Origin of the sequence: Saccharothrix algeriensis, from assembly GCF_016907655.1 — a bacterium.
Lineage (GTDB): Bacteria > Actinomycetota > Actinomycetes > Mycobacteriales > Pseudonocardiaceae > Actinosynnema > Actinosynnema algeriense.
Map to the genome: position 1 here is coordinate 4717757 of NZ_JAFBCL010000001.1, position 918995 is coordinate 5636751.

The 918995-nt window shown below is 73.9% G+C and carries 826 protein-coding genes, 1 tRNA gene, 6 rRNA genes, 7 pseudogenes and 5 riboswitches (2 of these 845 running past the window's edge); of the genes and pseudogenes, 493 read left to right on the forward strand and 347 right to left on the reverse strand.

What is annotated here, in order from left to right; all coding sequences use genetic code 11:
* The 17 genes from infB to JOE68_RS21685 form a co-directional block, all read left to right on the forward strand.
* Positions 1 to 945 carry the 3' end of a translation initiation factor IF-2 gene (infB, locus tag JOE68_RS21605; protein WP_204844109.1) on the forward strand. Its footprint begins 2103 nt before the window's first position, so only the last 945 of its 3048 coding nucleotides appear in the window; the start codon falls outside the window, past its left edge; the stop codon is at positions 943 to 945.
* Between the two features lie 68 nt (positions 946 to 1013).
* Positions 1014 to 1310, forward strand: coding sequence for a DUF503 domain-containing protein (locus JOE68_RS21610; RefSeq protein WP_204844110.1), 297 nt, complete (start codon positions 1014 to 1016; stop codon positions 1308 to 1310).
* A gap of 40 nt (positions 1311 to 1350) precedes the next feature.
* A complete protein-coding gene (gene rbfA, locus JOE68_RS21615) occupies positions 1351 to 1800 on the forward strand; it encodes a 30S ribosome-binding factor RbfA (RefSeq protein WP_204844111.1) in 450 nt (149 codons plus the stop codon).
* A gap of 10 nt (positions 1801 to 1810) precedes the next feature.
* Positions 1811 to 2794 (forward strand): DHH family phosphoesterase, encoded by a 984-nt coding sequence (locus JOE68_RS21620; protein ID WP_204844112.1) that lies wholly within the window; start codon positions 1811 to 1813, stop codon positions 2792 to 2794.
* 900 nt (positions 2795 to 3694) lie between these two features.
* Positions 3695 to 4993 carry an MATE family efflux transporter gene (locus JOE68_RS21625; protein WP_307819797.1) on the forward strand — a complete coding sequence of 433 codons (1299 nt, stop codon included), beginning with the start codon at positions 3695 to 3697 and terminating at the stop codon, positions 4991 to 4993.
* Positions 4994 to 5079: 86 nt separating this feature from the next.
* Positions 5080 to 6399, forward strand: coding sequence for an MFS transporter (locus tag JOE68_RS21630; protein ID WP_204844114.1), 1320 nt, complete (start codon positions 5080 to 5082; stop codon positions 6397 to 6399).
* An 11-nt stretch (positions 6400 to 6410) separates the two neighbouring features.
* On the forward strand, positions 6411 to 7307 hold the full coding sequence (truB, locus tag JOE68_RS21635) for a tRNA pseudouridine(55) synthase TruB (RefSeq protein WP_204844115.1): 897 nt from the start codon (positions 6411 to 6413) through the stop codon (positions 7305 to 7307).
* A gap of 77 nt (positions 7308 to 7384) precedes the next feature.
* Positions 7385 to 7768, forward strand: coding sequence for a hypothetical protein (locus JOE68_RS21640; protein WP_204844116.1), 384 nt, complete (start codon positions 7385 to 7387; stop codon positions 7766 to 7768).
* Between the two features lie 52 nt (positions 7769 to 7820).
* Complete coding sequence (locus JOE68_RS21645; protein WP_204844117.1) at positions 7821 to 8759, forward strand: bifunctional riboflavin kinase/FAD synthetase; 939 nt, start codon at positions 7821 to 7823, stop codon at positions 8757 to 8759.
* Between the two features lie 93 nt (positions 8760 to 8852).
* The gene (locus tag JOE68_RS21650; protein WP_204846217.1) at positions 8853 to 9338 is read left to right on the forward strand and encodes a helix-turn-helix domain-containing protein; all 486 of its coding nucleotides are present in this window, start codon (positions 8853 to 8855) and stop codon (positions 9336 to 9338) included.
* A gap of 2 nt (positions 9339 to 9340) precedes the next feature.
* Positions 9341 to 9802 (forward strand): 2'-5' RNA ligase family protein, encoded by a 462-nt coding sequence (locus tag JOE68_RS21655; RefSeq protein WP_275584916.1) that lies wholly within the window; start codon positions 9341 to 9343, stop codon positions 9800 to 9802.
* 123 nt (positions 9803 to 9925) lie between these two features.
* A complete protein-coding gene (gene rpsO / locus JOE68_RS21660) occupies positions 9926 to 10195 on the forward strand; it encodes a 30S ribosomal protein S15 (protein WP_121008423.1) in 270 nt (89 codons plus the stop codon).
* A gap of 249 nt (positions 10196 to 10444) precedes the next feature.
* Complete coding sequence (locus tag JOE68_RS21665; RefSeq protein ID WP_204844118.1) at positions 10445 to 12685, forward strand: polyribonucleotide nucleotidyltransferase; 2241 nt, start codon at positions 10445 to 10447, stop codon at positions 12683 to 12685.
* A gap of 98 nt (positions 12686 to 12783) precedes the next feature.
* On the forward strand, positions 12784 to 14088 hold the full coding sequence (locus JOE68_RS21670; protein ID WP_204846219.1) for a M16 family metallopeptidase: 1305 nt from the start codon (positions 12784 to 12786) through the stop codon (positions 14086 to 14088).
* The gene (gene dapB, locus JOE68_RS21675) at positions 14085 to 14885 is read left to right on the forward strand and encodes a 4-hydroxy-tetrahydrodipicolinate reductase (RefSeq protein ID WP_204844119.1); all 801 of its coding nucleotides are present in this window, start codon (positions 14085 to 14087) and stop codon (positions 14883 to 14885) included. Before JOE68_RS21670 ends, dapB begins: the two co-directional genes overlap by 4 nt.
* Entirely contained in the window at positions 14882 to 15337 is a 456-nt protein-coding gene (locus JOE68_RS21680; RefSeq protein ID WP_204844120.1) for a hypothetical protein, read from the forward strand. The genes dapB and JOE68_RS21680 overlap by 4 nt, the downstream gene beginning before the upstream one ends.
* 239 nt (positions 15338 to 15576) lie before the next feature.
* Complete coding sequence (locus tag JOE68_RS21685) at positions 15577 to 15903, forward strand: PRC-barrel domain-containing protein (protein WP_204844121.1); 327 nt, start codon at positions 15577 to 15579, stop codon at positions 15901 to 15903.
* 84 nt (positions 15904 to 15987) lie between these two features.
* On the opposite strand, the gene JOE68_RS21690 is transcribed toward JOE68_RS21685, so the two are convergent.
* Positions 15988 to 16488 carry a YqaA family protein gene (locus JOE68_RS21690; protein ID WP_204846220.1) on the reverse strand — a complete coding sequence of 167 codons (501 nt, stop codon included), beginning with the start codon at positions 16486 to 16488 and terminating at the stop codon, positions 15988 to 15990.
* Between the two features lie 30 nt (positions 16489 to 16518).
* A complete protein-coding gene (locus JOE68_RS21695; protein ID WP_204844122.1) occupies positions 16519 to 17064 on the reverse strand; it encodes a GNAT family N-acetyltransferase in 546 nt (181 codons plus the stop codon).
* Between the two features lie 64 nt (positions 17065 to 17128).
* Here JOE68_RS21695 and JOE68_RS21700 point away from each other — a divergent pair, with 64 nt between their 5' ends.
* Together JOE68_RS21700 and JOE68_RS21705 are read left to right on the forward strand one after the other, a co-directional pair.
* Entirely contained in the window at positions 17129 to 17980 is an 852-nt protein-coding gene (locus JOE68_RS21700) for an EamA family transporter (RefSeq protein ID WP_204844123.1), read from the forward strand.
* 25 nt (positions 17981 to 18005) lie between these two features.
* Positions 18006 to 19211, forward strand: a complete 1206-nt coding sequence (locus JOE68_RS21705) for a winged helix-turn-helix domain-containing protein (RefSeq protein ID WP_204844124.1) — start codon at positions 18006 to 18008, stop codon at positions 19209 to 19211.
* A gap of 427 nt (positions 19212 to 19638) precedes the next feature.
* On the opposite strand, the gene JOE68_RS21710 is transcribed toward JOE68_RS21705, so the two are convergent.
* Genes JOE68_RS21710 through JOE68_RS21720 form a run of 3 tightly spaced genes read right to left on the reverse strand, consistent with a single transcriptional unit; the run spans position 19639 to position 21618 of the window.
* On the reverse strand, positions 19639 to 20526 hold the full coding sequence (locus JOE68_RS21710) for a DUF4097 family beta strand repeat-containing protein (RefSeq protein ID WP_204844125.1): 888 nt from the start codon (positions 20524 to 20526) through the stop codon (positions 19639 to 19641).
* 10 nt (positions 20527 to 20536) lie between these two features.
* Positions 20537 to 21049: a toxin-antitoxin system HicB family antitoxin gene (locus tag JOE68_RS21715; RefSeq protein WP_204844126.1), complete on the reverse strand. Its 513-nt coding sequence runs from the start codon at positions 21047 to 21049 to the stop codon at positions 20537 to 20539.
* A 59-nt stretch (positions 21050 to 21108) separates the two neighbouring features.
* Entirely contained in the window at positions 21109 to 21618 is a 510-nt protein-coding gene (locus JOE68_RS21720; protein ID WP_204844127.1) for an O-acetyl-ADP-ribose deacetylase, read from the reverse strand.
* Positions 21619 to 21713: 95 nt separating this feature from the next.
* Here JOE68_RS21720 and thyX point away from each other — a divergent pair, with 95 nt between their 5' ends.
* From thyX to JOE68_RS21750, 6 genes are all read left to right on the forward strand, one after another.
* Positions 21714 to 22466 carry an FAD-dependent thymidylate synthase gene (gene thyX, locus JOE68_RS21725; protein ID WP_204844128.1) on the forward strand — a complete coding sequence of 251 codons (753 nt, stop codon included), beginning with the start codon at positions 21714 to 21716 and terminating at the stop codon, positions 22464 to 22466.
* Positions 22467 to 22469: 3 nt separating this feature from the next.
* Positions 22470 to 22859, forward strand: coding sequence for an ACT domain-containing protein (locus tag JOE68_RS21730; RefSeq protein WP_204844129.1), 390 nt, complete (start codon positions 22470 to 22472; stop codon positions 22857 to 22859).
* A gap of 122 nt (positions 22860 to 22981) precedes the next feature.
* Positions 22982 to 24397: a serine/threonine-protein kinase gene (locus JOE68_RS21735; RefSeq protein WP_307819799.1), complete on the forward strand. Its 1416-nt coding sequence runs from the start codon at positions 22982 to 22984 to the stop codon at positions 24395 to 24397.
* Positions 24398 to 24433: 36 nt separating this feature from the next.
* Positions 24434 to 25054 (forward strand): TIGR03085 family metal-binding protein, encoded by a 621-nt coding sequence (locus JOE68_RS21740; RefSeq protein ID WP_204844131.1) that lies wholly within the window; start codon positions 24434 to 24436, stop codon positions 25052 to 25054.
* Between the two features lie 49 nt (positions 25055 to 25103).
* Positions 25104 to 26000, forward strand: a complete 897-nt coding sequence (gene dapA, locus JOE68_RS21745) for a 4-hydroxy-tetrahydrodipicolinate synthase (protein WP_204844132.1) — start codon at positions 25104 to 25106, stop codon at positions 25998 to 26000.
* Positions 25997 to 27676 (forward strand): ribonuclease J, encoded by a 1680-nt coding sequence (locus JOE68_RS21750; RefSeq protein WP_204844133.1) that lies wholly within the window; start codon positions 25997 to 25999, stop codon positions 27674 to 27676. The genes dapA and JOE68_RS21750 overlap by 4 nt, the downstream gene beginning before the upstream one ends.
* A 780-nt stretch (positions 27677 to 28456) precedes the next feature.
* Here the strand turns inward: JOE68_RS21750 and JOE68_RS32470 are convergent.
* Positions 28457 to 28786, reverse strand: a pseudogene (locus JOE68_RS32470) (transposase); the annotation flags it as partial.
* Positions 28787 to 28907: 121 nt separating this feature from the next.
* Between JOE68_RS32470 and JOE68_RS21760 the strand changes: the two are divergent.
* A complete protein-coding gene (locus JOE68_RS21760; RefSeq protein WP_204844134.1) occupies positions 28908 to 30035 on the forward strand; it encodes a DUF6183 family protein in 1128 nt (375 codons plus the stop codon).
* A 182-nt stretch (positions 30036 to 30217) separates the two neighbouring features.
* On the opposite strand, the gene JOE68_RS21765 is transcribed toward JOE68_RS21760, so the two are convergent.
* From JOE68_RS21765 to JOE68_RS21775, 3 genes are all read right to left on the reverse strand, one after another.
* Positions 30218 to 30499 carry a hypothetical protein gene (locus JOE68_RS21765; RefSeq protein ID WP_204844135.1) on the reverse strand — a complete coding sequence of 94 codons (282 nt, stop codon included), beginning with the start codon at positions 30497 to 30499 and terminating at the stop codon, positions 30218 to 30220.
* A 496-nt stretch (positions 30500 to 30995) separates the two neighbouring features.
* On the reverse strand, positions 30996 to 31925 hold the full coding sequence (locus JOE68_RS21770) for an EamA family transporter (RefSeq protein WP_307819800.1): 930 nt from the start codon (positions 31923 to 31925) through the stop codon (positions 30996 to 30998).
* Positions 31922 to 32701, reverse strand: a complete 780-nt coding sequence (locus JOE68_RS21775) for a lysophospholipid acyltransferase family protein (RefSeq protein WP_204844136.1) — start codon at positions 32699 to 32701, stop codon at positions 31922 to 31924. Before JOE68_RS21775 ends, JOE68_RS21770 begins: the two co-directional genes overlap by 4 nt.
* Before the next feature lie 130 nt (positions 32702 to 32831).
* Between JOE68_RS21775 and JOE68_RS21780 the strand changes: the two genes are divergently transcribed.
* Positions 32832 to 35291, forward strand: coding sequence for a DNA translocase FtsK (locus tag JOE68_RS21780; RefSeq protein WP_204844137.1), 2460 nt, complete (start codon positions 32832 to 32834; stop codon positions 35289 to 35291).
* Positions 35292 to 35312: 21 nt separating this feature from the next.
* On the opposite strand, the gene JOE68_RS21785 is transcribed toward JOE68_RS21780, so the two are convergent.
* The 3 genes from JOE68_RS21785 to JOE68_RS21795 form a co-directional block, all read right to left on the reverse strand.
* Complete coding sequence (locus JOE68_RS21785; RefSeq protein ID WP_307819801.1) at positions 35313 to 35738, reverse strand: phospholipase; 426 nt, start codon at positions 35736 to 35738, stop codon at positions 35313 to 35315.
* A gap of 260 nt (positions 35739 to 35998) precedes the next feature.
* Entirely contained in the window at positions 35999 to 36841 is an 843-nt protein-coding gene (locus JOE68_RS21790) for a MerR family transcriptional regulator (protein WP_204844139.1), read from the reverse strand.
* A gap of 54 nt (positions 36842 to 36895) precedes the next feature.
* Positions 36896 to 37396 (reverse strand): amino-acid N-acetyltransferase, encoded by a 501-nt coding sequence (locus tag JOE68_RS21795; RefSeq protein WP_204844140.1) that lies wholly within the window; start codon positions 37394 to 37396, stop codon positions 36896 to 36898.
* Between the two features lie 144 nt (positions 37397 to 37540).
* Here JOE68_RS21795 and rimO point away from each other — a divergent pair, with 144 nt between their 5' ends.
* The 7 genes from rimO (at position 37541) to JOE68_RS21830 (ending at position 44147) form a co-directional block, all read left to right on the forward strand.
* On the forward strand, positions 37541 to 38944 hold the full coding sequence (gene rimO, locus JOE68_RS21800) for a 30S ribosomal protein S12 methylthiotransferase RimO (RefSeq protein WP_372443328.1): 1404 nt from the start codon (positions 37541 to 37543) through the stop codon (positions 38942 to 38944).
* 47 nt (positions 38945 to 38991) lie between these two features.
* Positions 38992 to 39525, forward strand: coding sequence for a CDP-diacylglycerol--glycerol-3-phosphate 3-phosphatidyltransferase (gene pgsA, locus JOE68_RS21805; protein WP_239564552.1), 534 nt, complete (start codon positions 38992 to 38994; stop codon positions 39523 to 39525).
* Entirely contained in the window at positions 39522 to 40031 is a 510-nt protein-coding gene (locus JOE68_RS21810; RefSeq protein ID WP_204844142.1) for a CinA family protein, read from the forward strand. Before pgsA ends, JOE68_RS21810 begins: the two co-directional genes overlap by 4 nt.
* A gap of 156 nt (positions 40032 to 40187) precedes the next feature.
* Entirely contained in the window at positions 40188 to 40610 is a 423-nt protein-coding gene (locus tag JOE68_RS21815) for a helix-turn-helix domain-containing protein (RefSeq protein ID WP_204844143.1), read from the forward strand.
* A 315-nt stretch (positions 40611 to 40925) separates the two neighbouring features.
* Complete coding sequence (locus tag JOE68_RS21820; protein ID WP_204844144.1) at positions 40926 to 41777, forward strand: PspA/IM30 family protein; 852 nt, start codon at positions 40926 to 40928, stop codon at positions 41775 to 41777.
* Positions 41778 to 41806: 29 nt separating this feature from the next.
* Positions 41807 to 42592, forward strand: a complete 786-nt coding sequence (pspM, locus tag JOE68_RS21825) for a phage shock envelope stress response protein PspM (protein ID WP_239562314.1) — start codon at positions 41807 to 41809, stop codon at positions 42590 to 42592.
* Between the two features lie 313 nt (positions 42593 to 42905).
* On the forward strand, positions 42906 to 44147 hold the full coding sequence (locus JOE68_RS21830) for a uracil-xanthine permease family protein (protein ID WP_204844146.1): 1242 nt from the start codon (positions 42906 to 42908) through the stop codon (positions 44145 to 44147).
* Positions 44148 to 44169: 22 nt separating this feature from the next.
* Here JOE68_RS21830 and JOE68_RS21835 read toward each other — a convergent pair whose 3' ends face one another.
* Genes JOE68_RS21835 through JOE68_RS21850 form a run of 4 tightly spaced genes read right to left on the reverse strand, consistent with a single transcriptional unit; the run spans position 44170 to position 47491 of the window.
* Positions 44170 to 45192, reverse strand: a complete 1023-nt coding sequence (locus JOE68_RS21835; protein WP_204844147.1) for a quinone-dependent dihydroorotate dehydrogenase — start codon at positions 45190 to 45192, stop codon at positions 44170 to 44172.
* Positions 45193 to 45202: 10 nt separating this feature from the next.
* Complete coding sequence (locus JOE68_RS21840; RefSeq protein WP_204844148.1) at positions 45203 to 45997, reverse strand: DNA-formamidopyrimidine glycosylase family protein; 795 nt, start codon at positions 45995 to 45997, stop codon at positions 45203 to 45205.
* Positions 45984 to 46619, reverse strand: coding sequence for a LysE family translocator (locus tag JOE68_RS21845; protein WP_204844149.1), 636 nt, complete (start codon positions 46617 to 46619; stop codon positions 45984 to 45986). Before JOE68_RS21845 ends, JOE68_RS21840 begins: the two co-directional genes overlap by 14 nt.
* Positions 46616 to 47491, reverse strand: a complete 876-nt coding sequence (locus tag JOE68_RS21850) for an AAA family ATPase (RefSeq protein WP_204844150.1) — start codon at positions 47489 to 47491, stop codon at positions 46616 to 46618. Before JOE68_RS21850 ends, JOE68_RS21845 begins: the two co-directional genes overlap by 4 nt.
* On the opposite strand from JOE68_RS21850, the gene JOE68_RS21855 reads away from it, so the two are divergent.
* From JOE68_RS21855 to JOE68_RS21890, 8 genes are all read left to right on the forward strand, one after another.
* Entirely contained in the window at positions 47490 to 48212 is a 723-nt protein-coding gene (locus tag JOE68_RS21855) for a class I SAM-dependent methyltransferase (protein WP_204844151.1), read from the forward strand. The genes JOE68_RS21850 and JOE68_RS21855 overlap by 2 nt on opposite strands.
* An 85-nt stretch (positions 48213 to 48297) precedes the next feature.
* Positions 48298 to 48885, forward strand: coding sequence for a sigma-70 family RNA polymerase sigma factor (locus tag JOE68_RS21860; protein WP_204844152.1), 588 nt, complete (start codon positions 48298 to 48300; stop codon positions 48883 to 48885).
* 232 nt (positions 48886 to 49117) lie between these two features.
* Complete coding sequence (locus JOE68_RS21865) at positions 49118 to 50218, forward strand: amidohydrolase family protein (protein ID WP_204844153.1); 1101 nt, start codon at positions 49118 to 49120, stop codon at positions 50216 to 50218.
* A gap of 57 nt (positions 50219 to 50275) precedes the next feature.
* Positions 50276 to 51553 (forward strand): DNA polymerase IV, encoded by a 1278-nt coding sequence (locus tag JOE68_RS21870; protein ID WP_204844154.1) that lies wholly within the window; start codon positions 50276 to 50278, stop codon positions 51551 to 51553.
* A 79-nt stretch (positions 51554 to 51632) separates the two neighbouring features.
* On the forward strand, positions 51633 to 52274 hold the full coding sequence (locus JOE68_RS21875; RefSeq protein WP_204844155.1) for a Crp/Fnr family transcriptional regulator: 642 nt from the start codon (positions 51633 to 51635) through the stop codon (positions 52272 to 52274).
* Between the two features lie 117 nt (positions 52275 to 52391).
* Positions 52392 to 52661 carry a hypothetical protein gene (locus JOE68_RS21880; RefSeq protein WP_204844156.1) on the forward strand — a complete coding sequence of 90 codons (270 nt, stop codon included), beginning with the start codon at positions 52392 to 52394 and terminating at the stop codon, positions 52659 to 52661.
* Positions 52662 to 52879: 218 nt separating this feature from the next.
* Positions 52880 to 54346, forward strand: a complete 1467-nt coding sequence (locus JOE68_RS21885; RefSeq protein ID WP_204844157.1) for a hypothetical protein — start codon at positions 52880 to 52882, stop codon at positions 54344 to 54346.
* Between the two features lie 778 nt (positions 54347 to 55124).
* Positions 55125 to 55508: an SCO2097 family morphological protein gene (locus tag JOE68_RS21890; protein ID WP_204844158.1), complete on the forward strand. Its 384-nt coding sequence runs from the start codon at positions 55125 to 55127 to the stop codon at positions 55506 to 55508.
* 571 nt (positions 55509 to 56079) lie between these two features.
* On the opposite strand, the gene JOE68_RS21895 is transcribed toward JOE68_RS21890, so the two are convergent.
* From JOE68_RS21895 to JOE68_RS21905, 3 genes are read right to left on the reverse strand one after another with little or no spacing between them, the layout of a single operon-like run.
* Positions 56080 to 58512 carry a transglutaminase TgpA family protein gene (locus tag JOE68_RS21895; protein WP_204844159.1) on the reverse strand — a complete coding sequence of 811 codons (2433 nt, stop codon included), beginning with the start codon at positions 58510 to 58512 and terminating at the stop codon, positions 56080 to 56082.
* Between the two features lie 56 nt (positions 58513 to 58568).
* Positions 58569 to 59834: a DUF58 domain-containing protein gene (locus tag JOE68_RS21900; RefSeq protein ID WP_204844160.1), complete on the reverse strand. Its 1266-nt coding sequence runs from the start codon at positions 59832 to 59834 to the stop codon at positions 58569 to 58571.
* A 1-nt stretch (position 59835) separates the two neighbouring features.
* Complete coding sequence (locus JOE68_RS21905) at positions 59836 to 60930, reverse strand: AAA family ATPase (RefSeq protein ID WP_204844161.1); 1095 nt, start codon at positions 60928 to 60930, stop codon at positions 59836 to 59838.
* A 451-nt stretch (positions 60931 to 61381) separates the two neighbouring features.
* Between JOE68_RS21905 and mraZ the strand changes: the two genes are divergently transcribed.
* From mraZ to murD, 8 genes are all read left to right on the forward strand, one after another.
* Complete coding sequence (gene mraZ / locus JOE68_RS21910; RefSeq protein WP_204844162.1) at positions 61382 to 61813, forward strand: division/cell wall cluster transcriptional repressor MraZ; 432 nt, start codon at positions 61382 to 61384, stop codon at positions 61811 to 61813.
* Positions 61814 to 61964: 151 nt separating this feature from the next.
* Complete coding sequence (gene rsmH, locus JOE68_RS21915; protein ID WP_275584736.1) at positions 61965 to 62921, forward strand: 16S rRNA (cytosine(1402)-N(4))-methyltransferase RsmH; 957 nt, start codon at positions 61965 to 61967, stop codon at positions 62919 to 62921.
* The gene (ftsL, locus tag JOE68_RS21920; RefSeq protein ID WP_204844163.1) at positions 62918 to 63601 is read left to right on the forward strand and encodes a cell division protein FtsL; all 684 of its coding nucleotides are present in this window, start codon (positions 62918 to 62920) and stop codon (positions 63599 to 63601) included. The genes rsmH and ftsL overlap by 4 nt, the downstream gene beginning before the upstream one ends.
* Positions 63602 to 63650: 49 nt before the next feature.
* Positions 63651 to 65555 carry a peptidoglycan D,D-transpeptidase FtsI family protein gene (locus JOE68_RS21925; RefSeq protein WP_204844164.1) on the forward strand — a complete coding sequence of 635 codons (1905 nt, stop codon included), beginning with the start codon at positions 63651 to 63653 and terminating at the stop codon, positions 65553 to 65555.
* Positions 65556 to 65736: 181 nt separating this feature from the next.
* Positions 65737 to 67278 (forward strand): UDP-N-acetylmuramoyl-L-alanyl-D-glutamate--2,6-diaminopimelate ligase, encoded by a 1542-nt coding sequence (locus JOE68_RS21930; RefSeq protein ID WP_307819805.1) that lies wholly within the window; start codon positions 65737 to 65739, stop codon positions 67276 to 67278.
* Positions 67275 to 68735 (forward strand): UDP-N-acetylmuramoyl-tripeptide--D-alanyl-D-alanine ligase, encoded by a 1461-nt coding sequence (locus JOE68_RS21935; protein WP_204844166.1) that lies wholly within the window; start codon positions 67275 to 67277, stop codon positions 68733 to 68735. Before JOE68_RS21930 ends, JOE68_RS21935 begins: the two co-directional genes overlap by 4 nt.
* Positions 68732 to 69820 carry a phospho-N-acetylmuramoyl-pentapeptide-transferase gene (gene mraY / locus JOE68_RS21940; protein ID WP_204844167.1) on the forward strand — a complete coding sequence of 363 codons (1089 nt, stop codon included), beginning with the start codon at positions 68732 to 68734 and terminating at the stop codon, positions 69818 to 69820. The genes JOE68_RS21935 and mraY overlap by 4 nt, the downstream gene beginning before the upstream one ends.
* 3 nt (positions 69821 to 69823) lie before the next feature.
* Positions 69824 to 71194, forward strand: coding sequence for a UDP-N-acetylmuramoyl-L-alanine--D-glutamate ligase (gene murD, locus JOE68_RS21945; RefSeq protein WP_204844168.1), 1371 nt, complete (start codon positions 69824 to 69826; stop codon positions 71192 to 71194).
* On the opposite strand, the gene JOE68_RS21950 is transcribed toward murD, so the two are convergent.
* The gene (locus JOE68_RS21950) at positions 71179 to 71604 is read right to left on the reverse strand and encodes a hypothetical protein (RefSeq protein ID WP_204844169.1); all 426 of its coding nucleotides are present in this window, start codon (positions 71602 to 71604) and stop codon (positions 71179 to 71181) included. The two genes, murD and JOE68_RS21950, sit on opposite strands and share 16 nt — an antisense overlap.
* Before the next feature lie 22 nt (positions 71605 to 71626).
* On the opposite strand from JOE68_RS21950, the gene JOE68_RS21955 reads away from it, so the two are divergent.
* Together JOE68_RS21955 and JOE68_RS21960 are read left to right on the forward strand one after the other, a co-directional pair.
* Positions 71627 to 72469, forward strand: a complete 843-nt coding sequence (locus JOE68_RS21955) for a helix-turn-helix domain-containing protein (RefSeq protein WP_204844170.1) — start codon at positions 71627 to 71629, stop codon at positions 72467 to 72469.
* A 10-nt stretch (positions 72470 to 72479) separates the two neighbouring features.
* Positions 72480 to 72650: a DUF397 domain-containing protein gene (locus JOE68_RS21960; protein ID WP_204844171.1), complete on the forward strand. Its 171-nt coding sequence runs from the start codon at positions 72480 to 72482 to the stop codon at positions 72648 to 72650.
* Here JOE68_RS21960 and JOE68_RS21965 read toward each other — a convergent pair.
* Positions 72640 to 73500, reverse strand: coding sequence for an aminoglycoside phosphotransferase family protein (locus JOE68_RS21965; protein WP_204844172.1), 861 nt, complete (start codon positions 73498 to 73500; stop codon positions 72640 to 72642). The genes JOE68_RS21960 and JOE68_RS21965 overlap by 11 nt on opposite strands.
* A gap of 220 nt (positions 73501 to 73720) precedes the next feature.
* Here JOE68_RS21965 and ftsW point away from each other — a divergent pair, with 220 nt between their 5' ends.
* The 13 genes from ftsW to ileS all read left to right on the forward strand — a co-directional run bounded on the left by ftsW (position 73721) and on the right by ileS (position 88992).
* Complete coding sequence (gene ftsW, locus JOE68_RS21970; RefSeq protein ID WP_204844173.1) at positions 73721 to 75172, forward strand: putative lipid II flippase FtsW; 1452 nt, start codon at positions 73721 to 73723, stop codon at positions 75170 to 75172.
* 72 nt (positions 75173 to 75244) lie between these two features.
* A complete protein-coding gene (gene murG / locus JOE68_RS21975) occupies positions 75245 to 76348 on the forward strand; it encodes an undecaprenyldiphospho-muramoylpentapeptide beta-N-acetylglucosaminyltransferase (protein ID WP_307819806.1) in 1104 nt (367 codons plus the stop codon).
* A gap of 44 nt (positions 76349 to 76392) precedes the next feature.
* Complete coding sequence (gene murC / locus JOE68_RS21980) at positions 76393 to 77739, forward strand: UDP-N-acetylmuramate--L-alanine ligase (RefSeq protein WP_204846225.1); 1347 nt, start codon at positions 76393 to 76395, stop codon at positions 77737 to 77739.
* Positions 77736 to 78464, forward strand: a complete 729-nt coding sequence (locus JOE68_RS21985) for a cell division protein FtsQ/DivIB (RefSeq protein ID WP_204844174.1) — start codon at positions 77736 to 77738, stop codon at positions 78462 to 78464. Before murC ends, JOE68_RS21985 begins: the two co-directional genes overlap by 4 nt.
* A 393-nt stretch (positions 78465 to 78857) precedes the next feature.
* Positions 78858 to 79382, forward strand: a complete 525-nt coding sequence (locus tag JOE68_RS21990; RefSeq protein WP_204844175.1) for a DinB family protein — start codon at positions 78858 to 78860, stop codon at positions 79380 to 79382.
* A gap of 208 nt (positions 79383 to 79590) precedes the next feature.
* Positions 79591 to 80913 carry a cell division protein FtsZ gene (ftsZ, locus tag JOE68_RS21995; RefSeq protein WP_204846227.1) on the forward strand — a complete coding sequence of 441 codons (1323 nt, stop codon included), beginning with the start codon at positions 79591 to 79593 and terminating at the stop codon, positions 80911 to 80913.
* A 106-nt stretch (positions 80914 to 81019) separates the two neighbouring features.
* The gene (gene pgeF, locus JOE68_RS22000; RefSeq protein ID WP_204844176.1) at positions 81020 to 81724 is read left to right on the forward strand and encodes a peptidoglycan editing factor PgeF; all 705 of its coding nucleotides are present in this window, start codon (positions 81020 to 81022) and stop codon (positions 81722 to 81724) included.
* Positions 81721 to 82419, forward strand: a complete 699-nt coding sequence (locus tag JOE68_RS22005) for a YggS family pyridoxal phosphate-dependent enzyme (protein WP_204844177.1) — start codon at positions 81721 to 81723, stop codon at positions 82417 to 82419. The genes pgeF and JOE68_RS22005 overlap by 4 nt, the downstream gene beginning before the upstream one ends.
* 69 nt (positions 82420 to 82488) lie before the next feature.
* The gene (locus tag JOE68_RS22010; protein ID WP_204844178.1) at positions 82489 to 83109 is read left to right on the forward strand and encodes a cell division protein SepF; all 621 of its coding nucleotides are present in this window, start codon (positions 82489 to 82491) and stop codon (positions 83107 to 83109) included.
* Positions 83110 to 83129: 20 nt separating this feature from the next.
* Positions 83130 to 83414, forward strand: coding sequence for a YggT family protein (locus JOE68_RS22015; protein WP_184690542.1), 285 nt, complete (start codon positions 83130 to 83132; stop codon positions 83412 to 83414).
* 45 nt (positions 83415 to 83459) lie between these two features.
* On the forward strand, positions 83460 to 84272 hold the full coding sequence (wag31, locus tag JOE68_RS22020) for a DivIVA-like cell division protein Wag31 (RefSeq protein WP_204844179.1): 813 nt from the start codon (positions 83460 to 83462) through the stop codon (positions 84270 to 84272).
* Between the two features lie 30 nt (positions 84273 to 84302).
* Positions 84303 to 84878, forward strand: a complete 576-nt coding sequence (locus tag JOE68_RS22025) for a hypothetical protein (protein WP_204844180.1) — start codon at positions 84303 to 84305, stop codon at positions 84876 to 84878.
* Positions 84879 to 85881: 1003 nt separating this feature from the next.
* Positions 85882 to 88992 (forward strand): isoleucine--tRNA ligase, encoded by a 3111-nt coding sequence (gene ileS / locus JOE68_RS22030; RefSeq protein ID WP_204844181.1) that lies wholly within the window; start codon positions 85882 to 85884, stop codon positions 88990 to 88992.
* A gap of 166 nt (positions 88993 to 89158) precedes the next feature.
* On the opposite strand, the gene JOE68_RS31925 is transcribed toward ileS, so the two are convergent.
* From JOE68_RS31925 to JOE68_RS22040, 3 genes are read right to left on the reverse strand one after another with little or no spacing between them, the layout of a single operon-like run.
* A complete protein-coding gene (locus JOE68_RS31925; protein WP_275584737.1) occupies positions 89159 to 89281 on the reverse strand; it encodes a hypothetical protein in 123 nt (40 codons plus the stop codon).
* 1 nt (position 89282) lies between these two features.
* A complete protein-coding gene (locus JOE68_RS22035; protein ID WP_204844182.1) occupies positions 89283 to 90002 on the reverse strand; it encodes an RNA polymerase sigma factor in 720 nt (239 codons plus the stop codon).
* A complete protein-coding gene (locus JOE68_RS22040; protein ID WP_204844183.1) occupies positions 89999 to 90547 on the reverse strand; it encodes an RNA polymerase sigma factor in 549 nt (182 codons plus the stop codon). The genes JOE68_RS22035 and JOE68_RS22040 overlap by 4 nt, the downstream gene beginning before the upstream one ends.
* 114 nt (positions 90548 to 90661) lie before the next feature.
* Between JOE68_RS22040 and JOE68_RS22045 the strand changes: the two genes are divergently transcribed.
* From JOE68_RS22045 to JOE68_RS22080, 8 genes are all read left to right on the forward strand, one after another.
* Positions 90662 to 91213: a TetR/AcrR family transcriptional regulator gene (locus tag JOE68_RS22045; RefSeq protein WP_204844184.1), complete on the forward strand. Its 552-nt coding sequence runs from the start codon at positions 90662 to 90664 to the stop codon at positions 91211 to 91213.
* Positions 91206 to 91493 (forward strand): DUF167 domain-containing protein, encoded by a 288-nt coding sequence (locus tag JOE68_RS22050; protein WP_204844185.1) that lies wholly within the window; start codon positions 91206 to 91208, stop codon positions 91491 to 91493. The genes JOE68_RS22045 and JOE68_RS22050 overlap by 8 nt, the downstream gene beginning before the upstream one ends.
* A 170-nt stretch (positions 91494 to 91663) precedes the next feature.
* On the forward strand, positions 91664 to 93136 hold the full coding sequence (locus tag JOE68_RS22055; protein ID WP_346039039.1) for a potassium/proton antiporter: 1473 nt from the start codon (positions 91664 to 91666) through the stop codon (positions 93134 to 93136).
* Positions 93137 to 93303: 167 nt separating this feature from the next.
* Positions 93304 to 93418, forward strand: a riboswitch (SAM riboswitch).
* Between the two features lie 43 nt (positions 93419 to 93461).
* Complete coding sequence (locus JOE68_RS22060) at positions 93462 to 94778, forward strand: aminotransferase class V-fold PLP-dependent enzyme (protein ID WP_204844187.1); 1317 nt, start codon at positions 93462 to 93464, stop codon at positions 94776 to 94778.
* A 22-nt stretch (positions 94779 to 94800) separates the two neighbouring features.
* Positions 94801 to 95427, forward strand: a complete 627-nt coding sequence (lspA, locus tag JOE68_RS22065; protein WP_346039040.1) for a signal peptidase II — start codon at positions 94801 to 94803, stop codon at positions 95425 to 95427.
* A gap of 41 nt (positions 95428 to 95468) precedes the next feature.
* Positions 95469 to 96353 (forward strand): RluA family pseudouridine synthase, encoded by an 885-nt coding sequence (locus JOE68_RS22070; protein WP_204846228.1) that lies wholly within the window; start codon positions 95469 to 95471, stop codon positions 96351 to 96353.
* 87 nt (positions 96354 to 96440) lie between these two features.
* Positions 96441 to 97004 (forward strand): hypothetical protein, encoded by a 564-nt coding sequence (locus tag JOE68_RS22075; protein ID WP_204844189.1) that lies wholly within the window; start codon positions 96441 to 96443, stop codon positions 97002 to 97004.
* Between the two features lie 93 nt (positions 97005 to 97097).
* The gene (locus JOE68_RS22080; protein ID WP_307819808.1) at positions 97098 to 98288 is read left to right on the forward strand and encodes a multidrug effflux MFS transporter; all 1191 of its coding nucleotides are present in this window, start codon (positions 97098 to 97100) and stop codon (positions 98286 to 98288) included.
* A 59-nt stretch (positions 98289 to 98347) separates the two neighbouring features.
* On the opposite strand, the gene JOE68_RS22085 is transcribed toward JOE68_RS22080, so the two are convergent.
* Entirely contained in the window at positions 98348 to 99220 is an 873-nt protein-coding gene (locus tag JOE68_RS22085; protein WP_204844191.1) for an Lrp/AsnC family transcriptional regulator, read from the reverse strand.
* A gap of 162 nt (positions 99221 to 99382) precedes the next feature.
* Here JOE68_RS22085 and dnaE point away from each other — a divergent pair, with 162 nt between their 5' ends.
* Positions 99383 to 102919, forward strand: a complete 3537-nt coding sequence (gene dnaE / locus JOE68_RS22090; RefSeq protein ID WP_204844192.1) for a DNA polymerase III subunit alpha — start codon at positions 99383 to 99385, stop codon at positions 102917 to 102919.
* 56 nt (positions 102920 to 102975) lie between these two features.
* On the opposite strand, the gene JOE68_RS22095 is transcribed toward dnaE, so the two are convergent.
* The 3 genes from JOE68_RS22095 to JOE68_RS22105 are packed head-to-tail and all read right to left on the reverse strand — an operon-like array spanning position 102976 to position 106000.
* Positions 102976 to 103620, reverse strand: a complete 645-nt coding sequence (locus tag JOE68_RS22095) for a response regulator (RefSeq protein ID WP_204844193.1) — start codon at positions 103618 to 103620, stop codon at positions 102976 to 102978.
* Positions 103617 to 104720, reverse strand: a complete 1104-nt coding sequence (locus tag JOE68_RS22100) for a sensor histidine kinase (RefSeq protein ID WP_204844194.1) — start codon at positions 104718 to 104720, stop codon at positions 103617 to 103619. The genes JOE68_RS22095 and JOE68_RS22100 overlap by 4 nt, the downstream gene beginning before the upstream one ends.
* A gap of 20 nt (positions 104721 to 104740) precedes the next feature.
* Positions 104741 to 106000, reverse strand: a complete 1260-nt coding sequence (locus tag JOE68_RS22105; protein WP_204844195.1) for an alpha/beta fold hydrolase — start codon at positions 105998 to 106000, stop codon at positions 104741 to 104743.
* A gap of 418 nt (positions 106001 to 106418) precedes the next feature.
* Between JOE68_RS22105 and JOE68_RS22110 the strand changes: the two genes are divergently transcribed.
* Both JOE68_RS22110 and JOE68_RS22115 read left to right on the forward strand, forming a co-directional pair.
* The gene (locus tag JOE68_RS22110; protein ID WP_204844196.1) at positions 106419 to 107645 is read left to right on the forward strand and encodes a cytochrome P450 family protein; all 1227 of its coding nucleotides are present in this window, start codon (positions 106419 to 106421) and stop codon (positions 107643 to 107645) included.
* A complete protein-coding gene (locus JOE68_RS22115) occupies positions 107632 to 108894 on the forward strand; it encodes an adenosylmethionine--8-amino-7-oxononanoate transaminase (protein WP_204844197.1) in 1263 nt (420 codons plus the stop codon). The genes JOE68_RS22110 and JOE68_RS22115 overlap by 14 nt, the downstream gene beginning before the upstream one ends.
* Before the next feature lie 72 nt (positions 108895 to 108966).
* Here the strand turns inward: JOE68_RS22115 and JOE68_RS22120 are convergent, their stop codons facing one another.
* Complete coding sequence (locus JOE68_RS22120) at positions 108967 to 109206, reverse strand: glutaredoxin family protein (RefSeq protein ID WP_204844198.1); 240 nt, start codon at positions 109204 to 109206, stop codon at positions 108967 to 108969.
* Between the two features lie 60 nt (positions 109207 to 109266).
* Between JOE68_RS22120 and bioD the strand changes: the two genes are divergently transcribed.
* From bioD to JOE68_RS22140, 4 genes are all read left to right on the forward strand, one after another.
* The gene (gene bioD, locus JOE68_RS22125; protein ID WP_204844199.1) at positions 109267 to 109983 is read left to right on the forward strand and encodes a dethiobiotin synthase; all 717 of its coding nucleotides are present in this window, start codon (positions 109267 to 109269) and stop codon (positions 109981 to 109983) included.
* A gap of 143 nt (positions 109984 to 110126) precedes the next feature.
* Positions 110127 to 111143: a biotin synthase BioB gene (gene bioB / locus JOE68_RS22130; RefSeq protein ID WP_204844200.1), complete on the forward strand. Its 1017-nt coding sequence runs from the start codon at positions 110127 to 110129 to the stop codon at positions 111141 to 111143.
* Entirely contained in the window at positions 111140 to 111400 is a 261-nt protein-coding gene (gene bsaP, locus JOE68_RS22135) for a biotin synthase auxiliary protein BsaP (protein WP_204844201.1), read from the forward strand. The genes bioB and bsaP overlap by 4 nt, the downstream gene beginning before the upstream one ends.
* Positions 111401 to 111440: 40 nt before the next feature.
* Positions 111441 to 112031: a DUF2567 domain-containing protein gene (locus tag JOE68_RS22140; RefSeq protein WP_204844202.1), complete on the forward strand. Its 591-nt coding sequence runs from the start codon at positions 111441 to 111443 to the stop codon at positions 112029 to 112031.
* Between the two features lie 140 nt (positions 112032 to 112171).
* Here JOE68_RS22140 and JOE68_RS22145 read toward each other — a convergent pair whose 3' ends face one another.
* Both JOE68_RS22145 and JOE68_RS22150 read right to left on the reverse strand, forming a co-directional pair.
* Positions 112172 to 112837 (reverse strand): LON peptidase substrate-binding domain-containing protein, encoded by a 666-nt coding sequence (locus JOE68_RS22145; protein WP_204844203.1) that lies wholly within the window; start codon positions 112835 to 112837, stop codon positions 112172 to 112174.
* On the reverse strand, positions 112834 to 113523 hold the full coding sequence (locus JOE68_RS22150) for an NUDIX hydrolase (protein WP_307819809.1): 690 nt from the start codon (positions 113521 to 113523) through the stop codon (positions 112834 to 112836). The genes JOE68_RS22145 and JOE68_RS22150 overlap by 4 nt, the downstream gene beginning before the upstream one ends.
* A 63-nt stretch (positions 113524 to 113586) precedes the next feature.
* On the opposite strand from JOE68_RS22150, the gene nadA reads away from it, so the two are divergent.
* Genes nadA through nadC form a run of 3 tightly spaced genes read left to right on the forward strand, consistent with a single transcriptional unit; the run spans position 113587 to position 117082 of the window.
* Entirely contained in the window at positions 113587 to 114606 is a 1020-nt protein-coding gene (gene nadA, locus JOE68_RS22155) for a quinolinate synthase NadA (RefSeq protein WP_204844205.1), read from the forward strand.
* Positions 114603 to 116222, forward strand: coding sequence for an L-aspartate oxidase (locus JOE68_RS22160; RefSeq protein WP_204844206.1), 1620 nt, complete (start codon positions 114603 to 114605; stop codon positions 116220 to 116222). Before nadA ends, JOE68_RS22160 begins: the two co-directional genes overlap by 4 nt.
* Positions 116219 to 117082, forward strand: a complete 864-nt coding sequence (nadC, locus tag JOE68_RS22165; RefSeq protein WP_204844207.1) for a carboxylating nicotinate-nucleotide diphosphorylase — start codon at positions 116219 to 116221, stop codon at positions 117080 to 117082. The genes JOE68_RS22160 and nadC overlap by 4 nt, the downstream gene beginning before the upstream one ends.
* Positions 117083 to 117235: 153 nt before the next feature.
* Here nadC and JOE68_RS22170 read toward each other — a convergent pair whose 3' ends face one another.
* Both JOE68_RS22170 and JOE68_RS22175 read right to left on the reverse strand, forming a co-directional pair.
* Positions 117236 to 118111 (reverse strand): DUF2382 domain-containing protein, encoded by an 876-nt coding sequence (locus JOE68_RS22170; RefSeq protein WP_204844208.1) that lies wholly within the window; start codon positions 118109 to 118111, stop codon positions 117236 to 117238.
* 361 nt (positions 118112 to 118472) lie between these two features.
* Entirely contained in the window at positions 118473 to 119246 is a 774-nt protein-coding gene (locus JOE68_RS22175; protein WP_204844209.1) for a carbon-nitrogen hydrolase family protein, read from the reverse strand.
* 29 nt (positions 119247 to 119275) lie between these two features.
* On the opposite strand from JOE68_RS22175, the gene JOE68_RS22180 reads away from it, so the two are divergent.
* Both JOE68_RS22180 and JOE68_RS22185 read left to right on the forward strand, forming a co-directional pair.
* Entirely contained in the window at positions 119276 to 120823 is a 1548-nt protein-coding gene (locus JOE68_RS22180; protein ID WP_307819810.1) for an ABC transporter substrate-binding protein, read from the forward strand.
* A gap of 61 nt (positions 120824 to 120884) precedes the next feature.
* Positions 120885 to 122060, forward strand: a complete 1176-nt coding sequence (locus tag JOE68_RS22185) for an aminotransferase class V-fold PLP-dependent enzyme (RefSeq protein WP_307819811.1) — start codon at positions 120885 to 120887, stop codon at positions 122058 to 122060.
* Here the strand turns inward: JOE68_RS22185 and JOE68_RS22190 are convergent.
* Entirely contained in the window at positions 122041 to 123348 is a 1308-nt protein-coding gene (locus JOE68_RS22190; RefSeq protein WP_204844211.1) for a M14 family metallopeptidase, read from the reverse strand. The two genes, JOE68_RS22185 and JOE68_RS22190, sit on opposite strands and share 20 nt — an antisense overlap.
* A gap of 378 nt (positions 123349 to 123726) precedes the next feature.
* On the opposite strand from JOE68_RS22190, the gene hisD reads away from it, so the two are divergent.
* The 4 genes from hisD to JOE68_RS22210 are packed head-to-tail and all read left to right on the forward strand — an operon-like array spanning position 123727 to position 126897.
* Positions 123727 to 125043, forward strand: coding sequence for a histidinol dehydrogenase (hisD, locus tag JOE68_RS22195; protein WP_204844212.1), 1317 nt, complete (start codon positions 123727 to 123729; stop codon positions 125041 to 125043).
* Positions 125040 to 126146, forward strand: coding sequence for a histidinol-phosphate transaminase (locus tag JOE68_RS22200; RefSeq protein WP_204844213.1), 1107 nt, complete (start codon positions 125040 to 125042; stop codon positions 126144 to 126146). The genes hisD and JOE68_RS22200 overlap by 4 nt, the downstream gene beginning before the upstream one ends.
* The gene (gene hisB, locus JOE68_RS22205; protein ID WP_204844214.1) at positions 126143 to 126742 is read left to right on the forward strand and encodes an imidazoleglycerol-phosphate dehydratase HisB; all 600 of its coding nucleotides are present in this window, start codon (positions 126143 to 126145) and stop codon (positions 126740 to 126742) included. Before JOE68_RS22200 ends, hisB begins: the two co-directional genes overlap by 4 nt.
* Positions 126742 to 126897 carry a CG2302 family histidine operon protein gene (locus JOE68_RS22210; RefSeq protein WP_204844215.1) on the forward strand — a complete coding sequence of 52 codons (156 nt, stop codon included), beginning with the start codon at positions 126742 to 126744 and terminating at the stop codon, positions 126895 to 126897. The genes hisB and JOE68_RS22210 overlap by 1 nt, the downstream gene beginning before the upstream one ends.
* A 765-nt stretch (positions 126898 to 127662) precedes the next feature.
* Here JOE68_RS22210 and JOE68_RS22215 read toward each other — a convergent pair.
* The gene (locus tag JOE68_RS22215; RefSeq protein WP_239562316.1) at positions 127663 to 128190 is read right to left on the reverse strand and encodes an RNA 2'-phosphotransferase; all 528 of its coding nucleotides are present in this window, start codon (positions 128188 to 128190) and stop codon (positions 127663 to 127665) included.
* 112 nt (positions 128191 to 128302) lie between these two features.
* Positions 128303 to 128746 (reverse strand): redox-sensitive transcriptional activator SoxR, encoded by a 444-nt coding sequence (gene soxR / locus JOE68_RS22220; protein ID WP_239564584.1) that lies wholly within the window; start codon positions 128744 to 128746, stop codon positions 128303 to 128305.
* 71 nt (positions 128747 to 128817) lie between these two features.
* On the opposite strand from soxR, the gene JOE68_RS22225 reads away from it, so the two are divergent.
* The 7 genes from JOE68_RS22225 to priA all read left to right on the forward strand — a co-directional run bounded on the left by JOE68_RS22225 (position 128818) and on the right by priA (position 134259).
* Positions 128818 to 129507: a thiamine pyrophosphate-binding protein gene (locus tag JOE68_RS22225; RefSeq protein ID WP_204844218.1), complete on the forward strand. Its 690-nt coding sequence runs from the start codon at positions 128818 to 128820 to the stop codon at positions 129505 to 129507.
* 80 nt (positions 129508 to 129587) lie between these two features.
* On the forward strand, positions 129588 to 130457 hold the full coding sequence (locus JOE68_RS22230) for a transketolase family protein (protein WP_204846230.1): 870 nt from the start codon (positions 129588 to 129590) through the stop codon (positions 130455 to 130457).
* A 574-nt stretch (positions 130458 to 131031) separates the two neighbouring features.
* Positions 131032 to 131538, forward strand: a complete 507-nt coding sequence (locus tag JOE68_RS22235) for a helix-turn-helix domain-containing protein (RefSeq protein ID WP_239562317.1) — start codon at positions 131032 to 131034, stop codon at positions 131536 to 131538.
* Between the two features lie 61 nt (positions 131539 to 131599).
* Positions 131600 to 132157 carry a PIN domain-containing protein gene (locus JOE68_RS22240; protein WP_204844219.1) on the forward strand — a complete coding sequence of 186 codons (558 nt, stop codon included), beginning with the start codon at positions 131600 to 131602 and terminating at the stop codon, positions 132155 to 132157.
* A 165-nt stretch (positions 132158 to 132322) separates the two neighbouring features.
* Positions 132323 to 132799: a hypothetical protein gene (locus tag JOE68_RS22245; protein WP_204844220.1), complete on the forward strand. Its 477-nt coding sequence runs from the start codon at positions 132323 to 132325 to the stop codon at positions 132797 to 132799.
* Positions 132800 to 132808: 9 nt separating this feature from the next.
* A complete protein-coding gene (hisH, locus tag JOE68_RS22250) occupies positions 132809 to 133444 on the forward strand; it encodes an imidazole glycerol phosphate synthase subunit HisH (RefSeq protein WP_204844221.1) in 636 nt (211 codons plus the stop codon).
* Positions 133445 to 133527: 83 nt separating this feature from the next.
* On the forward strand, positions 133528 to 134259 hold the full coding sequence (priA, locus tag JOE68_RS22255; protein WP_204844222.1) for a bifunctional 1-(5-phosphoribosyl)-5-((5-phosphoribosylamino)methylideneamino)imidazole-4-carboxamide isomerase/phosphoribosylanthranilate isomerase PriA: 732 nt from the start codon (positions 133528 to 133530) through the stop codon (positions 134257 to 134259).
* 99 nt (positions 134260 to 134358) lie between these two features.
* On the opposite strand, the gene JOE68_RS22260 is transcribed toward priA, so the two are convergent.
* On the reverse strand, positions 134359 to 134742 hold the full coding sequence (locus tag JOE68_RS22260) for a PPOX class F420-dependent oxidoreductase (protein WP_204844223.1): 384 nt from the start codon (positions 134740 to 134742) through the stop codon (positions 134359 to 134361).
* A gap of 57 nt (positions 134743 to 134799) precedes the next feature.
* Here JOE68_RS22260 and JOE68_RS22265 point away from each other — a divergent pair, with 57 nt between their 5' ends.
* Positions 134800 to 134994 (forward strand): hypothetical protein, encoded by a 195-nt coding sequence (locus tag JOE68_RS22265; RefSeq protein ID WP_204844224.1) that lies wholly within the window; start codon positions 134800 to 134802, stop codon positions 134992 to 134994.
* A gap of 50 nt (positions 134995 to 135044) precedes the next feature.
* On the opposite strand, the gene JOE68_RS22270 is transcribed toward JOE68_RS22265, so the two are convergent.
* Entirely contained in the window at positions 135045 to 135248 is a 204-nt protein-coding gene (locus tag JOE68_RS22270; protein WP_204844225.1) for a cold-shock protein, read from the reverse strand.
* A gap of 272 nt (positions 135249 to 135520) precedes the next feature.
* On the opposite strand from JOE68_RS22270, the gene hisF reads away from it, so the two are divergent.
* Genes hisF through hisI form a run of 3 tightly spaced genes read left to right on the forward strand, consistent with a single transcriptional unit; the run spans position 135521 to position 137042 of the window.
* Complete coding sequence (hisF, locus tag JOE68_RS22275; protein ID WP_204844226.1) at positions 135521 to 136294, forward strand: imidazole glycerol phosphate synthase subunit HisF; 774 nt, start codon at positions 135521 to 135523, stop codon at positions 136292 to 136294.
* On the forward strand, positions 136294 to 136662 hold the full coding sequence (locus tag JOE68_RS22280; protein WP_204844227.1) for a hypothetical protein: 369 nt from the start codon (positions 136294 to 136296) through the stop codon (positions 136660 to 136662). The genes hisF and JOE68_RS22280 overlap by 1 nt, the downstream gene beginning before the upstream one ends.
* Positions 136659 to 137042 carry a phosphoribosyl-AMP cyclohydrolase gene (hisI, locus tag JOE68_RS22285; RefSeq protein WP_204844228.1) on the forward strand — a complete coding sequence of 128 codons (384 nt, stop codon included), beginning with the start codon at positions 136659 to 136661 and terminating at the stop codon, positions 137040 to 137042. Before JOE68_RS22280 ends, hisI begins: the two co-directional genes overlap by 4 nt.
* A gap of 23 nt (positions 137043 to 137065) precedes the next feature.
* On the opposite strand, the gene JOE68_RS22290 is transcribed toward hisI, so the two are convergent.
* Entirely contained in the window at positions 137066 to 137680 is a 615-nt protein-coding gene (locus tag JOE68_RS22290; protein WP_204844229.1) for a TetR/AcrR family transcriptional regulator, read from the reverse strand.
* A gap of 140 nt (positions 137681 to 137820) precedes the next feature.
* On the opposite strand from JOE68_RS22290, the gene JOE68_RS22295 reads away from it, so the two are divergent.
* From JOE68_RS22295 to JOE68_RS22330, 8 genes are all read left to right on the forward strand, one after another.
* Positions 137821 to 139374, forward strand: a complete 1554-nt coding sequence (locus JOE68_RS22295; protein ID WP_204844230.1) for an anthranilate synthase component I — start codon at positions 137821 to 137823, stop codon at positions 139372 to 139374.
* Between the two features lie 76 nt (positions 139375 to 139450).
* A complete protein-coding gene (locus tag JOE68_RS22300; RefSeq protein ID WP_204844231.1) occupies positions 139451 to 139888 on the forward strand; it encodes a Trp biosynthesis-associated membrane protein in 438 nt (145 codons plus the stop codon).
* 216 nt (positions 139889 to 140104) lie between these two features.
* Complete coding sequence (trpC, locus tag JOE68_RS22305; protein WP_204844232.1) at positions 140105 to 140914, forward strand: indole-3-glycerol phosphate synthase TrpC; 810 nt, start codon at positions 140105 to 140107, stop codon at positions 140912 to 140914.
* 12 nt (positions 140915 to 140926) lie between these two features.
* Positions 140927 to 142150, forward strand: a complete 1224-nt coding sequence (trpB, locus tag JOE68_RS22310; RefSeq protein WP_204844233.1) for a tryptophan synthase subunit beta — start codon at positions 140927 to 140929, stop codon at positions 142148 to 142150.
* Positions 142147 to 142929: a tryptophan synthase subunit alpha gene (gene trpA, locus JOE68_RS22315; RefSeq protein ID WP_204844234.1), complete on the forward strand. Its 783-nt coding sequence runs from the start codon at positions 142147 to 142149 to the stop codon at positions 142927 to 142929. The genes trpB and trpA overlap by 4 nt, the downstream gene beginning before the upstream one ends.
* A gap of 150 nt (positions 142930 to 143079) precedes the next feature.
* Positions 143080 to 143634: a Uma2 family endonuclease gene (locus JOE68_RS22320; RefSeq protein WP_239562318.1), complete on the forward strand. Its 555-nt coding sequence runs from the start codon at positions 143080 to 143082 to the stop codon at positions 143632 to 143634.
* A gap of 35 nt (positions 143635 to 143669) precedes the next feature.
* Entirely contained in the window at positions 143670 to 144899 is a 1230-nt protein-coding gene (gene lgt, locus JOE68_RS22325) for a prolipoprotein diacylglyceryl transferase (protein WP_204846232.1), read from the forward strand.
* Between the two features lie 5 nt (positions 144900 to 144904).
* On the forward strand, positions 144905 to 145573 hold the full coding sequence (locus JOE68_RS22330; RefSeq protein WP_204844235.1) for a response regulator transcription factor: 669 nt from the start codon (positions 144905 to 144907) through the stop codon (positions 145571 to 145573).
* Positions 145574 to 145580: 7 nt separating this feature from the next.
* Here the strand turns inward: JOE68_RS22330 and JOE68_RS22335 are convergent, their stop codons facing one another.
* Entirely contained in the window at positions 145581 to 146111 is a 531-nt protein-coding gene (locus JOE68_RS22335) for an AMIN-like domain-containing (lipo)protein (protein WP_204844236.1), read from the reverse strand.
* 149 nt (positions 146112 to 146260) lie between these two features.
* Here JOE68_RS22335 and JOE68_RS22340 point away from each other — a divergent pair, with 149 nt between their 5' ends.
* Positions 146261 to 147631: a sensor histidine kinase gene (locus JOE68_RS22340; protein WP_204844237.1), complete on the forward strand. Its 1371-nt coding sequence runs from the start codon at positions 146261 to 146263 to the stop codon at positions 147629 to 147631.
* Positions 147632 to 147643: 12 nt separating this feature from the next.
* Here JOE68_RS22340 and JOE68_RS22345 read toward each other — a convergent pair whose 3' ends face one another.
* Complete coding sequence (locus JOE68_RS22345) at positions 147644 to 148567, reverse strand: TAXI family TRAP transporter solute-binding subunit (RefSeq protein ID WP_307819814.1); 924 nt, start codon at positions 148565 to 148567, stop codon at positions 147644 to 147646.
* Positions 148568 to 148704: 137 nt separating this feature from the next.
* Here JOE68_RS22345 and dctA point away from each other — a divergent pair, with 137 nt between their 5' ends.
* From dctA to JOE68_RS22360, 3 genes are all read left to right on the forward strand, one after another.
* Positions 148705 to 150075 carry a C4-dicarboxylate transporter DctA gene (gene dctA, locus JOE68_RS22350; protein WP_204844238.1) on the forward strand — a complete coding sequence of 457 codons (1371 nt, stop codon included), beginning with the start codon at positions 148705 to 148707 and terminating at the stop codon, positions 150073 to 150075.
* A 641-nt stretch (positions 150076 to 150716) separates the two neighbouring features.
* Positions 150717 to 155255, forward strand: a complete 4539-nt coding sequence (gltB, locus tag JOE68_RS22355; protein ID WP_204844239.1) for a glutamate synthase large subunit — start codon at positions 150717 to 150719, stop codon at positions 155253 to 155255.
* Positions 155248 to 156753: a glutamate synthase subunit beta gene (locus tag JOE68_RS22360; RefSeq protein WP_204844240.1), complete on the forward strand. Its 1506-nt coding sequence runs from the start codon at positions 155248 to 155250 to the stop codon at positions 156751 to 156753. Before gltB (JOE68_RS22355) ends, JOE68_RS22360 begins: the two co-directional genes overlap by 8 nt.
* Before the next feature lie 50 nt (positions 156754 to 156803).
* On the opposite strand, the gene JOE68_RS22365 is transcribed toward JOE68_RS22360, so the two are convergent.
* Positions 156804 to 157004, reverse strand: a complete 201-nt coding sequence (locus JOE68_RS22365) for a hypothetical protein (RefSeq protein WP_204844241.1) — start codon at positions 157002 to 157004, stop codon at positions 156804 to 156806.
* Between the two features lie 107 nt (positions 157005 to 157111).
* Between JOE68_RS22365 and JOE68_RS22370 the strand changes: the two genes are divergently transcribed.
* Together JOE68_RS22370 and JOE68_RS22375 are read left to right on the forward strand one after the other, a co-directional pair.
* Complete coding sequence (locus tag JOE68_RS22370) at positions 157112 to 157972, forward strand: helix-turn-helix domain-containing protein (protein WP_204844242.1); 861 nt, start codon at positions 157112 to 157114, stop codon at positions 157970 to 157972.
* A 16-nt stretch (positions 157973 to 157988) separates the two neighbouring features.
* Positions 157989 to 158171 carry a DUF397 domain-containing protein gene (locus JOE68_RS22375; RefSeq protein WP_204844243.1) on the forward strand — a complete coding sequence of 61 codons (183 nt, stop codon included), beginning with the start codon at positions 157989 to 157991 and terminating at the stop codon, positions 158169 to 158171.
* Here JOE68_RS22375 and JOE68_RS22380 read toward each other — a convergent pair.
* The 3 genes from JOE68_RS22380 to JOE68_RS32275 all read right to left on the reverse strand — a co-directional run bounded on the left by JOE68_RS22380 (position 158158) and on the right by JOE68_RS32275 (position 161707).
* Entirely contained in the window at positions 158158 to 158322 is a 165-nt protein-coding gene (locus JOE68_RS22380) for a hypothetical protein (RefSeq protein WP_204844244.1), read from the reverse strand. The two genes, JOE68_RS22375 and JOE68_RS22380, sit on opposite strands and share 14 nt — an antisense overlap.
* Before the next feature lie 165 nt (positions 158323 to 158487).
* On the reverse strand, positions 158488 to 159219 hold the full coding sequence (locus tag JOE68_RS22385; RefSeq protein WP_204844245.1) for a hypothetical protein: 732 nt from the start codon (positions 159217 to 159219) through the stop codon (positions 158488 to 158490).
* Between the two features lie 199 nt (positions 159220 to 159418).
* Positions 159419 to 161707, reverse strand: coding sequence for a helicase-associated domain-containing protein (locus JOE68_RS32275; RefSeq protein WP_204844246.1), 2289 nt, complete (start codon positions 161705 to 161707; stop codon positions 159419 to 159421).
* Between the two features lie 92 nt (positions 161708 to 161799).
* Between JOE68_RS32275 and JOE68_RS22395 the strand changes: the two genes are divergently transcribed.
* Positions 161800 to 162456, forward strand: coding sequence for a DUF2461 domain-containing protein (locus tag JOE68_RS22395; RefSeq protein WP_204844247.1), 657 nt, complete (start codon positions 161800 to 161802; stop codon positions 162454 to 162456).
* On the opposite strand, the gene JOE68_RS22400 is transcribed toward JOE68_RS22395, so the two are convergent.
* Entirely contained in the window at positions 162431 to 162775 is a 345-nt protein-coding gene (locus JOE68_RS22400) for a VanZ family protein (protein WP_204844248.1), read from the reverse strand. The two genes, JOE68_RS22395 and JOE68_RS22400, sit on opposite strands and share 26 nt — an antisense overlap.
* A gap of 82 nt (positions 162776 to 162857) precedes the next feature.
* Here JOE68_RS22400 and pyk point away from each other — a divergent pair, with 82 nt between their 5' ends.
* The 3 genes from pyk to JOE68_RS22415 are packed head-to-tail and all read left to right on the forward strand — an operon-like array spanning position 162858 to position 165827.
* Positions 162858 to 164282 carry a pyruvate kinase gene (pyk, locus tag JOE68_RS22405; protein ID WP_204844249.1) on the forward strand — a complete coding sequence of 475 codons (1425 nt, stop codon included), beginning with the start codon at positions 162858 to 162860 and terminating at the stop codon, positions 164280 to 164282.
* A gap of 9 nt (positions 164283 to 164291) precedes the next feature.
* Positions 164292 to 165218 carry an acyl-CoA thioesterase II gene (tesB, locus tag JOE68_RS22410; protein ID WP_307819816.1) on the forward strand — a complete coding sequence of 309 codons (927 nt, stop codon included), beginning with the start codon at positions 164292 to 164294 and terminating at the stop codon, positions 165216 to 165218.
* Positions 165219 to 165266: 48 nt separating this feature from the next.
* Positions 165267 to 165827: a Uma2 family endonuclease gene (locus JOE68_RS22415; RefSeq protein ID WP_204844250.1), complete on the forward strand. Its 561-nt coding sequence runs from the start codon at positions 165267 to 165269 to the stop codon at positions 165825 to 165827.
* Positions 165828 to 165852: 25 nt separating this feature from the next.
* On the opposite strand, the gene JOE68_RS22420 is transcribed toward JOE68_RS22415, so the two are convergent.
* Both JOE68_RS22420 and JOE68_RS22425 read right to left on the reverse strand, forming a co-directional pair.
* Positions 165853 to 167238, reverse strand: coding sequence for a pyridoxal phosphate-dependent decarboxylase family protein (locus JOE68_RS22420; protein WP_204844251.1), 1386 nt, complete (start codon positions 167236 to 167238; stop codon positions 165853 to 165855).
* 169 nt (positions 167239 to 167407) lie between these two features.
* Entirely contained in the window at positions 167408 to 167917 is a 510-nt protein-coding gene (locus JOE68_RS22425; RefSeq protein WP_204844252.1) for an Lrp/AsnC family transcriptional regulator, read from the reverse strand.
* Between the two features lie 59 nt (positions 167918 to 167976).
* Here JOE68_RS22425 and JOE68_RS22430 point away from each other — a divergent pair, with 59 nt between their 5' ends.
* From JOE68_RS22430 to JOE68_RS22440, 3 genes are all read left to right on the forward strand, one after another.
* The gene (locus tag JOE68_RS22430; protein ID WP_204844253.1) at positions 167977 to 168570 is read left to right on the forward strand and encodes a LysE family translocator; all 594 of its coding nucleotides are present in this window, start codon (positions 167977 to 167979) and stop codon (positions 168568 to 168570) included.
* 72 nt (positions 168571 to 168642) lie between these two features.
* Positions 168643 to 170082, forward strand: coding sequence for an NADP-dependent phosphogluconate dehydrogenase (gnd, locus tag JOE68_RS22435; protein ID WP_204844254.1), 1440 nt, complete (start codon positions 168643 to 168645; stop codon positions 170080 to 170082).
* Between the two features lie 24 nt (positions 170083 to 170106).
* Complete coding sequence (locus tag JOE68_RS22440; protein ID WP_204844255.1) at positions 170107 to 170712, forward strand: rhomboid-like protein; 606 nt, start codon at positions 170107 to 170109, stop codon at positions 170710 to 170712.
* Positions 170713 to 171293: 581 nt separating this feature from the next.
* Here JOE68_RS22440 and JOE68_RS22445 read toward each other — a convergent pair.
* Entirely contained in the window at positions 171294 to 171611 is a 318-nt protein-coding gene (locus JOE68_RS22445) for a hypothetical protein (RefSeq protein ID WP_204844256.1), read from the reverse strand.
* Positions 171612 to 171782: 171 nt separating this feature from the next.
* Between JOE68_RS22445 and JOE68_RS22450 the strand changes: the two genes are divergently transcribed.
* The 9 genes from JOE68_RS22450 to JOE68_RS22490 all read left to right on the forward strand — a co-directional run bounded on the left by JOE68_RS22450 (position 171783) and on the right by JOE68_RS22490 (position 187223).
* Positions 171783 to 172643: a helix-turn-helix domain-containing protein gene (locus JOE68_RS22450; protein ID WP_204844257.1), complete on the forward strand. Its 861-nt coding sequence runs from the start codon at positions 171783 to 171785 to the stop codon at positions 172641 to 172643.
* A 7-nt stretch (positions 172644 to 172650) separates the two neighbouring features.
* Entirely contained in the window at positions 172651 to 172839 is a 189-nt protein-coding gene (locus tag JOE68_RS22455; protein WP_204844258.1) for a DUF397 domain-containing protein, read from the forward strand.
* Between the two features lie 524 nt (positions 172840 to 173363).
* The gene (locus JOE68_RS22460; protein WP_204844259.1) at positions 173364 to 174011 is read left to right on the forward strand and encodes a DedA family protein; all 648 of its coding nucleotides are present in this window, start codon (positions 173364 to 173366) and stop codon (positions 174009 to 174011) included.
* A gap of 402 nt (positions 174012 to 174413) precedes the next feature.
* The gene (locus JOE68_RS31930; protein WP_204844260.1) at positions 174414 to 177272 is read left to right on the forward strand and encodes an AfsR/SARP family transcriptional regulator; all 2859 of its coding nucleotides are present in this window, start codon (positions 174414 to 174416) and stop codon (positions 177270 to 177272) included.
* Between the two features lie 182 nt (positions 177273 to 177454).
* Entirely contained in the window at positions 177455 to 179779 is a 2325-nt protein-coding gene (locus JOE68_RS22470) for a chitinase C-terminal domain-containing protein (RefSeq protein ID WP_204844261.1), read from the forward strand.
* Between the two features lie 162 nt (positions 179780 to 179941).
* Positions 179942 to 180133 (forward strand): hypothetical protein, encoded by a 192-nt coding sequence (locus JOE68_RS22475; protein ID WP_204844262.1) that lies wholly within the window; start codon positions 179942 to 179944, stop codon positions 180131 to 180133.
* Between the two features lie 11 nt (positions 180134 to 180144).
* Positions 180145 to 183129, forward strand: coding sequence for a helix-turn-helix transcriptional regulator (locus tag JOE68_RS22480; RefSeq protein WP_204844263.1), 2985 nt, complete (start codon positions 180145 to 180147; stop codon positions 183127 to 183129).
* An 838-nt stretch (positions 183130 to 183967) separates the two neighbouring features.
* Positions 183968 to 184720 (forward strand): ABC transporter ATP-binding protein, encoded by a 753-nt coding sequence (locus JOE68_RS22485; RefSeq protein ID WP_204844264.1) that lies wholly within the window; start codon positions 183968 to 183970, stop codon positions 184718 to 184720.
* Positions 184713 to 187223 (forward strand): ABC transporter permease, encoded by a 2511-nt coding sequence (locus JOE68_RS22490; RefSeq protein WP_307819821.1) that lies wholly within the window; start codon positions 184713 to 184715, stop codon positions 187221 to 187223. Before JOE68_RS22485 ends, JOE68_RS22490 begins: the two co-directional genes overlap by 8 nt.
* A gap of 193 nt (positions 187224 to 187416) precedes the next feature.
* Here JOE68_RS22490 and JOE68_RS22495 read toward each other — a convergent pair whose 3' ends face one another.
* From JOE68_RS22495 to JOE68_RS22510, 4 genes are all read right to left on the reverse strand, one after another.
* Positions 187417 to 188448 carry a LacI family DNA-binding transcriptional regulator gene (locus JOE68_RS22495; RefSeq protein ID WP_204844265.1) on the reverse strand — a complete coding sequence of 344 codons (1032 nt, stop codon included), beginning with the start codon at positions 188446 to 188448 and terminating at the stop codon, positions 187417 to 187419.
* A 116-nt stretch (positions 188449 to 188564) separates the two neighbouring features.
* The gene (locus JOE68_RS22500; RefSeq protein ID WP_204844266.1) at positions 188565 to 188966 is read right to left on the reverse strand and encodes a hypothetical protein; all 402 of its coding nucleotides are present in this window, start codon (positions 188964 to 188966) and stop codon (positions 188565 to 188567) included.
* A gap of 70 nt (positions 188967 to 189036) precedes the next feature.
* The gene (locus JOE68_RS22505; RefSeq protein WP_204844267.1) at positions 189037 to 190134 is read right to left on the reverse strand and encodes a winged helix DNA-binding domain-containing protein; all 1098 of its coding nucleotides are present in this window, start codon (positions 190132 to 190134) and stop codon (positions 189037 to 189039) included.
* Positions 190131 to 190529, reverse strand: coding sequence for a hypothetical protein (locus JOE68_RS22510; RefSeq protein WP_204844268.1), 399 nt, complete (start codon positions 190527 to 190529; stop codon positions 190131 to 190133). Before JOE68_RS22510 ends, JOE68_RS22505 begins: the two co-directional genes overlap by 4 nt.
* Before the next feature lie 524 nt (positions 190530 to 191053).
* Between JOE68_RS22510 and JOE68_RS22515 the strand changes: the two genes are divergently transcribed.
* Positions 191054 to 192046, forward strand: a complete 993-nt coding sequence (locus tag JOE68_RS22515; protein ID WP_204844269.1) for an AraC family transcriptional regulator — start codon at positions 191054 to 191056, stop codon at positions 192044 to 192046.
* 99 nt (positions 192047 to 192145) lie between these two features.
* Positions 192146 to 195541 (forward strand): phosphodiester glycosidase family protein, encoded by a 3396-nt coding sequence (locus tag JOE68_RS22520; protein ID WP_307819822.1) that lies wholly within the window; start codon positions 192146 to 192148, stop codon positions 195539 to 195541.
* Positions 195542 to 196245: 704 nt separating this feature from the next.
* Here JOE68_RS22520 and JOE68_RS22525 read toward each other — a convergent pair.
* The 3 genes from JOE68_RS22525 to JOE68_RS22535 are packed head-to-tail and all read right to left on the reverse strand — an operon-like array spanning position 196246 to position 200010.
* Complete coding sequence (locus JOE68_RS22525) at positions 196246 to 198309, reverse strand: 3-hydroxyacyl-CoA dehydrogenase NAD-binding domain-containing protein (protein WP_204844270.1); 2064 nt, start codon at positions 198307 to 198309, stop codon at positions 196246 to 196248.
* Positions 198309 to 199511 (reverse strand): acetyl-CoA C-acetyltransferase, encoded by a 1203-nt coding sequence (locus JOE68_RS22530; RefSeq protein ID WP_204844271.1) that lies wholly within the window; start codon positions 199509 to 199511, stop codon positions 198309 to 198311. The genes JOE68_RS22525 and JOE68_RS22530 overlap by 1 nt, the downstream gene beginning before the upstream one ends.
* Before the next feature lie 55 nt (positions 199512 to 199566).
* A complete protein-coding gene (locus JOE68_RS22535) occupies positions 199567 to 200010 on the reverse strand; it encodes a GNAT family N-acetyltransferase (RefSeq protein WP_204844272.1) in 444 nt (147 codons plus the stop codon).
* Between the two features lie 132 nt (positions 200011 to 200142).
* Between JOE68_RS22535 and JOE68_RS22540 the strand changes: the two genes are divergently transcribed.
* The 9 genes from JOE68_RS22540 to JOE68_RS22580 all read left to right on the forward strand — a co-directional run bounded on the left by JOE68_RS22540 (position 200143) and on the right by JOE68_RS22580 (position 209423).
* Positions 200143 to 201267: an acyl-CoA dehydrogenase family protein gene (locus tag JOE68_RS22540; RefSeq protein WP_346039101.1), complete on the forward strand. Its 1125-nt coding sequence runs from the start codon at positions 200143 to 200145 to the stop codon at positions 201265 to 201267.
* Entirely contained in the window at positions 201267 to 202397 is a 1131-nt protein-coding gene (locus JOE68_RS22545; RefSeq protein ID WP_204844274.1) for a CaiB/BaiF CoA transferase family protein, read from the forward strand. Before JOE68_RS22540 ends, JOE68_RS22545 begins: the two co-directional genes overlap by 1 nt.
* A 411-nt stretch (positions 202398 to 202808) precedes the next feature.
* Positions 202809 to 202970, forward strand: a complete 162-nt coding sequence (locus JOE68_RS22550) for a hypothetical protein (protein WP_204844275.1) — start codon at positions 202809 to 202811, stop codon at positions 202968 to 202970.
* A 191-nt stretch (positions 202971 to 203161) separates the two neighbouring features.
* Positions 203162 to 203650 (forward strand): helix-turn-helix transcriptional regulator, encoded by a 489-nt coding sequence (locus tag JOE68_RS22555; RefSeq protein ID WP_204844276.1) that lies wholly within the window; start codon positions 203162 to 203164, stop codon positions 203648 to 203650.
* Between the two features lie 141 nt (positions 203651 to 203791).
* Complete coding sequence (locus tag JOE68_RS22560; RefSeq protein ID WP_204844277.1) at positions 203792 to 204160, forward strand: hypothetical protein; 369 nt, start codon at positions 203792 to 203794, stop codon at positions 204158 to 204160.
* Between the two features lie 21 nt (positions 204161 to 204181).
* Positions 204182 to 204484 (forward strand): DUF3817 domain-containing protein, encoded by a 303-nt coding sequence (locus tag JOE68_RS22565; protein WP_204844278.1) that lies wholly within the window; start codon positions 204182 to 204184, stop codon positions 204482 to 204484.
* Between the two features lie 83 nt (positions 204485 to 204567).
* A riboswitch (glycine riboswitch) is annotated at positions 204568 to 204655 on the forward strand.
* Position 204656: 1 nt separating this feature from the next.
* A riboswitch (glycine riboswitch) is annotated at positions 204657 to 204744 on the forward strand.
* Positions 204745 to 204851: 107 nt separating this feature from the next.
* Positions 204852 to 205952: a glycine cleavage system aminomethyltransferase GcvT gene (gene gcvT / locus JOE68_RS22570; protein WP_307820045.1), complete on the forward strand. Its 1101-nt coding sequence runs from the start codon at positions 204852 to 204854 to the stop codon at positions 205950 to 205952.
* A gap of 9 nt (positions 205953 to 205961) precedes the next feature.
* Positions 205962 to 207227 carry a serine hydroxymethyltransferase gene (gene glyA / locus JOE68_RS22575; protein WP_204844280.1) on the forward strand — a complete coding sequence of 422 codons (1266 nt, stop codon included), beginning with the start codon at positions 205962 to 205964 and terminating at the stop codon, positions 207225 to 207227.
* 138 nt (positions 207228 to 207365) lie between these two features.
* Positions 207366 to 209423 carry a S9 family peptidase gene (locus JOE68_RS22580; RefSeq protein WP_204844281.1) on the forward strand — a complete coding sequence of 686 codons (2058 nt, stop codon included), beginning with the start codon at positions 207366 to 207368 and terminating at the stop codon, positions 209421 to 209423.
* Between the two features lie 676 nt (positions 209424 to 210099).
* Here the strand turns inward: JOE68_RS22580 and JOE68_RS22585 are convergent.
* The 4 genes from JOE68_RS22585 to JOE68_RS22600 form a co-directional block, all read right to left on the reverse strand.
* Entirely contained in the window at positions 210100 to 210942 is an 843-nt protein-coding gene (locus JOE68_RS22585; protein WP_204844282.1) for a spermidine synthase, read from the reverse strand.
* Positions 210939 to 211349, reverse strand: coding sequence for an adenosylmethionine decarboxylase (speD, locus tag JOE68_RS22590; protein ID WP_204844283.1), 411 nt, complete (start codon positions 211347 to 211349; stop codon positions 210939 to 210941). The genes JOE68_RS22585 and speD overlap by 4 nt, the downstream gene beginning before the upstream one ends.
* A gap of 55 nt (positions 211350 to 211404) precedes the next feature.
* Positions 211405 to 212592, reverse strand: coding sequence for a type III PLP-dependent enzyme (locus JOE68_RS22595; RefSeq protein ID WP_204844284.1), 1188 nt, complete (start codon positions 212590 to 212592; stop codon positions 211405 to 211407).
* A 74-nt stretch (positions 212593 to 212666) separates the two neighbouring features.
* Positions 212667 to 213962, reverse strand: a complete 1296-nt coding sequence (locus JOE68_RS22600) for a metallophosphoesterase (protein WP_307820046.1) — start codon at positions 213960 to 213962, stop codon at positions 212667 to 212669.
* A 122-nt stretch (positions 213963 to 214084) separates the two neighbouring features.
* Here JOE68_RS22600 and JOE68_RS22605 point away from each other — a divergent pair, with 122 nt between their 5' ends.
* The 3 genes from JOE68_RS22605 (at position 214085) to pabB (ending at position 217647) form a co-directional block, all read left to right on the forward strand.
* Positions 214085 to 214591 (forward strand): SigE family RNA polymerase sigma factor, encoded by a 507-nt coding sequence (locus tag JOE68_RS22605; protein ID WP_204844286.1) that lies wholly within the window; start codon positions 214085 to 214087, stop codon positions 214589 to 214591.
* Positions 214588 to 215508 carry a hypothetical protein gene (locus tag JOE68_RS22610; protein ID WP_204844287.1) on the forward strand — a complete coding sequence of 307 codons (921 nt, stop codon included), beginning with the start codon at positions 214588 to 214590 and terminating at the stop codon, positions 215506 to 215508. The genes JOE68_RS22605 and JOE68_RS22610 overlap by 4 nt, the downstream gene beginning before the upstream one ends.
* Before the next feature lie 129 nt (positions 215509 to 215637).
* Positions 215638 to 217647, forward strand: a complete 2010-nt coding sequence (gene pabB / locus JOE68_RS22615; RefSeq protein WP_204844288.1) for an aminodeoxychorismate synthase component I — start codon at positions 215638 to 215640, stop codon at positions 217645 to 217647.
* An 84-nt stretch (positions 217648 to 217731) separates the two neighbouring features.
* Here pabB and JOE68_RS22620 read toward each other — a convergent pair whose 3' ends face one another.
* A complete protein-coding gene (locus JOE68_RS22620; protein ID WP_015104119.1) occupies positions 217732 to 218073 on the reverse strand; it encodes a histone-like nucleoid-structuring protein Lsr2 in 342 nt (113 codons plus the stop codon).
* Between the two features lie 275 nt (positions 218074 to 218348).
* Here JOE68_RS22620 and JOE68_RS22625 point away from each other — a divergent pair, with 275 nt between their 5' ends.
* On the forward strand, positions 218349 to 218630 hold the full coding sequence (locus tag JOE68_RS22625; protein ID WP_204844289.1) for a metal-sensitive transcriptional regulator: 282 nt from the start codon (positions 218349 to 218351) through the stop codon (positions 218628 to 218630).
* 114 nt (positions 218631 to 218744) lie between these two features.
* Positions 218745 to 218818, forward strand: a tRNA-Leu gene (locus tag JOE68_RS22630).
* Between the two features lie 128 nt (positions 218819 to 218946).
* Here JOE68_RS22630 and JOE68_RS22635 read toward each other — a convergent pair.
* The 16 genes from JOE68_RS22635 to JOE68_RS22710 form a co-directional block, all read right to left on the reverse strand.
* Positions 218947 to 220362, reverse strand: coding sequence for a tyrosine-type recombinase/integrase (locus JOE68_RS22635; RefSeq protein WP_204844290.1), 1416 nt, complete (start codon positions 220360 to 220362; stop codon positions 218947 to 218949).
* A complete protein-coding gene (locus JOE68_RS22640) occupies positions 220362 to 220550 on the reverse strand; it encodes a helix-turn-helix transcriptional regulator (protein WP_204844291.1) in 189 nt (62 codons plus the stop codon). The genes JOE68_RS22635 and JOE68_RS22640 overlap by 1 nt, the downstream gene beginning before the upstream one ends.
* A 5-nt stretch (positions 220551 to 220555) precedes the next feature.
* Positions 220556 to 222103, reverse strand: coding sequence for a YfjI family protein (locus tag JOE68_RS22645; protein ID WP_204844292.1), 1548 nt, complete (start codon positions 222101 to 222103; stop codon positions 220556 to 220558).
* A gap of 37 nt (positions 222104 to 222140) precedes the next feature.
* Positions 222141 to 223133 (reverse strand): bifunctional DNA primase/polymerase, encoded by a 993-nt coding sequence (locus tag JOE68_RS22650; RefSeq protein WP_239562319.1) that lies wholly within the window; start codon positions 223131 to 223133, stop codon positions 222141 to 222143.
* 364 nt (positions 223134 to 223497) lie between these two features.
* The gene (locus JOE68_RS22655) at positions 223498 to 225606 is read right to left on the reverse strand and encodes a hypothetical protein (RefSeq protein ID WP_204844293.1); all 2109 of its coding nucleotides are present in this window, start codon (positions 225604 to 225606) and stop codon (positions 223498 to 223500) included.
* 52 nt (positions 225607 to 225658) lie between these two features.
* Positions 225659 to 226435, reverse strand: coding sequence for a hypothetical protein (locus tag JOE68_RS22660; protein ID WP_204844294.1), 777 nt, complete (start codon positions 226433 to 226435; stop codon positions 225659 to 225661).
* 1086 nt (positions 226436 to 227521) lie between these two features.
* A complete protein-coding gene (locus tag JOE68_RS22665) occupies positions 227522 to 227674 on the reverse strand; it encodes a hypothetical protein (RefSeq protein WP_204844295.1) in 153 nt (50 codons plus the stop codon).
* Between the two features lie 15 nt (positions 227675 to 227689).
* Positions 227690 to 228562 (reverse strand): hypothetical protein, encoded by an 873-nt coding sequence (locus JOE68_RS22670; RefSeq protein ID WP_204844296.1) that lies wholly within the window; start codon positions 228560 to 228562, stop codon positions 227690 to 227692.
* Positions 228559 to 228894 (reverse strand): hypothetical protein, encoded by a 336-nt coding sequence (locus JOE68_RS22675; protein WP_204844297.1) that lies wholly within the window; start codon positions 228892 to 228894, stop codon positions 228559 to 228561. Before JOE68_RS22675 ends, JOE68_RS22670 begins: the two co-directional genes overlap by 4 nt.
* A complete protein-coding gene (locus JOE68_RS22680; RefSeq protein WP_204844298.1) occupies positions 228891 to 229172 on the reverse strand; it encodes a hypothetical protein in 282 nt (93 codons plus the stop codon). Before JOE68_RS22680 ends, JOE68_RS22675 begins: the two co-directional genes overlap by 4 nt.
* Positions 229173 to 229242: 70 nt before the next feature.
* Complete coding sequence (locus JOE68_RS22685; RefSeq protein WP_204844299.1) at positions 229243 to 229434, reverse strand: hypothetical protein; 192 nt, start codon at positions 229432 to 229434, stop codon at positions 229243 to 229245.
* A complete protein-coding gene (locus JOE68_RS22690) occupies positions 229431 to 229805 on the reverse strand; it encodes a hypothetical protein (protein ID WP_204844300.1) in 375 nt (124 codons plus the stop codon). Before JOE68_RS22690 ends, JOE68_RS22685 begins: the two co-directional genes overlap by 4 nt.
* Positions 229805 to 230245 (reverse strand): RRQRL motif-containing zinc-binding protein, encoded by a 441-nt coding sequence (locus JOE68_RS22695; protein ID WP_204844301.1) that lies wholly within the window; start codon positions 230243 to 230245, stop codon positions 229805 to 229807. The genes JOE68_RS22690 and JOE68_RS22695 overlap by 1 nt, the downstream gene beginning before the upstream one ends.
* A complete protein-coding gene (locus JOE68_RS22700; protein WP_204844302.1) occupies positions 230245 to 230820 on the reverse strand; it encodes a hypothetical protein in 576 nt (191 codons plus the stop codon). Before JOE68_RS22700 ends, JOE68_RS22695 begins: the two co-directional genes overlap by 1 nt.
* Positions 230820 to 231146 (reverse strand): WhiB family transcriptional regulator, encoded by a 327-nt coding sequence (locus JOE68_RS22705; RefSeq protein ID WP_204844303.1) that lies wholly within the window; start codon positions 231144 to 231146, stop codon positions 230820 to 230822. The genes JOE68_RS22700 and JOE68_RS22705 overlap by 1 nt, the downstream gene beginning before the upstream one ends.
* Positions 231146 to 231373, reverse strand: coding sequence for a helix-turn-helix domain-containing protein (locus JOE68_RS22710; RefSeq protein WP_239562320.1), 228 nt, complete (start codon positions 231371 to 231373; stop codon positions 231146 to 231148). Before JOE68_RS22710 ends, JOE68_RS22705 begins: the two co-directional genes overlap by 1 nt.
* A gap of 168 nt (positions 231374 to 231541) precedes the next feature.
* On the opposite strand from JOE68_RS22710, the gene JOE68_RS22715 reads away from it, so the two are divergent.
* From JOE68_RS22715 to JOE68_RS22745, 7 genes are all read left to right on the forward strand, one after another.
* A complete protein-coding gene (locus tag JOE68_RS22715; protein WP_204844304.1) occupies positions 231542 to 231898 on the forward strand; it encodes an XRE family transcriptional regulator in 357 nt (118 codons plus the stop codon).
* Between the two features lie 209 nt (positions 231899 to 232107).
* Entirely contained in the window at positions 232108 to 233313 is a 1206-nt protein-coding gene (locus JOE68_RS22720; protein WP_204844305.1) for a helix-turn-helix domain-containing protein, read from the forward strand.
* 34 nt (positions 233314 to 233347) lie between these two features.
* Positions 233348 to 233842: an NUDIX domain-containing protein gene (locus JOE68_RS22725; RefSeq protein ID WP_204844306.1), complete on the forward strand. Its 495-nt coding sequence runs from the start codon at positions 233348 to 233350 to the stop codon at positions 233840 to 233842.
* A 571-nt stretch (positions 233843 to 234413) separates the two neighbouring features.
* The gene (locus JOE68_RS22730) at positions 234414 to 235760 is read left to right on the forward strand and encodes an ApeA N-terminal domain 1-containing protein (RefSeq protein WP_204844307.1); all 1347 of its coding nucleotides are present in this window, start codon (positions 234414 to 234416) and stop codon (positions 235758 to 235760) included.
* A 2311-nt stretch (positions 235761 to 238071) separates the two neighbouring features.
* Complete coding sequence (locus JOE68_RS22735) at positions 238072 to 238959, forward strand: class I SAM-dependent methyltransferase (RefSeq protein WP_204844308.1); 888 nt, start codon at positions 238072 to 238074, stop codon at positions 238957 to 238959.
* A gap of 70 nt (positions 238960 to 239029) precedes the next feature.
* Positions 239030 to 239926, forward strand: a complete 897-nt coding sequence (locus JOE68_RS22740; RefSeq protein WP_204844309.1) for a helix-turn-helix domain-containing protein — start codon at positions 239030 to 239032, stop codon at positions 239924 to 239926.
* Positions 239927 to 240101: 175 nt separating this feature from the next.
* Positions 240102 to 241655, forward strand: coding sequence for a S8 family serine peptidase (locus JOE68_RS22745; protein WP_204844310.1), 1554 nt, complete (start codon positions 240102 to 240104; stop codon positions 241653 to 241655).
* Between the two features lie 63 nt (positions 241656 to 241718).
* On the opposite strand, the gene JOE68_RS22750 is transcribed toward JOE68_RS22745, so the two are convergent.
* Both JOE68_RS22750 and JOE68_RS22755 read right to left on the reverse strand, forming a co-directional pair.
* Positions 241719 to 244226, reverse strand: a complete 2508-nt coding sequence (locus tag JOE68_RS22750; RefSeq protein ID WP_204844311.1) for an ABC transporter permease — start codon at positions 244224 to 244226, stop codon at positions 241719 to 241721.
* The gene (locus JOE68_RS22755; protein WP_204846240.1) at positions 244226 to 244957 is read right to left on the reverse strand and encodes an ABC transporter ATP-binding protein; all 732 of its coding nucleotides are present in this window, start codon (positions 244955 to 244957) and stop codon (positions 244226 to 244228) included. The genes JOE68_RS22750 and JOE68_RS22755 overlap by 1 nt, the downstream gene beginning before the upstream one ends.
* A gap of 155 nt (positions 244958 to 245112) precedes the next feature.
* Here JOE68_RS22755 and JOE68_RS22760 point away from each other — a divergent pair, with 155 nt between their 5' ends.
* The 5 genes from JOE68_RS22760 (at position 245113) to JOE68_RS22780 (ending at position 251379) form a co-directional block, all read left to right on the forward strand.
* Positions 245113 to 245808 (forward strand): response regulator transcription factor, encoded by a 696-nt coding sequence (locus JOE68_RS22760; RefSeq protein WP_204844312.1) that lies wholly within the window; start codon positions 245113 to 245115, stop codon positions 245806 to 245808.
* Complete coding sequence (locus JOE68_RS22765; protein WP_204844313.1) at positions 245805 to 247307, forward strand: sensor histidine kinase; 1503 nt, start codon at positions 245805 to 245807, stop codon at positions 247305 to 247307. The genes JOE68_RS22760 and JOE68_RS22765 overlap by 4 nt, the downstream gene beginning before the upstream one ends.
* A gap of 97 nt (positions 247308 to 247404) precedes the next feature.
* Entirely contained in the window at positions 247405 to 247926 is a 522-nt protein-coding gene (locus tag JOE68_RS22770; RefSeq protein WP_204844314.1) for a hypothetical protein, read from the forward strand.
* 161 nt (positions 247927 to 248087) lie between these two features.
* On the forward strand, positions 248088 to 248843 hold the full coding sequence (locus JOE68_RS22775; RefSeq protein WP_204844315.1) for an ABC transporter ATP-binding protein: 756 nt from the start codon (positions 248088 to 248090) through the stop codon (positions 248841 to 248843).
* 4 nt (positions 248844 to 248847) lie between these two features.
* Positions 248848 to 251379, forward strand: a complete 2532-nt coding sequence (locus tag JOE68_RS22780; RefSeq protein ID WP_204844316.1) for an FtsX-like permease family protein — start codon at positions 248848 to 248850, stop codon at positions 251377 to 251379.
* A gap of 246 nt (positions 251380 to 251625) precedes the next feature.
* Here JOE68_RS22780 and JOE68_RS22785 read toward each other — a convergent pair whose 3' ends face one another.
* Positions 251626 to 252993: a serine hydrolase domain-containing protein gene (locus JOE68_RS22785; protein ID WP_204844317.1), complete on the reverse strand. Its 1368-nt coding sequence runs from the start codon at positions 252991 to 252993 to the stop codon at positions 251626 to 251628.
* A gap of 342 nt (positions 252994 to 253335) precedes the next feature.
* Here JOE68_RS22785 and JOE68_RS22790 point away from each other — a divergent pair, with 342 nt between their 5' ends.
* The 4 genes from JOE68_RS22790 to JOE68_RS22805 all read left to right on the forward strand — a co-directional run bounded on the left by JOE68_RS22790 (position 253336) and on the right by JOE68_RS22805 (position 258622).
* Complete coding sequence (locus tag JOE68_RS22790; protein ID WP_372443366.1) at positions 253336 to 254397, forward strand: M20/M25/M40 family metallo-hydrolase; 1062 nt, start codon at positions 253336 to 253338, stop codon at positions 254395 to 254397.
* A gap of 132 nt (positions 254398 to 254529) precedes the next feature.
* Positions 254530 to 255978, forward strand: a complete 1449-nt coding sequence (locus JOE68_RS22795; protein WP_204844319.1) for a phosphorothioated DNA-binding restriction endonuclease family protein — start codon at positions 254530 to 254532, stop codon at positions 255976 to 255978.
* A gap of 59 nt (positions 255979 to 256037) precedes the next feature.
* On the forward strand, positions 256038 to 257840 hold the full coding sequence (recQ, locus tag JOE68_RS22800) for a DNA helicase RecQ (RefSeq protein ID WP_204844320.1): 1803 nt from the start codon (positions 256038 to 256040) through the stop codon (positions 257838 to 257840).
* Positions 257837 to 258622, forward strand: coding sequence for a pentapeptide repeat-containing protein (locus tag JOE68_RS22805; RefSeq protein WP_204844321.1), 786 nt, complete (start codon positions 257837 to 257839; stop codon positions 258620 to 258622). The genes recQ and JOE68_RS22805 overlap by 4 nt, the downstream gene beginning before the upstream one ends.
* Before the next feature lie 49 nt (positions 258623 to 258671).
* Here the strand turns inward: JOE68_RS22805 and JOE68_RS22810 are convergent, their stop codons facing one another.
* Entirely contained in the window at positions 258672 to 259250 is a 579-nt protein-coding gene (locus JOE68_RS22810) for a TetR/AcrR family transcriptional regulator (protein WP_204844322.1), read from the reverse strand.
* An 86-nt stretch (positions 259251 to 259336) separates the two neighbouring features.
* Here JOE68_RS22810 and JOE68_RS22815 point away from each other — a divergent pair, with 86 nt between their 5' ends.
* Positions 259337 to 260638: an APC family permease gene (locus tag JOE68_RS22815; RefSeq protein WP_204844323.1), complete on the forward strand. Its 1302-nt coding sequence runs from the start codon at positions 259337 to 259339 to the stop codon at positions 260636 to 260638.
* A gap of 79 nt (positions 260639 to 260717) precedes the next feature.
* Here JOE68_RS22815 and JOE68_RS22820 read toward each other — a convergent pair whose 3' ends face one another.
* The gene (locus JOE68_RS22820; protein WP_204844324.1) at positions 260718 to 262664 is read right to left on the reverse strand and encodes an NACHT domain-containing protein; all 1947 of its coding nucleotides are present in this window, start codon (positions 262662 to 262664) and stop codon (positions 260718 to 260720) included.
* A gap of 834 nt (positions 262665 to 263498) precedes the next feature.
* Complete coding sequence (locus JOE68_RS22825) at positions 263499 to 264302, reverse strand: alpha/beta fold hydrolase (protein ID WP_204844325.1); 804 nt, start codon at positions 264300 to 264302, stop codon at positions 263499 to 263501.
* Positions 264303 to 264370: 68 nt separating this feature from the next.
* Between JOE68_RS22825 and JOE68_RS22830 the strand changes: the two genes are divergently transcribed.
* Entirely contained in the window at positions 264371 to 264754 is a 384-nt protein-coding gene (locus JOE68_RS22830; protein WP_204844326.1) for a RidA family protein, read from the forward strand.
* Here the strand turns inward: JOE68_RS22830 and JOE68_RS22835 are convergent.
* The 4 genes from JOE68_RS22835 to JOE68_RS22850 form a co-directional block, all read right to left on the reverse strand.
* Positions 264729 to 265157 carry a CoA-binding protein gene (locus JOE68_RS22835; protein WP_204844327.1) on the reverse strand — a complete coding sequence of 143 codons (429 nt, stop codon included), beginning with the start codon at positions 265155 to 265157 and terminating at the stop codon, positions 264729 to 264731. The genes JOE68_RS22830 and JOE68_RS22835 overlap by 26 nt on opposite strands.
* Positions 265158 to 265262: 105 nt before the next feature.
* A complete protein-coding gene (locus JOE68_RS22840) occupies positions 265263 to 266075 on the reverse strand; it encodes a S1 family peptidase (protein ID WP_204844328.1) in 813 nt (270 codons plus the stop codon).
* Positions 266076 to 266422: 347 nt separating this feature from the next.
* The gene (locus JOE68_RS22845) at positions 266423 to 267922 is read right to left on the reverse strand and encodes an aldehyde dehydrogenase family protein (protein ID WP_204844329.1); all 1500 of its coding nucleotides are present in this window, start codon (positions 267920 to 267922) and stop codon (positions 266423 to 266425) included.
* 154 nt (positions 267923 to 268076) lie between these two features.
* The gene (locus JOE68_RS22850) at positions 268077 to 268583 is read right to left on the reverse strand and encodes a mycothiol transferase (protein ID WP_204844330.1); all 507 of its coding nucleotides are present in this window, start codon (positions 268581 to 268583) and stop codon (positions 268077 to 268079) included.
* 559 nt (positions 268584 to 269142) lie between these two features.
* On the opposite strand from JOE68_RS22850, the gene JOE68_RS22855 reads away from it, so the two are divergent.
* The 7 genes from JOE68_RS22855 (at position 269143) to JOE68_RS22885 (ending at position 276092) form a co-directional block, all read left to right on the forward strand.
* Positions 269143 to 270108, forward strand: coding sequence for a hypothetical protein (locus JOE68_RS22855; RefSeq protein WP_204844331.1), 966 nt, complete (start codon positions 269143 to 269145; stop codon positions 270106 to 270108).
* Positions 270109 to 270344: 236 nt separating this feature from the next.
* Positions 270345 to 270956, forward strand: coding sequence for an ANTAR domain-containing response regulator (locus tag JOE68_RS22860; RefSeq protein ID WP_204844332.1), 612 nt, complete (start codon positions 270345 to 270347; stop codon positions 270954 to 270956).
* A 263-nt stretch (positions 270957 to 271219) separates the two neighbouring features.
* Entirely contained in the window at positions 271220 to 272392 is a 1173-nt protein-coding gene (locus JOE68_RS22865) for a branched-chain amino acid ABC transporter substrate-binding protein (protein WP_307819830.1), read from the forward strand.
* A gap of 131 nt (positions 272393 to 272523) precedes the next feature.
* Entirely contained in the window at positions 272524 to 273486 is a 963-nt protein-coding gene (locus tag JOE68_RS22870; protein ID WP_204844334.1) for a branched-chain amino acid ABC transporter permease, read from the forward strand.
* Positions 273483 to 274625, forward strand: coding sequence for a branched-chain amino acid ABC transporter permease (locus JOE68_RS22875; protein WP_204844335.1), 1143 nt, complete (start codon positions 273483 to 273485; stop codon positions 274623 to 274625). Before JOE68_RS22870 ends, JOE68_RS22875 begins: the two co-directional genes overlap by 4 nt.
* 32 nt (positions 274626 to 274657) lie before the next feature.
* On the forward strand, positions 274658 to 275398 hold the full coding sequence (locus tag JOE68_RS22880; RefSeq protein ID WP_204846241.1) for an ABC transporter ATP-binding protein: 741 nt from the start codon (positions 274658 to 274660) through the stop codon (positions 275396 to 275398).
* On the forward strand, positions 275388 to 276092 hold the full coding sequence (locus JOE68_RS22885; protein WP_204844336.1) for an ABC transporter ATP-binding protein: 705 nt from the start codon (positions 275388 to 275390) through the stop codon (positions 276090 to 276092). Before JOE68_RS22880 ends, JOE68_RS22885 begins: the two co-directional genes overlap by 11 nt.
* A 114-nt stretch (positions 276093 to 276206) precedes the next feature.
* On the opposite strand, the gene JOE68_RS22890 is transcribed toward JOE68_RS22885, so the two are convergent.
* Positions 276207 to 276761, reverse strand: coding sequence for a DUF4352 domain-containing protein (locus JOE68_RS22890; RefSeq protein ID WP_204844337.1), 555 nt, complete (start codon positions 276759 to 276761; stop codon positions 276207 to 276209).
* Positions 276758 to 277210, reverse strand: coding sequence for a hotdog fold thioesterase (locus JOE68_RS22895; protein ID WP_204844338.1), 453 nt, complete (start codon positions 277208 to 277210; stop codon positions 276758 to 276760). Before JOE68_RS22895 ends, JOE68_RS22890 begins: the two co-directional genes overlap by 4 nt.
* 31 nt (positions 277211 to 277241) lie before the next feature.
* Between JOE68_RS22895 and polA the strand changes: the two genes are divergently transcribed.
* From polA to JOE68_RS22915, 4 genes are all read left to right on the forward strand, one after another.
* Positions 277242 to 279911 (forward strand): DNA polymerase I, encoded by a 2670-nt coding sequence (gene polA / locus JOE68_RS22900; RefSeq protein WP_204844339.1) that lies wholly within the window; start codon positions 277242 to 277244, stop codon positions 279909 to 279911.
* 118 nt (positions 279912 to 280029) lie between these two features.
* Entirely contained in the window at positions 280030 to 281370 is a 1341-nt protein-coding gene (locus tag JOE68_RS22905) for an alpha/beta hydrolase family protein (protein ID WP_204844340.1), read from the forward strand.
* 118 nt (positions 281371 to 281488) lie between these two features.
* A complete protein-coding gene (locus JOE68_RS22910) occupies positions 281489 to 282085 on the forward strand; it encodes a P-loop NTPase family protein (RefSeq protein ID WP_204844341.1) in 597 nt (198 codons plus the stop codon).
* Complete coding sequence (locus JOE68_RS22915; RefSeq protein ID WP_204844342.1) at positions 282082 to 282750, forward strand: Rossmann-fold NAD(P)-binding domain-containing protein; 669 nt, start codon at positions 282082 to 282084, stop codon at positions 282748 to 282750. Before JOE68_RS22910 ends, JOE68_RS22915 begins: the two co-directional genes overlap by 4 nt.
* 174 nt (positions 282751 to 282924) lie before the next feature.
* On the opposite strand, the gene JOE68_RS22920 is transcribed toward JOE68_RS22915, so the two are convergent.
* The 5 genes from JOE68_RS22920 to JOE68_RS22940 form a co-directional block, all read right to left on the reverse strand.
* Positions 282925 to 283521, reverse strand: a complete 597-nt coding sequence (locus JOE68_RS22920; RefSeq protein ID WP_204844343.1) for a TetR/AcrR family transcriptional regulator — start codon at positions 283519 to 283521, stop codon at positions 282925 to 282927.
* Positions 283518 to 285413 (reverse strand): YhgE/Pip domain-containing protein, encoded by a 1896-nt coding sequence (locus JOE68_RS22925; RefSeq protein WP_204844344.1) that lies wholly within the window; start codon positions 285411 to 285413, stop codon positions 283518 to 283520. Before JOE68_RS22925 ends, JOE68_RS22920 begins: the two co-directional genes overlap by 4 nt.
* A complete protein-coding gene (locus JOE68_RS22930; RefSeq protein WP_204844345.1) occupies positions 285410 to 286297 on the reverse strand; it encodes an ATP-binding cassette domain-containing protein in 888 nt (295 codons plus the stop codon). Before JOE68_RS22930 ends, JOE68_RS22925 begins: the two co-directional genes overlap by 4 nt.
* A gap of 81 nt (positions 286298 to 286378) precedes the next feature.
* Complete coding sequence (locus JOE68_RS22935; protein WP_204844346.1) at positions 286379 to 287314, reverse strand: GNAT family N-acetyltransferase; 936 nt, start codon at positions 287312 to 287314, stop codon at positions 286379 to 286381.
* A 10-nt stretch (positions 287315 to 287324) separates the two neighbouring features.
* Positions 287325 to 288155 (reverse strand): class I SAM-dependent methyltransferase, encoded by an 831-nt coding sequence (locus JOE68_RS22940; protein WP_204844347.1) that lies wholly within the window; start codon positions 288153 to 288155, stop codon positions 287325 to 287327.
* Between the two features lie 203 nt (positions 288156 to 288358).
* Between JOE68_RS22940 and rpsA the strand changes: the two genes are divergently transcribed.
* From rpsA to coaE, 3 genes are all read left to right on the forward strand, one after another.
* On the forward strand, positions 288359 to 289852 hold the full coding sequence (rpsA, locus tag JOE68_RS22945; protein WP_204844348.1) for a 30S ribosomal protein S1: 1494 nt from the start codon (positions 288359 to 288361) through the stop codon (positions 289850 to 289852).
* Positions 289853 to 289955: 103 nt separating this feature from the next.
* The gene (locus JOE68_RS22950; RefSeq protein WP_204844349.1) at positions 289956 to 290582 is read left to right on the forward strand and encodes a hypothetical protein; all 627 of its coding nucleotides are present in this window, start codon (positions 289956 to 289958) and stop codon (positions 290580 to 290582) included.
* Positions 290583 to 290620: 38 nt separating this feature from the next.
* Complete coding sequence (gene coaE / locus JOE68_RS22955; protein WP_204844350.1) at positions 290621 to 291790, forward strand: dephospho-CoA kinase; 1170 nt, start codon at positions 290621 to 290623, stop codon at positions 291788 to 291790.
* Here coaE and JOE68_RS22960 read toward each other — a convergent pair.
* Both JOE68_RS22960 and JOE68_RS22965 read right to left on the reverse strand, forming a co-directional pair.
* Complete coding sequence (locus JOE68_RS22960) at positions 291766 to 292107, reverse strand: DUF402 domain-containing protein (protein ID WP_239562321.1); 342 nt, start codon at positions 292105 to 292107, stop codon at positions 291766 to 291768. The two genes, coaE and JOE68_RS22960, sit on opposite strands and share 25 nt — an antisense overlap.
* 313 nt (positions 292108 to 292420) lie before the next feature.
* On the reverse strand, positions 292421 to 292933 hold the full coding sequence (locus JOE68_RS22965) for a ribonuclease FAU-1 family protein (protein ID WP_204846242.1): 513 nt from the start codon (positions 292931 to 292933) through the stop codon (positions 292421 to 292423).
* A gap of 111 nt (positions 292934 to 293044) precedes the next feature.
* Here JOE68_RS22965 and JOE68_RS22970 point away from each other — a divergent pair, with 111 nt between their 5' ends.
* The 3 genes from JOE68_RS22970 to JOE68_RS22980 all read left to right on the forward strand — a co-directional run bounded on the left by JOE68_RS22970 (position 293045) and on the right by JOE68_RS22980 (position 297279).
* On the forward strand, positions 293045 to 294262 hold the full coding sequence (locus tag JOE68_RS22970; RefSeq protein WP_204844352.1) for a DUF5685 family protein: 1218 nt from the start codon (positions 293045 to 293047) through the stop codon (positions 294260 to 294262).
* A gap of 101 nt (positions 294263 to 294363) precedes the next feature.
* Entirely contained in the window at positions 294364 to 296520 is a 2157-nt protein-coding gene (uvrB, locus tag JOE68_RS22975; protein WP_307819831.1) for an excinuclease ABC subunit UvrB, read from the forward strand.
* A gap of 402 nt (positions 296521 to 296922) precedes the next feature.
* A complete protein-coding gene (locus JOE68_RS22980) occupies positions 296923 to 297279 on the forward strand; it encodes an MmcQ/YjbR family DNA-binding protein (RefSeq protein ID WP_204844353.1) in 357 nt (118 codons plus the stop codon).
* 244 nt (positions 297280 to 297523) lie between these two features.
* On the opposite strand, the gene JOE68_RS22985 is transcribed toward JOE68_RS22980, so the two are convergent.
* Together JOE68_RS22985 and JOE68_RS22990 are read right to left on the reverse strand one after the other, a co-directional pair.
* On the reverse strand, positions 297524 to 298453 hold the full coding sequence (locus JOE68_RS22985; protein ID WP_204844354.1) for a DUF2705 family protein: 930 nt from the start codon (positions 298451 to 298453) through the stop codon (positions 297524 to 297526).
* Entirely contained in the window at positions 298453 to 301320 is a 2868-nt protein-coding gene (locus tag JOE68_RS22990) for an alpha/beta fold hydrolase (protein WP_204844355.1), read from the reverse strand. The genes JOE68_RS22985 and JOE68_RS22990 overlap by 1 nt, the downstream gene beginning before the upstream one ends.
* Before the next feature lie 298 nt (positions 301321 to 301618).
* Between JOE68_RS22990 and JOE68_RS22995 the strand changes: the two genes are divergently transcribed.
* From JOE68_RS22995 to JOE68_RS23015, 5 genes are all read left to right on the forward strand, one after another.
* The gene (locus JOE68_RS22995) at positions 301619 to 302617 is read left to right on the forward strand and encodes a TerC family protein (protein WP_204844356.1); all 999 of its coding nucleotides are present in this window, start codon (positions 301619 to 301621) and stop codon (positions 302615 to 302617) included.
* A gap of 87 nt (positions 302618 to 302704) precedes the next feature.
* Positions 302705 to 304609, forward strand: a complete 1905-nt coding sequence (locus tag JOE68_RS23000) for a S9 family peptidase (RefSeq protein ID WP_204844357.1) — start codon at positions 302705 to 302707, stop codon at positions 304607 to 304609.
* 83 nt (positions 304610 to 304692) lie between these two features.
* Positions 304693 to 305406 (forward strand): Crp/Fnr family transcriptional regulator, encoded by a 714-nt coding sequence (locus tag JOE68_RS23005; protein ID WP_204844358.1) that lies wholly within the window; start codon positions 304693 to 304695, stop codon positions 305404 to 305406.
* A gap of 56 nt (positions 305407 to 305462) precedes the next feature.
* A complete protein-coding gene (locus JOE68_RS23010; RefSeq protein WP_307819833.1) occupies positions 305463 to 306053 on the forward strand; it encodes a hypothetical protein in 591 nt (196 codons plus the stop codon).
* Positions 306054 to 306086: 33 nt separating this feature from the next.
* Complete coding sequence (locus tag JOE68_RS23015) at positions 306087 to 306647, forward strand: GNAT family N-acetyltransferase (RefSeq protein WP_204844360.1); 561 nt, start codon at positions 306087 to 306089, stop codon at positions 306645 to 306647.
* Between the two features lie 21 nt (positions 306648 to 306668).
* Here the strand turns inward: JOE68_RS23015 and JOE68_RS23020 are convergent, their stop codons facing one another.
* From JOE68_RS23020 to JOE68_RS23035, 4 genes are all read right to left on the reverse strand, one after another.
* Positions 306669 to 307223: a DNA-binding protein gene (locus JOE68_RS23020; protein ID WP_204844361.1), complete on the reverse strand. Its 555-nt coding sequence runs from the start codon at positions 307221 to 307223 to the stop codon at positions 306669 to 306671.
* A gap of 109 nt (positions 307224 to 307332) precedes the next feature.
* Positions 307333 to 308166, reverse strand: a complete 834-nt coding sequence (locus tag JOE68_RS23025) for a hypothetical protein (RefSeq protein WP_204844362.1) — start codon at positions 308164 to 308166, stop codon at positions 307333 to 307335.
* 133 nt (positions 308167 to 308299) lie between these two features.
* Entirely contained in the window at positions 308300 to 308815 is a 516-nt protein-coding gene (locus JOE68_RS23030) for a YbaB/EbfC family nucleoid-associated protein (RefSeq protein ID WP_204844363.1), read from the reverse strand.
* Between the two features lie 99 nt (positions 308816 to 308914).
* Positions 308915 to 309283: an FKBP-type peptidyl-prolyl cis-trans isomerase gene (locus JOE68_RS23035; protein ID WP_204844364.1), complete on the reverse strand. Its 369-nt coding sequence runs from the start codon at positions 309281 to 309283 to the stop codon at positions 308915 to 308917.
* Positions 309284 to 309498: 215 nt separating this feature from the next.
* On the opposite strand from JOE68_RS23035, the gene JOE68_RS23040 reads away from it, so the two are divergent.
* Positions 309499 to 311415: a beta-propeller domain-containing protein gene (locus JOE68_RS23040; protein ID WP_204844365.1), complete on the forward strand. Its 1917-nt coding sequence runs from the start codon at positions 309499 to 309501 to the stop codon at positions 311413 to 311415.
* Here JOE68_RS23040 and JOE68_RS23045 read toward each other — a convergent pair.
* The 3 genes from JOE68_RS23045 to JOE68_RS23055 all read right to left on the reverse strand — a co-directional run bounded on the left by JOE68_RS23045 (position 311408) and on the right by JOE68_RS23055 (position 313149).
* Positions 311408 to 312160, reverse strand: coding sequence for an EI24 domain-containing protein (locus JOE68_RS23045; protein ID WP_204846244.1), 753 nt, complete (start codon positions 312158 to 312160; stop codon positions 311408 to 311410). The two genes, JOE68_RS23040 and JOE68_RS23045, sit on opposite strands and share 8 nt — an antisense overlap.
* Before the next feature lie 100 nt (positions 312161 to 312260).
* A complete protein-coding gene (locus JOE68_RS23050; RefSeq protein WP_204844366.1) occupies positions 312261 to 312443 on the reverse strand; it encodes a hypothetical protein in 183 nt (60 codons plus the stop codon).
* Between the two features lie 256 nt (positions 312444 to 312699).
* Positions 312700 to 313149, reverse strand: a complete 450-nt coding sequence (locus JOE68_RS23055; protein WP_204844367.1) for a DUF309 domain-containing protein — start codon at positions 313147 to 313149, stop codon at positions 312700 to 312702.
* Positions 313150 to 313376: 227 nt separating this feature from the next.
* Here JOE68_RS23055 and JOE68_RS23060 point away from each other — a divergent pair, with 227 nt between their 5' ends.
* Positions 313377 to 314780, forward strand: a complete 1404-nt coding sequence (locus tag JOE68_RS23060; protein WP_204844368.1) for a choice-of-anchor A family protein — start codon at positions 313377 to 313379, stop codon at positions 314778 to 314780.
* An 86-nt stretch (positions 314781 to 314866) separates the two neighbouring features.
* Here JOE68_RS23060 and JOE68_RS23065 read toward each other — a convergent pair whose 3' ends face one another.
* The 3 genes from JOE68_RS23065 to JOE68_RS23075 form a co-directional block, all read right to left on the reverse strand.
* Positions 314867 to 315577: a S1 family peptidase gene (locus tag JOE68_RS23065; protein WP_372443329.1), complete on the reverse strand. Its 711-nt coding sequence runs from the start codon at positions 315575 to 315577 to the stop codon at positions 314867 to 314869.
* Positions 315578 to 315947: 370 nt separating this feature from the next.
* Positions 315948 to 316811 carry an SRPBCC family protein gene (locus tag JOE68_RS23070; protein ID WP_204844369.1) on the reverse strand — a complete coding sequence of 288 codons (864 nt, stop codon included), beginning with the start codon at positions 316809 to 316811 and terminating at the stop codon, positions 315948 to 315950.
* The gene (locus tag JOE68_RS23075; protein WP_204844370.1) at positions 316808 to 317116 is read right to left on the reverse strand and encodes an ArsR/SmtB family transcription factor; all 309 of its coding nucleotides are present in this window, start codon (positions 317114 to 317116) and stop codon (positions 316808 to 316810) included. The genes JOE68_RS23070 and JOE68_RS23075 overlap by 4 nt, the downstream gene beginning before the upstream one ends.
* A 79-nt stretch (positions 317117 to 317195) precedes the next feature.
* On the opposite strand from JOE68_RS23075, the gene JOE68_RS23080 reads away from it, so the two are divergent.
* Both JOE68_RS23080 and JOE68_RS23085 read left to right on the forward strand, forming a co-directional pair.
* Positions 317196 to 318335: an aminotransferase-like domain-containing protein gene (locus JOE68_RS23080; protein ID WP_204844371.1), complete on the forward strand. Its 1140-nt coding sequence runs from the start codon at positions 317196 to 317198 to the stop codon at positions 318333 to 318335.
* Positions 318336 to 318472: 137 nt separating this feature from the next.
* On the forward strand, positions 318473 to 319078 hold the full coding sequence (locus tag JOE68_RS23085; protein ID WP_204844372.1) for a response regulator transcription factor: 606 nt from the start codon (positions 318473 to 318475) through the stop codon (positions 319076 to 319078).
* Positions 319079 to 319686: 608 nt separating this feature from the next.
* Here the strand turns inward: JOE68_RS23085 and rnhA are convergent.
* From rnhA to JOE68_RS23100, 3 genes are all read right to left on the reverse strand, one after another.
* Entirely contained in the window at positions 319687 to 320136 is a 450-nt protein-coding gene (gene rnhA / locus JOE68_RS23090; RefSeq protein WP_204844373.1) for a ribonuclease HI, read from the reverse strand.
* A 69-nt stretch (positions 320137 to 320205) separates the two neighbouring features.
* Positions 320206 to 320607: a DUF1801 domain-containing protein gene (locus JOE68_RS23095; RefSeq protein ID WP_204844374.1), complete on the reverse strand. Its 402-nt coding sequence runs from the start codon at positions 320605 to 320607 to the stop codon at positions 320206 to 320208.
* A 191-nt stretch (positions 320608 to 320798) separates the two neighbouring features.
* Positions 320799 to 321158 carry a hypothetical protein gene (locus JOE68_RS23100; RefSeq protein ID WP_204844375.1) on the reverse strand — a complete coding sequence of 120 codons (360 nt, stop codon included), beginning with the start codon at positions 321156 to 321158 and terminating at the stop codon, positions 320799 to 320801.
* A gap of 1063 nt (positions 321159 to 322221) precedes the next feature.
* Between JOE68_RS23100 and JOE68_RS23105 the strand changes: the two genes are divergently transcribed.
* Positions 322222 to 322500 carry a hypothetical protein gene (locus JOE68_RS23105; RefSeq protein ID WP_204844376.1) on the forward strand — a complete coding sequence of 93 codons (279 nt, stop codon included), beginning with the start codon at positions 322222 to 322224 and terminating at the stop codon, positions 322498 to 322500.
* On the forward strand, positions 322461 to 323279 hold the full coding sequence (locus tag JOE68_RS23110) for a hypothetical protein (RefSeq protein WP_204844377.1): 819 nt from the start codon (positions 322461 to 322463) through the stop codon (positions 323277 to 323279). The genes JOE68_RS23105 and JOE68_RS23110 overlap by 40 nt, the downstream gene beginning before the upstream one ends.
* Positions 323280 to 323487: 208 nt before the next feature.
* Here the strand turns inward: JOE68_RS23110 and fxlM are convergent, their stop codons facing one another.
* From fxlM to JOE68_RS23130, 4 genes are all read right to left on the reverse strand, one after another.
* Entirely contained in the window at positions 323488 to 324762 is a 1275-nt protein-coding gene (gene fxlM / locus JOE68_RS23115; protein ID WP_239562322.1) for a methyltransferase, FxLD system, read from the reverse strand.
* Positions 324763 to 324764: 2 nt separating this feature from the next.
* A complete protein-coding gene (locus tag JOE68_RS23120; protein WP_204844378.1) occupies positions 324765 to 325919 on the reverse strand; it encodes a lanthionine synthetase C family protein in 1155 nt (384 codons plus the stop codon).
* Entirely contained in the window at positions 325916 to 328909 is a 2994-nt protein-coding gene (locus JOE68_RS23125) for a lantibiotic dehydratase (RefSeq protein ID WP_204844379.1), read from the reverse strand. The genes JOE68_RS23120 and JOE68_RS23125 overlap by 4 nt, the downstream gene beginning before the upstream one ends.
* 68 nt (positions 328910 to 328977) lie before the next feature.
* A complete protein-coding gene (locus JOE68_RS23130; protein ID WP_201436646.1) occupies positions 328978 to 329130 on the reverse strand; it encodes an FxLD family lanthipeptide in 153 nt (50 codons plus the stop codon).
* Between the two features lie 116 nt (positions 329131 to 329246).
* On the opposite strand from JOE68_RS23130, the gene JOE68_RS23135 reads away from it, so the two are divergent.
* From JOE68_RS23135 to JOE68_RS23145, 3 genes are all read left to right on the forward strand, one after another.
* Complete coding sequence (locus JOE68_RS23135; RefSeq protein WP_201436645.1) at positions 329247 to 329474, forward strand: hypothetical protein; 228 nt, start codon at positions 329247 to 329249, stop codon at positions 329472 to 329474.
* A 557-nt stretch (positions 329475 to 330031) separates the two neighbouring features.
* Positions 330032 to 331273 carry a helix-turn-helix domain-containing protein gene (locus tag JOE68_RS23140; protein ID WP_204844380.1) on the forward strand — a complete coding sequence of 414 codons (1242 nt, stop codon included), beginning with the start codon at positions 330032 to 330034 and terminating at the stop codon, positions 331271 to 331273.
* Between the two features lie 63 nt (positions 331274 to 331336).
* The gene (locus JOE68_RS23145; RefSeq protein ID WP_204844381.1) at positions 331337 to 331717 is read left to right on the forward strand and encodes a hypothetical protein; all 381 of its coding nucleotides are present in this window, start codon (positions 331337 to 331339) and stop codon (positions 331715 to 331717) included.
* A 234-nt stretch (positions 331718 to 331951) separates the two neighbouring features.
* Here the strand turns inward: JOE68_RS23145 and JOE68_RS23150 are convergent, their stop codons facing one another.
* The 6 genes from JOE68_RS23150 to JOE68_RS23175 form a co-directional block, all read right to left on the reverse strand.
* Positions 331952 to 332377, reverse strand: coding sequence for a hypothetical protein (locus tag JOE68_RS23150; protein WP_204844382.1), 426 nt, complete (start codon positions 332375 to 332377; stop codon positions 331952 to 331954).
* Positions 332374 to 334854, reverse strand: coding sequence for an AAA family ATPase (locus tag JOE68_RS23155; RefSeq protein ID WP_204844383.1), 2481 nt, complete (start codon positions 334852 to 334854; stop codon positions 332374 to 332376). Before JOE68_RS23155 ends, JOE68_RS23150 begins: the two co-directional genes overlap by 4 nt.
* Positions 334855 to 335203: 349 nt before the next feature.
* The gene (locus JOE68_RS23160; RefSeq protein WP_239562323.1) at positions 335204 to 338464 is read right to left on the reverse strand and encodes a type I restriction endonuclease subunit R; all 3261 of its coding nucleotides are present in this window, start codon (positions 338462 to 338464) and stop codon (positions 335204 to 335206) included.
* A complete protein-coding gene (locus JOE68_RS23165) occupies positions 338461 to 339663 on the reverse strand; it encodes a restriction endonuclease subunit S (RefSeq protein WP_204844384.1) in 1203 nt (400 codons plus the stop codon). The genes JOE68_RS23160 and JOE68_RS23165 overlap by 4 nt, the downstream gene beginning before the upstream one ends.
* Complete coding sequence (locus JOE68_RS23170) at positions 339656 to 341296, reverse strand: class I SAM-dependent DNA methyltransferase (RefSeq protein WP_204844385.1); 1641 nt, start codon at positions 341294 to 341296, stop codon at positions 339656 to 339658. Before JOE68_RS23170 ends, JOE68_RS23165 begins: the two co-directional genes overlap by 8 nt.
* Before the next feature lie 50 nt (positions 341297 to 341346).
* Positions 341347 to 343512 carry a hypothetical protein gene (locus tag JOE68_RS23175; RefSeq protein ID WP_204844386.1) on the reverse strand — a complete coding sequence of 722 codons (2166 nt, stop codon included), beginning with the start codon at positions 343510 to 343512 and terminating at the stop codon, positions 341347 to 341349.
* Between the two features lie 314 nt (positions 343513 to 343826).
* On the opposite strand from JOE68_RS23175, the gene JOE68_RS23180 reads away from it, so the two are divergent.
* Positions 343827 to 344042 (forward strand): hypothetical protein, encoded by a 216-nt coding sequence (locus tag JOE68_RS23180; protein WP_204844387.1) that lies wholly within the window; start codon positions 343827 to 343829, stop codon positions 344040 to 344042.
* Positions 344043 to 344109: 67 nt separating this feature from the next.
* Here the strand turns inward: JOE68_RS23180 and JOE68_RS23185 are convergent, their stop codons facing one another.
* The 3 genes from JOE68_RS23185 to JOE68_RS23195 form a co-directional block, all read right to left on the reverse strand.
* On the reverse strand, positions 344110 to 344406 hold the full coding sequence (locus JOE68_RS23185; RefSeq protein ID WP_204844388.1) for a hypothetical protein: 297 nt from the start codon (positions 344404 to 344406) through the stop codon (positions 344110 to 344112).
* A 145-nt stretch (positions 344407 to 344551) separates the two neighbouring features.
* Positions 344552 to 345229, reverse strand: a complete 678-nt coding sequence (locus JOE68_RS23190; protein WP_204844389.1) for an MBL fold metallo-hydrolase — start codon at positions 345227 to 345229, stop codon at positions 344552 to 344554.
* Positions 345230 to 345259: 30 nt separating this feature from the next.
* Positions 345260 to 346042 (reverse strand): maleylpyruvate isomerase family mycothiol-dependent enzyme, encoded by a 783-nt coding sequence (locus tag JOE68_RS23195; protein WP_204844390.1) that lies wholly within the window; start codon positions 346040 to 346042, stop codon positions 345260 to 345262.
* Between the two features lie 227 nt (positions 346043 to 346269).
* On the opposite strand from JOE68_RS23195, the gene uvrA reads away from it, so the two are divergent.
* Positions 346270 to 349146 carry an excinuclease ABC subunit UvrA gene (gene uvrA, locus JOE68_RS23200; protein ID WP_204844391.1) on the forward strand — a complete coding sequence of 959 codons (2877 nt, stop codon included), beginning with the start codon at positions 346270 to 346272 and terminating at the stop codon, positions 349144 to 349146.
* A 177-nt stretch (positions 349147 to 349323) separates the two neighbouring features.
* The gene (locus tag JOE68_RS23205) at positions 349324 to 349821 is read left to right on the forward strand and encodes an SRPBCC family protein (RefSeq protein WP_239562324.1); all 498 of its coding nucleotides are present in this window, start codon (positions 349324 to 349326) and stop codon (positions 349819 to 349821) included.
* A 42-nt stretch (positions 349822 to 349863) separates the two neighbouring features.
* Here JOE68_RS23205 and JOE68_RS23210 read toward each other — a convergent pair whose 3' ends face one another.
* Genes JOE68_RS23210 through JOE68_RS23220 form a run of 3 tightly spaced genes read right to left on the reverse strand, consistent with a single transcriptional unit; the run spans position 349864 to position 354064 of the window.
* The gene (locus JOE68_RS23210) at positions 349864 to 351258 is read right to left on the reverse strand and encodes a GntP family permease (protein WP_204844393.1); all 1395 of its coding nucleotides are present in this window, start codon (positions 351256 to 351258) and stop codon (positions 349864 to 349866) included.
* Positions 351255 to 352856 (reverse strand): N-acyl-D-amino-acid deacylase family protein, encoded by a 1602-nt coding sequence (locus tag JOE68_RS23215; protein ID WP_204844394.1) that lies wholly within the window; start codon positions 352854 to 352856, stop codon positions 351255 to 351257. Before JOE68_RS23215 ends, JOE68_RS23210 begins: the two co-directional genes overlap by 4 nt.
* A gap of 14 nt (positions 352857 to 352870) precedes the next feature.
* Complete coding sequence (locus JOE68_RS23220; protein WP_204846248.1) at positions 352871 to 354064, reverse strand: amino acid deaminase; 1194 nt, start codon at positions 354062 to 354064, stop codon at positions 352871 to 352873.
* Between the two features lie 174 nt (positions 354065 to 354238).
* On the opposite strand from JOE68_RS23220, the gene JOE68_RS23225 reads away from it, so the two are divergent.
* The 3 genes from JOE68_RS23225 to JOE68_RS23235 all read left to right on the forward strand — a co-directional run bounded on the left by JOE68_RS23225 (position 354239) and on the right by JOE68_RS23235 (position 356544).
* On the forward strand, positions 354239 to 355207 hold the full coding sequence (locus JOE68_RS23225; RefSeq protein ID WP_204844395.1) for a sugar kinase: 969 nt from the start codon (positions 354239 to 354241) through the stop codon (positions 355205 to 355207).
* Positions 355204 to 355962, forward strand: coding sequence for an IclR family transcriptional regulator (locus JOE68_RS23230; RefSeq protein WP_204844396.1), 759 nt, complete (start codon positions 355204 to 355206; stop codon positions 355960 to 355962). Before JOE68_RS23225 ends, JOE68_RS23230 begins: the two co-directional genes overlap by 4 nt.
* Positions 355963 to 356160: 198 nt before the next feature.
* A complete protein-coding gene (locus tag JOE68_RS23235) occupies positions 356161 to 356544 on the forward strand; it encodes a RidA family protein (RefSeq protein WP_204844397.1) in 384 nt (127 codons plus the stop codon).
* A gap of 145 nt (positions 356545 to 356689) precedes the next feature.
* Here the strand turns inward: JOE68_RS23235 and JOE68_RS23240 are convergent, their stop codons facing one another.
* Positions 356690 to 358975 (reverse strand): ATP-binding protein, encoded by a 2286-nt coding sequence (locus tag JOE68_RS23240; protein WP_307819837.1) that lies wholly within the window; start codon positions 358973 to 358975, stop codon positions 356690 to 356692.
* A 67-nt stretch (positions 358976 to 359042) separates the two neighbouring features.
* On the opposite strand from JOE68_RS23240, the gene JOE68_RS23245 reads away from it, so the two are divergent.
* Positions 359043 to 359642 carry a hypothetical protein gene (locus JOE68_RS23245; RefSeq protein WP_204844399.1) on the forward strand — a complete coding sequence of 200 codons (600 nt, stop codon included), beginning with the start codon at positions 359043 to 359045 and terminating at the stop codon, positions 359640 to 359642.
* A 568-nt stretch (positions 359643 to 360210) separates the two neighbouring features.
* Here the strand turns inward: JOE68_RS23245 and JOE68_RS23250 are convergent.
* Positions 360211 to 360561, reverse strand: a complete 351-nt coding sequence (locus JOE68_RS23250) for a DUF1844 domain-containing protein (RefSeq protein ID WP_204844400.1) — start codon at positions 360559 to 360561, stop codon at positions 360211 to 360213.
* A 265-nt stretch (positions 360562 to 360826) separates the two neighbouring features.
* Here JOE68_RS23250 and infC point away from each other — a divergent pair, with 265 nt between their 5' ends.
* From infC to JOE68_RS23270, 4 genes are all read left to right on the forward strand, one after another.
* On the forward strand, positions 360827 to 361441 hold the full coding sequence (gene infC, locus JOE68_RS23255; RefSeq protein WP_204844401.1) for a translation initiation factor IF-3: 615 nt from the start codon (positions 360827 to 360829) through the stop codon (positions 361439 to 361441).
* A gap of 72 nt (positions 361442 to 361513) precedes the next feature.
* Entirely contained in the window at positions 361514 to 361708 is a 195-nt protein-coding gene (rpmI, locus tag JOE68_RS23260) for a 50S ribosomal protein L35 (RefSeq protein ID WP_015804175.1), read from the forward strand.
* 62 nt (positions 361709 to 361770) lie between these two features.
* A complete protein-coding gene (gene rplT / locus JOE68_RS23265) occupies positions 361771 to 362160 on the forward strand; it encodes a 50S ribosomal protein L20 (protein ID WP_204844402.1) in 390 nt (129 codons plus the stop codon).
* The gene (locus JOE68_RS23270) at positions 362157 to 362987 is read left to right on the forward strand and encodes a TrmH family RNA methyltransferase (protein WP_204846249.1); all 831 of its coding nucleotides are present in this window, start codon (positions 362157 to 362159) and stop codon (positions 362985 to 362987) included. The genes rplT and JOE68_RS23270 overlap by 4 nt, the downstream gene beginning before the upstream one ends.
* Before the next feature lie 220 nt (positions 362988 to 363207).
* Here JOE68_RS23270 and JOE68_RS23275 read toward each other — a convergent pair whose 3' ends face one another.
* Positions 363208 to 366006 (reverse strand): hypothetical protein, encoded by a 2799-nt coding sequence (locus JOE68_RS23275; RefSeq protein ID WP_204844403.1) that lies wholly within the window; start codon positions 366004 to 366006, stop codon positions 363208 to 363210.
* The gene (locus tag JOE68_RS23280; protein ID WP_204844404.1) at positions 366003 to 367760 is read right to left on the reverse strand and encodes an HSP90 family protein; all 1758 of its coding nucleotides are present in this window, start codon (positions 367758 to 367760) and stop codon (positions 366003 to 366005) included. Before JOE68_RS23280 ends, JOE68_RS23275 begins: the two co-directional genes overlap by 4 nt.
* Positions 367761 to 368090: 330 nt before the next feature.
* Here JOE68_RS23280 and pheS point away from each other — a divergent pair, with 330 nt between their 5' ends.
* The 3 genes from pheS (at position 368091) to JOE68_RS23295 (ending at position 372441) form a co-directional block, all read left to right on the forward strand.
* Positions 368091 to 369158: a phenylalanine--tRNA ligase subunit alpha gene (gene pheS / locus JOE68_RS23285; RefSeq protein ID WP_204844405.1), complete on the forward strand. Its 1068-nt coding sequence runs from the start codon at positions 368091 to 368093 to the stop codon at positions 369156 to 369158.
* A gap of 3 nt (positions 369159 to 369161) precedes the next feature.
* Entirely contained in the window at positions 369162 to 371639 is a 2478-nt protein-coding gene (gene pheT / locus JOE68_RS23290; RefSeq protein WP_204844406.1) for a phenylalanine--tRNA ligase subunit beta, read from the forward strand.
* 304 nt (positions 371640 to 371943) lie between these two features.
* Positions 371944 to 372441, forward strand: a complete 498-nt coding sequence (locus tag JOE68_RS23295; protein WP_204844407.1) for a hypothetical protein — start codon at positions 371944 to 371946, stop codon at positions 372439 to 372441.
* Here JOE68_RS23295 and JOE68_RS23300 read toward each other — a convergent pair.
* The 3 genes from JOE68_RS23300 to JOE68_RS23310 all read right to left on the reverse strand — a co-directional run bounded on the left by JOE68_RS23300 (position 372438) and on the right by JOE68_RS23310 (position 374661).
* Positions 372438 to 372992, reverse strand: coding sequence for a TetR/AcrR family transcriptional regulator (locus tag JOE68_RS23300; RefSeq protein ID WP_204844408.1), 555 nt, complete (start codon positions 372990 to 372992; stop codon positions 372438 to 372440). The genes JOE68_RS23295 and JOE68_RS23300 overlap by 4 nt on opposite strands.
* A 223-nt stretch (positions 372993 to 373215) precedes the next feature.
* Positions 373216 to 373887, reverse strand: coding sequence for a DNA alkylation repair protein (locus JOE68_RS23305; RefSeq protein WP_204844409.1), 672 nt, complete (start codon positions 373885 to 373887; stop codon positions 373216 to 373218).
* A 138-nt stretch (positions 373888 to 374025) separates the two neighbouring features.
* Entirely contained in the window at positions 374026 to 374661 is a 636-nt protein-coding gene (locus JOE68_RS23310) for an HAD family hydrolase (protein WP_204844410.1), read from the reverse strand.
* Between the two features lie 359 nt (positions 374662 to 375020).
* Between JOE68_RS23310 and JOE68_RS23315 the strand changes: the two genes are divergently transcribed.
* From JOE68_RS23315 to JOE68_RS23360, 10 genes and pseudogenes are all read left to right on the forward strand, one after another.
* Positions 375021 to 375794, forward strand: a complete 774-nt coding sequence (locus tag JOE68_RS23315) for a class I SAM-dependent methyltransferase (RefSeq protein ID WP_204844411.1) — start codon at positions 375021 to 375023, stop codon at positions 375792 to 375794.
* A gap of 28 nt (positions 375795 to 375822) precedes the next feature.
* Positions 375823 to 376836: an N-acetyl-gamma-glutamyl-phosphate reductase gene (gene argC, locus JOE68_RS23320; RefSeq protein ID WP_204844412.1), complete on the forward strand. Its 1014-nt coding sequence runs from the start codon at positions 375823 to 375825 to the stop codon at positions 376834 to 376836.
* A complete protein-coding gene (gene argJ, locus JOE68_RS23325; RefSeq protein ID WP_307819839.1) occupies positions 376833 to 378026 on the forward strand; it encodes a bifunctional glutamate N-acetyltransferase/amino-acid acetyltransferase ArgJ in 1194 nt (397 codons plus the stop codon). The genes argC and argJ overlap by 4 nt, the downstream gene beginning before the upstream one ends.
* Positions 378023 to 378910, forward strand: a pseudogene (argB, locus tag JOE68_RS23330) (acetylglutamate kinase); the annotation flags it as partial. The gene argJ and the pseudogene argB, both read left to right, overlap by 4 nt.
* Before the next feature lie 95 nt (positions 378911 to 379005).
* Positions 379006 to 380181, forward strand: coding sequence for an acetylornithine transaminase (locus JOE68_RS23335; RefSeq protein WP_204844413.1), 1176 nt, complete (start codon positions 379006 to 379008; stop codon positions 380179 to 380181).
* Positions 380181 to 381128, forward strand: a complete 948-nt coding sequence (argF, locus tag JOE68_RS23340; protein ID WP_204844414.1) for an ornithine carbamoyltransferase — start codon at positions 380181 to 380183, stop codon at positions 381126 to 381128. Before JOE68_RS23335 ends, argF begins: the two co-directional genes overlap by 1 nt.
* A complete protein-coding gene (locus tag JOE68_RS23345) occupies positions 381125 to 381631 on the forward strand; it encodes an arginine repressor (protein ID WP_204844415.1) in 507 nt (168 codons plus the stop codon). Before argF ends, JOE68_RS23345 begins: the two co-directional genes overlap by 4 nt.
* Positions 381624 to 382820: an argininosuccinate synthase gene (locus JOE68_RS23350; protein ID WP_204844416.1), complete on the forward strand. Its 1197-nt coding sequence runs from the start codon at positions 381624 to 381626 to the stop codon at positions 382818 to 382820. The genes JOE68_RS23345 and JOE68_RS23350 overlap by 8 nt, the downstream gene beginning before the upstream one ends.
* 44 nt (positions 382821 to 382864) lie before the next feature.
* Positions 382865 to 384208 (forward strand): argininosuccinate lyase, encoded by a 1344-nt coding sequence (gene argH, locus JOE68_RS23355; protein ID WP_239564638.1) that lies wholly within the window; start codon positions 382865 to 382867, stop codon positions 384206 to 384208.
* Positions 384201 to 384812, forward strand: a complete 612-nt coding sequence (locus JOE68_RS23360) for a DNA-3-methyladenine glycosylase (RefSeq protein ID WP_204844418.1) — start codon at positions 384201 to 384203, stop codon at positions 384810 to 384812. The genes argH and JOE68_RS23360 overlap by 8 nt, the downstream gene beginning before the upstream one ends.
* A gap of 279 nt (positions 384813 to 385091) precedes the next feature.
* Here JOE68_RS23360 and JOE68_RS23365 read toward each other — a convergent pair whose 3' ends face one another.
* Positions 385092 to 385613, reverse strand: a complete 522-nt coding sequence (locus JOE68_RS23365; protein ID WP_204844419.1) for an EF-hand domain-containing protein — start codon at positions 385611 to 385613, stop codon at positions 385092 to 385094.
* 94 nt (positions 385614 to 385707) lie between these two features.
* Positions 385708 to 386124, reverse strand: coding sequence for a hypothetical protein (locus JOE68_RS23370; RefSeq protein WP_204844420.1), 417 nt, complete (start codon positions 386122 to 386124; stop codon positions 385708 to 385710).
* 141 nt (positions 386125 to 386265) lie between these two features.
* Here JOE68_RS23370 and tyrS point away from each other — a divergent pair, with 141 nt between their 5' ends.
* The 4 genes from tyrS (at position 386266) to rrf (JOE68_RS23390) (ending at position 393242) form a co-directional block, all read left to right on the forward strand.
* Positions 386266 to 387540, forward strand: coding sequence for a tyrosine--tRNA ligase (gene tyrS, locus JOE68_RS23375; RefSeq protein ID WP_204844421.1), 1275 nt, complete (start codon positions 386266 to 386268; stop codon positions 387538 to 387540).
* Positions 387541 to 388054: 514 nt separating this feature from the next.
* Positions 388055 to 389570 (forward strand): 16S ribosomal RNA (locus JOE68_RS23380).
* 352 nt (positions 389571 to 389922) lie between these two features.
* Positions 389923 to 393003: ribosomal RNA gene (locus tag JOE68_RS23385) — 23S ribosomal RNA — on the forward strand.
* Between the two features lie 122 nt (positions 393004 to 393125).
* A 5S ribosomal RNA gene (gene rrf / locus JOE68_RS23390) occupies positions 393126 to 393242 on the forward strand.
* The 16S, 23S and 5S rRNA genes sit together here, the layout of an rRNA operon.
* Positions 393243 to 394145: 903 nt before the next feature.
* Here the strand turns inward: rrf (JOE68_RS23390) and JOE68_RS23395 are convergent.
* Complete coding sequence (locus JOE68_RS23395; protein WP_204844422.1) at positions 394146 to 394595, reverse strand: hypothetical protein; 450 nt, start codon at positions 394593 to 394595, stop codon at positions 394146 to 394148.
* Positions 394596 to 394703: 108 nt separating this feature from the next.
* On the opposite strand from JOE68_RS23395, the gene JOE68_RS31360 reads away from it, so the two are divergent.
* The 14 genes from JOE68_RS31360 (at position 394704) to JOE68_RS23465 (ending at position 408761) form a co-directional block, all read left to right on the forward strand.
* Positions 394704 to 395909 (forward strand): tetratricopeptide repeat protein, encoded by a 1206-nt coding sequence (locus tag JOE68_RS31360; RefSeq protein WP_307819841.1) that lies wholly within the window; start codon positions 394704 to 394706, stop codon positions 395907 to 395909.
* A 105-nt stretch (positions 395910 to 396014) separates the two neighbouring features.
* Positions 396015 to 396800 (forward strand): HAD-IIA family hydrolase, encoded by a 786-nt coding sequence (locus tag JOE68_RS23405; RefSeq protein WP_204844423.1) that lies wholly within the window; start codon positions 396015 to 396017, stop codon positions 396798 to 396800.
* A gap of 4 nt (positions 396801 to 396804) precedes the next feature.
* Entirely contained in the window at positions 396805 to 396978 is a 174-nt protein-coding gene (locus JOE68_RS23410; protein WP_204844424.1) for a hypothetical protein, read from the forward strand.
* A gap of 4 nt (positions 396979 to 396982) precedes the next feature.
* The gene (locus tag JOE68_RS23415) at positions 396983 to 397789 is read left to right on the forward strand and encodes a TlyA family RNA methyltransferase (protein WP_204844425.1); all 807 of its coding nucleotides are present in this window, start codon (positions 396983 to 396985) and stop codon (positions 397787 to 397789) included.
* 41 nt (positions 397790 to 397830) lie between these two features.
* Entirely contained in the window at positions 397831 to 398739 is a 909-nt protein-coding gene (locus JOE68_RS23420) for an NAD kinase (RefSeq protein WP_307819842.1), read from the forward strand.
* 69 nt (positions 398740 to 398808) lie between these two features.
* The gene (gene recN, locus JOE68_RS23425; protein ID WP_204844426.1) at positions 398809 to 400587 is read left to right on the forward strand and encodes a DNA repair protein RecN; all 1779 of its coding nucleotides are present in this window, start codon (positions 398809 to 398811) and stop codon (positions 400585 to 400587) included.
* Entirely contained in the window at positions 400584 to 401189 is a 606-nt protein-coding gene (locus JOE68_RS23430; RefSeq protein ID WP_204844427.1) for a hypothetical protein, read from the forward strand. Before recN ends, JOE68_RS23430 begins: the two co-directional genes overlap by 4 nt.
* Positions 401186 to 401788: a hypothetical protein gene (locus tag JOE68_RS23435; RefSeq protein ID WP_204844428.1), complete on the forward strand. Its 603-nt coding sequence runs from the start codon at positions 401186 to 401188 to the stop codon at positions 401786 to 401788. Before JOE68_RS23430 ends, JOE68_RS23435 begins: the two co-directional genes overlap by 4 nt.
* Positions 401785 to 402408 (forward strand): glycoside hydrolase family 17 protein, encoded by a 624-nt coding sequence (locus JOE68_RS23440; protein WP_204844429.1) that lies wholly within the window; start codon positions 401785 to 401787, stop codon positions 402406 to 402408. Before JOE68_RS23435 ends, JOE68_RS23440 begins: the two co-directional genes overlap by 4 nt.
* 75 nt (positions 402409 to 402483) lie before the next feature.
* A complete protein-coding gene (gene steA, locus JOE68_RS23445) occupies positions 402484 to 403668 on the forward strand; it encodes a putative cytokinetic ring protein SteA (protein WP_204844430.1) in 1185 nt (394 codons plus the stop codon).
* Positions 403665 to 404603, forward strand: coding sequence for a copper transporter (locus JOE68_RS23450; RefSeq protein ID WP_204844431.1), 939 nt, complete (start codon positions 403665 to 403667; stop codon positions 404601 to 404603). The genes steA and JOE68_RS23450 overlap by 4 nt, the downstream gene beginning before the upstream one ends.
* Before the next feature lie 1345 nt (positions 404604 to 405948).
* Positions 405949 to 407640 (forward strand): CTP synthase, encoded by a 1692-nt coding sequence (gene pyrG / locus JOE68_RS23455; protein ID WP_204844432.1) that lies wholly within the window; start codon positions 405949 to 405951, stop codon positions 407638 to 407640.
* A complete protein-coding gene (locus tag JOE68_RS23460; RefSeq protein WP_204844433.1) occupies positions 407637 to 408251 on the forward strand; it encodes an NUDIX domain-containing protein in 615 nt (204 codons plus the stop codon). The genes pyrG and JOE68_RS23460 overlap by 4 nt, the downstream gene beginning before the upstream one ends.
* Before the next feature lie 138 nt (positions 408252 to 408389).
* The gene (locus JOE68_RS23465) at positions 408390 to 408761 is read left to right on the forward strand and encodes a DUF2752 domain-containing protein (RefSeq protein ID WP_204844434.1); all 372 of its coding nucleotides are present in this window, start codon (positions 408390 to 408392) and stop codon (positions 408759 to 408761) included.
* Here the strand turns inward: JOE68_RS23465 and JOE68_RS23470 are convergent.
* A complete protein-coding gene (locus tag JOE68_RS23470; protein ID WP_204844435.1) occupies positions 408750 to 409397 on the reverse strand; it encodes a DUF1707 domain-containing protein in 648 nt (215 codons plus the stop codon). The two genes, JOE68_RS23465 and JOE68_RS23470, sit on opposite strands and share 12 nt — an antisense overlap.
* A gap of 68 nt (positions 409398 to 409465) precedes the next feature.
* Between JOE68_RS23470 and ald the strand changes: the two genes are divergently transcribed.
* The 11 genes from ald (at position 409466) to JOE68_RS23525 (ending at position 418760) form a co-directional block, all read left to right on the forward strand.
* A complete protein-coding gene (ald, locus tag JOE68_RS23475; RefSeq protein WP_204844436.1) occupies positions 409466 to 410575 on the forward strand; it encodes an alanine dehydrogenase in 1110 nt (369 codons plus the stop codon).
* Entirely contained in the window at positions 410572 to 411453 is an 882-nt protein-coding gene (xerD, locus tag JOE68_RS23480; protein WP_204844437.1) for a site-specific tyrosine recombinase XerD, read from the forward strand. The genes ald and xerD overlap by 4 nt, the downstream gene beginning before the upstream one ends.
* A 137-nt stretch (positions 411454 to 411590) precedes the next feature.
* Positions 411591 to 411911, forward strand: a complete 321-nt coding sequence (locus tag JOE68_RS23485) for an ArsR/SmtB family transcription factor (protein ID WP_204844438.1) — start codon at positions 411591 to 411593, stop codon at positions 411909 to 411911.
* Between the two features lie 94 nt (positions 411912 to 412005).
* Positions 412006 to 412980 carry a ParA family protein gene (locus JOE68_RS23490; protein ID WP_204844439.1) on the forward strand — a complete coding sequence of 325 codons (975 nt, stop codon included), beginning with the start codon at positions 412006 to 412008 and terminating at the stop codon, positions 412978 to 412980.
* Positions 412977 to 413468 carry a cobyrinic acid a,c-diamide synthase gene (locus JOE68_RS23495; protein WP_204844440.1) on the forward strand — a complete coding sequence of 164 codons (492 nt, stop codon included), beginning with the start codon at positions 412977 to 412979 and terminating at the stop codon, positions 413466 to 413468. Before JOE68_RS23490 ends, JOE68_RS23495 begins: the two co-directional genes overlap by 4 nt.
* On the forward strand, positions 413465 to 414304 hold the full coding sequence (locus tag JOE68_RS23500; RefSeq protein WP_204844441.1) for a segregation and condensation protein A: 840 nt from the start codon (positions 413465 to 413467) through the stop codon (positions 414302 to 414304). The genes JOE68_RS23495 and JOE68_RS23500 overlap by 4 nt, the downstream gene beginning before the upstream one ends.
* Complete coding sequence (gene scpB, locus JOE68_RS23505; RefSeq protein ID WP_307819843.1) at positions 414301 to 415089, forward strand: SMC-Scp complex subunit ScpB; 789 nt, start codon at positions 414301 to 414303, stop codon at positions 415087 to 415089. Before JOE68_RS23500 ends, scpB begins: the two co-directional genes overlap by 4 nt.
* On the forward strand, positions 415082 to 415822 hold the full coding sequence (locus JOE68_RS23510; RefSeq protein WP_204844442.1) for a pseudouridine synthase: 741 nt from the start codon (positions 415082 to 415084) through the stop codon (positions 415820 to 415822). Before scpB ends, JOE68_RS23510 begins: the two co-directional genes overlap by 8 nt.
* Before the next feature lie 490 nt (positions 415823 to 416312).
* Positions 416313 to 417080, forward strand: coding sequence for an ABC transporter permease (locus JOE68_RS23515; protein WP_204844443.1), 768 nt, complete (start codon positions 416313 to 416315; stop codon positions 417078 to 417080).
* The gene (locus JOE68_RS23520; protein WP_204844444.1) at positions 417077 to 417874 is read left to right on the forward strand and encodes an ABC transporter permease; all 798 of its coding nucleotides are present in this window, start codon (positions 417077 to 417079) and stop codon (positions 417872 to 417874) included. The genes JOE68_RS23515 and JOE68_RS23520 overlap by 4 nt, the downstream gene beginning before the upstream one ends.
* 1 nt (position 417875) lies before the next feature.
* Positions 417876 to 418760, forward strand: a complete 885-nt coding sequence (locus tag JOE68_RS23525; protein WP_204844445.1) for an ABC transporter ATP-binding protein — start codon at positions 417876 to 417878, stop codon at positions 418758 to 418760.
* Between the two features lie 84 nt (positions 418761 to 418844).
* Here the strand turns inward: JOE68_RS23525 and JOE68_RS23530 are convergent, their stop codons facing one another.
* Positions 418845 to 420089, reverse strand: a complete 1245-nt coding sequence (locus JOE68_RS23530) for a 4-hydroxybenzoate 3-monooxygenase (RefSeq protein WP_307819844.1) — start codon at positions 420087 to 420089, stop codon at positions 418845 to 418847.
* 145 nt (positions 420090 to 420234) lie between these two features.
* Between JOE68_RS23530 and JOE68_RS23535 the strand changes: the two genes are divergently transcribed.
* From JOE68_RS23535 to JOE68_RS23550, 4 genes are all read left to right on the forward strand, one after another.
* Complete coding sequence (locus JOE68_RS23535) at positions 420235 to 421257, forward strand: ABC transporter substrate-binding protein (protein ID WP_204844447.1); 1023 nt, start codon at positions 420235 to 420237, stop codon at positions 421255 to 421257.
* Between the two features lie 255 nt (positions 421258 to 421512).
* On the forward strand, positions 421513 to 424590 hold the full coding sequence (locus JOE68_RS23540; RefSeq protein WP_204844448.1) for a nitrate- and nitrite sensing domain-containing protein: 3078 nt from the start codon (positions 421513 to 421515) through the stop codon (positions 424588 to 424590).
* Complete coding sequence (locus JOE68_RS23545) at positions 424587 to 425009, forward strand: roadblock/LC7 domain-containing protein (protein ID WP_204844449.1); 423 nt, start codon at positions 424587 to 424589, stop codon at positions 425007 to 425009. Before JOE68_RS23540 ends, JOE68_RS23545 begins: the two co-directional genes overlap by 4 nt.
* 38 nt (positions 425010 to 425047) lie before the next feature.
* Positions 425048 to 425638 carry a GTP-binding protein gene (locus tag JOE68_RS23550; protein ID WP_204844450.1) on the forward strand — a complete coding sequence of 197 codons (591 nt, stop codon included), beginning with the start codon at positions 425048 to 425050 and terminating at the stop codon, positions 425636 to 425638.
* A 54-nt stretch (positions 425639 to 425692) separates the two neighbouring features.
* On the opposite strand, the gene JOE68_RS23555 is transcribed toward JOE68_RS23550, so the two are convergent.
* From JOE68_RS23555 to JOE68_RS23570, 4 genes are all read right to left on the reverse strand, one after another.
* A complete protein-coding gene (locus JOE68_RS23555; RefSeq protein ID WP_204844451.1) occupies positions 425693 to 427711 on the reverse strand; it encodes a GGDEF domain-containing protein in 2019 nt (672 codons plus the stop codon).
* 952 nt (positions 427712 to 428663) lie between these two features.
* On the reverse strand, positions 428664 to 429233 hold the full coding sequence (locus tag JOE68_RS23560) for a hypothetical protein (RefSeq protein ID WP_204844452.1): 570 nt from the start codon (positions 429231 to 429233) through the stop codon (positions 428664 to 428666).
* Positions 429205 to 429831, reverse strand: a complete 627-nt coding sequence (locus JOE68_RS23565) for an RNA polymerase sigma factor (RefSeq protein ID WP_204844453.1) — start codon at positions 429829 to 429831, stop codon at positions 429205 to 429207. Before JOE68_RS23565 ends, JOE68_RS23560 begins: the two co-directional genes overlap by 29 nt.
* A 72-nt stretch (positions 429832 to 429903) precedes the next feature.
* Entirely contained in the window at positions 429904 to 431106 is a 1203-nt protein-coding gene (locus JOE68_RS23570) for a S8 family peptidase (RefSeq protein WP_204844454.1), read from the reverse strand.
* Positions 431107 to 431181: 75 nt separating this feature from the next.
* Here JOE68_RS23570 and JOE68_RS23575 point away from each other — a divergent pair, with 75 nt between their 5' ends.
* Complete coding sequence (locus JOE68_RS23575) at positions 431182 to 433794, forward strand: CHAT domain-containing protein (RefSeq protein WP_204844455.1); 2613 nt, start codon at positions 431182 to 431184, stop codon at positions 433792 to 433794.
* Positions 433795 to 434016: 222 nt separating this feature from the next.
* On the opposite strand, the gene JOE68_RS23580 is transcribed toward JOE68_RS23575, so the two are convergent.
* Together JOE68_RS23580 and JOE68_RS23585 are read right to left on the reverse strand one after the other, a co-directional pair.
* Positions 434017 to 434376 carry an STAS domain-containing protein gene (locus JOE68_RS23580; RefSeq protein ID WP_204844456.1) on the reverse strand — a complete coding sequence of 120 codons (360 nt, stop codon included), beginning with the start codon at positions 434374 to 434376 and terminating at the stop codon, positions 434017 to 434019.
* A 14-nt stretch (positions 434377 to 434390) separates the two neighbouring features.
* Positions 434391 to 435500 (reverse strand): carboxylate-amine ligase, encoded by a 1110-nt coding sequence (locus JOE68_RS23585; protein ID WP_307819845.1) that lies wholly within the window; start codon positions 435498 to 435500, stop codon positions 434391 to 434393.
* Positions 435501 to 435600: 100 nt separating this feature from the next.
* Between JOE68_RS23585 and JOE68_RS23590 the strand changes: the two genes are divergently transcribed.
* The gene (locus JOE68_RS23590; protein WP_204844458.1) at positions 435601 to 436563 is read left to right on the forward strand and encodes a DNA topoisomerase IB; all 963 of its coding nucleotides are present in this window, start codon (positions 435601 to 435603) and stop codon (positions 436561 to 436563) included.
* Positions 436564 to 436647: 84 nt separating this feature from the next.
* Here JOE68_RS23590 and JOE68_RS23595 read toward each other — a convergent pair whose 3' ends face one another.
* From JOE68_RS23595 to JOE68_RS23615, 5 genes are all read right to left on the reverse strand, one after another.
* Entirely contained in the window at positions 436648 to 437580 is a 933-nt protein-coding gene (locus JOE68_RS23595) for a baeRF2 domain-containing protein (RefSeq protein WP_204844459.1), read from the reverse strand.
* Between the two features lie 46 nt (positions 437581 to 437626).
* Positions 437627 to 437998, reverse strand: coding sequence for a hypothetical protein (locus JOE68_RS23600; RefSeq protein ID WP_204844460.1), 372 nt, complete (start codon positions 437996 to 437998; stop codon positions 437627 to 437629).
* A gap of 21 nt (positions 437999 to 438019) precedes the next feature.
* A complete protein-coding gene (locus JOE68_RS23605) occupies positions 438020 to 438766 on the reverse strand; it encodes a SigB/SigF/SigG family RNA polymerase sigma factor (protein WP_204844461.1) in 747 nt (248 codons plus the stop codon).
* On the reverse strand, positions 438763 to 439122 hold the full coding sequence (locus JOE68_RS23610; protein WP_204844462.1) for an ATP-binding protein: 360 nt from the start codon (positions 439120 to 439122) through the stop codon (positions 438763 to 438765). The genes JOE68_RS23605 and JOE68_RS23610 overlap by 4 nt, the downstream gene beginning before the upstream one ends.
* Before the next feature lie 195 nt (positions 439123 to 439317).
* Positions 439318 to 440073: an NPCBM/NEW2 domain-containing protein gene (locus JOE68_RS23615; RefSeq protein WP_204844463.1), complete on the reverse strand. Its 756-nt coding sequence runs from the start codon at positions 440071 to 440073 to the stop codon at positions 439318 to 439320.
* 352 nt (positions 440074 to 440425) lie between these two features.
* Between JOE68_RS23615 and JOE68_RS23620 the strand changes: the two genes are divergently transcribed.
* Entirely contained in the window at positions 440426 to 441430 is a 1005-nt protein-coding gene (locus tag JOE68_RS23620) for a radical SAM protein (protein ID WP_204844464.1), read from the forward strand.
* 80 nt (positions 441431 to 441510) lie between these two features.
* Here JOE68_RS23620 and JOE68_RS23625 read toward each other — a convergent pair whose 3' ends face one another.
* Positions 441511 to 442479: a zinc-binding dehydrogenase gene (locus tag JOE68_RS23625; RefSeq protein WP_204844465.1), complete on the reverse strand. Its 969-nt coding sequence runs from the start codon at positions 442477 to 442479 to the stop codon at positions 441511 to 441513.
* A gap of 133 nt (positions 442480 to 442612) precedes the next feature.
* Between JOE68_RS23625 and JOE68_RS23630 the strand changes: the two genes are divergently transcribed.
* The 5 genes from JOE68_RS23630 (at position 442613) to JOE68_RS23650 (ending at position 446668) form a co-directional block, all read left to right on the forward strand.
* Positions 442613 to 443173, forward strand: a complete 561-nt coding sequence (locus JOE68_RS23630) for a class I SAM-dependent methyltransferase (protein WP_307819846.1) — start codon at positions 442613 to 442615, stop codon at positions 443171 to 443173.
* 475 nt (positions 443174 to 443648) lie between these two features.
* Positions 443649 to 444326, forward strand: coding sequence for a DUF4383 domain-containing protein (locus JOE68_RS23635; protein WP_204844467.1), 678 nt, complete (start codon positions 443649 to 443651; stop codon positions 444324 to 444326).
* 104 nt (positions 444327 to 444430) lie between these two features.
* A complete protein-coding gene (locus JOE68_RS23640) occupies positions 444431 to 445087 on the forward strand; it encodes a M50 family metallopeptidase (RefSeq protein ID WP_204844468.1) in 657 nt (218 codons plus the stop codon).
* Positions 445088 to 445239: 152 nt separating this feature from the next.
* On the forward strand, positions 445240 to 446205 hold the full coding sequence (locus JOE68_RS23645; protein ID WP_204844469.1) for a TIGR03557 family F420-dependent LLM class oxidoreductase: 966 nt from the start codon (positions 445240 to 445242) through the stop codon (positions 446203 to 446205).
* A gap of 169 nt (positions 446206 to 446374) precedes the next feature.
* Entirely contained in the window at positions 446375 to 446668 is a 294-nt protein-coding gene (locus JOE68_RS23650) for a WhiB family transcriptional regulator (protein WP_204844470.1), read from the forward strand.
* 367 nt (positions 446669 to 447035) lie between these two features.
* Here the strand turns inward: JOE68_RS23650 and JOE68_RS23655 are convergent, their stop codons facing one another.
* Both JOE68_RS23655 and JOE68_RS23660 read right to left on the reverse strand, forming a co-directional pair.
* The gene (locus tag JOE68_RS23655) at positions 447036 to 447824 is read right to left on the reverse strand and encodes a SigB/SigF/SigG family RNA polymerase sigma factor (protein ID WP_204844471.1); all 789 of its coding nucleotides are present in this window, start codon (positions 447822 to 447824) and stop codon (positions 447036 to 447038) included.
* On the reverse strand, positions 447821 to 448249 hold the full coding sequence (locus tag JOE68_RS23660; RefSeq protein ID WP_307819847.1) for an ATP-binding protein: 429 nt from the start codon (positions 448247 to 448249) through the stop codon (positions 447821 to 447823). The genes JOE68_RS23655 and JOE68_RS23660 overlap by 4 nt, the downstream gene beginning before the upstream one ends.
* Positions 448250 to 448375: 126 nt before the next feature.
* Here JOE68_RS23660 and JOE68_RS23665 point away from each other — a divergent pair, with 126 nt between their 5' ends.
* Positions 448376 to 449182, forward strand: coding sequence for an ATP-binding protein (locus JOE68_RS23665; protein ID WP_204844473.1), 807 nt, complete (start codon positions 448376 to 448378; stop codon positions 449180 to 449182).
* Here JOE68_RS23665 and JOE68_RS23670 read toward each other — a convergent pair.
* The gene (locus JOE68_RS23670) at positions 449130 to 449546 is read right to left on the reverse strand and encodes an STAS domain-containing protein (protein ID WP_204844474.1); all 417 of its coding nucleotides are present in this window, start codon (positions 449544 to 449546) and stop codon (positions 449130 to 449132) included. The genes JOE68_RS23665 and JOE68_RS23670 overlap by 53 nt on opposite strands.
* Positions 449547 to 449971: 425 nt before the next feature.
* Here JOE68_RS23670 and JOE68_RS23675 point away from each other — a divergent pair, with 425 nt between their 5' ends.
* The 9 genes from JOE68_RS23675 to JOE68_RS23715 all read left to right on the forward strand — a co-directional run bounded on the left by JOE68_RS23675 (position 449972) and on the right by JOE68_RS23715 (position 459250).
* The gene (locus tag JOE68_RS23675; protein WP_204844475.1) at positions 449972 to 450220 is read left to right on the forward strand and encodes a hypothetical protein; all 249 of its coding nucleotides are present in this window, start codon (positions 449972 to 449974) and stop codon (positions 450218 to 450220) included.
* A gap of 530 nt (positions 450221 to 450750) precedes the next feature.
* A complete protein-coding gene (clsA, locus tag JOE68_RS23680) occupies positions 450751 to 451338 on the forward strand; it encodes a cardiolipin synthase ClsA (RefSeq protein WP_307819848.1) in 588 nt (195 codons plus the stop codon).
* Between the two features lie 39 nt (positions 451339 to 451377).
* On the forward strand, positions 451378 to 451779 hold the full coding sequence (gcvH, locus tag JOE68_RS23685) for a glycine cleavage system protein GcvH (RefSeq protein ID WP_204844476.1): 402 nt from the start codon (positions 451378 to 451380) through the stop codon (positions 451777 to 451779).
* Positions 451780 to 451892: 113 nt separating this feature from the next.
* On the forward strand, positions 451893 to 452357 hold the full coding sequence (gene garA, locus JOE68_RS23690) for a glycogen accumulation regulator GarA (protein WP_015103832.1): 465 nt from the start codon (positions 451893 to 451895) through the stop codon (positions 452355 to 452357).
* A complete protein-coding gene (gene ftsR, locus JOE68_RS23695) occupies positions 452354 to 453082 on the forward strand; it encodes a transcriptional regulator FtsR (protein ID WP_204844477.1) in 729 nt (242 codons plus the stop codon). Before garA ends, ftsR begins: the two co-directional genes overlap by 4 nt.
* Positions 453083 to 453225: 143 nt before the next feature.
* Complete coding sequence (locus JOE68_RS23700) at positions 453226 to 453699, forward strand: bifunctional nuclease family protein (RefSeq protein ID WP_204844478.1); 474 nt, start codon at positions 453226 to 453228, stop codon at positions 453697 to 453699.
* An 821-nt stretch (positions 453700 to 454520) separates the two neighbouring features.
* Positions 454521 to 455087 carry a MerR family transcriptional regulator gene (locus tag JOE68_RS23705; RefSeq protein WP_204844479.1) on the forward strand — a complete coding sequence of 189 codons (567 nt, stop codon included), beginning with the start codon at positions 454521 to 454523 and terminating at the stop codon, positions 455085 to 455087.
* Positions 455088 to 455161: 74 nt separating this feature from the next.
* Positions 455162 to 455254, forward strand: a riboswitch (glycine riboswitch).
* A gap of 161 nt (positions 455255 to 455415) precedes the next feature.
* Positions 455416 to 458304: an aminomethyl-transferring glycine dehydrogenase gene (gene gcvP / locus JOE68_RS23710; RefSeq protein ID WP_204844480.1), complete on the forward strand. Its 2889-nt coding sequence runs from the start codon at positions 455416 to 455418 to the stop codon at positions 458302 to 458304.
* Positions 458305 to 458683: 379 nt separating this feature from the next.
* Entirely contained in the window at positions 458684 to 459250 is a 567-nt protein-coding gene (locus JOE68_RS23715; protein ID WP_204844481.1) for a hypothetical protein, read from the forward strand.
* Positions 459251 to 459615: 365 nt separating this feature from the next.
* Here JOE68_RS23715 and JOE68_RS23720 read toward each other — a convergent pair whose 3' ends face one another.
* Positions 459616 to 460020: a DUF3224 domain-containing protein gene (locus tag JOE68_RS23720; protein ID WP_204844482.1), complete on the reverse strand. Its 405-nt coding sequence runs from the start codon at positions 460018 to 460020 to the stop codon at positions 459616 to 459618.
* Positions 460021 to 460082: 62 nt separating this feature from the next.
* On the opposite strand from JOE68_RS23720, the gene JOE68_RS23725 reads away from it, so the two are divergent.
* Positions 460083 to 461057, forward strand: a complete 975-nt coding sequence (locus JOE68_RS23725) for a helix-turn-helix transcriptional regulator (RefSeq protein ID WP_204844483.1) — start codon at positions 460083 to 460085, stop codon at positions 461055 to 461057.
* A 9-nt stretch (positions 461058 to 461066) separates the two neighbouring features.
* Here the strand turns inward: JOE68_RS23725 and JOE68_RS23730 are convergent, their stop codons facing one another.
* Positions 461067 to 462044 (reverse strand): LysR family transcriptional regulator, encoded by a 978-nt coding sequence (locus JOE68_RS23730; RefSeq protein ID WP_204844484.1) that lies wholly within the window; start codon positions 462042 to 462044, stop codon positions 461067 to 461069.
* 126 nt (positions 462045 to 462170) lie between these two features.
* On the opposite strand from JOE68_RS23730, the gene JOE68_RS23735 reads away from it, so the two are divergent.
* Positions 462171 to 463592, forward strand: coding sequence for an MFS transporter (locus JOE68_RS23735; RefSeq protein ID WP_307819849.1), 1422 nt, complete (start codon positions 462171 to 462173; stop codon positions 463590 to 463592).
* Here the strand turns inward: JOE68_RS23735 and JOE68_RS23740 are convergent.
* From JOE68_RS23740 to JOE68_RS23750, 3 genes are all read right to left on the reverse strand, one after another.
* Positions 463589 to 465367: a VWA domain-containing protein gene (locus JOE68_RS23740; RefSeq protein WP_204844486.1), complete on the reverse strand. Its 1779-nt coding sequence runs from the start codon at positions 465365 to 465367 to the stop codon at positions 463589 to 463591. The two genes, JOE68_RS23735 and JOE68_RS23740, sit on opposite strands and share 4 nt — an antisense overlap.
* A 94-nt stretch (positions 465368 to 465461) precedes the next feature.
* Positions 465462 to 466337 carry a 3-methyladenine DNA glycosylase gene (locus JOE68_RS23745; RefSeq protein WP_204844487.1) on the reverse strand — a complete coding sequence of 292 codons (876 nt, stop codon included), beginning with the start codon at positions 466335 to 466337 and terminating at the stop codon, positions 465462 to 465464.
* 4 nt (positions 466338 to 466341) lie between these two features.
* Positions 466342 to 467256 (reverse strand): ArsR/SmtB family transcription factor, encoded by a 915-nt coding sequence (locus JOE68_RS23750; RefSeq protein ID WP_204844488.1) that lies wholly within the window; start codon positions 467254 to 467256, stop codon positions 466342 to 466344.
* 56 nt (positions 467257 to 467312) lie between these two features.
* Between JOE68_RS23750 and JOE68_RS23755 the strand changes: the two genes are divergently transcribed.
* Together JOE68_RS23755 and JOE68_RS23760 are read left to right on the forward strand one after the other, a co-directional pair.
* Positions 467313 to 468545, forward strand: coding sequence for an MFS transporter (locus tag JOE68_RS23755; RefSeq protein ID WP_204844489.1), 1233 nt, complete (start codon positions 467313 to 467315; stop codon positions 468543 to 468545).
* 70 nt (positions 468546 to 468615) lie between these two features.
* Positions 468616 to 469842 (forward strand): MFS transporter, encoded by a 1227-nt coding sequence (locus JOE68_RS23760; protein ID WP_204844490.1) that lies wholly within the window; start codon positions 468616 to 468618, stop codon positions 469840 to 469842.
* A 39-nt stretch (positions 469843 to 469881) separates the two neighbouring features.
* On the opposite strand, the gene JOE68_RS23765 is transcribed toward JOE68_RS23760, so the two are convergent.
* The 12 genes and pseudogenes from JOE68_RS23765 to JOE68_RS23815 form a co-directional block, all read right to left on the reverse strand.
* A complete protein-coding gene (locus JOE68_RS23765; RefSeq protein WP_204846400.1) occupies positions 469882 to 470148 on the reverse strand; it encodes a hypothetical protein in 267 nt (88 codons plus the stop codon).
* 38 nt (positions 470149 to 470186) lie between these two features.
* Positions 470187 to 470399, reverse strand: a complete 213-nt coding sequence (locus JOE68_RS23770; RefSeq protein ID WP_204844491.1) for a hypothetical protein — start codon at positions 470397 to 470399, stop codon at positions 470187 to 470189.
* 33 nt (positions 470400 to 470432) lie between these two features.
* The gene (locus tag JOE68_RS23775; protein WP_204844492.1) at positions 470433 to 471209 is read right to left on the reverse strand and encodes an ABC transporter permease; all 777 of its coding nucleotides are present in this window, start codon (positions 471207 to 471209) and stop codon (positions 470433 to 470435) included.
* On the reverse strand, positions 471206 to 472144 hold the full coding sequence (locus tag JOE68_RS23780) for an ATP-binding cassette domain-containing protein (RefSeq protein WP_204844493.1): 939 nt from the start codon (positions 472142 to 472144) through the stop codon (positions 471206 to 471208). Before JOE68_RS23780 ends, JOE68_RS23775 begins: the two co-directional genes overlap by 4 nt.
* Before the next feature lie 175 nt (positions 472145 to 472319).
* Positions 472320 to 472523, reverse strand: a pseudogene (locus tag JOE68_RS31365) (cytochrome P450); the annotation flags it as partial.
* Complete coding sequence (locus tag JOE68_RS23785) at positions 472460 to 472672, reverse strand: hypothetical protein (protein WP_204844494.1); 213 nt, start codon at positions 472670 to 472672, stop codon at positions 472460 to 472462. The gene JOE68_RS23785 and the pseudogene JOE68_RS31365, both read right to left, overlap by 64 nt.
* Positions 472669 to 473529 carry a DUF4097 family beta strand repeat-containing protein gene (locus tag JOE68_RS23790; protein WP_204844495.1) on the reverse strand — a complete coding sequence of 287 codons (861 nt, stop codon included), beginning with the start codon at positions 473527 to 473529 and terminating at the stop codon, positions 472669 to 472671. Before JOE68_RS23790 ends, JOE68_RS23785 begins: the two co-directional genes overlap by 4 nt.
* A 49-nt stretch (positions 473530 to 473578) precedes the next feature.
* On the reverse strand, positions 473579 to 474073 hold the full coding sequence (locus JOE68_RS23795; protein ID WP_204844496.1) for a hypothetical protein: 495 nt from the start codon (positions 474071 to 474073) through the stop codon (positions 473579 to 473581).
* 127 nt (positions 474074 to 474200) lie between these two features.
* Positions 474201 to 475235, reverse strand: coding sequence for a hemolysin family protein (locus JOE68_RS23800; RefSeq protein WP_204844497.1), 1035 nt, complete (start codon positions 475233 to 475235; stop codon positions 474201 to 474203).
* Positions 475232 to 476554 (reverse strand): hemolysin family protein, encoded by a 1323-nt coding sequence (locus tag JOE68_RS23805; RefSeq protein WP_204844498.1) that lies wholly within the window; start codon positions 476552 to 476554, stop codon positions 475232 to 475234. The genes JOE68_RS23800 and JOE68_RS23805 overlap by 4 nt, the downstream gene beginning before the upstream one ends.
* 718 nt (positions 476555 to 477272) lie before the next feature.
* Entirely contained in the window at positions 477273 to 478691 is a 1419-nt protein-coding gene (locus JOE68_RS23810) for a Dyp-type peroxidase (protein ID WP_204844499.1), read from the reverse strand.
* A gap of 163 nt (positions 478692 to 478854) precedes the next feature.
* Positions 478855 to 479841, reverse strand: coding sequence for a serine hydrolase (locus JOE68_RS23815; protein WP_239562331.1), 987 nt, complete (start codon positions 479839 to 479841; stop codon positions 478855 to 478857).
* A gap of 127 nt (positions 479842 to 479968) precedes the next feature.
* Here JOE68_RS23815 and JOE68_RS23820 point away from each other — a divergent pair, with 127 nt between their 5' ends.
* The gene (locus JOE68_RS23820; protein WP_204844501.1) at positions 479969 to 480676 is read left to right on the forward strand and encodes an SDR family oxidoreductase; all 708 of its coding nucleotides are present in this window, start codon (positions 479969 to 479971) and stop codon (positions 480674 to 480676) included.
* On the opposite strand, the gene JOE68_RS23825 is transcribed toward JOE68_RS23820, so the two are convergent.
* Complete coding sequence (locus JOE68_RS23825) at positions 480630 to 481589, reverse strand: helix-turn-helix transcriptional regulator (RefSeq protein ID WP_239562332.1); 960 nt, start codon at positions 481587 to 481589, stop codon at positions 480630 to 480632. The genes JOE68_RS23820 and JOE68_RS23825 overlap by 47 nt on opposite strands.
* A gap of 42 nt (positions 481590 to 481631) precedes the next feature.
* On the opposite strand from JOE68_RS23825, the gene JOE68_RS23830 reads away from it, so the two are divergent.
* The 7 genes from JOE68_RS23830 to JOE68_RS23860 all read left to right on the forward strand — a co-directional run bounded on the left by JOE68_RS23830 (position 481632) and on the right by JOE68_RS23860 (position 487607).
* Positions 481632 to 482270, forward strand: a complete 639-nt coding sequence (locus JOE68_RS23830; protein WP_204844502.1) for an alpha/beta fold hydrolase — start codon at positions 481632 to 481634, stop codon at positions 482268 to 482270.
* A 78-nt stretch (positions 482271 to 482348) separates the two neighbouring features.
* The gene (locus JOE68_RS23835) at positions 482349 to 483296 is read left to right on the forward strand and encodes a zinc-binding dehydrogenase (RefSeq protein WP_204844503.1); all 948 of its coding nucleotides are present in this window, start codon (positions 482349 to 482351) and stop codon (positions 483294 to 483296) included.
* Entirely contained in the window at positions 483293 to 483568 is a 276-nt protein-coding gene (locus tag JOE68_RS23840) for a hypothetical protein (RefSeq protein WP_204844504.1), read from the forward strand. Before JOE68_RS23835 ends, JOE68_RS23840 begins: the two co-directional genes overlap by 4 nt.
* Before the next feature lie 196 nt (positions 483569 to 483764).
* Entirely contained in the window at positions 483765 to 484859 is a 1095-nt protein-coding gene (locus JOE68_RS23845; protein ID WP_204844505.1) for a glycoside hydrolase family 19 protein, read from the forward strand.
* Between the two features lie 425 nt (positions 484860 to 485284).
* Entirely contained in the window at positions 485285 to 486037 is a 753-nt protein-coding gene (locus JOE68_RS23850) for a lytic polysaccharide monooxygenase (protein WP_204844506.1), read from the forward strand.
* A gap of 156 nt (positions 486038 to 486193) precedes the next feature.
* Complete coding sequence (locus JOE68_RS23855) at positions 486194 to 486949, forward strand: lytic polysaccharide monooxygenase (protein WP_204844507.1); 756 nt, start codon at positions 486194 to 486196, stop codon at positions 486947 to 486949.
* 79 nt (positions 486950 to 487028) lie between these two features.
* On the forward strand, positions 487029 to 487607 hold the full coding sequence (locus JOE68_RS23860; protein WP_204844508.1) for a DUF305 domain-containing protein: 579 nt from the start codon (positions 487029 to 487031) through the stop codon (positions 487605 to 487607).
* Here the strand turns inward: JOE68_RS23860 and JOE68_RS23865 are convergent.
* From JOE68_RS23865 to JOE68_RS23880, 4 genes are all read right to left on the reverse strand, one after another.
* Positions 487595 to 488500 (reverse strand): RluA family pseudouridine synthase, encoded by a 906-nt coding sequence (locus JOE68_RS23865; RefSeq protein ID WP_204844509.1) that lies wholly within the window; start codon positions 488498 to 488500, stop codon positions 487595 to 487597. The genes JOE68_RS23860 and JOE68_RS23865 overlap by 13 nt on opposite strands.
* Before the next feature lie 12 nt (positions 488501 to 488512).
* Positions 488513 to 489115 carry a DUF4230 domain-containing protein gene (locus tag JOE68_RS23870; RefSeq protein WP_204844510.1) on the reverse strand — a complete coding sequence of 201 codons (603 nt, stop codon included), beginning with the start codon at positions 489113 to 489115 and terminating at the stop codon, positions 488513 to 488515.
* A gap of 205 nt (positions 489116 to 489320) precedes the next feature.
* Positions 489321 to 489863, reverse strand: coding sequence for a hypothetical protein (locus JOE68_RS23875; RefSeq protein WP_204844511.1), 543 nt, complete (start codon positions 489861 to 489863; stop codon positions 489321 to 489323).
* Positions 489864 to 489945: 82 nt separating this feature from the next.
* Positions 489946 to 490626 (reverse strand): aspartate/glutamate racemase family protein, encoded by a 681-nt coding sequence (locus JOE68_RS23880; protein WP_204844512.1) that lies wholly within the window; start codon positions 490624 to 490626, stop codon positions 489946 to 489948.
* Between the two features lie 164 nt (positions 490627 to 490790).
* Here JOE68_RS23880 and JOE68_RS23885 point away from each other — a divergent pair, with 164 nt between their 5' ends.
* From JOE68_RS23885 to JOE68_RS23900, 4 genes are all read left to right on the forward strand, one after another.
* Positions 490791 to 492431: an AMP-binding protein gene (locus JOE68_RS23885; protein ID WP_204844513.1), complete on the forward strand. Its 1641-nt coding sequence runs from the start codon at positions 490791 to 490793 to the stop codon at positions 492429 to 492431.
* Positions 492432 to 493078: 647 nt separating this feature from the next.
* Positions 493079 to 494161, forward strand: coding sequence for a M20 family metallopeptidase (locus JOE68_RS23890; RefSeq protein WP_204844514.1), 1083 nt, complete (start codon positions 493079 to 493081; stop codon positions 494159 to 494161).
* 21 nt (positions 494162 to 494182) lie between these two features.
* On the forward strand, positions 494183 to 494593 hold the full coding sequence (locus JOE68_RS23895) for a metalloregulator ArsR/SmtB family transcription factor (RefSeq protein WP_307819851.1): 411 nt from the start codon (positions 494183 to 494185) through the stop codon (positions 494591 to 494593).
* Positions 494590 to 495081 carry an SRPBCC family protein gene (locus JOE68_RS23900; RefSeq protein ID WP_204844515.1) on the forward strand — a complete coding sequence of 164 codons (492 nt, stop codon included), beginning with the start codon at positions 494590 to 494592 and terminating at the stop codon, positions 495079 to 495081. The genes JOE68_RS23895 and JOE68_RS23900 overlap by 4 nt, the downstream gene beginning before the upstream one ends.
* 41 nt (positions 495082 to 495122) lie before the next feature.
* On the opposite strand, the gene JOE68_RS23905 is transcribed toward JOE68_RS23900, so the two are convergent.
* Positions 495123 to 496991 (reverse strand): ABC transporter ATP-binding protein, encoded by a 1869-nt coding sequence (locus JOE68_RS23905; RefSeq protein WP_372443368.1) that lies wholly within the window; start codon positions 496989 to 496991, stop codon positions 495123 to 495125.
* A gap of 373 nt (positions 496992 to 497364) precedes the next feature.
* Here JOE68_RS23905 and JOE68_RS23910 point away from each other — a divergent pair, with 373 nt between their 5' ends.
* Positions 497365 to 498264, forward strand: coding sequence for a proteasome assembly chaperone family protein (locus tag JOE68_RS23910; RefSeq protein WP_204846257.1), 900 nt, complete (start codon positions 497365 to 497367; stop codon positions 498262 to 498264).
* Between the two features lie 116 nt (positions 498265 to 498380).
* Here JOE68_RS23910 and JOE68_RS23915 read toward each other — a convergent pair whose 3' ends face one another.
* Positions 498381 to 499349, reverse strand: a complete 969-nt coding sequence (locus tag JOE68_RS23915) for an LLM class flavin-dependent oxidoreductase (protein WP_204844517.1) — start codon at positions 499347 to 499349, stop codon at positions 498381 to 498383.
* A 156-nt stretch (positions 499350 to 499505) separates the two neighbouring features.
* Here JOE68_RS23915 and paaZ point away from each other — a divergent pair, with 156 nt between their 5' ends.
* Positions 499506 to 501551 (forward strand): phenylacetic acid degradation bifunctional protein PaaZ, encoded by a 2046-nt coding sequence (paaZ, locus tag JOE68_RS23920; RefSeq protein WP_204844518.1) that lies wholly within the window; start codon positions 499506 to 499508, stop codon positions 501549 to 501551.
* Positions 501552 to 501558: 7 nt separating this feature from the next.
* On the opposite strand, the gene JOE68_RS23925 is transcribed toward paaZ, so the two are convergent.
* Positions 501559 to 502209: an MOSC domain-containing protein gene (locus JOE68_RS23925; protein WP_204844519.1), complete on the reverse strand. Its 651-nt coding sequence runs from the start codon at positions 502207 to 502209 to the stop codon at positions 501559 to 501561.
* A gap of 98 nt (positions 502210 to 502307) precedes the next feature.
* On the opposite strand from JOE68_RS23925, the gene JOE68_RS23930 reads away from it, so the two are divergent.
* Positions 502308 to 503030, forward strand: a complete 723-nt coding sequence (locus JOE68_RS23930) for a LolA-like protein (RefSeq protein ID WP_204844520.1) — start codon at positions 502308 to 502310, stop codon at positions 503028 to 503030.
* Between the two features lie 4 nt (positions 503031 to 503034).
* Here JOE68_RS23930 and JOE68_RS23935 read toward each other — a convergent pair whose 3' ends face one another.
* The 5 genes from JOE68_RS23935 to JOE68_RS23955 form a co-directional block, all read right to left on the reverse strand.
* Complete coding sequence (locus tag JOE68_RS23935; RefSeq protein WP_372443369.1) at positions 503035 to 503805, reverse strand: peptidylprolyl isomerase; 771 nt, start codon at positions 503803 to 503805, stop codon at positions 503035 to 503037.
* Between the two features lie 39 nt (positions 503806 to 503844).
* Positions 503845 to 506766, reverse strand: a complete 2922-nt coding sequence (locus tag JOE68_RS23940) for a helix-turn-helix transcriptional regulator (protein WP_204844521.1) — start codon at positions 506764 to 506766, stop codon at positions 503845 to 503847.
* Positions 506767 to 506849: 83 nt separating this feature from the next.
* Positions 506850 to 507059 (reverse strand): hypothetical protein, encoded by a 210-nt coding sequence (locus tag JOE68_RS23945; RefSeq protein WP_204844522.1) that lies wholly within the window; start codon positions 507057 to 507059, stop codon positions 506850 to 506852.
* Positions 507056 to 509944: a type 2 lanthipeptide synthetase LanM family protein gene (locus JOE68_RS23950; RefSeq protein WP_204844523.1), complete on the reverse strand. Its 2889-nt coding sequence runs from the start codon at positions 509942 to 509944 to the stop codon at positions 507056 to 507058. Before JOE68_RS23950 ends, JOE68_RS23945 begins: the two co-directional genes overlap by 4 nt.
* Positions 509945 to 510493: 549 nt before the next feature.
* The gene (locus tag JOE68_RS23955; RefSeq protein WP_204844524.1) at positions 510494 to 511039 is read right to left on the reverse strand and encodes a hypothetical protein; all 546 of its coding nucleotides are present in this window, start codon (positions 511037 to 511039) and stop codon (positions 510494 to 510496) included.
* A gap of 70 nt (positions 511040 to 511109) precedes the next feature.
* On the opposite strand from JOE68_RS23955, the gene JOE68_RS23960 reads away from it, so the two are divergent.
* Positions 511110 to 511793 (forward strand): enoyl-CoA hydratase/isomerase family protein, encoded by a 684-nt coding sequence (locus JOE68_RS23960; protein ID WP_204844525.1) that lies wholly within the window; start codon positions 511110 to 511112, stop codon positions 511791 to 511793.
* A gap of 468 nt (positions 511794 to 512261) precedes the next feature.
* On the opposite strand, the gene JOE68_RS23965 is transcribed toward JOE68_RS23960, so the two are convergent.
* The 4 genes from JOE68_RS23965 to JOE68_RS23980 all read right to left on the reverse strand — a co-directional run bounded on the left by JOE68_RS23965 (position 512262) and on the right by JOE68_RS23980 (position 518760).
* Positions 512262 to 512807, reverse strand: coding sequence for a snapalysin family zinc-dependent metalloprotease (locus JOE68_RS23965; protein ID WP_204844526.1), 546 nt, complete (start codon positions 512805 to 512807; stop codon positions 512262 to 512264).
* Positions 512808 to 512876: 69 nt separating this feature from the next.
* On the reverse strand, positions 512877 to 516323 hold the full coding sequence (locus JOE68_RS23970; RefSeq protein ID WP_204844527.1) for a TM0106 family RecB-like putative nuclease: 3447 nt from the start codon (positions 516321 to 516323) through the stop codon (positions 512877 to 512879).
* 173 nt (positions 516324 to 516496) lie between these two features.
* On the reverse strand, positions 516497 to 517642 hold the full coding sequence (locus tag JOE68_RS31935; RefSeq protein WP_204844528.1) for an aKG-HExxH-type peptide beta-hydroxylase: 1146 nt from the start codon (positions 517640 to 517642) through the stop codon (positions 516497 to 516499).
* Complete coding sequence (locus JOE68_RS23980; RefSeq protein ID WP_204844529.1) at positions 517639 to 518760, reverse strand: FxsB family cyclophane-forming radical SAM/SPASM peptide maturase; 1122 nt, start codon at positions 518758 to 518760, stop codon at positions 517639 to 517641. Before JOE68_RS23980 ends, JOE68_RS31935 begins: the two co-directional genes overlap by 4 nt.
* A gap of 164 nt (positions 518761 to 518924) precedes the next feature.
* Between JOE68_RS23980 and fxsA the strand changes: the two genes are divergently transcribed.
* Genes fxsA through JOE68_RS24000 form a run of 4 tightly spaced genes read left to right on the forward strand, consistent with a single transcriptional unit; the run spans position 518925 to position 525004 of the window.
* Positions 518925 to 519092 carry an FxSxx-COOH cyclophane-containing RiPP peptide gene (fxsA, locus tag JOE68_RS23985; RefSeq protein ID WP_204844530.1) on the forward strand — a complete coding sequence of 56 codons (168 nt, stop codon included), beginning with the start codon at positions 518925 to 518927 and terminating at the stop codon, positions 519090 to 519092.
* Between the two features lie 60 nt (positions 519093 to 519152).
* The gene (gene fxsT / locus JOE68_RS23990; protein ID WP_204844531.1) at positions 519153 to 522842 is read left to right on the forward strand and encodes an FxSxx-COOH system tetratricopeptide repeat protein; all 3690 of its coding nucleotides are present in this window, start codon (positions 519153 to 519155) and stop codon (positions 522840 to 522842) included.
* A 19-nt stretch (positions 522843 to 522861) separates the two neighbouring features.
* Complete coding sequence (locus tag JOE68_RS23995) at positions 522862 to 523824, forward strand: hypothetical protein (RefSeq protein WP_204844532.1); 963 nt, start codon at positions 522862 to 522864, stop codon at positions 523822 to 523824.
* A 31-nt stretch (positions 523825 to 523855) separates the two neighbouring features.
* Positions 523856 to 525004 carry a hypothetical protein gene (locus tag JOE68_RS24000; protein ID WP_204844533.1) on the forward strand — a complete coding sequence of 383 codons (1149 nt, stop codon included), beginning with the start codon at positions 523856 to 523858 and terminating at the stop codon, positions 525002 to 525004.
* Between the two features lie 348 nt (positions 525005 to 525352).
* Here JOE68_RS24000 and JOE68_RS24005 read toward each other — a convergent pair whose 3' ends face one another.
* The 4 genes from JOE68_RS24005 to JOE68_RS24020 form a co-directional block, all read right to left on the reverse strand.
* A complete protein-coding gene (locus JOE68_RS24005) occupies positions 525353 to 527620 on the reverse strand; it encodes a hypothetical protein (protein ID WP_204844534.1) in 2268 nt (755 codons plus the stop codon).
* Positions 527617 to 528555, reverse strand: coding sequence for an ATP-binding protein (locus tag JOE68_RS24010; RefSeq protein WP_204844535.1), 939 nt, complete (start codon positions 528553 to 528555; stop codon positions 527617 to 527619). Before JOE68_RS24010 ends, JOE68_RS24005 begins: the two co-directional genes overlap by 4 nt.
* A gap of 1013 nt (positions 528556 to 529568) precedes the next feature.
* Positions 529569 to 530933 carry an SDR family NAD(P)-dependent oxidoreductase gene (locus tag JOE68_RS24015; protein ID WP_204846259.1) on the reverse strand — a complete coding sequence of 455 codons (1365 nt, stop codon included), beginning with the start codon at positions 530931 to 530933 and terminating at the stop codon, positions 529569 to 529571.
* A 405-nt stretch (positions 530934 to 531338) separates the two neighbouring features.
* Complete coding sequence (locus JOE68_RS24020) at positions 531339 to 532277, reverse strand: LysR family transcriptional regulator (protein WP_239564678.1); 939 nt, start codon at positions 532275 to 532277, stop codon at positions 531339 to 531341.
* Positions 532278 to 532488: 211 nt separating this feature from the next.
* Between JOE68_RS24020 and JOE68_RS24025 the strand changes: the two genes are divergently transcribed.
* From JOE68_RS24025 to JOE68_RS24045, 5 genes are all read left to right on the forward strand, one after another.
* Positions 532489 to 533292, forward strand: a complete 804-nt coding sequence (locus JOE68_RS24025) for a 2-amino-3,7-dideoxy-D-threo-hept-6-ulosonate synthase (protein ID WP_204844537.1) — start codon at positions 532489 to 532491, stop codon at positions 533290 to 533292.
* 166 nt (positions 533293 to 533458) lie between these two features.
* Entirely contained in the window at positions 533459 to 534532 is a 1074-nt protein-coding gene (locus JOE68_RS24030; protein WP_204844538.1) for a 3-dehydroquinate synthase II family protein, read from the forward strand.
* A 59-nt stretch (positions 534533 to 534591) separates the two neighbouring features.
* Positions 534592 to 535167 (forward strand): isopentenyl-diphosphate Delta-isomerase, encoded by a 576-nt coding sequence (gene idi, locus JOE68_RS24035; RefSeq protein ID WP_204844539.1) that lies wholly within the window; start codon positions 534592 to 534594, stop codon positions 535165 to 535167.
* Positions 535168 to 535497: 330 nt separating this feature from the next.
* Positions 535498 to 536385: a PLL family lectin gene (locus JOE68_RS24040; RefSeq protein WP_307819854.1), complete on the forward strand. Its 888-nt coding sequence runs from the start codon at positions 535498 to 535500 to the stop codon at positions 536383 to 536385.
* 164 nt (positions 536386 to 536549) lie between these two features.
* Positions 536550 to 537245, forward strand: a complete 696-nt coding sequence (locus JOE68_RS24045) for a DUF998 domain-containing protein (protein WP_307819855.1) — start codon at positions 536550 to 536552, stop codon at positions 537243 to 537245.
* Here the strand turns inward: JOE68_RS24045 and JOE68_RS24050 are convergent.
* Positions 537209 to 538822 carry an AMP-dependent synthetase/ligase gene (locus JOE68_RS24050; protein ID WP_204844541.1) on the reverse strand — a complete coding sequence of 538 codons (1614 nt, stop codon included), beginning with the start codon at positions 538820 to 538822 and terminating at the stop codon, positions 537209 to 537211. The two genes, JOE68_RS24045 and JOE68_RS24050, sit on opposite strands and share 37 nt — an antisense overlap.
* 50 nt (positions 538823 to 538872) lie before the next feature.
* Here JOE68_RS24050 and JOE68_RS24055 point away from each other — a divergent pair, with 50 nt between their 5' ends.
* The 3 genes from JOE68_RS24055 (at position 538873) to JOE68_RS24065 (ending at position 541035) form a co-directional block, all read left to right on the forward strand.
* Positions 538873 to 539415: a TetR/AcrR family transcriptional regulator gene (locus JOE68_RS24055; protein ID WP_204844542.1), complete on the forward strand. Its 543-nt coding sequence runs from the start codon at positions 538873 to 538875 to the stop codon at positions 539413 to 539415.
* A gap of 4 nt (positions 539416 to 539419) precedes the next feature.
* A complete protein-coding gene (locus JOE68_RS24060; RefSeq protein WP_204844543.1) occupies positions 539420 to 539827 on the forward strand; it encodes a type III secretion system chaperone family protein in 408 nt (135 codons plus the stop codon).
* An 857-nt stretch (positions 539828 to 540684) separates the two neighbouring features.
* Positions 540685 to 541035 carry a hypothetical protein gene (locus JOE68_RS24065; protein ID WP_204844544.1) on the forward strand — a complete coding sequence of 117 codons (351 nt, stop codon included), beginning with the start codon at positions 540685 to 540687 and terminating at the stop codon, positions 541033 to 541035.
* Between the two features lie 94 nt (positions 541036 to 541129).
* On the opposite strand, the gene JOE68_RS24070 is transcribed toward JOE68_RS24065, so the two are convergent.
* Genes JOE68_RS24070 through JOE68_RS24080 form a run of 3 tightly spaced genes read right to left on the reverse strand, consistent with a single transcriptional unit; the run spans position 541130 to position 544116 of the window.
* The gene (locus JOE68_RS24070) at positions 541130 to 542608 is read right to left on the reverse strand and encodes a glutamate-cysteine ligase family protein (protein WP_204844545.1); all 1479 of its coding nucleotides are present in this window, start codon (positions 542606 to 542608) and stop codon (positions 541130 to 541132) included.
* A 9-nt stretch (positions 542609 to 542617) separates the two neighbouring features.
* On the reverse strand, positions 542618 to 543280 hold the full coding sequence (locus JOE68_RS24075; protein WP_204844546.1) for a 4'-phosphopantetheinyl transferase family protein: 663 nt from the start codon (positions 543278 to 543280) through the stop codon (positions 542618 to 542620).
* The gene (locus JOE68_RS24080; RefSeq protein WP_204844547.1) at positions 543277 to 544116 is read right to left on the reverse strand and encodes a metallophosphoesterase family protein; all 840 of its coding nucleotides are present in this window, start codon (positions 544114 to 544116) and stop codon (positions 543277 to 543279) included. The genes JOE68_RS24075 and JOE68_RS24080 overlap by 4 nt, the downstream gene beginning before the upstream one ends.
* Before the next feature lie 425 nt (positions 544117 to 544541).
* Between JOE68_RS24080 and JOE68_RS24085 the strand changes: the two are divergent.
* Positions 544542 to 544883, forward strand: a pseudogene (locus JOE68_RS24085) (transposase); the annotation flags it as partial.
* Positions 544884 to 545205: 322 nt separating this feature from the next.
* On the opposite strand, the gene JOE68_RS24090 reads toward JOE68_RS24085, so the two are convergent.
* The 6 genes from JOE68_RS24090 to JOE68_RS24115 all read right to left on the reverse strand — a co-directional run bounded on the left by JOE68_RS24090 (position 545206) and on the right by JOE68_RS24115 (position 555394).
* Entirely contained in the window at positions 545206 to 546378 is a 1173-nt protein-coding gene (locus JOE68_RS24090) for a histidine kinase (RefSeq protein WP_204844548.1), read from the reverse strand.
* Positions 546375 to 548084, reverse strand: coding sequence for a sodium/solute symporter (locus tag JOE68_RS24095; protein WP_204844549.1), 1710 nt, complete (start codon positions 548082 to 548084; stop codon positions 546375 to 546377). The genes JOE68_RS24090 and JOE68_RS24095 overlap by 4 nt, the downstream gene beginning before the upstream one ends.
* Entirely contained in the window at positions 548081 to 548467 is a 387-nt protein-coding gene (locus tag JOE68_RS24100) for a DUF485 domain-containing protein (protein ID WP_204844550.1), read from the reverse strand. The genes JOE68_RS24095 and JOE68_RS24100 overlap by 4 nt, the downstream gene beginning before the upstream one ends.
* Positions 548464 to 549303 carry a LytR/AlgR family response regulator transcription factor gene (locus JOE68_RS24105; RefSeq protein WP_204844551.1) on the reverse strand — a complete coding sequence of 280 codons (840 nt, stop codon included), beginning with the start codon at positions 549301 to 549303 and terminating at the stop codon, positions 548464 to 548466. The genes JOE68_RS24100 and JOE68_RS24105 overlap by 4 nt, the downstream gene beginning before the upstream one ends.
* A 568-nt stretch (positions 549304 to 549871) precedes the next feature.
* The gene (locus tag JOE68_RS24110) at positions 549872 to 552835 is read right to left on the reverse strand and encodes an AfsR/SARP family transcriptional regulator (RefSeq protein WP_204844552.1); all 2964 of its coding nucleotides are present in this window, start codon (positions 552833 to 552835) and stop codon (positions 549872 to 549874) included.
* Between the two features lie 75 nt (positions 552836 to 552910).
* Positions 552911 to 555394, reverse strand: coding sequence for a DEAD/DEAH box helicase (locus tag JOE68_RS24115; protein ID WP_204844553.1), 2484 nt, complete (start codon positions 555392 to 555394; stop codon positions 552911 to 552913).
* Positions 555395 to 555813: 419 nt separating this feature from the next.
* Between JOE68_RS24115 and JOE68_RS24120 the strand changes: the two genes are divergently transcribed.
* The 4 genes and pseudogenes from JOE68_RS24120 to JOE68_RS31385 all read left to right on the forward strand — a co-directional run bounded on the left by JOE68_RS24120 (position 555814) and on the right by JOE68_RS31385 (position 558358).
* A complete protein-coding gene (locus JOE68_RS24120; RefSeq protein WP_204844554.1) occupies positions 555814 to 556503 on the forward strand; it encodes an energy-coupling factor ABC transporter permease in 690 nt (229 codons plus the stop codon).
* Complete coding sequence (locus JOE68_RS24125) at positions 556500 to 556823, forward strand: PDGLE domain-containing protein (protein ID WP_204844555.1); 324 nt, start codon at positions 556500 to 556502, stop codon at positions 556821 to 556823. The genes JOE68_RS24120 and JOE68_RS24125 overlap by 4 nt, the downstream gene beginning before the upstream one ends.
* Positions 556820 to 557458 (forward strand): annotated as a pseudogene (gene cbiQ / locus JOE68_RS31380) (cobalt ECF transporter T component CbiQ); the annotation flags it as partial. The gene JOE68_RS24125 and the pseudogene cbiQ, both read left to right, overlap by 4 nt.
* Before the next feature lie 135 nt (positions 557459 to 557593).
* On the forward strand, positions 557594 to 558358 hold the full coding sequence (locus tag JOE68_RS31385) for an energy-coupling factor ABC transporter ATP-binding protein (RefSeq protein ID WP_307820047.1): 765 nt from the start codon (positions 557594 to 557596) through the stop codon (positions 558356 to 558358).
* 10 nt (positions 558359 to 558368) lie between these two features.
* Here the strand turns inward: JOE68_RS31385 and JOE68_RS24135 are convergent, their stop codons facing one another.
* A complete protein-coding gene (locus JOE68_RS24135; RefSeq protein ID WP_307819856.1) occupies positions 558369 to 558953 on the reverse strand; it encodes a uridine kinase family protein in 585 nt (194 codons plus the stop codon).
* A 155-nt stretch (positions 558954 to 559108) separates the two neighbouring features.
* Between JOE68_RS24135 and JOE68_RS24140 the strand changes: the two genes are divergently transcribed.
* The 5 genes from JOE68_RS24140 to JOE68_RS24160 are packed head-to-tail and all read left to right on the forward strand — an operon-like array spanning position 559109 to position 562133.
* Entirely contained in the window at positions 559109 to 559558 is a 450-nt protein-coding gene (locus tag JOE68_RS24140) for a hypothetical protein (protein WP_204844558.1), read from the forward strand.
* Positions 559555 to 560748 (forward strand): PPE domain-containing protein, encoded by a 1194-nt coding sequence (locus JOE68_RS31940; protein WP_204844559.1) that lies wholly within the window; start codon positions 559555 to 559557, stop codon positions 560746 to 560748. The genes JOE68_RS24140 and JOE68_RS31940 overlap by 4 nt, the downstream gene beginning before the upstream one ends.
* Positions 560745 to 561011, forward strand: a complete 267-nt coding sequence (locus JOE68_RS24150) for a hypothetical protein (RefSeq protein ID WP_204844560.1) — start codon at positions 560745 to 560747, stop codon at positions 561009 to 561011. The genes JOE68_RS31940 and JOE68_RS24150 overlap by 4 nt, the downstream gene beginning before the upstream one ends.
* Complete coding sequence (locus JOE68_RS24155; RefSeq protein ID WP_204844561.1) at positions 561004 to 561639, forward strand: hypothetical protein; 636 nt, start codon at positions 561004 to 561006, stop codon at positions 561637 to 561639. The genes JOE68_RS24150 and JOE68_RS24155 overlap by 8 nt, the downstream gene beginning before the upstream one ends.
* Before the next feature lie 29 nt (positions 561640 to 561668).
* Positions 561669 to 562133: a hypothetical protein gene (locus tag JOE68_RS24160; protein ID WP_307819858.1), complete on the forward strand. Its 465-nt coding sequence runs from the start codon at positions 561669 to 561671 to the stop codon at positions 562131 to 562133.
* 675 nt (positions 562134 to 562808) lie between these two features.
* Here the strand turns inward: JOE68_RS24160 and JOE68_RS24165 are convergent.
* Positions 562809 to 563561: a helix-turn-helix transcriptional regulator gene (locus JOE68_RS24165; protein ID WP_307819859.1), complete on the reverse strand. Its 753-nt coding sequence runs from the start codon at positions 563559 to 563561 to the stop codon at positions 562809 to 562811.
* 76 nt (positions 563562 to 563637) lie between these two features.
* Between JOE68_RS24165 and JOE68_RS24170 the strand changes: the two genes are divergently transcribed.
* Entirely contained in the window at positions 563638 to 564396 is a 759-nt protein-coding gene (locus JOE68_RS24170; protein WP_204844564.1) for an ESX secretion-associated protein EspG, read from the forward strand.
* Positions 564397 to 564450: 54 nt separating this feature from the next.
* Here the strand turns inward: JOE68_RS24170 and JOE68_RS24175 are convergent, their stop codons facing one another.
* The 4 genes from JOE68_RS24175 to JOE68_RS24190 are packed head-to-tail and all read right to left on the reverse strand — an operon-like array spanning position 564451 to position 566924.
* The gene (locus tag JOE68_RS24175) at positions 564451 to 564870 is read right to left on the reverse strand and encodes a YbaB/EbfC family nucleoid-associated protein (RefSeq protein ID WP_204844565.1); all 420 of its coding nucleotides are present in this window, start codon (positions 564868 to 564870) and stop codon (positions 564451 to 564453) included.
* Positions 564870 to 565136, reverse strand: coding sequence for a YbaB/EbfC family DNA-binding protein (locus JOE68_RS24180; protein ID WP_239562335.1), 267 nt, complete (start codon positions 565134 to 565136; stop codon positions 564870 to 564872). The genes JOE68_RS24175 and JOE68_RS24180 overlap by 1 nt, the downstream gene beginning before the upstream one ends.
* On the reverse strand, positions 565133 to 566161 hold the full coding sequence (locus JOE68_RS24185; RefSeq protein ID WP_307819860.1) for a CHAP domain-containing protein: 1029 nt from the start codon (positions 566159 to 566161) through the stop codon (positions 565133 to 565135). The genes JOE68_RS24180 and JOE68_RS24185 overlap by 4 nt, the downstream gene beginning before the upstream one ends.
* Position 566162: 1 nt before the next feature.
* A complete protein-coding gene (locus tag JOE68_RS24190; RefSeq protein ID WP_204844566.1) occupies positions 566163 to 566924 on the reverse strand; it encodes a type VII secretion target in 762 nt (253 codons plus the stop codon).
* 90 nt (positions 566925 to 567014) lie between these two features.
* On the opposite strand from JOE68_RS24190, the gene JOE68_RS24195 reads away from it, so the two are divergent.
* Together JOE68_RS24195 and JOE68_RS24200 are read left to right on the forward strand one after the other, a co-directional pair.
* The gene (locus JOE68_RS24195; RefSeq protein ID WP_204844567.1) at positions 567015 to 568385 is read left to right on the forward strand and encodes a replication-associated recombination protein A; all 1371 of its coding nucleotides are present in this window, start codon (positions 567015 to 567017) and stop codon (positions 568383 to 568385) included.
* Positions 568386 to 568453: 68 nt separating this feature from the next.
* On the forward strand, positions 568454 to 569182 hold the full coding sequence (locus JOE68_RS24200) for an SAM-dependent methyltransferase (protein WP_307819861.1): 729 nt from the start codon (positions 568454 to 568456) through the stop codon (positions 569180 to 569182).
* Between the two features lie 80 nt (positions 569183 to 569262).
* Here the strand turns inward: JOE68_RS24200 and JOE68_RS24205 are convergent, their stop codons facing one another.
* From JOE68_RS24205 to JOE68_RS31945, 3 genes are read right to left on the reverse strand one after another with little or no spacing between them, the layout of a single operon-like run.
* Positions 569263 to 570183, reverse strand: a complete 921-nt coding sequence (locus JOE68_RS24205) for a ferredoxin family protein (protein ID WP_204844569.1) — start codon at positions 570181 to 570183, stop codon at positions 569263 to 569265.
* A gap of 16 nt (positions 570184 to 570199) precedes the next feature.
* Positions 570200 to 571387, reverse strand: coding sequence for a cupin domain-containing protein (locus JOE68_RS24210; protein WP_204844570.1), 1188 nt, complete (start codon positions 571385 to 571387; stop codon positions 570200 to 570202).
* Positions 571388 to 571519 carry a hypothetical protein gene (locus tag JOE68_RS31945; RefSeq protein ID WP_275584740.1) on the reverse strand — a complete coding sequence of 44 codons (132 nt, stop codon included), beginning with the start codon at positions 571517 to 571519 and terminating at the stop codon, positions 571388 to 571390.
* A gap of 236 nt (positions 571520 to 571755) precedes the next feature.
* Between JOE68_RS31945 and JOE68_RS24215 the strand changes: the two genes are divergently transcribed.
* From JOE68_RS24215 to JOE68_RS24240, 6 genes are read left to right on the forward strand one after another with little or no spacing between them, the layout of a single operon-like run.
* Entirely contained in the window at positions 571756 to 572148 is a 393-nt protein-coding gene (locus tag JOE68_RS24215; protein ID WP_204844571.1) for a DUF948 domain-containing protein, read from the forward strand.
* Positions 572145 to 572411 (forward strand): hypothetical protein, encoded by a 267-nt coding sequence (locus JOE68_RS24220; protein WP_204844572.1) that lies wholly within the window; start codon positions 572145 to 572147, stop codon positions 572409 to 572411. Before JOE68_RS24215 ends, JOE68_RS24220 begins: the two co-directional genes overlap by 4 nt.
* A gap of 53 nt (positions 572412 to 572464) precedes the next feature.
* Positions 572465 to 575137 carry an alanine--tRNA ligase gene (gene alaS / locus JOE68_RS24225; protein WP_204844573.1) on the forward strand — a complete coding sequence of 891 codons (2673 nt, stop codon included), beginning with the start codon at positions 572465 to 572467 and terminating at the stop codon, positions 575135 to 575137.
* The gene (gene ruvX, locus JOE68_RS24230) at positions 575124 to 575639 is read left to right on the forward strand and encodes a Holliday junction resolvase RuvX (RefSeq protein ID WP_204844574.1); all 516 of its coding nucleotides are present in this window, start codon (positions 575124 to 575126) and stop codon (positions 575637 to 575639) included. Before alaS ends, ruvX begins: the two co-directional genes overlap by 14 nt.
* Positions 575636 to 576847 carry an endolytic transglycosylase MltG gene (gene mltG, locus JOE68_RS24235; protein ID WP_204844575.1) on the forward strand — a complete coding sequence of 404 codons (1212 nt, stop codon included), beginning with the start codon at positions 575636 to 575638 and terminating at the stop codon, positions 576845 to 576847. Before ruvX ends, mltG begins: the two co-directional genes overlap by 4 nt.
* A 2-nt stretch (positions 576848 to 576849) precedes the next feature.
* The gene (locus JOE68_RS24240; RefSeq protein WP_307819862.1) at positions 576850 to 577692 is read left to right on the forward strand and encodes a shikimate dehydrogenase; all 843 of its coding nucleotides are present in this window, start codon (positions 576850 to 576852) and stop codon (positions 577690 to 577692) included.
* Positions 577693 to 577963: 271 nt separating this feature from the next.
* Here JOE68_RS24240 and JOE68_RS24245 read toward each other — a convergent pair whose 3' ends face one another.
* Genes JOE68_RS24245 through JOE68_RS24255 form a run of 3 tightly spaced genes read right to left on the reverse strand, consistent with a single transcriptional unit; the run spans position 577964 to position 580358 of the window.
* Positions 577964 to 578233, reverse strand: coding sequence for an HPr family phosphocarrier protein (locus tag JOE68_RS24245; RefSeq protein ID WP_204844577.1), 270 nt, complete (start codon positions 578231 to 578233; stop codon positions 577964 to 577966).
* Positions 578234 to 578255: 22 nt separating this feature from the next.
* Complete coding sequence (locus JOE68_RS24250; RefSeq protein WP_239562336.1) at positions 578256 to 579593, reverse strand: PTS transporter subunit EIIC; 1338 nt, start codon at positions 579591 to 579593, stop codon at positions 578256 to 578258.
* 3 nt (positions 579594 to 579596) lie between these two features.
* Positions 579597 to 580358 carry a GntR family transcriptional regulator gene (locus tag JOE68_RS24255; protein WP_204844578.1) on the reverse strand — a complete coding sequence of 254 codons (762 nt, stop codon included), beginning with the start codon at positions 580356 to 580358 and terminating at the stop codon, positions 579597 to 579599.
* Between the two features lie 164 nt (positions 580359 to 580522).
* Here JOE68_RS24255 and JOE68_RS24260 point away from each other — a divergent pair, with 164 nt between their 5' ends.
* From JOE68_RS24260 to nusB, 11 genes are all read left to right on the forward strand, one after another.
* Positions 580523 to 580756 (forward strand): PTS sugar transporter subunit IIB, encoded by a 234-nt coding sequence (locus tag JOE68_RS24260; protein ID WP_204844579.1) that lies wholly within the window; start codon positions 580523 to 580525, stop codon positions 580754 to 580756.
* Positions 580753 to 581208 (forward strand): PTS sugar transporter subunit IIA, encoded by a 456-nt coding sequence (locus JOE68_RS24265; protein WP_204844580.1) that lies wholly within the window; start codon positions 580753 to 580755, stop codon positions 581206 to 581208. The genes JOE68_RS24260 and JOE68_RS24265 overlap by 4 nt, the downstream gene beginning before the upstream one ends.
* A 91-nt stretch (positions 581209 to 581299) precedes the next feature.
* Positions 581300 to 581866 (forward strand): prepilin peptidase, encoded by a 567-nt coding sequence (locus JOE68_RS24270; RefSeq protein WP_204844581.1) that lies wholly within the window; start codon positions 581300 to 581302, stop codon positions 581864 to 581866.
* A 21-nt stretch (positions 581867 to 581887) separates the two neighbouring features.
* The gene (gene aroC, locus JOE68_RS24275) at positions 581888 to 583087 is read left to right on the forward strand and encodes a chorismate synthase (protein WP_204844582.1); all 1200 of its coding nucleotides are present in this window, start codon (positions 581888 to 581890) and stop codon (positions 583085 to 583087) included.
* Positions 583084 to 583599, forward strand: a complete 516-nt coding sequence (locus tag JOE68_RS24280; RefSeq protein WP_204844583.1) for a shikimate kinase — start codon at positions 583084 to 583086, stop codon at positions 583597 to 583599. The genes aroC and JOE68_RS24280 overlap by 4 nt, the downstream gene beginning before the upstream one ends.
* Before the next feature lie 84 nt (positions 583600 to 583683).
* The gene (aroB, locus tag JOE68_RS24285) at positions 583684 to 584790 is read left to right on the forward strand and encodes a 3-dehydroquinate synthase (protein WP_204844584.1); all 1107 of its coding nucleotides are present in this window, start codon (positions 583684 to 583686) and stop codon (positions 584788 to 584790) included.
* Positions 584787 to 585215, forward strand: a complete 429-nt coding sequence (gene aroQ, locus JOE68_RS24290; RefSeq protein WP_204844585.1) for a type II 3-dehydroquinate dehydratase — start codon at positions 584787 to 584789, stop codon at positions 585213 to 585215. The genes aroB and aroQ overlap by 4 nt, the downstream gene beginning before the upstream one ends.
* A 245-nt stretch (positions 585216 to 585460) precedes the next feature.
* Complete coding sequence (locus JOE68_RS24295) at positions 585461 to 586972, forward strand: glycoside hydrolase family protein (RefSeq protein ID WP_204844586.1); 1512 nt, start codon at positions 585461 to 585463, stop codon at positions 586970 to 586972.
* Positions 586973 to 587162: 190 nt separating this feature from the next.
* On the forward strand, positions 587163 to 588248 hold the full coding sequence (locus JOE68_RS24300) for a M24 family metallopeptidase (protein ID WP_204844587.1): 1086 nt from the start codon (positions 587163 to 587165) through the stop codon (positions 588246 to 588248).
* Positions 588249 to 588300: 52 nt separating this feature from the next.
* Positions 588301 to 588864, forward strand: a complete 564-nt coding sequence (efp, locus tag JOE68_RS24305; RefSeq protein WP_204844588.1) for an elongation factor P — start codon at positions 588301 to 588303, stop codon at positions 588862 to 588864.
* A gap of 1 nt (position 588865) precedes the next feature.
* A complete protein-coding gene (nusB, locus tag JOE68_RS24310) occupies positions 588866 to 589285 on the forward strand; it encodes a transcription antitermination factor NusB (RefSeq protein ID WP_204844589.1) in 420 nt (139 codons plus the stop codon).
* A 352-nt stretch (positions 589286 to 589637) separates the two neighbouring features.
* Here the strand turns inward: nusB and bldD are convergent, their stop codons facing one another.
* Entirely contained in the window at positions 589638 to 590126 is a 489-nt protein-coding gene (gene bldD, locus JOE68_RS24315; protein WP_015103676.1) for a transcriptional regulator BldD, read from the reverse strand.
* 258 nt (positions 590127 to 590384) lie between these two features.
* Here bldD and pyrR point away from each other — a divergent pair, with 258 nt between their 5' ends.
* From pyrR to JOE68_RS24425, 22 genes are all read left to right on the forward strand, one after another.
* Positions 590385 to 590957 carry a bifunctional pyr operon transcriptional regulator/uracil phosphoribosyltransferase PyrR gene (gene pyrR / locus JOE68_RS24320; protein WP_204844590.1) on the forward strand — a complete coding sequence of 191 codons (573 nt, stop codon included), beginning with the start codon at positions 590385 to 590387 and terminating at the stop codon, positions 590955 to 590957.
* A complete protein-coding gene (locus JOE68_RS24325) occupies positions 590954 to 591886 on the forward strand; it encodes an aspartate carbamoyltransferase catalytic subunit (RefSeq protein ID WP_204844591.1) in 933 nt (310 codons plus the stop codon). The genes pyrR and JOE68_RS24325 overlap by 4 nt, the downstream gene beginning before the upstream one ends.
* A complete protein-coding gene (locus JOE68_RS24330; protein ID WP_204844592.1) occupies positions 591883 to 593175 on the forward strand; it encodes a dihydroorotase in 1293 nt (430 codons plus the stop codon). Before JOE68_RS24325 ends, JOE68_RS24330 begins: the two co-directional genes overlap by 4 nt.
* Positions 593172 to 593657 carry a PH-like domain-containing protein gene (locus JOE68_RS24335; protein WP_204844593.1) on the forward strand — a complete coding sequence of 162 codons (486 nt, stop codon included), beginning with the start codon at positions 593172 to 593174 and terminating at the stop codon, positions 593655 to 593657. The genes JOE68_RS24330 and JOE68_RS24335 overlap by 4 nt, the downstream gene beginning before the upstream one ends.
* Entirely contained in the window at positions 593654 to 594793 is a 1140-nt protein-coding gene (carA, locus tag JOE68_RS24340; RefSeq protein WP_204844594.1) for a glutamine-hydrolyzing carbamoyl-phosphate synthase small subunit, read from the forward strand. Before JOE68_RS24335 ends, carA begins: the two co-directional genes overlap by 4 nt.
* Positions 594793 to 598116: a carbamoyl-phosphate synthase large subunit gene (gene carB / locus JOE68_RS24345; RefSeq protein WP_204844595.1), complete on the forward strand. Its 3324-nt coding sequence runs from the start codon at positions 594793 to 594795 to the stop codon at positions 598114 to 598116. Before carA ends, carB begins: the two co-directional genes overlap by 1 nt.
* A complete protein-coding gene (pyrF, locus tag JOE68_RS24350) occupies positions 598113 to 598931 on the forward strand; it encodes an orotidine-5'-phosphate decarboxylase (protein ID WP_204844596.1) in 819 nt (272 codons plus the stop codon). Before carB ends, pyrF begins: the two co-directional genes overlap by 4 nt.
* A gap of 299 nt (positions 598932 to 599230) precedes the next feature.
* Positions 599231 to 599548: an integration host factor, actinobacterial type gene (gene mihF / locus JOE68_RS24355; protein ID WP_033427832.1), complete on the forward strand. Its 318-nt coding sequence runs from the start codon at positions 599231 to 599233 to the stop codon at positions 599546 to 599548.
* Complete coding sequence (gene gmk, locus JOE68_RS24360) at positions 599545 to 600147, forward strand: guanylate kinase (protein WP_204844597.1); 603 nt, start codon at positions 599545 to 599547, stop codon at positions 600145 to 600147. The genes mihF and gmk overlap by 4 nt, the downstream gene beginning before the upstream one ends.
* Before the next feature lie 91 nt (positions 600148 to 600238).
* Positions 600239 to 600517 (forward strand): DNA-directed RNA polymerase subunit omega, encoded by a 279-nt coding sequence (gene rpoZ / locus JOE68_RS24365; protein ID WP_015103666.1) that lies wholly within the window; start codon positions 600239 to 600241, stop codon positions 600515 to 600517.
* Entirely contained in the window at positions 600514 to 601779 is a 1266-nt protein-coding gene (gene coaBC, locus JOE68_RS24370; RefSeq protein WP_204844598.1) for a bifunctional phosphopantothenoylcysteine decarboxylase/phosphopantothenate--cysteine ligase CoaBC, read from the forward strand. Before rpoZ ends, coaBC begins: the two co-directional genes overlap by 4 nt.
* 71 nt (positions 601780 to 601850) lie before the next feature.
* Positions 601851 to 603053 (forward strand): methionine adenosyltransferase, encoded by a 1203-nt coding sequence (gene metK / locus JOE68_RS24375; protein WP_204844599.1) that lies wholly within the window; start codon positions 601851 to 601853, stop codon positions 603051 to 603053.
* Positions 603054 to 603473: 420 nt separating this feature from the next.
* Positions 603474 to 605468 carry a primosomal protein N' gene (locus JOE68_RS24380; protein ID WP_204844600.1) on the forward strand — a complete coding sequence of 665 codons (1995 nt, stop codon included), beginning with the start codon at positions 603474 to 603476 and terminating at the stop codon, positions 605466 to 605468.
* Positions 605469 to 606021: 553 nt separating this feature from the next.
* On the forward strand, positions 606022 to 606255 hold the full coding sequence (locus tag JOE68_RS24385) for a hypothetical protein (RefSeq protein ID WP_204844601.1): 234 nt from the start codon (positions 606022 to 606024) through the stop codon (positions 606253 to 606255).
* A gap of 11 nt (positions 606256 to 606266) precedes the next feature.
* Positions 606267 to 607361 (forward strand): helix-turn-helix transcriptional regulator, encoded by a 1095-nt coding sequence (locus JOE68_RS24390; protein WP_204844602.1) that lies wholly within the window; start codon positions 606267 to 606269, stop codon positions 607359 to 607361.
* 282 nt (positions 607362 to 607643) lie between these two features.
* Positions 607644 to 609413 (forward strand): gamma-glutamyltransferase, encoded by a 1770-nt coding sequence (gene ggt, locus JOE68_RS24395; protein WP_204844603.1) that lies wholly within the window; start codon positions 607644 to 607646, stop codon positions 609411 to 609413.
* A 339-nt stretch (positions 609414 to 609752) separates the two neighbouring features.
* Positions 609753 to 609899, forward strand: coding sequence for a hypothetical protein (locus JOE68_RS24400; protein ID WP_204844604.1), 147 nt, complete (start codon positions 609753 to 609755; stop codon positions 609897 to 609899).
* A 146-nt stretch (positions 609900 to 610045) separates the two neighbouring features.
* The gene (gene def, locus JOE68_RS24405; protein WP_204844605.1) at positions 610046 to 610591 is read left to right on the forward strand and encodes a peptide deformylase; all 546 of its coding nucleotides are present in this window, start codon (positions 610046 to 610048) and stop codon (positions 610589 to 610591) included.
* 2 nt (positions 610592 to 610593) lie between these two features.
* On the forward strand, positions 610594 to 611523 hold the full coding sequence (gene fmt, locus JOE68_RS24410; protein WP_204844606.1) for a methionyl-tRNA formyltransferase: 930 nt from the start codon (positions 610594 to 610596) through the stop codon (positions 611521 to 611523).
* Positions 611520 to 612947, forward strand: a complete 1428-nt coding sequence (locus JOE68_RS24415; protein WP_204844607.1) for an RsmB/NOP family class I SAM-dependent RNA methyltransferase — start codon at positions 611520 to 611522, stop codon at positions 612945 to 612947. The genes fmt and JOE68_RS24415 overlap by 4 nt, the downstream gene beginning before the upstream one ends.
* A gap of 441 nt (positions 612948 to 613388) precedes the next feature.
* Positions 613389 to 613904: a flavoprotein gene (locus JOE68_RS24420; protein WP_307819865.1), complete on the forward strand. Its 516-nt coding sequence runs from the start codon at positions 613389 to 613391 to the stop codon at positions 613902 to 613904.
* A gap of 11 nt (positions 613905 to 613915) precedes the next feature.
* Positions 613916 to 616336: a hypothetical protein gene (locus JOE68_RS24425; RefSeq protein WP_204844608.1), complete on the forward strand. Its 2421-nt coding sequence runs from the start codon at positions 613916 to 613918 to the stop codon at positions 616334 to 616336.
* A gap of 264 nt (positions 616337 to 616600) precedes the next feature.
* On the opposite strand, the gene JOE68_RS24430 is transcribed toward JOE68_RS24425, so the two are convergent.
* The gene (locus tag JOE68_RS24430) at positions 616601 to 617248 is read right to left on the reverse strand and encodes an SDR family NAD(P)-dependent oxidoreductase (protein ID WP_204844609.1); all 648 of its coding nucleotides are present in this window, start codon (positions 617246 to 617248) and stop codon (positions 616601 to 616603) included.
* A gap of 171 nt (positions 617249 to 617419) precedes the next feature.
* On the opposite strand from JOE68_RS24430, the gene rpe reads away from it, so the two are divergent.
* From rpe to JOE68_RS24460, 6 genes are read left to right on the forward strand one after another with little or no spacing between them, the layout of a single operon-like run.
* Positions 617420 to 618070 (forward strand): ribulose-phosphate 3-epimerase, encoded by a 651-nt coding sequence (gene rpe / locus JOE68_RS24435; protein ID WP_204846264.1) that lies wholly within the window; start codon positions 617420 to 617422, stop codon positions 618068 to 618070.
* Positions 618071 to 618114: 44 nt separating this feature from the next.
* Entirely contained in the window at positions 618115 to 619092 is a 978-nt protein-coding gene (gene ribD / locus JOE68_RS24440) for a bifunctional diaminohydroxyphosphoribosylaminopyrimidine deaminase/5-amino-6-(5-phosphoribosylamino)uracil reductase RibD (protein ID WP_204846265.1), read from the forward strand.
* A gap of 10 nt (positions 619093 to 619102) precedes the next feature.
* Positions 619103 to 619723 carry a riboflavin synthase gene (locus JOE68_RS24445; protein WP_204844610.1) on the forward strand — a complete coding sequence of 207 codons (621 nt, stop codon included), beginning with the start codon at positions 619103 to 619105 and terminating at the stop codon, positions 619721 to 619723.
* Complete coding sequence (locus JOE68_RS24450; protein ID WP_204844611.1) at positions 619720 to 620994, forward strand: bifunctional 3,4-dihydroxy-2-butanone-4-phosphate synthase/GTP cyclohydrolase II; 1275 nt, start codon at positions 619720 to 619722, stop codon at positions 620992 to 620994. Before JOE68_RS24445 ends, JOE68_RS24450 begins: the two co-directional genes overlap by 4 nt.
* Positions 620991 to 621470, forward strand: coding sequence for a 6,7-dimethyl-8-ribityllumazine synthase (ribH, locus tag JOE68_RS24455; RefSeq protein ID WP_204844612.1), 480 nt, complete (start codon positions 620991 to 620993; stop codon positions 621468 to 621470). Before JOE68_RS24450 ends, ribH begins: the two co-directional genes overlap by 4 nt.
* A gap of 5 nt (positions 621471 to 621475) precedes the next feature.
* Positions 621476 to 621904: a PH domain-containing protein gene (locus tag JOE68_RS24460; protein ID WP_204846266.1), complete on the forward strand. Its 429-nt coding sequence runs from the start codon at positions 621476 to 621478 to the stop codon at positions 621902 to 621904.
* A 140-nt stretch (positions 621905 to 622044) separates the two neighbouring features.
* On the opposite strand, the gene JOE68_RS24465 is transcribed toward JOE68_RS24460, so the two are convergent.
* A complete protein-coding gene (locus tag JOE68_RS24465) occupies positions 622045 to 623157 on the reverse strand; it encodes a serine hydrolase domain-containing protein (RefSeq protein ID WP_204844613.1) in 1113 nt (370 codons plus the stop codon).
* A gap of 281 nt (positions 623158 to 623438) precedes the next feature.
* Between JOE68_RS24465 and JOE68_RS24470 the strand changes: the two genes are divergently transcribed.
* Positions 623439 to 624773 (forward strand): M28 family peptidase, encoded by a 1335-nt coding sequence (locus JOE68_RS24470; protein ID WP_204844614.1) that lies wholly within the window; start codon positions 623439 to 623441, stop codon positions 624771 to 624773.
* On the opposite strand, the gene JOE68_RS24475 is transcribed toward JOE68_RS24470, so the two are convergent.
* The 3 genes from JOE68_RS24475 to JOE68_RS24485 are packed head-to-tail and all read right to left on the reverse strand — an operon-like array spanning position 624730 to position 627670.
* Entirely contained in the window at positions 624730 to 625716 is a 987-nt protein-coding gene (locus JOE68_RS24475; protein WP_204844615.1) for a helix-turn-helix transcriptional regulator, read from the reverse strand. The two genes, JOE68_RS24470 and JOE68_RS24475, sit on opposite strands and share 44 nt — an antisense overlap.
* Before the next feature lie 50 nt (positions 625717 to 625766).
* On the reverse strand, positions 625767 to 626252 hold the full coding sequence (locus JOE68_RS24480) for a hypothetical protein (RefSeq protein WP_204844616.1): 486 nt from the start codon (positions 626250 to 626252) through the stop codon (positions 625767 to 625769).
* Entirely contained in the window at positions 626252 to 627670 is a 1419-nt protein-coding gene (locus tag JOE68_RS24485; RefSeq protein ID WP_307819867.1) for a helix-turn-helix domain-containing protein, read from the reverse strand. Before JOE68_RS24485 ends, JOE68_RS24480 begins: the two co-directional genes overlap by 1 nt.
* A 415-nt stretch (positions 627671 to 628085) precedes the next feature.
* Here JOE68_RS24485 and JOE68_RS24490 point away from each other — a divergent pair, with 415 nt between their 5' ends.
* The 3 genes from JOE68_RS24490 to JOE68_RS24500 all read left to right on the forward strand — a co-directional run bounded on the left by JOE68_RS24490 (position 628086) and on the right by JOE68_RS24500 (position 629631).
* Positions 628086 to 628574: a hypothetical protein gene (locus JOE68_RS24490; RefSeq protein ID WP_204844618.1), complete on the forward strand. Its 489-nt coding sequence runs from the start codon at positions 628086 to 628088 to the stop codon at positions 628572 to 628574.
* A 14-nt stretch (positions 628575 to 628588) separates the two neighbouring features.
* Positions 628589 to 628981 (forward strand): Rieske (2Fe-2S) protein, encoded by a 393-nt coding sequence (locus JOE68_RS24495; protein ID WP_204844619.1) that lies wholly within the window; start codon positions 628589 to 628591, stop codon positions 628979 to 628981.
* A 161-nt stretch (positions 628982 to 629142) separates the two neighbouring features.
* Complete coding sequence (locus tag JOE68_RS24500; RefSeq protein WP_204844620.1) at positions 629143 to 629631, forward strand: Rieske (2Fe-2S) protein; 489 nt, start codon at positions 629143 to 629145, stop codon at positions 629629 to 629631.
* A 55-nt stretch (positions 629632 to 629686) separates the two neighbouring features.
* Here JOE68_RS24500 and JOE68_RS24505 read toward each other — a convergent pair whose 3' ends face one another.
* Entirely contained in the window at positions 629687 to 629896 is a 210-nt protein-coding gene (locus JOE68_RS24505) for a helix-hairpin-helix domain-containing protein (RefSeq protein ID WP_204844621.1), read from the reverse strand.
* Positions 629897 to 630037: 141 nt separating this feature from the next.
* Here JOE68_RS24505 and uvrC point away from each other — a divergent pair, with 141 nt between their 5' ends.
* From uvrC to JOE68_RS24550, 9 genes are all read left to right on the forward strand, one after another.
* A complete protein-coding gene (uvrC, locus tag JOE68_RS24510) occupies positions 630038 to 632008 on the forward strand; it encodes an excinuclease ABC subunit UvrC (RefSeq protein ID WP_204844622.1) in 1971 nt (656 codons plus the stop codon).
* Positions 632009 to 632034: 26 nt separating this feature from the next.
* Positions 632035 to 632892, forward strand: a complete 858-nt coding sequence (rapZ, locus tag JOE68_RS24515; protein WP_170212153.1) for an RNase adapter RapZ — start codon at positions 632035 to 632037, stop codon at positions 632890 to 632892.
* Between the two features lie 17 nt (positions 632893 to 632909).
* Positions 632910 to 633935, forward strand: a complete 1026-nt coding sequence (locus JOE68_RS24520) for a gluconeogenesis factor YvcK family protein (protein ID WP_204846267.1) — start codon at positions 632910 to 632912, stop codon at positions 633933 to 633935.
* On the forward strand, positions 633926 to 634912 hold the full coding sequence (gene whiA / locus JOE68_RS24525; RefSeq protein WP_204844623.1) for a DNA-binding protein WhiA: 987 nt from the start codon (positions 633926 to 633928) through the stop codon (positions 634910 to 634912). The genes JOE68_RS24520 and whiA overlap by 10 nt, the downstream gene beginning before the upstream one ends.
* Positions 634913 to 635345: 433 nt before the next feature.
* The gene (gene gap, locus JOE68_RS24530; RefSeq protein WP_204844624.1) at positions 635346 to 636350 is read left to right on the forward strand and encodes a type I glyceraldehyde-3-phosphate dehydrogenase; all 1005 of its coding nucleotides are present in this window, start codon (positions 635346 to 635348) and stop codon (positions 636348 to 636350) included.
* A 35-nt stretch (positions 636351 to 636385) separates the two neighbouring features.
* Complete coding sequence (locus JOE68_RS24535; RefSeq protein ID WP_204844625.1) at positions 636386 to 637549, forward strand: phosphoglycerate kinase; 1164 nt, start codon at positions 636386 to 636388, stop codon at positions 637547 to 637549.
* Positions 637549 to 638337: a triose-phosphate isomerase gene (gene tpiA, locus JOE68_RS24540; protein ID WP_204844626.1), complete on the forward strand. Its 789-nt coding sequence runs from the start codon at positions 637549 to 637551 to the stop codon at positions 638335 to 638337. The genes JOE68_RS24535 and tpiA overlap by 1 nt, the downstream gene beginning before the upstream one ends.
* 90 nt (positions 638338 to 638427) lie before the next feature.
* Complete coding sequence (gene secG, locus JOE68_RS24545) at positions 638428 to 638661, forward strand: preprotein translocase subunit SecG (RefSeq protein ID WP_184695615.1); 234 nt, start codon at positions 638428 to 638430, stop codon at positions 638659 to 638661.
* A 38-nt stretch (positions 638662 to 638699) separates the two neighbouring features.
* Entirely contained in the window at positions 638700 to 639044 is a 345-nt protein-coding gene (locus tag JOE68_RS24550; RefSeq protein ID WP_015103628.1) for an RNA polymerase-binding protein RbpA, read from the forward strand.
* A gap of 198 nt (positions 639045 to 639242) precedes the next feature.
* Here the strand turns inward: JOE68_RS24550 and JOE68_RS31395 are convergent, their stop codons facing one another.
* A complete protein-coding gene (locus JOE68_RS31395) occupies positions 639243 to 640154 on the reverse strand; it encodes a hypothetical protein (protein ID WP_239562340.1) in 912 nt (303 codons plus the stop codon).
* A 48-nt stretch (positions 640155 to 640202) separates the two neighbouring features.
* Between JOE68_RS31395 and JOE68_RS24560 the strand changes: the two genes are divergently transcribed.
* The gene (locus tag JOE68_RS24560) at positions 640203 to 641006 is read left to right on the forward strand and encodes a hypothetical protein (RefSeq protein ID WP_307819869.1); all 804 of its coding nucleotides are present in this window, start codon (positions 640203 to 640205) and stop codon (positions 641004 to 641006) included.
* A gap of 40 nt (positions 641007 to 641046) precedes the next feature.
* Here the strand turns inward: JOE68_RS24560 and JOE68_RS24565 are convergent, their stop codons facing one another.
* From JOE68_RS24565 to tkt, 7 genes and pseudogenes are all read right to left on the reverse strand, one after another.
* Positions 641047 to 642333, reverse strand: coding sequence for a sensor histidine kinase (locus tag JOE68_RS24565; protein ID WP_204844627.1), 1287 nt, complete (start codon positions 642331 to 642333; stop codon positions 641047 to 641049).
* Between the two features lie 194 nt (positions 642334 to 642527).
* Positions 642528 to 643307 (reverse strand): 6-phosphogluconolactonase, encoded by a 780-nt coding sequence (gene pgl, locus JOE68_RS24570; RefSeq protein WP_204844628.1) that lies wholly within the window; start codon positions 643305 to 643307, stop codon positions 642528 to 642530.
* 425 nt (positions 643308 to 643732) lie between these two features.
* Positions 643733 to 644710, reverse strand: a pseudogene (gene opcA, locus JOE68_RS24575) (glucose-6-phosphate dehydrogenase assembly protein OpcA); the annotation flags it as partial.
* Positions 644707 to 646248 carry a glucose-6-phosphate dehydrogenase gene (zwf, locus tag JOE68_RS24580; RefSeq protein ID WP_204844629.1) on the reverse strand — a complete coding sequence of 514 codons (1542 nt, stop codon included), beginning with the start codon at positions 646246 to 646248 and terminating at the stop codon, positions 644707 to 644709. The pseudogene opcA and the gene zwf, both read right to left, overlap by 4 nt.
* Before the next feature lie 76 nt (positions 646249 to 646324).
* Complete coding sequence (locus tag JOE68_RS24585) at positions 646325 to 647941, reverse strand: phosphoglucose isomerase-related protein (RefSeq protein ID WP_204844630.1); 1617 nt, start codon at positions 647939 to 647941, stop codon at positions 646325 to 646327.
* Positions 647942 to 647946: 5 nt separating this feature from the next.
* Positions 647947 to 649059: a transaldolase gene (tal, locus tag JOE68_RS24590; RefSeq protein ID WP_204844631.1), complete on the reverse strand. Its 1113-nt coding sequence runs from the start codon at positions 649057 to 649059 to the stop codon at positions 647947 to 647949.
* 15 nt (positions 649060 to 649074) lie between these two features.
* Positions 649075 to 651168 (reverse strand): transketolase, encoded by a 2094-nt coding sequence (gene tkt, locus JOE68_RS24595; protein ID WP_204844632.1) that lies wholly within the window; start codon positions 651166 to 651168, stop codon positions 649075 to 649077.
* Positions 651169 to 651429: 261 nt separating this feature from the next.
* On the opposite strand from tkt, the gene JOE68_RS24600 reads away from it, so the two are divergent.
* Positions 651430 to 652353, forward strand: coding sequence for a heme o synthase (locus tag JOE68_RS24600; RefSeq protein ID WP_204844633.1), 924 nt, complete (start codon positions 651430 to 651432; stop codon positions 652351 to 652353).
* A gap of 257 nt (positions 652354 to 652610) precedes the next feature.
* On the opposite strand, the gene JOE68_RS24605 is transcribed toward JOE68_RS24600, so the two are convergent.
* From JOE68_RS24605 to JOE68_RS24620, 4 genes are all read right to left on the reverse strand, one after another.
* Positions 652611 to 653177: a sigma-70 family RNA polymerase sigma factor gene (locus JOE68_RS24605; protein WP_204844634.1), complete on the reverse strand. Its 567-nt coding sequence runs from the start codon at positions 653175 to 653177 to the stop codon at positions 652611 to 652613.
* Between the two features lie 175 nt (positions 653178 to 653352).
* Positions 653353 to 654006 carry an HD domain-containing protein gene (locus tag JOE68_RS24610; protein WP_204844635.1) on the reverse strand — a complete coding sequence of 218 codons (654 nt, stop codon included), beginning with the start codon at positions 654004 to 654006 and terminating at the stop codon, positions 653353 to 653355.
* 52 nt (positions 654007 to 654058) lie between these two features.
* A complete protein-coding gene (locus JOE68_RS24615; RefSeq protein ID WP_204846270.1) occupies positions 654059 to 654658 on the reverse strand; it encodes a hypothetical protein in 600 nt (199 codons plus the stop codon).
* A 54-nt stretch (positions 654659 to 654712) separates the two neighbouring features.
* Positions 654713 to 655720, reverse strand: coding sequence for a hypothetical protein (locus JOE68_RS24620; protein ID WP_204844636.1), 1008 nt, complete (start codon positions 655718 to 655720; stop codon positions 654713 to 654715).
* Between the two features lie 223 nt (positions 655721 to 655943).
* Here JOE68_RS24620 and JOE68_RS24625 point away from each other — a divergent pair, with 223 nt between their 5' ends.
* Positions 655944 to 656537 (forward strand): FKBP-type peptidyl-prolyl cis-trans isomerase, encoded by a 594-nt coding sequence (locus JOE68_RS24625; RefSeq protein ID WP_204844637.1) that lies wholly within the window; start codon positions 655944 to 655946, stop codon positions 656535 to 656537.
* 121 nt (positions 656538 to 656658) lie between these two features.
* Here JOE68_RS24625 and JOE68_RS24630 read toward each other — a convergent pair whose 3' ends face one another.
* Positions 656659 to 657630, reverse strand: a complete 972-nt coding sequence (locus tag JOE68_RS24630; protein WP_204844638.1) for a quinone oxidoreductase family protein — start codon at positions 657628 to 657630, stop codon at positions 656659 to 656661.
* Between the two features lie 88 nt (positions 657631 to 657718).
* Positions 657719 to 659341: a DUF885 domain-containing protein gene (locus tag JOE68_RS24635; protein WP_307819870.1), complete on the reverse strand. Its 1623-nt coding sequence runs from the start codon at positions 659339 to 659341 to the stop codon at positions 657719 to 657721.
* Positions 659342 to 659378: 37 nt separating this feature from the next.
* Between JOE68_RS24635 and JOE68_RS24640 the strand changes: the two genes are divergently transcribed.
* Positions 659379 to 659666: a hypothetical protein gene (locus tag JOE68_RS24640; RefSeq protein ID WP_204844640.1), complete on the forward strand. Its 288-nt coding sequence runs from the start codon at positions 659379 to 659381 to the stop codon at positions 659664 to 659666.
* 195 nt (positions 659667 to 659861) lie between these two features.
* Here the strand turns inward: JOE68_RS24640 and JOE68_RS24645 are convergent, their stop codons facing one another.
* On the reverse strand, positions 659862 to 661439 hold the full coding sequence (locus JOE68_RS24645) for a monocarboxylic acid transporter (protein WP_204844641.1): 1578 nt from the start codon (positions 661437 to 661439) through the stop codon (positions 659862 to 659864).
* On the reverse strand, positions 661436 to 661843 hold the full coding sequence (locus tag JOE68_RS24650) for a DUF485 domain-containing protein (protein WP_204844642.1): 408 nt from the start codon (positions 661841 to 661843) through the stop codon (positions 661436 to 661438). The genes JOE68_RS24645 and JOE68_RS24650 overlap by 4 nt, the downstream gene beginning before the upstream one ends.
* Positions 661844 to 662239: 396 nt before the next feature.
* Here JOE68_RS24650 and JOE68_RS24655 point away from each other — a divergent pair, with 396 nt between their 5' ends.
* From JOE68_RS24655 to JOE68_RS24670, 4 genes are read left to right on the forward strand one after another with little or no spacing between them, the layout of a single operon-like run.
* A complete protein-coding gene (locus JOE68_RS24655) occupies positions 662240 to 665065 on the forward strand; it encodes a sensor histidine kinase (protein ID WP_307819871.1) in 2826 nt (941 codons plus the stop codon).
* Positions 665062 to 665505 (forward strand): roadblock/LC7 domain-containing protein, encoded by a 444-nt coding sequence (locus JOE68_RS24660; protein WP_204844644.1) that lies wholly within the window; start codon positions 665062 to 665064, stop codon positions 665503 to 665505. Before JOE68_RS24655 ends, JOE68_RS24660 begins: the two co-directional genes overlap by 4 nt.
* A gap of 7 nt (positions 665506 to 665512) precedes the next feature.
* Positions 665513 to 666028 (forward strand): DUF742 domain-containing protein, encoded by a 516-nt coding sequence (locus JOE68_RS24665; protein WP_204844645.1) that lies wholly within the window; start codon positions 665513 to 665515, stop codon positions 666026 to 666028.
* A gap of 44 nt (positions 666029 to 666072) precedes the next feature.
* Positions 666073 to 666537 (forward strand): GbsR/MarR family transcriptional regulator, encoded by a 465-nt coding sequence (locus JOE68_RS24670; protein ID WP_204844646.1) that lies wholly within the window; start codon positions 666073 to 666075, stop codon positions 666535 to 666537.
* Here the strand turns inward: JOE68_RS24670 and JOE68_RS24675 are convergent.
* From JOE68_RS24675 to JOE68_RS24685, 3 genes are all read right to left on the reverse strand, one after another.
* On the reverse strand, positions 666474 to 667421 hold the full coding sequence (locus JOE68_RS24675) for a COX15/CtaA family protein (protein ID WP_372443335.1): 948 nt from the start codon (positions 667419 to 667421) through the stop codon (positions 666474 to 666476). The genes JOE68_RS24670 and JOE68_RS24675 overlap by 64 nt on opposite strands.
* Positions 667422 to 667528: 107 nt before the next feature.
* The gene (locus tag JOE68_RS24680) at positions 667529 to 668248 is read right to left on the reverse strand and encodes an ABC transporter permease (RefSeq protein WP_204846271.1); all 720 of its coding nucleotides are present in this window, start codon (positions 668246 to 668248) and stop codon (positions 667529 to 667531) included.
* Positions 668249 to 668307: 59 nt separating this feature from the next.
* Complete coding sequence (locus JOE68_RS24685; RefSeq protein WP_204846272.1) at positions 668308 to 669213, reverse strand: ABC transporter ATP-binding protein; 906 nt, start codon at positions 669211 to 669213, stop codon at positions 668308 to 668310.
* 163 nt (positions 669214 to 669376) lie between these two features.
* Here JOE68_RS24685 and JOE68_RS24690 point away from each other — a divergent pair, with 163 nt between their 5' ends.
* Both JOE68_RS24690 and JOE68_RS24695 read left to right on the forward strand, forming a co-directional pair.
* A complete protein-coding gene (locus JOE68_RS24690; RefSeq protein ID WP_204844648.1) occupies positions 669377 to 669994 on the forward strand; it encodes a DUF998 domain-containing protein in 618 nt (205 codons plus the stop codon).
* Positions 669991 to 672012 (forward strand): glycosyltransferase, encoded by a 2022-nt coding sequence (locus tag JOE68_RS24695; protein WP_204844649.1) that lies wholly within the window; start codon positions 669991 to 669993, stop codon positions 672010 to 672012. The genes JOE68_RS24690 and JOE68_RS24695 overlap by 4 nt, the downstream gene beginning before the upstream one ends.
* A gap of 58 nt (positions 672013 to 672070) precedes the next feature.
* Here JOE68_RS24695 and JOE68_RS24700 read toward each other — a convergent pair whose 3' ends face one another.
* Together JOE68_RS24700 and mptB are read right to left on the reverse strand one after the other, a co-directional pair.
* Positions 672071 to 675733 carry a patatin-like protein gene (locus JOE68_RS24700; protein WP_204844650.1) on the reverse strand — a complete coding sequence of 1221 codons (3663 nt, stop codon included), beginning with the start codon at positions 675731 to 675733 and terminating at the stop codon, positions 672071 to 672073.
* A 731-nt stretch (positions 675734 to 676464) separates the two neighbouring features.
* Positions 676465 to 678027 carry a polyprenol phosphomannose-dependent alpha 1,6 mannosyltransferase MptB gene (gene mptB, locus JOE68_RS24705; RefSeq protein ID WP_204846273.1) on the reverse strand — a complete coding sequence of 521 codons (1563 nt, stop codon included), beginning with the start codon at positions 678025 to 678027 and terminating at the stop codon, positions 676465 to 676467.
* A gap of 116 nt (positions 678028 to 678143) precedes the next feature.
* Here mptB and JOE68_RS24710 point away from each other — a divergent pair, with 116 nt between their 5' ends.
* The 8 genes from JOE68_RS24710 (at position 678144) to JOE68_RS24745 (ending at position 684913) form a co-directional block, all read left to right on the forward strand.
* Positions 678144 to 678878: a helix-turn-helix transcriptional regulator gene (locus tag JOE68_RS24710; RefSeq protein ID WP_307819873.1), complete on the forward strand. Its 735-nt coding sequence runs from the start codon at positions 678144 to 678146 to the stop codon at positions 678876 to 678878.
* Entirely contained in the window at positions 678875 to 680320 is a 1446-nt protein-coding gene (sufB, locus tag JOE68_RS24715) for a Fe-S cluster assembly protein SufB (RefSeq protein ID WP_204844652.1), read from the forward strand. Before JOE68_RS24710 ends, sufB begins: the two co-directional genes overlap by 4 nt.
* Position 680321: 1 nt before the next feature.
* Positions 680322 to 681500: a Fe-S cluster assembly protein SufD gene (sufD, locus tag JOE68_RS24720; RefSeq protein ID WP_239562341.1), complete on the forward strand. Its 1179-nt coding sequence runs from the start codon at positions 680322 to 680324 to the stop codon at positions 681498 to 681500.
* A complete protein-coding gene (locus JOE68_RS24725) occupies positions 681497 to 681817 on the forward strand; it encodes a non-heme iron oxygenase ferredoxin subunit (RefSeq protein WP_204844653.1) in 321 nt (106 codons plus the stop codon). Before sufD ends, JOE68_RS24725 begins: the two co-directional genes overlap by 4 nt.
* 36 nt (positions 681818 to 681853) lie before the next feature.
* Positions 681854 to 682627, forward strand: coding sequence for a Fe-S cluster assembly ATPase SufC (gene sufC, locus JOE68_RS24730; RefSeq protein ID WP_204844654.1), 774 nt, complete (start codon positions 681854 to 681856; stop codon positions 682625 to 682627).
* A 55-nt stretch (positions 682628 to 682682) separates the two neighbouring features.
* Complete coding sequence (locus JOE68_RS24735; RefSeq protein ID WP_204844655.1) at positions 682683 to 683960, forward strand: cysteine desulfurase; 1278 nt, start codon at positions 682683 to 682685, stop codon at positions 683958 to 683960.
* Positions 683961 to 684404 (forward strand): Fe-S cluster assembly sulfur transfer protein SufU, encoded by a 444-nt coding sequence (gene sufU / locus JOE68_RS24740; RefSeq protein WP_204844656.1) that lies wholly within the window; start codon positions 683961 to 683963, stop codon positions 684402 to 684404.
* A gap of 155 nt (positions 684405 to 684559) precedes the next feature.
* A complete protein-coding gene (locus JOE68_RS24745) occupies positions 684560 to 684913 on the forward strand; it encodes a metal-sulfur cluster assembly factor (protein ID WP_204846275.1) in 354 nt (117 codons plus the stop codon).
* An 82-nt stretch (positions 684914 to 684995) separates the two neighbouring features.
* Here the strand turns inward: JOE68_RS24745 and JOE68_RS24750 are convergent, their stop codons facing one another.
* Positions 684996 to 685208: a hypothetical protein gene (locus JOE68_RS24750; protein WP_204844657.1), complete on the reverse strand. Its 213-nt coding sequence runs from the start codon at positions 685206 to 685208 to the stop codon at positions 684996 to 684998.
* Between the two features lie 123 nt (positions 685209 to 685331).
* Between JOE68_RS24750 and JOE68_RS24755 the strand changes: the two genes are divergently transcribed.
* The gene (locus JOE68_RS24755) at positions 685332 to 686183 is read left to right on the forward strand and encodes a DUF5753 domain-containing protein (protein ID WP_204844658.1); all 852 of its coding nucleotides are present in this window, start codon (positions 685332 to 685334) and stop codon (positions 686181 to 686183) included.
* A 12-nt stretch (positions 686184 to 686195) separates the two neighbouring features.
* Entirely contained in the window at positions 686196 to 686372 is a 177-nt protein-coding gene (locus tag JOE68_RS24760) for a DUF397 domain-containing protein (RefSeq protein WP_204844659.1), read from the forward strand.
* Between the two features lie 45 nt (positions 686373 to 686417).
* Here the strand turns inward: JOE68_RS24760 and JOE68_RS24765 are convergent, their stop codons facing one another.
* The 4 genes from JOE68_RS24765 to JOE68_RS24780 all read right to left on the reverse strand — a co-directional run bounded on the left by JOE68_RS24765 (position 686418) and on the right by JOE68_RS24780 (position 691387).
* On the reverse strand, positions 686418 to 687536 hold the full coding sequence (locus tag JOE68_RS24765) for a carboxylate-amine ligase (protein WP_204844660.1): 1119 nt from the start codon (positions 687534 to 687536) through the stop codon (positions 686418 to 686420).
* Positions 687537 to 687637: 101 nt separating this feature from the next.
* Positions 687638 to 689341: a GGDEF domain-containing protein gene (locus JOE68_RS24770; protein ID WP_204844661.1), complete on the reverse strand. Its 1704-nt coding sequence runs from the start codon at positions 689339 to 689341 to the stop codon at positions 687638 to 687640.
* 40 nt (positions 689342 to 689381) lie between these two features.
* A complete protein-coding gene (locus JOE68_RS24775; RefSeq protein ID WP_204844662.1) occupies positions 689382 to 690467 on the reverse strand; it encodes a lycopene cyclase family protein in 1086 nt (361 codons plus the stop codon).
* Positions 690467 to 691387, reverse strand: a complete 921-nt coding sequence (locus tag JOE68_RS24780) for an MASE1 domain-containing protein (RefSeq protein WP_307819875.1) — start codon at positions 691385 to 691387, stop codon at positions 690467 to 690469. The genes JOE68_RS24775 and JOE68_RS24780 overlap by 1 nt, the downstream gene beginning before the upstream one ends.
* A 413-nt stretch (positions 691388 to 691800) precedes the next feature.
* Here JOE68_RS24780 and JOE68_RS24785 point away from each other — a divergent pair.
* The 4 genes from JOE68_RS24785 (at position 691801) to JOE68_RS24800 (ending at position 698690) form a co-directional block, all read left to right on the forward strand.
* Positions 691801 to 693316, forward strand: a 16S ribosomal RNA gene (locus JOE68_RS24785).
* 349 nt (positions 693317 to 693665) lie between these two features.
* A 23S ribosomal RNA gene (locus tag JOE68_RS24790) occupies positions 693666 to 696747 on the forward strand.
* A 123-nt stretch (positions 696748 to 696870) separates the two neighbouring features.
* Positions 696871 to 696987, forward strand: a 5S ribosomal RNA gene (rrf, locus tag JOE68_RS24795).
* Positions 696988 to 697115: 128 nt separating this feature from the next.
* The gene (locus JOE68_RS24800; RefSeq protein WP_204844664.1) at positions 697116 to 698690 is read left to right on the forward strand and encodes a deoxyguanosinetriphosphate triphosphohydrolase family protein; all 1575 of its coding nucleotides are present in this window, start codon (positions 697116 to 697118) and stop codon (positions 698688 to 698690) included.
* Between the two features lie 114 nt (positions 698691 to 698804).
* Here the strand turns inward: JOE68_RS24800 and JOE68_RS24805 are convergent, their stop codons facing one another.
* Entirely contained in the window at positions 698805 to 699782 is a 978-nt protein-coding gene (locus tag JOE68_RS24805; protein WP_204844665.1) for a helix-turn-helix domain-containing protein, read from the reverse strand.
* 458 nt (positions 699783 to 700240) lie between these two features.
* Here JOE68_RS24805 and JOE68_RS24810 point away from each other — a divergent pair, with 458 nt between their 5' ends.
* From JOE68_RS24810 to JOE68_RS24835, 6 genes are all read left to right on the forward strand, one after another.
* Positions 700241 to 700816 (forward strand): hypothetical protein, encoded by a 576-nt coding sequence (locus tag JOE68_RS24810; RefSeq protein ID WP_307819877.1) that lies wholly within the window; start codon positions 700241 to 700243, stop codon positions 700814 to 700816.
* Between the two features lie 10 nt (positions 700817 to 700826).
* Positions 700827 to 701492: an acVLRF1 family peptidyl-tRNA hydrolase gene (locus tag JOE68_RS24815; protein WP_204844666.1), complete on the forward strand. Its 666-nt coding sequence runs from the start codon at positions 700827 to 700829 to the stop codon at positions 701490 to 701492.
* Positions 701493 to 701757: 265 nt separating this feature from the next.
* Positions 701758 to 703386 (forward strand): ABC-F family ATP-binding cassette domain-containing protein, encoded by a 1629-nt coding sequence (locus JOE68_RS24820; RefSeq protein ID WP_204844667.1) that lies wholly within the window; start codon positions 701758 to 701760, stop codon positions 703384 to 703386.
* Positions 703387 to 703550: 164 nt separating this feature from the next.
* A complete protein-coding gene (locus tag JOE68_RS24825; RefSeq protein ID WP_015103570.1) occupies positions 703551 to 703760 on the forward strand; it encodes a helix-turn-helix domain-containing protein in 210 nt (69 codons plus the stop codon).
* Positions 703761 to 703825: 65 nt separating this feature from the next.
* Positions 703826 to 704749, forward strand: coding sequence for an enoyl-CoA hydratase/isomerase family protein (locus JOE68_RS24830; RefSeq protein ID WP_204844668.1), 924 nt, complete (start codon positions 703826 to 703828; stop codon positions 704747 to 704749).
* Positions 704750 to 704957: 208 nt separating this feature from the next.
* Positions 704958 to 706802, forward strand: coding sequence for an ABC transporter transmembrane domain-containing protein (locus tag JOE68_RS24835; protein WP_239562342.1), 1845 nt, complete (start codon positions 704958 to 704960; stop codon positions 706800 to 706802).
* 56 nt (positions 706803 to 706858) lie between these two features.
* Here JOE68_RS24835 and JOE68_RS24840 read toward each other — a convergent pair whose 3' ends face one another.
* The 6 genes from JOE68_RS24840 to JOE68_RS24865 form a co-directional block, all read right to left on the reverse strand.
* On the reverse strand, positions 706859 to 708445 hold the full coding sequence (locus JOE68_RS24840) for a penicillin-binding transpeptidase domain-containing protein (RefSeq protein ID WP_204844670.1): 1587 nt from the start codon (positions 708443 to 708445) through the stop codon (positions 706859 to 706861).
* A gap of 56 nt (positions 708446 to 708501) precedes the next feature.
* Positions 708502 to 709239 (reverse strand): SIS domain-containing protein, encoded by a 738-nt coding sequence (locus JOE68_RS24845; RefSeq protein WP_204844671.1) that lies wholly within the window; start codon positions 709237 to 709239, stop codon positions 708502 to 708504.
* A gap of 193 nt (positions 709240 to 709432) precedes the next feature.
* Positions 709433 to 710119 carry a hypothetical protein gene (locus JOE68_RS24850; RefSeq protein WP_204844672.1) on the reverse strand — a complete coding sequence of 229 codons (687 nt, stop codon included), beginning with the start codon at positions 710117 to 710119 and terminating at the stop codon, positions 709433 to 709435.
* Between the two features lie 41 nt (positions 710120 to 710160).
* Positions 710161 to 710793 carry a nucleotidyltransferase family protein gene (locus JOE68_RS24855; protein ID WP_204844673.1) on the reverse strand — a complete coding sequence of 211 codons (633 nt, stop codon included), beginning with the start codon at positions 710791 to 710793 and terminating at the stop codon, positions 710161 to 710163.
* A 4-nt stretch (positions 710794 to 710797) separates the two neighbouring features.
* A complete protein-coding gene (locus JOE68_RS24860; RefSeq protein WP_204844674.1) occupies positions 710798 to 710983 on the reverse strand; it encodes a helix-turn-helix domain-containing protein in 186 nt (61 codons plus the stop codon).
* 51 nt (positions 710984 to 711034) lie between these two features.
* Positions 711035 to 711862 carry an alpha/beta fold hydrolase gene (locus tag JOE68_RS24865; protein WP_204844675.1) on the reverse strand — a complete coding sequence of 276 codons (828 nt, stop codon included), beginning with the start codon at positions 711860 to 711862 and terminating at the stop codon, positions 711035 to 711037.
* Between the two features lie 55 nt (positions 711863 to 711917).
* On the opposite strand from JOE68_RS24865, the gene JOE68_RS24870 reads away from it, so the two are divergent.
* The 4 genes from JOE68_RS24870 to JOE68_RS24885 all read left to right on the forward strand — a co-directional run bounded on the left by JOE68_RS24870 (position 711918) and on the right by JOE68_RS24885 (position 717020).
* Complete coding sequence (locus JOE68_RS24870; RefSeq protein ID WP_307819880.1) at positions 711918 to 712622, forward strand: alpha/beta hydrolase; 705 nt, start codon at positions 711918 to 711920, stop codon at positions 712620 to 712622.
* A 297-nt stretch (positions 712623 to 712919) separates the two neighbouring features.
* Entirely contained in the window at positions 712920 to 713630 is a 711-nt protein-coding gene (gene shbA / locus JOE68_RS24875) for an RNA polymerase sigma factor ShbA (protein ID WP_204844677.1), read from the forward strand.
* Positions 713631 to 713649: 19 nt separating this feature from the next.
* Positions 713650 to 714690: a PfkB family carbohydrate kinase gene (locus JOE68_RS24880; RefSeq protein WP_204844678.1), complete on the forward strand. Its 1041-nt coding sequence runs from the start codon at positions 713650 to 713652 to the stop codon at positions 714688 to 714690.
* A gap of 212 nt (positions 714691 to 714902) precedes the next feature.
* Positions 714903 to 717020, forward strand: coding sequence for a transglycosylase domain-containing protein (locus JOE68_RS24885; RefSeq protein WP_307819881.1), 2118 nt, complete (start codon positions 714903 to 714905; stop codon positions 717018 to 717020).
* Positions 717021 to 717105: 85 nt separating this feature from the next.
* Here JOE68_RS24885 and JOE68_RS24890 read toward each other — a convergent pair whose 3' ends face one another.
* Entirely contained in the window at positions 717106 to 717501 is a 396-nt protein-coding gene (locus tag JOE68_RS24890) for a RidA family protein (protein ID WP_204846278.1), read from the reverse strand.
* Positions 717502 to 717637: 136 nt separating this feature from the next.
* Between JOE68_RS24890 and JOE68_RS24895 the strand changes: the two genes are divergently transcribed.
* The 8 genes from JOE68_RS24895 (at position 717638) to treZ (ending at position 730649) form a co-directional block, all read left to right on the forward strand.
* A complete protein-coding gene (locus JOE68_RS24895) occupies positions 717638 to 718612 on the forward strand; it encodes a helix-turn-helix transcriptional regulator (RefSeq protein ID WP_204844679.1) in 975 nt (324 codons plus the stop codon).
* A gap of 1161 nt (positions 718613 to 719773) precedes the next feature.
* A complete protein-coding gene (locus JOE68_RS24900; protein WP_239562343.1) occupies positions 719774 to 720679 on the forward strand; it encodes a M23 family metallopeptidase in 906 nt (301 codons plus the stop codon).
* Positions 720680 to 721226: 547 nt separating this feature from the next.
* A complete protein-coding gene (locus JOE68_RS24905; protein WP_204844681.1) occupies positions 721227 to 722156 on the forward strand; it encodes a LacI family DNA-binding transcriptional regulator in 930 nt (309 codons plus the stop codon).
* A gap of 109 nt (positions 722157 to 722265) precedes the next feature.
* The gene (locus tag JOE68_RS24910; protein ID WP_204844682.1) at positions 722266 to 724131 is read left to right on the forward strand and encodes a 4-alpha-glucanotransferase; all 1866 of its coding nucleotides are present in this window, start codon (positions 722266 to 722268) and stop codon (positions 724129 to 724131) included.
* 87 nt (positions 724132 to 724218) lie between these two features.
* The gene (locus tag JOE68_RS24915) at positions 724219 to 724578 is read left to right on the forward strand and encodes a hypothetical protein (protein WP_204844683.1); all 360 of its coding nucleotides are present in this window, start codon (positions 724219 to 724221) and stop codon (positions 724576 to 724578) included.
* A 49-nt stretch (positions 724579 to 724627) separates the two neighbouring features.
* Entirely contained in the window at positions 724628 to 726751 is a 2124-nt protein-coding gene (gene glgX / locus JOE68_RS24920; RefSeq protein ID WP_204844684.1) for a glycogen debranching protein GlgX, read from the forward strand.
* Complete coding sequence (treY, locus tag JOE68_RS24925; RefSeq protein WP_204844685.1) at positions 726748 to 728904, forward strand: malto-oligosyltrehalose synthase; 2157 nt, start codon at positions 726748 to 726750, stop codon at positions 728902 to 728904. Before glgX ends, treY begins: the two co-directional genes overlap by 4 nt.
* Positions 728901 to 730649: a malto-oligosyltrehalose trehalohydrolase gene (treZ, locus tag JOE68_RS24930; RefSeq protein ID WP_204844686.1), complete on the forward strand. Its 1749-nt coding sequence runs from the start codon at positions 728901 to 728903 to the stop codon at positions 730647 to 730649. Before treY ends, treZ begins: the two co-directional genes overlap by 4 nt.
* On the opposite strand, the gene JOE68_RS24935 is transcribed toward treZ, so the two are convergent.
* Entirely contained in the window at positions 730598 to 731023 is a 426-nt protein-coding gene (locus JOE68_RS24935; RefSeq protein WP_239562344.1) for an ANTAR domain-containing protein, read from the reverse strand. The two genes, treZ and JOE68_RS24935, sit on opposite strands and share 52 nt — an antisense overlap.
* 262 nt (positions 731024 to 731285) lie before the next feature.
* Complete coding sequence (locus JOE68_RS24940; RefSeq protein ID WP_204844688.1) at positions 731286 to 731642, reverse strand: VOC family protein; 357 nt, start codon at positions 731640 to 731642, stop codon at positions 731286 to 731288.
* A 69-nt stretch (positions 731643 to 731711) separates the two neighbouring features.
* Between JOE68_RS24940 and JOE68_RS24945 the strand changes: the two genes are divergently transcribed.
* The 3 genes from JOE68_RS24945 (at position 731712) to JOE68_RS24955 (ending at position 733553) form a co-directional block, all read left to right on the forward strand.
* A complete protein-coding gene (locus tag JOE68_RS24945) occupies positions 731712 to 731891 on the forward strand; it encodes a CsbD family protein (protein WP_204844689.1) in 180 nt (59 codons plus the stop codon).
* The gene (locus JOE68_RS24950; protein WP_372443370.1) at positions 731888 to 732520 is read left to right on the forward strand and encodes a UdgX family uracil-DNA binding protein; all 633 of its coding nucleotides are present in this window, start codon (positions 731888 to 731890) and stop codon (positions 732518 to 732520) included. The genes JOE68_RS24945 and JOE68_RS24950 overlap by 4 nt, the downstream gene beginning before the upstream one ends.
* 304 nt (positions 732521 to 732824) lie before the next feature.
* Complete coding sequence (locus JOE68_RS24955) at positions 732825 to 733553, forward strand: SDR family NAD(P)-dependent oxidoreductase (RefSeq protein WP_204844691.1); 729 nt, start codon at positions 732825 to 732827, stop codon at positions 733551 to 733553.
* Positions 733554 to 733648: 95 nt separating this feature from the next.
* Here the strand turns inward: JOE68_RS24955 and JOE68_RS24960 are convergent, their stop codons facing one another.
* On the reverse strand, positions 733649 to 734167 hold the full coding sequence (locus JOE68_RS24960) for a lytic polysaccharide monooxygenase auxiliary activity family 9 protein (RefSeq protein WP_204844692.1): 519 nt from the start codon (positions 734165 to 734167) through the stop codon (positions 733649 to 733651).
* Positions 734168 to 734491: 324 nt separating this feature from the next.
* Here JOE68_RS24960 and JOE68_RS24965 point away from each other — a divergent pair, with 324 nt between their 5' ends.
* The 3 genes from JOE68_RS24965 (at position 734492) to JOE68_RS24975 (ending at position 736898) form a co-directional block, all read left to right on the forward strand.
* A complete protein-coding gene (locus JOE68_RS24965) occupies positions 734492 to 734959 on the forward strand; it encodes a hypothetical protein (protein ID WP_204844693.1) in 468 nt (155 codons plus the stop codon).
* 84 nt (positions 734960 to 735043) lie between these two features.
* Complete coding sequence (locus JOE68_RS24970; RefSeq protein ID WP_204844694.1) at positions 735044 to 735688, forward strand: DUF305 domain-containing protein; 645 nt, start codon at positions 735044 to 735046, stop codon at positions 735686 to 735688.
* Between the two features lie 127 nt (positions 735689 to 735815).
* Positions 735816 to 736898 carry an AI-2E family transporter gene (locus JOE68_RS24975; protein WP_204844695.1) on the forward strand — a complete coding sequence of 361 codons (1083 nt, stop codon included), beginning with the start codon at positions 735816 to 735818 and terminating at the stop codon, positions 736896 to 736898.
* 649 nt (positions 736899 to 737547) lie between these two features.
* On the opposite strand, the gene JOE68_RS24980 is transcribed toward JOE68_RS24975, so the two are convergent.
* On the reverse strand, positions 737548 to 738975 hold the full coding sequence (locus JOE68_RS24980; protein ID WP_204844696.1) for an aldehyde dehydrogenase family protein: 1428 nt from the start codon (positions 738973 to 738975) through the stop codon (positions 737548 to 737550).
* A 281-nt stretch (positions 738976 to 739256) separates the two neighbouring features.
* On the opposite strand from JOE68_RS24980, the gene JOE68_RS24985 reads away from it, so the two are divergent.
* From JOE68_RS24985 to JOE68_RS24995, 3 genes are all read left to right on the forward strand, one after another.
* Positions 739257 to 740534 carry a PucR family transcriptional regulator gene (locus JOE68_RS24985; protein WP_204844697.1) on the forward strand — a complete coding sequence of 426 codons (1278 nt, stop codon included), beginning with the start codon at positions 739257 to 739259 and terminating at the stop codon, positions 740532 to 740534.
* 91 nt (positions 740535 to 740625) lie between these two features.
* A complete protein-coding gene (locus JOE68_RS24990) occupies positions 740626 to 741048 on the forward strand; it encodes a hypothetical protein (protein WP_239562345.1) in 423 nt (140 codons plus the stop codon).
* A gap of 33 nt (positions 741049 to 741081) precedes the next feature.
* Positions 741082 to 741573, forward strand: a complete 492-nt coding sequence (locus tag JOE68_RS24995) for a hypothetical protein (RefSeq protein WP_204844699.1) — start codon at positions 741082 to 741084, stop codon at positions 741571 to 741573.
* Between the two features lie 101 nt (positions 741574 to 741674).
* Here the strand turns inward: JOE68_RS24995 and JOE68_RS25000 are convergent, their stop codons facing one another.
* Positions 741675 to 741842 carry a hypothetical protein gene (locus JOE68_RS25000; protein ID WP_204844700.1) on the reverse strand — a complete coding sequence of 56 codons (168 nt, stop codon included), beginning with the start codon at positions 741840 to 741842 and terminating at the stop codon, positions 741675 to 741677.
* A gap of 190 nt (positions 741843 to 742032) precedes the next feature.
* Here JOE68_RS25000 and JOE68_RS25005 point away from each other — a divergent pair, with 190 nt between their 5' ends.
* Positions 742033 to 743352 (forward strand): serine/threonine-protein kinase, encoded by a 1320-nt coding sequence (locus JOE68_RS25005; protein WP_204844701.1) that lies wholly within the window; start codon positions 742033 to 742035, stop codon positions 743350 to 743352.
* A gap of 23 nt (positions 743353 to 743375) precedes the next feature.
* Here the strand turns inward: JOE68_RS25005 and JOE68_RS25010 are convergent, their stop codons facing one another.
* The 7 genes from JOE68_RS25010 to JOE68_RS25040 form a co-directional block, all read right to left on the reverse strand.
* On the reverse strand, positions 743376 to 744335 hold the full coding sequence (locus JOE68_RS25010; protein ID WP_204844702.1) for a TIGR03557 family F420-dependent LLM class oxidoreductase: 960 nt from the start codon (positions 744333 to 744335) through the stop codon (positions 743376 to 743378).
* A 9-nt stretch (positions 744336 to 744344) separates the two neighbouring features.
* Complete coding sequence (locus JOE68_RS25015) at positions 744345 to 744992, reverse strand: HAD family hydrolase (RefSeq protein WP_204844703.1); 648 nt, start codon at positions 744990 to 744992, stop codon at positions 744345 to 744347.
* 308 nt (positions 744993 to 745300) lie between these two features.
* Positions 745301 to 746026, reverse strand: a complete 726-nt coding sequence (locus JOE68_RS25020; protein ID WP_307819883.1) for an alpha/beta fold hydrolase — start codon at positions 746024 to 746026, stop codon at positions 745301 to 745303.
* 104 nt (positions 746027 to 746130) lie between these two features.
* Positions 746131 to 746619 (reverse strand): GNAT family N-acetyltransferase, encoded by a 489-nt coding sequence (locus JOE68_RS25025; RefSeq protein WP_307819884.1) that lies wholly within the window; start codon positions 746617 to 746619, stop codon positions 746131 to 746133.
* A 10-nt stretch (positions 746620 to 746629) separates the two neighbouring features.
* Positions 746630 to 746986: a hypothetical protein gene (locus JOE68_RS25030; protein WP_204844704.1), complete on the reverse strand. Its 357-nt coding sequence runs from the start codon at positions 746984 to 746986 to the stop codon at positions 746630 to 746632.
* Between the two features lie 134 nt (positions 746987 to 747120).
* Entirely contained in the window at positions 747121 to 747498 is a 378-nt protein-coding gene (locus JOE68_RS25035) for an STAS domain-containing protein (protein ID WP_204844705.1), read from the reverse strand.
* 11 nt (positions 747499 to 747509) lie between these two features.
* A complete protein-coding gene (locus tag JOE68_RS25040; protein WP_204844706.1) occupies positions 747510 to 748415 on the reverse strand; it encodes a Ppx/GppA phosphatase family protein in 906 nt (301 codons plus the stop codon).
* 199 nt (positions 748416 to 748614) lie between these two features.
* Between JOE68_RS25040 and JOE68_RS25045 the strand changes: the two genes are divergently transcribed.
* The 6 genes from JOE68_RS25045 to JOE68_RS25070 all read left to right on the forward strand — a co-directional run bounded on the left by JOE68_RS25045 (position 748615) and on the right by JOE68_RS25070 (position 755134).
* Positions 748615 to 750186: a S8 family peptidase gene (locus tag JOE68_RS25045; RefSeq protein WP_204844707.1), complete on the forward strand. Its 1572-nt coding sequence runs from the start codon at positions 748615 to 748617 to the stop codon at positions 750184 to 750186.
* A 119-nt stretch (positions 750187 to 750305) separates the two neighbouring features.
* Positions 750306 to 751880, forward strand: coding sequence for a S8 family serine peptidase (locus tag JOE68_RS25050; RefSeq protein ID WP_204844708.1), 1575 nt, complete (start codon positions 750306 to 750308; stop codon positions 751878 to 751880).
* Between the two features lie 264 nt (positions 751881 to 752144).
* Positions 752145 to 752324, forward strand: coding sequence for a hypothetical protein (locus JOE68_RS25055; protein WP_204844709.1), 180 nt, complete (start codon positions 752145 to 752147; stop codon positions 752322 to 752324).
* Positions 752321 to 753088: a hypothetical protein gene (locus tag JOE68_RS25060; RefSeq protein ID WP_204844710.1), complete on the forward strand. Its 768-nt coding sequence runs from the start codon at positions 752321 to 752323 to the stop codon at positions 753086 to 753088. The genes JOE68_RS25055 and JOE68_RS25060 overlap by 4 nt, the downstream gene beginning before the upstream one ends.
* Positions 753089 to 753257: 169 nt before the next feature.
* A complete protein-coding gene (locus tag JOE68_RS25065) occupies positions 753258 to 754169 on the forward strand; it encodes a DUF6895 family protein (protein ID WP_204844711.1) in 912 nt (303 codons plus the stop codon).
* A complete protein-coding gene (locus JOE68_RS25070) occupies positions 754166 to 755134 on the forward strand; it encodes a serine hydrolase domain-containing protein (RefSeq protein ID WP_204844712.1) in 969 nt (322 codons plus the stop codon). Before JOE68_RS25065 ends, JOE68_RS25070 begins: the two co-directional genes overlap by 4 nt.
* 37 nt (positions 755135 to 755171) lie before the next feature.
* On the opposite strand, the gene JOE68_RS25075 is transcribed toward JOE68_RS25070, so the two are convergent.
* Positions 755172 to 755390, reverse strand: a complete 219-nt coding sequence (locus JOE68_RS25075; RefSeq protein WP_204844713.1) for a hypothetical protein — start codon at positions 755388 to 755390, stop codon at positions 755172 to 755174.
* Positions 755387 to 756100: an AfsR/SARP family transcriptional regulator gene (locus JOE68_RS25080; RefSeq protein WP_204844714.1), complete on the reverse strand. Its 714-nt coding sequence runs from the start codon at positions 756098 to 756100 to the stop codon at positions 755387 to 755389. The genes JOE68_RS25075 and JOE68_RS25080 overlap by 4 nt, the downstream gene beginning before the upstream one ends.
* A 192-nt stretch (positions 756101 to 756292) precedes the next feature.
* On the opposite strand from JOE68_RS25080, the gene JOE68_RS25085 reads away from it, so the two are divergent.
* Together JOE68_RS25085 and JOE68_RS25090 are read left to right on the forward strand one after the other, a co-directional pair.
* On the forward strand, positions 756293 to 757159 hold the full coding sequence (locus JOE68_RS25085; RefSeq protein ID WP_204844715.1) for a manganese catalase: 867 nt from the start codon (positions 756293 to 756295) through the stop codon (positions 757157 to 757159).
* Positions 757160 to 757225: 66 nt separating this feature from the next.
* Positions 757226 to 758446, forward strand: a complete 1221-nt coding sequence (locus JOE68_RS25090; RefSeq protein ID WP_204844716.1) for an Nramp family divalent metal transporter — start codon at positions 757226 to 757228, stop codon at positions 758444 to 758446.
* A 7-nt stretch (positions 758447 to 758453) separates the two neighbouring features.
* Here JOE68_RS25090 and JOE68_RS25095 read toward each other — a convergent pair whose 3' ends face one another.
* From JOE68_RS25095 to JOE68_RS25110, 4 genes are all read right to left on the reverse strand, one after another.
* A complete protein-coding gene (locus JOE68_RS25095) occupies positions 758454 to 759089 on the reverse strand; it encodes a response regulator (protein WP_204844717.1) in 636 nt (211 codons plus the stop codon).
* On the reverse strand, positions 759086 to 759994 hold the full coding sequence (locus JOE68_RS25100) for a sensor histidine kinase (protein WP_204844718.1): 909 nt from the start codon (positions 759992 to 759994) through the stop codon (positions 759086 to 759088). The genes JOE68_RS25095 and JOE68_RS25100 overlap by 4 nt, the downstream gene beginning before the upstream one ends.
* A gap of 4 nt (positions 759995 to 759998) precedes the next feature.
* On the reverse strand, positions 759999 to 761363 hold the full coding sequence (locus tag JOE68_RS25105) for an alpha/beta hydrolase (protein WP_204844719.1): 1365 nt from the start codon (positions 761361 to 761363) through the stop codon (positions 759999 to 760001).
* A 74-nt stretch (positions 761364 to 761437) separates the two neighbouring features.
* Complete coding sequence (locus tag JOE68_RS25110) at positions 761438 to 763123, reverse strand: DUF885 domain-containing protein (RefSeq protein ID WP_204844720.1); 1686 nt, start codon at positions 763121 to 763123, stop codon at positions 761438 to 761440.
* A 229-nt stretch (positions 763124 to 763352) separates the two neighbouring features.
* On the opposite strand from JOE68_RS25110, the gene JOE68_RS25115 reads away from it, so the two are divergent.
* Complete coding sequence (locus tag JOE68_RS25115; RefSeq protein ID WP_204844721.1) at positions 763353 to 763553, forward strand: antitoxin; 201 nt, start codon at positions 763353 to 763355, stop codon at positions 763551 to 763553.
* A 502-nt stretch (positions 763554 to 764055) separates the two neighbouring features.
* Here the strand turns inward: JOE68_RS25115 and JOE68_RS25120 are convergent.
* A complete protein-coding gene (locus tag JOE68_RS25120) occupies positions 764056 to 764283 on the reverse strand; it encodes a hypothetical protein (RefSeq protein WP_204844722.1) in 228 nt (75 codons plus the stop codon).
* Between the two features lie 164 nt (positions 764284 to 764447).
* Between JOE68_RS25120 and JOE68_RS25125 the strand changes: the two genes are divergently transcribed.
* The gene (locus JOE68_RS25125; RefSeq protein ID WP_204844723.1) at positions 764448 to 766265 is read left to right on the forward strand and encodes a trypsin-like serine protease; all 1818 of its coding nucleotides are present in this window, start codon (positions 764448 to 764450) and stop codon (positions 766263 to 766265) included.
* A gap of 145 nt (positions 766266 to 766410) precedes the next feature.
* Here the strand turns inward: JOE68_RS25125 and JOE68_RS25130 are convergent, their stop codons facing one another.
* Positions 766411 to 766794: an ATP-binding protein gene (locus JOE68_RS25130; protein WP_204844724.1), complete on the reverse strand. Its 384-nt coding sequence runs from the start codon at positions 766792 to 766794 to the stop codon at positions 766411 to 766413.
* Between the two features lie 138 nt (positions 766795 to 766932).
* Here JOE68_RS25130 and JOE68_RS25135 point away from each other — a divergent pair, with 138 nt between their 5' ends.
* Complete coding sequence (locus JOE68_RS25135; RefSeq protein ID WP_204844725.1) at positions 766933 to 767256, forward strand: STAS domain-containing protein; 324 nt, start codon at positions 766933 to 766935, stop codon at positions 767254 to 767256.
* Positions 767257 to 767260: 4 nt separating this feature from the next.
* Here JOE68_RS25135 and JOE68_RS25140 read toward each other — a convergent pair whose 3' ends face one another.
* Complete coding sequence (locus tag JOE68_RS25140; RefSeq protein WP_204844726.1) at positions 767261 to 768652, reverse strand: PP2C family protein-serine/threonine phosphatase; 1392 nt, start codon at positions 768650 to 768652, stop codon at positions 767261 to 767263.
* A gap of 95 nt (positions 768653 to 768747) precedes the next feature.
* Between JOE68_RS25140 and JOE68_RS25145 the strand changes: the two genes are divergently transcribed.
* Positions 768748 to 773184: a hybrid sensor histidine kinase/response regulator gene (locus tag JOE68_RS25145; RefSeq protein WP_372443337.1), complete on the forward strand. Its 4437-nt coding sequence runs from the start codon at positions 768748 to 768750 to the stop codon at positions 773182 to 773184.
* Between the two features lie 73 nt (positions 773185 to 773257).
* On the opposite strand, the gene JOE68_RS25150 is transcribed toward JOE68_RS25145, so the two are convergent.
* Complete coding sequence (locus JOE68_RS25150) at positions 773258 to 773467, reverse strand: hypothetical protein (RefSeq protein WP_204844727.1); 210 nt, start codon at positions 773465 to 773467, stop codon at positions 773258 to 773260.
* 122 nt (positions 773468 to 773589) lie between these two features.
* Between JOE68_RS25150 and JOE68_RS25155 the strand changes: the two genes are divergently transcribed.
* Both JOE68_RS25155 and JOE68_RS25160 read left to right on the forward strand, forming a co-directional pair.
* A complete protein-coding gene (locus JOE68_RS25155) occupies positions 773590 to 774432 on the forward strand; it encodes a helix-turn-helix domain-containing protein (protein ID WP_204844728.1) in 843 nt (280 codons plus the stop codon).
* Positions 774429 to 774608 carry a DUF397 domain-containing protein gene (locus JOE68_RS25160; RefSeq protein WP_204844729.1) on the forward strand — a complete coding sequence of 60 codons (180 nt, stop codon included), beginning with the start codon at positions 774429 to 774431 and terminating at the stop codon, positions 774606 to 774608. The genes JOE68_RS25155 and JOE68_RS25160 overlap by 4 nt, the downstream gene beginning before the upstream one ends.
* Positions 774609 to 774630: 22 nt before the next feature.
* On the opposite strand, the gene JOE68_RS25165 is transcribed toward JOE68_RS25160, so the two are convergent.
* The 5 genes from JOE68_RS25165 to JOE68_RS25185 all read right to left on the reverse strand — a co-directional run bounded on the left by JOE68_RS25165 (position 774631) and on the right by JOE68_RS25185 (position 777840).
* On the reverse strand, positions 774631 to 774981 hold the full coding sequence (locus tag JOE68_RS25165) for an STAS domain-containing protein (protein ID WP_204844730.1): 351 nt from the start codon (positions 774979 to 774981) through the stop codon (positions 774631 to 774633).
* 81 nt (positions 774982 to 775062) lie between these two features.
* Positions 775063 to 775422 carry a response regulator gene (locus JOE68_RS25170; protein ID WP_204844731.1) on the reverse strand — a complete coding sequence of 120 codons (360 nt, stop codon included), beginning with the start codon at positions 775420 to 775422 and terminating at the stop codon, positions 775063 to 775065.
* Positions 775419 to 776489, reverse strand: coding sequence for a PAS domain-containing sensor histidine kinase (locus JOE68_RS25175; protein WP_204844732.1), 1071 nt, complete (start codon positions 776487 to 776489; stop codon positions 775419 to 775421). Before JOE68_RS25175 ends, JOE68_RS25170 begins: the two co-directional genes overlap by 4 nt.
* A 182-nt stretch (positions 776490 to 776671) precedes the next feature.
* Positions 776672 to 777049: an ATP-binding protein gene (locus tag JOE68_RS25180; protein ID WP_204844733.1), complete on the reverse strand. Its 378-nt coding sequence runs from the start codon at positions 777047 to 777049 to the stop codon at positions 776672 to 776674.
* Positions 777050 to 777189: 140 nt separating this feature from the next.
* On the reverse strand, positions 777190 to 777840 hold the full coding sequence (locus JOE68_RS25185; RefSeq protein ID WP_204844734.1) for a response regulator transcription factor: 651 nt from the start codon (positions 777838 to 777840) through the stop codon (positions 777190 to 777192).
* Between the two features lie 313 nt (positions 777841 to 778153).
* On the opposite strand from JOE68_RS25185, the gene pcaH reads away from it, so the two are divergent.
* The 4 genes from pcaH to pcaC all read left to right on the forward strand — a co-directional run bounded on the left by pcaH (position 778154) and on the right by pcaC (position 780667).
* Positions 778154 to 778903, forward strand: coding sequence for a protocatechuate 3,4-dioxygenase subunit beta (pcaH, locus tag JOE68_RS25190; RefSeq protein ID WP_307819885.1), 750 nt, complete (start codon positions 778154 to 778156; stop codon positions 778901 to 778903).
* Entirely contained in the window at positions 778896 to 779459 is a 564-nt protein-coding gene (pcaG, locus tag JOE68_RS25195; protein ID WP_204844735.1) for a protocatechuate 3,4-dioxygenase subunit alpha, read from the forward strand. Before pcaH ends, pcaG begins: the two co-directional genes overlap by 8 nt.
* Positions 779460 to 779540: 81 nt before the next feature.
* A complete protein-coding gene (gene pcaD, locus JOE68_RS25200) occupies positions 779541 to 780296 on the forward strand; it encodes a 3-oxoadipate enol-lactonase (protein WP_204844736.1) in 756 nt (251 codons plus the stop codon).
* On the forward strand, positions 780293 to 780667 hold the full coding sequence (pcaC, locus tag JOE68_RS25205; RefSeq protein ID WP_204844737.1) for a 4-carboxymuconolactone decarboxylase: 375 nt from the start codon (positions 780293 to 780295) through the stop codon (positions 780665 to 780667). Before pcaD ends, pcaC begins: the two co-directional genes overlap by 4 nt.
* 37 nt (positions 780668 to 780704) lie before the next feature.
* On the opposite strand, the gene JOE68_RS25210 is transcribed toward pcaC, so the two are convergent.
* Positions 780705 to 781244: an MOSC domain-containing protein gene (locus JOE68_RS25210; protein ID WP_204844738.1), complete on the reverse strand. Its 540-nt coding sequence runs from the start codon at positions 781242 to 781244 to the stop codon at positions 780705 to 780707.
* A 116-nt stretch (positions 781245 to 781360) separates the two neighbouring features.
* On the opposite strand from JOE68_RS25210, the gene JOE68_RS25215 reads away from it, so the two are divergent.
* The 3 genes from JOE68_RS25215 (at position 781361) to JOE68_RS25225 (ending at position 785790) form a co-directional block, all read left to right on the forward strand.
* The gene (locus JOE68_RS25215) at positions 781361 to 781594 is read left to right on the forward strand and encodes a hypothetical protein (protein ID WP_204844739.1); all 234 of its coding nucleotides are present in this window, start codon (positions 781361 to 781363) and stop codon (positions 781592 to 781594) included.
* Positions 781595 to 782161: 567 nt separating this feature from the next.
* Positions 782162 to 783487, forward strand: coding sequence for a lysine N(6)-hydroxylase/L-ornithine N(5)-oxygenase family protein (locus JOE68_RS25220; protein ID WP_204844740.1), 1326 nt, complete (start codon positions 782162 to 782164; stop codon positions 783485 to 783487).
* 269 nt (positions 783488 to 783756) lie between these two features.
* A complete protein-coding gene (locus JOE68_RS25225; protein ID WP_204844741.1) occupies positions 783757 to 785790 on the forward strand; it encodes a HelD family protein in 2034 nt (677 codons plus the stop codon).
* Between the two features lie 222 nt (positions 785791 to 786012).
* On the opposite strand, the gene JOE68_RS25230 is transcribed toward JOE68_RS25225, so the two are convergent.
* Positions 786013 to 787020, reverse strand: a complete 1008-nt coding sequence (locus tag JOE68_RS25230) for an LLM class flavin-dependent oxidoreductase (protein WP_204844742.1) — start codon at positions 787018 to 787020, stop codon at positions 786013 to 786015.
* A gap of 161 nt (positions 787021 to 787181) precedes the next feature.
* On the opposite strand from JOE68_RS25230, the gene JOE68_RS31950 reads away from it, so the two are divergent.
* Positions 787182 to 787457 (forward strand): GNAT family N-acetyltransferase, encoded by a 276-nt coding sequence (locus JOE68_RS31950; protein WP_204844743.1) that lies wholly within the window; start codon positions 787182 to 787184, stop codon positions 787455 to 787457.
* A 121-nt stretch (positions 787458 to 787578) separates the two neighbouring features.
* Here JOE68_RS31950 and JOE68_RS25240 read toward each other — a convergent pair whose 3' ends face one another.
* Genes JOE68_RS25240 through JOE68_RS25250 form a run of 3 tightly spaced genes read right to left on the reverse strand, consistent with a single transcriptional unit; the run spans position 787579 to position 790698 of the window.
* On the reverse strand, positions 787579 to 788016 hold the full coding sequence (locus tag JOE68_RS25240; protein WP_204844744.1) for a response regulator: 438 nt from the start codon (positions 788014 to 788016) through the stop codon (positions 787579 to 787581).
* Entirely contained in the window at positions 788009 to 789508 is a 1500-nt protein-coding gene (locus tag JOE68_RS25245; protein WP_204844745.1) for a sensor histidine kinase, read from the reverse strand. The genes JOE68_RS25240 and JOE68_RS25245 overlap by 8 nt, the downstream gene beginning before the upstream one ends.
* Positions 789508 to 790698: a PP2C family protein-serine/threonine phosphatase gene (locus JOE68_RS25250; protein ID WP_204844747.1), complete on the reverse strand. Its 1191-nt coding sequence runs from the start codon at positions 790696 to 790698 to the stop codon at positions 789508 to 789510. The genes JOE68_RS25245 and JOE68_RS25250 overlap by 1 nt, the downstream gene beginning before the upstream one ends.
* A 112-nt stretch (positions 790699 to 790810) precedes the next feature.
* On the opposite strand from JOE68_RS25250, the gene JOE68_RS25255 reads away from it, so the two are divergent.
* Together JOE68_RS25255 and JOE68_RS25260 are read left to right on the forward strand one after the other, a co-directional pair.
* Entirely contained in the window at positions 790811 to 791512 is a 702-nt protein-coding gene (locus JOE68_RS25255) for a lysophospholipid acyltransferase family protein (RefSeq protein WP_204844749.1), read from the forward strand.
* Between the two features lie 183 nt (positions 791513 to 791695).
* Positions 791696 to 792769, forward strand: coding sequence for a YeiH family protein (locus JOE68_RS25260; RefSeq protein ID WP_204844751.1), 1074 nt, complete (start codon positions 791696 to 791698; stop codon positions 792767 to 792769).
* Here the strand turns inward: JOE68_RS25260 and JOE68_RS25265 are convergent.
* Complete coding sequence (locus tag JOE68_RS25265; RefSeq protein WP_204844753.1) at positions 792743 to 793195, reverse strand: YkvA family protein; 453 nt, start codon at positions 793193 to 793195, stop codon at positions 792743 to 792745. The two genes, JOE68_RS25260 and JOE68_RS25265, sit on opposite strands and share 27 nt — an antisense overlap.
* Before the next feature lie 107 nt (positions 793196 to 793302).
* Between JOE68_RS25265 and JOE68_RS25270 the strand changes: the two genes are divergently transcribed.
* Together JOE68_RS25270 and JOE68_RS25275 are read left to right on the forward strand one after the other, a co-directional pair.
* A complete protein-coding gene (locus JOE68_RS25270; protein WP_204844755.1) occupies positions 793303 to 793599 on the forward strand; it encodes an ArsR/SmtB family transcription factor in 297 nt (98 codons plus the stop codon).
* Positions 793596 to 793985: a VOC family protein gene (locus JOE68_RS25275; protein WP_307819886.1), complete on the forward strand. Its 390-nt coding sequence runs from the start codon at positions 793596 to 793598 to the stop codon at positions 793983 to 793985. The genes JOE68_RS25270 and JOE68_RS25275 overlap by 4 nt, the downstream gene beginning before the upstream one ends.
* A gap of 226 nt (positions 793986 to 794211) precedes the next feature.
* Here the strand turns inward: JOE68_RS25275 and JOE68_RS25280 are convergent, their stop codons facing one another.
* Positions 794212 to 795483, reverse strand: coding sequence for a glycosyltransferase family protein (locus tag JOE68_RS25280; RefSeq protein ID WP_204844757.1), 1272 nt, complete (start codon positions 795481 to 795483; stop codon positions 794212 to 794214).
* 183 nt (positions 795484 to 795666) lie between these two features.
* Here JOE68_RS25280 and JOE68_RS25285 point away from each other — a divergent pair, with 183 nt between their 5' ends.
* Positions 795667 to 796230 carry a sigma-70 family RNA polymerase sigma factor gene (locus JOE68_RS25285; protein WP_204844758.1) on the forward strand — a complete coding sequence of 188 codons (564 nt, stop codon included), beginning with the start codon at positions 795667 to 795669 and terminating at the stop codon, positions 796228 to 796230.
* Positions 796231 to 796378: 148 nt separating this feature from the next.
* Here JOE68_RS25285 and JOE68_RS25290 read toward each other — a convergent pair whose 3' ends face one another.
* The 4 genes from JOE68_RS25290 to JOE68_RS25305 form a co-directional block, all read right to left on the reverse strand.
* Positions 796379 to 796723, reverse strand: coding sequence for a DUF742 domain-containing protein (locus JOE68_RS25290; protein WP_204844760.1), 345 nt, complete (start codon positions 796721 to 796723; stop codon positions 796379 to 796381).
* Positions 796724 to 797293: 570 nt separating this feature from the next.
* Positions 797294 to 798334, reverse strand: a complete 1041-nt coding sequence (locus tag JOE68_RS25295; RefSeq protein ID WP_204844762.1) for a family 2 encapsulin nanocompartment cargo protein polyprenyl transferase — start codon at positions 798332 to 798334, stop codon at positions 797294 to 797296.
* Between the two features lie 102 nt (positions 798335 to 798436).
* A complete protein-coding gene (locus tag JOE68_RS25300; RefSeq protein WP_204844763.1) occupies positions 798437 to 799843 on the reverse strand; it encodes a family 2B encapsulin nanocompartment shell protein in 1407 nt (468 codons plus the stop codon).
* Positions 799844 to 799873: 30 nt separating this feature from the next.
* A complete protein-coding gene (locus tag JOE68_RS25305) occupies positions 799874 to 801280 on the reverse strand; it encodes a family 2B encapsulin nanocompartment shell protein (RefSeq protein WP_204844765.1) in 1407 nt (468 codons plus the stop codon).
* Between the two features lie 738 nt (positions 801281 to 802018).
* Here JOE68_RS25305 and JOE68_RS25310 point away from each other — a divergent pair.
* Complete coding sequence (locus JOE68_RS25310; protein WP_307819887.1) at positions 802019 to 802822, forward strand: cyclase family protein; 804 nt, start codon at positions 802019 to 802021, stop codon at positions 802820 to 802822.
* A 653-nt stretch (positions 802823 to 803475) separates the two neighbouring features.
* Here JOE68_RS25310 and JOE68_RS25315 read toward each other — a convergent pair.
* Complete coding sequence (locus tag JOE68_RS25315; RefSeq protein WP_204844767.1) at positions 803476 to 804981, reverse strand: GGDEF domain-containing protein; 1506 nt, start codon at positions 804979 to 804981, stop codon at positions 803476 to 803478.
* Positions 804982 to 805040: 59 nt separating this feature from the next.
* On the opposite strand from JOE68_RS25315, the gene JOE68_RS32280 reads away from it, so the two are divergent.
* The 4 genes from JOE68_RS32280 (at position 805041) to JOE68_RS25335 (ending at position 808469) form a co-directional block, all read left to right on the forward strand.
* Positions 805041 to 805559, forward strand: coding sequence for a MarR family winged helix-turn-helix transcriptional regulator (locus tag JOE68_RS32280; RefSeq protein WP_204844769.1), 519 nt, complete (start codon positions 805041 to 805043; stop codon positions 805557 to 805559).
* A 391-nt stretch (positions 805560 to 805950) separates the two neighbouring features.
* Positions 805951 to 806583: a DUF4360 domain-containing protein gene (locus JOE68_RS25325; protein WP_204844771.1), complete on the forward strand. Its 633-nt coding sequence runs from the start codon at positions 805951 to 805953 to the stop codon at positions 806581 to 806583.
* A 78-nt stretch (positions 806584 to 806661) separates the two neighbouring features.
* Positions 806662 to 807297, forward strand: a complete 636-nt coding sequence (locus JOE68_RS25330) for a DUF4360 domain-containing protein (protein ID WP_204844773.1) — start codon at positions 806662 to 806664, stop codon at positions 807295 to 807297.
* A gap of 356 nt (positions 807298 to 807653) precedes the next feature.
* Positions 807654 to 808469, forward strand: coding sequence for a hypothetical protein (locus JOE68_RS25335; RefSeq protein ID WP_204844775.1), 816 nt, complete (start codon positions 807654 to 807656; stop codon positions 808467 to 808469).
* A gap of 458 nt (positions 808470 to 808927) precedes the next feature.
* Here JOE68_RS25335 and JOE68_RS25340 read toward each other — a convergent pair whose 3' ends face one another.
* The 5 genes from JOE68_RS25340 to JOE68_RS25360 form a co-directional block, all read right to left on the reverse strand.
* Positions 808928 to 810379, reverse strand: coding sequence for a glutamate synthase subunit beta (locus JOE68_RS25340; RefSeq protein ID WP_204844777.1), 1452 nt, complete (start codon positions 810377 to 810379; stop codon positions 808928 to 808930).
* Entirely contained in the window at positions 810372 to 814859 is a 4488-nt protein-coding gene (gltB, locus tag JOE68_RS25345) for a glutamate synthase large subunit (protein ID WP_204844779.1), read from the reverse strand. The genes JOE68_RS25340 and gltB (JOE68_RS25345) overlap by 8 nt, the downstream gene beginning before the upstream one ends.
* Positions 814860 to 815532: 673 nt before the next feature.
* Positions 815533 to 815745, reverse strand: a complete 213-nt coding sequence (locus JOE68_RS25350) for a hypothetical protein (RefSeq protein ID WP_204844781.1) — start codon at positions 815743 to 815745, stop codon at positions 815533 to 815535.
* A 181-nt stretch (positions 815746 to 815926) separates the two neighbouring features.
* The gene (locus tag JOE68_RS25355; RefSeq protein ID WP_204844784.1) at positions 815927 to 816631 is read right to left on the reverse strand and encodes a VIT1/CCC1 transporter family protein; all 705 of its coding nucleotides are present in this window, start codon (positions 816629 to 816631) and stop codon (positions 815927 to 815929) included.
* An 82-nt stretch (positions 816632 to 816713) separates the two neighbouring features.
* The gene (locus JOE68_RS25360) at positions 816714 to 817274 is read right to left on the reverse strand and encodes a hypothetical protein (protein ID WP_204844786.1); all 561 of its coding nucleotides are present in this window, start codon (positions 817272 to 817274) and stop codon (positions 816714 to 816716) included.
* A gap of 732 nt (positions 817275 to 818006) precedes the next feature.
* Here JOE68_RS25360 and JOE68_RS25365 point away from each other — a divergent pair.
* The 3 genes from JOE68_RS25365 to JOE68_RS25375 all read left to right on the forward strand — a co-directional run bounded on the left by JOE68_RS25365 (position 818007) and on the right by JOE68_RS25375 (position 820945).
* A complete protein-coding gene (locus tag JOE68_RS25365) occupies positions 818007 to 818690 on the forward strand; it encodes a response regulator transcription factor (protein ID WP_204844788.1) in 684 nt (227 codons plus the stop codon).
* Positions 818687 to 819970 carry a HAMP domain-containing sensor histidine kinase gene (locus JOE68_RS25370; protein ID WP_204844790.1) on the forward strand — a complete coding sequence of 428 codons (1284 nt, stop codon included), beginning with the start codon at positions 818687 to 818689 and terminating at the stop codon, positions 819968 to 819970. Before JOE68_RS25365 ends, JOE68_RS25370 begins: the two co-directional genes overlap by 4 nt.
* Before the next feature lie 255 nt (positions 819971 to 820225).
* The gene (locus JOE68_RS25375) at positions 820226 to 820945 is read left to right on the forward strand and encodes a CAP domain-containing protein (RefSeq protein WP_239562349.1); all 720 of its coding nucleotides are present in this window, start codon (positions 820226 to 820228) and stop codon (positions 820943 to 820945) included.
* A gap of 21 nt (positions 820946 to 820966) precedes the next feature.
* On the opposite strand, the gene JOE68_RS25380 is transcribed toward JOE68_RS25375, so the two are convergent.
* The gene (locus JOE68_RS25380) at positions 820967 to 821443 is read right to left on the reverse strand and encodes an Lrp/AsnC family transcriptional regulator (protein ID WP_307819888.1); all 477 of its coding nucleotides are present in this window, start codon (positions 821441 to 821443) and stop codon (positions 820967 to 820969) included.
* A 118-nt stretch (positions 821444 to 821561) separates the two neighbouring features.
* On the opposite strand from JOE68_RS25380, the gene JOE68_RS25385 reads away from it, so the two are divergent.
* Genes JOE68_RS25385 through JOE68_RS25395 form a run of 3 tightly spaced genes read left to right on the forward strand, consistent with a single transcriptional unit; the run spans position 821562 to position 824996 of the window.
* Positions 821562 to 822629 carry a thiamine pyrophosphate-dependent dehydrogenase E1 component subunit alpha gene (locus tag JOE68_RS25385; RefSeq protein ID WP_204844795.1) on the forward strand — a complete coding sequence of 356 codons (1068 nt, stop codon included), beginning with the start codon at positions 821562 to 821564 and terminating at the stop codon, positions 822627 to 822629.
* Positions 822626 to 823618, forward strand: a complete 993-nt coding sequence (locus JOE68_RS25390; protein ID WP_204844797.1) for an alpha-ketoacid dehydrogenase subunit beta — start codon at positions 822626 to 822628, stop codon at positions 823616 to 823618. The genes JOE68_RS25385 and JOE68_RS25390 overlap by 4 nt, the downstream gene beginning before the upstream one ends.
* Positions 823611 to 824996 (forward strand): dihydrolipoamide acetyltransferase family protein, encoded by a 1386-nt coding sequence (locus tag JOE68_RS25395; RefSeq protein WP_204844799.1) that lies wholly within the window; start codon positions 823611 to 823613, stop codon positions 824994 to 824996. Before JOE68_RS25390 ends, JOE68_RS25395 begins: the two co-directional genes overlap by 8 nt.
* 16 nt (positions 824997 to 825012) lie before the next feature.
* Here the strand turns inward: JOE68_RS25395 and JOE68_RS25400 are convergent, their stop codons facing one another.
* The 9 genes from JOE68_RS25400 to JOE68_RS25440 form a co-directional block, all read right to left on the reverse strand.
* Positions 825013 to 825972, reverse strand: coding sequence for a DMT family transporter (locus JOE68_RS25400; RefSeq protein WP_204844801.1), 960 nt, complete (start codon positions 825970 to 825972; stop codon positions 825013 to 825015).
* Positions 825973 to 826005: 33 nt separating this feature from the next.
* Positions 826006 to 826905: a spermine/spermidine synthase domain-containing protein gene (locus tag JOE68_RS25405; protein WP_204844803.1), complete on the reverse strand. Its 900-nt coding sequence runs from the start codon at positions 826903 to 826905 to the stop codon at positions 826006 to 826008.
* Entirely contained in the window at positions 826902 to 827741 is an 840-nt protein-coding gene (locus JOE68_RS25410; protein WP_204844804.1) for an SAM-dependent methyltransferase, read from the reverse strand. Before JOE68_RS25410 ends, JOE68_RS25405 begins: the two co-directional genes overlap by 4 nt.
* Positions 827738 to 828676, reverse strand: coding sequence for a spermine/spermidine synthase domain-containing protein (locus JOE68_RS25415; RefSeq protein ID WP_204844806.1), 939 nt, complete (start codon positions 828674 to 828676; stop codon positions 827738 to 827740). Before JOE68_RS25415 ends, JOE68_RS25410 begins: the two co-directional genes overlap by 4 nt.
* Complete coding sequence (locus JOE68_RS25420) at positions 828673 to 829851, reverse strand: diaminopimelate decarboxylase family protein (protein WP_307819889.1); 1179 nt, start codon at positions 829849 to 829851, stop codon at positions 828673 to 828675. Before JOE68_RS25420 ends, JOE68_RS25415 begins: the two co-directional genes overlap by 4 nt.
* A 303-nt stretch (positions 829852 to 830154) precedes the next feature.
* Positions 830155 to 831198, reverse strand: a complete 1044-nt coding sequence (locus JOE68_RS25425) for a GDSL-type esterase/lipase family protein (RefSeq protein ID WP_204844809.1) — start codon at positions 831196 to 831198, stop codon at positions 830155 to 830157.
* Positions 831199 to 831204: 6 nt separating this feature from the next.
* Positions 831205 to 831846 (reverse strand): ABC transporter ATP-binding protein, encoded by a 642-nt coding sequence (locus JOE68_RS25430; RefSeq protein WP_204844810.1) that lies wholly within the window; start codon positions 831844 to 831846, stop codon positions 831205 to 831207.
* On the reverse strand, positions 831843 to 832493 hold the full coding sequence (locus JOE68_RS25435) for an ABC transporter ATP-binding protein (protein WP_204846285.1): 651 nt from the start codon (positions 832491 to 832493) through the stop codon (positions 831843 to 831845). Before JOE68_RS25435 ends, JOE68_RS25430 begins: the two co-directional genes overlap by 4 nt.
* Positions 832494 to 832599: 106 nt before the next feature.
* Positions 832600 to 835053 carry an ABC transporter permease gene (locus tag JOE68_RS25440; protein WP_204844811.1) on the reverse strand — a complete coding sequence of 818 codons (2454 nt, stop codon included), beginning with the start codon at positions 835051 to 835053 and terminating at the stop codon, positions 832600 to 832602.
* 206 nt (positions 835054 to 835259) lie between these two features.
* Here JOE68_RS25440 and JOE68_RS25445 point away from each other — a divergent pair, with 206 nt between their 5' ends.
* Both JOE68_RS25445 and JOE68_RS25450 read left to right on the forward strand, forming a co-directional pair.
* The gene (locus JOE68_RS25445) at positions 835260 to 836789 is read left to right on the forward strand and encodes a chitinase (protein ID WP_204844812.1); all 1530 of its coding nucleotides are present in this window, start codon (positions 835260 to 835262) and stop codon (positions 836787 to 836789) included.
* A gap of 572 nt (positions 836790 to 837361) precedes the next feature.
* On the forward strand, positions 837362 to 839140 hold the full coding sequence (locus tag JOE68_RS25450) for an FAD-dependent oxidoreductase (protein WP_204844813.1): 1779 nt from the start codon (positions 837362 to 837364) through the stop codon (positions 839138 to 839140).
* A 1063-nt stretch (positions 839141 to 840203) separates the two neighbouring features.
* Here the strand turns inward: JOE68_RS25450 and JOE68_RS25455 are convergent.
* Together JOE68_RS25455 and JOE68_RS25460 are read right to left on the reverse strand one after the other, a co-directional pair.
* Positions 840204 to 841079 carry an SIS domain-containing protein gene (locus JOE68_RS25455; protein WP_204844814.1) on the reverse strand — a complete coding sequence of 292 codons (876 nt, stop codon included), beginning with the start codon at positions 841077 to 841079 and terminating at the stop codon, positions 840204 to 840206.
* A 299-nt stretch (positions 841080 to 841378) separates the two neighbouring features.
* Positions 841379 to 841999, reverse strand: coding sequence for an L-threonylcarbamoyladenylate synthase (locus JOE68_RS25460; RefSeq protein ID WP_204844815.1), 621 nt, complete (start codon positions 841997 to 841999; stop codon positions 841379 to 841381).
* A gap of 254 nt (positions 842000 to 842253) precedes the next feature.
* Here JOE68_RS25460 and JOE68_RS25465 point away from each other — a divergent pair, with 254 nt between their 5' ends.
* Positions 842254 to 844860 carry an NACHT domain-containing protein gene (locus JOE68_RS25465; RefSeq protein WP_204844816.1) on the forward strand — a complete coding sequence of 869 codons (2607 nt, stop codon included), beginning with the start codon at positions 842254 to 842256 and terminating at the stop codon, positions 844858 to 844860.
* A 137-nt stretch (positions 844861 to 844997) separates the two neighbouring features.
* On the opposite strand, the gene JOE68_RS25470 is transcribed toward JOE68_RS25465, so the two are convergent.
* Complete coding sequence (locus tag JOE68_RS25470) at positions 844998 to 845984, reverse strand: helix-turn-helix transcriptional regulator (RefSeq protein WP_204844817.1); 987 nt, start codon at positions 845982 to 845984, stop codon at positions 844998 to 845000.
* 277 nt (positions 845985 to 846261) lie between these two features.
* On the opposite strand from JOE68_RS25470, the gene JOE68_RS25475 reads away from it, so the two are divergent.
* Positions 846262 to 848097 carry a S8 family peptidase gene (locus JOE68_RS25475; RefSeq protein WP_204844818.1) on the forward strand — a complete coding sequence of 612 codons (1836 nt, stop codon included), beginning with the start codon at positions 846262 to 846264 and terminating at the stop codon, positions 848095 to 848097.
* 246 nt (positions 848098 to 848343) lie between these two features.
* Here JOE68_RS25475 and JOE68_RS25480 read toward each other — a convergent pair whose 3' ends face one another.
* Together JOE68_RS25480 and JOE68_RS25485 are read right to left on the reverse strand one after the other, a co-directional pair.
* On the reverse strand, positions 848344 to 849492 hold the full coding sequence (locus tag JOE68_RS25480; protein ID WP_204844819.1) for a glycosyltransferase: 1149 nt from the start codon (positions 849490 to 849492) through the stop codon (positions 848344 to 848346).
* Between the two features lie 124 nt (positions 849493 to 849616).
* Positions 849617 to 850123 carry a MarR family winged helix-turn-helix transcriptional regulator gene (locus JOE68_RS25485; protein ID WP_204844820.1) on the reverse strand — a complete coding sequence of 169 codons (507 nt, stop codon included), beginning with the start codon at positions 850121 to 850123 and terminating at the stop codon, positions 849617 to 849619.
* 76 nt (positions 850124 to 850199) lie between these two features.
* Between JOE68_RS25485 and JOE68_RS25490 the strand changes: the two genes are divergently transcribed.
* Both JOE68_RS25490 and JOE68_RS31955 read left to right on the forward strand, forming a co-directional pair.
* Positions 850200 to 852200: an MMPL family transporter gene (locus JOE68_RS25490; protein ID WP_204844821.1), complete on the forward strand. Its 2001-nt coding sequence runs from the start codon at positions 850200 to 850202 to the stop codon at positions 852198 to 852200.
* Positions 852201 to 852481: 281 nt separating this feature from the next.
* Entirely contained in the window at positions 852482 to 853141 is a 660-nt protein-coding gene (locus JOE68_RS31955) for a LysM peptidoglycan-binding domain-containing protein (protein ID WP_204844822.1), read from the forward strand.
* Positions 853142 to 853927: 786 nt separating this feature from the next.
* On the opposite strand, the gene JOE68_RS25500 is transcribed toward JOE68_RS31955, so the two are convergent.
* From JOE68_RS25500 to JOE68_RS25530, 7 genes are all read right to left on the reverse strand, one after another.
* Positions 853928 to 854584 (reverse strand): maleylpyruvate isomerase N-terminal domain-containing protein, encoded by a 657-nt coding sequence (locus JOE68_RS25500; protein WP_204844823.1) that lies wholly within the window; start codon positions 854582 to 854584, stop codon positions 853928 to 853930.
* Positions 854585 to 854804: 220 nt separating this feature from the next.
* On the reverse strand, positions 854805 to 855557 hold the full coding sequence (locus tag JOE68_RS25505) for a GAF and ANTAR domain-containing protein (RefSeq protein WP_204844824.1): 753 nt from the start codon (positions 855555 to 855557) through the stop codon (positions 854805 to 854807).
* A gap of 168 nt (positions 855558 to 855725) precedes the next feature.
* Entirely contained in the window at positions 855726 to 855896 is a 171-nt protein-coding gene (locus JOE68_RS25510) for a hypothetical protein (RefSeq protein WP_204844825.1), read from the reverse strand.
* A 131-nt stretch (positions 855897 to 856027) separates the two neighbouring features.
* Positions 856028 to 856942: an NrfD/PsrC family molybdoenzyme membrane anchor subunit gene (nrfD, locus tag JOE68_RS25515; RefSeq protein ID WP_204844826.1), complete on the reverse strand. Its 915-nt coding sequence runs from the start codon at positions 856940 to 856942 to the stop codon at positions 856028 to 856030.
* Positions 856942 to 857808 carry a 4Fe-4S dicluster domain-containing protein gene (locus JOE68_RS25520; RefSeq protein WP_204846286.1) on the reverse strand — a complete coding sequence of 289 codons (867 nt, stop codon included), beginning with the start codon at positions 857806 to 857808 and terminating at the stop codon, positions 856942 to 856944. Before JOE68_RS25520 ends, nrfD begins: the two co-directional genes overlap by 1 nt.
* Before the next feature lie 35 nt (positions 857809 to 857843).
* On the reverse strand, positions 857844 to 861122 hold the full coding sequence (gene fdh, locus JOE68_RS25525) for a formate dehydrogenase (RefSeq protein WP_204844827.1): 3279 nt from the start codon (positions 861120 to 861122) through the stop codon (positions 857844 to 857846).
* A gap of 10 nt (positions 861123 to 861132) precedes the next feature.
* A complete protein-coding gene (locus tag JOE68_RS25530) occupies positions 861133 to 861435 on the reverse strand; it encodes a hypothetical protein (protein ID WP_204844828.1) in 303 nt (100 codons plus the stop codon).
* A gap of 273 nt (positions 861436 to 861708) precedes the next feature.
* Between JOE68_RS25530 and JOE68_RS25535 the strand changes: the two genes are divergently transcribed.
* The gene (locus tag JOE68_RS25535; RefSeq protein ID WP_204844829.1) at positions 861709 to 861909 is read left to right on the forward strand and encodes a DUF2795 domain-containing protein; all 201 of its coding nucleotides are present in this window, start codon (positions 861709 to 861711) and stop codon (positions 861907 to 861909) included.
* A gap of 140 nt (positions 861910 to 862049) precedes the next feature.
* Here the strand turns inward: JOE68_RS25535 and JOE68_RS25540 are convergent, their stop codons facing one another.
* Together JOE68_RS25540 and JOE68_RS25545 are read right to left on the reverse strand one after the other, a co-directional pair.
* Entirely contained in the window at positions 862050 to 863483 is a 1434-nt protein-coding gene (locus JOE68_RS25540; protein WP_204844830.1) for a VWA domain-containing protein, read from the reverse strand.
* Positions 863480 to 863920: a hypothetical protein gene (locus JOE68_RS25545; protein ID WP_204844831.1), complete on the reverse strand. Its 441-nt coding sequence runs from the start codon at positions 863918 to 863920 to the stop codon at positions 863480 to 863482. Before JOE68_RS25545 ends, JOE68_RS25540 begins: the two co-directional genes overlap by 4 nt.
* Positions 863921 to 864166: 246 nt before the next feature.
* A riboswitch (ZMP/ZTP riboswitch) is annotated at positions 864167 to 864253 on the forward strand.
* 16 nt (positions 864254 to 864269) lie between these two features.
* Here JOE68_RS25545 and glyA (JOE68_RS25550) point away from each other — a divergent pair.
* The 4 genes from glyA (JOE68_RS25550) to JOE68_RS25565 all read left to right on the forward strand — a co-directional run bounded on the left by glyA (JOE68_RS25550) (position 864270) and on the right by JOE68_RS25565 (position 868735).
* Entirely contained in the window at positions 864270 to 865526 is a 1257-nt protein-coding gene (gene glyA / locus JOE68_RS25550; RefSeq protein WP_204844832.1) for a serine hydroxymethyltransferase, read from the forward strand.
* A 377-nt stretch (positions 865527 to 865903) separates the two neighbouring features.
* Entirely contained in the window at positions 865904 to 866512 is a 609-nt protein-coding gene (locus JOE68_RS25555; RefSeq protein WP_204844833.1) for a TetR/AcrR family transcriptional regulator, read from the forward strand.
* Positions 866513 to 866541: 29 nt separating this feature from the next.
* Complete coding sequence (locus JOE68_RS25560) at positions 866542 to 868092, forward strand: MDR family MFS transporter (RefSeq protein ID WP_204844834.1); 1551 nt, start codon at positions 866542 to 866544, stop codon at positions 868090 to 868092.
* 52 nt (positions 868093 to 868144) lie between these two features.
* A complete protein-coding gene (locus JOE68_RS25565) occupies positions 868145 to 868735 on the forward strand; it encodes a TetR/AcrR family transcriptional regulator (RefSeq protein WP_204844835.1) in 591 nt (196 codons plus the stop codon).
* On the opposite strand, the gene JOE68_RS25570 is transcribed toward JOE68_RS25565, so the two are convergent.
* From JOE68_RS25570 to JOE68_RS25585, 4 genes are read right to left on the reverse strand one after another with little or no spacing between them, the layout of a single operon-like run.
* Positions 868732 to 869937, reverse strand: coding sequence for an ABC transporter permease (locus JOE68_RS25570; protein ID WP_204844836.1), 1206 nt, complete (start codon positions 869935 to 869937; stop codon positions 868732 to 868734). The two genes, JOE68_RS25565 and JOE68_RS25570, sit on opposite strands and share 4 nt — an antisense overlap.
* The gene (locus tag JOE68_RS25575) at positions 869934 to 870614 is read right to left on the reverse strand and encodes an ABC transporter ATP-binding protein (protein WP_204844837.1); all 681 of its coding nucleotides are present in this window, start codon (positions 870612 to 870614) and stop codon (positions 869934 to 869936) included. Before JOE68_RS25575 ends, JOE68_RS25570 begins: the two co-directional genes overlap by 4 nt.
* Positions 870611 to 871669 carry a peptidoglycan-binding protein gene (locus JOE68_RS25580; RefSeq protein ID WP_204844838.1) on the reverse strand — a complete coding sequence of 353 codons (1059 nt, stop codon included), beginning with the start codon at positions 871667 to 871669 and terminating at the stop codon, positions 870611 to 870613. Before JOE68_RS25580 ends, JOE68_RS25575 begins: the two co-directional genes overlap by 4 nt.
* A gap of 25 nt (positions 871670 to 871694) precedes the next feature.
* Positions 871695 to 872180, reverse strand: a complete 486-nt coding sequence (locus JOE68_RS25585) for a hypothetical protein (protein ID WP_204844839.1) — start codon at positions 872178 to 872180, stop codon at positions 871695 to 871697.
* A gap of 153 nt (positions 872181 to 872333) precedes the next feature.
* Between JOE68_RS25585 and JOE68_RS25590 the strand changes: the two genes are divergently transcribed.
* On the forward strand, positions 872334 to 873020 hold the full coding sequence (locus JOE68_RS25590) for a response regulator transcription factor (protein ID WP_204846287.1): 687 nt from the start codon (positions 872334 to 872336) through the stop codon (positions 873018 to 873020).
* Positions 873011 to 874150 carry an ATP-binding protein gene (locus JOE68_RS25595; RefSeq protein WP_204844840.1) on the forward strand — a complete coding sequence of 380 codons (1140 nt, stop codon included), beginning with the start codon at positions 873011 to 873013 and terminating at the stop codon, positions 874148 to 874150. The genes JOE68_RS25590 and JOE68_RS25595 overlap by 10 nt, the downstream gene beginning before the upstream one ends.
* 240 nt (positions 874151 to 874390) lie before the next feature.
* On the opposite strand, the gene JOE68_RS25600 is transcribed toward JOE68_RS25595, so the two are convergent.
* The 4 genes from JOE68_RS25600 to JOE68_RS25615 form a co-directional block, all read right to left on the reverse strand.
* Entirely contained in the window at positions 874391 to 875002 is a 612-nt protein-coding gene (locus JOE68_RS25600; RefSeq protein ID WP_307819415.1) for a transposase, read from the reverse strand.
* Positions 874981 to 875472 carry a winged helix-turn-helix domain-containing protein gene (locus tag JOE68_RS25605; RefSeq protein WP_204840485.1) on the reverse strand — a complete coding sequence of 164 codons (492 nt, stop codon included), beginning with the start codon at positions 875470 to 875472 and terminating at the stop codon, positions 874981 to 874983. The genes JOE68_RS25600 and JOE68_RS25605 overlap by 22 nt, the downstream gene beginning before the upstream one ends.
* A gap of 571 nt (positions 875473 to 876043) precedes the next feature.
* Positions 876044 to 877309 (reverse strand): cytochrome P450, encoded by a 1266-nt coding sequence (locus JOE68_RS25610; protein ID WP_204844841.1) that lies wholly within the window; start codon positions 877307 to 877309, stop codon positions 876044 to 876046.
* A gap of 92 nt (positions 877310 to 877401) precedes the next feature.
* Positions 877402 to 877953, reverse strand: a complete 552-nt coding sequence (locus JOE68_RS25615) for a TetR/AcrR family transcriptional regulator (protein ID WP_204844842.1) — start codon at positions 877951 to 877953, stop codon at positions 877402 to 877404.
* A 102-nt stretch (positions 877954 to 878055) separates the two neighbouring features.
* On the opposite strand from JOE68_RS25615, the gene JOE68_RS25620 reads away from it, so the two are divergent.
* The gene (locus tag JOE68_RS25620; RefSeq protein ID WP_204844843.1) at positions 878056 to 878517 is read left to right on the forward strand and encodes a MarR family winged helix-turn-helix transcriptional regulator; all 462 of its coding nucleotides are present in this window, start codon (positions 878056 to 878058) and stop codon (positions 878515 to 878517) included.
* Entirely contained in the window at positions 878514 to 880079 is a 1566-nt protein-coding gene (locus JOE68_RS25625) for an MDR family MFS transporter (protein WP_204844844.1), read from the forward strand. Before JOE68_RS25620 ends, JOE68_RS25625 begins: the two co-directional genes overlap by 4 nt.
* Before the next feature lie 54 nt (positions 880080 to 880133).
* Here the strand turns inward: JOE68_RS25625 and JOE68_RS25630 are convergent, their stop codons facing one another.
* Both JOE68_RS25630 and JOE68_RS25635 read right to left on the reverse strand, forming a co-directional pair.
* Entirely contained in the window at positions 880134 to 881102 is a 969-nt protein-coding gene (locus JOE68_RS25630; protein WP_204844845.1) for a beta-propeller fold lactonase family protein, read from the reverse strand.
* Positions 881103 to 881200: 98 nt separating this feature from the next.
* Positions 881201 to 882064 (reverse strand): hypothetical protein, encoded by an 864-nt coding sequence (locus JOE68_RS25635; protein WP_204844846.1) that lies wholly within the window; start codon positions 882062 to 882064, stop codon positions 881201 to 881203.
* 342 nt (positions 882065 to 882406) lie between these two features.
* Here JOE68_RS25635 and JOE68_RS25640 point away from each other — a divergent pair, with 342 nt between their 5' ends.
* The 3 genes from JOE68_RS25640 to JOE68_RS25650 all read left to right on the forward strand — a co-directional run bounded on the left by JOE68_RS25640 (position 882407) and on the right by JOE68_RS25650 (position 885906).
* Positions 882407 to 883078, forward strand: a complete 672-nt coding sequence (locus tag JOE68_RS25640) for an arsenate reductase/protein-tyrosine-phosphatase family protein (RefSeq protein WP_204844847.1) — start codon at positions 882407 to 882409, stop codon at positions 883076 to 883078.
* Complete coding sequence (gene chrA / locus JOE68_RS25645; protein ID WP_204844848.1) at positions 883075 to 884199, forward strand: chromate efflux transporter; 1125 nt, start codon at positions 883075 to 883077, stop codon at positions 884197 to 884199. Before JOE68_RS25640 ends, chrA begins: the two co-directional genes overlap by 4 nt.
* Positions 884200 to 884319: 120 nt before the next feature.
* Positions 884320 to 885906 carry a pentapeptide repeat-containing protein gene (locus JOE68_RS25650; protein ID WP_204844849.1) on the forward strand — a complete coding sequence of 529 codons (1587 nt, stop codon included), beginning with the start codon at positions 884320 to 884322 and terminating at the stop codon, positions 885904 to 885906.
* A gap of 336 nt (positions 885907 to 886242) precedes the next feature.
* Here JOE68_RS25650 and JOE68_RS25655 read toward each other — a convergent pair whose 3' ends face one another.
* The 3 genes from JOE68_RS25655 to JOE68_RS25665 all read right to left on the reverse strand — a co-directional run bounded on the left by JOE68_RS25655 (position 886243) and on the right by JOE68_RS25665 (position 888462).
* Complete coding sequence (locus tag JOE68_RS25655; RefSeq protein ID WP_204844850.1) at positions 886243 to 886935, reverse strand: PIG-L deacetylase family protein; 693 nt, start codon at positions 886933 to 886935, stop codon at positions 886243 to 886245.
* Between the two features lie 230 nt (positions 886936 to 887165).
* On the reverse strand, positions 887166 to 887312 hold the full coding sequence (locus JOE68_RS25660) for a DUF1059 domain-containing protein (protein WP_121007155.1): 147 nt from the start codon (positions 887310 to 887312) through the stop codon (positions 887166 to 887168).
* Positions 887313 to 887478: 166 nt separating this feature from the next.
* A complete protein-coding gene (locus JOE68_RS25665; RefSeq protein ID WP_204844851.1) occupies positions 887479 to 888462 on the reverse strand; it encodes a hypothetical protein in 984 nt (327 codons plus the stop codon).
* A 147-nt stretch (positions 888463 to 888609) separates the two neighbouring features.
* On the opposite strand from JOE68_RS25665, the gene JOE68_RS25670 reads away from it, so the two are divergent.
* The 3 genes from JOE68_RS25670 to JOE68_RS25680 all read left to right on the forward strand — a co-directional run bounded on the left by JOE68_RS25670 (position 888610) and on the right by JOE68_RS25680 (position 892795).
* Positions 888610 to 891171, forward strand: coding sequence for a DUF4118 domain-containing protein (locus JOE68_RS25670; RefSeq protein WP_307819891.1), 2562 nt, complete (start codon positions 888610 to 888612; stop codon positions 891169 to 891171).
* Positions 891168 to 891854: a response regulator gene (locus JOE68_RS25675; RefSeq protein WP_372443338.1), complete on the forward strand. Its 687-nt coding sequence runs from the start codon at positions 891168 to 891170 to the stop codon at positions 891852 to 891854. The genes JOE68_RS25670 and JOE68_RS25675 overlap by 4 nt, the downstream gene beginning before the upstream one ends.
* A gap of 263 nt (positions 891855 to 892117) precedes the next feature.
* Positions 892118 to 892795 (forward strand): DJ-1/PfpI family protein, encoded by a 678-nt coding sequence (locus tag JOE68_RS25680; RefSeq protein WP_204844852.1) that lies wholly within the window; start codon positions 892118 to 892120, stop codon positions 892793 to 892795.
* A gap of 580 nt (positions 892796 to 893375) precedes the next feature.
* Here the strand turns inward: JOE68_RS25680 and JOE68_RS25685 are convergent.
* On the reverse strand, positions 893376 to 894131 hold the full coding sequence (locus JOE68_RS25685) for a class I SAM-dependent methyltransferase (protein ID WP_204844853.1): 756 nt from the start codon (positions 894129 to 894131) through the stop codon (positions 893376 to 893378).
* A gap of 171 nt (positions 894132 to 894302) precedes the next feature.
* On the reverse strand, positions 894303 to 897062 hold the full coding sequence (locus JOE68_RS25690) for an AfsR/SARP family transcriptional regulator (protein ID WP_204844854.1): 2760 nt from the start codon (positions 897060 to 897062) through the stop codon (positions 894303 to 894305).
* Between the two features lie 212 nt (positions 897063 to 897274).
* Between JOE68_RS25690 and JOE68_RS25695 the strand changes: the two genes are divergently transcribed.
* Positions 897275 to 897496 carry a hypothetical protein gene (locus JOE68_RS25695; protein ID WP_204844855.1) on the forward strand — a complete coding sequence of 74 codons (222 nt, stop codon included), beginning with the start codon at positions 897275 to 897277 and terminating at the stop codon, positions 897494 to 897496.
* Between the two features lie 151 nt (positions 897497 to 897647).
* Here the strand turns inward: JOE68_RS25695 and JOE68_RS32475 are convergent.
* Positions 897648 to 897998: pseudogene (locus JOE68_RS32475) on the reverse strand (transglycosylase SLT domain-containing protein); the annotation flags it as partial.
* A gap of 905 nt (positions 897999 to 898903) precedes the next feature.
* Between JOE68_RS32475 and JOE68_RS25705 the strand changes: the two are divergent.
* Positions 898904 to 900496 carry a TlrC/CarA/OleB/SrmB family ABC-F type ribosomal protection protein gene (locus tag JOE68_RS25705; RefSeq protein WP_204844857.1) on the forward strand — a complete coding sequence of 531 codons (1593 nt, stop codon included), beginning with the start codon at positions 898904 to 898906 and terminating at the stop codon, positions 900494 to 900496.
* A gap of 458 nt (positions 900497 to 900954) precedes the next feature.
* Positions 900955 to 901215: a hypothetical protein gene (locus JOE68_RS25710; protein ID WP_204844858.1), complete on the forward strand. Its 261-nt coding sequence runs from the start codon at positions 900955 to 900957 to the stop codon at positions 901213 to 901215.
* 79 nt (positions 901216 to 901294) lie between these two features.
* Here the strand turns inward: JOE68_RS25710 and JOE68_RS25715 are convergent, their stop codons facing one another.
* The gene (locus JOE68_RS25715) at positions 901295 to 901855 is read right to left on the reverse strand and encodes a DUF4232 domain-containing protein (RefSeq protein WP_204844859.1); all 561 of its coding nucleotides are present in this window, start codon (positions 901853 to 901855) and stop codon (positions 901295 to 901297) included.
* A gap of 7 nt (positions 901856 to 901862) precedes the next feature.
* Positions 901863 to 903335, reverse strand: a complete 1473-nt coding sequence (locus tag JOE68_RS25720; protein WP_204844860.1) for a flavin-containing monooxygenase — start codon at positions 903333 to 903335, stop codon at positions 901863 to 901865.
* A gap of 185 nt (positions 903336 to 903520) precedes the next feature.
* Here JOE68_RS25720 and JOE68_RS25725 point away from each other — a divergent pair, with 185 nt between their 5' ends.
* On the forward strand, positions 903521 to 904711 hold the full coding sequence (locus JOE68_RS25725; RefSeq protein ID WP_204844861.1) for an NAD(P)/FAD-dependent oxidoreductase: 1191 nt from the start codon (positions 903521 to 903523) through the stop codon (positions 904709 to 904711).
* Between the two features lie 90 nt (positions 904712 to 904801).
* Here JOE68_RS25725 and JOE68_RS25730 read toward each other — a convergent pair whose 3' ends face one another.
* A complete protein-coding gene (locus tag JOE68_RS25730) occupies positions 904802 to 905770 on the reverse strand; it encodes a lysyl oxidase family protein (protein ID WP_204844862.1) in 969 nt (322 codons plus the stop codon).
* A gap of 131 nt (positions 905771 to 905901) precedes the next feature.
* On the opposite strand from JOE68_RS25730, the gene wecB reads away from it, so the two are divergent.
* Positions 905902 to 907014: a non-hydrolyzing UDP-N-acetylglucosamine 2-epimerase gene (gene wecB / locus JOE68_RS25735; RefSeq protein ID WP_204844863.1), complete on the forward strand. Its 1113-nt coding sequence runs from the start codon at positions 905902 to 905904 to the stop codon at positions 907012 to 907014.
* Here the strand turns inward: wecB and JOE68_RS25740 are convergent.
* Together JOE68_RS25740 and JOE68_RS25745 are read right to left on the reverse strand one after the other, a co-directional pair.
* Positions 906937 to 908451, reverse strand: a complete 1515-nt coding sequence (locus JOE68_RS25740) for an FAD-dependent oxidoreductase (RefSeq protein ID WP_346038771.1) — start codon at positions 908449 to 908451, stop codon at positions 906937 to 906939. The two genes, wecB and JOE68_RS25740, sit on opposite strands and share 78 nt — an antisense overlap.
* A gap of 9 nt (positions 908452 to 908460) precedes the next feature.
* Complete coding sequence (locus tag JOE68_RS25745) at positions 908461 to 909261, reverse strand: glycosyltransferase (RefSeq protein WP_204844864.1); 801 nt, start codon at positions 909259 to 909261, stop codon at positions 908461 to 908463.
* A 402-nt stretch (positions 909262 to 909663) separates the two neighbouring features.
* Here JOE68_RS25745 and JOE68_RS25750 point away from each other — a divergent pair, with 402 nt between their 5' ends.
* The 4 genes from JOE68_RS25750 (at position 909664) to rph (ending at position 916233) form a co-directional block, all read left to right on the forward strand.
* Positions 909664 to 911052, forward strand: coding sequence for a sugar transferase (locus JOE68_RS25750; RefSeq protein ID WP_307819892.1), 1389 nt, complete (start codon positions 909664 to 909666; stop codon positions 911050 to 911052).
* Positions 911034 to 912470 carry a putative glycoside hydrolase family 15 protein gene (locus JOE68_RS25755; protein WP_307819894.1) on the forward strand — a complete coding sequence of 479 codons (1437 nt, stop codon included), beginning with the start codon at positions 911034 to 911036 and terminating at the stop codon, positions 912468 to 912470. The genes JOE68_RS25750 and JOE68_RS25755 overlap by 19 nt, the downstream gene beginning before the upstream one ends.
* A gap of 90 nt (positions 912471 to 912560) precedes the next feature.
* Positions 912561 to 913466, forward strand: a complete 906-nt coding sequence (gene pip, locus JOE68_RS25760; RefSeq protein WP_239564804.1) for a prolyl aminopeptidase — start codon at positions 912561 to 912563, stop codon at positions 913464 to 913466.
* Positions 913467 to 913635: 169 nt separating this feature from the next.
* The gene (gene rph / locus JOE68_RS25765) at positions 913636 to 916233 is read left to right on the forward strand and encodes a rifamycin-inactivating phosphotransferase (RefSeq protein WP_204844867.1); all 2598 of its coding nucleotides are present in this window, start codon (positions 913636 to 913638) and stop codon (positions 916231 to 916233) included.
* A gap of 40 nt (positions 916234 to 916273) precedes the next feature.
* Here rph and JOE68_RS25770 read toward each other — a convergent pair whose 3' ends face one another.
* The 3 genes in view from JOE68_RS25770 to JOE68_RS25780 are tightly spaced (each overlapping or abutting the next) and all read right to left on the reverse strand, a layout consistent with a single transcriptional unit that may run on beyond the window.
* A complete protein-coding gene (locus JOE68_RS25770) occupies positions 916274 to 917428 on the reverse strand; it encodes a glycosyltransferase family 4 protein (RefSeq protein ID WP_204844868.1) in 1155 nt (384 codons plus the stop codon).
* Complete coding sequence (locus tag JOE68_RS25775) at positions 917425 to 918513, reverse strand: glycosyltransferase (RefSeq protein ID WP_204844869.1); 1089 nt, start codon at positions 918511 to 918513, stop codon at positions 917425 to 917427. The genes JOE68_RS25770 and JOE68_RS25775 overlap by 4 nt, the downstream gene beginning before the upstream one ends.
* Positions 918510 to 918995, reverse strand: the 3' end of a protein-coding gene (locus JOE68_RS25780; RefSeq protein ID WP_204844870.1) for an oligosaccharide flippase family protein. It continues 921 nt past the right edge of the window; the window shows 486 of its 1407 coding nt (coding positions 922-1407); its start codon lies beyond the right edge, outside the window — the gene reads right to left on this strand; it ends in the stop codon at positions 918510 to 918512. Before JOE68_RS25780 ends, JOE68_RS25775 begins: the two co-directional genes overlap by 4 nt.

Genomic DNA, 918995 nt, shown 5'->3' on the forward strand with positions numbered 1-918995 from the left:
CGCGGTCGCGGCCCGGTCGCCACGGTGCTGGTGCAGCGCGGCACGCTGCGGGTCGGCGACTCGATCGTCGCCGGCGACGCCTACGGCCGCGTCCGCCGCATGGTGGACGAGCACGGCGACGACGTCACCGAGGCGACGCCGTCCCGCCCGGTCCAGGTCATCGGTCTGACCTCGGTGCCCGGCGCCGGCGACTCGTTCCTCGTGGTCGAGGAGGACCGGGTGGCCCGGCAGATCGCCGAGCGCCGCCAGGCCCGCACCCGCAACGCGCTCAACGCGTCGCGGCGCAAGCGCGTGAGCCTGGAGGACCTGGACGCCGCGCTGAAGGAGACCAGCCAGCTCACCCTGATCATCAAGGGCGACAACTCCGGTACCGTCGAGGCACTGGAGGACGCGCTGATGAAGATCGAGGTCGGCGACGACGTCGAGCTGCGGGTCATCCACCGGGGTGTCGGTGGCATCACCGAGGGCGACATCAACCTCGCCGTCGCGGGTAGCGCCATCGTCCTGGGCTTCAACGTCCGGGCCGAGGGCAAGGCGACCGAGCTGGCCAACCGCGAGGGCGTGGACGTCCGCTACTACACGGTGATCTACCAGGCGATCGACGAGATCGAGCAGGCCCTCAAGGGCATGCTCAAGCCGGAGTACGAAGAGGTCCAGCTGGGCCGCGCGGAGATCCGCGAGGTCTTCAAGTCCTCCAAGGTCGGCACGATCGCGGGCTGCATGGTGCTCTCGGGCGAGATCCGCCGCAACGCGCGGGCCCGCCTGCTGCGCGACAACAACGTCGTGCAGGAGAACCTGCCGATCAGCTCGCTGCGCCGGTTCAAGGACGACGCGACCGAGGTCCGCGAGGGCTTCGAGTGCGGTCTGACGCTGGGCAACTACGCCGACCTGAAGGTCGGCGACGTCATCGAGACGTTCGAGATGCGCGAGAAGCCGCGCGCCTAGGAGTTCTCGGCAGATCCGGGGGCCGCCGCTCCGGCGGCGGCCCCCGCCTACCCCCGTGGTGATGACACTTGTACGTGGGTGCCCTTGAGCTGGACGTGCTGCTCGGCGACGTCCACTCGCTGAAGCAGAAGCGGTCCGCGGTGAAACCGGTCGTGGCGGAGCTGCGCCGGAAGTTCGAGGTGTCGGTGGCCGAGGCCGGCCACCTGGACCTGCACCGCCGGGCCCTGATCGGGGTGGCCGCGGTGGCCGCCGACGCCGAGCACGTCAGGGACGTCCTGGCCGCGTGCGAGCGGCTGGTGGCCGGACGGCCCGAACTGGAACTGCTCTCCGCCCGCCACAGGCTGGTCGGGCCGGAGGACGACTGAGCCGCGCGGCGGCTCGTGAAGAGGAACGGGAGGGAGCGCCGTGGCCGACCAGGCACGGGCGCGCAAGCTGGCCAAGCGGATCTCGCAGATTGTGGCCTCCGCGCTGGAGCACGAGGTGAAGGACCCGCGCCTGGCGCGCGTGACGATCACCGACACGCGGGTGACCGGCGACCTGCACGACGCGACGGTCTACTACACCGTGCTGGGCGAGAAGCTGGACGCCGAGCCGGACTTCGCGGGTGCGGCGGCGGCGCTGGAGAAGGCCAAGGGCGTGCTGCGCACGATGGTCGGCCAGCAGACCGGCGTGCGGTTCACCCCGACCCTGACGTTCGTGACCGACACCGTGCCCGACGAGGCCCGGCGGATGGACGAGCTGCTGGCCCGCGCCCGCGAGGCGGACGCGGAGGTCGCGCGGATCGCTTCGGGGGCCGAACCGGCGGGTGAGCCGGACCCGTACAAGCCACCGCGCGAGGACGACGACGCGGACTAGCGTTGGCGGTGTGCCGAACGACCTGAGCGCCGCCCTGGCGGCCGCCGCCGCGACCCTGTCCGCCGCCTCGGACGTCACCCTGCTGGCCCACGTGAACCCGGACGCGGACGCCCTGGGCAGCGCGCTGGCCCTGGGCCTGGTCCTGCACCGGCGCGGCAAGGCCGTGCGGGTGTCCTTCGGCGCGCCCGAGTCGGTGCCGGAGACGCTGCGGGGCCTGGACGTCGCCGGGCTGCTGGTGCCGGCGTCCGAGGTGCCCGCCGCGCCCGAGGTGCTGGTCGCCCTGGACGCCGGCTCGGTGGGCCGGCTCGGTCCGCTGGCGGACCGGGTGGGCGCGGCGGGGGCGGTGGTCGTCCTGGACCACCACGTGTCCAACCCCGGGTTCGGGACGGTCAACGTGGTGGACCCCGAGGCGGAGGCCACGGCGCTGGTCGTGCTGCGCCTGCTCGACGAGCTGGGCGCGGAGCTGGACGAACCGGTGGCCAGGTGCGTGTACGCGGGCCTGGTCACCGACACGCGCTCGTTCCGCCACGCGACGCCGTCGACCCACGAGGTGGCGGCGCGCCTGCTGGCGGCGGGCGTGGACGCGGAGGCCGTGGCCAGGCCGCTGATGGACTCCCACCCGTTCGGGTACCTGGGGATGCTGGCGAAGGTCCTGTCCCGGGCCGGCCTGGAGCGCGGGGCGGCGGGCGGGCTGGGCTTCGTGCACGCGGTCGTGACGCTGGAGGACGCGGCGGGCCTGCGGCCGGAGGAGGTCGAGAGCGTGGTCGACCTCGTGCGGACGACGGCGGAGGCCGAGGTGGCGGCGGTGCTCAAGGAGCTGCGGCCGTCGTGCTGGTCGGTGTCGCTGCGCGCGGTCAGCCGGGTGGACGTGCGGGAGGTCGCCCAGGTGCTGGGCGGCGGGGGGCACCGGTTGGCGGCGGGGTTCACGGCGGAGGGGTCGGCCGGGGACGTGCTGGCGCGGTTGCGGGCGGCGTTGGAGTCGGTCGCGGGGTGATCGGCGCGGCGGTCGGCCGGGTGGTCGGTGGCTGGTCGGCGGGCGGCGGTGGCTGGCCGGTCGGGTGGTTGGTAGGCGGGCGGTCCGCTGGGCGGTTGGTGGTTGGTCGGCAGGCGGTCGGCTGGGCGGTTGGTGGCTGGTCGGCAGGCGGCGGTGGCTGGTCGGCCGGGTGGTTGGTCGGCGGGCGGTCCGCAGGGCGGTTGGTGGTCGGCAGGCGGTCGGTAGCTGGTTGGCGGCCGGTCGGTGGCTGGGCGGTTGGTGGCTGGTTGGCAGGCGGTGGTGGCTGGTCGGTCGGGTGGCTGGGCGGCGGGCGTCGGGTCTCAGGATTGCGGCCGGGGATTGTCGGTGGGGTCTGGGATGATCGAACCGGGGGCCGGAGGCCACGGGCCGTTGCGTGGAGTGCCTGGTCAGGTGCGGTTTCGGAGCGGGGCTTCGGAGGGATCGGAGCGGCGCGGGGCTGAAGGGCGAAAAGCGTCCTCGCCGGACGGGCAGACCACCGAGGATGAGGGAAGGGCGTGGCGTCGTGCCATCCCCGTACGGCCTGTCGGAGACCACCACGCTTGTCCGGGGAGCGCAAGCGAAAAGCGTGCTTGCGCTCCCCGGACAAGCGTGGTCGCCCTGCGGGCAGGCCATACGGGGATGACACGACGCGGCGGCGGGTGTGCGCGTGGCGCGCTGCCCGGATAGCGGTGGCGCTGCCCGGATAGCGGTGGCGCGGTCCCGATAGCGCTGCCCGGGTCCCGTGTGAGGGAGCGGCCCGGGTGCGGGCGGGGTCGGTGTGGTGCGGTCGGGTGGTAGTGGTGCGGTGTGGCGCATCGCTCTGCGGGCGGTGGCCGGGATCGTCGGCGTCGCGTGGGAGGGTGGGTCGGGGGCTGCTCCGGACGACGGTGGGAGGCGGGCGTGGGGTCGCGGGTGCCTGCTCGGCGGGTGGTCGGGCTGGCGGTGCCGGCGCTGGGCGTGTTGGCCGCCGAGCCGTTGTACGTCCTGGTCGACACCGCCGTCGTAGGGCACCTGGGCGCGCTGCCGCTGGCCGGGCTCGCGCTGGGCGGGGTGCTGTTCACCCAGGTCGCCACGCAGCTGACCTTCCTCTCCTACGGCACCACGGCGCGTGCCGCGCGGTTGTTCGGCGCGGGGCGCCGGGGCGACGCCGTCCAGGAGGGCGTCCAGGCGACCTGGCTGGCCCTCGCCGTCGGGGTGCTGGTGATCGGCCTGGGGCAGTTGCTGGCCGCGCCCGCCGCCCGCGTCCTGGTCGGCGGGGAGGTGGCCGCCGAAGCCGTCTCCTGGTTGCGCATCGCGCTGTTCGGCGCCCCGTTCGTGCTGGTCACCATGGCGGGCAACGGCTGGATGCGCGGCGTGGAGGACACGGTCCGCCCGTTGCGCTACGTGTTGCTGGGCAACGGTTTGTCGGCGGTGCTGTGCCCGGTGCTGGTGCACGTCGCCGGGTGGGGGCTGGAGGGCAGCGCCGTCGCCAACGTGGTGGCGCAGGTGGTGTCGGCGGGCCTGTTCTTCCGGGCGCTGGCGGTCGAGGGGGTGCCGCTCAAGCCCCGGCCCGTGCTGATGCGGGCGCAGCTCGGGCTGGGCCGCGACCTGGTGCTGCGGAGCCTGGCGTTCCAGGCGTGCTTCATCTCCGCCGCCTCGGTGGCCGCCCGGACGTCGGTCGCGGCCGTGGGCGCGCACCAGGTCGTGCTGCAGCTGTGGACGTTCCTGGCGCTGGTGCTGGACTCGCTGGCCATCGCCGCGCAGGCCATCGTCGGGCAGGCGCTGGGCGCGCACCGGCAGGAGGAGGCCAAGCGGTTCGCCTGGCAGATCACCGGTTACGGGCTGGTGTTCGGCGTGGTGCTCGGGGTGCTGTTCGCGGCGCTGTCCGGGGTGATCCCGCCGCTGTTCACCGGTGACCCGCAGGTGCTGGGCGAGGTGCCGCACGCGTGGTGGTTCTTCGTGCTGCTGCAGCCGGTGGCCGGTGTGGTGTTCGCGCTGGACGGGGTGCTGCTCGGCGCGGGGGACGCGAGGTTCCTGCGCACCGCGACGCTCGCGGCGGCGGCCCTGGGGTTCCTGCCGCTGGTGTGGGCGTCGCTGTCGTTCGGGTGGGGGCTGGTCGGGATCTGGTCGGGGCTCTCGGCGTTCATGGTGCTGCGGCTGCTGACCCTGCTGGCGCGGACGCGTTCGGGCAGGTGGGCGCGGGTGGGCGCGGTGTGGTGAGGCGCACGTGGCGAAATTGTTATCACTAGGCAAGTGTTTTCGATGGAGGGGCAGAGCCGCCGTCCGGACACCGAGGGAGCCGTCACTTGCCGGTCGATCGCGCCACCAAGCGGGCGTGGCTGATCTGGTCCACCGCCGTCGCCGTCTACGTCGCCGCGCTGTTCCACCGCACGTCGCTCGGCGTCGCGGGGCTGGCGGCGGCCGACCGCTTCGCCGTGGGGCCCGCCGCGCTGGGCGCGTTCACCGTCCTCCAGATCGGCCTGTACGCGCTGATGCAGGTCCCGACCGGCCTGCTGGTCGACCGGTTCGGGCCGCGCCGGGTGCTCGTCACCGCCGCGCTGCTGATGGGCGCCGGCCAGGTGATGTTCGCGCTGGCCCCCTCGTACCCGCTGGGGCTGGCCGCGCGGGCGGTGCTCGGCGCGGGTGACGCCATGACGTGGGTGAGCGTGCTGCGGCTGGCCGCCGCGCACTTCCCGCCGCGCCGGTTCACCGTCGTGATGTCGCTGTCGGCCGCGCTGGGCGGCGCGGGCAACCTGGTGGCCACCCTGCCGCTGACGCTGCTGCTCCAGCACACCGGGTGGACCGCGACGTTCCTCGCCGCCGGCCTCGCCACGGCCCTGTACGCGGGGGTCGTCGCGTGGCGGGTGCGCGAGGCGCCCGAGGGCGTGCCACCGCCGCCGCCCGAGTCGGTGCCGCTGCGCGCGGTCGCGCGGCGGGTGGCGGAAGCCTGGCGCGAGCCCAGCACGCGGCTCGGCTTCTGGGTGCACTTCACGTCCATGTCGACGCCCGCGCTGCTCGGCCTGCTGTGGGGTTTCCCGTACCTGGTCGAGGCGCAGGGCCTGAGCCGGCCCGAGGCGTCGTCGGTGCTGAGCCTGCTGGTGGTCGTCGCGATCGTGGCCGGGCCGGTCATCGGCGCGGTGATGGCGCGCCGGCCGGAGTGGCGCATGCCGATCGTCGGCTGCTACCTCGCCGCCGCCCTGGTGTGCTGGGCGGTGCTGCTGGGGTGGCCGGGCGGTGTGCTGCCGCCGGCCGTCCTGTCCGCGGTGTTCGGGGTGCTCGCGGTGGGCGGCCCGGCGTCGGGCGTGGCGTTCGCGCTGGTGCGCGACTACAACCCGCTGCACCGGGTGAGCACGGCCACGGGGGTGGCGAACGTCGGCGGGTTCGCCGCGATCACGTTCTCGGCGTTCGCCGTGGGCGTGGTGCTGGACCTGGTGGCGGGCGCGCCGCCCGCGCAGGCTTATCGGATCGCCTTCCTGACCGTGGTCTCCGCGCTGGTGCTGGGCGTGTGGCGGACCGCCGTGTGGTGGCGGCGGGCCCGCGCCGCGGTGTTCGCCGCCCAGCGGCGCGGGGAGCGGGTCCCGGTGCAGTTGCGTCGCCGGCGCTGGGACGTCCTGGCCGAGGCTTAGGATGTCCGGTCGTGTCCGCATCATCTTCCGCTGTGCAGCCGGGTCTCGTCGTCGTCGACAAGCCGGACGGAATGACCTCACACGACGTGGTGGCGAAGGTCCGCCGCATCCTCGGCACCCGGAAGGTGGGGCACGCGGGCACGCTCGACCCGATGGCGACCGGCATCCTCGTGCTCGGCGTGGAGCGGGCGACGAAGCTGCTGGGCCACCTGGCGCTGGACAGCAAGGCGTACCTGTCCACCATCCACCTCGGCTCCGCCACCACCACCGACGACGCGGAGGGCGAGGTGCTGTCCACTTCGGACGCCTCGGCCGTGCCCGAGGAGGACATCCGGGCCGGCGTCGCGAAGCTCACCGGCCCGATCCAGCAGGTGCCCAGCGCGGTCAGCGCGGTGAAGGTCGACGGCAAGCGCGCCTACGCGCGGGTGCGCGCCGGCGAGGAGGTCGAGCTGCCCGCGCGCCCGGTGACCGTGCACCGGTTCGACGTCCTGGCGATCCGCCGCGAGGGCGCCGCGACCGAGCTGGACGTGATGGTGGAGTGCTCGTCGGGCACCTACGTGCGCGCGCTGGCCCGCGACCTGGGCGCGGACCTGGGCGTGGGCGGCCACCTGGCGGCCCTGCGCCGCACCCGCGTCGGCCCGTTCGACCTGCGGGTGGCGCGGACGCTGGCGCAGCTGGAGCAGTCGCCCGGCCTGTCGCTGGACCTGGACGAGGCGGTCGCCAAGGCTTTCCCGCGCCGCGAGATCGCGCCGCGCGAGGCCGTCGCGCTGTCCCACGGCCAGCGGCTCGCGGCGGGCGGCCTGGCCGGCACCTACGGCGTCTTCGGGCCGGACGGCCACGTGGTGGCGCTGGCCAGGGACGAGGGGCCGATCGCCAAGCCCGTGGTGGTCCTCACCCCGGCCGGGTGAGGCCCGCGGCGGGCGACCGGGCCCGGCCACGCCGGTGGCGGTTCTCACGCCGACCGCGGGGCCCTACCGTGGGCGCCATGGCGAGATGGGTGTGGCCGACCGCGGCCGGCGTTGTCACCTCGGCGACCGGGGTGGTGATCAACCTGGCCACCGACCACGCCGACAACCCCTGGACGTGGGGCGGCGTCGTGCTGCTCACCGCGGTGGGCGTGGTCGTCGGCCTCGCCGCGCAGCGCTCCGAGCGCCGCGGGCAGCCGCCCGCCCCGGCGCCGGGCGTCCACAACGTCGTGTCGGGGCACGTGGGCGGCGGCGTCGTGCAGGCCGGGACGCTGGGCTCGGTCACGTTCGACTCCGGCACGGCGGTCGACTCCAGCACGACGATCAACCAGAACGCCACCGCGCACGAGGGCGGAACGGTCCACCAGGCGGGCCGCGACATCCGCCACGACCGCGAGCGGTGAGGGTGCTCTCCCTGGCCTGACGCACCGCACCGGCCCCCGTAGGCTGCGCACCGTGCAACGGTGGCGTGGAGTGGAGCACCTGCCCGGCGGCTGGGGGCGGTGCGTCGTGACGATCGGGGTGTTCGACGGGGTGCACCGGGGGCACCAGGCGCTGATCGACCGGGCGGTGGCCTCGGCCGCGGAGAAGGGCGTCCCGTCCGTCCTGATGACCTTCGACCCGCACCCGTCCGAGGTCGTGCGGCCCGGCAGCCACCCCGCCCAGCTGACCAGCCTGCGGCAGCGCGCCGAGCTGGTCGAGCGGCTGGGGGTGGACGTGTTCTGCGTCCTGCCGTTCACCGTCGAGGTGTCGCGGATGCCCGCCGACGTGTTCGTGCACGAGGTGCTGGTCGACCGCCTGCACGCCGCCGCCGTCGTCGTGGGGCAGAACTTCACCTTCGGCAACCGGGCGGCGGGCAACGTCGACCTGCTGCGCACCCTGGGGCAGCGGTTCGGGTTCGGCACGGAGGGAGCGGATCTGGTGACCGACGACGGCGTGACCTACTCCTCGACCTACATCCGGGCGTGCATCGACGCCGGCGACGTGAAGGCCGCCGCGCACGCGCTGGGCCGCCCGCACCGGCTGGAGGGCATCGTGGTGCGCGGCGACGGCCGCGGCAAGGAGCTGGGCTTCCCCACGGCGAACCTGTCGACCGCGCGGTTCGCCGCGGTGCCCGCCGACGGCGTCTACGCCTGCTGGTTCGTCCACGGCAGCGGTCGCCGGCTGCGCGCGGCGGTGTCGGTGGGCACCAACCCGACCTTCTCCGGCCGGGAGCGCCGGGTCGAGGCGTTCGTGCTCGACGTCGACGAGGACTTCTACGGCCAGCGGGTCGCCCTGGACTTCGTGGCGCGGCTGCGGGACATGGAGCGGTTCGACACCGTCGAGGCGCTGCTGGAGCAGATGCACCGGGACGTCGCGGAAACGCGGGACGTCCTGCCGGAGGCCGGTGCGTGACGCGTTGAACCACCCGGGTGGAACACCTCTTGCGGGTGCCACTTACCTGGCAAGATGCCTGTCACGTCCAAGCCGGTCAGGGGAGAGGCGAAGGTGGAGGACCACAAGATCGTCCAGCGCAACCTCGCGCTGCAGCGCGAGTGGTACGGGGAGCCCTTGGGGGACCGGGTGCGCCGGTTGGTGGTCGCCTTCAACGTGTCGCAGGCGCAGCTCGCGGACGTGCTCGGGATCAGCGCCCCGATGCTCAGCCAGGTGATGAGCGGCCGGCGGGCCAAGATCGGCAACCCGTCGGTGCTCGCGCGGATGATCATGCTGGAGCGCAAGGTCCTCACCCCGGACGTGGCGACCGGCGCGCCGGAGGCGCTCCAGCGCGCGCTGGAGGAGGTGCGCGAGTCGAAGCCGACGGTCAGCCGCGACTCGCTGCCGGTCAACGGCGCGGACGACGAGGCCGCGGTGTTCCCGTTCCTGCGCCGCGTCGCCGACCGCCGGGAGCTGTCCCAGGCGGCGGACGTGCTGGGCGAGGACTTCCCGGCGCTGGCCGACCTGCTGCGCCGCGCCGGCGCGGTGCGCGAGCCCTGAGGCTGTTCACGGGCGTCTTCCCGCCCGAGCCGGTGGTGGCCGAGCTGGCCGAGGCGCTGCGCCCGCTGCGCGCGGCGCGCCCGGACCTGAAGTGGAGCGCGCCGCGGCGCTGGCACGTCACGCTCCGCTTCCACGGCGACCACGCGGAGCCGGCCGGGCTGCCGGCCGGCCTGCGGGGGCTGCCCGCCCCGGTGGTGCGGCTGGCGGGCTCCGGCGCGTTCCCCGGGGTGCTGTGGGTCGGCGTGGTCGGGCCGCTGCGCCCGCTGGCGGTGGCCGCCGGCGCGGGCGCGGACTGGCGCCCGCACCTGACGGTCGCCCGCTCGCGCCGCCGCGACGTCCGCTGGCCGCCCGTGGAGTTCACCGGTCGCGAGTGGACCGTCGACGAGGTGGTGCTGGTGAGCAGTGGTCCGACCACCGGGTACGAGGTGCTCGACCGGGTGCCCTTGACCACGCCGAACGGCTGAGCGCGCGGACTGCTGGTAACCTCGACAGTTGGGTCTGGCTGCGGTCCGTGGCGGCCACGACCGACTACCCCCGGCGACGGGGGCCGCACGGAACACCGATCAGGTAAGAGGAGTAGCGGGAACGTGGCACTGACCACCCAGGAGAAGAAGACCATCCTCGCCGAGTACGGCGTCCACGACACGGACACCGGCTCCGCCGAGGCCCAGGTCGCGCTGCTGAGCAAGCGCATCGCGGACCTGACCGAGCACCTCAAGCAGCACAAGCACGACCACCACTCGCGTCGTGGCCTGCTGCTGCTGGTCGGCCGTCGCCGCCGGCTGCTCAACTACCTCCAGAAGGTCGACATCCAGCGCTACCGGTCGCTCATCTCGCGACTGGGCCTGCGCAGGTGACAGCCGCCGAGGGGGAGCGGCCGACCGGTCGCTCCCCCTCGGCGCAGCACAGCACGACACGAAAACAGCGATGAAGACGAGGGACGCGCGCACGCGCGCGGCGCACCGGTGACGACAGCCCGCCGGTCCTCGGTAGTGGCCCCCTGGTCGGGACGAACCCCAGGGGACTTCGATCGAAGACCGGCCTCGTCCGTGCCGCGAACCGCGCTCGCACCGGCGCGTCCCGTGTGACGAGGAGTACTGGAACACATGACGGACATCGAGGTCCACGAGACTTCTGCCGTGATCGACAACGGCCGGTTCGGCACTCGCACGATCCGGTTCGAGACGGGCCGGCTGGCCCGTCAGGCGGCCGGTTCGGTCGTCGCCTACCTGGACGACGAGACGATGCTGCTGTCGGCGACGACGGCGTCCAAGCACCCGAAGGAGCACTTCGACTTCTTCCCCCTCACGGTGGACGTCGAGGAGCGCATGTACGCGGCGGGCCGGATCCCCGGCTCGTTCTTCCGCCGCGAGGGCCGCCCGTCGACCGACGCGATCCTGACCTGCCGCCTGATCGACCGCCCGCTGCGCCCGTCCTTCGTGGACGGCCTGCGCAACGAGATCCAGGTCGTCATCACGGTGATGAGCCTGAACCCGGCCGACCTGTACGACGTGGTGGCGATCAACGCCGCGTCCGCGTCCACGCAGCTGGCCGGCCTGCCGTTCTCCGGCCCCATCGGCGGCGTCCGGGTGGCGCTGGTCGAGGGCCAGTGGGTCGCCTTCCCGACCCACGAGCAGCTGGAGAAGGCCGTCTTCGACATGGTCGTCGCGGGCCGCGTGGTGGGCGACGACGTCGCCATCATGATGGTCGAGGCCGAGGCCACCGAGCGGGTCGTCGACCTGGTCGCCGAGGGCGCGCAGGCCCCGACCGAGGAGGTCGTGGCGGCCGGCCTGGAGGCCGCGAAGCCGTTCATCAAGGCGCTGTGCGACGCGCAGGCCGAGCTGGCCGCGCGCGCCGCCAAGGCGACCGGCGAGTTCCCGACCTACCCGGCCTACCAGGACGACGCGTTCGCGGCCGTCGAGGAGGCCGGCGCGACCGACCTGGCGCAGGCGCTGACCATCGCCGGCAAGCAGGAGCGCGAGGCCCGCATCGACGAGGTCAAGGCGTCGGTGCTGGACGGCCTGGCCGAGCGGTTCGAGGGCCGGGAGAAGGAGGTCGGCGCGGCGTTCCGCTCGCTGACCAAGAAGCTGGTGCGGCAGCGCATCCTGCGCGACAAGGTCCGCATCGACGGCCGCGGCCTGACCGAGATCCGGTCGCTGTCCGCCGAGGTCGAGCTGATCCCGCGGGCGCACGGCTCGGCGCTGTTCGAGCGCGGCGAGACCCAGATCCTGGGCGTCACCACGCTGAACATGCTGCGCATGGAGCAGCAGATCGACTCGCTGTCGCCGGAGACGCACAAGCGCTACCTGCACCACTACAACTTCCCGCCGTTCTCCACCGGCGAGACCGGCCGCGTGGGCTCGCCCAAGCGGCGCGAGATCGGCCACGGCGCGCTGGCCGAGCGGGCGCTGGTGCCCGTGCTGCCCAAGCGCGACGAGTTCCCCTACGCGATCCGCCAGGTCTCCGAGGCGCTGGGCTCCAACGGCTCCACCTCGATGGGCTCGGTCTGCGCGTCCACCATGTCGCTGCTCAACGCCGGCGTGCCGCTCAAGGCCCCGGTCTCGGGCATCGCGATGGGCCTGGTGTCCGACGAGGTCGACGGCAAGACCGAGTACGTCGCGCTGACCGACATCCTCGGCGCCGAGGACGCGTTCGGCGACATGGACTTCAAGGTCGCCGGCACCAAGGAGTTCGTGACGGCGCTCCAGCTGGACACGAAGCTCGACGGCATCCCGTCCGAGGTGCTGGGCGCGGCGCTGGGCCAGGCCCGCGACGCCCGCCTGACCATCCTGGAGGTGATGGCCGAGGCCATCGACCGCCCGGACGAGATGAGCCCGTTCGCGCCGCGCGTGACCTCGGTGAAGATCCCGACCGACAAGATCGGCGAGGTGATCGGGCCGAAGGGCAAGATGATCAACTCGATCACCGAGCAGACCGGCGCCGACATCTCCATCGAGGACGACGGCACGATCTACGTCGGCGCGGCGGACGGCCCGTCGGCCGAGGCGGCGATCGGCCTGATCAACGCCATCGCCAACCCGCAGCTGCCGAAGGTGGGCGAGCGGTTCCTGGGCACCGTGGTGAAGACCGCGGCGTTCGGCGCGTTCGTCTCGCTGCTGCCCGGCAAGGACGGCCTGATCCACATCTCCAAGCTGGGCAACGGCAAGCGCATCGCCAAGGTGGAGGACGTCGTCAAGGTCGGCGACAAGCTCCGCGTGGAGATCGCGGACATCGACCAGCGCGGCAAGATCAGCCTGGTCCTGGTGGACGAGGACGAGGCCGCCGCCCCGGCGCAGGACGCCGCTCCCGCGCAGGACACCGCCCCGGCCGAGTCCGCGGCGCAGTGACCACTGGCGTCAACGGGACGGCCGCGGGCGCTTCGGGCGCCCGCGGCCGTCCGCTCCGCCCCGGTCTCGGCCACCTCCAGCGGCCCGGCAGCACGCGGGTGCTGGAGCGCGGCGCGACCGGGGTGGACGTGCGCCGCAGCGTGCTGCCGTCGGGCCTGCGGGTCATCACCGAGCGGATCCCCGGCGTGCGGTCGGCCTCGGTCGGGCTGTGGGTCCAGGTCGGCTCGCGCGACGAGCGCGCCGACGTGGCCGGCGCGGCGCACTACCTGGAGCACCTGCTGTTCAAGGGCACCGCGACCCGGTCGGCGGCGGCGATCGCCGAGGAGATCGACGCGGTGGGCGGCGAGCTGAACGCGTTCACCGCCAAGGAGCACACCTGCTACTACGCGCACGTCCTGGACGAGGACCTGCCGCTGGCGCTGGACCTGGTGTGCGACGTGGTGTTCGAGGCGCTGTGCGAGCCGCGCGACTTCGAGACCGAGCGCGGCGTGGTGCTGGAAGAGATCGCCATGCGCGACGACGACCCGGAAGACCTGCTGCACGACGCCTTCCTGGACGCGCTGCTGGGCGACCACCCGCTGGGGCGCGCGGTGCTGGGCACCGAGCAGTCCATCCAGGACATGGACCGCACCGCGCTGTACGGGTTCTACAAGCGCCGCTACACGCCGCCCCGGATGGTGCTGGCGGTGGCGGGCAACGTCGAGCACGGCCACGTGATGCGGTTGGTGCGCAAGCAGGTCGGCGCCCGCCTGAGCCGCGCCGGCACGCCCGTCGCGCCGCGCGCGGGCCGCGCCCGCATCCCCGGCGCGCGCAAGCTGGTGCTGCACAGCGACGACACCGAGCAGGCGCACCTGATGCTGGGCGTGCGCGCGCTGGACCGGCACGACGAGCGCCGGTTCGCGCTCAACGTGCTCAACGCCGCGCTGGGCGGCGGCATGAGCTCCCGGCTGTTCCAGGAGGTCCGCGAGCGGCGGGGCCTGGCCTACCAGGTGTACTCGTCGGTGGGCCTGTACGCGGACGCCGGCACGTGGTCGGTCTACGCGGGCTGCCAGCCCGACCGCCTCGGCGACGTGGCGGGCGTGGTGCGCGAGGTGCTCTCGGTCGTGGCGGCGGGCGGTCTGGACGACGCCGAGGTGGCGCGCGGCAAGGGCCAGCTGCGCGGCGGGCTCGTGCTCGGGCTGGAGGACACCAGCTCGCGCATGTCGCGGATCGGCAAGGGCGAGCTGAACTACGGCGACTACCTGTCGGTGGAGCAGACCCTCGCGCGCATCGACGAGGTCACCGCGGAGGACGTCGCCGCGCTGGCCCGCGAGTTGCTGCGCCGCCCCGTCGCCGCCGCCGTGGTCGGCCCCTACGCTCACGCCGACGACTTGCCGTCCCAGGTGCACGAGGTGATCTCTTGACTCAGCGTTCTTCCGGCCCTTCCGCGCAGCGGTCCTCCGACCAGGGGAAGAACCCCGTCCGGGTGGGTGTGATCGGCGCGCGCGGGCGCATGGGCGCGGAGGTCGTCCGCGCCGTGGAGGCGGCCGACGACCTGGCGGTCGTGGCCGCGGTGGACGCGGGCGACCCGCTGTCCGCCCTGACCGACGCGGGCGCGCAGGTGGTGGTCGACTTCACCAACCCCGAGGTCGTGATGGACAACCTCCGGTTCTGCGTGGACAACGACCTGCACGCGGTGGTCGGCACCTCCGGGTTCGACGCGGAGCGGCTCTCCGCGGTCGAGGGGTGGCTGGCGGCCAAGCCCTCGCTGGGCGTGCTGGTGGCCCCGAACTTCGCGATCGGCGCGGTGCTGTCGATGCGGTTCGCGGAGCTGGCCGCCCGCTACTACGACTCGGCCGAGGTCGTCGAGCTGCACCACCCGCGCAAGCTGGACGCGCCGTCCGGCACGGCGGCGCACACGGCCCGGCTGATCTCGCGGGCGCGGGAGGCGGCCGGCCTGCCGGCGATGCCCGACGCGACCGCCCAGGAGGCGCCGGGGGCGCGCGGCGCGCTGGTGGGCGACGTCCGGGTGCACTCGCTGCGGATCGCGGGCCTCATCGCGCACCAGGAGGTGGTGTTCGGCACGGAGGGCGAGACGCTGACCCTGCGGCACGACTCCCTGGACCGCACGTCGTTCATGCCGGGCGTGCTGCTGGCCGTGCGGTCGGTGGCCGCGCACCCCGGCCTGTCGGTGGGGCTCGACGAGTACATGGACCTGTGAAGACCCGCACCACCGCGTTCCTGGTCACCGCGGCGCTCGCGGTGTACTTCGTGCTGCTCGGCGGGCGCGCGGTGGCGCTGCTCGGCACCGGTGACCCGGTGGGCGTGGGGCTGGGCGTCGGCGTGCTGGTGCTGCCGCTGATCGGGGCGTGGATCGCGTGGACGAACCTGCGGTTCGGGTTCGTCACCGAGGCGATGGCGCGGCGGCTGCACGACGAGGGGCGGCTGCTCGACACGTCCGGGCTGCCGCGCCGGCCGTCGGGGCGGGTGGACCGGGCGGCGGCGGACGCCTGGTTCGAGGAGCGCCGGGCCGAGGTGGAGGCCGAGCCGGAGGACTGGCGGCGCTGGTTCCTGCTGGCGCAGGCGTACGACCTGGCGGGCGACCGCGGCCGGGCCCGCGAGGTCATGCGCAGGGCGATCGACCTATTCCAAGTGCCGAAGAATCATTCGTGAGGCAACTGGGTGAGATGCAGTTCATCCGGTCTTAACGCCTTTTTGCCTTGGTTTGTTTGGTGGCACGTCGATACCGTGGAGCCGTGCGCACCAACTGCGAGAACCTGCGGCTCACCATCGCCTGTCTGGTCATCGTCACCGCGATCGGGGCAGCGCTCACCTTGACGTAGGGCACAACCGGTCACCCGACCAGGTGCATTCGGGTGCTGCCGCTGCGCCGTTCGGGTATCCGCCTGGGCATGGAGCGATCAGCGGTGGACCTCTTGTACGACTGCGACCTGCTCGACCGGTACGGCGAGCGCATCGGCCCGGTCGCGGAACTGTGGCTCGACAACGGCCGGCCGCTCTGGGCGGCCGTGCGCACCGACGACGCCACGACCCTCGTGCCCATCCGGGGCGCGCAGGTCCGCGAGCACCACCGGCTCGTCGTGCCGGTCGCCCGGCAGGAGATCGAGGGCGCTCCGCGGGTGAGCGCGGAACTGTCCGATGTGGAGCACGCGGAGCTGCACGACCACTACGGGCTCAGCGTCCCACCGCAGCGCCTCGTGCGGCACGAGCGGCGCTAGCGGCACTGCGGTCGATCGCACTGCGGTCGGCGGCACTGCGATCCGGGGAGGCACTGCGGCCGTCGGCACTGCGGTCGGTGGCGCTCAGTGCAGCAGCCAGCCCGCCACCAGGCCCGGCGACGCGGCGAGCACGCTGAAGCGGGCGAACCGCCCGACCACCCCGGTCGTGACGAACAACCACGACGACATGCCCGCGAGCCCGGCCAGCACCGTGGTGAACATGAACGGCGGCAGGCCCACCACGGAGCTGACCGCGTGCGTGCCGAACATCCAGTGCGGGTGCCGGTGGCAGCGCAGCCGCACCCGTTCCAGCCGCGCCTTCCACCGCGATCGCCGCGGTGTGAGCCGCTGCCCCGGCTTCTCCGCGCGGCGCAGGAAGGCGGGCAGCCGCCAGTCGCCGCGCGCGGCCAGGAAGTAGAACATCTTGCCCAGCACCTGGCCCACCGCGACGGCGAGGCCGATCCACCACCACGAGATGTGCGGTTGCTGCGTCACGAGGCCGATGACGAAGACCTCGATGCTGATCAAGGGGATGATCGCCGACCCGAACGCCACGCCGAACGTCAGGCCGAGCCACCCCAGCAGTGCCCACACCCGTCCGAGGCTAGCAACGGCTCAGGGCGTCAGCAGTAGGGACAACCCCCCGGAAACCCGGATCTCGCGCAGCGGTCGCCCCGCCGCGTCCAGGGTCCGGGCGGTGCCGTCGCCGGCCCAGCCGGCCTTGGCGTAGAAGCCGGCGGAAGCCTTGTCCGCCTCGGGGATCCACGCGATGCCGCGGGTGCTCCCGCGGTCGCGCAGCGCCTGCGCGGCGGTCGCGAGCAGCCGCCCGCCGTGGCCCCGCCGGCCCCACCGGGGCTCGACCAGGACGCTGAACAGCGCGGTGGTCGCGGCGTCGGCGGGCAGCGTGCCGTCGGCGCGGGCCACCTCGTCGCGCGGCGCCTCCCCGGCGACGCAGAACCCCACCGGGAACCGCCCTTCGGCGGCCACGAGCACCCGCCCGCCCGCCACGGCCTCGGCCCACGCCTGCGTGGTGTCGCCGAGGCCGGCGAGCACTTCCTCCGGCACCAGGTGCCGGTAGGCGGTGCGCCAGGTGTCCCGGTGGATGCGGGCGATCTCGGGCACGTCTTCCGGGAGCGCGGCGCGCACGGTGGCATCGGCCATGCGGGCACCCTAGTGGCCGAAACTCGCGTGATCGGGACGGGTGCCCCGTGAAAGCGTGCCGAACATGCGTTGGGCTGCGTTGGGTGTCGTGTACGTGGTGTGGGGTTCTACTTACGTAGCAATAAAATTCACCATCGAGACCATGCCGCCCCTGCTGTCGGCGGGTATGCGGTTCGTGACCGCGGGTCTGGTCCTGGCGCTGCTCCTGCGCGGTCGGGTGCGGTTGACGCGACCGCAGTTGCGCACCGCCGTCCTGCTCGGCTTGTTGCTGCCCGCGTGCGGCAACGGCCTGGTGGTGGTGGCCGAGCAGTCCGTGCCCTCGGCCCTGGCGGCGCTGCTGGTCGCTTCGGTGCCGCTGTACGTCGTGGTGTTCCGGCGCGTGGGTGGCGAACGGCCGTCTTACGTGACGTACGCGGGCGTCGTGCTCGGTCTCGCCGGGTTGGCCGTGCTGCTGCTGCACGACGTGGGCGGCTCGGCGTGGTGGGGGCCGTGGCTGGTGCTGCTGGCGGCGTTCGGGTGGTCGCTGGGGACGTACCTGAACGGCCGCCTGCCGTCCGGGGACGCGTTCGCGATGTCGGCGGTGGAGATGCTCGTCGGCGGGGTGGTGCTGACCGCGGGCGCGGTGGTCGCGGGGGAGCGGCCGGTGCTGTCGGAGGTGTCGGCGCAGTCGTGGTGGGCGTGGGGCTACCTGGTGGTGTTCGGGTCGTTGCTGGCGTTCAGCGCCTACGTGTACGTGCTGGACAAGCTGCCGGTGTCGACCGTGTCGACCTACGCGTACGTGAACCCGGTGATCGCCGTGCTGCTCGGGGTGTGGCTGGCCGGTGAGCGGTTCGGGCCGGTCCAGCTGGCCGGCGGCCTGCTGGTGGTGCTGGCCGTGCTGCTGGTGGTCCGGGCGGAGCGGAATTGTCGTACCTGAGTGGGAGCATCCGACCGTGCAGAAGATGAGCGCAGACGTCGCCCGCCGGATCGCGCTGGGGGCGCAGGGCTTCGCCGACCCGCGGCCGGCCGCCCCGCCCACCAGGCGGCACCTCGGCCGGGTGCTCTCGCGCGTCCGGCTGCTCCAGCTCGACTCGGTGAACGTCGCCGTCCGGGCGCACTACATGCCGGTCTTCAGCCGCCTCGGCGCGTACGCGCCCTCGCTGGTGGACGAGGCGGCCTGGTCGCACACCGCCCGCAGGCCCCGGCTGCTGGTCGAGTACTGGGCCCACGAGGCGAGCCTGGTGCCGGTGGAGGACTGGCCGCTGTTCCACTCCGGGGCGAAGAAGCCGGGCTGGTGGCGGAACTACACCTCGACCGCCGAGCGCGAGCCGCGGCTGGTGGCCGAGATCCTGGCGGTGGTCGCGGAGAAGGGGCCGATCGGCGCGGGGGCGATCGAGCGGGAGCTGGCGGGGGGCGGCCCGCGGTCGAAGGACCACTGGGGCTGGAACTGGTCGGAGGTCAAGAAGATCTGCGAGTACCTGTTCGGCGCGGGCGCGCTGACGACGGGCACGCGGCGGGGTTTCGAGCGCCTCTACGACCTCACCGAGCGGGTGCTGCCGCCGGAGGTGCTGGCGCGCCGGGTGCCCGCCGAGGAGGGCGCGCGCGAGCTGGTGTCCCGCGCCGCGGCGGCGCTGGGCGTGGCGACCGAACCGGACCTGCGCGACTACTACCGCCTGGCGCCGGCGCGCAGCAGGCAGGCGGTCCGCGAGCTGGTGGAGTCCGGTGTCCTGGAGCCGGTCGAGGTCGCCGGCTGGTCCGCGCCCGCGTACCGGCACGCGCAGGCCCGCGTGCCCAGGGCCGTCACCGGCCGGGCCCTGCTGTGCCCGTTCGACCCGCTGATCTGGGAGCGGGCCCGCACGGAGCGGATCTTCGGCTTCCACTACCGCATCGAGATCTACGTGCCGCAGGCCAAGCGGGTGCACGGCTACTACGTCTTCCCGTTCCTGCTCGACGGCCGACTGGTGGGCCGGGTGGACCTGAAGGCCGACCGCGCGGCGGGCGTGCTGCGCGTGCAGTCGGCGCACTCGGAGCCGGGCGCGGACCACGGGCGGGTGGCGGTCGAGCTGGCCGCCGAGCTGCGGCACATGGCGGACTGGCTGGAGCTGGCGGAGGTCCGGGTGGCGCCGCGCGGTGACCTCGCGCCGGCGTTGAAGGCGGTGGTGCGTTAGGCGGGCGGTGTTTTTAGCGGGCGGTGCTTCAGGCGGGTCGTGCTTCAGGCGGCGGTCTGCTTCAGGCGGGTCGTGCGTGAGGCGGGTGCGCGGGCCGGTGGGCGGGCTTCGTGCTCGTCGGCCGGTGGGCTTCGAGCCGGTCCTCGCGCCCGTGGCGGGCGCGGGCGGGGTGGGCGCGAACGCACCGGGGCAGCGTCGGTCGCCGGGCGGGTGCGGGCCTGCGGCGCGCGCGTCGGGGGCGCACGCGCCGCAGGGGTCTGCGTGTTCCGCGGGTGGCCGGTCGGCTCGTGGGGGTGGTTGTCGGGTCTGCGCGTTCCGCCGGTGGTCGGTCGGCTTGACGAGGCGGTTGTCGGGTCTGCCCGTTTCGCCAGTGGTCGGTCGGCTCGTGGGGGCGGTTGCCGGGTCTGCCCGTTCCGCCGGTGGTCGGTCAGCTCGTGGAGGCGGTCACCAGGGCGTGACCGGTGCCTGTGCGGCCGGTGACGAACAGGGCGGGCGCGTCCGGCGGCCGGGTGTCCGACACGGCCAGTTCGCTGCGGGCCGTGCCCGAGGTGGAGGCCAGGTCGACCTCGGCCGCCACGCCGGGCCGGATGCCCACGCGCACGTCGCCGGACCCGGTGCCCAGCTGGAGGCGGCCCGAGGCGGCGTCGGCGACCGTGACGTCGCCGCTGCCGGTGCGCACCTGGACGTCGTGCTGCACCGCGCCCAGCCACACGTCGCCCGTGCCGGTGAACACCACGGTGTTGCCGCCGACGGAGGACACCTCGATGTCACCGCTGCCGGTCTTCGCCCGCAGCCCGCCCAGCATCGGGCCCAGCCGGACCTTGCCCGAGCCGGAGTTCACCTGGGCCGGGTCGTCCGCGCGGTCCGCGGTGACGCCACCGGTGCCGGTCTGGATGTCCAGGCGCCCGGCGGCGCCGGTCACCGTCACGTCGGCCGCGCCGGCCTTCGCGATCACGTGCGACCCGTGCGGCGCGCGCACCGTCACCCCCAGCGGCACGGCCCGCAGCGGCAGCGACCTGGACGACTGGACCCGCAGCCGCTGCCCGCTCAGCTCGACCAGCGCGTCGCGCACCGCCTCGTCCGGCCCGACGGGCTGGCCGCGACCGGCCCCGAACTGGTCGTTCACCCAGCTCAGCAGGCCGTTGAGGCCCGCGGTCCAGGACTCGCCCGCGGCCTGCTCGTGCCTGATCTCCACGTGCACGCCGGGCTCGTCGACCAGGTGCACCCGCACCTGCCCGGCCAGCAGGGCGACGTCGACCTCGACCACGCCCTCCACCTCGAAGCTCTGCCGCCGCACGACGCCATCCGATTCCACGGTTCCCCCCTCAGCCCTGGACCCAGCCGCGCACGCGGGAGCCGGAGCCCTTGGGCGGCCGGTCCGCCGCGGGCTGCTGCCACGGTCCCTTGCGGTGCCCGCCCACCGCGCCCTGCACGGCCTGGGCGACGAACGTGTTCAGCGACAGGCCCTCGGCCGCCGCGGCCTGCTCGGCCTTGGACTTCAGCTCGTTGAGCAGGCGCAGCGTGATGCGCGTGGCGTCGCCCGCGGTCGGCCGGGGCACTTCCCGCGGCTCCGGTTCGCGGTCCTGGCCGGCGGCGGGCGAGCCGGTGACGACCACCCGGACGTCCCGGCCGTCGAGCCGGACGTCGACCACCGGGCCGTCGAGCGCCACGGTCACCTCCGCGGCCAGGTCGGACAGCGCGTTCATGAGCGCCAGCCGCGCGGCGGGCTCCAGCGCGGCGGACAGCACGGCGGCCGTGCGCCGGGTGCCGTCGTCCCCGGCGGCAGCGGCTGTCGCGAGGTCTTCGCGCAGTTGTGTGATGTACGGCGACAGGTCCATGACACCACCATGACGTCATACCTGACATCAGTCAAGCGAGACCTGACGCCGACATGGCGTCACGACGACAGCGCGGCCTCGAAGGCGTCGAAGGTGCGCTGGTCGAACAGCACGAACCGCACCAGGTCGACATCGCCGAACCCGGTGACGGCGGCCACCGCGATCGCCGCCGCCGAGTCGACCGGCCACCGGTAGACCCCGGTCGAGATCGCCGGGAACGCGACGCTGCGCGCGCCCAGCCCCGCCGCGACGAGCAGCGAGTTGCGGTGGCAGTCGGCCGGCAGCGCCGAGCGGTCCTCCTCGGCCGACCAGACCGGGCCCACGGTGTGCACGACCCACTTCGCGGGCAGCCGGCCGGCGGTCGTGGCCACCGCCCGGCCGACGCCCAGCCCCCGCCCGAGGTGGCCGGCCCGCAGCGCCCGGCACTCGGCGAGGATCTCCGGCCCGCCCTTGCGGTGGATCGCGCCGTCGACCCCGCCGCCGCCCAGGAGCGACGAGTTCGCGGCGTTCACCACGACGTCCACCCGCTGCTCGGTGATGTCGCCCAGGGCGAGTTCGATTCGCGTCATGCCGTGGATTGTGCGCTGCGGCGCGGTGCGGGCACGCTCCGCAGCGCCCGCCGTCGCACGGTGGGCCGTCCGGCGGATCGGTTAGTGTTCCGGCCATGGCAGAGACGGTGTCGCCGAAGGTGCAGTTGATCGCGAAGACGGAGTTCTTCCCCCCGGAGGATGTCCCGTGGTCCACCGACGCCGAGGGCGGCGAGGCGCTCGCCGAGTTCGCCGGCCGCGCCTGCTACCAGTCGTGGGCCAAGCCCAACCCGCGCACCGCGACCAACGAGGGCTACCTGCGCCACATCATCGAGGTCGGCCACCTGTCCGTCCTGGAGCACGGCTCGGTCAGCTTCTACCTGACCGGGATCTCGCGGTCGCTCACGCACGAGCTGATCCGCCACCGGCACTTCTCGTACTCGCAGCTGTCGCAGCGGTACGTGCCCGAGCGGGACGCCGCGGTGGTCGAGCCGGACGTCATCGCGAACGACCCCGAGCTGCACGAGAAGTTCCTCAAGGCCGCGCAGGCCGGCGTCGACGCCTACAACGAGCTGCTCGACGGGCTGGAGCGCAAGTTCTCCGACGTGCCGAGCGCCACGCTGCGCCGCAAGCAGGCCCGGCAGGCGGCCCGCTCGATCCTGCCCAACGCCACCGAGACCCGCATCGTGGTGACCGGCAACTACCGGGCGTGGCGGCACTTCATCGCCATGCGCGCCACCGAGCACGCCGACGTGGAGATCCGCGCCCTCGCCGTCGAGTGCCTGCGCCAGCTCCAGAAGGCGGCGGCCAACGCGTTCGCCGACTTCACCGTCTCCACGCTGCCCGACGGCACCGAGGTGGCGTCCAGCCCGCTGGTCACCGAGGGCTAGCGCGTGCGGAGGCTGATCGTCGACGTGCGGCCGGGGGAGTACACCGTCGCGCGGCTCCCCGCCGACGCGCCCGTCCCGGCCGGGCTGCTCGACCACGAGCTGGTGTCGGTGACCAGGACCCCGGACGAGCTGTCCGTGGTGTGCCCGAGCGAGCACGCGCCGGGGACCGGCGCCGCGCAGCCGGGCTGGCGGCTGCTGACCGTGCGCGGCCCGCTGGAGTTCACGCTCACCGGCATCATGGCGGCGCTGTCCGGTGAGCTGGCCGCGGCCGGGGTGAGCCTGTTCGCGCTGTCCACCTACGACACCGACCACCTCCTGGTGAAGTCCTCCGACCTGGGCCGGGCGGTGTCCGCGCTGCGCTCCTCCGGCCACGAGGTCCACCTGCCGGTGTGAAGCGGTCGGCCCGGGACGCCGCGGATCACAAATCCGTGAAACCGGGCGGTGTCCTCAGTGGTCTGAAGTAGCGTTCCGCCGTCCACGGGGCGAGGAGTACGACGGTGACAGGTCCAGGAGCTGTGAGCGCCCGGCCGCGGGTGATCGCGGGCAGGTACACCCTGCTCGGCGAACTCGGCCGGGGTGGCATGGGCGTGGTGTGGCGCGCGCAGGACGACGTGATCGGCCGCCAGGTCGCGATCAAGGAGCTGCACCTGCCCGACGGCATCGCGGTCGAGGAGCGCCGCGTGCTGGAGGAGCGGGTGCTGCGCGAGGCGCGCACCGCGGGCCGGCTCAACGACCCCGGCGTGGTCACCGTGTTCGACGTGGTCGCCGAGCACGGCCTGACCTACATCGTGATGGAGCTGGTGGAGGCCGCCACGCTGTCCACGATCGTGGCGCGGGGCGGCCCGCTGGCGCAGGACCGGGTGATCGCGATCGCGATCCAGGCGCTGTCCGCGCTGGACACCGCCCACCAGGCCGGCATCGTGCACCGGGACGTCAAGCCCGGCAACCTGATGGTGCAGCCCAACGGCCGGGTGAAGCTGACCGACTTCGGCATCGCCCAGGCGGTGGACGACCCGCGGCTGACCACCAGCGGCAGCCTGATCGGCTCGCCCGCGTACATGTCGCCGGAGCGCATCCACGGCCACGAGGCGTCGCCCGCCTCCGACCTGTGGGCCCTGGGCGCCACGCTCTGCTACGCGGTGGAGGGCGCCAACCCCTACGAGCGCCCGACCACCGCGTCCACCCTGCACGCGATCATGACCGAGATGCCCCGGCTGACCAGGGCGCACGGCGTGCTCGGCGCGGTGATCACCGGCCTGCTGATGCCCGACCCGAACGCCCGCCTCAGCGGCCCCCAGGCGCGCGCCATGCTGGAGCGGGCCGCCGCCCACCCCACGCCGCCGCAGGGCTTCGCCGGACCGCCGCCGACCGTGCAGTACACCCCGCCGCCCCAGCGCAGGCCGTGGGTGAAGAAGCTGGTCCTCGCCGCCGCGGCCCTGGGCGCCGTGCTGCTCTTCGCGGGCGGCGTGGCGGCCGGCCGGTGGCTGGCCTCCGTCGAGCCGCCGGCCGCGATGGAGCCGACGGTCACCTTCGGCGGCGGTGGGCGGCTGCCCGAGTTCAAGCTGGGCCAGAACCAGTGCGGGGACAACTTCCTGGCCGACTCGGTGCGGGTGGGCAGCACGGACTGCGACGACGAGCACAACATCGAGGTGTTCGCGCAGGGCGACGCCTTCGGGTCGCTGGCCACGGTCCCCTATCCGGGTGAAGAGTTCCTGCGCAACTTCGCCGAGGACTACTGCACGCTGGTGTTCTCGTCGTCGCGGGTGCCGATGGAGAACAAGACGACGGCGCTGCGCTACGCAGCGGTCGTGCCCACCAAGGCGGAGTGGAAAGAGGACTACTCGGCGTCCAAGGGCACGCGCGACGTCACCTGCGTGCTGTGGGACAAGGACCGGGCGCTGCTCTCGGAGCGGGTCTACGCCGAGAAGTGAACCGCGCGGGCCCGCGCCGGGAAGTAGCCTGGGCCCATGGGTGTCGCGCAGGACGAACGCAGGCTGCTGACCGGGCTGTTCGCCGAGGTGGGGCCGGACGCGCCCACGCTGTGCGACCCGTGGCGGACCAGGGACCTCGCCGCGCACCTCGTGCTGCGCGAGCGCCGGCCGGACGCGGCGGCGGGCATCCTGCTGCCGCCGCTGGCCGGCCACACGCGCGCGGTCCAGGACCGGTACGCCGCCCGGCCGTGGGGCGAGCTGGTCGCCCTGGTGCGCTCGGGGCCGCCCCGGTGGTCCCCCTACGCCCTGCTGGACGAGGCGGTCAACAGCGTCGAGTACTTCGTCCACCACGAGGACGTGCGGCGCGCCCGGGACGGCTGGGAGCCCCGCTCGCCCGACCCGAGGCGGGACGCGGTGCTGTGGCGGGGGCTGCGCGCCGCCGCCCGGCTCACCTACCGCCGCAGCCCGGTGGGCGTGGTGCTGCGCCGCCCCGACGGCGAGTCGATCACCGCGAAGGCCGGCGCGGACCCCGTGGTGCTGACCGGCCAGGTCTCGGAACTGCTGGTGCACGCCTTCGGCCGCGAGCGCGCCGAGGTGGAGTACGACGGGGGCCGGGACGCCGTCGCGGCCGTCAGAACGCTCGACCGGAGCCTGTGATCGCCGGCCCATCACGGCCCGCGCGCAGGTCAGGCGGTAGCGTTTGGCCATGACCGGATGCCCTACCGCCTCACCCGGCCGCCCTTTCGGCCGGGTGCTCGCCGCCATGGTGACCCCGTTCGACGCCTCCGGGGCGTTGGACCTGGACAAGGCGCAGCACCTCGCGAAGCACCTGGTCGAGCTCGGCAACGACGGTCTCGTGCTGAACGGAACCACCGGTGAGAGCCCGACCACCACCGATGCCGAGAAGGCGGACCTGATCCGCGCCGTCGTCGAGGCCGTCGGCGACCGCGCGACCGTGGTCGGCGGCGCCGGCACGTACGACACCGCCCACAGCGTGCACCTGGCGCGGCAGGCCGAGGCCGCCGGCGCGCACGGCCTGCTGGTGGTCACGCCGTACTACTCGCGTCCCAGCCAGGCGGGCGTCGAGGCGCACTTCCGCGCCGTCGCCGACGCCGTCGGGCTGCCCGTGATGCTCTACGACATCCCGCCCCGCTCGGTGGTCCCCATCCAGGTCGAGACGCTGCTGCGGCTGGCCGAGCACCCCCGGATCGCGGCGGTCAAGGACGCCAAGGGCGACCTGCTCGCGGGCAGCAAGGTGCTCGCGGCCACCGACCTGGCCTACTACTCCGGCGACGACCCGCTGAACCTGCCGTGGCTGTCGGTGGGCGCGGTCGGCTTCGTCAGCGTCATCGCGCACCTCGCGGCCGACCGGATGCGCGCCATGCTGGACGCGTTCGAGAGCGGCGACACCGCCCGCGCGACCGCCCTCCACCACGAGCTGCTGCCGCTGCTGCGGCCGTTCGACCGGATGCCCGGCGTCACCTACGCCAAGGCCGCGCTGCGCTTGACGGGCGTGGACGTGGGCGACCCGAGGCTTCCCCTGGTACCGGCAACAACCGACGAGATCGAGGCCGTGAAGGCCGAACTGGGAGTCAACGCGTGATCAACCCGAGCTCACCCCCGCCCGCACTGCCCGACGGAGGTCTGCGCGTCGTCGCACTGGGCGGCATCGGCGAGGTCGGCCGCAACATGACCGTGTTCGAACACGCCGGCCGGCTGCTGGTCGTGGACTGCGGCGTGCTGTTCCCCGAGGACGACCAGCCCGGCGTGGACCTGATCCTGCCGGACTTCCGCGCCATCGAGGAGCGCCTCGACGACATCGACGCCCTGGTCCTGACCCACGGGCACGAGGACCACATCGGAGCGGTGCCGTTCCTGCTCAAGCTGCGCCCCGACCTGCCCGTGGTGGGGTCGCGGTTCACGCTGGCGCTGCTCGCGGCCAAGTGCAGGGAGCACCGGCAGAACCCGGCGCTGGTCGAGATCTCCGACGGCGAGCGCCGCGCGTTCGGGCCGTACGAGCTGGAGTTCTTCGCGGTCAACCACTCGATCCCGGACGCGGTGGCGGTCGCCATCCGCACGTCGGCGGGCCTGGTGCTGCACACCGGCGACATCAAGCTGGACCAGTTGCCGCTGGACGGGCGGCTGACCGACCTGGCCGGGTTCTCCCGGCTGGGCGACGAGGGCGTGGACCTGTTCCTGGTCGACTCCACCAACGCCGAGGTGCCCGGTTTCGTGGCGCCCGAGCGGGAGATCGGCCCGGTGCTGGAGAACGTCATCCGCAAGGCCAACCAGCGGGTCATCGTGGCGTGCTTCGCCTCGCACGTGCACCGCGTGCAGCAGGTGCTGGACGTGGCCGTGCAGTACGGGCGGCGCGTGGCGCTGGTCGGGCGCTCGATGGTCCGCAACATGGGCATCGCGGCCGAGCTGGGCTTCCTGCACGTGCCCGACGGCCTGTTCGTGGACCTGAACGAGGCCATGGACCTGCCGGAGGACGAGGTCCTGTTCGTGTCGACGGGGTCGCAGGGCGAGCCGCTGTCGGCGCTGTCCCGCATGGCGCGCGGCGAGCACCGGCAGATCTCGATCAAGGCGGGCGACACCATCGTGCTGGCGTCGTCGCTGATCCCGGGCAACGAGAACGCGGTGTTCGGCGTGGTCAACGGCCTGGCGCGGCTCGGTGCGACGGTCGTCCACCAGGGCAACGCCAAGGTGCACGTGTCCGGCCACTCGCCGGCGGGCGAGCTGCTGTTCCTCTACAACGCGGTGCGGCCGTCGAACGTCATGCCGGTGCACGGCGAGTGGCGCCACCTGCGCGCCAACGCGGCGCTCGCGGTCGCCACGGGCGTGGCGGAGGAGCGGGTCGTGATCGCCGAGGACGGCGTCGTGGTGGACCTGGTCGACGGCAAGGCGGCGATCAGCGGCCGGGTCGAGGTGGGCCACGTGTACGTCGACGGGCTCTCGGTCGGCGACGTCGGCGAGTCGACCCTGTCCGACCGGCTGGTGCTGGGCGAGGGCGGCTTCATCGCGATCACGGTGGCCGTGGACTCCAACTCGGGCCGCGCGGTCGCCCCGCCGACCGTGTCCGGGCGCGGCTTCTCCGACGACCCGAAGGCGCTGGACCAGGCGGTGTCCCTGGTGGAGATGGAGCTGTCCCGCACCGAGGCCGAGGGCATCACCGACTCGCACCGCATCGCGCAGGCCGTGCGCCGCGTGGTGGGCCGCTGGGTCGCCGAGACCTACCGCCGCCGCCCCATGATCGTGCCCACCATCATCCCGGTGTGAACCGCACCTGAAACCCCGTCCGGGCTCGGCCGCTCCTTCGCCGGACCCGGGCGGGGTGGGGTTCGTGCGGTGGGGCTTTGCGGCGAAGCTCTTGTGGTGGGACTTCAGTGGCGGGCCCGTGCGGGTGGGGTCTGTGCGGTGAGTCTTTTGTGCTGGGGTTCGTGCGGCGGGCTTTTGTGGTAGTGCCTGCTCCGTGGGGCTTTTGCGGGGTGCGGGGCTGAGCGGTTCCCGGCTTGGCGGTACCGGATTCCCGTTGGCGGTCCCGGGTTCCCAGTGGTTCCGGGTCGCGTTTTCCGGCCCGGCAGTCCCGAATCCGACGGTCCCGAATCCGACGGTTTCCAGTTCGGCGGTCTCAGGTTCGGCGGTCGGAATTGTCGTACTCGCGTGCTTGAGTGTGTGTCGGGGGCGTTCGATCGCGGGGGACGCCTGCGGTCGCGTGCCCGGTGGTAGTTGGGCGCGTGCGGTCCGGCGGTCGGTGGGGGTCCGGGCGCGCGGGCTTGGAACACATGGCCTTGAAGCGCGTGGCCTTTAAGCGCATGGCTTTGAAGCGCGTGGGCTTGAAGCGCGTGGCTGAGTCGGTTCTCAGGCTTGGCGGCCGGAATTGTCGTACTCGCGTGGCAGAGTGAAAAACAGGGATCCCCTGGGAGGGGACGGCTGCGTTCGCCTGCCCGCTGCGGTTGCGTGTCCGGTGGTGGTTGGGCGCGTGCGGTTCGGCGGTCGGTGGGGTCCGGGCGCGCGTGCTTGGAGCGCGCGTGCTTGGAGCACGTGGCTGAGCGGTCCTCAGGCTTGGTTGTCGCTTCTCGTTGAACCTGGCGGGGCTGATGGGGGTTGACCTGCGGTCCGCCACTTGCGGCCTTTGCGCAGGCGGTTGGCCTGCCGGCCCCGGCGTTCCGGGATCGTGGCCGGGATGCCTCGTTCGCGCAGGTGGGCGCGGACGGCCCTGGTCGAGCAGTCCTTGTCCGCCGGAACGCGTGCGGGCCCGGTCACCGGGCGGCCCGGACCCGGCCGCCGGAACTCGACACCGGCCATGACTTGGACGAACCGTGTGCAGTCGTTGACGTTGCCGCCGGTCGGCACGACCGACAGGGGCCGGCCGTGGCCGTCGCAGGCGAGGTGGGTCCGCCGCGGGAGCGGCCGACGGCATGATCACCTGCTCGCTGTGGGTGGTTGTTCCGCCTGGGACCGTCCACAACCACTCACGACGACTTCGGCAGGTCCTAGGCTGCGTGCGGTGACCGATCAGATCCAGGGAATTGTGGCGAAGCTGCCGGACCTGGCGAACGTCACGGGTGTGTGGGCGGTGGCCGACGACCGTCTCGCGCAGGGCGACGCCGCCTTCGCCGCGGACCTCGGTATCGCCCTCGCCGAGGCGTACGGCGACAACGCCGGGCAGATGTGGCAGTACAGGAGTGTCTACAACCACCTGCTCCGGTTGCTGGCCACCACCGCCGGTCAGCAGAACATCACCCAGGCGCTGCGACTGGTTTCCTCCGTACGGGCCGACGGCAAGAAGCTGGACCGCTACACGGCCTCGTTGCTGGCCGCCAGCCACCCGGTGGACGATCTGGCTGTCGCATTCACCGGGGAGGCGGTAGAGGAATTGCGCGCCTGCCTGGTCCACGAGCTGGTGCTCAGGGGCATCGTCGTCACGGAAACGCCCGGGATCGCGGAGTGGGCGACGTCGCCACACTGGCGGTACCACCCGCTGGGCTGGTTGCCGCTGACACTGGCTGATGTAGAGGACAGCCCGGACATGCCGAGTTACAGCATTCACGGCGGCTCACACCCGCTGCCCCACGGCCCGGCCGGAAGCCGCGACACGACGATCGTGGCCGGGACCGGCGGGCCGCCGGCGCAGGAGACGACAACAGAGACCACAGCCACCGCCATGGCCCTGGCCGTGGCGAACTGGGCCGAAGAGTCGAACGGACGCATCGAAGCGCGCGTCTTCGACTTCGCCGAGCCCCTGGATGCCGGGTCCGTCCCGAACGCGCTGCTGACCTTGGGGCTGGAATGCCTGAACGGGGCGGGCGACAAGACCGCGCTCTCGGCGTCAGCCTGTGCGCCGACCCGGGTCTGGCAGCTGCTCTACGCCGCCGCGTCCACGGGAGGGGCCCACAACTCCGGCGTCCGGGGCGCCTACGGCCGCCTCGCGGCGTGGCAGTCCCTGGCTGGCCTCTCCTGCACTCCGCAAGGGGCCTCCTTCCGCGAGGTCGAAGCGCGCGTGGGGGAGTGCACCTGGCACGTCTTCGACGCCGACACGCAGTGGTTCCGCCGGGTGGCCTGGGACATCGGTGTGGCAGGCGTTGCTCCCGACCGGAGACGGCTGGCCGTGCTGGCCGCGACGGACACCGACTGAGCCCGTCATGGGCCGAATCCGCGAAGCAAGCCCGGACGACTTTGCCCCCGTGCGGGCGGCTGCCCTCGTCAGCGACATACCGCTCACGATCTGACCAGCGCGAACAGCCGCCCTACCCGCTACGACGCCGACGGTGACCCGCTCCAGCCCGAGTTCCGCGGCCAGGCGCAGGATTGCTTCGATCAGCAGGCCGCCGAGTCCACGCGGTCCTCCGGCACTGCACACAGGCACTGCACGTCACCGGATGTCCGTGAGAACGTCAGCGGCGTCGGCACACGCGCGGTGATCGCGACGAATCCCATCCCGATCACCTGGTCCTCGCGCGCCGGCACCAGGCACCTGTGCGTGGCCGCGTTCTCCCGCGCCCATGCGGCGAACCTACGTACGAACTCGCCGCGGTCGGCGCCGAAGTTCGAGCGGACAGCCGGCAGTCCCTCGGCCCGCCACTTCACCTGCGAACCCACCACGTGCACCGCCACTTCACGTGCGAAACCGCCAGTTCACCGGCGAATCGACATAGGCGGCCGGGATTGTCGTACTCGCGTGGCAGAGTGAAAAACAGGGATCCCCTGGGAGGGGACCGCTGCGTACGCCTGTCCGCGGGTGCGCAGGAGAGGCGGGCGCAGAAGAGGAGCGCTCGGGGCGGAAGGGCTGAAAGCGTCCTCGCCGAACCGGCGGGCACACAAGGGCGACGCAGAAGCCGAGAGCGGGGCGGCGTGCCATCCCGTACGGCTTGGCCGTGGACAACCGCCTGTGTCAAGGGAGATCGTCGCGGTGTCCTGCGTCCTGTGAACGCTCCGCAGGCTCCGTGTTCCCGGGACTCCGACGAGAATGCCGATCTCCCCTGGGCACAGGCGGTTCGCCGGCGCGCAGGCCGTACGGGGATGACACGACACCCAGGGGCGGGCGCGTGCGGCGACGAGGCCAGGGCTGGTTCGCCGCGCGGCGGGCGCGGGGGCGCTACTGGTGCGGGCGGGCCGGTTCGGTGGTGGGCAGGGGGTCCGCCACGGAGACGGGGCGGGCGCTGGCCGCCTGCACGACGGTGGCCCCGGCCAGCAGCACCGCCGCGCCGGCCACCTGCACGGCGTTGAGGGCCTCGCCGAGCAGCCACCACGCCAGCACGGTCGCCACGACGGGCTCCAGCAGGCCGATGACGCTCGCCGCCGACGACGGCAGGTGGCGCAGCGACAGGATGCCCGCCAGGTAGGGCACGGCCGTGGCCGCGACGGCCACCACCAGCACCAGGAGCCACGCCGGGCCGAGTTCGGTCCCCCGGCCCAGCGGGGCGTGCCACGGCGGGCTCAGCGCGGTCAGGACGGCCGCCCCCGCGAGCATCCCCACCGCCAGCACGCCGATCGGGTCGTGCCTGGCCGCCGCCCGCTCGCCCAGCAGGAAGTACGCCGCGGTGCACACCGCCGACCCCAGGCCGGCCAGCACGCCGAGCGCGTCGAGCTGCAGCGACCGCCACACCTCGCCGACGACCGCGAGCCCGAGCAGCGCCACCGCCATGCCCCACCAGACGGCGCCGGCCAGCCGCGTGCCGCGCACGAACCGCACCCACAGCGCCACCAGGACCGGCGCGGTGAACTCCAGCAGCATCGCGATGCCGACCGGGATGCGCGACGCGGACACGAGGAACAGCAGCGGCGCCCCGATCACGCCGAACAGGCCGTAGCCGACCAGCAGCGGCCAGTCGCCGCGGGTGAAGCGCAGCGCCCGCGGCCGGACCAGGGCGGCGAACGCCAGCAGCAGCACCGCCGAGACGCCGATGCGCGCGCTGGTGACCTGGAAGGGCGTCGCGCCCCCGGTCATCACCGGCTTGGCCAGCACGCCCGACATGCCGAACGCCAGCGACGACAGCACCGCCAGGAACAGCCCCCGAGCCTTCACGCGGCTTCCGGGCGCCACGGGCTGCTGCCGGTGGTGGGCCGCGTCGGGTCGTGGAACCTCGGTGCGTCCGGCTCGTCGGCGCGCAGCGGCACCAGGCCCGCGGTGATGGCCCGCATGATCCGCTCGTGCGCCCGCCGCGCGTCGCCGGCCCGCCCGTCGCGCAGGTCCGACAGGTCGACCGGCTCGCCGAAGTGGACCCGGAACGTCGGCCGCCGCCGCAGCCCGCGCAGGTACGAGGTCAGGTACGGCTTGAGGTCGTCCCACCCGGTGACCCGCGGGTTGCCCCAGCAGACGGCCTCGTGCGCGCCCCACTGGCTGACCGGGACCACCGGCACCCGGCCGCCGAGCGCCAGCCGGGCGGCGCCGGTCTTGCCGCGTTCCGGCCACAGCCCGGGGTCCTTGCTGATCCCGCCCTCCGGGTACACGGCGAGCGGGTCGCCGCTGTGCCGCAGCGCCTCCACCGCGCGGTGGTAAGCCTCGCCGACCGACGCCGACGCGCGGTCCACCCGCAGGTGGCCGCAGGCCCGCAGCACCGGGCCCATGACCGGCGCGTCGAGCAGCCCGCCCGCGAGCAGGAAGCGCGGCGCGACGCCGATCCGGTGGCAGGCCGCGATCAGGACGAACGGGTCGAGGTTGCCGATGTGGTTGGACGCGAGCAGCAGGGGACGGCCTTCGAGGTGCGCCGGGATGCCTCCGGTGACCCGGAGCCGTCCGCTGAGACCGACGAACCCTCGGTCGACGGTGGTCAGCACGCGCCACAGCAGTGGTGTGGACACAGCGGGGAAGGCTACGGCGTGTCGAGGTGTGGGCGCAGCCGGTTCCGGGCAACTATGGGCGGCAAGCGCCGCACGTCACGTCCCCTGTGACCGCTGTGGCTGGTGTGGATCAAGGGACTACCGTAGAAGCATGGCTGGCCGAACCGGTACCTCGCGCGGCAAGGGCACGACCCGGGGCTCCAAGGCCGGGTCGAAGCCGCGGGCCGCCGCGCCCAGAGCCAGGTCGCGGGCCACGCCGCGCAAGCCGCCGCCGCGCCGCCCCTCGGGCTCGGTCCGCCGGGTCTGGGGGCTGTTCGGCCGCGGTGTCGGCGGTGTCGTGCGCGCCGTCGGCCGGGGCAAGGAGTTGGACCCGGAGCACCGCCGGGACGGCCTGGGGCTGGTGCTGATCGCGCTCGCGGTGATCACCGCCGCGGGCGTGTGGTGGCAGGCGGGCGGCCCGGTGGGGCAGTGGGTCGACGTCGCGGTGCGCAGCTCGGTCGGCGCGCCCGCGATGATCGTGCCGCTGGTGCTGCTGGCCGTCGGCGTCACGCTGATGCGCACCGACCCCACGCCGGAGGCCCGCCCCCGCCTGGTGATCGGCGGTGCGCTGGTCGCGGTCGGCTTCCTGGGCATGTTCCACCTCGTCGGCGGGCTGCCCGCGGACCCGGTGGAGCGGCGCGGCGCGGGCGGCGCGCTCGGCTACCTGGCGGGCGGGTTCCTCGCGCAGGGCCTGACGCCGTGGGTCGCGGGCCCGCTGCTGGTGCTGGTCTTCGGCTACGGCCTGCTGGTGCTGGCGCACCTGCCGGTCCGCGAGCTGCCCGCCCGGCTGGCCGCGTTCGCGCACGGCCGCCGCACCGGTGACGAGCTGGCGGGCTTCGGCCCCGAGGAGGAGGTCTTCGCCGAGCAGGAGCCCGAGCCGGCCAAGCCGCGGCGGTCGCCCCGGCGCAAGCAGCCCGCCGCGCCGCCCGACGAGCAGCAGCCCGAGCTGCCGCTGGACGCCGAGGAGGAGCCGCCGCCCCCGCCCCCGCCGCCGGCGCGGCCGAGGGTCAAGCCGAAGGCCGCGGAGCCGGCCGAGGGCCCCCGGTCCGGCATGGTGGTGGTCCGCGCGGTGGAGGGCGACTACAAGCTGCCGCCGCCGACCGTCCTGAAGGACGGCGACGCCCCGAAGGCCCGCAGCAAGGCCAACGACCAGATGATCGAGGCCATCACCGGGGTGCTCGACCAGTTCTCGATCGACGCCCAGGTCACCGGGTTCACCCGCGGCCCGACGGTGACCCGGTACGAGGTGGAGCTGGGGCCGGGCGTGAAGGTCGAGAAGATCACCGCCCTGACCAAGAACATCGCCTACGCGGTGGCGACGGACAACGTGCGGCTGCTCGCGCCCATCCCCGGCAAGTCGGCGGTGGGCATCGAGGTGCCCAACAGCGACCGCGAGATGGTGCGGCTGGGCGACGTGCTGCGCGCGCCGTCCACGGTGCGGGACAACCACCCGATGGTTATCGGGCTGGGCAAGGACATCGAGGGCCACTTCGTCACCGCGAACCTGACCAAGATGCCGCACCTGCTGGTCGCGGGCTCCACCGGCTCGGGCAAGTCGAGCTTCGTCAACTCGATGCTGGTGTCCCTGCTGGCGCGGGCCACGCCGGACGAGGTCCGGATGATCCTGATCGACCCCAAGATGGTCGAGCTGACGCCGTACGAGGGCATCCCGCACCTGATCACGCCCATCATCACCCAGCCGAAGAAGGCCGCCGCCGCGCTGGCGTGGCTGGTGGAGGAGATGGAGCAGCGCTACCAGGACATGCAGGTCAACCGGGTGCGCCACATCGACGACTTCAACCGCAAGGTCCGCTCGGGCGAGATCGCCGCGCCGCCGGGCAGCGAGCGGGAGTACCGGCCCTACCCGTACATCATGGCGATCGTGGACGAGCTGGCCGACCTGATGATGACCGCGCCGCGCGACGTGGAGGACGCGATCGTGCGCATCACGCAGAAGGCGCGCGCGGCGGGCATCCACCTGGTGCTGGCCACGCAGCGGCCGTCGGTGGACGTGGTGACCGGCCTGATCAAGACGAACGTGCCGTCGCGGCTGGCGTTCGCCACGTCCTCGCTGACCGACTCGCGGGTCATCCTGGACCAGCCGGGCGCGGAGAAGCTGATCGGCATGGGCGACGGCCTGTACCTGCCGATGGGCGCGTCGAAGCCGGTGCGCATCCAGGGCGCGTTCGTCGGCGACGAGGAGATCGCCCAGATCGTCGAGTTCACCAAGGACCAGGCGCAGCCGGAGTACACCGACGGCGTCACGGCGGCGAAGGCGGGCGAGAAGAAGGAGGTCGACGCCGACATCGGCGACGACCTGGAGCTGCTGCTCCAGGCGGCGGAGCTGATCGTCACCTCGCAGTTCGGGTCGACGTCGATGCTCCAGCGCAAGCTGCGGGTCGGCTTCGCGAAGGCCGGGCGGCTGATGGACCTGCTGGAGACGCGCGGCGTGGTGGGCCCGTCGGAGGGCTCCAAGGCGCGCGAGGTGCTGATCAAGCCGGACGAGCTGGACTCGGTGGTGCACCTGATCCGGGGCGGCTCGGCCCCCGCGGAGCCGGTCGACGCCGACTGAGCGGCGGCCCTGGGCGCGCGGTCAGTTGGCCCCGAACTCGCGCACGGCCGCGTAGTACAGGTCGGCGGTGCGGTCGCACGCCCAGTTGCCGCCGCACTGGTGGTACAGGTCGGCCTTGAACAGGTCGTCGATGGCGAGCCGGGCGCCCTCGGTGAACCGGCTCTGCCGCTTGTAGTTGCGGTAGCCGAAGTCGTGGCGGTGGCAGGCGGGCCGGAACCGGAAGCCGAACGGGTTGTCCGGCGACCACGTGCAGCCGTCGGAGGACCAGTCGAGCTGGTCGGCGTGGGGCTGCCGGGCCCGGATCGCGCCGAAGTCGGCCAGGGGCGTGGCGAACAGGTACTCGTCGGTCACGGCCGGCGCGTCGACGGCGGCCTGCGCGGTGGTCGTGCCGGCGAGCAGGGCCAGCGAGGTCAGCAGGGCGGCGAGCGCGGTGCGCAGCGTGGTCACGGCGGAACCCCTCTGTGAAATGTCTGTGAAGAGGTTCATACCGGCTGGTCAGCGCGGTGCGACAGCCCCGATGGGCTCACGGCGGCGTAACACGGGGTGAACGTTCGACTACTCGGCGGGTGCGCGTGCCCGGCGGGCCGCGAACCCGCCGGGCACGGGCGTCCCGCCGCCGTCGCGGGCCGGGCGGGCGAGTCGAACCCCTCCGCACCGGCTCGGACCGCCCGGTCGCGGGCGGCGCCGGGCACAGCCGGCCAGGGCGCTCAGGAGTCGTCGCCCTGGTCGAGGAACCGCCGGATCGCGGGCTCGTCCGGGATCTCGGTCTCGTCGTCTATGAGACGTTCGGCGATCGGCAGGGGTTCCTCGGCCCACGCGGGGCGGAAGTCGCCGCCGGGCAGCAGGCCGTGCCGGCGGGCGAACTCCTCGGCGGCGTCGCGGATCGACTCGCGCAGCGTGCCCACGACGACGGTCTCGGCGGTGTAGGTCAGCTCGACCAGCAGCGCGCGGATCCGGTCGAGCTGGTCGTCCTGCTCGGACTCCTCGGCCAGCTGCGGCCACAGCCGGCGCTCGAAGACCTCGACGAAGTCGGCGGCGATGGCGTCGGTCGAGGTGCGCAGGTTCGCGAACTTGTCCAGCACGTCGTCGGCGGGCACGGACAGCAGCGCCAGCCGGTTGCCCGCCTCCAGCGCCCAGCGGCGGGTGTGCGGCCAGCCGCGCCGCCACCGCACCAGCCCGAGCTGGATGGCCCGGCGCAGCACCGCGGGGCGCACGTCACCGGTCGGCACCAGGCGGCTGATGTCGCGGACGCGCACCCGGACCCAGTCGTCGGGGCCCTCGGTGTCGCCGACGCCGAGCACGGCGGCGACGCTCGCGCCCTCCTCGCGGGCCTTCACCAGCTCCGCGATCGCCGGCAGCGAGAAGCCGCGGGCCTGCAGCCGCTGCACCAGCGTGAGCCGCTCGATGTGGGAGTCGTCGTAGAACGCCTGCCGGCCCTGCCGCTTGGGCGGGTGCAGCACGCCCTTGGTCTGGTACATGCGGATCGTGCTGCCGGGCAGCCCGACCCGGACCGCCAGCTCGTCGACCGTCAACTGCTCCACGCCGCCCATCCTCCCGGGGCGCGGCTAGTGGAGTCAACGTTGTGCGAGTCGTGGTTAGAAGAGTCAGAGGTGGAGCAGCATCCGGGAGTTGCCCAGGGTGTTCGGTTTCACGTAGGACAGGTCGAGGAACTCCGCCACGCCCTCGTCGGCCGACCGCATGATCTCCTCGTAGACCTCGGGCGAGACCGGTGTGCCGTCGATCTCCACGAACCCGTGGCGGCCGAAGAACTTCGTCTCGAAGGTCAGCACGAACACCCGCGACAGCTGCAGCTCCCGGGCGGTCTCCACCAGCCGCTGGACGAGCCGGTGCCCGATCCCGCGCCCCAGCGCGTGCGGCGCCACGGCGACGGTGCGGATCTCCGCCAGGTCCTCCCACAGGACGTGGAGGGCCCCGCACCCCAGCAGCGCGCCGCCCTCCTCGGCCACCCAGAACTCCTGGATGTCCTCGAACAGCGTGACCAGCGGCTTGGCCAGCAGCACCTGGCCCGCGTACTGGTCGATGAGGGCCTTCATGGCGCGCACGTCGCCGGCCCGGGCCCGCCGGACGTTGATCGGGTCGTTCACCGTGCCAACGTAACCCTCCGGAGCGGGCGGGGGGTCCTCGGCGCGGCGCTCGCCACCGGCCGAAGGCCCCTCCGGCCGGCGGCCGAAGCGGTCCCGACCCGCTGACGTCGGGTGGCGCCCCGTCCGCCGGTTACCCTGAGCCCCGTGTCTTCCCCCACCACGTCCAAGCGCGTCGCCATGCTGACCCTCGGGTGCGCCCGCAACGAAGTCGACTCCGAGGAGCTGGCCGGCCGGCTCACCGCGGGCGGCTGGGAGCTGGTGGACGACGAGGCCGACGTGATCGTGGTCAACACCTGCGGTTTCGTCGAGTCGGCCAAGAAGGACTCCGTCGACACCCTGCTCGCCGCCGCCGACAGCGGCGCGAAGGTCGTCGCCGTCGGGTGCATGGCCGAGCGGTACGGCGCGGAGCTGGCCGACAGCCTGCCCGAGGCGGACGCGGTGCTCGGGTTCGACCACTACGAGAACCTCGCCGACCGCCTGTCCGAGGTGGTCGCCGGCCGCAGCATCGAGTCGCACAAGCCGGTCGACCGCCGCACCCTGCTCCCGCTCACGCCCGTGCAGCGGCCCAAGGCCGCCGAAGAGGTCCAGGTGCCCGGCCACGGCTGGGGGCCGCGCGTGCTGCGCACCCGCCTGGCGGACGCGCCCGTCGCCCCCCTGAAGATCGCCTCCGGCTGCGACCGGCGGTGCTCGTTCTGCGCCATCCCGAGCTTCCGCGGCGCGTTCGTGTCCCGCCACCCGGACGAGGTGGTGGCCGAGGCGGTGTGGCTGGCCGAGCAGGGCGTCCGGGAGGTGTTCCTGGTCAGCGAGAACTCCACCTCCTACGCCAAGGACCTGCCGCGCGAGCTGGGCGGCCTGGAGAACCTGCTGGAGCGCCTGGCGCGGGTCGTCGACCGGGTCCGCGTCTCCTACCTCCAGCCCGCCGAGACCAAGCCCTCGCTGGTCCGGGCGATCGCGACCACGCCCAACGTCGCCCAGTACTTCGACATGTCCTTCCAGCACTCCAGCGAGCCCGTGCTGCGCCGGATGCGCCGGTTCGGGTCCACCGAGTCGTTCCTCGACCTGATCCGGCGGATCCGCGAGCTGGCGCCGCGGGCCGGCATCCGCAGCAACGTGATCGTCGGCTTCCCCGGCGAGACCGAGGAGGACGTGGCCGAGCTGGAGCGCTTCCTCACCGAGGCGCGCCTGGACGCGGTGGGCGTGTTCGGCTACTCCGACGAGGACGGCACCGAGGCCGAGGCGCTGTCGGGCAAGCTCGACGCCGACACCGTCGCCGAGCGCGTCGCGCGGATCTCGGGCCTGGTGGAGCAGCTGACCGCCCAGCGCGCCGAGGACCGCGTCGGCGAGGAGGTCGTCGTCCTGGTCGAGACCGAGGAGGACGACGAGAACGACTGCGTCGGCCGCGCCGCCCACCAGGCGCCCGAGGTCGACGGCGAGTGCGTGGTCGCCAACGCCGACGGCCTGCGCGCCGGCGACCTGGTGCGCTGCCGGGTCGACGCCGCGGAGGGCGTGGACCTGGTGGTCACCGCGATCGAGGTGCTCCCGAGGTGACCGAACCCGCGCGCGTGCCGGTGCTGAACATCGCCAACGTGCTGACGATGTCCCGGCTGGCGCTCGTGCCGGTGTTCCTCTACCTGCTGTTCGCCGAGGACGGTCGCGACCACCTGTGGCGGCTGGCGGCGTTCGCGGTGTTCGCCGTCGCGTCGGTGACCGACCACGTGGACGGCAACCTCGCCCGCAAGCTCGGCCTGATCACCGACTTCGGCAAGATCGCCGACCCGATCGCCGACAAGGCGCTCACCGGGGCGGCGCTGGTCGGGCTGAGCGCGCTGGGCGAGCTGCCGTGGTGGATCACCGTCGTCATCGCGGCGCGCGAGCTGGGCGTCACGCTGCTGCGGTTCTGGGTGATCCGGCACGGGGTGATCCCGGCCAGCCGGGGCGGCAAGGCGAAGACCCTCGTGCAGGTCCTGGCCATCGGGCTCTACCTGCTGCCGCTGCCGGCGGGCCTGGAGGTGGTGGCGGTGGTCTCGATGTACGCGGCGGTCGCGCTGACCGTCGTGACGGGCGTCGACTACGTGGTCCGCGCGCTGCGGCTGCGGGCGCGCGGCAGGCGGGCGGTGGCGGGGGCGTGAGCCGGTCGGAGCGGGCCGCCGACGCGGCGGACGAGCGGGCCGCCCGGGTCGTCGCCGCGCTGGCCGGGCGCGGGGAGACCGTCGCCGCGGCCGAGTCGCTGACCGCCGGCCTCGTCACCGCCGCGATCACGCGGATCGCCGGCTCCAGCGCCGTGCTGCGCGGCGGCCTCGTGGTCTACGCGACGGACCTGAAGGCGTCCCTCGCGGGCGTGGACGCCGCCCTGCTGGCCGAGCACGGCGCGGTGCACCCCGAGGTGGCCCGGCAGCTCGCCGAGGGCGCGCGGGCGCGCTGCGGGGCGACCTGGGGCCTGGGCCTGACCGGGGTGGCCGGGCCGGACCCGCAGGACGGCGCGGCGCCGGGCACCGTCCACCTCGGGTTGGCCGGTCCGACCGGCCCGGTGGTCCGGACGGTCACCCTCGGTGGTGGTCGTCACGAAGTCCGCGCGGGTTCCGTCGCCGCCGCCCTCGACCTGCTGCTGGAGCACCTCGGCGGGCGCGCCCCGTGAGCTGATCAGGGGTATTCCGGGCGACGCCGCCACGGAGCGCGGGAACTTACCGGCGAGTTCACTCGTTCGCCCTGGGCGGACGTGTCGGGAAGTCACTGCCCGTCGACGGGACGGGTCGGTAACGTGGTGGCACGGCCGGCCGGAAGGAGGCGCGCGATGACCGTGCTGCTACGCGAGGCGATCGGCGATCGGCTCCGCCATGCCCGCACCACCCAACGCCGCACGCTGCGCGAGGTCTCCAGGACCGCCCGCGTCAGCCTGGGGTACCTCTCCGAGGTGGAGCGTGGCCGCAAGGAGGCGTCCAGCGAGCTGCTGGCCGCAATCTGCGAGGCGTTGGACCTGCCCCTGTCGGAACTGCTCCACCTGGTCGCCTCCGACATCGGCGCCGTGACGCAGCCGGTGCCCAGCCCGGCCGAGCTGGCCGAGCGGGCGCAGCCCGCCGCGCCGAGCCTGGAAGGCGGCAGCCTGCTGCCCGCGGTGATCGGCAACGACCTGTCCGACCTGCGGCTCCAGCCGGTGCTGGCGCACCGGCTCACCTCGTCGATCGGCGAGCCGCGCGGCGCCGTGGTGGCGGCATAACCCCAGCAGTGCCACACCGAAGCCGAGCCGGGCCACCGGCTCGGCTTCGCTGGCGTGGGCGGGCGGGACGTGTCCGCCGGCACATCGCAACGAGTTGGCAACCGCCCGCGGGGTCGCCGCGTCCACCCCTGCGCGGAGCAGGCAGGATGAGCCGCGACACCGAAGTTTCAGGGGTGACTCAGGGTGAACCCCGATATCTCCCCAGGTCGGTGGAAGCAGCACCGGACAACTGACACGATGGAACCAACACCGGCACCGGGTCGTTGCCGATCACGAGCGCGAGCCAGGGAAGTGCGGAGAAGGCAGGCGTAGGAGATGGCCAACCCTTTCGTGAAGGCATGGAAGTACTTCATGGCGGCTTTTTCGTCCAAGATCGACGAGCACGCCGACCCGAAGGTGCAGATCCAGCAGGCCATCGAGGAGGCGCAGCGGCAGCACCAGGCGCTGTCGCAGCAGGCCGCCGCGGTGATCGGCAACCAGCGGCAGCTGGAGATGAAGCTCAACCGCCAGCTCGGTGAGGTCGAGAAGCTCCAGGCGTCCGCACGCCAGGCGCTCGTGCTCGCCGACGAGGCGCGGGCCAAGGGCGACGAGCAGCGCGCCGCCGAGTTCGAGAACGCCGCCACCTCGTTCGCGACCCAGCTGGTGACCGCCGAGCAGGGCATCGAGGACCTCAAGACCCTGCACGACCAGTCGCTGCAGGCGGCGTCGCAGGCCAAGCAGGCCGTCGAGCGCAACGCGATGGTGCTGCAGCAGAAGCTCGCCGAGCGGACCAAGCTGCTCAGCCAGCTGGAGCAGGCGAAGATGCAGGAGCAGGTCTCCGCCTCGCTGCGCCAGATGACCGAGCTGGCCGCGCCCAGCAACACGCCGTCGCTGGAGGAGGTCCGCGACAAGATCGAGAAGCGGTACACCACCGCCCTCGGGTCGGCGGAGCTGGCGCAGAACTCCGTGCAGGGCCGGATGCTGGAGGTCCAGCAGTCGACCACCCAGATGGCCGGCTCGTCGCGGCTGGAGCAGATCCGCGCGTCCATGCAGGGCGGCAAGGTCGCCGGCGAGGTGACCACCGGCAAGCCCGGCAGCGCGTCGGCGAGCATCCAGCAGGAGATCCAGCAGCGCGTGCAGCAGGCCCAGGGCACCCCCCAGCAGAACCCGCCCGCGAGCCAGGGCTGAGAGCGGTGTCCGCGATGGATCATCCGAGGATGGATCCCCGGCGGAAGGCGGCCGGCGAGATCGCGCAGTTCGTCGGCGGCCAGCTCCAAGGGCAACTCGCGGACCAGGTCAAGCGGCGGCTCGCCGCCTGGAACGACCCGCGCGCGAAACTCGACCGGCGCTACCGCCGGTCGAGCCGCGTGCTGACGTTCTGGCTGATCGTGCTGGCGATCCTGGCCGTGGTCGGTGCGCTGACCCTGGTCGGGGCGCTGCCGGTGGCGGCGGGCGTCGCGGCGGCGGCGGGTCTGGCCGGCACGGGCGTGCTGGCGGTGCGCACGAAGGGCCGGATGCGCGAGATCGACGCGGCCCGGCAGGGCCTCGCCCCGGCCCCCGTCCACGTCCCGCTCCCGCCGCGCGCCTCGGCGGCCCGGCAGCCGATGGAGCGCCTGGCGGACGCGGAGGACACCCTGCGCGAGCTGCTGCGCCAGCTCGACTCGGCGGCGCTGACGTCGGTGCCGGCGGAGTCGGTCGCGCAGGCGCGGGCCACCGGGGCGGAGGCGGTGTCAGCGATCCGCGCCGTGTCCCACCAGCTGCAGGCCGTGGAGCGCGCCCGCGACACCGCGCCGCCCCTGGACCGGGGCCCGCTGGTCGAGGGCGTCCGCCGGTTGCGGGTCCAGCTGGAGGAAGGCGTGGACGGCTACTGCGCCCTGGTCGCGGCGGCCGGGCGGGTGCTGGCCGAGAGCACGGCGTCCAACCCGCGCCAGGTGCTGGGCGAGGCGACGGACCACCTGGCCGGCCTGGCGTCGGCGCTGCGCGACCTGTCGCCGTGGACCTGACCGGCGCGGTCGGGTAGGCGAGCCCGCGCGCTCCCCTCCGCCCCCGCCCGGCGGGTGAGCGGGGCTTAGCCGCGCGGGCGCGTCGGGGTGGTCGTCGCGGTCCGCGGGCGGCGCCGGCCCCCAGGGCCATCCGCAGGAATACACAATGGATCACGTTGGGTAGCGGCGCTGCCCTGCAGTGCTCTCCGGTCTGGTAATTATTGCTGCGATCGTGTGATTATCAGACCGTTATCTGGCCTTGGCCACTACATGGCGTGGCAGGATCCCGTCGTCGGACAGGGGCGTTCGGCCAGGTCGCCGGGGAGGGCATTGAGTGGCGTTGTGGACCGTGCACGGCGATGGGCGCACCACCGACGGTGACGCCGTCAGTCCGCAGGAGCGGCTGAGCTGGCCGCTCACGGTCGGCTTCGGCGCCCAGCACCTGGTGGCCATGGTCGGCGCCACGATCCTCGTGCCCGCCACCACCGGCCTGCCGGTCGGCACCACGCTGCTGTTCTCCGGCGTCGGCACCCTGCTGTTCCTGGTCATCACCCGCAACCGCGTGCCCGGCTACCTGGGCGCGTCGTTCGCCTTCGTCGCCCCGCTCGAAGCCGCCCGCGGCGAGGGCGTCGCCGCCCAGCTCGGCGGCGTGGTGGCCGCCGGCCTGCTGGTGATCATCATCGGCGTCGCGGTGAAGGCCCTGGGCGTCCGGCTGCTGGAGGCCGTCATGCCACCGGTGGTCACCGGGGCGGTCGTGATCCTGATCGGGCTCAACCTGTCGCACCGGGCCGCCACGTCGTTCTCCGCGCAGCCGCTGCTCGCCGTCGTCACGATGGGGATCATCCTGCTGTGCGGCGTCCTGGGGCGCCGGCTGTTCTTCCGGCTCTCCGTGCTGCTCGGCGTCGTGGTGGGGTGGGCGCTGGGGTTCGCCCTCGGCGTCGTGGACACCGGGGCCGTCGCGGGCGCCGCCTGGCTCGGCCTGCCCGACTTCCACGCCCCCGAGCTGCGCCCCGCGGTCACGCTCCTGGTCCTGCCGGTCGTCATCGTGCTGGTCGCCGAGAACGTCGGCCACGTCAAGGCCGTCGCCGGCCTCACCGGGCGCAACCTCGACGGCAGCGTGGGCGACTCGATCATCGCCAACGGCCTGTCCACGGCCCTGGCCGGGTTCGGCGGCGGGTCGGGCACCTCCACCTACTCCGAGAACATCGGCGTGATGGGGGTGACCAGGGTGTACTCCACCGCCGCCTACGCGGTGACCGGCGCGCTGGCGGTGCTGCTGGCGTTCTCGCCGAAGGCCACGGCCGCGCTGGGCTCGGTCCCGCCCGGTGTGGTCGGCGGCGCGACGCTGGTCCTGCTGGGGCTGATCACCCTGGTCGGCGTGCGGATCTGGATGGACAACCGGGTCGACCTCGCCAACCCCGGCAACGCCCTGGTCGGCGGCGCGGCGCTGGTGGCGGGCGTCGGCGACCTGACGCTGCGGCTCGGCGAGCTGGAGCTGGGCGGCCTGGTCTGGGGCTCGCTGCTGGTCGTGATCCTGCACCCGGTGATGCGCTGGCTGCGCGCCGCGCGCCGGTGAGCGGCGCCGCGCGGGTCGGCGGCTAGCCCAAGGCGCGGGTGATCCGGCGCACCAGCCCCGGGCCCTCGTAGATGAACCCGGTGTAGAGCTGCAGCAGGCTCGCCCCGGCGTCCAGCATCCGCCGGGCGTCGTCCACGCCCGCGATACCCCCGACGCCGATGATCGGCAGCTTCCCGTCGGTCTCCCGGCTGACGAACCGCACCACCTCGAGGGCCCGCGCCGCCAGCGGCCGGCCGCTCAGCCCGCCCGCCTCGCCCGCCAGCGCCCGGTCGGCCGGGGCCAGCCCGTCGCGCGACAGCGTGGTGTTGGTCGCGATCAGGCCGGCGACCCCGTGCGCCGCGCAGACCTCCAGCAGCTCGCCGATCGCCTCGTCGGTCAGGTCGGGCGCGATCTTGACCAGCAGCGGCTTGCGCGCCCCGGTCCCGGCCAGCTCGCGCGCGGTCCCGTCCAGCGCCGACAGCAGCCCGGTCAGCGCGGCGCGGTCCTGGAGGCTGCGCAGGCCGGGCGTGTTGGGCGAGCTGATGTTGACCGCGAAGTAGTCGCCGTGCCGGTACAGGGCCCGCAGCGACGCCCGGTAGTCCTCCACGGCCTCGTCCACCGGCGTGACCTTGGACTTGCCCAGGCTGATCCCCAGCGGCACCGGCAGCGGCCCCAGCCGGTCCAGCCGGTTGGCCAGCGCGAGCGCGCCGTCGTTGTTGAAGCCCATCCGGTTGATGATCGCCTCGCTGTCCCGCAGCCGGAACAGGCGCGGTCGCGGGTTGCCCGGCTGGGCGTGCCGGGTGACCGTGCCGACCTCCACGAAGCCGAAGCCCAGCGCGCCCCACGCGGGCAGCGCCCGGCCGTTCTTGTCCAGCCCCGCCGCCAGGCCCACCGGGTTGGGGAAGCGGACGCCGAACACCGTGCGCGCGCCGACCGGCCCGCGCCGCACGAACCGCGCCAGCGGGCTCACCGCGGCCAGCGCGCCGAGGGTGGTCTCGTGGACCCGCTCAGCGTCCCCGCCGTGCATCCGGAACAACGCCTTGCGCACCACGCTCTTGTAGACCACGGCGGCCACCCTAAGCGATCGGTCCGGGCTGGCAGCGCGGGCACCAGTAGGACGTCCGCTCCTGCACGCCCGGCCCCTGCCCCGCGACGCGGACGCGCGTGCCGCACCGCCGGCAGGGCCGCCCGGCCCGCTCGTAGACCCACAGCTCCCGGCCGCGCCCCGAGTCCCCCGTGGTGGTGCGGTGGGGCCGGTGGGCATTGGCCAGCAGCAGCTTGCGGGACAGCCGCACGGCCGCCGCCGCGTCCACCCCGGCCACCGGCGCCCACGGCGAGACGCCCAGCAGGAAGCACACCTCGGACTTGTAGACGTTGCCCACGCCCGCCAGCACGCGCTGGTCGAGCAGCGCGAGGCCGATCTCGCGCTCCGGGTCGGCGGCCAGCCGCGCGATCGCCTCCGCCTCGTCCTCGGCGGTCCAGCCGCCCAGCAGGTCCGGTCCCAGGTGCCCGACCAGGCGGGGCTCCTCGGCGGTCGGCGCCAGCTCCAGGTCGTGCAGGGCGAAGCCCACGGCCAGCCGGTCGGGCACCTCCAGCACCGCCCGCACCTGGTGGCCGGGCCGCCGCCAGCGCTCGCCCGGCCGGTAGAGGTGCCAGGAGCCGTCCATCCGCAGGTGGCTGCGCAGGGTCAGGTCGCCGGAGAACCGGGTGAGGATGTGCTTGCCGACCGTCGCCACGCCGAGCACGTCGCGCCCGGCGAGGTCCGCCGTCGCCAGCCGGGGGTGCCGCAGGTCGGCGCGCACCAGCCGCCGGCCGGCCAGCGCCTCGTCCAGCCGCCGCCCGGTCAGGAAGACCGTGTCACCCTCGGGCACCGCTGTCGACCGCCATCCTCAGGCCGAAGCCCACCAGCACGGACGCGGTCAGCCGCTCGGTCCAGCGCCGCACGCGCGGCCTGGTCAGCACCACCGCCGCCCGGCCCGCCAGCCACACCACGGCGATCTGCCACACCTGCCCGAAGGCCACGTGGATGCCCACCAGCAGCGCCGCCCAGCCGGCCGAGCCGCCCGTCGTGGGCAGGAACTGCGGCAGCAGGCTCAGGTAGAACACACCGATCTTGGGGTTGAGCAGGTTCGTGGTGAACCCGACCCGCAGCGCCTGCGCGGGCGTGGTGCGGGGCGCCTCGGTGGGCTCGTCCACCCGCTCGCCGCGCCACGACCTCCACAGCGCCGACCCGCCCAGCCACAGCAGGTAGCAGGCTCCCGCGTACCGGACGACGTCGTAGGCCAGCTCGGAGGCCACCAGCAGGGCGGTCAGCCCGGCGATGCTCGCCGCACCCCACACCAGCAGCCCCAGCGTCGTGCCGAGGCCGCCGACCAGGCCGGCCTTGCGGCCACCGCCGAGCACCATGCGCAGCAGCATCATGGTGTCCAGGCCGGGCGTGATGGTCATCAGCAGCGCGGCCACCGTGAAGGCCAGGAGTGCGGTCGTGCTCACGCCTCCACCGCCTCCTGGATCTCCTCGTCGTCGAAGTCCGCGTGCACCGGGCGGCGGCGACTGCGGCTGATGCGCAGTATCCGGGCCAACAGCAGGTTGAACGCCAACGCGACCTCACGCGCGCCCGGGGTGCCCCACTCGTGGATCGGCATGCACGCGCCCTGCGCCTGTTGGACAGCCAACCGGTCCGGCAACGCCACGGGCATCACCAGGGGCCCGAAGATGTCCCGCAGCTCCTCGATGCGGAACTGGTGCTCGTGCGAGCGTGGCCGCACGCGGTTCACCACGACGCCCAGCGGTTGCAGGGTCGCGTTGTGCTCGCGTTCCGCCTGCACCGCCTCGAACGCGCGCTGCACGCCCGCCACCGCGAACATGGTGGGCTCGGTCACCAATAACGCGCGGTCCGCCGCCACCAGCGCCGACCGGGTCAGCTGGCCCAGTGACGGCGGGCAGTCCAGCAGGACCAGCTGGTAGGGCTCCTCGTCGGTCTCGGCCAGCACCCGCAGGGCCTCGCGCAGCCTGCCCAACCGCGACTCGCCCGGGTCCGGGTGGTTGAGCAGCTCGGCGTCCTCGGAACCCGCCAGGACGTCCACGCCCTCGCCCCACGTGCTGTGCGCGATCGCCGACCGCACCTTGTCCGCCGTCGGCTCCTGGAGCACGTCGTAGATGGTGGCGTCGGTCTCGTCGGGCTCCAGCGTGGAGGTGGCGTTGCACTGCGGATCCAGGTCGATGACGAGCGTCCGCACCCCGCGCCGCAGCGCGGCCGACGCGAGACCCAACGCGACCGTCGTCTTGCCCACGCCACCCTTAAGGCTGAGCACCGCCACCGTATGCACGAGGTGCAGCCTACGGTCTCTAGGCTCTAGTGCCATGCGACCGGACGCCGTACACAGGGTGCTCGACGCCGAGCTGGCCGCCGCGCGGGAGCGCCGGGACGGGGAACCGCCCAGGGTGCTGGACGTGGGCGGGGGCAGCGGCGTCTGGGCCGTGCCGCTGGCCGTGGCCGGGTGCGCGGTCACGGTCGTGGAGCCCAGCCCGAACGCCCTCGCGACGCTGCACCGCCGCGCCACCGAAGCCGGTGTTGTGGATCGCATCACGGCGGTCCAGGGCGACACGGACGCCCTGGGCGCCGACGCGTCCGCCGACCTGGTGCTCGGGCACGGCCTGCTGGAGGTCGTGGACGACGCGTCGGTCGCGCTGGCCGCCCTGGCGCACGCCGCCGCGCCCGGTGGCGCGGTGTCGGTGCTGGTGGCGAACCGGTACGCGGCCGTGCTGCACCGGGCGATCGCGGGCCGGCTGGTCGACGCGCGGCGGCTGCTGGACGACGACTCGGGGCAGCTCGACGGGACGCGGGAGCCGCTGCTGCGCCGGTTCGACGTGGCCGGCCTGGAAGCGCTCGTGCAGGACTCGGGCCTGAAGGTCGAGCTGCTGCAGGGCCACGGCGTGGTGTCCGACCTGGTGCCCGGGGCGGTGCTGGAGGGCAACCCGGGCGCGGCGGAGTCGCTGGCGGAGCTGGAGCTGGCCGCCGCCACCCGCTCCCCGCTGCGGGACGTGGCCGCGCGGCTGCACGTGCTGGCCCGTCGCCCGGCGTGAGTTTCCGGTAGAAACGGGAGCGGCAACCCGCTGCCGACCGCCAGGAGCCCCGCATGGGAGAGCCGCACTTACCCGAGGCACGTTGATGGCCGGGGACCCGCCACCGGAGCTGCTGGAGAGCGAGGTGCGCCGGGCCGTCGCGGGCGACCGGCTCGCCACGGCCTGGCTGCTGGCCTCGATCCGGCCGCTGGTCGTGCGCTACTGCCGGGCCAGGGTGGGCCGCCACGAGCGCTCGTTCGCCTCGGCGGACGACGTGGCGCAGGAGGTCTGCCTCGCCGTGCTGATGTCGTTGCCGACCTACCAGGACCACGGGCGGCCGTTCCTCGCGTTCGTCTACGGCATCGCGGCGCACAAGGTGGCCGACGCGCACCGCGCGGCGTTGCGCAACCGGGCCGAACCCGTGCCCGAAGTGCCCGACGCGCCCAGCGAGGAGGACGGGCCCGAGCAGAGCGCGCTGCGCGCCGAGCTGTCGCGCCACGTGGCGGCGCTGGTGGACGTCCTGCCCGACAAGCAGCGGGAGGTCCTGCTGCTGCGCGTGGTGGTGGGGATGACCGCCGAGCAGACCGCCGCCGTCGTCGGGTCCTCGCCGGGCGCGGTGCGGGTGGCCCAGCACCGGGCGCTGTCGCGGTTGCGCAAGGAGGTCGGCGCCGCCCGGTCCACCGCGAGGGCCTAGTGGCCGCGCCGAGTGCCGCCGGCAGGTCGCGGGCGACCTCGGGGGCGCCGGCGAACCCGCCGCGGCGCACGTCGACGGCGGTGGCGGCGAACCCCGCGGTCGGCGCCTCGTCGCCCGGTCGCCTTCCCCCCGGCGACGCGGGCCGCCCGCCAGGCGCGCAGGTGGTCCCGTTCGGCGGTGTGGGCGTGGTTCACGAGGTGCGCGGCCACACCAGGTCTCTACTCTGCGACAAGTGGACCCGCTGCTGCCTTACGTCGCCGAGCTGAACCTCGTCGACCACCACTGCCACGGGGTGTTGCGGGAGGACCCGGACCGGATCGGCTTCGAGGAGATGCTGACCGGGGCGGACGTCGTGAGCCCGTGGGGCACGTCGCTGTTCGACTCGGCGGTGGGGCTCGCGGTGCGGCGCTGGTGCGCGCCCCTGCTCGACCTCTCGCCGCACGCGCCCGCCGACGAGTACGTGGAGCGGCGGCGGTCCCTGGGCGCGGCCGAGGTCAACCGGGCGTTCCTGGTGGCGTCGGGCATCTCGACGTTCCTGGTGGACGGCGGGCTGTGGCCGGAGCGGCTCGTCGGACCGGCGGTCTTCACCGGTTCGCGTGAACTCGCGGTGCTCCGCTTGGAACGGCTCGCCGAAGAGGCGATCATCGAGGGCGCGGCGGGGTTCCCGGATCGGGTGCGGACTGCTCTGGAGACCACGCCGGCCGTGGCGGTGAAGTCGATCGCGGCGCACCGGGTGGGGCTGGCGCTGTCCGGTGAGCGCCCGTCCGACGCGGCCGTGGTGGCGGCGTGCGAGCGGTGGCTGGCGGGCGGCGGCGGTCGGTGCGCCGACGAGGTGCTGTCGCGGTTCCTGGTGTGGGAGGCGCTGGAGCGGGCGCTGCCGGTGCAGTTCCACGTCGGGTGCGGCGACCGGGACCTGGCGCCGCACCGGGCGGACCCGTCGCTGCTGGCGGACCTGCTGCGGGCGACCGAGCGGCTGGGCGTGCCGGTCCTGCTGCTGCACAACTACCCGTTCCACCGCACCGCGGGGCACCTGGCGCAGGTGTTCCCGCACGTGTTCGTGGACCTCGGGCCGGCCGCGCACGCCGTGGCGCACCAGGCGAGCCGGGTGCTGGCCGAGGCGCTGGAGGTCGTGCCCTACGGGAAGTTCCTGTTCTCGACCGACGCCCGCGGCCTGGCCGAGCTGTACCACCTGGGCGCGCTGTTCTTCCGGCGCGCGCTGTCGGACTTCCTGCTGGCCGGGTTGCGCCGGCACGCCTTCGCGGAGGCGGACGCGGTGCGCATCGCTCGCCTGATCGGGTCGGAGAACGCGCGCCGGGCCTACCGGTTGGACTAGACTCCTCGAACGCGCGTTCGACCCCGCTCGGTGTCGGGCGGGAGCCGAGGAGGGGTCATGGGCCGCAGCGCCAACCTGCCGCGCGGCCTGGTCGACCGCTTCCGCGCGCGAGGCGGCACGTGGCCGGACGACACCGGCTGCGCGGTGCTGCACGTCGACATGGACGCCTTCTACGCGTCCGTGGAGATCCGCGACGACCCGGCCCTGGCCGGCAAGCCGGTGGTCGTGGGCGGCACGGCGCACCGGGGCGTGGTCGCGTCGGCGAACTACCTGGCCCGCGAGTACGGCGTGCGCTCGGCCATGCCGACGTCGCACGCCCGCAGGCTGGCCCCGCACGCGGTGTTCGTCCCGCCGGACTTCACCAAGTACCGGGAGGTCTCGCGCGGGGTCATGGCGATCTTCCGCGACATCACGCCGCTGGTCGAGCCGCTGAGCCTGGACGAGGCGTTCCTGGACGTCGGCGGGGCGCTGCGGCGGCTGCGGTCGACCCCGGGAGCGGTGGCGCAGCTCGTCCGGAGCCAGGTCGAGCAGGCGCACGGCATCACCTGCTCGGTGGGCGTGGCGCCGACGAAGTTCCTGGCGAAGCTCGCGTCGGGCCTGTGCAAGCCGGACGGCATGATGGTGGTGCCGAAGTCCGCGGTGCTGGAGTTCCTGCACCCGCTGCCCGTCACGGCGCTGTGGGGCGTGGGCAAGCGCACCGCCGAGCAGCTCGACCGCATCGGCCTGGAGACGATCGCCGACGTGGCCGCCACCCCGCTGCCCCGGCTGCGGCGCGTGGTGGGCGCGGCGCTGGCGGAGCACCTGCACGCCCTGGCCCAGGGCCTGGACGACCGCCCGGTGGTGCCCGCGAGCAGGGAGAAGTCGATCGGGGCCGAGGAGACCTTCGAGGTCGACCACTTCGACCGCGAGCTGCTCAAGCGGGAGCTGCTGAGGCTGTCCGAGCGCTCCGCGGGCGCGCTGCGGGCGCGCGGCCTGCGCGGCCGGACGGTGTCGATCAAGGTGCGGTTCGCCGACTTCACGACGATCACCCGGTCGAAGACGCTGCGGGTGGCGACCGACGTGGCGCAGGAGGTCTACCGGACGGCGGCGGCGCTGCTGGCGGAGCAGGTGCCGCCGGGCGCGGTGCGGCTGATCGGCGTGCGGATCGAGCAGCTGGTCGAGGGCGGGGGCGGCGAGCAGCTGCTGCTCGACGCGCCCGAGCGCGGCCGGCGGGAGGCCGAGCAGGCCGCCGACCTGGCCCGGACGCGGTTCGGCGCGGCGGCGGTGAAGCCCGCCTCGCTGCTGTCCGCCGCCCCGGTCCAGCCCAACGAGCCGCAGCCCGGACCCGACCGCTGACCGGGGTCCGGGCGGGCCGTTCGGGTGGTCGGCGCGCGTGGACCGGCCGGCCGGGCCGATCACCGGGCACCCTGTGGGGGTGGACCGGTTCTGGGGCCTGCTCGGCCCGGCCGAGCAGGCCGTGCTCGGCGCGACGGGGACGGAGCGCGACTACGCCTCCGGCGCGGTGGTCTGCCACGAGGGCGAGGTCACCCGCCACGTCCTGGTGATCCGCCGGGGCCTGCTGCGCGTCACCGCCACGAAGGCGGGCGGGGGCGAGAAGGTGCTGGCGGTCCGGGGCGCCGGGGACATCGTCGGCGAGCGCTCGGCGATCGACGGGCTGCCCCGGTCGGCGACCGTGCGCGCCCTGGGCGCGGTGCGCGCGCTGATCATCTCGGCGGCCGGCTTCGCGTCGCTGTGCCGGGAGCACCCGCGCATCGCGTGGGCCGTGCTGACCGTCGTGGTGGCCCGCCAGCGCGACACCGACCGGCAGCGCGTGCAGATCAGCGGCACGGCGACCCAGCGGGTGGCGGCGGTGCTGATCGACGTGGCGCTGGAGCGCGGCATCGCCGACCAGGGCGCCGTGTCGCTCAGCCAGGAGGAGTTGGCGGGCATCGCCGGGACGTCCCGGGAATCGCTCGTGCGGGTGCTGCGGTCGCTGCGCGAGGAAGGCATCATCAGCACCGGCCGGCGCAAGGTCGAGATACTTCGGGTGGACCGCCTCTACGACCTCACCACGTGACGGGCGCGCGTCCCTGACCTGCGCGGGGAACAATTCCGCCCCAGTGCGTCACCTGACGCAGAACACCGGCGCGAACCCCTCTACAAATGAGCTACGCCCAGTCCAGAGGGGGAGCAGATGAAGCACCAGGAGCACTCCGCCAAGGCCCGTCGCCGGCTCACCGAGCGCCTCGCCTGCACGCTCGTCTTCACCGCCGTCCAGCTGTGGGCGGCTGCCGTGATCGTCACCCAGCTGAAGACCAGCGGCGTCGTCGCCCTGGCCGTGGCGCTGGTCGTGTCCGGTGGCCTGCTGGCCGTGCACGACGCCTGGCAGGAGGTGCGCTCCGAGCGGCGCGGGCCCGAGGCCGGGGCCGAGGCCGGGATCGGGGAGGACCTGGCCCGGCTCTGAAATGACCACGCGGTGGCCGACGAGGGGCGGTCGCCGTGTCCCTGAGACCTTCCGCGGGCGGTCGGGCCCGCGGAAGGTCTCTTCACGTGTGTCGCCCGGTGTGCTGCCTGGTGTGCTGTCCGGCGTGTCGCCCGGCGAGTTGTCCACAGGTCCCGGAGTTGTCCACAATCCGCGAATCCACCGTCGACCGGCCGCCGCGAACCGCCGATCGTGGACCCATGCACACCGCGAACCGAGCCACCATCAGCCTCGACGCCCTGGCCGCCCTGTTCCCGCACCGCGTCTGCACCGCCGCGGAGCTGCTGGGCCTGGGCCTGCCCGACGCCGCGCTGGCCGCCCGCTGCCGGCCCGGCGGCCCGTGGCAGCACGTCCTGCCCGGGGTCCTGCTGCTGAGCCGAAGACCACCGAGCCGCCCGCAGCTGGCGCAGGCGGCCCTCCGCCACGCCGGGCCGGGGGCCCAGCTGACGGGGCTGGACGCCCTGCACCTGCACGGGATGCGCGCGGTGCCCGCCGCGGGTCCGGTGCGGGTGCTGTCCGCCAGGCCGGCGGGCTCGACGGAGCGGGTCCGGGTGACGAGGGTCCGCGAGCTCCCGCCGCCGGTCCTGCGGAAGGGATTCCTGACCGCGCCGCTGCCGCGGGCCGCGGTCGACGCGGCCAAGACCCTCCTGCCGGACCGGGAGGCGGTGCGGGCGGTGCTGACGGAGGTCGTGCGGCGGGGCGGCGTGCGGGTGGCGGAGCTGGCCGCGGGCCTGTCGCGCGGGGCCGAGCCGATGAGGCAGGTCCTGCGCGACCTGTCCGACGGCATCCGGACGGTCCCGCAGGCGTGGGCGAGGCAGGTGCTGGCCGACCTGCCGCTGCCGCCGCCGAGGTGGAACGCGCAGGTGGCCACGCCGGAGGGCGTCCTGCTGGGGCGGGCGGACGTCTGGTGGGAGGGCCTCGGCCTGGCCTGGCAGCTGTCCCCGCACCCGGCCGACCTGCTCCGGGCGGTCGGCGTGGTCGTCCTGCGCACCACGCCGCAGGAGCTGCGCCAGGCGCCGAGCGCGGTGGCCCGCGCACTCGACCGGGCCGCCGCCCAGGCCCGCGCCCGCCCGTGCCCCCAGGCCGTGGCGATCACCCCCGCCCCGCATCCCGCCCCGCACCTCATGGCGGAACCCGTTCCGCACTCCGCCCGGCACCCCGCTCCGCACCCCGCCCGGCCCCTCACGGCGGAACCCGCTCCGCACTCCGTTCCGCATCCGGCACCCCACGCCGCTCGATATCCCGCCCGGCACCCCACAGGGGAGCCCGCCCCGCGCTCCGCTCTGCATCCCGCCCGGCGCCCCGGCCCGCACCTCACGGCGGAGCCGACCGCCGGTAGCGGTTCACGCTCGTGGAAGAGCGTTAGCGAGAGCGCGATCGCGAGTGCTGCCGGTGCGGGGGCCGGCCTGGGTGCGAGTGCGGGTGCGCAGTCCGTGGTGGAGGCGAACGCGGCTACCGGTTCGCGGTCCGTGGTGAGGGCGGGTACGGGTTCGCGGTCCGTGGCGGGGGCGGGTGCCGGTTCGCGGCTGGGTGCGGGTGTCGGCTCACCGTGTGCCGGGAAAGCGGCTCGCGGTACCGGCTCGCGGCCCTCGGCAGCACCGAGCGCCGCACCACCTCGCGAGGTGATCCCTCCACCCGATCTGCCGGCGCAGCTCGCGCCCTCGTGACGCCCCTTCCACATCCGGCAGGCCCTGCTCCGCGCCAAGCAGGTCCGCTCCCGCCCATCAAGCCCGACCCCACGCCCGAGAGCCCGCTCGACCCCCAGGAGGTCTATGCACTCATGAAGTCCGTCATCACGCTCCACGCAACCGGTTCATCGGCTTCGACACGGGCTGACACGGGCACCGACACGGGCTGACACGGGCACCGACACGAGGGCGACACCCGCTGCCGGTCTTCGGCGCACTGCCGGCGGCGGAACGGCCTGTGGGCGGTCTGCGGGGCGGCTGGTGGGCGGGGCAGCACACCGGGCGTTGCGGGGCGCGGCCGGGTGCCGTCATCGGATGCTGTCGTGAGGTGCTGTCGTGAGGTGCTGTCGTGAGGTGCTGTCGTCGGGTGCTGTCGACGCGGGGGGCGGAGGGGGGAGTGGGCTCCCGGAGGTGTTCCGGTGAGTGCTTCGTGATCGCCTTCGTGGTCCCGAACCACGGGGACGGGTGGCGGTGAAGGTCTCGTACGAGTGTCATTTTCCTCACACCGCTGCCTGTCGGCGGTGGGGTGGGGCTTGACGAATGGCCCGCAGGGTGGTTTTTCCGACCTCACGAAGGTCTGACCGTTGACCCGTGAGGATGATGGTGACCGAAGGAACCGCTCAGGGGCGAGGACTGGGTAGTCGCCGGGCCTCGCGAATCGTATCCTGGTTGTGACGCCCCCAAGTGGGGCGTCCGCCGGGACCGGCGGCAACCGTGAACACCCGGCGCCCGCGACCGCTGTGCCGGAGGAGGAGCCATGCCACTCTCCGAGCACGAGCAGCGACTGCTCGACCAGATCGAGCGCGCGCTCTACGCCGAGGACCCGAAGTTCGCATCCACCGTGCGCGGCGCCAAGCTGCGCAAGCCGTCCCGACGGCGTCGCATCCAGGGCATCGTGCTGTTCGCCGTTGGTGTGGCCCTGCTGGTGACGGGTGTGATGTTGCCGAAGCTCGCTGGTATCCCGGTGGTGAGCGTGGTCGGCTTCCTGGTGATGTTCTTCGGCGTGCTGCTCACCGTGACGACGTTGCGTCGTGGTGAGCAGGGTGCCGAGGAACCCGCCGAAGAGGGAAGTCGGCCGAGCCGCAGCTCGTTCTCCCAGAAGATGGAAGAACGTTTCCGTCGTCGCCTAGAGGACGAGTAGCCGAACCACCCGCGTCCACGGCCCGCCCCCCGTTCCGGGGGAGCGGGCCGCGCAGTATGCCCGGAACAGGCCACGCCCGCAGGTTGGCGTGGCTGCGGGCCTTCACGCCGGCCTGGCGTGCCTGCGGGCTTTCACACCGGTCGGGTGTGGCTGCCGGCTTCACGCCGGCCTGGCGTGGCTGCGAGCTTCCACACCGGCCTGGCGTGGCTGCGAGCTTCCACGCGGGTCGGGCGTGGTTGCGGGCACTCCACTGTGGGGCCTCGGCCCTGAGGACGGTCGCCGGCTCATCCGGCGACGGTCGCTTGTGGGTGGTCGGCCCTTGCGGCGGGTGGGCGATCGGTCCGATGACGGGTCGATCCTGGAGTGGCGGCCGAGCCGTGGGTGAGTGGCCGGTGCCCGCCGCGCTGCTGCCCGGGGTTGCCGCCCCCTGGGATTGCTGCCCTTGGGGTTGCCGCCCCAGGGGCACTGCTCCAGAGGTTGTTGTCCGGGCTTGCCGCCCCAGGGTTGCTGCTCTGGGGTCGTCCGGTACCGGGCCCGAGCACCGGTACCGGTACCGGTGCTCGGGCCCGGGTCAGTCGTCGGACTCCGGCGGGGTGTCCGGCTGGAGCACGGACCTCGGCAGGACCTTCGCCCGGAGCGCGAGGGGCGCGTTGCGGTGCAGGCTGCGGCGCACCTCCGCGAACGCTTGCGGCAGCGCCGGGTCGGTTTCGGTCCGGGTGCTGTACCAGGAGCGCTCCACCGCGCCCACCACGGCGCGCAGGCCGTCGCGGCCCTGGTCGTCCAGGTTGTGCTCCCGGACCAGGCGCCGCGCCGCCACCCGCACGGTCTCCGTGCGCGGCACGCGCGTGCCGCGGTCCAGGGACTCGGCGACCAGTTCCTCCCACGCCGCGCCCGCCGCGTCCGGGCCCAGCCCGGCCACCGCCCGCAGGCGCGCCCGCCGCCGCCCGGCGCGCAGCGCCGCCGGGATCGCCGCGACCAGCACCACCAGCAGCGGCACCGCCAGCCACCACGACAGCAGCGCCACGGCCAGCGTCGTCGCCACCAGCCACGCCACCACGGCCGCGCCCGCCAGCACCGGCAGCAGCCGGGGCGCCCGGGGTCGCCGGCCGCCGCCCCGCCCGCGCCGCAGCAGGAGCAGCAGCGCCGTCAGCAGCACGCCCAAGCCGGCCGAGGCGCCCAGCGCCACCAGGTGCCACGCCGGGGTCGGCTCGTCGACCTGGACCTGGCCGTCCTGGCCTGCGGCGTCCGGCGCGGCGGAGGTCGGGCCCGCGGTGGTCGTGGTCGTCGTCGTGGTGGTGGTCGTGGTCGTGCCGGTGCTGTCGGTCTCCTCGCCGTCCGGGTTCCGGCCCGCGATGTACGGCGGGACGACGCCGCGCCCGTCCGACAGCGGCGTCGGGTCGAAGACCATCCAGCCGTGGCCGGGGAAGAAGATCTCCACCCAGGCGTGCGCGTCCTGCGTCGTGATGGTCTGGTGGTCGCCGGTCGGGAAGCCCGCCGTGAAGCCCATCGCCACGCGGGACGGCAGGCCGACCGAGCGCGCCATGATGGCCATCGCCGACGCGTACTGCTCGCAGAAGCCCTTCTTGCCCGTGAACAGGAAGTCGCGCAGGGCGTCGCTGGTCTGCGGGCCGCTGGTCTCCGTCGTGTACTTGAAGCCCTGCGTGCCGTCGGTGAAGAACCGGTGCAGCGCGGAAGCCTTGTCGAACGCGTTGCCCTGACCGCTGGTGATCGACCGCGCCAGGTTCGTGACCTCGATGCCGACGCCGGGCGCCTCCAGGTACGCGCCCTCGACGTCCACCACGCCCGACGCCCGGCGCAGCGCGTCCGCCCCCGGCGTCTTGAGCACCGTCCGGAGCTTGTACGCGCCGGCCTGCCGGGCCCGGACGCTGTAGACCATGCCCCGCACCGGGTCGTAGCGCCAGTTCTCGTCGACGTCCTCGATCCGGCGCGGCCTGCCGTACACCGGCAGCCAGTTGTCCATCCAGCTCACCGGCTCGACGGTCACCTCGACGGCGTCGCCGTCGCCCGGGTCGCCGGGCTGCGCGGGCAGGTCGCCGTTCGCGCTCACGCCCGGCGGCAGGTCCTCGCCGATGCGCCACCCCTGGTCCGGCACGTACTCGCGCAGCGTCATCGCCCGCAGGTACGCCGACTCGGGCAGGCCGCGCACCCGGAACAGCTCGCGGGTCGAGCCCTGGTCGAGCATCCCGCGCAGCTCGGTCATCGGGTCCAGGCCCAGCCGGTCCGCGCCGCCGCCCACCGCGTCACCGGTGCCGGGCAGCCGCCCGACGGTGCCCACGAGGGTCAGGCTCGCGCCCGCGAGCAGCGCGACGACCACCGCCAGGCTCGCGACGGCCGTCGCCGCCGGGCCCGAGCCGCCGCCACCGCGGCGCGGCAGCCGGCCGCGCCAGGACTGCTGCCGGTGCTGCCCGTCGATCGCCAGCAGCAGCGCGAACGCGCCCGCGCCGAGCACGAACGTCCACAGCGGCAGCATCTCGTCGGCCAGCGACGCGGGCACCGCGAACACGCACAGCAGCACCAGCCCGGACGCGGCGGGCGCCGCCGCGCCGACCGCGAGCAGGTCGACCAGGACCGCGACCAGGCCGATCGCCAGCATCACCAGGCACCGCATGGCGTCGCTGTCCGCGACCGGCGGCACACCGACCTGGATCTCGGCGATCGCGTCGCCCAGGACCGCCAGCAGGTCGCCCAGCGACTCCGGGCCGGGCAGGACCAGCAGCACCCCGCTGCGGGTGAAGATCGTCACCAGCAGGCACAGCAGCGCGAACACCTGCACGAGCGCCACCAGCGGCGTGGGCAGCCGGGTCGCGCGCAGCAGCACGCCCGTGCCCGTCACCACGATGATCGCCACGGCCAGGTTCACCAGCCACGCCGCGCCGTCGATGACGCTGGACAGCGCCGTCGACGCGCACAGCGTCGCCAGGCCCGCCACGGCCGGCGTCGCGCCGACCACCCAGTTGCCGCCGCCGGCGGACCGGTCGCTCATGCCGCCACCTCCGCGCGGGGCGCGCGCCCGTCACCGGGAGCGGTCGTGCCGGTCACCTAGCCCACCTCCGTGCGCACCACGGGACCGCGGTTGCCCGCGCTGTGGCACAGCTCCTGCCAGACCTGGCCCATCGGGGTCGCCGGCCGGGCCACCACGGCGCCCCAGCCGGCCGCGTTGAGCAGGCGGCGCGCCTCCTCCGGGTCGGGGGCGGGGTCCTCGGTGGTCGCCGCCCACGCCCGCACGTCCACCACCACGGCCAGGCTGCGCATCCCGCGCGGTCGGTTGCGCACCAGCGCGTCGACCGCGGCGGGCGTGCAGGCGCCGAGGATCGCGATGACCTCCTGGCCCGCACCGGGGTCCAGGCCGACCGCCGGCTCGCGGCGGTGCGAGGGCTGCAGCGCCGCCAGCGCGTCGAGCACCACGCCGTCGCCGTGCCCGCCGTCGCCCGAACCGCCCGCCAGCACCCGGCCGTCGTCGCCGACCAGCCGCACCTGGTGCCCGAACCGGTGCAGGTGCAGGCACACCGACGCCGCCAGCGACACCGCCCACTCCAGCGACGAGCCGGGCCCGGCGCCGCGGTGCGCGGTCTGCCGGTGGTCCAGCAGCACGGTCGTGCCGCCGCGCCACGGGCGCTCCTCGACGCGCACCATCAGCTCGTCGCGCCGGGCCGTCGACCGCCAGTGCACCTTCCGCAGGTCGTCGCCGTGCCGGTACGGCCGCACCACGGCGTCGTCCTCGCCCTGCCCGGCCCGCAGCCGGATCGAGCCGTCGTCGCCCGCGCCCATGCCCGAGCCGCCGGGCAGGCCCACGAGGCCCACCACGCGCGGCACCACCACGAGCCGGGAGCGGCCCGCCAGCTCGCGGTCGAACTCGGCCAGCCCGAACGGGTCGGTGACCCGCGCCAGCAGCGGACCCACCTGCTGGACGCCGCGCATCACCGGCTTGAGCGGGTAGCGCAGGGCGGTGACCGCGTTGCGCGGCAGCCGCTCCACCACGAACCGGGGCCGCGAGCCGAGCGCGTAGGGCACGGCGTCCTCCAGCAGCAGGCCGCCGGTGGGCAGCCGGCCGGTGGACCGCAGCTCCACCCGCACTTCGGCCGCCGAGCCCACCTGGACGCGGCCGGGGAACAGGAACCGAGCCGCGTGCAGGCCCACCCGCGCCCGCTGCGCCAGCCAGGCCGCCAGCAGCGGCAGCGCCACCACGAACGCCGCCACGCGCAGCAGGTCGCGCTCGTTGAGCACGACCGCGCACAGCCCGGCGGCGAACCCCGCGGCGAGGAGGCATCGGCCCCGGGTGGTCAGCCCGGACAGCGCCGCCCGCACGTCAGCGGTGGGGGTTGGCGTTGTGCAGGAACTGGCCGGTCGGGTCGAGCGCGGCCTGCGGCACGGGCACCCGCTGGAGCAGGTTGCGCACCAGGTCCGCGGACGACCGGCGGGCGGCCTGCGCCTCGGCGGTCAGCACCAGCCGGTGCGCCAGCACGGGCACGGCCACCGCGTGGATGTCGTCGGGCACCACGAAGTCGCGCCCGGCCAGCGCCGCCTGCGCCCGCGCCGACCGCACCAGCTGCAGGGTCGACCGCGGCGACGCGCCCAGCCGCAGCTCCGGCAGCCGCCGCGTGGCGCCCACCAGCTCGACCGCGTACCGGCGGATCTCCGGCGACAGGTGCACCCGCCGCACCGCGTGCACCAGCTTGAGCACCTGGTCGGCGTCGGACACCGGGCGCAGCTGGGACAGCGGGTCGTTGCCCGCGTGCTCGTCCACCATGGCCAGCTCGGCCTGCGGGTCGGGGTAGCCGATGGAGACGCGCGCGGTGAACCGGTCCCGCTGCGCCTCGGGCAGGGCGTAGGTGCCCTCCATCTCGATCGGGTTCTGGGTGGCGATCACCATGAACGGCGCGGCCAGCGGGTAGGTGTTCCCGTCGACCGTGACCTGGTGCTCCTCCATGCACTCCAGCAGCGCCGACTGCGTCTTGGGCGACGCGCGGTTGATCTCGTCGCCCACCACGATGTTCGCGAACACCGGGCCGGGGCGGAACTCGAAGTCGTTGTCCTGCCGGTTGTAGATCGACACACCGGTGATGTCGCTGGGCAGCAGGTCGGGGGTGAACTGGATGCGGCTGACCGGGCAGTCGATGGACCGGGCCAGCGCCTTGGCCAGCGAGGTCTTGCCGACGCCCGGCACGTCCTCCACCAGCAGGTGCCCCTCGGCCAGCAGCGTCACCAGGGCGATGCGCACCACGTCGGGCTTGCCGACGATGACCTTCTCCACGTTGGCCGCGATGCGCCCCACGACGGCGTGCAGCTCGGCGAGCACCTCGTCGGTCCGGCCGTGCGCGTGGGCCGCGTTGGCGGCGTGGTTGAGCCCACCGCCCCCGTAGGCGTGCTCGGGCGGCGCGGCTGGCTGGGTACTCGGAGTCACTCGACCTCCTGAAGAGGGACCCACCCGCGACCGGTTCGCGGAGGCGGTGAGCGTTTCACGCAGTGTGTCAAACCACGGCTAAGCGCCCTACACCGATCGGGAGGTTTCCCGGTGGCGGAACTCCCGGGGCCCGTCCGCGGGGGCCGGTCCACCCGGCCCTGCCACGATCCCCCACCTGTGCCGCCGGTGGGCCGGTTTTGTCCGTTTTCGTTGGTCCGTTCGAGTGGCTTTCGGGCCCGGATCGCTCACCCGCGGAGGTGGAGCCGGCGCGCGTCCCCCACCTCCCCGTACCTCGACGATCTTCGCTCTACCTGGGCAAACGTCCGGCGGGGCAGGGCGCGAGCGCCGGTTTCCGCGTTGACTGTGGTGAAAAGTGGGGTACTGTGGCGGCCGGTGGGGCAGACGGGGGCCCCACTGCCGGTTCCGCTCCGGCGGCGGGAGGTGGGTTGCCGTGTTCCTGGGCACGCACCACCCGAAGCTGGACGACAAGGGCCGGCTGACGCTGCCTGCGAAGTTCCGGGACGCGCTAGCGGGGGGTCTCATGGTCACCAAGGGCCAGGACCACTGCCTCTACGTGTTCCCCCGGGGCGAGTTCGAGCAGATGGCGCGCAAGGTCGCGGAGGCGCCGTTCACCAACGAAGCGGTCCGCGCCTACCAGCGCTACCTGTTCGCGGGAACCGACGAGCAGCGGCCGGACGGCCAGGGCCGGGTGTCCATCGCACCGGAGCTGCGCCGGTACGCGGGGTTGACCAAGGAGTGCGTGGTCATCGGCGCGATCAACCGGTTGGAGATCTGGGACGCGCAGGCGTGGCAGCGCTACCTGGAAGAGCACGAGGACAGCTACGCCGAGGCTCGCGAGGAGGTGCTTCCGGGCGTCTTCTGACAGGGGGCTTCGCAGATCGTTCGAGGTTTCGGGTGCCGTGAGGCCTCGGTCCGCTCGGCTTTCGGCCCTGGCGCACCTTCCCCGGCGCCAGGTCCGACGGGCGGGCGGGGACCTGACGACACCCGAATCGCTGTTCCGGCCGGGGGGTTGCTTGGGAGGGGACGTCGTGGAGCAGGCGCGGCACGTGCCGGTGATGCTCGACCGCGTCCTCGAACTGCTCGCCCCCGCGCTGGCCGACCGGGACGCGGTGTTCGTGGACTGCACGCTGGGCCTGGGCGGTCACTCGGAGGCGGTGCTGCGGGCGTTCCCGCGGGTGCGGCTGATCGGGCTGGACCGCGACCCGCAGGCCATCGAGCTGTCCCGGCGGCGGCTCGCGCCGTTCGAGGGCCGCGTGCGGTTCGTGCAGACCACCTACGACCGGATCGCGGACGCGGTCGACGGCCCGGTGGACGGCGTCCTGATGGACCTGGGCGTCTCCTCGCTGCAGCTGGACGCCCGGGAGCGCGGCTTCGCCTACTCCCGCGACTCGCCGCTGGACATGCGGATGAGCGCGGGCGCGGGCAGCACGGCCGCGGACGTGCTCAACGGCTACCCGGTGGACGACCTGGCCCGCGTCCTGCGCGACTACGGCGAGGAGCGGTTCGCCCGCAAGATCGCCGCGGCGGTGGCGCGGGAGCGCGACCGCGAGCCGTTCACCACCAGCGGGCGGCTCGTGGAGCTGCTCTACGACGTGGTGCCCGCCGCGACCAGGCGGACCGGCGGCCACCCGGCGAAGCGGACGTTCCAGGCGCTGCGGATCGAGGTCAACGGCGAGCTGGAGTCGCTGCGGCTGGCGCTGCCCGCCGCGCTGTCCGCGCTGGCGGTCGGCGGCCGGATCGTCGTGGAGTCCTACCAGTCCCTGGAGGACCGGTTGGTCAAGCGGGCGCTGGCCGACGGCGCCGCCTCGCGCACGCCGCAGGACCTGCCGGTGGAGCTGCCCGGCCACGGCCCCGAGCTGCGGCTCGTGACGCGGGGCGCCGAGGTGGCCGACGAGCGCGAGGTCGAGGACAACCCCAGGGCCGCGTCGGTGCGGCTGCGGGCGGCGGAACGCATCCGGGAGGCCACGTGAGCGCACCGGCACGGGCGAACGGCGCGCCGTCGTCCGCGGCGAAGCCCCGCGAGCGAGCGTTGAAGTCGGTGCCGCCGCGGGCCCGTTCGGCGGCGGCGGACCGGGCCTACGCGCGCCGGGCGCAGCGCACCCGCGCGTCGCGCGGCCCGGCGGTGACCCGGCGGCAGGCGGTCGCGCCGCGCGCGCCGTTCGTGGTCATGGTGATGGTCGTGCTCGGCGTGGGCATCGCCGCGATCATGTGGCTGTCGACGCAGGCGACCGCCGACTCCTACCGGCTCAAGGACGCGCAGGCCGAGCAGACGCGGCTGGCGCGGCAGGTGGAGCAGCTGCACCAGGAGGTGGCGCTGGCCGAGTCGCCGCTGGAGCTCGCGGAGGCGGCGGCCAGGCTCGGCATGGTGCCGGCGGGCGACCCGGCGCGGCTGCGGCAGCTGCCCGACGGGTCGGTGGAGCTGCACGGCAAGCCCACCGAGGCCAAGGCGCCGGAACCGCCGCCGACGCCCCAGACCCAGACGCAGACCCAGACCCCGCCGCCCGACGCGAACGCGCAGCAGCAGGCCGGCCAGAGCGGTCAGCAGGCCGGTCAGGAGGGCCGGCCGGCCGGGCAGAGCGGTCAGCAGGCGGGTGGGCAGCAGGCCGGCGGCACGCCGCCCGCGCAGGGCGAGCAGCCGCCCGGGCCGTGACCGGGCGTCCGGTGGTGGATCGTGGCGAAGCGGTGACTGGAGGTTGGTGATGGCAGGGCCCAGTCGGGGCAGGCCCCCGCGGCGGCCGTTGTCGGTGCGCGGCGCGGCGCCGGCCAAGCGGCGGCGCGGCGGCAACAGCCGGGTCCGCCTCGCGGTCGGGCGGGTGCTGCTGGTCGGCGCGCTGGTGCTGGCCGGGGCGAAGCTGGTGCAGGTGCAGGGCTTCCAGGCGGAGGCGCTGTCCGAGCAGGCGGAGAAGCAGCGGGCCACGTTCATCGACATCCCGGCCGCCCGCGGCTCCATCACCGACCGCAACGGCAAGCAGCTCGCGTTCAGCGTCGAGGCGCGCGCCCTGTACGCCGTGCCGCAGATGAGCCGCGAGAAGTGGGACGAGGCGAAGACGACCAAGCCCGGGATGGGCAGCTACGAGGACTGGGCCCGGGAGGTCGCCCGGTTCATCCAGGACACCCTGGGTCCGGGCTTCGGCGGGCAGAAGACCGACGAGCGGACCCTGTACGAGCTGCTGACCAAGGACACCACCTACGTCGAGCTGGTCGACAACGTCGACCCGGGCAAGGCCGCGACGATCACCGACAAGTACTCCGACATCGGCTCGGAGTACCGCGCGGTGCGCGTCTACCCCAACGGCGACCTCGCGTCGAACATCGTCGGCGCGGCCAACTGGCGCAAGGACCAGGACCCGCCCGCCACGCACGGGCTGCTGGGCCTGGAGAACTCCCAGGACAACCTGCTCGCCGGCCGCAACGGCCGCCGCGTCGTGGACACCATGCAGGGCAGCAACGTGGCGATCCCCGGCCCCGACCGGTCGCGGGAGCTGGCCGCCGCGACACCCGGCCGCAGCCTGGAGCTGACGCTGGACGTGGACACCCAGTTCGCGGTGCAGCGGCTGGTCACCGAGTACACCGCCAAGTCGGGCGCGAAGAACGGCTCGGCGGTGGTGATGGACGTCCGCAACGGCGACGTGCTGGCCATGGCCAACGACAAGACCTTCGACCCGGCCGACTTCGGCCGGGCCACCGAGGAGCAGACCCGCAACACGGCGGTCACGGCGGTGTTCGAGCCCGGCTCGGTGAACAAGGTCGTCACCGCGGCCACCGCCCTGGAGGACGGGATCTACCAGCCCGACAGCGTGCTGACGGTGGACGACGAGATCAAGGTCGCCGACCGGGTCATCCGGGACGCCTCGCCGCACCCGGTGCAGGACATGAGCTTCGCCGGGGTGTTCGCGATGTCCTCCAACGTCGGCACGCTGATGACGGCGCAGAAGATCGGCGAGGACCGCTACGCGGAGATGCTGCGCAAGTTCGGGCTCGGCAAGCGCACCGGCTCGGGCCTGCCCGGCGAGGAGGCGGGCACGGTGCCGCCGCGCAACCAGTGGTCCGGCTCGACGTTCGGCAACCTGCCCATCGGCCAGGGCCTGAGCATGACCCTGCTGCAGATGACCGGGATGTACCAGGCGATCGCGAACGACGGCGTCCGCGTCCAGCCCCGCGTCATCCGGGCCGAGGTGGACCAGGACGGCGTCCGCGAGGAGGCCCCGCGCGGCGAGGAGAGCCGCGTGGTGAGCCCGCAGACCGCCAAGTCGGTCCGCGACATGTTCCGCGCGGTGGTGCAGAAGGCGCCCGGCCAGACCGGCACGGGCGCGTCCGCGGCGCTGCCGGGCTACCAGGTCTCCGGCAAGACCGGCACCGCGCAGCAGGTCGACCGCAGCTGCGGCTGCTACAGCGTCACCACGCACTGGATCACGTTCGCCGGCATCTTCCCGGCCGACAACCCCCGGTACGTGGTGGGGATCATGCTCGACGCGCCGACCGGCGGCGGCCGGTACAGCGAGTCCGCCGCGCCGCTGTTCCACGACATCGCCTCCTACCTGGCGCAGCGCTACCAGGTCCCCATGTCGGCCGAGCAGAGCCCGATCGTGCCGCTGATCCTCTGACCGCGGGGTCGGCGGACGCCACCGGCGGTGGGCGCGCGGAGCGCCCCCGCCGCCGCGGCGTGCGCCGATCCCCCGCGCCGCCGGGGGAATCGGGCGACCGGAGCAGGCTCCGCGGCGCGTTCGGGCGTCGCGAGTGGACGTGGTGGGTGGGCACTCTGCGTGCGCCGGTAGCCTTCCGCGCGTGCCTGCCAAGCTTGAGGGCAAGGTCGCGACCGCCCCGCCTCGCCCTTCCCGCGTCCAGCCCGTCGCCGTGTCCGAGCTCGCCTCCACCGTCGACGCGCACCTCACCGCGCCCGACCGCGCCCACGTGCTCGTCAGCGGGGTGACGCTGCGGGCCCAGCACGTCCGGTCCGGCGACCTGTTCGCCGCGCTGCCGGGCGCGCGGGCGCACGGCGCGGACTTCGCCGAGCAGGCCGTCGCGCAGGGCGCGGTGGCCGTGCTGACCGACGAGGCGGGCGCGGCCCGGGTCCGCGACGCCCGCCGGGACGTCCCGGTGCTCGTGCACCCCGAGCCCCGCGAGGTGCTGGGGGTGCTGGCCGCCCGCGTGTACGGCAACCCGTCGGCGCGGCTCGCGGTCTTCGGCATCACCGGGACCTCCGGCAAGACCACCACCAGCTACCTCGTCGAGGCCGTGCTCAAGGCCGCCGGCCGGGAGACCGGGCTGATCGGGACCGTCGAGACCCGCATCGCGGGCGAGCGGCTCGACAGCGCCCTCACCACGCCCGAGGCGCCCGACCTGCACGCCCTGCTGGCGGTGATGGAGGAGCGCGGCGTCACGGACGTGACCATGGAGGTCTCCAGCCACGCCCTGCGCCTGGGCCGGGTCGGCGGCGTCGGGTTCGCGGTGGGCGCGTTCACCAACCTCTCGCAGGACCACCTGGACTTCCACCCGGACATGGAGGACTACTTCCGGACCAAGGCGCTGCTGTTCGACGGGCGGGCCGCGACGGAGGTCGTCTGCGTGGACGGCGAGTGGGGCAGGCGGCTGGTCACGCCCGACACGATCACCGTGGCGACGGCGGCCGGCGACGCCACCTGGACCGCGACCGACGTGCGGGTCTCGACCACCGGCGAGCAGGCGTTCACCGCCCGCGGCCCCGGCCTGGAGATCCCGGTGGACCTGCGGCTGCCCGGCGCGTTCAACGTCGCCAACGCCCTGCTCGCCATCGCCTGCCTGCACGCGCGCGGCATCGGCGCCGACGCGATCCGGCGCGGCCTCGCGCAGGTGCGGGTGCCCGGCCGGATGCAGCGGGTCGACGAGGGCCAGGACTTCGCGGCCGTCGTGGACTACTCGCACAAGCCGCAGGCGGTCGCCCTGGCGCTGGACGCGGTCCGCGCCCGCTCCACCGGCCGCATCATCACCGTGCTGGGCTGCGGCGGCGACCGGGACACCGCCAAGCGCCCGCTCATGGGGCAGGAGGCGGCCCGGCGCAGCGACGTCCTCATCGTCACCGACGACAACCCGCGCACCGAGGACCCCGCCGCCATCCGCGCCGCGATGCTGGGCGGCGCCCTGGAGCTGCCGGAGGCCGAGCGGGGCGAGGTGCTGGAGATCGGCGACCGCGGCCGGGCGATCCGGCACGCGGTGTCGCTGGCCCGCGCCGGGGACGTGGTCGTGGTCGCGGGCAAGGGCCACGAGACCGGGCAGGAGGTGGCCGGGGTCGTGCACCCGTTCTCCGACGTGGAGACCCTGTCCGCGGCCATCGGGGAGGCGCGCCGGTGATCCCCCTCACGCTCGCCGAGATCGCCGAGGTCGTCGGCGGCACCCTGCACGGCACGGACGGCTCGCCGGTCGTCACCGGCTCCGTCGAGTTCGACACGCGCCGGCTCGGCGAGGGCGGCCTGTTCCTCGCGCTGCCCGGTGAGCGGGTCGACGGCCACGACTTCGCCGCCCGGGCGGTCGCGGCGGGCGCGGCCGGCGTCCTGGCCGGGCGCCCGGTGGACGCCCCGGCCGTGATCGCGCCGCCGGTCGACGCCGGGCCCGGCAGGGCCTACGTGCTCTCCGGCGACCGGGACGGCGCGGGCGCGGCGGTGCTCGCGGCGCTGGCCAAGCTCGCCCGGCACGTCGTCGACCGGCTCGCGGACCTGACCGTCGTCGGGGTCACCGGGTCCTCCGGCAAGACCTCCACCAAGGACCTGATCGCCGCGGTGCTCGCGCCGCTGGGCCCGACCATCGCGCCGCCCGGGTCGTTCAACAACGAGCTGGGCCACCCGTGGACGGTCCTGCGCGCCGACGCCGACACCCGGTTCCTGGTGCTGGAGCTGTCCGCCCGCGGGCCCGGCCACATCGCCGGGCTGTGCCGGGTCGCCCCGCCCCGGGTCGGCGCGGTGCTCAACGTCGGCAGCGCCCACCTGGGCGAGTTCGGCTCCCGCGAGGGCATCGCGCAGGCCAAGGGCGAGCTGGTGGAGGCCCTGCCGGCCGACGGCGTGGCGGTCCTCAACGCCGACGACCCGCTGGTGGCCGGCATGGCGCCGCGGACGCGGGCCGAGGTCGTGCTGGTCGGCGAGCACCCGGCCGCGCAGGTCCGGGCCGTCGACGTGGCGCTGGACGCGCAGGCCCGCGCCGGGTTCCGGCTGGTCGCGCCGCAGGGCGAGGCGGACGTGCGGCTGGCCGTGCACGGGTCGCACCAGGTCGGCAACGCCCTGACCGCCGCCGCGATCGCCCTGGCGCTGGGCGCCACGCCGCAGCAGGTGGCCGACGCGCTGGGCAGGTCCGAGCGGGTCTCGGCGCACCGCATGGCGGTCACCGAACGCCCCGACGGCGTGACCGTCGTCAACGACGCCTACAACGCGAACCCGGAGTCCGTGCGCGCCGCGCTCAAGTCGCTGGCCACGATCTCCCGCGCCACCACGCCCGCCCGGCGCAGCTGGGCCGTGCTGGGCCCGATGGCGGAGCTGGGCGCGGACCACGTCCGCGCGCACGACGAGATCGGCCGGCTCGCGGTCCGCCTGGACATCAACAAGCTGGTGGTGGTCGGTCCGGAAGCCCGCCCGATGCACCAGGGCGCGCACCTGGAAGGATCATGGGGCGAAGAAGCGGTACTGGTGCCCGATGCCGCGGCGGCCGTGGAGCTGCTGCGCGACCAGGTTCGGCCGGGTGACGTCGTGCTGGTGAAGGCATCCAACTCATACGGCCTGTGGCGGGTTGCCGAGGCTCTCCTGGAGGCGGTCAGCAAGTGAAGAGCATCCTCATCGCGGCGGCCATCGCGCTGATCGCGTCGATCATGCTGACGCCGTACCTGATCAAGATATTCTCGCGGCAGGGCTTCGGCCAGGAGATCCGCGAAGAGGGGCCGCAGAGCCACAAGACCAAGCGCGGCACGCCCACCATGGGCGGCGTCGCGATCCTGGTCGCGATGTGGGCGGGCTACCTCGGCGCGCACCTGGTGAACTCCATGTCGGCGTCCGCGGCGGACCAGACGCCCAGCGCGTCCGGCCTGCTGGTGCTGATGCTGACCACGTCGCTGGGCGTCGTCGGCTTCCTGGACGACTTCATCAAGATCCGCAAGCAGCGCAACCTGGGCCTGAACAAGACCGCGAAGCTGGTCGGCCAGTTCGTCGCCACGATCATCTTCGCCATCCTGGTGATGCAGTTCCCGAACCGGGACGGCCTGACGCCCGCGTCGGTCAACCTCTCGTTCGTCCGCGACATCGCCGTGGTGTCGTTCGGCGTGGTCGGGTTCGTGGTGTTCTGCTACGCGGCGATCAGCGCGTGGTCCAACGCGGTGAACCTCACCGACGGCGCGGACGGCCTGGCGGGCGGCACGTCGGCGATGGTGCTGGGCACCTACGTGGTGATCACCTTCTGGCAGTTCCGCTACAACTGCTCGAACCTGCTGGTGGCCGGCTGCTACGAGGTGCGCGACCCGCTGGACCTGGCGCTGGTGGCCGCCGCCGCGATGGCGGGCTGCATCGGCTTCCTGTGGTGGAACGCCGCGCCGGCCAAGATCTTCATGGGCGACACGGGCTCGCTGGCGCTGGGCGGCCTGGTGGCGGGCCTGTCGATCGCGACCCGCACCGAGCTGCTGATGGTCGTCATCGGCGGCCTGTTCGTGGTCGAGGCGCTGTCGGTGGTGCTGCAGGTGGCGGTGTTCCGCACATCCCGGCGAAGGCTGTTCCGGATGGCGCCGTTCCACCACCACTTCGAGCTGGCCGGCTGGGCGGAGACCACGGTCATCATCCGGTTCTGGCTGCTGGCGGGCATCTGCTGCATGTTGGGCCTGGGCCTGTTCTACAGCGAGTGGCTGACGGCGGCGGGGAGCTGACCCATGGGACTGCTGGCCGGTCGCAACGTCCTGGTCGCCGGAGCGGGGGTCACCGGCCGGTCCGCCGCCGAGGCGCTGCTCGCGGCGGGCGCGGCGGTGACCGTCACCGACGGCAGCGCCGACCGGCTGGCGGCCCTGGAGCCGCTGCTGCCCGGCGTCGCCCTGGTGCCGGGCCTGGCCGCGCCGCCGCCGGAGGTGGAGCTGGTGGTCACCAGCCCCGGCTGGCGGCCGGACAGCCCGCTGCTGAGCGCTGCCGCCGCCGCGGGCGTCGAGGTGGTCGGCGAGGTCGAGCTGGCCTGGCGGATGGGCCTGGAGCTGGCCGACCCGCCCGCGTGGCTGGCCGTGACCGGCACCAACGGCAAGACCACGACCGTCGGGATGCTGGAGTCGATCCTGCGGGCGGCCGGCATCGACGCGGTGGCGTGCGGGAACGTCGGCCTGCCGGTGGTGGACGCCCTGCTGGCCGGGCGCCGGGTGCTGGCGGTGGAGCTGTCGAGCTTCCAGCTGCACTGGTCGCCCTCGGTGCGGCCGGCGGCGGGGGTGCTGCTGAACCTGGCGGAGGACCACCTGGACTGGCACGGCTCGTTCGAGGGGTACGCCGCCGCGAAGGCCGGCGTGCTGACGGGCGAGGTGGCCGTCGCGGGGGTGGACGACCCGTACGTGGCGGACCTGCTGCACCGCTCGCCGGCCGCCGTGCACGTCGGGTTCACCGCGGGCGCCCCCGAGGAGGGGCAGCTGGGCGTGCTGGACGGCCACCTGGTGGACCGGGCGTTCGGCCCGGACACCGTGCTGGCCCCCGTGGCCGACGTGCGCCCCGGCGGGCCGCCCGGCATCGCCGACGCCCTGGCCGCCGCCGCCCTGGCCCGCGCGCACGGCGTGTCGGCGGAGGCGGTGCGCCGGGGCCTGCGCGACTTCCGCCCTGGGGCGCACCGGGCGGAGTTCGTCACCGAGTCCGGCGGCGTGTCCTACGTCGACGACTCGAAGGCGACCAACCCGCACGCGGCCGAGGCGTCGCTGCGGTCGCACGAGAGCGTGGTGTGGGTGGCCGGCGGGCTGCTGAAGGGCGCGTCGGTCGACGACCTGGTGCGGACCGAGGCCCACCGGCTGCGCGGCGCCGTGCTGATCGGCGCGGACCGCGGGGTGATCGCCGCGGCCCTGTCCCGCCACGCGCCGTCCGTGCCCGTGGCCGTGCTGGACGACGCGACCATGGAGGACGCGGTGCGCGCCGCCCGGTCCATGGCGCGGCCGGGGGACGCCGTGGTGCTCGCCCCGGCGGCGGCGTCGATGGACATGTTCAACGACTACGCGCACCGGGGGCGGGCCTTCGCCGACGCCGTGCTGGCCGTGGTGGGGACCGGTCACCGCCGTTCGTAGGGGACGGTGTCATAGATGCTGTCGGGATCGTTGAGGAATCCCTGCGCGCGGTCGACCACCGGGCACGGCCAGGTTTCGCGGCCGAGCCGCCCGTCGACCCAAGTGGGCGGACATCCGAGGCACAGGCCGTGGTGGTCGGCCCGGTGGTCGCAGACGGTCGCCCGGAGCGCTGCGATCAGGCGGGGGACCTCGGTGCGCGCGACGGTCAGGACCGTGTCGTCCTCGACCTCGTATTCGCTGGTCAATCGCTCGACGGCGTCGAGGTACCCGAGCATGTCCTGACGGAGCAGGTGGTGGGCGCGAGCCAGAGCGGCGGTGATGGCTGTCATGGCGTCAACATCCACCTGAGCGCCCTTTCCTGCAATGAGGCATTTGGCCGTGTTGCAGAACTTCACCCGTTCGGTGGTCACTTGTGCCGCTAATGTCGCAGTCATGCCACAGAGCCGAGGTCCGGGAGTCCGTCGGCGCGTCCTGGCCGGCGCGCTGGTCCGGCTGCGAGAGGAGGCGGGCCTGACGTTCGATGACGTGGTCCGCGAGCTGGGCTTCTCCAAGTCGAAGATCAGCCGCATCGAATCGGCGGTCACCGGGGTGTCCATCGCGGACACCAAAGCGCTGGCCGAGACCTATCGAGCCGGACCCGAGAAGGCGCAGTGGCTCCTGCGCCTGGCGAAGGTGGCCAAGAAGCGCGGCTGGTGGCACGTCTACGGCGACGTGGTGTTCGACTGGTTCTCGGAGTACGTGGCCCTGGAGTCGGAGGCGGTCGCGATCGACACCTTCGAGATCGACCTCGTCCCGGGCTTGTTCCAGACCCCCGAGTACGCCCGGTGGGTCATGCGGACACGGACGCCCGACGCGGCGGACGAGGTCATCCACAAGCGCGTCGAGCTGCGGCAGGCTCGGCAACAACGGGTCGAGGACGGATCGCTCTCGGTCTGGGCCATCCTCGACGAGGCCGCCCTGCGCCGGGCGGTCGGCGGCGGCAGCCACGCGGCCCAACTGCGTCACCTGCTGGAGATCGACACGCTGCCGAACGTGACCTTGCAGGTGCTGCCCTTCGGCAAGGGGGCGCACATGGCGATGGGCACCGCGTTCACGCTGCTGAAGTTCACCGACTTCCCGAGCGTCGTCTACATCGACAACCTGACCGGCGGGCTCTACTTGGACGACGACACCGAAACCGAGCGGTATAGCGTGGTGATGAATCACCTGCGCGCTGCGGCCTGGGACCCGGAGGAGTCCGCCGCGTTCATCGAGCGGGTGATCGCGGACCTCTGAGGAGCGCATCATGTGGTCGACGTGGCGCAAGAGCGGGCGCAGCAACGGCACGGGGAACTGCGTCGAGGTGGCGCGATCGGCCACCGCCGTCCGGGTGCGGGACAGCAAGAACTCCGGTGGGCCGGTGCTGGGGTTCTCCGATCGCGCCATGGCGGCGTTCCTGGCCCGGCTCAGGGGTTAGCCAGCACCTGCTCGATGACGTGGCGGGAGTTGGCGGCCAGGGCCGGGTTGGTGTCCCGGTAGTACGGCAGCTGGATCAGCGCGATGGACAGGGCCAGGCCCCGGCCGCGCCGCCAGGTCGCCTCGTCGTCGCCCAGCGCGGCGCGGAAGTCCGCGCGCTCGGGCGGCGTCAGCAGGTTCCACGCCACCGGCAGGTCCGCGGCCGGGTCACCGACGCCGGCGGTCGAGAAGTCGATGACGGCGCCGAGCTTCCCGTCGCGCAGCAGGACGTTCCCGGGGGACAGGTCGGCGTGGGTCCACACCGCCGCCCCGCGCCACCGCGGGGCGGACAGGGCCGCCTCCCAGGCGGCGGTCACCGCCGGCGCGTCGATCCGGTCGCCCAGCGCCCCGATCGCCTCGCGGGTCGCCTCGTCCCTGGCCGCCAGGGGCCGGCCGCGGCTCGCGGCCGGGGCGCCGGAGGGGTCGACGCGGCGCAGCGCGGCCACGAAACCCGCCAGGTCCCGGCCCAGGCCGGGCGGGGCGGTGGTCGGGTTCGCGCCGTCGAGCCAGCGGTGCACCGCCCACGGCCACGGGTAGCCGGCGGCGGGCCGGCCCAGGCCCAGGGGTTCGGGGACGGGGACGGGCAGGTGCGGCGCGAGGACGGGCAGCCAGGCGCGCTCGTGCTCGATGCCGGGGGCGGCCCACCCCACGCGCGGCAGCCGGACCACCCGGTCCTCGCCGAGGCGGAACAGGGCGTTGTCGGTGCCCGTGGAGGACACGCGGCGCAGCGGCAGGTCGGCCCAGGCCGGGAAGCACTCGCCCAGCAGGCGGCGGACCAGCGGCGCGTCGATGACGGGTTCTCCGGGGTGCATCCCACCGGAGCGCGTCCCACCGGGATGCGGTTGCTCGGGATGCGGTTGCTCGGGGTGCGGTTCTCGGGGGTGCACGGGGTGATCCGATCGTGCCCGGCGCGCAACCGCCAGCGGGTTTCGGGCGTCCACCGGTCGGGGCACAGAAGTGATCGGGGTCGCGTCTGGGCGACACGCGGCGGATTTTCGCCTTCCACCGCACGGAGCGGGAGACGATGAGCGCATGACAGCGGCGGACAGAGCGATCGCGGAACGGCCGCCCAAGGCCGCCCGCACCCGGCGCGGCGGCGGCCGGGCGGTCGTCGTCCGCAGCGCCCTCACCGCGTGGCTGGGCCGGCCACTGGCCGACTTCCACCTGCTGCTGGCGGTCTTCGGGATGCTGACCGCCATCGGCCTGATCATGGTGCTCTCGGCGTCCGCGCCCGGCGAGGTCGCCGTCGGCGCGTCGGCCTACAGCGTGTTCCAGAAGCAGTTGCTGTACGTGGGCGTGGGCGCGGTGCTGTTCCTGATCGTGCTGCGCATACCGCTGCGCGCGATCCGGCACGCCAGCACGATGGCGATGCTGGTGTGCGTCATCATGCTCGTGCTCGTCCTGACCCCGCTGGGGACGACGCACTACGGCGCGCAGTCCTGGTTCATGGTCGGCTCGGCGTCGTTCCAGCCGATCGAGGCGGCGAAGCTCGCGCTGGCCCTGTGGGGCGCGCACGTGCTGGTCACCAAGCGGGCGCTGCTCAACCAGTACCGGCACCTGCTGGTGCCGGTCGTGCCGGTGGCGCTCGTGGTGTTCGCGCTGGTCATGCTCCAGCCCGACCTGGGCGGCACGATCACGCTCGGCGTCGTGCTGATCAGCCTGCTGTGGTTCGTGGGCGCGCCGCTGCGGCTGTTCGGCGCGGTCGCGGTCGGGGCGGTGGCCGGCGCGGTCGTGCTGGCGATCGGCGCGCCGTACCGGCTGCTGCGGGTGGCGACCTTCCTGGACCCGGACAAGGACCCGCTGGGCGCGGGGCTGCAACCGCGGCAGGCGCTGCTCGCGCTGGCCGAGGGCGGGTTCTTCGGCAAGGGGCTCACCAACGGCAGCTCCAAGTGGCGCTACCTGCCCAACGTGCACAGCGACTTCATCTTCGCCGTCATCGGCGAGGAGCTGGGCTTCATCGGGTGCCTGCTGGTGCTCGGGCTGTTCGCGCTGCTGGCGGTGGTGGGGCTGCGGATCGCCGCGCGCAACACCGACCCGTGGATCCGGATGGTGGCCTCGACGCTGACCGTGTGGCTGGTCGCGCAGGCCGCCATCAACATCGGCTACGTCGTGACGCTGCTGCCGGTCACCGGCATCACGCTGCCGATGATCTCCTCCGGCGGCACGTCGATCGTCACCACGATGGTCGTCTTCGGCATCCTGGCCAACTGCGCCCGGCACGAGCCGGAGGCCGTCTCCGCGCTGCGCTCGCTCGGCCCCGGCCGGGTCGGAGGGGTGCTGCGGCTGCCGCCGCCCGAGGCGTACAAGCCGCCGCCCCGGCGCAAACCCGTGCGGCCCTCGACGCCGCCGCGCAGCCGCAAGGCCGCGCCGCCCCCCGTGGACGAGCGGAGGATGGCCGGCCGGCACGCTCCGCCGTCGGAGTACCGTCGGCGCGATTCCCGCAAGGCGACCCAGGACCGGTCCCGGCGTCGCGACGGGCGCTAGCCCCTGCCGGGACCGGCCGGCGGTCGACCGCCGTCGCAGTACCGAACGCAGTACCGAACAAGGAGGAAGTGCGTGACCGGGGTTCCCCAGCAGGCCGGACCGTGCGTGGTGGTCGCCGGAGGCGGCACCGCCGGGCACATCGAGCCCGCCCTGGCCCTGGCCGACGCCGTCATGCGGCTGCGGCCCGACGCGCGCGTGGTCGCGCTCGGCACCGAGCGCGGGCTGGAGGGCAAGCTCGTGCCCGCGCGCGGCTACCCGCTGGAACTCGTCCCGCCGGTGCCGATGCCCCGCAAGCCGTCGCCGGACCTGCTCAAGCTCCCGCTGCGGGTCCGCGAGGCGGTCCGGCGCACCCGCGAGGTGCTCGAACGGGTCCGCGCGGACGTGGTGGTCGGCTTCGGCGGCTACGTGGCGCTGCCCGCCTACCTGGCGGCGCGCGGCCGGCTGCCGATCGTCGTGCACGAGGCCAACGCCAAGGCCGGCCTGGCGAACAAGGTCGGCGCGAAGTTCGCCGAGCGGGTCGCCGCCGCCGTGCCCGACTCGGGCCTGGGCGACGCCGAGGTGATCGGCATCCCGCTGCGCCACTCGATCACGACCCTGGACCGCGCGGCGCTGCGCGCCCAGGCCCGCGCGTACTTCGGGCTGCACCCGGACGCGCCGACGCTGCTGGTGTTCGGCGGCTCGCAGGGCGCGCGGACGATCAACAACGCGGTGTCCGGCGCGGCGTCGGCGTTCGCGCGGGCGGGCGTCGGCGTGCTGCACGCGCACGGGCCCAAGCACACCGTCGCGGTGCAGGCGGTGCCGGGCGCGCCGGCCTACGTGCCGGTGCCCTACCTGGAGCGGATGGACCTGGCCTACGCGGCGGCCGACGCGGTGCTGTGCCGGTCCGGCGCGATGACCGTCGCCGAGGTGTCGGCGGTGGGCCTGCCGGCGGTGTTCGTGCCGCTGCCGCACGGCAACGGCGAGCAGGCGCTCAACGCGGGCCCGGTGGTCACCGCGGGCGGCGGCCTGCTGGTGCCCGACGAGCAGCTGACGCCGCAGTGGGTCGCGCAGAACGCGGTGCCGCTGGTCGCCGACCGGGCGCGGCTGGCCGCGATGACCGCCGCGACGCTGAGCACCGGTCACCGCGAGGCCGACGAGGTGCTGGCCCGCATCGTCCTGGAAGTGATCCGGAAGTGAACTTGCTCGATCGGGTGCACTTGGTCGGTATCGGCGGCGCGGGCATGAGCGGCATCGCCCGCATCCTGCTGGCGCGCGGCGCGCAGGTGTCCGGTTCGGACGCCAAGGACTCGCGCACCGTCCTGGCGCTGCGCGCGCAGGGCGCGGCGGTCGCGGTGGGCCACGACGGCGCGCACCTGGACCAGCTCGACGGCGGTCCGACGGCGGTCGTGGTGTCGACGGCGATCCGCGAGGACAACCCCGAGCTGGTCGCGGCGCGCGACCGGGGCGTCGTGGTGCTGCGGCGGGCCGAGGCGCTGGCCGCGCTGATGCTCGACCACCGCGTGGCCTGCGTGGCCGGCACGCACGGCAAGACGTCCACGACCTCCATGCTCACCGTGGCGCTGCAGCACTGCCGGATGGACCCGTCCTTCGCGATCGGCGGCGACCTCAACGAGTCCGGTGCGAACGCCCACCAGGGCACCGGCGGCGTGTTCGTGGCCGAGGCCGACGAGAGCGACGGGTCGTTCCTGTACTTCGCCCCGTCGGTGGCGGTGGTGACCAACGTCGAGGCCGACCACCTGGACCACCACGGCACGGTCGAGGCTTACACCGCGGTGTTCGACTCGTTCCTGGAGCGCATCGACCCCGACGGCGTGCTGGTGGTGTGCGCGGACGACCCGGGCGCGGCGGCGCTGGCGCGGCGGGCGGCGGCCCGCGGCCTGCGGGTGCGGCCCTACGGCCGCACGGCGAGCGGTCCGGGCGCGGCGCGGCTGGTCGACTACCGGCCCCACGAGGGCGGCGGGCTCGCGGTCGTGGAGGTCGACGGCGAGGCGGTGCCGGTGCGGGTCGCGGTGCCGGGCGAGCACATGGCGGCCAACGCGGTCGCGACCCTGGTCGCGGCGCTGGAGCTGGGCGCGCGGCGGGACTGCGTGCTGGAGGGCCTGGCCGCGTTCGGCGGGGTGCGCCGGCGGTTCGAGTTCAAGGGCCGCGCCGCGGGCGTGCGGGTCTACGACGACTACGCCCACCACCCGACGGAGGTCTCCGCCCAGCTCGCCGCCGCCCGGCCGGTCGCCGACGGCGGCAGGCTGGTCGTGGTGTTCCAGCCCCACCTGTACTCGCGCACCCGGCTGTTCGCCGACGAGTTCGGCGCGGCGCTCGGCCTGGCCGACGAGGTCGTGGTGCTCGACGTGTACGGCGCGCGGGAGGACCCGGAGCCCGGGGTGACCGGCGCGCTGGTGGCGGGCCGGGTGCCGCTGGAGGAGGGCCGGGTGCACTACGAGCCGTCGTTCGACCGGGTGCCCGCGCTGGTGGCGGGCCTGGTCGGCGACGGCGACGTGGTGGTGACCATGGGCGCGGGCGACGTGACCATGCTCGGCCCCGAGATCATCGGGGAGCTGGACCGGGGATGAGCACGCAGACGGCGCGCCACCGACCCGCCACCGCGCAGCGGCGGCGCCCGTCGGGGCGCGGCGGCCCGTCCCGGCGCACGGTGCTGCGCCGCCGGGCCGTCGCGGTCCTGGTCCTGGTGGCGGTGACCGCCGTCGTGGTGGCGGTCTGGTTCACGCCGCTGCTGGGCGTGCGGGAGGTCGAGGTGCTGGGCACCGCGGACCTGACCGCCGACCAGGTGCGCGCGGCGGCGGCGGTCGAGCCGGGCACGCCGCTGGTCCGGCTGGACGTCGAGCGGGTCGCGGAGCGGGTGCGCGCCCTGCCGCGGGTCGCGGCCGTGGCCGTGGAGCGGTCGCTGCCCGGCACCGTGCGGCTGACCGTGCAGGAGCGCAAGCCCGTCGCCGTGGTCGTGCGGGGCGACGGCGCGCACCTGGTGGACGCCACCGGCCTGGACTACGCGGTGGTGCCGCAGGCTCCGGGGAGCCTGCCGGAGCTCAAGGCCGAGCCCGCCGGGACGCCGGCCGCGGTCGCGGTGGTCACCGGGCTGCCCGAGGAGCTGCGGCGGGAGGTGCTGACCGTGTCGGCCACCACCGGCGCGGACGTGAAGCTGGCGCTGACCGGCGGTCGCGAGGTCCGCTGGGGCTCGGCGGCCGACACGCCCCGCAAGGCGGCGGTGGTGCAGGTGCTGATGACCCGCGAGGGAACGGTGTTCGACGTGTCGAGCCCGGAGCTGCCCGCGGTGTCCTGAGGCGGACCCGGTGCGCGGCGGGGGAGTCGGCGCCGGCGCGCCGCTCCTGACCGTGCCGCGCCGCGGCGTGCTCGGGCGGCGTGCTCGGGCGCCGGGCTCGGGCGCGCCGCTCCTGGCCGTGCCGCGCCGCGGCGCGGCACGGGCTTGCCGCTCCCGGGCTTGCCGCTTCCATTTGCGCCGCTTCCGTTTGCGTAGCTTTCGGTTGTGCCGCTTCCGGCCGGCACCGCTCCCGGGACCGGCGTCGCCCGACCCTCCCGTCCGGTGGCCGGGCGGCGGTGTCCGGGTGGGGCGTGATGCTCACCACGCCGCGCCGGCCCGGACGTCCCCGCGACCGGGCCGGGTCGCGGCGAAATCCGGTTCTGCGGCCCGCCGCCGGCGGCGATACTGCGCGCCATGACCGAGCCGAAGATCGTGACCAGGCCCGAGGACCGGGTGGACGTGCCCTGGACCGGCGACGAGCGCACCCTGCTGGGCGCGTTCCTGGACTACCTGCGGGGCACCGTCGAGCTGAAGCTCGCCGGGCTGTCCGAGGAGGACGGCCGGCGCGCGGTGCTCCCCTCGCCGCTCACCACGGCCGCCGGGGTGGTCAAGCACCTCCGCTGGGTGGAGCACTACTGGTTCCGGGTGGTGCTCGGCGGGCACCCCGACACCGCCCCGTACTCGGCGGAGGACCCCGACGCCGACTGGCGCGTCGAGCCGGGGGAGACGATCTCCGGATTGCTGGCCGACTACGCTGGGCAGTGCGCGGTGAGCCGGGAGGTCGTCGCGGGGCTCGACCTCGACCACGAGGTGGTGTTCCGCGGGGACAAGCGGCTTTCCGTGCGCTGGGTGCTGATCCACCTCGTCGAGGAGACGGGTCGGCACGCGGGGCACCTGGACGCGGTGCGCGAGCTGCTCGACGGCGCGACCGGCGAGTAGACCTGGCTCACCCGGTCGGGACAAGACACGGCGTGGCAACTGGACCGAGGCATTTTTCGTGCATAACGTCCTGAAGGACATACGGGGTTGACATAACCTTCAACCTCTGGTTGAGGGTTTCAATCCGGGTGGAGCTCCGTCCGGGTGGGACGCCGGTGGTCATCCACTCCAGCACATGAGCACGGACACGATCAGGAAGGCGGATCCGATGACGCCCCCGCACAACTACCTCGCGGTGATAAAGGTCGTCGGCATCGGCGGCGGCGGTGTCAACGCCGTGAACCGGATGATCGAGGTCGGGCTCAAGGGCGTCGAGTTCATCGCGGTGAACACCGACGCGCAGGCGCTGCTGATGTCCGACGCCGACGTCAAGCTCGACATCGGCCGGGAGCTGACCCGCGGGCTCGGCGCGGGCGCGAACCCCGAGGTGGGCCACAAGGCCGCCGAGGACCACCGCGAGGAGATCGAAGAGGTCCTCAAGGGCGCGGACATGGTCTTCGTGACCGCGGGCGAGGGCGGCGGCACGGGCACCGGCGGCGCGCCGGTCGTGGCGTCCATCGCCCGCAAGCTCGGCGCGCTCACCATCGGCGTCGTGACGCGGCCGTTCTCGTTCGAGGGCAAGCGCCGCGCCAAGCAGGCCGAGGAGGGCATCCAGGCCCTGCGCAACGAGTGCGACACGCTGATCGTGATCCCCAACGACCGGCTGCTCCAGCTCGGCGACATCGGCGTCAGCCTGATGGACGCCTTCCGCTCCGCGGACGAGGTGCTGCTCTCCGGTGTCCAGGGCATCACGGACCTGATCACCACCCCCGGCCTGATCAACCTGGACTTCGCCGACGTGAAGTCGGTCATGTCCGGGGCCGGGTCGGCGCTGATGGGCATCGGCTCGGCCCGCGGCGAGGGGCGCGCGGTGCAGGCCGCGCAGAAGGCCATCAACTCGCCGCTGCTGGAAGCGTCCATGGAGGGCGCCCACGGCGTGCTGCTGTCCATCGCGGGCGGTTCGGACCTCGGGCTGTTCGAGATCAACGAGTCGGCTTCGCTGGTGCAGGAGGCCGCCCACCCGGACGCCAACATCATCTTCGGCACGGTGATCGACGACTCGCTCGGCGACGAGGTCCGGGTCACGGTCATCGCCGCCGGGTTCGACAGCGGCGGCCCGACGCACAAGAAGCTCGAACCGCAGGCGCTGTCCGGCGCGACGCGCAACGGGGCGGGCGCGCCGGGGCAGCCCGGCGTGGTCAACGCGCCGCCGCCGGTGGTGGTGGAGCAGCAGCAGTCCCCGCCGGAGCAGTTGCCGAGCAGGCCCGCCGTGCCGCCGCAGCCGGTGCAGGGCGGCGCCCTGTCCCAGCCGGTCTACCAGGCGCCGCCGCCGGTCCAGCACACCGCGCCGCCCCCGCCGCCGGTCAGCCCGGTCCAGCCGCCGCCGACGATCTCCCGGCCGCTGTCGCAGGGTTCGCTGCCCGGCCGCGCGGTGCCGGTGACCGACGACCCGGACGACGAGGTCGACGTGCCGCCGTTCATGCGCCGCTAGCGGTTAGGCGCCGAGCGGTCCGGCGAGCGGGAGGGGGGATCGGCCGAGCGGGTTCGGCTGGTCTCCCCTCCGCCGTGCCGGCCCCCGTGCATGGCAGGCTGTGAGGGTGCGCATCCGTCGTGTCGTGACCACCCGCAGGGGCGGGGTCTCCCGGCCGCCCTACGAGTCGTTCAACCTCGGTGACCATGTCGGCGACGACCCCTCGGCGGTGGCGGCCAACCGCCGCAGGCTGGCCGAGGGCATCGGGCTGGGGCCCGATCGCCTGGTGTGGATGGAACAGGTCCACGGCCGCGCCGTCGGCGTGGTCGACGGCCCGCGGGACACCCCGCTGGAGGCCACCGACGCGGTCGTCACCAAGGTCCCCGGCCTCGCGCTGGCGGTGCTGACCGCCGACTGCGTGCCCGTGCTGCTCGGCGACCCGGAGGCGGGGGTGGTCGCCGCCGTCCACGCCGGGCGGGTCGGCGCCCGCGTCGGCGTCGTGCCGGCCGCCCTCGCGGCGATGCGGGAGCTGGGCGCCGAGCCGGGGCGGGTCGAGGCCCTGCTCGGGCCCGCCGTCTGCGGCCGGTGCTACGAGGTGCCCGAGCAGATGCGGGCCGACGTCGAGCGGCACCTGCCCGGCAGCGCCACCGAGACCCGGGCCGGCAAGCCGGCGCTGGACCTGCGCGCCGGGCTGTGGCAGCAGCTCGCGGACGCCGGGGTCGGCCGGATCGGCGTCGACCCCCGCTGCACGGTGGAGGAGCGCGACCTGTTCAGCCACCGCCGCGACCCCGGCACGGGGCGCATCGCCGGCGTGATCTGGGCCGAGTCGTGAACCGCCGCGACGAGCTGGCCGCGAACCTGGCCGAGGTCCGCGCGCGGGTCGACCGGGCGTGCGCCGCCGCCGGGCGGGACAGCGCCGAGGTGGCGCTGCTCGCGGTCACCAAGACGTTCCCGGCGCAGGACGTGGCGCTGCTGTCCGAGCTGGGGCTGACCGAGTTCGCCGAGAACCGGGACCAGGAGGCGGGGCCGAAGGTCGCGGAGTTCGCCGCGCTGCGGCCGGGCGCGCCGGCCCGCTGGCACATGGTCGGCGGCCTCCAGCGCAACAAGGCCAGGACCGTCGTGCGGTGGGCCGACCAGGTCGACTCGGTGGACTCCGAGCGGCTGGCGGACGCCCTGGCGAAGGCGGCGACCGCGCCGCTGGACGTCCTGGTGCAGGTCAGCATCGACGGCGACCCGAAGCGGGGCGGGCACCCGCTGCCGGACCTGCCCCGGCTGGCCGAGTACGTCACCCGGAAGGACGAACTTGTCCTGCGCGGTGTGATGACTGTCGCACCCCTCGGGATGTCTCCACGCCAGGCGTTTGACGCTCTTCACAGTGCGGTAACCCGCTTGCGCGCCGATCACCCCACTGCGACCGTGATCTCGGCGGGGATGTCCGGTGACCTGGAAGATGCGATTGCGTGCGGATCCACGTGCGTGCGTGTCGGAACAGCGTTGCTGGGCGGCCGGAGACTAGCCTCGCCGTAACTGTCGGGGAACCTCTGGGACGGCCGCGACGTCCTTGCGGGTAGGGATCGGCGGAGGAAGGGCTCGACCATGAGCGGGTTTCACAAGCTGAAGGCCTACTTCGGGATGGTTCCCGCCGAGTACGCCGACGACCCGGACTACGAGGCCGACCGAGCGGGGCGGTACGACTACCGCGCCGAGTACGCCGACCACGAGGACTACGAGCCCTACCCCGAGCAGCGCAACGGCCGCCGGCCGGCGACCCGCTACCGCGGCGAGCCGGAGGAGGCGGAGGACTTCGAGGCCGACCTGCGGGCCCGGGCGGCTCGGCGGTCCTGGACCGCCGAGCCGACGCACGGCGCGCTGGCCGTGGAGCCGCAGCGGGAGCCGGTCAGCCGGGCCCGCCCGGCGCCCGAGCCCGCCCGAAAGCCGCTGGGCCGCATCACCACGCTCAACCCGCGCAGCTACAGCGAGGCGCGGACCATCGGCGAGCACTACCGCGACGGCACCCCGGTGATCATCAACCTCACCGACATGAACGACGCGGACGCCAAGCGGCTGGTCGACTTCGCGGCGGGGCTGGCGTTCGCGCTGCGCGGCTCGATCGACAAGGTCACCAACAAGGTGTTCCTGCTCTCACCGCCCAACATCGACGTCACGGCGGAGGACCGCCGGCGGCTCGCCGAGGGCGGGTTCCTCAACCACGGGTGAGTGATGGCACAGTTGGTGGTGTGTTCGCACTCGCGCTCGTCGTCTACTACGTGCTGTTCGCGTTCTGGCTGCTCCTCACGGCCCGGGTCGTCGTGGAGCTGGTCAGGTCTTTTGCCAGGGAGTGGCGGCCCGCAGGCGGCGTCGCGGTGGCCCTGGAGACCGTCTACACCGTGACCGATCCCCCGGTCCGGCTGCTCCGTCGGCTCATCCCGACGGTGCGGATCGGGGGCATCGGTCTGGACTTGTCCATTATTGTGCTGTTGCTGGTCGTTATCATTCTGATGCGAGTAGCCGATCCCAGGTGAGGGGACCAGGGATGTCCACAGCCCAGGAGTGCGTGAGGTGATCTGATGCCGTTGACCCCCGCGGACGTGCACAACGTCGCGTTCAGCAAGCCGCCGATTGGCAAGCGGGGCTACAACGAGGACGAGGTGGACGCGTTCCTCGACCTGGTTGAGGGCGAGCTCGCCCGCCTGATCGAGGAGAACAACGACCTGCGCCAGCAGGTCGAGCAGCTCGACCAGCAGGTCGAGACCGCACGAGCCGACCTCGAGGACGCCCGCGCCAAGGTAGCCGCCGGCGTCGGTCCCGGCCGCGTCGTCGACGAGCCGCGCCGGCTCGCGCCGGTGCCGCCCCCCTCGGCCATGGAGCAGACCTCGCCCGGCGGTGGTGGCGACCACCACGTGCAGGCGGCCAAGGTGCTCGGCCTGGCCCAGGAGATGGCCGACCGGCTCACCGGCGAGGCCAAGGCCGAGGCCGACGGGATGCTGTCCGAGGCGCGGACCAAGTCCGAGCAGCTGCTCTCGGAGGCGCGCGCCAAGGCGGACACCATGGTGAACGAGGCGCGCACCCGCGCCGAGACCATGCTGAACGACGCGCGCACGCGCGCCGAGACGCTGGAGCGGCAGGCCCGCGAGAAGGCCAGCGCGCTCGACCGCGACGCGCAGCGCAAGCACGCCGAGGTGATGGGCAACATCACCCAGGAGAAGAACACGCTGGAGAAGCAGATCGACAAGCTCCAGACGTTCGAGCGCGAGTACCGGACCCGGCTCAAGACCATGCTGGAGTCCTCGCTGCGCGACCTGCAGGACCGCGGCCCCGCCGCGCCGTCCGACGGCCGCCAGCAGGGCTACTCGTTCGGGGCGCGCGCCGAGGCCGGCTGACCGATCGGTCGGTGATCCGGGTCCGCGCGCGTGCTGTACGTCGTCCTGCTGCTGGTGCTGGCGGCCCTCGGGCTGCTGGTCCCCGCGCTGACCACCTCCCAGTCCCACTGGGCGTGGTCCTCCGTGGGTGCGAGCGCGGCTGCCGCCCTGGTCCTGCTCTGGGACTGGTGGCGGCACCGCCGCCGCACAGGGCGAGCCCCGGCGGCTGCCGGCGCCGCGGCGGGACGGTCCGACCACGCGCTCGGTGACGGACCCGTTCCCGCTCCGGACGACGCGGCCGGCGCCGGGGCTGCCGGCGGAGCCGGCCGTCCTGCCGGTCGGGTCGGTTCGTCCGGCTCGCCCGCCCGGAACGAGGGCGCCGGGGCCGCCGAGCCGGCCGAGGAGGGCACGGACGCGGCGGACGCGCTCATCGTCGCGGACCTGCCCGATGAGGTCCGGGTGCTGGACGAGCGACCGCGCTACCACCTGGCGGCGTGCGAGTGGCTCGGCGGCCGGGCCTCGCTGGGCCTGCCGGTCTCCGAGGCGCGTCGGCTGGGCTTCACGCCGTGCGCGGTGTGCGGCCCCGACTCGGCGCTGGCCGCGAAGAAGCGCTCGTCGGGCCTCTGAGCACCTCTGCCGGCCCTCACTCGCAGTCGCTCCCCGCCGGCTGCACCCCTGTTCGCTTCACCCCCGTCTGCGAACCTTTTCCGCAATGCGCGGAGCAGTGCCGCACCTCGTGCGCACACCGGTGCCTTCGTGTTCTCCTCCCCGTACGGCCTGGGCGCAGCCCGATCGCATTTGTCGGGGGGTGTCAAGCACGCTCTTCGCTTGACACCCCCCGACAAATGCGATTGCCTTCGGCAGGCCGTGCGGGGAGGAGAACACGACCGCTCTTTCTTTTCCTCCTCCTTGGGGGCCTCTCGGCCGCTCTTCATACCTCTGACCTGCACTGATCCGGGTTGGAACAGGTGCGGTGCGGATCTGATCAGTGCTGTGCCGCCCGAGGCTGAAGGGATTAAAAGAGTCCTCGCCGGACAGGCAGGCCGCCAAGGAGGAGGAAGAGCGGTCGTGTTCTCCCCGCATGGCCTGTCAAAGACGACCATGCTTTCTTGGGGGGTGCAAGCGAAAAGCGTGCTTGCACCCCCCAAGAAAGCATGGTAGCCCTCCGGGCAGGCCATACGGGGAGAACACGAAGACACCGGTCTGCACGGGGCGTGCGGAGCCACGAGCGCAGGGGTGGCGGTTCAAGGGGGGTTCTGCTCCCGCGCGGTCTTGCCGTGGTCCTGAGTGCCGGCGGTCGGAGGTGCCGGGGTCGGGGCGGTCCGGTCAGGGGCGGTCCCGTCAGGAGCGGTCCGGCCCGGTCGTCGGCCTGGGGGTGGGGCCGACCGCGAAGGGATCGCGTTTGCGCGGGCGGTTACGCTTGACTTAGAACGGCGTTGATCCGGACATCACCGGGGAGTCTCCGGAAGAACGGGCGCGAGCCTCAGTAGAACCGGACGGGTTCGGCCCGTTACAGCCGGTAACGAGTGGCCGTCGTGCGCGTCGCGTCGGCAAGCGGGGTGGTACCGCGGTGCGCCTGAGCGCGTCGTCCCCGTGTTGCCGATGACTGGAGCACGCGAGGAGCTGCGCGATGGCCTACCCGAAGGCAGGCGAGGGTTCGGTGCCCTCCCAGCCGTCTTTTCCCGCACTGGAACAGGACGTCCTCGACTTCTGGAAGTCCGACCGGACGTTCCGGGCCTCGATCGACGCCCGGCCCGCGGGGGACCGGGGCGCCAACGAGTTCGTCTTCTACGACGGCCCCCCGTTCGCCAACGGCCTGCCGCACTACGGCCACCTGCTGACCGGCTACGTCAAGGACGTGGTCCCGCGCTACCGGACGATGCGCGGCCGGCACGTCGAGCGCCGGTTCGGCTGGGACACCCACGGGCTGCCCGCCGAGGTGGAGGCCGAGAAGCAGCTCGGGTTCTCGTCGAAGTCCGAGATCGAGGCGTTCGGCATCGAGAAGTTCAACGAGGTCTGCCGCACGTCGGTGCTCCGGTACACCGACCAGTGGCGCGACTACGTGACCCGGCAGGCGCGCTGGGTGGACTTCGACGACGACTACAAGACCCTCGACCTGGACTACATGGAAAGCGTCATGTGGGCCTTCAAGACCCTGTGGGACAAGGGCCTGGTCTACGAGGGCTTCCGGGTGCTCTGGTACTGCTGGCGCTGCGAGACGCCGCTGTCCAACACCGAGACCAAGATGGACGACACCTACCGGGACCGGCAGGACCCGGCGGTGACGGTCGGGCTGCGGTTGGAGACCGGTGAGCTGGCCCTGGTGTGGACGACCACGCCGTGGACGCTGCCGTCCAACCTCGCCGCCGCCGTGCACCCGGACGTGGACTACGTGACCGTCGAGGCGAACGGCGAGCGCTACCTGCTGGCCGAGGCCCGCGTGCCCGCCTACGCCCGCGAGCTGGGCGAGGAGCCGCCCGTGGTCGCGCGCTGCAAGGGCGCGGACCTGGTGGGCCGCCGCTACGCGCCGCCGTTCGGCTTCTTCGTCGGCCGGGAGAACGCCCACCAGGTGCTGGCCGCCGACTACGTCACCACCGAGGACGGCACGGGCATCGTGCACATCGCGCCCGCGTTCGGTGAGGAGGACAAGGTCGTCACGGACGCGGCGGGCATCGAGGTCGTCGTGCCCGTGGACGCGCACGGCCGGTTCACCGCCGAGGTGCCGCCGTACGAGGGCCAGCACGTCTTCGACGCGAACAAGGCGATCATCCGCGACCTCCGCGACGCGGGCCTGCTGCTGCGCCACGAGACCTACGACCACCCGTACCCGCACTGCTGGCGGTGCGACAACCCGCTGATCCAGCGCGCCGTGTCGTCGTGGTTCGTCGCGGTGAGCAGGTTCAAGGACCGGATGGTCGAGCTGAACCAGCAGATCAACTGGGTGCCCGAGCACATCCGGGACGGCCAGTTCGGCAAGTGGCTGGAGAACGCGCGGGACTGGAACATCTCCCGCAACCGGTTCTGGGGCTCGCCGATCCCGGTGTGGGTGTCCGACGACCCGGAGCACCCGCGGGTGGACGTCTACGGCTCGCTGGACGAGCTGGAGCGCGACTTCGGCGTGCGCCCGACCGACCTGCACCGGCCCGGCATCGACGAGCTGACCAGGCCGAACCCGGACGACCCGACCGGGCGGGCCACGATGCGCCGGGTGCCCGAGGTGCTGGACTGCTGGTTCGAGTCGGGCTCGATGTCCTTCGCCCAGGTGCACTACCCGTTCGAGAACGCCGAGTGGTTCGACGACCACTACCCCGGTGACTTCATCGTGGAGTACAACGGCCAGACGCGCGGCTGGTTCTACACGATGCACGTGCTGGCGACGGCCCTGTTCGACCGCCCGGCGTTCAGGAACTGCGTGGCGCACGGGATCGTGCTGGGCGACGACGGCCAGAAGATGTCCAAGTCGCGCAAGAACTACCCGGACGTGAACGAGGTCTTCGAGCGCGACGGCTCGGACGCCATGCGGTGGTTCCTCATGGCGTCGCCGATCCTGCGCGGCGGCGACCTGGTCGTCACCGAGCGCGGCATCCGGGACGCGGTGCGCCAGGCCGTGCTGCCGCTGTGGAACTCCTGGTACTTCCTCGCCCTGTACGCGAACGCGGAGGGCGTCGAGGGCCGGTGGCGGACGGACTCGCGGCACGTGCTCGACCGGTACGCGCTGGCGAAGACGCACGACCTGGTGGCCGACGTGACGGCCCGGATGGACGCCTACGACATCTCGGGCGCGTGCGCGTCGATCCGGGAGTTCCTGGAGGTGCTGACCAACTGGTACGTCCGCCGCTCCCGCACCCGGTTCTGGGCGGGCGACCAGGACGCGGTGGACACCCTGCACACCGTGCTGGAGGTGGTGAGCCGGGTGGCCGCGCCGCTGCTGCCGCTGACCGCCGAGGTCGTGTGGCGGGGCCTGACCGGTGGCCGCTCGGTGCACCTGGCGGACTACCCGTCGGCGGCCGACCTGCCCGCCGACGACGCGCTGGTGGTCGCGATGGACCAGGTGCGGCAGGTGGCGTCGACCGCGCTGTCGCTGCGCAAGGCCAACAAGCTGCGGGTGCGGCTGCCGCTGGCGAAGCTGGTCATCGCGGCGCGCGACGCGCGGCGGCTGGAGCCGTTCACCGAGATCGTGCGGGACGAGGTGAACGTCAAGGAGGTCGAGCTGACCACCGACGTGGACGCGCACGGGCACTTCCAGCTCGCGGTCAACGCGCGGGTGGCCGGCCCGCGGCTGGGGCCGGACGTGCAGAAGGTGATCAAGGCCGTGAAGTCCGGCGACTGGGCCGAGGTGGACGGGAAGGTGGTGGCCGCGGGCATCGAGCTGTTCCCGGAGGAGTACGACCAGCGGCTGGTCGCCACCGACCGCGGCGCGACGGCGGCCCTGCCGGACAGCGGCGGCCTGGTCGTGCTGGACACCGCGGTGACCGAGGAGCTGGCGGCCGAGGGCATCGCCCGCGACCTGGTGCGGGTGGTGCAGCAGGCGCGCAAGGACGCGGGCCTGGAGGTCTCCGACCGGATCTCGCTGACCCTGGAGCCGGCCGAGGGCGAGGTCGCCGAGGCGGTGCGCCGGTTCGAGCGGTTCGTGGCCGAGGAGACGCTGGCCGACGAGGTGGTCCACGGGCCGGTCGACGGTGGCGCGGAGGGCGTCGTCGGCGACGGGACCAAGGTGCGGGTCGCGGTCCGGCGGCTCTGACGGCCCACCGAGGGGGCGCCGGGTCCGGCGCCCCCTCGGTGGTCGGGCCAGGTCGGGCCAGGTCGGGCCAGGTCGGGCCAGGTCGGGCCGGGTCGGGTCGGGCCGGGTCGGGTCGGGCCGCGCCCGGCTCCGCGCCGGCCGCCGGCGGCGCCCCCGGATGGCCGGGTCAGGCCGCCGGGAACGCGCCGGCGAGCAGCAGGAGCACGTGGACCTGCTCCACCAGGCGCGGGGGCGGCGGGTCGAGGGTGTCGACCAGGTCGTCCAGCCACGCGGTGAGGTCTTCGGGCACGTCAGGCACCTCCCTCGCGCTCCAGGCGGGTGCGCAGCGCGGTCAGGCAGCGGCCCCGGGTGGGTCCGATGCTGCCGCGCGGCATGGACAGGGCCTCGGCGACGGCCCGGTACTCCGCCCGGCCGGCCAGGACGGTCAGCCGCAGCAGTTCCTGGCAGCGGCGGGGCAGGGCCGCGAACGCCCGCCACAGGCGGCGGTCGCGGTCGTCGCGGAGGGCTTCGGTCTCCGGCAGCCACCGGGTGTCCGGGACGTCGGCGGCCGAGTCGGTCGACAGCGCGGCCCGGCCGTTGGCCTCGCGCCAGGCCCGGTGCGCCTCGCGGCGCGTGGTGACGATGAGCCAGCCCGCCAGCGCCCGCGGCTCGGCGATCCGGTCCAGGTGGCGCAGCAGGCTCAGCCACACCGTCTGCACCACGTCCTCGGCCGTGCTCCGGTCCAGGCCGTTGCCCCGCGCCACGTGCCACACCAGCGGCGTCAGCTCGGCGACCAGCCGGTCCAGCGCGCCGCGGTCGCCCGTGCGCGCGGCGGTGAGCAGGGCGGCGTGGCGCTCCGGCCCGGAGGCGGCGGGCGCGCCCTGCGCGATGATCGCCGCCACGCCCAGGTCGTCGGAGCCGGGGTCGTCGGGGATGGCCTCGGTCAGCTCGGCGCGCAGGTGGTCCAGCCGGGGGTCCAGGTCCGCCGGCGGGCCCGCGACCGAGCGGCGGTCCAGGTGGTCGTCGGTCATCGTGTCCCCTTCCCGCGCCGCGAACCCCGCGCCCGCCGCTCGGGGTTGCCGACCTCCTCGGCGATCAGCGCCCGCGCCTCGGTCACGTACCGGCGCACGGTGTCGCGCCCGCATCCCAGCACGTCGGCGATCTCGTCGTCGGTGAAGTCCCAGAACCGCAGCACCAGCGCGGTGCGCAACCGGTCGGGCAGCCGGGCGATGGCGGCCAGCGTGCTGGTCAGCTCGTGCCACGCCTCGGCGTCGCGGTGCCGCTGCACGAGCAGCCGGGACCGCGCGATCACCTCGTCGGTCACCTCGCCGGGCCGCTCCCGCCGCCGGGCCTGGTCGACCAGCAGGTTGCGGGTGGCCTTGACCAGCCACGCCCGGCGCGCGGGCGGGCTGATCGAGGGCCAGTGGCGCCAGGCCCGCACGAACGCCTCCTGCACGGCGGACTCGTGGTCCAGGTGCGGGGACATCACGGCGGCGAACCGGAAGAGCCGGGTGCGCTCCCGGTGGTAGAAGTCGGCGAAGGTGGCCGCGTGGTCATCGGAGTCCTCCGGTGTCACGAACCCTCCCTCTGGTCAGCGCCCGGTAACCGGAAGACGGGCGCCCGCGGGAGTTGTGGACGCCGCGCGTTCGCGCCCGCCCCGGGACGAGGACCCTTCGGTAGCGTACGGAGCGTGAAGCGGCGCCGGACCAAGGACGACTGGACCGAGGTGGCCCTGCTGGCCCTGGCCGAGGGCGGCGTGGCGGCGGTGGCGGTGGAACCCCTGGCGGCCCGGCTCGGCGCCACCAAGGGCAGCGCGTACTGGCACTTCCCCAACCGCGAGGCGCTGCTCAAGGCCACCCTCGAGCGCTGGGAGCGCGAGCGCACCGAGGAGGTGATCGCGCGCGCCGAGGCCGGCGCCACCCCGCCGGCCCGGCTGCGGCTGCTGTACCGGGTGGTGCTGGAGGACGCGTGGGACAGCGCCGTGGAGCTGGCCCTGCTGGCGGCCAAGGACGACCCGGCGGTGGCGCCGGTGCTGCGCCGGGTCACCGACCGCCGCATCGCCTACCTGGAGGAGCTGTTCCGCGCCCTGGGGTTCCCCGCGGGGACGGCCCGGCGGCGCGCCGTCCTGGCGTACTCGGTCTACCTGGGCCAGGCCCAGCTCCTGACCGCCGCGCCGCACGTCCTCACCGGCTGGGCGGAGCTGCTGGAGGACACCCTGGCCGTGGTGACCGCCCGTGGCTGAGCCGTTCCGCCTGGCCGTCCGCGTCAAGCCGGGGGCGAAGCGGGACGCCGTGGGCGGCCGTTGGGGCGGCACGGCGCTGGTGGTGGCGGTGGCGGCCCCGGCCGTGGGTGGCAAGGCGAACGAGGCCGTGCGCAAGGCCCTGGCGAAGGCGTTCGGGGTGCGCGGGCGGGACGTGCTCATCACCAGCGGTGAGCGGGGCCGTGACAAGGTCGTGCGGCTCGACCCCGCCCCGGCCGACGCCGCCGAGCGCCTCGAAGCCCTCCTCGGCCCGGTCGGCTGAGCGGCCGGGGAGCGGCGGGGGAGCGGCCGGGGAGCCGCACCGCCGCGGGCCGCTTTCCGGTACGGGTGTCCGGTTGGTGACGCTGAGGTGATTGCCGGATTAGTCCAAATCGGCGTCACCGGGGAGAATGACTTCCACCGAGTGAACAACCAGGAGGTCGAGTGGGTGGCGTGACGGCCGTTCTCGGGATCGCCGCCGCGGTCCTGCTGCTCTCCGTCATCGCGGTGCGGGTGTCCATCAGGCTGGGCCTGCCCTCGCTCCTGCTGTACCTCGGCATCGGGGTGCTGCTGGGCGAAGCGGTGCTCGGGATCCAGTTCGAGGACGCCGACCTGACCCGCTCGCTGGGCACGGTGGCGCTGGTGCTGATCCTCACCGAGGGCGGGCTGACCACCCGCTGGGAGTCGGTGCGGCCGGCGCTGGGCCTGGGCATCGCGCTGTCCACGGTGTCCGTGGCGGTGAGCATCGGCCTCACCGGGCTGGCGCTGCACCACCTGCTGGGCCTGGACTGGCGCACGGCGCTGCTGTGGGGCGCGGTGCTGTCGTCCACGGACGCGGCGGCGGTGTTCAGCGTGCTGCGCGGGGTCGGGGTGGGCAAGCGGCTGATCGGGCCGCTGGAGCTGGAGTCCGGCATCAACGACGCCCCGGTCTACATCGCGGTCGTCCTGCTGGCCTCGCCCGACCCGGTGACCTGGACCGCCCCGCTGCTGATGCTCTACGAGCTGCTCGCGGGCGCGGCGATCGGCGTCGTGCTGGGCTGGCTGGGCGGGGTCGCGCTGCGGCGGGCGGCGCTGCCCGCGACCGGCCTGTACCCGCTGGCCACGGTCGCGGTGTGCCTGCTGGCCTACACGGCGGGCGACCTGGCGCACGCGTCCGGGTTCCTGGCCGTCTACGTCGCCGCGGTGGTCCTGGGCAACGCCCGGCTGCCGCACCGCTCCGACACGCTGTCGTTCGCCGAGGGGCTGGGGTGGCTCGCGCAGATCGGCCTGTTCGTGCTGCTGGGCCTGTACGCCTCGCCCGACCGGCTGTGGGAGGCGCTGGTGCCCGCGCTGGTGGCGGGCGCCGTGCTGGTGCTGCTGGCCCGGCCGGTGTCGGTCGCGCTCGCGGCGCTGCCGTTCCGGGTGCCCTGGCGCGAGCAGGTGTTCATCTCGTGGTCGGGGCTGCGCGGCGCGGTGCCGATCGTGTTCGCCCTGATCCCGCTCATCCAGCAGGTGCCGGGCGCGCAGCAGTTGGTGGACGCGGTGTTCGTGCTGGTCATCGTGCTCACGGTGGTGCAGGGCACCACGTTGCCGTGGCTCGCGCGGTGGCTGAAGCTGGTGCGGTCGGGCGAGGCGCTCCAGGTGCAGGTCGACTCGTCCGCGCTGGACGAGCTGGGCGCGGAGCTGCTCCAGGTCCGCATCCGGCGCGGTTCCCGGCTGCACGGCGTGTACCTGTCCGAGCTGCGGCTGCCGCCGGGCGCGACGGTGAGCCTGGTGGTGCGCGCCGACGCCGGGTTCACGCCGCAGCCCACCACCCGGCTGGAGGTCGAGGACCAGCTGCTGGTCGTCTGCACGGAGGCCGCCCGCACGGCGACCGAGCAGCGCATCCGGGCGCTGGACCGGGCCGGGCGGTTCGCGCGGTGGAAGGGCGACGTCGGGCTGCCCTGACGCGTGGGCTGCCCTGGCGCGTGGGCTGCCCTGATGCGCGGGTCGGGCGCGGGGCGGTCCCGCGCGGTGGGGCGGCTCCGCCCCGGTCGGGTGCCGTGATCAGCGGGCTCCCAGGATGTGAACGGTGCTCGACCCGGTGCTCCGGTGTCGGCTACCGTCGGCGACGAGGTCATGAGTGCCAGCGCGAAGCTCGGGCTAGCTGGCCGGCAACCCTCCTACCGCGGTGGGGTGCCCCCGATGAGGACCTGGCCTGGCGCGCAGGGCGTCGGGCAAGCGCGGGCCTTCCACGAGTCGCGGGAGTCCGCCGGACCCGTCGGAGGATGACGTGACCGTCGCAGTTCCCGGATCCATCGCCGCTCTGCCCCGCGTCGTGGGCGCCGCGCTGCGCGTCCCGCTGGTGACGGGCGGGCGCGTCGAGTACGCGAACCTCGACCACGCGGCCAGCGCGCCCTGCCTGGAGCAGGTGTGCGACGCCGTCGACGAGCTGCTGCCCTGGTACGCGAGCGTGCACCGGGGCGCGGGCTTCGCCTCCCGGGTGTCCACCCGCGTCTACGAGCAGGCCCGCGACTCGGTGCGCCGGTTCGTCGGCGCCCGCACCGGCGACACCGTCGTGTTCACCCGCAACACCACCGACTCGCTGAACCTGCTGGCCCGCAGCCTGCCCCGGCGCACCGCCGTGGTGCTGTTCGACACCGAGCACCACGCGGCGCTGCTGCCGTGGCGGGGGCCGAACGTGCGGCGGCTGCGCACGCCCGGCTCGCCGGCGGCGGCGGTGCTGGAGCTGGACCGCGCGCTGCGCGCCGCGCCCGAGGGGCCGCGCCTGGTCGTGGTGACCGGCGCGTCGAACGTGACCGGCGAGGTGTGGCCGGTGGCGGAGCTGGCGGCGGTGGCCCGCCGGCACGGCGCGCGGGTCGCGCTGGACGCGGCGCAGCTCGCGCCGCACCGCCCGGTGGACCTCGGGGCGCTGGACGTGGACTACGCCGTGCTGTCCGGGCACAAGGTCTACGCCCCGTTCGGCGCGGGCGTGCTGGTCGGGCGGGCGGACTGGCTCCAGGCCGCCGACCCGTACCTGGTCGGCGGCGGCGCGACGGCGCGGGTGACCGACCACGGCGACCGGCTGGGCGTGGCGTGGTCGGCGGTGCCCGAGCGGCACGAGGCCGGGTCGCCCAACGTGGTGGGCGTGCACGCGCTCGCCGTGGCCTGCGACGTGCTGGGGCGGCACTGGGAGCAGACCGTCGCCCACGAGCGCGTGCTGCTGGCCCGGCTGCGGGCCGGGCTCGCGACCGTCCCCGGCGCGCGGGAGCTGTCGCTGTTCGGCCCGGAGCACGACCGGGTAGGCGTGGTGAGCTTCGCGGTGGGCGGCCAGGACGCGGGCTTCCTCGCCGCCGCGCTGTCCGCCGAGCACGGCATCGGCGTGCGCGACGGGGCGTTCTGCGCGCACGTGGCCGTGCGCCGGCTGACGGGGGGCGACCGCGCGCTGCGGGCGTCGCTCGGGCTGGGCTCGACCGCCGAGCACGTGGACCGGTTCGTGGCCGCGCTGCGGTCCCTCGTGGTGGAGGGCGCCCGGTGGGACTACGAGGTCGTCGACGGCCGCTGGGCGCCGGTGGCCGACGACCGGGCGCTCCCGCCGTTCCTGCGCTGAGGCGATGCTGGACAATGGCCCCGTGAGCACTGAGTCCAACACCGGGCCGACCAGCGGGCCGAGCAGCGGGTCGGCCGCCGAACCGGACGACCGGGCGCCGCACCCGCCGAAGCGGCGGGTGGCGCTGCTGGCGGCGATCGCGCCCGTGGTGTTGGCGCTGGACGTCGTCACCAAGGTCCTCGCCGTCCGGTCGCTGGAGGGGCAGGAGCCCGTCGAGCTGTTCGGCGGCTTGGTCTACCTGTCCTTCCTGCGCAACTCCGGCGCGGCGTTCGGCCTGGCCGAGGGCTGGACGGTGATCCTCGCGCTGGTCGCGTTCGGCGTGGTGGGCTTCATCCTGTGGATCGCGCGCAAGCTGCGGTCGGTCGGCTGGGCCATCGGGCTCGGGCTGGTGCTGGGCGGCGCGCTGGGCAACCTGGTGGACCGCGTGTTCCGGGGCCCCGGCCCGCTGCGCGGCCACGTCGTGGACTTCATCTCGGTCATCGAGCCCTACGGCGCCTTCTTCCCGGTGTTCAACGTCGCCGACTCGGGCATCTGCGTCGGCGGCGCGGTGATCGTGCTCATGGCGGCCCTCCAGCGCGACTACGACGGCACGCGGCCGGCCCCGAAGCGGGAGCCGGGGACCGGGGAGTCCGCGGGGGCCGACGCGTGAGCGGCTACCGGACGCTGCCCGTGCCCGACGGCCTGGACGGGATGCGGGTCGACGCGGGCCTGGCGAAGCTGCTCGGGCTGTCGCGGACGGTGGTGGCGGCGCTCACCGAGTCCGGCGACGTGGTGCTCGACGGGCAGCCGGCGGGCAAGTCCGACCGGCTGGTCGCGGGCGCGTGGCTGGAGGTGACGCTGCCCGAGCCGGAGCGCCCGGTGCAGGTGCAGGCGGTCGCCGTGGAGGGCCTGGCGGTCCTGCACGAGGACGACGACGTGATCGTGGTGGACAAGCCGGTGGGCGTGGCGGCGCACCCCAGCCCCGGCTGGACGGGGCCGACGGTGGTCGGCGGGCTCGCGGCGGCCGGTGTGCGGATCGCCACGTCGGGCGCGGCCGAGCGGCAGGGCGTCGTGCACCGGCTCGACGTGGGCACCACCGGCGTGATGGTCGTGGCCAAGAGCGAGCACGCCTACTCGGTGCTCAAGCAGGCTTTCAAGGAGCGCACCGTCGAGAAGCTGTACCACGCGCTGGTGCAGGGCCACCCGGACCCGATCAAGGGCACCGTCGACGCGCCGATCGACCGGCACCCCAAGCACGACTACAAGTTCGCCGTGATGGCCAACGGCAAGCCGAGCATCACCCACTACGAGGTGGTGGAGGCGTTCCGGGCCGCGTCGCTGCTGGACGTGCACCTGGAGACCGGGCGCACGCACCAGATCCGCGTGCACTTCTCGGCGCTGCGGCACCCGTGCGTCGGCGACCTGACCTACGGCGCGGACCCGGTGCTGGCCAAGCGGCTGGGCGTGACGCGGCAGTGGCTGCACGCGCGGACCCTGGGCTTCCACCACCCGGCGGACGGCCGGTGGGTGGAGTTCACCAGCGAGTACCCCGACGACCTGGCGGCGGCGCTGGAACTGCTGCGCGCGGAGGGCTGACCCGGCGCACCGATCGACCCCCCACGAGCAGGTCGCGTTCGCGTAACGTTTGCGTCGACGGCCCGCTCGTATGGGGAGGTACGTGTGGTGTCAGCGCACTACGACGACCCTGATCGCACGCCACCGCGGGGCCTGCCGCGGATCGAGCCCACCGGGGAGCGCCGCCCGGCGCGGGGCCGGTCGAGCCCGGACGTGGTCGCCACCTGGGCCGCCGCCGAGGCCCGGCACCGCGCCGAGCGCGAGGCCGCGCGGAACCGACCCGGTCCCGACGGGCCCGCGGGGGAGCGCCCGGCCGGGCGGAGCCCCGACGAGCGTTCGCCCGGTCGCGGCGCCGCGGACCAGGTCGGGCGGAGCGCCCCGGAGCGCCTGGGCGGGCACATCGGCCCGCGGCGCGTCCCGGACGGCTGGGGCGTCGCCCCCGCCGTGATCGGCGGCGAACCGCCCGAGGCGCCACCGCCCCCGGCGCTGCCCGCCGCGGTCCCGGACGGGCAGGTCCCGGACGGGCAGGTCCCGGACGGGCGGGCTCCGGACGGGCGGGCTCCGGACGGGCGGGCTCCGGGCGGGCGGGTCCCGGACGAGCCGGCCCGGGGCGGTCCGGCCCCCGCCAAGCGCTCGTTCTTCGGGAAGCTGTTCAACCGGAAAGCGCGCTAGCGGGTGAGCCGGTGTCGCCGCCGTCCCGGTCGCCGGCCCGGCGCCGGGACGACGACGTCGGGCAGCGCCGGAGCGGAGGACCGGGCGCGGCTCGTGCTCCTGCTGGGCGCGCTGTGCTGCCTGGGCCCGCTCTCGATCGACGTGTACCTGCCCGCCTTCCCGGCCGTGGCGGCGGAGTTCGGGGCGAGCGAGTCGCAGGTCCAGCTGTCGCTGACGGCGTTCATCATCGGGCTGTCCGCGGGGCAGCTCGTGGTCGGGCCGCTGTCGGACGCGTGGGGCCGCCGCCGGCCGCTGCTGGTCGGCCTCGGCGGCTACCTGGTGGTGTCGCTGGTCTGCGCGCTGGCGCCGGGCGCGTACTGGCTGGCGGGGCTGCGGTTCCTGCAGGGCGTGGGCGTGGCGGCGGGCTTCGTGGTGACCCTGGCGATCGCGCGGGACCGCTTCGAGGGCTTGGCGATGGCCCGGTTCATGTCGCTGCTGATGCTGGTCAACGGCCTGGGGCCGGTCATCGCGCCGGTGCTGGGCGGCCAGCTGCTGCGGGTCACCACGTGGCGCGGCACGTTCGTCGTGCTGGCCGGTGTCGCGCTGGTGCTGCTGGTGGTGCTGGCCCTGCGGCTGCCGGAGACGCTGCCGCCGGACAAGCGGCGGCCGGCGGCCGTGGCGCCGACCCTGCGGGTGTTCCGGCTGCTGCTGGCCGACCGGGTGTTCCTGGGCTACGCGCTGGCGTCGGCGCTGTCGCTGGGCGCGCTGTTCGGGTACGTGGCCGGCGCGCCGTTCGTGCTGCAGGGGGTGTTCGGGCTCTCGCCGCAGGGGTTCAGCCTGGTGTTCGCGGCGAACTCGGTGTCGATCTTCGTCGCCGGCCTGCTGAACACCCTGCTCACCGGCCGGCTGCTGCCGAGGGTGCTGCTGCACGTCGGGTTGGGCGTGGGCGCGGCGGGCGGCGCCGGGCTGCTGGTCGCCGGCCTGGCGGGCGGGGGCCTCGTGGCGTTCCTGGCGCCGCTGTTCGCGGTGACGACCAGCGTGGGGCTGCTGACGCCGAACGCCGCGGCGCTGGCGATGTCCCGGCACCCGGAGGCGGCGGGCAGCGCGTCGGCGGTGCTCGGCGTGACGCGGTTCCTGGTCGCCGGGGCGATGGCGCCGCTGGTCGGCGCGGGCGGTTCGGCGAGCGTGGTGCCGATGGCGGCGGTGATGGCCGCCGCGACGCTGCTGGCGCTGGTGGCGGGGCTCGTCCTGGCGCGCGGCGACGCGGGGATCACCCGGCCGGACCCGGCCCCGGTGGCCGCCTGAAGCCCGGACCGGCGGGACCGGTCACCCGGGCGAGGCCGGGCGCGGTCACCCGGCCGGAGTCAGTCGTCGACGGTCCAGACGAGGGTGTTCAGGTCGGTCTCCGGGCGGGCGCTCCAGCGGACCGACGTCACCACCGTGGTCTCCGGCAGCACGTAGACGGTGTGCCCGCCGGCCGTCTCGCCGGGCTGGACGCCGATCTTGTGCGGCGGCCGGGACGACAGCGAGACGGGCGCCTTGCCGATCGTCTCGCCGGTGTTGGTCATCAGCACCAGGTACATGTCGGGCAGGGCGTTGAACGTCACCGTGCCGGTGTTGGCCAGCTCGGTGTGCACCACGACCGCCCGCTCGCCGTCGGCCAGCTTGTAGCCGGCCGCGGTGAACAGGAAGTCCGCCGGGTCGACCACCTCGACCAGCTGGATGGTGAACCGGGCGCCCTCCAGGCCCTCGGTCTCCAGCGTGCTGCCGATCCTGCCGGTGCGCGGCTTGGGCGCCGGCGCGTGGTCGCCGCGCGCCCACCCGGACGACTGCGGCGGGCCCCACGTGCTCATCGGCTCCGGCACGGGGGCGGCGTGCGGCTGCTGCGCCGGGAACGGACTGCTGGGCGGGCCCTGCCGGTACGCGCCCGACGGCGTGCCGCGGGCGGTGCCCGGGGCGGGCTGGTACGGGCCCGACGGCGTGCCGCGCGCCGCCTGCCCCTGCGGGCCGGCGTAGCTGCCCCAGGCCACGCTGTTGGCCAGCGCCTTGCGGATGCCGTTGGGGTCGCACTCCACGCCCACCAGCAGCGGCAGCCCGCTGCCGGACAGGGTGATCAGGCGGGTGGCGGCCTCGCGCGGGTCCATGCCCAGGCGGGCGGCGATCTCGTGCACGGCGGCGCGGCCCATCTCGGCGAGCATGGCCAGAAGACGGGCGTCGACGGGATCCGGCGCTACCACCCTTGGCACGCTACCCGCCCGGACCGATCTTCGCGGCATCGCCCCGCCGGGGCCCGCGGGAAACCCCCCGTGTCGCTGTGGGCGTCGCGGAGGGGAGGTTATAGGGTCGGGAGTCTCTTGCCCGTGCCTTCCCACCGGGCAGCCCACGATCTTCGAGGAGGCATGGTGGCGGACTCGTTTGTGCACCTCCACGTGCACACCGAGTACTCGATGCTCGACGGCGCGGCGAAGCTGAAGGACATGTTCGCCGAGTGCGAGCGCCTCGGCATGACCGCCGCCGCGATCACCGACCACGGCAACATGTACGGCGCCTACGACTTCTACCGGCAGGCGACGGCCGCGGGGATCAAGCCGGTGGTGGGCATCGAGGCGTACATGGCGCCCGACTCGCGGTTCAACAAGAAGCGCGTGCTGTGGGGCGACCCGGGCCAGAAGTCCGACGACGTCTCGGCCAGCGGCGCGTACACCCACCAGACGATCTGGGCCCGCACCGACGAGGGCCTGCACAACCTGATGAAGGTCGCGAGCCGCGCCTCCACCGAGGGCCAGCTCGGCAAGTGGGCCCGGATGGACGCCGAGCTGATCGCCGAGCACTCGGCGGGGCTGATGGCCACCACCGGCTGCCCGTCCGGCGAGGTGCAGACCCGGCTGCGGCTCGGGCACGAGAAGGAGGCGCTGGAGGCCGCCGCGAAGTGGCGGGACATCTACGGCGCCGACAACTTCTTCGTCGAGCTGATGGACCACGGCATCGAGATCGAGAGCCGGGTCCGCGGCGGGCTGCTGGACATCGCGCGGAAGCTGAGCATCCCGTTCGTCGTGACCAACGACTCGCACTACACCTACGCCGAGGACCGGGAGGCGCACGACGCGCTGCTGTGCGTGCAGACCGGCAAGACCCTCCAGGACCCCAGCCGGTTCAAGTTCGACGGCTCGGGCTACTACCTGAAGTCGCCGGAGGAGATGCGGGCGATCGACTCCTCCGACGCCTGGCAGGAGGGCTGCCGCAACACCCTGCTGGTGGCCGAGAAGGTCGACACCACCGGCATGTTCGCCTTCCGGAACCTGATGCCGCGCTACCCGGTGCCCGAGGGCACGACCGAGGCCGACTACTTCCGCGAGGAGGTGTGGGCGGGGATGCGCCGCCGCTTCCCGGGCGGCGTGGACGAGGTCCACCGCAAGCAGGTCGAGTTCGAGATCGACGTCATCCTGCAGATGGGCTTCCCGTCCTACTTCCTGGTGGTGGCCGACTTCATCAACTGGGCCAAGGCGAACGGCATCCGCGTCGGCCCCGGCCGCGGCTCGGCGGCGGGCGCGCTGATCGCCTACGCCATGGGCATCACCGACCTGGACCCGCTGGCGCACGGCCTGATCTTCGAGCGGTTCCTCAACCCGGACCGGGTCAGCCCGCCCGACATCGACATCGACTTCGACGAGCGCCGGCGCGGCGACGTGATCCGGTACGTGACGGAGAAGTGGGGCGCGGACAAGGTCGCCCAGGTGATCACCTTCGGCACCATCAAGGCGAAGGCGGCGATCAAGGACTCCGCCCGCGTGCTCTACGGCCAGCCCGGCTACGCGGTGGCCGACCGGATCTCCAAGGCCATGCCGCCCGCCGTGATGGGCAAGGACATCCCGCTGGCCGGCGTGTTCGACGCGTCGCACAAGCGGTACTCGGAGGCGGCCGAGGTCCGCGCGCTGTACGAGACCGACCCGCAGGTCAAGGAGATCATCGACACCGGGCGCGGCCTGGAGGGGCTGATCCGCAACGCCGGCGTGCACGCCTGCGCGGTGATCATGTCCGCCGAGCCGCTGACGGACCACATCCCGGTGTGGAAGCGGCCCCAGGACGGTTCGATCATCACGCAGTTCGACTACCCGACCTGCGAGACGCTCGGCCTGCTGAAGATGGACTTCCTGGGCCTGAGCAACCTGACCACGATCGACGACGCCCTGAAGAACATCGAGCTGAACGGCAAGGGCGCCATCGACATCTCCTCGGTCACCCTGGAGGACAGGAAGACCTACGAGCTGCTGGGCCGCGGTGACACGCTGGGCGTGTTCCAGCTCGACGGCGGCGCGCTGCGGGACCTGCTGCGGCTGATGCGGCCGGACAACTTCGAGGACGTCTCGGCCGTCATCGCCCTGTACCGGCCGGGCCCGATGGGCGCGAACTCGCACACGAACTACGCGCTGCGCAAGAACAAGCAGCAGGAGATCGTGCCGATCCACAAGGAGCTGGAAGAGCCCCTGGCGGAGATCCTGGACACGACCTACGGCCTGATCGTGTACCAGGAGCAGGTCATGGCGATCGCGCGGAAGGTGGCGGGCTACTCGCTGGCCCAGGCGGACCTGCTGCGCCGCGCGATGGGCAAGAAGAAGAAGGAGATCCTCGACAAGGAGTTCGAGGGCTTCGAGAAGGGGATGCTGGACAACGGCTACTCGCCGGAGGCCGTCAAGACGCTGTGGGACATCCTGGTCCCGTTCGCCGACTACGCGTTCAACAAGGCGCACTCCGCCGCCTACGGCCTGATTGCGTACTGGACCGCCTACCTCAAGGCCAACTACCCCGGCGAGTACATGGCCGCGCTGCTCACCACCAACTCCGACAACAAGGACAAGTCGGCCATCTACCTGGCCGAGTGCCGCCGGATGGGCATCACGGTGCTGCCGCCGGACGTCAACGAGTCCGAGCGCGAGTTCGTCGCGGTCGGCGACGACGTCCGGTTCGGCCTGGGCGCGATCCGCAACGTCGGCGCGAACGTGGTCGAGGCGATCATCAAGGCGCGCAAGGAGAAGGGGCGGTTCGCCGACTTCTCCGACTTCCTGCGCAAGGTCGACGCCACGGTGTGCAACAAGAAGGTCGTGGAATCGCTGATCAAGGCGGGCGCGTTCGACTCGCTCGGCCACCCCCGCAAGGGCCTGCACATGGTGCACGTCGAGGCGGTCGACGCGATCATGCTCACCAAGAAGGAGGAGGCGCGCGGCCAGTTCGACCTGTTCGGCGACGGCGGCGGCGACGACGGGGCGGGCAGCGTCTTCGACGTGAAGATCCCGGAGGAGTACTGGGAGCCCAAGCACCAGCTGACGCTGGAGCGGGAGATGCTGGGCCTGTACGTGTCCGGGCACCCGCTCAACGGCGTGGAGCAGGTGCTGGAGTCCTACTCGGACACCTCGATCGCCCGCATCCTGGAGGGTGACGTGGCGGACGGCACCCAGGTCACGCTGGGCGGCATCCTGGCGTCGGTGACGCGGCGGGTGAACAAGAACGGCGAGCCGTGGGCGTCGGCCCAGCTGGAGGACCTCGCCGGTGGCATCGAGGTGCTGTTCTTCCCCAAGAGCTACGTCGTCCACGGCATGTCGGTGGCCGAGGACGCGATCGTGCTGGTCAAGGCGCGGGTGGCCAAGCGGGAGGACCGCATCTCGCTGATCGCCAACGACCTCGTGGTGCCGGACCTGTCGGAGCTGGGCGCGCAGGCGCTGAAGCTGAAGGTCAACGCGTCGCGCTGCGACCCGAAGCTGGTCACCTCGCTGAAGGAGGTGCTGCGGGCGCACCCGGGCACCACCGAGGTGCACCTGAACCTGATCATCAACTCCAGCCGGAACACGCTGCTGAAGCTGGACGACGCGCTGCGGGTCAGCCCCACGCCGTCGCTGATGGGCGACCTGAAGGCGCTGCTGGGCCCCGGCTGCCTGGGCTGACCGCCCCGCGCGGGCCCGGTCCGGCGCCGCCGGGCCGGGCCCGCGGCCGGTGGCCGCTACCGGACGAGCCCGTGCTCGTGCGCGTAGATCGCGGCGTGCACGCGGGTGCGCAGGCCGAGCTTGGCCAGCACCCGCGCCACGTGCGTCTTGACCGTCCCCTCGCCGAGGGTGAGGGCGCGGGCGATCTCGGCGTTGCCCAGGCCCCGCGCCACCAGCAGCAGCACCTCGCGCTCGCGCGGGGTGAGGCGGTCCAGGTCCGCGGGCGCGGGGCGCGGGGCCAGGGCGGCGAACCGGCGGATCGCGCGCCGGGTGACCTGCGGGTCGATCAGGCCCTGCCCGCCGGCCGCCGCGCGGACGGCGTGGACCAGCAGCGCCGGGTCGCTGTCCTTGAGCACGAAGCCGACCGCGCCCGCCTCCAGCGCGCCGAACAGGTACTCGTCCAGGTCGAACGTGGTCAGGGCGATCACGGCGGGCGGCGGGTTGACCGAGTCGGCGAGGCGGCGGATCGCCGCCAGGCCGTCCAGCCGGGGCATCCGCAGGTCGAGCACGACGACGTCCACGCCCCGCCACCGGGCCTTGTCGACGGCTTCCGCGCCGTCGGCCGCCTCGTCCACCACCTCGATGTCCGGTTCGGCGTCCAGCACCAGCCGCAGCGCCCACCGCACCGCGGCCTGGTCGTCGGCGATCAGGGTGCGGATCACGGCCGGGAGCCCACCGGGAGGCGGGCCTCGACCAGCAGGCCGCGCGGCTCGCGGGCGGTGACCCGCAGGGTGCCGCCGAGCAGCCGGACCCGTTCCCGCATCCCGCGCAGCCCCGCGCCCTCGCCCGCTTCGGCCACCGGCGCGGCGGCGCCGTCGTCGGCCACCGTGATCGTCAGGCCGGAGCGGTCCCGGTGGACGTGCACGTCGATCCGGGACGCCCCGGAGTGCTTGAGCGCGTTGGTCAGCGCTTCCTGCACGACCCGGTAGCCGGCGTGGTCCACCAGCGGCGGCAGGGGACCGGTCAGGCCGTCCCGGGTGAACGTGACCGGCGTGGTGGCGCGGGCGGCCAGGTCGGCGACGTCGGCGAGCGAGGCGGTGCGGTCCTCCCGCAGCACGTCCAGGACGGCCCGGACCTCGCGCAGCGCCGCCGCGGACGAGTCGGCGATCGTGGCGAGCGCGTGGTCGGCGGCCGGCGGGAGGTCCGCGGCGACCCGGCGGACGGCGGTGGCCTGCAAGCGGATCGCGGTCAGGTGGTGGCCCACGGCGTCGTGCACCTCGCGGGCGACCCGGGCGTGCCGCTCGGCCACCGCCCGGCCGGTCTCCGCGCGGTAGCGGAATTCGGCGTGCTCGGCCCGCTCGCGGTGCAGCCGCAGCGCGCACCCGACCGCCACCGGGGCCGCGCCCAGCAGGAGCAGGTCGGTGAACGTCGCCGCGGCCACCGGTTTCGCGGTCAGCAGCTTGGCCGCGGCCTGCCAGCCGACGGACAGCGCGAGGACCGGCCAGGGCCGCGCGCGGCGGTGGGCGGCCGAGCAGAACGCGGCCACCGGGACGAGGCCGCCCGACCAGTGCAGCAGCGCGGCGGTCCCCGCGACCGCCACCGCCGCCGACGCGACGGCCGCCGTCAGCGGCAGCGCCCGGCGCAGCGCCAGCGGCGCCGCCACCGCCAGGGCCGCCGCGGCGTGGACCGCGGGCCGCGCCGGGTGGTCGAGCAGGCCCAGCGCCAGCACGACCGCGGCGGCGGCCAGGACCTCCGCGACCGGTCGGCAGCGGTGTCGCGCCGGGCGCTCGCGGTCGGGTGCCGCGAGCGCCCGGTCGTCCATGGCACCGTTGTACACGCCGCTCAACCCGTGGCGCTGCCGCAGCGCGCGCCCGGCTCGGGCAGCTCGCCGGTCCACAGGTAACGGTGCACGTGGTCGCGCACGCAGGTGTTCCCCCGCAAGTAGAGGCCGTGGTTGCCCTCCACCGGGAGGTACCGCGCGCCGGGCAGCCGCTCCGCGACGCGCCGGCCGTGCTCGGCGGGCGTCAGCGGGTCGTGCTCGCCGTTGGCGACCAGGACCGGCGGCACGCCGTGCGCGCGCAGCGGACCGGGCGGGTGGAGGCCGACGCGGGGCAGGCCCGAGCAGTGCCCGGACACGTTCCACGCCTGCACCGCCCAGCCGAGCCGGGGCGCGACCGCCCTCAACCCGGTCTCGACCCGCTTGAGCTCCTCGTAGCCGGCGGGGAAGGGGAAGTCCGAGCACAGCGCCGTCCGCGCCAGGGTCCGGTCGGGCGGCTCCGGCCGGCGGACGAGCGCCGACGCGTCGCCCCGGTCGGCCTGCGCGAGACCGGCCGCGAGGTCGGCCCACCCGCGGTCGTCGCCGATCCGCCTGCCGGCCCACGCCAGGATCGCGGTCGCGTCCACGCCGTCCGTGCCGGGCGCGGGGACCGGCGCGGCGGCCAGCACCCGGTCCCACACCGCCACCAGGTCGCGGCCGTGCAGGGCGCACGCCGGGTCCGCCGCGCACCACGCCGCCAGCCGGTGCAGGTTGCGCTCGGCGGTGACCGCGCCCGGGAGCGCCCACCCGGCGAGGTCCGGCTGCGTGTGGTCCAGCACGCTGTCCAGGTACATGCGGCCCACGTTGCGGCCGAACAGCTCGGCGTAGACCTGCCCGTACACGGTGCCGTAGGAGTTGCCGAAGTAGTTCAGCCTCCGCTCGCCCAGCGCGACGCGCACGGCCTCCATGTCGTGGGCGACCTGGCGGGCGTTCAGCCGGCCGCGCAGCGGCCCGGTGTCGCACGCGGCGTCGAACCGCGCGTTGGCCTCGGCGTAGGCGGCGAGCCCGGCCCCGGTCAGCGGTGGCGTCAGGGCGGCGGGGTTCGGCGCGGGGCACGTGACGCCGCTGCTCGCGCCGATGCCGCGCGGGTCGAACACCACCACGTCGAACCGCTGCGCCAACCCGGCGAACTGCTCCCGGTAGGCGGGCAGGGCGAAGTTCCGGATCGCCGCCCCGGGACCGCCGGGGTTGAGCAGCAGCGTGCCCAGGCGGTCGGCGCGCGCGGGGATCTTCAGCAGCCCCACCGGGATCCGGTCGCGCCCCGGCCGCGACCAGTCGGCGGGCACGAGGAGGTCGGCGCACCGGAGGTCGCCGTGGCAGGCCCGCCACGAGAGGCCGGCGCGGTCGGCCGGCGCGGCCCACCCGAGGTCGGCCCCGGGACTCGCGGCTGTACTCGTTGTGGGGTTCGCGGCTGTAGCTGTTGCGGGGCTCGCCGCTGTGCTTGTTGCGAGGCTCGCCGCTGTACCTGTTGCGGGGCTCGCCCCGGCAGCCGTTCCGGCCCCTGCCACGAGCAGCACCAGCACCGCGAGGAGGGCGGCCGGGCGTGTGATCACCATGGGCCGATCCGACCAGGCGCGGCCCTCCCGGTCGTCTGCCGCGCGACAGACCCGGCTGCGCCGATCGGGTGAGATCCGCGGGAGCGGGCACCGCTCGGATTCCTCAAGCGTTGAATGGAAAACCGATCCAGAGGGGGCTCACCACACCATGGCGGAGAACACCATCGCCCCGGAAGTGCTCGGCGACGAGTACCTCCAGGACCCGCACGCCGTCCACGCCGAGATGCGCGAGCAGTCCGCCGCCCGCCGGGTCGTCCTGCCGCGCGGCCTGAAGGTGTGGCTGGTCACCCGCTACGACGAGAGCCGGTCCGCCCTGGCCGACCCGCGGTTCGCCAAGGGCTTCGCCGGGCTCCAGCCGCTGTTCGACAAGCACTTCACCGGCCACGGCGAGCGGGCGCAGTTCGAGCTGTCGCTCGCCCAGCACATGCTCAACAGCGACCCGCCCCAGCACACCCGCCTGCGCAAGCTGGTCACCAAGGCTTTCACCGCCCGCCGGGTCGAGCAGCTGCGCCCGCGCATCCAGCAGATCACCGACGAGCTGCTCGACGCCGCCGCCGGGCAGGCCGAGGTCGACCTGATCGAAGCGCTCGCGTTCCCGCTGCCCATCCAGGTCATCTGCGAGATCCTCGACGTGCCGCTGGCCCACCGGGAGGACTTCCGGCGCTGGTCCGACGTCCTGGTCGGCGGCAACGAGCCGGCGCTGATCGAGGAGGCGGGCAGCGGGATGGCGGCGCTGCTGTCGCAGCTGGTCGAGGCCAAGCGCGCCAACCCCGGCGACGACTTCTTCTCCGCCCTGGTGCACGCCACCGAGGACGACGACCGGCTCAGCCACACCGAGCTGCTGTCCATGGCGTTCCTGCTGCTGATCGCGGGCCACGAGACGACCGTGAACCTGATCGCCAACGGCGTCCACCACCTGCTGCGCCACCCCGGGCAGCTGGCGGAGCTGCGCGCCGACCGGTCCCTGCTGCCCGGCGCGGTCGAGGAGTTCCTGCGCTACGAGAGCCCGGTCAACCAGGCGACCTTCCGGTACACCACCGAGGAGGTGGTGCTCGGCGACGTCACCATCCCCGAGGGGGAGATCGTCCTGGTGTCGCTGCTGTCGGCCAACCGCGACGAGGGCCGGTTCCCCGACGGGGAGTCGTTCGACATCACCCGGCCGCCCGGCGGGCACCTCGCGTTCGGGCACGGCATCCACTACTGCCTGGGCGCGCCGCTGGCCCGCGCCGAGGGCGAGATCGCCGTCGGCACGCTGCTCGACCGCTACGACATCAGCCCGGCCGCCGAGCCGGAGACGCTGCGGTGGCGCGCCAGCACGCTCATGCGCGGCCTCCACACCCTCCCGGTTAACCTCAAGCCCCGTGGACCGCGATGAGCTGCTGAGGCTGGACCGAGCGCACGTCTGGCACCCGTACGGCCCGATGCCGGGCACCCACCAGCCCCTCGTCGTCGCGGAGGCGGAGGGCGTCCGGCTCCGGCTGGACGACGGCCGCGAACTCGTCGACGGCATGTCGTCGTGGTGGGCCGCGATCCACGGCTACCGGCACCCGGTGCTCGACGCCGCCGCGCGCGCCCAGCTCGGGCGCATGAGCCACGTGATGTTCGGCGGCCTCACCCACGAGCCCGCCGTCGCGCTGGCGGCGAAGCTGGTCGACATCACCCCGGAACCGCTGCGCCACGTCTTCCTGTGCGACTCGGGCTCGGTGTCGATCGAGGTCGCGGTGAAGATGGCGCTGCAGTACTGGCGTTCCCGGGGGCGGCCGGAGAAGCGGCGGCTGCTCACCTGGCGCGGCGGGTACCACGGCGACACGTTCCAGCCGATGTCCGTGTGCGACCCGGAGGGGGGGATGCACGCGCTGTGGCGCGGCGTGCTGCCCGAGCAGGTGTTCGCCGGCCCGCCGCCGCGCGAGCTGGAGACCGACTACGTGGCCGAGCTGGCCCGGCTGGTCGAGGAGCACGCGGACGAGCTGGCGGCGGTCATCGTGGAGCCGGTCGTGCAGGGCGCGGGCGGCATGCGGTTCCACGACCCGCGGTACCTGCACGTGCTGCGGGAGCTGACGCTGACCCACGACGTGCTGCTGATCTTCGACGAGATCGCCACCGGGTTCGGGCGCACCGGCGAGCTGTTCGCCGCCGACCACGCGTCGGTCAGCCCGGACGTCATGTGCGTGGGCAAGGCGCTGACCGGCGGGTACCTGTCGCTGGCGGCCACGCTGTGCACGGGGCGCGTCGCCGAGGGCATCTCGCGCGGCGAGGTGCCCGTCCTGGCGCACGGCCCGACCTTCATGGGCAACCCGCTGGCGTCGGCGGTGGCGCTGGCGTCGGTCGACCTGCTGCTGTCGCAGGACTGGCGCGCGTCGGTGGCGCGCATCTCCGCCGGCCTGTCCGCCGGGCTGGCGGACGCGCCCGGCGACGTGCGGGTGCTCGGGGCGATCGGCGTGGTGCAGCTGGACCACGAGGTCGACGTGGCCGCGGCGACGGCGGCGGCCGTGGCGCACGGCGTGTGGCTGCGGCCGTTCCGCGACCTGATCTACACCATGCCGCCGTTCATCAGCACCGACGAGGACGTGGCGGCGATCACCTCGGCCGTGGTGGCGGCGGCCGAGGCCGCGCGCGGCGCCTGAGGCGGGCGGCCCCCTTCCGCGCCGTCCTCCTGCGGGCGGGCTGCTGCCCGGCGGTCCCGCGCCGGGCCGACGTCAGACCCGCACGGCTGCCGCGAGCTGCACGTCGGTGGGCTCGACGAGCACCGTGCCGTCGGCCAGGACGACCACCGGGATGTTCCTCCGCCCGCCCGCCAGCTCGACCGCGCGGTCGCGGGCCGCGTCGTCGTGCTCGACGTCGACGTCGGTGAAGGCCACTTCGTGCTCCCGCAGCCAAGCCTTGGCCCGTCGGCAGTCGCTGCACCAGTCCGCACCGTAGAGAACGATTTCACCCATATGCGTGATGCTAGAACGCGGCCGGCGGCAACGCTGCGTGTAGTCGTAGGGTGAGTGCCCGTGAGCGTCCTGGTGATCACCGGAACAGGGACCGAGGTCGGCAAGACGGTGGTCGTCGCCGCGCTGGCCGCCCTGGCCGCGGCCGACGGCCGGCGGGTGGCCGTGCTGAAGCCCGCCCAGACCGGCGTGGGGCCGGGCGAGCCGGGCGACCTGGCCGAGGTGACCCGCCTGGCCGGCCCCGTGACCACCCGCGAGCTGCGCCGCTACCCGGACCCGCTGGCCCCGGCCACCGCGGCCCGCCGCAGCGGGCTGCCCACCGTGCACCCCAGCGAGGTGGCCGCGACCGCCGCGGACCTGGACCGGACCCACGACCTGGTCCTGGTGGAGGGCGCGGGCGGCCTGCTGGTCCGCTTCGACGACGACGGCACGACCGTCGCCGACGCGGCGTGGGCCCTCAACGCCCCGGTGCTGGTCGTCGCCCACGCGGGCCTGGGCACCCTGAACACCACGGCCCTCACCGCCGAGGCCCTGCTGCGCCGCGGCCTGGAGTCGGTCGGCGTGGTGGTGGGCCGCTGGCCCGCCGAGCCGGACCTGGCGTGCCGCTGCAACCTGGCCGACCTCCCCGAGGCCGCGGGCGCCCCGCTGCTCGGCGTCGTGCCGGACGGCGCGGCGGCGCTGGGGCGGCCGGAGTTCCTGGACCTGGCGCGCACCGCGCTGTCGCCGTGGTTCGGCGGCACGTTCGACCCGGACAAGTTCGCCGCCCCGCACACCTGCTGACCCGCTCGCGGCCACGCCGGCACGGGGCCCGCCGCCCCGCCGGGGTGGACCGCTCCAGTGACGCACGTCGCTGGGGCGCCGGCGCGGCCGTGCGGCAGACTGGCCGCCGGATCACCGTCCGGACGAGCCCACTGGGAGAAGTCGTGACCACAGCCCCCGAACAGGTCGATGTCCTCGGCGTTGCCCGCGAGCAGGTGCTGGAGCGCGGCGTCGGCCTGTCCGAGGAGCAGGTGCTCCGGGTGCTCCGGCTGCCGGACGAGCGCGTCCCCGAGCTGCTGGAGCTGGCCCACCAGGTGCGGATGCGGTGGTGCGGGCCCGAGGTCGAGGTCGAGGGCATCGTGTCGCTCAAGACCGGCGGGTGCCCGGAGGACTGCCACTTCTGCTCCCAGTCCGGCCAGTTCCCCTCGCCGGTCCGCTCGGCCTGGCTGGACATCCCCGGCCTGGTGCGCGCCGCCCGGCAGACCGCCGAGACCGGCGCCACCGAGTTCTGCATCGTGGCCGCCGTCCGCGGCCCCGACCGGCGGCTGCTCTCGCAGGTCCGCGACGGCATCAAGGCCATCCGGGACGACGGCAACGACATCCAGATCGCCTGCTCGCTGGGGATGCTGACCCAGGAGCAGGTGGACGAGCTGGTCGCCATGGGCGTCCACCGCTACAACCACAACCTGGAGACCGCGCGGTCGCACTTCCCCGAGGTCGTCACCACCCACTCCTGGGAGGAGCGGTGGGAGACCCTGCGGATGGTGCGCGAGGCGGGCATGGAGGTGTGCTGCGGCGGGATCCTCGGCATGGGCGAGACGCTGGAGCAGCGCGCCGAGTTCGCCGCGCAGCTCGCCTCGCTCGAACCGGACGAGGTGCCGCTGAACTTCCTCATCCCCAACCCCGGCACGCCCTACGAGGACTACCCCGTCGTGGAGGGGCCCGACGCGCTGCGGGCCGTCGGCGCGTTCCGCCTGGCGCTGCCGCGCACCATCCTGCGGTTCGCGGGCGGCCGGGAGCTGACGCTCGGCGACCTGGGCGCCAAGCAGGGGATGCTGGGCGGGGTCAACGCGATCATCGTCGGCAACTACCTGACCAACCTGGGCCGGCCGGCGCAGCAGGACCTGGACATGCTCCAGGAGCTGTCGATGCCGATCAAGGAATTGAGCAGGACGCTGTGACCGGGCAGGGCGCCGCGACCGGGCAGGGCGCCGCGACCGGGCGGGGCGCCGGGCCGGCGGCGGGACCGGCGGCGTACTGCGGCTACTGCGGCAAGGACCTCGGCGGTGACGACCACGCGGCGTGCGCCCGGCGGCTGCGGGTGATCGACCCGCCGAGGTTCTGCTCGGCCTGCGCGCGCCGCATGGTGGTGCAGGTGACGCCGGCGGGCTGGACCGCCACGTGCAGCCGGCACGGCGAGACCACCTCCGCGCGGTAACCTGCCCTGCGTCGGTGGTCCGGGGCTGGGGAGGTCGTGCGTGGCGGAACAACCGGTGGACGAGCGGGCCGCCTCGGTCCGGGTGCCACCCGTCTTCGTCTACCGCTACGCCCCGCCGCGCCCGCGGGTGGTGGTGAAGCGGGACCTGCTGCCCGCGTTCGCCGTGCTGTCCACGATCTCGCTGTTCGGGCTGCCCGTGGGGTGGCTGTGGGCGCGGCTCGCGCCACCGCAGAACGCCGTGGTCGCCCAGGACGCCTCGCTGGTCCCGGTGACGGGGGAGAGCTACCACCGGCTCGACGCGCTGATGGTGTTCGTGCTGCTCGGCGCGGGGGCGGGGCTGATCACCGGGGTGGCGGTCTGGCTGCTGCGCGAGCGCCGCGGCCCGGTCGTGATGCTGGCGGCCACGGCCGGTGGCGGTGTGGCGGCGTACCTGGCGCAGCGGACCGGCCTCGGGTCGGCGGGCAGCCGGTACGCGCTGGGCGCCGCGCCCCGGGTGGGGGACGCGGTCGCGCTGGCGCCGGTGCTGGAGACGTGGTGGGGCCTGCTGGCCTGGCCCCTGGGCACGGCGCTGGCCTACGGCTGCCTGGCGGCGTGGAACGGGCTGGACGACCTGGGCCGCCGGCTCGGCTAGGTCCCGGCCGGGCCGGCGCCGGCCGGGGGCTGCCGGGTCGTGCGGCGCCCGGCGCCCCGGACAGCGCCCTGGGACTGCGCCTTCGGACGCCGCCACGGCCTCCCGCGAACGCTTCGGGGTGGCGAACGCCGGGCAGGCGGTCAGTTCCGGTGGGGGAGGTGGCCCAGCTCGGCGATCGGGGCCGGGACGGCGTGCAGGGCGGCGATGATGCCCGCCTCCCGGTGCATCATCCGGCGGACCAGGCGCAGCCGGCGGGCCTCCGAGCGCTCCTCCAGCAGCCGCTGCCGGTCCTCCAGCGTCAGCAGGCAGTCGTTGGCCAGCGCGTAGGCCAGCCCGTCCGTCTTCGCCACGGTCGGGTCGTCCTCGAACGCCGCCCGGCGGTACCGGCGGAACGCCGCCATCGCGCCGTCCGCCAGCAGCGGCAGGGCCTCGGCGATCTCCGCCGGCGCGGGCACGTCGTCCACCCACTCCACCTCGCCGAGCAGGTAGGGGGCGCTCTCGCCGTCGACGTCGAGCAGCCGGAACCGCCGGCCGCCGGTCGTGGACAGGTCGAAGCGGCCGTCGGGCAGCGGCTTGGCGTCGATCAGCAGCGCCTCGCAGCCGACCGCGTGCAGGGCCGTCGCGTTGCCCGGACCGACCTCCCAGCCCTGCCGGATCGCCACGACGCCGAAGCTGCGGCCGGGCAGCTCCCCGGTCACCAGGTCGACGGTCAGCTGCCGGTAGCGGGGTTCGAACACGTGCAGGGGCAGCGACGTTCCCGGGAGCAGCACGGTGCCCAGGGGGAACAGCGGGAGCGTCGTGGTCACGTGCCCAAGCTACGGCCGCTGGGTGGCCGCAGCACGGCGAACGGGTCGGTGACCCGCATCTGCCGGGACACGAAGCGGAACAGCGCCGCCGGCCGGCCGCCGGACGGGCCGACCGGCGCGACCGCGCCCGTGGGCTCCAGCAGGCCGCGCCGCGACAGCACGCGCTGGAGGTTGGTCGCCGACACCTCGTAGCCCAGCGCGGCGGAGTACACCGAGCGCAGCGCGGAGATGGTGAACTCCGGCGGCGCCAGCGCGAACCCCAGGTTGGTGTAGGACAGCTTGGACGCCAGCCGGTGCCGGGCGCGGCGGCAGATCGCCTCGTGGTCGAACGCGGTCGGGGGCAGCGCGTCCACCGGGTGCCACGCCGTGTCCGCCGGCACGACCGGGTCGGTGACCGAGGGGACCAGGCCGAGGAACGCCGTCGCCACCACCCGCGGGCCGGGCACGCGGCCGGGCGCGCTGAAGACGGCGAGCTGCTCGACGTGGGACAGCTGCCGCACGTCGACCTTCTCCGCGAGCTGGCGGCGGATGGAGGTCTCGACGTCCTCGTCGTCGCCGAGCCCGCCGCCCGGCAGCGACCAGCGGTGAGCGTGCGGCTCCCGAGCGCGTTCCCACAGCATGACCTGGAGTGATCCGGCTCTCACCTGGAGCACTGCGGCCAGTACCTCATGTCCGGCGAGTCCCACCGGCTGATACTATCGGCCATGTTTTCGACCGAAAGGCGAAAACCTGGCTGAAGGAGGAGAACCATGGTCGCTACCGCCTACGTGGAGCGAACCTCTGACGGTGCGTACGACGGCATCGCGCCGGACGCCGCATGGCGGGACGAGGTGCTGGAGCTGGCGCGCAGGCGGGACGCGGTGATCCTCGCGCACAACTACCAGCTGCCGGAGATCCAGGACATCGCGCACCACACCGGCGACTCGCTGGCGCTGAGCCGCATCGCCGCGGCGAGCGACGCGTCGACCATCGTGTTCTGCGGCGTGCACTTCATGGCCGAGACCGCGAAGATCCTGGCGCCCCACAAGACCGTGCTGATCCCGGACGAGCGCGCGGGCTGCTCGCTGGCCGACTCGATCACCGGTGACCAGCTGCGCGCGTGGAAGGCCGAGCACCCCGGCGCGGTCGTCGTGTCCTACGTCAACACCACCGCCGAGGTGAAGGCGGAGACCGACATCTGCTGCACCTCGTCGAACGCGGTGGACGTGGTGGCCTCCATCCCGGCCGACCGCGAGGTGCTGTTCCTGCCCGACCAGTTCCTCGGCGCGCACGTCAAGCGCGAGACCGGCCGGGAGAACCTGCACGTCTGGGCGGGCGAGTGCCACGTCCACGCCGGCATCAACGGCCCCGAGCTGGCCGAGCGCGCGGCGGCGAACCCGGACGCCGACCTGTTCATCCACCCCGAGTGCGGCTGCGCGACCTCCGCGCTCTACCTCGCGGGCGAGGGCACCGTGCCGGCCGAGAAGGTGCGCATCCTCTCGACCGGCGACATGATCACCGCCGCCCGCAGCACCAGCGCCCGGTCGGTCCTGGTGGCCACCGAGGTCGGGATGCTGCACCAGCTGCGCCGGGCCGCGCCGGAGATCGACTTCCGCGCCGTGAACGACCGGGCCTCCTGCCGGTACATGAAGATGATCACCCCGACCGCCCTGCTGCGCTGCCTGCGCGAGGGCAGGGACGAGGTGCACGTCGACCCGGACACCGCCCGGCGCGCGAAGGGCGCCGTGCAGCGCATGATCGAGATCGGTCAGCCCGGCGGCGGCGAGTGAGCACCCCGCTGTGGGAGGCCGGCGCCGACCTGGTGGTGGTCGGCACGGGCGTCGCGGGCCTGACCGCCGCGCTGCGCGCGCGTGAGCTGGGCCTGCGCGTCCTGGTCGTCACCAAGGCCGAGCAGCACGACGGCAACACCCGGTGGGCGCAGGGCGGTGTCGCGGTCGTGCTGCCCGGCGAGCACGACGAGGGCGACACCGTCGAGGCGCACGTCCGCGACACGCTGGTGGCGGGCGCGGGGCTGTGCGACGAGGGCGCCGTGCGGGAGATCATCGCGGGCGGCCCGGCGGCCGTGACCGGCCTGCGGGAGCGGGGCGCGGTGTTCGACGCCGCGGCGGGCGGCCGGCTGGCGCGCACCCGGGAGGGCGGGCACAGCGCGTTCCGGGTGGTGCACGCGGGCGGCGACGCGACCGGGGCCGAGGTGGAGCGGGCGCTGCTCGCCGCGGCGGCCGACGGCCGGGTCCCGGTGCTGGAGCGGCACGTCGCGGTGGACGCGGTGCGCACCCCGCTCGGCCAGGTGTGCGGGCTGCTGGTGCTCGACGACGGGGGCGTGCCGGGCGTGCTGAGCGCACCGGCCGTGCTGCTGGCCAGCGGCGGCCTCGGCCAGCTCTACCAGGCCACCTCCAACCCGGAGGTGGCGACCGGCGACGGGCTGGCGCTCGCGCTGCGGGCCGGCGCGGCGGCGGCGGACATGGAGTTCGTGCAGTTCCACCCGACGGTCCTGTACACCGGGCGGGGCGCGCGCGGCCGGTGCCCGCTGGTCACCGAGGCGGTGCGCGGCGAGGGGGCGGTGCTGGTCGACGCGACCGGCGCGCGGGTCATGCGCGGCGTGCACCCGCTGGAGGACCTGGCGCCGCGCGACGTCGTGGCGGCGGCCATCACCCGGCGCCTGGGCGACGCGCCGGGCGGCGTGGACGACCACGTGTTCCTCGACGCCACCGGCGTCTCCGACTTCGCGCGGCGGTTCCCGACCGTGCACGCGGCGTGCGTCGCGGCCGGCGTCGACCCGTCCGGGCAGCCGATCCCGGTTGCGCCCGCCGCGCACTTCGCGTGCGGCGGCGTGGTGTCCGACGGGTCCGGGCGGACCGGCGTGACCGGCCTGTACGCGGCGGGCGAGGTGGCCCGGACGGGGCTGCACGGCGCGAACCGGCTGGCCTCCAACAGCCTGCTGGAGGGGCTGGTGGTGGGCGCGCGGGCCGCCGAGGCGGTCGCGGCCGACCTCGCGCTGGGCGTGCTGGCCCGCTGCCCGGCCACGGCGGAGCTGCCGACGGCCCCGGTGGCGGACCGGGACTCGCTGCAGCGCGTCATGAGCCGGTACGCGGCGATCGGCCGGGACGCCGAGGGGCTGGCCGTGGTCGGCTCGGTGCTCGACCTGTCCACGGTGGAGCGGGAGCTGAACACCCGGGAGCTGGTGGAGGACGCGGCGCTGACCGCGGCGGCACGGGCGCTGATCGCGGCGGCGGCGCAGCGCACCGAGTCGCGCGGCTGCCACGTGCGCACCGACGCGCCCGCCCGCGACGACGCGCGCTGGGGCCGCAGCCAGGTGGTCCGGCTCAACCCGTCGGGCCAGCCCGTGCTGGCCGACCCGGCGGTGGCGACGAAGGGAGTGGCATGACCCCTGTGGATCCCGCGACCGCGCCGGGCGCCGGGCTCGACCCCGACGACCTGCGCCGCGTCATCACGACGGCGCTCGCCGAGGACCTGCGCCACGGCCCGGACGCGACGACGGAGGCGACGGTGCCCGCCGACGCGGTGGCCGTCGCCGAGCTGACGCCGCGCCGAGCCGGTGTGCTGGCGGGCGTCCCGGCCGCGCTGGCGGTGTTCGAGGAGGTGCTCGACGTCGAGGTGCTCGACCGCCGCGACGACGGCGACAAGGCCGTCCCCGGCGAGCCGGCGCTCGTGGTGCGCGGCCGGGTGCGCGGCCTGCTCACCGCCGAGCGCACCGCGTTGAACCTGCTGTGCCACCTGTCGGGCGTCGCCACGCTCACCGCGGCCTGGGTGGCGGAGGTCGCCGGCACCGGGGCGCGGGTGCGCGACTCCCGCAAGACGCTGCCCGGCCTGCGGCTGCTGGAGAAGTACGCGGTCCGCTGCGGCGGCGGCGTCAACCACCGGCTCGGCCTCGGCGACGCGGTGCTGATCAAGGACAACCACGTGCGCGCGGCCGGTTCGGTCGCCGCCGCGATGGCCGCCGTGCGCGCCCGCGCGCCGCACCTGCCGTGCGAGGTGGAGGTGGATTCCCTGGCGCAGCTGGACGAAGCCCTCGCCGAGGGCGCGGAGCTGGTGCTGCTGGACAACTTCACGGTCGAGGAGTGCGCGGAGGCCGTGCGGCGGGCCGGCGGCGTCGCGCTGGAGGCGTCCGGTGGGCTGACGCTGGACGTGGCCCGCGCGTACGCCGGGACGGGCGTGGACTACCTCGCGGTGGGCGGGTTGACGCACTCCGCGCCGGCGTTGGACCTGGGGATGGACCTGCGCTGACCGGGATCCGGTCGCCGCGCCGGCGGTGCGGTCCGCCCGGGAGCGCCCCGGGGTCGTGCCGACCGGTCCGACGCCGGCCCGGTCCCGTACCGAGCGCTTCACCGGGTCGGAGCGGCCCGCGCCCTCCCGCGAGGGCGCGGGCCGGTCGTCCGGTCAGCGCTCGTCGTCACGCTCGACCTCGACGCGCTCGCGGCGCACCTGGTCGCCGACCTGGCGCTGCTCGGTCACCGTCTCCTTGTCCAGCCGCACCCGCTCCACCGGCTCCGCCCGCTTCTCGACCACGGGCTCCTGCCGCCGCAGCGTCACCTCGGCCTCCTCCTCGGTGAAAGCCTCCCCGGTCGCGCCGTCGGCGGGCTCGCTCACCACGTGGACCTCTTCGTGCGAGACCGGCACCGTCATGTTCTGCTGCTCGGTGACGACGTGCTTGACCAGTCGCACCCGACCCGCCGCCACGTCGCGCGTGCCGACGTCGAGCTGCTCCTCGTAGCGGGTCACGGAGTCGCCCTCGGCCGCCTTGCCGCGGGGCTGCCGGGCCGGGGCGTCCTCGCGCATCCCCGGGAGCCGGGTGTGCTCGCTGTGGACGTGCCCGCCCTGCTCGGCCCGGCCGCGGGTCTGCTCGGCGCCGGTCTGCCCGCCGCGGGTCTGCTCGGCCTGACCGCGGGCCTGACCGCCCCGGCCACCGGGCATGCGGTCGTGCTCGCCGGTGTTCGCCGTCGGGATCATCCCGTAGTAGCGGTACAGCTCGTCCTGCTGGGCGTCGGACATGTGCTCGTCGGTGACGTCGATCCGGGGCGCGTCCTTGACCTGCTGCTTCTCCACCGGGACGGTGATGCTCCCCTTGTCGATCCGAGCGTCCTGGATCGGCACGAACGTCTCCTTGAGCCCGAACAGCCCGGTGTGCACCGAAGCCCACATCGGGCGCCCGTCGCGGTCGTCGAGCCACACCTGCTTGACCGACCCGATCCGCTCGCCGTGCGAGTCGACCACGTCGCAGTCGTACAACCGGTCCACTTCGGCCTGGTTGATCATGATTTCCCCTTCGGGTGGTATCACCTGCCCTGGCGGATTACCCGCGACCTGGAACGGGCGACCCGGCCGTCACCTGGTTGTGCGACTCGATATCCCTCGAAAGGAATTCGCGTGAGGGGGGCATGTGCGAGGAGCGCGTGTGTCGGGACGTGGTGGGTGCGCCGCGCTCGGTGGAAGAGCGAAAAGAGTCCTCGCCGGACGGGCAGGCCATACGGGGAGAACACGAGGGCACGGGGCTGTGCGAGCGTGCAACCGCCCCTGATCCGTGAGTGCCCCGGTTCCGCAGGCGGCCGGTCCTGTGGTGGCCGAGTGGCACGGAGGCCCTTGCGGGGGTCGGGGGTTGCGCGGTCGGGGGCGGTGGTCAGAGGCGGCGGTTGGCCAGGACGGGGAGCGACTGCCTGACCTGCTCGACCGTGGTGGGGTCGAGGTCGGCGACCAGGACGCCCGGCTCGGCGCCCAGGTGGTGCTCCACCACGCCGAGGGGGGAGGCGATCAGGCTGTGGCCGATGCCGGTGGGCGCGCCGCCGTGGTCCTCGCGTGGGTCGGCCTGGCCGCAGGCCAGGACCCACGAGGTGGAGTCCAGCGCCCGCGCCCGCACCAGCAGCTCCCACTGCTCCCGCTTGCCCGGGCCCGCGCCCCACGAGGCGCCCAGCAGCACGGCGGACGCGCCGCGGTCGGCCAAGGCCCGGAACAGCTCGGGGAACCGCACGTCGTAGCAGGTCGCGAGGCCGAGCGTGACGCCGTCCACGTCGATGGTCACCGGGTGGTCGCCGGGGGCCACGGTGCGCGACTCGGCGAAGCCGAACGCGTCGAACAGGTGGATCTTGTCGTACCCGACGTGCAGCCCGCCGCCGGTGGCCAGCAGGGTGTTCGCCACCCGCCCGTCCGCCGCCGGGGTGAACATGCCCGCGACCACCACGACGCCGTGCTCGTCGGCGATGTCCCGCACGGCCGACGCCCACGGCCCGTCCAGCGGCTCGGCGACCGGGCCCAGCGGCACGCCGAAGCGGCACATGGCCGCCTCCGGGAACACCACGACGCGGGCGCCCTCCGCGCGCCGGACGCCCTCCCGCAGCAGGTCGAGGTTGGCCGCGGGGTCGGTGGAGGACGTGATCTGGCAGAGCGCAACACGCATACCACCCACTCTAGGTAGTGTCAGGTCCCGTGCGCTCCCTGTTGCCCTCCTTGATCGTGCTGGCCCTGCTCGCCGTGGCGGGGTGCACGGGGACGACGACACCGAACGCGGAGGGCACGGCGGACGGCAGTTCGATCGTGCTGGCCGACAACGCCGAGCCGACCACCCTCAACCCGTTGCTGGGCTACGGGCGCGACGGCGTGTCCAAGGTCTACGACGGCCTGGTGGAGCACGGCGCGGACCGCTCGCTGCGGCCCCGGCTGGCCGCGGAGCTGCCCCGGCCGGCGGCCGACGGCCGGTCGTGGACGGTGCGGTTGCGCGAGGACGTGAAGTTCGCCGACGGCTCGTCGTTCGGGCCGGAGGACGTGGTCGCGACCTACCGGGCGCTGCTGGACCCGGCGTCGGGCTCCACCGAGCGCGCCCGGTTCGCCGGCCTGAGCGGGGTCGAGCAGCTGGACGTGCACACGGTGCGGTTCGCGCTGGGCGAGCCGTGGGCGGCGTTCCCGCACCTGCTGGTGCTGGGCGTGCTGCCGAGCGAGGCGTTCGGCGTGCCGCTCAAGGAGGTCAAGCCGGTCGGCACCGGCCCGTACCAGCTGGTCGAGTGGCGCAGGGGCGACCGGATGGTGCTGGAGGCCAACCCGACCCACTTCGCCGGTCAGCCCGCCGTGCGCAGGCTCACCGTGGTCTTCGTGCCCGACGACAACACGCGCGCGCAGCGGATGCAGCAGGGCGAGTTCGACGGGGCGGAGCTGCCGCCGCGCCTGGCGCAGCCCTTCGCCAACACCGGCGGGATGCGCGTGGTGACCCACCGCGCGGCGGACCTGCGGGCGGTGACGCTGCCCGCGGCGAACCCGGTGACCGGCGACCCGGCGGTGCGGATGGCGCTCAACCACGCGGTGAACCGCAAGGGCGTGGTGGAGAACCTGTTGGGCGGCAAGGGCTCCCCGGCGTCCACGCCGGTGCCCGACACGCTGCCGGAGTTCCACGACCCGGCGGCGGTGTTCGCCCACGACAAGGCGCAGGCCGAGCTGCTGCTCGACCAGGCGGGCTGGGCGCGCGGCGAGGACGGCGTGCGCGCCCGCAACGGCGTGCCGGCCCGGTTCACGCTCATGTACCCGATCGGCGACGTGGTGCGCACCGACCTGGCGACGGCGTTCGCGGCCGACGCCAAGGCGGTGGGCGTGGACGTCCAGCTCGCCGGCCTGGGCCCGGAGGCGATCGCGCCGCGCCTGGGGACCGACGCGCTGCTGCACGGCGGCGGCACCCCGTTCGACCCGGACCTGATGACCTACCAGCCGCTGCACACCGGCAACCCGTGGGGCTACACGAGCACCAGGGTGGACGCCGCCCTGGAGGCCGGCCGCACGCTGCTGGACCCGGCGCAGCGCGCGGCGGCCTACCGGCAGTTGCAGCACGCCTACCTGGCCGCGCCCGGCATGGTCGTCCTGGCGGCGGTCCAGCACACCTACGTGCTGCGCGACAACTGGACCGGCTACCAGGAGGTCGTCGACCCGTACGAGCACGGCGCGCTGTCCTGGGGCCCGTGGTGGAACCTGGAGCGCTGGGCGGCGCGGTAGCCCCGGCCGCGCGCGGCGTGGTAGACGAGGGCGAGCGGAATCCGAGACCCTGGGGGCCACCGTGATCGACCTTGCCGCCGTGCGCGCCGACACGCCTGGTGCGAGCCGGGGGGTCTTCCTCGACTCGGCGGGCTCCTCGCTGCCGCCGCGGCCGGTGCTCGACGAGGTGATCGGCCACCTGCGGCGGGAAGCCGAAGTCGGCGGGTACGTCGCCGCGCAGGAGCGCGCCGACGACCTGGAGGCCGGCTACCGGGTGTTCGCCGACCTGCTGGGTGCCGAGCCGGACGAGATCGCGTTCACCGACAGCGCCACCAGGTCCTACCTGCTGGCGCTGGACGCGGTGCCGCTCGGCGCGGGCGACCGGGTGCTGATCACCGAGGCCGAGTACGGCAGCAACGCGATCCAGCTGCTGCACCGCGCGCGGCGGGTGGGCGCGGAGGTGGTGGCGATCCCCTCGGACGCGTCCGGCCAGGTCGACGTGGCGGCGCTGGCCGGGCTGCTCGACGAGCGGGTCAAGCTGGTCTCGCTGGTGCACGTGCCCACCAACAGCGGCCTGGTCAACCCGGTGGCGGAGGTCGCCGCGGCGGCCCGCTCCGCCGGCGCGCTGGTGCTGCTGGACGCCTGCCAGTCGGTCGGCCAGCTGCCCGTGCGGGCCGACGAGCTGGGCGTGGACCTGCTGTCCACCACGGGCCGCAAGTGGCTGCGCGGACCGCGCGGCACGGGCGTGCTGGTGGTGCGCCGGGCGGCGCGGGACCGGCTGCGCCCGACGCTGGTCGACTCGCGCGGCGGCGAGTGGGTCGGCCCGCGGGAGGTCCGGCTGCGCTCGGACGCCCGCGTCTTCGAGCTGTGGGAGTCCGACACCGCCGCCCGGCTCGGGCTCGTCGCCGCCGCCCGCTACGCGCTGGACCTGGGGCTGGGGGCGATCGCCGAGGCGGTCCGGGACCGGGCGGGGCGGCTGCGGGCCGGGTTGGCGGAGCTGCCCGGCGTGCGGGTGCGCGACATCGGCGAGCAGCAGGCGGGCCTGGTGACGTTCACCGTCGAGGGCCGGTCCGCCGACGACGTGCGCGCGGCCCTGGCGGGCGAGGGCGTCACGGTGACCGCGAGCCGCCGGGGCTCGACGCTGCTGGACATGACCAGGCGCGGGCTCGACGAGGTCGTCAGGGCGTCGCCCCACTACTTCATCGAGCCCGCGCAGGTCGATCGGGCCGTGGCGGCCGTCAGCAGGTGCGGCCGATGATGCGCGGCGCGCAGTCCGAGTAGGTCAGGAACAGCTCCACGGCGCTGTCGTTGCGGGCGGTCTGCGGGGCGATCGCGGTGTCACGCGGGTAGAAACCGCTGGTGCCGCTCGCGGACCTGGGGTACATCTCGAAGGTGTAGCTCCAGATCTTGTGGGCGTTCCACATCCAGTCGTTGATGCCGCCGTCGGTGATGTAGAGGTCGCTCGACTGCTGCGGCGTGTAGTTGTTGAGCGCCGCCATCCGCCGGCCGAGCGTGGCGAACACGTTGGCCTCGGTGGCGTCCAGGCCGGGCGCGGTGTCGTTGTAGGTGTAGCCGTAGGGCCACAGGATCAGCTCGGAGTAGGTGTGCCAGTCGATGTGCGTCTTGATCTGCTGCACGCCGCCGACGGCCCGGCTGTTGACGAAGTCGCGGACGCGCTGGGTCTCCGGCGCGGAGAACGCCGACGGGCCGCGGTAGGTCTCGCTGGACGGGCTGCCGCTGGAGCCGCCGCAGCAGCCCCACTTGTAGCCCCAGTTGCGGTTGGGGTCGGTGCCCTGGCCCTGCCGGTTCTTGCGCCACGCGCGGAACTGGCCCGACGCGATGTCGTACTCGGCGCCGTCCGGGTTGACGCTGGGGATGACCCAGATCTCCCGGGAGTCGACCAGGTTCTTGATGGTCGGGTTGGTGGCGTAGCCGTCGGTGTACTGCTTGATGATGCGCAGGCACATCTCGACGGTCAGGTGCTCACGGGCGTGCTGGTTGCAGGTGAACAGCACCTCCGGCTCGTTCTCGTCGGTGGCGGCGTTGTCGCTGATCTTCAGCGCCCACAGGTCCCGGTTCTCGTAGGACTTGCCGATGCTGCTCAGCCGCACCAGGCCGCCGTGGTCGCTGACGGTCTGGTTCAGCTCGGCGACCATCTCCCGGAAGTTGTGGTACCCGGTGTAGCCGGACGGGAAGTCCTGGGCGCCCACGTCCCCGGTCCGGTCGGTGAAGTCGACCTTGCCGAGCGCCTTGAGCTCGGCATCGGCGTCGCCGAGGCTCTTGACGGGCAGGCCGGTGGCGCGCAGCGCTCCCAGCTGCCGCGCCTCGGCGATCACGGTGAGCGTCGCCCCGTTGAGGCCGAGCACGTCCACGCCCGTCCGGGCCACCTTGGTCCGGGCTTCGGGGGTGGCCGCGGTGACCTCGAACATGGTCCGCTCGGGTGTGCTGGTCGTGCTCGGCTGGGCCGCCACGGTGTTCAGGGGCAGCACCAGGGTCAGGCAGGCGCCGAGCGCGGCGGCCACGAGGCCGCGCCGCTTGGATGACATGGAGCCTCCATCATCAGCAGGGTTTGCGACGGAGTTCGCGTACGCAGCGTGGCCCGCACGTCACAGATCGGCATAGCCCCCGTTTGTCGGGTTCCCGGCCTCCGCGCACGGCTGACAGTTGACACAGCCGCGAGCGGCTGCGGACCTCCGCACGGGTTGCGCCCCCCGGCGGGACCGGGCCGGGGGCGTCCGGGGCAGCGGACGTCGCCGATCGGCCGCTGCCCCGGGAGCGGCGCGGCGCGGCGCGGCCCGGCGGCGGGGCGGTCCGCGGCGGGACGGGCCGCCCCGCGGGGCGCGGTCCGGCGATCGCGCCGGCGAGTCGCGGGCGTTCCGGGGCCGGCCTGCGTCCGCCTGGTCCGGACGGCTTACCCTGGGCACATGCTCAACCGCATCGACCTGCGCGGTCAGGTCCCGTCCCCGGCTGAACTGCGCGCCGCGCTGCCGCGCGCCGAAGTGGACGTCGACGCGGTGCTGCACCACGTGCGGCCGATGGTGGAAGCGGTGCGGGAACGCGGCGTGGCGGCCGTCCTGGAGTTCGGCGAGCGGTTCGACGGGGTGCGGCCGGCCACCGTCCGCGTCCCGGCGGCCGAACTGGACCGCGCGCTGGCCGAACTGGACCCGGCCGTGCGGGAGGCGCTGGAGGAGTCCATCACCCGTGCCCGCGCGGTGCACGCCGACCAGCGGCGCACCGACACCACGACCCAGGTCGTGCCCGGCGGGACGGTGACCGAGCGCTGGGTGCCGGTCGCGCGCGTGGGCCTCTACGCGCCCGGCGGCCTGGCCGTCTACCCGTCCAGCGTGGTCATGAACGTGGTGCCCGCGCAGACCGCCGGCGTGGCGTCGCTGGTGGTGTGCTCGCCGCCGCAGGCCGAGTTCGGCGGCCTGCCCCACCCGACCATCCTGGCCGCCGCCGCGCTGCTGGGCGTGGCGGAGGTGTGGGCGGTCGGCGGGGCGCAGGCGGTGGCGCTGCTCGCGTACGGCGGGGTGGACACCGACGGCGGCGACCTCGCCCCGGTCGACCTGGTCACCGGGCCGGGCAACATCTACCTGACCGCGGCCAAGCGCCTGCTGCGCGGCCTGGTCGGCATCGACTCCGAGGCGGGCCCGACCGAGATCGCCGTGCTGGCCGACGCGTCGGCCGACCCGGTGCACGTGGCGGCGGACCTGATCAGCCAGGCCGAGCACGACCCGCTGGCGGCGAGCGTCCTGGTGACGACCTCGCCCGAGCTGGCCGACGCGGTGGACGTCGAGCTGGAGCGGCAGGTCGCGGCGACCAAGCACGCCGGGCGCGTCCGCACCGCGCTGGGCGGCAGGCAGTCCGGCACCGTGCTGGTGTCCACCGTGGACGACGGCCTGACGGTGGTGGACGCCTACGCCGCCGAGCACCTGGAGGTCCAGACCGAGCGGGCGCGCGAGGTCGCCGCCCGGGTCCGCGCGGCCGGCGCGATCTTCGTCGGCCCGCACTCCCCGGTGTCGCTGGGTGACTACTGCGCGGGCTCCAACCACGTGCTGCCCACGGGCGGCTGCGCGCGGCACTCGTCGGGGCTGTCGGTGCAGACGTTCCTGCGCGGCATCCACGTCGTGGACTACAGCGAGGACGCGCTGCGCGAGGTCGCGCCGAAGGTGGTCGCGCTGGCCGACGCCGAGGACCTGCCCGCCCACGGCCAGGCCGTGACCGCGAGGCTGCGCGGATGAGCCCGGTGATCGGCGAGCGGGTGGAGCTGTCCGACCTCCCCCTGCGCGAGGACCTGCGGGGCCGCACGCCCTACGGCGCGCCCCAGCTGGACGTCCCGGTCCGGCTCAACACCAACGAGAACCCGTACCCGCCGACGCCCGAGCTGGTCGCCGACGTGGCGCGCGAGGTGGCCCTCGTCGCGGCCGAGCTGCACCGCTACCCCGACCGCGACGCGGTGGCGCTGCGCGCCGACCTCGCGGCGTACCTGTCGTCGGCGACCGGCGTGCCGCTGGCGGAGCGGAACCTGTGGGCCGCCAACGGGTCCAACGAGGTGCTCCAGCAGGTGCTCCAGGCGTTCGGCGGCCCGGGGCGCACGGCGCTGGGCTTCGAGCCGTCGTACTCGATGCACCCGATCATCGCCTCCGGCACGCGCACCGAGTGGGCGCCCGCGCCCCGGCGCGCGGACTTCTCGCTGGACACGGCGGAGGCGGCGCGGACCGTGGCCGCCCGCCGGCCCGACGTGGTCTTCGTGACCAGCCCCAACAACCCGACCGGCCAGAGCATCCCGACCGAGGAGCTGCGCGACGTCGTCGAGGCCGCGCCCGGGGTGGTCGTCGTGGACGAGGCGTACGCCGAGTTCTCCTCGCGGGGCAGCGCCGTGTCGCTGCTGGCGGACTACCCGGAGAAGCTGATCGTCAGCCGCACCATGAGCAAGGCGTTCGCGTTCGCCGGCGGCCGGCTGGGCTACCTGGCCGCCGCGCCGGCCGTGGTGGACGCGCTGCTGCTGGTGCGGCTGCCGTACCACCTGTCGGCGCTGACGCAGGCGGCGGCGCGGGCCGCGCTGCGGCACTCGGCGGAGACGCTCGGGTCGGTGGCGCGGCTGGCGGCCGAGCGCGACCGCGTCGTGGAGTCGTTGGCGGGCATGGGTTTCGCCGTCGTGCCCAGCGACGCGAACTTCGTGCTGTTCGGGTGGTTCGAGGACGCGCGCGCCACTTGGCGCTCCTACCTGGAGCGCGGCGTGCTCATCAGGGATGTCGGTATCGCGGGTCATCTGCGGGTGACGGTCGGGACTCCGGAGGAGAACGACGCGTTCCTCGCGGCGAGCAAGGAGGTCGGCCGGTGAGCCGGGTGGGCAAGGTGGAGCGGACCACCAAGGAGTCTTCGGTGCACGTCGAGGTGGACCTCGACGGGACCGGGCAGGTCGAGATCGCGACCGGGGTGCCGTTCTACGACCACATGTTGACGGCGCTGGGCGTGCACGGGTCGCTGGACCTGGTGGTGCGCGCCTCCGGCGACGTGGAGATCGACGCGCACCACACGGTGGAGGACGTCGCCATCGTGCTGGGGCAGGCGTTGCGGGAGGCGCTGGGGGACAAGGCCGGCATCCGCCGCTTCGGCGACGCGTGGATCCCGATGGACGAGACGCTGGCGCACGCGGCGGTGGACGTCTCGGGCCGGCCGTACTGCGTGCACGTGGGCGAGCCGCCGGAGTTCAACACCTTCACCATCGGCGGCAACTACCCGTTCGTGCTCAACCGGCACGTGTTCGACTCGCTGGCCTTCCACGCCGGCATCGCGCTGCACGTGCGGGTCGAGTACGGCCGCGACCCGCACCACATCACCGAGGCCCAGTTCAAGGCGATCGCGCGGGCGCTGCGCGCGGCGGTGGAGCCCGACCCGAGGGTCGGCGGTGTGCCGTCCACCAAGGGCGTCCTGTAATGCCCAAGGAGTACGTGGTCATCGGGTTGCTCGCGCTGGCGGGCTTCCTGATCGGCGGGGTCTACAGCACGTGGAAGACGGCACGCGGGCTCGCCGTCGTGCTCGTCGTGCTGACGCTGATCTCCATCGGCGGCGCGATCGCGTGGTTGCTGTAGGCACGCCGGACCAACCGTGAAGCCGGCGGCCCCCGCCGCCGGCCCACACCTCCACCACACCTCGCGCGCACCGACCGCCGCCCTCGCTTTTCGCTCTGGGGTTTTCGGCACGCCCCGTGCAGTCCGGTGCTCTCGTGTTCTCCCCGTATGGCCTGCCCGGAGGGCTACCATGCTTTCTTGGGGGGTGCAAGCACGCTTTTCGCTTGCACCCCCCAAGAAAGCATGGTCGTCTTTGACAGGTCATGCGGGGGGAACACGACCGCTGTTTCTTTTCATTCTCCTTGGCGGCCTGCCTGTCCGGCGAGGACTCTTTTGGGTTTTACCTGGATCCGTGCCGCACCAAATATTTCCTGGATCGGTGCGCGATCTTAGTAAGAAAAGCGGCCGAGAGGCCCCCAAGGAGAAGGGAAGTGCGTCGTGTTCTCCCCGTACGGCCTGCCGGAGGCAATCATGCCGAGCAGGGGGTGTCAAGCGGTGAAGCGTGCTTGACACCCCCTGCTCGGCATGATTGGGCTGCGCCCAGGCCGTACGGGGAGAACACGAGGCACGAGGCTGCGCTGAAGCGCCGCCGCGCGGGGCGCGGCCTGAGGCGAGAGTTGAAGCGCCGCTGCGCGGGGCGCGGCTTGAGGTGAGTGCTGAAGCGCCGCCGCGCGGGGCGCGGCGTGGGTCCGACGTCATGCCGGCGGTTCGGCTCGATTGGTCTGTTGGTCTGTTGGCCTGGTGGTGGCCTGTTGATTTAGTGCTTCGGGGTGATTTCCTGGGGTCTCAGGGGTGGTTCTGGTTGTCGGGTTCTCGCAAGTAGGCCGGTGGGACGGCGGGGGTGAGCCAGACGCCGTTCGCGCTGATGCGGAATTCGTGGCCGTCGGCGTGCATCCGGCCTGCTGCCACTTCGAGGACGACCGGCTTTCCCCGGCGCGAGCCGACGCGGATCGCGGTGTCCGTGGTCGCCGACAGGTGCACGTCGTGGCGGCGCATGGGGCGCAGGCCGTCCCGGCGGATGTCGGGCAGGGCCGCCGCGACCGTGCCGTGGTAGAGCACGGCCGGGGGTTCGGCGGTGGGGAGGTCGAGGTCGACCTGCACCGTGTGGCCCTGGCTGGCCCGGATGCGACCGCCTTCGACGGCGAAGCGCTGCTTGTCGTTGTGGGCCACCACTTCGCGGACGCGGTCGTGGGTCGTCCGCAGTGCGCGGACGAGGTCGTCCAGGTCGACCCAGCCGGCCGGGTCGAGGGTGAGTCCCACTTCCTGCGGCGCGTGGCGGAGGTGGCGGGACATCCGCTTCGACAAGCGGATCATTTCCTTCTCTTGCACGGCCCCAGTGCAGCACGCGGGGCGCGGCGTCGCCACCGCGTTTGCCGCGCCCCCCGCAGGCGGTTGCGGCACCGACGCCGCGGTGCGGGGCCTGTGGTCAGGTGCCGCCCTCGCAGGCGGGCTTGAGCTTGGGCGCGCCGGGGCCGTCGGCGGCCTGCTCGTCCTCGAAGTTGTGCAGGAAGCAGCTGCGCAGGGACAGGCAGCCGCAGCCGATGCACGACGTCAACCGGTCCCGCAGGCGGATCAGCGCGTCGATGCGCGCGTCCAGCTCGACCTGCCAGTTGGTGGACAGCCTGCTCCAGTCGGCCTTGGTGGGAGTCCGGTTGTCCGGGAGGGTGGCGAGCGCGTCGTGCACGTCCTCCAGGCTCAGGCCCACGCGCTGCGCGGTGCGGATGAACGCCAGCCTGCGCAGCACCGAGCGCGCGTACCGGCGCTGGTTGCCCGCGGTGCGCTCGGAGGAGATCAGCCCCCGCTCCTCGTAGAACCGCAGCGCAGTGTGCGGCACACCGCTGCGCTCGGCCACCTGTCCGATGGTCAGCATTTCGGGCAACTTGCTCACCTGCCCATACTATGCCTTGACCTCAACCTAAGTCGAGGTTGTTTGGTAGGGGCATGGCAGTTGCGAGCGGGCTGGGCTTCGCGGACATCCCCGCGCTGTTCCGGCGGATGACCGGGGACGAGAAGCACGAGTGGGCGGCGGCGTCCACGCTGGACGTGCTGTGGGTGCTCTACGACCGAGTGCTGGACGTGTCACCGGACCGGGTGGACGACCCGGACCGCGACCGGTTCCTGCTGTCGAAGGGGCACGGGCCGATGGCGTACTACGCCGTGCTGGCCGCCAAGGGTTTCATCGAGCCATCCACTTTGGACACCTGGACCGCGTGGGACTCGCCGCTGGGGCAGCACCCGGACCGCGTGCTGGTGCCCGGTGTGGAGATCAGCAGCGGTTCGTTGGGGCACGGCATGCCCATCGGGGTGGGCGTGGCCATCGGGTTGCGGTTGCAGGGGAGGTCCTCGCGGGTGGTGGTGCTGGTGGGGGACGCCGAGCTGGACGAGGGCAGCAACCACGAGGCGATCGCGCTGGCGGGCCGGATGGGGCTGGGGAACTTCACCGTCGTGGTGGTGGACAACGAGTCGGGCACGCACGGGTGGCCGGGAGGGATCGCGGCGCGGTTCGCCGTCGAGGGGTGGGCTGCGTCCACAGTGGACGGTCGTGATCAGGGTGCGCTGCACGCGGCGTTCACGGCGGAGCACCCGGGCCGGCCGCTGGTCGTGGTGGCGCGGATCGGTGAGGAGGGCTGATGTCATCGCAGGGGGAAGAGGTCGGGACGCCGTCGGTGGGGAGGGTGCTGCCGGTGCGGGGGGCGTCGGAGCCCTTGACCATGCGGCAGGTCTTCGTGGACACGGTGCAGGAGGTGATGGAGCACGACCCGAGGGTGGTGGTGGTGCTCGCGGAGATCTCCCGCGACGCCTTCCGGCCGTCGCCCAGGGTGGTCAACGTGGGCATCCGGGAGCAGGTCATGGTCGGGGTCGGCGGCGGGCTGGCGCTGAGCGGGCTGCGGCCGGTGGTGCACACGTACGCGCCGTTCCTGGTGGAGCGGCCGTTCGAGCAGGTCAAGCTGGACTTCGGGCACCAGGACGTGGGCGGGGTGCTGGTGAGCATCGGGGGGTCCTACGACGACCCGGTGTGGGGCCGGACCCACCAGGCGCCCGGTGACGTGGCGCTGTTCGACACGCTGCCGGGCTGGGCGGTCCGGGTGCCGGGCCACCCGCGCGAGGTCGAGCCGATCGTCCGGGAGGCGCTGGCGTCGGACGACCGCGTCTACATCCGGTTGTCGTTGCGGGAGAACGCTGTCGCCCGCCCGGTGGTCGAGGGGTTCACCGAGGTGCGGCGCGGGGCGAGGGGAGTGGTCGTCGCCGTGGGCCCGATGCTCGACCCGGTGCTGGCGGCCACCGAGGGGGTCGACGTGTCGGTCCTGTACGCGACCACCGTCCGGCCGTTCGACGCGCACGGCCTGCACGCCGCCGTGGCCGGTGGTCGGGCCGACGTGCTGCTGGTCGAGCCGTACCTGGCGGGGACGTCGGCGCACCTGGCCGCCGAGTCCCTGGCCGACGTCCCGCACCGGCTGCGGTCGCTGGGGGTGCGGCGGGAGACCGAGCTGCGCGCCTACGGCACGGCCGAGGACCACGACTCGGCCCACGACCTGGACGTGGTGGGCATCGCGGCCGAGGTCCGGCGGATGTTCGGGTGACCGCCGGGGACCTCTCTCAGGATTCGCAGCGGGAACCGTCGGTGGGGCGTGGGAGAATGGTGTCGGGGGCCAGGAGCCACGCCCGAGGCGGCTCATAGGTCCCCGACCAGGCATTCCGCGGCCGGGCGCACCGCTCCTGGGTGCCCGGCCGCGTCGCGGGGTGCCGGGGGCGGGCGCCCGGCCCTCAAGCGCCTACCCCGCGGCCGTCCGGCCCTCAAGCGCTCCCAGCCGGCCGCCCGGCGCTCAAGTGCGCGTTCCGTCGACTGCCCAGCGCTCAAGCACCCCCGCCGGCCGTCCGGCCCTCAAGCACCCCCGCCGGCCGTCCGGCCCTCAAGCGCCCCCCCGCCGGCCGCCCGGCCCCGACCCACCTCGAAGCGCCTCCGACCAGCGCTTCCCGCGCCGGCAGCAGCGGTGGGCGAGGTCACCGGGTTCTCGCACGCTAACTTTCGAATTTTGCGATACGGTGGTGGAGCGCGGCCCTGAGCAGGCGGGGCCGGCTGCCGACCGGCACCGCGGAACCCGACCTGCCACCGAAGGACCCGCCACGCGCGGGGACGACGAGACGAGGTCAACCATGGCCACCCCCGATGCGGCCACCAGCCACACCGTGCTGCCACCCACCGACCCCGGCGACCGGCTCGCCGTGGTCGCGCACGCCCTGGACGCCATGGGCAAGGGGCGGGCGGACGACGCCGGGCCGCCCCGCCCGGTCGCCGTCCTGGTCGGTCCGGACGGCGACCGCATCGAGCTGCCCGACGAGCTGTACGAGGTGCTGCGGCACGCGGCGCGCCAACTGCTGGGCGGGCGCGGCGTCACCATCTCCCCCCACGACCAGGTGCTCACCACCCAGGAAGCCGCGGACATGCTCGGCGTGTCCCGACCCACCCTGGTCAAGCTCCTGGAAGACGGCGAGATCCCCTACTCCCAGCCGGGCCGCCACCGCCGCGTCAAGCTCGCCGACCTGGCGGCCTACCAGGAGCGCGCCAAGGTCCGACGCCGTTCCCTGCTGCGCGAGATGACCCGGGACGCCGAAGCCGACGGCCTGTACGAGACGGGCGGGGGATTCGTCCCGACCCGGTGACGGTTGGGCCGGTCGGTCGGTCTTCGTGGACCCGGCCGGCGCAGCCTGCCAGGATTCCTCGGTGGTCTTCTCCGCCGTGCTCGACGCCGCCGTTCTCGTGCCGATCCACCTGACCGACCTCCTGCTGCGCCTGGGCGAAGACCGAGTGTTCCGGCCGCTGTGGTCGGAGGAGATCCTGGCGGAGGTCGAGCGCAACATCCCGAAGGCCGACCCCCGCGCCACACCGGAACGCGCCGCGCGCCGCGTCCGGCACATGCGCGCCGCGTTCCCCGAGGCGATGGTCACGGGCCACCGGCCGCTCATCGGGGGCATGACCAACCACCCCAAGGACCGGCACGTCCTGGCCGCCGCCGTCCGGGCCAAGGCGGGGGTCATCGTCACGGCCAACGTCGACGACTTCCCGGCCTCCGCCTGCGACCCGTTCGAGATCGACGTCCGGCACCCGGACGACTTCCTGCTCGACCGGCTCGACTCCTGCCGCGCCGGGACGCTGCGCTGCGTGGACGAGTTGATCACGGACCTCAGAAGACCGCCGCGGACCCGGGGTGAGTTCCTCGAGCAGTTCCGCAAGACCGTCCCGTGCTTCGTGGACGAAGTCCTCGCCCGGCCGTACGCGTAGCCGCCCGGGACGACCGCGCCGTCCGCCCCGCCGCGGCCCGGCCCGCGGGCGTTCGGACCCCGCCGACCCCCGGCGCGCGGCCCCCGGCGGGCCCGGTCGCCTTTTCGCCGGCGGCCCGTGCGTCGGGTGTTCGGGATCGGTTCGGCTCGGGCATGATCTCCGGTCGTGAGCGTGCCGAGAACCCTGATCTGGACACCCGCGCCTACCGCCGAGCTGCAGCTGGCGCTGCACCGCGCCGTGGCCGGGCCGGCCGCGCTGGTGCCGGTCGGGTCCGGGACCGTGGTGCTGCCCCGGCGCGAGATCGGGTTCCCGGCCGCCGTCCGGTTCGCCGCCAAGGTGCGCGAGGTCGGGGAGCGCGCGGACCTCGTCCGGTGGGACGCGCGGGGCGCCGTCTGGTCCGACGGGGTCGCCAGCGGGTACAGCGGGGCCGCCCGGCGGCTGGTCGGGCTGGTCGGCTGGTGGCGGCTCAAGGCGGTGGCCGGGGAGCTGGCGCTGCCCGCCGACGTCGCCGAGGTGCGGTCCCTGGTGGACGAGGGGCGGGCGGACACGTGGGTCACCGCGCTGCCCGACCGGGCCGGGCTGCCGATCAACACGGTGCTCCCGGTGGTGCCGGTGACGCAGGGCGGCGCGCCGTTGGCCTAGCCTGGAGGGGTGGCACGAGTCGTCGTACTGGACTACGGATCCGGCAACCTCCGCTCCGCCGAGCGCGCGCTCCAGCGCGTCGGCGCGACCGTCGAGGTGACGTCGGACCATCGGGCCGCGCTGGACGCGGACGGGCTGGTGGTGCCCGGCGTCGGCGCGTTCGCCGCCTGCATGGCCGGGTTGAACGAGGTCAAGGGCGGGCGGATCGTCGGCGAGCGGCTCGCCGGCGGGCGCCCGGTGCTCGGGATCTGCGTCGGGATGCAGATCCTGTTCGAGCGCGGCATCGAGCACGGCGTGCGCAGCGAGGGCTGCGGCGAGTGGCCCGGCACGGTGGAGCGGCTGGAGGCCCCGGTCGTGCCGCACATGGGCTGGAACACCGTCCGCGCCCCCGAGGGCACGAAGCTGTTCGCCGGGCTGGACGCCGACACGCGGTTCTACTTCGTTCACTCGTACGGGGTGCGCAGGTGGGAGCTGGAGGCGTCGGAGGTCATCCGGCCGCCGCTGGTCACCTGGGCGACGCACGGCGGGGACGACTTCGTCGCCGCCGTGGAGAACGGCCCGCTGTGGGCGACGCAGTTCCACCCCGAGAAGTCCGGCGACGCCGGGGCGCACCTGCTGGAGAACTGGCTGAAGAGCTTCCGCTGACGGCCGGTCCGGCGCCCGTCGGGCGGGCGGTCGGCCGGCAGGGGCCTTGTCGTGCCCGGACCAGCGGCAACTACGCTGTTCGCGTGACTTTCACGCTGCTTCCGGCCGTTGACGTGGCCAACGGCCAAGCCGTCCGACTCGTGCAGGGCGAGGCCGGCACCGAGACCTCCTACGGTTCACCGCTGGACGCCGCCCTCGCGTGGCAGCGCGACGGCGCCGAGTGGGTGCACCTGGTCGACCTGGACGCCGCGTTCGGCCGGGGCGGCAACCGCGAGCTGCTGGCCCGCGTCGTGGGCGAGTTGGACGTCCGGGTGGAGCTGTCCGGCGGCATCCGGGACGACGAGTCGCTGGCCGCCGCCCTCGGGACCGGGTGCGCGCGGGTGAACCTGGGCACCGCCGCGCTGGAGGACCCGGTGTGGTGCGCCAAGGTCGTCGCCGAGCACGGGGACCGGGTCGCGGTCGGGCTGGACGTCCGGATCACCGAGGAGGGCCACCGGCTGGCCGCGCGCGGCTGGACGAAGGACGGCGGGGACCTGTGGGAGGTGCTCGACCGGCTGGACCGCGACGGCTGCTCCCGCTACGTCGTCACCGACGTGAGCAAGGACGGCACGCTGCAGGGGCCGAACGTGGGGCTGCTGCGCGAGGTCTGCGCCCGCACCGACGCGCCGGTGATCGCCTCCGGCGGGGTGTCCAGCGTGGCCGACCTGGTGGCGCTGGCGGAGCTGGCGCGCGACGGCGTGGAGGGCGCGATCATCGGCAAGGCCCTGTACGCGGGCGCGTTCACGCTCCCCGAGGCGCTCGCCGCGGTGCGCTGACCGCTCCGCCGGACCCGCGGTCGGCCCCGCCCGGCAGGGCGCGCTCCCGGGCGGCGGTCGGACCGGCGACCCGGTCCGGGGTCGACGGGTGGGCCGCGGTCAGCGCGGGGCCGACGCGGGGTCGAGGGTGATCGCGATGCCGACGGTCCCCTCCCGGCCCCGGCGCAGCCTGCTGCCCAGCAGGGTCAGCCGGCCGAGGACGCCGTACTTGCCCGCGATCAGCCGGCGCGTCTCCTCGCTGCCCCGCTCGTCGAGCAGGCGCGCCCGGGCGGGCGAGCTGTCGCCGGTGGGGTTGCCGCGGAAGTCGCACGGACCGACCGTGACCTCGGGGTTGTTGCGGATCCGCTTGACCTTGCCGGCGTCCGCCGCGGACCAGACGTGGATCACCCCGTCGCGTCGCACCGCCCACACCGGGGTCGGCACCGGCGCGCCGGTGCGGCGGAACGTCGTCAGCAGCAGGTACTTCTCGTCGCCGAGTCCCATGGGTCCACGCTAGCCGGGGGCGTAGTGTCAGGCCCGGGGGCCGAGGCGAGGAGACCCATGTCCACTGAACGACGGATCGGCCCGGCGAGGGAGCGCGACCGGCTCGCGGACGCCCGCGAGGGGGAACGAGCGCTGGCCGCGGTCCGGGACGCCAGGGCGGCCCGCATGGTCGCGGGCCGCGCGGACAACGCGGAGGAGTGCTCGCTGCTGCTGGAGATGCTGGGCATCGAACCGGTGGCGCAACGCCGCTGAACAGCCCGAAGGCCCCGTTCCGACCGGAACGGGGCCTTCGGTGTTCGAACTCAGATCAGGTTGACGTTCGTGGCCTGGGGGCCCTTGGCGCCCTGGCCCACGTCGAAGCTCACGCGCTGGTTCTCCTCCAGGCTGCGGTAGCCGTTGCCCTGGATCTCCGAGTAGTGCACGAACACGTCCGCGCCACCGTTCTCGGGGGAGATGAAGCCGAAGCCCTTCTCCGAGTTGAACCACTTCACAGTGCCCTGGGCCATCTGTTGTCTTCTCTCATACGGGTGCCGGCGGGGCTGGTGCGCCACCGAGGCCGGTTCGTAGCGGGAGACTCTCCGGAAAACCCGTAAGATGTTCACACGCTCGAAACCGTTTCGCGAGCGTGGATGACACGGACACAAAACCTACGACCTCTTTCAGTCAACCACACTCCGGCCCGATGCGCACGCGCCTGCACCCCGGAAGAGAGTGGTATCACCCCCTCGGGGCCGGGTTGGCGGAGGTCGCCGCCCGCCGCCCCCGTAGGCTTCGCCCCATGTCAGTGGCGGTGCGCGTGATTCCCTGTCTGGACGTCGACCGGGGCAGGGTGGTGAAGGGCGTCAACTTCACCAACCTGGTCGACGCGGGCGACCCGGTCGAGCTGGCCCGCGCCTACGACGCCGAGGGCGCGGACGAGTTGACCTTCCTGGACGTGACGGCCTCCTCCTCCGACCGCGAGACGACGTTCGACGTGGTCCGCCGCACGGCCGAGCAGGTGTTCATCCCGCTCACCGTGGGCGGCGGCGTGCGCACCCCGGAGGACGTGGACCGGCTGCTGCGCGCCGGGGCGGACAAGGTCGGCGTGAACACCGCCGCGATCGCCCGGCCCGAGCTGCTGGGCGAGCTGTCCCGGCGGTTCGGCGCGCAGTGCATCGTGCTGTCGGTCGACGCCCGGCGCGTCCCGGGGGGCGAGCGGCCCACCCCGTCCGGGTTCGAGGTCACCACCCACGGCGGGCGCCGGGGCACCGGCCTCGACGCCGTCGAGTGGGCCGCGCGCGGCCAGGAGCTGGGCGTGGGCGAGATCCTGCTGAACTCGATGGACGCCGACGGCACCAAGGCCGGGTTCGACGTGGAGCTGATCGAGCTGGTCCGCAAGGTGGTGGACGTGCCGCTGATCGCCAGCGGCGGCGCCGGCGCGGTCGAGCACTTCCCGCCCGCCGTCGCCGCCGGGGCCGACGCCGTGCTGGCCGCCAGCGTGTTCCACTTCGGCGAGCTGCGCATCGGCGAGGTCAAGAAGGGCCTGCGCGACGCGGGCGCGGAGGTGCGCTGATGCTGCGCGACGCACCCACCGAGGTCCGCCTGGCGACGCTGGTCGGCGCCGCCGGCGGCCTGCTGTTCCTGCTGGAGGGCGCGCTCCGCTGGCAGGGCGACGGCGACGCCGCCTGGGTCCGGTTCCCGCTCGTCGTCCTGGTGCTGGAGCTGCTGGTGGTGGGCGGCCTGCTGGCCCGGCTGCGGCCCGCCCGGCTGACCGCCGCGGTGGTCTACGGGCTGGTCGGCCTGGTGCACCTGCTGGCCGTGCTGAACCAGGGGCCGGTGTGGGTGCGCGTGCTGTCCGGCGTGCTGTCCGCGGGCCACGTGTTCGGCCTGGTCCTGCTCAACACCCGGCCGGCCCGGCTGCACTTCGGGGCGCCGCGGTGACCGGCGCGCTCGACCCCGCGATCGCCGCCCGGCTCAAGCGCACGCCGGACGGCCTGGTGTGCGCCGTCGTGCAGCGCCGCGGGACGAACGAGGTCCTGATGGTCGCGTGGATGGACGACGAGGCCCTGCACCGCACCCTGACCACGCGCCGCGCGACGTACTTCTCGCGCAGCCGCCGGCAGCTGTGGGTCAAGGGCGAGACGTCCGGCCACACCCAGTACGTGCACGAGGTGCGGTTGGACTGCGACGGCGACGCGCTGCTGCTGCTCGTGGACCAGGTGGGCGGGGCCTGCCACACGGGCGACCGGACGTGCTTCGACGCGACCGTGCTGCTGGCCGAGCCGGAGCCGGGGCCGGGGTCGGAGCCTGGGCGCGGCTGACGCCCGGGTCGCCGGCGCCGGGGTCAGCCGATGTCGCCGGTCAGGTAGCGCTGGAGGTTCGGCGCGATGGCCTTGACCATGGTCTCCACGTCGGCGCTGGCCAGCGGCTCGAAGCGGACCACGTAGCGGACCATGCCCATGCCGAAGACCTGGGTGGCGGCGAGCGTCGCGCGCAGCTCCTGCCGGTCCGACCCGACGGCGGCGAGCACCCGCCGCAGCAGGGCCTGGACGAAGAACTCGCGCAGCGCCTCGCCGACCCGCTCGTGGGAGGTGACGCTGCGCATGAGGGCCGCGAACTGGCCGCCCCCGGTGGCGTCCCAGATGCCCAGGAAGTTGCGCACGATGCGCTCGCCGATCTCCTCGGGCGGGCCGTCGGTCAGCCGCTGGAGCAGCTCGTTCGGGTCCAGCGGCACCTGGAGGACGGCCTTGGCGAACAGCCCCTCCTTGCCGCCGAACCAGTGGTTGACCATGGCCGCGTCGACGCCGGCGCGGGCCGCGATGGAGCGCACCGTCGCGCCCTCGTAGCCGCGCTCGACGAACGTCTCGCGCGCGGCGGCCAGCAGCGCGGCCCTGGTGTCCTCCCCGCCCGCGCGGCGGCCCCGGCGCTTCGGCTCGGGCTGTTGCGCACCTCCGGTCACCCCGGCATCATGAGGCACCTCGGCGGCTTTTTCAACGTTTGATGAAAAAATTGTCACCGCCCGTGACCGGGCCCGCGCCGCCGACGTCCCACGGGTCGGTGGCCGGAGGCCGCCGGAGGGCGCACGGCAGAATGAGCCCCATGGTGAGCGTCATCGGTGCAGGCGCGGGTCTGGGCGAGGTCAGCCCGACGCGCGAGGAGTTCCGCGAACTCGCCGCGCAGCGGCGGGTCATCCCGGTGGTGCGCAGGCTGCTCGCGGACGCGGAGACCCCCGTGGGGCTCTACCGCAAGCTCGCGGCGGACCGCCCCGGCACGTTCCTGTTCGAGTCCGCCGAGAACGGCCGCTCGTGGTCGCGCTGGTCGTTCGTCGGCGCGCGCAGCGCGGGCGCCCTCACCGCGACCGGCGGCGAGGCGTACTGGACCGGCTCGCACCCCGTGGGCCTGCCCGAGGGCGGCGACCCGCTGCTCGCCCTGCGCGAGACGATCGAGGTGCTGCGCACCGACCCGCTGCCCGGCCTGCCCCCGCTGACCGGCGGCATGGTCGGCTACATCGGCTACGACGCCGTGCGCCGCCTGGAGAAGCTGCCCGACCTCGCCGAGGACGACCTGCGGGTCCCCGAGCTGGTGATGCTGCTGGCCACCGACCTCGCCGCGCTGGACCACCACGAGGGCACCGTCACGCTGATCGCCAACGCGATCAACTGGGACGACTCGGCGGAGCGCGTCGACGCCGCCTACGACGACGCCCTGGCCCGCCTGGACCGCATGACGCAGGACCTGCAGAGCCCCGCGCCGCCCACCGTCGCGGTGTTCTCCCGCCCGAAGCCGGAGTTCGTGCGCAGGCGGTCCCAGCAGGAGCACCACGCGGTCGTGGAGAAGGCCAAGGAGGCCATCCGGGCCGGCGAGGCGTTCCAGGTCGTGCTGTCCCAGCGCTTCGAGATGCGCACCGACGCCGACGCGCTGGACGTCTACCGCGTGCTGCGCACCTCCAACCCCAGCCCGTACATGTACCTGCTGAGGCTGGACGACTTCGACATCGTCGGGTGCAGCCCCGAGTCGCTGGTGACCGTGCGCGACGGCAAGGCCACCACGCACCCCATCGCGGGCACCCGCTGGCGGGGGGTGGACGAGGAGGAGGACGCGCTGCTGGAGAAGGACCTGCTGGCCGACCACAAGGAGCGCGCCGAGCACCTGATGCTGGTCGACCTGGGCCGCAACGACCTGGGCCGGGTGTGCAAGCCGGGCTCGGTGACGGTGGTCGACTTCTTCAAGGTCGAGCGCTACAGCCACGTCATGCACATCGTGTCCACGGTCAGCGGCGAGCTGGCCGAGGGCCGCACCGCGTTCGACGCCGTGGCCGCGTGCTTCCCGGCCGGGACGCTGTCCGGCGCGCCCAAGCCCCGCGCGATGGAGCTGATCGAGGAGCTGGAGCCGACCCGGCGCGGCCTCTACGGCGGCGTCGTGGGCTACCTGGACTTCGCGGGCGACGCGGACACCGCCATCGCCATCCGCACCGCGCTGGTCCGCGGCGGCGTCGCCTACGTGCAGGCGGGCGGCGGCATCGTGGCCGACTCCGACCCGGTCGCCGAGGACAACGAGTGCCTGAACAAGGCGGGCGCGGTCCTGTCGGCGATCGCGACGGCCGGGACCCTGTCGCAGAGCGTGCCCCCGGTGGTGGACCGGGCCCGTGTCTGAGCCGCACCCCGGGCCCGCCCGCCGGGCGGGCGGTCGTCGGGGTGGCCGCCGGGGCAGCCGTCCACTCTGGACGGTCGTGCTGTCGCTGCTGCTCGGCTCGGCCGCGCTGTGGGGCTCCTCGCGGCTGGTCTGGGACGCCGCGGCGGACCGGGTGGGCGACGAGGTGGCGCCGGCGCTGGTGCCGCTGGCGCTGCTGTGCCTCGCGGCGATCGCCGCCGTGGCCGCGCTGGGCGGCTGGGCGCGGCGCGCGCTGGGCGTCGTCGTGGCCGCGGCGGGCGGCGCGGCGCTGTTCCTCGGCGCGACGGGCCCCGGCGCCCTGCCCGGCCACGCCCTCGCCGCGGTCGGCGGGGTCCTCGTGCTCGGCGCGGGGCTGCTGCTGGTCGCGCGGGGCTCGTCGCTGCCCCGCCTGGGCGGCGGCTACCAGACGCCCGGCGCGGCCAGGCGCAGCGCCGATCCCGAGCGCGAGCTGTGGAACGCGCTGGAGCGCGGCGACGACCCCACCGAACGGGACTGAGCCGGCACCGGCCGCCCGGCGGCGCACGTTTGCGCACGTCGACTCGGAAGGACCCCGGTCATCTGCGCGAACGGGACTACCCGGTGGCCGGATGCGGTCCGTGTCGGGGTTAGCATCCTCGTGGCGGGAAGGGGAGCATGACGTGCGGGAGCTTGCGAGCGGACTGGGCGGACTGGACGGACCGGACGGGCTGGCGGACACGGGCGAGGTGCTCGGATGACCGTGCTGGAGTCGATCATCGAGGGGGTCCGCGAGGACCTCGCCGCGCGTGAGGCGGGACTGCCCTTCGAGGTGCTCAGGGAGCGGGCCGCGAAGGTGGCGCCGCCCCGGGACGTGATGTCGGTCCTGCGGTCGCCGGGCGTGGGCGTGATCGCCGAGGTCAAGCGGCGCAGCCCGTCCAAGGGCGCGCTGGCCGAGATCCCGGAGCCGGCGGAGCTGGCCGCGCAGTACGAGGCGGGCGGCGCGCGGGTGATCAGCGTGCTGACCGAGCAGCGCCGCTTCGGCGGCTCGCTGGCCGACTTCGACGCGGTCCGCGCCGCGGTCGACGTGCCGCTGCTGCGCAAGGACTTCATCGTCAGCCCGTACCAGGTGCACGAGGCGCGCCTGCACGGCGCCGACCTGGTCCTGCTGATCGTGGCGGCGCTGGAGCAGAACGCCCTGGTGTCGCTGTTGGACCGGGTGGAGTCGCTGGGCATGACGGCCCTGGTGGAGGTGCACACCGCCGAGGAGGCCGACCGCGCGCTGGAGGCGGGCGCGAGCGTCATCGGCGTGAACGCGCGCAACCTGCACACCCTGGAAGTGGACAAGGACGTGTTCGGCCGGATCGCGCCCGGCCTGCCCTTCGAGACCATCAAGATCGCCGAGTCCGGGGTGACCGGGCCGGGCGACCTGATGGCCTACGCGGGAGCGGGCGCGGACGCGGTCCTGGTCGGAGAATCACTCGTGACGAGCGGCGACCCCAAGGTCGCGGTGAACAAGCTGGTGACGGCGGGCTCGCACCCCGCCTGTCCCCGGCCGAGCCGGTAAGGGAGCAAGCGCATGTCGCCCGGCCAGTTGGCGCCGACACCCCACGACCCCGACGAGCGGGGCCACTTCGGGCCGTGGGGCGGCCGGTACATGCCGGAAGCGCTCATCGCCGCGGTGGACGAGCTGGCGGCGTTCTACGAGAAGGCCCGCATCGACCCCGAGTTCCTGGAGGAGTTCTTCCGCCTGCTGCGCGACTACGCCGGCCGGCCGTCGCTGCTCACCGAGGCGGCCAAGTTCGGGGCGCACGCCGGCGGGGCGCGGGTGTTCCTCAAGCGCGAGGACCTGAACCACACCGGCTCGCACAAGATCAACAACGTGCTGGGCCAGGCGCTGCTCACCAAGCGGATGGGCAAGAAGCGCGTCATCGCCGAGACCGGCGCGGGCCAGCACGGCGTCGCGACCGCCACGGCGTGCGCGCTGATGGGCCTGGACTGCGTCATCTACATGGGCGAGGTCGACACCCAGCGGCAGGCGCTCAACGTGGCCCGGATGCGGCTGCTGGGCGCCGAGGTCATCCCGGTGAAGACCGGCTCGCGCACGCTGAAGGACGCGATCAACGAGGCCCTGCGCGACTGGGTCGCCAACGTGGACGACACGCACTACCTGCTCGGCACGGCGGCGGGCCCGCACCCGTTCCCGGTGCTGGTCCGCGACTTCCACCGGGTGATCGGCGTCGAGGCCCGCGCGCAGGTCCTGGAGCAGGCCGGGCGGCTGCCGGACGTGGTCGCGGCGTGCGTGGGCGGCGGGTCGAACGCGATCGGCATCTTCCACGGCTTCATCGACGACCCGTCGGTGCGCCTGGTGGGCCTGGAGCCGGGCGGCGACGGCATCGACACCGACCGGCACGGCGCGACGCTGACCGTGGGCACGCCGGGGTCGCTGCACGGCGCGATGTCGTACGTGATGCAGGACGAGGACGGCCAGATCGCCGAGGCGCACTCCATCTCGGCCGGCCTGGACTACCCCGGCGTGGGCCCCGAGCACGCGCACCTGAAGGACATCGGCCGCGCCGAGTACCGGCCGGTGACCGACGCGGAGGCCATGGAGGCGTTCGCGCTGCTGTCCCGCACCGAGGGCATCATCCCGGCCATCGAGTCGGCGCACGCGCTGGCCGGCGCGCTGGTCCTGGGCCGTGAGCTGGGTCCGGAGGGGTTGATCGTGGTGAACCTGTCCGGCCGGGGCGACAAGGACATGGACACGGCGATCGAGTGGTTCGGACTGGGAGCGGGGTCATGAGCAGGCTCGCCGAGGTGTTCGACGGGTGCCGGTCGGAGTCGCGGGCGGCGCTGATCGGCTACCTGCCCGCCGGCTACCCGTCGGTGGAGGGTTCCAAGGACGTGCTGCGGACGATGGTGGCGTCCGGGTGCGACCTGGTCGAGGTGGGCCTGCCCTACTCCGACCCGGTGATGGACGGCCCGACCATCCAGGTGGCCGCGGAGGAGGCGCTGCGCGGCGGGTTCCGGGTGCGCGACCTGTTCGACGTGGTCGAGTCGGTGTCCGCGGCCGGCGGGCGCGCGGTGGTGATGACGTACTGGAACCCGGTGCTGAGGTACGGGGTGGACGCCTTCGCCCGCGACCTCGCGGCGGCGGGCGGGCTGGGCCTGATCACGCCCGACCTGGTGCCGGACGAGGCGCAGGAGTGGCTGGCCGCGTCGGAGGAGCACGACCTGGACCGGGTCTTCCTGGTGGCGCCGTCCTCGACCGAGGAGCGCATCGACCTGACGGCGCGGGCGTCGAGCGGGTTCCTGTACGCGACGTCGGTGATGGGCGTGACGGGGGCGCGCGACGCGGTGTCGTCGGCGGCCCCGGCGCTGGTCGCGCGGGTGCGCGAGCACACCGACCTGCCGGTGGCGGTCGGCCTGGGCGTCCGGTCGGGCGCGCAGGCGGCGCAGCTGGCGGGGTTCGCGGACGGCGTGATCGTGGGCTCGGCCTTCGTGACGGCCGTGCGCGACGACACCGTGTCGGCGCTGGCCGTCGAACTGGCGGCGGGCGTCCGCGCCACCACCCCGGTCTGACCTCGCACCATCGGGTGAACCGACGTCCGGGGCCCTGACCGGGCCCCGGAATTGTCGGTGTCCGTCGGCAGGGTGGGTCCATGACCAAGCCCACTCCCTGTCCGACGCACGACGCCGGGGTGTCCCGGTGCTCCCCGGAGGTGACGCGCCATGATGGTGCCGGCCGACTACCTGCTGCCGAAGCACACGGGCACTTGGACGTTGGAGGACGTCCTCGCGCTGCCCGAGGACGACTCGCAACGGGTGGAACTCGTGGACGGGTCGCTCATCGTGAGCCCGCTCGGCACGAGCCACCACCAGTCGCTGATCGGCGACGCCTACGCCGCACTGCGGTCAGCCTGCCCTCCCGAGTACCAGGCCACCGTCGAGCTGAACGTGGGACTGCCGGACGGCGGCCTGCTGATCTCCGACTTCACGGTGACGAAGCGGCCCGGGTTCAAGGGCCTGCTCTTCCCCGTCGGAGAGCTGGCCCTCGTCGGCGAGGTCGTGTCGCCGAGCACCAGGTTCAAGGATTACGGGGTCAAGCGCCAGCGGTACGCCGAGGCGGGGGTGCCGTTCTACCTGGTGGTCGACCCGAAGGACGTGGTGGTCGCGGCGACGTTGTTCGAGTTGGTGGCGGGGGAGTACGTCGAGGTGGCGCGCAGTGAGGCTGGTGTGCTCAAGCTGCTCCACCCCTACCCGGTAACAATCGAGCTGTCGCCGTAGGCCCGGTCGGCCCACCCACTACGGTGGTCGGCGTGGTGACGACTTTCCTCGCGACGATCCCCAGCCCCGACCGGGGTGTGTGGCAGCTGGGGCCGATCCCGATCCGCGCCTACGCGTTGTGCATCATCCTCGGCATCGTCGTCGCCATCTGGTGGGGCGAGCGGCGCTGGGTGGCGCGGGGCGGGGTGAAGGGCGAGGTCACCGACATCGCGGTGTTCGCCGTGCCGTTCGGGCTGATCGGTGGTCGGCTCTACCACGTCGCGACGGACTGGCACAAGTACTTCGGCGAGGGCAAGAACCCGTGGGAGGCCCTCGCCATCTGGAACGGCGGCCTGGGCATCTGGGGCGCCATCGCGCTCGGCGCCGTCGGCGCGTGGATCGCGTGCCGCCGCCGCGGCATCCCGCTGCCCGCCATGGCCGACGCCGTGGCGCCGGGCATCGTCGTGGCGCAGGCCGTCGGCCGGCTCGGCAACTACTTCAACCAGGAGCTCTACGGCGGGTCCACCACGGTGCCGTGGGGGCTGGAGATCTACGAGCGGGTCGACCCGCAGACGGGGCTGAAGGACGACCTGACCGGCGTGGCGCTGGACCACACGCCGATCGACGTCGTGCACCCGACGTTCCTGTACGAGCTGCTGTGGAACCTGGGCGTGGCGCTGCTGATCGTGTGGGCCGACCGGAAGTTCCGGCTCGGGCACGGGCGGGTGTTCGCGCTCTACGTCGCCGGCTACACGGCGGGCCGGTTCTGGATCGAGCTGATGCGGACCGACCCGGCGACGCAGGTGTTCGGGCAGCGCATCAACGTCCTCACGTCGGTGGTGGTATTCCTCGGCGCGCTGGTGTACTTCGTACTGGCCGCGAAGAGGGGCGGGCGCGAGGTGATCGTGCGCGGTGACACCCCGACGGAGGACGGCGACACCACGGGCGCCACCGGCACCGGGGCTGCTGCCACCGGAGCCACTGCCGCGGGGGCGACCGCTGTCGGAACCACCGCGACCGGAGCGACGACCACCGGAGCAACGGCCACCGGAGCGACCGCTGCCGGAGCAACGGCCGCCGGAGCGACCGCTGCCGGAGCAACGGCCGCCGGGGCGACCGCCGCCAGGAGCACCACCGCGACCGGGCCAGCGGCTGCCGACCCCGAGGACGACCCCGAGGACGAGGGCTCCGGGGCCGCCGCCGGCGAGGCGAGGGCCGGGGCCGACGCCAGGACCGACCCCACCGCGGCGCCCGAGCCCAGGTCGAGCGACAGCCGGGGCGAGTAGGGCCGATGCGCGTCCTCGTCGTCGAGGACGACGACCGGGTGGCGCGCGGCCTGCTGACCGCCCTCCGGCACGCCGGCTACGAGGTGCACCGGGTGGCGACGGCCGCCGACGCGGTGACCGCCCCGCCCGCCGACGTCGTGCTGCTGGACCTGGGCCTGCCCGACGGGGACGGCCTGGAGGTGCTGCGCGAGCTGCGCCGCCGGCCGGGCACGGCGGTCATCGCGGTGACCGCGCGCGGCGAGGAGCGGGAACGGGTGCTCGGGCTGCGCGCGGGCGCCGACGACTACGTGGTCAAGCCGTTCGGCACGGCCGAGCTGCTGGCGCGCGTGGAGGCGGTGCTGCGCCGGACCCGGGCCGCCCGCGCTGCCGGGCAGCACCCGCACCGGGTGGTGCTGGGGCCGCTCACCCTCGACCCGGCGACCCGCGAGGCCGCGGTCGGCGGCGAGCCGGTCGCGCTGACCCGCAAGGAGTTCGACCTGCTGGCCCTGCTCGTGGCCAGGGCGGGCACGGTGGTCAGCCGGGACCTGATCGTGGACCAGGTGTGGCAGGCGCACTGGGAGGCGCCCTCGCGCACGCTCGACACCCACATCGCCGCGCTGCGCGGCAAGCTGGGCGACGCCGTGCGGATCGAGACGGTCCGCGGGGTGGGCTACCGGGTGGCAGCCCACCCCTGACGCGGGTTCACCAGCTGTGGGCGACGTCCACCACGAGCCGACCGGGCAGCGTGAACACCCGGAACGGCAGGCGGGCCCGCACGCCGAGCCCGACCGAGGTCTGCCCCTCGAACGACCCGGCCCAGGCGACCTGGCGGAACGTGGCGTACCCCGTCACGTCGACCAGCTCGTCCCGGTTCGGGTACGTGTAGGTGGGGTTGCCGTTGTCGTCGTAGGCCGGCGACTCGGCGATGACCAGCAGCTTGGCCCCGCCGCGCAGCGGCACGGGCCGCCCGGTCGGGTCCTCGTGGACCTCGTCCACGTACCGGACGATGTACCCGTCGTTCTCACCGCGGAAGTCGAACACCAGCCGGTCGTAGCAGTCCTGCTGCCCGGACCTGATGTCGACCAGGTTGCCCCTGGTGGTCGGCGGGTTCCTCTTCTCCAGCGAGCCCCAGTCGACCGCGCAGGCGGCGGGCGCGGCCGAGGCCGCGGGCGCCACCACGACCACCAGGGCCGAGATCAGAGCGAAGACCGACACCGCGATTCGTCGGATCATTGTCACTTCCCCCTCACACTCGCACCGGGATGACCCGGTGACAGCCATCACACCACAGGCTTCACGCGCCCCGGGCCGCTTCCGCGCAGGAACCCGGGCGGTCGCGCCCGCCGGGCCGGCACGATGGCCCCGACCCCTGACGAGGTGTGATGCTGCGCCGACTGCTCGTGCTGATCGTGCCGCTGCTGGTGGCGCTGGTGGCCGCCCTGGGCGTGCCGCTCGCGTTCGCCGTGGTGCAGGGGGAGAGCCGGGAGACCTACCTCGACCGCCTGGGCGACGCCGGCCGCTTCGCGTCCCTGGCCGAGAACGCCCTCGCCTCCGGCCGCCGCACCGCCCTGCGCGACGAGCTGGTCCGCTACGACCGGCTCTACGGCATCGCCGCCGCCCTGGTCGGCACGGACCGCAGGGTCCTGGAGAGCTCGCGCCCGGACCTCCGCCTCACCGACCCGGGCGTCCGGGCGGGGCTCGACGCGGCGTTCAGCGGCTACCGGGGCGAGGCGGACCGGTCGGTCTGGCCGTGGGAGGAGGTGGACCTGGTGGTGGTCGAGCCGGTCGGGCGGGACAGCGAGGTGGTCGCCGCCGTGGTCACCGTCTCGCCGACCGGGGGCCTGCGCCGCGCGATCCTGCGCCAGTGGGGCCTGCTCGCGCTGATCGGGCTGGCGCCGGCGCTAGGCGTGGTGGCGGTGGCGTGGCCGATGTCGCGGTGGGTGCTGCGGCCGGTCCGGGTGCTGGACGAGGCGACCGCCGCCGTGGCCGGCGGCGAGCTGGACGTCCGCGCCGACGAGCTGGGCGGCCCGCCGGAGCTGCGCCGCCTCGCCGCCTCGTTCAACGCCATGGTCGACGTCGTGGGCCGCGCCCTGCGCCGCCAGCGCGCGTTCGTCTCCGACGCCTCCCACCAGCTGCGCAACCCGCTGGCCGGCCTGCGCCTGGCGGTGGACAACCTGGCGCCGCACGTCACCGGCGACGCGGGCCGGGAGGCGCAGCGCATCGCGGCCGACGAGGCCGAGGAGATGGGCCGGGTCCTGGACGCCCTGCTGGCCGCGACCCGCCTGGACAGCGCCTGCGCCGCCGAGCCGGTGGAGGTCGACCCGCTGCTGGCCGCCCACGTCCCCGGCTGGCGGGCGCTGGCCGGGGACGTCCGGTTCGACGTCGAGGTGCCCGGCGGCCTGCGGGTGCTGGAGCCGCCCGGCGGGCTGGGCAGCGTGCTGGACGAGCTGGTCGGCAACGCCGTCCGGCTGTCCGGCGCCACCCGGATCAGGGTGTGGGGCCGCCCGGCGGGCGACGTGGTCGAACTGCACGTCACCGACGACGGCGAGGGGCTGGGCGAGGCGGAGCGCGCGTCGGCGCCGCGGCGGTTCTGGCGCGCGCCGCGCCACCAGAACACCCCGGGGACGGGCCTGGGGCTGGCGATCTGCGCCGAGCTGATCGCGAGCGCGGGCGGCGAGCTGGCGCTCCGGCCGGTCGAACCGCACGGCCTGGACGCCGTGGTCACCCTCCGGGCCGGTGCCCTGGGCGCGTAGCGGGGCCGCCGGTCAGCGCTTCACCGAGCGGAACCAGCGCTCCGCGCCCCGGTGCAGCGGCACCTTGCCGGTGGCGATGCCGGTCCGCACGTTGATCCGCCCGGCCTCCGGGTGCCCGGCGGCGATGCGCGCGGACTCGGTGAACGCCGTCCGCGTCACCACCTCCACCACGGACGCGTCCAGGGCGCTGCGGGCCAGCAGCAGGTTCGGCACGGCGAACGTCCGGCACGGCCCCAGCGCCCCGTAGGTGGTCGCCGGGATCGTCGCCGGCGCGTACGGCCCGGGGTGGGCGTCGGCCAGCAGCTCGGCCTCCGCCGGCAGGTCCAGCAGCCGGACCGGGAAGGCGCCGAGCAGGCCGCTGATCGCGGGCGTCGGGATGCCGGTCAGCGCCACCAGCGCGTCGATCGACCCGGCCGCCAGCTGCCGCGCCGCCTCGGCGTGCGCCATCCGCCGCGCGTCCACCCGCACCCCCAGCAGGTCCAGCAGCCGGGTGGCGGTGAACTCGGTGCCGGACTCGGACGGGCCGAAGGACACCCGCCGCCCGGCGAGGTCGGCGAGCCGGTGCACCGGCGCGCCCGCCGGCACCGCGACCTGCAGGAAGCTGTCGTACAGCCGCCCGACGGCGCTGATCCCGCCCGGGTCGTCGGCGTCGAGCGGCGCCTCGAACAGCGGGTCCAGGGAGGACAGGCCCAGGTGGGCGGAGCCGTCGACGAGCAGCCGGACGTTCTCCACCGACGCCCCGGTCGGCCGCGCGACGACCCGCGTGCCCGGCAACCGGTCCGCCAGGGCCCGCGCCAGCGCGCCGCCGACCTCCCGGAACACCGCCCCGTCCGGGCCGGTCGCCAGCACCAGCTCGGCCGGCGGCCCGGGCCGCGAGGACGTGCACGCGCCCGTCGCCAGGGCGGCGAGCAGCAGCGAGCGTCGGGGCACCGGCACGCCGGCAGGGTAGCCCCGGCGGGCGGTTACGTCAGGGGGACCTGAAGTTTCCGCCGCCCGCCTTGTCGCGGCCGGCGGCCGTGCCCAGGATCGCTGTGCCCGGGATCACCGGCGAAGCCCCGGCCCTTGGAGGAGACGTGGTCACCGCGCCGACCCGTGAGCGCACACCGGTCTACCGGCGCCTGTACTTCTGGGTGCTGGTGTCGATCGTGCTGGGGGTGGTCGTCGGCTACGCGTTCCCCGCGCAGGCGTCGGGCCTGAAGTGGCTGGCGGACCTCTTCGTGGCGCTGGTCAAGGTCGTCATCGCGCCGACCATCTTCTGCACGGTCGTGGTCGGCATCGCGGGCCTGGGCAACCTCGCCCGGGCGGGCGGCCTGGCGCTGCGCACGATCCTGTACTTCACCGCGATGACGACCGTCGCGCTGGTGATCGGCCTGGTCGTGGTCAACGTCGTGCAGCCGGGCCACCACGGCCCGCCGATCCCGATCAACGACGAGGCGGCGGCCAAGACGCTGGCCGACGCCAGGACCGCCGAGACCGGCGTTACCGGGTTCGTCCTCGGCCTGGTGCCCAGGTCGTTCGTCGGCGCGTTCACCGACGGGCAGCTCATCCAGGTGCTGCTGGTGGCGATCCTGGTCGCCGTCGCGGTGGCCGGGATGGGCGAGCGGGGCCGGCGGGTGGTGTCCGCGCTCGACACCGTCGCCAAGGTCATGTTCGGCGTCATCAGGATCGTCATGTACGCCGCGCCGATCGGCGCGTTCGGCGGGATCGCCTACACCATCGGCAGGTTCGGCGGCACGATCCTGGGCAAGCTCGCCTGGCTGATGGGGTCGTTCTACGCGACGTGCCTGCTGTTCGTCCTGGTCGTGCTCGGCGCGGTCGCGCTGTCCGCCGGGTTCTCGATCTTCAAGTTCCTGCGCTACCTCAAGGACGAGCTGCTGATCGTGCTGGGCACCTCGTCCTCGGAGTCGGTGCTGCCCCGGATGCTGGTGAAGCTGGAGGCGGCCGGCGCGGACAAGTCGGTGGTGGGCCTGACGATCCCGACCGGCTACTCGTTCAACCTCGACGGCACGTGCATCTACCTCACCATGGGCGCGATCTTCATCGCCCAGGCGACCGGGCACGACGTCGGCCTCGGCACGCAGGTCGGGCTGCTGCTGTTCATGCTGCTGGCGTCCAAGGGCGCGGCGGGCGTGACGGGCGCGGGGCTGGTGACGCTGGCGGCGTCGCTGGCCGCCTTCGAGGCCGACAGCGCCATCCCGGCGGTGGGCATCGCGCTGATCGTCGGCATCGACCGGTTCATGTCCGAGGCGCGGGCCATCACCAACGTCATCGGCAACGGCGTCGGCACCCTCGTCGTCGCCCGCTGGCAGGGCCAACTGGACCGGGAGCGGCTGAGGGAGGTGCTCGACGACCCGACCCACGTGGACGTCGACGCGCTGATGGACCACCGGCACGGCGACGACTCGACCGAGGAGCAGGCGCCGGTCGGCGCGGGCTCCCGCTAGGACCGCCCCGAAGGCGCCCGCAGCTCCACTCCCGCGCCGGTGGAGCTGCGGGTTCGCCGCGCGGGGCGACGGCCGGCCGGCGCGGGGCGCTCGTCGGCGGCGCGGGGTAACGGTCGATAACCGGGGTGCGGGCGGTCGCGTCGGACGGCGCCCGGCAGTCCGCGGTGACGCTCGGTGACCCGAAGCGGCGTCCGGCGGCGCCCGGCGTCCGGTCGCCCGGGAGCTGCGGTCGCCCGATGCGGTCGAAGACCCCGCGTGACCCCGCGCGACCCGCGCGACCTCGCCGGACGGGCGGTCCCGACCCGGCCGCACGACTCCCACCTGCGCGTACCCGAAGCCGGACCGCGTGGCTGCGGTCACCCGTTCGTGGGGTTGTTCGCAAGCTCTCACCAGGGCGCACCGGGCCCGCCACTCGGTTATGCTGAACAACGCGTGACAAGGCCGGCGTCACTGTCGCCCAGCCCGCCTGAATCGTTACGCGTTCATGACCGGGATCACTCGCCGGATGGTGTGCCCCGGTTTCGCGGCTGTTAAAGTCGCGTCAACACGCGGGCCATCGTCGTCCCGTGCCCAGAAACCGGATTCCCAGTAACTGGACACGAGGACTCGTCTTTCACCGGACGACGAAGGAGGTCTGCGCAGTGATCTTCTCCGCCATCCCGGCCCCGCAGGGGCTGTACGACCCGGCCGCGGAGCGCGACGCCTGCGGTGTGGCGATGGTCGCCGACATCGCGGGGCGGCGCTCGCACGCCATCGTCGTCGACGCGCTGACGGCGCTCGCGAACCTGGAGCACCGCGGGGCCGCCGGCGCCGAGCCGACCAGCGGCGACGGCGCCGGCATCCTGGTGCAGCTGCCGGACGCGTTCCTGCGCTCGGTGGCGGGCTTCGAGCTGCCGCCCGAGGGCTCCTACGCGGCCGGCATCGCGTTCCTGCCCGCCGACGAGGCCGACCGCGGCAAGGCGCAAGCGCTTGCGGAGCGGATCGCCGAGGAGGAGGGCCTCCGCGTGCTGGGCTGGCGCGACGTGCCGGTGGACCCGGTGGCGGCCGACGTCGGCCCGACGGCGCGATCGGTCATGCCGCACTTCGCGATGCTGTTCGTCCGGGCCGACGGCGAGCCCCGGTCCGGTGTGGACCTCGACCGCCTCACCTTCGTCCTGCGCAAGCGGGTCGAGCGCGAGAGCGTCGCCGCCCAGGTCGGCGCCTACTTCCCGTCGCTGTCCGCCCGCACCCTGGTCTACAAGGGGATGCTGACCACCGGCCAGCTGCCGGTCTTCTTCCCCGACCTGCGCGACGAGCGGCTGGCCAGCGCCATCGCCCTGGTGCACTCGCGGTTCTCCACCAACACGTTCCCGTCCTGGCCGCTGGCGCACCCGTTCCGCTACGTCGCGCACAACGGCGAGATCAACACCGTGCGCGGCAACCGGAACCGGATGCGGGCGCGGGAGGCGCTGCTGGCCTCCGACCTCATCCCCGGTGACCTGTCCCGGCTGTTCCCGATCTGCGACCCGGAGGGCTCGGACTCGGCGTCGTTCGACGAGGTGCTGGAACTGCTGCACCTGGGCGGCCGGTCGCTGCCGCACGCCGTGCTGATGATGATCCCCGAGGCGTGGGAGAACCACGCCTCGATGGACCCGAAGCGGCGGGCGTTCTACGAGTTCCACGCGTCCCTGATGGAGCCGTGGGACGGGCCGGCCTGCGTCACGTTCACCGACGGCTCGCTGGTCGGCGCGGTGCTGGACCGCAACGGCCTGCGGCCCGCCCGGTGGTGGCAGACCGCCGACGGCCGGGTGGTGCTCGCGTCGGAGACCGGCGTGCTCGACGTCGCGCCCGACCGGGTGGTGGCCAAGGGCCGCCTCCAGCCCGGCCGGATGTTCCTGGTGGACACCGCGCAGGGCCGCCTGGTGGACGACGACGAGGTGAAGTCCCGCCTCGCCGACGACCTGCCCTACGACGAGTGGCTGCACGCGGGCCTGCTCGACCTCGCCGACCTCGCCGACCGCGAGCACGTGGTGCAGAGCCACGAGTCGGTGGTGCGCCGCCAGCTCACGTTCGGCTACACCGAGGAGGAGCTGCGCGTCCTGCTCGCCCCGATGGCGGTCGCCGGGGCCGAGCCGCTGGGCTCCATGGGCACCGACACGCCGGTCGCCGCGCTGTCCCAGCGCTCCCGCCTGCTCTACGACTACTTCGTGCAGAACTTCGCCCAGGTCACGAACCCGCCGCTGGACGCGATCCGCGAGGAGATCGTCACGTCGGTCTCCCGGGTGATGGGGCCGGAGCAGAACCTGCTGCGACCCGGACCGGTCAGCTGCCGGCACATCAAGCTGTCCTACCCGGTGATCGACAACGACGAGCTGGCCAAGCTCATCCACATCAACGACGACGGCGACCTCCCCGGCTTCGCCTGCACCGTCCTGAGTGGACTGTACGAGGTGGACGGCGGCGGCGCGGCGCTGGCCGCGGCCGTCGAGCGCGTCCGCCGCGAGGCGTCCGAGGCCATCGCGGCCGGCGCGCGCACCCTGGTGCTGTCCGACCGGGACTCCGACCACCGGCTGGCGCCGATCCCGTCGCTGCTGCTGGTCTCCGCCGTGCACCACCACCTGGTGCGCACCAAGGAGCGCCTCCGGGTCGCGCTGGTCGTGGAGAGCGGCGACGCCCGCGAGGTGCACCACATCGCCGCGCTGCTCGGCTACGGCGCGGCGGCGGTGAACCCCTACCTGGCGTTCGAGACGATCGAGGACCTGATCGCCCAGGGCGCGATCACCGGCATCGAGCCGCGCCGCGCCGTGCGCAACTACGTGACGGCCCTGGTCAAGGGCACCCTGAAGATCATGTCCAAGATGGGGATCTCCACCGTCGGCGCGTACACCGCGGCCCAGGTCTTCGAGGCCGTCGGCCTGTCGGGGGACCTGCTGGCCGAGTACTTCACCGGCACGGTGTCCAAGCTCGGCGGCGCGGGGCTCGACGTGCTGGCCGAGGAGGTCGCGCTGCGCCACCGCCGGGCGCACCCGGACAACCCCACCGACCGCGTGCACCGCAGGCTGGAGGTCGGCGGCGAGTACGCCTACCGCCGCGAGGGCGAGCTGCACCTGTTCACGCCCGAGACGGTGTTCCTGCTCCAGCACGCCACGAAGACCGGCCGCGAGGAGGTCTACCGCCGCTACACCGCGGAGGTGGAGCGCCTGGCGCGCCAGGGCGGCACGCTGCGCGGGCTGTTCGCGCTGAAGGCCGACCGCGAGCCGGTGCCCCTCGACGAGGTCGAGCCGGTGTCGTCGATCGTCAAGCGGTTCAACACCGGCGCCATGTCCTACGGCTCGATCTCCGCCGAGGCGCACGAGACCCTGGCCATCGCGATGAACCGGCTCGGCGGCCGGTCCAACAGCGGCGAGGGCGGCGAGGACCCCGAGCGCCTCCACGACCCCGAGCGCCGGTCCGCGGTCAAGCAGGTCGCGTCCGGCCGGTTCGGCGTGACCAGCGAGTACCTGGTCAACGCCAGCGACATCCAGATCAAGATGGCGCAGGGCGCGAAGCCCGGCGAGGGCGGCCAGCTGCCCGGCTACAAGGTCTACCCGTGGATCGCGCGGACCCGGCACTCCACGCCGGGCGTGGGCCTGATCTCCCCGCCGCCGCACCACGACATCTACTCCATCGAGGACCTGGCCCAGCTCATCCACGACCTGAAGAACGCCAACGAGCGGGCCCGCGTGCACGTCAAGCTGGTCAGCGAGGTCGGCGTCGGCACGGTCGCGGCGGGCGTGGCCAAGGCGCACGCGGACGTCGTGCTGGTCTCCGGCCACGACGGCGGCACCGGCGCGTCGCCGCTGAACTCCCTCAAGCACGCCGGGACGCCGTGGGAGGTCGGGCTCGCCGAGACCCAGCAGACGTTGCTGCTCAACGGTTTGCGCGACCGCATCACCGTCCAGGTGGACGGCGCGCTGCGCACCGGCCGCGACGTCGTGGTGGCGGCACTGCTGGGCGCGGAGGAGTTCGGCTTCGCCACCGCGCCGCTGATCGTCGCCGGCTGCGTGATGATGCGGGTGTGCCACCTGGACACCTGCCCGGTCGGCGTCGCCACCCAGAACCCCGAGCTGCGCGAGCGCTACACCGGGCAGGCCGACCACGTGGTGAACTTCTTCCGGTTCGTCGCGCAGGAGGTCCGGGAACACCTGGCGGCGCTGGGCTTCCGCACCGTCGACGAGGCCGTCGGCCACGCCGAGCTGCTGGAGACCGACCTGGCGGTGGAGCACTGGAAGGCCGCCGGCCTGGACCTCACGCCGGTCTTCGCGGTGCCGGAGACGCCCTACCGCACGGCGAAGCGGCGGGTCCGCGACCAGGACCACGGCCTGGCGCAGGCCCTGGACCGCACGCTGATCCAGCTCGCCGAGGCGGCGCTGGAGGACGCCCACCCGGTGCGGCTGGAACTGCCGCTGCGCAACGTGAACCGCACGGTCGGCACGCTGCTGGGCGCGGAGGTGACGCGGCGCTTCGGCGGCGACGGCCTGCCCGACGACACCATCCACGTGACGTTCACCGGGTCGGCCGGCCAGTCGCTGGGCGCGTTCGTCCCGCGCGGCGTCACGCTGGAGATGATCGGCGACGCCAACGACTACGTCGGCAAGGGCCTGTCCGGCGGGCGGATCGTCGTGCGCCCGCACCCGGACGCGCCGTTCGCCGCCGAGCAGCAGGTCATCGCGGGCAACGTCATCGGCTACGGCGCGACCGGCGGCGAGATCTTCCTGCGCGGGCGCGTCGGGGAGCGGTTCTGCGTGCGCAACTCCGGCGCGCTGGCGGTCGCCGAGGGCGTGGGCGACCACGCGTTCGAGTACATGACCGGCGGGCGCGCGGTGGTGCTCGGGCCGACCGGCCGCAACCTCGCGGCGGGCATGTCCGGCGGCATCGCCTACGTGCTCGACCTCGACCCCGCCTCGGTGAACCGGGCGATGGTCGAGCTGCAGCGGCCCGGCGCGGAAGACCTGCGCTGGCTGCGCGAGGTGGTGGAGCGCCACCACCGGCTCACCGGGTCGGCCGTGGCCGCGTCGCTGCTCGGCGACTGGCCCCGGCGGTCCGCGTCGTTCACCAAGGTCATGCCCGGCGACTACCAGCGCGTGCTCGAAGCGATGAGGCTCGCCCGCGCGGAGGGCCGGGACGTCGACCAGGCGATCATGGAGGCTTCCCGTGGCTGACCCGTACGGCTTCCTCAGGCACGACCGCGCCGACGCCGAGAAGCGCCCGGCCGCCGAGCGGCTCTCGGACTGGGGCGAGGTCTACCGCGACCTCGACCCGGAGACCCGCGACGCGCAGGTCAGGACCCAGGCGACGCGCTGCATGGACTGCGGCGTCCCGTTCTGCCACTCCGGTTCCGCGGGCTGCCCGCTGGGCAACCTGATCCCCGAGTGGAACGACCTGGTGCGCCGGGGCGACTGGGCGCTGGCCTCCGAGCGCCTGCACGCCACCAACAACTTCCCCGAGTTCACCGGCCGGCTGTGCCCCGCGCCGTGCGAGGCGGCGTGCGTGCTGTCGATCAGCCACGACGCGGGCGGCCCGGTGGCGATCAAGCGCGTGGAGCAGGCGATCGCGGACGTGTCCTGGGACCAGGGCCTGGTCCGGCCCACCCAGTCGCACGTGGCGTCGGGCAAGCGCGTGGCCGTGGTCGGGTCGGGCCCGGCGGGGCTGGCGGCGGCGCAGCAGCTGACCAGGGCCGGCCACGAGGTCACGGTCTACGAGCGCGACGACCGGCTCGGCGGCCTGCTGCGCTACGGCATCCCCGAGTTCAAGATGGAGAAGAAGGTCCTCGACCGGCGGCTGGCCCAGCTGCGCCGGGAGGGCACGAAGTTCGTCACCGGCTGCGAGGTCGGCGTCGACCTGGCGGTGGAGGAGCTGCGCGAGCGGTTCGACGCGGTGGTGCTGGCCGTGGGCGCCCTGCGCGGTCGCGACGACACCACGACGCCCGGCCGCGAGCTGGCGGGCATCCACCTGGCCATGGAGCACCTGGTGCCCGCCAACCGCGCCTGCGAGGGCGACGGCGCACCGGCGATCGACGCCGCCGGCAAGCACGTGGTGATCATCGGCGGCGGCGACACGGGCGCGGACTGCTACGGCACGGCCGCCCGGCAGGGCGCGGCGTCGGTGCTCCAGCTCGACCAGTACCCGCAGCCCCCGGCGCGGCGCGACGACGAGCGCTCGCCGTGGCCGGTGTGGCCGTGGGTCCTGCGCACCTACCCCGCGCACGAGGAGGCGGGGGAGCGGAGGTTCGCGGTCGCGGTGGAGTCGTTCGTCGGCGACGAGGACGGCCACGTGCGGCGGATCAGGCTGCGCAAGGTGCGGGTGGAGCGGGACGCGGCGGGGCGGCGGGTCGTCGTGCCGCTGTCGGAGGAGGTCGAGGAGCTGCCGGCGGACCTGGTCCTGCTGGCGATCGGCTTCGAGGGCGTCGAGCACATGCCGCTGCTGGGCGGGCTGGGCATCGACCTGACCGCGCGGGGGACCATCTCGTGCGGGTCGGACTGGCAGACGCAGGCGCCGGGCGTGTTCGTGTGCGGCGACGCGCACCGGGGCGCTTCGCTGGTCGTGTGGGCGATCGCGGAGGGCCGCTCGGTGGCCAACGCGGTCGACCGGTACCTGACCGGGTCGTCCGACCTGCCGTCCCCGGTGATCCCCAACCAGCTGCCGCTCGCGGTGGTCTGACCGCGCTGCCCGGGGACCGCCCGCCGATCGCGGGCGGTCCCCGCCGGTGGTCACACCGGTTCGCCGGGGCCCAGGGCTTCGGCGGCCTTGCTCGCGAGCTTCTTGAGCGCGCCTTCGGTGAGCGACAACGTCAACCCGGTGTCGCCGCCGCCGATGCGCAGGTGCGTGTAGCTGCTGTGCAGTTGCTCGATCCTGATGGTGCAGTCGTCCTCGACCTGGACGAACGAGTCGACCTCTACCCCTGTGCCCATGGCAACTCCTAGCTCGAAGGTGACATCACCGTATTCCAATAATTGGATCTGCAGTACTCGCCTGATCGAGTGATGTCCGTGCAGGTGGATGCGACTAGGGTTGGGTCATGGCGAAGGTCACCCCGACGACAAAGAAGCTGTTGCTAGGCAAGGAGATTGCCTATCTCAGGGGTCAGGCGGGCATGTCCCAGGCGCAGGCGGCGGCGTTGATCGAGCGGACTCAGACCAAGCTGACGGAGTTGGAGGCCGGGCAGTCGAGCATCACGCCGGGGGACCTGCTCCTCTTGCTCAAGGGCTTCGGGGTGACCGACCAGGCCCACATCGACACGTTGATGGAGTTGCGGAGAGGCAGCGGTCAGCGCGGCATGTGGACCGGTGTGCGCAGCATGTACGCCGAGCAGTTCCGGACGATGATCGACCTTGAGGAGCACTGCGACCTCATCCGCACGGTGGAGAGCGAGGTGCCGCCCGGCCTGTTGCAGTGCGAGCGCTTCATCCAGGCGCTCTACTCCCACGTCGATGACGACCGGGACTTGGACGCGAGGGTCAAGGCGAGGTTGGTGAGGCAGGACATCTTCTACAAGCCGGACCCGCCGCAGGTCGCCTTCGTGATCTCCGAATCGGCGCTCCGCAGGCAGTACGCCGCGCCCGAGGTGATGAGGGAGCAGATCAACTACATGATCAAGCTTTCCAAGCTGCCCAACATCAGGCTTCAGGTGCTGCCGTTCAAGACGCTGCTGCAAGCGACTTCCATCCGAGATGGATTCGTGTTGCTGCGCATTCCGTCACCAGGGGTCGCAGGGCCGTTGGAGTTCGCCTACACCGAGAACCAGGCGGAGGTCCGCTACATCGACGACAAGAAGGTCGTCGCCACGCTCGACGGACAGTGGGCACGGCTGACCGGTGCTTCTCTGGGATTCGAGGAGACGAGGCGTTTCATGCGTAAGGTTGCCTCTGAGTACAGCTAGTGCGCGGAGGCAACGGATGTTTCGCAAGTCGAGCTACAGCGGGGACAACGGCAACAACTGCGTCGAGGTGGGGCGCTTGGCGGCCGTCGTGGTCGTCCGGGACAGCAAGGCTCCGGGTGGTGGCCTGCTGCGCATGAGCCCGGTCGGGTTCGGTCGGTTCCTGACGGCCGCCAAGGGCGGGCGGTTCAGCCGAAGCTGACGCGGTCCAGCCAGAAGTCGAGCAGGTCGCGGTCGCCGTGGACGTCCAGCACGTCCGCGCCGCGGCGGCGGTACACGGTCAGCAGCAGGTCGGTCAGCGCGCCGCAGACCGCGACCGCCGTCGTGGTGCCGGTAGTCGCCCCAACGTCCACTCGGGACAACTCGGCACGCCCAGGGCGGGGTCTGCTCCATCGACGTGTCCTCTCAGCAACTCGGCTTGGGTGACGATCTCGGCTCGGTAGCGGTCGAAGTCCAGTGGCATGGGGGGCATCATGGCGCACGGGCACGACATCGCGGCCCGGTCGCGCGGGACGCGCTCACACCAGGTCGAAGGTCAGCTTCGTGGGCGTGCCGGGGGTCTGGTGGTAGTAGCCGGTCGCGGTGACGGTGACCTTCGGCTTGCCGGCGTCGGCGAACTTCACGATCTCCACGTCGCCGTCCGAGGCGGGGTAGCCGACCCAGCTCACGGTGCCCTTGGGCGTCGTGCCCGGCACCGCCGCACCGTGCGGCATCAGGGTCTTGACCAACAACTGGAGCAGGTGCAGCCGGTCGTTGCCCTCCTTGTCGCCGAGTTCCTGCCTGAGGAAGGCGAGGATCGCCTTCCAGGCCCAGTTCTCCAGTGCGATGGCCTCGCCCGAGTCGCGGATGCACCCGAGGCGGTCGCGCGTCGCGTCCGCCGTGCTGTCGGGCGCGAAGGAAACCAGCGTCGTGCCCGGGATGATGTGCCCGTACACGGTGGTGCTCATGTACCCGAAACCCTCGTGGGCCTGTTTCTTCGCCTCTTTCACGGTGGGCTCGTGCCAGGCTTTCCACGCTTCCTCGAACACCCAGTTCGCGCCTTCCACGAACTTGCCCGCGATCTCGGCCCTGATCTCGTCCCCGAGCACCTTCAGCCAGGCGCCCACCACGCCCGCGCCCGCCACGGCGGCCCCCGCCTGCGCGGCGGGCGCGGCGGCGGGGGCCGCGGCGCAGGACGTCAGCGGTGCGGCGGCACCTGCTGTCGCGAGCACCGCGGGCCCGGCGGCCAGCAACTGTCTGCGAGTGAACACGCGCATCACCTCGGTTCGGCCGGACCGGCGCCGTCGAACGGGAACGTACCCGGCTGGCCGCCGCCCCACATCACTCGTTTCGCAGCGCGGCCGGGCGAGCGCGATCCGTGATGAAAAGCGCTTCCCGGAGCCTATTTTTGCGGACCGGGACCACTTGCCGTGGACCGACCGGACCAATTGGACCGAATGGTGGAGCCGCCTAGCGGACCGGTCGCACCGAGCGGATGTGGCCCACCAGGAACTGGCGGGACTCGCCGTGCGGGCCGTTCGCGGTCAGGCTGCCCGACGCGTGGTCCACCGGGGTGATCACGTGGCGGATCGTCGTGCGCGGCCCCTTGGCCACGGCGATCTCCACCGCGCTCCGGGTGACCAGGGCGTCGGCCAGCAGCACCACTTCGGAGTCGCGCAGCACCAGCGACTGGTCGCGCAGCAGCCGCGCGGCGTCGAGCCGGCGGGACCGCGTGCGCGGCGGCACGGCCTCCGGCGCCGGCCGCTCGCGCTCCGCCAGCGCCGCGGCCAGCCCGGTCAGCTCCCGGTCGGTCAGCGGGGGTCGCCACGGCCGCCACGGCGGCGTGCGGGCCGGTTCGACGCGGCGGCGGGGCGCCCGCCGCACCACCGGGCTCCCGTCGGCCGCCGCGGCGCCGGGGGTGTAGCCGGCGGTCCGCAGGAGGGCCAGCGTCTCGTCGGCGGGGCGCTCCGACGCCAGCACGGTCGGGCCCAGCGGTCGCAGGCCCAGCGCGGTCAACGAGGGGTGCCGCGCGATCTCGGCCAGCAGCTGCGGGTCGTCGGCGCGCACGCAGCAGCCCACCGCCGTGACGCTGAGCCCGCCGTGCCGCCGCGCGACCTCGTGCACCAGGTGCTCCAGCGCCCGCGGCACGCCGTGCTCGGCTACCTCCGCCAGCCGCGCCAGCACCTCGCCCGGCGCGTGCCCGGCGTCCAGCGCCCGCCGCACGCTGCCACCGCTGAACCGCCACCCGCCCGCCACCCGGTCGGCGCTCAGGTCCAGCACCGCGCCCAGCTCCCGGCTCGGCAGCCCCGCCACCGCGGCGGTCAGGTCGGGGCGCAGGTCCACCGTCGACGCGGCGGGCGGCACGAACGCCACCGCACCCGCCGGAACGCCCATCACGGCGTCCATCGGCAAACCCACTGCCACACCATCCGGCAAGCCCGTCGCCGCATCCGCCGACAAGCCCGCCGACACGCCCACCGCCACACCACCCGGCAAGCCCGCCGACACGCCCACCGCCACACCACCCGGCAAGCCCGTCGACAGGCCCGCCGCCGCACCCATCGACAAGCCGGCCGGCAAGCCCGCCGCTGCGCTCACCGGCAAGCCCGCCGCACCCGCCGACGGGCCCACCGCCGCGCCACCCGGCAGGAGGGCCACCGCGTCCGCCCGGGCCCCCGCGCCCGGACCCGCCTCCGCGCCCGCACCGCACCGCGCCACCGCCGCGCCGCCCGGCACACCGGCCAGCACGGCGCGCCCCAACGAGGTCAACGCCCCCAACGCCACCAGCCCGACCGCCTCGGCCTCCGCCAGCGCCGCCTCCGCGTCGGCCGGCCCGTGCACGGCCGGGCACGACCACGCCAGGTCCGCCACCACCTCGTGCCGGTGCTCGAACGCCTCGCCCGCCCCCAGCTCCGCGTGCCGCCGCAGCACGCCCCGCCGGGTCGCGCCGCCGCGGTCGGCCGCCTGCCCGGTCAGGGCCGGCCGGGTCTTCGCGGGCGGCCACGCCATCAGCGGCCACGCGGTCGCCAGCTGCACCAGCCGATCCGCGGGCGCCGCGCCGAGCCAGCCGTCCGAGGCGGTGGTCGGCAGCACCCGCCGGTCGTCCACGGCGACCGCGAGCAGCCGCGCCCCCACCGCCAGCTCCAACCACAGCCGCACGTGCGCCTCGCCGGTGCGCAGCACCCCCGCGATCCGCCGCAGCTCCCGCACCCCGACGCCGTTGCGCGCGGCCACGACTTCGCTGTCGCAGAACCCGACCAGCCTGGTCACGCCGTCCACTGTGGACAGCGCCGGTCCGGCGGCGGCGCGGTCGGCGAACCCGTCGCCCCGCACGGCCCGGCGAGGCGCGCGCGGCGGGAGCGCGAGTCGTTCGGGCGGCTCGCCGTCCGGCGCGCGCAACCCGGCCGCCGCGCGCAGCCGCTCGCCCTCCGGCCACACCAGGGCGCGCGCCCGCAGCCGCGCCAGCGCCCGCTTCAGCTCGGCCCGCGCGGTCTTCCCGTTGCAGCGCAGGGCTTGCGCCACCGAGCCGGTGCTCGCGCCCGCGCCCAGCAGCAGCACCGCGCCCAGCACGTCCCGGCACGCGCGGTCCAGGCCGTCCACCGCCGCCCGCAGCGACGACGGCGTGCTCAGCGCGTCGGCCAGCGCGGGCAGGGAGCAGGGGTTGCCGACCGCCGCGTCCGCGCGCAGCGCGAGGACGTCCCGGAGGTCGGCGGCGTCCAGCCCCCGCAACCAGTCCACCAGTGCCGAGTCCCTGCCCACCCGGGTGATTATGCACAGCCCGTGACCAGACGGTCATTCCCCGCGATAAGGCGTCTGAATGGCCCCGGCCGCCCGTACGTAAGCTGTCCGCCGTGGACTTCACCGGCTTCGGCGAGCACGCCATCGACTTCTTCGACGGGTTGGAGGTCGACAACTCCAAGGCTTACTGGGAGGACAACAAGCACGTCTACCTGTCCGACGTCCGCGCGCCGATGGAGGCGCTGGTGGCCGCGCTGGAGCCGGAGTTCGGCAAGGCCAAGGTGTTCCGGCCGTACCGGGACGTCCGGTTCAGCAAGGACAAGACGCCCTACAAGGACTACTGCGGCGCGGTGGTGGAGCTGGGGCGCGGCGGCGGCGCGCACTACGTGGAGGTCGGCCCCGAGGGGCTGTTCGTGGCCGGCGGGTCGTTCGCGATGGCCACCGACCAGCTCGCCCGCTTCCGCGAGTCGGTCGCCGACGACGTGCGCGGGAAGGCCCTGGAGAAGGTGCTCGCGAAGCTCACCCGCGCCGGCTGGGAGATCCGCGGCGCCCGGCTCAAGCGCGCGCCGCGCGGGGTCGACCCGGCCCACCCGCGCATCGAGCTGCTCAAGCACAAGCGGCTGTACGTGGCGAAGGTCTGGCCGCCGGACGACGTGCTGCACGAGCCCGGGTGCCTCGACCGGGTGCTGCGGGGGTGGCGCGAGGTGAACCCGCTGGTCGACTGGTGCGCCGACCACATCGGCCTCACCGAGGTCGGCTTCCGCCGCTGAGCGCGCGCCGCCCCACCAGCCACCCCAGGGCGACGCCCAGCACGTCGACCAGGCCGTCCACCACGTCCCCGCCGCGCCCGAGGGGCACGATGAGCCACTGGAGCACCTCCGAGACCGCCGCGTAGCCCACCAGGCCCGCCAGCAGCGCCGCGCGGGGCAGCCGCGCGTAGAGGCCGGTCGCCGCCAGCAGCGCGAACAGCAGGACGTGCACCACCTTGTCGGTGCCGGGGGGCGAGTCCGGGACACCTGACTGCGGGGTGAACAGGATGATGACGCTGAGCAACCCGGCGGTCACGAATGGAAGGATTCTGCGGCTCACGAGGCGGATTCTGCCTGGTTCGAGGAGATTACCCGCCGGTACATCCTGATCGGTCCAGTGAAGGGGACTACGCTCTCCCACCGTGAGTCGACGCGCGAAGATCGTCTGTACGCTGGGTCCCGCCACCGCGACCGAGGAGAAGGTCAACGAACTGGTGGCGGCCGGCATGGACGTGGCCAGGATGAACTTCAGCCACGGCAGCCATGCCGACCACAAGCAGGTCTACAACCTCGTGCGCGCGGCCTCGGACCGCACCGGCCGCGCGGTGGGCGTGCTCGCCGACCTCCAGGGCCCCAAGATCCGGCTCGGCCGGTTCGCCCACGGCCCCGTCGAGTGGCGCACCGGTGACGTCGTCCGGGTGACCGTGGAGGACGTCGAGGGGACGCACGACCGGGTGTCCACCACCTACAAGGAGCTGGCCAAGGACGCCAAGGTCGGCGACCGGCTGCTGGTGGACGACGGCAAGGTCGGCCTGATCGTCACCGACGTCGAGGGCCCCGACGTGGTCTGCGAGGTCACCGAGGGCGGCCCGGTCAGCAACAACAAGGGCCTCTCGCTGCCCGGCATGGACGTGTCCGTGCCGGCGCTGTCGGAGAAGGACATCGAGGACCTGGAGTTCGCGCTGAACCTCGGCGTGGACTTCATCGCCCTGTCGTTCGTGCGCTCGCCCGCCGACATCGACCTGGTGCACCAGGTGATGGACCGCGTGGGCCACGGCCGCCGCCCGGTCGTCGCCAAGATCGAGAAGCCCGAGGCCGTCGACAACCTCGAGGCGATCGTGCTGGCGTTCGACGGCGTCATGGTCGCGCGCGGCGACCTGGGCGTGGAGCTGCCGCTGGAGCACGTGCCGCTGGTGCAGAAGCGCGCGATCCAGATCGCCCGCGAGAACGCCAAGCCGGTGATCGTGGCCACCCAGATGCTCGACTCGATGATCACCAACTCGCGCCCGACCCGCGCCGAGACCTCGGACGTGGCCAACGCCGTGCTCGACGGCGCGGACGCGCTGATGCTCTCCGGCGAGACGTCGGTCGGCCGGTACGCCATCGAGTCGGTCCGGACCATGGGCCGGATCATCGAGGCCGTGGAGACCGAGTCCACGCAGGTGCCGCCGCTGACGCACGTGCCGCGCACCAAGCGGGGCGTCATCTCCTACGCGGCGCGCGACATCGGTGAGCGGCTGAACGCGAAGGCCCTGGTGGCGTTCACCCAGTCGGGTGACACGGTGCGCCGGTTGGCCCGCCTGCACACGCACCTGCCGCTGCTGGCGTTCACGCCGGAGCAGAGCGTGCGCAGTCAGCTTGCTCTCACCTGGGGCACGGAGACGTTCCTGGTGCCTAAGGTGGACTCGACCGACGAGATGGTCCGCCAGGTCGACGCGTCGATGCTGCACATCGGCCGCTACCAGGCGGGCGACCTGGTCGTCGTCGTGGCGGGCTCCCCGCCCGGCACCATCGGCTCCACCAACCTCATCCGGGTGCACCGCCTCGGGGAGGACGACCACGCTTAGGGGTTGCACGTGACCGAGGCCGCCCGCGCCGCCGCCGCCGCCGGGTACGCGGACCTGCCGCTGGACACCGACGGGGTCCCGCACGGGCAGCCCGTGCTCGACCGCCTGGTCGCCCTGCTGGACCTGGAGCGCATCGAGGAGAACATCTTCCGCGGGGTGTCGCCCGCCGAGTCGCCCGTGCGGGTGTTCGGCGGGCAGGTCGCCGGGCAGGCCCTGGTGGCGGCCGGCCGGACGGTGCCGGCGGAGCGCCGCGTGCACTCGCTGCACTCGTACTTCATCCGTCCCGGTGACCCGACCGTCCCGATCGTGTACGAGGTCGACCGCATCCGGGACGGGCGCTCGTTCACGACCCGGCGGGTGGTGGCGGTGCAGCACGGGAAGGCGATCTTCACGCTGTCGGCGTCGTTCCAGCTCGACGAACCGGGCATGGACCACGCCGAGCCCATGCCGCCCGTGCCGGCCCCGGACTCGCTGCCGACCTACGCCGAGTCGGCCGCCGGGTACCTGGAGAAGGTCGGGATGGCCCGGCTGCCGCGCCCGATCGACATCCGGTACGTGACCGAGCCGCCGTGGCGCGCGCGCGAGGACGGGCCGGGCGAGGCGCGCAGCCAGGTGTGGATGCGGGCGGACGGCAAGCTGCCCGACGACGACATGCTGCACGTGTGCGTGCTGGCCTACGCGTCGGACATGACGCTGCTGGACTCGGTGCTGGTGCGCCACGGGGTGTACTGGGGCACGGACAAGGTCCTGGGCGCGAGCCTGGACCACGCGATGTGGTTCCACCGGCGCTTCCGCGCCGACGAGTGGTTCCTGTACGACTGCGAGTCGCCGTCGGCCTCGGGCGCGCGCGGCCTGGCGACGGGCCGCTTCTACGCGCAGGACGGCCGCCTGGTGGCCACGGTGGTGCAGGAGGGCCTGCTGCGGGTGGTGCCGTGAACCGGCTACACTGGGTAATCAACCGGGGGCAATGGGAGGCGGGTCGAGATGAGCGTCGTGCCGTGGCCTGACCACCTGCTCACGCTCGACGAGTGGGACGCGCTTCCGGACGACGAGTCGCACCACGTGGAGTTGGTCGAAGGAGTCCTGCTCGTGGCACCCAGGCCGGCGTCCAAGCACCAGATGGCGATCAAGCGGCTGGGTACGTGGTTCGACGACCAACTGCCCGAAAGCGTCGTCGCAGCGCCCGAGGTCGACGTACTGATCAACCCCGTGCACCCGGTCACCGTGCGTGCGCCGGATGTTGTCGTCGTCCCGACCGAACGGGCCATGGAGTTCCCGACGCGGTATGACGCCGACGACGTCCTGCTGGCCGTCGAGATCGTGTCGCCGGGTACGGGTCGGACCGACCGCGTCACCAAGCTGTTCGAGTACGCCGATGCGGGCATCCCCCACTACTGGCTCCTGGACCTGGACGACCCGATCTCGCTGACCGCCTTCACCCTGGTCGACGGGGACTACGAGCACGTCGCCGGGGGGACCGGGAAGGTCGAGCTGCCCAGCCCCTTCCCGGTCGCGTTCGACCTCCAGGCCCTGCTGACCCGCTAGGCCGGGTCCGCCGCGCCCGGCCTCGTCACACCGCGGCCCGCAGCGCCTCCCACATCGCGCGCACGTGGTGCTCGCGGGTCGCTTCCGCGCCGATGGCCACCCGGACCGCGAACCGCCCGTCGGCCACCGTGTGCGTCAGGAACGCGCCGCCCCTCGCGTTGACCGCCTCCATCGCCCGGCGGGTGGCCTCGTCGCCGTCCCGGTGGGCGAGGGTGACCAGGGACAGCGTCCGGGGCGCCACCAGTTCCCACCCGTCGTCCGCCGCCACCCACGACTCCAGCCGCCGCGCCAGCTCCACGTGCCCGCGCAGGTGCGCCCGGATGCCCTCCAACCCGTACCAGCGCAGCACCGACCACAGCTTCAGCGCCCGGAACCGGCGGCCCAGCGGGACCTGCCAGTCGCGGTAGTCCACGACCGCCCCGGACTCGGTCGCGCTGTTGCGCAGGTACTCCGGCAGGATCGTCAGCGCGTCGACCAGGACGTCCGGGTGCGCCGTCCAGAACAGGGACAGGTCGAACGCCGTCAGCATCCACTTGTGGGCGTTGGCGCAGAACGAATCCGCCAGCTCCAGCCCGTCGAACAGGTGCCGGTGCTCCGGGCACAGCGCGGCCGGCCCGGCCCACGCCGCGTCCACGTGCAGCCAGATCCCGTGGCGCGCGCAGACCTCCGCGATCTCGCGCACCGGGTCCACCGCCCCGGTGCCGGTCGTCCCCACGGTGGCGCACACCAGGACCGGCACGCGACCGCCGTCCACATCGGACTGGATGCTGCGGGCCAGGGCGGCCGGGTCCATCGCCAGGGTGCCGGGCGAGACGTCGATGGCGCGCACGGACTCCTCGCCCAGGCCCGCCATCCGCGCGGCCCGCTCGATCGACGAGTGGGTCTGCGACGACACGTAGACCGTCTCCGCACCGTCCACACCGGACGAACGCCACTTCGCGGACCGCCGGTGCAGCGCCGCCAGCACCGCCACGAGCGCCGCGCTGGACGCCGTGTCCTGGATGACCCCGCCACCGCGGAACGACTCGGGCAGCCCCATCGCCCCGACCAGCTCGTCCATCAGGTGCTGCTCGACCTCGGTGCACGCGGGCGAGGTCGACCACAGCATCCCCTGCACGCCGAGGCCGGACGACAGCAGGTCGCCCAGCACGGACGGCAGCGAGGCGTTGGCCGGGAAGTACGCGTAGAAGCCGGGGTGCTGCCAGTGCGTGGTGCCCGGCAGCACGACCCGGTCCAGGTCCTGGAGCAGGCCGTCGAAGCCCTCCCCGCGCTCGGGCAGCGGCGCCAGCCGCGACCGGACCCAGCCCGGCTCGACCGGGGAGCGCACCGGCAGGTCTTCGAGGCGTTCGCGGTAGTCGGCGATCCAGTCGACCACCTCGTGGCCGATCCGGCGGAACTCGTCAGGGCGCATGGGCGCACGGTAACCCGGACCGCCCGCCCCCGGCTCGGGCCACCCACCCGCCGGCCGGGCCGCCGACACCGGGCCGCTCGCCGGTCACCACCCGGCGCGGACCCGACCCGCCTGCCCGGCGACGAGGCCGGGTGCGCGGCGGACGCCGACGTGAAGGCGACCGGCGGGCTCAGGTCACGCGCCGGCGGCGGTGGGTGGGGCGCAGGTCGTTCGGCGGCGTGAGGGCGCGGGTCTCGACCCGTTCCAGGACCACCGAGCTGGTCAGGTTGCGCACCTCGGTGCGCGAGGCGATCTTGTCCACCAGGAACGCCTGCAGGTGCGTGCTGTCCGCCACGGCGATGTGCACCAGGAAGTCCGCCTGACCGCTGACGTGGAACAGCGACCGGGTCTCGGGCTGGGCCATGACGAACGCCCGGAACGCCGCCACCACCGGCCGGGTGTGCGGGCGGACGTTCACCGACACGACCGCCTCCAGCGGCAGCCCGGTCAGCCGCGGGTCGACCACGGCGTGGAAGCCCGTGATGACGCCGAGTTCGCGCAGCCTGCGCACCCGCTGCAGGCAGGTCGACGGCGCGAGGCCGACCAGTTCGGCCAGGGTCCGGTTCGGCAGCGTGGCGTCGTTCTGCAACTCTTCCAGGATCCGCCAGTCAACCGAATCCAGTTCGGCTACCTCGGTCACAACCGAACACTGTACTGAACAACTGGAGCACATCCGAACCGCGCCGCACCATTCCGCCCGTGCACATCGCGTGGACCTCCTTCCTGCTGGCGCTGGTCGTGATCACCGTCGTCCCCGGCCCCGACTTCGTGCTCGTGACCGGCAACGCCGTGCGCGGCCTCCGCCTGGGCGCGATGACCGCGCTGGGCGTCATGACCGGCCTGCTCGTGCACGCCGTCCTGGCCACCCTGGGGCTGTCCGCGCTGGTGGCCGCCGCGCCGGCGGCGCTGTGGGCGGTGAAGGCGATCGGTGCCGGCTACCTGCTGCACCTGGGCGTCGCGACCCTGCGGTCCCGGGGAGCCGTGCAGGCCGCGCCGCGCTCGGACAGGTCGGTCTTCCTGCGCGGCGTGCTCTGCGACCTGCTCAACCCCAAGGTCATGCTGACCTTCCTCAGCCTCATCCCGCAGGCGATGGACCCGACCGCGCCGCCGCTGCCGCAGGCGGCCCTGCTCTCGGCCGTGACCGTCGGCGTGTTCGCCGCGTTCTGGGCCTGCGTCGTCCCCGCCGCGGGCCGCCTGTCCCGGCTGCTCGACCGCCCGAAGGTGGGCCCGGTCTTCCAGCGGCTGTGCGGCACGGCCCTCATCGGCATGGCGGCGTCGGTGCTCGCCGCCTGACGGCCCGGGACCGCCCCGAACGAGGGGTGAGGACCACGTGCGCGCCCGCCGGCGGTTGGGCAGGCTGGGTCCATGACCACCTCCGAGGCGCCCGCGCGGATCGCCGTCACGGGGCTCGCCGTCATGGGCAGCAACCTGGCGCGCAACCTCGCCCGGCACGGCTTCCGCGTCGCCGTCCACAACCGCACCCCCGCCCGCACCCGGGCGCTGATCGCCGAGCACGGCCACGAGGGCGACTTCGTGCCCGCCGAGACGCTCGACGCCCTCGTCGCGAGCCTGGAGACCCCGCGCCGGATCATCGTCATGGTGAAGGCGGGCGCGCCCACCGACGCCGTCGTCGACGCCCTCGTGCCGCTGCTGGAACCCGGTGACACGGTGATCGACGGCGGCAACGCCCACTTCGCCGACACCCGCCGCCGGGAGGCCGCGCTGCGCGAGCGCGGGCTGCACTTCGTCGGCGCGGGCATCTCCGGCGGCGAGGAGGGCGCGCTCAACGGCCCGTCGATCATGCCCGGCGGCTCCGCCGAGTCCTACCGGCACCTCGGCCCCGTGCTGGAGGCCATCGCGGCGCAGGTGGACGGCGTCCCGTGCTGCGTGCACGTCGGCCCGGACGGCGCGGGGCACTTCGTCAAGATGGTGCACAACGGCATCGAGTACGCCGACATGCAGCTCATCGCCGAAGCCTACGACCTGCTGCGCCGCGTCGGCGGGCGGACGCCCGCGCAGGTCGCCGAGGTGTTCCGGGGCTGGAACTCCGGCGACCTGGAGTCCTACCTGGTGGAGATCACCGCCGAGGTGCTCGGCCACACCGACGCGGAGACCGGCGCGGCGCTGGTCGACGTGATCGCCGACGAGGCGGAGCAGAAGGGCACCGGCCGCTGGACGGTGCAGGAGGCGCTGGAGCTGGGCGTGCCGGTGACCGGCATCGCGGAGGCCGTGTTCGCCCGCTCGCTGTCCGGGCGGGTCGACCAGCGCCGGGCCGCGCGCGAGGCGTTCGGCCCGTCCGAGGTCGCCGCGCAGCCGGACGACGCGCTGGAGGAGGACGTGCGGCAGGCGCTGTACGCGTCGAAGGTCGTCGCCTACGCGCAGGGCTTCGACCAGATGCGCGCCGCGAGCGCCGAGTACGGCTGGGACCTCGACCTGGGCGCGATGGCGACCATCTGGCGCGGCGGCTGCATCATCCGGGCCCGGTTCCTCGACCGGATCCGCGAAGCCTACGACAAGCGGCCGGACCTGCCCTCGCTGCTGGTCGACGACTACTTCCGGGACGCCGTGACCGCCGCCGAGCGGGCTTGGCGCAGGGTCGTGGTCAAGGCCGTCACGGCGGGCGTGCCCGCGCCGGGCTTCGTGTCCGCCCTGGCCTACTACGACGGCCTGCGCTCGGAGCGGCTGCCCGCGTCGCTGGTGCAGGGGCTGCGCGACTTCTTCGGCGCGCACACCTACCGGCGCACCGATCGGGTGGGCTCGTTTCACACTCTCTGGTCAGGTGACCGTTCTCAGGTGGACGCCTGAGGGACCCCGCCGGACCATGGCCGGGTGCGCGATCGCTTCCGGCACAACCCCGTCACGGCGGGCTACCTGCTCGCCGTGGCGGCGCTCGCCCTGCTCATGCGGTTCGTCTTCGCCGACGGCATGTCGGCCCAGGTGCTGGACTCGCTGAGCGCCAACCGGGACAACCTGGCCGACCACCCGGTCAACGCCCTGCTGGGCAGCGCGTTCGTGCTGGACCCGGACGACGGCGTCGCGTTCACCGCCGCCGCGCTGCTCGCCGTGGCGCTGTGCCTGGGCGCGTTCGAGCGCGAGGTCGGCCCCTGGCGGGCGGTCGGGGTCGCCCTGGCCGGCCACACGGGGGCCACCCTGATCGCGACCCTGGTCGTCGCCCCGGGCGACCACCCGGGCAACGCGATCGACCTCGGCGTGAGCTACGTGGCGTTCACCGCCGCGGGCGCGGTCACCGCCCTGGCCCCCGCGGTGCTGCGCGGCCCGTGGCCGGCCCTGCTGGTCGCCTACCCCCTGCTGACCGCCGAGTGGTCCGGCCCCCTGCCGGCCCCCGAAGCCGTGGGCCACGTGGTCGCCACCCTGATCGGCACCGCCTGCGGGGCCTTCGCCCTGCACCGCGCCTACGCCGCAGTAGGCCGCTGACCCACCACACCCACCCGACCCCACCCCGAACACGCCCTGCCAGGGGTCGCAGCCACCCAAGCCACGACGCAAGGACCGCCCTCCACCCATCCCCCCGCCAAGGCCGGCCGCCAACGCACCCACCCCACCCGAAACCGACGCGGGGGTTCCTACGGGACTCGACCGGCAGAAGGGCGACCACGGACCCAGCGCACCCGACGCCCGCAGGTCTTGGACGAAGCCGGGAACAGCACGCAAGGCGACCACGTCATCGGTGACCCCAGTGCTGCCGGGGACGGCCGCCACGCGACACCCGGCAGCCAACCGTCCCCCGGGTCCGACAGAGCCGGGTTCCCGTGCTCCCGGGGCTCGGGGTTCGGGGCAGAAGCCCAGGGCAGAGGTCCGGGGCAGGGGCCCGAGACCCGTGGTGGAACCGACCCCGGTCGGGGGTGCGAGGCCGGTTCCACCACGGGAGCGGCCGGGCGACGCGTGGGGGCTCGTTCTTCGGGGAAGGCGCGTCGCCCGACGCGGGAGCGGGGAGTCCCCGCCCGTTCACGGCCCCCGGCGCCACCGGGGGCTCACACAGGAGTTCACGCAGGGGTTCACACCGCGCCCCGCACGTGCCTGCGCACCCCGGGCGACTCGGCGGCCACCGTCATCGCCAACTGCGCCCCCAGGTAGGCGCGGCAGGGAGCGGGCAGTCGGCGGCTGAAGCGCCGGGTGCGGCAGGTGGGGCAGCGGCCGTGCTCGTCGGGCGTGTGCTCGTCCAGCAGGGCCCGCAGCGCCGCCACCACGCGCGGCACCTCGGAGCGGGCCAGTTCGGCCGCTGTCGCGTCGTCACCGGTCGAGGCCAACCGCACCACCGCGTCCAAGTGCTCGTGCAGTGCTTTGTCGAGGTGGCCGAAGACCGTCCCGGACATCTTCAGCGCTCCTTCCCGGCCCTTCGGCGATCGCGTCCGACGCGCTGTGCCAGAGCAGCCTGCGACCGACAACCGGCCGATTGCAAGTTGCACTACACGAATGGATGACAGCTCTTTGCTTTGCCCGTTGACGCCAACAGACTCGCGGGGAAACCGCGAGGAGGTGGGCAAATGGCACGTGGCGGCAGCCCCACGCTGCGCAAGCGCCGGCTGGTGGGTGAACTGCGCCGGCTGCGCGAGGCGGCGGCGCTGACCATCGAGGAGGTCGGGGAGCGGCTGGAGTGCTCCGCCTCCAAGATCAGCCGCATCGAGACCGGCCGGGTCGGGGTCACGCCCCGCGACGTGCGGGACATGCTCGCCGCGTACGGCGCGGACCGGGCGACCCTCGACGAGTTGGTGCAGCTGGCCCGCGAGGCGCGGCGCAAAGCCTGGTGGGACGAGTTCGGCGACATCGCGCCCGGCCGGTACGTCGGGTTCGAGGCGGACGCCGAGTCCGCGCGCACCTACCAGGGCCTGATGGTCCCCGGCCTGCTCCAGACCGAGAGCTACACCAGGGCGCTGATCGCCGGCGTGCTCCCGGGCGCGCCGCCCGGCGAGGTCGAGCGGCGGGTGGCGCTGCGCAAGGCCCGGCAGGCGCTGCTGGTCGAGGAGGAGCCGCTGACCCTGCACGTGGTGATCGACGAGGCGGCGCTGCGCCGGCTGGTCGGCGGGCGCGAGGTGATGGCGGCCCAGTTGCGGCGACTGGTCGAAGTCGGCGAACTCGACAATGTCACCCTCCAGGTGATCCCGTTCGCGGCGGGCGGTCACGCTGCGCTGGACGGCCGGTTCGTCATCCTGTCCTTCCCGCAGGAATCGGATACCGACGTGGTATACATCGAAAGCGCGCGCGGTGACGTCTATTTGGAACAGCCCTCGGACGTCGCCTCCTATTCCGACATGTTCGCGCGACTTGCCGCGTCGTCCTTGGGCACCTCCGATTCAACGGCGTTGATCGGGCAGGTCCGCCGCGAACTCCTCGCCGACCGGGAGTGAATCGCCCATGCAGGAGTGGCGCAAGAGCAAGCGTTCGTCGGCCTCGGGCCCGGATTGCGTGGAGATCGCGCTGGCCGGGTCCGGCGCGGCCGTGCGGGACTCGAAGAACCGCGGCGGCGCCGCGCTGGGCTTCGGGGCCACGCCGTGGTCGCGCTTCGTCGGCTGGGCGAAGAGAGGGGCTTGCGACGAGCGCTGACCGCCGGCGGTCGGGGGCGGGTCCGGGAGGACCCGCCCCCGACTTCTGCCCGCCGGCGCCCGACCCCGACTTCCGGCCGTCCGGGCTACGACCGAGGTCTGACCGGGCACCAGACCCGGGGCCGATGCGGCAGTAACCCCCGGTCCGGTGAACTCTTCGCCGAAGGGGTGGTGTCGGTGATCCAGGATTCGCGTGCCGTCGAACGGCCCGCTGCCGAACGGCCCGCTGCCGAACGGCCCGCCGTCGAACGGCTCGGGGTTGAACGGCTCGGGACCGAACGGTTCGCGCTCGAACGTCCGCGCTCGAACGGCCCGCACCCGCGCGCCCGGCGCCGCCCGGCCCCGCGAGCGCACCGGCCCCGCGACCGCACCGCCACCCCGACCTGCGCGACGGGCGCGCCGGCCGTGGTGGCACGATCCCGCACGACCGCGGCGGCCCTCGGCCGGCTCGCCGCCGACCCGCACCACGGCGCTGCCGCCCCGCTCCGCGCGGCGAGGCCCTGATCGTTACCTGGGGGACAAGACATGGCTTTCCTGACCGACGCGCTGGAGGGGCTCGCCGGGTTGCCGCAGCCCGGCGTCCTGGCGGTGACCGGCGCGCTGACCCTGGCGGAGTGCACGCTCGGCGTGGGCTTCATCGCACCGGGCGAGAGCGCGCTGCTGCTGGCGGCCACGACGGTGACCAGCGTGCCGAGGTTCCTCGTCATGTGGCTGGTCGTGTCGGTGTGCGCGGTGGTGGGCGACAGCATCGGCTACTCCCTCGGCCGCCGCTACGGCGACCGCCTGCGGGACAGCAAGGTGGTGCGCAAGCTCGGCCAGGAGCACTGGGACAAGGCCGGCGCGCTGCTGCGCCGGCGCGGCGCGTGGGCGGTGTTCTTCGCCCGCTTCATGCCCGTGGTGCGCACCCTGGTGCCCGCGTCGGCCGGCGCGTCGAAGCTGGAGTACCGGCGGTTCCTGCCCGCGTCGATCGCCGGCGCGGTGTGCTGGTCGGCGCTGCACATCGGCATCGGCTCGGCGGCGGGGGCGTCGGCGAAGTACATCGAGTCCGCGTTCAACGGCGCGATGTGGGCCCTGATGGGCGTCGCGGTCGTGGTCGCCGCGGTCGTGTTCCTGCGCCGCCGCCGCAAGGCCGTCGCGCCGGTCCGGCAGCAGGAGCTGGAAGAGGTCCGCTGAGGGGGCTCGCGGGGCGGTCGCGACCCCGCGCACGGCGAAAGGGGCCGCGTCCGGGGGTTCGGGTCCCGGGCACGGCCCCTTCCACTGGGGGGAGGGCAGCGGGACGGCGCCATCCCCTACCGGATGGCGCCGCCCCATGGGAGTCATGGGGACGAGGGCGGGCCGGCGTTCCGCCGCCGCGGGCTGGATGCCCCTTGCACGCCGGCCCGCCCTCGTCGTTCACGGGGAGCAGCGGGTGTTCCGCTGTCCGGTCCAACCTCCCCCACCGGGGTTCGCCCTGTGTGGTTGGTCGGACACGCTTAGCGTAAGAATGCGGCTACAGCGCGACTGGAGCCGGACTGAAGTGATCTCCTAGGCTCGCGTGGTCGGGTAGCGGCAAGCCCTTCGGCGAAGGAACGGTCGGTGGAGTACGACGGCGGGGAGCCCTTGCGGTTCGAGGTGCTCGGCCTTCTCCGGGTGCGGCGCGGCGACCGGGAGGTCGACCTGGGCGCGGCCAAGCAGCGGGCCGTGCTCGCGGTGCTGCTGCTGGGCCGCAACACCCCGGTCAGCCGGGGCCACATCATCGACGCGGTGTGGGGCGACGCCGCGCCCAGCAGCGCCGTCAACCTCGTCCAGACCTACGTGGCGGGCCTGCGCCGGGCGCTGGAGCCCAGCCGCGCCCGCCGCGCCCCCGCCGAGCTGCTGACCTCCGTCGGCGACGGCTACCTGCTGCGGCTGGACCCGGCGGCGGTCGACCTGGACGCGTTCGAGCGCGGCGTGGTGACCGCCGGCCGGCTGCGGTCCGCGGGCGACCTGGAGGCCGCCGCCCACGTGCTCGACGAGGTGCTGGCGCTGTGGCGCGGCGAGGCGCTCGGCGGGGTCGCCGGGCTGTTCGCCGAGGTGGAGCGGGGCCGGCTGGCCGAGCGCCGGCTCGCGGCGCTGGAGGAGCGCGCGGAGCTGCTGCTGCTGACCGGGCGCGGTGCGGAGCTGGTGCAGGAGCTGGCCGCGCTGGTCGGCGAGCACCCGCTGCGGGAGCGCGGGCACGGGCTGCTGATGCGGGCGCTGTGCCAGGCGGGGCGGCAGGCCGAGGCGCTGGGCGCCTACCGCGAGGCCCGCGAGGTGCTGATCGAGGAGCTGGGGGTCGAGCCGGGCCCCGAGCTGCGCCGCCTCCAGCAGGCCGTGCTGGCGGGGGAGGACCCCGAGCCGGAGCGGCCCACCCGGCCGCTGACGATCCCCGCGCCCGCGGCCGAGCCCGCGCTGCCGACCACCCCCGCGCAGCTGCCGCGCGCGCCGGTCGCCCTGATCGGCCGGGAGGCCGCGGTGCGCCGCCTGGACGGCCTGCTGGCGGACTACCCGTCGGGCGGGCTGGTGCTGGTGGTCACCGGGCCCGCCGGCGTCGGCAAGACGGCGCTGGCGCTGCACTGGGCGCACCGGGTGCGCGAGGAGTTCCCGGACGGCCAGCTCTACGTCGACCTGCACGGCTACGACCCGAACCAGGAGCCGCTGGGCGCGGGCGAGGTGCTCAACCGGTTCCTGCGGACGCTGGGCGTGCCGTCGGGCGACATCCCGGTGACCGTGGAGGAGCGGTCGGCGCTGTTCCGGACGCTGGTCGCGGACCGGCGGATGGTCGTGATGCTGGACAACGCCCGCGGGTCGACCGAGCTGATGCCGCTGCTGCCCGGCTCGCCCTCCTGCGTGGTGGTGACCTCGCGGCGGCGGCTGGTCGGCCTGGTGGCGCACGCCGACGCGCGGCTGGTGGAGCTGGACATGCTCGACACCGACGCGGCGGTGCAGGTGCTGGGCCGGGTCGCCGGGCGCGACGCCACGGAGGTCGGGCCGCTGCGCCGGCTGGCGGTGCTGTGCGACGGGCTGCCGCTGGCGCTGCGGATCGCGGCGGCGCGGCTGGCGGTGTCGCCGTCGCTGCGGGTGGCCGAACTGGTCGCCGAGCTGGACGACGAGCACGGGCGGCTGGCCGCGCTGGGCCTGGAGGACGAGGACTCGACGGTCCGGGCGGCGCTGGACGCGTCCCGGCGGGCGCTCTCGCCGCTGCCCGCGCGGCTGCTGGCGCTGCTGGGCCTGCACCCCGGGCCGGACGTGACCGCCCACGTCGTCGCGGCGATGGCGTGCGTGCGGGTGTCGGAGGCGCAGCGGGCGCTGGACGCGCTGGCCGCCGCGAACCTGCTGTCGGTCAACGAACCCGGCCGCTACGGGGCGCACGACCTGGTGCGCGTCTACACCCGGACGCTGGCGGGCGAGCTGGCGCCGGCGCAGCGGCACGAGGCGACCAGCCGGATGCTGGACTTCTACCTGCACTGCGCGGACCTGGCCGACGGCCTGCTGCCGGTGGGCCGCGGCAGCGTGCGGGTCGCGCCCCGGCTGGTCCCGGCGGAGGTGCCCCGGCTGACCGGCGCGGGCGACGCGACCGCGTGGCTGGACGCCGAGCAGGGCAACCTGATCGCGGCGGCGGAGCTGGCGGGCGAGGGCGCGGACCGGGCGTGGCTGGTGCACGCCTGGCAGCTGCCCTACACGCTGTCGCGGTTCTTCTGGCTGCGCGCCGACCGGTCCACCTGGTTGCGCACCACGGAGGCGGCGATGCGGGCCGCCACCTCGCTGGGCGAGCCGGAGGCGCGGTTCGTCACGCTGTTCAACCTCGGCGTGGCGCTGCTGCAGTTCCACCGCTCCGACGAGGCGCTGGCGCGGTTGCGCGAGGCGCTGGAGGTCGCGCGGGCCGGCGGCGACGTCAACGCCCAGGCGCGGGCGCTGACGACGGTCGCGGACATGCTGCAGACCTCGGGCCGCCTGGAGGAGGCCGAGACCTGCTACCGGGAGGCGCTGGAGGTCAGCCGGGCCGCCGGGTCGCGGTGGGCGGAGGCGGCGGCGCACCACAACCTCGGCCCGCTGTACCTGGCGATGCGGCGCTACGAGGACGCCAAAGCCTGGCTGCGCGCGGCGGTGCGGATCTACCAGGAGGTCGGCGAGCAGTGCGGCGAGTCGACCTGCCACACCGACCTGGCCCTGGTGCTGCTGGAGTCCGGTGAGCTGACCGAGGCGGTGGTCTCGGCGCGGACCGCGCTGTCGGTGGCCTCGGCCGCGATGAGCCCCTACCACCAGGCGCTGGCGCACGACCGGCTGGCGACGGTGTTCGAGCGGCAGGGCCTGGCCGGGGCGCGGGCGCACTGGCAGCGGGCGCTGGCGCTCTACACCGAGCTGAACGCGCCGGAGGCCGACCTCGTGCGGGCCCGGTTGGCGCGGGTGCGATCGGCCTCCTCGCCGGTGGGCTGACCGGACGCGGACCCGCGCGGGCGCCGGGCGCGCGGGCGCGGCGACGGGTCCCGGGAGCGTTCCCCGCGCCGCCCTGATCGGTTGAGTGGTCTGGACCTATTGACAGAAAGGTCTGGACCTATTTACGTTTCGTTCGCTCCACTCTGCGACGAGGCCGCCGCCTGGTGCAGGAGGTACGGCTGGTGCCCAAGAGTTCAGTCAACAGAAGGCTGTTGCCCCTGGCGGCGTTGCTCGCCACGGTGGCCGGCCTCGTCATCGCGGTCGCGTCACCGCAAACGTCCAGCGCCGCGACGGGGGAGGAGTGCCGCCCCGACGGCCTCTACCAGACCCCCGGCGTCGCCGTCCCCTACTGCTCGGTCTACGACACCGACGGCCGGGAGTCCATGGGCGCCGACCACTCCCGCCGGGTGATCGGCTACTTCACCAGCTGGCGCACCGGGAAGAACGGCGCGCCCGCCTACCTGGCCTCCGACATCCCCTGGACCAAGGTCACGCACCTCAACTACGCCTTCGCGCACGTCGACGCGGGCAACAAGGTGTCGGTCGGGCCGGACGGCCCCGACAACGCCGCCACCGGCATGACCTGGCCGGGTGTCGAGCTCGACCCGACCCTGCCCTACAAGGGCCACTTCAACCTGCTCAACAAGTACAAGAAGCAGTACCCGAACGTGAAGACGCTCGTCTCCGTGGGCGGTTGGGCCGAGACCGGCGGCTTCCTCAACCCCGACGGCACGCGCAACGCGTCCGGCGGCTTCTACAAGATGGGCCAGTCGCAGGCCGCGATCGACACCTTCGCCGACTCCGCCGTGCAGTTCATCCGCACCTACGGGTTCAACGGCGTCGACATCGACTACGAGTACGCGACCTCCAACAAGTACGCCGGGAACCCGGACGACTACTGGATCTCCGACGCCAACCGCGGCACGCTGTGGGCCGGCTACGAGAAGATCATGAAGACGCTGCGCGAGAAGCTGGACCGCGCGTCGGCCGCCGACGGCAAGCACTACCTGCTGACCGCCGCCGTCCCGGCGTCGGGCTGGCTGCTGCGCGGCCAGGAGGCTTACCAGGTCACGAAGTACCTGGACTACCTCAACATCATGTCCTACGACCTGCACGGCGCGTGGAACCACTTCGTCGGCCCCAACGCCTCGCTGTACGACGACGGCAAGGACGGCGAGCTGGCGGCCGGCGGCGTCTACGGCGCCTACGACGGCATGGGCTACCTGAACACCGACTGGTCGTACCACTACTACCGGGGCGCGATGCAGGCCGGCCGCATCAACATCGGCGTGCCGTTCTACACGCGCGGCTGGCAGGGCGTCACCGGCGGCACCAACGGCCTGTGGGGCAAGGCCCCGCTGCCCGACCAGACGAAGTGCCCGGCCGGCACCGGCGGCACCGTCGGCTCGACCACGCCGTGCGGCAACGGCGCGATCGGCATCGACAACCTGTGGCACGACCTGGACAAGACCGGCGGGGAGACCCCGGCGGGCGCGAACCCGATGTGGCACGCCAAGAACCTCGAGAACGAGATCACGCCGGACTACCTGGAGAAGTACGGCCTGGACCCGAAGAACGACCCGACCGACCGGATCTCCGGCTCCTACACCCGCCACTACGACAGCACCCTGACCGCGCCGTGGCTGTGGAACGCCGACAAGAAGGTGTTCCTGTCCACTGAGGACGAGCAGTCCATCGCGGCCAAGGCGAAGTACGTGGCGGACAAGGGCCTCGGCGGCGTGATGATCTGGGAGCTGGCCGGCGACTACCGCTTCGACGAGACCAAGAAGCAGTACACCATCGGCGACACCCTGCTCACCAAGCTCAACGACGGGCTGCGCGGCGCGGCGCCCTACGGCAACCAGAAGGCGGCCGGGACGCCCCCGAAGGACGTGCTCGACGTCTCGGCGACGGTCTCCGGGTTCGCCCTGGGCGACAACAACTACCCGATCAACCCGAAGCTGAAGATCACCAACAACTCGAAGACCACCCTGCCGGGCGGCACGAAGATCGAGTTCGACTACGGCACCAGCGCGCCGGGCACCATGTCCGACCAGTCCGGGTTCGGGCTGCGGGTCACCTCCCGCGGCCACAGCGGCAGCAACGTCGGCGGCCTCAAGGGCGACTTCCAGCACGTCGAGCTGACCCTGCCGGCGTGGCAGTCGCTGGCGCCGGGCGCCTCGGTGGACGTGGCGCTGAGCTACCAGCTGCCGATCGCGTCGCCGTCGAACTTCAAGCTGACCTTCGGCGGCAAGTCCTACGCCATCGCCTCGGACTACCCGCGCGGCGGCAACACCGGCCCCGAACCGACCGACACGACGACCACGACGACCACGACGTCGGACTCGTCCTGCTCGCTCGCGCCCTGGGACAGCACGAAGGTCTACAACGGCGGCAACGAGGTCTCCCACAAGGGCCGCAAGTGGCAGGCCAAGTGGTGGACGCAGGGCCAGGAGCCGGGCACGACCGGCGAGTGGGGCGTGTGGAAGGACCTGGGGGCCTGCTGAGGCCCTGCTGAGGCATCCCTTACCCGCCGTCTGCCTCCCCTTACGGCGGCGGGTAAGGGGACCAGCACCCCGGAGCACGTGAACACCCGATGCCCGGGCACCCGCCTCAGGACGACTGTTCTCCTCGTCGGAACGAACGAGCGGACGAGGAGAGCAGTCGTCATGGAGTGGACGCCCGAAGCCCTGAAGGCGGAGATCGACTACCGGCAGGCGGCCCTGCGGGCCGACGCGGCGCAGGCCCGGGCCCACCGGCGGCAGCGGCCGGCGCCCAAGCGCGCGTGGTGGCGGAGGTTCGGCCACCGCGACGACCCGCAGGCGGCCGACCGGCGAAACGGCCACCGCGACGCCGCCTGAGGTGTGCGAACATGCCACCCGTGGCACGCCTCGGTTCCGGTATCCCGTTGGTGGCGCGCGGCCGGGAGATGTCCGGGCTGCGCGCCGCCCTCGACGAGGCGGCCCGCGGCCGGGCGGGCGCGGTGCTGCTCGCCGGCGACGCGGGCGTGGGCAAGACGCGGCTGGTGGACGAACTCGCCGCGAGCGCCCCGGACGCCCTGGTGCTGACCGGGCGCTGCCTGGACGTCGGCGAGACCGGCCTCCCCTACCTGCCCTTCACCGAGGTGCTGGGCCAGGTGCGGGAGGCCGGCCTGCTCGACGTCCGGGCCCGGCCCGCGCTGGGCCGCCTGCTGCCGGAGCTGGCGCTGCCCGAGTCCCAGGACGGCGGCGGGCTGTCCGGGCTGCCCTCGTACCTGGTGGGGCGGCGGCCCGAGCAGGACGTCGGCCAGCTGCAGCTGTTCGACGCGGTGCACGGGGTGCTCGGCGAGCTGGCCGCCGAGCGGCCCGTGCTGCTGGTCCTGGAGGACCTGCACTGGGCCGACGCCTCCACCCGCCACCTGCTGTCCTTCCTGTTCTCGCGGCTGCGCTCGCAGCGGCTGCTGGTGGTGGGCACCTACCGGTCCGACGACCTGCACCGCAGCCACCCGCTGCGCCCGCTGCTCAACGAGCTGGTGCGGCTGCCCGCCGTGCAGCGGCTGGACCTGGCGCCGCTGAGCGCCATCGACGCGCGGTCGTTCGTCGCGGCGCTGGCCGACGACCTGCCCGACGACGTGGTGCTGGAGGTCGCCGAGCGCTCGGAGGGCAACCCGTTCTTCGCCGAGGAGCTGATCGCCGTCGCGACGAGCGGCACCGGCATCCCGTGGACGCTCGCGGAGGTGCTGCTGGCGCGGATCGAGCGGCTCTCGCCCGCCGCGCAGCACGTCGTGCGGGTCGCCTCGGTGGGTGGCCGGTCGGTGCGGCACGACCTGCTGCGCGAGGTCGCAGGCGCCGACGACGTGGCGCTGGACGAGGCGCTGCGCGAAGCCGTGCAGCACCACGTGCTCCTGGTCGGCCGCAACGAGGTCTACACGTTCCGCCACGCGCTGCTGCGCGAGGCCGTCCACGGCGACCTGCTGCCCGGCGAGCGGGTGCGCCTGCACTCCGCCTACGCCGCGGCCTACGCCGCGCGGATCGCCGCGACGTCGGACCGCGGCGCGGCGGCGGCGCTGGCGCACCACTCGCTGGAGAGCCACGACCTGGCCCGCGCCCTGCGCGCCGGCGTGGACGCCGCGCAGGAGGCCCAGGCCGCCGGCGCGCCCGCCGAGGCGCTGCGGCACCTGGAGCAGGCGTTGCAGCTGTGGCAGGCGGTGCCGGCGGCGGACCGCCCGGCCGGGGTCACCGAGCTGGTGCTGCTGCGCCGCGCGTCGTGGGCGGCGGGCACGGCCGGCCAGCCCGAGCGCGCCATCGCGTTCGCGCGCAGCGGCACGCTGCTGGTCGACGGCGAGGACCCCGAGGAGGCCGCCGAGATGTGGCGGCGGTTCGCGCAGGCGCTGCAGGTGCTCGACGGCACCGAGGACGAGAGGCTCGCGGCCGTGCGGCAGGCGTGGCGCCTGGTGCGCGACCGCCCCGCCGGCGCGGCCCGCGCGTGGGTGCTGGCGGTGTGGGCGGCCTCCCTGCGCCAGGACCGCGAGTACGCCGAGGCCCGGGAGCGGGCGCAGGAGGCGGTGCGCGACGGGCGGGCCGTCGGCGCGAAGTCGGCGGTGGCCGACGCGCTCGCGACGCTGGGCCTGCTGGACGAGGCCGCCGCCGACGTCCCCTCCGCGCGGGCGCACCTGGCCGAGGCCGTGGCGTGCGCGATGGAGGCGCAGGCCGTCAGCACCGAGCTGCGCGCCCGCTACTTCCTCGGGCTGCACCACTACGACCTGGGCGAGCTGGCGGAGGCGGCCCGGGTGTTCGACGAGGGCGTGGAGCGGGCCGAGCAGACCGGGCTGTCCTGGAGCTCCTACGGCCTGGAGCTGCGCATCCTCCAGGTGCTGACCCGGTACTACCTCGGCGAGTGGGAGGGCGCGGCGGCGGCTGCGGAGTCCCCCGGCCCGCGCGTGTCCGGCACGGTGTCGGCGCGGCTGGCGGCGGCCGGCACGCACGTGGCGGTCAGCCGCGGCGAGTTCGACCAGGCGGAGCGGCTGATCGGGGAGCTGCGCGCGGAGTGGCACCGCGACCTCCAGATCGCGCTGATCACCGGCGGGACGGGCGCCGAGCTGGCGCTGTGGCGCGGGCAGCCGGAACTGGCCGTGGACCGGGTCGCGGACGCCGTCGAGTGGTCGCGCCGGGAAGGCGGCGCCTGGGCGCTGGCCGGGATCCGGCTGTCCGCGCTGGGCGTGGCGGGCTACGCGGAACTGGCCGCCCGCGCTCGCCGCCGGCGCGACGCCGAGGCCGAGCGGGCGGCCGTGGCGGCGGGCCGCGACCTGGCCCGGTACGCCCGGACCACCGCCGAGATGGGCGCGCCGCGCACCGGGTCGCTGGGACCCGAGGGGGTGGCGTGGCTGGCCCGGGTGGCGGCCGAGGAGAGCAGGCTGCACGGGCCCGGCGACGCCGAGCTGTGGCGGGCGGCGGCGGACGCGTTCGGGTTCGGCTCGGTGTTCGAGGAGGCGTGCTGCCGGTGGCGGCTGGCCGAAGCGCTCCTGGCCGCCGACCGGCGGGACGAGGCGGTGGTCGAGCTGAAAGCGGCCGACGAGGTGGCCGACCGGCTCGGCGCGGCCCCGCTGCGCGACGCGGTGCACCTGGTGGCGCGGCGGGCCAGGGTCGCCCTGCACGCCGAGGCGCGCTCCGCGGTCGACCCGTTCACACCCCGGGAGCGGTCGGTGCTCGGGCTGGTCGCGCTCGGGCGGACGAACCGGGAAGTGGGCGCGGAGCTGTACATCTCGGAGAAGACGGTCAGCGTGCACCTCACCCGGATCATGGCCAAGCTGGGCGCGAGCCGGCGGGCCGAGGCAGTGGCCATCGCCTACGACCGAGGATTGCTGGACCACTCGGGGTGACGCCCCCCCGCACAGCTTCTCCTCCACCCTGGCGCTTTTAGCTTTTGGCTTTTATCTTTTGGTTTCGGGTTTTCGGCACGCCCCGTGCAGACCGGTGGCCTCGTGTTCTCCCCGTATGGCCTGCCCGGAGGGCTACCATGCTTTCTTGGGGGGTGCAAGCACGCTTTTCGCTTGCACCCCCCAAGAAAGCATGGTCGTCTTTGACAGGTCATGCGGGGAGAACACGACCGCTCTTTCTTTTCATTCTCCTTGGCGGCCTGCCTGTCCGGCGAGGACTCTTTAAAGCTCTTCAACTCAGATCCGTACCGCGCCTAATATTTCCTGGATCGGTGCGCGATCTCAGTATGAAGAGCGGCCGAGAGGCCCCCAAGGAGGAGGGAAGTGCGTCGTGTTCTCCCCGTACGGCCTGCCGGAGGCAATCACGGTTGTCGAGGGGGGTCAAGCGAAGAGCGTGCTTGACCCCCCTCGACAACCGTGATCGGGCTGCGCCCAGGCCGTACGGGGAGAACACGAGGCACACGGCTGCGCTGAACAGCGCCGCCGCGCGAGGCGCGGCTTGCGGCGATAGCTGAAGCGCCGCCGCGCGGGGCGCGGCCTGTGGCGAGAGCTGAAGCGCCGCCGCGTGGAACGCGGCCGCGGTTCGGCGTGGGGCTGGCCTGGGCCGACTGGGCGTGCCGTGCTCAGGTCGACGTCGTCACCGGTCGGCGTGGCCCGACCAAGGGACTAGGGGGCGTCATACCGCAGGGGGATGGAGGGTTCCGTCGGCGAGGTGACGACCGTGTACGCGCGGTCGCCATAGCTTTCTCCCCGTCAGCTTGAGCAGAGGGAATGAGGGAGCATGTCCGCACTGGTGTCCGACGTCGGTACCCGTACCGCTGTAGCCGCCGCGAACCTGGTGAAGGTCTACGGCAAGGGCGACACCGCCGTCCGGGCGCTGGACGGCGTGAACGTCGCGTTCCAGGCCGGTCGGTTCACCGCCATCATGGGTCCCTCCGGGTCCGGCAAGTCGACGCTCATGCACTGCCTCGCGGGGCTGGACAACGTCGACGGCGGCTCGGTGACCATCGGTGGCACGGAGATCACGTCGTTGGGGGACAAGGAGCTCACCAAGCTGCGCCGCGACCGCATCGGGTTCGTCTTCCAGGCGTTCAACCTGCTGCCCACGCTCAGCGCGGAGGCCAACGTCCTGCTGGGCCTGGAACTGGCCGGCCGCAAGCCCGACCGGGAGTGGTTCGACACGATCGTCGACGTGCTGGGGCTGCGGGACCGGTTGAAGCACAAGCCGACCGAGCTGTCCGGCGGCCAGCAGCAGCGCGTGGCCTGCGCCCGCGCCCTGGTGTCGAAGCCGGACGTGGTGTTCGCCGACGAGCCGACCGGCAACCTGGACTCGCGGTCCGGCGCGGAGGTGCTGGACTTCCTGCGGATGTCGGTGCGCAAGCTCGGGCAGACCGTGATCATGGTGACGCACGACCCGGTGGCCGCCTCCTACGCCGACCGCGTGGTGCTGCTCGCCGACGGCCACCTGGCCGGCGAGATCGACAACCCGACCGCCGACTCGGTGCTGTCCGCCCTGAAGCACCTGGGTGCGTGAGGCGATGCTGCGCACGGTCATCGCGGGCCTGAGAGCCCGCACCGCCCGACTGGTGCTGTCCTCCGTCGCGATCGCGCTCGGCGTGGCGTTCGTGACCGGCACGCTGGTGCTGGGCGACGCCATGAACGACAGCATGAAGGACGAGTTCGCCAAGAGCAGCCGCGGCGTCGACGTCGCGGTCACCGTGTCCGGCGACGTCGAGGGGATCACGCCGGAGGCCCTGGAAGCGGTCCGGCGGGCGCCGGGCGTCGCGGGCGCCGACCCCCGCTCCTTCCAGCAGGTGCCGCTGCTGACCGACGGCGGCAAGGCCAAGCCCGCCTTCGCGTTCGCCATCGGGGAGACCGAGCGGTTGCGCGAGTACGACCTCGCCGACGGGCGCTTCCCCCGGGGCGCGGCCGAGATCGCGGTCGACACCCGCACCGCCGAGACCGCGAAGCTGAACGTCGGCAAGACCGTCACGCTGCTGGGCGAGGGCGACCGCAAGCACGAGTACACCCTCGTCGGCACCTACGAGCAGGGCGTGGGCGAGGTGTCGGTGTCGGGCTACGACCACGTCGTGCTGACGCCGGAGGCGCTCGCCGCGTTCGACCCGTCGCGGCTGCCGTACCAGGTGGTCGGCGTGGCGGCGGAGGGGTTCACCCAGCAGCAGGTCGCCGACAACGTGCGCAAGGCCCTGGGCGACACCGGGTACCGCGTGCAGACCGGCGAGGAGCTGACGGAGGAGGCCCTGCGGCAGATCAGCTCGCAGTCGGCCGAGTTCACGACGTTCCTGCTGGCGTTCGCGGTGATCGCGCTGGTGGTCGCGGCCATGGTCATCTACAACACGTTCACCATCCTGGTCGCCCAGCGGACCCGGGAGCTGGCGCTGATGCGGTGCGTCGGGGCGAGCCGCGAGCAGGTGTTCCGGGGCGTGCTGGCCGAGGCGTTCGCGATGGGCTTCGCGGCGTCGGTGATCGGCCTGCTCGGCGGCCTGGGCGTGTCCGCCCTGCTGCAGAAGCTGATCGGCGGCATCGGCGTCGGCGACGCCCCGCCGGTGCGGCTGCCGGTGACGGCCACGACGGTGCTCGCGGCGTTCGGCGTCGGTGTGGTGGTCACCGTGCTGGCGGCCGTGCTGCCCGCCCGCAAGGCCACCCGCGTGCCGCCGGTCGCGGCGCTGCGCAGCCAGCCGGACAGCAGCGAGGAGGTCTCGCGCACCGGTCGGCTGCGGCTCGTGCTCGCGGCGCTGCTCGGGCTCGGCGGCGTCGGGGTCGTCGCCCTGGGGATGCGGCTGTCCGGCGAGGAGCTGCCGGTGATGGTCAGCGGCGGCGGCACGATGCTGCTGCTGGCCACCGCGGTGGTGCTCGGGCCGCTGGTGGTGGGGCCGGTCAACCGCGTGCTCGGGGTCGTGCCCAGGGCGCTGTTCGGGGTGCCGGCGAAGCTGGCCTCGGCCAACGCGGGGCGCAACCCCAAGCGCACGGCCGCCACGACGGCGGCGCTGATGATCGGCGTGACCGTGGTCGCGATGGTGACGGTGGTCGCCAACAGCGCCAAGGAGACCGCGAACGCGCAGGTCGACGAGCGGCTGCCCGCCGACTACACGGTGACCTCCTCGGTCTACGGCCGCCCGCTGCCCGTCGAGCTGGCGACGCGGCTCGCCGGCGTGCCCGAGGTGGCCCAGGCGGCCCCGACGACGCAGCTGTCCGACGGCGCCGCCCTGTTCACCGGGATCTCCCGCGACGCGATCGGCGACCTGTTCCGCCCCAAGGTCCGGAGCGGTTCGCTGGACGACCTGCGGGAGGGCACGATCGCGCTGAACGCCCAGTACGCCGAGGCGAAGAACCTGACCGTCGGCTCCACGACGACCATCACCACCGACAGCGGCTCGGAGGCGCTGGAGGTCGTCGCCCTGATCACGGGCCAGCGCCTCGAAGACGGCGTGGTGACGCTGGAGACCTCCGCGCGCCTGGACCCGGACCACGGCGGCTACGACAGCATCATGATCAAGCTCCGGCCCGGCGCCGCCGACGGGCGCGCCGCGGTGGAGCGGGTCACCGACACCTCGCCGCTCGCGGTCATCGACTCGGCGGCGGAGACCAAGGCGCAGCTGAACGAGCAGCTCGACCAGGTGCTGGCGTTCGTGTGGGCGCTGATCGGCCTGGCGGTGGTGATCGCGCTGTTCGGCATCGCCAACACGCTGACGCTGTCGGTGCTGGAGCGGACGCGGGAGTCGGCGCTGCTGCGGGCGCTGGGGCTGACCAGGGGCCAGTTGCGGCTGATGCTGGTGGTCGAGTCGGTGCTGATGGCGGTCATGGGCGCGGCGATCGGGCTGGTGCTCGGCATCGGGTTCGGCTGGGTGCTCACCACGGCGATGTCGTCGGACTCCCTCGGGCTGGCGTTCGCCGTCCCGTTCGGGCAGATCGGCACGATGCTCGCGGCGGCGGTGGTGGCCGCCGTCCTCGCGGCCGCCCTGCCCGCGCGGCGGGCGGCCCGCACCTCGGTCGTGGCGGGGATGGCCGAGGCGTAGCAGGGGGGCGGGTGGCCCGTTCCGCGCTCGGGGGCGCGGGGCGGGCCACTCGTGTGCCCGGCCTCACAAGATTTTCTCCACGCGCGCGTCATATTTCGGCGCGCCGCCCCTCTAACCGGGTGCGGGGTGGCCCGGGCGAGGGCCGGGCCACCCCGGCCCGGACCGCCGCGCGCGGCGGTCCGGCCCCGGCGGCTCAGGCCGACTCCCGCCGCACCAGCACGGTCGGCAGCACCTCGCGGCGCGGCTTGAGCGCCTCGCCGCGCAGCAGCCGGTGCAGGTGCGTCACCATCTGCCGGACCTGGCCGTCGGTGTCCTGCCGCACGCTGGTCAGCGCGGGCGTGGTGTGCGGCGCGATCATCGGGTGGTCGTCGAAGCCCACCACGGCCACGTCCTCGGGGACGCGCCGGCCCGCCTCGCGCAGCGCGTCCAGCGCGCCGGCGGCCATCAGGTCGCTCGCCGCGAACACCGCGTCCAGGTCGGGCACCCGGGCCAGCAGCGCCGCCATCGCGCGCTTCCCGCCGTCGCGGGAGTACCCGCCGCCCTCGGTCAGCAGCTCCACGTCGGCGTCGGACGCGCCGGTCGCCGAGCGCCAGCCCGCCAGCCGGTCCACCGCCGAGTGCTCGTCCGGCGGCCCGGTCACCGACACGACCCGCCTGCGCCCCGACGACAGCAGGTGCTCGGTGGCCAGCACGCCGCCGCCCTCGTTGTCGTGGTCGACCAGGTGCAGCCCGCGCGGCGGGCCCCACGGCCGCCCGGCGCACACCACCGGCAGCGCCAGCCCGCGCACCACCGCCGGCAGCGGGTCACCCCGGTGCGGCGCGAACAGCAGCGCCCCGTCGACGTGCCCGCCCGCCAGGAACCGCTCCGCGCGCGCCAGGTCCTGCGGCGAGCGCACCAGCAGCAGCACCACCTGCGCGTCCACGTCGGCCAGCGACCGGGCCGCCGAGCGGATCAGCCACGCGAAGCGGGGGTCGTCGAAGGTCTTCGGCCCCGGCTCGGAGAACACCACCGCGACGGCGCCGGTCCGCCTGGTCGCCAGCGCCCGCGCGGCCCGGTTGGGCTGGTAGCCCAGCTCCGCCGCGGCGGCGGTCACGGCCTCGTGCGCCTCCGGGCTGACCCGCGGCGACGCGTTGAGCACGCGGGACGCCGTCGCCCGCGACACGCCGGCCTTGGCCGCGACGTCCTCCAGCGTGGGCCGGGCGCCGGGGTGCGGTCGGACGGGCACGGGCCCCCACCTCCCTCGCCACCGGGCCGGACCCGATCAGCTTAACCGGGACGAGCAGCCTGGAAGCGCTCCCACGACCGGGCGCCGCCGCCGTCGGGCGTGGGAGCCGCGCCCCTTCAGTCGTCGCAGTGCGGCGGCGGGAACGGGTTGAGCGGCCCGCACGGCCACTCCGCGTCCTTCGTCCTGGTGGTGGTGGGCGTCGTCGCCACCGGTGGCGGTGGCGGCGGGGGCTCCTCGGTCTGCGGCGGCGGCGCCTCGGCGCGCGTCGTGGTCGTGGTCGGCGGCGGCGTCCACGTCGTGGTGGCGGCCCGGGACGCCGAGACCGGGTCGGTGGTGGCCGAGCCGGTGGCCGAGGCGGTCGTGCTCGACGCGGTGGACGACCACGTGGTGATCCAGGTGGAGGCGGGCGGCTCGGCCTCCTTCCCGTCCTCGATGCCGTCGACGTAGACGCCGATCAGCACACCCGTCAGGGCCGACGCCGCCACGGCCAGGCCGCTCGCAGCCCACAGCACCCGCACGGCCGACCTCCGAATCCGCTTGTTGACGCAACCGTGGAGCGGCAGGACAGCACCCCCGGGCCGACGGGTCTCAGCCGACCCACGTCACCTCGACGGACTCGCCCAACCGGTCGGCCTCAGACAGCACCGCTCTCCGCTCCGCTGCGGACAACGAGCGGAAGGGCTCCACGGTCACGCCCACCCCGCGAGCCGTGCGCCGCTGCGACCAGACGCCCGTCATCAGGCCGTCGACCAGCAGCACGGGCGAGAGCCAGCCCTGCGGCCGGTAGACGCGGTCGGGCGCGCCGCCGTCGAGCAGGTGTTCGGCGTGCCTGGTCGCGGCCACCACGTACTGGTCGAACGCGGGCAGCAGCCGCACGACGCCCACCGGCTCGGCCTCGTGCAGCGCCGCCACCAGGTCGGCGCGGACCCAGTGCGGCACGCCCTCGACGTCGACCGGCACGACGCGGTCGCCCAGCGCCTTGACCACCCGCCCGCCCTCCGCCGGGCTCACGCCCCACCAGCGGGCGAACTCCTCGCGGGTGGCGGGGCCCTGCTGGGCGAAGAACCGCAGGGCGATGCGGGCCACCGCGTCGGCAGGCGGCTCGCCGACGTCGATCCAGGTGTCCGGCCGGGTGAACCGGACGAGTCGGCCCTCGCCGGGACCGAACACCAGCCTGCCCTGGAACGACGCGGGCTTGAGGCAGGCGCCCCAGCTCTCCCGCAGCTTCTCGCCGACGTGCGGCGACGTGCGGCGCGCCACCTCGTCGGCCAGCTCGGCGCGGGTCAGCACCCGGCCCTCCAGCGCCGCCGAGACGCCGTCGAGCAGCTCCTGAAGCTCCTCGGCGGTGATGCCGAAGCCCCGGTGCCAGATCGGCTTGGTGTAGTGCCGGTAGGTCGCGAAGCCCGCCTGCCACAGCGCGTACTCGCGGGCCGGCAGCAGGTGCAGCGTGCCGCGCATGGACCAGGTCTTGACCAGCGTCCGGTCCTCCCACAGCGCGTTCGCCACGAAGTCCGGCCCGAGGTCGTCGACGCGGGCGTGCAGCGTCGCCTCGGCCGAGGACATCAGCTGCGCGTGCAGGCCGCACAGCTCCGCGACCACGTCGAGGGCGTCCTCGGCGGGCCGCCGCGCGTCCAGGCTGTGCGCCCCGGTGCGCCACGCGGCGACCTGCCGCCAGGTCAGGCTCATGTCGCCCGGTCCTCCACCGCGCGCTCGATCGCGGCCAGCCGCCGCTCCAGGTCGACCGCGCCGAGCGCGCGGGCCAGCACCAGCGCCGCCCCGGCCAGGCCCGCGACCAGCACCGAACCGGTCATGTGCCACGTCGGCGCGTCCCCGGTGCAGGTGAAGACCTCGGTGAACCGCTCCGACGAGCACGTCGCGAACGGCACGGCCGCGAACCCGATGCCCGCCGCCGCGACCCCGCCCAGCACGGCCGAGCCGAAGGTCCGCATCAGCGGGAACGCGGCGTTGGCCGCGCCCGTGGCCGCGATCGCGAACAACAGCGGCACCGGGTGCGGGAACGGGCCGAAGGCCGCGCAACCCACCATCAGCGCGGCCACGACAGCGAGACCGGTCCGTTCCACGCGGCGACCCTAACCCGCCGCTCCAGCGAGGCGTCAGAACTTCGTCAGGCGTTTCGAGGACTCTCGTCCCGGGGGCCGGCGACGGCCGGGGGAGAGGGGGTGCGGCGCCCGGACGGGACGCGCGGGCCGGCGGCGGTGCGGTCCGCTCCGGTTTCACGAAGTCCGGTGCGGCCGGGGCCGGTCGCCGGCCGGCGCCGCGGCCGGTCGTGCCCGGTCGCCGCGCACACCCGGTGATCTGCGGCAAGGGGCCGTTCGCCGCGCCGCCCGCCCGGCCGCGACAGCTGTACCGGCCAGGACCGGATTGGTCTCGACCAGATAGGTCCTCTCGGGGCTATTGACGCATCTGGTCTAGACCACTTAAAGTGATAGGCGCCACATCGTCCCTCGTCGGTGGGCGGGCGGATGCCCCACCGACGAGGCGCCGGCTCACTGGGGTGGGCCACCGGGTGCGGCGGCGCGGCAACTCCTCTCCCCACGCCGCGTCGCCGCACCCGGCCGTCCCCGGTGCTGCCACACTGTGAGCGATGCTCACGAGGACCATCGCGATCCACTACGTCACCGCCGCCCTCCGGGGCGCGGTCCGGCACGGGCGCGACGCGGCCCCGCTGCTCGCCGCGGCCGGCATCCCCGAGGCGCTGCTCGCCGACGACCGCGCGCGGGTCACGCCCGCCCAGTACAGCAAGCTGGTCCAAGCGCTGTGGGAGGAGCTGGACGACGAGTTCATGGGCCTCGGGCCGCAGCGCAGCAAGCGCGGCACGTTCCCGATGATGTGCCTGCTCGCCGTGCACTGCGCCACGCTGGAGGACGCCCTGCGGCGCGGGCTGGCGTTCTACGCGCTGTTCGACGTGCGGCCCGCCATGGCGCTGGCCGAGCGGGACGGCGTCGCCCGGTTCACCCTGGCCGCCGAGGGCGTGGACGACCCGGACCGGTTCCTGGTCGAGTCGCTGCTCGTGCTGTGGCACCGGTTCTCGTCGTGGCTGATCGGCCGGCGCGTCCCGCTGCGCGCGGTGGACCTCGCGTACCCGGAGCCGCCGCACGCGGCCGAGTACCACCTGATCTTCGGCTGCCCGCTGCGGTTCGGCGCGCCGGGGACCGCGCTGGCGTTCGACACCCGGTTCCTGCGGATGCCGGTGGTGCAGGACGAGGCCGCGCTGCGCCGGTTCCTGCGCGACTCGCCCGCCGAGCTGCTGTCCCGGCGCGACCACGGCGCGGACGCGTCCGGCCAGGTGCGGCGGATGCTCGGCGGCGGGGTGGTGGGCCTGGAGAACGTCGCCGCGCGGCTCGGGGTGAGCGCGCCGACGCTGCGGCGCAGGCTGGCGGCGGAGGGGACGACGTTCCGCGAGGTGCGGGAGCAGTTGCTGCGCGACCAGGCGGTGGCGAGCCTCGTGCGGGGCGGCGAGTCGGTGGAGGAGCTGGCGCTGCGGCTGGGCTTCTCCGAGGCCAGCGCCTTCCACCGGGCCTTCAAGCGGTGGACGGGCAACAGCCCTGGCGCGTACCGGACGGGGGCGGCACCCTAGGGCGAGGGCGGTCCGACCGACGCGGCCGGGCGCGGACCACCCCCCGGCGCCGGCGGACCGGTGGCGGGAGACCAACTGCGACACCGCGCGGGAGCCCCTGTGCACAGACGTCCGCGGCCGCTCGCGGCGGCCCTGGTCCCGGTCCTGGTCCTCGCCCTGACCCCGCTCGTGGCCGCCGCCCGGTCTGCCCCGCCCGCCGCGGTGACCGGCCCGCCCCTCCCGACCGCCGCTCGCGCCGAGCCCGGCCGGACGGGCGTCCCGGACCTCCCCGACGCGGTCGCCACCAGGTCCGCCGTCGACCCGGCGCGGCGCGTCGAGACCGCCCGCACCACCCGCCCGGTCGCCCCCGGCGTGTCGCTGAGCTCCTTCGACTGGTACGAGCCCGGCGACGCGGGCGGCTGGGTGCGCGGCGACGCGCTGACCGTCGACCTCACCGCCGGCACGGAGGTCGGCTACCTGCACCCCGGCCGGGTGACCGCCGCCGAACCCCTCTCCGCGCAGGCCGCCCGCACCCGCGCGGTGGCCGCGGTCAACGGCGACTTCTTCGACATCGGCGCCTCCAACGCGCCCGAGGGCGTCGGCGTCCGGGACGGCCGGACCGTCAAGTCGCCCGCCGCCGGCCACCGGCGCGCGGTCGGCGTCGACGCCGCCGGCGTCGGCCGCGTGGTGGACGTGCTGTTCGGCGGCAGTCTGACCCGCTCCGACGGCTCCACGATCCCGTTGGCCCAGCTCAACAGCGCCACCCTCGGCGTGGGAGAAGTGGGCGCGTTCACCCCGCTGTGGGGTTCCCACAGCCGCGCGCGGGCGGTTCGCGGCGCGACGGGGGTGGTGGAGGTGCTAGTGCGCGGTGGCGTCGTGGTCGAGCAGCGCACGTCCGCGGGCGACGACCCGATCCCGGCCGACGGATACGCGCTGGTCGGCCGCGAAGCCGGCGCGGACCTGCTGGGCGCGCTCACCCCGGGGGAGCGGGTCACCCTCGACCACACCACCGGAACGAGTGACGGGAGCACGCTGAGGACGGCGATCGGCGGCGGCCAGGTGCTGATCCGGGACGGCGTGGTCGTCGCGCCCGACGACCCGCTGCACCCCCGCACCGCGGTCGGGTTCTCCGCCGACGGCAGGAAGATGTTCATGCTGACCGTGGACGGCCGCCAATCGCCGTTCCTGCTCGGCCTGACCCTGCGCGACGTCGCGTCCGTGCTCGCGGAGATGGGCGCGCACAACGCGTTGAACCTCGACGGCGGCGGCTCGTCCACCCTGCTCGCCCGGACACCGGGCGCCGACGCGGTGGTGCTGGAGAACGCGCCCTCGGACGGCGCGGAACGCCACGTGCCCAACGGCCTGGCGCTCTACGCGCCCGAGGGCAGCGGCGACCTCGTCGGGTTCTGGGCGCGCACCGCGATCGACCCGCGCCGCGCGCCCGGCGCGGACACCGTCGCCGGCGGCCACCCGGAGCGCGTGTTCCCCGGCCTCACCCGGCGGCTGCTCGCCGACGGCTACGACGAGACCTACGGCCCCGCCCGCGACCAGGCGCGCCACTGGCACTCGTCGCGCCCGGACGTCGGCCGGGTCGCCGACGGCGTGTTCCGCGCGGTCGGCCCGGGGACGGCGAAGGCCGTCGCCCGGCGCGGCGGCGTGGCCGGCGAGGTCGAGCTGACCGTGCTCGGCCCGCTCACCCGGCTGTCGGCCACGACCAACCGGCTCAGCCTGCCGGCGGTCGGCGGCGTCGGGGCGTTCGGCGTGGTGGGCCACGACCCCGAGGGCTTCACCGCGCCCGTCGAGCCCGCCGACATCACCCTGGACCACGACCGCGCCGTGGTCGACGTCGTGCCCGGCGACGACGGCGTGCTGCGCGTCAAGGCGCTCAAACCCGGCGCGACGACCGTGACCGCCCGCGTCGGCGGCCACACGACCACCGTCGCCGTGACCGTCGGGTCGCGGGAGCGGTTGGTCGCGGGCTTCGACGACGGCGCGTCCTGGACGTTCGGCTCCACCCGCGCGTCCGGCTCGGTCGCGCCGGTCGCCGAGGGCCGCACCGGGCCGGGCCTCAGGCTCTCCTACGACTTCAGCCGGTCCACCGGCACGCGCACGGCGTACGCGGCCCCGCCGGAGCCGATCGCGGTCGAGGGCCGGCCGCTCGCCCTCGGCGCCTGGGTCCACGGGCACGGCCGCGGCGAGTGGACGGCGTTCACGGTGACCGACAGCACGGGCCTGACCCGGTCCCTGTACGGCCCGCACGTCACGTGGACCGGCTGGCGCCGCTTGACGGTCCCCATACCCAGCGGCTTGGCGTTCCCGTTGCGGGTCGACCGGTTCTACGCGATCGAGACCAGGGCCGACCGCCAGTACACCGGGGAGGTGCTGGTGGACGACGTCGTGGCCGAGGTCCCGCCGGCCGCGGACCTGCCCGCGGCGTCGCCGGTGGCGGACCGGGTCGTCGTCCGGGACGGCACGGTCGGCGACCGGCGGTGGCGGTTCGCGGTGCTGTCCGACGCCCGGTTCACGGCCCGCGACCCGGACGGCGACCCGGTCCGCGCGGCGCGGCGGACCCTGCGCGAGATCAAGGCGCGGAGACCGGACTTCGTCGTCGTGAACGGCGACTTCGTGGCCGAGGCCGCACCCGCCGACCTGGCCCTGGCCCGCCGCGTCCTCACCGAGGAGCTGGGCGACTCGCTGCCGTGGTACTACGTGCCGGGCGACCGCGAGACCGCGGGCCCCGGCGCGATCGACGACTTCCGCCGCGAGTTCGGCCCGACCAACCACGTCTTCGACCACCGGGGAACGCGTTTCGTGCTGCTCGACTCGTCCGCCGGCACCCTGCGCGGCGGCGGCTTCGACCAGGTCGTGATGCTGCGCGACGCCTTGCGCGACCACGGCCCCGTGCACTCGGTGGCGGTGATCCACCACCACCCGCCACGCGACCCGGCGCCCACCGGGGAGAGCCGGCTGAACGACCGGCTGGAAGCCGACCTGGTCGAGGACTGGCTGGCCGACTTCCGCCGCTCCACCGGCAAGGGCGCGGTGTCCATCGGCGCGCACGCCGGCGTCTTCCACGCGTCACGGGTCGACGGCGTGCCCTACCTGGTCAACGGGAGCACGGGCGGAGCACCCGCCGAGGGCGGTTTCTCCGGCTGGACCCTGCTCGGCGTCGACCCGGCGCCGGAACGCGGCGAGGAGTGGGTAGCGGCGGAGATCCGCCCACACGTGGACACCCTGACCCTCACCGCCCCGGGCACCGTCCGCGTCGGCTCACCGGCCGTGGTCACGGCGAAGATCACCCAGGGCGCCCGCGAGGTCCCGGTGGAATACCCGATCAGCGCCGACTGGACCGCCTCACCCAACGTCCACATCGGACAGGAGCCGGACCTGCGCCCCTGGCACGCCGCGTGGCTGGACCCCACCACCGGCACCCTGACCGCACTGCACCCGGGCCGAACCACCCTGGCCATCACCGTCAACGGCATGACCCAACAGACAACCGTAACCACAACCTGACCCCCGGAACCGCCCCCGAACCACCTACCCCCTGAACCGCCCCCAAAGCGCTCTTGGTCGTTCGCGCGCCCGCACAGAAGCCTGCCTTCGTGTTCTCCCCGTATGGCCTGCCCGGAGGGCTACCATGCTTTTCCTGGGGGTGCAAGCACGCTTTTCGCTTGCACCCCCAGGAAAAGCATGGTCGTCTTTGACAGGCCATGCGGGGGGAACACGACCGCTGTTTCTTTTCATTCTCCTTGGCGGCCTGCCTGTCCGGCGAGGACTCTTTTCATCTTTTCAGCTTAGATCCGTACGGCCCCGAATCTCACCCGGATCGGTGCGGGATACAAGTAAGAAGAGCGGCCGAGAGGCCGCCAAGGATGACACAAAGACCAAGCTCAGGGCGTCGTGCCATCCCCGCATGGCCTGGTCAAAGACAACCACATGTGTCAAGGGGAGATCGAACCCGGGGTGGTTCCACCGGGTGCCTCGATCTCCCCTTGACACATGCGGTTCGCTGCGCGCAGGCCATACGGGGATGACACGCAGCCCACACCGGGGTGCGCGCTGCGCGTGGCTTCAAGCCGACATCGGGGCGGCGCGGCGCGGATCAAGCCGGTTTCGGGGCGGTTCGGGGTGGCTTCAAGCCGATTTCGGGGTGGAGCAGCCGGGGTTCCGGAGGAAAGGGGAGCCCACCGGTGGGCTCCCCTTTCCTCGCTCGTCCGTCAGAACTGCTCGCCCTTCGCAGCGCGCTCCCGCAGGGAAGCGGGCGGGCGGAAGCGTTCGCCGTAGGTGTCGGCCAGGTAGTCCGCCCGCTCCACGAAACCGGTCAGCCCGTAGGAGTTGATGAACTGCAAGGTACCGCCGCTCCACGGTGCGAACCCGAAGCCGAACACGCTGCCCACGTTCGCGTCGCCGACCGAGGTCAGCACGCCCTCGTCCAGGCACCGCACGGTCTCCAGCGACTGGACGAACAGCAGCCGGTCCTCGACGTCCCGCTCGGTCACGCCCGCGTCGTCGCGCGCGTACCGGGCCAGGCCCGGCCACAGGAACTTCCTGCCGCCCTCCGGGTACTCGTAGAACCCCGCGCCGCCGGACTTGCCGGTGCGGCCCAGGGCGACGAGCTCCTCCAGCACCGCGAACGCCGGGTGGTCGCCGAGCGCCCCGGCGGCCGTCGGGTCGTCGGCCAGGGCCTGCTCGCGGATCTTGAGCTGGAGGGTCAGGGTGACCTCGTCGGACACCGCGAGCGGGCCGACGGCCATGCCGGACCGCTTGGCCACGTTCTCGATCAGGGCCGGGTTGACGCCCTCGGCGACCATCGACGTCGCCTCGGTCACGTACGTGCCGAACGTCCGGGACGTGTAGAAGCCCCGGCTGTCGTTGACGACGATCGGCGTCTTGCCGATCTGGAGCACGTAGTCGAACGCCCGCGCCAGGGTCTCGTCGGACGTCCGCTCGCCGCGGATGATCTCCACCAGCCGCATCTTCGGCACGGGGGAGAAGAAGTGCAGGCCGATGAACCGCGTCGGGTCGCCCACCGCGGTCGCCAGGCCGGTGATGGGCAGCGTCGAGGTGTTGGACGCGATCACCGCGTCGGGCAGGGCGGCCGACTCCGCCGCCGGCAGCACCCGGTTCTTCAGCTCGCGGTTCTCGAACACCGCCTCGACGACCAGGTCGCAGCCGGCCAGGTCGGCGTCGGAGTCGGTCGGCGTGATGCCCGGGACCCCGTTGGCGCCCCGGGCCGCCGCCTCCGCGGTCACGTCCTTCAGCACGACCTCGATGCCGGCCCTGGCGCTGACCTCGGCGATGCCCGAGCCCATCATGCCCGCGCCCAGCACGCCGACCCTGGACACCTTGGTGGCGCCCACGCCGGGCGGGCGGGAGCGGCCCGCGGCGATCTCGTTGAGCTGGAACCAGAACGTCCCGATCATGTTCTTCGCCACCTGGCCGGTCACCAGCTCCACGAAGTACCGGCCCTCGACCTGCAGCGCGGTGTCGAAGTCCACCAGCGCGCCCTCCACGGCCGCCGCGAGGATCTTCTCCGGGGCCGGGTACGCGCCGCGGGTCTTCTTGCGCAGCACGGCGGGGGCGGCGGCGAGCAGGCCGTACGCGCTCGGGTCGCCGAACCTCAGGTCCGGCACGGTGTGCCCCGGCTGGTCCCACGGCTGCTGAGGCGCGGGGTTGGCCTTGATCCACGCGCGCGCCTGCGCGATCAGGTCCTCCCGCGAGGACGCCAGCGCGTGCACCAGCCCGGCCTGCAACGCGCGCGCCGGCCGCAGCTGCTTGCCCTCCATCAGCAGCGGCAGCGCCGGCTGCACGCCCAGCAGGCGCACCAGCCGCGTCACGCCGCCACCGCCGGGCAGCAGGCCGAGCGTCACCTCGGGCAGGCCCAGCCTGATCCGGTCGTCGTCGAGCACCACGCGGTGGTGGCAGGCCAGGGCGATCTCGAAGCCGCCGCCCAGCGCGGCGCCGGCGATCGCCGCCACCACCGGCCTGCCCAACCGCTCCAGCCGCCGCAGCTGGTCCTTGACCTCCTGCAGGAAGCCCAGCGCCTCGCCGGCGTCCTCCGGCGTGATCCGGACCAGCAGGTTCAGGTCGCCGCCCGCGAAGAACGCCTTCTTGGCCGAGGTCAGCACGACGCCGGCCACGTCGTCCCGCTCCGCCTCCAACCGGGCGACGGTCTCGCCCATCGCCCGGTGGTACTCGGCGTTCATCACGTTCGCCGAGCCCGACATGTCCATGGTGAGGGTGACGATCCCCTCGTCGTCCCGCTCGTAGTGGATGGCCATCAGACCCTCTCGATGATCGTCGCGATGCCCATGCCGCCGCCCACGCACAGCGTGGCCAGCCCGCGGCGCAGGTCCCGGCGCTCCAGCTCGTCCAGCAGCGTGCCGAGGATCATGCAGCCGGTCGCGCCCAGCGGGTGGCCCAGGGCGATCGCGCCGCCGTTGACGTTGACCTTCTCGTCGGGCAGGTCCAGCTCCCGCTGGAACTTCAGCACCACCGCCGAGAACGCCTCGTTGACCTCGAACAGGTCGATGTCCTCCACCGACAGCCGCGCCCGGTCCAGCGCCTTGCGCGCGGCCGGGGCCGGGCCGGTGAGCATGATCGTCGGCTCGGTGCCGACCACCGCGGTGGCGACGACGCGCGCGCGGGGCGTCAGGCCCAGCTCGCGGCCCGCGCGGTCGTTGCCGATCAGCACGGCCGCCGCGCCGTCCACGATCTGCGAGGAGTTGCCGGGGGTGTGCACGTGCCGGACGCGCTCCACCGCCGGGTACCGGTCGATCGCCACCGCGTCGAAGCCCAGGTCGCCGTGGAAGGCGAACGACGGCTTCAGCGCGGCCAGCCCCTCCAGCGTGGTCTCCGGGCGGATCGCCTCGTCGTGGTCGAGCAGCACGACGCCGTTGCGGTCCACCACCGGCACGAGCGAGCGCTCGAAGTGGCCCTTGTCGCGCGCCAGGGTCGCCCGCTGCTGCGACCTGACCGCGTACGCGTCCACGTCCTCGCGGCTGAAGCCCTCCAGCGTGGCGATCAGGTCCGCGCTCACGCCCTGCGGCACGAAGTTCGTGGCCAGGTTCGTCTCCGGGTCGGCCATCCACGCGCCGCCGTCGGAGCCCATCGGCACCCGCGACATGGACTCCACGCCGCCGGCGACGACCAGGTCCTCGAACCCGGACGCGACCTTGGCCGCCGCGAGGTTCACCGACTCCAGGCCGGACGCGCAGAAGCGGTTGAGCTGCACGCCCGCCGCCCGCAGGTCCCACCCGGCCGCCAGCACGGCGGTGCGGGCGATGTCCGCGCCCTGCTCGCCGACCGGCGTCACGACCCCGAGCACCACGTCGTCCACCGCCGAGGTGTCCAGGTCGGTGCGCCGCGCCAGCGCCGAGAGCACCCCGGAGGCCAGGGTGATCGGCTTGACGCCGTGCAGCGAACCGCGCTTACCCCGGCCGCGCGGCGTCCGCACCGCGTCGAAGATCAAGGCTTCGCTCATGCTGCCACGGTAGGCAGCCGCGGCCCCCAAGCCCATGACCGCGAGGACTGACTTATTAGCTCACCGCGAGGCGCATCACCTCACCCTCGCCCGTGAAGCCCAGCCGCTCGTAGAGCCGGCGGGCGGCCACGTTGCCCGGCAGCACCCGCAGCTGCACGTGCCGCCACCCGTGCTCCCGCGCCCAGGCCAGGACCTCCGCCGCCAGGGCCGCGCCGACACCCCGCCCGCGGAACAGCGGCGCGACCCACATGGAGTACAGGTACAGCCCGCCGACGTGGCCCTCCTGCGGCGTCGCGGCCACCATCCCGACCGGTTCGGGCGCCTCCGCCACCACCTTGACACCCCACCGCGGGTGCATCAGCCGCCGCCAGCGGGCCTCGTCGTAGCCCCGTTCGCGCAGCAGCGCGGAACCGGGTGCGCGCGGCTCGCCGGCCAGTGCGCCGAGCCTGATGTCACGCCAGGTCGCCCAGTCGCGGGGCGAGAGCCTCCGGAGGTTCATGCCCGCAGTGTCGCGCACCCGAAGGTGACCATCGCGCTCACGATTCGCGAACAGTTGTGGCTGCGGCGGTCATGGCGGCCGGCCCGCGCCGGTGGGACCGTCGAGGACATGCCGACTCGCCGTTCACCCTGGATGACCGAAGACCTGGACCAGCTGCGCGGGCTGGCCAGGACGTTCTTCGAGAAGGAATCGGTCCCGAACCACGAGCGCTGGGCCGCGCAGAAGCAGGTGGACCGGGAGTTCTGGACCAAGGCGGGCGAGGTCGGCCTGCTGTGCCTGTCCATCCCCGAGGAGTACGGCGGTGGCGGCGGCACGTTCGCGCACGAGGCCGTGCTGCTGGAGGAGCAGGCCCGCGTCGGGGACAGCGCGTGGGGCAACAGCGTGCACAGCGGGATCGTCGCCCACTACGTCCTGGCCTACGGCACCGAGGAGCAGAAGCACCGCTGGCTGCCGAGGCTGGCCTCCGGCGAGTACGTGGGCGCGATCGCCATGTCCGAGCCCGGCGGCGGCTCCGACCTGCAGAACATCAGGACGCGGGCGATCCGGGACGGCGACGACTACGTGCTCAACGGGTCCAAGACGTTCATCACCAACGGGGCGCAGGCCGACCTGGTCGTCGTGGCCGCCAAGACCGACCCCGCCCAGGGCGCGGCGGGCACCTCGCTGCTGGTGGTGGAGACCGCGGCCGCGCCCGGCTTCCGGCGCGGCCGGGTGCTGGACAAGATCGGCCTCAAGGGCCAGGACACCGCCGAGCTGTTCTTCGACGACGTGCGGGTGCCCGCCGGCAACCTGCTCGGCCCGGCGGAGGGCCAGGGGTTCGTCCAGCTCATGCAGCAGCTGCCGCAGGAGCGGCTGGTCATCGCCGTCGGGTCGGTCGCGAGCATCGAGGCGGCGGTGGACCTGACCGTGCGCTACGTCAAGGAGCGCACGGCGTTCGGCCGGGAGCTGATCAAGTTCCAGAACACGCGCTTCAAGCTCGCCGAGTGCGCCACCGAGGCCCGCGTCACCCGCGCGTTCGTGGACGAGTGCGTCCAGGCGCACCTCGCGGGCCGGCTCGACGTGCCCACCGCGGCGATGGCCAAGTGGTGGGCCACCGAGCGGCTGTGCGCGGTGGTGGACGAGTGCGTCCAGCTGTTCGGCGGCTACGGCTACATGACCGAGTACCCGATCGCGCGCGCGTGGGCGGACGCGCGCGTGCAGAAGATCTACGGCGGGACGAACGAGATCATGAAGGAAATCATCGCGAGGTCGCTGTAGTGGGCGGGCCGCTGGCGGGGCTGCGCGTGGTCGAGCTGGCGGGCCTCGCGCCCGCCCCGTTCGGCTGCATGGTGCTGGCCGACCTGGGCGCGGACGTGGTCCGCGTCGACCGGGTGGGCGGGTCCGCGGCGGTGCCCGGCGACGTGCTGGGCCGGGGCAGGCGCTCGATCGGGGTCGACCTGCGGCGGCCGGCGGGCGCGGAGCTGCTGCTGCGCCTGGTCGCGGGCGCGGACGTGCTGGTGGAGGGCTTCCGGCCGGGGGTGGCCGAGCGGCTGGGCGTCGGACCGGCGCAGTGCCTGGCCCGCAACCCGCGGCTGGTCTACGGCCGGGTGACCGGCTGGGGCCAGGACGGGCCGCTGGCCGACCGCGCCGGGCACGACATCAACTACATCGCGGTGGCGGGCGCGCTGGAGCCGATCGGCCGGGCGGGCGCGCCGCCGACCGTGCCGCTCAACGTCGTGGGCGACTTCGGCGGCGGCGGGCTGCTGCTCGCGACGGGCGTGCTGGCGGCCCTGCACGAGCGCGAGCGGTCCGGGCGGGGCCAGGTGGTGGACGCGGCCATGGTCGACGGCGCGGCGCTGCTGACGACGTTCCTGCACGGCATGAAGGCCGGCGGGGCGTGGCCGGGCGGGCGGGGCGCCAACCTGCTCGACGGCGGCGCCCCGTTCTACGACGTGTACCGGGCGGCGGACGGCCGGTACGTCAGCGTCGGCGCGCTGGAGGAGAAGTTCTACGCGGAGCTGCTGGGCGTGCTGGGGTTGGGCGACGCGGACGTGCCGGACCGGCGCGACCCGGCGCAGTGGCCCGCGCTGCGGCGGCGGATCGCCGACGCCGTGGCCACCCGGACGAGGGATGAGTGGGCGGCGCTGGCGGAGGGCACGGACGCGTGCCTGGCCCCCGTGCTGGCACCCGAGGAGGCCCCCGGTCACGCGCACAACGCGGCGCGCGGGACGTTCGCGCAGGTGGGGGGCTTGCCACAGCCCGCGCCCGCGCCGCGCTTCGACCGCACGCCGGCGGGGACACCCTCCGTGCCGCCCGCGGTCGGGCAGCACACGGACGAGGTATTGGCGGAACTGGGGCTGGCCCCGGCGGAGGTCGAGGGGCTGCGCCGGTCCGGCGTCGTCGGGTGACCGCGCGGGCGGACCGGAAAAAGGGCGCGAAGAATTGCCCGAGGGGGTGCGGGGAAATGGGGCGGCGGGCATCCGCTTCGTGACGCACGGTGCGTGGGTCAGTGCAAGCGGGTGAGTGGTGCGCTCTGCGGCGGAGGGCTGGTGGTGTCGCGGAACCTCGGTGCTCGTGCCAGGGGGGAGTGGGCGAGTGGCCCGTACCTTGGTCATCGGCCGGGGCGCGGAGACCCTTGATCGTCCGTTCAGGTGACTGCCTGCCGGGGGCAGGCGTCGCGGACCGCGTGGATCTGTACCCGGTAGTGGGCTGATCGCGCGTTGTCCGCTCGTCATCCGGGTGAATGAGGGAGCATGTCGGGTAACGCGGCGGGCACGACGCCCGCCGGCCGGGCACCAGCGAACGGACGGAGAGGCCACGTGAACGTCAAGAAGGTGGTGACGCTGGCGGTCGTCGCGCTGCTGCTGTTCCTCCTGATCACCCAGCCCGACCAGTCCGCGGAGGCGGTCCGGACGGCGGTCGGCTGGCTCCGCCAGGGCGCCGAGTCGATCATCACGTTCGTCCGGAGCCTGTTCGGCTAGTCCACCCCGCGTGGCCCGGGTGGTCTGGTCACCAAACGTGACGATCGGACGCTGGCGTTGGGCCGTATGGGTGGAAAGAAGGCTATAACACCGTGGTAACAGGGTTTTTGGCATACCTGGGTCTAGCGGACGCCCGTACCCGCTAATACGGTGCGCTGCATTGGCTGATCTTCGACCGACGAGGAGGCAGAATGGTCGAGGACTCCGGAGTCGACGAGCTGCTGCGGCAGTGGGCGGCTGAGCGCTCGGACGACGCCGAGCTGCAAGAGGTGAACCGGATCAAGGACGAGTGGCTGGCCGAGGCCCCGCCGTCCGCACCGGGGATCCCCGTGCAGCGGGCGAATGGCGGGCCGCGCGGACTGGTTCGGGTCGAGTCCGCGGACCCGGCGTACGTGGCGGCGATGCGGAAGCGGGCGCCCGAGGTGCCCGAGGTCCTGCTCGCCGCCGCCGCCAGCTACTGGCAGCTGGTGGGTGACCTGTCCGAGGCGGAGCGGTGGTGGGACGCGGGGATCAGCCCGCTGGACCAGCGCGCCCTCGACTACCGGGCGGCCGGGCTCACACCCGCCGACCTGGGACGTCGGCTCGGACCGATGACGGTGCTGCAGCACCTGCGTCGGGGTAGCGCGGCGGCCTGGTGCGTGGCCAGGCTGCAGCGGCAGCGCCGGGACGGCGTTGCGTGAGGTCCGCGACGTCGCGCCGGTGAGCGGCGCGACGCCGGGGTGAGGCCCGGCCGGACCAGGAGGGCGGGCTCCCGAACCCGGGAGCCCCTTCCGACGCCGACCGCCCGACACCGACCGCCGCCCACGCCGTAGTCTGGGCAGGTGCCCGGCGCCTCCCAGCTGTCCAGGAAGCTCGCCGTCGCGGCGGTCTGCGTCGCCGCGCTGGTCGTGTGCTGCGGGCTCGCCTACTGGCAGTGGGAGCGGTTCTCCACGGCCGGCGGCACGTTCCAGAACCTGGGCTACGTCTTCCAGTGGCCGCTGTTCGGCCTGTTCCCTGCGTTCATGGTCTGGCGGATGCGCAAGCTGGCCGCCCAGCGCGCCGCGGAGGGCACCCGGGAGCCGGTGGCCACCGCGCCGGAGCCGGTCGCTACCGTGGAACCCGTCAGGACACCCGCGCACGACGACGAGGACGACGAGCTGGCGGCCTACAACCGCTACCTCCGCGAACTCCACGCGCGGGACCAGCGGTGAGCGAAGGCGGTCGGTAGGGCGATGAGCGGTGCGTTGAGCCGGTTCCGGTTCATGGCTTACGTGGTCGGCGTCGGTCTGCTCGCGCTCGTCCTCGCGATGCTCCTGAAGTACCTCGGCGGCAACCCGGGGCCGATGGCCGTGGTCGGCCCGGTCCACGGCTTCCTCTACGCCGTCTACCTGGTCCTGACCGTCGACCTCGCGCTCAAGGCGCGCTGGTCGCTCAAGGGCACCGCGCTGGTGCTGCTGGCCGGGACCATCCCGTTCGTGTCCTTCTACGCGGAGCGCAAGGTGGTCGAGAGCGTCCGGGCGGAGCGCGCCCTGTGACCCCGGCCGTTTCGCCGCGCGTCCGGTTGACCGTGCCTACCAGGCACAACTAGCGTCTGGCGGTACCAACTGAACACGGCCGTCGATGTCGCGCGGGAGAGTCCCCACCAGGGGCGCCGAAGGAGCAACTCCTCCCCGGAATCTCTCAGGCACAGCTACCGCGCGACGAAGGCAACTCTGGAAAGCAGGCAGCCGCCTCGCCCACGGTGCAAGCCGCGCCCCGCGCGCGGTGAAGCTCTCAGGCCCATGACAGAGGGGGAGGCTCACGCTCGACGAGGAGTCTCCGATGGACCGTGTCACCCTTCGTAGCGGCAGCCCGACCGACCCGGTCGGTCCCGTTGCCGTGCCCGCCACCAGGGAGGACCCCGTGGAAACCCGCCGGACGCCGCTGCACGCCGAGCACGAGGCGCTGGGCGCCCAGTTCACCGACTTCGCGGGCTGGCGGATGCCGTTGCGCTACGACAGCGAGCTGGCCGAGCACCACGCGGTGCGCACCTCGGCGGGCCTGTTCGACCTGACCCACATGGGCGAGATCGTGCTGTCCGGCCCCGAGGCGGGCCGCGCGCTGGACCACGCCCTGGTCGGCGCGGCGTCGGCGATCGGGGAGGGCCGCGCCCGCTACACCATGATCTGCCAGGCCGACGGCGGCGTCATCGACGACCTGATCGTCTACCGGACCGGCGAGCAGGAGTACCTGGTCGTCGCGAACGCCTCCAACGCCGCCGCCGTCTTCGCCGCGCTGACCGAGCGCGCGGCGGGCTTCGACACCAAGGTGGAGGACCGCTCGGTCGACTACGCGCTGCTGGCCGTGCAGGGCCCGGCGTCGACCGCGATCCTCGCCGGGCTGACCGACACCGACCTGTCGGCCGTGAAGTACTACGCCTCCTACCCGACCGAGGTGGCGGGCCGCCCCGCCCTGCTCGCCCGCACCGGCTACACCGGCGAGGACGGCTTCGAGCTGTTCCTCCAGCCCTCCGACGCGCCGCACGTGTGGCAGGCGCTGCTGGCGGCCGGCGAGCCGCACGCGCTGCGGCCGGCGGGCCTCGGCTGCCGCGACACGCTGCGCCTGGAGGCCGGGATGCCGCTGTACGGCAACGAGCTGAGCGCCGAGCGCACCCCGTACCACGCCAACCTGGGCCGCGTCGTCAAGCTCGACAAGCCCGAGGACTTCGTCGGCCGCGAAGCGCTCGCCGAGGTGGCGGAGCGGGGCCCGGACGCGAAGCTGGTGGGCCTGAAGACGGCGTCCCGCCGCGCGCCCCGGCACGGCTACCCGGTGCTCGACGAGTCCGGCGCGGTCGTCGGCGAGGTCACCAGCGGCGCGCTCTCGCCCACGCTGGGCTACTCGGTGGCCATGGCGTACGTGACACCGGGCCACACCGGGCCCGGCACCCGACTGGCCGTCGACATCCGGGGCAAGCAGGAGCCCGTGGAGGTCGTCGCGCTGCCGTTCTACAAGCGAAACTCGTAGGGAGACCACATGTCCGAGCACTTCAACGACTCCCTCGCGGAGTTCGACCCGGAGGTCGCCGAGGCGGTCGCCGCCGAGTTGCGCCGGCAGCAGGGCACGCTGGAGATGATCGCCTCGGAGAACTTCACGCCGGTGTCGGTGCTGCAGGCGCAGGGTTCCGTGCTGACCAACAAGTACGCCGAGGGCTACCCCGGCCGGCGCTACTACGGCGGGTGCGAGCACGTCGACGTGATCGAGCGGTTGGCGATCTCCCGGGTGAAGGAGCTGTTCGGCGCGGGCTTCGCCAACGTGCAGCCGCACTCGGGCGCGCAGGCCAACGCCTCGGCCATGGCCGCCCTCATCCAGCCCGGCGACACCATCCTCGGGCTGAACCTGGCGCACGGCGGCCACCTGACGCACGGCATGAAGATCAACTTCTCCGGCCGGCTGTACAACGTGGTGCCCTACCACGTGTCCGACGCGGACGGCCTGGTGGACATGGCCGAGGTCGAGCGGCTGGCCGCCGAGCACCGGCCGAAGCTGATCGTCGCCGGCTGGTCGGCCTACCCCCGGCAGCTGGACTTCGCGCAGTTCCGCCGGGTCGCCGACGCGGTGGGCGCCTACCTGCTGGTGGACATGGCGCACTTCGCGGGCCTGGTCGCGGCCGGCCTGCACCCGAACCCGGTGCCGCACGCCCACGTCGTCACCACCACCACGCACAAGACGCTCGGCGGCCCGCGCGGCGGCGTGATCCTGACCAACGACGCCGACCTCGCCAAGAAGATCAACTCGGCGGTGTTCCCCGGCCAGCAGGGCGGCCCGCTGGAGCACGTGATCGCGGGCAAGGCGGTGGCGTTCAAGCACGCGGCGTCGCCCGAGTTCGCCGACCGCCAGCGCCGCACCCTGGAGGGCGCGCGCATCCTGGCCGAGCGGCTGTCCCAGCCCGACGTGGCGGCGGCCGGCGCGAAGGTGCTGACCGGCGGCACGGACGTGCACCTGGTGCTGGTCGACCTGGCGGCGTCCGAACTGGACGGCAAGCAGGCCGAGGACCGCCTGCACGAGGTGGGCATCACCGTCAACCGCAACGCGGTCCCCAACGACCCGCGCCCGCCGATGGTGACCTCCGGCCTGCGGATCGGCACGCCCGCGCTGGCCACCCGCGGCTTCGGCCCGGCGGACTTCGCGGAGGTCGCGGACATCATCGCGGCCACCCTCCAGGCCACGCCGGACCTCGCGGAGCTGCGCGCCCGGGTCGACGTCCTGGCGGCGAAGCACCCGCTGTACACCACCCTGTAAGGGTTCTCCGGCAGCCGCGGTCCCCGGTCCCCGTCAGGGGCCGGGGACCGCGGCCGTCCGGCGCCGCCCGGTCGGCCCGGGGCGCGCCGCGCCGGGTGTCCGCCGTGCCGCGGCCGGACGAGGCTTAGGGTGTGCTGCGTGGGCAACGACACCTCCTTCCCGCGCCAACAGGCGCGCACCCAGCGGTTCACCCTCGGGGCTCCGCGGACCTTCACCGTCGCACCCGACGGCGGCCACGTCTGCTTCCTGCGCACCGCCTCGGCCACCAGCCGGGCGAACGGGTTGTGGGTGTTCGACACCGCCACCCGCGCGGAGGAGCTGGTGGCGGACCCGGGCGCCCTGCTGACCGACCCGGAGGACCTGTCGCCGGAGGAGCGGGCGCGCCGCGAGCGCAGCCGGGAGCAGGCCGCGGGCATCGTCGGGTACGCCACGGACGCCGACGTGGCGCGGGCCGTGTTCGCCCTGTCCGGGCGGCTGTTCCTGGTCGAGCTCGCCACCGGCGCGGTGCGGGAGCTGCCCGCCGCCGGCAGCGCCGTCGACCCCCGGCTGGACCCGACCGGCCGCCGCGTCGGCTACGTCGCCGACGGCGCGCTGCACGTCGTGGACCTGGAGACCGGCCGGGACCGGGCGGTGGCCGAACCGGACGGCCCGGACGTCACGTGGGGCCTGGCCGAGTTCATCGCCGCCGAGGAGATGTCGCGGTTCCGGGGCTACTGGTTCTCCCCGGACGGCGAGCAGGTCCTCGCGGCGCGGGTGGACAACGGACCGGTGGCCCGCTGGCACATCGCCGACCCGGCCAACCCGGCGACCCCGGCCACCGAGATCGCCTACCCGGCGGCGGGCACCGACAACGCGGTGGTCGAGCTCGCCGTCATCGGGCTGGACGGCAGCCGCACGCCGGTCGAGTGGGACCGGGCGGCCTTCCCGTACCTGGCGTCGGCGCACTGGTCGGCGCACGGCCGCCCGCTGCTGCAGGTGCAGTCCCGCGACCAGCGCCGCGTCCAGGTCCTCGCCGTGGGGCCCGACGGCGTCGAGGTGGTGGCCGACGACACCGACCCGCGCTGGTTGGAGATCGTCCCCGGCGCGCCGAGGTGGGCGCCCGGCGGCGAGCTGGTGCGGGTCCTGCCGAGGGACGGCGCGAACCGGTTGGTCGTGGGCGAGGAGTCGTGGACGCCGGACGGCTTCCAGGTGCGGTCGGTGGTCGACGTCGCCGACGACGTGCTCGTCACCGCGTCCACCGACGACCCGACCCAGGTGCACGTCTACCGCGTCACGAAGGGCAGCGTCGAGCGTCTGTCCACAGAGGACGGCGTGCACGGCGTGGCGCGCGGCGGCGACGTGCTGGTGCTGTCGTCCAGCGGCCTGGGGCACTTCGGGGCGAAGGTCACCGTGTCGAGCGGAGGGGAGATCGGCTCGTTCGCCGAGACCCCGGTGCTCACCCCGAACGTCCGGCTGCTGACCGTCGGCGAGCGGGACCTCCGGGCGGCGCTGCTGCTGCCCACCGGCCACACCAGGGGCACCAAGCTGCCCGTGCTGCTCGACCCGTACGGCGGGCCGCACGCCCAGCGCGTCCTGTCCGCCCGCAACGCCTACCTGGCCTCGCAGTGGTTGGCGGACCAGGGGTTCGCCGTCCTCGTCGTGGACGGCCGCGGCACGCCCGGCCGCGGCCCCGAGTGGGAGCGGGCGATCGCGTTCGACTTCGCCGGCGCCACCCTGGAGGACCAGGTCGACGCGCTGCACGCCGTCGCCGCCCTGGAGGAAGACCTCGACCTCGGCCGCGTCGCCATCCGCGGCTGGTCCTACGGCGGCTACCTGTCCGCCCTGGCGGTGCTGCGCCGCCCGGACGTGTTCCACGCGGGCATCGCCGGCGCGCCGGTGACCGACTGGCGGCTCTACGACACCCACTACACCGAGCGCTACCTCGGCCACCCCGACGACGAGCCCGATGTGTACGACCGGAACTCGTTGATCGCCGACGCGCCGGAGCTGAAGCGCCCCTTGATGATCGTGCACGGCCTGGCCGACGACAACGTCGTGGCCGCGCACACCCTCCGGCTCTCCTCGGCCCTGCTGGCGGCGGGCCGCCCGCACACCGTGCTGCCGCTGTCCGGTGTCACGCACATGACGCCGCAGGAACAGGTCGCGGAGAACCTGTTGCTGCTCCAGGTCGACTTCCTGAAGCGCTCGCTGGGCTGAGGCACTCCGGCGGCCCGGGGCCGGTGGCGCAGCCACCACTCCGGGCCGCCGGTGCTCTTCACTCGTGGTTCCGCACGCCCCGTGCAGACCGGTGCCTTCGTGTTCTCCCCGTATGGCCTGCCCGGAGGGCTACCATGCTTTTCCTGGGGGTGCAAGCACGCTTTTCGCTTGCACCCCCAGGAAAAGCATGGTCGTCTTTGACAGGCCATGCGGGGAGAACACGACCGCTCTTGCTCTTCCTCCTCCTTGGCGGCCTGCCCGTCCGGCGAGGACTCTTTTAAGCTCTTCAGCCTCGGGCGGTACAGCACCGGATCTCACCTGGATCGGTGCAGGTCAGAGGTATGAAGAGCGGCCGGGAGGCCCCCAAGGAGGAGGGAAGTGCGTCGTGTTCTCCCCGTACGACCTGCCGGAGGCAATCACGTTTGATCAGGGGCGTCAAGCGAAGAGCGTGCTTGACACCCCTGATCAAACGTGATTGGGCTGCGCCCAGGTCGTACGGGGAGAACACGAGGCACACGGCTGCGCTGAACAGCGCCGCCGCGCGGAGCGCGGCCTGAGGCGAAAGCTGAAGCGCCGCCGCGCGGGGCGCGGCGAATGGGCAAAGCCGTGCCGGCGCGACCGAACCGAAAAGGCCGCTTCCGTTGCGCTGCAACGGAAGCGGCCTCTTCGGCGGGAGTTACGCCAGCGACTGGCGCACCTGGTAGGGCGGGATCGAGTTGCCCAGCAAGGCCAGGTCGTCGATCGTCTCCGGGCGGTACCCGCAGGAGGGCAGCCGCTCGGTCATCAGGGCGGTCGGGTCGGCGACCTCGTCGGCCCGACCGAACAGGTACGCCCACTCGTGCTCGTCCGAGCCGTAGTAGGCGACCGTGTCGAACACGTCGTTGAACCGCTGCCAGGAACGGATCAGCGTGCTGTTGCGCCACATGGTCTGGCACCCGGCCTGGGTCACCACCACGCCGCCCGGCGTCAGCAGGGCCTTGCACATGCGCAGGAACTCCTCGCCGTACAAGCGGTTGTGCTGCGCTTCCTCCTCGCGCTCGTCCGGCAGGTCCACCAGGACGATGTCGTACCGCTCGGAGGTGGTGCGGATGTGCTCCCAGCCGTCGGTGTAGCGCACGCGGACGGGGCCTTCGCCCTTCTCCGCCGCGGCCAGCTCCTCCGGCGTGTAGCCGTACGGGAGGTGTTCCGCGCACAGCTTCACGGCTTCTTCGTCGATGTCGATGTGGTCGACGGCGGTCGCGCCCGCCGCCACCGCCATCTGGCACACCACGCCCTCGCTCGACCCGATGACGAGCACGCGCTCGACGCGGTCGGCGAGCAGCAGCGCCGGGACCATCAGCGCCTCGTGGTAGGTCAGCTGGCTGAACTCGGTGCTCTGCCGGTCGTCGTCGCAGAACAGCGACAACCCCTGCGCGGTGCGGGCGATCACCAGGTGCTGGTACTTCGTCCGCGTGTCGACGACCACGTCCTCGACGTCCCAGAGCCTGGTCAGACCGGCCGCGAGCGGTTCGCGGATCACGCTTTCTCCTCACCGATGAGCGCGGGGACCCGGGTGCCCCGGCTGATCATGTCCGTCCGTGCGGACTCAGCTCCCAGCGCGTCGGCCAGCAACTGCACCGCGAGCGCGGGTTTGGCACGAGTGCCGCAGGTGAACACGTCCACGAACACCGCCCCGACCTCGGGGTAGGTGTGGATGGACGCGTGCGACTCCGACAGCAGGGCCAGCACGGTGACCCCCTGCGGCTCGAACTGCTTGGAGACCACCTCCAACACCGTGGCATCAGCCTGGGTGAGCGCTTCGCCGAGCGCGTGGCGCAGGAACTGCTCGTCGTCGAGCAGTTCGGGGCTCACGCCGTGCAGTTCGGCGAGCACGTGCTGTCCTGCGAACAAGCCAACCGGCTCGGGTTCGCACGGGAGTTCGGACATCAATCACTCCAAACATCTTCAGGAGGGGTCGTGCGTCTGACAGGCAGGGGCGCGCTCATCGCACGCAGTAGGTGGCCAACGGCTCGAAACCGTTGAAGGCCACGGAGGAATAGCTCGCGGTGTACGCGCCGGCGCACAGCAGGTCCACGTGGTCGCCCGCCCGCAGGTCCAGCGGCAGGTGGTAGCAGGTGTCCTGGTACAGCACGTCGTCCGCGTCGCACGTCGGACCGGCGATCACCACCGGGCCGGTCGGGCCGTCGTCCAGCGGGGCGCCGTCGCGGCTGGTGCGCAACGGGTACGCGATCGCCTCGCCCTCGGTCTCGGCGAGCCCGCCGTAGCGGCCGATGTCGAGGAACACCCAGCGGCGCTCGTCCGCGTAGGACTTCCTGGCCACCAGCACGACCTCCGAGCGCAGCACCCCGGACTCGGCGACGACCGCGCGCCCCGGCTCGACCATCACCCGCGGCCGGAAGTCCCCGAAGTGGCGGGAGACCGAGGCGGTGATGGCGGCGGCGTACTCGGCCAGCGGCGGCAGCGGGTCCAGGTAGCCCGCGGGCAGCCCGCCGCCGAGGTTCACGGTGGTCAGGTCCAGGCCCTCGGCGCGCAGCTTCAGGGTGATCGCGGCGGCGTCGGCGATCGCCGCGTCCCAGCCGTGGGGGTCCAGCTGCTGCGACCCGGCGTGGAAGGCCACGCCCAGCGGCGCCAGGCCGAGGTCGGCCGCGAGCCGCAGCAGGTCCGCCGCCATCTCCGGTGCGCAGCCGAACTTCTTGCCGAACGGGTAGGTGGAACCCTTGCTGTCGACCACGATCCGCAGCATCACCGCCGAGCCCGGCGCGTGCCGGGCGACCGTGCGCACGTCGTGCTCGCTGTCGGACACGAACAACCGCACTCCGCGCTCGTGCGCGTACGCGACGTCGCGGGCCTTCTTGATGGGGTTGCTGTAGGAGATCACCGCGGGAGCGGCGCCTCGGGCCAGGCACAGGTCGATCTCCTGCGGGCTGGCGACGTCGAAGCTCGCCCCCTCGGCGGCCAGCAGGCCGACCACCTCGGGCGTCGGGTTCGCCTTCACCGCGTAGAAGATCCCCGCGCCGGGGAGCGCGTCGCGGATCGCGGTGAACCGGTCGCGCACCGTGGGCAGGTCGATGACCAGGCAGGGCGTGCCGGGTTGCTCATGGTCCAGGAAACGACGAATACGAGCTGTTGCCTCGTGGTGGAGCCGTCGGCCGGCAAAGCTCGTCTTCATCTCGCTAGGGGTCCCCCTCCGCAACCGCGTGCTGGCACGGCGGTCCACTCTAGGCGGTCCCGGTGAAGAAAGCGCTATCGGACGGCAAAGTTGTGATGCAGCTCCACCACCGTGATGTCCGGCGGGGCGCCCACGCGGACCGGCGGCCCCCAGAACCCGGCGCCGTTGCTGGTGTAGACCTGCGTGCCGTCGACCTCGACCAGGCCGCTGCGGACCGGCTGCTGCAGGCCGATCGCGAGGTGGAAGGGGAACATCTGCCCGCCGTGGGTGTGGCCGGACAGCTGGAGGTCCACGCCGTGCGCGGCGGCCTCCCGGACCTGCACCGGCTGGTGCGCCAGCAGGACCACCGGGTCGCGCTCGTCCCGGCCGCCCAGCGCCTTGGCGAAGTCCGGGCCGTCGGCGAAGTTCGCGCCCGTGACGTCGTTCACCCCCGCGAGGTCGAACCCCGCGCCGGCCCGCTCGACCCGCAGCCGCTCGTTGCGCAGGGGGTGCACGCCGAGCCGGTCCAGCTCGGCCAGCCACGGCTCCACGCCCGAGTAGTACTCGTGGTTGCCGGTGACGAAGTACGCGCCGTGCGTGCTCACCAGGTCGCCCAGCGGGGCCGCCGCCTCGCCCAGCTCCTGCACCGTGCCGTCCACGAGGTCGCCGACGACGGCCACCAGGTCGACCTGCTGCTCGTTGATCATCCGCACGATCCGCTCGGTGTGCGAGCGGCCCAGCAGCGGACCCAGGTGGATGTCGCTCACGACCGCGATCCGGTAACCGGACAGCCGCGGGTCCAGCTTGCCCAGCACCACCGGCACCCGCTTCACGAGCGGGTCGCCCAGCGCCTGCGTCACGCCGTGCCCGACGACGCCCGCCGTGGCCGCCCCGCCGACCGCGGCCAGCGACCGCGCGATGAACAGGCGGCGCGAGGTGCCCGGGCCGGGCCGGGCCGCGTCGTCCGGTGCGGGGTCGGCTTGCGCCTGGCCGGGTTGCGCTTGGTCGGCCTGCGGTTGGTCGGCCTGTGCCTGGTCGGGTTGCGCTGGACCGGGTTGTGCTGGGCCGGGTTGCGCCGGGTCGGGTTGCGCGGCCCCCGGTGTCGCGGGGGAGGCCACCGGGGCGGGTCGGCGGGCGGTGCGGTTGAGCAGGAAGCGGGGGACCTCCAGCACGGCGAACACGACGGCCAGGTAGAAAGCGCACGCCAGCCACAGGTAACCGGGCCAGGCGAGGACGGGGGCGCTGACCACCAGACCGGCCACGAGGAGCGCGAAGAGCCCCACGACGGCCCACGTGCCCACGCGCCGCGCACGGCCGGGCGAAGTGGTGTCGCGGACGGCGCGCCGCCACACGTAGTAGTGCACCGCGCCCATCACGGCGGCGAACAGCACGACGAACAAGACCTGGCCTCCCGGGGTGTCGATGCCAAGTCTCCACGAAACACCGGCGACCGGTGCAACCCCGTGGGCGCCGGCGGGCGTGAGTAGCCCGTACCGCGGGATGGGGAGGACAGATGAGTGATCGGGACACCGCGTTCGCGGAGTACTTCGCGGCGCGGTCCGACGCCATGCGCGGCACGGCGTACCTGCTGTGCGGCGACTGGCACCGTGCCGAGGACCTGGTTCAGACCACGTTCACCAAGCTCTACCTGGCGTGGAAGCGGATCGACCGGCACGACGCACTCGACGCCTACACCCGGCAGACGCTGGTCCGGACCTTCGTGTCCGAGCTGCGCCGGGGCTGGTTCCGCAAGGAGCGCGTGAGCGCCGCGGCGCCGGAGGTGGCCGAGGCCGGCCCCGGCTCGGCGGAGGACCGGCTGGTGCTGCTCTCGGCGCTGGCCCGGGTCGCGCCGAGGCAGCGCGCGGTGCTGGTCCTGCGGTACTGGGAGGACCTGTCGATCGAGGAGACCGCCAAGGCGCTGAACTGTTCCGAGGGAACGGTCAAGAGCCAGGCCGCGCGGGGCCTGCGGACGCTGCGCGGCCTGATCGCGCCACAGCCCCAGGAGGAGAAGGTGCGATGAACGAGGACGAGCTGAAGGACGCCCTGCGCGGCGCGATGGTGGCGAGCAGCCCGCCGCCGTCGATGAGCCCCGTGGCCGCGGTGGCGGCGGGGCGGGCGGCCCGGCGCCGGCGCCAGGCGGCGGGGGGCGGCGCGGTGGCCGGTCTCGCCGTGGTGGCGATCGCGGTGGGGGCGGTGCTGGTGCCGCAGTTCACCGGCGACGGCGTGGTCGGGGCGGCCGGGCGGTCCTCGGCGGGGACCGCCTCGCCGTCGGCGACCGGCGACGCCACGCCCACGGTCACCACGACCGCGCCGTCGGTCACCGCGACCGCGCCGGCCGGCGGCAGCAAGACGCCGTGGCCGGACGGGCAGGCGGACCGGACGGCGACCTCCGGGCCGCGCGCCGACAAGTCCGCGCGGATGCTGGACGACCTGGGCGCGGCCCTCCCGACGGGCTACTCGGCGCCGGACAAGCGGACGGTCGACCAGTGGACCGCGCCGATGCGCCGCTCCCAGTCCCAGTTCACCGACTACTACGACGGCGACAAGCAGATCTGGGAGTACATGGCCACGACCCCGGTGGCGCGGCAGGGCTCCACGGGCGTGGGCAAGCTGTGGGTCCTGGTCACCACCAAGGGCAGCAGGTACGCGGCGGCGTCCTCGCCGTGCGACGTGGCCGGCCGGCTGTGGGTGATCAGCGGCCCGTGCGTGGTGCGGCAGTCCGGCGGGGCGCAGGTCGGCTTCGTCGCGGCTGGCCCCGAAGGCAACCAGCTCGACCTGGACGAGGTCGCCGTCCACCTGCACGCGGACGGCACGGCGGTGTTCGTCGGCCAGGCCGCCGAGTACGCCGGGTCGGGCCACCCGGCGCTGGGCGAGCTGCCGTTCACCTCGGAGCGGCTGATGGAGCTGGCGGCCGATCCGAAGTTCCACCTCGACTGAACCCCCCCGGGAGGGGCCGGGCCGCCCGGCCCCTCCCGCGCCCGCTCGCCGGTGTGTCCGGCCTCTCCGGGCCACCACCGTTCGAGGTACTCCGTCCGGGTGGCCCGACGGGTAACGTCCCGTGCTGCCATGCGGACCCTGCTCATCGACAACCACGACTCGTTCACGTTCAACCTGTTCCAGTACCTGGCGCAGGTCAACGGGCGGGAGCCGGTCGTCATCGCCAACGACGACCCCCGGTTCCGGATGTCGGACCTGCGGCGGTTCGACGGCGTGGTGGTCTCACCCGGGCCCGGCCGCCCGCACCGCCCCGCCGACCTCGGCCTCGCCCGCGCGGTGATCGACCACACCGACCTCCCGCTGCTCGGCGTGTGCCTCGGGCACCAGGGCCTCTGCCTCGCCCACGGCGCGACCGTGGGCCTCGTCACACCCCGGCACGGGGTGGTCGACCACGTCCGGCACACCGGCGCGGACCTGTTCGCCGGCCTGCCGTCGCCGCTGCCGGTGGTGCGCTACCACTCGCTGGCCGTCACGGACCTGCCCGCCGAGCTGGAGCCCCTGGCGTGGGCGTCGTCCGACGACGTGCTGATGGCCGTGCGGCACCGCTCGCGGCCCGCGTGGGGCGTGCAGTTCCACCCCGAGTCGATCTGCACGGCGTCCGGGCACGACCTGCTGGCGAACTTCCGCGACCTCGCGGGCGCTTCCGCCGGGGCCGCCGACCCGCTGCCGCCGGTCGCCGCGCCCGCCCCCGCACGTGCGGTGACCGTGCGCAGGGTGGACGTCCACCCATCGCCGGAACGGGTGTTCTCAGCCCTCTACGGGACCTCGAAGGACGCCTTCTGGCTCGACAGCAGCCTGGAGGGGGAGCGGGGGCGGTTCTCGGTCATGGGCGACGCCGGCGGGCCGCTCGCGCGGGTGGCGACCTACGACGTGTGGGCCGGTCGCGTCACGGTCGGCGACGAGGTCTTCGACGGGCCGTTCCTCGACTGGCTCGAAGCCGACCTCGCGGCGCACCGCGTGGCGCCGCCGGACGTGCCGTTCGAGTTCGCCCTCGGCTGGGTCGGGTACCTGGGGTACGAGCTGAAAGCCGAATTCGGGGGTGATGCCGCGCACCGTTCGGAGCAACCGGACGCGGCATTCGTGTTCGCCGATCGGGCGCTCGTCTTCGACCATCTGGAGCGGTGCGTCTACTTGTTGACGTTAACCGACTCGGACGGGTGGCTGGGGAGCACCGAAGTGTTCCTGGAAGGGTTCGGCGAGGGCGACCCGGTGACCGCGGCGGCGGCGGGCGGCGGCGCCGGCTGCGTCCGGCTGCGGCACGACCGGGCGCATTACCTCAAACTCGTGGACGCCTGCCAGGAGGCGATCACCGCGGGCGAGACCTACGAGGTGTGCCTGACCAACGCGGTGACCTGGCGGGGCGAGGTCGACCCGTGGGAGGCGTACCGGTTCCTGCGCGCGGAGAGCCCCGCGCCGTTCGGGGCGCTGCTGCGCTTCGGGGAGCTGTCGGTGCTCAGCACCTCGCCCGAGCGGTTCCTGCGGGTGGACCGGCGGGGTGTCGTGGAATCCGAACCCATCAAGGGCACCCGGCCGCGCGGGGCGACCCCCGAGGCCGACCGGGCTTTGCGCGCGGCCCTCGCGACCAGCCCGAAGGACCGCGCCGAGAACCTGATGATCGTGGACCTGGTGCGCAATGACCTGGGCCATTGCGCGGAGGTCGGCAGCGTCGAGGTGCCGAGGATGTTCGCGGTCGAGACCTACGCCACCGTGCACCAGCTCGTCAGCACCGTCCGGGCGCGACTGCGGGCGGGCGCTTCGGCGGTGGCGGCCGTGCGGTCGGCGTTCCCCGGTGGGTCGATGACCGGCGCGCCCAAGGTCCGGACAATGCGGATCATCGACGGTCTGGAGGCCGGGCCGCGTGGTGTCTACTCCGGGGCGCTGGGTTACTTCTCGCTGTCCGGAACGGCCGACTTCAGCATCGTCATCAGGACGCTGGTCGTGGACCGGGACAAGGTGAGTTTCGGCGTGGGGGGCGCCGTCATCGCCCTGTCCGACCCGGCCGAGGAATTCGAGGAGACGGCCGTCAAGGCCACCGCCCTGCTCGGCCTGCTGGGCGCCGGGTTTCCGGGCCGCCGCTGAACCAGGGCCCGTGCACCGGCCCTGACCTGCGACGGGACCGGGTCTCCCCCGCGGCCGGCCGCGGGGGAAACTCCGTGGTCAGGCTCAGGAGGCGTGCGCTTCCTGGAACTGCACGACCAGGCCCTGGGGAATGCGCCCCCGGTCCGAGATCTGGTGCCCCTGGGCCCGGGCCCAGTCCCGAATGGCCTGCGCCTGGGCCTTGTCACCAGCCTTTACCGTGCTCTTGCCGGTGCCCTTGCGCTGCTTGCGCCCACCGGCACGACGCGCCTTGGCGACGAAGTCGGCCAGGGACTCGCGGAGCTTGTCCGCATTGTCCTTGGAGAGGTCGATGGAGTACTCCACACCGTCCAGCGCGAAGGTCACGGTCTCGGCGGCTTCGCTGCCGTCGAGGTCGTCGATGAGTTGGACGACGGTCTGCTGTGCCACTGTTCCTCCGTGTGTGCTCGCATAGCGCGTGTTGCCGTCGGCTTGTATCTGCGCCACACGCTTCGGTCGACACCATAGTGCACGGAAGGAATATCGCCTAACCTTTCGCCGCGAAAATGTGACTGATGCCCCCGGACGGGTCATTTCGCAGGCTAAACCAGTGGACCCGAAATGTGAGGAGGGCCTTCCCGGCCACGCGTGGTGCCCGTCACACCCGGACGGGTGGCCTATCCTGGGTCACGGATACCCGCCCAGGGTAGGGAAGGCCAGGAGCGATGCACGGTTACACAGCGGACAAGGACGCTTACCTCAAGCGCCTGCGCCGCATCGAGGGACAGGTTCGCGGCCTGCAGCGCATGGTCGAGAACGACGACTACTGCATCGACGTGCTCACCCAGATAGCGGCGGCGACGAAGGCCCTCCAAGCGGTCTCGCTGGGCCTGTTGGACGAGCACCTGAAGCACTGCGTGGCCCAGGCCGTCGCCGAGGGTGGCGACGTGGCCGACGCGAAGATCGCGGAGGCGTCCGCGGCGATCGGCCGCCTGGTCCGCTCCTGAACCCCCGGCGCCGCCCCCCTGCGCGCCCGGCCGGGGCCGGAGCGGACCGGGCAGCCGCGGCCGAGGGGTACGCGGCAGCCCGGTCCCCTGATCCAGTAGAGTGCTGACCCACCGGCCCCCGTAGCCCAATCGGCAGAGGCAGCGGACTCAAAATCCGTCCAGTGTGCGTTCGAGTCGCACCGGGGGCACATCATCTGGACACACCGAACAGCCCCTGACCTGCGGTGACCCGGCCAGGGGCTGATCTTGTCGTGTCCGGTGGCGTCCGGCCGTCGACTGCTGTCCACGGCTGTCCGTGCCGAATGCGTGCCGAGGTTCAGTTCGCGGTGTCGTAGGCGTCGGTCAGGCGACGGCGTGCGGCGTCCTCCTGGCCGGACAGGCACTTGGCGTAGACCTTGAAGAGGACCTCCAACGAGTGGCCTGCCCACTCGGCCACCTGTTGCGGCGGGACGCCGGCGTTGAGCCACGTGCTGACCGCGGCGTGGCGCAGCTGGTAAGCGCGTCGCGCCAACGGTGACGCGTACTCCTCCTCGGTGAACACCGCCTCGCGGGCCTTCCGCCAGGCGCGGCTGTAGGTCGACTCGGCGAACAGCCCGTGGTCCCGGACGCCGCGGAACAGGTAGCCGTCAGCGTCGGCGCCGAACTGCCGCAGGTGGTCGCGCAGCAGCACCGCCAGCTGCGGAGGGCAGGGCACCGGCCGGGTCTCACCCCTCTCCCGGTGCTTGAGCTGGCGGCGGTCACGGCGCGTCCCGGTCTCGCTCCACGCGGCGCCGGTCTCCGGTGCCGATTCGGACAGCAGCAGTTCCCCGCCGTCGTCCACGCCTTCGGGGAGCACCCACTGGTGCGTGGTCTCGTCCCACGTGGCGTCCGGGAGCAGCACGTCCTGCTTGCGGAGGTTGACCGCTTCGCCGGGGCGTGCCGCCGAGTAGTACATCGTCGCGAAGTAGGCGACCAGCCGCTGCCCGCTCGGTCTCTGAGCGGCTACGGCCTCCAACAGCTTGCGGGCCTGCGCGGGGTTGACCACCGTCCGCTTGTCGATCGCCTTGGGTGGTTTCGGCACCTTCCACTTCAGGGCGGGTATGGGGTTCTTGTCGAGCAGCTCCAGCTCGACGGCGTACTCCACGGCGTTGTAGAGGACTGCTCGTTTTCGCCGGATCGTGGAAGGGGCGGCCCTGGTGCCGTCGAGCTTGTTCGCGAGTCGTCCCAGCACTGCTCGCATCAGCGCCGGCTCTTGGAGTGAAGAGGTGGGTTTCGTGTTGGCGGCCAACCACTTCAGCGCTGCCCGTACCTCTGTCGGTGCCGGACTGTCCCGGTGCTTCCGGTTGAACGCCCACCCGTTCAGCGCGCGTCGGATGACCTTGTCGTCGGGTTTGCCGCGCGTGGTGGAGAGCATGACCGTCGTGACGTTCGCGAGCATCTCGGCGATGCCCTTGCGCGAGTTGCCCGCCGACTCGTCCCACTTCATGTCGACGTAGGCGCAGGCGAACGCGTACCAGGTCATGCTGCTCCTGGCCCGCCGCATCGACACCGGCAGCCCGGTCCCGACGTCGAACGCTTCACCGCCCTTGGCCGCGACCACCAGCTTCGAGCGGAAGCTGTCGGCCAACGCGGAGGACTTGAACGGCTCCTTGAACCGCTGCCCTGCGACCGCCCACCGCACGGTGTACGTGGTGGTGGTTTTCCCTTGCCACACTTCGGTTTTCCAGATGCGGACGTCGAACGAGGCGGTCATCAGGCTGCTCCTTCCAGGGATTCCAACCACTTGTCGAGGGCTGCGCGGCTGACGCGGATCTCACCGTTGGGCAGCTTGCGGCAGCGGGGTGCCTTGCCCTTGGCCTTCCACTCGTAGAAGGTGCTGCGGGAAACCTTCAGCTCGGCGCACACTTCGGCGATCGTCAGTTGCTCGTGCGGCTTGCTCATCTCGTTCACCCCCTCCCCGGCGCGTGGAACTTCGGGTGGACGAGGAACGAGGCGGAGGGCGGCCGACCACGGCCGCGCCGCTCGGGTTCGGGCTCGCGGCGGATGTAGCCGTGTTGTTCGAGCAGGTTCAGCGGTTCGTCCAGCAGGGTCACGGTTTTGAACTGCGCGCGGGACACGCCCTTGGCCAGTTCATTGCGGCTGAACCGGGAGGGCTTCTTGCGCTCGATCCAGTCCAGGACGACGCGGGCCTTTTCGATCGACTCGTTCTCGCCGATGAGGTCGAACGCGGCCAGGGCGTGAGCGGCGAAGTAGCGGCCCAGCTTGACGGCTCGCCCCATGGTGTCGCCGGTGATGGAACGGCCCCACCCGGTCGTGGGGTCCTCGGCGAGGTGGAGCAGGCCGGCGAGCCGGATCGTGGCGCCCACGTACTTGCCGGCCCAGTCCCGGACGTGGCCGAACTCCGCGCCCATGCGCAGCTTGGGCTCCACCTCCCGCTCCAGGTCGAGCACCAGCTCGGCGGCGTCGGCGGTCAACGTGAGGACGGCCGGGTCGGTCCATTCGGCCAGCGCGCGCACCATCGAACGCAGGTTGTCGCCGTAGGACTCGACCACCTCGGGACTGACCTGGTCCGGTCCGATCTCCCGGTGGCCGACGAGATCGACCGGCAGCGAGAACAGGATGCGACCGAGCAGGCCGCGATCGCGGAACCCGGCGTTGTCCGCCAGGTCCCGGATCACCGACGGCTGCAACGCGAGCCCGAGCGTGAGCGCGGGTCGTTCGATGTGCTCGGGTTCGCGGCTTTTCCGGTCCACCCTCAGCAGGTCCCCGGCGTGGCCTTTCAGGAAGACCTCGAAGTTCGGCATCCCCGAGTAGCGGCCGGCGAGGGTGGCGAAGATGCCGCCTTCCGCCGACAGCACCGCCAGCCGTCCGCCTTGCTCGGCCATGAGCGAAGCCGCGGTTTCGCTGGTGATGTCGTCGGCGATCAGCCGGGGGAGCGTGGGCACGGTGATGGCTTCGGCGACCATGGCCGCGTTGGTGGCATTGGCGACCGCGTCGTCCTTGAACGCGGTGTCCGCCCGCACAGCCGCAGCCGCGGCCTTCTCCGCGCGAGCGTGGGCAATCTTGCGCTCCAATTCCGCCGTCGCGATGAGCGGAGCGGTCTGCTCCACCAACTCGCGTTCGACCTGCAGCAACGGCGCGGTCATCGCGGAGAACACCGGTGATTTGCGGGCGCCGGGTGGCAGCGCCACGACGACGTAGAGGTTCACCGGTTCCCGCCACAGCCCGCGCACCGCGACCTCGGCCCGGCCGCCGGCCGCCGTCGACAGGGCCGCCAACCCGATGCACCCGGCGAGATCGGCCGGCGTCTGGGTCTCGGTCGCGATCCCCGCCACCTGCTCGGCGAGCCACCCCGGCAGCAGGTCCACCGGGAACGCCGGCAACCCGCCACGGCCGCGTGAGGAGAGCGGCGCCGGTTCTTCCCAGCGCTCACCGCCGACCGGGCGCAGCCGGGGCGCGTGGCCGGTGAGGGGGACGGCTTCGGCGGAGGTCATGCAGCACCCCGCGTTCCGCCGGACGGCTTCGCGACGTTCACGCGGCACCCCGCTGCTTCGGCGCGGTGCGGGGCTTGGCGTGGCCGGCCTGGATGCCGCGGTCGATGACGCGGCGGACTTCGCGGTCGGTGCAGTCGCAGTCACCGCTGATCATGTGAGCCGCGGCGGCGTAGAGGGTGTCTTCGGCTCTAGACGAGGGGAGCAGGCCACCGGCGACGAGTTGGCCCAGGGCGACGGCGGCGGTGTAGAGCACGATGTTGTGGGAGGTAGGCGTGGCCCTGGCGACCCGGTCGGCTTCACCCTGGAGCGCTGCGGTGACGTAGGCGGGCAACCGGTCTGCGGCGATGTGAGCGGGCGCTGTGCCGGCCGTGGACGGGCGGACGGCGAGGCGCTGGACCAACCAGGTGGGCAGCTCGGCGATGGGCCTGTCTTCCAACACCCGGTAAGTGCCGTTCGGGGTGGTCGAGCCGGGAGCGACGGTGTAGCCGCCGACGGCGCGGGTGTCGATCTTCCAGCCGAGGGCGCGCCCGCGGTTGGCCTGGGTGTTGCCGAGCCGGACGCCGGCGGGCGCGCGGAAGTACAGGTGGAGCCCGCCCGACGGCGTGTCGACGGTGAGGGTGTCGAACGGGAAGGGCTGGCCGGCCTCCTCGCAGACCAGGAGGAACTCGTCCAGGCCGTCCCGGACCCCCTCTCGTCTAGAGCCGTCCTCCGGGTGGGCGCCGGAGGAGCCGGCCGTGTCCAGGTCGATCACCACCAGCCTGCTCGGCCCGGTGGCCACGCCGACGTTGCAGCCGCCGTAGCGCTCACTGCGCCAGTACCAGCGGACTTCGCGCGGGTCGTTGGAAGCGCGCTGCTCCCACGTCCGGTGGTTGGGGGAGCAGATGCCGGTCCGCGGGCAGTTGTCGAGGCTGTGGAACGCGGGCGGCTTCTTGGAGTGCGGGCGCAGGGGGAAGACGTGCCAGCCGCGCGCCACGGCGTCCAGGGCGACGGCGAGCATCGCGTCACGGTGGGCGGTGGACTGGCGAGTCATGGTGACCTCCGGTGATGGGTGTTCCGGGGCTGCGAGGTGTGGTCTGCACTCGCAGCCCCGGAACCGCTTGGTTACTTTGCGTAGTGACATGTGGGTGTGCGCAGTCCGGCCACGTGGTGATGGCCTGGTGGCGGTCGGGGCAGGGGTGTGCAGGTGTGCCGGTGGTTGGCCGTCATTCCCGCCGAGGGGGGACCGGGCTGATGGGAGGGGGTTCGGCTGCACACCTGCACGCCTGCACACCTGGGGTGTGTCCCACAGCATCAGTGCTGGTCAGTGGATGTGCGAAGAGGCTGTGCAGGCGGGTGTGCACGGGATGTGCAGGTGTGCCGGTCGGCACACCTCGTGCACACCCTCGGTGTGCCGGTCAGCCGGGAGTGGCGGGCGCCCACGCGGCGATGTCGGCTGGCACGGTGACTTCGCCGCTGCGGACACGTTCGGTGACGGTCTCGATGTCCGCGCGGGCGTAGCCGCGGTTGCGGTCGGAGCCGATATAGAAGGCGTTGGGCAGGGCTTGCACACCGATCTGCGGCAGCAACTTGCCCAAGGTGGTCGGAGTGGTGCCGATCTCGGCCGCGAGCGTGGCGGTGTGCAGGCGTTCCTGGCCGCTTCGCTGGAAGACCTCCAGCAGCCGCGCCAAGAGCGCCGGTGGTTCGATCGCGACGGCCGTGCCCACGCCGGGAACGTCGATCGGCGGCCACGTGGCCGGGTCGAGCGGGTTGAAGTCGGTCGCGGTGGCCCGGTCTGCGGTGTGGCCGGCGAACACTGCGGCCCCGGCCTCCAACGCCGCCAGGTCGAAGGGGCCGGCGGGCGGCAGCTCGTGGTCGGTGGTGTCGGTGGTCGAGGTGACCTCCTCTGCGGCGGTGCGGTCGGCGGTGGGCTGTTCGGCGATCAGGTGCGCGGCCCGGTCCCAGCGGGTGGCGTAGTCGTCGCCGGCAAGGCGGGTGCTGATGGGGTCCAGGGCGGGGCGTTGTCCGGCGACGGCGCGGGCGCCGGCGGCCAGGGCGGTGCCGACGAGCCGGTAGCCCTTGAAGCCCTTGGGCTGCCCGCTGGTGTCCTGCAGGTACAGGCCGCAGCCCTCGTAGGGCATGTCCTGGGGGTCGGCCTTGCAGTTCCAGCCGAACAGATAGTTCAGCTCCTCGGCGTCGGACACCCGCATGGAGATGCGGGCGCGGGCCTGCTTGCGCACGGCGGTGGACCCGATCACGTCCGTGGTTGCCGACAGGCCGCAGAACACCAGGTTGACCGCCATGGCACGGGCGATGCGCTGGATCTCCTCCAGGTCGTCGCGCAGCTTGGGGTACTTGGTGCCGTCGCCGGTGATCTCGGCGCACTCGTCCACCACGATGGTGATCTGCGGGATCTCGGGGGACACGGGCAGCTTGTCGGTGCCGTGCTGCTCGCACAGCTGCTGGTACTCGACCTTGCGGCCCTTGGCGATGCGCAGCGCGGCTTCGGTCATCTTCTTGGCTTCGCCGGCGGTAGAGGCCACCCAGTCCACGGCCGGGGCGGGCACCTGGCCGGTGGTGTCGGTCAGCCATGGCCGGATCCACGGCAGCGCCATGCCGCCACCGTTGAGGTCGATGTGCCACAGCAGGTTGTCCACGCACCGCACAAGCCCGGCGTTGAGCACCTGCAACTCGTTGGTCTTGCCGCCGCCCTTCTGGCCGGTGAGGATCACCGTGTCGCTGCGCAGCTCCAGCGCGGCGACCGAGGCGTCGCGGTGCTCGCCGATCGCGATGGGGTTGAGGATGCTCAGCGGGGACCAGTCCTCGGGGTAGGGGATCACCTCTTCCCACGCGTCGCGGGTGGCCACCCGCAGCAGGGCGGCGCGGCGGGACACGCCGGGCAGGGCTTCGACGGTGCAGCCGTTGGGGAGGTCCGCGTCGGCGGCCAGCTGCGCCTGGTGCCTGGCGAGGTCCTTCCACGAGTGCCCGCCCTGGGGCAGGTTCAGGTCGAGCGTGTAGCCGGTGCCCTGCTCCCACTTCTGCACGCCCATGACCTGCACGTCCTTGATGCCGCACACCCGCTGGATGCGGGCTTCCCACTCGCCGGCGGTGCGGGCGCGGTGACGGGCGAACCCCACCTCCTGCTTGACCTCCTCCCGCTTGACGGCCCCGGCGCGGACGAGCGAGGCGGTGACCCCGCCGGTGACCCCGAGGACGGCCAGCGACGAGATCGACACCGCCGACCAGGGCGAGGTCTCCAGCGCCCACACCATCCAGCCCCCACCGGCGACCCACCCGGCGGCGCGGGCCAGCACGCCGGGGCGGGTGGAGCCGCGACCGGCGGCGGCCACCGAGTGGGCGACCGCGCCGACCGCGGCGCCACCCAGCGCCCACGTCGGCGGCATCTCCAGCAGGGAACCGACCATGCTGGTGGCCAGGACTCCGCCGACGGTGTTGACCGTGCCGGTGAGGACGTTGTGCTTGCCCTTCCAGTCCAAACTGCCGCCCTGCGCGGTCTTGGCGTTCATGGTCGGTTCCCTTCCGGTTCTGCTTGTGCCGTAACGGTTCTGGCGGTCGGAACTAGCGGGAGACGTTCCACAGGTGCTCACCCGGGCGCGGGGCCTGGTGCCGGGACAGGTCGATGGAGTGCGCGCGGGAGAACAGGGCGGGCACCTCGTTCGCCGCTGCCGCCGCGGTGCCCAGCGCGCGGTAGACCTCGGCGAGCTTCTCCATCACCACCGGGTGCACCGGGTACTCGGCGCTGCCCTTCTTGACGAACGTGGACAGCGCCAGCGCCAGGTGCCCGATCGACTCGGGCCACTGCTGCAGGTCCCCGCCGAAGTAGGCCATCGACTCGGGCGCGTAGCGCGCCGCTCGGGCGGCCTGCTCGACGGCCAGATCGGAGATGTGGAAACGGGACACGGTGAGACCTCCGGTAGTGGTGAGGATGGAAGACCCCGGTGGGGTCGTGGCGCCGTCGACCGGGGCGGACACGGCGCCGGTGGTCGGCCGCCACCGGGGCGGCCGGACAACGGAGGGTCGAGGGGCGGGCACGGCGACCTCGACCGTCACCACCGTCGGGACGGTGGTGCGGATCCGGTCGGCCACGACGTAGCCGCGGTGCGCGGCGGCAGCACCCAGGGCAAGGCGCTGCTGGGTTTCCCAGTGCCGCGCCCACGCCGCGTAGCCGCCGGCGACGACCCAAGCGCCGGCTGCCCAACCACCTGCGTGAATCGCCCGAACCGGCGCGAACACCGGCCGTGGGGCAGTGGCCTTCGCCGCGTCGTAGACGATGCGGTAGGTGGCCGACCGCGCCGCCTTGGGCGTGGGCGCGTCGAAGACGGCCTGGCGCACCATCCGGTGACGGCTACGCGCCCATTCCGCCTCCCGGTACGCCCGGCGGGCGGTGTCCCGCAACTCCGCGTGCTGGTCGGCAGCGTCCCGGAACACCTGCCGGGCAGCCGACCAACCGCGCAAGGCGCTGCGCACGTGACGCCCCACCGACCGACGTCCGGCACCAGGAGAGCCGGTGCCGCTGCCGCGGTGCCGCGTACCGCCCGCATTGCCCCGGCTGGCGGAAGTTCCGCTGCCGACACCGCGACCCGCGCGGCGGCCACCGAACAAGCCACGTCCACCGAGCAGGCCGCGTCCGCCGGTGGCCCGACCGCTTGCGCCACGGCCACCCGCAGCGCGGCCACCCGCAGCGCGGCCGGTCGTGGGGCGACCTGCCGAGCCGCTGCCTGCCCGCCGCTTGGCCAGCAGCCGGGCCAGCGGGCCCTGCCGCTTCGAGACCGTGGTGCCGGTGCTGGGCCGTGCGCCGGGTGGCACCACCCGCGTAGCCGGCTGCGCGCCGCGACCGGCGCGTTGAGCGTGGGCAGCTGCCGCACGTCCTCCCGGCGGAGTCCGCTTCCCGGCGCGGCCCGCCGCACCGGCACCGCGACCGGCCGCGCGATCACGGCGGCCGGCCAGCACAGCGCGAGCCCTGCCCATCAACCCGGTTCCGCGAGCGGACGTGCGACCGCCGGCGCGAGCCGCGGCACGGCCGGCGGTACCAGCCACCCGGGACCGGGCGGATCGGCGGGAGCGTGCCCGCCGGACACCGGCCACGGCGGCAGTCGTCCCGGCGAGCGCGCCGGCGGCAAGCAGCCCCGGCACCCCACCGGCGTAGGCGGCGGTACTGCCCGCGATGGTCATCAGCTCCGCGGCCGTCACGGCCGTGGGAACCGCCGGCACCACCAACGGGGCGGGCCTGGGCGAGGTACCGCTCGTGGCGCGCGAGGTGGTCGGAGCGGCGCCGATCGGCTGCCCGCCGCCGGTACCGGGCTGCCCTTGGGGGACCGGTCGGGGGGCACCCTCGGTACCGGTACCCGACGGGCTGTCGCTCGGTACCGCGTCGCCGGTGTGGGGCTGGATGGTCCGCGTCATGCCGATCACCCCTTCCTGTCAGTCGTAGAACTCGTCCGAGTCGAACTCGTCGTCCTCGAACAGCTCGGGGTAGGCGGCGGCGTCGACCTCGCCGTGGCCCTCGCACTCGTCGCACGCGGTGCCGGCGAACCAGGGGTCGATGCCGTCTCCGTTGCAGCTGGGGCACTCCATGTCGTGCTCCTTCGCTCAGGCAGCGGGGTGGGAGAGCAGGTGGGCCAGCACGTCACGGCGCAGCGCCACGGCGCGGTTGCGGCCGATGCCCAAGTCCTGGATGTCGTTCACGCGGACGTGGCTGTCGTGCCGTTCGTGGTAGTCGCGAGCGGTGCGCACGGCGCGGTCCCACAGCTCCACGCCCCAGACTTCGCGCGGGTCCTGGTTCTGCTCCGAGTCGGTGCCCTCGGCGCTGCTGTGCTCGGCGGTACCGGTCGGCTCGTCCTGGGGGAGGTCGATCCCGTCCGGCGCGGGGTGCGCCTGGTCGTCATCCGAAGCCGCAGTACCGACAGCGAGAGCGGTCCGGTGTTCGGTACCGGACAGGCCGGTACCGAAGTCGACGGGTCCGTGAGCCCGCTCCGCCGAGTACTGCACCGGTGCCGGCTGCGACAGCGGGACCGGTGCCGGCACCGGCGCGGCGGAGGTGGCGTTCATCGCCAGCGACACCAGGTGGGACAGCAGGCCGGCCAGCAGTACCGGTCCGGCACCGACGGCGACCGCCGCGCCCAACGGCAGCGCGGGCACGGTGCCACCGTCGACCAGCAGCGGCTTGCCGTGCCCGTCCACGGCGATGCTGGTGACCGCGTGCCAGGTGTTCAGCCCCAGCTCCATGCCGCCGGCGAACAGCAACACCGCCCATGCCCACCGCCGCACGGGGCCGGTGCCGTCGATGACGTAGTGCAGGGCCAGCAGGGTGGACACCGCGAACACCAGCGCCAGCACCACACCGAACCCCACCCCGAGCATCGGGGCGACCGCGCGGACCTCGCCGTTGACGGTCAGCGCCAGCGCGCCGACCATCACGGCGAACAACGCGGCTTTGCGCCAGTCCCTGCGCTGCTCGCTCACGGCAGCATCCCGCCGGTGGTCGTGCCCGCCACGGTGACGCCGTCGAACTCGTCGTCCTCGCTGCGGGCCCGGCGAGCCTCACGAGCGGCGGCGCGCATCTCGGAGCGGGTCACCGCCCGGGTCGCGACCATGCGCACCACACCGCCGTGCGAAGCCCGAGCGGCCCACCGCACGCACGCCAGGTAGAACAGCGCCGCCAGCACCGTGACCACGGTCCAGCCGACCGGCGCCAGCCACCACACCACCGCCACCAGGACCACCGGGGCGAGGACCAGCTGCACAAGGCCCATCGCGATCCACAACGGCAGCGTCAACATCCGTCCCAACGTCATGACTGGTCTCCCTCGCCCAAGTCGTCCAGGTCGATGAACTGGTCCTCGAACTCCGCCGGCGGCTTGCGGTGCCGGACCGGCCGGTCCGGCTTGCTCCGCCGGGTGGCTTCCGCGCTCGTCGCCGGGGACGGGAGCGCCGCGGTGACGTAGACGCGGCCCAAGGTGGAGCTGCCGCGGTTCGGGTAGAACCGGCTGACCTCCTGCACCTCGAACACCTGCCGCAGGGCCTGGACAGCGGCCTCGGCCTCGGACGCGGTGGCTTCGACGCGGATCTTCACGCCCGGTCCTCCTTGCCCTCTTCACCGATGCCCTCGCAGCCCGGGCAGTGCTTGCGGGTCGCGGTGCTCATCAGCGGTCCACCCCGTCCACCGGCCGCAGGTCACGCCCGCCGGCGCGCAGGTGCTCCCAGGTGCGTCCCCGCTGGCTGGTGGGGGTGGAGCCGTCCGCCGTGCGCACCGGGTAGACCAAGCCGAACGGCACGGGCTGGTCGAATTCGTCGCCGCTGCGCACGTCGATCAGATCGCGCTGGTGGCTGCTCACGACGCCACCGCCCCGCTGACCGACGTGACGTCGGCCCGCACGCGGTACTGGTGGTGCTCGCACCGGTCGCACCAGGCGAACTGCCGCACGCACCGTCCGCAGTGGTCGACCGAGTGGCCGGAAAGACGCGGGTCGCACATGCAGCCCACCCAGCTGCCCAACTCGTGCCCGTCCCGGGCGCACACCATCGCACCGGCGCACAACCGGCACGTCAGCTTGCTCCCGGGCGTGACCTGCCACCCCATGCTCATCAGCCACGCCAGAGCGGCGGACTCGTCGGTGAACACCGGCACGGCGTCGGTCTCGTAGTCCTGGCCCTGCCCGCCGCAGAGGTCGCAGGCGACGAGAACCGCGGTCGTCGTGCTCAGCATCAGGCAGCCCTCCTTTCGTAGTCGTCGGTGGTGAAGCAGGCCGAGCACTGCTTGAGGGGCCCGCGCACGACGTGGTCCACGTAGCCGCGGTGGTCACGGCAGAAGCGGCGGGCCTGCATGGCCGCGTGGTGCGCGCGCCACATACCCGGCGTCATCGCCCGGAGCGGGACCGCAACCTCTTCACGCCACAGCTCGCACACCTCTTCGGTGCGCGCCGGAATGCGGTGACGGAACACCAGCAGCGCGTCCGGGTCCGTCGTACCGGGCCGCAAACCCTTGGCGCGCAACTGCTTGCGGGTGTAGAGCCCCACCGGAACCGCACCCGGGCGACCGCGCCACCCGAAGACCGGCAGCCCGTCCCGCTCACCCCGGCAGATCACGGCCACGCCGTTCCACGGCAGCACCACCGTGCGGAACTCGACCCGCGACCGGCGCCCCATCACGCCACCTGCGCCGAGTCGCCCAGCGCGTCCAGCACCGGCGCGAGGTGCTGGTTGAGCAGCGCGACGATCGTCTTGACGGCGTTCTTCGCCGTCGTCACGTCCGGCGCACCGGCGCGGTAACGAGGCGCGGGCAGCGACTCCACCGGCACGGGCACCCACAGCTGCACCATCGGCAGCGCGACCAGCCGGTCGTTGTCGAACGGCTCCGACCACCGGACCTCGCTGCCGAACAGCTCCCGCTCGCGCAGCCATCCGCGCCACCGACCGCACACCCGTTCCAGGTGGGTCGGCAGCCGCGAGGCCACCGTGACGGCGATGGCGAGCCGGCCTTCGTCGTCCCAGCGCTCCGTCACGTCGGTCACCCGCAGGTCGTGGCTGACGTAACCGGGCGACATCGTCGGCGGCAACGCCGTGTGCAAGGCGGCCACGGCGAACTCCGCGGGCAGGTCCTCCAGCCCGGTGAACCGGCTGGCAACCTGAACCAGGTACGCGCCGAACCGCGACTGGCCGTCGCTGGCCAACTCCCGGTCCCGCTTGTCGTCCACTCGGAAGATCCGCGCGTCGCAGCTCATCACGCCACCTCGCGAACGGGCAGTGGCGCGGCGGCCTGCCGGCGGCGCTCGCGGATCAGCGCCTGGCGCTGCTGGGCGGTCTTGCCGCCCCGCACACCGTGCTGCTCGTAGAGCGGCCGGACCAGCTCCGACTCCAGGCACTCGGCCTGGACCGGGCAGCCGGCGCAGACCGCCTGAGCCGCCCGCATCCTGAACGCGGCCTGGTCGCGGGTCTCCCGCAGGTTCGGGGACAGGTCGTTGGCCGGGCCGTACCACAGCTCCAGGTCCGTACCCAGGCATGGCCGGTCCGCCCAACCGCTCAACTTCCTGAGCGTGCTCTCGTTCATCACGCCACCACGGGCATCTGCGGAGCCGACGTCGAGGCGGCCTCCTGGCACGCCTGCACGTAGTCCGCGATCGCGTCCTCCGGGATGCGCAACGCGCCCTTCCCGGTGCCGACCTTCAACGCCCGCAGGGCGCCGGACTCGATCGCCCGGTAGATCGTCGCGACCGACACGTCGAGCATCTCGGCCACGGCCTTGACCCGGTGCATCCGTTTCACCTGGTGAGTCATCCACTGCTCCTAGCCAGAGAGGAGAGCCCTGAGAGACGGGCAACTAGTGCTAGTGCTGAAACTAGTACTAAAACTAGCAGTGTCAAGTGGTGTGAGGCCGTCCGAGCTGTGGGGGCCGCTAGCGGAGCGCTAGCGTTGGTACTGAAATCAGCAGCTCAGGGAGGCTCTGTGCCGAAGGACTGGGACGCGGTCTCGGCCGCCATCACCACTCGAATGGCCGAACTCGACATGAAGCAGACCGAGCTGAAAGAGCGCTCCGGGCTGGCCTTGCAGACGGTTCGCGAGATCCAGCTGAACCTCCAGCCCCGGGATCGCAACAAGCGCACCCTCGCGGCGCTGTCCGAGGCGCTCGGCTGGCCCAGCGACCACCTGTGGCTGGTGCTGGAGGGGAAGGACCCGGGCGACCCGGACGCCGGCGACCCCGTACTCACCGAGCTGGCCGTGCTGAAGGACGCACTCACGACGCTCACCGACCGTGTCGACGCGATCGAGCGGCAGCTAGCTGCCGACGACGGACGACCATGAGGCGGTCCAAGCGCTCGTTGAGCTGCGTTGCCAAGCTGCGGATGTCCGCGGCTACCGCCTTGACCTCGTCTGCCTGCGCCACCATCGACCCCCTGAGAACACCGCGATGACTGCGATGTCTGTAGCGTCGGGCGAAGTGGGCGACGGACCCCGGAAAAACCTTCCGGGGTGGGTCGGCGGTCTGCGGAGAGGCTGAGGCCATGCGCGGAATGACGAACTCACTGACCATCGGCGAGCGGGTCGGCTGGTACCGCCGGCGCAGGGGCGTGCCGCAGGAAGTGCTGGCCGGACGAGTCGGCCGCACCACCGACTGGCTGAGCAAGGTCGAGAACAACAGGATCGACCTCGACCGGCTGTCGGTGATCCGCAACCTCGCGGACGCCCTGGACGTGTCCGTCGGTGACCTGATCGGCGAACCGACGTTGCTCGACTGGAACTCGGAGAGCGGCACGAAGACCGTGCCGGCGCTGCGAGCGGCCCTGATGGACTACCGGCAGCTCACCCCGCTGTTGGCCGCGCCCAGCACCGACGCCGAACCGATCGACCTCGCCGAACTCCGGCGCGAGGTCGGTGTGGTCTTCGAGGCGTACCAGGAGTCCAAGTACGGATTCGTCGCCGGCCGCGCCCCGTTGCTGCTCGCCGATGCCGTCCAAGCCGTCCAGGCGCACGGGACCGAGGCGCAGGGCCTGCTGGCCCTCAGCTACCAGGCAGCCACGTCACTGCTGACCAAGCTCGGCGAGACCGACCTCGCGTGGATCGCGGCCGAGCGGGGGCTCACCGCTGCTCAGCAGACCGGGAACCCGGTCATCCTCGGCTCGCTGTTCCGCTCCGTCGTGCACGCCCTGCTCTCGACCGGCCGCTACGGGCCCGCCGCCCAGCTCACCGAGACGGCCGCCGGTGTTCTCCAGCCCGAGCTGCCGCACGCGGACAGCGCGATGCTGTCGATCTACGGCAGCCTCTTCCTCGCCGGCTCGATGGCAGCGGCGCGAACCGACGACCGCGGTCGCACCCAGGACTTCCTGCGCGAGGCTCAAGAAGCCGCCGACCGCTTGGGCGCCGATGCCAACCACGTGTGGACCGCGTTCGGCCCAACCAATGTCGAGATCCACCGGGTTGCCACCGCGATGGAACTTGGTGACGTCCAGGTCGCCGTTGACCTCGGGCCGTCCGTCGACACGTCGAACCTCCCTGTCGAGCGCCGGGTACGGCACTCTCTGGAGACGGCGCGCGCCCTGAGCGCGTGGAACCGGACAGATGAGGCGTTGGCAATCGTGCTGGACGCGGAAGAACTCGCTTCCGAACAGGTGCGCCACCACTACCTCAGCCGGCAGCTCGTGCTCACGTGGATGCGCCAGCAACGCGGCACGCCCAGCCACGCTCTCTCCGGCCTGGCTCAGCGCTTGCGGCTTGAGTAGCACGCGCGCCCGGCGACGCCCGTAGGCTCAGCGCATGGGTACGGACGCCGACCGCTTCGCAACGCCCCGGATGGCAGCCGGGGCGTTGTTCGTTGATGACCAGGACCGGGTCCTGCTCGTCCACAAGACCTACGGCAACGGCTGGGACATCCCTGGTGGTTACGTCGATGTGGGGGAGTCGCCGGCTGCGGCGTGCCGCCGGGAGCTGCGAGAGGAACTGGGGCTCGACCGAGAACCGCAGCGCCTGCTGGCCGTGGACTGGGCGCCGAACGAAGGCGAGGGCGACAAGGTCCTCTGGGTGTTCGACTGTGGGCTGCTCGGCGAGGACGAACACCGGATTAAGCTGGACGACTCAGAGCTGGACCGGTGGGAGTGGGTGCCAGTTACCGACCTCGGTGAATACCTGGTTCCGCGACTCGCCCGCCGACTCAACCAGTCCCATGCCGCTGCGAGCCGTGGCGACACGGCGTACTTGGAGCATGGCCACTTGCCGGGCGTCAGGGGTAGTGCCCCACTTTCTACCGATTGATCAAGCTGGCGCCGCCCAAGGCAGGCAGAGTGTCCAAAGTTCCTTTCCCTCTGCAAGGCGGCCCCCTCCGGGGGCCGCTGACCGTTGGTGCCTAACCGACGCTGAAGGACCGACACCCCTGTAAGTGCTGCACGCCCTAGCGGGCCAAGCGGCCTGCGGGCGTGCCACACGAGGAAGGGCGCCGATCCCGACGTCAGCGAGGAACGGCCAGCGACCCCCGAAGACGACCGCAAGAGCCCAAAAGAATCGTTCGCCGCGCGGCAGCCCAGCAGGATGACCGGGACGGCACCACCGGTTCGACTATCAGCGTGGGCCGGGTTTCGCGTCATTCGCCGACCTTCCCGAGGGCAACCACACGCGTCAAGGGGGGGCAGACCCAGCCTGGCAATCCAGTCTGCGGGAGGTGCTCCTTTGACACGTGTGGTTAGGACGAGCCAGGTCTGCGGGATGACGCGAAATCCCCTTGAGAAATCGTTTACCCCTAGGTAAGCTCAATCCACCCTAAAGAGTAAAGCGAGTCTTACTCATCTTGACGGATTGACTATATCCTGCTCTGTAGAAGGGGGATTTGATGGCTGGCATGGCTAAGTTTGAGAAGCTTTTCAGTGGAACAATGGGCCACTTCTGGGTTTTGGATGAAAACGCGGATCCCGTCCACGAGGACTCGATTAGCGGCTACGTTAAACTGGGAGATCGAGGCTACGTTGAAATTGACACGCTTGATGAAGATCCATTTGACGCTGATGTCGAAGGTAAACTTGAGCGCACTCGACCGCGTGCCATTTACGGGGTAACCGTCGATACTCCGGTGCTTCTTTTTCAAGTGGACGATGCGGGTGGGACGGAGGTGCTTGGTGGCGCGAAGGCTTCAGTACGTCGTTACCGCGCTTACAGTGCCGCCATATCGGCATTGGGACCGGATCTGAAATCTATTTCGGTTAAAGAAGTTGAGATCTTTTTCCCCGGCATTGAGCAGTGGGCTGGCGTTCAGGTATCCGAAGAGAATGCCGAATACTTTGATGACAGACGGCTTAAGGGGTTCACGCTAAAAGTTGAAAATGCGGCTGAAGAAGTTGTCGGTATATCCGATGGACGTGAAGTCGCGGTTTCTTCCCATTGGTCAATCGCCGGTCCTCGCTCCAGGCGGAGCATCTTTGCTCCGGTGTCCATCATTTGCCGCAGTGAGTCGCCTGTCGAGCTGTGGGACCTTCTCCAACCGATATTTCGAATCCAAGAGCTTATTAGTATTGCCTACGACGGTTTTGTTGTGGCTGAAGGCGGGGTCATTGATTTCGATATGGCGAGCAAGCCGCCTACCAGACCGCCTTTTTGGAACTATTTTTTGATGCACGTGCCAAATGGTGTTCGTGTACCAAAATCGCTAGGTGAAAAGCCGATGTTTTGGCTTGGAAGCCTAGGTGATGCGTCCATCCTTGCCCGGTGGATCGAACTCTGCGATAGTCACCCCCGGCTTGTAAAGCCGATTAGCAACTTCTACCGTCGAGGTGCGGCTACGCCTGAACTGCGCCTGATGGAAGCTGCCACGGCAATGGAGTATTGGTGTTCAGCGATCAAGAAGAAGCCCGGCTATGAATGGGCTAAAGCGAGTAAAGGTGAATATCCTGCTCTAGTAATAGCAAAGCATCTGGGCGAAGGCTTTTCAAGCTGGGTTGGAAACGCGGAAGCGTGGGCCGACCTGTTCTGGTCACGATACAATAAGTTGAAGCATGAACCATCATTTAAGGTAGATGAAGGGGAACTCTCGTTCCTGGCATCGATAGGCTTCCGACTTCTTGTGGCTGAGGTTCTGTCCGAGGTAGCGGGCGACGTTAAAGTCGGGGCCTTGTACTTGCGAAACTGGCGAATCGACAGCCTTGGCGGCATGGCAAAAAATATGTTTCCATCGAAGAGTATTTAATGTGTCGCTTCGAAACGGCATCGTACTGTGGGCGCTAGGTCGCAATCCTTCACTCGACGGTATCCGGCTATTCACTGCTCAGGCGTGACTACGTGAGAACATCGACGCCAAACTTTTGGCCACAAAACGACGGCAAACGACCGCTGCGGACGGTTGGCGATGCTGGATCAGTATAGGCGGTCAATCTAGGCAAGGAGCGGTATTCGGCGATCATGGCGAACGATGACAGGCATCTCGCTCTAATGCCGAGGTGCCAGGTGGTCCTGTAGGCCGCGGTGCCGCTGCTGTGGCCGTAGCCGCACGGCTCTCGTCATCGGGCTGGCCCTCTCCGGGAACCACGAAACCACGAAAATCTGTCCATTATGCTAGCGCGGCCCGCAGACGTCCGCAGGTCTGACCGCTGTGGTGATGCAGCTGCCCATGGGACGGGGCGCCGCCGCTGGTCAACCGCTCTGGATGGGGCCTGTTGCGGGAATTGCTGCCCCGTCATCAGTAGAGAGTGAGTCGGTCTCAGCAAGGTCGCTGCCGTCTGCTCCGTCATCGGCGTGGCGATGTGCAAAACCGGTATTTATGCAGGTAGGCGAGTTAAATGGAGTATCGTGGTTTTACGTGAGTGGATCTTGCTGGTAGCGGACAGAGCGGCAGTTGCCATGGGTGTGCCTGGTCGGCTCGCTCGGAGGCAGTCTCGCCCAGCTGTAGGTAACTTTCGTGGTTTTGTGGCGTGTCATGTAGGCGACTGTGACGAAGTTGGAGCCGGAAGGCTGTTGCCAGCGACCGTTACGAAACTGTGGTGAACCGAATTAAAACGGCCGTCGCATCGGGTAAAGTCCCAGCGTACGAAGTGTCTTCCCCGCACGCGCGGGGGTGGTCCGGCGGCGCGGCCGAGGTCGTGACCCGCACGGTGGTCTTCCCCGCACGCGCGGGGGTGGTCCCAGGCCGTAGCGGGCGCGCTCGCCGGCGCGGGCGTCTTCCCCGCACGCGCGGGGGTGGTCCAAGGCGCTGAGAGGGCCGGAGAGCCCCCGAAGCGTCTTCCCGCACGTGTGGGGGTGGTCCCTCCACTGCGGCCCGACCGCGCACCTCGTCGTCGTCTTCCCCGCACGCGCGGGGGTGGTCTCCAGATCGAGACTGCCGAGGACGTCTGGGCGGCGTCTTCCCGTACACGTGGGAGTTCTCCGTCCTTGTGGGGAGTACTCCTCGACTAAGGCCAAGTTCCCCCCCGCGGAACAGGATGATCCTGTGGGCCGCCGCCTAACTGTGCCGTGAGCTGTGTCCAAGTGGTCATCCGTGCCGAATGTGTGCCGAAATGATGGTGCTGGCACTGCTTCTTGAGGTATCAGCCCAGGTCAGTGGATGGTTGATCGACGGAAAGCAGACCGCTCAAAATCCGTCCAGTGTGCGTTCGAGTCGCACCGGGGGCACATCATCTGAGCGCACCGAACAGCCCCTGACCTGTGGTAACCCGGCCAGGGGCTGATCTTGTCGTGTCCGGTTGCCATCCGTCGTCCACGGCTGCCCACGCCGTTGGGTCTCGGTCGATGTGGAACAGGAAGCTGTCCGGGGCCGTGCCGGACTTCCGGATGTGGTCGCGTAGCGGCGGGTGGGGGACCGGTCGGGTCTTGGCCTTCCCCTCAGGGCTTGAGCTGTCGGCGGGCGCACCGGGTTCTCGTCCACTCTGGACGACGAGAGGTCCTGTCGCCGGGCCTCCTCGCCCTACGTCGCCGGAGGGGTGAGGATGTTCCGCGCCGGCTCGGCGGCAGCGGTACGAACCGGCGGGACCGATGAGTGTTGGACGCGGCGGAACTCGCTTCCGGGAAGGTCCGTCACTACCTCGACCGGCAACTCGTGCTCGCGTGGGTGTGGCGACAACACGGCACGCGCCCACTCGGTCCTGGTTCAGCGCTTACGGCATGAGCAGCAGGCGCATTCGGTGACGTCCGTGGGCTCGGCACCGGAACCCCGCACTCCGCTGATTGATCGGATCACCACTACCCCTCCCACACGCGTGGAAGTGGTCCTGTGTTGGGTTCGGCCAACGCCGGGGCATGGTGGCGACCGGTCATTTCGCCCTGCCAACCACCATGCGGCACCGCAGTCCCTCGCCGCCCCCGCTACGACCGCCTCCGCGCGATCGGGATCACCGCACCCGGCGCTTAAGCCCTAGGTCTCGCCTACCAATCGTCCGAAGTGGACACCGGAAGCACCGGCTGGAAGCACTGCCCACCCTCGACATCACCGCCACCGGCGCCCAGGCCGCGCACACCGAGCGATAAGTCGGTGGCCAGGAGTGAGGAGCGTCGTTAGCCTCGCGGTCGTGATCTACGAACATCCCTTGGCCTACCTGCTCGGCATCGAGGGCACCGCCTTGCTGCGCGCGTTCACCGGCGAGCACGACCGCGACTTCGTGGAGGCCCGGATCGCCGAGATCCGCAGGCTGCTCGACGACGAGTCGCTGGCGGGCGCGGGGGTGGACGTCGACCGCGTGAGCACGGTCGACGGGTACCGGGTGTGGGCGGGGACGTACGACCGGCCCGGCAACGCCGCGTTCGACATCGACGCGCCGCTGGTCGGCGGGATCGTCGGGGCGCTGCCGGTGGGCGTCGCGCTCGACGCCGCGTGCGGCACCGGTCGGTACGCGGAGTCCCTGGCCCGGCTGGGCCACCGGGTCGTCGGGGTGGACAGCTCGCCGGACATGCTCGACCGCGCGCGGGCGCGGGTGCCCGGGGGCGAGTTCCTGGTGGGCGACCTGAACCGGCTCCCGGTGGGCGACGGCCAAGTGGACCTGGTCGTCTGCGCCCTGGCGCTGACGCACGTCCGCGACCTGGGCCCGGTGGTGGCGGAGTTCGCCCGGGTGCTGCGGCCGGGCGGGCACCTGGTGATCTCCGACGTCCACCCCGAAGCGGTGGCGCGGGGGTCGGTGCCCCCACTGCGCGGGCCCGACGGGCGTCCCGGGCGCGTGGAGTCCTACCGCCACCTGGTCGGGGACTACCTGCGCGCCGCGCTGGCCGCGGGGCTGCAGCTGCGCGGGTGCCAGGAGCCCCGGCTGCCCGCGCGGGAGCGCCCGCCGGCGCCCGCCGGCGCGGTGGGGCCCTGGGAGCTGTGGCCGTGGTGCCTCGCCGACCTGGTGCCCGAGGCGGCGCGGGCCGCCAACGCCGACGTGCCAGCCATGGTCGTCTGGCACTTCCAGTCGCCCGCGACCTGACCCCCGGCCGGAGCGCGGATCCGCCGAGCGGCGCTGGAATCCGTGGGCCGGGCGGACTACTGTCCGGCAGGTGCCCGAGTCGGCCGGAGTCCGCCCGAGCCCGTTCGCCGAGGCGCTGCGCGGTGCGATCCGCCGGCGCGGCGCGACCCTGGAGCGCCTGGCCGACCACCTGCGGCGGGAGGGGACGCCGGTCAGCCCCGCCACGCTGAGCTACTGGCAGTCCGGCCGCAGCCGGCCCGAGCGGGCGCTGTCGCTGGCCGCCCTGCGCAACGTCGAGCGGTTCCTCGGGCTGCGCGGCGGGGAGCTGGCCGGGCTGCTCGACGCGCCCCGGCCGCGCGGCCGGCTGGCCCACCGGGCGCCCGAGCCCGCGCCGATGTCGGCGGTGTGGCCGGACGCCCGGTCGCGGCGCCGGGCGCTGGACGGGCTCAGCCCGCGCGACGAGGCCCGGCTGACGAGGCTGAGCATCGTGTCGCGGGTGGAGATCGGGCCGGACCGCACCGAGCTGCACCAGTGGAACCGCAACATCCTGCGGGCCGAGGAGGACGGCGTCACGAGCATGGTGCTGCTGTTCTGGTCGGACGACCACCAGCCGCCGCCGGTCCTCGTGCCGACCCGCAATTGCTCGGTCGCCGCGCTCAACCGGGACGAGGATTCCGGCCTGGCCGCTGCCGAACTGCATTTCCCCCGGCCGCTGGCCCGACACGAGACGATCATCGTGGAGTACGAGGTCGAACAGGTCGGCTGCGTTCCCGCGACCAATCACGAGCGGCGCGGGCGGTTGCCCACGCGGGAGCTGCTGATCGAGGTGCGGTTCGACCCGGACGCGGTGCCGGCGCGCTGCGAGCAGTTCTCCGAGATCGGCGGCAAGCGGCTGGTCCGGCCGCTGACCTGCGACGACTCCTACACCGTGCACGCGCTGGGGCTGGACCTGCAACCCGGCGTGTTCGGCGTTCGCTGGGAGTGGTGATTTCGACTGCCGGCCGGCAATCGTTTTAAGTATTAACAGAGAAAGGGCAGTCGACCCTTTTCAAACGCCCGGCCGGGTGGCATTATTCCGGCGCGCAGCAATCCTGCTGGAGGGGTCGGGCAAGCCGACCGTCCCGTCCATGCGCATCCCCTGCACAGTGAGGAATCCGGCTGGAATGAAGCACACCCTCTTGCGCGCCGCGGCGCTGGCGGCGACCGCGGTGGCCGTCACGGCGGTCGGCTCGGTCACGGCGGCGGTCCCGGCCTCCGCGGACCCGGTGATCCTGGGCGCGGACGCGCCCGGCGCGATCAAGGACCGCTACATCGTCAAGCTCAAGGACACCCGGACCGCCGCGACGGCGATGACCGGCAAGCACGGCGGCCGCGTCCGGCACAAGCTGGACATCATCAACGGCTACTCCGCCGAGATGACCGCGGCCCAGGCCAGGGCCGTCGCGGCCGACCCGGCCGTGGCCTCGGTCGAGCAGGCGCACCGGATGGTCGCCCTCGACACCCAGAACAACCCGCCGAACTGGGGCGACGACCGCGTCGACCAGCGCGACCTGCCGCTGAACCGCGCGTTCACCTACCCGGCCAACCCGGGCCAGGGCGCGCACGTCTACGTGCTCGACACCGGCATCAACGCCAACCACGTGGACTTCAGCGGCCGGATCTCCGGCGGCGCGGACTTCATCGACAACGACTACACCCCGCAGGACTGCCACGGCCACGGCACGCACGTGGCCGGCACGGCGGCGGGCACCACGTACGGCATCGCCAAGAAGGCCACGGTCCACGCCGTGCGCGTGCTGGACTGCCAGGGCTCCGGCGCCAACGACGACATCATCGCGGGCATCAACTGGGTCAGGAACAACGCCGTGAAGCCCGCGGTGGTCAACTACAGCATCGGCTGCCAGCAGCGCTGCTCCGACGCGTCGGTGGACAACGCGGTCCGCTCGCTGATCTCCAGCGGCGTCCAGTTCGTCCAGGCGGCGGGCAACTCGACCGACGACGCGTGCTACTACAGCCCGCAGTCCCTGCCCGAGGCGATCACCGTCGGCAACTCCAACCGCAACGACAGCCGGTCCTCGTCGAGCAACTACGGCTCGTGCCTGGACCTGTTCGCCCCGGGCGAGAGCATCGTGTCGGCGTCGCACTCCAGCAGCACCGGCTCGGCGACCATGACCGGGACGTCGATGGCCTCCCCGCACGTGGCGGGCGCCGCGGCGGTGTACCTGGCGAAGAACCCGTCGGCGAGCCCGGCCGCCGTGCGCGACGCGCTGGTCACCAACGCCACGCCGAACAAGCTCAGCGGCATCGGCAACTCGGCCAACCGCCTGCTCTACACCGGGTTCATGAACGGCGACGGTGGCGGTGGCACCCCCACCTGCGCCACGCTGACCAACGGCAACGACGTGGCGATCGCCGACAACAGCACGGTCCAGAGCACGATCACCAGCACGTGCACCGGGACCGCGTCGGCGACCAGCACCGTGGCGGTGGCGATCCAGCACACCTTCCGGGGTGACCTCGTCATCGACCTGGTCGCGCCGGACGGCAGCGCCTACCGGATCAAGAACAGCAACGCCAACGACAGCGCCGACAACGTGACCGGCACGGCGACGCTGAACCTGTCCTCGGAGTCGCGCTCGGGCACCTGGCGGCTGCGGGTGCAGGACGTGGCGGCCAACGACGTCGGTCGGATCGACAGCTGGTCGCTGACCCTCTGACCGCAGTGCCCCTGCCGCGAGCGGCCCCGGCTGGAGAAGCCGGGGCCGCTCGTGTCGGCGGGGTCAGCGCTCCGCCATCCCGGCGACCGGGGAGACCCGCGCCGCGCGGCGGGCCGCCGCCGCGGCGGCCAGTGGCGCGGCGAGGACCGCGGCGCCCAGCAGGGCCCCGAGCCGGTCCCACGGCAGCGCGAACAGCACCGGTTCGCCGGCGGACGACGCGACCCGGGCGACCAGCCACGCCGAGCCCGCGCCGAGCAGGAGGCCGCACGACGCGCCCAGCAGCGCGACGAACACCGACTCCGCCACGAGGGCGGCCCGCAACCCGCCCCTGGTCAACCCCAGCGCGCGCAGCAGCGCCGACTCGCGGGTGCGCTCCAGCGCCGACAGCGACAACGTGTTGGCGATGCCCGCGAACGCGATCAGCACGGCCATCGCGGCCAACGCCCACAACAGGTCCAGCGTGCCGCGCAGCGGCGCGGCGGCCTCCGCCCGGAGGTCGGCGACGCCGTGCAGGCGGGCCAGCGGCGCGCCGGCGAGCGCCCGCTCCAGCGCCGGCCGGACCTCCTCGGGGTCGGCGCCCTCGGCGAGCCGGACCAGGTGGCTGTCGTCGTGGCCGCGGTCGCCCTGGAGGGAGAGGGACGGCAGCTGCGCCAGGTCGACCAGCCCGAGGGCGAGGTCGGCGCCGGTGGCGTCGACGCTGTCGTAGACCGCCACGACCCGCAGCGGGACCGGGTTCGCGGCGGGCCCGGCCGGCACGGTGTCGCCGACCGCGAGCCCGGTCTCCTCGGCGAGCTGGCGGTGCACGGCCAGTTCGCCGGGGCCGAGCCGGTCGAGCCGGCCGGACAGCACGGCCGGCCGCAGCACGCTGCCCAGGGCGTCGCCGCGCACGGCGGCCAGCCCGTAGGCCCCGTGCGGTCCGAGGTCCGCCGGGAACGCGCGCCGGGGCACGACCACCGCGACACCGGGCACCGCGGCGAGGGCGTCGCCGAGCGCGTCGGGCAGCGGCCGGGTGGGGATCACCGAGGTCACCGCGAACTCGGCCACCACCTGCTGGTCGACGCCCCGGCCGCGGCCCGCCTCGACGCCCGCCGCCACCGAGGTCACCAGCGACACGACGGCGAACCCGATGGTCAGCGCGGCGGCGCCGGCGGCGGTGCGCCGGGGGTCGCGCGCGGCGTTGAGCGCGGCCAGCCGGGCGGGCGGGCCCAGCAGCGGGGAGCACAGCGCGCCCAGCGCCCGCACGGCCGGACCGGCGACCAGCGGTCCGGCGGCCACCGCGGCGCCGAGCAGCAGGAGCACGGCCACGACGGCGAGCGCCGCGCCGTCGCCCGGCTCCGCCCGCAGCGCGAGCACCGCCACGCCGACGGCGGCGACCGCCGCCGCGGACGCGACCACCGCGCGGGACCGGCCGGCGCGGGCCGACCCGCCCGCCGACGGCGCGCGCAGCGCCTCGACCGGCGCGACGCGGGTCGCCGCCCAGGCCGGGAGCACCGCCGCCAGCGCGGTCACCAGCACCCCGACCGCCGGCGCGACGACGACCGTCCGCGCGGTGAGGGGGAGGTGCACGGCCGCCTCGGGCCCGCCGGCGATCGCCTGCGCCGCGGCGGCCACGCCGATCCCGCCGGCCAGCCCGACCGCGGACGCGACCGCGCCCACCGCCGCGGCCTCGGCGAGCACCCCGGCGAACACCTGCCGCCGCCCGGCCCCGACGCAGCGCAGCAGCGCCAGCTCCCCGGCCCGCTGGGCGACCAGGATGGTGAAGGAGTTGGCGATCACCATCGCGGCCACGACCACCGCGAGCACCGCGAAGGCGGTGAAGAACCCGGTCAGGCCGGCCCCGTCCGCCGGGGTGCCCGCCACCAGGCGCGCGGTGGCCTGCTCCCCGGTCTCCACGGTGACGCCCCGGCCGCCCACCGCCCGGTCGAGGTCGGCGACCAGCCGCGCCCGCCCGACGCCGGGCTCGGCGCGCACCGCGATCGCGCCGTGGGGCGCCCGGGGCGACAGCAGCCGCACGGCCTCGGGCAGCAGCACCAGCCGGGCCGAGCCGATACCGGGGTCCTCGGGCCGGCTGAACGTGCCGACCAGCGTGAACGCCCGCTCGGCGCCGCCGTGGTCGAAGACGGTCACGGGCTGGCCCAGCGCGCGGCCGGCCGCCGCGCGCCGCTCCAGCGCGATCTCGCCGGCGTCACCGGGCACCCGGCCCGCCACCAGGTCGAAGGCCCGCAACCGCTCGTCGGCGGCCAGCGCCTCGGCCGCGGCGTCCACCACCCGGCCCGAGGTGTCCCGCAGGGGCGCGCCGACCGCGCCGCGACCCTCCGCCGCGGCGACGCCGGGCACCGCGCGGACCCGCGCCAGCAGCTCGTCGTCCAGCGCCGGCCCGCCGCGCGCCGAGGTGATCGACGCGTCCACGTTCCGGTACTGCACGGCGGCGGCCTCGCGCAGACCGGCGCCCACGGCGTCGGAGAGGACGAACGCCCCGGCGACGAACGCCACCCCGAGCGCGGTGGCGAACGCCGAGAGCAGCAGGCGCAGGGGCCGGGCCCGCAGCCCGGCGACGACGGTGCGCAGCATCAGGAGCCCAGCCCCGCGAGCGCCGCGAGCACGCTGTCGGCGGTGGGTCGCGCGAGGTGGGCGGCCACCCGGCCGTCGGCGAGCAGCACCCCCTGGTCGGCGTAGGACGCCGCGACGGGGTCGTGGGTCACCATCACCACCGTCTGCCCCAGGTCGCGCACCGACGTGCGCAGGAAGTCGAGCAGCTCGGCCCCGGAGCGCGAGTCGAGGCTGCCGGTGGGCTCGTCGGCGAACACGACGTCCGGCCGGCCCACCAGCGCGCGGGCGCACGCCACCCGCTGCCGCTGCCCGCCGGACAGCTCGGCCGGCCTGTGCCGCAGGCGCGGGCGCAGGCCCAGCGCGTCGACCACCTCGTCGAACCAGGCCCGGTCCGGGCGGCGGCCCGCCAGGCGCAGCCCGAGCAGGACGTTCTCCTCCGCCGAGATGGTCGGCAGCAGGGTGGACGACTGGAACACGAACCCGACGCGGTCGCGCCGCAGCCTGGTCAGCGCCGCGTCGGACAGGCCGGTGAGGTCGGTCCCCCCGAGCCGGACCCGCCCGGAGTCCACGGTGTCCAGCCCCGCCAGGCAGTGCACCAGCGTGGACTTGCCCGAGCCGGACGGGCCCATGACGGCGGTGAAGCGGCGGGCCGGGAAGCCGAGCGTCACCCGGTCCAGCGCGCGCACCGCGGTGTCCCCGCGGCCGTGGACCTTCACGACGTCCGTCGCGCCCACCGCGACGTCGCCGTCCATTGCGTTCCCGTGCATGTGCTCCCCTGAACCGGGTCTCGGAGGCGGCCACCGGGCGTGGCCACCGCGGCGAGCATGGCCGGCGCCGCCTGAGCGGTTCCTGAACCGACCTGAAGAACGCTTCAGGGACCCCGGCGCGGATCTGGGACGATCGGGGCATGCGGGTGCTCCTGGTGGAGGACGAGAAGCGGCTGGCCGAGACGCTCCAGTGGGGACTGGAGGCCGACGGCTACGCCGTGGACATCGCCCACGACGGCCTGGAAGGGCTCGAACTGGCGCAGCTGCACCCGTACCGGGTGATCGTGCTGGACATCATGCTGCCCGGGTTGAACGGCTACCGCGTCTGCGCGGCGCTGCGGGAGCGCGGCGTCGACACGCCGATCCTCATGCTCACCGCCAAGAACGGGGAGTACGACGAGGCCGAGGCGCTCGACACGGGCGCCGACGACTTCCTCGGCAAGCCCTTCTCCTACGTGGTGCTCACCGCGCGGCTGCGCGCCCTCGTGCGCCGCGGTTCGGCCCGTTCCCCCGCGGCGCTCTCGTTCGGCGACCTGGTGCTGGACCCGGCGAAGCGGACGTGCCGGCGCGCGGGGCGGGCGGTGGCGCTGACCACCAAGGAGTTCGCGGTGCTCGAATGCCTCCTGCGGCACGACGGGAGGGTGGTCGCGAAGCACGAGATCCTGGAGCAGGTGTGGGACCTGGCCTTCCGGGGCGACCCGAACATCGTGGAGGTCTACGTCAGCGCGTTGCGGCGCAAGCTGGACGCGCCGTTCGGCCGCCGCACCATCGCCACGGTGCGCGGGGCCGGCTACCGGCTGGTCGCGGACGCCGACACCGCCGGTGACGGCCGATGAGCCGGTGGTGGCCGGTGTCGGTGCGGCGCAGCACCGCGCTGTCGGCCGCGCTGCTCTGCGCGGTGGTGTTCGCCCTGGGGTGGCTGGGCACGCGCCAGTTCCTGGCCGCGCAGCTGACCGGCAACGCCGTGAACGCGACGCGCGCGGACCTGGACCGGATGGCCGACGCCTACCGCGTCGCGGCCTCGGGCGGGCGGAGCGCCCTGACGACGGCGATCGCGTCCGGCGACGCGCTGTTCGAGGTGGTCGCGGACTCCGGCCGGGTGGTGGTGAGCAGCGCCGACCTGCGCCGCTGGGACCCGGCGTGGGCGCCGCTGCCGCCGGCCCCCGCCGACGCGCCGGCGGACTGGACCACCACCACGAGCGCCACGCTGCGGCCCGGCGAGCACCCGCGGTGGCGCGAGTACCGCACCTACACCGTGCTGGGGCGCGTGGTCGACGCCGTGCCGGCCGAGCTGGTGGAGCCGCTGGGCCGGGAAGGATCCACATTGGACTCCGGTCTGAGCGGCGCGGGCGCGGGGGAGCGCCAACGCCTCACGCTGTACTTGTACGTGCTGCCCTGGAACACGCTGAACACCCTGCGCATGTTCGACGACACGCTGACGTTCTTCGTCCCGCTCGCGGTGCTGCTCGCGGCGTTGGCCGCGTGGTTCTCGGCCGGTCGCGCGCTGCGGCCGGTGGAGGCGATCCGCCGCGAGCTGGCCGAGGTCGGCGGGCACCGGCTCGACCGGCGCGTGCCGGTGCCCCCGTCCCGTGACGAGGTCGCGCGGCTGGCGCTGACCACGAACGAGACCCTCGACCGCCTGCAGCACGCGCACCGGCGGCAGGAGCGGTTCGTCGCCGACGCGAGCCACGAGCTGCGCAGCCCGCTCGCGAGCCTGCGGACCGGCCTGGAGGTCGCGCTCGCCCACCCGGGCCGGGCCGACTGGCCCGCCGTCGCCCACCGGTCGCTGCTGGACGTGCAACGCCTCCAGCGCATCACGGCGGACCTGCTGCAACTCGCCGTCGACCCGGCCGGGGCCGCCGCGCCGTCGGGTCTCGTGGACCTGGCGGACGTGGCGCGGGAGCAGGTCGCCGAACGCGCGGCGGCCCGCGGCGGCCCGACCATCCGGTCCGATGTGGACGGTCCGGCCGCGGTGGCGGGCGAGCCGGTGCAGCTGGAGCGGATGCTGCGCAACCTGCTGGACAACGCCGTGCGGCACGCGCGGTCCTCGGTCACCGTGCGCGTCGCCCGCTCGGCGGGCGAGGTCGTCCTCGAAGTGCTCGACGACGGCCCCGGCATCCCGGCCGCGGACCGCGAACGGGTCTTCGACCGCTTCGTCCGCCTGGACGACGCCCGCGCGCGCGACACCGGCGGCTCCGGCCTCGGGCTCACGCTCGCCCGCGACATCGCCGTCCGGCACGGCGGGTCGCTGCGCGTGGCGGACGGCGCGCAGGGGGCGCGGCTGGTCGCGCGGCTGCCCTCCGCCGACCCGCACGGCGGCGGAGACCCGATGTGACGGCTGCGGCCGAATGGTCGCGCACGGTTCATCCTCGTAACGCTGCGTGTAACGTGTGCATCCCTTTCCGAGTCGCCCCACAGGGAACGAGGTCCTCGTGCGCACCACCGCCGCCCTCCTGCTCGCCGTGTTATCCGTCGCCGGCTGCACCTCGGCCCCGGCCGGTGAGCCCACCGCGACCGACGTGCCCTCCTCGACGTCCAGCGCCGCCGTCAAGTCGTGGGAGCAGGAGGTCGTCCAGCACGACTTCGGCGCCACGGTGACGGTCGGGACGTCGACGGTGACGGTGGGCGCCCCGGAGGCGTTCACGCCGAGCACGGTGGCGAAGGGCGCGGAAGGCGGTGGCCGCGCCGGGCGCGTGAAGATCACCGTGGTGAACAACGGCACGAGCCCGGTGCCGGGCAACATGGTGCTGGCGCAGGCGGCGGCGGGCGACAAGGAGCTGCCGAGCGTCGTGGACACCGTGAACGGCACCGAGGTCCCGACGCAGGACATCCGGCCGGGCCAGACCGTGACGTGGCAGGCCGGGTTCATGGCGCCCGAGCAGCCGGGCGAGCTGACGGTGCGGGTGCTGCTCGGCCTGACCGGCGACAAGAACAACTGGCGCGGCCGGTTCTGAGCCGTTCCCCCGGGAGCAGCCGCCTCCCCGCGCACGTCAGCCCGGGTGAGCCCCCCGGCGGGTGGTAGCGCTGGCGCTACCCCCGGACACCCATCTCCGGGATCGAGGTCCCGACCCCACCACGCCTAACTTCGTGGAGGACGTCGAGAAGGGGATGTGTGATGAAGGCAGGGACGGGCACCTTGGGCACGGCACACGCGCTGCGCTTGGAGTCGGTGCGCAAGGTCTACGGCTCCGGCGCGAACGCGGTCACCGCGCTCGACGGTGTCACGGTCGGCCTGCGCCGGGGCGGGTTCACGGCGGTGATGGGCCCCTCCGGGTCGGGCAAGAGCACGTTCCTGCACTGCGCGGCGGGGCTGGACCGGCCGACGTCGGGCCGGGTGCTGCTGGGCGACACGGACCTGGCGGGCATGTCGGAGAACGAGCTGACCGGGCTGCGCCGGCAGCGGATCGGGTTCGTCTTCCAGGCGTACAACCTGATCCCGTCGCTGACCGTGGAGCAGAACATCACGCTGCCGCTGCGGTTCGCGGGCGTGCGCCCGGACGCCGGGTGGCTGCGCGAGATCGTCGAGCGGGTGGGCATCGCGAACCGGCTGGCCCACCGGCCCGCCGAGCTGTCCGGCGGGCAGCAGCAGCGGGTCGCGATCGCGCGCGCCCTGGTGACCCGCCCGGAGGTGCTGCTGGCCGACGAGCCGACCGGCGCGCTGGACACCCGGACCGGGCGGCAGGTGCTGGAGCTGCTGCGGGGCCTGGTGGACTCGGTCGGGCAGACGGTGCTGATGGTCACGCACGACCCGGTGGCGGCCTCCTACGCGCACAGCGTCCTGTTCCTGGCCGACGGCCGGTTCGCGGGCGAGCTGCACGACCCCACGGCGGACGCGGTCAGCCGCCGCCTGGCCGGCCTCGGGGAGTGGTGAGGTCGTGCTGTCCATCGCCTGGCAGTTGGTGAAGGCCCGCAAGGCGGGCTTCGTCGGCGCGTTCATCGCGGTCCTGTGCGGCACGGCCGTGGTCGCCGCGTGCGGGATCCTCATGGAGTCGGCGTTCCGGTCCGGCGTGCCGACCGAGCGCTACGCCGCCGCGGCCGCGGTCGTGGGCGGCAAGCAGGAGGTGCGGCCCGAGAGCGGCGGCGACGTCCTGTCCTTCCAGCAGGTCGGCACGCTGCCCGCGGTGCCGGCCGACCTGGTCGGCAAGGTCGCGGCCGTGCCCGGGGTCGCGAAGGCCGTGGGGGAGACGACGTTCCCGGCGCGGGTGGTGGCGGGCGGGGTGCTCGACGCGCTGGGCCACAACTGGGACGCCGCCGTGCTCACGCCGTTCGAGCTGCGCGAGGGCCGCGAACCGGCGCGGGACGACGAGGTGGTGCTCGACGCGCAGTTGGCGCGCCGCGCCGGTGTCGAGGTGGGCGGTCGGGTCGAGGTCATGACGACCTCCACGCCGGTGGCCTACCGGGTGGTCGGCGTCGCCGCGCCCGCCGGGGCCGACGGCCTGGCCAAGCAGTCCGGGCTGTACTTCACGGCGGCGCGGGCCGGTGAGCTGTCCGGGCAGCCCGGCCGGTTCCACGCCGTCGGCGTCTTCGCCGAGCCCGGCGCGAGCGGGCTGGCCGAGCGGCTGGAGCAGGCGCTGGCGGGCGAGGGCGTCACGGTGGCCGCGGGCGAGGACCGCGGCGTGGTGGAGTTCGCGGCGGTCGGCCAGTCCCGGGTCGTGCTGGCGGCGATCTCCGGCTCGTTCGGCGGGATCGCGCTGCTGGTCGCGGTGTTCGTGGTGGCGGGCGCGCTGGCGCTGTCCATCGAGCAGCGGCGGCGGGAGCTGGCGCTGCTGCGGGCGATCGCGGCCACGCCGAAGCAGGTCGGCAAGCTGATCGGCCTGGAGACCACGCTCGTGGCCGGCGTCGCGGCGGCCCTGGGCGCGGTGGGCGGCATCGCCGTCGGGCACGGGCTGCGCGACGCGTTCGCGGCCATCGGCGTGATCCCGGACGACTTCGCGCTCGCGGTCGGGCCGCTGCCGGTGCTGGTGGCGTTCCTGCTCGGGCTCGGCGTGGCCCGGCTGGCGGCCAAGGTCGCCGCGCGCCGGCCGGCGCGCATCCCGCCGACCGAGGCGCTGGGCGAGGCGGCGGTGGAGCGGCCCGACCCGGGCCGGTGGCGGCTCGTGGCCGGCCTGGTGCTCCTGGCCGGCGGCGCGGGCCTGGCGACCACGCCGCTGTACCTGTCCGGCCAGGTCGCCACCGCCATGTCGTCGATGTCGGTGCTGCTGGCGGTGATCGGGGTGGCCCTGCTGGGCCCGCGGGCGATCGCGCCGGTCGTGCGGCTGATCGCCGCCCCGCTGTCCCGGTTCGGCGTGACGGGGTTCCTGGCCGCCGCGAACAACCGGGCCAACCAGAAGCGCCTGGCCGCCGCGCTGACCCCGCTGATGCTGTCGATCAGCTTCGCGGTCGTGAACTTCTTCAGCCAGACCACCGCCGCGGACGCCACCGAGCGGGAGGCGAAGCTCGCCACGACGGCCGACTACGTCCTGTCCGCGCCCGGCGGCACCTCGCCGGAGGTCGCGCAGGCCGCCCGGCGGATCGACGGGGTGGCCGAGGCGTCCTCGATGGTGCGCACGCAGGTGTTCGTCACCGTCGACCGGGGCGAGAGCGTCGAGGTGCAGCGGCTGCCCGCGCTCGGCCTGGACAACGCCCGCGACACGCTCGACCTGCGCGTGCTGTCGGGGAGCCTGGACGACCTCCGGGGCGACGCGGTCGCGCTGAGCAAGGCGGAGGCCGACTGGCTCGACGCGGGCCTCGGCGACCGGGTGCGGCTGCACCTGGACGACGGCGCCAAGGCGGAGCTGCGGCTGGTCGCCACCTACGAGCGCGACCTCGCGTTCGGCGACCACGTGCTGCCCGCCGAACTGGTCCGCGCGCACTCCACCACCCGCCTGGACGACTCGGCCCTGATCCGGCTGGCGCCCGGCGCGGACCGGGTGGCGGTCACCGCGGAGCTGGCGGAGCTGGCGGCCCGCTACCCGGGCGTGTCGGTCACCGACCGGTCGGCCGTGCCGCCGGCCGAGCACGCCGACCGCGACCTCCAGTTCTGGGTGAACCTGGTGGCGATCGGGGTGATCCTCGGCTACATCGCGATCTCGGTGGCCAACACCCTGGTCCTGACCACGGCGCAGCGGCGGCGGGAGTTCGCCCTGCTGCGGCTGGTCGGCGGCACGCGCCGGCAGGTGCTGCGGATGATGCGGGCGGAGGCGCTCACCCTGCTGGGCATGGCCGTCGTGGTCGGCACGCTGATCCCGGCGGTGCCGCTGGTGCTGCTGGGCGCGGGCCTGACCGGCACGCCGGCGCCCTCCGGGCCGATCGGGGTGTACCTGGGGATCGTCGGGTTCGCGGCCCTGCTCGGCCTCGCGGCCCTGCTGCTGCCGGCCCGGCTGGCGCTGCGCACCAGGCCGATCGAGGCCATCGGCCTGCGCGAGTAGCGGTGTGGTGCGCGGCCCGGGGGACGGGCCGCGCACCACGTGCGCGGTGACCGGGCCGGCCCGGCCGCGCGGTCGGGCGAGTTAGTCCGGCCGCGCGGTCGCGGGAGCTAGTCCGGCCGCGCGGTCGCGGGAGCTAGTCCGGCCGCGCGGTCGAGGGGGTTGGTCCGGCCGCGGTCGGGGAGTGCCGCGTGGTCGTGCGAGGTCGGCCCGGCCGCGTGGTCGTGCGGGGCCGGCCCGGCCGGGTGGTCACGGCAGGTCGACCCGGCGGGCCGCGCGGCTGGTGAAGAGGTACTCGGCGCGGCCCTGCTCGTCGGCGCCGATCAGGGTGTACACCGGGTGGCGGCCGTGCCGGGGCTCCACCCCGATCAGCTGGTCCTCGCACAGCCGCACCACCTCGGTGCCGGTGTCGGAGGCCAGCATCCGCGCCGTCGCGGTGTGCGGGCGCTGCTCCACCCAGCCCCGCCCCCGGTCGTCCACGCTGACGGTGTAGCCGAACATCGGCGTCTCGTAGGCGCCGGTGATGCGGGCCGCGTCCAGCGGTTCCGGCTCGGCGGGCGGTCGCGGGGGAGCGGGCACCTCCGCACCGGCGTGCTCGCGCAGCACGGCGGCGACGATCCCCTCGTACAGCCCGACACCGGCCAGGCTGTTGGTGAGCAGCGCGACGGCCACGCCCGAGGCGCCGGAGACGCGCAGGAACGCCGCCTGCCCGATGGTGCCGCCGTCGTGGCCGAAGACCTCCGCGCCGAAGTCGAACAGCTCCCAGCCCAGGCCCCACTTCCCGGCCTGCCCGCCGGCGTAGGGCACGTCGACCTGCGGCTCCCGCATCGCGCGGGTGCCCGCGGCGCTGAGCAGCGGGCCGCCGCCGGCCAGGTGCGCCCCGACCCAGCCGAGCAGGTCGCGGGCGCGCATGGCCAGCATCGCGCCGGCGGGCGCGTTGGACGGCTCCAGCGACCAGACCGGCGCCGGCTCCGGACCGCCGGGGCGGGGCAGGTGGCCGACGGCGGCGCGGAACAGGACGGCCTCGTCGGCGTTGACGGCGACGTGCGCGAGGCCCAGCGGCTCGGCGATCCGCTCCCGCAGCACCGCGCCGAAGGGCTTGCCCCGCAGCACCTCCACCAACCGGCCCAGCACCACGTACCCGCTGTTGCAGTAGGAGAACATCTTGCCCGGCGGGTGGACCTGGGCGGCGTCGGCGATGGCGGGCAGGTACTTCTCCACGGCGTCGTCACCGCGCCCGGTGGGGTGGAACAGGTCGCCGTCGAAGCCCGCGGTGTGGCCGAGCAGGTGCCGCGGGGTGATCACCGACGTGGCGGCGGCGTCGGCGACCCGGAACCGCGGCAGGTACCGCACCACCGGCTCGTCGAGGTCCAGCAGCCCCTCGTCGACCAGCTGCATGACCAGGGTCGCCGTCCACACCTTGGTGATCGAGCCGACCTGGAACACCGAGTCGGTGGTCGCCGCCACCCCCGTGGCGAGGCTCAGCACGCCGGCGGCGGCGTCCACGACCTCGCCGTCGACCAGCACCGCCGCTTGAGCGCCCGGGACCCCGTGCTCCGCTATGAGTTCGGCCAACCGGCGGGGCAGCCAGGTCGCGATCTCCGCACTGCGTGACATGTCCTTCTCCTTCGGGAGTGGTAGTGGCGTGGTCGGCGGCGGCGCGACCGGTCGAGCGGCGCAGGGGTGGTCACAGGCCCGGTCTACCCGACTTCGCCGCGTTCCGTTGCCCTAACAGGAGTCGCTCGGCCATTCGTGCAGCGGCGCGGTGCGCGGGGGGCCACCATGGTGAGGTCGGCGGTGACGGGGAGGGCACGTGGACGAGGTGGTCGGCGGGATGGGAAAGCGGTGGGGGACAAGCGTTCGGCGGTCGGGCAGCGCCCGAACGGCGGTCGGCGCGATCGGCCGGGCGCGCGCGTGAGCGCCGGCCTGGTGCGGCGCTTCACCGAAGCGCTGCCGGCGATCCTCGCCGACGTGGAACTGCTGGTGCGGGCGGAGTCGCCGTCGTCCGATGTGGACGCGCTGGCGGCCAGCGCGGACCTGGTGACCCGGGTGGGCACGCGGCTGCTGGGCGTCGAGCCGGACCGGATCGGGCCGCACCTGCGGTGGCGGCTGGGCGACGGGCCGCCGCGGGTGCTCGTGCTCGGGCACCACGACACGGTGTGGCCGATCGGCTCGCTGGGCACCCACCCGTTCTCGGTGCGCGACGGCGTCCTGCGCGGTCCGGGCTGCTTCGACATGAAGACCGGTGTCGTGATGGCGCTGCACGCGATCGCGGCCCTGGACGACCCCGCCGGCGTGACCCTGCTGGTGACCGGCGACGAGGAGCTGGGCTCGCCGTCGTCGCGCGGCCTGGTCGAGTCGGAGGCGGCGGGCTGCGCGGCGGCGCTGGTGCTGGAGGCGGCAGCCGGCACGTCCCTCAAGACCGCCCGCAAGGGCGTGTCGCGGTACGAGGTGCGGGTGGTCGGGCGGGCCGCGCACGCCGGGCTGGAACCCGAGCTCGGCGTGAACGCGGCGGTCGAGGCAGCCCACCAGCTGCTGGCGGTGGCAGCGCTGTCGGAGCCGGCGCGGGGCACGACCGTGACGCCGACCCTGCTCGGCGCGGGCACCTCCGGCAACACCGTGGCGGCGCACGGCGCGTTCACCGTCGACGTGCGCGTGACCTCGGCGGCCGAGCAGGACCGCATCGACCGGCGGGTGCACGCCCTGAAACCGGTCCTGCCCGGCGCGCGCCTGGAGATCCTGGGCGGCCCCAACCGGCCGCCCCTGCCGGCCTCGGCGTCGGAGTCGCTGTTCGCCCTGGCGCGGCGGCTGGGTCGCGCCCTGGGCCTGGAACCGATCACCGGCGTGCCGGTGGGCGGCGCCTCGGACGGCAACTTCACCGCCGGCGTCGGCACGCCCACGCTCGACGGCCTGGGCGCGGCCGGCGGCGGCGCGCACGCGGACCACGAACACGTCCTGGTAGCCGAGATCCCCGGCCGCACCGCCCTGCTGACCGCCCTGCTGGCGGCCTGCCTGCACTGACCCCGCCCGCTGCCGCCGCGACACGCGGAGGAGTGATCTGGCACCGTGTCCGGCGTGAGAGTGGTGGATGACGCGGGTGTCGCGTTGGATGCGTCGGTCACGGTTTCCGCGGTCTCGCAGACACGGTTCGCTGTGGTCGCGGATGGCGCCGTCGCGTTGGTGCTGCGGCGGCTGGGTGGTCACGACGCCGTCCTCGTGCTGGCGGACAGGCGTGTCCGGTTGGGGGACCGCCCCGATTGCGCCGCCTTGGCGGACCGGCTCGGCGCGTTGCCGGTCCGGATGGCGGTCGAGGTGCCCGGCACCACCGCCGGCCAGTTGGAGCGCGACCTCGCGGGACCCGTCACGCAGGTCGACCGCCGGTTCGGGGCCGGGGACCTGATGGTCGTGCTGGAGGGGTTGAACCGCCATCAGCGCAACGGGTCGGACAACCTGGACAAGCCGCTGGCGTTGATGTGGGCCATCGGACAGGTCGCGGCCGGGCGGGATCGGCTGTTCCCCTGGCCGCTGTTGCGGGCCGAGGTGCGTTCACTGCTCGCGGACTTCGGGGGAACCGGGACGAGCCCCGTGCCGCAGGACCTGTACCGGAGTCTGACGGCGGACCCGGAGCTGTGGGAGACCGCCGACCCGGCCACCGGGTCCACGGCCGCCGACGACAGCGCGCGGATCGGCTTCACCGAGCAGTCCGCCGAGTTGCTGACCGATCCCGCGGTGCGCGCGCAGGCGGTCGACGTGCTGCGCGCCACCTACCTGGTCGAGGTCGACCAGCCCGAGCTGCTCCGGCGGGTCGGCCTGCCGGTGCCGGTGGCCCCGTCGGCGGTCGAGGTGCTGCAGGGGCTCGTCGGCCGGGAGATCAAGACCGTGACCGGGTACGCCAACCGGGTGCTGACGGTGGGCCCGGTGAATGCGATCGTGCGCACCGCCCGGTCGGCGGAGGGTCGACCGGTGCCGGTCGCCGAGGTGCAGGCGGGGCTCGACCGGCTGTTCGCGCGGGGGCGGGTGGCCGCCACCACGAGCGAACTCGGGTACCGCAGCGCGTTCGTCGCGGCAGTGCTCGGCACCCTGCCGCGCGCGGTGGTGTCGCGGAACCCGGCGGTGGTGTCGCTCGGGTACGCGCCGACCGGGGTGGATGAGCAGTTCGGCGAGATGGACCGGGTGGCGGTGGCCAAGTACCGCGTGGAACAGCAAGCGCTGCGGCACGTGCTGCTCGGCGACGAGCCGGAGGGGCGGTGCGCGCTGTGCGGGCGGGTGTTCCCGGTCGAGCTGCTGGTGGCCGCGCACGTCAAGCGGCGTTCGGAGTGCTCCGACGACGAGCGTCGGGACTTGCGCAACGTCGCGATGCCCGCTTGCTGGCTGGGCTGCGACCGGCTGTACGAGCTGGGCTACGTGACCGTCGGCGCCGACGGCAGGGTCCTGACCGCCACCGCCACCGGTGCGCTCGACGAGCAGTTGGCGAAGCTGGCCGGGGCGGTCTCACCCGCGCACCGCCCGGCATCCGCCGCGTACTTCGCCTGGCACCGGGAGAACGTGTTCAGGGACCGCTCGGTGGCAGGGCCGCAGGGGGATCCGGGGTCGGCCTGCTGACCGTGGCGCCCCGGGTAGGGGCGCGAAGGGCTGTCGGTGGGGGTCGTTAGGATCGCTGGGTGGGTTCGCACGAGGTTCTGCGGAGGGTCTTCGGGTACGACTCCTTCCGGGGCGAGCAGGAAGAGATCGTCGAGCACGTCATCGCCGGGGGTGACGCGCTCGTCCTCATGCCCACCGGCGGCGGGAAGTCGCTGTGCTACCAGATCCCCTCCCTCGTGCGGGACGGGGTCGGGGTGGTGGTCTCGCCGCTGATCGCGCTCATGCAGGACCAGGTGGACGCGCTGCGCGACCTCGGGGTGCGGGCCGGGTTCCTCAACTCCACCCAGTATCCCGACGAGCGGTCGCTGGTCGAGGCCGAGTTCCTCGCCGGCGAGCTGGACCTGCTCTACCTCGCCCCCGAGCGGCTGCGGGTGGAGCAGACCGCGCGGTTGCTCGAGCGCGGGAAGATCGCGTTGTTCGCCATCGACGAGGCGCACTGCGTGTCGCAGTGGGGCCACGACTTCCGGCCCGACTACCTCGCCCTGTCCCACCTGCACGAGCGCTGGCCGGAGGTGCCGCGGATCGCCCTCACCGCGACCGCCACCCAGGCCACCCACGGCGAGATCGCCGAGCGGCTGAAGCTGGGCGACGCCCGGCACTTCGTGGCCAGCTTCGACCGGCCCAACATCCAGTACCGGATCGTGCCCAAGAACGAGCCGAAGAAGCAGCTGCTGGAACTGCTGCGCAACGAGCACGTCGGCGACGCCGGGATCGTCTACTGCCTGTCCCGCAACTCCGTCGAGAAGACCGCCGAGTTCCTCAACCAGAACGGCGTCAAAGCGCTGCCCTACCACGCCGGCCTCGACTCGCGCACGCGGGCGGAGAACCAGGCCCGCTTCCTGCGCGAGGAGGGCCTGGTGATGGTGGCCACCATCGCGTTCGGCATGGGCATCGACAAGCCGGACGTGCGGTTCGTCGCGCACCTGGACCTGCCGAAGTCCGTCGAGGGCTACTACCAGGAGACCGGCCGCGCCGGGCGGGACGGGCTGCCCTCCACCGCGTGGCTCGCCTACGGCCTCCAGGACGTCGTCCAGCAGCGCAAGATGATCGAGGACTCGGAGGGCGACCAGCAGCACCGCCGCCGCCTGGTGGCCCACCTGGACGCGATGCTCGCGCTGTGCGAGACCGTCGAGTGCCGCCGCGTGCAGCTGCTGGACTACTTCGGCCAGAGCGGCGAGCCGTGCGGCAACTGCGACACCTGCCTGGCCCCGCCCGAGACGTGGGACGCCACGGTGCCCGCGCAGAAGGTGCTCTCGACCGTGTACCGCCTGCGCAACGAGCGGCGGCAGAAGTTCGGCGCCGGGCAGACCGTCGACATCCTGCTGGGGCGCAAGACGGCCAAGGTCATCCAGTTCGACCACGACACCCTGTCGGTGTTCGGCATCGGCACCGAGCTGAACGAGAGCGGCTGGCGCGGCGTGGTCCGCCAGCTGCTCGCGCAGGGGCTGCTGGCCGTCGAGGGCGAGTACTCCACCCTCGTCCTCACGCCGGCCGCCGAGGAGGTCCTCTACCAGGGCCGCAAGGTGCACATGCGGCGCGAGGCCGAGCGCGCGGCGAAGGTCCGCACGGCCAAGCCGAAGCGCGGCGAGCCGGTCGACCTGCCCGCCTCCGCCGCGCCGGTCTTCGAGCGGTTGCGGGCGTGGCGCGCCGCGACCGCCAAGGAGCAGGGCGTCCCGGCCTACGTGATCTTCCACGACGCGACGCTGCGCCAGATCGCCGCGACCACGCCGAGCACGCTGACCGAGCTGGGCACGGTCAACGGTGTGGGCGAGAACAAGCTCGCCAAGTACGGGCAGCAGATCCTGGACGCGCTCGCCCCATGACCGGGCTCCGCGCCGACTGCGAGCGCTGCTTCGGCCTGTGCTGCATCGTGCCCGCCTTCGGCCGGTCCGCCGACTTCGCGGTCGACAAGCCCGCCCGCACCCCGTGCCGCAACCTCGGCGACGACTTCCGCTGCGGCATCCACAGCCGGCTGCGCGAGCGGGGCTTCCGCGGCTGCACGGTCTACGACTGCTTCGGCGCGGGCCAGCAGGTGTCGCAGGTGACCTTCGGCGGGCGCGACTGGCGGTCGGCCCCGGAGACCGCGGAGCTGATGTTCGACGTCTTCCCCGTGGTGCGGGAGCTGCACGAGCTGCTCTGGCACCTCACCGAGGCGCTGGGCCTGGACACCCCGCACCGCGCCCGGCTGGAGCGGGCCAGGGCCGACGTCGAGCGGCTCGCCGCCGGGACGGCGCAGGAGCTGGCCCGGCTGGACGTCGGCCCGCACTGGCGCACCGCGGGCGACCTGCTGGCACAGGTCAGCGCGCACGTGCGGGGCGGCGGGCGGCGGTCCCGGCGGGGCGCGGACCTCATCGGCGGGAAGCTGGCCGGGGCCGACCTGCGCGCCGCGGACCTGCGGGGCGCCCTCCTCGTCGGCGCCGACCTCTCCCGGGCCGACCTGCGCGGGGCCGACCTCATCGGCGCGGACCTGCGGGGCGCGGACCTGAGCGGGGCCGACCTGACCGGCGCGCTGTTCCTCACCCAGGCGCAGGTGGACGCCGCGAAGGGCGACGCCGCGACGGCCCTGCCCCCGGCGCTGACCCGCCCCGGGCACTGGACGGCCTAGCCCGCGCCCCACCGGTGGCGGCCCCGCCCGAGCAGGACCACCCGCCGGGTCACAGCCGCGCCAAGGCCCCGTCCACCACGTCCTCCAACGCCCGCCGGTCGTCCACCACCTTCCCGAGCACCCGCAGCCCGTAGTGGACGCCGAGCAGGAACCGGGCGCTCACCAGCGGATCGACCCCGGCGCCCAGCTCACCCGAGCGCCGCCCCGACTCGATCAGCCGGCGCACCGCCTCCTCCAGCCGCCCGAACTGCTCACGCACCAGCGCCGCCACCCGCTCGTCGGCGCCGCCCGCGGCCACGGCGGCGTTGACGGCCAGGCAGCCGCGCCGCGCCGGGTCGCCCAGGTCGTCGTCCACCGCGGAGAGCATCAGCGCGCGCAGCCGCGCCTTCACCCCGCCGGGACCCTCCAGGATCGCGCGCTGCCGGCCGAACCCGACCTCGGCGTACCGGTCCAGCACCCGCTCGTAGAGCCCGTGCTTGCTGCCGTAGGCGTTGTACAGGCTGCCGCGCCCCAGACCCGTGCAAGCGCACAGGTCCTCCGTCGAAGTGGCCGCGTAGCCCTTCGACCAGAACACCTCCATCGCGGCGTCCACGACCGCCGCGTCGTCGAAACCCCGTGGTCTGCCCACGGTTTCGGAGCGTAGCCGGTCAGGCACGTAGCGGAAGGGAACCGGCCCTACCCCCGAACGGTCGGCTTTTGGGAAGCTCTTCGGTTGTGGGCGAGAAGATCACGGGCCTCACCGTCGCGCAGGGCGCCGCGATGTCGGTGGGCGCGGTGCTGGGCACCGGGGTCATCGCCGTGCCCGCGCTGGCCGCCGAGGTGGCCGGCCCGGCCTCGCTGCTCGCCTGGCTCTGCCTGGTGCTGGTCTCCGCGCCGCTGGCGGCCACGTTCGCCGCCCTGGGCGCGCGGCACCCGGACGCGGGCGGTGTGTCGACCTACGCGCGGCTGGCGTTCGGCGAGCGCGCGGCCACCGTGGTGGGCTGGTGCTTCTTCTTCGCCGTCCCGCCCGGCGCGACGGCGTCCGCGCTGTTCGCCGGCTCGTACGTGGCCGACGCGGTCGGCGGCGGGCGGGTGGCGCAGGTCGGCGCCGCGGTGGTGCTGCTGGCGCTGGTCGCGTCGACCAACCGGGCGGGGCTGCGCGCGTCGGGTCGGGTGCAGTGCCTGCTGGCCGGGACGCTCCTGCTGCTGGTGTTCGGCGCGGTCGCGGTCTCCGCGCCGATGGCCGACCCGGCGAACCTGGAACCGTTCGCGCCCAACGGGTGGACCGCCATCGGCCCCGCCGCGGCGCTGCTGGTGTGGAGCTTCGCCGGGTGGGAGGCGATCACGCACCTGGCGCAGGAGTTCGGCAAACCGCAGCGCGACCTGCCGCGCGCGGTCGGGTGCGCGGTGGTCGTCGTCGCGGTGCTGTACCTGTCGGTCGCGTTCGCCACGGTCGCCGTGCTCGGCCCGGACGCGGACCGGGAGGCGCCGCTGGGCGAGCTGCTGGCGCGGGCGCTGGGCGGCGACCTGAAGGTGTTCGCCGCGGTCGCGGCCGTGCTGCTGACCGCGGGCTCGATGAACGCCTACTTCGCGGGCGGCGCGAAGCTGGGCGCGGCCCTGAGCCGGGACGGCGCGTTCCCGCGCCGGCTGTCCGGCGGCAGCGTGGCGGGCGAGGTGCCCCGGCGGAGCCTGGCGCTGCTGGTGGGCCTGTCGTTCGCGGTCCTCGCGGTGGTCGTGGCGACCGGCGCGGGCATCGGGCCGCTGGCGCTGCTGACCACCGGGCAGTTCGTCGCGGTGTACGTGATCGGCGCGGCGGCGGCCGTGCGGCTGCTGCCCCGGCGCAGCAAGGCCCGCTACACGGCGGTGTTCGCGCTGGCCGGGGTGTTGCTGCTGCTGGTGGTGTCCGGCGTCTACATGCTGCAGCCCGCCCTGGTGGCCGTGCTGGCGCTGCTGTTCCTGCGCTGGAACCGGCGGCGGCGCGGCCTGCTCGACCAGGACGGCAACCTCTCGGCGGTGGAACTGCGCCGGGGGGAGTAGGCCCGCGGGCCGCCGCGACCGGCCGACCGGAGCCGTGCCGGGAGCCGGCGCCGCCCGGCGACCGCGTGCTGCGGACGGCTCAAGTCCCCGGGGCGGACCCGGTGGTGCCGAGGGCTTCCCGCCGGCGCTCCACGGCCGCGCCCAGCTCCACCGGGTCGCAGTCCGCGAGGTGGTCGCGCACCGCGGCGTGCGGGAAGCGGTGGTCGCCGACCAGCAGCACCCGGTCGCGGGCCGACTGGAGGACCGCCTTGCGCCGCAACGGGAACTCGTCCAGCGCCAGCGGTTTGGCCAGCACCTCGGCGACCGGCTCGAACGGCCGGGCCGCGACCGGGGCCACGGCGAGCCCGACCAGCAGGCCGGTCACCGGGCCGAGCACCTGCCACGGGACCGGCCACACCGGTTGCGCGCCGAGCACCACCGCGAGCCCGCCGCCCACCAGCCCGGCCACCGGCGACGACCGCAGGCCGCCGCCGGGCGGCGGCAGGTCGCGCAGGCTCCCCCACACCGCGGTGAGGCCGCCGGTGAACGCGCCGACCGCCGCGCCCGCGCACAGACCGGCCCCCAGCCCCGCCACCACACCACCCGACGGGCCGGTCCAGGCCGTCACGGCGGCGGGGACCAGCGCGGCCGCCACCGCCCAGTAGCGGTCCCGCGTCAACCCCAGCGCCACCAGGAACGCCACCGCCGGCACGAGCCCGAACCCGACCGGCGCCGGCCACCGCGCCACCCGCGCGCCCAACCAGGCCCCCGCCACCGCCAGCGCGCCCACGACCACCGCGCCCAGCGCGAAACCCGTTGCCGCCCAACGCCACCCACGAGCCCGGTCGTCCGCCTCGGCGGGGAACCGCCCGCGCCGCAACCCCGCCGCGGCCACCGCGACGACGACCGCCGCCGGCCAGCCGAACACCAGCCCCACCACCAGGCCCAGCGCCACCGCCGCACCCACCAGCGCACCCGGCCCCGCCCGGCGGAACAACCGCCAGACCGCGGGCGGCTCCACGAAGTCCAACCACACCTCCCGGCGCGGCAACCGGTGCCGCGCGACGAGGTCCGCGCGGCGGCGGGCGACCCGGGCCAGGAACCGCAGCGCCCGCAGCGCCCGCTCACCCCGCCCCGGCCCGCGCGCGGCCGACTCCACCAGGTAGGTGTCCAGCACACCGCGGTACTCCGCCCGACCCGCCCGGTAGGCCAGCGCCAGCAGCCCGAACGCGAGCGGCGTGCGCACCTCGTCCCACAGCTGCGGGTCCTCGGACAGCGCGTCGCGCAACCCGTCCAGCCGCGGCCCGCACGCGTCGACCAGCGCCAGCACGTCGGTGCGCCGCAGCGGTTCCACGCGCACCACGTCGTAGCGCGGCAGCCGCTCGTAGTCGTCGGTGGAGCAGCACAGCACGACCTGCGGCAGCTTCAGCGCCGTGATCCACGCCAGGCACTCGGCCCGGTCCGCCGCGGGCACGTCGTCCAGGTTGTCGAACAGCACCGCCAACCGCCGTTCCCGCAACCACAACCGCCCCGACCGCACCCCGATCCGGTACCGCTCGGCCAGCTCCTCCAGCAGCCACTCCCCGAAGTCCCGCGCCGGCCGCCACCCACCCAGGTCCACCAGCACCGGCACCGGCCGCCCGTCGTCGGCCCGAGCCCGGCCCGTCAACGCCTCGGCGAGTTCGAGCAGGAGCGACGTCTTGCCCGCCCCCGGCTCACCCGCCACCACCAGCGGCACCGAGGTGCGAGCCGGCAACCGCGGCCCGACCCGGGGCGCGACACCCAGCTTGAGCCGCACCTGCTCGGCCAGCGACCCCTCCACCCGGGCCCGCACGTACCGCTCCACGCGGTCCAGCGCGGCGGTCCGGTTGGCGGGGTGCGCGGGCCGCCGCCGCACCAGCAACGCGCCGAGCGGCTCCCACGCGGCGAGCGCGGCCGTCAGGGCCGACAACAGCACCAGCGACGGCCACAGCCACGTCGCGTACGGACCGAGCACGCGCGGGGCGGACCCACCGGTCGCAGCGTTGATGGCAACCGGCAACAACACCAGACACGTCACACCTCCCGCGCCGACCAGGGCGATCTGGCGAGAAGTGCGAGCGAGCCGTCGATGGTCCATGTGCCCCCCACGAGGTCGCAACGACGGTAACGGCGTTCGAGGCGTCGTGGTAGACGAGTTCTCGACGACGGAAGGACGACACCACCGACTACGCCGAACGGATGCCCACCTGCACACGCACACAGCACCCACCACGCCGTCTTTTCACACGGCCAATCCGCCCCATCGCGCTCGCAGGCTTTCCGCACGCCCCGTGCAGACCGGTGTCTTCGTGTTCTCCCCGTATGGCCTGCCCGGAGGGCTACCATGCTTTTCTGGGGGGTGCAAGCACGCTTTTCGCTTGCACCCCCCAGAAAAGCATGGTTGTCTTTAGGCAGGTCATGCGGGGGGAACACGACCGCTGTTTCTTTTCATTCTCCTTGGCGGCCTGCCTGTCCGGCGAGGACTCTTTTAAGCTCTTCAGCTTCGGGCGGTGCGGCACCAATTCTTACCTGGATCGGTGCGCGATCTTGGTATGAAGAGCGGCCGAGAGGCCCCCAAGGAGGAGGAAAAGAAAGAGCGGTCGTGTTCTCCTCCCCGCACGGCCTGCCGAAGGCAATCATGTTTGTCGGGGGGTGTCAAGCGAAGAGCGTGCTTGACACCCCCCGACAAACATGATCGGGCTGCGCCCAGGCCGTACGGGGAGGAGAACACGAAGGCACCGGTATGCGCACTGGGTGCGGCACTACCTCGTGCAAAAGCGCACTGGGTGCGGCGCTGCTACGTGCAAAGTGCACTGGGTGCGTCACCGCTGCGCGCAAAAGTGCGGGAGGTGTGCTGGCCTCACGTCGCCGTGAAGAATTCCACGAGCAGTCGGTTGACCTCGGCCGGTCGTTCGAGGAAGCCGTAGTGGCCCGCGTCGGCCACCTCCTCGTACCGCGCCCCGGGAATGGCCTCGGCGACCTCCCGCGCCAAGTACGGCGGCAGCACGCGGTCGTCGGTGAAGCCCACCACCAGGCACGGCACGGTGATGGCGCGGTAAGCGTCGAGCCGGCTGTCGTACTCGTCGAGCTCTAGCTGCGCCCGCACGCCCGCGCTCAGCGCCGAACCGGTGAACGCGAAGACGTCAAGCCAGTCGCGCGCGGTCACCGGGTCGCGCAAGGTCGCGGGGGAGAGGTTGAGGACCGCGTTGACCGCCGCGTGGTAGGGGCCCGGCAGGGTGATGCCGTTGTCGTGCAGCGCCCGCTCCCCCCGGGACAGGGACACCTGCACCGGGTCGGTGCGGCCGGCGGTGGCGAGCAGGGCGGCCCGCCGGACCAGGTCGGGCCGGGCCAGGGCGAGTTCCTGCGCCACCCGCGCGCCCAGGGACGTGCCGACGACGTGGGCCGGCCCGCCGAGGTGCTCGATCAGCGCGGCCGTGTCGCCGACCAGGTCCTCGACCTTCATCCCGGACGCGCACTCGTCGGTCGGCGGGACGCCCCTGTTGTCGAACGTCGCGACCCGGAAACCGGCCTCGCGCAGGGCGGGCGCCTGGTGCGAGTGCCACACCCGGCCGGGGCCGCCGGTGCCCATCACCAGCACGACCAGGTCGCCGTCGCCCTCGACGCGGTAGCTGAGGGTGATCCCGTTGAGCGCGGCTGTCGGCATGACCGGCAGGTTAGCGAATCGCGGCCCGGCGCGTCCGCCGCCGGCGCGCGGGGGCTAGGGTTCGGCCCATGCGCCGAGCGATCTTCTCCGGGTCCACGTTCGAGGAGCAGGTCGGTTACGCGCGGGCCGTGGTGGACGGTGACTGGGTGCACGTCTCGGGCACCACCGGGTTCGACTACTCGACCATGACGATCGCCGACGACGTGGTGGCGCAGGCCGAGCAGTGCCTGGCCAACATCGGCGCGGCGCTGGCCGAGGCCGGGTGCGGGTTCGCCGACGTGGTGCGGGTGCGGTACTTCCTGCCCGACGCGGCGGACTTCGAGCCGTGCTGGCCGGCGCTGCGCGCGGCCTTCGGCGAGGTGCGCCCGGCGGCGACGATGCTGGTGTGCGGCCTGGCCGACCCGCGGATGCGGATCGAGGTCGAGGTCACCGCGCGGCGCGGGGCCCGCTAGCCGGCCACTCGATCACCGGGCAGCGGTCCATCACCACGTCGAGCCCGGCCGCGGTGGCGCGCTCGTAGGCCGCTTCGTCGACCACGTCGAGCTGGAACCACACGGCCTTCGCGCCGATCGCCACCGCCTCGTCGGCGAACCGCCCGGCGGCCTCGGAGCGGCGGAAGACGTCCACGCAGTCCACCGGGAACGGGATGTCGGCCAGCGTCGGGTAGCCCTGCTCGCCGAGCACCGGCTCCGCGTCGGGGTGCACCGGGACGATCCGCTTGCCGCGCCGCTGGAGGAACCTCGCCACGCCGTGGGCCGCGCGGTGCGGGTGGTCGGCCAGGCCGACGACGGCCCACGTGTCGCAGCCGGCCAGGATGCGCCGGATCTTCCCGGGCTCGCCCCACGGTTCGGTCATGCCGACAGCCTAGGTCGGCGAACGGGGACGGCCGGTGTGCCGCCGCCCACCCCGGGCTCCGCGCGGCGGCCCGCCGGACCGCCGCGCGGAGCCGGCTCGCGGCGCTCAGGGGCGCGCCAGCCCGCAGCCCGGGGCGTGCAGGTCGATCCGGCCGCCGCCGGGCAGGCACGGCACGATCTGGTAGGTCTGCTGCGCGTAGCCGATGCCGGGCCGCACGGTGATCGTGCCGGTCGGGTCGACCTCGCACGGGTTGTTGGTCGTGCACCGGCCGCCGCTCTCGTTGCCGGTGTTGTTCACCCCGACCACCGCGCCGGAGGCCACGTCGACCACCGGCGAGCCGGACGTGCCGCCGATGATGTCGCACGACGCCGTGTACCGGATGGAGTCGTTCCACGTCCAGGCGCCCTCGCGCAGCTGGTGGACGAACCCGTCGGCCCGGCACGAGTAGATCTTCTGCCAGTACCCCGAGACCACGCGGATGTCGATGCCGGCGGTCGGGTGCTGCGGCGACAGCGTCAGCGCCCGCGTGCCCATGCCCTCGACCTGCTCGTACGTGGTGGTCAGCCGGTAGAGCGCGGCGTCGGTGCCGGTCATCGTCGCGTAGAGCAGGCGTTCGGCGCGCAACGTGCCCAGCGTCCCCTTGCCGCTGCGCTCCAGCAGCGTGAACGCCCGGTCGGCCGCCTGGTCGACGAGCACCTCGCGGTCGGCCATCAGCTTCACGCAGTGCCCGTTGGTGAGCACCAGCGCCCGGTCCGACGGCTGCGCGGTGGGCGTCCGGACCACCGAGCCCGAGCAGTTGTTCAACGCCACGATCCCGGTGAAGTCCACCGCGGTGGGCTCCGCGGCCCGCGCCGGGGCCACCAGGACGGTCAGGAAGAGCACGGTGGCGAGCACCGCGCCCGGCAAACGCTTGGCCATCAGTCGAATCCTCCTCGAGAGTCCGGGGCATCCAACCAGCAGCCTGTCACCGTGCGTGCACGACACGCTACGGCGGGGAGTCGGTATCACCGTTCTGCGGGACATCGCGCAGCGGACCCGGCGGCGTCCGGCAGTTCGCCGGCGTGGCGGGGCGGCCGGACCGGGTTCGCCACCGGGGTCGTCCCGCCGACCCGCGCGGTGGGATCGCAGCCGGGCCGCGCCCGGACCCGGTCACCGGGCGGCGGGCCGGTCCGGGGTGGACGGTGCGCGGCGAGTCGCGGTCCGCCCCGGACCGCCGCGCCGCGCCCGGCCGGGACCGGCGATCACCGCGCCCGTCCCGGCGCCGCTCACGCGTCCAGCCGGAAGTCCGGGTCGGCCGCGAGCCGCGGGGCGCCCGCCCGCGCGTCCCGCGCCGACCCCGAGTAGTCCCAGTCGACCGACTGCCAGCGGGTGAACTGGTCGAGCGCCCACGCGCCGGACTGGCGGGAACCGTTGCCGGACTTGCCGTTCCCGCCGAACGGCAGGTGCGCCTCCGCGCCGGGGGTCGAGCTGTTCACGCTCACCACCCCCGCGTCGACGCCCGTGCGGAACGCGAACACCTTGGCCGGGTCGGTGGTGTGGATGGCGCTGGAGAGCCCGTAGCCCGGCAGGTTCGCCAGCTCGACGGCCTCGTCCAGCGCCCGGTAGGTCGTCACGCCCACCAGCGGGCCGAACGTCTCGTGCCGGAACAGCTCGTCGTCGGGCCGCACGCCGTCGACGATCACCGGGTGGTAGAACAGCCCGCCGTCCGGGTCGCCGAGGAAACCCTTGCGGGGGTTGGTCTCGGTGATCCGGCCGACGCCGGTCGACCCGTGCGCGCGGTGGTGGTCGCGGATCCAGCCGAGGTACTTCTCGAAGTCCACCGCGAACCTGCCGTCCAGCACCGGCCCGTACAGCACGTCGCCGAACGGGTCACCCACGACGGCGTCCTCCGTCGCCGCCGCGAACCGGCGCAGGAACTCGTCGTGCACCGACTCGTGGACGATCACCGTGCCCAGCGACGTGCACCGCTGCCCGCCCGTGCCGAACCCGGAGGACAGCGCGCCCCGCACGGCCAGGTCCAGGTCCGCGTCCTCGGCGACCACCATCGGGTTCTTGCCGCCCAGCTCCAGGCACGGCGACTGGAGGTGCCGCCCGCACAGCTCGCCGATGAGCGCGCCCACCCCGGACGAGCCGGTGAAGCCGACCTTGTCCACCAGGCGCCGCTCCAGCGCCAGCTCCAGCCCGCGGTAGGTCTGCGACCCCTCGGCGTGCACCAGGTTCAGCACGCCCTCGGGCAGCCCGGCCGAGGCGAACAGGTCGTGCAGGGCCCGCGCGGAGGCGGCGGAGTACTCGGCGGGCTTCCACACCGCGGTGTTCCCGCACAGCAGCGCCGGCACGACGTGCCGGGACGGCCCGGCCACCGGGGAGCTGCCCGCCGTCACCACCGCCGCCACGCCCACCGGGTCGCGGAAGGTGAGCAGCTGCTTGCCCGGCACCTCCGAGGGCACCGTCCGCCCGTGCAGCCGGCGGCCCTCGCCGGCGAAGAACGCGCAGGTGTCGACGACCTCCCGCACCTCGTCGCGCGCCTCGGCCAGCGGCTTGCCGATCTCGCGGGTCACGGTCCGGGCCAGCGCCTCGGCGTTGGCCGCCACCAGCCGGCCGATGTCGGCCACCACCTGCCCGCGCACCGGCGCGGGCACCGCGGCCCACGCGGGCTGGGCCTGCTTGGCGCGCCGGGCGGCCTCGGCGAACTCCGGCGCGCCCGCCAGCTCGACGCGGGCCACGACGTCGTTGAGGTCGGCGGGGTTCGTGGACACGTAGGTCATGGCCCTCAGCGTGGTGCGCCCGGCGGGGGGTGCCAAGCGCCCGCCGGGTGAACCTCCGCGCCCGCGGTCGCCGGCGGACCCGGCGATCTCCCGGAGTGCGGAAAACCGTTGCGGCGACCCGGGTTCGCCGTGCGCGGACCCACCACCGCGCGGGCTACTCGCCCTTCGCGCCGTCGGCCAGCTCCCGCAGGAGGTCCAGGTGCCCGACGTGCCGCGCGGTCTCCTGGACGAGGTGGGCGAGCACCCAGCGCACGGTCCGCCCCCGGCCGTCGTGGTCGCCGCGCGTCCGGTCGCCGGCGGCCAGCCCGGCCAGCGCCTTCGCCGACAGCTCCCACTCGGCGCGGTACTCGGCGACCACCGACTCGACCGTGTCCTCGTCGTGCAGCTGCCAGGAGGCGTCCGCGTCCGCGCCCCACAGCGACGGCAGCTCGGCGCCGCCCGCCTCGATGGACAGCCACCACCGCTCGACCGCCGTCAGGTGTTTGAGCACGCCCAGCGCGCTCACCACCGGCGAGGTCGGGATCGGCGTCGCCGCGGCCCGCTCGCGGTCGAGCCCCTCGACCTTCGACACCGCCGTGATCCGGAGGAATCCCAGGAAGTCCGTCAGCAGCCGCAGCTCGTCCTCCGCCGCCGCGGCCGGCCACACCCTATTCGAACTCATGTTCGAACCCTACGGCATCGCCGGGGCGGGGCGTCGGGCGGGGCTCCGGCCGCGCGCCGCCGGCGCGTCGGGCGCCCCGCGCGGTGAACCCCCTGAGCGGCTTGGTGGATCCCGGCCCGAAACCGTCCACTTCGGACACTCGGTCGCCGCGGTCTCGCGCGGGGGCAGGGCCTTGGCTTACCGGGCGGGCCGCTCGGCTCGCCCTGGAGTGATCGCGCGCGGCACGACGTCCGCCGGGTGGTTGCGCACCGCCTCGACGTCGACGCCCGGCGGCGGGGGTCGGCCGTCCGAACGCGACCTCCGGCGCGTGCGGGGTCCGGTCGCCCTCGGCGGGCGCGGGCGCGGAAAACGCACGTGCGGTGGCGGGAGGGGCGCTGGTAGCGTGGAGCGCGGCGTGTGTGGGCAGACGTGAGGCTGGAGCCACTCCCCGGCAGACGGGTGGCGTGATCCGCCGCGGGGTGGGGGCACCCCTGACCACGAGGCAGTGCGACCGAACCACCGCATGACGCGTGTGCGCGTCCTTGTGCGCCGAGCCGGGCGGCGGGAGCGAGGACTTGCGATGTCACGTTCGTCGTTGACCGAACAGCTGGCCGACCTGCGCCGCGCCTACACCGGCGAGAACCTGAGCCAGGCCGTCCCGGCGGTCCGGGCCGTCCTGCACGACCTGCCCGCCGACCGGCGGGAACGGGTGGTGGACGCCCTGCGCGGCCGGGCCGACGCGCGCGGGCTGTTCCTGCCCGACGCGCCGACCGACGACCAGCGCGCGCTGGAGTGCGTGGTGCTGCAGACCGCGACCGACGCGTCGGCCCACCTCCAGCTGCGCCCGCCGGCGTCCATGCTGCGCCCGGCGCACGTGTTCCGCGCCGTGGAGCCCGCCGACCGGCCGCGTCTGCACCTCGCCGAGCACGCCCTCGGGCCGCTGCTGTACGAGCTGCTGCCGCGGCACGAGGACCGGTGGGTCGCCGGCGTCGCCGGGCTGCGGGTGCGGCGCCACCCCAGGTCGGTGGAGGTCCGGCTGCTCGACCTGGACGCGGGCGTCGTCCTGGCCGGCGTGGACGACCGGGCCTGGGCCGCGGGCATGACCTACGTCCGCACCCTGCTCAAGGGGCGGGACCTGCACGGGCCGTTCGCGGAGGGCCCGCTGAGCGACGCCGAGCGCGAGCACCTGGCGGAGTTCCCGCGGCCGACCGGGCTGGGCAGCGCGGTGCTGCGCCGCTACCACCTGTTCACCGCCGCGCCCTGGCTGCGGTCCCTGCCGCAGCTCGACCGGTGGTGGCTGGAGTGGCCGGAGAGCCTGGGCGTGGCGGCGGTCGCGGACCGGCTGCTGCACCCGGTGTTCGGCCTGCCCCGCGCCGTGGAGGCGCCCAGCCCGGCGGGCGGCCTCGGGCTCACCACCGGGTGGCACGACCTGTACCTGCGGGAGGTCGACCCGCCGGACCCGGCCAAGGAGGAGGCGCTCGGCGCGGTGGAGTGGCCCGAGGGCGTCACCGGCTGGTGGGAACCGCCGCAGGAGGCGGTCCGCTGAGGGGCTCCGCTGAGGGACTCCGCAGGGGGCTCCGCCGACGGGCGCGCGGGCGGTCCCGGCCGGGACCGCCCGCGCGCGCATTCGGCCGGTGCGCGGCACCCGTTCGACGGCGTTCACCCGGTGGTCGTGATCACGGGACCGAGGGTCGGTCGGGCGTCCGCCACGCAGGTAGACTGCCCTTTCGCCCGGTGCGGACGCGGCGGGCGCAGACCAGGACGACCACGAGGAGGACCCCGGTGACCCAGCAGGCTGCTGAGGCCCGGTCCGAGGACCGCAGCGCGCCGCGCCGCGTGCTCGTCGCCGAGGACGAGGCCCTCATCCGCCTGGACCTCGTCGAGATGCTCCGCGAGGAGGGCTACGAGGTCGCCGGGCAGGCCGCCGACGGCGACGAGGCGGTCGTGCTGGCCGAGCAGCTGCGGCCCGACCTGGTCATCATGGACGTCAAGATGCCCAAGGTGGACGGCATCGAGGCCGCCGGCGCGATCGCGGCCAAGCGCATCGCCCCGGTCGTCATCCTGACCGCGTTCAGCCAGCGCGAGCTGGTGGAGCGGGCCCGCGACGCGGGCGCGATGGCCTACCTGGTCAAGCCGTTCGCCAAGCGCGACCTGGTGCCCGCGATCGAGCTGGCGATGAGCCGCTTCGCCGAGCTGCAGGCGCTGGAGAACGAGGTCGCCGGGCTGACCGAGCGGCTGGAGACCCGCAAGGTCGTGGAGCGGGCGAAGGGCCTGCTGATGGCCAAGCAGGGCCTGTCGGAGCCGGAAGCCTTCCGCTGGGTGCAGCGCACCGCGATGGACCGCCGCACGACCATGAAGGCCGTCGCCGAAGCGGTCATCGAAAACTTCGGCTGAGATACCTGTTCGGTTATCGGACGCACTGTGCCGACCATTGTTGGTTACAGCGCGCATTGGGTGCGTGACCTGCGGCTATTTGAGCTGGATTTAAGACTGTTAACGTGTACGGATTTGCCCGTGACTACCGTCACGATGTGGACACAGAGCAGGAAGACCACCTGTTCACCGAACACAACTGAAGCTACGTTCCTGCCCTAACCCAAGCCCTCGTGCGAGGGCTCCGCCTACCGGCGGGCTGGTTGGTCATGGGAGGTATTCCGGTGTCAGGAGCACGACTCGGCCGAGTTCTGGGGCTGGCGGCGGCCACGTCGCTCGCGCTCGCGGCTTGCGCCGGCGGCGGTGGCGGCGGCAACGGCGGCGACGCCTCGTCGGTCAAGATCGGGTTCATGGGGGACCTCACCGGCGAGAACTCGGCCATCGTGATCCCGCCCTACAACGGCGCGAAGATGGCGATCGACGAGTACAACGCCAAGAACCCCAAGGTCAAGATCGAACTCATCAAGTACGACAGCCAGGGCAAGGCGGACCAGGCCACCTCGCTGCTCGCCCAGGCCGTCAACACCGACAAGATCGTCGCCCTCATCGGGCCGGCCTTCTCCGGTGAGTCCAAGGCGATCGGCGGCACGCTGGAGGAGAGCAAGATCCCCAGCATCTCGCCGTCCGCCACGAACTCCGGCCTGGCCGGCAACGGGTGGAAGTACTGGCACCGCGTCGTCGCCAACGACAACGACCAGGGCCCGCAGGTCGCGGACTTCCTGCTGACCGCGAAGAGCCCGAAGAAGGCTTTCGTCCTGTCCGACGACCAGGAGTACAGCGTCGGCCTCGCCGAGGCGGTCACCAAGACGTTCAAGGACAAGGGCGTCGAGGTCGAGACCGACAAGTTCGCCCAGGCCGCGTCGGACTACTCCTCCACGGTCACCAAGGTCAAGGCTTACAACCCGGACCTGATCTTCTTCGGCGGCTACTACGCGCAGGGCGGCCGACTGCTCAAGCAGCTCCGCGACAACAACGTGACCACGCTGTTCGCCTCCGGCGACGGCTCGCTGGACCAGCAGCTGGTCTCCGGCGCCGGTGAGCAGGCCGCCGAGGGCGCCGTCATCGCGTGCCCGTGCAACATCCCGTCGGCCGACGCCACCGGCACGGCCAAGGCGTTCTACGACAACTACAAGAAGACCGTCGGCTCGGACCCGGCCATCTACTCGACCGAGGGCTTCGACGCCGCGACCGCCTACATCAAGGCCGTCGAGGAGGGCAAGACGACCTCCGAGGACATCAACAACTTCCTGTCCTCGGTGAGCTTCGAGGGCGCCTCCAAGCCCATCAAGTTCAAGGCGAACGGTGAGCCGGAGAACAACTCCATCTTCGTGTACCAGGTGAAGGGCGGTGTCCTCAAGCTGCTCGGCAAGTCGTCCGAGGCCAAGCTCGGGGGCTGATCTCCGGGACGGTTTTCACCAGGTCAGGCAGTGCTGGGGAGCGGGCGTGCCGCCGAGGCGTCGGCGGCTCCCGCTCCCCACCCCTATGGCGAAGAAGTTCTCCCCCGCCCCGTCTCGTGAGGCAACCTGTCATGCTTGATGATTTCCTCAACCAGTTCCTACCCAGCACGGTGGGTGGACTGGTGATCGGCTCGATCTACGCGCTGATCGCCCTGGGCTACACGATGGTCTACGGCGTGCTGCGCCTGATCAACTTCGCGCACTCCGAGATCTTCATGATCGGCACGTTCGCGTCGCTGGTGACCCTGCTCGCGATCGCGCCGACGGCCCCGTTCACCGGGCTCGCCCTCGTCGGCGTCCTGCTGTTGCTGATACTGGTCTCCGCGGTCGCCTCCGGCGCGTCCGCGGTGCTGCTCGAAGCCGTGGCCTACCGGCCGCTGCGCAAGCGGGGCGCGACCCGCCTCGCCGCCCTGATCTCCGCGATCGGCGCGTCGCTGTTCCTGCAGGAGCTGTTCGGCCTGTTCGTGATCGAGTGGCTGATCGACAAGCCGGGCCGCAACCAGGCTTCGGCGCCCCGCATCGTGGCCCGCGACGTCCTGTTCAAGATCGGCAACGCCGAGGTCCGCCTCGACCACGTCATCGTCGTCGTCGCGGCGGTGATCGTGATGGTCGCGCTGGACCGGCTGGTGAACAAGACCCGGATCGGCCGCGGCATCCGCGCCACGGCCCAGGACCCCGAGGCCGCCGTCCTGATGGGCGTGAGCATCGACAACATCGTTCGGGTCACGTTCCTCCTCGGCGGCGCGATGGCCGGTGTGGCCGGCGCCCTCTACGTCATGGAGATCGAGAACACCAACTACATGATCGGCTTCGTCCTGGGCATCAAGGCGTTCACCGCGGCGGTGCTCGGCGGCATCGGCAACCTGCGCGGCGCCCTGATGGGCGGGATCGTGCTCGGCCTCGTCGAGAACTGGGGCGCCATCTTCCTCGGTTCCGAGTGGAAGGACGTCATCGCGTTCACCGTCCTGGTGGTCGTCCTGATGTTCCGCCCGACCGGCATCCTCGGCGAATCCCTTCAGAAGGCACGCGCATGAAAGGCGACGCAGTGACGAGGGAAGACAACCCCACCAAGCGCGGTCGCCTCGCCGGGATCGGGCACGGGATCGACCGCCTGCGGGAGTGGTGGGAGAACGCGAAGGTCTGGCAGCGCTACCTGGTCTACATCCTCCTGGTGGTCGGCGCGCTGATCCTGCCCTCGCCGGCCATCGGGTCGTTCATGTCGCCGGGCTCGGACTGGACGACCGTGCTGATCTACCCGATCGGCACCTACATCCTGCTGGCGGTCGGCCTGAACGTGGTCGTCGGCCAGGCGGGCCTGCTCGACCTCGGGTTCGTCGCGTTCTTCGCGATCGGCGGCTACTCGGTCGCCTACTACGGGGTCAACCACGGCTGGAACTACTGGGCGACGGTCGCCTTCGGGATCATCCTGGCGGCCGTGTCGGGCGTCATCCTCGGCGCGCCGACGCTGCGGCTGCGCGGTGACTACCTGGCGATCGTGACGCTGGGCTTCGGCGAGATCGTCCGCATCACCGCGAACAACACCGACGAGATCGGCGGCGCGCGCGGCATCGCGGGCATCCCGCACCCGCCGCCCATGTTCGGCACGAAGTTCGGCATCCTCGCCGCGCCGTACTACTACCTGATCGTCGCCGCCATCGTGCTGGTCATCATCTTCTCGGTGCGGTTGCAGAAGAGCCGGGTCGGCCGGGCCTGGGCGGCGATCCGGGAGGACGAGGACGCGGCCGAGCTGATGGGCGTGCCGACGTTCAAGTTCAAGCTCCTGGCGTTCGCCATCGGCGCCATGATCGGCGGCCTGGCGGGCGGCATCTACGCCGGCAAGGCCAACTTCATCGAGCCGAACACGTTCCCGTTCATCCTGTCCGCGACGATCCTCGCCGCGGTCGTGCTGGGCGGCTCGGGCAACCTGCCGGGCGTGATCGTGGGCGCGTTCCTCATCGGCTGGCTGCCCGAGCGGTTCCGGGACTTCTCGGAGGCCCGCATCCTGATCTTCGGCGGCGTGCTGGTGCTGATGATGGCGCTGCGGCCGGAGGGGCTGCTGCCCTCGCGCCGGCGCAAGGCGGAACTGCACGAGGGAACGGGCGGGATGGGCACCATGGGTGCCGAGGTCCCCGGGCCGGACACGGATGTCCCGACGACGGAGGCGGCCAAGTGAGCACCCCTGTCCTCCAGCTGGACGGCGTGACGATGCGCTTCGGCGGCGTCACGGCACTGCGCGAAGCGCGCATCAGCATCGCGGAAGGCGAGATCTTCGCCCTGATCGGCCCGAACGGCGCGGGCAAGACCACGGTCTTCAACGTGGTCACCGGCGTCTACCAGCCGACCGAGGGCCAGGTCCTGTTCCGGGGCAGCCGGATCGACGGCGCCAAGCGGTTCAAGATCACCAAGCAGGGGATCGCCCGCACGTTCCAGAACATCCGGCTGTTCCACAACATGTCGGCGCTGGAGAACGTGATGGTCGGCGCGGACGCGCACCACCGGACGGGCGCGGTCGCGGCCACGCTGAACCTGCCGTGGCACCGCAAGGAGGAGCGGCGCGGACGCGAGCTGGCGCGGGAGCTGCTCGACTTCGTGGGCATCTCCGGCCGCATGAGCGAGACGGCGAAGAACCTGCCGTACGGCGACCAGCGCCGGCTGGAGATCGCCCGCGCGCTGGCCACCGACCCGAAGCTGCTGCTGCTCGACGAGCCCGCGGCCGGCATGAACCCGGCGGAGAAGGAAGCGCTGCAGCAGCTCATCCGGAAGATCCGCGACGGCGGTCGGACCGTGCTGCTGATCGAGCACGACATGAGCCTGGTCATGGGCGTGAGCGACCGCGTCGCGGTGCTCGACTTCGGCCAGCTGATCGCAGAAGGGCTGCCGCAAGAGGTGCAGAACGACCCGAAGGTCATCGAGGCGTACCTGGGGGTGTCCGAAGATGCTTCTTGAGCTCCACGACATCCACGTCCACTACGGCAAGATCGCCGCGATCAAGGGCATCAGCCTGGAGGTCAACGAGGGCGAGATCGTCTCCCTGATCGGGGCGAACGGCGCCGGCAAGACGACGACCCTGAAGACGATCTCCGGCCTGCGCCCGCTCAGCAGCGGCAAGGTGATCTTCAACGGCGAGGACATCTCCAAGCTGGCCGGCCACAAGCGGGTGCAGCTGGGCATCGGCCAGTCACCGGAGGGCCGGGGCGTGTTCCCCGGCATGACGGTGCAGGAGAACCTGCTGATGGGCGCGTACACCCGCAAGGACGACCTGAGCGCCGACCTGGCCGAGGTCTACGAGCTGTTCCCGCGCCTGGCGGAGCGCAAGACCCAGTTCGGCGGCACCATGTCCGGCGGCGAGCAGCAGATGATCGCCATCGGCCGGGCGCTGATGACCAAGCCGAAGGTCCTCCTGCTGGACGAGCCGTCGATGGGCCTGGCCCCGATGCTCATCGCGCAGATCTTCGAGATCATCAAGGAGATCAACAAGCGCGGCACGACGGTCCTGCTGGTGGAGCAGAACGCCCAGCAGGCCCTCAAGCTCTCCGACCGCGCCTACGTCCTGGAGACCGGCCGGGTGGTCAAGTCCGCCCCCGGCCTGGACCTGCTGGACGACCCGCAGGTCCGAGCGGCCTACCTGGGCGGCCACTGACCGCCCGGCGCAGGACCACCGAGGCCCGTCGACCCCTGGGGTCGGCGGGCCTCGCCGCACCGGACCGCGCGGCGCCCGAGCCCGCGGCGGACGCGGGCGGACCGGCCCGCGGCCTCACTGGCTGAGCAGGATCTCCGTGCTCGACCGGTCCTGCAGGTCCGTCAGCGTCGGCCCGCCGAACACCCGCAGCGCGAGCGGCTTGGCGTCCTCGGGCAGGTCGTAGTAGACGTCGTACTCCAGCCGCACGTTCGCGCCCAGGTCCAGCACCTCGGGCTGCCGCTTGATCGTCATGGCCTGCGCGTCGACCGCGTGCTCGACCTTCTTGTCGTCCACCAGCACGTGCTTGCGGGCGTCGAACGAGACGCTGCTGCGCCCGTTGTTGACCACGCTCATCCGCACCCGGACGAACTGCCCCCTGGCCTCGAACTCGGCGTGGCTGCCCACCAGCGCGTCCATCCCGGTGGTCAGCCCGAGCAGGGTGAACGCCGTGTCGCCCTCGGAGGCGGTCGGCAGGTGCAGGATCCCCTCGTCCGGCCGGGCCGTCACGCTGGGCACGGGGTAGACCGCCGCCGCCGAGGTGGCCGGGGTCGAGGTCGCCGGCGTCCCGGCGCACCCCGCCACCGCGACCGCGACCGCCGCGACCGCCGCCGCCAGGGCCGCCGACCTCATGCCCGGCTCCCGGGTGTGGCCTCCCGCAGGAAGCACGTCAGCCGCGCCGTGCAGCTGCGCCGCCCCTGGTCGTCGCTGATCACGATCTCGTAGGTCGCCGTGGACCGACCCCGGTGGACGGGCGTGCACACCCCCGTCACGAGTCCCTCGGTCACGCCCCGGTGGTGCGTGCACGACAGCTCCAGCCCCACCGCGATCCGCTCCGGCGCGGCGTGCATGGCCGCGGCGATCGACCCCAGCGTCTCCGCCAGCACCGCGTTCGCGCCGCCGTGCAGCAACCCGTACGGCTGGCGGTTGCCCTTCACCGGCATGGTGCCGACGAGGTGGTCGGCATCCCATCGGGTGATTTCAATGCCCATCCTGGTGGTGAGCTGCTCGTGCTCGACGGCTCGGTCGGCGCCGGGGATGTCCTGCGGTGCTGCGCTCACGTGCTGCTCCACTCGGTGCATGACTGTCGGACCTTCACCCTAGACTCGCCCCGTGAGCACTTCAGAAGCCTCCCGCCTGCTGCTGGTCGACGGCCACTCGATGGCCTACCGGGCGTTCTTCGCGCTGCCCAAGGAGAACTTCCAGACCGGCACGGGCCAGACCACCAACGCGGTCTACGGCTTCACGTCGATGCTCATCAACCTGCTGCGCGACGAGCAGCCCACGCACGTGGCGGTGGCGTTCGACGTCTCGCGCAAGACCTTCCGCACCGACGCCTACGCGGAGTACAAGGCCGGCCGCAGCGCGACGCCGGACGAGTTCCGCGGGCAGGTCAGCCTCATCAAGGACGTGCTGGGCACGCTCAACATCCCCACCCTGGCGAAGGAGGACTACGAGGCCGACGACGTCATCGCGACGCTCACCACCCAGGCCACCGACCTCGGCTACGAGGTCCTCATCTGCACCGGCGACCGGGACGCCCTGCAGCTGGTCAACGACCGGGTGACGGTGCTCTACCCGGTCAAGGGCGTGTCCGAGATGGCCCGCTACACCCCCGAGCTGGTGCTGGAGAAGCAGGGCGTCGAACCCGCCCGGTACGCCGACTACGCGGCGGTGCGCGGCGACTCCTCCGACAACCTGCCCAACACCCCCGGCGTCGGCCCGAAGACGATCGTGAAGCTGCTCAACCGGTTCGGCTCGCTCGACGGCCTGATCGACCACGTCGACGAGGTGCCCGGCAGGGTCGGCGAGGCCCTGCGCGCCAACCTGCCCAACATCATGCTCAACCGGCAGCTCACCGAGCTGGTCCGGGACGTGGAGCTGCCGGTCGGCCCGGCGGAGCTGGCGACCCGGCCGTGGGACCGCGACGCGGTGCACCGCCTGTTCGACGAGCTGGAGTTCCGCGTCCTGCGCGACCGGCTGTTCGCGACGCTGTCCACCGCCGAGCCCGAGGCCGAGGAGGGCTTCGAGGTCACCGGCGGCGCCGTGGCCCCCGGCGAGCTGGCGGCCTGGCTCGACGCCCACGCCCGGTCCGGCCGCGTCGGCCTGGCGCCGCGCGTGGTCGGCGGCGACCTGGAGGGCATCGCCCTGGCCGGCGGCGAGGGCGGCTACGTCGAGGTCGCCACCCTCACCGAGGAGGACGAGAACGCGCTCGCCGCGTGGCTGGCCGACGAGGCGGTCCCCAAGGCCGGGCACGACCTCAAGCTCCCGCTGCGGGCGCTGCGCGCGCGCGGCTGGGAGCTGGCCGGCCTGACCAGCGACACCGCGCTCGCGGCCTACCTCGTCCGGCCCGGCCAGCGCAGCTTCGCGCTGGACGACCTCGCCCTGCGCTACCTCCAGCGGGAGCTGCGGGCCGAGGAGCCCGACGACGGCCAGCTGTCCCTGCTCGCCGACGAGGACGAGGAGCGGCAGAAGACCGCGCAGGCGGCGATCGTCCGCGCGTTCGCGGTGTCCGAGCTGGCCGACGCGCTGGACGCGCAGCTGGCCGAGACCGGCCAGGACACCCTGCTGGCGACCCTGGAGCTGCCGCTGATGGCCGTGCTGGACGAGGTCGAGGCGGTCGGCATCGCGATCGACTCCGAGCACCTCGCGGCGCTGGAGGCGCACTTCGCCGCGGGGGTCAAGCAGGCCGCGCAGGACGCGTACGCGGTGATCGGCAAGGAGATCAACCTCGGCTCGCCCAAGCAGCTGCAGGCGGTGCTGTTCGACGAGCTGAAGATGCCGAAGACGAAGAAGACCAAGACCGGCTACACCACCGACGCGGACGCCCTGCAGAACCTCTACGAGCAGACCGAGCACCCGTTCCTGCAGCACCTGCTGGCGCACCGGGACGTGACGCGGCTGAAGTCGACGGTGGACGGCCTGCTCAAGTCGGTGGCCGACGACGGCCGCATCCACACCACGTTCCACCAGACCATCGCGGCGACCGGGCGGCTGTCCTCGACCGACCCGAACCTGCAGAACATCCCGATCCGCACCGAGGAGGGCAGGCGCATCCGCCAGGCGTTCGTCGTCGGCCCCGGCTACGCGGAGCTGATGACGGCCGACTACAGCCAGATCGAGATGCGGATCATGGCGCACCTGTCGGAGGACGCGGGCCTGATCGAGGCGTTCCGGTCGGGGGAGGACCTGCACACGTTCGTCGCCTCGCGCGCGTTCTCGGTGCCCACCGCGGAGGTGACCGCCGAGCAGCGCCGCCGCGTCAAGGCGATGTCCTACGGGCTGGCGTACGGCCTGTCGGTCTACGGCCTGGCGCAGCAGCTGCGCATCTCGGCGGAGGAGGCGCGGGAGCAGATGGAGGCGTACTTCGCGCGGTTCGGCGGGGTGCGCGACTACCTGCACGCGATCGTGGAGGACGCCCGGGGCAAGGGCTACACCGAGACCATCCTCGGCCGCCGCCGCTACCTGCCCGACCTGAACAGCGACAACCGGCAGCGCCGGGAGATGGCCGAGCGGATGGCGCTCAACGCGCCGATCCAGGGCTCCGCGGCGGACATCATCAAGGTGGCGATGCTGGGCGTGTTCCGCGCGCTGCAGGAGTCCGGGCTGCGGTCGCGGATGCTGCTGCAGGTGCACGACGAACTGGTGCTGGAGATCGCCGAGGGCGAGCGCGAGGCGGTGGAGGCGCTCGTGCGGGAGCAGATGGGGCGGGCCTACGAGCTGTCGGTGCCGATGGAGGTCTCCGTCGGCGTCGGCCGGTCCTGGGACGACGCGGCGCACTGAGCGGTGGCCGGGCCGGGGGCGGGTGACCACCCCCGGCCCTTGAGGGGCGCGACCGCCCGTGCGGCCCGCGAGCCCGGCGGCGGCTTGCGCCGGTGCCGCCGATGACCACAATCGAGTGATGCGACGGGTACTGGGGTCGGTCTTCGCCCTGATCCTGCTGTTCGCCCTGCCGGTGGCCGCCGCGCCGGTCGCTCCGCCGGCCCCGCCGTCGGCGGCGGAGCCCGGCGGGACACCCCCGGACCGGCCGCTGCCCGGCTACGCGATCTCGAACCCGCCGCTCGCGCCGGCCCTCGTCGGCGGCGAGCCCAGCCGGGTGGAGCAGGGCGTGCACCGGCACGCCGCCTACACCGCGGAGGTCCCGCCCCGCTGGAACGGCCGGCTCGCGCTGTGGGCGCACGGCTACCGGGGCCCGTCCGCGACCCTGACCGTCGAGCCGCCGCCCCACGGCCTGCGGCAGCGGCTGCTGGACCAGGGCTTCGCGTGGGCGGCGTCGAGCTACTCCGCCAACGGCTACGACGTGAAGGCGGGCGTCGAGAGCACCCGCGACCTGGCCGGGCACTTCGCCGCGCTGGTGGGGCAGCCCCGCGACGTGTTCCTGGTCGGGGCCTCGATGGGCGGCCACGTGATCGCCCGCTCGCTGGAGCAGCACCCCGGCTCCTACCGGGGCGCGCTGGCGCTGTGCGGCGCGCTCGGCGACCACGAGCTGTTCGACTTCTTCCTCGACCACCAGCTCGTGGCGCAGGCCCTGGCCGGGGTCGACGCGTTCCCGCTGCCCGCCGACTACCTGTCGACCCGGGTGCCGCTGATCAAGGCCAACCTCGGGCTGGACGGCACGCCGAACGAACGCGGCCGGCAGTTCGCCCGGGTGGTGGTCGAGCGCAGCGGCGGCGAGCGGCCGGGCGCGCAGGCGGCCTTCGCGCACTGGCGGGACTTCCTGTTCGGCCTCCCCGCCGTGCGCACCGGCGACGACCTGGCCACCGACCCGCTCCGGATCGCGACCAACGCCTCCACCCGCTACGCGCCCACCACGCCGGTCGACCTGAACCGCGAGGTGGAGCGGGTGCCCCCGCAGGACCCGCGGGCCCGGCAGACCCCGGAGCTGACCGCCATCCCGCGCGTCGAGGGCCGCCCGAGCGCCCCGGTGCTGTCCCTGCACGGCCTGGGCGACCTGTTCGTGCCGTTCTCGATGGAGCAGCGCTACCAGCGGGAGGTGCGGGACAACGGCCGGTCCGACCTGCTGGCGCAGCGCGCGATCCGGACCGTCGAGCACTGCGAGTTCAGCCCGGCGGAGGTGGGCCGGGCCTGGGACGACCTGGTGGCCTGGGCCGACACCGGCCGGCGGCCGGCGGCGGACGTCGTGGACGACCCCGCCGCCGTGGCCGCCGCGGACTACGGGTGCCGGTTCAGCGACCCCGACGCCTACGGCACCGGCACCCGCGGGTCGTTCCCGCGCTGCTAGCGGTCGGGGCGCGGTCCACTGTGGAGGCCGCCGGGCGTTGCCCGTCGGGGTGCCGCCCGATCGGGTGCCGGGCGCGCTGCGCCGCCGGGGGCTTGCGGCGCGACGGTAGCCTTTCCCGGTGCCGCTGTTAGGAGCCGCCGACGAGTTGCCGCACCCACCGGCACGCGTGCTGGTCGCGGGCACCTCGGGCGCCGGGAAGTCGACGATGGCCAGGCGCGTCGCCGACGCCCTCGGCCTGTCCTACGTGGAGATGGACTCGCTGTTCCACGGTCCGCAGTGGACCCCGCGGCCGGAGTTCGAGGCCGACGTGCGCGAGCTGGTCGCGGGCGAGGAGTGGGCGACCGAGTGGCAGTACTCGGCGGCCCGCCCGCTGCTGCTGGCCCGGGCCGACACGCTGATCTGGCTGGACCACCCCCGGCGCACCGTGCTGCGCCGGGTGACCGTGCGCACGGTGCTGCGCCGGGTCCGCCGCCAGGTGCTGTGGAACGGCAACACCGAGCCGCCCCTGCGGACGGTGTTCACCGACCCGGAGCACCTGCTGCGCTGGGCGTGGCGGTCGCACGGCCGCAACCGCGAGCGCGTCGCGGCGCTGCCGGCCGGGCGGGACGGGGAGCGCCTGGCGGTGGTGCGGCTGCGCGGGCAGCGCGAAGTGGACCGATGGTGCGCCGGGCCCCTCCGGCGCGCGGCGGAGCGGGGAGAGGAGCCGGTGCGGTGAGCGGGCGGACGGCGCTGGTGCTCGGTGGCACCGGCATGTTGACGGGTTGCGCGGACGACCTGCTGGCCCGGGGCTGGCAGGTGGTGCTGCCCTCGCGGCGCCCGCCGCGGGCGGGCGCCGCGGCGCGGGCCGCCCTGGGCCGCCGCGGGCACGTGCCGCAGCCGGGCGCCGGGTCGGCCGACGGCCACCCGGCGGGGTCGCCGGGCGGGCGGCCCGACGCGCGCGGGGACGGGCGGCCGGGGGACGGGCGCCGGGGCGCCGCGACGTGGGTGCGGGCGGACTGGGCCCGCCCCGGCGAGCTGGCCGACCGGGTCCGCGGGGTGCTGCCCGCGCCCGCCGACCTGCTGGTGGCCTGGGTGCACACCAGCTACCGCGAACCGGTGCTGCGGGCCGTCGCGCCGCTGCTGGCGCCGACCGCGCCCGTGGTCGAGGTGCACGACAGCCGCGCCATCAGCTCCCGGCAGGGCGTGCCCGCGCCGATCCTGGCCGGCCACCCCACCCAGCAGGTGGTGCTGGGCTTCGTCCGGCACGGCGGCGGCACCCGCTGGCTCAGCCACGAGGAGATGTCCGCCGGCGTGCTGGCGGCGGTGCGCCGGGCCCTGGACGGCAAGCCCGCGGCGGTGCACCAGGTCGGCCAGGTCGACACCTGGGTCGCGCGCTCCTGACCCCGGCGCGGCCGGGACCGGGACCTCGCCGGGCCGGACCGCACGGTGCCGGACCGCACGGTGCCGGACCGCACGGTGCCGGACCGCACGGTGCCGGACCGCACGGTGCCGGACCGCGCGGGACCGGGCCGCACGGGACCCGACCTCACCGGGCCTGCCTCACCGGACCGGATCTCACCGGGCCGGCCGCAGCCCCCGCACCAGCAGCAGCACCGCTTCCCGCACCTCGGCCGGGGACCGGTCGGGCTGGAACACCTGCCAGTCCAGCGCGACCACCAGCAGGGTGCCGAACAGCGCCGCCGACGCCGTGCCGACCTGCACGCCGTCGGGCAGCCGGCCCTCGTCGGACAGCCGCTGCATCTGCCCGCGCACGATGGAGACGATGTCGTCGCGCAGCAGGCTCAGCGTCCCGTGCCACTGGCCCGGCGTCCGCCACAGCTCGCTGACCAGCAGCTGCCCGAACGCGGGGTACTCGGCGAAGAACCCCAGCACCCCGTCGACCAGCGACTCCAGCGCCCGCTCGGTCTCCGCCTCGCCCTCGGCGGCCCGCAGCCGCCCGGCCAGCAGCTCCACCCCGTGCCGCAGCAGGGCGTCCACCAGGGCGTCCTTGCTGGCGAAGTTGTAGTACACGGTGCCCTTGGCGACCCCGGCCTCGGCGGCGATCTCGTCGACCGTCACGCTCGCCGCGCCGCGTTCACCCACCAGCCGCAGCGCGGCGTCGAACAGCTTCTGCTTGGTGGCGGCGGTGCGGCCGGCGCGGTTGCCGGTCACAGCACCAGTTCGGGTTCGAGGCGAGACGGGGTCCACACCCGCTGCTTGTACGCGGCCAGCGTCGACAAGGCAAGGGACCCCACCAGGTAGGCCGCCAGGACCAGCACGTCCTTGCCGACGCCGCTGAGCTGCCCGCCGTACATCAGGTGCCGCAGCCCGTCGACTGCGTAGCCCATGGGCAGCCCGTAGTGCAGCGGGTACAGCGGCTCGGGGATGGTCTGCCACGGGAACGTCCCGCCCGCGCTGACCAGCTGGAGGATCAGCAGCACCAGGCCGACGAACTTCCCGACCGCGCCGAGCAGGGCGTTGAGCGCGTGCAGCAGCGCCACGAACGACGCGGAGGCCAGCAGCAGGAAGCCCAGGGTCCCCCACGGGTGCGTCGGCCGGATGTCGACCACCAGCGCCACCACCGCGAGCATGATCACCACCTGCGCCGCGCCCAGCAGCACGCCCGGCAGCCACCCGCCCAGCGCGACCCGCAGCGGGTTCTGCGAGGCCGCCAGGCCGCGCCGGGAGAACGGCTTGAGCAGCAGGAACAGCACGAACGCGCCGATCCAGGTGGCCAGGCCGAGGAAGAACGGGGCGAGCCCGGCCCCGTAGCTGCCCGCCGACGTCTGGCTGACGCCGCGGACGTTCACCGGGTCGCCGATGGTGTTGGCCGTCGACTCGCGGGTGGGGTCGTCCGGGTTCGGGATCTGCGCGACGCCCTCGTTGAGGCCGTCGCGCAGCTGGTTCGCGCCGGTCACGAGCTGCTGCTCGCCGTCGCGCAGCGCGATCGCGCCGTCGCGCAGCTGGGCGTTGCCGTCGGCGACCTGCTTCGCCCCGTCGGTGAGCTTGACGATCGCGTCGGTCAGCGCGGGCGTGGCCGCGGCCAGCTGCGCCGCTCCGCCGGCGACCTGCTGCGCGCCGTCGGCCAGGGTCCGCAGCTCGCCCGCGGCGCCCTGCACCCGGCCGTTGGCCTCGTCCAGCGGGGTGCGGGCGTCCTTGAGCGCCAGGACCACGTGCTGGACCTGCTCCTCGGTGAAGCCGGCGGCGCGCAGGCGGTTGGCGACGTCGCCGTTGAACTGGTCGAGCCGCCCGATGAGGGCCTGGGCCTTGGCCGCGTAGTTCTCGGCGGTCTGCGCGACGGTCTCGTTGCCGTCGGCGACCTGCTTCGCGCCGTCGGCCAGCTGCTGCGCCTGCACCGGCAGGTCCTTGGTCTTCCCGCGCAGCTCCAGCAGCCCGTCGGAGAGCTGCTTCGCGCCGTCGGCCAGCGGGCCCGCGCCGTCGACGAGCTTCTGGCTGCCGTCGAGGGCGCCCTGCTGGCCGGTGGCGAGCTTCGTCGCGCCGTCGGCGGCCTCGACGGTCTTCTGGCGGATCGTGGAGAACCCGAGCAGCAGCCGGTCGGCCGCCTCCGAGCCCACCTCCACCGACACCGACCGCCGCACCTCGGTGACCACCTGGTTGGCGATGGTGGAGCCGAGGTAGTTGTTCGCGTCGTTGGTGGTCAGCATGATCACGCCCTGCCGGGGCTGGAACTCGCCGGAGGACAGCAGGGCCTGGGAGAAGTCCTCGGGCAGGGTCAGCGCGAACGTGTAGGTCCCGTTGCGCACGCCCTCCTCGGCCTGCTCGGGGTCGACCCGCCGCCAGTCGAACCGGTGGCCGCTCACCAGCTCGTCGGCCACGTCCTGCCCGGCGTGCTTGACCGTGCCGTCGCTCGCGGTCGCGCCCTTGTCCGCCACGACCAGCGCGGCCGGCACCTGGTGCAGGTTCGCGTACGGGTCCTTGTTCGCGTACAGGTACAGCGCCGCGTACAGCAGCGGGACCAGGGCCAGCGCCACCACGGCGAGCTTGGGCAGCTTCCCGGCCGTGATGCGGCGCAGTTCGCTCAACGCCATCCGCAGGGCGGTCACGACGTCTCCTCGGGTTCTCGGGCGGCGGCCGGCAGCTCGACGGTGCGGTCGACAGGTCGGTCGGTGGCGCGCTCGGCGGTGCGGTCGGCGGCGTGCCCGGCGGTGCGGTCGGTGGCGCGGTCGGCGTGGCGCGGCGCGGCGGCGGCCGGCAGCTCGACGGGCAGCTCGACCGGGCGGTCGGCGCGGCGCGGCGCCGCGGTGGCCCCGGCGGGTCGCCCGGCGCCCGCGGCGGTCAGCCGGGCCGTGTCGAGCGGGCCGGTGGGCACGTCGACCGGGACGACGTTGTCCGCGCCCAGCCGCGCGGCCGGCACGTCCAGCACGGCGGCGGAGGTGGTGGTGCACAGCACCACCACCGACAGGTGCGGGGTGACGCGCCGGCGCGCGGCGGCCCACCAGCCCGCCGGGTCGCCGTGGTAGCGGTCGGGGGAGTCCAGGACCAGCACCCGCGCGCCCGGCCGCCCGGCGGCCAGCTCCAGCATCAGCGAGCACCGGGACTCGGCGGGCACCTGGTCGAACCGGGCGTCCGCGAACTCCTCCGCCCCGCGCTCGACCAGCCAGTCGGCCACGGCCTTGCGCCCGGCGCGCCGCCCGTTCATGGCCAGCTCCTCGCCGACCACCGCGGCCAGCGGCATCGAGCCCTCGGGCTCGTTGACCTCCGGCGAGTCCACCAGGACGACGTGCTTGCGCAGCTCGGCGGCGTTCGGCGTGACGGTCCCGGCGCCGGGGCGCAGCCGCCCGGACAGCAGCAGGGCGAAGGCGGTGTGCCCGGCGCCGGGCGGGCCCGCCACGAGCACGGCCTCGCCCGCCGGCACGCGCAGGCTGGTCGGCTTGAGCAGCGGGCCGTGCGGCCCGGTGGCGCCGACCCGCTGGGCGTGGATCTCCACGGCGGACCCCTTCTTTGAACTGACTGGTCAGTACAAATAGTGGCGCAGCCGGAGGGCGCTCGCAAGCGGAGCGGCTGTGACCTACCGCAAGGCCCCCGCCGGGCGGACCTCCCACGCGGTCCACAGTGGACGGTACCCCTGCCGCGGCCAGAACACCGAGGAGAGCGGGTTCGGCGGGTTGTAGTAGAGGTAGCTGCCGACCGCGCCCAGCCGGTGCAGCTCGCGGTGCGCGTGCGCCATCAGCTGCCGGCCCACACCGCCGCCGCGGGCCCCCGGCAGCACGGACACGCAGTTCACGTACCCCCACCGACCCGGCGGTAAGCGGGTCGCCGGCGCGTTCCCCGGTTCGGAGGTCACCAGGGCGCACTCGGCCAGCCCCACCGCGATCCCGTCCCGCTCGGCCAGCCACACCGGGCCGCCCGCCGCCAGCCGCTCGGCCAGCGCGCGGCGCTTGAGCCCGGCCGCCTCCGGGCGGTCGACCGTCGAGCCGACCAGCGCCGAGTAGCGCAGCTCGGCCAGCGCCAGGGTGAGCACCGCCTCCAGGTCGGCGGGCGTCGCCCGGCGCACGGCCACCGGCGACCGGGCGCCGGTCGGCCGCTCGGGCGGCGCGGCCCGGCGCACGGCGACCACCGACAGCGGCACCAGGCCGTGGTCGAGCAGGGCCCGCGCCGCCTCGGCGTCCCGGCTCGGCCAGGTCAGCACGCACGCCGAGTCCCGCTCGGCCGGGGCCACCCGGTCCATCCGCCGCCGCCACGCCCGCAGCAGCGCGTCCATGCCCACCCCGCCCGCGCCGCCCAGCAGCGGCGTCAGCTCCCACACCTCGGTCGCCGACCACAGGCGGGCCGCCGAGGACCGGTCGTGCACCTGCCGCTGGAGCACGCCCGCGACCCGCGTGCCGTCCGGCAGCGCCGCGGTGACGACGTCGCCCTCCGGCGGCGCGGCCACCGCGGGCAGCAGCGGGTCGAGCCCCGCGAAACGCGCGCTCTGCGCCTCCACCAGCCCCCGACTGACGGTCATGCCGGGCAGGTTACGGCTTGCGCGTCCGCATGATCGCGGTGCCGGGGAACAGCCGGCCGCGCAGCGGGCTCCACTGGCCCCACGTCCGGGTGTGCCCGGCGGGCCACTCCGGCTCGACCACGTCCAGCAGCTCCAGACCCGCGCCGACCAGCGCGCGGACGTAGTCGCCCAGGGTCCGGTGGTGCTCGACGTAGGTCGCCCGGCCCGCGTCGTCGACCTCGACGTAGGGCGTGCGGTCGAAGTAGGACTGCGTCGCGGTGAGGCCGCCCGGCCCCGGGTCGTCCGGGAATATCCACCGGATCGGGTGAGTCACGGAGAACACCCACGGCGCGCCCGGCCGCAGCACGCGGGCCACCTCGCGGAACACCTCGCCCACGTCGGCCACGAACGGCACCGCGCCGAACGCCGAGCACGCCGCGTCGAAGCTCGCGTCGGCGAACGGCAGCTGGTCCGCGCTGGCCTGCACCAGGGGCACGGCGACGCCGGTGCCCGCGTTGCCCGCCGCGGCGTGCCGCAGCATCCCGGCGGAGAGGTCGAGCGCGACCGGGCGCGCGCCGCGCGAGGCCAGCCAGCGGGAGCACGGCGCGGAGCCGCAGCCGACCTCCAGCACCCGCCGCCCGCGCACGTCGCCGAGGTAGCCCGCCTCCTCCTCGCGCACGCCCTCCGGGCACCACACGAAGTCCGCCGCGCCCAGGAACGCGCCGTGCTCGGCGTGGTAGTCGTCGGCGTCGGCGTCCCACCAGGCGCGGTTGGCGGCCCGCGACTCCGCCGCGTCGGCGTCCCGCTTGGCGATGCCCGTCGTGCCCAGCGCCAGTTCGGCGCTCGCGTGCTGGTCGGACACACTGCTCCTTCGGGGTCGCGGGCCCGGTCGCCGGTTTGCCCGCCGGTCGTCGAGGCGCGTACGATACCGCCCGCGTAGTGGGTTCGCGCTGCCCATGATCGGTATGCACGTCACGGGATCGGTCGTCGGGGGAAGCCTTGCCTCCCGCGCAGCGTTGCACCCAAGGCCAGACAACCCCAATCCGTACCGGAGCCACCCACCTAATGTCCACCGACACCACCACTGTCCCGGCTGCTACCGCGCCGAAGCAGATCGCTATCAACGATATCGGGACGGAGGAGGACTTCCTCGCCGCCATCGACAAGACCATCAAGTACTTCAACGATGGCGATATCGTCGAGGGCACCATCGTCAAGGTCGACCGGGACGAGGTCCTGCTCGACATCGGCTACAAGACCGAGGGCGTCATCCCCTCGCGCGAGTTGTCGATCAAGCACGACGTCGACCCCAACGAGGTTGTGAAGGTCGGTGACGAGGTCGAGGCCCTCGTCCTCCAGAAGGAGGACAAGGAAGGCCGGCTGATCCTCTCCAAGAAGCGCGCCCAGTACGAGCGCGCCTGGGGCACCATCGAGGCCCTCAAGGAGAAGGACGAGCCGGTCAAGGGCACGGTCATCGAGGTCGTCAAGGGTGGTCTCATCCTGGACATCGGCCTCCGCGGCTTCCTCCCCGCCTCGCTGGTCGAGATGCGCCGCGTGCGCGACCTGCAGCCCTACGTCGGCCGCGAGCTCGAGGCGAAGATCATCGAGCTGGACAAGAACCGCAACAACGTGGTCCTGTCCCGCCGCGCGTGGCTGGAGCAGACCCAGTCCGAGGTCCGCAGCGAGTTCCTCAACCAGCTGCAGAAGGGCCAGGTCCGCAAGGGCGTCGTGTCCTCCATCGTCAACTTCGGCGCCTTCGTGGACCTGGGTGGCGTGGACGGCCTGGTGCACGTCTCGGAGCTGTCCTGGAAGCACATCGACCACCCGTCCGAGGTTGTCGAGGTCGGCCAGGAGGTCACGGTCGAGGTCCTGGACGTCGACATGGAGCGCGAGCGCGTCTCGCTCTCGCTGAAGGCGACCCAGGAAGACCCGTGGCGCCAGTTCGCCCGCACCCACGCGATCGGCCAGATCGTGCCGGGCAAGGTCACCAAGCTCGTGCCGTTCGGCGCGTTCGTCCGGGTGGACGAGGGCATCGAGGGCCTGGTCCACATCTCCGAGCTGGCCGAGCGCCACGTGGAGATCCCGGAGCAGGTCGTCCAGGTCGGCGACGACGTGATGGTCAAGGTCATCGACATCGACCTGGACCGCCGCCGGATCTCGCTGTCGCTCAAGCAGGCCAACGAGGGCTTCACGGTCGACTCCGAGTTCGACCCGACCCAGTACGGCATGGCCGCCGAGTACGACGACCAGGGCAACTACATCTACCCCGAGGGCTTCGACCCGGAGACCCAGGAGTGGCAGGAGGGCTTCGACAAGCAGCGCGAGGAGTGGGAGCGGCAGTACGCCGAGGCCCACACGCGCTACGAGGCCCACATGAAGCAGGTCGCGAAGGCCGCGGCGGCCGAGGAAGAGGCGGCGGGGGAGACCAACTACTCCTCCGGCGGCGACGCCCCGGCGGCGGCGACCGGCGGCACCGGCGCCCCGGCCCAGGCCGGCGGCACCCTGGCCAGCGACGAGCAGCTGGCCGCGCTGCGCGAGAAGCTGTCGGGCGGCGCCTGAGAGCACCACGGGCCCGTCCCGGGTCCGCGTCCCACCGGAGGCCAGGGGCCCCGCACCGCTCGCGGTGCGGGGCCCCTGGTCCGCGCGTTACATTGGGTGTGCTATGGGCGCGCGATTCGGGCTCGGGACGACTGCGGCGGCCGCGGTGGCGGCCCTGGTGGCCTGTGCCGCCCAGGAGCCCGCGGCCCCGCCCGCCCCGCCGCCCCAGATCCCGACCATCGCCGCGCCCACCTCGGCGTCGCGGGCCGCGGTCATGACCGACCGCGAGCTGCCCGACGACTGCGAGCTGATCGTCCCGGTCGAGGTGGTGAACCAGCGGATCGGGCGGGAGATGGCGGGTGAGCTGAAGCAGATCACCGGCATCCCCGAGCCGTCGCTGGGGCGGACGGCGAAGGTCGACTGCTACTACGACGTCGGCGAGCACCAGGAGATCACCTCCGCGCCGCTGATCATCGGGCTGGCCACCTACGCCGACCCGCCCACCGCCACCGAGCGGGTCCGCGACAGCGTGCAGGCCGAGCGGGAGGCGGGCGGCGCGGTGACCGAGGTGGACGTCGGCCCGCAGAAGGGCTTCCTGATCAGCACCGGCGACCAGCGGCTGCTGGTGGGGTCGCTGGGCAAGACCACGTTCGTGACGCGGGCCAGGGCCGGGTTCGTGCCCGAGGAGCACGTGCGCCCGGTGCTCAGCGACCTGGCGGCCCGGTCGATGACCCCGACCGAGGGCATCTGACGCCACCCGCGCGGCCGGCTGCGGGCAGACTGTGGACCATGTTGCGCGTGGGCCTCTCGGGGGGCATCGGGTCGGGGAAGTCGACGGTCGCGGGCAGGCTCGCCGAGCACGGGGCGGTGGTGGTCGACGCCGACCGCCTGGCCCGCGAGGTGGTCGCACCCGGCACGCCGGGCCTCGCGGAGATCGCCGAGGCGTTCGGCGCGGGGGTCCTGGACCCCTCCGGCGCGCTGGACCGGGCCGCGCTCGCCGCGAAGGTGTTCAGCGACGACGGGGCCCGCGCCACCCTGAACGGCATCACGCACCCGAGGATCGCCGCCCGCACCGCCGAGCTGGTCGCCGCCGCGCCCGAGGACGCGGTCGTGGTGCACGACGTGCCCCTGCTGGTGGAGAACGGGCTGGCCCCGAACTACCACCTGGTCGTGATCGTGCACGCCGACCCGGAGCAGCGGGTCCGGCGGCTGGTCGCGCGGGGGCTGACCGAGCAGGACGCGCGCAGCCGGATGGCCAAGCAGGCCGACGACGCGGCGCGGCGGGCGGTGGCCGACGTCTGGCTGGACAACTCGGGCACGCCCGACCTGGTGTCGGCGCTGGTGGACGCGCTGTGGGCCGACCGGCTCGTCCCCTACGAGGCGAACGTGCGGCTCCGGCGCTACGCCGCCGGGCCGCCGGTGGTCGTGCCCCACGACCCGACGTGGCCGGAGCAGGCCGCCCGGGTCGGCCGCCGGATCGGGGTCGCGGCCGGTGGCCGCCGGGTGGAGCACATCGGGTCCACGTCGGTGCCCGGCCTGGCGGCGAAGGACGTGCTCGACCTCCAGCTGGGCGTGCGGTCGATGGCGGAGGCCGACGACCTCGCCGACGCGCTGGGCCGGGCGGGCTTCCCGGCGCTGGGCGCCGCCGGGGACACCCCGAAGCACGGCGACCCGGCGGAGTGGGAGAAGCGGCTGCACGCCGGGGCCGACCCGCAACGGCGGGTGAACCTGCACGTCCGCGTCGAGGGCGGGCCGGCGTGGGAGTGGTCGCTGCGGTTCCGGGACTGGCTGCGCGCCGACCCGGCGGCCCGGCGGGAGTACGAGGAGCTGAAGCTCGACCTGTCCCGGCGGCACGCGGGCGACGCCGACGGCTTCGCCTACGGCGAGGCCAAGGAGCCGTGGATGGCCGCCGCCGCGGCGCGCGTGGAAGCCTTCTACAGGGCCGGCCAGACGTCGTAGATGCCCCGGTGGGTCAGCCAGGAGCCGAGGTCGTGGCGGTGCAGGCTGACCTGCTCCAGCGTCCGGTGCACGGTGCTCAGGGCCTGGTCGGCGTCGTCGGGCCCCAGCACCCCGCCGGCCACTGCCGCCGCGAACTCCTCGGAGCGCACGATGCGGGCGGTGGTGCCGCCGGGTACCGCGAGGCCGAGCAGCAGGTCGGTGGTGCGCCACGAGCGCCCGTCCCGCTCCACCCGGACGGCGCTGAGCACGCTGGGCCCGCCGCGCGAGTGGCGCGAGCGCGGGCGGTGGTGGGTGAGCCGCAATCCCAGTTCCGGCATCAACCAGGTGATTTCGGAATCCGAGAACGGGTCTTCCGGGGTGGGGCATTCCAGCCGCAGTCCCCAGTGCTCGACGCGACAGGTGGTCAGGTGCCGGGAAGTGCCCGAGGAGTAGCTCCGAACTGCGCTGATGGTGTCGACCACGTCGACGAGCCGAGGTGTGATGACCGCTCCCACAACATCCGAGGGTAGCCCTGGGTAGGCACCTGGTAACACTGCGGGTCGATTTGTTACATCACGGTCTGTGCTGTAAGGGATCTCTTTCCGGTGACGAACAGCAGGGGTGGTTGACCGGAAAATCTCACCCTCTGTATTAACACCGCCGCCAGGTGGTCACGGTGCCCTGCGCCGCCAGCCAGCGCACCGCGTCGTGCCCGTGGGCCGCGATGCCGGCGACCGCGCGGTAGGTGGTCTCCAGCGCCCACTGGGCCCGGTGCGGCTGGACGAGGCCGCGGTCCAGGGCGGCCAGCAGTTCGTCGGTGTCCAGCACGGTGACGCTCCGGCCGGTGCGCACGAGCAGGTCCAGGTAGAGGTCGACGGTCTTCCACACCGAGCCGCCGGAGCTGATCTCCACGACGTCCACGTAGAAGTCGTAGTCGCGCTCGTGGCCGGGGTGCCAGGACTGGCGGGTGACGCGGAGGCCGTGCGCGGGCAGCAGCCACGACTCGAAGTGGCACAGCTCCGGGTGGCCGGGCACCGGGCGGGACATGTAGAGGCCGGCCCGGGTCAGCCGGTACTCCTCGACGCCGCGCAGGTGGCCCTTCGGGTCGGTGTTGCTCTTGGCGTCCAGGTCGAAGTACTCGACCTTCGGCGGGTGGATGTGCATGGGGGAGGTCCCTGCCGCGCTCGGCGTCACGCCCGGCACCATAGGCGCCGCTGCCCGCCGAACACCTGATTTTGTCACCCGAAAGTGTGAACGTCGCTTAGTCTGCGCACCATGTTCGGGATCATCCGCCCGTGCCGCAACCGCCTGGGCGCGGACCTGCGCGAGTCGTGGCTCGCGCACCTGTGCGGCCTGTGCCTGGCGCTGCGCGACGACCACGGCCACCTGGCGCGCGTGGTCACCAACTACGACGGCCTGGTCGTGTCGGCCCTCGTGGAGGCCCAGACGACCCGCTCGCGGCGCGTCGCCGGGCCGTGCGCGCTGCGCGGGATGCGGTCCGCCGACGTGGCGGTGGGCGCGGGCGCGCGGTTGGCGGCGGCGGTGTCGCTGGTGCTGGCGTCGGCGAAGGTCGGCGACCACGTGGCCGACCGGGACGGGGCGTTCCGCCGGGCGCCGGTGCGCGGGCTGGGCAGGCAGGTCGCGCGGCGGTGGGCCGCCCAGGCCGAGTCGACCGGCGCCGACCTGGGGTTCGACACCGGGGTGCTGGTGGCGGCGGTGCGGCGGCAGCCGGCGGTGGAGGCGGCGGCCGGGCGCGGCGGTTCGGTGCTGGCGGTGACCGAGCCGACCGAGACGGCCGCCGGCGAGGCCGTGGCGCAGACCGCGGTCCTGGCCGGGCGCCCGGCCAACGCCGTCGCGCTGCGCGAGGTCGGGCGGCTGTTCGGGCGCCTGGCGCACCTGATCGACGCCGTGGAGGACCTGGCCGGGGACCGCGCGTCGGGCTCGTGGAACCCGCTGGAGGCCACCGGCACGTCGCGCGCCGAAGCGCGGCGGCTGTGCGAGGACGCCGCCCTGGGCATCGAGCTGGCGCTCGAGGACGTGGAGTTCACCGACGGGCGGTTGGTGCACGCCCTGCTGGTGCACGAGGTGCGCGAGTCGATCAGGCGCGCCTTCGGCTCGCCCGGCGGACCCGAGGCCGCGCAGTGCCGCGCGCACGGCGTCGAGGGCGGTGCGCGGGGCTCCGCGCCCGCCGCGGGCGACCGCCCGCCACCGCGGCCGACCGCGGGCAACCGGAAGGGCGAGCAGCCCGGACCCGGTTCGGGCCTGTGGTCCTGGCCGGCCCTGGTCCACCCGCCCCGCTCGCGCGGGGTCCTGCTCGGCTGCCTGGCCGTGCTCTACCAGTGCGGGACCTGCCAGTACTGCTGCCGCGACCCGTTCCCCGGCCCGTGGAGCGGCAAGTGGCGCGACGGCTGCGACTGCGACTGCGGGTCGGGCGACTGCGGCTGCTCCGGGGGTCGCGGGGGCGGCTGCGACTGCTGCGGCTGCGACTGCTGAGGACCGGCCGGCGGGCGGACCGGGCGCGCCGTCAAGGGCTCGTGTCCGGTCTCACCCGCGGCGGCCGGAAATTGTCGTACCCGGGGCGTACCTTCGTGTGCGTGGCTTTCCCTACCGAGATCCCGGTCAAGGCGCACTCGGCGCACCGACCCGTCGGCGACATCCCCCGCACCGACGGGAAGTTCCGCGTGGTCAGCGACTACCAGCCGGCCGGCGACCAGCCCGCCGCGATCGCGGAGCTGGAGCGGCGCGTCCGGGCGGGCGAGAAGGACGTCGTGCTGCTCGGCGCGACCGGCACCGGCAAGTCCGCCACGACGGCGTGGCTGGTGGAGAAGCTGCAGCGCCCCACGCTGGTGATGGCGCCGAACAAGACGCTGGCCGCCCAGCTGGCCAACGAGCTGAAGGAGTTCTTCCCCGACAACGCGGTGGAGTACTTCGTCAGCTACTACGACTACTACCAGCCCGAGGCGTACATCCCGCAGACGGACACCTACATCGAGAAGGACTCCTCGATCAACGAGGACGTGGAGCGCCTGCGGCACTCGGCCACGATGAGCCTGCTGACCAGGCGGGACGTGATCGTGGTCGCCTCGGTGTCGTGCATCTACGGCCTCGGCACGCCCCAGTCGTACCTGGACCGCTCCATCCACCTGGAGGCCGGCGGCGAGGTCGACCGGGACCTGCTGCTGCGCGCCCTGGTGGACGTCCAGTACGCGCGCAACGACGTGGCGTTCAACCGGGGCACCTTCCGGGTCCGCGGCGACACGGTGGAGATCATCCCGGCGTACGAGGAGCTGGCGGTGCGCGTCGAGTTCTTCGGCGACGAGATCGACAAGCTCTACTACCTGCACCCGCTGACCGGCGACGTGGTCCGGGAGGTCGACGAGCTGCGCATCTTCCCGGCGACGCACTACGTGGCCGGGCCGGAGCGGATGGAGAAGGCCATCCACAACATCGAGGCGGAGCTGGCCGAGCAGCTGGGCCGGATGGAGCGGCAGGGCAAGCTGCTGGAGGCGCAGCGGCTGCGGATGCGCACCTCCTACGACATCGAGATGATGCGCCAGGTCGGCTTCTGCTCGGGCATCGAGAACTACTCGCGCCACATCGACGACCGGGCCGCGGGCACCGCGCCGGCGACGCTGATCGACTACTTCCCGGACGACTTCCTGCTGGTCATCGACGAGTCGCACGTGACGGTGCCGCAGATCGGCGGCATGTACGAGGGCGACGCCTCGCGCAAGCGCAACCTCGTCGAGCACGGCTTCCGGCTGCCCAGCGCGCTGGACAACCGTCCGCTGACCTGGGAGGAGTTCGCCGACCGCATCGGCCAGACGGTCTACCTGTCGGCGACGCCCGGCCCGTACGAGATGGGCCAGGCGGGCGGCGAGTTCGTGGAGCAGGTCATCCGCCCGACGGGCCTGGTCGACCCGGAGGTGGTCGTCAAGCCGACGGAGGGCCAGATCGACGACCTGGTCCACGAGATCCGGGTGCGGGCCGAGCGCGACGAGCGCGTCCTGGTCACCACGCTGACCAAGAAGATGGCCGAGGACCTCACCGACTACCTGCTGGAGCTGGGCATCCGGGTGCGCTACCTGCACTCCGAGGTCGACACGCTGCGCCGGGTCGAGCTGCTGCGCCAGCTCCGCCTGGGCGACTACGACGTGCTCATCGGCATCAACCTGCTGCGCGAGGGCCTGGACCTCCCGGAGGTCTCCCTGGTGTCGATCCTGGACGCCGACAAGGAGGGCTTCCTCCGGTCCGGCACGAGCCTCATCCAGACGATCGGCCGCGCGGCGCGCAACGTGTCGGGCCAGGTCCACATGTACGCGGACCGCGTCACCGACTCGATGCGGCACGCGATCGACGAGACCAACCGCCGGCGGGCCAAGCAGGTCGCGTACAACGAGGAGCGCGGCCTCGACCCGCAGCCGCTGCGCAAGAAGATCACCGACATCCTGGAGCAGGTCTACGCCGAGGCCGAGGACGCGATCGAGCCGGGCGGCTCGGGCCGCAACGCCTCGCGCGGCAAGAAGCCGACCGGCGAGCCGGGCGCGAGCGGGCGCAGCTCCGGCGTCCTGGCCGACCGCGACACCGCCGGCATGGCCCGGTCGGAGCTGGCGGACCTGGTGCAGCAGCTGACGGACCAGATGATGAACGCGGCGCGGGAGCTCCAGTTCGAGCTGGCCGCCCGCCTGCGCGACGAGATCCAGGACCTGAAGAAGGAGCTGCGCGGCATGGACGCCGCGGGGGTGAAGTAGGGGGCCGGCACGGGCTCCCGCCCGACCGCGCTCGACTTCGGCCGCGCTCGACTTCGGCCGCGCTCCAACCCCGGCTCCGGTCGGCGGCGGCTCGGCCGGTGCCGGGCCGCCCCGGCTGGAGCGTGCCTCGGCTGTGGGGGCCTTCATCCGGTGGGGGCCTTCGGCCGGTGGGTGTCTCGTCCTGCGTGCGCCCCGTTCGGTGGGCGCCTCGTCGGGTGGGCGTCTCGTCCGGTGGGCGTCTCGTCCGGTGGATGCCTCGGGTGGTGGGCGTCTCGTCCGGGTCGCGCCTCGACCGGAGCACGCCTCGATCGGAGCGCGCCCCGGCAGGTGGGGTCTCGTCCGGTGGGGCTCCCGCCCGGTGGGCGCCCGGTTTTGTCGGTGGGGCCGGCTAGCGTGGGCGCCATGACGCTCGACGAGGTGATCGCGCACTGCCTGGCCAAGCCCGGCGCCCGGGAGACCTACCCCTGGGGTGACGGGGAGCTGGTCTGCAAGGTCGGCGGCAAGGCTTTCGCGTTCATCGGGCTGGCGGCCGAGTTCGTGAGCGTGAAGTGCGGGGCGAGCGCCGACGAGGCCGCCGAGTGGCGGGAGCGCTTCCCCGAGGACATCACGGTCGGCGCCTACTTCGGCCGCTACGGCTGGAACCGGGTGCAGCTGGGCGGGGCCGTGCCGGAGGACGAGGTGCGCGAGCTGCTCGACCGGTCCTACGAGGCGGTGGTCGCCAAGCTGCCGAAGGCGAAGCGGCCCCCGGTGCCGGCCTGAGGCACGGGCTCGCGACTCCCGGCGCCGGTTCGCGGCGTGCGCCGGCGCGGCCCCCGACGCCGACTCGAACCGCAGGCTCGGCGATCCCCGAACGATTGTCCCTGACCGCGATTCCCGACCGCGATTCCCGACCGCGGCCCTTGTCCGTGATCCCGACTGCGGCCCTCGACTGCGGCCCTCGACTGCGGCCCCCAACGCCGGCCCGCCGAGCCGGCCCGGTCGCCGCGGCGACCGGGCCGACCGGTCAGCTCGTGATGTCCTTGCGGGCGAACTTGCGGGCGGCCAGGAGGGTGAAGAAGGCGCCGTAGGCCAGGGCCGAGAAGACGCCCTTCGCCATCTGGGACCAGTCGACGTCGGTCGACAGCAGGTCCGCCCAGGCCAGCGCGTAGTGCGTCGGCAGGTAGTCGCGCAGGTCCTCCAGCGCTGTGATCTGGTCCAGGATCTGCGACAGGATCGACGCCAGCACCGCTCCGCCGACCGCGCCCAGCGGCGCGTCGGTCGACACCGACAGGTACAGCGCCAGGCCCGCCACCCAGAACAGGTGGATCGAGATGTAGCAGACCGCCAGCGCCAGCGAGACCACGCCCGAGCCGAACGACGACGCCTCGCCGGTCGGGCTGACCGCCTCGCCCGCCCCGTACCAGCCGACGCCGACGGCCAGCGCCACGGCGGGCAGCAGGACGAGGGCCGCCAGCGCCAGCAGGCCGGACGCCAGCGCCTTCTTGCGCAGCAGCCGGTGCCGCGGCACGGGCGCCGCCAGCAGGTACTTCAGGCTCGACCACGACGCCTCGGACGCGATCGTGTCGCCGAAGAACAGCGCCACGATCATCGGCAGCAGGAAGCTGCTGCTCACGAACAGCGTCAGGATCACGAAGTTCACGCCGCTGGCCGTCGCCAGGTCCACGAACCCGCCCGACCGCCGGTTCGGCGACGCCTGGCCCAGCTCGAACGCCACCACCAGGATGAACGGCAGCAGCACCAGGAAGCCCAGCACCAGCTGGGTCCGCCGGCGGCGCAGCTGCCGCACCAGCTCCACCCGGATCGGCAGCGTCCGCCGCGCCCGGTAGCCGACCTTCGAGCCGTCCGGCGCCACCGCCGGGTGCTCGTGCTCGGCCGCGTCGGTCAGGTCGGTGATCGCCGACGGATCGGTGTGCACGCCCTGTTCGCCCGCCATCACTCGCCCACCAGTTCCAGGAACGCGTCCTCCAGCCGGCGGCGCGGACCGGCCTGGTCCACCGCCACCCCCGCCTTCACCAGCGCCTCCAGCGCCTCCGCGCGCGGCGTGCCGCCCAGGCCGACGTGCACCTGCTCGCCGTCCACCGCCACGCCCCGCACGCCGGCCAGGCCGCGCAGCACCTCGGCCGCCGCCTCGGGCCGGTCGACCCGGAAGCTGGCCTCGCCGCTGCCGGTCGCGATCTCCTCGACCGGGCCGGCCGCGACCAGGGTGCCCTTGTGCATCACCACGACGTGGCTGCACGTCTGCTCGACCTCGGCGAGCAGGTGCGAGGACACCACCACCGTCCGCCCGGCCGCCGCGTAGCGGCGCAGGACGTCGCGCATCTGGTGGATCTGGGGCGGGTCGAGCCCGTTGGTCGGCTCGTCGAGCACCAGCAGGTCCGGCAGGCCCAGCATCGCCTGCGCGATGGCCAGCCGCTGCCGCATCCCCTGGCTGTAGGTGCGGACGCGGCGGTGCACCGCGTCGCCCAGGCCCGCGATCTCCAGCGCCTCGTCGAAGTGCGCCTGCTCCTCGGGCCGGCCGGTCGCCGCCCAGTACAGCCGCAGGTTCGCCCGGCCGGACAGGTGCGGCAGGAAGCCCGAGCCCTCCACGAACGACCCGATCCGGGACAGCACGGGCGCGCCGGGGCTCACCCGGTGCCCGAACACCCTGATCTCGCCCTCCGACGGCGTGATCAGGCCCATCAGCATCCGCAGCGTCGTCGTCTTGCCCGCGCCGTTGGGCCCGAGCAGGCCGAGCACCTGGCCGTGCTCCACCCGGAACGACAGGTCCCGCACGGCCGTCAGGCCGCCCGGGTAGGACTTCGTCAGGCCGGAGATCACCAGCGGCACGCCGGTCAGCTCCGGGTCGACGTCGGCGGCCAGCCGCCGGCGGAACCACGCCACCACCGCCACGACCAGGCAGGCGATGATCACGATGCCGATGCCCCACAGCGCCCCGGTCGGCACGCCGCTGGTCGCGTTCGCGCCCGGCACCACCGGCACCGACAGGTCCGGCGACGCCAGCGAGATCCGGTACGCGGTGGGTTCGGTCGCGTTGGCGTAAGCCTGGTCGGTGGTCGACACCACCAGGTGCAGCCGGTGGTCGCTCTCCACCGGGCGCACCGCGCCGGGCAGCGTCACCGTCACCTCGACCGGCGCGCCGTCGGCGGGCAGGTCCCGGACGCGGATCGGGGCCACCGCCGAGCCGGGCAGCGTGCGCACGCCGTTGGAGTCCGCGTCGTACAGCTTGACGAACAGCACCGCGCCGTCGGCGGGCACCGGCTGGCCGGGCACCGCCGCCACCCGCAGCCGCACCGTCGACGCCCCGGTCAGCAGCACCTGCGAGGTGAACGGCTCGCTGGCGAACACCGCGGCCTGCCCCGGCAGGTCGACCGCCAGCCGCGCGGCGACCGAGCTGGAGCGCGACAGCGCCGAGCCGAGGCCGGGCAGGCTGCTCACCGCCGCCGGGTTGCCGCCCGCCGGGTTGACCACCGTCTGCTCGCGGCCGGCCAGCGGCACGGCCCGGCGCTCGACCGGCTCAGAGCCGGGCAGCCCCGGGTAGTGCGGCGCGACCACGGTGCGCAGGGAGGGCGAGCCGCTGCTGCGGAACGCGCCCACCACCGTGTACTCGAAGCTGACGCCCGGGTCGGCGCCCTTGCCGTCGAGGTGGAAGGCCAGCCAGTCGGCGATCCGCCCGCGCAGCTCGGGGCCGGGGGAGCCGCCGTCGTGGCCGCCCGCGTACCAGACGACCTTGACCTTCGCGCCGTTGGCGGCGATCTGGCGGGCGTTGGCGTCGGCCTGGTCGAGGCCGAACAGGGTGTCCTGCTCGCCCTGCACGATCAGGGTCGGCTGGGTGATCCGGTTGGTCACCTCGGCGGGCGACGCGCGGCGCAGCACCTCCAGCGTGCGCGCACTGGCCCGGCCGGTGGTCGCCACGTCGGTGTAGGCGGCGCACACGTCGGCCTGGAACCGGCCGCACGCGCCGTTGACGGGCCCGGTGGGGGGCGAGGCGCCCGGCGGCGGTGGCGCGGTGCTGGTCGGCGCGGTGCTCGTCGGCGCGGCGTCCGCCGGGCCGCCCTCGTCGTCCTGGCCGGGTTCCTGCGCCTCCTGGCCGGGGGTGGCCAGGTCGCCGCCGGACAGCCCGGCGGAGAAGAAGATGCCCGCCCACGACCGCTTGAACACGCCGTCCTGGCCGAACGCGCCGGGCGAGACCGAGGAGGCGTCCACGGCGTCGGCGCGCGCGGCGTTCGGCAGCAGCGCCTGGCCGAGGTCGTTGTAGGTGATCACCGGGGCGATCGTGTCGACCCGCCGGTCCACGCCCGCGAGCGAGAGCGCCAGCGCGCCGCCGTAGGAGCCGCCGGTCACGCCGACCCTCGGGTCGCCCGCCGCGTCGGTGCGCACCTCCTCGCGGGTGGCCAGCCAGTCCAGCAGCTTCTGCGCGTCGCGGACCTCGTGGTCCAGCGAGTTCAGCGCGATCTGGCCGGTGCTGCGGCCGAAGCCGCGCGCCGAGTAGGCGAGCACGACGAACCCGCGCTGCGCCAGCTCGGTCGCCTGCGCGGCCACGCCGTCCTTGCTGCCGCCGAAGCCGTGCGGCAGCAGCACCGCCGGAGCTGGGGTGCGCTCGGGCAGGTAGAGGGTGGTGTCGAGTTGGATCGCCCGGTCGCTGTCCGGGCTCTCCGGCACGTCGATCACCGCGTCGCGCGTGCTCACCGGGGGCGGGTCGTCGCCCTGCCGCGCCCAGACCACGACGGCGCCCACCAGGGCGACCAGCACGACCAGCGCGGGGAGCGACCACCTGCCGCGGAAGCGGGAGGAGTGGGCCACCTTGTTGACCTTAGGCGGAACGGGGCCGAATGGCCGCGTTTGCTGAGAACACGGTGTCACCGGGGTGGTCCTGCTCTCAGCTTGTGCGCACCCGGCCGGGTAAGACTGATCACCCCGGCTGGCGCGGAGCCGCAATGATGCGTGAGACTGTGCGCAGTGTGGAGGGGAGTACTCCCTGAGCGGCGGTGTCGTCAGCACGGAGCCCAGCGTGGGGGTCCCGGTACCGTCGGCCGACCAGCAGGTCGGTGGAGGAGACCTCCGGTCATTGGCGTGCGCGCGATGTACCGGAGGTGTCTTGATGGGTGTTCCCGCGTGGTTGTGGATCGCGACGATCGCAGGGCTGCTGGCGCTGCTCGCGATCGACCTGTTCATCGTCGACCGCAAACCGCACGAGGTCACCATCGGTGAGGCCGGCCGGTGGGTCACGTTCTACGTCGCGGTGGCCGTCGCGTTCGGGCTCGGCCTCTGGTACTTCTCCGGCGGCACGTACGCGGGCGAGTTCTTCGCCGGCTACATCACCGAGTACTCGCTCAGCGTCGACAACCTGTTCATCTTCCTGATCATCATGACCACCTTCAAGGTGCCGGCGATCCACCAGCACAAGGTGCTGCTGATCGGCATCGTGATGGCGCTGGTCATGCGCGGCGTCTTCATCGCCGTCGGCGCGGCGGTCATCGCGCAGTTCAGCTGGGTCTTCTACCTCTTCGGCGCGTTCCTGATCTACACCGGCTACAAGCTGGCGCGCACCGACCACGCCGAGGAGGAGGAAGAGGGGTTCAAGGAGAACGCGGCGCTGCGCTTCGTGCGCCGGATCTTCCCGGTGGCCGACAGCTACCACGGGTCGAAGTCGTTCATCCGGGTCAACGGCAAGCGGTTCGTCACCCCGATGTTCATCGTGATGGTCGCCATCGGCACGACCGACCTGCTGTTCGCGCTGGACTCCATCCCGGCGATCTTCGGCCTGACCAAGGAGCCGTTCCTGGTCTTCACCGCCAACGCGTTCGCCCTGATGGGCCTGCGGCAGCTGTACTTCCTGCTCGGCGGCCTGCTGAACAAGCTGGTGTACCTGTCGATCGGCCTGTCGGTGATCCTGGGCTTCATCGGCGTGAAGCTGATCCTGGAGGCGCTGCACCAGAACTCGCTGCCCTTCCTCAACGGCGGCGAGCCGCTGCCGGTGCCGGTGATCGGGATCGAGCTGTCGCTGTCGGTGATCGTGGGCGTGCTGGCCATCACCACGGTCGCGTCGCTGATCAAGGTCCGGCGCGACCCGGAGGCGGTCAAGACCCCCGTCAAGTGAGCGCGCCCGCCGGGCCGTCGGGCGGCGGCACTGTGAGCGTCAAAATCTCGTAAGCCTTGCTAACGAGTTTTGGGGTAGCGTGCTCGCGTGCGCCCCGATGACTTGCAGTCGCTGACCCTGCCCGGCTCCCTGTCGGTGCGGGGGGACCTCGTCCTGGTCAACACCGCCACGCCGGACGTCGCCGCGGACGCCTACCGGGGTGGGCTGCACGCCGTGTCCCTGGCGGGTGGCGCCCGGCGCTGGACCTGGGCGGAGCGCGATTCCGCGCCCCGGATCTCCCCGGACGGGCGGTGGGTCGCGTTCCTGCGCGCCGACGGACCGGGCGCCGCGCCGCAGCTGCACGTCATGCCGGCCACCGGCGGTGACGCGCGGCGCCTCACGGACCTGCGGCTGGGCGCGGGCGCGCCGGCGTGGTCGCCCGACTCGCGGCGCCTCGCCTTCACCGCCCGCGTGCCCGAGGCCGGTCGCTACGGCGCCACGCCGCCCGCGGGCGGCGACGCGCCGACGCCGGAGGCCGAGGCGCCCCGGCACATCCAGCGGCTGGACTACCGGCTCGACGACGTCGGCTTCACCGCCGACCGCCACCCCCGGCTGTTCACCGTCGACGTGCTCGCCGAGGCGCCCGCGCCGGTCGAGCTGACCGACGGCGCGTTCAAGGTGGGCGAGCCGGCGTGGACGGCCGACGGCTCCGCGCTGGTGTTCGTCGCCGACCGCGACCTGGGCGCGGTCGAGACGCTCTACGAGGACCTCTACACGGTGCCCGCCGACGGCGGCGAGCCCGAGCTGCTGGTGCAGTCGCCGGGTCAGGCCGGGTGCCCGGTGGCGCTGCCCGACGGCGGCGTCCTGTTCTACTCGACCGAGACCGACGGCGTGCACACCGTCGCGCGCAACACGAGCGTGTGGCGGTGCTCCGTCGGCGCGCTCACCCGCCTCACCGAGGAGGAGAGCGTCGACTGCGAGCGCGGTTCCGGGCCGCCGGTCGTGGTGGGCGACGGCGTGCTGGTGGCCGTGCGCAACCGCGGCGCGGTCGAGCTGCGCCGCGTGCCGCTCGACGGCGTCGAGCTGCCCCTGGCCGAGCTGGAGCTGCTGGCGGGCGCCGAGGCCGAGGTGAAGTCGTTCGCGGCCGACGGCGACGTGGTCGTGGCCGTCGTCTCGCGCCCGGACAGCCCGGGTGAGGTCGTGCGGGTCGGCGGGGACGTGCTGACGTCCTTCGGCGCCGGCGTGCCGCTGCGGCCGGCGGTCGAGCTGACCGGGTCGGCCTCGGACGGCTACCCGGTGCACGGCTGGCTGGTGCTGCCCGAGGGCGAGGGGCCGCACCCGGTGGTGCTGGCGGTGCACGGCGGGCCGTTCATGTACCACGGCTGGGGCTTCTTCGACGAGGCCCAGGTGTACGCGGGCGCGGGCTACGCCGTGGTGCTGCCCAACCCGCGCGGCTCGGCCGGGTACGGACAGGCGCACGGCCAGGCCCTGGTCGGCGCGTTCGGGACCGTGGACGTGGACGACGTGCTGTCGCTGCTGGACGTGGCGCTGGAGCGGCCGGACCTGGACGCCGACCGGGTCGGCGTGATGGGCGGGTCCTACGGCGGGTTCATGACCTCCTGGCTGGCGGCCCACCACGGCGAGCGGTTCCGGGCGGCGTGGAGCGAGCGCGCGGTCAACGCGTGGGACTCCTTCGCCGGGTCGTCGGACATCGGCTGGTTCTTCACCGACGCGTACTGCGGGCCCGGCTTGGAGGCGCAGCGGGCCATGTCCCCGCTGACCTACGCGGAGAAGGTGTCCATGCCGTTCATGGTCGTGCACTCCGAGCACGACTGGCGGTGCCCGCTGGAGCAGGCGCAGCGGATGTTCGTCGCGCTGCGGCGCAACGGGGTCGAGGCGGAGATGCTGCTGTTCCCCGGCGAGGGGCACGAGCTGACCCGGTCCGGCCGGCCGCGGCACCGCAAGCAGCGCTTCGACGCCGTGCTGGAGTGGTGGGGGCGGCACCTGTCGTGAGCCCCGGTGCGGTGGAATCGCGGCGCGGCAGCTGATCGCCGGCCCGGTTCGCGGGACACTGGTGCCCCGCGAGGAGGTCTGGCATGACCGCGATCCCACCACCCCGCGCCGGAACGTGGCCCGCCGGCACGTTCCTGGCGCTGCTCTCGCCCGCCAGCCAGGCCGCGCTGCTGGACCTCGGCGTGCCCAAGGCGCACCGGCGCGGCGACGTGGTGCTGCGCGAGGGCGAGCGCTCCGACCACGTGGTGCTGCTGGTGCGCGCGGTGGCGAAGGCGACCGTGGCGCTGGACAACGGCCGCGTCGCGCTGCTGAGCATCAAGGTCGGCGGCGACGTCGTGGGGGAGATGGCGGCGCTGAGCGGCGAGCCGCGCTCGGCGACCATCACGGTGTGCAGCGACGCCCACGTCCGGCTGATCTCCTCCGCGGTGTTCCAGGAGTACCTGGCCCGGCACTCCGACGCGGGCCCCGCCCTCACCCGGGTGATCATGCAGACGCTGCGGTGGGCGGACAAGCGCCGGGTCGACTTCAACGGCTACCCCGCGTCCGTGCGCCTGGCGCGGGTGCTCGACGAGCTGGCCGCCGGCTACGGCCGGGCGGTGCCGGGCGGCGTCACGCTGGACCTCGGCCTGACGCAGCGCGAACTCGGGGCGCTGGTCGGCGCGGAGGAGGACACCGCGCGCAAGGAGCTGCGGGCGCTGCGCGACCGCGGCGTCCTGCGGATGGGGTACCGGACGATCACGATCGTGGATCGCGAGGTGCTGGGCCGCATCGCGTACGACTGCACGGAAACCCGGTGATACCGCTACTTCGCCCGGCGCGCCGGGGCGATGCTGGTGCGGTGGAGCCGGATACCGTGACACCGCTCGACGGACTCGTCTACCGGCTGGTGGTCGCCGTCGACGTCGAGGGCTACAGCAAGCTGGACGCGCTGGACCAGTCGCTGGTGCAGACGAGGCTGGGCGAGGTGCTCGACACCGCCGCCCGCAACGCCGGCCTGGACCGGGGCCGGTGGTACCGCCAGGTGCGCGGGGACGGCGAGCTGGCCGTGCTGCCCGCCGACGTCGACGCGGCGTGGGTGATCGCGCACTTCACCGAGCAGCTGGACCGCGCGCTGCGGGAGCTGCGCGGCAGCGGCACCCCGCTGCGGGTGCGCCTGGCCATGCACTGCGGCGCCCTGACCGCGGGCCGGTTCGGGCTGGTCGGCCACGCGCCGATCGTGACCTGCCGGCTGCTGGACTCCCGGGCCGCGCGCAGGGCGCTGGCGGCCGGCGACGGCGACCTGGTCCTGGTGATCTCCGAGCGCCTGTTCGACGACGTGGTGCGCACCAGGTTCCACGAGCTGGACCCCTCCCGCTTCCGCGCCACCCGCTTCTCGGTCAAGGGGTCCGGCTACGCGGGCTACCTGTGCGCCGGCGCGCCCCGGTCCGAGTTGGTGGAAACCTAGCGGGTCGCGCGGCGGTTGGGGCACGCTCACCGGATGCAGTGGACGGTGCGGGCCGGGCGGCCCGACGACGCGCCCGAGTTGGCCAGGATCAACGTCGATGCCTGGCAGCACGCGTACCGGGGGATCGTCGACGACCCGGTGCTGGACCGGATGCTGCCGGAGAGCAGGCGGCCGGCGTGGGCGCGGGTGCTGGCGCTGCCCGACCCCAGCCGCGTGTTCGTGGCGGTGGACGGCGGCGGCGAGGTCGGCGCCTACTGCGCGGTCGACGCGGTGCGCGAGGCCGGTGACGCCCACCCCGACCTGAACACCGGCGAGCTGGTCGCGATCTACGCCGACCCCCGCCACCGCGGCACCGGTGCGGGGCACGCGGTGCACGAGGCCGGGGTGCGGCACCTCGTGGAGCAGGGGTTCCGGTACGCGGTGCTGTGGGTGTTCCAGGACAACACCAGCAGCCGCGACTTCTACGAATCGCACGGGTGGCGGCACGACGGCCTCGTGCACCGCTACGAGCTGGGCGGCCAGGAGCTGCCGGAGGTCCGCTACGGGCGCTTCCTGCCCGCGCCGCGCCGGCGCTTGGCCGCCGGCCGCGGCTGACCGCCCGGAGCCGGGCCGCCGTCAGGCGGGGACGCCCAGCCGGGCGACCAGGTCCGCCACCCGCCGCGGGTCGCCGCCCGCCAGCAGCCAGTCGCGCGGCGACCCGCACCCGCCCGCGACCGGCAGGTCCGCCCGCTCGGTGGTCATGAAAGCGGCCACCGCCAGCGCGGGCTGGTCGGCGGGCACGGCGGCCAGCACGGCCTCCAGGCCGGGCATCACGCCGGCGGCCGTGAACTGCCACGCGGGCAGCCGCCACGAGCCGCGGTCCTTCCAGCCGACCAGCCGGCCCACGCCGAGGCGGTGGCGGACGCGGCTGGTGTCGACGCCCAGCCGGCGGGCGGCCTCGGCGACGGTCACCGCCGAGTCGCGCAGCACGGCGTGGGCCACCGCGGTCCGGGCGCGGGGCAGGTCGTCGCCGGGCCGGCGCCGCTCGGGGTCCGCGGCGGCGCGGGCGTCGCGCCGGTCGGGGTGCGGCGGGGCGAGCCTCTTCGCGGCGTCGGCGACGAGGGCCAGGAACTCGTCGGGGGTGACCTGCAGACCTGCCTCGGCCAGCACCGCCTCCAGCGCGGGACACATGCGCGCAGGCTATCCCGGCGGTGCGCCGGCGCGCGGCCGGCTGACCCGGATGTCGCAGTCCCCGGCCACCGGCGCGCGACCGGTCGCGGCGGGCGGTCGCGTCGGGTGGTCAGTCCCCGGAGCCGGTGATCAGCGCGACGGCGCGGTCCTTGACGGCCTCGGTCACCTCGGCCACCCGGAAGTCGCGGTCCCGGATGTGCCGCACCAGGGCGGGTTCCGGCGGCAGGCCGTGCTTGCGCAGGTAGTGCGGCACCGCGCCGGCCCAGACCCACGTGCCGTCGGTGCGGAAGTTCAGCGGCACGTCCTGGTCGCCGGGCGCGAACTCGTCCGCGTCCAGGTCCCGCGCGGCCAGCACGACCGGCGCGGCCTCCAGGTAGGTCAGCAGCGCGTCCCGCAGCCGCGGCTCGACCGGCGGTCGGTTCACCACCGGCCGGCCCGCCTCGTCGCGCCCGTCGTAGACGTCGGCGGTGCGCAGCTCGCCCGGCGCCACCGCCTCGGCCCGCGGCGGCAGGCCCACCCGCTGCCGCAGCCAGTCCGGGATGCGGTCGTCGGCGCGGGGGAACGCGCGCAGCTCGTCCTGGAAGCCGATCACCGGCGGCGCGTTGCGCCAGCGCGGCTCCTCCTCGGCGTCGAAGTCGACGGCGAACCGGCTCGGCGCCTCGATCTCGTAGACCGCGCGCAGCCACGTGCCCCGGTCCGGGGTGTACATGCCCGCGCGGAGCCGGCCGAACAGCTGCACCACGTCCATCGGCGGGCGCACCGGCCGCCACTGCCCGTCCGGCCCCGCGAACGCCAGGTCCACCTCGATGTGCCGGCCCGCCGCCCGGTACTCGGCCCGGATCCGCTGCCAGCCCTGCGGGAGCGCGGGGAGCATGGCCCGCCCGATCCGCCGGACGAGCTGCTGCTGCTCCTGCTCGGACAGCGGTGTGGCTGGCTGGCTCATGCGCTCGAACACCCCTCGGCTCCCCCCGGAAACGGTGCGCCGATCTTAACGGCCGCACCGGTCGACCGTGGCCGGGTTGGCCGACCGCGCAGGTCAGCGGCCGTCCGCGGGGGCGAGCCGGGCACCGGGGCCGTCAGGTCAGGAACGACTCCCCGCCGAAGTCGTCATCGTCGTCCGGCCGGCGCGCGGGCGGGCGGTGCGCGGGCGGTGGTGGCGGCCGGTGGTCGTCCTCGATGCCGAAGCGGATCTCCCGGTTCACCGGCCGCGGGAAGTCCTCCTGCGGCGGTGGCGGGAAGTTCTTCCTCGCCTCGGCGAACAACGCGTTGGCCGTCTCGTCCCGGGTGCCGATGGTCTCGGCCATGGCCTGCTGGAGCAGTTCGGGGATGCGGGACTGCGCGCGCTGCAGCGTCCGCATCACCTCCGCCGACACCTCGGCCATCCGCTTGCCGCCGGCGGCCTCGGCGATCACCAGGTCCGTGAGGATGCCGTTCGAGCCGATGGTGAGCCGGACCAGGCCGTCCTTCGACGTCTCCGTGATGGACAGGTCCTGCACGTGCTCGGCCATCCGCTGGTAGCGGGCGGCCTTCTGCTCGATGTCCGTCTGCCACTGTTCGAGCATCCGCTCGGACGAGCCGATGTCCTCGGGCACGGCGGCTTCCCCCCTCGATCGCGCTGGTGGTGCTCCACTCCGGATGACGCGGCGGTGGCCGGCCCGGTTCCGGATCGCCGCCGGAACCGGGCGCGCGGGCTAGTTCACGCCCAGCAGGTCCACCACGAAGACCAGCGTCTCGCCGGGCTTGATCACGCCGCCCGCGCCGCGGTCGCCGTAGCCCAGGTGCGGCGGGATGACCAGCTTGCGCCGGCCGCCGACCTTCATGCCCTGCACGCCCCGGTCCCAGCCCGCGATGACGCGGCCGCCGCCCAGCAGGAAGGTGAACGCCTCGCCGCGGTCCCAGGAGGCGTCGAACTGCTCACCGGTGGAGTGGGCGACGCCGACGTAGTGCACGTGCACCAGCTGACCGGCCTGGGCCTCGGTGCCCTCGCCGACGGTGATGTCCTCGACCAGCAGGTCCGCGGGCGCCGGACCCTCGTGCGGCTCGACCACGGGCTTGGTCATGTTCGCTCCTGTGTTGGATTGCCGCGACTTCGTCGCGGCGGCTCGGCCGCCTGGTAGACGCGGCCTCGCGGGCGGGTAAGTCCGGGGGTGAGTCAACCACGTGCGGGGGGAAGGGGTGGAACGGGCCGTGGGTTCGGTGGGGTGGGGGTGGGATTCGGAGGGGCGGGATCGGGAGGGCGGGCAACGCGGTGGAGGGGTGGGTCCGTCCTGGGGGTATGACGCGATGGGCCTGGGGTAGGCGGGGGGCGCTGCTCGGTGGGGCCGCCCTGGTGGCGGTGGTGGGCGCGGCTTCCGCCGTGCACGGGGGTTCCGGCGCGCGGGTGGCGCCGCCGGGGCAGGACGTGCCGGTCGGGCTGGTCGCGTTCGACGGCTGCGAAGCGGCGCTCACCGGGATGCGCGCGGCGATGGCGCCGCACGTCGGCGCGCACGGGCTGGACGACGCGGGCTCCCGGCTGCTGGACAGCAGCGCCGGCGAGGTCAGGGCCGTGCCGCCGCTGGCCGCGGACCGGGCCGCGCCGGAGCACTCCCGGACCAACGCGCAGGAGGCAGGCGTCGACGAACCGGACCTGGTGAAGACCGACGGCCGGCGGGTCGTGTCGGTCGCCGACGGCAAGCTGCGCGTGGTGGACGTCGCGTCGCGCAGGCTCACCGGCACGCTGGACGTGCCCGCCGGATCGGCGTCCCACCTGCTGCTGCACGGCGACCGGGCGCTGGTCGTGGCCGGGTCGTACGCGGCGGCGCCCGGCGGGTTCGTGCCGGGGGGCTTCGCCCCCGAGCAGGACGTGACCCTGGTCCTGGTGGACCTGGCGGGCGAACCGGAGGTCGTCGGGTCGCTGGAGGTCGACGGCCGGTACGTCGACGCGCGGCAGGTCGGCGACGTGGTGCGCGTGGTCGTCCACTCGAGACCCCGGCTGCCCTGGGTCTACCCGCAGGACGGCGTGACCGAGGCGCAGTCCCTGGCCCGCAACCGCGAGATCGCCGCCACCGCGCCCATCGAGGCGTGGCTGCCGCGCTACGAGCTGACCGGGGCCGACGGCGCCCGCACCTCCGGCGCGCTGGTGGCGTGCGACCGGGTCAGCCACCCCGAGGAGCACTCGGCGACGTCCGTGCTGTCGGTGCTGACGTTCGACTTCCCCGGCGAGCTGGGCGCCGGCGACGCGGTGGCGATCGTCGCGGACGGCGACACCGTCTACGGCACCGGCGGCTCCCTCTACATCGCCGACGACCACCACCTGGTGCCCAACCCGCGCCGGCTGCCCGTGCCGCCGACCACCACGGCCATCCACCAGTTCGACATCTCCCGGCCCGGCCCGCCGGAGCACGTGGCCTCCGGCCGGGTGACGGGCACGCTGCTCAACCAGTACTCGCTGTCCGAGCACGAGGGGCGCCTGCGGGTGGCGACGACCGCGTTCGACGCGCCGGGCGTCCCCGAGCAGCCGCCCGCCTCGCAGAGCGCGGTGACGGTGCTCGTGCGGGAGGGCGCGCGGCTCGTGCAGGTCGGCCGGGTCGACGGGTTGGGCGTCGGCGAGCGCATCTACAGCGTGCGGTTCGTCGGGCCGGTCGGCTACGTGGTGACCTTCCGGCAGACCGACCCCCTCTACACCCTGGACCTGTCCGACCCGGCGCGACCGCGCCGGGTCGGTGAGCTGAAGATCACCGGGTACTCCGCCTACCTGCACCCGGCGGGCGACGGGAAGCTGATCGGCGTCGGCCAGGAGGCCACCGACCAGGGCCGCACGCAGGGCACCCAGGTGTCGCTGTTCGACGTGTCGGACGCCGCCGCGCCCACCCGGATCGCCGCCCACCACGTGCCCGGCGGGAGCTCGGAGGTCGAGTACGACCCGCACGCGTTCCTGCACTGGCCGGCCCGCGACCTGCTGGTGCTGCCGGTGACGACCCACCCGACGGCGCAGCGGCCCACCGCGCCGGCCGGCGGGGTGCTGGTGCTCCGCTTGCGGGACAACACCTTCACCGAGGTCGGGACGGTGCGGCACGAGGCCGCGCCGGCCCACGACCCCGGCGTGCGGCGGGCGCTGGTCGTCGGCGACGACCTGTGGACGGTGTCGGCGGCGGGCGCCCTGGTGTCCCGGGTCGACGGGTTGGCGCAGCGGGCTTGGGTGCCGTTCAGCTGAGCTCGTCGTGGAGCAGGCGGTGCGCCAGGACCGTGCCGCCCGCCATCGCCGCCGGGAACACCACCAGCGCGGCCAGCGGGATCAGGCACAGCAGGTAGGTGGGCACGGCGAACCCGAGCGTCACGGCGCGGCGCCGGCGCAGCACCCGGCGGCGGACGTCCAGCTTGAGCCCGCGCCGGGTGAACGGGATGCCGGTCAGCTCGATGCCGAGCAGGGTGGCGTTGACGCAGACCGCGACGACCGGCACGACGGTCTGCCCGACCACCGGGATGAACCCGGCCAGGAACAGCGGCACCGCGCACAGCACCGCCAGGCCCACCAGCAGGACCCCGTCGCGCAGGCCCACCCCGGCCGATCGCGCCCAGCTGGCCCGCTGCGCCTCCGGCACGCCGCCGAGGTGCTCGTCCTCGACGGTCTCGGCGATGTGCTCGTAGAACGGCCCGCCGATGACCAGCGTGATGGCGGAGAACAGCAGCAGCCCCACGGCCACGTACGCGCCGATGATCGAGACCCCGGCGGCGAACCGGGTCGCGGTGCGCAGGGTCTCGTCCCAGTCGTCGGCGAACGGCGTCGCCCAGGCGGCGATCTCGTCGATCCACGCGCCCAGCGCGACCAGGCTGCCGATCAGCAGCACGGTCGTGACGAGCGCCGGGACGGCGCCGATCAGCAGCAGCTTCGGCGACCGGAACACCAGCCCGAAACCCTTGGCCAACAACCCGACGCCGGTGGAGAAGTCGCGCAGCACCCTGATCACCGGCGGAGCATAACGGTCGACCGGTCACCGGGAGGGCGAACGGGACGAGACGGACGCCGCTCCCGGCGCTGCCGGGAGCGGCGCGGGCGCCTCAACGCCGGCGGCGGAACGAGAACGAACGCGCGCCGGCGCCCACACCCGCCAGGTGCAGCGCGACGCACAGCAGGCCCGCCACGAGCAGCGTGCCGCCGTCGACGGCGGAACCCAGTGACGCGTCGGCGAGGTCCAGCAGGAGGGCGAGCCCGAAGATGACCGCGGCGATGATCGCGAACACAGGAGCCTCCTAGGGAGTAGGTGCCCTGTCTCTACCCCGCGGTGACGGGCGCGAAGCAGGCATTCGGCCCAACTCGACCGCGGCCGCGCCGGGCCGGTGGCGCGGGCTTCGCGCCGGGCCGGTGGCCGCGCCGGGGTCGCGCCCGGCCGGTGGCCGCGCCGGGGTCGCGGTCGGTGGCGCCGGGGTCACGCCGGTCGCGCCCGTCCGGTCCGGCCGGCGCCCGTCGCGCCCGCTCGGTGGCGCCGGGGCGCGCCGATCACGGTTCGCCGGTCAGGCGGGGCGGCGCGGCGGTCACCGTCTCCGCCCACGCCACCAGCGCGGCCACGGCCACGCCGTGCGGCGGTGCGTCGCGGAAGGGCTCGATGTTGCGCGCGCCCCGGCCCAGCAGGGTGCGCGCGCCCTTGGCGTTGCCGCGTGCCAGGTGGGTCAGGCCGACCGCCAGCTGCGCCAGGCCGCGCCACAGCTCGCGCTCCGGTTCGGGCGCGGCCTTCCACGCGTCCTCCAGCACCTCGTGCGCGTGGAACGGCTTGCCGTCGTCGAGCAGCCGCTGGGCCTCGGCCAGCGACTCGGCCGGGGTGCGCGGCACGCCCTCGGGTTGGCGCTCGACGCCCGGCGCGCCGTAGGGCAGCGGTCGGCCCAGGCCGTCGCGCGGGCGGGCGTTGCGGGCTCGGCCGGTGTCGTCGCGGTCGCGGGGGCTGGCTGCCACGCCCCGATCGTGGCACGGGAGGCCGCCCCGGCGCACCCGTCGGGGCCTGACCTGCGCGAACCGGACGTCCCGCCGCGACGGCGCCGGGGCGGGCGCCGGGGACCGCGCGGGCGTCGTGGTGGCGCTGCGGCACCGCGTCACCCCGACGGGCGGTTCTGCCTACCCCTGCGGGTTGGCCGGCGGTGCTCCGGGTGCGGTCGCGGACCGACCCCCACAGCATCGAGCCCATGGCCCGCACCCACCTGCTCGGCGTCCTCGGCGCGGCGACCGCGGTCCTCGCGGTCGCGCTCCAGGGGATCGGCGTGGCCGACCCGCTGCCCGGCGGGCTCGGCCCGTGCCTCGGAGCGCAGTGCCCGAGCGAGTTCCCGCCGGTGAACAACGGCGCCTTCACCGGGCGCGACGACGCGGTCAACATCTTCGTCGGCGGTGACTTCCTGGTCCGCTACGCGGCGGTCGAGGCCGAGGGGCGGGTCGTCGTCGGCGGCGACTTCGACCAGGACAAGGCGGCCGGGGTGTCGGCGGTCTACAACATCGGCATCGTCGGCGTCGGCTCCCGCGTGCCGCCGCCCGAGGGGTCGGACTTCCTGGTCACCGGCGGCGGGGTGACCGTCGCCCGCAACCAGCGGCTGCTCGCCGAGGGCGGCGTGGTGCACCACGCCGGGCCGCTGACCGGCACGGTCGTCGGCACGGACAAGCCCGACCCGGCCGCGTTCGACCCGTACGCCGGGCTGTCCGCGCAGCTGACCGAGGCGAGCCGGTGCTATCGCGCCGCCGCGGTGACCGGCACGGCGGTCAACCAGGGCTCGCAGACGCTGTTCACGGGCGACGGCACGTCGGCGATCCAGGTGTTCACCGTGGACTTCGACCTCGCCGGGGCGAACGGCGCGCAGCAGGGGATCGTGTTCCAGGGCATCCCCGAGGGCGCGACGGTGCTGGTCAACCTGATCGGCGCGAACCGGCGGATCATCACCTACACCGGCGACCTGGCCGACGCCGAGCCGGTCAACAGGATGCGCGAGCGCCTGCTGTGGAACTTCCCGGACGCCACCGCCGTGACCCTGGGCGGCACGGCCCAGTTCCAGGGCAGCGTGCTGGTGGGCAACCCGGCGAGCATGACGACGGTGACCGCGCCGGGCACCGCCGGCCGGTTCTTCACGACCGGCTCCCTGACCCACGGCGGCCCGTCGAACAACGGCCAGGAGATGCACGCCTACCCGTTCAACGGGGACCTGCCCGGCTGCGGGACCACCCCGACGACGACCACGACGACCACGACCACGACTCAGCCGACGACCACCACGACCGCCCCGACGACCACCGCGCCGCCGACGACCGCGCCGACCACCACAGCGCCGACGACCACCGCGCCGACCACGACCGCGCCGACCACTCTGCCGACCCTGCCGACCCGCACGAGTTGGCCGACGCTGCCGCTCCCGACGGTGGGTCGCCCCAGTTCGCACGGCTTCCCGGTGCTGCCGAACCTCCCGACCAGGCACCACCCCGGCACCACCCGCGGCGACCTGGCGCTGACCGGCGCCGACATCGGCTGGGCCGTCCTGATCGGCGCGCTGCTGCTGACGGCGGGCGCGCTGGTGTTCACCCTGGTGAGCCGCCGGCGTCGCGGCTGATCGGTGGCCGGGAACGCGGAAAGGCCCGCCCGCGCGACCGGGATTCGCCGTCGAGGTCGCGCGGGCGGGCCGTCCGGGTGCGGGGATCAGACCCCGGCGACGGACTGGATCCAGGAGCGGTACCGGGTCACGTTGGTGTAAGCGGTGGTGGTCTGGCGGTCGCTGGTGGACGCGACGCCGATCTGGCGGCCACCCGACATCATCGGGCCGCCCGAGTCACCGCCGGCCGTGATGCCGTCGCCCCGACGGGCGCAGATCGCCGCGCCGCCGTAGGCGTCGGTGCAGCCGCCGGACACGGTCACGTTCGCGACCTTCAGGCGCTCGGACTGGCAGTTGATCTCCGAGCCGCACCGGGACGTGGCGCCCCAGCCGTAGACCTGGACGGTCGTGCCCGCACCCGGCGCGCTGGAGGCGAGCGGGGCGTAGGTCGCCGAGACCGATCGGTCGAGGCGGACCAGGGACAGGTCCGCGGAGTGGTTCACGGTCTGCACGCCGTTGGCCATGGTGCCGCCGGACGACTGGTTGAGGCTGCCGATCCGGAAGGACAGGCCGCCGCCGGTGACGCAGTGCCTGGCGGTCAGGATCCACGTGGGGGCGATGATGGTCGCCGAGCACGTCTGCCGGCCGTTGGAGAACAGCCGAGCCGCCCAGGGGGCGTTCGTCGCGTAGCTGCCGCCGATGATGTACGGCGTCACCTCGCCCTCCGCCTGGGCCGGGGCGGCCGACGCGGAGGGGACGACGGTGAGCAGGGAGAGCATCGCGGCTGCGATCGCAGGGATCAACCTGGTGATACGCAAGATTTCCTCGTTTCCGAAAGACACGCGATCACTCGCGCACAGGGTGTCTTTGGTCACGCAGAGTCGTACCACCCGAATAGGGGTAATCGGAACATACCGGCGGGGTTATAGCGCAGCGTTAGGTGACCGCCGGCCTTCGGTGATCATGGCACTACCTGCGGTAACAGGCAGTTCACCGAGATGTCACGTGTGAACGGCGGCATACGGTCCGGGTGAGCCGTTCGGAGCAGCGCCGCTCGGTCCCGACACCCGCGATCGTGCCGGGTGCGGTGATCCGGGGGCAATCGCCCGCGCGGGCGGTCGTGCCGTGGCAGTGCTGGTCGAACCCGCCGCCGGGCACTCCCGGCGACCGTCCCGCGCGGCCGGCCGCTCAGCTCCGGTAGTCGGCCTCCAGTTCGGCGACCCGGTCCGCCGGCCACGGGCAGCGGACCTCGCCGAACACCGCCGCGAAGAACAGCTCCAGGTGCACGTGCCAGGCGGCCAGGGCGGTGGGCGCGAACGCCGGGTCGGCCACCTCGTGCGTCAGCTCGACGGTGGTGCCGCGCTCGGGGTCGTGGTCGAACCGCCAGCGCACCGGCCCGGTCGGCGAGTCGAACGCCAGCAGCCGGGGCGGCTGGACCACCGCCACCGGGCCGGGCGGGACGTGCGGGTTCGACGCCCTGGCCGGCGGTTCCCCGGCGCCCTCCCCGGCGCCTTCGGTGAACAGCGCCCACACCTCGTCGAGCGGCCGCCACACCAGGTCCCGGACGAACCGCACCCGCCGGCCGTCGACGTGGCCGCGGTCGAGCCCGAACGCGCGGGTGTAGCGCTCGACCCGCTCCAGCCACCCGCCCGGCTGCCCGGTCGGCCGGTCGGCCAACCGCGCCTCCAGCGCCGCCAGGCAGGTGTCCCAGCCGGCCGCGGTGCGGGCCGCCGAGTGCTCGACGTCCACCGCGTGCGTGAACACCAGCAGGCAGCCGCCCTCGTGCGGCAGCAGCTCGAACCGCAGCACGTCGGTGCCCCAGCGGAACGCGAACACCCTGGGCGGGTCGGACTCCAGGACCTCGCCGGTGGAGGTGGAGCCCGGGAAGGCGAACGTCATCGCGCCGCCGTCGAACGTCACGGCGGCCGGGAACCAGTGGCGCAGTTCGGCGGGGTCGGTCACCGCGCGCCAGACCTTGTCGGGGGAGTGGCGCAGCAGCCGCTCGAAGCGCAGCACGGGACTGCCGCCGACCCGGCGGAGTTCGGCGCTCATCCGTCCATCCCGTCCAGGCGCCGTTCGAGGGCGTCGAGGCTGTCCTCCCACATCCGCCGGTAGGGCGCGAGCCAGGCGTCGACCTCGGCCAGCGGCGCGGGCCGCAGGCGGTACCAGCGCCGCTGCGCGTCGCGCCGCACCTCCACCAGCCCGGCTTCGCGCAGCACCTTGAGGTGCTTGGAGACCGTCGGCTGGGTGAGCGCCAGCCAGTCGACCAGGTCGTTGACCGGCCGCTCACCGGTGCGCAGCACGTCGAGGATCTCCCTCCGGTGCGGGTCGGCCAGCACCGCGAACGTCGATGTCATGCCAGCAATATAGCCCGATCGGCATATAGTGGTCACGCCCGGCGTTAAAGTGAAAACCTCTCAATGATCGAGGACGCCGATGACCCGAGTCGCCACCGTTGCCAGCTCCCCCGTGCGGGACCTGCTCGCGCTCACCGCGCGGCCCGAGGTCATCTCGTTCGCGGGCGGCCTGCCCGCGCCCGAGCTGTTCGACCTCGACGGCCTGCGCGCCGCGTTCGACCGGGCGCTGTCCCGGCGGTCCCTCCAGTACGCGCCCACCGAGGGCGACGCGGACCTGCGCGCCCACGTGGCGTCCCGGATGACCGCGCGCGGCCTGCCGACCGCCGCCGCCGACCTGCTGGTGACGACCGGCTCGCAGCAGGCGCTGACGCTGGTCGTCACGGCGCTGCTGGAGCCCGGTTCGGTGGTGGCGGTGGAGGAGCCGACCTACCTGGCCGCGCTGCAGGCGTTCCGGCTCGCGGGCGCGCGCGTCGTGCCGGTCGCGGGCGACGAGCACGGCGTCGACCCCGCCGCGCTGGCCGACGTGATCGACCGCGAGCGGCCCGAGCTGCTCTACCTCGTGCCGACGTTCGCCAACCCCACCGGGCGGACGCTGACCGCCGAGCGGCGGGCCGAGGTCGCCGCGCTCGCCGACCGCCACGACCTGTGGGTGGTGGAGGACGACCCGTACAGCGAGCTGCGCTACCGGGGCGCGGAGCTGCCCGCGCTGGCCGCGCTGAGCCCCAAGGTGCTGCACCTGGGCAGCTTCTCCAAGATCGGCGCGCCCGGCCTGCGGCTGGGCTGGCTGCGCGCGCCCGCCGAGCTGCTGCGCACGCTGGTGATCGTCAAGCAGGCGGCGGACCTGCACACGTCCACCGTCGACCAGGCGGCCGCGGCGGCCTACCTCGACGCGCACGACCTGGCCGAGCACGTCCGGTCGCTGCGCGGTGCCTACCGCGAACGCCGGGACGCCCTGGTGGCGGCCCTGCCGTCGACCGTTCCCGACGGCACCCGGTGGAGCGACCCGGACGGCGGCATGTTCGTGTGGCTGACGCTGCCCGACGGCGTCGACACCGCGCAGCTGCTGCCCGCGGCGCTCGCCCGGGACGTGGCGTTCGTGCCGGGGGCGCCGTTCTACGCCACGACCCCGGACCGGGCCACCATGCGGTTGTCGTTCACCACCAACACCGTCGCCGAGATCGCCGAGGGAATGCGGCGGCTGGGGGGCGTCCTGCGCTAGGCGCTGCTGCGTTCGCCTGCCGCGCTCCACCTGCCACACCTGCCGGCCGCCCTTGGGAAGTCCTGCATGGACGGTCATGCGTCAGCGGTGTCGTGGCGGGAGGTCGCGCCGCCGGCGTCCGCACGGGAGGGGGCCGCGTGATCCGGGTGCTGGTGGCCGACGGCGACGCCCTCGTGCGGCTGGCGCTGGCGTCGCTGCTGGCGCTCGAACTGGACGTCGAGGTCGTCGCCACGGCGGCCGACGGCGGGTCCACCGTGGCCGCCGCCCTCGCGTCCCGACCGGACGTGGCGGTCGTGGACCTGGCGATACCCGGCCTGGACGGCTTCGCGGTGACCGCCGAGCTGACGCGCGCGCTGCCGTCGTGCGCGGTCGTGCTGCTGACCGCCCGGGGCCGGGCGCCGCACCCGCACCGGGCACTGGCGACCGGCGTCAAGGGCCTGCTGCCCAAGAGCTCGCCGGCCCGGGCACTGGCCGACGTCATCCGCCGCGTGCACACGGGCGGCAGGTACGTGGAACCGGCGGTAGCGGCCAACGCCCTCCTGCCACCACCCTGCCCGCTCACACCTCAGGAGCTGGAAGTGCTCCGCCAGGCCGAGCACGACACACCGGTGGCGGAAATCGCCCGCCGAATGGGCCTCGCCCCCGGAACCGTGCGCAACTACCTGTCGGCCGCAGTGGGCAAACTCGGCGCAACAGACCGATCCGACGCCTTCACCACCGCCCACGACCACGGTTGGCTATAACCAGACCGCCCACCTTCATGGCCTTTGGCCCCACAGCACGCCCCGTGCAGACCGGTGGCCTCGTGTTCTCCCCGTATGGCCTGCCCGGAGGGCTACCATGCTTTTCTGGGGGGTGCAAGCACGCTTTCCGCTTGCACCCCCCAGAAAAGCATGGTCGTCTTTGACAGGTCATGCGGGGGAACACGACCGCTGTTTCTTTTCATTCTCCTTGGCGGCCTGCCTGTCCGGCGAGGACTCTTTAAAGCTTTTCAGCTTGGATCAGTACCGCACCGAATCTCACCCGGATCGGTGCGGGATCTCAGTATGAAGAGCGGCCGGGAGGCCCCCAAGGAGAAGGGAAGTGCGTCGTGTTCTCCCCGTACGGCCTGCCGGAGGCAATCATCTTTGTCGGGGGGTGTCAAGCGGTGAAGCGTGCTTGACACCCCCCGACAAAGATGATTGGGCTGCGCCCAGGCCGTACGGGGAGAACACGAGGCACACGGCTGCGCTGAAGCGCCGCCGCGCGGGGCGCGGCTTACGGCGGGAGTTGAAGCGCCGCCGCGCGGGGCGCGGCCTGGGGCAAGCCGTGCGGGGTGTGGCCTAGGCCGAGGTCCAATGGCCCCTGGGCCTTACCGTCCGGCTGCTTCGCGGACCCCGCGTACGGCCAGTTGATCGGCCCGCTCGTTGTCCACGTTCCCCGCGTGTCCCTTCACCCAGTGCCATTCGATCCGGTGAGCGGTGGTGGCTTCGTCCAGGCGTCGCCACAGGTCGGCGTTCTTCACCGGTTGCTTCGTGCTCGTCAGCCACCCGTTGGCCTTCCACTTGGCCAGCCACGACAGGATGCCGTTGCGCACGTAAGTGCTGTCGGTGTAGATCCGCACCACGGAGGGCCGGGTCAGGCTTTCCAGGGCGCGGATGGGGGCCATCAGCTCCATCCGGTTGTTGGTCGTCGGCCCCGCGTCGCCGCCGTACAGGTCCTTCTCGTGCTTGCCGTACCGCAGCACCGCTCCCCAGCCGCCCGGACCGGGGTTGCCGCTGCACGCCCCGTCCGTGTAGATCTCCACCACGTCTTCCGCCACGCGGAGAACCTACCCAGCCGCCCCGACGGGCCCGACGAGCACCGCGTCGGCCCCGGCCGGTGGCCGGGGTCAGGCAAGACCCTCCCGCTTGAGCCTGCGCCACCCGCCGGCCCGGTTGTTGGCGATGATCTGCCGGAACATCGCGACCAGCGCCGGCGCGTTGATCGCCTCGCCCCGCCGGAAGGCGACCGTCCGGGCGGTCTTGTTGGCGTGGCCGGCGGTGATGATGCCCTCCGGGTCGGGCACGATCGCGCCGTCGTAGAGGAACACGTTCACGTGGTCCTTCGCGGCCAGCAGCGCGCAGACGTTGCCCTGGAGCACGAAGTACGGCAGCTTCGTGCGCTTGATCGTCTCGACCACCTCGGGATCCGCCTCGTGCACCAGGTCGCGCACGCGCCGGCAGACCTCCTGCTGCCACTCGGGCAGCCCCGCGATGTAGTCGTCCACCCGCGGGTCGACCGCGTGTGCCATGACAAACCCCCAGCCTCCTGGACCTTCCACGGGTGACGTGGGAGCCACCGCGGTCCGGTCATGACAGGATGCCGGCGCGTCCGGCCGCAGCGCGGAATGCGTCGCGTGCCGCCCGACCGGAAAACGGTCGGACGGCACGCGACGGCAATCACCGGTGACCCGAACGCCCCAGGCGGCGGATCAGGACCGGTTTACTTGAACTGGGTCCGGAAGTTGGTGATGGTGCCGCCGCTGGGGAAGTCCACGCGGGACTGGCTGGGCGAGGTCACCCACGCGCCGTACTCGTCCACGCAGGTGGCGCGGCAGTACGAGACCACGATCCGGTACTGCAGGCTGGTGGAACAGATGTTGTAGGCGAAGGTCGTGTTGTTGGTGTGCAGGCTGCAGCTGTCGAGCAGCGCCTGCTGGTCGGCCTGCGTCGTCGCCGCCGCTGTCGTCGTCGTGCCGGTGACCACGGCCTCGGCCGCCGTCGTGGCGCTCGCCACCCCGGTCGTGCTCAGCGCCGCCGCCGCGACACCGGCCACCGCCAACATCCGCAAGAACTTGCGCACCGTTTCTCCTTAATGACCTGAAGGTCGGGGAATCCGGTTGACCTGTCCGTCGAACAGCGCGGGCCGACCGACCGGCCCGTCGGCGGGCCGGTCGGACAATGATGATCAAATCGCGCAGTGCAAAACCGGTGGAACGGCACCGGGCTGCTCGGACAATGCTCCGCCAGCCGGACAGGGCTGACTCAGGCCGAATAGGACGATCGGACCCCCCGATATTTCCCTGATCGCCACGAATGGCTTTCATCGCACAGTAGCGCGGGCTTCGGAGGGCTGTCAATCACTTTGGTTCGGACCATTGCGTGCTGCATTCGGCCTATTCGCCACGGCCAGGGGTCGGTACGCAGCGCACCTCCACCCACGTCCGTTTGCCGGTACCCGACCGGCCGTTCCCGTGGTCGGGCCACCGCGCAGCGGTCGGCCGACACGCGCCGGGCGGGGCCGTGTCGGGGGCTGGTCGAAGCCGACGAGCCCGCCCCGCCGCCCGGCGCACACCCAGCCGAGGCCGTGCTCGGCCTGTGAAAGTCATCAGCCAACGGAAGTTCCGCAGCAACTCCGCTGTGGTCATGGACGCGGTCGAGGCGGGGGAGCGGCGGAGGAACTGGTGGAGCGGCACCAGAGGCTCCCGCGGGTCGATCACGATCGCATGAGGCGTGAGGCCGACGACCTCTTCGGTGGCGAAGACCGGATCGGTGGGGACGACCTGTGGGAGCGGGGCGGTGGCTGAGCGGCGCAAGTCGGGCGTGTTGGACACCTGCGCCTACATCGACCTGGGTCTGCTCGATCCGGCGGTGCTGCCGGAGGTTCCCGAGTTGGCCGCGATGTCCCGGCAAGAGCAACGAGCACACCAACCCGCACCTGGTCGCGGCTTGGGATCCGGAGTGGCTGGAGGGCGGCGCGTTCGCCGAGCGCCACCGCGGCTGGCTGGCTGGTTCGCCTCACCCATGAGATCGACGCACCGATTACCGGGCACGAGGTGGACCTGGAGGGTGGGGATGTCTATCACGTGGTGTTGTCCATCTCCAGCCAGGACGGCCGGCTCGGTAATGCTCTTTAGCGAGAGCTGGTGGAGGAGGCCGTCGACCGGATGGGCTTTGGTCCGACCGACGACGGTCGGGCCGGGTGCCGGTGGGCCGTGGTGCACCACGGGCCGAGCAAGGAGGGCAACGACCACGTCTACGTCGCCATCAACCTGGTCCGCGGTGACGGCAGCGTCGCCAACACCTGCCGCGACTTGCCACGCTGGCGGCAGTGGTGCCTGGAAGTGGAGCAGCGCCTCGACCTGGTCTGGAGCGCGATCTCCAGGTGGCGGTGCAGCCACGCTGGGACTCGGACAGGCAACTGACCGGTTACCGCGTGGCGTTGCGCGCGGAGTGGGAGAAAGCATCTGCCGACGGCCGGATCTGGTTCAGCGGCAGCAGTCTCGCCCATGACCTGTCCGCTCCGAAGCTGACCGCCAAGTGGACCAGCACAGGACAACCAGCTCAAGAGCAGGCGGAAGTGCGCCGCGCTCCCGAGGAGTTGCTCACCAGAGCGACACAGGCCGTCGACAACGCCCGGCGCCACCTCACCGGCCGCGTCATCGCGGGCGATGTCTCCGACAGCAGCGGCGGTGACGACGTCGCCTACGCCACGGCGGACATGCTCATCGCGGTCGCCAGGGCACTCGGTGGCCCTGAACCGGGTGCCCTGGCCGAGGTGGTCGTCGTCTACGAGCGGGCCGCCACAGCACCGCGCAGGGGTCAGCCTGTCTGGCAGACCGAGGTCGCGGCAGCGCTACGCACCGCCGCACGCGACCTGTTCAAGGCGGGCATCTTCTCCAAACGCAACAGCACCGGCCTGCTCGCCGCGGCCCTCATCCTCGCGCTTACCGCACTGCTGGTCCAGATCGCCGCGTGGCGACAGCTGAGCCGCCAACAAGCACAAGCCAACGCCGCCACCCGCGCAGCGGCCAGGATGAACAACTACGGCGCCTACCTGGCCAAACGACACCCACCAACCGGCCGCCCGGAGCCGCTGTCATTTCAACCAGAGCCGGTGCACAAACCATCAGGACTACCTCGACCCTTGGCGCGGCGACTACAGCCCTCGCAACGAGACCCGACTATCAGGCGCACACGCTGAACCGCGCGGAGCACCGGACCAGAACCGGTGCTCCGCGCTGCCCAGTCCTGAACCTTTGTCGGACGTCGAGCGGGTCGGCACAGGAGTGTGGAGTCCTGTGCCGACCCAAACCGAGTCTGCGGTCGACGGACCAGCCTCAACGCGGGCCGTGCGGACCTGGCTGGGAGTGTGGACCTCACCCCTTAGTCCGCACAGCGTGGTCTTGAGGTCAGCCGGCCACGTCGTCGTAGGTAAGCAGGAACCTGCTGTGGGTCTTGTCGATGGCGGGGCCGGCCAGCTCGCTTTCGGGCGTGGCGGCGGGGTAGACGATCAGCGTGGGCTTGCATCGATCGCGCTCGGGCGTCCAGTCTCGGATCTCATCGCACAGGTGCTCGCTCAACTCGGCGGCGGCCGGGCCGTGGCCGATCGCGCCCAGCTCCCACCGCACCTCGTCACCATTGGTCTGGCGGCGCGACGTGAGGTAGGCCAGGGAGTCGCCGTCGACCAGCGCCGGGGATCGGAACGCCTGGATCGGGTCGCACACCTCGGGCGCGACGTCGGAGTGGGCGTCGATCCGGCATACGCGCTGGTCGGTGACAGTAAGGCGGAGCCAGATCCCGTCGTGCGACTCGTCGCCGGCGATGGTGACGCCTGACCAGGCGGTGGTGCGCGGCTGGTCGAGCACTCCGCGCAGTGCGTCCAGGTCGACGGGTTGGTCCCGGTCCCAGTGGAGCTTGACCGTCTCGTCGGCGGTGATCGGGCCGCTGAGTTCGCCCTCGTCGGCGTTGACCAGGTACACGAAGCCGCACAGGTAGATCGAGTCGGAGACCAGCCGACCGTCGGTATAGGTGAAGCCGACGCTGCGTGCCTGGCCGCGCCAACGCAGCGGCGCGACCAGCCGTGCGCCGGGGGCGAGCTGCTGCCACCAGGCGGCGGGGATGTCCCAGGGCGAGACGGTGGCGATGAGGCGGTCGTAAGGCGCGTGGTCGGCGTAGCCGAGCCCGCCATCACCGGTGATCGCGTGGACGTCGGCGTGACCTGCTGTGGTCAGGTTGCGTGAGGCTTGCGCGGTGACGTCCGGGTCGATGTCGATGGTGGTCACCAGGTCGGCGCGGCCGGTCAGCCGGGCGAGCAGGCTGGCGTTGTAGCCGGTTCCCGCGCCGATCTCCAGGACCCGGTTGCCCGGCTGAACGTCGAGCTGGTCGAGCATCATGGCGACCACGAACGGCGCCGAGGCGCACGACAGCGAGCGGCCGTCGTCGAAGCGGTGGGTGATCACCGCCTGCCACGGGTTGTAGGCGGACTTCAGGTCGGCCTCGGGCACGAACTCGTGGCGGGGCGTGTCCCGCAAGACCCTCTCCACCTCCTCGCGCTGGGCATACCCGGCCTTGCGGACTTTCTCGACCATCTCAGCGCGCAACGCCTCGGGCGAGGCGGCGGTATCGGCCGTCGGGTCGGTGGCGGTGTCGGAGTCCATCGGTTCCTTTCGTCGTTCAGCGGTCATGGTCAACCGTCCAGCAGCAGGCAGGCGTCCCATCGCGTGATGGGCGTCGTGTCGGTGGTCGCGGCACGCTGTGCCAGCCGGAGACCGGCTTCCCCGTTCAGCAGCCCGTGTGGAGGCGGCGGGTGGTGGAGCAGGTGCTCGGCCAGCCGCTCGGCGAGCCGGGGAACGTGGGCGCGCACCTGTTCATCGTGCTCTCCCACCCGCCAGGCAGTGTGCAGCACCCCGGCCCACCCATGGCACAGCGACACATCGCTGAGCTGGGCTAATTGGGCTTCGTCGGTCAGGCACCAGGCCAGTGCCCGCTGGGCGAAGCGCTGCCGGCGGATGTCGCCGAGGGCGAGTGCGGCCAGTTGTTGGGCGCGGACGATGCCGGGGGTGCCGTAACACCAGGACGGGCGATGCGGGCCAGCCGATCGGAGGGCGCCGGTGACGTGTTCGGTTCGCGTGATCGCTCCGGGCCACCACACTCGGTGCCCGCTCCCGCAACGCCACTGGTCCAGCCAGCGGCAGATGCGGTCCACCGCCTCGGCGTGACCGGGTACGACAACCCCGCGCCGCATCGCCAGCGCCAGGAGCGTCAACGGTCCGGCGATGCCGTGCGCGACGCCGAGGTTGCCGTGTCCGCCCGCCCAGTCGGGGCCGGGACCGGGACCGGTTGGCCCGCTGGTGGCCCACCAGCCCGGCAGGCCATCGAGGCGTGGTTCGGTCAGACGCACCAGGTAGACGAGCACGTCAGCCAACTGCGCTCCATGCCGCTCCGTGCTGCCGTGGCGACGCAGGAGGTACGCGCCGAGGCCGGTCAGCCCGGAGACGAGGTCGAACTCCCGCTTGGCGGGCAGTTCGCCGGAGTCGATCCGGCGATGAGCGGCGTCCAAGCGGGCGCGGATGACCGCCTCGACGTGCTCGTTCACTGCGGCCAGCGCACGGTGGTGGGTGGTTGCGGCGAGGGTGAACGCCACAGCCGGTGCGCCGTCGAACAGCGTGGCCTGGTGCGGGTGCGCCAGCACCGGTTCGGCGACCATCGCCGTCAGCCACTCCTCAGCGTCCTCGCCCAGCTCCAAGTGCAGCAGTGCCGTGCCCGCCGCACCGTCGGCCAGTGACTGCGCCCATCGGGCGTTCTTGACGTCGCGGACCTGTCCGCGTCCTTGGACTGTCATGCGATGTCCTGGGTAGTTCGCCAGACTGCGGCGGCTTGTCGTGCCAACCGCAAGCAGATCGCCTCGCGGTCACGGTTTACGCCCAGCGCGCGGTTGTGGTGCATGTGCAGCAGAGAGTGCAGCACCCGGTCAATGTCCACGCCGTCGGGCAGCGTCCGGCGATACCGCGCAAGCGCGTCGGCGCGCTGCCGGTGAACCTCGGCGACGGCGGACCATCCGGGAATGTCGGCCTGCCACCCATCGCGTACCAGCCGGGTGACCTCGGTGACCTCCGCGCGGTCGGGAACAGCCGGCGTGGCCTGGGTGCTCAGCCAGTCCGCAGCCACGGCACGGCTGCCGAGGAATGCGGCGGCCACGTCGAACATCGACAGCCCGGTGAGCACGGTCGGGGCGACGGTGTCGGCGGCCAAGTGGGTGAGCTGGGCGAGCACCAGGTGGGAGTCCGCGGTGAAGACTTCCTCGGCCTCGTTCATGGCGATGTAGCGGCCGACCTCGGGGAAGTAGGTGTCGAACGCCAACCGCCCGATCAGCCCTTCGGCGCGCAGCCGGTCAGCCCATGCGGTGACGGCGGCCAGCGCCTGGTCGGTATCGCCCGGCGTGTCGCGGTGCACGCGTACCCGCAGCCGCAGCTGATCGGGTTCCTCTCCTTCCCGGACCTGCGGGTAGCGGACGAACCAGCACGCGCGGTCGCCGAGCGCGGCCAGCAGCGCGGGCAACTCATGGACGAGCAGGTGGTTCATCCGGCCCGCGGAGAGGTAGAGCTTGGCGTACAGCCAAGAAGAGCTGGCCGAGCCGGGCAGGTGGCCGTGTTCGCGGGTCAGGATCGGTAGCACCTCGACGGCCGGAGCGGGCTCAGGCACCCGCACGGAGGTCAGCGGCAGCACCACGGTGTGCGGATGACCGGAAAGCCACCCGTCCGCGTCCGGGTCGGCTGCTTCCAGCAGCACGGCCTCGGAGTGCTTGCGCAGGTGTCGGTAGAGGATCGTTCGATGTGCGGACACGTCGAGGTCCAGCGGCAGCAACTGGTCGAAGTCGCGCAGCTCGACCCGTGCCGGGCAGCGCCACGTCGTCCGCCAGGAGTGCAAGGCTTGATCCCACTCAGCCGGATTCATCGGCAGATCGGCCTGCACAACCCGCCACCGGGCCGCCGACAGGATGGCCCGCCCGTAGCGCACTCGCGGCCGGAAGGGCAGCGCGTCGGCCGCGCCCCAGTCGAACCCGATCCAGCCAACGTCCAGTGCGCGGGTCAGCTCGCCGACCAGCCGTGCCATCGCCGGCTGCTGCTTGGATGTCAGGGCGTGCAGCACCTGCGGTTCGACGACGCGGCGACGAGGCAGGTCCACCAGGTGCAGGCGTCGGTGCGTTGCGGTGACCGCGAGATCGTCCACGCGGATCGCCCCATCAGGGACGTGCTCGCCGATCGACACGACGTCCGGCAGGTACGCGGGCACCCGGCACACGTTCTCCGCAGCCGGGTAGATCGGGGAGAACGACAGTTGCACCGGCGCCGCGCCGGCGGTCGTGGTCGGCAACGCGGCGAAGATCGCTGCCAGCCCGGCCTCCGGCACCAGGGTGGTGAACCGCGAGGTCAGAGTCCCGGCTGCCCGTCCAGGCGACACCGTCAGCGTGAACTTGCCACGATCCAGAGCGGCGGCATTGGCGGCGTGGATGCGCGCACCGAGGTCGACGTGCGGCGGAGGTGTCCCCCGCTCACCGCCGGCGGTAGCCAGCTTCTCCACCAGCGCTTCGTCCAGTTCGACCTCTCGCTGTCCGAGGGCAGTCGCCTTGGCGGCCAAAGCCAGCAGCAGCTCGTCACGTGCCGAGACCACGTGCCGGTGGGCAGGCCGCGGGCTGCCCGGATAGCCGCGGGGCAGGCCGATTCCGCCGTCTCGATCCAGGACCGTCCGCAGTGGTACGAGCGTGCCGGTGCCGTAGCGCTCGCAGAACGCGGCGAACCACTCTCGCCACTCGCGGCTGCCGGTGGTTTCACGGGTCAGCCGTGCCAGCACGCCGGCGGCGCGCTGCATCTCCCGGACCACCTGCTGCGGGAGCTGCACGTGAGCGTTGAGCCGGAGATCGACCGACAGCGGCACGCGCACCGAGTCCGCGACCTCCCGCATCCGCCGCGCCAGATCAACGCGGGCCTGCTCGCTGGGAGCGTGGTTGTGCTCGGTGATCGCGCGGTGAATCCGGTTCAGCTCCTCCGCAAAGGGGGCGATGGGCAACGAGTCCGCACCCGCGTCCCGCAGACGTTCCACCAGGAACGCCAGCGGGTCAGTGACCGTGCCCGTGGCGCGCAGCGAGGTCAACAGCAGACCGTTTCGCAGGAGGGACATCAGCATCGCCAAGGCGTCCCCGGCCTCCGGGAAGGCGTGGGCCAGCTTGTCCGAGAGGACACCGAAACCGATCGGCACGGCGGCCTCGTCCCGAACCATCGCCACCGCGGATGTCGCTCGGACGCTGACCTTGCGCGGGCCGGGCAGTTCCCACCGTCCGGCGCGCAGTTCCGCCGCGTCGTTGACGGTGACATCCAGCCGCGCCACCAGCTCAGCGCAGTCCTCCAGGCGTTGCACGACCCGGTGGAGCCAGCGCGTCTCCGCACGCACGACAGGGCGATGGCCTGTACCCCAGCGAGCGTCTGTCGAGGTGCCCACGGCGAGCGTGCTCACGCCGGCGAAGGTGCCGAACGGGGTCGGTCGGCCACGAGCGCGCAACACGTACCGGACGACGGACAGGGTCGCGCGTCGGACGTCCCGTGCTGACACCGCGTCGCCCGACAGGATTTTCTCCACGCGGGTGGCAAGGACGGGGCTGGCGTGCCGGATCGCCGGGGCGATTCCGGGAAGGGGCCAGGCTTCGACCAACCACGAACGACAGTCCTTCTCGTCGTCAGGATCCGGCCAACGGCGGATGTCGATGACTTCAGCCGTTGCCCGGAGCAACCCGGTCCCGTGGTGCTGGTAGTGGACGAAACCCTTGTCGGCGCACATGTCTGCGTCCTCCTCCCGGCATGGGGCCGGGCTTCGCACCCGGCCCCACGTCGCTCGTCGTCGTCAGATCACCGCTGCGAGTGGCAGGCGGAAAGCTCGCAGGTGTGCCCGCAGCCGTCGTCGGTCGCGCACGCCGCGTCTTCGACCCCCACCTGTTCGGTCTCGATCCGCACGTCCAAGTCGAAGGCGCCCACCGGGGCGTCCTGAAGAGCAGTGGTCACGTTGGTCTCCTTCGTTCGTTACACGCGCATCGCACGCGTGATCTTGCGGTTGGCAGCAGAGGCCATTCGAGAAGGCGGCACGGTGGTGCAGCAACCTGGTGGTGATCGGTGTCGCCATGAGCGATGTCGAGGTCTCGGGTAGATCAGCGCTCGCCGGCGGAAGGTGGAACGCGGGGGAGACGTCGGGTGTCGGCGTTGTGCAGGACATGACCGGCGATACGGACACGACCTTCGAACGGTGGCCCCACCGCTCGATGTCGGCCGCCTTGGACTTCGTCGTCGGTCCGGTCGCCGCGTGGAGATCGCTCGCGCTGATCACCTCCTTCTTCAGGCTGGCAGGGTGACGGCAGCGAGTCGTGGTCCTGCTTCCCAGGGCCGGTGCGGCAGCGCAGCTCCGCCACATGCGTTCGAATGTCCGCGGTGCGGCGACGGGCCAACCGCCGGTGGTTCCGCCAGGCACGCAACCCGTAGATCAAGCTGGCCCCGGCGGCCAGCGCTAACAGCGACAGGCCCAGCAACGTGAGCGCGGTGGCGACCCACGAGATGACGACCCACATGACGCCCTCGCAGTCGTGATCGGTGGGAGCCTGCCGTGCTGACCGGTGCCCGCACGGCCAGCACGGCAGACGTTCGAAGACGCGTCGGGCGTCCGGTTGCAGGAGGTATGTCCGACGACCTGGTCGTCGTGCGCCGGCACCAGCGGCAACCGTGCTGCTCGCTTCGCCCGGAGGCTCATGCGGGATGCTCCGTTCCACCTGGTCCGCTGGACGCCATGTCCGCTGGAGCCAGCTAACGACCGTTCAGGTCGAATCGGGAGCTTGTGTGCGCTGCGTGCGCACGGTGTGCCGATTCCGGGCAGCCTCTTGACCCGATTGGGTCTGGTGGAGTAGAGGCGGGACACGTGAGGATCACGGAGATGTCGGATCCATCCCCTGGGGACGTCCTGCGCGCCGAGCGCCAGAGGCGCCGCCTCACCTTGGCCCAAGCGGGCAAGCTGCTGGGCTACTCCGGCTCGGCGCTGTCCCGCATCGAACGCGGCCGGCCGGTGGACACCGACACGTTGCGGCGGCTGGCCGACCGCTACGGCATCCACCCGCAGCGACTGGGACTCGCTACCGTGGGGCCAGCAGACCCTCTGAATGGCGGTGATGACGTGCTGCGTCGAGAACTGCTGGCCGGGGTGCTCGGTGTCGCCGGGGCCGCGTTGCTCGGCCTGCCCGACGCCCACGCCCAGTCCACGACAACCGGACCCGTGACCGTCGACGAGCTGCGTCGCCTGGTTGACCGCGTTCAAGCCGACTACCTGGCCTGCCGGTACTCCCAGTTGGCCGCTGGCCTGCCGCAGGTAATCCGCCACGCGCAGGCCACACGCGCCGCCGTGGACGCCGAACAACGTGGCGAAGTGGACGCGCTGATGGCCACCGCCTACCGGCACGCCACCTGGCTGGCGCTGCGGCTGGGCGAGGACGGACTGGCCACCGGTCTGTCTCACCAGGCACTCTCGGCTGCCCGCGCGTCCGGGAACCTGCTGGTGGAGGCCGAAGCCGCTCAGATGGGTGCGGTCGTGCTGCGCCGGTTCGAGCAGCCTGACAAGGCCCAGCACCTGGTCGTGGACACCGCAGGCAAACTGCATTCCGATGCCGGCTTGGCCGGATCTGGGTACGGCGCGGCCTACGCGATGCTGCTGGAGACCGGCGCGTACACCGCCGCCATCGCCGGCCGCCGTGACATCGCCCTAGAGTTGCACGCCGAGGCGACCACCGCGGCCCGTACCACCCGGACGGCGTTGCCCACCGCACTCACCCCGTCGGCGGTGGACGCCCGCTACCTGGGGTTGTACGAAATCAGCGTGCACCGCAAGCTCGGCGACTACGGCACCGCCATCGAGGCGGCCCGCGCCATCCGGCCCAGCAGCATCACCGTCACCGAGCGGCTGGTGCGCTATTGGGAGGACGTCGCCCTGACCTTCGGCGCCTGGGGCAAGCGAGAACAGGCATTCCACGCGCTGCTCGCCGCCGAACGCGCCGCCCCGCAGGAAGTCAGGCTGCGCCCGTGGGCGCACCGCTTGACCCGGCAACTGCGCTCTTTCGGGCCGTCGCTGTCAGGCTTGCGCGAGTTCGCCGTCCGTGCTGGCGTCGCCTGATCACCAGCCTGACGCCACCGAACCGACCGTAATCGTCACCGCAAGGATCCAAGGAGAACGCGCGTGCCCGCGAGCAATACCGAAGGTGGGAGGATCTTCCGGGAGGCGTGGATCGCCGGGGTCCGCAAGCACTACCCGGGCGAGCCGAAACCCGGCTACGTCGCAGCCTGGGAGGACACCCCCGACTGGGAACGCGCCTCCGCCTCCGCGGTCTACTCACAGGTCCTTGCTTTCCTTGACATCACTGCTGGCAACGCCACCCGGCTGACCCGGACCCAAAAAGGCCAGTTCGTCGCCGCCTGCTGGACTGGGCAGATCCACCGGCACTTCTCCGATCCCAAACCCTCCTACGTTGCCGAGTGGAGCGATCTGCCAGTCTGGCAGCAGGAGACCGATGCGGACATCTTCGAACGCATCGAACAGGACAACGTCGCTGACGAATGAACTGTCGCCTCCCTGGAAACCGATCGAAGTGAGCGTCAGCGTGTACGTCCCGGTCCAATTCGGAATCTGCTGATCAGCTTCTCGCATTGCCCATGAAGCCGCTCCGGTGCGGGTCGACGTCAACCGCCCTTTTGGTCTCGTCCTACGTGCTTCTCCTCCTGGCAGCGACCCTTGTGCCGACTGGTATAGGGCCTTCCCGTTACCGAACCGGCTGATAGCACGGTCCACTCGTAGTCACCGGCCCATCAGTGCGATTAGCGCCGCGACTTCGCTCCGCCAGGAGCGAACCTGGTCCTCCGTGGGACCGATCTCGTACTGGTGGTAGTGGCAGCCGAGGCAAAGCTGGCTCCAAGTGGCCTTCGCCCGGCGCGCGGTCCCGGCTTCGACACAGCCGCGAAGCCAGAGAAGCGCGGCTCGCATGTTGCCCTCGCGAATCGCGCGGGGCGCGCGGTGCGCGGTGAGGCGGGCGGCGACCGCGCTCTCCAGCGCGACGCGGAGAGCGAAGGCCGCACCGCGGCACCGACTCGCCGTCGTAACCGTGAGCATGACGGACGGGGCGGACACGGTTGTTGCGGCCTCGGTACTGGGGAGACCACTCGAGGCGGTGGCGGCAAGGAGTTGGTCGGCGGTATCCAGCAACTCACGAATCGTTGGGTTCACTGGTCGGCCACCTCCAGCTTGCGCACGATCTGGGCGACGGCCTCGATGTCCCTCACGAACCGCAGGGGCTCCGGCATCGGCGTGCCAGTCGGGTGGGCGCCTTCCTGGCACTGCCGGATGAGGTCCACCGCTGCGGGACCGCAGCGTCTGCACAGCTCGCGGTAGACCTCGCTCGCCGTCCTCGAAGAGTCCCCGAAGAGTCCCAGGGCGGCGATGTCCGTCAGCTTGATGGCGGCCGTGACGGTCTTCTCCGCCTCGTGCTCGGTCAGTCCGGCACGGTGCAGCCGCAGCCAGGCGGCCTCCGAAAAGGCGCGTTCCAGCACAGTGCGGCAGAGACCAGGCAGCACGTGCGTCAGGGCCGCCGGCGGCAGATTTGGCGTACGGGCGAGGGCGTGTGCGTCGCTCAGCGCCTGGACGACCGGGTCGGTCACCCGGCGCACGGTCACCGTCGAGCGCGCCTGCCGCTCCACCTCCAGGACCGTCACCGGAAGTTCCTGGTTGGTGAAGGCCCGCTGGAGCCGCGTGTCGTGGGTGAAGACGACGACTTGGCGGGTCTCACCGAGGTGGTGCAGGACCTTCGCGAGGCCGTGGACCTTCGCGGGGTCCATGGACTGCACGGGGTCGTCGATCACGACGAACCCGAAGGGGCTGTCTGGTGCGGCGGCACGTGGCAGGAAGAGCGAGAGCGCGAGTGAGTGCAGCTCGCCCTGGCTCATGACGCCCAGCGCAGCGGCCTCCGTACCGTCCACGGACACGTCCATCACGAGCTTGCGCACGGCGGCCTTCTCGCTGCCGGTCAGGCGCATGGAACGCAGGTCGACGTTGCTCTGCTGACGCAGTTCCTCCCAGACCCGCTGCGAGTGGTCCTCGAAGGGCCGCAGCCGTTCCTCGCGCAGTTCGGCACACGCCTCCTTGAGCCACTTACGGGCCGCCCTGACCTGGCGCAGCCGGGGCTTGCCCGCGTACGCGGTCCGGGCCCGGCCGAGCCAAGCGGCGAGGCGGGTGATGCAGCGTCGCCAGCTTTCGTCGAGTTCCTCCAGTTCCTGGGCGGCCTCCTCGCGCAGTGCAGCGCAGGTGTCGGCGAGGACGAGCGCGGCGGTCTCGGCGTGGGCTGCGAGCCGCTCGGCATCGTCGATCTCCCGGCAGGCCGCCCACTCCTTCCACGGAACGACCAGCGGGGCGGGCAGCCAGGCGGGGACCAGCCTGACGAGGTATCGGACGGCTTCCATCGCCTCCCTCAGCTCGGTGCGGGCTTCCTGCGCGGCTGCCGCATCACACCGCAAGACCGCCACCTGCTCGGCGGCCCGCTCGGCCCATTCCTCGTCGAGCGGCCGGTCGGCCCCGCATACCGGGCAGATGTCCTCGTTCGCATGCCGGCGGCTGTGGTCCAAGGCCCTGGACAGCAGCTCGGCGCGCTGGTGGGCGTCCTCGGTGCCCGAGGCGCGCACGTCGTTTAGTACGGCGATGGCCTTACGCAGCCGGTCCACCGCCGTACCGACCGCGTCGAGGTCGGGACCGGACAGCTCGACAATCGCGCGCAGTTCCCGAAGGTGCTCGTCGTCCGCATCAGGCAGTCCGGTCACGAGGGCGTCCAGCACCCCGAAGTCGGGCGTCCCCGACGCGCTGACAGCCGCGAGCGCGCGTGCCGCCCTGGGATCGTCCAGCGCGGAGAGCGCCTCGACGAGGACGGGCAGCTCCACCTCGACCGCCTTCACCGCCGTGTTGAGCTCCTTCTCCGCGGCCTGGAGCCGCTCGTCTGCGGCCGTCAGCTCGCCGAGTCCGAGGATGGTGGCGATCGAGTCGTACAGCTCGCTGGGCCTGCCGCTGATGACCTTGTCGAGATCGTGGTACGACAGGAAGGGCCGGTAGTCGTGCAGCGCCCGCTCCCAGCCGGCCTCCTCGAAGGGCCGCCGCCCCTGCCCCGGTCGCTTGAACTCGACCTCGGGAGCCGTGACGTCGCCGCCCGACCAGGTGCACGTCAGAGTGGACGGCTTGGCGTCGCCCGCAGCAGAGAGGCGGACCTCGACCTTGGGCTCGCCCCCGTCGTGCAGGTTGCGCCAGTGCCGGCGCCACACCTCACCGCGCTGCTTGTCGAGGCGGGCGGTCCGGCCGGTGAACGCGGTCTCGACGCCCTCGGCGAAGCTGGACTTCCCCGAACCGTTGCGCCCCATCACGAGAGTGACACCGGGCTTCGCGGTCAGCGGCAGACGCGCCTTGCGGCCGATGCCGCGGAAGCCGGCGACGCTGATGGATTCGAGGAACACCCGCTGATCGGGGCGCGGGCCTGCCGACGCGCCCGCACCAGTTCCCGCCTCGCCCAGCGCCTCGCGGAGCATCGCCTTGACTCCCTCGGGGAGGGTGGACACTTCGAGGCGACCGGCCAGCTGGGAGAGCGTCGATGGGCTGCCGCTGTCGTGGTCCTGTCCGGTCTGCGCGGTGTGCTCCGGGCGCTTGTGGTGCTCAAGGTCTTCCGTCATGGCGCTCTCCGCCCTCTTGTGGTCCGTTCCGGTGGGGTCGGCCGGGCGGCCGCGGTAAGCGAGAGGGGGTGAGCCTCCGACGATTCGCGAGCCCGGTGCGACGGAACAGACGTTAGAGACGGCGGGTTGCCGTAATCCATTTATTCAGCGATAACCTGGGTTATCGCAATTCGAATGCTTTCGACGCGAGTTGACGCCGGAGGAGCGCTTCGCGCCCATACCAGTCTTGTCGACTGGATGACGAGTGCACCGATCACCATCGCCGGGCAGAACGTCACCGATACGACTGGATCGAGCACACCTGGCCGTGATGGGCGGGCGGCACTCGGCCCGCCCATCACGTTCCTGCCTACTTCGCGGCAGGCGCCCACAGGGCGGCCACGATCTCCATCTGCTTCAGGACGAGGTCGACCGCCTCGCGCTCCTCCTCCGGCGGGTAGTCGAACATCGCCAGCACGCGGCGGATGCGGGTGCGCAACTTGGCCCGGACGGGCTCGCGGGAGAGCCAGTCGACGGAGAGGTTCTTCCGGATGTCCTTGACCAGGGCTCGGGCGATCTCGGCGAGGGTGTCCTGGCCGCCCTCCACCAGCTCGGCCATGTTCTTCTGAGCGACCGCGTCGTAGAAGGCCAGCTCCGCGTGGCTGAGTGGCGGGTCGAACTGCTCACCACGGTGGGCCTCCGCCGACACCTCCCTGGCCAGGGAGGCGAGTTCGGCGATGACCTGGGCGCTGGTGAGCTGCTGGAGCATGTACCGCTTCATCAAGTCGTCGAGGCGCTTGGAGAAGCTTTCGTTGCGGACGACGTTGTGCTTGGTCACCTCGCGCATCTTCTGCTGGATCAGGCGGCGCAGCGCCTCGGCGACCAGGTGCGGGGTCTCGGAGTTCGCCAGCTTGCGCAGCTGCGCCTCGTTGATGCGGGTGATGTCCAGCCGGCCGATCCCGGCCTCCGCGTACAGGTCGGTGATCTCGTCGGCGTCGACGACCGAGGCCGCCAATGCCTGGAGGTAGCGCTGCACCTCGGCACTGAGCGGCTGCCCGCTCGCCTCGCGCTGCGCCGCGTCGAGCTTGATCATCCAGGCCCGGACCTCGCTGAAAAAGGCGATGTCGCGGCGCCAGTCGTCCATGTCCACGCAACGCTCGACGATCTCGCGGCTCATCGCGCAGAGGCGGTAGAAGCGGTCGAGCCGGGCAGCGCTGTCCTTGAAGCGGACGGAGAGCGGCTTGGCACCGGACTCGACCTGGTTACCAGGGTTTGTCGGATCACGCAGGAAGTCGGCGGTCAGGCGCAGTGCGCGTCTGCGGGAGTCGGGCCGGCCGGTGTCGGCCAGCCATTCTTTCCAGTGGCACCCGGCCAGCAGCCCCCTGATGGTCGACAGTTCGTTCTTGACCTCGGTGATGGCCCGCTCGATGTCCGCGCCGAGCGTCTGGTCCTTGCGGTCCTGGTCGGAGTACTCGCGCAGGGCTTTGTTGAGGTTGTCGGTGAGGGGCGCGTAGCCGACGAGGAGGCCGTCCTGCTTGCCCCGGAAGCGGCGGTTGACGCGGGCCAGGGCCTGCATCAGGTTGGCGCCCTGCATGGGGCGGTCCATGTACAGGGTGTGGATGGGCGGCGCGTCGTAACCGGTGAGCAGCATCGAGTGGACGATGAGCAGTTCCAGCTCGTCGTCCGGGTCCTTGGCGCGGGCCTGGACGACCTTCTGCTGGGACGGCCGCAAGGCGTGCTTGCGCAGGTGCTCTTCGTCAGAGGGGTCACTGTGGAAGACGATCTTCATGACGCCTTGGGAGGCTTCCGTGCCCACCCATTCCGGCCGCCGCTCGGCCAGCGCGTCGAAGAGCCGTACGCAGATGTCGCGGGTGGCGCAGACGACCATCGCCTTGCCGGGACTGCCGATGTCGGGCTTGACCAGTTCGCGGCGCAGCTCCCAGTGGGCGATCAAGTCGTCGGCGAGCTTCGCTATCCGGTCAGGGGCACCGTAGACGGTGTTCATCGTCGTGGCGTACTTGATGGCACGGCGGCGTTCGGCGTCGTCCATGCCCTCGGTGAGACTGTTGGCCTGCTCGTCGAGCGTGTTCGGGTCAACGCCCTTGGGCAGGTCGACCTGGATCACGCGCGGTTCGTGGAACACGCGGACCGTGGCCCCGTCGTCGACGGCGCGCTTCAGGTCGTAGATGTCGATGTAGTCGCCGAAGACGGCCCGGGTGTCGGCCTCGGCCTTGGAGATCGGCGTGCCGGTGAAGGCGAGCAGGGTGGCGTACGGAAGGGCGTCGCGCAGATGGCGGGCGTACCCGTCAAGGCTGTCGTAGTGCGAGCGGTGCGCCTCGTCGACGATCACCAGGATGTTCCGGCGCTCAGAGAGGAGCGGGTGGGACTTGCCGGCCTGCTTCTCCTCCTTGCTCAGGCCAAACTTCTGGAGGGTGGTGAAGATGATCCCCCCGACGGTGCGGCTCTTCAGCTCGGTGCGGAGCTCTTCCCGCGTGTTGACCTGGATGGGTTCCTGCCCGAGAAGGGTTTTGCTGTCCCGGAAGGTGTCGTAGAGCTGGTCGTCGAGGTCGTTGCGGTCGGTGATGACGACGATGGTGGGGTTGTTCAGCGCGGGGTGGCGGGAGACGAGCGCGGACGTCTCCACCATCTCCTCGGACTTACCCGCGCCCTGCGTGTGCCAGACGACGCCGGCCTGCCCGGTCGACCGGGACGCCTCGACGACCGCTTTCACCGCCTTGTTGACCGCGAAGTACTGGTGCGGCTTCGCGATGCGCTTGCCGGAGAGCGGCTCGCCGGGTTTGGGCGGCGGGAAGTTGACGAAGTTGCGGGTGAGGGAGAGAAATCGGTCCTGTGTGAACAAACCGTGCAGGGCCAGGTTCAGCGCGTCTACGCCGTCATAGCCAGGCTCGGTGGTGTCGACGCGCTCACCGTCGTGGTCGACGTTCCAGGGCGCGAAGTGCTCGTACGGTGTGAAAATCGTGCCGTACTTGGCGGTAATGCCGTCCGAGAGCAGGCAGAGCACGTTGTAGCGGAACGCGACCGGGAACTCCGAGACATAGGTCTGGAGTTGGGCGTGCGCGGACTTCAGGGTCGCGTTCTCGTCGGAGGCGCTCTTCAACTCGACAACGGCCAAGGGCAGGCCGTTGACGTAGAGGACGATGTCGAAGCGGCGGTGGCTACCATCAGTGTCCCGGACGATGACCTGGTTGACGGTGAGGTAGCTGTTCGCGTCGGGGTCCGTGAAGTCAACGAGGCGCACGGTCGGGGTCTGCTCGGCGCCGAACTCGTCGGTATAGGTCAGCCGGATGCCGTCGGTGAGGTACTCGTGCGCCTGCCGGTTCTCCGCGTACGCCTCGCGGGAGGCGGGGTCGGTGGCGATGCGGAGGGCTTCATGGACGGCGGTAGCGGTCAGCTCCGGGTTCAGCTTCTCGATGGCCGCTTGGAGTTCGTCGTGCAGGATGAGGTCGCTCCAGTCGCGGCGGTGGCCGGTGCCGGGGGCGAGGTCTTTGCCGGCTTTTACCTCCCATGCGAGCTGCCCCAGTTCGTCCAGGGCGAGGTGTTCCCACGTTGCCTCGGTCATCTTGGCGTCGAGGTGGGCGGGAAGCTGCTCGCTGCCGCTTCTGGCGGTCATAGGGCGTCCTCCACGATCTTCTCCGCGTCACAGACGCGAAGCTTGCCGGACATCAGCTGGGGGAGGAGGGTGTCGCGGAGTCGTGCAAGGGTACGAGATTCCACCACTCCCTGGTGCGCTCTAAGGCGCAGAATCATGGCCACTTTCTCGAAAGCCTCCCACTTTTCGTGCGGTGGAAGGGTAATTGGGGCTTCTTTGAACCGATTTGCGTGAACGGCAGGGTAGGCGCTTCCCTCGGCCACACTCTCTAGGTAGCCCTGAAAATCAGCGGTTCTCGTAGCTTCATAAAACAGTGCGGGACCTACGCTCCTTGGGCTCAGCACGGCAAGTCCAGACGAGAAGGTAAGTTCCGGGTCATCATCAAGAATCAATGCATGAGACCGGCGATTGGGTCGAACGGTTGACCAAATCGTGTCGCCCACAGAAGCCTTGCGTCGAGCTCTTCCGGGAGCATTGCTCCAACTGATGCGCTCAGGCCATTCATACGCCCCAACAGACACGCTGGAGATATCAACATAGCGGAGTGATCCCTCAGGCGCGGGTCCGACTGACCGCTCGTTAACAGCAGCAACGTCACCCAGGGGTACTTGCTTAGCGTGTTCATCGGACACTGCAAGCTTGTACATGGAAGAAACGAGAGAGTCCACCGTTGCGGCCGTGTGCTCGTTGACCGCGATCTTGTCGTCCAGTGCCCCAAGGATGTCCACGATGGCATGCTGTTGCCGGCGGTCCGGAACAGTGATGGACAACGAACGAATGTCCGACAGGTTCAAATAGTCAGCCATATCTGTTTGGCTCTTGCGCGAGCTGGCCTGACCCCAGAACTCCGAACTCTTGAACCAGTAGTGTAGATATTTGGATTCCAGCCGTGCCCCCTCAGTGACACGAAAAAAGCAGACCTGCGGACTGTAGACAAACTCAGGGGATCCGGTAGGAATAATCGTCACACGTCCGACAGTCCCCTTCGTTGTTAGTACAATATCCCCCCATCGAGATACTTTTGCTCCCATAGCGGCTCGGTAGGCGTCACTCACGTAATCCGCAAATTCGGGCCTGATGGCGCCATCATGCACCTCGGCAACACGCAGGATTGGGAGTCCTGGCTTACCAAGCTCGGATTTTTTAGTGCGGTAACCATCCCCGAAGGTCATGTCGCCCGCCTTCACCAAATCAGCGAAGGTGAGTTGCTGCTCAACCATCGATCCTCCCCAGCTGCTCGCGCACCACCGCGTCCAGCCGTGCTGACTCGTCCAGCTGCTCGAACAGCTCCTTCGTCAGCCGCGCGATCCGCTCTTCCACCGGCTCCGCGTCCGGGTCCTCCTCGGCCTGGGCCGCCCCCACGTACCGCCCTGGGGTCAGCACGTAGTCGTTCTTCTTGATCTCCTCGATCGTCGCGCTGTAGCAGTAGCCCGGCGCGTCCTCGTACGTGAGGCCCTTGTCCTTTGCCGACTTCGTGCCGCGCCACGCGTGGTACGTGTCGGAGATCTTCTCCAGGTCCTCGTCCGTGAGGATCCGCTCTGTGCGGTCGACCATCGTGCCCATCGAGCGGGCGTCGATGAACAGCACTCGGCTGCGCCGGTCCGCCAGGGCCTTCGCGCCCTGCGGCGACTTGTCCTTTGTCAGGAACCACAGGCACGCCGGGATGGCTGTCGTGCGGAACAGGTTGCCCGGCAGCGCGACCATGCAGGAGACCAAATCCGCCTCGACCATCGCCGCGCGGATCTCGCCCTCGCCCGACTGCTTGGACGACATCGAGCCGTTGGACAGGACCACGCCCGCGCTGCCCCGGTCGCCCAGCTTGGAGACGATGTGCTGGAGCCAGGCGTAGTTGGCGTTCGACTGGGGTGGTACCCCGTACTTCCAGCGCCGATCGTCCGTCTTCCTCGCCCAGTCGGACATGTTGAACGGCGGGTTGGCCATCACGAAGTCGGCCTTGAGGTCGGGGTGCTTGTCTTCGGCGAAGGTGTCCGCCCAGCGGTCGCCGATGCCCTTGGGGTCCATGCCGTGGATGGCGAGGTTCATCTTCGCCAGGCGCCAGGTGCGTTCGTTGGCCTCCTGACCGTAGATCGCGATGTCGTGGGTGTGGTCCTGGCCCTTCCACTTCTTCACGAACTTGCCGCTCTGGACGAACATGCCGCCCGAGCCGCACGCCGGGTCGTACACCCGCCCCTCGTACGGCTCCAGCACCTCCACGATCAGGCGGACCACGCTCGCCGGGGTGTAGAACTCGCCGGCCCGCTTGCCCTCGGCACGGGCGAACTTCTCCAGGAAGTACTCGTACGTCTCACCCAGCACGTCCTGCGCCGGGCGGTCGCCGTGGCCGGTGAAGCGGGCGTCGCTGATCAGGTCGACGAGTTCCTTCAGGCGCTTCTGGTCGACGTTGTCGCGGTTGAAGATCTTCGGAAGGACGCCGGTGAGGGCCTTGTTGGCCTTCATCACCTCGTCCATGGCCGTGTCGAGGAGCTTGCCGACGCCGCCCTCCGCGCTGGCCGCGTTCTCGGAGATGTAGTCCCAGCGGGCGGTCGGGGGCACCCAGAAGACGTTCTTCTCGGTGTACTCGTCCTTGTCCTCCAGGAAGGCCGCGCGGCGGTGCTCGGGGATCTGGGCCAGCTCGGGGTCGGCGGCCAGTTCCTCGCGGCGTTCGGCGAAGGCGTCGGAGACGTACTTCAGGAAGACCAGGCCGAGCACGAACTCCTTGTACTGGGCTGCGTCCATGGAGCCGCGGAGCTTGTCCGCAGCCTTCCACAGGATGTCCTGGATCTCCTTGGTGCTGGAGACGACGGGCAGTTCGCCCTGTCCGGCGGCTGCCGCGGCTCGCTTGCGGGGAGGCATCGTTCCTTACTTCCTGTTGGTGGGTTGATGGGGTCTGATCGGTGGATGGGCTACGTGCGGTTGACGGTGCGGGTGGGCGGATCGGCAAGGGTGAACGTGCCGTCCGCCAGCCCGACGATCGTCAGGCCGCAGGCCTCGGCGAGGGCGTCGATCTGGGCGCGCAGCAGGCGTTCCCGGCGTTCGGTCTCGGCCAGCAGGGCGTCGAAGCGCCGCACCTCGTCCGGGTCGAGGTCGGGGAGCTGGTAGTCCTCGATGCGGCGGGCGGGGCGCACCGCACCGGGGCTGCGGGCGGTGCTGGGGGCAGCATTCAGCAGGGCTGCCAGGACCCGCGGGGTCAACGGGCGGGCGACGTCGGGGTTCACGCGCAGGACGCGGGCCGGGAAGGCGACCACCGAGAAGCCGTCGTGATCGACGTACAGGCCGAGGCGGGGCGCGAGTGTGTAGGCGACGTCACCGGGCTCGGTGAGCGCCACCTGGCCGTACGCGCCGGCCAGGACCAGCCGGTCGATGCGGCGCGTGCCGACGGGCCGTGCGCCCGTGATCTCCTCGGGTCCCAGGACGGCGTGGTGGCCGTTCGACGTGAGGTGCCGGTCGTCAAAGCGGTGGCCCGGCAGCCGGGCCACCCTGCGTTCGGCGATCAACTTACCGAGGGTGGTGCGCCGGGGCAGGCGTCCCACGCGGCGCAGCACGCCTCCCCGATAGGGGCCGTGCTCGTCCTCATACGTGCGGGTATCGGCCGCCGCCCGTTCCAGGCGCGCCTCCGCCTCGGCGATCAGGGCCGGGCGCTCCGCGACCTTGTCGGACCAGATCACAGCGGCGGGCGGCGCGGGCGGGATCAGCGGGCCGCCGAAAGTTCGCTCCAGGACGGCGACGGGAACCGCGTGACCGTAGCGCGGGTCGTGGCCGTCGAGCTCCCGGAAACCTTCCGCCCGCCAGAGGAGGACGTCCTCGGCGAGCCGCACGCGCACCTCCGCCGTGAGCTGCTCGGCACTGATGTCGGCCAGTAAGACCTTGCCCTCCGCCTCGGGGACGGGATCGCGGGTGAGCGTCCACAGCGCGGGACGGTAACCAGGGCGGAAGGGCACGACGCCGCCGGGAAGCGCGATGACGGACTCGACGACGTTACCGCGCAGGAGAGCCGAGCGGAGCTGGGCCGCCTCGGTGTCCTTGAGCTCGTCCACGAGCGCGTCGGCCGGGCCCAGGACGAGGGCGGTGCGGCCGGGGCGAAGGAGGTCGGCGACGCGCTCGACCTCCGCCAGGGCGGCGAGCACGGAGCGCTCCTCGCCAGGGCGGTAGGGGAGCTGGGTGACGACGAGGTCCGGATCAGCGAGGCGCTCCTCCAGGTCAGGGCCGGTCTGGACGTCGAGGTCGAGTTCGCTGACACCGGCGAGGAGGAGGCGGCGGCGGGTGATGCGGGCCAGCCGCTCGTCGGGGTCGGCGGCCAGGACGGTGATGTGTTCGCGGTCCTCCGTGTCGTCGAGGAGCGAGGCGAGCAGGTCGCCGGCGCGGGCGTGCGGGTCGGCGAGGGTGAGGGACTCGCCGTGCTCCAGCCTGATGCGGAGGTCGGCGAGCTGGGTGAGCAGGCGGCGCAGCTCGGGGGCGACGGCGTCAGCGGCGAGGGAGTCCAGTCCGAGCCGGGAGCGGGCGGAGAGCAGCCACTCGTATGCGCCGTGCTCCTCGTAGGCGGCCTCGACCAGATCCTCGGTGAGGCGAGCGAGCGGGGCCGCGGTGGCGTCGAGGGAGCGCAGTTCCCGGAGGAGGAAATCGTCCTCGGCGTCGATCCGCTCGGCGCGGCGCAGGACGGCGGACCACAGCACCTCGTCCGCTTCGGCGCTGCTCGGGGGGCCGCCCGGGCCCTCGGTCAGCGGTCGGCTGTCAAGTCTGCGCAGACACAGAAGGCTTCCCAGTGTCTCGATCAGCTGCCACGGTGTGAACCGCTCCCGCAGCGCGACGATACCGAAGAGGGCCAGCTCGGAGCGGAGTTCCGCCGGGGTGGCGTTGCCCAGGCCCGAGGTGATCAGCCAATCGGCCACCTGGGCACCGTCGAACAGCGGCCTGCCCGAGCGCTCGGACACGGCGGCGGGGAAATCCGGGTAACGGCGGCGCCAGGTGGACACGACGGGACGCTTCACCTGGGCGAACGCGGCGATTTCCGACATCGACACCAGGATGGGGATCTGGATGCGTAGCGCCGTGTCCGGCGGACCGATGACCACGGTATGCCCCTCCCTCGTCCCTCTCACGTCGCATCAGCCGACCCGACCGCAGGTCGAGCTTCTGCCACAGGCAGCGGCTCCTCGCCCGACGCGGCAGAACGATACGACGATCGTGGCCCTCACGGTGAGATTTAGTTGATAACCCAGGTTATCAACATGAACTGCCCTCCTATCTATTGGTTCCTTGGCAATGGCTGCCGGCGTGATGCAGAGGTAGTCCGACCCCGTGGCCAGATGCCAGCGGACTGGACAGTCTTGCCATAGCTACGCCTCTGATGGGACGGGGCGACTGCCCAGGTGAGACAGGGGAACAGATGGGGGATCTGGCCAAAGCGGTGGCCCGACTTGAGGAAGAGGTCGAGGAGGGTCATGAGCTGCGGAAGATCGTGGAACATCTCGACATGGCGATAGCCGAGCGCCCGTTGCGTGCGCTCGGTGCGGGGCGGGTTCGTGGACGGTTGACGGATGTTTCGGGCGTCATGCTGACGCCCCGCCCGGTCGTGGTTGACGCCCCGTTGCGGATCTGTTGACGTCCCGTGCTGGTCAGCGGCGCGTCGTCCTAACGCCCCAGTGCCGAGCCGGTGGACATGCCCGCGATCAGGACCAGGTTGTGGACCTGGGACGGTGGTCGGCGCGCTCGATCCGGGCGTCGCGGTAGCAGGGGTTGCCCTTGGGATCAGGTCCAGCTCTTCCGGGGAGCGGTGCGCGCTGGACGGTGCGGCAGGACAGTCGGGTGTAGGTGGTCAGCCGTTCGGCCGGCGGGAACGCCTCGGTGCCGTCCGGGCCGGCGTGGTTGGCCCTGGCGATCAGAGTGATCGCCAGAGCGGAGGCGTCCTTGCGGCCGGTGAGGATGGGGGCGTGGTTGAGCGCCCAGTTGATCGCCTCGATGCTCACAGCAGCACCGCCAGCGGGCGGGAACTGCAGCACGATGTGCGTACGGTCGGACCTCCTGCGTCCGATCGAGGCGCCGTCGTGCTGCTGCGACACCGGACGGGGCCGCCTGTCGGATCAGGCGGCCCCGTCCGGGGTGTTTCTCAGATCACCAACCGCGTTCGCGCCACTCGGTGAGGTGGGGGCGCTGCTCGCCGAGGGTGGAGTCGTCGCCGTGGCCGGGGTAGAACCAAGTCTCGTCCGGCAGGATGCCGAACACGCGCGACTCCAGGTCGTTCATCAGGCTGGTGAAGTCCTCCGGGCTTGTTGTCCGTCCAGGACCGCCGGGGAACAGCGAGTCGCCCGTGAAAAGGTGCGCCCGCCCGCCCGGCTCGCGGTGGAGCAGGGCGATCGAGCCCGGGGTGTGGCCGCGCAGGTGGATCACCGCCAGGGGCACCCGGCCGACCACCACCGTGTCGCCGTGGTCGACCAGCTGGTCCGGCGGGATCGGCAGGACGTCCGCGTCCAGCGCGTGCGCCACCGTGTTCGAGCCGTTCGCCCCGGCCACCGCGCCGAGCGCGCCCCAGTGGTCCTGGTGGCGGTGGGTGGTGACGACGGTCTTCAGGCGTGGGCGTTCCCGGGAGTGGCCCACCAGGTCGGACAGGCGGGTCGGGTCGGCCGCCGCGTCGATCAGCAGCGCCTCGTTCGTCGCCCGGCACACCAGCAGGTACGCGTTGTTGTCCATCGGACCGACCGAGATCTTCGTGATCGTCAGGTCGTCCAGCGTGCGGCGGGCTGCCGGGCCGTTCGGCTCGACGTGGCCCGTGTAGTCCTCAAGTACGTCCACGACCGCCGACGGTAGTGCAACCGGCGCTCCTCAGAGCCACGCGGGCAGCGCCGGCGCCGGCCCGGTCAGCCCCGCGCCGCCCCCGCGCCCGGTCAGCCACGCCAGCACGGCCGCCGCCGGGCCCGCGACCACCACCGGGTCGCCGTCCGCCAGCCGCCAGCCGCGCCGCCTGCCGTCGGGCAGGGTCACGTCCAGCCGCACGGCCGGCACGTCGGCCCGGCCGGCGTAGCCGCGCGCCACCTCGTCCACGTACCGCTCCACCAGGTCCTCCGGCAGGTCCTCGAAACCCACGCCCGCGTCCAGGTCGACCAGGTGGACCCACACCTCGCGCAGCCGCAGCCACGGGATCCGGCGCGCCGGGAACGGCCCGGTGCGCGGGTGGGCCACCTCCGCGCCCCACGCCGCCGGCGGCAGGTCGCGCGCGGCCACCGCGAAGCGCTCGCAGGCCGCGTCCAGGTCGGCCCGCAGCAGCTGCGGCAGCCGGGCCGCGCCCTGGGCGATGTCGGCGTCCCGGTCGGCCGGGCTGGGGTACATCTGGTGCTCGACGCCGGTCTTCGCCCAGGTCAGCAGGTTGACCAGGGCGTCGGCGTTGCGCGCGAGGTGCGTCACGACGTGGGCCCGGCTCCAGCCGGGCAGCAGGCTCGGCCCGCGCAGCGCGGCCTGGTCCAGGCCCTCCACCACCTCGTACAGCACCTCGGTGGCCCGCCGCACCCGCGCGAGGCCGGCGGCGGCGTCCTGCGCCGCCGCCGACTCGCGCGGCGCGGGTACGCTCGTACCGGCGGACCGGACCTGGGCGGCATCAGCGAAGCTCATGGGCACCTCATCCCGACGTCTGGGCCGAATGGCCTATCGTCCCAGCGTAGGGGCGTCCGCTACCGACCGGTAGAGCCGATGGCGCACGATCGCGGCCCCACCCGCCGGTTTTTGTCGGTGCCCGCCCCTACCATGGTGCCGCCCTCCCCCGACAGGTCTGTCGTGGTGGTCGGAGTACGCTTTTCGAACGTCTGTTCGGGGATGGCCGAATACCGAAGGGAACCGTTGTGGCTGACCGCCTTGTCGTTCGCGGCGCGCGCGAGCACAACCTGCGGGGCGTGGACCTCGACCTGCCCAGGGACAGCCTCATCGTGTTCACGGGCCTGTCCGGCTCGGGCAAGTCCAGCCTCGCGTTCGACACGATCTTCGCCGAGGGCCAGCGGCGGTACGTCGAGTCGCTGTCCGCCTACGCCCGGCAGTTCCTCGGCCAGATGGACAAGCCGGACGTCGACTTCATCGAGGGCCTCTCGCCCGCGGTCTCCATCGACCAGAAGTCGACCAGCCGCAACCCGCGCTCGACGGTGGGCACCATCACCGAGGTCTACGACTACCTGCGGCTGCTCTACGCCCGCGCGGGCAAGGCGCACTGCCCGACCTGCGGCGAGGCCATCTCCAAGCAGACGCCGCAGCAGATCGTGGACCAGGTGCTGGCCATGGCGGCGGGCACCAAGTTCCAGGTGCTCGCGCCGGTCATCCGGGGGCGCAAGGGCGAGTACCTCGACCTGTTCTCCACGCTGCAGTCGCAGGGCTACTCGCGGGCGAAGGTCGACGGCGCGGTGTACGCGCTGGGCGAGGTGCCCAAGCTGAAGAAGCAGGAGAAGCACGACATCGCGGTGGTGATCGACCGGCTCAGCGTCAAGGCGAGCGCCAAGCAGCGGCTGACCGACTCGGTGGAGACGGCGCTGCGGCTGGCCGACGGCCTGGTCGAGCTGGAGTTCGTGGACCTGCCGGAGAACGACCCGGGCCGCGTGCGGGGCTTCTCGGAGAACCTGGCCTGCCCCAACGGCCACCCGCTGGCCATCGAGGACCTGGAGCCGCGGTCCTTCTCGTTCAACTCGCCCTACGGCGCGTGCCCGGCGTGCACCGGCATCGGCGTGCGCAAGGAGGTCGACCCGGAGCTGGTCGTGCCGGACGACGAGCTGTCGCTGGCCGACGGCGCCATCGCGCCCTGGGCGTCCGGGCAGACCTCCGAGTACTTCACCCGCCTGCTGGAGGCGCTGGGCCTGACCATCGGGTTCCGCATGGACACCCCGTGGCGGCAGCTGCCCGCGAAGGTGCAGAAGGCGGTCCTGCACGGCGTCCCCGAGCAGGTGAACGTCCGGTACAAGAACCGGTACGGCCGCGAGCGCTCGTACTACGCCAACTACGAGGGCGTCATCCCGTTCCTGGAGCGGCGGCAGGAGCAGACCGAGTCCGACTACATGCGGGAGAAGTACGAGGGCTACATGCGGGAGGTGCCGTGCCCGGTGTGCCAGGGCACGCGCCTCAAGCCCGAGATCCTGGCCGTCACGCTGCACCACGGGCGCAAGGGCGACAAGTCCATCGCCGAGGTGTGCGCCATGTCGGTGGCCGAGTGCTCGGAGTTCCTCGACGGCCTCGAACTGGCCAAGCGCGAGGCGATGATCGCGGGCGCGGTGCTCAAGGAGATCCAGGCCCGGCTGCACTTCCTGCTGGACGTGGGCCTGAACTACCTGTCGCTGGACCGGGCGTCGGGCACGCTGTCGGGCGGCGAGGCGCAGCGCATCCGGCTGGCCACCCAGATCGGCTCCGGCCTGGTCGGCGTGCTCTACGTGCTGGACGAGCCGTCCATCGGCCTGCACCAGCGCGACAACCACCGCCTGATCGAGACCCTGACCAGGCTGCGCGACCTGGGCAACACGCTGATCGTGGTCGAGCACGACGAGGACACCATCCGCACGTCGGACTGGGTGGTCGACATCGGGCCGGGCGCGGGCGAGCACGGCGGCTCGGTCGTCCACAGCGGCACCTACCGGGAGCTGCTGGCGAACGAGGGCTCGATCACCGGCGCGTACCTGGCGGGCCGCAAGCAGATCCCCATGCCGTCGGCGCGCCGCAAGGTCGACCGCAAGCGCCAGCTGACGGTGGTCGGCGCGCGCGAGCACAACCTGCGCGGCATCGACGTGTCGTTCCCGCTGGGCTGCCTGGTCTCGGTGACCGGCGTGTCCGGCTCGGGCAAGTCGACGCTGGTCAACGACATCCTGGCGACCGTGCTGGCGAACAAGCTCAACGGCGCGCGCCAGGTGCCCGGCCGGCACACCCGGATCAAGGGCCTGGAGCACGTCGACAAGCTGGTGCAGGTCGACCAGTCGCCGATCGGCCGCACGCCGCGCTCCAACCCGGCGACCTACACGGGCGTGTTCGACCACATCCGCAAGCTGTTCGCGGCGACGACCGAGGCGAAGGTGCGCGGCTACCAGCCGGGCCGGTTCTCGTTCAACGTCAAGGGCGGGCGCTGCGAGGCGTGCGCGGGCGACGGCACCATCAAGATCGAGATGAACTTCCTGCCGGACGTCTACGTCCCGTGCGAGGTGTGCAAGGGCGCCCGGTACAACCGCGAGACGCTCGAGGTGCACTACAAGGGCAAGACCATCTCCGAGGTGCTGGACATGCCGATCGAGGAGGCGGCGGCGTTCTTCGAGCCGATCAACGCGATCCACCGGCACCTGCGGACCCTGGTCGACGTGGGCCTGGGCTACGTGCGCCTGGGCCAGCCCGCGCCGACGCTGTCCGGCGGCGAGGCGCAGCGCGTGAAGCTGGCGTCGGAGCTGCAGAAGCGCTCGACCGGCAAGACGGTCTACATCCTGGACGAGCCGACCACGGGCCTGCACTTCGAGGACATCCGCAAGCTGCTGGGCGTGATCAACGGCCTGGTGGACAAGGGCAACACCGTGATCGTGATCGAGCACAACCTCGACGTGATCAAGACGTCGGACTGGCTGGTCGACATGGGTCCGGAGGGCGGTTCCGGCGGCGGCACGGTGGTGGCCGAGGGCACGCCCGAGGACATCGCGGACGTGGCGGGCAGCTACACCGGCCAGTTCCTGCGCGAGGTGCTGGGCACGGCCACCGCGGTGGCCGGCTGACCGGGGCCGCGGCCACGCGGCTCCCGGCGTGTTCCGGGGTGGCGTGTTCCGGGGTGGCGTGTTCCGGGGTGGCGTGCCCTTTGTCGTCGTGCCCCGGGGCGCCCTGGGGCGTCGGCGGCGGGGGTCGTCCGAGCGTCCCGCTGGTGCGCCGGTTCGCCCTGCGTGAGCATGGCGACCATGCCGCTGAACTCGTACCGCTTCCGCAGCGTCTGGCGGGTCGACCTGCCCCCGGTCGACGTGTTCGACGTGCTCGCCGACCTGGGCAGCTACCCGCACTGGTGGCCGGAGGTGCGCCAGGCCCGGCAGATCGCCGAGAACGCCGCGGAGCTGCGCTGCCGGTCCCTGCTGCCCTACGACCTGGTCTTCCAGACCTGGCACAACGCGAAGGAGCCCGCGTCGGGCCTGCTCAGAGCCGACCTGGTCGGTGACCTGGACGGCACGGCGAGCTGGCGCGTCCTGCCCGACGGGCCGGGCTCGCGGCTGGTCTACGACCAGGAGGTCACGGTCCGCAAGCCGCTCCTGCGCGGACTCGCGCTCGTCGGCCGCCCGTTCCTCAAGGCCAACCACGAGGTGATGATGCGCAACGGCCGGCGCGGCCTGCGCACCTACCTGGCGGGCTACCGGGCGGCGCGGCGCCTGGCGACCACGCCCCCCGGCGTCGCGGACCACCCCTAGGCGCCCCGGCGCCCGCCGGGTCCCCCACCCGGCGGGCGCCGGTCACACCACCAAGCTGAGCAGCGCCGCGACCGCGAAGCCCACCACGGACAGGATGGTCTCCAGCACCGTCCACGTCTGGAGCGTCTCCTTGACCGACAGGCCGAAGTACCGCGACACGATCCAGAACCCGCCGTCGTTGACGTGCGAGGCGATGACCGAGCCGGCCGCGATCGCCATGACCACCAGCGCCAGCTGCGGCTGCGAGTAGCCCAGCCCGCCGACCACGGGCGCGACGATGCCGGTCGTCGTCACGATCGCCACGGTCGCCGAGCCCTGCGCGATCCGCATCCCGCAGCTGATCACGTAGGACAGCGCGATGACCGGCAGCCCCACGTCGGACAGCTCGGTCGCGAGCACCGCGCCCACCCCGGTGGCCGACAGCACCGCGCCGAAGAACCCGCCCGCGCCGACGACGAGCAGGATCATCGCCACCGGCCGCAGCGAGGCCGCCGACAGCTCGCCGACCTGCGCGCGCGTCATCCCGCGCCGGTGGCCCAGCAGCCAGAACGCCAGCAGCACCGCGATGGTCAGCGCGACCGCCGGCGTGCCGAAGAAGGTGAACACGCCCAGCGCGGTGGAGCCCTTGGGCAGCAGGATGCTGCCGAACGTCCCCGACAGGATCAGCACCAGCGGCACGGCGATGATCCCGAGCACCAGCGACAGCGCCGGCTCGCCGCGGGAGTCGTCGGCGCGCAGCTTCTCGGCCGCGGCCAGCATCTCCTCCGGCACCGGCACGACGACCCGCTTGCCCACCCACGCCGAGAACAGCACGCCGCCGATGAACCACGCCGGGATCGCCACGGCCAGCGCCATGATGATGATCCAGCCCAGCGACACCCCCAGCAGCCCCGCGGCGGCCACCGGCCCGGGGTGGGGCGGCATGAACGCGTGCATCACCGACAGCCCGGCCAGCAGCGGCATGGCGTACAGCACGATCGACCGGCCGCTCTGCTTGGCGGCCACGTAGACCAGCGGCGCGAGCACGAAGATGCCGATGTCGAAGAACACCGGGACGCCGAAGATCAGCCCCGCCAGGCCCATCGCCAGCGGCGCGCGCTTCTCGCCGAAGGCCCGCAGCAGGGTCCGGGTCAGCACCTGCGCGCCGCCGGAGGCTTCCAGGATCGCGCCGAGCAGCGTGCCGAGGCCGATGATCACGGCCACGTGCCCGAGGATGCCGCCGAAGCCGTTCTCCAGCAGCGACCCGGAAGCCTTCTGGGCGGAGCCGACCAGCTTCTCCACCGGCAGCCCGGCGGCCAGCGCCACCAGCAGGCCGACCACCAGCAGGGCGATGAACGGCTCCACCCTGACCTTGATGATCAGCACCAGCAGCAGCGCGATGCTGAGCCCGGACAGCGTGAGCAGCCCACCGGTCGAGTGCTGCAGCCAGTCCATCACGCGCGGCTCCGGGTGTTGCGCAGGGAGTGGCCGGGCAGGGCGTCGGTGCGCCTGCCGCCGTCGATCACGGGGACGCCGTTGACGACCACGTGGGGGATGCCCGCGGCGGCCTGCCGGGGCTCGTCGAAGGTCGCGGTGTCGGCCACCGCGTCGGGGTCGAACAGCACCAGGTCGGCCGCGTAGCCCTCCTTCACCAGGCCGCGGTCGGCCAGCCGCAGGCGCTTGGCGGCGCGCCCGGTCAGGTGCTCGACGCACTCCTCCAGGCTGAGGACGCCCAGCTCGCGCACGTACCGCGCCAGGTAGCGGGGGAACGTGCCCCACGCGCGGGGGTGCGGCCGGTCGCCGACCAGCAGGCCGTCGCTGCCGCCGGTGTGCGCGGGGTGGCGCATGATCGCCCGCACGTTCTCCTCGTGGCCCACGTGCATCAGGCACGACGTGCCGAGCCGCTCGGAGACCAGCGTGTCGAAGTACAGCCGGGCGGGCGCGGTGCCGGCGGCGCGCGCCGAGGCGGCCACGCTGCGCCCGACGAGGTGCGCGTTCTCGGCCCGGCGCACGCCGTTGATCTCGATGGTGTCCCAGTCGACCGGCACGCCGTGGCAGCCGTCGGAGCCGGTCTCCTCGATCTCGGCGCGGATGCGCTCGCGGGTGTCCGCGTCGGACAGCCGCGCCAGCGTCGCGTCCGGGCCGCCCTCGCTGCTCCAGCTCGGCAGCAGGGCGGACAGGTAGGTCGCGCCCGGCAGGTACGGGTAGGTGTCCAGGGTGATGTCCGCGCCCGCCGCGATGGCGTTGTCCAGCAGCGCCAGCAGCTCGCCCGCGCGGCCCCGGTTCACCTCGAAGTTCATGGTGGCGTGCGCGAGGTGCAGGGGGCAGCCGGACTCCCGCGAGACGTCCACCATCTCGGCGTACGCCTCCAGCGCGCCCGCGCCGTAGCTGCGGTGGTGCGGGCTGTAGAACCCGCCCAGCTCGCCGACCACCCGGCACAGCGCGGTCAGCTCGGCCGCATCGGCGTACATGCCCGGCGTGTAGGTCAGGCCCGAGGACATCCCGACCGCGCCCTGCGCCAGCGACTCGGCCAGCACCGAGCGCATCCGGCCCAGCTCGGCCTCGGTCGCGGGCCGGTCCTCCCAGCCCACGCACAGCATCCGCAGGGTGCCCTGCGGCACCAGGTAGGCGGCGTTGACCGCGATGCCGCGGTCGAGCCGGTCCAGGTACTCGCCGACCGACCGCCAGTTCCAGTCGAACCCCGCCGGGTCGTCGTTCCACCCGGCGAGCTGGGAGCGCAGCGCGGCCAGCACGTCGTCGTCCACGGGCGCGTAGGACAGCCCGTCCTGGCCCAGGACCTCGGTCGTCACGCCCTGCGAGACCTTGGCCAGGTGGTCGGGCTCGGCCAGCACCTGCAGGTCGGAGTGGGAGTGCATGTCGATGAAGCCGGGCGCGAGCACCAGGCCGTCGGCGTCGACCACCCGCGCGCCGCCCGCGCCGCGGCGGCCCTCGCGGGCGATCTCGGCGATCCGGCCGTCCCGCACGCCCACGTCCGCCCGGTAGCCGGGCGAGCCCGTGCCGTCCACCACCCGCGCGCCCTTGAAGACGATGTCCACTCCGACGTCCCCTCTCAGAAGTACGTGCGCACCAGGTCGACGACGGTGGTGCCGTCGACCACCGGGAGCAGCTGCCACTTGTCGAACACCGTGCACGGGTGGGAGAGCCCGAAGCCCACCCAGTCGCCGACCTCGACCGCCGAGCCGGCGGGCAGCCGCAGGAAGGCGTGCTGGTCGTTGAGCGCGGTGACCGCGCCGTCGGCGGGCCGCTCCGCGCCGTCGCGCCCGCGCACGACCTGCGGCTCGGGCAGGCCCTCGTCGAACGACACGTCGCGCTTGCCCATCGTCAGCAGCGCCAGCTCGGGCTCGGGCCGGGAGACCACCTGCGCCCACGCCCGCAGCGCCGGCCGCAGCGGCTCGCCCGCGCCCCGCCCGAACGGCGAGATGCCCCGGTAGAAGCCGTCGTCGTGGGTGACGTACGCGCCGCTGCGCAGCACCGGCCGCACCGGGAACGGCCACGGCCCGGTCAGCGCCGCCGCCACCTGGTCGAAGTAGGCGCTGCCGCCGGCGGTGAGGATCGGCTCGTCGACCTCGAACAGCTCCCGGGCCGCGACGACGAACTCGCGGAAGTCGCCCAGGTAGCCGTCCACCTTGGCCAGCGACGGCGCGGAGGCGTCGTGCGCCAGCGCGCCCTCGTACCCGCTGACGCCGACCAGCCGCAGCGCGGGGCTGCGCACCGCGGCGCGGGCGACCTCCAGGGCCGTCCCCGCGTCGCGCGCGCCGGTGCGCCCGCCGGGCGCGCCCAGCTCCACCAGCACGTCCACCGGGCGGCGCGGCGAGCCGAGCGCCTCGGTCATCCGCTCCACCCCGGCCACGGAGTCCACCCAGCAGGTGAACTCGAACGACGGGTCGGCGGCCAGCTCCGCCGCCACCCACGCCAGCCCGGCCGGGTCGAGCAGCTGGTTGGACAGCAGCACGCGCCGCACCCCGAACGCCCGGTAGACGCGCAGCTGGCTGGTGTTGGCCGCGCTGAGGCCCCACGCGCCGTGGTCGAGCTGGCGGGCGAACAGCTGCGGGGCCATGGTCGTCTTGCCGTGCGGGGCCAGCAGCACCCCGTGCTCGGCGCACCACGTCGCCATGGTGGTCAGGTTGTGCTCCAGCGCGGCGGCGTCCAGCACGACCAGCGGACCGACGAAGCCGTCGGCGAACAGGTCCAGCCGGCGGTCGGCCACCTCCCCGATCGTCGCGCCGAACGCGCTCGCGGGCATTCCCTTGAACCGCCAGTCCAGGCGCTCGTGCCGGATCGCGGCCACGGCGTCGTGGTCGATGTCCACTGTCTCGCTCCTCACGTTGCGTATGTCGCAACGGCTATTGCGCGATGTGATGCTGATCTGTGTAACATTCGCCTGCCGCCTCGTCAATCAAGTGGCTCGGAGGAGCGGATGCGGTTCGACCTAACGGGCGGCGTGGTGTGCCTGGGCGAGACCATGGTGGTGCTGGTGCCCGCCGAACCCGGTCCGGTGCGCGCGGCGCGCACCTGGACGCGGGCCGTCGGCGGCGCGGAGTCCAACGTGGCCATCCACCTGGCGCGGCTGGGCCTGCGCAGCCGGTGGGTGGGCGCGGTGGGGGACGACGCGTTCGGCGGGGCCGTGCTCGACTTCGTGCGCGGCGCCGGCGTGGACGTGTCCGGGGTGCGGGTCGACCCGTCCCGGCCCACCGGTCTCTACGTGAAGGAAGCGGACGCGGCGGGCAGCCCCGTCCGGTACTACCGGCGCGGTTCGGCTGCCTCGGCCCTCGGGCCGGACGCGCTGGACCGGGTCGCGCTCGACGACGTCCGGCTGCTGCACGTCAGCGGCATCACCGCCGCCCTGTCCGACAGCTGCCTGGACCTGCTGCGCGAAGCCCTGTTCCGGCCGCGGCGCCACCTGGTGTCGTTCGACCTGAACTGGCGGCCCGCGCTGTGGCCGGGCCGCGACCCGTCGGTGCTGCTCGAACTCGCCGACGCGGCGGACGTCGTGCTGGCCGGCGCGGACGAGGCCGAGGCCGTGTGGGGCACGGGCGACCCGGCGAAGCTGCGCGCGCTGCTGCCCCGCCCGGCGAGCCTGGTGGTGAAGCAGGGGGAGCGGGGCGCGACCCTGGTGGAGGGCGACGAGTTCACCTACCAGCAGGCGCTCAGGGTCGACGTCGTGGAGCCGGTCGGGGCGGGCGACGGGTTCGCCGCCGGGTACCTCGCCGCGCACCTCGCGGGCCTGGCGCCGGCGCGCCGGCTGCGCGCCGGGCACCTCCAGGCCGCCGCGTCCCTGCTCACCAGCGAGGATGTGGGTGAGCCACTGCCGCCGGAGGTGACCGGTCCGCTGCTGGACGCCGATCCGCCGACGTGGGCCGCCGCGCACCTGAGGAGACTGGGATGAGTCAGAGCCTGGACCGGGCGTTGACCCTGATGGGGGAACTGGCGACGGGTGCCAAGACGCTGGACGAGCTGTCCGCCGTCATCGAGGTCCACAAGTCGACGACGCTGCGGCTGCTGCGCACGCTGGAGGCGCACCGGTTCGTGCGCCGCGACGGCGTGCACCACTACCGGCTGGGCGCCGCGCTGTTCGACCTGGCCAACCGGGCCCTGGAGGAGCGCGACGTGCGCCGCGCCGCCGAACCGGCCCTGCGCGACCTCAACGCGCGGCTCGGCTACACCGTCCACCTGGCGTCCTACGAGGGCGGCGAGGTCATCTACATCGACAAGTACGACAGCACCCACCCGATGCGGATGTACTCGCGCATCGGCCGCCGCGCGCCGCTGCACTGCACGGCCGTGGCCAAGGTGCTGCTGTCCGACCTGCCCGAGGAGCGCCGCCGGGAGGTGGCCGAGACCATCGACTACGTGCCGCTGACCGCGAACACCATCACCACGCCCGCCGCGTACCTGGCCGAGCTGGACCGCGTGCGGGAGCACGGCTTCGCCGTGGACAACGCCGAGCACGAGGACTTCATCCACTGCGTCGCGGCCCCGATCCGAGGGGCCCGCGGCGAGGTGCTGGCCGCGGTGTCCATGTCGGTGCCCAAGGTGATGCTCGACTTCGACGGCCTGATCGGCCACCTGCCCGACCTGCTGGCCACCGCCAGGGCGGCCTCCGTCGAATGCGGCTGGACCCCCACCCCCACCCCTTCTTGACCCTCCACCCCCCGGACCGGCTCCAGCCAGGTCCCCCCATTCCCGCGGCCTCTCATGCCCCGTGCGAGGCCGCGTCGGTAGGTCGCGCCCGATTTTCGGCGATCACGCTCTTCGATCGCCGAAAATCGGGCGTGAACTGCCGACTACAGGCGGCCGAGCCGCCGCCTGCGAAGCAGCGGCAATAGATACAGGAGCGACATGTCCAAGACCGAGATCCGTACCGCGAACGCGCCCAAGCCGGTGGCGTCGTTCTCCCAGGGCGTCCGCAAGGGCAACGTGCTGCAGGTCGCGGGCCAGGTGGCGTTCGACCCCGAGTCGGGGGCGATCGTCGGCAGCACCGTGGCCGAGCAGACCCGGCAGGCGCTGGCCAACGTCGCCGCCGTGCTGGAGGCGGGCGGCGCGTCGCTGGAGGACGTGCTGATGCTGCGCGTCTACCTCACCGACACCGCGCACTTCGGCGAGATGAACGAGGTCTACAACGAGATCGTGACGCAGCAGCCGTTCCCGGCCCGCACCACGGTGTACGTGGGCCTGCCGGAAGGTCTGCTGGTGGAGATCGACGCCCTCGCGGTCGTCGACTGACGGCGCCGTCCCGGGCCCGCGCGCGGTGACGCGGTGGACTTCTGCCGGTTGTTCTGCGTGGTGTCGCGGTGGCCGTGGGGGTTGACTCGGGTCAACCCCCACGAAGCGCGTCACGGAAGGACCCACGGCGATGGCCAGCAACGCGTCACCGATCGGCTGACCTCAGTTCGGCGGCTCGCGTGCGGCACCGATCTGCCGCGTCCGGGTCGCCGAGGCCGTCGTGCACGTCGGCCAGCACGTCGAGCACCGCGCCCAACCGGTGGTGGCGGTGCCCGGCGAGCACCTCGGCCGCTTCGACCAGCTCGGCGTGCGCCGCGACGAGGTCACCGAGCCGGCACAGCGCCAACCCGCGCAGGTGCCGGGCGTCGCAGGTGCTGCTGGGGGCGGTGGCGGCGACCGAGTGCCGAAGCGCCTCGGTCGCCGCCTCGAGCACCTCCGGCCACCGCTCGAGCCCCGCGAGGCTGTCGGCGGTGCGCACCAGCAGGCTCCCCAGCATCTCGTCGGTCATCTCCGGGGTCACGTCGAGCTTGCCGGAGCGGACGTCGTCCAGCAGCCGCCGGTGCACCTCCAGCGACTCCTCGTACCGGTGCAGCCGGTGCAGCACCACCCCGAGGCAGGACAGCGAGATCCGCTCGCCCAGCGCGTACCCGGCCCGGCGGAACAGCTCCCGCGCCCGGCCCGCGCTCCGCTCCGCCGCGGCCAGGTCGCCGAGCCGCACCTGGGAGACGGCGCGGTAGTGCACGGCCCAGGCTTGCTCCTTGACGTCGCCCGCCGCTACGGCCGCCCGCCACGCCTCCTCGTGCAGCGCGAGGGCCTCCTCGGGCCGGCCCAGCAGCACGCACCGCGTCCAGGTCAGGAAGTTCAGCTGCACGGCCTCGTCGCGCACGCTGCCCAGCGCCCGCGCCGCCGCCACCCCCGCCGTGAACACCTCGACCCAGGTGTCGCCGCGCCCCCGCTGGTCGGAGTACCAGTGCACGGCGGTGGCCAGGTCCAGCACCTCCCGGTGCATCCCGTGCCCGGCGGCCCAGCGCAGCGCGCCCAGCCAGTGCGACGCCTCGGCGGTCAGCCACGCGTCGGCGTCCCTGCGGTCGTCGAACAGCTCCGCGGGCGCGGTGCGGGCGTCCGGGCCGAAGAAGCCCGCCGCCGTGCCGGCCGTGCCCAGCAGCCAGGACGCGACGCGCCGGCGCGCCTCGTCGTGGTCGGGCTCCTCGTCGGCCAGCCGCTCCCCGGCGAACACCCGGATCAGGTCGTGGAACACGTACCGGCCGGGCGTCTCGGCGGTGTCGAGCAGGTTCACGTCCACCAGCTCCTCGAGCGTGTCCTCGGCGGTGAACCGGTCCACGTCCGCCGCGACCGCGGCCAGGTCCGGCGTGAACGACCCGCCGGGCGCCAGCGCCAGCCGCCGGAACAGCAGCGCGGCCTTGCCGCCGAGCTGCCGGTAGGACAGCTCGAACGCGGCCCGCACCTGGAGGTCGCCCGCGGTCAGCGCGGACAGCCGGTGCCGCTCGTCGGCCAGCTGCCCGGCCAGGTGCTCGACCGTCCACTTGGGACGACCGGCCAGCCGGTTGCCCGCGATCCGCAGCGCCAGCGGCAGGCGCCCGCACAGCTCGGCCACCCGCCGGGACGCGGCCGGCTCCGACGCCACCCGCGACCGCCCCGCGATGACGCCCAGCAGGTCCACCGACTCGGCCGGGCCGAGCACGTCGAGCCCCAGCCGCGCCACCGCCTCCAGGCCCGCCAGCACCTGGCGGGAGGTCACCAGCACCAGCGAGCCCCGGCCGGTGGCCAGCAGCGGGCGCACCTGCGCCTCGTCCGCGGCGTTGTCCAGCACCAGCAGCGTGCGGCGGTCGCGCAGCAGCTCCCGGTACAGGTCGGAGCGCTCCGCCTCGCTGCCCGGCGGGTCCTGCACGCCCAGCGCCAGCAGCACCCGGTGCACCACCTCGGCCGGGTGCACCGGCCGGGGGTCCATGCCGCGCAGGCTGAAGAAGAAGCACCCGTCGGCGAACCGCGGCCCGAGCCGGTAGCCGGCCCGCACCGCCAGGCTGGTCTTGCCCGCGCCCGGCGGGCCGTGCACGACGACCACCGACGTCCGCGCGGTGGTGTCGGACATCTCGGCCAGCGCCAGCAGCTCCCGGTCCCGGCCGGTGAGGTCCGCGACGTCGGGCGGCAGCGCGCAGGCCGCCACGGCGACCGGCTGCCGCCGCACCCGGCCCTCCTTCGCGGCGCCGACCAGGGCGCGCAGCTCGTCCGGGGACAGCGCGAGCACCGCGGCCAGCGCCTCCACCGTGCGCCGCTGCGGGCCCCTGGCCCGGCCGCGCTCCATGTCGCTGATCGCGCGGACGCTCACCCCGGAGCCGTCCGCCAGTTCCTCCTGGGTCAGCTGCGCGCGCCGCCGGTGCCCGCGCAGCAGCTCGCCGAACGTTCTCCCCACTGCTCCGACCCTACTGCCGGCGGTGTCCCGGGCGATCGCGCCGGTCCGGGCTGGTAATGCTTCGGGCATGAAGTGGTACGCGGACCGGCCGGAGCGGCTGGTGTGGCAGGTGGTCGCCGACGCGCTGGCGGTGGCGTGGGTGTGGTTCTGGGTGACGGCGGCGCTGGCGGCCCGGGACGTGGTGCTGGCGCTGCGCGCGCCGGGCGACGGGCTGACCAGGGCGGGCGGCGGCCTGCGGGACACCTTCGCCGACGCGGCGGCCAGGGCCCGCGAGGTGCCCCTGGTGGGCGGGAGGCTGGGCGAGGCGCTGGACCGCGGCCGGGACGCGGGCGGCACGCTGGTCGACGCCGGGAACACCCAGGTCGAGGCGGTGGAGACCGGCGCGCTGTGGCTGACGACCGCGCTGATCGCCGTGCCGGTGGCGTTCCTGCTGGTCACCTGGCTGCCGCTGCGGGTGCGCTACGCCGTGCGCGCCGGGGCGGCGCGGCGCCTGCGCGACACCGGCCGGCGCGACCTGCTGGCGCTGCAGGCGCTCAACCGGCTGCCGCTGCGGGAGCTGGCGCGCTTCGCCGGCGACCCGGCCGACGCGTGGCGACGCCGCGACGAGGAGGTCATCGGGCTGCTGGCGGCCCGGCAACTGGCGGTCGCCGGCCTCCGCGACCGATGACCGCCGCGCCCCGGGACAGCCGCACCACGACCCGACCGGCGTTGTCGTACCCCTGTGGTTGGCTATGTGCAAGGGGTGCTCCTCAGCGGGGTACCCCTTGGCCGTGTTCGGCGGTGGCCGCCCGGTGGCCGTGGTCATCCGGTGGCCGTGGCCGCTCGGCAAGCGTGGCCGCTCGGCAAGCGTGGCCGCTCGGCAAACGTGGCCGCCCGGCAAACGTGGTCATCCGGTGGCCGCTTGGCGACTGCTCGGCAACCCTTGGCCACTCTCGGCAGTTGCTCGGCGACCCGTGGCCGCTCGGCGGCTGTCCGGCGATGATGCCCGCCTGACGACCGCGGCTGCGGACCGACCTCTCCGGCACGAGCCCCGAGCGATTCAGCCGACCGAGTGGTTCCTCCGAGTGGTTCCTCCGCGGCGCACCGCACAGGCCCGACGAGCCGCGCCGAGCGGACCTGCCGAACCGCGCCGCCCCGGAGCCGCGGGGGAGCGGCGTCGGCGTTCGTCGCCGTGCCGGAGCAGCGGGCCGGAGCAGCGGGCGGGTGCGGCGATCGGGGGGTGGGGGAGCGGGCGGTCAGTAGACCGGACCGGTGAACTTCTCGCCGGGACCCTGGCCCGGCTCGTCGGGCACGGCCGACGCCTCGCGGAACGCCCGCTGCACCGACTGCAGGCCCTCGCGCAGCGGCCCGGCGTGCGGGCCCAGGTACTCGGCCGACGCGGTGACCAGGCCGGCCAGCGCCGTGATCAGGCGGCGGGCTTCGTCGAGGTCGCGGCGGGGGCTGGCGTCCGGGTCGTCGTCGGCCAGGCCGAGGCGCTCGGCGGCCGCCGAGAGCAGCATGATCGCCGCTTTGCTGATCACCTCGATGCTGGGGACGTCGGACAGCTCGCGGACGTTGTTCGGAGGCAGGTCGGTCACGGGGGCCATTCTCGCAACCTCCCCGGACGGGTCGCCGGTTCGGGGGTTGACAAGGCCGTCTGCTAGTATTCTCCGCGCGACCAGTCCCCACACGTGTGGGGACGGCAAGTGGAGCCCCCGCTCCCACCCGCGTCCCACCGCCCAGGTGGCCGGGTCCGGTCACCTCGACGGGTGGACTGCGCCCATCGTTGTGCGATCGGTCGGAAGCGGGCCTCACACCGGGCAGGTGTGGGGCCTCTTGTCTTTGGCGCACAACGAGTCACAAAGGACGTGAATGACAAGTCCCTCGAACCGAGGTGCCCCCGCCAGCACCGAGCCGCGCATCAACGACCGCATCCGCGTGCCCGAGGTTCGACTGGTCGGGCCGAACGGCGAGCAGGTCGGGATCGTTCGCATCGAGGACGCGCTCCGACTCGCCCAGGAAGCGGATCTCGACCTCGTCGAGGTCGCCGCGCAGGCACGGCCGCCGGTCTGCAAGCTCATGGACTACGGCAAGTTCAAGTACGAGAGCGCGCAGAAGGCCCGCGAGTCGCGTCGCAACCAGCAGCTGACGGTCATCAAGGAGCAGAAGCTCCGCCCGAAGATCGACCCGCACGACTACCAGACGAAGAAGGGCCACGTGGCCCGCTTCCTGTCGCACGGGAACAAGGTCAAGGTGACCATCATGTTCCGGGGCCGTGAGCAGTCCCGGCCGGAGCTGGGTTACCGGCTGTTGCAGAGGTTGGCGGAGGACGTCGCGGAGCTGGGCTTCGTCGAGTCGAACCCGAAGCAGGACGGCCGCAACATGATCATGGTGTTGGCGCCGCACAAGACCACGAAGACCCGCCCGGTGAAGCACGAGCAGGACTCTGCCGACGACACCGCGGAGCAGGGGTCTGTCGAGGAGTGACCTCCCGGCCCCCGAGCCGGGAGGCAAGCACGGCCGCCCCTCCGGCGGTGGCTGCACGAGACGAGGACGGAAATGCCCAAGAACAAGAGCCACAGCGGGACCTCCAAGCGCGTGAAGGTCACCGGCAGCGGCAAGCTCATGCGCGAGAAGGCCGGCAAGCGCCACCTGCTGGAGAAGAAGTCCAGCAAGCTCACCCGCCGTCTCTCCGGCGCCACCGAGGTCGCGAAGAACGACGTGCCGCGGCTGAAGAAGCTGCTCGGACTCTGAGCTTCCCACTCCCCATGAACACCGGGGCCTGACCCGCCCCACGAGATCGACAGGATGGACCCGTGGCACGCGTCAAAAGGGCCGTGAACGCCCAGAAGAAGCGCCGTACCACCCTTGAGCTCGCCAGCGGCTACCGCGGCCAGCGTTCGAGGCTGTACCGCAAGGCCAAGGAGCAGGTGCTCCACTCGCTGAACTACGCGTACCGCGACCGCCGCGCGCGCAAGGGCGACTTCCGGAAGCTGTGGATCCAGCGCATCAACGCCGGTGTCCGCGCCAACGGCATGACGTACAACCGCTTCATCCAGGGCCTGCGGCTGGCCGAGATCGACGTCGACCGCAAGATCCTGGCCGAGCTGGCCGTCAGCGACCCCGGCGCCTTCACCGCGCTGGTCGAGCTGGCGAAGGCCGCGCTGCCCGCCGACGTGAACGCGCCCGTCGAGGACAAAGCCTGAGCGTCGCGCCACGACCCGAGGATGCTCCGTTCACCGAGCGGACTCCTCGGGTCGTTGCTGCTCGGCGCCTGACCCGGCGCGCCGGCCGCGACCGGGCCGGGCGCTTCCTGGCCGAGGGCGCGCAGGCGGTGCGCGAGGCGCTGTCCTGGGCCGACACCGGGCGGGGGCGGGTGCACGAGCTGTTCGTCACGGCCGTCGCCGCCGAGCGCAACCCGGACCTGCTGCGGACCGCCGCCGACGCGGGCGTGCCGGTCAGCCGCGTGACCGACAAGGCCGCCGCCGCGCTGTCGGAGACGGTGACGCCCCAGGGCGTCGTGGCCGTCTGCGACCCGGTCGACGTGCCGCTGTCCCTGGCCGGCGCCCGGCTCGTGGCCGTGCTGCACGGGGTGTCCGACCCGGGCAACGCCGGCACCGTGGTGCGCGTCGCGGACGCCGCCGGGGCCGACGCGGTGGTCTTCGCGGGCGACACCGTCGACCCGCACAACGGCAAGTGCGTCCGGTCGTCCACCGGCAGCGTCTTCCACCTGCCGATCTCCCGCTCGCGCGCGGCCGACGAGGTCTTCGCGGCCTGCCGCGCGGCGGGCCTGCGCCTGGTGGCCGCCGACGGCTACGCCGAGGACGACCTGGTCACGGCCGACCTGCGCGGCGACCTGGCACGCCCCACCGCCTGGGTGTTCGGCAGCGAGGCCCACGGCCTGCCGGACGAGGTGGTGGCGGGCCTCGACACCGCCCTCAAGGTCCCGATCTACGGCGCAGCGGAGAGCCTCAACCTGGCCACCGCCGCCGCCGTCTGCCTCTACGCCTCCGCACGGGCGCACCGCGCCTGAACCCCTGGCGCCGTTGCGCGCCGAGCGGTGGCGGTGCGGACAGCGCCTGCCGTCCGAGGGACCCCCGAAGGGGCGGGCACGTGCCCGTCGCGGCCCGGCCGGCGTGGTAGTCCGCCCACCTCGCCCCGCGCGGGCGGACACGTGCCCGGACCCGCCGCGCGCCACCGCACCCGGACCCGGTCGGACCCGCCGTGCGCCGACCCCGCCGCTCGGCCTCCCCTCAGTCCTCCAACCGCGCGGTCAGCGCCCGCAGCACCGGGTCACCGGCCGCGGGCTTCCCCTGCGCCCGCAGCGCCTCCTCCAGCGTGTTCGCCGTGTCGCCGATGATCTGCGGCGGTGTGGTGCCGGTGACCATGCCGGCCACCCGCCGGGCCTCGGCCTCCGCGTTCACGGCGTCACCGGACGCCAGCAGGAACCGCGCGCCGCGCTGGGCCAGGAACGCCTGCCAGTCCGCGTCGCCCAACCGCGCCGCCAGCTCCTCGGCGACGCCGTTGTGCTCCACGGCCTGCGCGTGCTCGCCCCGCTGGAAGTGCTGGAACGCCCTGATCGCCGCCATCCGCGCCACGAGGTGCGTGCGGTGCTCCTCGTCCTCCACCGCGGGCAGCAGGGCTTCGGCCGACTCCAGGGCCGCCAGGCACGCGGCGTGCTCCTCCGGCGGCATCGCCGCCGCCGACTCGACCCACGAACCGGCCGCCTCGGGCTCGTCCGGCACCTCCTGCCACGCCCGCGCGGCCGAGGCGTAGGCGTCGGCGCTGCCCGCCGGCTCGTCCAGCCGCCGCAGCACGCCGCCCAGGACGTCCAGGACCAGCGCCCGCCGCCACGGCTCGTCCGCGGGCACCAGCGGCAGCGCGACCTCCAGGTGGCGGCGGGCCGACTCGTTCTCGTCCAGCCGCGAGCACGCCTGCGCCAGCCGGAAGAGCACCGGCACGACGATCTCGTGGGACACGTCGTGGCCCTCGATGGCGCGGACCGCCTCCTCCAGCGCCTCGGCGGCCTCCACCAGCCGGCCCGACTTGAGGTAGCCGCCGGCCAGGGCGTGGCACGCCTTGGCCACGTCCTCGGGCGCCTCGAACTCGTGCCCGGCGGAGACCGCGGCGCGCAGCTCCTCCAGGTGGTGCTCCTCGACGCGGAGCCGCTCGACCGACGCGACGCGCTGCCGGTGCGCCTCGGCGGTCCACGGGCCGCGCGGCGAGCTGAAGCGCGCGACGAACTCGGCGGCCGTCTCCACCGCCGCGGGCGAGCCCTGCGCGGTCTCGACCTTCACGAGCAGGCGCAGCGCGTCGAACCGCACCGACGGCGACGGCGAGGCCGCCAGCACCTCGGCGACCAGCTCGGACGCCTCGTCCAGCCGCCCGGTGGTGGCCAGGTGCTGGGCCAGGTCGCAGCGGGCACGCCCGACGAGCACCGGAGCCGCCCCCTCGGCCAGCGCCAGCGCCGAGCGCACCAGCTCGCCCTGCTCGTCGAACTCGCCCACGTCGGCCAGCAGGTCCGCCAGCAGCAGCCGGGTCAGCACCCTGGTGTACGGGGAGCCGGACCGGTCGGCCTCGGCGACGCAGTCGCGGGCCACCGCCGTCGCCGCGACCGGGCCCGCCTCCTCGGACCACATCACCGCGCCCCGGCAGCGGTACCGGTTGGCGAGGTCCTCCTCGCCCGCCGCGGCCAGCCGGACGACCGCGGCGTCCAGCTCGGCCAGCACCTCGGGCAGCGGCCGGGCCTGCCGCCCGACCAGGGCGCGCCGGGCCGCGACCACCGCCGCCAGGCCCTCGGGCAGCAGCGGGTCGAGGTCGGCGGGCAGCGAGCGCAGCAGCCGGATGCCGGTGACGAAGTCGCCCTCGTCGAACGCCGCGGCCATCTCCCGCGCCAGGTCGACCGGGTCGCCCACCGCCACCGGCTCCTCCGCCTGCCCGGGCGCCGGCGGGCCGGCGACGGGCACGGCCAGCGGCACGTGCGCGGTGTCCGGCAGGGCCAGCTTCGCCCTGATCCGGCCGCTGACCGCGGCGGTGCCGTTGCGCTGGTCGAAGCGGGCCGCGAGGTCCAGCGCCCGCGCTCGCAGCAGCTCCCGCAGCGCGGTGGTGGACAGCACCTCCACCCGCCCGTCGCGGGGCACGGCGAACTCGAGCTCCCGGTCCACCCGGCTCAGCAGCAGGGCACCGCCCGCCGCGAAGTGCATGGCCTGCGACGGCGAGGGGGAGTGGTGCACCCGGTGCAGCTGCCGCCGGAGCAGCTCCACGCCGCGCTGCACGTTCCCGGTCCGCGCGCAGAACACCAGGTGGTCGTCCAGGTAGCCGCCGTACCGGTCGTCGCGGACCAGCCGGTGCGCCACGGTGTGCGCCTGCCGCGCCCGGTCCAGGTCGCCCAGCTCCACGTACGCGGGCGCGAGCGCGGTCAGGATGCCCTGCGGCTGGGTGGCGCAGCCGGAGTCCGCGTCCAGCTGGTGCTCGGCGTGCGCGACGGCCTCGGCGTGGCGGCCCTGCCGGATCAGGTGCCCGGCCTGCTCCTCGACGACGCACGCCTCGCAGTCGCTCATCGGGCCCCGCTCGGCCGCCAGGTACCGCGCGAAGTGCTCGCGGTAGGTCTCCTCGTCGCCGACGTGCTCGGCGAGGTGGGCGCGCGCGCCGTGCACCGGCTGCAGGGAGAACCCGTGCTGCCGGTAGCGGGTCTCCAGCTGCCCCAGGACCGACTCGACCTGCGCCAGCGAGAAGCGCGGGTCGGCGATCAGGCCGCTGACGATCCACTTGTGCGCCCAGTCGTAGCTGTGCGACTCCCACTCGTCGAACGCCGTCGGGTCGCGCTTCTCCGCCGCGCCGCACCACGCGAACGGGGCGAGCATCAGGTCGTAGCGGCTCAGGTCGTAGGCGGACCGGAGCAGCGCGATGCGGCAGCTCACCCCGAGCGGCAGGTGGTCGGCCGCGTCGGCGGCCCGCGCGGCGCGCTCCAGCGCCTCGTGCCGCGCCATGCCCTCGGGCAGGTGGTACGCCTCGACGAACTGCTCCTCGGCGGCGCTCTTGTCCTCGTTCACGCGGTGCCCCCCACGGCGCGGTCCAGCAGTTCCAGGAACGAGCGGTTCAGCGCGGCGGTGTCCTTCGGCCGCATCGGCCGCCGCGCCTGCAGCAGGGCGTGCACGTAGAGCGACTCCACGGTCAGCTCCACCAGCGCCGGGTCGGTCAGCCCGGCCAGCCGCCGCACCAGCGGGTTGCGGCAGTTGAGCACCAGCCGCTGGGCGGCGTCGGACCCCGCCGACGCGAGGCTGCCCAGCAGCTCCGCCCACAGCGGGTCGGCCTGCTCGCCGACCTGCTCGGCGTCCCGCCGGCGCTCGCCCTCGGCGTCGGTCACCAGCAGGGCGGGCAGCGAGCCCGGGTCGAAGTCGCGCGGCACGGCCTCGCAGTCGTGCCGCGCCAGCACCTCCGCGGCCAGCGCCAGGCGGTCGCGCAGCGCCCGCTCCACCGCCGGCTCCGGCTCGCCCAGCGCCGCGAGCACCTCGGTGGGCGCGACCCGGCGCGCCGCCGCCGGGCCGTCCAGCGCGACCAGCCGCTCCATGATCTCCGCGTCGTAGGCGTAGCCCGCGTTCAGCAGGCCCATGCCCTGCGCGTGCGCGACCGGCGCGAGCTGGCGGAACTCGTCCACGTCGGACACGTACGCGACGGCGCCGTGCCGGCGCTTGAACTGGCGCAGCGACTGCCCGCCGTCGGTGGTCTCGAACGGCAGCCACCGCTCGACCAGCCGCAGCATCTCGTCGTCCACCCTGGCCAGCGACTTGATGCCGAGGTGGTGCGCGTCCAGCAGCGCCGCGGTGCGGTCCGGGTCGGTCGCGTCCAGCCGCACCAGCCAGTCGCGCACCTGCCTGCCCAGCTCCTCGCGCACCGCCAGCAGCGCCTCGTCCTGGTAGAGCGCCTCGCGGCTGGCCGTCGGCCGCAGCGCCGACGAGTCGACCACGCACCGGACGAAGTACGCCCACTCCGGCAGCAGCCCCTCGATCGCGTCGCCGACCAGCATCCGCTTGAGGTACACGCGGTGCGACTGGCGCGCGCCGGGGTGCACGCCGCGCGGCAGCACGTAGGCCACGCCGGTCAGCCCCACCGCCGGCACCTCGACCGGGATCGCGTCGAACGGCTGCACGCCCAGCACCCGGGCCCCGTAGCCCAGCGCGTCGCGCGCCCACGGCAGGGCGTCGCCGGTCACCACCTCGCCCGCGACCACCACGCGGACCGGCAGCAGCTCGCCGTACTCGACCACCAGCGCGCGCACCACGTCGCGCTCCAGCCAGTGCTCCGCGTCGCGCTCGGGCACCAGCTCGATGGTGGTGCCCACCTCGGCGCGCGCCGAGTCGTCGACCTCCACCTCGTAGTTGCCGGCGGCGTCGGCCGTCCACCGCACGGCCGGGCCGCCCTTCGCGGAGCGCGACACGAGCCGGATCCGCCCGGCGACCAGGAACGCCGACAGCAGGCCCACGCCGAACTGGCCCAGGAAGCCCTGGCGGGCGAAGCCCAGCTCGTCCCGCTTGGAGGTGCGGCCCAGCGTCGAGAGCAGGTCGTGCACCTCGCGCTCGGTCAGGCCGACGCCGGTGTCGGAAATGCGCAGGGTGCCGCCCGCGCCGGAGTCGATCGGCTCGATCACCACCTCGCCCGGCGCGTCCGGCTGGAGCGCGCGTCGGGCGGTGATCGCGTCCACCGCGTTCTGCAGCAGCTCGCGCGCGTACACGCGGGGACCGCTGTAGAGGTGGTGGCTGAGCAGGTCGATGATCCCGCGCAGGTCGACACCGAAGGTGTGTGCCATGGGGTGGGTCCACCTCGGGTCAGGTCACGTAGGACGGTCGATTCTAGGCTCGAGTCGAGGGCGGCGGACCCGGTTTTCGGCGGTTCGCCCGCCGGGCCGGCGGCTCGTGGGTGACACTGTGCCGGCCACCACCGACAATTCCGGGCCGTCCCCGGCGGCGGCCGGACCGCCCGTCGAGCCGGACCCGGCCGGGTGGGGGATCATCGGTGACGGCCCGTCACGGCCGCGGTGGACCCCCGCGCGGGTCGATCACCTAGGATCGACGCGCCGCTCCGCGTCCCTGACGGGCGGCATCCACACGCGGTACGCGACGGGAGCTGTCCACCAACCATGTCCGGAGCCAACGACCCGTACGACCCCAAGCAGGTCGCGGCGCTCTCCCCGGAGGCGCTCGAAACGGCGGTGGAGCAGGCGCGGGAGGCGTTCGCGAAGGCGTCCGACCTCGACGAGCTGGCCGCCGTGAAGCCGGGCCACCTCGGTGACCGCGCGCCGGTGCTGCTGGCCCGCCGCGAGATCGGCGCGCTGCCGCCGGCCGCGAAGGCCGAGGCGGGCAAGCGGGTGAACGAGGCGCAGAACGCGGTCAGGCTCGCCTTCGAGTCCCGCCGCACCGAGCTCCAGGCCGAGCGCGACGAGCGCGTGCTGCGCGAGGAGTCCGTCGACGTGACGCTGCCGTGGGACCGGGTCCCGCGCGGCGCGCGCCACCCCATCACCACGCTCGCCGAGCGCATCGGGGACGTGTTCGTGGCCATGGGCTACGAGGTGGCCGAAGGTCCCGAGCTGGAGACCGAGTGGTTCAACTTCGACGGGCTGAACTTCGGCAAGGACCACCCGGCGCGGACCATGCAGGACACGTTCCACGTGGCGCCGCAGGACTCCGGCCTGGTGCTGCGCACGCACACCAGCCCCGTGCAGGCGCGCGCGCTGCTGGAGCGCGACCTGCCCGTGTACGTGGTGTGCCCCGGCCGCACGTTCCGCACCGACGAGCTGGACGCCACCCACACCCCGGTGTTCCACCAGGTCGAGGGCCTGGCCGTGGACAAGGGGCTCACCATGGGCCACCTCAAGGGCACGCTCGACGCGTTCGCCCGCGCCATGTTCGGCGAGGACTCCCGGACCCGCCTGCGGCCCAGCTTCTTCCCGTTCACCGAGCCGTCCGCCGAGGTGGACGTGTGGTTCCCGGAGAAGAAGGGCGGCGCGGGCTGGGTCGAGTGGGGCGGCTGCGGCATGGTCAACCCCAACGTGCTGCGCAACTGCGGCGTCGACCCGGAGGTCTACTCCGGCTTCGCGTTCGGCATGGGGCTGGAGCGCACCCTGCAGTTCCGCAACGGACTGCCCGACATGCGCGACATGGTCGAAGGCGATGTCCGCTTCACCCAGCCATTCGGAACGGAGGCATGACCGGTGCGTATCCCGGTTACCTGGCTGGTCGAGCACCTGGAGTTCCCCGAGCTCCCGACTCCCGAGCAGCTGTCCGAGGCGTTCGTCCGGATCGGCCTGGAGGTGGAGGACGTCCACCGGCTCGGCTCCGTCACCGGGCCGCTGGTCGCGGGTCGCGTGATGGAGATCGAGGAGCTCACCGGGTTCAAGAAGCCCATCCGCCACTGCCGGGTCGAGGTCGGCCCCGACCAGGTCAACGGCATCGTCTGCGGCGCGACGAACTTCGTCGAGGGTGACACGGTCGTGGTGGCGCTGCCCGGTGCGGTGCTGCCCGGCGACTTCCGGATCGCCGAGCGCAAGACCTACGGCCGCCTGAGCCAGGGCATGATCTGCTCGGCCGGCGAGCTGGGCCTGGGCGAGGACCACGGGGGCATCCTGGTGCTGCCCAGCGGCACCGCGCAGCCCGGCGACGACGCGCTGGAGGTGCTCGGCCTGGACGACGCGGTCATCGAGGTCGCGCCCACCCCGGACCGCGGCTACGCGTTCTCCGTGCGCGGCCTGGCGCGGGAGATCGCGTGCGCGTTCGACGTGCCGTTCGGCGACCCCGGCCTGGCCGAGGTGCCGGAGGCCGAGGGCGAGGTGCTGCCCGTGCGCATCGAGGACGAGGGCGCCTGCTCGCGGTTCGCGGTGCGCCGGGTGACCGGGGTCGACCCGACCGCGCCGACGCCGTGGTGGATGCGCCGGCGGCTGATGCTCGCGGGCATCCGGTCCATCTCGCTGCCGGTCGACGTCACCAACTACGTGATGCTGGAGCTGGGCCAGCCGCTGCACGCGTTCGACGGCGCCGCCGTCCGCGGCGGCCTGGTGGTCCGGCGGGCCGCCGCGGGCGAGAAGCTGACCACGCTGGACGAGGCGGTGCGGGCGCTGGACCCGGACGACGTCGTGATCGCCGACGACAGCGGGGTGATCTCGCTGGCCGGCGTGATGGGCGGCGCGTCCACCGAGGTCGGCGACGCCAGCACGGACATCCTGCTGGAGGCCGCGAACTGGGACCCGAAGTCCGTCGCGCGCACGGTGCGGCGGCACAAGCTGCCGTCCGAGGCGGCCAAGCGGTTCGAGCGCACCGTCGACCCGGCGCTGGCCCCGGTGGCGCTGGAGCGCGCGGCGCGGCTGCTGCACCTGTTCGGCGAGGGCAGCATCCAGCCCGGTCGCACGGACGTGGGACGACCGGCGTCGCCCGCGCCGGTGACGATGCCGATCGACCTGCCCGACCGGGTGGCCGGCGTGCGGTACGCGCGGGGCGTGACGGCGCGGCGGCTCGGGCAGATCGGGTGCCTGGTCGAGGTCACCACGGGTGACGACGGCGCGACCATGGTCACGGCCGTGCCGCCGACGTGGCGCGCGGACCTCGTCCAGCCCGCCGACCTCGTGGAGGAGGTGCTGCGGCTGGAGGGCTACGACACGATCCCGTCCACGCTGCCGCCCGTCCCCGCCGGTCGCGGGCTCACCGAGCAGCAGCGGCGCCGGCGCACCGTGTCGCGCGCGCTGGCGGAGCACGGGCTCGTCGAGGTCAAGCCGTTCCCGTTCCTCTCGCCGGCGGTGTTCGACGCGCTCGGGCTGCCCGAGGGCGACGTGCGGCGCAGGACGGTCAGCGTGCTCAACCCGCTGGAGGCGGACAAGCACGCGCTGGCGACCACGCTGGTGCCGGGGCTGCTGGAGACGTTGCAGCGCAACCTGGCCCGCGGCGCGAAGGACGTGTCCCTCTACACGATGGGCCAGGTCACGCTGCCGCGCGCCGAGCAGGTGCCGGTGCCCGAGGTCGGCGTGGGCGCGCGGCCGTCCGACGAGCAGGTGGCCCTGCTCAAGGCCGCGCTGCCGCAGCAGCCCGTGCACGTGGCGGCCGTGCTGAGCGGCAACCGCGAGCAGGCCGGCTGGTGGGGCAAGGGCCGCCCGGCGGACTGGGCGGACGCGGTGCAGGCGGCGCGGCTGGTCGGCGCGGCGTACGGCGTCGAGCTGACCGCGGTGGCGTCGTCGCTCGCCCCGTGGCACCCGGGCCGGTGCGCCGAGCTGCGCGTCGGTGACTGGCCGGTGGGCCACGCGGGCGAGCTTCACCCGAAGGTCGTGGAGGCGCTGGGCCTGCCCAAGCGGACGGTGGCGTTCGAGCTCGACCTGGACGCCCTGCCGCTGGTGGACCACCGGCCCGCGCCGGAGGTGTCGGCGTACCCGCCGGTGCTGCTGGACGTGGCGGTGGTCGTCCCGGCGGAGGTCCCCGTCGAGCAGGTGGCGCGCGCGCTGCGGGCCGGTGGCGGCGACCTGCTGGAGGACCTGCGGCTGTTCGACGTCTACGCCGGTGACCAGGTGGGCGAGGGCAAGCGGTCGCTGGCGTACGCGCTGCGGTTCCGCGCGCTCGACCGGACGCTGACCGTCGAGGAGGCCACGGCGGCCCGCGACGCGGCGGTCGCGGAGGCCGCCGCGCGGTTCGGCGCGGCGCTGAGGAGCTGACGCACAGTCCCGGGTCCGCAGTGGTGCGGGCCCGGGATTGGCCCGGCTGGGTGAATCATTCGGCGGCCGGCCTGCGGGGAACACGCAGATCAGAGACGCAGCGTGACGTGTCAAGGGGTCTTTGGACCTGCTTTTCCGGGCCTGCTTGGTTCTTGCGCCGAGGTTGAACGTTCTCCAAGATTGGTTCGCGGCCCGCTGGGCCGAGGGGCGAAGCGATGAACCGCCGGGCGAGTCTGGTCGCCGGTCCGACGGGGAGCTAGCGGCGAACCCACCGCCTGATGCGCAGTCGTAGTGAGGTTGCCTCATGCGTAGCTTGGGACCGCGGATGGAAGTCGCCGTCGCCATGGCCATCCTGGGCGTCGGAGCCGCCGTGGTGGCCGCGATGCACCTGACCTGGCCCGAACCCGAGCTCCCCGCCATGGCCTATGCCGTGAGCAACGGCGAGGCCGGCGTCGCGGACCTGGAGCCGTTCGAGATCGACGACATCTCCGGCGGCCCGGTGGAGCTGACCCCCGGCAGCGAGGGCGCCCGCCTGGTCCGGCTGTCGAACCCGAACCCCGTCGACATCGTGGTGGTCACGCTCCAGGCGGTGCCCGGCCAGCCGCAGGACGCGGAGCGCAACCGGGTGCGGGACTGCCCGTCCGGCGTGCTGACCGTGGTGCCGATGGCCGAGCCGGTGACGATCCCGCCGGCCGGCTCGGTCGACGTGGAGATGGTCGTGCAGATCTCGTCGGACGTGCCGGACGCGTGCCAGGACTCGGTCTTCCCGCTGACCTACTCCGGCCGCGCCACCCGCGGCTAGGTGATCAGCTTCCGGACCGCGTCGGCGACGTAGGCGTAGCGCTGCTCGGCGTCGGGCAGCGCGCAGGGGAACTCGGGGTTGACCTCCGTCCAGGTGGCCGCGATGTGCTGCACCAGGCCCAGCAGCACGGCGGGCGGGAAGTGCGCGGGCAGCGCGCCCGCGGCCTGCGCCCGCGCGATCTGCGCGACGTTGCGCGAGGTCGCCTCCGCCCCGACCGGGTCGGCTCCCGGGCCGCCGGGCTCCAGCCGGTGCCAGACGGCCAGCCGCATGACCTCCGGGTGCACGTCGTACAGGCGGGCGAGACCGGCCGCGTAGCCGGGCAGGTCGTCGGTGGTGATCGGGGTGGCCTCGACGACCCGCCGCACGATCGACCCGTACACGGCGTCGAACAGCTGCGCCTTGCCGCCGAAGTAGTGGTAGATCTGCGCCTTGTTGGACTCCGCCTGGGCGGCGATCCGGTCGACCCGGGCCCCTGCGATGCCGTGTTCGGCGAACTCGGCGAGCGCTGCGTCGAGCAGCCGCTGCCGGGTCGCGTCCGCGTCCCTGACCATGCCGGGGAGCATACTTCCTAACCGGTTGGTTGACAAAGCCCTCCCTCGCCGGCAAGCTCTTAACCAACCAGTTGGAAAGGAAGGTCCCATGTCCCGTCAAGGTCAGCTCGTGCGGTGGAGGCCGGCCCCGTCGAGCCTGCTGTTCTCGTTCGCGCTCCGCTCCCGGAGGTCGCCCGTGCCGGGGTTCGTGCGGGCCTCGCGGCTCAGGGTCGGCCGGGTCGGGTCAGAGGTGCTTGAGCGCTTCGCGCCGGGAGAGGGCGGAGAGCTCCGGGTGGGAGTCGACGAACGCGCGCACCCACCCTGGGTCGACGCGGGAGTGCCGGCGCAGCGCCCACCCGATGCCCTTGCGGAGGAAGAAGTCGGGGTCGGCGGCGTTCGCCTCGATCGCGTCGCCGAGCAGGTCGAGGTCGGTCGCGGCCTTCGAGCCGAGCCGGCAGATCACCGACACCCGCCGCCGCCAGCGGTCCGGGTCGGTCGACCAGGCGCGGACCACCGGCGTGACCTCCTCCGGGTGGGCGCGCAGCAGGGGACCGACGCGGCGGGCCGCCGGCTCGTCCACGAAGTCCCACCAGGCGCCGGTGACGATCAGCTCGTCGTAGAGCGGCAGCAGGGTGGCGTCCTGCCACTCCGGGTAGCGGCCGGTCAGGTCCAGGGCGAGGTAGCGCTCCTCGCGGTACGTGGCGTCGCGCCACAGGGCCAGGACGGCCCGCACCCACTCGTCCCGGGAGGTGAGCGGGTGCCTGCTGAAGACTGAGCGCGCGAGTTCGGCGCGTTCGGGCTTGGCCACGCCGAGGAACGGCATCTCCGACTTCATGTACCGCTGCATCCCCGGCGCCTTGGCCGCGTCGGCCACCTCCGCCAGCCCCTGCCGAACCGCTGCGAGGAGTTCGTCCACGGAGACACCGTAGGCGGGCTCTTCCCGACCGGTCAGCGAGTCCGACCAAGACCTGGTGCGACTCCGGCCGGGTCGCCGCGCCGCGGGCGTCGGAGCCGGCGCACCGGGGGTGGAGACCCAGGGCACGGCCGACCGCGCCTAGCGGGCTCCGGCGGAACAGCCCATCAGATTCGTGACCAGGTGGAGGCGAGCCTCGCCGACGTGGGAGAGAGGGGGCACCAACAGCGTGGGCATGCCCACGCCCACCGCCGCGCCGTCGTGCGTGGCGCGGTCGCCGACCATCAGGGTGTCCTCGGGCGCCGTGCCGAGTTCGTCCAGTGCGATGCGGAAGATCCGCGGATCGGGTTTCACGACGCCGTGCTCGAAGGAGAGCACGAACGAGTCCACCGGCAGCCCGTCGAACACGGGGCGGACGTCGAAGTGGATGTCGCTGAGCACTCCGACGCGAAACCCGTTGGCCCGCAACGCGGACAGGGTCGCCGCCACGTCCACGGCGAACGGGTTGAACGTCGGGTCGGACTCCACTTCGTACAGCGCGTCGGCGAGGTCCGCGTCCAAGCCGGCGTCGGCGAACACCGCGTAGTAGGTCTCCCGGTGCAGCGCGGTGTCCGCGTCGACACCGGGCAGGTCCAAGCGGTTCACGTCGAGTGACGCGATCACGTCATCGGCCAGTGCCGTGTCGCGCTCCAACCGCCGTAACGCCTCGGTGACCCAGCCCCGGAACGTGGGCGTGAGCACCAGCGTGCCGCGCCAGTCGAAGATCACTGCCCTCATGGGGCCAAGCTAGCGCCACGCTCGGTCTCGAGGCGGCGGATCAGGGTTGCTGCGGCACCACGGCTGCGGGCTGGTGGTCGGTGGGGCAGTGGTTGACGTGCCGTGGTCGGCCGGCACTGGTCGGTGGTCGACAGGCAGGTGGTCGGTGGGTCGGTGGTTGACGTGCGGTGGTCGGCCGGCACTGGTCGGTGGTCGACAGGCAGGTGGTCGGTGGGTCGGTGGTTGACGTGCGGTGGTCGGCCGGGCGGTGGTCGGTGGGTCGGTGGGCGACGAGGCGCTCCGTCGGGTCTCGGTGGTTGCGAGTGTGGGCCACCGGTGCTCGCCGGCGGTGGGGCGGGTGGTTTGCCAGGCTCCGGGGTGTGGTCGACCACCTCTTCGCCGACGCCCGCCTGGCCGCTCTGTACGACGCCCTCAGCGCGGGCCGCGGCGACTTCGCGTTCTACCTGCCGCTGGTCATGTCCGCGGGGTCCGTCCTGGACGTCGGCTGCGGCACCGGCGAGTTGCTGCGCCTCGCCCGCGCCGCCGGTCACACCGGGCGGTTGTGCGGGCTCGACCCGGCCGACGGGATGCTGGCGCAGGCCCGCCGGAGGTCCGACGTCGAGTGGGTGCTCGGCGACCTCGGGAGCGCGCCCTGGCGCGGGGAGTTCGACCTGGTCGTCATGACCGGGCACGCGTTCCAGGTGTTCGTGACCGACGACGAGCTGCGCGGGGCGCTCCGCGCCGTCCGGCGGGCGCTCGCCGATGACGGGCGGTTCGCGTTCGAGACGCGCAACCCGGCCGTCCGGGCCTGGGAGCGCTGGACGCCGGACAACGCCACCGAGGTGGTCGCCACCGACGGCGCGCGTGTCCGGGTGGAGCACGAGGTGGTCGAGGTCGTCGGCGACCTCGTCCGGTTCACCCAGACCTACACCAGCCTCGATCGGGTGTGGTCCGAGGTGAGTTCGAGCACCCTGCGGTTCCTGGGCGCGACGCATCTGGCAGCGTTCCTGTCCGACGCCGGGCTGCGGGTCGTCGAGCAGTTCGGCGACTGGGGCGGCGGCCCGCCGACCCCCGGGAGCCCGGAGATCATCACCGTCGCGGCGCCGGACCGCCGCGGCGCCGGCGACACTCCGTCGAATAGTGGGTTTGAGTAAGTTTGCACATCAGTGCATACTTATCCGCATGACGGTGCGGATCGCGGTCGCGGGTGCCAGTGGCTATGCCGGGGGTGAGCTGCTGCGGCTCCTGCTCGGCCACCCGGACGTGGAGATCGGCGCGCTGACCGCGGGCGGCAACGCGGGGTCCCCGCTGCTGTCGCACCAGCCGCACCTGCTGCCGCTGGCCGACCGCACCCTCGCCGAGACCACGGCGGAGACCCTCGCCGGTCACGACGTCGTCTTCCTCGCGCTGCCGCACGGCCACTCCGCCGCGATCGCCGCCCAGCTCGGCGACGACACCCTGGTGATCGACTGCGGCGCGGATCACCGGCTCACCGACGCCCAAGCGTGGGAGCGCTGGTACGGCGGCGCGCACGCGGGCAGCTGGCCCTACGGCCTGCCCGAGCTGCCCGGTCAGCGCGACCTGCTCAGGTCCGCCCGGCGGATCGCCGTCCCCGGCTGCTACCCGACCGTCTCCTCCCTCGCGCTCGCGCCCGCCGCGGGCCTGGTCGAGCCGGAGGTCACGGTGGTCGCGGTGTCCGGCACCTCGGGCGCCGGCAGGTCGCTCAAGCCGAACCTGCTCGGCTCCGAGGTGATGGGCTCGCTGAGCGCGTACGGCGTCGGCGGCGCGCACCGGCACACGCCCGAGATCACCCAGAACCTGTCCGGGATCGCGGGCCGGCCGGTCAAGGTGTCGTTCACGCCGGTCCTCGCGCCGCTGCCGCGGGGCATCCTCGCCACCTGCTCGGCCACCCTCGCCACCGACGAGGACATCCGCGCGGTCTACGAGAAGGCGTACGCCGACGAGCCGTTCGTGCACCTGCTGCCGGAGGGCCACTGGCCGACCACGGGCGCGGTGCTGGGCTCGAACGCGGTGCAGCTCCAGGTCACCGTCGACCCCGACCTCGACCGGCTGGTGGTCGTCGCGGCGGTGGACAACCTGGCGAAGGGCACCGCGGGCGCCGCGGTGCAGTGCATGAACCTCGCGCTCGGCCTGCCGGAGACCACCGGCCTGTCCACCGTTGGAGTCGCCCCGTGACCACCCCTGGAACCGCACCGACCCGCGACCGCGGCGTGACCGGGCCGAAGGGCTTCCGCGCCGCGGGAGTCGCCGCCGGCATCAAGGAGTCCGGCGCGCTCGACCTGGCCCTGGTCGTCAACGACGGGCCGGGGCAGGCCGCCGCCGGCGTGTTCACCACCAACCAGGTGAAGGCCGCGCCCGTCCTGTGGTCGCAGCAGGTGCTCAAGGAGCGCCGGCTCAACGCCGTGGTGCTCAACTCGGGCGGCGCGAACGCCTGCACCGGCCCCGAGGGCTTCCAGGACACCCACGCCACCGCCGAGAAGGTCGCCGAGGTGCTCGGCGTCGGCGCGGTCGAGGTCGCGGTCTGCTCCACCGGCCTGATCGGCGAGCGCCTGCCGATGGACAACCTGAAGGCGGGCATCGACCTCGCGGCGAAGGAGCTCGGCGCCACCGACGAGGCCGGCCTCGCCGCCGCCACCGCCGTGATGACCACCGACACCCGGCCCAAGCAGTCGTGGGCCCGGCACCCCGACGGCTGGTCGGTCGGCGGGTTCGTCAAGGGCGCGGGGATGCTCGCCCCGAACATGGCCACCATGCTCAGCGTCATCACCACCGACGCGGTCGTCGACGGCGACGCGCTCGACGCGGCCCTGCGCGCCACCACCGCCAGGACCTACGACCGGCTGGACGTCGACGGCGGCACGTCCACCAACGACACCGTCCTGGTGCTGGCCTCCGGCGCGTCCGGTGTCGCGCCCGCCGCCGAGGACTTCGCGGCCGTCCTCACCGCCGTGGCCGCCGACCTGGTCAAGCAGCTGCAGGGCGACGCCGAGGGCGTGACCAAGGAGATCAGCATCACGGTCAACGGCGCGGTGTCCGAGGCGGAGGCGGTCGCCGTCGCGAGGACCGTCGCCGAGGACAACCTCGTCAAGACCGCGCTGTTCGGCTCGGACCCGAATTGGGGCCGCATCGCGATGGCCGTCGGCCGCTCGCCCGCCGCGGTGGACCAGCACCGGCTGGGCATCGCCGTCAACGGCGTCACGCTGTTCGCCGACGGCCACAAGGCCGCCGACCGCGCTGAGGCCGACCTGTCCGGGCGGGACATCTCCATCGTGATCGAGCTGAACCTGGGCGACGGCGCGGCGACCGTGCTCACGACGGACCTCTCGCACGGGTACGTCGAAGAGAACAGCGCCTACAGCTCATGAGCGACCGGACCGCACAGGCGAAGGCGGAGGTCCTGATCGAGGCGCTGCCCTGGCTGCAGCGCTTCCGGGGCGCGACCGTGGTCGTCAAGTACGGCGGCAACGCCATGGTGGACGACGGGCTCAAGCGGGCGTTCGCGCAGGACGTGGTGTTCCTCAAGCTCGCCGGCCTGCACCCGGTCGTGGTGCACGGCGGCGGGCCCCAGATCGCGGCGATGCTGAAGAAGCTCGGCATCGACAGCGAGTTCCGGGGCGGCTTGCGGGTCACCACGCCCGAGGCGATGGACGTGGTCCGCATGGTGCTGGTCGGCCAGGTGCAGCGGGAGCTGGTCGGCCTGATCAACGAGCACGGCCCGTACGCGGTCGGGCTGTCCGGTGAGGACGCGCACCTGCTGACCGCCGCGCGCCGACCGGCCGTGGTGGACGGCGAGCCGGTGGACATCGGCCTGGTGGGCGACATCGTGGACGTCAACCCGGACGCGGTGCTGGACATCGTGAAGGCGGGGCGCATCCCGGTGGTGTCCACGGTCGCGCCGGACGCGGACGGCGTGGTGCACAACGTCAACGCCGACACGGCCGCCGGTGCGGTGGCGGTGGCGCTCGGGGCCGAGAAGCTCGTCGTGCTGACCGACGTCGAGGGGCTGTACGCGGACTGGCCGGACAGGGGCTCGCTGCTGCACCGGGTGACCGCCGACCGGCTGGAGGAGTTGCTGCCGGGCCTGGACAGCGGGATGGTCCCGAAGATGGAGGCTTGCCTGCGGGCCGTGCGCGGCGGCGTGCCCGAGGCGCACGTCATCGACGGCAGGCTCGCGCACTCGGTGCTGTTGGAGGTGTTCACCTCGGAGGGCGTCGGGACGATGGTGACCGCTGGCGGAGCCGGTGATCGGGCAGCAGCCGGCGGAGCCGGTGATCGGGCAGCAGCCGGCGGAGCCGGCACGCAGGCAGCAGTCGACGCAATCGCTGATCAGACGGGGGAACGGGCATGAGCGACCAGCAGCGGTGGCAAGCCGCCATGATGAACAACTACGGCACGCCCGGCCTCTCCCTGGCCCGCGGCGAGGGCGCCTACGTCTGGGACACCGAGGGCAACCGCTACCTCGACCTGCTGACCGGCATCGCCGTCAACGCCCTGGGCCACGCCCACCCGGCGGTCATCGCCGCGGTCACCGAGCAGATCGGCCGGATCGCCCACACCTCCAACCTCTACATCAACGAGCCCGCGCTCAAGCTGGCCGAGCGCCTGCTGGACCTGGCCGGCGCGGACGGCGACGGCCGGGTGCTGCTGTGCAACTCCGGCGCGGAGGCCAACGAGGCCGCCTTCAAGCTCAGCCGCCGCACCGGCCGCACCAAGGTCGTCGCCGCCCAGGGCGGTTTCCACGGCCGCACCATGGGCGCGCTCGCGCTGACCGGCCAGCCCGCCAAGCGCGCCCCGTTCGAGCCGCTGGTGCCCGGCGTCGTGCACGTCCCGTTCGGCGACGTGGCCGCGCTGGAGGCCGCGATCGACGACGACACGGCGGCGTTCGTGGTGGAGCCGATCCAGGGCGAGCAGGGCGTCGTGGTGCCGCCGGAGGGCTACCTCCAGGCCGCCCGCGCGATCACCGCCGAGCACGGCGCGCTGCTGGTCCTCGACGAGGTGCAGACCGGGATCGGCCGCGTCGGCTCGTGGTTCGCCTTCCAGCGGTTCGGCGTGGTGCCCGACGTGATGACGCTGGCCAAGGGCCTGGGCGGCGGGCTGCCGCTGGGCGCGTGCATCGCGTTCGGCGCGGCCAAGGACCTGTTCGCGCCCGGCCACCACGGCACGACCTTCGGCGGCAACCCGGTGTGCTGCGCGGCGGCGCTGGCCGTGCTGGACACCATCGCCGCGGACGGCCTGCTGGACCACTCCGCCGCGGTGGGCAAGGAGATCGCGGCGGGGATCGAGGCGCTGGACCACCCGCTGGTCTCCGGGGTGCGGGGCGCCGGCCTGCTGCTCGGCATCACGCTGCGCGAGGCGGTCTCGGCGAAGGCCGCGGCGGCCGCGCAGCGGGCCGGCTACCTGATCAACCCCATCCAGCCGGACGTGCTGCGGATCGCGCCGCCGCTGGTGCTGGACGAGGCCGACGCCCACCGCCTGGTGGCCGACCTGCCGTCGTTCCTGACACCGGCCGAGGAGTCCTGATGGTGCGGCACTTCCTGCGCGACGACGACCTCAGCCCGGCCGAGCAGGGCGCCGTGCTCGACCTGGCCGACAGCTTCAAGGCCGACCGGCTGGGCGCGAAGCCGCTGGCCGGCCCCAGGTCGGTGGCGGTGATCTTCGAGAAGAACTCGACCCGCACCAGGCTGTCGTTCGAGGTCGGCATCGCCCAGCTGGGCGGCAACCCCGTGATCGTCGACGGCCGCTCCATGCAGCTGGGCCGCGAGGAGACCATCGAGGACACCTCCCGGATCCTGTCCGGCTACGTGGACGCGGTGGTGTGGCGGACGTTCGCGCAGAAGCGCATCGAGGCCATGGCGTCGGTGTCCCGCATCCCGGTGATCAACGCGCTGACCGACGAGTTCCACCCGTGCCAGGTGCTCGCCGACCTGCAGACCATCCGCCGCGCGCACGGCAGGCTCGCCGGGCTGACCATCACCTACCTGGGCGACGGCGCGAACAACATGTCCAACTCGATCCTGCTCGGCGGCACGACCGCGGGCATGCACGTGCGGATCGCCGCGCCCGAGCACTTCCTGCCCGCGCAGTGGGTGCTGGACGACGCCCGCAAGCGCGCCCAGGAGACCGGCGCGTCCGTGACGGTCGTGACCGACCCGCGCGAGGCCGTCGACGGGGCGGACGTGCTGGTCACCGACACGTGGACGTCCATGGGCCAGGAGAACGACGGCCGCGACCGCGTCGGCCCGTTCCGGCCCTACCAGGTCAACGCCGAGCTGGTCGCCGCCACCGGCGTGCGCACCACCGTGCTGCACTGCCTGCCCGCCCACCGCGGCTGGGAGATCACCGACGAGGTCCTGGACGGGCCGGACAGCGCCGTGTGGGACGAGGCGGAGAACCGCCTGCACGCGCAGAAGGCGCTGCTGGTGTGGCTGCTGGAGAACTCCGGCGCCGGGCGCGGGGCGGCGCCGTGACCCGCACCGCGCGGCAGGCCCGCATCGTCGAGCTGGTCAGCCGGCGCGCCATCCGCAGCCAGTCGGAGCTGGCCAAGACGCTGGCCATGGAGGGCATCGAGGTCACCCAGGCGACGCTGTCGCGCGACCTGGACGAGCTGGGCGCGGTCAAGCTGCGCGGGGCCGACGGCGGCGCGCCGGTCTACGTGATCCCCGAGGACGGCAGCCCGGTGCGCGGCGTGCAGGGCGGCACGTCCCGCCTCGGGCGCGTGCTGGCCGAACTGCTGGTCTCGGTCGACTCGTCGGGCAACCTGGCGGTCCTGCGCACCCCGCCCGGCGCGGCCCAGTTCCTGGCCAGCGCCCTGGACCGGGCCGCGCTCAACGACATCGTCGGCACCATCGCCGGCGACGACACCATCCTCGCCGTGGCGAGGGAACCGCTCACCGGAGCGGATCTGGCGGAGCGCGTCAGCGCGCTCGCCGCAGGTCAGGAACAAGCACAGCAAGGAGAGAACCATGAGTGAGCGGGTCGTTCTCGCGTACTCCGGTGGGTTGGACACGTCGGTCGCCATCGGCTGGATCGCCGAGGAGACCGGCGCCGAGGTCGTGGCCGTCGCCGTCGACCTGGGCCAGGGCGGTGAGGACCTGGACACCATCCGCAAGCGGGCCCTGGACTGCGGCGCCGTCGAGGCCGTCGTCGCCGACGCGCGCGACGAGTTCGCCGAGCAGTACTGCCTGCCGGCGCTCCAGGCCAACGCCCTCTACATGGACCGCTACCCGCTGGTGTCGGCGCTGTCCCGGCCGGTGATCGTCAAGCACCTGGCCGAGGCCGCCAAGTACCACGGCGCGACCACCGTCGCCCACGGCTGCACCGGCAAGGGCAACGACCAGGTCCGGTTCGAGGTCGGCATCGGCGCCCTCGCGCCCGACCTCAAGGTCATCGCGCCGGTCCGCGACTACGCGTGGACCCGCGAGAAGGCCATCGCCTGGGCCGACGACCGGCACCTGCCGATCGACGTGACCAAGAAGTCGCCGTACTCGGTGGACCAGAACGTGTGGGGCCGCGCGGTGGAGACCGGGTTCCTGGAGGACATCTGGAACGCGCCCATCGAGGACGTCTACTCCTACACGCAGAACCCGGCCGAGCCGCGGGACGCCGACGAGCTGGTCATCACCTTCGACAAGGGCGTGCCGGTGGCCATCGACGGCGAGACCGTCACCGTGCTGCAGGCGATCCAGGAGCTCAACCGCCGGGCGGGCGCGCAGGGCGTCGGCCGGCTGGACATGGTCGAGGACCGGCTCGTGGGCATCAAGTCCCGCGAGGTCTACGAGGCGCCGGGCGCCATCGCGCTGATCACCGCGCACCAGGAGCTGGAGAACGTCACGCTGGAGCGCGACCTCGCCCGGTTCAAGCGGCAGGTCGAGCAGCGCTGGGGCGAGCTGGTGTACGACGGCCTGTGGTTCTCGCCGCTCAAGTACGCCCTGGACAGCTTCATCGAGAACACCCAGCAGCACGTGACCGGCGAGGTCCGGCTCGTCCTGCACGGCGGCCGCGCGGTGGTCACCGGCCGGCGCAGCGAGGAGTCGCTCTACGACTTCAACCTCGCCACCTACGACGAGGGCGACACCTTCGACCAGTCCCTGGCCAAGGGCTTCGTGCAGCTGTGGGGCCTGCCGAGCAAGATCGCCGCGAAGCGGGACCTGGGCAGGTGAGTTCCCTGTGGGGCGGGCGGTTCGCCAGCGGGCCCGCGGACGCGATGGCGCTGCTGTCGGCGTCCACGCACTTCGACTGGCGACTCGCCCCCTATGACATCAGGGGTTCGCGCGCGCACGCCCGCGTGCTGCACCGCGCGGACCTGCTGAGCCCCGACGAGCTGGACCGGATGCTCGCGGCGCTGGACGCCCTGGAGGCCGACGTGGCCTCCGGGGCGTTCACCCCCACCCTCGCCGACGAGGACGTCCACACCGCGCTGGAGCGCGGCCTGATCGAGCGCGCCGGACCCGAGCTGGGCGGCAAGCTGCGCGCCGGCCGGTCCCGCAACGACCAGGTCGCCACCCTGTTCCGCATGTGGCTGCGCGACGCGGCCCACCGGGTCTCCGAGGGCGTCCTCGACGTCGTGGACGCCCTCGCGGACCAGGCCGAGGCGCACCCCACCGCGGTCATGCCGGGCCGCACGCACCTGCAGTCCGCGCAGCCGGTGCTGCTCGCCCACCACCTCCTGGCGCACGGCCAGGCGCTGCTGCGCGACGTCGACCGCCTGCGCGACTGGGACGGGCGGGCCGCCGTCTCCCCGTACGGGTCGGGCGCGCTGGCCGGCTCGTCGCTCGGGCTCGACCCGGCGGCGGTGGCCGAGGAGCTGGGGTTCGACGCGCCGGTGGAGAACTCCATCGACGGCACGGCCTCGCGGGACTTCGCGGCGGAGATGGCGTTCGTGCTGGCCATGATCGGCGTCGACCTGTCCCGGATCGCCGAGGAGGTGATCATCTGGACCACGGCCGAGTTCCGCTTCGCCGTGCTGGACGACGCCTGGGCCACCGGCAGCTCGATCATGCCGCAGAAGAAGAACCCGGACGTCGCCGAGCTGACCCGCGGCAAGTCCGGCCGGCTGATCGGCAACCTCACCGGCCTGCTGGCGACGCTCAAGGCGCAGCCCCTGGCCTACAACCGGGACCTCCAGGAGGACAAGGAGCCGCTGTTCGACTCCGTCGAGCAGCTGGAGCTGCTGCTGCCCGCCCTGGCCGGGATGATCGCGACCACGCGCTTCGACACCGCGCGCATGGCCGAGGTCGCGCCGGCCGGGTTCACCCTGGCCACCGACATCGCCGAGTGGCTGGTGCGGCAGGGCGTGCCGTTCCGCGTCGCGCACGAGGCGGCGGGGGAGTGCGTGCGGGTGGCCGAGGCGCGCGGCGTCGGGCTGGCCGAGCTGACCGACGCCGAGTTCGCGGAGGTCTCGGCGCACCTCACCCCCGAGGTGCGTAGCGTGTTGACCGTGGAAGGTTCGATCGCGTCCCGCGACGCGCACGGCGGCACCGCGCCCGACCGGGTGGCCGAGCAGCTCGAGCGCCTGCGCGACAAGACCCGCCTGGCCCGCCGTGCGTAGGCAGCTCACCGAGCAGGAGCTGGCGGTCGACCCGGTGGACGCCGCGCGGCTCCTGCTCGGCTCGGTCGTCGAGAGCACCACCCCCGAGGGCGTGGTCGGCGTGCGCATCGTGGAGGTGGAGGCGTACCGGGGCGGCGACGACCCGGCGTCCCACTGCTACCGGGGCCGCACGCCGCGCAACGATGTCATGTTCGGCCCCGCGGGCCGGCTCTACGTCTACTTCGTCTACGGGATGCACTTCTGCGCCAACGTGGTCTCCCTGACCGACGGCGTGCCCGGCGCGGTGCTGCTGCGCGCCGGCGAGGTCGTCAGCGGCGAGGAGCTGGCCCGGGTGCGCCGGCCGTCGGCCCGCAGCCGCGCCGAGCTGGCCAAGGGGCCCGCCCGGCTGACCGGCGTGCTCGGCCTGGACCGGACGCACAACGGCACCGACCTCACCGCCCCGGACGCCTCGGTGCGCCTGCTGGCGGGCGACCCGGTGACCGACATCCGCACCGGTCCGCGCGTGGGCGTGGCGGTGGCGGTGGACGTGCCGTGGCGCTTCTGGATCGACTCGCCGGCCGTCAGCACCTACCGGCGCGGCACGCGGCGCACCCGCGCGAGCTGACCCGACCGGTGCGTGCGCGGCCCGCGCACGCACCGGTCGGAACCGTTGAAGCCGTCGCGCGAGCGGCCGCAGAGGGCGGTGAGCCCTGGCGGAGCTGCCTGACCCCGGAGGAGGCCCGCCTGGCGGCCACGGCCCCACCCCCGCGCGGCACCTGGGGCAGCGCGAGGCCGTCGACGCCGCGCTGTGGCGCCGCACGGACCACCTGCGGCCCGCCGCCGAGGGCGCGATCGGGCGGGGGTCGGGGTCGCGCCGACGACCCCCGCCCGGGACGCGGCTCCGCTAGACCTCGCCGAACACGTACGTGCCCGGCGCGTCCTCGTCGTCCCCGGCCCAGAACTCCACCCAGTGCCGGGCGAACTCGCCCTTGGAGATGTGCCCGTCCCCGTTGAGGTCCAGGTGGGCGAAGGCCCCGTCGGTCGCGGTCTCCCGGCCGGTCCACGCGCGGATCATCCGGCCGTACTCCTCGGCGGAGATCTCCCCGTCGCCGTCCTCGTCCACCGCCTCGAACATGGACTCCGCGGTCGCCACCACCAGGTCCAGCATGGTGCCGAGGTTGTCCAGCACGGACAGCAGCTCGTCGAGCGCGACCCGCTCGTCCCGGTCGTGGTCCGACGCCGCGAGCAGCGTCTCCCACCAGCCCATCATCAGCTCGCGCAGCCGCGCCTCACCGCCGTCGCCGCGGATCGCCGCCCACCGCTCGGTGAGCGCCTCGAAGTCCGACCGCTCCAGGTACCCGTCGTCGTTGGCGTCCATCGCTTGGAAGACGATGGCGCCCTTCCGCTTCTGCAAGTCGCTGGCCACCAGGCAAACCTGGCTGTTACCGGGCCGCACGACAATTGGCCACCGGGGCGATTTTTCCTCACCCGAGTGAATCTGGCGGTGACGGTGAGTAGCGCTAGCGCACACTCCTGCGGTACCAGAGGCGCCGTTCGCCCGCCGGCAGCGCCACCCGCGTGATGACGTTGGTCAGCACCGCGCCCAGGACCAGCCACAGCACCGCGGCCAACCCGTCGTTGAGCAGCGTCCGCAACCCGACGTGCTCCGGCGTGAACAGGTCGCGCAGGCCCAGCGACACCCCGGCCGACCACGACTCGACCAGCTGCGCGAACCCGTTGGCCGGGTTGGCGCCCGCGATCACCAGGAAGATGTGCACCGCCAGCACGATGGCGAACAGCCAGCACACCAGGTCGATCACCGCGCACACCACCCGGACCGCGCGCACCCGGCCGTCGCCGCGCTCGACGACCTCCTCGCTCACCCTGGCGGGAGCCGGCTCGGTCGCCGGGCGTAACACCTCCGTGGGGCGGTCCACGGGACGTCGATCTCGATCGGGGTAGGTCATCGGCCGAGTCCTCTCAGCTAGGCAGCCCCCCGTGACCGGAACTCGCCCCGGGCTACCCGTCGGCGGCACCCGTCCAAACCGCTTTGACCAGGTAGGGGAGAATGGCCGGTCGTGAGTGAGCACATCCTCGACGAGCTGTCCTGGCGCGGCCTGATCGCGCAGTCCACCGACCTCGACGCCCTGCGGAAGGATCTCGACGCGGGACCGCTCACCCTCTACGCCGGGTTCGACCCGACCGCGCCCAGCCTGCACGCCGGCAACCTCGTGCCGCTGCTCATGCTGCGCCGCTTCCAGCGCGCCGGCCACCGGCCGATCGTCCTGGCGGGCGGGGCCACCGGCATGATCGGCGACCCCAGGGACAGCGCGGAGCGCTCGTTGAACGCGCTGGACACCGTCGCCGAGTGGGCCGGCCGCATCCGCGGCCAGCTGGAGCGCTTCGTGGAGTTCGACGACGGTCCCACCGGCGCCGTCGTGGTCAACAACCTGGACTGGACGGGCGGCGTGTCCGTGCTGGAGTTCCTCCGGGACGTCGGCAAGCACTTCTCCGTGAACGTGATGCTCGCGCGCGAGACCGTGAAGCGGCGCCTCGAGGGCGACGGCATGTCCTACACCGAGTTCAGCTACCTCCTGCTCCAGTCGCACGACTACCTCCGCCTCAGCCGCGAGTACGGCACGCGGCTCCAGGTGGGCGGCTCCGACCAGTGGGGCAACATCATCGGCGGCGTGGACCTGGTGCGGAAGGTCGACGGCAAGGCCGTGCACGCCCTGACCGCGCCGCTGGTCACCGACGCCGAGGGCCGGAAGTTCGGCAAGTCCACCGGCGGCGGCAACGTGTGGCTCGACCCGGCGATGACCTCGCCGTACGCCTGGTACCAGTACTTCGTGAACGTGGGCGACGCCGACGTGCTGCGGTACCTGCGGCTGTTCACGTTCCTGTCGCGGGAGGAGATCGCGGAGCTGGAGCGGCAGACCGCCGAGGCGCCGCACCTGCGCGCCGCGCAGAAGAAGCTGGCCGAGGAGTTCACCGACCTGGTGCACGGCGAGCGCGAGACCCGGCAGGTGATCGCCGCCAGCCAGGCGCTGTTCGGCCGGGGCGAGCTGCGCGAGCTGGACCTGTCGACGCTGGAGGCCGCGATGGCCGAGGCGCCGACCGGCGAGGTGCGGCTCGCGGACGCGCCGACGATCGTCGACCTGCTGGTCGGCTCCGGCCTGGCGGACAGCAAGGGCGCGGCGCGGCGCACCGTGAAGGAGGGGGGCGCCTACGTGAACAACGCGAAGGTGACCGACGAGGAGTGGGTGCCCGCCAAGGAGGACCTGCTGCACGGGGCGTGGCTGGTGGTGCGCCGGGGCAAGCGCAACACGGCCGGCGTGCGGGTCCTGCTGTGATCGCGGTCACACTGTTGCGGGCAGACCGGGTCGGATAGCGTGGTGGCGAGTGCTGCACGGGCTGCTGACCTGCGGTTTCAGTCCGTGCGGCCATGCCGCGCCCCCGATTTGACCTCCGCTTCGGGTGCGTGTAACTTTCTCCCTGTCAGCGCGGAACGGGCCGGGAAGACCGGAACGGAGTGCGGCGGGTCACGAACCAAGCTCCCACCGAGTGTGGTAGAGTGGGTGACCGAGAAACGGGAAGACCCAGTCGAGGCTGTTCAGCAGCCGTTCCGACCAGGGCGTCTAGTTTCACCACAAAGCTTACTGAATGCACAAGCCTCGGATCGAGCCGCGTGAGCGGTGAGTGACGATGAGCGCGTGTTCCTTGAGAACTCAACAGCGTGCCGAATAGCCAGTAAATTGTATGAACCTCGTCAAGAGGTTTTCCTTTGAGATTGACTGGACAGCTGGCGATGTCACGGACCATATTCCGGTTCGTGTGTCAGTGTTGTTCGAGCGATCAACTCATTCCTTATTGGAGAGTTTGATCCTGGCTCAGGACGAACGCTGGCGGCGTGCTTAACACATGCAAGTCGAGCGGTAAGGCCCTTCGGGGTACACGAGCGGCGAACGGGTGAGTAACACGTGGGTAACCTGCCCTGTACTCCGGGATAAGCCTGGGAAACTAGGTCTAATACCGGATACGACCCTCCATCGCATGGTGGGGGGTGGAAAGTTCCGGCGGTACGGGATGGACCCGCGGCCTATCAGCTTGTTGGTGGGGTGATGGCCTACCAAGGCGACGACGGGTAGCCGGCCTGAGAGGGTGACCGGCCACACTGGGACTGAGACACGGCCCAGACTCCTACGGGAGGCAGCAGTGGGGAATATTGCACAATGGGCGAAAGCCTGATGCAGCGACGCCGCGTGAGGGATGACGGCCTTCGGGTTGTAAACCTCTTTCAGCAGGGACGAAGCGTGAGTGACGGTACCTGCAGAAGAAGCACCGGCTAACTACGTGCCAGCAGCCGCGGTAATACGTAGGGTGCGAGCGTTGTCCGGAATTATTGGGCGTAAAGAGCTCGTAGGCGGTTTGTTGCGTCGGCCGTGAAAACTTCACGCTTAACGTGGAGCCTGCGGTCGATACGGGCAGACTTGAGTTCGGCAGGGGAGACTGGAATTCCTGGTGTAGCGGTGAAATGCGCAGATATCAGGAGGAACACCGGTGGCGAAGGCGGGTCTCTGGGCCGATACTGACGCTGAGGAGCGAAAGCGTGGGGAGCGAACAGGATTAGATACCCTGGTAGTCCACGCCGTAAACGGTGGGTGCTAGGTGTGGGGGGCTTCCACGTCCTCCGTGCCGCAGCTAACGCATTAAGCACCCCGCCTGGGGAGTACGGCCGCAAGGCTAAAACTCAAAGGAATTGACGGGGGCCCGCACAAGCGGCGGAGCATGTGGATTAATTCGATGCAACGCGAAGAACCTTACCTGGGCTTGACATGCACCGGAAACCCACAGAGATGTGGGCCTCTTCGGACTGGTGTACAGGTGGTGCATGGCTGTCGTCAGCTCGTGTCGTGAGATGTTGGGTTAAGTCCCGCAACGAGCGCAACCCTCGTTCCATGTTGCCAGCAAGTAAAGTTGGGGACTCATGGGAGACTGCCGGGGTCAACTCGGAGGAAGGTGGGGATGACGTCAAGTCATCATGCCCCTTATGTCCAGGGCTTCACACATGCTACAATGGCCGGTACAGAGGGCTGCTAAGCCGTGAGGTGGAGCGAATCCCACAAAGCCGGTCTCAGTTCGGATCGGGGTCTGCAACTCGACCCCGTGAAGTCGGAGTCGCTAGTAATCGCAGATCAGCAACGCTGCGGTGAATACGTTCCCGGGCCTTGTACACACCGCCCGTCACGTCACGAAAGTCGGTAACACCCGAAGCCCGTGGCCCAACCTGCAAGGGGGGGAGCGGTCGAAGGTGGGACTGGCGATTGGGACGAAGTCGTAACAAGGTAGCCGTACCGGAAGGTGCGGCTGGATCACCTCCTTTCTAAGGAGCACCTCTCACTGGATTCCTCTTCGGGGGAGCTGGTGGAGACCACGCCGGCGGCGAGTGATCGTCGGGTGGGGCTCGATGATGTGGATGCTGGCTAATGCGCGAGTCCCGGTTGTTTGGAGAGTTAGTACTGCTGCGTGCAGCGTGGAAGGGTCTTCAAGGGGTCGGGGTGAGTGTTCGGTACGCTGTTGGGTCCTGAGGGAACACGTGGGTGTTTCTCTCGGTGTGAGGCGATACAGGCTTCCTCGGTCTTCGAACCGCTGGTCATGGACTGGTAGGCGTTGGCGGTGGTGGGGGAGTGTCTGGTTGTTCTTTGAGAACTGCACAGTGGATGCGAGCATCTTTGTGGCAAGTTATTAAGGGCATACGGTGGATGCCTTGGCACCAGGAGCCGATGAAGGACGTAGGAGACTGCGATAAGCCTTGGGGAGTTGTCAACCGAGCTGAGATCCAAGGATTTCCGAATGGGGAAACCCGGCCCCAGTCATGTGGGGTCACCCACGCCTGAACACATAGGGTGTGTGGAGGGAACGCGGGGAAGTGAAACATCTCAGTACCCGCAGGAAGAGAAAACAACCGTGATTCCGTGAGTAGTGGCGAGCGAAAGCGGAAGAGGCTAAACCGTATTCGTGTGATACCCGGCAGGGGTTGCGTGTGCGGGGTCGTGGGACCTACTGGTCGGTTCTGCCGGACCGACAGAGAGTCATAAAGAGATGTGGTTAGCGGAACGTGTCTGGAAAGCGCGGCCGTAGAGGGTGAGAGTCCCGTACGTGAAAACCTGTCTCCTCTCAGTGGTGTTCCCAAGTAGCAGCGAGCTCGTGGAATTTGCTGTGAATCTGGCGGGACCACCCGCTAAGCCTGAATACTCCCTGGTGACCGATAGCGGACTAGTACCGTGAGGGAAAGGTGAAAAGTACCCCGGGAGGGGAGTGAAATAGTACCTGAAACCGTGTGCCTACAATCCGTCGGAGCCTTTCGGGGTGACGGCGTGCCTTTTGAAGAATGAGCCTGCGAGTTAGTGCTGCGTGGCGAGGTTAACCCGTGTGGGGTAGCCGTAGCGAAAGCGAGTCCGAATAGGGCGTCAGAGTCGCGTGGTCTAGACCCGAAGCGGGGTGATCTAGCCATGGCCAGGGTGAAGCGTGGGTAAGACTGCGTGGAGGCCCGAACCCACCAGGGTTGAAAACCTGGGGGATGAGCTGTGGTTAGGGGTGAAAGGCCAATCAAACTCCGTGATAGCTGGTTCTCCCCGAAATGCATTTAGGTGCAGCGTCGTGTGTTTCGTGCCGGAGGTAGAGCACTGGATGGTCTAGGGGGCCCACAAGCTTACCGAAATCAACCAAACTCCGAATGCCGGTACGTGAGAGCGCGGCAGTGAGACTGCGGGGGATAAGCTTCGTAGTCGAGAGGGAAACAGCCCAGAACGCCGGCTAAGGCCCCTAAGTGTGTGCTAAGTGGGAAAGGATGTGGGGTCGCCCAGACAACCAGGAGGTTGGCTTAGAAGCAGCCACCCTTTAAAGAGTGCGTAATAGCTCACTGGTCAAGTGGTCCTGCGCCGACAATGTAGCGGGGCTTAAGCACACCGCCGAAGCCGTGTCATTCAGCAGTGATGTTGGATGGGTAGGGGAGCGTCGTTCAGCCGTGGAAGCGCCGGAGTGATCCAGGTGTGGAGGCTGGACGAGTGAGAATGCAGGCATGAGTAGCGAAAGCAGAGTGGGAAACTCTGCCGCCGGATGACCAAGGGTTCCTGGGCCAGGCTAATCCGCCCAGGGTAAGTCGGGACCTAAGGCGAGGCCGACAGGCGTAGTCGATGGACAACGGGTTGATATTCCCGTACCCGTGTGAACGCGCCCATGGCGAACCTTGTGATACTAACCGCCCGAAGCCCGCTCCGAGTCTTCGGACGAGGAGTGGTTGTGGAGCGCGGGACCTGAACTTGTAGTAGTCAAGCGATGGGGTGACGCAGGAGGGTAGCTCCGCCAGTGAGTGGTAGTACTGGTGTAAGCGTGTAGGCCGCAGCATAGGCAAATCCGTGCTGCATGCAGGCTGAGACGTGATGCATAGCCGATTGAGGCGAAGTAGGGTGATCCCATGCTGTCGAGAAAAGCCTCTAGTGAGTGTTCATGCGGCCCGTACCCCAAACCGACACAGGTGGTCAGGTAGAGAATACCGAGGCGATCGGGCGAACTGTGGTTAAGGAACTCGGCAAAATGCCCCCGTAACTTCGGGAGAAGGGGGGCCGAGGGATTTGAAGCCCCTTGCGGGCTAGGATTTTTCGGCCGCAGAGACCAGCGAGAAGCGACTGTTTACTAAAAACACAGGTCCGTGCGAAGTCGCAAGACGATGTATACGGACTGACGCCTGCCCGGTGCTGGAACGTTAAGGGGACCGGTTAGCTCTTCGGGGCGAAGCTGAGAACTTAAGCGCCAGTAAACGGCGGTGGTAACTATAACCATCCTAAGGTAGCGAAATTCCTTGTCGGGTAAGTTCCGACCTGCACGAATGGCGTAACGACTTCTCGACTGTCTCAACCACAGGCCCGGCGAAATTGCATTACGAGTAAAGATGCTCGTTACGCGCGGCAGGACGGAAAGACCCCGGGACCTTTACTATAGCTTGGTATTGGTGTTCGGTTCGGCTTGTGTAGGATAGGTGGGAGACTGTGAAGCGGCCACGCCAGTGGTTGTGGAGTCGTCGTTGAAATACCACTCTGGTCGTACTGGATGTCTAACCTCGGTCCGTGATCCGGATCAGGGACAGTGCCTGGTGGGTAGTTTAACTGGGGCGGTTGCCTCCCAAAGGGTAACGGAGGCGCTCAAAGGTTCCCTCAGCCTGGTTGGCAATCAGGTGTCGAGTGCAAGTGCACAAGGGGGCTTGACTGTGAGACCGACGGGTCGAGCAGGGACGAAAGTCGGAACTAGTGATCCGGCCATGGCTTGTGGAAGCGTGGTCGCTCAACGGATAAAAGGTACCCCGGGGATAACAGGCTGATCTTGCCCAAGAGTCCATATCGACGGCATGGTTTGGCACCTCGATGTCGGCTCGTCGCATCCTGGGGCTGGAGTAGGTCCCAAGGGTTGGGCTGTTCGCCCATTAAAGCGGTACGCGAGCTGGGTTTAGAACGTCGTGAGACAGTTCGGTCCCTATCCGCCGCGCGCGTAGGATACTTGCGGAAGGCTGTCCCTAGTACGAGAGGACCGGGACGGACGGACCTCTGGTGTGCCAGTTGTCCTGCCAAGGGCATTGCTGGTTGGCTACGTTCGGAAGGGATAACCGCTGAAAGCATCTAAGCGGGAAGCTCGTTCCTAGATGAGGTATCCCACCCTTTGTGGGGTAAGGCCCCCAAGAGACTATTGGGTTGATAGGCCGGAGATGGAAGGTCGGTAACGGCTGGAGTTGACCGGTACTAATAGGCCGAGGACTTGCTACGAAGACGCTACGCATCCACTGTGCGGTTCTGAAAGAACCACCGGGCCCACCCCGGGCGACCCCCTGACACGGTTGGTGTCGGGTGTGGGTTGTGGGGTGGCTGTGGTGGTAATTTCATAGTGTTTCGGTGGTCATGGCGGAGGGGGAACACCCGGTCCCATTCCGAACCCGGTAGTTAAGCCTTCCAGCGCCGATGGTACTGCACTCGTGAGGGTGTGGGAGAGTAGGACGCCGCCGAACATTCCTTCCCTGAAAGGGCTTGTGATGGGGGCACATCGAGATGTGCTCAACTCACAAGCCCTTTCGGCGTGTCCACAGTAGGAGGAGTTCCAGGTGTCGAGGTTCGGAGACCGGCCGGGCGACCGTCAGCGTGGCCAGGGAGACCGACCGCGCCGATCCGACGGTGGTCGCGCCGATGCAGGCCGCAAGCAGGGTGGCGCGGGACGGGACGACCGCGGGGGTTATCCCCGGCGTGACGACCGACCCGGCCAGGACCGGAGCCGTGACGACCGCGGCGGCTACCGCAGGGACGACAACCGCTCGGACCGCCCCCGCTACGACAAGCCGCGCGATGACCGCGGCGGCTACCAGCGCCGTGACGATCGGTCGAGCTTCAGCCGTGACGACCGCGGCGCCGGCTCCCGCGGCGGCGCCGGTGCACGCAGTGGTGAGCGCCGGGAATTCCGCCCCCGCGATGACCGGGGCGGTTACCAGCCCCGCGATTCACGTGGTGGCGACCGGCGCGAGTTCCGTCCGCGTGACGACCGCGGTGGTGAGCGCCGTGAGTTCAAGCCGCGTGATGACCGCGGTGGCTACAAGCCCCGTGACGATCGTGACCGTGGCGGCTACAAGCCCCGCGATGACCGGAGCGGTTACCAGTCCCGTGACGACCGGGGCGGCTACAAGTCCCGTGACGATCGCGGTGGCGAGCGCCGGGAATTCCGCCCGCGTGACGACCGCGGTGGTGAGCGCCGCGACTTCAAGCCCCGTGACGACCGCGGCGGCTACCAGCAGCGTGACGACCGTGGCGGTGACCGGCGCGACTTCAAGTCTCGCGACGACCGTGGCGGTTACAAGCCTCGTGACGATCGTGGTGGTGACCGGCGCGAGTTCCGCCCGCGTGACGACCGTGGTGGTTACCAGTCACGCGATGGCCGCAGTGGTGAGCGCCGTGAGTTCAAGCCGCGCGACGACCGCGGTGGCTACAAGCCGCGCGACGACCGTGGCGGCTACAAGCCCCGCGATGACCGGGGCGGTTACCAGTCCCGTGACGACCGCGGCGGTTACAAGCCTCGTGATGACCGGGGTAGTGACCGGCGCGAGTTCAAGCCTCGTGACGACCGTGGCGGCGAGCGTCGTGAATTCCGCCCGCGTGATGACCGCGGCGGGGAGCGTCGCGACTTCAAGCCCCGCGACGACCGCGGCGGCTACCAGGGGCGGACGGGTGAGCGGCGGGAGTTCCGTCCGCGTGACGACCGGGGTGGGGAACGTCGGGAGTTCCGCTCGCGGGACGACCGGGGCGGCTACCAGGGGCGCGACTCGCGCGGTGGTGAGCGTCGCGACTTCCGCTCCCGTGACGATCGCGGTGGTCACCAGTCGCGCGGCGGTGACCGGCGGGACGACCGCGGGCAGGAGGGCCGTGGTGGTGCGCGGCGGGACGAGCGCAGCCGTGACCGGGCCGCTCGGTTCCAGGACCGGGCCGTGCGCGGTGACGCCGCCCACGGCGACCAGGTGTCGATCGACGGGGTCGTGGAGGAGACGGTCGACTCGACCGGCACCGTGCCGGCGGTCTCCCAGGCTGTCGGCTCGGCCGCCGTGGACGCCGAGCTGGACCGCGCCGACACCGCAGCGGTGACCGCCGGCGACGCGCCGGCCGGTGAGTCCGACCAGGCCGACCGCGATGCGACGCCTGCTGCCGAGGGCTCGCAGGAGCCTGCTGCCGAAGGCGTCGAGGGTTCCGAGGACACGGCTGCCGGCAACGGCGCTCCCGCGGTCGACGGCCCCGAGGACCGCATCGAAGAAGACCGCACCGGGGAAGCCCGCGCTGAAGAAACCCGCGCTGAAGAAGCCGGCTCCGGGGAAGACCGTGCCGAGGACAACGACGCCGAGGACAACGGCGCTCGGACCGGTGGCGCGCAGGCGGCCGGGGAGGTCGCTCCGGCCGGTCGCGAGGACGGGGACGGCGGCCCGCAGCGGGACGACCGGCGTGAGGAGGGTGGCGAGTTCACCCGGTCCCGCGCGCCGGAGCTGCCCGAGGACGCGGACATCGCCATCCTCGACCCCGAGGTGAAGCAGGAGCTGCGCGGGCTGCCCAAGGGCCTGGCCGAGATCGTGGGCCGGCACCTGGCGGCGGCCGGCATCCTGATCGACAGCGAGCCCGAGCTCGCCCTGGAGCACGCCCGCTACGCCCGCGGCAAGGCCGCTCGCGTCGGTGTGGTGCGCGAGGCCGCCGGGCTGGCCGCCTACCACGCCGGCGAGTGGGGCGAGGCCCTGTCGGAGCTGCGCGCGGCCCGCCGGATGACGCACGGCGCCGGGCACGTCGCGGTCATGGCGGACTGCGAACGCGCGCTGGGTCGCCCGGAGCGGGCCATCGAGCTGGCCCGGGAGGCCCAGGGCGCCCAGCTGTCGCCCGAGGAGGCGGTCGAGCTGCGGATCGTCGCGGCCGGCGCGCGGCGGGACATGGGGCAGCTGGACGCGGCGGTCGTCGCGCTGCAGGGCGCGGACCTGGACGCCAAGCGACGCGACCCGTGGAGCGCCCGGCTGTTCTACGCCTACGCCGACAACCTCGCCGCCGCCGGGCGCACCGAGGAGGCCGTGCAGTGGTTCCTCAACGCCGCCCAGGCCGATGACGACAACGAGACCGACGCCGCCGAGCGGGCCTTCGACCTGAGCCCGCAGGAGGGCTGACCGCCCGGCCGCGCGCCCCCGGACCGGACACCCGGGGCGCGCGGCCGGGCGGACCCGTCACCGGAGCACCGAGCACCGGAACACCGAGCACCGAAACGAGGGGCTGTGCTGCTGGACCGCTACGACGCGCTGCTGCTGGACCTCGACGGCACGGTGTACCGGGGGCGGGAGGCCGTGCCCGGCGCGGTCGAGGCGGTCGCCTCCGCCCGCGGGCGCGGCCTGGGCGTCCGGTTCGTCACGAACAACGCCTCGCGCTCCCCGCAGGACGTCGCCGACCACCTCACCGAGCTGGGTTTCCGCGCCGCGCTGGACGAGGTGAGCACGAGCGCCCAGGCCGCCGCGGCGATGCTGCCCGACCTCGTGCCGCCCGGGGCGCGGGTGCTCGTGCTGGGCGCGCCGGCGCTGGTCGAGGAGGTCCGGCGGCGCGGGTTCACACCCACGGCCGAGGCCGGGGGCGCCGAGGTCGTCGTGCAGGGCCTGTCGCAGGACCTCGGCTGGCGGGAGCTGGCCGAGGCCGCGCTCGCGATCCGGGCGGGCGCGCGGTGGGTGGCGTGCAACGTCGACGCGACCCTGCCCACCGAACGCGGTCTGCTGCCCGGCAACGGGTCGCTGGTCGCGGCGCTGCGGACGGCCACCGGGGCGGAGCCGCTGGTGGCGGGCAAACCCGCCGCGCCGCTGCTGGAGCAGGCCGCGAGGTCGGTCGGCGCGCGCCGACCGCTGGTCGTCGGCGACCGGCTGGACACCGACGTCCTGGGCGCGGTGAACGCGGGCATGGACTCGCTGCTCGTCCTCACCGGGGTGTCCACCGAGGCCGAGGTCGAGGGGCTCGCGGCGCGGCTGCGGCCCACCTACGTCGCGGCGGACCTGTCCGTGCTCGATCGGCTACCGTGAAACCGTGAGCTTCGAGGTTCCCCTCCCCGGCCCGCCGCGTGACCCGGTGGCCGGGATCGACGACGCGCTCGCCCGGCTCGACGGGCTGGAGCAGCTCGACGTCGCCGAGCACGTGGCCAGGTTCGACGACGCGCACACGGCGTTGACCGCCGCGCTGTCGAGCATCGACAGGGTCTGACGCGGTGCCACGCAGGGCTCGGCTGGACGCCGAACTGGTCCGCCGCGGTCTGGCCCGGTCGCGGGAGCACGCGGGCCGGCTCGTCGCCGAGGGCCGGGTGACGGTCCGCGGCACGGTCGCGACGAAGCCGGCCACCGCCGTCGAGCTGGACACCGCGCTGGTGGTGCGCGACACCGACGACCCGAACTGGGCCTCGCGCGGCGCGCACAAGCTGGTCGGCGCGCTGGAGCGGTTCCCCGAGGTGCGGGTCGAGGGCAGGCGCTGCCTGGACGCGGGCGCGTCCACCGGCGGGTTCACCGACGTGCTGCTGCGCGGCGGCGCTCGCGAGGTGGTGGCGGCCGACGTCGGGCGGGGCCTGCTGGACTGGCGGCTGCGCACCGACGACCGGGTGGTCGTGAAGGACAGGACCAACGTGCGGTCGCTGGCGCCCGAGGACATCGGCGGCCCGGTCGACCTGGTGGTGGCGGACCTGTCGTTCATCTCGTTGCGGCTGGTGCTCCCGGCGCTCGTCGCCTGCCTGGGCGAGGGGGGCGACCTGCTGCCCATGGTGAAGCCCCAGTTCGAGGTGGGCCGGGAGCGCCTGGGCTCGGGCGGCGTGGTCCGCGACCCCGGTCTGCGCGCCGAAGCCGTGCTGGAGGTGGTGTCCGCCGCGGCCGGCATCGGCCTGCGGCTGCACGGCGTCACCGCGAGCCCGCTGCCCGGCCCGTCGGGCAACGTCGAGTTCTTCGCCTGGCTGCGCCGCGGCGAGCCGCTGGACGAGGGGGCCGCCGCCGCGCTCGTGCGGACGGCCGTCGCGGAAGGCCCCCGGTGAACGGCGCCCCGTCGGGTGACGCCCCGTCGGGTGGCACCGCCGTGGGCGGTGACCCGGCCGGGCGGGAGATCCTGCTGGTCGTGCACACCGGGCGGCGCAGCAACGTGGCGGTCGCGCAGGGGGTGGCGCAGCGCTTCGCCGCGGCCGGCGTGCGGCTGCGGGTGCTCAAGGACGAGGCGCCCGACCTGGACCCGTCCTGCTACGCGCAGGTCGTGGCGGCCGACGACAACGCCGCCGAGGGCACCGAGCTGGTGTTCGTGCTCGGCGGCGACGGCACGCTGCTGCGCGCGGCCGAGCTGGCCCGCGCGGCGGGCGTCCCGGTGCTGGGGGTGAACCTCGGGCGGGTCGGGTTCCTGGCCGAGGCCGACTCCGACGCGCTGCTGGAGGCCATCAACCGGGTGATCGACCGCGGGTACGAGGTCGAGGAGCGGATGACGGTCGACATCACGGCGTCGGTCGACGGCCGGGTGCTGGCGAGCACCTGGGCGCTCAACGAGGCCAGCGTCGAGAAGAGCCTGCGCGAGCGCATCCTGGACGTCGTGGTGGAGGTCGACGGCCGGCCGGTGTCGGCGTTCGGCTGCGACGGCGTGCTGGTGGCGACCCCGACCGGGTCGACGGCGTACGCGTTCTCCGCCGGCGGGCCGGTGGTGTGGCCGGACGTGCAGGCGCTGCTGGTGGTGCCGTCGAACGCGCACGCGCTGTTCGCCCGCCCGCTGGTGGTGTCGCCGGCGTCGGTGGTGGCGCTGGAGGTCGACGCGGCCGGGCACCCGGCGGTGCTGAGCGCGGACGGCAGGCGCACGGTGGAGCTGCCGCCGGGCGCGCGGGTCGAGGTGGTGGGCGGTTCGACGCCGCTGCGGCTGGTGCGGTTGCGGGAGGGCCCGTTCACCGACCGGCTGGTGGAGAAGTTCTCGCTGCCCGTCCAGGGGTGGCGCGGCCCGTCGGCCGGTTAGAACACGTGTTCGCCCGACACCCGCACCCGAGGGCACCCGGTGCCGCCGCCGCCAAGTAGTGTGCGCGCTGTGCTGGCCGAGATGCGCATCCAGGGCCTCGGTGTGATCGACGAGGCCACCCTTGAACTCGCCGAGGGCTTCACCGTCGTGACGGGGGAGACCGGCGCCGGCAAGACGATGGTCGTCACGGGACTCCACCTGCTCGGCGGCGGCCGGGCCGAGGCGTCCCGCGTGCGCAACGGCGCGGACAAGGCCGTGGTCGAGGGCCGGTTCCAGGCGCCCGCGGGCAGCCCGGCCGCCAAGGTCGCCGAGGAGGTCGGCGGCGAGCCGGACGAGGACGGCAGCGTCATCGCGATCCGCACCGTCGGCGCCGACGGCCGCTCCCGCGCCCACCTGGGCGGGCGGTCCGTGCCGGTGGGGGTGCTGTCGGAGCTGGCCGAGCAGCTGCTGGCGGTGCACGGGCAGAACGACCAGCTGCGGCTGCTGCGGCCCGCCGAGCAGCGCGCGGTGCTGGACCGGTTCGCGGGCGACGACGTGGGCGCCCCGCTGCGCCGGTACCAGGAGGTGCGGGCGGAGTGGCTGCGGGTCGCGGCCGAGCTGACCGAGCGCACCGAGCGGGCCCGGGAGCTGGCGCGCGAGGCCGAGCTGCTGCGGCACGGGCTGGCCGAGATCAACGCCGTCGAGCCGAAGTCCGGCGAGGACGTCGAGCTGGTCGACGAGGCTCGCCGGCTGGCGGACGCCGACCAGCTGCGCGAGGCGGCCTCCGGCGCCCAGTACGCGGTGGCCGGCTCGCCCGACGGCGACCCGGACAGCCCCGGCGCGCTCGGCCTGATCGGCGAGGCGCGGCGGCGGCTGGGCTCCTCGGAGGACCCGAAGCTGCGCGAGCTGGAACCCCGGCTGGTGGAGGCGGAGACGCTGCTGGCCGACGTGGGCGCGGAGATCGCGTCCTACCTGGAGCACCTGGACGCCGACCCGGCGCGGCTGGAGCGGGTGCTCGCCCGCCAGGCCGAGCTGAAGGCGCTGACCCGCAAGTACGCGGCCGATGTGGACGGCGTGATCGCGTGGGCGGCCGACGCGGCGGCCCGGCTGTCCGGGCTGGACACCTCCGACGAGGCGCTGGCCGCGCTGGCCGCTCGCCGCGACGAGCTGGCCGGGCAGCTGGCCGGGTACGCCGCGCAGGTCACCGCCGAGCGCGTCGCCGCGGCCGAGGAGCTGGGCAGGGCGGTGTCGGAGGAGCTGACGGGCCTGGCGATGCCGCACGCCACCGTGGAGGTCGCCGTCCGGCCGCGGGCCGCCGAGGCGGCCGATCCGCAGGCGCTGCAGGTCGGCGGGCGGCTGCTGCACGCGGGCGCGTCCGGCGTGGACGACGTGGAGCTGCGGCTGGTCGCGCACCCCGGCGCGCCCGCGCTGCCCGTGCACAAGGGCGCGTCCGGCGGTGAGCTGTCGCGCGTGATGCTGGCGCTGGAAGTCGTGCTGTCGCACTCGGACCCGGTGCCGACGCTGGTGTTCGACGAGGTGGACGCCGGCGTGGGTGGGCGCGCCGCGGTGGAGGTCGGCCGGCGGCTGGCCCGGCTCGCGCGCAGCCACCAGGTCATCGTGGTGACCCACCTGCCGCAGGTCGCCGCGTTCGCCGACCGGCACCTGGTGGTGGACAAGACCGCCGACGGGGTGCTGACCCGCAGCGGCGTGCGGGTGCTGGACGACGCGCAGCGCGTGGTGGAGCTCGCGCGGATGCTGGCGGGCATGGACTCCACCGACACCGGGCGCGCGCACGCCGAGGAGCTGCTGGCGGCGGCCAAGGCGGACAAGGCCGGCGCTCCGGTGGTGCGGCGGAAGAAGAAGCGGTGAGCGGGCGGGCGGTCGGCGTGCTGCTGGTCGTGGCCGCCTCGGTCACGGCGGTCGTCGCGACGTTCCAGCCGCTGAGCTGGGTCGGCACCCGGCTGGGCGCTCACCCGGTGGGCTTCACCACGACGGCCTGGGACACGGTCAGCGATCCCCCGGACCTGGCCGCTCGCATCGAGACCGCGCAGCTGGGCGTGCCGATCGTGATAGCGGCCGTGCTGCTGGCGATCGCGGCGGCGTTGGTGTTCCTGCCCGCGCACCAGCGACGGGTCGGCCGGTACCTGGCGGTGGCCGCGTCCGGCCTGCTCGGCGGGGCGGTGTGGGCGACGTCCGCGGTGGTCCGGGCGTCGCTGGCGGAGGACGAGCGGACGCGCGGGACGATCGAGTACGAGTCCGGTCCGGGGCTGTGGCTGCTGCTGGCGGCGGTCGCGGTCGCCGCGGTGGGCACGGTGTTGCTGCACTCCGACCCGGTCCCCGCGCCGGTGGGGGTGGTCGTGCACCGGCTCGACCCCGAGCCGGACGACGACGCGGACACGCCGCCGTTCGGCATCCCGGTCGCCGTGCTGCCCGAGGAGCGGCCCGTGCCGCCCGAGGGGGAGGCGCGGTGACCCGGCGCGTCGCCGGGGTCGTCGCCCTGCTGGTGGCGGCGCCGACGGTGGTGGTGGCGACGTTCCTGCCGCTGTACGCGCAGCAGTGGCTGTCCTCCGCGGACGACCGCATGACCGTCTGGCAGACGGCGTGGAAGGTGGACAGCGACCGGGACGAGGTGGTGTTCACCCACGAGGAGCTGTTCGGGGTGCCGTTGGTCGCGGCGGCGGCGTTGCTGGTGCTGGGCGCGGCGCGGGTCGGGGCGATGTGGGGCCGGCTGGTGGCGTTCGGCGGCGCGGCGCTGCTGCTGGGCAGCGCGTGGACCGTCGCGCACCTCGCCGTCGCGGCTTACCTGCGGGGGCAGTCCGGTGAGGGCCTGACCGTCACCACGACCTTCGGGCCGGCGCTGCCGCTGCTCGGGCTGGCGTGCGCGGCGGCCCTGGGGGGCGCGCTGGCGGTGCAGGAGTGGCCGCGGCGCGCGCCCGCGCCGGCGGGGCCGGTCGTGTACCGGGTGGACGGGGACGACGACACCGACACGCCGCCGCTCGGCCTTCCGCTGGGGCCGGCCGCGGAGGGCCCGGGTCCTCCCGGGTCGCCCGGCGCCCGGGGCGACGCGTGAGCCGTCGGGTGCTCGGGGCGGTGCTGCTGGGCGCGGGCGGGGTGCTGGCGCTCGTCGGGACGCTGCTGGACCTGTACCGGCTCGAAGGGCCCGCCGGCGCGCCCCCCGGCACGAGCTTCACGTTGACCGCGTGGCGGATCGCCTTCGAGGCCGGCGCGGGCGGCGGTCCCGTGCCGCGGACGCCGCAGTGGGGGTACGCGCTGGTGCCGGCCGGTGGGCTGGCCGTCCTCGGCGCGGTGCTGCAGTTCCGGTCGCCGGTGCTCGCGGCGGTGGGGCGGTTCGCGGCGGTGGCGGGTTTCGGCGCGCTGGCGGCCACGACGTGGTCGGTCCACACGACGGTGACGACGCTGTTCGGCGGCGCCTTCCCGCCCGCCGGCTACGCCGACCGCCTGGGGCCCGGCCTGTGGGCGTTCGCCGCCGCGTGCCCCGTGCTGCTGGCCGGCGCGCTGCTGGTGCAGGAGTGGCCGCGGCGCGTGCCCGTGCCGGCCGGCGCGGCGGTCCACCGGGTCGACGGGGACGACGACACGCCGCCGTTCGGCATCCCGGTCCCGACCGACCTGCCTTCCCGTCCGGGTGAAGGACGTCCCCCGTCCGAGGGTAATCCGTCCACTGTGGAATGACGCCGGGGCTGACCTGGCCGGACCTCTCGGCGTGTTAGCCCGGAACCGGCGGCGCGGTGGGCCACCATCGGTGGCATGAAGTTCTCCGGGTTGCTCAGCCGCGCGAACCACGAACTGCCGGGCGTCACCGGCATCGCGCGGGTCGACCGCCGCACGGGTGACCTGCTGCGGCGGCTCAGCCCCGGCGACATCGCCGTCCTGGACCACCTCGACATCGACCGCCGCACCGCCGAGGCGCTGCTCGCCGCCGGGGTCGTGGGCGTGGTCAACGCGTCGCCGTCCATCTCCGGCCGGTACCCCAACCTCGGGCCCGAGCTGCTGGTCGAGGCCGGTGTCCCGCTGATCGACGGGGTCGGCACCGGTGTCCTGCGCGCCCTGAAGGACGGCGTGAAGCTGCGGCTGCACGACGGCGCGGTGCACGTCGGCGACCGCGAGGTGGCGCGGGGCGTCGAGCAGAGCGCCGAGTCCGTCGCCGACGCGATGATCGAGGCCAAGGCCGGCATGTCGGCGCAGCTGGAGGCGTTCTCCGCCAACACCATCGAGTTCCTGCGCCGCGAGCGCGCGCTGATCCTCGACGGCGTGGGCGTGCCCGAGGTGTACGTGCCCATCCGCGACCGGCAGGTGCTCGTCGTCGCGGGCGGCCCCCGGCACGCCGAGGAGCTGCGCGGGCTGCGCAAGTACATCCGCGAGCACCGGCCGGTGCTGGTGGGCGTCGACGCGGGCGCGGACACCCTGCACGACGCCGGGTACACACCGGACGTCATCGTCGGCGACCCGGACGGCATAGGCACGCGCACGCTCAAGGCGGCCGCGGAGGTCGTGGTGCCCGCGCACACCGACGGCCACGCGCCCGGCCTGGAGCGCATCCAGGACCTGGGCATCGGCGCGGTGACGTTCCCGGCGTCGGGCAACGCCGAGGACCTGGCGCTGCTGCTGGCCGAGGCGCACGGCGCGTCGCTGATCGTGACCGTGGGCCTGCGGGCCGGGCTGCGCGAGTTCCTCGACCGGGGCCACTCGGGCTCCAACCCGTCGACCTTCCTGACCCGGCTCCGGCTCGGCGGCAAGCTCGTCGACGGCGAGGCGGTCGCCACCCTGCACCGCGGCCGGGTGTCGCTCGGGGCGATCTGCCTGCTGGTCGGCGCGGCCGTGGCGGCGATGGTGGCGGCGCTGGCGGTGTCCGGGGTGGGGCAGGTGCACGTCGACGCGGCGGTGGACGGGGTGCGGTCCGCCGTCGACTGGCTCAAGGGGTTCTTCTCGTGATCACGATGCGCTACCACCTCATCTCCATCACCGCGGTGTTCCTGGCGCTGGCCGTCGGGGTGGTGCTGGGGTCGACCGCGATCAGCAGCCGGTTGCTGTCCGGGGTGACCGACGACAACTCGCAGCTGGGCAGGCAGGTCGCCGAGCTGCAGGCCGAGCAGAACGGGCTGACCGCGAGGCTGGCCGAGAGCGATCGCTTCGCGAGCTCCATCGGGCCGCTGGCGGTGCGCGGGGCGCTGGCGGAGCGGACGGTGGTCGTGGTGACGACCGCGGACGCGAAGCCGAACGACCGGGACGCCCTGGTCGAGCTGCTGCGCGGCGCCGGCGCGACGGTGACCGGTGAGCTGCAGCTGACCGACTCCTTCACCGATCCGCGCAAGGCGGACCAGCTGCGCGACCTGGTGGCCCGCCTGCAGCCGGCGGGGACCAGGCTGCCGACCGGGGCGGACCCGGGCACGCGCGCCGGTGGTCTGCTGGGGGCGTTGCTGCTGCTGGGCGAGGAGGACAACCGGGAACAGGCGACACCGGACGAGATGGCGGCGGCGATGAGCGGCCTGGCGACGGCCGGGTTCGCCAAGCCGGGGGAGGGGTTGCGGCCGGCGCAGCTGGCGGTCGTGCTGACCGGTGGGGCGGTGGACGGCGACTCGGCGAGCGACCGGGCGGCGCTGGTGGCGCGCTTCGCGACGCAACTGGACCGGTCGGGGGCGGGTGCGGTGCTGGCCGGGAGCGAGGGGTCGGCGAACGGGACGGGGGCGGTCGGCGTGGTGCGGGCGGACACGGCGGCTGCTTCGGTGTTGTCGACGGTGGACAACGCGGGGATGGCGACGGGGCGGGTGGTGGTCGTGCTGGCGCTGCGCGAGCAGGCGGAGGGGCGGGCGGGGCGGTACGGGGTGGCGGGCAACGCGGAGTCGGTGGCGCCGGGCATCGTCGGGTGAGGTCTTGTGGTTGGGGGGCGGGTCGTGTGGTCGGGGTTTGGGGTGGGGCGTGTCGGGGCCGGAGTGGGGTGGGAGCTTGGCGGGCGGTATCGGGTTCGGTGTTTTCGACGCCGAATCCGGTGCCGGGTTCCGCGTCGAATCAGAATGCGAAACCCAATTCGGTGACGTTTGAACCCGTGGTCGAACAACCATCGGAGAAGTGAACGCGAGCTGCCACTTTTCGAACCTCCCGTTCGTTGCCGTAAATAAACGGATCCGGCCCACGGCACCCCACGTCCCGCCCGCCCCGCCTCCGACCCTGAGGCCCGAGCGAGCCCGAGGCGACCAGGGTGACGAGGCGAGCGGTCGCCGGGCGAGCCGGCGGCGTCCGGGGGTGGGAGCCGGGGACGGGAGCTGAAGGTCGGGAGCTGAAGGTCGGGAGCCGAGGACCTGAAGACCGAGAACCAGAGCCGAGGCGCAGGGGTCAGGACCGGGGACGGAGCCTGATCCAGGACGAGCGGGGTCCAGGGCGAGTGGGGTCCAAGGCGAGTGGGACTCGGCGCCGGCGATCGGGGCAAGGGGGCAAGACCTGGGATCGGGACCTGGGATTGGGGCGAAGGATCAGGACTTAGGCATGAGGACCGGAATCAAGGACCGGGACCACGGCCGGGATTGAGGGCCGGAGTCGGGGGCCGGAGTCGGGGGCCGGAGTCGGGGGTCGGAGTCGGGGTCGGGGATCGGGGTTGGGAATCGGGCCGGATGCCGGCGCCGACCACTTAACGGAACCGGGTCGAGGAGTGGGAGGCGAGAGCTTCCCGCGTCGGGGAGTGTCCCGCGTTGAGTGGGCTGCGTTCATCGGGGTGGGCCGTCCTGCGTTGGGACGGCGTGTCGGGTCGGGTCGGGCCGTGTCGGGTCGGGTCGGTGTGTCGGGGTGTGCCGCCTGATCGCGTGCCGGGTCAGCGTGTCGGGAGCGGCTGAGCCGGAGACGGCGGGAGTGGGCGGGCTCAAGGTCGGTGGGTGGCGCTGGTTCCTGTTGTGGCGCAGGGGTGGTTCGTCGGGGGCGGCGGGGGCCGTGGTGGTGGGGGTGGGTCGTGGGTGGAGGCCGGCGGGTGGGGCCGGGGGTGGGACTGCGGATGGGACCGCGGATGGGGTGGCTGGTGGGGTGGGTGGTTGACCGGTGGAGGTACCGGTGGAGGTGGGGTGGTGGCCTGCTGGTGGGCCCGTGGTGGTGGGGTTGGTGGAGCTAGGCCATCTGAGTGATGCGGTACCGGACCACCAGCGCGCTCGGTGACTGGTGGCGTGTTAGCGTTAGGGCCCGTGGACAGGGCCGGTTGCCCTGCGGAACTTCAGACCACGGGGAGCCTCCTTGGTGCTTCAGGCACGTACGACCAAGCACGTTTTCGTCACCGGGGGCGTGGCCTCCTCCCTGGGCAAGGGACTCACCGCCTCCAGCCTCGGTCAGCTGCTGACCGCCCGTGGTCTGCGGGTGACCATGCAGAAGCTCGACCCGTACCTCAACGTCGACCCGGGGACGATGAACCCGTTCCAGCACGGCGAGGTGTTCGTCACCGACGACGGCGCGGAGACCGACCTCGACATCGGCCACTACGAGCGCTTCCTCGCCCGCGACCTGTCCGGGGACGCCAACGTCACCACCGGCCAGGTGTACTCCGAGGTCATCGCCAAGGAGCGGCGCGGCGAGTACCTCGGCGACACCGTCCAGGTCATCCCGCACATCACCGACGAGATCAAGCGCCGCATCCGGGCGATGGCCGAGCCCGGCCCCGACGGCGCGGTGCCGGACGTCGTGATCACCGAGGTCGGCGGCACGGTGGGCGACATCGAGTCGCTGCCGTTCCTCGAAGCCTGCCGGCAGGTCCGCCACGACGTCGGGCGGGACAACGTGTTCTTCCTGCACGTGTCGCTCGTGCCCTACCTCGCGCCGTCCGGTGAGCTGAAGACCAAGCCGACGCAGCACTCCGTCGCCGCCCTGCGCAACATCGGCATCCAGCCCGACGCCATCGTGTGCCGGGCCGACCGGGAGATCCCGGACTCGTTGAAGCGCAAGATCGGCCTGATGTGCGACGTCGACACCGACGCCGTCGTGGCCGCCGTCGACTCGCCCTCGATCTACGACATCCCCAAGGTGCTGCACGGCGAGGGCCTCGACGCGTACGTGGTGCGCCGGCTCGACCTGCCGTTCCGCGACGTCGACTGGACCGTGTGGGGCGACCTGCTCGACCGCGTGCACAACCCGACCGAGAGGGTGCGCGTCGGGCTGGTCGGCAAGTACGTCGACCTGCCCGACGCCTACCTGTCGGTCACCGAGGCGCTGCGGGCCGGCGGGTTCGCCCACCGCGCCAAGGTCGAGGTCGTGTGGGTGCCCTCCGACGAGTGCCAGACCCCCGGTGGCGCCGCGCACGCGCTGGCCGGGCTGGACGCGGTGCTCATCCCGGGCGGGTTCGGGGTGCGGGGGATCGAGGGCAAGATCGGGGCCATCACCTTCGCCCGGACGCGGGGCATCCCGCTGCTGGGGCTGTGCCTGGGCCTGCAGTGCCTGGTGATCGAGGCCGCGCGCAACCTCGCCGGGATCGCCGACGCCAACTCCTCGGAGTTCGAGGAGACCGGGGCGCCGGTGATCAGCACCATGGCCGACCAGGAGGACGTGGTGTCCGGCCGGCGCGACATGGGCGGCACCATGCGGCTGGGCGCGTACCCCGCGAAGCTCGTGCCCGGTTCGCAGGTCGCCGCCGCCTACGGCGCGACCGAGGTCTCCGAGCGGCACCGGCACCGGTACGAGGTGAACAACTCCTACCGCGACGAGCTGGGCAAGGCCGGCCTGGTGTTCTCCGGGACGTCGCCGGACGGGCGGCTGGTGGAGTTCGTCGAGCTGCCCGCCGAGGTGCACCCGTTCTTCGTCGCCACGCAGGCGCACCCGGAGCTCAAGAGCCGCCCGACGAAGCCGCACCCGCTGTTCGCGGCGTTCGTCAAGGCCGCGCTGGACTACCGGCTCGCCGACCGGCTGCCGCTGCCCGAGACCGCCGGAGCCGCCAAGTGAGGCACGAGTTCGAGACCGTCTCCTCGCGGGACGTGCACGTGGGCCGGGTCGTGGCGCTGCGGGTGGACGAGGTCGCCATGCCCGGTGGCGGGACGGCGCGGCGCGAGGTCGTCGAGCACCTGGGCGCGGTGGCCGTGGCGGCGGTGGACCCGCAGGGCCGGGTGACCCTCATCCACCAGTACCGGCACCCGCTGGGCAAGCGGATCTGGGAGCTGCCGGCGGGGCTGCTGGACTCGGCCTCGGAGCAGCCGCTGGAGGCGGCCCGGCGCGAGCTGGTGGAGGAGGTCGGGCTGGCGGCGCGGGAGTGGTCGACGCTGGTCGACGTGGCCGCCTCGCCCGGTTTCACCGACGAGGTGGTCCGCGTGTTCCTCGCCCGCGACCTGTCGGAGGTCGAGCGGCAGCAGATGGGCGACGAGGAGGCCGACCTGGAGGCGCGCCGGTTCCCGCTGGACGAGGCGGTGGCCATGGCGCTGGCCGGGGAGATCGTGAACGGCGCGGCGGTGGCCGGGCTGCTCGCGGCCCAGGCGGTGCTCGCCGGGCGGGCTCAAGCGCGGCCCGCCGACGCGCCGTTCGCGGACCGGCCGACCCGGTTCGCGGCGCGCGGCGACTGAGGTCCCGGGGTTCGCGCGGGAGGGCCGGGTCGGGCCCGGTCCTCCCCGTCACCGGCCCTGCCGGTCCCTCGAACGCGTGAACACCGGGCTGCCGAGGCCGTGCCCGGGACCGCCGCCGCCCCGGGCACAATGGCGGGCATGAGCGTGCTCAAGCCGGTCGCCGTCGCGGTCGGGGCGGTGGTGGCGTCGGCCGGGTTGCTGGTGTTCGACCCGAACGGGCCGGGGTCGCTGTGGCCGCCGTGCCCGCTGTTCGTGCTGACCGGCATCCAGTGCCCGGCCTGCGGGTCCACCCGGATGGTGCACGCGCTGCTGCACGGCGACGTCGCCGCCGCGTTCCACTTCAACGCCGTCATGCTGGTCTTCGGGCTGCCGATGCTGGCGTGGCTGTGGCTGCGGTGGTTCCGGGCCGCGCGGCGCGGCGAGCGGACCGCGCCGCTGACCGCGCGGGTCGGCCGGCCGGTGGCGGTGCTCGCCGTCGTCTGGGCGGTGGTCCGCAACCTAGTCGCGTAGCCGGCGGCCCTGGCTGTCGGTGCCGCCGTTGACCAGCAGGACGATGCCGTCGACCAGCGACCAGATGCCGCAGCCGCCGCAGGTCAGCAGCTGGGCGATGCCGATGGCCGTGTCGCCGATGTAGAACCGGCCGATGCCGAACGGCAGCACCAGCTGCAGGACGCCGGCCGCGACGCGGGACTTGTCCGACAGCGGCCGGCCGGTCAGCGGGTCCACGCCGAAGGGCGCGTTCGGGTCGAAGCCCGGCGGCGGGTACCCGCCGGGGCCGGGTGGCGGGTACCCGCCGTAGCCGGGCGGGGGCGTGTAGCCCGGCGGCGGGGCGGTGTGGCCCGGCGGCGGGGCGTAGCCCGGCGGCGGCGTGTAGCCCGGTGGGGTGGTGTAGCCCGGCGGCGGGGTCGCGTGGTCGGTGGGCGGCACGTAGTGCGTCCGCGGCGGCGACGTGAACTGCGGGTGAGGCTGCGGCAGGTCCTGGAACAGGGCCGACAGCTCCCCGGCGGTCTGGGCCGCCGTCGCGTAGCCGACCCGCTGCTCGTACTCCCCGATCTCCAGTCGACCCGCCGCGAAGTGGTCGTTGAGCGCGCTGATCGCCTCTTCGCGCTGCTGGTTGCCGATGCGCACCTGGTGGGGTTCCGACACGACCTGAACGCTAACAGCACGCGAGGTCCCGTCCGGCCGGAACGCGCCGGCCGACCTACGCTGACCTGGTGCTGGTCGGGATTCCACGTGAGGTGAAGAACCAGGAGCACCGGGTGGCGATCACGCCCGCCGGTGTGGTCGAGCTGGTGCGCCGCGGGCACGAGGTGCTGGTCGAGGCCGGTGCGGGGGAGGGCAGCGCGATCCCGGACGTCGAGTTCCTGGCCGCGGGCGCCCGGACCGCGCCGACCGCGGACGACGTCTGGGGCGCGGCCGAGCTGGTGCTGAAGGTGAAGGAGCCGGTCGCCGAGGAGTACCACCGGATGCGGCCCGGCCAGGTCCTGTTCGCCTACCTGCACCTGGCCGCGGACGCCGCGTGCACGCGCGCGGTGGTGGCCGCCGGGATCGACGCCATCGCCTACGAGACGGTGCGGTCGGCGGACGGCTCGCTGCCGCTGCTCGCCCCGATGAGCGAGGTGGCCGGGCGGATGGCGACCCAGGTGGGCGCGCACTGCCTGGAGCGCAACCAGGGCGGGCGCGGGGTGCTGCTGGGCGGTGTGCCGGGCGTGCCGGCGGGCAAGGTCGTGGTGCTCGGCGCGGGCGTGGCGGGCGGGAACGCCGCCGCGGTCGCCGTCGGGTTCGGGGCGGAGGTCGTGGTGCTGGACACCGACGTCGACCGGCTGCGGCGGCTCGACCACGCCTACCGGGGCCGGCTCGGGACCGTCACGAGCAACGCCTACGAGGTGGAGAAGGCTTGCCGGTGGGCGGACCTGGTGATCGGCGCGGTGCTGGTGCCCGGCGCGAAGGCCCCGACGCTGGTGAGCAACCACCTGGTGTCGACCATGCGGTCGGGTTCGGTGCTGGTCGACGTCGCGATCGACCAGGGCGGCTGCTTCGCCGACTCGCGGCCCACCACGCACGACGACCCGACGTTCCGGGTGCACGACTCGGTGTTCTACTGCGTGGCGAACATGCCCGGCGCGGTGCCGCACACCTCGACGTGGGCGCTGGCGAACGTCACACTGCCCTACGTGGTCGCGCTGGCGGACAAGGGGTTCCGGCGGGCGGTGAGCGAGGACCCGGCGCTGGCCGGGGGCGTGACCGCGGTGCGCGGCACGATCGTCCAGCCCGAGGTGGCCAAGGCGCACGGGCTGCCCCACGCACCCCTGGCGCAGCTGTGAGGGACGTCGTGAAGGCTTTCCTGGACCACCTGGCCGTGGAGCGCGGCACCGCGCGCAACACCCTGGAGTCCTACGCCCGCGACCTGCGCCGCTACACCGAGCACCTGGCCGCGCGGGGGATCACCGCGCCGGCGCAGGTCACCGAGGCGGTGGTCGGCGACTTCCTGGCGGGCCTGCGCGAGGCGGGCCTGGCCGAGTCCTCCGCCGCCCGCGCCCTGGTCGCCGTGCGCGGCCTGCACCGGTTCGCCCACCTCGAAGGGCTCGCCGCGCACGACCCGGCGCGGGAGGTGCGCCCGCCGACCCCGCCGCGCCGGCTGCCCAAGGCCCTGCCGGTGGACGACGTGCTGCGGCTGCTCGACGTGCCCGCGAGCCCGCGCGACCGGGCGCTGCTGGAGCTGCTGTACTCCAGCGGCGCGCGGATCTCCGAGGTCGTGGGCCTGGACGTGGACGACGTGGACACCACCGAGCGGACCGTGCTGCTCGACGGCAAGGGCGGCCGGCAGCGGCTGGTGCCGGTGGGCCGCCCGGCGCTGGCCGCGCTGGAGGGCTACCTGGTGCGCGCCCGGCCCGCCCTGGTCAAGCGGGGGACGCCGGCGCTGTTCCTCAACGCCCGCGGCGGCCGGCTGTCGCGCCAGTCGGCGTGGCAGGTGCTCAAGACCGCCGCGGAGCGCGCGGGCATCGCCGCGCAGGTGTCCCCGCACACGCTGCGGCACTCGTTCGCCACGCACCTGTTGGAGGGCGGCGCGGACGTGCGGGTGGTGCAGGAGCTGCTCGGCCACGCCTCGGTGACCACCACCCAGGTCTACACGCTGGTGACGGTCAACACCCTGCGCGAGGTGTACGCGACGGCCCACCCCCGCGCGACCGGTGGAACATGAGCGCTCCACGGGTACTGTGAGCCAACTCGATCGGGTGCCAGCCTTTCGGGTGACACCCCACAGAAGTGATGACCTGCGTGCCGACGACAGGAAGAAAGCCCCCCGCCCGGACGCGACGAGCTGGAGGAGCCGTGCCGGTGTCCAACATCGACGAGCCGGAAGCCGCCGACATCGAACTCGGCGCGGTGCTGCACGCGCTGAGCGATCCCACCAGGCTGGCCGTCGTCCTCCAGATCGAGGCCGACGGGGAGCGCTGCTGCGGTTCCCTCGCCGTGGGCGTCGCCAAGTCGACGCTGTCGCAGCACCTGCGCGTGCTGCGGGAGGCGGGGATCACCCGCACCAGGGCGTGCGGCAACCAGCGGTGGGTCTCGCTGCGCCGCGAGGACCTGGACGCGCTGTTCCCGGGCCTGCTCGACGTGGTGCTCAAGGCCGCCGACCGGACCGCCGCGGTGCGGTGAGAACCGCTCGCGCCGGCTGCGGCGGGGCACGTTGCCGGTGTGCCCCGCTGTGCCTAGGCTGCGCCCAGGCAGAGGACTAGGAATCGGGAAGGCGATGTCGACACCGGAACACGCGGAACGGCCGTGGCTCCGCCCACCGCCGCCCGCGCAGGCGTCCGGTGTGCCGCGGGCCTCGGTCGAGCTGAGCCTCGCACCGCACGCCGCGCCGGCCGACGAGGACGCCTCCGAGCAGGTCGCCGGCGACATCGGGCCCACCGGGCGGCCCCTGCGCCACGTGCCCGACCCGCCGCTGGTGGCCCACCACGGCCCGGCCCGCATCCTGGCGATCTGCAACCAGAAGGGCGGCGTGGGCAAGACCACGTCCACGATCAACCTGGGCGCGGCGCTGACCGAGTACGGGCGCCGCGTGCTGCTGGTGGACTTCGACCCGCAGGGGGCGCTGTCGGTCGGCCTCGGCGTGCACCCGCACCAGCTCGACCAGACGATCTACAACGTCATCATGGAGCGCGACGTCACCGTCCGCGACGTGATCATGCGTACGCCGGTGGCCGGCATGGACCTGCTGCCCAGCAACATCGACCTGTCGGCGGCGGAGATCCAGCTGGTGTCCGAGGTGGGCCGCGAGCACACCCTCGTGCGCACCCTGCGCCCGGTGATCGAGCACTACGACTACGTGCTGGTCGACTGCCAGCCCTCGCTCGGCCTGCTCACGGTCAACGCGCTCGCCGCGGCCGACGGGGTCCTCATCCCGCTGGAGTGCGAGTTCTTCAGCCTGCGCGGGGTTGCGCTGCTGATAGACACCATCGAGAAGGTCAGGGAGCGGTTGAACCCGAAGCTGGAGATCACCGGGATACTCGCCACCATGTACGACCCGCGCACGCTGCACTCCCGCGAGGTCATGGCGCGGGTCGTGGAGGCGTTCGGCGACGTCGTGTTCGACACGGTGATCAACCGCACGGTCCGGTTCCCGGAGACGACCGTCGCGGGCGAGCCGATCACCCGGTGGGCGCCCCGCTCGGCGGGCGCGAAGGCTTACCGCGCGCTGGCGCGCGAGGTGATCGCCCGGTGACCCGACGCCCATCGCTGCCGGGCGCGTCCGAGCTGTTCCGCCTGACCGGTCCCGCGGTCCTCGACGCCGCCGGGCCCGCGCCGCGGCCCGAGCGGCCCGCGGCGGGGCAGGCCGAGCCGGACGACGCCGCCGGTCGGGAGGCCGCCGCCCGGGAGGCCGCCGGTCGGGAAGCGGCCGGTCGGGAAGCGGCCGGCCGGGAAGCTGCCGGACAGGGCGCGCCGGGTCGGGCCGCGGCCGCGCGGCCGGCCGGCGAGGCGCACGGCCCGCGCCGGGGCACCGGCCGCCAGAAGCACTCCACCAAGATCACCGTGTACGTGTCCGACGAGGAGCTGCTCGCCCTGGAGCACGCCCGGCTGGAGCTGCGCGGCGAGCACGGCCTCGCGGTGGACCGCGGCCGGGTGGTGCGCGAGGCGATCGCGATAGTGCTGGACGACCTGGAGGAGCACGGCGGGGACTCCCCGCTCGTGCGCAGGTTGCGCGAGCGGTGAGCGGTGCCGCCCCCGCCGACGAGGTGCCCGCCGCAGAGGCGCCCGACGGCCGCTTCAAGGTCAAGCTGACCAACTTCGAGGGCCCCTTCGACCTGCTGCTCCAGTTGATCTCGCAGCACACCCTCGACGTGACCGAGGTGGCGCTGCACCAGGTCACCGACGACTTCATCGCGCACACCCGCGCGCTGGGCGACGGCTGGGACCTGGACGAGACCACCGAGTTCCTGGTCATCGCGGCGACCCTGCTCGACCTCAAGGCGGCCCGGCTGCTGCCCCAGGGCGACGTGGAGGACGAGGACGACCTGGCGCTGCTGGAGGCGCGCGACCTGCTGTTCGCGCGGCTGCTGCAGTACCGGGCGTACAAGCAGGTCGCGGCGCTGTTCGGCGAGCTGGAGCAGGGCGCGCACCGCCGCTACCCCCGCTCGGTGGCGCTGGAGGCGCGCTACGAGGGCCTGCTGCCCGAGGTGATGCTCGGCGTGGACGCCCGGCGCTTCGCCGACGTCGCCGCCGCGGTGTTCCGGCCCAGGCCGCCCCGGACGGTGTCCACCGAGCACGTCCACCAGCACCGGGTCTCGGTCCGCGAGCACGCCGGGCTGCTGCGGGAGCTGCTGGCGCGGCGGGGGACCACGACGTTCGCCGAGGTCGTCGCCGACTGCACCGGGACGATGGAGGTCGTCGCCCGGTTCCTGGCGCTGCTGGAGCTGTACCGGGAGCAGGTGCTGGCGTTCGAGCAGCCCGACCCGCTGGGCGAGCTGCGCATCACGTGGGTCGGCGGCCCGGTCGAGGAGGCCGGGGACCGCGACGAGGACCGCGACGAGGACGAGGAGTACGGGTGAGCGAGCCGGAGACCACCGCCGAACCGCAGTCCGGGCTGTTCCCCGCCCCCGACGCCGGACCCGCGGCCGACCCCGCGGCCGGCGACGCGCCCGGGCCGGGCACCGCGCCCGGCCCGGCGACGGCGAGCGGTCCGGGCCCCCGAGGCGGCGCGGGGGCGCGCAACGGCGCCAAGGCCCGGCGCGGCGCGAAGGCCCGGGGCGCCGGCGACCCCGAGGACGCCGAGGACGCCGGGCTGCCCGACCTCACCGACGACCGCGAGTTCGAGGGCGCGCTGGAGTCCGTCCTGCTCGTCGTGGACAGCCCGATCGACGAGAAGCAGCTCGCCGGCGTGCTGGAGCAGCCGGTGAGGCGCGTCACCCGGGCCCTGCGCGCGCTGGCCGCCCGCTACACCGAGAGCGGCAGCGGCGTCGACCTGCGTAGAATCGGGGACGGCTGGCGGTTCTACACGCGGGACCGCTTCGCGCCATTCGTGGAGAAGCTGCTGCTGGACGGGCAGCGGGCCAAGCTCACCAGGGCGGCCCTGGAGACCCTCGCCGTCATCGCCTACCGGCAGCCCGTCACACGGGCCCGGGTCGCGGCGGTGCGCGGGGTGAACGTCGACGGGGTGATCCGCACGCTGGTCGCGCGCGGGCTCATCGCCGAGGCGGGCGCGGACCCCGACACGGGTGGCATCCTCTACCGCACGACCGAACTGTTCCTGGAGCGGTTGGGGCTGTCGTCGCTGGACGACCTGCCGCCGATCGCCCCCCTCCTGCCCGAAGTGGATGCGATCGACGATGTCTGACCAGGGACCCGAAGGGATTCGGCTCCAGAAGGTGCTCGCCAAGGCGGGCATCGCCTCACGACGCGTGGCCGAGGAGCTGATCGAGCTCGGCCGCGTCCAGGTGGACGGCGAGGTCGTGCGCGAGCAGGGCCGCCGGATCGACCCCGAGACGGCCGTCGTGCACGTGGACGGCGTGCGGGTGGTGCTCAAGGACGACGTGATCACCCTCGTGCTGAACAAGCCGCGCGGCGTGCTGTCCACGATGCACGACGAGACGCACCGCCCGTGCGTCGGCGACTACCTGGTCAACCGCAAGGAGCGCCTGTTCCACGTCGGCCGGCTGGACGCCGACACCGAGGGCCTGCTGCTGCTGACCAACGACGGCGACCTCGCGCACCGGCTGATGCACCCGTCCTACGCGGTGCCCAAGACCTACCTGGCCGAGGTGCCGGGCCCGGTGGCCAAGGACGTCGGCAAGCGGCTGCGCGCCGGCATCGAGCTGGAGGACGGCCCGGTCCGGGTCGACTCGTTCAAGCTGGTGTCCTCCGCGCCCGGCCGGGCGCTGGTGGAGGTCGTGATCCACGAGGGCCGCAAGCACATCGTGCGCCGGCTGCTGGACGCGGTCGGGCACCCGGTGCAGAGCCTGGTGCGCACCGCGGTCGGCGAGGTCCGGCTCGGCAACCAGCGCCCCGGTTCGATGCGGGTGCTCAACCGCCAGGAGGTCGGCTCCCTGTACAAGGCGGTCGGCCTGTAGCGGCGCGGCCGGGGCGCCCGCTCCGGGCGCCCCGCACGGCGCCACCCGTTCTCCCGGACCCGCTCCCCGACGCGACCCCGGCCGTTCTCCGACGCGGCCCGGCCGTTCTCCCGGTTCCGCCTCCCCACGTGGCCCCGGCCGTTCTCCCGGATCCGCCCCCCGACGCGGCCCGGGCCGCTCTCCCGGATCCGCCTTCCGACGCGGCGCCACCCGCTCTTCCGGACCCGCCTCCCGTCGCGACCCCGGCCGCTCCCCGGTCCTGCTCCCTGGACCGGGGACCGGCATCCGCCGACTGGCGCGCGACCCCTGCTCCACCGCCGGTCGCAGCCGCCCGCGCCCGGCTCCCGCCGCCCGGCCCGGCCCGCGCGCCGCCCCTACCGGTGAAGATTCGTGACAGTGATTTCTCGTGTACGCATTGTCGCGACGGGGGATGACTCTCTAGATTGAGCCGGGTTGGCTGGGGTTGATCAACTGGAAGTAGGCGTTGCGCGTGCGTGCGCTCACCCGGGGGCTGCTCGGTGTGACCGGGTTCCTCGTCGTCTGGGAGCTGTTCGGCCGTTCCGGGCTGGTCCCGCCGGCGTACCTGCCACCACCGACCGTGGTGGGGGTCGAGTTGTTCGGGCTGCTGGGTGACGAGGCGTTCCTGCGCGACGTCGTCGCCACCGTGCTGGCGCTGCTGGTCGCGGTAGGACTGTCCACCGGCATCGCCGTCCCCTTGGGACTGGTGCTGGGCAGCGTCCCGGCCGTGCGGCACGCCACCCGCGCGGTCGTGGAGTTCCTGCGGCCGATCCCGTCGGTGGCGCTGATCCCGCTGGCGATCCTGCTGCTCGGGGTCGGCCCGGAGATGAAGATCTCGCTGGCCGTGTACGCGGCGGTGTGGCCGATCCTGTTCAACACCATCTACGCGCTCGACGAGCTGGACCCCCTGCTCGTCGAGACGGCCCGCGCGTTCGGCACCGGCCGGGTGCGCGTGCTGTTCTCCGTGGCGCTGCCCAGCGCCCTGCCGTTCGTCCTCACCGGCATCCGGCTGGCCGCCACGACCTGCCTGGTCGTGCTGGTCAGCGTGGAGCTGCTCGCGGGCGGGTCCGGCGGGCTCGGGCAGTTCATCATGGAGGCGCGCAGCGGCGCCGGGCGCATGGACCTGGTCCTCGCCGGGACCGTGGTCGCGGGCGTCATCGGGTTCGCGGTCAACGAGGGCCTGGAACGCGCGCAACGCCGCTGGGTCGCGTGGAGCTCGGTCACCGGGGGGCGGTCGTGACGAGGTTCCTCCAGCGCTGGGCGGTGTTCGCGGGCCTCGTCGTGGTCTGGGAGCTGGCCACCCGGTTCGCCGACGACTCGTTCTTCCCGCGCCCCACGGTGATCGCCGAGGCGGCGTGGGCGCTGTGGCTGTCGGGTCCGGCCGACCGGCTGTTCCTGACCGACGCGGTGTTCGAGCACGTGCTGCCGAGCATCGGCAGGCTGCTCGCCGGGTGGGGCATCGCCGCCCTGGTCGGCGTCTCGCTCGGCGTGGCGCTGGGCCGTTCCGCGACGGCCCTGGAGTTCGCCGGGCCCCTGCTGACGTTCCTGCGCTCCATCCCGCCGCCGGCGCTGGTGCCGGTGTTCCTGCTGGTGTTCAGCATCGGCACGCAGATGCAGCTGGCCACGATCGTGTTCGGCGTGCTGTGGCCGATCCTGCTCAACAGCGTCGACGGCGCGCGCAGCGTCGACGCGACGAAGTACGAGACCTCGGCGGTGTTCCGCATCCCCAAGGCGCAGTGGGTCCTCGGTGTCGTCCTGCCGGCCGCGGCACCGAAGATCTTCGCCGGGCTCCGGGTCAGCTTGTCGCTGTCGCTGGTGCTCATGGTCGTCTCCGAACTGGTCGGCACCGACAACGGGATCGGGTCGCAACTCCTCGTCGCCCAGCGGGAGTTCGACTTCCCCGACATGTGGGCCGGGATCGTCCTCCTGGGAGTCCTCGGCTACGCCCTCAACACCGTGCTCCTCGCGTTCGAGCGCCGGGCCCTCGCCTGGCAGCCCAAGCGGGAGCGCACCCCCGCGACGGTGGAGGATTGACATGACCGCGATGCTCTCCGTGGCCGACCTCGGCCACACCTACCAGGCGAAGGACGGCGAGCACACCGCCATCTCCGACCTGTCGTTCACCGTCGGCGCAGGCGAGCTGGTCTGCGTCGTCGGGCCGTCGGGCTGCGGCAAGTCGACGCTGCTGCGCACCATCTCCGGCCTGATCCGCCCCACCAAGGGCGCGGTCTCCTTGCGCGGCAACGCCGTTCGCGGTGTCCCCGAGGACCTGGCCGTGGTGTTCCAGGACTACAGCCGCTCGCTGTTCCCGTGGCTGTCGGTGCAGAAGAACGTGGAGTTCCCGCTGCGCCGCTCGATGGGGCGCGCCGCGCGCCGCGCCCGCGCCGCGGAGGCCCTGGAGTGGGTGGGGCTGTCCGGCGCCGCCCGCAAGTACCCGTGGCAGCTCTCCGGCGGGATGCAGCAGCGCGTGGCGATCGCGCGGGCGCTGGCCTACCGGCCCGCCCTGCTGCTGATGGACGAGCCGTTCGCGTCGGTGGACGCGCAGACCCGGTTCGAGCTGGAGGACCTGCTGCTGAAGGTGAAGCGGGAGCACGACACCACGGTCCTGGTGGTCACCCACGACATCGACGAGAGCGTGTACCTGGGCGACCGGATCCTGGTGCTGTCCGGGTCCCCCGCGTCGGTCGTGGCCGACCTGCCGGTCGACCTGCCCGCGCAGCGCGACCAGATCACCACGCGCGAGTCGGACGCCTTCGTGGCGCTGCGCGGGGAGGTGGCGCGGCTGCTGAACGTCGGGAAGGCCGCCGAGCGCGCGCGGGCGCGCCGCAAGGTGGCCGACCACTCCGCCGCGAAGTGGGCGGAGGCGGAGCGCGCCGAGGTTTCCCGCGTCGAGGCGCAGGACCGGGCGGCCACTTCCTGACCGCACCGCGGAATGCGCGCGGGCGGGTGATTCCCGACCGGCCGGGCCGGGCGCCCGGCGGGTCGGAAACCACTCGCCCGCCTTTCAGGGACCCACGTAGTTCTGGGCGAAATACCCCGCGGACGAGCGGGACGCGATCAGGTGCTCCAGCCGCGCCTGCCCCAAACGGCTCAGGAACGGCTCCGGCGAGCGGTGGATCATGAACACCATCCACTGCGAGAACTCCTGCGCACGCCACACCCGCCGCAGGCACACGTCCGAATAGGACCGCAGGCCGCTGTCGTCGCCGGAGCGGTGGTGGGCGGTGAGGGCGGCGGCCAGGACTTCCGCGTCGTGCAGCGCGAGGTTCATGCCTTTCGCGCCCACCGGGGTGATGATGTGCGCGGCGTCGCCGAGCAGGTAGAGGCGGCCGTGGTTCATCGGTTCCACGACGTGGCTGCGCATGTCCAGGATGCGCTTCTCGACGATGCGGCCCTCGGTCAGGGACCAGTCGGAGTCGCGCAGCGCCAACCGCTTGCGCAGTTCGGCCCAGACCCGCTCGTCCGGCCAGGCGTCCACCGACTCGCCCACCGGCACCTGGAGGTAGTAGCGCGAGACCGTCGGGCTGCGGAGCATGTGCCCGGCGAAGCCGTCCGGGTGCAGCGCGTAGATCACCTTGTGCGTCGACGGCGGCGCCTCGGCCAGGATCGACAGCCACTCGATGCCGTGCTGGTGCGAGAACTCCTGGACCGCGCCGGCCGGGATGCTGCGCCGCGTCACGCCGTGGAAGCCGTCCGCGCCGGCGATGAACGAGCACTCCAGCCGCTGCGCCCGGCCGTCGGCGGAGGTCCAGGTCAGGCTCGGGCAGGGGGTGTCGACGCCGTGCACCGCGACGTCGGTGACGCCGAACCGGATGTCGCCGCCCGCGGCGGTGTAGGCGCCGACGAGGTCCTTCACGACCTCCTGCTGCGGGTAGACGTAGTGGGTCTGCCCGTCGTAGAGCGACGAGTAGTCGACCTCGTGCGCCCGCCCGTCGACCCGGAACTCGCAGGCGCCGTGGCGATCGGCCTCCCGGAGCAACCGGTCGGCCAACCCGTGCCGCGCCAGCATCTGCACGGCGCGGTGCTCGATGACGCCCGCGCGCGGGCGGTTCTCGATGTGCTCACGGGTGCCGCGTTCCAGCACCACACAAGGGATTCCGGCTTGCCCGAGCAGGTTTCCCAGCGTCAGCCCGGCCGGTCCCGCGCCGACGATCCCCACCGGCCGGCCGTTGCTCTGTCCGGCCCATTCCCCAACACGATCGCTCACCGAGTACCCCAACCTCTGGACAGCCTGTGCAAAGATGCTCACCGAAGGTAGTGGATCAGCCTTCGAGAGTCGGTCGACCGGGCTCTTGCCGAACCACCCGGGTCACTTTGAGTGGTTCCGCAGCGGCTCCGCGTCGCCCGTGCATCCTGCCCCCGCAATGTCGCCACTCCAACAGGAGATGCCCCCCATGACTCGTAGAGTCGGCCTCTCGGCAAGAAAGATCGTCGGCGGACTGTCCGCGCTCGCGATGCTCGCCGTGGTCTCCGGCTGTGGACTGCTCGGCGGTTCCGAGGAGCCGGCCGGCTCCGCCGCCGCGCCCGGCGCGGTCGAGAAGCCCAAGATCAAGCTCGGCCTCCTCCCGATCCTCGACGTCGCGTCGGTGCACGTCGCGATCGAGAAGGGCTACTTCAAGGAGGAGGGCCTGGAGGTCGAGCCGGTCTCGATCCAGGGTGGCGCCGCGGCCATCCCGGGCCTGATCAACGGCGAGATCGACATCACCTTCGGCAACTGGGTCTCGTTCTTCGCCGCGCAGGCCAAGGACGCCGCCAAGGGCGTCGACGGCCTGAAGCTGATCAACGACGGCTACCAGGCCAAGCCCGAGATGTTCCTGATCCTCACCGCGCCCGGTTCGCCGATCAAGTCGCCCAAGGACCTGGCCGGCAAGACGATCGCGATCAACACCTTCAAGAACATCGCCGAGCTGACCGCGAAGGCCACCCTGGAGGCGAACGACGTCGACCCGAAGTCGGTGACGTTCAAGGAGTTCCCGTTCCCGGACATGGAAGCCGCCATCCAGAACGGGACCGTCGACGCCGCGTTCATGGTGGAGCCGTTCATCAGCAAGGCGCAGCGCTCGATGGGCGCGGTCACGGTGCTCGACGCCGCCTCCGGCCCGACCGACGGCATCCCGGTCGCCGGTTACGGCACGACCGGGAAGTTCGCCAACGCCAACCCGAACACGGTCGCCGCCTTCCAGCGGGCGATGGCCAAGGGCCAGCGCGACGCCGCCGACCGCCCCACGGTCGAGCCGCTGCTGGTGGAGTACGCCAAGGTGGACCGGGAAACCGCGAGCCTGGTCCACTTCGGAGAGTTCCCCACCACCCTGGACGCCACCCGGCTGCAGCGGGTCGCGACCCTGATGAAGACCTACGGCCTGCTGGAGAACGACTTCGACGTCAAGCCGATGCTGTTCACCCCGGCCGGCAGCTGACCGGACCGGGTCGGGGGAGCCGCGCCGGGCTCCCCCGACCCCCGGACCGGGCCGATCGCGTGAAAATAGCGTGAACTCGCGCGTTAGCGATCGTTTAGCCCAGGTGGACCGATCGTGCGGCAGAATGGTTGATTTGCAAAATACCGCCTTCCTGGTCCGAACGGCGGTATGAAGACCGGGGTTTTTCCACCAAGATCCACCCGGTTTGTAGGGATGTGTCTTCAACTGGCTGGGGGGCTGGGGAGTGTGCTGACGGTGCGCGGTCACGACGACCACGCCTCCGGTGATGAACCGGAGCGGACTGAACCCGACGAGGTCGCGGAGGCCGCTCCGCCCGACCCGGGGCCGAGCACGGGCACCGCCGCGCCCGACGAGGGCGGCATCTCCCGGTGGCGCCTGCGCAACTGGCGGCTGCGCAGCAAGCTCGCCGTGGTGCTCCTGGTGCCGGCGCTGAGCACGCTGACCCTCGCCGGCCTGCGCCTGGACACCCAGCTCGACGACGTCGAGCTGTTCGGCAAGGTCCAGCGCGAACTGGAGCTGTCCGCGCAGGCCGCCGCGGTCGCCGACGCGCTGCAGCGGGAACGCGACGCCGCCGTGCTGTTCGTCGCCGGCGGTCGGGCCGACAACAGCGCCGAGCTGGTCGGGCGCTCGGCGAAGGTCGACCAGGAGGTCGGCAAGTACCGCGAGGTGGCCGACGCCGCCGCGGGCGTGGATGACAGCGTGCGCGACGCTTTCCAGAAGTCGTTGCAGTCGCTGGACGGCTTACCCTCGCTGCGCAACACCACGCTGACCACGAAGTACCCCGACATCTCGGTGTCCAGTGCGTACACCCAGGTCCTCAGCGCGCTGTCGCAGGTGCACCGCACCACGACGAGCAGCCTGAGCAACGAGACCGTCACCCCGCTCACCGGAGCCAACCTCGCGCTCTACAGCGCGAAGGAGCAGCTGTTCCGGCAGAACGCGATCCTGCTGTCCACCGCCAAGCGCGGCGAGTTCGCGCCGGGCCAGGTCAACGCCCTGCGCGCCGCCCAGTCCCGGTTGGAAGCGGCGCTGACCGACTTCGCCGCCACCGCCGGCCAGGAGAACCGCCAGCGGTACTCCGACGTGGTCTCCGGCGCCGCGGTGGACGCCCGCAGCCGGCTGGTGCAGCTCGCCCTGGTGCAGCAGGAGGAATCCGGCCAGGTGTCCATCTCCGACGCCGAGGTGCTGCGCGTCGGCGAGGAGACCGCCGGCCTCATCCGCACCGTCGCGCTGGACATCGAGGGCCAGGCCGACCGCGCCGCGGTGGACCTCACCGACGCCGCCAGCGCCTCCGCGTGGCGCGACGCGGCCCTGGTCGCCGTCGCGCTGCTGATCGCCTTCGCCCTGATGGCGTTCGTGGCGCGGTCGATGCTCACGCCGCTGCGCGTGCTGCGCCGCTCCGCGATGGACGTGGCCCGCAACCACCTGCCGGACGCCATCAAGCGCATCCGCACCCACCGCGACCCCGCCCGCGCCGCGGAGGAGTCGCTGGTGCCGGTGCCGATCCACACCACCGAGGAGGTCGGCCAGGTCGCGCGGGCGTTCGACGCCGTGCAGCGCGAGGCCGTCCGCCTGGCCGTCGAGCAGGTGGCGCTGCGCGCCAACGTCAACGACATGTTCATCAACCTCTCGCGCCGCTCGCAGGCCCTGGTCGAGCGGCAGATCACCGTCATCGACCGGCTGGAGCAGGACGAGCAGGACCCCGACCAGCTGGCCAGCCTGTTCGAGCTGGACCACCTGGCCACCCAGATGCGCCGCAACAGCGAGAACCTGCTGGTGCTCTCCGGCACGACGGTCAACCGCCGGGTCACCCGGCCGGTGCCGATCTCGGAGGTGCTCGGCGCGGCGGTGTCCGAGGTGGAGAAGTACGCGCGCGTGCAGGTGGCGCCCGCACCGGAGCTGAAGGTGCAGGGCCGCGTGGTCAACGACCTCGCCCACCTCATCGCCGAGCTGCTGGACAACGCGACCGCGTTCTCCAAGCCCACCACCAAGGTCACGGTGCGCGCCATAGAGACCCGGCGCGGCGAGGTGTCCATCCGCATCCACGACCGCGGTGTCGGCATGCAGGAGCAGGACGTCGTCGAGGCCAACGCCAAGCTCGCCGACCCGCCCGAGGTCGACGTCTCGGTGGCCCGCGAGATGGGCCTGTACGTGGTCGGCCAGCTGGCCAAGCGGCACGAGATCCGGGTGACGCTGACCAACAACGACGACATCGAGGGCGGTGTGACCGCGCAGGTCGTGCTGCCGGTCTCGCTGCTGCACCGCGGCCCCGAGCCGCTGCCCACCCGGCCCGCGACGCCGCCGCAGGCGGACGCGCCGGTGCTGGTGGACAGCGGCGTCGGGGTGCTCGCCGGCGTGCCGAAATGGACGCCGGACCAGCTGCCCGCGTCGTTCGGCCGCCCGGACCCGGCGCCGGCCGAGCCCACGTCGTTCCCGCACGCCCTGCCCGCGCAGGCCGAGGAGGGCGCCGACTACTTCGCCGTCGAGCAGACCTCCGCGGCGGACCTGTTCACCGCCACGGTGGAGGAGACCGTGCCGCCCGTCGAGGGCGCGATCGACTACTCCTACCCGGGCGCGGCCAGGCCGGCGCCCGCCCCGGTGGCGGAGGAGGACGACGCGTCCACCCAGCGGCTGCCGATCTACGAGGACGTGCTGTCGCGCTGGTTCCAGGGCGGCGAGGGAGCGGAGGCGGCGGTGCACGGACCACCCGGCGACGCGCCGTCCGGGACCGCCTCGGAGCGGACCGTGTACGCCGACCGCGCCGAGCTGGTCGGCACGGCCGGCGCGTCCGAGCAGACCGCCTACGCCGACCGCGCGGACCTGCTGGATGACGCCGACCAGCCGGCGGAGCGGGTGGAGCGGGTCGCGCCGGAGCCGACGGCCGCCGGGCTGCCCAAGCGGGCGCCCGCGCCGTCCCCGGTGCCCGCCAACCCGCCCGGCTGGGGGCCGGCCGACGGCGGCTGGGCCGCCGCCGGCAACGTGCTCAAGTCCGATGTGGACGACACGACGACCGCGGGCCTGCCCAAGCGGACCCCCAAGGCGCGCCTGATGCCCGGCTCGCTCGGCGGCCCGGCGCCCCGCGCCGCCGCACCGGCCGACCAGACCGCCGACGGCGCCTCGGCGACCTCCGCCGGCGTCGCCACCGCCGCGCCGCCGCGCCGCTCCGCCGACCGCCTGCGGCAGCGGTTCGCGACCTACCAGCGCGGCGTCCAACTGGGTCGTGAATCCGCCGATGACGACGGGATGCCCTGGGAGGGCCTGTCGTTCGGCGACTCGGACAACCCCGGCAACCAGACCAAGGAGCAGAAGTGACCCCCGCAGCCGAAGAACTCGACAACTTCAGTTGGCTGGTCGACGACTTCGTGAGCCGGGTCGCGGGCGTGGCGCACGCGATCGTGGTGTCCGCGGACGGCTTGTTGCTCGCCTCCTCGGAACGCCTGCCGCTCGACCGCGCGGAGCAGCTCGCGGCGGTGGCCTCCGGGCTGGTGAGCCTGAACCTCGGCGCGGCGCGCTGCTTCGAGGCGGGCGACGTGAAGCAGACGGTGGTGGAGATGGAGCGGGGCTACCTGTTCCTGATGTCCATCAGCGACGGCTCGTGCCTGGCCGTGCTGGCCGCGCCGAACTGCGACATCGGCCTCATCGGCTACGCCATGACCCGGCTGGTGGAGCGGGTGGGCGTGCAGCTCACCCCGGAGATCCGCTCGCAGCTGCACGTCGCGATGCGCGGTTGAGTCGCTTGCGGGGCACTTCTAGGGAAAGCGGAAGCAACATGAGCGGTGGTGCTCCCGGGCGGCCGGGCACGCCGAGCCTGTCGGTGACCTCGACCAAGATCGTGGTGGCCGGCGGGTTCGGCGTCGGCAAGACCACGTTCGTCGGCTCGGTGTCGGAGATCGTGCCGCTGACCACCGAGGCGGTGATGACCGAGGCCAGCGTCGGCGTGGACGACCTGTCCAGCACGCCGAACAAGATGACCACCACGGTGGCCATGGACTTCGGCCGGGTCTCGCTGGACAGCGACCTCATCCTGTACCTGTTCGGCACGCCCGGCCAGCACCGCTTCTGGTTCATGTGGGACGACCTGGTGCGCGGCGCGATCGGCGCGGTGGTCCTGGTGGACACCCGGCGGCTGTCCGACGCGTTCGCCTCCATCGACTTCTTCGAGGACCGCGAACTGCCTTACGTGGTCGGGGTGAACTGCTTCGACGGCCTGCTGCACCACCGCATCGAGGACATCCGGGAAGCGCTGACCATCGACGAGGCGGTGCCGATCGTGCCGTGCGACGCGCGCAACCGGCAGTCGACCAAGCAGACGCTGATCACGTTGGTGCAGCACGCGATGCGGCTGCCGACGTTCGCCTGAGGACCGGCGTCCCGGCGGGCCGCGCGCCGCGGTCCCGCCGGGACGACCGGGCCGTCACCACCGCACGGCCAGGTCCGCTCCCGGCGCCGCGCCGACCACCAGGACGCCGGCCGCCCGCAGCAGCGGGGCCACCAGCGCCAGCGCCTCCCGGGCCAGCGGCTCCTCCGGCGGCACGTCCGACTCGACGCCGTGCAGCCCGTGCCGCTGCACCAGCGACAGCTCCGGCAGGGCGCAGGTGAAGCCGTGCAGCAGCCGCCGCACACCCATGTCCGCCAACGTGGTCAGGTTGTCCTCCACCACGTCCAGCCCGTCCGGCAGGCTGCCCGCCGCCAGGCTCAGCCACAGCGCCGAGGGCGCCAGCCCGGAGGCCCGCAGCGCTTCGGCGACCACCGCCGCCAGGTCCGGGTCGCGCGACTGGTCGACCGACAGCCGCACCAGCACCGGCAGCCGCTCCAGCGCCGCGAACGAGCACGCCTCGTCCAGCAGCCAGTGGCCCAACTGCCCGCTCAGCCCCAGCACGTCGGCGAACGCGAGGCAGTCCTCGTGGCCGACGACGCCGAACTCCGCCTCGTCCCACCGCAACCGGGCCGCCACCGCCGCCCGCTCGCCGGCCGCCGGCCCGCCGACGCGCTCCACCGGCCGGTAGTCGATGGCGATCTCGCCGTTCTCCAGCGCGCCGGGCATCGTGGCCATCAGCGACAGCCTCGTGCGGTCGCGGGCGTCCTGGCCCGCGTCGTAGATCCCCCACTGGCCCTTGCCGCCGCTCTCCGCCCGCCGCAGCGTGCTGTGCGCCTGGCGCAGCAGCGACATCGCGTCCGCGCCCTTGGCCGACGTGCGCACGAAACCCATGCCCGCCGACACCCCGACGCCGTGGCCCGCCAGGTAGACCGGTTCGGACAGCTCCGCGTCGATCGCCTCGGCCAGCGCGGAGATGCTCGGCGTGCCGGGGGAGTCCTCGATCAGCACCACGAACTCGTCGCCGCCGATGCGGGCGACCGTCGCGTCCTCGCCCTCCACCACGGCGGTCAACCGCTGCGCCACGACCCGGAGCAGTTCGTCCCCCGCCTCGTACCCGAGGCCGTCGTTGACGATCGCCACGCTGTCCACGTCCAGGTAGCACAACGTGACCGAGCCCGGCCGGTTGAGCGCGCGCTCCAGCCGCGGCAGGAAGCTCTGCCGGTTGGGCAGCCCGGTCAGCACGTCGTGCAGCGCCTGGTGCCTCAGGTAGTCGCGCAGCACCCGCTGCTCGGTCACGTCCTCGACCACCGCCACCCGCGACCGCGGCTCACCGCTGCTGTCGCGCACCAGGGTCAGCGTCACGTTCGTCCACAGCGGATCGCCCTGCGGACCGGCGAAGCAGTGCTCGAACCGCGTGCTGTCACCGGGCATCGCCGTCCACGCGGCCCGTAACGCGGCCAGGTCGGCGGGCTCGAACAGCTCCTCCGGGGCCAGGCCGGGGTTCTCCGCGGCCTCCTCGCCGCGCCCGAGCATCCGCACCAGCGCGGAATTCGCCTCGACCACCGCGACCGCCGGGTCGAAGATCGCGACACCCAGGGCCGACGAGGAGAACAACCGGCGGAACCGCGCCTGGCTGTCGTTCAGCTCCCGGCGCGTCCCGTCCAGCTCCTCGCGCACCGCTTCGAGCTCGTCGCGGACGTCCTCCAGCCCTCCCCGGACCTCCTCCTGCTCCGCCACGAGCCTGCGCTCCACGGCCTCCGCGAAGCCCTCGGCGACCGCGCCCAGCACCGCCGCCACCCGCTCGGCCGGCAGGCCGGCCAGCGCCGTCCCCAGCACCTCCACGGCACGCCCCAGGACCGCCGACCCGGTGAACCCCGCGGACACCAGCCACCGCCCCACCTCCGCCGCGTCCCGCACCGCGTCCTGCGGCGGCGTGGCCGGGTCGGTCAGGAGGCACAGGTGGTGGGCCAGCCGCGCGCGGACCGCGGAGCCGTCCACCGGCGCGCGCGAGCCGGCGAGCAGCTCGCCGGCCCAGCGCTCGGCGACCTCCGCACGCGCGACATCCGCCGCGGAAGCGTCTCCCGAAGCTCGCTCTGCTGGTGCCGAATCGGTCATCGAGGAAAGGGGGCGCATATGATCGGGTCCGCAAATCTTGCGGACCCGACCCACCCCGCGTCAAGGTTTTCTGCCGATTGCCGCGCACGAGTTGGCGCGCCCCTCGGGCGACGACCCCGCGGACGGGCGCGGAGCGGCCGAAGTCGAGCACTCGACACATCTCTCGCGCCCACACCACCACTTCGGCTCCACGAAGCCCCCGACGCCCCCGGCACTCCCGCGAAGACTCACCGACACCACCCGAGCACCGCCCCCAGGTCGCTTGTGGCTCTCGGCACGCCCCGTGCAGCCCGGTGCCTTCGTGTTCTCCCCGTATGGCCTGCCCGGAGGGCTACCATGCTTTCTCGGGGAGGGCAAGCACGCTTTTCGCTTGCCCTCCCCGAGAAAGCATGGTTGTCTTTGACAGGCCATACGGGGAGAACACGACCGCTGTTTCTTTTCCTTCTCCTTGGCGGCCTGCCTGTCCGGCGAGGACTCTTTTAAGCTCTTCAGCTTAGATCCGTACCGCACCAATTCTTACCCAGATCGGTGCGCGACCCAAGTATGAAGAGCGGCCGAGAGGCCCCCAAGGAGGAGGAAAAGCAAGAGCGGTCGTGTTCTCCTCCCCGCACGGCCTGCCGAAGGCAATCAGATTTGTCGAGGGCTGTCAAGCGAAGAGCGTGCTTGACAGCCCTCGACAAATCTGATTGGGCTGCGCCCAGGCCGTACGGGGAGGAGAACACGAAGGCACCGGTATGCGCACTGGGTGCGGCACTCCTGTGTGGAAATCGCAGAGGTGCGCTGGTGGTGTGTGGAAAGCAGCGGGGGTGTGCCTCTGTGTCGGCCCGGGGGAATGTGGCCCGGGGGAATGTGTAGAGCGTGAAAGTGCAAAGCCGGTGGAAGGAGCCGTCCGGCTGCCGAGCCCCGACCGGCTCGGCAAGCCGTCAGCCCCCTGGGCACGGACCCGCTGCCACTAGACGCAGATCCACTCGGTCACCATCGTCGTCCCGTCGGCCTCGATGCGGAACCGCACGGGACCGGGCGGGGGCGGGCCGAGCAGGAAGCAGCCCAGCTCGTCCAGCTCCGCCTCCTCCACCGGTCCGCCCGCCGTGAACAGCGCGACCCGGCCCTGCCGCGCGGGCAGGACCTGGCCGGCCACGCCGGCTTCGGTGACCTCGACCTGCACCGAGATCCTCTCGGCGTTCCCCTCGGCGTTCCCCTCGGCAGACCTTTCGGAGAACCCTCCAGGGGCTCCTTCCACGGCCTTGTCCGGGGCGCCTCGTGCGCCTCCCTCGAAGGAGCCCCCGGCGTCGAACACCAGCTGCCGCGCGGTCAACGCCGCGCGGGCCCGGTTCGCCAGTTCGGGGTCCATGGTCGAGTCGTAGCTCGTCAGCAGCACCACCAGCTCGGCGTCGACGGTGCGCCACGCGAACGCCGCGCGGCCCGCCTCGACGAACTCCTCCGGCACGGTGCGCGCCTCGGCCAGTGCCTCGGCCAGCTCGCGCAGCAGCACCTCATCGCTTCCCCACTCGGGATCGTTCACCGACCACACCCCCTCCACCGACCGACCGCGGGTCCAGGACCCCCGACACCGCGGGCGTCCTGCGCAACTTCTCCAAGCACCGGATGCGGGTCGGCCCGATGCTGCCGACCGGCATCGCCAGCTCCTCGCCGACCGCCGCGTAGCTGGGCGGCGGGTCGGCCATCAGCTTGGCCAGCAGCGCCCGGCACTGCTCGGACAGCATCCGGAACCCGTCGCGCAGCGCCTGCCGCCGCTGCGCCGACTCCATCTCCTCCGCCAGGTCCGCCACCGCGTCGACCGGGCTGGCCGGCTCGTCGTCGGACAGCGGGTCGTACGGCCGCGTGCGCTGCTGCGCCCGCAGCATCCGCAGGCACTCGTTGCGGGCGGTCGTGGCGATCCATCCGGGCAGCGCTTCGGGTTCGCGCAGCCGGCCGATCTGCTCGACCAGGCGCAGCCACACCGTCTGGTTGACGTCGGCGGCGTCCGCCGGGCGCAGCCGGTGCCGGTGGACCACGGAGAGCACCAGCGGCGTGTAGCGGTCGACGATCTCGTTCCAGGCCCGCTGGTCGCCCTGCGCCGCCGCGCCCACCAGCGCGGCGATGGGGGGTGCAGGGGTCACGGCCTCTCCCGGGCTCGGGTCTCCTCGTCACTTCCACGTGCTGCGGAGGACGGACGTCGTCACCGAATACGTCTAGTCCACCAGGATCCCGTATCCCGGGAAGAACGGCGTCCCGGCGAGCAGCAGGTCCCGGGCGGCGAACGCGGACAGGCCGTGCGTCGTCATGGTCTCCGCGATCCGGCCGGACACGTGCGGCGCGGCGAACGACGTGCCCAGCCAGTACGCCCAGCGGTCGTAGGCGTCGACCACCGGGTCGCCCGGCAGGGCCCACCGGCCCCGCAGGTAGGTGCTGGTGCGGTTGCCCACCGCGCACGCGTCCACCCAGTGCCCGGAGTTCGAGTAGCACGCCGGCGCCCGGCTGCCGTCCCGCTCCTGGGCGACCGCGGCGACGGCGACCACGCGCGGCAGCGCGGCGGGCCAGCTCGGGCGGTGGGTGCCCTGGTTGCCCGCCGACGCGACCACCACGGCCGTCTCGGCCAGCCGGTGCACCGCCCGGCGGACCGGCTCGGGGGCCACGTCGTCCTGGGTGAAGCAGCCCAGCGAGAGGTTGACCACCTGCACCCGCTCGTCGAACGACGACAGCGCCCGGACCAGGTCCTCCTCGGTGCCCAGCCCGGACGGGTCCAGCGCCTTCTCCGGGTCGAGCCGGGCGCCCGGCGCGGCCTGCCGGACCACGCCCGCGACGAACGTGCCGTGCCCGCCCTGCAACGCGAACACGTCGTCGTGCGCGTAGGCGGCGTCGACCTCCTCGGACCGGGCCAGGAACGCGCCGCCGAGCCACTGCGGGTGGTCGGTCGCGGCGGTCCGCGAGATGCCGGTGTCCACGACGCCGACGACCACGCCCTTGCCCCGGGCCTCGGAGCCCGGCGCCGGGTCCGGCAGCGGCGCGGCGACGTGCGGCGGCTGCCCCGGGTGGCCGTGCATGTTGCCGCCGTGGCCGACCACCGCGTGGTGCGGCTGGACGAACGGCACCCGTTCGCCCGGCCACTGCCGGGGGTCGCGCAGCAGGCGGACGATGGCCGGCACGTCGTCGGGGTTGCGGGGCAGGACCAGCCGCGCCACGCCCCCGAAGTCCCGGCCGCGCTCGTTGGCGATGCCGCTGTGCGCCAGCTTCCGCGCCACCCGCTCGACGTCCTCGGGGATCGTCAGCAGCTCCCGCGCGACGAAGAGGAACTCCCGGCCGCGCTCGGGGTGCAGCCGGAGGTCCTTGTGCTCCCGGATCGACTGCTCGAACGCTCTCCGGTACAGCTCTGGGCGGTTCGACGATCCGGACACCACGGCCTCACCACGACGTCGAGGGTGCGAAGCTTGATCAAGCTACCACAGCGTTCCCGGTAATATGGTGTGTCCGTGGCCGGGGTTTCCGCCGCCGCTGCACTGGAAGCCCGGCAACGGGACCCGCACGCGGCACTGGTGATGGGCCGTTCGGCGCTGCGGGCCGCGCGGGCGGCCGGTGACGCCCCGGAGGCGTCGGTCGCCGAGCGCGCGATCGGGCTGTCGCTGCGGGAGCTGCACGACTTCGACGGCGCGCTGCGCCACCTGCGCCGCGCGGTGCGGATCGCCGAGCGGGCCGGTTCGGGCCGGCTCGCGGCGCTGGCCCGGGTGAGCCTCGCGTTCGTGCTGTCCAACACCGGGCGGCACGCGCAGGCGCTGCGCGCGATCAACGCGGCGCTGCCGGCGCTGCGCGGCGTGGACGCCGACTACGCGCGGATGCAGCGCGGCCTGGTGCTGCACTACCTGTGCCGCTACGACGAGGCGCGGCGGGAGTACAACTGGGCGATCGAGGCCGCCCGCCGCGACGGCGACAGGTTGGGCGAGGCCCGCGCCCGCAACAACCGCGGCCTGCTCAGCGCCTACACCGGTGGCCTGCGCGCGGCCGACGAGGACTTCGACCGGGCCGCCGCGCTGTACCGGGAGCTGGACCAGGAGCTGGCCGTCGCGGACGTGCGGTGGAACGCGGGCATCTCGGCGTCGCGCGCCGGCGACGTGCCGCGCGCGCTGACCATGTTCGCCGAGGCCGAGCGCGAGTACCGGCGGCTGGAGGTGCCGCGGCCGGCGCTGCTGATCAACCGGCTGGAGCTGCTGGTGTCCGTGCCGCTGCTGGAGGAGGCGCGCGCGGCGGCCGACCGGGCGCTGGCGGAACTGGGCAAGAGCCTGGTCCTGGCGCGGTCGGAGGCGTTGTTCTACCGCGCCCGCATCGCCCTCGCGGAGGGCGACCTGGAGCTGGCCGTGCGCACGGCAGTGTTGGCGCGCAAGGGTTTTCGCCGCGAGAAGCGCGAGGTGTGGGAGGTCGGCGCGCGGCACCTGGAGCTGCGCGCGGCCTACCTCGGCGGCGACCGGTCGCGGTCGCTGTGCGCGGCGATGGCGCGGGTGGCCTCGCGGTTGGCCGAGCTGGGGTCGCGGATGGCGGCGCTGGAGGCGCGGGTGGACGCCGCGCTGATCGCCCGCGAGCTGGGCGACCGGCGGCGCGCGCTGGCCGAGCTGGCGGCGGCCGGCGCGGCGCGGCGGCGCGGCCCGGCGGCGCACCGCGTGCAGGGCTGGTACGCCGAGGCGCTGCGGCGCGACCTGGAAGGCAACCCGCGGGGCGCGCAGAGCGCGCTGCGGCGCGGGCTGGCGCTGCTGGACGAGTACCGGGTGTCGCTGGGCGCGGCGGAGCTGCGGGCGCTGAGCGGGGCGCAGGGCGAGGCGCTGGCGCTGGAGGGCCTGCGGTCGGCCGTCGCGAGCGGGCACGCGGGCCGGGTGCTGGGCTGGGTGGAGAGCTGGCGGGCCGGCGCGCTGCGGATGCGGCCCGCGCGCCCGCCGGAGGACTCGGGCCTGGCCGACGCGCTGGCCGAGCTGCGGGCGGTGACCGCGGACCTCGACTCGGCCCTGCTGGCGGGCGGGCCGACGGCGGCGCTGCGCCAGCGGCAGCTGCGCGGCGAGCAGCGGGTGCGCGAGCTGGCCAGGCGGACCAGCGGCGGGGGAGCGGTCGACCGGGTGCCCGCGGTGCGCGACCTGGCGTGGGCGCTGGCGGACGCGGCGCTGGTGGAGTACCTGGACTTCGAGGGCGCGCTGCTGGCCGTGGTGGTGGCGGGCGGGCGCGCCTCGCTGCACCGGCTGGGCCCGGTGGCGGGCGCGGTGCGGGAGATCCGCCTGCTGCGCTTCGCCCTGCACCGCCTGGTGACGCTGCCCGCGCACGTGGCGAAGGCGGCCGTGCGGGCGGGCGCGGAGCACGCGGCGGCCCTGCTGGACCGCCGGCTGCTGGCCCCGCTGCGCCGCCGGCTCGACGGCCGCCCGCTGGTGCTCGCCCCGACCGGCGCGCTGGGCGGCCTGCCGTGGTCGGCGCTGCCGGGCTGCCGCTGCCGCCCGGTGACGGTCGTGCCGTCGGCGACGGTGTGGCTGCGCGCGTTCTCCTCGTCCCCGGTGCCGCACGACCGCGCCGTGCTGGCCGCCGGGCCGCGGCTGCCCGCCGCGCCCACCGAGATCACCGCCATCGCGCCGCTCGCCGGCGCCGCCTCGGTGCTGGTGGGCGCCGCGGCGACGGTGGACGCGGTGGCGTCGGCGATGGACGGCGCGCCGCTGGCCCACGTGGCGGCGCACGGCTCGTTCCGGGCGGACAACCCGCTGTTCTCGGCCCTGGAGCTGGCCGACGGGCCGCTGACGGTCTACGACCTGGAGCGCCTGCGCAGGCCGCCCGCGCGGGTCGTGCTGTCGGCGTGCGACTCGGGGCGGTCGGCGGTGCGGCCGGGCGACGAGCTGATGGGCTTCACGGCGGCGCTGCTGGGCCTGGGCACGCGGACGCTGGTCGCGCCCGTGGTGCCCGTGCCGGCGGACGTGACCACACCGCTGATGGTCGACCTGCACCGGCGGCTGGGCCGCGGCGAGCCGCCCGCCGAGGCGTTGGCCGCCGCGCGGGAGGCGCACGTGGACGGTGGGGACGCGGCGTTCGCCGCCAGCGTCGGGTTCCTGTGCTTCGGGGCTTGAGGCCCGCCGCGGGAGCCGGGGGGATCCCGCCGGCCGGTGCGCACACCGCGGTCGCGGGTCGTGCTGCCGGGCGACCGGGCGGATGCCGAGCCGACGACCGGGTTCACCGCGGCCCGGCCCGCGGGCCGGTGACGTCGGCCGGGGCTGACGGGCCGGCACGCGGAGGGGCGCACTGCCCCCGGGGGGCGGTGCGCTGCGCCTGCCGCGTGGCCGGCCGAACCGCTACACCTTCGTCAGGGCCTCGTCCACGGACTCGACGATGGTGAACACCGTCGCGAGGCCGGTCGCCTGGATCGGGCGCAGGACCGCCCGCCCGGCCGCGACCAGCAGCAGCGGGACACCCAGCTCGTCCGCCCGCTTGCTGCCGGTGACCAGGGCCTCCAGGCCCGCCGAACCGAGGAACCGGACCTGGAGCAGGTCGACCACCACGGCCCGCACACCCTCCGCGAGGGTGCTCTTCAGCGGTTTGGCCAGCTCGTCCGCACTGCTCGTGTCCAGTTCGCCCGACACGTGCAGCACCACCACACCGTCCGCGGGCTGGTCGACCCGGACGGACGCGAGCGTTGCCGCGGGTTCTGGCACGCCGGTCTCCTCTCTCATCGCGCACCGCCCGTGCGGTGCGAGGTCCACGGTAGTCCGGGGTGGCCTTCGGCGGTGGTCGCGGCCAGCACCCGGTCGACCAGTTCCCGCGGGTCGCCCGAGTCGCCCAGCGCCCGCCGCTGCCGCGCCGCGCCGGTCCCGTGGGCGCGCAGCCACTCCAGGTGCTCCTCCACGGTCGCCAGCGCCCCGGCGTCGCGCAGCGCGTCCGCGCACCGGGCCACCAGCTCGGCGGCCACCTCCCGCGCGGGCGCCAGCCGCCCGGAGCGCGGGTCGACCGCCAGGCCGTCCAGCCCGTCCCGCGCGGCGCGCCAGTAGGCGGCGCGCAGCAGCACGTCGTCCACCCGCTCGGGCTCTTCGGCCGAGGTGGCCGCGGTGCGGGCGAAGGCCCTGACCAGCTCGGCGATGACCACGGCCTCGTGCGCGGTCTGCGGGGTGTCGGCGACCCGGACCTCGACGGTCGGCACGTGCGAGGAGGGCCGCGCGTCCCAGTAGACCATCTTGGCGTCGAGCACGACCTCGGTCTGCACCAGCGTGCCCACCAGGCGGTCGTACTGCTCGGCGGACCCCAGGTGCGGCGGAGGCCCGCCGACCGGCCAGCGCGACCAGACGATCGAGCGCCAGCTCGCGTACCCGGTGTCCTCGCCGTCCTCGATCGGCGAGTTCGCGCTCAGCGCGAGCAGCGTCGGCAGCCACGGCCGCAGCGCGGTGGAGATCCGGACGGCCGTGTCCCGGTCGGGCACGCCGACGTGGACGTGCATCCCGCACACGCCCTGCCCGCCGAGCATCTTGCGGTGGGTGAACTCCATCAGCCGGTAGCGGCGCTCGTCGGTCAGCGGCGACGGCCCGGCGTCGCCCAGCGGCGGGACGCCCGCCGCGAGCAGCCGGCAGCCCGCCTCCTGCGCGGCCTTGGCCAGGTGGGTGCGGCCGAGGAGGACCTGCTCGGCCAGCTCGGCGGAGGTCCGGCAGACCGGCGTGGCGAACTCGATCTGGAACGGCGTCAGCTCGCGCTGCACGTCGAACTCGGCGCCGGAGTGCCGCGCGACCTGCTCGGCCTCGGGCACCGGGCGGCGCGTCTCCGGGTCGACCAGGAAGAACTCCTGTTCCACGCCGACTGTCCACGGCTGTGTCATGGGCGTCCCATACCCGGATCGGGCGGGTTTCAACCCAGGAAGTTTCGGCCCGTGCCCACGCGGGCACCACGCGGGGGTGAGACTGCGGCGCAGCGACCCGAGCGGCCCCGGCTGGCGGCGTCGCCGCCGCGGGCGGGGCTTCAGCTACACCGACGCCGACGGCGCCGTGCCCGACGCCGAGGAGTTGGCGCGGATCAAGTCACTGGTCATCCCGCCCGCGTGGCGGGACGTGTGGGTGTGCCCGCACGCGAACGGCCACCTGCAGGCGGTGGGCACCGACTCGGCCGGCCGCCGCCAGTACCTCTACCACGACCGCTGGCGGCAGGAGCGCGACGAGGAGAAGCACGACCGGGTGCTCGGCCTGGCGCCGGCGCTGCCCGGGTTCCGGGCGGAGGTCGCGCGGGCGCTGCGCGGGCGCGGGCGCGGGCACGACCGGGTGGTGGCGGTGGCGCTGGCCATGCTGGACCGGGGCGTGTTCCGGGTCGGCGGGGAGTCCTACGCGGAGGACAACGGCACGCACGGCGTCGCGACCCTGCTGTGCTCGCACGTCTCCGTGCGCGGGTCGACGGTGCACTTCTGCTACCCGGCCAAGGGCGGCATCCAGTTCACCACCAGCGTGTCCGACGCCGATCTCGCGCGTGCGGTGAAGTCGTTGCTGCGCAACCGCTCCGATGAGGACCGGCTGCTGGTGGACGACTCCAGCCGGGGCGTGACCGCGGAGGACGTCAACGAGCGCTTCAAGCAGCTCGTCGGCGAGGAGCACTCGGTGAAGGACCTGCGGACCTGGCACGCGACCGTGCTGGCCGCCGTGGCGTTCGCCGAGAGCGACCGGCCGGCGTCCAAGCGCGGGCGCAAGGGCGTGGAGGCGGCGGTGATGCGCGAGGTGTCGGAGAACCTGGGCAACACGCCAGCCGTCGCGCGCAAGTCCTATGTGGACCCTCGGGTCGTGGCCCTGTACAACAAGGGCAAGGTCCTGTCCGACACCAAGGGCGATCGGCAGACCGTCGAGAAAGCGGTGGTGGAACTGCTGGGCGGCTGAAGACCCCGTCCGTCCACTGTGGACCAACCAGTAATCTGTGCGTCCGTCCACTGCGCACAGACTAGGGTTCCGCGCCGGTCGGCCTCACGCGGCGAGCAGGGCTCCGACGTCCTCGCGCAGCTGCACCGCACCGCCGACGAGGGCGATGTCCGCCCCGCACGCCGCGGCCAGCAGCGGCAGCACCTCGTCGGCCCGGCCGCCGTCGACCGACCGCGCGCCCACCAGGGCGTCGGTCAGCAGCAGCGTCTCGACCGCCTCGTTCGCCAGGGCCTCCCGCACCGCCGCCAGGCCGTGCACCGCGCGGCCGGTCAGCCCCGCCGACTCGTCCCGGAACCGCTGCGCCACCGCCCGCCGCCGGTCCTGGTTGGCCCGGCCCGCCAGGTGCAGCACCGCGCGGTCCGGCGAGCCCTCCACCTCCACGACGAGGTGGTGGTAGCGGTCGGGCAGCGCCACCCGCAGCGAGCGGCGCGTCGGCAGCGGCCCCGCGAGCACCAGCAGCGGCGCGGACAGGCGGTCCACCAGGGTGGTGGCCTCCTGCGCCACGTCGGCCAGCTCGGCGGCGCCCCACGGCCGGCCAGGCCGGCGCGCGCCCACCGAGGCGACGGCCACCGGCCGGCCGCTCGGGTCGACGCCGCGCAGCTCCGCGCCGTGCTCGTCCACCTGCACGACCACGTGCGGCAGCAGGGGCTCGGACAGGTCCACCAGCGGCAGCAGGTAGGGCAGCGGGCCGAAGCGGGCGGTGTACCCGGGCGGCGGCACGGGCAGGTAGCGGTCGACCAGCACCCGGTCACCGGCCGCGACGAGGCCGCGCCCGGCGCGGGGCGACCGGCCGGGCGCGGGGAGGGTGGCGCGGACCGCCGACTCGACCACCGCCAGCAGCGCCGGGTCGGCGCCCGCCCCGTCGAGCTGGTCGCGGACCGCTCGCCAGCGCAGGTCCAGGTGATCGCTCACGTCGAGGTAGACCGACACGAACGGCCCATCGACCCCCACGACCTCGTGCCAGCCAGTGGTGTGCATCCCGCTCCTCCCGTCGCCCTCACCGACGGATGTACCCGGTGGCGCACTAGGGCAACCGTCGCGCGCGCCGCCGGTGGGAAGCCCTCGCGCGCTGCTCGCACCACACGCAGCTCAACGCGATCGCCACGGACGTGAAGCCGATCAGCAGGTGCACCCCGTTGCCGAGCGCGCCCGCGTCCAGCGGACCGCCCGGGTCACCCCCCGCGTACGCGAACACCACGAGGAACACCACGCCCAGCAGCGTGCCGACGAAGCGGGCCGTCCGCACCCGGGACACGGCGGCCAGCACCGCCAGACCGGTGATCGAGTGCAGCAGCGCCAACGGCTCGCGGTCGGCGGCCACGTCGGCCAGCGACCACAGCAGCAGCAGCGCGCCGAGCGCCAACGTCGTGCGCTGGGGCCAGGAAAGGTTCGTCATGGCCGACTCTCCTCAAGGTCGTCACCCGTCGTCGAGCAGGCTCCGCAGCCGGGCCAGCGAACGGCTCAGCAGCCGCGACACGTGCATCTGGGACACGCCCACCGAGTCGGCGATCTGGCTCTGGGTCATGTTGCGGAAGAACCGCAGGACGACGATCCGCCGCTCGCGCCGGGGCAGCCCGCGCAGCATCGGGTCCAGCGCGTGCTGCAGCTCGACCACCTCCAGCGCCGGGTCGTCGCACACCAGCTCGTCGGTGCTGTCCAGCTCGCCGCCGACGACCAGCTCGTCCAGCGACAGCAGGTGGTGCGCGGAGGTGGCGTGCAGCCCCTCGTAGACCTCGTCCAGCCCGATGCCCAGGTGCCGGGCCACCTCGCTGGGCTTGGGCGAGCGGCCGGTGCGGCGGGCCAGCTCCACCCGCGCCGAGTCGATGGCGACGCACAGCTCCTTGAGCCGCCGGGGGACCCGCACCGCCCAGCCCTGGTCCCGCAGGTAGCGGCGGACCTCGCCGGTGATGGTGGGCACCGCGAACGCCAGGAAGTCGATGCCGCGCGCCGCGTCGAACCGGTCGACGGCGTGGATCAGGCCCAGCGCCGCCACCTGCCGCAGGTCCTCCGCGCTCTCGCCGCGCTCGGCGAACCGGTCGGCGATGTGCCTGGCCAGCGGCAGGTGCTCGGTCACCAGGTGGTCGCGCAGCTGCGCGTACCGGGAGCCGTCGCGCTGGGTCGCCGCCAGTTCCACGAACAGCGGTTGGTAGTCGACGGCGTTCATGCCCGGCACCTCAGCTCGACGTGCAGCAGGCCGTCCCCGTCCACCCAGGTGGCCACGGTGTCGGTCACCGAGCGGACGACCCGCCAGTACAACGAGCGGTGGTCGGGGACGGTCACGGCCGCGGACGGCACCTGTGCGCGAAACCGAACCGAGTCGCCGTCCAGCACGAACCGGCAGGCCAGCTCGGCGTGCCGGCGGGCCCTGGTGATCAGCGCCGTGCACGCCTCGTCCACCGCGATGACCAGGTCGACGGCGAGTTCGGGGGTGGACCGGGCGAGTGCGCCCGCGACGGCGCGGACCGTGGACAGGTGCGCGGGCCGGGCCTCCAGCCTGAGTTCCACCTCCGTGCTGTCCATGGCAAGCGCATACCCGAGCGGGGGGTCGGCTACACCCGGTCCACACTGGACGGACGGTCGGAATCGTGAAAGCGCGACCCCGGTCGGCCACCGGCGGGTGACCGCCGGTGGTCACCGGTCACGGAACCGGCGCCACGCCGGTCGCCGCCCGGTTCGCGTGTGGACCCTCCCGCCGGGGCGCGCCCCGGCGGCCGGTCACCCCGCCCGGGTCAGCAACGGGTCGGCGAACACCCCGACGCGTTCCGGGCCGGGGCACGTGCTGGTGTCGCCGGCGGGCGGCTGCACGCCGATCACGAGCCGGGTGACGCCGGCGACCGGCACGTCCACCGGCTGCGGCGCCCTGCCCACCTCCGGCAGGTCGACGGCCCGGTGGCCGTCGGTCAGCACGTAGAAGCGCAGCGGCCTGGTCTCGGCGGACCGGTCGGAGATCCCGGTCAGCGCCGAGAACCGGGCGTACTCCCCGTCGAGGGCGAATTCGAGCCGGGTGGTCCCGCACCACGCGCCGGTGGCGGCCAGCGCGCGTCCGCGCGGAACGCCCGCCAGGTGCTCCTCGCCGCTCGTCCACAGGTTCCCGTCCGGGTCGTCCCGCACCGGTCGCAGGTCCGTCAGCGCGACGGTGCCCGGGGGCTGCGCCGTGCGCGCGCCGCCGAGCGGGTCCGTCCCGGTCGCGGTGGTGCTCGCCGGGGGCGGCGGCGCGGCGTCGGCGGGCTCGCGCGCGCCCCGGCCGCCGAGCGCCACGACCAGCGCCAGCGCCAGCGCCGACGCCACGGCCGGCCAGGCCGCGGACCCGCCCGGCGACCGCCCGCGGGCGGTCGCGAGGACGGCCGCGCCGATCGCCAGGCAGGCCACCGCGCCGGCGGCGCCGAGCAGGGCCGTGGGCAGGGTCAGGGCGGCGAGGAGGGCGGCGGAAAGGCTCGTCGCGACACCGGCCCAGTGGAGCAGGAAAACCATTCTTCCCGGACTTCTGCCGCTGGCGTCGGAATTCGGTCGTGAAGGCCGACCATTCATTGACCGCGAATCCTTCCGGCTCGGTTGGCGCCGCACCGTAGCACCGTTGCGGCAGCGGTCGGCCCGCACAAATCGGTTCGACCGGAAATCGGTGCCACGCCCGCCGGCGTGGAATATTTCCGGTGTTGCCGCCATTGTGGGAGCGTGTTCCGCGAACCGGTCGGGCGCCGTGCGCGGACCTGGCCGGGGCACCGCGCCGGGTGCGCGGCCGGCCGGCGGCGGACCGCGGCGCGCCGACGTATCACCGGGCCGCTCGCGCCCTCCATACCGGTATCGGGCTCGCGGGAGGGTGGAGATGGTGCGCACGGACGGGGGAGCGGTGCTGCAGGTCCACCCGACGAGGCTGTGCAACCTCAGGTGCCTGCACTGCTACTCCAGCTCGGGACCCGACGTCGCGGAGTCGGTGCCGGTCGGGGTGCTGTCCCGGGTGGTCGCCGACGCCGCCGCGCTCGGCTACGACGTGCTCGACGTCTCCGGCGGCGAGCCGTTCCTCTACCCGGAACTGCCCGCGCTGCTGAGGGCCGCGCGGGCGGCCGGGATGCGGACGACCGTCACCACCAACGCCGTGGCGCTGACCCAGCGCCGCATCGGCCTGGTGCGCGGCCTGGTCGACCTGGCGGCGGTGTCGCTGGACGGCGACGAGGGCGCCCACGACCGCATCCGCGACCGGCCGGGGTGCTTCGGCAAGGCGCTGGCCGGCATCCGGCGGCTGACCGAGGCGGGCATCCCGGTCGGCGTGACCACCACCCTGACCCAGGGCAACGCGACCCGGCTCGGCGACGTGGCGGTGGCGGCGGCCCGGTCCGGCGCGCTGCTGCTGCGGGTGCGCCCGCTGGAGCCGGAGGGCGCGGCGAACCGGCTGATGGCGGGGGAGCGGCCGGACGCCGTCGAGCTGGCGTACGCGGCCGTCGAGCTGGGGCGGGTCGCCGAGGAGCACGGCCTGGCGGTGCGGCTGGACGCCGTGCCGCGCACCGCGCTGGTCCGCGCGCCGGCGGCGTTCATGGCCGCCCCGGTGCCCGCGGGCCGGCCGCTGGGCGGCTGGTTGACCCCGCTGGTGGTCGAGGCGAACGGCGCGGCCGTGCCGGTCTCCTACGGCTTCGACCGCCGCTACGGGCTCGGCAACGTCCACGACCGGCCGTTGCGCGAGCTGGCCCGGGACTGGGACGCGGGGCCGTTCCAGGAGCTGTGCCGCACCACCTGGCGGCGGCTCGTGGACAACCGCACCGGTCCGCTGATCCCGTGGCACGGCCACCTGGTGCGCGCGTCGCGGACCGCCCGCACCGCCACCGCGGACCGCTGAGGCCGCCCGCCGCGGCGCCCGCCCGCCGGGCCGCCGCGGGCGGTGCGCCCCCCTCGCGGCGCACCGCCCGCTCCCGCCGGTCAGGGCTTGAGCACGACCTTGCCGGTGGTCGCGCGGTTCTCCAGCGCGGTGTGCGCCTCGGCGGCGTCGACCAGGGGGAACACCGTGGTCACCGGCGTGAGCCGACCGGTCGAGAGCGCCAGCAGCGCCTCCTCCTCCAACTCGCGCAGGCTCATCGTCCTGAGCATCCGGGGCCCCAGCGCCACCGACGCGGTCAGCCCCCGCGCGTACAGGTCGGCGGTCCCGATCCGGGTCGGCTCGCCCGACGACCAGCCGAACAGCACGATCCGCCCGCCGACCCCCAGCAGCTCCAGGGCCTGCCGACCCCGCGCGCCGCCCACGCCGTCGAGCACGGCGGTCACCTCGCCGACCGCGGCCCGCACCTCGTCCGCCCAGCCGTCGTCGGTGTAGTCCACGACGAGGTCCGCGCCGAGGCCGCGCACCAGGTCCACCTTCGCCGTGCTCGCCGCGCCGACCACCCGCGCGCCGACGGCCTTGGCCCCCTGCACGAACAGCGCGCCCAGCCCGCCCGCCGCGGCCGGCACGAGCACCACGTCGTCCGCGGTCGGCGCGGCGACGCGCAGCACGCCGATCGCCGTGCGCCCGGTGCCGACCATGGCGACCGCCGCGTCGTCGGAGACGTGGTCGGGCAGCTCGTGCAACGAGGCGGCGTCCGCGACGGCCAGCTCGGCGTACCCGCCGTGCGCGGCCCCCAGGTGCGCGACGACCCGCTTGCCCGCCCACCGCCCGTCGACGCCGTCGCCGAGCCCGACGACCACCCCGGCCACCTCCCGGCCGGGCGTCATGGGCAGCTCCGGCAGCCTGAACGGCCCGCCGTCCTCGCCCCGGCGCAGCGACGTGTCGAGCAGGTGCACCCCGGCGGCCCGCACCTCGACCGCCACCTGGCCGCCCGCCGGCCGGGGGTCCGGCACCTCCTCCCAGCGCAGCACCCCGGCCGGTCCGAACTCGTGTTGACGGATGGCCCGCATCCCGTTTCCCCCTCGGATCGTGGTGGTCGCGAACCTAGGACCTCGACCTTGCTGGAGGTCAAGCGCCGCCGGCGCGGCCACCGCCCGCCGGGGCGCGGCCAACCCCGGACCGGTCCTACGCGTCCTCCCCGGCGTGAAGCACTTCGACCACAACGCGCACTACCACCCGCTGTTGCTGGACCAGGTGCCGCCGGGAGCGCGGACGGCCCTGGACGTCGGGTGCGGCAACGGGGAGTTCGCGCGCAAGCTGGCCGCGCGCGGGCTGGCCGTCACGGCCGTGGACCGGGCCGTCGAGGTCTCCGCGCCGGGCGTGGACTTCCGGCGGGCCGACGTCCTGGTCGACGACCTGGGCGGGCCGTACGACTTCGTGTCGTGCATCGCCGCGCTGCACCACATGCCCTTCACCACCGCCGTCGGGCGGCTCCGGGACCTGGTCGCGCCGGGCGGGGTGCTGGCCGTGCTGGGGCTGGCCAAGGAGAAGACCCCGTGGGACTGGGTGGTCAGCGCCGCCTCGCTGCCGCCGAACCTCGTCATGCGGCTGGTGCGCGACGACCCGGTGGACAGCGCCCCGGTCCGGGACTGGTCGATGTCGGTCGACGAGGTCAAGGCCGGCGCCGAGCGGCTGATCCCCGGCGCGCGGGTCCGCCGCCACCTGTACTGGCGCTACTCGCTGGTGTGGTCCGCGCCGGCGTGACCACCCGCTCCCCGGCGGGATTAATGCTTTGACGGCAACCCGTTGCGCGCGCAATAGTGCTTTTCGACGACGGCGAAGGAGGCGCGACGTGAAAGCCGACGGGTTCGCGTGGTCCGGTGTGGCGGAACGGGCCCTCCGCTAGTCGTCGCCGCCGGCGCGGGCCCGCGCGGGGAGTTCTCCGCGGGCCGGCCGGAAAGCGCGAGGCGATTCCCGCGATCGTTCTCACGGCCCTCCGCGGAACGCGTCGCCGCATTCCGTCGTGAAGCTGCGCGCGCGACACCGCGCGCCGTGACGCCCCGACCTTCATGGGGTGGGTCGGGACGGTGCCCCGGCACGGCGGGGCAGTGGCTCCTGTCGACCGGGACGCGGGTCCGTGCACCCGCTCCCACCCGAGTTTGCCCTCTGTGACGGTCGGGTAGCCGAGGGGCGTCCGGAGCCCGGTCGGCGGGCTCCCCGGTCCTCGTGGGAGGGCGTGATGACCCACTCGACCACCGGTCGTGTCAAGGTCGCGGGACTCCAGCCCGCCCAAGTGCTGGCAGGTCTGCTCGGCCTGGCGTTCCTCGTCGCCGGCGTCGCCGGCTTCGTGCGCACCGGCTTCGGAGACTTCGCGGGCGAGCACCACGCGCTGCTGCTGGGCTTCGCGGTCAACCCGCTGCACAACGTGATCCACCTGGCGTTCGGCGTGCTGGGCCTGCTGATGGCCACCGGCTCGGGGCTGGCCCGGCTCTACGGCTGGATCGTCTTCCTGGCCTACGGCGCCGTGCTGGTGTGGGGCCTGATGCTGGCCGGCGTGGTGTCGAGCAACCCGGTGTCGGGCCTGGGCAACCCGCTGGCGCTCAACACCAACGACAACTGGCTGCACCTGGGCCTGGCGGCGGTCGGCCTGCTGATCGCCGTGCTGCCCGCGCGGCGCAAGGTCGTCGTGCCGGAGCAGGAGGTCGAGCCGGTCGCCGAACCGGTCCGCGACGACGGCGTCCGCGACCACGGGATGCCGGTCCAGCGCGACCGGGAGGACCTGAACGGGCGGCACGAGCGCGAGCCGGACGTCCGCGACCGGCGCGTCGAGTCGGCCGAACCGACGATCACCACCCGCCCGGTCCAGCCGATCGACCCCGCGGTCGCCGAGCAGCACAAGGCGCGGCACTACCGCTGACCGCGCGGCGCCACCGACCGGCCACCGTCCACATCGGACGGTGGCCGGTCCGCGCTCCGCCGGTCGGAGCGCGTCGCGGGCCGGGCCTGGCATGCTGGACGGCGATGTCGACACTCGCGCAGTGGGCCCCCGCCGTGCTCGCCCTGGTCGTGGTGGCCGGTCCCGGGACCTGGCGGCTGAGCCGCAACACCATCACCATCGCGCACGAGGGCGGGCACGCCCTCGTGGCGCTGCTCACCGGGCGCCGGCTGGAGGGCGTCAAGCTGAACCCGGACACCTCCGGCGTGACGGTGTCGCGCGGCCGGCCGACCGGTCCCGCCGTGGTGCTGATGTACCTCGCGGGGTACGTGGCGCCGTCGCTGCTGGGGCTGGGCGCGGCGGCGCTGGTCGCCGCCGACCGGGTCCGCCCGCTGCTGTGGGCCACCGCGGTGCTGCTGGCCGGGATGCTGCTGATGATCCGCAACCTGTTCGGCGTGCTGTCGGTGGTGCTGACCGGCGCGGTGGTGCTCGCCGTGTCCTGGTACGCCACGGCCGAGTGGCAGGCGGCGTTCGCGCTGTTCGTGGCGTGGTTCCTGCTGCTGGGCGGGGTGCGGCCGGTGGGGGAGCTGCAGCGCCGCCGGCTGCGCGGGCGCGCGCCGAACTCCGACGCCGACCAGCTGGCCCGCATCACCCGCGTGCCGGGCCTGCTGTGGGTGCTGCTGTTCGCCGCGGTCACCATCGGGGCGCTGCTGCTGGGCGGGCGGATGCTGCTGCCGCTGTGACGGCCCCGGGCCGGGCGGCCGTCGCCGCGTCGTCCGATGAGGTGAAGCCGGCGGCCGGGGCCGTGCGCGGGCGCGACCCGGACGCGGGGGACCCGGCCGCCGGGTGCGGACCGAGCGTGGTTCGGGCGTCGCCGCGCGGGTAACCCCCGCCCATGGTCAGCATCGGTTACTTCCTCTCCAGCGAGGAGTACGGGCCGCGCGAGCTGGTCCGGCAGGCCCGCCTGGCGCAGGACGCCGGGTTCGAGCGGTTGTGGATCTCCGACCACTACCACCCGTGGAACGACGAGCAGGGGCAGAGCCCGTTCGTCTGGTCGGTCATCGGCGCGCTGTCCGAGGTGACGACCCTGCCGATCACCACCGCGGTCACCTGCCCCACGGTGCGCCTGCACCCGGCCGTCGTCGCGCAGGCCGCCGCCACCGCCGCCGTGCAGTGCGAGGGCGGGTTCGTGCTCGGCGTCGGCTCCGGCGAAGCGCTCAACGAGCACATCTTCGGCGACCCGTGGCCCTCCGCGCCGCGCCGGCTGTCGATGCTGGAGGAAGCGGTCGAGGTGATCCGCAAGCTGCACACCGGCGAGGTGGTCGAGCACCGCGGCGAGCACTACACCGTGGAGAACGCCCGCGTCTACACCCTGCCCGAGCAGCCGGTGCCGATCTACGTGTCCGCGTTCGGCCCCAAGGCCGCGACGCTGGCCGGGCGCATCGGCGACGGCCTGTGCAGCACGATCCCCGACGCGTCGCTGGTCCGGAAGTTCCACGAGACCGGCGGCCACGGCAAGCCCGCGCAGGCCGGGTTCAAGGTCTGCCACGCGCCGACGGTCGAGCAGGCCGTCCGCACGGCCCACCGCGTCTGGCCCAACGACCAGCTGCCCGGCGAGCTGTCCCAGGTGCTGCCCACGCCGCGCCACTTCGAGCAGGCCGCGACGCTGGTGACGGAGGACATGGTGGCGCAGGCGCTGCCCGTCGGCCCTGACCCGGAGCCTTACGCGCGGGCCGTCCAGGAGTACGCCGACGCCGGCTACGACGAGGTGTACGTGCAGCAGATCGGGTCCGGGCACGAGGAGTTCTTCGAGTTCTGGGCGCGAGAGGTGGCCCCGCAGGTCCGCGGAGGCGGGCGGTGACCCCCGCCGGGGGCGCCGCCGACCCCGGCCGGCGACCACCGGGCGGGCCGGCGGGACGACCGGAGTGCGAGCCGTAACCCGATAGGGGTCCGAAACGTTTGTGCTCCCCACCCGCCGGGGTACGCCGTGATCAGCACCTGAAACGACTCCAACAGGGGGTATTCCCGAGATGACCAGCACCGCGCGCCTGCCCAAGCCCGTCACCGACGTGTGGGACTGGCAGAAGGACGGCCTGTGCCGCGGCCGGGACAGCGCCGTCTTCTTCCACCCCGACAACGAGCGCGGCTCCGCCCGCGCGGCACGGGAGGAGCGGGCCAAGCAGCTGTGCGGTCAGTGCCCCGTCCTCCTCCAGTGCCGGCAGCACGCCCTCGCCGTCCAGGAGCCCTACGGCGTCTGGGGCGGCATGGGCGAGGACGAACGCCGCCGCATCATCGCCGCCGCCCGCCGCCGCGTGGCCGCCTGATCCGTGGCGGCGACCACGGCACGGCCACCGACCCACCCCCTGCGGCAGGTCCGGACAGCGAGTTCCTCGCCACTCCGGACCTGCCGTTCACGGAGCGCGTGCCCCGCCCCGGGGCACGCACGACCCGGTCGCACCACGCGCCCGCGGCACCACGCCGTCGCGGCGTGGCGGGCCGGGGAGCGGCACCCCGGGCAGCGGACCGCGCGCGAGCCCGGAGGCGTCGCGCGCGGTGTGGCAGCCGGGTGCGCGGGCACGGCCCGGACCGGCGCCGCTCCCGGCGGCACCGCCCGCGGCGCTGCCGCCCAGACCGGTCCAGCCCGGACCGATCCCGCTCGGACCGATCCTGCTCGGACCGATCCCGCCCGGACTACTCGGTGAGCCCGTCGCGGAGCTGGCGCAGCGTCTTGGCCAGCAACCGCGACACGTGCATCTGCGAGATGCCGACCTTCTGCGCGATCTGCGTCTGCGTCATGTTGCCGAAGAACCGCATGACCACGATCTTCCGCTCCCGCTCGGGGAGCTTCTCCAGCAGCGGGTGCAACGCCTCCCGCTGCTCGATCGCCTCCAGCTCCGGGTCCTCCTCGCCGAGCGTGCTGCCCAGCGAGATGGAGCTGTCGTCGGCCACCAGCAGGTCGTCCAGCGACGCGCTGTGGTAGGCGTTGCCGGCCGCCAGGCCCTCGTGGACCTCCTCGCGGCTCAGGCCCAGGTGCTCGGCCAGCTCGGACGGGGTGGGCGCGCGCCCCAGCTGCTGGGACAGTCGCGCCGAACCCGCGTTGATCGCCAGGTGCAGCTCCTTGAGCCGCCGGGGCATCCGCACCGACCAGCTGGAGTCGCGGAAGTACTTCCGCACCTCGCCCATGATCGTCGGCACGGCGAAGGACAGGAAGTCGCTGCCCCGCTCCGGGTCGAACCGGTCCACCGCGTTGATCAACCCGACCGTGGCCACCTGCACCAGGTCGTCGTAGGGCTCGCCGCGGTGGCCGAACCGCCGGGCGATGTGCCTGGCCACCGGCAGGTGCTCGGTCACCAGCTCGTCGCGCAGCCGCTCCCGCGCGGGATCGCCCTGGGGCGTCGCGGCCAGCCGGACGAACAGCGGCGCCAGGTGGTCGTAGTCCCCCTGCGAACGCGTCGTGCCCCCGTTGTCGGATGCCGTCACGCCGTCCCCTGTGACGACCGCTTCACGAGGTCGATGTGCACCTCGTACGCGTCGGACCGGGGCGCCACCCACGTGGTCACCGAGTCCACCAGGGCGCTGAGCACCCGCCAGCCGAAGCTGTCCCGGTCCGGCGGCGCCGACCGCTTCGAGCCCACCGCCGTGAACACCTGCACCGAACCGCTCACCACGAGGAACCGCGCGCTGAGCACGGCGCTCGGCGCGGCCAGCGAGATGAGCGTCGAGCAAGCCTCGTCCACCGCCAGCTTCAGGTCCTCGATCGCGTCCAGGTCGAAGTCCTGGCGCATGGCGATGTCGGCCGCCACCGCCCGGACGATCGACAGCTGGGTCGGATCGGCGGCCATCCGCAGCTCCACCCCGGCCAAGGGGTCATCCGAATCGCCGCTCAGCGGCTCCGTGTGCGACACGCTCACCTCATCGTCCGTTTCTGTCTCGCCGGTGCTGAAGCTATCGGTACCCGAACTGATCGAACCTCACACGTGTAAGCGCCGCCCGTCCAGGGAAGACTGGTTGTTGCGCCATGGGGAGGCCCTTTGACCGATCGACTCGCGGACTACCACTGGCGGGCGGAGTTCCCGGCCGAGGCCGGTCGGCTCGCGGTGGTCCGTGCACGACTCGACAGGTGGCTGAGCGCCTCGGGACTGTCCGAGGACGACCGGTACGACCTGGTCATCGCGGTGAACGAAGCCGTGAGCAACGCCGTGGAGCACGCCTACCCGGACGGGGAGCCGGGTGTGGTGCGCGTCGAGGCCGAAGCGCGGCCCGACGGCTCCATCCGCGTCGTGGTGGCCGACGACGGCCGCTGGCGGGTCCCGCCCGTCGAGCTGTCCGACCGCGGGCGCGGCCTGCTGCTGATGCGGGAGAACGTGGACGAGGTGCAGGTCGAGCGGGCCGCCGACGGCACCCGCGTGACCCTCGTCCTCGGCGCCCGGCACACCACCCGGGGCACCTACCGCGACCCGTCGTTCGACCAGGTCCTGGTGTCGGTGCGGCGGGGCTGGGTGGAGGTCGTGGTGGTCGGCGACGTGCCGGCCCGCGCCGGGCCCGCCGTGCGGCGGCGCATCCTCACCGCGGCCCGGGGCGGCTCGGTGCCGATCGTGGTCGACCTGCGCCGCCTCGGCGCCCGCAACGACGGGCTGGTGCGCAGCCTGCACGCGATCGCCGAGGCCGCCGCGGCGGCGGGCAACCGGGTGGTGGTGCGCGCGCCGGCCGACGGCGCGGCCCACGCCGCGCTCGTGGCGGCCGGCGTGGACCAGGTCGTCGACCTGGTCGCGCACGCCAGCCCGCCTACGCTGCGCCGTCCGCCGCCAGTGCCTCCGCCACCGAGCCGTACACGCTGAACACCTCGCCGAGGCCGGTCGCGACCAGCGGCCGGGTGACCGCCCGCGCGACGGCGACCACGCGGAACGCCGTGCCCCGGCGCTTCGCGTGCTGGGCCGCCTCGACCAGCACCGCGAGACCCGCCGAACCCAGGAAGCTCACGCCCGACAGGTCCAGCACGAGGGTGTCGCCGTCGTCGAGCCTGCCCAGGACGTCCGCCCGCAGCTCGGGCGCGGTGAGCATGTCGATCTCACCGCCGGCGGCGACGACCACCACGCCGTCGGCCGGGCGGTCCACCGAGCGCACGACCTGCCCGGTCCGCGCGCTCTCCGCGGCGGACCCGGCTCCGCTCGTCGCCAGGACGTTCGGATCCTGAACCGTCACGTGGGTCTCCTTCTTCGCCTGTCTTGCGCTAGGGGAGGGAAGCCCAGGCGTGCGGACGCGCCGAGCACGTGAATGCAGCGTGGCGGCACCGTGGCCCGTGAGCCGGAGCTTCCCCGGCGCGGCTGTTGGCTCAACCGCTGCGCCACCCACCGTACGGAGCCCGGCAGGGCCCCACAAGCGGTCGGATGGCGTCTTGATCAGTTCCAGTGTAGTCGGGTGAGCGCCGTGCGGCCGATGACGGGCGGTGAGCGGTTTGCGGCGGGCGCCGCCGGTTACACCTCAGGGGAAGGAACATGCGCGCTCGGCGATGGATCCGCCCGATAAACGCCGTCGGCGGGTGGCGGAGACCACAGTTCGCGCAGAATCCTTGTGTCGGGGATAACGCCGTGACCGTCGCGAGCGACACCCCGGGTGGAGGGATCGAGATGAGCACCAGAACGGAAACCGAGTCCGAGCCCGCGAAGCGCCGGGCGGCGCGCCCCGCCCCCGTCGGCGCGGGTCCGCTGCCCACCGCACCGTGCAGCGTGGTCTGGAGCAAGGGCCACGCCTACGTGCTCGAAGGTTTCCGCGCCCGCTGGGTCGGGGTGGACGACCGCGGTCGCCCGCAGGCACTCAGCGGTGAGCAGTTGCAGCGGAGGGGTTGGAGCCGCACCAGGGTTCACCAGGGCGGCTGACCCGGCCCTCGGCGCCCGTCCCCGGCGCCCCGCCCGGTCAGCGGCGGGATCGGCGGAGACGGGACCGGTGGAGTCGGACGCCGGACTCCCCGCGCCCCCGCGGCGTCGGGTTCCCCCGAGTCCGGGTCCGCCGACGGCGTCCCACCCCGGCGCCCGCCCGGGTCTCCGCCCCGGTCGCCGGTTCCGGGCTCTCCGCCCCGGTTCCCACGCCGAGCCCCGGCTCGGGGTTCCCGCGCACGGTTCCCCGCCGGGTTCCCGCGCCCGGTTCTTGCGCCCGGTTCTTGCGCCCGGTTCCTGCGCCGGGTCCTCGCTCCGGGTTCCTGCGCCGCGTCCGACGCGGTTTCCTGCGTCACGTTCGACGCGGGTTCTCCCTCGGGTCCAACGCAGGGGCCCACGCCGGGTCCCACGCGACTCCCACGCCGGGACCCACACGCCGGGACCCACACGCCGGGACCCACACGCCGGGACCCACACGCCGGGACCCACTCTGGGGCAGCCCGCCGCACCCGGCTCCAATACAGTTCCCGGTTGTGCCGCACGATCCAGCCGACCGGCTGCTGACCATCCCCAACGCGCTCAGCGTGCTGCGCCTGCTCGGCGTGCCGCTGTTCCTCTACCTGCTGCTCGTCCCGCAGGCCGACGGGTGGGCGCTCGTGGTGCTGGTCGCGGCCGGGCTCTCCGACTGGCTCGACGGCAAGGTGGCGCGCTGGCTGAACCAGATGAGCCGGCTCGGCGCGCTGCTCGACCCGGCGGCCGACCGGCTCTACATCTTCGCCACGCTCGTGGCGTTCGTGGCGCGCGACATCGTCCCGCTGTGGGTGGCGGCGGTGCTGGTGGGCCGCGAGGTCGTGGTCGGCGCCTGCCTGCCGGTGCTGCGGGCCCGCGGCTACGGCCCGTTCGAGGTCAGCTACCTGGGCAAGGGCGCGACGTTCAACCTGCTGTACGCGTTCCCCATGCTGCTGCTCGCGCAGGGCACGTCCACCGCCGCGCAGGTCGCGCGGCCGATCGCCTACGCGTTCATGGTGTGGGGCGGCGCGCTGTACCTGTGGTCCGGGGCGCTGTACGTCTACCAGTTCTTCCTGGCGCTGCGCAGACCGCCGGGGGTCGCACCCGCCTGAACCGGTCGTGGGAAGATCCGGCAGCGAAGATCCACCGTCATGAAGGAGCACACCGCGGTGATTCCCGAGGAGCTCAAGTACACCGAGGAACATGAGTGGGTGCTGCGCACAGGTGAGGACACCGTGCGCGTCGGCATCACCGACTACGCCCAGGAGCAGCTCGGCGACGTCGTGTTCGTGCAGCTCCCCGAGCTGGGCGAGCAGGTGGGCGCGGGCCAGACGCTCGGTGAGGTGGAGTCCACCAAGAGCGTGTCGGACATCTACGCCCCCCTCGCGGGCGAGGTGGTGGCCCGCAACGACTCCCTCGACCAGCAGCCCGACCTGGTCAACACCGACCCGTACGGTGAGGGGTGGATGGTGGAGCTGCGGTTGGACGACCCCACCGCGGTCGACGACCTGCTCGACGCCGCCGCGTACCAGGAGCTGGCGGCTGCCGAGTGACGTCGATCTTCCGGCGGCTCTTCGGTCGGTGGGGGAGCCGCTCCTCAGACCAGGGTTCGGGCACGATAGGTTCTAGCGGTCTCGACGCTTCCAGCAGCAGGAGGAGAGCTCAGGTGAGCACGAACGACGGGCCAGGCGTTCCGCCCGAGCAGTCCCCGGAGCGGACCTCCGTTTTCCGGGCCGACTTCCTCGCCGAAGTAGAGGGCGCCGAAGCGCCCGCCCAGGAGCCGGCCGTCGCCGGCGTCGACGCGCTGCCCGCCGGGTCCGCCCTGCTCGTGGTCAAGCGCGGTCCGAACGCGGGATCGAGGTTCCTGCTGGACCGGGACACCACCAGCGCGGGTCGGCACCCCGACAGCGACATCTTCCTCGACGACGTGACGGTCTCCCGCCGGCACGCCGAGTTCCGCCGCGAGGGCGGCGAGTTCGTGGTCATCGACGTGGGCAGCCTCAACGGCACCTACGTCAACCGCGAGCCCGTCGACCAGGCGGTCCTCGCCAACGGCGACGAGGTGCAGATCGGCAAGTTCCGCCTCGTGTTCCTGACCGGTCCGGGCGCCGGGGGTCAGGGGGCGCAGTGACGGCGGCCGGGCGGCCACAGCGCGGGGGGTTGAGCATCGGCGCGGTGCTCGCGCAGCTGAGAGCGGAATTCCCCGACGTCACGATCTCCAAGATCCGCTTCCTGGAGTCGGAAGGTCTGGTCCGCCCGGCGCGCACCGCCTCGGGGTACCGCCAGTTCACCGCGGCCGACGTCGAGCGGCTGCGGTACGTGCTGGCGGCCCAGCGCGACCGCTACCTGCCGTTGAAGGTGATCAAGGAGCAGCTGGACGCCGCGGACGCCGGCGGCGGCGCGCCCCGCGCGCTGCGCGCGGTCGACGGCGCGGCGCCGGCCGACCAGCCCGCGGGGCAGCTCGGCGGGTCGCCCGGCGGCCGGGTGAGCCGCGAGGAGCTGCTGGCCCGCTCGGGCCTGGACCCCACCGCGCTGGCCGAGCTGGAGCAGCACGGGCTGATCCGGCCCGGCGCCTACGACCAGGACGCGGTCCGGATCGCGGCGACCGCGCGCGCCCTGGCCGACCACGGCCTCGAACCCCGCCACCTGCGCGCGTTCCGCTCGGCGGCCGACCGCGAGGTGGGCCTGGTGGAGCAGGCCGTGCTGCACCGGCAGCGGGAGGGCCGGGCGCGCGGCGCGGCCGGGAAGGCCGACGAGGCGGTGCGCGAGCTCGCCGCGCTGTCCGTAACGCTGCACACACTCCTGGTGAAGGTGGGCTTGCGCGACATCGCAGGTAGCCGCATTTCCCCCTGGTGAACCCGTGTCCGCATTGTGATCCGGTGGTACCCGGTGGTTGCGCACAGAGCCCGCTTGGCGGGTAGCGTCGAAAGAGTAGGTGGGGGATCCTCGTTGCTAGCGGGGACGCCAGAATTTCAGCGCGCTGAGGGAGGCGAGACCCGATGAGCGAGATGCGCGTCGTGGGCGTGCGGGTGGAACTGCCCGCCAACCAGCCGATCCTGCTGCTGCGCGAGACCGACGGTGAGCGCTACCTGCCCATCTGGATCGGGTCGGTCGAGGCGACCGCGATCGCCCTGGAGCAACAGGGCGTCCGACCCGCCCGGCCGCTGACCCACGACCTGCTCAAGGACGTGATCGGGGCGCTGGGGCGGCAGCTCGAACAGGTGCGGATCACCGACCTCCAGGAGGGCACGTACTTCGCCGAGCTGGTGTTCGACGGCGACGTGCGGGTCTCCGCCCGGCCCAGCGACTCGGTGGCGCTCGCCCTGCGGATCGGGGTGCCGATCCACGCGGAGGAGTCCGTGCTCGCCGAGGCGGGCCTGATCATCCCGGACGAGCAGGAGGACGAGGTGGAGAAGTTCCGCGAGTTCCTCGACTCCGTCTCGCCGGAGGACTTCCGGGGCGCGGACACGTAGCCCCCGGTCCGCCGCCTGCCGGGCGGCGGTCGCGCGGCCGGGTCGGACCCGGCCCTCCGCCGGAGCGGACCGCTCGGCGCGGGCGCCGGCGATCGCGCGGGGCGTTCCGCCCTGGCACGGCCTCGCCGGTGAGCGCGTGGGTGTTCAGCCCTGAGACGGCCCTGCCGACGAGCACGTGGGGCGTTTTGTCCCCTGACACGGCCTCGCCGGTGAGCGCGTGGCGTGTTCAGCCCTGACAGGGCCTCGCCGCACGCCCGCAGGATTTCGGGGGAGTGCTCGCGCGCGAGCGGGGGGCGACCCTGTGCGGGACTTGGCGCGAGGAAGAGCCGCGCGAGAAAGGGCCGGTACGTGCTCGGAGAACGCGCGCGTCGTGCGTGGGCGCGGGCCGCGCGGTTGGGCTGAGCGGGTGGTCCCGGGGCGCGAAGGGACGCGAGGTCGGCCCTGAGTGGGTGGTTTTCCCTCGCGGGAGCGGGGGACCACGAGGGACCGGCGTCCGGCCGCGAGTCGGAGCGGCCCCCCGTGGTGTGTGCGGTGCGTGTGGATCAGCTCCGCGTGCCACCCCCCTGGTGTCACACTTCCGGATTACACAACGTCAGAGTTGATCGGCTAAACGATCACTAAACGTCACCCGAATGGCTTACAACGGGCGGCTGTCTCAACCTCAAGTTGAGGTTGAGACACGACACGCTCAGCGCGTCGCGTTGACCTGCTCCCTAGCCGGTCTTACCGTCGGACTCAGGTGAATTGCCACGGTGTGATTCGGCACCTTGGCGGCTTCACGTTGGTCGCCGGCTGCGCAGCCGGACCGAGGGGAGGCAGGCGTGGTCGAGGAAGCGCTCATCCGGGCCGGAACCGGCGAACAGGGCGAGCTGTTCCCGGACTCCTCGCTGCCGGACGAACTCGTCGGCTACCGCGGGCCCGCCGCCTGCCAGATCGCCGGCATCACCTACCGCCAGCTCGACTACTGGGCCCGCACCGGGCTGGTCAACCCGACCATAAGGAGTGCCCACGGGTCCGGCAGCCAGCGGCTGTACTCGTTCAAGGACATCCTGGTCCTCAAGGTCGTCAAGCGGCTGCTCGACACCGGTGTGTCGCTGCAGAACATCCGGGTCGCGGTGGACCACCTGCGCCGGCGCGGCGTGCAGGACCTGGCCCGGATCACGCTGTTCAGCGACGGCACAACGGTCTACGAGTGCACCTCGCCGGAGGAGGTCGTCGACCTGCTCCAAGGCGGCCAGGGCGTGTTCGGCATCGCGGTCAGCGGCGCCATGCGGGAGATCAGCGGCACCATCCACGAGTTCCCCGCCGAGCGGGCCGACGGGCAGGCGGTCGAGCAGGCCCCCGACGACGAGCTGTCCAAGCGGCGGCGCACCAGGGCGACCGGCTGATCCGACCGCTGAGATCCCCGTCGCGCGGGTGAATCGCCCGGTCGGCGGCCGGGTACCATTCGCGGGTAGTCGCTTTATCCCGTGCGGGAGAGTCCGAGACCTGCTCTCGGCGCCGAAGGAGCAAATCCTCCCCGGAACCTCTCAGGCGCAAGGACCGCGCGGGTGAGACGCCTCTGGAAAGCGGGTCGGGCAGCCGGCCCCGCCGACGGTGCAAGCCCGCGCGCGGGTGAAGCTCTCAGGCGCCCGGTCCGGGCGGAAGACAGAGGGGGAGGGCAACGGCAGACGTGTTTCCCCACCAGGGAAACGGCCCGGCCCCGGAGGCGCATCTATGTCGCAGGACCGCATCCCCCTCGCTGCTCTCGAGCACGGCACGCCCTTCGCCGACCGGCACGTCGGCCCGCGGCCGGCCGAGCTGGCGCGCATCCTCGACGTCATCGGCGTCGGCTCGCTGGAGGAGCTGGCGCAGCGCGCCGTGCCCGGGTCGATCCGGGAGCGGGACCTGGAGCTGGCCCTGCCGGCGCCGGCCACCGAGACCGAGGCGCTGGCCGAGCTGCGCGCGCTGGCCGCCCGCAACCGCCCGCTCAAGCAGATGATCGGCCTGGGCTACTACGGCACCACCACGCCGCCGGTGATCCGCCGCAACGTGCTGGAGAGCCCCGCCTGGTACACGGCGTACACGCCCTACCAGCCGGAGATCTCGCAGGGGCGGCTGGAGGCGCTGCTGAACTTCCAGACCATGGTGGCCGACCTGACCGGCCTGGACCTGGCCAACGCGTCGATGCTGGACGAGTCGACCGCCGCCGCCGAGGCCATGACGCTGCTGCGCCGGGCCGGCCGCAGCAAGTCCAACCGGTTCGTGGTGGACGCCGACGCGCTGCCGCAGACGCTGGCCGTGATCGAGACGCGGGCCGAGCCGCTGGGCATCGAGGTCGTCGTCGCCGACCTGTCGCAGGGCCTGGAGGGGCTGGGCCTGGGCGGCGACTTCTACGGCGTGCTGCTGTCCTACCCCGGCGCGTCCGGCGTGGTGCGCGACCAGCGGGCCCTGATCGAGGAGGTGCACGCGGCCGGCGCGCAGGCCGTCGTGGTGGCCGACCTGCTGGCGCTGACGCTGCTGCGCCCGCCGGGCGAGATCGGTGCGGACGTCGTCGTGGGCACCACCCAGCGGTTCGGCGTGCCGATGGGCTTCGGCGGCCCGCACGCCGGGTACATGGCGGTCCGGCAGGGGCTGGAGCGGCAGATGCCGGGGCGGCTGGTCGGGGTGTCGGTCGACGCCGACGGCGCGCCCGCCTACCGGCTGGCCCTCCAGACGCGCGAGCAGCACATCCGCCGGGAGAAGGCCACCAGCAACATCTGCACCGCGCAGGTGCTGCTCGCGGTGATGGCGTCGATGTACGCGGTGTACCACGGCCCGGAGGGCCTGCGGGCGATCGCGACCCGCGCCCACCGGATGGCCACGGTGCTGGCCGCCGGGCTGTGCGAGGGCGGCGTCGAGGTCGTGCACGGCGAGTTCTTCGACACCGTGCGCGCGCGGGTCGAGGGGCGCGCCGCGGAGGTCGTCGCCATGGCCCGCGACCTGGGCGTGAACCTGTGGCGGGTGGACGACGACGTGGTCGCCATCGCCTGCGACGAGACCACGACCCGGGCCGACCTGGTGACGGTGTGGGAGGCGTTCGGCGTCACCGTGGCCGACGTGGACGGCCTGGACGCTGACACCGCCGACGGCATCCCCGCCGAGCTGCGCCGCACCAGCGACTACCTGACCCACCCGGTGTTCCACGCCCACCGGTCGGAGACGGCGCTGCTGCGCTACCTGCGGCAGCTGTCGGACAAGGACGTCGCGCTGGACCGCAGCATGATCCCGCTCGGCTCGTGCACCATGAAGCTCAACGCCACGGCCGAGATGGAGCCGGTCACCTGGCCCGAGTTCGCCGAGCTGCACCCGTTCGCGCCCGCCGCGGACGCCGCCGGCCTGCTGTCCCTGGTCGGCGACCTGGAGCAGTGGCTGGCCGAGATCACCGGGTACGACGCGGTGTCGCTGCAGCCCAACGCGGGCAGCCAGGGCGAGTTCGCGGGCCTGCTGGCGATCCGCGCCTACCACCGCTCGCAGGGCGCGGCGCACCGCGACGTGTGCCTGATCCCGTCGTCCGCGCACGGCACCAACGCCGCGTCCGCCGTCATGGCCGGGATGCGGGTGGCGGTCGTGAAGTGCGACCACCGCGGCAACATCGACGTGGACCACCTCAAGCACCTGATCCACGACCACTACGACGACCTCGCCGCCATCATGCTCACCTACCCGTCGACGCACGGCGTGTACGAGGACACGGTGCGCGACGTGTGCGCCATGGTGCACGACGCGGGCGGCCAGGTGTACGTCGACGGCGCGAACCTCAACGCCCTGATCGGGCTGTCCCGGTTCGGCAAGTTCGGCTCCGACGTGTCCCACCTGAACCTGCACAAGACGTTCTGCATCCCGCACGGCGGCGGCGGCCCCGGCGTCGGCCCGATCGGCGTCCGCTCCCACCTCGCGCCGTTCCTGCCCAACCACCCGCTCCAGCCCGCCGCCGGCCCGTCGACCGGGGTCGGCCCGATCAGCGCCGCGCCGTGGGGCTCGGCGTCGATCCTGCCGATCTCGTGGGCGTACGTGCGGATGATGGGCGGCGACGGCCTGCGCCGGGCCACCCTGACCGCGGTCGCGGCGGCGAACTACGTGGCGCGGCGGCTGGACGAGCACTACCCCGTGCTCTACACCGGCGAGAGCGGCTTCGTCGCCCACGAGTGCATCATCGACCTGCGGGCCATCACCAAGGCGACCGGTGTGACCGTGGACGACGTGGCCAAGCGGCTGGCCGACTACGGCCTGCACGCGCCCACCATGTCGTTCCCGGTGGCGGGCACGCTCATGGTGGAGCCGACGGAGAGCGAGGACCTGGCCGAGATCGACCGGTTCATCGACGCGATGATCGCCATCAGGGGCGAGATCGACCGCGTCGGCTCCGGCGAGTGGCCGGCCGACGACAACCCGCTGCGCAACGCCCCGCACACGGCCGCCTCGGTCACCGGCGACTGGGACCACCCGTACAGCCGCGAGGTGGCGGTCTTCCCGGCCGGGACGTCCGCCCAGAAGCTCTGGCCCCCGGTCCGGCGCATCGACGGCGCGAAGGGCGACCGCAACCTGGTCTGCTCCTGCCCCCCTCTTTCCGCTTACGACGCCTGACCCACCGCTTGCCGCGCCGGTGACCGACCGGTGACCGGCGCGGCAAGCACCAGCACCACCCGCCCCCCGACACGGCCCTGTTGCGCTTGCAGGCATTCGGCACGCCCCGTGCAGACCGGTGTCTTCGTGTTCTCCCCGTATGGCCTGCCCGGAGGGCTACCATGCTTTCTTGGGGGGTGCAAGCACGCTTTTCGCTTGCACCCCCCAAGAAAGCATGGTCGTCTTTGACAGGCCATGCGGGGAGAACACGACCGCTGTTTCTTTTCCTTCTCCTTGGCGGCCTGCCTGTCCGGCGAGGACTCTTTTGGAGTACTTCTCACCTGGCGTGATCCAGTGCCGTGATGGATCATTCGGCGTTGCGGTAGGCGCCGGACGGGTCGTGATCCTGCGGTTCACCACCCCGGCGCCGGTGTCGGATCGGGCGGTGTCCACCGCGACCGCCTACGCGCTGACCAGCGGCTGCGCCTGGCGGGACCTGCCGTCTTCCAGCACGACTACAGGCCGTGGAGTTGATATGTCCGGATGGACTCCGGTGGTGTATCGCGGGGACGGGGCATGGATCGGGGTCATGTCCGGAGGGCGGATCGGCGTAGGGGTGGAACCGGAAGGTCGGGCTACCCTTGTGGGTTCCGGGTTCGTTCCCATGTGGCCCTTCATGGAGGGAAAGCTCTCTGCTTGTCTCGACGCGTTTTCTCGCGTGTGGGAATCCTTCGACGGATGTGATGTGTCGACTCCCGAGGAGTTGATCGAGTCGACCGTCGCGTCGGCATGGGCCTCGGGTCGCTCTTATTGGATGGAACTGGCTGTTCCCTGGGTGATCGAGATGGCGCAGGCGCGGGAGGGCGGATTCGATCGAAAGCTCGTCCACGAGCTTCTTGACGGGATGGCGGAGTCGAAGACCTTGGCTCCGGATTTGCGCGCTCGAGTTCGGCGAGTCAGGGCTTAGCCCGATGTCGCAGGCTTGGGCTGTGTTCGCGACTCGGGGGCGTCTCTGTTCGGCGATCGAATGTGGCTCTGGTCGGCGGGAAGCTTTGCCTTTCAGCTCCGGGCTCTACCGCGCCTGATCTCACCTGGGTCGGTGCGCGATCTTGGTATGAAGAGCGGCCGAGAGGCCCCCAAGGAGGAGGAAAAGAAAGGGCGGTCGTGTTCTCCTCCCCGCACGGCCTGCCGGAGGCAATCATGGTTGTCGGGGGGTGTCAAGCGAAGAGCGTGCTTGACACCCCCCGACAACCATGATTGGGCTGCGCCCAGGCCGTACGGGGAGGAGAACACGAAGGCACCGGTGTGCGCACCAGGTGCGGCGCTCGGCGGTCAGGGCAGCTCGAACACAGCCGAGTACCGACCGGTCTCACCCGGAGGCCACTCGATCGTGCCGTTCCCGGTCAGGCCGGTCAGGTCGGCCGTGGCCGAGACGACGGTGAAAGCGCTGCGCGCCATCCCGTCCCCGAACCCGCCGACGTGTTCCAGCACGAACGTCCCGGCCCGGCCGGAAAGAACGCCGGTCACGACCTCGTACCCGGTGAAGCGGCACGAGGCGTCGTCGGCGTACGACATCACGAACCGCATCTCACCGGAGCCCTCCAGCGCACCCCGGTACGCGCAAGCCATGCCGCCCGCGGTCTGCTTCGGTCCGGTGACCTCGTCGTACCTCCTGCCGTCCCACGTGTGCTCGTCCCAGCTCTTCATCTCGGCCGTGCCGGTCGCTCGGTTCTCCATGGCGCGGGATCCTGCACGCGGTACCTGACAACTCGTGTCAGGTACCGGAGGAGACTGGGGACATGCGCGCCGGCCGCCTGCTCTCGCTCCTCCTGCTGCTGCAGTCCCGCGGCCGGCTGACCGCCCACGAGCTGGCCCGCGAGCTGGAGGTGTCCGTCCGCACGATCTACCGGGACGTGGAGGCGCTGGGCGCGGCCGGCGTGCCGGTCTACGCGGACCGGGGCCCGGCGGGCGGCTACCGGCTGCTGGACGGCTACCGCACGCGGCTGACCGGGCTGACCGGGCCGGAGGCGGACTCGCTGCTGTTCGCGGGGATGCCGGGGCCGGCGGCCGACCTCGGGCTGGGCGCGGTGGTGGCCGCCGCGCAGCTCAAGCTGCTGGCCGCGTTGCCGCCCGAGCTGCGCTCCCGCGCCGGGCGCATCCGCGAGCGGTTCCACCTGGACACCTCCGGCTGGTTCCGGCAGCCCGAGGAGATGCCGTTCCTGTCCACCGTCGCGGACGCCGTGTGGGAGCAGCGCCGGCTGCGCGTCCGGTACCGGCGGTGGGGCAGCCGGGGCGGCGAGGTGGAGCGGGTGCTCGGGCCGGTCGGGCTCGTGCTCAAGGCCGGCCTCTGGTACCTGGTGGCCGAGGCGGACGGCGAGCCGCGCACCTACCGCGTGTCGCGCGTGCTGGAGGCGCACCGGACCGACGAGCCGTTCGAGCGGCCGGCCGGGTTCGACCTCGCCGCCTTCTGGGCGGACTGGTCGGCGCGGTTCGAGGAGCGCATGTACCCCATGGCGGTGACCGTGCGGCTGAGCCCCGCAGGGCTGGAGCGCGCGCGGGCGCTGCTCGGGCAGGTCGCGTCGCGGGCCTTGGCGGAGGTCGAGCCGGAGGAGGGCTGGACCACCGCCCGCGTGCCCGTCGAATCGCTGGAGCACGCCCTGGGCGACCTCCTGCGCCTGGGTCCCGGCGTGGAGGTCGTCGAGCCCGTCGAGCTGCGGGACCGGATCAGGGCGGCGCTGCGGGAGATGGCCGCCGTGTACGCCGACCGCCCCTGAGGCCCGCGCTCAGCCCGGCCCGTCGCCCCCACCCGCCGAGGTCCCGTCCGCCGGGGTCCCGTCCGCCGGGGTCCCGTCCGCCGGGGTCCCGCCCGCCGGGGCCCCGCACACCGCGACCACGCGGTCGCGCAGCCACCGGTGGGCCGGGTCCGCGTCGTGCCGGGCGTGCCATAGCAGCGACACCACCACCTCCGGCGCGGGGAAGGGCAGCTCGAAGGAGCGCATCCCCCGCCGCAGGGTCGCGGTGTGCCGCTCGGGGACCGTGGCGACCAGGTCCGACGCGTTCGCCAGCGCCAGCGCGGCGCCGAAGCCGTCGACCACCGCCACGACCCGCCGCCGGTGGCCGGTCGGGTCGAGCGCCGCGTCCACCAGCCCCTCGGTCGCACCGCGACGCGAGACGTGCACGTGCCGCGCGGCGGCGTACCGGGCCGCCGTCACGGTCCCGGAGGCCAGCGGGTGCTCCTCGCGCACCACCCCGACGAACCGGTCGGTGAACAGGGGCCTGCTCAGCACGTCGGGGGCCGGGGGCCGCCCGATCACGCCCGTCTCCAGGTCGACGGCGCCCGCCCGCAGGGCCCCGGCCCCCTCCCCGGTCTTCCGGAGGAACCGCAGGCGCACGCCGGGCGCCTCCGCGCCGATCCCGGCCACCAGCTCGGGCCCGAACCGCTCCACGAACCCGTCACCGCCGCGCAGCGCGAAGGTCCTCTCCACCGTCGCCAGGTCGAGCCGCGGCGCCGGCCGCAGCACCTCCTCGGCCTCCTGGACCAGGCCGCGCACGCGGTCGCGCAGCTCCACGGCGCGGGGCGTCGGCACCAGGCCCCGGCCGGCCCGCACCAGCAGCGGGTCGCCCGTGGCCCGCCGCAACCGCGCCAGCGCGCGGCTCATCGCGGACGGGCTGAGCGCGAGCCGTTCGCCGGCGCGCGTCACGCTGCCCTCCTGGAGCAGGACGTCCAGGGTGACCAGCAGGTTCAGATCGGGTCGGGCCATGCCCGCAGCGTGCCCGACATGGCGTCTGGTGCACAGCTCGGTTGCCATCTGTGCGTCTTCCGCCAGGTCAGGGCGCTACTTACGGTCGTCGTGACGACCCCGCCGACTCCAGGGAGCAACCACCCCGTGCGACCCGCAGAACCCGACCAGGCCCCGCCCGCCCCGCGTCGGGCGCTCACCGCGCTGTCGTTGTCGGTGCTCCTGCCGGCGATGAGCGTCAGCATCGCCAACATCGGCCTGCCCACCGTGGCCGTGGCCTTCGACGCCGCGTTCAACGAGGTGCAGTGGGTGGTGATCGCCTACCTCCTGGCCACCACGACGCTGGTGGTGGGGGTCGGCCGGCTCGGCGACCTCCTGGGCCGGCGACGGCTCCTGGTGGGCGGCATCGCCGTGTTCACCCTCGCGACGCTGCTGTGCGGGCTCGCCCCGGACCTCCCCCTGCTGATCGCCGCCCGAGCGCTCCAGGGCGTCGGCGCGGCGTGCATGGCGGCGCTGGCCATGGCCCTCGTCGGCGACGTGGCGCCCGGCGACCGCACCGGCGGCGCCATGGGGCTGCTCGGGACCGCGTCGGCGGTCGGCACGGCGCTGGGCCCGTCCCTGGGCGGGGCGCTGGTCGAGGTCCTCGGCTGGCGCGCGACCTTCTTCGCCTGCGTGCCGCCGGCCCTGGCCGCGCTCGTGCTCGCGGTCCGGGCGCTGCCCGCCGCCCGGCCGGCCGCTCCCCCCTCCGGCCGCCGGTTCGACACCACCGGCATGGTGCTGCTGGCGGCCACCCTGGGCGCCGGCACGCTGGCCGTGACGGTCGAGGGCGCCCCGTCCGGGCCGCTCACCGCCGGCCTGCTCGGCGCGGCGGCGGTGGGCCTCGCGCTGTTCGCCGCCGCCGAGCGCCGGGCGCCGTCCCCGCTGGTCGCCCCGCGGCTGCCGGGCGACCCGGTCCTGGCCGCCGGCCTGGTCACCAGCGCCCTGGTGTCGACCGTCGTGATGACCGCGCTCGTCGTCGGGCCGTTCCACCTGACCCGGGCGCTCGGCCTGGACCCGGCCCTGGTCGGGCTGGCGGTGTCGGCGGGCCCGGTGGTGTCGGCCCTGGTCGGCGTCCCGGCGGGCCGCGCCGTCGACCGCTTCGGGTCCGGGACCGCGGTGGTCGTCGGGCTGGGCGCGGTCCTCGCGGCGGCCGGGGCGCTCGCGGTGGCGCCCGCGGCGGCCGGCGTCGTCGGCTACGTCCTGCCCCTGACCGTCCTCACGGCCGGGTACGCCCTGTTCCAGGCGGCCAACAACACCGCGGTCGTGAAGGGCGCGCCCCCGGCGGAGCGCGGCGTGGTGTCGGGGCTGCTCAACCTGGCCCGTAACCTGGGCCTCACGGCCGGCGCGTCGGTCATGGGCGCGGTCTTCGCCTCCGCGGCGGGCGGCGTCACCACCGCCACCCCGGCGGAGGTCGCCCGCGGCACCCGCTGGACCTTCGCGGTGGCGGCGCTGCTGGTGGCCGTCGGTCTGGGCGTGGCGCCGGCGCTGCGGCTGCGCGCCCGCCGCGCCGTCCGCGCCGCCCGCGCCTAGGAGGACAGGAGTTGGGCCAGCGCCGCGTCGACCCCGCGCCCGTCGTCCACCACCGACAGCGTTCCGCCGGTCGACCGGGCCAGCTCGCCCAGCGGCTGCCGCTCCGGGTCCGGGCCGATGGCCAGCACGCTGATCGGGATGTCCTTGCCGTCCTGCCGCAGCTCGGCCAGCCGGGTCTTCAGCTCCGCGAACGTCAGCCCGCCGTCGTTGGCCCCGTCGGTCAGCACGATGATCCGGTTGCGCTTGCCCGGCTGGTGCTCCTCCAGGGTCTTGGCGTACAGCGCCACCAGGCTGGTGTAGAGCTGGGTCGCGCTCTGCGGGCGCAGGGTCGCCACGCCGTCGAGCAGCCGCTGCTTCTGCCCGGCGACCGGCGCGGTGGGCACCACCTGCCGGTAGGGCTTCTCGCCGTCCAGGCCGCGGGAGAACTCCCACAGGCCCAGCGAACCCGACACCGAGCGGTGGACCTGCCCGGCCAGCGCCTCCTTCACCCACGCCATCCGGGACTTGCCGTCGCCGCCGGGCTCCTCCATCGACTTGGACGAGTCCACCAGCACGGTGACCACCTGGCCGTCGCCGGCGGTCGCCCACGCGGCCGAGATCTGCTGGGCGGTGGTGGCGTCGGCGGGCACCAGCTTGTCGGTCATGGTCGCCCAGCGGATGCCCGGCGACGGCTTGGGCCGCTCGGTGGTGGCGTCGACCCGCAGGCCCGCGCCCGCCAGCAACCGCTGCTGGTCGTCCTCCAGCAGGAACTCCCGGAACTCCTGGGACGCCCGCACCTGCGCCTCGCCCACCCAGTCGCCGGCCAGCGGCACGAACGGGAAGTCCGCCACCGGCGACGGACCGCCCGCCGCCACGCCGTACAGCGGGCGCAGCGGCGGCGCGCCGCTGTCCTTGCCGGTGTTGTGCCGGTACAGGTCGACCTCGAACACCGGGACGGCGCTGAAGCCCGCGCCGTTCACCGCGGGCTCGTCCGCCAGCAGCGACAGCGCGCCCCACGTGGTGCTGGGCGCCTGCTCGGGCCTGGCGGCGGTGAGGCGGGCCAGGGTGGCCTTGACCGGTTCCAGCGCCAGCATCCCGGTGGTCACCGGGCCCTTGCCGTCGGGGCCGGCGCCGGCCAGGGCGGACTGGACGGCCATCGCCGTCGCCGCGTTCGTCGCCGGGTCGGGCATGGCGACCTTGAAGTCGCCCCACTCGGGCTTGCCGAACCGCTGCCAGCCGCCCGCCGCCGACGTGACCTCGGGCAGGTCGGTCCACCGGAACCCCGAGCCGGCCTGCAGCGCCTGCGCGCCCTCCTGCGGCAGCGCCAGCAGCACCGGGCTGGCCGCGATCGACACCGGCTGCGCGCCCAGCAGCGCGCGGTTCTGCGCGGTCAGCCGGTTGGCCCACAGCATCGAGTCGGTGACCCACGCGTGCGGGCTCTCGCCCAGCCGGTCCCGGTCCCAGCCCTGCGTCAGGCCCTGGAGCACCACCTCGGAGTCGATGGACTGCACCTCGACCCGGATGCAGTGGTCGTACACGACCGGCCGCTGCCTGCTCCACGCCTCGGCGACCCCGCGCACGGCCTCGGCGACGCTGGGCGTCGCGGCGACCCGCAGCAGGGCTTCGCCCGAACGGCAGTCACCCGCCTGGGCGGCGGCGCGTCGCTCCACGACGCCGCTGACCCACGTCCACCCGAGGTACCCGAGGACCAGGAGGGCGACCACACCGACGATCGCGACGGGCCACTTGGCGATTCCGCGCCGCACCTTCGTCCGCAGCGCGCGGTGTCGAGACATCGTCTTCCCTCTCAGCGTCCGACTACGGCTGGCGAATCCCGACCGTCGTCACGCTAACAGGTCATGTCTGCGTTACAGGTGAAGTCACGTTGCGTCAGCCGGAAGTCACGGATTGCGGGAGAAAAGTCCGCGTGAGGTGGATCAGCGCATTCCGCAGCGGGGCCGCCTCGGCCGCGAAAGCGCTCTGCTGCCGGACGTACTCGGCGCGCCCTTCCGGCGTCTCCACCGGCACCGGTGCGTATCCGAGCGCTCGCAGGTCGTAAGGGCTGGCGCGCATGTCGAGTTCGCGAACCCGCAGCGCGAGTTCGAAGCAGTCGGCCAGCAACTCCGACGGGGTCGCGGGATCGAGTTTGTAGCACCATTTGAAAAGGTCCATCGACACGTGCAGGCAGCCCGGCTGCTCCATCCGGACCTGCGTCTCGCGCGCCGGGCGCAGCGCGTTGAGCGGGCGCGCCTCGGGCGTGAAGAACCGGTAGGCGTCGAAGTGGCTGCACTGGACCTTGCTCGCGTCCACCACCGCGTCGGTGCCCGCGCCGCCCAGCCGCAGCGGCCAAGCCTCGTGCCGCACCCGCTGCGACCGGTACACCATCGCCCACTCGTGCAAGCCGAAGCAGCCCAGGCGCGGCGCGCGGGAGGCGGTGGCGGTGAGCAGGTCGTGGACGAACGCGACCGTGGACGCCCGCTCGCGCGCGAACGCCGCCACGTCCAGCGCCACACCGCCGTCGACCTGCCGGTACGCGGGCCGGCCCAGGTACTCCCGCGCCGCGTCGCCCGCGAGCACGACACCGGGTCCGGGGTGCCAGCGCTCCATCCGGGACGGCCGGTGCGAGTAGTAGGAGAACAGGAAGTCCAGCACCGGGTGCTTCTCGCCGCGCGCCTTGCGCTCGTGGTGCGGGACCGTCCAGGCGCGGACGCGGTCGCGGTGCGCGTCCCGGCGCGCGGTCCACTCCGCTTCAGGCAGGACACGCACCCCCTTACGGTACTTCCCCCCGGACGAGGGCCAGCCCGAGGCCGGTGCGCAGCGACACGACCTCGCGCCCCTCGCGCCTGCTGACCGCCAGGCCCGCGGCCCGCAGCACGCCCAGGTGCTGGGAGACCGCGCCGACCGTGACGCCCAGGCGGCCGGCCAGCTCGGTGACGGTGCTGGGGCGCTCCAGCTCGTGCAGCAGGCGGGCGCGGGTGGGGCCGAGCAGCCGGGCCAGGGCGTCGGAGGTGGGCGCGTCCGCCCGCTCCCACAGCGAGCCGAAGCCGTGCGCGGGGTAGCACAGCGCCAGCCGCACGGGGCTCTCCCGCAGGTAGACGTCCGGCCAGGTGAACGCCGACGGCACCAGCACCAGGTCCCGCGCGCCGATGGCGACCCGCCGGCCGCGCACGCGGATGGCCGGGGCGTCGTAGCCGACGTCCTGGTGCAGCTCGGCGAGCACCGTCGGGCCGCCCGCCTCGACCATGCGCCGCCCCCGGCGCTCCACGTCGCCCTGGAGGACGCCCTCGAGCCGGGACCAGACCGGGGCGATGATCGCCCCGTGCACCGCGCCGAGTCGCTCGGCGATGGTGGTCAGGGTGGCCAGGGGGTCGTCCAGCAGCGACCGGAACCGGGGTTCGGCGGGCAGGGCGGCGGCCACCCGGTGCGGCTCGGCGACCCGCGGCAGCCACCGCAGCTCGTCGGCGATGCCGATGGACCGGATGCCCGGCGTCGGGATCAGGAACTCCGGGATCACCGGCCGGGTCACCAGGGTGGTCAGCAGCGTCGGGTCGTCGCCGAGGGCGGCGAGCCGGGGCTCGGCCCAGGTGGTCCAGCGCTGGTGGACGGCGTAGTAGCCGGGCGCGGCCAGCACCCGCAGCGCGGCGACGGTCTCCCACAGCGGCGAGACGGCGAAGCGAAGGGCCACGCTTTATCTGACACTAAAACGTTCGCGTCCGCCAACGCCATTGGCAGGGTGATCGCATGTCCAGGGGGTGGGTGCGGCTGCAGGCCGCCGCGGTCTCGGGTTCGACCGCAGAAGGCGTGATGTTGACGGTCCTGCCGTGGGCGGCGTTGTCGCTGACCGACGACCCGACGCGGATAGCCCTGGTCAACGTCGTGGGGCAGGCGCCGTGGCTGTTGTTCTCGCTGTTCGCGGGTGTGCTGATCGACCGGGTGAAGCGGACGACCGTGCTGGGCGTGGCCTACGGGGTGCAGGCGTGCGCGGCGCTGGCGTTGGGCGTGGCGGCGGTGACGGGTGCGCTGAGCCTGCCGTTGTTGCTGGTGGTGGCGTTCGTCGTGACCTCGGCACAGGTGCTGGGGGACGGCGCGTCCGGGGCGCTGGTGCCCGACGTGGTGGAGCCCGACCGGTTCGCCGCCGCGAACACGCGGCTGATGCTCATCGACCGGGGCGTGGTGCAGTTCGTCGTGCCGCCCGCGGCCGGGTACCTGCTCGTGCTGGGCTTCGGCGTGCCGCCCTGGGTGGCGCTGGTGGCCGCGCTGGTCGCGTTCCTGGTGAGCCGGGGCATCCCGTCGCGGGCGGTGACGCCGTCGGCGAAGCACCCGCTGCGCGACATCGCCGAGGGGCTGAGGTTCCTGGTGGGCACCAGGCTGCTGCTGTCGATCACGGTCGCGGTGGCGCTGGGGTCGTTCGCGGCCAGCGCGCAGATGGCGATGTTCGCGCTGTACGTCGACCGGGTGCTGCACCTGGGGACCGTCGGCTACGGCGTGATCCTCACCTGCATGTCCGTCGGCTGGGTGGCGTCGTCGTTCGTGGTGGACCGGGTCGTGCGCAAGCTGGGCTACGCGTGGTCGATGCGGCTGGCCCAGGTGGGCATGGTGGTCGCGCACGTGCTCATCGCCGTGCTCCCGCCCTGGGCGGCGGGGATCGCGGTGGTGGTGCTCCTGGAGTCCGGGATCGTGATGCTGTGGAACGTGTGCTCGCAGTCCAGCCGGCAGCGCTTCACCCCGACCGGGCTGCTCGGGCGGGTGCTGACCAGCCACCGGGCGCTGGCCTGGGGTCTGACGCCGCTCGGGGCGCTGGCCGGGGGCCTGGTGGTGGACGGGTTCGGGCCGCGCGCCGTGTACGGGATGGGGGCGGTGATCCAGCTCGGTGCGCTGGCCGTGGCCTGGTACGGGTTGTCGCCCAAGGCGTTCGCGGAAGCCGAGGCGGCGGCGTCGGCGGCGGCGTCCGAACGGGCCGCCGCCGGGCGGTGAGCGCTTGACCGCTGCCGATACCCGAGTAGTCGTGGAACCCGGCACTGCGGGTTCGAGGGGGGCTCAGGGGATGACCGGAGGGTGGGCGCGGCTGCAAGCCGTCGCTGTGTCGGGTTCGGTGGCCAAGGGGTTGCTGCTGGCGGTCCTGCCGCTGGTGGCGGTGTCGATCACGACCGACCCGCGGCAGGTGTCGCTGGTCAACGTCGTGGGGCAGGCGCCGTGGCTGCTGTTCTCGCTGTTCGCGGGTGTGCTGATCGACCGGGTGAAGCGGACGACCGTGCTCGGTGCGGCTTATGCGGTGCAGGCGTGCGCCGCGCTGGTGTTGGGCGTGGCGACGGCGGCGGGTGCGCTGAGCCTGCCGTTGCTGCTGGTGGTGGCGTTCGTCGTGACCTCGGCGCAGGTGCTGGGGGACGGGGCGACCGGGGCGCTGGTGCCCGAGGTGGTGGAGCCCGACCGGTTCGCCGCGGTCAACACGCGGCTGATGCTCATCGAACGCGGTGTCGTGCAGTTCGTGGTGCCGCCGGTGACGGGGCTGCTGGTGGGCCTCGGCTTCGGCGCTCCGCCGGTGCTCGCGCTGGTGGCGGCGGTCGTGGCGTGGGCGGTGAGCCGGGGCGTCCCGTCACGGGCCGTGATGCGGTCGGTCGAGCACCCGCTGCGCGACCTCGCCGAGGGGCTGAGGTTCCTGGTGGGCACCAGGCTGCTGCTGTCGATGTCGGTGACGGCGGCGTTGGGGGCGTTCGCGGTCAGCGCCGGGGTCGCGACGTTCGTGCTCTACGCGTTCCAGGTGCTGCACCTGGGGCCGTTCGGCTACGGCGTGATGCTCACCGTCATGGCGGCGGGCTGGGTGGTGTCGTCGTTCTTCGTGCACCGGGTCGTGGACCGGCTGGGCTACGCGTGGTCGATGCGGCTGTCGCAGATCGGACTGGTGGCCTGCTTCGCGCTCGTCGCGTTCCTGCCGCCGTGGCCGCTCGCGATCGGCTTCGTCCTGTTCGCGATGTCGACGACCGTGATGGTGTGGAACGTGTGCTCGCAGTCCAGCCGGCAGCGCTTCACCCCGACCGCTCTGCTGGGGCGGGTGCTGACCGGCCACCGGGCGCTGGCGTGGGGCCTGAACCCGCTGGGGGCGCTGGTGGGCGGCCTCGTGGCGGCCGGGGCCGGGTTGCGCGCGGTGTGGGTGGTGGGCGCGGCGGTCCAGGCGGGGGCGCTGGCCGTGGCCTGGTGGGGGCTGTCGCCCGGGGCGTTCGCGGTCGCCGAACGGGCGCTGGACGACGACCCGGCCCCGCACGGCGCGGGGTAGGGGCGGGGAACCCCGCCGCGCGACCGGCCGCCCGAGGGGTCAGAGCGGCGGGATCAGGCCGGGGAACTTGCGGGCGCCCTGGCAGTGCGGGCACTCCCGCCCGTTGTCCACGGTGCGGGGCACGCCCCCGATGACCGCGGACGTCGGGTGCGCCACGAAGCCCGCACCACCGCACAGCTGGCAGATCGTGCGCGGTTCCGAGGTGACGCCGAACAGGTCGTCCTCGTCCTCTTCGTCGTCTTCCTCGTCCTCGAAGTCGTCGTCTTCGGGCTCGAAGTCGTCGTCCTCGTCTTCGCTCGGGTCCACGGGGGACACCGTAGTCCGGCGTCCCCCGTGCCGGCCGGTCAGGGGTGCCGGCCCACCTCGTCCACAATGGACTGCCGGGGCGCGGTGCGGACGCCCGTGCCGAGCAGCTCGTAGGCCCGCGGGTCGGACACCAGGACCGACGGCCGGAGGAGCCGCCCGGGATCCGGGTCGGGCCACGCGATGCCGGTGCCCAGGCCGGTGCTGCCCCTGGCGCCCTGCACCACGGACAGCTCCGGCAGCTGCACCACCACCCCGCTGCGGGGTCCGGCCCGACCGCTCCGCGGTCAGCGCGCAGGGTCCCGGTTGTACAGCTTGCGCGACCACGAGTAGCCGAGCAGCGTCGCGAGCAGGCACCACCCGACGGCCGACCACGCGCTGTCGCCGATGGGCGTGCCGGTGAGCACACCGCGCAGCGTGTCGATGACCGGCGTGAACGGCTGGTGCTCGGCGAACCACGCCAGCCCCGGCGCCATCGAGTCGGTGGGGATGAACGCGCTGCTGATGAACGGCAGGAACTGCAGCGGCAGCGCGAACCCGTTCGCGCCCTCCGGCTTCTTCGCCGCCAGGCCGCCCGCGACGGCGAGCCAGGTCAGCGCCAGGGTCAGCATCAGCAGCACCGCGCCGGCCAGCAGCCAGCCCCCGAGGGACGCCTCCGGGCGGAAGCCGATCAGCAGCGCCACCCCGACGACCAGCGCGAGGCTGACCACCGTGCGGATCACGCTGCCCAGGACCTGCCCGGTCAGCACCGACACGCGGGCGATGGCCATGGTGCGGAACCGGGCGATGATGCCCTCGGTCATGTCGACGTTGACGTTCACCGCCGTGCCGGCGCCGGCCGCGCCGACGCCCATGACGAGGATGCCGGGCACCAGGTAGTCGATGTACGAGCCGCCGTCGACGGTGTCGACGATCGCGCTGCCGAACACGTAGACGAACAGCAGCATCATGAACACCGGCATCACCAGGCCGCTGAGGGCCATCACCGGGTAGCGCCGGAGGTGCCGGAAGTCCCGGCGCAGCATCGTCATCGAGTCGGACAGGGTGTGGGCCGCGGTGCTCATCGCGCTGCCTCCTCCAGGGTCGGCCGCTCGGTCAGGGCGAAGAAGACGTCGTCCAGGTCGGGGGTGTGCACGGTCAGGCCGGCGGGTTCGACGGCGGCCCGGTCCAGGTCGTCGAGCAGCGCGCGCAGCGACCGCACGCCGCCGTCGCCGGGCACCTGCAGCGTCAGCGCGTCGTCGTCGCGGTGCGTCGCCCGCAGCGCGCGGGCCGCCGCGTCCAGCGCCCGCGCGTCGTGGAACCGCAGGCTCACGTGCCCGCCCGGCACCAGGCGCTTCAGCTCGGCGGCGGTGCCCTGCGCGACCAGCTTCCCCCCGTCGAGCACCGCGATCCGGTCGGCGAGCTGGTCGGCCTCCTCGAGGTACTGGGTGGTGAGCAGGATCGTCACGCCCTCGTCGGCCACCAGTCCCCGGATGATCTGCCACAGCCCGTGCCGGCTGCGCGGGTCGAGCCCGGTGGTCGGCTCGTCGAGGAAGATCACCCGCGGCCCGCCGACCAGCGTCATCGCCAGGTCCAGCCGCCGCCGCATCCCGCCCGAGTAGGTGGCCGCGGGCCTGCCGGCGGCCTCCGCCAGGTCGAACCGCTCCAGCAGGTCGGCGGTCAGCCGCCTGCCCTCCCGGCGGGGGAGGTGGCGCAGGTCGGCCATCAGCCGGAGGTTCTCCGCCCCGGTCAGCAGGCCGTCCACGGCGGAGAACTGGCCGGTCACGCCGATCACCGAGCGCACCCCGTCCGGGTCGGTGCGCAGGTCGTGCCCCGCGACGCGCACCTCGCCCGCGTCCGCGGTGATCAGGGTGGACAGGATCCGCACGGCGGTGGTCTTGCCCGCCCCGTTCGGGCCGAGCAGCGAGAACACCGCGCCCTCGGCGACTTCCAGGTCGATGCCGTCCAGCACGACGTGGTCGCCGAATTTCTTGCGCAGCCCGTGGGCCGAAATGGTCATGGGTCCCCCTCGGAGGAAATGGGAATGCCTGGTGCGCCGGTGGTGGGCCGGCGGAGGAAATCGCGGGAGGGCTCGTGGAAAAGCGCGCGGAAAAGCGCGTGGAAGAGCCCGGGAGGAAGTGCGGGAAGGAGTGCGGATCAGCGGGGCCGGCCGGGTGGGGAGGCAGCCCGGGAGGTCAGGCGGTGCGCACCGGCAGCGCGCGCACGCCGGTCATCATCGGCGACGGCATGAACGCCGGCGGGACGTCGGGGTCCACGCGGAGGCGCGGGAACCGGTCGAGCAGGATGTCGAGCGCGATCCGGCCTTCGAGCCTGGTCAGCGGCGCGCCGACGCAGAAGTGGATGCCCCGGCCGAAGGCGAGGTGCGGGTTCGGGTCGCGAAGTCCGCCTCCACCTTCGCCCCCTCGTGGCCGTAGACGTTCCAGACGGCGGTCTCCTCGTCGAACGCGACCGCTCCTGAGGGGCGCTCGCCGCGCAGCCAGGTGTGCTCGGGGTGGATGCCCCACCGCTCGGCCGACGTGGTCTTCACAGGTCCTCCTCCATCGGGGTGGCCCGGCGGATGACGATGTCGCCGAAGCCGGTGCGCGCGCGGATCTCGACGGTGTCCGCGGCGGTCTCGGGGCCGGGGGCGGCCTGGAGGGTGTTGTGCACGGCGCCGACCACGGACCGGACGTCCAGCCAGGCGGCGGTGCCGGCGCGGATGCCGACCTCCAGGCGGCCGACGGCGGTCTCCAGCACGGTGGCGCCGCGCACGACCTCGTCCACCCGCACGTTGCCGTTGGCGGTCGTGGCGGTGACGTCGGTGTGCGCCAGGCCGACGGAGATGTCGCCGTTGGCGGCCTGCGCCCGCAGGACGCCGGTGACCTCGCCGACCCGGATGGCGCCGTTGGAGTTGCGGAGCACGGCGGCGCCGTCGACGTGCTCGACGTGCAGCTCGCCGGACCCGGTGACCACGTCGGCGGGCCCCTCGCCGCGGGCCAGGTCGATGTTGCCCACGGCGGTGCGCAGGGTGGCCGGGCCGGTGCGGTCGAGCCGGAGGTCGCCGGTGGCGCTCTTGAACCGGAACTCGCCGAACCGGCCCCGGCCGACCACGCCGCCCAGCGCGGACTCGCCGCGCACGCTCGACCCGGTGGGCAGGCCGATGGTGACGTCGACCGAGCCGCCCCGGCTGAAGACGCCGCGCTGCTTGGGCGTCCTGATCCGCAGGCGGCCGTCCTCGTACTCGACACGGGTCTGGTCGGCGGCCTTGACGTCGCCGTCGCGGAACGGGTCGCTGGGGCGGACCTCGACCGAGGTGTCGGCGCGGTCGCTCGCGGTGATCCGGGTCTCGCCGACCGAGAGGTCCAGGGTGACCTCGATCGGCGCGGGCGTGGCGAAAATGGGCATGGCTGTCCCCTCGGAAGTGGGTCGTTCGGCGTTCGTGCTGGTGGGCGGGCTACCGGACCCAGCCGGTGTAGCGCTGGCCGATGTGGTGGGAGGGCTGGCGCACGCCCTGGTCCAGGGCCGCCGACGCGGCCCGGACGAGCCACGCGTTGACCGAGGTGCCCGCCCGGCCGGCGGCTTCCTCGACCCGCTGCTTGAGGTGCTCGGGGAGGCGGAGGTTGACGCGCGTCATGGCGCTGTCGTCGTCGGCCGCGGGCGGTGGCGGGAGCGGCGCGTCGGGGGCGCCCGGCGCGGGCGGCTCGGCGGGCGGGGCGGTCACCACGAACTCCGGGTCGCGCCCGCGCAGGCGCACGTCGACCGAGCCGGGGGCCAGGTCGCGGGTGATCTCGGCCGCCGCCGCCGACAGGGCTTCCAGCAGCGTCAGCCGGGCGGCGGACTCGACCTGGGTGGTCAGGCGCTCGGCCAGCGCGCGGGCGTCCTCGCCGACGGCCTCGGCGGCCGTCGCCAGTTCGCGGCGCAGGTTGTCGACGTAGGGCGTGAGATCCATGGCACCACTATGGCACTACCGTGGTGCCATGGCAAGCCGTAATTGGTGCCAAGTGGTGCCACTCTGGCTCAGGGTGGCGTTTAGGCAGTTCAGGGGCCTGGGAATGGAGGTTCTTGCGCCGGTCGGCTCACAGCTCCCGACGCACGTGGGTGCCATCGCGCACCGTGCCGACGTACTCCTCGACCAGGTCCTCCAGCGCCACGACGCCGACGACCGCGCCGCTCGCCGACACCGCCCGCGCCAGGTGGCTCTGCGCCCGCCGCAGCGCCGTGAGCGCCTCGTCCAGCCGCGCGCCCACCGGCACCTCCGGCAGGCCCCGGACCCGGTGGCCCGGCACCTGCGCGGACGGGTCGGCGTCGGCCAGGTCCAGCACGTCCTTCACGTGCAGGTACCCCACCAGCCGGCCGTCCTCGGCGACCGGGAACCGGGAGAAGCCGGTGGCCGACACCGACCGCTCCACCTCGTCCATGGTGGGCCGCGCCGACAGGCACGTGACCCGCTCCAGCGGCACCAGCACGTCGGCCACGGTCCGCTCCGTGGACGACAGGGTCTGCGCCAGCCTGCGGTGCTCGGAGTCCTCCAGCAGGCCCTCCTCCCGGGACTGCCCGATCAGCAGGGCCAGCTCGTCGCGCGTGTACGCCGACTCCAGCTCCTCCTTCGGCGTCACGCCCACCAGCCGCAGCACCGCCGTCGCGACCACGGTGAACCCGCGCAGCAGCGGCGCGACCAGGCGGCAGAACCAGTAGTGCACCGGCACCAGCCACAGCGCGGTGCGCTCCGGCCCGGCGATGGCCAGGTTCTTCGGCACCATCTCGCCCAGCACGGTGTGCAGCGCCACCACGACGACCAGCGCCAGCGCGAACGCCACCCCGTGCCGCACCGCCTCCGGCAGCCCCAGCGCCCCGAACGGCGCCTCCAGCACCTCCGCCACGGCCGGTTCGCCCAGCGCGCCCAGCCCCAGCGAGCACAGCGTGATGCCCAGCTGCGCGCCCGCGATCAGCAGCGGCAGCTCGCGGCCCGCGCGGATGACCACCCGGGCCCGCGAGCTGCCCCGGTCGGCCAGCGCCTCCAGGCGGTCGCGGCGGGCGGTGATGATCGCGAACTCCGCGCCGACGAAGAACGCGTTGCCCGCCAGCAGCAGGAAGATGACCAGGACGCTCACCGCGCCACCTCCGACGGCGACTCGACCCGCAGCTCGGCCACCCGGTGCCGGTCCATCTGCACCACGGTCACCCGCCAGCCGTCGACCCGGATCTCGTCGCCCACGTCCGGGATGCGGCCCAGCCGGGCCAGCACCAGGCCGGCCAGCGTCTCGTAGTCGCCCGGCGGCATCCGGAAGCCGGTCGCCTCGAACACCTCGTCGTCGCGCAGCAGGCCGGACAGCAGCCAGCGGTCCCGGCCCAGCGACCGGACCGGCGCGCGCTCCCGCCGGTCGTGCTCGTCGCGCACGTCGCCGACGATCTCCTCGACCAGGTCCTCCAGCGTGACCAGCCCGGCCGTGCCGCCGTACTCGTCCACCACCAGCGCGCTCTGCAGGCCCGAGGCGCGCAGCCGGTCCAGCAGGGCGTCGCCGGGCAGCGTCTCCGGCACCGTCTGCACCGGCCTGGTCAGCGCGGACACCGGCGTCGTCGCCCGCTGCGCCCGCGGCACGTTGAACGCCTGCTTCACGTGCACGATGCCGCGCACCTCGTCCAGGTCGCCGTGGTGGACCGGGAAGCGGGAGAAGCCGGTCTCGCGCGCCCTGGCCAGCAGGTCCAGCACGGTCGCGTCGGCGCGCAGCGACTCCACCCGCACGCGCGGCGTCATCAGCTCGTCGGCCGTGCGGTCGCCGAACCGCAGCGAGCGGTCCAGCAGGGTGGCGGTGCCCGGGTCGATGGTGCCGTGCTCGGCGCTGGAGCGGATCAGCGCGCCCAGCTCCTGCGGCGAGCGGGCGGAGGCCAGCTCCTCGGCCGGCTCCACGCCCAGCGCGCGCACCAGCCGGTTCGCCGCGCCGTTGAGGCCGGTGATCAGCCAGCGGAACACGGCGGAGAACCCGGCCTGCACGCCCGCGACCGCCCGCGCGGTCTCCAGCGGCCGGGCGATGGCCAGGTTCTTCGGCACCAGCTCGCCGAACACCATGGACAGCGCGGTGGCCAGGGCCAGCGCGACGACCAGCGAGATCGGCCCGGCCACCGCCCCCGGCACGCCCAGGCCGCCCAGCGCCGGGGAGACCAGGTGCGCGATGGCGGGCTCGGCGATGTAGCCGGTGATCAGCGTGGTGAAGGTGATCGCCAACTGCGAGCCGGAGAGCTGGAACGACAGCGCCCGGTGCGCCCGGTCCACCGTGCGCGCCTTCGCGTCGCCGACGGCGGCGAGGTGCGACTCGACGGTGCTGCGCTCCAGCGCGGTGAGCGAGAACTCGGCGGCGACCGCGATGAACGTGCCGATGGTCAGTGCCACGACGGCGACCAGCCCCAGCACGCCGAGCAGGACTTCGGTCACCGGTCACCCCTGGTGGGGTCCGGGCTGTCGGGTGAGCCGGGTGTCGGACCCGGCTCGGTACTGTGACCAGGCGATTGCGCGTCGCGCACGGAAGGGATCACTCCTCCACGGAGGTGGTCGGACTGCGCGTCCAGTTTAGAGAGTCGACGCCCGCGTGCGCAGTGCGGTTCCTGCCGGTGGGGACGCGGTTCACCCGCAGTGCGGATCGCGGGCCGGAGGTGATCACCCGGGGTGCGGTCGCGGGCGATGAAGGGTGTTCACCGATGGGGTGGTTCGGCCGGACGGGCGGGTCCGGTCGGCACCGGTCGAGACGGGCGGGCGGCGGCGCGGGCTCGGTGGCCGCGGGCCGTCCGCCCGCGCGGCGCGCGCGGCCCGGGGGAGTGGGGCGGCCGTGCTGAGCAGCCCCCGATTTCCATTCTGCCGGGTGGCACCGACGATCCGGCGGCGTCGACCTGAAGGGGAGCTGAGATCCAGGGGCAGCTGAGACCTGGAGGGAGCTGAGACCTAGGGAGTTGAGACCCAAGGGGAGTTGAGACCCAAGGGGAGTTGAGGCCCAGGGGGAGTTGAGGCCCAGAGGGAGCTGAGACCGGGAGAGCCGGGCGGGGAGCGCCGGGACCGAACGCCGCTACCCGGGAAGCCGGGGTCGGGGGCGGGTTCCGGGGTGGGGCGCGTGGTGGCCGGTCGTGGACGGCGGCCACGACCGGCCACCCGCGCGCCCCTAGCGGGGCAGCTCCCGGCCTGCCGCCAGCAGCCGCAGCGCGCTGATCGACGGGACGAGGGCGTACAGCGCGCCCGTCGTGCGGACGAACTTCGGGAACGACAGCGTCGCCGCGCCGCCCGGCGTCTCCACCCGGGCCTCGCCCTCGCCGCCGATCACCGGGTCGGTGCCGGTGGGCGCGCCGTCCTCGCCGCCGGCGAAGTCCGGGTTGCCCGCCCAGACCCGCTGCTGGAACTCGAACTGCTCGCGGATCGACGTGCAGTGCGCCACGAACAGCAGGCCGCGCTCGGCGTGCGGCTGCTCGTCGTAGGGCGGGCCGAACGGGATGCCGCGGCGCAGGATGCGCCGCTGGCGGGGGTTGCGGTAGGTGAACGACCTGGGGTTGGTCTTGCGGATGTGCGCCGCGCACGGCGTGGTGGCGCCGCGCGGGTCGTCGGCGTAGTCGAAGTCGTTGTGGTCCGGACCCAGCCCCGGCGCGTCCCCGGCGGGCGGGGACAGCGGGCGGCCGTCGCGGTGCCGGCCGATCAGCAGCGCGCCCACCCGGTCCGGCGTCGTCCCCAGCGCCCGCGCGTGCTCCTCGACCGCGCGCCGCCAGCCCCGGACGTCCTGCGTCAGCCGCCGCACGACCTGGATCGACCCGTTGCGCAGCCACCGGGCGGTCCGGGCGCTCTCGTCACCGCGCTCGGTGGGGTGGCCGAAGACGAACTCGCCGGGGTTGACCAGCAACGCGCCCGCGTGGCCGCGCCGGTGCCCCGGCCGGTGCGGGTCCTCCTCGTGGAAGTCCCGCACGCCCGGCTGCGAGATGCCGTCCTTGAACCCGAAGTGCTCCCGGCCCCGCCGCCCGCCCGGCAGCGTCCCGGCGTTCTCCTGGTGGACCTTCGCCACGCCCAGCAGGTCGTCCAGCAGGTCGAGCAGGGTGTCGACGGCCGCCAGCCGCTCCGGGGTGTCCGACGCCACCGTGACCACGGCGTGGACGCCCTGCTCGGCCCGCCCGAACCGCCACTCCTCCGGGTCGTCCCCGGTCAGGCCCGCGCGCGCCTCCGCGCCCTCGACCAGCGCCGGGTCGCGCAGCCGCAGGTCCTGCTCGACGGCCTCGGGGTTGACCGCGAGCCTGGTCAGGCCCGCCGGCGTCAGCGACAGGTTCACCCAGGTGGCCTCGTGCCGCGGGTCGGCCCCGAGCAGCGAGCGGCCCAGCGAGAACGCCTCGTTGAAGTCCTCGACGTCCGCGGTGACCGAGACGTGCCCGAGCATCGCGGCGAGCCACGTCCGGCCGAGCTTCGCGTCGGTGAACCGGACGAACCGGAACTGCTGGTGGTCCTTGTTGAACGCGGCCAGCACGTTGCCCTGGACCTCGCGCGACCCCCGCAGCGGCGGCCGGACGTGGCGCCGCTCGGCGCGCCGGTGCAGCTGCTCGGTCATGCCGGGACTCCCTCCCCGAGTGCCACCCGTGAAGAAGACCACCGGGGACCCGGTCAGATACACGCCCCGCGTGGTCCGTTCGGGGGGTGTCGCCCGGCTCCGCGAGCGGTCCCGCCCGGCGGGCGCGCCCGCGAGCCGCCCGCCCGGCGAACGGGGGCGCCCGTCAGCCGCCGTTCGGCGGCGGGCACGGCCGGGCGGGGGGCGTGGTGACGCGCAGCACCGAGTCGTACAGCGCCCGGCCCAGCGCCGCGCGGGCCCGCAGGGCCGGGTGGGTGGCGCCGTGGTCGTCGGCGTCGGCGGCCCGGTCGCCGCGGAACCGCCCGGACGCGAACAGCGCGTAGGTGATCACCGGGCGGCCGGACGGGTCGAACACGAGGCCGGCCTCGTTGCGGCTGTCGGCGAACCAGCCGGCCTTCGTGGCCACGTTCAGCCGCTCCGCCGACGACAGGGCGAGCCGGATGCCGTCGGTGAACGACGCGGGCGACCGCAGCGCACCCAGCAGGTGCGCGGTCGACGCCGCCGACAGCAGCTCGCCGCGCACCAACCCCTGGAGCAGCGCGTGGGTCTCGCGCGGCGTGGTGGTGCCCAGGAAGAACCGGTTCGGGTCGGCCACCGGGACGACCTGCGTGTGTGCGAAGCCCTTGCCGCGCAGGATCCCGTTCAGCTCCGGCGCCGGGCACAGCAGGCCGCACAGCCGCACCGCCGTGTCGTCCGACACGGTCAGCAGCGCCGCCAGCACGTGCCCGACGGTGACCGAGCTGGGGTACGCCCCGTCCAGCCCGAAGATCCCGCCGGCGCCCGGGACGACGATCCCCCGCGTCACGTCCACCCGCTGGTCCAGCGCGACCAGCCCGCGGTCGACCTTGTCCAGCACGGCCACCGCCACCGCGACCTTGTTCACGCTGCACGCCTCGACCACGCGGTCCGCCGCGTCCTCCACGGCCGGCGCCACCACCCCGTCGGGGTCCGCCACGCCGATGCAGGACGACCACGTGCCACCGGCCGACCACGTCTCCAGCCGGTACTTCCGCGCGATCCTGCGCCGCGCCTGCTCAGTGGCGGTCGGGGTCCGCGCCGCCCGCTCCGCGTCGGGCACCTGCGCCCGGACCGGGCTCATCGCGCCCGGCACGCCCCTGCGGTCGATGCCCATCGTCCCCCCTGTCGTCGCGGTCGCCGCCCGCCGGCGGCGTTCACGGTCGGGACGCCACCGGGGACCGATCCGCTGCCTCCGACGGTCCAGCGTGTTGCGCTGAACCCACCAGCAGTAGCCTGCCGGCATGGGTGAAGCGGTATTCCTCATCACCGGGGCTTCCCGCGGGATCGGGCTGGCCACCGCGCGGCTCGCGGCCGAGGCCGGGTACCGGCTGGTGCTGGCCGCCCGGGACGTCGACCGGCTGACCGGGCACGTCGCCGCGCTGGGCGGCCCGGACCGCGTGCGGGTGGCCTCCTGCGACGTGCGCGCCTGGGAGCAGCTCGCCGCGCTGGTCGGCCGGGTCGAGGAGGAGTGGGGCCGGCTGGACGTGGTGTTCGCCAACGCGGGCGCGAGCGTCGTCACCTCGTTCACCTCCTCGCGGGGCGCGCCGCCGGCGCAGTGGGGCGACATGGTGCTGACCAACGTGTGCGGGCCGGCGTTCACGGCGCGGGCCGCGCTGCCCGCGCTGATCCGCTCCGGCGGCCACCTGGTGCTGACCGGGTCCGCGGCGGGGCGCGGCGTGCGGCCGGGCAACCTCTACGCGGCCACCAAGTGGGCGGTGACCGGGCTGGCGCAGGCGATCCGCGCCGAGTGCGTCGGCACCGGCGTGCGGGTGACGCTGGTCCAGCCCGGCCTGACCGACACCGAGGGCATCCCGGCGTCGCGGGCGGCCGACCCAAAGCTCGCGCCCGCCGACGTGGCGCGGGCCGTGCTGTACGCGGTGTCGCAGCCGGCGACCGTGGACGTCAACGAGATCCTGGTGCGCCCGGTGGGCCAGGACGCCTACCGGTGAGCCGCTCGGCGACGGCGGCCAGCGCCGCCCGCACCTCGGCGGGGGCGTCCAGCTCGTAGTCGGCGGCCACCAGCACCAGGTCCGCGGCGAGGGGCTCGACGGTGTTCGCGCGCAGGTGGACCCGGCAGGTGCGCGCGGTCACCGGCTCGACCTTGCCCGGCAGGGCCACCACCAGCCGGGCCCGCACGACCTCGGCGGGCGCGTGGACCAGCGCCGTGGCGGTGTACCGGTACGGCGCGGTGGCCAGGGCGCGCGCCACGAACGCGGCGGGCTCCTCCGGCGGCTCCCGCACCGGGAACCGGTGCCCGGTGGGCGTCGGCGTGCCGACGCGGTCGACGCGGAAGGTCCGCCAGTCCCGCCGGGACGGGTCGTAGGCCAGCAGGTACCACTGGCGCAGCGCGGTCACCAGCTTGACCGGCTCGACCTTCCGCTCCACGCCGCGGTGGGTGAACCGCACCGCCTCGCGGTCCCGGCACGCCGCCGCCAGCACTCCCAGCGCCGCCGGGTCGGACACCGGCCCGCCGCCCACGGGGATCCGGGCGATGGCCGACGCCACCGCCCGGACCCGCCGGCGCAACCGGTCCGGCAGCACCTGCTCCAGCTTCGCCAGGGCCCGGACCGCGCTCTCCTCGACGCCCCCGACGCCCGCCGCCGTGCGCAGCCCCACCGCGACGGCCACCGCCTCGTCGTCGTCCAGCAGCAGCGGCGGCAGGTCGCGCCCGGACGCCAGCCGGTAGCCGCCGGCCGTCCCGGTGGTGCCCTCGACGGGGTAACCCAGCTCCCGCAACCGCTCGACGTCGCGCCGCACCGTCCGGTCGGTCACGCCGAGCCGCCGCGCCAGTTCGGCGCCGGTCCACTCGCGGCGCCCCTGCAGCAGCGACAGGAGGCGCAGCATCCGCGCGGGCATGTTCATCACGGACACCCTATGTCCTAAAGGGCGGTTAGCGTCGGCCGCATGACGACCTACGTGCTGATCCCCGGCGCCTGCCACGGCGGCTGGTACTACGACCCGATCACCGCCGCCCTGCGCGAACTCGGCCACGAGGTGCACGCGCCGACCCTGAGCCCGCACGGGAACCTGGAGGAGCACGCCGAGGAGGTGCTGGCGCTCCTGGCGGACCTGGACGACGTGGTGCTGGCCGGCCACAGCTACGGCGGCATGGTGGTCACCACCGTCGCGGACCGCGTGCCGCGGAAGGTCAAGGGCCTGGTGTACGCGGACGCGATGGTGCCCGCCGACGGCCAGTCCGTGTGGGACCTGGCGCACGGCCCGTGGCGCGAGTGGTACGTCGACGGGGCGTCCGCCGACGGCCGCTCGGTGCGCCCGCTGCCGTTCTTCGACCCCCGCGCGTTCGCGCACCCGATGGCGTCGCTGCTGCAGCGCGCCCGCCTGACCGGCGCCGTCGACGGGATCGCCAACCGCTGGTACCTGTTCGCGAAGGGCACCGAGGACAGCCCGTTCACGCAGTTCCGCGACGCCTTCCGGGACGACCCGGCGTGGCGGGTGCTCGAACTGGACACCCCGCACAACGTCCTGGCGGGCGGGCAGGAGCAGGTGCTGGCGGCGTTGACGGCGGCGGGCGCGGCCGGGTGATCGGGAGCACACCGGGTTGACCTCGACCGAACCCGAGGTACGAGGGTGGGCCGCAGGAGCGGAGCACGGGGGGACGCGATGCGCGCGGTGTGGTTGACGGGGTTCGGCGGCCCGGAGGTGCTCGTCGAGGGGGAGGCCCCGGACCCGGAGCCCGGTCCGGGTCAGGCGCTGGTGGAGGTCGCCTACGCCAACACCACGTTCGTCGAGGCGCAGTACCGCCGCAGCGGGCGGGGGCCGTTCGCCCTGCGGCCGCCCGACATCCCCGGCAACGGCGTGGGCGGCGTGGTGACCCGCGTCGGCCCCGGCGCGGACCCGGACCTGGTCGGGCGGCGGGTCGTCGCCCCGACCGGCGGCCGGGGCGGCTACGCGGAACGCGCGGCGGTCGACGCGGCGGGCGCGGTCGTCGTGCCGGACGGCGTGCCGCTGGACGCGGCGGTCGCGCTGCTGGCCGACGGCCGCACGGCGCTGCTCAACCTCCGCGCCGTCGGCGCGGTGGCCGGGCAGCGGGTGCTGGTGCTCGCGGCGGCGGGCGGCGTCGGCACGCTGCAGGTGCAGCTGGCGGTGGCCGGGGGCGCGGTCGTCGTCGGCGCGGCGGGCGGTCCCGCGAAGGGCGAGGTCGTGCACGGCCTGGGCGCGGACGAGGTGGTCGACTACCGGTCCGCCGGCTGGGCGTCCCGGGTCGCCCCGGTGGACGTGGTGCTCGACGGTGTCGGCGGCGACCTCGCCCGCACCGCGTTCGACCTGATCGCGCCGGGCGGGCGGATGCTCAGCTACGGGCTGGCGGCGGGCGAGTGGGCCGACGTCGACCCGGCGCGCGCCGCCGAGCGCGGTGTGACCCTGGTGGCGGGCACGCGGCCGACGCCGGGGGAGCTGCGCGACCTGGTCGCCACCGCGCTGCGGCTGGCCGCCGAGGGAGCGCTGCGGCCGGTCGTCGGGCAGCGGTTCCCGCTCGCGCGGGCGGCCGACGCCCACGCCGCCGTCGAATCCCGCGCCACGGTCGGCAAGACCCTGCTGGAGGTGCGGTGACGGTCGTCGGCATCGCGGTGCTCGGCCACGGCGGGGCCGTCGTCGCCCACGCGCGGCACGCCGAGGGCCTGGGCCTGGAGTCGCTGCGGCACGGCGACCACCTGATCCCGGTGAACCCCCACCCGGGCAGCACACCGGCGCCGGCCACGGCCGCCGCCAGGACCTGGATCAAGCTCGGGTTCGACCCGGGCCGGGTGGCCACGCCGACGCTGCCGTCCGTCTCGCCGGACGTGAATCCGATCGGCGTATTCGGCTGGCCGCTGTTCGGATGAGCCAAGCGATTCGCTGATCACCTCCGGTGGGCGGCGATCGGGCGGGGTCGCGTCCCTCCTCTGTGGACCGTTCGAGCGGTTCGGGCCGGTGGTCGGGTGTGCCGGCCGGGTCACCGCACCCTTGACTGGTGTAGACCAATCATGTTGAGTGGCCCCCGTCACGTCCGAGGGCGCTCGAACGGCAGAAAGAGGACACGTGTCGAGAATCCGCGTTGTGGCGGCCATCGCCACCATCGTGGTCGGGGCGGCACTGACCGTCACGGTGGCCACGACCACGGCGAGTGCCGCCGCCTGTGCGACCGCCTGGAGCGCGTCGGCCACCTACACCGGTGGCGCGACGGCTTCGCACAACGGTCGGAACTGGTCGGCCAAGTGGTGGACCCAGAACGAGACGCCGGGTTCGGCCGCGGTCTGGGCCGACCAGGGCGTCTGCGGCGGCGGCAGCACGACCCCGCCGCCCACGTCCTGCACCTTCCCCGCCTGGGTGCAGGGGCAGTTCTACACCGCGGGCAGCATCGTCCGGTACACCGACGGCAAGAACTACATCGCCGAGCACGACAACCCGGGCTACGACCCGGTCGTCTCGACCTGGTACTGGAAGCCCTACACCGGGTGCGGTGTCACGACCCCGCCGCCCACGACCACGACGACGAGCAACCCGCCCAACCCGGGCCGGTTCGTGGTCACCGAGGCGCAGTTCAACCAGATGTTCCCCAGCCGCAACCCCTTCTACACCTACAGCGGCCTGACCGCCGCGCTCAGCGCGTACCCCGGCTTCGCGAACACCGGCAGCGACACCGTCAAGAAGCAGGAAGCGGCGGCGTTCCTGGCCAACGTCAACCACGAGACCGGCGGCCTGGTGCACATCGTGGAGCAGAACCAGGCCAACTACCCGCACTACTGCGACACGAGCAAGCCCTACGGCTGCCCGGCGGGCCAGGCGGCCTACTACGGCCGCGGGCCGATCCAGCTCAGCTGGAACTTCAACTACAAGGCCGCCGGTGACGCGCTGGGCCTGCCGCTGCTGACCAACCCGTCGCTGGTGCAGACCGACGCGTCGGTGGCCTGGCGGACCGGCCTGTGGTACTGGAACACGCAGAACGGCCCCGGCACCATGACCCCGCACAACGCGATGGTCAACGGCCACGGGTTCGGCCAGACGATCCGCAGCATCAACGGGTCGCTGGAGTGCGACGGCCGCAACCCGGCGCAGGTGCAGAGCCGCGTCAACGCCTACCAGAAGTTCGTGGGCATCCTGGGCGTCCCGGCGGGCAACAACCTGAGCTGCTGAGGACCGCCACCCCGGAAGGGCCCGCCGAACGGCGGGCCCTTTTCCGTCCCCGCTGCCGTTGTTCGGAGCAGTCGCCGTGCGTGGAGAAGAAGTACTGCTATTGCGCCGTTCAGCGGTACGGGCTTGCGCTGGAGGATTTATCTTTGCCTCCGGCGTCCGCCGCGGGTCCACCCGGATCGCTTGCCCCGCAAGGCGGGTGACGTGCGGCGTCCCGTGCCGGCGGGCGCTGCCGGGTGGTCCGGGACCGCTGGGCTGAGTGGTCCATGTTCTTGACCCGGTTGATGTTCACGTTTATGGTCTAGACCACATTGTCGAGTGGGCCGGCCCTCCTGCGGTCCGTCCCGCCCGGCCCCATCCGGCCGCCACGGATTTTTTTCGACCCTGCATCGGGGACCTCCCGGGGTTCCCTCCGAAGGAGCTGGACAATGAGCTTCAAACGCAAGCTCGCGGCGGTGCTCGCGGGCGCGGGCATCGCCCCGTTCATCGTCGTGGTCTCGGCGGGATCGGCGAGCGCGCACGGCTACATCTCCTCGCCGCCGAGCCGCCAGGCGATGTGCGCCGCCGGCCGCGTCTCCAACTGCGGTCCCGTCGTCTACGAGCCGCAGAGCGTGGAGGGCCCGAAGGGCCAGCAGAACTGCCACGCCGGTGACAGCCGCTGGTCGCCGCTGAGCGACGACAGCAAGGCGTGGCCCGCCACCTCGGTCGGCGGCACCGTCGCGTTCGACTGGACCATCACCGCCCGCCACGCGACCACCACGTGGCAGTACTTCGTCGGTGGCAGCAAGATCGCCGAGGTCAACGACAACGGCCGCCAGCCCGGCTCGCGGGTCACGCACAACGTGAACCTGGGTGGCCGCACCGGTCGCGTGAAGGTGCTGGCCGTGTGGAACATCGCGGACACCCCGATGGCGTTCTACTCGTGCGTCGACCTCCAGGTCGGCCCCGGCGGTGGCCCCGGCCCCACGACGACCACCACCACGACGACGACGACCACCACGAAGCCGCCGACGACGACCACCACCACTCCGCCGGTCGGGGGAACCTGGGCGGCCGGCGTCTCGTACTCGACGGGCGCGCAGGTCACCTACGGCGGTGCGACCTACCGCTGCCTGCAGGGCCACACCTCGCTCGCCGGCTGGGAGCCGCCGAACACCGCCTCCCTCTGGCAGCGCCTCTGAGGGCTCGCACGGGCAACCCTCTGCTGGTATGGTCTAGACCACATTACCGGTCGTGCCGGCCCTCCTGCGGGTCGGCACGACCGGTGTGATCCGGCCGCCGCGGATGTGGACCCTGCCCGGGAGACCTCCTCCGGTCTCCTTGCGAAGGAGCTGGACATGAGCCTGAAACGCAAGCTCGCGGCGGTGCTCGCCGGCGTGGGCGTTGCCCCTCTCATCGTCGTGGCGTCAGCGGGATCGGCGAGCGCGCACGGCTACGTCTCCTCACCGCCCAGCCGGCAGGCGATGTGCGCCTCGGGCCGGGTCTCCGGTTGCGGCGACATCATCTACGAACCGCAGAGCGTGGAGGGCCCGAAGGGCCAGCAGAACTGCCACGCCGGCGACAGCCGGTGGGCCCCGCTCAGCAACGACAGCAAGGCGTGGCCCGCCACCTCGGTGGGCGACACCGTGCCGTTCAACTGGCGGATCACCGTCCGCCACGCCACCAGCACGTGGCAGTACTTCGTCGGCGGCAGCAAGATCGCGGAGTTCAACGACCGCGGGCGCCTGCCGGGCTCGTCCGTCCAGCACAGCGTGAGCCTGGGCGGCCGGACCGGTCGGGTGAAGGTGCTGGCCGTGTGGAACATCGCGGACACCGGGATGGCCTTCTACGCGTGCGTCGACCTCCAGGTCGGCTCCGGCGGCCCCGGCCCGACGACCACCACCGAGCCGACCACCACCACCGCGCCGACGACGACCACGACGACGCCGACGACCTCCACTCCGCCCCCGGGCGGCGCGTGGGCGCCGGGCGTGTCGTACCCGGCCGGCACGCAGGTGACCTACAGCGGCGCGTCCTACCGCTGCCTGCAGGCCCACACCTCGCTGACCGGCTGGGAACCGCCCAACACCGCTTCCCTGTGGCAGCGGCTGTAACGGCCTGAAGAGAGCCCGTCCGCGCTGCCCTGTCACTGCGCGGGCGGGCCTTCCCTGTTCTCCTGAGGAGGGGACGACCATGCGACGCTTCGCGGCCGTGCTCGTCGGTCTGCTGGTGCTCTCCGGCTGCGGCCTGGGCAGCGCGGGCGAGGTTCCCGCGCCCGCCGGGCCGGTGTCGACCGTCGAGGAGACCAACGAGTTCAACCCGGTCGACGTGATGTTCCTCCAGATGTCCGTGCCGCACCACCGAACGGGCCTGGAGCTGGCGAAACTGGCCAAGGACCGGCCCGTGCGGGTGGCGGTGAAGGACCTGGCCGCCGCCATCGAGGTCACCCAGCTGTCCGAAGTGGACTCGATGCTCAAGTGGCTGCACGACTGGAACCAGCCCGAGTCGGCCGGTGACAACCCGCAGCTGCACGCGGGCCACGGTGGCGACCACTCCACCAGCCCCGAGTCCATCGCGGAGGTGGCGGCGGCCCCGTCCGGCGAGTTCGAGAAGGCGTACCTGAACCTGCTCATCGCCCACCAGCACAACGCGGTGGAGATGGCGAAGATGGAGCGCGAGGGCGGCATCAACCCGCAGGCGAAGGCGCTGGCGGAGCGGATCTTCCAGTCCCGCACCGGGCAGATCTCGCAGATGCTCGGCTACCTGGAGTGAAGCCGCAGCCGACTGGTGAACCGGTGCTCGACACCGGTCACCGGGTCGGTGAACGCGAGGACCTTCGCCAGCAGCTGCAGCGGGTCGGTGAAGTCGTCCAGCGGCTTCTCCCGCAGCACCGGGTAGAAGTCGTCGTGGCGGATCGGCACGCCCAGCGCGGCCATGTGCAGCCGCAGCTGGTGCGTGCGACCCGTCGTGGGCGTGAGCCGGTAGCGGCCCCAGCCGTCGCGGTGCTCCACCAGCTCGACCAGCGTCTCGGCGTTGGGCGGGCCGTCGACCTCCTGCGCGGTGATGACGCCCTTGACCTTCACGATCCGGCTGCGCACCGTGCGGGGCAGCTCCAGCGCCGGGTCGTGGGGCGCGATCGCCTCGTACTCCTTGTGCACCGCGCGGTCCCGGAACATCGTCTGGTACCGGCCGCGCAGCCGCGGGTCGACCACGAACATCACCAGCCCCGCGGTGACCCGGTCCAGGCGGTGCGCGGGGGACAGGTCCGGCAGCCCCAGCTCCCGGCGCAGCCGGACCAGGGCGGTCTGCACGACGTGCCGCCCGCGCGGGATCGTGGCGAGGAAGTGCGGCTTGTCCACGACCAGGATGGCGTCGTCGCGGTGGACGACGCCGATCCCGAACGGGACGGGCACCTCCTCGGGCAGGTCCCGGTGGAACCACACCGACGTGCCCGGCGCGAACGGGGCGTCCGGCGCGACCGGGCCGGCCAGGTCGTGGATCCGGCCCTCGGCCAGCAGCTCGTCGACCCGCTCCGGAGCGACCCGGGGCAGCCGCTCCACCAGGTGGTCGCGCAGGGTGGCCCACGGCCCCTCGTCGGGCAGCCGCAGGCGGGCGGGGTCGAGGCCGTGGCGCTGGGGCAGCGGCGGCCGGGGCTTGCGTCTCATCGGGCGGGCAGCTTAGTCCTCACCGGTGAAGCGCACCCGGTAGCCCAGCCCGCCGAGCATCCCGGTGAGCATCTTGCGGGTGCTCTCGGCGGCCCGCTCCACCAGCCCGGAGTCCCGCGCCGCGTCGGCGATCTTCTGCTCGGCCGCGACGTAGAACGGCTGCTGGTCCTGGGTCTCCACCAGGGAGGCGAGCCGGTCGACTAGGCCGCGCTCCTGCGCGAAGACGTAGCTCCGCTCCTGGTGCAGGTTCGGCTTGTCCAGCACCGGCTTCGGCAGGTCCACCTCGACCGACTCGCCGTCCGGCGAGACCTCCAGCGCGCCGTCGGCGAGCTGCCCGAACTCGACGTAGGCGTTGACCGAGCCGGCGGCGACGAACAGCGTCCGCTGCCCGGCCAGGGCGGCGGGCACGTACCGGACGTCGTGCTCGATGTCCAGCACCACCTGGTACTCCCCGGCGGCGGCGTGGAACTGGCTCAGGTCGCGCAGCGACTGCAGGACCGCGGGTTGGCTGCGGTCGACGGTGTCCGTGCCGAACCTCGGCGCGACCACGAACGCCCCGACCAGCGCGAGCACAGCGAGCACCACCACCACCGGCACCACGACGCGCGACTTCATGCCGTCGGGGGTACCCGCTCCGGCCGCCGGGGAACCGGGCTCCGCGCGGACGGCCACGACCGAGCCTCCGCGTGGCGACCGCCCCCGCGTGGCGACCGTGCCCGCACGGCGACCGTGTCCGCGTGGCGACCGCCTCCGCGTGGCGACCGCCGCCGGGCCGGGCGCTCGGGGCGCCGGCGAACCCCCGGGCGCCCGGCCCGGCGGCTCAGTCCTCCTCCTTCTCCTCGCCCCGCTTGCGCAGGAACGAGAAGCCGGGGATGCCCACGATCGCCTGCCGCACGTCGTTGGTGACCTCCAGCAGCTGGTGGATGTCCGGCCCGACGCGGTCCAGGGTGGTCAGGATCGGCAGGACGTCCTCCAGCAGGTGCCGGGTCAGCACCGGCAGCTGGTCCACGAGCTGGACCGCCGCGTCCACCTCGTGCGGGGACAGCTCGTCCACGAACCGCTGCGCCAGCGGGTGCGCGCGCCGGGCCAGCGGCGCGTAGTCGTCCACCAGCTCGCGCGACGTGCGGGCGGTCCGCCCGGCCTCGGCGGTGATCGCCTCGGCGGCGGCGGTCACCGCCGTCGCCCGCGCGACCAGGGCCTCGGTCTCGTCCAGCACGCGCCCGGTGCGGGTGACCAGGTCGTCGGCGCGGCGCACCACCCGCTCGGTGGCCGCCAGCAGGTCGAGCACCCGCCCCGGTGCGGACACGGCCGTGTCGACGGTCCGGCGGGCCAGGTCGAAGAACGCGCGTGGCGTGAGGTCCATGCCCCCACTCTGCCGCACGGGCTGCCGCCGAGCCGCGCAAGCGGCCCGGCGGCCGGCTCCGCCGCAGGGCCCGCGGACGGCCTCAACCGAGGGCGAGGTCGACGGCGGCCTCCACGTGGCTGCGCGTGGAGTCGACCAGCGGCGCCGCGCAGTCGGACTGGTCCACCAGCAGCGTGATCTCGGTGCACCCCAGGACGACCGCTTCCGCGCCGCGCTCCACCAGCCGCGCCATCACGTCCCGGTACGCGGCGCGGGACGCGGGCTCGACGCGGTTGCGCGTCAGCTCCCGGTAGATCACGTCGTGCACGAGGGTGCGGTCCGGCTCGTCCGGAACCAGCACCTCGATGCCGTGCGCGGCCATCCGCTCCCGGTAGAACTCCTGCTCCATGGTGAACCGCGTGCCCAGCAGCCCGACGCGGCGGACGTCCAGCCGGCGCGCGGTGGCGTCCACGATGTGCAGGAACGGCACGTCGACCGCGCCCGCCACGGCAGCGGCCACCTTGTGCATCGTGTTCGTGCACAGCAGCACCAGTTCCGCGCCCGCGCCCTCCAGCCTCCGCGCCGCGTCGGCGAGCAGCTCGCCGGCCCGCTCCCACTGCCCGGTCCGCTGCAACCGCTCGACCTCCGCGAAGTCCACGGTCAGCAGCAGGCTCGGAGCGCAGTGGTGGCCGCCGAGGCGGCGCCGCACCTCCTCGTTGAGCAGCCGGTAGTACTCGGCCGACGACTCCCAGCTCATCCCGCCGATCAACCCGATGGTGCGCACGCCGCCACTGTGACCGGTCCACGGTGGACGGTCAACCGCATTCCCCCTCCGCCGCCCGGGTCGGCCGAACCCGGCGCGCCGCGACCGCCGGGCGCCCGGAACCGGGCCCGGATTCCCTCCGCCAGGGGCGGTCCCGGGCCCCCGACCTGCGGTACGTTGCCTCGATGGGTCAGTTGAGCTACTCGTCGGGCACGTCGGACGTGCCGCTGCTGGGCGACACCGTCCCGGCGAACCTCGACCGCGCGGTGGCCGCGCACGGTGACCGCGAGGCGCTGGTCGAGTGCGCCACCGGCCGGCGGTGGACCTACCGCGAGCTGGCCGCCGAGGTGGACTCGGTCGCGGCCGGGCTCCGGGCGTCCGGCGTCCGGGTCGGCGACCGGGTGGGCATCTGGGCGCCGAACCGCGCCGAGTGGTTCGTCGTGCAGTACGCGACGGCGCGCATCGGCGCGATCCTTGTCAACATCAACCCCGCCTACCGGGTGCACGAGCTGGAGTACGTGCTCAACCAGTCCGGGGTGCGCACGCTGATCGCCGCGTCGTCGTTCAGGACCTCCGACTACGCCGCGATGATCGCCGAGGTGCGGCCCCGCTGCGCGGCCCTGCGCCAGGTCGTCCTGCTGGACACTCCACAGTGGACCGAACTGCACTCCGACGACCTGCCGCCGTGGCCGGAGCTGTCCGCCGACGACCCGATCAACATCCAGTACACGTCGGGCACCACCGGGTTCCCCAAGGGCGCGACCCTGTCGCACCACAACATCCTGAACAACGGGTTCTTCGTCGGCGAGCTGTGCGGGTACACCAGCGAGGACCGGATCTGCGTCCCGGTGCCCTTCTACCACTGCTTCGGGATGGTGATGGGGAACCTGGCCGCCACCTCGCACGGCGCCTGCGTGGTGATCCCCGCTCCCGCGTTCGACCCGGTCGCGACCCTGGAGGCCGTGGCGCGCGAGCGCTGCACCTCGCTCTACGGCGTGCCGACGATGTTCATCGCCGAACTCGCCGACCCCGGGTTCGCCTCCTACGACCTGTCCTCGCTGCGCACCGGCATCATGGCGGGCTCGCCGTGCCCGGTGGAGGTCATGAAGCAGGTGGTCGAGCGGATGGGGATGCGGGAGGTCTCCATCTGCTACGGCATGACGGAAACCTCACCGGTGTCCACGCAGACCCGGCGCGACGACTCGCTGGACCGCCGGGTGTCCACCGTCGGGCGCGTCGGGCCGCACCTGGAGGTCAAGGTGGTGGACCCGGAGAACGGCCGCACCGTGCCGCGCGGCACGCCGGGGGAGCTGTGCACGCGCGGCTACTCGGTGATGCTGGGCTACTGGGAGCAGCCGGACCGGACGGCCGAGGTGGTCGACGCGGCGCGCTGGATGCACACCGGCGACCTCGCCGTGATGGACGACGACGGCTACGTCATGATCACCGGCCGGATCAAGGACATGGTGATCCGAGGCGGCGAGAACCTGTACCCGCGCGAGATCGAGGAATTCCTCTACACGCACCCGGACGTCCTGGACGCCCAGGTGGTCGGCGTGCCGGACGCGAAGTACGGCGAGGAGTTGATGGCCTGGGTGCGGATGCGCCCGGGAGCCGCGCCGCTCACCGCCGACTCGTTGCGGGAGTACTGCACGGGCAAGCTGGCCCACCACAAGATCCCCCGCTACGTGCACGTGGTCGAGGAGTTCCCGATGACCGTCACCGGGAAGGTCCGCAAGGTGGAGATGCGCCGCCAGGCCGCGACGATCCTGGGCCTCGACGACCAGGGCACACCCCCAACGCCCGACACCGCCCCCAAAACCTGACCCACACCCACGGCTCGCAACTTTTGCTTGCAGGTCTCGGCACGCCCCGTGCAGCCCGGTGCTCTCGTGTTCTCCCCGTATGGCCTGCCCGGAGGGCTACCATGCTTTTCTGGGGGGTGCAAGCACGCTTTTCGCTTGCACCCCCCGGAAAAGCATGGTCGTCTTTGACAGGTCATGCGGGGGGAACACGACCGCTCTTGCTCTTCCTCCTCCTTGGCGGCCTGCCCGTCCGGCGAGGACTCTTTAAAGCTCTTCAGCTTCAAGCGCTACCGCACTGATTAGACCCGTACCGCACCAGTTCTTACCTAGATCGGTGCGCGACACAAGTATGAAGAGCGGCCGAGAGGCCCCCAAGGAGGAGGAAAAGAAAGGGCGGTCGTGTTCTCCTCCCCGCACGGCCTGCCGAAGGCAATCGCATTTGTCGGGGGGTGTCAAGCGAAGAGCGTGCTTGACACCCCCCGACAAATGCGATCGGGCTGCGCCCAGGCCGTACGGGGAGGAGAACACGAGGCGACCGGTGTGGCACTGGGTGCGCCGCCGCTTGCGAGAAGTGCATTGGGGCGGCATCCCTGTGTGAAGAGCGGTGGGGTGTGCTGCCCCTGTGCGGAAGCGTGTGAGGTGGGAGGTCTCTGCGGCACCATGGTCCTGTGGAGGACTTCCTGGCACTGGCGGACGAGTTGCTGCGCATCCCGTCGACCGCTGATCGGCCCGGTGAGTTGGCGCGGGCGCTGGACTTCGTGTTGGGCGTGGTGGGGCCGGGCTTCACCGTGGAGCGGTTCGAGTCCGGGGGCAAGCCGAGCGCGCTGGTGTACCGGGGTGCGGAGCGGGTGCCGTTCCGGGTGATCTTCAACGCGCACCTGGACGTCGTGCCGGCGTCGCCGGAGCAGTTCGTGCCGCGGAGGGAGGGCTCCCGGCTGTACGCGCGCGGTGCGCAGGACATGAAGCTGTCGGCGCTGGTGCTGGCCTCGGTGTTCCGGGACGTGGTCACGCCGTTCCCCGTGGCGCTGCAACTGGTCACCGACGAGGAGGTCGGCGGGCGGGACGGGACGCGGCACCAGTTGGAGCAGGGGGTGACCGGGCGGTTCGCCGTGATCGGGGAGCACAGCGCCCTTCGGCTGGTCACCGAGTCGAAGGGGATGGTGGCCGCGCGGGTCGGCGCTGTCGGTCGTGCGGCCCACGGGGCCTACCCGTGGCTGGGGGACAACGCCCTGGTCAAGCTGCTGCGCGGGGTCGACGCGTTGTTGGCGGCGTACCCGGCGGCGTCGTCGGAGGTGTGGCGGACCACGGTCAACCTCGCGCGGGTCGAGACGTCGAACGCCGCGTTGAACCAGGTGCCGGCCGACGCCTCGGCGTGGGTGGACATCCGGTACCCGGCGGAGGACGGCGACTTCGCGGGCCGGGACGCGGCCGAGGTCGCCGCCCACCTGTCCGCCCTGTGCTCGCTGCCGGTCGAGGTGCGCCACGTCGAGCCGCCGCACCGGGCCGCGCCGGACGGCGCGGACGTGCGCGCGTTGCGGGCGGCGGCCCGCGCGCAGGGGTTCTCCGGCGACCTGCTGCGCAAGCACGGGGCGGCCGACTCGCGGTTCTTCCACCAGCGCGGGGTGGACGCGGTGATCTTCGGCATCGGCGGCGACGGGCAGCACGGGCCGGACGAGCACGCTGACCTGGGCACCGTGGAGCCGTACCGGCGCGCGCTGACGGCCTACCTGCGGTCGTTGCCAGAAGCGTAACTGATCGGTTACGCTTTCGCGGTGGACGAGGTGGCCGCCGCGATCGCGGACCCCGTGCGGCGGAGGATCCTGGAGCTGCTGCGCGACTCCCGGCTGCCCGCGGGGGAGATCGCCGCCCGGTTCGACATCAGCAGGCCCGCCGTGAGCCGGCACCTGCGGGTGCTGCGGGAGAGCGGCCTCGTGCGCGACGAACTCGTCGGCAGGCAGCGGTTCTACGCGCTCGACCCGGCGCCGCTGGACGGGCTCGCGTCCTGGCTGGCGCGGCTGACCCGGCCCGCCGACCTGACGCCCGCCGACCGGTCGCCTGCGGACCGGTCGCCCGCGGGCTGGACGCCCGCGGACTGGGCGCACCGCCTCGACGCGCTGGAAACCGAGGTACACCGGACGCGCCGCGACCGCCGCGCGGACCGGCGAGAGGAGGACACCGCATGACCCGACCCCCGACCGGCCGGCTGTTCGCCGCCGGCTCCGGTCACGACCTCGTGCTGACCCGCACGTTCCGCGCGCACGCGGAGGACGTCTGGGCCAGCCTCACCGAACCCGAGCGCACCGCCCGCTGGTTCGGGCCCTGGGAGGGCGACGCCGCGCCCGGCCGGACCGTCAAGGTCCAGATGGCCTACGAGGAGCAGCAGCCGTGGATGCAGGCGCGCATCGAGGCGTGCGAGCCGCCGATGCGGCTGGCCGTGTCGACCGTCGACGACCACGGCACGTGGCGCCTGGAGCTGCTGCTGTCCGAAGTGGACGGTGTCACCGAGCTGAAGCTCGTGCACCACTTGGACTCCGCCGCCGGGGTGGGTGAGATCGGACCGGGTTGGGAGTACTACCTGGACATGCTCGTCGCGTCCCGGGAGGGCTCGCCCCTGCCGGACTTCGACTCCTACTACCCGTCGATGAAGGCCCACTTCGACGGGCTGGTCTGACGCCGCCGCGGCGGCCGGGCCGACCGCCGCGGTCACCGCCGTCAGGCCACCGGCTCCTCCTCGGCGAACTGCGTCCGGTACAGCTCCTCGTACCGGCCGCCGGCGGCGAGCAGGTCGTCGTGCGTGCCGCGCTCCACGACCCGGCCGTCCTCCACGACCAGGATCAGGTCGGCCGCCCGGACGGTGGACAGCCGGTGGGCGATCACCACGGCCGTGCGGCCGTCCAGCGCCTCGCCCAGCGCCGCCTGGACGGCCGCCTCGGACGTGGAGTCCAGGTGCGCCGTGGCCTCGTCCAGGATCACCACCCTGGGCCTGGCCAGCAGCAGGCGGGCGATGGTGAGGCGCTGGCGCTCGCCGCCGGACAGCCGGTAGCCGCGCTCGCCGACCACGGTGTCCAGGCCGTCGGGCAGCGACCGGACCAGGTCGTCGAGCCGGGCGCGGCGCAGGACGTCCCACAGCTCGTCCTCGCCCGCGCCCGGCCGCGCGAACAGCAGGTTGGCCCGGATCGAGTCGTGGAACAGGTGGCCGTCCTGGGTGACCATGCCGAGGGTCTCGCGGATCGCCTGCGCGGACAGCTCCCGGACGTCCACACCGGACAGCCGCACGGAGCCGCTGTCGACGTCGTAGAGGCGGGGCAGCAGCGAGGCGATCGTGGACTTGCCCGCGCCCGACGACCCGACCAGCGCGACGACCTGGCCCGGCTCGGCGCGGAACGACACGTCGTGCAGGACCTCCACCCCGCCGCGGCTGTCCAGCACGGCGACCTCCTCCAGCGACGCCAGGGAGACCTTGTCGGCGGCCGGGTAGGCGAAGCGGACCCGGTCGAACTCCACCGACACCGGACCGCCCGGGACGGTGGTGGCGCCGGGCTTCTCGGTGATCAGCGGTTCGAGGTCGAGCACCTCGAACACCCGCTCGAAGCTGACCAGCGCGCTCATCACCTCGACCCGCGCGCCGGCCAGCGCCGTGAGCGGGGCGTAGAGCCGGGTGAGCAGCAGGGCCAGCGCGACCACCGAGCCCGCGTCGAGCTGCCCGCGCAGCGCGTAGAACCCGCCCAGCCCGTACACCAGCGCCAGCGCGAGCGCGGACACCAGCGTCAGCGCGGTGAGGAACACCGTCTGCACCATCGCCGAGCGCACCCCGATGTCGCGGACCCGGCGGGCGCGCAGCGCGAACTCCGCCGACTCGTGCGCCGGGCGCCCGAACAGCTTGACCAGCGTGGCGCCGGGCGCGGAGAACCGCTCGGTCATCTGCGTGCTCATCGTGGCGTTGTGGTTGGCCGCCTCCCGCTCCAACCGCGCCAGCCGCGAGCCCATGCGGCGGGCCGGCAGGACGAACACCGGCAGCAGCACCAGGGCCAGCAGCGTGATCTGCCACGACAGCCCGATCATCACCACCAGCGTGAGGACCAGCGTCACGACGTTGCCGGCGACGCTGGACAGCGTGTCGCTGAACGCGCGCTGCGCGCCGATCACGTCGTTGTTGAGCCGGCTGACCAGCGCCCCGGTGCGGGTCCGGGTGAAGAACGCGACCGGCATCCGCTGCACGTGGTCGAACACGGTGGTGCGCAGGTCGAGGATGAGGTCCTCCCCGAGGCTCGCGGACAGCCACCGCCCCACCAGCCCCAGCGCCGCTTCGAGCACGGCGATGCCCGCGATCAGCCCCGCCAGCCCCAGCACGACGCCGAGCGCGGCGCCGTTGACGACGGCGTCGACGACGCGCCCCGCGAGGACCGGGGTCGCCACCGCGAGGACGGCCACCGCGACGCTGATGCCCAGGTACTGCACCAGCTTCCGCTTGCGCGGCCGGGCGAACGCCCAGATGCGCCGCAACGTCGCCTTGGAGAAGGGGCGCTTGTCGTCGTGCGCGTTGGTCACGTGGTACAGCGACATCCACGCGGTGACTTCCATGTCCATGACCGGAAACGTAGGACCTCGATCCTGCTGGAGGTCAAGCGCTTCGTCCGATCCGAACACCCCCGCGCCGGGCGCTCGTCACGGTGCGCGGACCCGGTGGTCGGTCAGCGCCGCCGTTCGCGCACCCCCGGTGCCGGGCAGAGGCCGGCCGCGCGGCCGGTGGCGGTGTGCACGAGGGTCCGCCCGCTGCCCACCGGCACGGCGTCCGGGGCGGTTGCCCGCCCCCGGCCGGGCGGCCGCGCCGAGCCGGGGGCGGACCCCGGGCCGTCGGTCGAGCCCGGACCCGCGCGGGCGCCGGGCGGCGCCGGGAATGGATCAGCGCCCGATCGGCGTTGAACGGGTGGAGGACTACCTGAGGAGGCACGAGGTGGCGCAGGACCCGGAGGAGCTGTTCGAGGTCGACTCCGACGTCCCGGACCTGACCGGAGCGGTGCTCCTGCACCACTTCGACGGCTTCATGGACGCCGGCGCGGCGGGTTCCGCGCTGGTCGACCACCTGCTCGCGGTGCACGAGCACCGGGTGGTGGCCCGGTTCGACGTGGACGACCTGATCGACTACCGCGCCCGGCGGCCCGCCATGACCTACGCCACCGATCGGTGGGAGGACTACGCCGCCCCCGAGCTGGTGGTGCGGCTGCTGCACGACTCGGCCGGCGCGCCGTTCCTGCTGCTGACCGGCCCCGAGCCGGACCGCCGCTGGGAGGCGGTGGTGGCGGCCGTGCGCTCGCTGGTCGACCGCTGGGGCGTGCGGCTGGCGGTGAGCTTCCACGGCATCCCGATGGGCGTGCCGCACACCCGGAAGCTGTCGGTGATCTCGCACGCCACGCGGCCGGACCTGGTCACCGGGTCGTCGCCGTTCAACCGGGTGCAGGTGCCGGGCAACCTGTCGGCGCTGCTGGAGCTGCGGCTGGGCCAGTCGGGCCACGACGCGATGGGCTTCGCCGCCTACGTGCCGCACTACCTGGCGCAGGGCACGTACCCGGCGGCGGCCGTGGGCCTGCTGGAGTCGCTGACCGGGGCGACCGGGCTGGTGGTGCCCTCCGCCGCCCTGCAGGAGGCCGCGCGCCGCACCGACGCCGAGATCGCCCGCCAGGTGGCGGAGTCCGAGGAGGTGGCGCAGGTCGTGCAGGCGCTGGAGCGGCAGTACGACGCGTTCTCCGAGGCTTCGGAGAACCTGCTGGTCGGCGAGGACGAGTCGCTGCCCAGCGCGGACGAGCTGGGCGCGGAGTTCGAGCGCTTCCTCGCCGAGCGCCAGGGCGACCGCTGACCGGACGCGGGAGGGCCGGCTCGCGCGGCGCGTGAGCCGGCCCTCCCGCGTCCGGGCCGCGGTCGGCCGTGCCGGTCGTCGGTCGGCGGTGCCGGGTCGGCGGTGCCGGTCGGCGGTCAGCCGCACAGGTCGGCCAGGCGCCGGTAGGACGCCAGCAGGTCCGCGCGGTCGTAGGTGCTGGTGGTCACCAGCACCTCGTCGGCCCCGGTCCGCCGCACCAGCCCGCCCAGCGCCTCGGCCACCTCCGGGGGCGTGCCGAACACCTGGCCCCGCAACGACTCCTCGAAGTACCCGCGCTCCCGGGGCGTCATCGCCAGGGCGAGGACCTCCTCCGGCGGTCGCAGCGGCGGGAACTCGCCGCGCGTGCGGGAGTGCGCCATGGACCACGCCTCGGGCGCCAGCAGCCGCCGGGCGTCCTCGGTCGTGTCGGCCACCGCGACGGCCGTCGACACCACGATGTAGGGCTCGTCGGCCCACGCGGAGGGCCGGAACCGCTCTCGGTACCCGTCGACGGCCCGCGCCAGCGCCTCCTCGCCCCGGACCGCCGCGATGACCAGCGGCAGCCCGTGCGCCGCCGCGACCTGCGCCCCCGCGCCCGTGGCCAGCACGAACGCCGGCACCCGCAGCCCGCGCGCCGGGTAGCCGGACACGGCGGCGTCGCCGGTGAAGTAGGACAGCAGCTCGGCCAGCCGCGCGCCGAACTCGTCCGCGTCCCGCCGGTCGCGCCCCAGCGCCCGGCGCACCGGCCCGGTGAAGCCGACCGAGCGCCCCAGCCCCATGTCGACCCGGCCGGGGAACAGCGACTCCAGCACTCCGAACTGCTCGGCCACGACCAGCGGCTGGTGGTTGGGCAGCATCACCCCGCCCGTGCCGACCCGGATGCGCGACGTGGCCGCGGCGACCGCCGCCGCCAGCACCGTGGGGGCGGACCCGGCCACGCCGGGCACGCCGTGGTGCTCCGACACCCAGAACCGGTGGTAGCCCGCCGCCTCCACCTGCCGGGCGAACTCCACCGTGTCCCGCAGGGCTTCGGCGTGCGAACCACCCGAGCGCGTGCGCGACCGGTCCAGGACGGAGAGCCTCACACCGCGCACAACACCACCCGGGGCACCGGGATTCCGCCCTCACCCCCGACCGGGGTCACACCCGGTCCGGTGGTCGGGTTACCGGACGGTCCGGGGCGCTCTACTGTCGGGTGGGCCGGGACACCCACCGGCACGCGACAAGGAGGTCGACACCCGATGGCCATGCTGCGCAGCTACGTGTCCGGTCGCTGGCACACCTCGTCCGCCGAGGGCGCGCCGCTGCACGACGCGGTGACCGGTGAGGAGATCGCCCGCATCTCGTCGGCGGGCGTCGACATGGCCGCGGCGCTGGACCACGGCCGCCGGGTCGGCGGGCCGGCGTTGCGGGAGCTGACCTTCCACCAGCGGGCGGCGCTGCTCAAGGCGCTGGCGTCCCACCTGCGCGAGCACCGCGACGAGCTGTACGCGCTGTCGGCGCGGTCCGGGGCGACCAGGACCGACGCGCTGGTCGACGTGGACGGCGGGATCGGCGTGCTGTTCGGGTACGCGAGCAAGGCCAAGCGCGAGCTGCCCAACGACACCGTCTACGTCGACGGCGCGGTCGAGCGGCTGAGCCGGGGCGGCACGTTCGTCGGGCAGCACATCGGCACCCCCCTGCGCGGCGTGGCGGTGCAGATCAACGCCTTCAACTTCCCCGTGTGGGGACCGCTGGAGAAGTTCGCGCCCGCGTTCATCGCCGGCGTGCCGTCGCTGGTCAAGCCCGCCTCCCAGACCGCCTACCTGACCGAGAAGCTGGTCGAGCTGGCGCTGGCCTCGGGCCTGCTGCCCGAGGGCGCGCTGCAGCTGGTCTCGGGCGGCGCCGGCGACCTGCTCGACCACCTCACCCCGCAGGACCTCGTCGGGTTCACCGGGTCGGCGGCCACGGCCCGGCTGCTGCGGACGCACCCGGCCGTCGTGCGGTCCTCGGTGCGGTTCAACGCCGAGGCCGACTCGCTGAACTGCTCGGTCCTGGGCCCCGACGCGGTGGCGGGCACCCCCGAGTTCGACCTGTTCGTCAAGCAGCTGGTCGGCGAGATGACCGCCAAGGCCGGCCAGAAGTGCACGGCCATCCGGCGCGCGCTGGTGCCCGCCCCGCTGCTGGACGCCGTCGCCGAGGCCGCCCGCGAGCGGCTGGCGAAGGTCGTCGTCGGCAACCCGGCCAACGAGTCGGTGCGGATGGGCGCGCTGGCCGGGCTGGAGCAGCGCGAGGAGGTCCGGCGCTCGCTGAAGGCGCTGCTGGCGGTCGGCGACCCGGTCTACGGCTCGCCGGACTCGGTCGAGGTGGTGGACGCGGACGCCGAGCGCGGCGCGTTCCTGTCGCCGGTGCTGCTCAAGGCCGACCCCGACCGGCCGCAGCCGCACGAGGTGGAGGCGTTCGGCCCGGTGTCCACCCTGCTGCCCTACGACGGGGCGGCGCACGCGGTGGAGCTGGCGGCGCGCGGCGCGGGCAGCCTGGTCGGCTCGGTGGTCAGCCACGACGCCGACTTCGTGCGCGAGGTGGTGCTCGGCGTGGCGCCCTGGCACGGGCGGCTGCTGGTGCTCGACCGGGACGACGCCGGGGAGTCCACCGGGCACGGCTCGCCGCTGCCCGCGCTGGTGCACGGCGGCCCGGGGCGGGCCGGCGGCGGGGAGGAGCTGGGCGGCATCCGCGGCGTGCTGCACCACCTCCAGCGCACCGCCGTGCAGGGCAGCCCCCGGGTGCTCGGCGCGGTCACCGGGCGGTGGGTGGCGGGCGGCGACCGCACCGAGTCCGACGTGCACCCGTTCCGCAAGTCGCTGGCCGAGCTGCGGGTCGGGGACGCGGTGGTGGCCGGCCCGCGCCGCGTGACGCTGGAGGACGTCGAGCACTTCGCCGACTTCACCGGCGACACCTTCTACGCCCACACCGACGAGGAGGCGGCGGCGGCGAACCCGTTCTTCGGCGGGCGGGTCGCGCACGGCTACCTCGTGGTGTCGTTCGCGGCCGGGCTGTTCGTCTCGCCCGAGCCGGGGCCGGTGCTGGCGAACTACGGCCTGGAGAACCTGCGGTTCCTGACGCCGACCTTCCCGGGCGACGAGCTGACGGTCACGCTGACCGCCAAGCAGATCACGCCGCGGGAGGACCAGGACTACGGCGAGGTGCGCTGGGACGCCGACGTGGTCAACCAGAAGGGCGAGTCGGTGGCCCGGTACGACGTGCTCACGCTGGTGGCCAAGACGCGGCCCGCCGGGACGCGGTCCTAGGGGCGCCTCAGGCCGGGTCGGGCGCCGTGCGGCGGTCGACCTGGCGGCGCAGGACGTCGGTCAGGTGCGGCCCCGCCTCGGCCAGGCGGGGCAGCAGCTCCGGCTCCGTCATCAGGGCCCGGAACGCCAGCCGGACCGTCACGCCGTGGTCGGGGCGCTCCACCAGCTCGGCCGGGTCGCCGGCGGCGACGGCGCCCGCCTCCACGACGCGGAAGTAGGCGCCGCAGGCGCCCTCGCGGGTGAAGGTCCTGATCCAGCCCGGCTCGGCCATGACGGCGGCGAACGTGCGGCACGGGATGCGCGGGTTGGTCACCTGGATCACCGCGGTGCCCATGCGCCACTTCTCGCCCAGCACGGCGTCGGTCAGGTCCACCCCGACCGTCGTGAGGTTCTCGCCGAACAGGCCCGCCGGGATCTCCCGGCCCAGCCGCGCCGCCCAGCCGTCCAGGTCCTCCCGCGCGTAGGCGTAGACGGCCTGGTCGCTCCCGCCGTGGACGCGGGTGTCGGAGATGTGGTCGCCGGCCAGGCCGCTGCCCGCGGTCACCGGAGCGATCTCGACGGGCCCGGCCACGGGGCGCTTGATCCCGCCGGTGTGGCCCAGGACCGACTGGTCGATGGCGGTGCGGCTGCCGAGGTTCACCGAGAGCACGTGGGGCATGGGCCGAACGGTAGCCGAGGTAGTGTGCCGATTCCCGTCCCGCACCCCGCGCCGGTGCGCCAGGATGGGCGTCGATCACCGCTTCCGGGGGGAAAGTCATGCGCAGGTCCGTGGTCCCGTTGCTGCTGTGCGCCGGAGTGCTGGCGGGGTGCGCGGAGCGGACACCGGTGCCCGAGGCGACGCTGGAGCCGGTGGCCCGGGACGCGCGGACGCTGGTCGCCGCGCTGGTGGCGCGGTCGGCCGAGCAGCACTCGGTGCGGTTCGACGCCGAGACCACCCTGTCCGGCCGGCGGGTCCGCGTCGGCGGCGACCTGCTGCGGACCCGCGGCGGCCGGCTGGTGGCCCTGCGGGAGGACTCGGTGGACGTGGTGGTGCTGCCCGACGCGGGCTTCGCCCGCACCGGCGGCGGCTCCTGGACGCGGCTGGACCGCGCCGACCCCGCCCCGGTGAAGTCCGGCGTCCCGGTCGAGGGCCTGCCCGACGAGGTCGACCCCCGGTCGGTGGTGGACCCGCTGCGCGGCTCGCTGATCGTGGAGACCGGCGACGAGTCGCTGGACGGCGTGCCGACCCGCCGGTACACGATGCTGGTGGACCTGCGGCACCAGGCCGAGCGGACCACCGACATCGCGCACCGGGGCCGGCTGCTGGCCGCCTACGAGTCCGGGTTCACCGGCACCGCCGTGGTGTGGGTGGGGCCGGGCAACCTGCCGGTCCGGGTGGAGCAGACGCTGAAGACGTTGGAGGAGAACGTCTTCCAGCGCACCGTGCACCGGTTCGCGGACTGGAACGCGGACATCCGGATCGCCGCGCCCCTGCCCTAGCGGGTCAGCGGCCCCGCTTGGCGCGGCTGATGTCCACCGGCTCGGCGGGCCGGCCGTCCACCGGCGCCGGGTCGTCCGGGGTGGGCGCGATGCCGGTGGCCGCGATGGCGTCCAGGGTCTTCAGGCCCGCCGGCCGGATGCTGCCGAACACGGTGTAGTCGGGGCGCAGGACGGAGTCCGAGGTGACCAGGAAGAACTGGCTGCCGTTGGTGTCGGGGCCGGCGTTGGCCATCGCCAGGGTGCCGCGCGGGTAGATCCGCCGCGTGCCGGTGGGGTCGTTGGGCGCGGGCGCGAGGTCGGTGGGCAGCTCGTCCTTGAACCGGTAGCCCGGCCCGCGCTCGCCGGTGCCCGTCGGGTCGCCGCACTGGAGCACCTTGAGCGTGGGGTAGGCGGTGAGGCGGTGGCAGGTGGTGTCGTCGTAGAACCGCTTCGCCACCAGGTGCAGGAAGCTCTGGACGGTGCAGGGCGCCTTCGCCCGGTCCAGCACCAGCGGGATCGGCCCCCGGTCGGTCTTGAGCAGGACCTCGACCCGGCCCCTGGCCGGGGTGCGCCGCGGGTCCGGCGGCAGCTTCACCGGCCGGGCCGCGGGGTCGTCGGGGGTCTTGGTGTAGGCGCACGGGCCCCTGGTGACGTCCCCGCCGCCGGCGGCGGTCGGGCCGCCCGCTCCGGGCCCGTCCGGGCCGCGCGTCACGTCCGGGTCGTGCGCCGCCGCGTCACCCGACGCCTGTGCGACGCCGCCGCCCATCACCAGGGCCAGCACCACTGCCAGGAGGATTCTCACGCCCACAGTCCTAGCGAACGGCCGCTGCCGCTGCTAGGGCCGGTCGGCGGGTCCGAGGTCGGCGGCCAGCGTGCTGAGCGACTCGCGGTCCGGCTGCGCGGTCTTGGTGATCAGGCTGGCCACGTGCTTCTCCACCGTGCGCGGCGAGATGTGCAGCCGGGTCGCGATCGCCTTGTTGCCCAGGCGGCCCGCCAGCAGCCGGAACACCTCGAACTCCCGCACGGTCACGCCCAGCGCCCGCAGCTCGCGCGGCACCTGTTCCGAGCCGGTCCGCCGCTGCGGCACCGACGCGCCCAGCTGCCGGAGCAGGCCGCGGCACGCGCTGGCCACCGCCGTCCCGCCGCTCTGGTGGAAGTGCTCCTCGGCCGCGCGCAGCCAGCCCACCGGCTCGCCCCAGCCGTCGGCCACCGCCGCGCCGGCCACCAGGCGCAGCCCGAGGTGGCGGGCCAGCGGGTAGATCGCGGCGGCCTCGCGGGCGGAGCGCACCGCCGCCGCGGCCTGCTCCTCCCGGCCCTCGCGCCCCAGCAGGACCGCCAGCGCGAACTGGCCGAACACCCGGTTCCAGCGCATCCCGGCGGCGGCCGAGCGCGTGATGTCGTCGTACGCCGCGCGGTCCAGCTCGCCCGACAGCGCGCCCAGCAGCAGCCGCAGGCCGTGGGTGCCCGACAGGTGGAACGTGGTCGGCGTCTCGGCCTCGTAGGCGCGGGCGCGGGCCAGGTCCTGCGCCGCCAGGTCGCGGTCCTCCTCCAGCAGGGCGCAGAACGCGCGCGCCAGGCCGAAGCACAGCGGGCGCTCCTGCGAGCCGATCCCGCCCAGCGCGTGGAACTCCGCCACGGCGCTGTCCACTTCGGACCGCCGGCCCTGGTGCCCGGCGGCGGTCGCCTGCGCCATCAGGACGTACAGCGTCATGGACTTGAGCTGCAGCCGCCGGGTGCCCTCGCCGCAGCGGGCCAGCTTCTCCTCCGCCACGGCGTACTGGCCGCGCAGCACGGCGTCCAGGCCCAGGATCGCGTCCACGTTGTAGGCCACGGTGATCGCGCCGACCCGCAGCGCCTCCTCGCGCGCCGCCACCAGCTCCGCCGCCGAGCCGTCGGCCAGCCAGTCGACACCGGCCTGGCGGACGACGGCGTGGGTGCGCTGGATCGGCAGCCCGTGCTCCTCGGCCAGCTGCCGCGCCCTGGTGAAGTGCTCGCCGGCCTCGGCCAGGTCGCGGTCGCGGGCCAGGATGCCCAGCAGCTGCCACGCCTCGCAGCCGACCTCGGGCAGCTCCGCCCGGCGGGCGGCCTCGGCGGCGCGCCGGGCCAGCACCTCGGCGGAGGCGATGCGGTCGGGGCGCTCGGCGTTGAGGGTCAGGAAGGCGGCCACCGAGTCCACGCGGGCGGCGTGCGCGTCGTCGGCGTCCGGCCCCAGCAGGGCGCGCGCGGCGGCCACCTGCGCCATGCCGTCCGCGCACCGGCCGGCCAGCCAGGCGACCCGGGCCAGGCCGGTGTGCAGCTCGGCCCGGCGCACCCGGTCCAGGCCCGCCGCGCTCAGCTCGGCCACCGCGTCGACCAGGGCGAAGGCCCGCTCGAACTGGCCGGCCTCGCCCAGGGCGGGCAGCAGCGAGCCCAGCACGTCGGCCCGGACGCCCACGTCCACCCCGCTGGCGAGCAGCCGGTGGGCGTGGTCGAGCAGCCGCACGGCCGACCCGGCGGCGCCGTCGGCCAGGGCGCGCCTGCCCGCCTCGGCGAGCAGGGCGCCCGCCTCGGCGGTCTGGCCCGCGTCCAGCCGCAGCGACGCCACCAGCGGGCACCACTCGCCCGGCAGGTCGGGGTGCAGCGCGGTGACGGCGTCGGCGGTGCGCCGCGACACCTCCGCCCGGTGCGTCGGGGTCAGCTGCGCGAGCAGCGCCTCGGCGGTCAGCGGGTGGCGGAACGCGTACCAGTCCGGCGCCGGCTCGTCCGGGGTCACCAGCTGGGCGGCCACGCCGGCGTGCAGGTGCGACAGCAGGGCCCGGTCGTCCGTGCCGGTCACCGCGCGCAGCACCGACAGCGGGAACCGGTGGCCCAGGACGGCGGCGACGGAGAGCAGCTCGCGGCCCTGCGGCCCCAGCCGGTCGGTGCGGTGGGCGATGGAGCGCACCAGCGCCGTCGGCACGGTGATGCGCAGCTCGCCCAGCGCCTGCCAGCCGTCCGGGCCGCGCACCAGCAGGCCGCCGCCCACCAGGCCGTGCAGCATCTCCTCGACCACGAACGGGTTGCCCGCGCTGTCGGCCCACAGGCGCTGCGCCACCGCGTCGGGCACCTCGGCGGGCTCGACCTCCAGGCAGGAGGCGACCATCCGGCGCACCTCGCGCTCGTCCAGCCGGCGCAGCTCCAGCAGCGCGCCCGCGTCCCGCTGCGCGGCCAGGCGGATGACCTCCAGGGCCGGGCCGGGGTCGGCGCGGGTGGTGACCAGCAGCACCGCCGGGACCTGGTCCAGGTTGTCCACCAGGTAGTCGATGACCGCCAGCGTCTCGGCGTCCGAGTCGTGCAGGTCCTCCAGCACCAGCAGGCACGGCCTGGTCCGGCCGATCACGGCCAGCAGCCGCAGCACCGCCTCCGCCAGCACGACGACCGAGTGGCCGCCGCCGGGGTCGCCGCCCCACTCGGGCACCAGGCGGCCCAGCACCGGCTGGTAGGGCCCCAGCTCCCGCGGGTCCGGCCCGTCGCCGCCGCGCAGCAGCGACATCAGCGCCTCGGCCAGCGGCCGGAACGGCACCATCGGGCCGATCGTGGAGCCGCGCCCGCGCAGCACCCGCATCCCCCGGTCGAAGGCCGCGCCCGCGGCGGCCCTGGCCAGGCGGGTCTTGCCGATGCCCGGCTCGCCGACCAGGAAGACGGCACGCCCGTGCCGGGCGGCGGCGTCGGCCAGGGCCTGGTCCAACACCCGGAGTTCGGCGTCGCGGCCGACCACGACCGGCGCGCGGGTCTGCATGGGTGCCGACCTTAGTCAAGCGCACGCCGGACTGCCCGCACCCCCAGTCGGGCGGGCAGTCCGGTCGGTGGCGCCGCCGGGCGTCAGCTCAGCACGGGCGCGCTCACCGAGGTGCTGTCGGCCAGGCCCGCGGCGACCACCGCGTACGCGCCGACGGCGAGGGTCAGGCCGGCCAGCGCGCGGGCCCGCGCGCCGGTCCGGGTCTTGCGGGTCAGCGCCATCTCCCCGGCGGGGTGGTCGCCGTCCTGGTCGTCGTCCCAGGTGGCGACCTCGTCGCGGTTGGCGTTGCTCATCGGGTTCTCTCCTCGCGAGGGTTGGGGTGGGCAGGGGTTTCCAGCAGGAGCACGGACGGCGTCCGCTCGGGGAACCCGAGGCGGAGCAGCCCGTACCCGATCCCCGACAGGCCGGTGAGCAGGCCCGCCGACGGCACGCCGCCGGGTGTCCCGCAGCGCGGCCCGTACTGGTCCAGCGCGCCGAGCACGAGCCCGGCGCGCCGGGACAGCATGGCAGCCGCCAGGTCGTGCCCGCGTTCGGCGAGCACCGCCAGCGACTCCAGGACGCCCAACTCGCCGTGGCACAGGCTCAGGTCGCGCAGCGGCTCGTGCACCGCCAGGGCGTTGAGGCACCGGTCGAGGTGCAGGGTGTGGGTGTCGACCGGCTGGTCGGGGTGGGCCGCGTGCGCCAGCACCGCGCCGGACAGGCCCGAGCACCAGCTGTGGTCGGCCTCGCCCACGTCCAGCAGCCGCTGCCGCAGCGCGTGGTCGGCGCGCAGGTGGGCGCGCCCCGCCACGCCGCAGCGGTTGTCCCGCGCGGTCCGCGCGTAGCGCAGCATGGCCCAGCCGACGCCCGCCCGGCCGCGCGCGAAGCCGTCGCCGCCGGGGTTGGCGGCCAGCAGCCGCTCGGCGTGGCGGCGGGCCAGCCGCGCGGCCGAGGGAAGCCCGCTGATCGCGTGCACGGCCAGCATCGCGGCCAGGCCGCCCGCCCGGCCCTCCACGACGTTCGCCGGGTCCTCGCCGACCGCCTCGACCGCCGTCGCGACGTCGACGGCCTCGGCGAGCCAGCCCGCGACCTCGGCGTCGTCGAGCAGGTCCGCCAGGCGCGCCAGCGCGTAGCAGATGCCGCCCAGCCCGTGGAACGCGCCGCTGCCGACGGCGACCGCCAGCTCGGTGTCGGCGGCGAAGGACCGCAGCAGCCCCGGCACCGGGGCCAGCGCGGCGCGGGCGAGCCCGGTGTAGCGGTCGGCCCCGGTCAGCGCGCCCAGCTGGGCCAGGAACAGCGCCACCCCGGTGTAGCCGTTGGACAGGCCCGCGCCCATCGCGGCCACCGCCCAGTGCCGGTCGTCCACCAGCTCCAGGCCCACCCAGTTGACCCGGCGGCCGTCGGCGGTGGCCCGCGCCAGCACCTCGTCGGCGATGCCGCACGCCGCGACCAGCAGCCGCTGCGGGTCCGGCACGCCCGCCTCCAGCGGGTCCGGCACGCCCGCGCCGGTGCGGTGCTCCACCGGCCGCGGCCGGCTCGCCAGCGCGGCGCTGATCAGCCACTGCTGGTCGTGCCGGTCCACCTCGTCCAGCGCGGCGATCTTGGCGGCCACCGCCTGCAGCCCGGACTCCGGCAGCAGGTCGACCAGCCGCTCGCCGCCCGCCGACCACACGTCCCGGCTGCCCGGCCGCGTGGTGAACAGCGGCACGTCGCCCGACCACAGGTCGGTCAGCTCGTGCGGCACCAGCGCCCGCAGCACGTCCTCGGCGCCGGACTCGTCCCACAGCAGGTCCAGCGCCAGGTCGCGGTCCGGGGCGCCGCGCAGCGCGTCCGGGTGGGTCGACTCGTCCAGCAGCGTCGCGTAGAGCTGGGTCGCGCGCGGCACGAACCGCACCGGCAGGTCGGCGAACGCCCGCAGCAGGCCGTCCTCGCCCAGCAGCTCCGCCCGGTGGTCGTAGAGCGCGTCGTAGCCGGTGCGGAACCCGGCCAGCAGCGCGCCCTGGTAGTCGGCGGGCTCGGCCTCCGCGCCGAGCACCGTCGGCCGGTTCAGCGCCGGCGGCAGCGGCGCCGGCCTGCGCACCAGCCGCATCCGGTCGGTGCCGGGGTGCAGCCACGCGACGCCGTCGGCCGGGAACGGCTCGCCGTGGTCGCCGCCCACGCCGCCGACGTCCAGCGCGCCGTGCTCGCCCAGCAGCACGCGCGGCAGCACCGCCGTGCGGTGCACCGAGCGCGCCAGCGCCTTCACCGCCGGGTCGGCCGGGATGCCGACGGTGGGGTGGAACAGCGTCTCGACGTCCACCAGCACCGGCTGGTCGCCGCACGCGATCAGGTTCTCGTAGTGCATGTCGGTGCCGTCCACCGCGTACAGCAGGGCGATCAGCGCGCCCAGCCGGTGGTAGAAGCGGCCGACGGCGGCGACGTCCGGGCACGGGGCGTGCTCGACGAACTCCAGCCAGCCGTGGGTGGGGCGCGCCAGCGTCCGCGGCACCCGCAGGCCCAGCCCGGTGTGCCCGTCGAACCACGCCAGCAGCCCGCCGAACGCGTCGTGCAGCGCGACCGGGCGCGGCTTGTAGACCACCTTCCGGCCGTCCCGGAAGCGCAGCACGGCCACCGAGCGGCCGTGCTGGTGGGCGTCGCCCTTGCCGGTCTCCACGGCCACCACCGGGCCGGGGTCGCGGCCGTCGAGCAGGGTCCGCACGATCGCCGCGCGGTCGCGGGCGAGCCGGTCCAGCAGCTCCCGGTGCGCCTGCACGGCGTGCAGGCAGGCTTGGCCGAGCAGCCGGGCGAGCACCGGGTACTTCGCGAACAGCTCCGCGAGGTCCAGGTGCGCCACGAAGTGGGCGAACCGCTCCTGCGGCGTGTCGCCGCGCAGCCGGCGCCCGAGGCGCTGGAGGTTCAGCTCCAGCACCAGGGTGCGCGCGGCGACGCGGGCCAGCCGGTGCCCGAGGCGGCGGGCGAAGTCGTCGTCCAGCCGCGGGTCGAGGGCCCGCGCGGCGCGCACCAGGGGGCGCAGCGCGAACGCGAAGGCGTCGTCCCAGTCACCGCCGGGGAAACTGGCGTGGGCCGCGGTCGCGGTGGCGCGTTCCACGAACGCGGCCCACGCCGGCCGCCCCTGCGGGGCGACCGGTCGGGAGGTGCTCCCGCGCACGCCGCTGTGCCACCAGGTCGCGGGGAGCCGGTCGACGGCGGACGGGATCACGCTGGACAACGTGTCACGTGACGGGTCCTCGCACATGGGGGGTGCGCCCCCAGATTTGCCGGGAAGCCGCGCGGATGCGGAAACCGCAGGTGGCGCGGGGCACGCCGGTCCCTCGCGCGGGTGCTGCCCGGGGCGTCCGGCGCCCCCGTTCCCGCCGCTGCGCGCGGGGCCGCGGGTGCGGGGTCCGGCGGGTGGGGGCTTCGGTCGCCGGGGTGCGCGGGCCGGTCTCGCCGAGGTGCGCGGCGTGCGGCAGCCGGCGGTCGCGGGCCGGCGTCGCCGAGGTGCGCGGCAGCCGGTGGTCGCGGACCGCGGCGTGCGGCAGCCGGCGGTCGCGGGCCGGCGTCGCCGAGGTGCGCGGCAGCCGGTGGTCGCGGACCGCGGCGTGCGGCAGCCGGCGGTCGCGGGCCGGCGTCGCCGAGGTGCGCGGCAGCCGGTGGTCGCGGACCGCGGCGTGCGGCAGCCGGCGTGCGCGGTGCGCGGTCGTCGGTGCGCGGTCCGCTACCGCCGCCGGGTGCGGGGGGCCGGCGGGCGCGGGTCCCGGTCGCGCCCCTACTTCCGGCAGTTCTCCGCCTGGGTGGCGGCTTCTTTGAACTCGTCGGGCAGCGTGACGACGGACATCTTCTCGACGGCCTCGTTCATCACCGAGACGGCCTCGGTCATGTTCTGCATGACCGACGAGAACACGTCGGTGGTCATCTCGGTCGCGCCGTCCACCGTCGACTTGGCCAGGACGAACTTGTCCCGCGCCTTGGACAGCGGCTCGACGACCACCTCGACGGCGGCGTCGGCGGCCGTCACCGGGGCGGGGGTCAGCTCTTCGAGATCGTGCACGGCGACGTTCAGGACGTCCACCACGCGCCCGAGGGCGTCGCTGATGGCCTTCTTGGCGGCGGCCGGGTCGGCGGGCGGCTGGTCGACCTGCACGCCGCCGGAGGCGATCATGTAGTTCGCGATCCCGCAGAAGTTGTTCATCCACCGCACGACCTCGCCGGACGCGGCCTTGGTCGTGATCGGCGCCGCCACCGGCCTGCCCTCGACCGGCGCCGCGCACGCGGCGGTCACCAGCAGCAGGGCGAGCGCCGCTATCCGTTTCACCGGCATGTTGTACCCCATGTTCACCCGATAGTGGTCAAGAGCATGACAACCGGGCGAAAAGTCGGCCACGATGGGCTACCTGATGCCGGTCACAGTAGAGGTCTCCCGTGGCGTCGCGGTCATCCGGGTGCACCAGCCCGTGGACACGTGGCCGGCCCGCCTGCGCGCCGTGCTGCCCGTGCTGCCCGAGGTCGACGCCCTGGTCCTGCACGGCTGCGAGTCCGCGCTGTCGGTGGACGTGAAGGGTGTGGTCCGCGCCGCGCCGGCCGAGCGGCGGGCGCACCTGAGGGAGCTGCGCGCCCTGCGGGACGAGCTGGCGGCCCTCCCGGTCCCGGTGGTGGTCGCCCTCGGCGCGAGCGCCTTCGGCGACGTGGCGGAGCTGGCGATGGCGTGCGACCACCGGGTGCTGGCCGAGGGCGCGGAGCTGGTCAGCGTGACCGGGAGCCCGGTCCTGGTGTGCCGCCGCGTCACCGCCGCCGAGGCGCTGCGCACCGGGCTGGTCGACCAGGTCGTGGCGCCCGGCGCGGTGCTGTCGGCGGCGGTGGAGCTGGCGAACCGGTGCACGGCCGCGGAGCCCGAGCGGGCGCGGCGCGGCGCGCGGGAGCCCGCGACCGCGGGTGCGACCGCGGTCCTGGGGGTCCGCGCGACCGGCGGCGGGACCGCGGTGGTGGGCGCCCGGGCGGCGGCGGAGCGGGGGAGCGCCGGGCCCGCAAGCCCCGGCGACGGGGGACCGGACCGGCTCCGGCGAACCTGAGCACCCCTCGGGCGGCACAGGTGGCGACCTCCGGCAGGACCGGGGGCATCGGCTTTTCCCCCGGCGGCGGCGACCGCCAGGGCGGGACCTCGGCCACCACGCGGGAGGGCGGCGGCCCGGTGGGACCTGCGGCGCGGGCCGCCGACCACCTCATCGCCTCCGGGGAGCACGCCGAGGCGCCGGACCGCCGGGGCCTCGGGGCCACCGCGGTCGCCGAGCCCGAGGTCGACCCGCCCGACCTGCCCGGGACCCGGCCGCCGCCCGCGCCCTCCCGGCCACCGCGATCGCGGGGAGCGCACGCGCGGGCACGCGGACCGGCCGGGGCAGGTGGGCCTCACCTGCCCCGGCCGGTCCGCGATCCGACCGCTCCGCCGGCGGCCCGGCCGCCGAGCTGCAACCGCCGGCGGTGGAGCGGTCCGGCCGGGCGCGGTGGCGGGGAGTGCGACCCGCCACCGCGCCGCGGCGCTCCTAGCCCCTCGCGTAGACGCCGGGGGTGCCGGCGGCGGGCGCGTAGCGCCCCGCGAAGAGCTGGTTCACCCGGTTCGCCTCCTGGGCGTTGGGGTACACGTTGCGGCAGGACGTGCCCGCGCTGCCGCCCGACATCAGGTACGAGCAGATGCCGTTGTAGGTGTCGGGCAACCCCAGTCCGTGCCCGATCTCGTGCGCCACGATCCGCAGCGCGTAGTTGCCCGCCGCGACGTCGCGGTTGTCGATGTAGATCGTGGCGCACCCGAGCCCGCAGGGATAGGCCCGGGAACCGCCACCGTTGGTCGCGGCGATCCGGATGGTGGCGCTGCCGCCGCGGACGAGCCGCAGGTTGGGCACCCTGGAGTTCCAGATCTGCGCGGCCTGGTCGGCTTCCGCCGAGTAGCCGGAGGCGCTGTAGTAGACGGTCCTGGCCAGTGCCGACGGCGCGGCGGGCGCCGCCGTTGCCGCACTGGTCAGGCTGGTGCCCACGAGGGCGAGGGTGGTGAACAGCGCCCCGAGGGCGAGGCGCAGGAACTTGCCGGTCACACGATCTCCTTCGGTGCAGGGGGAAGGTTCTCGCGTTCGTTGACATTAAGAGCAGATGACCGGACGGGGTCATAGCTTCTGGGCATAGATGCCGTCGATGGGCCACGGCCGGGCGTCGGCGAGCAGGCCGATCATCCCGGACACCAGCCGCAGCTGGTCCACCCCGCGGATGTCGGCCTCGACCAGCCGGGGCGAGCAGACCACCACCGCGACGCCCTGCGCCCGCGACAGCGCGACGTTGAGCCGGTTGCGGGACAGCAGGAAGTCCAGCCCGCGCGGCAGGTCGACGGCCGCCGAGGAGGTCATGGTGGTGACGACCACCGGCGCCTCCTGCCCCTGGAACCGGTCCACCGTGCCCACCCGGACGTGCTCGTACCCGGCGGCCTCCAGCTCCCGGCGCACCAGCCGCACCTGCATGTTGTACGGCGCGACCACCAGCACGTCCGAGTCGTCCAACGGCCGCGCGCCCGGCCCGTCCGTCCACACGCGACCCATCAGCGACCGCACGACGTCCACCACCGCGGCGGCCTCCTCCGCCGAGCTGGTGGTGTTGTGCCGGTGCTCCACCCGGTGGACGTACACCCCCGACGCCAGCCCGGAGACGCCGCGCGCGGCCGTGCTCGGGTGGGCGCGCAGCAGCCCGGCGTAGGACAGCCGCGACACCGGCTCGCACACGTCGGGGTGCATCCGCCGCGTCTGGTCCAGGAAGTACCCCAGCTCCGCCGGGATCACGTCCGCGTCGCCGATCAGGTGCCCCAGCGCCGACGCGTCCGCGCCCGCCGGGTGCGTGCCCTGCACCACCTGCGGCAGCTGCTGGGGATCGCCCAGCAGCACCAGGTTGCGCGCGCAGGTGGCCACCGCCAGCGCGTCGGCCAGCGCGAACTGCCCGGCCTCGTCCACGATCAGCACGTCGAACGGCCGCTCCCGCAGGGCGGTGTTGGCGAACGTCCACGCCGTCCCGCCGACCAGGTGGCCGGCGCCCTGGTCGGTGCGCCAGCGGACCAGGGCGGAGTTGTCCTTCGGCTGCTCCCACGGGCAGCCCTCGACCGCGGCGCCCTTGGGCCGCTTGGCGGTCGGGATCGGCACGCCCAGCTCGCGCCCGGCGGCCCGCGCCGCGGTCAGCACGTTCTCCACGGCCTTGTGGCTGTTCGACGTCACCCCGACGCTGCGCCCGCCGCGCACCAGGTGCGCGATCAGCCGCCCCGCGAGGTAGGTCTTGCCCGCGCCCGGCGGCCCCTGCACGGCCAGCGCCGAGCCGTCCAGCGCGTCCACCGCCGCGATCACGTCGGCGATGACGTCGCCGGTGCGCGGCAGGGGGCCCCGCGTGCGCGGCGTGCGCCGCACCAGGTCCACGCCGGGGTGCGGCGGCAGCTCCGGCAGGCCGTCGGCCACCGCCCGCGCCAGCTCGTGCACCGCCTCGTCCTTGGGCGAGGGCCGCACCGGGCTGCCCGGCAGCACCGCCACCGGCCGGTCCCCGTCGACCTCGTCCGGCGCCGCGCTCTCCAGCAGCGCGATCTCCTCGGCCGACTCCGCCAGCACCACCGCGTCCCGCGTCCGGTTCGGCGCGCCGGGGTAGAGCAGCCGCACCTGGTCGCCGGTCGCGAACGGGTGCGGCCGGTCCGGGTCGCACCGCACGACCACCTCGCGCTTGGCCTTGCGCACCCGGCCGGAGGGCATCACCCAGTCCTGGGCGCCCACCGACACCGGCACCGCGCAGGCGCCGTCGGACTCCAGCTCCGACAGCGGCGCGGACACCTGCCGGAAGAAGTCCCACCAGGCCGGGTTGGTCTCCCGGCGGTGGTAGCCGACGGCCGCCGCCAGCAGCGCGCGGGCCCGCTCGTCGGCGGTGGCGTCCGCCGGGTTGTCCGGTAGCCCGGCCAGCAGCGGGTCCACCACGGCGGCGATCCGCTCGGCGCGCTCGGCCCGCCGCTGCGCCGCGATCCCGTCCTCGACCTCGGCGGAGAACGACTGCTCGGGCACGTGCGGCTCGATGCCCGCCTCCGCCCGCACCTCCAGCAGGAACCGGTGCAGCCGGCGCGTCGAGACGCAGTCGTAGGCGTTGTAGTCGGCGATCCCGGCGAGCACCTCCTCGGCGCGCGCCGCGTCGTCGGCCGCGGTCAGCACCAGGTACTCCTCGTAAGCCTCGATGCTGGACACCGCGTCGGTCACCTCGCCGCCGCGCGCCGAGGGCATGTACAGCGGCTCCAGGTACTTGATCGAGTACGACCGCTGCGAGACGCGCAACGCCTTGCGCACCACCGCGTACAGGTCGACCAGCGCCCCGGACCGCAGCAGGTGGTCGACGGCCTCCTCGCGGGTGCCGTGCAGGGCGGCGAGCCGCTTGAGCGCGTTGACCTCGTAGGGCGCGTAGTGGTAGACGTGCGCCCCCGGGTGCTCCGCCAGCCGGGCCGTCGCGAAGTCCACGAACCGCTCGAACGCGGCCTTCTCCTGCGGCCGGGTGTGCGCCCAGAACGGCGTGAACTCCTCCTCGGGCGTCACCGCGCCGAACAGGTACTCCAAGCCCTCGCCGCCCAGCGCGTACGGGTCGCCCTCCATGTCGAAGAACAGGTCGCCGGGGCTGGGCGCGGGCAGCTCCGCCAGCGCCTGCGGCTCGACCACCTCGTAGGCGACCTTGCCGACCGGGTCGTCGGCCGTCCGCGAGTCGTCCTGGATGACCTGCAGCGCCGCCTGCGACCGCAGCCCGGCGAACGTGGCGGCGGACATCGTCGGCGGCCGGTCCAGCCGGGTGGCGGCGGCCAGGGCGTCGATGGTGCCCAGCCCGGCGGCCACCAGCTTGCGCCGCTGGTCGGCCCGGATGCCCGCCACCAGCGACAGGTCGCGGTCGCGCTCCCGGCCGCTCGCGCAGTGCCGGGCGAACCGGCAGGTGGCGCAGGCGGGCCGCTCGTCGTCCCACAGCCGGTCCGGCAGGGTCGGCGGGAGGGCGGCCCGGTCCCGCAGCCGCTGCCGCAGGCTGCGCACCAGCGGCAGGAAGTCGGCCACCCGGAACGACCGGGTGCCGCCGTCGCCGAGCAGCAGGTGCATCCCCGGCCCGGCCGCGTCGCCCAGCGCGTCCGCGTAGGCCGTCAGCTGCACCACGGCCGCCGGCGTCGCGTGCCGGGCGAGCTTCGCGTCGTGCGGCTCGTAGCCCGAGTCGGTGCGCACCAGGAAGTCCGCCCGCCCGTGGAACCCGTCGGCGTAGAACACGCCCTGGTAGACCACCGGGACGCCGGCGTCGAGGGCCCGCCGGGTCGCCGCCGCGGCCTCGGTCAGCGCCTCGTGCGTCGGCGGCGGCTGCGGGATCTCCACCACCTCGCCGCGTTCCCGGAACCGCGCCAGCACGGCCTGCTCGTGCGCGATGCCGTGGCGGGCCGCCAGGACGTCGCGGGCCGGCTCCGGCAGCGGCGCGCCCGGCACGCCGAGGGCCGCGGCCGTGATCAGCCGGCTGCGGTGCTCGCACTCCAGCAGGTCCACCAGATCCACCGGGGAGTGCGCCACCCGGCCGTCGGCGTTGAGCATGGCGGGCAGTATCGCGGGCCGACCGGCCGGGCCGGTGGATCACGCCCGGCGAGTCGCGGCGGTGTCGGGAGCGACACCCGGGCCCCGCGCTGGCCCCGCCGCTCGCGGGGCCGCCGGCGGGCGGCGTGGACCGGGGTGGGTCAGGGGCCGGGGTGGGTCGGGGGTTGGGGTGGTCAGCCGGTGTTGGCCACGCGCGTGGCCCAGCGGTCCCGGTGGGCCGCGGCCTCGGCCACGGCGTGCGCCAGGGCCGTGGGGTGCACCGGCTCGGCGCACCACCGCCGCAGCACCTCCGCCATGCCGCGCACGAACGCCTGCCCGGTCGCGGTCAGCTTGCCGCTGTTCAGCAGGGTTTCCGCGGTGAACAGGGCGGCCGAGCGCCAGCGCGCGAACTCGGTCTGCGCGCGCAGGCCCGGCCGGGCCCGCCAGAACGCCGCCACCCCCAGGTGGGCGTAGGTGCCGTGCAGCAGCCCGACCAGCGGCCTGGGGTCCTCCCGCCACGGCGCGTAGAAGATCTCCCGCCGGTCGGGCGCCAGCAGCGGGAACAGGTCCATCAGCGCCACCAGCTTGGTGTGCTGGGCCTCGTGCGCCAGGGTCACCGCGAGCGTCTCCGCGTCGGGGGTGGGCGACAGGAACACGCAGCCGAACGCGTCGGCCACCGTCGCGCTGCTCGTCCCCGCCGGCGGGGACGGCATCGGCGTCAGCACGGTGACCAGCTCGGTGAACTCCGCGGCCATCGCCGGGTGGTCGCCCGCCAGGACGGCCCACGCGTCGGCCAGCGCCGCGCGCCACCACGCCGGGTCGAAGTCGGCGTCGATCGCGAGCCCCGCCGGCGCGCCGCCGCCCGCCCACGCGTCCAGCTGCACCGCGTGCGAGCCGAGCGCCGCCTCCGGCAGCGGCTCGTGGGCGAGCGTGCCCGGGTCGCGGACCAGGCCCAGCGAGGGCAGCCAGAACGGCGGCGCCACCGGCAGGTCCACCCGGACCGGGACACCGGCCCGCACCGCCGCGGCCGCCGCGGCGAACGCCAGGTCGCCGGGCCGCGCCGGCTCACCGCGGCGCAGCGCCAGCGCCGTGCGGGTCGCCCAGGCGCCCACCGACGGGTGCTCCAGCACCCGCGCCACGGCCTGCGGCGCCGCCCGGTCGGCGTCGACCAGCAGGCGGTAGGCGGGGCGCGCCTCGGGCGCGGCGGCGATCGCCCGGACCAGCAGCGCCGTCCGGCTGCGCCGCGCCAGCCGCAGCGCGCGGGCGGCGCGGGCGCCGCCCCCGCCCCGAGCCAGCGCGGTGAAGTCCTCGGCGGACAACCGCCACGGCCGCGGCGTCACGCCGGGGCCGCCAGGTCCGCCGCCACCCGGTCGCGGACGTGGGTGATCAGGCGGTACAGGTCCGGGCAGTAGACCGACGGGTGGTCGAACCCGTCGCCGGCGAACCGGTGCGCCCGCAGGCCGCCGCCGCACGCCGACACCACCGGGCAGGCCCGGCAGGCCGCCGACAGCCCGGCCAGCCCGGACCGCCCGGCCAGGACCTCGGGCAGCTCCAGCGCCCGGTCGAAGTCGTCGCGGGCGACGTGCAGCCCGGTCGCCGCCGCGGCGGGGGAGGAGGAGGCCAGGATGTCGGAGGCGGAGATCGCGCCGTCGGTCTCCACCACCACCTGCGCGGTCGGGGTCAACCCCACGCCCTCCACCCGCGACTGCCCGCCCAGCACCAGGTTCAGCAACTCCTCGAACAACCGCACCCGCGTTCCCGGGGCCGGGTACCAGTGGTTGAACAGGTCCGTCAGCCATTCCGCGTAAGGGGTGTCCGGCGAACCGGTGACGCGCGCCGGCGGCGGCGCCGACCAGTTCCCGTGCGGCAGCAGGAAATCGACCGCCGGCGGGGCGAATTCGAGCAGCGCGCGGTAAGTGCGCGTCGGGTCGGACCGCACGTCCACGACGCAGAGCAGGCCGCTGTACACCGCGCGGAACTCGTCGGCCAGCAACCGCAGCGCCGACCGCACCGACGCCCAGCTGCCCGTTCCGTCGGGCCGCACGCGGTGCCGGTCGTGCGCCTCCGGGTCGCCGTCGAGGCTGACCCCGACCCGCACGTCCAGCGCCGCGAACAGCTCCAGGAACGCGCGGTCGAGCAGGGTTCCGTTGGTCTGCACGGAGAAGCGGACCCGCGCGGGCACCGCGGACCGGAAGCGGCGCACCAGCGATTCCAGCGCGGACCGCCCGGCCAGCAGCGGTTCACCGCCGTGCAGCACGACTTCCACCTCGGCCAGGCCGTGCGCGCGCACGTGCCGCGCCACCCGGTCGGCGGTGCGGGCGACCACGTCCGGCGACATCGCGCGCGGTCGCGAGCGCCAGCCCTGGTCGGCCAGTTCGTAGACGTAGCAGTAGTCGCAGGCGAGGTTGCACCGGCTGTGCACCTTCACCACGAACTGGCGGAACGGACGCGCTGCCATCCACCCCCCGATCCATCGGCCCCCGAACAAACCAAACACATCGGGCCGGCCGCTACTTCCGCCAATCGGAGGATTCCCGTCATTCCCCGTTGTGGCGCACTACGATGGGGTCGAGCGCACTGCGGACAAAACCGCAGCTTTGCGGTGTGAGGGGGTAGCGCGAGATGGCTGACGAACCCGTTCTGGAGTCCGAGCTCCTCGACGTCACGGGGATCGACCTGGCCGCGCTGGCCGAACTGCCCGACACCGCGCTGCGCGCCGCCCTGCACCGGATCCTCGCCGAGAACGCCGAGCTGCCCAACCGGTTCGCCGCGTTCGAGAGTTCCCTGTAAGCCGCCGCTCCGGTGCGAAAGGCCGGATCCCCCTCCCGCACCGCCGATCTGGAGCAGTCGATGAGCAGCACCGCAGGGCACGGCCACACCGGTGTGACGGCTTTCCTGTCCGCCACCGGCGGCACCGGGCGCACCAGCGCGGTGGCGAACCTGGCGTGGGTGCTGGCCGGCGCCGGGCAGCGGGTGCTGGTGGTGGACTGGGGTTCGGAGGTGCCGCGCGTGCGCGAGTACCTGGAGCCGTTCCTGGTGTCCCGCCAGGCGTTGCCCGACGCGCTGGGCCGCGCGCTGCTCGCCGCCTACCTCGCCGAGCCGTTCCGCGACGAGGGGCCGCCGCCGGTGGTGGAGCGCTTCGCGCTGCCCGTGCCGGGTTCGGCGGGCCGCATCGACGTGGTGGTCCCGATGTCGGCCGACACCGCGGGCCGGCCGCGGCACGGCGACGCGGGCGCGGTCGCCGAACTGCGCGCCCGGTTGGCGGAATCGGAGTACGACCAGGTGCTCATCGACGCGCCGACCGGGGTGGCCGAGGGGTCGCTGGCGCTGGTCGCGACGCTGTGCGAGCTGGCCGTGGTGTGCTTCCGACCGCGCCCCAGGGCCATCGCGGACGCCGCCGACCTGGCCGCGCGGGTGCGCAAGCGCGCGCCGATCCGCATCGACGTGGTGCCGGTGGCGACGCTGTTCGACGACGCCGAGCAGACTCGCGCCCAGCGCATCCGCTCGCAGATCCACGCCGCGTTCGCCGAACTGCTGGCGGGGCAGGCCAAGCGCGTCCCCGACGGCGGCGCGGTCGAGATCCCGTACCGCCCGCTGGACGCGTTCGACCCGCTGCTCGCGATCCTCGCGGAGGAGGAGGGCGGCGGCCTGGAGGCGCAGTACGGCAGGCTGGCGGCGGCGGTCAGCGGCGGCGCGGTCGCGGTGTGCCCGCCCGTCCCGCCGGTGCTGCGCGCCCGCTACCGCCGCGTGTTCGGCCTGGAGGCCGGCTCCGAGGCCGACCGCGTGGCGGTGGTCCACGCCCCGCGCGACCGCGCCTGGGCCGACTGGGTGCGCGGCCAGCTGGAGCGCGCGGGCGCGCAGGTCGTGCCGCTGCGCGACGTGGCGCGCGGCGGGCCCGCGGCCGGCGTGGTGGTGCTGGTCTCGCCGCACCTGGGGCCGGTCGAGGTGCCGGCCGGCGTCGCGGTGCTGCGGCTGCTGCTGACCGGGGACGGCGACCCGGACGGCCTGTCGGTGCACGAGCACCTGCCGGAGGCGCTCAGCGCCCGGCTGCTCGGCCACTTCGGCCTGATCGACCGGCCCGGCACCGCGCACGACGCGCCGATGCGGCTGCCCGGCACGGACCCGGAGGTGTTCCGGCTGCCGCCGCGCCACCGCGCGTTCGTCGGCCGGGACGAGGACATCGAGGCGCTGCGCGACGAGTTCGCCGACGCGGGCGACGAGCGGGCCGTGGTGACGCTCAACGGCGAACCGGGCGTGGGCAAGAGCGAACTGGCGCTGGAGTACGCCTACCGGTTCTCCGCCGACTACGACGCCGTGTGGTGGCTCTCCGCGCAGGACCGGCAGTCCGTGCAGGTCGGGCTGGCCGAGCTGGCGGCGCGGCTGCGGCTGCCCGGCTCCACCGACTACGGGTCGCTGTCGGTGCTGGACCGGCTGGCCACCGACCCCGCCTACGCCCGCTTCCTGCTGGTCTACGACAACGCCGACGACCTGGACTCCATCGCCGACCTGCTGCCGCCCGGCTCCACCGGGCACGTGCTGATCACGTCGAGCGCCGCCGCCGCGCCGGCGGTCGAGCTGGCGCCGATGGGCGCGGCGGACAGCGTCGCCCTGCTGCTGGACCGGGTGCGCGGGCTGGAGCCGGCCGACGCCCGGCGGGTCGCGGCCGAGGTGGGGCGCCTGCCGCTCGCGCTGGACCTGGCCGCGTCGTGGCTGGCCGAGGCCGTGCGGGCCGAGCGCGGCGCGGGCTCGTCGGACGCGGACTCCGCCGCGTGGGCGGTGCGCACGTTCTTCGACCGGCTCGAGCGGTCCGGAGTGGACGGTGCCGCGCGCGTGGTCGACGTGGTGGTGGGATCGCTGCGCGAGCAGCCGATCGGCCGGGTCGCGGTGCTGCTCGCGCAGCTGTGCTCGTTCCTGTCGGCGCAGGGCGTCGCGCTGGGCCTGGTGCGCTCGCCCGCGTTCCTGGGCCGGCTGGTCGCCGCGGGCGGCCCGGACGCCGCGCCGCTGGAGCTGGACGCGGGCGAGGTCGACCGGGTGCTGTGGGCGGGCGCGCGGCACGGGCTGTTCCGCGTCGACTGGGGCGACCAGTTCTCGCTGCGGCTGCACCGGGTCGTGCAGCGGGCGCTGCGCGACGGGATGCCGCCGTCGGAGCGCGCGCGGCGGCGCGCGGACGTGCTGGCCGCGCTCGCCGCCTACGCCCCGACCGAGGTGGAGGACAAGTCGCCGACGCGGCGCACCCGGTTCCAGGAGCTGCAGCAGCACGTGTTCCCGTCCGGCGCGGTGCGCAGCGCCGACCCGGCGGTGCGCCGCTGGCTGGTCAACCAGGTGCGGTTCCTGTTCACCGACGGCGGCGCGGGGGTGCGGCGGGCCGCGCTGGAGCCGGGCCGCGAGCTGCTGGACTCGTGGACCGACCGGTTCGGCGCGGCCGACCCGCTGCGCAACCGGCTCGCCGCCCAGCTCGCCAACGTGCACCGGGTGCTCGGCGAACCGGCCGAGGCGCTGCGGCTGGACGACCTGGCGCTGGCCCAGCAGCGCCGCGCCCTGGACCTGACCCACCCGCAGCCGCTGATCACCGCGCGCGGCCGGGGCGGCGACCTGCGCGGCCTCGGCCTGTTCACCGAGGCGCTGGTGGAGGACCAGGCCACCTGGGAGGGCCTGCGGTCGGTGCTCGGCGAGGACCACCCCGACACCCGGCGCGCGGCCAACAACCTGGCGTCGTCGACGTTCCTGTCCGGCGACGCGGCCGGCGCGCTGGGGCTGGAGGAGGACAACTTCCGGCGGCGCAGGCGGCTGTTCGGCGAGCGCGACGAGTTCACCTGGGTCACCCTCGCCCAGATCGGGCTCTACCAGCGGGAGCTGGGCCGCTACCCGGAGGCGCTGGAGTCGCTGCTCACCGCCTCGCAGAAGCTCCAGAGCCTGCGCCCGGAGCTGAACCAGACGCAGGTCGGCGTGCACTGGAACTACGCCATCGCGCTGCGGCTGGCCGGGCGCACCAGGGCGGCCAAGGAGCGCACCGGCAAGGCGCTGCGCGACTACCGCGAGCTGATCGGGCCCGACCACCCGTACACCCTGGGCTGCGCGCTGAGCTTCGCCGCCGACCACCGGCGGGTGGGCGGCGACCCGGAGCTGGCCGTGGAGCTGGCCCGGACCGCGCTGACCGGGTTCGAGCGGCTGGCCGGCATCCGGGCGGACCACCCGTTCACCGCGCTGTGCCGGCTGGGCCTGGGCCTGGCGCTGCGCGCGGCGGGGGACCGCGCCGGCGCGGTGGAGGAGGTCTCGGCCGCCGCCCGGGCCCTGCGGTCCCGGCTGGGTGACACGCACCCGTGGACCCTGGCCGCCGCGGTGGACGAGGCGCGGGTCCGCGCGGCGGCGGGCGAGGTGGACCAGGCCGCCGTGCTGATCGCCGAGGCGCACGCGGACTGCGTCGAGTTCCTCGGGCCCGACCACCCGCACACCGCCGTGGCGGCGCACGACCTGCGGGTCGCCGCCCGCCCCGGCGACGACGACTGGCAGGAGTGCGATGTCGACGTCCCGCACACCTGAGCGCGCAGGAGGGAGCAGCGTGGAGCTGTACGAGGAGGAGGCCGAGCACCCCGGCCCCGAGTTCGACACCACCCGGCACGCCTGCCGCGCGGCGGTCGTCAAGAGCCCCGCGCTGCACTACCTCGCGCACTACAGCAACGGGGTGTTCGACTTCGGCGTCGACGTGCTGGGCGACCCGCCGCCACCGCCGGGGGCGCTGCCCGGCGGCACCCGGCGCGAGGAGCTCAAGCGGCTGGGCCGGCACCTGACGTTCCAGGCGACCGCCCTGGACCGGGCGCTGCACGAGGCGCGCACCGGCCGGCTCATCCGGACCGTGCTGCACACCGGGGAGGGCGCGCTGTTCTGCGACTCCGTGGTGCCCACCGAGCACGTCGTCGGCCTGGTGCTCGACCACGCGGGCACGGGGCCGCTGGCCGGGCACCCGGCGGTCGACGAGGCGGACCGGGCGGTCGCGGAGCTGGCGACCGCGCTGCGGGCCGAGCTGAGCCTCGGCTCGCTCAACCCCGGCGGGTGGGAGACGTTCGGCGCGCCGCGCCCGCTGCCCGGCGCGGCCGGGGCGCGACCGCACGTGGCGGTCCGGGGCGAGGCGCTGGCGCAGTGCCTGGCGGCGGTGGCGCCGAGCGACCTGCACCTGGTGGCGCACGTGGCGGGCGACGAGGTGCGCACCATGGTCGACCACCTGGACCACCCGGCGCTGGGGCCGTTCTTCAAGCAGGTCGCCGCGCCCGCCCGGCGGCGGTTCTACCTCGGGTTCGCGCGCGAGCTGGGCGCGCTGGCCACCCGGCTCAACCGGGCGGTGCGGCCGGTGGTCGGCGGGCTGCTGGCGCGGCTGGTGCTCGACGTCGAGATGGGCGCGCTCTACTACTACCGGCTCGGCCCGCGGGAGTACGTCGCGGGCGTGACGATCGACCAGGCGCGGGTCGGCGAGGCGGACGTCCGGATGTCCGCCCTGGCCGCTCGGCTCACTCCATCCGGGCCTTGAATCGAACCGAATCGTTATCTACCGTGAAATGGTGACGCCCGCTGTCCGATCGGTCGCGCTGTTAGCCGCCCTCGGCGTGGGGTGGGTCGTGGCGTGGCAGTGGGAACTGCGCGCGGTCGACGAATCCTCGGCTTACGGTTTCTTCATCACCGCGCTGCTCGGCTTCGGTTTGTATGCCAGCACCAGTGGTATCGAGATCGCGGAATTCCGCCGGGAATTGCGGACCGTGGTCGTCGCGGTCACGCTCGGTGTGCTCGCCAAGGTGGCGCTGATCTTCGGCGTGGTGTACCTGGTGCACCGCGAGCCCTGGCACCTGGTCCTGGCGGTGGCGGTCGCGCAGATCGACCCGCTGTCGGTGGCGGCGGTGCGCGCCAAGTCCCGGATGTCGGCCTCGGCCAAGGCGCTGCTGTCGGCGTGGGCCTCGTTCGACGACCCGATCACCGTGCTGCTGACGGTCTACCTCACGTCGTTCGCGCTGGCCGGTGGCGCGGTGGGCGGCTTCGGCGCCTTCACCGCCAACTTCGCGCTCAACCTCGCGCTGGCCGGTGGCGCGTACCTGCTGTGGCGGCTGGCGCGGGGGCGCGGCCGGCCGGGTGAGCGCGGCCGGGCGGCGCGCTGGGCCGTGCGGGTGAGCCTGGCGCTGGTCGTGCTCGCCGTCGGGTTCGTCGCCGTGCACTTCTCGCTGCTGCTGGCGCTGGCCCTGATCGGGCTGTTCTTCCGGCCGGACCTCGGGCGGCTGGTCGACGGGCTGGCCGAGGTCGGCATGTTCGCCGCGACGGTGGCGGTCGGCCTGGTGCTGGCGGCCGAGTTCTCGTGGGCGCTGGCCGGGGTGGGCGCGGTCCTGGGCGCGGCGGCGTTCGGGTCGCAGGCGGTCGTGGCGTGGGCGCTGACGCTGCCCCGCCGGTGGCGCGGCGACCGGGTCCGGCTGTGCCTGGGCCAGCAGAACGGGCTGACCGCGATCATCCTGGCGCTGCTGCTGGAGCCGCGGTTCCCCGGCTCCATCGCGGTGGTCGCGCCGGCGGTCGTGGTGGTGAACCTGCTCAACGCCCTGGCCAACGGCGCCTACGACCGGCTCGCGCCGCCCGCGCGGGAGACCGGCGGGCCGCGCGTCCTGCACCGGCCGGACCTGTCGGTCCCGGTGGCGCCGGCCGCGTTCACGCGGGTGCGGCAGGCCCGGTAGCCCCCGCGGGGCGGCTGCCCGGCCCCGCGCCGGCGACCAGGCAGGCGACCACCCCGGAACCACGGGCCGGGCACCGCGAACAGGCGCGCGGCCCGGAAGTCGGCCGCGAGGAACACCAGCAGGGAGAACAGCGCCACCACGGCCACCGGGACCACCACGCCGCCGGAGCCGAACCCGGGCCCGGCCCGGCCCGGCCCGACGCCCGCGGTGTCGACCAGCACGTCGACGGGCAGCAGGGGCACCACGGCCCGATGGCTGGAGCTTGCGCGTTCCTCCGTCGCGCAGTGGGGCGCCCGCCGGCCCGGGGCGCCTGTGGTCCACATCGGACGGACGGGGGCCCGCTGCCCGTCAGGCGGTGTCCGAGGCCCGCAGCACCGCCCGCCGGACGCGCGGGCTGAAGTTGCGCAACGCCTCGTACACCCGGTTGCGCCGCGCCACCTGGCTCACGTCGGCCACGACGCCGCCCGCCCGCGCGTTCCACGGCGGCAGCTTGAACAGCGGTTCGAGGTCGAACAGCGGCAGGAACTCCACGATGTCGTCGTAGACCCCGCACAGCCGCTCCAGCCGCTCCTCCGCCTCCGGCGAGGAGTCCCGCGCGCGGTACCACTCGGCGACCGCGCCCCGGAACGCCAGCACGGCCTTCTGGGTCAGCACGGCCTTCGCCGCGGCCTCGGTGAACTCGGGCGTGCGCAGCCTGCGGTGCACCGAATCCTGCGTGGCCGGCGGCGCGAGGTCGAACGCCTCGTCGAGCATCAGGTCCACCTGGACCAGGTTCTCCAGCGCGTCCACGGCGTCCCGGAACAGCCGCTCCACCTCGCCGGGCAGCCGGTGGTCCGCCGCCGCGCGCGCCGGCGCCGAGCCGACCAGCAGCGCCAGCTGCTTGCCGATCGCCCCGAACTGGCGGTCCGAGGAGGTGCGCACCCCGTCCACGTGCTCGGTCAGCTGCTCGATGAACCCGTAGATGCTCGACTGCTGGCGCGCCAGCTGGTCCATCCGGCGCCCCAGCGACGACACCGGGTCCTGCTCCGGGCCCTGGGCCGCCGTGCCCAGCAGGGCCTTGAAGTCGTCGGCGAACGTGCGCTCCGAGTACACCAGCGGCTCGCGGCCGAGCGGCCCGCGCAGCTGGATCGCCACGCCGTCGGTCAGCACCCCGTTGACCAGCAGGACGATCCCGCCGTCGGGCTCGGCCTCGCGGACCGCCGACACCCGCCGCAGCACGGCCGTCACGTCGGCGTTGTCCAGCAGCGACCCGGTCAGCAGCACGGCGCACCCGCCGGAGCGGTCCGGGAAGGTCACCCAGTAGTCGGCCAGCGACTCCTCGCCGGGGCCGAGCAGGTGGTTGTGCCAGTACTCCCAGCCGTTGGCGTCCAGCAGCCGCCGCACCACGCCGTCGAGGTCGTCCGCGCTCAGCGACCCGAACAGGTCGCGGGCCGCCTGGCGCACCATCTCGTCGGTCGCGGTCAGGCCCTCGTCGCCGCTCGCCCGCACCGCGTCGTCCACCAGCCGGAACACCCGGTGGCACAGCCGGACCACGTTGCGGGTGTTGCCGCCCGCCACGTCCCGCAGGTACCGCACGGTCTCCGGGGTGAACGGCGCGAGCGAGGGCCAGCCGGTCAGCGACCCCTGCGCCCGCGTGATGAACTCGCGCACCTGGGCCTGGCTCAGCCCGGTCATGGTCACGGTGTACGGGATGCGCTGCCGCACCGCCGGCGGCAGCACCGCCCTGAACTCCGGCAGCCCGCACAGCACCAGGCACGCGCCGGCCCTGGCGAACACCTGGAGCAGCGTCTGGAACGCCGCCATGGTCCGCGCCTGCGGCCGGCTGTCGGCGGAGAAGATCTTGTCCAGCTCGTCCACGGCGAGCACGAACCGGCGCTGCCGGCCGCCGAACAGCAGGGCGAACACGCCCATCGCCTCCAGCGCCGCGACCTCCGTGTCGATCGGCGTGGTGATGCCGCGCTCCACCAGCACCTGGTCGGGCGCGCCGCCGAGCAGCCACGACCACACCGAGTGCTCGAAACCGGGCCGCAGCAGCAACGTCAGCGCGGTGCCGAAGTCCTCGTTGTCGGTGACCTGGCGCAGGGTGCCCTGGACCTTGCGCAGCAGCGCGCTCTCCATGAGCCCCAGCCGCTCCACGACCTCCTGCGGCTCCAGCTGCCTGCTGCCCAGCCACTCCAGCGTGTCCGCGGTCAGGCCGGTGCTCTGCAGCGAGTCGGCGACGATGTCGGCGTAGTAGTCGCTGACCTGCGCGCGCACCCCCTCGCGCCCGAGCCGGGTCATGAACCGCCGGTACAGCTCGACGAAGCTCTCCGCCGTCGCCTCCAGGTACAGGGCGCGCGACGGGTCGTCGAGCACCCGCCGGGCGTGGCGCACCAGCCGGACCGCCAGGTGCGTCTTGCCCGTGCCGTAGTCGCCGAGCACCGCCAGCACCGTCCCGGCGCCGGGCGGGCCCTCCAGGTAGGCGTCCAGGTGGGCGACGGCCTGCCGGGAGGCGTCGGTGGCGATGGTGACGTCCGCCGCGTCGAAGTCGTCCTGGAAGTCCTCGATGATCAGGGCGACCGCCATCGGCGAGAAGGGGTTCTTCCGCGGGGGCGGGAGTTCGTCGCTGCCGCTCATGGGTGCATCCCCAGTCCGTTCAGGTACGCCCGGATGTCGTCCACGGTCACCAGGTCGGCTTCGGTGTAGCGTAAGCCGGCTTCGAGCTTCCGCTCGTACGTGCCGTGCAGTATTCGCTGGAGCATGGCGACCGATTGGCAGATTCTGTCCAGCAATTCGACCGCCTCATCACTCAGTTGTGGATAAATTCCCACTGCGGTGTGACGCAGGAGCCGGTCGGCGGCGAAGCGCTCCGGATCCCCGTCGGTCAGCTTCCCGACCAGGAGGGTGATCGGGGGGACCCACGCCTCCAGCCGCCGGACGAGTTCGGCGATGTCGTCGGCGCGGAAGAACGCCGACTCGGCGAAGAACAGCACGCGCGGGCTGCTGAGCTGGCGCGCGTACCGGATCACCTCGTCGAGCAGCTCGTTCGGCGACGGCAGCAGCACCAGCAGCACCACCTCGTCGGCCAGCGCCCGGCCGAGCCGGGGGAAGACGCGCTGCGGGTTGTCGCGGTCGCCGCGCAGCTGGTCCACGGCGGCCGGGCGCAGCGCGCCGGCGTCGACCAGCCGGTCGAACAGCTGGTCGCACACGTGCGCGGCGCGCTCCCCGATGGACAGCTCCTCGTCCTCGGGCAGGCACCCGGTCAGGTCGACCACGACGCCGCGCAGGCCGCGGTTGCGCAGCTCCAGCACCGTCCAGTCCGCGCACCGGTTCACCAGCGCGGTCTTGCCGCAGCCGGAGTCGCCGGTGACCAGCACCAGCCGGCCGTCCTCCAGCACGCCGCCGAGGTCGCCGACCTCCTGCTGGAACTCCTGGAACGCGCTCTCCGCGCCGTCGACGGCGACGTAGTAGTCGCGGTGGGCCTTGCGCTCCCACGGCCGCAGCGGGCGCATCGGCGTCCGCTCCCAGCCGGGCAGCGGGAACGGGTTGATCGGGCGGCGCGGCGGGATCACGACGCCTTCAGCCCGGTCCGCCGGTGGTGGGGGCGCTCCGCCGGCTGCTGCGCGGCGCGGCGGCACGGGTGGCCCGGTGCTCCTGATGCGCGCAGCGCTCTTGGTGCTTCCGGCGCTCCTGATGCTTGAGGTGCTTTTGGTGCTTTCGGTGCTTTTGGTGCAACCGGTGCGGCCGGCGCGGTCGGTCGGCGGTGCGGTCGGCCCGGCGCGGCCGGCGGCGGGTCGTCGGGTGCCGCGTCGTGGGAGTCGATCACCGTTGTGCGCGGGGAGTCACCACCGCGACGGCTTCGTGTCACCCGTTCGCGCCACGCGGTGCCGGCGGGCAAGTGCTTCGGGGCCGGCGCCGCGGCGCGCGAGCGCGGCGAACCGGTGACCGCGTTCGGTGGCAGGTCCCGTGCCGCCCGGAGCCGCGCCGGGCGCGCGCGGGCGTCGTCGGCGGGCCGGCGGTGGCCCGGGGGCGGTGGTTCGGCCGCAACGGCCGGTTCCAGGGCCTTTCGCGGGGGCCGCCACGGCCGCGACGGCGCGCCGGCGGGGCGGGGGAGGGGCCGCGTCCCCCGGTGGGCGGGCGTCCGAACGGGGCGGGCGCGCGCCGGACGGGCTAACGCGGTCACGCACAGCAGGATGGCGGCGCGACCCGCCCGCCCGCGAACCATGCCCACCCCCACGCCCGGCGATTGCCCAAGCCTACCGACGGAGAGTCGCACACGGAGCCGAATTCGTTAACCGCCTTACCCGGATGGCCTACCGCGGTTGCTCCTTTCCACAGTGGACGGAATCACGCCCGGATCACACCCGGGTCACACCGCCGGCCACATCACCCGACTGCGCCACCGGACCGCGGCGGGCGCCGCCCCGGAAGGGCACTGCCGTCGATCCCGCCGCCCGCGGGCCACCGCGCCGCGGGATCGTCGCTCCGCGGATCGCCGGGGCGCGGGATCGCCGGGTCGCCCGGGCGCGGACGGGAGGCCCGGCGGACGGGAGGCCCGGCGGACGGGAGGCCCGGGGGAGCGGGGTCACCAGGGCGCGGGCGCGTAGTCCTTCAGGAAGCAGCCGAACAGGTCCTCGCCGAGTTCACCGCGCACGATCGGGTCGTACACCCGCGCAGCGCCGTCGACCAGGTCCAACGGCGCGTGGAAGCCCTCGGCGGCCAGCCGCAGCTTGGTGGGGTGCGGGCGCTCGTCGGTGATCCAGCCGGTGTCGACGGCGGTCATCAGGATGCCGTCGGTGAGCATCTCCTCGGCGCTGGTGCGGGTCAGCATGTTCAGCGCGGCCTTGGCCATGTTGGTGTGGGGGTGGCCGGGCCCCTTGTACGCGCGGCTGAACTGGCCCTCCATCGCCGACACGTTCACCACGTACTTGCGCCGCGCGGGCGCGGCGGCCATCGCCGGGCGCAGCCGGGAGACGAGGATGAACGGCGCGGTGCTGTTGCACAGCTGCACTTCCAGCAGCTCCACCGGGTCGACCTCGTCCACCCGCTGCACCCAGCTGTTGACGGCGTGCTCGTCGGGCACCAGGCCGCCCGCGTCGATCCCCTTCGACCCGGCGGTGAGCGCCAGCGCGGTCACCTCGGGCATGGCGTCGGTGAGCCCGCCGGTCAGCGCGGCCGGGTGCGCGGCCACGGTGTGCCCGAAGGTGACCAGCTCGGGCAGCGGGCCGGCCGGCAGCGGCGCGGACTCGGCGGCGACCAGGGGCGCGTAGGCGTGCGGGGACCGGCGCACGGTCTGCGCGGCGTTGTTGATCAGGATGTCCAGCGGGCCCGCGGCGGCCACCGAGTCCGCGAGCTGCACGACCTGGCTCGGGTCGCGCAGGTCGATGCCGACCACGCGCAGCCGGTGCAGCCAGTCGGCGCTGTCGGGCATCGACGCGAACCGGCGCACCGCGTCGCGGGGGAACCGGGTGGTGATGGTGGTGTGCGCGCCGTCGCGCAGCAGCCGCAGCGCGATGTACATGCCGATCTTCGCCCGGCCGCCGGTGAGCAGCGCGCGCCGGCCGGTCAGGTCGGTCCGCGCGTCCCGCTTGGCCCGGTTCAGCGCCGCGCACGGCGGGCACAGCTGGTGGTAGAACGCGTCCACCTCGGTGTAGCGGCGCTTGCAGGTGTAGCAGGACCGCGCGCGCCGCAGCGTGCCCGCGACGGCGCCCGGCTCGGGCTCCCGGAGCAGCACGCCCCTGGTCTCGTCGTCGATGCGGGACGGCGAGCCGGTCGCGGTCGACTCGGTCACCGCGCGGTCGGCCAGCGTGACGGCCTCCCGGCGGGCGGCCTTGCGGCGCTTGCGCACGCTCTTGTAGATGCTCGACGTGGCCCGGCGGATGGCCACCACGTCGGGGTGCTCGGTGGGGAGGTCCTCCACCCGGGCGAGCACCCGCAGGGCGATCTCCATCTCGGCAGGGTCGATTTGCACGGTGAAAATCCTACCTGGGTGAAAAATGACCTTCGGACGGGTGAGATCCGCGTGAGGCGGGCCGGGTCCCGCAGGTCCGAAGCAGGTCCGCGGGCCTGTGAGCCGCCCCACTCCGCCACCGGCCTCCGGGGACGAGGACGGGCCGGCCGACGGGTTCGCGGGCGGTCCGCCGTCCCGGCCCGAGCGGGGGCACCGGGCGGGGCGCGGTCGGCCCCGTCGGAGCGGAGCGGGAGCGGCCGGTCGCGTCGGAGCGGGGTCGGGCCGCTGCCCGGTGGCGCGGCGCCGGGCCGCGGTGGTCACCGGCGCCGCGGTCGGGCCGTCGCGGTGCGCGCCGGGCCGGGGGGGCGCGCGAGGTGTCCTCTGTGGACGGACGGTCGCCGGCGGTCAGCTCGCCGCCGCGGCCAGCCCCGCGGCGGGCTTGCGCTTCCACACCCGTTCCCGGTAGGCCCTCAGCAGGGCCGCGTGGATGTCCTCCGCGTACTCCGCGACGGCGCGGTCCCGTTGCCACACCAGGGACACGCGGCGGCGGACCGGGCTGCCGACGACCGGTTTCAGCACCACGCCGGGCATGTCCTGACCCGTGGGGAAGAAGCAGGCCACGGTGTGCCCGGAGCGCACCAGCTCCGCCGCCGCGGCCGGGTCGACGCCGAAGTGCGCGCAGCGCGGCGTGAAACCGGCGGCCTCGCAGGCGAGGTGCAGGGTGAGCCGGCCGCCGCCGTAGTGCTCCTCCGGCACCGCCCAGTCCTCGTCGGCCAGTTCGGACAGCCGGATCTCGCTGCGCGCGGACAGCCGGTGCCCCGCCGCCACGCCCACGAGCATGGGCTCGGTGACCAGCGAGCGGCAGTCCACCTCTGCGGGGATCCGCAGCGGGGTGCGGGGGAACTCCACCACCAGCGCCACGTCGAGCTTCCCGGAGCGCACCAGTTCCAGCACCGCGTCGCAGCTGCGCTCGACGTGCGTGGTCTGCGGCTGGTTCGGCAGCAGGTCGCGCACCACGCCGACCAGCAGCGGCGTCGGCGAGCCCGCGACGCCGCCCAGCCGCAGGCCCGCGCCGCCGCTCCCGGCGGCGATCTTCTGCGCCGTCGCCATCAGGTCGTCGAACCGCTCCACGAGGTCGCGGGAGCGCAGCACGACGTGGCGGCCCAGCTCGGTCAGCTCCACCCCGTCGGTGCGCCGCAGGAACAGCGGACCGCCGAAGCCGCGCTCGATGCGGCGCAGCTGCGCGGTCAGCCCGGCCTGCGCGACCTTCAGCGAGGAAGCGGCCCGGCTGATGCTGCCCGCTCCCGCGACGGTCAGCACAACGTGGAGATGTCTCAGCTCCATGTGCACCGCCGCAGCCTAGGGCAACACCGGACGCCGCAGACACCCGTGCGCGACTGCGGGACCAGGCGCACCTGCGGGAATGTCGCACCCGACTGCTCCAACAGGTGCATAACTGGGGAGTTATCGCCGGTTGTCACCTCCCCTGGGGGGCGGGACTGTCCCAGTCTGCTCCATGGCTGCCGCCACCGAGGTCCCGGGAGGTGTGAGCGACATGAGGAAAGCGTTGCGGCTGCGGCGCCTCTCCCGCCCGCGCGACGACAGGTACCTCTTCGTCCCGCTGGACCACAGCGTCTCGGACGGCCCGGTGGTCCCGCGCGACCGGTGGCCCGACCTGATCCGGTCCGTGGTCGTCGGGGGCGCCGACGCCATCATCGTCCACAAAGGACGGGTCCGCACGATCGACCCGCACCTGCTCGCCGGCTGCGCGCTCGTCGTCCACCTGAGCGCGGGCACCGCGCACGCGGCCGACGCCAACGCCAAGGTGCTCGTCGGCGAGGTGGAGGAGGCGCTGCGGCTGGGCGCGGACGCGGTCAGCGTGCACGTCAACGTCGGCTCCGACACCGAGGCGCGCCAGCTCGCCGACCTCGGCGTGGTCGCGGGCGCGTGCGACGCGTGGAACGTGCCGCTGGTCGCCATGGTCTACCCGCGCGGACCGCGCGTCGCGGACCCGCACGACCCGGCGCTGCTCTCCCACGTCGTCAACATCGCCGTGGACTTGGGCGCGGACATCGTCAAGACCAACCTGGCGCTGCCCGCGGAGCGGATGGCGGAGGTCGTCGCGAGCTGCCCCATCCCGGTGCTGGTCGCGGGCGGGCCCGCCGACGGCGGCTGCGTCGTCGACCGCGCCCGCGCCTCGATGGCGGCGGGGTGCGCGGGCCTGGCCGTCGGCCGCCGCGTGTTCACCGCGCCCTCGCCGGTGGCGCTGGTGGCCGAGCTGGCGGCGGTCGTCCACGTCGACCGCCACCCGGACCCGCACCCCGACCTGGTGCACGCCGTGGCGACCGCGGCGCCGTGATCCCGCCCACCGCCCCGGGACCGCCCCGCGCCGTGACCCCGCCCGCCGCCGTGACCCGCGCTGTGACCCCGCCCGGCGCCCCGACCCCGCCTCGCGCCGAGAGCCCGCCCGCCGGCGTGACCCCGCCCGGTGCCCCGACCCCGCCCGCCAACCATTGGAGCCCGGCGTGAAGTTCGCCTGGATCGACCTCCGAACCGTCCCCGAGGCGCACCGCGAGCCCGTGGTCGACGCCGCCGTGCACGCCCGCCTGGCCGGGGTCGTGTCCGACGACGCGGCCCTGCTGGACCGGCTGCCGCCGACGGTCACCCGCGTGCTGGTCGCCGACCGGCCCGTGGAGAGCCCGCACCTGGTCGTCGCCGCCGTGGACGACCAGGACCAGCTGGACCGCCTGGCCGCGACCGCCGCGTTCGTCCGGGTACACGACGACCGCACGCTGCGGCTCGCGTGCGCGGCGGCGGTCCGGTTGGAGCACACCGTCGTCGCCTTCGCCGACCCGACGAAGATCCCGCTGGAGATCGTCATCGCCGCCGCCGACGGCGCGCCGGGCCGGCTGGTCACGGTCGTCGCCGACCTGGAGGAGGCGGCCGTCGTGCTCGACGTGCTGGAGCACGGCTCGGACGGCGTGCTCCTCGCGCCCCGCGACGCGGCCGACGTGTTCGCCCTGGCCCGGCTGCTGGAGGCCGCGACGCCGCCGCTGGAGCTGACCACGCTCACCGTCGAGGGCATCGCGCGCAACGGCCTCGGCGACCGGGTGTGCGTGGACACCTGCTCGCACTTCCGGGAGGACGAGGGCATCCTCGTCGGGTCGTTCTCGTCGGGGTTCGTCCTGTGCTGCAGCGAGACCCACCCGCTGCCCTACATGCCCACCCGGCCCTTCCGGGTCAACGCGGGCGCGCTGCACTCCTACGTGCTCGGCCCGGACAACCGGACCAACTACCTGTCCGAGCTGCGCTCCGGCAGCACCGTGCTGGCGGTGGACTCCGAGGGCCGCACCCGCCGGGTCACCGTGGGCCGGGCGAAGCTGGAGTCGCGCCCGATCCTCACCGTCACCGCCCGCTCGCCGGAGGGCGTCGAGGTCAGCCTCACCGTGCAGGACGACTGGCACGTGCGCGTCCTCGGACCCGGCGGCAAGGTCCGCAACGTCACCGAGCTGCGCCGCGGCGACGAGCTGCTGGGCTACCTGGCGACCGAGCAGCGCCACGTGGGCATCCCCATCGGGGAGTTCTGCAAGGAGACCTGACCGCAGGGCCCCTCGCGCCGCCGCGCGGCGGGCGCGGGCGGTGTGGCAGGGTGGCCGGTGTGGAACAAGTCGTGTTGCTGGACGAGTCGGGGACCGGGATCGGCGTGGCCGACAAGGCGCACGTGCACCACTCGGACACCCCGCTGCACCTGGCGTTCTCCAGCTACCTGTTCTCGCCGGCCGGCCGGCTGCTGCTGACCAGGCGGGCGCTGCACAAGAAGACCTGGCCGGGCGTCTGGACCAACACCTGCTGCGGCCACCCCGAGCCGGGCGAGGACGCGGCCTCGGCGGTGGCCCGCCGGCTGTCCGACGAGCTGGGCGTGACCGGCGTCCGGCTGGACCTGGTCCTGCCCGCGTTCCGCTACCGGGCGGTCATGGACAACGGCGTCGTGGAGAACGAGATGTGCCCGGTGTTCCGGGGCCTGCTCGACCACGACCCGACCCCGAACCCGGACGAGGTCGACGACTTCGAGTGGGTCGAGTGGGCGGACTTCGTGCCGGCGGTCCTGTCCGGGGTCCGGCCCATCTCCCCGTGGTGCAAGCTGCAGGTGGAGGAACTGGCCGCCCTGGACCCGGACCCGTGGGCCTGGCCGACCGCCCCGGCCGCCGCCCTCCCGCCGGCCGCGAGGCCCTGACACCCGCCCTTCCCGCGCCCCGGCCGCCCGCCGTGACGGGCGGCCGGGGCGCGCCGCCTTCCCCTGCGCGCGGGAGCCGGGTGGGGTAGAAAGGACCCGGGGGTTGGTCCGCTCGCTGGACGGCGCGTCCGCCGGACGGCCCATCGGCTGGGCCCGCACCGGACCCAGCGTGAGCGCTCGGGCGCGCCGGCGCAATTTGTGCGGAGAGCGGTTGCCGATTCGGAGCACACAACTGTCCACCATTCGATGAAGTGTGTTCGTGTTACGTTCGCCATTGTTCTGCTGAACACCGTGCGAACGGAGGCAATTGTGCGTTCATATTTCGCTAGAGTGCTGGTCGTCACGGCGCTGGTGTTGTTTTCCGGGGGCGCCGTGACCACTGCCGCCACGGCCGAGGAGCCGACGGACCGGCGGTGGTCGAATTGGGCCGACCTGGGTGGCGTGGTCACCGCCGGCCCGGCGGTGTCCTCCTGGTCGGAGAACAGGCTGGACGTCTTCGCCCGCGGCACCGATTCCGCCGTGTGGCACAAGTGGTGGAACGGCAGTTCGTGGTCGGGTTGGGAAAGCCTCGGCGGGGTCATCATCGACAACCCGGCCGCCGTGTCGTGGGGGCCGAACCGCATCGACCTGTTCGGGCGCGGCGCCGACAACCACCTGTGGCACAAGTGGTGGAACGGCAGTTCGTGGTCGGGCTGGGAGGACCTCGGCGGTGTGATCACCGCGGGCCCGGCGGTCGCCTCCTGGTCGGGCAACCGGTTGGACGTCTTCGTCCGGGGCGCCGACTCGGCGGTGTGGCACAAGTGGTGGAACGGCAGTTCGTGGTCGGGTTGGGAGAGCCTCGGCGGGGTCATCATCGACAACCCGGCCGCCGTGTCGTGGGGGCCCAACCGCATCGACGTGTTCGTCGAGGGCACCGACAACCACCTGCACCACAAGTGGTGGAACGGCAGCTCGTGGTCCGGTTGGGAGGACCTCGGCGGTGTGATCACGGCGGGCCCGTCGGTGTCCTCCTGGGCGGCCAACCGGCTGGACGTCTTCGCCAAGGGCACCGACAACCAGTTGTGGCACAAGTGGTGGAACGGCAGCTCCTGGTCCGGCTGGGAGAACCTGGGCGGTGTGTTCCTGCACAACCCGGCCGCCGTGTCGTGGGGCCCGAACCGCATCGACGTGTTCGTCGAGGGCACCGACAACCACGTCTACCACAAGGCTTGGTACTGATCCCCGCGGGCTGATCCGCCCGGAGCGGGATCAGCGATTTCCGTGACCGGTCCCTGTTTCCCCGCCCACGCGGGGGAACAGGGCGCCCCCGCACGCCGCGGCGCGGATCCTGTCGGTTGCCTGAACGGCGGAACACCGGTCGGCCGCTGTCCGTTTCGACCGTTGTGCTGACCGATGGACCCACCCCCACCCGTTCCCCGGCCCGCTTCGTCGCGCTCGGCGGGGCCGCCGCCGTCGTGCTGACCGTCGTCATGGTGGGCTCGCTCGACGCGCACCGGCTCGCCACCACCGCGGTCGGGTTGCGGCGCACCATCTCCGAGTACGCGCTCGGGCCGCAGCGCTGGGTGTTCGACACGGCGGTCGGGCTGCTGGCGGCCGGGTCGCTGGCGATCCTCGCCGTGCTGGTGCGCGGGGGCATCACCCGGTGGGGCTCGCCCGGATCGCTGGCGTTCGCGGCGTGGTCGGCCGGGCTGGCGCTGGTGGTGGTGTTCCCCAAGCACGACTGGTCGGTCGGCCCCAGCCTGAGCGGAGACATCCACCGCGTGGGCAGCCTGGTGGCGTTCCTCAGCCTGCCGGTCGCGGCCGTGCTGCTCGCGCGGCCCTGGCTGCGGGACCCGGTGTGGGGCGGGCACGCGCGGTGGACGCTGCGGCTCGGGGTGCTCTCCGCGCTGAGCTTCACCCCGATCCTGTACGCGGTGCTGGTGAACGTGGTGGTCGGCACCTCCTGGTGGCGCGTGCTGCCGCTGGGCTATGTCGAACGGCTGCTGGTGCTGGTGGAGGTGGTCGCGGTGCTGGTGGTCGCCTGGTGGGCGATCGCGGCGGCTCAGCCCGCGTACAGGCCGTCCAGCACGTCCCGGTAGCGGGTCTCGATCTCGCGGCGGCGCATCTTCATGCTCGCGGTGAGGGTGCCGTCCTCGACGCTGAAGTCCTTGTCCAGCACCGCGAACTTCTTGATCGTCTCGTGCCGGGCGAGGTGGGCGTTGGCCGCGTCGACCGCGTGGCGCACCTCCGCGTCGGCGTCGAGGCCCTCCGGGGCGGTGTCCGGGTCCAGGGTCACCAGCGCGACGCAGTAGTTGCGCTGGTCGCCGTGCACCAGCACGTGCCCGATGTAGGGGCTGGCGGCCTTGAGCTTGCTCTCCACCGCCTGCGGCGCGACGTACTTGCCCGCGGAGGTCTTGATCAGCTCCTTCTTGCGGTCGGTGATGCGCAGCCGGCCCGCCGCGTCCACCTCGCCGATGTCCCCGGTGCGCAGCCAGCCGTCGACCAGCGTCGCCGCCGTCTCCTCGGGCAGGTTGTGGTAGCCGCGCATGATCCCCCGGCCGCCGAGGAGCACCTCGCCGTCGTCGGCGATGCGGACCCGGGTGCCGGGCAGCGCCGTGCCGACCGTGCCGAACTCCTGCTCGCCGAGCCGGTTGAGGAACGACGCGGCGGAGGACTCGGTCAGGCCGTAGCCCTCCAGGACCGGGATGCCCGCGTTGTCGAAGAACCGCCCCACCTCCGGCGACAGCGGCGCGGAGCCGGACACGAAGCACCGGATCCGACCGCCGACGCGGGCCCGCAGCTTGGCGAACACCAGCCGGTCGGCGATCCGGTGGCGCAGGCCCCGGCCGGGCCGCTCGGCGACCTCCAGCGCCCAGGTGAACAGCTTCTCCCGCACCCCGCCCTCGGCGCGCACCGCGGCGACCACGCGGCTGTGGATCTTCTCGAACACCCGCGGCGCGCCCGCGACGATCGTGGGGCGCAGCTCGCGGAGGTTGTCCGCGATCCGCTCCGCCGCGCCGTCCACCGCCGTGACCGGGCCGATCGCGATCATGGCCACTTCGAGCATCTTGCCGAACGCGTGCGACATCGGCAGCCACAGGAAGTGCAGGTCGTCCTCGACCAGCACGCCCAGCCCCGACACGGCTTCGGCGGTGTAGAGCCAGTTGTCGTGGGTCAGCTCCACGCCCTTGGGCACGCCGGTGGTGCCGGAGGTGTAGATCAGCGTGGCGAGCTGCTCGGGGGTGATGTCGTCCACCATGGCGTCGTAGTCGCCCACGTCCGAGGTCGGCAGGTCGTCCGTGGTCACCACGAGGGCGTCGCCCGCCTTGTCCACCAGGTCCGGGTCGGCGACCACGAGGAAGCTGCCCGAGTCGCGGATGATGTGCGCGGCCTCGTCGCGCGAGCTGCTGGGGTAGATGGTCGTCGTCACGCCACCCGCCGCGAGCACCGCCAGGTCCGCGAGGATCCACTCGACCCCGGTCCGCGCCATGATCGCGACCCGCGCGCCCTCCTTGACCCCCAGCTGCCGGAAGCCCAGCGCGTGCCGGCGCACGGCCGCGTCGACCTCCGCCCAGGTCGACGAGACCCACCGGTCGCCGACCCGGTGGCGCAACGCTTCCCGGTCCGGGGTGGCGCGCACGCGTTCGCGCAGCAGATCGGGGATGGAACGGGCCACGGCGACCTCCCGGACGGTGGAGCGGTGCTCTAGAGCGCTACTCTATCGACGTGAGGTCGGATCGTCAGCAGGCCGTGCTCGACGCGGCCCTGGCGTTGGTGGAAGCGGGGCAACCGGTCACCATCGGCGCCCTGACCGCGCGGTCCGGCGTGTCCAACGGCAGCATCTACCACCACTTCGGCAGCCGGGCGGGCGTGTTCGAGGTGCTCTACGACGACAGCTTCGCGCTCTGCGTGGCCGCGATGACGCCCGCTCTCGCGGCGGGGGGCGCGGAGGAGGTCGTGCGCGGACTGGCCGTGCGCTACCTGGACTGGGTGGCCGCCAACCCCGCTCGGGCGCGCTTCCTCTACACCGCACCGCTGACCGTCGACCCGGCCGTGAAGGCCGCCGCCTTCGCGCCGGTCGCGCAGTGGTTCGCCGAGCAGGCCGAGCGGGGCAGGGTGCGCGGGATCCCCTCGTGGGCCCTGGACCCCGTCGTCATGGGCCCCGCGCACGAGTGCGCGCGCCGCTTCCTGCTCGGCCTCGTGGACCTGGCCGAGGCGCGGGAGTTGGTGGCGGATGCGGTGTGGGGCGCCGTCGCGCCTCTAGGGTGAGCGCATGGCTTCTTGGGGAGACCTCTCGGCGTACGTCCGGGACACCTACGACGTGATCTCCGAGCAGGGCGACGAGATCCGCATCCTGTTCAGCTTCGAGCAGTTCGACGAGGACGACGAGCGCACCCAGGTGATCATCCTGGTCCGCGAGGTCCTGGACCGGCTGCACGAGTGGGTGCAGATCGCGTCCCCGATCGGCCTGGCGGCCGACATCGACCTGCGCGCGCTGCTGGAGGAAGTCGGCAACTCCACCATCGCCTGCGGCGCGGCCATCATGGGCGACCACGTCGTCCTGCGCCACTCCCTCCCGTTGGTGGACCTGGACATCCACGAGTTCACCGACCCGTTGGCCCTGCTGGCCGGCACCGCGGACCAGCTGGAGGAGCAGTTCTTCGGCGGGGACAACTACTAGGACGCGCACCCCCTCCACCGACCCGCACACCGACCACTACCGGCAGCCCGCAGCTCTCGGCTCGGCACGCCCCGTGCAGTCCGGTGCCTTCGTGTTCTCCCCGTATGGCCTGCCCGGAGGGCTACCATGCTTTTCCTGGGGGTGCAAGCACGCTTTTCGCTTGCACCCCCAGGAAAAGCATGGTCGTCTTTGACAGGTCATGCGGGGAGAACACGACCGCTGTTTCTTTTCATTCTCCTTGGCGGCCTGCCTGTCCGGCGAGGACTCTTTTAATCTTTTCAGCCTCGGGCGGTACAGCACCGAATCTCACCCGGATCCGTGCGCGACACGAGTATGAAGAGCGGCCGAGAGGCCCCCAAGGAGGAGGAAAAGAAAGGGCGGTCGTGTTCTCCTCCCCGTACGGCCTGCCGGAGGCAATCATGCCGAGCAGGGGGTGTCAAGCGGTGAAGCGTGCTTGACACCCCCTGCTCGGCATGATTGGGCTGCGCCCAGGCCGTACGGGGAGGAGAACACGAAGACACCGGTATGTGCACGAGGTGCACTGCCGCTGTGTGCAAAGCGCAAGAGGTGCACTGCTGCTGTGTGCAGCGTGCAGGGGTGCGCTGGTAGCGCTGTGCTCGGCCTCGGCCTCGGCCTCGGCCTGGGTTCGGGTTCGGGTTCGGTGGTGGGGGAGTACGGGGCTGCCGGCGTGGGAACCCCTCGGCGGGCAGGCGGGTGGGTGTCGGCGGCGTCGAGGTGGTCCGGACGAGGAGGGCGTGGTCGTGGCCGGTGTCGCCACCCGGTGCCGGCCCCAACCCATTCGGAAGGTGAATCGCGTGCCCAGAGCGCCCCGTCGCACTACGCCTACCCTGTCCGCTGTGTACGAGTCGATGACGGTTCAGGTCCGAGCGGGCTTGGGGGAGTGGCGGCTGGTGGAGGCCGTCCAGGAGCTGTCCGACCGGCACGGGGTGCTGCGCGACGCGGTCGCCGACGTCCGCCGCGTGGCCAAGCCCGACCTGCCCCGCGCGAGCGCCGAGGTGATCGCCGCCGCGCCCCGCCGCGCCGCCGCCTTCCAGGCCGTCTGGCTGGACGCCGAGGACGAGGGGCGGCTGGTCCTGCTGGCCCGTGACGAGGTGCTGGCCGAACTGCCGTGGCACGTCCTGCTGCCCGAACTCGTCGCCGCCTGGAAGGCGCACGCCCCTGTCCGGATCCCGGTCCAGACCCGCTGACCCGACCGCCCGACCGGGCCGGGGACCGCAACCGGGCCGGGGACCAGGCCGAGGGCCGCAATCGCGACCGGGGCCGGGCCGGAGCCGCGACCGCTCAGCCCACCGGCCAGGTGTGCACGGGTTCGTTGCTGTGCATGAGGTCCCGGTAGGTCCGCAGCATCCGGCGCAACGCCTCGGGCCGGTCCAGCGACGAGTGGTCGTAGTGGCGGTGGAAGGTGCGGGCCTGCCACGTCGCCCCGTTCACCCCGGACAGGCACCGCTGCTCGACCACGCCGAGCAGCCGGTCCCGCTCCTCCGCCGCCACGCCGAGCTTCACCAGCCCCTCGTGCGCCAGCGGGAGCAGGCGGCGCAGGACCAGTTCCGCCGCCGGCACCGTGCCCAGCCCCGGCCAGTACACCTGCGCGTCGATGCCGTGCCGCGCGCCGGCGGTGAAGTTGTCCTCGGCCGCGCTGAACGACATCTGCGACCACAGCGGGCGCTCCTCCTCGGCCAGCATCCGCACCAGCCCGTAGTAGAAGGCCCCGTTGGCCAGCGTGTCCACGACCGTCGGCCCGGCCGGCAGGACGCGGTTCTCCACCCTCAGGTGCGGCCGGTCCCGCACCACGTCGTACACCGGCCGGTTCCACCGGTAGATGGTGCCGTTGTGCAGGCGCAGCTCCGCCAGCGACGGCGTGTCGCCGCGCTCGAGCACCCGCTCCGGGTCCTCCTCGTCGCAGATGGGCAGCAGCGCCGGGAAGTACCGGACGTTCTCCTCGAACAGGTCGAAGATCGACGTGATCCACCGCTCGCCGAACCACACCCGCGGCCGGACGCCCTGCTCCTTCAGCTCGTCGCTGCGGGTGTCGGTCGCCTGCTGGAACAGCGCGATCCGCGTCTCCCGCCACAGCTCCTTGCCCAGCAGGAACGGCGAGTTCGCCCCCACCGCCACCTGCACGCCCGCGATCGCCTGCGCCGCGTTCCAGTAGCCCGCGAACGAGTCGGGCGACACCTGGAGGTGGAACTGCGCAGAGGTGCACGCCGCCTCGGGCACGATCGAGTCGGCCGTCATCCGGAGCTTCTCCACCCCGCCGATGGCGATCTGCAGGTCCTCACCGCGCGCGGCGAGCACCTGCTCGTTGAGCAGCGCGTAGCGCGGGTTGCCCGACAGCGCGTCCGGCGCCATGTGCCTGGCCTGCAGCGTCGGCAGGATGCCGACCATCACCATGTGCGAGCCGACCTCGCGCGCCTTGCGGTCGGCCTCGTTGAGCGACTCCCGCACCACCGACTCGAACCCGCCGATCCCGCCCGAGTCCAGCGGCCGGGGCGCGACGTTGATCTCCAGGTTCCACTGGCCCAGCTCGGTGACGAAGTCGGGGTCGGCGATCGCCTCCAGCGCCTCCGCGTTGCGCATGGCCGGGTCGCCCGCGTCGTCCACGAGGTTCATCTCGATCTCCAGCCCGGTCATGGGCCGCTCGAACTCGAACCGGGACTCCCGCAGCATCCGGGCGAACACGTCCAGGCAGCTGCGCACCTTCGTGCGGTACCGCGTGCGGTCGTCGCGGGTGAACTCGTGCCTTGCCACCTCGTCGCCCATGATCGCCTCCTAGGTCGTCAAGGCAGGTACCGCGATCGCGGTCACCACAAACCCCTCCCGGACCAGCCAGCGACCGGTGAAGCCCGTCAGCGGCGCGCCGTCCACGACCGGCGGCTCGACCAGGATGCGCGCGCTGAAGGTGCCGTCGTCGGGGTTGATGGTCAGCTCGGCCTCCTCGAAGCCCAGCCACAGCCGCGTCAGCGGGAACCACGCCTTGTAGACCGTCTCCTTCGCGCTGAACAGCAACCGGTCCCACGCGACCTTGTTCCCCGCCGCGCCCAGCCGCGAAACCATCGCCAGCTCCGGCGGCAGCGCGATCGCGCCCAGCACGCCCGGCGGCGTCGGCTCGTTGGGCTCGGCGTCGATGCCGATCGTCCGGATCTCGCTGGTCAGGCCCACCGCCGCCGCCCGGTAGCCCGCGCAGTGGGTGATGCTGCCCACCACGCCCTCCGGCCAGACGGGCGCGCGGCGCTCGCCCGGCAGCAGCGGCGCCGGCGCGACGCCCAGCCGGCCCAGCGCCGTGCGCGCGCAGTGGCGGCCGGTGGTGAACTCCCGGCGGCGCTTGTCCACGGCGTTCGCGACGAGCCGCTCCTCCTCGGGGAACAGCTCCACCTCGTGGTCGGTGAACGTGTCCTCGGCCGCGACCGCCGGGGGCAGGATGTCGGTGATCACCGGGCGTCGTCCTCCCGCAGCACGTCCAGCAGCGGCGCGCGCGTCCAGCCGCGGGGCTGCCACTCGCGCGGGTAGCCCAGCGACACCTCGTCGAACCGCACGCCGTCCTTGCGGATCGTGCGGGGGATGTGCAGGTGGCCGTACACCGCGACCGCCGCCCGGTAGCGCAGGTGCCAGTCGGCGGTGCGCTCGGTGCCGCACCACAGCGCGAACTCCGGGTACCGCAGCACGTGCGTGGGCTCGCGCACCAGCGGCCAGTGGTTGACCAGCACCGTGCGCAGCCCGGGGTCGACCGCGTCCAGCCGGCGCTCGGACTCCTCGACGCGGACCGCGCACCACGCCTCGCGGCTGGGGTACGGGTCGTGGTGCAGGAAGTACTCGTCGGTGCACACGATCCCGGCCTCCTGCGCCACGGCCAGCGCGGAGGTCTTGTCGGTCGTCCCGGCGGGCCGGAACGTGTAGTCGTAGAGGGTGAACAGCGGCGCCACCGCCACCGGGCCGCCCGCGCCCTCGAACACCGCGAACTCGTCCTCCGGGGTGAGCACGCCGATGGCGCGGCACAGCTCCACCAGCTGCTTGTAGCGCACCTCGCCGCGCGACTGCACCGGGTCGTCCTTCACCGTCCACAGCTCGTGGTTGCCCGGCGACCACACCACCCGGCGGAAGCGCTTGCGCAGGGTCGTCAGCGCCCACTCGACGTCGGCGAACTTCTCGGCCACGTCACCGGCCACGATCAGCCAGTCGTCGGGTGAGTGCGGCTCGATGGCCGAGACGAAGTCGCGGTTCTGCCGGTAGGTCACGTGCAGGTCGCTGGTGGCGAGCAGGCGCGGTGTCACGGGTCGAGGGTATCCGGCTCCGCGGGCCGCCAGAGGCCCTTCCCGAACCGACCGCTCGCCCGTTCGTCGCGCGTGGGGAGCCGTTGAGCGGCATGCTGGGGTCCGTGTGACGCTGACTAACCCCGCTCGGCCGGTACGTGCTTACCCGTGAGCGGCCGGCTTCCTAGCGTGATGGGCATCACGGCAGTCCTGTGGCGGAGGACCTGATGACCGACTACGCACGACCCGCGCAGCCGTTCGGCCGCACGGTGGGCGCCGAGATCGCCCGGCAGGCCCAGCAGCACGCCCACCCGGCCGTCGCGCCCCGGCGCGACGACGCGGCGCTGGCGACCCTGCTGCGCGCCCGCCAGCGCGGCGACGCCCAGCGCCAGGAGCCGTGGGTGCGCCGCGCGCCGGCCGTGCCGCCGAAGCCGCCGCACGCCGACGTGATCGAGCAGCTGGCCGCCCGCCTGGTGCCGCCGTCGCTGTGGGCGATGGTCGAGCCGCTGATCCCGCCGGCGAAGGTCCGCCGGCAGGGCGGCGGGCGCGGGCGGGTGTCCGACCGCGCCGTCTTCACGGCCATCGTGTTCGTCCTGACCAGCGGCTGCGCCTGGCGGCACCTGCCGGCGACGTTCGGCGTGACCGTGCCCACCGTGCACCGCCGGTTCCAGGAGTGGACCGAGACGGGGCTGTGGCTGCGCCTGCGCCGGGTGGCGCTGGAGACCTCGTCGGCGGACGCGGAGTGGCTGCGCCTGGTGCTGGAGGCGGCCGAGCGGCGCGGCAACCGGGCGGCCGGCTGACCCTGGTGGGGGCGGTCGAGCCGGCGGCGCCGCACGGTCTCCGCCGATTCACCCGTCGGTGCAGCTGAATCCCTCGTCCGGGGAGGCGGTGGGATGCGCTAATGAGCTGGTCGTCCCCTCACCGCCGGAGGCGCCAGTGCCCGTGACACCGACGATCCCCGACACCCCGCGCCCGCCGCCCGGAGGCCGGCCGGGCCGCGGCACGGAGTGGTTCTGACCGCTCGCGCACCCCGGGTCGGCGCCCGCCGGGTCGCGCGCGCCGCCCGGCGGGGCTTCGGGTTCGCGCACCGCCGGCGGCCCCGGGCCGCCGCTACGCGTGCACCCCCGCCTGGTACTTCGGCACGCGCACGCTGACCTTCGTGCCCAGCCCCCGCTCGGTCTCCACGACCAGGCCGTAGTCGTCGCCGTAGCAGCGCCGCAGGCGCTCGTCGATGTTGCCCAGCCCGATCCCGGCGGTTTCCCCGACCTGGCCGGCCAGGGTGCGGCGCAGCGCCTCGGGGTCCATGCCGATCCCGTCGTCCTCGACGGTGATGTGCGCCTCCTCGCCCGCGTCCGCGGCCAGGATCGAGATGTGGCCCGGCCCGACCTTGCCCTCCATGCCGTGCCGCACGGCGTTCTCCACCAGCGGTTGCAGGCACAGGAACGGCACGGTCACCGGCAGCACCTCGGGCGCGATCTGGAGCGTCACCTTCAGCCGCTCGCCGAACCGCGCCCGCTCCAGCGCCAGGTACTGGTCGATCGACCGCAGCTCCTCGGCCAGCGTCGTGAAGTCGCCCGCCCGCCGGAACGAGTAGCGGGTGAAGTCGGCGAAGTCCAGCAGCAGCGTCCGCGCCCGCTCGGGGTTGGTCCGCACGTAGGAGGCGATGGCCGACAGCGAGTTGTAGATGAAGTGCGGCGAGATCTGCGCCCGCAGCGCCCGCACCTCGGCCTCCACCAGCCGCGTGCGCGAGCGGTCCAGCTCGGCCAGTTCGAGCTGGCCCGACGCCCACCGCGCGACCTCGTTGGTGGCCCGTACCAGCCCGGCCGAGGGCTCCCGGCTGTACGCGGCGAGCACGCCGACCACCCGCCCCTCCACGGCCAGCGGCGCGAGGACCGCGGTGTGCACCGGGCAGTCCGGCTCGTCGCAAGAGATGTCGAACGCCCGCGTGCGGCCCGTGCCGAACACGTCGCGGGCCAGGCGCATCGCGTCGGCGGCGTGGTGCTCGCCGACGCCCTCCCACGCCACGACCTCGCTCTCGTCGGTCAGCGCCAGCGCGGGCGTGCCCAGCAGCGTCCGCAGGTGCCTGGCCGACTTCCGGGCCGCCTCCGGCGCCAGCCCGGCGCGCAGCGGCGGCGCGGCCGACCACGCGGTGTGCAGCGTCTCGAACGTGATCCGCTGCTCCTGGGTCAGGAAGTCGTCGCGGGCGCGGGAGGTCCGCCACAGCGTGATCACCACCGCCAGGCCCGCCAGCAGGATCGCGCCCGCCGTCCACACCCCGGTCACAGCCGGTCCTGGCTGCGCAGACCCAGGTTCTCCGGCGCGTGCAGCCGCACCATGACGTGGTTCACCCCCGGTGGCACCCTGCGCGGTGTCAGCAGCGACACCGCGTACATCACGACGAACCCCAGCGGCACCGTCCACGCCGCCGGCCGCGCCAGGAACACGTTCCCGCCGCCCGCGCCGATCGTGACCAGCCCCGCCACCAGCGCCGGCACGCCACCGGCCAGCATCCCCGCCACCGCGCCGGCGGTCGTGACCCGCGTGCTCCAGATGCCCAGCACCAGCAGCGGGCACAGCGAGGACGCGGCCACGGCGAACGCCAGCCCCACCATGTCGGCGACCGGCGCCTTGCCCACCAGCCAGGTCATCCCCAGCGGCACCACCACGGCCAGCACGGTGGCCACCCGGAACCCCCGGACCCCGCGCAACCGCAGCACGTCCCGGCTCAGCACCCCGGCCAGCGACACCATCAGGCCGGACGACGTGGACAGGAACGCCGCGAACGCGCCGCCCGCCACCAGGGCGCCGAGCAGCTGCCCGCCCAGCCCCTCCACCACCCGGCCGGGCAGCACCAGCACCACCGCGTCGGTGTCCCCGGTCATCAGCAGCTCGGGCGTGTAGAGCCGGCCCAGGGCGCCGTAGATGGGCGGCATCAGGTAGAAGACCCCCAGCAGCCCCAGCACGATCAGCGTCGTGCGCCGCGCCGCGCGCCCGTTCGGGTTGGTGTAGAAGCGGACGATGACGTGCGGCAGCCCCATGGTGCCCAGGAACGTCGCGATGATCAGCGAGTACACCGCGTACAGCGGGAAGCTCTCGCCGCCGCGCAGCGGCAGCGCCCAGGTCTCGTTGGTGTTCTGGGGGATCGACGACACCCTCGGCACCGCCGCGCCCGCCGGGAACACCAGCCGGGAACCGGCGGCCACGGTGTGGTCGCCGACCGGCAGCTCGGTCGGCCCGTCGACCCGCCGCCCGTCCACCACCCCGGTCCCCGTGAACACCACCGGCCGGTCCACCTGGACGGAGGTGTCGCCGTCGAAGCCGACCGCCGTCTCCGCGCGGAACACCGGCAGCTCCGGCCCGGACAGGTCGCGCGCGCCCTGCGCCTGCCACGCCACCACCAGGAACACCACGGGCACGGTGATCGCGGTGAGCTTGAGCCAGTACTGGAACGCCTGGACGAACGTGATGCTGCGCATCCCGCCGGAGGCGACGTTCGCCGTCACGACCACCGCCACGACCACCGCGCCGACCCAGTCGGGCGCGCCGGTCACGGTGTGCAGCGTCAGCCCGGCGCCCTGCAGCTGCGGCAGCAGGTACAGCCACCCGATGCCCAGCGCGAACACGCTGGCCACCGCGCGCACCACCGGGGAGCGGAACCGCGCCTCCGCGAAGTCCGGCAGCGTGTACGCGCCGCTGCGCCGCAGCGGGGCCGCCACCAGCGCCAGCAGCACGAGGTAGCCCGCCGTGTACCCGACCGGGAACCACAGCATGTCCGGCCCGTGCGCGAAGATCAGCCCGGCGATGCCGACGAACGAGGCCGCCGACAGGTACTCCCCGCCGATGGCGGAGGCGTTCCACCACGGCGACACCGTCCGCGACGCGACGTAGAAGTCCGACGTCGTCCGCGAGATGCGCAGCCCGTACGCGCCCACCAGCATCGTGCCGAGCGCGACCGCCACGACCGCGATGACGCCGTAGGTGCTGCTCACGAGCGCTCCACCAGCTCGGCGAACTCCCGCTCGCCGCGCTCGGCCTGCCGCACGTAGCACCAGCCCGCCAGCACGAACAGCGGGAACACCAGCCCGCCCAGCAGCAGCCACGGCAGCGGCAGCCCGAACAGCCGCTGCGCCGCCACCGACGGGGCCAGCGCGAACACCAGCGGCAGCGCGGCGACGCTGCCGCACACCACCGCGCACAGCAGCAGCCCGAGCCGCCGCTGCGCGCGGATCAGCGACCGCATGTAGACCGCGCCCAGCTCGCTCTGCTCGTCGATCTCCCGGGACGCGGGGTAGGGCCGCGGCACGCGCGGCGCGCGGGTCCGCGGGCTGGTCACCACCACCCGCTGCCGGGCGGGCGGGCGCTCCGGGTTCACGGCGACTGCCGGTTGCGCCGCACCAGGAGCTGCCGCAGGTGCCGGGCGTGCCGCCGGCTGACCGGCAGCACCGCGCCGCCGATGTTGACGCTCAGGTGCCCGTCCTCCAGCCGCAGCTCGTCGATGTGCCCGAGGGACACCAGGTGGCTGCGGTGGATGCGCACGAACCCGGCCGACCGCCACCGCTCTTCCAGCCCGTTCAGCGCGGCCCGCACCAGCCCGCTGCCGGTGGCGGTGTGCAGCCGCGCGTAGTCGCCGTGCGCCTCGACGTACCGGATGTCCGCCAGCCGGATGAACCGGGTGATCCCGCCCAGCTCCACCGGGATCACCTCGTCGCCGACGTCGGGCGCCTTCTCCGCCGGCGCGGCGGGCGCGGGCTCCGCCGGCTTCGAGTCCAGCACCTCGTGCACGATCCGGTGCACCGACTCGGCCAGCCGCTCCGGGCGCACCGGCTTGAGCAGGTAGTCCAGCGCCTTGAGCTCGAACGCCTCGACCGCGGGCTCCTGGTGCGCCGTGACGAACACGATCGGCGGCGGCTGCGCGAACCGGGACAGCACCCGCGCCAGGTCGAGCCCGTCCAGGCCGGGCATCCGGATGTCGAGGAAGACCGCGTCGACCGCCTGCCCGGCGTCCATGGCCCGGTGCAGCGTCCGCAGCGCCTTGGTCGCGTCGGTCACCCCTTCGACGTGCGCCACCCGCGGATCGGACCTCAGCAGGTAGGCGAGGTCGTCCAGGGCGGGGGCCTCGTCGTCCACCGCGAGCACCCGGAGCCTGCGCTCCAGTGCCCCGCGGCGTTCCGGCCCCTCGCAGATCGGGCAGGGCAGTCCTGACGTCATGCCGGTTCCAATGCGGGTCGACGGCGGCGGTGAGACCACTGAACGGCCATCCTCGCCGTTGTCGCAGCGGAGGGCAATGACGGATCGGCGCCCGCGGACCCCGTCCGCCGGGCGGGGCCGGGGACCGCTCGCGGCCCGCCGGCAACGCCTGCCGACAACGCCCGCCGCGCGGCCGGAAAGCCCCCCGGTCGACCGCGGGACCGCGGAAGTCCTGTCGTGCGAACGGTGATGCCCCGCAAGACGGCCGCTCACCGGGAACGCCCGGCGCCGCCGACAAGTACAATCACCTGCCGGACAAGGGCGATCGCCCGTCGGGCGGGCACAGCGTCGCGGCCGGAGTCGTGGCGCCACCGGCCGAAGTCTCGCTGCCACCGCGTCGAACCGCGCGACGGACCGACCACAGTGCACAGCCGTCGGTCGGACCGCGCAGCCGCGGACCGCGTAGCTGCGGACCGCGCAGCCGCGGACCGCAAGCGCGGACCGCAAGCGCCGATCGCGGGTCGGCCGCCCGATCGCGGGACCGGAGCGCCCACCGGGGCAGGGGCGCCCGACCGCGGCCCGGGAGCGCTCAGCCCGCACCCAGTTCGGCCGCCAGCTCCGCCGCGATCCGCGCGCACGCCTGGAACCCGCTGCGCCGCGCCAGGTCGAGCCCGGCCCGCGCGTGCCGGGCGGCCTCCGCGCGCCGCCCGTCCAGCGCCAGCGCCCGCACCAGCTCGACGTGCGACCGGGCCACCCCGTACCGGTAGCCGCACGAGGTCGCCAGCTCCAGCCCGCGCACGTGCGCCGCCACCGCGCGCCCCGGCTTGCCCAGGTGCCGCAGCACCACCCCCAGCGCGAGGTGCACCTCGGCCTCGATCCGCGGGCTGCCGCCCAGCTCCTGGACCAGCGCCAGCGACCGCTGGGCGGTCCGCAGCGCCTCCGCGTGCTCGCCGCCCGCGCACAGCGCGGCGGCCAGGTGCGCCATGCCCTCGGCCCGCGAGTGCCGCGAACCGCTCCGGTACCAGTCGGCCAGCGCCTGCCGCAGCAGCGCCACCGCCTCCGGGTACTCGCCCCGCGCGCTGTGGCACCGGGCCAGCAGGGAAGCGCACGCCGCCTCCAGGTTCACCCCCTCGGACGCCCGCGCCAGCGCCAGCCCCTCGGTCAACCGCTCGCGCGCCGCCCCGAACTCGCCGCGCACCAGGTGCAGCGCGCCCCACCCGCCCAGCGCCGCCACCCGGATGTGCGGGTTGCCCGGCTCCTGCTCGCCCAGCGCGGTCAACCGCGTGAACGCCGCGGTGGCCGCCGGGAAGTCGGCCAGGTCCAGGCCGATCACGCCGTCGAGCGCGGCGTGCAGCCACCGCGCCGGCCCCGTCGGGGCGGCCTCCCGCAGGTGCGCCCGCGCCGTCCGCAGGTTCCCGAGGTTGCGGTGCTCGGCGGCCAGGCACACCAGCATCGCCACCTCGGCGTCCCGGTCGCCCGCCGCGCGCGCCGCGCGCAGCGCGGACCCGATCGCCCGCACGAACTCCACGTGGTGGCCGTGCGAGCCGAAGTAGCCGCTCACCGCGTCGACCAGCCGCCAGGACAGCTCCGGCGACCCGGCCGACGCGCAGTGCTCCGTCGCCGCCAGCACGCTGGCCCGCTCCGCGGTCAGCCAGGCCCGCGCCGCGTCCGCCGACATGGTCGGCGGCGACGCCACCGGGCGCAGCTCCGGGTACAGCACGTCGCCGACCCGGACCGCCGTGCGCAGGTACCAGCCGAACAGCCGCTCGCGGGCCGCCGCCACGTCCTCGCCGGCCTCCCGGGCCCGGTCCACGGCGTAGTCGTGCAGCAGGTCGTGCAGCGCGAACCGGTCCGGACCCACCCGCTGCACCAGGTGCGCCGAGGCCAGCTCCTCCAGCAGCCGCCGGGCCTGCTCCTCGGGCGCGCCCAGCAGCGCCGCCGCGCCGAACGCGCTGAAGTCCGGCCCCGGCAGCAGCCCGGCCAGCCGGAACAGCCGCGCCGCGGCCCCGCCCAGCGCCGCGTAGGACAGGTCGAACGCCCGCCGCACGGCCGCCGTGTCGTCGTTGTCGACCGCCAGCGCGGTCAGCCGGTCCCCGGCGCTGAGCTCCGCCACGTAGGACTCGATGTCGGCGTGCGGCAGCCCGACCAGGTTGCCCAGCGCGATCCGCAGCGCCAGCGGCAGGTACCCGCACAGCCGGGCCAGCTCGGCGATCGCGTCGAACTGCGCCGTGGCCGCCTCCGGGCCCAGCGAGCGGGCGAGCAGCTTCCACGCCTCGTCGCTGCGCAGCACGTCCAGCCGGACCGGCGTGGCCCGCAGCGCGCCGCGCAGGTCGTTGCGGCTGGTGATGACGACCGAGCAGCCGGGCTCGCCGGGCAGCAGCGGCAGCACCTGCTCCACCGACGCGGCGTTGTCCAGCGTGATCAGCACCCGCCGCCCGCGCAGCCGCGCCCGGTAGCCGCGCACGAGGTCCTCCTCGTCCACCGGGATCCGGTCGGCCCGCACGCCCATCGCCCGCAGGAACCGGGCCAGCACCGCCGCGGTGGGCAGCGGCGGCGAGGTGGAGTGCCCGCGCAGGTTCGCGTACAGCTGCCCGTCCGGGTAGCGGTCGCGCACCGCGTGCCCCACCGTCGTGGCGAACGCCGTCTTGCCCACCCCCGGCGGCCCGCACACCACCACGGTCTCACCCGCCCGGGTCAGCAGCCCGGTCACCCGCGCCAGCTCCGCCGAGCGCCCCACGAAGTTGCCCACCGGCGCGGGCAGCTGGGACACCGGGGCCCACGCGTTCGCGGCCGGCTGGTGCAGCGCCGGGTCGCCGGTCAGGATCGCGCGGTGCACCGAGCGCAGCCCGTCGCTCGGGTCCACGCCCAGCTCGCGCGCCAGCGCCGTGCTGGCCTGCCGGTAGGCGTCCAGCGCGTCGGCCTGCCGGTCCGCCCGGTACAGCGCGACCATCAGCTGCGACCAGAACCGCTCCCGCAGCGGGTGCTGGGCGGTCAGCCGGCGCAGGTCCGCGATCACCTCGTCGCAGCGGCCCAGCCGCAGCTTGACGTCCACCAGCTCGGAGGTGACCCGCAGCCGCTGCTCGGCCAGGGCGGTCGCCTCGGTCTCGTGCAGCGACTCCGACGGCACGTCCGCCAGCGCCGTGCCGCGCCAGTGGGCCAGCGCCCGTTCGTACACCGCGCCCGCCCCGGCGAAGTCCTCCGCCGCCGCGAGCGCCGCGCCCCGCTCGGCCAGGTCGGTGAACCGGTGCAGGTCCAGCGCGTCGCGCGGCAGGTCGATCCGGTAGCCGGTGGGCGTGGTGCGGATCAGCTGCGGCTCGCCGAGGGCCCGGCGCAGCCGCATCACGTAGACCGGGATCGTCTGCGCGGCCCGGTCCGGCGGCGCCTCGCCCCACACCCGGCGGATCAGGTCGGCGGCGGGCACCGAGCGGTCGGCGCCCAGCAGCAGCGTCGCCAGGACGATCCGGTGCTTCGCGGCGGTGATCGGGACGATCCGACCGCCGCGGCGGACCAGGAGCGGTCCGAGCACGCCGAACTCGTCGTGCGACAGGGTCAATCGCCTCCGCTCCCTCCCGACCTGACATGCTGGTACCCCGGCTCGCGGGTGAGTACCACCGGATGGACCGAAGCGCTAGAGCGGACCGACTTCGGTGATCCGCACGGCCGCCGTGCCGCGCTCGTCGGACTCGGCGAGGTCGACCTCGGCGGTGAACCCCCAGTCGTGGTCGCCCGCGGGGTCGTCGAAGACCTGGCGGACCACCCAGCGGCCGGGCTCCTCGGTGATCACCAGCAGCGCCGGGCCGCGCGCGTCCGGGCCGGTGCCCAGCTCGCCGTGCTCCTCGAAGTACGGCTCCAGCGCGTCCTGCCAGTCCTGCGCGGTCCAGCCCGCGTCGCCGTCGAGCTGCCCGAGCTCGTGGTAGTTCCGGCGCGCGGCCAGCTCGACCCGGCGGAACAGCGCGTTGCGCACCAGCACCCGGAACGCGCGGGGGTTGCGGGTGACCGCCGGCGGGGCGTCGTCCAGCGCGGCCGGCGCGTCCTCGGCGCCGGGGTTGCGCAGCTTCTCCCACTCGTCGAGCAGGCTGGAGTCGACCTGGCGCACCATCTCGCCCAGCCACTCCACCAGGTCGTTGAGCTCCTCGGTCTTCGCGTCCCCGGGCACGGTCTGCCGCAGCGCCTTGTAGGCGTCGGCGAGGTAGCGCAGCACCAGGCCCTCCGAGCGGGCCAGCTGGTAGTGGGACACGTACTCGGCGAACGTCATCGCCCGCTCGTACATGTCGCGCACCACCGACTTCGGCGACAGGTGGTGGTCGGCGACCCACGGGTGCCCGCGCCGGTAGGTGGTGAACGCGGCCTCCAGCAGCTCGGCCAGCGGCCTGGGGTGCGTGACCTCCTCCAGCAGCTCCATGCGCTGGTCGTACTCGATGCCCTCGGCCTTCATCGCGCCGATCGCCTCGCCGCGCGCCTTGTGCTCCTGCGCGGACAGCACCTGGCGCGGGTCGTCCAGGGTGGACTCCACGATGGACAGCACGTCCAGCGCGTAACCCGGCGACTCCCGGTCCAGCAGGTCGAAGGCGGCCAGCGCGAACGGCGACAGCGGCTGGTTGAGCGCGAAGTTGACCTGCAGGTCCACGGTGAGCCGCACGTGCGGGCCGTCCCGCTCGACCACGCCGGCCGCCAGCAGCGCCCGGTACATCGAGATGGCGCGCAGGACGTGCCGGCGCTGCGCGGGCCGGTCCTCGTGGTTGTCCTCCAGCAGGTGCCGCATGGCGGCGAAGGTGTCGCCGGGGCGGCCGATCACGTTGAGCAGCATGGCGTGGCTGACCGCGAAGCTGGACGTGAGCGGTTCCGGCTCGGCGTTCTTGAGCCGCTCGAAGGTCTGGTCGCTCCACGAGACGAAGCCCTCGGGCGCCTTCTTGCGCACGACCTTGCGCCGCTTCTTCGGGTCGTCGCCGGCCTTGGCGAGCGCCTTCTCGTTCTCCACCACGTGGTCGGGCGCCTGCACCACGACCGTGCCCATCGTGTCGTAGCCGGCGCGCCCGGCGCGGCCCGCGATCTGGTGGAACTCGCGGGCCTTGAGGTGGCGGGTGCGCGTGCCGTCGTACTTGGACAGCGCGGTGAACACCACCGTGCGGATGGGGACGTTGATGCCGACGCCGAGGGTGTCCGTGCCGCAGATGACCTTCAGCAGCCCGGCCTGCGCGAGCTGCTCGACCAGCCGGCGGTACTTGGGCAGCATCCCCGCGTGGTGCACGCCGATCCCGTGGCGCACCAGGCGGGACAGGGTCTTGCCGAACCCGGAGGTGAACCGGAACCGGCCGATCGTGGCGGCGATGGCGTCCTTCTCGGCGCGGGTGGCGACGTTGACACTCATCAGCGACTGGGCGCGTTCGAGGGCGGAGGCTTGGGTGAAGTGCACGACGTAGATCGGCGCTTCGCTGCCGTGCAGCAGCTCCTCGATCGTCTCGTGCAGCGGGGTGGTGACGTACTGGAAGTTCAGCGGCACCGGGCGCTCGGCGGAGCGCACCGTGGTCGTCGCGCGGCCGGTGCGGCGGGTGAGGTCCTTCTCGAAGAAGGTGACGTCGCCGAGGGTGGCCGACATCAGCAGGAACTGCGCCTGCGGCAGCTCGACGATCGGCACCTGCCACGCCCAGCCGCGGTCGGGCTCGGAGTAGAAGTGGAACTCGTCCATCACGACCTGGCCGACGTCGGCGCCCGCGCCGTCGCGCAGGGCGATGTTGGCCAGGATCTCGGCCGTGCAGCAGATGATCGGCGCCGACTCGTTGACGCTGGCGTCGCCGGTCATCATGCCGACGTTCTCCGCGCCGAAGGTCTCGATCAGGGCGAAGAACTTCTCCGACACCAGGGCCTTGATCGGCGCGGTGTAGTAGGTCCGCTTGCCCTCGGCGAGGGCGGCGAAGTGCGCGCCGAGCGCGACCAGGCTCTTGCCCGAGCCGGTGGGGGTGCTGAGGATGACGTTCGAGCCGGAGACGATCTCGATCAGCGCCTCCTGCTGCGCGGGGTACAGCTCCAACCCCCGGTCGTGCGCCCACTCGGCGAAGGTTTCGTAGAGGAGGTCGGGGTCGGGGGTGGGCGGCAGCAGGTCGGTGAGAGTCATCGCAGGCAGATCATAGGGGGTGGGGGCGGGCGGCAGGGGGTGGGCGCGGAGGGGCGGCCCGCGCGCCCGGTGGCCGGCGGGCCGGCCCGACCCCGGTTCCGCCCGGTTCCGTCCTGGTTCCGCCGCGGTCCTCGTCCCGGTTCCTGCCCCGGTTCCGCCTCGCGCCCGATCCCGGTTCCGCCTCGCGCCCACTCCGGTCCCGGCCCCGGTTCCCGCCGCGGCCCGCTTCGGTTCCGCCCTCAGCCCCCCGCCGGTCGCGCTCCGGACCCGTCCCGGGCGCCGTCCGGATTCCCCTCCCCGGTGTCCGCGGATTCCCGCGCGATGGATTCCCGCGCGATCGGGTGGTGCACGGCCGGTGACCTGGATCGTTGTTGCACCGTGCTGGCCACAGCCGGGGAGTGGCAATTACCGTGGCGGCCGTGTCCGAACCGGTTGCAATGCACATGAGCGACGGCCTGCTGAACGCGCCGACCTCGCTGCTGTTCGTGGCCGTGGCCGTGATCGGGGTGGGGATCGCGCTGGTCAAGGCCCGCGGCGACCTCGACGACCGCACCGCGCCGATGGCGGGCCTGGTGGCGGCGTTCGTGTTCGCCACCCAGATGCTGAACTTCCCGGTCCTGCCCGGTGTCAGCGGGCACCTGCTGGGCGGCGCGCTCGCGGCGATCCTGGTCGGGCCGTGGGTCGGCGCGCTGTGCGTGACGATCGTGCTGGTGGTGCAGTCGCTGTTCTTCGCCGACGGCGGGGTGACGGCGCTGGGCGCGAACGTCACCAACATGGCGCTGATCGGCACCGCCGTCGGCTACCTGACCGCGGTGGCGCTGCGGTCGCTCGCCCGGCGCGGCAAGGGCGGCCTGGCGGCGGTCGCGTTCGTGTCCGCGCTGGTCAACACGGTGCTGGCGTCGTTCGGCTTCGTCCTGGAGTACGCGATCGGCGGTGCGGGCGGCGTGGGGTTCGGCACGGTCGCGGCAGCCGTCCTCGGCGTCCACGTGCTGATCGGCGTCGGCGAGGGCCTGATCACCGCGGTCACGGTGACGGCCGTGGCCGCCGCCCGGCCCGACCTCGTGTACCTGCTGCGCGGCGTGCCGCGGGAGTTGGAGCTGAAGTCGTGAAGCGCTTCTTCCTGGGGTTCGCGGTGGTCAGCCTGGTGCTCGCGGGCGTGTTCTCCTACTTCGCCGACTCCGACCCCGACGGCCTCGACCACGTCACCGAGGAGCACGGCATCGCCGAGCACGCCCGGGACCACCCGCTGGCGGGCGGGCCGCTGGCGGACTACGCGGTGGGCGGGGACGACCGGCTGACCGGGCTCGCCGGCGTGGTCGGCGTGGTGGTGACGCTGCTGGTCGCGGGCGGGCTGTTCTGGTTGCTGCGCAAGCGCTCCGGCTCGGGCTCGGCCTCCGGCCCCGGTCCGGCCCCCCGCTCCGGGGCGTGAGCGCCGGGCACGGGGTCCTGCACCGGCCGGGCGACTCGCCGGTCCACCGGCTGCCGCCGCAGGTGAAGGTCGTCGCCGCGGTGGTGGCCGTGCTGGGCGTGGTGGCGACGCCGCGCGAGGCGTTCTGGGCGTTCGGCCTCCACCTGCTCGCCCTCGTGGCCGTCTGGTCCGTCGCGCGCGTGCCGCCCGGCTGGTTCGCCCGCCGGGCGCTGATCGAGCTGCCGTTCGTGGTGCTGGCGCTGCTGCTGCCGTTCACCGGGTCGGGCGAGCGGGTCGAGGTGCTGGGCGTGCCGCTGTCGGTGGAGGGCGCGCTGGCCGGGTGGAACGTCCTGGCCAAGGGCACGCTCGGCGTCCTGGTCTCGCTGACCCTCGTCGCCACCACCGCGCCGCAGGAGCTGCTGCTGGGCCTGCAGCGGTTGCGGATGCCGTCGGTCATGGTCACCATCGCCACGCTGATGCTCCGCTACGCCGACGTGGTCGTGGCCGAGGCGAAGCGGATGCGGGTGGCGCGCATCTCGCGCGGTGACGACCCCCGGTTCCTGTGGCAGCTCGGGGCGACCGCGCGGGGTGTCGGCAGTCTGTTCATCCGCTCCTACGAGCGCGGCGAGCGCGTGCACCTGGCCATGGTGTCGCGCGGGTGGACGGGGCGGATGCCCGACGACCGGGGCGGGGCGCGCGCGGGTGCGCCCGGTGGTGAGGAGCGGGCCGGTGGTGGCGGGTTGCGCGTAGGGGCGTCCGGTGGCGGTGAGGCGCGGGGATCGCGGGCGGAGGTGCCCGGGGGCCGGGGCGGGCGGGCGTCCGGGGCCGCGCCGGCGCTGCTGGTGGAGCGGCTGGCGTTCGCCTACCCGGACGGGCGCCAGGCGCTGTTCGGGGTGGACCTGCGGGTCGAGCCGGGGGAGCGGGTCGCGCTGCTCGGGCCCAACGGCGCGGGCAAGACGACGCTCGTGCTGCACCTCAACGGCGTGCTCGGCGGCGGCAGCGGTCGCGTCGAGGTGGCCGGGCTGCCGGTGGTGAAGGAGAACCTGCGGGAGATCCGGCGCCGGGTCGGCGTGGTCTTCCAGGACCCCGACGACCAGCTGTTCCTGCCGACCGCCCGGCAGGACGTGGCGTTCGGGCCGGCGAACTTCGGGCTGCGCGGCGGCGAGCTGGACGCGCGGGTGGCGCAGGCGCTGGCGGCGGTGGGCATGGCCGAGGTCGCCGACCGCTCGCCGCTGCACCTGTCGGGCGGCCAGCGGCGGCGGGTGGCGCTGGCGACGGTGCTGGCCTGCGACCCGGAGGTGCTCGTGCTGGACGAGCCGTCGGCCAACCTGGAGCCGGTGGCCCGGCGGGAGCTGGCCGAGGTGCTGCTCGGCCTGGACCGGACGATGCTGATGGTCACCCACGACCTGCCTTACGCGCTGCAGCTGTGCCCGCGCAGCGTGCTGATCGACGGCGGGGTGGTGGTGGCCGACGGGCCGACGCGCGACCTGCTGTCCGACGCCGACCTGCTCGCCCGGCACCGGCTGGAGCTGCCCTTCGGGTTCCGCCTGGACTGACCGGCGTGCTTCAGGGGGCGGCGAGGCTGGGCGCCGGGGCGGTGGCGGCCAGTTCGGAGCGGGCCCCGTGCGGGCTGAGGCGGCGCATCCCCGCCGCGGCGCAGCGGCGCACCACTGCGGGGTGCTCGCGCAGCAGGCGCAGGCCCCGGCGGAGCAGGAGCGGGACGGGCTTGCGGGCCTCGGCCACGTCCCGGGCGAAGCGGCGGGCGAACGTGGTGACCGCGCCGGGGGCCAGCACGACCGCGTCGCGCAGCGCGCCCGCCTCGCGGCAGCCCGCCACCAGGCGGTCCGCGAACAGCCCCTCGGCGATGAACGGGCCGGGGGCCTCCACGACGCGGCGGCCGACCCGGCGGTCCTCGCCGAGCGCGTAGACCGGGGCCTCCACGCGGCCGGTGGTGGCCAGTTCGACCACCGCGCGCAGCGCGTCGTCGGTGTTCCACGAGGCTTCCGCGTCCCAGTCGGGGCGGCCCGCTTCGTCGCGCGGCAGCAGCGGGTCGTCGCCCTCGCGGTAGAAGTCGTCCAGCCGGAGCACCGGCCACCCCAGGTGGGCGGCGAGGGTCGACTTGCCGGAGCCGGACGGACCGGCGAGCAACACGGCACGTGCGTGAACGGCGGGTGACGGCACGGGGGACGATTGTCGCACGTCCGGTGCACCGGGGGGAACCGGCGCTTGTCCGACCGTGCACCGCCGGTGCTCCCGTTGTGCACCCGCTCTGGTCGCCGCCGCCCGCGCCCGTCACGATGTGCGTCATGCAGAGGGTGCGCGGCGTAGAGGACGCCAGGCGGTTGCGCGACGAGCTGGACGAGGACCGGCCGCGACGGCAGGCGCCGCCGCCGGTGGGCGCGCCCACCGGCGCGGGCGCGACGCCGATCGCGCCGCAGGACGGCGAGCACATCGCGCTGGACTTCCGCGAGCTGAACCAGGCCATGAGCGACCTGGACGAGCTGCACGCCGCCCTGTACGACGACCTGACCCGGGCCGACGAGCTGGCCGGGCCGTTCGGCGACGGCAAGGGCCCGGTGGCCCTGCACATGCGGCGGGCGTTCGGGCTGCGGGGCGGCGACCTCGACGGCGGCGTGCAGAGCGCGCTGCGGTCCTACCTGCGGGAGCTGGAGGTGCTGCGCGAGGCGCTGCGCCAGGTCGGCGCCACCCACCAGGCCGAGGACGAGGCGGCTGCCGAGCGGATGAGGCGGCTGTGACCGGGCGCAGGCACCGGCTGCACTCCGAGGAGCACCCGCCGACGGCCCGGCGGCGGCGGGCGGCGCGGCGCGTCGCGAACCGCCGCAAGGCCAACCGGAGGCTGGAGAACTTCGGCCGCATCAACTGGGACCTCTACGAGCACCGCGCCCTGTGGGACATGGTGCACTCCGCCGACGTCGGCCGGATGGGGCAGCGCACCCACGACTGGCAGGTCCTCGCGCGCGAGGTGGACGAAGCCACCCGGCGCGTGCACGGCCTGGTGGACCGGCTGGTCGACTCGTGGCGCGGCCCCTCGTCGGTGGCCGCCGCCGCGTCGGTGACCCGGCTGACGCAGTGGGCCGCCGACGCCTCGGAGCGGGCCTACCGGGTCGGGTCGGGGCTGGATGCCTACACGTCGGCCGTGCAGGAGGCGGCGCGGCGGATGCCCGAGCCGGTGCACCCCACCGCCGAGAAGTGGTTCCGCGACGGGTACGACGTGACGACCCTGGACGGACCGCAGGGCGCGTACATGCTGGACCAGCTGCTGGACGAGCACATGCCGTCCAAGCAGGAGCAGCGGCGGGCCAAGGCCGAGGCCGTGCGGGTGATGCGGGAGTACGAGGACGCGAGCCGGTCCGTGCACGACGGGCTGCCGACGTTCGACACCGCGCCCGGCGGGACCGACATCCGGCCCGACCACCGGCCCGAGCGCGTCGGACCCGACGACCGCGCCCCGCAGCCGCCCCGCGAGCCGGAGCCGCCGCGCCGCCCGCCCCACGAGCGGCTGCCCGGCCCGGTGCCGACGCCCGAACCGGCGCCCGAGCCCGCGCCGGGCGGGCGGCCCGGCGACACGACGACCCTGGCCGGCGCGGGCGGGCCGACCGGGTTCGGCATCCCCGGCCTGCCCGGCGGCACGGCCGTGCCCGGCGGGTACGCGGCCGGTCCGAACGGCGGGCTCGGCGCGCCCGGCGGGTTCGGCCCGATCGGGTCCGGCGGCTCGTCGGGCGTGATCGGCGCGGTGCCCGGCGGCGCGGCGGCCCGCGGCGGCGTCGTCCCGGTCGGCGCGGGCGGTCCGCAGGGCTTCGGCATGTTCCCGCCGACCGCGCAGCCCGGCCGCGAGGAGGACGTCGAGCACCGCAACCGCTACGACAACGGGCTGGACCTGCTCGACGACCTGCCGCCCGCGTTCCCGCCGGTGCTGGGCGAATGAGCGGCGGCTACCGCGTCGACCCGGACGAGCTGACCCGGTTCGCCGACCGGCTCGCCGACACCGGCGACGAGCTGCGCGCGGTGGCGTCCGCGCTGGCCGAGCCGGTCGGCGACCTCGGCCCGCAGGGCGTCCCCGAGGCGGTGTCCGCGCTGCTGGCGCAGTGGGCGGACGCCGTGCGGGGCTGGGACCTGCCGGCCGCGGCGGACGCCGTGCGCGCGGCGGCCGGGACCTACCGCCGGGCCGACGAGCTGCCCGGTGGCTGACTACCGGGGCCTGGGCTTCGACCCCGCGCCGGGCAGCGCGGCGGCCGTCGCGGCGGTCAGCGCCCGGTGCTCGCCCGACGTGGCGCTGCCCGGCGTCCCGGAGGGCTGGACCGGGGCGGCGGCCGACGGGCTGACCGCGCGGCTGGCGGCGGTGGCGGCGGAGCTGGCGGCGGTGCGGGAGGCGATGCGGGCGGCGGCCGAGGTGCTCGACGGCTGGGCGACCACCCTGCTGGGCAACCAGCGGCGGGCCGAGGAGCTGGACCGGCGGGCCGTGCGGCTGCGCCGGGAGCTGGCCGAGGCCGCCGACGAGGTGGACCACTCGGGCGCGCTGGCCCGGTTCACCCCGGCCCACGGCGAGGCGCACGCCGCCGCCGTCGCCCGGCACGACGAGCTGGCGCGGCGGCTGGAGGAGGTGCTGGCGGAGGCCAGGCTGCTCGAACGCGACCACCACGCCGAGGCCGGGCGGGTCGCCGGGCGGCTGCGCTCGGAGGAGCCGCCCACCGCGCTGCCCGAGGCGCTGGCCGGGTTCTCGGCGCTCACCGCCGAACTCGCGTCGGTGCTGCTCGGGGTGCCCGGACCGGTCGCCGCGCGCGGCGGCGCGGCGGCGTTCGCGGCGGGCCTCGGGTGAGACTCGCTCCCGTGCCGGGGGTGACCCCGGTGCCACTCGGCACACCGGAACGCACCGCGGCGGACCTGCTGGCGGTGCTGCGCCGCGTCAAGGGCACCCGCGACCCCGGGCTGGAGGTGTCGGCGACCCAGGCGGCGGAACTGGCCCACCGGCACGGCTGCGGCCTGCTGGCGGTCGTCGAGCACCCGACCTCCGACCCGGCCCTGCTGATGGCCGTCGTGGTGCCCGTGGACCGGCCGGTCGACCCCGACCTCGGCGTCCAGCTGGACGGGCCTGCCATCCGCGACGTGACGAAGGGGACGACCTCCACCGGCTACCCGGCGGTCATCGCCGAACGCATCCCCGTGACCGGCTCCGGCGCCCAGCTCCAGGTCGTGGTGACCGACCCGGCACACCCGCGCGTCGCGGTCTTCACCCTGCACTCACCCACCGGCCGAGGCTGGCTCGACGTGGCCGCCCTGGCCGGCCGATTCGTCTCCGGGATGGAGTTCTGACCAATTCCCCCCCACCTTCCCCTCCGCCCCAACTCCTACTCTCGCGCACAGCCCCCCTTTTTGCTTTCAGGCTTTAGGCCGCACGCCCCGTGCAGACCGGTCGCCTCGTGTTCTCCCCGTATGGCCTGCCCGGAGGGCTACCATGCTTTTCCTGGGGGTGCAAGCACGCTTTTCGCTTGCACCCCCAGGAAAAGCATGGTCGTCTTTGACAGGTCATGCGGGGAGAACACGACCGCTCTTTCTTTTCATTCTCCTTGGCGGCCTGCCTGTCCGGCGAGGACTCTTTAAAGCTTTTCAGCTTAGATCGGTACAGCCCCAAATCTCACCCGGATCGGTGCGCGATCTTGGTATGAAGAGCGGCCGAGAGGCCCCCAAGGAGAAGGGAAGTGCGTCGTGTTCTCCCCGTACGGCCTGCCGGAGGCAATCATGTTTTCCGGGGGGCGTCAAGCGAAGAGCGTGCTTGACGCCCCCCGGAAAACATGATTGGGCTGCGCCCAGGCCGTACGGGGAGAACACGAGGCACGAGGCTGCGCTGAACAGCGCCGCCGCGCGGGGCGCGGCCTGCGACGAGAGCGAAGCGCCGCCGCGCGGGGCGCGGCTTGCGGCGAGAGTTGAAGCGTCGCTTGCCCCGGTCCGCCGGAGCAGTGCGAACCGTTACGAGCGAAAAAGGGGTGGCTATCGGCCCCGGAACTCGCTCGGCGTTCGTCCGACCACCTGCCGGAACGTGCGCGAGAAGTGCGCGGCGCTGACGAAACCGCAATCGCGGGCGATTTCGCCGATGCCGCGGCCGGCCTTGGCCGGGTCGGACAGCAGGGCCTTGGCGCGGTCGACGCGCAGTCCTCTGATCCGCTCGGAAACGCCGTGGCCGTCGTCGAACAGCTGGTAGAGGCGGCGGCGGGAGATGTGCAGGGCCTTGGCGACCGCGTCCGCGCCCAGCTCCGGGTCCGCCAGGTGGTCGCGCATGTAGTCCAGCGCCTCCCGGCGCCTCGCGGCGAGCGCGTCCACCCGGTCCAGCTCGGCCCGCAAGGCGCTGCGCAGCACCAGCTCGGCCAGCCCCAGCAGGTGGTGCGACAGGCCGCGCGGGTCCAGCACGTGCGCGGCGGCCAGGACGTGCGCGATGGCCCCGGAGAACACCGACCGCAACGCCGCGTCGACCGGCACCGGTTGGAACATCAGGGGTTTCAGCTCGGTGAAACCGATGGTCAGCTTGGTCTCGGCCACCGTCAGCAGCACCGCGCCGGCCGGCACGACGTGCAGGGAGCAGTCGGGGAACCGCAGGTCCGCGCCGCCGTTCGCGAGCCCCCTCGGCACCGTGCAGCCCATCAGGAGCTGGATGTGCTCGGGCGTCCCGGACGCGCCGCTGAGCGCCGCCCTGGCGGCTGCCGCGCCCGAAGCGCGCACGGTGAGCAGCCCGCTCCCGACGTCCACGGCCGACAGCGTAGAGCCCGCGCGGTTCGCCGGGGTCCCGCGCACCGCGGTTCCCGGCCCGCTATCTTCGGCCGCCATGGCACGCCGTTCAGCGACCGCGGTCGTCCTGACGCACCTGGAGTTCGACCTGCTGTGGGAGGACCTGGGCGAGGGCGACCCGCCCTACCCGCTGGAGGTCGCCTCCCACGGCGAGACCCTGGCCGACCGCGACGACCTGGGTGTCGACGTGTTCCACTCGCTGGCGGCCGCGGGCCTGACCGACGACGGCGAGGTCGCGCCCGAGCTGGAGGACCTGTTCGGCTACCTCACCACCGGCACGCTGTCCGTGGACGCGCTGGTCTTCCGCCCGCGCCCGTGGCGGGTGCTGGCGGCCATGCGGGGCGGGCGCGGCGTGCTGGCCGTGCTCGACGACAGCGAGGTGGCGCTGGAGCCGATCGGGGACGCGGTGGCCGCCCTGGCGAAGGTCGTCGGCGACGCCCCGCCGGGGCCGGGCGAGCCGCTGCGGCTGCCGCGGGCGGTGTTCTCGGCCGCGGTGGGGGCCTACGCGCGCGGCGGCTACCCGGCGCTGGAGCGCGCCCTGGCCGACGGCGGCGTCACCGGTCGGGCGACCAGGGCCGTCACCACGCTGGTCGAGTCCGGTCGGAGCGCGGCGGGCCAGCTCGCGTGCTCCGGGCCCGGCGGGCGGTCCCCGGTGCTGAGCTGGACCGACACCACGGCCGGCCGGTACGCGATGGCGGTGGGGCAGGTGGGCGGGGAGCAGTGGGTCGAGCTGTCCCCGGCGGACGGCGCGTGGCTCACCCGCCGGCTGGCCGACCTGCTGGACGGCGTGCGGTAGCGCGCCTCCTCCACCCGGCCGGACGACCGCGGCTGCCGCGGGCGACCCCGGCGCCTACCAGGCCCAGGGACCCGCCGCGCCCGGTCGCTCCACCGCGGCCGGCCGCTCGACCGCGTCCAATCGCTCCACCGCGCCCAGCCGCCCCGCGAGGCCCGACCGTCCTGTGAGGGCCGAGCGCTCCGCAGGGTCCGACTGCCCCGTGGGATCCGGCTGCCCCGCGGGGTCCAGCCAGTCGACCGGCACGACCTCGGACAGCACGGCCGTGGCCCGGGACAGCGCGTCGGCCGCCGCACGGGCCACCAGCCGCCGCACGGCGTGCGCGAGCGCCTCGGGCCGCAGGGCGAGCGCCTCCCGGCTGAAGGCCAGGTCCACCGGCTTGCCGTGCAGGTCGACGGTCACCGACACCCCGTCGCCGGACGCCTCCGCCCGGATCGCGTCGAGCCGTTCGCCGAGACCGGGCCCGCGCGCGTCCATCAGACCCTCCACGTGGTCGGGGTGGTGTCCTCCGCGGACTCCTCCTGCCCGGCGCCCACCGCCAACCCCAGGGCCGACAGGTCGCCCAGCGCGTGGCCGGCCCGCGCGTCGGCCCGCGCGGTGGCGGCGTCGACCAGGGCCAGGATGGTCCGGGCCAGGTCCGGTCCCGGTGCGCGGCCGTCCAGGGTCAGGTCGAGCAGCGCGCCGCCCGGCCCCACCTCCACCGCGACGCCCCGGTCCGGGTCGTGGGCACGTGCGCTGATCACGGGTGCACCCCTCCGTAGAACTTGCCGGAGCCGAGGCTGTGGGTGTTGCGCCGGACGCCGTCGCCGGAGTTGCCCTCGATCAGGGTGACGGTGTCGCCGGAGACCTTCTCCACGATGCCGATGTGCGTGCTGGTCGACGGGCTCTGCGGCCCGGTGCCGAACAGCAGCACGTCGCCGGGCCGCACGGCGCTCAGCGCCGTGTACGCCTTGCCGTTGCGCTGCCCCCAGCGGAACACGTCGCCGGTGAACGGCAGCAGCGGGATGTCCACGCCCGCTTTGCGCCACATGGCCGTCGCGAACGACGAGCACCACGGCGCGGTCGGGCCGTAGGGGTTGCGGTTGCTGCCCGGCGGGTCCTCGCGGACGCCGAGCTGTCCCCGGGCGGCCGACACGACCGTCCGGACCCGGCCGCGGGCCCGCGCCTCGGCCGGCCGGGTCCGGCCGCGGGTGCGCTCGGCCCGCGCGTCGGCCACGCCGTCGTGCTCGACCTCGCGCTCCAGCGCGCGCAGCCGGCGGGCCGCGTCCTCCAGCTCGCCGCGCGCCCGCCGGACGGCCGCGGCGGTCTCCTCCGCGTAGCCCGGTTCCAGGTCGGCCGCCGCCGCGACGGCGCGCAGCAGCGCCGCCCGCGTGCCGACCGCCACCCCGGCGTCGAGCAGGCGGGTGGCCCGGTCCAGGTACTCGTCCACTGCCCGCCGCGCCCTGGCGTGCCCGGTGGCCAGGGCGCCACTCACGCCGGCGACGATCACCTCCGCGTCGCGCGCGGCGTCGGAGGTGACCCGGAGCTGCCGGTCCAGCCGGGCCGAGCGCTTCTCGAAGCCCCGGGAGTTCGCGCCCTCCCAGTGCTCCAGCACGGTCCTGGCCGCCCTGCGGTGGTCGTCGTGCCGGTCGGCGAGGCCGGCCGCGGTCCGGTTCAGCGCGTGCTGCACCTCGATCGCGTCCTCCGCCTTGCCCGCCAGGCTGTTGCGGTGCCCGATCATGCTCTCCGCGAAGTGCCGGGCCATCGCTCGTGAGTCCACTGTGGACACCTCAGCTCCTCAGCGAGCGGGCGACGTCATCGTCCTGATCCTGGTACGACCGGGCGGCGCGGGAGGCCGACGACGCCAGCGCGTCGGTGTTGCGCGCGACCGCCTTGACCTGCTTGCGCAGCGCCGCGCCGAACCCGTCCAGGGCCTCGGTGAACCCGGACTGCCTGCCGATGCGGCCGAAGCTGTCCTCGGTGACCCCGCGGACCTCGCGGACGTGCCCGCGCCCCAGCGCGGTGAGGTCGTCGGCGGTGTTCCGCGTGCGCCGCGCGTAGTCGCGCAGCACCCCGAGGTCGACGGAGAACCCGCCGGAACCGCCGGAACCGCCGCGCCGGCCCGCTCCACCGCGCCCGCCGGGCCCGTCCGCGCCGCTGTCACCCCCTCCGGAACCGTTGCGGCCCAACGCCTTCACCCCGCGTCGCGCCTCGTCCAGGTGCTTGCGGTACGCGCCGCTGGTGTAGGTCGACCAGGGCGTCCAGGACCGGCCGTCGCCGGAGATCCGGCGGGCCGCCGCGGCGTTCACCGCCGGGTCGAACAGCTCGCGGTCGGAGCCCAGCCCCAGTTCGCGCCGCCGCGCCGGCCCCAGCGACCCGAGCATGTTGATCTGCCACAGCCCGTAGGAGTCGTCCGGCGGGGTGGGGTTGTGGGCGCGCGGGTCGCCGCCGGACTCCGCCAGCGCGACCGCCACCGCGATCGCGAGGTCCTCGCCGCGGAACCCCGCGTCGTGCGCGTGCCGGGCGATCCGCTCCGGGCTCAGCCTGCTCATGCCGCCACCCTGGCGGGCCCGCCGCCGGCGGCGGAACCGCCGCTGCACGCTCGGACAGCGGGACTGCACGGGGGAGCTACAGTCGAACACGTGGACGAAGGGCTGTTCGACGAGGGCTTGTTCGGCGTGGAGCCGGAGGAGCGCCGGCGGCGCATCGCCGCCAACGCGCCGCTGGCGGTGCGGATGCGCCCGCGCGCGCTGGACGAGGTCGTCGGCCAGGACCACCTGCTCGGCCCCGGCGCGCCGCTGCGCCGGCTGGTGGAGGGCTCCTCGCCCGCGTCCGTGCTGCTCTACGGCCCGCCCGGCACCGGCAAGACCACCCTGGCCACGCTCGTGTCGCAGGCCACCGGGCGCAGGTTCGCCGCGCTGTCCGCGCTCTCCGCGGGGGTGAAGGAGGTCCGCGCGGTCATCGACGAGGCGCGCCGCCGCCTGGTGCGCTCCGGCGAGTCGACCGTGCTGTTCATCGACGAGGTGCACCGGTTCTCCAAGACCCAGCAGGACGCCCTGCTCGGCGCGGTGGAGGACCGGATCGTGCTGCTGGTCGCGGCGACCACGGAGAACCCGTTCTTCTCGGTGGTCTCCCCGCTGCTGTCCCGGTCGCTGGTGCTGCAGCTGCGCCCGCTGGGCGACGACGACGTGCGCGCCCTGGTCCGCCGCGCGGTCGCGGACGAGCGGGGCCTGAACGGCGCCGTCACCGTCGAGCCGGCCGCCGAGGACCACCTCGTGCGGCTGGCCGGCGGCGACGCGCGGCGGGCGCTGACGGCGCTGGAGGCCGCCGCCGACGCGGTGCCGGGGCCCGGCGCGCCGGGCGCGGGGGTGCTGGACCTGGCGACGCTGGAGGCCACCGTCGACCGGGCGGCCGTCCGCTACGACCGGCAGGGCGACCAGCACTACGACGTGACCAGCGCGTTCATCAAGTCCATCCGCGGTTCCGACGTGGACGCCGCGCTGCACTACCTGGCCCGGATGATCGAGGCGGGGGAGGACCCGAGGTTCATCGCGCGGCGGCTGGTGATCCACGCCAGCGAGGACGTGGGCATGGCCGACCCGACCGCGCTCCAGACCGCCGTGGCCGCCGCGCAGGCCGTGCAGCTGATCGGGCTGCCCGAGTGCGCGCTGAACCTGGCCCACGCGACGGTCCACCTGGCCACCGCGCCCAAGTCGAACGCGGTGACCGTCGCGATCGGCGCGGCCCTGTCGGACGTGCGCAAGGGCGCGATCGGCGCGGTGCCCCCGCACCTGCGCGACGGCCACTACGCGGGCGCGGCGGAGCTGGGCAGCGCGCGGGGCTACCGCTACCCGCACGACGTGCCCGAGGGCGTGCTGGCCCAGCAGTACGCGCCGGACGACCTGGTGGGCCGCGACTACTACGAGCCGACCGGTCGGGGCGCCGAGCGCTACATCGCGGAGCGGCTGCCGAAGCTGCGCCGCGCGGTGCGCGGCCAGGAGCGGCGCGAGTAGGCGCGGTGGGCCGGGGCCGGCGGGAAAATCCGGTGCCGATCGGGGCCGCGTCTGCGACGGTGTGCGCCGTGACCGACGTTCCGGCCAATGGCCATGCCCTGCTCGACTTCAACTCGCCGTTGTCGGACGCGAAGGCGTACGACCTGATCGACACCCTCGCACCGCTGCGCGACGCGGCCGTCGTCGACTACGGCTGCGGCTGGGCCGAGCTGCTGCTGCGGGCGGTGGAGCACGAACCGGGCGCGACCGGCCTGGGCGTCGACTCGGACGACCTCGCCATCGCCCGGGGCAGGGCGAACGCCGGGGCCCGGGGCCTGGGCGACCGGGTCCGGCTGGAACTGGCGGACGTGACGACCTACCGGGCCCCGGCGGCGGACGTGGCGATCTCGATCGGCTCCTCGCACGCCTGGGGCGGCACGCGGCAGACCCTGGAGGCGATGCGCGCCCGGCTCGCGCCCGGCGGTCGGCTGCTGCTCGGCGACGGGTTCTGGGAGAGCGCGCCGAACGCCCGCGCGCTGGAGGTCTTCGGCGAGGAGGGCCTCGGGTCGCTCGACGAGCTGGTGGACCTGGCGATGGCCTGCGGCTACCGGCTGCTCAACCTGGCCACGGCCACGCGGGACGAGTGGGACTCCTTCGAGTCCCGCTGGTGCGCCGTCCGGGAGCGCTGGCTGCTGGAGAACCCGGACCACCCGGAGGCGGCCGGGGTGCGGGCGATCGTGGACGAGCACCGCGACGGGTGGCTGAAGGGCTACCGGGGCAGCCTGGGCTTCGCCTACCTCACCCTGGCCCGCCGGTAGGGACCCGCCGTCCCGCCCGGCCGGGGATACCGGGCGGGACGGCTCCCGCCCGGCGGCGGACCACCGGGCCACCCGGCGGGTCAACGCCGCACGAGGGCCGTGATGCTGCGCGTCGTGTACGCGGGCGGCGTGATCACGCCCGAGCAGCGGCTGGTGCCCGACGGCCCGGCCGAGTTGCGGTGCACGGTCACCTCGTACCGGTGGTCCGCGCACCGGACCGTCACCACCCGCACCCCGTCGTCCGCCTGCCCGACCGGCCGCTCGTCGACCGCCAGCGCGGCGTCCAGCCCGCGCAGCCCGAGGTGCTTGCGCAGCGCGATCTCGGCGTACTGCGCCCACGGGCTCGACGCGGACGTCCGGCCCCGCAGCTGCTCGGGCTGCACCTGCCCGGCCAGCGCGGCCTTCGCCACCAGCGCCGCCTCGCCCGGGTCGAGCTGCCCGTGCAGGAACCCGTCCGGCACGACCAGCAGGTTGCCCGCCCACCGGTCGCCGCCGACGTGGCTGACCTCCCACGCCCGACCGGGGTGGTTCTGGCCCAGCACGCCCGCCAGCGGGCGGCCCAGGACCGCGCAGCACATGTCCTTCGTGCCGTGCGTGCACACCAGGAACAGCGGCCCGTCGACGGGCTCGCCGTGCCCCGGCACACCCGCCGCCAGCGCGTCCAGGTCCAGCGCGGCCAGGTCGGCGAAGTCCAGCCGCTCCAGCCACCGGTTGCCGGGCACGCCGCTGCCGACGAACACCGCGCGCGGCCCGGCGCCGTCCCGCAGGTGCCGGCCGGGGCGGCGGATGAGCAGCGGTCGCAGGCCCGCGGCCCGCGGCCCGTCCAGCCGCCCCGGCGGGAACACCGGGGCCAGGGTCTGCTCCAACGCGTCGGCGGGCCACGGGCCGGGCTGCTCGACGAGCAGCCACGACGACATGCGTGCCGCGGTGCCGGCCGGGTTGCTGCCCAGTTGGCGCGTGAGGATCGCGCACCCCGGCAGCCCCGAACTTGCGTTAGGCATACCTAAGCTTATCGGATCACCGGGGGGCGAGCAGGCCCTGTGTGACCAGTTCCGCGAGCAGGGCTCGCACCGTCACCCGGTCCACCTCGGGCGCACCCGCCTCCACCAGGGCCTTCACCGGGCGCCACGCGCTGCCCACGAGCAGCTCCAGCACCGGCGCCGCCGCCGCCGCGAACACCAGCCGCCTGCCCGCCGCGGCCAGCGACACAGTCTCCGGGCCGGCGGTGAGCACTGCGCGCGGTGTGAGCAGCCGCACCTCGGCCTCGTCGTCGGGCGGCAGCAGGTCCGGCGTCGCCGTCCAGGGCAGGCCCGTGTGCTGGATCGCCGGCGCCTGCGCGTCCCGGTCGGCCAGGAAGCGCCCGACCACGTCGTCGCCCATCAGCGCGACCACCCGCTCACGCAGCGCCTCGGCGCGCGACCGCTGCTGCTCCGCGGGGGCGAACCAGGGCAGGTCGGTGCGGAACGCCTCGTCCGCCCGCACCCGGTCGGCCAGCCACGCGACCAGGTCCGCGCCGGTGGCCGGGCTGAACCCGATGGTCAGGTGCAGCGATTCCGCGCCGAGCGCCGAGACGTCGTGCCAGTGCCCGCGCGGCACGTAGAGCACGTCGCCGTCCTCCAGCACGAAGTCGTCCAGCGGCTCGCCCTCGGGCCGCCGCGGCAGCTCCACGTCGCGCCGCAGCGGGGCCGGCCGGGTCGGGCCGTGCACCCGCCACCGCTTGCGGCCCGAGACCTGGACGATGAGCGCGTCGTGGTCGTCCCAGTGCACGTCGAAGCCGTGCGTGACGCCCCACCCCGCGTACAGGTTGACCTGCACCCGCTCCCGCAGGTCGTGCTCCAGCGCCACGGCCAGCTCGCCCACCGGCCCGAACAGCTCGTGCACCGAGTCCAGCACCAGCGTGGCCCCGCCGCGGAGCTGCTCCGCGAACGCGGCGGGCAGCAGGCGCGGCACCGGGCCCGTGCGCCGGGTCTCCACCACTTCGGAGTAGGTGTGCGCGGGGACGAGCTCGCCGTCCCGGGCCAGCCGCAACCGGGGGTGGTCCAACCTGTGCTCGCGCAGCACCCGGTCGACCTCCGACCACGGGGCCAGGTCGGCGAACCGCCCCGCCCGGCCGGGGAACCGCCGGTGGGTCCGGCCCTGCACCGCGGCGTGGAACTGGCTGACCCCGATCGGTGCCACGAGGTCAGCCAGGGTCCAGGCGGTCACTCAGTCGTTGCCGTCGGTGTCGTCGACCGCCCCGTTGACCTTGTTGCGGTCGACGGCGGCGCCCAGCGCCTCGGAGCTGAGCAGCAGACCGCCGGCCGGGGCCTCCTGCGCGGGCTGGATCTCGTGGGCCATGCCGTGTCCTCTCGCCGGGGCCCGCTCCGCTCGGGAGTCGGGCCGCACTGCCGGTGCGAAACAGCGAAGATCACGCTAATGCACCGCAACGCCCCAGGTCATCGGTCATCCGAGTACTTCTCACAAGTGGCCCGGACCCGTTCGGCGGACACAACCGTGATCCACCGCAGGTCATCCGGCCGACACGCGGTAACCTGGGGCGCCCAACGCCCAGCAAGCTTTTTTCGGGAGGACCCGTGTCGCCAGGGCAGATCGCCGCGCTGGTCGCCGCCGGCGCGTTCGTGCTGCTGGTGATCCTGCTGGCCATCCCGCTGGTCAAGCTGGGGCGCACGCTGGACGAGGCCACCATCGCCATCCGCAAGGCCCACCAGAACAGCGACCCGCTCTTCACCGGCGCGAACACGACCATCACGCACGTGAACGCCCAGCTGGAGCGGGTGGACGGCATCACCGCCAACGCGCGCGCGGTCACCGGCAACGTCTCCGCGCTGACCTCGCTGTTCACCGCCACCCTCGGCGGCCCGCTGGTGAAGGCCGCCGCGCTGTCCTACGGCGTCAGCAAGGCCATCCGGGCGCGGCGCTCCGCGGCCCAGGCCACCACCAAGCACTCCCGGCGAGGTCGGCGATGAGGCGGCTGTTCTGGTTCGGCCTGGGCATCGCCGCCGGCGTGTTCGCCACCCGCAAGGCGGGCCAGGCGGCGCACGCCGCCACCCCGGCCGGCATCGGCGCGAACGTGGGCGAGGGCCTGCGGGAGCTGGCCGGCGCGATCGGGTCGTTCGGCGCGGAGGTGCGCGCGGGCATGTCCGAGCGCGAGCAGGAGCTGCACGACACCGTGGAGCGGCAGACGGGGCACGCGCCGGGTCGGCGAGCGCGCAGGGCGGGCGACCGCTAGGGGTCGCCCGCCTCACCGCGCCCCGGACACCCACCACAGCCAAGGACTCACCCGTGCAGACCCACGAGATCATCAAGCGCTTCCGCGAGCACTTCGAGCGGGCCGGCCACACCTACGTGCCCAGCGCCTCGCTCATCCTGGACGACCCGAACCTGCTGTTCGTCAACGCCGGCATGGTGCCGTTCAAGCCGTACTTCCTCGGCGAGGCCCCGCCGCCGTTCCAGCGCGCCACCAGCATCCAGAAGTGCGTGCGCACCCCGGACATCGACGAGGTCGGCAAGACCACCCGCCACAACACGTTCTTCCAGATGGCGGGCAACTTCTCGTTCGGCGACTACTTCAAGGAAGAGGCCATCCGGCTGGCCTGGGAGCTGATCACCAAGTCCCAGGACGACGGCGGCTACGGCTTCGACCCCGAGCGCATCTGGGTCACCGTCTACCTGGACGACGACGAGGCCATCGAGCTGTGGAAGAAGGTCGCCGGCCTGCCCGAGGAGCGCATCCAGCGCCGCGACGGCAAGGACAACTACTGGGACATGGGCGTGCCCGGTCCCGGCGGCCCGTGCTCGGAGATCTACTACGACCGCGGCCCCGCCTACGGGCGCGAGGGCGGCCCGGTCGTGGACGAGGACCGGTACCTGGAGATCTGGAACCTGGTCTTCATGCAGGACGTGCGCGGCGAGCAGAGCCCCAAGCTGGGCCACCCGCCGGTCGGCTCGCTGCCGAAGAAGAACATCGACACCGGCATGGGCGTGGAGCGGGTCGCCTTCCTGCTCCAGGGCGTCGACAACGTCTACGAGACCGACCTCGTGCTGCCGGTGATCCGGGAGGCCGAGCGGCTGTCCGGCCGCAAGTACGGCGACGACCCGGTCGACGACGTGCGGTTCCGCGTCATCGCCGACCACGCCCGCTCCGGCGTGCTGATCGTCGGCGACGGCGTCACGCCCGGCAACGAGGCCCGCGGCTACGTGCTGCGCCGCCTGCTGCGCCGCATCGTCCGCTCGGCCCGCCTGCTGGGCGTGACCCAGCCGGTGCTGGTGCGGTTCGCCGAGCTGGTCCGCGACGCCATGGGCCCGACCTACCCCGAGCTGGTCAGCGGGTTCCCCCGGATCGCCCAGGTGCTCCAGGCCGAGGAGGACACCTTCCTGCGCACCCTGGAGTCCGGGTCGCGGATCTTCGAGGGCGCCGCCGCCGAGGTCAAGGCCGACGGCCGGGCCACGCTGCCCGGCGACAAGGCGTTCCAGCTGCACGACACCTACGGCTTCCCCATCGACCTCACCCTGGAGATGGCCGCGGAGGCGGGCCTGACCGTGGACGAGGAGGGGTTCCGCAAGCTGATGGCCGAGCAGCGCGCCCGCGCCAAGGCCGACGCCGCCGGCAAGAAGACCGGCCACGGCGACCAGACCGTCTACCGGGAGCTGCTCGACCTGGGCGCGACCGAGTTCACCGGCTACCGGGAGCTGGCCTCCGAGGCCACCCTGCGCGGCATCGTCAGCGGCGGCCGGCGGGTCCGCTCGGCCCGCGAGGGCGAGATCGTCGAGGTCGTGCTCGACCGCACCCCGCTCTACGCCGAGTCCGGCGGCCAGGAGAGCGACGCGGGCACGATCGTGTCCGGCGGCGCCGAGCTGGAGGTCGTGGACGTCCAGAAGGTCGCCCGCAAGCTGTGGGTGCACCAGGTGCGGGTGCTCTCCGGCGAGATCGCCGAGGGCGAGCGCGTGGAGGCCCGGGTGGACCCGGAGTGGCGCGTCGGCGCCCGCCAGGGCCACTCCGGCACGCACGTCGTGCACGCCGCCCTGCGCCAGGTGCTCGGCCCGTCCGCGCTGCAGAGCGGCTCCTACAACAAGCCCGGCTACCTGCGGCTGGACTTCGCCTGGACCGGCGGCCTGTCCGACGAGGCGCGCAGCGAGATCGAGGAGGTCGCCAACCTCGCGGTCCGGCGCGACCTGCCGGTGCAGGTCGTCTACACCGACATGGGCGGCGCCCAGGAGATGGGCGCGATCGCCCTGTTCGGCGAGACCTACGACGAGACCGTGCGCGTGGTCGAGATCGGCGGGCCGTGGTCGCGCGAGCTGTGCGGTGGCACGCACGTCGAGCACTCCTCGCAGATCGGCCCGATCACGGTCATCGGCGAGTCGTCGGTCGGCTCGGGCGTGCGCCGGCTGGAGGCTTACGTCGGCATCGAGGCGTTCCAGTACCTGGCCCGCGAGCGGGCCCTGGTGCAGAACGTGGCCGGCCTGCTCAAGGTGCCCGACGCCGAGGTCCCGGCCCGGGTCGAGGCCCTGGTCGAGCGGCTGCGCGCGGCGGAGAAGGAGCTGGAGCGGGTGCGCGCCGCCCAGCTGCTGTCCGAGGCCGGGTCGCTGGCCGAGCAGGCGCTGGACGTGCGCGGCGTCGCCGTGGTGGCGCTCGCCCTGCCCGGGGGCGTGCCCGCGGGCGACGTGCGGACGCTGGCCGGCGAGGTGCGCAACCGGCTCGGCGACCGGCCCGGCGTGGTCGGCCTGTTCGCCCCGGACGGCGACAAGGTGAGCTTCGTGGTCGCCACCACGGCCGCCGCCCGCTCGCTGGGGCTCGCCGCCGGCAAGCTGGTGCCCGCGTTCGCCCCCGCCGTCGGCGGCCGGGGCGGCGGCAAGCCGGACCTGGCCCAGGGCGGCGGCACCGACGCGGCCGGGGTGCCCGAAGCCTTGGCCGCCCTGCGCGCCGAGGTGGACCGCGCCGTTGAGCAGCGCTGACCGGCCCGGCGTCGACGACCCCGGCCTCGGTCGGAGGCTGGGCGTCGACGTCGGGTCGGTGCGGGTGGGCGTCGCCCTGAGCGACCCGAGCGCCTTCCTGGCGACCCCGCTGGTTACCCTGGCCCGTGACGGGAAGACCGGTCGGGACCTCGCGGACCTGGCCGGGCTCGTCACCGAGCACGACGTGGTCGAGGTCGTGGTCGGACTGCCCCGCACGCTCGCCGGCCGGCACGGGCCGGCGGCGGAGTCGGCGGCGGCGTACGCTGCGGCGCTGGCCGAGCGCGTCGCCCCGGTGCCGGTGCGGCTGCACGACGAGCGGCTGACCACGGTCACGGCCGATCGGGTGCTGGCCGAGCGCGGGGTGCGAGGCAAGAGGCGACGTGCCGTCGTGGACCAGGCTGCCGCGGTCGAGATCTTGCAGTCCTGGCTGGACGGGCGGTCGCGAAACGCGGCCCGCCCCGCCGACGAGGGGCGGGCCCCCGGAGCGAAGGACCGCACGTGAGCGACGACCTCGGGTTGTTCGGCGAATCGGACGTGCGCCAGGACGAGCGGCCGCGCGGCGCCAAGGCGGCGCGGCCCACCGGGCGCACGCGCAAGCGGGCGGTGCTGTGGACCGTCTTCGCGCTGATCCTGGCCGTCGGCGGGGTCGGCGCCTACTACGGGTACCGGACGCTGAGCGGCATCGGCTCGTACGAGGACTACCCCGGCACGGGCGAGGCCGACGTCGTGGTCGAGGTCAAGGACGGCGACCCGGTCACGGCCATCGCCTCCGCGCTGGAGGAGAAGGACGTGGTGGCCAGCGCGCGGGCGTTCACCGAGGCGGGCAAGGGCGACTCGCGGGTCACCGCCATCCAGCCGGGCTTCTACCAGATGAAGACCAGGATGTCCGGGCAGGCGGCGGTCGAGCGGATGACCGCGCCGGGCACGAAGTTCGTGCCGCTGGAGGTCCGGGGCGGCAACGTCCTGCACGACATCACCGGCGTGGACGGCAAGGTCGTCAAGGGCATCCTGTCGATGCTGTCCGAGGCTTCGTGCGCGGAGCTGGACGGCGTGAAGAAGTGCGTCAGCCCCCAGGAGCTGCGCGACGCGGCGGAGAACGCCGACGCGGCGGCCCTGGGCATCCCGGAGTGGGCGCTGGGCGACTTCGCCCGCTCGCCGCGCGAGCACCGCCTCGAGGGGCTCATCGTGCCGGGCCTGTACCACCCGAAGCCGGGCGCGACGGCGACCGAGCTGCTCAAGGGCGTCATCGAGACGTCGACCACCCGGTTGCAGGGCTACGGCATCCCGGGGAGCACCGCGGCCACCGGCTTCCGGCCCTACGAGGTGCTGGGCATCGCGTCGCTGGTGGAGAAGGAGGGCCTGCGGAAGGACTTCGGCCGGATCTCCCAGGTCATCTACAAGCGGCTGTCGATCAACCAGAAGCTGGAGTTCGACTCGACGGTCAACTACAAGCTCGACCGCCCGATCGTCACGACCAGCGACGAGGACCGCAACCGCTCCGGGCCGTACAACACCTACCAGGTGCTGGGCCTGCCGCCGACCCCGATCGGCTCGCCCAGCCGCGAGGCGATCGCGGCGGCGATCAACCCCGAGCCCGGTGAGTTCCTGTTCTTCGTCAAGTGCCAGAAGGACGGCACGACGTGCTTCTCCGACTCGCTGGACGAGCACGAGCGCCTGGCGGCCAAGGCCCGCGAGGAAGGGGTCTTCTGACGGTGGTGCGCCAGGCCGCGGTCATCGGCTCGCCGGTGGCCCACTCGTTGTCCCCGGTGCTGCACAACGCCGCGTTCGAGGCCCTGGGCCTGCCGTGGACCTACACGCGGGTCGAGTGCGACGCCGCCGGCGTCGAGCCCCTGGTGCGGGGGCTGGACCCGTCGTGGGCGGGCCTGTCGGTGACGATGCCGGGCAAGCGCGCGGCCCTGGCGGTCGCCTCGTCGGTGACGCCCCGCGCGACGCTGGTCGGCGCGGCGAACACCCTCGTGCCGGCGCCCGGCGGCTGGCGCGCGGACTGCACGGACGTGGACGGCGTGGTGGGCGCGCTGCGGGCGGCCGGCGGGTTCGCCGGCGGGTCGCGCGCCGTGCTGCTGGGCGCGGGCGGCACCGCCACCGCGGCCCTGGTGGGCCTGGCCTCGCTCGGGGTGCGGTCGTTCTCGCTGGTGGTCCGCTCGGCGGCGCGGGCGGCCGAGGCGCTGGCGTGCGCCGAGCGCGTGGGCGTGCCGCTGGACCTGGTCGAGTGGGCCGGGGCGGACTTCGCCGACCTGGCCGCCTCCTCGGACGTGCTGGTGAGCACCGTGCCGCCGGCCGCCACCGAGCCGATCGCCGACGCGCTGGCCGAGGCTCCGTGCGTGCTCGACGTCGTCTACCACCCGTGGCCGACGCCGCTGGCCCGCGCGCTGGCCCGGCGCGGGCGGTCGTCGGCGACGGGCCTGGACATGCTGCTGCACCAGGCGTTCGGCCAGTGCGAGCAGTTCACCGGCCGGCCCGCGCCCCGGGCGGCGATGCGCGCCGCCCTGCGCGCCGCGACCGGCGACATCCTGCCGCTGCCCCTGGATCGGTGAGCCGACCCCTCCGGTGACCGGGCCGCCCGCGCCGACCGCGTGCGGTCCGGGGCCGTGCGGTCTGCTGTTGTGCGGTCAGGGCTCCTGCCGTCCGCGGTCGTGCCGTCCGCGGTCGTGCCGCCCGGAGTCGTGCCGTCCGGGGTCGTGCCGTCCGGGGTCGTGCCGTCCGCGGTCGTGCCGTTCGGCTGCCGCCGCCCGACCGCCGCGCGGACGGCCGGAGCCCTGCTCGCGCGAGGGTGCGAGCAGGGCTCCGGCCGGCTTCGGCGTGGGATCAGCCCTCGTCCAGGTCGGACGCGATGAGTTCCGCGATGGCCTCCAGCGCGGAGTCCGCGCCTTCGCCGTCGGCGGCGAGCACGACCTCGTCGCCGTGCATCGCGCCCAGCGTCATCAGACCCAGCACGCTGGCCGCCTCGACCGGCTGGCCGTCGTCCTTGCGGATGGTGACCTTCACCGGCTGGCCGGCTGCCGCCTTGGCCAGCAGCGCGGCAGGGCGGGCGTGCAGCCCCACCTTGCTCGCCACGGTGACCCGTCGCTCAGGCATGGTGCGTCCTCTCGTGTCGTTCTCAGGCGTTGTCCGCGCGCGGGGTGCGCTTGCGCCGGGCCCCGCCCTCCCCGGCGTCGGTGTCCGCGGCGCGGGCCTCGGCCGCGCCCGCCTCGACCGAGCTGGGGTCGGCCTCCGGGTCCTCGTTGTCGTCGCGGCCGGGGGTCTTCAGGTTCCACTTGGTGATCACGAAGCGGAACAGGAAGTAGTAGATCACCGCGTAGACGAGGCCGACGATGATCAGCAGCCACGGCTTGGTCGCGATGCCCCAGTTGAGGATCATGTCGATCGCGCCCGCGGAGAAGAAGAACCCGTCGTTGGCGCCCAGCGCGTTGGTGATGGCCAGCGACGTGCCGGTCAGCACCGCGTGGATCAGGTACAGCGGCCACGCCACGAACATGAACGCGAACTCCAGCGGCTCGGTGACGCCGGTGATGAACGCGGTCAGGGCGGCCGAGCCCATGATGCCGCCGATGATCTTCTTCTGCGCCGGCCGCGCCGTGTGCACGATCGCCAGGGCGGCGGCGGGCAGCGCGAACATCATGATCGGGAAGAAGCCGGTCTGGAAGGTGCCCGCGGTCGGGTCGTGCGCCAGGAAGCGCGGGATGTCGCCGTGGACGACCTTGCCGGTGGCGTCGGTGTACTCGCCGAACTGGAACCACACCACGTTGTTGATGATGTGGTGCAGGCCCAGCGGGATCAGCAGGCGGTTGACGACGCCGAAGATGCCCGCGCCGATGATGGTGCTGCCGGTGACGGCCTCGCCGAGACTGCGGATGCCCGCGTTGAACACGGGGTAGATCAGGCCGAGCAGGACCGCGACCACGACCATCACGGCGGCGACCAGGATCGGCACGAACCGGCGACCGCCGAAGAACGCCAGGTACGGCGGGAGCTTGATCCGGTGGTACTTCTGCCAGAGCACGGCGGTGATCAGACCGACCACGATGCCGCCGAGCACCCGGTAGTCGATCAGCACCGGCTTGGCGCCGACCTCCGTCGGCTGGTCGAGCACGAACGGCGACATGGCGGCGAAGACGCCCTGCATCACCACGTGGCCGACCACGGCGGCCAGGGCCGTCGAACCGTCGCCCCGGCGGGCGAACCCGATCGCGATGCCCACCGCGAACAGCAGCGGCAGCGCGCCGAGGATCGAGTCACCGGCGTTGCCGATGACGGCCGCGACCTTGTCCCACCCCAAGCCGTCCTTGCCGAGCAGATCGGGCTGGCCGAGCCGGGCCAGGAGACCGGCCACGGGCAGCGCGGCGATCGGCAGCATGAGGCTGCGACCGAACCGCTGCAACGTGGCAAGGCCCTTGATGTCACGACCGCCGACGGCCTGTGGGGCGCTGGCGCTCATGGGTTACCTCCCTTTGGCGGAGAACGGGCCGGATTCCGGGTCGGTCCGGTCCAATTGCATGGTCACCTGGTAGAGATCGCCCCGGTACCAGGACGTCATGTCCTCGACGGGCTGCCCAGCGGAGCTGGTCACCCGCCGGAACACGAGCAGCGGGCTGCCGGTTCTGACTCCCAGCAGCTTCGCGTTCTCCGGGTCGGCTCCCTCGGCCCAGACGGTCTGCTTGGCGTGGTCCAACTGCACCCCGTAGGTGTCGGCGAGCAGCGTGTACAGCGATCCGGTCAGGTCGTGCCGGTGCAGGCCGGGCACGATCCGGGGGTGGTACCAGCCGCGTTCGACGGCCAGCGGTACCCCGTCCGCCCTGCGCAGGCGGACGAGGCGACAAGCGGTTTCGTGCGGCGCCAGGCCGAGCGCGGTCGCCGCCGCGGGTGGCGGCGCCTCGTCGGCGCACCGGTGGACCTCGGTGGCGGGCGTGAGCCCGCGCCGGCGCATGTCGTCGGTGAAGGACTCCAGGTACAGCTGGACGTCCATCCGGCGACGGGCGGTGAAGGTGCCCCGTCCCTTGGCCCTGGTCAGCAAGCCCTCGCTGACCAGCTGCCCGACCGCGGCCCGGACGGTGATCCGGGACACCCGGTACTGCCGGGCCAGGTCGCGCTCGGACGGGATCGGCGAGCCGGGGGGCAGCTCCTGCTCGGCCATGCGCCGCAGGATGTCCCTGAGCTGGGCGTGCTTGGGCTTGGGCCCGTCGACGATCTCGTTGCGGTTCATGACACCTCCCCGTGCTCGCGCGGTCATGACCGGATTGGTACTTTCCGGTCTAGACCAGTTGGTGCGGGGAGGATGCTCCGCGTGCCAACCGGGTGTCAACCGCCGTTACGGGACCGTGGCCGAGCGGTGGCACCCTCAGTGCAGGTGTCGAGAGAGGACTCGTAGTGGCGGACAAGGCGGAGCAGATCCTCGCCGGGCTCGGCGGGGCGGACAACATCGTGGAGATCGAGCCCTGCATCACGCGCCTGCGCTGTGAGCTGGAGGACGGCGGCCTGGTGGACGAGAAGGCGCTCAAGGCGGCCGGCGCCCACGGCGTGATGCGGTCGGGCAACGTCGTGCAGGTCGTCGTCGGCCCCGAGGCCGACACCATCGCGAGCGACATCGAGGACCTGCTGTGACGTTGCGGGTGACCAGTCCGGTGGCCGGGCGCGTGGTGCCGCTCACCGACGTGCCGGACCCGGTGTTCGCCCAGGCGATGGTGGGCCCCGGCGTCGCCGTGGAGCCCGACCGGGTGGCCGGCGAGGCGGTGGCGCCGGTGGACGGCACGGTCGTGACGCTGCACCCGCACGCGTTCGTCGTGGCCACCGCCGACGGCGCCGCGGTCCTGGTGCACCTGGGCATCGACACCGTGCGGCGCAGGGGCGAGGGCTTCACCCTGCACGTGGTCAAGGGTGAGCAGGTGCGCGCGGGGCAGCCGGTCGTGACGTGGGACCCGGCCGAGGTCGAGGCGGCCGGGTTCGCCCCGATCTGCCCGGTCGTCGCGCTCGACGCCACCGCCGACGCCCTGGTCGACCAGGCCCCCGGCGGCCCGGTGGCCGCCGGGGACGCCCTGTTCTCCTGGCAGCGCTGACGGCTCGTCCCCGGGGGCGGGTCCGGCCGGGTGGACCACCCGGCCGGACCCGCCCCTGTCGTCGGGGCGGGCGGTCCGCCACCGTGGACCCGTGCTCGTCGCGCTGTCCGGCCTGGGCGCCGGGGTCCTCGGTTCGCGGTTGCTGCGCGCCCTGCCCCGCGGCGCGGACGTGCGGTGGCCGTGGTGCGCCGCGCCCACGGCCGCGCTGTGGTCCGCCGCGGCCCTGGTCAGCCCGCCGCGCTGGCTGCCGGTGCCGCTCCTGCTGGCGTGGCTGGGCGTGCTGCTCGCCGCTGCGGACCTCCGATGCGGGCGGCTGCCCGACGCGCTGACGCTGCCCGCCTACCCGGCGGTGGCGGTCGCGCTGTGGTCCGCCGGGGCCGACCCGGGGCGGGCGCTCGGCGGGTGCCTGGTCTTCCTGGCGGCGCACCTGGCCGTGCGCCGGCTGCGCCGCTCGGCCCTGGGCGGCGGCGACGTGAAGCTGTCCGGGGCGCTGGGCGCGGTCCTGGGAGCGGTGTCGTGGCAGGCGTTGCCGGTGGCCGCGGCGGTGGCGAGCGCGATCACGCTGGTCGTGGCGGTGCGGTGGCCGGCGGACGGGCTGCCGCACGGGCCGGGCCTGGTCGGTGCGACCTGGCTGACATCGGTGTGGGGGCCGTGGTGAGGCTGTGGAAGGATTCGGCGCGTGCTGCGCTGGATCACCGCTGGGGAGTCCCACGGACCGGCCCTGGTCGCCGTGCTGGAAGGCATGGTAGCCGGGGTGGAGGTCACCACTGCCGACCTGACCGTCCACTTGGAACGCCGACGGCTCGGGTTCGGGCGCAGCCCCCGCATGGGGTTCGAGGCCGACGAGGTCGAGATCCTCGGTGGCGTGCGCCACGGCCTGACCCAGGGCGGCCCGATCGCCGTGCGGATCGGCAACACCGAGTGGCCCAAGTGGGAGAAGGTGATGTCCGCCGACCCCGTCGACCCGGCCGAGCTCAAGCCCACCGGCCGCAACGAGGCGCTGACCAGGCCCCGGCCCGGCCACGCCGACCTGCCCGGGATGCAGAAGTTCGGGTTCGACGAGGCGCGGCCGGTGCTGGAGCGGGCCAGCGCGCGGGAGACCGCCGCCCGCACCGCGCTGGGCACGGTGGCCCGGCAGTTCCTCAAGCAGGTCTTCGACGCCGACGTGGTCAGCCACGTGGTGTCCATCGGCCGGGCGCGGACGCCGGACGACGCGGCGACGCCCGGTCCCGGCGACCTGGCGGCGGTGGACGCGAGCCCGGTGCGGGCGTTCGACCCGCGCGGCACCGAGGCGATGGTCGCCGAGGTGGAGGCGGTCAAGGAGGCCGGCGACACGGTCGGCGGCGTGATCGAGGTCATCGCCTACGGCCTGCCGCCCGGCCTCGGGTCGCACGTGCACTGGGACCGGCGGCTGGACGCGCGGCTCGCGGGCGCGCTGATGGGCGTGCAGGCGATGAAGGGCGTGGAGGTCGGCGACGGCTTCACCACCGCCGAGCGGTGGGGCAGCCAGGCGCACGACGAGATCGACCGCGGCCCCGGGCCGAAGGGCGTGACGCGCCGCTCCAACCGGGCCGGCGGCCTGGAGGGCGGCATCACCAACGGCGAGCCGCTGCGGGTGCGGGTCGCGATGAAGCCCATCTCGACCGTCCCGCGCGCACTGTCCACCGTGGACGTCCGGACCGGTGAGCCGGCCGTGGCGATCCACCAGAGGTCGGACGTCTGCGCCGTGCCGCGGGCGGGCGTGGTGCTGGAGTCGGTGGTGGCGCTGGTGCTCGCGGAGGCGGCGCTGGAGAAGTTCGGCGGCGACTCGATCACCGAGACCAAGCGCAACGTGGCGTCGTACCTGGCGGCGCTGGAAGCCCGCTGGGAGGGGCGGTGAGCCCGAGGCTGGTCGTCCTCGGCCCGCCCGGAGCGGGCAAGACGACGGTCGGGCAGCTGCTCGCCGAGCGCCTGGGGGTGTCCTTCCGGGACACCGACGAGGACGTGGTGACCGCGACGGGCCGGGCCATCTCGGACATCTTCACCACCGACGGCGAGCCGGCGTTCCGGGCGCTGGAGGAGGACGCGGTGGCCGCGGGCCTGGCCGAGCACGACGGCGTGCTGGCGCTGGGCGGCGGCGCGGTGCTGTCCGCCGCGACGCGCGAGCGCCTGGCCGGGCACGCCGTGGTGTTCCTCAACGTCGGCACGGCCGAGGGCGTGCGGCGCACCGGCCTGTCCACCGCGCGGCCCCTGCTGGCCGGGGTGAACCCGCGCTCGACGTTCAAGGCGCTGCTCGACGCCCGCCTGCCGCTGTACCGGGAGGTCGCGACCGTCGAGGTGGTCACCGACGACCTGGAGCCCGAGCAGGTGGTCGACGCCGTGCTCGCCCGCTGGCGGCCCTCGGCGGGGTGAGCGCCGCCGCCCGTCGGCGGGGCGTGCGCGCGCCCGGGGCGGCCGTGGTCGAATGAGGTCGGTGACCGACGGAGGGGAGTGGTGATGGGCGAGCCGGTGCGGATCCGCGTGGCCGCGGAACGACCGTACGACGTGGTGGTGGGCCGCGGCCTGCTGGGCGACCTGGTCGAGGCCCTGCGGGGCACGGACAAGGCGGCGATCGTCCACACGCCCACGCTCGCCGAGACCGCCGAGGCGGTCCGCGAGGAGCTGGCGGCGGCCGGTGTCGACGCGCACCGCGTCGAGGTGCCCGACGCCGAGGACGGCAAGGACCTGCGGGTCGCCGGGTACTGCTGGACCGTGTTCGGGCAGATCGGGCTGGGCCGCCGGGACGTCGTGGTCGGCCTCGGCGGGGGAGCGGTGACCGACCTGGCCGGGTTCGTCGCGTCCACCTGGATGCGCGGCGTGCGCCTGGTGCACGTGCCGACCACGCTGCTGGGCATGGTGGACGCGGCGATCGGCGGCAAGACCGGCATCAACACCGACGCGGGCAAGAACCTGGTCGGCACCTTCTACGAGCCCGACGCCGTGCTGGTCGACCTGGCCACCCTGGAGACCCTGCCGCGCAACGAGCTGGTCGCGGGCATGGCGGAGGTCGTCAAGGGCGGCTTCATCGCCGACCCGGTGATCCTGGACCTGATCGAGGACGACCCGGAGCGCGCCCTGGACCCGACCGGCGACGTGCTGGAGGAGCTGGTCCGGCGCAAGATCCGGGTCAAGGCGGACGTGGTGTCCGCCGACCTGCGCGAGTCCGACCTGCGCGAGGTCCTCAACTACGGCCACACCCTCGGCCACGCCATCGAGCGCCGCGAGCGCTACCGCTGGCGGCACGGCGCGGCGGTCAGCGTCGGCCTGGTGTTCGCCGCCGAGCTGGCCCGCCTGGCCGGCCGGCTGGACGACGAGACCGCCGACCGGCACCGCCGCGTGCTCACCGCGCTGGGCCTGCCCACCCGCTACGACCCGGACGCGCTGCCCCAGCTGCTGGAGGGGATGCGGTCGGACAAGAAGAACCGCTCCGGCGTGCTGCGCTTCGTGGTGCTCGACGGGCCGGCCAAGCCCGGTCGCCTGGAGGGCCCGGACCCGTCGCTCATCGCCGCCGCGTACTCCGCGGTGGCCGCGGACGCGACGTCCGGCGGGAGCGTGCTGCTGTGAGGGTGCTCGTCCTCAACGGCCCGAACCTCGGCCGGCTCGGCACCCGCGAACCGGACGTCTACGGCCGCACCACCTACGCCGACCTGGTCGCCCTGTGCGAGGCGACCGGCCGCGAGCTGGGCGCGGAGGTGGAGGTCCGGCAGACCGACTCCGAGGGCGAGATGCTCGGGTGGCTGCACCGGGCGGCCGACGACGGGATCCCGGTCGTGCTCAACGCCGGCGCGTGGACGCACAGCTCGATCGCCGTGCGCGACGCGTGCGCCCAGCTCACCGCGCCCCTGGTGGAGGTGCACATCTCCAACGTGCACAAGCGGGAGCCGTTCCGCCACCACAGCTACCTGTCCGACGTGGCGGCGGGCGTGATCGTGGGCCTCGGCGTCCAGGGCTACGCCCTCGCGATCCGCTGGCTGACCACCGGGGGATGACGCACGGCCCCCTGCACCACGTGGAGCTGTGGGTGTCCGACCCGGCCTGCGCGGAGCACGGCCGGGTGGGCTACTTCACCGCACCGTGTGCCTGACGAACACCGACCGTCTCCAAGCCAGGCGGACAACCCCCGAGAAGAGGATTTCCGTCCCTCACCCGTCCGAGTGAGCCGCTCTCTACACTGGACCGGAACCGGCCGTGGCCTCGCGCCCCCGGTGTCGACCGCCGTTCGGAAGTGGAGACCATGGCCGGCCCGACGAGGCTCCTCGGATCCGCCCTCGCCTTAGCCGTGCTGGCGGCGTGCGCGCCCGGCATCGCCGAACCGGTGCCCGCGCCCGGCACCTCGACCGCGCCGTCCGCGACCGCGCCCGCACCCGCCGCCGCGAGCCGCAGGCCACCGCCGCCGGTCGCCACCGACCGGGCCCGGCGCAGCCCCGGTGTCGTCGCCGCCGGCCCGCAGGCCCCGTACAACTACGGCCCGGCGGTGCTGGCCGAGGGCGGCCGGCTGCGCATGTGGTGGTGCAGCCAGCTCGGTTCCGCCGACCCGCCCGGCGACGACCTGCTCCACGCCGAGAGCGCCGGCACCGCCGGCCCGTTCACCGCGCCCGACGGCAGCTCCGGGCAGCCCGTGCTGTCCGGCAGCGCGACCGGCTTCGACGGGATGCACGTCTGCGACCCGTCGGTGCTCAAGGTCGGCGGCAGGTACTACCTGTACTACACCGGCGCGGCGGGCGACCACGCGCACGGCAACGCGATCGGCGTCGCGAGCAGCCCGGACGGCGTCCGCTGGACCCGCGAGGCGGGCGGGCGGCCGATCGTCAGCCCCTCCTACGACACCACCCGCGACAACACCTATGGCGCGGGCCAGCCGTCGGTGCTCTTCGTCGACGGCTGGTTCTACCTGATGTTCACCGACACCACCGGCCGGGCCGCCGGCTGGAACGGCGCGGGCCAGTTCGTGCTGCGCGCCAAGGACCCGACGTTCCTCAACCACGTGGAAGCCCTGGGCGAGCGGGGGTTCGAGCCGGTCGCCGACACGCGCCGGCCCCGCACCCGCTCGGTGGTCGACGCGTTCAGCGCCGACTGGATGTACGTGGCCGCGCTGAGGGCCTTCGCCATCGCCCATGAGACCGAGCAGGGCACCACGGTGACCTTCTGGGACCACGACTTCACCGCCAACCCGATCCCGGCGGTGACCATCCCCGGCCCCTGGCGCGAGGGGCCCGGCCTGGTCCGCACCCCGGAGGGCCACGCGCCGATCTCCCCCGAGGACCCGTGCGGGCGCGTCCCGCTGGACGTCGTGCGCGCCACCGTCGACGGGGCCGCCGCGGCGCCCACCGACCTGTCCCACTTCGGCCTGGACCTGGTGAACGCGCCCGGCTGCGGGTCCGGGCAGGCCGCCCGCGTGCTCGACGGCTTCGCCGTGCCGTCCCCGGAGAACACCGTCGACCTGGTCGTGGGCGGCGAGGTCGTCCGGGTCGAGCGCCGCTCGGTGGCCGACCGCCTGGCCACCCGGGTCCTGGACCACCGCCCGCCCGCCGTGGACGCGCTGCCGCCGGCCGCCCGGCTCCCGGCCGGCGCGCAGGCCGTCCGCGCCCCGGACGGCAGGCTGGGCCTGGTGCTGGACGGCCGGCTGTGGCCGGTGGGCGACCGGGAGGCGGCTCAGGAGGTGGTGACGCTGAACTCCTCGCCGGTCGTCCCGGTCTCCCAGCAGACCTGGGACGGCTACGAGCAGGGTGGCGACCTGCGCCGCTGAGCGGCCACCCCGCCCGCGCGGGCCCCGCCCGCTCGGGGCGGGGCAGCGCGCCGGGGTCGTGCGCGCTCGCCGCCCCGGCCCCGACCGGGGCCCCGGCGTGCGGCGGCCCCGGCCGGGGCCGCCGGCCGCGCACGTGGCCCGCCTCGAACGCCCGCTGTGCCCCTTCCTACCGGCCTTTAGGCTGCGGGCTATGCCGTACGCACCTCGCCGCGCCGCACTGCGCGCCACGCTCCGGGACCGGGAGCTGGACGCGCTGCTGGTGACCGACCTGCTCAACGTCCGCTACCTCACCGGGTTCACCGGGTCCAACGCCGCGCTGCTGGTCTCCGCCGAGTCCGACGAGGCCACCGCCTTCTGCACCGACGGCCGCTACCTGACCCAGGCCGCGCACCAGGTGCCGGACCTGGAGCGGGTCGTCGACCGGCCCTGCGACGTGGCGCTGGCGCGGCGGGCGGCCGGGGCGGGGCTGGGGCGGGTCGGGTACGAGAGCCACCACGTCACCGTGGAGGGCCTCGACACCCTCGCCGAGGCCGCCGAGCGGGTCGAGCTGGCCCGCGCGCCCGGGTTGGTCGAGCAGCTGCGGCTGGTCAAGGACGAGGCCGAGGTCGAGGCGCTGCGCATGGCGTGCGCGGCGGCGGACCGGGCGCTGGCGGGCCTGGTCGAGCACGGCGGCCTGCGCCCCGGCCGGACGGAGCGGGAGATCGCGCGCGAGCTGGAGGGCCGGATGCTCGACCACGGCGCGGCGGGGCCCGGCTTCGACAGCATCGTCGCGACCGGCGCCAACTCGGCCGTCCCGCACCACCGGCCGACCGACGCCGTGGTGCGCGCCGGCGACTTCGTCAAGCTCGACTTCGGCGCGCTGGTCGACGGCTACCACTCCGACATGACCCGCACGCTGGTCGTCGGCCCGCCCGCCGACTGGCAGCGGGAGCTGTACGAGCTGGTCGCGGCGGCGCAGGCGGCCGGGCGCGCGGCGCTGGCGCCCGGCGCGGAGGTGGCCGCCGTGGACGCGGCGGCCCGGGACGTGATCGAGGGCGCGGGCTTCGGCGAGCACTTCGTGCACGGCCTCGGGCACGGCGTCGGCCTCCAGATCCACGAGGCTCCGGCGCTGTCCAAGGCGGGTGCCGGTACACTTCTGCCCGGTATGGCGGTCACGGTCGAGCCCGGGGTGTACCTCGCCGGGAGGGGCGGTGTCCGCATCGAGGACACCCTGGTGGTGCGCGACGGCGCCCCGGAGCTCCTCACCCTGACCACGAAAGAGCTAGTGGTCGTCTGACGCCCGAACACCCGGCGGACGCCCGCGCACACGTAACAGGAGAGCCCACCCCGTGGCCACCACCAACGACCTGAAGAACGGCCTGGTGCTGAACCTCGACGGCCAGCTGTGGACCGTCACCGCGTTCCAGCACGTCAAGCCGGGCAAGGGCGGCGCCTTCGTGCGCACCACGCTGAAGCACGTCCTGTCCGGCAAGGTCGTGGACAAGACCTTCAACGCGGGCACCAAGGTCGAGACGGCCACCGTGGACAAGCGGGGCATGACCTACCTGTACCGGGACGGCTCGGACTTCGTCTTCATGGACGGCGACACCTACGACCAGATCGGCATCCCGGCCGAGACGGTCGGCGACGCGGCGAACTACATGCTGGAGAACCAGGAGGCGATCGTCGCCGTCCACGAGGGCGTCGCGCTCTACGTGGAGCTGCCGACCAGCGTCGAGCTGGTCATCCAGCACACCGACCCGGGCCTGCAGGGCGACCGCAGCACCGGCGGCACCAAGCCCGCGACGCTGGAGACCGGCGCCGAGATCCAGGTGCCGCTGTTCGTGACGACCGGCGAGAAGATCAAGGTCGACACCCGCGACGGCCGGTACCTCGGCCGGGTCAACGGCTGACGTGGGAGCGCGCAGCAAGGCCCGGAAACGGGCGGTGGACGTCCTCTACGAGGCCGACCTGCGGGGCGTCGACGCGGTGACCCTGCTCGCCGAGCGGGTGGGCTCGCCGGACGTCCCGCCGATCAACGACTACACGGTCGCCCTGGTGGAGGGCGTCACCGCGCACCGCCCGCGGATCGACGACCTGATCTCGGAGCACGCCGAGGGCTGGACGCTCCAGCGGATGCCGGGCGTGGACCGGGCGGTGCTGCGCGTGGGCCTCTACGAGCTGCTGTGGGCCGCCGACGTGCCCGACGCGGTCGCCATCGACGAGGCCGTGGAGCTGGCGAAGCAGCTGTCCACGGACGACTCGCCGCGGTTCGTCAACGGCGTGCTGGGCCGCATCGCCGTCATCGCCGACCAGTTGCGGGCCGTCCTGTAGCCGGTCGGCCGGGCAGGCTCGGACGACCGGCGACCGGCGACCGGCGACCGGCGACCGGCGTGTTCGGACGACCGCAGCCCGGCGTGCCCGGACGAGCAGCGCCCGGCGGCTCCGGGCGTCGTCGCGCGTGCCCGGGGCGGTCGGGCGCCGTCGACCGGCGCTGCCCGGTCGGGCAGCGCCGAGCGTGGCGCCCAGCACCCGACGACCGGCGTGCCCGGGTGCGCGCCGAAGAGCGCGCGCGGCACCCGCCCGGCTCGCCGGGCGGCCGGCGGCCCGACCGGGCGCGCGGCCGTCGCACGACCCGGACCCGACCGGTGGGCCGCTCCTCGCGCGAGGAGCGGCCCACCGCGTCTCAGTCCTCCTTGGCCGGACGGGCCTCGGGGGGCAGCACACCCCAGTCGATGAGCTGCTCGGTCAGCTCGCCCGGCGTCATGTCGTAGATGATCGCGAGCGAGCGCAGGTCCTCGGTGCGGATCGAGAGGACCTTGCCGTTGTAGTCGCCGCGCTGGCTCTGGATGGTGGCCGCGTAGCGCGCGAGCGGCCCCACCTTCTCGGCGGGCAGCTGCTGGAGCCGCTCCAGGTTGATCACGATCTTCGTGGCCGGCTCGGCGCCGGAGGGCACGCGGCCCTCGGGCAGCAGTTCCGCGACCGGCACGCCGTAGAAGTCGGCCAGCTCGGCGAGCTTCTGCACGGTCACGGCGCGGTCGCCGCGCTCGTACGAGCCGACGACCACGGCCTTCCAGCGACCGCCGGACTTCTGCTCGACGCCGTGCAAGGACAGGCCCTGCTGCTGGCGGATCGCGCGGAGCTTGGCCCCCAGCGCCTTGGCGTAGTCGCCCATGTGGCGGTTCTCCGTTCATTCGCCCCGTCAGCCGGTAGGGGACTGGCGCGGGGAGGCTTAGATCAATACGCAGAGTAATGATTGCTCTCCGTGGTCACCAGGTCAAGCTGATCTCGCCGGCCCAGGTGGGCGAGACCACGTGGACCACCCGGAAGATTGACCGGGAAAGCCTGATACCGTGCTGGTCAGCCCGGTCGCAGCCGGGCGTCCGACGTCCTTTAAGGACCCGTCCAGCGAGGCGGGGAAGGAGGTCCAACCGTGGCGCCACGTCAACGTGGCGCGACGGACCCGGCCGGGGAGCGCGAGCTCCTCTCGGCCGGCGACGTCGCGCGCACCGTCGCCCGAATGGCCCATCAGATCATCGAGAAGACCGCTCTCGATGCACCCAGCGCACCCGAAGTAGTCCTGATGGGGATTCCGACCCGGGGCGCGCCGCTCGCTCGGCGACTGGCCGCGAGGATCCACGAGTTCAGCGGTGTGGCGGTACCCGCGGGCACCCTGGACGTGACGCTGTACCGGGACGACCTGCGCCGCGGCCCCACCCGGCCGCTGGAGGCCACCGAGCTGCCCGACGGCGGGATCGACGACCGCCTGGTGGTGCTGGTGGACGACGTCCTGTTCTCCGGCCGCACGATCCGCGCCGCCCTGGACGCCCTGCGCGACCACGGCCGCCCGCGCGCCGTGCAGCTCGCGGTGCTGGTCGACCGGGGCCACCGCGAGCTGCCGATCCGCGCCGACTACGTGGGCAAGAACGTCCCCACCGCCCGGTCCGAGGAGGTCCACGTGCTGCTGGCGGAGTTCGACCAGCGCGACGGGGTGGTGCTGCGGTGAAGCACCTGCTGACGACCGAGGGCATCGACCCGGCCGCGGCCACCGCCGTCCTGGACACGGCGGCGAGCCTCAAGCAGTCCCTGGAGGGCCGCGAGGTGCGCAAGCTGCCCACCCTGCGCGGCCGGACCGTGGTCACGGTGTTCTACGAGAACTCCACCCGGACCCGGGTGAGCTTCGAGATCGCCGGCAAGTGGATGAGCGCGGACGTGGTGAACGTCTCGTCCGCCGGCTCCAGCGTCGGCAAGGGCGAGTCGCTGCGCGACACCGCGCTGACCCTGGCCGCCGCCGGCGCGGACTGCGTCGTCGTCCGGCACCCGGCCTCCGGCGCGGCGCACCGGCTGGCGGGCTGGCTGGCCGGCACCGGCACGTCGGTCGTCAACGCCGGCGACGGGACGCACGAGCACCCCACGCAGGCCCTGCTGGACGCGGCCACGCTGCGGGAGCGCCTCGGCGACCTGCGGGACCGCCGCATCGCGATCGTCGGCGACGTCCTGCACAGCCGGGTGGCCCGCTCCAACGTCCACCTGCTCACCGCGCTCGGCGCGGACGTGACGTTGGTCGCACCGCCCACCCTGCTGCCCGCGGGCGTGGCGAACTGGCCGGTCACCGTCTCGCACGAGCTGGACGCCGAGCTGCCCGGCCTGGACGCCGTGATGGTGCTGCGAGTGCAGGCGGAGCGGATGCACGGGGCCTTCTTCCCCTCCGCCCGCGAGTACTCGATCGCCTACGGGCTCGGCGAGAACCGCCTGCGGCTGCTGCCCGAGCACGCCGTCGTGCTGCACCCCGGCCCGATGCTGCGCGGCATGGAGATCGCGTCGTCGGTCGCCGACTCGCCCCGCGCCGCCATCACCGACCAGGTGCGCAACGGCGTCCACGTGCGCATGGCCGTCCTCTACCACCTGCTTGCCCACGAGGAGGAAACCGCGTGAACCCCTTGGTCCTCAAGGGCGTGCGACCGTACGGCGAGGGCGACCCGACCGACGTGCTGGTCCGCGACGGCGTGATCGCCGCCATCGGGGCCACCGCCGCCGACGGCGCGGCCGGCGCCGAGACCGTCGAGGGCGGCGGCGCGGTCCTCCTGCCCGGCTTCGTCGACCTGCACACCCACCTGCGCGAACCCGGTCGCGAGGACACCGAGACCATCGCCACCGGCTCCGCCGCCGCCGCGCTGGGCGGCTACACGGCGGTCTTCGCCATGGCCAACACCGACCCGGTCGCCGACAACGCCGTGGTCGTCGAGCACGTGGCCCGCCGCGGCCGGGAGGTCGGCCTGGTCGACGTCCACCCGGTCGGCGCGGTGACCGTCGGCCTGGCGGGCGAGCGGCTGGCCGAGCTGGGCGCCATGGCCAGGGCCGGCGTCCGGGTCTTCTCCGACGACGGCCACTGCGTGCACGACCCGCTGCTCATGCGCCGCGCCCTGGAGTACTCCAAGGCGCTGGACGCGGTCGTCGCGCAGCACGCCGAGGAGCCCCGCCTCACCGCCGGCGCGCAGGCGCACGAGGGCGAGCACGCGGCCCGCCTGGGCCTGCAGGGCTGGCCCGCCGCCGCCGAGGAGGCGATCGTGGCCCGCGACTGCCTGCTGGCCGCCCAGGTGGGCGCCCGGCTGCACGTCTGCCACGTCTCCACCGCCGGCGCCGCCGACGTGCTGGCCTGGGCGAAGGCGCGCGGCACGCAGGTCTCCGCCGAGGTCACGCCGCACCACCTGCTGCTGACCGACGACCGCCTGGCGACCTACGACCCGGTCAACAAGGTCAACCCGCCGCTGCGCACCGCCCGCGACGTCGAGCGGCTGCGACAGGCCCTCGCGGACGGCGTCATCGACTGCGTGGCCACCGACCACGCGCCGCACGCCGTGCAGGACAAGGACTGCGAGTGGTCCGCCGCGCGGCCCGGGATGCTGGGCCTGCAGACCGCGCTGCCGGTCGTCGTCGAGACCATGGTCCGGACGGGCCTGCTCGACTGGCGCGGGGTGGCGCGGGTGCTCAGCGAGCGCCCCGCCGCGATCGCCGGGCTGCCCGACCAGGGCCGGCCCGTCGAGGTCGGCGAGCCCGCCAACCTGGTCCTGGTGGACCCGGGCGCCCGGTGGGTCGTGCGCGGCGCGGAGCTGGCCAGCATCGCGGCGAACACGCCGTTCGAGGGCATGGAGCTGACCGGCCGCGTCGTCGCCACGGTGCTGCGCGGGCGCGTGACCGCGGCCGGCGGGAGGATCGCCGCATGACCCGCGTGCTGCTGTCGGTCCTGGTGCTGGCCGTGTTCGCGCTGTGCGTGTACGGCATGTGGCGGGGGTGGCGCGGTCGCGCCCGCCGCCAGGCCGGGAGCCTGCCCGCCTTCCCGCGGCCACCGGCCGAGCCGGGCGCGGCGAAGCTGGAGGCGACCGGCGTCTACGTGGGCACGACGATCGGCGACGACTGGCAGGACCGGGTCGCCGTCGGCGACATCGGCCACCGCGCCGAGGCCGTGCTGAGGCTGACCGACCGCGGCGTCCTGGTGGAGCGCACCGGGGCGACCGCGCTGTGGATACCGCTGGAGGACGTGGTGGACGCCCGCACCGCGCGCGGCCTGGCGGGCAAGGTGATGACCGCGGACGGCCTGCTGGTGCTGCGCTGGCGGCTGGCCGGGCAGACCTTCGACACCGGGTTCCGCGGCGACGACAAGGACGTGTACGAGCAGTGGGTGCGAGCGCTGGGAGGCGACCGATGACGAACGCGGCTCTGGTCCTGGAGGACGGCCGGGTCTTCCGCGGCGAGGCATACGGCGCGCTCGGCGCGAGCCTGGGCGAGGTCGTCTTCTCGACCGGCATGACCGGCTACCAGGAGACCCTGACCGACCCCTCCTACCACCGGCAGATCGTGGTGCAGACCGCGCCGCAGATCGGCAACACCGGCTGGAACGACGAGGACGACGAGTCCTCCCGCATCTGGGTCGCCGGCTACGTGGTGCGCGACCCGGCGCGGACGCCGTCCAACTGGCGCTCCGCCCGCGGCCTGGACGAGGAGCTGGAGCGCCAGGGCGTCGTCGGCATCGCGGGCGTCGACACCCGGATGCTGACCCGCCACCTGCGCGAGCGGGGCGCGATGCGCGCGGGCGTGTTCTCCGGCGACGAGCTGGGCGACACCGGGGAGATGCTGGAGCGGGTGCGCAGCGCCCCCGGCATGGCGGGCGCGGACCTGGCGGGCGACGTCACCACGGCCGAGCGCTACGTCGTCGACGCCGTCGGCGAGCGCCGGTTCCGCGTGGCCGCGCTGGACCTGGGCATCAAGACCAACACGCCGCGCATGATGGCCGCGCGCGGCATCGAGGTGCACGTCCTGCCGGTGACCTCCTCGCTGGCCGAGGTCGAGGCGCTGACCCCGGACGGGGTGTTCCTGTCCAACGGGCCGGGCGACCCGGCCACCCAGGCGCACGCGGTCGAGCTGACCCGCGGCGTGCTCGACCGGCGGATCCCGCTGTTCGGCATCTGCTTCGGCAACCAGATCCTGGGCCGCGCGCTGGGCCGCGAGACCTACAAGATGCGCTACGGCCACCGGGGCATCAACATCCCGGTCATCGACGTGGCGACCGGCAAGGTGGCCATCACCTCGCAGAACCACGGCTTCGCCCTGGCGGGCGAGCCGGGCGAGGAGTTCGGCTCCGACTTCGGCCGGGTCCAGCTGAGCCACTACTGCCCGAACGACGGCACCGTGGAGGGCGTGCGCGCCTTGGACGTGCCGGCGTTCAGCGTCCAGTACCACCCGGAGGCGGCGGCCGGCCCGCACGACGCCGCACCGCTGTTCGACGAGTTCTGCAACCTGATGTCCGGCTCCGCCGGCGGACCGACGATGGGCGGGGAGCGCTGATGCCGAAGAGGACCGATCTCAAGCACGTGCTGGTCATCGGCTCCGGCCCGATCGTCATCGGTCAGGCTTGCGAGTTCGACTACTCCGGCACCCAGGCGTGCCGGGTGCTGCGCGAGGAGGGCCTGCGGGTCAGCCTCGTCAACTCCAACCCGGCCACGATCATGACCGACCCGGAGTTCGCCGACGCCACCTACGTCGAGCCGATCACCCCGGAGTTCGTGGAGAAGGTGATCGCCGCCGAGCGGCCCGACGCGATCCTCGCGACCCTGGGCGGCCAGACGGCGCTGAACACCGCGATCGCGCTGCACGAGCGCGGCGTGCTGGAGAAGTACGACGTCGAGCTGATCGGCGCGGACGTCGACGCCATCCAGCGCGGCGAGGACCGGCAGATCTTCAAGGACCTGGTGCGCGGCCTCGGCGCGGAGGTGCCGCGCAGCGCGGTGTGCCGGACCATGGACGAGGTCCGCGCCACCGTCGCCGAGCTGGGCCTGCCGGTGGTGATCCGGCCGTCGTTCACCATGGGCGGCCTGGGCTCGGGCATGGCGCACACCGCCGACGAGCTGGAGCGGCTGGCCGCCAGCGGCCTCGCGGAGTCCCCGGTCACCGAGGTGCTGATCGAGGAGAGCGTGCTCGGCTGGAAGGAGTACGAGCTGGAGCTGATGCGCGACCGCAACGACAACGTCGTGGTCGTGTGCTCCATCGAGAACATCGACCCGATGGGCGTGCACACCGGCGACTCGGTGACCGTCGCGCCCGCGATGACCCTGACCGACCGCGAGTACCAGCACATGCGCGACGTGGGCATCGCGGTCATCCGCGAGGTCGGCGTCGACACCGGCGGCTGCAACATCCAGTTCGCGATCAACCCGGGCACCGGGCGCATGGTCGTCATCGAGATGAACCCGCGCGTGTCGCGCTCCTCGGCGCTGGCGTCCAAGGCGACCGGCTTCCCGATCGCCAAGATCGCCGCGAAGCTGGCCATCGGCTACACGCTGGACGAGATCCGCAACGACATCACCGGCGAGACCCCGGCGAGCTTCGAGCCGACGCTGGACTACGTCGTGGTCAAGGTGCCGCGGTTCGCGTTCGAGAAGTTCCCCGGCGCCGACCGGACGCTGACCACGACGATGAAGTCCGTCGGCGAGGCCATGTCCATCGGCCGCAGCTTCATCGAGGCGCTGGGCAAGGCGCTGCGCTCGATGGAGACCAAGGCCGCCGGGTTCTGGACCACGCCGGACCCCGACGAGTCGCTGGACGAGGTGCTGGCGGCGCTGCGCACGGGCCACGACGGGCGGCTCTACGCGGTGGACCGGGCGCTGCGGCTGGGCGCGACCGTCGAGCAGGTGCACGAGGCGTCGGGCATCGACCCGTGGTTCGTCGAGCAGCTGGCCTGGCTGGTCGACCTGCGCGCGGAGATCGAGCGGGCGCCGGTGCTCGACGCGCGGCTGCTGCGCAAGGCCAAGCGCGCCGGGCTCTCCGACCGCCAGGTCGCCGGGCTGCGGGGCGAGCTGGCGGGCGAGGACGGCGTGCGGGCGCTGCGGCACCGCCTGGGCGTGCGGCCGGTCTACAAGACCGTCGACACCTGCGCGGCCGAGTTCGCCGCCCGGACGCCCTACCACTACTCGGCCTACGAGCTGGACCCGGACGCCGAGACCGAGGTGACCGAGCAGCGCGACCGGCCCAAGGTGCTGATCCTGGGCTCGGGGCCGAACCGGATCGGGCAGGGCATCGAGTTCGACTACTCGTGCGTGCACGCCGCCATGGCGCTGCGGGCCGCCGGGTACGAGACGGTGATGGTCAACTGCAACCCGGAGACGGTGTCGACCGACTACGACACCTCCGACCGCCTGTACTTCGAGCCGCTGACGTTCGAGGACGTGCTGGAGGTGTTCCACTCCGAGCAGCGCTCGGGCACCGTCGCGGGCGTGATCGTGCAGCTGGGCGGGCAGACCCCGCTGGGCCTGGCGCAGCGGCTGGCGGACGCGGGCGTGCCGGTCGTGGGCACCCCGCCGCACGCCATCCACCTCGCCGAGGACCGCGGCGCGTTCGGCCGGGTGCTGACCGAGGCGGGCCTGCCCGCGCCCAAGTACGGCACGGCGACGTCGTTCGAGCAGGCCAAGGCCATCGCCGACGAGATCGGCTACCCGGTGCTGGTGCGGCCCTCCTACGTGCTGGGCGGGCGCGGCATGGAGATCGTCTACGACGAGGAGTCGCTGCGCGGCTACATCCAGCGCGCCACCGAGGTCAGCCCGGAGCACCCGGTGCTGGTCGACCGGTTCCTCGACGACGCCATCGAGATCGACGTCGACGCGCTGTTCGACGGCGAGGAGGTGTTCATCGGCGGTGTGATGGAGCACATCGAGGAGGCCGGCGTGCACTCCGGCGACTCGGCGTGCGCGCTGCCCCCCATCACGCTGGGCGAGACCGACGTCGACAACGTGCGCCGGTCCACGCTGGCCATCGCGCGCGGCATCGGCGTCCGCGGCCTGCTCAACGTCCAGTACGCGCTCAAGGACGACGTGCTGTACGTGCTGGAGGCCAACCCGCGCGCGTCGCGGACCGTGCCGTTCGTGTCCAAGGCGACGGCCGTGCCGCTGGCCAAGGCCGCCGCGCGGATCATGCTCGGCGCGAGCGTCGCGCAGCTGCGCGCCGAGCGGATGCTGCCCGCGTCCGGCGACGGCGCGAAGCTGCCGCCGCACGCCCCGGTCGCGGTCAAGGAGGCCGTGCTGCCCTTCCACCGGTTCCGCACGCCGGAGGGCAAGGGCGTGGACTCGCTGCTCGGGCCGGAGATGAAGTCCACCGGCGAGGTGATGGGCATCGACGTGTCCTTCGGCACGGCCTTCGCCAAGTCCCAGACCGCGTCCTACGGCTCGCTGCCCACCTCGGGCCGGGTGTTCGTGTCGGTCGCCAACCGGGACAAGCGGGCCATGATCTTCCCGGTCAAGCGGCTCGCCGACCTGGGCTTCGAGGTGCTCGCGACGGCGGGCACGGCCGAGGTGCTGCGCCGCAACGGCATCCCGTGCACGGTGGTGCGCAAGCACTCCGAGGGCGAGCGCAACGTGGTGGACGCCATCCTCGACGGCGGCGTCGACATGATCATCAACACGCCGTACGGCAACAACGGCCCGCGCGTGGACGGCTACGAGATCCGCACGGCGGCGGTGGCCAGGGACATCCCGTGCGTCACGACGATCCAGGGCGCGGCGGCGGCCGTGCACGGCATCGAGGCGGTCATCCGGGGCGACATCGGCGTGCGGCCCCTGCAGGCCCTCCAGGCGGCCCTGCGCGCCGGGGAGCCGCCCGCCGGGGGGAGCGACGCGTGAGGTTCGGACAACGGCTGGCGGCGGCCGTCGCCGAGCACGGCCCGCTGTGCGTGGGCATCGACCCCCACCCGGCGCTGCTGGACGCCTGGGGGCTGCCCCGGGACGTCTCCGGGCTGGAGCGGTTCGCCCTGACCTGCGTGGAGGCGTTCGGCGGCCACGTGGCCGCGGTGAAGCCCCAGGCGGCGTTCTTCGAGGCGCACGGGTCGAGGGGCGTGGCCGTCCTGGAGCGCGTCGTCGCCGACCTGCGGGGCAGCGGCACGCTGGTCCTGGTGGACGCCAAGCGCGGCGACATCGGCTCCACCATGGCCGCCTACGCGGCGGCGTACCTCACCGAGGGCTCGCCGCTCGCCGGCGACGCCGTCACGCTCTCGCCGTACCTCGGTTTCGGGTCGCTCGACCCGGCGCTGGAAGCGGCGCGCGCGAGCGGGCGCGGCGTATTCGTGTTGGCGTTGACTTCAAATCCCGAGGGGTCCTCGGTGCAGCGCGCGGTCGGTTCCGACGGCCGTTCCGTGGCCCAGTCGATCATCGACGAGGCGGCCCGCCGCAACGCCGGCGCGGACCCCCTCGGCGATGTCGGCCTGGTCGTCGGGGCGACCGTCGGCGACCTCGGCGTCGACCTGTCCCACCTGCGCGGACCCGTCCTGGCCCCCGGTTTCGGGGCCCAGGGCGCGACCGCGGCGGACCTGCGCGCGGTGTTCGGCCGGGAGCTGCCCGGGGTGCTGCCGACCAGCTCGCGGGACGTGCTGCGGCACGGTCCCGGTTCCGCGGCCCTGCGGTCCGCCGCGGCCTCCGCCCGGGACTCGCTGGCCCTGTGACCACGATCAAATCGCGACACGCTTTGGCTGGTCCGCTCACCTGCGCAAACGCCGCCTGGTACGGTCCTGGCACCGACGGGATCATCCCCCATCGAGCGCATACCACACAGGACGTGCGCAACGCGTCACCGGTGGCGGTGATGGGCCTGTCGGGGGGTGTTGGTACTACTACCACCCGCCGCAACCGCTTGGCGCAGAAAGACTCACCTGACTGGGACCCACGTTGTACCCAGGCAATTGCGCTCGGTACGGTCGCGGCACCGATCCAGAATTGAAATTCCCACACCACGGAGGAAATCGTGGCCCTTCCCCAGCTTACCGAGGAGCAGCGGGCCGCAGCGCTGGAGAAGGCTGCTGCCGCTCGTCGCGCTCGGGCTGAGCTCAAGGAGCGCCTCAAGCGTGGCGGCACGACCCTGACGGACGTGCTCAAGGCCGCCGAGAGCGACGAGGTCCTTGGCAAGATGAAGGTGTCCGCGCTGCTCGAAGCCCTTCCGGGCGTCGGCAAGGTCCGCGCGCAGCAGATCATGGAGCGGCTGGAAATCGCTCCGAGCCGTCGGCTGCGCGGCCTGGGTGAGCGGCAGCGCAAGGCGCTGCTCACCGAGTTCAGCGGCGAGTGAGTGATGGCACCGGGGCGGGGTCGGGCGCACGCGCCCGGCCCCGCCTCACCGTCCTGTCCGGGCCCTCCGGCGTCGGCAAGTCCAGCGTGCTGGCCGAGCTGCGCCGCCTCGGGCCCGACGTGCACTTCAGCGTCTCGGTGACCACCCGGGCGCCGAGGCCGGGCGAGGTCGACGGCGTGCACTACCACTTCGTGGGCCTCGACGAGTTCCGCGCGATGGTCGCCGCCGGCGAGCTGCTCGAGCACGCCGAGTTCGCGGGCAACTGCTACGGCACGCCCCGCGGCCCGGTGGAGCGGGCGCTGGCCGCCGGCCGGCCGTCGCTGCTGGAGATCGAGCTGCAGGGCGCGCGCCAGGTGCGCGCGGCGATGCCGGAGGCGCGGCTGGTGATGCTCGCGCCGCCGTCGTGGGAGGACCTGGTGCGCCGGCTGACCGGCCGCGGCACCGAGGACCCCGCCGTGGTGGCCCGCCGGCTCGCGATCGCCCGCGAGGAGCTCGCGGCCGAGCCCGAGTTCGACGACGTCGTGGTGAACGCCGACGTGCGGTCGGCCGCCGCCCGCTTGCTAGACTTGGTGGTCGGCCCGGCGCCCGATGCGCGATGACGGACGCCGGTCGCGCGCCGCACGCGCGCAGGCGTCCGCTCGCAGGCGCGGGACGACTCTGGCAGACACACAACCGCAGGAGCGTTGACGAGTGACCACGCACACCGAGCTGGGCCCGCTGTCGGGTTCCCCGGAGGGCATCACCAACCCGCCGATCGACGACCTGCTGGAGCAGGTCAGCTCGAAGTACGCGCTGGTGATCTACGCGGCCAAGCGGGCGCGGCAGATCAACGACTACTACGCCCAGCTGGGCGAGGGCCTGCTGGAGTACGTCGGCCCGCTGGTCGAGCCCGGCCCGCGCGAGAAGCCGCTGTCGATCGCGCTGCGGGAGATCCACGCGGGTCTCCTGGAGCACACCGAGGGCGAGTGACCGGCTCGGCCGAGGCCCCCTCCCGTCCCCGGGTCGTCCTGGGCGTGGGCGGGGGCATCGCCGCCTACAAGGCGTGCGAGGTGCTGCGCCGGCTCACCGAGTCCGGCCACGGGGTGCGGGTGGTCCCGACCGCGGGCGCGCTGCGCTTCGTCGGGGCGGCGACCTTCGAGGCGCTGTCCGGCCGGCCGGTGCACGCCGAGGTGTTCTCCGACGTGCCGTCCGTGCAGCACGTGAAGCTGGGGCAGGACGCCGACCTGGTCGTCGTCGCGCCCGCCACGGCGAACCTGCTGGCCAAGGCCGCCCACGGGCTGGCCGACGACCTGCTCACCAACACCCTGCTGACCGCGCGCTGCCCGGTCCTGCTGGTGCCGGCGATGCACACCGAGATGTGGGAGCACCCGGCGACGCGGGCCAACGTGGCGCTGCTGCGCTCGCGGGGCGTCGTCGTGGCCGAGCCCGCCAGCGGCCGGCTGACCGGCAAGGACACCGGCAAGGGCCGGCTGCCCGACCCCGCCGAGATCGTGGAGCTGGCCCGGCTGCTGCTGCACCGCCGCGACGCGCTGCCGCGCGACATGGAGGGCCTGCGCGTCGCGATCTCCGCGGGCGGCACCCGCGAGCCGCTGGACCCGGTGCGCTTCCTGGGCAACCGCTCGTCCGGCCGCCAGGGCTACGCGCTGGCCAGGGTCGCCGCGCAGCGCGGCGCGCGGGTCGCGCTGGTCGCCGCGCACACCGCCGACCTGGCGCCGCCCGCCGGCGTCGAGGTCGAGCGGGTCGGCACGGCCGCGCAGCTGCGGGAGGCGATGCACCGGGCGGCCGAGGGCGCGGACGTCGTCGTGATGGCCGCGGCGGTCGCGGACTTCCGCCCGGTCGACCGGGCCGAGCACAAGATCAAGAAGACCGACCGCGACCCGGAGCCGGTGGCGCTGACCCGCAACCCGGACGTCCTGGCCGAGCTGGTCGGCGCCCGGCGGCCCGGGCAGGTCGTCGTCGGGTTCGCCGCGGAGACCGGGGACGCCGCCGCGGGCGTGCTGGAGCACGGGCGCGCGAAGCTGCGCCGCAAGGGCTGCGACTGGCTCGTGGTCAACGCCGTCGGCGACGGCAGGGCGTTCGAGGTGGAGGACAACGGCGGCTGGCTGCTGTCCGCCGAAGGGGTGGAGACCCCGCTGCCGCACGGCTCCAAGGCGAGCCTCGCGTCCGCAGTGTGGGACGCGATCATGTCCGGGTGCGAGGTTTCTGGCCCCCGGGGGCGTCGCCCTCAGTAAGCTTGGCCCGATCCGCGCAAGGACATCAGGTCGGGACCCGATCTCGCATGGACACCAGGTAGAGGAGTGCCGTGAGCCAGCACAGCAGCAGGCTGTTCACCAGTGAGTCGGTGACGGAGGGGCACCCGGACAAGATCTGCGACGCGATCAGCGACGCGATCCTGGACGCGTTGCTGGCGAAGGACCCCCGCTCGCGGGTGGCGGTGGAGACGTTGATCACCACCGGTCAGGTGCACGTGGCGGGCGAGGTCACCACGGAGACCTACGCGGACATCCCGTCCATCGTCCGGGAGAAGATCCTCGACATCGGCTACGACTCCTCGGCCAAGGGCTTCGACGGCCGCTCGTGCGGCGTGAACGTGGCCATCGGCTCGCAGTCGCCGGACATCGCGCAGGGCGTGGACACCGCCTACGAGCGGCGGGTCGGCGGCGCGGACGACGAGATCGACAAGCAGGGCGCGGGCGACCAGGGCCTGATGTTCGGCTACGCGTGCACCGACACCCCCGAGCTGATGCCGCTGCCGATCGCGCTGGCGCACCGGCTGTCCCGCCGGTTGACCGCCGTGCGCAAGGACGGCACCGTGCCCTACCTGCGCCCGGACGGCAAGACGCAGGTCACCATCGAGTACGCGGGCGACCAGCCGGTCCGGCTGGACACGGTCGTGGTCTCGACCCAGCACGCGGACGGCATCGACCTGGAGAAGCTGCTCGGCGTCGACGTGCGCGAGCACGTGGTCGCGCCGGAGATCGCCGACCTGGGCCTGGAGACCGGGGACGTGCGGCTGCTGGTCAACCCGACCGGCCGGTTCGTCATCGGCGGCCCGATGGGCGACGCGGGCCTGACCGGCCGCAAGATCATCGTGGACACCTACGGCGGCATGGCGCGGCACGGTGGCGGCGCGTTCTCCGGCAAGGACCCGTCGAAGGTGGACCGCTCCGCCGCGTACGCGATGCGCTGGGTGGCCAAGAACGCCGTGGCGGCGGGCCTGGCGGCGCGCATCGAGGTGCAGGTCGCCTACGCGATCGGCAAGGCCGCGCCGGTGGGCCTGTTCGTGGAGACCTTCGGCACCGAGACGGTGGACCCGGCCAAGATCCAGCAGGCCATCACCGAGGTCTTCGACCTGCGCCCGGCCGCGATCATCCGCGACCTGGACCTGCTGCGGCCCATCTACGCGCCGACCGCCGCCTACGGGCACTTCGGCCGCACCGACGTCGACCTGCCCTGGGAGAGCACCGACCGCGCGGACGCGCTGCGCGCGGCGGCCGGCGCCTGAGCGACGGGCTCCCGGTGAGCCGGGGGACCCGGTAGGGGCCGGCTTCCCGCGCCGCCGACCCGGGAGCCCCGGTCGAGGACGTCCTCGACCGGGGCTCCCGGATCGGCGGCGCGCGTGCGTGGTGGGGCCGTCGGCGCCGCCCGGCCTGCCGCGCCGGGGCGGACGTGCTCCTGCCGCCGGAGCGGTGCGCGGTCGCTGTCCGTTCGGCCCCTGCCGGCTCTGGTGGCGCCGGACGCGGCTGTCGGGGTCGGCGGGATCGCGGAGCGGGGCAGGGCCGTCGTCAGGTCGGCGACCGGTCCGCGTCACCCGGTGGTGATCTTGCTTATCTCGAACGCCTGTTCGACAATGGGGCCATGCGACCACGCGGCCGGCCCCACCGCTCCGACGGGGCCCGCAAGGCCCTCTGGTAGACCTCAGCGCATGGCGAGCAAGGCGAGCACCAGGCGCGGTGAGCGCGTGCCCGCGTCCGCGCTGCCCGTCGCCCGGATCTGCGTCGACGTGCCGCTGCCGCACCTGGACAAGCCGTTCGACTACCTGGTCGCCACCGAGCAGGACGCGGACGCGGTGCCCGGCTGCCGGGTCCGGGTGCGGTTCGCGGGTCAGCTGGTGGACGGGTTCCTGCTGGAGCGGGCCGAGGAGTCCGACTACGACCGCAAGAAGCTCAGCTTCCTGGACCGGGTGATCTCGCCCGAGCCGGTGCTCTCGCCCGAGGTGGCGGAGCTGGCGCGGGCGGTGGCCGACCGGTACGCCGGTTCGCTGACCGACATCCTGCGCCTGGCGATCCCGCCCCGGCACGCGCGGGTCGAGGCCAAGCCGGCCCGGGAGCCCGCGCCCGCCCCGGCCGCGCCCCCGGCGCAGGGCTGGTCGCGCTACCCGTACGGGCCGAACCTGCTCGACGCGCTGCGGGCCGGCCGCCCGGCGCGGGCGGTGTGGCAGGCGCTGCCGGCGGAGGACTGGCCCGCCCGGCTGGCGGAGGCCGCCGTGTCGGTGGTCAGCGCGGGCCGGGGCGCGCTGGTCGTCGTGCCGGACCACCGCGACCTGGCGCGGCTGCACGAGGCGTGCGCGGCGCTGGCCGGCCCGGACGCGGTGGTGGCGCTGTCGTCCGACCTGGGGCCGTCCGCGCGCTACCAGCGGTGGCTGGCGGTGCGCCGGGGCGCGGTGCGGCTGGTGCTGGGCACCCGCGGCGCGGCGCTGGCCCCGGTGCGCGACCTGGGCCTGGTCGTGGTGTGGGACGACGGCGACGACCTGCACGTCGAGCCGCGGATGCCCTACCCGAACGTGCGGGACGTGCTGGTGCAGCGCGCCCACCTGACCGGGGCGTCCCTGCTGGTGGGCGGCTTCGCCCGCACGGCCGAGGCGCAGCTGCTGGTGGACAGCGGCTGGGCGCACGAGGTGGTCGCGCCCCGGGACGTGCTGCGCGCGGTCGCGCCGCGGGTGGCGGCGGTCGGCGACCACGCGTGGCAGGAGGTGAAGGACCCGGCGGCGCGGTCGGCGCGGCTGCCGTCGATCGCGTTCGACGCGGCGCGGGCGGCGTTCGCCGAGGACGCCCCGGTGCTGATCCAGGTGCCCAGGCGGGGTTACGTGCCGTCGCTGGCGTGCGGCGCGTGCCGGGCGCCGGCGCGCTGCCGGCGCTGCGCGGGTCCGCTGGCGCTGCCCGGCGGCGCCGAGGACGGCGTGCCGAAGCCGGCGTACTGCCGGTGGTGCGGCGCGACGGAGGCGGCGTTCCGCTGCCCGGCCTGCGGTTCGCGGCGGCTGCGCGGCCAGGTGATCGGGGCGCGCCGCACGGCCGAGGAGCTGGGCCGGGCGTTCAGCGGCGTCCCGGTGCGGACCTCGGGGGCGGACGAGGTGCTGTCCGCGGTGCCGGGCGGCTCGTCCCTGGTGGTCGCGACGCCGGGCGCGGAGCCCACCGCCGAGGGCGGCTACGGGGCGGTGCTGCTGCTCGACGGCTGGGCGCTGCTGGGCCGGGCGGACCTGCGGGCGGCGGAGGAGGCGCTGCGGCGCTGGATGACCGCCGCCGCCCTGACCCGCCCGGCGGGCCGGGTGGTGGTGGTCGCCGACTCCGCGCTGGCCCCGGTGCAGGCCCTGGTGCGCTGGGACCCGGTGTGGCACGCGAGGCAGGAGCTGGCGGCCAGGGCGGAGCTGGGCTTCCCGCCGGCCGTGCGCATGGCGACCCTGGACGGCACGCCGGACGCGCTGGCCTCCGCCCTGGGCGACCTGGTGCTGCCCCCGACCGGCGAGATCCTGGGCCCCGTGCCGCTGTCCGAGGACGGGCAGCAGGAGCGCGCGCTGGTCCGCGTGGCCCGGACCGAGGGCAGGGCCCTCTCCGAAGTCCTCACCGCGCTGCAGAAGACCCGCAGCGCCCGCAAGGACCCGGACCTGGTCCGGGTGAAGCTCGACCCGCTGGAAGTCCTCTGAAGGGGCCGCTCGGCGGGCGCGCCCTCACGACCGGGCGGCCGGCTCCCCGCAGGCACGGGGAGCCCGGCCGGTCCCGAGCTGCCCGGACGTTGGACGGTGGCTCGGGGGACTCGTGGCCGCGTGGCTGCCATCATGGATCGCGGCGCACGGGTGTACGGGGAGCAGGTTGCCTGTCCGGATCGCGTCATCACCATAACGTCGGACGCGTCCGGACGGTCACAGCTTCGCAAACTCGCCGGTCAACGGCGATTTCGCCGTGCCATCACGTCAAGTGAACCCTAAGCCCGGTTACCAGGGACGGGTTTGGTAACCGCTTCGCGGCGTCCAGCACCGCACTCCGAAAAAGAACTAAACGGACAAAAGCGGTAAAAGGGACAATTTTTGGTACCAGCCACCGCTTCCGCACCGGGTCGGGGCCTCGCTACAACTGAGCCGAGCGGTCGTCCCGGCCGGCTCCGGCGGCAGGCACCGCCGGAGCGGGAGGGGCCGGTCAACCGCGGCCCGGACGTCGCATCCGCCGTGCGCGGATCCTCGGATTGGACGGTGACCAGCCATGCGCAAGACCCTGATCCCACGACGCGGACCCGGCGCCGCGCGCCGTCGTCCCGACGAGCACGCGGTCGTCCGCATCGGCGCCTTCGCGGTCGTGGCGGTGGTGCTGCTGGCGATGCTCCTGCTCGGGGTGGACCTCGCCACCGCGTCGGTGGCCCTCGTGGTGATCGGGGGTGCGGCCGGCCGGCTGGTGCCCCTGGTCGACTCCCGCCGCTCGACCTCCGGTCGCCGCTAGGCGGCGGCCCCGTGTCGGACGCGGACCGCCCGACCGCCGGGACGGACGCGGTGCCCGCGCTCGCGAACGAGCTGCGGGCACTGCGCCGCCGGGCCGGTCTGACCCAGCGGGACATCGCCGGGAGGGTCAACTACAGCCACGTGACCGTGGTGAAGGCCGAGGCCGGCCGACGCCCGCCGACGTGGGAGGTCGTCGAGGCCATCGTCAGGACCTGCTCGCCGGGATCACCCGACCTCGCGACGTGGAAGGAGATGTGGCGCGCCGCGCGCGGCTCGGCGGGGCGGTCGGCCACCCCGGGTGGGAGCGGGCCGGGTGGGAGCGGGCCGGGTGGGAGCGGGCCGGGTGGGAGCGGGCCGGGTGGGAGCGGGCTGGGTGGGAGCGCCACGGAGTACGTCGCCGCCCCGCCGGTGGCCGCTCCGCCCGCGCACCGACCCGACCCGGCCGCCATCAGGACCCTGGGCGGGTACGTGGCGGCCCTGGCCTCGCTGCGGACGGGGTCCTACCGGGACGTCACCGCCCGCGCCCGGTCCGTCTTCGCCACGACGGAGGAGCCCACCCCCTCCGTCGCGCGCTCCACCGTCGCCGACCTGTTCAAGCCCGACCGGGTGTGGCTGGACTGGGACGTCGTCCACGCCTACCTGGTCGGCTGCGGGGTGCACCGGTCCCACCTGGAGCACTGGCGCCGCCTGCTGGGCGAGGTGCAGGGGTGGCACCGCGTCGCCAGGCCGCGGCGCGAGGTCTCCAGCGCGCCGCCCCCCGCCGTGGACCTGGCCGGTGTCGGCTCGCCCGGGGCGTTCGTCGAGGCGCTCAGGGAGCTGACCCGCCGGACCGGGATGAGCATGGCGGACGTGATCGACCGGGCCAGGTGGCACCCCGGCGCGCACATCTACGCGCGGTCGGCGATGGCCGCCCGGTTCACCGTCGGCGTCAGCCGGGGGGTGCTGCCCGAGCGGACGCTGGTCAAGGCGTACCTGCGGGGCTGCTACTGCCCGAGCCTGCGCCACCGCGCCTGGTGCGTGCCCGACTGCAGCGCGGACGAGATCGCGCCCTGGCTGCGGCTGTACGACGGTATGCGCACCTCGCCGGGGCGCCCCGGCGCCCGCTGAGCCCGACGCGGTGGTCGCCGACGGGGGACACCGCGCCGGGCTGCGTTGACGGCGTGGTGGCGCGTCGGTCGGGTGGCGCGCCGGTCGGGTGTTGCGCCGGTCGGGTGTTGCGCCGGTCGGGTGTTGCGCCGGTCGGGTGGTCGGGTGGCGCGCCGGTTGGATGGTGGTGGTCGGTTGGTCGGTTGGTCGGGTGGCGCGGTGGGCGCGGTGGACCGGGTTGTCCGCGGCGGGGTTCGGCGCGGCGGGGTACTCCCGGCGCGCCGCCCGGAGTACAAGGGAGTGATGCCCAGGTCGTCGGTCGTCAGCGCCCTCGCCGCCCTCTTCCTCGTCGCCCCCCTCGCCCCCGCCCTCGCCCAGCCCGCCGCACCACCGCGCGCGCCCGAAGCGGTCGGCTTCGGCGGCGCGGTGGCGAGCGTCGACCCGGACGCCTCGCGCATCGGCGTGGACGTCCTGCGCCGCGGCGGGAACGCCGTCGACGCGGCGGTCGCCGTCGCCGCCGCGCTCGGGGTCACCGACCCGTTCTCGGCCGGTGTCGGCGGCGGCGGGTTCCTCGTCCGCTACGACGCCCGCACCGGCCGCGTCTCCACCCTGGACGGCCGGGAGACCGCTCCCGCCGCCGCGGACGAGGGGCTCTTCGTCGAGGACGGCGCGGCGATCCCGTTCGCCGAGGCGGTGACCAGCGGCCTGTCGGTCGGGGTGCCCGGCGCCCCGCTCACCTGGCAGCGGGCGCTCGACCTGTGGGGCACGCACTCGCTGGACCGGGCGCTGCGGCCGGCCGAGGAGCTGGCCCGGCGCGGGTTCACCGTCGACGCCGAGTTCCACCGGCAGGTCGTCGACAACGCCGACCGGTTCGCCGACCTCACCTCCACCGCGGCCCTCTTCCTGCCGGCGCCGGCGGTGGGCAGCACGTTCCGCAACCCCGACCTCGCCGACACCTACCGGGAGCTGCGCGAGCACGGCGCGTCCGCGCTCCACCGGGGCGCCATCGGGCGCGACGTCGTCCGGGCCGTCACCGAGCCGCCGGTCGACCCCGCCGCGACCCGCACCGTCCGGCCGGGCCGGCTGAGCGCGGCCGACCTGCGCGACTACCGCGTCCCCGAGCGCGAGCCGACCCGCACCCGCTACCGCGGCCTGGACGTGTTCGGCGCCGCTCCGCCGTCCGCGGGCGGCACGACGGTCGGCGAGGCCCTCAACGTCCTGGAGACCACGCGGCTGTCCGCCGAGACCCCCGTCCAGTACCTGCACCGGTACCTGGAGGCGAGCCGCCTGGCCTTCGCCGACCGCGACCGCTGGGTGGGCGACCCCGGCTTCGCCGACGTGCCGACCCGGGCGCTGCTGTCGCAGGAGTTCGCCGACAGCCGCGCCTGCCTGATCTCGCCCACCGCCGCCCTGACCAGCCCCGTCGCGCCGGGCGACCCGCGCGACCCGCGGCCGTGCGCCACCGCGGGCGCGGGCGCCGCCACCCCGCACGAGGGCACCGACACCACGCACCTCACCGTCGCCGACAAGTGGGGCGACGTCGTCTCCTACACCCTCAGCATCGAGCAGGAGGGCGGCAGCGGCATCGTCGTGCCCGGCCGCGGGTTCCTGCTCAACAACGAGCTGACCGACTTCTCCTTCACCCCGGTCGCGCCCGGCGTCCCCGACCCGAACCTGCCGGGCCCCGGCAAGCGCCCGCGCTCCTCCATGGCCCCGACGATCGTGCTGCACCACGGGGAGTTCGTGCTCGCCCTCGGCTCGCCCGGCGGCTCGACCATCATCACGACCGTCCTCCAGGTGCTCACCCGGCGCCTGGACCGGGGCCAGGGCCTGCTCGACGCGATCGCCGCGCCCCGCGCGTCCCAGCGCAACACGGCCACCACCCGGGCCGAGGAGGCGTTCCTCGCCACCGGGGAGGCACGGGCCCTGCACGCCCTGGGGCACCGCTTCACCGCGACCGGGGAGATCGGCGCCGTGACAGCGGTCGAACGCCTGCCCGACGGCCGCTGGCGCGCCGCCGCCGAACCCGTCCGGCGCGGCGGGGGAGCGGCCCGGGTCGTGCACCCCCGCTGAACCGGCTCGACGCGCCCGCGGGCTGCGCCGGGGCCCGCCGGCGGCCGGGTCCGGCCGCACGCTCGCAGGCGGCGCCAGGGCTACACGGGACCCGCCGGCGGCTGGGTCCGGCCGCGCGTCCGCGGGCGGCGCCGGGGCTCGCCGGCGGCTGGGTCCGGCCACGCGCCCGCGCGCTACGCGGGTCGTCCACGTCTGCGCCACGGGTGCTCCCCGCGGCGCAGGCGGGGTCATCCCGGGGGAGTACGGGCGCTCGCCACCCCGGGCGGACGCGCGCGCACGCCCCGGTGGGCGATCGTGGTCCCACCAGGGGCGGACGGACTCGAAACAGGGAGTGACGACATGACCACCATCACGATGAGCGGCCCGGCCACCGCCACGAGGACCCCGGCGGTCGTCACCGGCACGGCGACGGCCGCGAGGTTCGTCGGCCACTTCCTCGCCGCGCTGGTCGGCGTTGCCCTCCTCGGCCGCCACGTCGACCACTGAGCCGCGCCGCGGACCACCGGGCCGCGGCGCGACCGGCCCCGCCGCCCACCGGGTCGGGGCCGCGCGGGTGGTGATCGGGCACTGAGCGCCGCCGCGCCCGGTCCGCTCTCCTAGACTGGCCGTCTGCCCCCGTTCGAGGAGAGTGCGTGACCGTCCAACCCATCCGGCTGTTCGGCGACCCGGTGCTGCGGACCCGCGCCGCCGAGGTCACCGACTTCGACGCGGAACTGCGCAAGCTGGTCAAGGACCTGTGGGACACCATGAGCGACGCCGGCGGCGCGGGGCTGGCCGCGCCCCAGCTCGGGGTCGGCCTGCGGGTGTTCACCTACCACTGCGACGGCTTCGCGGGCCACCTGGTCAACCCCGAGTTCGAGGTCGTCGGCGACGAGTTCCAGGACGGCCCCGAGGGCTGCCTGTCCATCCCCGGCCTGTCGTGGGACTGCCGGCGGCACCGCGACGTCGTCGCGCGCGGCTGGAACATGCACGGCGAGCCCGTCGAGGTGGAGGGCACGGACCTGCTGGCCCGCTGCATCCAGCACGAGACCGACCACCTGGACGGCGTGCTGTTCCTCGACCGGCTCGACGAGCGGACCCGCAAGGAGGCGATGCGGGAGATCCGGCGGCAGTCCTGGTTCGACGGCTCGGCGCCCACGCTCAAGCAGTCGCCGCACCCGCTGTTCGGGGGTGCGTGACCGTGCGCCTGGTCTTCGCGGGCACGCCCGAGGTGGCGCTGCCCTCCCTGCGGCTCCTGCTGGACTCGCCCCGGCACGAGGTGGCCGCCGTCGTCACCCGCCCGGACGCCCCGGCCGGCCGCGGTCGCCGGGTCGAGCGGTCGCCGGTGGCGGCCCTGGCCGACGAGCGCGGCATCGAGGTGCTGGCGCCGGCCAAGGCGGGCGACCCCGACTTCCTGGCCCGGCTGCGGGCGATCGGGCCCGACCTGTGCCCGGTGGTCGCCTACGGCGCGCTGCTGCCCGAGTCGGCGCTGGCCATCCCGCGCCACGGCTGGGTGAACCTGCACTTCTCGGTGCTGCCCGCCTGGCGGGGCGCGGCCCCGGTGCAGGCGGCCGTGCGGCACGGTGACGACATCACCGGCGCGACCACGTTCCGGATCGTGAAGGCGCTCGACGCCGGCCCGGTGTTCGGCGTGGTCACCGAGCGGGTGCGCGAGCGGGACACGTCCGGTGAGCTGCTGGGCCGGCTCGCCGAGTCCGGTGCGAAGCTGCTGCTGTCCACCGTCGACGGCATCGAGGACGGCACGCTGCGCCCGGTGGAGCAGTCGGAGGAGAACGTCAGCTACGCGCCCAAAGTCACCGTGGACGACGCCCGGCTGGACTTCGCCGGCACGCCGGCGGCGGCGCTGGACCGCGTCTCGCGGGCGGTGACGCCGGACCCGGGCGCGTGGGCGGAGTTCCGCGGCGAACGGCTCAAGCTGGGCCCGGTCGCCCCGGTGGAGGCCGACGGCCTCGCGCCCGGCGAGCTGCGGGTCGAGCGCAGGCGCGTGCTGGTCGGCACGGCCACCACGCCGGTGGCGCTCAGCGACGTGCAGGCGCAGGGCAAGAAGCGGATGGCGGCGACCGACTGGGCGCGCGGCGTCCGGATCGAGGCGGGGGAACGGCTCTCATGACCCAGCGATCCTCCCGACCGTCCCGGCCCCGCGGCCCCCACCCGCCGCGCCGGCGCACCGGCCCGGCCCGGCCCCCGGTGGAGGACCCGGCGCGGCTGGCCGCGCTGGACGCGCTGCGCGCGGTGCGCCAGCGCGACGCCTATGCCAACCTGGTGCTGCCCGGCCTGCTGCGGGAGCGCCGGATCACCGGCCGCGACGCCGCGCTGGCCACCGAGCTGACCTACGGCACGTCCCGCGCGCAGGGTCTGCTCGACGCGATCCTGGCCGCCTGCTCGGACCGGCCGCTGTCCGAGGTGGACGGCTCGGTGCTGGACGCGCTGCGGCTGGGCGCCTACCAGCTGCTGCGCACGCGCATCCCGTCGCACGCGGCGGTGGCCTCCACGGTCGACCTGGTCCGCGCGGAGCTGGGGTCGGGCGCGGCCGGGTTCGCCAACGCGGTGCTGCGCCGCGTGACCGCGCAGGACGAGGCCGGCTGGGTCGACGAGGTGGCGCCGGACGAGGAGGCCGACCCGATCGGCTACCTCGCCATGGCGCACGCCCACCCCCGGTGGGTCGCGCAGGCGTTCGCGGAGGCGCTGGGCAGCCGCGGCGAGCCGCTGCGGGAGGCGCTGGCGGCCGACGACGCGCGGCCGGCCGTGCACCTGGCGGCGCGGCCGGGCGAGTGCAGCGCCGACGAGCTGGCCGCCATGACCGGCGGCGACGTCGCGCCGTACTCGCCGTACGGGGTGCGCCTGGAGGCGGGCGCGGGCGACCCGGGCGACCTCGACCCGGTGCGCGAGAAGCTGGCGGTGGTGCAGGACGAGGGCAGCCAGCTGTGCGCGCTGGCGCTGACCCGCGTGCCGCTGGCGGGCGCCGACGAGCGGTGGCTCGACCTGTGCGCCGGTCCGGGCGGCAAGGCGGTGATGCTGGGCGCGCTGGCCTCGCTGTCGGGCGCGGGCCTGGACGCGGTGGAGAAGGCGCCGCACCGCGCGGAGCTGGTCCGCAAGGCGGTGGTCGACCTGCCGGTGACCGTGCACGTGGCGGACGGGCGCGACGCGGGCCTGCCGTCGGGCGGGTTCGACCGCGTGCTGGTGGACGCGCCGTGCACGGGGCTGGGCGCGCTGCGCCGGCGGCCGGAGGCGCGGTGGCGGCGCAAGCCGTCGGACGTGGCCCCGCTCGCCCGGCTGCAGCGCGAGCTGCTGACCTCGGCGCTGGACCTGGTCCGGCCCGGCGGGGTGGTGGCGTACGTGGTGTGCTCACCGCACCTGTCGGAGACCGTCGGCGTGGTCGCGGACGTGGCGCGGCGGACCGGGGCGGAGCGCCTGGACGCGCGGGCGTTCTTCCCCGACGTGCCCGCTCTGGGCGACGGGCCGCACGTCCAGCTGTGGCCGCACCTGCACGGCACGGACGCGATGTTCTGCGCCCTGCTGCGCCGCCCGGCCTGACCCGGGTCGGGCGGGCCGCCGGGCCGGCGGTGGTCGGCGAGCCGGTGGTGGCCGCCGGCCGGCGGTGGTTCGCGGGCCGGGTGGGGCTGCCGGGATCGGCGGTGCCCGCCCGGCGGGTCCGTGCGGGCGGGCCCGCGTCCGCCGGGATCGGCCGCGGCTGCCGGGTCGGTGGTGGTTCTGCCGGATCGGCCAGTGGTGGTTCTGCCGGCCGGGTGGGGCTGCCGGGTCGGTGGGGCTGTCGGGTCGGCTGTGGCTGCCGGGCCGGTGGTGGCCATCGGGTCGGTCGGTGGTCAGCTCGGCCGGTGACGGTCGGGTCGGCCGGTGGCGGCCGGTGATGGTCGGGTCGGCCGGTGGCGGCCGGCGGTGGCGGCCGGTGCGCGGGCCGGTGGTGGGACGACGGCGAGGGGCGGGCGGCGGTGGGTGGAGCGGGTGGGTGGTCCGGTGCTCGGGTTGGTGGCGTCGGCCGCCGGCGGGGTGGAGCGGTGGTTCCGGACCGGGCTGGCGGAGCCGCTGGCCCGGCGGGGGTGGCGGCTGGCCGTCACGCTGACCCCGACCGCCGCGCGGTGGCTGGAGCCGGAGCTGCCCGGCCTGGCGGGGTTGACCGACCTGCCGGTCCGCTGGACCTCGCGGCTGCCGTCGGAACCGAAACCGCACCCGGTGCCCGACGCGTTCGCGTTCGCGCCCGCCACGCTCAACTCCCTCGCGAAGCTCGCCGTGGGCATCGGCGACAACCAGGCGCTGACCGTGCTGTCCGAGGCGCTCGGGCGGCGCGCGCCGCTGGTGGTGCTCGCCCAGGTCGGCCCCGACCAGGCCCGCCACCCCGCCTACCGCGGCCACCTGGCGGTGCTGCGCGAGGCCGGGGCGCAGGTGGTGACCGGGGGCCCGGAGGAGGTGCTGGGTGCACTCGCCGTGTTCGAGGCGCGACGGTCCGAATTGACAGCCAAGCGAGACGCGTAGCAGGCTTGCCCGTGTCGAAATCGTACGGCCGGGATCGTGAGCGGGCTTCGGTTCTCCGCTTCCTGTCCGCGCCGGGTGGTCTGCTGGCCATCGACGGTCCGCCGTGCTCCGGGAAGACGCTCCTGCTGGGCGAGGCGGTCGACGCGGCCCGCGACCGGGGCTACGCGGTCGCCCTCGTGCCGGGTTCGCGGGTGGCCGGCTCGGCCGCCGTCGCCGAGGTCCTGGGCGCGCCGGCGGGCGCCCGCCCGCTGCTGGCCGTCGACCGCGCGCACGAGGACCCGGCCGCCCTGCTCGCCCTGCTGCCGCTGCTGCGCGCGCGCCGCGTCACCACGCTCGTCGCGCTGGGCGGCACGCGCGCCGACACCGGGGTCCGGCGCGCCCTGGGCCCCCACGACGAGGTCGTCGACCTCTGGCCGCTGGACGAGGGCGCGGTGCGGCGGATGCTCGACGACCTGCTGGGCGTGCCGCCGGCCGCGGACCTGGACGCGCTGGCCGCGTCCGCCGCCGGCCACCCCGGGCTGGTCGCCGCGCTGGTGGCCGGCCTGCGCGAGGAGGGCCGGCTCGACCTGCGCGACGGCACGGCCCGCGTGCGCGGCGCCCGGCTGCCCCGCCGGGTGCGCGACCACGTGCGCGGGCAGGCGGGCCCGCTGTCCGCCGAGGCCACCCGCGTGCTGCGGGTGGCGGCGGTGATCGGCGAGTCGGCCCCGCTGCCGGAGGTCGCCGCGGCGCTGGGCGACACGCCCGCCGCGCTGCGGCCCGCCGTGGCCGAGCTGGCCGCGTCCGGCCTGGTGGCGTGCGCGGGCGAGCGGCTGGCGTTCGGCTCGGAGCTGGTGCGGCGGGCGGTGGTCGAGTCGGTCCCGCGGTTCGCGTCGCGCGCGCTGCGCGACGACGTGGCGGTGCTGCGCGCGGAGGGGCCGCCGGGGCAGGACCGGGGCGCGGAGGCCGTGCGCGCGGTGCGGGCGCTGGCGGCGGCCGGGCGGCTCCGCTCCGCCGTCGCGCTGGCCCGCGCCGGCCTGGACCGCGGGCTGCCCGCCGGGCACGCCGCCGAGCTGCGCCTCGCGCTGACCGGGGTGCTGCTCGCGGTCGGCCGGCCCGCCGAGGCCGTGGCCGAGGCGCAGCAGACCACGTTCGCGCCGGACGTGCCGCGACCGCTGCGCCACCTGGCCGCCGCCGGGCGCCTGCTGGCGCTGCACCGCTCGACCGGCGACCGGGTGGGCGCGCACGCGATGTCCGTGCTCACCGCGCGCGACCGGGCGGCCAGCGACGCGGACGTGGTGATGGCGGCGGCCGTGCGCTCGTGCCTGGAGTGGTCGGCGGGCCGGCTCGCCGAGGCCCTGTACTGGGGCCGCGAGTCGACCCGCTGGGAGCTGGACCGGCCGACCGCGTGGTGGCAGTCGCACGCCGCGGTGGCGTTCGCGCTGAAGCTGTCCGCGCTGGGCGAGTTCGACCGGGCCGGGCGGCTGGTGAGCGGCGACGGGCCGGAGGCCGACGCGGCGCTGCCGGCGGGCGCGCCGGCAGCGCGGGCGATCGCCCGCGCCCGCGTGCTGGCGCAGGCGGGCGACCTGGTGCGGGCCCACGCCGCCGCGGCCGCCGGCCTGGGCCTGGCGCGCGACCGCGGCCTGCGCGTGCTCGTGCCGCCGGCGTCGACGGTGCTGGCGGTGGTGGCGCTGCTGCGGGGCGACGTGCGCGGGGCGGCCCGGCACGTGCGGTGCTGCGGCGACGGCGACCCGGTGGCCGACCTCGGGCAGCGGGACTGGGTGGAGCTGCTGCTGGCCCACGCCCAGGACGGCCCCGCGCGGGCGTCGGACCTGGCCCGCGAACGCCTGGCGGACCCGGCGCGCGCCCGCCGCGTGCTGGTCGGGGAGCCGGGCGCGGCGCCGTGGCTGGTGCGCCTGGCGCTGGCCGAGGGCGACGGCCCGCTGGCGCGGGCGGCGGCCGGCGCGGCGCGGGCCCTGGCGGAGGGCAACCCCGGCTACGCGGCGGTGTCGGCGGCGGCGAGCCACGCCCGCGCGCTGGTGGAGCGGGACGCGGGGGCGCTGCTGGCGGTCACCGGGCAGCACCGGCACCCGTGGGCGCGGGCGGGCGCGCACGAGGACTTGGCGCTGCTGCTGGCCGAGGAGGGCCGGGCGGAGGACGCCGACGCGCACCTCGCGCGGGCGCTGCTGATCTTCGAGCGGATGGGCGCGGACGGCGAGGCGGCCCGCCTGCGCGCCCGGACCCCTCCCACCGGTCCCGCGCAGGACACCCCCGCCCATGACGGGGCCGCCGCGCCCGACGCCGCACCGGCCGGCGCCACCGCGCACGACGGCACCCCGCACGACGGCACTGGGCACGGCGGCACCCCGCACGACGTCGCCCCGGCCGGCGCCATCCCGATCGGCAGGGACGAGCCGCCCCTCCCCACGCCGGAACGCGACACCGCGCGGACCTGAGGCGCCGCGCGGACCTGCCCCGGCCGCCGCCCGCGCCGAAGCACACCCGACCGCCCGCGCGCGCACCGCCCCGCCACCGGCCCCGAGCCACCCCGCCGTGAACCACCGGTCACGAGCCGATCGGCCGCGAGCCGTCCTGCCACGAGCCGTCCTGCCGCGAACCGATCGGCCGCGAACCGATCGGCCACGAGCTACCGCCACGAGCCGCCCTGCCATGAGCCGCCCTGCCGCGAACCGACCGGCCGCGAACCGCCCCGCCGCGGGTCAGGCCGACCGCGGCCGGGGCACCGCCGGCCCCGCGAACGCGTCGGCGAGCAGGAAGCGCACCTCGTCCACCACCCGGTCCGCGTCGTCGGACGTGACCACCGCGCAGTGCACCCCCCGCGACGCCACCTCCAGGGCCAGGCACTCGGTGTAGGCGACGGCGGCGGCGCGGGAGGCCGCGTGCGCGACCACGTTCGACCGGGGCACGGCGGCGGTGGGCGGTGCGACCGTCACGATCGTCCCGCGCTCCCGCACCACCATCCGCGCGGCCACCGCCCGCGAGACGTGGAAGACGCCGTCCGCGTTCACCGCGAAGCTGTGCGCCCAGTCCTCGTCGGTCAGCGACAGCGGCGGGCCGGGCCGCAGCTCGCCCGCCGTCGCCACCAGCGCGTCCACCGGCCCGAACTCGCGCTCCACCTGGTCGACCAGCGCGTCCACGGCGGCGCTGGAGGTCACGTCGACCTGCCTGCCCGCGATCCGCAGCCCCTCGCCCTGCCACCGCTCGACCAGCGCGGCCAGCCGCGCCCCGTCGCCGTCCACGACCGCGACCAGCGGGCCCTGCCGCGCGAGCCACCCCACCACCGCGCGGCCCAGCGGCGTGCAGGCCCCGGTGACCAGCGCGATACCGCGCCCTGAACAGACGTTCATCCCCAGCGCTCCCCAGTTCTGCCCGTGACGAACTGCAGACGAACGTAATCGCCGGGAGGCCCGTTGGGGAACCGCTCGCGGGGCAGCCGGGCGCAACGGCGGTCGTACGGCTCCCCGGTGGGTCGGACGAACGGCGGAACCCTAGACTCAACGGCCGTGGTCCACCAGCCGATGATCGCCCCGAGCATCCTGTCCGCCGACTTCGCCCGCCTCGCCGAGGAGGCCGCCGCCGTGCCCGGCGCGGACTGGCTGCACGTGGACGTCATGGACGCGCACTTCGTGCCCAACCTGACCATCGGCCTGCCGGTGGTGAAGTCGCTGCTCCGGGCCACCGACACCCCGCTGGACTGCCACCTGATGATCGAGGACCCGGACCGCTGGGCCGTCGGCTACGCGGAGGCCGGCGCGCACAACGTGACGGTGCACGTCGAGGCCGCCGCCGATCCCGTCCGGATCGCCAAGGACCTGCGCGCGGCGGGCGCGAGGGCCGGGCTGTCGCTCAAGCCGGGCACGCCCATCGAGCCCCACGTCGACGTGCTCAAGCACTACGACACGCTGCTGGTGATGTCGGTCGAGCCGGGCTTCGGCGGGCAGGAGTTCATGGCCGACGTATTGGACAAGGTCCGCACGGCCCGCCGCCTGGTCGACACCGGGCACCTGACGCTGCTGGTGGAGATCGACGGCGGCATCAACGCCGACACCGTCGAGCAGGCCGCCGAGGCCGGGGTGGACTGCTTCGTCGCCGGGTCCGCGATCTACGCCGCCGACGACCCGGCCCGAGCCCTGGAGAACCTGCGCGCGCAGGCGTCCCGCGCGCGGTGAACGCCGCAGGCAGGGCGCCGGACGGGTCCGCCGTCGCCGAGGCGATGGCCCTGGCCGTCCGGGCCGGCGCGGGCGTCCACGGCACGACCAGCCCCAACCCGCCCGTGGGCGCCGTGGTCCTGTCCGCGGCCGGCGAGGTGGTCGGCGTGGGCGCGACCCGGCCGCCGGGCCAGGCGCACGCCGAGGTCGTGGCGCTGGCCGAGGCGGGCCCGCGGGCCCGCGGCGGCACCGCCGTGGTCACCCTGGAGCCCTGCGCCCACCACGGCCGCACCCCGCCGTGCGCCCTGGCCCTGGTCGAGGCCGGAATCGCCCGCGTCGTCTACGCCCACGCCGACCCGAACCCGGAGGCCGCCGGGGGAGCCGGGGCGCTGCGCGCCGCCGGGGTCCGCGTCGAGCACCTGCCCACGCACGTCGAGCCGCTGCGGGCCTGGCTGCACCGCGCCCGCACCGGCCGCCCGCACGTCACGTGGAAGTACGCCGCGTCCCTGGACGGCCGCACCGCCGCGCAGGACGGCACCAGCCGGTGGATCAGCTCCGCGGAGGCCCGCGCCGAGGTCCACGCGCTGCGCACCACCGCGGACGCGATCGTGGTCGGCACCGGCACCGTGCGCGCGGACGACCCCCGGCTGACCGCGCGGGGAACAGGCGTGACCCGCCAGCCGTTGCGAGTGGTCGTGGGCACCGGTGAGCTGCCGCCGCACGCGCGCGTCCTGGACGACGAGGCGGAGACGCTGCACGTCCGCACGCACGACCCCGACGTGGTGCTGGCCGAGCTGGCCCGGCGCGGTGTGGTCGACGTGCTGCTGGAGGGCGGGCCTACGCTGGCGGGTGCGTTCGCGCGGGCGGGCCGGGTCGACCGGGTGCTCGCCTACGTGGCGCCGAAGCTGCTGGGCGGCGGACCGCCGGTCCTGCGCGACGCGGGGGTGTCGACCATCACCGGGGCAGTGGGGTTGGTCGTGGAGCAGGTCAGTATGTGCGGACCGGACGTGCGGATCTCCGCGGTGCCGGCGTCGGCGCGTTAGAGGAGGAACGGTGTTCACCGGGATCGTCGAGGAGTTGGGTGAGGTCGTCGCGACGACCGACCTGCCGGACGCGGCGCGCGTCACAATCGCGGGACGGCTGGTGACCAGCGACGCCGGGCACGGCGATTCCATCGCGGTGAACGGCGTCTGCCTCACCGTCGTGGACGTCGCCGACGGGGCGTTCACCGCCGACGTCATGCGCGAGACGCTGGTGCGCAGCAGCCTGGCCAAGGTCGCGCCGGGCGACAAGGTCAACCTGGAGCGCGCCGCCGCCGTGGGGCAGCGGCTGGGCGGCCACATCGTGCAGGGCCACGTGGACGGGACGGGCGCGGTGCTGGCCCGCGAGAAGGCCGAGCACTGGGAGGTCGTCCACATCGGACTGCCGCCGGGCCTGAGCCGGTACGTGGTGGAGAAGGGCTCGATCACCGTGGACGGCGTGTCGCTGACCGTCGTGGCGGTGACCGAGGACCGGTTCAGCGTCAGCCTCATCCCCACGACCCTGGAGCTGACCACGCTCGGCCGGCGCGGCCCCGGCGACCTGGTCAACCTGGAGGTCGACGTGCTCGCGAAGTACGTCGAGCGGCTCGCGCTGCCGCACCTGCGCGCCGCGGGCGCGGAGGGATCGCTGTGAAGGACTTCGCCGACATCGAGCGGGCGATCGCCGACGTCGCCGCCGGCCGCCCGGTGGTCGTGGTGGACGACGAGGACCGGGAGAACGAGGGCGACCTCATCTTCGCCGCCGAGAAGGCCACGCCGGAGCTGCTGGCGTTCATGGTGCGCTACACCTCGGGCTACGTGTGCGTGGCGCTGACCGAGGCCGACTGCGCCCGGCTCGACCTGCCGCCGATGTACCACACCAACCAGGACCAGCGCGGCACCGCGTACACGGTGACCGTGGACGCGCGCGAGGGCGTGACGACCGGCATCTCGGCCGCCGACCGCGCGCGCACCATGCGGCTGCTGGCCGACCCGTCGTCGGACGCGAAGGACTTCACCCGCCCCGGCCACGTGGTGCCGCTGCGCGCGCGCGACGGCGGGGTGCTGCGCCGGCCCGGGCACACCGAGGCCGCGGTCGACCTGTCGCGGCTGGCGGGCCTCGCCCCGGCCGGCGTCCTGTGCGAGATCGTGTCGCAGAAGGACGAGGGCGACATGGCGCGGCGCGACGAGCTGGAGGTGTTCGCCGCCGACCACGACCTCGCGCTGATCACCATCGCCGACCTGATCGCCTACCGGCGGCGGGTGGAGACGCAGGTCGTGCGGGTCGCCGAGGCGCGCATCCCGACCGCGCACGGCACGTTCACCGCGGTCGGCTACGACTCGAAGCTCGACGGCGTCGAGCACGTGGCGCTCGTGTGCGGCGAGATCGGCGACGGCGAGGACGTGCTGGTCCGCGTGCACTCGGAGTGCCTGACCGGCGACGTGTTCGGCTCGCTGCGCTGCGACTGCGGGCCGCAGCTGGACGCCGCCCTGGAGGCGGTCGCGGCGCAGGGGCGCGGCGTCGTGCTCTACATGCGCGGGCACGAGGGGCGCGGCATCGGGCTGATGCACAAGCTGCAGGCGTACCAGTTGCAGGACCACGGCGCGGACACCGTGGACGCGAACCTGGCGCTGGGCGTGCCGGCGGACGCCCGCGACTACGGCACGGGCGCGCAGATCCTGGGCGAGCTGGGCATCAGGTCCATGCGGCTGCTCACCAACAACCCGGCCAAGCGGGTCGGCCTGGAGGGCTACGGGCTGACCGTCCTGGACCGCGTGCCGCTGCCCGTCTCGCCGAACCCGGAGAACCTGCGCTACCTGCGCACGAAGCGGGACCGGATGGGGCACGAGCTGCACCAGCTGGAGCAGTACGAGGCGCTGGGCCAGGGCGGCGCGGTCGTCAGCACGACGGAGGGCGTGGAATGAGCGGCGAAGGCCGACCGGGGTCGGCGGTACCGGACGCGGCGGGCGTGCGCCTGGCCGTGGTGGCGACCCGGTGGCACGAGAGGATCACCTCCCGGCTGGTGGAGCGGGCGCTGGAGGCCGCGGCGCGGGCCGGCGCCGGGTCGCCGACGGTGGCGCGGGTCGCCGGCGCGATCGAGCTGCCGGTCGTGGCGCAGGAGCTGGCGCGCACGCACGACGCCGTCGTGGCGCTGGGCGTGGTCGTCCGGGGCGGGACGCCGCACTTCGAGTACGTGTGCGACGCGGTGACGGCGGGCCTGACGCGCGTCGCGCTGGACAGCGCCACCCCGGTCGGCAACGGCGTGCTGACCTGCGACACCGAGGAGCAGGCGCTGGCCCGCGCCGGGTTCGAGGACTCGGTGGAGGACAAGGGCTTCGAGGCCGTGGTGGCGGCGCTGGACACCGCGCTGGTGCTGCGGTCCCTGCGAGCGGCGTCGTGATCGCGGTGGCCGTCGAGTTCCGCCCCCGCCGCATCCGCGCCGTCGCGGTCGTCTGCGCGGTGTTCCTCGTCGTGGTGTTCGCCGTGGTCGGGTGGCTGCTGGGCGACACGCCGACCGGTGTGATCTTCCGGACCTCCGACCAGGTGGCGATGGTCCTGCTGGGCGTGCTGCTGGCGGCCGGCGTGCTGCTGCTGGCCCGGCCGCGGGTGCGGGCCGACGAGCGGGGCGTCGAGGTGCGCAACGTCGTCACCGCGCGCCGCTTCGAGTGGGACGAGGTGCTGGCGGTGTCGTTCCCGGACGGCGCCTCGTGGGCGCGCCTGGAGCTGCCGGAGGACGAGTACGTGTCGATCATGGCCGTGCAGGCGGTGGACCGCGACCACGCGGTCGCGGCCGTGCGGGCGCTGCGCGAGCTGCACCGGGCCGCCACGCGCTGACCGGGTGGTCCGGCCCCCGCCTCCGCGTGGGTCGGGCACACCTCGGCCCCGGGAGCGCGCCGACGCGCGCCCGGCGTTGACCGGGCGGTTCGCGGTGGCCGCGCGCGTCGGCCCGTCCCGCGGTCAGTCCCGTCCCGCGGTCAGCCGAGCGCCGCGTACAGGGCCCGGACGACCGGTTCGACGCGCGCGTCCAGCCCCGGCGGACCGGGCACCAGCTCGGTCGTGGTGTAGGCGAAGGTCAGCCGGCGGCCCGGGTCGGCGAACGCGGTGGTGCCGCCCGCCCCGCCGTGCCCGAACGTGGGCGCGCCGGCCGGCGTCCCGTCGCGGCGGGGCAGCACGAAGCCGCGCCCGAACCGCTGCTCGACCGGCATCGCCGGGGTGGACAGCACCTGGTCGGGCCCCGAGGTCTCCGGGCGCAGGACGTCCGCGAGCGTGTCCGGGGTGAACTCGTCGAGCAGCCAGGAGTACAGCCGGGACAGGCCGCGGGCGTTGGACACCCCGCCGGAGGCCCCGATCTCCGCGGCCCGGAAGCGGCGGTCCTCGGCGGCGGCGGCCGTGTCGCCCGGCAGCGCGCCGTTGAGGGTGAACGCCGGCATCAGGTGGGGGCTGATGAACTGCGACAGGTCGACGTCGCCCAGGGCGTCCGGCGCGGGCTGGTGGGACACGACGCGGGCGAGCCGGTGCTCCTCGGCCTCGGGCAGGCCGATCCAGAAGTCGGCGCCCGCCGGCCCGGCGACCTCCTCGGCGAAGAACCGCCCCAGGCCGCGCCCGTCCACCCGGCGCACCAGCTCGCCGACCAGCCAGCCGAAGGACTGGGCGTGGTAGCCGTAGGCCGAGCCGGGCTCCCACGCCGGCGCGGCGGCGGCCAGCGCCTCGGTCACGGCGCCCCAGTCCAGCACGTCCTCGAAGGTCAGCCCCGGCTCGGGGGCCAGCACGCCCGAGCGGTGCGACAGCAGCCAGCGGACCAGGGTCGAGCCCTTGCCGCGGCGGGCGTACCCGGGCCAGTAGCGGGTGACCGGCGCGTCCAGGTCGAGCAGGCCGCGCTGGACCAGCAGGTTGGCGCAGGCCGCCGTGGCGCCCTTGGTCGCCGAGAACACGACCTGGACCTCCTCGCCGGACCGGCCGCGCCACAGGTCGATCACGGGCTCCCCGCCCACGTGGGCGCAGCACTGCGCCGGGTCCCCCCCGGCCAGGAACACCTCCGCCACCTGCTCGAAGCCGGGCGCGACGGTTCCCTCGACGGTCAGCGGCATCGGACACCTCCGATCGGGGCGGCGCGGGCACGCGTGCCGCAAAGGGTTCGAGTATCCCGATCGGCGCGATTCCATAGCAGATGTCCACCGATCGTGGTCGGCGACGCGCCGTGCGCGGATCGGTGATCGCGCCTTGCGCGGACCGGTGATCGGGCCGTGCGGCGCGGCGTCGCCCGCCGGTGGTGCGGTCGGCCGACCGGTGTCCGCCATCGGCACCCTTCCGGCGGACCGCCGGCCTGCCTAGGTTCAAGTGGTCGGCGTGGACTTCCCCGGGGGTGCGCATGCGGAGACGGTCGGTTCTGACGGGTGCGGTCGCGGCGGCGGGCGCGGTGACCCTGGGGCTCAACCCCGCGGCGCGGGCGCAGCGGCCCGGCGCGTCCCGGGCGCCCGAGCTGCTGCTCGGCGACTTCCCGGTGGTGGGCCGCGTGCGGGCGCGGCGGGCGATGGAGCACCTGCGGGTGCTCAGCGACCGCATCGGCCAGCGGATCGGCGGCACCGAGTCCGAGCACCGGGCCCGCGACCACCTCGCGGGCGTGCTGCGGGACCTGCGCTACCGGGTCCGGCTCCAGCCCTTCGCCGTGCCGGACAAGTACCTGTCGGCGCTGGCGCTGCCGGACGGGACGACCTGGCACGCGGGCGCGTCCCGGTTCGGCGCGCTCGGCGCCGCGGCCACCGGCCCGCTCCTGGACGCCGACACCGGCGCGGCGCTGCCCGCCGACGTCACCGGCAGGGTCGTGCTGCTGGTGAACGTCCCCACCGGCTCCACCGCCGTGCACGACGCGGTGGCCAGGGGCGCCGCCGCGGTCCTGATCGGCCGCGTCAACGCGCCGCTGGCGGGCAAGACCAGCGCGTTCTCCCCGACCCTCGCCTCGGCCGTGGGCGTCCCCGTGCTCGGCCTCGCCCAGTTCCACGTCGAGCGGCTGCGCGCCGCCCCGCCCGCGTCGCTGACCGTGTCCACCACCCACCACGCGTCGCTGACCTCGTACAACGTCATCGCCGAGCGGCCGGCGACGTTCGGCGGGCAGGGCGTGGTCATGGTGACCGCCCACTACGACAGCGTGCCCGGCTCACCCGGCGCGAACGACGACGGCAGCGGCACCGCGCTGGTGCTCGAACTGGCCCGCGTGCTGCGCCACCTGCCCACCCACCGGGCGCTGCGGTTCGCCCTGTGGGGCTCGGAGGAGCAGGGCCTGCTCGGCTCCCGCCACTACGTCGGCGGGCTCGCCGACGCGGAGGCGGCGCGGATCGCGGGCGTGTTCCAGAACGACATGGTCGCCACCAGCCACGGCCCGGCCAGCGCCTACTGGCTGCTCTCGGTCGACGGCGGCGACAACGCCACCACGCGCGAGGTCGCCGCGGCCGCCGCGCGGCTGGGCTACGACCCGCGCGTGCACGGCCCGGTGGCGCGGGGCAGCAGCGACCACGTGCCGTTCCACGAGCGCCGGATCGCCGCCGCCAACTTCAGCTGGCGCGGCGAGGGCGGTCCGCACCAGCTGGAACCGCTCTACCACACGCCCGAGGACACCATCGCGGGCAACGTCAGCGCCGAGCGGCTCCAGGTGTCGCTGGAGCTCATCGGGGCGGCGGCGTACCGGTTGGCCTGCTCGCGGGCCTAGCGGCGGCGAGGAACCGCTCGCCGAGCACCCGCAGGTGCTCGGCGAGCTCCGGTGGCCGCCGCACGTGGAAGTCGAGGCCGATGAGCCCGATCCACAGCCCCAGCTCCTCCAGCGACGGCGACCCGACCGTCAGCAGGGTGGTGCGGTCGTCGATGCGCTCCAGGTGCACCGACGTCCGGGAGGTGCGGGGCAGGACCTCCTCCAGCGGCGCGTGCACGACCAGCTCCGCCTGGTGGGTGTAGGGGGCGACGGACAGCTGCCGCGACACGTAGGACGCCAGGTCGTCCGCCGGCGGCTCGCGCGGCGGGAAGCGGGCGCCCGGCGAGGGCTCCTCCGGTATCCGGTCCACCCGGAACGTGCGCCAGTCGCCCTTGTCGACGTCCCACGCCACCAGGTACCAGCGCCGCCCGGTGTGGGCCAGCCCCAGCGGCTCGACGTGCCGCCTGGTCTCGCCCTCCCGCCCGGCGTACCGGAACCGCAGCCGCTGCCGGTCCCGGCACGCGCCGGCGATCGCGGTCAGCGTCGCGGGGTCCACGGTCGCGACCGCCGGCGTGAGCGCGACGGTGTGCTCCTGCAGGGCGTTGACCCGCCGCCGCAGCCGGGACGGCAGCACCTGCTCCAGCTTCGCGAGCGCCCGCACCGAGGTCTCCTCGATGCCGGCGACGGTGCCGTTGGCGGCCGTCCGCAACCCGACCGCCACGGCCACCGCCTCGTCGTCGTCGAGCAGCAGCGGCGGCAGCTCCGCGCCCGCGCCCAGCCGGTAGCCGCCGGCGACGCCGGGCGCGGCGTTCACCGGGTAGCCCAGGCTGCGCAGCTTGTCGACGTCCCGGCGCACGGTCCGCACGTCCACCTCCAGCCGCGCGGCCAGGTCCCGCCCGGTCCAGTCGCGGCGGACCTGGAGCAGGGACAGCAGCTTGAGCAGGCGGGCCGACGTCTCCAGCACGCCGGCCAGTCTGCCGGCCGTCGCGGACAGCCACCGCCCTCGATCGCCCGTCAGGACTTGCGCCTCGCCTCCTCCGGCCACACGACCACCACCGGCACGCCGGACGCGCGCGCCGTCTCCACGACGTCGGCGGTGCCGCCGCGCCCGTCCGGCGGGTTGCCGTCCCAGACCGCGATCAGCAGCTCCACCGACGCGAGCATCCGCTCGTTGGCCATCACGTACGCCTGCCTGCCGGACACCTCGTTCGGCAGCGCGCTGACCACGTGCGCCGCCGCCAGCAGCTCGTCGTACTCGGCCCGCCGCTCGGGCTTGAGCCGGTCCCGGTAGTCCGCGGCGGGCAGCACGGCCTCGACGCGCCCGCCCAGCTCCAGCACCGCCCGCGCGAACAGCTGGTCCGCGCCCGGCGCCAGGCAGGTCACCCCGACCAGGGGTGACCTGCCCGCCACCTCGGCCTCCAACGCGGTCCGGACCGCGGTCCGGACCGCGTCGGCGCAGTCGGGCACCAGGTTGCTGTGCCCGGTTATCCCCACGCGCATCAGGCCGTCCGCACGCCGCGGATCGCCTCGCGGGTGTCGCGCACCACCGGCAGGTCGCGGTGGCGCTCGGCCTCCTTCGCGAAGTCCTGCAGCTTGCGCACCACCCGCCCGGAGGCCAGCCCCGCCGCCGTGGGCAGGACCTCGTGGATCAGGCCGCAGGCTTCCTCCGGCTCGCCCGCGACCATCCGCGTGCGCGCCAGCCCGATCATGTCGAACGTCCGGTTGCGCACCCTGGACCGGTCCCGCAGGTCCAGGGCCCGCCGGATGTGCTGCTCGGCCTGCGGCGCCTGCCTCGGGTCGTGCCCGGCCAGGTCCCGCATCCGGGCGCCGATGACGCCCTCCAGCTCCGCTTCGTCGAAGCTGCGCAGCCACCACGGCTCCGCACCCTCCCGGCGCTGCGCGAAGCTGTCCTGCGCCTGCCCCACCGCGCGGTGGAACTCGCGCACCCGGCCCATCTGCGCGTACGCCCACGCCTCCCGCGTGCGCAGCAGCGCCTCTAAGGTCGGCGTGGCGTTGCGCCTGGTCCCGTACTGGCCCAGCTGCACCAGTTCGAGGCCGTCCTCGGGGCGCCCGAGGTCGAACATCTGCCGTGCCATGGCCGCCAGGCACAGCGCGGCGAACGGGTCGTTGCGACCCGCCTTCGCCATGCGGATGCCGAGCACGTAGTACCGCTGGGCCGCGTCGTGCATCCCCGCGTCCCACGACATGCTCGCCGCCACCTTGGACAGCTCCGCGCCGATGAAGAAGGCCCGCTCCGTGGTCGGGCTCGCGGGCGCGCGCGACAGCCGCTCGGCCAGTTCCTCCAACTGCCCGAGCACCGCCTTGCGCGCCAGCCCGTACCCGCCTCGTCCGCCCCACCCGCGCAGCCCGTCGGCGACGTGCTGCAACGCCGCCAGCTCCTCCTCGCCGATCGCCGCGCTGGACGACCACCTGGACAGGGGCTGGAGGGGGTGCAGCCACCGCTGCAGGGGTTCGACCAGGGCAGGGCCCATAGCCACCGCGGCTGCTCCGGTGAGCGCCGCTCGTCTGCTGATCGCCAAGTCGCTCCTCGCCGTCTCCTCGACCGATCTTGCGATGCTCGACGCGTCCCACGCCGCGGCGAGCACATCGGGCGGGGCGCCCCGGTCGGGGCGGCCCGCCTGGCTTGGGATTGCGACTCGGTCGAACCACAGCCGGTCGCCGGGCACGCCGAGCACCCGCGCGAAGTGGCGCAGGCGGTCGATCCGGTCGATCGGGTTCTCGCCGGTCTCGTACCGCGACAGCTGTGCCTGGCTGATCCCCAGCCAGGACGCCATGCGGTCCTGGGTGACCCGGCTGACGTGCCGGGGGTGGCGGCGGTAGGCGGCGAGGACCGCTCCCATGTCGCGGTCGGCGAAGGCGGCGAGCATCACCTCGTGGTCCCAGAAGTCGGCTGGCACCTCGGGTGGGCCGTAGATGTCGGTACGCGCGTTGCGCCGGCACCGGTGGCAGAGCCGGTCGGTGTTGTCGGCGGCGAGGACCGCTCCGCACGACGGGCAAGCACGCCTGGTACTGGATGCTCTTCGAGCTTTCGGTTCCATCGGCTCGCTCCCGTCACTGAGCGTGCCCGGAAGTGTATCGAGATGTGAGGGCGAGTCCATTCACCCGCTGCATAAGACGGGGTCGGGCGTCGTGTCGGGCGCTGGTGGCGTCGGGTGGCGGGTCCACTTGATGCGCCCGGTGCATGGCCGCCACCCGCGGCGGGTGTGGTGGGCGGGACCGGTTCAGCCCACCCTGCCGTGTGTGCCCGAGCCGGGACGACCCCCGAGCCGGAGCACCCGCCCGCTCCACCCGACCGGGGAGGGACCTCCGCTGATGAGCACCACCGCCACCACCGCACAGACCAGCCCGCGCAACGGGCACCGCGACCGCGCGCACCAGCAGGCGCTCGGCGAGGCGATCGCGGGTTACCGGCTGCTGGGCTGGAAGGTGTCCGTCACCGAGCAGGGCGTCTTCCTGCCGCTGGGCCCGGCGACCACCGCGCTGGCGATGCCGGCGCGGATCGGCTCGCGCGTGCTGGCCGACCTCAAGGCCAGGATGCTGGCCGGGCCGGTCACCGTCATCCCGGGGCCCCGGGAGCACTGGATCTTCCTCGCCGAACTCGTCGCCCTGCTGCCCACGCACCTCAAGGCGCCGCCCGAGGTCCAGTTCGTCCGCTCGCCGCAGCGGATCGCGCTGCCGCCCACCATGACCCGCTACGGCTCGCTGCGCTGGGCGCACCCGCCGTCGCACTCGCGGCACTGGTTCCCGCCGTTCACGGCCGTGCTGGCGCTGGCCCGGACGGCGGCGGCGCAGGACCGGTAGGCGAGGATGGGCGGGTGGAACGACGGACGCTGCTGCTGTGCGGACTGCTCGCCCTGACCGGGTGCGGCTCGGCCGCGCCCACCCGCCGGCCCGGTGTGGGTTCCGCCCGGGCGGGGGACCGGATCGCCGGGCTCGCCGACGTCCCGACCGGCTCCGGCGCGCTGGTCGACCTGCCCGGCGACGGGCAGCTGCTGCTGGTGCGCTCCGCGGACGGCGTCCGCGCGTTCAACCCGGCGTGCCCGCACCAGGGGACCGTGGTCGACCCGCCGGCGGCCGGTGTGATCACCTGCCCGACGCACCGCAGCGCGTTCGACCCGCAGACGGGGGCCGTGCTGTCCGGGCCGTCGCCGAAGGGCCTGGCGGAGGTGCCGGTGCGGGTCTCCGGCGAGGACGTCCTGCTGGCCTGAGCCGCGCGGGGGCCGCCGGGCCCGCCGGTGCCTGGCTGTGCTTGTCGATGCCTGTCGATGTCGACAGCAACGGGCGGTCGGGGTGTCGAACCGCCGCGCGCGTGGTGTCGTAGTCGCCAGTGCGACGGCAGCGACCACCCACCACACCGCGGAGGACCGGTTTGAGCACCACCGAGGACCCAGTCGAGAACCGAGCCGAGCGCCCGGGACCGTCCCGCCGCTCGGTGCTGTGCGGGGTGCTCGTCGCCCTGGCCGTGCCCGGCGGCCTGGCCGCGTGCGGCACGAGCGGCCCGCCCGCCGGCACCACCGGCGGCGGGACCCCGACGGGCGGCTCGTCCCCGGCGACGGGCGGCGCGCCCGCCGGGGGCGTCGTGGCGCTGTCCGAGGTGCCCGACGGCGGCGGCGTCGTCGTGGAGGCCGGCGGCAGGCAGCTCGTGGTCACCCGGACGGGCGAAGTCGTGAAGGCTTTCGACGCGGCCTGCCCGCACGCCGGGACGCCGGTCGCCGCGCCGGCTGACGGCACGATCACCTGCCCCAACCACGGCAGCCGGTTCAGCGCGGCGGACGGCTCGCTGATGAAGGGCCCCGCGACCAGGGGGCTCACGGAGGTGCCCGTCGAGGTGCGCGGCGACCAGGTCGTCCTGGCCTGAGCCCGGTCCCGGTCCGGGCCGGTCCCGACCGGCCCGGACCGGCGGCCGGCCCCGCTCACGCGCCGAAGGCCAGGCCCCTCGCCGCCAGCTCCTCGCCCAGGATCCGGACCGCCTTGGGCCCGACCCCGTGCAGGGCGAGCAGCTCCGCCGCCGACACCCCGGTCAGCTGCTCGTAGCGGGTGTACCCGTTGAGCTCCAGCACCCGCCGGGCGGTCCGCCCGATCCCCACCGGGTACTCCGTGTCCACGGCGTCCTGCGGCGCCATCTGCCCCTCCGGCGGTTCCGACGACAAGGATCACCGCGAGCCTAGGCGCACCGGCGCGGGACGGGGCGGACCGGTCGCGCGCGCCCCCGGCACGGGTCGGCCGCCCGAGGGATTGTCGGTGGCCGCACGTAGTCTTGTCGGGTGGCCGACCCGTCGACCTATCGCCCCGCGACAGGCACCATCCCCGACGCCCCCGGTGTGTACAAGTTCCGGGACGCGGGCGGTCGCGTCGTCTACGTCGGGAAGGCCAAGAGCCTGCGGCAGCGGCTGAACTCCTACTTCGCCGACGTCGCCGGGCTGCACCCGCGCACCCGCCAGATGGTGACCACCGCCGCCGGCGTGGAGTGGACCGTCGTCGGCACCGAGGTCGAGGCCCTCCAGCTGGAGTACAACTGGATCAAGGAGTTCGACCCCCGGTTCAACGTCCGCTACCGCGACGACAAGACCTACCCCGTGCTCGCGGTCACGCTCGGCGAGGAGTTCCCCCGCCTGCACGTCTACCGGGGCCCGCGCCGCAAGGGCGTGCGCTACTTCGGCCCCTACGCGCACGCGTGGGCCATCCGCGAGACGCTGGACCTGCTGCTGCGCGTCTTCCCGGCCCGCACCTGCTCGTCGGGCGTGTTCAAGCGGCACAACCAGATCGGCCGTCCCTGCCTGCTCGGCTACATCGACAAGTGCTCCGCGCCGTGCGTGGGCCGGGTCACCCCCCAGGAGCACCGGGACGTCGTGCTGGACTTCTGCGACTTCCTGGCGGGCCGGACCGACGCCATGGTGCGCCGGCTGGAGCGGGAGATGACCGCCGCCGCCGAGGCGCTGGAGTTCGAGCGGGCCGCCCGCCTGCGCGACGACCAGGCGGCGCTCAAGCGCGCCCTGGAGAAGCAGGCCGTGGTGCTCGGCGACGGCACCGACGCCGACGTGGTCGCCTTCGCCCAGGACGACCTGGAGGTCTCGGTCCAGGTCTTCCACGTGCGCGGCGGCCGGGTGCGCGGCCAGCGCGGCTGGGTGGTCGACAAGGTGGGGGAGACCGGCGTCGCCGCGCTGGTCGACCAGTTCGTCACCCAGTTCTACGGCGAGCAGGCGGAGTCGGCGCAGGCCGGCGGGGTGGAGGCCGCGCCGGTGCCGCGCGAGGTGCTGGTGCCCGAGCTGCCCGACGACGCGGCGGCCGTGGAGCGCTGGCTGGGCGACCTGCGGGGCGGCCGGGTCGTGCTGCGGGTGCCCCGGCGCGGTGACAAGCGGGCGCTGATGGAGACCGTCGAGCGCAACGCCAAGGAGGCGTTCCAGCAGCACAAGCTGCGCCGCGCGGGCGACCTGACGGCCCGGTCGGCGGCGCTGCAGGAGCTGCAGGAGGCCCTGGGGCTCGACACCGCGCCGCTGCGCATCGAGTGCACCGACATCAGCCACGTGCAGGGGACGGACGTGGTGGCCTCGCTGGTGGTGTTCGAGGACGGGCTGGCGCGCAAGTCGGAGTACCGGCGCTTCGCCGTCCGCGAGGGGGCGCAGCAGGGCGACGTGGGCTCGATCGCCGAGGTGGTGCGCCGGCGGTTCCAGGCCCACCTGCGCGACAACGCCGCGCGCGAGGAGGGCCCGCTGCCGGGCATCGACCCGGAGACCGGCCGGCCGCGGCGCTTCGCCTACGCGCCCAACCTGCTGGTGGTCGACGGCGGCGCGGCGCAGGCGCAGGCGGCCTCGGACGTGCTGGCCGAGCTGGGCATCACCGACGTGGCGGTGATCGGCCTGGCCAAGCGGCTGGAGGAGGTGTGGGTGCCCGGCGAGCCCGACCCGGTGATCCTGCCCCGCACCAGCGAAGCCCTCTACCTGCTGCAGCGGGTGCGCGACGAGGCGCACCGGTTCGCGATCGCCTACCACCGGCAGAAGCGGTCCAAGCGGATGACGACCTCGGCCCTGGACGACGTGCCGGGCCTCGGGCAGACCCGCAAGGCCGCGCTGCTCAAGCACTTCGGCTCGCTGAAGAGGTTGCGCGAGGCGAGCATCGAGGAGATCAGCGGTGTGCCCGGGGTGGGCAGGCGCACCGCCGAGGCCGTGCGCGCGACGTTGGGCGCGGCCGGGACCGGAGGAGTCGGCGCGGCCGACGACCAGAGGGAGCACACGTGAGCGCACAGGCCGGCGAGAAGTCCGGCATCGAGGTCGCGGTGGTGACGGGCCTGTCGGGAGCGGGCCGCAGCACCGCCGCGAAGTGCCTGGAGGACCTGGGCTGGTTCGTGGTGGACAACCTGCCCCCCGAGCTGATCGCGACGATGGTGGAGCTGGGCGCGCAGGCGCGGGGCGCCATCACCAGGGTCGCGGTCGTGATGGACGTGCGCAGCCGCGCGTTCACCGAGGACCTGGCGGCGGTGATCAAGGACCTCGACGCCCGCGGCTACAAGCCGAAGGTGCTGTTCCTGGAGGCCACCGACGACGTGCTGATCCGGCGGTTCGAGTCGGTCCGGCGCGGCCACCCGCTGCAGGCCGACGGCCGGCTGGCCGACGGCATCGAGGCCGAGCGGATCCTGCTCACGCCGCTGCGCGAGGAGGCCGACCTGGTGCTGGACACCTCCGCGCTGTCGGTGCACCAGCTGCGGGCCAAGATCGAGGACACCTTCGGCACCGAGTCGGCGACCCGCACCCGCGTGACGGTGCTGTCCTTCGGCTACAAGTACGGCCTGCCGATGGACTCCGACCTGGTCATGGACGTGCGGTTCCTGCCCAACCCGTTCTGGATCCCCGAGCTGCGCGAGCAGACCGGGCTGGACGGCGACGTGCGCAACTACGTGCTCACCCAGGAGGGCGCGGAGGAGTTCCTCGACCGCTACCACGAGCTGCTGCGGCTGATCGGCGCCGGCTACCGGCGCGAGGGCAAGCGGTACCTGACGCTGGCCGTGGGCTGCACCGGCGGCAAGCACCGCAGCGTGGCCATCTCCGAGGAGCTGGCCGCGCGGCTGGCCGCCGAGGACGGCATGGCCGTGAAGGTCGTCCACCGGGACCTGGGACGCGAGTGAGCCGCAGGACGGTCGGCCTGCGGGCCGTGGCACTGGGCGGTGGGCGCGGTCTGCACGTGACGCTCACCGCCCTCCGGCAGGTGACCGAGGACGTGACGGCGGTGGTGACCGTCGCCGACGACGGCGGCTCGTCCGGGCGGCTGCGCCGCGAGCTGGGCCTGCTGCCGCCCGGCGACCTGCGCAAGGCGATGGTCGCCCTGGCCGACCGCGGCGGCAGCGGCGCGCTGTGGGCGGAGCTGTTCCAGCACCGGTTCGGCGGCACGGGCGCGCTGGCCGGCCACGCCGTGGGCAACCTCGTGCTGGCGGGCCTGCTGGAGCAGCTGGGCGACCCGGTCGCGGTGCTGGAGGAGTCCTGCCGCCTGCTCGGCGTGCGCGGCCGGGTGCTGCCGATGTGCACCGAGCCGCTGGAGATCGAGGCGGACGTCACCGGCCTGGACGAGGACGCGGACGTGGTGCGCCGCATCCGGGGCCAGGTCGCGGTCGCCACCACGCCCGGCCGGGTGCAGCGCATCCGCCTGCACGGCCCGGGCGGCCCGGGGCAGCCGCCCCGGGGCTGCGCGCAGGCGGTGGAGGCGGTGCTCGGCGCGGACGTGGTGCTGCTCGGGCCGGGGTCGTGGTTCACCAGCGTCCTGCCGCACCTGCTGGTGCCGGAGCTGAACGAGGCGCTGACCCGGACGCGGGCCCGCAAGGTCGTGGTGCTCAACCTCGTCCCCCAACCGGGGGAAACCGCCGGCTTCTCGCCGGAGCTGCACCTCGACGTGTTGTGCGAGCACGCGCCCACGTTGCGGGTGGACGCCGTCATCGCCGACGCCGGCGCGGTGCCCGTCCCGGACCGCCTGCGGCGCGCCGCCGCAGCTCTCGGGGCCGCGGCGCACCTGTCGCCGATCGCGCTGCCGGGCTCGCCCGACCGCCACGACCCGGTCGCCCTGGCGGCGAGCATCGGCCGGGCCTTGGACGGCCTGCCTGCGGGGGCCGGTGCGCCGTCGAGTACAACCCTGCGAGAACAACGCGAGACCCGGGGAGGCGATGAGCCGTGGCGATGACGTCTGCGGTCAAGGACGAGCTGAGCAGGCTGGCCGTCTCCAAGACCTGCTGCCGGCGCGCGGAGGTCGCGTCCCTGCTGCGCTTCGCCGGCGGCCTGCACATCGTGGGCGGCCGGGTGGTGGTGGAGGCGGAGCTGGACCTGGGCTCCACGGCGCGGCGGCTGCGCCGCGAGGTCCACGAGCTGTACGGGCACCAGTCCGACGTCTTCACCATCACCTCCAGCGGCCTGCGCAAGGGCACGCGCTTCGTCGTGCGGGTGGTCAAGGACGGCGAGGGGCTGGCCCGGCAGACCGGCCTGCTGGACCCGCGCGGGCGCCCGGTGCGCGGCCTGCCCGCGCCGGTGGTCTCCGGCGGGGTGTGCGACGCGGAGGCGGCGTGGCGGGGCGCGTTCCTGGCGCACGGCTCGCTGACCGAGCCGGGCCGCTCGTCGTCCATGGAGGTCACCTGCCCCGGCCCGGAGGCGGCGCTGGCCCTGGTCGGCGCGGCGCGGCGGATGGGGATCGGCTCGAAGTCCCGCGAGGTGCGCGGCGCGGAGCGCGTGGTGATCCGCGACGGCGACGCGATCGGCGCGATGCTGACCCGCCTGGGCGCGCACGACAGCGTGCTGGCCTGGGAGGAGCGCCGGATGCGCCGCGAGGTGCGCGCGACGGCGAACCGCCTGGCCAACTTCGACGACGCGAACCTGCGCCGCTCGGCCCGCGCGGCGGTCGCGGCGGCGGCCAGGGTGCAGCGCGCGCTGGAGATCCTCGGCCCGGAGGCCCCCGACCACCTGGCGGCGGCGGGCGCGCTGCGCCTGGCGCACCGGCAGGCGTCGCTGGAGGAGCTGGGCCAGCTGTCCGAGCCGCAGATGACCAAGGACGCGGTGGCCGGGCGGATCCGGCGGCTGCTGGCGATGGCGGACAAGCGCGCCAAGGAGCTGGGGATGCCCGACACGGAGTCGGCCGTCACCGCGGACATGCTGGAGGCGGAGGTCTGACCCCGCCCGCGGCGCCTCCCCGCGGCGGCGGGAAGCCGAACGCCCGGCGCGCCGGCCGCGGTCGCCGCCGGGGGCGGGCCGACCGGCGCCCGGGTCCCCGGCCGCCGGTGCGCCGCCCGCCGGCGCGCGGGCGGCAGGCCGTCCCGGCGACCAGCGCCGTCCCGGCGACCACCGCCGGTCGGTCGAGGTGACGCTGCGCCGCCGTCCGGGTACGGTCGTCCTGCCGACGGCCGAGCCCGGGGCGGGTTCCCGCGTGACCGCCCGTGGTGGTTACTGAACGGTAGAGCTGGATTTTCTTGCTCGATAAAGAGATCCTGGTGATCCACGTGACCAGGGGCGCAGCGCGGAGGCTAGGCTGGTTCGCGGCTGGAAGTGACAGTCAATCCGCACGCCCACTGGCGCAATCGCCAGTCGAGTATCGAGGAGACTCACCGTGACGGTTCGCGTAGGTGTCAACGGTTTCGGCCGGATCGGTCGCAACTTCTGGCGCGCCGTTCAGGCCGGCGGGCACGACATCGAGATCGTCGCCTTCAACGACCTCGGTGACGTCAAGACGATGGCCCACCTGCTCAAGTACGACAGCGTCCTCGGCCGCCTCCCGAACGACGTGAGGGTCAACGACGAGGGCATCGAGGTCGACGGCAAGACCATCAAGGCGCTGGCCGAGCGCGACCCGGGCAAGCTGCCCTGGAAGGACCTCGGCGTGGACGTCGTGGTCGAGTCGACCGGCTTCTTCACCGACGCCGCCGCCGCGCGCAAGCACGTCGACGAGGGCGGCGCCAAGAAGGTCATCATCTCCGCCCCGGCCAAGGGCGAGGACCTGACCGTGGTGCTGGGCGCCAACCACGAGCAGTACGACGGCTCGCAGACCGTGATCTCCAACGCCTCGTGCACCACCAACTGCCTGGCCCCGCTGGCCAAGGTGCTGCACGACGAGTTCACGGTCGAGCGCGGCCTGATGACCACGATCCACGCCTACACCCAGGACCAGAACCTCCAGGACGCGCCGCACAAGGACCTGCGCCGCGCCCGCGCCGCCGCGCTGAACATCGTGCCCACCAGCACCGGCGCGGCCAAGGCGATCGGCCTGGTGCTGCCGGAGCTCAAGGGCAAGCTCGACGGCTACGCCCTGCGCGTGCCGGTGCCGACCGGCTCGGCCACCGACCTGACCGTGACCGTCGGCCGCGAGACCACCGTGGACGAGGTCAACGCCGCCTACAAGGCCGCCGCCGAGGGCGCGCTCAAGGGCTACCTCCGCTACAACGAGGACCCGATCGTGTCCACCGACATCGTCACCGACCCGGCGTCGTGCATCTACGACGCCCCGCTGACCAAGGTCATCGGCAACCAGATCAAGGTCGTGGGCTGGTACGACAACGAGTGGGGCTACTCCAACCGCCTCGCCGACCTGGTCACCCTGGTCGCGAGCAAGCTCTGACCCGCTCGTCGGCCACCCGATCGGAAAGACCGGTTGTGAAGACTCTCAGCGACCTGATCGCCGAGGGCGTCTCGGGTCGGCGCGTGCTCGTGCGCGCCGACCTGAACGTGCCCCTGGACGGCGACAAGATCACCGACGACGGCCGCGTCCGCGCGTCGGTGCCGACCCTGAAAGCGCTGGCCGACGCGGGCGCCCGCGTCCTCGTGGCCGCGCACCTGGGCCGCCCCGAGGGCGCGCCCGACCCGGCGCTCTCCCTGGCCCCGGTCGCCGCGCGGCTCGGCGAGCTGCTCGGCGCCGAGGTCCGCCTCGGCGCGGAGACCGCCGGCGACGGCACCGTGGTGCTGCTGGAGAACATCCGCTTCGACCCGCGCGAGACCAGCAAGGACGACGCCGAGCGCGCCGCCCTGGCCGGCGAGCTGGCCGCGAAGGCGGACGCGTTCGTCTCCGACGGCTTCGGCGTCGTGCACCGCAAGCAGGCGTCGGTCTACGACGTGGCGCGCGAGCTCCCGGCCTACGCGGGCGAGCTGGTGCTGGCCGAGGTCGAGGTGCTCCGCAAGCTCACCGACGACCTCCGGCGTCCGTACGCGGTGGTGCTGGGCGGCGCGAAGGTGTCCGACAAGCTCGGCGTCATCGCCAACCTGCTCACCAAGGTCGACCGGCTGCTCGTCGGCGGCGGCATGGCCTACACCTTCCTCAAGGCCCAGGGCCACGAGGTGGGCCGGTCGCTGCTGCAGGAGGACCAGCTGGAGACCGTGGCGGGGTTCCTGGAGGACGCCGAGGCGCGCGGCGTGGAGATCGTGCTGCCGGTCGACGTGCTGGCCGCCACCGACTTCGCCGCCGACGCCGACCACGACGTGGTCCCGGCCGACGCGATCCCGGCCGACCGCCAGGGCCTCGACATCGGCCCGGCCTCGCGCGAGCTGTTCGCCGCGAAGCTGGCCGACGCGCGGACGGTCTTCTGGAACGGCCCGATGGGCGTGTTCGAGTTCGAGGCGTTCGCCGGCGGCACCCGCGCGGTGGCCGAGGCGCTGGTGCGCAGCGACGCGTTCACGGTCGTCGGCGGCGGCGACTCGGCGGCGGCGGTGCGCGCCCTGGGCCTGCCCGAGGACGGCTTCTCGCACATCTCCACCGGCGGTGGGGCTTCCCTGGAGTTCCTGGAGGGCAAGGAACTCCCCGGCGTCTCCGTCCTGGAGGACTGATGGCAACGCGCCAGCCGCTCATCGCGGGCAACTGGAAGATGAACCTCAACCACCTGGAGGCCATCGCCCTGGTGCAGAAGATCGCCTTCTCGCTGCCCGAGAAGTACTTCGCCAAGGTCGAGGTCGCCGTGCTGCCGCCGTTCGTCGACATCCGGTCGATCCAGACCCTGGTCGACGGCGACAAGCTGCTGCTCAAGTACGGGGCGCAGGACCTGTCCGCGCACGACTCGGGCGCGTACACCGGCGAGGTGTCCGGCCCGATGCTGGCCAAGCTCGGCTGCTCCTACGTCACCGTGGGCCACTCCGAGCGGCGCGAGTACCACCACGAGGACGACGCGCTGGTCAACAAGAAGGTCAGGGCCGCGCTCAAGCACGGCGTCACGCCGATCTTCTGCCTCGGCGAGCAGGTGGCCGTGCGGGAGTCGGGCGGCCACGTCGCGCACTGCACCGACCAGCTGGTGGCCGGCCTGCGGGGCGTCACCGCCGAGCAGGCGAAGGGCGTCGTCGTCGCCTACGAGCCGGTGTGGGCGATCGGCACCGGCAAGGTGGCCTCCGCGGCCGACGCGCAGGAGGTCTGCGCGGCGGTGCGGGCCAAGCTCGCCGAGCTGTACGACGAGGACGTGGCATCGGCCGTTCGGGTGCTTTACGGCGGGTCGGTCAAGTCGGGCAACATCGCCGAGCTGGTCGCGCAGAAGGACGTCGACGGCGCCCTCGTGGGTGGTGCGAGCCTGGACGCGGACGAGTTCAGCAAGCTCTGCGCCCTCGCGGCCGGCGGGCCTCTACCCTGATGCCTTGAACACCCCCCACCACGGAGGTGGTCCACGGTCGGCAGTCGACCGGGTACTCTGTGGCGTCACCTGCCTGACAGCGAGGAAGAAATGATCCTGTTCCTGCAGATCCTGTTGATCGTCTCCAGCGTCCTGCTGATCCTGCTGGTGCTGCTGCACCGGGGCCGTGGTGGTGGTCTGTCCTCGTTGTTCGGCGGCGGGATGCAGTCGAGCCTGTCCGGGTCGAGCGTGGTGGAGAAGAACCTGGACCGCCTGACGCTGTTCGTCGGGGCGATCTGGGTCATCGCCATCGTCGGCATCGGGCTGCTGCTCAAGGTCAACTGACGACAGAGGGAATCCACGTGGTGGGGGTGTGAGGGTCGATGGCTGGAGGTAACGCGATTCGCGGTACCCGCGTCGGCGCAGGCCCGATGGGCGAGTCGGAGCGCGGCGAGTCCGCGCCCCGGCGCCGGGTGTCGTACTGGTGCGCCAACGCGCACGAGTCGCGCCCGTCGTTCGCGGTCGAAGCGGAAATCCCGGAGAACTGGGACTGCCCCCGGTGCGGTCTGCCGGCGGGCCGGGACGAGCAGGCGCCCCCTGCTCCTCCGCGCAACGAGCCGTACAAGACGCACTTGGCGTACGTGAAGGAGCGGCGCTCCGACGCGGACGGGGAGGCGATCCTCGAAGAGGCGCTGACCAAGCTGCGCAAGCAGCGCGAAGAGCCCTAGCTGCGACGCAGCGGACCGGCCCCCGCGGCACCTGCCGCGGGGGCCGTTCGCGCTCTCGGGGGCTTCGCCGCGGGGCGGAGCCCGGCAGGTGGGCGCGCGCCGCGGGCAGGGCGGCGTGGTGCTCGCGGAGGCCGGCCCGGCGCTGCGGCGGCCCGCCGGGGCGGTCCGGTCGGGCCGCCGCGGGCGGGCCGGGCGGTGTCAGGCCGTGCGGCGCAGCGAGGCGAGCTGCCGGCGCAGCAGCACCGCCCCGAGCAGCAGGAACAGCGCCAGCACCACCGGTGTCGAGGCGGCCCCGTCGGTCGAGCTGGTCAGGGCCACCTCGACGGTGCCCACCAGGATCACGCCGCAGTCGGCCCGGACCACGTGCCGGCCGGGCTCGATGGTCGCGAACTCGACCCCGGTGCGGAACGTCCCCGACCCGTCGGCGCGGGCCCGCCCGACGTCCTCGCCCAGCGAGCTGAGCCGCACCTCCGACCCCGGCAGGCACCCCGTGCCGGTGGCCGTCAGCGGGTCGCCCGGCTGGACGTGGTCCTTGTCCAGCACCAGCGCGCCGTCCCCGCCCTCGAACGCGGTCGTGGTGGTCGGCGCGGGACCGCCGGACGAGCTGCCGGTCGTGCTCGTCGTCGTGGTGGTCGTGGTCGTGGTGGTCGACCGGGTGGTGGTCGCCGCCGGCGCGGTGGTGGTGGTGACCGGCGGGGGAGCGTCGGCGGTCGTGGTGACCGGCGGGCCGGTGGTCGTGGTGGCGCCCGGCGGCGCGGTCACGGTGAACGTCGCGTGCGCGACGCTGCCCCGGCACACCGTGCGCAGGGCGACGGTGTGCGGACCGGCCGCCGCGCCGGCCGGCACGGTGGCGCGGACCGACCCGCGGCGGCCCGGCCAGGGGGTGGCCAGCACGGTGCCCGCGTCGTCCCACAGCAGCTGCATCCGTCGGTAGCAGTCCCGGTCCCAGGTGAACCCGGCCCAGTCGACGGTGAACGCGGACCCCGCGCCGCCCGCGGCGGGGGTGATCGTGATGGCGGGCGCCTGCCGCGCCGCCGCGGCGGCGGGGAGCGGGTGGGTGGCACCGCCCGCGACGACGACGAGTAGAGCTAGTGTTCCTGCCGATCGCATCCCGAACTCCCGGACTCGTCGCGTCCCCGAAATCCCCGAGGTGCCCCTGTGAGACGCATTATGGGTGGGCTCGGTTCGCTCCTCCTCGCCGGTGCCCTCACCGCGGCGACCGCCCTGTCCGCCGGCGCCTCCGGCGGCGCGGTGACGCTCAGCGCCACGGTGGACGGCGCCCCGGTCGGCTCCGGGGACCTGGTGCTCGACCCGTCCCGGTCGGCGCGGATCTCGGTGACCGTCCACAACGGGACCGACGCCGTCCGGCACGTCAAGACCGTCCGCCTGGCCGGCGCGGCGCTGGGGCTGACGCTGTTCTCCTACGACACGACGGTCCCCTTCGACGTCCCGGGCGGGCAGAGCGTCACCCGGTCGTTCGCGCTGGACCTCGGGCACCTCGGCGCGCGGGCGACCGGCCTGCTGCCCACCGAGGTCGCGGTGCTCGACGTCGACCGCGAGGTCGTCGCGGCGGTGGGCGCGACGGGCGACGTGCGCGGCTCGCTGTGGTCGGTGCACGGGGTGTTCGGCATCGCCGCGCTCGGGCTGACCGCGCTGGCCTGGGCCGGCGCGCTGCGGGCGCTGGCCCGCCGCCGGCTGCCCGCGAGCCGGTGGCGGCGCGGCGCGCACTTCCTGCCGGCCGGCGCGGGCACCGGCCTGGTCGCGGTGGTCTCGCTGTCCGTGCTGCGCGTGGCGGCGCCCGCGCCGGCCGTCGGGCTCCCGCTCGTCCTGGGCGCGGCGGCGGCCGGGTTCGCCCTGGGCTGCCTGACGCCCCACCCGGCGCCCGAGCCGGAGCCGGGTCCGCCGGTCGACCCGGAGGCCACCGTGCGCATCGCCCGCCCGGCGCCGGGCGGCGCGGCGTGACGCCCGGCGCCGGCCCCGGCCGCCCGGAGCGCCGCGGCGGTCAGGCGCCGTCGCCGGAGCGGTCGAGGGTGCGGGCCAGCGGGAAGGTGACGGCGACGCGGAACCCGCCCTCGGCGGACGGGCCGGCCTCGAACGTGCCGTTCAGCAGCGCCGCCCGCTCCCGCAGGCCCACCAGCCCGTGGCCGCCGCTGGGCAGGCTGGGGCACTCGCGCGGGTCGACCGGCGCGTCGTTGCGGATCTCCACGCGCAGCTCGGCCGCGTCGGCGTGGACGCGCACGGCGGTGGGCGCGCAGCCGGCGTGCTTGCGCACGTTGGTCAGCGCCTCCTGGACCGTGCGGTAGACCGCGCCGGAGATCGGGGCGGGCAGGTCGTGCACCGGGCCCTGCACGGACAGCGAAGCCGGGATGCCCGCGCCCGCCACCAGCTGGGGCAGCTCCTCCACGCGCGGCTGCGGCGAGTCGTCGCCGCCGGTCGTCCGCAGCACGCTGACCAGCTGGCGCAGCTCGTCCAGGGTGCGGGTGCTCAGCGAGCGGATGGTGCCCGCGACCCGCTGGGCGTCCGGGTCGGCGACGCCCACCCGCAGCGCGCCCGCCTGCATCGCGATCAGGCTCACCTGGTGCGACACCACGTCGTGCATCTCGCGGGCGAGCCGGGCGCGCTCGTCGGCGCGGACGGCGTGGGCGTGCAGCAGGCGCTCCCGCTCGCGGCTGGCGGCGAGCTCGGCGATGCGGGCGGACAGCTCCTCGCGCGCGTGGGCCAGCAGGCCGATCGCGATCGGCATCCCCGCCACGATGCAGCCGTAGATGGCGTCGTGGACGTGGGTGGTCCAGGACAGCTCGAAGAAGTCCTGCGGCGGCCACAGGAAGAACCGGCTCAGCCACACCAGCCCGGCGGCGATGCAGGTCTGCGTCGCCAGCAGCTTCTGCCTGGCCAGCGTGCCCAGGGCGATCATCGCGGCCAGCTGCGCCATGCCCGCCAGGAACCCCGGCACGGTCAGCAGCACCACCAGGAACGGCCACCGCCGGCGGAGCACCAGGGCGGCCACCGCGATGATCGACAGCACGTAGTTGTAGGACTCGGCGTCGGGGGCGAACCAGAACCAGACGTCGAACGCGGCCACCGCCACCGCGCCCACGTCGAGGAAGAGCTGCCGGCGCCTCGCCAACCGCGCCCGCAGGCCGCGGGCAGCGCGGTGCGCCCGCTCGGTGGGGACGCCGTTGACCCCGCCGCTCGGCGGCCGTTCGACAGCGTTGCCGGCCAGGACTCGCCCTCCCGTGTCAGCCACCCGCTGGTCGTCACCGTACTGCGCCGTCACCGCGCTTGGCATGACCCGCTCCTCCGCCCCCGAAGTGCCCGCCCGCTCCGCATCACCCAACGAGACGCTCCGGTTACCCGGTTGGGACGCGTGAGGACCACAAAATTGCGAGCGCGAACGTCGGTTCACGGTGAAGGGAGCGCAAAGAGCCGCCGAAAGGTGACAGGTATCACGTGCGGCGCCGGCTCCGGCCGGCGCCGCACGGGTCACGCGAGCGGGGGAGTGAACAGCTCCGGCACCTTCGCCGCGGCCGTCGAGTCGAGCAGCCACAGCGTCCGGCGGCGGCCCGTCGCGCCGGCCGCGGGCAGCTGGACCTCGCCCGCGCCGGTCAGCGCCATGGACACGGCCGCGGCCTTGGCCGCGCCCGTGGTCATCAGCCACACCTCGCGGGCCTGGCGGAGGGCGGGCAGCGTGAGGCTCACCCGCGTGGGCGGCGGCTTGGGGCAGTTGCGCACCGCCACCACGGCCCGGTCCCGCTCGTAGGCGGCGGGCGAGCCGGGGAAGATCGACGCGGTGTGCCCCTCCTCGCCCACGCCCAGCAGCAGCACGTCGAACGACGGCACCGGGCCGTGGTCCTCCGGCCGGGCCGCCGCGGCCAGGACGTCGGCGTAGGCGTCGGCCGCCGCGTCCGGGTCGTCGCCGAAGCGGCCGTCGGAGGGCTCCACGGCGTGCACCCGGGCCGGGTCCACCGGCACGTGGTCCAGCAGCGCGGCCCTGGCCTGGGTCTCGTTGCGCTCCGGGTGGCCGGCGGGCAGGAAGCGCTCGTCGCCCCAGTACAGGTCCACCCGCGACCAGTCCACGGCGTCGCGGGCCGGTGTGGCGCGCAGCTGCTCCAGCACCGCGGTGCCGGTCCGGCCGCCGGTCAGGACCAGCGACGCCCAGCCGCGCGCGGCCTGGGCGTCCACCAGCCTGGTGACCAGGCGGGCGGCGGTGGCGGCGGCCAGCAGGTCGCCGTCGCGGTGCACCACGACCTCGGGGCGGCTCATGCCTTCGCCCTCGACCTGCTCTTCGGCGCCTCGCCGGCGGCCGACTTGCCCGCCGGCGGCTTGGCCGACGCCGCCTTGCCCGCCGAGGTCCTGGCGGCGGCCGACGTGGACCTGCCGGCCGTCGACCTGGCGGCCGGGGCCACCTTCGCCGGGGCCGCCTCGTCCCGAGTCGCCTCGTCCCGGGCAGCCCTGTCCTGGGACTCCTCGCCCCGGGCGCCCTTGGCCTGGGTCCTGCCCCGCGCGGCCCTGCTCTGCGTCGCCCTGCTCTGCGTCGCCCTGCTCTGCGTCGCCCTGTTCTGCGCCGCCTTGTTCCGGACGGCCTCGGCGGGAGCCGCCCCGGCCTCGGCCTCGGCCGCCTCGGCGGGAGCCGCCCCGGCCTTCGGGTCGGGGGCCTTCGCCGCGCCCCTGGCCGCCGTGGTCCGGGTCGCCGCGCCCCTGGCCGGCGTCGTGGGCTTGCGCGCCGCCGCGGCCTTCACCGGGCCGCGCCCGCGCACGATCCTGCCCAGCGCGCCCAGCGCCACCTCGTACACCTCGTCGGGGTCGAGCCGGCGCAGCTCCTCGGCCAGGCAGTCGCGGATCTCGCGGCGCTGCAGCGCCACCCGCCGGTCGGGCTGGCCGGGCTGGGACAGCGTCCCCACGCGGCCGTCCGGGCGCACCAGCTCCACCACGCCGGACCGGCGCACCAGCCGCACGTCCACGATGCCCTCGCCGCGCGCCGCCTTGGACCGCTTCACCGGCACCCGCAGCGCACCCGCCAGCCACGCGGCCAGCAGGTCGGTGGACGGCGAGTCGGCCTCGCCGCCGACCTCCGCCTCGGTGACCTTCTCGTGCGGGGGCAGGTCGAGCGCCGAGGCGAGCATGGCCCGCCACAGCGTCAGCCGCGTCCACGCCAGGTCCGTGTCGCCCGGCGTGTAGCCGGCCCGGCGCTGGTCCAGCGCCCTGATCGGGTTCTTCTCGGCCGCCGCGTCGGTGATCCGCCGCTGCGCGAGCTGCCCGATCGGGTCGTTCGCGGGCGCCGCGGGCGCCTCGTGCGGCCACCACGCGACCACCGGGGTGTCCGGCAGCAGCAGCGGCACGACGCACGACGCGCCCTCGTTGGCCAGCTCCCCGTACAGCCGCAGCACGATCACCTCGGACGCGCCCGCGTCGCCGCCGACCCGGATCTGCGCGTCCAGCCGGGGCGCGGCCTTGCGCGCGCCCCGGGCCACCACGATCACCCGGCAGGGGTGCTCGCGGCTGGCGTCGTTGGCCGCGTCGACGGCGTCCTCGGTCTTCGCGCCGTCGTCGGTGACGATGACCAGGGTCAGCACCCGGCCGAGGGTGACCGCGCCGCCCTCCTCGCGCAGCTGCACGAGCTTGCTGTTGACCTGCGACGTGGTGGTCGAGGGCAGGTCGATGATCACGGACGCCTCCAGTGCCTACCGGTGCGGGCCAGCATCTCGTCCGCCGACGCCGGGCCCCAGGTCCCCGCCTTGTACTTCTCCGGCGCGCCGTTCGCGGCCCAGTGCGCGAGCACGGGGTCGAGGATCTCCCAGGACAGCTCGACCTCGTCGTTCTTGGGGAACAGCGACGGCTCGCCGAGCAGCACGTCCAGCAGCAGCCGCTCGTAAGCCTCGGGGGAGGACTCGGTGAACGCGTGGCCGTAGCCGAAGTCCATCGTGACGTCCCGGACCTCCATGGTGTTGCCGGGCACCTTGGAGCCGAACCGCATGGTCACGCCCTCGTCCGGCTGCACCCGCACCACCAGGGCGTTCTGCCCCAGCTCCTCGGTGGCGGTGTCGTCGAAGGGCAGGTGCGGCGCGCGCTTGAACACCACGGCCACCTCGGTGACCCGCCGGCCCAGCCGCTTGCCGGTGCGCAGGTAGAACGGCACGCCCGCCCACCGCCGCGTGTTGATCTCGCAGGTGATCGCCGCGTAGGTCTCGGTGGTGGAGTCCTTGGCGAAGCCGCCCTCCTCCAGCAGGCCGGGCACCTTCTGCCCGCCCTGCCACCCGCCGGTGTACTGGCCGCGCGCGGTGGTGGCGTCGAACGGGCCCACCGGCCGGGTCGCGGACAGCACCTTGACCTTCTCCGCCCGCAGGTCCGACGGCCGGAACGAGACCGGCTCCTCCATCGCCGTGAGGGCCAGCAGCTGCAGCAGGTGGTTCTGGATCACGTCGCGGGCCGCGCCGATGCCGTCGTAGTAGCCCGCGCGCCCGCCCAGGCCGATGTCCTCGGCCATGGTGATCTGCACGTGGTCGACGTAGTTGGCGTTCCAGATGGGCTCGTAGAGCTGGTTGGCGAAGCGCAGCGCCAGGATGTTCTGCACCGTCTCCTTGCCGAGGTAGTGGTCGATGCGGAACACCGACTCCTCGGGGAAGACCTCGTTGACGATCCTGTTCAGCTGCCGCGCGCTGCCCAGGTCGTGCCCGAACGGCTTCTCGATGACCACCCGCCGCCACTGGCCGGGGCTCTCGGTCGGCGGCGTGGCCAGGCCCGCGCGCTTGAGCTGGTTGACCACCGTGGTGAACGCGCTGGGCGGCACCGACAGGTAGAACGCGTGGTTGCCGCCCGTGCCGCGCTCGCGGTCCAGGTCGGTGATCGTCGTGGCGAGCGTGTCGAACGCGGTGTCGTCGTCGAACGTGCCCTGGACGAACCGGATGCCCTCGGCGAGCTGGTCCCAGACCTCCGGCCGGAACGGCGTGCGCGCGTGCTGCTTGACCGCCTCGTGCACGACCTGCATGAAGTCCTGGTCGGCCCAGTCGCGCCGGGCGAAGCCGACGAGCGCGAAGCCCGGCGGCAGCAGGCCCCGGTTGGCCAGGTCGTAGATCGCGGGCATCAGCTTCTTGCGCGACAGGTCGCCGGTCACGCCGAAGATCACCAGGCCGCACGGCCCGGCGATGCGGGGCAGCCGCTTGTCGCGGGGGTCGCGCAGCGGGTTGCGCTTGGTCGGCGCCGTCAACGCCCCTCCTCGGTGTGCCGGCGGCGGCGCCGTGCCGCCGTGAGCGGTGCGGTGCGCGGTGGACGAGGCGACCCGGTCACGAACCGTCCTCCTGGATCGCCTCGACCAGCTGCGCCAGCCCGGCGACGCGGTCGGTCAGGTGCAGCCGCAGCACCGGCCGGCCGCGGTCGGCCAGCACCTGGCCGTCGCCCAGCGCCTGCGCCAGCTGCAGCGCGCCCAGGTCGTAGGGCCTGCCCGGCACGTCCAGCGACGTCTCCGACGCGCCGGTGAGCTGGAGGTACACGCCGTTCTGGTGGCCGCCCTTGTGGTACTGGCCGGTCGAGTGCAGGAACCGGGGACCCCAGCCGAAGGTGGTCTGCAGGTGGGTCCGCTGCGCCAGCTCGGGCCGGACCAGCGCGAACGACGCGTCGTCCAGCCGGTCGAGGTAAGCCTGCACGGACAGGTAGCCGTGGTCGGGCGCGGCGGCGACGAGCGCCTTGAGCGCCTCGGCGACGGTCTTCACGTCGGCGGGCAGCCAGCCCTCGCTGGGGTGGGCCTCGATCGGGCCGTCCACGAAGGCGGGCACGGCGGGCGCGGCGGCGGGCGCGTCCAGCAGGGACCGGGCCGCCTTCTTGGCCGCCTCCACGTCGGGCTGGTCGAACGGGTTGATGTCCAGCACCCGCCCGACGAGCGCCGTCGCGTACTCCCACACCAGGAACTGCGCGCCCAGCGGGCCCTCCACCGCGACCGACGACGAGCCGGTGGCCGGCCCGATCGCGACGGTGGTGGCGTCGGAGCGGGCGTCGACGAACCCCGGCGCGCCCGGCCCCTCGACCACGACCGGCAGCAGGCCGGTGCCGTCCTTGCCGGTGGACTCGGCGATCAGCTGCTCGGCCCAGTCGCCCAGGCCCGCGATGCCCGAGCCGGTGTCGGCCAGCACGACCTTCTCCGCGCCGTGCGCGTGCGCCACGGCGAACGTCGCCGCCAGCACCACCGCCGGGTTGTCCGGCGAGTCGGCCGCCACCGCGGGCGCGACCGCCGCCGCCTCGTCGAGCAGCCGGCCGATGTCCGCGCCCGCCAGCCCCGAGGGCACCAGGCCGAACGCGGTCAGCGCCGAGTACCGGCCGCCCACGTTCGGGTCGGCCAGGAACACCTTGCGGTAGCCCGCCTCCCGCGCCGCGGCCTCCAGCGGCGAGCCGGGGTCGGTCACCACGACGATCCGCGAGGCCGCGTCGACGCCCTCGGCGGCGAACGCGGCCTCGAAGATCCGCCGGTGGCTGTCGGTCTCCACGGTGCCGCCGGACTTGGACGACACCACCAGCACCGTGCGGCGCAGGTCGCCCGCCAGCGCGTCGGCGACCTGGCCGGGGTCGGTGGTGTCGAGCACCACCAGCGGCACGCCCGCCGTGCCGGTGATGACCTCGGGGGCGAGCGACGAGCCGCCCATGCCGGCGAGCACCACGCGGTCGACGCCCTCGGCGAGCAGTTCCGCCCGCAGCGCCTCGACCTCGCCCACCAGCGGGCGCGACGTCTCGTGCAGCCCGGTCCAGGCGAGCCGGACGGACGCCTCCGGCTCCGCCGCCGGGCCCCACAGCGCGGCGTCGCCTGCGGTGAGCTTGCTCGCCACCCGGTCGCGGACCAGGTCGCCCACCACGATGGCGACCTGGTCCTCGTTCGGCGAGCGGACGATCTCCACGGAGACCACCTCGGTCATGTGCTTCAGTCCTTAGCCTGGTTCAGTTGCCCGGTCACCGTCTCCAGCAGCTCCGCCCAGGACTTCTCGAACTTGTCGACGCCCTCGGCCTCCAGCGCGATGAACACGTCGTCGAGGTCGATGCCGACCTCCACCAGCGCGTCGAAGACCTCCTGGGCCTGAGCGGCCCGGCCGGTCACGGTGTCACCGGTGATCCTGCCGTGGTCGGCGACGGCCCGCAGCGTCTTCTCGGGCATCGTGTTGACCACGTCGGCGACGACCAGCTCGTCCACGTAGCGGGTGTCCGGGTAGGCCGGGTCCTTCACGCCGGTCGACGCCCACAGCGGGCGCTGCGCCCGCGCGCCGGCGGCGGCCAGCGCCTCCCAGCGCTCGCCCCGGAAGGTCTCCTGGAACGCCGCGTGGGCCAGGCGCGCGTTGGCGATCGCCGCCCGGCCGCGCAGGTCCTTGGCCCGCGGGTCGTCCAGCGCGTCCAGCCGCTTGTCGATCTCGGTGTCCACCCGGGACACGAAGAACGACGCGACCGAGTGGATGCCGCGCAGGTCGTGGCCGTTCGCCCGAGCCTGCTCCAGGCCGGCGACGAACGCCTCCATCACGTGCCGGTAGCGCTCGATGGAGAAGATCAGCGTCACGTTCACGCTGACGCCCTCGGCGAGCACCTTGGTGATCGCGGGCAGGCCCGCGGTCGTGGCCGGGATCTTCACCAGCAGGTTCGGCCGGTCCACGGCCTTGGCCAGGTCCAGCGCCTCGGCGATGGTGGCCTCGGTGTCGCCGGCCAGCCGCGGGTCGACCTCCAGCGAGACGCGCCCGTCCACGCCGTCGGTGCGGTCGTGGACCTCGCGGAACAGGTCGCAGGCGGCGCGCACGTCCGAGGTGGTGATCTCGCGGACGGCGGCGTCGGTGCCCGCGCCGCGCGCGGCGAGCTGCCGCACCTGCTCGTCGTAGGCCGAGCCCTGGGCCAGGGCGGCGGCGAAGATGGTCGGGTTGGTGGTCACGCCGACCACGTGGTGGTCGGCGATCAGGCCGGCGAGGTTGCCGGTGTTCAGCCGATCGCGGGACAGGTCGTCCAGCCAGATCGACACACCGGCGTCGCTCAGCGCGGCCAGCGGGGTGGAAGTCATCTGCGTCATCTCCTTCTAGCGGACCTTGGCCAGCGACCGGCGCGCCGCCGCGACGACGTCCTCGGTGGTGAAGCCGAACTCCCGGAACAGCGTCTGGTAGTCGGCCGACGCGCCGAAGTGCTCGATGGACACGACCTCGCCCGCGTCGCCGACGAAGCGGTGCCACGGCTGGGCGATGCCCGCCTCCACCACGACCCGCGCCCGCACCGACGAGGGCAGCACCGACTCGCGGTAGTCCTCGTCCTGCGCGTCGAACCACTCGACGCTGGGCAGCGACACCACGCGGGTGGCGACGCCCTCGGCCTCGAGCACCTTCCGCGCCTCCACGGCGACCTGCAGCTCCGAGCCGGTCGCGATGAGGACCAGCTCCGGCTCGCCCTCGCCGGCCAGCACGTAGCCGCCGCGCTTGACGCCCTCGCGGGCCTTCTCCCGGGTGCCCTCCAGCACGGGCAGGTTCTGACGGCTCAGCGCCAGCCCGACCGGGCCCTCCAGCTGCTCCAGCCGGGCCGCCCAGGCGGCGGCGGTCTCGTTCGCGTCGCCGGGGCGGACCACGGTCAGGCCCGGGATCGCGCGCAGCGCGGCTAGGTGCTCGATCGGCTGGTGGGTCGGGCCGTCCTCGCCCAGGCCGATGGAGTCGTGCGTCCACACGTAGGTGACCGGCGACTTCATCAGCGCGGCCAGCCGCACGGCCGGGCGCATGTAGTCGGAGAACACCAGGAACGTGCCGCCGTACGGGCGGGTCGGGCCGTGCAGCGCGATGCCGTTGAGGATCGCGCCCATCGCGTGCTCGCGGACGCCGAAGTGCAGCGTGCGGCCGTACGGGTTCGCCTGCCACATCTTGGTGGAGATCGCCCGCGGGCCGAACGAGTCGGAGCCCTTGATCGTGGTCAGGTTGCTCTCGGCGAGGTCGGCCGAGCCGCCCCACAGCTCCGGCAGCAGCGGGCCCAGCGCCTTGAGCACCTCGCCGGAGGCTTTCCGGGTGGCGACGCCCTTCGGGTCCGGGTCCCACGACGGCAGCGCGTCGACCCAGCCGTCGGGCAGCACCCGGTTGTTCACGCGCTCGAACAGCGCCTTGCGCTCCGGGTTCGCCGCCGCCCAGGCGTCGTACGACTCCTGCCACTCGGCCTTGGCGGCCTCGCCGCGCTTGACGACCTCGCGGGCGTGCGCCAGGACGTCGTCGGCCACCTCGAAGGTCTTCTCCGGGTCGAAGCCCAGCGCCCGCTTGACCGCCGCGACCTCGTCGTCGCCCAGCGCCGCGCCGTGCGCCGCGCCGGTGTTCTGCTTGGTGGGCGCGGGGTAGCCGATGATCGTGCGCAGCAGGATGAACGAGGGGCGCTCGGTCTCGGCCTTGGCCGCGGCCAGCGCGTCGAGGATGCCCGCGACGTTCTCGCCGCCCTCCACGACCTGCACGTGCCAGCCGTACGCCTCGTAGCGCTTCGCGGTGTCCTCCGACAGCGCGATCGTCGTGTCGTCCTCGATGGAGATCTTGTTGTCGTCGTAGATCACCGTGAGGTTGCCCAGCTGCTGGGTGCCGGCCAGCGAGGACGCCTCGGACGTCACGCCCTCCTCGATGTCGCCGTCGGAGGCGATCACGAAGACGTGGTGGTCGAACGGGCTCTCGCCGGGCGGGGTGTCCGGGTCGAACAGGCCGCGCTCGCGGCGCGCGCCCATCGCCATGCCCACGGCCGAGGCCAGGCCCTGGCCCAGCGGCCCGGTGGTGATCTCCACGCCGGGGGTGTGCCGGTGCTCGGGGTGGCCGGGGGTCTTGGAGCCCCACGTGCGCAGCGCCTTGAGGTCGTCCAGCTCCAGGCCGTAGCCGGACAGGAAGAGCTGGATGTAGAGGGTGAGGCTGGAGTGGCCGGCGCTGAGCACGAACCGGTCGCGGCCGATCCAGTCGGCGTCCGCCGGGTCGTGCCGCATGACGCGCTGGAACAGCGCGTAGGCGAGCGGGGCCAGGCTCATGGCGGTGCCGGGGTGGCCGTTGCCGACCTTCTGCACCGCGTCGGCGGCCAGGACGCGGGCTGTGTCGACGGCGCGCCGGTCGGACTCCGTCCAGTCGTCGGGCAGATGGGCCTCGGTCAGCCGGGTGATGTCATCGGTGACGGACACGGACTTCCAGCTCCAGTCTCACGTAGGCGGCGGTTCGGACGGGGCGTTCTGATTCGATCCCGTCAGGCCCGATCCGCGGTTTTCCCTCGTCCGCCGGCCAGCCTAGTCGGCGGGTCCGACCCTCGTGCTCCGAACGCTCTGTGGGTGAACGCACAAGGGGGGCGAGCGCGTTCTCGGTACCGTTCAGGCGTACCCGGACGGGCTGTGTTTTCAACGCGCGGTTACGATCTGCGCATCCCCCCGACCACAGCGAGGAGTGCGATGAGTGCCGTCACGGAGCTTCCGGCGCGGTCACCGCGACAGGTCGTCGGGGCGTACGTCGCGCTGACCAAGCCGCGCGTCATCGAGCTGCTGCTGATCACCACGATCCCGGCGATGCTGCTGGCCGAGCGCGGCCTGCCGCCGCTGTGGCTGATCGCCTGCACCCTGGCGGGCGGCACCCTGGCCGCGGGCTCGGCGAACGCGCTGAACTGCTACGTCGACGCGGACATCGACTCGGTGATGAAGCGCACCGTCGCCCGCCCGCTGGCCCGCAACACCATCCCGCCGCGCAACGCGCTGGTCTTCGGCGTCGTGCTGGGCGTGGTGTCGTTCCTGTTCCTGTGGGCGACGACGAACCTGATCTCGGCGGTGTTCGCCGTCGCGACGATCCTGTTCTACATCTTCGTCTACACGCTGGTGCTCAAGCGGCGGACGTCGCAGAACATCATCTGGGGCGGCATGGCCGGCTGCATGCCGGTGGTCATCGGCTGGTCGGCGGTGACCGGGACGGTCGCCTGGCCGGCCCTGGTGATGTTCGGCGTGATCTTCTTCTGGACGCCGCCGCACACGTGGGCGCTGGCGATGAAGTTCAAGGAGGACTACGCGCGGGCGGGCGTGCCGATGCTGCCGGTGGTGGCGACGGCGCAGCAGGTGACGCGGCAGATCGTCATCTACTCGTGGGTCACCGTGGTGTGCACCCTGCTGCTGGCCCCGGTCACGTCGTGGATCTACGTGGTCGTGGCGGCCGTGTCGGGCGTGTGGTTCGCCGTGTTCGCGCACCGGCTGCACGGCGTGGTGCGCCGCGGCGGGTCGACCAACACGATGAAGTTCTTCCACCTGTCCAACCTGTACCTGATGCTGGTGTTCTGCGGGCTGGCGGTCGACGCGGTCGTCGGCCTGCCGGTCCTGGGTTGGCCCTTCTGATCCGACCACCCTCGGACGGGTGATTTCGCCGGGGGTGGCGCCGCCGTGCCGGCAGGCCGGTTCCACTGGCCTGATCGGGTGACGTCAGGCTTGTCCGGTCGAGTGGCGCCCGCTCGCGGGCGAGCGGCCACCGGCGAGCACCGGACCCGGGCCGACCGCTGAGCCCGACCGCAGAACCCGACCACTGAGCCGACTGAACCCGACCGCTGGGCCGACCGCCGCGCACCGGGCTCGGCGGTGAGCCCGGTGCGCGGCGGTCAGCTCCGCACCAGCTGCTCGGCCAGCACCTTCCGCAGGCGGGTCAGCGCGCGGTGCTGGGCGACCCGCACCGCGCCGGGCGTGGACGCGACGGCCTCGGCGGTCTCCTCCGCCGACAGCCCCACCACCACGCGCAGCAGCAGGATCTCCCGCTGCTTGGGCGGCAGCACGCCCAGCAGCCGCGCCATCTCCTCCGACAGCTCCCCGCGCAGCGCGAGCAGCTCCGGACCGGCCTCGGCGCCGGGGCCGTCGGGCACCTCCGCCATGGGCTCGGTCCGGTTGCGCGCGCCGTAGCGGTGGGCGTCCGCGACCTTGTGCGCCGTGATCCCGTACACGAACGCCAGGAACGGCCGCCCCTCGTCCCGGTAGCGCGGCAGCGCCTTGAGCACGGCGAGGCAAGCCTCCTGCGCCACGTCGTCCGCCGGTGTCGCCGACCCGCCGAGCCTCGCCCGGCAGTACCGCAGCACCGCCGGCCGCACGGCGCGCAGCAGCAGGTCCACCGCGCCCCGCTCGCCCGCCACGGCCGCGGTCACGACCTCCGGAGCGACCGTATCCCTTAAAGGCACCGTCCTGTCGTCCGCGAACACCACGCACCTCCGCCCCAGCCGCGGCGCCCCACCGCGACATCAACACTGGGGACGCGCACGCAGCGTGAGTCTTACGCGGGCGTTCGGAGTAATTTCGGGTTTCTTTCGGACCAACTTGGCCTGAAACAGGTTTGCATCCGTAGTCGGGCCGTTCTCAGGGCACCTCGGCGAGCAGTCGTCCCACGGTCGGGTCATCCAACGACTCGACGATGCACTGCCACAGCTCCAGGTTCGCCGTCGCCCAGCGCGAGTAGGTCGCCGCCGCCTCCGGGTCGTAGAAGTAGTAGCCGTCGTCCTGCTTGGCCTGCTGCTCGCCGACGATCTTGTGCGCCAGCTCCCGCAGCGTGATGCCGTTCTCCTCCAGGTACCTCGGCGCGAGCACGACCGGCGTCACCGGCAGCGCCTTGAACAGGGTGTCCGCGTCCGACAGCGCCTGCGCCTCCAGCGAGATGTGCCGGTGCCGGGTGCGCATCTCGGCCTCCTCGACCACCGCGTCGACCCGCGCGGCCACGTCGTCGGGCACGCCCGCGCCGGCCAGGACGGACAGCCGCAGCCGCCGCCCGTCGACCGGCAGCGAGTTCTTGCGGACCATGTAGTTCACGTCGTGGACCAGGGCGGCGACCTCGACCAGCGCCACGTCGGCGCCGTTGCGCCGGGCGAAGCCGACCGCCTTGTCCCGCACGAAGCTGACGTGGTGCCAGCCGTGGAACGGCAGTTTCGCGGCGAGGGCGCGGCACAGCCGCCACACCTCGCCCTCCACCTCGGAGATCGCGCGCGCGGTGACCGTCGGTGCCGAGACCGTGCTCATGGGACCCCTCCCGTGCCGGGTGGGGCCGATGGTAAGTCGAACGGGTGATCCTTTAGAGGCTGTTCGCCAGTTCCTCCAACCTGGACTCGACCGGGACGTGCCGGTGGCTGGTCCGCGTGTCCGGGTCGTAGGACAGGCTCCACGGGTTCACCGCGCGGCTTTTCACCAGGAAGGTCAGGGTGTCGTCCGCCGCTTTCGGGATCCGGTGGAATTCGTGCGCCAGCATCGTCCCGGAATCGCCCTGCTGGGCCTGCGTGCTGCGCAGCAGCGTCGTGTCCCGGATCGACCGGCCGTCCTCGGCCAGTCGCGCGCTGAAGCGTTCGTGCAGGTAGGAGCCGGTGAGCAGGATCGTGCAGAAGTGGTAGCGGTGGTTGTGGATGGAATCGGCGTAACCCCGCCGCCAATCCCGCTGCGGTTTGTACTCGTGCAGCCAGAACGTGAACGGCTCGGCCGGCTCGTCCCGCAGGCACCACGCGAAGTGCGTGGTCGTCTCCCGCGACCGGGCGGCCACCCGCATCTCCTCCTGCGGGCTCAGGGCGCGCAGGTGCGCGCGCAACCGCTCTTTGAGTCCGGGTCGCCCGGACCATTCCCGGAATCGCCCGGCGACGTGCCGCCACTGGTCCGCGGCGGGCGTGTCGGTCAGGGCGATCATGGTGGCGAGTTCGGTGACGGCGGAGGCCCCGGAGGGCTCGGTCAACACGGCTTATCAGCTCCCCAACTGAGCGGAGGCGGAGAATTCCCGGCGGAACCGGTGGAACTTTTCCTCGAGCGCTCGGAAACCTTCTTCGGACAACGCCGTCCCGGTGATGCGCTCGAACCCGGCGAGGAACTCGGCGCGCGTGGTGCGCGGCGTGACGACGACGTGCAGGCCGGCCTTGGAGTTGCTGATCCGCAGGAACTCGGCGCGCTCCATCCCGTGCAGGAAGGAGCCCTCGGCGAACCGGAGGGTGCGCGGGTAGAGCCGGACCGCGCCCGCTCCGGCGTTGCTGTACAGGGTGATCCACGCGCTGTCGTCGAACAGCTCCAGCCGGTCCAGCGGCGGGTCGGGCACGATCGTCAGGTCGATCCGCGAGCACCGGCCGCGGGCCAGGAACAGGCCGACGAGGCCGACCGAGATCTGGTCGCGCAGCCGCGCCGCGATGGCGTCGTAGTCGCTCTCGGCGCCCTCGTGCCGCAGCAGGTAGCGGGCCCGGCCGCTGATCGCGTCGTCGTCCCGCGGGTCGGCGAGCACGGCCCTGAGCTCGCACTCCCCGTGCGAGAGCAGCAGCCGGCACGCCGCGTACCGGCCGGCGAAGCCGCGGAACCCGTACAGCCGGGTGCGCTCCAGGTCCTGCATCATCAGCTGGTTGAACGCCGGGTCCGGCCGGGCGGTGGGCTCGAACACGTCGCTGGGGAAGAACTCGCGGTCCAGCGCCCGGTACTCGGCGGTGAGGTCGCGCAGCGCCTTGCGGCTCTCCTCCACCACCGGGGCGAGCAGCGCCCGCTGCGCCGCGGAACTGGTGATCAGGGTCTGCCCGAACCCGACCACGGCGGAGATCATGGTGCCGGTGCCCACCGACCCGATGAAGTTCCGCAGCGCGCCCGGCTCCATTCCACTGGAAATGGCCAGGCTCGCGGCCGAGGTCACCACGAGGACCAGCAGGAGCAACCCGGTCCTGGTCCAGAACAATTCGCGCAACAGGGTGCCGCGTGCGCCCCCGGGCTCCGCGGACACAGGGGTCACCTCCTTGGCGGACACCCGGAAGGCCGAATGCCGCAGGTTTCCGATCAACTGCGCGGAGTTACTGTACGCTCGGGTGCCGAACTGCGGAAGCGGTAATTAGTGGCACATTTGCGGATGAATTCCGAGGGGCGCCGCAGCGGACCGTGACCGGCGTTGGGCCTGCCGGTGGGCCTGGCCGTACGGCGTCCGGGAGCGCCCCATAAGCTCGACAACCATGCGTACTGTCGGCCGTACGGCCCTGGCCCTCGTGTCCCTGTTGTCCGCCGGACTGGCGCTGACCGCGTGCACCGCGAGCGACCGGCCGTCCACCCTGACCAACACCCCGACGGCGACCGCGACGGCGCCCGCGGCGAGCGACGAACCGGCCGCCGAGGTGTCCGAGCCCAGCGGCCCGCCCTGCGAGGAGTCGCAGTACCAGGTCACCGGGGAAGCGGGCGCGAAGCCCACCATCACCGTGCCCACCGGCTGCAAGCCGCAGGACGGCCTGCTGGCCAAGGACCTCGTCCCCGGCACCGGCCCGGAGATCAAGGCCGGCTCCACCGCCGAGCTGCACTACGTGCTGGCGACCTTCAGCGACGGCAGGACCCGCGAGGCGTCCTGGGACGGCGACAAGCCGCTGCAGCTGCAGAACATCGGCCAGGCCCAGGTCATCCAGGGCTGGAACGAGGGCCTCATCGGGCTGAAGGAGGGCGGGCGCCGGCTGCTCGTCGTCCCCGCGGAGAAGGGCTACGGCGACCGGGGCAAGGACGACATCGCGCCCGGCGAGACGCTGGTCTTCGTGGTCGACGCGGTGAAGGTGCAGAGCTGATCGCGCCCGCCCGCGGGGTCCGCCCGCGCCGCTGACACCGGCGGCCCGCGGCGGACCGGGGGCGGCCGACCGACGACAGGGGCCCCGGCGCCGGCCGGGGCCCCTGCCGCTCGTCGGGGCGTCACGGGATCAGCAGCAGCTTCCCCGTGGTGCGGCGGCCCTCCAGGTCCTCGTGCGCCCGGCGCGCGTCGGCCAGCGGGTAGCGCCCGCCGATCCGCACGTCCAGCGACCCGTCCGCGACCGCGCCGAACAGCTCGCCGGCGCGCCACTCCAACTCCTCGCGGGTCGCCGTGTACGCGCCCAGCGACGGCCGCGTCAGGTACACCGAGCCCGCCTGGTTGAGCCGCTGCGGGTCCACCGGCGGCACCGGGCCGCTCGCCGCGCCGAACAGCACCAGGTGGCCGCGCGGGCGCAGGGCCGCCAGGCTGCCGTCGAACGTGGCCGCGCCGACCCCGTCGTACACGACCGCGACGCCCTCGCCGCCGGTCCACTCGCGCACCTCCGGCGCGAAGTCGGCCTGGTCGTAGCGGATCACCTCGTCCGCACCGGCCTCCCGCGCCAGCGCCTCCTTGGCCTGCGTGGACACGGTGCCGACGACCCGCGCGCCGCGCGCCTTGGCCAGCTGCACCAGCAGCAGCCCGACCCCGCCCGCCGCGGCGTGCACCAGCACCCGGTCGCCCTCCCGCACCGGGTAGGTGGACGCCACCAGGTAGTGCGCGGTCAGGCCCTGCAACAGCAGCGCGCCCGCCGTGTCGTCGGCCACGCCGTCGGGCACGGGCACCGCGTCCGAAGCCCTCACCAGGGCCTGCTCGGCGTAGCTGCCCGGCGCCGCCGCCCACGCGACCCGGTCGCCGACCGCGAACCCCGACACGTCCGCGCCCAGCGCGGCCACCCGCCCGGCCCCCTCCAGCCCGATGCCGAACGGCAGCGGCAGCGGGTAGCGGCCCTCGCGGTGGTAGGTGTCGATGTAGTTCACGCCCGCCGCGGCCACGTCGACCAGCAGCTCGCCCGGACCGGGGGACTTCGGCTCGACGTCGCCGAACTCCAGCGCCTCCGGCCCACCGGTCGCGCGCACCACCACTGCCTTGGGCATGTCCACGTCCTCCGCACTCGTCCGCCTGTGTCCCCCGGTCAACTCCCGCGCGCCGCCGCCTGTTCCGCGTCCCACGGGTCGGGAGCCCTCAGCGGCCCAGGGCGACCCGGCGGGCCAGCCCCAGCGGCAGCGCGCCCGACCCGGCCAGCCTGTCGTGGAACTCGCGCGGCGTGCCGGTGAACTCGTCCCGGATGCGCTCGATCTCCAGCGCCCCGGTCAGGTACGAGGGCGCCTGCGTCGGCCACGCGCAGTACCGGGTGACCTCGCCCTGCGCCGTGCCCGGCGTCAGCGAGGTCTTGGTGGTCATGAACCGCTCGGCCTCCTCGGTGCTCATGTCGCCGCAGTGCAGGGCGGTGTCCACCACCATCCGGGCGGCGCGGAACAGGCGGGCCTCGACGTGCGCCAGCTCCTGCGCGCGGGCCCGCTCCGCGTCGCCGACCTCCTCCGCGCTGAAGAAGCCGTTCTCCCGCAACAGCTTCTCCGCGTACAGGGCCCAGCCCTCGGAGAAGTACGGCGTGCGCAGCACCTTGCGCACCGGCCGGTCCTGCGCGGCCAGCCACGACAGGTGCCAGTGGTGGCCGGGGTAAGCCTCGTGCACGGCGATCGTGGCCAGCTGCGCGCGGGAGTTCGTGCGCAGCCGCTGCGCCACCTGGTCCGGCGTGAAGTCCTCCGGCGGGTGCGGCACGAAGAAGTGCCCGACCCGGGCGGCGGTGAGCGGCGGCGGGGACATGTAGGAGGCGACGCTCAGGATCGGCCGCTGGAACGCCGGCGACGGCACCACCCGGCACTCCTCGCCGTCGGCCAGCGTCACCAGGCCGTGCTCCACCAGGAACGCGCGGGCCCGCCGCGTCTCGGCCTCGTACTCGGCGCGCATCGCCTCGGGCGTCGGCGGGTGGTCGTCCTGCAGGCCCAGCATCACGGCGTGCCAGTCGTCCGCCCCGGCCAGCGCGCGCATCTCCGCCTCCAGCTCGGCGTAGGCGGCCCTGCCCCGCTCGTGCAGCTCGGCGGCCCCGTAGCCGAGCACCTCCTGCTCCCGCAGCAGGGTGGAGTAGAGGCCCTCGCCCATCCGCCAGTCGCCGGTGGCCGCGGCGGCGAGCCGGTCGAGGAACGCGGCGAAACGGTCGAACGCGGCGGCGGCGGGCTCGGCGGCGTCGGCGAGCTTGGCCCGCAGGTCCGGGTCGGACACCTCGGCGGGCAGCGTGCCGGTGAGGAACGCCCGCCCGGTCCTGGCCTGGGCGGCGGCGCGCTCGACGATCTTGGGGGAGGCGAGCGCGGGGTCGAGGTTGGCCTCGCCGGCGGCGAGCAGCGAGGGGACCTCGGCGAGCCGGGAGACGACGCTGCCGACGAGTTCGGGCTCCGGGCGCAGGCGGTGCAGGAAGGCGGTGAACAGCGGGTAGAACACGGCCGAGGTGTAGGTCGCCGGGTCGCGCCGCCAGGCGGGCCAGTCGGCCCTGGCCAGGTGGCCGCGCAGCACGGAGATGACGAGGTCCCGGTCGACCGACTCCTCCAGGTCGTCGGTCCGGGACCGGGTGAACCGCTCCAGCCAGCCGGCGGCCTCGCGGTCGTGGTCGGCGAACGCCTGGGCGCTGAAGTCGCCGAGGGTGTGGTCGTGGTCGAGCGAGCCGAGCATCGCGGCGTTGCCGGGCGCGCGGTCGAACTGCCAGGTGAGGAAGTCGTCGACCAGTCTGGTCGGTGTCGTGGTTTCGGTCACGTGCACGGAAGTTACCCGCAGGTTCTAGGCTGGCGGGGTGGCTGAGGACAAGAAGATCGGCGCGGCCGTCAAAACGGCCCGGGCGTTCGTGGCGGCCCACGGCAAGCCCGCGCGGGCGGTGGTGGAGAACGTGGGCCGGGCGGGCGCGCGCCTGGTGCTGGTGGGCGAGGACGGCGCGATGGGCGACGTGTTCCTGCCCGACGTGGCGTCGGCCGAGGCCACCATCGCGGCGGTGCCGGACCTGGAGCGGCACGAGTGGGACCGGGAGACCGTGGCGAGCACCAGGATCGGCGCCAAGCACCGCCGGCGGATGGCCGGCCTCTGACCGGCGGTTCCGGCCGGGTCCCGATCGCTCGCCCGAGGGGATCGGCGGGCTGCCGGGGCCGGTGGAGCCCGGGTCCGGGCGGGCCGGCGCCTGCGCGCCGCCGCGGTCGGCCCCGGCTGCGCCGAGCGCCGCGCCGGGCATCGCGACGAGCGCCGCGCCGCGAGCCCGGGGAGGGCCCGCCGGCGGGCGCCGCCGCTACCGCAGCCCCGACCCGATCCCGGTCAGCGAGCGGACCTCCATCTCGGCCTGCTTCGCCGGGTCCGCCGCCTCCCGGCTCAGCAGCGTCCCCAGCCACCCGCACAGGAACGAGAACGGGATCGACACCAGGCCCGGGTTGCCCAGCGGGAACCAGGCGAAGTCCACGTCCGGCAGGACCGAGGTCTTCGTCCCGGACACGGCCGGGGAGAAGGCGATCAGCAGGACGCACGACCCGAGCCCGCCGTAGATCGCCCACAGCGTCCCGTTGGTGTTGAACCGCTTCCAGAACATCGAGTAGATGATGGTCGACAGGTTCGCCGACGCCGCCAGCGCGAACGCCAGCGCCACCAGGAACGCCACGTTCTGCCCGTTCGCCGCGATGCCGCCCGCGATGGCCAGCAGCCCCACCGCCACGGCGGTCAGCCGGGCCACCCGCACCTCCGACCGCGGCTCGGCGGCCCCCCGCTTGATCACGTTGGCGTACACGTCGTGCGCGAACGAGGCCGACGCGGTCAGCGTCAGGCCGGCCACCACCGCCAGGATCGTCGCGAACGCCACCGCGCACACGATCCCCAGCAGCACCGCGCCGCCGATCTCGAACGCCAGCAGCGGCGCGGCCGAGTTCTCGCCGCCCGGCGCGCTCCTGATCGCGTCCGACCCGACCAGCGCCAGCGAGCCGAAGCCGATCACCAGCGTGCACAGGTAGAACACGGCCATCATCCACGTCGCCCACACCACCGACCGCCGCGCCTCGCGCGCGTTGGGCACCGTGTAGAAGCGCATCAGCACGTGCGGCAGCGACGCCGTGCCCAGCACCAGGGCCAGCGCCAGCGAGACGAAGTCCAGGCGCGCCAACGGGGAACCGCCGTAGCGCACGCCGGGCTCCAGCAGCTCCGGCCCCAGCGGGGTGTTGCGGGTCGCCGACTCCAGGATCGACGACAGGCTGAAGCCGAACTTCCCCAGCAGGAACACGGTCATCAGCGTCACGCACAGGATCAGCAGCACGGCCTTGATGATCTGCACCCACGTGGTGCCCTTCATGCCGCCGACGAGCACGTACAGCACCATGACGACGCCGACGACCGCGATCACGACCGCCTGCCCGCCCTTGGTGTGCACGTCCAGCAGCAGCGCCATCAGCGCGCCCGCGCCCGCCATCTGCGCGATCATGTAGAACAGCGAGATCACCAGCGTCACGTTGGCCGTCGCCGCCCGCACCGGCCGCTGCCGCATCCGGAATGCCAGCACGTCGCCCAGCGTGAACCGGCCGGTGTTCCGCAGCCGCTCCGCTATGATCATCAGGCCCATCAGCCAGGACACGACCCAGCCGATGGAGTACAGGAAGCCGTCGTAGCCGTTGACCGCGATGCTGCCCGAGATGCCCAGGAACGACGCCGCCGACAGGAAGTCGCCCGACAGCGCGATCCCGTTCTGCGCCCCGGTGAAGCTGCTGCCGGCCGCGTAGTAGTCCGACGCCGAGGCGTTGCGCGACCCCACCCGGTAGACGACGTAGAGCGTGATCAGCACGAAGACGGCGAACACGCCCAGGTTGATCGCGGTGTTCCCGCCGGTCAAGGTCGTTCCTCCGCGGTCAGCGCGCGCACGGCCGCCACCTGCGGGTCGATCCGCCGGCGGGCGTAGCGGGCGTAGAGCATCGTCAGGGCGATCGTGGTGGCGAACTGGAGCAGCCCGAACACCATGCCGACGTTGATCACGCCGACCAGCTCCGCGCCCATGAACCCCGGCGCGTACGCCGACAGCGCCACGTACCCGAGGTACCAGGCCAGGAAGCCGAGGATCGCGGGCGCCACGAACACCGCGGTGCGGCGGCGCAGCTCGCGGAACTCGTCGCTGTCCCGGATCGCGGCGTAGTCCGGCCGGCCCGCCTCGTCCACCAGCAGGGGCGGCGGCGGCTCCTCGAACGTCGCGAAACCGCGGGCGCGCCGGGCGTCCGCCGGCGGCGGGATCGCCTTCGTCATCGGTCCTCCACGGGGCTGCTCGTTCTCCACCGCAGGGGGCAGCGCGGCTCGGTGAGCGATCAGCCTAACCGCGCGCGGCCCCCAGTCAACGCCGGAGATCCGGCTGGTGGGGCCGCTGCCGGGAGCCGTCGGGGCGGCCGGTGTCCCGACGACCGGCGGGTTGCGCGCGACCCGCGGTGGGCCGTTGACCGTGAGTGACTGATCTGAACGGATGAGCACATGCGCCGAGATCGTTGTCGTGGCCCGGAACACGACCTACTATCGCGCAACAGCATCCGCCGCCGGCCGGGTAACTCGCGCAGGTGTCGTTTTGCGTAGCGGAACAACTCCTCCGACACCCCCGGGACTTGTCTGGTGACTGGCGACAACAGCGCACGCTGGCCGTGGTGGGGCGCTGTGGCGGACTGGCGCAACTGGCGCCTGCCGGTCAAGCTCGCCGCCGTCCTGGCGGTGCCGGTGCTCGTCGCGGTCGGCGCCGGCGTGGTGCAGATCCGGGGCTACGTCAAGGCTTCCGAGGGTTACTCGGCCATGCAGCGGATGGTCACCCTGCGTGCCGGGCTGGACCCGCTGATCACCGCCGTGCAGGCCGAGCGCGCGTTCGCCGCGCGGCGCGGGGAGAACGCCGGCGTGGACGCCCGGCGGTTCAAGGAGCTGACGCGCGCCACCGACACGGCCGCGGCCGGCGTGCACAACCTGATCGAGCGCACCACCTCCCTGGGCGAGGTGACCAACGCCCGCTTCCGGGACGTCACCGTGCAGCTCGACGGCCTGCCGCAGCTGCGCGAGCGGCTGGCGGCGGGCAGCGTCGACCTCGCGAGCGCCATCGGCGCCTACAGCGTCGTGCTGCGCGCCCTGCTGGACTTCGACCAGGCCATGGTCGGCGACTTCGGCGACCCGGCGCTGTCCGGCACCGCCACCGCCCTGCACAACCTCGCCATGGCCGGCGAGCAGATGTCCTGGCAGCACGCCACCGTGCTGGCCGGGATCAGCCGGGGCGCGCTGCTGGACGACGAGAGGACCATGCTGGAGCAGTCCTGGACGCGCCAGCAGGACAAGCTCGCCGACTTCTCCGCCGTCGCCACGCCGCAGCAGCAGGCCGAGTACCGCGCGACCGTCGCGGGTGGCGACGTGGACGGCCGCAACGGCCTGCTGCAACTGGTCCGCGACGACCCGGAGGTGGTGCGCGGCGGCATCGACCTCGACGTCTGGCACGACGGCTCGGTGGGCACCTCGCGGCAGCTGGGCATCGCGCTGCGGAGCCTGGAGGACCAGCTCACCCGGGCCGCCACGCGGTTGCAGGACGAGACCAGCGACCGGGCGGGCGCGGCGTCGGTGATCCTGCTCGCGTCGCTGTTCGCGGCCGGCGCGGTGGGCTTCGTCGTCGGCCGCAACCTGCTGCGGTCGCTGCGCGCCCTGCGGGGCGCCGCGCTGGACGTGGCCCGCCACCGGCTGCCCACGCTGGTCGCGCAGCTGCGCGAGAACGCCGCGCCGGACGTCACCGTCGACCCGGTGCCCGTGCACACCACCGACGAGCTGGGCCAGCTGGCCCGCGCGTTCGACGCGGTGCACCGGCAGGCGGTCAGCTCCGCCGCCGAGCAGGCCGAGCTGCGCACCGCCATGCGCAACGCGTTCATCAACCTGTCGCGCCGCAGCCAGGGCCTGGTGGAGCGGCAGCTGCGGCTGATGGAGGAGCTGGAGCGGCAGGAGGAGGACCCCGAGCAGCTCGCCGGCCTGTTCAAGCTGGACAACCTGGCCACCCGGATGCGGCGCAACAACGAGAACCTGATGGTGCTCTCCGGTAGCGACGTGGCCCGCCGCTTCACCCGCCCGGTGGCGCTGGCCGACGTGCTGCGCGCCGCCGCGTCGGAGATCGAGCAGTACCAGCGGGTCGTCGTGCAGGCCACGCCGTCGGTGGAGGTGGTCGGCTACGCGGCGGGCGACCTGGTCCGGCTGGTCGCCGAGCTGCTGGACAACGCCACCACCTTCTCCCCGCCGAGCACGCAGGTCGTGGTCGGCGGGCGCGCCCGGCCCGGCGGCGGTGTGCTGGTGGACGTGCTCGACGCCGGTGTCGGCATGTCCGAGGAGGACCTCGCGGTGGCCAACCGCAAGATCGCGCTGGCCACCGCCGACGACTCCGCCGAGCTGCCGGTGTCCCGCCAGCTCGGCCTGTACGTGGTGGGCAGGCTCGCCGGGCGGCACGGGATCCAGGTGGCGCTGCGCGAGCAGGGCGAGGGGGTGCGCGCGGTCGTGGCGCTGCCCGCCGAACTGGTCCGCGCGGTGACCTCGCCGGCCGCCCGCCCGGCTGCCGCGCCGCCGATCGCCCTGGCGGCGTTCGGCGCGCCTGCCTCGGCCGGGTCGCCCTCCTCCGCGCCGGTCCCGGCCGACCGGATCGCCGGACCGCCCGCCGCCACGCGCACCGCCGACCGGACCCCCGCCGCCCCGGCGTTCGGCGCCCCGACCGCGGCCGGATCACCCGAGATCGGACCGACCGCGGCCGGGACGTCCGCCGCAGGGACGTCTGTCGCAGGGACGTCTGTCGCAGGGACGTCCACCGCGGGGTCGCCCGCCGCCACACCGGCTCACGCCGAGTCGCGCCCGACCGGACCGTCCCCCGCCGACCGGACCTCCGCCCGGCCGGCGACCACCGGGGCTCCCACCACCGCCACTCCCACCACCGGGACGCCCGCCACCCCGCCCCGCGGGGACGGCTGGGCGTCCTTCCGCGGGCGCGCGGTCACCGCCGCGCCCGCGGCGTCCGGCGGGTCCGCGCCGCCGGCCGCGCCCGAAGCACCACCCCGCGGCGCGCCGGGCTCCGCACCCGGCGCGCCCGCTGCGCACCCGGCCGCGCCGACCTCCGCACCAGGCGCGACCGGCCCCGCACCGGGACCACCGCCGGCCCGACCGGGCTCGACGTGGTTCACGGGACCGCAGGTCCCGACCCGGTCCGGGGAACCCGCACGCCACCGGGCCGTTGAACAGTCCGGGACCGCCGAGGTCCCCGGGCAGGGGGAGGCTCCGGTGCAGCAGGGCGACGCGGCGCTGCCCAAGCGCAGGCCGCGGTCGAACCTGGTCGCCGAACGGCCGGGCGCACCCGATGCGGTGGCACCCGTCCGGAGGGATCCGAACGCGACACGCGGGTTCCTGGCCAGCTACCAGACGGGGGTCCGGCAAGGTGTGCGGGACTCCGGTGAGAACCGAACGGGGCGGGAGAGCACAACATGAGCGGGCAGAGGTCACGCCAGGTCGACCAGTTCGGCTGGCTGGTGAGCAATTTCGCCGAACGCGTGCCGGGCGTCGCCCACGCCGTGGTGATCTCGGTGGACGGCCTGCTGCTCACGGCGTCCAACGGGCTGCCGGACGACCGGGCCGAGCAGCTGTCGGCGATCGCGGCGGGCGTCGCGAGCCTCACCGAGTCGGCGTCGCGCTGCTTCGACGGCGGCGGGGTGCTGCGCTCGGTGATCGAGATGCAGTACGGCATCATGCTGCTGATGTCGATCCGGGACGGCTCGTGCCTCGCGGTGCTGGCCGCGCCGGACGCCGACGTCGGCCAGGTCGCCTACGAGATGACCGTGGTGGTGGACCAGGTCGGCCAGCTCCTCACCCCGGAGCTGCGCGCCGAGCTGCAGGGCGCGAAGCGGATGATGGCCCGCCCGTCGGCGTGAGGTGGTCATGAGCCAGGACGACGAGTCCGCGCCCGAGCAGTCGTTCGCCGACCTGCTCAACGGGTTCAGCCTCGGCTCCGACCGGCGGCGCAGGTCGGAGCGGGCGGCGGAGCCGGACCCGGCCGACCGCCCGACCCGCCCGCACCCGGTGTTCCAGGACGACCTGGACTTCGAGTACCCGCGCGAGGAGTCGGCGTCGATCGTGCGCCCCTACTCGTGGACGGGCGGGCGGACCACGTCGGCGCGCCAGCTGGAGGTCGAGACGCTGGTCTCGGCGGTGGACCCGGAGCCGCCGGGCGCGCTGAAGGCCGAGCACCACGAGGTGATCGGCCTGGTGGCCGCCCCGCGGTCGGTGGCGGAGGTGGCGGCGCTGCTGCGCCTGCCGCTGGGCGTGGCGAAGGTGCTGCTCGGCGACATGGCCGAGCGGGGCCTGATCGACGTGCACGACACGGCGTCCGCCGACGGCGAACAACCGGATCTGGGCCTGATGGAGCGCGTGTTGGCGGGACTGCGCCGCCTCTGACTGCCTACTATGGCTTCAGTGTCAACCGAAGCAGGGGGTAGTCGGTGGGTGTCGGACGTGAGACTCGGCTGTCGGCGTGGATCGAGCGGTTCGCCGCGCACTTCGCCGAGGAGGGGATCCCGCTGATCGGCGGGCGCATCCTCGGGTACCTGCTGGTGTGCCTGCCGTCGGAGCGGACGGCGGCGGAGCTGTCGCAGGAGCTGGAGGCGTCCAGCGGTTCCATCTCCACGAACCTGAAGTTCCTGGTCAACGCCGGCCTGGTGACCAAGCGGACGCGGCGGGGCCGGGAGGCGGCGCAGTACCGGATCAACGAGAAGAAGTGGGCCGACCTGGTGCAGCGCAAGCTGGACGCGCTGGTCAGCGTCCGCGAGCTGACCGAGGCCGGGATGCGGCTGATGAGCGGCGACCCGGAGCGGGCGATGCGGCTGCGCGCCGTGGACGACCTCTACACGTGGCTGGCGACGGAGCTGCCGGCCGTCTGGGAGCGCAGGCCCGGCTCGTCGAGGTGAGGCCGCACGCGGGTCGCGGTCCACAGGTTCGCGGTGGCGATGACGACGGCGCCGGCGCCGAGCACGTGGACCGAGACCAGCACCTCGGGCACCCCGGTCCAGTACTGCACCATGCCCACCGCGCCCTGCGCGACCACCACGGCGACCAGGGTCGCGTAGGCGCGCCGGGCGTGGTGGCCGAGCATGAAGCCCAGCGCGACCAGCATCCCGAGGAACAGGAACAGCAGGTCGGCGTGGATCTGCGCCAGCGTGGGCACCGGCAGGTCGAGCCGGGGCGTGGCGGCGTCGCCCGCGTGCGGCCCGGCGGCGGTGACGAACGTGCCGGCCAGCATGAGCAGCCCCAGCACGACGGCCTGCACGACCTGGAGCCGCACGACGTTGCGCGACACCAGCGGCACGGCGGGCCCGTCGCCCTCGCGCAGCGCGGCGACCAGCAGCACCGCGGCCCAGACCAGCACCATCGACACCAGCATGTGGATGCTGACCGCCCACCACAGCAGGTCGATCAGCACGAGGATCCCGCCGATCACGGCCTGGAGCACCACGCCGCCGAGCTGGACGAGCGCGAGCTTGAGCACCCGCGGCCGGCGCGGCCGGTTGAACCAGGCGGACAGCACGCACAGCGCGGCGATGATGCCGACCACGCCGGTGAGGGTGCGGTTGCCGAACTCGACCCACTGGTTGAGCGGGGCGACCTCGGGGTGCTCGACCGGCACGAGGCTGCCGGCGACGCACTGCGGCCAGGTGGGGCACCCCAGCCCGGACCCGGTGACGCGCACGACCGACCCGGTGACCGCGATGCCGGCCTCGGCGATCACCACGGCGATGGCGAAGGCGCGCTGGAACTTGACGATCGGGGCGGTGAACCAGGGGGGCACGGTCACCGATGGTAGGTACTGCGAGCTGAGAGGGCGCGCGCGGGTCCGGGTGATCGGGCGGCCCGGGGTCGCCGCGCCGGGCCGCGCGCGGTCCGCGTGGTCCGGCGCGGGGCCTAGCTCAGGCGCGTGGTGCGGGTGGCCAGGGCGGCGGCCCCCGCGCCCCACCCGAGCAGCACCAGCACCGGTCGCAGGCCGGGGGCGCGGCCGTCGACCACGGCGGTGTGCAAGCCTTCGGCCAGGGCCGCCGACGGCAGCAGCTCGACCACCGCGGACAGCGCCGGCGGCAGGTCGGCCACGCCCAGGGCGACGCCGCCGACCAGCAGCAGCACGAACCAGACGATGTTGGCCAGCGCGAGCACGATCTCCGCGCGCAGCGCCCCGCCGAGCAGCACGCCCAGCGCGCCGAAGGCCAGGGTCCCCAGCGCCAGCAGCGCGGCGGCCCACAGCAGCCCGCCCGCGGCCGGCGGTCGCCAGCCCAGCGGCAGCGCCACGGCCACCAGGATCAGCACCTGCACCGCGACCACGGCGAACCCGGCGGTGATCCGCCCGGCCACCAGCAGCCAGCGGGGCAGGGCGGTGGCGGCCAGCCGCTTGAGCACCCCGTAGCGGCGGTCGAAGCCGAGGGCGATGGCCTGCCCGGTGAACGCCGAGGAGATCACCGCCAGCGCCAGCACGCGCGCCACCGCCGAGCCGGCCCGGGGTTCGGGCACCGGGATGACGGGCAGGAGCGCCAGCGCGACCAGCAGCGCGACCGGGATCAGCACGGTGAGCAGGACCTGCTCGCCGTTGCGCAGGGTCAGCACGGCTTCGGTGCGGGCCTGCGACCACAGCATCCGCGGGAGGCTGCCGCGGCCGGGCGCGGGGGTGAAGGTGCCGGGGGCGAAGGGTCCGGTCACGAGCGCAGCTCCCGTCCGGTCAGGTCCAGGAAGACGTCTTCCAGGCTCCGCTTGGCCACCGTCAGCTCCTCGGCCAGCACGCCCTGCTGCGCGCACCACGACGTCACGGTCGACACCACCTGCGGGTCGATGCGGCCCTGCACCAGGTACGCGCCGCGGGTCGCCTCGCGCACCCGCAACCCCTCGGGCAGCGCGTCGGTCAGCAGCGCGAGGTCCAGGCCGGGGCGCGCGCGGAAGCGCAGCTGCTGGTCGTCGCCGCGGTGGGCGGTCAGCTCGGCGGGGGTGCCGGCGGCGACGACGCGGCCCGCGTCCACGATCACCACCCGGTCGGCCAGCGCTTCGGCCTCGTCCATCAGGTGCGTGGTCAGCAGCACGCCGACGCCGTCCGAGCGCAGCGCGCCGACCAGGTCCCACACCAGGCGGCGGGCCTGGGGGTCCATGCCGGCGGTCGGCTCGTCCAGGAACACCAGCTCGGGGCGACCCACCAGCGCGCAGGCCAGCGACAGCCGCTGCTGCTGCCCGCCGGACAGCCGCTTGTAGGGGGTGCGCCCGACCCCGGACAGGCCCAGGACGTCGAGCAGCCACGCCGGGTCCAGCGGGTCGGCGGCGCAGGTCGCGACCAGCCGCAGCATCTCGTCCGCGCGCACGCCCGGGTAGCCGCCGCCGCCCTGCGGCATGACGCCGACGCGGGGGCGCAGCTGCGGTGAGCGCGGGTCCATGCCCAGCACGCGCACCTGCCCGCCGTCGGCGCGCCGGAAGCCCTCGCACACCTCGACGGTGGTGGTCTTGCCGGCGCCGTTGGGGCCGAGCAGGGCGAGCACCGTGCCGTGGTCGAGGGTGAGGTCGAGTCCGTTCACCGCGACGACCGAGCCGTATCGCTTGACCAGCCCCGACACTTCCACGGCAGGGTGCTGGGGGTGCGGGCTCACGACGGCAGAGCCTAGGGCGTGGCGCGGGGGAGCGCGGGGGTGGGGTCAGCCCCACCGGGGTGGTCGGGGTTCCCTCAGGGTTTCCTCGGGGGCAATCCGGATAGTTCCGGGCCGGTGGCGCGGACAGGATTCCGGTGTGGCGCAGATCCGGGGGAAAAGACGTGCGGCGGTGTTGCCGCTGGCCGTCGCGGGCCTTGTCCTGTCGTTGCTCCCGATCGGTTACCTGCACGTGGTGGCGGTCGGCGAGTTGAGCCCGATCAGCCACACGATCAGCGATTACATCTTCGTCGCCAACGGCTCGGGGTTGCTGGCGGTGACGGCGCTGTCGCTGGCGGCGGCGTCCGTGGCGCTGCTGGTGGTGCTGGTCCGGCGGGGTTTGCCCAGGCGGGGGCCGGTGGCGGTGCTGATGGGGCTGTGGGCGGCGGGGTTGGCGGTGGCCGCGGTGTTCCCGACCGACCCGACCGGGGCGCCCACGTCGTTCTCCGGCGCGGTGCACCGGTACGCGGGCGCGGTGATGTTCGCGAGCCTGCCGCTGGCCGGTTACCTGATTTCCCGCCGGTTCATTTCCTGTACCGCCGTGCGTCGTTTTTCCGTCGCGGCCGGGATCACCTCGTTGGCATTCATGGCCAGCCACGTGACGCTGTCCTACGAAGGGGCCGTGCTGCTCGGCCTTTTCGAGCGCGTGCTGTTCGCCCTGCTGTACGGCCTGCTGTTCGCGCTGGCCGCCGCCGTCGGGCGGGAGGTGCGGTCGTGACCTGGCTCGCCGTGGTCCTGGCGGTGGTCGGCGCGGCGTTCTTCGCCTTCGCCGCCCGGTTGCAGCACGACGCCGTGCACGCCGCCGGGGGCGCCCTGCGCGTGCCGGCCCTGCTGCGCCGGCCGCGCTGGCTGGCGGGCCTGGCGCTGCTGGTCGCGGGCTCCGCGGTGCACGCGGTGGCGCTGGGCATGGCGCCGCTGAGCGTCGTGCAGCCCGTCGGCGTGCTCGCCATCGGCATCACCGCGGTGCTCGACGGCCGCCGCCGCGAACTGCCGGCCGTGGCGCTGACCACGGCCGGGGTCGGGGCGTTCGTGCTCCTCGCGGCGGGCAGCGCCACGGCCACCCCGGTCGCGCCGGAGGCCGAGCTGACCGCCGGGCTGCTGGCGCTGGGCCTGGTGTCCGCGCCCGGCCTGCTCGGCGTGCTGGCGACCCGGCCGGCCGTGCGCGCGCTGGGCTTCGGCGCGGCGGGCGGCGTCGCCTACGGCTACGTCTCGGTGCTCATGCGCTCGGTGTCCCAGGACGTCCAGCAGGGCGCGGTGGCGTGGTCGACCGGTCTCTCGGCGGCGGGCATCGCCGCCGCCCTGCTCGTCGGCGGCTGGTTCACCCAGCACGCCTACGCCAGTGGGCCGCCGCACCTGGCGGTGGCCTGCCTCACCGTGGTGGACCCGCTCGTCGCCGTCGGCATCGGCGCGGGGCTGCTGGGGGAGGCGACCCGGACCAGCGGGCCGGTCGCCCTGGCCGAACTCGCCTGCGCCGCCGCCGCCGTCGGCGGGGTCGCGCTGCTGGCCCGCAAGCAGGACCTTCCCGCACCTACCAGATCGGAGAGCACAGTGAACGACGGTCGCGCCATGCGGATCGTGATCGCCGCGGAGACGTTCCCCCCGGACGTCAACGGCGCCGCCCGGTTCGCCCACCGCCTCGCCACCGGCCTCGCCGGCCGCGGCCACGACGTGCACGTGATCGCCGTCGACCCGGTCGGCGCGGCCCGCACCGAGCACGTCGACGGCATCACCGTCCACCGGCTCAGGTCGCACCGCACGCCGTTCCACCGCACGTTCCGCATCGGCCTGCCGTGGCAGGTGGACAAGGACGTGCGGGCGCTGCTCGCGCGGCTGCGGCCGGACCTGGTGCACGTCCAGGCGCACTTCGTGGTGGGCCGGTACGTGCTGCGGCACGCGGCGGAGATGGGCGTGCCGACGGTGGCCACCAACCACTTCATGCCGGAGAACCTGTTCGGCCACGCGCGCGTCCCGGCGTGGCTGCGGGGCGTCGCCGCGCGCTGGGCCTACCGCGACCTGGCCCGGGTGTTCGGCCGGGCCGACGTGGTCACCGCGCCGACGCCGCGCGCCGTGCAGCTGCTGCACGACAACGGTTTCCCGGCCCGCGCGGTCCCGGTCTCGTGCGGCATCGACATCGACCGCTACCGCCTGCGCCCGGCCGTGCGGACCAACGAGGGGCCGACGGTGCTGTTCGTGGGCCGCCTGGACGAGGAGAAGCGGGTCGACGAGCTGCTGCGCGCGGTGGCGCTGGTGCCCAGCCTGCACGCCGACGTCGTGGGCGACGGCTCGTGCCGGGCGCGGTGGGAGCAGCTGGCCGCGCAGCTGGGCATCGCCGACCGCGTGCGCTTCCGCGGCTTCGTGGGGGAGGAGGAGCTGCTGGACGCCTACAAGGGCGCGGACGTGTTCTGCATGCCGGGCATCGCGGAGCTGCAGAGCCTGGCGACCATGGAGGCGATGGCCGCGGGCAAGCCGGTGGTGGTGGCCGACGCGATGGCCCTGCCGCACCTGTGCCGGCCGGGGCGCAACGGCTGGCTGTTCACGCCCGGCGACGTCGCGGGGCTGGCCGACCGCCTCCACTCGGTGACCGCCGACCCGGCGGTGACGGCGCGGATGGGCGCGGCCAGCAGCGAGCTGATCGCGTCGCACGCGATCGGGTCGACGCTGGCGGCGTTCGAGTCGCTGTACGCGCGGGCGATCGGCCTGCCCGCGGTGGTGCGGCCGGCGGCGGTGGCGGCCTGACGGCGCGCCCCGCGCGGGGGCGCCCGGCGCGCCGGGTCGCGGGCCCGGCGCCCGCGGGTCAGTCGTCGTCCACCCCGGTGGCCTGCAGCCGCGCGATCCGCTGCGCGACCCGGAGGCCGCCGGGGCCCAGCACGGGCCGGCCGGAGGGGTCCAGGGTGGTCAGGAAGCGGAACAGCATCGCGTGGCCCTCCAGCCGCTTGAGCAGCCCGCCCGGCACGTCGCCCGCGAAGTCCACGAAGGACGACTGCTCCACCAGGTTGCGCGCGATGCGCCGCCGCGCCTTCAGCGGCACCCACCACGTCGTCACCAGCAGCAGCACCAGGCCGAACGACAGCGCCGTGGCCAGCACCGCCTCCCAGCCGACGAACCGCAGCGTGAGCACCTGCACCGCCGCCGCGCCCACCAGCAGGACCGACCCGTACACGGCGGCCCACCCGGCGGTCGCGGCGGCGGGCGGCTCGGCGTGCTCGGTCTCCCACCGGCCGCCGACCCTGCGCCACCGCTGGAGCGAGCGCCCCAGCCGCAGCGAGGCCACCACGCCGAACAGGATCGCCACCGCCGTGCCGACCACCACCAGCGACGCGTCCACGTCGTAGAGCCGGTACCGGACCACGGCCCAGATCCCGGCCACGATCAGCGCGACCACCAGCACCCGCAGCAGCAGCCGGGGCCGCACGCGGATGCCCTTGAGCACCGCCAGCGGCGTCCCGACCGGCGCGGGCAGGCTGCCGATCACCAGCAGCCCCACCACCACGAGCGCCACCCCGCCGACGGCCACCATGCCGGTGACCGCCCGCTCGCCGGTGTCGCCCGCGGTCAGCGCGGTCCGCGTGCGGTCGACGGCCACGGCCATCAGCGGTATCACCGGCGAGAGCAGCACCAGCCCGTGCAGCAGCGTCCCGGAGCGCAGCGCGGCGTAGCCGAAGGCGGCCAGCAGGGTGCCGCTGCCGAACGCCGCCGCCGGCCCCACCGCCCACGGCGGCAGCAGGTCGAACAGCGCCAGCACCAGCAGCGCGCCGCCCAGCGCGAACCCCAGCAGCCCCAGGAACTGCGCGAGCTGCCCGCCCCTGGTCAGCCCGGTGATCGTCCAGTACGGCAGCAGCGCCGCCCCGCGCAGCGCGCGGGTCAGCGGCTTCGCCGGGCCGAGCCCGGACTGCTCGCTGTCGGCCACGGTGATCGCCACCGCGGCGGCCGTCGCCGCCGTCCGGATCACCTGGTCGCTGGAGGCTTCCTGGGACAGCGGCTCGCGCCCGATCCCGGCGCGGTCGAACGCGCTCAGCGCCTCCATGCCGATCTCGACCCGCTCGGCGTCGGTGCGCGCCGGCAGCTTCGCCAGCAGCGCCGCCTGCTCCTCCAGGAACAGCTCCCCGCGCGAGCGCCGGTCCGCGCCCTCGTTGCGGTCGGCCAGGATCGCCGCGCGCAGGGCGGGCAGCTCCTCGCAGATGATCCGCACGTGCAGGCCCCACGCGGCCAGCTCCGCCAGCGCCCGGCAGGTCGGCGGGTGGTCGCCCTCGGGGTCGGCGTAGACCGCGGCCAGCTCCTCGGTCGCCGCCTCCACGGCGGGCCGCAGCCGGTCGGGCACGCCGTCGCCGAACAGCCCGCGCACCAGGCCGCCGACCAGCTCCTCGGCCCGCTGCCGGGGCGGGGCCCCGCCGCCGGCGAGCCGGTCGATGCGCAGCAGGCGGCCGGGGTCGAACACGACCTTGCACAGCATGGTCGCGCCGTCCATCCGGCCCCAGATCCAGTCGTTGACCCGCCAGGACCGCTTGAGGAACCCGGAGAACCGGCTCAGCGACGCGCCGCCCGCCTTGTCGTCGGGGGTCACGCTGTGGTCGGCGAACGCGTTGCGCGTCTGGAGGCTGATCTGCACCAGGTCCACGGCCTGGTCCGGGCCGGGGCGCGCCTCGTCGGCCAGGCAGGTCGCCGCGACCTCCAGCGCCAGCACCCGTGACAGCCACAGGTCGCCGCCCACCAGCCCGGCCGCGGCCTCGTCGGCGGTGCGCGCCTCGGTCAGCAGCGCGCGCCAGGACTTCAGCCCCGCCATGGCCACCCGGTCGTCGTCGAGCCGGTCGAGCACGTCGCGCGCGTCGCCGAGGATGCCGCCGATGCGCTCCACCTGGGTCCGCACCCGCTGCCCGGCGCCGTCGGCGGAGAGCATCCCGGCGGCGAACGCCTCCACCCGGCCCTCCCAGTAGGCTTGGTTCAGCGGCTGCTGCTCACCGGTCGTCCACTGGGCGTCCAGCTCGGCGCGGGCCGACCGCAGCCGCGCGCGCACCTGGAACAGGTTGGTTCGGGCGTGCGCCAGCCGGCCCTCCTCGTCCAGGCTGTCGGGCACCACCCAGACCATGCGCTTGAGCAGGTCCATCGCGGCCGAGGCGAGCCGGTCGGCCATCCCGACGCCCCACGGCCAGCCGGCCGCGGGCAGCGCGGCGGGCTGCGGCCTGGTCGGCACGTAGGGCAGGGCGCCCCACTTGGCCAGGTGCGACCGCTGCGCCGCCTCGGCCGCCGCCCGCACCCGCTCGAAGGTCCACCCGGCCGCGTTCGCGCCCGGCACCTCGAACTGCCGGGCGGTGATGTCCCGCGCCGCGTGGCGGATCCGCACGTCCTCGTAGTGGTCGTGCAGGGTCGACGCCAGCGCGTAGAGCTTGCCGGTGACCGAGCCGCCCGCCGCGAGCCGGTCCAGCAGCGCGCTGCGCCCGCCCCGCCGGGACGCGGCCAGGCGGTTGTGCTCCTCGATCCGCTCCACGTAGGTGCGGCTGCTCTGGCTGGTCAGCGCGGCGAGCAGCTTCGCGCCGGTGCCGATGGTGCTGGGCAGCGCGCCGTCCACCGGGGCGGTGACCTCGTCGGCGGACTCGCGCGCGTGCGGGAAGACCAGCAGCATCACCCGCCGCACCGGGCCCTCGGCGGGCATCCGGTCGATGGCGTCGAGGGCCTCCCGGGTCGGGGTGTTGACCAGCACGCCGCCGTCGACCGCGTACCGGGACCGGTTGTCCGAGCCGTTCGCCCACGACGCGACCTCGGCCATGTTCGGGCGGTCGCCGCCGGCGGCCTCCGGCGTGACCGGCACGTAGGAGGGCTCGAAGGCGAACGGGAACGACGCCGACGAGCGCGCGGCCAGCGCCATCCGGTCCACCAGGGTCGGCAGCCCGTCGGCGGCGAAGTCGTCCCGCTCGCCGGCCGGGTCCCGGCGGAACCAGAAGCTGCCCTGGTGGGAGGACTGGACGAGGGTCTGGCCCAGGTCGTCGTGGCTGACGGTCGGCACGCCCGCCAGCAGGGTCGTCGTGATGCGCAGGTCCACCGGCCGCTCGTCGACCGGGGTCGGCGCGAAGTCCGTGGTCAGCCGGTCGAGCGCTTCACGCAGGCGGGGCAGGAAGAACTCGTCGCCCTTGAGCAGCGAGACGGGGGAGCCGCGGAACGGGGTGCGCAGCAGCTGCTCCATCCGCCCCTGCTCGGCCCACAGGTCGCGCAGGCGCTCCAGCTTGGCGTTCGCGTTGACCTGCGACAGCGCCAGCGCCGCGCCGTTGATGCCGCCGGCGGAGGTGCCGGTGATGACATCGGCCCGCGCCGTGCTGCCCACCGCGGCCAGCAGGTCGGCGTACGCGCCGTCCCCCCTCGTCAACCGGTCGAGTTCGAGCACCACCCCGCCCATCCACACGGCCAGGCTGACCCCGCCGTTGAGGACGACGGCGAACCGGATCTGCTCCTGCGGCACGTCGGCCACCACGCGCTCCCTCCCCGGATGCGGACGGGCGGATCCTCCCAGGTACCGGTAGGTCGCCCGCCGGAAGCAACGGGTTACACCCCGAACGGGTTACGCCGACCGACTCCAACTCCGAACGGCAACCAGACGCCTTCCCGACGCCACCCGCGCCCCTCCACCGCTCTTCACGCAGGAATGCCGCACCCAGTGCACACACCGGTCGCTTCGTGTTCTCCTCCCCGTACAGCCTGGGCGCAGCCCAATCAGATTTGTCCGGGGGTGTCAAGCACGCTTTACCGCTTGACACCCCCGGACAAATCTGATTGCCTTCGGCAGGCCGTACGGGGAGGAGAACACGACCGCCCTTTCTTTTCCTCCTCCTTGGGGGTCTCTCGGCCGCTCTTCATACTGAGATCGCGCACCGATCCGGGTGAGATTCGGGGCTGTACCGCCCGAGGCTGAAGGGATTAAAAGAGTCCTCGCCGGACAGGCAGGCCGCCAAGGAGAAGGAAAAGAAACAGCGGTCGTGTTCTCCCCGCATGGCCTGTCAAAGACAACCATGCTTTCTTGGGGGGTGCAAGCGAAAAGCGTGCTTGCACCCCCCAAGAAAGCATGGTAGCCCTCCGGGCAGGCCATACGGGGAGAACACGAAGACATCGGTCTGCACGGGGCGTGCGAAGGCCGAAAGCCAAAGCCGCAAACGTCGGGGTGTGCGCCTGGGGGTGGGGCGTCCTTCGGTCGGGCGTGTTCGGTCAGGCGTGTTCGGGCAGCGGGTCGCGGCGGATCAAAGGGAGCACCTGCTTGCGCGCCACGAACAGGCAGACGCCGAACGCGATCAGGGCGCCCAGCACGGCCTGCGGGACGATGTAGGCGCGGCCGTCGAAGGCCGAGCCGGTGGGCGGGAGGATGACCGCGATGAACGCGCTCGTCCCCGTCGCGAAGAGCCGGAACCGCTTCGCCAGGACGGCCGTCGCGAGCGGCAGGGCGGCCCACAGCACGTACCAGGGCTGGAGCACCGGCCCGAGCACCAGCACCGCGCCCAGGCCCGCGCCCAGGCCGTTGACCGCCTTGATGCGCCCCTTGAAAGCCTTCCACAGCAGCGTGCCCGCGATGACGACCGACACCGCCTGCGTGACCAGGCGCATCAGGGCGATCATCGCGTCGGTGTGGTTGCCCAGCCCCAGGAGCAGCCCGAGCCCGCCGCCCATGAACCCCATCGCGGTCGGGGGGGACATCCACGACTTCACCGTCCCGGCGACGTTGAGCGTCTCGACCCACCCGAAGCCCAGGCCGGTGCCCAGGCAGGTGGCCACCATCACCACCCCCGACACCACCGTCAGCAGCACCGCCGCCTTGAGCAGGTCCAGGAACGACCCGCCCATCCGCCGGGCGATCATCACGCCCAGGAAGCCCAGCGCGAGCGCGGCCGGGATCTTCACCGCCGCGCCGAACGTGATCATCGTCGCGCCCAGCGAGATCCACAGCAGCTCCTCGCGGGTCAGCGGCGTCCCGGGCGCGGTGGGCAGCCGGCGCAGCGCCAGCTCCAGGCCGACCAGCATCAGGCCGATGGCCAGGCCCTCGTTGTGCACGCCGACGACCAGGTGGAACAGCACCAGCGGGTTGGCCGCGCCCAGCCACAGCGCGCTCACCGGGGGCACGCCGAACCGCCGCGCCAGCCGGGGCAGCGCCCACACGATCATCGCCAGGCCCACCAGCACCAGCAGCCGGTGCAGGAACACGCCGGGCAGGACGCTGTCACCGGTCACCATCGAGATGACCCGGCCCAGGGCCAGGAACAGCGGCCCGTAGGGGGCGGGCGTCTCGCGCCAGATGTTGGGCACGTTCGCGGTCAGCGGGTGGTCCACGCCCAGCGCGGTCTGCGGCCCCTGCTGGTAGGGGTCCTGGCCGTTGGCGGCGATCTGCGACTGCGCGAGGTAGCTGTAGACGTCGCGGCTGAACATGGGCAGCACGAACACCAGCGGCGTGATCCACATCAGCAGCGTGCGGTCCAGCTGGCTGCGCGAGACCAGCCTGGAGCGGCCCGGCCGGGCGAAGCGGCCCAGCCACAGCCAGGCCGACACCACCAGGAACACGCCGGTCCACACCACGGCCATCGCCGCGCTGGGCATCCGGGCGAACAGGCCGAGCACGGGCGTGCCGGGCAGCGGGCTGAACACCGGCGCCGCGCCGGCCCCGAGGGAGCCGACGAACATCAGCAGCGCGCCCACGGTGCCCCAGCGGCGGATGATGTCGAGCTGCCGGCGCTCCGGGGCGTCGAGGGGGCCCGCTTCGCCGATGCTGCTCCGGTCCACCATCACCAATCCGCCCGCCGTCACGCCCGAAGGGTAGCGACCGGCCCTCCCGCGTGACTCGGGTCACCCGGGCGGTGGCCGTCTTTGCGGGCGCCGGCGAAATAGGCAACACTGGTGTTGTGAAAAACGCCGGAGCCGACCACGCCGCCGTGCCCGCCGGGCACGACGGCCGGACGCGGCACGGCGTGGCGCGCCTGCTGCTGGAGCAGGGCCCGATCACCGCCGCCGCGGTCGCGCAGCGGCTCGGGCTCAGCCCCACGGCGGTGCGCCGGCACATCGACGCGCTGGTCGCCGACGGCGAGGCGGTCAGCCGGGAGGCCCCGAGCCGGGGCCGCCGCGGCCGGGGTCGCCCGGCCAAGCTGTTCCTGCTGACCGAGCAGGGCCGCGCCCGCTTCGGGCACGCCTACGACGACCTCGCCGTGGCCGCGCTGCGCTTCCTCGCCGAGCAGGGCGGGGAGCAGGCGGTGCGGGCCTTCGCCGAGCGCCGCGTGTCGGCCTTCGTCGAGCAGCACCGCGCGGCGGTCACGGCGCAGGCCGGCCCCGCCGAGCGGGCCGAGGCCCTGGCGGCCGCGCTGACCAGGGAGGGCTACGCTGCTTCGGCGCGGCACGTGGGGGCAGGCGAGCAGCTGTGCCAGCACCTGTGCCCCGTCGCGCACGTCGCCGCCGAGTTCCCGCAGCTGTGCGAGACCGAGACGGCGGCGTTCGCCGACCTGCTCGGCACCCACGTGCAGCGCCTGGCCACCATCGCCCGCGGCGACGCCGTGTGCACGACGCACATCCCGAACACACCACCCCGGATCACGGTCGGCGACCAGGCCGACGATCGGACTTCAGATGGAGGGGAGCCCGCATGACTGCCGCTGCCGAGCAGCGCACCACCACAGCCCCGCTCACCCAGGAGGAGACCCTGGCGAGCATCGGCAACTACGAGTTCGGCTGGGCCGACTCGGACGTGGCAGGCGCGAGCGCTCGCCGGGGCCTGGACGAGGACGTCGTCCGGGACATCTCGGCCAAGAAGGGCGAACCCGAGTGGATGCTCGAGTTCCGGTTGAAGGCGCTGCGCCTGTTCGACCGCAAGCCCATGCCGACGTGGGGCTCGGACCTGTCCGGGATCGACTTCGACAACATCAAGTACTTCGTCCGGTCGACCGAGAAGCAGGCGGCGACCTGGGACGACCTGCCCGACGACATCAAGAACACCTACGACAAGCTGGGCATCCCGGAGGCGGAGAAGCAGCGCCTGGTCTCCGGTGTCGCCGCCCAGTACGAGTCCGAGGTCGTCTACCACAAGATCCGCGAGGACCTGGAGGAGCAGGGCGTCGTCTTCCTGGACACCGACACGGCGCTGCGCGAGCACCCCGAGCTGTTCAAGGAGTACTTCGGCTCGGTCATCCCCTCGGGTGACAACAAGTTCTCCGCGCTGAACTCCGCGGTGTGGTCCGGCGGCTCGTTCATCTACGTGCCCAAGGGCGTCCACGTGGACATCCCGCTGCAAGCCTACTTCCGGATCAACACCGAGAACATGGGGCAGTTCGAGCGCACGCTGATCATCGTCGACGAGGGCGCCTACGTGCACTACGTCGAGGGCTGCACCGCGCCGATCTACTCCTCGGACTCGCTGCACTCGGCGGTCGTGGAGATCATCGTCAAGAAGGGTGGTCGCTGCCGCTACACGACCATCCAGAACTGGTCGAACAACGTCTACAACCTGGTCACCAAGCGCGCCAAGGCCGAAGAGGGCGCGACGATGGAGTGGGTCGACGGCAACATCGGCTCCAAGGTGACCATGAAGTACCCGGCCGTGTTCCTGATGGGCGAGCACGCCAAGGGCGAGGTCCTCTCCATCGCGTTCGCGGGCGAGGGCCAGCACCAGGACGCCGGCGCGAAGATGGTCCACATGGCCCCGCACACCTCGTCCACCATCGTGTCCAAGTCGGTGGCGCGCGGCGGCGGTCGCACCTCCTACCGCGGCCTGGTCCAGGTCAACAAGCGGGCGCACCACTCGAAGTCCACGGTGAAGTGCGACGCGCTGCTGGTGGACAACATCAGCCGCTCCGACACCTACCCGTACGTCGACGTCCGCGAGGACGACGTGTCCATGGGCCACGAGGCGACCGTCTCGAAGGTCTCCGAGGACCAGCTGTTCTACCTGATGTCGCGCGGCCTGAACGAGGACGAGGCCATGGCGATGATCGTGCGCGGGTTCGTGGAGCCCATCGCGCGCGAGCTGCCCATGGAGTACGCCCTGGAACTGAACCGCCTGATCGAACTGCAGATGGAAGGGGCCGTCGGCTGACATGGCCGTCACCACCGAAGACCAGCAACACGGCCTGACGGCCCACTCGCACGGCGCGGCCCCGGCCCCCGTCTCCTCGCGCGCGGACCACTTCACGTCCTTCGACGTGGCCGCGTTCGAGGTGCCGGGCGGTCGCGAGGAGATCTGGCGCTTCACGCCCATGAAGCGCCTGGCGAACCTGCACAACGGCGCGGAGGCCACCGCCTCGGCCACCGTCGAGGTCTCCGCGCCCGAGGGCGTCCGCGTCGAGACCGCCGCGCGCGGCGACGAGCGGCTGGGCGTCGCGGGCACCCCGGGCGACCGGATCGCGGCGCAGGCGTGGGCCTCGTTCACCGAGGCGACCGTCGTGACGCTGCCCAAGGACACCAAGGTCGAGCCGACCACCATCACCGTGACCGGCGCGGGCGTCGGCGAGGTCGCCTACGGCCACCTGCAGGTGCGCGCCGAGCAGTTCGCCGAGGCCGTCGTCGTCCTGGACCACCGCGGCTCGGGCGCCTACGCCGACAACGTCGAGTTCGTCGTCGCCGACGGCGCGCACCTGACGGTCGTGGCGATCCAGGACTGGGCCGACGACGCGGTGCACGTCTCGTCGCACCACGCCAGGCTGGGCCGCGACGCGACGTTCAAGCACACCGTCATCACCCTGGGCGGCGACCTGGTCCGGCTCACCCCGGTGGTCACCTACACCGGGCGCGGCGGCGACGCGGAGCTGCTGGGCCTGTACTTCGCCGACGCGGGCCAGCACCTGGAGCACCGCACGTTCGTGGACCACGCGGAGTCCAACTGCCGCAGCAACGTCGTCTACAAGGGCGCGCTGCAGGGCGAGGACGCCCACACCGTGTGGATCGGCGACGTGCTGATCCGCGCGGCGGCCGAGGGCACCGAGACGTTCGAGCTGAACCGCAACCTGGTGCTCACCGACGGCGCGCGCGCCGACTCGGTGCCCAACCTGGAGATCGAGACCGGCGAGATCGAGGGCGCGGGCCACGCCAGCGCCACCGGCCGGTTCGACGACGAGCAGCTGTTCTACCTGCAGGCGCGGGGCATCCCGGAGCAGCAGGCGCGCCGGCTGGTCGTGCGCGGCTTCTTCCACGAGATCCTGCTCAAGATCGCCATCCCCGAGCTGCGCGAGCGGCTCGAAGCCGCGATCGAGGCGGAACTCGCGGCGGTGGGCGCGTGATCAGGGTGTGCTCGCTGTCCGACCTCGACGACCGCAAGCCGGTCGCCTTCGAGGTCGGCGACGAGTACACCCCGGTCGTCCTCGTGCGCGACGGCGACGCCGTGCACGCGCTGCGCGACCTGTGCACGCACGCCGAGGTCTCGCTCTCGGAGGGCGACGTGACCCGCAAGGGCATCGAGTGCTGGCTGCACGGGTCGTGCTTCGACCTGCGCACCGGCGCCCCGTCGTCCCCGCCCGCCACCGAACCGGTCGACGTCTTCGCCGTCGAGATCCGCGGCGGTGACGTCCACGTCGACGTCACCGCCACCACGAACTGACCCACCGCCCGCCACACCAGGAGAACTGAAGCACCAATGGCCACTCTGGAGATCAAGGACCTGCACGTCTCGGTCACCACCGACGAGACGTCCAAGGAGATCCTCAAGGGCGTCGACCTGACCATCAACGCCGGCGAGACGCACGCCATCATGGGGCCGAACGGCTCGGGCAAGTCCACCCTGTCCTACGCCGTCGCCGGCCACCCCAAGTACCAGGTCACCTCGGGCACCGTGCTGCTCGACGGCGAGGACGTCCTGGAGATGAGCGTGGACGAGCGCGCCCGCGCCGGCCTGTTCCTCGCCATGCAGTACCCCGTCGAGGTGCCCGGCGTCTCGATGTCGAACTTCCTGCGCACCGCCGCCACCGCCGTGCGCGGCCAGGCCCCGAACCTGCGGCACTGGGTGAAGGAGGTCAAGGGCGCGATGGCCGACCTGGACATCGACCCGGCCTTCGCCGAGCGCTCGGTCAACGAGGGCTTCTCCGGCGGCGAGAAGAAGCGCCACGAGATCCTCCAGCTGGGCCTGCTCCAGCCGAAGATCGCGATCCTGGACGAGACCGACTCCGGCCTGGACGTCGACGCGCTGCGCGTGGTCTCCGAGGGCGTGAACAAGTACAAGGCTTCCGGCGAGGTGGGCGTCATGCTCATCACCCACTACACCCGGATCCTCAAGTACATCCAGCCCGACTTCGTGCACGTGTTCGCCAACGGCCGCATCGTCGAGTCCGGTGGCCGCGAGCTGGCCGACCAGCTCGAGGAGCACGGTTACGTGAAGTACACCGGCAGCCAGGAAGCCGCGAAGGTCGGCTGACGTTCCACTGCACGTGGACTTCGTTTCGAGATTACGAGAGGGGGCGTCGCAGGCTGTGACCACCACCGCAGCTCCGCTGGACGTCGCTGCCGTGCGGGCGGACTTCCCGATCCTGGGCCGCACCGTGCGGGAGGGCAAGCCGCTGGTCTACCTGGATTCCGGCGCCACCTCGCAACGGCCGGCGCCGGTCCTCGACGCCGAACGCGCGTTCCTGGAGGCCGCCAACGCGCCCGTGCACCGCGGCGCGTACCAGCTCGCCGAGGAGTCGACCGACGCGTACGAGGGCGCGCGCGCCCGGATCGCGTCGTTCGTCGGCGTCGACTTCGGCGAGATCGTGTTCACCAAGAACGCGACCGAGGGCATCAACCTCGTCGCGTACGCGATGGGCAACGCCGCGGTCGCCGGGCCGGAGGCCGAGCGGTTCCGCCTCGGCCCCGGCGACGAGGTCGTCGTGACCGAGATGGAGCACCACGCCAACCTGGTGCCGTGGCAGCAGCTGGCCGCCCGCACCGGCGCGACCCTGCGCTGGTTCGGCGTCACCGACGAGGGCCGGCTCGACCTGTCCGAGCTGGACTCGCTGGTCAACGACCGCACCAAGGTCGTCGCCTTCACCCACCAGTCCAACGTCCTGGGCACCGTGAACCCGGTCCGGACCCTGGTGGAGGCGGCGCACCGGGTCGGCGCGCTGACCGTGCTCGACGCCTGCCAGTCCGTGCCGCACAGCCCGGTCGACTTCCGGTCGCTCGGCGTGGACTTCGCGGTCTTCTCCGGCCACAAGATGCTCGGCCCCTCCGGCGTGGGCGTGCTCTACGGCCGCCGGGAGCTGCTGGAGGCCCTGCCGCCGTTCCTCACCGGCGGGTCGATGATCGAGCTGGTGCGCATGGAGGGCTCCACGTTCGCCCCGCCGCCGCAGCGCTTCGAGGCCGGTTCGCCGATGACCTCGCAGGCGGTGGCGCTGGGCGCGGCCGTGGACTACCTCAACGCCCTCGGCATGGACCGCGTCGCCGCGCACGAGCACCTGCTGACCGACGCCGCCCTGCGCGGCCTGGCGGGGATCCCGGGCGTGCGCGTCGTCGGCCCGGCCGACACGGTGGACCGGGGCGGCGCCGTGGCGTTCGTGGTCGAGGGCATCCACGCCCACGACGTGGGCCAGGTGCTCGACAGCCTGGGCATCGCGGCGCGCGTGGGCCACCACTGCGCGTGGCCGCTGCACCGCCGGATGAACGCCGCCGCCACCGTGCGCGCGAGCTTCTACGTCTACAACACCCTGGACGAGGTGCGAGCCCTGGTGGACGGCGTGCGCGAAGCGCAGAAGTTCTTCGGGGTGGTGTAGGTGCAGTTGCAGCAGATGTACCAGGAGATCATCCTGGACCACTACAAGAACCCGCACGGCCGCGGTCTGCGCGACCCGTTCGACGCCGAGTCGCACCAGATCAACCCGACCTGCGGCGACGAGGTGACGCTGCGCGTGCGCCTCGACGGCGGCAAGGTCGCGGACGTGTCCTACGACGGCCAGGGCTGCTCCATCAGCCAGGCGTCGACGTCGGTGCTGACCGACCTCGTGGTGGGCCGGCCGCTGGCGGAGGCGTTCGAGAAGATGGACGCCTTCGTCGAGCTGATGCAGGGCCGCGGCCAGGTCGAGCCCGACGAGGACGTGCTGGAGGACGGGATCGCGTTCGCCGGTGTGGCGAGGTACCCGGCACGCGTGAAGTGCGCCCTGCTGGGCTGGATGGCTTTCAAGGACGCGGTGGCCCGCAGCGAAGGAGCGAAGGCATGACCACCCCAGGGAACGTGGACACCGGGCAGCAGGTGGACGCCGGGCAGCCGGTCGCCGGGCAGTCGAGCACCGGACAGCCGGTTGCCGAGCAGTCGGTTGCCGAGCAGTCGAGCGCCGGGCAGTCGGGCGACGACGTCGTCCGCGGCGTCGAGGGGATGCCGGAACCGCCCGCCCCCAAGGCGGACGTGGCGAACCTGGACGACGTCGAGGAGGCCATGCGCGACGTGGTCGACCCCGAGCTGGGCATCAACGTGGTCGACCTCGGCCTGGTCTACGACATCCGCGTGGACGAGCAGAACGTCGCCGTGATCGACATGACCCTCACCTCGGCGGCCTGCCCGCTGACCGACGTGATCGAGGACCAGACGCGCCAGGCGCTGGTCGGCGGACCCGCCGGCGGCATCGTCGACGACTTCCGCATCAACTGGGTCTGGATGCCCCCGTGGGGGCCCGAGAAGATCACCGACGACGGCCGCGAGCAGCTCCGCGCCCTCGGCTTCACCGTCTGACCACCCCAGCACCACCGGACCACCCAGCGCGGCCCCTCCGGAACCCACCTCCGGAGGGACCGCACCGCAGCGGTCGTCGGCCTCAAGCCGGCGACCGCTGTTCGTTGATCAGGCGGAGCGCTTCCTGACCCTCGCTGAGCAGCTTCTCCAGCGCCTGCGGGGTGAACAGCATCTCGACGCCGCCGTCGCCCCAGGAGAACTGGACCGCGTCGCGGTGGATCTCGCTGGTGATCGGCGAATCGCCGTCGATCTTCGCCCACTGCTGGGCCGTGACGCCCAGGACCGTGTTGAACACCGGGTTTCCCTCTCGGATCGCTACTGTTGTGCGGACAGGACGAGCGTAGCGCGGACGATGCGATATTCCGCGTCTCGAACGGGTGAAAACCCTCGCCGAAGCTTCAACAGGAGGGCAGCTCCGATGACCGACGGCCGACCAGATCCGGTGATCGCCCGGTTCCAGTGCGGCGAACTGGCCAGGCAGCTCCGCGTGGCCGCGAAGCTCGAACACGGCGAAGCCGAAGGGCTGCTCAGAGCCCTCACGCCGAGCTTCTACGCGACCAAGCTGACCAAGGTCGAGAACGGCGCGATGCCACCGTCGACCGCCGACGTCGAGGCGATGATCGCCCTCTACCTGCCGACCGTGGACCAGGCCGACGAACTCCGCGCCCTGGCCAGGGACGCGAGACGGCGGGCCCAGCCGGGCGCGATCCCCGGCCCGAGGTCGCGGCAGTACCTGTCCCTGGAGCGGCTGGCGGTGGAGATCCGCATGGTCTACAACGAGATCCCCGGGCTGCTCCAGACCCGCGAGTACGCGCGCGCCGCGCTGTCGGCGTCGCCGGTCGTCGCGGCCTCGGCGGTGGACCGGCTCGCCGAGGAGCGCGCCGAGCGCAGCCGCCGCATCATCCGCCCGGACGGCGCACGCGTGTGGATCACGCTCGGCGAAGAGGTCCTGGACCGGGCGAACGGGGGACCGGCGATCCTGCGGCGGCAGCTCGAACACCTCCGCGAGGTCGCGGCCATGCCCAACGTCCGGCTCCGCGTGGTGACCAGGGCGGCGGGTGCCGTAGCCGGGCTCAGCGCGCCATTCACCCTGCTCCACACAGCGGATGGCAAGTCGTTCGCGTTCGTGGCCACGGTTGTCCGGGGCGATTACGTCAAGGCGACCGAGCCGTTCGCAGCGATCTTCCAGAACGCCTGGGAGCGGGCTACCCCGGAGGAAGAGTCGGCCGCGATACTGGACGCCAGGATCGCTGACCTCACCGACAGCTAGGAGCGGCTGAACATGTTGCGGTGGCGAAAAAGCAGCTACACGAACGCGGGCAACGACCCGCAGTGCGTCGAGTTGGCCTGCCCGGATGACGAGCGCCGGGCGGTGCGGGACAGCAAGCACCGGGCCGGTCCCGAGCTGACGTTCCCGGCGGCGGCGTTCCGGGCCTTCCTCGCCGACGCCAGGAAGTAGCGGGCGGCCGGGGCACCCGGTCGGGGTGCCCCACCGCCGCCGCGGCTAGGTCTGCTCGACCAGCAGGTCCACCACGTCGGTCAGCGAGCCGCGCCGCCGGAACGCCCGCCGCTGCCGCGCCGCGCCGTCGCCGTCCACCAGCAGCCGGGCCACGCCCTCGTCGGCCAGCTCCTCGTCGCCGTGGACCTGCAACGCCGGCCGCGCCCACTCCAGCAGCGCCCGCACGCGGTCCGCCGCCGGCACCAGCTGCCCGGTGCGCGGCTCCACGCCCAGGCCGCCCACCCCGTCCCGCGCCGCGCGCCACAGCGACGTCCGCAGCGCCAGGTCGGACACCGGCAGCGCGGGCGCGCCCGCCACCGCCGTCGCCGCGACGGCCCGCACCAGGGCCGCGATCAGCACTGCCTCGTCCACGGTCGCGGCCACGTCGCACACCCGCAGCTCCACCGTCGGGTGGTTGGCCGACAGCCGGACGTCCCAGTAGATCATCGCGGCGTCCATGGCCGCGCCCGAGGTCCGCAGCGTGCCCGTCCCGCGGTGGTAGTCCGCGGCCGAGGCGAACCACGGCGGCGCGCCCGCCGACGGCCACGGGCTCCACGTCACGTACCGCCAGCTCGCGTACCCGGTGTCCCGGCCCTCGAAGAACGGCGAGTTCGCGCTGATCGCCAGCAGCACCGGCAGCCACGGCCGCAGGTGGTTGGAGATCAGCACGCCGGTCTCCTCGTCCGGGATGCCGATGTGCACGTGGCAGCCGCAGATGGTCAGCCCGTCGACCAGCGGCCCGTACCGCTGCGCGATGGCCCGGTACCGCCGGTCGTCGGTCAGCGGCGGCGGGCGCTGCGCGCCGAACACCGGGGTGCCGGTCGCCACCACCCGCGTGCCGTGCTCGCGCGCCAGGTCGCTCAGGGTCTGCCGGGACACCACGAGCTGGTCGCGGATCTCGGCCGTCGTCAGGCACACCGAGGTCGCGCTCTCGACCTGGTACCGGGTGATCTCGGCCTGCAGGTCGAGCACCCCGTCCGCGTCGCCGAGCACCGCCCCCGCCGCCGGCGCCGGCGCCCCGGTGCCCGCGTCGACGAGCAGGAACTCCTCCTCCACCCCCATCGAGAGCGCCGCACCGAACCCGGTGGGCGGGCTCGGCAGCGCGGTGACCTTGACCTCGCTCACCAGGTGCCTCCTCGCAGTGGGTAGTCATCCTGATGCTATGAGTGGTCGAACCAGTGCACATGCATCGTTGTGGTGAACTTCCCGGTCGATGAGACGGGCAATCAGCTGACTGCGAGGTGGGGACCGCCGCGCAGCACGTCCACGTGGTCGCTGCCCGGTCGGCCCAGCACCCAGCTGTTGCCGCGCAACGACTTCGCCTGCTCCTTCAGCGGGGCCAGCAACCGGGACACCTCCCGGTACGAGCCCACCGACCCGGCCGCGCAGACCAGCGTCGCCAGCGACAGCGTGACCCCGTGCCCCTCGGCGTCGAACGGCGTGTCCAGCACCCCCGCGGCGTAGGGCACGATCTCGTTCAGCCCGGCGACGACGAGGAAGTCGTCCCCGCCGACGTGCCCGACCTGGGCGCCGGGGAAGGCGGTGGCGCCCTCGGACAGCGTCCGGCCCAGCGCCCGGATCAGGTCGTCGCCGGCGGCGAACCCCACCGTGTCGTTCACCCGCTTGAACGCGTCCACGTCCAGCCAGCCGACGGCGAAGATGTCGCCGTTGAGGATGCGCCGGTCCACCTCGCGCGCGATGGAGTCGCTGCCCGGCAGGCGGGTCAGCGGGTTGAGCGCGGCGGCCTGCTCGACCTTCAGCTCGGCGATGCCGCGCACCACGTCGGCCACCCGCACCACGCCCAGGCACCGGTCCTGGTCGTCCACGACCACCAGGTCGTCGTTGGTGCGCTCGCGGTTGGCGTGGGCGACGATGTCCAGCAGGTCCAGCGCGGCCGAGTCCGCGCCGATGACGCGCGGCTTGTCCGCCAGCCGCGCGGCCTCCCGCTTGGCGTGCAGGGCGTGCCCGAACGGCCCCGTCACCGCCAGCAGGAACCGGTTGCGGTCCACCGTCCAGGTCGGCCGGCCCTCGTCGTCGACCAGCACCACGCCGCTGACCGTCGGCTGGGTGGCCAGCACGTCGCGCACCTCCTCCGAGGTCGCCGACTCCGGCAGCGTGGTCGCGGGGTGCAGGAAGTCGGTGACCTTCGGGCCGGTCTTGCGGCGCAGCGGCTTGGTCAGCGTCTTGGCGGTCGACTCCGGGTCGCCGACCTCGCTGAGCACCGCGGAGATCGTCGCGTTCACCTTCGGCCGGCGCTGCGCCGAGGCCAGCAGGTTGCCCTGCGCGAGCCGCACGCCCAGCCGGCGCAGCGCCACGAGCTGCGCCTCGGTCTCCACGCCCTCGGCGACGACCTGCGAGCCGGTCGCCTCGCACAGGTGGTTCAGCGCCTGCACCAGCGCGAGCCGCGCCGGGTCGGTGGGCAGGTCCTGCACGACCTCGCGGTCGAGCTTGACCACCTCCGGCTGCACCTCGGCCAGCAGCGACAGCGGCGAGTCGCCCTCGCCCACGCCGTCCAGGCCGATCCGGAACCCGTCCTCGCGCAGCTTCGCCAGGCCCTTGACCAGCCGGTGGCGCGGGGCGCGCGAGTACGGCGTGCCGACCTCCACCACCAGGTTCGCCGGCGGGCGGCCCGCGTCGCGCAGCGCCGCGTAGAGCGGGGCCAGGTGCTCCGGCTTGTCCGCGATCGTCATCGCGAGCAGGTTGACGTGCAGCGGGAGGGTGAAGTCGTGGTCGGCCGCGCTGCGGACCGCACGACAGGCGAGGGCCACGTCGGTGTTCGCCAAGTACCCCGCACGGAAGGCCATGCGGAGCAGGTCCTGCACGCTGCCGTCGTGCGGGCGGGCGAGGGCTTCGACCGCGACGACCCCTCCGGTGTTGAGGTTGAACAGCGGCTGGAAGGCGAAGCGGACGTCATCCAGCAAGGCGGGCACACGCTGATCCTGCCCGGTCGATCTTCTGTTGCCCAGACCGTTAACCAGCTGTTCCTCCATCCGTGGCCGGTTGCACCGAAAATGCCAATCGGGCGCGCAACCACCAGGGCGCCGCGCGGAACAGCGCGGACATGGAGTCGAGGGATCCTCGCAGGTCGGCGCGGTTGCCCAGGTAGTTGCGTTGCTGATTCTCGCTCAATTGGAAAAAGATGTCGAAAAATTCCGGAACCTGGTCGGGCCGCATCGCCAGCACCGCCGCCAGGCCGTGCCGGCGGAACGCGTGGACCAACCGGGCCCGCGCCGGCCACAGCACCCGGGAGACCGGCACGCCCGCCGCGATCGCCCGCGCCACCTCCGGCGCCAGCCGCAGCGCGCTCGCCACGCTGTAGCCGGTGGCCGGGTGCACCAGCCCCGCGGCGGCGCCGAACGCGTCGCGGTCCACCGGGCCGTCCAGCGGGATGCGCACCCGCTCCTCCTCGCGGGGCAGGGGCAGGCCGTGCGCGGCCAGGCGCGCGCGCAGCCGCAGCCGCAGCTCGGCCAGCGGCAGGCCCGGCGCGCGCGCCAGCGACGTCTCCTCCAGCAGCACCCGGTCCGCCGACACCGGGATGGCGTAGAGGAAGGTCGGGTCCGGCGTGCCCGCGTCCGGCGGCCTGCGCCAGTCCATGATCAGCGCCTCGTCCTCGCCGAGGAACGGCGCGGCGGCCTCCTTGGGCACCACGACGCCGACGGCGTGCTGGGCGGCCCGGCCCTCGGCCGACCCGGTCGCGTTCACCACCACGTCGGCGGTGAGCACGCGCCCGTCGCGCAGCACGACCCGGTGGCGGTCGCGCTGCGCCACCGTCCCCTCCACCACCCGCACGCCCTCGGGCAGCCGGTGCAGCCGCTCGTTGTCCAGCACCGCGTACCCGCGCCCGAGCCGGTGCTCCCGCACGCCCACCACCCGGGCCTTGGACGTCGACACGGCGACCGGCGCGCCCGCGGGCAGCTCGTCCGACCACGCGCCGTAGGTCGCGCGCCACGGCCGCCCGGGACGCCGGTCGACCAGCGCGGTGCCGAGCCCGCGCGCCCAGCACTCCGCCGCCAGCGCACGACCGGCCGGACCGCCACCGATGATCAGCACGTCCATCAGCGGGCGTCCGGGTGGGTCGGCGGCAGCGCCTTGCCCAGCAGCAGCGGCTGGTACTGCGACACCACGTCGGACAGCTGGGCGCAGGTGCGCTCGATCGCCCTGCGCGCCTCGTTGCGCTCGGCGATCACCGCGCTGAGCACCAGGGTCGTCAGCACGACCGTGGTCGTGAACGCCTGCAGGGTCACCATCCGGTGCACCAGGTCCAGGTGCGCGAACGGGCCGATCCCCGCCGCGGCCCCGCGCGAGGCCATCACCGACGCGATCAGCGCGCACGGCGCCGAACCCAGGTGCTGGAAGCGCAGGGCGCCCCAGACGGCGAACGGGAACACCACGTACAGCAGCCGCACCGGGCTGTTCGCGGCGATCACCATCACCCCCGTGGTCGCGACCAGCAGCGCCGCCGCCTCCAGCGCCCGCGCCGGCCGCACCGGGCGGCGCAGCCGGCGCAGCGCCAGCACCAGGGGGACCAGGACCAGCACGCCCATCGCGTCACCGGTCCACCAGACCGACCAGGTGGGCCAGAAGTCCGACCTGGCGACCTCGCCGGCGAGCACCAGCGCGCCCGTGCCGACGGAGGCGCTGACGGCCATCCCCGCGAACGCGCCCAGGAACACCAGGCCGAGCGCGTCCCGCGTCCGCTCCAGCTCCGTCCGGAACCCCGTGTGCTTGAGCAGGAGGAACGCGACGACCGGGCCGAGGGTGTTGCCGACGCTGATCAGGAACGCGGTGCTGCCGCCGTCCAGCGGGGCGTTCACGGCGAACGCGGCGACGGCGATCGCCGGCCACAGGCGCACCCCGCCCAGCAGGAGCGCCAGCAGCGCGACGCCGGTCGGCGGCCACAGGGGGGACACCTGGTCGTTGACCAACGCTTGGAGGAGGCCGAGGCGCGCGCCGGCGTAGTAGCAAGCGGCGACCACGGCGAGGTGGATGCCATACCTGCCCCACGGGCGGAGACGAGGGGGGAGCAGCACCCGGACAGCATCCTCCGTCCTCGGCCCGTGCACCACGTCTAGCTGCGGAGACGCGGCAACCGACCCCCCGATTTCACTATCCGGCGACACTCGTGTAAGTTTCTCTCTGCCAGCGCGGAACGGGCCGGAGAGAGACCGGAACGGAGCGCGGCGCACAAGCCCCGGAGGAAGTCACTCGGTTCGAGTGGGTTGCGATGGTGAGCGCGTGTTCCTTGAGAACTCAACAGCGTGCCGAATAGCCAGTAAATTGTATGAACCTCGTCAAGAGGTTTTCCTTTGAGATTGACTGGACAGCTGGCGATGTCACGGACCATATTCCGGTTCGTGTGTCAGTGTTGTTCGAGCGATCAACTCATTCCTTATTGGAGAGTTTGATCCTGGCTCAGGACGAACGCTGGCGGCGTGCTTAACACATGCAAGTCGAGCGGTAAGGCCCTTCGGGGTACACGAGCGGCGAACGGGTGAGTAACACGTGGGTAACCTGCCCTGTACTCCGGGATAAGCCTGGGAAACTAGGTCTAATACCGGATACGACCCTCCATCGCATGGTGGGGGGTGGAAAGTTCCGGCGGTATGGGATGGACCCGCGGCCTATCAGCTTGTTGGTGGGGTGATGGCCTACCAAGGCGACGACGGGTAGCCGGCCTGAGAGGGTGACCGGCCACACTGGGACTGAGACACGGCCCAGACTCCTACGGGAGGCAGCAGTGGGGAATATTGCACAATGGGCGAAAGCCTGATGCAGCGACGCCGCGTGAGGGATGACGGCCTTCGGGTTGTAAACCTCTTTCAGCAGGGACGAAGCGTGAGTGACGGTACCTGCAGAAGAAGCACCGGCTAACTACGTGCCAGCAGCCGCGGTAATACGTAGGGTGCGAGCGTTGTCCGGAATTATTGGGCGTAAAGAGCTCGTAGGCGGTTTGTTGCGTCGGCCGTGAAAACTTCACGCTTAACGTGGAGCCTGCGGTCGATACGGGCAGACTTGAGTTCGGCAGGGGAGACTGGAATTCCTGGTGTAGCGGTGAAATGCGCAGATATCAGGAGGAACACCGGTGGCGAAGGCGGGTCTCTGGGCCGATACTGACGCTGAGGAGCGAAAGCGTGGGGAGCGAACAGGATTAGATACCCTGGTAGTCCACGCCGTAAACGGTGGGTGCTAGGTGTGGGGGGCTTCCACGTCCTCCGTGCCGCAGCTAACGCATTAAGCACCCCGCCTGGGGAGTACGGCCGCAAGGCTAAAACTCAAAGGAATTGACGGGGGCCCGCACAAGCGGCGGAGCATGTGGATTAATTCGATGCAACGCGAAGAACCTTACCTGGGCTTGACATGCACCGGAAACCCACAGAGATGTGGGCCTCTTCGGACTGGTGTACAGGTGGTGCATGGCTGTCGTCAGCTCGTGTCGTGAGATGTTGGGTTAAGTCCCGCAACGAGCGCAACCCTCGTTCCATGTTGCCAGCAAGTAAAGTTGGGGACTCATGGGAGACTGCCGGGGTCAACTCGGAGGAAGGTGGGGATGACGTCAAGTCATCATGCCCCTTATGTCCAGGGCTTCACACATGCTACAATGGCCGGTACAGAGGGCTGCTAAGCCGTGAGGTGGAGCGAATCCCACAAAGCCGGTCTCAGTTCGGATCGGGGTCTGCAACTCGACCCCGTGAAGTCGGAGTCGCTAGTAATCGCAGATCAGCAACGCTGCGGTGAATACGTTCCCGGGCCTTGTACACACCGCCCGTCACGTCACGAAAGTCGGTAACACCCGAAGCCCGTGGCCCAACCCGTAAGGGGGGGAGCGGTCGAAGGTGGGACTGGCGATTGGGACGAAGTCGTAACAAGGTAGCCGTACCGGAAGGTGCGGCTGGATCACCTCCTTTCTAAGGAGCACCTCTCACCGCGGTCTCGATCGTGGTGGAGACCACGCCGGCGGCGAGTGATCGTCGGGTGGGGCTCGATGATGTGGATGCTGGCTAATGCGCGATCCTGGATTGCCCGGCGAGTTAGTACTGCTTCTTTCGGGGAGCGTGGAAGGGTCGTCGGGGGGTTGGGGTGAGTGTTCGGTACGCTGTTGGGTCCTGAGGGAACACGTGAGTGTTTCTCTCGGTGTGAGGCGATACAGGCTTCCTCGGTCTTCGAACCGCTGGTCATGGACTGGTAGGCGTTGGCGGTGGTGGGGGAGTGTCTGGTTGTTCTTTGAGAACTGCACAGTGGATGCGAGCATCTTTGTGGCAAGTTATTAAGGGCATACGGTGGATGCCTTGGCACCAGGAGCCGATGAAGGACGTAGGAGACTGCGATAAGCCTTGGGGAGTTGTCAACCGAGCTGAGATCCAAGGATTTCCGAATGGGGAAACCCGGCCCCAGTCATGTGGGGTCACCCACGCCTGAACACATAGGGTGTGTGGAGGGAACGCGGGGAAGTGAAACATCTCAGTACCCGCAGGAAGAGAAAACAACCGTGATTCCGTGAGTAGTGGCGAGCGAAAGCGGAAGAGGCTAAACCGTATTCGTGTGATACCCGGCAGGGGTTGCGTGTGCGGGGTCGTGGGACCTACTGGTCGGTTCTGCCGGACCGACAGAGAGTCATAAAGAGATGTGGTTAGCGGAACGTGTCTGGAAAGCGCGGCCGTAGAGGGTGAGAGTCCCGTACGCGAAAACCTGTCTCCTCTCAGTGGTGTTCCCAAGTAGCAGCGAGCTCGTGGAATTTGCTGTGAATCTGGCGGGACCACCCGCTAAGCCTGAATACTCCCTGGTGACCGATAGCGGACTAGTACCGTGAGGGAAAGGTGAAAAGTACCCCGGGAGGGGAGTGAAATAGTACCTGAAACCGTGTGCCTACAATCCGTCGGAGCCTTTCGGGGTGACGGCGTGCCTTTTGAAGAATGAGCCTGCGAGTTAGTGCTGCGTGGCGAGGTTAACCCGTGTGGGGTAGCCGTAGCGAAAGCGAGTCCGAATAGGGCGCCTTCAGTCGCGTGGTCTAGACCCGAAGCGGGGTGATCTAGCCATGGCCAGGGTGAAGCGTGGGTAAGACTGCGTGGAGGCCCGAACCCACCAGGGTTGAAAACCTGGGGGATGAGCTGTGGTTAGGGGTGAAAGGCCAATCAAACTCCGTGATAGCTGGTTCTCCCCGAAATGCATTTAGGTGCAGCGTCGTGTGTTTCGTGCCGGAGGTAGAGCACTGGATGGTCTAGGGGGCCCACAAGCTTACCGAAATCAACCAAACTCCGAATGCCGGTACGTGAGAGCGCGGCAGTGAGACTGCGGGGGATAAGCTTCGTAGTCGAGAGGGAAACAGCCCAGAACGCCGGCTAAGGCCCCTAAGTGTGTGCTAAGTGGGAAAGGATGTGGGGTCGCCCAGACAACCAGGAGGTTGGCTTAGAAGCAGCCACCCTTTAAAGAGTGCGTAATAGCTCACTGGTCAAGTGGTCCTGCGCCGACAATGTAGCGGGGCTTAAGCACACCGCCGAAGCCGTGTCATTCAGCAGTGATGTTGGATGGGTAGGGGAGCGTCGTTCAGCCGTGGAAGCGCCGGAGTGATCCAGGTGTGGAGGCTGGACGAGTGAGAATGCAGGCATGAGTAGCGAAAGCAGAGTGGGAAACTCTGCCGCCGGATGACCAAGGGTTCCTGGGCCAGGCTAATCCGCCCAGGGTAAGTCGGGACCTAAGGCGAGGCCGACAGGCGTAGTCGATGGACAACGGGTTGATATTCCCGTACCCGTGTGAACGCGCCCATGGCGAACCTTGTGATACTAACCGCCCGAAGCCCGCTCCGAGTCTTCGGACGAGGAGTGGTTGTGGAGCGCGGGACCTGAACTTGTAGTAGTCAAGCGATGGGGTGACGCAGGAGGGTAGCTCCGCCAGTGAGTGGTAGTACTGGTGTAAGCGTGTAGGCCGTCTGGTAGGCAAATCCGCCAGGCATCGAGGCTGAGACGTGATGCATAGCCGATTGAGGCGAAGTAGGGTGATCCCATGCTGTCGAGAAAAGCCTCTAGTGAGTGTTCATGCGGCCCGTACCCCAAACCGACACAGGTGGTCAGGTAGAGAATACCGAGGCGATCGGGCGAACTGTGGTTAAGGAACTCGGCAAAATGCCCCCGTAACTTCGGGAGAAGGGGGGCCGAGGGATTTGAAGCCCCTTGCGGGCTAGGATTTTTCGGCCGCAGAGACCAGCGAGAAGCGACTGTTTACTAAAAACACAGGTCCGTGCGAAGTCGCAAGACGATGTATACGGACTGACGCCTGCCCGGTGCTGGAACGTTAAGGGGACCGGTTAGCTCTTCGGGGCGAAGCTGAGAACTTAAGCGCCAGTAAACGGCGGTGGTAACTATAACCATCCTAAGGTAGCGAAATTCCTTGTCGGGTAAGTTCCGACCTGCACGAATGGCGTAACGACTTCTCGACTGTCTCAACCACAGGCCCGGCGAAATTGCATTACGAGTAAAGATGCTCGTTACGCGCGGCAGGACGGAAAGACCCCGGGACCTTTACTATAGCTTGGTATTGGTGTTCGGTTCGGCTTGTGTAGGATAGGTGGGAGACTGTGAAGCGGCCACGCCAGTGGTTGTGGAGTCGTCGTTGAAATACCACTCTGGTCGTACTGGATGTCTAACCTCGGTCCGTGATCCGGATCAGGGACAGTGCCTGGTGGGTAGTTTAACTGGGGCGGTTGCCTCCCAAAGGGTAACGGAGGCGCTCAAAGGTTCCCTCAGCCTGGTTGGCAATCAGGTGTCGAGTGCAAGTGCACAAGGGGGCTTGACTGTGAGACCGACGGGTCGAGCAGGGACGAAAGTCGGAACTAGTGATCCGGCCATGGCTTGTGGAAGCGTGGTCGCTCAACGGATAAAAGGTACCCCGGGGATAACAGGCTGATCTTGCCCAAGAGTCCATATCGACGGCATGGTTTGGCACCTCGATGTCGGCTCGTCGCATCCTGGGGCTGGAGTAGGTCCCAAGGGTTGGGCTGTTCGCCCATTAAAGCGGTACGCGAGCTGGGTTTAGAACGTCGTGAGACAGTTCGGTCCCTATCCGCCGCGCGCGTAGGATACTTGCGGAAGGCTGTCCCTAGTACGAGAGGACCGGGACGGACGGACCTCTGGTGTGCCAGTTGTCCTGCCAAGGGCATTGCTGGTTGGCTACGTTCGGAAGGGATAACCGCTGAAAGCATCTAAGCGGGAAGCTCGTTCCTAGATGAGGTATCCCACCCTTTGTGGGGTAAGGCCCCCAAGAGACTATTGGGTTGATAGGCCGGAGATGGAAGGTCGGTAACGGCTGGAGTTGACCGGTACTAATAGGCCGAGGACTTGCTACGAAGACGCTACGCATCCACTGTGCGGTTCTGAAAGAACCACCGGGCCCACCCCGGGCGACCCCCTGACACGGTTGGTGTCGGGTGTGGGTTGTGGGGGTGGTTGTGGTGGTAATTTCATAGTGTTTCGGTGGTCATGGCGGAGGGGGAACACCCGGTCCCATTCCGAACCCGGTAGTTAAGCCTTCCAGCGCCGATGGTACTGCACTCGTGAGGGTGTGGGAGAGTAGGACGCCGCCGAACATTCCTTCCCCGTAGGGGGCACCCGGTTCCGGGTGCCCCCTACGGGTTTTCGGCGTTCCCACCGACTGTTCCACCGGCACCGCTCACGGCGTGCTGCTGCCGGCGGGCGCACGGACTACTTTCTTCCCATGCACCCCGAGCAGGCCGATCCCCGAGCACTCCGCCGGTCCGGCGGCGAGAGCACGACGCCCGTCCCGGCCGACCTGGCCGCCAGCCCGTTCCGCGTGGACCGCGACCGGGTGGCGAGTTCCCCGTTCTTCGCCCGCCTCGGCGGTGTCACGCAGGTCGTGAGTTCCACCGGCTCCGGCCTCCTGGTGCACAACCGGCTCACCCACAGCCTCAAGGTCGCGCAGGCGGCGCGGGCCATCGCCGAGCGGTTGCGCTCGCGGCCCGAGCTGGCCGGTGTCCTCGACAAGCTCGGCGGGTGCGAGCCGGACGTGGTGGAGGCCGCCGCCCTCGCGCACGACCTGGGCCACCCGCCGTTCGGCCACCTCGGCGAGCAGGTGCTCGACCGCCTGGCCCGGCACCGGTTCGGGCTCTCCGACGGGTTCGAGGGCAACGCCCAGTCGTTCCGCATCATCACCACGACCGACGTCCGCGGCCCGTCCGCGCTGGGGCTCGACCTCACCGTGGCGGTCCGCGCGGCGATGCTCAAGTACCCGTGGACCCGCCTGTCCCACCCGCAGCCGCACCCGAGGGACCTGACGGCGCCGCCCCGCGGCGCGGCCGAACCGCCGGACGCGCCGGGCACGGGCTCGGCGAAGTTCTCCGCGTACGTCACCGAGCTGGACGACCTGGTCCAGGCCCGCGACTTCTACCGGGGGCGGCTGGAGCCGTGGCAGCAGACGGTGGAAGCCTCGGTGATGGACACCGCCGACGACATCGCCTACGCGATCCACGACCTGGAGGACTTCCACCGCGTCGGGGTGTTGCAGCACGCCACGGTGTCGGCCGAGCTGAGCACGTGGCTGGACCGCGCGGTCGAGCTGGCCGGCCTGAGCGCGGCCGACCTGGCCCGGGAGGGACGCCGCCCGGGCCGTTCCCTGGAGGCGATGCGGCGGCGCCTGCACGCGAAGGACTCGTGGGCGGTGGACGACGGGGCGTTCGCCCAGGCCGTGGCGAAGGTGCGCAGCGAGCTGGTCGACGGGCTGCTGTCCCGGCCGTTCGACGGGTCGGTGGAGGCCGAGCAGGGCGTCGCGGCGTTCTCGGCGCGCTGGACGCGGCGGTTGGTGGACTCGGTGGGCGTGGTGGAGGAGCCCACCACCAGGTCCGGGCACGTGGTGCTCGCGGTTCAGCAGTGGCACGAGGTCCAGGTGCTCAAGTTCGTGCACCGCCGGTTCGTGCTGCTGCGCCCGGACCTCGCCCTGCACCAGCGCGGCCAGGCCCGCCTGCTGACGGCGTTGGCGGAGGCGTTGGAGCAGTGGGTGACCGATCGGCACGAGGCCGACCGGCTGCCGCGGCGCCTGCACGACCTGGTGGAGCTGGCGAGCGCCGAGTACGCCGCGTTGTTCCGGACCGATCCGGGGGCGCTGGTCGGCGCGACGGGGGACGCGCCTTCCGGGGCGGACGCCGTCCGGGCGCTGGCGCGGGGTCGGGCGGTGGTGGACTTCGTCGCATCGCTGACCGACAACCAGGCCGCCGCGCTGCTCGACGCGCTCTCCGGGCGCACCGGGCAGCTGTGGACGGACGCCTTCGTGCTGTGAGCCGGCCGACCGGCGAGCGAACGGCCCCGGGGTGTGGACCCGGGGCCGCGCGTCTTTGGTTCAGACCTGTTACCCGTGCTCGAGGACGGTGGCCGGGTGTTCGTCGGCCGACTACTACTTCGGCCACTCCCAGCGGATGCCGAACACGCCGGGGCCGAACCCGAGCGCCACCGCGTGCACGCCACCGGCGTTGTCCAGCGCCAGGTTGCGCCGCCGCGAGGGCGTGTCGTCACCGGCGGGCACGCTGAACTGCTGGCAGCGCGACGGCAGGTAGGACGGGTCGAACCGCACCTCGATCACGTACTCCCGCACGGGGAGCCGGAACTTGCGGGCGAACGTGTTGTTGCCCGCCGGGTAGTGCCCCTCGGCGAACAGCAGCTCGTACTCCATGATGATCGTCTCGCCCCGGGCGAGGGGCCGGTCGAACATCAGCTCGGCCGCCATGATGTTCGCGTCGGTGTCCTCGGCGACCCGCCCCAGGTGGCAGTTGCGCAGGTTCGCGACCTGCGGGAGGACGTCGGACTCCTCGGTCTCGAACACCAGCGCCCAGCGGTCGGGGCCGTCCTGCTCCGCGCGGAGGATCTGCCGGACCCAGGCCGAGCGCTGACCGCCGTTGGCGGCGATCTCGATGCGGTCGTGCTGGCTGATGCGGCCCAGCTTGACGTCGGACGACGTGTCGACCTTGGTCAGCAGGTTCGCGACGCGCTCGCGGCGCGCCCACAGCGCGTCGATCGGCATCATCGTCGTGGGCCGCGAGCGCCGGCCGCGCGGCCGGGGCGGGCCGAGCAGCGCGGACAGCCCCGCCTGCGGCACGCCGAGCACGGTTTCCAGGTGGCGCAGCGCTTCGAGCGACTCGGGTCGCTCGGGTCGGCGGCGGCCGGACTGCCAGTAGCTCAGCGTGGCGACGCTGATGGTGACCCCGCGCAGAGCGAGACGGTGCTGGATGCGGTCGAGGCTCAACCTGCTGGCTTTGATAGCGGCTCTCAACGCCTCGGGGAAGGGCCCCGTGGTCAGGAGCTGCGCAAGACTGCCGTGTCCCGTCGGGTCGATGTCGTCGACGGACAGGTTGGGTCGACCGGCAGCGTTGGTCATTGTGACTCCCCGCTGTCATTAGATCACGCCCCAGTGACCCTACCCGCCAACGCAGTGCGCTGATGCCGTCCAGGCGGAGTCAATGGTTGGGCCATACGGGTTACGAGTTCACTGGGATGGCGCTCGTTCTGTCAAGTGGTGATTGCCCTTGCTTCGGTTCGTGTAAACCCGCCGGTAATATTGTGCACGACGCGCGGGAGGTCCTGGTAGTTGCCTCTTGGGTATCTGCGCGGCGTTATGGCTCCGCCCCTGCCCGCCCGACCGCCCGGCCCGAGTGCCCGGACTCACCCACCCACCCGTTGGGGCGCAGTCGTGACCACCGCTCCGGCCCGGTCCGTCACCGGCCGACGGATCACCACCACCGGGCGCCGAATCTCACGGACCGTCGCCGACGAGGCCCCGACCACCACCCCACGACCCGATGGCGTGGGTGATCGGTTGGTCCTACTGTGTGCCAGGTGACCGCCGTCCAGGACCTCGTGCCCGTGCCGGAGGACCCCCTCACCGAGGTGGCCGCGGCGGTCCTGGGGGCGGGTGAGCACCGGGTGGTGGACCTGCTGGACGTGGTCGGCGCCCCCGCTCCGCACCTGGTCGACGTGGTGCGCGCGGGCGACGACCTGCTGCCGAGGCTGGCCCACGAGAACGTCCTGGGCCCGGCGCTGCGCCTCGCCCGGGAGGCCCTGCGCCCCGGCGGGCTGCTCATCGCGGCCGTCCCGGAGCTGGACAAGCTCAGCCGCCTGCGCCCCACGGCCCCGCCGCCGAAGGTCTCCGGTCGGGGCGCGGGCAGGCAGGTGACGGTCCAGCTGTGGGACTGGGCCGCCGACGGCCAGTCCTGCGGCCTGGAGGTCGTCCAGCTCGTCCGCAGCGGGACGAGCTGGGAGGTGGCGAACGCGGTCACCACCCGCCACCGCGTCCTGACGCCGGAGCGCATCGCGGACGAGCTGGCGGCGGCCGGCTTCGGCGCCGTCCAACGCCTGTCACCCGCCGAGTGCGGCCACCCGCTCCCGGTCTGGGTGGCGGTCGCCCCGGCATGACCGCCGCACCGTGACCAGGGTCCGGCCGGTCGCCGGCGGGGGTCGGGCGGTGGAGGTGGCGCCGGAACGCCTGGCCGGCTGGTTCGACCGCTTCGCCGACCGCCACGGGGGCGTCGCCGCCACCCGGACGACCCCGACGCACGTCCTGGTCACCGCCGCGGACGGCGCGACGGCGGAGGTCGCGGCGGCCTTCGGCGGGTTCGCCCCCACCGGCGAGGCCGGGGGGCTGGCCGTGGGAGCGCTGCTGGCCAACGCCACAGCGCCCCGCCGCCTCGGCCTCCTCCTGGTCCGCCTGGGCGGTCACAGCGTCGGCATCGCCCGGGACGGCGTGGTCGAGGTCTCCACCACGGACAGCCGGCAGGTCCACGGCCGGAACAAGGCCGGGGGCTGGTCCCAGCAGCGCTTCGCCCGCCGCCGCGAGGGCCAGGCCAGGGTCGCGCTCCACGCCGCGGCCGACGACGCGGCCAGGGTCCTGCTCCCGCGCCTGCCGGACCTGGACGCCGTGGTGCTCGGTGGCGACAGGCAGGCCCTGGACGCCCTGCGCGCCGACCGCCGCCTGGAACCGGTCTTCGCCCTGGCGTCCCCCCGCGTCCTGGACGTCCCGGAGCCCCGCAGGGCGGTCCTCGACGAGGCCGCCCGACGCGCCCGCGCCGTGGAGGTGGTCGTGCGCGACTGACCCCGGTCGCCGGTCGAGCGGGCCCCGCCGTCCCGCCGGCTCCCGGTCCCGCCGGCTCCCGGTCCCGCCGGCCGGGGTCGCGCGGTCCCGGCCGTCCCGCGCGCGAAGGCCCCGGTCGGTCACCGCGGTGTATGCCGGTGCGCACAGTTTGGTTAATTCGATGGCGCGCTACCCGTAGACTGGTGCCGTGGTCGTTCTGATCGAGTAGGTCCGGCGCGTTCCCGCGTCCGTCGACCCCGCACGACCACACCACCCGGAGTCCGTTTTGATCACCGCGACCGACCTGGAACTGCGCGCCGGTTCGCGCATCCTGCTCTCCGACGCCACGCTGCGCGTCCAGCCCGGCGACCGCATCGGCCTCGTCGGTCGCAACGGCGCGGGCAAGACCACGTCGCTGCGCGTCCTGGCGGGCGAGGGCCAGCCCTACGCCGGCGAGGTCCGGCGCAGCGGTGAGCTGGGCTACCTGCCGCAGGACCCGCGCGAGGGCGACCTCTCGGTCGTCGCCAAGGACCGGGTGCTCTCCGCGCGCGGGCTGGACCAGCTGCTGCGCGACATGGAGAAGGCCCAGTCGACGATGGCGGAGCTGGTCGACGACGCCGAGCTGCAGGCCGCCGTGCGCAAGTACGGCCGGCTGGAGGAGCGGTTCGCCGCGCTGGGCGGGTACGCCGCCGAGAGCGAGGCCGCCCGCATCTGCGCGAACCTGGGGCTCGCCGACCGGGTCCTGGCCCAGCCGCTGCGCACGCTGTCGGGCGGTCAGCGCCGGCGGGTCGAGCTGGCGCGCATCCTGTTCGCCGCGTCCGAGGCGGGTGTCGGGGGCAAGTCGAGCACGATCCTGCTGATCGACGAGCCGACCAACCACCTCGACGCCGACTCGATCGCGTGGCTGCGCGGGTTCCTCAAGTCCCACGACGGCGGCCTGGTCGTGATCAGCCACGACGTGGAGCTGCTCGACGACGTGGTCAACAAGGTGTGGTTCCTCGACGCGACCCGCGGCGAGGTCGACATCTACAACATGGGCTGGAAGAAGTACCTCGAGGCCCGCGCCGCCGACGAGAAGCGCCGCCGCCGCGAGCGCGCCAACGCCGAGAAGAAGGCCGGCGCGCTGATGGCGCAGGCGGACAAGATGCGGGCCAAGGCGACCAAGGCGGTGGCCGCCCAGAACATGGCCCGCCGCGCCGAGAAGCTGCTGTCGGGCCTGGAGGAGACGCGCCAGGCGGACAAGGTCGCGAAGATCCGCTTCCCGCAGCCGGCCGCGTGCGGGCGCACGCCCCTGACCGCCGAGGGCCTGAGCAAGTCCTACGGGTCGCTGGAGGTGTTCACCGGCGTCGACCTGGCGATCGACCGCGGGTCGCGGGTGGTGATCCTGGGGCTCAACGGCGCGGGCAAGACGACGCTGCTGCGCCTGATCGGCTCCATGGAGCGCCCCGACAGCGGCGAGGTGGTCGCGGGCCACGGCCTGAAGCTCGGCTACTTCGCGCAGGAGCACGAGACGCTCGACCACGGGGCCTCGGTGTGGCAGAACATCCGCCACGCGGCGCCCGACGTGCAGGAGCAGCAGTTGCGGTCGCTGCTGGGCACGTTCCTGTTCAGCGGTGAGCAGCTGGACCAGCCGGCGGGCACCCTGTCGGGTGGCGAGAAGACCCGGCTGGCGCTGGCGGGCCTGGTGTCGAGCGCGGCCAACGTGCTGCTGCTGGACGAGCCGACCAACAACCTGGACCCGGCCAGCCGCGAGCAGGTGCTCGACGCGCTGCGCCGCTACGAGGGCGCGGTCGTGCTCGTCACGCACGACCCCGGTGCGGTGGAGGCGCTTGAGCCCGAGCGGGTGATCCTGCTGCCCGACGGCACCGAGGACCACTGGTCCGACGAGTACCTGGAGCTCGTGCAGTTGGCCTGAGGCAACGGTTTCCCTTCCGTCATCGCTGGTCCACCCTGAGTGATCGAGCGACCGCTCACCGATCTTTTCGCATGATCGGCTGGCCTTCTGGGGCGTCGTGTTCGATCATTGCCCCGACAGGGGCTTTCACGGCCCGACCTGCTGTCTACGGAAGGCGGGACAAGGTGGCTGACCTGAAGAAGGGCGCCCGGATCACCGGCGCCACGCGGGACAAGCTGGCCGCTGACCTGAAGAAGAAGTACGAAAAGGGCGCGAGCATCCGGGCGTTGGCCGAGTCCACCGGGCGCTCCTACGGCTTCGTGCACCGGGTGCTGAGCGAGTCCGGTGTGCAGCTGCGCGGTCGCGGTGGCGCCACCCGCACGAAGAAGAAGTAAGCTACCCTCCGGTAACCCAGGCGTCGAGGAGAGACGGCGCCCTCCCCAGCCCGGAGGTCTCGCGCATGTCGGCACCGACCACCATCGACGCCGACCTGCTGGAGCGCGGTGGCGTGCGGCTCGTCGTCGACGGCCCGCGCGCGACGATCACGCTCGACCGCCCCGACGTGCTCAACGCGCAGACACCGTCGACCTGGACGGCGTTGCGGGCGATCGGCGCGAAGTTGGACCCGGACGTCCGCGTCGTGGTCGTCCGGGGCTCCGGTCGTGCCTTCTCCGCAGGTCTCGACCGGCGCCTGTTCGGCGGCGCGGCCGTCGAGGGCGAGCCCGGCCCGGCGGAGGTCGCCCGGCGCGGCCCGGAGGCCGGCGCCGCGCTGATCGCGGAGTTCCAGGAGGGCTTCCGCTGGTTGCGCGACCCCGGACGGGTGACGATCGCCGCGGTGCACGGGCACGCCATCGGCGCGGGTTTCCAGCTCGCCCTGGCCTGCGACTTCCGCGTCGCTGCCGAGGACGTGCGCTTCTGCATGGCCGAGACGTCGCTCGGCCTCGTGCCCGACCTGGGCGGCACGCTGCCCCTGGTGCGCCTGGTCGGCTACTCGCGCGCCGCCGAGCTGTGCCTCACCGGCCGCCGGGTGGGCGCCGAGGAGGCCCTGCGGGTCGGCCTGGTCAACGCCGTCGTGCCCGGTGACGGGCTCGACGCCGCCGTGGACGACCTGGTCGCCCGAGTGCTGCGCCCGATGCCCGGCGCGGTGCGCGAGACGCTCGCGCTGCTCGCGCACGCCGCCGACGGCGCTTCGGCGGAGGACCAGCTGCTGGCCGAGCGCACGGCGCAGCTGCGGCGGCTCGCCGAGCTGTCGGCGCTCGCGACCGGTCCGACCCGGGCCCAGAGCCCGGCCCCGACTCAGGCCCAGAGCCCGACCCAGGCCCAGAGCCCGGCCCAGGCCCAGAGCCCGGCCTCGAACCGGAACCAGGCCCCGGCTTCGGACTGAGCCGCCCGCTCCGGCGACGACCGTTCGCCCGCCGGCGGTCCCGCCCCCCGCGGACCTCCGGCCGCGCGACACCGGGAGCCCTCCGGCCGTCGACCCCGGTGCTCTTCCGGCCGCGCGACCAGGCCCGGGTGGTTCGCCGAGGGCGTAGTCGGGAAGCTCACGGGGCCGGCGGGCGTTCCAGTTCCTCGTGGACGGTTCTCGGGGTTTGATGCGCAGCGCGATGGCGGCCTCCGCCGCGCCCGGCAGGGTCCGGCGGGGCACGTTCCGGCGGGTCGTCGCGTTCTCGCGACCGCACCGGGCGAAGCTGATCGCGTTCCTGCTGCTCACCGTCGTGTCCGCCGTGCTCGCGGTGAGCACCCCGGTGCTGGCCGGGCGGGTGGTGGACGCCATCGTCGGCGGGCGGGACGTGTCGGTCGTGGTGTGGCTGGCCGCGGCCATCGCCGGGATCGCCGTGGTCGACGCCGCGCTCGGGCTGGTGGAGCGGTGGCAGTCCTCGCGGATCGGCGAGGGGCTCATCCACGACCTGCGGCGGGCGGTGTACGAGCACGTCCAGCGGATGCCCGTGGCGTTCTTCACCCGCACGCGGACCGGGGCCCTGGTCAGCCGGCTGAACAACGACGTCATCGGCGCGCAGCGGGCGTTCACCTCGACGCTGTCCGGGGTCGTCACCAACGTCATCCAGCTGGGCCTCTCGCTCGGCGTCATGTTCACGCTGTCCTGGCAGGTCACCGCCCTGGCCCTGGTGCTGCTGCCGGTGTTCGTGCTGCCCGCCCGCCGCATGGGCAGCCGGATGGCCGACCTCCAGCGCGAGGCCGCCACCCTCAACGCCGGCATGACCACGCAGATGACCGAGCGCTTCTCCGCCCCCGGCGCGACGCTGGTCAAGCTGTTCGGCCGGCCCCGCGCCGAGGCCGCCGAGTTCGGCGAGCGCGCCGCCCGCGTCCGCGACATCGGCGTCCGCACCGCGATGGCCACCCGCTGGTTCCTGACCGGCCTGACGCTGGTCTCCGCGCTGGCCCAGGCCCTCGTCTACGGGCTGGGCGGCTACCTCGCGCTGACCGGCCACCTCGCCGCCGGCACGGTCGTGTCGCTGGCGCTGCTGCTCACCCGCCTGTACGCGCCGCTGACCGCCCTGGCCAACGCCCGGGTCGACGTCATGACCGCGCTGGTGTCCTTCGAGCGGGTCTTCGAGGTGCTCGACCTGGAGCCGATGATCGCCGAGCCGGCCGAGCCCACCCCGCTGCCCGACGGGCCGGTGTCGGTCGAGTTCGACGACGTCCGGTTCGGCTACCCGTCGGCGGAGCGGGTCTCGCTCGCCTCGCTGGAATCGGTGGCCACCCTGGACGCGCGCGGCGGCGAGGAGGTGCTGCACGGCATCGGCTTCCGCGCCGAGCCCGGTCAGCTCGTCGCGCTGGTCGGGTCGTCGGGCGCGGGCAAGTCCACGATCGCCTCCCTGCTGCCCCGCCTCTACGACGTCGACTCCGGCGCGGTGAGGCTGTCCGGTGTGGACGTCCGCGAGCTGGCCTTCGACTCGCTGCGCGTCGCGGTCGGCGTGGTCACCCAGGACGGTCACCTGTTCCACGACACGATCCGCGCGAACCTGAGCTACCCGCGCCCGGACGCGGGCGAGGACGAGCTGTGGGACGCCCTGGAGCGCGCCCGGCTGCGGCCCCTGGTCGAATCGCTGCCCGACGGGCTGGACACCGTGGTGGGGGAGCGGGGCTACCGGCTCTCCGGCGGCGAGCGCCAGCGGCTGACCATCGCCCGGCTGCTGGTGGCGCGGCCCCGCGTGGTGGTCCTGGACGAGGCGACCGCCCACCTGGACTCCGAGTCGGAGGCCGCCGTGCAGGCCGCGCTGGCCGAGGCGCTCGACGGGCGCACCGCGCTGGTCATCGCGCACCGGCTGTCCACGGTCCGCGCGGCCGACCAGATCCTGGTCGTGGAGGGCGGCCGGGTGGTCGAGCGCGGCACGCACGCCGAGCTGCTGGCCGCGCAGGGCCGCTACGCCGAGCTGCACCGCACGCAGTTCGACGAGGCGCCCGCCGCGGCGTGACGGGCGGTACCGCGAGCCGGCCCGCTCGCGGTCACCGCCCGTCGCGGCCGAGCGGCCTACAGGGCGCCGAGGAAGGCCGCGGTGGCGCCGACGGCGACCTTCGAGGTGCCGGCGTCCACCACCAGCACCGCGAACGCCAGGTCGCCCCGGTAGCCGACGAACCAGCCGTGCGACCGGGTGCCGTCGCCGTGCTGCGCGGTGCCGGTCTTGCCGCGCACCCCGCCGAGCCCGGCCAGCTCCCGCGCCGTCCCCCCGGTCACGACCTCGCCCATCATCGAGCGCAGCGCGGCGGCCACCGGGCCGGGCAGCGGCGCGCCGCCACCGCCGGTGGTGGGGATCTCGCGGATCAGCTGCGGCGTCGGCGTGCTGCCCCGCGCGACGGTCGCCGCCACCAGCGCCATGCCGAACGGCGTCGCCTGCACGGTGCCCTGGCCGATGCCCGCCTCCACGCGCTCGGTGACCGTCGCGGCCGGCGGCACCTTGCCGGTGTTGGTGGTGATGCCCGCGACCGCGTAGTCCGCGCCCAGGCCGAACATCGAGGCCGCCCGCGGCAGCGCGTCGGCGGGCAGGTCGGCCGCGAGCCGGCTGAAGCTGGTGTTGCACGACGCGGCGAACGCCCGGTGCAGCGGCACCGGGCCCAGGTCGAACTGCTCGTCGTTGACGATCGTGCGCGGCCCGATGGTCTGCTTGCCGGGGCACTCGACCACGGTGCCGGCCCCGACGCCGCCGCCGGTCAGCGCCGCCGCCGCGGTCACGACCTTGAACGTCGAACCGGGCTCGAAGTAGTTGCTCAGCGCGATCGGGCCCTGCCGGTCGGCGCCCGCGTTCTGCGCCACGGCCAGGATCTCGCCGTTGGACGGCGCCAGCGCCACGATCACCGCCGGCAGCCCCACCCCGTCGACGGCGGCCTGCGCGGCGCCCTGGGTGGCCGGGTCGAGGGTCAGCGTCCGGGTCTCCTCGACCACGGCCTTCTTCTCGGCCAGCACGGTGACGGGCGCGCCGGCCGCGTCGACCGCCGCCACCTGCCAGCCGGGCGTCCCGGTGAGGTCGCCGACCTCGGCGGCCACCGACCGCGCCACCACCGGCGCGAAGCCGGGCGGCACGGGCGCGCCGTGGCGGTCGAGCAGCGCGCCGGCCCCCGGCGTGGCGCTGTAGGCCAGGGACTGCCCCTCGGCCAGCCGCGGGTGCAGCGCGGCGGGCTGCCAGCGCAGCTGCCACCGGTCGCCCGCGCGCTGCGCCTGGACGCTGGTGGCGTACTCGAACGGCACGTCGCCGGGCAGCGTCCAGGTGACGTCCACGGCGATCGGCACGGTGGTCGTGGCGGCGTCGAACGCCGGGGCCGAGCCGACGCGCGCGCCGAGCTTCGCCCCCCGCATCCCCTGCAGCGCCCGCGCCAGGGCGGGCTGGGCGGTGGCCGCCGCGTCGGTGACGGCCGCGGCCCCGGCCGGGTCGCCGACCTGCAGCGCGTCGAAGAACCGCTGCGCGACCGCCCCCGGTCCGGGTCCGGCCGCGGTCGTGGTGGTGGCGCCGGTGGGCGAGCCGCCGGCGGGCGTCAGCACGACCACCCCCGCCACGACGGCCGCGACCGCGGCCGTCCCCCCGCCGGCGAGCACCCAGCGCCTGGTCGTCCTGTTCATGGTCATCCCCCTCCTGGTGGGAGACTAACCAGACCCGGTGGGGGAATCGTGAGTAGTTCTGCTCAGCCGAGCTGCGGCACGCGGGTCTGGTACTTGCGCAGCAGGCCGGCGTTGGCCGCGTCACCGCCCTCCACGTTGGCGCTGCGCCACAGCGGCAGCTCCACCCCCGCCTCGGCGGCCTTGTCCAGCAGCCGCACCAGCAGCAGGTTCCACAGGAACGCCGTGGCCACCGTCGACACCGCGGCGGTCACCGGGTTGTCGAGCGGGTAGGTGGCGTCGCCGGGCGGGACCAGGTTGTCCAGCACCACGGTGGCGTTCTCGGCCAGCGTCGTGCCGGCGCGGCGCGGTGCGGCGGCGCTGGCCGCCAGCGAGGTCACCGCGACCACCGGGCAGCCCGCGTCGGCGGCCAGCGCGGCCAGCTCCACCGGGTAGGGGTTGACCCCGGAGGTGGAGAACACGAACAGCACGTCGTGCGGCGCGAGGCCCGCGTCGCGCAGCACCTCGGCGGCCAGGCCGGAGCGGCGCTCGGCGGCGGTGCTGCTCACCGCGCCGTGCATGGGCAGCAGCTCGGGGTGGTAGACCGGCCGCACGCAGGCCAGGCCGCCCGCCCGGTAGAAGGTCTCGGCGACGGCGGCCAGCGAGTGGCCCGCGCCCGCCGCGAGCACCATGCCGTCGGACCGGACGCCGGCCAGGACGAGTTCGGCGACGTCGTCCAGCGCGGCGGCGTTGTGCTGCTCCACCCTGGTCAGGTGGGCGCGCACGACGTCGCCGTAATCGGATCCGGGCACGCTGTCGGCCATGCGTCCACCCTCCAGTGGTCCAAACCAAGTAGTGATCGACAGTCCTACCCGATCGCGCCGCCGGCCGCCAGGAGGGTTCGACGCCGAGCACCGCCGGCGCCCGGCCGGGCGCCGGGCGGCGCACCGGGGCCGCCGTCGCCGACGCGCCGCGGGCCGCCGACCACGTGCGGCCCCGGTCCGGCGCCCGCGCCGCTCAGTGCGACGGGGGCTCGTAGCACGAGCCCTCGCCGGTCGTGCCGTCGACCGACACCAGCAGTTGGCCCGGCCCGCCGTCCTGACCGGGGTGCAGGTGCCCGAGGACGCACCCCGTGCCCTGCTCGCCGGCCAGGGTGAGCACGAAGACGACGCCGGCCGGCGGCGTGGCGCCCAGCGGGGAGTTCAGGCCGGTGAGCCACACCTCGGGCCGGCCCGCGCCGGCGAACACCGCCCTGGTCGCGGCCTGGTCGAAGTTGCCCGCGTCGCACAGCGCGCCCAGGCCCGGCCGCACCGCCTCGGCCACGGCGACCGCCGCCGAGCGCACCTCCGGCCGCAACGCCTTGCGCACCCGCCACGACCGGTTGTCGACGTGGTTGGGCGGAGCGTCACCGGGCGGCAGCGCGCGGCTGGTCGTCACCGCGGGCGGCTCGGCGCTGCCCGCGGGCGGTGCGGTGGTGGCGGTGGGCGGCGCCGGGGTGGTCGCCACCGGCTCCGGCACCTCGAACCGCACCTGGCACGGGCCGGTGGGCGGCACCGAGGTCGGCCCGGTCGGCGGCGGTGGCGGCACCGGCGCCACCGTGGACAACCCGCCGTCCGACGCCGCGTCGACCGGCTTCCCGCACCCCGCCAGCACCGCCACCGCCACCGCCGCCGCGAGCAGCAGCCCACCCCGAGAACGCACCATGCCCCCGACCCTGGCACAGCCGCGTCGCGGGCGTGCGCGGATCAGCACAGGTCCTCGGGCCGGTCCACGTCCGCGCCGTCCGCCACGTCCTCGCACGGCACCGGTGTCGCGCCGTGCGCGCGCAGGTAGTCGCGCGCGCCCGCGTCGCCGGCCGCCGACGCCGACACCCCGGCCCAGTGGTCGCGCCCGATCAGCACCGGGTGCCCCGGCGCGCCCGCGTAGGTCGCGCGGGCCAGCGCCGAGGGCGCGGCCAGGGCCACGAACCGCCGCACGGCCCCGGCCGCGATGCCCGGGGTGTCCACCGGCAGCACGACGACGGCGTCCACCCCGGCGGCGTCCACCCCGGCGGCGTCCACCCCGGCGGCGTCCACCCCGGAGGCGGCCGGCCCCGCCCGACCGGCCGGGCCCAGCGCCGCCAGCCCGGCCCGCAGGGACGACCCCATGCCCGTCGCCCACCGCGCGTTCTCCACGACCACGGCGCCGGGCAGCACCGCCCGCGCGCGCACCTCGTCCGCGCCCGCGCCGAGCACCACGACCACCGGGGCGCACCCGCCGTCGCGCAGCGCGGCGGCGGCCGACTCGACCCACAGGGGACCGCCCCGCGACACCAGGGCCTTGGGGCCGCCGAACCGGCGTCCGGCGCCCGCGGCCAGCAGCAACCCCGCGACCCGCACGGGGTCACACTAAGGCCCGGTGCCCCTTCAGCTCCGCCCGCCCACCCACCGACAACTTGCGGTACACCCTGGTCAGGTGCTGCTCCACGGTGCTCACGGTGATGTGCAGCCGCGCCGCGATCGCCCGGTTGCTGTGGCCACACGCGGCGAGGGTCGCGACCCTGCGCTCCGAGTAGGTCAACTCCGTCATACGCCTGAACACGTGCCACGCCGGGGGTGCGGTTCAACCGTCACGGGAAAATCACGATCGCAGGTGCTCCAGCAGCAACGCCGCCAACGCCTCCGGCGCCTGCTCGGGCACCCAGTGCGTCACGTCCTCCAGCATCTCGAACCGGTACGGCCCGCTGACCCACTTGGCGGTGTCGAACGCCGCCGTCGACCCGAACGCCACGTCCTCGGTGCTCCACACGTACATCGTCGGCACGGCCACCTGCCCGATCCGCCCGTCCGGCCGCCCGGCGCGGTACCAGTTCAGCGCCGCGGTCAGCGCGCCCGGCTCGGACAGCCGCCGCACGTACTCGTCGACCTTCGACGGCGGCACCTGCCACTCGAACATCCGCCGCAGCGCCGCCGCGTCGTCCGCCAGCATCCGCTTCTCGGTCGAGCTCGACCGCCACTCGGTCAGGTACCCCGAGCGCAGGTGCTGGTCCTCGTCGGTGCGCATCGCGTCGGCCAGCGCGCGCGGGTGCGGTGTCGACACCGCCGTGAGCGTCCGCAGCCGCTCCGGGTGCTCGTGGGCGGTCCACCACGCCACCGCGGCGCCCCAGTCGTGCCCCACCAGGTCGAACCGCGCCCACCCCAGCGCGTCCGCGACCGCCAGCACGTCGCCCACCAGCGCGTCCACCGCGTACTGCCGGGGGTCGGCGGGCCGCACGCCGGGGGAGTAGCCGCGCTGGTCGAACGCCACCGCCCGGTGCCCGGCGCGGCCGAGCACCGCCACCTGGTGCTCCCACTGCACGGCGGCCTCCGGGAAGCCGTGCAGGAACAGGACCGGCCGGCCGTCCGGCGGCCCCGCCGCGATCGCGTCGAACGCACCCTCGGCCGTCTCCACCCCGAACTGTTCGATCACTGTGATCCGAGTCCCATCCCTGATCCGGTCGTGCCCCGAGGGCGAACATTGTCCCGTGGAACCCGCCCTCGCCGTCCTCGCGCCCGCCGGACCGGTCCGCGCGGTGGCGCTCGTGCTGCACGGCGGCAGCGCCGAGGACCACCGCGCCGTCGGCCGCTTCGCGCCGCCGTACCTGCGGATGGTCCCGTTCGCCAGGGCGCTGCGCCGCCGGGGCGGGTGCGTCGCGGTGTGGTCGCTGCGGCACCGCCACCGGGGCTGGAACGCGCCGCACCTGCACCCCGTGCAGGACGCGCGGTGGGCGCTGGCGGAGATCCGCCGCGAGCACCCCGACGTGCCCGTGGCCCTGGTCGGGCACTCCATGGGCGGGCGGACGGCGCTGCGCGTGGCCGGTGAGCCGCAGGTCGTGGCGGTGTGCGCGCTCGCGCCGTGGGTCGAGGAGGGCGAGCCCTGCGAGCAGCTCGCCGGGCGCGCCGTGCTCATCGCCCACGGCGACCGGGAGCGCACCACCGACCCGCGGCAGTCCTACCGGTACGCGGTGCGGGCCAAGCGGGTCACCGACCGCGTCGCCCGGTTCGCCGTGCTCGGCGACGGGCACGCGATGCTGCTGCGCGCCGGCGACTGGACCCGGCTGGTCACCGACTTCGCGCTGGGCGAGCTGGGGGTCCGGCCGGTCGCGCCCCGCGTCGCCGAGGCCATGGCCGCGCCCGCGCCGGCCGGCCTGGACGTCCCACTGGATGGGAAGCGGCGCGGCGGCCGGTGATCGCGGGGCCGGCCTCGGCGGGCGGCGGCGGGCTGACCGTGAAAATCTCACCCGGGATACGCTGAACCACGCTTTCGGGTGGGCTGACCGGGGGTAAGGCAGTACGGCACAGTGAAGCAAGACCTGCTGCTACTGGGCCGAACGGCTCCAATATTCCCCCGGACGGGTGCTATTCCCACCACGTGGACCCCGTTCGTGGTCAGCTTTGGCGAATCCCGTATCAGGGGCGCCGGCGCCCGCTCCTACTGAGTAGCCGGGGTGCGCCGGGAGGGTTGACGAGCGTGAGGAGGTCGCCGGATGGCGCAGCGGACATCCGTGCGGGCCGACGTCGGGATCGGGGTGGACCCGGTCGGCGGCGCCGGCGCGGGCGCGCCCGGTCGGCCCGCGGTCCGGCTGGTCGCGGGCGGCACGACCCGGTGGGCGGCGCCCCACCGCCCGGCCGAGCCCGAGCTGGCCGACCTGGTGGACGGGTCGCTGGCGGGCGAGCCGCGCGCGGTCGAGCAGCTGCTGGCCCGCGTCCAGCCGCTCGTGCTGCGCTACTGCCGCGCCCGGGTCGGCACGCGGGAGCGCACCCTGGTCTCGGCCGAGGACATCGCGCAGGAGGTCTGCCTCGCCGTCGTGGCCGCCCTGGGCCGGTACCGCTACGAGCCCGACTCCTTCCTGGCGTTCGTGTACGGCATCGCCGCGCACAAGGTGGCCGACGCGCGCCGGCGCGCCGTGCGCAGCCGCTCCGAGGCCGTGCCCGAGCTGCCCGACACCCCGGCCCCGGAGGACGGCCCCGAGCAGCGCGCCCTGAACGGCGAGCTGATCGGGCAGGTCGCCCGGCTGCTGCAGCGGCTGCCCGAGCGGCAGCGGGAGATCCTCGTGCTGCGCGTCGCGGTCGGGCTGTCGGCGGAGGAGACCGCGGCGGCCGTCGGCTCCACGCCCGGCGCCGTGCGCGTCGCCCAGCACCGCGCCCTGGCCCGGATGCGCGAGCTGTTCGCCGCGGTGTCCGCGCCGGACCGCTGACGCCTGGCATCGTGGGGGGATGACGCCCGCCGACGAGCCCGAGTTCGACGTGCTGCTGTCCGGCACGGTGTTCCTGGACATCATCTTCACCGGCCTGCCCAGGCCGCCCGCGCCGGGCACCGAGGTGTGGGCCGAGGGGCTGGGCTCGTGCCCCGGCGGGATCGCGAACCTGGCCGTGGCGCTGAGCAGGCTCCAGCTGCGCACCGCCCTGTCCGCCGCGTTCGGCGAGGACGCCTACGGCGACTTCTGCTGGGAGGTCCTGGCCGAGCAGGAAGGCGTCGACCTGTCCTACTGCCGCCGGTTCTACGGCTGGCACTCGCCGGTCACCGTGTCCATGGCCATGGACCGGGACCGCTCCATGGTCACGCACGGGCACCGCGCGCCCGCGTCCGCCGACGAGCTGCTCGACCCGCCGCCGCGCACGCGCGCGTGCTTCGTCCACATCCAGCCCGAGGAGGAGCTGTGGGTGCGGCGGGCGAAGGAGGGCGGCGCGCTGCTGTTCGCCGACGTGGGCTGGGACCGCACCGGCGTGTGGGCGCCCGAGCTGCTGCGCCGCCTGGAGGGCTACGACGTGTTCCTGCCCAACGACGTGGAGGCGATGGGCTACACCCGGTCCGACACCCCGGAGCGGGCGGCGGCGGCGTTGGCCGAGCACGTCCCCGTGGTGGTGGTCACGCGCGGCGGCGGGGGAGCGGTCGCCGTCGACTCGGCCACCGGGGAGAGCGCGGACGTGCGCGGGCTCAACGTCGCGCCGCTGGACTCCACCGGCGCCGGCGACGTGTTCGGCGCCGGGTTCGTGCTGGCCACGCTGGCCGGGTGGCCGCTGGCGCACCGGGTGCGGTTCGCCAACCTGTGCGCGGCGCTGTCGGTGCAGCACTTCGGCGGGTCGCTGTCCGCGCCGGGCTGGGCGGACATCGCCACGTGGTGGCGCACGGTCAGCCGGCGCGGCGAGGACCCGGAGCTGCGCGGGTACGCGTTCCTGGAGGACGTCCTGCCCGAGCGCGCCGGGGCGGAGGTCCGGCGGGCGAGCGCCACCATCCGCCTGCGCGCGTCCGGCTGATCACCCGTCCGTGATCTTGCGACGGGTCGAACCGGTGTTCGACACCCGACCCGCGCGTTCGGCACGGGGGGTTTCGCGGGAGCCCGGATCGGGCAGGAGTAATTTCGGGTGCGCAAGCAACCTGGGGCGGTCGCCGCGCGACTTAAGGACCAGGGGGCTCTCCCCCGATGGGGTCACCGGGGTTCTCGCAGGGGTTCGGAAGGGGTTGTTCTGTGTTCGCCGCGCGCGCGACGGGTCTGGTCAAGCTGGTGGGACTGTGCTTCACGGCGGGTGTGCTGCTGGCCGCCGTGCTGTTCCCCGTCGTCGGCGGGATGGGGCTGGCCTCCAACCGCGCCGCCGACACCGTGGACCAGACCTCCGGTGAGCTGACCAAGGCGGAGCTGCCGCTGGTCACCACCGTGCAGGACATGCACGGCCAGCCGATCGCCTACCTCTACGACCAGTACCGCATCCGGGTGCCGTCCGAGGGCATCGCCGACACCATGAAGGCCGCGATCATCGCGATCGAGGACAAGCGGTTCTTCGAGCACAAGGGCGTGGACTGGCAGGGCATCGCCCGCGCGGCGGCCAAGGCCGGCGTCGACGGCGAGACCTCGCAGGGCGCCTCGACGCTGACCCAGCAGTACGTGAAGAACTACCTGGCGTTCGTGGTGGGCAAGGGCGAGGAGGAGGCTTACGAGAAGGCCACCGAGGCGACCCTGGGCCGCAAGATCAGCGAGGCCCGCATCGCCACCCAGCTCGAGCAGAAGATGACCAAGGACGAAATCCTCACCGGCTACCTCAACATCGTGCCGTTCGGCAACGGCACCTACGGCGTGGGCGCGGCGGCCAAGACCTACTTCGGCACCACGGCGGACAAGCTCACCGTGCCGCAGGCGGCGATGCTCGCCGGCCTGGTCAACGAGCCGAGCAGGCTCAACCCGGGCGCCGCGGTGGAGCCGGCGATCAAGCGGCGCAACACCGTGATCGACAAGATGCGGGAGAACGGCGCGTTCGGGCCGGACGAGAAGCTGGCCGAGGAGAAGGCCGCCGAGTACAAGGCCGCCGACATCGGCGTGGTGCCCGACATCCGGCTGCTGCCCCACGGCTGCGTCGGCGCGGGCGACGGCCCGATCTACGGCTTCTTCTGCCGCTACCTGATCGACTACCTGGAGAAGGCCGGCCTGCCGACCGAGGAGCTGCTCAAGGGCGGCTACACCATCACCACGACCATGGACCCGGTCGCCACCCGCGCGGCGAAGGAAGCCGCCGAGGGCCAGGTGCCCAAGACCCAGCCGGGCGTGGCCAACGCGATGGCCATCGTGCAGCCGGGCGCGGACAAGCACCGCGTCCGCGCGCTGGCGGCCAACCGCGACTTCGGCAACAACGCCGACGCGGGCCAGAGCGCCTACTCGATCCCCGCCGAGGTGACCAAGTTCGGCGCGGGCTCGATCTACAAGGTCTTCACGGCGGCGGCGGCGCTGGAGCGCGGCATCACCGGCATCGACCGGCAGATCCCCGTGCCGCCGGTCTACACCTCCCGGGTCTACAAGAACGGCAACGCCGGCTACACGGTGCGCAACTCCGGCACCTACGCCAAGGAGCAGATGACGCTGACCGAGGCGCTGGCGACCTCGCCGAACACGGCGTTCATCATCCTGGAGGAGCAGGCCGGGCTGAACAACGTCGTGGACATGGCCTACCGCCTCGGGCTGCGCGAGTCGATGCAGGGCGTCAACTCCGCCGGCGAGCCGCTCAAGGCCGACGGCTCCAACGGCCCGTCGCAGGGCGAGCAGTACAAGCGGGACAACGCCGGGTCGTTCACCCTGGGCGCCGGCCCGACCAGCATCCTGGAGCTGTCGAACGTGGCGGCCACCATCGCCAGCGGCGGCAAGTGGTGCCCGCCCACCCCGGTGGAGAAGATCACCGACCGCAACGGCCAGCCGGTCCAGCTCAAGGAAGCCCCGTGCGAGCAGGCGGTGGCGCCCGAGGTCGCGAACGCCCTGGCGGTCGGCATGAGCGCGGACACCAAGGGCAACGGCACGGCCGCCGCGGCGGCCCGCGGCTGGGACCGCCCGATGCTGGCCAAGACCGGCACGACGGAGAACCACCACTCGGTGGCCTTCATCGGCGCGACCCCGGACTACGCCGGCGCGGTGATGACCTTCACCGACGGCGTGGCGCCGCAGGTGATCTGCAACAGCACCCCGCCCCGCCTGTGCGGGACGAACGACCGCAACGGCGTCTTCGGCGGCCAGGTCGCGGCGCCCACCTGGTTCAACGCCATGCGCGTCATCCACGAGCCCCTGCCGCCGTCGCCCCTGCCGCCGGTGGACCCCCGCTTCCGCTAGGGCGGTTCGGCCCGGCCGTCGCTCGCGCCGGCCGGGCCCCTCGCCGCTCGGGCCGGGCCCGAGCGGCGAGGGGCCCGAGGTCGCATCACGCGACGGCGGTTCCCTCCAGTTCGACCATCAGCTCCGGGACCGCCAGCCGCGCCACCCCGAGCATCGTGGTGGTCGGCGCGACCCCGGCCGCGCCCAACCGGGACGCCAGCACGCCGTAGTGCGGGAACAGCAGGTCGACGTCGGTGGTGTAGACGTTGAGCCGGACCAGGTTGGCCAGCGACATGCCGGCCTCGCCGAGGACCGCCTCCAGGTTGTCCAGGCTCAGCCCCAGCTGCGCCGCCATGTCACCGGGGTGCCGCGGCCGGCCGTCGCCGCCCATCGCGGCCTGCCCGGAGCAGTACAGGGTCCGGGTGTGCCCCGAGACGACCTCGCCCTGGTTGTACCCCATCCCCGCTGACCACTTCCAGGGGTTGACCGGGGTTCGTTCCACTGCCACATCAGCTCCGTTCGGTTCGTCGACAGCACGTGCGCCCACCGGCTCGGCAACCGTCCACCCCCGGTGTCGCACCGGAAGCCTCCCAACGAATCACGACACCCTGTGTCGTGTATTCGGTAGGGTTCTCCGCGTGCGCGCCGACCGGCTGGTCTCGCTGGTGCTGCTGCTGCGCCACCGGGGCCGGCTGTCCGCCGCCACGCTGGCCCGCGAGCTGGAGGTCTCCACCCGCACCGTGCTGCGCGACATCGAGGCCCTGTCCGCGGCCGGCGTCCCGGTCCACGCCGAACGCGGCCGGTACGGCGGTTTCGCGCTGCTCCCCGGTTTTCGGGCGGAGCTGACCGGGCTGAACCACGACGAGGCCCTGGCCCTGCTGATCGCCGGGTCGCGGCGCGGCGCGCAGGCGTTCGGCCTCGGCTCGGCGCTCGCCTCGGCCATGCTCAAGGTGGTCGACGCGCTGCCCGAGAGCCACCGCGGCGCGGCGGCCGGTGTGGCCGAGCGGGTGCTCGTCGACCCGGACACCGACCTGCTCTCCCGCCGCGTCGCCACCGAGGAGCTGCCCGACGCCACCGCGGCCGAGGTCCGGCGCGCGGTGCTCGCCGGGCACCGGCTGCGCATCCGCTACGCGGCGGTGGACCAGGCCCCGCGGTGGCGCACGGTGGACCCGATCGGCCTGGTCACCGTGCGCGGCCAGGGCTACCTGCTGGCCACGAGGTCCGGCGCGGACCGCACCTACCGGCTGTCCCGGGTGCTGGCCGCCGAGGAGCTCGACGAACCCGCGCGGCGACCGGACCGCGTCGACCTGGGCCGGACCTGGCGGGAACGCGGCACCCGCTTCCGGACCGGCGGCGACCAGGTCGCCGTGGTGGCGCTGGTGGCCCCGGCACGGCGGGAGGACCTGGTGGGCACCGCGCTCGCCGTGCACGCCGAGCAGGCCGAGGCGGACGGCCGGCTGCGGCTGGAGGTGACCTTCCAGGACCCGCGGCACGCCGAGTGGGCGCTGTGGCAGCTCGCCGCCGACGCGGAAGCCTTGTCGCCGCAGTGGTTGCGAACCTCCTTGTACAACCGGGCTGCCGCGATCACCCGCTCCTACAACCCGCCGCCCTGACCGCCGCCGCCGGCATGGACAGCGCCCCGCGGGGCAGCGCTCAGTTCTAACCTCGGGCTGCGCTCAGCTCTCGCCTCAGGCCGCGCTCCGCGCGGCGGCGCTTCAGCGCAGCCGTGTGCCTCGTGTTCTCCCCGTACGGCCTGGGCGCAGCCCAATCATCTTTGTCGGGGGGTGTCAAGCACGCTCTTCGCTTGACACCCCCCGACAAAGATGATTGCCTCCGGCAGGCCGTACGGGGAGAACACGACGCACTTCCCTCCTCCTTGGGGGCCTCTCGGCCGCTCTTCATACTTAGGTCGCGCACCGATCCGGGTAAGATTTGGTGCTGTACCGCCCAAGGCTGAAAAGATTAAAAGAGTCCTCGCCGGACAGGCAGACCGCCAAGGAGAAGGAAAAGAAACAGCGGTCGTGTTCTCCCCGCATGGCCTGTCAAAGACGACCATGCTTTTCCTGGGGGTGCAAGCGAAAAGCGTGCTTGCACCCCCAGGAAAAGCATGGTAGCCCTCCGGGTAGGCCATACGGGGAGAACACGAGAGCACCGGGCTGCACGGGGCGTGCCGAAGGCCGGAAGATCACGAGCGCCTTGTGATCAGTGCGGGGGGCGTGGTGGGTTCGATGGGTGGTGTGGTGGGCTTTGTGATCAGTGCTTGTGATCAATGCTTTGTGATCGGTTCGGGGCCGTTCCCGGGCCTGAGGGATGCGACACCCGGTGCTCCATCACATGCGCCACTTGGAGTAATGGAGCGGTCGCGCAGGGGCGTTTGACCTTGTCCGAGGGGTGGTTTCAAGGTCTCGAAGCGTGCCGTCTGACCTGCGGTTTATAACGGTGGAACGTGAAGCTGAGAAGTATTCGGACACTCAGCGTAGCGATCAGTGGGGTACCTCACCAAATCAGGCTAGTGGCCGAGGTGTGGGTTGCCTTTGTTCGTGACATCGGGTTACGTTCCCCGCCGCATGTCACGGTTCGGTCACCAAAAGGACACGGCGTCGCTCCCCGAAAGCCTCGCCACCCGGATCCCCCGCCGGAGGTCCTGACCGGGCTCCCCGATGCAGGAAGGCACCCCCTTGTCACGGCACTTCATCGCCCGTGGTCGAAGCGTGTTCACCACGTCCCCGAGGACCACCGGCAAGCGCGGTTCGCACCGCACCGAAGAAGAACGGATGCTGCTCACCGGAAAGATCGCGGCCGTCGTCGCGTTCGGGACGCTGGCCGCCGGTGTCGGTGTCAGCACCGTCCCGGGCGACACCCAGATCACCCCGCTCGCGGCCGGCACGGACCTCGCCGCCGCGCTGGTGGCCTCCCCGACGGAGCAGGCCCAGGAGCAGGCCCCGGAGCAGGACGTCCAGACCAGGCACGTCGTCGAGCCGGGCCTCGAGGCCGCGAAGCTCATGCGGTCCGAAGGGCTCTACGCGCGCCGGCACGTCGACCAGGCCATCAAGCACGCCGCCGAGGGCTACACCGCCCGCCAGGCCGAGCTGCAGCGCCAGAAGGAAGCCGAAGAGGCCGAGAAGGCCCGGGTCGCCGCCGCCGAGGCGGAGAAGGCGCGGGTCGCGGCCGAGCAGGCGGCTGCCGGCCAGCCCGCTCCGCAGACCACCGCCCAGGCCGCCACCCCGGCCGCCACCCCGGCCGCCCCGGCCGCGCCGGCCGCCCCGGTGGCCCCCCGCGCCGCCGCACCCCGGGTCAGCGTCGCCAAGCCGGCCGAGGGCACGTTCACCTCGGGCTTCGGCGCGCGGTGGGGCACGTCCCACTACGGCGTCGACATCGCGAACTCCATCGGCACGCCGATCCTGTCCGCGATGGACGGCGTCGTGGTCGAGGCCGGTCCGGCCAGCGGGTTCGGGCTGTGGGTCCGGGTGCAGCACAACGACGGCACGATCACCGTCTACGGGCACGTCAACGAGATCCTGGTGTCCCAGGGCCAGCAGGTGGCCGCCGGCGAGCAGATCGCGACCATGGGCAACCGCGGCCAGTCCACCGGACCGCACCTGCACTTCGAGGTGTGGCTCGGCGGGTCGCAGAAGGTCGACCCGCTGCCGTGGCTGGCCGAGCGGGGCATCTCGCTCTGACACCACCTCTCCTCCGACGTCGGGGGACGCGCCCGGTGGCCGTCGTCCGGAGTCATCCGCGGTGGGCCCGCGACCCTGTCGAGACAGGGTCGCGGGCCCACCGCCATGCGTGGGGTCCGCCTCGAACGGGCGCCCGAGCGGCGGGTACCGGCTGACCCCCGCCCGCGCGGCTTTCCGCAAAGGGCTCGGACACGGATCGCGGAATGCGCGGCCAATGGCGTGGACACGCCGATAATCACAGTTCTGCCGACCGGCGCCGGCCAGTCGGACGCGGTGCTCTCCCTCGCTCCGGGGCACTGGGCGGTCGACCCGGGAAAACCCTCCGGGAAACAAGTCAGGCGGCACTGGAGAATCGTCGGCGAAACGGGTCCGGTGGCATTTCCGACGACCGCTCAACCCCTTTCCGGGGTGCGGCTCGGTGCTATTCCTCCCGGTTCCGGGGCAGAGCCCTCTCCCCGCCGGAACCCGCCCCGGAGCCCTTCGCGCCGGGGTCGCCGGACGGCCCTGGCTACCCTCGTGTCAGGCCGGGAGGTGTGAGTTGACCAGCATGTCCGATGTCGCGCGGGCCGCCGGGGTGTCCGCCGCGACGGTGTCGCGCGCGCTGCGGGGTGAGCCGGGGGTGTCCGAGGCGACCCGCCGGTACGTCACCGAGGTCGCGAAGCGGATGCGCTACGCGATCGCCCGCGACGCCTCCAGCCTGGCGGGCGGTCGCAGGTACGCCGTCGCGGTGCTGACCGCCGAGGTCGGGCGCGGCGACCAGCTCTCCGGCGCGGAGGGCGCGCTGCGGGCGGCCGGCTACGACGTGCTGCTCTACGTGCTGCGCGACGGCGAAGCGCGCGCCCGGTTCTTCGAGGAGCTGCCGCCGCTGGCGCGCCGGGTCGACGGCGTCCTGGTCCTGTCGGTGGACCTGACCGGCGCCGAGCGCGCCGCGCTGGGCGAGTCGGGCCTGCCGGTGGTCGCGCTGCCCGCCGGCGACCTGCGCGACGCGCTGCGCCTGGCCGCCGGGCACGTGCTGGAGCTGGGCCACCGCGAGGTCGCCCTGGCGCTGACCGAGGACCTCGACGAGGACCACGACGAGCTGCTGGTCGCCGAAGGGCTCGCCGTGCGTCCGGAGTGGACGCTGTGGTCGTCGCCGACCGTCCCCGGCGGCGAGCAGGTGGCCGAGGTGCTGCTGGACGGCGACCGGCTGCCGACCGCGGTCATCTGCTCCAGCGGCGAGGTCGCGCTCGGGGTGTTCCTGCGGCTGCGCCGCGACGGCCGGGGCGTGCCCGAGGACGTGTCGATCGTCAGCCTGGACGGCCCCGAGCTGGCGCGGGCGGTGGGCATCACGGCCGTGGAGGGCGCGGGGCGCGAGCGCGGCGGGCACGCCGCCGCCCGGCTGCTGGCCCGGCTGCGCGACGAGCCGCGCGACGAGGGCGCGGAGGACCGGCCGCCACCTGCGCACCTGGTGGTCCGGGGGTCGACGGGGCGGCGGTGATCGCCGGCCGGGCCGGGGCCGGTACCCACGACGGGCCACCTGCAACCATCGGGTGACCACCACCACCCCGCCTGGCCTCCGCGGCCCCGGTGCGGCGAAGCTGTCCCACGTGGACGAGGACTTGGCCGCACTGGCCGAAGCGCACGGCGTGGCCACCCACTACGAGGACTCCGGTCAGCGCCGGGTGGACGTCGACCCCGACGTGGTGGTGGCCGTGCTGGCCGAACTGGACGTGGACGCCTCGACACCGGAGGCCGTGCGGCGGGCCCTGGCCGCGCCCCGGCCCGAGCCGCGGACCGTGGTCCTGCGCGAGGGCGAGGTGCTCGCCGGCCCCGGCACGGTCGCGCTGGAGGACGGCGGCGAGGTCGCCCTGCCCGCCGCGCTGCCCCTGGGCTACCACCGCCTGGGCGACCGCACGGTGGTCGTCGCGCCCCGCAGGCTGCCGCCGCCGCCGAAGACCTGGGGCTGGATGGTCCAGCTCTACGCGGTGCGGTCGGACGAGTCGTGGGGCATGGGCGACTTCGCCGACCTGGCCGCGCTCGCCCGGCGCAGCGCCGACGAGCTGGGCGCGGGCGTGCTGCTGGTCAACCCGGTGCAGGCGGTCAGCCCGACCGTCCCGGTGGAGCGGTCGCCCTACTCGCCCGCCAGCCGCCGCTTCGCCAACCCGCTGTACCTGCGGGTGCAGGACGTCCCCGCCTACCGGGACGCCGACGAGGCCACCAGGGCGGCGGTCGACGCGCTGCGCCCGGACAACGACACCGAGCTGATCGACTACGACGCGGTGTGGACGGCCAAGAAGGCCGCGCTCGAACTGCTCTGGCGCGCCGCCGGCGACACCGCCGAGCCGACCGGCGAGCTGCGGGACTTCGCCCGGTTCTGCGCGCTGGCCGAGGAGCACGGCCCGGACTGGCGCACCTGGCCCGAGGCTCAGCAGGACCCGGCCACCGCGACCGCCGACCCCGGGCGCGTCGCCTTCCACGCCTGGCTCCAGCGCCTGTGCGAGCGGCAGCTGGCCGACGCGCGCCGGGCCGCCGGTGCCATGCCCGTGGGCGTCGTCCACGACCTGCCGGTGGGCGTGCACCCCGGCGGCGCGGACACCTGGGCCGTGCGCGACGCGTTCGCGCCCGACGTCCGGGTCGGCGCCCCGCCGGACGCGTTCAGCCGGCAGGGCCAGGACTGGGGCCTGCCGCCGTGGCGGCCCGACCGGCTGGCCGAGCAGGGCTACGAGCCGTTCCGCGCGGTCATCCGGAGCGTGCTGGCCCACGCCGACGGCATCCGCGTGGACCACGTCGCCGGGCTGTGGCGGCTGTGGTGGATCCCGCCGGGCGAGTCGCCCAAGCGCGGCACCTACGTCCGCTACGACGACGACGCGATGCTGGCCGTGCTGACCCTGGAGGCGCACCGGGCGGGCGCGGTCGTGGTGGGGGAGGACCTCGGGACGGTCGAGCCGAAGGTCACCGAGGCGCTGCACGCGCACGGGATGCTCAGCTCGGCGGTGCTGTGGTTCCAGCGCGACTACGACGCGCCCGGTCACCCGCTGGTGCCGCCGCGGGAGTGGACGGAGTCGGCGATGGCCAGCGTCTCCACCCACGACCTGCCGACCGCGGCCGGGTTCCTGGCCGCCGAACACGTTCGGGTGCGGGCTGAACTGGGGCTGTTTGAAGACGACCCGAACGGGGAATACCTCGCTGCCCGGCGCGAACGCGAAGAATTGACCGGGTTGGTGGAGCAGGAGGGGTTGGCTGCCGATGACCTGGTTACCGCGCTGCACGCGCTGCTGGCGAGGGCTCCGTCCGTGCTGCTGCTGACCTCCCCGCAGGACGCGCTGGGCGAGACCCGCCAGCCGAACCTGCCGGGCACCGTCGACGAGTACCCGAACTGGCGAATCCCGCTGCCGGTGCGGTTGGCGGAGCTGTTCGCCGACGCCCGGGTCCGCCGGGTGGCCGCCGCCCTCGCGCAGGGGCGGAACCGTTGAGCCGAAACGTTCCCGTCACGCGCACCCCGGTGGTGCGGAGTATCGTCTTGCAGTCACCCGCGTCATGGTTGGAGGTGGCATTCCCCCGTGAAGACCGAGCTGGCTTCCCCCACCGGGCTGGTGCCTGAGCAGGTCGCCCCGCCGAGTTCCGCCGACGTGCTGGAGCTGGCCGTGGAACGCGTGCTGGCCGCGGTGCGCCCGTCGAACCTCGCCGATCCCCTGGCCGACCCCCTGTCGGACCCCTCGTCGGGCGCCCGGCGGGCCGAGGAATCCCTCCTGGAGGCCCTGCGCCGCGCCGCGCCGGTCGCCGACGGCGCCCTGGGGCAGGCCGTGGCCTGCGCCGAGGCCGCCGCCGAGCACCTGCGCTACGGCGAGCTCCAGGAGGCCCGACTGCTGCTGGTCGCCGCGCGCGGCCAGATCGTCCGGTCGCAGACCCGGAGAGCATGATCTGCAACGGGAGGGTCCTCCTGTTCCCCTTTCTCCTCGAGGAGCACCTGTGCGGCCCTGGCCCGGAACGCCCTACCCGCTCGGCGCGAGCTACGACGGCGTGGGCACCAACTTCGCCCTGTTCTCGGAAGTCGCCGAGTACGTCGAGCTGTGCCTGTTCGACGACGACGGCGCCGAGACCAGGGTGCGCCTGCCAGAGGTGGACGGCTTCGTCCACCACGGTTACCTGCTGGGCATCAGCCCCGGTCAGAAGTACGGCTACCGCGTGCACGGACCGCACGACCCGGACCAGGGCCTGCGGTGCAACCCGAACAAGCTGCTGATCGACCCGTACGCCAAGGCGATCACCGGCGGCCTGGACTGGCACGAGTCGCTGTTCGGCTACCGGTTCGGCGCGCCCGACGAGCGCAACGACGAGGACTCGGCGGGCCACGTGCCGCTGTCGGTCGTGGTCAACCCGTACTTCGACTGGGCCAACGACCGACCGCCCAAGACCCCGTACAACGAGTCGGTCATCTACGAGACCCACGTGCGCGGCCTGACCATGCAGCACCCCGAGGTGCCCAAGAGCCTGCGCGGCACGTACGCGGGCCTGGCCCACCCGGCGGTGATCGACCACCTCAAGTCGCTGGGCGTGACGGCGGTCGAGCTGATGCCGGTGCACCAGTTCATCACCGACCACGGCCTGGTCGAGAAGGACCTGCGCAACTACTGGGGCTACAACACCATCGGCTTCTTCGCCCCGCACGACGGCTACGCCGCGCTGCCGGAGCCGGCCAACCAGGTGCAGGAGTTCAAGGGCATGGTGCGGGCCCTGCACGAGGCGGGCATCGAGGTCATCCTCGACGTGGTCTACAACCACACCGCCGAGGGCAACCACCTCGGGCCGACGCTGTCCATGCGCGGCATCGACAACCAGGCTTACTACCGGCTGGTCGAGGACGAGCCGAAGTTCTACATGGACTACACCGGCACCGGGAACTCGCTCAACGTGCGCAGCCCGCACACCCTCCAGCTCATCATGGACTCGCTGCGGTACTGGGTGACCGAGATGCGGGTCGACGGCTTCCGCTTCGACCTGGCCGCGACGCTGGCCCGCGAGTTCTACGACGTGGACCGGCTGTCGACGTTCTTCGACCTGGTGCAGCAGGACCCGGTGGTCAGCCAGGTGAAGCTGATCGCCGAGCCGTGGGACGTCGGGCCCGGCGGCTACCAGGTGGGCAACTTCCCCCCGCTGTGGACGGAGTGGAACGGCAAGTACCGCGACACCGTGCGCGACTTCTGGCGCGGCGAGCCCGCCACGCTGGGCGAGTTCGCCTCCCGCATCACCGGCTCGTCCGACCTGTACCAGAACGACGGCCGCCGGCCCTACGCGTCGGTCAACTTCGTCACCGCGCACGACGGCTTCACGCTCAACGACCTGGTGTCCTACAACGACAAGCACAACGACGCCAACGGCGAGGACGGCCGCGACGGCGCGGACGACAACCGGTCGTGGAACTGCGGCGTCGAGGGCCCGACCGACGACCCGGAGGTCAACGAGCTGCGGGCCCGCCAGCGGCGCAACCTGCTGGCCACGCTGCTGCTGTCGCAGGGCGTGCCGATGCTCCTGCACGGCGACGAGCTGGGCCGCACCCAGCAGGGCAACAACAACGCCTACTGCCAGGACAACGAGCTGTCCTGGGTGGACTGGACGCTGCTGGAGAAGAACCGGGACCTGGTGGAGTTCACCGGCGCGCTGACCGACTTCCGGCGCCGCCACCCGGTGCTGCGCCGCCGCCGGTTCTTCCAGGGCAAGCCGATCCGCAAGGGCGACGAGCTGCGCGACATCGCGTGGTTCACGCCGGCCGGCGAGGAGATGACCGAGCAGAACTGGGAGGACGACTTCGGCCGCTGCGTCGTGGTCTTCCTCAACGGCGAGGGCATCCCGAGCCTGGACCAGCGGGGGATGCGCGTGCTGGACGACTCGTTCCTGGTCGCGTTCAACGCCCACCACGAGGACATCGACGTCACCCTGCCCGACGCGAGCTACGGCCCGCAGTGGACGGCGGTGATCGACACGGCGACCGGCGTGGTGTGCGAGCCCGACCAGGGCGAGGCGGTGCCGGCGGGCGGCACGGTCACCCTGACCGCGCGGTCCCTGGTCGTGCTCCAGCGGACGGGCGTCGAATGAGCGCCCCCGCCTCGACCTACCGGATCCAGTTCACCCCCGACTTCACCTTCGCCGACGCCGAGGCCGTCGTCGACTACCTGGACGCGCTGGGCGTCGGCGCGCTCTACGCGTCGCCGCTGCTGGAGGCGACGCCCGGCTCCACGCACGGCTACGACGTGGTGGACCCGACGCGGGCGCGGGAGGAGTTCGGCGGCGAGGCGGGCCGGCAGTCGCTGGGCAAGGCGCTGCGGCGGGCCGGCCTGGGCCTGGTGCTCGACATCGTGCCCAACCACATGGCGGTCGAGGACGGCCCGGCCAACCCGTGGTGGTGGGACGTCCTGCAGCGCGGCGAGGCGTCCCCGTACGCGAAGTACTTCGACGTCGACCGGTCGTCCGGGCCGCTGCTGCTGCCCTTCGCCGGCTCGCCCGAGGAGGAGCGGGAGCACGAGCACTACCGGTCGGTGTTCTGGCGGCGCGGCAACTCGGAGCTGAACTACCGGCGGTTCTTCGACATCACCACGCTGGCCGCGGTGCGCGTGGAGGACCCGGAGGTGTTCGACGCGACGCACGCCGAGGTCCTGCGGTGGGTCGCGGCGGGCGAGGTGACCGGGCTTCGGGTGGACCACCCCGACGGCCTGGCCGACCCCGGCGGGTACGTGCGGCGGCTCAAGGAGCGCGCCGGCTGCTGGCTGGTGGTGGAGAAGATCCTCGGGCCCGACGAGGCGCTGCCCGCGAGCTGGCCGGTGGAGGGCACCACGGGCTACGACGCGCTGCGCGAGGTGTGCGGGGTGTTCGTCGACCCGGCGGGCGAGCCCGCGATCACCGCGCTGGCGCGGGAGCTGGGCGTCGCCACGGACTTCGCGCAGGTCGAGCACGAGTGCCGGGACCTGGTCGCGCGGGGCATCCTGCGGGCCGAGGTGCGGCGGATCGCGGCCCTGGTGGACCACCCCGACCGGGCGGCGGCCGAGGACGCCGTGGCCCGCGTCATGGCCGCGTTCCCGGTGTACCGGTCCTACCTGCCCGAGGGCTGGGACTCCTGGCGCGCGGCGGTCTCGGCGGTGGGCGGCCCGGCCGCGCGGGCGCTGGACGAGCAGGTCCGCGCCGACCCGCGCGGCGAGCTGGCCACCCGCATCCAGCAGACCTCCGGCATGGTCGTGGCCAAGGGCACCGAGGACACCGCCTTCTACCGCTACACCCGGTTCGTGGCGCTCAACGAGGTCGGCGGCGCGCCGGACCGGTTCGGCGTGCCGGTGGCCGAGTTCCACGCGCGGGCCGCCGCGCGGGAGGCGGGCTCGCCCGCGGCGATGACCGCGCTGTCCACCCACGACACCAAGCGCTCCGAGGACGTGCGGGCGCGGCTCGCGGTCCTGGCGGAGCTGCCCGACGAGTTCGCCGCGGCGGTGCGCCGCTGGACGGCCGCGCACGCCATCGACGAGCCCGCGCTGAACATGCTGGCGTGGCAGTCCCTGGTCGGCGCGTGGCCCGTCACCGCCGAGCGGATGGCGGCCTACCTGGACAAGGCCGCCAAGGAGGCCAAGGTCCGCACCACCTGGACCGACCACGACGAGGAGTTCGAGGCCGCCGTCGCGGCGTGGCCGGGGCAGGTGCTCGACGGCCCGGTCGCGGGCGACGTGGCCGAGTTCGTCTCCCGCGTCGTGCCGCACGGCTGGTCCAACGCGCTGGGCCAGAAGCTGCTCCAGCTCACCGCGCCCGGCGTGCCCGACGTCTACCAGGGCACCGAGCTGTGGGACCTGTCGCTGGTCGACCCGGACAACCGGCGGCCGGTGGACTACGAGGTGCGCCGCCGGCTGCTGGAGCGCATCGCCGACGGCTGGCTGCCCGCGGTGGACGACTCGGGCGCGGCCAAGCTGCTGGTGGTGCACCGGGCGCTGCGCCTGCGCCGCAGCAGGCCCGAGCTGTTCCGCGGCTACCGCCCGCTGCGCGCGGCGGGACCGGCGGCGGACCACCTGGTCGCGTTCGAGCGCACCGGCCTGGTCGCGGTGGCCACGCGGCTGCCGGTCGGCCTGGCCGCCGCCGGTGGCTGGGGGGACACGCAGCTGCCGCTGCCGCCGGGGGAGTGGACCGACGTGCTCACGTCCCGGCCCGCGGCGGCGCGGGTGGCCGACCTGTTGGACCACTACCCGGTGGCACTGCTGGTGCGAGGAGATCAGTGAGCTTTTCGGTGTGGGCGCCCCACCACGAGCGGGTCGCCGTGCGGGTCGACGGGCACGACCACGAGATGGCGGCGGGCGAGGGCGGCTGGTGGCACAGCCCCGCCGAGGGCGTGGACTACGCGTTCGTGCTCGACGGCGACGCGCTGCCCGACCCCCGGTCGCTGTGGCAGCCCCACGGCGTGCACGGGCCCTCGCGCGTCTACGACCACTCGGCGTTCGCCTGGACCGACCGGGCGTGGACGGGCCGGGCGCTGCCCGGCGCGGTGATCTACGAGCTGCACGTCGGCACGTTCACCCCGGCGGGCACGTTCGACGGCGCCGTCGAGCGGCTGGACCACCTGGTCGACCTCGGCGTCACGCACGTCGAGGTGCTGCCGGTGAACTCCTTCGACGGGGTCGCCGGCTGGGGCTACGACGGCGTGCTGTGGGGCGCGGTGCACGAGCCCTACGGCGGGCCGGACGGGTTCAAGCGGTTCGTGGACGCCTGCCACGCGCGCGGCCTGGCCGTGCTGCTGGACGTGGTCTACAACCACCTGGGCCCGTCAGGCGCCTACCTGGACCGCTTCGGGCCGTACTTCGCGGGCAGCAACGACTGGGGCCCGGGGCTGAACCTGGACGGCGCGGACTCCGACGAGGTCCGCCGGTACGTGGTCGACAACGCGCTGGGCTGGCTGCGCGACTTCCACGTGGACGGGCTGCGCCTGGACGCGGTGCACGCCCTGGTGGACCACAGCGCCGTGCACCTGCTGGAGGAGCTGGCCGAGGAGGTCGACGCGCTGTCGGCGGCGCTGGGCCGGCCGCTGACGCTGATCGCCGAGTCCGACCTCAACGACGCCCGGCTGGTCACCGCGCGGGAGGCGGGCGGGTACGGCCTGGCCGCGCAGTGGGCCGACGACCTGCACCACGCGCTGCACGTGGCGCTGACCGGGGAGACCACGGGCTACTACCCGGACTTCGAGGGGCAGCTCGCGCGGACCCTGCGGGAGGTGTTCCTGCACACCGGCACGTGGTCGTCGTTCCGGCGCCGCCGCCACGGCCGGCCGGTGGACCGGCGCCTGCCGGGCTACCGGTTCCTGGCCTACCTGCAGAACCACGACCAGGTCGGCAACCGGGCGACCGGCGACCGGCTGTCGGCGTCGGTGCCGTTCGGCCGGCTCGCGGTGGGCGCGGCGATCGTGTTCTGCTCCCCGTACACGCCGATGGTGTTCATGGGCGAGGAGTGGGCGGCGAGCACGCCGTGGCAGTTCTTCGCCTCGTTCCCGGACCCGGAGCTGGCCGAGGCGGTGCGCACCGGCCGGCGGCGGGAGTTCGCCCGGCACGGCTGGGGCGAGTCGGAGGTGCCCGACCCGGTGGACCCGGCGACGGTCGAGCGGTCCACCCTGGACTGGTCCGAGCCCTCGGCGGGGGAGCACCGCCGGGTGCTGGAGCTGTACCGGTCGCTGATCGCGCTGCGCCGGTCCCGGCCGGAGCTGGCCGACCCGCGGCTGGACCGCTTCCGGGTGACCGCCGGGGACGGGGTGCTCGTGCTGCACCGGGGCGGGCTGCGGGTGGTGTGCAACCTGGGCGCCGCCGCCGCGGAGGTCCCGCTCGGGGCGGGCGGCGAGGTGCTGCTCGCGTCGACCGGCCCGGGGGAGGGCGACGTGCAGGTGGTCGGGCAGGCGGTCCGCCTGCCCGCCGAGTCCTTCGCGGTCGTTCAGCTGTCCGGCAGCCAGCCGACCTCGGTCAGCTTCTCCGCCAGCAGCTGACCGGCCAGGGTCACCTGGTCGGCGAGCTGTCTTCGCACCTCGGGCTGCTCGTCGCCGGACGTGTTCGCGGCGTCGTAGGCCGCCACGAGCTGCCGGGCCGCGTGCACCACGTCCACCCCGGGCCAGTCGACGCCGCCCACCCGGCCGGCGGGCTCGGCCGACAGGTGCACCGCGCGCACGGCTTGGCGCGGTCCCAGCTCGGCCGCGAGGTCGAGCAGCTTCACGGCGATCGTGTGCAGCTTGACGTTGTGGTGCTGCGACATGGCGACCAGCAGCTGGAAGCCCTGCTGGGGCGTGCAGCCCTGCACGGCCGCGATCAGGCCGGTGGCCTGTCCGATGACGGTGCGGGTCTGCACCGCCTTGCGCAGTCCCATCACCTCTGCCTCAAGGCTGGCGATCCGCGCGGCAAGCGTTTCGTCCAGTCCGTCGTCCCCGACCACGGTCGGGCTCCTCTCGCACGTCGAAACCGGGTCAGCGGCGCGTGCGAGGGCAGGCGGTGCCAGCTCCGGCAAGCCCTCAGCTGACGCTGACCCTGGTGCCCAAGTGGCTGGGCGCCGGGTGGCTTGCGGCTGGCTTTTCAACCGCGTAGACGATCACCGTAGTAGAGGTGGTGGCGCCGGGAGAAACCGGAGGGTCTCAGCGGGGCGGCAGGACGCAGAACTCGTTGCCCGCGGGGTCGGCCAGGACGACCCACGGCCACCGCGGGTCGTGGTCGACCACCCGCGCGCCCAGCCCCACCAGCCGGGTGACCTCGGCGTCCCGGTCGCCGTCGGCCGCGAGGTCGAGGTGCAGCCGGTTCTTCACCCGCTTCGGCTCGGCCACGGGCTGCAGCAGCAGCATCGGGCCGTCGCCGGTCAGCTCGGCGTACTCGACGCCCGCCGCGTCGCGCCAGGTCCGCGACACCCGGTAGCCCAGCGCCGCGCACCAGAACGCGCGCAGGTCGGCGTTGTCGGCGGGGCTGTCCAGGGCGAGGGCGATGATCCGACTGGTCACGACGGCGGGTTTCCCGATCGCCCGGACGGGTATGCCTGGTGCGACGTGATGTCGAGGAAAGGATCGCCAATGGGTGCCGACGACAAGGTCAGCAACAAGGCCGAGGAGTTCAAGGGGCGCGCCAAGGAGACCCTCGGCGACGCCACCGACAACGAGCAGTGGCAGGCGGAGGGCAAGGCGGACCGGGCCAAGGGTTCGCTCAAGCAGGCCGGTGAGAAGGTCAAGGACGCCTTCCGCTCCAACGACTGACCGTGGCCGCGGCCAAGCGCAGCGCCGCCCCGTTCGTGCCGGAAGGCGCGGACCTGGCGGCGCTGCGCCGTGCCGCGCGCGACTGCCGCGGGTGCGACCTGTACGAGCCGGCGACGCAGACCGTGTTCGGGTCGGGCCCGCCCGACGCCCGCCTGCTGCTCGTCGGCGAGCAGCCCGGCGACGTCGAGGACCGCGAGGGCGAGCCGTTCGTCGGCCCGGCGGGCAGGCTGCTGCGCCGGGCGCTGGCCGAGGCCGACCTGCCGGCCGAGGGCGCCTACCTCACCAACGCGGTGAAGCACTTCAAGTTCGTGCCGGCCGAGCGCGGCAAGCGGCGCATCCACAAGTCACCGGCCCGCGGCGAGGTCGTCGCCTGCCTGCCGTGGCTGCACGCGGAGCTGGCCGAGGTGCGCCCCGAGCTGGTCGTCTGCCTGGGCGCGACGGCCGCCAAGGCCGTGCTGGGCCCCGCCTACAAGGTCACCGAGCGCCGGGGGCTGCTGGAGCAGGCCGACGGCTACCGGGTCGTCAGCACCGTGCACCCGTCGTCCGTGCTGCGCGCCCCCGACCGGGACGAGGCTTACGCGGGGTTCCTGGCCGACCTGCGCACGGTGCGTGAGCACCTGGGAACGTGAAACGGCCCCCTGACCACTTCCCGCACCGGGGTGCGGGCCGAGCTGGACTGGGCTCGGGGTCACGGGGGCCGGGTGGCTGCCTGGTATTCGCCCAGACCACCTGGGAAAGGCCGGTCCTAGCGGACAGCCACCTCACGACGAGTCCTGTAGCTATACAACTTCGGACCACCTCCTTCCTCGTGTGACCCGAACCTATGCGCTGCCCGGGCCGGCCCGCAACGTGATTTACCGGTCACCGCGCCCGGCCGGCGCGACGTCCGATTGCCGCCGGACTCCCGCCGCCCGGTCGCCCACGATCGGTGCCATGGACTTCGAGGGCAAGGTCGCACTGGTGACGGGCGGTAGTCGGGGGATCGGCGCGGCGGTGGCGCTGCGGCTCGCGCGGGGCGGCGCGGACGTCGCGGTGACCTACCGGGACAACGCGGACGACGTCGTGGAGCGGGTGAAGGCGCTCGGGCGCCGGGTGGTGGCCATCCGGGCCGACAGCGGGGACGCCGGGGCCGTCGCCGCGGCGGTGGAGGAGGCGGTCGGGGCGCTGGGGCGGCTGGACGTCCTGGTGAACAACGCCGCCGCCTTCATCACCGGCCCGGTGGGGGAGCTGGCCGTGGCGGACTTCGACCGGACGTTCGACGTGAACGTGCGGGGGCCGTGGGTGGCCGTCCGGGCGGCGCTGCCGCACCTGGGCGAGGGCGGGCGGGTCATCAGCATCGGCAGCAACGTCGCCGAGCGGGCGGTGTTCCCGGGGTACTCGCTGTACTCGGCGAGCAAGGCGGCGCTGGTGGGCCTGACCAAGGCGCTGGGGCGGGAGCTGGGGCCGCGCGGCATCACCGTGAACCTGGTGAGCCCCGGCGCCACCGACACCGACCTGAACCCGGCGGACAACCCGATGGCGGACGTGATCCGCGGCTTCACGGCCCTCGGCCGGTACGGCGAGGCCGAGGAGGTGGCCGCCGCGGTGGCGTTCCTGGCCTCCGCCGAGGCCGCCTACGTGACCGGCACGCAGGTGCACGTGGACGGCGGCTTCACCAGCTGACCGCGGACCCGGGCGGAGGCGTCGGGCGGAGGCGTCGGACGGAGGCGGGGGCGTGCCTACAGGCTGGCACGCCCCCGCCGGTGTCCGGGTGGTGATCAGCTCACGTTCACGTCGATGCACGCGTAGAACGCGTTGGACGTGTCACCGATGTTCCAGATCGCGAGCACCTTCTGCTTGCCGCTCACGCTGCCGAGGTTGATGGTGTGCGACGCGGTCGCGCCCGGCTGCTGCATCTTGCCGTCCACGAAGCCGACCCGCTGGCCGCCGACGTAGTACTCGTAGTTGGCGGTGCGGTGCCGGGCCGTGAACACCCAGTTGAACGTCACCGTCCTGCCGACGTTGGTGACCTGCCAGCCCTTGCTGTCGTTGTTCAGGTCGGCGAACCCGGCGTTGCCGCCGTTGCAGGTCCGCAGGCCCTTCGGGCCCTCCACGCTCTGCGGCTCGTACTTGATGCTACCGCAGGCGACGGTGCCCTTGGCGCACTGGGCCTGCCTGCTCGGCGGGGAAGACACGTAACCGTGCGCGAAGGCCGGTGCGGTCGGCAGGGCGACCACCAGCAGCGGCGCGGCGAGCACGCCGGCCGCCATCGCGGCGATCCTTCGGCGGAGTGCCATGTCAGCTCCTTTTCGGGTGGGGCGGGGACTTCGCTGGGAGGCGGTCCCGTACCCGAAGCAGCGTTAACCGCTTGGGCAGGACGTTCACCCAACGCGGCGGCAGGTCTAGACCATACTCTGTGTGATTGGCGAGTGACAACTTTTAGCTTGACGGGGGATGTCCCCGAGGTTGCCCCGACCGGGCCGGTCGGCGGTGCCCGGGGGCGGTCGACCGAGGTGGCGGCGGTGTCCGGGGCGGGTCGTGGGGGCACCCGGGTCCCCGCCACCCGAGTCGGGCTCGTCGGTGGCGGGCCGGTCCTGCGGGGGAGCGGCTAGGTTGGTCCCGTGCGGGTCGAGGGTGGCGGTGCGCTGGTGCGCTGGGCGCTGTTGTGCGCCCTGGTGCTGGGCGTGCTGGGGATGCACCACCTGTCCGGTCTCACCCACGGCCACGGCCCGTCCGGGGGGCACGCGGCGGCAGCCGTCCCCCGGGCCGACACCGCGCCCCTCGACACGCAGGCGGCGGCGCAGCGGCACTGCTGCCCCGGCCCGGCCGGGGCGATGCCGTCGACGCCCGGTCCTGGGGCGATGCCGTCGACGCCCGATCACGGCGGCGGGCACGACCTGCTGGCGCACCTGTGCCTGGCCGTCCTCACCGCCGCCGGCGTCGGGCTGCTGCTGGTGCTGCTGCGCCGCACGCGACGCGGACCGGCGCCGCCCGCCCGCACCGCGGTGACGGGCGCCGGCCACCCGCGCCCTCCGCCACCGCTCCCGACCTCGACCCGCCTGGCCTCGCTGCGCGTGCTGCGGCTGTGAGGGGCGGGCGCCGACCCCGGACCGGGGACGCGGCGCCGCAACCCCGGCACACCCACACCACCGGACCTGCGAGGACCGATCACCATGACCAGGACCACCCTGGTCGGGACGGCGCTGGCCGTCCTGACCTCCGCTGCCGTGCTCACCGCCTGCGGCGGCGACACCGGCGGGCACGACACCGGCGGGCACGACACGGGCTCGACGAGCACCACGACCGCGGGCACCGGCGCCGGCCAGGCCGCCGGCGGGCACAACGCCGCCGACACCGCCTTCGCCCGGCAGATGATCCCGCACCACTCCCAGGCAGTGGCCATGGCCGAACTGGTCGACGGCCGCACCACCAACCCCGGGGTCGTGGACTTGGCCGAGCGCATCCGCGAAGCCCAAGGCCCCGAGATCGCCACCATGACCGGCTGGCTGCAAGCCTGGGGCGAGCCCACCACCGCACCCACCGACGGCGAGCACTCCATGCCCGGCGCGGACCACGGCCCGTCGATGCCCGGCGCGATGACCGACGAGGACATGACCGCCCTGAAGGCCGCCAAGGACGCCGACTTCGACCGGCGGTGGTTGTCGATGATGATCGTCCACCACCGGGGCGCGGTCGAGATGGCCGGGACCGAACTGGCCCAGGGCGCCGACCCCGAGGCCAGGAAGCTGGCCCAGCGGATCATCGACGCCCAGGAAGCCGAGATCCGCGAGATGCAGTCCCTGCTGCCCCAGGGCTGACCCACCGGTGCCGTCGTGTGCGGGTGAGGGCCACCGCGCCTTCACCCGCGCACGGCGGCACACCGGACCACCCGCCCGACACCGGATCCGCCGGGCCGATCCGCCGGGCCGGTCCTACGCTCGGGCGATGGTGCTGCCCCGAGGGCTGGTGGTGTTGCTGGGGACGGCCGCCGCGGTGGTCACCGGCGCGGGGATCATGGCGATGTCGTGGCTGATCGGCCCGGTGTTCCTGGCCCTGACCCTGGTCATCGCGGTCAGCCCGCTGCACTCCTGGCTGCGCCGCAAGGGGCTGCCCGGCTGGCTGGCCGCCGCGGCGCTGGTGGTCTGCGTCTACGCGATCCTGCTGTCCCTCGTCGTCGTCCTGGTCGTCTCCGTGGCGCAGCTGGCCACCGAGCTGCCCCGCTACGCCGACCGCGCGGGTGCCCTGGCCGACTCGGCGGTCGGCGAGCTGGCCCGGTTCGGCGTCGGCACGGCGGAGCTGTCCAGGGTCGCCGACAGCCTGGACGTGGGCCGGGTGGTCGGCATCCTGAGCACGGTGCTGAGCAGCGTGAGCAGCCTGGCGTCCAACATCGTGTTCCTGCTGTGCCTGCTGCTGTTCCTCAGCGTGGACGCGAACACCGCGGGCGCCCGGATCGCGGCGGTCGCGGCCGACCGGCCGCAGGTCGCGGCGGCGCTGGGCCGCTTCGCCTCCGGCACCCGCAACTACCTCGTCGTGTCGACGGTCTTCGGCCTCATCGTGGCGGTCCTGGACGGCGTGGCCCTGGCCCTCATGGGGATACCGCTGCCGGTGCTGTGGGCGCTGCTGTCGTTCATCACCAACTACATCCCGAACGTGGGCTTCGTCCTCGGCCTGATCCCACCGGTCCTGCTGGCGCTGTTGGAGAGCGGCTGGGAGCTGGCGGTGTGGGTGGTCGTGGTCTACAGCGTCCTGAACTTCGTGGTGCAGACGCTCATCCAGCCGCGGTTCGTCGGCGACTCAGTCGGCCTGTCGACCACGGTGACGTTCCTGGCGCTGCTGTTCTGGGCGTGGCTGCTCGGGGCGCTGGGCGCCATCCTGGCGATTCCGCTGACCTTGCTGGCGAAACTGCTGCTGGTGGACGTCGACCCGAAGGCCCGCTGGGCCGATGCGTTCCTGACTGCCCGGGTCCGGCCCCCGGACACGGCGGAGCCGGGTGCGATGGAATCGGGTGCGGTGGAATCGGATCGCTAGGACGCGCCAACACCTTTCGCCCTATGCTGCACCTCCACCGCTTTTCACGAAGCCGTGCTGCACCTCGTGCACACACCGGTTGCCTCGTGTTCTCCTCCCCGTACGGCCTGGGCGCAGCCCGATCGCATTTGTCGGGGGGTGTCAAGCACGCTCTTCGCTTGACACCCCCCGACAAATGCGATTGCCTTCGGCAGGCCGTGCGGGGAGGAGAACACGACCGCCCTTTCTTTTCCTCCTCCTTGGGGGCCTCTCGGCCGCTCTTCTTGCTAAAATCGCGCACCGATCCGGGAAATATTAGGTGCGGCACGGATCCAGGTTAGAAACAAAAAGAGTCCTCGCCGGACGGGCAGGCCGCCAAGGAGAATGAAAAGAAACAGCGGTCGTGTTCTCCCCGCATGGCCTGTCAAAGACGACCATGCTTTCTTGGGGGGTGCAAGCGAAAAGCGTGCTTGCACCCCCCAAGAAAGCATGGTAGCCCTCCGGGCAGGCCATACGGGGAGAACACGAAGACACCGGACTGCACGGGGCGTGCCAAGAGCCAAAAGCCAAAGGCAAAAGACAAGAACCGAAAGCCGAAGCCGGAGCCGAAGCCGTGCCCGGTGCCTGGGTGGCGGGGCGCGGCTTCGGCCTCGGCTTCGGCTCGGGGTGGTTACAGGTCGAGGCCGGTCAGGACCAGTACGCGCTGCTCGGTCAGGTCCTCCATCGCGGCGTGGACGCCCTCGCGGCCGGTGCCCGACTCCTTCAGGCCGCCGTAGGGCATCTGGTCGGCGCGGAAGCTCGGCACGTCGCCCACGATCACGCCGCCGACCTGGAGGCGCTTGGACGCCCGGAACGCGACCCGCACGTCGTGGGTGAACAGGCCCGCCTGCAGGCCGAAGCGGGAGGAGTTGACCTTGGCGAAGGCGTCCTCCACCGAGTCGACCGGGGCCAGGACCACGACCGGGCCGAAGACCTCCTCGTCCACGACCTTGCAGTCCTCGGGGACGTCGGCCAGGACGGTGGGCGCGTAGGCCGCGCCGTCGCGGGTGCCGCCGGTCAGCAGGCGGGCGCCGCCGGCGACGGCCTCGTCCACCCAGGTCTCCACCCGGCGCGCCGCCGCCTCGTTGATCAGCGGGCCGACGTCGGTCGACGGGTCGTCCGGCTCGCCGGTGCCGAGCTTGCGGACGTGGGCGACGACGGCGTCGGCGACCGCGTCGTAGACGTCGCGGTGGATGTAGACGCGCTGCACCGAGATGCAGGACTGGCCGCCCTGGTACATCGAGAACGTGGCGATCCGCTGGGCCGCCCAGTCGAGGTCCGTCCAGTCCGGGCAGACGACGGCCGCCGCGTTGCCGCCCAGCTCCAGCACGACGTGCTTGCGCGGCACGCGGTCCAGGATGCCGTAGCCGACCGGGGCCGAGCCGGTGAACGACACGACCGGCAGGCGCGGGTCGTCGACCAGCGAGGCCGCCACCTCGTTGGGCACCGGCAGCACCGACCACGAGCCGGCGGGCAGGTCGGTCTCGGCCAGCAGGGAACCCAGCAGCAGCGACACCAGGGGGGTGGCGGGCGCGGGCTTGACGATGATCGGCGCGCCGACCGCGATCGCGGGCGCGACCTTGTGCGCCACCAGGTTCAGCGGGAAGTTGAACGGCGCGATGCCCAGCACGACGCCGCGCGGCGCGCGGCGCACCAGGGCCATGCGGCCGGTCGCGGCCGGGTCGGTGTCCAGGCGCTGCAGCTCGCCGGAGAAGCGGCGGGCCTCCTCGGCGGCCCAGCGGAACGTGGAGACCGCCCGCGCGACCTCCATCCGCGACCACTTCAGCGGCTTGCCGGACTCGGCGGTGATCAGGGCGGCGACCTCGTCGGAGCGCTCGGCCAGCCGGCGGGACACGTGGTCCAGCGCCGCGGCGCGGGCGTGCGCGGGCAGCGAGGCGAACTCCTCCGCCACGCCGTCGGCGGCGGCGACCGCGCGCTCCACGTCCTCCGCCGAGGCGTTCGAGGTGGTGCCGGCGAGCGAGCCGTCGTGGGGGCTGCGCACCTCCACCAGGTCGTCGCTCGACGCGGCCTGTCCCGCAACCCAGTAGGGGGTGTTCATCGCCCAACTCCTTCGGTGGTGGCTCTTCCCGGCACGGCGGCGCCCTCGGCCGGCCAGCGCCCTGGGGCGGTCGGCCCGTCCCCGGCGCGGTCGACGCGTGCGGGCGGCGTCGGACCCGCCCCGGCCGCCGCGGCGCCGGCGCGGTGCGCGGCGGGTGCGCGCGGCCGGGAGCCGGGCAGCGCGGTGGGCGGTCGGGGCACGGGTCCAGCATCCGTCCTTCCGGGCGAACCGGCCAGTGGAAGAAATGGCCGGGTGAAGCACTCACACTGTACAAAGTGTCCATGCCGCTGACGCTTGCCGGTCTCGCCCGCGAGGTGGGGCTGCCCGTGCACGTCGACATCGGCCTGGACCGGCCGCTGTCCTGGGTGCACAGCACGGAGCTGGCCGACCCGACGCCGTTCCTGGAGGGCGGCGAGCTGCTGCTGACCACCGGCATCGCGCTGGGCCCGCACCGGGACTACGTGCGGCGGCTGGTGGCCGCGGGCGCGGCGGGCCTGGGCTTCGGCACCGGGCTCAGCCACGCCGACGTGCCCGCCGAGCTGGTCGACGCCGCCCGCGAGGCGGGCCTGCCGCTGGTGGAGGTGCCCCGCGAGGTCCCGTTCATCGCCATCACCAAGGCGGTGTCCCGCGCGGTCGCGGCCGACGAGTACGCGGCCCTGGCCCGCACCAGCGAGGCCCAGCGCGCCCTGACCCGGGCGGCCCTGACCTCCACCGGGGCCGTGGTGCGCAGGCTCGCCGGCCTGGTCGGCGGCGCGGTGGGCCTGCTCGACGCGCGCGGCGCGGTCGTGCACGCCAGCGGCGACCTGCCGGACCTGCGCCCGGAGGCCGAGCGGCTCGGGCCGGGGCCGGCGGGCGCGGCGTGGCGGGTGGGGGAGCGCCACCTCGCGATGCAGGCGCTGGGCCGGCCGGGCTACCTCGCGGTGGCCACCGGGCGACCGCTGGACACCGCCGACCGCAACACCGTCAACACCGCCGCCTCGCTGCTGACCCTGGCGCTGGCCCGCTCGGACGCGGTGGACGTCGTCCACCGGGAGCTGCGGACCGCGCAGTTCCGCCTGCTGCTCAACGGGTGCCCGGTCGCCGACGCGCCGGAGGGGCCGTTCCGCGTCTTCGTGCTCCCGAAGGACACCGCGGAGCCGCCCGGGTTCTGGGCCGAGCACGAGGGCGACGTCGTCGTGCTCGCCCGCGCGCTCGACCGGCCCGCCCACGCCTCCAGCCCGGTGGGCGCGGCGGAGGTCGCGCGCGGCTACCGGGAAGCGCTGCGGGCCAGGGAGGAACGCGTCGCCACCTTCGAGGAGGTGCCCGGATCCGGTTTGCTGGCAACGGATTCCGCCTTCCACGCGGCCACGCTGCTCGCCCCGCTCGACGCCCGGCTGCGCGAGTCGCTGCGGGTCTGGCTGTCCTGCCACGGCCAGTGGGACCCGGCGGCGGCCAGGCTCGGCGTGCACCGGCACACCATCCGCAACCGCATCCGGCGCGTCGAGGAGCTGCTGGGCCGCTCCCTGGACTCGCCGGGACTGCGGGCCGAACTCTGGTTCGCCCTGCACGCCGGCCAGTAGGCTGTGCGACGGCGCCGCCGCGACCATCCCGTCCTAGGGGGAGACCTTGGCGCGTCCACGGTTCTTAGCGCACGCGGCGGCCGTCACGACCTTGACCGCCGGCCTGGTCACCGCTGTCTTCACCGGCACCGCCAGCGCGTGCCAGTGCCTGCCCGACGGCGAGGGCCTGAAGTACCTCAAGGCCGACCACGTGTTCGTGGGCCTGGTGCTCAGCGAACGGCGTGACACGGTCAAGGACCTGTACGTCTACACCGCCCTGGTGAGCGAGGAGCACAAGGGCGACGTGCCGCGCCGCGTCGAGATCGCCACCCACTACCAGGGTTCGGCGTGCGGCCTGCGGCTCCAGCCCGGCACGAAGTACCTGGTGTTCGCGCACGGCGACAGCAGCGACCGCCGGGTGGAGACCAACCAGTGCAGCGGCACCCGCCTGGCCTCGGGCGGCCCGCCGACCACCACGCCGTCGTCCGGCACGTGGGCGGTGCCCACGTCCACCTGCGCCACCGCCGCCCCGTGACGGCGCGGGGCCCGCACCTTCCAGGAGGTTCCCTTGGCAGGTAAACGCTTCCTCGCCCACGCGCTGGCCGGGGCCGTCGTGGCCGCCGGGATGCTGACCGCCGTGTCCACCGGCACGGCCAACGCGTGCAGCTGCTTCCCCGACGACAACGAGGGCAAGCGGTACGTGCGGGCCGACCACGTGTTCGTCGGGCTGGTGCTCAGCGAGCACGTGGACCGCGGCAACCCCGACACGAACCACGACGACAAGTACAGCTACGCGGTCCGCGTCGGCAAGGAGTACAAGGGCGACGTGCCGCGCCGGGTTCAGGTCCACACGTCCGCCGGCGGCACCACGTGCGGCATCAGGCTGACCGTGGGCACCCGCTACCTGGTGTTCGCGCACGGCGACAGCTCCGACCGGGCCGTCGACACGCAGCTGTGCAGCGGGACCCGCCCGGCCGCGGGCGGCCCGCCGGACACCCTGCCGACGCACACGTCGACCACGACGCCGACCACGACGCCCTGCCCGACCGACGCGGCCTAGAGGGCGCTGGTCGAGAGGGACAAGGGCACGGATCACGAGGCAGGGCAACGACCACGGGCAGGGCGTGACCGCCCTGCCCGTGGTCGTTGCGGCCGCGTCGGTCAGATCCCGATCACCGGGCTCTCCGCGGCGTGCCCGTACTCCTCGTCGGGATCGGCTTCGCCGTCCACCACGTCCCTGATCTCGTCCACCGCGCCCAGCGCGTCCAGCTTGGCCTCCGGTTCCCGGATGAACTCGTCCAACGTGGGTTCCTGCGCGCGTCCGGTCATGGCCGGGGTGTACCCGCCGCCCGAGGGGGCCGAACGCGCGCGCCTCCCACCCGAACCAGTGGAAAACGCCGGGTTTGTCACCGCTGCGCTACGGGTAGGTGAACGCGGCACGGCCGAACGGGTAGCCGTCTCCGCAACGTGACGGGTAGGTTCCGCCGCGTACTGGCGGCGGAGGGCGGAGGTCGACCGGATGTGGGACGGGGACCTGACCGGCGAGGTGGTCGACGGGCGCTACGCCCTGGGCGACCTCTACGGGTCGGGCGGTATGGCCGAGGTCTACCGGGCGTTCGACACCAGGCTCGACCGCAGGGTCGCCGTCAAGCTGTTCCAGGGGACCGCGACCCGCGAGGACCGGATCAGGCTCGACCGCGAGGCGCAGGTGCTGGCCGGGTTGCGCTACCCCGGCGTGGTCGCCGTGTACGACACGGGGTCGTTCCGGGGCCGCCCGTTCTACGTCATGCAGGCGGTGGAGGGCGGCACGCTGCGCCGCCGGATGCGCGAGCCGCTGGCGCCCGAGGTGGTGGCCCGGATCGGCGCGCAGGTCGCCCGCATCCTGGCCCACGTGCACCGGCACGACGTCGTGCACCGGGACGTGAAGCCGTCCAACATCCTGCTGGACGCGGGGGAGCGCCGCGCCTACCTGGCCGACTTCGGGCTGGCGCTGCAGGCGCAGGCCACCCGCGTGACGCGGTCCGGGGTGCTGGTCGGCACCGCCGGCTACCTCGCGCCCGAGCAGGTGCGCGGCGGCGAGGTGGGACCGGCCGCCGACGTCTACGCGCTGGGCCTGGTGCTGCTGGAGTGCCTGACCGGGCGGCCCGAGTACCCCGGTGGCGACACCGAGGCGGCGCTGGCGCGGCTGCACCGCGATCCCCGCGTCCCGGCGAACCTGCCCGACCCGTGGGTCGAGGCGCTGACCGCGATGACGCACGCGCTGCCCACCAAGCGCCCCACCGCCGACGAGTGCGCCCGGCTGCTCACCGCCGCCGAGCTGGCCAGTGCCGGGCGCGCGCCCGCGGCCGTGGAGGTGGTGGAGCGCGAGCCGGACGGCCCCGAGCCGCCCCGGCGCCGGCGCGCCCTCGTGGTCGGCGGGGTCGCGGGGGTGGTGGGCGTGGCAGCGGTGTTGCTGGGGCTCACCCTGGTCAACGCGCCGCCGGAGGACCTGCGGCAGCAGTTCGACGTCCCCGCGTCGACGGCCCCGCCGTCGACCGTCGTGGTCACCGGGCCGCCGTCCACGGTGACCGAGGTCGCGCCGCCGCCGCAGGAACCCTTGCCCCGCACCACCGCCGCACCGGCCGGGGACCCCGCTGAGAACCCCGCCGAGAACCCCACCGAGAACCCCACCGGGGACGTCCCCGGGAACACGGCGCCCGTCGGCACCACCGGGGCCCCGCCGCCGGCCGACGACCCGCAGCGGCCCGAGCACGCCGGCCCGCCCACGGACGCCGGGAACCGCGGGAACCCGCCTCCGGCGAAGGGGTCGGCCGGCGACGCCCGACCCGGTCGGGGCTGAGCCGGCCCGGCGCGCGGCGAGGGTCAGCCCCGCAGGGCGGGCAGCAGTTCCGACTGCGCGAAGTCCAGGAACCCGTCCTGGTGGTCGCCGCCGATCTGGACCAGCGCCAGGTCGGTGAACCCGGCGTCGGCGAACGCGCGCGCCGCCTCCGCGATCGGGCCGACTTCGGGGCCGCAGGGGATCTTCTCCGCCACGTCCTCCGGCCGCACGAACTGCGTCGCGCCCGTGAACCCGGCCGGTCCGGGCAGCTCCGCGTTGACCTTCCACCCGCCCGCGAACCAGCGGAACTGCTCGTGCGCGCGGGCCACCGCCTTGTCCCGGTCCGGGTCCCAGCACACCGGCAGCTGCCCGATCTTGCGCGCCGCGCGGCCCTGGAACACGTCCCAGCTCTGGCCCAGCTCGGCGTCCGGCTCGGTGGTCACCATCGCGTCGGCCAGCGGCGCGAAGGTCTGCACCGACTGGCTGCCCGACACCGCGACCGCCACCGGCACCCGCTGCTCGGGCAGGTCCCACAGCTTGGCCGAGTCGACCCGGAAGTGGCTGCCCGCGTAGTTGACGTACCCGCCGTCGAACAGCATCGTGATGATCTCCACGGCCTCGCGCAGCATCTCGTGGCGCACGTTCACCGGGGGCCAGCCGCGCCCGACGACGTGCTCGTTGAGGTTCTCGCCCGCGCCCAGGCCGAGGGTGAACCGGCCGCCGCTGAGCAGCTGCACCGTCGCGGCCTTCTGCGCCACGACGGCCGGGTGGTAGCGCACCGTCGGGCAGGTCACGTAGGTCATCAGCTCGACCCGCTCGGTGACCTGGCTGACCGCGCCGAGCACGCTCCACGCGTACGGGGCGTGCCCCTGCTCCTCCAGCCACGGGAAGTAGTGGTCGCTGATCACCTCGAAGTCGAAGCCGGCCCGCTCGGCGCGGGCCGCGTGGTCCACCAGCGCACGAGGCCCGGCCTGCTCCGTCATCAGCGTGTAGCCGATCCGCACCGCTTCCCCCTAGGCCATCGGCAGGTCGGTGAGGTCCGCCCGCAACTGGTCGAGTTCCTCGTAGACGGTGGACGCGCCGTGCTCCTTCAGCTCGGCCTCGCCGAACCCGCCGGTCCGCAGCGCCACCACCGGCAGCCCGGCCCGCCGCGCCGCGTCGCAGTCCCACACCGAGTCCCCGACGACCACCGCCCGCCCGTCCGCGTCGACGCGGCGCAGCGCCACCTCGATCAGGTCGGGGGCGGGCTTGGAGTGCTCCACGTCGTCGGAGGAGGTGGACACCACCCCCTCGACGCCGATCAGCTTGACGTAGTGGTCGACGTGGTGGCGCTTGCCCGAGCTGGCCAGCACGACGGTCAGGCCCTGCTCCAGGGCGGTGGTCACCAGCCGGTGCGCGCCCTCCAGCGGGCGCACCTCGCCGAGCATCGGCTCGAACGCGGCCTCCCAGGCCCGCCGGACGCCGTCGCCGTGCTCCTCCTCGACGCGGTCGCCGGCGACCGCCGCCACCAGCTTGTCGCCGCCCATCCCGATGGCGCGGTGGAGCCGCCACGTGGGCACCGTGATGTCGAACCGCCGGAAGGCGCGGAACCAGGCCACGGCGTGGTGGTAGTTCGTGTCCACCAGCGTGCCGTCCACATCGAGGACCAGGGTGTTGCTCATACCGGCGGGGTTAGCCCGACCGCCTCACCGGCAAACCGCGCTCCACCCCGCCCGCGGCGGACTGCCGCTGCCACCTCGCCGAGGCGCGGCGGGGCTCCTCGCGACGCGGCCGGTCCTGCGCAGCCGGTCCTGCGCAGCCGGTCCTGCGCGGCCGGTCCTGCGCGGCGAGGCTGTCGCGGGCCGAGTTGCCGCGGCCTGGTTGCCGCGCTCGGGCTGCTGCGCTCGGGCTGCTGCGGTCGGGCTGCCGTGGTGGGGCTGCCGTGGTGGGGCTGCCGAGGGCGGGGCTGCCGAGGGCGGGGCGGGCCGCGTCAGGGGAGGAAGTCCTCGATCAGCCGCGCCCACTCGGCCGGGGCCTCCAGCGCGGGGGCGTGGCCGCTGTCCAGCTCGGCCCAGCGCGCGCCCGGGATCGCGTCGGCCAGCGCGCGGGTCGACGCCGGGGAGATCAGGCGGTCGTGCTTGGGCCCGATCACCAGGGTCGGCACGGCCACGCGCGGCAGCTCGGCGGTCAGGTCGACCCGCTGCGCCAGCTCCACCTGGTCGTCCGCCCCCTCCGGCACGGTCAGCGCCACGAGGTCGCGCAGGTCCGCCCGCTGCTCGGCGGGCAGCGCCCGGTGGAAGGGCTCGCCGAGCACCACCGACAGCACGAACCCGGCCAGCCGCGCCCGGTCGCCGCCGCGGATCAGCCGCCGCCACTCGGCGATGCGGGCCGCGCTCTCCTCGTCGAGGCGCGCGAACCCCGCGGTCAGCACCAGGCCGGTGACCCGCTCGGGGTGCCGGAGGGCGGCCCGCACCGCGACCGCGCAGCCCATCGAGTACCCGAGGACCGCGAACCGGGGCGTGTCGCCGGCCGCCGCCACCAGCCGGTCGGCCAGGTCGTCCAGCCGCAGCGGCCCCGTCGCGCGCGGCACGCCGCCGGAACCGGGGAAGTCGACCGCGAACACCGGCCTGCGGGGGGAGAGCCGGGGCCGCAGCGGACCGAAGTTCGACTGGGCGGTGCCGCCCGCGCCGTGGGCGAGCAGGAGGGCAGTGTTCACCCGATCGATTCTGCCGTGCGGGCGGGGGGTGGCGCGGTCCTGCGGTTCGGCGCCCCGCGGTCCGGCGCTCCGCGGTCCGGCGCCCCGCGGCCGGCGCTCGCGGTTCAGCGCCCGACCTCCCGGCGCAGGCACACCCGCCGCGCCGGGTCCAGCCCGCGCCGGGCCTCCGCCTCGACGATCGCCGCGAGCCCCGGCGTCAGCGCCGTGACCTCGCGGAACCCGAGCCGCTCGTAGTACGGGGCGTTCCACGGGACGTCCCGGAACGTCGTCAGCGTCAGCCCGCGCAGGCCGCGCGCGGCGGCCCACCCCTCGACGTGGTCGAGCAGCCGCGCCCCGATGCCGCGGCGGGCGCGGTCGGGGTGGACGCTGACCTGCTCGACGTGCGCGTACTCGTCGACCGGCTCGGCGGCGACCCAGGCCACCGGCTCGGGGTCGGCGGCGACCCAGACGTGCAGGCGGCCCAGGACGTCGAGGGGCAGGGGGTCGTCGTCGGCGATCCAGGGCATCCCGACCTCGCGGAACGGCTCGCCGGAGGCGACCTCGACGGCTTGCAGGACCGGGAACTCCTCGGGGCGCGCCGGGCGGATCTCCACCCCCGCATGATCACCCCGCGGCGAAGGTCCGCTCAACCTGTTCGCCGAGCGCTTCGAGAAGCCGGGCCGCCAGCGTCTCGTCCGGGTGGTCCAGGCTCAGCTCGGCGACGCTCTGCCCGGCGCCCAGGGGGCTGACCTGCAGCGCGCCGGCGCAGGAGCGGTCGGCCAGGGCCGACCAGGACAGGACCAGCCGGTCGAGGTCGGCGGTGAGCCGGACCTGGGTCAGCCGCGCGTCCTGCCGGAGGATCAGGACGTCGTCGTTGATCCCGACGAGCTCCAGCGGTTCCGGCAGCCACTCGGCCAGCTTCTGCGGTTCGGCCGCGGTGGCGAACACCAGGTCGGGCAGGGCCGGGATGTCACGTCGCACCGTAATCACCCGATCGGGTTACCCGGTCGGGCCGGGGCCCATGCCTGCGACCAGCGGTTCCGGCCGATCCGCCGCTCCCGCCACCCGTCCACCACCCGGTCGGGGCGGCCCGCCCACCGGCCCGAACCGGGCGCTCACCTCGCCCTGGTCGGCGGGGTCCGCTGGTCCGGGATCGGGCGCCCCGACGCGGCCGCCGCCACGTCCGGGAAGTGCGGGAACAGCCGGGACAGGTCGGTCCGCTCGAACACCCGCCGCACGTGCGGCGGCACGGCGGCCAGCCGCAGCCACCCGCCCGCGCGCTGCGCCCGCGCCCTGGTCCGCACCAGGGCGCTCATCGCCTGCGCGCCGCAGAACGCCACCCCGGACATGTCGAGCACGACCCGGTCGCGCCCCTCGGTGATCAGCCGGTCCAGCTTGTCCAGCACCCGGCGGGCGCCTGCCAGGTCCAGCTCCCCGGTCGCCACCACCACCGCGCACCCCGTCCGGTGGGCCTCGACCGACAACGCCAGCATCCCTGGTCCTCTCACGCCGCCCGGCAGATCTCGTCGTCGTCCGCCCCGATCAGGCTGAGCAGCAGGCCCTCCCTGGTCGACCACGGGCAGATGGCCACCTCGTCGTGCCCGGCGGCGGTCATCAGCGCCTCGGCGACCCGGGCGCCGGCCAGGCACTGCCCGGCCCGGTGGCGGGAGATGCCGGGCAGGCGGGCCCGCTTGCCCGGCGGCATCGCGGCCAGGCGCGGGATCCAGTGCCGCAGGTCGCGCAGGCGCAGGGTCCTGGGCACGTGCGGCCCGTCGCGCTGCGGGCGCGCGCCGGACAGCCGGGCCAGCTGCTCGAACACCTTGGAGCAGGCCACGGCGTGGTGGTCGCGCACGTCGCCGAGCACCGCCCGCGCGTCGGCCCGGACCACCGCCGGGTCGACGGGGCTCCTGGACAGCGTGCGCGCGCCGTAGGGGAAGGAGGCGACCACGGACGGCTCGCCCTCGTGCCCGGCGGCCACCTCGACCGTGCCGCCGCCGATGTCGAGCACGACCATCGGCCCGACCCGCGCCCCGAACCACCGGCGGGCCGCCGAGTAGCTCAGGCGCGCCTCCTCGGCACCGCCCAGCACGGTGAACCGGAGGCCCGTGCGCCTCCTGACCTCGGCGAACACCTCGGCGGCGTTGGGCGCGTCGCGCAGCACGGACGTGGCCCACGGGACCAGCAGGCGCACGCCGGCGCGGCGTGCGGCCCGCTCGGCCTCGCCGACGGCCGCGACGACGGCCTCGACGCCGGGCCGCAGCACCCGCGCGTCGCCGTCCAGCGCCCGGTCGAGGCGCAGCCGGGTCTTGTGGGTCAGCACCGGGCGGGAGAGGGATCCGTCGACCACGACGAGGTGCGCGCTGAAGCAGCCGACGTCGAGAACGCCGACCCGACCTGGACCTCCGGACATCCGTAACCACCAACCGCCACTGAACGAGGAACCGAGGGGTGCCCACAGCGACATGGAGTGAAACCTCGGTTAGTTTGAGTAGCCCTACGTAGTACTACCCGGATTGTTCGAGGTACCGCGTCGCCCGAAGGTGGGTTCCACGTGGCCGCCGATCTTCACCACCCCCTGCAGGGCGGCCGAGCGGAACGGAGAACCCCCGATGCGACATGATCGCTCGACCCGGCGACGGGTCGCGACCGCCTGCCTGGCGACGTCGGCCCTGATGCTGACCGGCGTCGGCTACGGGTACGCGGCGGCCCCGGAGGACGTGGCCGGCATTCGCGGCGCGAACGAGCCGGGCACCGTCAAGGACGCCTACATCGTCGTCCTGAAGGACAGCGCGGTCGACGCGCAGCGCACCCCGGACAAGGCGAGCGAGCTGGCCCGCCGGTACGGCGGTCGGCTCAAGCTCACCTACACCACCGCGCTGCGGGGCTTCTCGGTCTCGCTCAGCGAGGCCCAGGCCCGCAAGCTGGCCGCCGACCCGGCGGTGGACTACGTGGAGCAGGACGGCATCGCCCGCGCCACCGGGACCCAGGACAACCCCACCTGGGGCCTGGACCGGGTGGACCAGAAGAACCTGCCGCTGGACAGGAAGTACACCTACGCCAACACCGCGCCCAACGTCACGGCCTACGTCATCGACACCGGCATCCACAAGGCGCACGGCGACTTCGGCGGCCGGGCCTCCGACGGGTACGACTTCATCGACAACGACTCGGTGGCGCAGGACTGCAACGGCCACGGCACGCACGTCGCCGGCACCATCGGCAGCAACACCTACGGCGTGGCCAAGGGCGTCAAGCTGGTCGGCGTCCGGGTGCTCAACTGCCAGGGCTCGGGCGAGTGGTCGCAGGTCATCGGCGGCATCGACTGGGTGGCCAAGAACGCCGTCAAGCCGGCCGTGGCGAACATGAGCCTCGGCGGCGGCGCGGACTCCTCGGTGGACAACGCGGTCAAGCGCGCGATCGCGTCCGGGGTCACCTTCGCCGTGGCCTCGGGCAACGACAACCGGGACGCCTGCGGCACCTCGCCCGCCCGCACCCCCGAGGCGATCACCGTCAACGCGACCGACAGCTCGGACAACCGGTCGACGTTCTCGAACTACGGCTCCTGCACGGACATCTTCGCGCCGGGCACGAGCATCACCTCGACGTGGCACAACGGCGGCACCAACTCCATCAGCGGCACGTCCATGGCGACGCCGCACGTGGCGGGCGCCGCCGCGCTGTACCTGTCGGACAAGACCACGGCCACGCCCGCCGAGGTCGCCAAGGCCCTGACCGACAACGCCACCGCCGGCGTGGTCAAGAACGCCGGCGCGAACTCGCCGAACAGGCTGCTCTACACGGGCTTCATCGGTGGTGGTGGTCCGGAGCCGTGCGCGGGTGGGTCGAACGCCGATGACGTGGCGATCCCGGACGCGGGTTCGGCGGTGACGAGCAGCGTGTCGGTCAGTGGCTGCGAGGGTGCCGGTTCCGCGAAGACCTCGGTGAAGGTGGACATCAACCACAGCTACACGGGTGATCTGGCGATCGACCTGGTTGGTCCGAGTGGTGCGTCGTTCGTGTTGCGCAAGGCCGGTGGTGTGGGTTCTGCGGGGGGTGTGCACGAGACGTTCACCGTGGACACGTCGTCGGAGAAGAGCCGCAACGGCACGTGGAAGTTGCGGGTGACGGACGTGTACTCCTACGACACGGGCAACATCGACGGCTGGTCGCTCTCCTTCTGAGCACGATCGCCGGCTCTCCGGTTCTTCCCTGACCACAAGGACTTCCCTTCCGATCGGACGACCCGCGGCTGCCGCGCCGCGGGTCGCGCCGGCCCCTGCGCTCGTGGAGGAGAACGAACATGGGAACACCACTCAGGGCCACCGCGGTGATGGCCGCGCTGGCCACCGCCCTGGCCGTCGCGCCACCCGCGTCCGCCCAGGGCGAAGCGGACTTCGTCAAGGCCCGCCACCCGTTCGCGGGCAGCTTCCTGGTCTCGCTCAAGGACACCCCCCGGCACCAGGCCCAGGACCAGGCCCAGATCCAGGCCCAGATCCAGGCCGCGTCGGAAACCCTCGTCTCCCGGTACGGCGGGCGCCTCAAGACGGTGTTCTCCGCCGCCATGGAGGGTTTCCTGGTCCGCGGCCTGTCCGACGCCCAGGCCCGCAGGCTCGCCGCCGACCCGGCCGTCGAGCGGGTCTACCAGGACGGCACGGCCCAGGCCGCCGAAACCCAGGACAACCCGACCTGGGGGCTGGACCGGGTGGACCAGAAGAACCTGCCGCTGGACAGGAAGTACACCTACAACACCACCGCGTCGAACGTCACCACGTACGTGCTCGACTCGGGGATCCGCACCACCCACACCGAGTTCGAGGGCCGCGCGAGCCACGGCTACGACTTCGTGGACGAGGACCCCGAGGCGCAGGACTGCAACGGCCACGGGACCCACGTGGCCGGCACGATCGGCGGCCGGACGTGGGGCGTGGCCAAGAAGACCAAGCTGGTCGCGGTGCGCATCCTGGGCTGCGGCGGCAGCGCGCCCGACTCGGACGGCGTCGAGGGCATCGAGTGGATCGCCAAGAACGCGGCGAAACCCGCCGTCGTCAACGGCAGCTTCACCTTCGACACCCCCGGCATCGGCGACGAGGCGATCTCCCGCCTGGCGGCGGCCGGCGTGACGTTCGTGGTGGCGGCGGGCAACAACTCGGCCGACGCCTGCAACACGGGCCCGGCGCGCAACACGAACGTGATCGCCGTCGGCGCGACCGACAACAACGACAACCGGGCCTCGTTCTCGAACTACGGCACGTGCGTCGACATCTTCGCGCCGGGCAACAACATCACCTCCGCCAGTCACTCCGGCGACACCGGCAGCACCAACATGAGCGGCACGTCGATGGCCTCGCCGCACGTGGCCGGCGGCGCGGCGCTCCACCTCGCGGGCAACGCGTCGGCGACCCCGGCGCAGGTCCTGAAAGCCCTGACCGACAACGCCACCAGCGGCGCGGTCAAGAACCCCGGCTCCGGTTCGCCGAACAAGCTGCTCTACACGACGAACTTCGGTGGTGGTGGTCCGGAGCCGTGCGCGGGTGGGTCGAACGCCGATGACGTGGCGATCCCGGACGCGGGTTCGGCGGTGACGAGCAGCGTGTCGGTGAGCGGCTGCGAGGGCGCCGGCACCGCGAAAACCTCCATCAAGGTCGACATCAACCACAGCTACACGGGTGATCTGGCGATCGACCTGGTTGGTCCGAGTGGTGCGTCGTTCGTGTTGCGCAAGGCCGGTGGTGTGGGTTCGGCGGGGGGTGTGCACGAGACGTTCACCGTGGACACGTCGTCGGAGAAGAGCCGCAACGGCACGTGGAAGTTGCGGGTGACGGACGTGTACTCCTACGACACGGGCAACATCGACAACTGGTCGCTCTCCTTCTGAGACCAACCCGGCGGGTGCGGGTGGTGCGGGGCGGTCACGCCCCGCGCCCACGAGGGTGGCTGTGGTCCGAACACGGACCGCAGCCACCCTCGCGGTTCCGGTTCGCCCACATCGGAGGGTGCGGTGACGGCCGGTCGCGTTGGCGGGCCTGGGTTTTCACCCACACGGGTGGATTGGGTACCGATGGACTCTTCTGTCCGTTCGGGTGACGTCCGGTGTGCTCCACTCGAAGCACGCACTACGACACAACCCTGGAGGCACAAGATGTCCGTACGCACACCGATCCGCCCGGTCGTCACCCCGGAGGACGTGGCCGAGCTGGTGACGGCGGCGGTCGAGCCGGAGACCGAGATCGCCGACCCGCCGCTGTACGCGAAGCCCGCGAGCCTCCTCATCCTCCTGCTCCTGTCCCCCTCGACGCCGAAGGAGCCGTCGAAGCGGTGACCTCCGGAGGCGCGGTCGGCCGCCGGTCCTACGCGGGCACGGCGGCCGAACTCGCCGGCCACGTCCTCGGCGCGCTGGCGGAGGGGGGTCCCGTGCGGATCTCCGCCTTCTTCGACTCGTGCGCCGACGTCGTGGCCGGCCTCGGCGCGGTGCGGCTGGTGGGCGCCGACGTGTTCGCCTCCCACGTGCTGCCCGGTCACCCGCTGGAGGCGCGGGACGCGGGCGTGGTCGCGGACGCCTTCGGCGCGTTCCCGCCGGTCTACCAGCCGGTGACCCAGGAGCAGCGGGTGATGGCGTGGCGCGACTGGGCCATGGTCCGGCTGCTGACCCGGCTGACGGGGGAGCGCTCGGCCACCCCCACCCCGGTCGAGCTGTGGCAGGACTGGGGCGTGACGCGGCCGGTCCCCGCGCGGGTGGCCCGCACGCCCGGCGAACCGGCCGACGTCCTCGGCCCGCCCGGGGACTGGCGGCGCTGGTCCGTCGTCGTCGCCCAGCTGTCCGCGCTGGCGCTGCCCGGCGTGGGCGGCCCGGTGGTGGAGGCGGTGGCCCGCGAACCGCTGGCGCTGGGCCGGGGCGTGACGCGAGCGGTGCTGCGCCGCGACCACGCCACCGCAGCCCGCCTGGCGCGCTGGGTCGCGCTGGTCGGCGACCGGGTCCCGGTGGACCCGGTCCCGCTGCTGGAGCACCTGAGGCTGCACGCCGGCGCCGACGCCCGGCTGCTGCTCGACCTGGCCGTGGCGCGCCACCTGGTGGAGCGCCGGTGACGGCCGGCCGCCGCCGGACCCGGGCGGAGCCCCCGCTCGCGGCCGGCCCGCCGCGACCGCGCAGTCCCCGGACGCGGGCGAGGCCCCCGTCCCCGCTCGCGGCCGGCCCGGCGCGGCGCCACCACCCCCCGACGAGGACGAAGTCCCCCGACGCGAAGGAAGTCGCCTGATGGCGGTCGAACCGGTCGCGCGCACGGCGCACCAGATGGCCGCGGGCGCCCTCGGCTGGCTGCACCGCAACCGGGCGCTGGGCGCCTTCCCCGACGGCGCGACCGCCGACCTGGACGACCCGGACAGCGTCTACAAGCCGCTGTGCGAGTCGGCGATGGCGGCGTCGCTGGTGCTGCGCGAGGGCGTCGCCGGCAGCACCCAGCTCGACCGCGCCCGGGAGCTGCTGGACTTCAGCTGGGACCAGCTGCGCCGCGGCGACCTGCTCTACGAGCGGCAGTTGCGGCACACGCTGCTGACCGACCCGCTGGAGACCTACTCCCTGTTCGCCCGCGCGGGCCTGCGGCACCCGGCGCTGGAGGAGGTGCTGGCGCACACCTCGGCCGCCGACGCCCTGGCCGAGGTGGTGCCCAACCGGCGGCTGGCCGTGGCCAACGCGCACCGCGCCGTCGGCATCCCGCGCGACGACGACTGGGACGGCCTGCTCCGCGCCACGTGGCTGGGCCGCACGCCGCCGCCGTGGGCGATCGACTGGCACACCGCCTACTGCGCCACGCACACCGTCTTCCACCTCACCGACTGGGGCGCGCGCCCGGTCGGCCTCCCGCCGCACGTCGCCGACTACCTGGCCACCTGGCTGCCGGTGTGGGTCGAGGTGTGGGCCGAGGCCCGGCAGTGGGACCTGGTCGGCGAGCTGCTCGTGGTCGGCGCGTGCCTGCCCGAGCCGCGCGTCGACGCGGCCGAGTGGGCGGCGTTCGCCGCCGTGCAGCAGCCCGACGGGCTGGTGCCCCGCGACGGCGAGCCGGTCGCCGAGGACCCGGCCGCGCGGTTCGCCGACCACCAGCACACCGCCGTGGTCGCCGTGGTCGCGGGGACGGTGGCGCTGTCCCGGCTGCTCGGGTCCCGCCCGTGAGCGCGACCGACTTCGGCACGCTGCTGGCGGCGGGTCCGGGCGTGGCCGTGGCCATCCGCCGCCCCGACGGCGACGTGCTGCTGGTGGAGGGCGCCGCCGCGCCCGGCGCGCCGGTCGACGCGGCCACGCGGTTCGAGATCGGGTCGCTGACCAAGGTGTTCACCGCGCTGCTGCTGGCCGAGATGGCGCAGCGCGGCGAGGTGCACCACGACGACCCGGCGGACCGCTACCTCGGCACGCGCCTGGGGCCGGGCGTCACCCTGGAACGGCTGGCCACGCACACCGCCGGCCTGCCCCGGCTGCCGCCCGGCCTGCTGCGGGCCGCGCTGCCGGCGTGGCGCACCAACCCCTACCGCGCCTTCGGGCCCGCCGAGCTGGCCGCCGCGCTGCGCCGGACCCGCCCCGACGGCCACCGCGTGCGGTACTCGAACTTCGGCGTCGCCGCGCTGGGCGTGGCGCTCGCGCGCGCCGCCGGCCGGCCGTTCGAGGAGCTGCTCGCCGAGCGCGTGACCCGCCCGCTGGGCCTGTTCGACACCGGGTTCGCCCCCGCGCCGCAGGCGGTCGGGCACCTGCGCGGCCGACCCCGCCCGCCCTGGGAGATGCCCGGCCTGCCCGCCGCAGGCGCCCTGCGCTCGTCGGCGCGCGACCTGCTGGCCCTGCTCACCGCGCTGATCGACCGGCGGCCCGAGCCGCTGGCGCCGGCGCTGACCGACGTGGTCACGCCCCGCGTGGCCACGCCCGGCGGCGACCGCCTGTGCCTGGTGTGGAACCTGCGCCGCCGCCCCGACCACGACCTGGTGTTCCACGGCGGCGCGACGCGCGGGTTCACCGCGTTCGCCGGGTTCAGCCCGCAGCGCCGCACCGCCCTGGTGGCCCTGGCCAACTCGGGGCCGACGTTGCGCTCGCCGTTCCTGCAGCGCTCCTACGAGGCGCTGCGCGGCCTGGCCGACCTGCCGGTGGGCTGAAAGGGCCCCGGCGGCCCACCGCCGCCCAGGGGGGCCGTCACGTCGGTGCGGCCACCAGCAGGCCGACGCCGACCACGATCGACACCGCGCACGCGGACGCCGCCCAGGGGGTCGCCCGCCGCCAGGCGGCGATGCGGCGGGTGTCGCGCGGGCAGAGCGGTTCGGCGGCCGACAGCCGGCACGCGAAGGCGAACACGCCGAGCCCGACCAGCACGGTCAGCCCGATGCCGGTGAGGGCGGAGCCGAGCCCGGTCACGGGTGGCGGCCCAGCAGCGGGCCGACCAGGCGGTGGATCTCCGGGGACGGGTCGAGCCCCAGCTCGGCCCGCAGCCGGTGGCGGTAGCAGGTGTACTGCCGCACGGCCAGGGCCGGGTTGCCGTCCGCGAGGTGCAGCTCGACCAGCGCGCGGTGGGCGCTCTCGCGCAGCGGGTCGCTGTGCACGGCCGCCAGCGCCGCCTGGTGGGCGCGGGGGCGGTCGCCGGTCGAGCGGAAGCGCCTGCTCAGCGTCTCCAGGGCGCGCAGGCGGGTCTCGCGCCACCAGTCCTGCTCGGCGGTCAGCCACGGCTCGTCCCAGTCCGGCAGGAGGTCGGCCATCAGCAGCGTGAGGGCGTGGGCGTCGGGCACGCGGTCGGACGCGGCGGAGATCGACGTCGCCGCCCGCCGCCCGAGGTGCAGGTCCACCTCGACGCCGGGCCGCAGCCGCAACCGGTCTTCGGTGGACTCGACCAGCGGCCCGGTGGGCTTGGCCAGCCGCCACAGGGTGGACCGCAGGCACGCCGCCGCCCGCCGGGCCGGGGCCTCCGGCCACAGCACGCCCGCCGCCGTCGTCCGGTTCACCGGCGACTCGCGGATCGCCAGCAGCGCCAGCAGCCTTCTCGCGGCGGGTATGACGTGCAGCCGGCCGTCGTCCACACCGAACCCGTCGAGCAGTCGGAGCGTGCGGTGCTGGGTCGGGGTGTCGGTCATGGAGCGCCCCTATCGGTGACGAATGTAGTGCCGCGACGACAGACGGGTGCCCTTCGGATACCGGGTGCACACCCGGGCCGGCAAAAATTCCCCCGCCCCCTGGCCAGCGCCGGTGACGCGGTGGTGACGCGACCGCGCGACCGCCGTCACGCGGCTTTCCTAGCGTCGAAGACCCGCAGCGAGGAGGCGAAGATGTTTCTGCACACCAGCAGGCTGCAGTTCGAGGCGAAGCCCGCCGCGCCGGACGCCCTTTACGCCCGCAAGCTCCAGGAGCTGATCGGTGGCGCGTGGGGCGAGATGACGGTCACCATGCAGTACCTGTTCCAAGGCTGGAACTGCCGCATCGAGGGCAAGTACAAAGACCTGATCATGGACGTGGCCACGGAGGAGATCGGCCACGTCGAGATGCTGGCCACCATGGTCGCGCGCCTGCTCGAAGGCGCGCCGTCGGAGGTCACCGCCAAGGCGGTCGCCGACGACCCGGTGGTGGCCGCGGTGATCGGCGGCATGGACCCGCAGCAGGCGATCGTCAGCGGTGGCGGGCCGACGCTGTCCGACAGCAACGGCGTGCCGTGGAACGGGCGCTTCATCGTCGCCAGCGGCAACCTGATGGCCGACTTCCGGGCCAACGTCGCCGCCGAGGCGCAGGGCAGGCTCCAGACCGCCCGGCTGTACAACATGACCGACGACCCGGGCGTGCGGGACATGCTCAAGTTCAACCTGGCCCGCGACACCGCCCACCAGAACATGTGGCTGGCGGCGATCGAGGAGCTGCAGGAGGACGGCCTGGAGGGGCCCATCTCGCCGAGCGCGCTGTTCGACGAGGAGCACCAGGAGCACGCGGCCACCATCTGGCACAACTCCGACGGCCCGGCCGGCATGGAGGGTCGCTGGGCGTCCGGGCCCACGCCGGACGGGGCGCACGAGTTCTCCTACGTCACCGACCCCACACCGCTGGGCGACAAGGCGTCGGCCCCGAAGCCCGACCCGCTGCTCTACGCGACCAGCCCGGAGAACCTCGGCCTGATCGAGAAGGCCATCCGCAAGCTCACCCCCTGATCACGACCCGGCGCGTGCCGCCCGTCCGCGGGCGGCACGCGCCCCTGCCCGGGAAGGAGCGCTCGGATGGTCGGTCTGCCGGTGGTGACCCGGCTGCGCTCGGCCGCGGTGGTGATGGGCCCGGCGTTCGTGGTGGCGGTCGCCTACGTCGACCCGGGCAACTTCGCCACCAACATGGCGGGCGGCGCGAGCCACGGCTACCTGCTGCTGTGGGTGATCGTGAGCGCGAGCCTGCTGGCCATGTTCATCCAGTACCAGTCGGCGAAGCTGGGCGTGGTGACCGGCCGCAACCTGCCGCAGCTGTGCCGGGAGCGCTACCCGCGCCCGGTCACGGGCCTGCTGTGGGCGCAGGCCGAGCTGGTCGCCATGGCGACCGACCTGGCGGAGTTCGTCGGCGCGGCGGTGGCGCTGAACCTGCTGTTCGGGGTGCCGCTGCTGCCGGCCGCGCTGATCACCGCCGCGGTGTCGGCCGGCATCCTGGCGCTCGCGCCGCTGCGCCGCCGCAGGTTCGAGTCGGTGATCATCGGCCTGCTGGCCGTCGTGCTCGGCGGCTTCCTCTACCAGGCGCTGCAGCTCGGCCCGCTCACCGGGGCGGCGGCGGGCCTGGTGCCGGGCTTCGCGGGCACGGACAGCGTCCTGCTGGCCACCGGGATGCTCGGCGCGACCGTCATGCCGCACGTCATCTACCTGCACTCCGCGCTCACCCAGCAGCACCACGACCCCGACCGGGCGGTGCGGGCGCGCACCCTGCGGGCCAGCCGCGCGGACATCGTCGTGGCGCTGGGCCTGAGCGGGCTGGTCAACGTGAGCATGCTGGTCGTGGCCGCCGGGGCGTTCCACTCGACCGGTGCGCCGCGGGAGTCGCTGGAGGACATGCACACCGGGCTGGGCGACCTGCTCGGGCCGGGCGCGGCGCTGGCGTTCGCGCTCGCGCTGCTGGCCTCCGGGCTGGCGGCCTCCAGCGTGGGCACCTACTCGGGCCAGGTGGTGATGGAGGGCTTCCTGCGCCGGCGGATCCCGCTGGCGCTGCGCCGGCTGCTGACCATGGCGCCGGCGCTGGCCGTCCTGGCCGCCGGGGTGGACCCGACCAAGGCCCTGGTGCTGAGCCAGGTGGTGCTGTCGTTCGGCATCCCGTTCGCCCTCGTGCCGCTGGTGCTGCTCGGCCGCCGCGCGGACGTGATGGGCGCGGACGCCAACAGCCGGGCGACGACCTGGTGCGGGGTGGCCGGCGCGGTGGTCATCTCGGCGCTCAACCTGTTCCTGCTGGTGCGCACGATCGCCGGCTGACACGCGGTCACCGGTCGACCAGGCCGTGCTCGTAGGCGTAGATCACCACGTGCACCCTGGTGCGCAGGCCCAGCTTCGCCAGGACGTGGGCCACGTGCGTCTTCACGGTCCCCTCGCCGATGCGGAGCGCGGCGGCGATCTCGGCGTTGGTCAGCCCCCACGCGACGTGGCGCAGCACCTGCCGCTCGCGGTCGGTCAGCAGGGCCAGCTCCTCGGTGGCCGGCTCGGGGGACAGCCGGGCGAACCGGCCGACCAGCCGCCCGGTGACGCGGGGGTCGACCAGGCCGTGCCCCCGGTGGACCGCGCGCACGGCCGCGACCAGCAGGTCCGGGTCGCTGTCCTTGAGCAGGAACCCGGCCGCGCCCGCGCGCAGCGCGCCGAACAGGTACTCGTCCAGGTCGAAGGTCGTCAGCGCGAGCACCCGCGCGGAGCCGGCCAGCGCGCGGATCGCGGAGACGCCGTCCAGCCGGGGCATCCGGAGGTCCATGACCACCACGTCGGGGCGCTCGCGCAGGGTCCGCGCGACGGCGTCCGCGCCGTCGGCGGCCTCGGCGACGACCGCGACGTCCGGTTCGGCGGACAGCACGACCCGCAGCGCCTCGCGCACCGGCGCCTGGTCGTCGGCGACCAGCACGGTGATCACCGGCGCACCGGCAGCCGGACCTCGACCCGCCACCCGGTCGGCGCGGGTCCGATGTGGACGGAACCGGCGAGGGCGCCCACCCGCTCCCTGATCCCCTTGAGGCCGTTGCCCTCCTCGGCGGCGGTCCGGCCGGAACCGTTGTCCGCCACCAGGATCGCCAGCTGCCCGCGCTCGCGCCGCAGCCGCACCAGGATGTCGGTGGCGTCGGAGTGCCGCACGGCGTTGGTCAGCGCCTCCTGCACGACCCGGTAGGCGACGTGCGCGACCACCGGGGGCAACCCGTCCACCGTGCCGCGAGTGGTGATCCGCCTGCCCGGCCCCGAGAGCCGTTCCGCCAGGGCGGAGAGGTCCTCCGGCGCGCGCAGCTCCCCGACCAGGCCGCGGACCTCGGCCAGTGCCGCGGCCGAGAGGTCGGCGACGGTGGCCAGCGCCCGGTCGGCCGTGTCCGGGACCCGTTGCGCGGCAACGGCTTGCAACCGGATCGCGGTCAGGTGGTGGCCGACGCTGTCGTGCACGTCGCGGGCCAGCCGCGCGCGGTCCTCCGCGATCGCCAGCCGGGCGGCCTGCGCGCCGCGCTCCCGCTGCGCCCGGAAGCCGCAGCCCACCGCGACCGGCGCCACGCCCATGACCGCCAGGTCGGTCAGCGGGATCGCCCCGGTGTCGGACCCGGCCACCGAGGCGAACGCGAACGTCCACCCGAGCGCCCCGACCGGCACCGGCCACAGCGGGCGGCGGTGGTAGGCGGCCAGGCAGAACGCCGCCACCGCGACCAACCTGCCCGGCCACCCCGCGCCCAGCCCGGCGCCCGCGGTCGCCGCGAGCGCCGACAGCAGCGCCGCGGTCAGCGGCGCCCGGCGGACGAACAGCAGCGGCAGGCACACGGCCGCGCTCGCCAACACGATCACCGCGTCAGTCTCCCGGACACGCGGTCCCCGCCGCCGGCAGGACACCGGTGGCGAAGTAGCGGTTCACGTGCTCGCGCACGCACGGGTTCCCGCTCAAGTACACCGCGTGGCCCGAGGGGACCGAGAGGTACCGGGCGTGCGCCAGCCGCGACGCGACGCGCCGGCCGTACGCGGGGGGCGTCACCGGGTCGTGGTCGCCGTTGACCACCAGCGCCCGCACGTCGGCCCGGAACGGGTGCTGCGGGAACGTGGTCGGGACCGGCAGGCCGGCGCAGTGGTTGGCGATGACCCAGGTCTGCCGCCACCCCACCAGCGGCGCGTCCCGGCGCACCCGCGACTCCAGCTCCCGCAACCGCCCGAACTCCGACGGGTAGCGGAAGTCGGCGCACAGCACGACCCGCGACAGGTCCGGGTCCCGCGCGCCGGAGTCCACCGCGAACCGCCCGGCGTCGCCGCCCAGCGCCTCGGCCAGCGCGCGGGCCAGCTCCGCCCAGTCCTGCGGGCCGTCCAGGAACGCCCGGGACACGATCCGGGCCGCGCTGACGGAGCCGCCCGACGACGTGGGGATCGGCGCGCGCGCGAGGACTTCGGCCCACACCCCGACGACGTCCCGGCCGTGCAGCGCGCACCGGGCGTCCTCGGCGCACCACGCGGCCATCCGGTGCAGGTTCCGCTCGTCCGCGGCGGCCCGCTCCCCGACCCAGTCGACCACCGACCGCTCGGTGTGGTCGAAGGCGCTGTCGAGGTAGAACCGCCCGACCCGGTGCGGGAAGGACTCGGCGTACGCCTGGCCGAACACCGTGCCGTAGGAGTTGCCGAAGTAGTTCAGCCGCCGCTCGCCGAGCGCCACCCGGACGGCCTCCAGGTCCCGGGCGACCTGCCAGGAGTCCAGCTTCCCGGCCAGCGGACCGGCCGCCGCGACGCACCGCGCCCCGAACCCGCGGTTGGCGGCCCGGTAGCGGTCGAACTCCTCCCGGTCGTCGAAGACCCACTCGGCGCGCTGCGGCGAGGGCGAGGGGCACCGCACGCCGCTGCTCCGGCCGAACCCGCGCGGGTCGGCCAGCACCACGTCGAACGACCGGGACAGGTCCTCCAGCGCGTCCTTGACGTGCGGCAGGTGGGCGATCTGCTCACCGGGCCCGCCGAGGTTCACCACCACCGACCCCCGGCGCCGCTCCCGCGCCGGCACCTTGGCGATCCCCAAGGAGATCCGCGCCCCGTCCGGGCGGGCCCAGTCGGCCGGCACGGTCAGGGACGCGCACCACAGCCCGTCCCCGCACTCCTGGAAACCCGTCCGGGCCGCGGCGGGCGTGACGGTCCCCGCCACCAGCGCCACGGCGGCGACGGCGGTCGCAGCAGTCCTCCACATGCCGCCAGCCTGGCCGGTCCCGGCACTCGCCCGCCTCTGCCGCGGGGCATATCTTCGAGGCGCGCCCCGGCGGGTCAGCCCCGCTCCGCGTCGACCCACCGGTCGACCACGCGGGTCAGGGTCTCCAGCGGGAGGGCGCCGCCGGCCAGCACCCGGTGGTGGAAGTCCCGGACGGAGAAGCGGTCGCCCAGCGCGCGGCTCGCCCTCGCGCGCAGGTCCTCGATGTGCAGGCGGCCCAGCAGGTAGGCCGTCGCCTGCCCCGGCCAGGCGATGTAGCGGTCGATCTCGTTGCGCACGTTGGACTCCGACAGCGCCGAGTTGTCGCGCAGGAACGCCCGCGCGCGGTCGCGGGACCAGCCGTGGTGGTGCATCCCGGTGTCCACCACCAGCCGGCACGCCCGCCACGCGTCGAACGACAGCATCCCGAACCGGGCCAGGTCGCCCGAGTACAGCCCCATCTCGTCGGCCAGGCGCTCGGTGTACAGGCCCCAGCCCTCGGCGTGCGCGGTCAGGTAGGCGAAGCGCCGGAAGTCCGGGAGGTCCTCCACCGACTGCGCCAGCGCGATCTGGAGGTGGTGGCCCGGGACGCTCTCGTGGAACGACAGCGCCTCGTACTCGTACCGCGGGCGCGACCGGGGCTCGTGGGTGTTCACGACGTGCGCGCCGGGCCGCGAGCCGTCCTCGGCGGGCGGCTGGTAGTAGGCCAGCACGGAACCCTCGGCCTCCGCCGGGTGCATCGGCCGGACCTCGCACGGGGCGATCTCGTAGGGGTGGAACCACCCCGGCAGCGCGGCGCTCGCCCGTTCCAGCGCGGCGACCGCGCAGGCCACGATCTGCTCGGCGTCGTCGAAGCGCAGCGACTCGTCCTCGCGCAGCCGCCGCAGCACCTCCGGCACGTCCGACGTGCCCAGGGCCCGACCGCCCAGCTCCGCGAACTCCTCGTGCACCTCGGCCAGCTTCGCCAGGCCGATCTCGTGGATGCGCCCGGGGTCCAGCGCCGTGGTGGTGTGCGCCCGGACGGCCGCCGCGTACACCGCCTCCCCACCGGGCACGTGGCAGACGCCGACGTGGTCGTCGTCCCGCGCGCCGTCGGCCAGGTCGGCCAGCGTCGCGGCGAACCGGGCCAGCGCCGGGCGGACGACGTCCCGCACGGCGGCCTCCACGCGCCGCGCCGCGTCGACGGCGCCCGGTTCCCGGGCGGGCCGCAGGAACGGGTCGTCGGCCAGGTCGGTCGCCAGGTAGCCGCGCACCTGCTCGACGGCCTGCCGCACGCCCGAGGCCGTGGGGGTCCGGCCGTCGGCCCGCGCCTGCCGGAACCGCTCGCCCACCGCGTCGAAGTACCCGCCCAGGCCGGCCAGCCGCCGCAGGTAGTCCTCGGCGTCCGCCGCCCGGCGCAGCCGCGCCAGCGGGACGGTGGAGAACACCGCGTTCTGGGCGCCGACCATGCTCGCGGACACCGCGATCTCGGCCGCGCCCACGCCGTAGCCGGTGGCCAGCTGCGCCCGGCCGTCGCGCAGCAGCCGGTCGAGCATCTCGTGCGTGACGACGTCCTGGCCGGTCAGCCGGTCCGGGTCGATCGCGGCCAGCCGCCGCCCGAACCCGTCGAGCCGTTCCAGCCCGCGCTGGTCGGCCTCCCGGCCGGGGTCGGGGACGTCGCCGTCGTGGCCGGGCACGCCGTGCGCGGTCGCGGCGAACGGGTCGGCCTCGCACCGGTCCCGGAAGTAGTCCGCTGCCAGGTCCGCGAGCTGCTGGTCGGTCACGGTGCTCCTTCCGCCGGGGATCGCCCTCGACCGGAGGGTAGTGGCCACTCACCGCCGGGGGGAGCCGCCACCGGTAGGTGGTCGTCCCCGGTGGCACGTGCCCGCGATTCGTGACGGCCCGTTGTGCGGTATCCCACGATCGGGTGGCTTTGTCGCGATGCGGCCGATCGGCGGGTACCCCACCGCGGAGCGTCCACCCGGGACGCCCTGCGTCAGGAGGTTGTGGCAGATGGGCATCGGCGACAAGTTCGACGAGCTGAAGAACAAGGCCAAGGACGCGCTGGGGCAGCACGGCGACAAGGCGGAGCAGGGCGTCGACCGGGCGTCCGGCGTGGTCGACGAGAGGACCGGCGGCAAGCACTCCGAGCAGGTCCAGCAGGGCGCGGAGAAGGCCAAGGAAGGTCTGCGGAACTTCGGTGACCAGCGTTAGGCGGTCCCACCGAGCGGTGGCCGCCCCCGCGGACCACCCCGCCGCCAAGGGCGTGACGCCGGCAGGTGACGCACCGACGGGCGCCGTGTGCGCGCATACCGTGCGCCCGAACGCCGTTCACCTGAGCGCCGTGCGTCTGAGCGCCGTGCGCGCGAACGCCGTTCGCCTGAGCGCCGTGCGCGCCGATGCGGCGCCGGCGGGTGGCCCGCGGGTGTCGGGGCGATGGGAGCCGTTGTCGTGGGCGCCGCCGTCATGGGCGGCGCGTCCGGGGAAGCCCGTGCGAGGAGCGCCCCGCACCTCGCGCGGTGGGCGCGCCGCCTCACCGGCGGCCGGCGCAGCGGACGCCCACCGGATCCGCCCCCACCGGAGCAGCGCGGCAGGTGTTCGCCCGCGGTGGCACATGTGGTGACACGAGCACCGCGGTGACACGAGGACCGCGGCGACACCTGCGGTGACACGAGGAAGGGCCGCCCCCGCGGGGGCGGCCCTTCCGGCGTGAGGACTACCTCAGGCGCGCAGCCAGCAGCTCCTTGCCCTGCTCGGCGCCCTTGCGGCTCTCCCCCTGGGCGCGGCGGAAGAAGTCGGCGAGCTCGGTGTCGCCCGTCCGCTCCGCGTCGGCGATGTAGGACTCCAGGCGCAGCGCGTTGCTCAAGCACGCCTCGACGAACCAGATGATGTTGTAGTCCTTGTCCTGCGTGCCGGTCACCTGACCGCTTTCCGTGGTGGACACGTGCCCTCCTCCGTAGTGGTCTGCCACTCGGGGGGATACCCGCGAATAAGTGCCGTACCCCTACGGATCACGTCCCTGATTGTTCCCGGACGGGCGCCGCCCGACAGTGGGCTCTGCCGCTTCACCCCCTGCTGAGGCGGCTGTTCGCCTGGAAGGGAAGCACAGTGAAACGACCACGTCCCAGGGGTTTCGCGCCCCTCGTCGCGGCGGCCTTGCTGCTACCGCTCCTCCCCCTGCCCGGGGCCTCCGCCTCGCCGGGCAACGCCCCTGCCGCGAACTTCGAGGGCGACACGGTACCCGCCCCGTCCGACGCGGGACCGGCCTTCCACAACGGCCAGGACGCCACCGTCGACGAGTTCCCCGCGATCATCGCGGGGGTGCGCGAGGGCGGCTCCCGCCCCCAGGGGCAGAGCTGCACCGGCTCGGTCGTGGCGCCCCGCAAGATCCTGATCGCGGCGCACTGCGCCGACGCCTCGGGCGAGAAGAGCTTCGTGTACGGCCTGGACGACCTGAACGCGGGCGGCGGGTTCCGCACCGCGGTGGTCGAGTACAAGAAGCACCCCAAGTACGTCAACTTCGACCAGGGCTACGACGTCGCGGTCGTCACCGTGGCCGACGACATCCCGGTGCGCGGCGGGCGCTACGCGCAGTTCGCCACCTCCGCCGACTCGGGGCTGGCCACGCCGGGCAAGAGCGGCCTCGGCTTCGGCTACGGCAAGAAGGACTTCAACGACAACCAGCGCGACGTCACGCTGGACAAGGCGACGCTGCCCATCGTCAACGGCGACTCGCTGTGCCAGGGCGTCGGCGCGGGCTTCAAGTCGGCCACGATGATCTGCGCCGGCTACTCCGACGGCCGCACCACCATCCTGCCCGGCGACAGCGGCGGTCCGCTGATCGTGGACGGCAAGATCGTGGGCGTCGCGTCGTGGAGCCGCAGCGACTTCAAGTGGTACAGCGTCTACGGCCGGCTGACCAACGACATGGGCGACTGGGTCAGGCAGGAGGTCGGGACGCCGCAGTCGGACTTCGCGCTGGGCACGTCGCCGGGCAGCCTGAAGGTCACGGCGGGCAGGCACGCGTCGGCCACGGTGACGTCGGTGGCCGGTTCCGGTGGTCCGGAGTCGGTGTCGCTGTCGGCGTCGGGCCTGCCGAGCGGGGCCAAGGCGGTGTTCCAGCCGACGTCGATCCAGAGCGGGTCCAACGCCAAGCTGACCGTCGAGACCACGGCCGCCACCCCGAACGGCACCTACGACGTGACCGTGACCGGCGCCGGCGCCGGCGGGAAGACCGCGACCGCGAAGCTGTCCCTGACCGTCGAGGGCGGCGACCAGCAGCCGGGCGACTTCACCCTCGGCCTCTCGCCGAGCAGCCTGAAGGTGGCGGCGGGCGAGCACGGGTCCACCACGGTGACGTCGGTGGCCGGTTCCGGTGGTCCGGAGTCGGTGTCGCTGTCCGCGTCGGGCCTGCCGGACGGGGCCAAGGCGGTGTTCCAGCCGACGTCGATCCAGAGCGGGTCCAACGCCAAGCTGACGGTCGAGACCACGGCCGCCACCAAGGCCGGGACCTACACCGTGACGGTGACCGGCGCCGGTTCGGGCGGCCGGACGGCGACGACGGCGCTGACCCTGACCGTGACCGGCGACACACCGCCCGACGGCGAGGTCAAGGTGACCGTCAACCCGTCCTCGGTGTCGGTGCAGCAGGGCTTCTTCGCCCAGTTCTCCGTCACGGCCACCGGGGGCGCCGGGACGCTGGCGCTGTCGGCCGCCGGCAACCCGGCGGGCACCCAGCTCCAGTTCCACCCGCGCTCCATCGCCCAGGGCGGCAGCAGCAACGTCTTCCTGAGCACCGGCTTCCAGACCCCGGTGGGCACGCACCGGATCACGGTCACGGCCACCTCGGCCGACGGCAAGACCGGCACGGCGACCTTCACGCTCACCGTCACCTCGTGGGGCGTGCGGTCCATGCGGGCGGCCTGACCGCCGCACCGCTCGAGCGCGACGCGGGACCACGGCGCGGGCCCCGACCGGTTCTCTCCCCGGTCGGGGCCCGCGCCCTGCCGCGTCCCGGGGTCCCCGCCGCCCCGGAGCCCGCCGGGGCGCCGGGGCGCCCGCGCGGCGGCCCTCAGGCGAGTTCCGCCCACACCGCCTTCCCCACGGCCCTCGGGGACGTGCCCCAGTCGCGGCTCAGCGCGGCCACGATGATCAGGCCGCGCCCGCGGGCCGAGTCCACCTGCACGGGCCGGGGCTGGGGCATCGCCGGGGACTGGTCGGCCACCTCGATGCGCAGGCCGTCCGGTGTCCTGGACACCGTCAGCTCCAGGGGACCCGTCGCGTGGTCCACCGCGTTCGACACCAGCTCCGTCACCACCAGGGCCGCGTCCTCGGCGACCTCGGGGGACACCCCCCACGCCGTCACCGCCTCATCGACCAGCCGCCTGGCCTGCGCGGAAGCCCCGGCGGTTGCGGGCAGCGTGACGGCCACCGGCGTCGCTGGCTCGTTGCGCACAATCCGCTCCCGTTGATCGGCCGTTACCGCATCGTCGCACATCCTGTCGCTTCAACCACCCAGTGGTCGCGTCCGGGGTGCCCTTGCTGCACGATCTGTACCGGCACGGCACCCGCCGGGCGGAGAGGCGCGGACGCGATGGACTTGCAGGTGCGCAGTGAGGTGCGCGGCGGCTGGACGGTCGTCGCGGTCTCGGGGGAGTTGGACGCGGACACCGTCCCGGTGCTGTCCGACCTGCTGGAGGAGACCTCCGGCGACCGGGTGGTGGTCGACCTGAGCGGCGTGCCGTTCATGGACACCACGGGCCTGTCCCTGATGCTCGACTGGCACCGGCGGCTCGACGGCACGGGCGGGCAGTTCCGGATGGCGGCGCTGCAGTCCTCGGTGCGCCGGCTGTTCCGGCTGACCGAGCTGTCCGAAGTGATGCACATCCACGACTCGGTGGAGGACGCCACGACGTGACACCTCAGTCCTCGGCCTGCACGACCAGCAGGGTCAGGTCGTCGTGCTCGGCGTCGCCCAGCCAGGAGAACACGACGTGCCGCACGTGCTCGGCCACCGCCTCGGCGGGCAGGCCGGCGCACTCGGCGAGCGCGGCCTTGAGCCGCACGTCGCCGAACAGGTTCCGGCGGTCGCCGCGGGAGCGGGCCTCGGTGACCCCGTCGCTGTAGAGCAGCAGCGTCTCGCCCGGCCCCAGGGCCACGGTGGTCTGGTGGAAGCGGACCTCGGGCAGCACGCCGACGATGCCGCCGTGCACCGCCACCTCGTCCACGCGCCCGCCGGAGCGCAGCACCAGGGGAGCGGGGTGGCCGCCGGCGGAGAGCGCGACGCGCAGCCCGCCCGCCTGGACGGGCACCAGGTCGCCGACCACCAGCGTGGTGAACAGCTTGCTGCCGGCCGCCCGCAGCGCGGTGTTGAGCAGCGCCAGCAGCTGCGCCGGCCGCTGCTCGACCACCAGCAGCGCGTGCAGGCTCTGCCGCACCCGGCCGGAGTGCGCGGCGGCCTCCAGGCCGTTGCCCGCCACGTCGCCCAGCGCGAACGCGGCGGTGCCGTCCTCGCGGGGGTGCACGTCGTAGAAGTCGCCGCCGACCAGGGCGCGGTGGTGCGCGGGCTCGTAGACCCGGGCCAGCCGCACGCCGGGCACCGCCGGCAGCGGGCTGGGCAGCAGGTTGGCGCGCAGCGCCTCGATCGTGCGCTCCTGCTCGCTGAACCGCGTGCTCACCTCCAGCGCGGCGGCGGCCCGGTCGGCGTAGCGCGCGAGGAGGTCGACGTCGCGCGGGCCGCCGAAGCACACCAGGGCGCCGCCGGCGGTCAGCGGCACGGCGGTGCCCACGCCGGTCGCGCAACCCCACACACCGTCCCCCGCGGGGGTGATTTCGGCGTGTCGCGCGGCGCCGTCCAGGACGGCGAGCAGGCCGGGCACGCCGGCGGCGGCCTGCCGGGGCGTGCGGACCGGGGTGACCTCGCCGTCCGGGCCGCGCCGCCACCACTCCAGCCGCCCGCGCCCGCCGGGGACGACCGCCACGGCCTGCGGGGCGGGCGCCGCCTCCACCGCCCGCCGCAGCGCCTCGGCGCGGTCGGTGAGCGGGGCCAGTTCGCGGGTCGCCCGTTCCAGGAAGTCCTCCGCGTCGCGGTACCACGCGGTCCAGCCGCCGCCCAGGTCCTGCGAACGGCCCTCCAGGACCGCCGGCGCACCCGGCCTGGCCTGCGGGAACAACACGGTGGCCAGCGGGTTGGCCAGGCGCACCACCCCCAGCGGGTCGACCACGACCACGGCTTCGTGGACGCCGTCGACCAGGCGACGCCACGCTTCGAGGTCGAGGCCCGCCGCGGCGCCTTGCCGGTAGCCCTGGGCCATGGTGGCTCCTGTGTGTCGGGTCGTGACCAACCTAGCGGACACGCCACCTGCAACAGTGGCAGGCTTGGCGCAGATCCGCTGACGTTGGAGGCCCAGTGACGACCGCGCAGGACGACACGGACGTGACCCTCGCGAGGCTGCTCACCGCGATGCGGGAGATGCGGGACGGCAACTTCCGCCGCCGCCTCGTGGTGCCGCAGGGTCCGCACGGCGAGCTGGCGGAGGTGTTCAACGAGATCGCGGAGCGCAACCAGTGGCTCGTGGCCGAGCTGGTCCGGGTCCGCCAGGCGGTCGGCCAGGAGGGCAGGCTGGGCGACCGGATCGCGGCCGGCGCGGGCCCGATGGGCTGGGGCATGGCGGTCGAGGCGGTCAACGGCCTGATCGACGACCTGGCCCGGCCGACCACCGAGCTGAGCCGCGTGCTCGCGGCGGTGGCGCAGGGCGACCTGACGCAGGAGATCACCGTGACCGGGCGCGGCGAGGTCGCGACCCTGGCCGAGAGCTTCAACTCGATGACCTCGACGCTGCGCACGTTCGCCGGCGAGGTCACGCGGGTGGCGCGCGAGGTGGGCACCGACGGCCGGCTGGGCGGCCAGGCGCAGGTGCCGGGCGTGGCGGGCACCTGGAAGGACCTCACCGACTCGGTGAACTTCATGTCCGACAACCTCACCGCGCAGGTCCGCGACATCGCGCAGGTGGCGACGGCGGTGGCGCAGGGCGACCTGTCGCAGAAGATCACCGTCACGGTGGCGGGCGAGATGCTGGAGCTGAAGGACACCGTCAACACGATGGTGGACCAGCTCTCGTCGTTCGCCGACGAGGTCACCCGCGTGGCGCGCGAGGTCGGCACGGACGGCCGGTTGGGCGGTCAGGCGCAGGTGCCCGGGGTGGGCGGCACGTGGCGAGACCTGACCGACAACGTGAACTTCATGGCCAACAACCTGACCTCGCAGGTCCGCAACATCGCGCAGGTGGCGACGGCGGTGGCGCTGGGCGACCTGTCGCAGAAGATCACCGTCGACGCGCGCGGCGAGATCCTGGAGCTGAAGGACACCATCAACACGATGGTCGACCAGCTCTCGTCGTTCGCCGACGAGGTCACCCGCGTGGCGCGCGAGGTCGGCACCGAGGGCCGGCTGGGCGGCCAGGCGCAGGTGCAGGGCGTCGCCGGCACCTGGCGGGACCTGACCGACTCGGTGAACTTCATGGCGGGCAACCTGACCTCGCAGGTGCGCAACATCGCCCAGGTCACCACCGCGGTGGCGCAGGGCGACCTGTCGCAGAAGATCGACGTGGACGCGCGCGGCGAGATCCTCCAGCTCAAGACGACGATCAACACGATGGTCGACCAGCTGTCGTCGTTCGCGGCCGAGGTGACGCGCGTGGCGCGCGAGGTCGGCAGCGACGGCCGGTTGGGCGGTCAGGCGCAGGTGCCGGGCGTGGCGGGCACGTGGCGGGACCTGACCGACTCGGTGAACTTCATGGCGGGCAACCTGACCTCGCAGGTGCGCAACATCGCGCAGGTGGCGACGGCGGTCGCGCGCGGCGACCTGTCGCAGAAGATCACCGTGCAGGCGCGCGGCGAGATCCTGGAGCTGAAGGACACCGTCAACACGATGGTGGACCAGCTGTCGTCGTTCGCCGACGAGGTCACGCGCGTGGCGCGCGAGGTGGGCACCGACGGCCGGTTGGGCGGTCAGGCGCAGGTGCCCGGCGTGGGCGGCACGTGGCGCGACCTGACCGACTCGGTGAACTTCATGGCCAACAACCTCACCGAGCAGGTCCGCAACATCGCCCAGGTGACGACGGCGGTGGCGGGCGGCGACCTGTCGCAGAAGATCACCGTGGACGCGCGCGGCGAGATCCTGGAGCTGAAGTCGACCATCAACACCATGGTCGACCAGCTGTCCGGCTTCGCCGACGAGGTCACCCGCGTGGCGCGCGAGGTCGGCACCGACGGCCGGCTGGGCGGCCAGGCGCGCGTGCCGGGGGTGGCGGGCACCTGGAAGGACCTCACCGACAACGTCAACGTGATGGCCGACAACCTGTCCACGCAGGTGCGCAGCATCGCGCAGGTGGCGACGGCGGTGGCGGGCGGCGACCTGTCCAAGAAGATCACCGTCGAGGCGAAGGGCGAGATCGCCGCGCTGGCCGACACCATCAACGGCATGGTGGACACGCTGCGCGCGTTCGCCGACGAGGTGACCCGCGTGTCCCGCGAGGTCGGCACGGAGGGCATCCTGGGCGGCCAGGCGCGCGTGCCCAACGTCGCGGGCACCTGGAAGGACCTCACCGAGAACGTCAACTTCATGGCGAACAACCTGACCAACCAGGTGCGCAACATCGCCCAGGTGACGACGGCGGTGGCGCGCGGCGACCTGTCCAAGAAGATCGACGTGGACGCGCGCGGCGAGATCCTGGAGCTCAAGACCACGATCAACACGATGGTCGCCCAGCTGTCGTCGTTCGCCGACGAGGTCACCCGCGTGGCGCGCGAGGTCGGCACCGAGGGCAAGCTCGGCGGCCAGGCCGAGGTCGAGGGCGTCTCGGGCACCTGGAAGCGGCTGACCGAGAACGTCAACGAGCTGGCCGGGAACCTCACCCGGCAGGTGCGGGCGATCGCGGTCGTGGCCACCGCGGTGACCGCGGGCGACCTGACCCGGCAGATCACCGTGGACGCCTCCGGCGAGGTCGCCGAGCTGAAGGACAGCGTCAACCGGATGATCGGCAACCTGCGCGAGTCGACCCGGGCCAACCAGGAGCAGGACTGGCTGAAGACCAACCTGGCCCGGCTGTCGGGGCAGATGCAGGGCCACCGCGACCTGCACGCCATGGCCTCGCTGGTGATGAGCGAGCTGACGCCGCTGGTCTCCGCGCAGCACGGCGCGTTCTTCCTGGTCGACGGGGTGTCCGACGCGCTGGAGCTGACCGCGACCTACGCCTACCAGCCGCGCGGCGGGCGGCCCACCCGGTTCGCCCGCGGCGAGTCGCTGATCGGCCAGGTGGCGGTGGAGAAGAAGACGGTGCTGGTCACCGACGTGCCGCCGGGGTACCTGGAGATCGGCTCCGGGATGGGCGCCGCGCCGCCGCTGAACCTGGTGATCCTGCCGATCGTGTTCCAGGGCGAGACGCTGGGCGTGATCGAGCTGGGGTCGTTCGGCGAGTTCACCGAGGTGCACCTGGACCTGCTCGACCAGCTCAAGGAGAACCTCGGCGTCAACGTCAACACGATGCTCGCCAACGCCCGCACCGACAGCCTGCTGGTCGAGTCGCAGCGGCTCACCGAGGAGCTGCGGGCCGGCTCGGTGGAGCTGGAGGCGCGGGCGCGGCAGCTGTCGTCGGCGTCGAAGTACAAGTCGGAGTTCATGGCGAACATGTCGCACGAGCTGCGCACGCCGCTGAACTCGCTGCTCATCCTGGCCAAGCTGCTGGCCGACAACCTCGACGGCAACCTCAACCCCAAGCAGGTCGAGTTCGCCCGGACCATCCACTCGTCGGGCACCGACCTGCTCCAGCTCATCGACGACATCCTGGACCTGACCAAGGTCGAGTCCGGGCACATGCAGGTGCAGACCGACCCGGTGCGGGTGTCGGACGTGGTCGGGTACGTGGAGGCGCTGACGCTGCCGCTGGCCGCGGAGAAGGGGCTGGAGTTCGACGTCAAGGTGGACCCGGACGTGCCGTCCACCCTGCACACCGACGAGCACCGCCTCCAGCAGATCCTGCGCAACCTGCTGTCCAACGCGGTGAAGTTCACCCACGACGGCGAGATCATGCTGCACATCCGGGTGAACGACGGCGTGGTGGCGTTCGACGTGCAGGACACCGGCATCGGCATCCCGGCGGAGAAGCTGTCGGTCATCTTCGAGGCGTTCCAGCAGGCCGACGGCACCACCTCGCGCAAGTACGGCGGCACCGGGCTGGGGCTGTCCATCAGCCGGGAGCTGGCCGCGCTGCTGGGCGGGCGGCTGGACGTGCGCAGCGAACCGGGCCTGGGCTCGACGTTCACCCTGTACCTGCCGCTGAGCGACCAGGGCCTGGTGCCCGCGCCGGTCGACGTCGAGCTGCCCGAGCCGCCGACCGCGCCCGCCGAGGAGCCGCACCTGCCGGCCGACGCCCCGGTCGAGCTGCCGCCCGCGCCGATGCGGTTCCACGGCGAGAAGGTGCTCATCGTCGACGACGACCTGCGCAACGTGTTCGCGCTGACCAGCGTGCTGGAGCTGCACGGGCTGGAGGTCATCTACGCCGACAACGGCATCACCGGGGTGCGGGCGCTGGAGCAGTACGACGACGTGTCGCTGGTGCTGATGGACATCATGATGCCCGAGCTGGACGGCAACGCGACCATGGCGGCCATCCGCGCCATGGCGCGGTACTCGGACCTGCCGGTGATCGCGGTGACGGCCAAGGCGATGAAGGGCGACCGGGAGAAGAGCCTGGCCTCGGGGGCCACCGACTACGTGACCAAGCCGGTGGACACCGACCACCTGCTCCGGCTGATCGCGTTCTACCTGGGGCTGGAGCAGGACTGAGCGGGCCGCCGGGCACGCGCGGGAACCGCTGTGCCCGTCAGGGTCGGTCCGGCCCTGACGGGCTGCGGGACGATCAGCTCGCCGAGGTCGTGCGCATTTCCCGGAGCGCCGCCTCGGAGACTCCGACCAGTTTCTCCAACGCCGCTTCGCTGAAAGCCAATTCGAGTTCGCCACGGCCGAAGGAGAGAGCCACCGAATCCGGGTGGATCTCATACTTGATGGGCGTCTCGCCGTCGTAGTGAGCCCACGTACACATCTGACCGCTACCGACCATCGGGTACACGAATCAACCGCCTTTCGTTTGGAATAGCTGGTGCGCACCAGAGTTCATGGTGCGCACCAGCTGGTCAATGCCCTGATCGTGCGATCCTCTGGTGGTTTCAAGCGCCCCCTATGCTGTGCGGCATGGTCCGCACCACGCCCAAGGCCGTAGCGCTCGGCGCCGAACTCCGGGCTGCCCGCGACCGCGCCGGCACCGGTCTGCGCGAACTGGCGAAACGGCTCGGCGTCGACCACAGTTCGCTGTCCCGCGCCGAATCGGGCGAGCGCCCGCCGAACCCCGAGGTGGTCGCCGCGATCCTGGCGACGCTGGGAGTCACCGGTCACGAGTTCGAGCGGATCGTGGACATGGCCAGGGTCACCGACGACTCGGTGTGGGTGGCGGTATCGTCGCCGGACCGGCAGTCCCAGCTGTCGGCGTTGCTGAGCTTCGAGCAGATGGCGGTCACCATCACGGACGTCTCGCCGCTGCTGATCCCCGGTCTGCTGCAAACGGGTGCTTATGCGCGGGCCATCATGCGCGCGGGGCGGGTGCCGGAGCAGGAGATCGAACTGCGCGTCGCCACCCGTCTCGGTCGGCGGGACGTCCTCACCCGTGAGAACCCGGTGCGGTTGACGGCGCTCATCGGGGTGTCGGCCCTGCGCAGCGACATCGGCGGCCCGCGTGTCATGGCGGACCAGTTCGCCCAGCTGCTCAAGACGGCCGAATGGCCCAACATCACACTGCGCGCCATTCCCGAGGCGACCGGTTGGCACCCCGGATTGGAGGGTGCGTTCGCTATCCTCGACACCCAGGCAATGAGCATCGTGCACGTCGAGAATCGCCGGAGCGGTTTGTTCTACCAGGAAGCAGTGGATGTCACGGCGTACCAGGAAGCCGTGGAACAGGTGCTCGACGTCGCGTGCAGCCCGGACGAGACCATCGGGTTGATCGCTCGCGAGGTCGAGCGGATCGAGGAGAAGACATGACGCGGTGGCGCAAGTCCAGCCGGAGCACCAACACGAACTCCTGCGTCGAGGTCGCCCGGGACCTGGCGGCGGTGCGCGACTCGAAGAACCCCGACGGCGCGCGGCTGGGGTTCCGCGGGCCGCGGGCGGTGGCCGCGCTGGTGGCGGCCGTCCGGCGGGGCCGCTTCGACGGCTGAGCCGGCCGCCGGGGCGTCCGGCTCAGCCGGTGCGGGACCGCAGGTCGTCCCGGACGTGCGCCAGGGCGGTCGCCCGCGTCGGGCACAGCGGGAGGTGGGGGCGCAGGCCGGTCACCTCCAGCGGGCGCAGGACCGGGTGGTTGGTGGCGACCACGGCCAGGCCGGGGACGCGGTTGCGGGTGTCGACCAGCAGCTGCATCCCGGCCGAGCCGAAGAACGTCACCCCGTCGAGGTCGAGCACGACGGCCGGCGCGGGCTGGTGCAGGGCCGCCCGGATCTTGGGCACGGTGTCCATGTCGACCTCGCCGACGACGGTCACCAGCAGGATCCCGTCGTGCCAGGACGACCCGACGGTGATCAGCGGCTGGTCCATCCGGGCACCCCCGACGCCGTGGTGGCTGCGGCGACCGACGTTACGGGAGTCCCGAACGGGTCACAACTTCCCGAACGGCGTTCACCCGAGCCTGCGCACCGCGTCGACGATGACCGCGTTGGGCACGCCCTTCACCAGGTACTCGGTCACGCCCGCGCGGCGCATCCCGGCGACCGCCGCCGGGTCGGCGTGGGCGGAGAACGCCACCACGCGGGCCTGCGGGCAGCGCCGGCCCAGCTCGCGGGCCACCCGGAGGCCGCCGCCGCCGGGCATCCGCAGGTCCAGCACGACCACGTCCGGCGAGTGCCGCTCGGCCAGCGCGATCGCGTCGCCCGCGGTGCGCGCGACCGCCACCACCGCGAGGTCCGGCTCGGCGGTCAGCACGTCGTGCAGCGCCTCGGCGATCATGGGGTCGTCGTCGCAGATCAGCACGCGCGTCATCGGGCGTCCGGCGTGGTGGTGGGCAGCCAGAACCGGACCGCGGTGCCGCCGCCCGGGCGCCGGGCGAGGGTCCACCAGCCGCCGGCGGTCTCGGCGCGCTCGCGCATCTCGATCATGCCGAAGTGCTCCGGGCCCGCCTGGTGCCCGGAGTCGGCGGCCACGCCGACGCCGTCGTCCGCGATCTCGACCAGCGTGCCGCGGTCCTCGGTGGACAGCCGCACGTCCACCCGGGACGACTCGGCGTGCTTGTGCACGTTGGCCAGCGCCTCCTGGCAGATGCGGAAGATCGTGACCGCCGCGTCGGGGGCCGGCTCCTGCGCCAGCTCGTCGCGCACGGAGTACTCCAGGCCCCACGCGGGGGCGAGGTCGCGCAGGTACTCCTCCAGCGCGGCCACCAGGCCGTTGCGGTCGATCTCCGGCGGGCGCAGCCGGAACACCAGCATCCGCAGCCGCTCGACCGCGCCGCGCACCGCCTCGTCGAGCCGGGCCACCGCGGCCACGTGCTCGGCGGGCAGCCGGCCGGCCAGCAGCTGCAGCCGCATCCCCACGGCCACCATCGCCTGCACGGAGTCGTCGTGCACGTCCCAGGCGATCCGCCGGCGCTCCAGCTCCTGCGCCTCGACCAGGTGCGAGACCAGCCGCCGCCGTTCCAGCAGCGCCTGCTCGGCCCGCCGCCGCTCGGTCATGTCCCGGGTGACCTTGCCGAAGCCGCGCAGGCAGCCGGTGCGGTCGAACAGCGCGGTGATCACCACGTTCGCCCAGAACCGCGTGCCGTCCGCGCGCAGCCGCCAGCCCTCGTCCTCCAGCCGGCCCTCGGCGATGGCCGTCTCCAGCTCGCGCTCCGGCTTGGCCGCGGCGATGTCCTCCGGCGGGTAGAACACCGAGAAGTGCCGGCCCAGGATCTCGTCCTCCCGGTAGCCCTTGATGCGCTCGGCGCCGACGTTCCAGCTGACGATGTGGCCGTCCGGGTCGAGCATGAAGATGGCGTAGTCGACCACCCCCTCGACCAGCAGCTGGAACGCCGACTCGGGCATCCGGTCGGGTCGCCGGCGGGGCGGGTTCGACATGGCGCCCACTGTGCACCACGTCACCACCCGCGCTCCGCCGGGGCACCGCCGCGCCGGGCGCCGCCCACCGGCCGGCACGTCGCCGCGCCGGCCGCGGCCCGGTCCGGTCCGCGGCCGGCCGCGCGCGGGGTTCGCCCGACCGGTGGGTCGCCGGCCCGCTGCCGCCCGGACCCCGCGGACCGCTAGGCCAGCTCGCACCACACGACCTTGCCGCGCCCGTCCGGCTCGACGCCCCAGCGCCGGCACAGCCGGTCGACCAGCGGCAGCCCCCACCCGCCGGTCACGCCCGCCGGCCGGACCCCCGGCCGCACCGGGCTGCCGTCGGCCACCTCGACCCGGACCCGGTCCGCGCCGCCGGCCAACCGCAGCACGGCCGGCCCGCCCGCGTGGCGCACGGCGTTGGCGACCAGCTCGGAGACCGCCAGGACGACGTCGTCGTGCACGCCCCGGTAGCCCCACGCGGCCAGCGTCCGGCGCGTGAAGTCCCGCGCGAGACCCGCGCCGCCCGGACCGCGCGGTGGGCTGTACTCGACCACCGGGTTCACCGTCGGGACGTCCACGCCCGCACTGTGGGGCACCCGACCCCGTCGACGCGAGACGCACCCTCGCCACCGGGCGTGGTGCATCTGCACCACGCGCCGCGGAACGGCGCGCGGGCGCGCCCCGGCGGCGGCAGCCGATCCGACCACGGCCGGGAGCGCTAGTCGACCAGCCCCGCCCGCCGGGCGATCGACACCGCCTCCAGCTTCGACCGCGCGCCCAGCTTGTCCAGCACGCGCTGCACGTGGTTGCGCACCGTGTTGCGGGCGACGCCCAGCCGGCGGCCGATCTCGTCCGTGCTCGCGCCGTCGGCCAGCAGGTCCAGCGTCTCCCGCTCCCGCGCGGTGAGGGACGCGCCGGTCGCCGCGACGCGCCCGGTGAACCGGTCGAGCACACCGGCGAGCAGCGCCCCGTCGAACACCGCCTCGCCACCGGCGACCCGCCGCACCGCCTCGGTCAGCTCCTCCAGCCCGGACGACTTGAGCACCAGCCCCGCGCCGCCCGCGTCCACCACGCGGGCGGCGACCGCGGAGGTGGCCTCGCCGGTCAGCACCAGCACCCGAGCGCCCAGCCCCCGCAGGTCGGCGATCACGCCGACGCCGTCGCCGTCGGGCAGCCGCCGGTCGAGCACCACGACGTGCGGGCGGTGCCGCCCGGTCGCGGCCAGCGCCGCCACCCGGGACCGGACCGCGGCCACCACCTGCACGTCGCCCGTCCGCTGCAGCGCCAGCCCGATCGCCTCCGCCACCATGTCGTGGTCCTCGACGAGGACCACGCGGATGGGATCGGACCGGGCAGGCGGTTCGGGCATGGGCGTCGACCTCGTGACGGTGGGGACCCCCGCGCGGGGACGGCCCCACCCTAGAGGGGGGAGGCCCGCGGGGTCAGGTGGAGGCCCACCGTCGGTGTGCGCGCGCGGACAGCCCGTCACCACCCCTGCCCGGGCGCCGCCACCGGCGACCGGTCCACTCCCGGGTGATCGCCCCGCCGCCCGCCCGATCCCGTTTTCGACCTTCCGTTCAGTGGAACCGGTCATTGCCCGCCCCACCGGGCTGAACCTAGGTTTCGCCCCACCCGGCGGCCCCGCCGTGCGGTCCGGGCCGGTCGGCTGAACAATCCCCCCGGTGGGAGAACAGGAGGGCGCGGTGCCACTCGACGCGACCACGCCGCAGTACCGGCGGGACAGCGGGTCCCACCCGCCGCTGCGCTGGCCGGACTACCGGTCCAACCAGTTCCGGCACCCGCACCGGCCGCTGGCGCTGCTGCCGCAGCGGCTCGGTGAGATCACCGGCCCGCTGCTGGGCGAGGGCCGGGTCGGCCCGCACGACAACGACCTCACCGCGGGCCACGACGGCGAGCCGCAGGGCCAGCGGATCATCGTGTCCGGCCGCGTGCTCGACGGCGACGGCAGGCCGGTCGCGGGCACCCTGCTGGAGGTGTGGCAGGCCAACGCGGGCGGCCGGTACCGGCACGACGGCGACCGCCACCCCGCGCCGCTGGACCCGAACTTCACCGGGGTCGGCCGCACCATCACCGACGCCGAGGGCCGCTACTCGTTCACCACGATCCAGCCCGGCGCGTACCCGTGGCGCAACCACGACAACGCCTGGCGGCCCGCGCACATCCACTTCTCGCTGTTCGGCACCGCGTTCACGCAGCGGCTGATCACGCAGATGTACTTCCCCGGCGACCCGCTGTTCTTCCAGGACCCGATCTTCAACTCGGTGCGCGACCCCAAGGCGCGCGAGGCGATGATCGCCCGGTTCGACCTGGGCAGCACCGTGCCGGAGTGGGCGCTGGGCTACCAGTGGGACATCGTGCTGCGGGGCCAGAACCCCACGCCGCTGGAGGACGAGGACGACGACGATGACTGAGCCGATCACCACCCCGTCGCAGACGGTCGGGCCGTTCTTCGGGATCGGCCTGCCGTGGGAGGACGGCCCGCTGGTGGTGCCCGAGGGCACGCCCGACGCGTTCCGGGTCGAGGGCTACGTGCTCGACGGCAACGGCGACCCGGTGCCCGACGCGGTCGTGGAGACCTGGCAGGCCGACCCGGACGGCCGGTTCGACCACCCCGACGACCCGCGCGGCGCGGTGCGCCGGGAGGGCTTCCGGGGGTTCGGCCGCAGCGCGACCGACGTCGAGGGCCGCTACGGGGTGCTCACGGTCAAGCCCGGCCCCCTGCCGACCGCCGACGGCGGCTGGGAGGCGCCCCACCTCAACGTGTCGGTGTTCTGCCGCGGGATGCTCGTCCGGCTGGTCACCCGCGTCTACTTCCCGGACGAGGCGGCCAACGCCGAGGACCCGGTGCTCAACTCCATCGCGGACCCGGCCGCGCGCGCCACGCTCGTCGCCGCGCAGGCCCCGTTCGGCTACCACTTCGACATCCGGTTGCAGGGGGAGCATGAAACCGTCTTCTTCGACGTGTGAGCGCCCCGGCCGGCCGGCGCGGGTGATCGGCGCGCGCCGGGCCGGGCCGGGGCGGCGGGAGTGCCGGGGGAGGACCGGGCGATGAGGCCGCACCACGAGCTGAGCGGGCCGCCGGGCGCGCCGGTGGTCGTCCTGGGCAACTCGCTGGGCACGACGACCGCCCTGTGGGACCCGCAGGTGGCGGAGCTGCGCGAGCGGTTCCGGGTGCTGCGCTACGACCACCGCGGCCACGGCGGCAGCCCGGCCGCGCCCGGTCCCTACCGGGTGGCCGACCTCGGCGGCGACGTGCTGGAGCTGCTGGACGACCTCGGGGTCGAGCGGTTCTCCTACTGCGGCGTGTCGCTGGGCGCGATGGTGGGCATGTGGCTGGCCGGGCACGCGCCCGAGCGCGTCGACCGGCTCGTGCTCTGCTGCACGACGGCGGACTACCCGGACCCGCGGCCGTGGCGGGAGCGCGCGGCGACCGTGCGGCGGTCGGGGACGGCGTCGATCGCGGCGCAGGTGGTGGGCCGCTGGTTCACCCCCGCGCTGCGCGCGCGGTCGCCGGAGGTGGTGGCGGCCTTCGAGGCGATGGTGTCCGAAGTGGACGACGAGGGCTACGCCGCGTGCTGCGACGCGCTGGCGGAGCTGGACCTGCGCCCGGTGCTGCCCGCGATCACGGCGCCCACGGCCGTGGTCGCCGGCGCGCAGGACGAGGCGACACCGCCGGACCGCCTGCGGGCGATCGCCGAGGCCATCCCGGCGGCGGAGCTGTTCGTCGTCGACGGGGCGGCGCACCTGGCCAACGTCGAGGCGGCCGACGCCGTCTCGGCCGTCCTGCGGGAGCACTTGCGATGAGCGACTACGACGAGGGCATGAAGGTGCGCCGCGAGGTGCTCGGCGACGAGCACGTGGACCGGGCGGTCGCGGGCGCCGACGGGTTCACCGCCGACTTCCAGGAGCTGATCACCCGCTACGCGTGGGGTTCGATCTGGACCCGCCCGGGGCTGGACCGGCGCACGCGGTCGTGCGTCACGCTGGCCATGCTGGCGACCCTGGGCCACGAGGGCGAGCTGGCGATGCACGTGCGCGCCGCGCTGCGCAACGGGCTGACCCGCGACGAGATCAAGGAAGTCCTGCTCCAGGTCGGCGTCTACGCGGGCGTGCCGGCGGCCAACCGGGCGTTCGCCGTCGCCCAGCCGATCCTGGCGCAGGACGACGACCGCTGAGACCGGTCGGACCCGCCCCGCGGGGCGGGTCCACCGGCTACACCGGCCCGAGCCGGTGGTGCGGGCCGGCGGGCGGCTCGACCCGGATCCGGTCGCCCGGCCGGACCTCGCCGCCCACCAGCACGACGGACATGACCCCGGCCCGGCGCACCACGGCGCCGTCGGCGTCACGCCCGAGCACGTGCTTGAGCAGCCCCGGCCGGTACCCGTCGATCTGCGCGCACGGGTTGCGCAGCCCGGTCACCTCCACGACCGCCTCCGCGCCCAGGCGCAGCCGCGTCCCGGTCGGCAGGCCGAGCAGGTCGACGTCCCGGGTCGTGACGTTCTCGCCCAGCCCGCCCGCGGTCACGGCGAAGCCCAGCGCGTTCAGCTCGTCGTGCAGCTCGGCGTGCATCAGGTGCACCTGCCGCAGGTTCGGCTGCGAGGGGTCGCGCCGCATCCGCGAGCGGTGCCTGACCAGCTCGCCGGCGTGCACGTCGCCCTCGACGCCGAGCCCGGCCACCAGCCGGATGACCTCGGTGTTCGGCTTGGTGAACGTGTACCCGGCGCTGCGGCTCACGGCCGCGACGGTCCCCATGCGCCCGACCCTACCCAGTGCCGGGGCCGCTCCCGGGATCCCGGCGGGCGGTAAGACTTCGGCGTCGCGCGGCGATGAACCGGGTGGACGAACCCTGCGGACGACGGTGGTCGACCATGAACGACGAACTGACCCACCGGGCGCGCGCGATGCTCAGGGCCGTTGCGGCCGGCCGCGCCGAGGTGACGCGCAGCCGCGAACCGGACCTGCGCGTGGACGGGCTGCTGTGCAGCGACCAGGTGGCGGCGCGGCAGCTGGCGCACGCCGGGCTCGTGCGGCCGGCGAGCGACTCCGGCGGCCAGTGGGCGCCGGCGGAGCTGACGCCCGAGGGGCGCGCGCTGCTCGCGTGACGACCGCGGCGGCCCGGCGTCGGCTGGGCCGTTCGAGTGGTTTTCCGGTGCGGCGAGCCGAACGGAGCACCGCCGCGACGCCGCGGGGCCGAGCGCCGCGGCGGGCCGGGGGAGGGCCGCTGCGTGGGCCGGACGGCCCACGACCGGGTCGGCCGGCGTCGGGTTGCCGCACCGACCGGCCGCGCGCCGGCGCTGTGACGAGCGGCACCGGCCGGCGGCCGTTCACAGATGCCGCCGGCGGTGAAGGCCCCGTGCGCGCGGGGGGCGCCGCTCGGCCGGGCGGTCGGGGCGCGACGAGCGGAAACGCGGTAGTGGCAGGTCAACGCACCGGGTCGGTCACCGGGCCCGCCGACCGCGGCGGAGCCGACCCGGTGGGCCGGGCGGCGGGGGCCCGCGCGGACCGCGGCGGCTCCTCGGCCCCGATTGCGCCGGCTACCGCCTTCCTCTCCCCTTGAGGTGAGGCTAGCCTAAATCAGCAAGAGGTCTGGATCACTCCCGCCGGGCGCGTACTTAGGTTAGGGTAACCGAAGTTCGATCACTCCCTGTTGTCGCACCGATGGGACAGCCATGTCACAGCCACCTGTCGTCGACGTCCTCGGTGTCGGCTTCGGGCCCTCGAACCTCGCGCTCGCGATCGCGGTCCACGAGCACAACGCCGCCGCGCGACCGGAAGACGTGGTGACCGCGCACTTCCTGGAGCGCCAGGCGCGGTTCGGCTGGCACCGCGGCATGTTGCTGGACGACGCCACCATGCAGGTCTCCTTCCTCAAGGACCTGGTGACGCTGCGCAACCCGAGCAGCTCCTTCAGCTTCCTCAACTACCTGCACGGCCAGGGCCGCCTGGTCGACTTCATCAACCACAAGAACCTGTTCCCGCTGCGCGTGGAGTTCCACGACTACTTCGAGTGGGCCGCGCGCAGGGTCGACGACCTGGTGTCCTACGGGCACGACGTGGTGGCCGTGCGCCCGGTGGTCGAGGGCGGCGTGGTCACCCACTTCGACGTGTCCTCGCGTACCGCGGCGGGCGAGGTGGAGATCCGGCGCGCCCGCAACCTCGTGCTGGCCACGGGCCTGCGGCCGAACCTGCCCGAGGGCGTCGTGCCGTCCGACCGGGTGTGGCACAACCGGGACTTCCTCCGGCTGGTCGGCTCGCTGCGGGACCCGGAGCGGCTGGTGGTGGTCGGCGCGGGGCAGAGCGGCGCGGAGGTGACCGCGTTCCTGCACGAGCGGTTCCGGGGCGCGGAGGTCTGCGCGGTGTTCGCGCGCTACGGCTACAGCCCGGCCGACGACAGCTCGTTCGCGAACCGGATCTTCGACCCGGCGGCCGTCGACGACTTCTACGCCGCGCCCGAGCAGGTCAAGCGCCGGCTGATGGACTACCACGGCAACACCAACTACGCGGTGGTCGACAACGACCTGATCGCCGAGCTGTACCGCCGGGTCTACCGGGAGAAGGTGCTGGGCGAGCAGCGGCTGCGGCTGCTCAACGTGTCCTGCGTCGTGGACCTGGTGGACGCGCCCGACGGGGTGCGGGTGACCGTCGAGTCGCTGGCCACCGGCGCGCGGACCGTGCTGGACGCGGACGCCATCGTCTACGCCACCGGCTACCACGAGGCCGACCCGACGGCGCTGCTGGGCGACCTGGCCGCCCGGTGCCTGCGCGACGATCACGACCGCCTGAGCATCGGGCGGGACTACCGGGTGGACACCGACGACGACGTGCTGGGCGGCATCTACGTGCAGGGCGGCACCGAGCACACGCACGGGATCTCCTCGTCGCTGCTGTCCAACACCTCCGTGCGGGTGGGGGAGATCCTGCGGTCCGTGCTCGACCGGCGCGGCCTGGCGCTGCCCGTCCAGCCGACGTTCGCGATCGCGTCGCACCCGGGCTGATCCCGCGGCCGCACCCGGGCCGATCCCGCGCCGGGTCGGCGGCTCGCCCCCGCCGGCCCGCGGGCTCGAACGCCGCGGGGCCCACCCGCTGCGCAGCCCGGCGGCGCGGGGACCACCGGGGCGCGGGCGCCCCGCCGCTTTCCCGGTGCGGCGCGGGAAAAGTCCATCGGCGGTGGTGGCGCACCGGAAAACACCCGTGGTACAAATAAGGGTTACGTCATCCGAAATGGATGGAATACGCCTAACACAGTGTACCACAGGGGGAAAGCGTGGCAACAGGGGAATTGCCTGCGGAACAGCGGCGGATTTCTTTCCTGCACCACCGGCTCGACCGGGAGCGGGCCGCCGCGAGCGCGGAGCTGGCCGCGGCCCTGCGCGACCCGGACGAGCAGCGGTGGCAGCGCGAGGTGGCCGTGCGGGCGCTGTCCGAGCGGGTCGGCCGGCTGGCGGTGGCGGACGAGGGGCTGTGCTTCGGCCGCACCGACCACGTCGACGGCAGCCGCCACTACATCGGCCGGGTCGGGCTGTTCGACCCGGACGACGACCACCGCCCGCTGCTCGTCGACTGGCGCGCGCCGGTCGCCCGGCCGTTCTACACCGCCACCGGCGCGCGCCCGGAGGGGCTGACCCGCCGGAGGCACTTCCACACCCGCGGTCGCCGCCTGGAGAGCTTCCACGACGACGAGCTGGGCCTGGCGGAGAGCACACTCCTGGCGGCGCTGGAAGCGCCGCGCGGCGCGACGATGCGCGACATCGTCGCGACCATCCAGGCCGAGCAGGACGAGGTGATCCGGCTCGACCACCGGGGCGTGCTGGTCGTCGAGGGCGGGCCGGGCACCGGCAAGACGGCCGTCGCCCTGCACCGCGTCGCCTACCTGCTCTACGCGCAGCGCGACCGGCTCTCCCGGCAGGGCGTGCTCGTCGTCGGGCCCAACCCGGGGTTCCTGCGGCACATCGGGGAGGTCCTGCCGTCCCTGGGCGAGACCGACGTCGTGTTCGCCACGCCCGGCGAGCTGTTCCCCGGCGTCCGCACCACCCGCGAGGACCCGCCGGAGGCGCGGGGCGCCAAGGACGGCCTGTCGGCGGTGGACCTGCTGCGCCTCGCCATCGCCGACCGCCAGGAGCTGCCGGAGCACCCGATCCCGGTCGAGCTGGAGGACGTCACCGTCCCCGTGGACGCCGCGGCGGCCCTGGCCGCCCGGGACCGGGCGCGGGCGAGCGGCCTGCGGCACAACGAGGCGCGGCAGGTCTTCCGCGACGCCCTGGCCGACGCCCTGGTCGCCCCCGCGCTGGCGCTGATCGGCGCGGGCTGGCCGGAACCGCTCGCCGACGTGCTGCCCGACCTGGCCGCCGACGTGCGCCGCGAGCTGGGGCGCAGCCCGGAGCTGGCCGAGGCGGCCGACGCGCTGTGGCCGCCGCTCACCGCCCGCCGGCTGCTGGCCGACCTCTACGAGGGCCGCTGCTTCGCCGTGGGCTGCCCCGAGCTGTACCGGGCGGACGGCCGGGCGTGGACGGTGTCCGACGTGCCGCTGCTGGACGAGGCCGCCGAACTGCTGGGCGCCTCCGACGAGGCCGAGCGGGCGGCGGAGCGGGAGCGCGCCGAGGAGGTCGAGTACGCGCGGGGCGTGCTGGAGGTCATCGACACCGACGCGGCCATGCACGAGGACGAGCTGCGGGCCGTCGACCTGGTCGACGCCGAGTGGCTGGCCGACCGGCACGCGGTGCGCGACCACCGGACGGTGGCCGAGCGCGCCGCCGCCGACCGCGGGTGGACCTACGGGCACGTGGTCGTCGACGAGGCGCAGGAGCTGTCGCCGATGCAGTGGCGGGTCCTGATGCGCCGCAGCCCCAACCGCTCGATGACCATCGTCGGCGACCTGGCCCAGCGCCAGTCGGAGTCGGGCGTCCGCTCGTGGGACGCGCTGCTGTCGCCTTACGTGCGCGACCGGTGGGTGCACCGGCGCCTGACCGTCAACTACCGCACGCCCGCCGCGATCATGGAGTACGCCGCGCCGGCGCTGGCCGAGGTTGACCCCACCGCGACGCCGCCGACCTCCGTGCGGCGCGGGGAGCCCCCGGTGGAGGTGCTGGTGGACGACCTGGACGTGGTGCGGTGGCTGCGGCCGGAGGAGGGCACGCTCGCGGTGATCGGGATGGCGGGCGGGCTGACGCCCCGGCAGGCCAAGGGCCTGGAGTTCGACACCGTGGTCGTGGTCGAGCCGGAGCGGATGACGGCGGCGGAGCGCTACGTCGCCCTGACCCGCGCCACGCGGCGGCTGGTGGTCGTGCGGCTCAAGCGCTGAGCCCCACAGCCCGGTCCCCACCGCCCGGTCCCCACCGCCCGGTCCCCACCGCCACCCGCTCCGGCGGCCACGCCGACGCGCCGGCCCGGTCCCCACCGCCGCCCGTCACCGGCGCTGCCCGTCACCGGCGCATCGCCGCCCGTCACCGCCGCGCCGCCTCACCGCCGCGCGCCGATCGACCGCGCATCCGGGTCGCCGACCCCGTAGCGCCGCCCGGCGGCGCTACGGGGCGCGCCCGTCGTCGCCGGGGCGCAGGCCGGGCAGCACCTCCGCGCCGAACAGCCGGATGGTGTCCAGCACGGCCGAGTGCGGCAGGCCCCCGATGTCGACCATCACCAGCTGCGCGTCCAGTCCGAGCAGCCCGGCCAGGTCGTTGAGCCGGTCGGTCACCTCCGCCGGGTCGCCGCACACCGCCGCGCCCTCCATCAGCGCGTCGACGTCGACCCCGCCGTCGCCCCGCCACGGGTCGGCGAAGCGCGCGTACGCGGTCAGGTGCGGTCGCCACGCCGTGCGCGCCTCGGCGGCGGTCGGCGCGACGAACACGTGGCTGGGCAGCGCCACCCGCCCGCCACCGCCCCTGGTGGCGCGGTAGCGCTCCACCACGTCCCGGTGCGTGCTCGGGTCGCGCAGGGTGCTGGGCAGCACGAGCGGCAGCCCCAGCTCGACCGCCAGGTCCGCCGAGACGGCCGAACCGCTGCCCATCCACACCGGGGGCCGCGGCCGCTGCAGCGGGCGGGGCGTGGTGGTGACGTCGGTCAGCGGGCTGCGGAACCGGCCGGCCCAGGTGACGTCGGGCTCCTCCAGCAGGCGCAGCAGCAGGCGCAGGTTCTCGTCGAACCGGGCCCGCAGGTCGTCCTGCACGCCGAAGGCCAGGTCGGTGCGCTGCGACACGCCCCTGGCCACGATCATCTCGGCCCGCCCGCCGGACAGGACGTCGAGCATCGCCAGCTCCTCGGCCACCCGGACCGGGTCGTGGTGGGCCAGCAGCGTGACACCGGTCGACAGGCGCAGCCGCGTCGTGCGCTCCGCGATGGTCGCCAGCAGCAGGCCGGGCGCGCTGACGAGGTAGCGGGTGAAGTGGTGCTCGCCGATCGCCACCCCGGTGAAGCCCGCCTCCTCCGCGACGACGGCCTGTTCCACGATCGCGCGCAGGCGCTCGGCCTCGCTGACCGCCCGGCCCGTGTTCGGGTCCGGCAGGTGGTCGCCGAGGATCAGCAGGTAGACGTCCATCGCGCCATCTTGCACTGCGCCATTACGGTGTACTTCGTCAGGAGTTCGGGTGTTCCCGCCGGGACGACCGGCTCCGATGCCGACCGGTGGGTCACCGACCCTCGCCCGGTCGGGTGATCGGCGCTCGCGGAGCCGCCGAGGTGCCACCTGGAGGAGCCACCGTGACCGTGACCGTGTCCGACCACCCCGAGGCGTCGCGCTACGAGGTCTTCCTCGACGGCGAGCTGGGCGGGGTCGCCGAGTACGCCCTGGAACCCGGCCGGATCACGTTCACCCACACCGAGGTGGCCGTCGAGGGCAAGGGGCTGGGCAGCGCGCTGGTCGGGCAGGCGCTGGCCGACGCCCGGCGGCGCGGGCTGGCGGTCGTGCCCCGCTGCGAGTTCGTGCGCGGGTACGTCGAGAAGCACCCGGGGTCCGCCGACCTCGCCGGCGAGTAGCCCGCCCGGGGGCGGTCCGCCGCCCCCCGAGGGGGCCTCCGGGGCGTCCCGGGAGCCCGCCGGGAACCGCTCCCGGCGACCCGCCCCGGGCCGTCCGCGCGGACGGCCCCCGCCGCGGCGGTCAGCGGGGCAGCTTCACCACGGTCACGAAGAAGTCGTCGATCTGCCGCACGACCTCGATGAACCGGTCGAAGTCCACCGGCTTGGTGACGTAGGCGTTGGCGTGCAGGTTGTAGCTGCGCAGGATGTCCTCCTCCGCCTCCGACGTGGTCAGCACGACCACGGGGATGGTGCGCAGGCTCTCGTCGGCCTTGACCTCGGCCAGCACCTCCCGCCCGTCCATCCTCGGCAGGTTCAGGTCCAGCAGGATCAGGCCGGGCCGGGGCGCGTCGGGGTGCCTGCCCTCCCGCCGCAGGAACTCCAGCGCCTCCACGCCGTCGCGCACGACGTGCAGCTGGTTGCGGATCTTGTGGTGCTCGAACGCCTCCTCGGTCATCAGCGCGTCGCCCGGGTCGTCCTCCACGAGCAGCACGTCGATCACGTTCAGCGCGTCATTCATCGGAGTCCTCGATGTCGTCTACTGCCGGCAGGGTGAACTTGAAGGTGGTGCCGGCGCCACCACCGGTGTCGAGCCAGATCGTGCCGCCGTGGTACTCGATGATCTTGCGGCACATCGCGAGGCCGATGCCCGTGCCGGGGTAGTCGTCCTTGTGGTGCAACCGCTGGAAGATCACGAAGATCCGCTCAGCGTACTCGGCGTCGATGCCGATCCCGTTGTCGCTGATCGTGAACGTCCAGAACTCGCCGGTCCGCTCCACCGCCACCCGCACCACCGGGGGGTCCTCGCCGTGGAACTTCAGCGCGTTGCTGATCAGGTTGCCGAACACGCCGCCGAGCAGCGAGGCTTCGCCGCGCACCGTCGGCAGCTCGCCCACCTCGACCGTGGCGCCGGTCCGCTCGATCACCTCCGAGTAGCTGTCCAGCACCTGCTCGACCGTCTCGTCCAGGTCCACCAGCACGTGCTCCCGGGTGATCCGGCCGACCCGGGAGAACGCCAGCAGGTCGTTGATCAGCACCTGCATCCGCTTCGCGCCGTCCACCGCGAACCGCAGGTACTGCTCGCCGCGCTCGTCGAGCTGCCCCGAGTAGCGGCGCTCCAGCAGCTGGCAGAAGCTGGCCACCTTGCGCAGCGGCTCCTGCAGGTCGTGCGAGGCGACGTAGGCGAACTGCTCCAGCTCCGAGTTGGACCGGCGCAGCTCCTGCACGTCGTTGAGGATGCGGGTGCGCATGGCGTCCACGTCCTGGCTCAGCATCACGATCTCGCGCGGGCCGCCGACCTCCACCGCGTGGGCGAACTCGCCGGAGGACACCCGGCGCACCTGCCCGGTCAGCCCGGTCAGGGGCCGGATCAGGATGCGGTGCAGCACGACCGCCACCCCGGTGATGATCAGCACCAGCAGCACGCCCAGCCCGATGACCAGGAACAGCACCTGGTCGGCCACCCGGTCCAGGTCGGCGCGGGCCGTCGCGGACTCCTCGTCGAGCGTCACCTTGAGCGCGGCGACCGCCTGGCGGACGGTGTCGAACAGCTCCTTGCCGCGCGTGGTGTCGGCCTGGTCGGCGCGCGGCTCGCCGGCCGCCCGGACCTCGGCGATGACGGCCTCGGCGTAGCCCGCGCGCCAGCCGACGGCGAGGCTGGCGACGGTGTCGAGGTCGTCGGCGAGGTCGGGCCGGAAGGTCCGGACCGCGTCGCGGGCCGCGTCCAGCGAGGCCCGCTCGACCCGCAGGCCGTCCTGGTAGGGGACGAGGAAGTCCTCGTTGGCGGACAGGGCGAAGCCGCGGACGCCGTTCTCCTGGTCGATCAGGGCGCTGTCCAGCTCCAGCACGTGCCGCCGGCCGGGGGCGACCTGGTCCAGCAGCAGCGCGCGCGCGGCGGTGAGGTTCACCAGCGCCACCGCGACGCTGCCGATGGCGGCGGCGCACACGATGATCAGGATGGCGACCGACGCGATGAGCAGCCGGCTCGCGGGCCAGCGGGTCCGGTGGTCCATCAGCCGCGGTCCGAGATCAGCAGCACGGCCATGTCGTCGTCCAACTCGCCCCCGTTGAGGTTCTTCACCTGTGCGATCAGCTCGTCGAGCAGGCCGGCGGGGTGGCTCGCCCAGTCCGGCCGCTCCCCGGTGATCCGGTCGATCAGCCCGATCAGCCGCTCCGCGCCCAGCCGCTCGGTGTCGCCCGCGACCCGGCCCTCGACCAGGCCGTCGGTGTAGAGCAGCAGCGACCAGCCCGGCGGCAGCGGCACGTCCAGGCCGCTCCACGTGCTGTCGGGCAGCACGCCCAGCGGCAGGCCCGCCCGGTCGCGCGGCAGCTCCACCACCCGGTCGCCGACCAGCAGCATCGGCTCGGGGTGCCCGGCCAGGTAGATGCGCGCCCAGCGGCGGTCGGGCGCGATGGTCACCATGCACGCGGTGGTGAACAGGCCCGGCTGGTGGCGCTCGTGCTCCAGGATCTCGTGCAGCGTGCGCAGCACCCGCGAGGGCTCCTGGTCGGCCAGCACCAGCGCCCGCCACGCGATGCGCAGGAACACGCCGAGCGCGGCCTCGTCCGGGCCGTGCCCGCACACGTCGCCGACGATCACCTGGAGCGTGCCGTCGGGCGTGCGCACCGCGTCGTAGAAGTCGCCGCCCAGCAGCATCCGGCTGCCGCCGGGCCGGTAGCGCACCTCCAGGCCCAGGCCCTGCCCGTGCAGGATCGGCGAGGGCAGCAGGCCGCGCTCCAGGCGGGTCTTCTCGGCGGCGTGCAGCTGCTCGTCGCGCAGCTGCCGCTGGGTCTCCTCGACGTGCTTGCGGCCGACCGCGTAGCGGATGCCGCGCACCAGCGCCTGCCCGTCGACCTGGCCCTTGACCAGGTAGTCCTCCGCGCCGGCGGCCACCGCGCGCTCGCCCTGGCGCTCGTCGGTGAGCCCGGTGAGGACGATGATGGCGGCGGGCGCGGGCTCGGCGAGCAGCCTGGTCAGGCCGTCCAGCCCGGTCGTGTCGGGCAGGCCGAGGTCCAGCAGGACGCAGTCCACCTTGGGCACCAGCGGCACGGCTTCCCGCAGCGTGCGCGCCCGGCGCAGGTCGATGTCCGCGCCGACCTCGTCGAGCAGGGCTTCGACCAGCACCGCGTCCCCCTCGTCGTCCTCGACGAGCAGCACGGTGATGCGGTCCACCGCCGCACGCGTTCCGCTGATCCCGGTCACGGGGAAGGACCCTAGCCGAACGGTGATCACCGCCGGTCCCGGGCGGTTGGAGTGGGTCGCGGCGACCGCCCGGGACCGGCCGGGTGATGATCAGGGGGTGAGCTTCTCCCGGATGGTGGCACTGACCGCGCGGTTGCCCAGGCGCGGCAGGGGTTTCTGGTACTCGGTGGCGATCGACGCGCTGTGGCCGCTGGTCGTGCTGTTCGTCCGGCTGCGGATGGCGGGCGGGGCGAACATCCCCCGACGGGGTGCCGTGCTGCTGGCGTCCAACCACCTGTCCTTCGCGGACCCGGTGACGCTGACGGCGTTCACCCTCGCCGCCGGCCGGGTGCCCCGGTACCTGGCGAAGGCGAGCCTGTGGAAGGCGCCGGTCCTGGGCTGGGTGATGTCGTCGGGCCGGCACATCCCGGTGGACCGGGGCACCGCGCGGGCCGGGCGGGCGCTGGACGCGGCGCGCTCGTCGCTGGCGGACGGCCAGTGCGTGATCGTCTACCCCGAGGGCACGTTCAGCGACGACCCGGACGGGTGGCCGACGCGCGCGAAGAACGGCGTGGCCCGGCTGGCGCTGACCAGCCGCACGCCGGTCGTGCCGGTTGCGCAGTGGGGCACGCGGGAGCTGCTGCGGCCCGGCCGGCTGCTGCCCCGGCCGTGGACGAGGGTGCACGTGGTGGCGGGCCCGCCGGTCGACCTGTCCGACCTGTACGGGCCGGAGCCGACCAAGCAGGTGCTCGACACGGCCACCGAGCGCGTCATGACCGCGATCACCGCCCTGCTGGAGGAGGTCCGGGACCTCCCACATCCTGGGAAGCGGTGACGGTTCCCGCTGCCCTCGCTAGCGTTCGACGCTCCAGGCAATCCCGCATCGTGGAGCGTGAGCGATGGGCGAACCGCCGCCCCGGAACCGGGGGATCAGCGAGGACTGGCTCGCCGTGGTCGTGGGCCTGCTGCTGTTCGCGCTGGCCCTGGCCGGCGTCATCCCACCCGGCCTGGTGCCGTGATGGCCACCTCGGAGCACACGCGGCGGCCGGTGCTGCACGCGGCGCTGGGCGTGGCCGTGGTGCTGGCGCTGTCCTGGGTGGCCCACCACCTGTCCACGGCCGTGCCGGCAGCCACCGAGGGCACCGCGCTGGCGGGCGTCGGCGCGGCGGTCGAGTTCCCGGTCTACGCCATCCTGCTGGGCCTGCTGGGCAACGCGGCGCTGGGCGCGACCGGCGTCCGCGAGCGGCTCTCCGGCGGGTTCCGCACCGAGTTCTTCATCAAGACCGGCCTGGTGCTGCTCGGTGCGTCGATCAACCTGCGGGTGATCGCGTCCGCCGCCGGGCCCGCGATCGCCCAGTCGGTGGTCCTGATCTGCGTGGTGTTCGGGTTCTCCTGGTGGCTGGGCGGGCGGCTCGGGCTGGAGGACAGGCTGCGGGCGCTGCTGTCGGCGGCGGTCGCGATCTGCGGCGTCAGCGCGGCCATCGCGGCGGCGGGCGCCGTGCAGGCCAAGCGCGAGCAGTTGGCCTACAGCGCCAGCCTGGTGATCGCGTTCGCCCTGCCGTCGATCTTCCTGCTGCCGGTGGCCGCGACCGCGCTGGGGCTGGACCCGGCGGTCACCGGGGCGTGGATCGGCGGCAACATCGACACCACCGCGGCGGTGACGGCGGCGGGCACGCTGGCGGGCGAGGAGTCGCTCCGGATCGCCACCATCGTCAAGGTGACCCAGAACGCCCTGCTGGGCGTCGTCGCGGTGGCGCTGACCGCGTACTTCGCGCTGCGGGTCGAGCGCAGGCCGGTCGGCGTGCCGGCGGCGCGGCAGCTGTGGGACCGCTTCCCCAAGTTCGTGCTCGGGTTCCTGGCCGCGTCGGTCGCGGCGACGCTGTACCTGGCGCACGCGCCGGGCGGCAAGGCGGCCATCGGCGTGGTCAACGACCTGCGCACGTGGTTCCTGGTCCTGGCGTTCGTCAGCATCGGGCTGGAGTTCCGGGCGGGGGCGCTCAAGCAGGCCGGGTGGCGGCCGGTGGGGGTGTTCGCGGCGTCGACCGCGGTGAACGTGCTGGTCGCGCTAGGGCTCGCGGTGCTGCTTTTTTGAGCGCTCCCAGTTGAGGTACTGGCCCGCGGCGGTGGACAGGCTGGTGAGCAGCCACACCGCCACGCCCGCGTCGTCGGTGATGCCGACGACCGGCAGCAGCTCGGGCAGGACGTCGATCGGCGACACCAGGTAGACCAGCGCGAAGCCCCACTGCGCCAGCCGCGAGCCGGGCAGGCCGTACGCCTTGCGGTGCCGCAGCAGCCGGGGCAGCGCCCTGGCCCGGTCGAGCACCGAGCCGACCGGTTCCGGCTCGCCCCGCGCCACCCGCCCGCGCTTGCGGCGGGCCACGCCGAGCACGACCGAGGCGGCGGCCAGGACCAGCAGCGCGGCGCCGACCGCGACCGGGGGCAGGCCGAGCACGTCGGCATCGCGCCACAGCAGGGTCGACACCCCGATCGCGGCGAGCATGATGCCGAAGAAGATCACCGGCCCATGGTATCGACTTCCCGCTGATCGGCGGAGGTGGCGCGGGGCGCCGCCGGGTCCCGCGCCCGGTTTGACAGGCAAGTGCTGACTTGCATATAACTGTGCCCGTGGACGCAGACCCCGACCTTTACAAGGCCATCGGCGACGCGACGCGACGCACCATCCTGGACGAGCTGACCGACCGGGATGGTCAGACGCTGTTCGAGCTGTGCGGCCGGCTGACCATGAAGCACGGCCTGGCGTCCTCGCGCCAGGCCATCTCGCAGCACCTCGCGGTGCTCGAGCAGGCCGGCCTGGTGCGCACCCGCCGGCAGGGCCGGTACAAGTTCCACCACCTCGACACGGGCCCGCTGCGCTCGATCGCCGAGCGGTGGCCCATCGACAGAGAGGCTCCGAACCCGTGATCCGCATCAACATCACCAGCGTGCTGGTCGACGACCAGGCCAAGGCGCTGGCCTTCTACACCGAGAAGCTGGGCTTCGTGAAGAAGACCGACGTGCCTGCCGGCGAGGCCCGCTGGCTCACCGTGGTCTCGCCCGCCGACCCGGACGGCGTCGAGCTGCTGCTGGAGCCGGACGGCCACCCGGCGGCGGGCCCGTTCAAGAAGGCCCTGGTCGGCGACGGCATCCCGTTCACCCAGTTCGCCGTGGACGACGTGCACGCCGAGGTCGAGCGGCTCAAGGGGCTGGGCGTCGAGTTCACCCAGGAGGCGACCGACCTGGGACCGGTCGTCGTCGCCGTCTTCGACGACACCTGCGGCAACCTGATCCAGATCGCCACCATGAAGTAGCCGCCCGGCGCCGCGGCCCCGCCGCCCGCCCCCGACCGCGGGGGCCGGGCCGGCGGGGCCGCGCCGTCGGGAGCGCGGCCGGGCGGGGGAGGGGGCCGACGCCATCACCGGCGTGTCGTCACCGGCGTGTCGTCACCGGGGGTGCCGTCGTCGGAGGCGTCGCGGGGGTGCCGTCGTCGGGTAAGTCGCGGGGCGCGGTCGGAGGTGTCGTCGCCGGGGGGTGTCGTCACCGCCCGCCGCGCCCGGCGGCGCCCGGCACGAGCCCGGCCGCGGTGCGGGGAGCGGGGTCGTCGTTGAACCCCGCCCAGTGCCCCACGTCGAACCGCGCCGGCCCGGTCGCGCCGCCCGGCGCGATCCCCCGGTCGCGCACCACGCGCGCGGTGCGCTCGGCCTGCCGGTCCAGCAGGTCGTCGACCTCCTCCGCGCGCAGCCCGTCGATCTCCTCCCAGAACGTCAGCACGCGGTTGACGTACAGCGCGACCAGGTGGTCGCGGGCCGCCTCGAACCGGCCGCCGGCCAGCGCCGCCAGCGCGTCGGCCAGGACGTGCGGCCAGTCCTCGGCGGTCACCCGCAGCCCCCACGGCGCGCCGACCGCCCGCTCCGCCGAGGGGAACAGCGCCCGCACGCCGTCCCGGTGCGCCGCCAGGTACCCCGCCGCCGCCGCCGCGACCCGCGACACCACCGCCGGGTCCTGCCGCACCGCGCCGCCGTCCACCGCGGCCCGCCGCCCGCGCGCCCCCGGCGCCGGCGGGCGCACGCCCCCGGTGCGCAGCACGACGTGGAACAGCGAGTCCAGCACCTGCTGCGGCAGCCGCAGGATCTTCGGGAACGGCGAGTTGTGCAGCTTGCGCCCCAGCGGCACCTCCACCACGCGGACGCGCTCGCGCAGGGCGTTCGCGGTCAGCCACACGTCGATGCCGTACAGGTGCGCGCTGTCCGGCCGGTGCCAGGTGCGGGCCAGGTCGAGGAACGCCCGGTTGAACGCGAACTCGCCGCCGATGGGCTGCTGCACGCGCACCCCGAACACCGCCGCGAGCAGCGGGCCCGCCAGGTGGTTGGTGGTGTTCGCCTCGTACCGGTCGCGCCGGTAGGCGGGCACGGCGAGCACCGGTTCCGCGGCGTCCACGGCGCCGGCCAGCAGCCCGACCCACGCCGGCTCGGCGGAGCGCAGGTCCGCGTCCAGCAGCAGCACCCGGTCCGCGCCGAGGTCCAGCGCGCGGTCCACCACGGCGAACACGTTGGTGCCCTTGCCGGTGCCCTCCCCGGCGGAGCTGATCACCACCTTGCGCGCGGTCGTCGGGGTCCGGGCGAACCGCCGCACCGTGTCGTCGGTGCTGCCGTTCTCGGCCAGCACCACGACGTTCTCGCCGCCGGGGCAGGCGGCGCGCAGGCCGGCGTCGGCGACGCGGGCCACCGCGCCGACCGTGCGCCCCTCGTCGCGGGCGGGGATGCCGACGACGGTGACCCGGTTGGCCGCGGGCGGGGATGCTCGGTGCACCGGAGTACGGAAGCACGGCGGCGCGGCGGCGGTTCACCGGGGTCGGGCCCGGGGACCGGCGGGGTCGCCCGCCCGCCGCGGCCCCGACCGGACGCCCGGACACGATGCGGTGACGGTTGGCGAACGAATCGGGGACTTTTTCTGCCCCGAAACCCTCGACTCGGCACCGCTCCGCGCGCTTGGATGCACGGCGTGGCGCGGCGCAGACGCAGCACTCGACCCCCGGCGGAGCCCGTCCGGCCGGACCCCACCGCGGAGGACGAGCTGATCCGCAGGCTCTACCGGGAGTTCGGCGGCGCGCTGCTCGGGCACGCCATGCGGCTGACGGGCAGCGACCGGCAGTGGGCCGAGGACATCGTGCAGGAGACCCTGCTGCGGGCGTGGCGCAACGCCGAGAAGCTGGAGCGCGACCCGGTGCTGCTGCGCTCCTGGCTGTTCACCGTGGCCCGGCGGCTGGTCATCGACGACCGCCGCAAGCGCAGCGCCCGGCCGCAGGAGTCGGAGCTGACGCCGTGGGACGAGGCGCCGGGGCGCGACGAGGCGGACCGGACCCTGTCGGCGATGGTCGTGGCCGAAGCCCTCAGCGGGCTGACCGAGGAGCACCGGGAGGCCATTCTCGAGACGTACGTGCGGGACCGCACCGTCGGGGAGGCCGCGGCCGTGCTCGGCGTGCCGCCGGGCACGGTCAAGTCCAGGGTTTACTACGCCCTGCGCGCCCTGCGGCGGGCACTGCGGGACCGGGGCTGACGCCGGTGAAGCCGCGGACGGGGAACCGTTGCGGCTCAACGCCTCCGTCGGCCTGCGCCGGCACGGGATCGCCGAGTTCCGCGTGCGCGGCCCGCGGGGCGACGCGTCGCCGGCCCGGCTGCCCGTCGCCGGAGGCCGCCCGCGGCGGTCAGATGCGGCGCAACCCCACCAGCACCCGCTCCATCAGCGCCAGCGAGGGCCGCCCGTCGCCGGACACCTCGTCCTGGGCGTGGACGTCGATGAGGGACAGGTCCGACATGTCGGCCAGCAGGACGCGCACCACGCCCAGGGGCAGGCGCAACCGCGCGGCGACCTCCGCCACCGAGTGCGGGTGCCGGCACAGGTCGCTGATGATGCGGTGCTCGGCGGTGGACGTCAGCGCGTCCGGCGCGGCCCGCTGGTTCGTCGTCACGATCGTCTCGATCGCCAGCGTCGTGGTCGAGCGCGTCCGCCCGCCGGTCACGGTGTAGGGGCGCACCCGGAAGGTTGACACCACCAGCTCCTCAAGCGGTCGGATGATCGGCGCGGGCCAGTGGCCGCGGTCACTGCCGACGCCAGACCCTACGGGCGGCACAGCCGTTTGTCTCGTTCTTGTTGCTCATCGAGCGCAAAAAGGGCGGTGCGGGCACTGTGCGTGGCCCGGCGCTTCCCAAGAGTGGTGGAACTCCCGAGTAGGGGTCGGATGATCGGGCTGGTGTTCCCGGATTTGCCCGGTGCGCCCGTTCTCCGGGTCAACCAATGGGTGAAGGGTTCATATTCGCCGGCGGAGGGTACGCCGCGCCGGAACGCCCCCACCAGCGCGACCGACCGGGATGTGAGGTAGTTGGCACTTTGCCCGCCGGAAAGGTTAACGGTGATCTCTTCACCTGTGTCCGGCGGGTGAACCGGTCCGCCTCCTTCCCCCTCGCCCGGATTCTCCGGGATTTCCCGTTCCGGTCGACCGCGGACGCCGATGGGCGCGGGAAACCCCCTGGGAATGCGCGACCGGCGCGGATCGACCGATGCGGATCGACCGGCGCGGTTCGACCGGCGCGGTTCGACCGGCGCGGGGCGAGCCGGGTCCTCAGCGGTCGCGGTGGATCGCGAGGCGGGCCAGGGCGGCCAGGTCCCGGTGCGCGGCCTCGTCGGGCGTGCCGGCCCGCAGGCTCCCCAGCGCCCGCTCCAGCAGCTCGTCGGCCCTCTCCCGGCCCCAGTCGCGCGCGCCGGCCGCCTCCACCAGCTCCGCCGCCCGCACCAGGTCGGGACCCGACAGCGGGCCGCCGGCGCGGTAGAGCGCGTGCAGCTCCCGCGCGGCGGGCGTGCCCGAGGTCAGGGCGGCCACCACGGGCAGCGACTTCTTGCGGTTGGCCAGGTCCGAGTGCGCCGGCTTGCCGGTCACCGCCGGGTCGCCCCAGATGCCCAGCTCGTCGTCGGCGAACTGGAACGCCAGGCCGGTGTCCTCGCCGAACAGCCGCAACCGCTCCACCTGCGCGTCGTCGCCGCCGCCGAACAGCGCGCCCAGCGCGCACGCCGCGCCGACCAGCCCGGCCGTCTTGTTCCGCGCCATCCGCACGCACTCGTCCAGCCGCACGTCCGCGCGGTCCTCGAACGACAGGTCCGCCGCCTGCCCGTCGTGCAGCCGCTGCGTCGCCTCGGCCAGCACCCGGATCGACCGCGCCGCCGCCGGGTGGCCGCTGCCGGCCAGCAGGTCCAGCGCCAGCGTCAGCAGCGCGTCGCCCGCCAGGATCGCCGCGTTCACGCCGAACACGGTCCACGCCGTCGGCCGGTGCCGCCGGGTGGTGTCGCCGTCCATCACGTCGTCGTGCAGCAGCGAGAAGTTGTGCACCAGCTCCACCGCCACGGCCGCCGGCAGCGCCGTCGCCGCCGAGCCGCCCACCGCCCGCGCCGCCAGCAGCACCAGTGCGGGCCGCAGCGCCTTGCCCGCCTCCGCACCCGACGGCCGGCCGTGCTCGTCCCACCACCCCAGGTGGTAGCCCGCGATCACGCGCATCGAGTCCGGCAGCCGGTCCACCGCCGCGCGCAGCGCCGGGCCGACGCCGGCGCGGCTGCGGCTGAGCACCTCGTGCGCGGACCGGTGCGCGGGGGTGGCGTCCAGGTCTGTCATCCGCTCCAACTTCCTCGCCTGTCGGGGGAGCGCCCGGCGAACCGCGCGCGGGGGTGCTCGGGCGGTCGGGCGCGCCCGACCGCCCGAGCACCGGGGCCGCCGCTAGTGGCGGGCGATCTCCACGTGCTCCAGCACGCCCAGCGCGTCGGGCACCAGGACCGCCACCGAGTAGTAGGCGCTGACGAGGTAGGAGATGATCGCCTTCTCGTCGATGCCCATGAACCGGACGTTCAGGCTGGGCTGGTACTCGTCGGGGATGCCGGTCTGGTGCAGGCCGATCACGCCGCTGTCCTGCTCGCCCACGCGCATCGCGAGGATCGACGTGGTGCCCTGGTCGCTGATCGGGACCTTGTCCGACGGCAGCAGCGGCACACCGCGCCAGGTGGTCACCTGCGTCCCGTCGACGTTCGCGGTGGCCGGGTACAGGCCCCGCTTGGACGCCTCGCGGCCGAACGCCGCGATCGCCTTCGGGTGGGCCAGCATGAACGCCGTCTTGCGCCGCCGGCTGAGCAGGTCGTCCAGGTCGTCCGGGGTGGGCGGCCCGGTGCGGGTGTGGATGCGCTGCTTGAGGTCGGCGTTGTGCAGCAGCCCGAACCCCCGGTTGTTGATCATCTCGTGCTCCTGCCGCTCGCGCAGGGCCTCGACGGTCAACCGCAGCTGCTGCTCGGTCTGGTTCATCGGGTGGTTGTAGAGGTCGGCGACGCGGCTGTGCACCCGCAGCACGGTCTGCGCCACGCTCAGCTCGTACTCGCGCGGGGCGAGCTCGTAGTCCACGAAGGTGGCCGGCAGGTCCGGCTCGCCCTCGTGGCCGGAGGCGATCTCGATGGCGGCCTCGCCGTGCTTGTTCTGCGGCTTGCCCCGGCCCCGCGCCACCTCCTCGATGTGCGCGCGCAGCGCCCCGGCCCGCCCGTCGAGCTCCTGCACCGAGCGCCACGGCAGCACCAGCGCGATCACCGGCGTGGCGGCCCTGGCGGTGTACTCCCACCGGGCCTCCCGGCCGGTGAGCGCGTCGGCGCCGAAGTGGTCGCCGTCGGCCAGCGTGTCCAGCAGGGTCTGGTCGCCGTACTCGCCGCGGCCGACCCGGTTGACCTTGCCGTGCGCGACGAGGAAGACCTCCTCGGCCGGGCGGCCCTGCTCGACCAGCGCCTCGCCCGGCGCGAACTCCCGCTGCACGAACCGGTCGGCCAGCGCCGCCAGCACCTCGTCGTCGGGGAAGTCGCGCAGCACGGGCAGCTCCCGCAGCTCCTGCGGGATGACCCGGACGTCCGCGCCGGTGCTGGTGAACGTCACCCGGCCGTCGCCCACCGCGTAGGTGAGCCGGCGGTTGACCCGGTAGGTGCCCGCCCGGGTCTGCACCCAGGGCAGCTTGCGCAGCAGCCAGCGGGGGGTGATGGCCTGCATCTGCGGGGCGGACTTGGTCGTGGTCGCCAGGTTCCGCGCGCCCGCTGTGCCCAGGCTCCGCCGCTGCTCGGCCTCTTCGGGGTGGAGGCCGGGGTCTGTCACGGTCACGTCAGGTTCCCTATCTCGTGTCGTGGTCGACTAGTCCTCGCGGCCGATCTCCACGTGTTCGAGCACGCCGAGCGCGTCGGGGACCAGGATCGCGGCGGAGTAGTAGGCGCTGACGAGGTAGGAGATGATCGCCTTCTCGTCGATGCCCATGAACCGCACGTTCAGGCCCGGCTGGTACTCGTCGGGCAGGCCGGTCTGGTGCAGGCCGATGACGCCCTGGTTCTGCTCGCCGGCGCGCAGCAGCATGATGGAGCTGGTGCGGGTCTTGCTGATCCCGATCTTGCCGCAGGGCAGGATCGGCACGCCCCGCCACGCGGGCACCTGGTGGCCGCCCAGGTCCACGCTGCCCGGGTAGATGCCGCGCTTGGTGAACTCCCGGCCGATCGCGGCGATGACCCTGGGGTGGGCCAGGAACGCCGTCGGCTGCTTCCACACCACGGCCAGCAGCTCGTCCAGGTCGTCCGGGGTGGGCGGGCCGGTGCGGGTGTGGATGCGGTGCTTGAGGTCGGCGTTGTGCAGCAGCCCGAACTGGCGGTTGTTGACGATCTCGTGCTCCTGCCGCTCCCGCAGCGCCTCGATGGTCAGCCGCAGCTGCTGCTCGACCTGGTCCATCGGGTGGTTGTAGAGGTCGGCGACGCGGCTGTGCACCCGCAGCACGGTCTGCGCGACGCTGAGCTCCAGCTCGCGCGGGGCCAGTTCGTAGTCCACGAAGGTGGCCGGCAGGTCCGGCTCGCCCTCGTGGCCGGACGCGATGTCGATCTCCGCCTCGCCGTGCGCGTTCTGCCGCTGCGCGCCGGGGGCCGACCGGCGCTGGATGTGCGCGCGCAGCCCGCCCGCGTCGCCGTTGAGCGCCTCGAAGTCCGGCCAGCTCAGGGCCAGCGTGATGACCGGGGTGACGGCCTTGACGGTGAAGTCCCACGGCTCCTGCGGCCCGGCCAGCACCTGGTCGCCGAAGTAGTCGCCGTTGGCCAGCACGCCCAGCACGGTCTGGTCGCCGTACTCGCCCTGGCCGATCTTGTTGACCTTGCCGTGCGCGATCAGGAAGACCTGGTCCTGGGGGCGCCCGGCCTCCACGACCACCTCGCCGGGGGCGAACTCGCGCTGCCGGAACCGGTCGGCCAGCGCCGCCAGCGCCGCCACGTCCTCGAAGCCGCGCAGCAGCGGCAGCTCGGTCAGCTCCTGCGGGATCACCCGCACGTCCGCGCCGGTGTTGGTGAAGGTCAACCGGCCGTCGCCGACCGCGTAGGTGAGCCTGCGGTTGACCCGGTAGGCGCCGCCGGACGCCTGCACCCAGGGCAGCACCTTGAGCAGCCACCGCGAGCTGATGCCCTGCATCTGCGGGACGGACTTGGTGGTCGTGGCCAGGTTCCGGGCCGCCGCTGTGCCGAGGCTCAGCCGGGGCCGTTCGGTGTCCACGTCCGGATCGGTCACAGTCACCAGCACACCGCCAATCGGATTCGTTCATTGGGCCGGATTGACGGTAGTGAGCCCGAATGCGCGGGGGGAAGCGGCCAACACGGCGACGCCCCATAGAGCTATGCGCTGCCGCTTCGTGCACGCGCTGTGCAGGTCGTCGCCGGCGCAAGCAATTACGGGTGATTTTAGGGGGCATTGGCGGAAGGATTCGCCCTGGCCTGGAATGTGTAACTCTTTCGACCCAGCAAAATTCACCCGAAAAGATAGTTGACGTGAGGTGGAATGGTCGGGGGAGTGCTGTTCCCGCAGAAATGCGGCGCAAAGATCAGCCGTTGGCGGGTACGTCCGGCGCACGAGCGCGGCGGGATCCGGCTCCGAGTGATCGTTTCGGTGGCGGTCGGGGGCCCTCGGCCGGTGCGGAGGGTGCGCGGGTTGCTCCGTCCGATCACGCAGCGGTAGGCCGGGTGGTGATCGCGGTCGGAACCCGGCGCTGGTGGACAATCGCTTGCGCCCGCGCCGAGGGGTGTGCGCCGGGGGATGGGGGGGCCGAGTCCGGGCCGATGAGGTGGAGGGGCGGGTGGTCGCTCGACGCTCCGGGCGGGCCGTCGTTCCGCCGCGCCTCGGCCGGGTGGCGGGGCGTTGGGCGGCGTGGGAGGTGGCGCGGGTGGGGGCGTGGGTGATCAGGGGTGCTCTTCCCTGATCACCGAGCAGTTAAGGTTGCCCGGATCGGGTGACAGCTGAGCGGAGGAGTGGTCGACGGTGCGCAGACGGTCGATGCTCGCGGGCGTGGTCTCGACGGTGGGCGGCATGGCGGTGGCGGGCGCGGGGACGGCGGAGGCGAAGCCGTTGGGGTTGAAGGACTACCGGCTCGTGAACCTGGCGCACGTGAACGACCCGGACCGGACCAGCGTCTACCCCGGCGACCCGGCGTTCACGATGAGCACGGTGACCACCGTGCCCGAGGACGGCTTCTACCTCCAGTACGTGCAGCAGGGCGAGCACACCGGCACCCACTGGGGCGCGCCCTCGCACTTCAACGAGGGTGAGCCGCACGCCGACGAACTCGACGTCGAGGACCTGTTCCTGCCCGCGGTGAAGATCGACGTGCGGGAGCGGGCGCGGCGCGACGCCGACTACGCCGTCAGCGTCGCGGACCTCCAGCGCTGGGAGCGCGAGCACGGCCGCATCCCGAAGGAGGCGGCGATCGTGCTGTGGACCGGTTGGGAGGACCGCTGGGGCACCCCGCGGTTCTACAACCAGGACCGGTCCGGGCAGATGCACCAGCCGGGCTTCTCGCTGGCGGCGGCGCAGTGGCTGGTCGACACCGGGCGGCTCGGGCGGCGCGGCGCGCTGGGCACCGACACGTTCAGCGTGGAGCCGGCGGTGGACACGGCGTACTCGGTGTCCAAGCTGCTCTACCGGGAGCACCGGATCAGCCTGGAGGTGCTGGCGAACCTGGCGGAACTGCCGGAGACCGGCGCGCACGTCCTGGTCGGCGGCACGGTGAACCGACGCGGCTCCGGCTCGCCGGCCAGCATCTACGCCTTCGTGCCGAAGAGGTGAGGGGCGCGCTTCCCCTCTCCCTCTCGATGGCGCACCTTTAGCACTTTCACGTGGAAGTGGCGCACCTGGCGCGCTTTGCACGCAGAGGTGGCCTACCTGGCGCGCCTTTCACGCAGCCGTGCTGCACCTCGTGCACATACCGGTTGCTTCGTGTTCTCCTCCCCGTACGGCCTGGGCGCAGCCCGATCGCATTTGTCGGGGGGTGTCAAGCACGCTCTTCGCTTGACACCCCCCGACAAATGCGATTGCCTTCGGCAGGCCGTGCGGGGAGGAGAACACGACCGCTCTTGCTTTCCTCCTCCTTGGGGGCCTCTCGGCCGCTCTTCATACTTGGGTCGCGCACCGACCCAGGTAATAATTGGTGCCGTAGAGCCCGAAGCTGAAAAGATGAAAGAGTCCTCGCCGGACAGGCAGGCCGCCAAGGAGAATGAAAAGAAAGAGCGGTCGTGTTCCCCCCGCATGACCTGTCAAAGACGACCATGCTTTTCCTGGGGGTGCAAGCGAAAAGCGTGCTTGCACCCCCAGGAAAAGCATGGTAGCCCTCCGGGCAGGCCATACGGGGAGAACACGAAGGCACCGGACTGCACGGGGCGTGCCGAAAACCCGAAAGCGTGGTAAAGGGCTGTTGCGGGGTGTGGCGCTGCCGATGGGGGTCAGGGGTGGATGACCAGGCCCCGGCCGCCGTCGCGCTTCGCTTCGTACATGGCCTTGTCGGCGCGTCGCAGCACGGAACCGGCGGTGTCCTCCGGGTCGGCGTCGGCGCAGACGACCACGCCGACGCTGGCGCTGATCTCCTCGCCCAGGGTGTCGAGGATGCGGAAGGCGACCTTCTCCGGCTCGTCGACCCCCTTCACCAGGATCCCGAACTCGTCGCCGCCCAGTCGGGCTACCACGTCGGAGTCGCGGACGCAGGTGCGCAGGCGTTGGGCGACTTGTTCGAGGACCGCGTCGCCGTGGGCGTGGCCGGAGACGTCGTTGATCGCCTTGAAGTCGTCCAGGTCGACGAACAGCAGGCCGAACGGCGTGCCGTCGCGGTGCGCCGCCAGGGCCAGGTCGAGCCTGTGCTCGAACAGCGCGCGGTTCGCCAAGCCGGTGAGGGAGTCGTGGTGCGCCTGGTGCTCCAAGGTCCGCTCGGACTCCCGCAACAGCGACGCCAGCCTGGTGTTGTCCACAATGGTCGCCAGTTGGCGGAGGATCACCGCCACGAAGACCGTGAAGCCGCAGCCGATCTCCACCGCGTCCAACGGCGCCAGGTCGCCGGTCGCGGTTCGGCGCAGCACCAGCACGGCGCACACCAGCAGCGGCACGTAGGGCATCAGCAGGTGAGCCCACTGCCGCGAGCGGGCCGTGCGGCGCGGCGCGGTGTGCGGTGTGGACGGGACGAGGGCGGCCAGGGCGATCAGCACCGGGCCGATGACGAAGCCCGCGTTGGCCAGCGGCGGGACCTCCGGGGCCTGGACGCTCACCAGGTAGGCGAACGCGCTGTCCGAGATCGCCAGCCCGACCAGGCCGAGCCCGAGCAGGCACAGCTGGGGCCGCAGCACGACCTTCCGGTCCGCCGCGAGCACCACCACGATCACCACGAGCACCAGGTCGGTCAGCGGGTAGGCGATGGCGACCAGGAACGCGGCGGTGCTCGGGTTGCCGCTCTCCACCAGGCCGCCCAGCGACGTCGTCCAGGTCAGCAGGAACAGCGACCCGACCACGATCAGCCCGTCCAGCAGCAGCACCAGCCGCGCGCCGCGCGACCGGTGGTCCAGCAGCGCGTCCGGGGTCTCCGAGCGGCGGTGGCTGCCGATCACCAGCAGCGCCGCGAACGCGAAGGGCACGATGCTCAGGTAGCCGGCGTCGGCCGGCGACGGCGAGGGCACCGCGCGCCGCTCCACCAGCTGGTACCACGTCCACAGGCTCTGCCCGGTGGACCAGCCGAGCATCCCCGCGCCGGTCAGCACCCGCCACACCCGGTCCGGGCCGTGCGCCCGCCGGGCCGTCCACCAGCAGGAAGCGGTCGCGAACAGACCGGTGGCGAGCTGGGCCAGGTCGTCCAGCGCCACCGCGGCCCAGCCGGTGACGACGTCGAAACCGGCCGCGACGGAGGCGGCGACGGCCAGGGCGAGCGAGACCGCCGCCGTGATGCCGAATCGCCTCGTCCCGCGCACGTCGGTAAGTGTGCCCGATTCGCGTTCCCTCGACCCGCCGGCCCTGCGAGGATGCGCAGGTGGCAGAGCAGGAGGTTCCCGTCGCGGAGGACGTGGTGACGGAGCAGGACTACGAGCGGTTCGCGCGGCACCGGATCGCGGAGTCCGGTGGTGACGCGGAGGCGTTCGGCCTCTCCTACAACGTGCTCCACCTCGCGTACATGATGATCACCGACTACGAGGCGCTGGTGCACCGCGAGCAGGGGTGGACCATGCCCGGGTTCCGGCTGATGTTCAAGCTGTGGACCCTGGGTCCGACCCAGCCCGCGCGGCTGGCCGACCTGTCGGGCACGACCAGGTCGGCGATGTCGAACCTGATCAACACCCTGGAGCGGGCCGGGCTGGTCGAGCGGACCCGCGACGACCAGGACCGGCGGGTGGTGTTCGTGGCGCTGACCGAGCAGGGCCGGGCGTCCGTGTCGCGGGTGTTCCCCCGCCAGAACGCCCGCGAGTCGCGCTGGTTCGAGGTGCTCGACCCGGCCGAGCGGGCGCAGATGGTGGAGCTGATCCGGCGGGTGGTGGCGGCCCGCCCCGAGTGAGCGGCCGGGCCCGGGCCACCCCTGATCGAGCGCCCTGATCGGATCGTCCTGGTCGGATCACCCCGATCGAGCTGCCCCGGTTGGATCACCGCAATGGGATCACCGCGATGGGATCACCTTGATCGGTTCGCCCCGGCCGGGTCGGCCCCGGGCGGGTGACCCGGCTCGTCGCGGGCGGGTCCGAATTGGAGGGACAGTATTCCGGAAAAACTGTTGTTGTAGCGCCGAGCACTTTTCTGTGATGTGGTCATCCCACCTTGACGGGAAATTCTGCCACACCGCATTGAATGTTCGGGAAGGGCTCGCCACCCGGTTGGCGGAACGGGCCCGAAGTATTCTGCGCTACATTTCCAGCGCGCCGCCGCGTCACCACGCAGCAGAAAGGTCTCCCATGCTGACCACATTGGCAGCGGCCACCCTCGCCCTGACCGCGTTGCTACCGGGCGGCGCCGCGGCGGACCGGGCGGCGCCGGACCTGACCGCACCGGACTACGTGCGCGTCGACGTGCTCACGGTCAACGGCTCCGGCTGCCCCGCGGGCACCGCCGCGGTCGCGCCGTCCGAGGACCGCACCACCTTCACCGTGACCTACAGCCAATTCCTCGCGCAGGCGGGCGGCGGCGCCGAGCCCACGGACTTCCGGAAGAACTGCCAGCTCACCCTCCAGCTGAGCTACCCGCAGGGCTTCACGTTCGGCATCACCCAGGCCGACTACCGGGGCTTCGCCCACCTCCAGGCCGGCGCCAGCGGCCTGGAGCAGGGCAACTACTACTTCTCCGGCATGTCGCCCACCGCGCGCAAGGCCCACACCTTCAACGGGCCGCTGAACGACAACTGGCAGGCGACCGACACCACGCAGTGGGACGCGATCGTCTACGCCCCGTGCGGTGAGCGGCGGCTGTTCAACGTGAACACCGAACTGCGCGTCTCGGCCGGCAGCTCACGCGGCACCAGCTTCATGGTGATGGACTCCACCGACAGCAACGTGAGCACCCGCTACCACTTCTCGTGGAAGCGCTGCTAGCCATTTTCTGACGGCCGCCGCCGCGTGTTCGGCTCATTTTTGCCGCCGCCGCGCAGGAACCAGTCGGAAGGTGCACTCATGCTCAACTTCGTGGCCGCGGCCGCTCTGGCGACGTCGGTGATCATATTTCCCCCGGGCGGCGCGCCGGGCACGACGCCGCCGCCCGACCACCTCACCATCGACGTGGTGACGGTGAACGGGTCGGGTTGTCCGGCGGGCACCGCCGCGGTGGCGGTCTCGCCGGACAACAAGGCGTTCACCGTCACGTACAGCGATTTCCTCGCCCAGGTCGGGGTGGGCGCCTCGCCCACCGACTTCCGGAAGAACTGCCAGCTCAACCTGAGAGTCAACGTGCCGCAGGGCTTCACCTACGGCATCGCCCAGGCCGACTACCGCGGCTTCGCCCACCTGGAGCGGGGCGCGTCCGGCGTGGAACGGGCGAACTACTACTTCCAGGGGATGTCGCCCACGGCCTACAAGTCCCACACCTACAACGGGCCGCTGACCGACGACTGGCAGGCGACCGACACCACGGAGCTCATCGCGATCGTGTACCACCCGTGCGGTGAGCGCCGGAACTTCAACATCAACACCGAGCTGCGGGTGAACGCCGGCACGTCCGACACCGGCAAGACGACGAGCTTCATGTCGATGGACTCGACGGACGGCAGCCTCGACACGACCTACCACTTCGCCTGGAAGCTCTGCAAGTAGCCGGGCGGACCGGGCAGGCGCGCGGCTGCCCGGTCCGCTCTCCCGCGCCCGCTCTCCCCCGTCCGGGTGGTCTTCCGGCGTGTGGTCCGGCCGTCGCGATCACCGGGCAGCACGCTGGTGGTCCACCGGTGCGGACGCGGGGCGGGGGTGCGATGGGAACTGCGCGGGACGAGCCCGGCCGACCCCGTCGGGCCGCGCCCCCGGGGCCGCACCGCGCCACGCCGCCGGGCGCGCGAGGGGCGGCGGACCCCGGGCCGCGGCGGGCCGCGCGCGCACCCTGGTGGGACCGGTGGGAGCCCCCGTGGGAGCCCTGGTGGGAACCCCGGCGGGAGCCCCGGCGGGAACCTGGGTGGGACGTGCCTCCGGACCCGCGGCGCGACGGGCGCTCCGAGCCCCGCCGGGACGGCGGCCGGGCGCCTGCCCGCCGCCCCGGCCCGCCGGCCCGGCCGCGCCGCCGGTTCCCGACGCCGGGCCGGGCGGCGCTGAGCCTGTTCATCGCCCTGGTCGTGGCCGTGACGGCGTCGGTGGCGCACCCGGTGATGACGCCGTTGACGACCGGTGGCCTGGCCGTCGCGCTGGGGTGCGCGCCGTTGCTCGTGGACCTGCCGCGGGAGCTGCGGGCGGCGCGGGCAGGTGGCGCGGGGCTCGTCCCGGCGGTGCTGGCGACGGCGGCGCTGCTGGGTGTCGGCGGCTGCCTGGCCTACGGGACCACGGTCGCCGTCGACCGGGTCACGGCGCAGGAGGCCGTGCTCGGCGAGCGGCTCGTCGCGCCCGCGGCGGGCGGGGTGGGGCCGCTGGTGGCGACGGTGGAGCGGGTGTCGGTGACGGAGCACTTCACCAAGGTCACGCTCTCGGCGGTGAACCGGAGCGCGCTGGCCGCGAAGGTCGGCGTCGTGGACTCCTGCCGGCTGGTCGGCGAGGACGGCGCGGAGCTGCGGCTGGACGGGTTGTTCGAGGCGGCGCGCGAGCGGTTCTTCCTGGAGGTGCCCGGCGGCGGCGCGGTGGTGCGGGTGACGGTGGCGTTCCCCGGCGCCCTGGCCCGCGGTGAGACGGCCGCGGCGCTGGGCTGCGGCTCGGTGTCGTGGAGCGGCTCCGACCCGGTGTGGCGCACCGGTGACGTGGTCGGGCGCGCGTTGAGGGTCCCGGACATCAGGTTGGCGGCTGTGCGCTGACAGGCGCTCACCGGCTGTCGTGCCGGTGGTGGCCAGCGGGCAGCGGCGCCGGTGAAGGCGCGCCGACCGACTTCCGCCGAGAACCGCAGCCGGTTCGGGTCGGGACCGGGCGGGGCGCCTTCGCGGCTCGGGCGGGCGCCCTCGTGGCCCGCTGTGGTGTGGGCCTCGTGGCCCGATGTGGGGTGGTCGCCTGGCTCCGCTGTGGGGTGGGCCGCGTGGCCCGGTGCGGAAGTGGGCCGCGTGGCCCGGTGCGGAAGTGGGCCGCGTGGCCCGGTGCGGAAGTGGGCCGCGTGGCCCGGTGCGGGGCGGCCCCCGGCGGGCGGACCCCGTTGTCCGTCCGCCGGGAGCCGGTCTTCGGGCGCGGCGCGGCGGGGGAGCGGGGTGCACCCCGCCCTCGCGCCGGCTCTCGTGGGTCCCCCGCGGCGGGCGGGCTGCGCCGGCCGCCCGCCGCGGGGTGGTCAGGCGATCGGCCGGTCGGTCGGCTCGATCGGCCGGGGCAGCACGTCGCGCCCGGTCAGGTAGGCGTCCACGCCGGCCGCCGCCGAGCGGCCCTCCGCGATCGCCCACACGATCAGCGACTGGCCGCGGCCCATGTCGCCGGCCACGAACACGCCGTCGACCGAGGTCGCGAACGAGCGGTCGCGGGCCACGTTGCCGCGCGCGTCCAGCTCGACCCCCGACCGCTCGACCAGCCCGGCCCGCTCCGGGCCGACGAAGCCCAGGGCGAGCGTGACCAGCTGGGCCGGGATCTCCCGCTCGGAGCCCGGCACCGGCTCGAACCGGCCGCCCGCCGCCGCCACCTCGACCAGCTTCAGCGCGCGCACCGCGCCGTCCGCGTCGCCCAGGAACTCCACGGTGGACACCGCGTACAGCCGCTCGCCGCCCTCCTCGTGCGCCGAGGCGACCCGGAACAGCGCCGGGTAGGTGGGCCACGGGTGGGTTTCGGCGCGCCGCTCGGGCGGCCGGGCCATGATCTCCAGCTGGGTCACCGACAGCGCGCCCTGGCGGTGGGCGGTGCCGACGCAGTCCGCGCCCGTGTCACCGCCGCCGATCACCACGACGTGCTTGCCCGCCGCGCTGATCGGCGGTTCGGCCAGTTCGCCGCGCGCCACCCGGTTCGCCCACGGCAGGTACTCCATCGCCTGGTGCACGCCGGCCAGCTCGCGGCCCGGCACCGGCAGGTCCCGCCACGCCGCCGCGCCGCCGGCCAGCACCACGGCGTCGTAGGACGCCCGCAGCTCGTCGAGCGACACGTCCACGCCGACGTGCACGCCGGTGCGGAACCCGGTGCCCTCGGCCCGCATCTGCTCCAGCCGGCGGTCCAGCCGCCACTTCTCCATCTTGAACTCGGGGATGCCGTAGCGCAGCAGCCCGCCGATGGCGTCGGCCCGCTCCAGCACCACCACGTCGTGCCCGGCCCGGGTCAGCTGCTGCGCCGCGGCCAGCCCCGCCGGCCCCGAGCCCACCACGGCGACGCGCTTGCCGGTGCGCGTCCGGGGCTGCTGGGGCGTGATCCACCCCTCGTCCCAGGCGCGGTCGACGATGGAGATCTCGACCTGCTTGATGCTGACGGGGTCGCCGTTGATCCCCACCACGCAGGCCGCCTCGCACGGCGCGGGGCACAGCGTCCCGGTGAACTCCGGGAAGTTGTTGGTGGCGTGCAGGCGTTCGGCGGCGGCGCGCCAGTCCTGCCGCCACACCAGGTCGTTCCACTCCGGGATCAGGTTGCCCAGCGGGCAGCCCTGGTGGCAGAACGGGATGCCGCAGTCCATGCAGCGCCCGGCCTGCTCCTCCAGCCGGGGCCGCTCGAACTCCTCGTACACCTCGCGCCAGTCCCGCAGCCGCAGGAAGACCGGCCGGCGACGGGGGGTCTCCCGGTCCGTGGTCAGAAATCCGCGTGGGTCAGCCATGTGCGGCCTCCATGATCGCCTCGTCGACGTCGCGGCCCTCCTGCTCGGCCCGCGCCTGTGCCGCCAGCACCCGCTTGTAGTCCTTGGGCATGACCTTGGTGAACCGGTCGACCGCGAGGTCCCAGTCCGCCAGCAGCCCGTGCGCCACCGCGGAACCCGTTTCCGCGTAGTGCTTCTCCACCGCGGAGCGGAGGAACTCCCGGTCCGCCCCGGTGAGCGGGTCGAGGTCGACCATCTCCGGGTTGACCCGCTGCGCCGCCGCGTCGAGCAGGTAGGCGACGCCGCCGGACATGCCCGCCGCGAAGTTGCGCCCGGTGGGCCCGAGCACGACCACCCGGCCGCCGGTCATGTACTCGCAGCCGTGGTCGCCGACGCCCTCCACGACGGCCAGCGCGCCCGAGTTGCGCACGCAGAACCGCTCGCCGACCCGGCCGCGCAGGAACAGCTCACCGCCGGTGGCGCCGTAGCCGATGACGTTGCCCGCGATGACGTGCTGCTCGGCGGCGAACCGCGCGCCGGGCGCGGGGCGGACGGTGATCCGGCCGCCGGACAGGCCCTTGCCCACGTAGTCGTTGGCGTCGCCGACCAGCCGCAGCGTGATGCCGCGCGGCAGGAACGCGCCGAACGACTGCCCCGCGGTGCCGGTGAAGGTGATGTCGATGGTGTCGTCGGGCAGCCCCGCCCCGCCCCAGCGCTTGGTCACCGCGGAGCCGAGCATGGTCCCGACCGTGCGGTTGACGTTGCGCACGGGCAGTTCCAGCCGCACCCGGTCGCCGGAGGCGATCGCGCCCTCGGCGAGCTGGATCAGCGTGTTGTCCAACGCCTTGGCCAGCCCGTGGTCCTGCGCCACCGAGTGGCGCCGCGACGCGCCCTCGGGCAGCTCCGGCACGTGGAAGATCGGCGACAGGTCCAGCCCGGCGGCCTTCCAGTGGTCCACCGCGGCCCGCGTGTCCAGCAGCTCGGCGTGGCCCACCGCCTCGGCCAGCGTGCGGAAGCCCAGGCGCGCCAGCAGTTCCCGCACCTCCTGCGCCACGAACTCGAAGAAGTTCACGACGTGCTCGGCCTTGCCCGCGAACTTCGCGCGCAGCACCGGGTTCTGCGTCGCCACGCCGACCGGGCAGGTGTCCAGGTGGCACACCCGCATCATCACGCAGCCGGACACGACCAGGGGAGCGGTGGCGAAGCCGAACTCCTCCGCGCCCAGCAGCGCCGCGATCACCACGTCCCGGCCGGTCTTGAGCTGGCCGTCGGTCTGCACCACGATCCGGTCGCGCAACCGGTTGGCCAGCAGCGTCTGCTGCGTCTCGGCCAGCCCCAGCTCCCACGGGCCGCCCGCGTGCTTGATGGACGACAGCGGGGACGCGCCGGTGCCGCCGTCGTGGCCGGAGATCAGCACCACGTCCGCGTGCGCCTTGGACACCCCGGCCGCGACCGTGCCGACGCCGACCTCCGAGACCAGCTTGACGTGGACGCGGGCCGCCGGGTTGGCGTTCTTCAGGTCGTGGACGAGCTGCGCCAGGTCCTCGATGGAGTAGATGTCGTGGTGCGGCGGCGGGGAGATCAGCCCCACCCCGGGCGTGGAGTGCCGCGTCCGCGCGATCCACGGGTACACCTTCGCGCCGGGCAGCTGGCCGCCCTCGCCGGGCTTCGCGCCCTGCGCCATCTTGATCTGGATGTCGTCGGCGTTGACCAGGTACTCGCTGGTGACGCCGAACCGGCCGGAGGCCACCTGCTTGATCGCCGACCGGCGCAGGTCGCCGTCGGCGTCGCGGACGAACCGCTCCGCGTCCTCGCCGCCCTCGCCGGTGTTGGACTTCGCGCCCAGCCGGTTCATCGCGATCGCCAGGACCTCGTGCATCTCCCGCGAGATCGAGCCGTAGGAGATGGCCCCGGTGGCGAACCGCTTCACGATCTCCGAGACCGGCTCGACCTCCTCGATCGGGACCGGGGTGGTGTCCTTGAACTCGAACAGCCCGCGCAGCGTCATCAGCCGCCGCGACTGGTCGTCCACGGCGGAGGTGTACTCCTTGAACACGTCGTAGCGCCCGGACCGCGTGGAGTGCTGGAGCTTGAACACCGTCTGCGGGTTGAACAGGTGCGCCTCGCCCTCGCGGCGCCACTGGTAGTCGCCGCCGACGGCCAGCTCGCGGTGGTGGGCCCGCACGCCGTCGGCCGGGAACGCGACCCGGTGCCGGCGCGCGACCTCCTCGGCGATGACGTCGAACCCGATGCCGCCCAGCCGCGAGGTCGTCCCGGTGAAGCAGGAGTCGACCACCTCCGCGCCCAGCCCGAGGGCCTCGAAGATCTGCGCGCCGGTGTAGGAGGCGACGGTCGAGACGCCCATCTTGGACATCGTCTTGCGGACGCCCTTGCCCAGCGCCTTGATGAGGTTGCGGGTCGCGGTCCCGGCGTCCAGGTCGGGCAGCTCCTCCACCGACGCCATCGCCAGGTACGGGTTGACCGCCTTCGCGCCGTAGCCGATGAGCAGTGCGACGTGGTGCACCTCGCGCGCGTCGCCCGCCTCCACCACCAGGTCGACCTGGGTGCGCGTCTTCTCCCGCACCAGGTGGTGGTGCACCGCGCCGGTCAGCAGCAGCGACGGGATGGGCGCGCGCGCGGCGTCCACGCCGCGGTCGGACAGCACGATCAGCCGCGCGCCGTCGCGGATGGCCGCCGACACCTCGACCTTGATCTCGGCCAGCCGCCCGACCAGCGCCGCGCCGCCGCCGTGCACGTCGTAGGTGCCGTGCACGGTGTAGGTGCGGAACTCGGGCAGCGACCCGTCGTCGTCGACGTGCACGAGCTTGGCCAGCTCGTCGTTGTCCAGCACCGGGAACGGCAGCAGGATGCGCCGGCAGGAGGAGCCGTCGACGTCGAGCAGGTTGGGCTCCGCGCCGAGCGTGGCGTGCAGGCTGGTGACCAGCTCCTCGCGGATCGCGTCCAGCGGCGGGTTGGTCACCTGCGCGAACAGCTGGGAGAAGTAGTCGAACAGCTGCCGGGGGCGGTCGGACAGCGGCGCGAACGGCGCGTCGTTGCCCATCGAGCCGATCGGCTCCGCCCCGGTGCGCGCCATCGGCCGCAGCAGCAGCGACAGCTCCTCCTCGGTGTAGCCGAAGACCTGCTGGCGGCGCACGAGGGACGCGTGCGTCGGCACCTCGCGCTCCCGCGCGGGCAGGTCGGCCAGGTGCAGGACGCCCTCGGCGACCCACTCCTGGTAGGGGTGGGCGGCGGCCAGCTCGCCCTTGATCTCCTCGTCGTCGACGATGCGGCCCTGCGCGGTGTCCACCAGGAACATCCGGCCGGGCTCCAGCCTGCCCTTGCGCACGATCGACGCCGGGTCCAGGTCGAGCACGCCCGCCTCGGAGCCCAGCACGACCAGGCCGTCCTCGGTCACCCAGTACCGGGCCGGGCGCAGGCCGTTGCGGTCGAGCACCGCGCCGATCAGCGTGCCGTCGGTGAACGACACCAGCGCCGGGCCGTCCCAGGGCTCCATGAGGGTGGAGTGGTACTCGTAGAACGCGCGCCGCTGCGGGTCCATCTCGGTGTGGTTCTCCCACGCCTCCGGGATCATCATCAGCACGGCGTGCGGCAGCGACCGGCCGCTCAGGTGCAGCAGCTCCAGCACCTCGTCGAAGGTGGCCGAGTCGCTCGCGCCGCGCGTGATGACCGGGAAGACCCGCTCCAGGTCGCCCGGGATCAGGTCGGTGGCCAGCACCGACTCGCGGGCGTCCATCCAGTTCCGGTTGCCGCGCAGGGTGTTGATCTCGCCGTTGTGCGCGACGTACCGGTAGGGGTGGGCCAGCGGCCAGGAGGGGAAGGTGTTGGTGGAGAACCGGGAGTGCACCAGGCCGATGGAGCTGGTGACCCGCTCGTCGGCGAGGTCCGGGAAGAACTTCCCGACCTGCGGCTCGGTCAGCATCCCCTTGTAGACGATGGTCCGGCCGGACAGGCTCGGGAAGTACACGTCGGTCGCGTGCTCGGCGCGCTTGCGCACCACGAACGCCAGGCGCTCCAGCTCCAGGCCCTCCTCGCCGCCCAGGAACAGCTGGCTGAACGCGGGCATGGTGGTCAGCGCGGTGGGGCCGACGTGCCGGCTGTCCACCGGCAGGTCGCGCCACCCCAGCACGGTGGCGCCCTCCTCCTCGGCGATGCGCTCGATCTCGGCCCTGACCCCGGCGTCGTCGTGCGGGAGGAACGCCGTGCCGACGGCGTAGCAGCCCGGTTCGGGCAGCGCGAAGTCGACGACCTCGCGGAAGAAGGCGTCGGGCACCTGGATGAGGATCCCCGCGCCGTCGCCGGTCTCCGGTTCCGCGCCCCGCGCGCCCCGGTGCTCCAGGTTGCGCAACGCGGTCAGCGCTTGCGCGACGATCGCGTGGTTGCGCCGACCGGCCAGGTCGGCGACGAACGCGACACCGCAGGCGTCGTGCTCGAACTGGGGGTCGTAGAGGCCGTGCGGCCGGTGATGGTGGTGGTGGGTCACGACGGGCCCTCCCGTGGCATCGCCTGAAGAGGCGTTTTCTGGGCAAACGGAGGTGGCCGACGCCCGCGCGCGACGTTGACGCGGGGGCATTCGGCCTGAGGACTGCTGGCTGTGGCCTCACGCCGGGAGGCGACGGCGTGGGGACCGCACTCCGTTGTGCGGGAAACTGCACTTCCTTGTGCGCGTGGCCGCGCGGCCGGGTTGGGGCCGCTTGATCACGCGGGGCGGTGCACCGGGATTGCCGGGGTCTCGTGACGATAATGTGAATTCGCGGTTATGGCTCTAGTCCGACAGGGCGTCGTGGGGAATCCCACCCGCGGTTGACATCCATCCGGCCAACGGGTTACGGCCGGATGGCCCAGCGGGCGGTGCTTCCGGCACGGAGCGTAGCCGTCGGGAGCGGACTTGGGAATACCGCTCGGCGGGCGCCGCCCGCCCGGCCGGAGGGCGCCGGGCTCGGCCGGGCCGGGGCGCACGGGCACGGGCTCCGGTCGCGCGGGTGCCGGCGCGGGTGCGCGGGGCGTGACCGCATCGGTGCGGGCCGGGTCGGGCCGGGGACGTGGGACGGGGCCGGATGCGGGCTCGGGCCTGGGGTGCGGGCGCAGCAGCGGGTGCGGGCGCAGCGGCAGGCGCGGGAGCCGGTCCGGGCGCGGGGTCGCCCCGGGGTGCTGGTTCAGCCGCGCGAGCGCCGCGCGACCCACGCGCAGCCGGCGGCGGCGAGGGCGAACAGGGCGGCGACGGCCCCCTGCCACCACTCGGCCTCGCTCAGGGCGAGGATGCTGTTGACCCCGGCGACCAGCACGAACAGCGCGGCGAGCACCGTCCAGAGCCGCCGCTCGGCTCTGATCGTGCGCGGGGCGAACAGGGTGGTCGGTGGGTGGGTCACGACAGGCACCTCCGCTGCGTTCCGGCGCCTCCCGCGGCACCGGGTCCGTCGCGGTTACCCCCGCGGCGGGTGGTCCACACCTCTGCGGGCCGGTTTTCCCGAAGTTGCCCCGTTCGGGCGCACTCGGCGGCGGGCGGCCCGGCACCGCGCGGCGCGCCGCCGCTCACCGATCGCGGCACCACTAACCGATCGCGACGCCGAACAGCAGGCCGACGTAGTAGGTCACCACCATGGTCAACGACCCGACCACGACGTTGCGCCGCACCGCCCGCCACGCCCGGCTGGCGCCCAGCCGCGCGCTGATCACACCGGTCAGCGCCAGGCCGACCAGCACCGCGACCCCGCACGCCCACACCCGCCAGGCGGTCGGCGGCAGCAGGATCGCCACCAGCGGGATCAGCGCCCCCACCGCGAACGACACCAGCGAGGCCCACGCCGCGTGCCAGGGGCTGGTCAGGTTGTCCGGGTCGATCTGCAGCTCGGCCTCGGCGTGCGCCCGCAGCGCGTCCTGCTCGGTCAGCTCGCGCGCGACCCTGGCCGCCAGGTCCGGTGACAGCCCCTTGTCCTGGTAGATGTCCGCGAGTTCCCGCTCCTCCTCCTCGGGCATCTCCCGCAGCTCGCGCTCCTCCAGCTTCAGCGCCGCCCGCTCGGTGTCCCGCTGGGTGCTCACCGACACGTACTCGCCACCCGCCATCGACAGCGCGCCGGCCACCAGGCCCGCGATCCCGGCGGCGAAGATCGCGGTGCGGTCGGTGGTCGCCCCGGCGACGCCCACCACCAGGCCCGCGGTCGAGACGATGCCGTCGTTGGCCCCGAGCACGCCGGCGCGCAGCCAGTTGAGGCGTTCGGACAGGTCTTCGCGGTGCGCTTCGCCGGCGTGCGTCATGCGTTGATCGAACCACCCGGCCCCGGCCGGTGCGAGGGGCGCGCACCGCACCGAACCCCGCCGGCGGTGGCGGTGGGACCGGTCAGGCGGTCTCGATGATGCGCCACTGGGGACCGCCGCCGACCCAGGTCGCCTCCAGCCGGGAGCGGTGGTCGGGACTCGCGAACTCGACCACCACGGCGGCGGCCGGCTGCTCGACGCTGACCGCGAAGCCCTGCCGGGGCGTGGCGGAGATGGGCTCCATGTTGTCGGGGGAGAAGCTGATCGCCGCCACCCCTCCTTGGAGCCGGAAGCTGCGCATGTAGACCTGCCGGCCGTCCTGCACGCTCCACGTGCCCTGTTCGGACGGCAGCGGTGTGGCGGTCGTGGTGGTGGTCGCCGGCGTGGTCGTCGTGGTGGGCGGCTCGGTGGTCACGGCCATGGCCTGCGCGGTGGTCGTGGTGGTGGCGACGGGTGTGGTGGTGACGGCGGTCGTGGTGGTCGTCGTGGGGAGCGCGGTGGACTGCTCGACCGGCCCGGCCACCAGGCGCGGGCGCTCGGGCACACCCGCCTCCAGCACGGACCGGATGCCCAGCCAGGACAGCGCCACGGCGACGGCGGTCGACGCCGACCACGCCGCGAAGTACTGGAGTCCCCTGGTCACCCGGTCATCCTGCCGGCGAACCCGCCACACCGAACCCCAGGCCGCCCGCTGTTCCGCTGACCAGCACACTTTTCGCACTTTCCACGCAAGGCGGCGCACCTCGCGCTTGCATGCAGCGGTGGCGCACCTCGTGCACCTCGCACGCAGCCGTGCTGCACCCAGTGCACACACCGGTGCCTTCGTGTTCTCCTCCCCGTACGGCCTGGGCGCAGCCCGATCATGGTTGTCGGGGGGCGTCAAGCACGCTTTTCGCTTGACGCCCCCCGACAACCATGATTGCCTCCGGCAGGCCGTGCGGGGAGGAGAACACGACCGCTCTTTCTTTTTCCTCCTCCTTGGGGGCCTCTCGGCCGCTCTTCTTACTTGGGTCGCGCACCGATCTGGGTAAGAATTGGTGCCGTAGAGCCCGAAGCTGAAAAGAAAAAGAGTCCTCGCCGGACAGGCAGGCCGCCAAGGAGAAGGAAAAGAAACAGCGGTCGTGTTCTCCCCGCATGGCCTGTCAAAGACGACCATGCTTTTCCTGGGGGTGCAAGCGAAAAGCGTGCTTGCACCCCCAGGAAAAGCATGGTAGCCCTCCGGGCAGGCCATACGGGGAGAACACGAGGCGACCGGTCTGTACGGGGCGTGCCGGAAACCCGAAAGCCAAAAGCTGGAGTCGTGGCGTCGGTCGTTGGCGGGGGTGCTGCCGGCCGTGTTCACCCGTTCGGGCTGGGTGGCGTTACGGTGCGCGCCATGGTCTCGGTGCTGCTCGTCGAAGACGACCAGGTGGTCCGGTCGGCGGTGACCCGTGCGCTGACGGGGTTGGGTCACGCCGTGCTGCCGGTGGGCACGGCGTTGGAGGCGTTGCGGGAGATCACCGCGTCCGCCTTCGACCTGGTGGTGCTCGACCTGGGGTTGCCGGACGTGGACGGAGCGGACGCGTTGCGGATGATGCGCGGGGTGTGCGACGTGCCGGTCATCGTCGCGACCGCCCGTGACGACGAGGCGGAGATCGTGCGGCTGCTCAACGCGGGAGCGGACGACTACCTGGTCAAGCCGTTCTCCAGCGAGCACCTGGCCGCGCGGTTGTCGGCGGTGCTGCGGCGCGCGCGCAAGGACGACGCGGCGGCCGAGCCGATCCGCATCGGCGAGCTGTCAGTCGACCTCGACCGGCGGGAGGCGCGGCTGGCCGGGCGGGAGCTGAACCTGACCCGCAAGGAGTTCGACCTGCTGGCCTACCTCGCCGCGCGCGAGGGCAAGGTCGTGCCGCGCGCCGAGCTGCTGGCCAACCTGTGGAACCTGCCCGGCCGGCACGACGACCAGACGCTGGACGTCCACCTGTCCTGGCTGCGGCGCAAGATGGGGGAGCGGGCGGCCCGGCCGCGCTACCTGCACACCGTGCGCGGTGTCGGGTTCAAGTTGACGGCGGTCGAGTGAGGAGGTCGCTCGCCCTGGTCTCGCTGGCCGTCACGTCGATGGTGGCGCTGGCCTTCCTGATCCCGCTGGCCCTGGTGGTGCAGCAGCTCGCGCAGGACCGGGCGAAGACCGACGCCGAGCGGCAGGCCGGGGCGCTGACGCCGGTCCTCGTCATCACCGCCGACCCGGCGCGGGTGGAGCAGGCGCTGGCCTCGGTGGGCGGTCGGGTGGCCGTGCACCTGGCCGAGGGCGGGGTCGTCGGCACGGCCAGGGCGACCGCCGAGCAGCTGCGGGAGGCCCGCGAGGAGGGGCGCGCGTTCACCGCGGACGTGCCGGGCGGGCTGGTGCACGTGCAGCCGGTCCTGCTCGACCGGGGGCGGGTCGCGGTGGTGGAGGCGTTCGTGGTCGAGGCCGAGCTGTCGCGCGGGGTGGTCCCGGCGTGGCTGGCGCTCAGCGGTGTGGCGGTGTCGCTGGTGCTGGCCTCGGTGCTGGTGGCCGACCGGCTGGGTGCGCGGGTGGTGCGGGCCGCCGGGTCGCTGGCCGAGGGCGCCCGGCGGATGGAGGAGGGCGACCTGGCGGCGCGGGTCACGCCCTCCGGGCCGCCCGAGCTGGCCGACGCCGGCGGCGCGTTCAACCGGATGGCCGACCGGATCGGGCAGCTGGTGGCGGCCGAGCGGGAGTTCCTGGCCGACCTGTCGCACCGGCTGCGCACGCCGCTGACCGCGCTGCGGCTGGACTCCGAGACCCTCGGCGCGGACCCGGGCGCCAACCGCGTGCGGCAGGCCGTGCACGCGCTGGAGCGCGAGGTCAACGAGCTGATCCGGGCCGCCCGCCGCGAGCTGGACGACCCGGCCGGCGGCCGGTGCGACGCCGCGCAGGTCGTGCACGACCGGCTGGTGTTCTGGTCCGCGCTGGCCGACGACCAGCAGCGGCGGTGGAACTCGCGGGGCACCGAGCGCAGCGCGTTCGTCCCGCTGACCCGCACCGACCTGGCCGCCGCGATGGACGCGGTGCTGGGCAACATCTTCCGGCACACGCCCGAGGGCGTCGGGTTCGTCGTGGCCCTGTTCCACCAGCCGGACCGGGTGGTGGTCGTCATCGAGGACGCCGGACCGGGCATCGAGGACCTGGAGACGGCGCTGCGCCGTGGAAGCAGCAGCGCCGGCTCCACCGGTCTCGGACTCGACATCGCCCGCCGCGCAGCCGAGTCCACCGGGGGCTCGCTGGTCGTCGACCGCGGCCCGCTCGGGGGCACCCGGGTCCAACTCCACCTGACCCGGACGCCGGAGCACCCAGGCTAGCCGCCGGTTTCTTTCCGCGACCTCATGCGACCTTTAAATAAACCTTAAATAATCGGTGTGTTGACAATGCCGCCAAGGCGGATAAGGTCATTTCCGGAATTGTGGCCGACCGCAGCGCTCCCCTCCCCTTGCCCGGTCCGCCCGGTTCCCCGCTCGGTGCGGCGACCGCGCGCGCTTTCCCTGCGAAGAAGCGCCCGCGCGGTCGCCGCGCCCGAAAAGCCGCCGAATGCAGATGAGGTCCTCCGCGTGTCGCGCATGAGCAGTGCACTGCCCGTCGTCCTCACCCTGGCCGGACTGGCCCTCGCCGGGTGCGGCGCGTCCGGCGACGTCGGCCTGGTGACCGCCACGGCCACCACCACGGTCCGCACCACCTCGAACGCCGACGCCCCGTCGGTCCCGTCGGCCCCCTCGGTGAGCCCGGCCGCCCCGTCGAGCGCCACGAGCCCGTCCGCCCCCGCCACGTCCGCCCCCGCGACCACCTCCCCCGTCGGGCAGGCGCCCACCCCGGCCGGGCAGGCGCCGCCGCAGCCCGCGCCCGCCCCCGAACCGGAGCCCGCGCCGCGGCCCGAGGCCGTGACGCCGGCCCGCGACGAGGTGGCGGTCGCCGAGGCCGCGGTGCTCGACCTGACCAACGCCGAGCGCGCCGCCAACGGCTGCCCGGCGCTGGCCGCCGACCAGCGGCTGGCCCAGGCCGCCCGCGGCCACAGCGCCGACATGGCCGCGCAGGACTACTTCGACCACAGGTCCCGGGACGGGCGCGGCTTCGCCGACCGCGTCAAGGCCGCCGGCCACCCCGCGCCGGGCGCGGAGAACATCGCCGCCGGCCAGCGCACCCCCGAGGCCGTGGTGAAGGGCTGGATGGACTCGCCCGGCCACCGCGCGAACATCCTCAACTGCAAGCTGAAGTCGCTGGGCGTCGGCATGGCCCGCGGCGGGTCCTACGGGATCTACTGGACCCAGAACTTCGGCTGGTGAGCACCGCGCCGCCGGCCCCGGTCAGAGCTCCGGCTGGTGGCCGTCGGCGGGCAGCTCGTCGAGGATGAGCACGGTGTGGCTGGAGGTCACGTCGGGCATCGTCTGGAGCCGGGACAGCACCAGGTCGCGCAGGCTGTGCGCGTCCGGAGCGCGCACCAGCAGCACCAGGTCGTAGTCGCCGGACACCAGCGCGCCGTGCCACACCTCCGGGATCTCCAGCACCCGCTGCCGCACGGCCTTCCACGAGTGCTGGCTGATCTTGAGGTAGACGTAGGCCGAGATGCCGAAGCCGTAGCGCTCCGGGTCGACCACCGCCGTGTAGCCGGTGATCACGCCGTCCCGGTGCAGCCGCTCCACCCGGGAGTAGGCGCTCGCGCGGGAGATGTGCAACCGCTCGGCGAGCGCCCGCATGGACAGCCGGCCGTCCGCCCGCAGCTGCTCGACCAGTCGCCGGTCGGTCTCGTCGAGCGGTGCAGGATGTCCAGGTCTGGGCGTCACGTGGCCGACCCTAACCCGTTCGCGCGGCCATTCGTCCGGAATTCCGGCTCGGGTCTGGAACATTGGCCAGTGTGACCTGGACCATGCCCTCACCCAGCCCACGAGCGCCGGAGGAGCCATGGCCCGCACCCGGGAGCGGTCGCTGCTGCCGACCGAGGAACCCCTGTCGCTGCTGCGCAAGGACGGCTCGCCGGTGCGGGACGCGCCGCTGGCGATGCCCGACGACGACGTGCTGCTGGAGCTGCACCGGCGCATGGTCGTCGGCCGCCGCTTCGACACCCAGGCCACCGCGCTGACCAAGCAGGGCCGGCTCGCGGTCTACCCGTCGTCGCGCGGGCAGGAGGCGTGCGAGGTCGGGGCCGTGCTGGCGCTGCGCGAGCAGGACTGGCTGTTCCCCACCTACCGCGACTCGGTCGCGCTGGTGACCAGGGGGGTGGACCCGGTCGGGACGCTGACCCTGCTCCAGGGCGGCTGGCACCTGGGCTACGACCCCTACGAGCACCGCGTCGGCCCGCAGTGCACCCCGCTGGCCACCAACACCCTGCACGCCGTCGGGTTCGCCCACGCCGCGCGGCTCAAGGGCGAGGACGCGGCGGCCCTGGTGATGCTCGGCGACGGCGCCACGTCGGAGGGCGACACGCACGAGGCGCTGAACTTCGCCGGGGTCTGGCGGGCGCCGGTGGTGTTCCTGGTGCAGAACAACGGCTACGCGATCAGCGTCCCGCTGGCCAAGCAGACCGCCGCCCCGTCGCTGGCGCACAAGGGCGTCGGCTACGGCGTGCCGTCGGTGCTGGTGGACGGCAACGACGTCGCGGCCGTCTACGCCGTGGTGCGCGAGGCGCTGGAGGCGGGCGGCCCGACGCTGGTCGAGGCGGTGACCTACCGGATCGAGGCGCACACCAACGCCGACGACGCCAACCGCTACCGGGCCTCCGACGAGGTCGCCGCGTGGCTGGACCGCGACCCGGTGGACCGCGTCGAGACCTACCTGACCGCGCGCGGCCTGCTCGACGCCGACCGCCGGTCGGCGGTGGCGGCCGAGGCGGAGGAGTTCGCGGCGTCGGTGCGGGCCGGGCTGAACGCCGACCGGCCCGGCGACCCGGCGTCGCTGTTCGAGCACGTCTACGCCACCCCCACCCGGCACCTGCGGGAGCAGGCCGCCGCGCTGGCGGAGGAGCTGGCATGACCGTGTCCATGGCGGGCGCGCTGAACCGGGCGCTGGCCGACGCGCTGGACCGGGACCCGAGCGTGCTGGTGTTCGGCGAGGACGTCGGGCCGCTGGGCGGGGTGTTCCGGGTGACCGACGGGCTGGCGGCGCGGTTCGGCGAGGACCGGGTGTTCGACACGCCGCTGGCCGAGTCCGGCATCGTCGGCACGGCGATCGGCATGGCCATGAACGGCCTGCGGCCGGTGGTGGAGATGCAGTTCGACGCGTTCGCCTACCCGGCGTTCGAGCAGATCACCAGCCACCTGGCCAAGCTGCGCAACCGCACCCGCGGCCGGGTGTCGCTGCCGGTGGTCGTCCGGGTGCCCTACGGCGGCGGGATCGGCGGCGTCGAGCACCACTGCGACTCGTCGGAGGCGTACTACGCGCACACCCCCGGCCTCACCGTCGTCACGCCCGGCACCCCCGACGACGCCTACCGGCTGCTGCGCGACTCGATCGCCTCGCCCGACCCGGTGATCTTCCTGGAGCCCAAGCGGCGGTACTGGGCCAAGGGCGAGCTGTCGGACGAGGTCGTGCCGATGGACCGGGCCGTGGTGCGGCGGCCCGGCGACGACGTGACGCTGATCGCCTACGGGCCGATGGTGGCCACCGCCCTGGAGACCGCCGAGGCGGCGCGGGAGGAGGGCTGGGACGTGGAGGTCGTGGACCTGCGGTCGCTGTCGCCGTTCGACGACGAGACGGTGTGCGCGTCGGTGCGCCGGACCGGCCGGGCCGTGGTCGTGCACGAGGCCGCCGGGTTCGGCGGGTACGGGGCGGAGGTCGTGGCGCGGGTGACCGAGCGCTGCTTCCACCACCTGCACGCGCCCGTGCTGCGGGTGACCGGTTTCGACATCCCCTACCCGCCGCCCAAGCTGGAGGAGCACCACCTGCCGAGCGTGGACCGGATCCTGGACGCCGTCGCGCGGCTCCAGTGGGACGACGAGGTCGTGGGGGTCCGCGGTGCCTGACTTCCGGCTGCCCGACCTGGGCGAGGGGCTGACCGAGGGCGAGATCGTCAACTGGCTGGTGTCCGTGGGCGACCACGTGTCGGTCGACCAGCCCGTGGTGGAGGTCGAGACGGCCAAGGCGGTCGTCGAGGTCCCGTGCCCGTTCGAGGGCGTGGTGAGCGCGCGGTTCGGCGAGCCGGGGGAGAAGCTGGCCGTCGGCTCGGTGCTGCTGTCGGTGGGCGGCGGGGAACCGGCCGGCTCGTCCGGCTCGTCCGGCTCGGGCAACGTGCTGATCGGCTACGGCACCTCCGAGTCGCCGCGCCGCCGCCGCGCCAACCGGCGGGGGCCGGGCCGGGCCGCGGTCGTGCCCGCCCAGGTGGACCGGGCCTCCGCGCCGACCTCCGCGCCCGCGGACGACTCCCGGCCCGCACCCGCTCCTCCCGCGCCCGCCTCGACAACGCCCGCCCCGGCCGCACCCGGCCCGGCCGCACCCGGCCCGGCCGGGTCCGGACCGGCCGCGCCCGGCCCGGCCGAGTCCGGCGCGCCCGGTCCGGGCGCGCCGGCCCGCCCCGACGCCCCGGCGGTCATCTCGCCGATCGTGCGGCGGCTGGCGAAGGAGAACGGCCTGGTCCTGGAGCGCATCGCGGGCACCGGCCCCGGCGGCGTGATCCGCCGCGCGGACGTGGAGCGGGAGCTGGCTGCCCGGCCGGCCGAGCAGCCGCGGCCGTCGTCGGGCCGCCGCATCCCGCTGCGCGGCCTGCGCGGCGCGGTCGCGGCCAAGCTGGCCACCTCCCGCCGCGAGATCCCCGAGGCGACGGTGTGGGTGGACGTCGACGCGACCGGCCTGCTGGCCGCGCGCGCCGCGCTGCCGTCGGTGTCGCTGCTGGGCCTGCTGGCCCGCTTCACCGTGCTGGGCCTGAAGAAGTTCCCGGAGCTGAACTCCCGGGTCGAGGGCGACGAGGTCGTGGTGCTGGACGAGGTCCACCTGGGTTTCGCCGCCCAGACCGACCGCGGCCTGGTGGTCCCGGTCGTCCGCGACGCGCACGCGCTGACCACCGCCGCGCTGGCCGAGGCGATCACGGGGCTCGCGGCCTCCGCGCGGGAGGGCCGGATCGCGCCCGCCGACCTGACCGGCGGCACCTTCACGGTCAACAACTACGGCGTCTTCGGCGTGGACGGTTCGGCCGCGATCATCAACCACCCGGAGGCGGCGATCCTGGGGATCGGGCGCGTCGTCGACCGGCCCTGGGCGGTCGACGGGCAGGTGGCGGTCCGCAAGGTCGCCCAGCTGACCCTGGCCTTCGACCACCGGGTGTGCGACGGCGGCACGGCGGGCGGGTTCCTGCGCTTCGTGGCGGACTGCGTGGAGTCCCCGGTCACGGCCCTGGCGGACCTCTGAGCGCCCGGCGCGGGGGTCAGGCCGCGCCGTCGGGGCTCGCGGGCACCGCCGGGTCCGCGCGCCGGGCGCTGCGCAGGGCGATCAGCACGCCCGCCACCACCAGCGCGATGCCCACGACCTCCAACCACGGCGGGACGCGCGAGGTGGCGAGGTAGACGTAGGCGAGGCCGGACAGCGTCTCGAACACGATCAGCTGACCCGCCACCGACACCGGCAGCAGGGTGGACGCCCGGTTCCACAGCAGGGTGCCGCCCCACGAGACCACCAGGCCCAGCACGAGGCTGCCCAGCACGAGCCACCACAGCCGCGCCCCGGGCCCGGCCACGTCGCGGCCGAGCAGGAACGGCGTGGCCAGCGCCGAGAGCGCCAGCGTGGCCACCCCGACGAGGGTGGACCACTCCGCCGAGGAGATGGCGGGGTTGGCCTTGAGGAAGGTCGCGTTGGCCACGCCGAACCACGTCCACAGCGCCAGCGCCACCACCGCGCAGCCGACGCCGAGCAGCTGCCCGGCCAGGCCGCGCCCGCTCGCGCCGGACCAGTCCACCTCCACGGCGTTCACCACGACCAGGCCGCAGCCGATGAGCAGCAGGGACGGGACGAGCCGGCGGAACGGGTGGTCGCGGTGCCGCAGGTTGCCGTACAGGGCGACGGTGACCGGCAGCGTGCCGATGACGACGGCGACCACCGGCGCCCCGACCAGGGCGACGCCCTGCACGACGAAGAAGTAGTAGCCGACGTTGCCCGCGACGGCGAACAGCACGGCCGAGCGCCAGACGGGCAGCGGGTAGCGCAGCCGGTTGCGGGTCACCACGACCAGGACCAGCGACACCAGGCCGTAGCACAGGTAGCGGCCCACCGTGATCACCACCGGGTCGAACTCGGCGAGCAGCACCGGGACCAGGAACGCCAGCCCCCACGCCATGTTCGCCAGGACGCCGACCGCGACGCCCGCCGTCACCGCCGTTGTGCCTCGCACCGCTGCGCCTCCCGCGCTCGACCGGGTCGCCGGTCACACCTGCCACAGCGGGTCGTCGTCGGTGCTGACCCGGCCCGGGCGCGCCAGGCCGGCGCGCAACGACCGGGGGACGGCGAACATGTGGCGGTGCGTCTCGGCGTCGTAGGTGGTGATCGTGCCGGGTGGCCCGGCCGCGGGCGAGCCGGCCGGGTCGGCGGCGGCCTCGTGGTCCGAGGCGAGCACGAAGCCCCAGGGCACGCCGAAGGAGGGTACCGCGGCGGTGTAGGGGGTGGCGTGGCGGAACACCGACCGCAGGGTGCGCAGCACGCCGGCGAAGAACTCGGGCGCGAGGGGGTTGGCCGGCCCGGCCTGGGTGGCGAACACGCCCGTGCCGCCCAGCAGCCGCCGGATCCGCGCGTAGAACTCCGCGGTGAACAGCGCGGGCGCGTGCGAGCCCGGCACCGAGTCGGGCAGGTCGGCCAGGACGAGGTCGAAGGTCCCGGTCAGCCGGTCGAGCAGCGCCCGGGGGTGGCCGAACTCGACGGTGAGCCGGGGGTCGGCGAGCGCGTCGCGGTGCAGGTGGGGCAGCAGCTCCACCGAGCGCGCGTGCAGCTCGGCGTCGACGTCGAACTGCAGCACCGACCGCACCCCGGGCAGGGCGAGCAGCCGGTGCGCCATCCCGCCGTTCGCGCCGCCCAGGCACAGCACCCGCCCGACCGACGGCGCGACCGCGAAGGCGGGCATCAGCAGCGCCTCGTGGTAGATCGCCTCGTCGGCCTCGGTGGACTGCACGCGGCCCTCGATGACCATCGCACGGCCGTGCCCGCCCAGCCGCACGATCTCGTAGCCCTGGACCGCCGTCCGGCCCTCGGCGAGCACCTCGACCACCTCGTGGACGTGCGCCTCGTGCGCCGTGATCGGCTCGACCACCTGCCGGGGCCACACGGCGCTCACCCCGCCCCGTTGGTGGCCACGACGAGCACGTACCCGAGCTTGCCCGCCCTGGTGACCGCGTTCTCGTAGTCGGCCAGCCGGAGGCTGGTCTCGTAGTAGTCGACCGAGGTGAGGGCGACGATCTCGGCGCGCAGCTCCCGCCGGACCACCACCGACCGGTCCTGCCAGTCGCGGAAGGTCGGGGTGAGGTCGCGGACCTCGTCCACCCGGAACCCGGTGGCGGACAGCGCCGACCGGTACTCCTCGGCGGTGCTGACCGTGGGGCAGGCCCACTCGGCGGTCAGGTGCCGCCACTCCCGCGCGGTGAACCCGCCGGTGCGCACCCGCTCCATGAACGCCAGCCGCCCGCCCGGCCGCAGCAGCGCGGCGCAGCGGGCGAACAGCCGGGCGGGGTCGAAGTGGCAGAAGGCGCCGGTGCCGTAGGCGCCGTCGAAGGGGTGGTCGAACGCCTGCCGGTAGACCTCGCCGTGCACCAGCCGCACCCGGTCGCCCAGGCCGGCCGCGGCGATCCGCTCCCGCCCCTTGGCCAGCGGCGTCGCCGAGACGTCGATGCCCGTGACCCGCCAGTCGAACCGCCGGGCGAACAGGGCGGCGACCGGTGCGGTCCCGCAGCCGACGTCCAGCACGCGCGAGCCCGGCCCCAGGTCCATCGCCGCGGCCATGGCCACCAGTTCGTCGGCGCTGTTGTCGCTGAACTGCCCGACGTACCCGCCCTCGCCGTACACGCGCGGGTAGATCAGGTCGTGGACGGTGTTGTTGCCCTCCATCGCGCCGTCGTAGAGGGCGGCGACGGCGTCGAAGTCCTCGGCCGCGTCCGGGTGGTCGTGCGCGGTCACGACGTGCCACCCACCTTCACCGCCAGGCCGATGGGGGTCGACGCGTCGCCGGGCTCGGCCAGCGCGGCGCGGATGTCCTTGGGGACGTGGAACATGTGGTGGTGGGTGATCCCGTCGTAGAACCGGGTGGGCGCGCGCAGGGTCTCGGCGAGCTGCCCGTCGATGCGCGCGGGCGTCGGCGCGAGCGGGTCCACCGGCGCCGTCGCGCCGATCACGTCCAGCCACACCGTCCCGTAGGACTGGGTGTGCACCACGTACTCGCAGGTGTGGGGGAACACCGAGCGGACCTCGGCGGCGATGCGGGCCGCCAGGGCCCACGACCGCGGCCCCGCCGACCCGGCCCACGACGCGTACAGCCCGCCGGGCCGCAGCCGCGACCGGACCAGCCGCAACGCCTCCGCGCCGAACAGCCGGGCGGCGGGGCTGCCGTCGAACGGCTCGCTGAGGTCGTTGACCACCAGGTCGAACGGCTCGTCGCCGCGTTCGAGGTAGGCCAGCGCGTCGGCGACCACCAGCCGGAACCGGGGGTCGGCGGCGTTGGCCGCGGCGGGCGAGTGCGGCAGGTGCCTGCGGGCGAGGTCCAGCACGGCGGTGTCGATCTCGACCTGGACGACCTCCCCGACACCGGGGTAGCCGAGCAGCTCGCGCACCACGCCGCCGGGGCCCGCCCCGACGCACAGCACCCTGGCGGCCCGCCCGCCGAGCAGCGTCATCGCCGGGTGCACCAGGGCCTCGCTGTAGAGGTACTCGTCGGCGGCGACGTGCTGGACGCGCCCGTCGAGGAACAGGCCGCGGCCGTAGCTCTCGGTCTCCAGCACCTCGATCCGCTGCACGGCGCTGCGCTCGACGGCGACGACCTCGACCACGCGGTGGCAGTGCGCCTCGCCCGGGGCGATCTCCTCGAACGTCCAGCGGGACCCGCCCAGCTCGATCACCGCCCGGCCCCGCCGCGCTCCCGGATGACCCTGGGCGTGCCGTCGGCGGCGACCAGCACCTCGGCGGGTGCGTCCTGGCCGAGGAACTGGGTCATCATCGAGTAGCCGTAGCTGCCGGTGTTGCGGAAGACGAGCACGTCGCCCACCTCGGTGGCGGGCAGCTTGCCGCCCTTGGCGAGGAAGTCCCGGGAGTAGGTGGTCGAGCCGACGACGTCGGTGGGCTTGCCGTCGATCGGGTCGCCGGTCTTGCCGAGCACGTCGACCGCGTTGTACTCGCCGTAGAACAGCGAGCGCGGCATCAGCGAGGCGCTGGCGTCGACGCACACCAGCCGGCGGTCCGGCCGGACCTTCACGTCGAGCACCTCGGTGCAGAACACCGCGGTGTCGCCGAACAGCGCGCGGCCGGGTTCCAGCACGAGCCGGACCTCGCGTCCCCGGGCCGCGGAGTAGGCGGTGAAGATCCCGGTGATGCGCCGGTCGTACTCCTCGTAGTCGAATTCCGGCACGCCCTCCTCCGGCACCGGGAAGCCGCCGCCGAGGTCGACGTAGGCCAGGTCGGGGAAGTGGTCCGACAGTTCCAGGGTGCGCTCCACGCCGGCCAGCATGGTGTCCAGCGAGACGATGTTCGTGCCCAGGTAGACGTGCGTGCCGACCAGTCGCAGATCGTGCCGGCGCGCGATCTCCAGCACCTCGGGAATCTCCGCCTCCAACACCCCGATGCGGCTTTCCGCACCGATGAAGACGTTCCCCAGCGAGTTCTCGTCGATGTTCAACCGGATGCCGCAGGACCGGCCCGGGGCGAGTTCGCCGAACATGCGCAGCTGGCCGACCGAGTCCAGGTTGAGGTGCACCCCGAGCGCGGCGATCAGCTCCAGGTCAGAGCGGCGGACGCCGGTCGACGTGTAGATGATCTCCTCGGCGGCGAACCCGCAGTCCAGGGCCAGCTTCAGGTGCCGCACCGAGTTGACGAAGACGCCCAGCCCCAGGGTGCGGGCCAGGCGGAGCAATTCCGGGTTGTTGTTCGCCATCGAAGCGAAATGGACCGACCGATGGGGGTAGGCCAGTCGGCTGAACCTGGCCGCATTGCGCCGGATGAGCGCTTCGTCGTAGACGTAACACGGGGTGCCGAACTCGCGCACCACAGCTGCGATGGCCTCGTCGCGCATCGGACGCATCTCCCGGGGAGTTCCGCACAAATGCAATGGAGGCCGAACCTAAAGCGGTCGGAGGGGAATTGTCAACGGGTGGTTGCCGGTTCGGGAACGGCCGCGATCGGGGGGCCGTTATTCCACTCGGTGCCGATTTCCGCGATCCGCGCCGGGCGCCGCGACGGGCGCTGCGGCGTCCCGGGGCGCAGGACGTGCCCGCCCTCGTCCCGGGTGGTGTTCCGCGCGCTCACGCCGGCCCGACGACCGGCGGCGCCGACGACCCGCGGCCCTCCGGTCCGATTCGGAGGGTGGGCCGCCGCCCCCGGCGGGCTAGTCGCGCTCCGGGACCGGGTCCAGGTTGCCGTCGCGGTCGGCCACGCAGGCGGCCGAGCGGACCGACGTCGCCAGGAACGCGCTCATGCAGCGCGCGAACTGCTCGTGGCCGCGGGCGTTGGGGTGGAAGGACTCCTGCAGCGCGTGGTGCGCCCTGGCCTCGTCGCGCAGGCCCTCGAAGTCCACCGTCAGCCGGGTGAACCACTCCGCGCCCGGGTCCCGGCCGCGGGCGCACGCCTCGCGCCGGTCGCCGGCCCGCGACAGGTCCAGGAAGCGCACGCCCACCGCCGCCGCGGCCTTGCGCAACCCCGCCGACAGCTCGTCCACCGCGTGGTCGCGCACCCAGCGCAGGTCGGCGGTCCGCAGTGGACAGCCGGACAGGTTCTGCAGGTCGACCGGCAGGTCGGGGGTGACCGGCGCGGCGTAGGACTGGAGCACCAGCGCGTACGAGCGGGGCGGGTAGCCCTCGTCGCGCAGGACCTGCCGGATGTCGCGCAGGGCGCGTTCGACCTTCGGCGCCATCCGCTCGACCCGGGCCCGCCAGTCGTCCACCAGGGAGGGTGAGCAGTCGGCGCGGCGCTGGATCCACGCCTGCAGGCACGCCTTGAGCACGTCGGAGAAGCGCGGGTCGTCGTTCGCGCCGACCGCCACCACGACCGTCGTCACCCGGTGCTCGCGCGCGATGCGGGCCAGCTGCCGCGCCTGCGAGCCCTCCGTGTTGCGCACCTGGTCGGTCAGGCCCACCTGCTCGGCGTTCGCGCCCGAGCAGGCCAGGTTGAACACCCGGTCGACGCCCGGCACCCGCATCCGGTGGACCGACGCGTTCGCGGAGCGGTGGCACCAGTTGTCGCCCTCGCCGTCCGTGCCGGGCTCGTAGGAGCCCGCGCCCTCGCCCGACATGGTGCTGTCGCCCATCGCCACCAGGGCCGTGGGCGCGTCCCGGCCGGGCCCGACGCGGTCGGGGAACGGGCTGTCGGCCACCAGCAGGAGCAGGGCGACCAGCGGCAGCACCAGGACGACGGCGACGAGTCGGCGGGACATCGCCGACTATTCTACGTCCACCCTCCCACCGGACAGCGCCACCGTGCGGTCGGCGGCCCGGTGGACCTCGTCGTGGTGGGTGGCGACGAGCACGGCCGCGCCCGCGTCGGCCGCGCGCCGCAGCACCCGCACCGCCACGGGCGCGCTGACCCGGTCCAGGTGGGCGGTCGGCTCGTCGGCCAGCAGCACCCTGGGCGAGGCGATGACCGCCCGCGCCAGCGCGGCCCGCTGCTGCTGCCCGAACGACACCTCGCCGGGGTAGCGGTCGCCCAGCTCCCCGATGCCCAGCTCCGCCAGCAGCTCGGCGACGCGCCCCACGTCGCCGCCCGAGCCCAGCCGCAGCGGCAGCGCCACGTTCTCCGCGAGCGTCAGCTCGGTCGCCAGCCCCAGCGCCTGCGGCAGCAGCGCGCACAGCTCCCACGACGGCGGCGCGGTCAGCACCCGGCCGCACATCTCCACCGTGCCCGCGTCGGCGCGGTCGAACCCGGACAGCACGGTCAGCAGCGCGCTCTTGCCCGACCCGGACGGCCCGGACAGCGTCACCAGCTCGCCCGCCGCCACCTCCAGGTCGACCCCGCGCAGCACGTGCACCGGGCCGCCGGCGTGCTCGAACGAGCGCCGCAGCCCCACCGCCCTCATCGCCGTCATGCCGCCAGCACCCCGTTCCGCAGCTCGTACCCGGTGTCCGCCAACGAGATCAGCCGCGGGTCGTGCGAGGCGACGACCACCGGCACGCCCTGGCGCGCCAGGTCGGCCACCGTCTCCAGCACCAGGTCCGCCGAGGCCGCGTCCAGCTGCGAGGTCGGCTCGTCGGCCAGCACCACCGACGCGCCGCGCGCCAGCGCGCACCCGAACGCCAGCCGCTGCTGCTGGCCGCCGGACAGCGCCGCCGGCTTCCACCCCGCCGTGCCCGGCAGGCCGAGCCGCGCCAGCAGCTCGTCCACCGCGGCGGACCGGCCCGCGGCCTGGGCCGCCGCGCGCAGGTTGTCGCCGACGGTCAGGTGGCCGATCAGGTTGTCCGAGGGGTTCTGGAACACCAGCGCGACCTGCGTGCGCCGCAGCTCCCGCCGCGCCCTGGACGACAGCCGCGCGGTGGGGGCGCCGCGCAGCTCCACGGCGCCCCGCGTCGGCCGCTCCACCAGGCTCAGCACGCGCAGCAGCGTGGACTTGCCCGACCCGGACGGACCGGCCAGCACGGTGATCCCGCCGGGGGGCACGTCCAGCGACACGCCGGACACGGCGGTCACCGCCCCGGCCGGGGTCGGGTACTCGACGTCCACGTCCCGCAGGCGCATCACGTGTTCGGCCACGGCCGGGGCTCCTCTGTCGTCGGGCGGGGCGACCCCGGCGCCCGGCCGGGGTCGCGGGTCGCGGGGCGGCTCGCCGCGCGCCGGGGCGCGGTCAGCCACGGATCAGCTCCCCGATCCGCGCCGAGCGGACCGAGCGGACGGCGATCCACGCCGCCACCAGCACCACCAGGGCGCTGCCCGCGACCGTCGCCGCCAGCAGGGGCAGCACGTCGGGCAGCTCCGGCGTCGGGGTCAGCCGGGGCGCGGGGTCCAGCCGGGGCACGGCGAAGCCGCTGCCCAGCGCGCTCGCGGCCCAGCCGACCACGACGGCGGCGACGGCCAGCGCGCCCAGCTCCAGCAGGTGGCTGGACAGCAGCGCCGCCGGCCGCAGGCCCATGCGGGTGCTGAACGCGCCGGACAGCGCGTTCTGCCGCCGTCGCACCTCGATCGCCAGCAGCAGCGCGATGGCGGCGACCACCGCCAGCACCGCGCCGACGGCCGCGACGAACCCGAAGGTCCACTGGATCGTCAGGAACGGCAGGCCCGCGACGGTCTTCGACTTCTCGCCCGGGTTGCGGTACTGGACCCCGCCGTCGGCCAGCGCCCGCGTCAGCTCGCCCAGCGGCTTGGCCGACCACACGTACCAGGCCCCGACGTCGTCGGCCGACGGCACGCTGTCGCGCGGGACCACCCACCCGGCCGAGCCGAGCTTCGGGAACGTCGGCAGGTGCGCCTCGGGCCGGATCGGCGGCAGGCCGGGCATGGTGGCCTCGCCGTCCGGCGCGCTGCCCACCCGCAGCGGCCGGGTCAGCAGCGCCGGGTCGAAGTCGTGCGGGAACGCCCCGTCGGTGAACGTCTCCGGGTCCACCACCAGCGCCATGCGCTCGTGGGACTCGCTGACGCCGACGACGGTGGCGCTGCCGCGCAGCGCCTCGGGCAGCACGGTGCCCGGGGGCACCTGGGCGACGCTCTCCGCGCCGGTGTACATGCCGGACTTGACCTCCAGCGCGGTCTTCTGCGAGCCGGCGATGCTGGTGCCGACGGCGATCGTGCCGATGGCCAGCACGCCCACCAGCAGCACGCCGGTCACCGGGCCGGAGGCGGCGGCCAGGCGGCGGATCGCCAGCTGGGCGGCGGGCCTGGACCAGATCGACGCGCGGTGCGAAGCCCTGAGCGCCCACCGCGCCACCCGCGCCGCCAGCAGCGCCGCGGTCAGCACGGCCAGCAGCGGGAAGGCCAGCGCGGCGGCGTCGATGCGCGGCAGGCCGCCGATCTTCAGCGGGGTCGCCAGGCCGCTGTGCTGGACCCGGGTCCACGCCCACGCGGCGAGCCCGGCGGTGACCAGCTCCCACGGCACGGCGGTCAGCGCGCGCCGGGCGCGGGCGCCGGTCGCGGCGGCCTGGAACGCGCGGTGCGCGCGCAGGGCGGCGGTGGCCCAGGTGACCGCGACGCCGAGCACGACGACGACCGCCACCGCCAGCGCGGCGGCGGCGGTCGTGCCCGGCGGCAGCGCGGTCGAGGGCGCGTAGAGGGGGAGCAGCAGGTGGGCGACGCCCAGCCCCAGCAGGCCGCCGGCCACCAGCGGCAGGCCCAGTTCGAGCAGCCCGCGCGCGCCCAGCGCCGCCGGGCCCGCGCCGCGCACCCACAGCAGCCGCAGCTCGGTGTGCCGGCGCTGCGCCCACTGGGCGGTCACCGTCGCGACCCCGGCCAGGCCGATCAGCAGGCTGATCAGGGTCAGCGGGAGGATGGCGGAGCGGACGTTGGCGACGGTCTGGCGCGCGTTCTCCACCGGCAGCACCAGCGGCGACAGGACGCGGACCCCCGGGCCCTCGAAGGGCCGCACCCGCGCGGTGCCGGCGGCCAGCAGCTCCTCCGCCTCGTCCACCGTCCGCGGCGCGGGGTTGGGGTAGCGGACGGTCACGTCGACCACGGGGGCCAGCTCCGGCGGCAGCTCGGCGAAGGACTCGGCGCTGGGCATCCACACCACGGCCGTCAGGTAGTCGATGCGGGCGAGCCGGTTCGGGATCACGTACTGCCGCTCGGAGCACCACCACGGGTCGAGCGGGTCGCGCAGGTCGGCGTAGACGGCGGTGACCGGTGGCAGCCGGCCGCCCATGCCGCGCTCGCCCAGCTTCAGGTCCGTGGTCCTGGCGATGCTCTGGGGCACCCACAGGCCGTCCTTGGAGCCGCCCTGCAGGACGGTCAGGTGGTCGGTCGCGCCCGGCCGGAAGCCGAACTTGGCGTAGGTGCGCCCGCCGCCGAAGTCGGCGCGCGCCTCGCGCGTGTAGGTGGCGGCCAGGACGGGCCGGTCGCCGGCGGACCCGCGCACGGCGTCCAGCGCCGGCGCCACCCGGTCGGGCGGCAGGCTCATCTCCAGCGAGGGGTGCAGGGCCTCCTCGCACAGCCGGTCGCCCTGGTAGTCGACCGCGGCGCTGCCGGAGGTGGCGGAGTGCATCACCGCGGCGGCCACGACGAAGCTGAGCAGGAGCGCGGTGACCAGGCTGACCAGCAGGGTCAGCGGGCTCGACAACGCGGCGCGCGGCGCGGCTCTCCACGGGATCTGCACCCCCGGAACGGTATCCCGCCGGCGCGGGGAAGTGGTGGTTTTTCCCCGCCTCGACGAGGCCCCCACCAGTGCGAACGCAGCGTAGCCGGGTGGTCACGCCGCCGGTCGTGGCGGGCGGCGGGCGCGATCGGTCCTTGACACCCCGGCTGTGGTCTAGTCCAATTTCCACCACCTGGAGGCCGCCCACCGCTAGGAGAGGTGACCGCATGTCGCGCAGAGTCCTGTTGGCCAGGGTGGTGGCGGTGGGGGCGTTGGTGGCCAGCGCGGTGGTGGTGGGCTTCGCGCCGGCGTACGCCTCGTCCGTCACCGCCTCGTTCACCAAGACCTCGTCCTGGGGTTCCGGCTTCACCGGGCTGTTCACGGTGAAGAACGAGACCAGCAGCGCGATCACCAACTGGAAGGTCGAGTTCGACCTGCCCTCCGGCACGGCCGTCGGCGCGTACTGGGACGCGCTGCAGACCAACTCCGGCGGGCGCTACACCTTCACCAACCGCGAGTACAACGGCAACGTCGCGCCCGGCGCCTCGGTGACGTTCGGGTTCAACGCCTCCGGGTCGGGCGAGCCCGCGAACTGCCGGATCAACGGCGCGGCGTGCTCCGGGGCGCCGACGCTGACCACGACCACCACGACGAGCACCACGCAGACGTCGACCAGCACCTCGACCAGCACGTCGACCAGCACCAGCACGACCACCACCACCACGACGACCCGGCCGCCGACCGGCCTGCCCAAGCGGGTCCTGGTCGGCTACCTGCACGCCAGCTTCGCCAACGGCTCCGGCTACATCCGGATGAAGGACGTCTCGCCGGACTGGGACATCATCAACCTGTCCTTCGCCGAGCCCACCTCCGTCACCTCCGGCGACCTGCGCTTCCAGCAGTGCCCGGTGGCCGAGTGCCCGAACGTCGAGTCCGAGGCCGAGTTCATCGCCGGCATCCGCGAGAAGCAGGCCCAGGGCAAGAAGGTGCTGATCTCCATCGGCGGCCAGAACGGCCAGGTGCAGCTGACCACCACGGCCGCGCGGGACGCGTTCGTGCGCAGCGTCGGCGCCATCATCGACCGGTACGGCCTGGACGGCCTCGACGTCGACTTCGAGGGCCACTCGCTGTCGCTCAACGCCGGCGACACCGACTTCCGCAACCCGACCACCCCGGTGATCGTGAACCTGATCTCGGCGCTCAAGTCGCTGAAGGCCCGCTACGGGGCCAAGTTCGTGCTCACGATGGCCCCGGAGACGTTCTTCGTCCAGCTCGGCTACCAGTTCTACGGCGGCGGCAGCGGGCAGGACCCGCGGGCGGGCGCGTACCTGCCGGTCATCCACGCCATGCGCGACGACCTCACCCTGCTGCACGTCCAGCACTACAACTCCGGCCCGATCATGGGGCTGGACAACCAGTACCACTTCATGGGCGGGGCGGACTTCCACGTCTCGATGGCCGACATGGTGCTCGCCGGCTTCCCGGTGCGCGGCGACGCGACGAAGGTCTTCCCCGGCCTCCGGCAGGACCAGGTCGCGATCGGCCTGCCCGCGAGCGTCAACGCGGGCAACGGCTTCACCTCCGTCGGCGACGTCCACAAGGCGCTGGACTGCCTGATGAAGGGCGCCAACTGCGGCCCGTACAAGCCGAAGTCGACCTACCCGGACCTGCGCGGTCTCATGACGTGGTCGATCAACTGGGACAAGCACAACGGTTTCGAGTTCTCCAAGTCCCACCGGGCCTACCTGCCCCGCTAGCCCGCGATCGCGGCACCGGCCGACCCCCGACCCCCGGCCCCGACCAGGGGGCGGGGGTCGACGGCCGAGAAGGGGCTCCACGCTCGCCGTCACCGCGACGGGCCGGTGGGTGCTCGGCCAGGCGGGTGGAGCTGTGAGGCCGACAGGGTGACACGCCGGGAGGTGGCCGACCTGCTCGCCGAGATCGGTCGGGCGCTCGATTTCCCGTCGGACCACCCGGCGCGCGGCTGGTGGGCCTTCCACGACTACCACCTCGAAGCCGACCGCCTGGAGCGGGGCCGTTCGCGGCCGTCCTGGACGGTGAAGTCCCGATCACCGCGGGCGTGCGGGCCGTCGATCCCCTGGGCGGCACCGCGGTCGCGGGGCACCGAGCCGGCGGGAGGACCCCGGCACCTGGCGGATTCGCTCTCGCGTGGGTGCGGCTCGGTCGCCGGGCGGGGCGCTCGGTCGTCGGCCACAGTCCTTGGGACGTAAGGATTCCTGCTGTGAACAACCCGAACGGGCGACCCTGGGCGGGGTGCCCGGTGGTCTAGCGTGGTGCCCCGGTGGCGTCGGGGCGGGGGTGCGGTTCGGTGGACGGGTTCGAGGTGAGGCGTCGCACCTTCCTGGCCGGCGCGGGCGCCGGCTTGGCGGGGTCGGTCCTGCCGGGGGTGGCGGCGGGTCGTGCTCCCGGGGCGAGCGTGGCGGTCCTGGGCGGCGGGGTCGCCGGGATGACGGCGGCGCACGAGCTGGCCGAGCGCGGGTTCGCGGTCACGCTCTACGAGCGGCGCGCCCTGGGCGGCAAGTCCCGCAGCGTGCCGGTGCCCGGCACCGGGCGGGGCGGTCGGCGCGACCTGCCGGGCGAGCACGGTTTCCGCATCTTCTTCGGCTTCTACCAGGACCTGCCGGACACGTTGCGCAGGATCCCGTTCCCGGGCAACGCCAACGGCGTGCACGACAACCTGGTCGCCGGCTCGGAGCTGCTGGCCTCGCTCGCGGGCGGGCGGGAGGACCTGCGCCTCCCGCTGACCCCGCCCGACGGCCTGCCACCGCGGTTGACGCCGGACGGCCTGCTGCGGCTGGTGCGGGCCCTGGTCGAGACCGCCTTCCACCTGCCGCCGCACGAGGCGGCGGTCTTCGCCCAGCGGATGCTGGTCTACCTCACCAGCTGCGAGGAACGCCGCCTGGGGCAGTGGGAGCACACGGCCTGGCCGGACTTCCTGCGGGCCCGGGGCAAGTCCGAGGACTACCGGCGGATCTTCGTCGACGGGCTGACGCGCGTGCTCAGCTCGACCAGGACGGACGACGCCAGCGCGCACACCGCCGGCCTGGTGGCCGAGCGGGTGCTGTTCACGCTGCTGGGCCGCGGCGCCGAAGGGCCGCTGGACCGGGTGCTGAACCTGCCCACGAACGAAGCCTGGATCGACCCGTGGGAGCGGCACCTGCGCGACCTCGGCGTCGGGTTCCGCCTCGGGTGGGAGGTCCGGGACCTGGTGGTGGACCGCGGCCGGATCTCGGCGGTGCGCACGCGCGACCCGCAGGGGCGCGAGGAGGAGGCCGTCGCCGACTTCTACGTCTGCGCGCTGCCCGTGGACCACGCCCGGCACGTGTGGAACGCCGACCTCCTGGCGGCCGACCCGCGGCTGCGCGTCGCGGCCGGGCTGGACACCGAGTGGATGACCGGGCTGATGCTCTACTTCGACCGCCCGACCCCCCTCGTGCACGGCCACGCCTACTACGTCCACGCGCCGTGGGCGCTGACCTCGATCAGCCAGGCCGCGTTCTGGCCGGGGCGCGACTTCCGGGCCGACTACGGCGACGGCTCCGTCGCGGACTGCGTGTCGGTCATCATCTCCGACTGGGACCGGCCCGGCGTCCTCTACGGCCGGCCCGCGAAGCAGCTGACCGAGGAGCAGGTGGTGCGGGAGGTGCTGGCCCAGCTCTCCCGGCACCTCAACGACTCCGGCCGGGTGCTGCTCGACGAGTCGCGGCTGGTGACCTGGTTCCTGGACCCCGGCGTGAGCGGCATCGGCGGGCCCGACCCCGTCAACGCCGACGAGCTGGTCGTGCACCCGGTCGGCTCGTGGCACCGCCGCCCCACCGCCCGCACCGCCGTGCCGAACCTCTTCCTCGCCGGCGACTACGTCCAGGCGCCGATCAACGGGGCCAGCATGGAGGCGGCGAACAGCTCCGCGCGCTCGGCGGTGAACGCGCTGCTGGACCGAGCCGGGTCCGACGCCCCCCGCGCGGTCGTGCACGAGCTGTACCGGGCTCCCGAGTTCGAGCTGCTCAAGGTCCAGGACCAGGTGCACTACCGGCTCGGCCTGCCCAACGCGTTCGACCTCGTCCCCACCTCCGCCGGCGAGCCGTGACACCGGTCGGTTCCCCGTCCGGTGCCGGGGGACCGCTTCGCGGGTCACGCGCGGTTCAGGATCGCCCGGGCGGGCGCGGCGCGGCCGGCGGCGGGTGGCTGCGGCGCGCCGGGCCGCCCGAGGGCACTGCGCCGAGCACCGCGCCCACGGCCGTCACCGCGCGACCCCCGTCGTCCGACCCGCCATGTCCCCTCCTCCTGCCGACGGTCCACCGTCCGGTGGACGCCTGCGGGAGATCTCGGCTGGTTCTCGAGTTCGTTGGTCACCCGTCCAGGCGATGTCGCGTGGCCGGGTTCGCCCGGACGCCCTAGCGTCGGGGCCGCGGACGACAGAGGGAGGCGCATGATCGCGGTCTTCCGCTCCGCCGCCCCCGACCGGTCGAGCCCGGTTCGCGCCGGCCGGGACGCGCTACCCGCGTCCCCGCCACCGGGGGCGCCATGTCCGGCTCAGCGCTCGGAGGGTGTGCCGTGGCGGGCTTAAGAACGTGGGGGGTGCGCCGGGCCGCGACGCACCCCCGCGAACTCCGACGGGAGCACCGGGCCGCCGCCCCGAGGGCGCCGCTGCCGGCCGACGTGCCCTGGCACGGCCGGGGCGGCCCCGCCGCGGGGCGGTGGCCCAGGTGCCGAACGGGTGTTCCGGCGCGGGGCGCCGGGGCGCGGCGGCCGCGGGCGCGGTCGGGCTGTGGTCCATGGCGGAGCACGGCCCGCGCCCTCCGGTCGCGCAGCCGGGAGCTGCCGCGGGCCCGCGGCACGAGCTGCCGGCGCCGGTCCGGGACGCGCCCGGACCGGTCGGGGACCCGACGCGGCGCCGGGGGCGGCCACACGCGCCCGGTGCCGATGTTGGCCACCACGCGGCTTCCGGCCACCACGCCGCTTCCGGTCACTGTGCTGCTTTCGGCTATCGTGCCGCTCCCGACTACCACGCGGCTCCTGGCCGCCGAGTCGCCTTTCGGTCATCGTGCCGACCCCGACCCCGACCCCGACCCCGATCCCGACCGCGGCCGACCCCGACCCGGCCGCCGGTGAACGGCCGAGGAGCCGTGCGCCGCCGACCGGGACGCGGCTCAGGACAGGATCACCGAACGGGTCAGGTGGCGGGGCCGGTCGGGGTCCAGGCCGGCCTCCTGCGCGATGTGCACGGCCAGCCGCTGCGCCAGCACCAGCGTCGCCATCGGGTCGCGGTCGTCGGTCACGAACGTGCCCCCGGTGGCGGCCACGTCCTGCGCCAGCCCGGCGGGCGCGGGCCCGAACACCCACACCAGCCGGCCCGGCGCGGTGATGCTGATCGGGCCGTGCCGGTAGTCCATGGCCGGGTACGACTCGGTCCACGCGCCGGCCGCCTCGCGCATCTTCAGCGCCGCCTCGTGCGCCAGCCCGGTCGTCCAGCCGCGCCCGAGGAACGTGAACTGCCCGGCCCCGGTCCACTCCGGGCGCAGCGGCGCGGCCAGCGCCGCCCGCGCGTCGGCGATCGCGCCCGACAGGTCCTCGCCCAGCGACGCCCGCAGCAGCGCCAGGGTGCTGGTCGCGAACCGGGTCTGCACGACCGACGCCTCGTCGGCGAAGTCCAGCACCACCAGGTCGTCGGCGACGTCGGCGATCGGCGTCGCGCCGTCCGCGGTGAGGGCCAGGGTCGGCGCGGACACGCCGTCGAGCAGGTCCAGCACCTCGGACGTGGTGCCCGAGCGGCTGATGGCGACGACGCGGTCGTAGTCCCGGACGCCGGGGAACTCCGACGCGGCGAACGCGTCGGTGAAGCCGAGCCCGCGGGCCTCGCGCAGCCAGGCGTAGGACTGCGCGACGAACCACGACGTGCCGCACCCGACCACGGCCACCCGCTCGCCGGGGTAGGGCAGGCGCGGCGCGACCCGCTCGGCCAGCGCGGACGCGCGGTGCCAGCAGTCCGGCTGGGCGGCGATCTCGACGGCGACGTGGGTGCTCACAGGCTCTCCTCCAGATGTGCGCACTTCTGCACTCAAAGCACGAACATACTGCATTATTTTGCAGACCAGCCACCCCCTTCCGGTTAAAAACCTGCTCACAGCCAGTGTCGATCGACTGCTGGGCTGTGCGTGGGTAGACCCATGACTGAGCAGAAGTGCTCAGAAGAGGGGGGAAGTGTGCAGTGCGCCACACCGGGACGGGTGATCACGAGCGCACGGCTGCGAGCGCGGGCCGCCGAGGTCGGCGTCCGCGCTGCCGAAGTAGGTCCCGCCGACCGCCGCGGGGGCCGGCCGACCGGCTACTCGAACCGGCTGGGGTCGCCCGCGCCCCGGCGCACGACCTCCGGCTCGCCGCTGGAGAAGTCGATGACGGTCGTCGGCTCGGTGCCGCACTCGCCCGAGTCGAGCACCGCGTCCACCGCGTTGTCGAGGCGCTCCTTGATCTCCCAGCCCTGCACCAGCGGCTCGTCCTGGTCGGGCAGCAGCAGGGTGCTCGACAGCAGCGGCTCGCCCAGCTCCTGGAGCAGCGCCTGCGCGACGGGGTGCTCGGTGATGCGCGCGCCGACCGTCTTCTTCTTCGGGTGCAGCAGGCGGCGCGGCACCTCGCGGGTGGCCGGGAGGATGAACGTGTAGCTGCCCGGCGTCGCGGCCTTGACCGCGCGGAACACCGCGTTGTCGACGTGCACGAACTGGCCCAGCTGCGCGAAGTCCCGGCACATGAGCGTGAAGTGGTGCCGGTCGTCGAGGTGGCGGATCTGCCGGATCCGGTCCAGGCCCTCCTTGTTGCCCAGCCGGCAGCCCAGCGCGTAGCAGGAGTCGGTCGGGTAGGCGACGAGGCCGTCCGACCTGATCATCCGCACGACCTGGTCGATGCTGCGGCGCTGCGGGTTGACCGGGTGCACGTCGAAGTACCTAGCCATGGGCGGAGCCTAGTCACCCCCGACCCCGCACGCGCGGGTCACCCGGGCGCGCCCGGCCGGCAGCCGCTTCCTGGAAAAGCGGGGGAAAGCGGTGGGCGAAGGATATTCCGCAGCGGGTATTAACAGGCGGCGAAGTGGCCCGGGAGCCGCAGGATTGCGCCTCGCGGGTCGGGTGGGCGGCAATTCCAACGCGAGGGGCGACGATTTCCCGAACGTGTCCTACAGTGACCGCCCGGTGGACCGGAGGGAGTTCGATGGACGAGGCGGATGTGCCCGGACCGGCCGGGGAAGCGGCGCACCGGACGCTGGTGGTGGTCGACGTCGAGGGGTTCGGGGACCACCGGCGGACCAATCCCGACCGATTGGCCGTGCGCGCGGCGCTGTACCGGGTAATGCGCGCCGCCTTTTCCGGTTGCGGCGTCGAGTGGGCTACCTGCCGGCACGTGGACCGGGGTGACGGCGTTCTCGTGTTCGTGCCGCCGGAGGTCACCAAGTCGATTTTCGCGCAACGCCTGCCCGACCGCCTCGCCGCGCTGCTGGCCGAGCACAACGGCGCCCACCCGCCGCTGGAGCGGATCCGGCTGAGGCTGGCCCTGCACGCCGGGGAGGTCTACCGGGACGCGCACGGCGCCGTCGGCCGGGCGGTCAACCACGTGTGCCGCCTGGTGGACTCGGCGCCGGTCCGCGAGGCGCTCGCCGGCACCGCCGGGCCGCTGGCGCTGATCGCCTCGGACTGGTTCTTCGAGGAGGTCGTCCGGCACGGTCCGGGCGGCGGCGCGGGCGCGTACCGGCCGGTGCGGGTGGTGGCGAAGGAGACCGACGCGGTGGCCTGGGTGCGCCGCGGCGGGCCGCCGCAGGCCCCCGGCGCGCCCCGCGCCGCCGACGAGGTGCTGAGCGCGCTGTGGAAGACCTCGGACGACTCCGCCCGCCGGTTCGGCGCCCGGCGCACCGCCTGCCCGCTGGACCTCAGCATCGCGGAGCTGCACGACCGCGGGCTGTGCGTGCCGCCGGTGTGCGCCGACGACGGGCTCGGGCGGGAGGGGCCGCTGGTGGACGCCGTCGTGGCGGAGGTCGCGGCCGACCGCTCGGTGCTGGTGCTCGGCGAGCCGGGCAGCGGCAAGAGCGTCGCCGCGTACGCGGTGCTGCGCGTGCTGCGCTCGTCGGTGCCGGCTGTCGCCGTCCGGGGCGGTGAGCTGCGGGAGCTGATCGACGACCCGGGGAGGTTCCCGGCGCTGCACGAGGCGGCCGAGCGCGGCCCGACCCGCCCGGTGCTGCTGGTCGACGGGCTCGACGAGGTGCCCGCGGGGCCGGTCGACCCGGCCGGGCTGCTGCGGCGGGCGGGGGAGCGGTTCACGCTGGTGGCGACGTGCCGGCAGCGCGAGTTCGAGGACCACCTCGCGCCGGCGGCGGCGGACGGCGCGTTCGACGCCGTCCGCACCGTCGGCGCCTGGACGCTCGACGGCCGGTTCACCGAGTTCGTCCGCCGCCTGGTGGCCGGCGGGCTGCTCGCCTCCGACGACCTGGTCGAAGCGGTGCGGCGCTCGCCGGGGCTGGCGCGGATGGTCGTGCGCCCGCTCCACGCGCGGCTGGTGACCTCCCTCGGGCGCACCGGCCTCGGGCCGGTGACGACCACGTCCGCGCTGTGCGCCGAGCACGTCGACAAGCTCGCGGCGGTCAGCGACGTCGCGCTCGCGCGGGCGGGCTGCCACGGCCCGCGCTCCTCGCTGGACCTCTGGGTCGAGGCGGCGTGGGCGGTGTTCCGGTGCGGGCGCCCGTCCGGGGACCGGTTCGACTTCGACGCGGTCGTCGCCCGCGTCGGCGACGGCGGGCGGTGCGCGGCGCGCGCGCTGAGCCAGGTCTGCGACCGCCGGCGGTCGGCGGGCCGCGTGTGGGGCAGCTTCGCGCACCGCGCGTTCTTCGGCTACCTGGTGGGCAGGTACTACCTCGACCGGCTGGACCGGGCGTCGGCGGGCGGCGGGGTGGCGGAGCTGGTCGACTGCCTGCGCGTCGAGCCCACGCCGGGGATCCGGGACTTCCTGGTGGACCGGCTGCGCCCGGCGCGCGCCGCCGGGCCGGGCGCGGCGCTCGAAGCGGCCTACCGGCACGCGCGGGCGGCCGGCCCCGGGACGGCCCTCGCGCGCACCACCGGGGACCTGGTGGCGCACCTGCTGTCCCGGGCGGTGGCCGGCGGGCGGGAGGCGCTGCGGCGGCTGCTCGACGGCGAGGACGACGCGTTCCTGCGCCAGGCGCTCCTCCGGGAGCTGTGCCACCTCGGGGACCCGGAGGCGCTGCGGGAGTTCGTGGAGCACGCGCGCGAGTCGGAGCAGTGGCGCGCGTGGAACCGGGACCGGCTCCTGCGGGACCACGGCGACCCCGACCACCACGAGGAGCCGCCGCACGCCGACCCGGACCGGCGGCGCGGCCGGGAGCGGCTGATCGCTCTGGTGTCCGAACCGGACTACGCCGAGCGGGTCGCGCCGCAGCGCCGCTACCTCGACCTGTTCACCCTGTACGACTGCGCCCGGTGGCGCGGCGAGGCCCCCGCCGGCCCCGAGCGCGCCGCCCTGGCCGCCGCCGAGCGGGCGTTGCGGGCCGACCCGGCGATCGACCCCGCGCTGCTGCGCGAACTCGCGGAACTGCGCTCGGCGGTGGCGTCCGTGCCCCGCCGGGAGGGCGCCGACCGCGGCGCGCGGGGACGGGGCGGTCCCGGCGCGCGCCCGGACGACCGCGGGCCGGGGTTCGCGAACCTGCCCTACCGGACCGACCTGGCGCGCGGCGTGGCCGGGCTCGTCCGGTGCGCGGGGGAGGACCGGGGCGACCGGTCGGCCGACGAGCGCCACGAGCAGGCCCTCGTGGAGTGACCGGGCGACCGGTTCGCCGCGCGGCGCGATCCCGTGAACCCCTTGCGCCGCAACCGGGTCCGGCCCCGGAAGTCCGGCCCTCCGTATCCGGCCCGCCAAGTCCGGCCCTCCGGATCCGGCCCGTCAGGTCCGGCCCGTCAGATCCAGCCCTTCCGGGCGGCCAGCAACCCGGCCTGGAAGCGCGACTGCGCGCCCAGCTCGGCCATCAGCTCGGTGACGCGCCGGCCCACCGTCCGCTCCGTCACGCCCAGGGCGCGCGCGATGGAGCGGTCCTTCAGCCCGGACGCGAGCAGCGACAGCAGTTCCCCGTCGCGCGCCGACAGCCCGGCCCGCTCGCCGGCCCGCGCCGCCGCCCCGTCCGGCGGATCGCCCACCGCGACCGGCGTGGCGCGCGACCACATGCCCTCGAAGCAGGACACCAGCGCGTCGACCAACGCCGACTCGCGCACCAGCAGCCGCACCGCCGGGTCCGGGTCCTGGTAGGACGCGGGCATCAGGGCGGTGTCCCGGTCGACCACGACCATCTTCATCGACGCGTCGGGCAGGATGCGGGCCTGCTCGCCCGCTTCCACGCAGCGCCGCATGTTCGCCACGTGCAGGGGCGTGGCCAGCGAGTCCGCCGAGTACACGAAGCGGTACTCGACGCCGCTGCCCAGCTGCGTGATCTCGAAGTCGTTCGGGTTCCACTGGCCGCCGAGGTAGGGCGGCGCGTCCACGGCCAGCACCTCCTTGCGCGCCTGGGCCTGCAGCCGGGTCACCGACGCGATCACCGCGTCCTCGCCCTCCACCAGCTCCACCGCGGCGCCGGCGTGCGGCGGGCCCGACCGCAGCCGCTGCGCCAGCTCCTCCACCCGGACCTGCATCCGGGCCAGGTCGCCGCGCCGCCGCTGGATCAGCGCCGCCAGCGCCTCCTCCGGCGCGACCACCAGGTACGCCGCCGGCGCGTGGCCCAGCTGGTGCACCAGGCCCGCGCCCAGCAGCACGGCCAGGGCCGCGCGCACCTCGGCCGGCGGCCGGCCCCCGTGCTCGGCCAGCTGCGCGACCGTCGCCCGGCGCAGTTCCAGCAGGGCCAGGTAGACGTCGTTGTCCCGCTGGCCGAGGCCGACCGGTTCCAGCAGGAACATCTCCACCTCGCAGGGCGAACGTGCGGGCGACGCTAGGGCGGCGGCCACCCGCCGTCAAGGGCCTCGCCGGCGGGCGCGGGTCGACGGCGGACATTGTCGGGAACCGGACAGCGGGGCCTTCGGGAATTCGGCGGGAACCGTACGAAAGTCTCTTGTCGGGCCCGGCGGGCGCGGAAAATACTCGCCAGGTCCGATCGGACACCGCTCATCACACCGCCCGGGACCCGTGGGCCGTCGAGGGCCGGCCGTTCCGGGCGCCCTGCACCGAGGAGCAGTGATGCGACCCCGAACCCTGCCCGGACGGATGCTCGGCCTGGGGCTGGCGGCCACCGCCGCCACCGCGGCCGCGGTCGTCTGGCCGAGCGCGGCCACCGCCGCCCAGGAAGGCCCGATCGTCGCCGAGAGCGCGCCGAACGCGGTCCAGGACAGCTACATCGTGGTGCTGAAGGACGACCGGCTCGCCGGCGCCGCGGTGCGCCCGAAGGCCGACGACCTGCTGGCCCGCTACGGCGGCGGCCGGATCGGCTTCACCTACCGGTCGGCCCTGAAGGGCTTCTCGGTCGCCATGCCTGCCCGGCAGGCCAAGCGGCTCGCCGCCGACCCGGCCGTGGCCTACGTCGAGCAGGACCGCACCGTCGGCCTGCTGACCGACCAGGACAACCCGCCGTCGTGGGGCCTGGACCGGATCGACCAGGACTCCCTGCCGCTCAACCAGAAGTACAGCTACTCCACCGGCGCGTCGAACGTCACCGCGTACGTCATCGACACCGGCATCAACTACGACCACACCGACTTCGGCGGGCGCGCCTCGTTCGGCTTCGACGCCTTCTCCGACGGCCGCAACGGCAAGGACTGCCAGGGCCACGGCACGCACGTGTCGGGCACCGTCGGCGGTCGCACCTTCGGCGTGGCCAAGCAGGTCAAGCTCAAGGCCGTGCGGGTGCTCAACTGCCAGGGCAGCGGCTCGGTGGCGACCGAGGCGGCGGGCGTCGACTGGGTCACCGGCAACGCGGTGCTCCCGGCCGTGGCCAACATGAGCCTGTACACCGGAACCGCCAACGAGCCCAGCCGCGTGCTGGACAACGCGGTCAAGGCGTCCATCGCCAAGGGCATCTCCTACGTGGTGGCCGCCGGGAACTTCAACGACGACTCCTGCAAGTACTCCCCGCAGCGGGTGACCGAGACGATCAACGTCGCGGCCTCGGCCCGGACCGACGCGCGGGCGTCGTTCTCCAGCTACGGCCGGTGCAGCGACCTGTTCGCGCCGGGCCAGGACATCGTCTCGGCGTCCTACTCGAACAACTCGGGCTCGGCGTCGATGAGCGGCACGTCGATGGCCTCGCCGCACGTGGCGGGCGCGGTCGCGCTGTACCTGGCGGACAACCCGGCGAAGACCCCGGCCCAGGTGCACGAGGCGATCCTGGCCGAGGCGACGCCGAACAAGGTCACCAACCCCGGCTCCGGCACCCCGAACCGCCTGCTGCGCGTGAACGAGGGCGGCGCGGGCGCCGTCACCGTGGCCAACCCCGGCAACCAGACCACGACCGTCGGCGGCGCCGCGAACCTCCGGCTGACCGCGTCCGGCGGCACGGCCCCCTACACCTGGTCGGCCACCGGCCTGCCGCCCGGCCTGTCGATCGGCTCGTCCACCGGCCTGGTCACCGGCACGGCGACCACCGCCGGCAGCTACACCGTGACCGCGACGGCCACCGCCTCGGCGGGCGGCTCGGGCAGCACCACCTTCACCTGGGTGGTCGGCGCGGGCGACTGCGCGCCGCAGACCAACGGCGCCGACGTGGCGATCCCCGACGTCTCGACGGTGACCAGCTCGGTCACCTTCTCCGGCTGCGCCGGCAACGCCTCGGCCACGAGCGGGGTCGAGGTGCACATCAAGCACACCTACCGCGGTGACCTGGTGATCGACCTGGTCGCCCCGGACGGCACGACCTACCGGCTGAAGAACTCCAGCGGCGGCGACAGCGCGGACAACGTCGACGCGACCTACCCGGTCGACCTGTCGTCGGAGGCCCGCAACGGCGTGTGGAAGCTCAGCGTGCGCGACGTCGCGGCCAACGACGTCGGCACGATCGACAGCTGGGGCCTGACGCTCTAGCGGCGCAAGGGTCCGGAAGGCCCGGTGGACCGGGGGTCGCTTCCCGCGAGGCGATCCCCGGCCCCTCGCCCGATGAGTCCACTGTGGACTGAATTCCCCGTTCCCGCCGAGCGGTGCGCGGGAACCGACCCGGTCGCGCGCGCCGCGGGAACCGACCCGGGGCGCGAACGCCCGCGTCCGGGAGCACCGCTCGCCCGCGTCGGCGGGAACCGCCCCGCAGCCGCGGGCGAGCGGTCGGGGGTGCGCCTAGCGGGTGTACTCCGGCAGCCGCGCGGCCACCTCGGCCGGCGACGGCATGGCCGCCACCTCGGCGGCGACGGCCCGCGCGGCGTCGCGGACCGCGTCGTCGGCCAGCAGCCGCCGCGCCCGCTCGGCCACCGCCTCGGCGGTCACCCCCTCGCCCACCAGTTGCTCGCCCAGGCCGTGCTCGACCACGGCGTCGGCGTTGCCGAACTGGTCCGCGCCCTGCGGCAGCACCAGTTGCGGCACCCCGACGCTGAACGCGCCCATGGTCGTGCCGCTGCCGCCGTGGTGCACCACCAGGTCGGTGTGCGGCAGCAGGTCTGCCTGGGGCACCCACTCCAGCAGCTCGACGTGGTCGGGCACCTCGCCCAGCTCCGCGACGTCGATCGTCGGCCCGGTGGCGACCAGCACCCGCGCGCCCGCCACCGCGGCCAGCCCGGCGATCGCCGCCCGCAGCACGCCCGGGTCGCCGAACACCGTGCCCAGCGTCAGGTACACCAGCGGCCGGTCGTGCGCGGTGACCCAGCCGGGCAGCTCGCCCGGCTCGGCGAACGGCACCGGGCGCAGCGGCACGATGTCGTTCGCCGCCAGGAACCGCTGGTCCTGCACCGACGGCGGGCAGACGTCGAGGTAGGTGTTGCCGAGCACGATCGGGTCCTCGGCGGGCAGGTCGACGCCCAGTTCGGCGGCGTAGTCGACCAGCGGGCCGGGCGTCCGGGAGAACAGCGCGTCGGCCGACCACATCCGGCCGAAGCCGTGGCACAGCGCCGGGACGCCCGCGGTGCGCGCGGCCAGGCCGGCGCCCGGGTTGCCGATCTCGTGCACCACGAGGTCGGGCCGCCACTCGGCCAGGAACGGCACCAGGTCGTCGTGGAAGGAGCGCGGCAGCACCCGGCCGAACACCTCCGCGATCACCTCCTCCGGCACGGCGCCGGGCCTGCCCGGTTCGCCGGGGCCGAACGTGGCGGCCAGGGCCTCCCGCTGGCTCAGCCCGGCGGTCAGGTGCCGGAGGCCGAGCCGCTCGACGGCCCCGGCGAACTCGGCGGAGGTGGCGTAGGTGACGTCGTGCCCCTGCGCGGCCGCGGCGGCGGCGAGGGGGAGCAGGGGGTAGGTGTGCCCGTGGGAGCCGAGGCTCGAGAAGAGGATCTTCACCGGTTCGATCCTAGCCGGCTTTTTCGACAGGCGGTGAATTCTAGCTGGTGTGGAATCCCGGGCGGGGACCGCCCGTCCTGCGTCACCCGTCCTGCGTCACCCGTCCCGCGTCACCCGTCCCGCGTCACCCGTCCTGCCCGGCGGCCGGAGCCGCGGGGCCGCCCGACCCCGCCGGGGGGCCGGCCACGCGCCCGCGCACCGCCGCCGTCGCCTCCACCGTCGCGGTCAGGAACCGCGCCACCACGTCCTTCTCGGCGTCGCTGAACCCGGCCCAGGCCCGCCCGAACGCCTCGTCCAGCGGCGCGAAGAACCGCCGCCCCCACTCCAGCGCCCCGTCCGGCACCCGCAGCTCGACCTTGCGCCGGTCGCTGGTGCTGCGGGCGCGCTCGACGTGCCCGGCCGCCTCCAGCCGGTCCAGCACGGAGGTCGTCGCCGACGCGCTGAGGTGCATCGCCTCCGCCAGCCTGCCCGGCGACAGCGGTTCGCCGCGCCCCTTGGCGTCCATGATCAGCGCCAGCGCGTTGAGGTCGGTGCGGTGCATCCCCTGGGCCTGGCCGAACAGGTCGACGAAGTGGTCGGACTCCACCACCAGCTGCCGCAGCAACCGCACCAGCGCCGTGTTGTCGACCATCCGCCCTCCGGTTAGTATTTCGGCGATCGAATTATCAGATCATCGAAGCACTTCGTCGTCCGGAGGTCATTCTCCCGTGCGCGCCCGCTGGGTCCTGCCCGCCCTGATCACCGTCGCCTGGCTCGCCCTCGGGGGGTTCGCCGGGCCGTACACCGGCAAGCTCAGCCAGGTCGCGGTCAACGACAGCACCGCGTTCCTGCCCGACTCCGCCGAGGCCACCGAGGTGGCCGAGCAGCTCAAGGCGTTCGGCGACCAGCGCAGCCTGCCCGCCATTGTGGTGGCCGAGCGCCCGGACGGCATGACGGACGCCGACCGCGCCTGGCTCGCGGCCGTCGACTACCCCGGCCGGGCCTCGCCCGTCCTGCCGTCCCGCCAGGACGACCAGGCCGCGCAGGTGGTCGTCGCGCTCGACGCGGCCGACCCCGCCGACGCCGTGGAGGACCTGCGGGCCCGGCTCGCCGCGCCGCCCGACGGGCTCACCGTGCTGGTCGCCGGGCCGGCCGCGCAGGTCGCCGACCTCAAGGAGGCGTTCGGCGGCATCGACGGCCTGCTGCTGCTGGTGGCCGCGGCGGTGGTGGCGGTGATCCTCGTCCTGGTCTACCGGAGCCCGCTGCTGCCGCTGGTCGTCCTGCTGTCCGGCGGGTTCGCCCTCGGCGTGGCCAGCCTCGCGGTGTACCTGCTCGCCGACCGCGGCGTGATCGACCTCAACGGCCAGAGCCAGGGCATCCTGTCCATCCTGGTGTTCGGCGCGGCGACGGACTACGCGCTGCTGCTGGTCTCCCGGTTCCGCGAGCAGTTGCGCGACACCGAGGACCGCTACGCGGCGATGCGCACGGCGTGGCGGGCCACCGTCGAGCCCATCGCCGCGTCCGCCGGCACCGTCGTGCTCGGCGTGCTCTGCCTGCTGTTCAGCGACCTGGACTCGAACAAGGGCCTCGGCCCGGTCGCCGCCATCGGCATCGGCGCGGCGCTGCTGGCCTCCACCACGTTCCTGCCGGCGGTGCTGGTCCTGCTCGGGCGCTCGGCGTTCTGGCCCCGGCGCCCGGTGCTGGGCTCGCCGCACCCCGAGGCGGGCGGGCTGTGGGCGCGGGTGGCCGGCCTGGTCGCCGCCCGCCCGCGCGCCACCTGGGTCGTGACGGCGCTGGTGCTGCTGGTCGGCGTGGCGTTCGTGCCGCAGCTCAAGGCGTCCGGCACCGCCCAGTCCGACGTGTTCCTGGGCGAGGTGGACTCCGTCGCCGGCCAGGAGCTGCTGTCCCGGCACTTCCCCGGCGGCAGCGGCGCGCCGACCGTCGTGCTGGCGCGGGCCGACCGGGCGGACGCGGTTGCCGCCGCCGCCGAGGTGCCCGGCGTGTCCTCGGTGCAGCGGCGCGACGAGGCGGGCGGGCTGGCCCGGCTCGACGTGGTGCTGACCGACCCGGCCGACTCCGAGGCCGCCGTCGCCACCGTGCAGCGGCTGCGCGAGGCCGTGCGGGCGGTGCCGGGGGCCGAGGCCAAGGTCGGCGGGCCCACCGCCACCCAGCTGGACACGCAGCGGACCTCCGAGCGGGACCGGCTGGTCATCATCCCGATCGTGCTGGTGGTGATCTTCCTGGTGCTGGCGCTGCTGCTGCGCGCGCTGCTGGCCCCGCTGCTGCTGATCGCCACCGTCGTGCTGTCGTTCGGCGCGACCATGGGCGTGTCCGCGCTGGTGTTCAACGGGGTCCTCGGCTTCCCGGGCGCAGACCCGGTGGTGCCGCTGTTCGGGTTCGTGTTCCTGGTGGCGCTGGGGATCGACTACAACATCTTCCTGATGACCCGCGTGCGCGAGGAGGCGCGCACGTCGGGCACCCGGGAGGGGGTGCTGCGCGGGCTGCGGATCACCGGTGGGGTGATCACCTCCGCGGGGGTGGTGCTCGCGGCGACGTTCTCCGCGCTCGCCGTGCTGCCGATCCTGTTCCTGGCGCAGATCGCGTTCATCGTGGCGTTCGGCGTGCTGCTCGACACCCTCGTCGTGCGGTCGCTGCTGGTGCCGGCGCTGGCGGTGGACATCGGGCGGCGGATCTGGTGGCCCTCGGCGCTGTCCCGCGGCAAGGACTGACGACAGCCCGAAAACCTTGAGCAACATCACCGTTTCGTGTGGACATTCCCCCGGTGGCGAAGGTCATTCGGGTGTACTCGGCGCGCCGTTGCGCCGGTTGGTTCCTATGGTCCGCTCGTGGTCGGTCGCAAGACCGGGCACGGGTTTCACCGGGTGGTCGGGCACCAACTCTGTCCGCCGGCCCCCCGGGACGGTTGTGGCTATCGAAAGGGGCCAGGTCGTCGGACAGGGACAACCGGACCGCGCCAGCGGACCGGCGGGGTGCGGCGGCAAGTCGAACCATGGGCCATCACGGAGTCACATCCGACAGCAGCGGTGTCCACCACGTCGTCCGAGCGCTGCTCCTCGCCCTCGCGACCGCCTGCGCCCTCGGGCTCACCGGCGCCGCGGCGTCCGCCGAACCCGGTCTCGACTGGGACGCGGTCGCGCAGTGCGAGTCGGGCGGCGACTGGTCGATCAGCACCGGCAACGGCTACTACGGAGGTCTTCAGTTCCTGCCCAGCACCTGGTACGCCAACGGCGGCACCGGAATGCCGAACGAGGCCAGCCGTGAGGAGCAGATCAGGGTCGCGGAGAACGTGCTCCGCTCCCAGGGACCCGGCGCGTGGCCGAACTGCGCCCGCGGCGGCAACCACAGCACCGCGCCGGTGTCCGCCGGCACCCGCTCCTCGTCCCACCAGGTTCACACCCCGCTTCAAGCGCCCCCGGCGCCGCCCGTGCCCGCCCTGCCCGCCTCGACCGACAACCCGGACGGTGACTACACCATCGAAGAAGGCGACACCCTGACCTCCATCGCGGCCGAGAGGAACATCGAAGGCGGCTGGCAGACCCTCGTCAGCCTCAACCCCGACCACCTGACCAACCCCGACCTCATCCTGGTGGGCAACCGGATCCGCACCGGCGTCGACCACCAGCCGACCCACCTCTCGCGCGTCCGCTAGCCGCCACCGCCCGCCCCCGCGCGCGGTCGTCGTGCCGGCTGCCCGGGCTCCGCGCCCGCCCGGGGAGCACTCGGCGACCACGTGCCCGACCACCTCGTCCGACCACTGCGGCCGACCGGTCACCCCTGCCACGGCGGGACCTCCGGTTCCTCGGCTGCGCCGGCTGGGAACGGGCGCTCCCACCGGTCACATCGCCTGCGAAGGAGGGTTCGTTACCCACCAACGACTTTAGCCCATCACCCGATCAGGTAAAGCGACCGGCCCCCCGGAACAGTCCTCACGGGACGGTCGATCGGAGGAGTCCACACCGGATTAGTCCACAGAGGACCAAGTGAGGAGGTGTTATGTTCCGTTGCGGGTGAGCGAGTCGGTCGTCGCGCTCATCCTGTTCGCGCTCCTGGTGCCGCTGGCGGTGCTCCCCCCCCCCGGGTGCACCGCCAGTACCGGGTTTCCGGCCGGCTGCGCGGCTGGTCGGCCCTGGTCGCGGCGGCGGGTGCCCTCTACGGCTGCGGCCCGGTGGCGTTCACCCTGTTCCCGCTGCCCGCGGTGACCCCGGGGTTCTGCCCGCGGCGCCACCTGGTCGACACCTGGCAGCCGCGGCCGTTCGCGTCCCTGGACGACACCGCGCCCGACGGCGGCCCGGCGGTGTGGCAGGTGCTGCTCGACGTCGTGCTGTTCGTCCCGCCGGAGCCTGCCCGCGCCGGTGTCCGGCACCCGCACCGCGACCCGCGCGGCCCGACCGCCCGGCGCGGCCCCGGCCCGGTCGACCGCCCGGGTGCGCGGCGGTCAGCGGAGGACGAGCGGCAGCCTCGCGGCCACCTCGCCCAGCGCGGTCGCTTCCGCCTCGCCCGGCGCGCGCCGGCCGGTGCCGACCAGCAGCGCGTCCCGGTCGGAGAACGACCGGGGGAACGCGGCGCCGGCGATCGCCTCCAGCACCGCCCGCGACCGGGCCAGGCCCTCGGCGGGCGGCGGCGCCGCGGCGGGCCGGTGCGCGACCAGGTCCAGGTGGTGCAGCGTCCACTCCAGGACGTACGCGGACAGGTAGTCGCCCGCGGTGAGGACGGCGCCGCGCGTGCCGACGCGGGCGGCGGGGTCGGCGAGCGCGGCGGCGCGGCCGGCGGCGGAGCCGACGTCGTCCAGGTGGAACTTCAGCAGCCCAGGCTCCCCGTAGGCGGCGGCCAGCCGGACGGTCAGCGCGTCGAGCGGGTCGTCACCGGTCGGCGGTGTCGTGCCGACCTCCCAGTAGGTGATCGCGTCGCGGGTGGGCTCGCCCCCGGCGGGGGTCGCCAGGGTGATCAGGACGTCCTGGGCGTCGATCACCAGGTGGCAGACCAGGTCCCGCACGAGCCAGCCGGCGCAGCCCGAGGGCCGGGCGAAGTCCTCGTCGGTCAGGTCGACGACCGCCGCGCGCAGCGCGGCCCAGGACAGCTGGAAGAGGTCCACGCCGGCAAGGTAGCGCCGCGCCGCGACGGCGGACAAACGAGTTCGGGCGCACCCGGCCGGCGGTGCCGCGGCGGGGCGATCACGGCGCGGCAGGTGCGGCGAGGCGCGGTGGGGCGGGGCGCGGTGGGGCGGGGCGCGGTGGGGCGAGGCGGGGCGCGACGGGGCCGGCGGGGCCGGACCGGCGCGGTTCCCCGGGGGTGCGCGGCCCCGGGCCGCCCGATCAGCGCCTCCTGCCCGGCGGCGGGCTCAGCTCGCCGGTCCGCACGAGCTGCTCGGCGAGGTCGCGCACCTTGGTGTTGGTGTGCTGGCTGCCCCGCACCAGCAGCGCGAAGGCTTGGTCGGCGGTGATCTTGTGCCGCTCCATCAGGATGCCCTTGGCCTGCCCGATCAGGTCGCGGGTGTGCACCGACTCGGCCAGGTGGTCGCGCTCCTGGGCGGCGGCCAGGGCCACCGCGGCGTGGCTCGCGAACAGCGACCCCACGTGCTCGGACTCCTCGTCGAACGCCTCGGTGACGGGCGCGTACAGGTTCAACGCGCCCAGGTCGTCGCCGGCCACGTAGAGCTGGAACGACAACATGCTCGCCACGTCCAGCTCCCGGACCCGAGCGGCGAAGTCCGGCCAGCGCTCCTCGGCGACGACGTCGGGCACGCTGACGACCCGCTGGTCGAACAGCGCGGTCAGGCACGGGCCCTGCCCGGTCTCGTACTGGACCTGGTCCACCAGGCCGGGCAGCTCGCCGGTCATCGCCACCGTGTCGACCTTGCGGCGGGAGACCACCGTCATCACCCCCGCGTCGCACGCGCCGGGGATGGTGCCCACCGCCGCGCGCACGATCGCGTCCAGGGTCTCCTGCGCGTCACCCTGCTCGTGCAGGGTGCGGGCCACCTCGCTGAGCCGGACGGCCAGCCCGTCCCGGCGGTCGTCGGGCACACCCTCCCCGGTCTCGCGCCCCTCGGTGCTCTCCTCGGCCACAGCCAACCCCTTCCCGGTCGGGCGTGCGGGGGACGGGTGTCCACCGCGCCGGTGCCGGACACCGCGCCGACCGGATCGATTTCCCGGTGCGGGCGCCGGCCAACCCCCTGCCGGCGATCGACCGGCGGATCGACGACACCGATCCGGACGAACCGAGGGTCGCACACTTCACCCTGCGTCTCCATCGACGTGCTTCCCGGCCTGCTCCTCGGCCTGACGGGGGTCCGCGCCCCGCTCGCGCTCGCGGATGGCGACGCGCAGTTGCTCCGGGGTCATCAGGTCGTGGTCGACGATGCCCAGCAGGGCGGCGCGCTCGTGCAGTTCCGACTGGTCGTCCACGGTGGCTCCTCACGTCGGGGGAGGGCGCCCGGCCCGTGCCGGAGGGGTACCCGGGCACCGGCCGCCCGACGCCCGCGCCGGCCGACCACTCCGCCAAGCGCTTGCGCGGCGGCCCGCGCCGCCGGAGCCGGTCACCGGCCCTCTCGCGCCCTCCGCTCGCGCTGCGGCCCCACGACGTACTTCGGGTCCTCGGCGGAGGCGACGCCGGCGTGGAAGACCCCGAACCGCGTGCACGCCGACCCGGCCAGCGCCGCCAGCCCGCCGAGGACGGCGGCGGCCCGCGAGCGCCTGCCCAGGGTCGCGCCGAGCAGCCCGCCGGCCGCGGTCAGCGCGGAGGCGGCCTTCATCAGCCGGCCGCCGCGCCCGGTGCGCAGGGTCTCGGCGGCCGGCCCCATCCGGCGCTCCATGACCTCGGTGGCGACCAGCTCGAACACCCCGCCCGCCAGCGCGGCGCGGCGGGCGGGACCGGCCTGCTCCACGGGCGCGACGACCATGCCCAGGCCGCCGGCGGCGCTCGCGGCGGAGCCGACGAACACGAACGGCAGCTCGCGGTGGCCCTCGTGCCACGCCGGGACGGCGGTGTCGGCCACCAGCACCGCGGTGTAGGCGGCCACCGCCGGGCCGACCAGGCCCGCGCCCACCGTGGCCACCCGCCCCAGCCGGGTGAACCGCCCGCTCAGGGCGGTGACCGCGGCCAGGCCGGCCTGCGGGCCGTAGGCGACGAGGATCCAGGAGCCGACGCTCATCGGCGAGCTGGGCTTGACCACGCGCAGCATGTTCAGGAACCGCCCCGGCCGGCCCAGGTCGTGCACCAGCGCGAACAGCGAGCCGGAGATCGCCGCGAGCGCGCCCGCCTTGCAGCCCTTGGCCAGGGCGGTCCGGCCGGTCAGGTCGGCGCCGGCGGCCAGCACCGAGGACGCGCCCGCCAGCCCGCCCAGGAACAGGTACCCGGCGATGTCGCGGGCCGCCCAGGTCGGCTTCTTCAGCACCGGCCGGCCGTAGTAGGAGGTGAAGCCGGTGTCCCGGCGGCTGTGGCGGCCGGCCATCACGGACCGCCCAGGAAGGCGGCGGCCAGGCCCGCGAGCAGCGCGGCGGCGGCGACGCCGGCGTGCTTCCACATCGCCGGCAGGTCGCGGGTGGTGACCACGGGGTCGGGCGGCAGGCCGTAGACCTCGGGTTCGTCCAGCAGCAGGAAGAACGCCCCGGCCCCGCCCACGCCGTCGTCGGGGTCGTGGCCGTAGAGGCGGGCGTCGGTGACACCGGCCTCGTGCAGCCGCTCGACCCGTGCCGCGGCGCGCTCGCGCAGCTCGGCCAGCTCGCCGAACTGGATGGAGTCGGTCGGGCAGGCTTTGGCGCACGCCGGTTCCTGGCCGACGCCCAGCCGGTCGTAGCACAGGGTGCACTTCCAGGCCCGGCCGTCGCCCTCCCGCTGGTCGATGACGCCGAACGGGCAGGCCGGCACGCAGTAGCCGCAGCCGTTGCAGATGTCCTCCTGCACCACGACCGTCCCGAACTCGGTGCGGAACAGCGCGCCGGTCGGGCACACGTCCAGGCAAGCGGCGTGCGTGCAGTGCTTGCACACGTCCGACGACATCAGCCACCGGAACTCCGACCGCTCGCCGTCCCCGCCGCCCGGCTTGGTGAACGAGGGCATCCCCAGGTCGGCGACCGGGCGCGGCGCGGGCTGCTCGATGAACGCCACGTGCCGCCACGTGTCGGCGCTCAGGCCCTGCGTGTTGTCGTAGGACATGCCGGTGAACACCAGGCCGTCGTCGGGGACGTGGTTCCACTCCTTGCACGCCACCTCGCACGCCTTGCACCCGATGCACACCGTGGTGTCGGTGAAGAACCCGAAGCGCGGCGCCGGGTCGGGGTAGCCGCCGTCGTGCGGCGGGTCGTCGCCGACCAGCATGGTCCGCAGGTCGAAGCCGTCGTGGTCCACGTCCCTCACACCTCCGTCCCGGTGCGCTCGGTGATGCCGGCCAGTTGCTGGTAGGAGCGCACCAGCTCGACCAGCTCCGGGCCGCGCGGGCGGCGGCCGGGCCGGATGTCGGCGCTGAACGCCTTGACCTCCTGGATGTGCGCGCCGGGGTCCAGGACGATCGCCGACAGCTCGTTGACCGCGTCGCCGGTGCTCAGGCCGTTGGGGCCCCAGTGGTAGGGCAGGCCGATCTGCTCCAGCACCCGGCCCTGCACGGCCAGCGGCGTCATCCGGTCGGTGACCAGCACGCGCGCCTCGATCGCGTTGCGGGGGGTGACGATGGTGGCCCACCCGCCGTTGGCCAGGCCCTTCGCGGCGGCCAGGGCGGGGGAGACCTCGCAGAACAGCTCGGGTTGCAGCTCCGACAGGTAGGGCGTCCAGCGGGACATGCCGCCGGCGGTGAAGTGCTCGGTGAGCCGGTAGGTGGTGACCACGTACGGGAAGACCTCGCTGCCCGGCGCGTCGCCGTCGGGCGCGTAGCGGTTGTGCTCGTGCGGGTAGACCAGCCGCGCGGGGTTGCGCTGCTGGGCGTACAGCGCGTTGGGGAACGGCGAGTCCTGCGGCTCGTAGTGGGCGGGCATGGGGCCGTCGACGATGCCGGAGGGCACGTACAGCCACGCCTTGCCGTCGGACTGCATGATGAACGGGTCGATGCCGGACAGGGCGTCGACCCCGGTGGCCCCCGGCGCGGGCCGGTAGTCCGGCGGCTTGGTCCTCTCGAAGTCCGGCACGTCGTAGCCGGTCCACTCGCCGGCTTCGGCGTCCCACCACACGAGCTTCTTGCGCTCGCTCCACGGCGTCCCGTCCGGGCGGGCGGAGGCGCGGTTGTAGAGGATGCGGCGGTTGGCGGGCCACGCCCACGCCCACTCGGCGGCGATCCAGTCCTGCTCCTCGGCGGGTTTGCGGCGCGCGGCCTGGTTGACGCCGTCGGCGTAGACGCCGCAGTAGATCCAGCACCCGCACGCCGTGGAGCCGTCCGCCGCGAGCTGCGTGGAGGTGCTCAGCGGCACGCCGTCGGCGTCCCAGCCGTTGATCTCGGCCAGCACCGCCTCGGCGATCGGTTCGTCCAGCGGCCCCTCGGTGGGGTAGTCCCAGGTCAGGTCGAGGACCGGCCGGTCGCGCGGTTCGGTGGACCCGGCCAGCCGCTGCCGGATCAGGCGGCCCAGGTGGTACAGGAACCACAGGTCGCTGCGCGCGTCGCCCTTCGGGTCGACGGCCTGGTGGTGCCACTGGAGCATCCGGTTGGTGTTGGTGAAGCTGCCCGCCTTCTCGGTGTGCGCGGCGGCGGGGAAGAAGAAGACCTCCGTGCCGATCTCCTCGGTGCGCAGCTCGCCGGTGTCGATCTCGGGCCCGTCCTGCCACCAGGTGGCGCTCTCGGTCAGCGAGAAGTCGCGCACCACCAGCCACTCCAGGTTGGCCATGCCCAGCCGCTGCGCCTTGGCGTTGGCCGAGCCGACCGCGGGGTTCTCGCCCATCAGGAAGTAGCCCTTGCAGTTGCCGTCGATCTGCTCCAGCACGGTGTCGTAGGTGCTGTGGCTGCCGGTCAGCCGCGGCAGGTGGTCGAAGCAGAAGTCGTTCTCCGGCGTGGCCGCACCGCCCCACCACGCCTTGAGCAGGCTCACCACGTAGGTGTCCATGGCGGACCAGAAGCCCTTGCGCGCGGCGTCGGCGCGGATGAACGAGGCCAGGTCGTGCTGGTGGTGGGCGTAGGGCATCGGGATGTAGCCGGGCAGCAGGTTGAACAGCGTGGGGATGTCGCTGGAGCCCTGGATGCCGGCGTGCCCGCGCAGCGCCTGGATGCCGCCGCCGGGCCGCCCCATGTTGCCCAGCAGCAGTTGCAGCACGCAGGCCGCGCGGATCATCTGCGAGCCGGTGGTGTGCTGGGTCCAGCCCACGGCGTAGACGAACTCGCTGGTGCGCTCGGGCCCGGAGTTCTCGACCAGGAGGCGGCAGACCTCCAGGAACGCCTCCCGGGGGACGCCGCAGACGCGTTCGACCTCTTCGGGGGTGTAGCGGGCGTAGTGCCGCTTGAGGACCTGGAACACGCAGCGCGGGTGCTGCAGCGTCTCGTCGCGCCGCGGCTCGCCCTCCATCGCCGTGCCGCCCGAACCGTGCGTCTCGCCGCGCCCGCTGGCCCGCACCTGCCCGGTGTCGCCGGCGGTGTGCTCGTGCTCCCCGCCGTCCGGGTCGTCGGGTGCGCCGTCGCGCTGCCCCGACGCCGGGGCGACGTCGACGCCCTCGTAGGCCCACGTGTCGAACGAGTAGTGGCGGCTGTCCGGGTCGAACCCGGAGAACAGGCCGTCGAGGTCCTCGGTGTCGCGGAAGTCCTCGGACACGATCGTGGCCGCGTTGGTGTAGTGCACGACGAACTCGTGGAAGTGGGAGCCCGTGCTCAGCACGTGGTTGATGATGCCGCCGAGGAACGCGATGTCCGTGCCCGCCCGGATCGGCACGTGCAGGTCCGCCAGAGCGCTCGTCCGGGTGAACCTGGGGTCCACGTGGATGACCTTCGCGCCCCGCGCCTTGGCCTCCGTCACCCACTGGAACCCGACCGGGTGGCACTCGGCGAAGTTCGACCCCTCGATGAGGATGCAGTCCGAGTGCTGGAGGTCCTGCAGGAACGTCGTCGCGCCGCCGCGCCCGAACGACGTGCCCAGGCCGACCACGGTCGAGCTGTGGCACACGCGGGCCTGGTTCTCCACCTGCACCACGCCCAGCGCCGTGAACAGCTTCTTGATCAGGTAGTTCTCCTCGTTGTCCAGCGTGGCCCCGCCCAGGCTCGCGATGCCCATGGTGCGGTTGACCCGGTAGCCGCCGTGCTCGTCCTGCCAGGTCTCCCGGCGGGTGCGCAGGACCCGCTCCACGACCATCCGCAGCGCGGTGTCCAGGTCCAGCTCGCGCCACCCGGTGCCGTAGGGCGGCCGGTAGAGCACCTTGTGCCGGCGGTTGGAGCCGGTGGTGAGCTGGAGGGTCGCCGAGCCCTTCGGGCACAGCCGGCCGCGGCTGACCGGCGAGTCCGGGTCGCCCTCGACCTGCACCACCTCGTCGCCGCGGACGTAGACGTCCTGGCCGCAGCCCACCGCGCAGTACGGGCAGACCGACTTGACCACCCGGTCGGCCGCCGCGGTGCGGGCGCGCAGCGCGGCGCTGCGGCGCGACTTCGCCGCGGCGGCCCGGCCGGCCGGGTCCCCACCGGTCAGCTGCCGGTACACCGGCCAGGAGCGCAGCCACTCGCGCGGGTCCATCGCCGACCCCCTACCGCGCGCCTCGGCGCGCCGACCGCATCTGCTCGTCGGCGTGCGCGCGCCCGCGCACCCAGGCGAGCACGTCGGGCCGCTCGGTGGGGTTGTCCACGCGGTCCAGGACCAGGCGCTGACTGCCCGCGCCGGCGTAACCGGGGCGCCGCTGGCGCTCCCCGGTCACCGCGTCGCTGTTGTCGGCGGGGATGCCGGTGGCGATCAGGTGCGCGAGGCCGGGCGGGATGCCCAGCCGCCGCGACACCTCGTCGTAGTCGCAGCCCCGGTCGATCAGCTCCAGCACGGTCCGCTTGCTCGGCACGGCACCCTCCCGGCGTCTCGCCCCCGGGACCACCCTGAGCCGGCCCACCGGAACCCGCCACCGCGCGGGCCGCGGCCGGGCGGCGGCCGTCGTCCGTTCGTGGCAGGGACGGGGTTCCCGCGCTGGAGGGGCACGTGCGGATGTCACCTCTTCGGGTTGTCCTGCGGCACGCGGGCGCGGCGCGGGTCCCGTTTGGCCCGCGGGGGTGCGGGTAGCCGGGGCTCGACGCGGCGCGGGGCCGCGTCGGACCCGGCGCCGAGGTCTGGAGGGACGATGTCCGCGACCGCCCGAGACGACGTGCAGCGCTGCCTGGAGGGGGTGGGCTTCCCGGCGAGCAGGGACGACCTGCTCGACGCCGCCATCCGCAGGGGCGACCCCACCGCCGTGCAGGCCCTGCGGGAGATCCCGGAAGCCGAGTACGCGAGCCTGGCCGACGTGGTCCGCGCGGTCGCGCCCGACGGGCCGGGGCGCTGAGGGCCGCGCCGGGCCGGCCGCCCGCGCCCGGTGGGCGGGCGGGGCCGGCCGGCGGGTGACCGGCGCGGCCCACCCCCAGCGGCCGTCCTCGGCGGTCCTCCTCGGCGGTCCTCCTCAGCGGCCCTCCTGGGCGGTCCTCCTCAGCGGACCTCCGACGCCCACACCACGCCCACCCGCACCTCCTGGCCGGCCAGGTCGGGCGGCGAGGACAGCAGGACCTCCCACCGGCCGGCCAGGGGGCGCTCCACGCGGAGCACGTCGAGCAGGTCGGGCTCCTCCGGGCGCCGCACCCGCCCGGCCGGGTCGACCAGGGCCGCGGACACCCGCCGGTCGTCCCGGAGCACGACGACCGCCACCGCGACGGCGCCGTCCGGGACCGCGACGGGCAGCCGCACCCCCTCCGGGCCGAGCCGGGCGCGCTGCAGCCCCTGCTGCCCGTCGGCGCACCGCCCGGCGGCGATCACCGACGCCACCGCGTCGACCAGGTCGTCGGCGCCGGGGACGACGGCGGCGCGCGCCGGGCGGCACGCCTCGCCGGCCCCGCCCGCCGCGTACCGGTCCAGGGTGGCCCGGTCCGCCGCGCCGAACCCGACCGGCCGGATCCGGACGCCCCGCTCCCGCGCGGCGGCCAGCGCCGCGTCGAGCCGCCCGGCGTCGTCGGAGCCCGCGCCCGCGCTGCCGGTGAGCAGGTAGAGCAGCCTGAGCCGGTCGTCCCCGGCCGGCTCGAACCGGGTGAGCGCGTGCGCCAGCGCCGACCCGTGGTCGGTCCCGCCCCCGCCGGCGGCGGGGCGCAGGCCGGCCAGGCAGTCGCGCAGCGCCCGCGCGGCCCCGGCCGGCTCCAGCCGCGGGCACACCTCGGCCAGGCCCGGCGCGCCGCCGAACCCGGCGACCGAGAGGGTGGACCGGGGTGACAGCTCGGAGGCCGCGATCAGCTCCACCGCCTGCCGCTCGCGGGCCAGCTCCGCCGGGCCGAGGCCGGCCGACGCGTCCACCAGCACCACGACGTCGGCGGGCGCGGCGACGACCCCGGGCGGTGGGGGGGACAGGTGCACGGCGGCCGGCAGCAGCGGCACGACCGCCGCGAGGGCGGTTGCCAACCCGGCCGCGACCACGGCGACCAGGACGCCGAACCGCCACCGGCTCACGCGCGCGTCGACGCCCGGCCGGAGCCGCACGGCGCCGTGCGGGGTCTCCCGTCCGGGAACCACGCCGCGCTGCTCGTCCAGCAGGCCCGTCACGCCGGACCCGACGAGCGCCCGCCCGGCCTCGGCACGGGGTCGCGCCGCCGGTCGCGCGCCGAACCCGGCGCCCCCGGTCGTCGGCGGGGACTTCCCCACGGGCACGGCGAGGAGGAAGGCCGGTCCCGCCGACGCCCGCACCGCCGCGGACCGCATCGCCCCGGTCGTCGGCGGCGCGGGTGGCGGGGGTCCGACCGGTCCGGGCAGCCCGGCCAGCGCCGCGAGGTAGCGGTGGCCGAAGCGCGCGGACCGGGGGGCGGGGCCCCGCCGACCGGCAGGGTGGCTGCCGGTCAGCGCGGCCCAGTAACGGGCGGTGAAAGAGGTGCGCCCGGTCATCGGACGGCCTCCGAACCCTCGACGAGCGGTCGTGGCGCCGCCCGCGCCGGGGCGGCGGCCCCGTTCACCGCGGACCCGGCCGGTTCCGCCGGCCGGGCCCCGTCGTCCTGCCGGATCGCCTGGCGAGCCGACTGGAACGACCCCAACTGCTGCAGGACCGCCGGCGCGGACGCGCCGACGGCGATCGCCGCCGCTATCCCGGCGAGCTGGTCGTGGAACACCGCCCCGGCGGCGGCGCCGAGGACGAGCCGGGTGATGCCCGCCGCCACCCGGGCGGGCACGTCGACGAACCTGCGGAAGGGCGGCAGCGCGGTCCCGCTGCGCGCCCGCTTCTGCTCACGAGCCTCCTGCCATGCCTGTACCTGCGCGAATACCGTGATGGCCTCGACCAGTGCTCCGCCCGCCGCACCCAGCGAGATGGCGGTCAGCAAATCCATCCGATCCCCGCTCCCGTTCACCGGAGTCGACCCGGTCACCGATCAGGTCGCCCGCGGGCGGGGGTTCGTGTCGCCGCCGGCGGGAATATCACGCGTTCGAGTGAGGAACCCGAAGGGGACCACCGGTCGGCGCACCGGGTTCGCGAAAACCCTTCGCACCGCGGTCGGGGCGGTGGCGGCCTCGCCGGCGGTGCGGTCGCGACGGGCCTTCGGGACCTTCGCCCGCCTCGCGGCCTCGACTAGGGTGGGCGCGTTCGCGACTGGCGTGACGAGGGTGGAACCGACCACCGGGGAGCGACGAGCCGGCCTGCACCGCGCGCCTGGGTGCCCGGCGTCGTTGGAGGCTGTCGTGCACCAACCCCCGGTTCCCGCGCTGTCGGCGGCCGACCCCGTGATCGCCCGGCTGGTCGAGGCCGAGGCGCGTCGGCAGTTCGAGAAGATCCGGCTCATCGCCTCGGAGAACTACGTGTCGCGGGCCGTGCTGGAGGCCACCGGCACGGTGCTGACCAACAAGTACTCCGAGGGCTACCCGGGCCGCCGCTACTACGAGGGGCAGCAGGCCGTCGACCCGGTCGAGGCGCTGGCCGTCGAGCGCGCCCGCGACCTGTTCGGCGTCGACCACGCCAACGTGCAGCCCTACTCCGGATCGCCGGCGAACCTGGCCGTGTACCTGGCCTTCCTCCAGCCCGGCGACACCGTGATGGGCATGGCGCTGCCGATGGGCGGCCACCTCACGCACGGCTGGGGCGTCTCGGTGACCGGCAAGTGGTTCCGCGGCGCGCAGTACGGCGTGCGCGCGGACACCGGCCGCGTGGACCTGGACGAGGTGCGCGACCTGGCGCTGCGCGAGCGCCCCAAGGTGATCTTCTGCGGCGGCACCGCCATCCCGCGCACCATCGACTTCCCGGCGTTCGCGGAGATCGCGCGCGAGGTGGGCGCCCTGCTGGTCGCCGACGTCGCGCACATCGCGGGCCTGATCGCGGGCGGCGCGCACCCGTCGCCGGTCGGCCACGCCCCGGTCATCACCACCACGACCCACAAGACCCTGCGCGGCCCGCGGGGCGCGATGGTCCTCACCGACGCCGAGCACGCCAAGGCGATCGACAAGGCCGTCTTCCCCGGCCTGCAGGGCGGGCCGCACAACCACACCACGGCCGCCATCGCGGTGGCCCTGGGCGAGGCGTCCACGCAGTCCTTCCGGGACTACGCGCACGGCGTCGTGGCGAACGCGCAGGCGCTCGCGGCGGCGTTGGCGCAGCGCGGCTTCGACCTGGTGTCCGGCGGCACGGACAACCACCTGGTCCTGGTCGACCTGACCGGCAAGGGCATCGGCGGGAAGCCGGCGGCCAGGGCCCTGGACCGGGCGGGCATCGAGACCAACTACAACACCGTGCCCTACGACCCGCGCAAGCCGTTCGACCCCTCCGGCCTCCGCCTGGGCACGGCCGCGGTCACGACGCGCGGCCTGGGCCCGGACCGGATGCCGCAGCTCGCGGCGTGGATCGACGCGGCCGTGCGGGCGGCCGGGGACGACGCGGTGCTGGACCGCATCGCCGCCGAGGTGGCGGAGCTGATGGCCGCCCACCCGATGCCGGGCTGGGCGTAGGGGCCGCCGGCGGGTCGCCGGGCCGGTTCCGGTGCGACCGGGGCCGGGCCGGCTCGGCGGCGCGGGACCGCGCGGGCGGCGGTCCCGGTCCGGTCCGCGGTGGGCCCGCGGCCCGGGGTCGTGCCGGGCGCCCCGCCCCGCGCCCCCGTCGCTCCGGGCCTCCCGGCCCTCCGGACGTGCTTCGGCCCCGGACGCGCTCCGGCCCCCGGACGCGCCCCGGCCGCCGTGCTCAGCGCCTGGCCGGCGGCTCACCCTCGGTCAGCGCCCCGGTCACCGGAGCGGGTCGGCCGGCGGCACGGGCGGGGGAGAGCTGGATCACAAAGGGTGCGCAGGTTGTAAATTTGCAGTGACTGCACTTTTATTCGTACGCTGAACGAGTGAACAGCGAGCCCGGTCTGCGTGATCGGAAGAAGCAGCGGACGCGGTCGGCGCTGAACCGGTCCGCGCTCGTGCTCGCTGCCGAACGCGGTCTGGACCACGTGACCGTCGAGGACATCAGCACGGCCGCCGGGGTCTCCCCGCGCACGTTCTTCAACTACTTCACCAGCAAGGAGGAGGCCGTCGTCGGCCCGGACCCCGAGACCGGCCCGCGGATCCGGCGCCGGGTCCTGGAGCAGCCCGCGCACCTGGGCGCGGCCGAGGCGCTCAAGGCCGCGATGCTCGCCGAGCTGGCCGAGGAGCTGGCCGAGGACCGGGAGTTCTGGTTGCTGCGCATGAAGGTCGTGCAGCAGCACCCCGTGCTGCTGGCCCGGCTGTTCGCGGGCGGCGAGGAGGCCGAGCGCCAGGTCGTCGCGGGCATCGCCGAGCGCGTCGGGCTGCCGCCGGACGACCTCTACCCGATGCTGCTGGCCGCCGCCGCGAGCGCCGCGGGCCGCGTGGCCTTCGCCCAGTGGGCCGAGCCGGACGGCCTGCGCCCGCTGGAAGCCCTGTTCGGGGACGCCATGGACCTGCTGTCCGCGGGTCTGGCGAACCCGCCCGGAGCGTAACCGAACCACCACACACAAAGGGGGGAACGATGTCCGTCGAAACGACCGAGCCGAGCGCGGGGAGCACCGCGCGCCGGGACGTCGTGCAAGCCATGTCCGGGCTGATGCTGGGCATGTTCATGGCCATCCTGGCCTCCACGATCGTGTCCAACGCGCTGCCGAGGATCATCGCCGACCTCCAGGGCTCCCAGTCGGTCTACACCTGGGTGGTCACCACCGAGCTGCTGGCCATGACCGCGACCGTGCCGCTGTGGGGCAAGCTCGCCGACCTCTACAGCCGCAAGCTGCTCATCCAGCTGTCGCTGGGCATGTTCGTGGTGGGCTCGCTGATCGCCGGGTTCTCCCCGAACGTGGAGGTGCTCATCGCCAGCCGCGTCGTGCAGGGCCTGGGCGCGGGCGGCATGACGGCGCTGGCCACGATCGTGATGGCGGCCATGATCCCGCCGCGCGACATGGGCAAGTACGCCGGCCTGTTCGGCGCGGTGTTCGGCGTCGGCACGGTCGCCGGGCCGCTGATCGGCGGTGTCATCGTGGACACGTCCTGGCTGGGCTGGCGCTGGTGCTTCTTCATCGGCGTGCCGTTCACCCTCGCCGCGATCGCCCTGCTCCAGCGCACCCTGCACCTGCCGGTGGTGCGCAAGGAGGTCAAGATCGACTACCTGGGCGCGGCGCTGATCGTGGCCGGCGTGTCGACGCTGCTGGTGTGGACGACGCTGGCGGGCAACCAGTTCGAGTGGCTGTCCGGCTGGACCGCGCTGATGGTGGTCGGCGGCCTGGTGCTGCTGGCGCTGGCGGTGTGGGTGGAGGCGCGGGCCGAGGACCCGATCGTGCCGCTGTCGATCTTCGCCAACCGCACGGTCACCCTCACCACGCTGGCCAGCGCGCTCGTCGGCGTGGCGATGTTCGGCGGCACGGTGTTCCTGTCCCAGTACTTCCAGATCGGGCTGGGCAAGACGCCCACGCAGGCCGGCCTGATGAGCCTGCCGCTGATCTTCGGCCTGCTCGTGTCGTCCACGGTGGCCGGCCAGCTGATCACCAAGTGGGGTCGCTGGAAGGTGTTCCTGGTCGCGGGCGGCGTGGTGATGGTCGGCGGGATGGCGCTGCTGGCCACCATCACCGCGGGCACCGGCGTGTTCGTGGTGTCGGTGCACATGGCCGTGCTGGGCGTCGGCGTCGGGATGCTGATGCAGAACCTGGTGCTGGTGGCGCAGAACGACGTGCCCGCCAAGGATCTCGGCACGACCACGTCGACGCTGACGTTCTTCCGCTCGCTGGGCGGCGCCATCGGCGTGAGCGTCCTGGGCGCGGTGCTGGCCAACCGGGTGACCGGCCTGATGACCGAGAAGTTCGGCCCGCTGCCCGGCGGCGACTCGGGCTCCGTGCCCGACCTGTCGCAGCTGCCCGTGGAGGTCCGCGGCATCATCCAGGACATCTACGCGACCGCGACCGCCGAGCTGTTCCTCATCGGCGCGCCCATCGCGGTGGCCGCGCTGCTGGCCGTGCTGTTCATCAAGGAGAAGCCGCTCAAGACCCTCAGCGGTGACGAGCGCCTGGCCGCCGAAGCCGCCGCCGGCCACTGACCCGCAGCCCGGTTGCCGGGGATCGTCGCGCTCCGGTGCGACAATCCCCGGCATGGGACGACCTGCCGGTCTGCGGGAGCGCAAGAAGCTGGCCACCCGCACCGCCCTGGCCGACGCCGCGCTCCGGCTCTGCGCCGAGCGCGGCGTCGACGGCGTGACGGTCGAGCAGGTGGCGCACGAGGCCGGCGTGTCGCTCAGGACGTTCTTCAACTACTTCTCCTCCAAGGAGGAGGCCGTCGTCGCGGGCGACGTGGCGACGGCCGAGGCGTTCGTCCTGGCGTTCGCCGCCCGCCCCGCCGGCGAGCCGGTGCTGGAGGCCCTGCGCCACGCCCTCGTCGACGTCGTGCCCGAGCGCATCGACCGGACCAGGCTCGCCCGGCTCCGGGCGCTGCGCCGCACCCCCTCCCTGCTGCCGCACGTGATGGCCGCCTTCCACGCGCAGGAACGAGCCCTCGCCGACGCCGTGGCCGACCGGGTGGGGACCGACCCGGACACCGACCTCTACCCGGCGATGCTCGCCGCCGCGGTGATGGCCACGCTGAGGGTCGTGGTGACCCGGTGGCTGGACACCGACGACCGACGGCCCCTCGCCGACCTGGTGGACGTGCTGGTCGAACGCCTGGACGCCGGTTTCGCCCGCTAGCCGGCCGCGAGCGCCTCGGTCGGGCTGAGGCGCGCGGCGCGCGCGGCCGGGTAGAGACCCGCGATCAGGCCGGTGGCGATCGCCGCCGCGAGACCCGCGCCGACGGCGGCCCACGGCAGGGTGACCGGCAGGTCGCGGCTGAGCGAGTAACCGACGCACGCCCCGATGCCCACGAGGACGCCCAGGCCCCCGCCGAGCGCGGACATGACCGCCGACTCGGCGAGGAACTGCGCGCGGACGTGGCCGCGGGTGGCGCCGAGGGAACGGCGCATCCCGATCTCGCCGCGGCGTTCGAGCACCGAGATGATCATCGTGTTGGCCACGCCGATCCCGCCGACGAGCAGCGACACCGCGCCGAGGCCGAGGAACAGCTCGTCGAACGCCGAGCGGGCGGCCAGCTGTGCGGTCAACGCGTCCGACGGCCTGCTGACCACCACGTTCTCCGGGCTCTCCGGGTTCACCGTCGCCGCGAGCACCGCGCGCACGTCGGCCACCGCCTCGTCGGTGGACCGCTCGTAGATCGTCGTCGGGTGACCGCTGAAGCCGAACTGCTCCCGGGCGACCGGCCAGCCGATCAGCGCCGCGCGGTCGACCTCCGGTGCGAGCGGCAGCGGCGCCAGCAGCCCGGTCACCGTGAACCACCGGTCGCCCAGGTGGACCTGGTCGCCGACGGAGCCGATCCCGAGGCGCGACGCGGCCACCGAACCCAGCACCACCGCCGGGTAGCGCTCGGTCGCCGCGGTGAGGAACGAACCCGCGGCGACCGAACCGCCGAGGGCGCCCAGCAGGTCCAGCCGGGCCGCGAGCACCGCGATCCCGTTGGTGTCGGCGGCGTCGACCTTGTCCGTGCGCCGCACCGAACGGCCGGGGACCGCGCCCACCGCGCTGACCGACTGCACACCGTCGATCCGGCCGACCATGGCCACCGACTCGATCGGCAGCTCGGTCTGCCCGCCGAACAGGTCCCGGCCCGGCGAGACGGTGAGCATGTTGGTGCCCAGGCTGCTGATCCGGGCGAGCAGGCCGGCCTGGCCGGCGGCGCTGATGCCCAGCACCGCGACCATCGCCGTCACGCCGACCGCGATGCCCAGCAGGGACAGCACCGCCCGGCCGGGCCGGCCGCGAACACCGGACGTGCTCTCCCGCAGCAGGTCCGGCACGCGCAACGCCGACGACGGCGGCAATTCCGCGGGCGCGGTCACCGGGCACCGGCCGAGTCCTCGACGACCGAGCCGTCGAGGATGCGCACCCGGCGGGGGAGCCGGTCCGCCACCCCGTTGTCGTGGGTGATCACCACGATGGTCGTGCCCTCCCGGTTGAGCTCGTGCAGCAGGCCCAGCACGACCGCGCCGGAGGCGGAGTCGAGGTTGCCGGTCGGCTCGTCGGCCAGCACGATCGCCGGGTCGGCGACCAGGGCACGCGCGATGGCCACGCGCTGCCGTTCGCCACCGGACATCCGGGCGGGCCGGTGACCGAGCCGGTGGCCGAGACCGACCCGGTCGAGCACCTCGGCCGCTCGCTCGCGGCGCCGGCGGTGCGGCACACCCTGGTACACCAGGCCGGCCGCCACGTTGTCCACTGCGGACAGGGTGGAGCCGAGGAAGAACTGCTGGAACACGAACCCGATCCAGTGCGCGCGCATCGCGGCCAGCGTGCCGTCCCGCACCGCGGACACGTCGTGGCCCAGCAGGCGGATCGTGCCGCTGGTCGGTGCGTCGAGCGTGCCCATCAGGTGCAGCAGCGTGCTCTTTCCGGAGCCGGACGGCCCGACGACGGCCATCAGCTCACCTTCCCGGACCGCGAGCGAGACGTCGGTCAGCGCGGGGACACCGCCCCGGTAGACCTTGCTCACCCCGGACACCGCGATCACGTCGTTCACCGCGCGGGCACCTGCACCTCCATGCCGTGGGACAGCCCGTCGGCCGAGACCTCGACCTGGCCGCCGGCGAAGAAACCGGGTCGCACCACCACCCGGCGCGCCCGCCACGTCCCGTCCTCGCCCGTCTCGATCACGTCGACCGCGTAGTCCCCGTCGGGCATCGCCAGCAACGCGACCAGCGGCACCGCGAGCACGTCCTCGTGCGCGTCACTGGTGAACTCGACGGAAACCGGTGCGCCGTCGAGGGTTCCGGCCGCCTCCGGCTCGTCCAGCGTGATCCGGACCGGCACGGTCGCCCCCGCACCGCCGTCACCCGCGCTCCCCGGGTCGCGCGGCGGCGCGGTCGCCACGGTGCCCACGGAGGCGACCTTCCCCGGTGTCGGGGCGCCGCCGGGCAGCAGGACCCGCACGGCGGCGCCCGGGACCGCGAGGCCCTGCTGGGCGACGGCCATGTCCACGGTGACCACGCGTGCCGTGCCCGAGGCGGTGGCCACGACGGGTGGCAGCTCCCCGCCGAGCGTGGCCCGGACCTCGACGACCCGCAGGTCGGTCGGCGCCACGACGGCCTCCCCCGGCCGGACCTCCCCGGTGTCCGGCACGCCGAGCGCGCGCTGCCAGCGGCCGACCGCGTCGCCGACCGCGGCCGAGAAGTGGTCGCTGTCCACGACCAGGTCCGGCCCGAAGCCCAGCGCCCGCAGGTTGTCGCGCAGCAGCCGGACATCCGGGCCGTCGTCGACACCGACGGCCAGCTCCCGCCACAACGGCACGTCGCCGTGCAGCAGCGGAATCGGCCGGTTGTTCACCGCGTACACGCGCTCGCCCCGCCGCACCACCGCGCCCTGCGCGGGCAGCCACGTGGCGATGCCGCCGCCGGGAGCGGCGATCGGGAAGTTGCCGTCGAAGCCGAGAGCGCCCTCGACGCGGGTGGTCTGCACGAGGTCCGCGCGCACCACTTCGGCGGTGGGCGGAACCGGTTGCGCGCCCGCGACCGCGGCCGGCCGGTCGGGGCGCAGGAGCACGAAGGGCACCGCGCCGACGGCGATCGCACCGATCACGCCGGCGACCCACCACCGACGGCGCTCACTCGCCACCGGACTGCCCCCCGGTGGTCCGCCGGCTGTCCCGGCGGCAGTCCTGCACCGCCTGCACCGCCTTCGGGTCCTTCGAGTCGAGGTCGAGCCGCAGCGGTTGGCCCGGCGCCGGGTCCTGCACCGCCATGCCGCGCTCGCGCAGGCAGCGGGCCAGTGCGAGCGCGCGGTCCTGCGCCCGGGGGTCTTCGGCGTCCTTGCCGCTGCCCTGGCCGAGGAAGTGGCGGCACCCGTCGACCGCGGCGGCCATCGCCGGGTCGGTCTTCGCCTCGGCGGGCAGTTCGACGGTCTGCGCGCCGGGTGACGGGTCGGGCAGGGTGAAGCCCCGCTCGCGGACGCACTGGGTGAAGCGGACCGGGCCGTCGGCGGCGACCGGGGTCGTCGTCGCGGGCGACCCGCCGGACCCCTGCGAGCACGCGGTGAGCAGTGCCACGCCGAGCAGCACCGGCCCGGCGAGGCGGACGGACAGCGGAACCAAGGTGAACACCTTCCCTCGGGAGCGCGCGGCTTTCGCGCGTCACCGGGAAGCTCTATCCGATCGGGGTTTTCCGCCGCGTCTCGCTGCGCCGATACGCCGGTGAAACACCGCGGTCCCTACCCTGTCCGCAACGGGCATGGGAGGGCTGTGGACGTGCGGGTGCTGGTCGCCGAGGACGAGCCCGCGCTGGCCGGGCTGATCGCCGAGGGCCTGCGCCGCGACGCCTTGGCCGTGGATGTCGCCCTTTCGGGGGACGAGGCGATCGAACGGCTCGCGGTGAACCGTTACGCCGTCGTCGTGCTGGACCGGGACCTGCCCGGCGTGCACGGGGACGAGGTGTGCCGGCGGATCGTGGCGGGCCTGTCCACCGGCCGGGTGCTGATGCTCACGGCGGCGGTGTCGAAGCAGGACCTGATCGGCGGGCTCTCCCTCGGTGCGGACGACTACCTGGCCAAGCCGTTCGACTTCGACGAGCTGCTGGCCCGGGTGCGGGCGCTGGGCCGCAGGCCGGCCGAGGTGATCTCGCCGGTGCTGCGGCACGGCGACCTGGAGCTGGACGTGCCGCGCCACCAAGCGGTGCGCGGCGGGCGGTACCTCGCGCTGTCCAAAAAGGAGTTCGCGGTGCTGGAGGCGCTGCTCGGCGCCCGGGGGAGCGTGGTCAGCGCGGAGAGCCTGCTGGAGAGCGCGTGGGACGAGAACACCGATCCGTTCACCAACGCCGTGCGGATCACGATCAGCAGGCTGCGGGCCAAGCTCGGCGACCCGCCGTTGATCGAGACGGTGCCGGGGGTCGGCTACCGGATCCGGGACGGCCTCGCCGCAGCGCCCGGTTGCGCCTGACGCTGTTCTACGGCGGCCTGTGCCTGGCGTCGTGCCTGGTGCTGCTCACCGTGGTGCTGCTGCTGTCCGGGCAGACGCTGGCGGGCAGCGTGGAGGTGGTGATCCGCGACGCGTTCACCGGCGAGCGCCGCACGAGCGTCACGGTGCTCCCCAAGCAGTCCGCGGAGGCCGCGGCGATGACTCCCGGGCAGGTCAAGAGCCTCGCCGAGGAGATCCGCGACAACGCGTTGCACCACCTCGTCCTGATGTCGGCGATCGCCGTGGGCGTGATGGTGCTGTTCGCCTCCGTGGTCGGCTGGTGGGTGGCCGGCCGGGTGCTGCGGCCGTTGCACACGATCACCGAGCAGGCACGCAGCATGTCGGCGCGCAACATCCACGAACGCATCGCGCTCGACGGGCCGCCCGACGAACTGCGCGACCTCGCCGACACGTTCGACGACATGCTGGAGCGGCTCGACCGCACCTTCACCAGCCAACGCAGGTTCGTGGCCAACGCCTCGCACGAACTGCGCACCCCGCTCGCGATCGAACGCGCGATCATCCAGGTCCGCCTCGCCAACGCCAGGCCCGAGGACATCGACGCCATACGCGAGGAACTGCTCGACGCCAACCGGAGGTCGGATCGCCTGCTGCAAGGCTTGCTGCTGCTCGCCCGCAGCGAGAACGGCCTGCCCGAACGCCACCCGGTCGATGTCGCCGCGGTGGCCGAACGCGTCGTCGGCGAAGCCCTCGCCGGCTGCTCCGGCCTCCGCGGCGACCTGGTCACCGCCCCGCTGACCGTCCTCGGCGACGAGGTGCTGCTGACCCAGCTGCTCGACAACCTGGTCCGCAACGCCGTGCTGCACAACACCGAGAACGGCTGGTTCGCGGTCACCCTGACCTCCGACGGGACCATCACGGTCGCCAACAGCGGCCCGCCCGTTCCCCCGGAGACCGTGGACAGCCTGTTCGAGCCCTTCCACCGCGGCGCCGGCAAGAGAGTCGCATCCACCACCGGGGCCGGACTCGGCCTCGCCATCGTCGGGTCGATCGCCGACGCCCACGACGGCACGGTCACCGCCACCAGCCGCCCCACCGGGGGCCTTGACGTAACCGTCCGCCTCCCGCCGCACCGCCCCGCCCGAAGGTGATTCCCCACGGGCCGGTCCAGCGCCGAGTTCGTCGCCCACCGCCTCGCGGCCACCCGCTACGAATCCGTCATCCACTTCGCCGCGACCCACCTCGCCGCGACCAACGACCAACTCCGACCAGTTCCGACGCAGACCCCGGACGAACCGACGCAGCCCGCGCCCCCCGCTTTCGGCTCGTGGCACGCCCCGTGCAGTCCGGTGCTCTCGTGTTCTCCCCGTACTGATCTTCAATTGTTGGGGTCAGGTTGGTTCGGGGGTGAGGGTCAGGCCGGTGTGGGCGAGGAATCCGTCGAGCAGGTCGGGCCGGTTCCGGATGAGGCGGAGTCGGCGGCGCACGATCGGGACCAGGTCGTTCAGACCGACGGGGGCGAGGTTGGCCAGACCGCGTTTGAGGTGTGACCACACCCCTTCCACCGGGTTGAGTTCCGGGGCGTAGGCGGGTAGTCGGATCACGTGCAGCCAGTCCCGGGCGGCGAGGGCGGGCCGTATCCGGGCGCTGATGTGCCGGTCGAGGTTGTCCCAGATCAGCACGATCGGGCCGCCCAGGCGACGGTGGGCGTCGTCCAGCAGCGCGAGGTAGTGCCGCTCGAGGAAGCTGCGCGGGGCCGGCGGGCTGCGGCGGCGGTGGTGCACGAGCACCCGGTGCAGCAGCCGGGTGCGTTCGCCGGGTTTGACGCAGAGCAGGCCGGCCACCGAGATCCGACCCTGGGAACCGGCCCAGTAGGGCAGGACCGGGGTGTGGCCGCGCCTTGCCCAGGTGCGGGCCTTGTGCGGGCGGGTGTTGCAGCCGGTCTCGTCCTCGAAGCACAACCAGGCGCCCAGGTCCGCGGCTAGGGTTTTCCCCGCGCCCACGACTCCCGCCGCCAGGCGGTGACCGCGGCCTCGTCACGGCGGTCGGCCCGCCGGGCCGGCACCTGGGGGCTGTAACCGATGCGGTGCAGCACCAGCGACATCCCGGCCGGGGTGTAGCGCACCGCGAACAACCGCGCGACCAGCTCCGCGACCCTGGCCAGGGTCCAGCGTCGATCCTCGGTGTACCCGTGGGCGGCCGGCCCCTGCTCCAGGGCCTGGACCAGCCGGTCGAGCCGGGCCCGGTCCAGACGGCAGTCCGGCCCGCCCGGCCCCCTGGAGCGCAGGGCCTGCCGGCCCCCGGCACGCCACAAACGCCGCCAGGCATAGGCGGACTTGGTCGACACCCGCAGACCACGAGCGACCTCGCAGGCGCCCACACCACGCTCGAACCAGTCGGCGGCCTGCATCCGCACCGCCTCACGTCGGGCCCGTTCCCGTCCGGTCAGGCCACCACCATCGGGATAGCGCATACCCCACGGGTACCCCCGGGACAGCCCCACCCACCGACACAAGCCACCACAGACCCCAACAATTGAAGATCAGTATGGCCTGCCCGGAGGGCTACCATGCTTTCTTGGGGGGTGCAAGCACGCTTTTCGCTTGCACCCCCCAAGAAAGCATGGTCGTCTTTGACAGGTCATGCGGGGGGAACACGACCGCTGTTTCTTTTCATTCTCCTTGGCGGCCTGCCTGTCCGGCGAGGACTCTTTTGGGTTTTACCTGGATCCGTACCGCACCTGATATTTCCTGGATCGGTGCGGGACCTCAGTATGAAGAGCGGCTGGGAGGCCCCCAAGGAGGAGGGAAGTGCGTCGTGTTCTCCCCGTACGGCCTGCCGGAGGCAATCATGCCGAGCTGGGGGTGTCAAGCGGTGAAGCGTGCTTGACACCCCCAGCTCGGCATGATTGGGCTGCGCCCAGGCCGTACGGGGAGAACACGAGGCACACGGCTGCGCTGAACAGCGCCGCCGCGCGAGGCGCGGCCTGCGGTGCAAGCTGAAGCGCCGCCGCGCGGGGCGCGGCCTGAGTCGAAAGTCGCGTACTAGGCGTCCCAAGCCACCGGCAGGCTGTGCACGCCGTAGATCAGCATGTCGCTGCGCATCGGGACTTCCGAAGCGGGCAGGTCCAGTCGCAGGCCGGGTAGCCGGCGCAGCAGCTCGGTGAAGCCGGTCGCCATCTCCACCCGGGCCAGCTGCTGGCCGAGGCACTGGTGGATGCCGTGCCCGAAGGCCAGGTGCGAGGGGCGCGGCCGGGTGACGTCCAGGTCGTCGGGTGCGCTGTGGGTGCGCGGGTCGCGGTTGGCCGCGGGCACCGAGATGATCACCGTGGAGTCGGCGGGGATGGTCACGCCCGCGATCTCGACCTCTTCCAGCGTCAGGCGGACGGGGCCGAGGTGCACGATCGACAGGTAGCGCAGCAGCTCCTCCACCGCCGCCGGCACCAGGCTCGGGTCGGCGCGCAGCGCGGCCAGCTGCTCGGGGTGCTCCAGCAGCGCGAAGGTCCCCAGCGCGAGCATGTTGGCCGTGGTCTCGTGCCCGGCGACGAGCAGCAGGGTGGAGATGTTGACCAGCTCGTCGTCGGTCAGGTCGGGTGCGTCCTGGATGAGCCCGGACAGCAGGTCGTCGGCGGGCTCGGCGCGCTTGGCCCGCACCAGGCCGAGCATGAACCCGCGCAGCTCGTCACTGGCCTTGAGCACGTCGTCGACCGAAGCGTCGAGCCGGAGCAGGGTGGCCGACCGCTCCTGGAACTCGGCGCGGTCCTCGTAGGCGACGCCGAGCAGCTCGCAGATCACCAGCGACGGCACCGGCAGGGCGAACGCCGGCACCAGGTCGGCCCGGTTGCCGGCCGCGACCATCTCGTCCAGGTGCCGGGCGACGATCTCGTGCACGCGGGGTTCGAGCTGCCGCATCCGCCGCACGGTGAACTGACCCGTGAGCAGCTTGCGGTAGCGGGTGTGGTCGGGCGGGTCCAGGGTGAGGAAGTTGCCCGCGCGGACGGAGTCGTCCGACAGCCGCTCGCGCAGCGCGGCCGGCAGCCTGTCCAGCACGCGCCTGCTGCGCAGGCGGTCGGAGCTCAGCCGGGGGTCGGCGAGGGCGGCGCGCGCCTCGTCGTAGCCGGTGACCAGCCAGGTCGGGTCGCCGTCGTCCGTGGTGAACCGGTGCACGGGCCCTTGGGCGCTCAGCTCGGACTGGCGGGTCGCCGGGTCGAACGGGCGGTCGGGCGCGCGTGCGGTGAGCTCGGGCGGCAGCCGCAGCGCCAGCCTGTCCTGGTTGCCTTCGTGTTCCGGGGAGACGGTGGGGCTGGTCATCCGCGAGTCCCGTTCCCGACCCGGGGTGACCGGGCCGCTGCTCAGGGTGTTGGTAACACACGGTACCAAAACCTGCACACTGTGCAGCTTTCTCAGGCGAGCGCTTCGGCGACCCACTCGGCGAGCGTCCGGTCGGGGTGCTCCAGCCAGTGCGCGGTGGCCGCGCGCAGGGCGGCGAGGAACGTCGCGGCGAGCACCCGGGAGCGCAGCTCGTCCGCGCCGCGCGCGGCCACCGCGGCGGCCAGGTCCCGCTCGACCGCGGCGTGGGCGGCGACCTGGTGGGCGACCAGGCTGGGGTGCCCGCGCAGCAGCCGCCGCTGCGCCACCCAGGCCGGGTCGAGCCGGTCGCTCTCGGCCAGCAGGCCGGCCGCGGCGCCGGCCAGCGCGGCGCGCGGCGGCTCGTCGGCCGGGCGGGCGCGGACCAGGTCGAGCAGGCGCCGCAGGCGCAGCAGGTCGCCGTGGAAGAGGGCCTCCTCCTTGCCGGCGAAGTAGTTGGAGAACGTGCGGCGGGAGACCTCGGCGGCGTCCGCGATCGCCTCGACGGTGACCCGCTCCGGCCCGTGCTCCAGCGCCAGCCGCAGCGCGGCCTCGTGCAGCGCCAGGCGGGTGGCGGTCTTCTTGCGCTCGCGCAGCCCTGTGTCCATCGCCACCCCAGGCTACTGGATTTCCCACTGGGAAAACTTGCACGTTGGGCAAGTTTGATAGATGCTTGTAGTAAGCAAGCATTTCTCCGGGGAGGGGTCGACGTGGACACCAGCCCGCACCGCGAACTCGTCGAACGGCTGCGCGAGCTGCTCAAGGTCGTGCGCATGGTGCGCAACCAGCGCACGGACCGGTACCCGCCGGTGCCGACGGGCCTGGTCGGCACGCTGACGCTGATCGACCGCGCCCGCGGGTGCCACGCCAAGGAGCTGGCGCGGCGGACGGGCCTGGACCCGTCCACCGTCAGCCGGGCGGTGGCCGCGCTGGTCGCGCACGGCCTGGTGGAGCGGCGCGCCGACCCGGCCGACGGGAGGGCCAGCGTGCTGGCCGTCACCGAGGCCGGGCACGCGGCGCTCGCCGAGGCGCGCGACTGGTACGACGACCTGATGACCCGGGTGCTCGCGAACTGGGCGCCGGACGAGATCGAGGCCCTGACCTCGGCGCTCGGCCGCCTCACCACGGATGTCGAAGGAGCCCTGGGCTCCACTTTGGAGGCAGCTCGATGAGTGCACCCGCCACCGGCTCGGCCGGCGCGGAGCCGATGAGCCACCGGCAGATCCTGGAAGCGCTCAGCGGACTGCTGCTGGTGCTGTTCGTGGCGATGCTCAGCGGCACCGTGGTGTCCACGGCGCTGCCGCAGATCATCGGCGCGCTGGACGGGTCGCAGAGCCAGTACACCTGGGTCGTCACGGCGACCCTGCTCACCGCCACCGCGTCCACGCCCATCTGGGGCAAGCTGGCGGACCTGTTCGACAAGAAGACCCTGGTCCAGGCCGCCATCGTGATCTTCGCGGTCGGCTCGGTGATCAGCGGCTTCGCCCAGAGCGCCGGCCAGCTCATCGCGGCGCGCGCGTTCCAGGGCATCGGCGTCGGCGGGCTGCAGGCGCTGGTGCAGGTGGTGATCGCGGCGATGATCCCGCCCCGCGAGCGCGGCCGGTACAACGGCTACCTGGGCGCGGTCATGGCGGTCGCGACGGTCGGCGGTCCGCTGCTGGGCGGGCTGATCGTGGACACCTCGTGGCTGGGCTGGCGCTGGTGCTTCTTCATCGGCGTCCCGGTGGCGCTGCTGGCGCTGTTCGTGCTCCAGGCGACGCTGAAGGTGCAGAGCGTCCGGCGGCCGGGCGTCCGGATCGACTACCTGGGCGCGACCCTGATCACCGCCGGCGTGTCGGTGCTGCTGATCTGGATCTCGTTCGTGGACGGCTCGTTCGCGTGGGTGTCGTGGCAGACCGCCGCCATGGTCGGCGGCTCGGTGCTGCTGCTGGCGCTGGCGGTGCTCGTGGAGTCCCGCGCGGCGGAGCCGGTGGTGCCGCTGGGGATCGTGAAGCGGCGGACGACGGCGCTGGCGATCCTGGCGAGCGTCGCGGTCGGCATGGCGATGTTCGGCGGCGCGGTGTTCCTGGGCCAGTACTTCCAGATCGGGCGCGGCTACACGCCGACCGAGGCCGGGCTGCTGACCATCCCGATGATGGCGGGCGTGCTGGGCGCGTCCATCGTCAGCGGCCGGATGATCACCCGCAGCGGGCGCGTCAAGCCCTACATCGTGACGGGCGCGGTCGTCCTGGTGATCGGGTTCGCGGCGCTGGGCACGATCGACCACCAGACCTCGCTGGTGCTGGTGGGCGGCGCGATGCTGCTGGTGGGCACCGGCGTGGGCATGACCATGCAGAACCTGGTGCTGGCGGTGCAGAACACGGTGCCGCTGCGCGACATCGGCTCGGCCAGCGCGACCGTCGCGTTCTTCCGCTCGCTGGGCGGCACGATCGGCGTGTCGGTGCTGGGCGCGGTGCTGGCCCGCGACGTGCAGGACCGCATCACCAGCGGGCTCGCGGCGGCCGGCGTGCCGAGCACGGGCGCCGGCAGCGGCAGCCTGAACCTCGCCGCGCTGCCGGAGCCGGTGCAGAACATCGTGCGCGCGGCCTACGGCGACTCGACCGGGCACGTCTTCCTGATCTCGGCGTGCATCGCCGTGGTGGGCGTCGTCGCGGCACTGCTGCTCAAGCCGGTGACGCTGCGGTCGAGCCTGGACCTGTCCGAGGCGAAGGAAGAGGTCGGGACCGGCGTCTGAGACCGGTCGCGACGCGGGGGCGGGGCGCCGGGCGGCGCCCCCGCCCCCGCGCGTTCAGCGGTCCAGGGTGACGACCGAGACGCTGGCGGACCCGGTGTTGGCGACCAGGACGTAGCGCCTGCCGGGCCCCGAGGCGGTGTAGCGGGGGTCCTCGCCGAGCCTGGCCTCGCCGAGGACCCGGTTCGTGCGGGTGTCGATGGTGTTGACCGTGCCGGAGCCGGAATTCGTCACGTAGGCGATCCGGTCGCCGGCGTGCAGCGCGAGGCCGCGCGGGTTCTTCCCCACGGCGATGGTCGCGGTGACGGCGCCGCGGCGGGTGTCGACGACCGAGACCGTGCCGCCGAGGGTGTTGGTGACGTAGGCGGTGCGGTCATCCGGGGTCACCATGACGCCGCGCGGCTCGTCGCCGACCGGGATGGTCGCGATCTGCGCCCGGTCCCGCACGTCGACCACCGAGACGGTGTCCGAGTCGGAGTTCGCGACGTAGGCGCGCCGGCCGTCGGAGGTGAACGAGATGCCGCGCGGCGCGGCGCCGACCGGGACGGTGGCGACCACCGACCGGCTCCGGGTGCTGATGACGGTGACGGCGTTGGAGCCGGTGCTGCTGACCCAGACCTCACGGCCGTCCGGGGTCGCCGCGGCCAGTCGGGGCGCGTCGCCGACCGGGATGGTCTTCACCACCGCCCGCTCCCCGGTGTCGACGACCGACACGTCGTCGGAGTCGCGGTTGGCGACGTAGGCGAACCGGCCGTGCCGGTCGAACGCCACGCCGTAGGGGAAAGCGCCGACCGGGATGGTCGCCACCGCGGCGCGGCGGCGGACGTCGAGGACCGACACCGTGTCGGAGCCGGCGTTGGTCACGTAGGCGAAGCGGTGGTCCGGGGTGAACGCCGCCGCGCGCGGGTTGAGGCCCACGGCGATGGTGCCGGTGACGACCGGTTGCCCGGTCGCGGCCCCGGCGGTGGCGGTGGCCGGCGTCGCAGCGAGCAGCACGGCGAGCAGCAGGGCGGGGCGGTGGGGCACGGTTCTCCCTTTCGGGTGCGGGGTCGGGGCGGCGGACCCGGGTCCGGGCGGCGGGCCGGAGGTCCGGGTGCGGGCGGGGGGCGGTGCGTGGCCTGGGGTCAGGTGCGGGACCGGAGGCGGTCGCGGGCCGTCGCGAAGGCCGCGGCGCCGACTATCAGCACGAGCGGCAGCACGTAGTCGCCGTCCCGTTCGACGAATTGGAACCACTCCTGGCCCACCAGCGGCCGGAGTAATTCCGTGCCGAGTTTCCACCCGAGCACGAACCACAGCAGTGGGATGACCGGGCGGATGAGCACGGCCAGCCCGAGCAGGATTTCGAACGAACCGAACACGACCATCAGGTGTGCCCCGTCCACCCCGGCCCGGTCGATGCCGAAGAATTCGAAGAACCGGTACCAGTAAGCCTTCTGCTCGACCGCGCCGAAGCCCCCGTGGCCGATGAGCAGCAGCGCCAGGCCGCCGCGGGCGGCCCAGTGGACGCCGAGCAGCGCGCGGTCGGGCACGGCGGCGGGCTCGTCCGCCCTGGTCAGCCAGCCGCGCGCCGACCCGCCGAGCCCGACGAGGACCAGCATCGCCAGCGGCATCCCGTAGTTGCCGCCGCGCTCCAGGAACTCCCACCAGCCCTCGCCGACCGCCGGCCGCAGCAGCGCGGTGAACACGCCCCACGCGGTGGCGTGCAGGAGCACGATCCGGGTGGGCCAGAACAGCACCAGCAGCCCGACGGTGACGTCCAGCGCGCCGGTCAGGTACATCATGTGGTCCACCGCGGCGTCCGCGGAGATGCCGAACAGGTCGTAGTAGGGCAGCCACGCGCGCGACCGGCTCAACCCGGCCCACCCGTGCCCGAGGTACTCGATGGCGACGCCGATGCGCAGCAGCCAGTAGAGCTTCGTGGTCACCGGCGCCCGCGACCACCGGTCCCACACCGCACCGCCACGCGTCCTGATTTCCTGGTCGGTCATGGTCCCCCCATTCTCCAGGGGTGGAAGAGCTGACCGGGATGAACGTACGCAGCCGTTGAAAAAGTGTAATCGGCGCAACGCACCAATTCTCACTGTGATCTATATCACATAAATAGTGAAGCTAAGGGAAAAATGTCCGGGTTGAATTGCCGACTCTTTCCCGGTGATCCGCCGGGGGTGCGCGGGCGCGGCCGCCCGCCGCGCCGGTGGGCACCTGGGCGCCGGTGTGGGTGTGGCGGCGGGCGGGGCAGCGCTCGGGTGGGTCTCGCCTGGGGCGCCTCCGGGGGTCCGAGGTGTGGGCGGCTGTTGACCGGAGTGAACCACTCAGCCAGGATTGCCTCAATGGAAGTTGACCCCAGTCTCCGGGAGCGCGCCGCCGCGCACCACGCGCTGTCCGACCCGGTCCGCCTCGGCATCGTCGACCTGCTCGCGATCGGCGACCGGTCGCCCGGCGAGCTGGCCCACCGGTTCGGCCTCGGCACGAACCTGCTGGCCCACCACCTCGGAGTGCTCCGCGACGCGGGCCTCGTCGTGCGCGCCCGGTCCCACGCCGACGGCCGCCGCGCCTACGTCCGGCTCCGGCCCGAGGGGCTGGCCGGCCTGGGGCCGACCCCCGCGGTCACCGCGTCGCGCGTCGTGTTCGTCTGCACCCGCAACGCCGCCCGCTCACCGCTGGCCGCCGCCGTGTGGCAGCGGCGCAGCGCGCTGCCGGCCACCTCCGCCGGCACCCACCCCGGTCCGCGGGTCAACCCCCGCGCGGTGGCTGCCGCCCGGCGGCACGGCCTGCGCCTTGAGCGTGACCGCACCGCGCACGTCGACGAGGTGGTGCGACCGCACGACCTGGTGGTGGCGGTGTGCGACCGGGCTCATGAGGAACTCGGACCGGACGAGCGGCGCGTGCACTGGTCGGTGCCCGACCCCGGCGCCGCCGACACCGAGGCGGCCTTCGAGGACGTGCTCGCGCAGCTCACCGAACGCGTGGACCGGCTGGCCGCGATCGCGAGCGCGCCGTGAGCCGCGTCGGCCTGGCGACCATCGCCCGCGAGTGGGGCCGCATCGGCTGCATCGGCTTCGGCGGCCCGCCCGCCCACATCGCGCTGCTGCGCGACCTGTGCGTGACGCGCCGCAAGTGGCTCGGCGACGCCGAGTTCGAGGAGGGCGTCGCGGCGACCAACCTGCTGCCCGGCCCCGCCTCGACCCAGCTCGCCATCCTGTGCGCGTGGCGGCTGCGCGGCGCGCCGGGCGCGCTGGTCGGCGGGTTCTGCTTCATCGTGCCCGGCCTGGTGCTGATCCTGGCGCTGGCCGCGCTGTTCCTCGCCGCCGACCCGCCGCCGTGGGTGCTCGGCGCCGCCGCCGGCGCGGGGGCCGCCGTGCCCGCCGTCGCGCTGCACGCGGCGTGGGGGCTGGCGCCGGGCAGCTGGCGCAGGGTCGGGCACGTCCGGGCGGCCCGCGCCCGCTGGGTCGCCTACCTCGTGGCCGGCGGCGCGGCGGCGGCGGTGACGGGGCCGTGGCTGGTGCTCGTGCTGGTCGCCGCGGGGGCCGTCGAGACCGCCGTCGGCGCGCCGTCGGGCAAGCGGGCGTCGTGGCCGGTGGTGCTCGCCCTGCCCGCGGCCGGCGGCGGGCTGGGCGCGGTCGCGTGGGTGGCCGCGAAGGTGGGGGCGCTGTCCTACGGGGGCGGTTTCGTCATCATCCCGATGATGCGGCAGGACGCCGTGCACACCTACGGGTGGATGACCGACGCGCAGTTCCTCGACGCGGTGGCGCTGGGGCAGGTGACCCCCGGGCCGGTCGTGCAGACCGTCGCCGTCGTCGGGTACGCCGCGGCGGGCCTGACCGGCGGGCTGCTGGCCGCGGTGGTCGCGTTCGCGCCGTCGTTCGCCTTCGTCATCCTCGCCGGCCCGCGGCTGGAGCGGTTGCGGCACAACCGGACCGCCCAGTCCTTCCTGACCGGAGCGGGCGCGGCGGCCATCGGCGCGATCGCGGGTTCCGCGCTCCCGCTGGCCGGGTCGCTGCACGCCGGGTGGCAGTTCGCCGTCCTCGCCGCCGCGCTGGTCTGGCTGCTGGCGCTGCGGCGGGGCGTGGTCACCGCGCTGCTGGCCGCGGGGGCGGTCGGCGCGCTCACCGCCCTGCTCTGACCGCCGGCGTCGGTGCGGAACCCCTGCGGTGTTCCGCATCGGGGCGGACCGGGGGCGACTATGCACCGTTAGCATCGCCCACACCCCGATGCCGCCGACATCGGGTGATGGGGGGATGGGATGACCACCGGGGAGATCCCGGCCGCGGACCTCGCCGGCGCGGACGTCGAGGTGGTCGACGCCCACGTCACCGGGGTGCTCGAACTGCCCGACGCGCCGCCGCGCACCCTGCGGTTCACGCGCTGCCGGTTCGACCGCTCGCCGGTGCTGCGCGAGGCCGCCGTGCGCCGCGTCGAGTTCGACGACTGCGAGCTGCCCGGCCTGGACGCGCGGCGGCTGCGCTGCCGCGGCGACCTCGTGCTGACCCGCTGCTCCGTGCACGGCCCCGTGGAGCTGGGCGACGCGGAGGTCGGCGGGGAGGTCTCGGTGCGCGACAGCCGGGTCGCGGCCCTGCGCGCCCACCGGCTCGCGGTCGGCGGCGACCTGCACCTGGCCGGCTCCGTGCTGGACGGCGCCGACGGCGTCGCCCTCGACGGGCGCGGCATGAGGGTCGGCGGCGGGGTGCTCGGCGAGGACGAGGTGCGCATCGGCGTCACCGCCACCGGGGCCGTCGTGCTGACCGACGCGCGGGTCGGCGGCGCGGTGTCGCTGCGGCAGGCCAGGCTGGCGGACCTGCTGGCCGACCGTGCCCGGCTGACCGGCGATGTCGACCTCACCGAGGCGCGGCTGCGGTCGCTGAGCCTGGTCGGCGCGGTGGTCGGCGGCTCGCTGGTGCTCGGCGCGGTGGAGGTGGAGGAGGACGCGCTGGCCCTGGACCGGCTGCGCGTCGCCGGGGACGTGCACCTGGCGTTCGCGCTGGTCCGGACCGGCGTGCGGCTGGTGGACGCGCGGATCGGCGGCGACCTGCGCGCGGTGCGGGCCGAGCTGCGCGGCATCCGCGGGGCGCGGGCGCGGGTCGCCGGGGACGTCGACCTGGCGCAGGCCCGCAGCGACGAGGGCGTGCGGCTGGCGGGGGTGGACGTCGGCGGGCGGGTGGACCTGTCGGGGGCGGCGCTGCACGGCCCCGGCGGCGTGGCGCTGGACCTGCGGGGCGCGCGCGTCGGCGAGGAGCTGGAGCTGGCCGACCTGGCCGCGGAGGGCACCGTCGACCTGTCCGGGGCGTCCGTGCGGGGCCGGGTCGACCTGCGGGGCGCCCACCTGGGGGCGCGGGTCGTGTCGCTGGCCGCGTGCCGGCTGGTCGCCGACGCGCTGCGGCTGGCGGTCGAGGACGCGCCGCCGGGCCGGGTCGACCTGCGGTACGCGCGGTGCTCCTCGTTGCAGGACAACGGTTTCCTGTGGGGCGCGGGCGGCGGCGTCGAGCTGGCCGGCTTCGACTACCTGAGCCTGGAACCCCGCCTGGAGGGCCGTCCGGCCGTGCGGCGGCGACTGGCCCTGCTGGGCCGGGCGACCCGCCGCTTCACCCCGGACGCGTACGACCGGCTCGCCGCGGTCCTGCGCTCCGACGGGCGGGAGGTGGACGCGGCGACCGTGCTGGTGGAGAAGCACCGCCGGAGGTACGCCGAACGCGCCCGCGCCGCCGGGTGGGCCGGGCCGGCGGTGACCGCGTGGAGCCTGCTGGTGCGCTCGCTGACCGGCTACGGCCACCGGCTGTGGCGCGGGGTCGCCGCCCTGGCGGTGCTCGCGCTGGTCGCGTTCCTGGCCTGGTGACCCGCCCGCCGGCGCCGGTCGGGGCGGGCGCGCCGGCGCCGCCGGACCGCAGCCCGAACCCGGCGACCGCGCCGCCGGTGGGACCGGGTGGACGTCACCCGCTGCCCCGCCCGCCCCGATCCGCCCGACGGGCGCACCGCGCGGGGTCGACCACGACCGGCCCGAGGCCCGACACCACCCCCGGCACCGCCCCGGCCGGCGCGATCGGCCGGCGCGCCGGGCTGCCGCGCGGCCGGCGCCCCCCGTGCCGGCCGCGCACCGACGACTGTCCACCCCGGCGGTGACGGAACGTTGTCGCGGCGCTGACGCCGCGGGCGGCGGCCCGGCGCTGGGCCGTCACCCCTGCCCCGACGGCATCGGCGCGGCCGGCACCCGCAGGACCTCCTCGTGCCGGGGCGGCGGCGCGGTCGGCAGGGTCAGCTGGTAGCGGGCCACCTCGAACGGCTCGGCCGCCGCGTGGCCGCTCAGCCAGCCGTGCCAGGCGTCCTTCACCGCCAGGTGGTGCGAGCTGAGGTACGCGCAGTGCGACTGGCTGCGGTGCATGGCGATCGCGGTCGCCCGCGCGTGGGCGTGGGCCGGGGAGACCGGGTGGAACGCGGTCGGCGTGAACCCGGGCCCGCTGCTCGGCGTGCGGTACCAGATCAGGCTGACCGAGCTGCGCCGCACCGAGGACCGGGTGATGGCGGTGGCCGCGCGGTGGTCCTGGTGGGTGTCGTCGGGGTGCGGCGCGAGGACGACCTGCGCGTCCGCCGTCAGCCGCTCCAGCCAGCGCACCCGCGCGGAGGTGACCTCCAGCGCGCCGTCGCAGCCCGAGCCGTCCGCGACGACCCGCGCGCCCAGCACGCGCGCCGCCGCCTCGGCCTCCCGCAGCCGGTTCGGGTGGGCGCCGGTCATGAGGGCGACGAGGACGTCGTAGCCCGCGTCGGCGTAGGCGGCCAGCAGGCCGCCCGCGCCGTACTCCGCGTCGTCGGCGTGGGGCGACACCGCGACGACGACACCGCGCGGTCGGTCATGGGGACTGCTGTGCATCGCGCTTTCTCCAGGTGGTCTGTCCGGCTCCGGTCCGCTTCCGCGGAAGATCGCACGGACCGATATACAGAACCGGTCACGGTGCGTGCACGGACAAACCCGCGTTTCGCGTGTCCGTTCACTCCCGGAATGGAGGAATTCGCCCCTCCGGGCCGGATCCGGCCGCCTGCGGCCGGCGCGACCGCGACCACCGGGCGGCGACGCGACCGCCGCTCAGCGGGCCATGGCGCTCAGTAGGCCATGAACAGGATCTCGTCGCGCGAGTAGTCGTGCCCCGGGTGGTTCTCCTTGAGGTGCTGTTGGGTCTTCGCCACCAGCTCGTCCTCGTCCTGGCCGGTGATCCGCTCCCCGCAGGGGCAGGTGATGTTGCGCTTCATCGCGTCCTCCACTGCCGTCTCCGACCCGACTCTACCGGCGGGCGGCGGCTCCGGTCCCCCTGTGTCGATCACGTGCTCCGGGGGATCCGATGGCCTTTCACGTGCTCCCGCCCGACGTGGCGCACCACCGAACCGGCGCGCCACCGGCCGTTCGACCGACCGGGGCTCACCCGACCAGGGCAGCCACGTCCCCGCGCCCCCACGCCTGGAGCACCAGCCCCACCCGCGAGCTCGGGGCGACGGACGTCTCCACGCGCAGCACGCCGGGCAGGTCGGCCGGCGCCTCGACCCGCGCGCCGCGGGGCTCGGCGGGCCACCTCCCGACGCCGGCGCCGGTCGAGTCGAGCCGGTCGAGCACCCGGTCGCGCAGGGCGGCCGGGTCCGCGGTCGGCACGCACACCACCTCGGTCACCTCGTCCCGCGCCACCCGCACCCCGACGGCGGACACGAACCCGTGGTCGCCCGGCGCGCCGATGATCGCGACCGTGACCTCGCCCAGGCACGCCGCCAGCCCGCCGATCACCTCGTCCTGCGCCAGGGAGGGGCCGCCGGGGTCGGTGACCCGGGCCAGCGCCGCGCCGGAGGGCGCGAAGGCGACCGAGTCGCCGGTGACCCGGACCCGGTTGAACGCGCCGAGGTTCCCCGCCCACCCGAAGGGGCTGTCCGCGGGGATCTCGTGGTCCTCGCCGGTGATCCACGTGGTGGCGCCGGCGGTGTCCACGCGCTCGGCCCCCAGGCCGGCGAACTTCGCGTCGACCGCGGCCCGGTCGACCGCCATCCGCAGCAGGACCGCCGAGTCCGGCGGCCGGCCGACGCGGACGGCCTCGGTCGCGCCCGAGGGGTCGAACCCGGCGGCGTCGGCGATGGCGGCCGAGTGCACGGCCACCTCCGAGTAGCCGACGCCGAGCAGCGACCCGAACCGCTGCCGGTCGGCCCGGACCAGGTCCCGGATCGCCGCCACGGCCCCGTACTCGACCAGCTCGTCCGACACCCCGGCGGCCCGCACCCCGGCCGGCGCGCCGACCAGCCCGCCGGCCACGGGCGTCGGGGCCGGGACCGGGCTGCCCGGCGCGGTGGACGAGCACGCCGCCAACCCGACCACCAGGCCGACCGCCGCCACCAGCCGCCCCGCGCTCGCTAAACCACCCATGGCGCAGATGCCAGGTCTCCCGCGCCGATCCGCGCGGGGGTTTCGCGGCAAAGCCCGGACAGCGCCCGCCGCAAGGGTTTTTACGCTTCCCTGGCGGGTCCGGACCATCACGTTCACCGGTGCGCCGGGCGGAGCACACTGGTCCGCGTGGAGAGCAAGCGCAAGCGCGGCCAACTGCGGATCCACTTCGGGGCGGCGCCCGGCGTGGGCAAGACGTTCGCGATGCTGGGCGAGGCCCACCGCCGCCGCGAGCGGGGCACCGACGTGGTCGTCGGGCTGGTGGAGACGCACGGCCGGGAGAAGACCGCGCAGCTGCTGGACGGCCTGGAGCGGCTGCCGCGCAAGGTGGTGCGCCACCGCGGGGCCGAGTTCGCCGAGCTGGACGTCGACGCCCTGCTCGCCCGCGCGCCCGAGGTCGCCGTCGTGGACGAGCTGGCCCACACCAACGCGCCCGGCTCGCGCAACGCCAAGCGCTGGCAGGACGTCGAGGAGCTGCTGGAGGCGGGGATCGACGTGCTGTCCACGGTCAACGTGCAGCACCTGGAGTCGCTGAACGACGTGGTGGAGCGGATCACCGGGGTGCGGCAGCGGGAGACCGTGCCCGACGAGGTGGTGCGCCGGGCCGAGCAGGTCGAGCTGGTCGACATCACCCCGGAGGCGCTGCGCCGCCGGCTGGCCCACGGCAACGTCTACGCCGCCCACCGGATCGACGCCGCGCTGGGCAACTACTTCCGGCCGGGCAACCTGACCGCGCTGCGCGAGCTGGCCCTGCTGTGGGTGGCCGACCAGGTGGAGGTGGCGCTCCAGCGCTACCGCAGCGAGCAGCGCATCACCGACACGTGGGAGACCCGCGAGCGGGTGGTGGCCGCGATCACCGGCGGCGCCGAGAGCGAGACGCTGATCCGGCGGGCGCGGCGGATCGCCGTGCGGGCCGGGGCGGACCTGGTCGTCGTGCACGTCCTGCGCGGCGACGGCCTGACCGGCGTCCCCCCGCGGCTGGTGGCCCGATTCCGCCGGGTGGCCGAGGACGTGGGCGCCACCTTCCACACCGTCGTGGGCGACGACGTGCCGACGGCGCTGCTGGACTTCGCGCGGGGCGTCAACGCCACGCAGCTGGTGCTGGGCACGTCCCGCCGGTCGCGGCTGGCGCGGGTGTTCGACGAGGGCATCGGCGCGGCGGTCATCCAGGCGTCGGGCCCCATCGACGTGCACATGGTCACCCACCCCGAGGCCCGGCGCGGCCCGCGCCGCCGGGCGGGCCGCAACCCGCTGAGCCGGCGGCGGGTGCTGCTGGGCAGGCTGCTGGCGGTGCTGCTGCCGCTCGCGGTGACCGGGCTGGGGCTGCTCGCCCGCGGGGGCCTGTCCTTCGCCACCGACCTGGTCGGGTTCTTCCTCGCCGCGGTGGCCGTCGCGCTGGTCGGCGGGGTCGGCCCGGCGGTGGTCGCGGCGCTGCTGGGCGCGGGGCTGCTGAACTTCTTCTTCACCCCGCCCTACTACAGCCTGGCCGTGGCCACGCCGGAGAACCTGGTGGCGCTGGTCGCGATGCTCACCGTGGCGGTGCTGGTGGCGCTGGTGGTGGACCGCGCGGCCAGGCTGGCGGAGCAGGGCGCGCGGGCGCGCACCGAGGCCGCGCTGCTGGCCTCCTACGCGCGCACCGTGCTGGCCGACCCGCACCCGCTGACCCGGCTGCTGGAGAAGGTGCGGGAGAACTTCGGGCTGGAGTCGGTGGCCCTGCTGGAGCGCCGCGAGGGCGGGTGGGAGCGGGTCGCGTGCGCCGGGCCGCGGCCGTGCGACGACCCCGACGACGCCGACGTGGACGTGCCGGTCACCGCCGACGTGCACCTGGCGCTGCGCGGGCGGGCGCTGCCGGCGGGGGACCGGCGCGCCCTGGAGGCCGCGGCCGGGCAGGCGCTGATGGCGTTGCGGCAGCAGCGGATGGCGGCCGAGACCGCCGAGGCGCAGCGCCGCGCCGAGACCACCGAGCTGCGCACCGCGCTGCTGTCGGCCGTCGGGCACGACCTGCGCACGCCGCTCACGTCCATCAAAGCGGCCGTCGGCAGCCTGCGGGACGCGGAGCTGCGCCTGTCCGCCGAGGACACCGAGGAGCTGCTGGAGACCGTCGAGGTGTCGGCCGACCGGCTGGCGGGCCTGGTGGACAACCTGCTCGACTCCTCCCGCCTGGCGACCGGCGCGGTGCGACCGCTGCTGCGGGCGGTGACGTTCGACGAGGTGGTGGCGCGGGCGCTGGCGGGCATCGACGACCGGCGGCTGGTGTCGGTGGACGTGGGCGAGCAGCTGCCCGCCGTGCTGGCCGACGTCGGGCTGCTGGAGCGCGTGGTGGCCAACGTCGTCGACAACGCCCTGCGGCACGGCCGGCTGCACCCGCGCCGGCAGGTGGACGTGGACGGCGACGGCACGATCGCCACCGACGAACCCGAGGTCGCGGTGCGCGCCAGCGCCTACGGCGACCGGGTGGAGCTGCGCGTGGTCGACCACGGGCGGGGCCTGCCGAAGAACACCGCGGACGCCGTGTTCGCGCCGTTCCAGCGCCTCGGCGACCGCGACGCCACCCCGGGGCTGGGGCTGGGGCTGAGCGTGGCCAGGGGTTTCGTGGAGGCGATGGACGGCGCGATCGCCGCCGAGGACACCCCCGGCGGCGGGCTGACGATCGTGGTCTCGCTGCCCGTGGCGGAGGTGGCGGTGGCGTGACGGCCGTGACCACCGTGCTCGTCGTGGAGGACGACCCGCAGGTCGCCCGCGCCCTGCGGGTCGCCCTGACCGCGCGCGGCTACCGCGTGCTGACCGCCGCGGACGGCGCGTCGGCGCTGCGGGAGGCCGCGGCGGGCGCGCCGGACGTCGTGGTGCTGGACCTGCGATTACCCGACGTGGACGGGATCGAGGTGATCACCGGGCTGCGCGCGCGGTGCACCACGCCGATCGTGGTGCTGTCCGCGCGGACCGGCTCGGCGGACAAGGTCGCGGCGCTGGACGCGGGCGCGGACGACTACGTGACCAAGCCGTTCGGGATGGACGAGTTCCTCGCGCGGCTGCGGGCGGCGGTGCGGCGCGCCGGTCCCCGGCCGACCGGCGAGCCCCCGGTGCGCACCGCGTCGTTCACCGTCGACCTGACCGCGAAGAAGGTGCGCCGGGACGGCGCGGAGGTGCGCCTGACCCGCACCGAGTGGGCGCTGCTGGAGGTCCTGATCGCGGCCGGCGGGCGGCCCGTCGCCCAGCGCGAGCTGCTGGCGAGGGTGTGGGGCGCGGGCCACGAGACGGCGACCCACTACCTGCGGGTCTACCTGGCGCAGTTGCGCCGCAAGCTCGAACCCGAGCCCTCCCGGCCCCGCCACCTGATCACCGAACCCGGCCGCGGCTACCGCTTCCAGGCGTGACCGCGCTCCGGGGGTGACCGCGCTTCCGGGCGTGATCGCGCTCCGGGCGGGCGTGCGACGCCGGGCCGGTGGGGCCGTCGGGGCGGCGGACCGGCCCGGCGTGAGCACGTCTCGCGGTCGGGTGGGGGGAAGGGGAAGCACCCGACGTGCCAGTGGTCGGACGGGCGGGGCGGTCGGTTCCCGCCGGGCGCCGGCTTCGGCCGGTCGGGAACTCCGCGGCCGGGTGGTCCGACCACTCCGTCACCGGCTAGGGGAGGAGTTCGATGGAACGTCGCACTTTCATCCGCGCATCGGCGTTGTCCGCGGGTGGCCTGGTGGCCACGCCGGTCGTCGCGACGGCGGCGAGCCCGCTGCGCGTGCAGGTACTGATGTTCGACGGAGTGGAGGAGCAGGACCTGATCGCCCCGGTGGAGGTGTTCGGGCTGGCCGAGCAGATGGGCGGGGCCGTGCGGTCCACCCTGGTCACCACCGGCCGCCCCGGCACGGTCACCTGCGCCTACGGCACGCGGATGGAGGTGCCCCGGGGCTGGTCGCCGCGGGACGCGGACGTGCTGGTGGTGCCCGGCGGCGGCTACACCGACCGGAACGGGCCGGGCGTGCACCGGCTGATCTCCGACCAGGGCTTCCTCCGCCGCCTGGCGGGCTCCCCCGCGCTGCCGGTGGGGATCTGCACCGGCGTCATGGTGCTGTCGGCGGCCGGCCTGACCCGCGGCCGCCCCGCCACCACGCACGCCGGGGCCAAGGCGGACCTCGCGGCGCAGGGCGCGACGGTCGTGCACGCGCGGGTCGTGGACGACGACACCCTCGTGACCGGCGGCGGTGTCACGGCCGGGCTGGAGGTGTCGCTGTGGCTGGTGGAGCGCTTCCTGGGCGCGAAGTTCACCAACCGGGTGGAGACGGTGCTGGAGTACGAGCGGCGCGGGACCGTCTGGCGCGCCTGAACTCGCCGCGGACGCACTCCCGTCGGGCAGTGCTGTTCCCCGGGACGCCCCCGCGTCAGGCTCCGTTCACTTCGGACGGGTGCACTCCGGACCGGAGGCGCTCGCGCTCCCGCGCACTCAGGACCGCACGCGCTTCGGGTTGCCGCAACCCCTTGCGCCACCGGGTGAACCGGTGGCGCGGAGCGCCGGCGTGACGGGGCACGGGGGCCGCGCGGCTCCGGTCCGGGGCGGCGCCGAATCCACCGGCGCCTGGCAGGGCAACGCCGTTCCCGGGCAGCGGGGGTCGAGGGGCGCCGCTCCTCGACCCCCGGCTCGGCCACGCGCCCCCCGATGAGCCGCAGCCGCTCCGGGCAGCCGGTCGAGCCGGACCGCGGGCGCGTCGGCGCCCGTCCTCGGACCCCGGTCTTCCTCGTGCGCCGGCGGGTTCCGGCGCCGGGAGGCGGATCGCGGCGGTGCCTTGCCCCGCCACACTCCCGGTGGCGACCGTCGCCGCCGTCCCGGCCCGGGGAGTCCGAACAGGACTCGGCGGGCGCAGCGCCGAGCGCGGGAACGCCTGTCCCGCAGGAACGTCAGGGTGCGGTCAGCCGGCCCGCAGGACGAAGAACAGGAAGCCCAGGAAGCTGGTGCCCGCGAACTCGCGGAACACCTCGGGGAACAGGTCGGGGGCGGCGGGCGCGGGCGGCGGCTCGCTGATGGCGTCGATGCGGAAACCGGCCGCGGTGAAGGCGTCGGTCATCGCGTGCAGCGGGCGGTCCCAGAAGCTCATCCGGGCGGTCCGCCCGCCCATGGTCCACTCCTCGACCCGGTTGCGGGTCCGGAAGTAGTCGGGCTTCTCCCCGGCCGAGCGCTGCATCAGGGTGATGACGAAGGGGTGCTCGACCGAGACGATGAGCCGCCCGCCGGGCGTCAGCACGCGCCGCAGCTCGGCCAGCGTCGGCGCCCAGTCCTCCAGGTAGTGCAGCACCAGGGAGGCGATGACGTCGTCGAACGCGCCGTCGGGGAAGGGCAGCGGGTCGGCCAGGTCGGCGACCCGCAGGTCCGCGTCGGCGCCCAGCCGCCGCCGGGCCAGCTCCAGCATGCCGGCGCTCGCGTCGACGCCGGTCACGACCGCGCCCCGGGCGCGCAGCTCGGCGAACAGGGGCCCCGAGCCGCAGCCGGCGTCGAGGATCCGCCGGCCGGCCACGTCCCCGGCGAGTTCCAGCATCGCGGGCCGCTCGTAGTACGCGTTCATGAGGCTGGTCTCGTTCTCGGCCGCGTACCCCTCGGCGATGCTGTCGTAGTCGTTCACCCGAGTCGGATCAGCGGGAAGCGCAAGACCTTCTGGAGTCGGCGTCATGCCGACAGGACGTCCGTGCGGTGAAGAGGTTGCGCCCCTGCGCCCGCGGCGCGCCCGGATCCCGGGCCGGTTCGTCCGCCACGGACGTCGTGATCGTCGGGCGCGCCGGCGGGGTGCGGTGGTGGCTGCGGCCCGGGACCGATGACCGGGAACGGGTGTCGGGACGGCCTTTCAGGTCGGCGCGTCCAGGCGGGCCCGCACGCGGTCGGCGTCGGTGTGGCGGTCGTGGGCGCGGAACAGGTTCGCCGCCCGCAGCCAGGCCGCTCGCGCCTCGTCGGCGCGGCCGGCCGCCTGGTGCGAGTCGCCCAGCTTCTCCAGCGCCTCGGCGGCCTGCAGCGCGCTGCCCAGGTCCAGCAGCAGCGCGACCGCCGCCCCGTAGTGGTCGGCCGCCGCCGCGAAGTCGCCGGTCTGGTGGGCGATGTAGGCGAGGCTGTCCAGCGTCGTCGCCTCGCCGTAGCGGTGCCGGTGCCTGCGGTGCAGGGCGAGGGCCGCCGCGCAGTGCTCGCGCGCGAGGTCGTGCTCGCCCAGGCGGGCCGCGTACCAGCCGACGCCGTTGAGCGCGTCCGCCTCCCCGGCCGGGTCGTCCAGCGCGCGGTAGATGCCCAGGGCGTGCCGGGCGTGGGCCAGGGCCCGGCCGCCGTCGCCCCGCTGGTCCCACGCCCAGGACAGGGTCCGGTGCACCTGGCCCTGGTTGAGCAGGTCGCCGGACCCCTCGGCCAGCGCCAGCGCGCGGTGCAGGTGCTCGACGGCCTCCTCGTGCCGCCCGACCTCCACCAGGGCGTCGCCCAGCAGGCGGTGCACGCGGGTCCGGACGACCGGGTCGCCCAGGTGGTCGGCGGCGGCCATCGCCGCGCGCCACGCGGCCAGGTTGTCCTGGCTGTGGCCGCGGCGCAGGTGGAACGTGGTCAGCGTCCACGCCAGCTGCCACACCGCCCGGTGGCGGCCCAGCCCGGCGGCGGCGCGCTGCGCGGCCAGCACGCACCGGTGCTCGGCGTCGAACCACGCCAGCGCCGCCGCGTAGTCCGGCAGCGGGTGCGGCGGTGCGCTCGGCGGGTCGAGGTCGATCGGCGTGGCGTGCGGGTTGAGCAGGCGGCGGGCGGCGAACGCGGTGTGCAGGTGGAAGTCCACGACGCGGTGCAGGGCGGCGGCGCGCTCCCCGGGCGGGAGCGGCGCGTCCGCGGCGAACCGGCGGATCAGGTCGTGCATCCGGTAGCGCCCGCGCGCGTCCCGCACGAGCAGCGACGCCTGCTCCAGGGCGCGCAGGACGGCGCGGGCGCGGTCCGGCGGCAGCCCGGTGAGCGCGGCGGCGGCGGGCAGCCCGGTGTCCGGGCCGGGCGCGCCGCCGAGCAGGCCGAACACCCGCGCCTGCTCCGCCGTGAGCGCCCGGTGGGACCACGACAGCACGGCGGGCAGGCTCGCCGCCGGGTCGTCGTCGTCCAGCGCGCCCAGGCCGAGGTCGCGCAGCTCGGCGGCGAGGGTGGCCAGGGGCAGCGCCGGGTGGCTGTGCGCGCGGGCGGCGACGATGCCCAGCGCCAGCGGGAACCCGCCGGTCAGCGCGACGAGGTCGGCCGCGGCGGCGGCCTCGGCGGCCACCCGGTCCGCGCCGAGCCGGGCGGTGAGCAGGGCGTGCGCCTCGGCGTCGGGCAGCACGTCCAGGAACAGGTGGCGCGCGCCGTGCGCGGCGGTCAGGCCGGGCAGCCGGTTGCGGCTGGTGACCAGGACGGCGCAGGACGCCCCGCCCGGCAGCAGCGGCGCGACCTGGGCGGTGTCGGCGGCGTTGTCGACCACCAGCAGCACCCGCTTGTCCGCCACCAGGCTGCGGAACAGCGCGGCCTGCGCGTGCGGGTCGACCGGGACGCGCGCCGGGTCGACGCCCAGCGCGGCCAGGAACCCGCGCACCGCCAGGGCCGGCGGCATCGGCGCGCCCTCGGGGCCGAACCCGCGCAGGTCCACGAACAGCTGGCCGTCGGGGAAGCGGCCGGCGTGGCGGTGCGCCCAGCGCAGCGCCAGCCACGTCTTGCCGACCCCGCCCGCGCCCGCGATCACGGTCGTGCCGGTGGCGCCCGGCTGCTCCAGCTCGTCCTCGCGGCCGACGAAGGCCGGCGGCATGGCGGGCAGCTGCCTCGGCACCGGGTGGGCGGGCGGCGCGGGGGCGGTGGCCGGCGGCGACGGGGCAGCGGCCGCCCGGTGCTCGCCGCCGTCACCGGCCCGGCCGAGCAGGGCCGGGTCGGCGCGCAGGACCCGCTGGTGCAGCCGCTGCAGCTCCGGGCCGGGCTCGGCGCCCAGGTCCCGCGCCAGCCGCGCGCGGAGGTCGCGGTACCGCGCCAGCGCCTCGCCCGCCCGCCCCGCCCGGTACAGGGCGAGCTGGTGGTGCGCGGCCACGCGCTCGTCCAGCGGGTGCTCGGCGGCGCGGGCGGCCAGCTCGGCCACCAGCCGGTCGCCCTGGCCCAGCCGCAGCCGGACCTCGGTGTGCTCGCACTCCGCGTCCAGCCGCTCCAGGTCCAGCCGGTCGCCCTCGGCGGCGGCCCAGTCGCCCGTCAGCCCGGTCAGCGCCGCGCCCCGCCACAGGGCCACCGCGCGGGCCAGCAGCGGTTCGGCCGTCCGGTCGTCGGCGGCTCGCGCGCGGGCGCGCAGCGAGCGGAACAGGTGCAGGTCCACCGCGGATCCGTCGGCGACGAGGACATATCCGCCGGAGCGGAGCACAATGTCCACTTGGGCGCGGCGCAGCCGGGAGACGTAGCTCGACAGCGTCGCCCGCGCCCGCCGGGGCGGGTCGTCGCCCCACACGCGCCGGACCAGCCGGTCGACCGGGACGACGCGGCCGACGTCCACCGCCAGCGCGGCCAGCACGCACCGCTGCCGCGCCGCGCCGAGGTCGACCAGACGGCCGCCGACCTGCGCCCGGACCTCGCCGAGCAGCCCGAACTCCACCTCCGCGACCTCCCGGAAACCGCCCCTGACCTGCGGGTTGCAGAACCCTGCAAGCTAACCGCAGGACCGGGCGCACACACTGGCACACGAGGCGGTCTTGCGACCAGGGGGGCCAGGGGGGAGGGCCGCCTCCCTTAACTGCCGAACGCCACGCCCGGGGCGCGCCGCCCCGGGCGCCCCGCCGGTCTCCCGCCAACCTTCCGGGAGGACTCGTGACAACGGGTCGTCTGCTGCCGGGCGTCTTCGCCGAGCAGCGCCACCTGGTCTCCGCGAACGAACCCGCACGCCACTCCGCCCACGTCGGCGACCGCTACCGCGCGGTGTGCCGGGCGCTGTGCCTGCCCATCCCCGACCGGGGTTGCTACACCTGGCGGGAGTGGCCGATCTGCCCGCACTGCGCACGCCACCTGCCGCGGCCCGCCGCGGTCGCGTGAGGTCCGCGCGGCGGTCCGGCCGCGGGGACGGGCCGCCGCGCGGCACGCGCGCGTCGAGGGCGGGACGAGGCCGGGCGGGGCCGCGGGCGAGGGGCCGCGCACCCCGTGGGGGGCACGGCCGCGCCGAGCCGGCGCGGCGGACCGGGGCGGGTCAGTAGCCCCGGTAGCCCGTGCCGTTGGTCATGGACACCAGGCCGGGGTGGCCGCCGAAGCCGCCGTAGCGGGCGTAGGTGTAGCGGACGCCGGCGATGATGTTGGCCACCGGGTTGTAGATGTCGTCGTGCCCGGCCAGCTTGTAAGCCTGGAACGTCGGGTCGATGCACTGCATGAGGCCCTTGGAGGGGGTGCCGCGCGCGGCGTTGGAGTCCCAGTTGTTCACGGCGTTCGGGTTGCCGTTGGACTCCTTCTCGATGATCGTGTAGATCTCGTCGACGCTGTCCTCGGTGATCGGCGTGCCGTTGGCCGCGAGGATGGCGATGGCTTCCCGGATCCAGCCCTCGACCTGCCGCTGGTGCGGCGACTTGCGGGCCTCCTCGGCGTCCTTCGCGTCCTTGGCGGCCTTCTCGGCGGCGGCCTGCTGGCGCGCCGAGTAGCCGTTCTGCGCGACGCCGCTGGCCTGGTTGAACGCCTGGAGCGCGGTCAGCTGCTCCTGCCGGATGATGCGGGCGGTCTCCGAGCCGAGGTCGATGGCGTGCACGGTGTCGACCTTGCCGGTGCGGACGTGCTCGTCGGGCACGCCGCCGAAGTCCGCGCCGCCTGCCATGGGGTTGACCGAGCCGCTGGTCACGGCGTGGGCCGCGGCGCCCGCGCCGGTCACGATGCCGACGGCGACGGCGACGGCGGACAGCCGCTTGGGCAGCGTCCGATCGGGTTCGGCGCGGTGCGCGCCGACGTGGCCGGGGGCTTGCGCGCTGACCGTGAAGACGATCGGCTGCTGCCCACGGGTCTTCCTGTGGCGAGCCAAGGGTGGGGCCTCCTGCGTCGGGGAAGCTCGACCACCGCGAACCTGGCGGGGGATCCAGGTCCGGGCCTCGTCCGGGGGATGACGTGCCCGTGTCCTTCTAGTGATCGAACCGTAATCAGCGGCCGGAAACGTAACCGCTGGTGACGGGCAGGGGCAAGGAATCACCTATTAGTGGTGAGCTTACTCACGTTTGTTGACAGGAGCGCTACTCACGGTGCATAGCCCGTCGGCGGGGCCCCGCGGGGCCGCCCGCCGGTGATCGCGTTCACGCGCCCGCCCCCTTGTCGATCACCGGCGCCCGACGCACAATGGTTGGCAACATGGGCACCTTGTACTTCCTGTGATCGGACGCGCGTCCGCGTGGAGCACGGCTCCGCGGCGCGCCCCTCGCCACTTCGCACCCGATCAACTCGACCCGCGCCGGTCGAGGACAGGAGCCTGCCTTGCGCACCGCGCAACTCACCCTTCAAGACGTCACCAAGCGCTACGCCGACCGCCTCGTCCTGGACCGGGTCTCGCTGACCGTCAAGCCCGGCGAGAAGGTCGGCGTCATCGGCGACAACGGCTCGGGCAAGTCGACCCTGCTCGCGCTGCTCGCCGGCCGGCTGGCCCCCGACAACGGCGAGGTGACCGCGGTCGCCCCCGGCGGCGTCGGCTACCTGCCGCAGACCCCGGACCTCCCGCCGCACGCCACGGTGGGGGACGCGATCGACCTCGCCCTGGCCGACCTGCGCCACCTCGAAGCGCGCCTCAGGGCGGCCGAGGCCGACCTGACCGACCCGGCCGGCTACGCGGACCTGGTCGAGCGGTTCGAGGCGCGCGGCGGCTACGAGGCCGACACCCGGGTGGACATCGCCCTGCACGGCCTGGGCCTGCCGGGCCTGGACCGGGCCCGGCCGCTGGGCGCGCTGTCCGGCGGCGAGCGGTCCCGGCTCGCGCTGGCGGCGACCCTGGCGTCCGAGCCGGAGCTGCTGCTGCTGGACGAGCCGACCAACGACCTGGACGACGAGGCCGTCGCCTGGCTCGAACGGCGCCTGTCCCGGCACCGGGGCACGGTCGTGGCGATCACCCACGACCGGGTGTTCCTGGACCGCGTCACCTCGACGATCCTGGAGGTCGAGGAGGGCGGCGTGACCCGCTTCGGCGACGGCTACGGCGGCTACCTCGCCGCCAAGGCCGCCGCCCGCGCGCGCCGCCTGCGCGAGCACGAGGAGTGGAAGCGGGAGCTGGCCCGCCACCGGAGGCTGGCCGAGTCGGCGGCCGGTCGCCTGGGCGCGATCCCGCGCAAGCTGCCGCTGGCGGTGTTCGCGGCCGGCCCGTTCCGGGCGCGGGGCCGCGGCCACGGCGCGATGAGCCGCGTCCGCAACGCCAAGGAGCGCGTCGCCCGGCTGGTCGGGGACCCGGTCGCGCCGCCGCCCGACCCGGTGCGCTTCACCGCCCGGGTCACCGCGCCCGCGGACCGCGGGTGGGTGGCCGAGGTGGCGGGCGCGCGGGTGGGCGACCGGCTGCACGTGCCGCACCTGGCGATCCGGCCCGGTGAGCGGGTCCTGGTCACCGGCCCGAACGGCGCGGGCAAGACCACGCTCGTGCGCCTGCTGGCGGGTGAGGTCGAGCCCGACGAGGGCCGGGTGGCCGTCCCGGCGCGGGTGGGGCACCTGCGGCAGGACGAGGCGCCCCGGGACCTGGGGCTGACCCTGCTGGAGTCGTTCGCGCGGGGGCGGGGCCACCCCGCCGACCACGCGGACGAGCTGCTGGCCCTCGGCCTGTTCGCGCCCCGCGACCTCGGGCTGCGGCTGGGCGAGCTGTCCTACGGGCAGCGGCGGCGGGCGGAGCTGGCCCGCCTGCTGGTCGACCCGGTGGACCTGCTGCTGCTCGACGAGCCGACCAACCACCTGTCGCCGGCGCTGGTCGAGGACCTGGAGCACGCGCTGGCCGACTACCGGGGCGCGCTGGTCGTCGTCACCCACGACCGCCGCACCCGGTCCCGGTTCGAGGGGAGGCGCGTGCGGCTCGCCGACGGCGCGGTGGCCGCGTAGCCGGCCGCGCGCGCTCCCCGGCGGTGGGGCACCCGACGCCGGTCGTGCGGGTGCCCCGCCGCGATGGCGGAGCGCACGACGGGACCGGACCGCCGCACCGCGCGCGAAGAGATCAATGTCACAGGTGGTGTCCGGAGCGGTACGGATGGTGTTTCCCGGTGCGCCGCGGTCGTGGGGCGGCCGGGCTCCGGCGGCCCGGTCCGCCGAGCGGGGTGGTGGCCGCCGACCGCCCCGCCGGTCGCAGCACCGCACGTCGGGCCGTGACGCGGTGTGCGAACCGGTCCGTTCGGGTGAGGCTCCCCGCGGGGAACGATCGCCGGATCGCGCGAACCCGCCGGCCGTGCGGCGGCGTGCCCGTAACCCGGCGTACCGCTCGGGGGGCGAGAATTATGCTGTTCGGGGCTCCCGGGTGACGGACCCGGGGAACCGGACACGGCGGACGACGGACAGGCGGGCTGATGGCGGGGCAGTACGGTCGATCTTCGGGGCAGCGCCGGCCGGCTTTCGGGCGGGTCGACCCGTTCTGCCTGTTCGCCGTGCTGCCGATGCTGGTGCTGGCGGGCCTCATGTTCTGGGGCGGCCTGCCGGTGGTGGGCGTGGGCGTGATCGTGGTCGCCGCGCTGCTGGTGGTGTTCGACTCGTGGAGCAACCGGCCGCTGAAGGACGTCGAGCCCGAGTACGACGACGAGGACGACTACGAGCCGCGAGGCCGCCGCTGACCGGACGCGGCGCCGGCCACCGCGCGACCGGCCGACCGGCCGCGCCGCCCGATCCCCCGGGACCGCGCGGCGCCCGGGGTCAGGGCGTGGTCCAGGCCCGCACGCCGACCACGCCGGTGCTGCCCAGGTCGATCGTGGTGGGCGTGGCGGTCCCGCCCGCCCCGGCCGGCTCCGGCCGGAACGTCAGCCTGGGCCGCCCGGCCACCGGGGCCACGGCGATCCGCGTCCCGACCTGCGGCGGCTCGGTCGTGTCGTCGTAGGTGTTGCGCCACACCAGGCCGCTGGTGGCCGTGTCGCCGGGCTGGAGGGTCACCTCCTGCGGCGGCTCCTCGAACCAGTCCACCCGCGAGATGCCCGTCGAGCCCTGCTGGACCTCGACGTCGAGCACCTGCCCGTCCTCGTCCAGCAGCTCCAGGTCGGGGTAGCCGCTGACCGGGTACGGCGTGGCGCCGCAGTTGCGCATCCGCAGCTTCAGCACCCGCAGCCCCATCGCGGCCTCCCCGCCCTCCGCCGCGATGTCCACCCCGCCGGCCGGGCACGGCGGCCCGCTCGGGGTGGGCGCCGGGGGCGGCACGGGGGGCGCGCCGCCGCACGCCGCCACGGCCAGCAGGAGCGCGAGGGGGACGAGTCGGCCGATCACCGGACGACTATGTCACAGCCCGGTCGGCGGACGACCGCGCGCGCACGCCGACCAGCTGGTCGCCCAGGTCGCCGCGCAGCGTCTGCAGCAGGTCCACCACGTAGTTCTGCCGCACCCGCCACGGGTCGCGGTCGCCCTGGCGCGGGAACGCGTCGATCGAGCGCCGGACGTACCCGGAAGCCAGGTCCAGCAGCGGCCGGCGCGGGAGCGCCCGGTCCGGCCGGGGCGCCACGGAGCCCAGGCCCGCGCGGTCGAGGTGGGCCAGCACCCGGCACACCAGCCGGGACGTGAGGTCGGCGCGCAGCGTCCAGGACGCGTTGGTGTAGCCGACGCACATCGCGAGGTTCGGCAGCCCGGTGATCATCGCCCCGCGCCACACCCACTGCTCGGACAGCTCGACGGCCGCGCCGTCCACGCTGGGCCGGATGCCGCCCAGCGCCAGCATCCGCAGCCCGGTCGCCGTGACCACGACGTCGGCCGCCAGCACCCGCCCGGACCGCAGCCGCACGCCCTCGGGCACGAACGAGTCCACGTGGTCGGTCACCACCGACGCCGTGCCCGCCCTGATCGCCTCGAACAGGTCGGCGTCCGGGACCGCGCACAGCCGCTGGTCCCACGGGTCGTAGGTCGGGGTGAAGTGCTCCCGCACCGCCTGCTCGTCCCGCAGCGCCTTGACCGCCAGGCCGGTGAGCAGCCGGCGCGCCGCGCCCGGGAACCGCCGGCAGAACTGGAAGAAGGCGGTGGAGAACGCGATGTTCTTGGCCCGCACCACCCGGTGCGCCACGCCGGCGGGCAGCAGCGCGCGCAGGCGGTCGGCCAGGGCGTCCCGACCGGGCACCGGGCTGATCCAGGTGGGGGAGCGCTGGAGCATGGTCACGTGCGCGGCGGTCCGGGCCATCGTCGGCACGAGGGTGACGGCGGTCGCGCCGCTGCCGATGACGACGACCCGCTTGCCCGCGTGGTCGAGGTCCGGCGGCCAGAACTGCGGGTGCACGACCCGGCCGGTGAACGACCCGATGCCGGGGAACTCCGGCTCGTGGCCGCGCTCGTAGTCGTAGTAGCCCGTGCAGGAGTAGAGGAAGCCGCAGGTCACCGCGTCGCCGTCGGCCAGGGTCAGCGTCCAGCGCTGGTCGCGGGTCGACCAGTCGGCCGCGAGCACCCTGCTGCGGAACCGGATGCGCCGGTCGATGCCGTGCTCGGCGGCGGTGCGCCGCACGTAGTCCAGGATCGCCGGCCCGTCCGCGATGGACCGTGCCTCCCGCCACGGCCGGAACGGGTAGCCGAGGGTGAACATGTCGGAGTCGGACCGGACGCCGGGGTAGCGGAACAGGTCCCACGTCCCGCCGATCGCGTCGCGGGCCTCCAGGATCGCCCAGGACTTGCCGGGGTGCTCGGCGCCCAGGCGGTACGCCGCGCCGATGCCGGAGAGCCCGGCGCCCACGATCACGACGTCGAAGTGGGCCGGTTCGCTGCTGACCATGGCTCCAGTGTGCTGACCCGGCCGACCCGGGTCCACGCCGCACCGGCCCGGGCCGTGCCGACCCCGGCGCGCGGACCGCGGCTGCGGGCGCGTCGCCGGTCCGGGCGCGCCTCGCCGGTCCGGGCAGCGCCCGTCCGCGGCGGCCCCGTCCTGCGAACCGGCCGCAGCGCGGTTAGCGTCGTCGCGTGCACGTGGCGATCGTCGGGGCGGGACTGGCCGGGCTCAGCGCGGCGCGGGCGCTGCGGGCGTCCGCCGCGGACGTGACGGTGCTGGAGGCGGGCGACGACGTGGGTGGCCGCGTGCGCACCGACGTGGTGGACGGCGTGCGGCTGGACCGGGGGTTCCAGCTCCTGCTGCCTGCCTACCCCGAGCTGGCCCGGGTGGACCTGGCCGCGCTGGAGCTGCGGCCGTTCCGGCGCGGCGCGTTCGTCCACGACGGCGGCCGGCACGACCTGCTCGCCGACCCCCGCTGCGGGCCGGCCGCCTGGCAGGGCGCGCTGGCGCAGCACGTGCTGGGGTGGCGCGACCTGGCCGCGCTGGTGGCGTTCACCCTGCGCGACCTCGTCCGGCGCGAGGTCCCCGGCGCGCCGGACCGGACGACCCGCGACGAGCTGCGGCGGTGGCTGTCGGACGACGCGGTCGCCCGCGTGCTGCGGCCGTTCCTGCAGGGCGTGTTCCTGGAACGCGACCTCGTCACCTCCGCCCGCTTCTTCCGCCTGGTGTGGCGCTGCTTCGCGCTGGGCGGCGCGGCCCTCCCGGCGGCCGGCATGGGCGCGCTGCCCCGCCAGCTCGCGCAGGGCCTGCCGGTGCGGCTGGGCGCGAAGGTGGTGGCGGTGCACGACGACGGCGTCGCGCTGTCCGACGGCTCGCGGGTCGACGCCGACGCCGTGGTGGTCGCCACCGACGGCACCACGGCCGCCCGGCTGCTCCCGGAGTGCCCGGAGCCGACCTGGAACGGCGTCACCACCTGGTACTTCCGCCCGCCGGAGTCCCCGCTGCGCGACCCGGCGCTGCTCGTGGACGCCGACGGCGGCCCGATCGCCAACACCGCGGTCGTCTCCGAGGTCGCGCCGAGCTACTCGCCGCACGCGCCGCTGGTGCAGGCTTCCGTGCTCGACGACGTCCCGGAGCAGGACGTGCGGACCGCGCTGGCCGCGCTGTACGGGGTGGACACCCGGTCCTGGGAAACCCTGGCCTGCTACGCGATCCCCCGGGCCCTGCCCGCGATGCCCGCCCCGCACCGCTTCCGCCGGCCGGTGCGCGCGGGTGGCCGCCGCTACGTCTGCGGCGACCACCGCGACACCGCCTCCATCCAGGGCGCCCTGGTCTCCGGCCGGCGGGCCGCGCGCGCGGTGCTGGCCGACCTCGGCCGCTGACCCGGAGGACCGGCGCCCGCAACGGCTCCACCGCCGCTCGACCGCGCACCCCCTTGCCGCGCACCCCCTCGCCGCGCGGCGCGCCCGCGCCTAGGAATCGGCGCAGCGCTCGCTGTCCGGGCAGCTGCGCAGCAGCTTGACCCTCGGGGGCTCGGTGATGACCTCGGGCCGGTCGCCGCCGCCCGGCCACCGCACGGAGATCGCGATGGAGGAGGCGTTGTTGTCGTAGCGCTTCTCCACGAAGCTCCGGTCGGCGTTGACCAGGTTCACCACGTCGTAGACGCCCGACGGCACGTCGGTCAGGTCGAGCCACTGGTAGTCGACCCGGTAGTCGTAGTCGTCGCCGTAGCCCACCGAGATGCCCTCGACCACGTCCAGCGCCCGCGGCTCGTGGTGGCGGCACCTGTGCTGCTGGAGGAACAGCGTGAGCCTGCCCTCCGGCGCCAGCGCGCTGTCCGGGAGGGGCTCGCCCTTGGGCGACGTGGTCCGCGGGCGGTGCTGGAGGCTGCGCGAGTCCCTGGTCTCGTAGCGGTCGCCGAGGCAGAAGCCGGTCTTGCGGTCGGTCACCAGGGTGCGGCCGTCGGGGCTGCGGAGCTGGAAGTGCTCGAAGTCCAGCAGGTGCCAGTGGGTGTGCGCAGGCGCCGGCTCGTAGTACACCTTCGCCGGGATCGGGTGCTGCGCCGAGTCGTAGGAGTCCGGGATGGAGCGGTCCTGCGCGGACTGGAAGGCTTGGCGCGCGGTCATCGTCGGCTGGTCCACCGAGTCGCGCTTCGCGTAGATGAGCAGCGGTCCGTCGCCGACGTTGTCCGCCGACGTCGTGAACCTCAGCCGCACCGCCCCCACCGGTCCGGACGCCACGCAGTCGCCGTTGGGCGCCGCGGCGTCGGCCACCATGCACACGTCCCAGTGCGTGCACAACCTCGGGTTCCGGTCAGTGCCGCCGGGGCAGCCGACCGGCGCCTGTCTCAAGTCCGGCAGCAGCGGGCCCTCGCCGGGCGGCGCGCCCAGCGCGCCCGCGGTCATCGCGGCGACGGCGGCGGCCTGGAATTTCCTGATCACGCGGGCACCGTAGTGGGAGCACCGCCGGCCCGACACCTTCGTTCACTCGATCGACTGAGGCGCAACGGAAACCGGCCCCGCGGACCCTAGCGTGCGCACCGTTGGCGAAGCACCGGCCACCGAGGAGAACCGTGAACACCGTCACGCTGGTCTGCGGCACCCGCCCGGAACTGATCAAGCTCGCCCCGCTGGTCAGGCTGTTCGGGCCGCGCGCGGTCCTGGTCTACACCGGACAGCACTACGACCGCGCGATGTGCGAGCTGATCCGCCGGGACGTCCCGGAACCGGGCGCCTACCACGGTTTCGCGCTCGGCGGCGCCCGGCGCGGCGCGCAGCTCGGCCTGGCGGTGCAGGCCGTGGACGACGTCCTGACCGCGCACCGCACCTCCGCCGTCGTCGTGCAGGGCGACACGACCTCCGCGCTCGCCGGCGCGCTGGCCGCCAACGCGAACGACGTGCCGCTGGTGCACGTCGAGGCGGGCCTGCGCAGCTTCGACCGCGCGATGCCCGAGGAGCACAACCGGGTCGCCATCGACCACCTCGCCGACCTGTGCTGCGCTCCCACCGCGCTCAACGAGGGCAACCTGGTGGCGGAGCGGATCGACGCCGGCCGGATCGCCCTGACCGGCAACACGGTCGTGGAGGCGCTGGAGGCCGCGCTGCCCGGCCCCGAGGCCGAGGCCGCGGTGCTGTCCGCGCACGGCCTGCGCCGCGACGGCTACGCGGTCGCCACCCTCCACCGCCCCGAGAACGTCGACGACCCCGCCACCCTGGAGGTGGTCCTGCGCGAGATGGCCGCCCTGCCGCTGCCGGTCGTGCTGCCGCTGCACCCGCGCACGGCCAAGCGCGTGGCGGGCTTCGGCCTCGACCCGCTGCTGGCCGAGCTGCGCGCGGTCGAACCGATGGCCTACCCGGAGTTCCTGGCGCTGGCGGGCGGGGCCGCCGTCGTCGTGTCCGACTCCGGCGGCATCCAGGAGGAGGTCAGCGTCCTGAAGCGGCCCGTGGTCGTGGTGCGGCGCAGCACCGAGCGCCCCGAGATCGAGGGGACGTTCGGCACGCTGGTGCCGCCGGGCCCGGGGATCGGCGCGGCGGCGCGCAGGTGGCTGGACGACGTCGCCGGCCACCGCGCGCGCCTGGCCGCCATCCCGTCGCCCTACGGCACGGGCTCACCCTCGGTGCGGATCGCCGCCGCCCTGGAGGAGCTGGTCGGCGAGCGCTTCGCCGCCCCGGCGCTGGTCGGCTGAACCGCCGCGGGCCGCGTCGTCCAGCAGCGCGACGACGCGGTTCGCCAGGGCGACGCCGGAGTTCCAGCTCGTGACCGACGGGTAGACGTGCGCCGTCGTGGCCAGCAGCACCGGCGTGCCCGCGATCCGCACCGGGGGCTGCCGCGCCAGGTACCCCAAGGGGTACACCGGTTCCACGAACGGCGCCTTGAACACCCGCACGTCGTCCACGTCGGCCGAGGTGAGGTCCGGGTACAGCCCGACCAGCTGCTTGGTCCAGCGCGCCGCGATCCGCCCCTCGGGCTCGCGGTAGAGCGCGGACGCCCGGTCGGTGTAGCGCATCGCGTACACCAGGTGCCGCCCGGCGAACGTCCCGGCCAGCGCGGACATCTCGACGACGCCGTCGAAGTCGGTGCCCGAGCGCACGACGGGGGCCCAGTAGTGCCCGGTCAGCGGGCGCTTGAGGAAGAACAGCGCGTTCACCACGCCCTGGTAGGGCAGCTCCACGTCCGGCACCAGCCCGGCCAGGTCGCCGTCCGCGACCTGCCGCAGCACCGGCAGCGGCAGCGTCGAGATCACCCGGTCGGCCTCGGTGGTCGCGCCGTCGGCCGTGGTGGCCAGCGCCCGCCCCGCCCCGACGGTGAGCCGGTGGACCGGCGCGGAGGTCCGCACCACGCCGCCGGCGTCCTCGATGGACGAGCGCAGGGCGTCGATGACGGACTTGTAGCCCCCCTCGGGGTAGCCGCGCACCGAGACGTTGCTCTCGCGCCCCAGCCGCTGCCACAGGTACAGCGCGGGCACGTCGCCGAACGCCGCGCCGAACTTGGACCCGAACATCGGCGCGAGCAGCCGGTCCCACACCCGGTCGCCGTAGACCTCGCGCAGCCAGTCCTCGGTGCGCAGCCGGTCGAGGTCCCGGCCCCGGCCCAACCGCCGCAGCAGCAGCGACACCACGCCGAACCGCACCCGCTCGCGCAGCGTCAGCGGCGTGAACCGCAGCAGGTCGAGGGCCGAGTTGAACGGGTGGTGGCGGCGGTCGACGACCATGCCCATGCGGGTGCGCCGCCACCGCACGCCCTCGCGCAGGCCCAGTTCGCCCAGCAGCCCCAGCAGGTCGTCGTCGCTGGGCATGACGCAGTGGTAGAACCGCTCCACCCAGCCGTCGCGCCACGGGAAGAACGTGCCCAGCCCGCCGAGCTGGTCGCTGCCCTCCAGCAGGGTCACCCGCGCGCCCGCCCGGACCAGCCGGTGCGCGGCGGCCAGCCCGCAGATCCCGCCGCCGAGCACGGCCACCCGCAGCCCCGCCGGCCCCCGCCCGGCCCCCGGCCCCGAGGGGGCCGCCGGACCGCGCTCGCCACCCGCGTCCCCGCCGTCCGCCACCGACTTCGCCACCGCCTCCGCCGACGCCGCCGGCTCGGGTCGCCGCGCCGGCCACCCGCCCACCACCTCATCGCTCACGGTCGTCCCTCACAGCGGGCGGTAGGGGGCGGGGGCCAGGCGGTCGCGCACGAGCAGCTTCAGGTACTGCGCGATCGTCCGCCGCAGCTTGAGCTTGCTGGGCCCCCGCTTGCGGTCGTAGCGCAGCCGCAGCGGCACCTCCGCGATCACCGGGTGGCAGTGCCGCAGCTTGAGCAGCAGCTCCACCATGCACGCGAAGCCGCGCTCCTCGACCAGGCGCTCGCCCCAGTGGCCGGCCACCCGGTGCAGCAGGCTGACCCGGTAGGCGCGGAACCCGCTGGTGAAGTCGCGCACGCCGTCGACCCGCAGCACCCGCCGGAACAGCAGGGCCGCGCCGCGCGAGAGCAGCCGGCGGAACGCGGGCGCGGTGGCGTCGTCGCCGCCGGCCACGAACCGGGAGCAGATCACCACGTCCGCGCCCGCCGCGATCCGCTCGCGCAGCGCGGTGATCAGCGCGGGGTCGTGGGTGTCGTCGGCGTCCATCACCACCACGAGGTCGTCCTGCCCGGCCACCGCCAGCACGGCCCGCAGCCCGGACTGCACGGCCTGCCCGAGCCCGAGGTTCTCCGGGTGCCGCACCACGTGCACGTCCAGGTCGGACGCCTCGGCGGCCACGTCGGCGGTGCCGTCGGACGAGCCGTCGTCCACCACCCACACCGACACCCGCTCGGTGCGGGCCACCTCGGCGATCCGGCGCAGCAGCGGCGGCAGGGAGGCCGCTTCGTTGTAGGCGGGCAGCACCACGTGCGCCCGCCCGCCGGTGCGGGTCGCGCCCGCCCCGGCGGTCGCTTGTCGTTCGTCGACGGCCACTGGTCGACCCCATTTCCCTCGTCGCGGCTAAGCGGGCCAGAATTATTCGCTGGGAACTCGCGCCGGGTTCTCCGCACCCCGTGTTCCACGGACCCGGGATGGTGACCGGAAGCCGCTCAAGCCGCGCGCTTTGTCGCCGGGAAGGAGGTTCCGACCTCTCGAAGGAGTGAATAAGGACAGTCCTGTTCCGGCTTTTATGCAGTGAGTGATCAAAATGCTCGTTCGAGTGAACTCGGTCGGTTCACGGGTGCGGTGGTCCGAGAAGGCGCGGACCGCCGCCGGCCGGCCGCCGACCGGTGGGAAGGACGTCGACGGAATGTGGTGTGGCGTGGTGTTGGCGCGGCGGGGGCCGGGCAGCCGGGCGCCGCTGGCCGCCCGGACGGGCGGCGCGCGGTGAACCGGGTGGGCGCGGCGGCCCCGGCCTCGGCCCCGCCGGGCCGGCTGCGGCCCGAGGCGGGGCGCGACCTGCTCGGCCGGGTCAACGCGGTGGCGGTGCTGCTGGTCGTGGTCGACGTGGCGGCGTTCGCGGTGGCCGCGGCGGCGGTGGACCGGCGGTGGGCCTGCGCGGCGGCGGTCGTGCTGCTCGGCGTGCGGGCCTCCGCCCGGCTGTACCGGCGGCGGCTGTGGCTGTCCTGGCTGCACGAGCTGCCCCGCTCGGTGATCGCGACCGCGTCGGCGTTCGCCCTGGTCACCGGGGCAGGGCTGGTGCTGCGCACGCCGCCGGAGACGACGGCGCAGGTGCAGTGGGCCATCGTGAACTTCACCTTCTGGAGTGAACCGGCTCGCCTGTTCGTGTTCTCTTTCGGCCGCTGGGCCCGCCGGCGCTTCCACCGCTGCGACCGGACGGTGGTGGTCGGCGCGGGCCAGGTGGGCGCCGCCCTGGCCGCCGCCATGCTGCGGCACCCCGAGTACGGCCTGCGCCCGGTCGGGTTCGTCGACCCCGCGCCCGCGCTGGCGCCCGCGGCGCTGCCGGCGCCGCTGCTGGACGGCGGCCTGGCCGACGCCATCACCCGGTCGCGCGCGGGCACCGTCGTGCTGGCGTTCTCCCACGCCGCCGACTCGCCGCTGGTCACCGCGGCCGTCACCGCCCACCGGCTGGGCTGCTCGATCTACGTGGTGCCCCGCATGTACGAGCTGTGCCAGGACGGCCCCGACGTCGAGCGGCTGCGCAGCTTCCCGCTGGTGCGGCTGAGCAGCGCGCCGACCAGCAGGCCCAGCTGGTGGGTCAAGCGGGTGGCGGACGTGGTGCTGGCGGCGTTCGCGCTGGTCGCGCTCGCCCCGGTGATCGCGCTGTGCGCCCTGGCCGTGGTGCTGGAGAGCGGCCGGCCGGTGATCTTCCGGCAGGTCCGGGTCGGCATGGACGACCGCACCTTCGTGCTCTACAAGCTGCGCAGCGTCCGGATGACCGACCAGGACGACTCGCAGGTCCGCTGGTCCGTCGTCGGCGACCGCCGGGTGGGCCCGGTCGGGCGATTCCTGCGCCGCACCTCGCTGGACGAGTTGCCGCAGTTGTGGAACATCCTGAAAGGTGACATGTCGATTGTCGGGCCGCGCCCCGAACGACCGGGTTTCGTTCGCGAATTCTCGGCGGTGCACGACCTATACTGGGCCCGGCACCGGGTGCCGACCGGATTGACCGGCCTGGCCCAGGTGCACGGGTTGAGAGGGGACACCTCGATAGTGGACAGGTCCCGCTACGACAACTACTACATCGCCAATTGGTCGTTGTGGCTGGACGCGAGAATCCTGTTGCTGACGGTGGGTGAGCTGTTGTGCCGAAGGAACCGCTGATCCGTGACCGCACCAGGCGCGTGCTCGCCGGGGCGTGCGCCATCACACTGCTCCTGGCCGGCTCGGCGGTGCTGCCGAGCTCGGCCGGCAACCAGGCGCCCCCGCTGGCCGCGGACCCGGCCGGGCCGCCGGGCGGGGGCGAGGCGCCGGGCCGCGGCGACCCGCCCGGCGAGGACGGGCTCAAGCCGCCGCCCAAGCCGCTGGCCCCGTGCGCGTGGTGGTACGGCATCGGCGACACGCCGTCCTACGTGGACCTCAAGTTCGCCGCGGAGCACTACGCCGTGGTGGTGCTCAACGCCACCGAGACGACCGCGCTGCGGCGGCTGCGCAAGCTCAACCCGAAGATCAAGGTGCTGGTGTACAAGGACTTCTCCAGCACCCGCAACTACCCCGGCGCGGTCATCGGCGGCAAGGACGCGCCGCTGCTGCCCACCGGGATCGGCTACTACGCCGCCGAGCAGCGCGACAAGGACTGGTTCGCCGTCGACCGGGCCGACCGGCGCATCGAGTGGACGGTCTACCCGCAGCACTGGCAGATGGCGGTGTGGGACGAGGGCTACCAGCGGGCGTGGGCCGAGGCGGTGACCGCCGAGGTGGTCCGCGAGGGCTGGGACGGGGTGTTCGCCGACAACGACTTCAGCTCGCTGCGGTTCTACTCCTCGGCCGTGCTCAAGGGCACCGCCGACGCCGACGCCACCGACCGCCTCATCCGCGAGGGCCTCGACCGCTTCCTGGAGGTGGCGGGCGAATCGCTGCACAAGCACGGGAAGATGCTGATCCCCAACGTGTCGGAGTCGCAGCTGACACCGGGCCGGTGGTCGGCCCACTCCCGGTACGACGGCGCGATGGAGGAGAACTTCGGCCTGCGCGACAGCGGCGACGGCGCGCTGATCACCTTCAAGGGCAACGAGTTCAAGGAGCTGCGGGCGCAGGCGGCGCTGGGGGAGTCGTGGCTGCTGCTGGTCACCCACACCCAGGGCGAGCGCGAGGAGCGCGTCGGCTACGCCACCGCCGCGCTGCTGGCCGGCCCGCGCACCTGCTGGAACGGCTCGACCACCAAGGACTACCGCAACCCCGACTGGTCGCGCTACCAGGACGCGGGCCTGGGCGAGGCCGTGGAGGCGGCCGACCACCTGGCCGACGGCGTGTGGACGCGGCAGTTCACCCACGGCTGGGTGGCCGTCAACCCGACCGGCAAGGCGGCCCGCGTGACCCCGCCGCCCGGCCTGACCACGATCGACGGCGAGGCCGTCGCCGAGTCCCTCGACCTGGCCGGCGCCGACGCCCTGGTCCTGGTCAAGCCCACGACCGCCGCGGCGGCGACGGCCGCCCCCGCCACCCCGACCACGACGAGCACCCCGACCAGGACCGCCACGCCCCCGCCCGGTCCGGTGCTGCCCACCGCGGCGATCCGCTGAGGAAACCCGGTTGCCCGGTCCGGTCCCGGCGCTAGGGTCGGGGCCGTGGCCGACACCCTGCACCCCCCGATCGAGCCCCACGACCGGGGGATGCTCGACGTGGGCGACGGCAACCTCGTGTACTGGGAGGTCTGCGGCGCGCCGGAGGGCAAGCCCGCGCTGGTCGTCCACGGCGGTCCCGGTTCGGGCTGCACCCCGGCGCACCGCAGGCTGTTCGACCCGAGCCGCTACCGCGTGGTCCTGTTCGACCAGCGCGGCTGCGGGCGCAGCACGCCCCGCGCCGGCGACCCGGCCACCGACCTGGCCCACAACACGACCGAGCACCTCGTCGCGGACGTGGAGCGCCTGCGCGAGCACCTCGGCGTCGAGCGGTGGCTGCTCTCCGGCGCGTCGTGGGGCTCGACGCTGCTGCTGGCCTACGCCGAGCGCCACCCGGAGCGCGTGTCGGAGATCGTGATCACGGCCGTCACGACCACCCGCCGGTCGGAGATCGACTGGCTGTACCGGGGCCTGGCGCGGTTCTTCCCGGCCGAGTGGGCGGCGTTCCGGGCCGGCGTGCCCGACGCCGACCTGCTGCCCGGCTACCGCCGGGCGCTGGCCGACCCGGACCCGGACGTGCGCGCGCGAGCCGCCCTCGCCTGGCACGCCTGGGAGGACGCGACGATCTCCCTGGACCGCGCCGCCACCGCCCCGCCCTACAGCGCCCGCCCCCTGCCCGCGATGCTCGACCGCGCCCGGCTGTGCGCGCACTACTTCAGCGAGGGCGCGTTCCTGCCGGAGGGCGTCCTCCTGCGCGAGGCCGGGCGGCTGGCCGGCATCCCCGGCGTCCTGCTGCACGGCCGCCTGGACCTGGGCTCACCCCTCGACACCGCCTGGGAGCTCGCCCGGGCCTGGCCCGACGCGGAGCTGGTGGTCTTCGAGGACTCCGGGCACAGCGGCACCCGGGCGATGACGGCCCGCAAGCGCGCAGCCCTCGACCGGTTCGCCCGCGGGTGACGGGCGGCCCGAGGGCGGAAAAAGACGAAGGCAAGGAGGTTGCCCACTCCTTGCCACTGTCAACTTATAGCAGGCAGGGGGTCTTGCGGCAAGACCCGGTCCGTGCCGCAGAATCTCCGGCCGCAGCCGGACCAGCCGGCTGGACGGGGTGGACGGAGAGGGTGAGCGGATGGGCAGCCACGTGCTCGACCTGCGGGAGGTCGACCGGGGGCAGGTCGCCGTCGTCGGCGGCAAGGGCGCGCACCTGGGGGAGCTGGCGCGGATCGACGGCGTCCGCGTGCCGGCCGGGTTCTGCGTGACGACCGACGCCTTCCGGCGGGTCGTGGCGGACGCGCCGGCGGTCGGCGGGCTGCTGGACCGGCTGTCGCGCCTGGACCCGGGCGACCGGGAGGCGATCCGCGCGCGCGGCGCGGAGCTCCGGCGGGTCGTCGAGGGGCTCGTCGTGCCCGACGACGTGGCGGCGGAGGTCACCGGCGCCCTCGCCCGGCTCGGCGAGCGGACCGCCTGCGCGGTCCGGTCGAGCGCGACGGCGGAGGACCTGCCGACGGCCTCCTTCGCGGGCCAGCAGGACACGTACCTCAACATCGAGGGGCCCGCGGCGGTGCTCCGGCACATCAGCCGGTGCTGGGCCTCGCTGTTCACCGAGCGGGCCGTGACCTACCGGCTGCGCAACGGCTTCGACCACCGCAAGGTCCACATGGCCGTGGTCGTGCAGCGGATGGTCTTCCCGCACGCGGCCGGCGTCCTGTTCACGGCGGACCCCGTCACGTCCAACCGGAGGGTCGCCTCGGTGGAGGCCGGCTACGGCCTCGGTGAGGCCCTGGTCTCCGGCCTGGTCGACCCCGACACCTACCGGGTGCGCGACGACGAGGTCGTCGCCAGGGCGGTGGCGGTCAAGGCGTTCGCCCTGCACGCCGCGCCGGGAGGGGGGACGCGGGAGCGGGCGGTCGAGCCCGGGCGGCAGCGGCGGCCGGCGCTGACCGACGCGCAGGTCGTGCGGCTGGTGCGGCTCGGCCGGCGGGTCGAGGCGCACTTCGGCCGCCCCCAGGACATCGAGTGGTGCCTGGACGACGAGGGCTTCCACGTCGTCCAGAGCCGGCCCGTCACCACCCTGTTCCCCGTCCCCGAGGCCGACGACGGGGAGAACCACGTCTACCTCTCCGTCGGCCACCAGCAGATGATGACCGACCCGATGAAGCCGCTGGGGCTGTCGCTGTGGCAGCTGACGACGCCCCGGCCCATGGCCGAGGCCGGCGGTCGCCTGTTCGCCGACGCCACCCGGCTGCTGGCCTCGCCCGCGAGCCGCGCCGGTTTCCTGGCGGTCGTGGAGAAGTCCGACCCGCTGACCGGGGACGCGCTGCGGACCGTCCTCGACCGCGACGGCTTCCTGCCGCCCGTCCCGGACGACGGCCCCGTCGAGCAGGTCGCCGGCGCCGAACCGGCTGTGATCGAGACCGACCCGGCCCTCGTCACCGAGCTGGTCGAGCACGGCGAGGCGTCCATCGCCGCGCTGGAACGCGACATCCGGGGCAGGTCCGGGGTGGAGCTGCTGGACTTCGTCCTGGCGGACGTCCAGGAGCTCAAGCGGGTCCTGTTCGACCCGCGCGGCCACCAGGTGATCGTGGCGGCGATGCAGGCGACGTGGTGGCTCAACGAGCACCTGCACGAGTGGCTGGGCGAGAAGAACGCGGCCGACGCGCTCACGCTGTCCGTGCCGCACAACGTCACCGCGGAGATGGGGCTGGCGCTGCTCGACGTCGCGGACGCGATCCGCCCGCACCCGGAGGTCGTCGCCTTCCTGCGCGAGGTCGAGGACGACGGCTTCCTCGACGAGCTGCCCGGCCTCCCGGGCGGGCAGGAGGCGCACGACGCCCTGCGGTCCTACCTGGACCGCTACGGGATGCGCTGCGTCGGCGAGATCGACATCACCCGGCCGCGCTGGGCCGAGCGCCCCACCACCCTGCTGCCCATGCTCCTGACCGACATCGGGAACTTCGAGCCGGGCGCCGGCAGGCGCCGCTTCGAGCAGGGGCTGCAGGAGGCGCGGCAGAAGGAGCAGGAGGTGCTGGAGCGCCTGCGGGCCCTGCCGGACGGGGAGGGCAAGGCCGCGGAGACCAAGCGGATGATCGACCGCGTCCGGGCGTTCACCGGGTACCGGGAGTACCCGAAGTACGGCATGGTCTGCCGCTACTTCGTCTACAAGAAGGCGCTGCTGGCCGAGGCCCGGCGCCTGGTGCGGGCCGGCGTGCTCGCCGAGGAGGAGGACGTCTTCTTCCTGCGGTTGTCGGAACTGCGCGACGTCGTGCTCGCGAACCGGGTCGACCGGCAGCTCGTCCGCCGGCGCAAGGAGGAGTTCGAGTCCTACCGGGCGCTCACGCCGCCCCGCGTGCTCACCTCCGACGGCGAGACCGTCACCGGGTCCTACCGGCGCGAGGACCTGCCCGCCGGCGCGCTGGCCGGCCTGCCGGTCTCCGGCGGGACCGTCGAGGGGCGGGCCCGCGTCGTCCCGGACGTGGCGGAGGCCGACCTCGAACCGGGCGACATCCTGGTCACGGCCTGCACCGACCCCAGCTGGTCGCCCCTGTTCGTCGCGATCGCGGGCCTGGTGACGGAGGTCGGGGGCCAGATGACCCACGGCGCGGTGATCGCGCGGGAGTACGGCCTGCCGGCCGTCGTCGGGGTGGAGCACGCCACGCGCCTGATCCGGGACGGGCAGCGGATCCGCGTGCACGGGACCGACGGGTACGTCGAGATCCTGTCCTCGTGACCGACCGGGCCCCCGTCGCGCGCTGGCGGGCCGGCGCGCCTCACGCCACCAGTTCCCGGTAGAGCGCCAGGTGCCGCCGCGCGCACACGTCCGGGGCGAACCGGGCGTGCGCGCGTTCGGCCAGCGCCCGGCCGGTGCGCCCCGGGTCGGGGTCGGCGAACAGGGCGGCCAGCCGGTCCGCCAGCGCCGCCGCGTCACCGGGCGCCGCGAGGCAGGCCGGCTCGGCGAGCATGTCGGCCACCCCGCCCGTGTCGGTGGCCACCACCGGCTTGCCCGCCGCCATCGCCTCGGCGACCACCAGCGGCTGCTGCTCCATGCTGGAGGGCAGCACCAGCGCGTCGTGCCGGCGCAGCTGCTCGGGCACGTCGGTGCGGTAGCCGAGGAAGTCGACCCGGCCCGGCAGGTCGCGCCGGGCGCGCAGTTCGGCGGCCACGCGCTGCGGCCCGTCGCCGATCACGGTCAGCGAGGCGTCCGGGGGCATCACGCCGGGCCGCGCCAGGGCGTCGAGCAGCGTCAGCAACCCCTTGCGCTCCACCAGGAGGCCCACGAACACCAGCCTGCGCACCGGCCCGTCCGGCGGGCAGGGCTCGGGCAGGCGCACGCAGTTGTCGATGTGCGTCACCCGGTGCGCGGGCACCCGCAGCCGCCGCACCAGGAACTCGCCCATCGACGGCGCGGGCACGACCGTCCGGTGCACGAAGCGCGCCACGCCCGCGTCCGCGGCCAGCACGGTCCGGGTGTACCCCGACGGGACCGGCGCGCCCCGCCCGCCCCGGAACCACTCCTCGCGCACGTCATCGGGCACGCCGTGGTAGGTCTGCACCACCCTGGGCCGGGGGCGCCGCGCGCCGGACGACCCCGCGCCGAACAGTCCCGGACCGAGCAGCCCCGGACCGAGCAGCCCCGGACCGAGCAGCCCCGCGCCCACCAGGCCCGACCGGCGGTCCTGCGCGTGCACGACGTCGGGCCGCCAGGCGCGCACCACCTCCCGCGCCCGCCGACCCGCCCGCAGGTCGCCCTTGCGCGCCACCGAGACCTCCTCGTGGTGCCCGGCGACCAGCTCCGCGCCGCGGGCAGGCGTCGGCCCGAACACCCGGACGTCGACCTCGCCGGACGCGATCAGCGCGGCCGCCAGCCGAACCGTGACGTCGACCGGCCCTCCCCGGTCCTGCGTCAGCAGGTAGGCCACCCTCACCGCGGCCCTCCCGCCAGCTTCTCCACCAGGTTCGCGACCTGGTCGCCGACCCGCCCGACGTCGAACAGCAGCTCGGCCCGCTCCCGGCCGGCCAGGCCCTCGCCCGCGGCGAGCACCGGGTCCGCGAGCCGCGCCGCGACCGCCCGCGCCAGCGCCCGCACGTCGCCCGGCTCCACCACCGCGCCCGCCTCGCCCACGCTCTGCCGCACGCCGCCGACGTCGAACGCCACCACCGCCCGCCCGCTGGCCATGGCCTCCAGCGGCACCAGCGCCATCCCCTCGGCCCGGGACGGCAGCACCACCACGTCGGCGGCGGTGTAGAAGTCGGCGACCGCCGTGTCGTGGCCCCACCAGCGCACCGACTCGTGGTCGCCGATCTCCCGCCACCGGTCCCGCATCGGCCCGTCGCCCACCAGCACCAGCTGCGCGTCCGGCACCGCCGCCACGACCGAGGGCCAGGCCGCCAGCAGCTGGTCCTGCCCCTTGAGCGGCGCCAGCCGCCCGATGCACACCGCCGTCGGGACGTCCGGCAGGCCCAGCCGGCGGCGCGCGGCGACCCGGCTGCGCGGGCGCAGCGCCTCGGTGTCCACGCCGTTGCACACCACCTCGGCGGCCGTCCTGATCCCGATGGCGCGCCCGGAGGCCAGCTCGTCGTCGCTGACGCACACCAGCTGGTGCGTCCACCGGGACGCCAGGCGCTCCCACAGCGCCGACAGCCGCCCCATCGGGCCGTCCGCGCACTCGAACGCCCACATGTGCGGCTGGAAGACCGTGGGCCGCCGGCCGCGCAGCACGAGCCGTCCCGCGAGACCCGCCTTGGAGCTGTGCAGGTGCACGGCGTCCGGGTCGAGCGCGTCGATGATCCTCTTCAGCCGCAGCGCCTCCGCCACCGTGCTCGGGCCGGGGGAGCGGGTGGCGGGCCAGTCGTGCACGCCGACGCCCGTGCCCGCCAACCGGTCCGCCAGCCACCCCGCCGGGCACACCACGTCCACGGTCCAGCCGCGCCGGCGCTGCCCCACGACGAGCTGCCGGACCACCGCGCCCACCCCGCCGGTCACCGGCCGGGTCACGTGCACAACCTTCATCGACGCACCTCTCGCAGTTCGCGGATCGCGCGGCGGTCGACGGCCAGCGCCGCCGCCGCGTAACCGAGCACCAGGACCAGCCCCTCGCCGAGCGCGCCCGGCAGGGTGGGGCCGAACAACCCCCCGAACAGGCGCGCCACCGCCAGGCAGCTCAGCGCGCCCACCGCGACGCAGCCCACCGCCCGCCCCAGCCCGGGCGGCGCGAGGCCGTCGCGCGCCAGCACCCACCAGGCCGGTAGGACCAGCGCCCAGACCACCGCGAGCTGGGCGGCGGCGACCGCCACCACGCCGTGCCGGGTGACCACCGCGAGCGCCGCCACGAGCGCCACCAGGTGGGTCAGCTCCAGCGCGAGGTAGCGCCGGGCCCGCCCGGCGGCCCGGATCACCTGGTACCACAGGTGCAGCAGGCCGAAGCCGAGGCCGTAGCCGCACAGCAGCACCAGCGGGACGGCCGCCGGCGCCCACCGCTGCCCGAACAGCAC

What these genes read in the sequence shown, in the direction of transcription:
- JOE68_RS23035 (WP_204844364.1), bottom strand. Translation starts at nt 309,283, where the DNA reads ATGACCAAGCCCGTGGTCGAGCCGCACGAGGGTCCGGCGCCCGCGGAC.
- JOE68_RS22460 (WP_204844259.1), top strand. Translation starts at nt 173,364, where the DNA reads ATGGCTTTCCTGACCGACGCGCTGGAGGGGCTCGCCGGGTTGCCGCAG.
- speD (WP_204844283.1), bottom strand. Translation starts at nt 211,349, where the DNA reads ATGTCCGAACTCCCGTGCGAACCCGAGCCGGTTGGCTTGTTCGCAGGA.
- JOE68_RS24380 (WP_204844600.1), top strand. Translation starts at nt 603,474, where the DNA reads ATGGCGAGCAAGGCGAGCACCAGGCGCGGTGAGCGCGTGCCCGCGTCC.
- JOE68_RS25560 (WP_204844834.1), top strand. Translation starts at nt 866,542, where the DNA reads ATGTCCGTCGAAACGACCGAGCCGAGCGCGGGGAGCACCGCGCGCCGG.
- JOE68_RS22645 (WP_204844292.1), bottom strand. Translation starts at nt 222,103, where the DNA reads ATGACCTCCGCCGAAGCCGTCCCCCTCACCGGCCACGCGCCCCGGCTG.
- JOE68_RS25105 (WP_204844719.1), bottom strand. Translation starts at nt 761,363, where the DNA reads ATGTGGAGGACTGCTGCGACCGCCGTCGCCGCCGTGGCGCTGGTGGCG.
- JOE68_RS25325 (WP_204844771.1), top strand. Translation starts at nt 805,951, where the DNA reads ATGCTGACCACATTGGCAGCGGCCACCCTCGCCCTGACCGCGTTGCTA.
- JOE68_RS22170 (WP_204844208.1), bottom strand. Translation starts at nt 118,111, where the DNA reads ATGATCAACCAGGCCGAAGTGGACCGGTTGTACGACTGCGACGTGGTC.
- ggt (WP_204844603.1), top strand. Translation starts at nt 607,644, where the DNA reads ATGCCCAGGTCGTCGGTCGTCAGCGCCCTCGCCGCCCTCTTCCTCGTC.
- coaE (WP_204844350.1), top strand. Translation starts at nt 290,621, where the DNA reads ATGTTGCGCGTGGGCCTCTCGGGGGGCATCGGGTCGGGGAAGTCGACG.
- JOE68_RS25610 (WP_204844841.1), bottom strand. Translation starts at nt 877,309, where the DNA reads ATGACCAGCCCCACCGTCTCCCCGGAACACGAAGGCAACCAGGACAGG.
- JOE68_RS25065 (WP_204844711.1), top strand. Translation starts at nt 753,258, where the DNA reads ATGGCGGTCGAACCGGTCGCGCGCACGGCGCACCAGATGGCCGCGGGC.
- JOE68_RS22705 (WP_204844303.1), bottom strand. Translation starts at nt 231,146, where the DNA reads ATGAACGAGAGCACGCTCAGGAAGTTGAGCGGTTGGGCGGACCGGCCA.
- pgl (WP_204844628.1), bottom strand. Translation starts at nt 643,307, where the DNA reads ATGAGCCGCCCCGAGGTCGTGGTGCACCGCGACGGCGACCTGCTGGCC.
- JOE68_RS21740 (WP_204844131.1), top strand. Translation starts at nt 24,434, where the DNA reads ATGGGTGTCGCGCAGGACGAACGCAGGCTGCTGACCGGGCTGTTCGCC.
- JOE68_RS25535 (WP_204844829.1), top strand. Translation starts at nt 861,709, where the DNA reads ATGTCCGCGACCGCCCGAGACGACGTGCAGCGCTGCCTGGAGGGGGTG.
- JOE68_RS23645 (WP_204844469.1), top strand. Translation starts at nt 445,240, where the DNA reads ATGGTCAGCATCGGTTACTTCCTCTCCAGCGAGGAGTACGGGCCGCGC.
- JOE68_RS23760 (WP_204844490.1), top strand. Translation starts at nt 468,616, where the DNA reads ATGACCGGAGGGTGGGCGCGGCTGCAAGCCGTCGCTGTGTCGGGTTCG.
- JOE68_RS24205 (WP_204844569.1), bottom strand. Translation starts at nt 570,183, where the DNA reads ATGCCTAACGCAAGTTCGGGGCTGCCGGGGTGCGCGATCCTCACGCGC.
- JOE68_RS23025 (WP_204844362.1), bottom strand. Translation starts at nt 308,166, where the DNA reads ATGAGCCAGCCAGCCACACCGCTGTCCGAGCAGGAGCAGCAGCAGCTC.
- rph (WP_204844867.1), top strand. Translation starts at nt 913,636, where the DNA reads ATGGGCAGCCACGTGCTCGACCTGCGGGAGGTCGACCGGGGGCAGGTC.
- trpA (WP_204844234.1), top strand. Translation starts at nt 142,147, where the DNA reads ATGAGCAGGCTCGCCGAGGTGTTCGACGGGTGCCGGTCGGAGTCGCGG.
- JOE68_RS23510 (WP_204844442.1), top strand. Translation starts at nt 415,082, where the DNA reads ATGTCTGACCAGGGACCCGAAGGGATTCGGCTCCAGAAGGTGCTCGCC.
- JOE68_RS22535 (WP_204844272.1), bottom strand. Translation starts at nt 200,010, where the DNA reads ATGAACCTCCGGAGGCTCTCGCCCCGCGACTGGGCGACCTGGCGTGAC.
- gcvH (WP_204844476.1), top strand. Translation starts at nt 451,378, where the DNA reads ATGAAGGAGCACACCGCGGTGATTCCCGAGGAGCTCAAGTACACCGAG.
- pcaC (WP_204844737.1), top strand. Translation starts at nt 780,293, where the DNA reads ATGAGCGACTACGACGAGGGCATGAAGGTGCGCCGCGAGGTGCTCGGC.
- JOE68_RS23625 (WP_204844465.1), bottom strand. Translation starts at nt 442,479, where the DNA reads ATGCGGGCCATCCGTCAACACGAGTTCGGACCGGCCGGGGTGCTGCGC.
- ftsW (WP_204844173.1), top strand. Translation starts at nt 73,721, where the DNA reads ATGACAGCGGCGGACAGAGCGATCGCGGAACGGCCGCCCAAGGCCGCC.
- pspM (WP_239562314.1), top strand. Translation starts at nt 41,807, where the DNA reads ATGGATCCCCGGCGGAAGGCGGCCGGCGAGATCGCGCAGTTCGTCGGC.
- sufB (WP_204844652.1), top strand. Translation starts at nt 678,875, where the DNA reads ATGACTGCCGCTGCCGAGCAGCGCACCACCACAGCCCCGCTCACCCAG.
- JOE68_RS31945 (WP_275584740.1), bottom strand. Translation starts at nt 571,519, where the DNA reads ATGGCCCACGAGATCCAGCCCGCGCAGGAGGCCCCGGCCGGCGGTCTG.
- JOE68_RS24295 (WP_204844586.1), top strand. Translation starts at nt 585,461, where the DNA reads ATGGCCGGCCCGACGAGGCTCCTCGGATCCGCCCTCGCCTTAGCCGTG.
- JOE68_RS25650 (WP_204844849.1), top strand. Translation starts at nt 884,320, where the DNA reads ATGACCACCGGGGAGATCCCGGCCGCGGACCTCGCCGGCGCGGACGTC.
- JOE68_RS21885 (WP_204844157.1), top strand. Translation starts at nt 52,880, where the DNA reads ATGCACACCGCGAACCGAGCCACCATCAGCCTCGACGCCCTGGCCGCC.
- JOE68_RS22610 (WP_204844287.1), top strand. Translation starts at nt 214,588, where the DNA reads ATGAACGAGGACGAGCTGAAGGACGCCCTGCGCGGCGCGATGGTGGCG.
- JOE68_RS23815 (WP_239562331.1), bottom strand. Translation starts at nt 479,841, where the DNA reads ATGGGCATCGACCGCAGGGGCGTGCCGGGCGCGATGAGCCCGGTCCGG.
- JOE68_RS22665 (WP_204844295.1), bottom strand. Translation starts at nt 227,674, where the DNA reads ATGGAGTGCCCCAGCTGCAACGGAGACGGCATCGACCCCTGGTTCGCC.
- sufD (WP_239562341.1), top strand. Translation starts at nt 680,322, where the DNA reads ATGGCCGTCACCACCGAAGACCAGCAACACGGCCTGACGGCCCACTCG.
- JOE68_RS22690 (WP_204844300.1), bottom strand. Translation starts at nt 229,805, where the DNA reads ATGCTGAGCACGACGACCGCGGTTCTCGTCGCCTGCGACCTCTGCGGC.
- JOE68_RS24245 (WP_204844577.1), bottom strand. Translation starts at nt 578,233, where the DNA reads ATGCCTGAGCGACGGGTCACCGTGGCGAGCAAGGTGGGGCTGCACGCC.
- JOE68_RS22885 (WP_204844336.1), top strand. Translation starts at nt 275,388, where the DNA reads ATGCTTCTTGAGCTCCACGACATCCACGTCCACTACGGCAAGATCGCC.
- rpmI (WP_015804175.1), top strand. Translation starts at nt 361,514, where the DNA reads ATGCCCAAGAACAAGAGCCACAGCGGGACCTCCAAGCGCGTGAAGGTC.
- JOE68_RS23945 (WP_204844522.1), bottom strand. Translation starts at nt 507,059, where the DNA reads ATGAGCAACGCCAACCGCGACGAGGTCGCCACCTGGGACGACGACCAG.
- JOE68_RS21815 (WP_204844143.1), top strand. Translation starts at nt 40,188, where the DNA reads ATGACCGTGCTGCTACGCGAGGCGATCGGCGATCGGCTCCGCCATGCC.
- JOE68_RS24490 (WP_204844618.1), top strand. Translation starts at nt 628,086, where the DNA reads ATGAGCACCACCGCCACCACCGCACAGACCAGCCCGCGCAACGGGCAC.
- JOE68_RS22905 (WP_204844340.1), top strand. Translation starts at nt 280,030, where the DNA reads ATGCGACGGGTACTGGGGTCGGTCTTCGCCCTGATCCTGCTGTTCGCC.
- JOE68_RS23730 (WP_204844484.1), bottom strand. Translation starts at nt 462,044, where the DNA reads ATGGCCCGACCCGATCTGAACCTGCTGGTCACCCTGGACGTCCTGCTC.
- JOE68_RS25215 (WP_204844739.1), top strand. Translation starts at nt 781,361, where the DNA reads ATGAACGACGAACTGACCCACCGGGCGCGCGCGATGCTCAGGGCCGTT.
- JOE68_RS21780 (WP_204844137.1), top strand. Translation starts at nt 32,832, where the DNA reads ATGGCTGGCCGAACCGGTACCTCGCGCGGCAAGGGCACGACCCGGGGC.
- steA (WP_204844430.1), top strand. Translation starts at nt 402,484, where the DNA reads ATGAAGTTCTCCGGGTTGCTCAGCCGCGCGAACCACGAACTGCCGGGC.
- tal (WP_204844631.1), bottom strand. Translation starts at nt 649,059, where the DNA reads ATGACTTCCACCCCGCTGGCCGCGCTGAGCGACGCCGGTGTGTCGATC.
- JOE68_RS23650 (WP_204844470.1), top strand. Translation starts at nt 446,375, where the DNA reads ATGACCAGCACCGCGCGCCTGCCCAAGCCCGTCACCGACGTGTGGGAC.
- JOE68_RS21695 (WP_204844122.1), bottom strand. Translation starts at nt 17,064, where the DNA reads ATGGCCGATGCCACCGTGCGCGCCGCGCTCCCGGAAGACGTGCCCGAG.
- JOE68_RS22485 (WP_204844264.1), top strand. Translation starts at nt 183,968, where the DNA reads ATGTCCGCACTGGTGTCCGACGTCGGTACCCGTACCGCTGTAGCCGCC.
- JOE68_RS23205 (WP_239562324.1), top strand. Translation starts at nt 349,324, where the DNA reads ATGCCGCTGAACTCGTACCGCTTCCGCAGCGTCTGGCGGGTCGACCTG.
- JOE68_RS25220 (WP_204844740.1), top strand. Translation starts at nt 782,162, where the DNA reads ATGTCACAGCCACCTGTCGTCGACGTCCTCGGTGTCGGCTTCGGGCCC.
- JOE68_RS24025 (WP_204844537.1), top strand. Translation starts at nt 532,489, where the DNA reads ATGAGGAAAGCGTTGCGGCTGCGGCGCCTCTCCCGCCCGCGCGACGAC.
- JOE68_RS21895 (WP_204844159.1), bottom strand. Translation starts at nt 58,512, where the DNA reads ATGAGCGACCGGTCCGCCGGCGGCGGCAACTGGGTGGTCGGCGCGACG.
- JOE68_RS22895 (WP_204844338.1), bottom strand. Translation starts at nt 277,210, where the DNA reads ATGCACCGAGTGGAGCAGCACGTGAGCGCAGCACCGCAGGACATCCCC.
- JOE68_RS25520 (WP_204846286.1), bottom strand. Translation starts at nt 857,808, where the DNA reads ATGCTGGTCGGCGACGACCCGCCGCACGACGGCGGCTACCCCGACCCG.
- JOE68_RS23780 (WP_204844493.1), bottom strand. Translation starts at nt 472,144, where the DNA reads ATGACCATTTCGGCCCACGGGCTGCGCAAGAAATTCGGCGACCACGTC.
- JOE68_RS22230 (WP_204846230.1), top strand. Translation starts at nt 129,588, where the DNA reads ATGCGGCAGGTCTTCGTGGACACGGTGCAGGAGGTGATGGAGCACGAC.
- JOE68_RS22745 (WP_204844310.1), top strand. Translation starts at nt 240,102, where the DNA reads ATGAAGCACACCCTCTTGCGCGCCGCGGCGCTGGCGGCGACCGCGGTG.
- JOE68_RS23020 (WP_204844361.1), bottom strand. Translation starts at nt 307,223, where the DNA reads ATGTGTCCCGCGCTGGAGGCGGTGCTGGCCGAGGCAGGTCTGCAGGTC.
- JOE68_RS23865 (WP_204844509.1), bottom strand. Translation starts at nt 488,500, where the DNA reads ATGAGACGCAAGCCCCGGCCGCCGCTGCCCCAGCGCCACGGCCTCGAC.
- JOE68_RS22445 (WP_204844256.1), bottom strand. Translation starts at nt 171,611, where the DNA reads ATGTCCGGGACGGTCTTCGGCCACCTCGACAAAGCACTGCACGAGCAC.
- JOE68_RS21790 (WP_204844139.1), bottom strand. Translation starts at nt 36,841, where the DNA reads ATGGGCGGCGTGGAGCAGTTGACGGTCGACGAGCTGGCGGTCCGGGTC.
- JOE68_RS25720 (WP_204844860.1), bottom strand. Translation starts at nt 903,335, where the DNA reads ATGGTCAGCAGCGAACCGGCCCACTTCGACGTCGTGATCGTGGGCGCC.
- JOE68_RS24985 (WP_204844697.1), top strand. Translation starts at nt 739,257, where the DNA reads ATGCCGCTGACGCTTGCCGGTCTCGCCCGCGAGGTGGGGCTGCCCGTG.
- JOE68_RS24755 (WP_204844658.1), top strand. Translation starts at nt 685,332, where the DNA reads ATGACCGACGGCCGACCAGATCCGGTGATCGCCCGGTTCCAGTGCGGC.
- JOE68_RS23160 (WP_239562323.1), bottom strand. Translation starts at nt 338,464, where the DNA reads ATGACCGCCAGAAGCGGCAGCGAGCAGCTTCCCGCCCACCTCGACGCC.
- JOE68_RS22330 (WP_204844235.1), top strand. Translation starts at nt 144,905, where the DNA reads ATGCGCGTCCTCGTCGTCGAGGACGACGACCGGGTGGCGCGCGGCCTG.
- JOE68_RS25090 (WP_204844716.1), top strand. Translation starts at nt 757,226, where the DNA reads ATGGTCGGTCTGCCGGTGGTGACCCGGCTGCGCTCGGCCGCGGTGGTG.
- JOE68_RS22635 (WP_204844290.1), bottom strand. Translation starts at nt 220,362, where the DNA reads ATGACCGCCTCGTTCGACGTCCGCATCTGGAAAACCGAAGTGTGGCAA.
- JOE68_RS24840 (WP_204844670.1), bottom strand. Translation starts at nt 708,445, where the DNA reads ATGACCATGAACAGGACGACCAGGCGCTGGGTGCTCGCCGGCGGGGGG.
- murC (WP_204846225.1), top strand. Translation starts at nt 76,393, where the DNA reads ATGAGCGGCATCGCCCGCATCCTGCTGGCGCGCGGCGCGCAGGTGTCC.
- JOE68_RS22595 (WP_204844284.1), bottom strand. Translation starts at nt 212,592, where the DNA reads ATGAAGACGAGCTTTGCCGGCCGACGGCTCCACCACGAGGCAACAGCT.
- JOE68_RS23820 (WP_204844501.1), top strand. Translation starts at nt 479,969, where the DNA reads ATGGGTGAAGCGGTATTCCTCATCACCGGGGCTTCCCGCGGGATCGGG.
- JOE68_RS23095 (WP_204844374.1), bottom strand. Translation starts at nt 320,607, where the DNA reads ATGGCACACGCGGTCGACCCGCGGGTGGACGACTACATCGCGGGGCTG.
- JOE68_RS25640 (WP_204844847.1), top strand. Translation starts at nt 882,407, where the DNA reads ATGGAAGTTGACCCCAGTCTCCGGGAGCGCGCCGCCGCGCACCACGCG.
- dnaE (WP_204844192.1), top strand. Translation starts at nt 99,383, where the DNA reads ATGGTGGCGGACTCGTTTGTGCACCTCCACGTGCACACCGAGTACTCG.
- fdh (WP_204844827.1), bottom strand. Translation starts at nt 861,122, where the DNA reads ATGGACCCGCGCGAGTGGCTGCGCTCCTGGCCGGTGTACCGGCAGCTG.
- JOE68_RS22960 (WP_239562321.1), bottom strand. Translation starts at nt 292,107, where the DNA reads ATGCCGGAACTGGGATTGCGGCTCACCCACCACCGCCCGCGCTCGCGC.
- JOE68_RS25040 (WP_204844706.1), bottom strand. Translation starts at nt 748,415, where the DNA reads ATGTCCGGAGGTCCAGGTCGGGTCGGCGTTCTCGACGTCGGCTGCTTC.
- argH (WP_239564638.1), top strand. Translation starts at nt 382,865, where the DNA reads ATGGCGCTGCTGTCGGCGTCCACGCACTTCGACTGGCGACTCGCCCCC.
- JOE68_RS24845 (WP_204844671.1), bottom strand. Translation starts at nt 709,239, where the DNA reads ATGGCCGACAGCGTGCCCGGATCCGATTACGGCGACGTCGTGCGCGCC.
- JOE68_RS25340 (WP_204844777.1), bottom strand. Translation starts at nt 810,379, where the DNA reads ATGGCTGACCCACGCGGATTTCTGACCACGGACCGGGAGACCCCCCGT.
- JOE68_RS22995 (WP_204844356.1), top strand. Translation starts at nt 301,619, where the DNA reads ATGGGTGTTCCCGCGTGGTTGTGGATCGCGACGATCGCAGGGCTGCTG.
- JOE68_RS23235 (WP_204844397.1), top strand. Translation starts at nt 356,161, where the DNA reads ATGTCCAAGACCGAGATCCGTACCGCGAACGCGCCCAAGCCGGTGGCG.
- pgsA (WP_239564552.1), top strand. Translation starts at nt 38,992, where the DNA reads ATGTCCCGGCTGGCGCTCGTGCCGGTGTTCCTCTACCTGCTGTTCGCC.
- JOE68_RS21665 (WP_204844118.1), top strand. Translation starts at nt 10,445, where the DNA reads ATGACGGACATCGAGGTCCACGAGACTTCTGCCGTGATCGACAACGGC.
- JOE68_RS24220 (WP_204844572.1), top strand. Translation starts at nt 572,145, where the DNA reads ATGAGGCGGCTGTTCTGGTTCGGCCTGGGCATCGCCGCCGGCGTGTTC.
- JOE68_RS23930 (WP_204844520.1), top strand. Translation starts at nt 502,308, where the DNA reads ATGCGCAGGTCCGTGGTCCCGTTGCTGCTGTGCGCCGGAGTGCTGGCG.
- JOE68_RS22805 (WP_204844321.1), top strand. Translation starts at nt 257,837, where the DNA reads ATGACCGGGCTCCGCGCCGACTGCGAGCGCTGCTTCGGCCTGTGCTGC.
- JOE68_RS22890 (WP_204844337.1), bottom strand. Translation starts at nt 276,761, where the DNA reads ATGAGGTCGGCGGCCCTGGCGGCGGCGGTCGCGGCGGTCGCGGTCGCG.
- JOE68_RS21955 (WP_204844170.1), top strand. Translation starts at nt 71,627, where the DNA reads ATGCCACAGAGCCGAGGTCCGGGAGTCCGTCGGCGCGTCCTGGCCGGC.
- JOE68_RS25295 (WP_204844762.1), bottom strand. Translation starts at nt 798,334, where the DNA reads ATGACAGACCTGGACGCCACCCCCGCGCACCGGTCCGCGCACGAGGTG.
- JOE68_RS22070 (WP_204846228.1), top strand. Translation starts at nt 95,469, where the DNA reads ATGCGGGTCGACGCGGGCCTGGCGAAGCTGCTCGGGCTGTCGCGGACG.
- JOE68_RS25545 (WP_204844831.1), bottom strand. Translation starts at nt 863,920, where the DNA reads ATGGATTTGCTGACCGCCATCTCGCTGGGTGCGGCGGGCGGAGCACTG.
- JOE68_RS25775 (WP_204844869.1), bottom strand. Translation starts at nt 918,513, where the DNA reads ATGAAGGTTGTGCACGTGACCCGGCCGGTGACCGGCGGGGTGGGCGCG.
- JOE68_RS23940 (WP_204844521.1), bottom strand. Translation starts at nt 506,766, where the DNA reads ATGCAGACCCGCGCGCCGGTCGTGGTCGGCCGCGACGCCGAACTCCGG.
- JOE68_RS24880 (WP_204844678.1), top strand. Translation starts at nt 713,650, where the DNA reads ATGACGCCCGCCGACGAGCCCGAGTTCGACGTGCTGCTGTCCGGCACG.
- JOE68_RS24430 (WP_204844609.1), bottom strand. Translation starts at nt 617,248, where the DNA reads ATGAACGTCTGTTCAGGGCGCGGTATCGCGCTGGTCACCGGGGCCTGC.
- JOE68_RS25540 (WP_204844830.1), bottom strand. Translation starts at nt 863,483, where the DNA reads ATGACCGGGCGCACCTCTTTCACCGCCCGTTACTGGGCCGCGCTGACC.
- JOE68_RS23535 (WP_204844447.1), top strand. Translation starts at nt 420,235, where the DNA reads ATGACTCGTAGAGTCGGCCTCTCGGCAAGAAAGATCGTCGGCGGACTG.
- JOE68_RS23125 (WP_204844379.1), bottom strand. Translation starts at nt 328,909, where the DNA reads ATGTGCGCCGACAAGGGTTTCGTCCACTACCAGCACCACGGGACCGGG.
- JOE68_RS23465 (WP_204844434.1), top strand. Translation starts at nt 408,390, where the DNA reads ATGAGCGTGCTCAAGCCGGTCGCCGTCGCGGTCGGGGCGGTGGTGGCG.
- JOE68_RS23755 (WP_204844489.1), top strand. Translation starts at nt 467,313, where the DNA reads ATGTCCAGGGGGTGGGTGCGGCTGCAGGCCGCCGCGGTCTCGGGTTCG.
- JOE68_RS22605 (WP_204844286.1), top strand. Translation starts at nt 214,085, where the DNA reads ATGAGTGATCGGGACACCGCGTTCGCGGAGTACTTCGCGGCGCGGTCC.
- JOE68_RS25015 (WP_204844703.1), bottom strand. Translation starts at nt 744,992, where the DNA reads ATGAGCAACACCCTGGTCCTCGATGTGGACGGCACGCTGGTGGACACG.
- JOE68_RS25485 (WP_204844820.1), bottom strand. Translation starts at nt 850,123, where the DNA reads ATGGTCGACAACACGGCGCTGGTGCGGTTGCTGCGGCAGCTGGTGGTG.
- JOE68_RS23280 (WP_204844404.1), bottom strand. Translation starts at nt 367,760, where the DNA reads ATGGCACACACCTTCGGTGTCGACCTGCGCGGGATCATCGACCTGCTC.
- JOE68_RS25445 (WP_204844812.1), top strand. Translation starts at nt 835,260, where the DNA reads ATGTCGCGCAGAGTCCTGTTGGCCAGGGTGGTGGCGGTGGGGGCGTTG.
- JOE68_RS23855 (WP_204844507.1), top strand. Translation starts at nt 486,194, where the DNA reads ATGAGCCTGAAACGCAAGCTCGCGGCGGTGCTCGCCGGCGTGGGCGTT.
- JOE68_RS25260 (WP_204844751.1), top strand. Translation starts at nt 791,696, where the DNA reads ATGGCCACCTCGGAGCACACGCGGCGGCCGGTGCTGCACGCGGCGCTG.
- JOE68_RS23245 (WP_204844399.1), top strand. Translation starts at nt 359,043, where the DNA reads ATGAAGTGGTACGCGGACCGGCCGGAGCGGCTGGTGTGGCAGGTGGTC.
- JOE68_RS22270 (WP_204844225.1), bottom strand. Translation starts at nt 135,248, where the DNA reads ATGGCCCAGGGCACTGTGAAGTGGTTCAACTCGGAGAAGGGCTTCGGC.
- JOE68_RS23925 (WP_204844519.1), bottom strand. Translation starts at nt 502,209, where the DNA reads ATGCCCCACGTGCTCTCGGTGAACCTCGGCAGCCGCACCGCCATCGAC.
- JOE68_RS22935 (WP_204844346.1), bottom strand. Translation starts at nt 287,314, where the DNA reads ATGACCGTCAGTCGGGGGCTGGTGGAGGCGCAGAGCGCGCGTTTCGCG.
- JOE68_RS24550 (WP_015103628.1), top strand. Translation starts at nt 638,700, where the DNA reads ATGGCTGGAGGTAACGCGATTCGCGGTACCCGCGTCGGCGCAGGCCCG.
- trpB (WP_204844233.1), top strand. Translation starts at nt 140,927, where the DNA reads ATGTCGCCCGGCCAGTTGGCGCCGACACCCCACGACCCCGACGAGCGG.
- JOE68_RS22850 (WP_204844330.1), bottom strand. Translation starts at nt 268,583, where the DNA reads ATGAGTTCGAATAGGGTGTGGCCGGCCGCGGCGGCGGAGGACGAGCTG.
- JOE68_RS22750 (WP_204844311.1), bottom strand. Translation starts at nt 244,226, where the DNA reads ATGCTGCGCACCGTCGTCGCCGGGCTGCGGGCCCGGCCCCTGCGCCTG.
- JOE68_RS22480 (WP_204844263.1), top strand. Translation starts at nt 180,145, where the DNA reads ATGCCACCCGTGGCACGCCTCGGTTCCGGTATCCCGTTGGTGGCGCGC.
- JOE68_RS25470 (WP_204844817.1), bottom strand. Translation starts at nt 845,984, where the DNA reads ATGTTCCTGCTGGAACCGGTCGGCCTCGGCCAGCGGGACAACGACGTC.
- ribD (WP_204846265.1), top strand. Translation starts at nt 618,115, where the DNA reads ATGGCCCTGGCCGTCCGGGCCGGCGCGGGCGTCCACGGCACGACCAGC.
- JOE68_RS24650 (WP_204844642.1), bottom strand. Translation starts at nt 661,843, where the DNA reads ATGACGAAGGCGATCCCGCCGCCGGCGGACGCCCGGCGCGCCCGCGGT.
- carA (WP_204844594.1), top strand. Translation starts at nt 593,654, where the DNA reads ATGACGAACGCGGCTCTGGTCCTGGAGGACGGCCGGGTCTTCCGCGGC.
- nadC (WP_204844207.1), top strand. Translation starts at nt 116,219, where the DNA reads ATGACCCCTGTGGATCCCGCGACCGCGCCGGGCGCCGGGCTCGACCCC.
- JOE68_RS25210 (WP_204844738.1), bottom strand. Translation starts at nt 781,244, where the DNA reads ATGGGGACCGTCGCGGCCGTGAGCCGCAGCGCCGGGTACACGTTCACC.
- JOE68_RS22215 (WP_239562316.1), bottom strand. Translation starts at nt 128,190, where the DNA reads ATGATCCGCTTGTCGAAGCGGATGTCCCGCCACCTCCGCCACGCGCCG.
- JOE68_RS22375 (WP_204844243.1), top strand. Translation starts at nt 157,989, where the DNA reads ATGTTTCGCAAGTCGAGCTACAGCGGGGACAACGGCAACAACTGCGTC.
- JOE68_RS23870 (WP_204844510.1), bottom strand. Translation starts at nt 489,115, where the DNA reads ATGAAGTCGCGCGTCGTGGTGCCGGTGGTGGTGGTGCTCGCTGTGCTC.
- soxR (WP_239564584.1), bottom strand. Translation starts at nt 128,746, where the DNA reads ATGCTGACCATCGGACAGGTGGCCGAGCGCAGCGGTGTGCCGCACACT.
- JOE68_RS22880 (WP_204846241.1), top strand. Translation starts at nt 274,658, where the DNA reads ATGCGCTTCGGCGGCGTCACGGCACTGCGCGAAGCGCGCATCAGCATC.
- JOE68_RS25135 (WP_204844725.1), top strand. Translation starts at nt 766,933, where the DNA reads ATGGACTTGCAGGTGCGCAGTGAGGTGCGCGGCGGCTGGACGGTCGTC.
- JOE68_RS22970 (WP_204844352.1), top strand. Translation starts at nt 293,045, where the DNA reads ATGTTCGGGATCATCCGCCCGTGCCGCAACCGCCTGGGCGCGGACCTG.
- JOE68_RS23795 (WP_204844496.1), bottom strand. Translation starts at nt 474,073, where the DNA reads ATGGATCTCACGCCCTACGTCGACAACCTGCGCCGCGAACTGGCGACG.
- JOE68_RS24760 (WP_204844659.1), top strand. Translation starts at nt 686,196, where the DNA reads ATGTTGCGGTGGCGAAAAAGCAGCTACACGAACGCGGGCAACGACCCG.
- JOE68_RS23600 (WP_204844460.1), bottom strand. Translation starts at nt 437,998, where the DNA reads ATGACGAACCTTTCCTGGCCCCAGCGCACGACGTTGGCGCTCGGCGCG.
- JOE68_RS22950 (WP_204844349.1), top strand. Translation starts at nt 289,956, where the DNA reads ATGGGCGCGCGATTCGGGCTCGGGACGACTGCGGCGGCCGCGGTGGCG.
- JOE68_RS24505 (WP_204844621.1), bottom strand. Translation starts at nt 629,896, where the DNA reads ATGGCGCCGCAGGACGCCGTGGACACGGAGTACCCGGTGGGGATCGGG.
- JOE68_RS24830 (WP_204844668.1), top strand. Translation starts at nt 703,826, where the DNA reads ATGTCGGCACCGACCACCATCGACGCCGACCTGCTGGAGCGCGGTGGC.
- JOE68_RS24175 (WP_204844565.1), bottom strand. Translation starts at nt 564,870, where the DNA reads ATGGACGCGCGCGGGCCCGGTCTCGGCGAACGGCTCGACGCGATCCGG.
- JOE68_RS22980 (WP_204844353.1), top strand. Translation starts at nt 296,923, where the DNA reads ATGACGCTCGACGAGGTGATCGCGCACTGCCTGGCCAAGCCCGGCGCC.
- JOE68_RS24300 (WP_204844587.1), top strand. Translation starts at nt 587,163, where the DNA reads ATGCCGTACGCACCTCGCCGCGCCGCACTGCGCGCCACGCTCCGGGAC.
- JOE68_RS22875 (WP_204844335.1), top strand. Translation starts at nt 273,483, where the DNA reads ATGAAAGGCGACGCAGTGACGAGGGAAGACAACCCCACCAAGCGCGGT.
- JOE68_RS21960 (WP_204844171.1), top strand. Translation starts at nt 72,480, where the DNA reads ATGTGGTCGACGTGGCGCAAGAGCGGGCGCAGCAACGGCACGGGGAAC.
- JOE68_RS23070 (WP_204844369.1), bottom strand. Translation starts at nt 316,811, where the DNA reads ATGAGCGCCGAACTCCGCCGGGTCGGCGGCAGTCCCGTGCTGCGCTTC.
- JOE68_RS24625 (WP_204844637.1), top strand. Translation starts at nt 655,944, where the DNA reads ATGCGTACTGTCGGCCGTACGGCCCTGGCCCTCGTGTCCCTGTTGTCC.
- argC (WP_204844412.1), top strand. Translation starts at nt 375,823, where the DNA reads ATGACGGTGCGGATCGCGGTCGCGGGTGCCAGTGGCTATGCCGGGGGT.
- JOE68_RS25355 (WP_204844784.1), bottom strand. Translation starts at nt 816,631, where the DNA reads ATGACGCACGCCGGCGAAGCGCACCGCGAAGACCTGTCCGAACGCCTC.
- JOE68_RS24465 (WP_204844613.1), bottom strand. Translation starts at nt 623,157, where the DNA reads ATGCCGCTGACCGTCGAGGGAACCGTCGCGCCCGGCTTCGAGCAGGTG.
- JOE68_RS24585 (WP_204844630.1), bottom strand. Translation starts at nt 647,941, where the DNA reads ATGACCGAGGTGGTCTCCGTGGAGATCGTCCGCTCGCCGAACGAGGAC.
- JOE68_RS22200 (WP_204844213.1), top strand. Translation starts at nt 125,040, where the DNA reads ATGAGCCCGGTGATCGGCGAGCGGGTGGAGCTGTCCGACCTCCCCCTG.
- JOE68_RS25080 (WP_204844714.1), bottom strand. Translation starts at nt 756,100, where the DNA reads ATGACCGACACCCCGACCCAGCACCGCACGCTCCGACTGCTCGACGGG.
- JOE68_RS21640 (WP_204844116.1), top strand. Translation starts at nt 7,385, where the DNA reads ATGGCGAGATGGGTGTGGCCGACCGCGGCCGGCGTTGTCACCTCGGCG.
- JOE68_RS24850 (WP_204844672.1), bottom strand. Translation starts at nt 710,119, where the DNA reads ATGGTGCGTTCTCGGGGTGGGCTGCTGCTCGCGGCGGCGGTGGCGGTG.
- JOE68_RS23180 (WP_204844387.1), top strand. Translation starts at nt 343,827, where the DNA reads ATGGGGGATCTGGCCAAAGCGGTGGCCCGACTTGAGGAAGAGGTCGAG.
- JOE68_RS22225 (WP_204844218.1), top strand. Translation starts at nt 128,818, where the DNA reads ATGGCAGTTGCGAGCGGGCTGGGCTTCGCGGACATCCCCGCGCTGTTC.
- JOE68_RS25660 (WP_121007155.1), bottom strand. Translation starts at nt 887,312, where the DNA reads ATGAAGCGCAACATCACCTGCCCCTGCGGGGAGCGGATCACCGGCCAG.
- JOE68_RS22540 (WP_346039101.1), top strand. Translation starts at nt 200,143, where the DNA reads ATGACCGAAGACCTGGACCAGCTGCGCGGGCTGGCCAGGACGTTCTTC.
- JOE68_RS24190 (WP_204844566.1), bottom strand. Translation starts at nt 566,924, where the DNA reads ATGAGCAGGCTGAGCCCGGAGCGGATCGCCCGGCACGCGCACGACGCG.
- JOE68_RS23015 (WP_204844360.1), top strand. Translation starts at nt 306,087, where the DNA reads ATGCAGTGGACGGTGCGGGCCGGGCGGCCCGACGACGCGCCCGAGTTG.
- JOE68_RS22565 (WP_204844278.1), top strand. Translation starts at nt 204,182, where the DNA reads ATGAGCGGTGCGTTGAGCCGGTTCCGGTTCATGGCTTACGTGGTCGGC.
- pcaD (WP_204844736.1), top strand. Translation starts at nt 779,541, where the DNA reads ATGAGGCCGCACCACGAGCTGAGCGGGCCGCCGGGCGCGCCGGTGGTC.
- JOE68_RS22295 (WP_204844230.1), top strand. Translation starts at nt 137,821, where the DNA reads ATGGTGAGCGTCATCGGTGCAGGCGCGGGTCTGGGCGAGGTCAGCCCG.
- JOE68_RS25625 (WP_204844844.1), top strand. Translation starts at nt 878,514, where the DNA reads ATGAGTGCACCCGCCACCGGCTCGGCCGGCGCGGAGCCGATGAGCCAC.
- JOE68_RS24170 (WP_204844564.1), top strand. Translation starts at nt 563,638, where the DNA reads ATGGCACGCCGTTCAGCGACCGCGGTCGTCCTGACGCACCTGGAGTTC.
- JOE68_RS24115 (WP_204844553.1), bottom strand. Translation starts at nt 555,394, where the DNA reads ATGACTCTCACCGACCTGCTGCCGCCCACCCCCGACCCCGACCTCCTC.
- JOE68_RS25635 (WP_204844846.1), bottom strand. Translation starts at nt 882,064, where the DNA reads ATGACCGACCAGGAAATCAGGACGCGTGGCGGTGCGGTGTGGGACCGG.
- bldD (WP_015103676.1), bottom strand. Translation starts at nt 590,126, where the DNA reads ATGGGCGACTACGCCAAGGCGCTGGGGGCCAAGCTCCGCGCGATCCGC.
- pcaG (WP_204844735.1), top strand. Translation starts at nt 778,896, where the DNA reads ATGACTGAGCCGATCACCACCCCGTCGCAGACGGTCGGGCCGTTCTTC.
- JOE68_RS21820 (WP_204844144.1), top strand. Translation starts at nt 40,926, where the DNA reads ATGGCCAACCCTTTCGTGAAGGCATGGAAGTACTTCATGGCGGCTTTT.
- JOE68_RS25115 (WP_204844721.1), top strand. Translation starts at nt 763,353, where the DNA reads ATGGGCATCGGCGACAAGTTCGACGAGCTGAAGAACAAGGCCAAGGAC.
- trpC (WP_204844232.1), top strand. Translation starts at nt 140,105, where the DNA reads ATGACCGTGCTGGAGTCGATCATCGAGGGGGTCCGCGAGGACCTCGCC.
- JOE68_RS31955 (WP_204844822.1), top strand. Translation starts at nt 852,482, where the DNA reads ATGGGCCATCACGGAGTCACATCCGACAGCAGCGGTGTCCACCACGTC.
- JOE68_RS23040 (WP_204844365.1), top strand. Translation starts at nt 309,499, where the DNA reads ATGACGCGATGGGCCTGGGGTAGGCGGGGGGCGCTGCTCGGTGGGGCC.
- JOE68_RS25230 (WP_204844742.1), bottom strand. Translation starts at nt 787,020, where the DNA reads ATGGACGTCTACCTGCTGATCCTCGGCGACCACCTGCCGGACCCGAAC.
- JOE68_RS22985 (WP_204844354.1), bottom strand. Translation starts at nt 298,453, where the DNA reads ATGGCGGGCGAACAGGGCGTGCACACCGATCCGTCGGCGATCACCGAC.
- JOE68_RS22760 (WP_204844312.1), top strand. Translation starts at nt 245,113, where the DNA reads ATGCGGGTGCTCCTGGTGGAGGACGAGAAGCGGCTGGCCGAGACGCTC.
- JOE68_RS23720 (WP_204844482.1), bottom strand. Translation starts at nt 460,020, where the DNA reads ATGGAGAACCGAGCGACCGGCACGGCCGAGATGAAGAGCTGGGACGAG.
- glyA (WP_204844280.1), top strand. Translation starts at nt 205,962, where the DNA reads ATGTCCGAGCACTTCAACGACTCCCTCGCGGAGTTCGACCCGGAGGTC.
- ileS (WP_204844181.1), top strand. Translation starts at nt 85,882, where the DNA reads ATGGCCTACCCGAAGGCAGGCGAGGGTTCGGTGCCCTCCCAGCCGTCT.
- JOE68_RS21990 (WP_204844175.1), top strand. Translation starts at nt 78,858, where the DNA reads ATGACCGAGCCGAAGATCGTGACCAGGCCCGAGGACCGGGTGGACGTG.
- JOE68_RS24835 (WP_239562342.1), top strand. Translation starts at nt 704,958, where the DNA reads ATGCGCAGCGCGATGGCGGCCTCCGCCGCGCCCGGCAGGGTCCGGCGG.
- JOE68_RS23310 (WP_204844410.1), bottom strand. Translation starts at nt 374,661, where the DNA reads ATGAGGGCAGTGATCTTCGACTGGCGCGGCACGCTGGTGCTCACGCCC.
- fxlM (WP_239562322.1), bottom strand. Translation starts at nt 324,762, where the DNA reads ATGACCGCTGAACGACGAAAGGAACCGATGGACTCCGACACCGCCACC.
- JOE68_RS23490 (WP_204844439.1), top strand. Translation starts at nt 412,006, where the DNA reads ATGTCGACACCGGAACACGCGGAACGGCCGTGGCTCCGCCCACCGCCG.
- JOE68_RS23005 (WP_204844358.1), top strand. Translation starts at nt 304,693, where the DNA reads ATGACCGCGATCCCACCACCCCGCGCCGGAACGTGGCCCGCCGGCACG.
- ftsZ (WP_204846227.1), top strand. Translation starts at nt 79,591, where the DNA reads ATGACGCCCCCGCACAACTACCTCGCGGTGATAAAGGTCGTCGGCATC.
- JOE68_RS23810 (WP_204844499.1), bottom strand. Translation starts at nt 478,691, where the DNA reads ATGACCGAGCAGCTGCACCGGCGCGCCGAGCGGCGCCACGTCCGGCCG.
- JOE68_RS23135 (WP_201436645.1), top strand. Translation starts at nt 329,247, where the DNA reads ATGAGCGATGTCGAGGTCTCGGGTAGATCAGCGCTCGCCGGCGGAAGG.
- JOE68_RS25435 (WP_204846285.1), bottom strand. Translation starts at nt 832,493, where the DNA reads ATGCGCCTGCGGGACGTGGACGTCGAGTACCCGACCCCGGCCGGGGCG.
- JOE68_RS22845 (WP_204844329.1), bottom strand. Translation starts at nt 267,922, where the DNA reads ATGACCTACGTGTCCACGAACCCCGCCGACCTCAACGACGTCGTGGCC.
- thyX (WP_204844128.1), top strand. Translation starts at nt 21,714, where the DNA reads ATGGCAGAGACGGTGTCGCCGAAGGTGCAGTTGATCGCGAAGACGGAG.
- JOE68_RS21860 (WP_204844152.1), top strand. Translation starts at nt 48,298, where the DNA reads ATGGCCGGGGACCCGCCACCGGAGCTGCTGGAGAGCGAGGTGCGCCGG.
- JOE68_RS25165 (WP_204844730.1), bottom strand. Translation starts at nt 774,981, where the DNA reads ATGGACCAGCCGCTGATCACCGTCGGGTCGTCCTGGCACGACGGGATC.
- JOE68_RS22265 (WP_204844224.1), top strand. Translation starts at nt 134,800, where the DNA reads ATGTCCACTGAACGACGGATCGGCCCGGCGAGGGAGCGCGACCGGCTC.
- JOE68_RS23080 (WP_204844371.1), top strand. Translation starts at nt 317,196, where the DNA reads ATGACCCGAGTCGCCACCGTTGCCAGCTCCCCCGTGCGGGACCTGCTC.
- JOE68_RS25375 (WP_239562349.1), top strand. Translation starts at nt 820,226, where the DNA reads ATGAGCAGTGCACTGCCCGTCGTCCTCACCCTGGCCGGACTGGCCCTC.
- sufC (WP_204844654.1), top strand. Translation starts at nt 681,854, where the DNA reads ATGGCCACTCTGGAGATCAAGGACCTGCACGTCTCGGTCACCACCGAC.
- JOE68_RS25365 (WP_204844788.1), top strand. Translation starts at nt 818,007, where the DNA reads ATGGTCTCGGTGCTGCTCGTCGAAGACGACCAGGTGGTCCGGTCGGCG.
- JOE68_RS22475 (WP_204844262.1), top strand. Translation starts at nt 179,942, where the DNA reads ATGGAGTGGACGCCCGAAGCCCTGAAGGCGGAGATCGACTACCGGCAG.
- JOE68_RS21705 (WP_204844124.1), top strand. Translation starts at nt 18,006, where the DNA reads ATGAGCGCAGACGTCGCCCGCCGGATCGCGCTGGGGGCGCAGGGCTTC.
- JOE68_RS22785 (WP_204844317.1), bottom strand. Translation starts at nt 252,993, where the DNA reads ATGTCACGCAGTGCGGAGATCGCGACCTGGCTGCCCCGCCGGTTGGCC.
- JOE68_RS22720 (WP_204844305.1), top strand. Translation starts at nt 232,108, where the DNA reads ATGACGAACTCACTGACCATCGGCGAGCGGGTCGGCTGGTACCGCCGG.
- JOE68_RS23790 (WP_204844495.1), bottom strand. Translation starts at nt 473,529, where the DNA reads ATGCCCATTTTCGCCACGCCCGCGCCGATCGAGGTCACCCTGGACCTC.
- paaZ (WP_204844518.1), top strand. Translation starts at nt 499,506, where the DNA reads ATGGCCATGCTGCGCAGCTACGTGTCCGGTCGCTGGCACACCTCGTCC.
- JOE68_RS22965 (WP_204846242.1), bottom strand. Translation starts at nt 292,933, where the DNA reads ATGCACATCCACCCGCCGAAGGTCGAGTACTTCGACCTGGACGCCAAG.
- JOE68_RS25680 (WP_204844852.1), top strand. Translation starts at nt 892,118, where the DNA reads ATGGAACGTCGCACTTTCATCCGCGCATCGGCGTTGTCCGCGGGTGGC.
- JOE68_RS21890 (WP_204844158.1), top strand. Translation starts at nt 55,125, where the DNA reads ATGCCACTCTCCGAGCACGAGCAGCGACTGCTCGACCAGATCGAGCGC.
- JOE68_RS24020 (WP_239564678.1), bottom strand. Translation starts at nt 532,277, where the DNA reads ATGGAGCTGAGACATCTCCACGTTGTGCTGACCGTCGCGGGAGCGGGC.
- JOE68_RS23595 (WP_204844459.1), bottom strand. Translation starts at nt 437,580, where the DNA reads ATGCACACCACTGGCTGGCACGAGGTCGTGGGGGTCGATGGGCCGTTC.
- nadA (WP_204844205.1), top strand. Translation starts at nt 113,587, where the DNA reads ATGGTCGCTACCGCCTACGTGGAGCGAACCTCTGACGGTGCGTACGAC.
- JOE68_RS25330 (WP_204844773.1), top strand. Translation starts at nt 806,662, where the DNA reads ATGCTCAACTTCGTGGCCGCGGCCGCTCTGGCGACGTCGGTGATCATA.
- JOE68_RS23075 (WP_204844370.1), bottom strand. Translation starts at nt 317,116, where the DNA reads ATGACATCGACGTTCGCGGTGCTGGCCGACCCGCACCGGAGGGAGATC.
- JOE68_RS25140 (WP_204844726.1), bottom strand. Translation starts at nt 768,652, where the DNA reads ATGGCCCAGGGCTACCGGCAAGGCGCCGCGGCGGGCCTCGACCTCGAA.
- JOE68_RS22365 (WP_204844241.1), bottom strand. Translation starts at nt 157,004, where the DNA reads ATGGGCACAGGGGTAGAGGTCGACTCGTTCGTCCAGGTCGAGGACGAC.
- JOE68_RS23170 (WP_204844385.1), bottom strand. Translation starts at nt 341,296, where the DNA reads ATGCCTCCCCGCAAGCGAGCCGCGGCAGCCGCCGGACAGGGCGAACTG.
- JOE68_RS22655 (WP_204844293.1), bottom strand. Translation starts at nt 225,606, where the DNA reads ATGAACGCCAAGACCGCGCAGGGCGGCAGTTTGGACTGGAAGGGCAAG.
- JOE68_RS24970 (WP_204844694.1), top strand. Translation starts at nt 735,044, where the DNA reads ATGACCAGGACCACCCTGGTCGGGACGGCGCTGGCCGTCCTGACCTCC.
- JOE68_RS24980 (WP_204844696.1), bottom strand. Translation starts at nt 738,975, where the DNA reads ATGAACACCCCCTACTGGGTTGCGGGACAGGCCGCGTCGAGCGACGAC.
- tpiA (WP_204844626.1), top strand. Translation starts at nt 637,549, where the DNA reads ATGGCAACGCGCCAGCCGCTCATCGCGGGCAACTGGAAGATGAACCTC.
- JOE68_RS25185 (WP_204844734.1), bottom strand. Translation starts at nt 777,840, where the DNA reads ATGCCCGAACCGCCTGCCCGGTCCGATCCCATCCGCGTGGTCCTCGTC.
- JOE68_RS22505 (WP_204844267.1), bottom strand. Translation starts at nt 190,134, where the DNA reads ATGAGCCTGACCTGGCGGCAGGTCGCCGCGTGGCGCACCGGGGCGCAC.
- JOE68_RS24385 (WP_204844601.1), top strand. Translation starts at nt 606,022, where the DNA reads ATGCGCAAGACCCTGATCCCACGACGCGGACCCGGCGCCGCGCGCCGT.
- JOE68_RS22335 (WP_204844236.1), bottom strand. Translation starts at nt 146,111, where the DNA reads ATGATCCGACGAATCGCGGTGTCGGTCTTCGCTCTGATCTCGGCCCTG.
- hisF (WP_204844226.1), top strand. Translation starts at nt 135,521, where the DNA reads ATGTCAGTGGCGGTGCGCGTGATTCCCTGTCTGGACGTCGACCGGGGC.
- JOE68_RS24905 (WP_204844681.1), top strand. Translation starts at nt 721,227, where the DNA reads ATGTCCGATGTCGCGCGGGCCGCCGGGGTGTCCGCCGCGACGGTGTCG.
- JOE68_RS22530 (WP_204844271.1), bottom strand. Translation starts at nt 199,511, where the DNA reads ATGAGCGAAGCCTTGATCTTCGACGCGGTGCGGACGCCGCGCGGCCGG.
- JOE68_RS25685 (WP_204844853.1), bottom strand. Translation starts at nt 894,131, where the DNA reads ATGACGCCGACTCCAGAAGGTCTTGCGCTTCCCGCTGATCCGACTCGG.
- JOE68_RS22625 (WP_204844289.1), top strand. Translation starts at nt 218,349, where the DNA reads ATGCACGGTTACACAGCGGACAAGGACGCTTACCTCAAGCGCCTGCGC.
- JOE68_RS22755 (WP_204846240.1), bottom strand. Translation starts at nt 244,957, where the DNA reads ATGGACGGCGACGTCGCGGTGGGCGCGACGGACGTCGTGAAGGTCCAC.
- JOE68_RS23980 (WP_204844529.1), bottom strand. Translation starts at nt 518,760, where the DNA reads ATGGCAGCGCGTCCGTTCCGCCAGTTCGTGGTGAAGGTGCACAGCCGG.
- JOE68_RS24150 (WP_204844560.1), top strand. Translation starts at nt 560,745, where the DNA reads ATGAGCGGCGGCTACCGCGTCGACCCGGACGAGCTGACCCGGTTCGCC.
- JOE68_RS23825 (WP_239562332.1), bottom strand. Translation starts at nt 481,589, where the DNA reads ATGAACATGCCCGCGCGGATGCTGCGCCTCCTGTCGCTGCTGCAGGGG.
- JOE68_RS25465 (WP_204844816.1), top strand. Translation starts at nt 842,254, where the DNA reads ATGGACGAGGCGGATGTGCCCGGACCGGCCGGGGAAGCGGCGCACCGG.
- JOE68_RS25420 (WP_307819889.1), bottom strand. Translation starts at nt 829,851, where the DNA reads ATGCGTCCGATGCGCGACGAGGCCATCGCAGCTGTGGTGCGCGAGTTC.
- JOE68_RS24005 (WP_204844534.1), bottom strand. Translation starts at nt 527,620, where the DNA reads ATGAGCGGCAGCGACGAACTCCCGCCCCCGCGGAAGAACCCCTTCTCG.
- JOE68_RS24565 (WP_204844627.1), bottom strand. Translation starts at nt 642,333, where the DNA reads ATGCCAAGCGCGGTGACGGCGCAGTACGGTGACGACCAGCGGGTGGCT.
- JOE68_RS21850 (WP_204844150.1), bottom strand. Translation starts at nt 47,491, where the DNA reads ATGGCACTAGAGCCTAGAGACCGTAGGCTGCACCTCGTGCATACGGTG.
- JOE68_RS22700 (WP_204844302.1), bottom strand. Translation starts at nt 230,820, where the DNA reads ATGAGCTGCGACGCGCGGATCTTCCGAGTGGACGACAAGCGGGACCGG.
- JOE68_RS21965 (WP_204844172.1), bottom strand. Translation starts at nt 73,500, where the DNA reads ATGCACCCCGGAGAACCCGTCATCGACGCGCCGCTGGTCCGCCGCCTG.
- JOE68_RS22110 (WP_204844196.1), top strand. Translation starts at nt 106,419, where the DNA reads ATGGCGGAGAACACCATCGCCCCGGAAGTGCTCGGCGACGAGTACCTC.
- JOE68_RS22840 (WP_204844328.1), bottom strand. Translation starts at nt 266,075, where the DNA reads ATGGCCAAGCGTTTGCCGGGCGCGGTGCTCGCCACCGTGCTCTTCCTG.
- JOE68_RS23300 (WP_204844408.1), bottom strand. Translation starts at nt 372,992, where the DNA reads ATGGTCAGGGACGCGGACGCGACCCGGCAGCGGCTGCTCGACGCAGCG.
- argF (WP_204844414.1), top strand. Translation starts at nt 380,181, where the DNA reads ATGGTGCGGCACTTCCTGCGCGACGACGACCTCAGCCCGGCCGAGCAG.
- JOE68_RS25160 (WP_204844729.1), top strand. Translation starts at nt 774,429, where the DNA reads ATGACGCGGTGGCGCAAGTCCAGCCGGAGCACCAACACGAACTCCTGC.
- JOE68_RS24415 (WP_204844607.1), top strand. Translation starts at nt 611,520, where the DNA reads ATGACCCAGCGATCCTCCCGACCGTCCCGGCCCCGCGGCCCCCACCCG.
- JOE68_RS22175 (WP_204844209.1), bottom strand. Translation starts at nt 119,246, where the DNA reads ATGCGTGTTGCGCTCTGCCAGATCACGTCCTCCACCGACCCCGCGGCC.
- JOE68_RS21985 (WP_204844174.1), top strand. Translation starts at nt 77,736, where the DNA reads ATGAGCACGCAGACGGCGCGCCACCGACCCGCCACCGCGCAGCGGCGG.
- JOE68_RS24140 (WP_204844558.1), top strand. Translation starts at nt 559,109, where the DNA reads ATGCAGAGGGTGCGCGGCGTAGAGGACGCCAGGCGGTTGCGCGACGAG.
- JOE68_RS22695 (WP_204844301.1), bottom strand. Translation starts at nt 230,245, where the DNA reads ATGGGGCGCCGGTCGCGGGTCGAGTTCCGCACGGTGGTGCTGCCGTGG.
- JOE68_RS25605 (WP_204840485.1), bottom strand. Translation starts at nt 875,472, where the DNA reads ATGCGCTATCCCGATGGTGGTGGCCTGACCGGACGGGAACGGGCCCGA.
- carB (WP_204844595.1), top strand. Translation starts at nt 594,793, where the DNA reads ATGCCGAAGAGGACCGATCTCAAGCACGTGCTGGTCATCGGCTCCGGC.
- JOE68_RS22210 (WP_204844215.1), top strand. Translation starts at nt 126,742, where the DNA reads ATGCCCAAGGAGTACGTGGTCATCGGGTTGCTCGCGCTGGCGGGCTTC.
- JOE68_RS24630 (WP_204844638.1), bottom strand. Translation starts at nt 657,630, where the DNA reads ATGCCCAAGGCAGTGGTGGTGCGCGCGACCGGTGGGCCGGAGGCGCTG.
- JOE68_RS23220 (WP_204846248.1), bottom strand. Translation starts at nt 354,064, where the DNA reads ATGCCCGCGAGCGCGTTCGGCGCGACGATCGGGGAGGTGGCCGACCGC.
- JOE68_RS22035 (WP_204844182.1), bottom strand. Translation starts at nt 90,002, where the DNA reads ATGACCGACGACCACCTGGACCGCCGCTCGGTCGCGGGCCCGCCGGCG.
- JOE68_RS25385 (WP_204844795.1), top strand. Translation starts at nt 821,562, where the DNA reads ATGGCCCGCACCCGGGAGCGGTCGCTGCTGCCGACCGAGGAACCCCTG.
- JOE68_RS22420 (WP_204844251.1), bottom strand. Translation starts at nt 167,238, where the DNA reads ATGCGCCCTGACGAGTTCCGCCGGATCGGCCACGAGGTGGTCGACTGG.
- JOE68_RS24105 (WP_204844551.1), bottom strand. Translation starts at nt 549,303, where the DNA reads ATGACGTCAGGACTGCCCTGCCCGATCTGCGAGGGGCCGGAACGCCGC.
- JOE68_RS25245 (WP_204844745.1), bottom strand. Translation starts at nt 789,508, where the DNA reads ATGGACCACCGGACCCGCTGGCCCGCGAGCCGGCTGCTCATCGCGTCG.
- JOE68_RS23620 (WP_204844464.1), top strand. Translation starts at nt 440,426, where the DNA reads ATGGTGCGCACGGACGGGGGAGCGGTGCTGCAGGTCCACCCGACGAGG.
- JOE68_RS23225 (WP_204844395.1), top strand. Translation starts at nt 354,239, where the DNA reads ATGCGGTTCGACCTAACGGGCGGCGTGGTGTGCCTGGGCGAGACCATG.
- JOE68_RS25710 (WP_204844858.1), top strand. Translation starts at nt 900,955, where the DNA reads ATGGCGGGGCAGTACGGTCGATCTTCGGGGCAGCGCCGGCCGGCTTTC.
- JOE68_RS21855 (WP_204844151.1), top strand. Translation starts at nt 47,490, where the DNA reads ATGCGACCGGACGCCGTACACAGGGTGCTCGACGCCGAGCTGGCCGCC.
- rpe (WP_204846264.1), top strand. Translation starts at nt 617,420, where the DNA reads ATGATCGCCCCGAGCATCCTGTCCGCCGACTTCGCCCGCCTCGCCGAG.
- JOE68_RS22675 (WP_204844297.1), bottom strand. Translation starts at nt 228,894, where the DNA reads ATGACGTTGGGACGGATGTTGACGCTGCCGTTGTGGATCGCGATGGGC.
- JOE68_RS22280 (WP_204844227.1), top strand. Translation starts at nt 136,294, where the DNA reads ATGCTGCGCGACGCACCCACCGAGGTCCGCCTGGCGACGCTGGTCGGC.
- JOE68_RS22450 (WP_204844257.1), top strand. Translation starts at nt 171,783, where the DNA reads ATGGCACGTGGCGGCAGCCCCACGCTGCGCAAGCGCCGGCTGGTGGGT.
- JOE68_RS25085 (WP_204844715.1), top strand. Translation starts at nt 756,293, where the DNA reads ATGTTTCTGCACACCAGCAGGCTGCAGTTCGAGGCGAAGCCCGCCGCG.
- JOE68_RS23640 (WP_204844468.1), top strand. Translation starts at nt 444,431, where the DNA reads ATGTCGACACTCGCGCAGTGGGCCCCCGCCGTGCTCGCCCTGGTCGTG.
- JOE68_RS22710 (WP_239562320.1), bottom strand. Translation starts at nt 231,373, where the DNA reads ATGACTCACCAGGTGAAACGGATGCACCGGGTCAAGGCCGTGGCCGAG.
- JOE68_RS22340 (WP_204844237.1), top strand. Translation starts at nt 146,261, where the DNA reads ATGCTGCGCCGACTGCTCGTGCTGATCGTGCCGCTGCTGGTGGCGCTG.
- JOE68_RS25175 (WP_204844732.1), bottom strand. Translation starts at nt 776,489, where the DNA reads ATGTCGAACCCGCCCCGCCGGCGACCCGACCGGATGCCCGAGTCGGCG.
- JOE68_RS23195 (WP_204844390.1), bottom strand. Translation starts at nt 346,042, where the DNA reads ATGAGCTTCGCTGATGCCGCCCAGGTCCGGTCCGCCGGTACGAGCGTA.
- JOE68_RS21925 (WP_204844164.1), top strand. Translation starts at nt 63,651, where the DNA reads ATGGCAGGGCCCAGTCGGGGCAGGCCCCCGCGGCGGCCGTTGTCGGTG.
- JOE68_RS24250 (WP_239562336.1), bottom strand. Translation starts at nt 579,593, where the DNA reads ATGAGCGCCAGCGCCCCACAGGCCGTCGGCGGTCGTGACATCAAGGGC.
- JOE68_RS23775 (WP_204844492.1), bottom strand. Translation starts at nt 471,209, where the DNA reads ATGAGCACCGCGGCCCACACCCTGTCCGACTCGATGACGATGCTGCGC.
- JOE68_RS24015 (WP_204846259.1), bottom strand. Translation starts at nt 530,933, where the DNA reads ATGGAGATCGCCCTGCGGGTGCTCGCCCGGGTGGAGGACCTCCCCACC.
- JOE68_RS25475 (WP_204844818.1), top strand. Translation starts at nt 846,262, where the DNA reads ATGCGACCCCGAACCCTGCCCGGACGGATGCTCGGCCTGGGGCTGGCG.
- JOE68_RS22870 (WP_204844334.1), top strand. Translation starts at nt 272,524, where the DNA reads ATGCTTGATGATTTCCTCAACCAGTTCCTACCCAGCACGGTGGGTGGA.
- JOE68_RS24060 (WP_204844543.1), top strand. Translation starts at nt 539,420, where the DNA reads ATGGCTTCTTGGGGAGACCTCTCGGCGTACGTCCGGGACACCTACGAC.
- JOE68_RS24665 (WP_204844645.1), top strand. Translation starts at nt 665,513, where the DNA reads ATGAGCCAGGACGACGAGTCCGCGCCCGAGCAGTCGTTCGCCGACCTG.
- gcvP (WP_204844480.1), top strand. Translation starts at nt 455,416, where the DNA reads ATGTCGCAGGACCGCATCCCCCTCGCTGCTCTCGAGCACGGCACGCCC.
- JOE68_RS23120 (WP_204844378.1), bottom strand. Translation starts at nt 325,919, where the DNA reads ATGACAGTCCAAGGACGCGGACAGGTCCGCGACGTCAAGAACGCCCGA.
- JOE68_RS23615 (WP_204844463.1), bottom strand. Translation starts at nt 440,073, where the DNA reads ATGGTTTTCCTGCTCCACTGGGCCGGTGTCGCGACGAGCCTTTCCGCC.
- JOE68_RS23700 (WP_204844478.1), top strand. Translation starts at nt 453,226, where the DNA reads ATGAGCGAGATGCGCGTCGTGGGCGTGCGGGTGGAACTGCCCGCCAAC.
- JOE68_RS25565 (WP_204844835.1), top strand. Translation starts at nt 868,145, where the DNA reads ATGGGACGACCTGCCGGTCTGCGGGAGCGCAAGAAGCTGGCCACCCGC.
- JOE68_RS22765 (WP_204844313.1), top strand. Translation starts at nt 245,805, where the DNA reads ATGAGCCGGTGGTGGCCGGTGTCGGTGCGGCGCAGCACCGCGCTGTCG.
- JOE68_RS25045 (WP_204844707.1), top strand. Translation starts at nt 748,615, where the DNA reads ATGCGACATGATCGCTCGACCCGGCGACGGGTCGCGACCGCCTGCCTG.
- JOE68_RS25615 (WP_204844842.1), bottom strand. Translation starts at nt 877,953, where the DNA reads ATGGACACAGGGCTGCGCGAGCGCAAGAAGACCGCCACCCGCCTGGCG.
- JOE68_RS24960 (WP_204844692.1), bottom strand. Translation starts at nt 734,167, where the DNA reads ATGGCACTCCGCCGAAGGATCGCCGCGATGGCGGCCGGCGTGCTCGCC.
- JOE68_RS24615 (WP_204846270.1), bottom strand. Translation starts at nt 654,658, where the DNA reads ATGATCGCCCTGACCGACACGCCCGCCGCGGACCAGTGGCGGCACGTC.
- JOE68_RS23350 (WP_204844416.1), top strand. Translation starts at nt 381,624, where the DNA reads ATGAGTGAGCGGGTCGTTCTCGCGTACTCCGGTGGGTTGGACACGTCG.
- JOE68_RS23635 (WP_204844467.1), top strand. Translation starts at nt 443,649, where the DNA reads ATGACCCACTCGACCACCGGTCGTGTCAAGGTCGCGGGACTCCAGCCC.
- JOE68_RS23830 (WP_204844502.1), top strand. Translation starts at nt 481,632, where the DNA reads ATGACGACCTACGTGCTGATCCCCGGCGCCTGCCACGGCGGCTGGTAC.
- ribH (WP_204844612.1), top strand. Translation starts at nt 620,991, where the DNA reads ATGAGCGGCGAAGGCCGACCGGGGTCGGCGGTACCGGACGCGGCGGGC.
- JOE68_RS22120 (WP_204844198.1), bottom strand. Translation starts at nt 109,206, where the DNA reads ATGGGTGAAATCGTTCTCTACGGTGCGGACTGGTGCAGCGACTGCCGA.
- dapA (WP_204844132.1), top strand. Translation starts at nt 25,104, where the DNA reads ATGACCGGATGCCCTACCGCCTCACCCGGCCGCCCTTTCGGCCGGGTG.
- JOE68_RS21880 (WP_204844156.1), top strand. Translation starts at nt 52,392, where the DNA reads ATGAAGCACCAGGAGCACTCCGCCAAGGCCCGTCGCCGGCTCACCGAG.
- JOE68_RS25170 (WP_204844731.1), bottom strand. Translation starts at nt 775,422, where the DNA reads ATGACGCGCGTGCTGATCTGCGACGACGACCCCATGATCGCCGAGGCG.
- pheS (WP_204844405.1), top strand. Translation starts at nt 368,091, where the DNA reads ATGTCCGGAGCCAACGACCCGTACGACCCCAAGCAGGTCGCGGCGCTC.
- fxsT (WP_204844531.1), top strand. Translation starts at nt 519,153, where the DNA reads ATGAGCAGCACCGCAGGGCACGGCCACACCGGTGTGACGGCTTTCCTG.
- JOE68_RS22455 (WP_204844258.1), top strand. Translation starts at nt 172,651, where the DNA reads ATGCAGGAGTGGCGCAAGAGCAAGCGTTCGTCGGCCTCGGGCCCGGAT.
- JOE68_RS23835 (WP_204844503.1), top strand. Translation starts at nt 482,349, where the DNA reads ATGCGCGCGGTGTGGTTGACGGGGTTCGGCGGCCCGGAGGTGCTCGTC.
- JOE68_RS21720 (WP_204844127.1), bottom strand. Translation starts at nt 21,618, where the DNA reads ATGACGCGAATCGAACTCGCCCTGGGCGACATCACCGAGCAGCGGGTG.
- JOE68_RS22825 (WP_204844325.1), bottom strand. Translation starts at nt 264,302, where the DNA reads ATGCCGACAGCCGCGCTCAACGGGATCACCCTCAGCTACCGCGTCGAG.
- pip (WP_239564804.1), top strand. Translation starts at nt 912,561, where the DNA reads ATGCTCGACGTGGGCGACGGCAACCTCGTGTACTGGGAGGTCTGCGGC.
- shbA (WP_204844677.1), top strand. Translation starts at nt 712,920, where the DNA reads ATGGCGCAGCGGACATCCGTGCGGGCCGACGTCGGGATCGGGGTGGAC.
- JOE68_RS24480 (WP_204844616.1), bottom strand. Translation starts at nt 626,252, where the DNA reads ATGCGCGTGGGGATAACCGGGCACAGCAACCTGGTGCCCGACTGCGCC.
- JOE68_RS25390 (WP_204844797.1), top strand. Translation starts at nt 822,626, where the DNA reads ATGACCGTGTCCATGGCGGGCGCGCTGAACCGGGCGCTGGCCGACGCG.
- JOE68_RS22515 (WP_204844269.1), top strand. Translation starts at nt 191,054, where the DNA reads ATGCTCACGAGGACCATCGCGATCCACTACGTCACCGCCGCCCTCCGG.
- JOE68_RS23230 (WP_204844396.1), top strand. Translation starts at nt 355,204, where the DNA reads ATGAGTCAGAGCCTGGACCGGGCGTTGACCCTGATGGGGGAACTGGCG.
- JOE68_RS25035 (WP_204844705.1), bottom strand. Translation starts at nt 747,498, where the DNA reads ATGCTGGCGTTGTCGGTCGAGGCCCACCGGACGGGGTGCGCGGTGGTG.
- treY (WP_204844685.1), top strand. Translation starts at nt 726,748, where the DNA reads ATGAGCGCCCCCGCCTCGACCTACCGGATCCAGTTCACCCCCGACTTC.
- JOE68_RS24610 (WP_204844635.1), bottom strand. Translation starts at nt 654,006, where the DNA reads ATGAGCACGGTCTCGGCACCGACGGTCACCGCGCGCGCGATCTCCGAG.
- JOE68_RS23155 (WP_204844383.1), bottom strand. Translation starts at nt 334,854, where the DNA reads ATGACGGAAGACCTTGAGCACCACAAGCGCCCGGAGCACACCGCGCAG.
- wag31 (WP_204844179.1), top strand. Translation starts at nt 83,460, where the DNA reads ATGCCGTTGACCCCCGCGGACGTGCACAACGTCGCGTTCAGCAAGCCG.
- JOE68_RS24745 (WP_204846275.1), top strand. Translation starts at nt 684,560, where the DNA reads ATGCCGGAACCGCCCGCCCCCAAGGCGGACGTGGCGAACCTGGACGAC.
- JOE68_RS23905 (WP_372443368.1), bottom strand. Translation starts at nt 496,991, where the DNA reads ATGGAAGTCACCGCGTGGATGTCGCTGTACCACGTGACCAACGCGCAC.
- JOE68_RS24400 (WP_204844604.1), top strand. Translation starts at nt 609,753, where the DNA reads ATGACCACCATCACGATGAGCGGCCCGGCCACCGCCACGAGGACCCCG.
- gnd (WP_204844254.1), top strand. Translation starts at nt 168,643, where the DNA reads ATGACCACCTCCGAGGCGCCCGCGCGGATCGCCGTCACGGGGCTCGCC.
- JOE68_RS24070 (WP_204844545.1), bottom strand. Translation starts at nt 542,608, where the DNA reads ATGGGCGACGAGGTGGCAAGGCACGAGTTCACCCGCGACGACCGCACG.
- JOE68_RS23295 (WP_204844407.1), top strand. Translation starts at nt 371,944, where the DNA reads ATGCGTAGCTTGGGACCGCGGATGGAAGTCGCCGTCGCCATGGCCATC.
- fxsA (WP_204844530.1), top strand. Translation starts at nt 518,925, where the DNA reads ATGGCTGACGAACCCGTTCTGGAGTCCGAGCTCCTCGACGTCACGGGG.
- JOE68_RS23885 (WP_204844513.1), top strand. Translation starts at nt 490,791, where the DNA reads ATGGGTCAGTTGAGCTACTCGTCGGGCACGTCGGACGTGCCGCTGCTG.
- JOE68_RS22260 (WP_204844223.1), bottom strand. Translation starts at nt 134,742, where the DNA reads ATGGGACTCGGCGACGAGAAGTACCTGCTGCTGACGACGTTCCGCCGC.
- JOE68_RS22660 (WP_204844294.1), bottom strand. Translation starts at nt 226,435, where the DNA reads ATGGTGCGCCAGGCCGTCTTCGACGCGCCCACGCCCAAGGCGGCGCGG.
- JOE68_RS25425 (WP_204844809.1), bottom strand. Translation starts at nt 831,198, where the DNA reads ATGTCCCGCCGACTCGTCGCCGTCGTCCTGGTGCTGCCGCTGGTCGCC.
- JOE68_RS23900 (WP_204844515.1), top strand. Translation starts at nt 494,590, where the DNA reads ATGACCCGACCCCCGACCGGCCGGCTGTTCGCCGCCGGCTCCGGTCAC.
- JOE68_RS22235 (WP_239562317.1), top strand. Translation starts at nt 131,032, where the DNA reads ATGGCCACCCCCGATGCGGCCACCAGCCACACCGTGCTGCCACCCACC.
- JOE68_RS24975 (WP_204844695.1), top strand. Translation starts at nt 735,816, where the DNA reads ATGGTGCTGCCCCGAGGGCTGGTGGTGTTGCTGGGGACGGCCGCCGCG.
- JOE68_RS22855 (WP_204844331.1), top strand. Translation starts at nt 269,143, where the DNA reads ATGTCACGTTCGTCGTTGACCGAACAGCTGGCCGACCTGCGCCGCGCC.
- JOE68_RS25155 (WP_204844728.1), top strand. Translation starts at nt 773,590, where the DNA reads ATGGTCCGCACCACGCCCAAGGCCGTAGCGCTCGGCGCCGAACTCCGG.
- hisD (WP_204844212.1), top strand. Translation starts at nt 123,727, where the DNA reads ATGCTCAACCGCATCGACCTGCGCGGTCAGGTCCCGTCCCCGGCTGAA.
- JOE68_RS23860 (WP_204844508.1), top strand. Translation starts at nt 487,029, where the DNA reads ATGCGACGCTTCGCGGCCGTGCTCGTCGGTCTGCTGGTGCTCTCCGGC.
- JOE68_RS22370 (WP_204844242.1), top strand. Translation starts at nt 157,112, where the DNA reads ATGGCGAAGGTCACCCCGACGACAAAGAAGCTGTTGCTAGGCAAGGAG.
- JOE68_RS24470 (WP_204844614.1), top strand. Translation starts at nt 623,439, where the DNA reads ATGCGGAGACGGTCGGTTCTGACGGGTGCGGTCGCGGCGGCGGGCGCG.
- rpsA (WP_204844348.1), top strand. Translation starts at nt 288,359, where the DNA reads ATGTCCACCGACACCACCACTGTCCCGGCTGCTACCGCGCCGAAGCAG.
- JOE68_RS22525 (WP_204844270.1), bottom strand. Translation starts at nt 198,309, where the DNA reads ATGGCCATCCACTACGAGCGGGACGACGAGGGGATCGTCACCCTCACC.
- JOE68_RS22415 (WP_204844250.1), top strand. Translation starts at nt 165,267, where the DNA reads ATGAGCGTCGTGCCGTGGCCTGACCACCTGCTCACGCTCGACGAGTGG.
- JOE68_RS24805 (WP_204844665.1), bottom strand. Translation starts at nt 699,782, where the DNA reads ATGACCAACGCTGCCGGTCGACCCAACCTGTCCGTCGACGACATCGAC.
- JOE68_RS22010 (WP_204844178.1), top strand. Translation starts at nt 82,489, where the DNA reads ATGAGCGGGTTTCACAAGCTGAAGGCCTACTTCGGGATGGTTCCCGCC.
- mptB (WP_204846273.1), bottom strand. Translation starts at nt 678,027, where the DNA reads ATGGTGGACCGGAGCAGCATCGGCGAAGCGGGCCCCCTCGACGCCCCG.
- JOE68_RS25430 (WP_204844810.1), bottom strand. Translation starts at nt 831,846, where the DNA reads ATGACGGCGATGAGGGCGGTGGGGCTGCGGCGCTCGTTCGAGCACGCC.
- JOE68_RS23555 (WP_204844451.1), bottom strand. Translation starts at nt 427,711, where the DNA reads ATGACCGATTCGGCACCAGCAGAGCGAGCTTCGGGAGACGCTTCCGCG.
- JOE68_RS25240 (WP_204844744.1), bottom strand. Translation starts at nt 788,016, where the DNA reads ATGAATGACGCGCTGAACGTGATCGACGTGCTGCTCGTGGAGGACGAC.
- JOE68_RS25655 (WP_204844850.1), bottom strand. Translation starts at nt 886,935, where the DNA reads ATGCACAGCAGTCCCCATGACCGACCGCGCGGTGTCGTCGTCGCGGTG.
- JOE68_RS23850 (WP_204844506.1), top strand. Translation starts at nt 485,285, where the DNA reads ATGAGCTTCAAACGCAAGCTCGCGGCGGTGCTCGCGGGCGCGGGCATC.
- JOE68_RS24680 (WP_204846271.1), bottom strand. Translation starts at nt 668,248, where the DNA reads ATGCTGTGGTCGCAGGCCCGCACCGAAGCCGTGCTGACCCTGCGCAAC.
- JOE68_RS22775 (WP_204844315.1), top strand. Translation starts at nt 248,088, where the DNA reads ATGAAGGCAGGGACGGGCACCTTGGGCACGGCACACGCGCTGCGCTTG.
- JOE68_RS31395 (WP_239562340.1), bottom strand. Translation starts at nt 640,154, where the DNA reads ATGCGATCGGCAGGAACACTAGCTCTACTCGTCGTCGTCGCGGGCGGT.
- JOE68_RS25285 (WP_204844758.1), top strand. Translation starts at nt 795,667, where the DNA reads ATGCACGGCGTGGCGCGGCGCAGACGCAGCACTCGACCCCCGGCGGAG.
- JOE68_RS22320 (WP_239562318.1), top strand. Translation starts at nt 143,080, where the DNA reads ATGATGGTGCCGGCCGACTACCTGCTGCCGAAGCACACGGGCACTTGG.
- JOE68_RS23875 (WP_204844511.1), bottom strand. Translation starts at nt 489,863, where the DNA reads ATGGACCTCACGCCACGCGCGTTCTTCGACCTGGCCCGCCGGACCGTC.
- JOE68_RS22835 (WP_204844327.1), bottom strand. Translation starts at nt 265,157, where the DNA reads ATGACCGAACCGTGGGGCGAGCCCGGGAAGATCCGGCGCATCCTGGCC.
- JOE68_RS23335 (WP_204844413.1), top strand. Translation starts at nt 379,006, where the DNA reads ATGAGCGACCAGCAGCGGTGGCAAGCCGCCATGATGAACAACTACGGC.
- JOE68_RS22100 (WP_204844194.1), bottom strand. Translation starts at nt 104,720, where the DNA reads ATGGACGACCGGGCGCTCGCGGCACCCGACCGCGAGCGCCCGGCGCGA.
- JOE68_RS22190 (WP_204844211.1), bottom strand. Translation starts at nt 123,348, where the DNA reads ATGTCATCCAAGCGGCGCGGCCTCGTGGCCGCCGCGCTCGGCGCCTGC.
- JOE68_RS24600 (WP_204844633.1), top strand. Translation starts at nt 651,430, where the DNA reads ATGAGTGCCGTCACGGAGCTTCCGGCGCGGTCACCGCGACAGGTCGTC.
- JOE68_RS23165 (WP_204844384.1), bottom strand. Translation starts at nt 339,663, where the DNA reads ATGGTTGAGCAGCAACTCACCTTCGCTGATTTGGTGAAGGCGGGCGAC.
- JOE68_RS23970 (WP_204844527.1), bottom strand. Translation starts at nt 516,323, where the DNA reads ATGCTCAACGCCGACGGCCGGGTGGCGCACTCCCCGGTGGATCTGGTG.
- infC (WP_204844401.1), top strand. Translation starts at nt 360,827, where the DNA reads ATGACAAGTCCCTCGAACCGAGGTGCCCCCGCCAGCACCGAGCCGCGC.
- JOE68_RS22555 (WP_204844276.1), top strand. Translation starts at nt 203,162, where the DNA reads ATGGTCGAGGACTCCGGAGTCGACGAGCTGCTGCGGCAGTGGGCGGCT.
- JOE68_RS21700 (WP_204844123.1), top strand. Translation starts at nt 17,129, where the DNA reads ATGCGTTGGGCTGCGTTGGGTGTCGTGTACGTGGTGTGGGGTTCTACT.
- JOE68_RS25665 (WP_204844851.1), bottom strand. Translation starts at nt 888,462, where the DNA reads ATGGGTGGTTTAGCGAGCGCGGGGCGGCTGGTGGCGGCGGTCGGCCTG.
- JOE68_RS23610 (WP_204844462.1), bottom strand. Translation starts at nt 439,122, where the DNA reads ATGGACAGCACGGAGGTGGAACTCAGGCTGGAGGCCCGGCCCGCGCAC.
- JOE68_RS25000 (WP_204844700.1), bottom strand. Translation starts at nt 741,842, where the DNA reads ATGACCGGACGCGCGCAGGAACCCACGTTGGACGAGTTCATCCGGGAA.
- JOE68_RS21715 (WP_204844126.1), bottom strand. Translation starts at nt 21,049, where the DNA reads ATGGACCTGTCGCCGTACATCACACAACTGCGCGAAGACCTCGCGACA.
- JOE68_RS23960 (WP_204844525.1), top strand. Translation starts at nt 511,110, where the DNA reads ATGGGCTACCTGATGCCGGTCACAGTAGAGGTCTCCCGTGGCGTCGCG.
- JOE68_RS24935 (WP_239562344.1), bottom strand. Translation starts at nt 731,023, where the DNA reads ATGGGACTGCGCAAGGCGGTGCAGACCCGCACCGTCATCGGACAGGCC.
- pabB (WP_204844288.1), top strand. Translation starts at nt 215,638, where the DNA reads ATGCGGACCCTGCTCATCGACAACCACGACTCGTTCACGTTCAACCTG.
- JOE68_RS24900 (WP_239562343.1), top strand. Translation starts at nt 719,774, where the DNA reads ATGCTGCTCACCGGAAAGATCGCGGCCGTCGTCGCGTTCGGGACGCTG.
- aroB (WP_204844584.1), top strand. Translation starts at nt 583,684, where the DNA reads ATGGGCGAGCCGGTGCGGATCCGCGTGGCCGCGGAACGACCGTACGAC.
- JOE68_RS24660 (WP_204844644.1), top strand. Translation starts at nt 665,062, where the DNA reads ATGAGCGGGCAGAGGTCACGCCAGGTCGACCAGTTCGGCTGGCTGGTG.
- JOE68_RS23550 (WP_204844450.1), top strand. Translation starts at nt 425,048, where the DNA reads ATGAGCGGTGGTGCTCCCGGGCGGCCGGGCACGCCGAGCCTGTCGGTG.
- JOE68_RS22830 (WP_204844326.1), top strand. Translation starts at nt 264,371, where the DNA reads ATGCGCCGAGCGATCTTCTCCGGGTCCACGTTCGAGGAGCAGGTCGGT.
- secG (WP_184695615.1), top strand. Translation starts at nt 638,428, where the DNA reads ATGATCCTGTTCCTGCAGATCCTGTTGATCGTCTCCAGCGTCCTGCTG.
- JOE68_RS21685 (WP_204844121.1), top strand. Translation starts at nt 15,577, where the DNA reads ATGGAGCGATCAGCGGTGGACCTCTTGTACGACTGCGACCTGCTCGAC.
- JOE68_RS21870 (WP_204844154.1), top strand. Translation starts at nt 50,276, where the DNA reads ATGGGCCGCAGCGCCAACCTGCCGCGCGGCCTGGTCGACCGCTTCCGC.
- JOE68_RS24255 (WP_204844578.1), bottom strand. Translation starts at nt 580,358, where the DNA reads ATGAACCGCAACGAGATCGTCGACGGGCCCAAGCCCAAGCACGCCCAG.
- JOE68_RS24955 (WP_204844691.1), top strand. Translation starts at nt 732,825, where the DNA reads ATGGACTTCGAGGGCAAGGTCGCACTGGTGACGGGCGGTAGTCGGGGG.
- JOE68_RS22650 (WP_239562319.1), bottom strand. Translation starts at nt 223,133, where the DNA reads ATGACTCGCCAGTCCACCGCCCACCGTGACGCGATGCTCGCCGTCGCC.
- JOE68_RS23525 (WP_204844445.1), top strand. Translation starts at nt 417,876, where the DNA reads ATGACCGCGATGCTCTCCGTGGCCGACCTCGGCCACACCTACCAGGCG.
- JOE68_RS22640 (WP_204844291.1), bottom strand. Translation starts at nt 220,550, where the DNA reads ATGAGCAAGCCGCACGAGCAACTGACGATCGCCGAAGTGTGCGCCGAG.
- murD (WP_204844168.1), top strand. Translation starts at nt 69,824, where the DNA reads ATGGGACTGCTGGCCGGTCGCAACGTCCTGGTCGCCGGAGCGGGGGTC.
- JOE68_RS24800 (WP_204844664.1), top strand. Translation starts at nt 697,116, where the DNA reads ATGCACCCCGAGCAGGCCGATCCCCGAGCACTCCGCCGGTCCGGCGGC.
- JOE68_RS22730 (WP_204844307.1), top strand. Translation starts at nt 234,414, where the DNA reads ATGGCTGGCATGGCTAAGTTTGAGAAGCTTTTCAGTGGAACAATGGGC.
- JOE68_RS23250 (WP_204844400.1), bottom strand. Translation starts at nt 360,561, where the DNA reads ATGGCCCCCGTGACCGACCTGCCTCCGAACAACGTCCGCGAGCTGTCC.
- JOE68_RS23060 (WP_204844368.1), top strand. Translation starts at nt 313,377, where the DNA reads ATGGCCCGCACCCACCTGCTCGGCGTCCTCGGCGCGGCGACCGCGGTC.
- JOE68_RS23675 (WP_204844475.1), top strand. Translation starts at nt 449,972, where the DNA reads ATGAGCACCAGAACGGAAACCGAGTCCGAGCCCGCGAAGCGCCGGGCG.
- JOE68_RS24945 (WP_204844689.1), top strand. Translation starts at nt 731,712, where the DNA reads ATGGGTGCCGACGACAAGGTCAGCAACAAGGCCGAGGAGTTCAAGGGG.
- JOE68_RS25055 (WP_204844709.1), top strand. Translation starts at nt 752,145, where the DNA reads ATGTCCGTACGCACACCGATCCGCCCGGTCGTCACCCCGGAGGACGTG.
- JOE68_RS25460 (WP_204844815.1), bottom strand. Translation starts at nt 841,999, where the DNA reads ATGGCTAGGTACTTCGACGTGCACCCGGTCAACCCGCAGCGCCGCAGC.
- JOE68_RS25050 (WP_204844708.1), top strand. Translation starts at nt 750,306, where the DNA reads ATGGGAACACCACTCAGGGCCACCGCGGTGATGGCCGCGCTGGCCACC.
- JOE68_RS23740 (WP_204844486.1), bottom strand. Translation starts at nt 465,367, where the DNA reads ATGTCTCGACACCGCGCGCTGCGGACGAAGGTGCGGCGCGGAATCGCC.
- JOE68_RS23605 (WP_204844461.1), bottom strand. Translation starts at nt 438,766, where the DNA reads ATGAACGCCGTCGACTACCAACCGCTGTTCGTGGAACTGGCGGCGACC.
- JOE68_RS24860 (WP_204844674.1), bottom strand. Translation starts at nt 710,983, where the DNA reads ATGACGGAGTTGACCTACTCGGAGCGCAGGGTCGCGACCCTCGCCGCG.
- JOE68_RS25255 (WP_204844749.1), top strand. Translation starts at nt 790,811, where the DNA reads ATGGTGGCACTGACCGCGCGGTTGCCCAGGCGCGGCAGGGGTTTCTGG.
- JOE68_RS24775 (WP_204844662.1), bottom strand. Translation starts at nt 690,467, where the DNA reads ATGGACGTGCTGATCATCGGTGGCGGTCCGGCCGGTCGTGCGCTGGCG.
- JOE68_RS23725 (WP_204844483.1), top strand. Translation starts at nt 460,083, where the DNA reads ATGCGCGCCGGCCGCCTGCTCTCGCTCCTCCTGCTGCTGCAGTCCCGC.
- nrfD (WP_204844826.1), bottom strand. Translation starts at nt 856,942, where the DNA reads ATGGCCGGCCGCCACAGCCGCCGGGACACCGGCTTCACCTCCTACTAC.
- JOE68_RS22725 (WP_204844306.1), top strand. Translation starts at nt 233,348, where the DNA reads ATGGGTACGGACGCCGACCGCTTCGCAACGCCCCGGATGGCAGCCGGG.
- JOE68_RS24335 (WP_204844593.1), top strand. Translation starts at nt 593,172, where the DNA reads ATGACCCGCGTGCTGCTGTCGGTCCTGGTGCTGGCCGTGTTCGCGCTG.
- JOE68_RS25005 (WP_204844701.1), top strand. Translation starts at nt 742,033, where the DNA reads ATGTGGGACGGGGACCTGACCGGCGAGGTGGTCGACGGGCGCTACGCC.